General features: G+C 71.6%; 810 protein-coding genes, 7 tRNA genes, 10 pseudogenes and 2 riboswitches (2 of these 829 cut by a window edge). Of the genes and pseudogenes, 446 read left to right on the forward strand and 381 right to left on the reverse strand.

Annotated elements, in window-relative coordinates; translation table 11 throughout:
• Positions 1-21 carry the 3' end of a nucleoside deaminase gene (locus AC2XR2_RS37025; protein WP_381296485.1) on the forward strand. Its footprint begins 591 nt before the window's first position, so the window shows 21 of its 612 coding nt (coding positions 592-612); its start codon lies off the left edge, out of view; it ends in the stop codon at positions 19-21.
• Positions 18-989 (forward strand): sugar phosphate isomerase/epimerase family protein, encoded by a 972-nt coding sequence (locus tag AC2XR2_RS37030; protein WP_491517446.1) that lies wholly within the window; start codon positions 18-20, stop codon positions 987-989. The genes AC2XR2_RS37025 and AC2XR2_RS37030 overlap by 4 nt, the downstream gene beginning before the upstream one ends.
• Here the strand turns inward: AC2XR2_RS37030 and AC2XR2_RS37035 are convergent.
• Positions 936-2,234, reverse strand: a complete 1,299-nt coding sequence (locus tag AC2XR2_RS37035) for an MFS transporter (protein WP_491518565.1) — start codon at positions 2,232-2,234, stop codon at positions 936-938. The genes AC2XR2_RS37030 and AC2XR2_RS37035 overlap by 54 nt on opposite strands.
• Positions 2,235-2,390: 156 nt before the next feature.
• On the opposite strand from AC2XR2_RS37035, the gene AC2XR2_RS37040 reads away from it, so the two are divergent.
• The gene (locus tag AC2XR2_RS37040; RefSeq protein ID WP_491517447.1) at positions 2,391-4,445 is read left to right on the forward strand and encodes a phosphocholine-specific phospholipase C; all 2,055 of its coding nucleotides are present in this window, start codon (positions 2,391-2,393) and stop codon (positions 4,443-4,445) included.
• 63 nt (positions 4,446-4,508) lie between these two features.
• Positions 4,509-5,366 carry an LURP-one-related family protein gene (locus tag AC2XR2_RS37045; protein ID WP_449350524.1) on the forward strand — a complete coding sequence of 286 codons (858 nt, stop codon included), beginning with the start codon at positions 4,509-4,511 and terminating at the stop codon, positions 5,364-5,366.
• Between the two features lie 6 nt (positions 5,367-5,372).
• Here the strand turns inward: AC2XR2_RS37045 and AC2XR2_RS37050 are convergent, their stop codons facing one another.
• Positions 5,373-6,305 carry a DMT family protein gene (locus tag AC2XR2_RS37050; RefSeq protein ID WP_449350523.1) on the reverse strand — a complete coding sequence of 311 codons (933 nt, stop codon included), beginning with the start codon at positions 6,303-6,305 and terminating at the stop codon, positions 5,373-5,375.
• Positions 6,302-7,120 (reverse strand): phosphatase PAP2 family protein, encoded by an 819-nt coding sequence (locus tag AC2XR2_RS37055; RefSeq protein WP_491517448.1) that lies wholly within the window; start codon positions 7,118-7,120, stop codon positions 6,302-6,304. Before AC2XR2_RS37055 ends, AC2XR2_RS37050 begins: the two co-directional genes overlap by 4 nt.
• 229 nt (positions 7,121-7,349) lie before the next feature.
• Here AC2XR2_RS37055 and AC2XR2_RS37060 point away from each other — a divergent pair, with 229 nt between their 5' ends.
• Positions 7,350-7,964 carry a TetR/AcrR family transcriptional regulator gene (locus AC2XR2_RS37060; protein WP_381296495.1) on the forward strand — a complete coding sequence of 205 codons (615 nt, stop codon included), beginning with the start codon at positions 7,350-7,352 and terminating at the stop codon, positions 7,962-7,964.
• A gap of 219 nt (positions 7,965-8,183) precedes the next feature.
• Here the strand turns inward: AC2XR2_RS37060 and AC2XR2_RS37065 are convergent, their stop codons facing one another.
• A complete protein-coding gene (locus tag AC2XR2_RS37065; protein ID WP_491517449.1) occupies positions 8,184-9,200 on the reverse strand; it encodes a DUF2510 domain-containing protein in 1,017 nt (338 codons plus the stop codon).
• 597 nt (positions 9,201-9,797) lie between these two features.
• Here AC2XR2_RS37065 and AC2XR2_RS37070 point away from each other — a divergent pair.
• Positions 9,798-12,467 (forward strand): ATP-binding protein, encoded by a 2,670-nt coding sequence (locus AC2XR2_RS37070; protein WP_381296498.1) that lies wholly within the window; start codon positions 9,798-9,800, stop codon positions 12,465-12,467.
• Positions 12,468-12,519: 52 nt separating this feature from the next.
• On the opposite strand, the gene AC2XR2_RS37075 is transcribed toward AC2XR2_RS37070, so the two are convergent.
• The 5 genes from AC2XR2_RS37075 to pcaH are packed head-to-tail and all read right to left on the reverse strand — an operon-like array spanning position 12,520 to position 17,198.
• Positions 12,520-13,311, reverse strand: coding sequence for an SDR family NAD(P)-dependent oxidoreductase (locus AC2XR2_RS37075; protein ID WP_491517450.1), 792 nt, complete (start codon positions 13,309-13,311; stop codon positions 12,520-12,522).
• Between the two features lie 49 nt (positions 13,312-13,360).
• Complete coding sequence (gene pcaDC, locus AC2XR2_RS37080) at positions 13,361-14,488, reverse strand: bifunctional 3-oxoadipate enol-lactonase/4-carboxymuconolactone decarboxylase PcaDC (RefSeq protein ID WP_491517451.1); 1,128 nt, start codon at positions 14,486-14,488, stop codon at positions 13,361-13,363.
• Entirely contained in the window at positions 14,485-15,816 is a 1,332-nt protein-coding gene (pcaB, locus tag AC2XR2_RS37085) for a 3-carboxy-cis,cis-muconate cycloisomerase (protein ID WP_491517452.1), read from the reverse strand. Before pcaB ends, pcaDC begins: the two co-directional genes overlap by 4 nt.
• Positions 15,813-16,418 (reverse strand): protocatechuate 3,4-dioxygenase subunit alpha, encoded by a 606-nt coding sequence (pcaG, locus tag AC2XR2_RS37090; protein WP_491517453.1) that lies wholly within the window; start codon positions 16,416-16,418, stop codon positions 15,813-15,815. The genes pcaB and pcaG overlap by 4 nt, the downstream gene beginning before the upstream one ends.
• 6 nt (positions 16,419-16,424) lie before the next feature.
• A complete protein-coding gene (pcaH, locus tag AC2XR2_RS37095) occupies positions 16,425-17,198 on the reverse strand; it encodes a protocatechuate 3,4-dioxygenase subunit beta (RefSeq protein WP_330263279.1) in 774 nt (257 codons plus the stop codon).
• Between the two features lie 150 nt (positions 17,199-17,348).
• On the opposite strand from pcaH, the gene AC2XR2_RS37100 reads away from it, so the two are divergent.
• Positions 17,349-17,813 carry a MarR family winged helix-turn-helix transcriptional regulator gene (locus AC2XR2_RS37100; protein ID WP_381296509.1) on the forward strand — a complete coding sequence of 155 codons (465 nt, stop codon included), beginning with the start codon at positions 17,349-17,351 and terminating at the stop codon, positions 17,811-17,813.
• 33 nt (positions 17,814-17,846) lie between these two features.
• On the opposite strand, the gene AC2XR2_RS37105 is transcribed toward AC2XR2_RS37100, so the two are convergent.
• Positions 17,847-18,902 (reverse strand): DUF3048 domain-containing protein, encoded by a 1,056-nt coding sequence (locus AC2XR2_RS37105; protein ID WP_491517454.1) that lies wholly within the window; start codon positions 18,900-18,902, stop codon positions 17,847-17,849.
• A gap of 202 nt (positions 18,903-19,104) precedes the next feature.
• On the opposite strand from AC2XR2_RS37105, the gene AC2XR2_RS37110 reads away from it, so the two are divergent.
• The gene (locus AC2XR2_RS37110) at positions 19,105-20,295 is read left to right on the forward strand and encodes a zinc-dependent alcohol dehydrogenase (RefSeq protein ID WP_381296511.1); all 1,191 of its coding nucleotides are present in this window, start codon (positions 19,105-19,107) and stop codon (positions 20,293-20,295) included.
• Positions 20,296-20,307: 12 nt separating this feature from the next.
• Here AC2XR2_RS37110 and AC2XR2_RS37115 read toward each other — a convergent pair whose 3' ends face one another.
• Positions 20,308-21,369, reverse strand: coding sequence for an ATP-dependent DNA ligase (locus AC2XR2_RS37115; protein ID WP_491517455.1), 1,062 nt, complete (start codon positions 21,367-21,369; stop codon positions 20,308-20,310).
• A 74-nt stretch (positions 21,370-21,443) separates the two neighbouring features.
• On the opposite strand from AC2XR2_RS37115, the gene ligD reads away from it, so the two are divergent.
• Positions 21,444-22,475 carry a non-homologous end-joining DNA ligase gene (ligD, locus tag AC2XR2_RS37120; RefSeq protein ID WP_491517456.1) on the forward strand — a complete coding sequence of 344 codons (1,032 nt, stop codon included), beginning with the start codon at positions 21,444-21,446 and terminating at the stop codon, positions 22,473-22,475.
• On the opposite strand, the gene AC2XR2_RS37125 is transcribed toward ligD, so the two are convergent.
• Both AC2XR2_RS37125 and AC2XR2_RS37130 read right to left on the reverse strand, forming a co-directional pair.
• Positions 22,462-24,657 carry an OmpL47-type beta-barrel domain-containing protein gene (locus AC2XR2_RS37125; RefSeq protein WP_491517457.1) on the reverse strand — a complete coding sequence of 732 codons (2,196 nt, stop codon included), beginning with the start codon at positions 24,655-24,657 and terminating at the stop codon, positions 22,462-22,464. The genes ligD and AC2XR2_RS37125 overlap by 14 nt on opposite strands.
• Entirely contained in the window at positions 24,657-27,155 is a 2,499-nt protein-coding gene (locus AC2XR2_RS37130; protein ID WP_491517458.1) for a ThuA domain-containing protein, read from the reverse strand. The genes AC2XR2_RS37125 and AC2XR2_RS37130 overlap by 1 nt, the downstream gene beginning before the upstream one ends.
• Before the next feature lie 189 nt (positions 27,156-27,344).
• On the opposite strand from AC2XR2_RS37130, the gene AC2XR2_RS37135 reads away from it, so the two are divergent.
• Positions 27,345-28,376, forward strand: a complete 1,032-nt coding sequence (locus tag AC2XR2_RS37135) for a multicopper oxidase domain-containing protein (RefSeq protein WP_491517459.1) — start codon at positions 27,345-27,347, stop codon at positions 28,374-28,376.
• A gap of 116 nt (positions 28,377-28,492) precedes the next feature.
• Positions 28,493-29,518 (forward strand): LacI family DNA-binding transcriptional regulator, encoded by a 1,026-nt coding sequence (locus AC2XR2_RS37140; protein ID WP_391194198.1) that lies wholly within the window; start codon positions 28,493-28,495, stop codon positions 29,516-29,518.
• A gap of 27 nt (positions 29,519-29,545) precedes the next feature.
• Here the strand turns inward: AC2XR2_RS37140 and AC2XR2_RS37145 are convergent, their stop codons facing one another.
• Positions 29,546-30,337 (reverse strand): VOC family protein, encoded by a 792-nt coding sequence (locus AC2XR2_RS37145; protein ID WP_123765315.1) that lies wholly within the window; start codon positions 30,335-30,337, stop codon positions 29,546-29,548.
• A gap of 266 nt (positions 30,338-30,603) precedes the next feature.
• Between AC2XR2_RS37145 and AC2XR2_RS37150 the strand changes: the two genes are divergently transcribed.
• The 6 genes from AC2XR2_RS37150 to AC2XR2_RS37175 all read left to right on the forward strand — a co-directional run bounded on the left by AC2XR2_RS37150 (position 30,604) and on the right by AC2XR2_RS37175 (position 33,676).
• Positions 30,604-30,852 carry a WhiB family transcriptional regulator gene (locus AC2XR2_RS37150; RefSeq protein WP_330263269.1) on the forward strand — a complete coding sequence of 83 codons (249 nt, stop codon included), beginning with the start codon at positions 30,604-30,606 and terminating at the stop codon, positions 30,850-30,852.
• Positions 30,853-30,891: 39 nt separating this feature from the next.
• Positions 30,892-30,964, forward strand: a tRNA-Gly gene (locus tag AC2XR2_RS37155).
• Between the two features lie 9 nt (positions 30,965-30,973).
• A tRNA-Glu gene (locus AC2XR2_RS37160) sits at positions 30,974-31,045 on the forward strand.
• Positions 31,046-31,054: 9 nt separating this feature from the next.
• Positions 31,055-31,126 (forward strand) — tRNA-Ala (locus tag AC2XR2_RS37165).
• Positions 31,127-31,154: 28 nt separating this feature from the next.
• Positions 31,155-32,483: an SDR family NAD(P)-dependent oxidoreductase gene (locus tag AC2XR2_RS37170; RefSeq protein WP_491517460.1), complete on the forward strand. Its 1,329-nt coding sequence runs from the start codon at positions 31,155-31,157 to the stop codon at positions 32,481-32,483.
• A complete protein-coding gene (locus AC2XR2_RS37175; RefSeq protein ID WP_491517461.1) occupies positions 32,480-33,676 on the forward strand; it encodes a leucine-rich repeat domain-containing protein in 1,197 nt (398 codons plus the stop codon). Before AC2XR2_RS37170 ends, AC2XR2_RS37175 begins: the two co-directional genes overlap by 4 nt.
• Before the next feature lie 47 nt (positions 33,677-33,723).
• Here AC2XR2_RS37175 and AC2XR2_RS37180 read toward each other — a convergent pair whose 3' ends face one another.
• Both AC2XR2_RS37180 and AC2XR2_RS37185 read right to left on the reverse strand, forming a co-directional pair.
• Positions 33,724-35,517 (reverse strand): AAA family ATPase, encoded by a 1,794-nt coding sequence (locus AC2XR2_RS37180; protein WP_491517462.1) that lies wholly within the window; start codon positions 35,515-35,517, stop codon positions 33,724-33,726.
• Complete coding sequence (locus AC2XR2_RS37185) at positions 35,518-36,921, reverse strand: DUF2201 family putative metallopeptidase (RefSeq protein WP_491517463.1); 1,404 nt, start codon at positions 36,919-36,921, stop codon at positions 35,518-35,520. It lies immediately after the preceding gene.
• 90 nt (positions 36,922-37,011) lie between these two features.
• Here AC2XR2_RS37185 and AC2XR2_RS37190 point away from each other — a divergent pair.
• Positions 37,012-37,087 (forward strand) — tRNA-Trp (locus AC2XR2_RS37190).
• A 55-nt stretch (positions 37,088-37,142) separates the two neighbouring features.
• On the opposite strand, the gene AC2XR2_RS37195 is transcribed toward AC2XR2_RS37190, so the two are convergent.
• The 4 genes from AC2XR2_RS37195 to AC2XR2_RS37210 all read right to left on the reverse strand — a co-directional run bounded on the left by AC2XR2_RS37195 (position 37,143) and on the right by AC2XR2_RS37210 (position 40,568).
• A complete protein-coding gene (locus tag AC2XR2_RS37195) occupies positions 37,143-37,979 on the reverse strand; it encodes a hypothetical protein (protein WP_491517464.1) in 837 nt (278 codons plus the stop codon).
• Between the two features lie 66 nt (positions 37,980-38,045).
• Entirely contained in the window at positions 38,046-39,023 is a 978-nt protein-coding gene (locus AC2XR2_RS37200) for an acyl-ACP desaturase (protein ID WP_449350508.1), read from the reverse strand.
• Between the two features lie 204 nt (positions 39,024-39,227).
• Entirely contained in the window at positions 39,228-40,004 is a 777-nt protein-coding gene (ddaH, locus tag AC2XR2_RS37205; protein WP_391194209.1) for a dimethylargininase, read from the reverse strand.
• Between the two features lie 129 nt (positions 40,005-40,133).
• Positions 40,134-40,568 carry a DUF6194 family protein gene (locus AC2XR2_RS37210; RefSeq protein ID WP_491518566.1) on the reverse strand — a complete coding sequence of 145 codons (435 nt, stop codon included), beginning with the start codon at positions 40,566-40,568 and terminating at the stop codon, positions 40,134-40,136.
• A gap of 32 nt (positions 40,569-40,600) precedes the next feature.
• Between AC2XR2_RS37210 and AC2XR2_RS37215 the strand changes: the two genes are divergently transcribed.
• The gene (locus tag AC2XR2_RS37215) at positions 40,601-41,386 is read left to right on the forward strand and encodes a MerR family transcriptional regulator (protein WP_491517465.1); all 786 of its coding nucleotides are present in this window, start codon (positions 40,601-40,603) and stop codon (positions 41,384-41,386) included.
• On the opposite strand, the gene AC2XR2_RS37220 is transcribed toward AC2XR2_RS37215, so the two are convergent.
• Positions 41,355-42,977: an ABC-F family ATP-binding cassette domain-containing protein gene (locus AC2XR2_RS37220; RefSeq protein ID WP_491517466.1), complete on the reverse strand. Its 1,623-nt coding sequence runs from the start codon at positions 42,975-42,977 to the stop codon at positions 41,355-41,357. The genes AC2XR2_RS37215 and AC2XR2_RS37220 overlap by 32 nt on opposite strands.
• Positions 42,978-43,312: 335 nt before the next feature.
• On the opposite strand from AC2XR2_RS37220, the gene AC2XR2_RS37225 reads away from it, so the two are divergent.
• Both AC2XR2_RS37225 and AC2XR2_RS37230 read left to right on the forward strand, forming a co-directional pair.
• Entirely contained in the window at positions 43,313-43,960 is a 648-nt protein-coding gene (locus tag AC2XR2_RS37225; RefSeq protein WP_491517467.1) for a GOLPH3/VPS74 family protein, read from the forward strand.
• A gap of 94 nt (positions 43,961-44,054) precedes the next feature.
• Positions 44,055-44,306, forward strand: coding sequence for a hypothetical protein (locus AC2XR2_RS37230; RefSeq protein WP_491517468.1), 252 nt, complete (start codon positions 44,055-44,057; stop codon positions 44,304-44,306).
• Between the two features lie 100 nt (positions 44,307-44,406).
• Here AC2XR2_RS37230 and ssgD read toward each other — a convergent pair whose 3' ends face one another.
• Entirely contained in the window at positions 44,407-44,823 is a 417-nt protein-coding gene (ssgD, locus tag AC2XR2_RS37235; RefSeq protein WP_123764420.1) for a spore wall synthesis regulator SsgD, read from the reverse strand.
• Positions 44,824-45,067: 244 nt separating this feature from the next.
• Between ssgD and AC2XR2_RS37240 the strand changes: the two genes are divergently transcribed.
• Positions 45,068-46,180 carry a WD40/YVTN/BNR-like repeat-containing protein gene (locus tag AC2XR2_RS37240; protein WP_491517469.1) on the forward strand — a complete coding sequence of 371 codons (1,113 nt, stop codon included), beginning with the start codon at positions 45,068-45,070 and terminating at the stop codon, positions 46,178-46,180.
• Between the two features lie 50 nt (positions 46,181-46,230).
• On the forward strand, positions 46,231-46,560 hold the full coding sequence (locus AC2XR2_RS37245) for a plasmid stabilization protein (RefSeq protein ID WP_381296545.1): 330 nt from the start codon (positions 46,231-46,233) through the stop codon (positions 46,558-46,560).
• Positions 46,561-46,564: 4 nt separating this feature from the next.
• Here the strand turns inward: AC2XR2_RS37245 and AC2XR2_RS37250 are convergent.
• A pseudogene (locus tag AC2XR2_RS37250) lies at positions 46,565-46,860 on the reverse strand (YciI family protein).
• Positions 46,861-46,902: 42 nt separating this feature from the next.
• Here AC2XR2_RS37250 and AC2XR2_RS37255 point away from each other — a divergent pair.
• Both AC2XR2_RS37255 and mmpA read left to right on the forward strand, forming a co-directional pair.
• Positions 46,903-47,592, forward strand: coding sequence for an endonuclease V (locus AC2XR2_RS37255; RefSeq protein WP_491517470.1), 690 nt, complete (start codon positions 46,903-46,905; stop codon positions 47,590-47,592).
• 82 nt (positions 47,593-47,674) lie between these two features.
• The gene (gene mmpA / locus AC2XR2_RS37260; protein ID WP_086723806.1) at positions 47,675-47,833 is read left to right on the forward strand and encodes a morphogenic membrane protein MmpA; all 159 of its coding nucleotides are present in this window, start codon (positions 47,675-47,677) and stop codon (positions 47,831-47,833) included.
• A 28-nt stretch (positions 47,834-47,861) separates the two neighbouring features.
• Here mmpA and AC2XR2_RS37265 read toward each other — a convergent pair whose 3' ends face one another.
• Positions 47,862-49,040: a saccharopine dehydrogenase family protein gene (locus tag AC2XR2_RS37265; RefSeq protein ID WP_491517471.1), complete on the reverse strand. Its 1,179-nt coding sequence runs from the start codon at positions 49,038-49,040 to the stop codon at positions 47,862-47,864.
• A 92-nt stretch (positions 49,041-49,132) separates the two neighbouring features.
• On the opposite strand from AC2XR2_RS37265, the pseudogene AC2XR2_RS37270 reads away from it, so the two are divergent.
• The 6 genes and pseudogenes from AC2XR2_RS37270 to AC2XR2_RS37295 all read left to right on the forward strand — a co-directional run bounded on the left by AC2XR2_RS37270 (position 49,133) and on the right by AC2XR2_RS37295 (position 57,077).
• Positions 49,133-49,359, forward strand: a pseudogene (locus tag AC2XR2_RS37270) (hypothetical protein).
• A gap of 168 nt (positions 49,360-49,527) precedes the next feature.
• Complete coding sequence (locus AC2XR2_RS37275; RefSeq protein WP_491517472.1) at positions 49,528-50,682, forward strand: CaiB/BaiF CoA transferase family protein; 1,155 nt, start codon at positions 49,528-49,530, stop codon at positions 50,680-50,682.
• Entirely contained in the window at positions 50,679-51,821 is a 1,143-nt protein-coding gene (locus tag AC2XR2_RS37280) for an acyl-CoA dehydrogenase family protein (RefSeq protein WP_381296556.1), read from the forward strand. Before AC2XR2_RS37275 ends, AC2XR2_RS37280 begins: the two co-directional genes overlap by 4 nt.
• Positions 51,822-51,864: 43 nt before the next feature.
• Entirely contained in the window at positions 51,865-53,079 is a 1,215-nt protein-coding gene (locus tag AC2XR2_RS37285; protein WP_330263253.1) for an acetyl-CoA C-acetyltransferase, read from the forward strand.
• A gap of 42 nt (positions 53,080-53,121) precedes the next feature.
• Positions 53,122-55,299, forward strand: coding sequence for a 3-hydroxyacyl-CoA dehydrogenase NAD-binding domain-containing protein (locus AC2XR2_RS37290; protein WP_491517473.1), 2,178 nt, complete (start codon positions 53,122-53,124; stop codon positions 55,297-55,299).
• 128 nt (positions 55,300-55,427) lie between these two features.
• Entirely contained in the window at positions 55,428-57,077 is a 1,650-nt protein-coding gene (locus AC2XR2_RS37295; protein WP_491517474.1) for a thiamine pyrophosphate-binding protein, read from the forward strand.
• On the opposite strand, the gene AC2XR2_RS37300 is transcribed toward AC2XR2_RS37295, so the two are convergent.
• On the reverse strand, positions 57,054-57,806 hold the full coding sequence (locus AC2XR2_RS37300) for a MerR family transcriptional regulator (protein ID WP_330263250.1): 753 nt from the start codon (positions 57,804-57,806) through the stop codon (positions 57,054-57,056). The two genes, AC2XR2_RS37295 and AC2XR2_RS37300, sit on opposite strands and share 24 nt — an antisense overlap.
• Positions 57,807-57,976: 170 nt before the next feature.
• Between AC2XR2_RS37300 and AC2XR2_RS37305 the strand changes: the two genes are divergently transcribed.
• The 4 genes and pseudogenes from AC2XR2_RS37305 (at position 57,977) to AC2XR2_RS37320 (ending at position 61,113) form a co-directional block, all read left to right on the forward strand.
• Complete coding sequence (locus tag AC2XR2_RS37305) at positions 57,977-59,452, forward strand: amino acid permease (RefSeq protein WP_491517475.1); 1,476 nt, start codon at positions 57,977-57,979, stop codon at positions 59,450-59,452.
• 39 nt (positions 59,453-59,491) lie between these two features.
• A pseudogene (locus tag AC2XR2_RS37310) lies at positions 59,492-59,903 on the forward strand (macro domain-containing protein).
• Positions 59,904-59,920: 17 nt separating this feature from the next.
• On the forward strand, positions 59,921-60,340 hold the full coding sequence (locus AC2XR2_RS37315) for a hypothetical protein (protein WP_491517476.1): 420 nt from the start codon (positions 59,921-59,923) through the stop codon (positions 60,338-60,340).
• An 86-nt stretch (positions 60,341-60,426) separates the two neighbouring features.
• Positions 60,427-61,113, forward strand: coding sequence for a DUF6766 family protein (locus tag AC2XR2_RS37320; protein ID WP_491517477.1), 687 nt, complete (start codon positions 60,427-60,429; stop codon positions 61,111-61,113).
• A 23-nt stretch (positions 61,114-61,136) separates the two neighbouring features.
• Here AC2XR2_RS37320 and AC2XR2_RS37325 read toward each other — a convergent pair whose 3' ends face one another.
• Positions 61,137-62,630 (reverse strand): M1 family metallopeptidase, encoded by a 1,494-nt coding sequence (locus tag AC2XR2_RS37325; RefSeq protein ID WP_491517478.1) that lies wholly within the window; start codon positions 62,628-62,630, stop codon positions 61,137-61,139.
• A 161-nt stretch (positions 62,631-62,791) separates the two neighbouring features.
• Between AC2XR2_RS37325 and AC2XR2_RS37330 the strand changes: the two genes are divergently transcribed.
• From AC2XR2_RS37330 to AC2XR2_RS37350, 5 genes are all read left to right on the forward strand, one after another.
• Entirely contained in the window at positions 62,792-64,774 is a 1,983-nt protein-coding gene (locus AC2XR2_RS37330) for a Xaa-Pro dipeptidyl-peptidase (RefSeq protein WP_491517479.1), read from the forward strand.
• The gene (locus AC2XR2_RS37335; protein WP_491517480.1) at positions 64,771-66,009 is read left to right on the forward strand and encodes a M14 family metallopeptidase; all 1,239 of its coding nucleotides are present in this window, start codon (positions 64,771-64,773) and stop codon (positions 66,007-66,009) included. Before AC2XR2_RS37330 ends, AC2XR2_RS37335 begins: the two co-directional genes overlap by 4 nt.
• A gap of 88 nt (positions 66,010-66,097) precedes the next feature.
• A complete protein-coding gene (locus AC2XR2_RS37340) occupies positions 66,098-67,798 on the forward strand; it encodes a BCCT family transporter (protein WP_491517481.1) in 1,701 nt (566 codons plus the stop codon).
• A gap of 213 nt (positions 67,799-68,011) precedes the next feature.
• Positions 68,012-69,034, forward strand: a complete 1,023-nt coding sequence (locus tag AC2XR2_RS37345) for an oxidoreductase (protein WP_381296577.1) — start codon at positions 68,012-68,014, stop codon at positions 69,032-69,034.
• A gap of 48 nt (positions 69,035-69,082) precedes the next feature.
• Positions 69,083-70,726, forward strand: coding sequence for an ABC-F family ATP-binding cassette domain-containing protein (locus AC2XR2_RS37350; protein WP_491517482.1), 1,644 nt, complete (start codon positions 69,083-69,085; stop codon positions 70,724-70,726).
• 55 nt (positions 70,727-70,781) lie between these two features.
• Here the strand turns inward: AC2XR2_RS37350 and AC2XR2_RS37355 are convergent, their stop codons facing one another.
• Positions 70,782-73,157: a Tex family protein gene (locus AC2XR2_RS37355; RefSeq protein ID WP_491517483.1), complete on the reverse strand. Its 2,376-nt coding sequence runs from the start codon at positions 73,155-73,157 to the stop codon at positions 70,782-70,784.
• 94 nt (positions 73,158-73,251) lie between these two features.
• The gene (locus tag AC2XR2_RS37360) at positions 73,252-73,383 is read right to left on the reverse strand and encodes an LPFR motif small protein (RefSeq protein WP_252100555.1); all 132 of its coding nucleotides are present in this window, start codon (positions 73,381-73,383) and stop codon (positions 73,252-73,254) included.
• A gap of 179 nt (positions 73,384-73,562) precedes the next feature.
• On the opposite strand from AC2XR2_RS37360, the gene AC2XR2_RS37365 reads away from it, so the two are divergent.
• Together AC2XR2_RS37365 and AC2XR2_RS37370 are read left to right on the forward strand one after the other, a co-directional pair.
• Positions 73,563-74,522 (forward strand): GlxA family transcriptional regulator, encoded by a 960-nt coding sequence (locus tag AC2XR2_RS37365; protein WP_491517484.1) that lies wholly within the window; start codon positions 73,563-73,565, stop codon positions 74,520-74,522.
• 11 nt (positions 74,523-74,533) lie between these two features.
• Positions 74,534-75,184 (forward strand): DJ-1/PfpI family protein, encoded by a 651-nt coding sequence (locus AC2XR2_RS37370; protein WP_381296585.1) that lies wholly within the window; start codon positions 74,534-74,536, stop codon positions 75,182-75,184.
• Here the strand turns inward: AC2XR2_RS37370 and AC2XR2_RS37375 are convergent.
• Entirely contained in the window at positions 75,156-75,920 is a 765-nt protein-coding gene (locus tag AC2XR2_RS37375; protein WP_381296587.1) for an enoyl-CoA hydratase/isomerase family protein, read from the reverse strand. The two genes, AC2XR2_RS37370 and AC2XR2_RS37375, sit on opposite strands and share 29 nt — an antisense overlap.
• 69 nt (positions 75,921-75,989) lie before the next feature.
• Between AC2XR2_RS37375 and AC2XR2_RS37380 the strand changes: the two genes are divergently transcribed.
• Both AC2XR2_RS37380 and AC2XR2_RS37385 read left to right on the forward strand, forming a co-directional pair.
• Positions 75,990-76,595 (forward strand): HdeD family acid-resistance protein, encoded by a 606-nt coding sequence (locus AC2XR2_RS37380; protein ID WP_491517485.1) that lies wholly within the window; start codon positions 75,990-75,992, stop codon positions 76,593-76,595.
• 126 nt (positions 76,596-76,721) lie between these two features.
• Positions 76,722-77,252 (forward strand): ATP-binding protein, encoded by a 531-nt coding sequence (locus AC2XR2_RS37385; RefSeq protein WP_449350543.1) that lies wholly within the window; start codon positions 76,722-76,724, stop codon positions 77,250-77,252.
• Between the two features lie 15 nt (positions 77,253-77,267).
• Here the strand turns inward: AC2XR2_RS37385 and AC2XR2_RS37390 are convergent.
• From AC2XR2_RS37390 to galE (AC2XR2_RS37405), 4 genes are all read right to left on the reverse strand, one after another.
• Positions 77,268-78,127 (reverse strand): IS5 family transposase gene (locus AC2XR2_RS37390; RefSeq protein ID WP_381297796.1). Its coding sequence is split into 2 segments (ribosomal slippage): positions 77,268-77,791 and positions 77,791-78,127, totalling 861 coding nucleotides; the frame shifts between segments, so codons are not numbered across the junction.
• A gap of 53 nt (positions 78,128-78,180) precedes the next feature.
• Entirely contained in the window at positions 78,181-78,774 is a 594-nt protein-coding gene (idi, locus tag AC2XR2_RS37395; RefSeq protein ID WP_330263234.1) for an isopentenyl-diphosphate Delta-isomerase, read from the reverse strand.
• Between the two features lie 205 nt (positions 78,775-78,979).
• Positions 78,980-79,921, reverse strand: coding sequence for a cation diffusion facilitator family transporter (locus tag AC2XR2_RS37400; protein ID WP_381296593.1), 942 nt, complete (start codon positions 79,919-79,921; stop codon positions 78,980-78,982).
• Positions 79,922-80,072: 151 nt separating this feature from the next.
• Entirely contained in the window at positions 80,073-81,041 is a 969-nt protein-coding gene (gene galE, locus AC2XR2_RS37405) for a UDP-glucose 4-epimerase GalE (protein ID WP_491517486.1), read from the reverse strand.
• A gap of 278 nt (positions 81,042-81,319) precedes the next feature.
• Between galE (AC2XR2_RS37405) and AC2XR2_RS37410 the strand changes: the two genes are divergently transcribed.
• The 20 genes from AC2XR2_RS37410 to AC2XR2_RS37505 all read left to right on the forward strand — a co-directional run bounded on the left by AC2XR2_RS37410 (position 81,320) and on the right by AC2XR2_RS37505 (position 102,434).
• On the forward strand, positions 81,320-83,128 hold the full coding sequence (locus tag AC2XR2_RS37410; protein ID WP_381296597.1) for a DUF5941 domain-containing protein: 1,809 nt from the start codon (positions 81,320-81,322) through the stop codon (positions 83,126-83,128).
• Positions 83,125-83,877: a phosphocholine cytidylyltransferase family protein gene (locus AC2XR2_RS37415; protein WP_491517487.1), complete on the forward strand. Its 753-nt coding sequence runs from the start codon at positions 83,125-83,127 to the stop codon at positions 83,875-83,877. The genes AC2XR2_RS37410 and AC2XR2_RS37415 overlap by 4 nt, the downstream gene beginning before the upstream one ends.
• Positions 83,865-84,926: an iron-containing alcohol dehydrogenase family protein gene (locus AC2XR2_RS37420; protein ID WP_330263229.1), complete on the forward strand. Its 1,062-nt coding sequence runs from the start codon at positions 83,865-83,867 to the stop codon at positions 84,924-84,926. The genes AC2XR2_RS37415 and AC2XR2_RS37420 overlap by 13 nt, the downstream gene beginning before the upstream one ends.
• Entirely contained in the window at positions 84,904-85,683 is a 780-nt protein-coding gene (locus AC2XR2_RS37425; RefSeq protein WP_381296600.1) for a CDP-alcohol phosphatidyltransferase family protein, read from the forward strand. Before AC2XR2_RS37420 ends, AC2XR2_RS37425 begins: the two co-directional genes overlap by 23 nt.
• 8 nt (positions 85,684-85,691) lie before the next feature.
• Positions 85,692-86,564, forward strand: coding sequence for a glycosyltransferase family 2 protein (locus tag AC2XR2_RS37430; RefSeq protein WP_381296661.1), 873 nt, complete (start codon positions 85,692-85,694; stop codon positions 86,562-86,564).
• Positions 86,565-86,661: 97 nt separating this feature from the next.
• The gene (locus tag AC2XR2_RS37435) at positions 86,662-87,591 is read left to right on the forward strand and encodes an ABC transporter permease (RefSeq protein WP_491517488.1); all 930 of its coding nucleotides are present in this window, start codon (positions 86,662-86,664) and stop codon (positions 87,589-87,591) included.
• Positions 87,584-88,372 carry an ABC transporter ATP-binding protein gene (locus AC2XR2_RS37440; RefSeq protein ID WP_381296604.1) on the forward strand — a complete coding sequence of 263 codons (789 nt, stop codon included), beginning with the start codon at positions 87,584-87,586 and terminating at the stop codon, positions 88,370-88,372. The genes AC2XR2_RS37435 and AC2XR2_RS37440 overlap by 8 nt, the downstream gene beginning before the upstream one ends.
• A 385-nt stretch (positions 88,373-88,757) precedes the next feature.
• Complete coding sequence (hpnC, locus tag AC2XR2_RS37445) at positions 88,758-89,660, forward strand: squalene synthase HpnC (RefSeq protein WP_381296606.1); 903 nt, start codon at positions 88,758-88,760, stop codon at positions 89,658-89,660.
• Positions 89,657-90,607, forward strand: coding sequence for a presqualene diphosphate synthase HpnD (gene hpnD, locus AC2XR2_RS37450; RefSeq protein ID WP_330263223.1), 951 nt, complete (start codon positions 89,657-89,659; stop codon positions 90,605-90,607). The genes hpnC and hpnD overlap by 4 nt, the downstream gene beginning before the upstream one ends.
• Positions 90,607-90,756, forward strand: a complete 150-nt coding sequence (locus AC2XR2_RS37455) for a DUF6380 family protein (protein ID WP_491517489.1) — start codon at positions 90,607-90,609, stop codon at positions 90,754-90,756. Before hpnD ends, AC2XR2_RS37455 begins: the two co-directional genes overlap by 1 nt.
• The gene (gene hpnE / locus AC2XR2_RS37460) at positions 90,753-92,147 is read left to right on the forward strand and encodes a hydroxysqualene dehydroxylase HpnE (protein ID WP_491517490.1); all 1,395 of its coding nucleotides are present in this window, start codon (positions 90,753-90,755) and stop codon (positions 92,145-92,147) included. The genes AC2XR2_RS37455 and hpnE overlap by 4 nt, the downstream gene beginning before the upstream one ends.
• A gap of 71 nt (positions 92,148-92,218) precedes the next feature.
• Positions 92,219-93,283, forward strand: a complete 1,065-nt coding sequence (locus tag AC2XR2_RS37465) for a polyprenyl synthetase family protein (RefSeq protein WP_185093293.1) — start codon at positions 92,219-92,221, stop codon at positions 93,281-93,283.
• A 121-nt stretch (positions 93,284-93,404) separates the two neighbouring features.
• Positions 93,405-95,396, forward strand: a complete 1,992-nt coding sequence (gene shc, locus AC2XR2_RS37470; protein ID WP_491517491.1) for a squalene--hopene cyclase — start codon at positions 93,405-93,407, stop codon at positions 95,394-95,396.
• Positions 95,396-96,055: a phosphorylase family protein gene (locus AC2XR2_RS37475; protein WP_491517492.1), complete on the forward strand. Its 660-nt coding sequence runs from the start codon at positions 95,396-95,398 to the stop codon at positions 96,053-96,055. Before shc ends, AC2XR2_RS37475 begins: the two co-directional genes overlap by 1 nt.
• Positions 96,056-96,060: 5 nt before the next feature.
• Positions 96,061-97,083 carry an adenosyl-hopene transferase HpnH gene (hpnH, locus tag AC2XR2_RS37480; RefSeq protein WP_020116602.1) on the forward strand — a complete coding sequence of 341 codons (1,023 nt, stop codon included), beginning with the start codon at positions 96,061-96,063 and terminating at the stop codon, positions 97,081-97,083.
• Between the two features lie 4 nt (positions 97,084-97,087).
• Positions 97,088-98,245: a flavodoxin-dependent (E)-4-hydroxy-3-methylbut-2-enyl-diphosphate synthase gene (ispG, locus tag AC2XR2_RS37485; RefSeq protein ID WP_491517493.1), complete on the forward strand. Its 1,158-nt coding sequence runs from the start codon at positions 97,088-97,090 to the stop codon at positions 98,243-98,245.
• 27 nt (positions 98,246-98,272) lie between these two features.
• Positions 98,273-100,168, forward strand: coding sequence for a 1-deoxy-D-xylulose-5-phosphate synthase (dxs, locus tag AC2XR2_RS37490; RefSeq protein WP_491517494.1), 1,896 nt, complete (start codon positions 98,273-98,275; stop codon positions 100,166-100,168).
• A complete protein-coding gene (locus tag AC2XR2_RS37495; RefSeq protein ID WP_491517495.1) occupies positions 100,165-101,550 on the forward strand; it encodes an aspartate aminotransferase family protein in 1,386 nt (461 codons plus the stop codon). Before dxs ends, AC2XR2_RS37495 begins: the two co-directional genes overlap by 4 nt.
• A 159-nt stretch (positions 101,551-101,709) precedes the next feature.
• Entirely contained in the window at positions 101,710-102,315 is a 606-nt protein-coding gene (locus tag AC2XR2_RS37500; RefSeq protein WP_381296620.1) for a helix-turn-helix domain-containing protein, read from the forward strand.
• A complete protein-coding gene (locus AC2XR2_RS37505; RefSeq protein WP_020135411.1) occupies positions 102,312-102,434 on the forward strand; it encodes a DUF6126 family protein in 123 nt (40 codons plus the stop codon). The genes AC2XR2_RS37500 and AC2XR2_RS37505 overlap by 4 nt, the downstream gene beginning before the upstream one ends.
• A 12-nt stretch (positions 102,435-102,446) precedes the next feature.
• On the opposite strand, the gene AC2XR2_RS37510 is transcribed toward AC2XR2_RS37505, so the two are convergent.
• Positions 102,447-103,244 (reverse strand): tyrosine-protein phosphatase, encoded by a 798-nt coding sequence (locus AC2XR2_RS37510; RefSeq protein WP_330263214.1) that lies wholly within the window; start codon positions 103,242-103,244, stop codon positions 102,447-102,449.
• Positions 103,245-103,458: 214 nt separating this feature from the next.
• Here AC2XR2_RS37510 and AC2XR2_RS37515 point away from each other — a divergent pair, with 214 nt between their 5' ends.
• The 6 genes from AC2XR2_RS37515 to AC2XR2_RS37540 all read left to right on the forward strand — a co-directional run bounded on the left by AC2XR2_RS37515 (position 103,459) and on the right by AC2XR2_RS37540 (position 112,674).
• The gene (locus tag AC2XR2_RS37515; protein WP_491517496.1) at positions 103,459-105,534 is read left to right on the forward strand and encodes an alpha-galactosidase; all 2,076 of its coding nucleotides are present in this window, start codon (positions 103,459-103,461) and stop codon (positions 105,532-105,534) included.
• 302 nt (positions 105,535-105,836) lie between these two features.
• Positions 105,837-106,001, forward strand: a riboswitch (cyclic di-AMP (ydaO/yuaA leader).
• 2 nt (positions 106,002-106,003) lie between these two features.
• Positions 106,004-106,948 carry a M23 family metallopeptidase gene (locus AC2XR2_RS37520; RefSeq protein WP_491517497.1) on the forward strand — a complete coding sequence of 315 codons (945 nt, stop codon included), beginning with the start codon at positions 106,004-106,006 and terminating at the stop codon, positions 106,946-106,948.
• Between the two features lie 216 nt (positions 106,949-107,164).
• Entirely contained in the window at positions 107,165-109,891 is a 2,727-nt protein-coding gene (locus tag AC2XR2_RS37525; protein ID WP_491517498.1) for an exo-rhamnogalacturonan lyase family protein, read from the forward strand.
• Entirely contained in the window at positions 109,888-111,030 is a 1,143-nt protein-coding gene (locus AC2XR2_RS37530) for a GDSL-type esterase/lipase family protein (protein WP_491517499.1), read from the forward strand. Before AC2XR2_RS37525 ends, AC2XR2_RS37530 begins: the two co-directional genes overlap by 4 nt.
• Positions 111,027-111,743, forward strand: coding sequence for a DUF6250 domain-containing protein (locus AC2XR2_RS37535; protein WP_449348427.1), 717 nt, complete (start codon positions 111,027-111,029; stop codon positions 111,741-111,743). The genes AC2XR2_RS37530 and AC2XR2_RS37535 overlap by 4 nt, the downstream gene beginning before the upstream one ends.
• Before the next feature lie 145 nt (positions 111,744-111,888).
• Positions 111,889-112,674 carry an SGNH/GDSL hydrolase family protein gene (locus AC2XR2_RS37540; RefSeq protein WP_491517500.1) on the forward strand — a complete coding sequence of 262 codons (786 nt, stop codon included), beginning with the start codon at positions 111,889-111,891 and terminating at the stop codon, positions 112,672-112,674.
• Between the two features lie 65 nt (positions 112,675-112,739).
• On the opposite strand, the gene AC2XR2_RS37545 is transcribed toward AC2XR2_RS37540, so the two are convergent.
• A complete protein-coding gene (locus tag AC2XR2_RS37545) occupies positions 112,740-113,351 on the reverse strand; it encodes a TetR/AcrR family transcriptional regulator (protein ID WP_491517501.1) in 612 nt (203 codons plus the stop codon).
• Between the two features lie 51 nt (positions 113,352-113,402).
• Entirely contained in the window at positions 113,403-114,581 is a 1,179-nt protein-coding gene (locus AC2XR2_RS37550; protein WP_381296636.1) for a glutamate dehydrogenase, read from the reverse strand.
• Positions 114,582-114,757: 176 nt separating this feature from the next.
• Here AC2XR2_RS37550 and AC2XR2_RS37555 point away from each other — a divergent pair, with 176 nt between their 5' ends.
• Positions 114,758-115,957, forward strand: coding sequence for an MBL fold metallo-hydrolase (locus tag AC2XR2_RS37555; RefSeq protein ID WP_491517502.1), 1,200 nt, complete (start codon positions 114,758-114,760; stop codon positions 115,955-115,957).
• A gap of 424 nt (positions 115,958-116,381) precedes the next feature.
• Here AC2XR2_RS37555 and AC2XR2_RS37560 read toward each other — a convergent pair whose 3' ends face one another.
• A complete protein-coding gene (locus tag AC2XR2_RS37560; RefSeq protein ID WP_491517503.1) occupies positions 116,382-117,140 on the reverse strand; it encodes a DUF6338 family protein in 759 nt (252 codons plus the stop codon).
• Between the two features lie 48 nt (positions 117,141-117,188).
• Positions 117,189-117,620, reverse strand: a complete 432-nt coding sequence (locus AC2XR2_RS37565) for a hypothetical protein (protein ID WP_381296642.1) — start codon at positions 117,618-117,620, stop codon at positions 117,189-117,191.
• Between the two features lie 196 nt (positions 117,621-117,816).
• Between AC2XR2_RS37565 and AC2XR2_RS37570 the strand changes: the two genes are divergently transcribed.
• The 9 genes from AC2XR2_RS37570 to AC2XR2_RS37610 all read left to right on the forward strand — a co-directional run bounded on the left by AC2XR2_RS37570 (position 117,817) and on the right by AC2XR2_RS37610 (position 137,716).
• The gene (locus tag AC2XR2_RS37570; RefSeq protein WP_491517504.1) at positions 117,817-120,594 is read left to right on the forward strand and encodes a CHAT domain-containing protein; all 2,778 of its coding nucleotides are present in this window, start codon (positions 117,817-117,819) and stop codon (positions 120,592-120,594) included.
• 114 nt (positions 120,595-120,708) lie between these two features.
• Positions 120,709-130,218 (forward strand): hypothetical protein, encoded by a 9,510-nt coding sequence (locus tag AC2XR2_RS37575; RefSeq protein ID WP_491517505.1) that lies wholly within the window; start codon positions 120,709-120,711, stop codon positions 130,216-130,218.
• A 44-nt stretch (positions 130,219-130,262) separates the two neighbouring features.
• Positions 130,263-130,397: a hypothetical protein gene (locus AC2XR2_RS37580; RefSeq protein WP_381296648.1), complete on the forward strand. Its 135-nt coding sequence runs from the start codon at positions 130,263-130,265 to the stop codon at positions 130,395-130,397.
• 67 nt (positions 130,398-130,464) lie between these two features.
• Positions 130,465-131,835: a COG1361 family protein gene (locus AC2XR2_RS37585; RefSeq protein WP_491517506.1), complete on the forward strand. Its 1,371-nt coding sequence runs from the start codon at positions 130,465-130,467 to the stop codon at positions 131,833-131,835.
• An 814-nt stretch (positions 131,836-132,649) separates the two neighbouring features.
• Positions 132,650-135,619, forward strand: a complete 2,970-nt coding sequence (locus AC2XR2_RS37590; protein WP_491517507.1) for a sensor histidine kinase — start codon at positions 132,650-132,652, stop codon at positions 135,617-135,619.
• 68 nt (positions 135,620-135,687) lie between these two features.
• Positions 135,688-136,122 (forward strand): roadblock/LC7 domain-containing protein, encoded by a 435-nt coding sequence (locus AC2XR2_RS37595; RefSeq protein WP_123764475.1) that lies wholly within the window; start codon positions 135,688-135,690, stop codon positions 136,120-136,122.
• A 2-nt stretch (positions 136,123-136,124) separates the two neighbouring features.
• Positions 136,125-136,496 carry a DUF742 domain-containing protein gene (locus AC2XR2_RS37600; RefSeq protein WP_123764476.1) on the forward strand — a complete coding sequence of 124 codons (372 nt, stop codon included), beginning with the start codon at positions 136,125-136,127 and terminating at the stop codon, positions 136,494-136,496.
• Positions 136,474-137,073, forward strand: coding sequence for a GTP-binding protein (locus tag AC2XR2_RS37605; protein WP_007386183.1), 600 nt, complete (start codon positions 136,474-136,476; stop codon positions 137,071-137,073). Before AC2XR2_RS37600 ends, AC2XR2_RS37605 begins: the two co-directional genes overlap by 23 nt.
• A gap of 61 nt (positions 137,074-137,134) precedes the next feature.
• On the forward strand, positions 137,135-137,716 hold the full coding sequence (locus AC2XR2_RS37610) for a GAF domain-containing protein (protein ID WP_330263203.1): 582 nt from the start codon (positions 137,135-137,137) through the stop codon (positions 137,714-137,716).
• 124 nt (positions 137,717-137,840) lie between these two features.
• On the opposite strand, the gene AC2XR2_RS37615 is transcribed toward AC2XR2_RS37610, so the two are convergent.
• Complete coding sequence (locus AC2XR2_RS37615; protein WP_491517508.1) at positions 137,841-138,449, reverse strand: GOLPH3/VPS74 family protein; 609 nt, start codon at positions 138,447-138,449, stop codon at positions 137,841-137,843.
• Positions 138,450-139,565: 1,116 nt separating this feature from the next.
• On the opposite strand from AC2XR2_RS37615, the gene tdh reads away from it, so the two are divergent.
• Genes tdh through AC2XR2_RS37645 form a run of 6 tightly spaced genes read left to right on the forward strand, consistent with a single transcriptional unit; the run spans position 139,566 to position 144,315 of the window.
• A complete protein-coding gene (gene tdh / locus AC2XR2_RS37620; RefSeq protein WP_381295671.1) occupies positions 139,566-140,594 on the forward strand; it encodes an L-threonine 3-dehydrogenase in 1,029 nt (342 codons plus the stop codon).
• A 14-nt stretch (positions 140,595-140,608) separates the two neighbouring features.
• The gene (locus AC2XR2_RS37625) at positions 140,609-141,805 is read left to right on the forward strand and encodes a glycine C-acetyltransferase (RefSeq protein WP_491517509.1); all 1,197 of its coding nucleotides are present in this window, start codon (positions 140,609-140,611) and stop codon (positions 141,803-141,805) included.
• A 37-nt stretch (positions 141,806-141,842) separates the two neighbouring features.
• On the forward strand, positions 141,843-142,745 hold the full coding sequence (locus AC2XR2_RS37630) for a LysR family transcriptional regulator (RefSeq protein WP_491517510.1): 903 nt from the start codon (positions 141,843-141,845) through the stop codon (positions 142,743-142,745).
• A gap of 59 nt (positions 142,746-142,804) precedes the next feature.
• Complete coding sequence (locus AC2XR2_RS37635) at positions 142,805-143,389, forward strand: helix-turn-helix domain-containing protein (protein ID WP_491517511.1); 585 nt, start codon at positions 142,805-142,807, stop codon at positions 143,387-143,389.
• Positions 143,386-143,919 carry a GNAT family N-acetyltransferase gene (locus AC2XR2_RS37640; protein WP_491517512.1) on the forward strand — a complete coding sequence of 178 codons (534 nt, stop codon included), beginning with the start codon at positions 143,386-143,388 and terminating at the stop codon, positions 143,917-143,919. The genes AC2XR2_RS37635 and AC2XR2_RS37640 overlap by 4 nt, the downstream gene beginning before the upstream one ends.
• A gap of 30 nt (positions 143,920-143,949) precedes the next feature.
• A complete protein-coding gene (locus AC2XR2_RS37645; RefSeq protein ID WP_381295679.1) occupies positions 143,950-144,315 on the forward strand; it encodes an MmcQ/YjbR family DNA-binding protein in 366 nt (121 codons plus the stop codon).
• On the opposite strand, the gene AC2XR2_RS37650 is transcribed toward AC2XR2_RS37645, so the two are convergent.
• Both AC2XR2_RS37650 and AC2XR2_RS37655 read right to left on the reverse strand, forming a co-directional pair.
• Complete coding sequence (locus AC2XR2_RS37650; protein ID WP_491517513.1) at positions 144,305-145,204, reverse strand: transketolase family protein; 900 nt, start codon at positions 145,202-145,204, stop codon at positions 144,305-144,307. The genes AC2XR2_RS37645 and AC2XR2_RS37650 overlap by 11 nt on opposite strands.
• Before the next feature lie 31 nt (positions 145,205-145,235).
• A complete protein-coding gene (locus tag AC2XR2_RS37655; protein WP_381295682.1) occupies positions 145,236-145,943 on the reverse strand; it encodes a thiamine pyrophosphate-binding protein in 708 nt (235 codons plus the stop codon).
• A 126-nt stretch (positions 145,944-146,069) separates the two neighbouring features.
• On the opposite strand from AC2XR2_RS37655, the gene AC2XR2_RS37660 reads away from it, so the two are divergent.
• Positions 146,070-146,146: transfer RNA gene (locus AC2XR2_RS37660), tRNA-Pro, on the forward strand.
• A gap of 60 nt (positions 146,147-146,206) precedes the next feature.
• On the opposite strand, the gene glyA is transcribed toward AC2XR2_RS37660, so the two are convergent.
• Entirely contained in the window at positions 146,207-147,508 is a 1,302-nt protein-coding gene (gene glyA / locus AC2XR2_RS37665) for a serine hydroxymethyltransferase (RefSeq protein ID WP_491517514.1), read from the reverse strand.
• Between the two features lie 95 nt (positions 147,509-147,603).
• Between glyA and AC2XR2_RS37670 the strand changes: the two genes are divergently transcribed.
• Positions 147,604-148,260, forward strand: a complete 657-nt coding sequence (locus AC2XR2_RS37670; protein ID WP_381295686.1) for a GntR family transcriptional regulator — start codon at positions 147,604-147,606, stop codon at positions 148,258-148,260.
• A gap of 7 nt (positions 148,261-148,267) precedes the next feature.
• On the opposite strand, the gene AC2XR2_RS37675 is transcribed toward AC2XR2_RS37670, so the two are convergent.
• From AC2XR2_RS37675 to AC2XR2_RS37685, 3 genes are all read right to left on the reverse strand, one after another.
• Positions 148,268-149,758: a family 43 glycosylhydrolase gene (locus AC2XR2_RS37675; RefSeq protein ID WP_491517515.1), complete on the reverse strand. Its 1,491-nt coding sequence runs from the start codon at positions 149,756-149,758 to the stop codon at positions 148,268-148,270.
• The gene (locus AC2XR2_RS37680; RefSeq protein WP_491517516.1) at positions 149,755-153,027 is read right to left on the reverse strand and encodes a discoidin domain-containing protein; all 3,273 of its coding nucleotides are present in this window, start codon (positions 153,025-153,027) and stop codon (positions 149,755-149,757) included. The genes AC2XR2_RS37675 and AC2XR2_RS37680 overlap by 4 nt, the downstream gene beginning before the upstream one ends.
• A gap of 124 nt (positions 153,028-153,151) precedes the next feature.
• A complete protein-coding gene (locus AC2XR2_RS37685; protein WP_381295692.1) occupies positions 153,152-154,180 on the reverse strand; it encodes a LacI family DNA-binding transcriptional regulator in 1,029 nt (342 codons plus the stop codon).
• A gap of 186 nt (positions 154,181-154,366) precedes the next feature.
• Here AC2XR2_RS37685 and AC2XR2_RS37690 point away from each other — a divergent pair, with 186 nt between their 5' ends.
• The 5 genes from AC2XR2_RS37690 to AC2XR2_RS37710 are packed head-to-tail and all read left to right on the forward strand — an operon-like array spanning position 154,367 to position 161,538.
• Positions 154,367-155,686: an ABC transporter substrate-binding protein gene (locus tag AC2XR2_RS37690; protein ID WP_491517517.1), complete on the forward strand. Its 1,320-nt coding sequence runs from the start codon at positions 154,367-154,369 to the stop codon at positions 155,684-155,686.
• Between the two features lies 1 nt (position 155,687).
• A complete protein-coding gene (locus AC2XR2_RS37695; protein WP_491517518.1) occupies positions 155,688-156,650 on the forward strand; it encodes a carbohydrate ABC transporter permease in 963 nt (320 codons plus the stop codon).
• Between the two features lie 14 nt (positions 156,651-156,664).
• Complete coding sequence (locus AC2XR2_RS37700) at positions 156,665-157,486, forward strand: carbohydrate ABC transporter permease (protein WP_330263186.1); 822 nt, start codon at positions 156,665-156,667, stop codon at positions 157,484-157,486.
• A gap of 4 nt (positions 157,487-157,490) precedes the next feature.
• Positions 157,491-159,368 carry a glycoside hydrolase family 127 protein gene (locus AC2XR2_RS37705; RefSeq protein ID WP_491517519.1) on the forward strand — a complete coding sequence of 626 codons (1,878 nt, stop codon included), beginning with the start codon at positions 157,491-157,493 and terminating at the stop codon, positions 159,366-159,368.
• Between the two features lie 25 nt (positions 159,369-159,393).
• Positions 159,394-161,538: a glycoside hydrolase family 127 protein gene (locus tag AC2XR2_RS37710; protein WP_491517520.1), complete on the forward strand. Its 2,145-nt coding sequence runs from the start codon at positions 159,394-159,396 to the stop codon at positions 161,536-161,538.
• Here the strand turns inward: AC2XR2_RS37710 and AC2XR2_RS37715 are convergent.
• The 3 genes from AC2XR2_RS37715 to AC2XR2_RS37725 form a co-directional block, all read right to left on the reverse strand.
• Positions 161,528-162,523 carry a glycoside hydrolase family 43 protein gene (locus tag AC2XR2_RS37715; RefSeq protein ID WP_491518567.1) on the reverse strand — a complete coding sequence of 332 codons (996 nt, stop codon included), beginning with the start codon at positions 162,521-162,523 and terminating at the stop codon, positions 161,528-161,530. The two genes, AC2XR2_RS37710 and AC2XR2_RS37715, sit on opposite strands and share 11 nt — an antisense overlap.
• A gap of 71 nt (positions 162,524-162,594) precedes the next feature.
• Positions 162,595-162,882, reverse strand: a complete 288-nt coding sequence (locus tag AC2XR2_RS37720; RefSeq protein ID WP_381295700.1) for a DUF1905 domain-containing protein — start codon at positions 162,880-162,882, stop codon at positions 162,595-162,597.
• Between the two features lie 24 nt (positions 162,883-162,906).
• Complete coding sequence (locus AC2XR2_RS37725) at positions 162,907-163,566, reverse strand: TetR/AcrR family transcriptional regulator (protein ID WP_381295702.1); 660 nt, start codon at positions 163,564-163,566, stop codon at positions 162,907-162,909.
• A 58-nt stretch (positions 163,567-163,624) separates the two neighbouring features.
• Between AC2XR2_RS37725 and AC2XR2_RS37730 the strand changes: the two genes are divergently transcribed.
• The 3 genes from AC2XR2_RS37730 to AC2XR2_RS37740 all read left to right on the forward strand — a co-directional run bounded on the left by AC2XR2_RS37730 (position 163,625) and on the right by AC2XR2_RS37740 (position 165,661).
• The gene (locus AC2XR2_RS37730) at positions 163,625-164,302 is read left to right on the forward strand and encodes a class II aldolase/adducin family protein (protein WP_449350465.1); all 678 of its coding nucleotides are present in this window, start codon (positions 163,625-163,627) and stop codon (positions 164,300-164,302) included.
• Complete coding sequence (locus AC2XR2_RS37735) at positions 164,299-165,228, forward strand: carbohydrate kinase family protein (protein ID WP_381295706.1); 930 nt, start codon at positions 164,299-164,301, stop codon at positions 165,226-165,228. Before AC2XR2_RS37730 ends, AC2XR2_RS37735 begins: the two co-directional genes overlap by 4 nt.
• Before the next feature lie 109 nt (positions 165,229-165,337).
• The gene (locus AC2XR2_RS37740) at positions 165,338-165,661 is read left to right on the forward strand and encodes a DUF2218 domain-containing protein (RefSeq protein WP_491517521.1); all 324 of its coding nucleotides are present in this window, start codon (positions 165,338-165,340) and stop codon (positions 165,659-165,661) included.
• A 10-nt stretch (positions 165,662-165,671) separates the two neighbouring features.
• Here AC2XR2_RS37740 and AC2XR2_RS37745 read toward each other — a convergent pair whose 3' ends face one another.
• From AC2XR2_RS37745 to AC2XR2_RS37760, 4 genes are read right to left on the reverse strand one after another with little or no spacing between them, the layout of a single operon-like run.
• Entirely contained in the window at positions 165,672-166,208 is a 537-nt protein-coding gene (locus AC2XR2_RS37745) for an NUDIX hydrolase family protein (RefSeq protein ID WP_381295710.1), read from the reverse strand.
• A 33-nt stretch (positions 166,209-166,241) separates the two neighbouring features.
• Complete coding sequence (locus AC2XR2_RS37750) at positions 166,242-167,426, reverse strand: amidohydrolase family protein (RefSeq protein ID WP_491517522.1); 1,185 nt, start codon at positions 167,424-167,426, stop codon at positions 166,242-166,244.
• A gap of 2 nt (positions 167,427-167,428) precedes the next feature.
• Positions 167,429-168,832 (reverse strand): glutamine synthetase family protein, encoded by a 1,404-nt coding sequence (locus AC2XR2_RS37755; protein ID WP_491517523.1) that lies wholly within the window; start codon positions 168,830-168,832, stop codon positions 167,429-167,431.
• Positions 168,833-168,871: 39 nt separating this feature from the next.
• Complete coding sequence (locus AC2XR2_RS37760) at positions 168,872-169,684, reverse strand: SAM-dependent methyltransferase (protein WP_491517524.1); 813 nt, start codon at positions 169,682-169,684, stop codon at positions 168,872-168,874.
• Between the two features lie 160 nt (positions 169,685-169,844).
• Here AC2XR2_RS37760 and AC2XR2_RS37765 point away from each other — a divergent pair, with 160 nt between their 5' ends.
• A complete protein-coding gene (locus AC2XR2_RS37765) occupies positions 169,845-170,300 on the forward strand; it encodes a potassium channel family protein (RefSeq protein ID WP_491517525.1) in 456 nt (151 codons plus the stop codon).
• 1 nt (position 170,301) lies between these two features.
• Here AC2XR2_RS37765 and AC2XR2_RS37770 read toward each other — a convergent pair whose 3' ends face one another.
• From AC2XR2_RS37770 to AC2XR2_RS37785, 4 genes are all read right to left on the reverse strand, one after another.
• Positions 170,302-171,018: a response regulator gene (locus tag AC2XR2_RS37770; protein ID WP_491517526.1), complete on the reverse strand. Its 717-nt coding sequence runs from the start codon at positions 171,016-171,018 to the stop codon at positions 170,302-170,304.
• Between the two features lie 462 nt (positions 171,019-171,480).
• Positions 171,481-173,469, reverse strand: a complete 1,989-nt coding sequence (locus AC2XR2_RS37775) for an FtsX-like permease family protein (protein ID WP_491517527.1) — start codon at positions 173,467-173,469, stop codon at positions 171,481-171,483.
• A 15-nt stretch (positions 173,470-173,484) separates the two neighbouring features.
• On the reverse strand, positions 173,485-174,207 hold the full coding sequence (locus AC2XR2_RS37780; RefSeq protein WP_491517528.1) for an ABC transporter ATP-binding protein: 723 nt from the start codon (positions 174,205-174,207) through the stop codon (positions 173,485-173,487).
• Positions 174,208-174,226: 19 nt separating this feature from the next.
• Entirely contained in the window at positions 174,227-174,595 is a 369-nt protein-coding gene (locus tag AC2XR2_RS37785) for a DUF4333 domain-containing protein (protein ID WP_330263171.1), read from the reverse strand.
• 193 nt (positions 174,596-174,788) lie between these two features.
• Here AC2XR2_RS37785 and AC2XR2_RS37790 point away from each other — a divergent pair, with 193 nt between their 5' ends.
• The 8 genes from AC2XR2_RS37790 (at position 174,789) to AC2XR2_RS37825 (ending at position 183,431) form a co-directional block, all read left to right on the forward strand.
• Positions 174,789-175,934: a sensor histidine kinase gene (locus AC2XR2_RS37790; RefSeq protein WP_381295726.1), complete on the forward strand. Its 1,146-nt coding sequence runs from the start codon at positions 174,789-174,791 to the stop codon at positions 175,932-175,934.
• Positions 175,935-176,450: 516 nt separating this feature from the next.
• Positions 176,451-177,113 (forward strand): helix-turn-helix domain-containing protein, encoded by a 663-nt coding sequence (locus tag AC2XR2_RS37795; protein ID WP_381295728.1) that lies wholly within the window; start codon positions 176,451-176,453, stop codon positions 177,111-177,113.
• Between the two features lie 52 nt (positions 177,114-177,165).
• Complete coding sequence (locus tag AC2XR2_RS37800) at positions 177,166-178,533, forward strand: M24 family metallopeptidase (RefSeq protein ID WP_491517529.1); 1,368 nt, start codon at positions 177,166-177,168, stop codon at positions 178,531-178,533.
• The gene (locus AC2XR2_RS37805) at positions 178,520-179,497 is read left to right on the forward strand and encodes a thiamine pyrophosphate-dependent dehydrogenase E1 component subunit alpha (RefSeq protein WP_491517530.1); all 978 of its coding nucleotides are present in this window, start codon (positions 178,520-178,522) and stop codon (positions 179,495-179,497) included. Before AC2XR2_RS37800 ends, AC2XR2_RS37805 begins: the two co-directional genes overlap by 14 nt.
• Positions 179,485-180,495, forward strand: coding sequence for an alpha-ketoacid dehydrogenase subunit beta (locus tag AC2XR2_RS37810; protein WP_491517531.1), 1,011 nt, complete (start codon positions 179,485-179,487; stop codon positions 180,493-180,495). Before AC2XR2_RS37805 ends, AC2XR2_RS37810 begins: the two co-directional genes overlap by 13 nt.
• Positions 180,496-180,532: 37 nt before the next feature.
• Entirely contained in the window at positions 180,533-181,876 is a 1,344-nt protein-coding gene (locus AC2XR2_RS37815) for an amidohydrolase family protein (RefSeq protein WP_491517532.1), read from the forward strand.
• Complete coding sequence (locus tag AC2XR2_RS37820) at positions 181,873-182,745, forward strand: cupin domain-containing protein (RefSeq protein WP_491517533.1); 873 nt, start codon at positions 181,873-181,875, stop codon at positions 182,743-182,745. Before AC2XR2_RS37815 ends, AC2XR2_RS37820 begins: the two co-directional genes overlap by 4 nt.
• Positions 182,742-183,431, forward strand: a complete 690-nt coding sequence (locus AC2XR2_RS37825; protein WP_491517534.1) for an SDR family NAD(P)-dependent oxidoreductase — start codon at positions 182,742-182,744, stop codon at positions 183,429-183,431. The genes AC2XR2_RS37820 and AC2XR2_RS37825 overlap by 4 nt, the downstream gene beginning before the upstream one ends.
• Positions 183,432-183,460: 29 nt before the next feature.
• Here AC2XR2_RS37825 and AC2XR2_RS37830 read toward each other — a convergent pair whose 3' ends face one another.
• The 10 genes from AC2XR2_RS37830 to AC2XR2_RS37875 form a co-directional block, all read right to left on the reverse strand.
• The gene (locus AC2XR2_RS37830) at positions 183,461-184,255 is read right to left on the reverse strand and encodes an SAM-dependent methyltransferase (RefSeq protein WP_330263162.1); all 795 of its coding nucleotides are present in this window, start codon (positions 184,253-184,255) and stop codon (positions 183,461-183,463) included.
• Positions 184,256-184,529: 274 nt separating this feature from the next.
• Positions 184,530-184,862 (reverse strand): DUF3140 domain-containing protein, encoded by a 333-nt coding sequence (locus tag AC2XR2_RS37835; RefSeq protein WP_491517535.1) that lies wholly within the window; start codon positions 184,860-184,862, stop codon positions 184,530-184,532.
• 32 nt (positions 184,863-184,894) lie between these two features.
• Positions 184,895-185,377, reverse strand: coding sequence for a Dps family protein (locus AC2XR2_RS37840; RefSeq protein ID WP_491517536.1), 483 nt, complete (start codon positions 185,375-185,377; stop codon positions 184,895-184,897).
• A complete protein-coding gene (locus tag AC2XR2_RS37845; RefSeq protein WP_381295746.1) occupies positions 185,374-185,631 on the reverse strand; it encodes a WhiB family transcriptional regulator in 258 nt (85 codons plus the stop codon). The genes AC2XR2_RS37840 and AC2XR2_RS37845 overlap by 4 nt, the downstream gene beginning before the upstream one ends.
• A 44-nt stretch (positions 185,632-185,675) precedes the next feature.
• Positions 185,676-186,476: an alpha/beta hydrolase gene (locus AC2XR2_RS37850; protein WP_491517537.1), complete on the reverse strand. Its 801-nt coding sequence runs from the start codon at positions 186,474-186,476 to the stop codon at positions 185,676-185,678.
• Between the two features lie 50 nt (positions 186,477-186,526).
• Positions 186,527-186,931: a tautomerase family protein gene (locus tag AC2XR2_RS37855; RefSeq protein WP_491517538.1), complete on the reverse strand. Its 405-nt coding sequence runs from the start codon at positions 186,929-186,931 to the stop codon at positions 186,527-186,529.
• Between the two features lie 57 nt (positions 186,932-186,988).
• Positions 186,989-187,219, reverse strand: coding sequence for a hypothetical protein (locus tag AC2XR2_RS37860; RefSeq protein WP_491517539.1), 231 nt, complete (start codon positions 187,217-187,219; stop codon positions 186,989-186,991).
• Positions 187,216-187,593, reverse strand: a complete 378-nt coding sequence (locus AC2XR2_RS37865; RefSeq protein ID WP_491518568.1) for a DUF1622 domain-containing protein — start codon at positions 187,591-187,593, stop codon at positions 187,216-187,218. The genes AC2XR2_RS37860 and AC2XR2_RS37865 overlap by 4 nt, the downstream gene beginning before the upstream one ends.
• A gap of 153 nt (positions 187,594-187,746) precedes the next feature.
• Positions 187,747-187,974: a hexameric tyrosine-coordinated heme protein gene (locus tag AC2XR2_RS37870; RefSeq protein WP_491517540.1), complete on the reverse strand. Its 228-nt coding sequence runs from the start codon at positions 187,972-187,974 to the stop codon at positions 187,747-187,749.
• Between the two features lie 113 nt (positions 187,975-188,087).
• Entirely contained in the window at positions 188,088-190,808 is a 2,721-nt protein-coding gene (locus AC2XR2_RS37875) for a LuxR C-terminal-related transcriptional regulator (RefSeq protein WP_491517541.1), read from the reverse strand.
• 164 nt (positions 190,809-190,972) lie between these two features.
• Here AC2XR2_RS37875 and AC2XR2_RS37880 point away from each other — a divergent pair, with 164 nt between their 5' ends.
• Entirely contained in the window at positions 190,973-192,016 is a 1,044-nt protein-coding gene (locus AC2XR2_RS37880) for a DUF4331 family protein (RefSeq protein WP_491517542.1), read from the forward strand.
• 139 nt (positions 192,017-192,155) lie between these two features.
• Complete coding sequence (locus tag AC2XR2_RS37885) at positions 192,156-192,929, forward strand: sulfite exporter TauE/SafE family protein (RefSeq protein WP_330263158.1); 774 nt, start codon at positions 192,156-192,158, stop codon at positions 192,927-192,929.
• 25 nt (positions 192,930-192,954) lie between these two features.
• Here the strand turns inward: AC2XR2_RS37885 and AC2XR2_RS37890 are convergent, their stop codons facing one another.
• Positions 192,955-193,749, reverse strand: a complete 795-nt coding sequence (locus AC2XR2_RS37890) for an HAD-IIA family hydrolase (RefSeq protein WP_491517543.1) — start codon at positions 193,747-193,749, stop codon at positions 192,955-192,957.
• A 96-nt stretch (positions 193,750-193,845) separates the two neighbouring features.
• Between AC2XR2_RS37890 and AC2XR2_RS37895 the strand changes: the two genes are divergently transcribed.
• Positions 193,846-194,592 (forward strand): cobalt-precorrin-6A reductase, encoded by a 747-nt coding sequence (locus AC2XR2_RS37895; RefSeq protein WP_491517544.1) that lies wholly within the window; start codon positions 193,846-193,848, stop codon positions 194,590-194,592.
• 270 nt (positions 194,593-194,862) lie between these two features.
• Here the strand turns inward: AC2XR2_RS37895 and AC2XR2_RS37900 are convergent, their stop codons facing one another.
• The 3 genes from AC2XR2_RS37900 to AC2XR2_RS37910 form a co-directional block, all read right to left on the reverse strand.
• Positions 194,863-196,962, reverse strand: coding sequence for an MDR family MFS transporter (locus tag AC2XR2_RS37900; protein WP_491517545.1), 2,100 nt, complete (start codon positions 196,960-196,962; stop codon positions 194,863-194,865).
• A 90-nt stretch (positions 196,963-197,052) separates the two neighbouring features.
• Positions 197,053-197,826 (reverse strand): precorrin-6A synthase (deacetylating), encoded by a 774-nt coding sequence (gene cobF, locus AC2XR2_RS37905; RefSeq protein ID WP_491517546.1) that lies wholly within the window; start codon positions 197,824-197,826, stop codon positions 197,053-197,055.
• A gap of 132 nt (positions 197,827-197,958) precedes the next feature.
• The gene (locus tag AC2XR2_RS37910; RefSeq protein WP_491517547.1) at positions 197,959-198,477 is read right to left on the reverse strand and encodes a DUF309 domain-containing protein; all 519 of its coding nucleotides are present in this window, start codon (positions 198,475-198,477) and stop codon (positions 197,959-197,961) included.
• Positions 198,478-198,577: 100 nt separating this feature from the next.
• Between AC2XR2_RS37910 and AC2XR2_RS37915 the strand changes: the two genes are divergently transcribed.
• Positions 198,578-198,651, forward strand: a tRNA-Pro gene (locus AC2XR2_RS37915).
• A 100-nt stretch (positions 198,652-198,751) separates the two neighbouring features.
• Here AC2XR2_RS37915 and AC2XR2_RS37920 read toward each other — a convergent pair.
• Entirely contained in the window at positions 198,752-200,515 is a 1,764-nt protein-coding gene (locus AC2XR2_RS37920) for an acyltransferase (RefSeq protein ID WP_491517548.1), read from the reverse strand.
• 135 nt (positions 200,516-200,650) lie between these two features.
• Here AC2XR2_RS37920 and AC2XR2_RS37925 point away from each other — a divergent pair, with 135 nt between their 5' ends.
• Together AC2XR2_RS37925 and AC2XR2_RS37930 are read left to right on the forward strand one after the other, a co-directional pair.
• On the forward strand, positions 200,651-201,313 hold the full coding sequence (locus tag AC2XR2_RS37925; RefSeq protein ID WP_491517549.1) for an NUDIX domain-containing protein: 663 nt from the start codon (positions 200,651-200,653) through the stop codon (positions 201,311-201,313).
• Between the two features lie 87 nt (positions 201,314-201,400).
• Positions 201,401-202,387 carry an aldo/keto reductase gene (locus AC2XR2_RS37930; RefSeq protein WP_491517550.1) on the forward strand — a complete coding sequence of 329 codons (987 nt, stop codon included), beginning with the start codon at positions 201,401-201,403 and terminating at the stop codon, positions 202,385-202,387.
• A gap of 81 nt (positions 202,388-202,468) precedes the next feature.
• On the opposite strand, the gene AC2XR2_RS37935 is transcribed toward AC2XR2_RS37930, so the two are convergent.
• From AC2XR2_RS37935 to AC2XR2_RS38000, 14 genes are all read right to left on the reverse strand, one after another.
• Positions 202,469-203,215, reverse strand: a complete 747-nt coding sequence (locus tag AC2XR2_RS37935; protein ID WP_491517551.1) for a TetR/AcrR family transcriptional regulator — start codon at positions 203,213-203,215, stop codon at positions 202,469-202,471.
• Positions 203,216-203,332: 117 nt separating this feature from the next.
• Complete coding sequence (locus tag AC2XR2_RS37940; RefSeq protein WP_491517552.1) at positions 203,333-204,298, reverse strand: cellulase family glycosylhydrolase; 966 nt, start codon at positions 204,296-204,298, stop codon at positions 203,333-203,335.
• A gap of 155 nt (positions 204,299-204,453) precedes the next feature.
• On the reverse strand, positions 204,454-205,560 hold the full coding sequence (locus tag AC2XR2_RS37945; RefSeq protein WP_491517553.1) for a GNAT family N-acetyltransferase: 1,107 nt from the start codon (positions 205,558-205,560) through the stop codon (positions 204,454-204,456).
• Positions 205,527-206,405 (reverse strand): polysaccharide deacetylase family protein, encoded by an 879-nt coding sequence (locus tag AC2XR2_RS37950; RefSeq protein ID WP_491517554.1) that lies wholly within the window; start codon positions 206,403-206,405, stop codon positions 205,527-205,529. The genes AC2XR2_RS37945 and AC2XR2_RS37950 overlap by 34 nt, the downstream gene beginning before the upstream one ends.
• Complete coding sequence (locus AC2XR2_RS37955; RefSeq protein ID WP_491517555.1) at positions 206,402-207,568, reverse strand: glycosyltransferase family 4 protein; 1,167 nt, start codon at positions 207,566-207,568, stop codon at positions 206,402-206,404. The genes AC2XR2_RS37950 and AC2XR2_RS37955 overlap by 4 nt, the downstream gene beginning before the upstream one ends.
• Positions 207,569-207,582: 14 nt before the next feature.
• Positions 207,583-209,130: an oligosaccharide flippase family protein gene (locus tag AC2XR2_RS37960; RefSeq protein WP_491517556.1), complete on the reverse strand. Its 1,548-nt coding sequence runs from the start codon at positions 209,128-209,130 to the stop codon at positions 207,583-207,585.
• Complete coding sequence (locus AC2XR2_RS37965; protein WP_491517557.1) at positions 209,088-209,648, reverse strand: 2'-5' RNA ligase family protein; 561 nt, start codon at positions 209,646-209,648, stop codon at positions 209,088-209,090. The genes AC2XR2_RS37960 and AC2XR2_RS37965 overlap by 43 nt, the downstream gene beginning before the upstream one ends.
• Complete coding sequence (locus AC2XR2_RS37970) at positions 209,645-210,220, reverse strand: nucleotidyltransferase domain-containing protein (RefSeq protein ID WP_491517558.1); 576 nt, start codon at positions 210,218-210,220, stop codon at positions 209,645-209,647. The genes AC2XR2_RS37965 and AC2XR2_RS37970 overlap by 4 nt, the downstream gene beginning before the upstream one ends.
• 370 nt (positions 210,221-210,590) lie before the next feature.
• Positions 210,591-211,787, reverse strand: a complete 1,197-nt coding sequence (locus tag AC2XR2_RS37975; RefSeq protein ID WP_491517559.1) for a glycosyltransferase family 4 protein — start codon at positions 211,785-211,787, stop codon at positions 210,591-210,593.
• A complete protein-coding gene (locus tag AC2XR2_RS37980) occupies positions 211,784-213,025 on the reverse strand; it encodes a glycosyltransferase family 4 protein (protein ID WP_491517560.1) in 1,242 nt (413 codons plus the stop codon). The genes AC2XR2_RS37975 and AC2XR2_RS37980 overlap by 4 nt, the downstream gene beginning before the upstream one ends.
• On the reverse strand, positions 213,022-215,382 hold the full coding sequence (locus AC2XR2_RS37985) for a glycosyltransferase family 4 protein (protein ID WP_491517561.1): 2,361 nt from the start codon (positions 215,380-215,382) through the stop codon (positions 213,022-213,024). The genes AC2XR2_RS37980 and AC2XR2_RS37985 overlap by 4 nt, the downstream gene beginning before the upstream one ends.
• A gap of 47 nt (positions 215,383-215,429) precedes the next feature.
• Positions 215,430-217,763 (reverse strand): hypothetical protein, encoded by a 2,334-nt coding sequence (locus AC2XR2_RS37990; protein ID WP_491517562.1) that lies wholly within the window; start codon positions 217,761-217,763, stop codon positions 215,430-215,432.
• Entirely contained in the window at positions 217,760-218,290 is a 531-nt protein-coding gene (locus tag AC2XR2_RS37995; RefSeq protein WP_491517563.1) for a hypothetical protein, read from the reverse strand. Before AC2XR2_RS37995 ends, AC2XR2_RS37990 begins: the two co-directional genes overlap by 4 nt.
• 43 nt (positions 218,291-218,333) lie before the next feature.
• A complete protein-coding gene (locus AC2XR2_RS38000; protein WP_491517564.1) occupies positions 218,334-219,218 on the reverse strand; it encodes a glycosyltransferase family 2 protein in 885 nt (294 codons plus the stop codon).
• Positions 219,219-219,513: 295 nt separating this feature from the next.
• Between AC2XR2_RS38000 and AC2XR2_RS38005 the strand changes: the two genes are divergently transcribed.
• A complete protein-coding gene (locus tag AC2XR2_RS38005) occupies positions 219,514-221,316 on the forward strand; it encodes a glycoside hydrolase family 15 protein (protein WP_491517565.1) in 1,803 nt (600 codons plus the stop codon).
• A 39-nt stretch (positions 221,317-221,355) separates the two neighbouring features.
• Here AC2XR2_RS38005 and galE (AC2XR2_RS38010) read toward each other — a convergent pair whose 3' ends face one another.
• The 4 genes from galE (AC2XR2_RS38010) to AC2XR2_RS38025 form a co-directional block, all read right to left on the reverse strand.
• Positions 221,356-222,405 carry a UDP-glucose 4-epimerase GalE gene (gene galE / locus AC2XR2_RS38010; RefSeq protein WP_491517566.1) on the reverse strand — a complete coding sequence of 350 codons (1,050 nt, stop codon included), beginning with the start codon at positions 222,403-222,405 and terminating at the stop codon, positions 221,356-221,358.
• Between the two features lie 107 nt (positions 222,406-222,512).
• On the reverse strand, positions 222,513-223,298 hold the full coding sequence (locus AC2XR2_RS38015) for a GntR family transcriptional regulator (protein WP_491517567.1): 786 nt from the start codon (positions 223,296-223,298) through the stop codon (positions 222,513-222,515).
• A gap of 37 nt (positions 223,299-223,335) precedes the next feature.
• Positions 223,336-225,210, reverse strand: coding sequence for a 3D-(3,5/4)-trihydroxycyclohexane-1,2-dione acylhydrolase (decyclizing) (iolD, locus tag AC2XR2_RS38020; RefSeq protein WP_491517568.1), 1,875 nt, complete (start codon positions 225,208-225,210; stop codon positions 223,336-223,338).
• A gap of 69 nt (positions 225,211-225,279) precedes the next feature.
• Positions 225,280-226,134 (reverse strand): PfkB family carbohydrate kinase, encoded by an 855-nt coding sequence (locus tag AC2XR2_RS38025; protein WP_491517569.1) that lies wholly within the window; start codon positions 226,132-226,134, stop codon positions 225,280-225,282.
• 258 nt (positions 226,135-226,392) lie between these two features.
• On the opposite strand from AC2XR2_RS38025, the gene AC2XR2_RS38030 reads away from it, so the two are divergent.
• From AC2XR2_RS38030 to AC2XR2_RS38055, 6 genes are all read left to right on the forward strand, one after another.
• Positions 226,393-227,412 carry a sugar ABC transporter substrate-binding protein gene (locus tag AC2XR2_RS38030; protein ID WP_491517570.1) on the forward strand — a complete coding sequence of 340 codons (1,020 nt, stop codon included), beginning with the start codon at positions 226,393-226,395 and terminating at the stop codon, positions 227,410-227,412.
• On the forward strand, positions 227,412-228,491 hold the full coding sequence (locus AC2XR2_RS38035; RefSeq protein ID WP_449350432.1) for an ABC transporter permease: 1,080 nt from the start codon (positions 227,412-227,414) through the stop codon (positions 228,489-228,491). Before AC2XR2_RS38030 ends, AC2XR2_RS38035 begins: the two co-directional genes overlap by 1 nt.
• Before the next feature lie 8 nt (positions 228,492-228,499).
• Complete coding sequence (locus AC2XR2_RS38040) at positions 228,500-229,420, forward strand: ATP-binding cassette domain-containing protein (RefSeq protein WP_381295807.1); 921 nt, start codon at positions 228,500-228,502, stop codon at positions 229,418-229,420.
• A 1-nt stretch (position 229,421) separates the two neighbouring features.
• Positions 229,422-230,324 (forward strand): sugar phosphate isomerase/epimerase family protein, encoded by a 903-nt coding sequence (locus tag AC2XR2_RS38045; protein WP_381295809.1) that lies wholly within the window; start codon positions 229,422-229,424, stop codon positions 230,322-230,324.
• Positions 230,325-230,335: 11 nt separating this feature from the next.
• Positions 230,336-231,355: a Gfo/Idh/MocA family protein gene (locus tag AC2XR2_RS38050; RefSeq protein ID WP_491517571.1), complete on the forward strand. Its 1,020-nt coding sequence runs from the start codon at positions 230,336-230,338 to the stop codon at positions 231,353-231,355.
• Between the two features lie 132 nt (positions 231,356-231,487).
• Positions 231,488-232,705 (forward strand): hypothetical protein, encoded by a 1,218-nt coding sequence (locus AC2XR2_RS38055; protein ID WP_491517572.1) that lies wholly within the window; start codon positions 231,488-231,490, stop codon positions 232,703-232,705.
• Between the two features lie 288 nt (positions 232,706-232,993).
• On the opposite strand, the gene AC2XR2_RS38060 is transcribed toward AC2XR2_RS38055, so the two are convergent.
• The 5 genes from AC2XR2_RS38060 to AC2XR2_RS38080 form a co-directional block, all read right to left on the reverse strand.
• On the reverse strand, positions 232,994-233,995 hold the full coding sequence (locus AC2XR2_RS38060) for a Gfo/Idh/MocA family protein (protein WP_491517573.1): 1,002 nt from the start codon (positions 233,993-233,995) through the stop codon (positions 232,994-232,996).
• On the reverse strand, positions 233,992-235,560 hold the full coding sequence (locus tag AC2XR2_RS38065; RefSeq protein WP_491517574.1) for a flavin monoamine oxidase family protein: 1,569 nt from the start codon (positions 235,558-235,560) through the stop codon (positions 233,992-233,994). Before AC2XR2_RS38065 ends, AC2XR2_RS38060 begins: the two co-directional genes overlap by 4 nt.
• The gene (locus AC2XR2_RS38070; RefSeq protein ID WP_491517575.1) at positions 235,455-236,459 is read right to left on the reverse strand and encodes a Gfo/Idh/MocA family protein; all 1,005 of its coding nucleotides are present in this window, start codon (positions 236,457-236,459) and stop codon (positions 235,455-235,457) included. The genes AC2XR2_RS38065 and AC2XR2_RS38070 overlap by 106 nt, the downstream gene beginning before the upstream one ends.
• A gap of 106 nt (positions 236,460-236,565) precedes the next feature.
• Positions 236,566-237,342, reverse strand: coding sequence for an SDR family oxidoreductase (locus AC2XR2_RS38075; protein ID WP_123764539.1), 777 nt, complete (start codon positions 237,340-237,342; stop codon positions 236,566-236,568).
• A gap of 17 nt (positions 237,343-237,359) precedes the next feature.
• Positions 237,360-238,526 carry a phytanoyl-CoA dioxygenase family protein gene (locus AC2XR2_RS38080; protein WP_491517576.1) on the reverse strand — a complete coding sequence of 389 codons (1,167 nt, stop codon included), beginning with the start codon at positions 238,524-238,526 and terminating at the stop codon, positions 237,360-237,362.
• A 107-nt stretch (positions 238,527-238,633) separates the two neighbouring features.
• Here AC2XR2_RS38080 and AC2XR2_RS38085 point away from each other — a divergent pair, with 107 nt between their 5' ends.
• Positions 238,634-239,659: a LacI family DNA-binding transcriptional regulator gene (locus AC2XR2_RS38085; RefSeq protein ID WP_123764541.1), complete on the forward strand. Its 1,026-nt coding sequence runs from the start codon at positions 238,634-238,636 to the stop codon at positions 239,657-239,659.
• 9 nt (positions 239,660-239,668) lie between these two features.
• On the opposite strand, the gene AC2XR2_RS38090 is transcribed toward AC2XR2_RS38085, so the two are convergent.
• A complete protein-coding gene (locus AC2XR2_RS38090) occupies positions 239,669-240,817 on the reverse strand; it encodes a Gfo/Idh/MocA family protein (RefSeq protein WP_449350424.1) in 1,149 nt (382 codons plus the stop codon).
• Positions 240,818-240,939: 122 nt separating this feature from the next.
• Here AC2XR2_RS38090 and AC2XR2_RS38095 point away from each other — a divergent pair, with 122 nt between their 5' ends.
• The gene (locus AC2XR2_RS38095) at positions 240,940-241,977 is read left to right on the forward strand and encodes a LacI family DNA-binding transcriptional regulator (RefSeq protein ID WP_491517577.1); all 1,038 of its coding nucleotides are present in this window, start codon (positions 240,940-240,942) and stop codon (positions 241,975-241,977) included.
• Here AC2XR2_RS38095 and AC2XR2_RS38100 read toward each other — a convergent pair.
• Positions 241,967-242,311, reverse strand: coding sequence for a cupin domain-containing protein (locus AC2XR2_RS38100; protein ID WP_491517578.1), 345 nt, complete (start codon positions 242,309-242,311; stop codon positions 241,967-241,969). The genes AC2XR2_RS38095 and AC2XR2_RS38100 overlap by 11 nt on opposite strands.
• A 123-nt stretch (positions 242,312-242,434) precedes the next feature.
• Here AC2XR2_RS38100 and AC2XR2_RS38105 point away from each other — a divergent pair, with 123 nt between their 5' ends.
• Complete coding sequence (locus AC2XR2_RS38105) at positions 242,435-242,947, forward strand: hypothetical protein (protein WP_491518569.1); 513 nt, start codon at positions 242,435-242,437, stop codon at positions 242,945-242,947.
• Positions 242,948-243,138: 191 nt separating this feature from the next.
• On the opposite strand, the gene AC2XR2_RS38110 is transcribed toward AC2XR2_RS38105, so the two are convergent.
• Both AC2XR2_RS38110 and AC2XR2_RS38115 read right to left on the reverse strand, forming a co-directional pair.
• Positions 243,139-244,617, reverse strand: coding sequence for an MFS transporter (locus tag AC2XR2_RS38110; protein ID WP_449350422.1), 1,479 nt, complete (start codon positions 244,615-244,617; stop codon positions 243,139-243,141).
• Between the two features lie 95 nt (positions 244,618-244,712).
• On the reverse strand, positions 244,713-245,939 hold the full coding sequence (locus tag AC2XR2_RS38115; RefSeq protein ID WP_491517579.1) for a sensor histidine kinase: 1,227 nt from the start codon (positions 245,937-245,939) through the stop codon (positions 244,713-244,715).
• Positions 245,940-246,129: 190 nt separating this feature from the next.
• Here AC2XR2_RS38115 and AC2XR2_RS38120 point away from each other — a divergent pair, with 190 nt between their 5' ends.
• The 6 genes from AC2XR2_RS38120 to AC2XR2_RS38145 all read left to right on the forward strand — a co-directional run bounded on the left by AC2XR2_RS38120 (position 246,130) and on the right by AC2XR2_RS38145 (position 251,756).
• Complete coding sequence (locus AC2XR2_RS38120; RefSeq protein WP_491517580.1) at positions 246,130-246,780, forward strand: GntR family transcriptional regulator; 651 nt, start codon at positions 246,130-246,132, stop codon at positions 246,778-246,780.
• A gap of 49 nt (positions 246,781-246,829) precedes the next feature.
• Complete coding sequence (locus AC2XR2_RS38125) at positions 246,830-247,579, forward strand: PIG-L deacetylase family protein (protein ID WP_330263108.1); 750 nt, start codon at positions 246,830-246,832, stop codon at positions 247,577-247,579.
• The gene (locus AC2XR2_RS38130; RefSeq protein ID WP_491517581.1) at positions 247,576-248,280 is read left to right on the forward strand and encodes a 4-carboxy-4-hydroxy-2-oxoadipate aldolase/oxaloacetate decarboxylase; all 705 of its coding nucleotides are present in this window, start codon (positions 247,576-247,578) and stop codon (positions 248,278-248,280) included. The genes AC2XR2_RS38125 and AC2XR2_RS38130 overlap by 4 nt, the downstream gene beginning before the upstream one ends.
• A 32-nt stretch (positions 248,281-248,312) precedes the next feature.
• Positions 248,313-249,371 (forward strand): 4-oxalomesaconate tautomerase, encoded by a 1,059-nt coding sequence (locus AC2XR2_RS38135; RefSeq protein ID WP_491518570.1) that lies wholly within the window; start codon positions 248,313-248,315, stop codon positions 249,369-249,371.
• Positions 249,368-250,318, forward strand: a complete 951-nt coding sequence (locus tag AC2XR2_RS38140) for a catechol 2,3-dioxygenase (RefSeq protein WP_491517582.1) — start codon at positions 249,368-249,370, stop codon at positions 250,316-250,318. Before AC2XR2_RS38135 ends, AC2XR2_RS38140 begins: the two co-directional genes overlap by 4 nt.
• Positions 250,319-250,433: 115 nt before the next feature.
• Positions 250,434-251,756 (forward strand): MFS transporter, encoded by a 1,323-nt coding sequence (locus AC2XR2_RS38145; protein WP_491517583.1) that lies wholly within the window; start codon positions 250,434-250,436, stop codon positions 251,754-251,756.
• 91 nt (positions 251,757-251,847) lie between these two features.
• Here the strand turns inward: AC2XR2_RS38145 and AC2XR2_RS38150 are convergent, their stop codons facing one another.
• Complete coding sequence (locus tag AC2XR2_RS38150; protein WP_381295839.1) at positions 251,848-252,429, reverse strand: TetR/AcrR family transcriptional regulator; 582 nt, start codon at positions 252,427-252,429, stop codon at positions 251,848-251,850.
• A gap of 177 nt (positions 252,430-252,606) precedes the next feature.
• Between AC2XR2_RS38150 and AC2XR2_RS38155 the strand changes: the two genes are divergently transcribed.
• The 6 genes from AC2XR2_RS38155 (at position 252,607) to AC2XR2_RS38180 (ending at position 259,658) form a co-directional block, all read left to right on the forward strand.
• Positions 252,607-254,034, forward strand: a complete 1,428-nt coding sequence (locus AC2XR2_RS38155) for an MFS transporter (RefSeq protein WP_449350417.1) — start codon at positions 252,607-252,609, stop codon at positions 254,032-254,034.
• A gap of 81 nt (positions 254,035-254,115) precedes the next feature.
• Positions 254,116-254,189 (forward strand) — tRNA-Pro (locus AC2XR2_RS38160).
• Between the two features lie 169 nt (positions 254,190-254,358).
• Positions 254,359-257,040 (forward strand): winged helix-turn-helix domain-containing protein, encoded by a 2,682-nt coding sequence (locus AC2XR2_RS38165; RefSeq protein WP_491517584.1) that lies wholly within the window; start codon positions 254,359-254,361, stop codon positions 257,038-257,040.
• Positions 257,041-257,170: 130 nt separating this feature from the next.
• Positions 257,171-258,799 (forward strand): MFS transporter, encoded by a 1,629-nt coding sequence (locus AC2XR2_RS38170; protein WP_491517585.1) that lies wholly within the window; start codon positions 257,171-257,173, stop codon positions 258,797-258,799.
• 16 nt (positions 258,800-258,815) lie between these two features.
• On the forward strand, positions 258,816-259,334 hold the full coding sequence (locus tag AC2XR2_RS38175) for a hypothetical protein (RefSeq protein ID WP_381295846.1): 519 nt from the start codon (positions 258,816-258,818) through the stop codon (positions 259,332-259,334).
• A 126-nt stretch (positions 259,335-259,460) separates the two neighbouring features.
• The gene (locus AC2XR2_RS38180; protein WP_330263099.1) at positions 259,461-259,658 is read left to right on the forward strand and encodes a DUF8691 family protein; all 198 of its coding nucleotides are present in this window, start codon (positions 259,461-259,463) and stop codon (positions 259,656-259,658) included.
• A gap of 26 nt (positions 259,659-259,684) precedes the next feature.
• Here the strand turns inward: AC2XR2_RS38180 and AC2XR2_RS38185 are convergent, their stop codons facing one another.
• On the reverse strand, positions 259,685-261,094 hold the full coding sequence (locus AC2XR2_RS38185; RefSeq protein ID WP_491517586.1) for a DUF2252 domain-containing protein: 1,410 nt from the start codon (positions 261,092-261,094) through the stop codon (positions 259,685-259,687).
• A 339-nt stretch (positions 261,095-261,433) separates the two neighbouring features.
• Between AC2XR2_RS38185 and AC2XR2_RS38190 the strand changes: the two genes are divergently transcribed.
• From AC2XR2_RS38190 to AC2XR2_RS38210, 5 genes are all read left to right on the forward strand, one after another.
• Entirely contained in the window at positions 261,434-262,090 is a 657-nt protein-coding gene (locus tag AC2XR2_RS38190; protein ID WP_330263097.1) for a DUF308 domain-containing protein, read from the forward strand.
• Between the two features lie 272 nt (positions 262,091-262,362).
• Positions 262,363-263,715, forward strand: a complete 1,353-nt coding sequence (locus AC2XR2_RS38195) for a hypothetical protein (protein ID WP_491517587.1) — start codon at positions 262,363-262,365, stop codon at positions 263,713-263,715.
• A 171-nt stretch (positions 263,716-263,886) separates the two neighbouring features.
• A complete protein-coding gene (locus AC2XR2_RS38200; RefSeq protein ID WP_381295852.1) occupies positions 263,887-264,351 on the forward strand; it encodes an SHOCT domain-containing protein in 465 nt (154 codons plus the stop codon).
• 27 nt (positions 264,352-264,378) lie between these two features.
• Positions 264,379-264,828: a DUF7144 family membrane protein gene (locus AC2XR2_RS38205; protein ID WP_381295854.1), complete on the forward strand. Its 450-nt coding sequence runs from the start codon at positions 264,379-264,381 to the stop codon at positions 264,826-264,828.
• A 57-nt stretch (positions 264,829-264,885) separates the two neighbouring features.
• Positions 264,886-266,232: a diacylglycerol/lipid kinase family protein gene (locus AC2XR2_RS38210; RefSeq protein ID WP_491517588.1), complete on the forward strand. Its 1,347-nt coding sequence runs from the start codon at positions 264,886-264,888 to the stop codon at positions 266,230-266,232.
• Between the two features lie 233 nt (positions 266,233-266,465).
• Here the strand turns inward: AC2XR2_RS38210 and AC2XR2_RS38215 are convergent, their stop codons facing one another.
• The 5 genes from AC2XR2_RS38215 to AC2XR2_RS38235 form a co-directional block, all read right to left on the reverse strand.
• On the reverse strand, positions 266,466-267,011 hold the full coding sequence (locus AC2XR2_RS38215) for a DUF1269 domain-containing protein (protein WP_491517589.1): 546 nt from the start codon (positions 267,009-267,011) through the stop codon (positions 266,466-266,468).
• A gap of 26 nt (positions 267,012-267,037) precedes the next feature.
• Entirely contained in the window at positions 267,038-267,568 is a 531-nt protein-coding gene (locus AC2XR2_RS38220; RefSeq protein ID WP_491517590.1) for an RDD family protein, read from the reverse strand.
• On the reverse strand, positions 267,565-268,425 hold the full coding sequence (locus AC2XR2_RS38225) for a hypothetical protein (protein WP_491517591.1): 861 nt from the start codon (positions 268,423-268,425) through the stop codon (positions 267,565-267,567). The genes AC2XR2_RS38220 and AC2XR2_RS38225 overlap by 4 nt, the downstream gene beginning before the upstream one ends.
• Positions 268,426-268,430: 5 nt before the next feature.
• Positions 268,431-270,221 carry a SulP family inorganic anion transporter gene (locus AC2XR2_RS38230; protein ID WP_491517592.1) on the reverse strand — a complete coding sequence of 597 codons (1,791 nt, stop codon included), beginning with the start codon at positions 270,219-270,221 and terminating at the stop codon, positions 268,431-268,433.
• A gap of 196 nt (positions 270,222-270,417) precedes the next feature.
• Positions 270,418-273,378: a 3-keto-alpha-glucoside-1,2-lyase-like domain-containing protein gene (locus AC2XR2_RS38235; protein WP_491517593.1), complete on the reverse strand. Its 2,961-nt coding sequence runs from the start codon at positions 273,376-273,378 to the stop codon at positions 270,418-270,420.
• A gap of 167 nt (positions 273,379-273,545) precedes the next feature.
• Between AC2XR2_RS38235 and AC2XR2_RS38240 the strand changes: the two genes are divergently transcribed.
• From AC2XR2_RS38240 to AC2XR2_RS38345, 22 genes are all read left to right on the forward strand, one after another.
• Positions 273,546-275,360, forward strand: coding sequence for an ABC transporter ATP-binding protein (locus tag AC2XR2_RS38240; protein ID WP_381295864.1), 1,815 nt, complete (start codon positions 273,546-273,548; stop codon positions 275,358-275,360).
• 767 nt (positions 275,361-276,127) lie between these two features.
• Complete coding sequence (locus AC2XR2_RS38245; protein WP_463309942.1) at positions 276,128-277,606, forward strand: sugar transferase; 1,479 nt, start codon at positions 276,128-276,130, stop codon at positions 277,604-277,606.
• A 73-nt stretch (positions 277,607-277,679) separates the two neighbouring features.
• Positions 277,680-278,996 carry a nucleotide sugar dehydrogenase gene (locus tag AC2XR2_RS38250; protein ID WP_330263085.1) on the forward strand — a complete coding sequence of 439 codons (1,317 nt, stop codon included), beginning with the start codon at positions 277,680-277,682 and terminating at the stop codon, positions 278,994-278,996.
• The gene (locus AC2XR2_RS38255; RefSeq protein WP_449350409.1) at positions 278,986-280,254 is read left to right on the forward strand and encodes a glycosyltransferase family 4 protein; all 1,269 of its coding nucleotides are present in this window, start codon (positions 278,986-278,988) and stop codon (positions 280,252-280,254) included. The genes AC2XR2_RS38250 and AC2XR2_RS38255 overlap by 11 nt, the downstream gene beginning before the upstream one ends.
• The gene (locus AC2XR2_RS38260) at positions 280,251-281,621 is read left to right on the forward strand and encodes a Wzz/FepE/Etk N-terminal domain-containing protein (RefSeq protein ID WP_491517594.1); all 1,371 of its coding nucleotides are present in this window, start codon (positions 280,251-280,253) and stop codon (positions 281,619-281,621) included. Before AC2XR2_RS38255 ends, AC2XR2_RS38260 begins: the two co-directional genes overlap by 4 nt.
• Positions 281,618-283,138: a Wzz/FepE/Etk N-terminal domain-containing protein gene (locus tag AC2XR2_RS38265; RefSeq protein ID WP_491517595.1), complete on the forward strand. Its 1,521-nt coding sequence runs from the start codon at positions 281,618-281,620 to the stop codon at positions 283,136-283,138. Before AC2XR2_RS38260 ends, AC2XR2_RS38265 begins: the two co-directional genes overlap by 4 nt.
• A 3-nt stretch (positions 283,139-283,141) precedes the next feature.
• A complete protein-coding gene (gene asnB / locus AC2XR2_RS38270; protein WP_491517596.1) occupies positions 283,142-285,076 on the forward strand; it encodes an asparagine synthase (glutamine-hydrolyzing) in 1,935 nt (644 codons plus the stop codon).
• A 16-nt stretch (positions 285,077-285,092) separates the two neighbouring features.
• Positions 285,093-287,267 carry a bi-domain-containing oxidoreductase gene (locus tag AC2XR2_RS38275; RefSeq protein ID WP_491517597.1) on the forward strand — a complete coding sequence of 725 codons (2,175 nt, stop codon included), beginning with the start codon at positions 285,093-285,095 and terminating at the stop codon, positions 287,265-287,267.
• The gene (locus tag AC2XR2_RS38280; protein ID WP_491517598.1) at positions 287,264-289,204 is read left to right on the forward strand and encodes a heparinase II/III family protein; all 1,941 of its coding nucleotides are present in this window, start codon (positions 287,264-287,266) and stop codon (positions 289,202-289,204) included. The genes AC2XR2_RS38275 and AC2XR2_RS38280 overlap by 4 nt, the downstream gene beginning before the upstream one ends.
• Positions 289,205-289,212: 8 nt before the next feature.
• The gene (locus tag AC2XR2_RS38285) at positions 289,213-290,760 is read left to right on the forward strand and encodes a right-handed parallel beta-helix repeat-containing protein (RefSeq protein ID WP_381295881.1); all 1,548 of its coding nucleotides are present in this window, start codon (positions 289,213-289,215) and stop codon (positions 290,758-290,760) included.
• Between the two features lies 1 nt (position 290,761).
• Positions 290,762-291,994 (forward strand): O-antigen ligase family protein, encoded by a 1,233-nt coding sequence (locus tag AC2XR2_RS38290; protein WP_381295883.1) that lies wholly within the window; start codon positions 290,762-290,764, stop codon positions 291,992-291,994.
• Positions 291,995-291,996: 2 nt separating this feature from the next.
• Positions 291,997-293,238 carry a glycosyltransferase gene (locus AC2XR2_RS38295; protein WP_491517599.1) on the forward strand — a complete coding sequence of 414 codons (1,242 nt, stop codon included), beginning with the start codon at positions 291,997-291,999 and terminating at the stop codon, positions 293,236-293,238.
• Positions 293,235-294,488 (forward strand): class I SAM-dependent methyltransferase, encoded by a 1,254-nt coding sequence (locus AC2XR2_RS38300; protein ID WP_491517600.1) that lies wholly within the window; start codon positions 293,235-293,237, stop codon positions 294,486-294,488. Before AC2XR2_RS38295 ends, AC2XR2_RS38300 begins: the two co-directional genes overlap by 4 nt.
• Positions 294,485-295,279, forward strand: a complete 795-nt coding sequence (locus AC2XR2_RS38305) for a sugar phosphate nucleotidyltransferase (protein ID WP_330263074.1) — start codon at positions 294,485-294,487, stop codon at positions 295,277-295,279. Before AC2XR2_RS38300 ends, AC2XR2_RS38305 begins: the two co-directional genes overlap by 4 nt.
• The gene (locus AC2XR2_RS38310) at positions 295,276-295,923 is read left to right on the forward strand and encodes a PIG-L deacetylase family protein (protein WP_381295888.1); all 648 of its coding nucleotides are present in this window, start codon (positions 295,276-295,278) and stop codon (positions 295,921-295,923) included. Before AC2XR2_RS38305 ends, AC2XR2_RS38310 begins: the two co-directional genes overlap by 4 nt.
• Before the next feature lie 4 nt (positions 295,924-295,927).
• Entirely contained in the window at positions 295,928-296,953 is a 1,026-nt protein-coding gene (locus tag AC2XR2_RS38315; protein ID WP_381295890.1) for an NAD-dependent epimerase/dehydratase family protein, read from the forward strand.
• Positions 296,950-298,224: a DUF4910 domain-containing protein gene (locus AC2XR2_RS38320; RefSeq protein ID WP_491517601.1), complete on the forward strand. Its 1,275-nt coding sequence runs from the start codon at positions 296,950-296,952 to the stop codon at positions 298,222-298,224. The genes AC2XR2_RS38315 and AC2XR2_RS38320 overlap by 4 nt, the downstream gene beginning before the upstream one ends.
• Positions 298,221-299,528: an MATE family efflux transporter gene (locus AC2XR2_RS38325; protein WP_381295893.1), complete on the forward strand. Its 1,308-nt coding sequence runs from the start codon at positions 298,221-298,223 to the stop codon at positions 299,526-299,528. Before AC2XR2_RS38320 ends, AC2XR2_RS38325 begins: the two co-directional genes overlap by 4 nt.
• Complete coding sequence (locus AC2XR2_RS38330) at positions 299,525-300,472, forward strand: glycosyltransferase family 2 protein (RefSeq protein ID WP_330263069.1); 948 nt, start codon at positions 299,525-299,527, stop codon at positions 300,470-300,472. Before AC2XR2_RS38325 ends, AC2XR2_RS38330 begins: the two co-directional genes overlap by 4 nt.
• A complete protein-coding gene (locus AC2XR2_RS38335) occupies positions 300,469-301,701 on the forward strand; it encodes a polysaccharide pyruvyl transferase family protein (protein ID WP_491517602.1) in 1,233 nt (410 codons plus the stop codon). Before AC2XR2_RS38330 ends, AC2XR2_RS38335 begins: the two co-directional genes overlap by 4 nt.
• A complete protein-coding gene (locus AC2XR2_RS38340) occupies positions 301,698-302,249 on the forward strand; it encodes a dTDP-4-dehydrorhamnose 3,5-epimerase family protein (RefSeq protein WP_449350401.1) in 552 nt (183 codons plus the stop codon). Before AC2XR2_RS38335 ends, AC2XR2_RS38340 begins: the two co-directional genes overlap by 4 nt.
• Before the next feature lie 7 nt (positions 302,250-302,256).
• Positions 302,257-303,582 (forward strand): glutamate-1-semialdehyde 2,1-aminomutase, encoded by a 1,326-nt coding sequence (locus tag AC2XR2_RS38345; RefSeq protein ID WP_491517603.1) that lies wholly within the window; start codon positions 302,257-302,259, stop codon positions 303,580-303,582.
• 7 nt (positions 303,583-303,589) lie between these two features.
• Here AC2XR2_RS38345 and AC2XR2_RS38350 read toward each other — a convergent pair whose 3' ends face one another.
• From AC2XR2_RS38350 to AC2XR2_RS38365, 4 genes are all read right to left on the reverse strand, one after another.
• The gene (locus tag AC2XR2_RS38350) at positions 303,590-304,264 is read right to left on the reverse strand and encodes a phosphatase PAP2 family protein (protein ID WP_491517604.1); all 675 of its coding nucleotides are present in this window, start codon (positions 304,262-304,264) and stop codon (positions 303,590-303,592) included.
• Positions 304,265-304,427: 163 nt separating this feature from the next.
• A complete protein-coding gene (locus AC2XR2_RS38355) occupies positions 304,428-305,027 on the reverse strand; it encodes an acyltransferase (RefSeq protein ID WP_491517605.1) in 600 nt (199 codons plus the stop codon).
• 13 nt (positions 305,028-305,040) lie between these two features.
• Entirely contained in the window at positions 305,041-306,057 is a 1,017-nt protein-coding gene (locus tag AC2XR2_RS38360; protein ID WP_491517606.1) for a zinc-dependent alcohol dehydrogenase, read from the reverse strand.
• A complete protein-coding gene (locus tag AC2XR2_RS38365; RefSeq protein ID WP_491517607.1) occupies positions 306,057-306,869 on the reverse strand; it encodes an IclR family transcriptional regulator in 813 nt (270 codons plus the stop codon). Before AC2XR2_RS38365 ends, AC2XR2_RS38360 begins: the two co-directional genes overlap by 1 nt.
• 50 nt (positions 306,870-306,919) lie before the next feature.
• Here AC2XR2_RS38365 and AC2XR2_RS38370 point away from each other — a divergent pair, with 50 nt between their 5' ends.
• Positions 306,920-308,632, forward strand: coding sequence for an IlvD/Edd family dehydratase (locus tag AC2XR2_RS38370; RefSeq protein ID WP_491517608.1), 1,713 nt, complete (start codon positions 306,920-306,922; stop codon positions 308,630-308,632).
• A 130-nt stretch (positions 308,633-308,762) separates the two neighbouring features.
• On the opposite strand, the gene AC2XR2_RS38375 is transcribed toward AC2XR2_RS38370, so the two are convergent.
• Positions 308,763-309,386, reverse strand: coding sequence for a TetR/AcrR family transcriptional regulator (locus tag AC2XR2_RS38375; protein ID WP_449349343.1), 624 nt, complete (start codon positions 309,384-309,386; stop codon positions 308,763-308,765).
• Positions 309,387-309,615: 229 nt separating this feature from the next.
• On the opposite strand from AC2XR2_RS38375, the gene AC2XR2_RS38380 reads away from it, so the two are divergent.
• From AC2XR2_RS38380 to AC2XR2_RS38390, 3 genes are all read left to right on the forward strand, one after another.
• Positions 309,616-309,741: a putative leader peptide gene (locus AC2XR2_RS38380; protein WP_330263046.1), complete on the forward strand. Its 126-nt coding sequence runs from the start codon at positions 309,616-309,618 to the stop codon at positions 309,739-309,741.
• Positions 309,742-309,871: 130 nt separating this feature from the next.
• The gene (locus tag AC2XR2_RS38385; protein ID WP_449350393.1) at positions 309,872-310,774 is read left to right on the forward strand and encodes a glutathione S-transferase C-terminal domain-containing protein; all 903 of its coding nucleotides are present in this window, start codon (positions 309,872-309,874) and stop codon (positions 310,772-310,774) included.
• A 185-nt stretch (positions 310,775-310,959) separates the two neighbouring features.
• On the forward strand, positions 310,960-311,379 hold the full coding sequence (locus tag AC2XR2_RS38390) for a GNAT family N-acetyltransferase (RefSeq protein WP_491517609.1): 420 nt from the start codon (positions 310,960-310,962) through the stop codon (positions 311,377-311,379).
• Here AC2XR2_RS38390 and AC2XR2_RS38395 read toward each other — a convergent pair.
• On the reverse strand, positions 311,358-311,726 hold the full coding sequence (locus AC2XR2_RS38395) for a hypothetical protein (protein ID WP_491517610.1): 369 nt from the start codon (positions 311,724-311,726) through the stop codon (positions 311,358-311,360). The two genes, AC2XR2_RS38390 and AC2XR2_RS38395, sit on opposite strands and share 22 nt — an antisense overlap.
• Before the next feature lie 96 nt (positions 311,727-311,822).
• On the opposite strand from AC2XR2_RS38395, the gene AC2XR2_RS38400 reads away from it, so the two are divergent.
• Together AC2XR2_RS38400 and AC2XR2_RS38405 are read left to right on the forward strand one after the other, a co-directional pair.
• Positions 311,823-312,803 carry a helix-turn-helix transcriptional regulator gene (locus AC2XR2_RS38400; RefSeq protein ID WP_491517611.1) on the forward strand — a complete coding sequence of 327 codons (981 nt, stop codon included), beginning with the start codon at positions 311,823-311,825 and terminating at the stop codon, positions 312,801-312,803.
• A gap of 7 nt (positions 312,804-312,810) precedes the next feature.
• Positions 312,811-313,254 (forward strand): GNAT family N-acetyltransferase, encoded by a 444-nt coding sequence (locus AC2XR2_RS38405; RefSeq protein WP_491517612.1) that lies wholly within the window; start codon positions 312,811-312,813, stop codon positions 313,252-313,254.
• A gap of 429 nt (positions 313,255-313,683) precedes the next feature.
• Here the strand turns inward: AC2XR2_RS38405 and absR1 are convergent, their stop codons facing one another.
• A complete protein-coding gene (gene absR1 / locus AC2XR2_RS38410; RefSeq protein ID WP_491517613.1) occupies positions 313,684-314,769 on the reverse strand; it encodes a beta-glucuronidase AbsR1 in 1,086 nt (361 codons plus the stop codon).
• Between the two features lie 95 nt (positions 314,770-314,864).
• On the opposite strand from absR1, the gene AC2XR2_RS38415 reads away from it, so the two are divergent.
• On the forward strand, positions 314,865-316,994 hold the full coding sequence (locus AC2XR2_RS38415) for a helix-turn-helix transcriptional regulator (protein ID WP_491517614.1): 2,130 nt from the start codon (positions 314,865-314,867) through the stop codon (positions 316,992-316,994).
• A gap of 87 nt (positions 316,995-317,081) precedes the next feature.
• On the opposite strand, the gene AC2XR2_RS38420 is transcribed toward AC2XR2_RS38415, so the two are convergent.
• Positions 317,082-319,649, reverse strand: coding sequence for a CHAT domain-containing protein (locus AC2XR2_RS38420; protein ID WP_491518571.1), 2,568 nt, complete (start codon positions 319,647-319,649; stop codon positions 317,082-317,084).
• A 145-nt stretch (positions 319,650-319,794) separates the two neighbouring features.
• Here AC2XR2_RS38420 and AC2XR2_RS38425 point away from each other — a divergent pair, with 145 nt between their 5' ends.
• From AC2XR2_RS38425 to AC2XR2_RS38435, 3 genes are read left to right on the forward strand one after another with little or no spacing between them, the layout of a single operon-like run.
• Positions 319,795-321,222 (forward strand): S8/S53 family peptidase, encoded by a 1,428-nt coding sequence (locus tag AC2XR2_RS38425; protein ID WP_449350386.1) that lies wholly within the window; start codon positions 319,795-319,797, stop codon positions 321,220-321,222.
• 59 nt (positions 321,223-321,281) lie between these two features.
• Entirely contained in the window at positions 321,282-321,857 is a 576-nt protein-coding gene (locus AC2XR2_RS38430) for an RNA polymerase sigma factor (RefSeq protein ID WP_330263034.1), read from the forward strand.
• Positions 321,854-322,342, forward strand: a complete 489-nt coding sequence (locus AC2XR2_RS38435) for a hypothetical protein (RefSeq protein ID WP_491517615.1) — start codon at positions 321,854-321,856, stop codon at positions 322,340-322,342. Before AC2XR2_RS38430 ends, AC2XR2_RS38435 begins: the two co-directional genes overlap by 4 nt.
• Before the next feature lie 31 nt (positions 322,343-322,373).
• On the opposite strand, the gene AC2XR2_RS38440 is transcribed toward AC2XR2_RS38435, so the two are convergent.
• Positions 322,374-323,147: an N-formylglutamate amidohydrolase gene (locus AC2XR2_RS38440; RefSeq protein WP_449350385.1), complete on the reverse strand. Its 774-nt coding sequence runs from the start codon at positions 323,145-323,147 to the stop codon at positions 322,374-322,376.
• A gap of 47 nt (positions 323,148-323,194) precedes the next feature.
• On the opposite strand from AC2XR2_RS38440, the gene AC2XR2_RS38445 reads away from it, so the two are divergent.
• Positions 323,195-323,524 (forward strand): DUF5713 family protein, encoded by a 330-nt coding sequence (locus AC2XR2_RS38445; protein WP_330263031.1) that lies wholly within the window; start codon positions 323,195-323,197, stop codon positions 323,522-323,524.
• 377 nt (positions 323,525-323,901) lie between these two features.
• On the opposite strand, the gene AC2XR2_RS38450 is transcribed toward AC2XR2_RS38445, so the two are convergent.
• On the reverse strand, positions 323,902-326,121 hold the full coding sequence (locus tag AC2XR2_RS38450) for an NADP-dependent isocitrate dehydrogenase (RefSeq protein ID WP_449350384.1): 2,220 nt from the start codon (positions 326,119-326,121) through the stop codon (positions 323,902-323,904).
• 208 nt (positions 326,122-326,329) lie between these two features.
• Here AC2XR2_RS38450 and AC2XR2_RS38455 point away from each other — a divergent pair, with 208 nt between their 5' ends.
• The gene (locus AC2XR2_RS38455) at positions 326,330-327,883 is read left to right on the forward strand and encodes a M1 family metallopeptidase (protein ID WP_491517616.1); all 1,554 of its coding nucleotides are present in this window, start codon (positions 326,330-326,332) and stop codon (positions 327,881-327,883) included.
• A 339-nt stretch (positions 327,884-328,222) separates the two neighbouring features.
• Here the strand turns inward: AC2XR2_RS38455 and AC2XR2_RS38460 are convergent, their stop codons facing one another.
• The 3 genes from AC2XR2_RS38460 to AC2XR2_RS38470 all read right to left on the reverse strand — a co-directional run bounded on the left by AC2XR2_RS38460 (position 328,223) and on the right by AC2XR2_RS38470 (position 332,022).
• Positions 328,223-329,308: a mechanosensitive ion channel family protein gene (locus tag AC2XR2_RS38460; RefSeq protein ID WP_491518572.1), complete on the reverse strand. Its 1,086-nt coding sequence runs from the start codon at positions 329,306-329,308 to the stop codon at positions 328,223-328,225.
• Between the two features lie 161 nt (positions 329,309-329,469).
• Positions 329,470-330,993 carry an amino acid permease gene (locus AC2XR2_RS38465; RefSeq protein ID WP_391194459.1) on the reverse strand — a complete coding sequence of 508 codons (1,524 nt, stop codon included), beginning with the start codon at positions 330,991-330,993 and terminating at the stop codon, positions 329,470-329,472.
• A gap of 39 nt (positions 330,994-331,032) precedes the next feature.
• Complete coding sequence (locus AC2XR2_RS38470) at positions 331,033-332,022, reverse strand: hypothetical protein (protein ID WP_330263027.1); 990 nt, start codon at positions 332,020-332,022, stop codon at positions 331,033-331,035.
• Positions 332,023-332,308: 286 nt separating this feature from the next.
• On the opposite strand from AC2XR2_RS38470, the gene AC2XR2_RS38475 reads away from it, so the two are divergent.
• Genes AC2XR2_RS38475 through AC2XR2_RS38485 form a run of 3 tightly spaced genes read left to right on the forward strand, consistent with a single transcriptional unit; the run spans position 332,309 to position 336,437 of the window.
• On the forward strand, positions 332,309-333,748 hold the full coding sequence (locus AC2XR2_RS38475) for an FGGY family carbohydrate kinase (RefSeq protein WP_491517617.1): 1,440 nt from the start codon (positions 332,309-332,311) through the stop codon (positions 333,746-333,748).
• Positions 333,745-335,214, forward strand: a complete 1,470-nt coding sequence (locus AC2XR2_RS38480) for an FAD-dependent oxidoreductase (protein ID WP_491517618.1) — start codon at positions 333,745-333,747, stop codon at positions 335,212-335,214. The genes AC2XR2_RS38475 and AC2XR2_RS38480 overlap by 4 nt, the downstream gene beginning before the upstream one ends.
• On the forward strand, positions 335,211-336,437 hold the full coding sequence (locus AC2XR2_RS38485) for an NAD(P)/FAD-dependent oxidoreductase (RefSeq protein ID WP_491517619.1): 1,227 nt from the start codon (positions 335,211-335,213) through the stop codon (positions 336,435-336,437). Before AC2XR2_RS38480 ends, AC2XR2_RS38485 begins: the two co-directional genes overlap by 4 nt.
• A gap of 87 nt (positions 336,438-336,524) precedes the next feature.
• Here the strand turns inward: AC2XR2_RS38485 and AC2XR2_RS38490 are convergent, their stop codons facing one another.
• Positions 336,525-337,499, reverse strand: coding sequence for a lysylphosphatidylglycerol synthase transmembrane domain-containing protein (locus AC2XR2_RS38490; protein WP_491518573.1), 975 nt, complete (start codon positions 337,497-337,499; stop codon positions 336,525-336,527).
• 171 nt (positions 337,500-337,670) lie between these two features.
• On the opposite strand from AC2XR2_RS38490, the gene AC2XR2_RS38495 reads away from it, so the two are divergent.
• A complete protein-coding gene (locus AC2XR2_RS38495) occupies positions 337,671-339,578 on the forward strand; it encodes an ABC transporter ATP-binding protein (protein WP_491518574.1) in 1,908 nt (635 codons plus the stop codon).
• A gap of 4 nt (positions 339,579-339,582) precedes the next feature.
• Here the strand turns inward: AC2XR2_RS38495 and AC2XR2_RS38500 are convergent, their stop codons facing one another.
• The 9 genes from AC2XR2_RS38500 to AC2XR2_RS38540 form a co-directional block, all read right to left on the reverse strand.
• On the reverse strand, positions 339,583-340,455 hold the full coding sequence (locus tag AC2XR2_RS38500; RefSeq protein ID WP_491518575.1) for an SDR family oxidoreductase: 873 nt from the start codon (positions 340,453-340,455) through the stop codon (positions 339,583-339,585).
• A 132-nt stretch (positions 340,456-340,587) separates the two neighbouring features.
• Positions 340,588-341,808 (reverse strand): PP2C family protein-serine/threonine phosphatase, encoded by a 1,221-nt coding sequence (locus AC2XR2_RS38505; RefSeq protein WP_381295949.1) that lies wholly within the window; start codon positions 341,806-341,808, stop codon positions 340,588-340,590.
• Positions 341,809-341,938: 130 nt separating this feature from the next.
• The gene (locus tag AC2XR2_RS38510) at positions 341,939-342,508 is read right to left on the reverse strand and encodes a hemerythrin domain-containing protein (RefSeq protein ID WP_449350377.1); all 570 of its coding nucleotides are present in this window, start codon (positions 342,506-342,508) and stop codon (positions 341,939-341,941) included.
• A 1-nt stretch (position 342,509) separates the two neighbouring features.
• A complete protein-coding gene (locus AC2XR2_RS38515) occupies positions 342,510-343,712 on the reverse strand; it encodes a hypothetical protein (protein ID WP_491517620.1) in 1,203 nt (400 codons plus the stop codon).
• 141 nt (positions 343,713-343,853) lie between these two features.
• Entirely contained in the window at positions 343,854-344,426 is a 573-nt protein-coding gene (locus tag AC2XR2_RS38520; RefSeq protein WP_381295954.1) for a hypothetical protein, read from the reverse strand.
• Positions 344,427-344,540: 114 nt separating this feature from the next.
• On the reverse strand, positions 344,541-346,247 hold the full coding sequence (gene ctaD / locus AC2XR2_RS38525) for an aa3-type cytochrome oxidase subunit I (RefSeq protein WP_491517621.1): 1,707 nt from the start codon (positions 346,245-346,247) through the stop codon (positions 344,541-344,543).
• 556 nt (positions 346,248-346,803) lie between these two features.
• Positions 346,804-346,992: a hypothetical protein gene (locus tag AC2XR2_RS38530; RefSeq protein ID WP_381295958.1), complete on the reverse strand. Its 189-nt coding sequence runs from the start codon at positions 346,990-346,992 to the stop codon at positions 346,804-346,806.
• A 180-nt stretch (positions 346,993-347,172) separates the two neighbouring features.
• The gene (locus AC2XR2_RS38535; protein ID WP_491517622.1) at positions 347,173-347,811 is read right to left on the reverse strand and encodes a hypothetical protein; all 639 of its coding nucleotides are present in this window, start codon (positions 347,809-347,811) and stop codon (positions 347,173-347,175) included.
• A gap of 31 nt (positions 347,812-347,842) precedes the next feature.
• A complete protein-coding gene (locus AC2XR2_RS38540) occupies positions 347,843-348,553 on the reverse strand; it encodes a YqjF family protein (RefSeq protein ID WP_491518576.1) in 711 nt (236 codons plus the stop codon).
• A gap of 232 nt (positions 348,554-348,785) precedes the next feature.
• Between AC2XR2_RS38540 and AC2XR2_RS38545 the strand changes: the two genes are divergently transcribed.
• Positions 348,786-350,036 (forward strand): cytochrome P450, encoded by a 1,251-nt coding sequence (locus tag AC2XR2_RS38545; protein WP_491517623.1) that lies wholly within the window; start codon positions 348,786-348,788, stop codon positions 350,034-350,036.
• Between the two features lie 143 nt (positions 350,037-350,179).
• On the opposite strand, the gene AC2XR2_RS38550 is transcribed toward AC2XR2_RS38545, so the two are convergent.
• Positions 350,180-351,169 (reverse strand): SDR family oxidoreductase, encoded by a 990-nt coding sequence (locus tag AC2XR2_RS38550; protein WP_491517624.1) that lies wholly within the window; start codon positions 351,167-351,169, stop codon positions 350,180-350,182.
• Between the two features lie 179 nt (positions 351,170-351,348).
• On the opposite strand from AC2XR2_RS38550, the gene AC2XR2_RS38555 reads away from it, so the two are divergent.
• Positions 351,349-352,446: an NmrA family NAD(P)-binding protein gene (locus AC2XR2_RS38555; RefSeq protein ID WP_491517625.1), complete on the forward strand. Its 1,098-nt coding sequence runs from the start codon at positions 351,349-351,351 to the stop codon at positions 352,444-352,446.
• A gap of 53 nt (positions 352,447-352,499) precedes the next feature.
• Here the strand turns inward: AC2XR2_RS38555 and AC2XR2_RS38560 are convergent, their stop codons facing one another.
• Entirely contained in the window at positions 352,500-353,495 is a 996-nt protein-coding gene (locus AC2XR2_RS38560; protein WP_491517626.1) for a LacI family DNA-binding transcriptional regulator, read from the reverse strand.
• A 217-nt stretch (positions 353,496-353,712) separates the two neighbouring features.
• Here AC2XR2_RS38560 and AC2XR2_RS38565 point away from each other — a divergent pair, with 217 nt between their 5' ends.
• Genes AC2XR2_RS38565 through AC2XR2_RS38580 form a run of 4 tightly spaced genes read left to right on the forward strand, consistent with a single transcriptional unit; the run spans position 353,713 to position 358,737 of the window.
• Positions 353,713-354,996: an MFS transporter gene (locus AC2XR2_RS38565; RefSeq protein ID WP_491517627.1), complete on the forward strand. Its 1,284-nt coding sequence runs from the start codon at positions 353,713-353,715 to the stop codon at positions 354,994-354,996.
• Positions 354,997-355,012: 16 nt separating this feature from the next.
• A complete protein-coding gene (locus tag AC2XR2_RS38570; RefSeq protein WP_491517628.1) occupies positions 355,013-355,840 on the forward strand; it encodes an alpha/beta fold hydrolase in 828 nt (275 codons plus the stop codon).
• Between the two features lies 1 nt (position 355,841).
• Complete coding sequence (locus AC2XR2_RS38575) at positions 355,842-356,987, forward strand: serine hydrolase domain-containing protein (protein WP_491517629.1); 1,146 nt, start codon at positions 355,842-355,844, stop codon at positions 356,985-356,987.
• A gap of 58 nt (positions 356,988-357,045) precedes the next feature.
• Entirely contained in the window at positions 357,046-358,737 is a 1,692-nt protein-coding gene (locus AC2XR2_RS38580; protein ID WP_491517630.1) for a CocE/NonD family hydrolase, read from the forward strand.
• On the opposite strand, the gene AC2XR2_RS38585 is transcribed toward AC2XR2_RS38580, so the two are convergent.
• The 15 genes from AC2XR2_RS38585 to AC2XR2_RS38655 form a co-directional block, all read right to left on the reverse strand.
• Positions 358,700-359,347, reverse strand: coding sequence for a TetR/AcrR family transcriptional regulator (locus AC2XR2_RS38585; protein ID WP_381295978.1), 648 nt, complete (start codon positions 359,345-359,347; stop codon positions 358,700-358,702). The two genes, AC2XR2_RS38580 and AC2XR2_RS38585, sit on opposite strands and share 38 nt — an antisense overlap.
• 103 nt (positions 359,348-359,450) lie before the next feature.
• Positions 359,451-360,194, reverse strand: a complete 744-nt coding sequence (locus tag AC2XR2_RS38590; protein ID WP_449350366.1) for an SDR family oxidoreductase — start codon at positions 360,192-360,194, stop codon at positions 359,451-359,453.
• Entirely contained in the window at positions 360,191-360,979 is a 789-nt protein-coding gene (locus AC2XR2_RS38595; RefSeq protein ID WP_491517631.1) for an enoyl-CoA hydratase/isomerase family protein, read from the reverse strand. Before AC2XR2_RS38595 ends, AC2XR2_RS38590 begins: the two co-directional genes overlap by 4 nt.
• Positions 360,976-362,619, reverse strand: coding sequence for an AMP-binding protein (locus tag AC2XR2_RS38600; protein WP_491517632.1), 1,644 nt, complete (start codon positions 362,617-362,619; stop codon positions 360,976-360,978). Before AC2XR2_RS38600 ends, AC2XR2_RS38595 begins: the two co-directional genes overlap by 4 nt.
• Entirely contained in the window at positions 362,616-364,367 is a 1,752-nt protein-coding gene (locus tag AC2XR2_RS38605) for a CocE/NonD family hydrolase (protein ID WP_491517633.1), read from the reverse strand. The genes AC2XR2_RS38600 and AC2XR2_RS38605 overlap by 4 nt, the downstream gene beginning before the upstream one ends.
• Before the next feature lie 181 nt (positions 364,368-364,548).
• Entirely contained in the window at positions 364,549-366,933 is a 2,385-nt protein-coding gene (locus tag AC2XR2_RS38610) for a carbohydrate binding domain-containing protein (protein ID WP_491517634.1), read from the reverse strand.
• Entirely contained in the window at positions 366,930-367,469 is a 540-nt protein-coding gene (locus AC2XR2_RS38615) for a hypothetical protein (protein ID WP_491517635.1), read from the reverse strand. The genes AC2XR2_RS38610 and AC2XR2_RS38615 overlap by 4 nt, the downstream gene beginning before the upstream one ends.
• Positions 367,466-368,422 (reverse strand): glycosyl hydrolase, encoded by a 957-nt coding sequence (locus AC2XR2_RS38620; protein WP_491517636.1) that lies wholly within the window; start codon positions 368,420-368,422, stop codon positions 367,466-367,468. Before AC2XR2_RS38620 ends, AC2XR2_RS38615 begins: the two co-directional genes overlap by 4 nt.
• Positions 368,419-369,945 (reverse strand): arabinosylfuranosidase ArfA, encoded by a 1,527-nt coding sequence (arfA, locus tag AC2XR2_RS38625; protein WP_491517637.1) that lies wholly within the window; start codon positions 369,943-369,945, stop codon positions 368,419-368,421. The genes AC2XR2_RS38620 and arfA overlap by 4 nt, the downstream gene beginning before the upstream one ends.
• Positions 369,946-369,975: 30 nt before the next feature.
• Positions 369,976-371,028: a lactonase family protein gene (locus tag AC2XR2_RS38630; protein WP_491517638.1), complete on the reverse strand. Its 1,053-nt coding sequence runs from the start codon at positions 371,026-371,028 to the stop codon at positions 369,976-369,978.
• A 40-nt stretch (positions 371,029-371,068) separates the two neighbouring features.
• A complete protein-coding gene (locus AC2XR2_RS38635; protein ID WP_491517639.1) occupies positions 371,069-372,037 on the reverse strand; it encodes a sugar kinase in 969 nt (322 codons plus the stop codon).
• Positions 372,034-372,705, reverse strand: a complete 672-nt coding sequence (locus AC2XR2_RS38640) for a bifunctional 4-hydroxy-2-oxoglutarate aldolase/2-dehydro-3-deoxy-phosphogluconate aldolase (protein WP_491517640.1) — start codon at positions 372,703-372,705, stop codon at positions 372,034-372,036. The genes AC2XR2_RS38635 and AC2XR2_RS38640 overlap by 4 nt, the downstream gene beginning before the upstream one ends.
• 87 nt (positions 372,706-372,792) lie before the next feature.
• Entirely contained in the window at positions 372,793-373,614 is an 822-nt protein-coding gene (locus tag AC2XR2_RS38645) for a carbohydrate ABC transporter permease (RefSeq protein WP_491518577.1), read from the reverse strand.
• On the reverse strand, positions 373,614-374,657 hold the full coding sequence (locus AC2XR2_RS38650) for a carbohydrate ABC transporter permease (RefSeq protein WP_491517641.1): 1,044 nt from the start codon (positions 374,655-374,657) through the stop codon (positions 373,614-373,616). The genes AC2XR2_RS38645 and AC2XR2_RS38650 overlap by 1 nt, the downstream gene beginning before the upstream one ends.
• Positions 374,654-375,994, reverse strand: a complete 1,341-nt coding sequence (locus AC2XR2_RS38655; protein WP_449351917.1) for an extracellular solute-binding protein — start codon at positions 375,992-375,994, stop codon at positions 374,654-374,656. Before AC2XR2_RS38655 ends, AC2XR2_RS38650 begins: the two co-directional genes overlap by 4 nt.
• A gap of 521 nt (positions 375,995-376,515) precedes the next feature.
• Here AC2XR2_RS38655 and AC2XR2_RS38660 point away from each other — a divergent pair.
• The 5 genes from AC2XR2_RS38660 (at position 376,516) to AC2XR2_RS38680 (ending at position 380,549) form a co-directional block, all read left to right on the forward strand.
• Positions 376,516-377,565: a LacI family DNA-binding transcriptional regulator gene (locus tag AC2XR2_RS38660; protein ID WP_491517642.1), complete on the forward strand. Its 1,050-nt coding sequence runs from the start codon at positions 376,516-376,518 to the stop codon at positions 377,563-377,565.
• Positions 377,562-378,326, forward strand: coding sequence for an SDR family NAD(P)-dependent oxidoreductase (locus AC2XR2_RS38665; RefSeq protein ID WP_491517643.1), 765 nt, complete (start codon positions 377,562-377,564; stop codon positions 378,324-378,326). The genes AC2XR2_RS38660 and AC2XR2_RS38665 overlap by 4 nt, the downstream gene beginning before the upstream one ends.
• A 147-nt stretch (positions 378,327-378,473) precedes the next feature.
• Positions 378,474-379,619, forward strand: coding sequence for a galactonate dehydratase (gene dgoD / locus AC2XR2_RS38670; protein WP_491517644.1), 1,146 nt, complete (start codon positions 378,474-378,476; stop codon positions 379,617-379,619).
• Positions 379,620-379,743: 124 nt separating this feature from the next.
• The gene (panD, locus tag AC2XR2_RS38675) at positions 379,744-380,163 is read left to right on the forward strand and encodes an aspartate 1-decarboxylase (protein WP_330263003.1); all 420 of its coding nucleotides are present in this window, start codon (positions 379,744-379,746) and stop codon (positions 380,161-380,163) included.
• 35 nt (positions 380,164-380,198) lie between these two features.
• Positions 380,199-380,549, forward strand: a complete 351-nt coding sequence (locus tag AC2XR2_RS38680; RefSeq protein WP_491517645.1) for a GNAT family N-acetyltransferase — start codon at positions 380,199-380,201, stop codon at positions 380,547-380,549.
• Between the two features lie 816 nt (positions 380,550-381,365).
• On the opposite strand, the gene gnd is transcribed toward AC2XR2_RS38680, so the two are convergent.
• Positions 381,366-382,805 carry an NADP-dependent phosphogluconate dehydrogenase gene (gnd, locus tag AC2XR2_RS38685; protein WP_330263001.1) on the reverse strand — a complete coding sequence of 480 codons (1,440 nt, stop codon included), beginning with the start codon at positions 382,803-382,805 and terminating at the stop codon, positions 381,366-381,368.
• A gap of 267 nt (positions 382,806-383,072) precedes the next feature.
• Between gnd and AC2XR2_RS38690 the strand changes: the two genes are divergently transcribed.
• Complete coding sequence (locus AC2XR2_RS38690) at positions 383,073-384,227, forward strand: transglycosylase family protein (RefSeq protein WP_491517646.1); 1,155 nt, start codon at positions 383,073-383,075, stop codon at positions 384,225-384,227.
• Here the strand turns inward: AC2XR2_RS38690 and AC2XR2_RS38695 are convergent.
• Entirely contained in the window at positions 384,217-385,350 is a 1,134-nt protein-coding gene (locus AC2XR2_RS38695; protein WP_381308643.1) for a DMT family transporter, read from the reverse strand. The two genes, AC2XR2_RS38690 and AC2XR2_RS38695, sit on opposite strands and share 11 nt — an antisense overlap.
• A 210-nt stretch (positions 385,351-385,560) precedes the next feature.
• Between AC2XR2_RS38695 and AC2XR2_RS38700 the strand changes: the two genes are divergently transcribed.
• Genes AC2XR2_RS38700 through glgC form a run of 3 tightly spaced genes read left to right on the forward strand, consistent with a single transcriptional unit; the run spans position 385,561 to position 388,756 of the window.
• Positions 385,561-386,292 carry a (2Fe-2S)-binding protein gene (locus tag AC2XR2_RS38700; protein ID WP_491517647.1) on the forward strand — a complete coding sequence of 244 codons (732 nt, stop codon included), beginning with the start codon at positions 385,561-385,563 and terminating at the stop codon, positions 386,290-386,292.
• 37 nt (positions 386,293-386,329) lie between these two features.
• Positions 386,330-387,481 carry a glycogen synthase gene (glgA, locus tag AC2XR2_RS38705; protein ID WP_381308647.1) on the forward strand — a complete coding sequence of 384 codons (1,152 nt, stop codon included), beginning with the start codon at positions 386,330-386,332 and terminating at the stop codon, positions 387,479-387,481.
• A gap of 54 nt (positions 387,482-387,535) precedes the next feature.
• Positions 387,536-388,756: a glucose-1-phosphate adenylyltransferase gene (gene glgC, locus AC2XR2_RS38710; RefSeq protein ID WP_330262996.1), complete on the forward strand. Its 1,221-nt coding sequence runs from the start codon at positions 387,536-387,538 to the stop codon at positions 388,754-388,756.
• 114 nt (positions 388,757-388,870) lie between these two features.
• Here the strand turns inward: glgC and AC2XR2_RS38715 are convergent, their stop codons facing one another.
• Positions 388,871-389,254: a cupin domain-containing protein gene (locus tag AC2XR2_RS38715; RefSeq protein WP_381308650.1), complete on the reverse strand. Its 384-nt coding sequence runs from the start codon at positions 389,252-389,254 to the stop codon at positions 388,871-388,873.
• 163 nt (positions 389,255-389,417) lie between these two features.
• On the opposite strand from AC2XR2_RS38715, the gene AC2XR2_RS38720 reads away from it, so the two are divergent.
• From AC2XR2_RS38720 to AC2XR2_RS38735, 4 genes are all read left to right on the forward strand, one after another.
• Positions 389,418-392,030 (forward strand): PA14 domain-containing protein, encoded by a 2,613-nt coding sequence (locus AC2XR2_RS38720; protein WP_491517648.1) that lies wholly within the window; start codon positions 389,418-389,420, stop codon positions 392,028-392,030.
• Positions 392,031-392,175: 145 nt separating this feature from the next.
• Entirely contained in the window at positions 392,176-393,504 is a 1,329-nt protein-coding gene (locus AC2XR2_RS38725; RefSeq protein ID WP_330262993.1) for a wax ester/triacylglycerol synthase family O-acyltransferase, read from the forward strand.
• Positions 393,505-393,609: 105 nt separating this feature from the next.
• Positions 393,610-395,115, forward strand: a complete 1,506-nt coding sequence (locus tag AC2XR2_RS38730) for an SDR family NAD(P)-dependent oxidoreductase (RefSeq protein WP_330262992.1) — start codon at positions 393,610-393,612, stop codon at positions 395,113-395,115.
• An 83-nt stretch (positions 395,116-395,198) separates the two neighbouring features.
• Positions 395,199-395,429, forward strand: a complete 231-nt coding sequence (locus AC2XR2_RS38735; protein WP_381297270.1) for a hypothetical protein — start codon at positions 395,199-395,201, stop codon at positions 395,427-395,429.
• 5 nt (positions 395,430-395,434) lie between these two features.
• On the opposite strand, the gene AC2XR2_RS38740 is transcribed toward AC2XR2_RS38735, so the two are convergent.
• Positions 395,435-396,226: an SDR family oxidoreductase gene (locus AC2XR2_RS38740; RefSeq protein WP_491517649.1), complete on the reverse strand. Its 792-nt coding sequence runs from the start codon at positions 396,224-396,226 to the stop codon at positions 395,435-395,437.
• Between the two features lie 25 nt (positions 396,227-396,251).
• Positions 396,252-396,602 (reverse strand): hypothetical protein, encoded by a 351-nt coding sequence (locus tag AC2XR2_RS38745; protein ID WP_491517650.1) that lies wholly within the window; start codon positions 396,600-396,602, stop codon positions 396,252-396,254.
• Between the two features lie 471 nt (positions 396,603-397,073).
• Between AC2XR2_RS38745 and AC2XR2_RS38750 the strand changes: the two genes are divergently transcribed.
• Together AC2XR2_RS38750 and AC2XR2_RS38755 are read left to right on the forward strand one after the other, a co-directional pair.
• Positions 397,074-397,247, forward strand: a complete 174-nt coding sequence (locus tag AC2XR2_RS38750) for a hypothetical protein (protein ID WP_007386357.1) — start codon at positions 397,074-397,076, stop codon at positions 397,245-397,247.
• 52 nt (positions 397,248-397,299) lie between these two features.
• A complete protein-coding gene (locus tag AC2XR2_RS38755; protein ID WP_381297264.1) occupies positions 397,300-397,782 on the forward strand; it encodes a GNAT family N-acetyltransferase in 483 nt (160 codons plus the stop codon).
• A 36-nt stretch (positions 397,783-397,818) separates the two neighbouring features.
• On the opposite strand, the gene AC2XR2_RS38760 is transcribed toward AC2XR2_RS38755, so the two are convergent.
• Positions 397,819-399,162 (reverse strand): amidase, encoded by a 1,344-nt coding sequence (locus AC2XR2_RS38760; RefSeq protein ID WP_381297262.1) that lies wholly within the window; start codon positions 399,160-399,162, stop codon positions 397,819-397,821.
• A gap of 248 nt (positions 399,163-399,410) precedes the next feature.
• Between AC2XR2_RS38760 and AC2XR2_RS38765 the strand changes: the two genes are divergently transcribed.
• From AC2XR2_RS38765 to AC2XR2_RS38775, 3 genes are all read left to right on the forward strand, one after another.
• Complete coding sequence (locus tag AC2XR2_RS38765) at positions 399,411-401,231, forward strand: glycoside hydrolase family 20 protein (RefSeq protein WP_491517651.1); 1,821 nt, start codon at positions 399,411-399,413, stop codon at positions 401,229-401,231.
• An 11-nt stretch (positions 401,232-401,242) separates the two neighbouring features.
• The gene (locus tag AC2XR2_RS38770) at positions 401,243-402,775 is read left to right on the forward strand and encodes an alpha-L-fucosidase (RefSeq protein WP_491517652.1); all 1,533 of its coding nucleotides are present in this window, start codon (positions 401,243-401,245) and stop codon (positions 402,773-402,775) included.
• A gap of 165 nt (positions 402,776-402,940) precedes the next feature.
• Positions 402,941-403,132 carry a hypothetical protein gene (locus AC2XR2_RS38775; RefSeq protein WP_491518614.1) on the forward strand — a complete coding sequence of 64 codons (192 nt, stop codon included), beginning with the start codon at positions 402,941-402,943 and terminating at the stop codon, positions 403,130-403,132.
• Positions 403,133-403,151: 19 nt separating this feature from the next.
• Here the strand turns inward: AC2XR2_RS38775 and AC2XR2_RS38780 are convergent.
• Positions 403,152-403,247 (reverse strand): annotated as a pseudogene (locus AC2XR2_RS38780) (XRE family transcriptional regulator); the annotation flags it as partial.
• A gap of 41 nt (positions 403,248-403,288) precedes the next feature.
• Between AC2XR2_RS38780 and AC2XR2_RS38785 the strand changes: the two are divergent.
• The gene (locus AC2XR2_RS38785; protein WP_491517653.1) at positions 403,289-403,990 is read left to right on the forward strand and encodes an MmyB family transcriptional regulator; all 702 of its coding nucleotides are present in this window, start codon (positions 403,289-403,291) and stop codon (positions 403,988-403,990) included.
• A 12-nt stretch (positions 403,991-404,002) separates the two neighbouring features.
• Here AC2XR2_RS38785 and AC2XR2_RS38790 read toward each other — a convergent pair whose 3' ends face one another.
• Positions 404,003-404,872 (reverse strand): alpha/beta hydrolase family protein, encoded by an 870-nt coding sequence (locus AC2XR2_RS38790; protein WP_491517654.1) that lies wholly within the window; start codon positions 404,870-404,872, stop codon positions 404,003-404,005.
• A 244-nt stretch (positions 404,873-405,116) separates the two neighbouring features.
• Entirely contained in the window at positions 405,117-406,163 is a 1,047-nt protein-coding gene (locus AC2XR2_RS38795) for a LacI family DNA-binding transcriptional regulator (RefSeq protein WP_381297250.1), read from the reverse strand.
• 184 nt (positions 406,164-406,347) lie between these two features.
• Here AC2XR2_RS38795 and AC2XR2_RS38800 point away from each other — a divergent pair, with 184 nt between their 5' ends.
• Genes AC2XR2_RS38800 through AC2XR2_RS38825 form a run of 6 tightly spaced genes read left to right on the forward strand, consistent with a single transcriptional unit; the run spans position 406,348 to position 415,716 of the window.
• On the forward strand, positions 406,348-407,640 hold the full coding sequence (locus AC2XR2_RS38800; RefSeq protein WP_491517655.1) for an ABC transporter substrate-binding protein: 1,293 nt from the start codon (positions 406,348-406,350) through the stop codon (positions 407,638-407,640).
• Between the two features lie 2 nt (positions 407,641-407,642).
• Positions 407,643-408,536, forward strand: coding sequence for a carbohydrate ABC transporter permease (locus AC2XR2_RS38805; protein WP_381297246.1), 894 nt, complete (start codon positions 407,643-407,645; stop codon positions 408,534-408,536).
• Entirely contained in the window at positions 408,533-409,363 is an 831-nt protein-coding gene (locus tag AC2XR2_RS38810; protein ID WP_330262978.1) for a carbohydrate ABC transporter permease, read from the forward strand. The genes AC2XR2_RS38805 and AC2XR2_RS38810 overlap by 4 nt, the downstream gene beginning before the upstream one ends.
• A gap of 58 nt (positions 409,364-409,421) precedes the next feature.
• Positions 409,422-410,669: a glycoside hydrolase 5 family protein gene (locus tag AC2XR2_RS38815; protein WP_491517656.1), complete on the forward strand. Its 1,248-nt coding sequence runs from the start codon at positions 409,422-409,424 to the stop codon at positions 410,667-410,669.
• 13 nt (positions 410,670-410,682) lie between these two features.
• On the forward strand, positions 410,683-412,674 hold the full coding sequence (locus tag AC2XR2_RS38820; protein WP_491517657.1) for an endo-beta-N-acetylglucosaminidase: 1,992 nt from the start codon (positions 410,683-410,685) through the stop codon (positions 412,672-412,674).
• A 27-nt stretch (positions 412,675-412,701) separates the two neighbouring features.
• Positions 412,702-415,716 (forward strand): alpha-mannosidase, encoded by a 3,015-nt coding sequence (locus AC2XR2_RS38825; RefSeq protein ID WP_491517658.1) that lies wholly within the window; start codon positions 412,702-412,704, stop codon positions 415,714-415,716.
• Between the two features lie 64 nt (positions 415,717-415,780).
• Here the strand turns inward: AC2XR2_RS38825 and AC2XR2_RS38830 are convergent, their stop codons facing one another.
• Positions 415,781-416,482 (reverse strand): FadR/GntR family transcriptional regulator, encoded by a 702-nt coding sequence (locus tag AC2XR2_RS38830; RefSeq protein ID WP_381297238.1) that lies wholly within the window; start codon positions 416,480-416,482, stop codon positions 415,781-415,783.
• Between the two features lie 164 nt (positions 416,483-416,646).
• Here AC2XR2_RS38830 and AC2XR2_RS38835 point away from each other — a divergent pair, with 164 nt between their 5' ends.
• The 8 genes from AC2XR2_RS38835 to AC2XR2_RS38870 are packed head-to-tail and all read left to right on the forward strand — an operon-like array spanning position 416,647 to position 424,462.
• A complete protein-coding gene (locus AC2XR2_RS38835; RefSeq protein WP_491517659.1) occupies positions 416,647-417,717 on the forward strand; it encodes a sugar ABC transporter substrate-binding protein in 1,071 nt (356 codons plus the stop codon).
• Positions 417,714-419,204 carry a sugar ABC transporter ATP-binding protein gene (locus AC2XR2_RS38840; protein ID WP_449351143.1) on the forward strand — a complete coding sequence of 497 codons (1,491 nt, stop codon included), beginning with the start codon at positions 417,714-417,716 and terminating at the stop codon, positions 419,202-419,204. Before AC2XR2_RS38835 ends, AC2XR2_RS38840 begins: the two co-directional genes overlap by 4 nt.
• Positions 419,197-420,222: an ABC transporter permease gene (locus tag AC2XR2_RS38845; protein ID WP_381297233.1), complete on the forward strand. Its 1,026-nt coding sequence runs from the start codon at positions 419,197-419,199 to the stop codon at positions 420,220-420,222. The genes AC2XR2_RS38840 and AC2XR2_RS38845 overlap by 8 nt, the downstream gene beginning before the upstream one ends.
• Positions 420,223-420,257: 35 nt before the next feature.
• Positions 420,258-421,607 (forward strand): L-fuconate dehydratase, encoded by a 1,350-nt coding sequence (locus AC2XR2_RS38850; RefSeq protein ID WP_491517660.1) that lies wholly within the window; start codon positions 420,258-420,260, stop codon positions 421,605-421,607.
• On the forward strand, positions 421,604-422,359 hold the full coding sequence (locus AC2XR2_RS38855; protein WP_330262969.1) for an SDR family NAD(P)-dependent oxidoreductase: 756 nt from the start codon (positions 421,604-421,606) through the stop codon (positions 422,357-422,359). Before AC2XR2_RS38850 ends, AC2XR2_RS38855 begins: the two co-directional genes overlap by 4 nt.
• Positions 422,356-423,318, forward strand: a complete 963-nt coding sequence (locus tag AC2XR2_RS38860; RefSeq protein ID WP_491517661.1) for an aldo/keto reductase — start codon at positions 422,356-422,358, stop codon at positions 423,316-423,318. The genes AC2XR2_RS38855 and AC2XR2_RS38860 overlap by 4 nt, the downstream gene beginning before the upstream one ends.
• The gene (locus tag AC2XR2_RS38865; protein ID WP_449351146.1) at positions 423,315-423,629 is read left to right on the forward strand and encodes an L-rhamnose mutarotase; all 315 of its coding nucleotides are present in this window, start codon (positions 423,315-423,317) and stop codon (positions 423,627-423,629) included. The genes AC2XR2_RS38860 and AC2XR2_RS38865 overlap by 4 nt, the downstream gene beginning before the upstream one ends.
• Entirely contained in the window at positions 423,626-424,462 is an 837-nt protein-coding gene (locus AC2XR2_RS38870; RefSeq protein WP_491517662.1) for an amidohydrolase family protein, read from the forward strand. Before AC2XR2_RS38865 ends, AC2XR2_RS38870 begins: the two co-directional genes overlap by 4 nt.
• Here the strand turns inward: AC2XR2_RS38870 and AC2XR2_RS38875 are convergent.
• Positions 424,450-425,877 carry a lipase maturation factor family protein gene (locus tag AC2XR2_RS38875; protein WP_491517663.1) on the reverse strand — a complete coding sequence of 476 codons (1,428 nt, stop codon included), beginning with the start codon at positions 425,875-425,877 and terminating at the stop codon, positions 424,450-424,452. The two genes, AC2XR2_RS38870 and AC2XR2_RS38875, sit on opposite strands and share 13 nt — an antisense overlap.
• 204 nt (positions 425,878-426,081) lie before the next feature.
• Between AC2XR2_RS38875 and AC2XR2_RS38880 the strand changes: the two genes are divergently transcribed.
• Both AC2XR2_RS38880 and AC2XR2_RS38885 read left to right on the forward strand, forming a co-directional pair.
• Positions 426,082-428,169 (forward strand): SpoIIE family protein phosphatase, encoded by a 2,088-nt coding sequence (locus AC2XR2_RS38880; protein ID WP_381297220.1) that lies wholly within the window; start codon positions 426,082-426,084, stop codon positions 428,167-428,169.
• Between the two features lie 31 nt (positions 428,170-428,200).
• Positions 428,201-429,064, forward strand: a complete 864-nt coding sequence (locus AC2XR2_RS38885) for an Fpg/Nei family DNA glycosylase (RefSeq protein WP_491517664.1) — start codon at positions 428,201-428,203, stop codon at positions 429,062-429,064.
• Positions 429,065-429,086: 22 nt separating this feature from the next.
• Here the strand turns inward: AC2XR2_RS38885 and AC2XR2_RS38890 are convergent, their stop codons facing one another.
• The 3 genes from AC2XR2_RS38890 to AC2XR2_RS38900 form a co-directional block, all read right to left on the reverse strand.
• Positions 429,087-429,740, reverse strand: coding sequence for a zf-HC2 domain-containing protein (locus AC2XR2_RS38890; RefSeq protein ID WP_491517665.1), 654 nt, complete (start codon positions 429,738-429,740; stop codon positions 429,087-429,089).
• 151 nt (positions 429,741-429,891) lie between these two features.
• Positions 429,892-430,407, reverse strand: a complete 516-nt coding sequence (locus tag AC2XR2_RS38895) for a hypothetical protein (RefSeq protein WP_381297216.1) — start codon at positions 430,405-430,407, stop codon at positions 429,892-429,894.
• A gap of 146 nt (positions 430,408-430,553) precedes the next feature.
• The gene (locus AC2XR2_RS38900; RefSeq protein ID WP_028809221.1) at positions 430,554-431,099 is read right to left on the reverse strand and encodes a sigma-70 family RNA polymerase sigma factor; all 546 of its coding nucleotides are present in this window, start codon (positions 431,097-431,099) and stop codon (positions 430,554-430,556) included.
• A 222-nt stretch (positions 431,100-431,321) separates the two neighbouring features.
• On the opposite strand from AC2XR2_RS38900, the gene AC2XR2_RS38905 reads away from it, so the two are divergent.
• Positions 431,322-432,467, forward strand: a complete 1,146-nt coding sequence (locus AC2XR2_RS38905) for a CapA family protein (RefSeq protein WP_381297214.1) — start codon at positions 431,322-431,324, stop codon at positions 432,465-432,467.
• Between the two features lie 27 nt (positions 432,468-432,494).
• Here the strand turns inward: AC2XR2_RS38905 and AC2XR2_RS38910 are convergent, their stop codons facing one another.
• Positions 432,495-432,971 carry a MarR family winged helix-turn-helix transcriptional regulator gene (locus tag AC2XR2_RS38910; protein WP_449351934.1) on the reverse strand — a complete coding sequence of 159 codons (477 nt, stop codon included), beginning with the start codon at positions 432,969-432,971 and terminating at the stop codon, positions 432,495-432,497.
• Positions 432,972-433,043: 72 nt separating this feature from the next.
• Here AC2XR2_RS38910 and AC2XR2_RS38915 point away from each other — a divergent pair, with 72 nt between their 5' ends.
• Both AC2XR2_RS38915 and AC2XR2_RS38920 read left to right on the forward strand, forming a co-directional pair.
• Positions 433,044-433,859 (forward strand): alpha/beta fold hydrolase, encoded by an 816-nt coding sequence (locus AC2XR2_RS38915; protein WP_449351935.1) that lies wholly within the window; start codon positions 433,044-433,046, stop codon positions 433,857-433,859.
• A 346-nt stretch (positions 433,860-434,205) separates the two neighbouring features.
• Positions 434,206-435,261: an isopenicillin N synthase family dioxygenase gene (locus AC2XR2_RS38920; RefSeq protein ID WP_449351936.1), complete on the forward strand. Its 1,056-nt coding sequence runs from the start codon at positions 434,206-434,208 to the stop codon at positions 435,259-435,261.
• 37 nt (positions 435,262-435,298) lie between these two features.
• Here the strand turns inward: AC2XR2_RS38920 and AC2XR2_RS38925 are convergent, their stop codons facing one another.
• Positions 435,299-435,760, reverse strand: coding sequence for a universal stress protein (locus AC2XR2_RS38925; protein ID WP_330262956.1), 462 nt, complete (start codon positions 435,758-435,760; stop codon positions 435,299-435,301).
• A 299-nt stretch (positions 435,761-436,059) separates the two neighbouring features.
• Between AC2XR2_RS38925 and AC2XR2_RS38930 the strand changes: the two genes are divergently transcribed.
• The gene (locus AC2XR2_RS38930) at positions 436,060-436,932 is read left to right on the forward strand and encodes a polysaccharide deacetylase family protein (RefSeq protein WP_381297207.1); all 873 of its coding nucleotides are present in this window, start codon (positions 436,060-436,062) and stop codon (positions 436,930-436,932) included.
• Positions 436,933-436,989: 57 nt separating this feature from the next.
• Here the strand turns inward: AC2XR2_RS38930 and AC2XR2_RS38935 are convergent, their stop codons facing one another.
• Positions 436,990-437,661 carry a class F sortase gene (locus AC2XR2_RS38935; protein ID WP_330262954.1) on the reverse strand — a complete coding sequence of 224 codons (672 nt, stop codon included), beginning with the start codon at positions 437,659-437,661 and terminating at the stop codon, positions 436,990-436,992.
• Between the two features lie 332 nt (positions 437,662-437,993).
• Between AC2XR2_RS38935 and AC2XR2_RS38940 the strand changes: the two genes are divergently transcribed.
• A complete protein-coding gene (locus tag AC2XR2_RS38940) occupies positions 437,994-438,485 on the forward strand; it encodes a hypothetical protein (RefSeq protein WP_330262953.1) in 492 nt (163 codons plus the stop codon).
• Positions 438,486-438,584: 99 nt separating this feature from the next.
• Here the strand turns inward: AC2XR2_RS38940 and AC2XR2_RS38945 are convergent, their stop codons facing one another.
• The 3 genes from AC2XR2_RS38945 to AC2XR2_RS38955 form a co-directional block, all read right to left on the reverse strand.
• Positions 438,585-439,115: a hypothetical protein gene (locus tag AC2XR2_RS38945; RefSeq protein WP_381297203.1), complete on the reverse strand. Its 531-nt coding sequence runs from the start codon at positions 439,113-439,115 to the stop codon at positions 438,585-438,587.
• A gap of 205 nt (positions 439,116-439,320) precedes the next feature.
• Complete coding sequence (locus AC2XR2_RS38950) at positions 439,321-440,085, reverse strand: bestrophin-like domain (RefSeq protein ID WP_381297201.1); 765 nt, start codon at positions 440,083-440,085, stop codon at positions 439,321-439,323.
• 21 nt (positions 440,086-440,106) lie between these two features.
• Positions 440,107-440,238, reverse strand: coding sequence for a hypothetical protein (locus tag AC2XR2_RS38955; protein WP_020135198.1), 132 nt, complete (start codon positions 440,236-440,238; stop codon positions 440,107-440,109).
• Positions 440,239-441,020: 782 nt separating this feature from the next.
• Between AC2XR2_RS38955 and AC2XR2_RS38960 the strand changes: the two genes are divergently transcribed.
• From AC2XR2_RS38960 to AC2XR2_RS38970, 3 genes are all read left to right on the forward strand, one after another.
• Positions 441,021-441,992: an SCO0930 family lipoprotein gene (locus tag AC2XR2_RS38960; RefSeq protein ID WP_381297200.1), complete on the forward strand. Its 972-nt coding sequence runs from the start codon at positions 441,021-441,023 to the stop codon at positions 441,990-441,992.
• Positions 441,993-442,276: 284 nt separating this feature from the next.
• A complete protein-coding gene (locus tag AC2XR2_RS38965; protein WP_330262950.1) occupies positions 442,277-443,098 on the forward strand; it encodes an SAM-dependent methyltransferase in 822 nt (273 codons plus the stop codon).
• Positions 443,095-445,239, forward strand: coding sequence for a putative bifunctional diguanylate cyclase/phosphodiesterase (locus AC2XR2_RS38970; protein ID WP_381297198.1), 2,145 nt, complete (start codon positions 443,095-443,097; stop codon positions 445,237-445,239). The genes AC2XR2_RS38965 and AC2XR2_RS38970 overlap by 4 nt, the downstream gene beginning before the upstream one ends.
• Before the next feature lie 13 nt (positions 445,240-445,252).
• Here AC2XR2_RS38970 and AC2XR2_RS38975 read toward each other — a convergent pair whose 3' ends face one another.
• The gene (locus AC2XR2_RS38975; protein ID WP_491517666.1) at positions 445,253-446,476 is read right to left on the reverse strand and encodes an outer membrane protein assembly factor BamB family protein; all 1,224 of its coding nucleotides are present in this window, start codon (positions 446,474-446,476) and stop codon (positions 445,253-445,255) included.
• A 40-nt stretch (positions 446,477-446,516) separates the two neighbouring features.
• The gene (locus AC2XR2_RS38980; protein ID WP_491517667.1) at positions 446,517-447,404 is read right to left on the reverse strand and encodes a LysR family transcriptional regulator; all 888 of its coding nucleotides are present in this window, start codon (positions 447,402-447,404) and stop codon (positions 446,517-446,519) included.
• A 120-nt stretch (positions 447,405-447,524) separates the two neighbouring features.
• Between AC2XR2_RS38980 and AC2XR2_RS38985 the strand changes: the two genes are divergently transcribed.
• The 6 genes from AC2XR2_RS38985 (at position 447,525) to AC2XR2_RS39010 (ending at position 453,890) form a co-directional block, all read left to right on the forward strand.
• The gene (locus AC2XR2_RS38985; RefSeq protein WP_356456655.1) at positions 447,525-448,196 is read left to right on the forward strand and encodes a succinate dehydrogenase; all 672 of its coding nucleotides are present in this window, start codon (positions 447,525-447,527) and stop codon (positions 448,194-448,196) included.
• A 2-nt stretch (positions 448,197-448,198) separates the two neighbouring features.
• Positions 448,199-450,145: a fumarate reductase/succinate dehydrogenase flavoprotein subunit gene (locus AC2XR2_RS38990; protein ID WP_491517668.1), complete on the forward strand. Its 1,947-nt coding sequence runs from the start codon at positions 448,199-448,201 to the stop codon at positions 450,143-450,145.
• Positions 450,142-450,891, forward strand: a complete 750-nt coding sequence (locus tag AC2XR2_RS38995; RefSeq protein ID WP_391194539.1) for a succinate dehydrogenase/fumarate reductase iron-sulfur subunit — start codon at positions 450,142-450,144, stop codon at positions 450,889-450,891. The genes AC2XR2_RS38990 and AC2XR2_RS38995 overlap by 4 nt, the downstream gene beginning before the upstream one ends.
• A gap of 93 nt (positions 450,892-450,984) precedes the next feature.
• Positions 450,985-452,010, forward strand: coding sequence for a hypothetical protein (locus AC2XR2_RS39000; protein WP_491517669.1), 1,026 nt, complete (start codon positions 450,985-450,987; stop codon positions 452,008-452,010).
• A 186-nt stretch (positions 452,011-452,196) separates the two neighbouring features.
• Positions 452,197-452,967 carry a GNAT family N-acetyltransferase gene (locus tag AC2XR2_RS39005; protein WP_491517670.1) on the forward strand — a complete coding sequence of 257 codons (771 nt, stop codon included), beginning with the start codon at positions 452,197-452,199 and terminating at the stop codon, positions 452,965-452,967.
• The gene (locus AC2XR2_RS39010; protein ID WP_491517671.1) at positions 452,967-453,890 is read left to right on the forward strand and encodes a lysophospholipid acyltransferase family protein; all 924 of its coding nucleotides are present in this window, start codon (positions 452,967-452,969) and stop codon (positions 453,888-453,890) included. Before AC2XR2_RS39005 ends, AC2XR2_RS39010 begins: the two co-directional genes overlap by 1 nt.
• A gap of 400 nt (positions 453,891-454,290) precedes the next feature.
• Here the strand turns inward: AC2XR2_RS39010 and AC2XR2_RS39015 are convergent, their stop codons facing one another.
• Complete coding sequence (locus AC2XR2_RS39015; protein ID WP_491517672.1) at positions 454,291-456,630, reverse strand: ATP-binding cassette domain-containing protein; 2,340 nt, start codon at positions 456,628-456,630, stop codon at positions 454,291-454,293.
• Between the two features lie 587 nt (positions 456,631-457,217).
• Between AC2XR2_RS39015 and AC2XR2_RS39020 the strand changes: the two genes are divergently transcribed.
• Both AC2XR2_RS39020 and AC2XR2_RS39025 read left to right on the forward strand, forming a co-directional pair.
• The gene (locus tag AC2XR2_RS39020; protein ID WP_491517673.1) at positions 457,218-458,753 is read left to right on the forward strand and encodes an AbeC-like domain-containing protein; all 1,536 of its coding nucleotides are present in this window, start codon (positions 457,218-457,220) and stop codon (positions 458,751-458,753) included.
• 53 nt (positions 458,754-458,806) lie between these two features.
• Positions 458,807-459,151 carry a hypothetical protein gene (locus AC2XR2_RS39025; RefSeq protein ID WP_491517674.1) on the forward strand — a complete coding sequence of 115 codons (345 nt, stop codon included), beginning with the start codon at positions 458,807-458,809 and terminating at the stop codon, positions 459,149-459,151.
• An 18-nt stretch (positions 459,152-459,169) separates the two neighbouring features.
• Here the strand turns inward: AC2XR2_RS39025 and AC2XR2_RS39030 are convergent, their stop codons facing one another.
• Positions 459,170-460,186, reverse strand: a complete 1,017-nt coding sequence (locus AC2XR2_RS39030) for an LLM class flavin-dependent oxidoreductase (protein WP_491517675.1) — start codon at positions 460,184-460,186, stop codon at positions 459,170-459,172.
• A gap of 94 nt (positions 460,187-460,280) precedes the next feature.
• Between AC2XR2_RS39030 and AC2XR2_RS39035 the strand changes: the two genes are divergently transcribed.
• On the forward strand, positions 460,281-460,952 hold the full coding sequence (locus AC2XR2_RS39035; RefSeq protein WP_330262937.1) for a nucleotidyltransferase domain-containing protein: 672 nt from the start codon (positions 460,281-460,283) through the stop codon (positions 460,950-460,952).
• Here AC2XR2_RS39035 and AC2XR2_RS39040 read toward each other — a convergent pair.
• The 5 genes from AC2XR2_RS39040 to AC2XR2_RS39060 all read right to left on the reverse strand — a co-directional run bounded on the left by AC2XR2_RS39040 (position 460,934) and on the right by AC2XR2_RS39060 (position 464,805).
• Positions 460,934-462,118: a GTP-binding protein gene (locus tag AC2XR2_RS39040; protein WP_381297176.1), complete on the reverse strand. Its 1,185-nt coding sequence runs from the start codon at positions 462,116-462,118 to the stop codon at positions 460,934-460,936. The genes AC2XR2_RS39035 and AC2XR2_RS39040 overlap by 19 nt on opposite strands.
• 7 nt (positions 462,119-462,125) lie before the next feature.
• A complete protein-coding gene (gene rpmF, locus AC2XR2_RS39045) occupies positions 462,126-462,296 on the reverse strand; it encodes a 50S ribosomal protein L32 (RefSeq protein WP_381297175.1) in 171 nt (56 codons plus the stop codon).
• A gap of 67 nt (positions 462,297-462,363) precedes the next feature.
• Positions 462,364-462,774 carry a (2Fe-2S) ferredoxin domain-containing protein gene (locus AC2XR2_RS39050; protein ID WP_330262934.1) on the reverse strand — a complete coding sequence of 137 codons (411 nt, stop codon included), beginning with the start codon at positions 462,772-462,774 and terminating at the stop codon, positions 462,364-462,366.
• 127 nt (positions 462,775-462,901) lie between these two features.
• A complete protein-coding gene (locus AC2XR2_RS39055) occupies positions 462,902-463,435 on the reverse strand; it encodes a Repetin (RefSeq protein WP_491517676.1) in 534 nt (177 codons plus the stop codon).
• A gap of 170 nt (positions 463,436-463,605) precedes the next feature.
• A complete protein-coding gene (locus AC2XR2_RS39060; RefSeq protein WP_491517677.1) occupies positions 463,606-464,805 on the reverse strand; it encodes a right-handed parallel beta-helix repeat-containing protein in 1,200 nt (399 codons plus the stop codon).
• An 84-nt stretch (positions 464,806-464,889) separates the two neighbouring features.
• On the opposite strand from AC2XR2_RS39060, the gene AC2XR2_RS39065 reads away from it, so the two are divergent.
• The gene (locus AC2XR2_RS39065) at positions 464,890-465,381 is read left to right on the forward strand and encodes a phosphatase domain-containing protein (protein ID WP_491517678.1); all 492 of its coding nucleotides are present in this window, start codon (positions 464,890-464,892) and stop codon (positions 465,379-465,381) included.
• 6 nt (positions 465,382-465,387) lie between these two features.
• Here the strand turns inward: AC2XR2_RS39065 and AC2XR2_RS39070 are convergent, their stop codons facing one another.
• Positions 465,388-465,603 (reverse strand): dodecin, encoded by a 216-nt coding sequence (locus tag AC2XR2_RS39070; RefSeq protein ID WP_020135180.1) that lies wholly within the window; start codon positions 465,601-465,603, stop codon positions 465,388-465,390.
• Between the two features lie 108 nt (positions 465,604-465,711).
• On the opposite strand from AC2XR2_RS39070, the gene AC2XR2_RS39075 reads away from it, so the two are divergent.
• The 4 genes from AC2XR2_RS39075 to AC2XR2_RS39090 all read left to right on the forward strand — a co-directional run bounded on the left by AC2XR2_RS39075 (position 465,712) and on the right by AC2XR2_RS39090 (position 469,389).
• Positions 465,712-466,071, forward strand: coding sequence for a bleomycin resistance protein (locus tag AC2XR2_RS39075; RefSeq protein ID WP_491517679.1), 360 nt, complete (start codon positions 465,712-465,714; stop codon positions 466,069-466,071).
• 28 nt (positions 466,072-466,099) lie between these two features.
• Positions 466,100-467,275: a MalY/PatB family protein gene (locus AC2XR2_RS39080; RefSeq protein ID WP_491518578.1), complete on the forward strand. Its 1,176-nt coding sequence runs from the start codon at positions 466,100-466,102 to the stop codon at positions 467,273-467,275.
• Positions 467,276-467,467: 192 nt separating this feature from the next.
• Positions 467,468-468,766: an SNG1 family protein gene (locus AC2XR2_RS39085; RefSeq protein ID WP_491517680.1), complete on the forward strand. Its 1,299-nt coding sequence runs from the start codon at positions 467,468-467,470 to the stop codon at positions 468,764-468,766.
• A 53-nt stretch (positions 468,767-468,819) separates the two neighbouring features.
• Positions 468,820-469,389, forward strand: coding sequence for a TetR/AcrR family transcriptional regulator (locus AC2XR2_RS39090; protein WP_491517681.1), 570 nt, complete (start codon positions 468,820-468,822; stop codon positions 469,387-469,389).
• A gap of 37 nt (positions 469,390-469,426) precedes the next feature.
• Here AC2XR2_RS39090 and AC2XR2_RS39095 read toward each other — a convergent pair whose 3' ends face one another.
• Both AC2XR2_RS39095 and AC2XR2_RS39100 read right to left on the reverse strand, forming a co-directional pair.
• A complete protein-coding gene (locus tag AC2XR2_RS39095; RefSeq protein ID WP_449351954.1) occupies positions 469,427-470,200 on the reverse strand; it encodes a maleylpyruvate isomerase family mycothiol-dependent enzyme in 774 nt (257 codons plus the stop codon).
• Between the two features lie 122 nt (positions 470,201-470,322).
• Positions 470,323-470,472 carry a hypothetical protein gene (locus AC2XR2_RS39100; RefSeq protein WP_491517682.1) on the reverse strand — a complete coding sequence of 50 codons (150 nt, stop codon included), beginning with the start codon at positions 470,470-470,472 and terminating at the stop codon, positions 470,323-470,325.
• Between the two features lie 187 nt (positions 470,473-470,659).
• On the opposite strand from AC2XR2_RS39100, the gene AC2XR2_RS39105 reads away from it, so the two are divergent.
• A complete protein-coding gene (locus AC2XR2_RS39105; RefSeq protein ID WP_491517683.1) occupies positions 470,660-471,916 on the forward strand; it encodes an aldehyde dehydrogenase family protein in 1,257 nt (418 codons plus the stop codon).
• Between the two features lie 387 nt (positions 471,917-472,303).
• Here the strand turns inward: AC2XR2_RS39105 and AC2XR2_RS39110 are convergent, their stop codons facing one another.
• The 6 genes from AC2XR2_RS39110 to egtA all read right to left on the reverse strand — a co-directional run bounded on the left by AC2XR2_RS39110 (position 472,304) and on the right by egtA (position 477,719).
• Entirely contained in the window at positions 472,304-472,894 is a 591-nt protein-coding gene (locus AC2XR2_RS39110) for a TetR family transcriptional regulator (RefSeq protein WP_330262922.1), read from the reverse strand.
• Between the two features lie 311 nt (positions 472,895-473,205).
• Positions 473,206-474,186, reverse strand: a complete 981-nt coding sequence (egtD, locus tag AC2XR2_RS39115) for an L-histidine N(alpha)-methyltransferase (RefSeq protein ID WP_491517684.1) — start codon at positions 474,184-474,186, stop codon at positions 473,206-473,208.
• On the reverse strand, positions 474,183-474,332 hold the full coding sequence (locus tag AC2XR2_RS39120) for a hypothetical protein (RefSeq protein ID WP_381297156.1): 150 nt from the start codon (positions 474,330-474,332) through the stop codon (positions 474,183-474,185). Before AC2XR2_RS39120 ends, egtD begins: the two co-directional genes overlap by 4 nt.
• Positions 474,329-475,102, reverse strand: a complete 774-nt coding sequence (gene egtC, locus AC2XR2_RS39125; RefSeq protein ID WP_449351958.1) for an ergothioneine biosynthesis protein EgtC — start codon at positions 475,100-475,102, stop codon at positions 474,329-474,331. The genes AC2XR2_RS39120 and egtC overlap by 4 nt, the downstream gene beginning before the upstream one ends.
• Positions 475,102-476,433 carry an ergothioneine biosynthesis protein EgtB gene (gene egtB, locus AC2XR2_RS39130; RefSeq protein ID WP_491517685.1) on the reverse strand — a complete coding sequence of 444 codons (1,332 nt, stop codon included), beginning with the start codon at positions 476,431-476,433 and terminating at the stop codon, positions 475,102-475,104. The genes egtC and egtB overlap by 1 nt, the downstream gene beginning before the upstream one ends.
• A complete protein-coding gene (gene egtA, locus AC2XR2_RS39135) occupies positions 476,430-477,719 on the reverse strand; it encodes an ergothioneine biosynthesis glutamate--cysteine ligase EgtA (RefSeq protein ID WP_491517686.1) in 1,290 nt (429 codons plus the stop codon). Before egtA ends, egtB begins: the two co-directional genes overlap by 4 nt.
• 290 nt (positions 477,720-478,009) lie before the next feature.
• On the opposite strand from egtA, the gene AC2XR2_RS39140 reads away from it, so the two are divergent.
• Positions 478,010-478,849 (forward strand): TIGR02452 family protein, encoded by an 840-nt coding sequence (locus AC2XR2_RS39140; RefSeq protein WP_491517687.1) that lies wholly within the window; start codon positions 478,010-478,012, stop codon positions 478,847-478,849.
• Positions 478,850-479,124: 275 nt separating this feature from the next.
• Here the strand turns inward: AC2XR2_RS39140 and AC2XR2_RS39145 are convergent, their stop codons facing one another.
• Positions 479,125-479,571 (reverse strand): type II toxin-antitoxin system PemK/MazF family toxin, encoded by a 447-nt coding sequence (locus AC2XR2_RS39145; protein WP_330262842.1) that lies wholly within the window; start codon positions 479,569-479,571, stop codon positions 479,125-479,127.
• A gap of 51 nt (positions 479,572-479,622) precedes the next feature.
• Here AC2XR2_RS39145 and AC2XR2_RS39150 point away from each other — a divergent pair, with 51 nt between their 5' ends.
• Positions 479,623-480,039 carry a hypothetical protein gene (locus AC2XR2_RS39150; RefSeq protein WP_491517688.1) on the forward strand — a complete coding sequence of 139 codons (417 nt, stop codon included), beginning with the start codon at positions 479,623-479,625 and terminating at the stop codon, positions 480,037-480,039.
• 63 nt (positions 480,040-480,102) lie between these two features.
• On the opposite strand, the gene AC2XR2_RS39155 is transcribed toward AC2XR2_RS39150, so the two are convergent.
• The 3 genes from AC2XR2_RS39155 to AC2XR2_RS39165 form a co-directional block, all read right to left on the reverse strand.
• Positions 480,103-481,578 carry a flotillin family protein gene (locus tag AC2XR2_RS39155; protein WP_381297145.1) on the reverse strand — a complete coding sequence of 492 codons (1,476 nt, stop codon included), beginning with the start codon at positions 481,576-481,578 and terminating at the stop codon, positions 480,103-480,105.
• 133 nt (positions 481,579-481,711) lie between these two features.
• The gene (locus AC2XR2_RS39160) at positions 481,712-481,930 is read right to left on the reverse strand and encodes an NfeD C-terminal domain-containing protein (protein WP_030044637.1); all 219 of its coding nucleotides are present in this window, start codon (positions 481,928-481,930) and stop codon (positions 481,712-481,714) included.
• A gap of 128 nt (positions 481,931-482,058) precedes the next feature.
• On the reverse strand, positions 482,059-483,483 hold the full coding sequence (locus AC2XR2_RS39165; protein WP_449348332.1) for an amidase: 1,425 nt from the start codon (positions 483,481-483,483) through the stop codon (positions 482,059-482,061).
• 209 nt (positions 483,484-483,692) lie between these two features.
• Between AC2XR2_RS39165 and AC2XR2_RS39170 the strand changes: the two genes are divergently transcribed.
• A complete protein-coding gene (locus AC2XR2_RS39170; RefSeq protein ID WP_491517689.1) occupies positions 483,693-485,072 on the forward strand; it encodes a glycoside hydrolase family 43 protein in 1,380 nt (459 codons plus the stop codon).
• A gap of 53 nt (positions 485,073-485,125) precedes the next feature.
• Here the strand turns inward: AC2XR2_RS39170 and AC2XR2_RS39175 are convergent, their stop codons facing one another.
• The 3 genes from AC2XR2_RS39175 to AC2XR2_RS39185 all read right to left on the reverse strand — a co-directional run bounded on the left by AC2XR2_RS39175 (position 485,126) and on the right by AC2XR2_RS39185 (position 488,994).
• On the reverse strand, positions 485,126-486,901 hold the full coding sequence (locus tag AC2XR2_RS39175; RefSeq protein ID WP_491517690.1) for a cation:proton antiporter: 1,776 nt from the start codon (positions 486,899-486,901) through the stop codon (positions 485,126-485,128).
• A gap of 46 nt (positions 486,902-486,947) precedes the next feature.
• Positions 486,948-487,868 (reverse strand): aldose 1-epimerase family protein, encoded by a 921-nt coding sequence (locus tag AC2XR2_RS39180; RefSeq protein ID WP_381297138.1) that lies wholly within the window; start codon positions 487,866-487,868, stop codon positions 486,948-486,950.
• Between the two features lie 172 nt (positions 487,869-488,040).
• Entirely contained in the window at positions 488,041-488,994 is a 954-nt protein-coding gene (locus AC2XR2_RS39185) for a DUF389 domain-containing protein (protein WP_449348336.1), read from the reverse strand.
• Positions 488,995-489,224: 230 nt separating this feature from the next.
• On the opposite strand from AC2XR2_RS39185, the gene AC2XR2_RS39190 reads away from it, so the two are divergent.
• The 4 genes from AC2XR2_RS39190 (at position 489,225) to AC2XR2_RS39205 (ending at position 494,262) form a co-directional block, all read left to right on the forward strand.
• Complete coding sequence (locus AC2XR2_RS39190) at positions 489,225-491,045, forward strand: glycoside hydrolase family 15 protein (RefSeq protein ID WP_381297134.1); 1,821 nt, start codon at positions 489,225-489,227, stop codon at positions 491,043-491,045.
• Positions 491,046-491,048: 3 nt separating this feature from the next.
• Positions 491,049-491,993: a cyclase family protein gene (locus AC2XR2_RS39195; protein WP_491517691.1), complete on the forward strand. Its 945-nt coding sequence runs from the start codon at positions 491,049-491,051 to the stop codon at positions 491,991-491,993.
• A complete protein-coding gene (locus tag AC2XR2_RS39200; RefSeq protein ID WP_491517692.1) occupies positions 491,990-492,505 on the forward strand; it encodes a gluconokinase in 516 nt (171 codons plus the stop codon). Before AC2XR2_RS39195 ends, AC2XR2_RS39200 begins: the two co-directional genes overlap by 4 nt.
• 176 nt (positions 492,506-492,681) lie before the next feature.
• Entirely contained in the window at positions 492,682-494,262 is a 1,581-nt protein-coding gene (locus AC2XR2_RS39205; protein ID WP_491517693.1) for a GMC oxidoreductase, read from the forward strand.
• Between the two features lie 43 nt (positions 494,263-494,305).
• On the opposite strand, the gene AC2XR2_RS39210 is transcribed toward AC2XR2_RS39205, so the two are convergent.
• From AC2XR2_RS39210 to AC2XR2_RS39240, 7 genes are all read right to left on the reverse strand, one after another.
• The gene (locus tag AC2XR2_RS39210; RefSeq protein ID WP_381297128.1) at positions 494,306-495,346 is read right to left on the reverse strand and encodes a cytochrome d ubiquinol oxidase subunit II; all 1,041 of its coding nucleotides are present in this window, start codon (positions 495,344-495,346) and stop codon (positions 494,306-494,308) included.
• Positions 495,346-496,830, reverse strand: a complete 1,485-nt coding sequence (locus AC2XR2_RS39215) for a cytochrome ubiquinol oxidase subunit I (protein WP_491517694.1) — start codon at positions 496,828-496,830, stop codon at positions 495,346-495,348. Before AC2XR2_RS39215 ends, AC2XR2_RS39210 begins: the two co-directional genes overlap by 1 nt.
• 87 nt (positions 496,831-496,917) lie before the next feature.
• Complete coding sequence (locus tag AC2XR2_RS39220; RefSeq protein WP_491517695.1) at positions 496,918-498,270, reverse strand: NAD(P)/FAD-dependent oxidoreductase; 1,353 nt, start codon at positions 498,268-498,270, stop codon at positions 496,918-496,920.
• A gap of 6 nt (positions 498,271-498,276) precedes the next feature.
• Positions 498,277-499,110, reverse strand: a complete 834-nt coding sequence (locus AC2XR2_RS39225; RefSeq protein WP_381297277.1) for an SDR family oxidoreductase — start codon at positions 499,108-499,110, stop codon at positions 498,277-498,279.
• Between the two features lie 451 nt (positions 499,111-499,561).
• Positions 499,562-500,956, reverse strand: coding sequence for an MFS transporter (locus AC2XR2_RS39230; protein ID WP_491517696.1), 1,395 nt, complete (start codon positions 500,954-500,956; stop codon positions 499,562-499,564).
• Between the two features lie 325 nt (positions 500,957-501,281).
• Positions 501,282-502,394 carry an alcohol dehydrogenase catalytic domain-containing protein gene (locus AC2XR2_RS39235; RefSeq protein WP_491517697.1) on the reverse strand — a complete coding sequence of 371 codons (1,113 nt, stop codon included), beginning with the start codon at positions 502,392-502,394 and terminating at the stop codon, positions 501,282-501,284.
• Complete coding sequence (locus AC2XR2_RS39240; protein WP_381297119.1) at positions 502,391-503,287, reverse strand: fumarylacetoacetate hydrolase family protein; 897 nt, start codon at positions 503,285-503,287, stop codon at positions 502,391-502,393. The genes AC2XR2_RS39235 and AC2XR2_RS39240 overlap by 4 nt, the downstream gene beginning before the upstream one ends.
• 280 nt (positions 503,288-503,567) lie before the next feature.
• Here AC2XR2_RS39240 and AC2XR2_RS39245 point away from each other — a divergent pair, with 280 nt between their 5' ends.
• The 3 genes from AC2XR2_RS39245 to AC2XR2_RS39255 all read left to right on the forward strand — a co-directional run bounded on the left by AC2XR2_RS39245 (position 503,568) and on the right by AC2XR2_RS39255 (position 506,374).
• Positions 503,568-504,485 carry a VOC family protein gene (locus AC2XR2_RS39245; RefSeq protein WP_491517698.1) on the forward strand — a complete coding sequence of 306 codons (918 nt, stop codon included), beginning with the start codon at positions 503,568-503,570 and terminating at the stop codon, positions 504,483-504,485.
• A gap of 53 nt (positions 504,486-504,538) precedes the next feature.
• A complete protein-coding gene (locus AC2XR2_RS39250; protein ID WP_491517699.1) occupies positions 504,539-505,438 on the forward strand; it encodes an ABC transporter substrate-binding protein in 900 nt (299 codons plus the stop codon).
• Positions 505,439-505,570: 132 nt separating this feature from the next.
• On the forward strand, positions 505,571-506,374 hold the full coding sequence (locus AC2XR2_RS39255) for a GntR family transcriptional regulator (protein ID WP_491517700.1): 804 nt from the start codon (positions 505,571-505,573) through the stop codon (positions 506,372-506,374).
• Between the two features lie 21 nt (positions 506,375-506,395).
• On the opposite strand, the gene AC2XR2_RS39260 is transcribed toward AC2XR2_RS39255, so the two are convergent.
• A complete protein-coding gene (locus tag AC2XR2_RS39260; RefSeq protein ID WP_491517701.1) occupies positions 506,396-507,127 on the reverse strand; it encodes an IclR family transcriptional regulator in 732 nt (243 codons plus the stop codon).
• Between the two features lie 90 nt (positions 507,128-507,217).
• Here AC2XR2_RS39260 and AC2XR2_RS39265 point away from each other — a divergent pair, with 90 nt between their 5' ends.
• From AC2XR2_RS39265 to AC2XR2_RS39275, 3 genes are read left to right on the forward strand one after another with little or no spacing between them, the layout of a single operon-like run.
• Positions 507,218-508,357, forward strand: a complete 1,140-nt coding sequence (locus AC2XR2_RS39265) for a cupin domain-containing protein (protein WP_491517702.1) — start codon at positions 507,218-507,220, stop codon at positions 508,355-508,357.
• The gene (locus tag AC2XR2_RS39270) at positions 508,354-509,184 is read left to right on the forward strand and encodes a fumarylacetoacetate hydrolase family protein (RefSeq protein WP_491517703.1); all 831 of its coding nucleotides are present in this window, start codon (positions 508,354-508,356) and stop codon (positions 509,182-509,184) included. The genes AC2XR2_RS39265 and AC2XR2_RS39270 overlap by 4 nt, the downstream gene beginning before the upstream one ends.
• Positions 509,181-509,903: a maleylpyruvate isomerase family mycothiol-dependent enzyme gene (locus tag AC2XR2_RS39275; RefSeq protein ID WP_491517704.1), complete on the forward strand. Its 723-nt coding sequence runs from the start codon at positions 509,181-509,183 to the stop codon at positions 509,901-509,903. Before AC2XR2_RS39270 ends, AC2XR2_RS39275 begins: the two co-directional genes overlap by 4 nt.
• A 289-nt stretch (positions 509,904-510,192) precedes the next feature.
• Here AC2XR2_RS39275 and AC2XR2_RS39280 read toward each other — a convergent pair whose 3' ends face one another.
• Positions 510,193-510,894: a TetR/AcrR family transcriptional regulator gene (locus tag AC2XR2_RS39280; protein WP_449351977.1), complete on the reverse strand. Its 702-nt coding sequence runs from the start codon at positions 510,892-510,894 to the stop codon at positions 510,193-510,195.
• Positions 510,895-510,997: 103 nt separating this feature from the next.
• On the opposite strand from AC2XR2_RS39280, the gene AC2XR2_RS39285 reads away from it, so the two are divergent.
• From AC2XR2_RS39285 to AC2XR2_RS39305, 5 genes are all read left to right on the forward strand, one after another.
• Positions 510,998-511,936 carry an NADP-dependent oxidoreductase gene (locus AC2XR2_RS39285; RefSeq protein WP_491517705.1) on the forward strand — a complete coding sequence of 313 codons (939 nt, stop codon included), beginning with the start codon at positions 510,998-511,000 and terminating at the stop codon, positions 511,934-511,936.
• Between the two features lie 27 nt (positions 511,937-511,963).
• A complete protein-coding gene (locus AC2XR2_RS39290; RefSeq protein ID WP_491517706.1) occupies positions 511,964-512,644 on the forward strand; it encodes an SDR family NAD(P)-dependent oxidoreductase in 681 nt (226 codons plus the stop codon).
• 85 nt (positions 512,645-512,729) lie between these two features.
• Positions 512,730-513,101, forward strand: coding sequence for a DoxX family protein (locus AC2XR2_RS39295; protein WP_491517707.1), 372 nt, complete (start codon positions 512,730-512,732; stop codon positions 513,099-513,101).
• Positions 513,102-513,126: 25 nt separating this feature from the next.
• The gene (locus AC2XR2_RS39300) at positions 513,127-513,597 is read left to right on the forward strand and encodes an NAD(P)-dependent oxidoreductase (protein ID WP_491518579.1); all 471 of its coding nucleotides are present in this window, start codon (positions 513,127-513,129) and stop codon (positions 513,595-513,597) included.
• A gap of 14 nt (positions 513,598-513,611) precedes the next feature.
• Positions 513,612-514,655 (forward strand): LLM class flavin-dependent oxidoreductase, encoded by a 1,044-nt coding sequence (locus AC2XR2_RS39305; RefSeq protein WP_449351980.1) that lies wholly within the window; start codon positions 513,612-513,614, stop codon positions 514,653-514,655.
• Between the two features lie 50 nt (positions 514,656-514,705).
• Here AC2XR2_RS39305 and AC2XR2_RS39310 read toward each other — a convergent pair whose 3' ends face one another.
• Positions 514,706-515,617: a helix-turn-helix transcriptional regulator gene (locus AC2XR2_RS39310; protein WP_491517708.1), complete on the reverse strand. Its 912-nt coding sequence runs from the start codon at positions 515,615-515,617 to the stop codon at positions 514,706-514,708.
• Between the two features lie 142 nt (positions 515,618-515,759).
• Between AC2XR2_RS39310 and AC2XR2_RS39315 the strand changes: the two genes are divergently transcribed.
• Positions 515,760-516,701, forward strand: a complete 942-nt coding sequence (locus AC2XR2_RS39315; protein ID WP_491517709.1) for a quinone oxidoreductase family protein — start codon at positions 515,760-515,762, stop codon at positions 516,699-516,701.
• Positions 516,702-516,712: 11 nt separating this feature from the next.
• Here the strand turns inward: AC2XR2_RS39315 and AC2XR2_RS39320 are convergent, their stop codons facing one another.
• The 8 genes from AC2XR2_RS39320 to AC2XR2_RS39355 all read right to left on the reverse strand — a co-directional run bounded on the left by AC2XR2_RS39320 (position 516,713) and on the right by AC2XR2_RS39355 (position 524,150).
• On the reverse strand, positions 516,713-517,492 hold the full coding sequence (locus AC2XR2_RS39320; RefSeq protein ID WP_491517710.1) for a LysR substrate-binding domain-containing protein: 780 nt from the start codon (positions 517,490-517,492) through the stop codon (positions 516,713-516,715).
• Positions 517,493-517,667: 175 nt separating this feature from the next.
• Entirely contained in the window at positions 517,668-519,155 is a 1,488-nt protein-coding gene (locus AC2XR2_RS39325; RefSeq protein WP_491517711.1) for an aldehyde dehydrogenase, read from the reverse strand.
• A 379-nt stretch (positions 519,156-519,534) separates the two neighbouring features.
• A complete protein-coding gene (locus tag AC2XR2_RS39330) occupies positions 519,535-520,209 on the reverse strand; it encodes an SDR family NAD(P)-dependent oxidoreductase (RefSeq protein ID WP_491517712.1) in 675 nt (224 codons plus the stop codon).
• A 185-nt stretch (positions 520,210-520,394) separates the two neighbouring features.
• Positions 520,395-521,144, reverse strand: a complete 750-nt coding sequence (locus tag AC2XR2_RS39335) for an SDR family NAD(P)-dependent oxidoreductase (protein ID WP_491517713.1) — start codon at positions 521,142-521,144, stop codon at positions 520,395-520,397.
• A 76-nt stretch (positions 521,145-521,220) separates the two neighbouring features.
• A complete protein-coding gene (locus tag AC2XR2_RS39340; protein ID WP_491517714.1) occupies positions 521,221-521,616 on the reverse strand; it encodes a hypothetical protein in 396 nt (131 codons plus the stop codon).
• A gap of 5 nt (positions 521,617-521,621) precedes the next feature.
• Positions 521,622-522,314: a DedA family protein gene (locus AC2XR2_RS39345; RefSeq protein WP_491517715.1), complete on the reverse strand. Its 693-nt coding sequence runs from the start codon at positions 522,312-522,314 to the stop codon at positions 521,622-521,624.
• A gap of 5 nt (positions 522,315-522,319) precedes the next feature.
• Complete coding sequence (locus AC2XR2_RS39350) at positions 522,320-523,075, reverse strand: hypothetical protein (protein WP_491517716.1); 756 nt, start codon at positions 523,073-523,075, stop codon at positions 522,320-522,322.
• Between the two features lie 376 nt (positions 523,076-523,451).
• Positions 523,452-524,150 carry a TetR/AcrR family transcriptional regulator gene (locus tag AC2XR2_RS39355; RefSeq protein ID WP_491517717.1) on the reverse strand — a complete coding sequence of 233 codons (699 nt, stop codon included), beginning with the start codon at positions 524,148-524,150 and terminating at the stop codon, positions 523,452-523,454.
• Between the two features lie 159 nt (positions 524,151-524,309).
• Between AC2XR2_RS39355 and AC2XR2_RS39360 the strand changes: the two genes are divergently transcribed.
• The 4 genes from AC2XR2_RS39360 (at position 524,310) to AC2XR2_RS39375 (ending at position 529,288) form a co-directional block, all read left to right on the forward strand.
• The gene (locus tag AC2XR2_RS39360) at positions 524,310-524,678 is read left to right on the forward strand and encodes a DUF805 domain-containing protein (RefSeq protein ID WP_449352088.1); all 369 of its coding nucleotides are present in this window, start codon (positions 524,310-524,312) and stop codon (positions 524,676-524,678) included.
• A gap of 51 nt (positions 524,679-524,729) precedes the next feature.
• On the forward strand, positions 524,730-525,404 hold the full coding sequence (locus AC2XR2_RS39365) for an SDR family NAD(P)-dependent oxidoreductase (RefSeq protein WP_449351990.1): 675 nt from the start codon (positions 524,730-524,732) through the stop codon (positions 525,402-525,404).
• A gap of 492 nt (positions 525,405-525,896) precedes the next feature.
• Entirely contained in the window at positions 525,897-526,934 is a 1,038-nt protein-coding gene (locus AC2XR2_RS39370) for a LacI family DNA-binding transcriptional regulator (RefSeq protein ID WP_491517718.1), read from the forward strand.
• Positions 526,935-527,227: 293 nt separating this feature from the next.
• Positions 527,228-529,288 carry an RICIN domain-containing protein gene (locus tag AC2XR2_RS39375; RefSeq protein ID WP_491517719.1) on the forward strand — a complete coding sequence of 687 codons (2,061 nt, stop codon included), beginning with the start codon at positions 527,228-527,230 and terminating at the stop codon, positions 529,286-529,288.
• A gap of 247 nt (positions 529,289-529,535) precedes the next feature.
• Here AC2XR2_RS39375 and AC2XR2_RS39380 read toward each other — a convergent pair whose 3' ends face one another.
• Positions 529,536-530,417, reverse strand: coding sequence for a LysR substrate-binding domain-containing protein (locus tag AC2XR2_RS39380; protein ID WP_381297068.1), 882 nt, complete (start codon positions 530,415-530,417; stop codon positions 529,536-529,538).
• Positions 530,418-530,488: 71 nt separating this feature from the next.
• Here AC2XR2_RS39380 and AC2XR2_RS39385 point away from each other — a divergent pair, with 71 nt between their 5' ends.
• Genes AC2XR2_RS39385 through AC2XR2_RS39400 form a run of 4 tightly spaced genes read left to right on the forward strand, consistent with a single transcriptional unit; the run spans position 530,489 to position 533,449 of the window.
• A complete protein-coding gene (locus AC2XR2_RS39385; RefSeq protein ID WP_491517720.1) occupies positions 530,489-531,694 on the forward strand; it encodes a thiolase family protein in 1,206 nt (401 codons plus the stop codon).
• Positions 531,691-532,386: a 3-oxoacid CoA-transferase subunit A gene (locus AC2XR2_RS39390; RefSeq protein ID WP_330262791.1), complete on the forward strand. Its 696-nt coding sequence runs from the start codon at positions 531,691-531,693 to the stop codon at positions 532,384-532,386. The genes AC2XR2_RS39385 and AC2XR2_RS39390 overlap by 4 nt, the downstream gene beginning before the upstream one ends.
• Positions 532,383-533,033 (forward strand): 3-oxoacid CoA-transferase subunit B, encoded by a 651-nt coding sequence (locus AC2XR2_RS39395; protein ID WP_330262790.1) that lies wholly within the window; start codon positions 532,383-532,385, stop codon positions 533,031-533,033. Before AC2XR2_RS39390 ends, AC2XR2_RS39395 begins: the two co-directional genes overlap by 4 nt.
• 26 nt (positions 533,034-533,059) lie before the next feature.
• Positions 533,060-533,449 carry a VOC family protein gene (locus AC2XR2_RS39400; RefSeq protein WP_491517721.1) on the forward strand — a complete coding sequence of 130 codons (390 nt, stop codon included), beginning with the start codon at positions 533,060-533,062 and terminating at the stop codon, positions 533,447-533,449.
• Between the two features lie 23 nt (positions 533,450-533,472).
• Here AC2XR2_RS39400 and AC2XR2_RS39405 read toward each other — a convergent pair whose 3' ends face one another.
• From AC2XR2_RS39405 to AC2XR2_RS39415, 3 genes are read right to left on the reverse strand one after another with little or no spacing between them, the layout of a single operon-like run.
• Positions 533,473-533,817 (reverse strand): hypothetical protein, encoded by a 345-nt coding sequence (locus tag AC2XR2_RS39405; protein WP_491517722.1) that lies wholly within the window; start codon positions 533,815-533,817, stop codon positions 533,473-533,475.
• Entirely contained in the window at positions 533,810-534,154 is a 345-nt protein-coding gene (locus AC2XR2_RS39410) for a hypothetical protein (protein ID WP_491517723.1), read from the reverse strand. Before AC2XR2_RS39410 ends, AC2XR2_RS39405 begins: the two co-directional genes overlap by 8 nt.
• Positions 534,155-534,172: 18 nt before the next feature.
• Positions 534,173-534,694 (reverse strand): hypothetical protein, encoded by a 522-nt coding sequence (locus AC2XR2_RS39415; protein ID WP_491517724.1) that lies wholly within the window; start codon positions 534,692-534,694, stop codon positions 534,173-534,175.
• 453 nt (positions 534,695-535,147) lie between these two features.
• Here AC2XR2_RS39415 and kdpF point away from each other — a divergent pair, with 453 nt between their 5' ends.
• The 5 genes from kdpF to AC2XR2_RS39440 all read left to right on the forward strand — a co-directional run bounded on the left by kdpF (position 535,148) and on the right by AC2XR2_RS39440 (position 540,430).
• Positions 535,148-535,237, forward strand: a complete 90-nt coding sequence (kdpF, locus tag AC2XR2_RS39420) for a K(+)-transporting ATPase subunit F (protein WP_016434100.1) — start codon at positions 535,148-535,150, stop codon at positions 535,235-535,237.
• Positions 535,238-535,245: 8 nt separating this feature from the next.
• Positions 535,246-536,910, forward strand: a complete 1,665-nt coding sequence (gene kdpA / locus AC2XR2_RS39425) for a potassium-transporting ATPase subunit KdpA (RefSeq protein ID WP_491517725.1) — start codon at positions 535,246-535,248, stop codon at positions 536,908-536,910.
• The gene (kdpB, locus tag AC2XR2_RS39430; protein WP_491517726.1) at positions 536,907-539,012 is read left to right on the forward strand and encodes a potassium-transporting ATPase subunit KdpB; all 2,106 of its coding nucleotides are present in this window, start codon (positions 536,907-536,909) and stop codon (positions 539,010-539,012) included. The genes kdpA and kdpB overlap by 4 nt, the downstream gene beginning before the upstream one ends.
• Before the next feature lie 24 nt (positions 539,013-539,036).
• A complete protein-coding gene (locus AC2XR2_RS39435; protein WP_491517727.1) occupies positions 539,037-539,669 on the forward strand; it encodes a potassium-transporting ATPase subunit C in 633 nt (210 codons plus the stop codon).
• Between the two features lie 77 nt (positions 539,670-539,746).
• Positions 539,747-540,430: a response regulator gene (locus AC2XR2_RS39440; protein ID WP_381297049.1), complete on the forward strand. Its 684-nt coding sequence runs from the start codon at positions 539,747-539,749 to the stop codon at positions 540,428-540,430.
• Positions 540,431-540,455: 25 nt separating this feature from the next.
• On the opposite strand, the gene AC2XR2_RS39445 is transcribed toward AC2XR2_RS39440, so the two are convergent.
• Positions 540,456-540,950, reverse strand: a complete 495-nt coding sequence (locus AC2XR2_RS39445) for a MarR family winged helix-turn-helix transcriptional regulator (protein ID WP_491517728.1) — start codon at positions 540,948-540,950, stop codon at positions 540,456-540,458.
• 134 nt (positions 540,951-541,084) lie between these two features.
• Entirely contained in the window at positions 541,085-542,353 is a 1,269-nt protein-coding gene (locus AC2XR2_RS39450; protein ID WP_491517729.1) for an acyl-CoA dehydrogenase family protein, read from the reverse strand.
• 63 nt (positions 542,354-542,416) lie between these two features.
• On the opposite strand from AC2XR2_RS39450, the gene AC2XR2_RS39455 reads away from it, so the two are divergent.
• Positions 542,417-543,244, forward strand: coding sequence for an SDR family oxidoreductase (locus tag AC2XR2_RS39455; RefSeq protein WP_491517730.1), 828 nt, complete (start codon positions 542,417-542,419; stop codon positions 543,242-543,244).
• 297 nt (positions 543,245-543,541) lie between these two features.
• Here AC2XR2_RS39455 and AC2XR2_RS39460 read toward each other — a convergent pair whose 3' ends face one another.
• Positions 543,542-544,009, reverse strand: coding sequence for a winged helix-turn-helix transcriptional regulator (locus AC2XR2_RS39460; protein ID WP_381297039.1), 468 nt, complete (start codon positions 544,007-544,009; stop codon positions 543,542-543,544).
• Positions 544,010-544,101: 92 nt separating this feature from the next.
• On the opposite strand from AC2XR2_RS39460, the gene AC2XR2_RS39465 reads away from it, so the two are divergent.
• Positions 544,102-544,602, forward strand: coding sequence for a PaaI family thioesterase (locus tag AC2XR2_RS39465; RefSeq protein ID WP_449352024.1), 501 nt, complete (start codon positions 544,102-544,104; stop codon positions 544,600-544,602).
• A 99-nt stretch (positions 544,603-544,701) separates the two neighbouring features.
• On the opposite strand, the gene AC2XR2_RS39470 is transcribed toward AC2XR2_RS39465, so the two are convergent.
• Both AC2XR2_RS39470 and AC2XR2_RS39475 read right to left on the reverse strand, forming a co-directional pair.
• Complete coding sequence (locus AC2XR2_RS39470; RefSeq protein WP_491517731.1) at positions 544,702-546,591, reverse strand: propionyl-CoA synthetase; 1,890 nt, start codon at positions 546,589-546,591, stop codon at positions 544,702-544,704.
• Positions 546,592-546,779: 188 nt separating this feature from the next.
• Positions 546,780-547,691, reverse strand: a complete 912-nt coding sequence (locus AC2XR2_RS39475) for an alpha/beta hydrolase (RefSeq protein ID WP_491517732.1) — start codon at positions 547,689-547,691, stop codon at positions 546,780-546,782.
• Between the two features lie 174 nt (positions 547,692-547,865).
• On the opposite strand from AC2XR2_RS39475, the gene AC2XR2_RS39480 reads away from it, so the two are divergent.
• A complete protein-coding gene (locus tag AC2XR2_RS39480) occupies positions 547,866-548,876 on the forward strand; it encodes an enoyl-CoA hydratase/isomerase family protein (protein ID WP_491517733.1) in 1,011 nt (336 codons plus the stop codon).
• Between the two features lie 199 nt (positions 548,877-549,075).
• On the opposite strand, the gene AC2XR2_RS39485 is transcribed toward AC2XR2_RS39480, so the two are convergent.
• Entirely contained in the window at positions 549,076-550,089 is a 1,014-nt protein-coding gene (locus tag AC2XR2_RS39485) for an NADP-dependent oxidoreductase (RefSeq protein ID WP_491517734.1), read from the reverse strand.
• Between the two features lie 158 nt (positions 550,090-550,247).
• On the opposite strand from AC2XR2_RS39485, the gene AC2XR2_RS39490 reads away from it, so the two are divergent.
• The gene (locus AC2XR2_RS39490) at positions 550,248-550,757 is read left to right on the forward strand and encodes a winged helix-turn-helix transcriptional regulator (protein ID WP_449352029.1); all 510 of its coding nucleotides are present in this window, start codon (positions 550,248-550,250) and stop codon (positions 550,755-550,757) included.
• 33 nt (positions 550,758-550,790) lie between these two features.
• Here the strand turns inward: AC2XR2_RS39490 and AC2XR2_RS39495 are convergent, their stop codons facing one another.
• Positions 550,791-550,982, reverse strand: coding sequence for a CGNR zinc finger domain-containing protein (locus tag AC2XR2_RS39495; RefSeq protein ID WP_491517735.1), 192 nt, complete (start codon positions 550,980-550,982; stop codon positions 550,791-550,793).
• Positions 550,983-551,077: 95 nt separating this feature from the next.
• Here AC2XR2_RS39495 and AC2XR2_RS39500 point away from each other — a divergent pair, with 95 nt between their 5' ends.
• Entirely contained in the window at positions 551,078-551,719 is a 642-nt protein-coding gene (locus AC2XR2_RS39500) for an alpha/beta fold hydrolase (protein ID WP_491517736.1), read from the forward strand.
• A 34-nt stretch (positions 551,720-551,753) separates the two neighbouring features.
• Here AC2XR2_RS39500 and AC2XR2_RS39505 read toward each other — a convergent pair whose 3' ends face one another.
• Genes AC2XR2_RS39505 through AC2XR2_RS39515 form a run of 3 tightly spaced genes read right to left on the reverse strand, consistent with a single transcriptional unit; the run spans position 551,754 to position 555,167 of the window.
• Positions 551,754-553,229, reverse strand: a complete 1,476-nt coding sequence (locus AC2XR2_RS39505) for a class I adenylate-forming enzyme family protein (RefSeq protein WP_491517737.1) — start codon at positions 553,227-553,229, stop codon at positions 551,754-551,756.
• A 38-nt stretch (positions 553,230-553,267) separates the two neighbouring features.
• Positions 553,268-554,191 carry an alpha/beta hydrolase gene (locus AC2XR2_RS39510; RefSeq protein ID WP_449352031.1) on the reverse strand — a complete coding sequence of 308 codons (924 nt, stop codon included), beginning with the start codon at positions 554,189-554,191 and terminating at the stop codon, positions 553,268-553,270.
• Between the two features lie 7 nt (positions 554,192-554,198).
• A complete protein-coding gene (locus tag AC2XR2_RS39515) occupies positions 554,199-555,167 on the reverse strand; it encodes an enoyl-CoA hydratase/isomerase family protein (RefSeq protein ID WP_449352032.1) in 969 nt (322 codons plus the stop codon).
• 261 nt (positions 555,168-555,428) lie between these two features.
• Here AC2XR2_RS39515 and AC2XR2_RS39520 point away from each other — a divergent pair, with 261 nt between their 5' ends.
• Entirely contained in the window at positions 555,429-556,112 is a 684-nt protein-coding gene (locus AC2XR2_RS39520; RefSeq protein WP_491518580.1) for a TetR/AcrR family transcriptional regulator, read from the forward strand.
• A gap of 33 nt (positions 556,113-556,145) precedes the next feature.
• On the opposite strand, the gene AC2XR2_RS39525 is transcribed toward AC2XR2_RS39520, so the two are convergent.
• A complete protein-coding gene (locus tag AC2XR2_RS39525) occupies positions 556,146-557,045 on the reverse strand; it encodes a short-chain dehydrogenase/reductase (protein WP_491517738.1) in 900 nt (299 codons plus the stop codon).
• Positions 557,046-557,165: 120 nt separating this feature from the next.
• On the opposite strand from AC2XR2_RS39525, the gene AC2XR2_RS39530 reads away from it, so the two are divergent.
• The 3 genes from AC2XR2_RS39530 to AC2XR2_RS39540 all read left to right on the forward strand — a co-directional run bounded on the left by AC2XR2_RS39530 (position 557,166) and on the right by AC2XR2_RS39540 (position 559,370).
• A complete protein-coding gene (locus AC2XR2_RS39530; RefSeq protein WP_449352034.1) occupies positions 557,166-557,663 on the forward strand; it encodes a winged helix-turn-helix transcriptional regulator in 498 nt (165 codons plus the stop codon).
• A gap of 112 nt (positions 557,664-557,775) precedes the next feature.
• Positions 557,776-558,309 (forward strand): SRPBCC family protein, encoded by a 534-nt coding sequence (locus AC2XR2_RS39535; RefSeq protein WP_491517739.1) that lies wholly within the window; start codon positions 557,776-557,778, stop codon positions 558,307-558,309.
• Positions 558,309-559,370 (forward strand): LLM class flavin-dependent oxidoreductase, encoded by a 1,062-nt coding sequence (locus tag AC2XR2_RS39540; protein ID WP_491517740.1) that lies wholly within the window; start codon positions 558,309-558,311, stop codon positions 559,368-559,370. Before AC2XR2_RS39535 ends, AC2XR2_RS39540 begins: the two co-directional genes overlap by 1 nt.
• Before the next feature lie 110 nt (positions 559,371-559,480).
• Here AC2XR2_RS39540 and AC2XR2_RS39545 read toward each other — a convergent pair whose 3' ends face one another.
• Complete coding sequence (locus AC2XR2_RS39545; protein ID WP_491517741.1) at positions 559,481-560,113, reverse strand: TetR/AcrR family transcriptional regulator; 633 nt, start codon at positions 560,111-560,113, stop codon at positions 559,481-559,483.
• A 103-nt stretch (positions 560,114-560,216) separates the two neighbouring features.
• Here AC2XR2_RS39545 and AC2XR2_RS39550 point away from each other — a divergent pair, with 103 nt between their 5' ends.
• The 3 genes from AC2XR2_RS39550 (at position 560,217) to AC2XR2_RS39560 (ending at position 563,458) form a co-directional block, all read left to right on the forward strand.
• On the forward strand, positions 560,217-561,407 hold the full coding sequence (locus AC2XR2_RS39550; protein WP_491517742.1) for a saccharopine dehydrogenase NADP-binding domain-containing protein: 1,191 nt from the start codon (positions 560,217-560,219) through the stop codon (positions 561,405-561,407).
• Positions 561,408-561,613: 206 nt separating this feature from the next.
• A complete protein-coding gene (lpdA, locus tag AC2XR2_RS39555; protein ID WP_381297006.1) occupies positions 561,614-563,026 on the forward strand; it encodes a dihydrolipoyl dehydrogenase in 1,413 nt (470 codons plus the stop codon).
• 243 nt (positions 563,027-563,269) lie between these two features.
• The gene (locus tag AC2XR2_RS39560; RefSeq protein ID WP_381297004.1) at positions 563,270-563,458 is read left to right on the forward strand and encodes a hypothetical protein; all 189 of its coding nucleotides are present in this window, start codon (positions 563,270-563,272) and stop codon (positions 563,456-563,458) included.
• Between the two features lie 142 nt (positions 563,459-563,600).
• Here AC2XR2_RS39560 and AC2XR2_RS39565 read toward each other — a convergent pair whose 3' ends face one another.
• Positions 563,601-564,386 carry a TSUP family transporter gene (locus tag AC2XR2_RS39565; protein WP_491517743.1) on the reverse strand — a complete coding sequence of 262 codons (786 nt, stop codon included), beginning with the start codon at positions 564,384-564,386 and terminating at the stop codon, positions 563,601-563,603.
• Between the two features lie 246 nt (positions 564,387-564,632).
• Here AC2XR2_RS39565 and AC2XR2_RS39570 point away from each other — a divergent pair, with 246 nt between their 5' ends.
• From AC2XR2_RS39570 to AC2XR2_RS39605, 8 genes and pseudogenes are all read left to right on the forward strand, one after another.
• Positions 564,633-565,394 carry a GAF and ANTAR domain-containing protein gene (locus AC2XR2_RS39570; protein WP_491517744.1) on the forward strand — a complete coding sequence of 254 codons (762 nt, stop codon included), beginning with the start codon at positions 564,633-564,635 and terminating at the stop codon, positions 565,392-565,394.
• The gene (locus tag AC2XR2_RS39575; protein ID WP_491517745.1) at positions 565,387-566,169 is read left to right on the forward strand and encodes a GAF and ANTAR domain-containing protein; all 783 of its coding nucleotides are present in this window, start codon (positions 565,387-565,389) and stop codon (positions 566,167-566,169) included. The genes AC2XR2_RS39570 and AC2XR2_RS39575 overlap by 8 nt, the downstream gene beginning before the upstream one ends.
• Positions 566,170-566,951: 782 nt before the next feature.
• Positions 566,952-568,121: a CaiB/BaiF CoA transferase family protein gene (locus AC2XR2_RS39580; protein ID WP_491517746.1), complete on the forward strand. Its 1,170-nt coding sequence runs from the start codon at positions 566,952-566,954 to the stop codon at positions 568,119-568,121.
• 38 nt (positions 568,122-568,159) lie between these two features.
• Entirely contained in the window at positions 568,160-568,936 is a 777-nt protein-coding gene (locus AC2XR2_RS39585) for a crotonase/enoyl-CoA hydratase family protein (protein WP_449352042.1), read from the forward strand.
• A 7-nt stretch (positions 568,937-568,943) separates the two neighbouring features.
• A complete protein-coding gene (locus AC2XR2_RS39590; protein ID WP_491517747.1) occupies positions 568,944-569,690 on the forward strand; it encodes an acetoacetate decarboxylase in 747 nt (248 codons plus the stop codon).
• Complete coding sequence (locus AC2XR2_RS39595; protein ID WP_491517748.1) at positions 569,687-570,637, forward strand: 3-hydroxyacyl-CoA dehydrogenase NAD-binding domain-containing protein; 951 nt, start codon at positions 569,687-569,689, stop codon at positions 570,635-570,637. Before AC2XR2_RS39590 ends, AC2XR2_RS39595 begins: the two co-directional genes overlap by 4 nt.
• 1 nt (position 570,638) lies before the next feature.
• On the forward strand, positions 570,639-571,841 hold the full coding sequence (locus AC2XR2_RS39600) for an acyl-CoA dehydrogenase family protein (RefSeq protein ID WP_491517749.1): 1,203 nt from the start codon (positions 570,639-570,641) through the stop codon (positions 571,839-571,841).
• 32 nt (positions 571,842-571,873) lie between these two features.
• Positions 571,874-572,364: pseudogene (locus tag AC2XR2_RS39605) on the forward strand (DUF6461 domain-containing protein); the annotation flags it as partial.
• 42 nt (positions 572,365-572,406) lie between these two features.
• Here the strand turns inward: AC2XR2_RS39605 and AC2XR2_RS39610 are convergent.
• Both AC2XR2_RS39610 and AC2XR2_RS39615 read right to left on the reverse strand, forming a co-directional pair.
• Complete coding sequence (locus tag AC2XR2_RS39610) at positions 572,407-572,877, reverse strand: cyclic nucleotide-binding domain-containing protein (RefSeq protein WP_491517750.1); 471 nt, start codon at positions 572,875-572,877, stop codon at positions 572,407-572,409.
• A 105-nt stretch (positions 572,878-572,982) separates the two neighbouring features.
• Entirely contained in the window at positions 572,983-574,782 is a 1,800-nt protein-coding gene (locus AC2XR2_RS39615; protein WP_491517751.1) for a SulP family inorganic anion transporter, read from the reverse strand.
• 278 nt (positions 574,783-575,060) lie between these two features.
• Here AC2XR2_RS39615 and AC2XR2_RS39620 point away from each other — a divergent pair, with 278 nt between their 5' ends.
• Complete coding sequence (locus tag AC2XR2_RS39620) at positions 575,061-575,684, forward strand: hypothetical protein (protein ID WP_491517752.1); 624 nt, start codon at positions 575,061-575,063, stop codon at positions 575,682-575,684.
• Between the two features lie 197 nt (positions 575,685-575,881).
• Positions 575,882-576,787, forward strand: coding sequence for a universal stress protein (locus tag AC2XR2_RS39625; RefSeq protein ID WP_491517753.1), 906 nt, complete (start codon positions 575,882-575,884; stop codon positions 576,785-576,787).
• A 42-nt stretch (positions 576,788-576,829) separates the two neighbouring features.
• Here the strand turns inward: AC2XR2_RS39625 and ppk2 are convergent, their stop codons facing one another.
• From ppk2 to AC2XR2_RS39645, 4 genes are all read right to left on the reverse strand, one after another.
• Complete coding sequence (gene ppk2, locus AC2XR2_RS39630) at positions 576,830-577,633, reverse strand: polyphosphate kinase 2 (protein ID WP_491517754.1); 804 nt, start codon at positions 577,631-577,633, stop codon at positions 576,830-576,832.
• Positions 577,634-577,786: 153 nt separating this feature from the next.
• The gene (locus AC2XR2_RS39635) at positions 577,787-578,218 is read right to left on the reverse strand and encodes a universal stress protein (protein WP_381296979.1); all 432 of its coding nucleotides are present in this window, start codon (positions 578,216-578,218) and stop codon (positions 577,787-577,789) included.
• A 52-nt stretch (positions 578,219-578,270) separates the two neighbouring features.
• On the reverse strand, positions 578,271-578,852 hold the full coding sequence (locus AC2XR2_RS39640; protein WP_491517755.1) for an Rv1733c family protein: 582 nt from the start codon (positions 578,850-578,852) through the stop codon (positions 578,271-578,273).
• Positions 578,853-578,962: 110 nt separating this feature from the next.
• Positions 578,963-579,355 carry an STAS domain-containing protein gene (locus tag AC2XR2_RS39645; protein WP_381306154.1) on the reverse strand — a complete coding sequence of 131 codons (393 nt, stop codon included), beginning with the start codon at positions 579,353-579,355 and terminating at the stop codon, positions 578,963-578,965.
• A gap of 289 nt (positions 579,356-579,644) precedes the next feature.
• Here AC2XR2_RS39645 and AC2XR2_RS39650 point away from each other — a divergent pair, with 289 nt between their 5' ends.
• Both AC2XR2_RS39650 and AC2XR2_RS39655 read left to right on the forward strand, forming a co-directional pair.
• Complete coding sequence (locus AC2XR2_RS39650) at positions 579,645-580,085, forward strand: pyridoxamine 5'-phosphate oxidase family protein (RefSeq protein ID WP_449352054.1); 441 nt, start codon at positions 579,645-579,647, stop codon at positions 580,083-580,085.
• Between the two features lie 536 nt (positions 580,086-580,621).
• Positions 580,622-583,006 (forward strand): phosphoketolase family protein, encoded by a 2,385-nt coding sequence (locus AC2XR2_RS39655; protein WP_491517756.1) that lies wholly within the window; start codon positions 580,622-580,624, stop codon positions 583,004-583,006.
• A gap of 34 nt (positions 583,007-583,040) precedes the next feature.
• Here AC2XR2_RS39655 and AC2XR2_RS39660 read toward each other — a convergent pair whose 3' ends face one another.
• A complete protein-coding gene (locus AC2XR2_RS39660) occupies positions 583,041-583,511 on the reverse strand; it encodes a pyridoxamine 5'-phosphate oxidase family protein (RefSeq protein ID WP_491517757.1) in 471 nt (156 codons plus the stop codon).
• 237 nt (positions 583,512-583,748) lie between these two features.
• Here AC2XR2_RS39660 and AC2XR2_RS39665 point away from each other — a divergent pair, with 237 nt between their 5' ends.
• Positions 583,749-585,473, forward strand: coding sequence for a GAF domain-containing sensor histidine kinase (locus AC2XR2_RS39665; RefSeq protein ID WP_491517758.1), 1,725 nt, complete (start codon positions 583,749-583,751; stop codon positions 585,471-585,473).
• Positions 585,474-585,503: 30 nt separating this feature from the next.
• On the opposite strand, the gene AC2XR2_RS39670 is transcribed toward AC2XR2_RS39665, so the two are convergent.
• The 4 genes from AC2XR2_RS39670 to AC2XR2_RS39685 all read right to left on the reverse strand — a co-directional run bounded on the left by AC2XR2_RS39670 (position 585,504) and on the right by AC2XR2_RS39685 (position 591,441).
• Complete coding sequence (locus tag AC2XR2_RS39670; RefSeq protein ID WP_381306168.1) at positions 585,504-586,196, reverse strand: response regulator; 693 nt, start codon at positions 586,194-586,196, stop codon at positions 585,504-585,506.
• Positions 586,197-586,386: 190 nt separating this feature from the next.
• Positions 586,387-587,619, reverse strand: coding sequence for a cytochrome P450 (locus tag AC2XR2_RS39675; protein ID WP_491517759.1), 1,233 nt, complete (start codon positions 587,617-587,619; stop codon positions 586,387-586,389).
• 97 nt (positions 587,620-587,716) lie between these two features.
• Positions 587,717-590,668, reverse strand: a complete 2,952-nt coding sequence (locus tag AC2XR2_RS39680) for a family 78 glycoside hydrolase catalytic domain (RefSeq protein WP_491517760.1) — start codon at positions 590,666-590,668, stop codon at positions 587,717-587,719.
• A complete protein-coding gene (locus AC2XR2_RS39685; RefSeq protein WP_381306176.1) occupies positions 590,665-591,441 on the reverse strand; it encodes an alpha/beta hydrolase in 777 nt (258 codons plus the stop codon). The genes AC2XR2_RS39680 and AC2XR2_RS39685 overlap by 4 nt, the downstream gene beginning before the upstream one ends.
• Positions 591,442-591,742: 301 nt before the next feature.
• On the opposite strand from AC2XR2_RS39685, the gene AC2XR2_RS39690 reads away from it, so the two are divergent.
• From AC2XR2_RS39690 to AC2XR2_RS39710, 5 genes are all read left to right on the forward strand, one after another.
• A complete protein-coding gene (locus AC2XR2_RS39690; RefSeq protein WP_491517761.1) occupies positions 591,743-592,744 on the forward strand; it encodes a LacI family DNA-binding transcriptional regulator in 1,002 nt (333 codons plus the stop codon).
• A gap of 298 nt (positions 592,745-593,042) precedes the next feature.
• Complete coding sequence (locus AC2XR2_RS39695) at positions 593,043-594,599, forward strand: ABC transporter substrate-binding protein (protein WP_491517762.1); 1,557 nt, start codon at positions 593,043-593,045, stop codon at positions 594,597-594,599.
• A gap of 9 nt (positions 594,600-594,608) precedes the next feature.
• On the forward strand, positions 594,609-595,550 hold the full coding sequence (locus AC2XR2_RS39700) for an ABC transporter permease (RefSeq protein ID WP_330262742.1): 942 nt from the start codon (positions 594,609-594,611) through the stop codon (positions 595,548-595,550).
• Positions 595,547-597,295 (forward strand): dipeptide/oligopeptide/nickel ABC transporter permease/ATP-binding protein, encoded by a 1,749-nt coding sequence (locus tag AC2XR2_RS39705; RefSeq protein ID WP_491517763.1) that lies wholly within the window; start codon positions 595,547-595,549, stop codon positions 597,293-597,295. The genes AC2XR2_RS39700 and AC2XR2_RS39705 overlap by 4 nt, the downstream gene beginning before the upstream one ends.
• Positions 597,292-598,131 (forward strand): ATP-binding cassette domain-containing protein, encoded by an 840-nt coding sequence (locus AC2XR2_RS39710; protein WP_381306188.1) that lies wholly within the window; start codon positions 597,292-597,294, stop codon positions 598,129-598,131. Before AC2XR2_RS39705 ends, AC2XR2_RS39710 begins: the two co-directional genes overlap by 4 nt.
• 17 nt (positions 598,132-598,148) lie before the next feature.
• Here AC2XR2_RS39710 and AC2XR2_RS39715 read toward each other — a convergent pair whose 3' ends face one another.
• Positions 598,149-599,147, reverse strand: coding sequence for a LacI family DNA-binding transcriptional regulator (locus AC2XR2_RS39715; RefSeq protein ID WP_491517764.1), 999 nt, complete (start codon positions 599,145-599,147; stop codon positions 598,149-598,151).
• A 187-nt stretch (positions 599,148-599,334) separates the two neighbouring features.
• Between AC2XR2_RS39715 and AC2XR2_RS39720 the strand changes: the two genes are divergently transcribed.
• Both AC2XR2_RS39720 and AC2XR2_RS39725 read left to right on the forward strand, forming a co-directional pair.
• The gene (locus AC2XR2_RS39720; RefSeq protein WP_491517765.1) at positions 599,335-600,657 is read left to right on the forward strand and encodes an MFS transporter; all 1,323 of its coding nucleotides are present in this window, start codon (positions 599,335-599,337) and stop codon (positions 600,655-600,657) included.
• Positions 600,658-601,016: 359 nt separating this feature from the next.
• Positions 601,017-601,982: an alpha/beta hydrolase gene (locus AC2XR2_RS39725; protein ID WP_491517766.1), complete on the forward strand. Its 966-nt coding sequence runs from the start codon at positions 601,017-601,019 to the stop codon at positions 601,980-601,982.
• Positions 601,983-602,045: 63 nt separating this feature from the next.
• Here the strand turns inward: AC2XR2_RS39725 and AC2XR2_RS39730 are convergent, their stop codons facing one another.
• Genes AC2XR2_RS39730 through AC2XR2_RS39740 form a run of 3 tightly spaced genes read right to left on the reverse strand, consistent with a single transcriptional unit; the run spans position 602,046 to position 603,571 of the window.
• Positions 602,046-602,681: a dihydrofolate reductase family protein gene (locus AC2XR2_RS39730; RefSeq protein WP_491518581.1), complete on the reverse strand. Its 636-nt coding sequence runs from the start codon at positions 602,679-602,681 to the stop codon at positions 602,046-602,048.
• A 28-nt stretch (positions 602,682-602,709) separates the two neighbouring features.
• Positions 602,710-603,225, reverse strand: a complete 516-nt coding sequence (locus AC2XR2_RS39735; protein WP_491517767.1) for an SRPBCC family protein — start codon at positions 603,223-603,225, stop codon at positions 602,710-602,712.
• Positions 603,209-603,571 (reverse strand): ArsR/SmtB family transcription factor, encoded by a 363-nt coding sequence (locus AC2XR2_RS39740; RefSeq protein ID WP_491517768.1) that lies wholly within the window; start codon positions 603,569-603,571, stop codon positions 603,209-603,211. Before AC2XR2_RS39740 ends, AC2XR2_RS39735 begins: the two co-directional genes overlap by 17 nt.
• Positions 603,572-603,771: 200 nt before the next feature.
• Here AC2XR2_RS39740 and AC2XR2_RS39745 point away from each other — a divergent pair, with 200 nt between their 5' ends.
• The gene (locus AC2XR2_RS39745) at positions 603,772-604,527 is read left to right on the forward strand and encodes a bactofilin family protein (RefSeq protein WP_491517769.1); all 756 of its coding nucleotides are present in this window, start codon (positions 603,772-603,774) and stop codon (positions 604,525-604,527) included.
• Positions 604,528-604,718: 191 nt separating this feature from the next.
• Positions 604,719-605,837 (forward strand): SGNH/GDSL hydrolase family protein, encoded by a 1,119-nt coding sequence (locus AC2XR2_RS39750; protein WP_491517770.1) that lies wholly within the window; start codon positions 604,719-604,721, stop codon positions 605,835-605,837.
• Between the two features lie 23 nt (positions 605,838-605,860).
• Here AC2XR2_RS39750 and AC2XR2_RS39755 read toward each other — a convergent pair whose 3' ends face one another.
• Both AC2XR2_RS39755 and AC2XR2_RS39760 read right to left on the reverse strand, forming a co-directional pair.
• Entirely contained in the window at positions 605,861-606,769 is a 909-nt protein-coding gene (locus tag AC2XR2_RS39755; RefSeq protein ID WP_491517771.1) for an SCO2400 family protein, read from the reverse strand.
• A 232-nt stretch (positions 606,770-607,001) separates the two neighbouring features.
• On the reverse strand, positions 607,002-607,706 hold the full coding sequence (locus tag AC2XR2_RS39760) for a TetR/AcrR family transcriptional regulator (RefSeq protein ID WP_449352071.1): 705 nt from the start codon (positions 607,704-607,706) through the stop codon (positions 607,002-607,004).
• Between the two features lie 181 nt (positions 607,707-607,887).
• Here AC2XR2_RS39760 and AC2XR2_RS39765 point away from each other — a divergent pair, with 181 nt between their 5' ends.
• The 4 genes from AC2XR2_RS39765 (at position 607,888) to AC2XR2_RS39780 (ending at position 613,965) form a co-directional block, all read left to right on the forward strand.
• Positions 607,888-609,393: an APC family permease gene (locus AC2XR2_RS39765; protein ID WP_491517772.1), complete on the forward strand. Its 1,506-nt coding sequence runs from the start codon at positions 607,888-607,890 to the stop codon at positions 609,391-609,393.
• A gap of 49 nt (positions 609,394-609,442) precedes the next feature.
• The gene (locus AC2XR2_RS39770; protein WP_491517773.1) at positions 609,443-611,095 is read left to right on the forward strand and encodes an amidohydrolase; all 1,653 of its coding nucleotides are present in this window, start codon (positions 609,443-609,445) and stop codon (positions 611,093-611,095) included.
• A gap of 93 nt (positions 611,096-611,188) precedes the next feature.
• A complete protein-coding gene (locus AC2XR2_RS39775) occupies positions 611,189-612,841 on the forward strand; it encodes an NAD-dependent malic enzyme (RefSeq protein WP_491517774.1) in 1,653 nt (550 codons plus the stop codon).
• A 107-nt stretch (positions 612,842-612,948) separates the two neighbouring features.
• Positions 612,949-613,965: a LacI family DNA-binding transcriptional regulator gene (locus AC2XR2_RS39780; RefSeq protein WP_491517775.1), complete on the forward strand. Its 1,017-nt coding sequence runs from the start codon at positions 612,949-612,951 to the stop codon at positions 613,963-613,965.
• Positions 613,966-613,982: 17 nt separating this feature from the next.
• Here the strand turns inward: AC2XR2_RS39780 and AC2XR2_RS39785 are convergent, their stop codons facing one another.
• A complete protein-coding gene (locus AC2XR2_RS39785; RefSeq protein ID WP_491517776.1) occupies positions 613,983-615,560 on the reverse strand; it encodes a glycoside hydrolase family 43 protein in 1,578 nt (525 codons plus the stop codon).
• 126 nt (positions 615,561-615,686) lie between these two features.
• Here AC2XR2_RS39785 and AC2XR2_RS39790 point away from each other — a divergent pair, with 126 nt between their 5' ends.
• From AC2XR2_RS39790 to AC2XR2_RS39805, 4 genes are all read left to right on the forward strand, one after another.
• The gene (locus AC2XR2_RS39790; protein WP_491517777.1) at positions 615,687-617,114 is read left to right on the forward strand and encodes a GH1 family beta-glucosidase; all 1,428 of its coding nucleotides are present in this window, start codon (positions 615,687-615,689) and stop codon (positions 617,112-617,114) included.
• A gap of 12 nt (positions 617,115-617,126) precedes the next feature.
• A complete protein-coding gene (locus AC2XR2_RS39795) occupies positions 617,127-617,492 on the forward strand; it encodes a MarR family winged helix-turn-helix transcriptional regulator (RefSeq protein ID WP_491517778.1) in 366 nt (121 codons plus the stop codon).
• 113 nt (positions 617,493-617,605) lie between these two features.
• Positions 617,606-618,712 carry an LLM class flavin-dependent oxidoreductase gene (locus AC2XR2_RS39800; RefSeq protein ID WP_491517779.1) on the forward strand — a complete coding sequence of 369 codons (1,107 nt, stop codon included), beginning with the start codon at positions 617,606-617,608 and terminating at the stop codon, positions 618,710-618,712.
• 36 nt (positions 618,713-618,748) lie between these two features.
• Complete coding sequence (locus AC2XR2_RS39805) at positions 618,749-619,180, forward strand: tetratricopeptide repeat protein (protein WP_491517780.1); 432 nt, start codon at positions 618,749-618,751, stop codon at positions 619,178-619,180.
• Positions 619,181-619,228: 48 nt separating this feature from the next.
• On the opposite strand, the gene AC2XR2_RS39810 is transcribed toward AC2XR2_RS39805, so the two are convergent.
• The 11 genes from AC2XR2_RS39810 to AC2XR2_RS39860 form a co-directional block, all read right to left on the reverse strand.
• A complete protein-coding gene (locus AC2XR2_RS39810; protein ID WP_330262723.1) occupies positions 619,229-619,582 on the reverse strand; it encodes a VOC family protein in 354 nt (117 codons plus the stop codon).
• A 100-nt stretch (positions 619,583-619,682) separates the two neighbouring features.
• Positions 619,683-620,099: a nuclear transport factor 2 family protein gene (locus tag AC2XR2_RS39815; protein WP_449352211.1), complete on the reverse strand. Its 417-nt coding sequence runs from the start codon at positions 620,097-620,099 to the stop codon at positions 619,683-619,685.
• 2 nt (positions 620,100-620,101) lie between these two features.
• Positions 620,102-620,908 carry an MBL fold metallo-hydrolase gene (locus AC2XR2_RS39820; RefSeq protein ID WP_491517781.1) on the reverse strand — a complete coding sequence of 269 codons (807 nt, stop codon included), beginning with the start codon at positions 620,906-620,908 and terminating at the stop codon, positions 620,102-620,104.
• A gap of 9 nt (positions 620,909-620,917) precedes the next feature.
• Positions 620,918-621,556, reverse strand: a complete 639-nt coding sequence (locus tag AC2XR2_RS39825; RefSeq protein WP_449352082.1) for a DsbA family protein — start codon at positions 621,554-621,556, stop codon at positions 620,918-620,920.
• 124 nt (positions 621,557-621,680) lie between these two features.
• A complete protein-coding gene (locus tag AC2XR2_RS39830) occupies positions 621,681-622,184 on the reverse strand; it encodes a MarR family winged helix-turn-helix transcriptional regulator (protein ID WP_330262719.1) in 504 nt (167 codons plus the stop codon).
• A gap of 84 nt (positions 622,185-622,268) precedes the next feature.
• Positions 622,269-622,994: a response regulator transcription factor gene (locus AC2XR2_RS39835; protein WP_381296953.1), complete on the reverse strand. Its 726-nt coding sequence runs from the start codon at positions 622,992-622,994 to the stop codon at positions 622,269-622,271.
• Between the two features lie 170 nt (positions 622,995-623,164).
• Positions 623,165-624,067, reverse strand: coding sequence for a dihydrodipicolinate synthase family protein (locus AC2XR2_RS39840; RefSeq protein WP_491517782.1), 903 nt, complete (start codon positions 624,065-624,067; stop codon positions 623,165-623,167).
• 59 nt (positions 624,068-624,126) lie between these two features.
• Positions 624,127-625,323, reverse strand: coding sequence for a globin domain-containing protein (locus AC2XR2_RS39845; RefSeq protein WP_491517783.1), 1,197 nt, complete (start codon positions 625,321-625,323; stop codon positions 624,127-624,129).
• Positions 625,324-625,393: 70 nt separating this feature from the next.
• The gene (locus AC2XR2_RS39850; protein WP_330262715.1) at positions 625,394-625,837 is read right to left on the reverse strand and encodes an RrF2 family transcriptional regulator; all 444 of its coding nucleotides are present in this window, start codon (positions 625,835-625,837) and stop codon (positions 625,394-625,396) included.
• Between the two features lie 67 nt (positions 625,838-625,904).
• A complete protein-coding gene (locus AC2XR2_RS39855; RefSeq protein ID WP_491517784.1) occupies positions 625,905-626,882 on the reverse strand; it encodes an aldo/keto reductase in 978 nt (325 codons plus the stop codon).
• Between the two features lie 147 nt (positions 626,883-627,029).
• A complete protein-coding gene (locus tag AC2XR2_RS39860; RefSeq protein ID WP_491517785.1) occupies positions 627,030-629,159 on the reverse strand; it encodes a sensor histidine kinase in 2,130 nt (709 codons plus the stop codon).
• A 175-nt stretch (positions 629,160-629,334) separates the two neighbouring features.
• Here AC2XR2_RS39860 and AC2XR2_RS39865 point away from each other — a divergent pair, with 175 nt between their 5' ends.
• Positions 629,335-630,075, forward strand: a complete 741-nt coding sequence (locus AC2XR2_RS39865) for an SDR family oxidoreductase (RefSeq protein ID WP_491517786.1) — start codon at positions 629,335-629,337, stop codon at positions 630,073-630,075.
• Positions 630,076-630,495: 420 nt separating this feature from the next.
• Here AC2XR2_RS39865 and sigJ (AC2XR2_RS39870) read toward each other — a convergent pair whose 3' ends face one another.
• From sigJ (AC2XR2_RS39870) to AC2XR2_RS39880, 3 genes are all read right to left on the reverse strand, one after another.
• Positions 630,496-631,416: an RNA polymerase sigma factor SigJ gene (sigJ, locus tag AC2XR2_RS39870; RefSeq protein WP_381296941.1), complete on the reverse strand. Its 921-nt coding sequence runs from the start codon at positions 631,414-631,416 to the stop codon at positions 630,496-630,498.
• 129 nt (positions 631,417-631,545) lie between these two features.
• Positions 631,546-632,667, reverse strand: a complete 1,122-nt coding sequence (locus tag AC2XR2_RS39875) for a PP2C family protein-serine/threonine phosphatase (protein WP_330262710.1) — start codon at positions 632,665-632,667, stop codon at positions 631,546-631,548.
• A 157-nt stretch (positions 632,668-632,824) separates the two neighbouring features.
• Positions 632,825-634,537 (reverse strand): sigma-54-dependent Fis family transcriptional regulator, encoded by a 1,713-nt coding sequence (locus AC2XR2_RS39880; protein WP_491517787.1) that lies wholly within the window; start codon positions 634,535-634,537, stop codon positions 632,825-632,827.
• Between the two features lie 252 nt (positions 634,538-634,789).
• Between AC2XR2_RS39880 and AC2XR2_RS39885 the strand changes: the two genes are divergently transcribed.
• From AC2XR2_RS39885 to AC2XR2_RS39910, 6 genes are all read left to right on the forward strand, one after another.
• Complete coding sequence (locus tag AC2XR2_RS39885) at positions 634,790-636,529, forward strand: FAD-dependent oxidoreductase (RefSeq protein ID WP_381296937.1); 1,740 nt, start codon at positions 634,790-634,792, stop codon at positions 636,527-636,529.
• 47 nt (positions 636,530-636,576) lie between these two features.
• Entirely contained in the window at positions 636,577-637,446 is an 870-nt protein-coding gene (locus AC2XR2_RS39890) for an intradiol ring-cleavage dioxygenase (RefSeq protein ID WP_491517788.1), read from the forward strand.
• Positions 637,443-638,510 (forward strand): maleylacetate reductase, encoded by a 1,068-nt coding sequence (locus AC2XR2_RS39895; protein WP_491517789.1) that lies wholly within the window; start codon positions 637,443-637,445, stop codon positions 638,508-638,510. The genes AC2XR2_RS39890 and AC2XR2_RS39895 overlap by 4 nt, the downstream gene beginning before the upstream one ends.
• 43 nt (positions 638,511-638,553) lie before the next feature.
• Positions 638,554-639,468: a YceI family protein gene (locus tag AC2XR2_RS39900; RefSeq protein WP_381296931.1), complete on the forward strand. Its 915-nt coding sequence runs from the start codon at positions 638,554-638,556 to the stop codon at positions 639,466-639,468.
• Positions 639,469-639,516: 48 nt separating this feature from the next.
• A complete protein-coding gene (locus AC2XR2_RS39905) occupies positions 639,517-639,936 on the forward strand; it encodes a DUF3224 domain-containing protein (protein WP_491517790.1) in 420 nt (139 codons plus the stop codon).
• A 138-nt stretch (positions 639,937-640,074) separates the two neighbouring features.
• On the forward strand, positions 640,075-641,181 hold the full coding sequence (locus AC2XR2_RS39910) for an NAD(P)/FAD-dependent oxidoreductase (protein ID WP_330262703.1): 1,107 nt from the start codon (positions 640,075-640,077) through the stop codon (positions 641,179-641,181).
• Between the two features lie 755 nt (positions 641,182-641,936).
• Here AC2XR2_RS39910 and AC2XR2_RS39915 read toward each other — a convergent pair.
• Positions 641,937-642,614, reverse strand: coding sequence for a LuxR C-terminal-related transcriptional regulator (locus tag AC2XR2_RS39915; protein WP_449350299.1), 678 nt, complete (start codon positions 642,612-642,614; stop codon positions 641,937-641,939).
• Positions 642,615-642,856: 242 nt separating this feature from the next.
• Here AC2XR2_RS39915 and AC2XR2_RS39920 point away from each other — a divergent pair, with 242 nt between their 5' ends.
• The 7 genes and pseudogenes from AC2XR2_RS39920 to AC2XR2_RS39950 all read left to right on the forward strand — a co-directional run bounded on the left by AC2XR2_RS39920 (position 642,857) and on the right by AC2XR2_RS39950 (position 650,810).
• Positions 642,857-643,708, forward strand: a complete 852-nt coding sequence (locus AC2XR2_RS39920; RefSeq protein ID WP_491517791.1) for a hypothetical protein — start codon at positions 642,857-642,859, stop codon at positions 643,706-643,708.
• A gap of 139 nt (positions 643,709-643,847) precedes the next feature.
• Entirely contained in the window at positions 643,848-644,894 is a 1,047-nt protein-coding gene (locus AC2XR2_RS39925) for a LacI family DNA-binding transcriptional regulator (RefSeq protein WP_491517792.1), read from the forward strand.
• 120 nt (positions 644,895-645,014) lie between these two features.
• Entirely contained in the window at positions 645,015-646,352 is a 1,338-nt protein-coding gene (locus AC2XR2_RS39930; protein ID WP_491517793.1) for an ABC transporter substrate-binding protein, read from the forward strand.
• 11 nt (positions 646,353-646,363) lie between these two features.
• A complete protein-coding gene (locus AC2XR2_RS39935; protein WP_491517794.1) occupies positions 646,364-647,305 on the forward strand; it encodes a carbohydrate ABC transporter permease in 942 nt (313 codons plus the stop codon).
• Positions 647,302-648,120: a carbohydrate ABC transporter permease gene (locus AC2XR2_RS39940; RefSeq protein WP_449350303.1), complete on the forward strand. Its 819-nt coding sequence runs from the start codon at positions 647,302-647,304 to the stop codon at positions 648,118-648,120. The genes AC2XR2_RS39935 and AC2XR2_RS39940 overlap by 4 nt, the downstream gene beginning before the upstream one ends.
• A 40-nt stretch (positions 648,121-648,160) precedes the next feature.
• Complete coding sequence (locus tag AC2XR2_RS39945) at positions 648,161-650,221, forward strand: beta-galactosidase (protein WP_491517795.1); 2,061 nt, start codon at positions 648,161-648,163, stop codon at positions 650,219-650,221.
• A gap of 40 nt (positions 650,222-650,261) precedes the next feature.
• A pseudogene (locus tag AC2XR2_RS39950) lies at positions 650,262-650,810 on the forward strand (GNAT family N-acetyltransferase).
• Between the two features lie 16 nt (positions 650,811-650,826).
• Here AC2XR2_RS39950 and AC2XR2_RS39955 read toward each other — a convergent pair.
• Positions 650,827-651,405, reverse strand: coding sequence for a GNAT family N-acetyltransferase (locus AC2XR2_RS39955; protein WP_449350305.1), 579 nt, complete (start codon positions 651,403-651,405; stop codon positions 650,827-650,829).
• A 36-nt stretch (positions 651,406-651,441) separates the two neighbouring features.
• Positions 651,442-652,278 carry a helix-turn-helix domain-containing protein gene (locus tag AC2XR2_RS39960; RefSeq protein WP_381296908.1) on the reverse strand — a complete coding sequence of 279 codons (837 nt, stop codon included), beginning with the start codon at positions 652,276-652,278 and terminating at the stop codon, positions 651,442-651,444.
• A gap of 102 nt (positions 652,279-652,380) precedes the next feature.
• On the opposite strand from AC2XR2_RS39960, the gene AC2XR2_RS39965 reads away from it, so the two are divergent.
• Positions 652,381-653,088, forward strand: a complete 708-nt coding sequence (locus AC2XR2_RS39965) for an SDR family oxidoreductase (protein WP_381296906.1) — start codon at positions 652,381-652,383, stop codon at positions 653,086-653,088.
• A 20-nt stretch (positions 653,089-653,108) separates the two neighbouring features.
• Here AC2XR2_RS39965 and AC2XR2_RS39970 read toward each other — a convergent pair whose 3' ends face one another.
• The 3 genes from AC2XR2_RS39970 to AC2XR2_RS39980 all read right to left on the reverse strand — a co-directional run bounded on the left by AC2XR2_RS39970 (position 653,109) and on the right by AC2XR2_RS39980 (position 655,243).
• Complete coding sequence (locus tag AC2XR2_RS39970; RefSeq protein WP_449350307.1) at positions 653,109-654,302, reverse strand: CaiB/BaiF CoA transferase family protein; 1,194 nt, start codon at positions 654,300-654,302, stop codon at positions 653,109-653,111.
• Between the two features lie 81 nt (positions 654,303-654,383).
• Positions 654,384-654,650: a chorismate mutase family protein gene (locus AC2XR2_RS39975; protein WP_330262689.1), complete on the reverse strand. Its 267-nt coding sequence runs from the start codon at positions 654,648-654,650 to the stop codon at positions 654,384-654,386.
• Between the two features lie 134 nt (positions 654,651-654,784).
• Complete coding sequence (locus tag AC2XR2_RS39980; RefSeq protein WP_381296902.1) at positions 654,785-655,243, reverse strand: MarR family winged helix-turn-helix transcriptional regulator; 459 nt, start codon at positions 655,241-655,243, stop codon at positions 654,785-654,787.
• 141 nt (positions 655,244-655,384) lie between these two features.
• Between AC2XR2_RS39980 and AC2XR2_RS39985 the strand changes: the two genes are divergently transcribed.
• Together AC2XR2_RS39985 and AC2XR2_RS39990 are read left to right on the forward strand one after the other, a co-directional pair.
• Positions 655,385-655,918, forward strand: coding sequence for a 2'-5' RNA ligase family protein (locus AC2XR2_RS39985; protein ID WP_491517796.1), 534 nt, complete (start codon positions 655,385-655,387; stop codon positions 655,916-655,918).
• A 116-nt stretch (positions 655,919-656,034) separates the two neighbouring features.
• Positions 656,035-656,388, forward strand: coding sequence for a hypothetical protein (locus AC2XR2_RS39990; protein WP_123766092.1), 354 nt, complete (start codon positions 656,035-656,037; stop codon positions 656,386-656,388).
• A gap of 15 nt (positions 656,389-656,403) precedes the next feature.
• Here AC2XR2_RS39990 and AC2XR2_RS39995 read toward each other — a convergent pair whose 3' ends face one another.
• Positions 656,404-657,690 carry a PucR family transcriptional regulator gene (locus tag AC2XR2_RS39995; protein ID WP_491517797.1) on the reverse strand — a complete coding sequence of 429 codons (1,287 nt, stop codon included), beginning with the start codon at positions 657,688-657,690 and terminating at the stop codon, positions 656,404-656,406.
• Between the two features lie 346 nt (positions 657,691-658,036).
• Complete coding sequence (locus AC2XR2_RS40000) at positions 658,037-659,014, reverse strand: alpha/beta hydrolase (RefSeq protein ID WP_491517798.1); 978 nt, start codon at positions 659,012-659,014, stop codon at positions 658,037-658,039.
• Positions 659,015-659,260: 246 nt separating this feature from the next.
• Here AC2XR2_RS40000 and AC2XR2_RS40005 point away from each other — a divergent pair, with 246 nt between their 5' ends.
• Together AC2XR2_RS40005 and AC2XR2_RS40010 are read left to right on the forward strand one after the other, a co-directional pair.
• Positions 659,261-660,229 (forward strand): TerC family protein, encoded by a 969-nt coding sequence (locus tag AC2XR2_RS40005; protein WP_381296895.1) that lies wholly within the window; start codon positions 659,261-659,263, stop codon positions 660,227-660,229.
• Between the two features lie 97 nt (positions 660,230-660,326).
• Positions 660,327-661,208, forward strand: coding sequence for an LLM class F420-dependent oxidoreductase (locus AC2XR2_RS40010; protein WP_491517799.1), 882 nt, complete (start codon positions 660,327-660,329; stop codon positions 661,206-661,208).
• Here AC2XR2_RS40010 and AC2XR2_RS40015 read toward each other — a convergent pair.
• Positions 661,205-661,411 (reverse strand): hypothetical protein, encoded by a 207-nt coding sequence (locus tag AC2XR2_RS40015; RefSeq protein WP_381296891.1) that lies wholly within the window; start codon positions 661,409-661,411, stop codon positions 661,205-661,207. The genes AC2XR2_RS40010 and AC2XR2_RS40015 overlap by 4 nt on opposite strands.
• Positions 661,412-661,529: 118 nt before the next feature.
• On the opposite strand from AC2XR2_RS40015, the gene AC2XR2_RS40020 reads away from it, so the two are divergent.
• Positions 661,530-662,435 carry a LysR family transcriptional regulator gene (locus AC2XR2_RS40020; RefSeq protein WP_491517800.1) on the forward strand — a complete coding sequence of 302 codons (906 nt, stop codon included), beginning with the start codon at positions 661,530-661,532 and terminating at the stop codon, positions 662,433-662,435.
• Positions 662,436-662,572: 137 nt separating this feature from the next.
• Here AC2XR2_RS40020 and AC2XR2_RS40025 read toward each other — a convergent pair whose 3' ends face one another.
• Positions 662,573-663,136 carry an NAD(P)H-dependent oxidoreductase gene (locus AC2XR2_RS40025; RefSeq protein WP_381296887.1) on the reverse strand — a complete coding sequence of 188 codons (564 nt, stop codon included), beginning with the start codon at positions 663,134-663,136 and terminating at the stop codon, positions 662,573-662,575.
• A 101-nt stretch (positions 663,137-663,237) separates the two neighbouring features.
• Between AC2XR2_RS40025 and AC2XR2_RS40030 the strand changes: the two genes are divergently transcribed.
• The 4 genes from AC2XR2_RS40030 to AC2XR2_RS40045 are packed head-to-tail and all read left to right on the forward strand — an operon-like array spanning position 663,238 to position 667,669.
• Positions 663,238-663,918 (forward strand): TetR/AcrR family transcriptional regulator, encoded by a 681-nt coding sequence (locus AC2XR2_RS40030; RefSeq protein ID WP_381296885.1) that lies wholly within the window; start codon positions 663,238-663,240, stop codon positions 663,916-663,918.
• A 48-nt stretch (positions 663,919-663,966) separates the two neighbouring features.
• Positions 663,967-665,007 (forward strand): LacI family DNA-binding transcriptional regulator, encoded by a 1,041-nt coding sequence (locus AC2XR2_RS40035; protein WP_381296883.1) that lies wholly within the window; start codon positions 663,967-663,969, stop codon positions 665,005-665,007.
• Positions 665,008-665,023: 16 nt separating this feature from the next.
• On the forward strand, positions 665,024-666,202 hold the full coding sequence (locus AC2XR2_RS40040) for a 4-hydroxybenzoate 3-monooxygenase (protein ID WP_491517801.1): 1,179 nt from the start codon (positions 665,024-665,026) through the stop codon (positions 666,200-666,202).
• Between the two features lie 30 nt (positions 666,203-666,232).
• Complete coding sequence (locus AC2XR2_RS40045) at positions 666,233-667,669, forward strand: aldehyde dehydrogenase family protein (RefSeq protein ID WP_449350312.1); 1,437 nt, start codon at positions 666,233-666,235, stop codon at positions 667,667-667,669.
• A gap of 2 nt (positions 667,670-667,671) precedes the next feature.
• Here AC2XR2_RS40045 and trxA read toward each other — a convergent pair whose 3' ends face one another.
• The gene (trxA, locus tag AC2XR2_RS40050; protein ID WP_449350313.1) at positions 667,672-668,058 is read right to left on the reverse strand and encodes a thioredoxin; all 387 of its coding nucleotides are present in this window, start codon (positions 668,056-668,058) and stop codon (positions 667,672-667,674) included.
• Between the two features lie 144 nt (positions 668,059-668,202).
• On the opposite strand from trxA, the gene AC2XR2_RS40055 reads away from it, so the two are divergent.
• A complete protein-coding gene (locus tag AC2XR2_RS40055) occupies positions 668,203-669,642 on the forward strand; it encodes a dihydrolipoyl dehydrogenase family protein (protein WP_491517802.1) in 1,440 nt (479 codons plus the stop codon).
• Here AC2XR2_RS40055 and AC2XR2_RS40060 read toward each other — a convergent pair.
• Entirely contained in the window at positions 669,639-670,286 is a 648-nt protein-coding gene (locus AC2XR2_RS40060) for a peptide deformylase (protein ID WP_491517803.1), read from the reverse strand. The genes AC2XR2_RS40055 and AC2XR2_RS40060 overlap by 4 nt on opposite strands.
• Before the next feature lie 121 nt (positions 670,287-670,407).
• On the opposite strand from AC2XR2_RS40060, the gene AC2XR2_RS40065 reads away from it, so the two are divergent.
• Positions 670,408-671,799 (forward strand): PepSY-associated TM helix domain-containing protein, encoded by a 1,392-nt coding sequence (locus AC2XR2_RS40065; RefSeq protein WP_491517804.1) that lies wholly within the window; start codon positions 670,408-670,410, stop codon positions 671,797-671,799.
• A gap of 12 nt (positions 671,800-671,811) precedes the next feature.
• On the opposite strand, the gene AC2XR2_RS40070 is transcribed toward AC2XR2_RS40065, so the two are convergent.
• Together AC2XR2_RS40070 and AC2XR2_RS40075 are read right to left on the reverse strand one after the other, a co-directional pair.
• Complete coding sequence (locus tag AC2XR2_RS40070) at positions 671,812-672,243, reverse strand: MarR family transcriptional regulator (protein WP_491517805.1); 432 nt, start codon at positions 672,241-672,243, stop codon at positions 671,812-671,814.
• Entirely contained in the window at positions 672,240-672,722 is a 483-nt protein-coding gene (locus AC2XR2_RS40075; protein WP_491517806.1) for a MarR family winged helix-turn-helix transcriptional regulator, read from the reverse strand. The genes AC2XR2_RS40070 and AC2XR2_RS40075 overlap by 4 nt, the downstream gene beginning before the upstream one ends.
• A gap of 135 nt (positions 672,723-672,857) precedes the next feature.
• Here AC2XR2_RS40075 and AC2XR2_RS40080 point away from each other — a divergent pair, with 135 nt between their 5' ends.
• From AC2XR2_RS40080 to AC2XR2_RS40105, 6 genes are all read left to right on the forward strand, one after another.
• On the forward strand, positions 672,858-673,823 hold the full coding sequence (locus AC2XR2_RS40080; protein ID WP_491517807.1) for a pirin family protein: 966 nt from the start codon (positions 672,858-672,860) through the stop codon (positions 673,821-673,823).
• Between the two features lie 217 nt (positions 673,824-674,040).
• Positions 674,041-674,886, forward strand: coding sequence for a hypothetical protein (locus AC2XR2_RS40085; protein WP_491517808.1), 846 nt, complete (start codon positions 674,041-674,043; stop codon positions 674,884-674,886).
• Between the two features lie 201 nt (positions 674,887-675,087).
• Positions 675,088-675,303: a hypothetical protein gene (locus AC2XR2_RS40090; RefSeq protein ID WP_381296864.1), complete on the forward strand. Its 216-nt coding sequence runs from the start codon at positions 675,088-675,090 to the stop codon at positions 675,301-675,303.
• Positions 675,304-675,522: 219 nt separating this feature from the next.
• A complete protein-coding gene (locus AC2XR2_RS40095) occupies positions 675,523-675,927 on the forward strand; it encodes a hypothetical protein (protein ID WP_491517809.1) in 405 nt (134 codons plus the stop codon).
• 117 nt (positions 675,928-676,044) lie between these two features.
• A complete protein-coding gene (locus tag AC2XR2_RS40100) occupies positions 676,045-676,359 on the forward strand; it encodes an STAS domain-containing protein (protein ID WP_330269523.1) in 315 nt (104 codons plus the stop codon).
• The gene (locus AC2XR2_RS40105; protein ID WP_491517810.1) at positions 676,356-677,291 is read left to right on the forward strand and encodes an anti-sigma factor RsbA family regulatory protein; all 936 of its coding nucleotides are present in this window, start codon (positions 676,356-676,358) and stop codon (positions 677,289-677,291) included. Before AC2XR2_RS40100 ends, AC2XR2_RS40105 begins: the two co-directional genes overlap by 4 nt.
• A gap of 73 nt (positions 677,292-677,364) precedes the next feature.
• Here AC2XR2_RS40105 and AC2XR2_RS40110 read toward each other — a convergent pair whose 3' ends face one another.
• A complete protein-coding gene (locus tag AC2XR2_RS40110) occupies positions 677,365-678,261 on the reverse strand; it encodes an NAD(P)-dependent oxidoreductase (protein ID WP_491517811.1) in 897 nt (298 codons plus the stop codon).
• Positions 678,262-678,365: 104 nt separating this feature from the next.
• Between AC2XR2_RS40110 and AC2XR2_RS40115 the strand changes: the two genes are divergently transcribed.
• From AC2XR2_RS40115 to AC2XR2_RS40125, 3 genes are all read left to right on the forward strand, one after another.
• Entirely contained in the window at positions 678,366-678,971 is a 606-nt protein-coding gene (locus tag AC2XR2_RS40115; protein ID WP_491517812.1) for a TetR/AcrR family transcriptional regulator, read from the forward strand.
• Positions 678,972-679,132: 161 nt separating this feature from the next.
• Positions 679,133-679,966, forward strand: a complete 834-nt coding sequence (locus tag AC2XR2_RS40120; protein WP_449350325.1) for a PIG-L family deacetylase — start codon at positions 679,133-679,135, stop codon at positions 679,964-679,966.
• Between the two features lie 181 nt (positions 679,967-680,147).
• Positions 680,148-681,116, forward strand: a complete 969-nt coding sequence (locus AC2XR2_RS40125; protein ID WP_491518582.1) for an NHL repeat-containing protein — start codon at positions 680,148-680,150, stop codon at positions 681,114-681,116.
• A 65-nt stretch (positions 681,117-681,181) separates the two neighbouring features.
• Here the strand turns inward: AC2XR2_RS40125 and AC2XR2_RS40130 are convergent, their stop codons facing one another.
• Positions 681,182-683,413: an alpha-L-fucosidase gene (locus AC2XR2_RS40130; RefSeq protein WP_491517813.1), complete on the reverse strand. Its 2,232-nt coding sequence runs from the start codon at positions 683,411-683,413 to the stop codon at positions 681,182-681,184.
• A gap of 262 nt (positions 683,414-683,675) precedes the next feature.
• Between AC2XR2_RS40130 and AC2XR2_RS40135 the strand changes: the two genes are divergently transcribed.
• On the forward strand, positions 683,676-684,368 hold the full coding sequence (locus tag AC2XR2_RS40135) for a FadR/GntR family transcriptional regulator (protein WP_381296850.1): 693 nt from the start codon (positions 683,676-683,678) through the stop codon (positions 684,366-684,368).
• Between the two features lie 26 nt (positions 684,369-684,394).
• Here the strand turns inward: AC2XR2_RS40135 and AC2XR2_RS40140 are convergent, their stop codons facing one another.
• The 3 genes from AC2XR2_RS40140 to AC2XR2_RS40150 all read right to left on the reverse strand — a co-directional run bounded on the left by AC2XR2_RS40140 (position 684,395) and on the right by AC2XR2_RS40150 (position 688,780).
• Complete coding sequence (locus AC2XR2_RS40140) at positions 684,395-685,507, reverse strand: glycoside hydrolase family 19 protein (protein WP_381296848.1); 1,113 nt, start codon at positions 685,505-685,507, stop codon at positions 684,395-684,397.
• A gap of 74 nt (positions 685,508-685,581) precedes the next feature.
• Complete coding sequence (locus AC2XR2_RS40145; protein WP_491517814.1) at positions 685,582-687,768, reverse strand: pectate lyase-like domain-containing protein; 2,187 nt, start codon at positions 687,766-687,768, stop codon at positions 685,582-685,584.
• 46 nt (positions 687,769-687,814) lie between these two features.
• On the reverse strand, positions 687,815-688,780 hold the full coding sequence (locus AC2XR2_RS40150) for a DMT family transporter (protein WP_491517815.1): 966 nt from the start codon (positions 688,778-688,780) through the stop codon (positions 687,815-687,817).
• Between the two features lie 21 nt (positions 688,781-688,801).
• Between AC2XR2_RS40150 and pdxR the strand changes: the two genes are divergently transcribed.
• The 3 genes from pdxR to AC2XR2_RS40165 all read left to right on the forward strand — a co-directional run bounded on the left by pdxR (position 688,802) and on the right by AC2XR2_RS40165 (position 694,468).
• The gene (gene pdxR, locus AC2XR2_RS40155; RefSeq protein WP_491517816.1) at positions 688,802-690,361 is read left to right on the forward strand and encodes a MocR-like pyridoxine biosynthesis transcription factor PdxR; all 1,560 of its coding nucleotides are present in this window, start codon (positions 688,802-688,804) and stop codon (positions 690,359-690,361) included.
• Positions 690,362-690,527: 166 nt separating this feature from the next.
• Positions 690,528-693,428: an aminotransferase gene (locus AC2XR2_RS40160; RefSeq protein WP_491517817.1), complete on the forward strand. Its 2,901-nt coding sequence runs from the start codon at positions 690,528-690,530 to the stop codon at positions 693,426-693,428.
• A 2-nt stretch (positions 693,429-693,430) separates the two neighbouring features.
• Positions 693,431-694,468 carry a LacI family DNA-binding transcriptional regulator gene (locus tag AC2XR2_RS40165; RefSeq protein ID WP_491518583.1) on the forward strand — a complete coding sequence of 346 codons (1,038 nt, stop codon included), beginning with the start codon at positions 693,431-693,433 and terminating at the stop codon, positions 694,466-694,468.
• Between the two features lie 2 nt (positions 694,469-694,470).
• Here AC2XR2_RS40165 and AC2XR2_RS40170 read toward each other — a convergent pair whose 3' ends face one another.
• The 4 genes from AC2XR2_RS40170 to AC2XR2_RS40185 all read right to left on the reverse strand — a co-directional run bounded on the left by AC2XR2_RS40170 (position 694,471) and on the right by AC2XR2_RS40185 (position 701,076).
• Positions 694,471-695,538, reverse strand: coding sequence for a LacI family DNA-binding transcriptional regulator (locus AC2XR2_RS40170; protein WP_381296838.1), 1,068 nt, complete (start codon positions 695,536-695,538; stop codon positions 694,471-694,473).
• A 205-nt stretch (positions 695,539-695,743) separates the two neighbouring features.
• The gene (locus AC2XR2_RS40175; protein WP_491517818.1) at positions 695,744-698,128 is read right to left on the reverse strand and encodes a beta-galactosidase; all 2,385 of its coding nucleotides are present in this window, start codon (positions 698,126-698,128) and stop codon (positions 695,744-695,746) included.
• On the reverse strand, positions 698,125-699,885 hold the full coding sequence (locus AC2XR2_RS40180) for a glycoside hydrolase family 35 protein (protein WP_491517819.1): 1,761 nt from the start codon (positions 699,883-699,885) through the stop codon (positions 698,125-698,127). The genes AC2XR2_RS40175 and AC2XR2_RS40180 overlap by 4 nt, the downstream gene beginning before the upstream one ends.
• A 24-nt stretch (positions 699,886-699,909) precedes the next feature.
• Entirely contained in the window at positions 699,910-701,076 is a 1,167-nt protein-coding gene (locus AC2XR2_RS40185) for an MFS transporter (RefSeq protein ID WP_491517820.1), read from the reverse strand.
• A 134-nt stretch (positions 701,077-701,210) separates the two neighbouring features.
• On the opposite strand from AC2XR2_RS40185, the gene AC2XR2_RS40190 reads away from it, so the two are divergent.
• The 3 genes from AC2XR2_RS40190 (at position 701,211) to AC2XR2_RS40200 (ending at position 703,836) form a co-directional block, all read left to right on the forward strand.
• Complete coding sequence (locus AC2XR2_RS40190) at positions 701,211-701,930, forward strand: helix-turn-helix transcriptional regulator (RefSeq protein WP_491517821.1); 720 nt, start codon at positions 701,211-701,213, stop codon at positions 701,928-701,930.
• Entirely contained in the window at positions 701,927-702,904 is a 978-nt protein-coding gene (locus tag AC2XR2_RS40195) for a threo-3-hydroxy-L-aspartate ammonia-lyase (protein WP_491517822.1), read from the forward strand. Before AC2XR2_RS40190 ends, AC2XR2_RS40195 begins: the two co-directional genes overlap by 4 nt.
• Positions 702,905-703,473: 569 nt before the next feature.
• A complete protein-coding gene (locus AC2XR2_RS40200; protein WP_381296827.1) occupies positions 703,474-703,836 on the forward strand; it encodes a cupin domain-containing protein in 363 nt (120 codons plus the stop codon).
• A gap of 88 nt (positions 703,837-703,924) precedes the next feature.
• Here the strand turns inward: AC2XR2_RS40200 and AC2XR2_RS40205 are convergent, their stop codons facing one another.
• The 5 genes from AC2XR2_RS40205 to AC2XR2_RS40225 all read right to left on the reverse strand — a co-directional run bounded on the left by AC2XR2_RS40205 (position 703,925) and on the right by AC2XR2_RS40225 (position 709,534).
• The gene (locus AC2XR2_RS40205) at positions 703,925-704,917 is read right to left on the reverse strand and encodes an NAD(P)-dependent alcohol dehydrogenase (protein WP_491517823.1); all 993 of its coding nucleotides are present in this window, start codon (positions 704,915-704,917) and stop codon (positions 703,925-703,927) included.
• Between the two features lie 141 nt (positions 704,918-705,058).
• Entirely contained in the window at positions 705,059-706,405 is a 1,347-nt protein-coding gene (locus AC2XR2_RS40210; RefSeq protein WP_491517824.1) for a vWA domain-containing protein, read from the reverse strand.
• Positions 706,402-707,259: an AAA family ATPase gene (locus AC2XR2_RS40215; protein WP_491518584.1), complete on the reverse strand. Its 858-nt coding sequence runs from the start codon at positions 707,257-707,259 to the stop codon at positions 706,402-706,404. The genes AC2XR2_RS40210 and AC2XR2_RS40215 overlap by 4 nt, the downstream gene beginning before the upstream one ends.
• Before the next feature lie 148 nt (positions 707,260-707,407).
• Entirely contained in the window at positions 707,408-708,718 is a 1,311-nt protein-coding gene (locus AC2XR2_RS40220) for an FtsX-like permease family protein (protein ID WP_491517825.1), read from the reverse strand.
• Positions 708,719-708,721: 3 nt separating this feature from the next.
• On the reverse strand, positions 708,722-709,534 hold the full coding sequence (locus AC2XR2_RS40225; RefSeq protein WP_491517826.1) for an ABC transporter ATP-binding protein: 813 nt from the start codon (positions 709,532-709,534) through the stop codon (positions 708,722-708,724).
• A 140-nt stretch (positions 709,535-709,674) separates the two neighbouring features.
• On the opposite strand from AC2XR2_RS40225, the gene AC2XR2_RS40230 reads away from it, so the two are divergent.
• The 6 genes from AC2XR2_RS40230 to AC2XR2_RS40255 all read left to right on the forward strand — a co-directional run bounded on the left by AC2XR2_RS40230 (position 709,675) and on the right by AC2XR2_RS40255 (position 715,860).
• Positions 709,675-710,319 (forward strand): hypothetical protein, encoded by a 645-nt coding sequence (locus tag AC2XR2_RS40230; RefSeq protein WP_491517827.1) that lies wholly within the window; start codon positions 709,675-709,677, stop codon positions 710,317-710,319.
• Positions 710,320-710,378: 59 nt separating this feature from the next.
• On the forward strand, positions 710,379-710,975 hold the full coding sequence (locus AC2XR2_RS40235; RefSeq protein ID WP_491517828.1) for a hypothetical protein: 597 nt from the start codon (positions 710,379-710,381) through the stop codon (positions 710,973-710,975).
• A gap of 81 nt (positions 710,976-711,056) precedes the next feature.
• Positions 711,057-711,599 (forward strand): hypothetical protein, encoded by a 543-nt coding sequence (locus AC2XR2_RS40240; RefSeq protein WP_491517829.1) that lies wholly within the window; start codon positions 711,057-711,059, stop codon positions 711,597-711,599.
• 65 nt (positions 711,600-711,664) lie between these two features.
• Positions 711,665-711,970, forward strand: coding sequence for a hypothetical protein (locus AC2XR2_RS40245; protein WP_491517830.1), 306 nt, complete (start codon positions 711,665-711,667; stop codon positions 711,968-711,970).
• A gap of 79 nt (positions 711,971-712,049) precedes the next feature.
• On the forward strand, positions 712,050-712,616 hold the full coding sequence (locus AC2XR2_RS40250; protein ID WP_381296810.1) for a DUF4291 domain-containing protein: 567 nt from the start codon (positions 712,050-712,052) through the stop codon (positions 712,614-712,616).
• 274 nt (positions 712,617-712,890) lie between these two features.
• Positions 712,891-715,860, forward strand: coding sequence for a family 78 glycoside hydrolase catalytic domain (locus AC2XR2_RS40255; RefSeq protein ID WP_491517831.1), 2,970 nt, complete (start codon positions 712,891-712,893; stop codon positions 715,858-715,860).
• Here AC2XR2_RS40255 and AC2XR2_RS40260 read toward each other — a convergent pair.
• The 6 genes from AC2XR2_RS40260 to rhaI form a co-directional block, all read right to left on the reverse strand.
• Positions 715,833-716,489 (reverse strand): LutC/YkgG family protein, encoded by a 657-nt coding sequence (locus AC2XR2_RS40260; RefSeq protein ID WP_491517832.1) that lies wholly within the window; start codon positions 716,487-716,489, stop codon positions 715,833-715,835. The two genes, AC2XR2_RS40255 and AC2XR2_RS40260, sit on opposite strands and share 28 nt — an antisense overlap.
• A complete protein-coding gene (locus tag AC2XR2_RS40265) occupies positions 716,486-717,973 on the reverse strand; it encodes a LutB/LldF family L-lactate oxidation iron-sulfur protein (RefSeq protein ID WP_381296805.1) in 1,488 nt (495 codons plus the stop codon). The genes AC2XR2_RS40260 and AC2XR2_RS40265 overlap by 4 nt, the downstream gene beginning before the upstream one ends.
• The gene (locus AC2XR2_RS40270) at positions 717,970-718,725 is read right to left on the reverse strand and encodes a (Fe-S)-binding protein (RefSeq protein ID WP_491517833.1); all 756 of its coding nucleotides are present in this window, start codon (positions 718,723-718,725) and stop codon (positions 717,970-717,972) included. Before AC2XR2_RS40270 ends, AC2XR2_RS40265 begins: the two co-directional genes overlap by 4 nt.
• Before the next feature lie 71 nt (positions 718,726-718,796).
• On the reverse strand, positions 718,797-720,233 hold the full coding sequence (locus tag AC2XR2_RS40275; RefSeq protein ID WP_491517834.1) for a rhamnulokinase: 1,437 nt from the start codon (positions 720,231-720,233) through the stop codon (positions 718,797-718,799).
• A complete protein-coding gene (locus AC2XR2_RS40280) occupies positions 720,230-722,269 on the reverse strand; it encodes a bifunctional aldolase/short-chain dehydrogenase (RefSeq protein WP_491517835.1) in 2,040 nt (679 codons plus the stop codon). Before AC2XR2_RS40280 ends, AC2XR2_RS40275 begins: the two co-directional genes overlap by 4 nt.
• A 114-nt stretch (positions 722,270-722,383) precedes the next feature.
• Positions 722,384-723,544 (reverse strand): L-rhamnose isomerase, encoded by a 1,161-nt coding sequence (gene rhaI / locus AC2XR2_RS40285; protein WP_330262633.1) that lies wholly within the window; start codon positions 723,542-723,544, stop codon positions 722,384-722,386.
• Between the two features lie 274 nt (positions 723,545-723,818).
• Here rhaI and AC2XR2_RS40290 point away from each other — a divergent pair, with 274 nt between their 5' ends.
• From AC2XR2_RS40290 to AC2XR2_RS40330, 9 genes are all read left to right on the forward strand, one after another.
• Entirely contained in the window at positions 723,819-725,336 is a 1,518-nt protein-coding gene (locus AC2XR2_RS40290; RefSeq protein ID WP_491517836.1) for a sugar ABC transporter ATP-binding protein, read from the forward strand.
• Positions 725,333-726,373 carry an ABC transporter permease gene (locus AC2XR2_RS40295; RefSeq protein WP_381296795.1) on the forward strand — a complete coding sequence of 347 codons (1,041 nt, stop codon included), beginning with the start codon at positions 725,333-725,335 and terminating at the stop codon, positions 726,371-726,373. The genes AC2XR2_RS40290 and AC2XR2_RS40295 overlap by 4 nt, the downstream gene beginning before the upstream one ends.
• Positions 726,366-727,343 (forward strand): ABC transporter permease, encoded by a 978-nt coding sequence (locus tag AC2XR2_RS40300; RefSeq protein ID WP_330262630.1) that lies wholly within the window; start codon positions 726,366-726,368, stop codon positions 727,341-727,343. The genes AC2XR2_RS40295 and AC2XR2_RS40300 overlap by 8 nt, the downstream gene beginning before the upstream one ends.
• Before the next feature lie 95 nt (positions 727,344-727,438).
• On the forward strand, positions 727,439-728,518 hold the full coding sequence (gene rhaS, locus AC2XR2_RS40305; protein WP_381296793.1) for a rhamnose ABC transporter substrate-binding protein: 1,080 nt from the start codon (positions 727,439-727,441) through the stop codon (positions 728,516-728,518).
• Positions 728,519-728,543: 25 nt separating this feature from the next.
• Positions 728,544-728,864, forward strand: a complete 321-nt coding sequence (locus AC2XR2_RS40310; protein WP_284436109.1) for an L-rhamnose mutarotase — start codon at positions 728,544-728,546, stop codon at positions 728,862-728,864.
• 59 nt (positions 728,865-728,923) lie between these two features.
• On the forward strand, positions 728,924-730,348 hold the full coding sequence (locus AC2XR2_RS40315; protein ID WP_491517837.1) for a BNR repeat-containing protein: 1,425 nt from the start codon (positions 728,924-728,926) through the stop codon (positions 730,346-730,348).
• A gap of 78 nt (positions 730,349-730,426) precedes the next feature.
• Entirely contained in the window at positions 730,427-731,452 is a 1,026-nt protein-coding gene (locus tag AC2XR2_RS40320) for a LacI family DNA-binding transcriptional regulator (protein ID WP_123765869.1), read from the forward strand.
• Between the two features lie 120 nt (positions 731,453-731,572).
• A complete protein-coding gene (locus AC2XR2_RS40325) occupies positions 731,573-732,874 on the forward strand; it encodes an alpha/beta fold hydrolase (RefSeq protein ID WP_491517838.1) in 1,302 nt (433 codons plus the stop codon).
• Positions 732,875-733,006: 132 nt separating this feature from the next.
• On the forward strand, positions 733,007-733,612 hold the full coding sequence (locus tag AC2XR2_RS40330) for an FxLYD domain-containing protein (RefSeq protein WP_491517839.1): 606 nt from the start codon (positions 733,007-733,009) through the stop codon (positions 733,610-733,612).
• A 14-nt stretch (positions 733,613-733,626) separates the two neighbouring features.
• Here the strand turns inward: AC2XR2_RS40330 and AC2XR2_RS40335 are convergent, their stop codons facing one another.
• On the reverse strand, positions 733,627-733,827 hold the full coding sequence (locus tag AC2XR2_RS40335; protein WP_491517840.1) for a DUF5999 family protein: 201 nt from the start codon (positions 733,825-733,827) through the stop codon (positions 733,627-733,629).
• Between the two features lie 173 nt (positions 733,828-734,000).
• On the opposite strand from AC2XR2_RS40335, the gene AC2XR2_RS40340 reads away from it, so the two are divergent.
• Positions 734,001-734,810, forward strand: coding sequence for a pentapeptide repeat-containing protein (locus tag AC2XR2_RS40340; RefSeq protein ID WP_491518585.1), 810 nt, complete (start codon positions 734,001-734,003; stop codon positions 734,808-734,810).
• Here AC2XR2_RS40340 and AC2XR2_RS40345 read toward each other — a convergent pair.
• Positions 734,778-736,283 (reverse strand): cytochrome P450, encoded by a 1,506-nt coding sequence (locus AC2XR2_RS40345; protein WP_491517841.1) that lies wholly within the window; start codon positions 736,281-736,283, stop codon positions 734,778-734,780. The two genes, AC2XR2_RS40340 and AC2XR2_RS40345, sit on opposite strands and share 33 nt — an antisense overlap.
• 107 nt (positions 736,284-736,390) lie before the next feature.
• Between AC2XR2_RS40345 and AC2XR2_RS40350 the strand changes: the two genes are divergently transcribed.
• Both AC2XR2_RS40350 and AC2XR2_RS40355 read left to right on the forward strand, forming a co-directional pair.
• A complete protein-coding gene (locus AC2XR2_RS40350; RefSeq protein ID WP_449353050.1) occupies positions 736,391-736,999 on the forward strand; it encodes a TetR/AcrR family transcriptional regulator in 609 nt (202 codons plus the stop codon).
• A gap of 88 nt (positions 737,000-737,087) precedes the next feature.
• On the forward strand, positions 737,088-737,813 hold the full coding sequence (locus AC2XR2_RS40355) for a DUF2470 domain-containing protein (protein WP_491517842.1): 726 nt from the start codon (positions 737,088-737,090) through the stop codon (positions 737,811-737,813).
• On the opposite strand, the gene AC2XR2_RS40360 is transcribed toward AC2XR2_RS40355, so the two are convergent.
• The 4 genes from AC2XR2_RS40360 to AC2XR2_RS40375 all read right to left on the reverse strand — a co-directional run bounded on the left by AC2XR2_RS40360 (position 737,781) and on the right by AC2XR2_RS40375 (position 742,168).
• The gene (locus AC2XR2_RS40360; protein ID WP_491517843.1) at positions 737,781-739,007 is read right to left on the reverse strand and encodes a lactonase family protein; all 1,227 of its coding nucleotides are present in this window, start codon (positions 739,005-739,007) and stop codon (positions 737,781-737,783) included. The genes AC2XR2_RS40355 and AC2XR2_RS40360 overlap by 33 nt on opposite strands.
• Positions 739,008-739,099: 92 nt before the next feature.
• Complete coding sequence (locus AC2XR2_RS40365; protein ID WP_391192601.1) at positions 739,100-740,122, reverse strand: hypothetical protein; 1,023 nt, start codon at positions 740,120-740,122, stop codon at positions 739,100-739,102.
• 30 nt (positions 740,123-740,152) lie between these two features.
• Positions 740,153-741,430, reverse strand: coding sequence for an FUSC family protein (locus AC2XR2_RS40370; protein WP_381296777.1), 1,278 nt, complete (start codon positions 741,428-741,430; stop codon positions 740,153-740,155).
• A 150-nt stretch (positions 741,431-741,580) separates the two neighbouring features.
• Positions 741,581-742,168 carry a CGNR zinc finger domain-containing protein gene (locus AC2XR2_RS40375; RefSeq protein WP_491517844.1) on the reverse strand — a complete coding sequence of 196 codons (588 nt, stop codon included), beginning with the start codon at positions 742,166-742,168 and terminating at the stop codon, positions 741,581-741,583.
• Positions 742,169-742,310: 142 nt separating this feature from the next.
• On the opposite strand from AC2XR2_RS40375, the gene AC2XR2_RS40380 reads away from it, so the two are divergent.
• Positions 742,311-743,318, forward strand: a complete 1,008-nt coding sequence (locus AC2XR2_RS40380; protein WP_491517845.1) for a quinone oxidoreductase family protein — start codon at positions 742,311-742,313, stop codon at positions 743,316-743,318.
• A gap of 57 nt (positions 743,319-743,375) precedes the next feature.
• Positions 743,376-744,263: a DUF3626 domain-containing protein gene (locus tag AC2XR2_RS40385; protein ID WP_449353048.1), complete on the forward strand. Its 888-nt coding sequence runs from the start codon at positions 743,376-743,378 to the stop codon at positions 744,261-744,263.
• 6 nt (positions 744,264-744,269) lie between these two features.
• Here the strand turns inward: AC2XR2_RS40385 and AC2XR2_RS40390 are convergent, their stop codons facing one another.
• Both AC2XR2_RS40390 and AC2XR2_RS40395 read right to left on the reverse strand, forming a co-directional pair.
• Positions 744,270-744,623 (reverse strand): nuclear transport factor 2 family protein, encoded by a 354-nt coding sequence (locus tag AC2XR2_RS40390; protein WP_381296769.1) that lies wholly within the window; start codon positions 744,621-744,623, stop codon positions 744,270-744,272.
• A gap of 109 nt (positions 744,624-744,732) precedes the next feature.
• Positions 744,733-745,479 (reverse strand): SDR family NAD(P)-dependent oxidoreductase, encoded by a 747-nt coding sequence (locus tag AC2XR2_RS40395; RefSeq protein WP_381296767.1) that lies wholly within the window; start codon positions 745,477-745,479, stop codon positions 744,733-744,735.
• 124 nt (positions 745,480-745,603) lie between these two features.
• Between AC2XR2_RS40395 and AC2XR2_RS40400 the strand changes: the two genes are divergently transcribed.
• The 6 genes and pseudogenes from AC2XR2_RS40400 to AC2XR2_RS40425 all read left to right on the forward strand — a co-directional run bounded on the left by AC2XR2_RS40400 (position 745,604) and on the right by AC2XR2_RS40425 (position 750,377).
• On the forward strand, positions 745,604-746,215 hold the full coding sequence (locus tag AC2XR2_RS40400; protein WP_449353046.1) for a TetR/AcrR family transcriptional regulator: 612 nt from the start codon (positions 745,604-745,606) through the stop codon (positions 746,213-746,215).
• 278 nt (positions 746,216-746,493) lie between these two features.
• On the forward strand, positions 746,494-747,168 hold the full coding sequence (locus AC2XR2_RS40405; RefSeq protein WP_491517846.1) for a lytic polysaccharide monooxygenase auxiliary activity family 9 protein: 675 nt from the start codon (positions 746,494-746,496) through the stop codon (positions 747,166-747,168).
• Positions 747,169-747,341: 173 nt separating this feature from the next.
• Positions 747,342-747,766 (forward strand): annotated as a pseudogene (locus AC2XR2_RS40410) (ferredoxin reductase domain-containing protein); the annotation flags it as partial.
• Positions 747,767-747,782: 16 nt separating this feature from the next.
• Complete coding sequence (locus tag AC2XR2_RS40415; protein WP_491517847.1) at positions 747,783-748,790, forward strand: phosphotransferase family protein; 1,008 nt, start codon at positions 747,783-747,785, stop codon at positions 748,788-748,790.
• Positions 748,787-750,064 carry an ROK family protein gene (locus AC2XR2_RS40420; protein WP_491517848.1) on the forward strand — a complete coding sequence of 426 codons (1,278 nt, stop codon included), beginning with the start codon at positions 748,787-748,789 and terminating at the stop codon, positions 750,062-750,064. The genes AC2XR2_RS40415 and AC2XR2_RS40420 overlap by 4 nt, the downstream gene beginning before the upstream one ends.
• A gap of 67 nt (positions 750,065-750,131) precedes the next feature.
• Entirely contained in the window at positions 750,132-750,377 is a 246-nt protein-coding gene (locus AC2XR2_RS40425; RefSeq protein ID WP_491517849.1) for a hypothetical protein, read from the forward strand.
• 192 nt (positions 750,378-750,569) lie between these two features.
• Here AC2XR2_RS40425 and AC2XR2_RS40430 read toward each other — a convergent pair whose 3' ends face one another.
• Positions 750,570-751,598, reverse strand: a complete 1,029-nt coding sequence (locus tag AC2XR2_RS40430) for an SDR family oxidoreductase (protein ID WP_491517850.1) — start codon at positions 751,596-751,598, stop codon at positions 750,570-750,572.
• A 104-nt stretch (positions 751,599-751,702) separates the two neighbouring features.
• Here AC2XR2_RS40430 and AC2XR2_RS40435 point away from each other — a divergent pair, with 104 nt between their 5' ends.
• The gene (locus AC2XR2_RS40435) at positions 751,703-752,359 is read left to right on the forward strand and encodes a M15 family metallopeptidase (protein ID WP_491517851.1); all 657 of its coding nucleotides are present in this window, start codon (positions 751,703-751,705) and stop codon (positions 752,357-752,359) included.
• A gap of 30 nt (positions 752,360-752,389) precedes the next feature.
• On the opposite strand, the gene AC2XR2_RS40440 is transcribed toward AC2XR2_RS40435, so the two are convergent.
• The 4 genes from AC2XR2_RS40440 to AC2XR2_RS40455 all read right to left on the reverse strand — a co-directional run bounded on the left by AC2XR2_RS40440 (position 752,390) and on the right by AC2XR2_RS40455 (position 756,566).
• Positions 752,390-753,349: an SDR family NAD(P)-dependent oxidoreductase gene (locus tag AC2XR2_RS40440; RefSeq protein ID WP_491517852.1), complete on the reverse strand. Its 960-nt coding sequence runs from the start codon at positions 753,347-753,349 to the stop codon at positions 752,390-752,392.
• Between the two features lie 295 nt (positions 753,350-753,644).
• The gene (locus AC2XR2_RS40445) at positions 753,645-754,838 is read right to left on the reverse strand and encodes an FUSC family protein (protein WP_491517853.1); all 1,194 of its coding nucleotides are present in this window, start codon (positions 754,836-754,838) and stop codon (positions 753,645-753,647) included.
• Positions 754,835-755,491, reverse strand: a complete 657-nt coding sequence (locus AC2XR2_RS40450) for an HAD family hydrolase (RefSeq protein ID WP_491517854.1) — start codon at positions 755,489-755,491, stop codon at positions 754,835-754,837. Before AC2XR2_RS40450 ends, AC2XR2_RS40445 begins: the two co-directional genes overlap by 4 nt.
• Before the next feature lie 37 nt (positions 755,492-755,528).
• On the reverse strand, positions 755,529-756,566 hold the full coding sequence (locus tag AC2XR2_RS40455; protein ID WP_491517855.1) for a PHP domain-containing protein: 1,038 nt from the start codon (positions 756,564-756,566) through the stop codon (positions 755,529-755,531).
• Positions 756,567-756,731: 165 nt separating this feature from the next.
• Between AC2XR2_RS40455 and AC2XR2_RS40460 the strand changes: the two genes are divergently transcribed.
• The gene (locus AC2XR2_RS40460) at positions 756,732-757,541 is read left to right on the forward strand and encodes an SDR family oxidoreductase (protein WP_491517856.1); all 810 of its coding nucleotides are present in this window, start codon (positions 756,732-756,734) and stop codon (positions 757,539-757,541) included.
• 240 nt (positions 757,542-757,781) lie between these two features.
• Positions 757,782-758,018 (forward strand): hypothetical protein, encoded by a 237-nt coding sequence (locus AC2XR2_RS40465; RefSeq protein WP_330262601.1) that lies wholly within the window; start codon positions 757,782-757,784, stop codon positions 758,016-758,018.
• Positions 758,019-758,031: 13 nt separating this feature from the next.
• Here AC2XR2_RS40465 and AC2XR2_RS40470 read toward each other — a convergent pair whose 3' ends face one another.
• Positions 758,032-758,586, reverse strand: coding sequence for a VanZ family protein (locus tag AC2XR2_RS40470; RefSeq protein ID WP_491517857.1), 555 nt, complete (start codon positions 758,584-758,586; stop codon positions 758,032-758,034).
• Positions 758,587-758,701: 115 nt separating this feature from the next.
• A complete protein-coding gene (locus tag AC2XR2_RS40475; RefSeq protein ID WP_381296742.1) occupies positions 758,702-759,364 on the reverse strand; it encodes a DUF4230 domain-containing protein in 663 nt (220 codons plus the stop codon).
• 151 nt (positions 759,365-759,515) lie between these two features.
• Between AC2XR2_RS40475 and AC2XR2_RS40480 the strand changes: the two genes are divergently transcribed.
• Positions 759,516-760,709 carry a cytochrome P450 gene (locus tag AC2XR2_RS40480; RefSeq protein WP_491517858.1) on the forward strand — a complete coding sequence of 398 codons (1,194 nt, stop codon included), beginning with the start codon at positions 759,516-759,518 and terminating at the stop codon, positions 760,707-760,709.
• Here the strand turns inward: AC2XR2_RS40480 and otr(A) are convergent.
• The gene (otr(A), locus tag AC2XR2_RS40485; protein WP_491517859.1) at positions 760,692-762,548 is read right to left on the reverse strand and encodes a tetracycline resistance ribosomal protection protein Otr(A); all 1,857 of its coding nucleotides are present in this window, start codon (positions 762,546-762,548) and stop codon (positions 760,692-760,694) included. The genes AC2XR2_RS40480 and otr(A) overlap by 18 nt on opposite strands.
• 199 nt (positions 762,549-762,747) lie before the next feature.
• On the opposite strand from otr(A), the gene AC2XR2_RS40490 reads away from it, so the two are divergent.
• The gene (locus AC2XR2_RS40490; RefSeq protein ID WP_381296736.1) at positions 762,748-763,707 is read left to right on the forward strand and encodes a ribose-phosphate diphosphokinase; all 960 of its coding nucleotides are present in this window, start codon (positions 762,748-762,750) and stop codon (positions 763,705-763,707) included.
• 15 nt (positions 763,708-763,722) lie between these two features.
• Here the strand turns inward: AC2XR2_RS40490 and AC2XR2_RS40495 are convergent, their stop codons facing one another.
• Together AC2XR2_RS40495 and AC2XR2_RS40500 are read right to left on the reverse strand one after the other, a co-directional pair.
• Positions 763,723-764,103 carry an anti-sigma factor antagonist gene (locus AC2XR2_RS40495; protein WP_381296734.1) on the reverse strand — a complete coding sequence of 127 codons (381 nt, stop codon included), beginning with the start codon at positions 764,101-764,103 and terminating at the stop codon, positions 763,723-763,725.
• 173 nt (positions 764,104-764,276) lie between these two features.
• Complete coding sequence (locus tag AC2XR2_RS40500) at positions 764,277-764,717, reverse strand: MarR family winged helix-turn-helix transcriptional regulator (protein ID WP_381296733.1); 441 nt, start codon at positions 764,715-764,717, stop codon at positions 764,277-764,279.
• Positions 764,718-764,820: 103 nt separating this feature from the next.
• Here AC2XR2_RS40500 and AC2XR2_RS40505 point away from each other — a divergent pair, with 103 nt between their 5' ends.
• Positions 764,821-766,275, forward strand: coding sequence for an aldehyde dehydrogenase family protein (locus AC2XR2_RS40505; protein WP_491517860.1), 1,455 nt, complete (start codon positions 764,821-764,823; stop codon positions 766,273-766,275).
• Between the two features lie 23 nt (positions 766,276-766,298).
• On the forward strand, positions 766,299-767,405 hold the full coding sequence (locus AC2XR2_RS40510) for an NAD(P)-dependent alcohol dehydrogenase (RefSeq protein ID WP_491517861.1): 1,107 nt from the start codon (positions 766,299-766,301) through the stop codon (positions 767,403-767,405).
• An 18-nt stretch (positions 767,406-767,423) separates the two neighbouring features.
• Here the strand turns inward: AC2XR2_RS40510 and AC2XR2_RS40515 are convergent, their stop codons facing one another.
• Positions 767,424-768,374: an NADP-dependent oxidoreductase gene (locus tag AC2XR2_RS40515; protein WP_491517862.1), complete on the reverse strand. Its 951-nt coding sequence runs from the start codon at positions 768,372-768,374 to the stop codon at positions 767,424-767,426.
• Between the two features lie 71 nt (positions 768,375-768,445).
• On the opposite strand from AC2XR2_RS40515, the gene AC2XR2_RS40520 reads away from it, so the two are divergent.
• Positions 768,446-769,408 carry a GlxA family transcriptional regulator gene (locus AC2XR2_RS40520; protein ID WP_491517863.1) on the forward strand — a complete coding sequence of 321 codons (963 nt, stop codon included), beginning with the start codon at positions 768,446-768,448 and terminating at the stop codon, positions 769,406-769,408.
• 31 nt (positions 769,409-769,439) lie between these two features.
• Positions 769,440-770,294: a hypothetical protein gene (locus tag AC2XR2_RS40525; RefSeq protein ID WP_491517864.1), complete on the forward strand. Its 855-nt coding sequence runs from the start codon at positions 769,440-769,442 to the stop codon at positions 770,292-770,294.
• Between the two features lie 7 nt (positions 770,295-770,301).
• Here the strand turns inward: AC2XR2_RS40525 and AC2XR2_RS40530 are convergent, their stop codons facing one another.
• Both AC2XR2_RS40530 and AC2XR2_RS40535 read right to left on the reverse strand, forming a co-directional pair.
• On the reverse strand, positions 770,302-770,865 hold the full coding sequence (locus tag AC2XR2_RS40530; protein WP_391192571.1) for a TetR/AcrR family transcriptional regulator: 564 nt from the start codon (positions 770,863-770,865) through the stop codon (positions 770,302-770,304).
• The gene (locus AC2XR2_RS40535; RefSeq protein WP_381296719.1) at positions 770,862-771,224 is read right to left on the reverse strand and encodes a DUF1304 domain-containing protein; all 363 of its coding nucleotides are present in this window, start codon (positions 771,222-771,224) and stop codon (positions 770,862-770,864) included. Before AC2XR2_RS40535 ends, AC2XR2_RS40530 begins: the two co-directional genes overlap by 4 nt.
• Before the next feature lie 116 nt (positions 771,225-771,340).
• Here AC2XR2_RS40535 and AC2XR2_RS40540 point away from each other — a divergent pair, with 116 nt between their 5' ends.
• The 3 genes from AC2XR2_RS40540 (at position 771,341) to AC2XR2_RS40550 (ending at position 772,835) form a co-directional block, all read left to right on the forward strand.
• A complete protein-coding gene (locus tag AC2XR2_RS40540; protein ID WP_491517865.1) occupies positions 771,341-771,874 on the forward strand; it encodes a GNAT family N-acetyltransferase in 534 nt (177 codons plus the stop codon).
• Between the two features lie 22 nt (positions 771,875-771,896).
• Positions 771,897-772,364: a pyridoxamine 5'-phosphate oxidase family protein gene (locus AC2XR2_RS40545; RefSeq protein ID WP_491517866.1), complete on the forward strand. Its 468-nt coding sequence runs from the start codon at positions 771,897-771,899 to the stop codon at positions 772,362-772,364.
• 78 nt (positions 772,365-772,442) lie between these two features.
• Positions 772,443-772,835: a VOC family protein gene (locus AC2XR2_RS40550; protein ID WP_356459763.1), complete on the forward strand. Its 393-nt coding sequence runs from the start codon at positions 772,443-772,445 to the stop codon at positions 772,833-772,835.
• A gap of 136 nt (positions 772,836-772,971) precedes the next feature.
• On the opposite strand, the gene AC2XR2_RS40555 is transcribed toward AC2XR2_RS40550, so the two are convergent.
• Together AC2XR2_RS40555 and AC2XR2_RS40560 are read right to left on the reverse strand one after the other, a co-directional pair.
• Positions 772,972-773,274 carry a DUF4235 domain-containing protein gene (locus tag AC2XR2_RS40555; protein ID WP_020134811.1) on the reverse strand — a complete coding sequence of 101 codons (303 nt, stop codon included), beginning with the start codon at positions 773,272-773,274 and terminating at the stop codon, positions 772,972-772,974.
• Between the two features lie 30 nt (positions 773,275-773,304).
• Positions 773,305-774,324, reverse strand: a complete 1,020-nt coding sequence (locus AC2XR2_RS40560; RefSeq protein WP_491517867.1) for a glutathione S-transferase family protein — start codon at positions 774,322-774,324, stop codon at positions 773,305-773,307.
• Positions 774,325-774,417: 93 nt separating this feature from the next.
• Here AC2XR2_RS40560 and AC2XR2_RS40565 point away from each other — a divergent pair, with 93 nt between their 5' ends.
• Positions 774,418-775,389 (forward strand): cation diffusion facilitator family transporter, encoded by a 972-nt coding sequence (locus tag AC2XR2_RS40565; RefSeq protein ID WP_381296710.1) that lies wholly within the window; start codon positions 774,418-774,420, stop codon positions 775,387-775,389.
• Positions 775,390-775,497: 108 nt separating this feature from the next.
• On the opposite strand, the gene AC2XR2_RS40570 is transcribed toward AC2XR2_RS40565, so the two are convergent.
• Together AC2XR2_RS40570 and AC2XR2_RS40575 are read right to left on the reverse strand one after the other, a co-directional pair.
• Positions 775,498-775,947, reverse strand: a complete 450-nt coding sequence (locus tag AC2XR2_RS40570; protein ID WP_123765824.1) for a nitroreductase family deazaflavin-dependent oxidoreductase — start codon at positions 775,945-775,947, stop codon at positions 775,498-775,500.
• A 103-nt stretch (positions 775,948-776,050) separates the two neighbouring features.
• Positions 776,051-776,677, reverse strand: coding sequence for a LysE family transporter (locus tag AC2XR2_RS40575; RefSeq protein WP_449353033.1), 627 nt, complete (start codon positions 776,675-776,677; stop codon positions 776,051-776,053).
• Positions 776,678-776,998: 321 nt separating this feature from the next.
• Between AC2XR2_RS40575 and AC2XR2_RS40580 the strand changes: the two genes are divergently transcribed.
• Positions 776,999-778,198 (forward strand): cytochrome P450, encoded by a 1,200-nt coding sequence (locus AC2XR2_RS40580; RefSeq protein WP_491517868.1) that lies wholly within the window; start codon positions 776,999-777,001, stop codon positions 778,196-778,198.
• A gap of 12 nt (positions 778,199-778,210) precedes the next feature.
• Positions 778,211-778,408, forward strand: coding sequence for a ferredoxin (locus tag AC2XR2_RS40585; protein ID WP_491517869.1), 198 nt, complete (start codon positions 778,211-778,213; stop codon positions 778,406-778,408).
• A gap of 45 nt (positions 778,409-778,453) precedes the next feature.
• On the opposite strand, the gene AC2XR2_RS40590 is transcribed toward AC2XR2_RS40585, so the two are convergent.
• Complete coding sequence (locus AC2XR2_RS40590; RefSeq protein ID WP_491517870.1) at positions 778,454-779,002, reverse strand: TetR/AcrR family transcriptional regulator; 549 nt, start codon at positions 779,000-779,002, stop codon at positions 778,454-778,456.
• A gap of 95 nt (positions 779,003-779,097) precedes the next feature.
• Between AC2XR2_RS40590 and AC2XR2_RS40595 the strand changes: the two genes are divergently transcribed.
• Complete coding sequence (locus tag AC2XR2_RS40595) at positions 779,098-779,556, forward strand: nuclear transport factor 2 family protein (protein ID WP_491517871.1); 459 nt, start codon at positions 779,098-779,100, stop codon at positions 779,554-779,556.
• 9 nt (positions 779,557-779,565) lie between these two features.
• The gene (locus AC2XR2_RS40600; RefSeq protein WP_491517872.1) at positions 779,566-780,081 is read left to right on the forward strand and encodes a flavoprotein; all 516 of its coding nucleotides are present in this window, start codon (positions 779,566-779,568) and stop codon (positions 780,079-780,081) included.
• Position 780,082: 1 nt separating this feature from the next.
• On the opposite strand, the gene AC2XR2_RS40605 is transcribed toward AC2XR2_RS40600, so the two are convergent.
• The 5 genes from AC2XR2_RS40605 to AC2XR2_RS40625 form a co-directional block, all read right to left on the reverse strand.
• On the reverse strand, positions 780,083-780,874 hold the full coding sequence (locus AC2XR2_RS40605) for an MBL fold metallo-hydrolase (protein ID WP_491517873.1): 792 nt from the start codon (positions 780,872-780,874) through the stop codon (positions 780,083-780,085).
• Between the two features lie 59 nt (positions 780,875-780,933).
• Entirely contained in the window at positions 780,934-781,731 is a 798-nt protein-coding gene (locus AC2XR2_RS40610; protein WP_449353027.1) for an alpha/beta hydrolase, read from the reverse strand.
• 37 nt (positions 781,732-781,768) lie between these two features.
• Positions 781,769-782,587, reverse strand: coding sequence for an alpha/beta fold hydrolase (locus AC2XR2_RS40615; RefSeq protein WP_449353026.1), 819 nt, complete (start codon positions 782,585-782,587; stop codon positions 781,769-781,771).
• Positions 782,588-782,597: 10 nt separating this feature from the next.
• The gene (locus AC2XR2_RS40620) at positions 782,598-783,422 is read right to left on the reverse strand and encodes an alpha/beta fold hydrolase (RefSeq protein ID WP_449353025.1); all 825 of its coding nucleotides are present in this window, start codon (positions 783,420-783,422) and stop codon (positions 782,598-782,600) included.
• A gap of 96 nt (positions 783,423-783,518) precedes the next feature.
• On the reverse strand, positions 783,519-786,266 hold the full coding sequence (locus AC2XR2_RS40625; RefSeq protein WP_491517874.1) for a helix-turn-helix transcriptional regulator: 2,748 nt from the start codon (positions 786,264-786,266) through the stop codon (positions 783,519-783,521).
• A 217-nt stretch (positions 786,267-786,483) separates the two neighbouring features.
• On the opposite strand from AC2XR2_RS40625, the gene AC2XR2_RS40630 reads away from it, so the two are divergent.
• Positions 786,484-787,455 (forward strand): aldo/keto reductase, encoded by a 972-nt coding sequence (locus tag AC2XR2_RS40630; RefSeq protein WP_330262570.1) that lies wholly within the window; start codon positions 786,484-786,486, stop codon positions 787,453-787,455.
• Positions 787,456-787,476: 21 nt separating this feature from the next.
• Here the strand turns inward: AC2XR2_RS40630 and AC2XR2_RS40635 are convergent, their stop codons facing one another.
• On the reverse strand, positions 787,477-788,268 hold the full coding sequence (locus tag AC2XR2_RS40635; RefSeq protein ID WP_491517875.1) for a phytanoyl-CoA dioxygenase family protein: 792 nt from the start codon (positions 788,266-788,268) through the stop codon (positions 787,477-787,479).
• A gap of 69 nt (positions 788,269-788,337) precedes the next feature.
• Here AC2XR2_RS40635 and AC2XR2_RS40640 point away from each other — a divergent pair, with 69 nt between their 5' ends.
• Together AC2XR2_RS40640 and AC2XR2_RS40645 are read left to right on the forward strand one after the other, a co-directional pair.
• Positions 788,338-789,312, forward strand: coding sequence for a helix-turn-helix domain-containing protein (locus AC2XR2_RS40640; RefSeq protein WP_449353022.1), 975 nt, complete (start codon positions 788,338-788,340; stop codon positions 789,310-789,312).
• Between the two features lie 347 nt (positions 789,313-789,659).
• Positions 789,660-791,720, forward strand: a complete 2,061-nt coding sequence (locus AC2XR2_RS40645) for a ricin-type beta-trefoil lectin domain protein (RefSeq protein WP_491517876.1) — start codon at positions 789,660-789,662, stop codon at positions 791,718-791,720.
• A 20-nt stretch (positions 791,721-791,740) separates the two neighbouring features.
• Here the strand turns inward: AC2XR2_RS40645 and AC2XR2_RS40650 are convergent, their stop codons facing one another.
• The 3 genes from AC2XR2_RS40650 to AC2XR2_RS40660 form a co-directional block, all read right to left on the reverse strand.
• Positions 791,741-792,997 (reverse strand): arsenic transporter, encoded by a 1,257-nt coding sequence (locus AC2XR2_RS40650; protein WP_381296961.1) that lies wholly within the window; start codon positions 792,995-792,997, stop codon positions 791,741-791,743.
• Between the two features lie 123 nt (positions 792,998-793,120).
• Complete coding sequence (locus AC2XR2_RS40655; RefSeq protein ID WP_449353021.1) at positions 793,121-793,774, reverse strand: DUF4232 domain-containing protein; 654 nt, start codon at positions 793,772-793,774, stop codon at positions 793,121-793,123.
• A 95-nt stretch (positions 793,775-793,869) separates the two neighbouring features.
• The gene (locus AC2XR2_RS40660; protein WP_491517877.1) at positions 793,870-796,251 is read right to left on the reverse strand and encodes a SpoIIE family protein phosphatase; all 2,382 of its coding nucleotides are present in this window, start codon (positions 796,249-796,251) and stop codon (positions 793,870-793,872) included.
• Positions 796,252-796,508: 257 nt separating this feature from the next.
• Here AC2XR2_RS40660 and AC2XR2_RS40665 point away from each other — a divergent pair, with 257 nt between their 5' ends.
• Entirely contained in the window at positions 796,509-799,607 is a 3,099-nt protein-coding gene (locus AC2XR2_RS40665; RefSeq protein ID WP_491517878.1) for a glycoside hydrolase family 2 TIM barrel-domain containing protein, read from the forward strand.
• A gap of 97 nt (positions 799,608-799,704) precedes the next feature.
• Positions 799,705-801,948 carry a glycoside hydrolase family 9 protein gene (locus AC2XR2_RS40670; protein ID WP_491517879.1) on the forward strand — a complete coding sequence of 748 codons (2,244 nt, stop codon included), beginning with the start codon at positions 799,705-799,707 and terminating at the stop codon, positions 801,946-801,948.
• Here AC2XR2_RS40670 and qcrB read toward each other — a convergent pair.
• The 3 genes from qcrB to AC2XR2_RS40685 form a co-directional block, all read right to left on the reverse strand.
• Positions 801,893-803,422 (reverse strand): cytochrome bc1 complex cytochrome b subunit, encoded by a 1,530-nt coding sequence (gene qcrB / locus AC2XR2_RS40675; protein WP_381296672.1) that lies wholly within the window; start codon positions 803,420-803,422, stop codon positions 801,893-801,895. The two genes, AC2XR2_RS40670 and qcrB, sit on opposite strands and share 56 nt — an antisense overlap.
• Entirely contained in the window at positions 803,419-804,327 is a 909-nt protein-coding gene (gene sigJ / locus AC2XR2_RS40680) for an RNA polymerase sigma factor SigJ (RefSeq protein WP_491517880.1), read from the reverse strand. The genes qcrB and sigJ (AC2XR2_RS40680) overlap by 4 nt, the downstream gene beginning before the upstream one ends.
• Before the next feature lie 144 nt (positions 804,328-804,471).
• A complete protein-coding gene (locus tag AC2XR2_RS40685; protein WP_491517881.1) occupies positions 804,472-805,194 on the reverse strand; it encodes a 2OG-Fe(II) oxygenase in 723 nt (240 codons plus the stop codon).
• A gap of 169 nt (positions 805,195-805,363) precedes the next feature.
• On the opposite strand from AC2XR2_RS40685, the gene AC2XR2_RS40690 reads away from it, so the two are divergent.
• From AC2XR2_RS40690 to AC2XR2_RS40700, 3 genes are all read left to right on the forward strand, one after another.
• Positions 805,364-805,609 carry a hypothetical protein gene (locus AC2XR2_RS40690; RefSeq protein ID WP_030323130.1) on the forward strand — a complete coding sequence of 82 codons (246 nt, stop codon included), beginning with the start codon at positions 805,364-805,366 and terminating at the stop codon, positions 805,607-805,609.
• 3 nt (positions 805,610-805,612) lie between these two features.
• Positions 805,613-805,990 (forward strand): hypothetical protein, encoded by a 378-nt coding sequence (locus AC2XR2_RS40695; RefSeq protein WP_020134791.1) that lies wholly within the window; start codon positions 805,613-805,615, stop codon positions 805,988-805,990.
• A gap of 654 nt (positions 805,991-806,644) precedes the next feature.
• Entirely contained in the window at positions 806,645-808,261 is a 1,617-nt protein-coding gene (locus AC2XR2_RS40700; RefSeq protein ID WP_381296667.1) for an RICIN domain-containing protein, read from the forward strand.
• Positions 808,262-808,365: 104 nt separating this feature from the next.
• Here the strand turns inward: AC2XR2_RS40700 and AC2XR2_RS40705 are convergent.
• From AC2XR2_RS40705 to abmR, 3 genes and pseudogenes are all read right to left on the reverse strand, one after another.
• A pseudogene (locus AC2XR2_RS40705) lies at positions 808,366-809,536 on the reverse strand (lactate 2-monooxygenase).
• 110 nt (positions 809,537-809,646) lie between these two features.
• Complete coding sequence (locus AC2XR2_RS40710) at positions 809,647-810,339, reverse strand: alpha/beta fold hydrolase (protein ID WP_491517882.1); 693 nt, start codon at positions 810,337-810,339, stop codon at positions 809,647-809,649.
• A 197-nt stretch (positions 810,340-810,536) separates the two neighbouring features.
• The gene (gene abmR, locus AC2XR2_RS40715; protein WP_449353013.1) at positions 810,537-811,100 is read right to left on the reverse strand and encodes an ATP-binding transcription factor AbmR; all 564 of its coding nucleotides are present in this window, start codon (positions 811,098-811,100) and stop codon (positions 810,537-810,539) included.
• 323 nt (positions 811,101-811,423) lie between these two features.
• On the opposite strand from abmR, the gene AC2XR2_RS40720 reads away from it, so the two are divergent.
• The gene (locus AC2XR2_RS40720) at positions 811,424-811,858 is read left to right on the forward strand and encodes a protease inhibitor (RefSeq protein WP_330262556.1); all 435 of its coding nucleotides are present in this window, start codon (positions 811,424-811,426) and stop codon (positions 811,856-811,858) included.
• A 133-nt stretch (positions 811,859-811,991) separates the two neighbouring features.
• Here the strand turns inward: AC2XR2_RS40720 and AC2XR2_RS40725 are convergent.
• The 4 genes and pseudogenes from AC2XR2_RS40725 to AC2XR2_RS40740 all read right to left on the reverse strand — a co-directional run.
• Positions 811,992-812,237 (reverse strand): annotated as a pseudogene (locus tag AC2XR2_RS40725) (STAS domain-containing protein); the annotation flags it as partial.
• A gap of 39 nt (positions 812,238-812,276) precedes the next feature.
• The gene (locus AC2XR2_RS40730) at positions 812,277-812,486 is read right to left on the reverse strand and encodes a CDGSH iron-sulfur domain-containing protein (protein WP_381308398.1); all 210 of its coding nucleotides are present in this window, start codon (positions 812,484-812,486) and stop codon (positions 812,277-812,279) included.
• Positions 812,467-813,150: a HemK2/MTQ2 family protein methyltransferase gene (locus AC2XR2_RS40735; RefSeq protein WP_449353011.1), complete on the reverse strand. Its 684-nt coding sequence runs from the start codon at positions 813,148-813,150 to the stop codon at positions 812,467-812,469. The genes AC2XR2_RS40730 and AC2XR2_RS40735 overlap by 20 nt, the downstream gene beginning before the upstream one ends.
• Before the next feature lie 12 nt (positions 813,151-813,162).
• Positions 813,163-814,179 carry an iron-containing redox enzyme family protein gene (locus AC2XR2_RS40740; protein WP_491517883.1) on the reverse strand — a complete coding sequence of 339 codons (1,017 nt, stop codon included), beginning with the start codon at positions 814,177-814,179 and terminating at the stop codon, positions 813,163-813,165.
• A 74-nt stretch (positions 814,180-814,253) separates the two neighbouring features.
• On the opposite strand from AC2XR2_RS40740, the gene AC2XR2_RS40745 reads away from it, so the two are divergent.
• A complete protein-coding gene (locus tag AC2XR2_RS40745) occupies positions 814,254-814,862 on the forward strand; it encodes a flavodoxin family protein (RefSeq protein ID WP_449353010.1) in 609 nt (202 codons plus the stop codon).
• 1 nt (position 814,863) lies between these two features.
• On the opposite strand, the gene AC2XR2_RS40750 is transcribed toward AC2XR2_RS40745, so the two are convergent.
• The 3 genes from AC2XR2_RS40750 to AC2XR2_RS40760 form a co-directional block, all read right to left on the reverse strand.
• Entirely contained in the window at positions 814,864-815,034 is a 171-nt protein-coding gene (locus AC2XR2_RS40750; RefSeq protein ID WP_491517884.1) for a hypothetical protein, read from the reverse strand.
• Positions 815,035-815,060: 26 nt separating this feature from the next.
• Positions 815,061-816,068 carry a Ppx/GppA family phosphatase gene (locus AC2XR2_RS40755; protein ID WP_381308388.1) on the reverse strand — a complete coding sequence of 336 codons (1,008 nt, stop codon included), beginning with the start codon at positions 816,066-816,068 and terminating at the stop codon, positions 815,061-815,063.
• Between the two features lie 204 nt (positions 816,069-816,272).
• Positions 816,273-817,775 carry an MFS transporter gene (locus tag AC2XR2_RS40760; protein ID WP_491517885.1) on the reverse strand — a complete coding sequence of 501 codons (1,503 nt, stop codon included), beginning with the start codon at positions 817,773-817,775 and terminating at the stop codon, positions 816,273-816,275.
• A 178-nt stretch (positions 817,776-817,953) separates the two neighbouring features.
• Here AC2XR2_RS40760 and AC2XR2_RS40765 point away from each other — a divergent pair, with 178 nt between their 5' ends.
• Positions 817,954-818,298: an ArsR/SmtB family transcription factor gene (locus tag AC2XR2_RS40765; protein ID WP_491517886.1), complete on the forward strand. Its 345-nt coding sequence runs from the start codon at positions 817,954-817,956 to the stop codon at positions 818,296-818,298.
• 6 nt (positions 818,299-818,304) lie between these two features.
• Positions 818,305-818,814: an SRPBCC family protein gene (locus AC2XR2_RS40770; protein WP_449353007.1), complete on the forward strand. Its 510-nt coding sequence runs from the start codon at positions 818,305-818,307 to the stop codon at positions 818,812-818,814.
• 4 nt (positions 818,815-818,818) lie between these two features.
• Here AC2XR2_RS40770 and AC2XR2_RS40775 read toward each other — a convergent pair whose 3' ends face one another.
• From AC2XR2_RS40775 to AC2XR2_RS40795, 5 genes are all read right to left on the reverse strand, one after another.
• Positions 818,819-821,632 carry an NHLP bacteriocin export ABC transporter permease/ATPase subunit gene (locus AC2XR2_RS40775; protein ID WP_491517887.1) on the reverse strand — a complete coding sequence of 938 codons (2,814 nt, stop codon included), beginning with the start codon at positions 821,630-821,632 and terminating at the stop codon, positions 818,819-818,821.
• Position 821,633: 1 nt separating this feature from the next.
• Entirely contained in the window at positions 821,634-823,856 is a 2,223-nt protein-coding gene (locus tag AC2XR2_RS40780) for an NHLP family bacteriocin export ABC transporter peptidase/permease/ATPase subunit (RefSeq protein ID WP_491517888.1), read from the reverse strand.
• A complete protein-coding gene (locus AC2XR2_RS40785; RefSeq protein WP_491517889.1) occupies positions 823,853-824,659 on the reverse strand; it encodes a hypothetical protein in 807 nt (268 codons plus the stop codon). Before AC2XR2_RS40785 ends, AC2XR2_RS40780 begins: the two co-directional genes overlap by 4 nt.
• A 114-nt stretch (positions 824,660-824,773) precedes the next feature.
• Positions 824,774-824,989, reverse strand: a complete 216-nt coding sequence (locus AC2XR2_RS40790) for a type A2 lantipeptide (protein WP_123765787.1) — start codon at positions 824,987-824,989, stop codon at positions 824,774-824,776.
• Between the two features lie 450 nt (positions 824,990-825,439).
• On the reverse strand, positions 825,440-825,853 hold the full coding sequence (locus tag AC2XR2_RS40795; RefSeq protein ID WP_491517890.1) for a PaaI family thioesterase: 414 nt from the start codon (positions 825,851-825,853) through the stop codon (positions 825,440-825,442).
• Positions 825,854-826,045: 192 nt separating this feature from the next.
• On the opposite strand from AC2XR2_RS40795, the gene AC2XR2_RS40800 reads away from it, so the two are divergent.
• On the forward strand, positions 826,046-827,485 hold the full coding sequence (locus AC2XR2_RS40800; protein ID WP_391192526.1) for a S1 family peptidase: 1,440 nt from the start codon (positions 826,046-826,048) through the stop codon (positions 827,483-827,485).
• A 259-nt stretch (positions 827,486-827,744) separates the two neighbouring features.
• Here the strand turns inward: AC2XR2_RS40800 and AC2XR2_RS40805 are convergent, their stop codons facing one another.
• A complete protein-coding gene (locus tag AC2XR2_RS40805) occupies positions 827,745-829,892 on the reverse strand; it encodes a SpoIIE family protein phosphatase (protein WP_491518586.1) in 2,148 nt (715 codons plus the stop codon).
• 579 nt (positions 829,893-830,471) lie between these two features.
• Here AC2XR2_RS40805 and AC2XR2_RS40810 point away from each other — a divergent pair.
• Positions 830,472-830,756, forward strand: a pseudogene (locus AC2XR2_RS40810) (LuxR C-terminal-related transcriptional regulator); the annotation flags it as partial.
• On the opposite strand, the gene AC2XR2_RS40815 reads toward AC2XR2_RS40810, so the two are convergent.
• The 4 genes from AC2XR2_RS40815 to lanKC all read right to left on the reverse strand — a co-directional run bounded on the left by AC2XR2_RS40815 (position 830,679) and on the right by lanKC (position 837,759).
• Positions 830,679-832,928 (reverse strand): ATP-binding cassette domain-containing protein, encoded by a 2,250-nt coding sequence (locus tag AC2XR2_RS40815; RefSeq protein ID WP_491517891.1) that lies wholly within the window; start codon positions 832,926-832,928, stop codon positions 830,679-830,681. The pseudogene AC2XR2_RS40810 and the gene AC2XR2_RS40815 sit on opposite strands and share 78 nt — an antisense overlap.
• Positions 832,925-834,832 (reverse strand): ABC transporter ATP-binding protein, encoded by a 1,908-nt coding sequence (locus AC2XR2_RS40820; RefSeq protein ID WP_491517892.1) that lies wholly within the window; start codon positions 834,830-834,832, stop codon positions 832,925-832,927. The genes AC2XR2_RS40815 and AC2XR2_RS40820 overlap by 4 nt, the downstream gene beginning before the upstream one ends.
• 87 nt (positions 834,833-834,919) lie before the next feature.
• Positions 834,920-835,036: a SapB/AmfS family lanthipeptide gene (locus tag AC2XR2_RS40825; RefSeq protein ID WP_020117173.1), complete on the reverse strand. Its 117-nt coding sequence runs from the start codon at positions 835,034-835,036 to the stop codon at positions 834,920-834,922.
• 59 nt (positions 835,037-835,095) lie between these two features.
• Positions 835,096-837,759, reverse strand: a complete 2,664-nt coding sequence (lanKC, locus tag AC2XR2_RS40830; RefSeq protein WP_491517893.1) for a class III lanthionine synthetase LanKC — start codon at positions 837,757-837,759, stop codon at positions 835,096-835,098.
• Between the two features lie 197 nt (positions 837,760-837,956).
• Here lanKC and AC2XR2_RS40835 point away from each other — a divergent pair, with 197 nt between their 5' ends.
• The 5 genes from AC2XR2_RS40835 to AC2XR2_RS40855 all read left to right on the forward strand — a co-directional run bounded on the left by AC2XR2_RS40835 (position 837,957) and on the right by AC2XR2_RS40855 (position 842,758).
• Positions 837,957-840,404 (forward strand): SpoIIE family protein phosphatase, encoded by a 2,448-nt coding sequence (locus tag AC2XR2_RS40835; protein ID WP_491518587.1) that lies wholly within the window; start codon positions 837,957-837,959, stop codon positions 840,402-840,404.
• A gap of 46 nt (positions 840,405-840,450) precedes the next feature.
• A complete protein-coding gene (locus AC2XR2_RS40840; protein WP_381306815.1) occupies positions 840,451-840,870 on the forward strand; it encodes a CBS domain-containing protein in 420 nt (139 codons plus the stop codon).
• Positions 840,871-841,027: 157 nt separating this feature from the next.
• On the forward strand, positions 841,028-841,204 hold the full coding sequence (locus tag AC2XR2_RS40845; protein ID WP_491517894.1) for a hypothetical protein: 177 nt from the start codon (positions 841,028-841,030) through the stop codon (positions 841,202-841,204).
• Positions 841,205-841,302: 98 nt separating this feature from the next.
• A complete protein-coding gene (locus AC2XR2_RS40850) occupies positions 841,303-841,554 on the forward strand; it encodes a hypothetical protein (RefSeq protein ID WP_449353000.1) in 252 nt (83 codons plus the stop codon).
• A gap of 400 nt (positions 841,555-841,954) precedes the next feature.
• A complete protein-coding gene (locus tag AC2XR2_RS40855; protein ID WP_330262534.1) occupies positions 841,955-842,758 on the forward strand; it encodes a class I SAM-dependent methyltransferase in 804 nt (267 codons plus the stop codon).
• 51 nt (positions 842,759-842,809) lie between these two features.
• Here the strand turns inward: AC2XR2_RS40855 and AC2XR2_RS40860 are convergent, their stop codons facing one another.
• Positions 842,810-844,762 (reverse strand): glycosyltransferase family 2 protein, encoded by a 1,953-nt coding sequence (locus AC2XR2_RS40860; RefSeq protein ID WP_491517895.1) that lies wholly within the window; start codon positions 844,760-844,762, stop codon positions 842,810-842,812.
• A gap of 330 nt (positions 844,763-845,092) precedes the next feature.
• On the opposite strand from AC2XR2_RS40860, the gene AC2XR2_RS40865 reads away from it, so the two are divergent.
• Positions 845,093-845,605 (forward strand): metallophosphoesterase family protein, encoded by a 513-nt coding sequence (locus AC2XR2_RS40865; RefSeq protein ID WP_381306823.1) that lies wholly within the window; start codon positions 845,093-845,095, stop codon positions 845,603-845,605.
• 170 nt (positions 845,606-845,775) lie between these two features.
• Here the strand turns inward: AC2XR2_RS40865 and AC2XR2_RS40870 are convergent, their stop codons facing one another.
• From AC2XR2_RS40870 to AC2XR2_RS40900, 7 genes are read right to left on the reverse strand one after another with little or no spacing between them, the layout of a single operon-like run.
• Complete coding sequence (locus tag AC2XR2_RS40870; RefSeq protein ID WP_491517896.1) at positions 845,776-846,408, reverse strand: SRPBCC family protein; 633 nt, start codon at positions 846,406-846,408, stop codon at positions 845,776-845,778.
• A 19-nt stretch (positions 846,409-846,427) separates the two neighbouring features.
• On the reverse strand, positions 846,428-847,528 hold the full coding sequence (locus tag AC2XR2_RS40875) for an XdhC family protein (protein ID WP_491517897.1): 1,101 nt from the start codon (positions 847,526-847,528) through the stop codon (positions 846,428-846,430).
• Positions 847,521-848,621 (reverse strand): vWA domain-containing protein, encoded by a 1,101-nt coding sequence (locus AC2XR2_RS40880; protein WP_491518588.1) that lies wholly within the window; start codon positions 848,619-848,621, stop codon positions 847,521-847,523. The genes AC2XR2_RS40875 and AC2XR2_RS40880 overlap by 8 nt, the downstream gene beginning before the upstream one ends.
• Positions 848,621-849,487, reverse strand: coding sequence for an AAA family ATPase (locus tag AC2XR2_RS40885; RefSeq protein WP_491517898.1), 867 nt, complete (start codon positions 849,485-849,487; stop codon positions 848,621-848,623). Before AC2XR2_RS40885 ends, AC2XR2_RS40880 begins: the two co-directional genes overlap by 1 nt.
• 8 nt (positions 849,488-849,495) lie before the next feature.
• Positions 849,496-850,350 carry an FAD binding domain-containing protein gene (locus AC2XR2_RS40890; RefSeq protein ID WP_491517899.1) on the reverse strand — a complete coding sequence of 285 codons (855 nt, stop codon included), beginning with the start codon at positions 850,348-850,350 and terminating at the stop codon, positions 849,496-849,498.
• Positions 850,347-852,692 (reverse strand): xanthine dehydrogenase family protein molybdopterin-binding subunit, encoded by a 2,346-nt coding sequence (locus AC2XR2_RS40895; RefSeq protein WP_491517900.1) that lies wholly within the window; start codon positions 852,690-852,692, stop codon positions 850,347-850,349. Before AC2XR2_RS40895 ends, AC2XR2_RS40890 begins: the two co-directional genes overlap by 4 nt.
• Positions 852,689-853,159 carry a (2Fe-2S)-binding protein gene (locus AC2XR2_RS40900; protein ID WP_330262526.1) on the reverse strand — a complete coding sequence of 157 codons (471 nt, stop codon included), beginning with the start codon at positions 853,157-853,159 and terminating at the stop codon, positions 852,689-852,691. The genes AC2XR2_RS40895 and AC2XR2_RS40900 overlap by 4 nt, the downstream gene beginning before the upstream one ends.
• A 227-nt stretch (positions 853,160-853,386) precedes the next feature.
• On the opposite strand from AC2XR2_RS40900, the gene AC2XR2_RS40905 reads away from it, so the two are divergent.
• The 3 genes from AC2XR2_RS40905 to AC2XR2_RS40915 all read left to right on the forward strand — a co-directional run bounded on the left by AC2XR2_RS40905 (position 853,387) and on the right by AC2XR2_RS40915 (position 857,628).
• A complete protein-coding gene (locus AC2XR2_RS40905; RefSeq protein WP_491517901.1) occupies positions 853,387-855,303 on the forward strand; it encodes a GTP-binding protein in 1,917 nt (638 codons plus the stop codon).
• 53 nt (positions 855,304-855,356) lie between these two features.
• On the forward strand, positions 855,357-857,216 hold the full coding sequence (locus AC2XR2_RS40910; protein ID WP_491517902.1) for a glycoside hydrolase family 5 protein: 1,860 nt from the start codon (positions 855,357-855,359) through the stop codon (positions 857,214-857,216).
• A gap of 265 nt (positions 857,217-857,481) precedes the next feature.
• Entirely contained in the window at positions 857,482-857,628 is a 147-nt protein-coding gene (locus tag AC2XR2_RS40915) for a hypothetical protein (protein WP_381306842.1), read from the forward strand.
• Here the strand turns inward: AC2XR2_RS40915 and AC2XR2_RS40920 are convergent.
• The gene (locus AC2XR2_RS40920; RefSeq protein ID WP_491517903.1) at positions 857,592-858,836 is read right to left on the reverse strand and encodes a YncE family protein; all 1,245 of its coding nucleotides are present in this window, start codon (positions 858,834-858,836) and stop codon (positions 857,592-857,594) included. The two genes, AC2XR2_RS40915 and AC2XR2_RS40920, sit on opposite strands and share 37 nt — an antisense overlap.
• 184 nt (positions 858,837-859,020) lie before the next feature.
• Between AC2XR2_RS40920 and AC2XR2_RS40925 the strand changes: the two genes are divergently transcribed.
• Complete coding sequence (locus tag AC2XR2_RS40925) at positions 859,021-859,677, forward strand: TetR/AcrR family transcriptional regulator (protein ID WP_381306846.1); 657 nt, start codon at positions 859,021-859,023, stop codon at positions 859,675-859,677.
• A 75-nt stretch (positions 859,678-859,752) separates the two neighbouring features.
• On the opposite strand, the gene AC2XR2_RS40930 is transcribed toward AC2XR2_RS40925, so the two are convergent.
• The 3 genes from AC2XR2_RS40930 to AC2XR2_RS40940 all read right to left on the reverse strand — a co-directional run bounded on the left by AC2XR2_RS40930 (position 859,753) and on the right by AC2XR2_RS40940 (position 862,987).
• The gene (locus AC2XR2_RS40930; protein WP_491517904.1) at positions 859,753-860,982 is read right to left on the reverse strand and encodes a glycosyltransferase; all 1,230 of its coding nucleotides are present in this window, start codon (positions 860,980-860,982) and stop codon (positions 859,753-859,755) included.
• A 100-nt stretch (positions 860,983-861,082) separates the two neighbouring features.
• Positions 861,083-861,952 (reverse strand): bifunctional 5,10-methylenetetrahydrofolate dehydrogenase/5,10-methenyltetrahydrofolate cyclohydrolase, encoded by an 870-nt coding sequence (locus AC2XR2_RS40935; RefSeq protein ID WP_491517905.1) that lies wholly within the window; start codon positions 861,950-861,952, stop codon positions 861,083-861,085.
• Positions 861,953-861,975: 23 nt separating this feature from the next.
• Positions 861,976-862,058, reverse strand: a riboswitch (ZMP/ZTP riboswitch).
• Positions 862,059-862,084: 26 nt separating this feature from the next.
• Positions 862,085-862,987, reverse strand: coding sequence for a hypothetical protein (locus AC2XR2_RS40940; protein ID WP_491517906.1), 903 nt, complete (start codon positions 862,985-862,987; stop codon positions 862,085-862,087).
• A gap of 61 nt (positions 862,988-863,048) precedes the next feature.
• Between AC2XR2_RS40940 and AC2XR2_RS40945 the strand changes: the two genes are divergently transcribed.
• Positions 863,049-863,636 (forward strand): MarR family winged helix-turn-helix transcriptional regulator, encoded by a 588-nt coding sequence (locus AC2XR2_RS40945; protein WP_491517907.1) that lies wholly within the window; start codon positions 863,049-863,051, stop codon positions 863,634-863,636.
• Between the two features lie 24 nt (positions 863,637-863,660).
• On the opposite strand, the gene AC2XR2_RS40950 is transcribed toward AC2XR2_RS40945, so the two are convergent.
• Positions 863,661-864,026 carry a nuclear transport factor 2 family protein gene (locus tag AC2XR2_RS40950; RefSeq protein ID WP_381306856.1) on the reverse strand — a complete coding sequence of 122 codons (366 nt, stop codon included), beginning with the start codon at positions 864,024-864,026 and terminating at the stop codon, positions 863,661-863,663.
• A 176-nt stretch (positions 864,027-864,202) separates the two neighbouring features.
• Between AC2XR2_RS40950 and AC2XR2_RS40955 the strand changes: the two genes are divergently transcribed.
• Positions 864,203-864,496, forward strand: coding sequence for a hypothetical protein (locus AC2XR2_RS40955; protein ID WP_381306867.1), 294 nt, complete (start codon positions 864,203-864,205; stop codon positions 864,494-864,496).
• A gap of 88 nt (positions 864,497-864,584) precedes the next feature.
• On the opposite strand, the gene AC2XR2_RS40960 is transcribed toward AC2XR2_RS40955, so the two are convergent.
• Together AC2XR2_RS40960 and AC2XR2_RS40965 are read right to left on the reverse strand one after the other, a co-directional pair.
• Positions 864,585-866,339: an ABC transporter ATP-binding protein gene (locus tag AC2XR2_RS40960; protein ID WP_491517908.1), complete on the reverse strand. Its 1,755-nt coding sequence runs from the start codon at positions 866,337-866,339 to the stop codon at positions 864,585-864,587.
• A gap of 221 nt (positions 866,340-866,560) precedes the next feature.
• Positions 866,561-867,679: an FAD-dependent oxidoreductase gene (locus AC2XR2_RS40965; RefSeq protein ID WP_491517909.1), complete on the reverse strand. Its 1,119-nt coding sequence runs from the start codon at positions 867,677-867,679 to the stop codon at positions 866,561-866,563.
• A gap of 53 nt (positions 867,680-867,732) precedes the next feature.
• Between AC2XR2_RS40965 and AC2XR2_RS40970 the strand changes: the two genes are divergently transcribed.
• The 5 genes from AC2XR2_RS40970 to AC2XR2_RS40990 all read left to right on the forward strand — a co-directional run bounded on the left by AC2XR2_RS40970 (position 867,733) and on the right by AC2XR2_RS40990 (position 871,583).
• Complete coding sequence (locus AC2XR2_RS40970; RefSeq protein ID WP_491517910.1) at positions 867,733-868,419, forward strand: TetR/AcrR family transcriptional regulator; 687 nt, start codon at positions 867,733-867,735, stop codon at positions 868,417-868,419.
• 90 nt (positions 868,420-868,509) lie between these two features.
• Positions 868,510-869,595: an S-(hydroxymethyl)mycothiol dehydrogenase gene (locus AC2XR2_RS40975; RefSeq protein WP_491517911.1), complete on the forward strand. Its 1,086-nt coding sequence runs from the start codon at positions 868,510-868,512 to the stop codon at positions 869,593-869,595.
• Positions 869,595-870,224, forward strand: a complete 630-nt coding sequence (locus AC2XR2_RS40980) for an MBL fold metallo-hydrolase (protein ID WP_030323225.1) — start codon at positions 869,595-869,597, stop codon at positions 870,222-870,224. Before AC2XR2_RS40975 ends, AC2XR2_RS40980 begins: the two co-directional genes overlap by 1 nt.
• Positions 870,214-870,588: a DUF4180 domain-containing protein gene (locus AC2XR2_RS40985; RefSeq protein WP_381298078.1), complete on the forward strand. Its 375-nt coding sequence runs from the start codon at positions 870,214-870,216 to the stop codon at positions 870,586-870,588. The genes AC2XR2_RS40980 and AC2XR2_RS40985 overlap by 11 nt, the downstream gene beginning before the upstream one ends.
• A gap of 80 nt (positions 870,589-870,668) precedes the next feature.
• Complete coding sequence (locus tag AC2XR2_RS40990) at positions 870,669-871,583, forward strand: SDR family oxidoreductase (protein ID WP_449351657.1); 915 nt, start codon at positions 870,669-870,671, stop codon at positions 871,581-871,583.
• A 1-nt stretch (position 871,584) separates the two neighbouring features.
• Here the strand turns inward: AC2XR2_RS40990 and AC2XR2_RS40995 are convergent, their stop codons facing one another.
• Positions 871,585-872,121 (reverse strand): hypothetical protein, encoded by a 537-nt coding sequence (locus AC2XR2_RS40995; RefSeq protein ID WP_381298082.1) that lies wholly within the window; start codon positions 872,119-872,121, stop codon positions 871,585-871,587.
• 49 nt (positions 872,122-872,170) lie between these two features.
• Here AC2XR2_RS40995 and AC2XR2_RS41000 point away from each other — a divergent pair, with 49 nt between their 5' ends.
• Positions 872,171-872,968 (forward strand): SDR family NAD(P)-dependent oxidoreductase, encoded by a 798-nt coding sequence (locus AC2XR2_RS41000; protein WP_491517912.1) that lies wholly within the window; start codon positions 872,171-872,173, stop codon positions 872,966-872,968.
• 67 nt (positions 872,969-873,035) lie between these two features.
• Here the strand turns inward: AC2XR2_RS41000 and AC2XR2_RS41005 are convergent, their stop codons facing one another.
• Complete coding sequence (locus AC2XR2_RS41005) at positions 873,036-874,442, reverse strand: pyridoxal phosphate-dependent decarboxylase family protein (RefSeq protein ID WP_491517913.1); 1,407 nt, start codon at positions 874,440-874,442, stop codon at positions 873,036-873,038.
• A 188-nt stretch (positions 874,443-874,630) separates the two neighbouring features.
• Here AC2XR2_RS41005 and AC2XR2_RS41010 point away from each other — a divergent pair, with 188 nt between their 5' ends.
• Positions 874,631-875,329: a L,D-transpeptidase family protein gene (locus AC2XR2_RS41010; RefSeq protein WP_123765752.1), complete on the forward strand. Its 699-nt coding sequence runs from the start codon at positions 874,631-874,633 to the stop codon at positions 875,327-875,329.
• A gap of 29 nt (positions 875,330-875,358) precedes the next feature.
• On the opposite strand, the gene AC2XR2_RS41015 is transcribed toward AC2XR2_RS41010, so the two are convergent.
• Genes AC2XR2_RS41015 through AC2XR2_RS41030 form a run of 4 tightly spaced genes read right to left on the reverse strand, consistent with a single transcriptional unit; the run spans position 875,359 to position 879,835 of the window.
• On the reverse strand, positions 875,359-876,558 hold the full coding sequence (locus AC2XR2_RS41015) for a Gfo/Idh/MocA family protein (protein ID WP_449352984.1): 1,200 nt from the start codon (positions 876,556-876,558) through the stop codon (positions 875,359-875,361).
• A gap of 26 nt (positions 876,559-876,584) precedes the next feature.
• Entirely contained in the window at positions 876,585-877,925 is a 1,341-nt protein-coding gene (locus AC2XR2_RS41020) for an ABC transporter substrate-binding protein (protein WP_381298091.1), read from the reverse strand.
• Positions 877,926-877,935: 10 nt separating this feature from the next.
• On the reverse strand, positions 877,936-878,853 hold the full coding sequence (locus tag AC2XR2_RS41025) for a carbohydrate ABC transporter permease (protein WP_449352982.1): 918 nt from the start codon (positions 878,851-878,853) through the stop codon (positions 877,936-877,938).
• 16 nt (positions 878,854-878,869) lie between these two features.
• The gene (locus AC2XR2_RS41030; RefSeq protein ID WP_381298095.1) at positions 878,870-879,835 is read right to left on the reverse strand and encodes a carbohydrate ABC transporter permease; all 966 of its coding nucleotides are present in this window, start codon (positions 879,833-879,835) and stop codon (positions 878,870-878,872) included.
• 167 nt (positions 879,836-880,002) lie between these two features.
• On the opposite strand from AC2XR2_RS41030, the gene AC2XR2_RS41035 reads away from it, so the two are divergent.
• From AC2XR2_RS41035 to AC2XR2_RS41045, 3 genes are all read left to right on the forward strand, one after another.
• Positions 880,003-881,163, forward strand: coding sequence for an ROK family protein (locus tag AC2XR2_RS41035; protein ID WP_491517914.1), 1,161 nt, complete (start codon positions 880,003-880,005; stop codon positions 881,161-881,163).
• A gap of 116 nt (positions 881,164-881,279) precedes the next feature.
• Positions 881,280-881,465, forward strand: coding sequence for a hypothetical protein (locus AC2XR2_RS41040; protein ID WP_123765746.1), 186 nt, complete (start codon positions 881,280-881,282; stop codon positions 881,463-881,465).
• Between the two features lie 53 nt (positions 881,466-881,518).
• Positions 881,519-882,340 (forward strand): EamA family transporter, encoded by an 822-nt coding sequence (locus AC2XR2_RS41045; protein ID WP_491517915.1) that lies wholly within the window; start codon positions 881,519-881,521, stop codon positions 882,338-882,340.
• A gap of 13 nt (positions 882,341-882,353) precedes the next feature.
• Here AC2XR2_RS41045 and AC2XR2_RS41050 read toward each other — a convergent pair whose 3' ends face one another.
• The gene (locus AC2XR2_RS41050; protein WP_449352981.1) at positions 882,354-883,721 is read right to left on the reverse strand and encodes a S1 family peptidase; all 1,368 of its coding nucleotides are present in this window, start codon (positions 883,719-883,721) and stop codon (positions 882,354-882,356) included.
• 211 nt (positions 883,722-883,932) lie between these two features.
• Between AC2XR2_RS41050 and AC2XR2_RS41055 the strand changes: the two genes are divergently transcribed.
• Positions 883,933-884,313 (forward strand): PPOX class F420-dependent oxidoreductase, encoded by a 381-nt coding sequence (locus AC2XR2_RS41055; RefSeq protein WP_330262497.1) that lies wholly within the window; start codon positions 883,933-883,935, stop codon positions 884,311-884,313.
• A gap of 71 nt (positions 884,314-884,384) precedes the next feature.
• Here the strand turns inward: AC2XR2_RS41055 and AC2XR2_RS41060 are convergent, their stop codons facing one another.
• The gene (locus AC2XR2_RS41060; RefSeq protein ID WP_491518589.1) at positions 884,385-887,132 is read right to left on the reverse strand and encodes an alpha/beta hydrolase family protein; all 2,748 of its coding nucleotides are present in this window, start codon (positions 887,130-887,132) and stop codon (positions 884,385-884,387) included.
• Positions 887,133-887,341: 209 nt separating this feature from the next.
• On the opposite strand from AC2XR2_RS41060, the gene AC2XR2_RS41065 reads away from it, so the two are divergent.
• The gene (locus tag AC2XR2_RS41065; RefSeq protein WP_491517916.1) at positions 887,342-888,727 is read left to right on the forward strand and encodes a Gfo/Idh/MocA family protein; all 1,386 of its coding nucleotides are present in this window, start codon (positions 887,342-887,344) and stop codon (positions 888,725-888,727) included.
• A gap of 7 nt (positions 888,728-888,734) precedes the next feature.
• On the opposite strand, the gene AC2XR2_RS41070 is transcribed toward AC2XR2_RS41065, so the two are convergent.
• Complete coding sequence (locus tag AC2XR2_RS41070; RefSeq protein WP_381298104.1) at positions 888,735-889,148, reverse strand: Zn-ribbon domain-containing OB-fold protein; 414 nt, start codon at positions 889,146-889,148, stop codon at positions 888,735-888,737.
• Between the two features lie 141 nt (positions 889,149-889,289).
• Positions 889,290-889,982, reverse strand: a complete 693-nt coding sequence (locus AC2XR2_RS41075; RefSeq protein WP_381298106.1) for a TetR family transcriptional regulator — start codon at positions 889,980-889,982, stop codon at positions 889,290-889,292.
• A gap of 184 nt (positions 889,983-890,166) precedes the next feature.
• On the opposite strand from AC2XR2_RS41075, the gene AC2XR2_RS41080 reads away from it, so the two are divergent.
• On the forward strand, positions 890,167-890,826 hold the full coding sequence (locus tag AC2XR2_RS41080) for a peptidoglycan-binding domain-containing protein (protein ID WP_381298107.1): 660 nt from the start codon (positions 890,167-890,169) through the stop codon (positions 890,824-890,826).
• Positions 890,827-890,835: 9 nt separating this feature from the next.
• Positions 890,836-891,327 (forward strand): flavin reductase family protein, encoded by a 492-nt coding sequence (locus AC2XR2_RS41085; protein ID WP_381298109.1) that lies wholly within the window; start codon positions 890,836-890,838, stop codon positions 891,325-891,327.
• A gap of 26 nt (positions 891,328-891,353) precedes the next feature.
• Here the strand turns inward: AC2XR2_RS41085 and AC2XR2_RS41090 are convergent, their stop codons facing one another.
• The 4 genes from AC2XR2_RS41090 to AC2XR2_RS41105 all read right to left on the reverse strand — a co-directional run bounded on the left by AC2XR2_RS41090 (position 891,354) and on the right by AC2XR2_RS41105 (position 896,498).
• Positions 891,354-893,750 (reverse strand): SpoIIE family protein phosphatase, encoded by a 2,397-nt coding sequence (locus AC2XR2_RS41090; RefSeq protein ID WP_491518590.1) that lies wholly within the window; start codon positions 893,748-893,750, stop codon positions 891,354-891,356.
• Positions 893,751-894,218: 468 nt separating this feature from the next.
• Positions 894,219-894,788, reverse strand: coding sequence for an antibiotic biosynthesis monooxygenase (locus AC2XR2_RS41095; RefSeq protein ID WP_449352977.1), 570 nt, complete (start codon positions 894,786-894,788; stop codon positions 894,219-894,221).
• 48 nt (positions 894,789-894,836) lie between these two features.
• Positions 894,837-895,229, reverse strand: a complete 393-nt coding sequence (locus tag AC2XR2_RS41100) for a hypothetical protein (RefSeq protein WP_330262489.1) — start codon at positions 895,227-895,229, stop codon at positions 894,837-894,839.
• A 345-nt stretch (positions 895,230-895,574) separates the two neighbouring features.
• The gene (locus tag AC2XR2_RS41105; protein ID WP_381298113.1) at positions 895,575-896,498 is read right to left on the reverse strand and encodes a MurR/RpiR family transcriptional regulator; all 924 of its coding nucleotides are present in this window, start codon (positions 896,496-896,498) and stop codon (positions 895,575-895,577) included.
• Positions 896,499-896,667: 169 nt separating this feature from the next.
• Here AC2XR2_RS41105 and AC2XR2_RS41110 point away from each other — a divergent pair, with 169 nt between their 5' ends.
• A complete protein-coding gene (locus AC2XR2_RS41110; RefSeq protein WP_330262487.1) occupies positions 896,668-896,832 on the forward strand; it encodes a hypothetical protein in 165 nt (54 codons plus the stop codon).
• A gap of 31 nt (positions 896,833-896,863) precedes the next feature.
• Positions 896,864-897,265: a DUF3662 domain-containing protein gene (locus tag AC2XR2_RS41115; protein WP_381298115.1), complete on the forward strand. Its 402-nt coding sequence runs from the start codon at positions 896,864-896,866 to the stop codon at positions 897,263-897,265.
• A 29-nt stretch (positions 897,266-897,294) separates the two neighbouring features.
• Here AC2XR2_RS41115 and AC2XR2_RS41120 read toward each other — a convergent pair whose 3' ends face one another.
• From AC2XR2_RS41120 to AC2XR2_RS41130, 3 genes are all read right to left on the reverse strand, one after another.
• Positions 897,295-898,974: a phospholipid carrier-dependent glycosyltransferase gene (locus tag AC2XR2_RS41120; protein ID WP_491517917.1), complete on the reverse strand. Its 1,680-nt coding sequence runs from the start codon at positions 898,972-898,974 to the stop codon at positions 897,295-897,297.
• A gap of 93 nt (positions 898,975-899,067) precedes the next feature.
• Positions 899,068-900,999: a phosphatase PAP2 family protein gene (locus AC2XR2_RS41125; protein WP_491517918.1), complete on the reverse strand. Its 1,932-nt coding sequence runs from the start codon at positions 900,997-900,999 to the stop codon at positions 899,068-899,070.
• A 110-nt stretch (positions 901,000-901,109) separates the two neighbouring features.
• Positions 901,110-902,009, reverse strand: a complete 900-nt coding sequence (locus AC2XR2_RS41130) for an N-acetylglucosamine kinase (protein WP_491517919.1) — start codon at positions 902,007-902,009, stop codon at positions 901,110-901,112.
• A gap of 308 nt (positions 902,010-902,317) precedes the next feature.
• On the opposite strand from AC2XR2_RS41130, the gene AC2XR2_RS41135 reads away from it, so the two are divergent.
• From AC2XR2_RS41135 to AC2XR2_RS41155, 5 genes are all read left to right on the forward strand, one after another.
• Positions 902,318-903,439 (forward strand): ROK family protein, encoded by a 1,122-nt coding sequence (locus AC2XR2_RS41135; RefSeq protein ID WP_491517920.1) that lies wholly within the window; start codon positions 902,318-902,320, stop codon positions 903,437-903,439.
• Between the two features lie 277 nt (positions 903,440-903,716).
• Positions 903,717-905,039, forward strand: a complete 1,323-nt coding sequence (locus tag AC2XR2_RS41140) for an extracellular solute-binding protein (protein ID WP_330262481.1) — start codon at positions 903,717-903,719, stop codon at positions 905,037-905,039.
• Positions 905,040-905,163: 124 nt separating this feature from the next.
• Positions 905,164-906,084 carry a carbohydrate ABC transporter permease gene (locus tag AC2XR2_RS41145; RefSeq protein WP_449352965.1) on the forward strand — a complete coding sequence of 307 codons (921 nt, stop codon included), beginning with the start codon at positions 905,164-905,166 and terminating at the stop codon, positions 906,082-906,084.
• Positions 906,081-906,983 (forward strand): carbohydrate ABC transporter permease, encoded by a 903-nt coding sequence (locus tag AC2XR2_RS41150; RefSeq protein ID WP_381298126.1) that lies wholly within the window; start codon positions 906,081-906,083, stop codon positions 906,981-906,983. The genes AC2XR2_RS41145 and AC2XR2_RS41150 overlap by 4 nt, the downstream gene beginning before the upstream one ends.
• A gap of 2 nt (positions 906,984-906,985) precedes the next feature.
• Positions 906,986-908,102, forward strand: partial view of a hypothetical protein gene (locus AC2XR2_RS41155; protein WP_491517921.1) — the 5' portion only. Its footprint extends 575 nt past the window's final position; 1,117 of the gene's 1,692 nt are visible here — the first part of the coding sequence; its start codon is at positions 906,986-906,988; the stop codon falls past the right edge of the window.

Below are 908,102 nucleotides of genomic sequence, written 5' to 3' on the forward strand. Positions count from 1 at the left end.
GCGCGCGGGGGAGCGGAGTGACCCCCCGCTTCGCGACGGACGTGATCACCTTCTACCACCCGGGATTCTGGGCCGTGGAGTCCGCGGTGGAGGTTCGCGAGCGGGCCCTGCTCGACGCGCGGGGGTTCTGGGAGCGGGTGATGGGCACCCTGGCGGAGACCGAGGTCACCGGCATCGAGCTGACGTTCGCCCCCGGTGACGTCGGCTCTGCGCTGCGGGCCTTCGGCAGCGCGGCGGCGTTCCGCAGTGAACTGGCCGCCCGTGGTCTCTCCGTGGTCAGCGCCTTCATCGCCGACAGCGACGCCCCCGACTGGCGCCACGGCGACCGCCTCCCCGAGATCGTCGCCGACGCGGAGCGCCGCGCGGCCTTCCTCGCGGAGGCGGGCGGCGAACTCCTCGTCACCGGCCTGCCGATGCGCACGACGTACGGCACGAGGCCGCCCTTCTTCGTCGACGCCGCCTACATGACCCGCATGGCGGACATCGCGCACGCGGTCGGCGAGGCGGTGTCCCGGTACGGCGTGAAGCTCGCCTTCCACACGGAGTCCCACAGCACGCTCTGGTACGAGCGGGACATCGACCTGTTCATGGCCCTGACCGACCCGCGCTATGTGTGGCTGTGCCCCGACTCCTGCCACATCGCCCTGGGCGGCGGCGACCCGGTCGCCGTGGCCCGCCGCCACACCCCGCGCATCGCCCTGGCCCACTGGAAGGACGCGGTCGCCCCGATCGACGTCCACCTCACGGTCGACGACACGGTGTACGCACAACAGCAGCCGTACATGGCGGAGTTGGGCACCGGAATCGTCGACTGGCCGGGCTGGGCGGACGCGATGTCGCGCACGCCCGGCGCGGACACGGTCCTGATCGAGCTGGACGAGGCCGCCGATCCGGTGGCGGCACTGAGATCGGGAACCGAGGTGGCGAAGCGGGCGCTAGCGGCGCAGCTCGGCGTGGGCGGTCTCCGGGAGCCGCAGATAGACCAGTGACGAGCCGAGGCAGAGCACGGCCACGTACCAGGGGAACAGCCCCGAGTGCCCCAACTCCTTGAAGAGCGTGCCCACATACGGTGCCGTGCCCCCGAACAGAGCGACCGTCAACGAGTAGGGGAACCCGATCCCGGCCGCCCGCACCCGGGGCGGGAACACCTCCGCGTTCACCGCCGCGCTGACCGAAGTGAACCCGGTCAGCAGCACCATCCCCGCGCACTGCACGAGCAGCAGCACCACGAAGGAGTCCCGCAGGGCGTGCAGCAGCGGCACGCTCAGCAGCGCGAACCCGACCCCGAAGAACAGCAGCAGAGGCCGCCGCCCGAAGCGGTCCGAGAGCATTCCGCCCAGCGGCTGGAGCAGTCCGAAGAACGCGAGCGAGATCGTCCCGGCGAGCAACGCGTCCGACTTGTCGACACCGGCGTTGAGTTCGGCGTACGTCGGCAGATACGACGTCCACGTGTAGTAGGCGATCGTGCCGCCCATCGTGATCCCGCAGATCAGCAGCGACTCGCGCGGGTGGCGCCGCAGCGCCTCCAGCAGGGCGGGCCGCGGCGCCCGCCGCTGCTCCTCGCTGCGGGTCTCCTGCGCGCCCTGCCGGATCCAGAACCCGACCAGGGACAGCACGGCCCCGAGCACGAACGGCACCCGCCAGCCCCAGCCGTCCATCCACCCCTCGCTCAGGGTGTCCACCAGCACCGTGGCGATCCCGGACGCGAGGAGCTGCCCCGCGGTCGTCGACACGTACTGGAAGCTGGAGAACAGCCCCCGCCGACCGGGGCCGGCCGACTCCACCAGGAAGGTGGTGGAAGCGGCGAACTCCCCACCCACGGACAGCCCTTGGAGCAGCCGGGCCAGCACCAGCACGACGGGGGAGAGGACGCCGACCGCCGCGTACGTCGGCGTCACCCCGACCAGCAGACTGCTGCCGCCCATCAGCAGGATGGTGACCGTCAGCGCCGCCCGCCGCCCGTGCCGGTCCGCGATCGCCCCCATCAGCAGCCCGCCCACCGGCCGCATGAAGAACCCCACCGCGAACACGGCGAACGTCGACAGCAGCGGCACCAGCGAGTTGTCCGCGCCCTTGGGGAAGACCGCGGCGGCGATGTAGGTGGCCAGAAACGTGTAGGCGTACCAGTCGTACCACTCCACGGCATTGCCCACGGAGGCGGCGAACAGCTGGCGTACGGGCCGTTTCGCGGGCGGCGCGTCCGGACGTGTCGTCTCTGTCATGATCGCGACCATCCCCCGCTCGCGCCCCGGCACACCTCCCGTACCCGCGACTTTCACATCAGCGACACCGGACCCTTCCCTGACGTTTGGTGGACTTGGAACACTCGCTGCGCGCACCTTCCGTCACGTTCCGGCCATCGATGCGCAGGATGAGAGGTCCCCTCACTCATGACTGACGTCAACCGGCGCAGATTCCTCCAACTCGCGGGCGCCACCACGGCCTTCAGTGCCCTGTCGAACAGCATCCAGCGCGCCGCCGCGCTCCCGGCCCACCACCGCACGGGCACGATCGAGGACGTCGAGCACGTCGTCGTCCTGATGCAGGAGAACCGCTCGTTCGACCACTACTTCGGCTCGCTCAGGGGCGTGCGCGGCTTCGGCGACCCGCGGCCGGTGACGCTGGAGAACGGCACGTCCGTCTGGCACCAGAAGGACCAGAACGGCAAGGAGATCCTGCCCTTCCGGCCCGAGGCGAACGACCTGGGCATGCAGTTCATCCAGGACCTGCCGCACGGTTGGAACGACGGACACGCCGCCTTCAACGGGGGCAAGTACGACAAATGGGTCCCGAACAAGGGGTCCACGACGATGGCGTACCTGACCCGCGAGGACATCCCGTTCCACTACGCCCTCGCCGACTCCTTCACCATCTGCGACGCGTACCACTGCTCGTTCATCGGCTCGACCGACCCGAACCGCTACTACATGTGGACGGGCTACACGGGCAACGACGGCCAGGGCGGCGGCCCGGTCCTCGGCAACGACGAGGTCGGCTACGGCTGGACCACCTACCCCGAACGCCTGGAGAAGGCCGGGGTCTCCTGGAAGATCTACCAGGACGTCGGCGACGGCCTCGACGCGAACGGCTCCTGGGGCTGGATCCCGGACGCCTACCGCGGCAACTACGGCGACAACTCGCTGCTGTACTTCAACCAGTACCGCAACGCCAAGCCCGGCGACCCGCTGTACGACAAGGCCCGCACCGGAACCGACTACACCAAGGGCGAGGGCTACTTCGACCAGCTCAAGGCCGACGTCAAGGCCGGGAAGCTGCCCCAGGTCTCCTGGATCGTCGCCCCCGAGGCCTTCACCGAGCACCCCAACTGGCCCGCGAACTACGGCGCCTGGTACGTCGCCCAGGTCCTGGACGCGCTCACCTCCGACCCGAAGGTCTGGGCGAAGACCGCCCTGTTCATCACCTACGACGAGAACGACGGCTTCTTCGACCACGTGGTCCCGGCCTACCCGGCGGGTTCCGCCGCGCAGGGCAAGTCCACGGTCGACCCGGACCTCGACCTCTTCAAGGGCGACAGCAGCCACCCGGCCGGCCCCTACGGACTCGGTCAGCGCGTGCCGATGATCGTCGTCTCCCCCTGGAGCAAGGGCGGTTACGTCTGCTCCGAGACGCTCGACCACACCTCGATCATCCGCTTCCTGGAACGCCGCTTCGGCGTCCACGAGCCCAACATCTCGCCCTGGCGCCGCGCGGTCTGCGGTGACCTGACGGCGGCCTTCGACTTCTCCCGCAAGGACACCAAGCCGGTCGCCCTGCCCGACACCGACGGCTTCGAGCCGCCGGACCGCGAGCGCCACCCCGACTACGTGCCGATCCCGCCCGCGGTCGGCGCGCTGCCGAAGCAGGAACGCGGACTGCGCCCCGCCCGGCCGCTCAAGTACGCCCCGCGCGTGGACGGTTCGGTCGACGCGAAGAGCGGGAGGTTCACGCTCACTTTCACCTCCGGTGCCAAGGCCGGTGCCGCCTTCCTGGTGACCTCCGGCAACCGCACCGACGGGCCCTGGAGTTACACCACCGAGGCCGGCACGTCGGTCTCGGACACCTGGAACTCGGCGTACTCGAAGGGGTCGTACGACCTGACCGTGCACGGCCCCAACGGCTTCCTGCGCTCCTTCAAGGGCTCGAACAAGGCCGCCGGACCCGAGGTCACCGCCCGCCACACCGGCGACGACATCGAGCTGACCTTCACCAACAAGGGCTCCGGCACGGTCCGGTTGCACGTCGTCAGCGGCTACGGCGGCCCCGCGCGGACCTTCACCGTGCGGGCCGGTACCACCGTCCGGCACACCTGCTCGCTCGCCAAGAGCCGTCGCTGGTACGACCTCACGGTGACGTCGGAGAAGGACCAGGCCTTCCTGAGGCGATTCGCCGGACATGTCGAGAACGGGCGTCCCGGGGTGAGCGACCCGGCCGTAATCACCAGGTAAAGCCGCTGCGCAAGCCGCCGAACAGGTGGCCGGATCGCGAGGGTCCCGGGGTAGTGTGCCCCGGTGACCACGCATTCGAACACACCTGCAGGCTGGTACCCCGACCCGCACGGAGCGTCCCAGACGCTCCGCTACTGGGACGGGGCGCAGTGGACCCAGCACACCAACAGCCAGCAGCAGGCGGCCGGTCAGGCGCAGGCCGTGCAGGCCCCGCCGGTCCAGCAGGCTCCGCAGATGCCGCAGCAGGCGGCCGGCCCCGACCCGCGCGTGCAGCGTCAGGTGCAGCAGCAGGCCGGGGTCACCGCGGGCGGCGCGGGGGGCGGCACGCTGTTCACCGAGCCGGTGCTGGTGGTGAACCAGAAGGCCAAGCTGATCGAGCTGACCAACGAGTACAAGGTCATGGACCAGCACGGCAACCAGGTCGGCTCCGTCACCCAGGTCGGGCAGAGCGCGCTGCGGAAGATCGTGCGCTTCCTGTGGAGCATCGACCAGTTCATGAAGATCAAGCTGGAGATCCGCGACGCCCACGGGCAGCCGGTGCTGCTGCTGACCCGGCCGGGGAAGATCTTCAAGTCCCGGGTGATCGTGGAGCGTCCGGACGGTTCGCCGGTCGGCGAGATCGTCCAGCAGAACATGATCGGGAAGATCAACTTCGCGATGATGGTGAACGGCCAGCAGGTCGGCGCCATCAAGGCGGAGAACTGGCGGGCGTGGAACTTCGCGATCGTCGACCACGCGGAGAACGAGGTGGCCCGGATCACGAAGACGTGGGAGGGACTCGCCAAGACGATGTTCACGACCGCGGACAACTACGTCCTGCAGATCCACTACCAGCTGCCCGAGCCGCTGCTGACCCTCGTCCTCGCCACGGCGCTGACCGTGGACACGGCGCTCAAGCAGGACGCCCGCGGTTTCGGCTGATCCTCCTCACAGTGCTGTCAGGTGCCCCGGTTCAGAAGGCCGGGGCACCTTCACGTCCCGCAGCGACGGCTCCAGAGCCAGTACCGCGGCCACCGGGTGCTCCTCGTCCACCGGCGCGGGCGTCGGGGCCTTCCGGCTCAGCAGCACCACGCCCCACGACGCCAGGCCCGCTCCCGCCAGGGCCAGCAGCACCCCGGCCGCTCCGCCGCGCAGGCCCTCGCCCAGCAGGGAGAGCCCGATGATCGCCGCGGCCAGCGGGTTGGCCAGGGTGACCACCGCGAGCGGGGCGCCCAAACCGTCCCGGTAGGCCGTCTGGGAGAGCAGGAGCCCACCCGCAGCGAAGGCCGCGACCAGCAGGGCCACACCGATCACCTGGACGCTGAGCAGGGACGCGGAGCGGTCCGTCGCGGCCACCGTCACCGTCTGGGTGAGCGCGGAGGCGACACCCGAGGCGACCCCGGACGCCGAGGCGTGCCGTACGCCCGGCCGGGCGCCGGGGCGGGCCAGCAGGCCGATCAGAGCCGCCGTCACCGCCGCCACCGCCACCGCCTCGGAGGTGCTCAGCACCTTCCCGGGCTCGGACCCCGACGCGACCACCAGGATGGCCGCGAGGCCCGCCAGCGTGTACGCCGTGCCCCGCCATTCCGTCGCGGTGACCCGGCGCCCCGCCATCCGCGCGCCCAGCGGCACCGCGGCGACCAGGGTGAGGGCGCCGAGCGGCTGGACCACGGTCAAGGGGCCGTACTTGAGGGCCACCACGTGCAGCAGCGCGGCCGACGCGTTGAGGGCGACGGACCACCACCAGGCGCCCGAGACCAGCATCCGCAGCACACCGGAGCCGGGGTTGCGGGAGGCCAGACGCTCCTGGGCGACCGCGGCGGCCGCGTAGGCCACGGAGGAGAGCAGGGACAGGGCCACGGCGACCAGGGTGGCGTTCATCGGCCCGCTCCGACCAGGACGTTCTTCTTCTCGGACTTCCTCGCGGACTCGGCCGGCACGAGCTTTTCCTGTGCCCGTCCCGCCGTGGTGACCGTGCGGTGCGGCGCGTGGATCACCGCGAGGGCGATGCCGAGCAGCGCGGCCGCGACGATCGCGTCCATCCAGTAGTGGTTCGCCGTGCCGACGATGACCGTCAGGGTCACCAGCGGGTGCAGCAGCCACAGCCAGCGCCAGCGCGAGCGGGTCGCCACGATCAGGCCGATCGCCACCATCAGCGCCCACCCGAAGTGCAGCGAGGGCATCGCCGCGAACTGGTTGGAGAGGGTGTCGGTCTGCGGCGGGCCGTACACGGAGGGGCCGTAGACCTTCGCGGTGTCGACCAGACCGGCCGCCGCGAGCATCCGCGGCGGGGCCAGCGGGAAGACGAGGTGCAGCACCAGGGCGGCGCCGGTCAGCGAGGCGAGGACCCGGCGGGCCCAGACGTAGTGCGCGGGGCGCTTGAGGTAGAGCCAGACCAGGAACGCGACCGTGGCCGGGAAGTGGACGGTCGCGTAGTAGGTGTTGGCGAGGTGCGCGAGGGTGTCGCCGTGCAGCAGCAGCGACTGCACCGAGCCCTCCGAGGGCAGGTGCAGGGCCCGCTCCCAGTCCCAGACGCGGTCGGCGTTGCGGAAGGCCTCGGTGGTGTGGCCCGTGACCAGTTGCCGGCCGAACTTGTAGACGAGGAAGAGTCCTACGACGAGCAGGAGCTCACGGACGAGCGGCGGCCGCGCTGTCGCGGCCTGCTCCGCTTCTGAAGGCTCGGTGCGGGCATTCATCCCCCGGCCCTTTCGCTGACGGTGGTGCGGGTACTGAATCCGAACAACGTGCTGACTCGTCCGGATTCCAAAACTCATCGATACGACATCGTACCGATACGCCAGTGTACCGATACGGATGGGTACCGGTACACTGGCGTATCGATAGACATACGACACACTGGGATCCGGGAATGAAACGCGGGCCCGGCGGCAGGGTCGCCGCCCCCGCGAGTGAGGAGGAGAGCAGATGACGTCGCAGGCCGCGGACGGACCGGAGACGGTCGCCGCCTCGCGCCGCTCCAAGATCACGCCCGAGCGTGAGCAGGAGTTCTTCGACGCCGTGCTCGAACAGATCCGTGAATGCGGATACGAAGCCGTGACCATGGAGGGCGTCGCCTCCAGTACGCGGTGCAGCAAGTCCACGCTCTACCGGCAGTGGAAGACCAAGCCCCAGTTCGTGGTGGCCGCCCTGCGCTCCCGCCGCAGGTCGAAGTTCGACGGCATCGACACGGGGTCGCTCGCCGACGACCTGCGCGAGGCCGCCCGGGCAGCGGGCCGGTGGTCGATGCACGACACCAAGCTCCTCCAGGCGCTCGGCCATGCCGTCACCCAGGACGCGGAACTCGCGCAGGCCCTGCGGGAGGCGCTGGTCGACCCGGAGATCGCCGCACTGAGGCACATTCTCCAGCGTGGGGTCGACCGGGGCGAGATCGCCACCGGACACCCGGCGCTGGAGTACATCCCGGCCCAGATGTTCGGCGTGATCCGCGCCCGGCCCGTCATCGACGGGGAGTACGCGGACCCGGACTACCTGGTCCGCTTCGTCGAGGCCGCCGTGCTGCCGGCCCTCGGCCTGACCTGAGACCCAGGCCGCCGTCCACGGGATGACTGGACGGTGACCTGCTCGCGCCGCACCGTGGGGACGGGGGCGGCGCGCACCCCCCGGCCGGGTGGGGTTCCTCTTGAGCGGAGAGGCGCCCCACCCGGCCGACGGGTACTCCGGGCCGGGAGCGCCCTGTCGGTGTCCCGGGCGGACGATCCTTCGCCACGCGCCCGTCTCGTGCGCGCCGGTTGCCCGGAGTCAGACGTTGCTGCCGCTGCCGCCGCCCGTGGACACCTTGATCCCCTTGGTGATGTCGTCGATCACGGTCTGGCCCTCGGCGACGTCCACGCCGAAGCGCACGACCACGATCTGCTGCGGGTTCGCCGGCGCCGGGAAGGCCAGCGACTGGACGTAGCCGTCCGAGCCCTTGCTGGTGACCGCCTTCCAGCGGACCAGGTAGCCCTTCTGACCGGCCACCGTCACCGCCTTGGAGTCGAGCACGTCGTGCGAGGTGATCGAGCCGTAGGTCTTGCCGCCGTACGACTGCTCGGCGTTCGCCTCGATGTCGGCCTTGGCGACCTGCTCGGCCGTGCTGCCCTTGCTGCCCAGCGCCAGGGCGGGCGCCGAGTAGGCACCGCCCTTCGTGCAGTTCGCGGAGGCGTCGCCGGGGCAGGCGTAGGAGTCCTTCGAGGTGACGGACGCGCCGACCTGGATCTCCTGGCCGTACCAGCCGTCCGGGATGGGCAGGCTGATCCCGTCGATCGAGTCGGTCACCGAACCGCTCTCGATCCTCGGCGCCTCGGAACCCTGCGGGGAGGGCGAGGCGCCCCCGGAACCGCCGTCGTCCCCGCCGCCGGAGCCGCCGTTGCCGCCGAAGGGCCCGCCCTGGCCGTTCTGGCCCCCCGTGCCGCCGGGGCCGCCCTGACCGCCCGGCCCCTGCGAGTTGGCGGTGTCGTCGCTTCCGTTGCCGCTGTCGGCCAGCGCGTACACACCCACGCCTATGCTCGCCAGGACCACGACGGCCGCCGCCACGGCTATGCCTATCCGGCCGCGCCGCGAAGTGGTCGGCGGCTGCGCGGGATACGCCGGATACGCCGGGTAGGCCGAGTACTCCCCGGGGCTGGCGACCTGTTCCGGGGGACCCCATGCGGCGGCCGATCCGGTGGGCCGGGTCCGCTCCGTCCACGCCTTGCCGTCCCACCAGCGCTCGGTGGCGGGACCGTCACTTGTCTGCCCGGGATCGGGGTACCACCCGGGGGGAGTCTCCTGCGTCATGCCCCCACCGTAAGAGCACTCGGTGAAAGAGGGATGAGAGGGGGCGCCGGTCGATGCCGCCCGGGACCTCCGCGCGCGCCGGGGGATCACCTGAGGATGAGCCGCAGCCCGCCCCGGCCGGCAGTGAGCGAACGCGGCACACGCGCGCGTAGCGGTCGCCGGTGCTCCTGGCTCGGCGGCGGACGGCCCGTGAACGGTCAGCGCCCTCGTCAGATCGAGCAGGCCGATCGCGCGGGCCGCCACCACGCAGGGCCCGGCATCGCGGGGCCCGCCCCGCCATCCCAACCGCGCCCGCGCGGAACGACCGCCACCCCCATCGCGCCCGAGCCGAACTACCGCCAGCCCCCAACCGCACCCGAGCCGAACTACCGCCACCCCCCACCGCGCCCCCTCACGAACTTCCGACAGCCCCCGACAGACCGATAACTGACCGATGGTCAGGTTTGTCGGTGGCTGGTCGCGGGCATGGCGCGTCGCCTGCGCGTACCCCAGGTCACCCGTCACGGCAACAGGTGCCCCGACCGGCCTCCGCTTCCGCACCCGGACGGCTACGCTCGAGATCTGTACGTCGTTCAGGCGACTTGGGGAGGTAGCGGGATGACGGAGGTACGGCCCCCTGCGGCCGCCCCGGCCTCGCTGTGGGAGCGCGACGAGGAACTCACCGCCGTCGAACGCGCGGTCGACTCCCTGTGCGAGGACCGCTCGTCCGCGGGCAGTCTGCTGGTGATCCGCGGCGAGGCGGGCTTCGGCAAGACCGCCCTGCTGGCCCAGACCCGCCGGATCGCCGAGGCCCGCGGCTGCACCGTCTGGTCGGCCCGCGGCGGCGAGACCCTCAGGTCCGTCCCCTTCAACGTCGTACGACAACTCCTCCAGCCCGCCCTCCTGTCGCTGATGCCCGAGGAGGCCCGGGAGTACCTCGGCGACTGGTACGACATCGCCGGCCCCGCCCTCGGCATCGCGGACCCGGGGGAGCGGCAGGCGGACCCGCAGGGCGTGTGCGACGGACTGGTCGCCGCGGTGCGCCGGCTGGCCCGCCGGACCTGGCCGCTGGTGCTGACCGTCGACGACGCCCACTGGGCCGACCAGGAGACCCTGCGCTGGCTCGCCGCCTTCGCCGAGCGCCTCGACGACCTGTCCGTCCTGGTCGTGGTGGCCCGCCGCCCCGGCGAGGCCACCGGCGAGAGCGCCCGCCTCCTGGACACGGTGGCCGCGGCCGCCGGCCGCCCCGTCACCAACCTGAGCGCCCTCACCCCGCCGGCCACCGCGGGCCTCACCCGCGCCACCCTGGGCGAGCACGCCGACGCCCCGTTCTGCCGCGAGGTCTGGGCCGTCACCGGCGGCAACCCGTACGAGACCGTCGAACTCCTCGCCAAGGTCCAGGACAGCGAGCTGGAGCCGACCGAGGACTCGGCGAGCGAACTGCGGGAGCTGAACCGCTCGGCCCGCGGCGGCGGACTCGTCGCCCGCCTGGAGGAACTCGGCATCGACGCCACCCGGTTCGCCTGGGCCGCCGCGATCCTCGGCACCGACATCTCCGTCGGCTTGGCCGCCCGGCTCGCCACCCTGAGGCCCGAGAAGGCGGCCGTCTGCGCCGAACTGCTGCGCAACGCCCGCATCCTCACCGAGGTCCAGGGCGAGGAGGGCGAGCTGGAGTTCGTCCACCCGCTGATCGCCACCGCCGTCTACGACTCCATCCCCGACGCCCTGCGCACCGCGATGCACGGCATCGCCGCCCAACTCGTCACCGACTCCGGGCACGGCGCCGCGGCCGCCTCCCGGCACCTCCTCCAGGTCCACCCGGACGACGACGAGGAACTCGTCGAGCAGCTGCGCGAGGCCGCCCGCGAACACCTCGCCGTCGGCGCCCCCGACGCGGCCCGCCGCTGCCTGGAGCGCGCCCTGCTGGAACCCCCGGCGCCCGAGGTCCACGCGCGCGTGCTCTTCGAACTCGGCTGCGCCACCCTCCTGACCGCCCCGGCCAAGACCATCGGCCACCTCCAGACCGCGCTCGCCATGCCCGGCCTCGAGGGCTCCGCCCGGGTCGACGCCGTCGTCCGCCTCTCCCAGGCGCTCATGCACAACAACCAGCTGGAGGAGGCGGTCCGCACCGTCGAGGCGGAAGCCGCCCGGCACGAGGAGGGCCCGGCGCGGCTCCGCCTCCAGGCCGTGCAGTACACCTGGGAGAGCCTGTACCCGGGCGAGGCCACCTCCCCGGGCCGCTCCGAGCGCCTCGCCGCCCTGGCCGCCACCTGCACGGGCCGGGACAACTCCGAGCGCGCCCTGCTCATCCTGCGCGGGTTCGACGCGATGGCCCACGGCGAGAGCGCCGAGGAGATCGCCGAGATCTGCGACCGCGCCCTCGTCAACGGCCGCCTCGCCCCCGGACTCGGCTGGACCGACACCGAGTGGGGCCTCGAACTGCCGCTGATGCTGGCCAGCGCGTACGCCTTCACCGACCGGCTGGACCGGGCCGAGGCCCTGTACTCCGACGCCCTGCGCACCTACGAGTCGGCCGGCTGGAGCGGCGGCCACCTCGCGCTCGCCCATGCCTACGTCGGTCTCGGCCACCGTCGGCGCGGTCGGCTGCGGGAGGCGGAGACCTCCCTGCGCGAGTCACTGCGGCTCGCCGAGCGGGTCGGGCGCGGACTGCCGCTGTACTGGTCGGCGACCTGCAACCTCGTCGACACGCTGCTCGCGCGCGGGCATGTCGAGGAGGCCTGGGCGATCGCCGAGCAGTACGGGTTCGCGCCGCCGTACCCGTCCACGATCGTGCTGCCCGACCCGCGGTCCGTGCGTGGTCGCCTGTTGCTGGCGGTCGGCCGGACCAAGGAAGCGGTCAACGAACTCGACGCCGCGGAGAAGGCGGCCGAGGTGCGGGGGCACCACAACCCGGTACTGGTGCCCTGGGCCTTCGACCTCGCACGCGCTCTCGCCGTGGACGATCCGGTGCGGGCGGCCCAGCTGTCCACGGAGGTCCGCCGGCACGCCGAGCGGCTCGGTACCGACACCGCCATCGGGGAGGCGCTGCGGTGTGCCGCCGCGCTGGAGACGGGACAGCGGGCGGTGCGGCTCGCTGCGCAGGCGGTGGCGTATCTGGAGTCCTCACCCTGTCAGTACGAGCATGCGGCGGCGCGGGTCGAGTACGGGATTCTCGCGCGGTCGGTGGCTGAGCTGAACCGGGGGGTGGCGTTGGCCCGGTCGTGCGGGGCGGATGGACTCGTTGTGCAGGCGCGGGAGGTGCTGGAGACGGGGCGAGGGCTGCGGTGATGTCCGCGGGCCGGTGGGGGCTCGGCGCGCAGTTCCCCGCGCCCCTGGGGAGTTACGGCGCGACCCATTGATGCGTCAACTCCGTCAGACGCTTCTGCACCTCCCTGTCGTACGTCCCCTCGTGCGCCCGTGCCGGGCTCGTCCCGTCGAAGTAGCCACCCGACCCCACGTCCCGTGTGGCCAGCGCCAGCACCCCCGGTGCCCCGTCCGCCACCGTCGACCAAGGCGCCACTCCGCCCTCCCTGACCATCGCCGTGTCCATGAAGGTGGCCGGGTGCAGGACGTTCACCGCGACCTCCGTGCCCTCCAACTCCTCGGCCAGCGCGAAGGTGTGGGCCGCGAGGGCGAACTTGGCCCGGCAGTACGCGGCGAAGCCGGCGTAACCCCGGGTGACCTGCGGGTCGTCGAAGTCGACCGGCTCCTGCCCCACCGACCCCACGTTGACGATCCGGGCCGGAGTGTTCGCGCGCAGGGTCGGCAGCAGGGCCCGGGTCAGGGCCACCGGTGCCAAGTAGTTCACCGCCAGGCGGAGTTCGTGACCGTCGGCGCTCAGCTCGCGGCCCGACCCCGGCGAACCGGCGCCCACACCCGCGTTGTTGATCAGGACGTCGAGTTCGGGACGGGCCTCGGCCACCCGCGCGCCCAGATCGCGGACCTCGGCCAGGGAGGCCAGGTCGGCGACGAACCCCTCGGCCTCACCCTCCAGCCGCAGCTCCGCCACGAGACTCTCGGTACGACCCCGGTCGCGGCCGTGGGCGAGGACGACGTGGCCCGAGCGGACCAGCTCGAAGGCGACATAGCGGCCGAGACCGGAGGTGGCGCCGGTGATCAGGATGGTCGACATGCCCCCACCGTAGGCAGGTCACGTCACCCCGTGCCTGCCCCTGCCGGTGTCACCCTTCCGTTTCCGCTTCCTCCGCCAGTACCCGCTGGGCCGTCGCGAACGCCGAGTTGGCCGCCGGAACCCCGCAGTACACGGCCGTCTGGAGCAGTACGGCCCCGATCTCGTCCGGCGTGAGGCCGTTGCGGCGGGCCGCGCGCACATGCATGGCCAGCTCGTCGTAGTGGCCGTGGGCGACCAGCGCGGTCAGCGTGATCATGCTGCGCTCGCGGCGGCTGAGCGTCGGGTCGGTCCAGATCTCGCCCCACGCGTAGCGCGAGATGAAGTCCTGGAAGCGGGCGGTGAAAGGGGTCTGGCGGGACTGCGCCCGGTCCACGTGGGTGTCCCCGAGCACCTCGCGCCGCACCTCCATGCCGCGCCGGGCGCCGCCGTCGAGGTGGGCCCGCAGCGTGGTGAGCACGGCCTCCGGGCACTGTGCCGGTGCCAGGTGCGAGGCCCCCGGCAGCTCGACGAGGGTGGCGCGCGGCACCGCGTCGGCGATCTCCCGCAGGTGGGGCGGCGGGGTCGCCGGGTCCTGGCGGCCCGCGATCAGCAGGGTCGGCGCGGCGATCCCGGCCAGCCGGTCGCGCAGGTCGAAGGCGGCCAGGGCGTCACAGCAGGCGGCGTAGGCCCGCGGGTCGGCCTCGGCGTGGTCCCGTACGAGCACCAGGTCGGTGAAGTCCCCGGCGAACCAACGGGAGTTCGCGCTCTCCAGCAGCCACTCCAGCCCTTCCCGGCGGACCCGCTCGGCCCGCTCCTGCCACGGCTTGCTGCCGTTGAAGTGCGACGAGGAACAGATGACCGCCAGCGACTCGAGACGCTCCGGGTGGTGCACGGCCAGATGCAGACCGACCGCACCGCCCAGCGACACCCCGGCGTACGCGAACCGTTCGATGCCGAGCGAGTCGGCGAGGGTGAGGACCAGCTCGGCGAGGTCGCCCACCGTGGCGCCGGGAGAGATCAGGTCGGCCGCCGAACCGCCGTGCCCGGGCAGGTCCCAGCGGACCACCCGGTGGCTGATGGACAGCTCGGGCGCCACCTTGTCCCACAGGGCGTACGACGTCCCGAGCGAGGGCCCGAGCAGCAGCGGGGGAGCGGAAGCGGCGCCCTCGGCACGGTGGTTGAGGAGTTTCTCGGTCAACGTCGCTCCAGAGCACGGTCGGTGAGGGCTCCGGCGGAGCCGGTGTAGCGGGCGGGGTCGGTGAGTTCGCCGAGGTCGACGTCCTTCAACTCCGGCTCCTGGGCGAGAAGTTCACCCAGTGACCGGTCCTCGGTGTAGGTCCGTCGGGCGAGCTCGGTGAGCAGTTCCCTGGCGCGGGCCCGGCCCAGCACGGGGGCCAGCTCGGCGGAGAGCCGCTCGGAGACGATCAACCCGTGGGTGAGGTCGAGGTGCCGGCGCATGATGTCCGCGTTCACCCGCAGCCCCTCGGTGAGTTCAGCGGTGTCCCGGGCGGCGCCGCCGACCAGCCGCAGCAGATCCCTGAGCGGCTCCCACTCGGCGTGCCAGGCCCCGGCAGGCCGCTCGTCCTCGGCGGCCATCGAGCCGTACAGCGTGGCCGCGAGCTGGGGAGCGCGCCGGGCGGCGGCCGCGATCAGCGTGGACCGGACGGGGTTCGCCTTGTGCGGCATGGCGGAGGAACCGCCGCCGCTGCCCTCGGCGAGTTCGGCGATCTCGGTCCGGCCCAGCACCAGCACGTCCGCGGCGATCTTCCCGAGGGCCCCGGCCGTGAACGCCAGACATCCTGCGAGATCGGCGATCGGGGTGCGCAGGGTGTGCCACGGGAGGTCCGGCGCCCGTAGGCCCAGCTCCTGGGCGAAGGCCGCCGTGAGAGCCAGGGTGTCCTGGGCGCCGTACGCCGTGAAGGCCGCCGACGTGCCGGCGGCGCCCGCCAGTTGGGCGGGCAGGGCGGACCGTACGGCGTCGGTCCGGTCCCGTGCGTCCAGCACCAGCGCACGCCACCCGGCCGCCTTCAGTCCGAACGTGGTCGGCACGGCGTGCTGGGTCAGGGTCCGTCCCGGCATCGCGGTGTCCCGGTGCTCGGCGGCGAGCCGGGCGAGGGCCCGCTGCGCTCGGTCGAGGTCCGCCAGCCCCGTTTCGAGCGTGCGTACGGCCACCAGCATCATCGCCGTGTCCAGGATGTCCTGGCTGGTCGCGCCCCGGTGCACGGACGGGCCGTACTCCTCGCCGACCGCCTGCGTCAGGTCGGCGACCAGGGGGATGACGGGGTTGCCGCCGGCGCGCGCACGGTCGGCGAGGGACCGTACGTCGAAGCGGTCCGCGTGGGCCGCCCCGGTCACCGCCTCGGCCGCCCCGGCCGGGACGAGACCCGACCGGGCCTGCACCCGGGTCAGCGCGGACTCCGCGTCCAGCAGCGCCTGGAGGAGGGCGCCGTCGGAGGTCGCGGAGGCGGCGGGGGAGCCTGCCCACCCGGGGGCGAGCAGACCGGTGTCCGGATCGGGAGAAGTCACTGGAACTCCAGGAAGACCGTCTCGCCTTCGCCCTGAAGGCGGATGTCGAAACGGTACGTCCCGTGGCCGGTGTCGGTGGCGATCAGCGTGTCGCGGCGGTCCGCGGCCAGGCCGGCGAGCAGCGGGTCGGCAGCGAGGACCGTCTCGTCGCCCGGCAGGTAGATCCGGGTGAACAGGTGCACCAGCAGACCGCGCGCGAAGACGCAGACGCTGAGGTAGGGGGCGCTCTGCCCGCGTGTGCCGGGCCGCAGGGTACGCGCGTACCAGTGCCCGTTGGCGTCGGTCTGGATCCGGCCCCAGCCGGTGAACTCCACGCCGTTGCGCCCGAGGTAGCCGCCGGTCGCCGGGTCGCGCCGGATGGAACCGTCGGTCGTCGGCACGTTGCCGTCCGGGTCCGGTCCCCACAGCTCCACGAAGGCGTCCGGCAGCGGGTTGCCCTCGCCGTCGGTGATGTAGCCCTGGACGGTGATGGTGTCCGGGTGGCCGACGGGTGCGATGTCACCGCCGCCGGGGAAGGGCAGCGCGTAGCCGTAGAAGGGGCCGACGGTGTGCGAGGGGGTGGGCAGCACGCTCTCGGGCGAGCTGGTGTCGATCTTCGTCATGGCAGGTCAGCGTCCTTCCTCGACCCAGGTGGCGTTCGGCCCGTCGAGCACGATGTCCCAGTGGTAGCCCATCGAGAACTCCGGTACGGACAGGCTGTGGTCGTAGGTCGCCACCAGCCGCTGCCGTGCCGCGTCGTCCGTCACCGACTGGATGATCGGGTCGTAGGGGAAGAGCGGGTCGCTCGGGAAGTACATCTGGGTCACCAGACGCTGGGTGAACGCCGTGCCGAACATGGAGAAGTGGATGTGGGCGGGGCGCCAGGCGTTGACGTGGTTGCGCCACGGGTAGGGGCCGGGCTGGATGGTGGTGAAGCGGTAGAACCCGGAGTCGTCGGTGAGGGTGCGGCCGACGCCGGTGAAGTTCGGGTCCAGCGGGGCGTCGTGCTGCTCGCGCTGGTGGGCGTAGCGCCCGGCGGAGTTCGCCTGCCAGATCTCGATCAGCTGCCCGCGCACGGGACGGCCGTCCCGGTCGAGCAGCCGCCCGGAGACGGTGATCCGCTCGCCGATGGGCTCCCCGCGGTGGTGCCGGGTCAGGTCGTTGTCGATCTCGGTGATGTCCCGCTCCCCGAACGCGGGGGAGTGCAGCTCCACCAGCTCCGGGTCCTTGGAGACGTCGATGGTGACCGGCGGCTGCTTCGGGTGCCGCAGCACCGAGGAGCGGTAGGGCGTGTAGTCGCGCCGAGGGTGGTGCTCGACGGGCGCCCCGTCGGCGACCCGCTTCTCGTAGGCGGCGTGCTCGGCGGCGATTTCCTGGTCGATGTCGTGCTGGGTGAGGGTCATGAGCCGCATCTCTTCATTTGCTCAGTGCACTGAGTATTTGGCGAGGTTCCTCTTAAGCTGCCACTGTGGCAGCCTGTCGTCAAGGTTCCCTTACTCTTCAGTGCACCAACCGAATCTTCCTGCACCGACCCCTTCGACTCGGGAGCGCACATGGCCGCGGTGGACCTCACCACCCACCCCGGGCACCTCGCCCGGCGGCTCCAGCAGGCGCACTACCTGCTGTGGAACACGATGGTCTCCGAGGAGATCACCTCGCCGCAGTTCGCGGTCCTGAACGCGCTCGTCGCCGAGCCGGGCCTCGACCAGCGCACGGTGGGGGAACGGGTCGGGCTCGACCGGTCCACCATCGCCGAGGTCGTCAGCCGGCTCGGCCGGCGCGGACTGCTCGACAAGGTCCGCGACGCGCAGGACGGCCGCCGCTTCCTGCTGCGCCCGACCGAGGACGGCGTGCGCACCCACCGCAAGCTGACCGTGCGCACGGCCCGGATGAACCAGGTCTTCCTGGCCCCGCTCTCCACCGACGAGCAGCACCTGTTCTTCGAGCTGATCCGCCGGGTCTCGGACGCGGCGGAGGGGCTGCGCAATCCGGCGGAACCCCTGGTCAGCCGGCCCTGATCCCGTCCTCGTCCCGTTCTGATCCGGCGCGGCTCATGACGCCTTCGCGAACACCACCCACACCTGGCCCTTCGCGAAGTTCACCGGCGAGCCGTCCTTCGCGGTGAACCGCGTCCCGTCCGTCGCCTTCGCCCGCTTCCAGTTCACGTCGTAGGCGCGGCCGTCGCGCAGCACCTTCGCCTTCCCCGAGCCGACCGTCACCGTGTACGGCGTGTTGTTGCCGAGGAAGTCGTGGAAGGCGGACTTGCGCACCTTCACGTACTGGATCACGACCGTCGCCGGGGCCAGCCGCTTCCCGTCGGTCATCACGTCGGGTGTGCCGTCCAGCGAGACCAGCCAGCGCTCCCGGCTCGCGGACCAGGTGAAGGTGAAGCGGGCGGCCGGGAAGCGCACCGTCTCCGAGGTGTCCCTGGTGCCGCCGGCGGGCGCGGGGCCGTAGCGGAAGCCGGTGGTGAGCGCGTCCGCGCCCGGTGCGGTGGGCATCAGGCGCGCGGGGCGCAGGTAGAGGTTGTGCGGAATGGCCTTGCCGACGCCGCGGAAGTAGGCGTCGGACGCCTTCTCGGGGGTGCGGGCGTCCAGGGGTGCCCGGTTGATCAGGGGCATCAGCTTGCCCTGCGCGCCGGAGAAGGCGAGCGTCGGCTCGTGGAACTGGCGCAGCAGCTCCAGGTCCGACTCGCGGGCGCTGCGCACCGGGCCGACGGCCTTCGGCAGCTTGGTCGCGTACACGGCCATGAGCCGGCTGAGCCCGCCCTCGACCTGCTCGGCGTAGACGATGTCCGCGGAGTCCAGGCCGGTCTGCGGTCGCGCCGCCCGCACGTTGTCGATCTTCACGGCGAGCGGGGAGGGTGGGTCGTCCTGCCGGGTGGATGCCGACGGGGTCGGTGCCGGGCTGCTCGGTTCCGAGGTGTCCATCCGGCCCCGGCCGTCGTCGGCCGGGACGCGGGGCGCTCCCTGGTCCGTGCAGCCCGCGACGAAGAGGCCCGTCGCGGCCAGGAGGAGCACCGCCGTCGTACGGGCGCGTCTCGCACGCGCCCCGGGTCTCTTGCCCGCCATGTCCGCCATGTCCACCGTGTCCGCCCTCTGTGCCATGCGCACTCACCGCACCCGTCTCGTGTCATTGATTGTGCGCTTATAAGTTCTTTGGTGGCCATACCCGTCAGATTCTGATCGGTCGCGTCCAGGAGGTCGATCAGTCCCGGATCGCGGTTCGGCGGCGGGCACTCCGGGTACCCGGGGCGCCGACCCCAGGACCGACACGCGAGACGCGATGTGACGGAGGGAGTGCCGGGCGATGAAGGCTGTGACCTGGCAGGGCAAGCGGGACGTACGGGTGGAAGAGGTGCCCGATCCCAAGATCAAGGAACCGACGGACGCCGTCATCCGCATCACCTCCACCGGGCTGTGCGGCTCCGACCTGCATCTCTACGAGGTGCTCACCCCGTTCATGACACCGGGCGACATCCTCGGCCACGAACCCATGGGCATCGTCGAGGAGGTCGGCGCCGGGGTGCCCGACCTCGCGGCGGGCGACCGCGTCGTCGTGCCCTTCCAGATCGCCTGCGGCAACTGCTGGATGTGCATGACCGGCCTGCCGACCCAGTGCGAGACCACCCAGGTCACCAGCGAGGGCATGGGCGCCGCGCTGTTCGGCTACACCCGCCTGTACGGCGCGGTGCCGGGCGCCCAGGCCGAGTACCTGCGTGTCCCGCAGGCCCAGTTCGGGCCGATCAAGGTCCCCGAGGGCCCGCCGGACGACCGCTTCGTCTACCTCTCCGACGTGCTGCCGACCGCCTGGCAGGCCGTCGCCTACGCGGACATCCCCGAGGGCGGCAGCGTGGCCGTGCTGGGCCTCGGGCCCATCGGCGACATGGCCTGCCGGGTCGCCCAGGTGCGCGGCGCCGGGCGCGTCTTCGGCGTGGACCTGGTGACCGAACGACTGCGCAGGGCACGCGCGCGGGGCGTGGAGACGTACGACCTCAGGAGCTTCGACAACGAGAAGGAGCTGGTCCAGGCGATCCGCGACGAGACCGACGGACGCGGACCCGACGCCGTGATCGACGCGGTCGGCACCGAGGCCCACGGCAGCGCGGCCGCCCGGCTGGCCCAGAACGCCTCGGCCCTGCTGCCGAGGCGGATCAGCGGGCCCTTCGCCGAGCGCTTCAGCATCGACCGGCTGGCCGCCCTGCACACCGCGATCGAACTGGTGCGGCGAGGCGGCACGCTGTCCCTGACCGGCGTCTACGGCGGGATGGCCGACCCGCTGCCCATGCTCACCATGTTCGACAAGCAGATCCAGATCCGCATGGGCCAGGCCAACGTGCGGCGCTGGAGCGACGAGATCATCCCGTACCTGACCGACGAGGACCCGCTCGGCGTCGACGACTTCGCGACCCACCACGTGCCGCTGTCGGACGCCCCGCGCGCGTACGAGATGTTCCAGAAGAAGCAGGACGGCATGGTCAAGGTGCTGATGAAGCCCTGACCTCGACGGTCATCAGCCCAGGATCTCGTCCAGGTCGTACCGCACCGGCTCCTCCAGCTGCGCGTAGGTGCAGCTCTCGGGGGTCCGGTCGGGCCGCCAGCGGCGGAAGCGGGCGGTGTGGCGGAACCGTACGCCGTTCTCCATGTGGTCGTACGCCACCTCCGCCACCCGCTCCGGCCGGAGCGGCACCCACGACAGGTCCTTCTTGCCCGACCAGCGGCTCGGCGCCCCGGGCAGCCGGGCGCTCTCGTGGGCCGCCTCCTCCGCCCAGGCCGCCCACGGGTGCCCGCTCGCGTCCGCCATCCGCAGCGGCTCCAGCTCGTCGATCAGCTCGGCGCGCCGCTTCATCGGGAAGGCCGCCGACACGCCCACGTGCTGGAGCGTGCCCCGGTCGTCGTGGAGACCGAGCAGCAGGGAGCCGACGACCGGGCCGCTCTTGTGGAGCCGGTAGCCGGCCACCACCACGTCCGCCGTGCGCTCGTGCTTGACCTTGAACATGGCGCGCTCGTCCTGGAGGTAGCGCCCGGTGAGCGGCTTGGCGATGACCCCGTCCAGGCCCGCGCCCTCGTACTCCTCGAACCACCGCTGTGCCACGCCGACGTCGGTCGTGGCGGGCGCGAGGTGCACCGGGGCCGTGACCTCGGACAGCGCCGTGGTGAGGAGCTTCCTGCGCTCGGCCAGCGGGACGTCCAGCAGGGACTCGTCCTGGAGCGCCAGCAGGTCGAAGGCGACAAAGGAGGCCGGGGTCCGCTCGGCCAGCGTCCGCACCCGGGAGGCCGCCGGGTGGATCCGCTCGCTCAGCGCGTCGAAGTCGAGGTGCCCCTCCCGCGCGATCACGATCTCCCCGTCCATCACACAGCGCTCCGGCAGCCGCTCCCGCAGGGCCTCGACCAGCTCGGGAAAGTACCTGGTCAGCGTCTTGCCGGTACGGCTGCCCAGCTCGACCTCGGCCCCGTCCCGGAACACGATCGCCCGGAACCCGTCCCACTTCGCCTCGTAGTGCATGTCCGGCGGGATCTTCGCCACCGACTTGGCGAGCATGGGCTTCACAGGGGGCATCACCGGCAGATCCATGGTCCTGATTCTGCTGGGCGGTGCTGCATTTCGCCTGATATGCGAGCTTCGCTCCAGGGGCCTACCGTGGCCGCATGGGTGACGCGGTGGAACTGGAGGCGGGCGGCCGCACGGTACGGCTGTCCAGCCCGGACAAGATCTTCTTCCCGGAGCGCGGCTTCACCAAGCTGGACCTGGCCCGCTACTACCAGTCCGTCGCCCCCGGCATCCTGCGCGCCCTGCGCAACCGCCCCACCACCCTGGAGCGCTACCCGGACGGGGTGACCGGCGAGAACTTCTTCCAGAAGCGGGCGCCCAAGAACATGCCCGACTGGATCCCGACCGCCCACATCACCTTCCCCAGCGGCCGCAGCGCCGACGAGATGTGCCCCACCGAGGAGGCCGCCGTGCTGTGGGCCGCCCAGTTCGGCACGCTCACCTTCCACCCCTGGCCGGTCCGCCGCGACGACGTCGACAGCCCCGACGAACTGCGCATCGACCTCGACCCGCAGCCCGGCACGGACTACGACGACGCCGTGCGCGCCGCTCATGAACTGCGGGCGGTACTGGAGGAGTTCGGCGGTCTGCGCGGCTGGCCCAAGACCTCCGGCGGCCGCGGCCTGCACGTCTTCGTGCCCATCGAACCGCGCTGGACCTTCACCCAGGTGCGCCGGGCCGCGATCGCGGTCGGCCGGGAGATGGAACGCCGGATGCCGGAGCATGTGACCATCAAGTGGTGGAAGGAGGAGCGCGGCGAGCGCATCTTCATCGACTACAACCAGACCGCCCGCGACCGCACGATCGCCTCCGCCTATTCCGTACGGCCCCGCCCGCAGGCCCCGGTCTCCGCGCCGCTGCGCTGGGAGGAGGTCGGCGAGGCGCACCCCCAGGACTTCGACATCGCGACCATGCCCGCGCGCTTCGCCGAACTCGGCGACGTGCACGCGGACATGGACGATCACGCGTTCTCCCTGGAGCCCCTGCTGGAACTCGCCCGCAAGGACGAGCACGACCACGGCCTGGGTGATCTGCCGTACCCGCCCGAGTATCCGAAGATGCCGGGGGAGCCCAAGCGGGTACAGCCGAGCCGGGCCGCTTCGAAGAAGGCGCCTCCTACAACTCCTTGATCCTGACGTCCCGGTACGACACCACGTCCGTCGTGCCGTGCACCTGGAGTCCGATGTAGCCGGAGGCGAACCGCCGCCCGTCCGTGCCCGGGTCGTCCGAGCGCGCCGGGTAGAAGTCCTGGCCGCCGATGTTGTCGAACTCGTTGATCAGCACACCGTTGCGGAAGACCGAGTAGTGCTGGTCGACCACCCGGATCTCGTAGTCGTTCCAGGTGCCCTTCTGGGTGACGCCGGCACCGGCGAGCCCCACCCGGTCGAAGCCGTAGACCGACCCGGTCTTGTACATGTCGCCGGACGGCGAGTCGAACACCTGCACCTCGTGGCCGTACTTGATGGCCGCCCACTCCGGCCGGGGCTCCTCCGGGTGGTCGTGGACCCACGGGAACCGCACGAACACACCGGAGTTGGCGTTCCCGGTGCCCGGGGCGTCGTCCCGCCACTGGAGTTTCAGCGAGAAGTCGCCGTAGGTGCGCTCCGGGAACCACAACATGCCGAGGCCCGCCTTCGTGGTGCCGCTGGTGATGGACCCGTCGCCGTTCGGCGCGAACGAACCGCCGCCCACCTGCTGCCACTTGGCGAAGGAGGCCGCGCTGCCGTCGAGGATCGTGCGGTAGCCCTCGGTCTGCCCGGGCCTGCCGATCCCGGACTCACGGGCCGCCGCGTCGATCGCGTCGTACTCCCTCTCGTCGAGCACCCCCTCCCGGAAGAGCTTGTCCAGGACGGTCTTCACGTGCTTGAGGAACAGCGCGTGGGACGTCCACTCCTTCTCGTCCTCGATCAACTCGTTGATGCGGCACCGGCTGTTGGTGATCCGGTTCGGCACTCCGGAGTCGACCGTGCCGACGATCACCGTCAACCGCTCGTCCAGCTCGGCGCAGTTGGGCGCGGGGACCTGACTGGACACCACTGTGAAGGTCACCGTGCGCGCGGTGGACGTGTTGCCCGCCTTGTCCGTCGCGCGGTACGCGAGCGTGTGGGTGCCCGCCCGGTCGACGACCACGGGAGCGGAGTACGCCAGGTAGGGTCCGGCGTCGATCGAGTACTCGACACCGGAGACACCCGAACCGCCCTCGTCGGTGGCGCTCACGGTCACCCTGGCGTTGCCCACGTACGCCCCGTCGGAGTTCCGGGTGCCGTCCACGGTCACACCGGTCACCGGCGGGACGGTGTCCTGCGGGGCCGCCGCGACCACCGTGAACCGCACGCTCTTCTCGGCAGCCACGTTGCCCGCCTTGTCGGTCGCCCGGTACCGCACGGTGTGGGAGCCGACCTGATGCACCATCACGGGCATCGTGTACGGCTGCCAACTCCCGTCGTTCACCGCGTACTCGATGGTATTGACCCCGGATCCGGTGTCGGAGGCCGACACGGTCACCGTGGCCATGTCGATGTACGTGCCGTCCGGGTTCTTCTCGCCGCTCACCGTCGCCGAGGTGTCCGGCGCGACGGTGTCGTCGGAGGGCGGAGCGACGACCGTGAAGGCCGCGCTCTGCTCGGCGGAGACATTGCCCGCCTTGTCGACGGCCCGGTAGCGGACCTCGTGGTCGCCGACCTGGTCGACGACGACCGGGGCGGTGTACGGCTGCCAGGCGCCCGTGTCCCCGATCGCGTACTCGATCCGGTCGACGCCGGAGCCGCCGGCCTCGTCGGCCGCGGTGAGGGCCACGCTCGCCGACCCGACGTACTGGCCCTGCGCGTTCCGCGTGCCGGTCACCTCGGCACGGGCCGTCGGCGCGGTGGTGTCCTCGCCGGTGCCCTCGGTCACCACCAGGATGCCCTGCATCTGCCCGTGGCCCGGGATCGTGCAGTGGTAGAAGTAGCGGCCCGGGGTGAGGGTGACCTCGGCGGTGTGACGGCCGCCCATGTCGTCGTTCGGGTTGGCGAGGATGTTGAGTTCGACGTCGTTGTTGAACTCGGGGTCGCTGGTCACGAAGGTCAACGTGTGCGGCATACCGGTGGTGTTGCCGGTGGCCGTGCTGTTCTCGAAGACGATCGTGGCCGTGCCGGCGACGGCGGTGGTGGGTGCGGAGGTGTACTTGGTGATGTCGTCGCCGGCGGTCCAGGTGAGTGTCTGGGCCGCCGCCGGGGCCGTCGTGCCGGGCCGTGCCTCGGACGTCGACTGGAGGCCGAGCATCATCAGCACGGCGGCCAACAGGACCGTCAGAGTTCTTCGGTGCCGCATCACTGCCCTCCCCTCGCGAGCTGTCCGGCGGCCGGGGTCGGTCCGCCGCCCTGGTAAGTGACCCTCCACAGCGCGGACTTGGCGTCCGAGGTGAAGAAGCCGCGCCCGTAGTCGAGGACGTACAACGCGCCGTCCGGACCGAACTTCCAGTCCATCAGGTTCCTGATGCCGTCGTTGCCGACCGGGACGATCTTCTTGAGCGACTCGGAGTGGACCGGGAGTCCGCCCTCGCCGTGGGTCTTCGGATCGGTGATGACCGCGTTGCGCGGCTGGTCGGCGTCGTAGAAGTCGCCGACGAACCACTTGCCGTCCCAGTACGAGGGCCACTTGACGGTGCTGGCCGCAGCCGCGGTGTCATAGCGGTAGACCGGCCCGTTCATCGCGGCCTGACCACCGCCCTTGAGCCACGGCAGCAGGTACTTGGCCTCCTCCTGCTGGTAGGACGGGATGCCGTTCGCGTCCCGCGGGTAGTCCGGGGCGCCGCCCTGGGGCGAGTACCAGATGTTGTTGCCGGTGACGGGCGGCAGGTTGACCAGGCCGTCGTTGTTGGGCGACTCGTTCTTCGGGTGGTCGCAGTCGTACCAGCCCAGCGGCTGGTCGGGATTGGGCAGGTTGCGGTCCCGGTAGGGCTGCTTGTTGCCCATGCAGTACGGCCACCCCCGGTTGCTCGCCTTGGTGATGACGGCGAAGGTGTCGTACTTGGCGGGACCCCAGGTCGTCGAGGGCGCGCCCGCGTCCGGTCCGACCCAGCCGGCGTAGAGGATGTCGGTCTTCTTGTCGACGAAGATCCGGGCCGGGTTCCTGACGCCCATCACATAGATCTCGCCGCGGGTCTTGCCGCCGCCCTCGTCGGTCTCCTGGCCGGTGAAGAGGTTCCCCGCGGGCAGGGTGTACGTCCCGTCGGCCTCCGGGTGGATGCGCAGGATCTTGCCGTTGAGGTTGTTGGTGTTGCCGGCGGTGCGGCGCGCGTCCGCGAAGGAGACGCCCTTGTAGTTCGGCTGAGGGTTGTTGCCGGAGTAACCACCGCTGAAGCCGCTGGAGTTGTTGTCGCCGGTCGCGATGTACAGGTTTCCCTTGGAGTCCCAGGACATCCCGCCACCCGCGTGGCAGCAACTGTGCACCTGGACCGGCCACTTGAGCAGGACCTTCTCGCTGTTCAGGTCCAGCTTGTTCGTCGTGAGGTCGAGCGTGAAGCGGGAGACCCGCCGCTCGGCCATGCGGGTGTCGCGGTTGAGCCGGGAGTGCGGGGTGTAGTGCAGATACACCCAGCCGTTCTCCTCGAAGCGCGGGTCGAGCTCGATCCCGAGCAGGCCCTCCTCGACCTTGACCAGTTCGTCGCCGCCGCCCTTGTTGCCGAAGACGGTCAGTGCGCCCGCGAGGGTGACCTTCCTGGTCTTCGGATCGTAGACGTGGATCTCGCCCTTGCCCTTGCCGATGTCGGGGTTGTTCCAGTCGGTGATCACGGGCTGGGAGGAGTCGGCGCCGCCCCGGCCGATGTAGAGCACCCGCCCGTCGGGCGCGGTCACCAGGCCGTGCGGCTCGCCGATCTGGTCGTTCTGACCCGGCTGGTTGGGCTGGGTGAGCCGCTCGGCCTTGTAGTTGCGGTTGATGGTCGCCTTGCAGTCGGCCTGCACCAGCCTGCTGGTCCACAGCAGCGCGCCGCGCAGATGGGCGCGGAAGTCGGTCTCGTCGTACGACGACGCTGTGCCGCCCATGCCGGTGTAGAAGGACCGGCCGCCGTCGTAGTCGCGGCACCAACTCACCGGATGGTCCCAGCCGTTGGCGCCCGCCCCGGGCTGGTAGGTCGACTCGCGGACCCGGGCGACGGTGTGCACGTCGCCGGACGGGTTCTTCGCCCAGTTGAACCACTGGTCGGGGCGCTTCCACTGCACCGGCAGGTCCTTGGTCGCCGGATGCTGCCGGTCGCCGACCTCGACGGTGGCCCGCTGCACGGCCGTCGGGCTGGTGCCGGCCGGCCGGGCGCCGACCAGCCCGGTGAACCAGTCGGAGTACGGTTCCGCGCGGGCCGCGTCATGAATGCCGACGAAGCCGCCGCCCGCCTCCATGTAGGCCTCGAGACCGGCCTCCTGGTCGGGGTCGAGGACGTCGCCGCCGCCGGTCAGGAAGACGATCGCGTTGTAACCGCTCAGCGCCGCCCCGTCGGTGAAGACCCGGGCGTCGTCCGTGGCCTCGGTCTCGAACCGCTGGTTCGCCGGGCCCGAGAGCCCGATCCTCTCGATGGCCGCGATCCCCGCGTTGACGACCGGGGACTCCTCCCCGGCGGCCGCGGACCCGTAGAAGACCAGCACTCGCACGTCCCCGCCGCCCGGGGGCGACTTGACGGACATCGTTGTCGCGGTGGGTTCGGGCGGTGGCGCGGCCCCCGCTGCCGGGCCGGACAGCAGCCCGGCGGCAAGGACCCCCGCGGTCACGGTCGCCGGCCAGACCCGTCTTCTCGTCGTTCCTCCGCTTCTCGCGCTCAACCCTCGTAAGTGCATGGGCACCTCCTCGGTCACAGCAACAGCGCCAAGGAAGCTAGACCGCTTTGCGTCACACGCCAATACCTATGACCGGGATCGCACGAACTTTGTCCTGAGTGTGGATAAACGGCTCGGCGGCCGGTACCGTCTCACAGGTTCATCACAGGCACGCCTCAGCACATTCCGTATCAGGGTGGGGAGTTCTGCATGGACGCGCTGAACAGACGCGGGTTCAACCGGCGGGTGCTGCTCGGCGGCGCGGCGGTCGCGACATCGTTGTCACTCGCGCCGGAGGCCCGCAGTGACGCCGGTCCCGCGCAGGCCGCCCCGGGCGGCGAGGTCAAGCGGATCAAGCTGTACGCCGAGAAGCTCGCCGACGGGCAGCTGGGATACGGCCTCGAGAAGGGCAAGGCGACGGTCCCCGGGCCGCTCATCGAGCTCAACGAGGGCGACACGCTGCACATCGAGTTCGAGAACACCCTGGACGTCAGGGCGAGTCTGCACGTCCACGGTCTCGACTACGAGATCTCCAGCGACGGCACGGCGTTGAACCACAGCGACGTCGAGCCCGGCGGCACCCGCACCTACACCTGGCGGACCCATCTGCCCGGACGCCGGAGCGACGGCACCTGGCGGGCCGGCAGCGCGGGTTACTGGCACTACCACGACCACGTGGTCGGCACGGAGCACGGCACCGGGGGCATCCGCAAGGGCCTCTACGGTCCGGTGATCGTCCGCCGCAAGGGCGATGTCCTGCCGGACGCCACCCACACGATCGTCTTCAACGACATGCTCATCAACAACAAGCCGGCGCACTCGGGGCCCGACTTCGAGGCCACGGTGGGTGATCGGGTCGAGTTCGTGATGATCACGCACGGCGAGTACTACCACACCTTCCACATGCACGGTCATCGCTGGGCGGACAACCGCACCGGCATGCTCACCGGCCCCGACGACCCGAGCCAGGTCATCGACAACAAGATCGTGGGCCCGGCGGACTCCTTCGGCTTCCAGGTGATCGCGGGGGAGGGGGTCGGACCGGGCGCGTGGATGTACCACTGCCACGTCCAGAGCCACTCCGACATGGGGATGGTCGGCCTGTTCCTGGTGAAGAAGACGGACGGCACGATTCCGGGGTACGAGCCGCACGAGCACGGCGGGGAGCGGGCGGAGGGGCGGAACGCGGCGGATGGGGCCGAGCAGCGGAGCGCCGAGGGCGGGGCCGGGCGCCACCACTGACGGATCATGGGCGGGTGACTCGCTTCTCACGCGGGGGTGATCCGCTGGAGAGCGCTCTCAATGGAATCCTCGCGCGGGGCTATCCTGATCCGCACCCCGCCGACGAGGAGCCCGAAGTGAACGACACCGCGCCGCGTCCCACGTTGGAGGCCGTGGCCGCTCGGGCCGGGGTCTCCCGGGCCACCGTGTCCCGGGTGGTGAACGGTGGGGACGGGGTCAGGGAGCCGCTGGTGGAGCGGGTGCGCAAGGCCGTGGAGGAGCTCGGCTACGTGCCCAACCAGGCCGCCCGCAGCCTCGTCACCCGGCGGCACCACGCCGTCGCCGTCGTCGTCGCCGAACCCGAGAGCCGGGTCTTCGCCGACCCCTTCTTCGCCCTGCAACTCAGGGGGATCAGCAAGGAGCTCACGGCCCAGGACAACCAGCTCGTCCTGCTGCTCACCGAGGGCCGCGACGACCACACCCGCGTCGCGCGCTACCTGGCCGGAGGGCACGTCGACGGCGCGCTCGTCTTCTCCCTGCACCTCGACGACCCGCTGCCCGGACTGATCCAACGGGCCGGTGTCCCCACGGTGTTCGGCGGGCGGCCCGGCTGGAGCGACGGCACGGCGGACGCCGTGTACGTCGACAGCGACAACCGCGGCGGTGCCCGCGACGCCGTACGGCACCTGCTCGGCCTCGGCCGCACCCGCGTCGCGCACATCAGCGGCCCCCTCGACCAGACCTCCGCGGTGGACCGGCTCGACGGCTACCGGGAGGTCATGGGGGACGACGGTCCGGAGCTCGTCGTGCCGGGCGACTTCACCCCCGCCGGCGGCGAGCGGGCGATGCGGGAACTCCTCGACCGGTGCCCCGACCTGGACGCGGTCTTCGCGGCCAACGACCTCACCGCCTCCGGCGCCCTGCGCGTGCTGCGCGAACGCGGGCGCCGGGTGCCCGAGGACGTGGCCGTGATCGGCTTCGACGACATGCTGCCGGTCGCCGAGCAGACCGATCCGCCCCTGACGACGGTCCGTCAGGACATAGAGGAGATGGGGCGGTTGATGGCCCGCCTGCTGCTGCGAAGCCTCGACCCCGGGCACGCGGACGCCGCACCGGCCGGTGTCGTGCTCCCCACCACGCTGGTGCGGCGCGCCTCGGCGTGACGCCCGTCCCCGGTACGCCTCTCGCCCCTAGGACTGCTGCGGCTCGCTCTTGATCACCGCGAAGCGGGCGCCGTAGGGGTCGGCCAGCTTGGCGATCCGTCCGACACCCGGCACGTCGGTGGCGGGCAGCCGGACGCCGCCGCCCAGCCGCTGGGCCTTCGCGACCGTCTCGTCGGTGTCGGTGACCTCGAAGTACGGCATCCAGTACGCCCCCGCCTCGGCCTCCAGCGGGTCGTCGGCCAGCGGGACGATGCCGCCGAACATGGCGTCCTCGCCCTGACCGTCCGGCAGGACCGTCGTGTACGTGCCGCCGGGGAACTCGACCCCGTAGGTCTCCAGGCCGAGCGCCGCGCGGTAGAAGTAGGCGGCCATCGGCAGGTCGGCGGTGTACAGCTCGACCCAGCACAGCGTGCCCGGTTCCTGGGTGACGTCCAGGCCCTTGTTCCGGCCGGGCTGCCAGATGCCGAAGGACACGCCGGCCTTGTCCGCGAGGATCGCCATGCGGCCCTGGTCCATCACGTCCATGGGCTGCATCAGCACCGAGCCGTGCGCCTGTTCGGCCGCCTTCGCGGTGGCGTCCGCGTCCGGGGTCTGGAAGTACACGGTCCAGGAGGGCGGGCCCTGGTCCGGGGCGGTCTGCATACCGGCGGCGGCGGTCCGGCCGCCGAGCTGGAAGAAGCCGTAACCGCCCGCTTCCGGCGGGCCCGGCCGGAACTCCCAGCCGAACAGGCCGCCGTAGAAGGAAGTGGCGCCGTCGATGTCGGGGGTGCCGAGGTCGATCCAGTTCGGAGCGCCGGTGACATAACGGGTCGTGAGCATCATTGCCCTCCTCGAGGGGTCCCGTTGCCTGCACTGCCGAGTCTTGCACCGCCCACTGACAATCGCCGCCGGGACGCCGAGAACATGTCACCGACACCTCCCCGAGGCCGGCGCCCGCACGACCGCACGCCGGGCCCACCCGTTCCGCGCGCCGCCGTGCGCGCGGGTGTCCGGGGGAGGACCATCGAGGCGGCCCGGGGGCCATGAACGGCGCCGTTGATCCCGCGTTGATCGAACGTTTTTCGCGGCCCGGCACGCTCTCGGCCATGCACACCGACACCATCACCCCGGCCGACCCCGCCTGGCAGGCGCAGGCGCTGTGCGCACAGACCGGGGCGGACTTCTTCTTTCCCGAGCCGGGCAGTTCGGTACGGGAGGCCAAGCGCATCTGCGGTATGTGCGAGATGCGCTCGGCCTGCCTCGAGTACGCCCTGGCCAACGACGAACGCTTCGGCGTCTGGGGCGGCCTCTCCGAGAAGGAGCGGCTGGCGATCAGGCGCGTGGAAAACCGATGAGCGGACCGGCCGGGAGTGCGGCTAGGATCCCGGAGCGCACCCGGGCGTAGCGCAGCGGCAGGCGCGTCGCCTTGCCCAGGCGAACACATCGGTTCGAATCCGGTCCCCGGGCTGCGTCCCGGGCCCTGTGGAGCAGAGGCAGACTCGCCGCCCTCTCAAGGCGGATACGCCGGTTCGAATCCGGCCGGGGCCCATGGCACAGGGGTCGGTAGCGCGGTGGCAGGCGCACCTTCATCGCATGAAGGGAACGTCGGTTCGAATCCGACCCGGCCCGCGGCAGGGCACGAACGGGGGCGGGACGCATGGGTGACGTGATCGACGAGGACGAGCTGGCCGCCTTCCACCGCACGGTCGGCAGGCTGCGCGAGCTGCCCGTCGACGACCCCGTGCGGCTGCGCGCCGAGCAGGTCGCCGCGTCCTTCGCCCGCGACGGACGGCTGCGCCGCCGCAAGGCGCGGGGCGTCGAGACGGCCGCCGCGGACGCCGACGCGATGGCGGCCACCGCGACCGGCGCCGCCGACCGGCGCGAGGACGCGCCGCTGGCCGTGTCGGGCGACGCGGGCGTCTTCCGCAAGCCGCGCAGTTGCTATGTCTGCAAGTCGTCCTATCGACAGGTCGACGCGTTCTACCACCGCCTCTGCCCCTCCTGCGCCGCCTACAACACCGCCCGCCGCGCTCTGACCACCGACCTCGCGGGTCGCCGCGCGCTGCTCACCGGCGGTCGCGTGAAGATCGGCTTCCAGCTGGCCCTGATGATGCTCCGCGACGGCGCGGAACTCCTGGTGACCAGCCGCTTCCCGCACGACACCGTGCGCCGCTTCCGGGCCGAGCCGGGCAGCGAGCAGTGGCTGCACCGGCTGACCGTGATCGCCGTCGACCTGCGCGACCCGCGCCAGGTGCTGGGCCTGTGCGAGGAACTGCGCCGGGAGGGCCATCCCCTGGACATCCTCGTCAACAACGCCGCACAGACCGTACGCCGACCGCCCGAGTCGTACGCCCTCCTCGCCGCCGGAGAGCGGGACGCGTTGCCCGAGGGGGCACGGCGGGCGCCCGGCTTCGCCTCGATGCGGATGCTGGAGGGCGGCGCCGCGTCCCTGCCGGTAGCGCTGCGCGAGGCCGACGAGGCCGGACTGCTGCCCGATCCGTCCCCGGAGAACTCCTGGTCGGCCCGGCTCGGCGCGCTCGACCCGGCCGAGGTCCTGGAGACCCAGCTCGTGAACGCGCTCGCGCCGGCGCTGCTGTGCGACCGGCTGCTGCCCCTGCTGCTGGCCTCCCCGCACCCGCGCCGGTACGTCGTCAACGTGACGGCCGTCGAGGGCCGTTTCGCCGTCCGCAACAAGATGGCGGGCCACCCGCACACCAACATGGCCAAGGCCGCCCTCAACATGCTCACCCGCACGAGCGCCGCCGAACTCGCCGACCAGGGCGTGCACATGTGCGCCGTCGACACCGGCTGGATCACCGACGAGAACCCGGCGCCGAAGAAGGAGCGGATGGCCCGTGCCGGGTTCCGTACGCCGCTGGACATCGTGGACGGGGCGGCCCGCGTGTACGACCCGATCGTGCGCGGCGAGGCGGGCGACCCCGTGTCCGGGGTGTTCCTCAAGGACTACCGGGAGGCGGAGTGGTGAGCGCGGACGACGAGGGAGCGGGGGCCCGCTTCGCGGGAGTGCCGTACGTCGTACCGCGCCCGGCCGCCGAACTCGCCCCGCTCCTCGACTGGTTGCGGGCCGGGCGGCCGGTGGGGGAGCGGCTCGACTTCGCGGCGGGTACGGCGCTGCCCGACGGGCGGCTCGACCTGTGCAAGCAGGCCCTGGGCGCCGAGGGCGCGGCGATGGTCGCCGACGCGCTGTCCCAAGGGCCTTCTCCGGTACGGCACCTGCTGCTGGGCACCGACGCGCTGGGCGACGACGGGGCCGCCGCGGTGGCCGGGGCGGGCACCGGGGTCGAGACCCTCTACCTCGGCTGCAACGGCGTCACCGAGGGCGGCGCCTGCCGGATCGCCGACCAGCTGCGGGCCTCGCCGCAGGTCGTCACGGGGGTGTGGCTCAAGCGCAACCCGCTCGGCGGCGGAGGCGGTTGGGCGGCCGCCGAACTCATCGACGCGGCACGGTCGTTGCGGACCCTGGACCTCGTCCAGACCGGGCTCGACGCGGCCGGTGCCGCTGTCCTGGCCGACGCGCTGTCCGCCGCGGCCGGGAACGGCCGGCGGATCGAGCGGCTGTTCGTCGGCGGGAACCCGCTGGGGGAGGCCGGGGCGCGATCGCTCGCCGAGGTGATCGCGGCGGGCGCGGTCGACGAACTGTACGTGTCCGCGGCCCGGTTGGGCGACGGCGGCGCGCTCTGCCTCGCGGCGGCGCTGGAGCGGGCGCCGCAGGGACGGCTCACCCGGCTGTCCGTCGCGAGCAACGGCATCGGTCCGACGGCCGCGGCCCGACTGGTCGCGGCGGCGACAGCGGCCGGGGTGCACCTGCTGGACCTCGGCCGGGTGCGGGCGGCGGCCGTGCTCGGCGCTGCGGACAACCGGGTGGACCTGGCGGCCGCCGAGGCGATCGCGGACGTCCTCGCGAGCACCCCCGGGCACCGGCTCGCCCACCTGATCCTCACCCACACCAGCATGCGCAGCCGCGAGGCGCACCGCCTCCTGGACACGGCCCCTCGTGCCACCACCGCCACCCGCTTCGTCCTGGGCCAGGGCATCGCCGCCAGCGTCAAACGCCGCCTCGCCGCCCACAGTGCCCACATCCCGCCCCCGTCGGTCCCGGCCGACGTGGCGGCCGTACGCAGCGTGCACCGGACCCGGCCGAAGGGCGCCGCTGACTGACCCGTGGGCCCGCCGCTCGCGACGGGGACGCGGCACCGGTGCCGCGGTCAGCGGGCCATCGCCATGAACACCTCCGTCCAGAAGCGCTGTTGCTGCGCCGACGCGCCCACCAGATAGGTCGCCCGGAGCTTCGCGGGCAGCAGGGCGACGAGACGGGTCACGGCCTCGCGGTGCTTGCGCAGCTGCGACAACTCCGCGTTGGCGAGGATCTGGTGGACGACGTCGCTGTCGTCGCCGCCCTCCGAGGACTGGCCGGCGGCGCGGCGCAGCCGGTTCTCCCAGGCGGCGACGTCCCGTGCGAGCTCGCGCAGACCCGTGACCGGACGGCCCCGGAAGCGGTCGATCAGCGCGGTGAGCGGGACCGGCGCGTACTCGCCGTCGCCGAGATACACCGTGCCCATCTCCAGCGGCAGCCCGCGCCGGTGCAGCTTGATCAGCCGCTCCAGCGTGCGCTTGGTGATCCAGGCCCGCCCCTCGTCGTCGATGTCGTGCTTCCACCACTCCAGGACCGTCTCGGCGTCCGAGCCGTACCGGGCCAGCAGCCACTCGTTGGCCGGTATGTCCTCGGGCTCGACCTGGAGCGAGGCCGTGAACCGGGTCGCCTGCGCGATGTTGTTGCGCGCCACCAGCATCTTGCGGCCCAGGTGGTACGGCGGATTCTGCACCGCGATCTGCGCCCGCAGGTTCTCGATCCGCCGCCCGGCCAGCGACCACTCCTGCGTGATCTCCATGAGCTTGGCGAACGCGGCCCTGTCCTTGGGCCGGTTGTACTCGTCCCACACGATCGCCTTGGGCTCGGGCCCGGTGAACTTCGCGGCCAGCAGGTTGTCGAGGGTGCCGTCGGCCGACGGGATCGGCGCGCACAGGTCCTCGACGTTGGTCACCGGGAGCGAGAAGTACAGCGGCTCCCGGCCCAGCCCCGCACGGACCGTCTCCCGCACCAGCTCCGTCTTGCCGCAGCCCGGCGGGCCCTGGAGCAGCACCGTCCAGCGGTTCCGCAGCGCGGCCCGCACGACCTGCCGTACGGGGTCGGGGATCGCCGCGGGGTTGGGCACGCCGAGCGACCGCGCGACGCGGTCCAGGATCTCCGCCGTACGGTTCTGCCCCGGTCTGCCGTCCCGGCCCGGCTCGGCGAGCCGCAGCCGCTCCCCGTCGACCAGCGGCAGGCCCCAGCGCAGCGGGAAGCCCTCACGCGCGTTCGCCAGGACGTGGTCGAGGGTGCGCGGGGACAGCAGCTCGCGCAGGGTGGGGGAGAGCGACGCCCACAGCGAGAACACCGGACGCAGGTCCCACGGGCGGTACTTGGCCGCCAGGTGCCGCCGCCACGAGGTGTCGTTCGCCGTGATCCGCAACGTCACCATGCGGTCCAGGAGCGCGAGGTCGCTGCGCCGGGCCGAGGTCTCGGCCAGCGACTCGTTGTCCGTGAGGAAGACGCCGACGCAGCCGAGCGCCCGCAGATCGTGCTCCCCGAGCGTCCAGTTGCAGGCGATCTGCATCAGCTGCGACTGGATCGTCTCGCCCGCCTGCAGCGAGTCGTCGATGAGCAGCACGAACGGCCGACCCGGCTTGAGCTGGCTCATCACCAGCTGGCGCAGGACCAGTTCACCGCTCTGCGGGTCGCGCACCGGCGCGTTGACCAGCAGGTCGTCCGGGGTGAGGTTCGCCGCGGGCACGTACACCAGCGTGGCGTCCGGGTACGTGCGGCCGATGTGCGAGAAGAACGTCGCCGTCTTGCCGATGCCGTGCTCGCCGAAGATCTGCCCCGTCTGCCCCATGTCGATCATCGCGTCGATGAAGGACTCCAGCCGGGAGGCCGTCAACTGCTCCGTGTCCGTTGTCATTTACCGCGATCCTGTGGTGACGCGATGGCAGTCCATCGCCGGGGTGTGCGTCTCGGGCCACTCATGGCCGCCCTCCGTGATCAGCCAGATCCACTTGTCCGGCTCGGCGGGCGTGATCGGTGGGGCGTAGCCGTCGGTGAGCATCACGACGGCGTCCGGGGTGACGTCGAAGCGCCGTCCGTCGACCTCCGTGCGGCCCTCCACGTAGTCGGCGACCACCTGGAAGCTCGTGCCGCCTCCGCCGTGCACCCGCTCACCGGGCTTGAACGGCATCACCACGGCGTCGAAGGAGAGCCAGTGCGCCTCGACGCCGTCGATCCGCCCCACGAGCCGGGTGAGCCACTCGACGACGTGGTCCGGCATGGAGCCCGAGGTGTCGTACGCGAGGACCAGCACCTTCTCCCGCACCGGGCCGCGCCGCGAGAGCATCGGGTCCTGGCCGAGAGCGGCGAGCAGCGCGCCCCGCTTCTTCGGGTACACCAGCCGCTCGCCGTCGCGGAGTCTGGAGCCGAGCACGTCGACGAGCCAGCGCTGCCACCAGTCGACCGTACGCGTGCGTGTGGTCTCGCCGCGCAGGGCGCCCGCGCCCAGGCTGCCCCAGATCCGCGCGGCCCGGGTGTTGCCGTCCTCGGTGCGGCCCATCAGGTCGAGCAGCTCGCGCTCCGCGCCCGCGTGCCCCCGGCGGGCCGCCAGCAGGGAGTTGAGCAGCGCCGAGGAGGCGACCGCGTCGACGGTCTCCTGGTCGGCCGGGACGCCGCCTTCCCGCAGGTGCACGCACAGCCGCGGCTCGGGGACGGGCGGGTGGTGCATGCGCTTCAGCTCGCCGTACACCCGCATGTCCGTCTCGGTGAACGTCTCGTACGGCACCGGCTCCAGGCCGTGTCCCGTCAGGTCGAGGACGTAGGCGTCGTACACCTCGCGAGGGTCGACGCCCGTCGGGCGGCCGTCGTACAAGGGCAGCTCCCGCCGGTCCAGCCGGACCAGCGCCACATGGTTGACGGACACCTCGCAGGCCAGCTCGAACACCGGGTCCGCGCGCAGCTCGGGGTCGGTGAACAGGTGCCGCTGCACGAGGTGCCGGGCCTCGTGGAACAGCACGAACTTGACGCCGTCCAGGCCGAGGGCGACGAAGAAGTCCGGGTTGTACAGCAGCAGGCAGGAGCCGTCGCCGGAAGCCACCACGGCCGCCGTGTCGACCGCGGTCGTCGGGATCTGGTGCCGGCACTTGACGTACAGCCAGGACGCCACCGCCGATTCGGTCAGCCCGAAGTCCAGCAGCGCGGCCTCCTTCAGCCGCCGCGCCTCCTCGACCACCGCCGCGTCCGCCGGGCGGTACCGCTCCAGCGCCCTGCGGTCGGCCAGGTCGACCACCGGGACACGCCGCCCCCGCTCTCCGTACGCCATGCCGAGCCCCCCCGTACCGAAATCCCCCGTGCCTCATTGGTAGCAGCGCCCACTGACAACCGGCCAGCGCATTACGCTCGGGGACCAAGGGCGGGGCCGTAGCGCAGAGGCAGTCGCACCGGTCTCCAAAACCGGGTCACGCTGGTTCGAATCCAGCCGCCCCGCCCCCCTGCCTGCCTGCCGGCAAGGTCAGGCGTTCGCGCCCGTCTTCTTCCGCAAGGTCAGGCGATCGCGCCCGCCGTCATGATCAGTTCCGGCGCCGTGCCGTGGTACGTGTCGAGGAGTTGTGCGAGGACCGCCCAGGCCTCCTCGCGGTCGCCCAGGTGGTCGCGCACGAGGGGACGCAGGGCGTCCTCGGCCTCGCGGACGCGCGCGGGGAACAGAGCCGGGCCCAGGGACAGCACCTTCAGCACCTGCGCGGCCGGTCCGTGCGCGGTCGCGTACACCCCGGGACCGGCCAGGACTCCCGCCTGCCGGACACGGTGGTCGAACTTGGGGTGGCTGCCGAACTGCGCGCGCAGCGCGGGCGGGCAGTCCGGACGCACGGCGAGGGCCCAGCGGGCGTAACCGGGCAGGGGCCGCTCGCGGTCGGCCGCGGTGACCGTCCGCCAGTCGCCGTGCCCCAGCACCATGGACGCGGCGATCCTGGCCGGGCCCATGGCGGTGGCCGCCCGCAACGCGCCGACGAGCCCCCGCGCCACGACGGCCTGCGGCACCTCGGGCTCGTCCGCGTACTTGCGCAGACCGATGTCCACGGAAAGAGGCCCCTTGCGGCCCGGACCGAACGGCACACCCCGCAGCACCGCCCGCCGCAACGTCGGGTCGGCCGAAGGGTGCGCGTACACGGCCGCGTTGAGCTCGGGGTCGTCCTCCTCCAGGATCCACACCAGCACGGAGGAGGGGACCGCGGTCAGCTTCAGAACGGCTTGGGCGACCCGGCGTCGGTTGCCGCCCGGTCGCGGCGCGCCGATCCGCCGCCGTATCCGGGCGGCGGGGTCGGCGTCGATCAGGTCCAGCAGGAAGCCGACGGCCCGCTGATCCGTGCTGCTGTCACGCATGGCCGCATGATGCCGCAGGCGGCGGACGGCCTGCACCGGATATTCGGCACACCGTCCCGGAGGGCGTCAGGCCCCCGCGCGAGCCGCCATCCGCGCCTTGCGGGCCGCGAGCTTCTCGTCGAACTTCAGGGCCTCGGCGTCCAGGCCGCCCATGAACAGACCGAGTTCGTCCTGGGCCTGCTGCCCCTCGGGGCCGAGCCCGTCGATCTCCATGACCTTCAGGAAGCGCAGGACGGGCTGGAGCACGTCGTCGTGGTGGATGCGCATGTTGTAGATCTCGCCGATCGCCATCTGCGCGGCGGCCCGCTCGAAGCCGGGCATGCCGTGACCGGGCATCCGGAAGTTCACGATGACGTCCCGCACCGCCATCATCGTCAGGTCGGGCGCCAGCTCGAAGGCCGCCTTCAGCAGGTTCCGGTAGAACACCATGTGCAGGTTCTCGTCGGTCGCGATGCGCGCCAGCATGCGGTCGCAGACCGGGTCGCCGGACTGGTGGCCGGTGTTGCGGTGCGAGACCCGGGTGGCGAGCTCCTGGAAGGCCACGTAGGCCACCGAGTGCAGCATCGAGTGACGGTTGTCCGACTCGAAGCCCTCGCTCATGTGGGCCATCCGGAACTGCTCCAGCTTGTCCGGGTCCACCGCGCGCGAGGTGAGCAGGTAGTCACGCATCACGATGCCGTGCCGGCCCTCCTCGGCGGTCCAGCGGTGCACCCAGGTGCCCCAGGCGCCGTCACGGCCGAAGAGCGAGGCGATCTCGTGGTGGTAGCTGGGGAGGTTGTCCTCGGTGAGCAGGTTCACCACCAGGGCGATCCGGCCGATCTCGGTGACCTTGGACTGCTCCTTGTCCCAGGCCTCGCCGTCCTCGAAGAAACCGGGGAAGTTGCGGCCGTCGCTCCACGGCACGTACTCGTGCGGCATCCAGTCCTTGGTGACCTTCAGATGCCGGTTGAGTTCCTTCTCGACCACTTCCTCCAGCGCGTACAGCAGTCGCGCGTCGGTCCACTCGGAGGACGGGCTGCCGAGGTGAGGGGAAGTGATCGTCACAGGTACTCCAGGGGGACACGGCGATACGGGGGAGAGCCGGCGAGCGGTGCCGGGAACCTACGGAATCGTAGGCTACGAAACCGTAGGTTACGAGGCCGTAGGTTAAGAACGCCGTAAAGATCCCTGATCAGCGGTGTTTCCCGGGCGTGACAAGCTGCTCGGGAAGCGCAGGTCCGGGGCTGTTGGAGTGGTGCGATCACCCGGTCAGGCGTAGAGGTCCCGCAGCCGGACCGAGAGGCATGTCACACATCCTTCGAGCTTCTCGAACTCGCTGATGTCCACCACCACGGGCTCGAAGCCGAGATCGCCGAGCAGGTCGGCCGTCTTCGGCGCGCTCGCGGCCATCAGCACCTTGGGGCCGCCGAGCAGGACGACATGGGAGCCGGACTCCTCGGGCACCGACAGGAAGCGCGGGAAGAGCGAGGGCCGGTCCACCTTGGGGATGTGCCCGATGACGGTGCCGTCGGGCAGCGCCGTGACCGCCGACTTCAGGTGCAGCACCTTGCTCACCGGTACGACGACCACCTGGGCCCCCAGCGGCTCGAACGCGGCCCGCAGCTGCTGGACCCCGGCCGCGTTGGTGCGCCCGCCCCGGCCCACGTAGATCGTGTCACCGACCTTGAGGACGTCACCGCCGTCCAGGGTGCCGGGCTCCCAGATCCAGTTCACCGAGCAGCCGAGCCGGGCCACGGCCTCCTCGACGCCGACGGTCTCCGCGCGCCGGGACTCGGCCCCGGAGCGGGCGATCAGGGCGACGTTCTTGTACATGACCACGGTGTCCTCGACGAACACCGAGTCGGGGCAGTCCTCCTCGGGGTCCACCTCGACGGTCTCCCAGCCGTGCGCGCGCAGGGCCTCGACGTACGCCTCCCACTGTTCGAGCGCGAGGTCGACGTCGACCTTCTCCCGCTCGATGTGCGTCACCAGGCCTTCGGCGAGACGCGGACCGGGGCGGCGGACGAGGGCCTTCTTGCTGGGCACGAGGGAACTCCGTATCGGCGGGACAGGGGCGGTGCCCGTGACGGGCGCCGGTCAGCCATCATGCAGGCCCGGTCCGTGTCGACAAAACCCCCCGCGTCAGGCTGTGGCCCTCCTGAGACGCGCCGCCCCTCACGAGCGCCGTCGCGCCGCACGCGCGCGTGCCGCGTCGTGCGCCTCCCGCAGCAGGCGTACGACGGTCCCCGTGGTCCGCTCGCCCGGGTTCACGACGCAGATCCAGCCGAGGGCGCCGTAGACCGGATGCGGCAGCAGCACGTCGGCGGCCGCGGGGTCGTCCTCCGGTCCGAGGAGGGCCGGGACCGCCTTACGGCCGACCTGGACGTTGACCCGCCAGCGGCCCGGCGGGTCCAGGTCCGAGGCGGTGTCGCCCGGGTGGTCCTTGGTGACGATCGTCCCGTACGGCTGGGTGTTCCGGGGCATCTCGCCGTCGGGGGCGTAGTAGAAGAACGCGTCGCCCCACGCGATCTCGGGGGAGTCCCCACCAGGCTCCGGGACGACCACGAGGGCCCCGTCGAAGCCGCGCACGGTCGCGATGATCTGCTCCATACTCATGGTTCAAGCGTGACCTTCAAGTGCTCATGTGGGGTTGGCCGGTGCGGACCGTCGATGTCGCCAAGGAGTCCGGGTACTCGGTGCAGCAGGTGCGCGATCTGGAGCGGCTGGGGGTCCTGCCGCCCGCCGCGCGGTCGGGGAACGGCTACCGCTCCTACACGACGACCCATGTGCACGCCCTGCGCGCCTACCGAGGGCTCGCGGAAGCCGTGGGGCCCGTGGAGGCCCGGCGCCTGCTCGCCGAACTGCGGACGGGGACGCTCACGGAGGCGGCCGCGGCGGTGGACGAGGTCCACGCCCGGCTCGCGCGGGAACGCGACGAGACACTGCGTGCGCAACGGGCGCTGCGCACCATCCGGAGGGAAGAGGCCGTCCGGAGCGGAGCGGCCGTCCGGAGCGGAGAGGGCGTAGCGGCCGTCCGAGACCAAGCGGCCGTCCGGGGCGACGACCACATGACGATCACCCAGCTCGCGGAGGCCCTCGGCGTGCGGTCCTCGACGCTGCGGTTCTGGGAGGACGAGGGCCTGGTGTGTCCGGAGCGGGTGACCACCCTGCGGGCGCGCCGCTACGGCCCCGAGGCGATCGGCGCGGCCCGCGTCGTCGTCGCCCTGCGCGCCGGCGGCTACGGCATCCCGGCCGTGCGCGAGATCATGGGCGCGCTGGGCGACCTCGACGGCCTGGAGGACGCCCGGCGTGTCCTCCAGGCCCGGCTGGACCGGATCGCCGCCCGGAGCGTGGCGCTGCTCCGGGCGGGCACGGACCTCGCGACCGTCGTGGACGCTACGCCGAGAACTCCAGGTCGTCCGGGGTGATCTCTCGCAGCTCGCCGTCCAGCATCAGCCAGCGGGTGATGCCGAGCGACTCCAGGAACGGCAGGTCGTGGCTGGCCACGACCAGCGCGCCCTCGTACGACTCCAGGGCCGTGGTCAGCTGCCGCACGCTCGCCATGTCGAGGTTGTTCGTCGGCTCGTCGAGCATGAGCAGCTGGGGTGCCGGCTCGGCCAGCATCAGCGCGGCCAGCGCCGCCCGGAAGCGTTCGCCGCCGGACAGCGTCGACGCCGGCTGGTCGGCCCGGGCGCCCCGGAACAGGAAGCGGGCGAGACGGGCCCGCACCCGGTTGTTGGTGGCGCCCGGCGCGAACCGGGCCACGTTCTCCGCGACCGACAGCTCGCCGTCGAGGACGTCCAGACGCTGGGGCAGGAAACGGAGCGGGACGTGGGCCGTGGCCTCGCCCGACACCGCCTCCAGCTCCCCGGCGATGGTGCGCAGCAGCGTCGTCTTGCCCGCGCCGTTGCGCCCGATCAGCGCCACCCGCTCGGGCCCCCGCAGGTCGAAGCCGCCCATGACCCGTGCGCCGTAGGCGAGTTCGAGGTCCATGAGGGTCAGGACCGTACGGCCCGGCGGAACGGCCGTGTACGGCAGGTCGACGCGGATCTCGTCGTCGTCCCGTACGGCCTCCACCGCCTCGTCCAGCCGGTCCTTCGCCTCCGAGAGCCGTTCCTCGTGCATGATGCGGTGCTTGCCCGCGGACTCCTGGGCCGCCCGCTTGCGTGCCCCCATGACGATCTTCGGCTCGCGCTTCTGCTCGAACATCTTCTGGCCGTACCGCTTGCGACGGGCCAACTTGACCTGGGCGTCGGCCAGTTCGCGCTTCTGCTTGCGGAAGTCGGACTCGGCGACGCGCACCATCCGTTCCGCCGCCTCCTGTTCGACGGCGAGGGCCTCCTCGTAGGCGGAGTAGTTGCCGCCGTACCAGGTGACCTCCCCGGCGCGCAGATCGGCGATCTGGTCGACCAGGTCGAGGAGTTCGCGGTCGTGGCTGACCACGACCATGACCCCCGGCCAGGAGGCGACGGCCGCGTACAGCCGCCTGCGGGCGTACAGGTCGAGGTTGTTGGTCGGTTCGTCGAGGAGCAGGACGTCCGGTCGGCGCAGCAGCAGCGCGGCAAGGCGCAGCAGCACCGACTCGCCGCCCGAGACCTCGCCGATCGTGCGGTCCAACCCGATGTGACCGAGGCCGAGTTCGCCGAGTGTCGCCAGGGCGCGCTCCTCGACGTCCCAGTCGTCGCCGACCGTCTCGAAGCGCTCCTCGGCCACGTCGCCGGCCTCGATGGCGTGCAGGGCGACGCGCCGCGCGGCGATGCCGAGCGCCTCGTCGACCTTCAGACGGGTGTCCATGGTGACGTTCTGCGGGAGGTAGCCGACCTCGCCCGCGACGCGGACGGTGCCTTCGGCCGGGGTGAGTTCACCGGCGATCAGCTTCAACAGGGTGGATTTCCCTGATCCGTTGACGCCGACGAGACCGGTACGGCCGGGGCCGAAGGCGATGTCCATGCCCTCGAAGACGGCAGTGCCGTCGGGCCAGGCGAAGGCGAGCGAGGTGCAGGTGATGGAAGCAGACACAAGAGTCTCCGCGGTTGCTCGAAGCGAGAAGGGGCAATCGCGTATCGAGACACCTGCGACCTACGGGAGACGAGGGAAACCGGGGGGCGCGGGAAGGGCCCTGCTCGTCGGGAACGGCTCGTGTGCCGAGGTCGCACGCAGCGCACACACCTCAGGTGTGTGACACGGTGTCTCAGGACCTCAGACGAGCAACGTCCTTCTCCGATCGACGGCAACAGAAGCGTTCTACAACGTACGAGGCGGCCGCGAGGCTGTCAACGAATTAACGGCCGACGAGTCAACGGCCGGAGAATCAACCGCCGAGAATCAACGGCCCGAAGTTCGAAGGAGGCCCCGTGACCGACGGCTCGCTCTCCCTGCCGGCCCGTCTCTACCTGCTGGCCTGGGACACCTCGAAGTCCGAGCTCACCGGTGCCGCGCAGGTCCCCCAGCTGGTCCGGGCCGGTGCCCTCGCCGAACTCGCCCAGCACGGTCTGCTCCTCGACGAGGACGGCATCGCGACGCCGGTCGACATGGACGCGTCCACCGGGGACCCGGTCCTGGACGGGCTCCTCGAACTGGTCCGCGAATCCCGCCCGCACCGGTGGCGGGCCTGGGTGACGCTGCACGCCCGGGTCACCCTGGACGCCGTACGGGAGCAGCTCACCGCGGGCGGATATCTGCGGGCCCGGAAGAAGCGGGCCCTCGGGCTCTTCCCCACGGTGGACCACGAACTGGCGCGACCGGCCGCGGTGGAGGCGCTCCAGGAGGAGGCGCGCCGGATCCTGCGCGGGCCGACCGCCGACCTGCCCGACCGGGACGCGGCCCTCGCCGCCCTCGCCGCAGCCGCCGAACTGCGCACCCTGCCGCCCCGCAAGGACCGCTACGACACCCACACCGAGCAACTGATCGAACACAGCGGCCCGGCGGCACCGGTCCTGCACAAGATCGTCCACGAGGTACGCGGGGCGACTACAGCGGCGAGGGTCGCCACAGGCGCCTGATCTGGAGGAGACTCTCCTGGGCGCTGGGCGCTGGGCGCTGGGCGCCGATGGCTGGGCCTGGAGCGGGTGCTACGTGCCGGGTGCCGTGCGGCGGATGACCGCCGTCGCCGCCGTCGTCGGCGTGCCGGTCGGCGTGGACTTCGAGAAGTGCGGTGCGCAGAACGCGACCGACGCCGAGGCGCCCCTGTCCGTCACCGCCCGGATCGACGCGCGGCACCGGGAAAACGATGCCACCCCGGTGCGGGCCGTCGCAGAACTCGCTGCGGGCGCCGACGCATCATCGCCCCCGGGGCCGTCGACCCGGAGACCCCGAAGCATCCCGTCGAGGGCGCGGACCGTCCGCTGAACTCCCGAACGTGCTCGACAAACCCCCGTCCCGGGCGACCTGGCCCTCCGCGTCACGCGGGAGCTGCTGGACGCGGGGACGTGCGGTGGGGCGGCCGACCTCAGTACGCGTCGCGCATCAGTTCCGCGAGGTCGTGGTCGAGGTCGAGCTGGAGGTGCTCCAGACCGCTCGGCACCAGCTCGTTCGTCGCCTCCAGGAACCGGCGCAGCTCGCCCGTGCGGACATGCACGACGGCCGTGCCCTCGGGGGCGTGGAACTCGAGAACGGTGCGGTCGTAGCCGTAGGGCCGCACCCGGACGTCGCCGTGGCCCTCGGGCTCGTGCAGACCGGTGGTGAGCAGCTCGCGGCTGAAGGTCCAGCAGACCTCGACGCCCTCCAGGGTGGCGGGCGCGGGGAAGGTCATGCGGACCGCGAACGGATCGCAGCGGTCGTAGTGCAATGTGGCGGGAATGCTCGGCATCCGCGGTGCCGCGGCGACGAGACGGGCCTCTACGGGCTGCTCGATGACGGTGGACAACGCCTTGCTCCCTTGTGACGGCTGGTGGGGCTCTCGGAGGGTGGGACGGGCAATGGAAGAGACGCCGGAATCGGCCAATCCGTGTACACGGGAGTCGAGTGACCTCTGTCACCGTCCCCGTGCACCGGTGTGATCCAGTCCCTCTCGCCTGCCCCGCGGGACACACGTGACACCCCGCGCACCGGTCCGCACACCGACGAGGGCATCTGGACGGCGCCGGGAGCGTGGACTAGCTTCGCCCGCCATGAGGCTCCTGGGGAACACGCGAGACAAGAGACGTACGGGTCTGACGCGCCGGACCGTCACCGCGGGCGTGGCGGCCGCGGCGGCGCTGGCCGCCCTGACCGCCGTACCGGCCGCGGCACACGGCCCGGACGGCCGTACGCCGCACTGGGAGCTCAAGGACAGCGGCGCCCCCGAGGCGCGCTTCCGGGGCCTCGCGGCCGTCAGCCGGAACACCGCCTGGGTGGCCGGCACCCAGGGCACCGTGCTGCGCACCACCGACGGCGGGGCGAGCTGGCGAAACGTCTCGCCCGCCGGGGCCGCCGAGCTCCAGTTCCGGGACATAGAGGCCTTCGACGCGCGCCGGGCCGTGGTGCTGGCCATCGGCGAGGGCGAGGCGTCCCGGGTGTACCGGACCGAGGACGGCGGAGCGACCTGGACCGAGTCCTTCCGCAACACCGACGCCAAGGCCTTCTACGACTGCCTCACCTTTTTCGACCGCCGCCACGGACTCGCCATGAGCGACCCGGTGGACGGGAAGTTCCGCATCCTGTCGACCGCGGACGGCGGCCGCTCCTGGAAGGTGCTGCCGAACAAGGGCATGCCGGCCGCGCTCGACGGCGAGGCGGGCTTCGCGGCGAGCGGTCAGTGCCTGGTGAGTTCGGGCCCGCGCGATGTCTGGCTGGCCACCGGAGGAGGCGCACGCGCGCGTGTACTGCACTCCGGAGACCGGGGCCTGACCTGGACGGCCTCCGACACGCCGATCCCCGGCGGCGCCTCGGCCAAGGGCGTCTTCGCGCTCGCCTTCCGGGACCGGGCGCACGGCCTCGCGGTCGGCGGCGACTACAACGCGGACCAGCCGTCCCCGCGCGCGGGCGCCCGTACGGCCGACGCCGGCCGCTCGTGGCAGCCCGCGGCCACCCCGCCGCCCGCCTACCGCTCCGGGGTCGCCTGGCTCCCGCACAGCCGCACCGCCGCCCTCGCGGTCGGCCCCACCGGCACCGACCTCACCACGGACGGCGGCCGGACCTGGCGGACCGTGGACACCGGCTCCTACGACACCGTGGACTGCGCGGCCGACGGCGGCTGCTGGGCCGCGGGCGAGAAGGGGCGGGTGGCTCGACTGGAGCACTGAGCGGCCGAATGTGGGTACCCGGTCGCCGACGGCGAAAGGAGTGGTCCCCCATGCCAGCCGGTTCGAACTCCAAGCGCGAGCGCCAGTACGAGCACATCAAGAAGAGTGCCGAGGACCGGGGCGAGAGCACCGGACGGGCCAAGGAGATCGCGGCCCGCACGGTCAACAAGGAACGCGCCCGCTCCGGTGAGTCCAAGACCGCCAGCCGCACCTCCACCCAGGACATGTCGTCCGGCAAGCGGGGCGGTCAGCGGTCCGGCAAGGGCTCCCAGGGCCCGACCTACGACCAGCTCTACGAGGAGGCCAAGCGCAAGGGCGTCAAGGGCCGTTCGGACATGAACAAGAGCCAGCTCCAGCGCGCCCTCGGCAACAAGGGCTGACCCCTCAGCCGGGCGTCTCCCGGTACGGCTCCAGCGCCGGGGCCGTCTTCGTCGCGGCGAACTCGGTGACGCGGTACGCGCACACCCCCGCCGTGACGAAGGGGTCGCCTGCGGTGATCTCCTCGATCCGCGCACGGTCCTCCGCGACGGCGATGATCACACCGCCGTCGCGGGTTTCTTGCGTCCCGACGCCAGGAAGACACCGCGCGCGTACTGCTCGTCCAGCCAGGCCACATGGGCCGGCAGCACGGCGTCCACGGCGTCGAGGGGCGCGGTGCAGGTCAGCTCCAGTACGAACATGATCGCGAGACTACGCCGCCCGGCCGTACCCTCGTCCCCACCATGACGACAGTGGACATTCCCGCGGGCTGGCCCGCGACCGAGGAGCAGGCCCGCGCGGTCCAGGACGAGTTGCGGGCCAGGACCGTCCTCGACGAACCGGGCCCGCCGCCCGGCACCGGCCATGTCACCGGGGTCGACGTGGCCTACGACGACGAACGGGACGTGGTCGCGGCGGCGGCCGTGGTGCTGGACGCGGCGACCCTGGAGGTCGTGGCCGAGGCGACCGCGGTGGGCCGGATCTCCTTCCCGTACGTCCCCGGCCTGCTCGCCTTCCGCGAGCTCCCCACCGTCCTCGCCGCCCTGGACGCCCTGCCGTGCCCGCCCGGCCTCGTCGTCTGCGACGGCTACGGCCTGGCCCACCCCCGCCGCTTCGGCCTCGCGAGCCACCTCGGCGTCCTCACCGGCCTGCCCACGATCGGCGTCGCCAAGAACCCGTTCACCTTCTCCTACGACGATCCCGGCGCCCGGCGCGGCGCGTGGGCGCCGCTCATGGCGGGCGCCGAGGAGGTCGGCCGGGCCCTGCGCACGCGCGAGGCGGTGAAGCCGGTCTTCGTCTCGGTCGGCCATCGCGTGAGCCTCGACACCGCCTGCGCCCACACCCTCGCGCTCACCCCGGCCTACCGGTTGCCGGAGACGACCCGCAGGGCGGACGCGCTGTGCCGGAAGGCGCTGCGGGAGGCGACTGCCTGACGACGCCTCAGGGGTACTGAGTACGTCGTCTGAGTATCTGTACGGATGTGCGGGCCCCGGCGCGATCGGCAGGCTGTCCCGCATGACGACGCACCGTATGACCCACCGTTCCCCCAAGCCCCTCGCCGACCCGAACCGGCCCGTCGAACGCGCCGTGACCGCCGCGCTGGTCCTCGGCGTGCTCGCGGGGCTCGGCTGGATCGCGGGGATGATCTACACGGTCGCGGGCTGGTCCTTCTGACACCGGGCCCGGTCCTGCTGAGGCGCGCTCACCTGGTCGCCGCCACCCGGAAGATGATCCCGGCCCGCTCCAGCCGCTCGATCAGCGCGTCCCCCATCGCCACCGCCGTCGTGACCTGACCGGAGGTCTCCGGCAGGTCGTCGAAGGCGAGGGACAGCGCCGACTCGGCGAACATCTTGGCCGTCTCGTCGTACCCCGGGTCGCCGCCCCGGACCTCGGTGAACACCCGCCGGCCACCGCCCTCGCCGACGAAGCGCACCGAGAACCAGCTCCTCGCCCGCTTCTCCGGGCTCGGCCCGTCACCCGGCCTGACCCGGCCGGACAGCCAGCGGCGCGCGGACGGCACCTGGGCCGCCGCGAACAGCGCCCCCACGGCCGCGACCCCACCCACCGCCATGGGAAGCCGTCGTACGGCCGCGTAGTGCCGGTAACGGAAGTCCGGGCCGTACCGCTCCAGGGCCTTCGCCGAGCGCCGCACGATCTGCGCGTCGATGGTCGGCAGCGGCAGGGCCCACGCGCCGACCTCCTGGGCGTAGCGCGGGGTGCCGGTCGGCGCGGTGGCCCGCCGGCCGACCAGCCGCGGCTCGTGCCGTCCGCGGTCCCGGGCGGCGGCGACCATCTGCCGGCCGCGCGCGAACTGGTTGAGCGCCGAGGCGAAGGTGCCGCCGGAGAACATGCCCTCCGCGGTCACGAACCCGTCGACGGTCAGCGGCACGCCCTCCGGCAGCTGCCGGACCGTGAAGTACGCGCCGAGGTCGTGCGGGATCGAGTCGAAGCCGCACGCGTGCACCAGCCGGGCGCCCGTCTCACGCGCGCGTGCGTCGTGCCGGACGTACATCAGGTCCACGAACTCCGGCTCCCCGGAGAGGTCGAGGTAGTCCGTCCCGGCGTCCGCGCAGGCGGCGACGAGCTCCTCGCCGTACGTCAGATAGGGGCCGACCGTGGTGGCCAGCACACGCGCGTGCCCGGCGAGGGCGCGCAGCGACTCCGGCTCCGAGACGTCGGCCGTGAGCACCCCGATGTCCGTGCCCCCGGGCAGCCGTTCGTGCAGCGCCCGCAGCTTCTCCTCGCTGCGTCCGGCGATCGCCCAGCGCAGACCGTCGGGGCCGTGCGCGGCGAGGTACTCCGCGGTGAGCGTGCCCGCGAAGCTCGTCGCTCCGAAGAGCACGATGTCGTAGGGACGGTCCGACTTCTTCAGCCTGCTCATGACACTCCTGGATCCCGCCGCACGCGCCGTTGTCGGTGGCCGAGGCTAGCGTGAGGGGTGCGGAGCCCGACGACGAGCCCGGAGGTGGGACGGTGGCCGTGCCCAGGAATGCCCTGAAGAAGTGGGAGAAAGTACGCGAGTTCGCGCTCGGGCTGCCGGGTGCCGAGCCCGCCGGGTACGGCCTCGGTAAGGCCGGCGGGGTGCGCGTGCCGCTCACGGAGAAGGGGCCCCCGCGGCCGACCTGCACTGCGACTGGGTCGAGGAGAGCTACCGCGTGATCGCCCCGAAACGGCTGGCCGCCGAGCTCGACGGGCGATGACGGGCCATGGCGGACGATGACGGGCGATGACGGACGACGGCCGGGCGACGACAGGCGCTGACCGGCCGATAATTGGCTAAGCGCTTGCTCGTTCGGGTCTTGTGCCCGCCGGGGAGCGTTCATAGCATCGCTGGTGTTACATCAGTTGTGTCACACCGAGGGGGCTGGATGACAACGGCACCGGAGCCCGGGCACGGCCCGCTCAGCGGCGTGCGCGTGGTCGAGCTGGCCGGTATCGGCCCTGGCCCGTTCGCCGCCATGCTCCTCGCCGACCTCGGGGCCGACGTGGTCCAGGTGTCCCGCCCGGGCGGTGCCGCGCTCGCGATCGACCCCGAGTACGACATCACCAACCGCAACAAGCGCTCGGTGGTCGTCGACCTGAAGGCACCGGACGGCCCCGCGCGCGTGCTCGACCTCGCGGCCCGCGCGGACATCCTCGTCGAGGGCAACCGCCCCGGGGTCGCCGAGCGGCTCGGCGTCGGCCCCGAGGACTGCCACGCCCGCAATCCCGCCCTCGTCTACGGCCGGATGACCGGCTGGGGCCAGGACGGCCCGCTGGCCCAGCGCGCCGGGCACGACATCGCGTACATCGCCCTCACCGGCACCCTCGGCATGATCGGCGAACCGGGCCGCCCTCCGGCCGCCCCCGCCAACCTCCTCGGCGACTACGCGGGCGGCGCCCTGTACCTCGTCGTCGGCGTCCTCGCCGCCCTGCACCACGCGCGCGCGACCGGCACCGGCCAGGTCGTCGACGCCGCCATCGTGGACGGCACCTCCCACCTCGCCGCGATGCTCCACGGCATGACGGCGGCGGGCGGCTGGCAGGACCGGCGCGGCGCCAACCTCCTCGACGGCGGCTGCCCGTACTACGGCACCTACGAGACCGCCGACGGCAGGTACATGGCGGTGGGCGCCCTGGAGCCGCAGTTCTACGACCTGTTCCTGGACCTGCTGGGCGTCACGGACTTCGCGGACGCCCGCAAGGACTGGACCCGCTGGGGCGACCTGCGCGAGGCGGTCGCCGCCCGCTTCACGTCCCGTACGCGAGACGAGTGGGCAGCCGTCTTCGAGGGCACCGACGCCTGCGTCGCACCCGTCCTGTCCCTGCGCGAGGCCCCCCACCACCCCCACCTCGCCGCCCGCGGCACCTTCACCGACCACGCCGGCATCACCCAGCCGGCGCCCGCACCCCGCTTCTCCGCCACCCCCACGGCCGTACGCACCGGACCCGCCCGGCCCGGCGCCGACACCGCGGAGGTGGCCCGCGACTGGGCCGTACCGGACCTCGTGACAGACCAGGAACTCCCGAAGGGCCCCGAATGAAGCGGCAGATCCTCGCCCCCGAACACGACGCGTTCCGCGAGACCGTGCGCGCCTTCCTGGCCAGGGAGGTGCTGCCGTACTACGAGCAGTGGGAGAAGGACGGCATCGTCTCCCGCGAGGCCTGGCGCGCGGCCGGCAAGCAGGGCCTGCTCGGGCTCGCCGTGCCCGAGGAGTACGGCGGGGGCGGCACCGACGACTTCCGCTACAGCGCGGTCCTCGCCGAGGAGTTCACGCGCGCGGGCGCCCCCGGCCTCGCCCTGGGCCTGCACAACGACATCATCGGGCCGTACCTCACCTCGCTCGCCACCGACGAGCAGAAGCGCCGCTGGCTGCCCGGCTTCTGCGACGGCTCCCTGATCACCGCCATCGCGATGACCGAGCCCGGCGCGGGCTCCGACCTCCAGGGCATCCGCACCCACGCGGAGGACCGGGGCGACCACTGGCTGCTGAACGGCTCCAAGACGTTCATCTCCAACGGCATCCTGGCCGACCTCGTGATCGTCGTCGCGAAGACGACCCCGGAGGGCGGGGCCCGCGGTCTCTCGCTGCTGGTCGTGGAACGCGGCACGGAAGGCTTCGAGCGCGGCCGCAACCTCGACAAGATCGGCCAGAAGGCCCAGGACACCGCCGAGCTGTTCTTTAACGACGTCCGCGTGCCCAAGGAGAACCTCCTCGGCGAGCTCCACGGCGCCTTCGGCCACCTGATGACCAATCTCGCCCAGGAGCGCCTGAGTATCGCCGTCTCCGCGATCGCCGCCGCCGAGCACCTCCTGGAGATCACCACCGAGTACGTCAGGGAGCGCGAGGCCTTCGGTCGGCCGCTCGCCACCAAGCAGCACATCCGGTTCGAGATAGCCGAGATGGCCACCGAGTGCGCCGTCACCCGGACGTTCGTCGACCGCTGCGTCGAGGACCACTCGGACGGGGGGCTGGACGCTGTCCACGCCTCCATGGCCAAGTGGTGGGCGACCGAGCTCCAGAAGCGGGTCGCCGACCGCTGCCTGCAACTGCACGGCGGCTACGGCTACATGAGCGAGTACCCGGTCGCCAAGGCCTTCACGGACGGCCGTATCCAGACCATCTACGGCGGCACGACCGAGATCATGAAGGAGATCATCGGCCGTTCCCTGCTGGGATGAAGACCTCTTGCCCGGCCCACCCTCACCCTTGAAAGGCTTCCTCGTGAGCACCGAAGCGTACGTGTACGACGCGATCCGCACCCCGCGCGGCCGCGGCAAGGCGAACGGCGCCCTGCACGGCACCAAGCCCATCGACCTGGTCGTGGGACTCATCCACGAGATCCGCGCCCGCTTCCCGGACCTGGACCCGGCGGCCGTCGACGACATCGTCCTCGGTGTCGTCGGACCGGTCGGCGACCAGGGCTCCGACATCGCCCGCATCGCCGCGATCGCCGCGGGCCTCCCGGACACGGTCGCGGGCGTCCAGGAGAACCGCTTCTGTGCGTCCGGCCTGGAAGCCGTCAACATGGCCGCCGCCAAGGTGCGTTCGGGCTGGGAGGACCTGGTCCTCGCGGGCGGTGTCGAGTCCATGTCCCGGGTGCCGATGGCCTCCGACGGCGGCGCCTGGTTCAACGACCCCATGACCAACCTGGCCGTCAACTTCGTACCGCAGGGCATCGGGGCCGACCTCATCGCCACGATCGAGGGATTCTCACGGCGTGACGTCGACGAGTACGCGGCCCTCTCCCAGGAGCGTGCCGCCACGGCCTGGAAGGAGGGCCGCTTCGACCGCTCCGTCGTCCCGGTGAAGGACCGCGCGGGGCTGACCGTCCTCGACCACGACGAGCACCTGCGCCCCGGCACCACCGCCGACTCCCTGGCGAAGCTCAAGCCGTCCTTCGCGGACATCGGCGACCTGGGCGGCTTCGACGCCGTGGCGCTCCAGAAGTACCACTGGGTCGAGAAGATCGACCACGTCCACCACGCGGGCAACTCCTCCGGCATCGTGGACGGCGCCTCGCTCGTCGCGATCGGCTCCAAGGAGGTCGGCGAGCGCTACGGCCTGCGTCCCCGCGCGCGGATCGTCTCCGCGGCCGTCTCCGGCTCCGAGCCCACCATCATGCTCACCGGACCCGCGCCCGCCACCCGCAAGGCGCTCGCCAAGGCCGGCCTCAGCATCGACGACATCGACCTGGTCGAGATCAACGAGGCCTTCGCGGCCGTCGTCCTGCGCTTCGTCAAGGACATGGGCCTCTCGCTGGACAAGGTCAACGTCAACGGCGGAGCGATCGCGCTGGGCCACCCGCTCGGCGCGACCGGCGCCATGATCCTGGGCAGCCTCATCGACGAACTGGAGCGCCAGGACAAGCGGTACGGCCTCGCGACGCTCTGTGTGGGCGGCGGCATGGGCATCGCCACCATCGTCGAGCGCATCTGACCCCCTCCCACGGATACGACGGATCACACGGAGCACTTCCACATGAGCACTCAGTCCACGACCATCCGCTGGGAACAGGACCGCACCGGCGTCGTCACCCTCGTCATCGACGACCCCGACCAGTCCGCAAACACCATGAACCAGGCGTTCCGCGACTCCCTCGCGGTGATCACCGACCGCCTGGAGGCCGAGAAGGACACCATCCGCGGAGTCATCATCACCTCCGCCAAGAAGACCTTCTTCGCCGGCGGCGACCTGCGCGACCTGATCCGGGTCACCCCCGAGACCGCGCAGGAACTCTTCGACGGCGGCCTCGCCATCAAGCGCAACCTGCGCCGCATCGAGACCCTCGGCAAGCCCGTCGTCGCCGCGATCAACGGCGCGGCCCTGGGCGGCGGTTACGAGATCGCCCTCGCCTGCCACCACCGCATCGCCCTCGACGCGCCCGGCTCCAAGATCGGCTGCCCCGAGGTCACCCTCGGCCTGCTCCCCGGCGGCGGCGGAGTCGTCCGCACGGTCCGCCTGCTGGGCATCGCCGACGCGCTGCTCAAGGTCCTGCTCCAGGGCACCCAGTACGCCCCGCAGCGCGCCCTCCAGAACGGCCTGGTCGACGACGTGGCCACCACCCAGGACGAACTCCTCGCCAAGGCCCGCGCGTTCATCGAGGCCAACCCCGAGTCCCAGCAGCCCTGGGACAAGCCCGGCTACCGCATCCCCGGCGGCACGCCCGCCAACCCGAAGTTCGCGGCCAACCTGCCCGCCTTCCCGGCGAGCCTGCGCAAGCAGACCAACGGCGCCCCCTACCCGGCCCCGCGCAACATCCTCGCGGCCGCCGTGGAGGGAGCCCAGGTCGACTTCGAGACCGCGCAGGTCATCGAGGCGCGCTACTTCGTCGAACTGGCGGCGGGCCAGACCTCCAAGAACATGATCCAGGCGTTCTTCTTCGACCTCCAGGCGGTGAACTCCGGCGCCAACCGCCCCAAGGGCGTCGAGCCCCGCCAGGTCCGCAAGGTGGCCGTGCTCGGCGCCGGGATGATGGGCGCGGGCATCGCGTACTCGTGCGCCCGCGCGGGCATCCAGGTCGTCCTGAAGGACGTGACACCGGAGGCGGCGGCCAAGGGCAAGGCCTACTCGGAGAAGCTCTGCGCGAAGGCGGTCTCCCGAGGCCGTACGACCCAGGAGAAGGCGGAGGCGCTCCTGGCCCGCATCACCCCGACGGCCGACCCCCAGGACCTGGCCGGCTGCGACGCGGTCGTGGAGGCGGTGTTCGAGGACTCGGCGCTCAAGCACAAGGTCTTCCAGGAGATCCAGCACATCGTCGAGCCGGACGCGCTGCTGTGCTCCAACACCTCGACGCTTCCCATCACCGCCCTCGCCGAAGGGGTGGAGCGCCAGGGCGACTTCATCGGCCTGCACTTCTTCTCGCCGGTCGACAAGATGCCGCTGGTCGAGATCATCAAGGGCGAGCGCACGGGGGAGGAGGCGCTGGCCCGCGCCTTCGACCTGGTCCGGCAGATCAAGAAGACGCCGATCGTCGTGAACGACTCGCGCGGCTTCTTCACCTCCCGCGTGATCGGCCACTTCCTCAACGAGGGCGTCGCCATGGTCGGCGAGGGCATCGAGCCCGCGTCGATCGAGCAGGCGGCGGCGCAGGCGGGCTACCCGGCGAAGGTCCTCTCCCTGATGGACGAGCTGACGCTGACGCTCCCGCGCAAGATCCGCAAGGAGACCCGGCAGGCGGTCGAGGAGGCGGGCGGCACCTGGACACCCCACCCCGCGGAGGCGGTCATCGACCGCATGGTCGACGAGTTCGGCCGCACGGGGCGCAGCGGGGGAGGCGGTTTCTACGACTACGGCGACGACGGCAAGCGGTCCGCGCTGTGGCCGGGCCTGCGCGAGCACTTCACCCGCCCGGGCGCGGAGATCCCCTTCCGGGACATGCAGGAACGCATGCTCTTCGCCGAGGCCCTGGACACGGTCAGGCTCCTGGAGGAGGGCGTCCTGACCTCGGTCGCCGACGCCAACATCGGCTCGATCTTCGGCATCGGCTTCCCGGGCTGGACCGGCGGCGTCCTCCAGTACATCAACGGCTACGAGGGCGGTCTGCCGGGCTTCGTGTCCCGCGCGCGTGAGCTGGCGGACCGCTACGGGGACCGCTTCACGCCGCCGGCGCTGCTGGTGGAGAAGGCGGAGAAGGGTGAGCGGTTCGGGGACGCGTGAGCGGACACCCCCGACACCCCGGACACCGGGGCGGCAGAGCGTCGTACCGCTGAGCGACACGGCCCTCTTGCCGCCCCACCCCGGGCTCCCCGACGCTGGACACCCAGCCGCCCCCACGAGGAGCCCCCATGGGTCAGCGTCCCGCGCTCGCCGTCCTGGACATCCTCCGCGACGAGGGCGTGGACCGCGTCTTCGGCAACCCGGGCACCACCGAACTCCCCTTCCTGGCCGCGCTCGCACAGGCGGAGAACGCCCCCGAGTACGTCCTCGGCGTCCACGAGGGCTCGGTGGTCGCCATGGCCGACGGCTACGCCCGCTCCACCGGCCGCCCCGCCTTCGTGAGTCTCCACATCGCGGCCGGCCTCGCCAACGGCCTCATCGGCCTCCTCAACGCCCGCCGCTCCCGCACCCCCCTCGTCGTCACGGCGGGCCAGCAGGACCGCCGCCACCTCCAGCAGGACCCCATGCTCTCCGGCGACGTCATCGGCCTCGCCACCCCCGCCGTGAAGGCGACGTACGACATCCAGCACGCCCGGGACCTGCCCCTGGCCCTCCGCCGCGCCTTCGCCCTCGCCCGACGCCCGCCCGCGGGCCCGGTGTTCCTCTCCCTGCCCACGGACCTCCTCCAGGAGGACACGGAACTGGAGATCCCGCCCCGCACCCCCACACCCCCCGAGGGCCCGGCCCCCGGCATCGAACGAGCCGCCGTACTCCTGGGAGCCGCCGCCCGCCCGGCGATCGTGGCCGGCGACGGCGTGGCCCGTGAGGACGCGCTCGGCGCACTGGTCCGCACCGCCGAGGCCTGCGGAGCCACCGTCCACCACCAACCCATGGCCGACGCCCTCGACTTCCCGACCACTCACCCCCTGTACGCCGGCATGCTCCCGCCCCGCCACGACGCGGTCCGCGCCGCCCTCGCCCCGTACGACACCGTCCTGATCGCCGGCGCCCACGCCTTCACCCCCCACCACTACACCCCCGGCCCCGCCCTGCCGCCCGGCACGACCGTCCTCCAACTCGACTCCGACCCGGACGAGATCGGCCGCAACTTCCCCGCCGACGCGGGACTCGTCGGAGCCCTCGCCCCCTCCCTGCACCGCCTCGCCGACCTGCTGCGCGACCAGGTGCCCGAGCACACCGCGAAGGCCCGCATCGTGCGCGCCGGTGAACAGCACACCGCCGCACGCGAGCGGGCCGAAGCGGCGGCCCGCGCCGCCTACTCCCCGGCCCCGCTCGCCCCCTGGGCCGCCGCCCACGCCGTGGCGCGCGGCCTCCCGCCGGACGCCGTGGTCGTGGAGGAGGCCATCACCGTCGGCCTCCTGCTGCGCCGGCACATACGACTGGAACGCCCCGGCAGCTACACCCACACCGTCGGCGGCGGCCTCGGCTGGGGCATCGGCGCCGCCGTCGGCCGGTCCCTCGCCGAACCGGGCCGCCCCGTCGTCGCCGTGCTGGGCGACGGCTGCACCCTCTTCGGCCTCCAGGGCCTGTGGAGCGCGGCCCGCCGGAACACCCCGGTGCTCTTCGTGGTGATGAACAACGGCGTCTACCGAACCGTCCAGGACAGCTACACCGCGATGGGCGCCCAAGGCACCTGCCCCGGCACCGAGTTGGGCCCGCTCGACTTCACCCAGGCGGCCCGCTTCTTCGGCGTCGACGCGGTCCGGGCCGAGAGCGCGGACCACCTGAGGGAGCTGGTGTCCGGCGCGGCCGACCTCACGGGGCCGCTGCTCGTCGACGTACCCCTCAAGGCGTCAGGAGGACCGGCCCGTCTCTGACGACCACTCCCGCAGCTCCTCCTTCAGGGACCGTTGGAAGGTCGTCAACAGGGCCTGTACGACCAGGGGTTCCATGTGCGCGGACAGTGACTTCACGTCCCGGGCGTCGCGCCTGGAGACCTCGCCGCGGAAGAGTTGCGACAACTCGTGCGCGGCGGCCCGGGAGTGCTCGATGAGCACCTTCCGCGAGGCCAGGATCGCCTCCTGGGACAGCGGGACGTCCAGCAGCCCGACGCCCAGCCGGAGCAGGCCCAGGTCGACCAGACAGGTGTCGCCGTCCTGCCGTACGACACCCATCGCGGCGAGCCGTTCCAGGTCGTCGTCGTCGAGCGCCCGCCCGGCCCGCCGCTGGAGCTCCTCGCGGGTCACCGGCTCCACGAGATCGGGGGCCCAGGAGGCCACCACGGCCCGGTGGATCGCGAGGTCGTGGGCGCTCAGGTCGGACGGCAGCTGCTGCATGTACCGCTCGATCGCCGCCAGCGTCATGCCCTGGTGCTGGAGCTCCTCGATCAGCGCCAGCCGGGCGAGGTGCTCACGGCCGTAGTGACCGACCCGGCGCGGACCGATCACCGGCGGGGGCAGCAGCCCTCGCGTGCCGTAGAAGCGGACCGTGCGGACCGTGACCCCCGCCCGCGCGGCGAGCTCGTCGACGGTGAGGGCGGGCTCCTCGACGGTGCGGTCCGGCTCCTCGGCGTCGTCCCCGGCGGCAGGGGTGGTGTCGGTCGTCATGTGCAGCAGTATCGCTGTCTCACCACTGCTGTGACATCCGCCACCGCTTGCGCAGCCGGTTGTCGGGCAGGCGACTCCTCGGCCTGTGCCTGCACCAGGAGGTACGGGCCGACGCACGTCCGAAGACCCCGGGCGACACCCCCGGGGCGCACCAGAGAGTGGACCCACCTGTGAGCAAGGACGCCGCGCAATCGGCCCAGGCCACCGTCAGTACCGCCCGCACCCAGGCGGCGCGGGTGCCCGCGGACGCGGGAGACGCCGGCTACAGCAAGGACCTCAAGTCCCGCCACGTCAACATGATCGCCATCGGCGGCGCGATCGGCACCGGCCTCTTCCTGGGCGCCGGCGGACGCCTCCACACCGCGGGCCCGGCGCTGGCGCTGGCGTACCTGGTGTGCGGCGTCTTCGCCTTCTTCGTCGTCCGCGCCCTGGGCGAGCTGGTCCTGTACCGCCCCTCCTCGGGCTCCTTCGTGTCGTACGCGCGGGAGTTCCTCGGCGAGAAGGGCGCGTACGTCGCCGGGTGGATGTACTTCCTGAACTGGTCGACGACCGGCATCGCCGACATCACGGCGATCGCGCTCTACACGCACTACTGGAGCCTGTTCACCGACATCCCGCAGTGGACGCTCGCGCTCGTCGCCCTCGCGGTGGTGCTGGCCGTGAACCTGATCTCGGTGAAGATCTTCGGCGAGATGGAGTTCTGGTTCGCGATCATCAAGGTCGCCACGCTCGTGGGGTTCATGCTGATCGGCGTCTTCCTGCTCGCCACCCGGCACGAGGTGGGCGGACGGACGCCCGGCGCGAGCGTGATCACCGACAGCGGCGGTGTCCTCCCGCACGGCCTCATGCCGGTCGTCCTCGTCATGCAGGGTGTGATCTTCGCGTACGCCGCGCTGGAACTGGTCGGTGTCGCGGCGGGCGAGACGGCGCACCCGGAGAAGGTCGTCCCGCGCGCGGTGAACTCGATCATGTGGCGGGTGGGCCTCTTCTACGTCGGCTCGGTCGTCCTCCTGGCCCTGCTGCTCCCGGCCTCGCTGTACTCGGCCGACGAGAGTCCCTTCGTCACCGTCCTCTCCAAGGTCGGCGTCCCGGCGGCGGGCGACGTGATGAACCTGGTGGTCCTCACGGCGGCGATGTCCTCCCTGAACTCCGGGCTCTACTCCACGGGCCGCATCCTGCGCTCCATGGCCGCGGCGGGCTCGGCGCCGAGGTTCACGGCTCGGATGAACCGCAGCCAGGTGCCGTACGGCGGCATCCTGCTCACCTGCGCGGTGTGCGTGCTGGGCGTCGGCCTCAACTACCTCGTGCCGAGCCAGGCCTTCGAGATCGTGCTGAACATCGCGTCCCTCGGCGTCATCAGCACGTGGGTGATCATCATGGTCTGCCACCTGGTCTTCGTCCGCCGCGCCCGCGCGGGCCTCCTCACCCGCCCCACCTTCCGCCTCCCCTTCAGCCCGGCCACCGAGATCACCACGATCACCTTCCTCCTGGCCTGCCTCGCCATGATGTGGAACGACCCGGAGGTGGGCCGCAAGACCCTCCTCCTCATCCCTCTGATCGGAGCCCTCCTGGTGGCGGGCTGGTTCGGGGTCCGCCACAGGGTGGCCACGACGACAGACGGCCGACCGACCGACCTCACGCACTGAGCGGGGGCCGTTGTCAGTGCCGCCCTCTACGGTGGCGTCATGGGGGAGATCACGTACATCCGAGGAGACGCCACGGCCCCGTCCGCGAAGGGCGTCAAGCTGATCGCGCACGTGTGCAACGACATCGGGGGCTGGGGAAAGGGCTTCGTGGTGGCGGTGTCCCGCCGGTGGCCCGAGCCGGAGGGGACATGTCGACCTGCGGCAAGGGACGCGCCCTGAAGGGGCGCGGGGAACTGCGCGACCAGCCACCGTCTGCCTGCGGCCGCCCTCGACGGGAGGACCCATGGCGGAGGGGTCAGCCCCACCCAGCCGAGCGGCATGCGGACTCGCCGGAGGCAAGTGGTCCCGCGTCGAGCCGCTGATCATCGATGTGCCGGTGTCGGCGAGAACCCCCGCCGCTCACGCCCGCGCCCTCCTCGCCCGCATCCCCCGCCTCTTGAATCGGGAGTAATCGGGTACCCGGGCCGGGTGAGGAAGACGCGGTGGATCGGTGTGCTGACATTCCTGGCCCTGGCCCTGCTCGGACTGGTCCTCTCCGGCTGTGGCAGCGTCGGTGAGCGCCGGTCCGACGCCGAGACCGCCGCCACCGGATTCGAGCGGCTCCTGCGCGCCCACGACCCGGCCGGCCTCTGCGAAGCGCTCGCCCCCGAAACCCGCGGCGAACTGGAGGAGTCCGCGAAGGAGAGCTGCGCCCAGGCGATCACCTCCCAGGACCTCCCCCTCGGCGGCACCCCCCACCACGTGGACGTCTACGGCCGGCAGGCCCGTGTCGTCCTCGACGCGGACACCCTCTTCCTCTCCCTGTTCCCCGACGGCTGGAAGGTCGTCGCCGCCGGCTGCACCCCCGAGCCGGGCCGCCCGTACCAGTGCACGATCAAGGGAGGCTGACGGCACATGCGGACCATGTTCACGCTCTGCCTGGTCGTCGTCCTCAGCGGCCTCGTCTACTTCACCGTCCTGGGGCTGATGCACCGATGACCACACGCACCCGCGGCTTCCTGCGCGACAACGGCCTCGGCCTGGCCTTCGGCATCGGATTCCTGCTGGCCCTCGCCGGCCAGGCGATCGCGGGCTACGCGGACTTCAACAACCAGCTCACCACCGAAGGACTCGCCCAGGTCGGCTTCGGCGAGTACCTCATGTCCTCCGACTTCGCCGTCGACGTGACGGAGAACTGGCAGTCGGAGTACCTCCAGTTCTTCCTCTACATCACCGCGACCGTCTGGCTCCTGCAACGCGGCTCGCCCGAGTCGAAGGAGATGCACAAGGCCGGCACGGAGTCCGACCGGGATCAGCAGGTCGGCGCGTACGCCCACCGGGACTCCCCACGCTGGGTCGGCGTGGGGAGACTGCGGCAGGCGTTCTACTCCCGCTCCCTCGGCCTGGTCGTGGGCACCATCTTCGCCCTCTCCTGGCTGGCCCAGTCGATCAGCGGAGTCGCCGCCTACAACGAGGAGCAACTACGGCAGCTCCAGGCCCCCATGAGCTGGGGCAACTACATCGGCTCCGCGGACTTCTGGAGCCGCACCCTCCAGAACTGGCAGTCCGAACTCCTCGCCGTGGCCTCCATGGCCATCCTCTCCGTATACCTACGACAGCGCGGCTCACCGGAGTCCAAACCGGTCGGGGCGGCCCACACCTCGACCGGGATCGAGGGATAGACCGCCGCCCCCCTGAGCCCTGTCTAGCCGGCGTGCACCCCGTTCGTGGCCGCGATCCGCTTCCACGACTTCGGCTGTGCGGGAGCCTTCCCGACCCTCGCGATCGACGCGCCCCGAGCCGCGGGCGCCCCCGGCTTCGACGGCTGGAACAGCCACGTGTCGAACAGCGCGGCGAGCGGCCGCCCCGACACCTCCTCGGCGTACCTCTGGAAGTCGGCCACCGACGCGTTGCCGTACGCGTGTTTCCGCGGCCACCCCTTCAGCACCGCGAAGAACGCCTCGTCGCCGATCTCGCTCCGCAACGCCTGGAGGGCCAGCGCGCCCCGGTCGTAGACCGCGATGTCGAACTGGTTCTCCGGCCCGGGATCACCCGGCCGCACGGTCCAGAACGCGTCGTCCGCCGGGTGCGAGGCGTAGACGTAGTCGGCGAGTTCCTGTGCCGTGCCCTCGTCCTCGTGCTCGGACCACAGCCACTGCGCGTACCGCGCGAAGCCTTCGTTGATCCAGATGTCCTTCCAGCCGCGCACCGACACCAGGTCGCCGTACCACTGGTGGGCCAACTCGTGCACGACCACGGAGGTGTTGGACCCGTTCGCGAACTGGCGCGGGCTGTAGAAGGGCCGGGTCTGGGTCTCCAGCGCGTACCCGGTGGTGGTGTTCGGGACGTACCCGCCGAGCGCGTCGAAGGGATACGGCCCGAAGTACGAGCTCAGCCAGTCGGCGATCTCCCCGGTCCGCTCGACGCTGGCCCGCGCGGCACCGTAGTTCGCCCCGAGGTCCTTGCTGTAGGCGTTGACGACCGGAATGCCGCCGTCGGTCGTCCCGGTCGTGAGGTCGAACTTTCCGACGGCCAGCGTCGCGAGATACGTGGCCTGCGGCTTGTCGGAGCGCCAGTTCCAGCGGGTCCAGCCGAGGCGTGAACTCGTCGACTGGAGCGTGCCGTTGGAGATGGCCTGGCTGCCGTCCGGCACCAGGACCGACACGTCGTAGGTGGCCTTGTCGAGCGGGTGGTCGTTGCTCGGGAACCACCACCAGGCCGCCTCGGGCTCGTTCGCCCCGACCCCGCCGTCCGGAGTGCGGTGCCAGCTGGTGAAGCCGTACGCCTGCCTCGACGAGGGCACTCCGCTGTAGCGGACGACGACCGTGAGGGAAGTTCCCTTGGCCGGCGGCGACTTGGGCGTGATCTCCAGCTCGTGCTCGCCCGACGTGGTGAAGGACGCCTTCACGCCGTTGACCCGCACCTCGTTCACGTCGAGCAGGAAGTCCAGATCGAACCGGGACAGATCCTGGGTCGTGCGCGCGAGGAGGGTCGCCGTGCCCTCCAACTCGTCCGTCGCGGGCTGGTACTTGAGCCGCAGGTCGTAGTGGGAGACGTCGTATCCGCCGTTGCCGTAGTCCGGGTAGTAGGGGTCGCCGATGCCCGGTGCGCCGGGGGACGAGCTCGCCGCCGACGCCGGGATCGCCAGCATCAGGGAGGCCGCCGCGAGTGCGCCCGGTGCGATCAGTCTGCGGTGCACGAGAACTCCAAGTCGTGGGGGGCCGAAGTCTGTTCGCAGCCTATTCACCACCTGTGAGCTGGATGTGTCCACGAGCGCACCTGTCACACGATCGCCATTCGGCCGACATGGTCTCAAGGGGCCCTCTTTTGTACGGGAGTTGACCGCAGTACCGTCCGCGCATGTCGATAAGCACGCGCTTCACGATCTGGAGACCGCTAGCGACCGCCGCCGCGGCCACCGCCGCCCTGCTGGCGACCTTCCTCGCCCCCGCGACCGCACAGGCACAGCCTCAGGCGGTCCCGCAGAAGACGCGGGTGAGCCAACCCGTCTACTCGTACGAGAACGCCGTCCGCGAGGCCGTCTGGGTGGACACCCGGCTCGACGGCGACGGGGACGGGAGGACCGACCGCGTCGCCGTCGACATCGTGCGGCCCCGCGAACCCGCCCAGCAGGGCCGCAAGGTCCCGGTCATCATGGACGCCAGCCCGTACTACTCCTGCTGCGGGCGCGGCAACGAGAGCCAGCTGAAGACGTACGACGCGAACGGCGACGTCGTCCAGATGCCGCTCTTCTACGACAACTACTTCGTGCCCCGCGGCTACGCCTTCGTCGGCGTCGACTTGGCCGGAACCAACCGCTCCGACGGCTGTGTGGACGTCGGCGGCCGCTCCGACATCCAGTCCGCCAAGGCCGTCGTCGACTGGCTCAACGGCCGGGCCACCGCCTACACGAGCCGCACGGGCACCCAGAAGACCAAGGCCGGCTGGACCAACGGCAGGACCGGCATGATCGGCAAGAGCTGGGACGGCACCATCGCCAACGGCGTGGCCGCCACCGGCGTCGAGGGCCTGAGGACCATCGTCCCGATCAGCGCCATCTCCACCTGGTACGACTACTACTTCTCCAAGGGCGCCCCGCTCTACGACTCCGGCCCCGACTGGCTCTCGAACTACGTCGACAGCCCCGACGCCCGCGCCAAGTGCGCCGCCGTCCAGCAGAAGCTCGTCGACCAGGCACCCCGCACCGGTGACTGGACGCCCCTGTGGACCGAGCGCGACTACGTGAAGGACGCGAAGAGGGTCAAGGCCAGCGTCTTCCTCGTGCACGGCATGCAGGACCTCAACGTCCGTCTCCAGCACGTCGGTCCGTGGTGGGACGCCCTCGCGAAGAACGGCGTCGAGCGCAAGATCTGGCTCTCCCAGACCGGCCACGTCGACCCCTTCGACTTCCGCCGTGCGCAGTGGGTCGACACCCTGCACCGCTGGTTCGACCACGAACTCCTCGGCTACGACAACGGCATCGACCGCGAGCCCATGGCCGACATCGAGCGCCACCCGGACCAGTGGGTCACCTCCACGACCTGGCCCCCGCGCGGCACGTCCGCGGCCACCCTGCGCCCCGCGAAGGGCACCGGACCGGGTGTCGGCACCCTCGGCCTGACCAGGGCCAGGGGCACCGAGACCGTCACCGACGATCCGGCGCTGAGCGAGACCGACTGGGCCGCGCGGATCGACACCCCGACCCCCGACAAGGCGGGCTTCACCACCGGCACCCTCACCAAGGACCTCCGGCTGTCCGGCGCCTCGAAGGTGACCGTCACCGCGACCCCGACCACGTCAACCGCCCATCTCTCCGCCGTACTCGTGGACCTGGGCCCCGACACCATCCGCGACTACGCGGCGAGCGGGGAAGGCATCAGCACCCTGGCCGACCGCACCTGCTGGGGCCTGAGCACCACCGGCGACAGCGCCTGCTTCAAGGAGACGCGGGCCAGGACCGCCGCCGTCGACCACACGGTGGTCAGCCGCGGCTGGGCCGACCTCGGCAACCACGCCTCGGACAAGAAGGGCGTCCCGCTCACCCCGGGCAAGGCCTACACCATCACCCTCGACCTGGGCGCCACCGACCACGTCGTCCCGGCGGGCCACCGTCTCGCCCTGATTGTCGCGGGCACCGACAAGGACCTCATCGACCCGCCGTCCACCAGGCCCACCCTGACGATCGACCTGGCCCGCACCTCGGCCCGCGTCCCGCTGGTCGGCGGCGCCGCCGCGTTCGCGCACGCGACGAAGGGCGCCGGGACCGCCGTAGCGGAAGAGGCCGGAGCGCTCGACGGCGTCCGGGCTCCGCGCACGGCCCACCGGGTTCCGGAGGGCGGATGAGGCGGACCGTCACCACCGCGGGCGCGGCGGCCCTGCTCGCCGCCGTGCTCGCCGCCCCGGCCCACGCGGCCGGGGCCCCGCCCCGCACCGGGTTCGAGACCACGCAGGGCGCCCGCTGGACGAGCGAGGCCGAGGAACTGGACTTCCTCACCCGGGTCGACCGGAGCGACCGGGCCGTCCTCACCCGCATCGGTACGACGAAACAGGGCCGTCCCCTCCACCTCGTCCAGGTCGGTGCCCGCCACGCCCCGAACAAGGTGCTCCTCGTGTGCAGCCAGCACGGCGACGAGCCCTCCGGCCGCGAGGCCTGTCTCAGCACGGTCCGCGACCTGGCGTACGCCGAGGACTCCCGGACCCGGCGCTTCCTGGACCGCACCACCGTGCTGGTCGTGCCCACCGCCAACCCGGACGGCCGGGCCGCCGACACCCGGGGCAACGGCGACGGCGTCGACGTCAACCGCGACCACCTCGCCCTGGCCACGGCCGAGGCCCGCGCCATGGCGCAGGTCGTCCGGGACCGGCGGCCGGACGTGATCTACGACCTGCACGAGTACTCGGCCACCCCGCGCTACTACGACAAGGACCTCTTCGACCTCTGGCCCCGCAACCTCAACACCGACCGGGCCGTCCACGACGAGGCCGAGACCCTGTCCCGGGCGTACGTGCGCCCCGCCGCGCAGGACGCCGGGTACACGACCGGGACGTACGGAATCTGGACCGACCCCGTCACCGGCGACCCGATCAGACAGGTCGCCGGTGACGGCCAGGAGCGCATCCTGCGCAACATGTCCGGCGTCAAGCACGCGATCGGACTGCTGATCGAGAGCAGGGTCGAACCCCTGACGGACACGGACGAAGCGAGCAACAACCGGCGCCGGGTGGACTCCCAACTGGCCGCTCTGAAAGGCCTGTTCACCTACACCGACGACCGCCGCCGACAGATCGAGGCGGCCACCGCGGGGGCCCGCCACACCACGGGGACCGGCCCCGTCTACCTCGGCGGCGCCGACAACGACCCGCCCGAACCGGCCGAGGTGATCCAGGACCCGCCCTGCGGCTACCGGCTCACCCAGGCCCAGTACACGGAGGTGAAGGACGAACTCGCCCTGCACGGGGTGCGCACGCGGGGAACGTACGTCTCCCTGAAGCAGCCCCTGCGCGCCCTCGTCCCGCTGCTCCTGGACGCACGCGCGCCGTACCACCTCGCGGCCGGGGAGCCCGACACCGGTTGCTGAATGGGGTCTGATCTGCGGCACCTGTGGTAGGTCCTGGGGAAGTGTGTGAAAACCGGCGTACCCACCGCTCCAGGGGAAGGTGCCGCAGATGACTGAAGACCTGAAGAAGAGAGGTGGCCGGGAAGGTCCCTCGGGCGTTCTCGGCCACCAGACCGACCGAGTGGTGTTCGGAGTCACCGCCGCCATCACCCTGGCCTTCGTGATCTGGGGCTGGGCGGCGACGGACTCCCTGGAGGACGTCTCCACCACCATGCTCAACGGGCTGATCCACAACGGCGGCTGGGCCTTCATGCTGGCCGCCTCGTGCTTCGTGGTGTTCGCCCTGTGGCTCGCGATGAGCCGCTACGGCCGCATCCACCTGGGCGCCGAGGGCGAGGAACCCGAGTTCAAGACGGTGTCCTGGGTCGCCATGATGTTCAGCGCCGGCATGGGCATCGGCCTGATGTTCTACGGCGTGAGCGAGCCCCTCTCGCACTACACGACCCCGCCCCCGGGCACGAATCCCGCCAACTCCGGCGACCGCATGGAGACGGCGATGGCCACCACCCTCTTCCACTGGACCCTGCACCCGTGGGCCATCTACGCGGTGGTCGGCCTCGGCATCGCCTACAGCACCTTCCGCAAGCGCCGGCGCCAGACCATCAGCGCCGTCTTCACCCCGCTCATCGGGGAGAAGCACGCGAACGGCGCCGCCGGCCGGGTGATCGACATCCTCGCGATCATCGCCACCGTCTTCGGCTCCGCGGCCTCCCTCGGCCTCGGCGCCCTCCAGATCGGCTCCGGCTTCCAGGAGCTGGACTGGATGGACGACGTGAGCACCGGCCTGCTCGTCGCGATCATCGCGGTGCTGACCCTGGCCTTCGTGCTCTCGGCCGTCTCCGGCATCGAGCGCGGCATCCAGTGGCTGTCCAACACCAACATGGTGCTCGCCCTGATCCTCGCGGTGTTCGTGTTCATCGCGGGCCCCACCATCATCGTCCTCGACCTGCTGCCCACCTCGGTCTTCTCCTACCTCGGCGACCTTCCCCAGCTGGCCGGCCGCACCGAGGCGAGCGGCGGCAAGGGCGTCGCGGACTGGCTGGGCAGCTGGACCGTCTTCTACTGGGCCTGGTGGATCTCCTGGACGCCCTTCGTGGGCATGTTCATCGCCCGCATCAGCCGCGGCCGCACCATCCGCCAGTTCGTCGGCGGAGTCATCCTCGTGCCCAGCACGGTCAGCCTGATCTGGTTCGCGATCTTCGGCGGTACGGCCATGAAGCTGAAGGAGGGCGGCGCGCTCGGCGGCGAGTCGACCCCCGAGGGCCAGCTCTTCGGCGTGCTCCAGGAGTTCCCCATCGCCACCGCCACCAGCCTGCTGGTGATGATCCTGGTCGGCATCTTCTTCGTGTCGGGCGCCGACGCCGCGTCCATCGTGATGGGCACGCTCTCCCAGAAGGGCGCCCTCGAACCCGGTCGTTTCGTCGTCGTGTTCTGGGGCGTGGTCACCGGAGCGGTCGCCGCCATCATGCTGCTCGTCGGCAGCGGTCAGGGCGACGCGCTCACCGGTCTGCAGAACCTCACCATCCTGGCCGCCGCGCCCTTCGTCCTCGTGATGATCGGGATGTGCGTCGCCCTCATGCGCGACCTGCGGCGCGACCCGGTCATCGTGCGCGGCGAGATGGGCTCCGAGGCCGTCGAACTCGCCGTGATCGAGGGCCACCGCAAGTACGACGGCGACTTCGGCATCCAGATCGGCCCCGGCCCCGGCACCGAGACGGAGGGCGACCCGCTGGGCCACGACCACGCCTGAGCACGGCGGATGCGAGGAGGAGGCGCGCGGACCGCCCCCTCCTCGCACCGCTGTCAGGCCCCCTCCCCGCGGTCCCCCTTCGACCACGCGTACGCCGCCCGCGACGGGCCGCCCGCCCAAGTCCCCCCGCACGTCGGGCGATCCGGTCGCCCGGCCTTAGCGGAATGCCCCATGCCGTGCGCAGACCGCCCCAAAGCCGGGAATACTCACACCATGTCTGCCGCCTACGCGACCTTCGGCCTGGCACCGGCGATGCGTGCCGGTGGAGTCCTCGCCAACGGTGACTTCCAGATACACCGGGACTTCGTGGACTTCATCGTCGACAGCCGCCCGCTCCTCTTCCAACTCTCCGACCTCGACGCCGTCTCCCCCCTCGCCTCCGACGTCCCGCCCGCGATCTTCACCGCCCAGGTCCGCAGCCTCCTGGGCGAGACGGACGCCCCGCTTCCGGGCGGCCGTTACGTCATCTACGGCTGCCCCGAGTGCGAGGACCTCGCCTGCGGGGCCGTCACCGCCGTCATCGAGCGGGACGGCGACGACTTCATCTGGCGGGACTTCGCCTGGCAGACCGAGGACGCCGTGGACCTCCGCCTCAACGGCTACCACGGCATCGGCCCCTTCCGCTTCCAGGGCGCCGAATACCGCGCGGCACTGGACTCCCTCCTCCAGGAGGAGACCCACCGGGCCCGCCGCCGCGTCCTGCTGATCGGCGCCCGCGTCGCCGTCCTCGCCAAACTGGCCGCCGCCCTGCGCACCATCGGCATCGGCGCCGACATCACCCAGAGCGTGGGCGGTGTCCCCGCCGACGAACTGCGCGGCTACGGCGCCGTCGCCTTCGGACGCGCGATCAGCGAGGAGGAACGTGCCGCCGTACGCCACTCCTTCGACCGCGCCGGCGTCGACGTGGCCTACGTCGACGGCCTCGCCCCGATCATCCCGCTGCTCGTGGCCCAGATAGAGCACGCCCTGGATCGCAGCCCCACCGAACAGCGCCGGCTGACCCGCCTGGTCGCCGCCGACGGCGAGGCGGGCGTCGAGGTCACCTCACCGTGCCGGGTGCGCCTGACGGCGTACCGCCTCGACCGCCTCTACCGCACCCACGCCCAGGAGGTCTTCGACGGCGTCCTGGAGGCGGGCCGGCACCGGATCGCCCTGGACGCCAAGGCGGTGAAGGGAGAGTCGTTCGTCGTGGCGCGGACCTCGGGAAGCGTCCTGGTGGAGGCGATGGCCCGCTGAAAACCCGAGCGCCGACCGGTCCCTGCGGCCACTAGGATCGGCGGTCTGATGACTGCCACCCTCGTCGCCAAGAACCTCGCCGCCGGCCACGGCGACCGCTGCCTGTTCAGCGGGCTCGACCTCGTCGTCGCGCCCGGAGACGTGATCGGCCTGGTCGGGGCCAACGGCGCGGGCAAGTCCACGCTGCTCAGGATGCTCGCGGGCCTGCTCGCCCCGGAGGAGGGGGAGCTCAGGCTCTCCCCGCCCACGGCCACCGTCGGACACCTCCCGCAGGAGCCGGAGCGGCGCCCGGGCGAGACGGTCCGTGCGTTCCTCGCCCGCCGCACCGGGGTCGCCGAGGCCCAGCGCGTGATGGACGACGCGACCCAGGCCCTGGTCGACGGGGCTCCGGGCGCGGACGACGCGTACGCCACCAGCCTGGAGCGCTGGCTCGACCTCGGCGGCGCCGACCTCGACGAACGCGCCGAGGAGGTCGCCGACTCGCTCGGCCTCGCGGTCGACCTGGACCAGCCGATGACCTCCCTCTCGGGCGGCCAGGCGGCCCGCGCCGGCCTCGCCTCCCTGCTGCTCTCCCGCTACGACGTCTTCCTCCTCGACGAACCGACCAACGACCTGGACCTGGACGGCCTGGAGCGCCTGGAGCGGTTCGTGAAGGGCCTGCGCGCCGGCACCGTCGTGGTCAGCCACGACCGCGAGTTCCTCACCCGCACGGTCACCAAGGTCCTCGAACTTGACCTGGCCCAGCAGCAGATCACCCTCTACGGCGGCGGCTACGAGGCCTACCTGGAGGAACGCGAGGTCGCCCGCCGGCACGCCCGGGACGACTACGAGGAGTACGCCGACAAGCGGGCGGCCCTCCAGGACCGGGCGCAGATGCAGCGCTCCTGGATGGACAAGGGCGTCAAGAACGCGCGCCGCAAGGCGAGCAACGACAACGACAAGATCGGCCGCAAGTTCCGCAGCGAGGCCAGCGAGAAGCAGGCCGCGAAGGCCCGCCAGACCCAGCGCATGATCGAACGCCTCGACGTCGTCGAGGAGCCGCGCAAGGAGTGGGAACTGCGCATGGAGATCGCGTCGGCCCCGCGCTCCGGAGCGGTGGTCGCCACGCTGCGGGACGCCGAGGTGCGCCAGGGCGACTTCGTGCTCGGCCCGGTGTCCCTCCAGATCGACTGGGCGGACCGGGTGGCAGTGACCGGCGCGAACGGCGCCGGCAAGTCCACCCTCCTCGGCGCCCTCCTGGGCCGCGTCCCCCTGACCGCCGGCCAGTCCTCCCTCGGCTCAGGCGTCCTGATCGGCGAGGTCGACCAGGCCCGCAAGCTGTTCCACGGCGAGGAGTCCCTCCTGGACGCCTTCGGCGCGGCCGTCCCCGACACCGAACCGGTGGAGGTCCGCACCCTCCTGGCCAAGTTCGGCCTGAAGTCCGACCACGTCATGCGCTCGGCGGCGACCCTGTCACCGGGCGAGCGCACGAGGGCGGCCCTGGCCCTGCTCCAGGGCAGAGGCGTCAACCTCCTGGTCCTGGACGAACCGACCAACCACCTGGACCTACCGGCGATCGAACAGCTGGAGTCGGCGCTGGACGCCTACGAGGGAACCCTGCTCCTGGTCACCCACGACCGAAGAATGCTGGACGCGGTGAGGGTGACCAGGAGACTGGAGGTCTCTTCAGGCAAGGTGACTGAGACTCCCTAGGGGCGCGGGGAACTGCGCGACCAGCCACAACGGACCCGCGCAGCCCCCACAACCGCTACCGCCCCTTTTTCTTGGAATCCAGCAATCCGGCCTTGCGCAGAGCGTCAGCCATCGCACTGTTGGCCGGAGCAGGCGCAGCAGACCGCTGCTGACGCGGCTGCTGCTGCCGCTGATGAGGCGGCCGCCCACCCCGCTGCCGACGCTCACCGCCACCCCCTTGCGGAGCGGACTCGTCATCCAGCCGCAGCGTCAACGAGATCCGCTTCCGCGGAATATCGACCTCCAGCACCTTCACCTTGACGATGTCCCCGGGCTTCACCACATCCCGAGGATCCTTGACGTACGTCTTCGACAGCGCGGAGACATGCGCCAGCCCGTCCTGGTGGACACCGACGTCGATGAACGCCCCGAACGCCGCCACGTTCGTCACGACCCCCTCCAGCACCATCCCGGCGACCAGGTCGGAGATCTTCTCGACGCCCTCCTTGAAGGTCGCCGTCTTGAAGGCGGGCCGAGGGTCACGCCCCGGCTTCTCCAGCTCCTTCAGGATGTCGGTCACGGTCGGCAGACCGAACGTCTCGTCCACGAAGTCCTGCGGGCGGAGCGAGCGCAGCACACCGGTGTTGCCGATGAGGGAGGCCACCTCCTGCCCCGCGGTCTTCACCATCCGCCGCACCACCGGGTACGCCTCGGGGTGCACGCTGGAGGAGTCCAGCGGGTCGTCCCCGCCGCGGATCCGCAGGAACCCCGCGCACTGCTCGTACGCCTTGGGGCCCAGCCGGGCCACCTTCTTCAGCTCGGTGCGCGACGTGAACGGGCCGTTGGCATCCCGGTGCGACACGATGTTCTCGGCGAGCCCGGAGGTGATCCCGGAGACCCGGGCGAGCAGGGGAGCGGACGCGGTGTTGACGTCGACCCCCACGCCGTTCACACAGTCCTCGACCACCGCGTCCAGCGAGCGCGACAGCTTCACCTCGGACAGGTCGTGCTGGTACTGGCCGACCCCGATCGACTTCGGGTCGATCTTCACCAGCTCGGCGAGCGGGTCCTGGAGCCGGCGCGCGATGGAGACCGCGCCGCGCAGCGACACGTCCATGTCGGGCAGCTCCTGCGAGGCGAACGCGGAGGCCGAGTACACGGACGCGCCGGCCTCGGACACCATCACCTTGGTGAGCTTCAGCTCCGGATGCTTGGCGATGAGTTCACCGGCGAGCTTGTCGGTCTCGCGGGACGCCGTGCCGTTGCCGATCGCGATCAGCTCGACCGCGTGCTCCTTGGCGAGGCGGGCCAGCTTGGCGATCGCCTCGTCCCACCGGTTGGCCGGGACGTGCGGGTGGATGACGTCGGTGGCGACGACCTTGCCGGTCGCGTCGACCACGGCGACCTTCACGCCCGTACGGAAGCCGGGGTCCAGACCCAGCGTCGCGCGCGTGCCCGCCGGGGCGGCGAGCAGCAGGTCGCGCAGGTTCGCCGCGAAGACGTTGACCGCCTCGTCCTCGGCGGCCGTCCGCAGCCTGAGCCTGAGGTCGATGCCGAGGTGCACGAGGATGCGGGTCCGCCAGGCCCAGCGGACCGTGTCCGTCAGCCACTTGTCGCCGGGGCGGCCACGGTCCGCGATCCCGAACCTGGAGGCGATGACGCCCTCGTACGAGGACGGACCGGGCTGCTCGGACGGCTCCTCGGGCTCCAGGACGAGGTCGAGGACCTCCTCCTTCTCACCGCGCAGCATCGCCAGGATCCGGTGCGAGGGCAGGTCCGTGAAGGGCTCGGCGAAGTCGAAGTAGTCGGCGAACTTGGCACCCGCCTCCTCCTTGCCCTCCCGCACCTTCGCCGCCAGCCGGCCGCGCACCCACATGCGCTCGCGCAGCTCGCCGATCAGGTCGGCGTCCTCGGAGAACCGCTCGGTGAGGATCGCGCGGGCGCCGTCGAGCGCGGCCTGCGCGTCCGGCACGCCCTTGTCGGCGTCGACGAACGCGGCGGCCGCGGCGAGCGGCGCGACACCCGGGTCGCCCAGCAGCCCCTCGGCGAGCGGCTCCAGACCGGCCTCGCGGGCGATCTGCGCCTTGGTGCGGCGCTTCGGCTTGAAGGGCAGATAGATGTCCTCGAGGCGGGCCTTGGTCTCCGCGCCCCGGATCTGCGCCTCCAGCTCGTCGGTGAGCTTTCCCTGCTCGCGCACCGAGTCGAGGATCGCGGTCCGCCGCTCCTCCAGCTCCCGCAGATACCGCAACCGCTCCTCGAGCGTGCGCAGCTGCGCGTCGTCGAGCATCTCGGTCGCTTCCTTGCGGTAGCGGGCGATGAAGGGAACCGTGGAACCGCCGTCGAGCAGTTCCACGGCCGCCTTGACCTGCCGCTCCTTTACGCCGAGCTCCTCGGCGATCCTGCCTTCGATGGACCCTGGGTGGGTGGACCCGCTGGACCCGGGTGTCGTCACGATCCCGTACCGCCTTCTCACTGAGGTTGCGCGGCAATTGTGGCAGGCGGCACCGACAGTCGGGGATCAGGGCGCGGTCATCCGGCCGTGGTCGTCAGGCCCTGCGGCTCCTCGTGGAGCCGGACGCACCGCCGAAGAGCCGGGCCAGCGCCCGGAAGGGCAGCGTCACGACGGTGGCGATGGCGCCACCGATCTGGCGCAGTACGTCTGCGATCGCGCGGAACATGTGCATCCCCTTTCTTCTCCCGGCCACCACGACCGGGAGAGGAACGGGTACCTCTCAGACGCCCGGGCAATCTTCGTCCCCCGGAAGTCCGGCGCCTGCCGATCAGGTCCGCCGGCATGGCAGGAAAGGTGGGGAACTCGTCATTGCCGCCATCGCGGCCCGCCCCAAGAATCGAGGGCATGGCCCAGCGAACCGTTCTCCTCGTCCTCTTCGACGGCGTCCAGAGCCTCGACGTCACCGGCCCGCTGGAGGTCTTCGCCGGGGCCGAGCAGCACACGCCGGGCACCTACCGCATCCGTACCGCCTCACCGGACGGCGCCCCCGTGCGCACCTCCAGCGGCCTGACCGTCGTACCGGACGCATCACTCGCCCGAGCCGGTACCCCGCACACCCTCCTCGTGCCCGGCGGACAGGGCACCCGGCTCCCCGACGCGTACCTCGCCGACTGGCTGCGTGAGCACGGGCCGCGGGCCGAGCGCCTGGTCTCGGTGTGCACCGGCGCGATCCGGCTCGCCGAGGCGGGGCTGCTGGACGGCCGCCGGGTCACGACCCACTGGGCGTACTGCGCCAAGCTCGCCCGCGACCACCCGGCCGTCGAGGTGGACCCCGACCCCATCTACGTGCGCGACGGACACGTGTCGACGTCCGCCGGTGTCACCGCGGGCATCGACCTCGCCCTCGCCCTCGTCGAGGAGGACCTGGGCCGGGAGACCGCTCTCACCATCGCCCGCCACCTGGTCGTCTTCCTGCGCAGACCCGGCAACCAGGCCCAGTTCAGCGCCCAGCTCGCCGCCCAGACCGCCCGGCGCGAACCGCTGCGCGAGGTCCAGCAGTGGATCACCGAGCACCCGGACGACGACCTGAGCGTCGAGGCCCTCGCCGCCCGGGCCCGGCTCTCGCCCCGCCACTTCGCCCGCGCCTTCCAGACCGAGACCGGCATGACACCCGGCCGCTACGTCGACCGGGTCCGCCTCGAACACGCCCGCCGCCTCCTGGAGGACACCTCCGACGGCGTCGAGGAGATCTCCCGCGCCAGCGGCTACGGCACCCCCGAGGGCATGCGCCGCGCCTTCGTCAGGGCCCTCGGCACGGCCCCGTCCGAGTACCGCCGCCGCTTCCACCCGACCCCGGCCCACTGAAAGGCCCCACCATGCAGATTGCCGTCGTCCTCTACGACCGCTTCACCGCCCTGGACGCGATCGGCCCGTACGAGACCCTGGGCCGCCTCCCGGACTCCGAGGTCGTCTTCGTCGCCGAGGAGACCGGGCCCGTCCGCACGGACAACGGCAGGCTGGCCCTGGTCGCCGACAGGACCCTGACCGAGGTTCCGGACCCGGACATCGTGGTCGTCCCGGGCGGGCCCGGCCAGACCCCGCAGATGACCAACACACCGCTGCTGGAGTGGATCCGCGCGGCCGACGCCACCAGCACCTGGACGACGTCCGTGTGCACCGGCTCCCTGCTGCTCGCGGCGGCGGGCCTCCTCGACGGCCGAAGGGCCACCTCGCACTGGCTGGCACTCGACGAACTGCGGAAGTTCGGCGTCGAACCGACCGGGGAGCGGGTCGTGGTGGACGGCAAGTACGTCACCGCGGCCGGTGTCTCGTCCGGTATCGACATGGGGCTCGACCTGATCGGCCGGACCGCGGGAGACTTCGTCGCCCAGGCCGTGCAGCTGGGGATCGAGTACGATCCGCAGCCGCCCTACGACGCCGGGGCCCCGCGGAAGGCACCCGCGGACGTCGTGGAACTGCTCCGCTCCAACAGCCGTTTCATCCTCGGCCAGGAACCGACCACGTGAACCGCGGCTGACGGCGCTCCAGGAACGCGGCGACGCCCTCCGCGGTGTCGCCGCTGCCCCGTGCCTGCCCGGCCCAGTGCGCGTCCCGGTCGGTGTGCCCGTTCGCGAACTCCTTCGCCGAGGCCTGCGTCAGCTGCGACCGGGAGACCAGGATCCGGGTGAACTCCCCGACCCGCTTGGCGAGTTCGCCCTCCGGCAGCACCTCGTCGACGAGACCGGTGCGCAGCGCCCGCTCCGCGTCGATCAACTCGCCCGAGAACAGCAGGTACTTGGCGGCGGCGGGCCCGACCAGCGACACCAACCGCCGCGTGGAGGAAGCCGCGTACACGATCCCGAGCTTCGCCGGTGTCACCCCGAACAGCGCGCCCTCCTCGGCGAACCGCAGATCGCACGCCGCCGCGAGCTGCGCCCCGCCGCCCACACAGTGACCCCGGACGGCCGCCAGCGTGGGCTTCGGAAAGGCCGCCAGCGCCTCCTCGGCCCGCACCGCGAGCCCCTGCGCCTCCTCGGGCCCCTCCCGCAGCGTGGAGATGTCGGCGCCCGCGCAGAACGTCCCGCCCTCCCCGGTCAGCACGAGCGCCCGCACCCCCGGATCGGCGGCCAGCTCGTCGAGCAGCGGCGGCAGCGCCCGCCACATCGCGGCCGTCATGGCATTGCGCTTGGCCGGATGGTGCACCACGACGGTGGCGACCGCGTCGGTGACGGTGTGCAGCAGCTGCGGTTCCGGGTACTCCATGGGTCGGATGCTAGCCGTACCCCCCGACCGTACGATCAAGAAGGGGGCCGCAGCGCGAGGAGGCCCCGCATGGCAGGGAAGAAGGCCGAGAGGACCGAGCCCGCCAAGCTGAGCCGCGACTTCGGCCGGCTGACCGCGCTCGGCGTGATCCTGGTGATCGCGGGGCTGGTCGGACTGGTCTACACGGGCCTGGCCACGCTCACCTCGATGCTCCTGTTCGGGTGGCTCCTGCTGATCGGCGGCGTGGTCGGGCTGTTGCACGCGGTCCAGGCCCGGGGCTCCAACTTCTTCTGGCTCGGTGTCGTGGTCGCCGCCCTGAACATCGCGGCCGGTGTCGTGGTCATCGGACGCCCGGAGGCGGCGGCCGCGGCCCTGACCATGTTCGCCGCGCTGCTCTTCCTGACCGGCGGAGTGTTCCGGCTGGTCGGCAGTCTGGTGGTGCGCGGACCGCAGTTCGGCTGGACGCTGGTGCAGGGCGCCTTCGGCCTGTTGCTCGGCATCCTGGTGCTGGCCTCCTGGCCGAGCAACAGCAAGTACGTGATCGGCTGCTTCTTCTCGCTCGCCCTGCTCTTCGACGGCCTCGGGCTCGTCGCCACCGGGTTCGGCGGACGCAAGATCGTCGGAATGGTCACCGAGCAGCAGGAAACGGCCGCCGAGCCGACAGAACCCGCGTAGCTCCGCGCGGAAACGGTCAGAGACACTCGATATGCGCTGACTTCTGTTCAGTTCGGCGGGCCGGAGTGACGCCCTGCCAACACTCGACGTGTGGTGACAATCGAGCGCAAGGGTGGCGACCGAAGAATGGACGACCATGGGCGTGGGTCCGGCCCTCGCCCAACGGACAGCGGAGAAGACCCCCTGGCACCGGAACCGGATCCCTTCGAACCGGGCCCCCCGGATCCGCTGCCGTACGAGGGCGTGTGGCGGTTCACCGCCCCCGCCGTCGACGCCTCGGTCCCGCAGGCGCGGCACGCCGTGCGGGACCTGCTCCACCGCCAGGGCGTGCCGGTCTCGGAAGACCTCGTCCAGGGTCTCCTGCTGATCGTGTCCGAGCTGGTCACGAACGCCGTCCGGCACGCGGCCCTGCTCTCGCCGATGCTCGCGGTCGAGGTGGCCGTCGGCGCGGAATGGGTGCGGGTGTCCGTCGAGGACAACCACCCCTACCGGCCGACCGCCCTGGAGGCCGCCCACAGCGAGACCGGGGGCCGGGGCCTGCTGCTGGTGCGGGAGATCACCCGGGAGGCGGGCGGCGCCTGCGACGTCGAGCACACGGCCGGCGGCGGCAAGGTGATCTGGGCCGCACTGCCCCTGAAGACCGTCCCCGTCACCTAGGTTCTGTCTCTTTGGTCAGTGGCGGGTCCAGATGAGGATGCCCGCGAGGTGGAGTGCGGCCTGGTAGGCGATGGCGAGTTTGTCGGTTCGTGTGGCCAGGCCGCGCCACTGCTTGAGGCGGTTGATGCACCGTTCGACGGTGTTGCGCTGTTTGTAGGCCTCGCGGTCGAAGCCGGGCGGTCGGCCGCCGAGTCGGCCTCGCCGCAGGCGGTGGCCGACCTGGTCGGACGGTTGCGGGATGACTGCACGGATGCCCCGGCGTCGCAGGTGGCTGCGGATGGCGCGGGAGGAGTACGCCCGGTCGGCAAGAACGGCCAGGGGTCGGGTCCGGGGCCTGCCGGACCCGGTGCGGGGCACGCGGATGCGGGACATCACCGTTTCGAAGGCGGGTGCATCGCCTGCCTGGCCTGCGGTGACGGTGAAGGCGAGGGGTCGTGCCCGGCCGTCTGCGGCCAGGTGGACTTTGGTGCTCAGTCCGCCACGTGAGCGTCCAAGTGCGTGATCGGCGGGCTCGCCGGGGTGGGCCGCCCCTTTTTGAGGGCTCCGGCGGCGTGCTGGTGGGCCCGGACGACCGTGGAGTCCACCGACACCGTCCAGTCGATGTCGTCGTCGGCGTCCGCCGCTGCCAGGACGGCGGCGAGGATCATCTCCCAGGTGCCGTCGACGGCCCATCTGATCAGCCGCTTGTGCGCAGTCTTGAACGAGCCGAGCTCGGCGGGAAGGTCCCGCCAGGGCGAGTTGGTGCGGTACTTCCACGCGATGGCCTCAAGGGTGCGGCGGTGGTCGGCCCATCGCCGTCCGCGGACCGGATCCGCCGGCATCAGCGGCTCGATCCGGTCCCACATCACATCAGTGATCACTAATCGGACAGACACATCCGATCAACTGACCAACCCATCAAAGAGACACGCGCTAGGGGCGACGGCGGTCACCAGCCGGCGGCCGGGCCCGTCAGCTCCCGGACCGCGGGCCGGGCCGCGTCCAGCACCGTCATGAACCACGCCGAGAAGGTGTCCTTCGCGTGCCGCTCCGCGAGCTCCGCCGGGGTCACGAAGGCCGTCGCGCCGACCTCCTCGGTGTCCGGGTCGAGCGGCGACTGCACCATGCCGACGAACAGGTGGTTGTACTCCTGCTCGACCAGTCCGGAGTCGGGGTCCGGGTGGTTGTAGCGGACCGTGCCCGCCTCGGCGAGCAGCGAGGGGGAGACACCCAGCTCCTCGTACGTCCGCCGGGCCGCCGCCGCGAAGGGCGCCTCGCCGGGGTAGGGGTGGCCGCAGCAGGTGTTGGACCACACACCGGGGGAGTGGTACTTGCCCAGCGCCCGTTGCTGGAGCAGCAGTCGGCCCCGCTCGTCGAAGAGGAACACCGAGAAGGCGCGGTGCAGCTGCCCCGGCGGCTGGTGGGCGGCGAGCTTCTCCGCGGTGCCGATCGTCACACCGTGCTCGTCGACCAGTTCCAGCAGGATCGCGTTCGCGGCGCCGTTCGACGGAGTGTGCGTCGTGGTGGCAGGTGTGGTCGGCATACCCATCCTTCACATCGGTCTTCGCGCCCCAAGTGTGCCGCACGGATCCGGCACTCCCGGCAGTTGATCGTGCCCGGCGCGGCGGGCGGGGAACCGCCCGGGGCGGCGCTGTGGGGTGGAGGACGCACAGGTGCGCCGGATCGGTGCATTCCGTCAGAACGGGCGTTTCATGCACCGTACACGTGTGTCAGGCGCGCGGCGGCGCTCAGTGGCACAGATGCGCCTCGTGCTCCGCGTGACCGCCCGGCTCCAGCTGGAAGGTGCAGTGCTCCACGTCGAAGTGGTCGCCGAGGCAGCCCTGGAGCTCGTGCAGCATCTTCTCGTGGCCGATCGCGCTCAGGACCTCGGAGCTCACCACCACGTGCGCGGACAGCACCGGCATGCCCGAGGTGATCGTCCAGGCGTGCAGGTCGTGGACGTCCTCCACCCCGTCGAGAGCCAGGATGTGGGTCCGCACCTCCGTCATGTCGACGTCCTTGGGCGCCGACTCCAGCAGCACGTCGAGGGTCTCGCGCAGCAGCTTGAAGGTGCGCGGCACGATCATCAGGCCGATCACGAGCGAGGCGATCGGGTCGGCGGCCTGCCAGCCCGTGGTGAGGATCACCGTCGCCGAGACGATCACCGCGAGCGAGCCCAGCGCGTCCGCGGCGACCTCCAGGAAGGCGCCGCGCACGTTCAGGCTCTCCTTCTGACCGCGCACCAGCAGGGTCAGCGAGATCATGTTCGCGACCAGACCGATCGCGCCGAACACGATGGTCAGCCCGCCCTCGGTGTCGGCCGGCGTGACGAACCGCTGGATCGCCTCGTACAGGACGTAGCCGCCGACGCCGAGCAGCAGCAGACAGTTCGCGAGGGCGGCCAGGATCTCTGCGCGGGCGTACCCGAAGGTGCGGTTGCCGGTGGCCGGGCGGTTCGCGAAGTGGATCGCAAGGAGGGCCATGCCGAGGCCCAGCGCGTCCGTCGCCATGTGCGCCGCGTCCGCGACCAGGGCGAGGGAGTCCGCGACGAAACCGCCGATGATCTCGATCACCATGACGGCGAGCGTGATCGACAGTGCCACCCGCAGCCTGCCGACGTACGCCGCGGTGGCCGTACCGCCGGTCGGCGCATGCGAGTGCGCGTGCCCGTGATCGTGCCCTGCCCCCATGGAAGCCGCCTCCTACGCGTTGACCCGGAACAGCCGAACAGTCCGCCCGGGATCACAGTGAACTACGGGCGGGGGGTATCGGGCAACGCGGCACTGAACACCGTTGTCATGTGCCCTGACCTGCGCAAACGATCCGCAGGTCAGGGCAGCCTCACCGGTGGTGCAGCTGCCAGCCGCGCCAGGCGGAGTCGATCATCTCGCGCACCCCTCGCCGCGCGCTCCAGCCGAGCGTCTCGGCGGCCCGGGCGGCCGAGGCCACCGACACGGGAGCGTCCCCGGGGCGCCTCGGCTCCACGACGGCGGGTCGCCGGTCTCCGGTCACCTCACCGATCACCGTGACCATCTCGCGCACGGAGACGCCCTCGCCGCGACCGATGTTGACGGTCAGATCACCGCTCTGTCCGCCTTCGGCCAGCCGCTTGGCCGCCGCGAGATGGGCCTCGGCGAGGTCGGCGACATGGATGTAGTCGCGGATACAGGTGCCGTCCGGCGTCGGATAGTCGTCGCCGAAGATCCGCGGGGCCTCGTCGCGGGTGAGCCGGTCGAAGACCATCGGGACGATGTTGAAGACGCCGGTGTCCGCGAGTTCCGGCGCGGCCGCTCCGGCGACGTTGAAATAGCGCAGACAGACGGTGGAGATCCCGTGGGCCTGTCCGGCCGCCCGCACCAGCCACTCCCCGGCCAGCTTCGTCTCGCCGTACGGGTTCACGGGGGCGCAGGGCGTCTCCTCCGTGATCAGGCCCACATCGGGGTTGCCGTAGACGGCCGCCGACGAGGAGAAGAGGAAGCGCTCGATCCCGGCCTCCGCGACCGCCTCCAGGAGGGTCGCGAGGCCGCCGACGTTCTCCTGGTAGTAACGGGTGGGCTGCGCCACCGACTCCGCGACCTGCTTGCGCGCCGCGAGATGCACCACACCCGTCACCGCGTGCTCGGCCAGCACCCGCTTCAGCAGGCCGCCGTCCAGCGAGGAACCCCGGACCAGCGGCACCTCGGCGGGCAACCGCGCGGGCACCCCCGCCGACAGGTCGTCCAGGACGAGCACCCGCTCACCGGCCCCCGTCATGGCCCGCGCCACATGCGCCCCTATGTACCCGGCACCGCCGGTGATCAGCCACGTCATGGTCGCCCACCCTATGCCGACGCCCTCGGGGCCGTGCGATGTCCCGGATGTCCGCTCTTGGGAGGCGCGGTTTGTGGGCGGGGGCCCGGATCACCGATGATGATCGCGGCAAAGGCCGGGGGAGACGGCGTTGATCGGCCCGTTAACGGGCGGTGAACGCGGCCTTCTTGGCATCCGATAGCCTCTGCCGACATGCCGCCCGCCTGGTGCAGCCAAGGGGCGCCCCCATCGTGCACATGACCGGCGCCCGCGCGTCGGCACCCAGGGAGTGAGTTCGGTTGTCGACCGCCATCCTCACCGGTCAGCCGGTCCCCGGATCGTCGATCGAGGGTGATCTGCGGTCCCTCGGCTTCGACGTGCGGGTCGCCGTGGACGCCGCCGACGCCGAGCGGCTGGTCGCCGAGGCGCCCTGCGAGCAGCGCATCGCCCTGGTCGACGCCCGCTTCGTCGGCCACGTCCACGCGCTGCGCCTGGGCCTCACCGACCCCCGCTTCCCCCTCGCGGCCGTGCCCGGCGCCGTCACCGCGCAGCCCGACGGTCGTACGACCCTGACCCGGGCGCTGGCACGGGAGAACTCCGCGGGTGGCGGCACCGCGGTAGCTGTGGACAGCCTCCCCGACCGCATCGTCACCGCGCTCGCCGACGACGGCGCCGAGGTCCACCGCCCCGAGCTCGGCAGCCTGGTCGCCGCCGTCCCCGCCGACCCGCAGGCCCGCAACGAGGCACGGCAGGCCGTCGCGGAGGTCGACGACGAGGCCGTACGCCTGAAGTCGGCCGTGAAGGCCCGCGACGGGTTCTTCACCACGTACTTCATCAGCCCCTACTCCCGGTACATCGCCCGCTGGTGCGCCCGCCGGGGCCTCACCCCGAACCAGGTCACCACCGCCTCCCTGATCACCGCGCTGATCGCGGCGGCCTGCGCGGCCACGGGTACGCGCGGCGGCTTCATCGCGGCGGGCGTCCTGCTGATCGCCTCGTTCGTCCTGGACTGCACCGACGGCCAGCTCGCCCGCTACTCCCTCCAGTACTCCACGCTCGGCGCCTGGCTCGACGCCACCTTCGACCGGGCCAAGGAGTACGCCTACTACGCCGGCCTCGCGCTGGGTGCCGCCCGGGGCGGCGACGACGTATGGGCCCTCGCGCTGGGCGCGATGATCCTCCAGACCTGCCGGCACGTCGTCGACTTCTCCTTCAACGAGGCGAACCACGACGCCACCGCCAACACCAGCCCCACGGCCGCCCTTTCGGGCAAGCTCGACAGCGTCGGCTGGACGGTGTGGGTCCGGCGGATGATCGTCCTGCCGATCGGCGAGCGCTGGGCGATGATCGCGGTGCTGACCGCGGTCACCACGCCCCGGATCACCTTCTACGCCCTGCTCATCGGGTGCGCCTTCGCCGCGACCTACACCACGGCGGGCCGGGTGCTGCGGTCGCTGACGCGGAAGGCACGGCGGACGGACCGGGCGGCGCGGGCGCTGGCCGACCTCGCCGACTCGGGCCCGCTCGCGCAGGGCGTCGCCAGGGCTCTCCAGGCTCCCGCGCGCCGCCTGCCCGGCTTCGCCGCTCCCGGGGTGGCCCTGCTCGGCGGCCTCGTCCTCGTGGGCCTCGCCTGGCAGCCCGGCTACGGCGGCCCGCTGGCGGCGGTCGGTGCCGTGATCTACGCCGTCACCTCGGGACTGGCCGTCGCCCGCCCCCTCAAGGGCGCCCTCGACTGGCTCGTCCCGCCCTTCTTCCGTGCCGCCGAGTACTGCACCATCCTGCTGCTCGCGGCGAAAGCGGACGTGAACGGAGCCCTTCCTGCGGCTTTCGGCCTGGTGGGCGCCGTCGCCTACCATCACTACGACACGGTGTACCGCATCCGCGGCAACGCCGGAGCGCCCCCGGCCTGGCTGGTGCGTGCCGTCGGGGGGCAGGAGGGGCGCACGCTCCTCGTCGCCGTACTGGCCGCGGTGCTCACCGCTTCGCAGTTCACGGTCGCGCTCACGGTCCTGGCCGTGGCCGTCGCCCTGGTGGTGCTCGCCGAGAGCATCCGCTTCTGGGTGTCCGCAGGGGCACCCGCCGTACACGACGAAGGAGAACCCGCATGATCGGCCTCGTGCTGGCGGCCGGCGCCGGACGCCGACTGCGCCCCTACACCGACAGCCTCCCCAAGGCTCTGGTGCCGGTGGGCCCCGCGGGCATAGAGGGCGAACCGACGGTTCTCGACCTGACCCTCGCCAACTTCGCCGAGATCGGCCTCACCGAGGTCGCCGTCATCGTCGGCTACCGCAAGGAGGCCGTGTACGAGCGCAAGGCGGCCCTGGAGGCCAAGTACGGCCTCAAGCTCACCCTCATCGACAACGACAAGGCCGAGGAGTGGAACAACGCCTACTCCCTGTGGTGCGGCCGTGACGCCCTCAAGGACGGTGTGATCCTCGCCAACGGCGACACCGTGCACCCGGTCTCGGTGGAGAAGACGCTGCTCGCCGCGCGCGGCGAGGGCAAGCGGATCATCCTGGCGCTGGACACCGTGAAGTCCCTCGCGGACGAGGAGATGAAGGTCGTCGTCGACCCCGAGCGGGGCATGACGAAGATCACCAAGCTGATGGACCCGGCCGAGGCCACCGGCGAGTACATCGGCGTCACCCTCATCGAGGGCGACGCCGCCCCCGAACTGGCCGACGCGCTGAAGACGGTCTGGGAGACCGACCCGCAACAGTTCTACGAGCACGGCTACCAGGAGCTCGTGCACCGCGGCTTCCGGATCGACGTGGCGCCGATCGGCGACGTCCAGTGGGTGGAGATCGACAACCACGACGATCTCGCCCGGGGACGGGAGATCGCATGCCAGTACTGACCCGGCTGATTCCCTCGCCGCTCGTCGTCGACATCCGCCCGGGTGCCCTCGACGACCTGGCCTGTGTGCTCGCCGACGAGCGGATCTCGCACTCCGGCAGGCTGGCCGTCGCGGTCAGCGGCGGCTCGGGAGCGAAGCTGCGTGAACGCCTGGAGCCCTCGCTGCCCGGCGCCACCTGGTACGAGGTCGGCGGCGGCACCCTCGACGACGCCATCCGGCTGGCCGGGGACATGAAGGCAGGCCACTTCGACGCGGTCGTCGGCCTCGGCGGCGGCAAGATCATCGACTGCGCCAAGTTCGCCGCGGCGCGCGTCGGCCTGCCCCTGGTCGCCGTACCGACGAACCTCGCGCACGACGGTCTGTGTTCGCCCGTCGCGACCCTCGACAACGACGCGGGCCGCGGCTCCTACGGTGTGCCCAACCCGATAGCGGCCGTCATCGACCTGGACGTCATCCGCGAGGCGCCGGTGCGCTTCGTGCGCGCGGGCATCGGCGACGCCGTCTCCAACATCAACGCGATCGCCGACTGGGAGCTGGCGAACCGCGTCAAGGGCGAGAAGATCGACGGACTCGCCGCCGCCATGGCCCGCCAGGCCGGCGAGGCCGTGCTCCGGCACCCGGGCGGGGTGGGGGACAACGGCTTCCTCCAGGTCCTCGCCGAGGCCCTGGTCCTCACCGGTGTCGCGATGTCGATCTCGGGCGACTCCCGGCCGGCGTCGGGCTCCTGCCACGAGATCAACCACGCGTTCGACCTGCTCTACCCCAAGCGCGCCGCCGCCCACGGCGAGCAGTGCGGCCTGGGCGCGGCCTTCGCGATGTACCTGCGCGGAGCCCATGAGGAAGCGGCCAACATGGCCCAGGTGCTGCGCCGGCACGGACTGCCGGTGCTGCCGGAGGAGATCGGCTTCACACCCGCGGAGTTCGTCCGTGCCGTGGAGTTCGCTCCGGAGACCCGCCCCGGCCGCTACACCATCCTCGAACACCTCGACCTCAAGACCGACCAGATCAAGGACATCTACACCGACTATGTCAAGGCCATCGGTAGCTGAACTCCGTCCGGTCGTCCACCCCGCTGGGGTCAAGGACCGGCGCAGCGGTGAGCACTGGATGGGACGCCTCTACATGCGTGAGGTGTCCCTGCGGGTGGACCGCTACCTGGTGAACACCAGGGTCACGCCCAACCAGCTCACGTACCTGATGACCGTCTTCGGTGTCCTCGCGGCCCCGGCGCTGCTGGTGCCGGGGATCCCGGGAGCCGTGCTCGGCGTGGTGTGCGTCCAGATGTACCTGCTCCTGGACTGCGTCGACGGCGAGATCGCGCGCTGGAAGAAGCAGTACTCGCTCAACGGCGTCTACATGGACCGCGTCGGCGCGTACCTGACCGACGCGGCCGTGCTCGTGGGCTTCGGACTCCGCGCCGCCGACCTGTTCGGCAGCGGCCGTATCGACTGGCTGTGGGCCTTCCTCGGCACGCTCGCCGCGCTCGGCGCGATCCTCATCAAGTCCGAGACCGACCTCGTGGCCGTCGCCCGGCACCAGACCGGAAAGCCGCCCGTGCAGGAGTCGGCCGCCGAGATGCGCTCCTCCGGCATGGCGCTGGCCCGCAAGGCCGCCTCCCTGCTGAAGTTCCACCGGCTGATCCTCGGCATCGAGGCGTCCCTGCTGATCCTGGTCCTCGCGATCGCCGACCAGCTGCGCGACGACCTGTTCTTCACCCGGCTCGGTGTGGCCGTCCTGGCCGGCATCGCCCTGCTCCAGACCCTGCTGCACCTCGTGTCGATCCTCGCTTCCAGCAGGCTGAAGTGAGCACCGGCATGAAGGTCGGCGCGGTGATCATCACCATGGGCAACCGCCCCGAGGAGCTGCGGGCCCTGCTCGACTCGGTCGCCAAGCAGGACGGCGACCCGGTCGAGGTGGTCGTGGTCGGCAACGGCTCGCCCGTACCGGACGTCCCCGAAGGCGTCCGCACGATCGAGCTGCCCGAGAACCTCGGCATCCCCGGCGGCCGCAACGTCGGCATCGAGGCCTTCGGGCCCAGCGGTCGAGATGTCGACATATTGCTCTTCCTCGACGACGACGGCCTCCTGCCGAACCACGACACCGCCGAACTGTGCCGCGAGGCGTTCACCGAGGACCCGAAGCTCGGCATCGTCAGCTTCCGCATCGCCGACCCCGAGACCGGGGTCACCCAGCGCCGGCACGTCCCCCGGCTGCGCGCCTCCGACCCGATGCGCTCCTCCCGGGTCACCACCTTCCTCGGCGGCGCCAACGCCGTGCGCACCCAGGTCTTCGCCGAAGTCGGCGGCCTGCCGGACGCATTCTTCTACGCCCACGAGGAAACCGACCTGGCATGGCGGGCCCTCGACGCGGGCTGGATGATCGACTACCGGTCCGACATGGTGCTGTACCACCCCACGACCGCGCCCTCACGGCACGCGGTCTACCACCGCATGGTCGCCCGCAACCGCGTCTGGCTCGCCCGCCGCAACCTGCCCGCCCCGCTGGTCCCCGTCTACCTCGGCGTCTGGCTGCTGCTGACCCTGCTGCGCCGCCCCTCGCGACCTGCCCTGAAGGCCTGGTTCGGCGGATTCCGGGAAGGCTGGAGCACAGCGTGCGGTCCGCGCCGGCCCATGAAGTGGCGTACGGTGTGGCGGCTCACCCGACTGGGCCGCCCCCCTGTCATCTGACAAGCTCGTATCCGAGAGCAGCCGGGCCGCACCGCGGTCCCACGCTCGTGCCCTGCCTGCACAGGCCGCGCATCTCGAAGACGAAAGTTACCCACCATTGAGTGAGACAACGCACGACGGCAAGGTCGCGACCCGCGCGCCCGCGTCGCCCGACCAGGGCCTCACGGCGGCACAGCTCGCCGAGCGGTACGGACTGGCCGTGAGCGGCGCCCGCCCCTCGCTCGTCGACTACGTCCGCCAGCTCTGGGACCGGCGTCACTTCATCCTCGCGTTCTCGCGGGCGAAGCTGACCGCCCAGTACAGCCAGGCCAAGCTCGGCCAGCTGTGGCAGGTGGCGACCCCGCTGCTGAACGCCGCCGTGTACTTCGTCATCTTCGGCGTCATCCTCGATGCCAGCCGGGGCATGTCGAAGGACGTGTACATCCCGTTCCTGGTCACGGGTGTCTTCGTGTTCACCTTCACGCAGAGCTCGGTCATGGCGGGCGTACGCGCCATCTCCGGCAACCTCGGCCTGGTCCGCGCGCTGCACTTCCCGCGGGCCTCGCTGCCGATCTCCTTCGCGCTCCAGCAGCTCCAGCAGCTGCTGTTCTCGATGGTCGTGCTGTTCGCGGTGGCGGTCGGCTTCGGGCACTACCCGGACCTGTCCTGGGCCCTGATCGTCCCGGTGCTGGCCCTTCAGTTCCTGTTCAACACCGGCCTCGCGCTGATCATGGCCCGCGCCGGCGCCAAGACCCCCGACCTGGCCCAGCTGATGCCGTTCGTGATGCGCACCTGGATGTACGCGTCCGGCGTGATGTTCTCCATCCCGATCATGCTGGCCGACAAACCGCAGTGGGTCGCCACGGTCCTCCAGTGGAACCCCGCGGCCCTCTACATGGACCTGATGCGCTTCGCCCTGCTCGACGACTACGGCGCCGAGAACCTGCCCAACCACGTCTGGGCGGCGGCGGGCGGCTGGGCCGTGCTCTTCGCGCTCGGCGGCTTCGTGTACTTCTGGAAGGCGGAGGAAAGGTACGGCCGTGGCTGAGGACATCCAGGACGCGCAGGCCACCAAGGCCCCCACGGTCATCGCGGACGACCTGCACATCGTCTACCGCGTCAACGGCGCCAAGACCGGCAAGGGCAGTGCGACCGCGGCCCTGAGCCGCATCCTCAAGCGCGGCGAGGAGCGGGGCGTGCGCAAGGTGCACGCCGTGCGGGGCGTCTCCTTCGTCGCGTACAAGGGCGAGGCGATCGGCCTGATCGGCTCCAACGGCTCCGGCAAGTCGACCCTGCTGCGGGCCATCGCCGGTCTGCTGCCCGCCGAGAGCGGCCGCGTCTACACCCACGGCCAGCCCTCCCTGCTCGGCGTCAACGCGGCCCTGATGAACGACCTCACGGGTGAGCGGAACGTCATCCTGGGCGGTCTCGCCATGGGGATGTCCCGGGAGCAGATCAAGGAGCGCTACCAGGAGATCGTCGACTTCTCCGGGATCAACGAGAAGGGCGACTTCATCACCCTTCCCATGCGCACCTACTCCTCCGGCATGGCGGCCCGGCTGCGCTTCTCCATCGCCGCCGCCAAGGATCACGACGTCCTCATGATCGACGAGGCCCTGGCCACCGGTGACCGCAAGTTCCAGAAGCGCTCCGAGGAACGCATCCGGGAACTGCGCAAGGAGGCGGGCACGGTGTTCCTGGTCAGCCACAACAACAAGTCGATCCGTGACACCTGCGACCGCGTCCTGTGGCTGGAGCGCGGCGAGCTGCGCATGGACGGCCCGACCGAAGAGGTCATCAAGGAGTACGAGAAGTTCACGGGCAAGTAGTCCACCCCGCCCCGGGCGAAAAAGACCGCTCCGCTTGACCGGGCCCCGCCGGAACTGCTCCGGCGGGGCCCCGCGTCTGCAAAGGAAACGTCAACTTCCGCAGCCCTTAGGAATCTTGGGGCCAATCGGTGTGTTGTTGTGATGCGCCGGACACCCCGACGATCCTCGCCGCGTTGTACAACGTAAGCTGTACCGGTGCCCAATCGCGGCAAGTGGGGCGATAATGCGCGACACCCGCACAAGGGCGCCGCGCGGACGGCCGGGCGGCGTGTCCGAAATAGTGTGTATTGGGTCGGCGGTGTAGAACGGGAGATGTGACGGCGATGGCTTCGGAAACTCCCCAGCTCAACGCAGCACGTGCCGTCCCCGCGCCGGGCAGGCAGCGATGACGGAGACCGGCACGACGCGCCCGGGAGCGACCGAGCGCGGAACGCTCGACAAGGCCGCGGCGGAGAACTTCCCCGTGGCCCCCTTCTTCCTGCCCAGGGACTGGCGCGCCGACCTCATGGCGGTCTACGGCTTCGCACGCCTCGTCGACGACATCGGTGACGGCGATCTCGCCCCCGGCGGCGCCGACGCCCGGCTGCTCGGCGTTTCGCCACGAGAGGCCGAGGACCGGCTGGTCCTGCTGGACGCCTTCGAGGCCGACCTGGACCGCGTCTTCTCCGGAGAGCCGCGCCACCCCCTGCTGCGCCGCCTCCAGCCCACCGTTCGCCGCCGCGCGCTGACCCCCGAGCCCTTCCGCGGCCTGATCGCCGCCAACCGCCAGGACCAGCTCGTCACCCGCTACGAGACCTACGACGACCTGCTCGCCTACTGCGAGCTGTCCGCCAACCCCGTCGGCCGTCTCGTGCTCGCCGTCACCGGCACCTCGACCCCCGAGCGGATCCGCCTCTCCGACGCGATCTGCACGGCCCTCCAGATCGTCGAACACCTCCAGGACGTCGCCGAGGACCTCGGCCGCGACCGGATCTATCTGCCCGCCGCTGACATGAAGCGCTTTCATGTCCAGGAGGCGGATCTGGCCCCGAAAAGCGCGGGCGCATCGGTGCGCGCTCTGGTTGCATACGAAGCACAACGCGCCCGCGAACTCCTGAATGAAGGCGCCCCCCTCGTGGGTAGCGTCCACGGCAGACTCAAGCTGCTGCTCGCGGGGTTCGTGGCGGGGGGAAGGGCGGCGCTCCGCGCGATCGCCGCCGCAGAACACGACGTACTTCCCGGCCCGCCCAAGCCCGGCAAGCTCCAGCTGCTGCGCGAGGTGGGCGTCGCTCTGCGAGGAGAGGGGTGATCCGGACCGTGGAGGCACCACCGCACGCGTCCGCACCGGTACTCGCCGCCTACAGCTACTGCGAGGCAGTGACCGGACAGCAGGCGCGCAACTTCGCCTACGGCATCAGGCTGCTGCCGACGTCCAAGCGGCGTGCGATGTCGGCGCTCTACGCGTTCTCGCGGCGCGTCGACGACATCGGCGACGGCGCACTGGCGCACGACGTGAAGGCCGCGAGACTCGAGGACACCCGGGCGATGCTGACCCGGGTGCGGGAGGGCTCGGTCGACGAGGACGACACCGATCCGGTGGCCGTCGCCCTCGCCCACGCCGCCGCCACCTTCCCGATCCCGCTCGGCGGTCTCGACGAACTGATCGACGGCGTCCTGATGGACGTACGCGGCGAGACCTACGAGACCTGGGACGACCTGAAGGTGTACTGCCGCTGTGTGGCGGGCGCCATCGGCCGGCTCTCGCTCGGCGTCTTCGGCACCGAACCCGGCGCCCGCGCCGCCGAACGCGCGCCCGAGTACGCCGACACGCTCGGTCTGGCCCTCCAGCTCACCAACATCCTCAGGGACGTCCGCGAGGACGCCGAGGGCGGCCGCACGTATCTGCCTGCCGACGACCTCGCCAAGTTCGGCTGCTCGGCCGGCTTCAAGGGGTCGCAACCACCCGAGGGCGCCGACTTCGCGGGCCTCGTGCACTTCGAAGTGCGTCGGGCCCGCGCTCTTTTCGCCGAGGGCTACCGGCTGCTCCCCATGCTCGACCGGCGCAGCGGTGCCTGTGTGGCCGCCATGGCCGGCATCTACCGCCGGCTGCTCGACCGCATCGAACGCGACCCCGAGGCGGTGCTGCGCGGCCGGGTCTCGCTCCCCGGTCGCGAGAAGGCGTTCGTCGCGGTCCGCGGCCTGTCGGGGCTGGACGCCCGGCATGTGACGCGGCAGACCGTCAGGAGGCGCGCCTGATGGGCGATGTGGACAATTCGGTCCAAGGTGATGCCACCGGAGAAAAGTGGCACGCAACCCTCCGCTCGAGGACGGCGTCCCTGACTGCAACGGTCGGCCGTGCACCGTTCACGCGTCACGGCGGCTGCGCAGGGGAGGGTGTGCGATGACCGACGGGCATCAGTCCGCGCGGGACGCCGTCGTGATCGGCGGCGGGCTCGCCGGCATCACCGCCGCGCTCGCGCTCGCCGACGCCGGAGTGCGCGTCACCCTGCTCGAAGGCCGGCCCCGCCTCGGCGGACTCGCCTTCTCGTTCCAGCGCGGCGACCTGACCGTCGACAACGGCCAGCATGTCTACCTGCGGTGCTGCACCGCCTACCGCTGGTTCCTCGACCGCGTCGAGGGGACGGCGCTGGCGCCCTTGCAGGATCGTCTCGACGTGCCCGTTCTGGACGTGGCCCGGCCCGCGGGCCGACGGCTCGGCAGACTGCGGCGCGACGCGCTGCCGGTGCCCCTGCATCTGGGGCGCAGCCTCGCGACCTACCCGCATCTCTCGCTCGCCGAGCGCGCCAGGGTCGGGCGTGCCGCGCTCGCGCTCAAGGGGCTCGACCTCGCCGATCCGAGCCTGGACGCACAGGACTTCGGCAGCTGGCTGACCGCGCACGGTCAGTCGGCGCGTGCCGTCGAGGCCCTGTGGGACCTGGTCGGGGTCGCCACCCTCAACGCGGTCGCGGGCGACGCCTCGCTGGGGCTCGCCGCGATGGTGTTTAAGACCGGTCTGCTGTCCGACCCGGGCGCGGCCGACATCGGCTGGGCCCATGTCCCGCTGGGTGAACTGCACGACCGGCTCGCCCGCAAGGCGCTCGACTCCGCGGGCGTGCGTACCGAGGTCCGTACACGCGTCACCTCCATCTCTACTGACGAGAACGGCACTTGGAGCGTTCAGGTTCCCGGCGAGACGCTCCGCGCCGACGCCGTCGTGCTCGCCGTAGCCCAGGGCGAGGCCGCTGACCTGCTGCCCGAGGGCGCGCTCGACGCCCCGGAAAATCTCCGGGCGATCGGCACCGCGCCCATCCTCAACGTGCATGTCGTCTACGACCGCAAGGTGCTCGACACACCGTTCTTCGCCGCCCTCGGCAGCCCCGTGCAGTGGGTCTTCGACCGCACCGACGCCTCCGGGCTGCGCGAGGGCCAGTACCTCGCCCTGTCCCAGTCGGCCGCGCACCACGAGATCGACTCCCCGGTGGCCGAACTGCGCGAGCGGTACCTGCCCGAGCTGGAGCGGCTGCTCCCGCTCGCGCGCCGCGCCGAGGTCAAGGACTTCTTCGTGACCAGGGAGCGCACGGCCACGTTCGCCCCGACCCCCGGCGTCGGACGGCTGCGGCCGGGCGCCCGTACGAAAGCCCCCGGCCTCTACCTGGCCGGCGCGTGGACCGCCACGGGGTGGCCCGCGACCATGGAGAGTGCGGTCCGCAGTGGCGTGAGTGCGGCGGACGCCGCCCTCGCCGCCCTGGGCCGGCCCCGCCCCGCTCGGCTCTTCGAGTTCGAGGAGGCCGCGTGATGCTCGATCAGCACGGCGCGACAGGCCCCAGCACCTCCGGTACCGCAACAAGAGGAGAGACTGTGCCCACTGTGCCCCCCGCCGAGACGGCTGCTCGGAGGACCGCGGTGGACGTGACCGCGCTCCTGGAGCGCGGCCGGACCCTGGCCACACCGGTGCTCAAGGCGGCCGTCGACCGCCTCGCATCCCCGATGGACACCGTGTCCGCCTACCACTTCGGCTGGATCGACGCCCAGGGCAACCCGGCCGACGGGGACGGCGGCAAGGCCGTGCGCCCCGCCCTTGCGGTGCTCTCGGCCGAGGTCACCGGCGCCGCGCCCGAGACCGGCATCCCCGGCGCCGTCGCCGTCGAACTGGTCCACAACTTCTCGCTCCTGCACGACGACCTCATGGACGGCGACGAGCAGCGCCGCCACCGCGACACCGTCTGGAAGGTGCACGGGCCCGCCCAGGCCATCCTGGTCGGCGACGCCCTGTTCGCCCTCGCCAACGAGGTCCTCCTCGAACTCGGCACCGTCGAGGCCGGCCGCGCCACCCGCCGCCTCACCACCGCCACCCGCGCCCTCATCGACGGCCAGGCGCAGGACATCTCCTACGAGCACCGCGACCGCGTCAGCGTCGAGGAGTGCCTCGAGATGGAGGGCAACAAGACCGGCGCCCTGCTCGCCTGCGCCAGCTCCATCGGCGCGGTGCTCGGCGGAGCGGACGACCGCACCGCCGACACCCTGGAGAAGTACGGCTACCACCTCGGCCTCGCCTTCCAGGCCGTCGACGACCTCCTCGGCATCTGGGGCGACCCGGTCTCCACCGGCAAGCAGACCTGGAGCGACCTGCGCCAGCGCAAGAAGTCCCTGCCGGTCGTGGCCGCGCTCGCGGCGGGTGGCCCCGCCTCCGAGCGGCTCGGCGAGATCCTCGCCGCCGACGCCAAGAGCAGCGACTTCGAGAACTTCTCCGAGGAGGAGTTCGCGGCCCGCGCCGCCCTCATCGAGGAGGCGGGCGGCCGCGAGTGGACGGCGGCGGAAGCACGCCGTCAGCACACCATCGCCATCGAAGCCCTCGACGCCGTGGACATGCCCGAGCGGGTGCGGGCGCAGTTCACGGCGCTGGCCGACTTCGTCGTCGTACGAAAGAGATGATCATTATCGGCCGAATAGCCCTCGCGTAGTCGCCGGCCGGTGCTGCGAGGAAAGGAAAGGCACCGGCCGACGGCGGACCCACAGCAGAGCACCACATTGCACACTGCACGAAGGGGAAGCCATGACAGCGACGACCGACGGAAGCACCGGGGCCCTGCCGCCCCGCGCTGCCGCGGCCACCGAAACCCGTCTCGACACCCCCGTGGCGGCCGGGGTACAAGAAGCCGCCGTACGCGCCGTCCGGCGCGCCACCGAGCACCTCCTCGCCCGGCAGGACGCCGAGGGCTGGTGGAAGGGCGACCTCGAGACCAACGTCACGATGGACGCCGAGGACCTGCTGCTCCGTCAGTTCCTCGGCATCCGCGACGAGTCGACCACCCGGGCCGCCGCCAAGTTCATCCGCGGCGAGCAGCGCGAGGACGGCACCTGGGCCTCCTTCTACGGCGGGCCCGGCGAACTCTCCACCACCATCGAGGCGTACGTCGCCCTCCGGCTGGACGGCGACGCCCCGGACGCCCCGCACATGGCGAAGGCCTCCGCCTGGATCCGCGCCCAGGGCGGGATCGCCGCCGCCCGGGTGTTCACCCGGATCTGGCTCGCCCTGTTCGGCTGGTGGAAGTGGGAGGACCTGCCCGAACTCCCGCCGGAGCTCATCTACTTCCCCAAGTGGGTCCCGCTCAACATCTACGACTTCGGCTGCTGGGCCCGCCAGACCATCGTCCCGCTGACGATCGTCTCCGCGAAGCGCCCGGTGCGGCCCGCGCCCTTCCCGCTCGACGAACTGCACACCGACCCGGCCGACCCGAACCCGGCCAAGCCCCTCGCCCCGGTGGCGAGTTGGGACGGCGCCTTCCAGCGGCTCGACAAGGCCCTGCACCAGCTGCGCAAGGTCGCCCCGCGCAGACTCCGCAGAGCCGCCATGAACTCCGCGGCCCGCTGGATCATCGAGCGGCAGGAGAACGACGGCTGCTGGGGCGGCATCCAGCCCCCGGCCGTGTACTCCGTGATCGCCCTGCACCTGCTCGGCTACGACCTCGAACACCCGGTGATGCGAGCCGGTTTGGAGTCCCTGGACCGCTTCGCCATCTGGCGCGAGGACGGGGCCCGGATGATCGAGGCCTGCCAGTCCCCGGTGTGGGACACCTGCCTCGCCACCATCGCCCTCGTCGACGCGGGGGTGCCCGCCGACCACCCGCAGCTCGTCAGGGCGGCGGACTGGATGCTCGGCGAGGAGATCGTCCGGCCCGGCGACTGGGCCGTGAAGCGTCCGCAACTCCCGCCGGGCGGCTGGGCGTTCGAGTTCCACAACGACAACTACCCCGACATCGACGACACCGCCGAGGTCGTCCTCGCGCTGCGACGGGTCAGGCACCACGACCCCGAGCGGGTGGAGAGGGCCATCGGGCGCGGGGTGCGCTGGAACCTCGGGATGCAGTCGAAGAACGGCGCCTGGGGCGCCTTCGACGTCGACAACACCAGCCCGTTCCCCAACCGGCTGCCGTTCTGCGACTTCGGCGAGGTCATCGACCCGCCGTCGGCCGACGTCACCGCCCACGTGGTGGAGATGCTGGCGGTCGAGGGGCTCTCCCACGACCCGCGCACCCGGCGCGGCATCGACTGGCTGCTCGCCGAACAGGAGCCGGACGGCTCGTGGTTCGGGCGCTGGGGCGTCAACTACATCTACGGCACCGGCTCGGTGGTGCCCGCGCTCACCGCCGCCGGGCTGCCCGCCTCGCACCCGGCGATCCGGCGGGCCGTGGCCTGGCTGGAGAAGGTGCAGAACGACGACGGCGGCTGGGGCGAGGACCTGCGCTCCTACAAGTACGTCAAGGAGTGGAGCGGCCGCGGCGCCTCCACCGCCTCCCAGACCGCCTGGGCGCTGATGGCGCTGCTGGCGGCGGGGGAGAGGGAGTCCAAGGCCGTCGAGCGCGGCATCGAATGGCTCGCGAGCACCCAGCGCGAGGACGGCTCCTGGGACGAGCCCTACTTCACCGGCACCGGCTTCCCCTGGGACTTCTCCATCAACTACCACCTCTACCGGCAGGTCTTCCCGCTCACCGCGCTGGGCCGCTACGTCCATGGAGAACCGTTCTCCCGGACCGAGGCCCTTTGATGAGCACCGAGCCCGCCACCGCCCCGCTGCTGATCGCCTGCGCCCTCGGCATCGAGCACCTCGCGCTGCGCACCGGAGAGCGCGGCGGGGCGAGCGGGCGCGGCGGGGCCGGCGGACCGGTCACCGTGCTCCGGACCGGGATGGGGCCCAAGGCGGCGGAACGTGCCGTCACCGAGGCCCTCGCCGACCCCGCGTTCGCCGGGGCCGCCGTCCTCGCCACCGGCTTCTGCGCCGGCCTCGCCCCCGGGATGCACCCCGGCGATCTGGTCGTCGCCGAGGAGACCCGGGATCCGGACGGAACCGTTCCCTGTGTGGAGACCGACCTACTCGTCAAGGAGCTGGCACGGGCCGTACCGGGACGTACCGTGCACACCGGACCCCTGACCGGCTCCGATCACGTCGTCCGCGGTCACGAGCGGTCGGATCTGCTCGCGACCGGCGCGATCGCGGTCGACATGGAGTCCGCGGCCACACTCCTGAGCGCCGTGCGCGCGGGCGAGCGCCCCGTTGCGGCCGTCCGGGTGGTCGTGGACGCTCCACAACATGAACTCGTCCGGGTCGGCACGGTACGCGGTGGAATATCGGCCTTCCGCGTCCTTCGTTCCGTCCTTCCAGCTTTCTACGAATGGCACCGTTCCTTGCTGCTCCCCAGGAGGTGAGCCAGATGGCCATGCCGCTGCGTCAGTCCATCAAGGTCGCTACATACTTGGCCGAACAGAAGCTCCGCAAGCGGGACAAGTTCCCGCTGATCGTGGAGCTGGAACCTCTCTTCGCATGCAACCTGAAGTGCGAGGGCTGCGGCAAGATCCAGCATCCCGCGGGCGTGCTCAAGCAGCGCATGCCAGTGGCGCAGGCCGTCGGGGCGGTGTTGGAATCCGGTGCGCCGATGGTGTCCATCGCCGGCGGTGAGCCGCTGATGCACCCTCAGATCGACGAGATCGTGCGGCAGTTGGTGGCGAAGAAGAAGTACGTCTTCCTCTGCACCAACGCCATGCTGCTGCGCAAGAAGATGGACAAGTTCACGCCCTCGCCCTATTTCGCCTTCGCGGTGCACATCGACGGGCTGCGGGAGCGGCACGACGAGTCCGTGGCGAAGGAGGGCGTGTTCGACGAGGCCGTGGAGGCGATCAAGGAGGCCAAGCGGCGCGGCTTCCGGGTCACCACCAACTCGACCTTCTTCAACACCGACACCCCGCAGACCATCATCGAGGTGCTCAACTTCCTCAACGACGACCTCAAGGTCGACGAGATGATGATCTCGCCCGCCTACGCCTACGAGAAGGCGCCCGACCAGGAGCACTTCCTGGGCGTGGAGCAGACCCGCGAGCTGTTCAAGAAGGCCTTCGCGGGCGGCAACCGCAAGAAGTGGCGGCTCAACCACTCCCCGCTCTTCCTGGACTTCCTGGAGGGCAAGGTCGACTTCCCGTGCACGGCCTGGGCGATCCCGAACTACTCCCTGTTCGGCTGGCAGCGCCCCTGCTACCTGATGAGCGACGGGTACGTGCCGACGTACCGCGAGCTCATCGAGGAGACCGACTGGGACAAGTACGGCCGCGGCAAGGATCCGCGCTGCGCCAACTGCATGGCGCACTGCGGCTACGAGCCCACCGCCGTCCTCGCCACCATGGGCTCGCTCAAGGAGTCGCTGCGCGCCATGCGCGAGACCGTCTCCGGAAACCGCGAGTAGCGCCATGACCGCCATTCCCTTGGGCGTCCCCGAGGTACCGGTCCGACCGATCGCCGAGCGGCGTGCCTCGCGGCAGATCATGGTCGGGCCGGTGGCGGTCGGGGGCGGGGCCCCGGTGTCGGTGCAGTCGATGACGACGACCCGTACGTCCGACATCGGCGCCACCCTCCAGCAGATCGCCGAGCTGACGGCGTCCGGCTGCCAGATCGTCCGCGTCGCCTGTCCCACGCAGGACGACGCGGACGCCCTCGCGACCATCGCGCGCAAGTCGCAGATCCCGGTGATCGCGGACATCCACTTCCAGCCGAAGTACGTGTTCGCGGCGATCGAGGCCGGCTGCGCGGCCGTACGCGTCAATCCCGGCAACATCAAGCAGTTCGACGACAAGGTGAAGGAGATCGCGCGGGCCGCGAAGGACCACGGCACGCCGATCAGGATCGGGGTCAACGCCGGATCCCTGGACCGGCGGCTGCTCCAGAAGTACGGCAGGGCGACCCCGGAGGCCCTGGTGGAGAGCGCGCTGTGGGAGGCGTCGCTGTTCGAGGAGCACGGGTTCCGGGACATCAAGATCTCGGTGAAGCACAACGACCCCGTGGTCATGGTCAGCGCGTACCAGCAGCTGGCCGAACAGTGCGACTACCCGCTGCATCTGGGCGTCACGGAGGCAGGTCCCGCGTTCCAGGGGACCATCAAGTCGGCGGTGGCGTTCGGCGCGTTGCTCAGCAGGGGGATCGGCGACACCATCCGGGTCTCCCTGTCCGCGCCGCCCGCCGAGGAGGTCAAGGTCGGCATCCAGATCCTGGAGTCGCTCGGGCTCAGGCAGCGGCGGCTGGAGATCGTGTCCTGTCCGTCCTGCGGGCGGGCGCAGGTCGACGTCTACAAGCTGGCCGACGAGGTCACGGCGGGTCTGGAGGGCATGGAAGTGCCCCTGCGGGTCGCGGTGATGGGATGTGTGGTCAACGGTCCCGGTGAGGCGCGGGAGGCGGACCTGGGGGTCGCGTCCGGCAACGGCAAGGGACAGATCTTCGTGAAGGGCGAGGTCGTCAAGGCCGTCCCCGAGTCGAAGATCGTGGAGACCCTCATCGAGGAGGCGATGAAGATCGCCGAACAGATGGAGAAGGACGGCGTCGCGTCGGGGGAGCCGGCCGTCACCGTGAGTTGAACAGCACGGACCGAAGGGGGCCCGAGCGTGACCATTCTGGAGAACATCCGGGGACCACGCGACCTGAAGGCGCTGTCCGAGCCGGATCTTGTCGAACTGTCCGAAGAGATCAGGGAGTTCCTGGTGCACGCGGTCGCCAGGACCGGTGGGCACCTCGGACCCAACCTGGGGGTGGTGGAACTCTCCATCGCGCTCCACCGGGTCTTCGAGTCACCGGTCGACCGCATCGTGTGGGACACCGGCCATCAGAGCTATGTGCACAAGATCCTGACAGGTCGTCAGGACTTCTCCAAGCTGCGTTCCAAGGGCGGCCTGTCCGGCTACCCCTCACGCGCCGAGTCCGAGCACGACATTGTCGAGAACAGCCACGCCTCCACCGCGCTCGGCTGGGCCGACGGGCTCGCCAAGGCCCGTCAGGTGCAGGGGGACACGGGGCACGTCGTCGCGGTCATCGGCGACGGCGCGCTCACCGGGGGCATGGCCTGGGAGGCGCTCAACAACATCGCGGCCGCCAAGGACCGGCCGCTGATCATCGTCGTCAACGACAACGAGCGGTCGTACTCGCCGACCATCGGCGGCCTCGCCAACCACCTGGCCACCCTGCGCACCACCGACGGCTACGAGAAGGTGCTGGCCTGGGGGAAGGACGTACTCCTCAAGACCCCCGTGGTCGGCAGCACCATCTACGAGTCCCTGCACGGGGCGAAGAAGGGGTTCAAGGACGCCTTCGCGCCGCAGGGCATGTTCGAGGACCTCGGGCTGAAGTACGTCGGGCCGATAGACGGACACGACATCGGGGCCGTCGAGTCGGCGCTCAGGCGGGCGAAACGGTTCCACGGGCCGGTGCTCGTGCACTGCCTGACGGAGAAGGGGCGCGGGTACGAGCCCGCCCTCGCGCACGAGGAGGACCATTTCCACACCGTCGGTGTGATGGACCCCCTCACCTGCGAGCCGCTCGCCCCCTCCAACGGGCCGTCCTGGACCTCGGTGTTCGGCGACGAGATCGTCGCGATCGGGGAGGAGCGCGAGGACGTCGTGGCGATCACGGCGGCCATGCTGCACCCGGTCGGGCTGGGCAAGTTCGCCGCCCGGTTCCCGGACCGGGTCTGGGACGTCGGGATCGCCGAGCAGCACGCGGCGGTCTCCGCGGCCGGCCTCGCGACGGGCGGGCTGCACCCGGTGGTCGCCGTGTACGCGACCTTCCTGAACCGGGCCTTCGACCAGCTGCTGATGGATGTCGCCCTGCACCGCTGCGGGGTCACCTTCGTGCTGGACCGGGCCGGGGTCACGGGCGTCGACGGGGCCTCGCACAACGGCATGTGGGACATGTCGATCCTCCAGGTCGTGCCCGGTCTGAGGATCGCCGCGCCCCGGGACGCCGACCAACTCCGGGCCCAGCTGCGGGAAGCGGTCGCCGTGGACGACGCGCCGACGCTGGTGCGGTTCCCGAAGGAGTCGGTGGGGCCCGTGATCGCGGCTGTGGACCACGTGGGCGGCATGGACGTGCTCCATCGAGGAGACCGGCCAGAGGTGTTGCTCGTCGCCGTCGGTGTCATGGCGCCCGTCTGCCTCCAGGCCGCCGAGCTCCTGGAAGCGCGGGGCATCGACTGCACGGTCGTGGACCCCCGTTGGGTCAAGCCCGTCGACCCGGCGCTGCCGGGCCTCGCCGCGGGGCACCGGCTGGTGGCCGTCGTCGAGGACAACAGCCGGGCCGCCGGGGTGGGCGCCGCGGTGGCGCTGGCGCTCGGTGACGCCGAAGTCGACGTACCGGTACGGCGGTTCGGGATCCCGGAGCAGTTCCTCGCGCACGCCAAGCGGGGCGAGGTGCTCGCCGACATCGGGTTGACGCCGGTCGAGGTGGCGGGGCGGATCAGCGCGAGCCTTGCCGTCAAGGACCAGGTCGAAGTCAAGGAGAAGGAATGAGCACGGAGTTCGACCTCGGCAGACTCCTGGCCGAGCGCGGAGCCGAGCGCTACGAGCTGCACGGGAAGTACCTGAACCACCAGCTCCCGCGCATGCTGCACACCATCGGCTTCGACAAGGTCTACGAGCGCGGCGAGGGCGCGTACTTCTGGGACGCGGACGGCAACGACTACCTGGACATGCTCGCCGGGTTCGGGGTGATGGGCCTGGGGCGCCACCACCCCGTCGTCCGCAAGGCACTGCACGACGTCCTCGACGCCCAGCTCGCCGACCTCACCCGCTTCGACTGCCAGCCGCTGCCCGGGCTGCTGGCCGAGAAGCTCCTCGCGCACAGCCCGCACCTGGACCGGGTGTTCTTCGGCAACAGTGGCACCGAAGCGGTGGAGACCGCGCTGAAGTTCGCCCGGTACGCCACCGGGAAGCCGCGGGTCCTGTACTGCGACCACGCCTTCCACGGGCTGACCACCGGGTCGCTGTCGGTCAACGGCGAGGTCGGCTTCCGGGACGGCTTCGCGCCCCTGCTGCCCGACACGGCCGTACCCCTCGGGGATCTCGACGCCCTCGCGCGGGAGCTGAAGAAGGGTGACGTGGCCGCCCTGGTCGTCGAGCCGATCCAGGGCAAGGGCGTGCACGAGGCGCCGCCCGGCTATCTGCGGTCCGCGCAGGAGCTGCTGCGCCGGCACAAGGCGCTGCTCATCGCCGACGAGGTGCAGACCGGGCTCGGGCGCACCGGGGACTTCTACGCGTACCAGCACGAGGACGGGGTCGAGCCCGACCTGGTGTGCGTGGCCAAGGCGCTGTCCGGCGGGTATGTGCCGGTCGGGGCCACCCTCGGCAAGGACTGGATCTTCAAGAAGGTCTACTCGTCCATGGACAGGGTGCTGGTGCACTCGGCGAGCTTCGGGTCCAACGCGCAGGCGATGGCCGCCGGGCTCGCCGTCCTCGCGGTCATGGAGAACGAGCAGATCGTCGCGAACGCCCGCGCCACGGGTGAGCTGCTGAAGTCCCGGCTCGCCGCGCTCGTCGACAAGTACGAGCTGCTCGCCGACGTGCGCGGCCGGGGCCTGATGATCGGCATCGAGTTCGGGAAGCCCAGGTCGCTCAAGCTGCGCGGTCGCTGGACCATGCTCCAGGCCGCACGCAAGGGCCTGTTCGCGCAGATGGTCGTCGTCCCGCTGCTCCAGCGGCACCGGATTCTCACCCAGGTCTCCGGCGACCACCTGGAGGTCATCAAACTGATCCCGCCGCTCGTCGTCGGCGAGAAGGAAGTGGACCGGTTCGTCGACGCCTTCACCGACGTCATGGACGACGCGCACAGCGGCAGCGGGCTGATGTGGGACTTCGGCAGGACGCTGGTGAAGCAGGCGGTGGCGAACCGCTGACTTCGCCGTGGGGCGGCTGCGGCGGGTGGTGGCCAGCTGCTGACCCCGCCGGCGGCCGGCTGCGGCAGGGAGCGGCCCACCGGTGACCTCGCCGTCGGCCGGGTTTGCCTCTGAGGCAATAAAATTGCCGCAGAGGCAAATCTGGGGCTCAATGGAGTCATGAGCTCCCCGGAAGCCTTCACGGAGCTGCCCTCGGTGGCTCCCCAGCTTCGCGCACTGCGCCGCCGCGCCTCCCTGACCCTGGAGGCCGCGGCCGCCGCCGCGGGGCTGTCGCCCGCCCATCTGTCCCGCCTGGAGACCGGGCAGCGCCAGCCCTCGCTGCCGATGCTGCTCGCGCTCGCCCGCATCTACGGTACGACGGTCTCGGAGCTGCTCGGTGAGACGGTCGCCGAACGGGACTCCGTGGTGCGCGCCGCCGACATGGAACCGACCGCGGCGGGCGGCTGGACCTACTTCCAGGCGGGCGCGTCCGGCCGCGGCATGCAGGCCCTGCGGGTGCGGGTGCCGCACGGCTCCCAGGGCGACATCGTGCGGGTGCATCCGGGCGAGGAATGGCTCTACGTCCTGCACGGACGGCTGCGCCTGCGCCTCGGCGACACCACGCACCTGCTCGGTCCGGGCGACAGCGCCCACTTCGACTCGCTGACCCCACACCGCATCGCCGCCCAGGATCCCGACGGAGTCGAGCTCCTGTTCGTCCACACCCTGTTGCAGAGTCCCACGGCCACCCTGTGCCTGGGCCCCACCCCTGGAGAGATGCCATGAGTGACATGGAGGAGAAGTTCCCCCGCGCCCTGTGGGTGCGCCTGCTTATCTACCTGGCGGCCGGCCACGTCTTCGCGGCCTTCCTCTACCTGCTCTTCGAGGTGGGAGCCGGGCAGTAGGGGCCGTACGACTCAGTCGAGCAGGCGCTCCCGCAGCCGCTCGCGGATCTCGGGGGTGAGACCGAGGCCCTCCTCCAGGTAGGCGTCGACGCTGCCCCAGGTCTCCTCGATGGTCTCCAGGGCAGCCGTCAGATACTCGGCGCGCGCTTCGAACAGCGGGCTGAGCAGCTCCATGACCTCGGGGGAGTAGGCGTCGGCGGAGGTGCTGGTGCGGCGGACCTTGTAGCGGCGGTGCTTGGCGTTCGACTCCAGGTAGTCGGCGACGATCGCCTCGCGCTCCACGCCCAGCGCGAGCAGGGTCACCGCGATCGACAGGCCCGCGCGGTCCTTGCCGGCCGCGCAGTGCAGGAGGGCGGGGACGCTGTCCTCGGCGAGCGAGTGGAGCACCTGGGAGTGCTCGGCGGTGCGCTCCTTGATCATCGTGCGGTAGGAGTTGGTCATCCGCGCCGCGGCCTTGCCGTCGCCGAGCAGCTCACGCAGCTGCTCGATGTCGCCGTCCCGGACCATCTTCCAGAACCAGGTGCCCTCCGCCGGGTCGCTCAGCGGCAGGTTCACATTGGTGACCCCGGGCAGGTCGACGTCCGGGCCCTCCAGCTTCTGGTCCGCCGAATTGCGGAAGTCGAAGATCGTGTGCAGGCCGAGCGAGGACAGGAAGGCCGCGTCGTCCTCGGTGGCGTGCGCGAGGTGGCCGCTGCGGAACAGCACTCCGTACCGCACCCGCCGTCCGTCGGTCGTCGGCAGTCCGCCCACATCGCGGAAGTTGCGGACACCGGCGAGTTCGGGTTCGGTCGACGGAATCTGCTGCGTCACGGGGGCTCCTCCCAGCCGGGCACCGCCGACGCTGCTCGTCGACGGGCACCTCTCGACGATACGACACGGGTTCCTGCGGCGATGAGTTGTCCACAGGCCCCGACATCACGGGCAATCAGTTGTCCACAGGCGTTGCAGCAGGGGCCCACGGCCGCTGATGATGTTGGTGCCTGAGCGCACCTGTTGGCACCTGTTCGAACCTGTGAGGGGCACCATGCTGGAGATCGCCGAGAACGGCCGTACGTGGATTCTGTCCGGGCCGGCCAGCAGTTACGCCCTGCACCTCACCGCCGAGGACGAGCTGCTGCACCTGCACTGGGGCCCGCGCATCGCGCTGGCCGACGCCGAGGCGCTCGCCGTGCGCCCGCTGCCGGACTACTGGCCCTTCGAGTCCCCGCTCGACGGGCGCGAGGAGTACCCGGTCGAGGGCGGCCCCCGCTTCACCCGGCCCGCCCTGTCCGTGCGCACCGACGAGCGGCGCGGCACCGAGTGGACCTTCGAGGCCCACGACACCGAGGGCGACGAGCTGCGCCTGCGGTTCCGCGACGGCGGCCTGGTCATCACGCTGCACTACCGGATGCGCCACGACGTCCTGGAGCGCTGGGTGACCCTGGACAACCAGGGCCAGGGCCCGGTCGAGCTGCTCCGCGCCGACTCCGCGACCTGGACGCTGCCCGACCGCGAGGACGGCTGGCGGCTCTCCCAGCTGCACGGCCGCTGGGCCGCCGAGTCCCTGCTCACCCAGGCCCCGCTCACCTACGGCGAGAAGGTCATCGGCAGCCGCCGCGGCCACACCGGGCACCAGCACCTGCCCTGGGTCGCGCTCGACACCGACGCCACCGAGGAGCGAGGCGAGGTCTACGGCGTCGCCCTCGGCTGGTCGGGGTCCTGGCGGATCGCGGTCGCCCAACTCCCCGACGCGCGCGTGCAGATCACCGGCGGCGCCGGCTACGACGAGTCCGGCCTGCTGAGCCTGGCCGGGGGCGAGTCCTTCACGACCCCCGTCTTCGCCGGACTCTGGAGCGACGGCGGCTTCGGCGGCGCGAGCCGGGCCTGGCACGCCTGGCAGCGGGCGTACGTCATCCCGGACGCCGACCACGACCGCCCCGTGCTGTTCAACTCCTGGGAGGCCACCAACTTCGACATCTCCGAGGAGCAGCAGGGCACCCTCGCCCGGCGGGCCGCCGCGGTCGGTGTCGAGCTGTTCGTGGTCGACGACGGCTGGTTCGGCGCCCGCACCAGCGACCGCGCCGGGCTCGGCGACTGGGCCCCCAACCCGGACCGCTTCCCCGCCGGCCTCAAGCCGCTCGGCGACTACGTGCACGCGCTCGGCATGCAGTTCGGCATCTGGGTCGAGCCGGAGATGGTCAACCCGGACAGCGAGCTGTACCGCGCCCACCCGGACTGGGTGCAGTACCAAGCGGGACGAAAGCGGACGGAGTTCCGCAATCAGCTCGTACTGAACCTCGCGCGCGAGGACGTCCGGGAGTACCTGTGGGAGCAGCTCGACGCACTGCTGTCGAGCGCCCCGATCGACTACGTCAAGTGGGACTTCAACCGCTGCTTCACCGACGCGGGCTGGCCCGGCGACCCCTACCCGCAGCGCCTGTGGGTGGACCACGTGCACGGCTTCTACGCCCTGCTGGACCGGTTGCGCGCGGCCCACCCCGGTGTCGCCTTCGAGTCCTGCTCGGGCGGCGGCGGCCGGATCGACCTCGGGGTGCTGAGCCGCACCGACCAGGTGTGGACCTCGGACAACACCGACCCGCTCGACCGTCTCGCCATCCAGCACGGCTTCAGTCAGATCCACCCCGCGCGAGTGATGGCCGCCTGGGTCACCGACAGCCCCAACACCCAGCTCAACGACCGGGTGAGCTCGCTGCGGTTCCGGTTCGTGAGCTCCATGGCCGGGGTGCTCGGGGTCGGCGGCGACCTCACGGAGTGGACCGAGGAGGAGCTCGCCGAGGCCCGCCGCTGGGTGGACCTCTACAAGGAGATCCGGCCCCTGGTGCAGCACGGCGAGCTCCACCGGCTGCGGCCACCGCGGGGCGGGCTGAGCGCGGTGCAGTACGTCCGCGGGGACGAGACGGTCGTGCTCGCGTGGCTTCAGGCTCAGCACTACGGGGAACCCGTGCCCGCGGTGCGGCTGCGCGCCCTCGACCCGACGGCGTCGTACGAATGCCTCGAAACGGGCGAAGTTCACCGAGGGGCCGTATTGCTGCATCACGGACTTCGCACCGGTTTGCGCGGCGACCTGGATGCGGCAGTTCTCCGGCTGCGCCGCATCTAAGGCTTCTGTCCGAATTGCTGGATTCTTTCCAACTCCTTCCGGAGTATGGGGTCCTGTGAATTCGTGACGTGAGGAGCGTCATATCGGTGACGGTGCGTCGCCCGTCATGTTCACGTAATTCGTCTGGTTTTCAAGGGGCTTTGTGTCGGGGGCGGGCGTCTGATTCACACAGGGTGACCGGTAATTCCCATAAGGGATCAACAGGAACGCATTCGCGGGGAACTGCTCACTTGTCCCTTTGCGTCTTGCTCGTTTACGTTCGCCACCGATCCGGTCGGACGCCCAATCCTGCCGCCGAACGGATTCCGCACACACTCACCCGTGCACGGCAGGAGCGGGGGACCCACAGGCAGTACCGCCTGTTCCGGTCTCCGGAACAGGCTTGGGGTTTAGTCGCGTCCCGACGCGGCCGGGCATCTCCAGCTCGCACCCGACAGCTCACCTCGCAGGCGCCGGAGAGGAATTCGCCATGCCCGCGAAGGGTAAGCACCGCCGCCCGAAGTCCCAGCGCTTCACCCGCTCGATCGCCGTCGCCGGTACCGGGGGTGCCGCGCTCGCCCTCCCGCTCATGGGGGCCACCGGCGCTCACGCCGCCACCGCGCAGTCCGTCTCGGAAAAGGCCGTTCAGTCGCTTCCGGTCACGCAGAAGGCCGCCGCCAAGCCGGCCGAAAAGACCGCCAAGAAGGACACCGCGAAGGCCTCGACCGTGCGCACCTATTCGGTGCGTGTCGGCGACTATCTCTCGAAGATCGCCGACGAGCAGAATGTCGCCGGCGGCTGGAAGAAGCTCTACGCCGACAACCGCGAGGCCGTCGGTGACGACCCCTCGCTGATCCACCCCGGCCTGAAGCTGTCGATCGGCAAGAAGGCGACCACCGGCGCGACGAAGACCAAGTCCTCGGCCAAGTCGTCCTCCTCGAAGTCGTCTTCCCCGAAGGCGGAGAAGGCGGAGGCGAAGGCGTCGAAGTCGACGGCCGCGACCCAGAGCTCCGACACCAGCTCCAGCGGCTACACCCTCCCGGTCAGCGGTGCCACCATCGGCACCGGGTACCGCGTGGCGGGCGCCATGTGGTCCAGCGGTTACCACACCGGAGTCGACTTCGTCGTCCCGACCGGCACCTCGCTGAAGGCCGTCGCCGCGGGCACGGTCGTCTCCGCGGGCTGGGGCGGCGCCTACGGCAACCAGGTCGTCATCAAGCTGAACGACGGCTACTACGCGCAGTACGCCCACCTCTCGCAGCTCTCCGTCTCGGCCGGCCAGACCGTGACCGAGGGCCAGCAGATCGGCCTCTCCGGCGCCACCGGCAACGTGACAGGGCCGCACCTGCACTTCGAGATCCGCACCACGCCGGACTACGGCTCGGACGTGGACCCGGTCGCCTACCTCCGCTCGAAGGGCGTCGCCGTCGGCTGACCCCGCCCCTGTGCCACCGAAGGCCGGACCCCGATCCCCGGGTCCGGCCTTCGGTGTTTTTTCGTCGGCAGCCCACGCACTGGTGTTTGCGCCTTCATGATCACTTCATTGCGTTCTTGTGGCAGGGGTGCTCAGGGCGTCGACAGGGAGGGGAAGGTGGGGACACAGTGAACTCCGTTGTTGCGCAAGCGCTTTCTACGGCCTTCGGAGGTCACCGTGCCCGGCGTCGACCGACGCACCGTCTTCAAGGGCGCCGCAGCCGCGGCCGCCCTCACCCAGTTCTCCTGGGCGCAGTCCCGCTCCGCCGCCGCGGTGGCCGGTGACGACGACACCGAACTCCACTGGCTGGAGGGGCAGCCCGACGTCCACGCCGGTGCCACCTGGGGCGTGCCGTGGTCGCGCGGCACCCACCGCCCGGAGCAGCGGTTCCGGCTCGCCACCTCGGGCGGCGACGAGGTCCCGGTGCAGAGCTGGGCCACCGCCTACTGGCCCGACGGCTCGGTGAAGTGGACCGCGCATGCCATCGCCCCCGACGCACCGCGGGCCGACCGCTATCTGCTGAGCGCGGGCAGTCCGGCCGCGCCCGCCCACCGGGTCACCGTCGGCCGGGGCAGCGGCGGCCGGATCGAGGTGTCGACCGGCGTGATCACCGCCGTCTTCGGGACCAAGGGCTCCGACACCGTCGTACGCGGGATCCGGCGCGGCACGACCGAGATCGCCCGCGACGGACGGCTGGTGGCGCTGCGCCAGGACTCCGTGCGCGAGGGCGCGGACCTCGACAGCTTCGCGGGCCGGATCGAGAAGATCACGGTCGAACAGGACGGACCCGTCCGTGCCGTGATCCGGGTCGAAGGGCGGCACCGGCACGGTGGCAGGGCATGGCTGCCGTTCGTGCTGCGGTTCGCCTTCTTCGCCGGTGCGGAATCCTTCCGCCTGGTGCACACCTTCGTCTGGGACGGCGAGCAGCGGCCCGGCTCCGACGAGGGCGACTTCCTGCGCGGACTCGGCGTCCGCTTCACTCTGCCGCTGAGCGATCAGCCCTACGACCGCCATGTGCGGTTCGCCGACGCGGGCGGCGGCCTGTTCAGCGAGGCCGTCCAGGGAATCACCGGGCTGCGGCGCGACCCGGGCGCGGCGGTGCGGGCCGCACAGATCGCGGGCGAACGACTCCCCGACACCGCCACGTGGGACACCCGGGTGGCGAGCCGGCTCGCCTACATCCCGCGCTGGGGCGACTACACGCTCACCCAGCCGACCGCCGACGGCTACCAGATCCGCAAGCGCACCACGGCGGGCTACGGCTGGATCCCGGCCGCGGCCGGACAGCGCGCGGCCGGCTTCGGCTACGTCGGCGGCGCCGACGGCGGACTCTCCTTCGGCCTGCGGGACTTCTGGCAGCGCCACCCCGCCCAACTCGACGTGCGCGGCGCCGAGTCCACGGCCGCCGAAGTCACCCTCTGGCTCTACTCACCCGAGGCCCAACCCCTCGACCTGCGCTTCTACCACGACGGCCTCGGCCAGGACACCTACGAGGAACAGTCCGACGGCGGCCTGGAGATCACGTACGAGGACTACGAACCGGGCTTCGGCACCCCGTACGGCATCGCCCGCACCACCGAACTGACCTTCTGGGCCCTGGAGAAGACCCCGCCCGCCGAGGCCCTGGCCGCCCAGGCGAAGGCGGTGGCCGCTCCTCCGCTGCTCGCCGCCACTCCCCAACGGCTGCGCTCGGCAGGTGTGTTCGGCGACTGGGCGCCCGTGGACCGCTCCTCGAAGGCCCGCGCGGTGATCGAGGACCACCTCGACGACCTGTTCGCCTACTACCGCGACCAGCGCGAGCAGCGCCGCTGGTACGGCTTCCTCGACTACGGCGACGTCCAGCACACCTACGACAACGACCGGCACGTCTGGCGCTACGACGTCGGTGGATTCGCCTGGGACAACTCGGAGTTGGGCACCGACCTCTGGCTCTGGTACCACTTCCTGCGGACCGGCTCCCCGGAGGTGTTCCGGTTCGCGGAGGCAATGACCCGGCACACCGGCGAGGTCGACGTCTACCACCTCGGCAAGTGGGCGGGCCTCGGCACCCGGCACGGAGTGCAGCACTGGGCGGACAGCGCCAAGCAGGTGCGCATCTCCACGGCCGCCAACCGCCGCTTCCACTACTACCTCACCGGTGACGAGCGCACCGGCGACCTGTTGAGCGAACTCGCCGACGTGGAGCTGACCTTCCTGGAGGTCGATCCGCAGCGCAAGGTCCGCACCGACGGCTACGAGCCCGGTGACCGGCACGCCCTGTCGGTCGGCTTCGGCACCGACTGGGGCGGGATCTCGGCTGCCTGGCTCACGGAATGGGAGCGGGGCGGTCCGGGCGCGGCCCGGGCGAAGGCCAAGCTCGTCAACTCGCTGCGGACCATCGCCGCACAGCCCAACGGGTTCTTCACGGGGGCGGGTCTGCTCGACGCCGACACCGGCAAGTTCGCCGTGACGACCGACACGGCCGTCAACGTGTCCCATCTCAGTGCCGTCTTCGGCCTCGTCGAGACCAACAGCGAGATCGTCTCGTTGCTGGGCGAAGAGGAGCCGGAGTTCCGTGCGGCCTGGCTGAACTACGCGCAGTACTACAACGCCACCGACGCCCAGAAGCGTCAACTCACCGGCTCCACCTGGAAGTCGGCGCTCCCGGCCGCACATTCGCGCATCACCGCGTACGCGGCCCGGCGCAAGGACGACCCGACGCTCGCCGCGCGCGCGTGGAAGGAGTTCTTCACCGGCAGCGACACCTACTTCCCGTCCAACGACTGGAACCCGGTCACGATCAGGACCCCGTCGGTCCTGCGGACCACGCGCGAGATCCCCTGGATCTCCACCAACTCCTCCGCCCAGTGGGCCCTCGCGGCGATCCAGAACCTGGCCCTGATCGGAGACCGGATCCCGTCATGAGACGCACCCTCGCGACCACGGTCACCGTCGTCGGCCTGCTCGCCGCCACGGTGCCGCCCGCCCTCGCGTCCCGTGCCCCGGCCGTCGTACGCCCCGACGACCGGCGTATCGCCTACGAGGGGCACTGGAGCCGGACCGCCGAAGCCGCCGTCACCGTCAACTCCGGCTCCCGGCTGCGGTTCCGCTTCACCGGACCGTCCGTCCACGCCCTCTTCGACGTCTCGTCCGTCACCGTCCCCGCCCAGATCTACGTGTCGGTCGACGGCGGCCCCGAGCAGCCGCACTCCGTCGACCGGACGGACCTGGCGATCACGGCGGCCGGCGGCGGGTCGCACTCCGTCGAGATCTCCGTCAAGGACGTCTTCTCGCGGGTCAACCGGTGGGTCCCCCCACTGGAGACGGGGGTGGCGCTGACCGGGATCCGGGGGCAGCTGCTGCCGCAACCCCCTGTCAAGAAGCGTGAATTGGTGTTCTACGGCGACTCGATCACCCAGGGCGTCATGGCCCTGTGCGAGGTCAACACCTCGGACTGCGCTGACGGTACGGCCGCCTACCCCACGCTGGTCGCCGACGCCCTGCACACCTCGCTCACCCAGGTCGGCTTCGGACGGCAGGGAGTGATCCAGACCGGCAACGGGGGAGTGCCCGCCGCGTCCGACGCGTACGGCTGGAACTACGCGGGCTCCAGGGCCGATTCGGACCGCCGGGCCGATGTGATCGTGGTGAACCAGGGCACCAACGACGCCACGTTCGGCTCCGCCGAGTTCCGCGCCGCCTACCGCGCCTATCTGACCCGGCTCCGGGCCGGCGCACCGCACGCCCGCATCCTCGCCCTGCGCCCCTTCGACGGCAGCCATGCCGCGGACATCGCCGCCGTCGTCGACGAACTCGCGGACCGGCGCGTCGAGTTCGTCGACACCACCGGCTGGCTCGACGCCACGCGGGGCGACTTCAACGGCACGGTCCATCCCAGCGCCCAGGGCCACCGCAGGGTGGCCGAACGGCTGATCGGCCTCATCGCGAAGCAGCACACCGAGACGACGAGGCAGCATCCCGAAACGACGAGGCAGCTTCCCGAAGCCTCGAAGCAGCACCCCGAATCCTCGAAGCAGGCCCCCGAAAGGAGCCCCCTGACATGACGACCACCCGCAGAGCCTTCGGAGCCCTCGCCGCAGGTGCCGCCCTGGCCGCCCTCGGCCCCGCGGCGGGCGCGAGCGCCTCGCCCCGCCACCGCCGCCTCATCGCCCACGACGACTTCCGCCACGGCCTCGGACAGTGGGCCGTCGAGCTGGAACAGGGCGGCACGGTCACCGCGAAGCGGGGGACCCTGGAGGTCGACGTGCCCGCCGGCGCGACGATCTGGTTCAAGCAGCGGCTCGCAGGGCCGTACGTCATCGAGTACACCGCCACACCGGTCTCGGAGGGCGGGGTCAACGACCGCGTCTCCGACCTGAACAACTTCTGGAACGCGGTCGACGTCCGGTCCCCGCAGAACATCTTCGCCACGCGGCGCGGCGGGGCGCTCGCCGAGTACGACTACCTCAAGACGTACTACGTCGGCTACGGCGCCAACACCAACACCACGACCCGACTGCGCCGCTATGTCGGCGAGGCGGGCGTGCGGCCGCTGATCTACGACTACACCGAGCCGCTGCTCGTCGCGAACCGGCCGAACCGGGTGCGCATCGTCTCCGACGGCTCCGGGGTGAAGTGGTGGAACAACGGGCGGCTCGTCTTCGACTACGCCGACCCGGCGCCGTACACGAGTGGGCACTTCGCGTTCCGGACCACCTGGAGCCACTTCCGGATCAACGACTTGCGGGTATGGCGATCGCAGCCTCAACAGCCGTGACGAGAGACCTATTCCTTGTTTGGCGAACACTTTAGGAGTGGCTTATCTCACCGCCCGTCAAGCCCTTCCTACGGTCGCGTAGGTCACATTCGAAGGTGAATCATGAACGGCTGTGGCAGACGATTCGAAGAATGACAGCAGATCAGTGATCGGGTCGTACGTGGCGGTGGGGGACAGCTTCACCGAGGGCGTCGGCGACCCCGGCCCCGACGGGGCGTTCGTCGGCTGGGCCGACCGGTTCGCGGTGCTTCTCGCGGACCGGCGGCCCGAGGGCGACTTCAGGTACAGCAATCTCGCCGTGCGCGGGAAGCTGCTCGACCAGATCGTCGAGGACCAGCTCCCGCAGGCCGTGGAACTGGCACCGGACCTGGTGTCGTTCTGCGCCGGCGGCAACGACATCATCCGGCCCGGCACCGACCCCGACGAGGTCGCCGAGCGCTTCGAGCGGGCGGTCGCCCGGCTCACCGAGGTGTGCGGCACCGTCATGGTGACCACCGGCTTCGACACCCGTGGCGTGCCCGTGCTCAAGCACCTGCGCGGCAAGATCGCCACGTACAACGGGCATGTGCGCGCCATCGCCGACCGGTACGGGTGCCCGGTGCTCGACCTGTGGTCCCTGAAGACGATCCAGGACCGGCGGGCCTGGGACGGCGACCGGCTGCACCTGTCCCCGGAGGGCCACACGCGTGTGGCGCTGCGCGCGGGCCAGGTCCTCGGCCTCGAGGTCCCGGCCGACCCGGACCAGGCGTGGCCGCCGCTGCCGCCCCGTGGACCGCTGGACGTGCGGCGGGACGACGTCCACTGGGCACGGGAGTACCTGGTGCCGTGGATCGGCCGCCGCCTGCGGGGGGAGTCCTCCGGCGACCATGTGACGGCCAAGGGCGTGCTGTCACCGGACGACATCAAGACGCGGATCGCTTCGGTGGCTTGAGGGGATCTGGAGGGGGTTCCGTTCGAGGCCGGGCTGCGGTCAAGGCGGGCTACGGCCAGGCCGGGCTACGTCGTCAACGCGGCCCGGTCCACGCCCAGTTCGCGGGCGAGGGCCTCGTCCACCCACTCCTGGGCCCGGGTCCGGGGGACCGCTCCGGCGTAGGACGTCAGCTGTACGGCGAGGCCGTCCAGGAGGGCGGTCAGGCGCAGGGCCGCGGCCGCAGGGTCCGGGCAGTGGAACTCGCCCGCCGTGACGCCCTCGGTGATCACCTCGGCCAGCGCCGCCTTCCAGCGCCGGTCGAGGTCGCGGGTGACCTCCTGGAGGGCCGGCTCGCGCAGTGCCACCGCCCAGCCCTCGATCCACAGCCGCCAGCCCTTGGCCTGGCCCGTCGGGGCGTACCAGCGCACGGCCGAGCGCAGCCGGCGCAGGGCGCTGGTACGGCGGCCGAGGAGCTTGCGCAGGTGCGCCAGATCCGCTTCGGCGGCATGGGTGAAGGCGGCCGCGACCAGCTTCTCCTTCGTCGAGAAGTGATACAGGACCAGGGCGTTGCTCACCCCGAGCGCCGAGGCCACATCGGCGATCCTGACGGCCGCCACGCCCCGCGCCCCGATCTGCTCGATCGCCGCCCGCAGCAGCTCCTCGCGCCGCTCGGCCACTGTCAACCGCACTCTCGCCACAAGGTCACCCTAATCCGTCGCCCGGGGTGTCACCGCCCGGCCGGGGCGGGGTCAGCGGTACCAGCCGAACCGCTCCGCGATCACCGGCAACCGGTCCGCGACCAGCGCGTGCGCGGCGGCGCGCGGCGAGATGCCGTCCGCCTCCGCCCGCGCCAGCAACTGCTCGACCAGGGCGCGCATGGAACGCCGTAGGTGTGCGAAGGCCTCGTCCGCGTCCGCGCCGATGTCACCGAACAGCGTCCACCACCACCAGGCGTTCGTCCCGGAGTTGACCACCACGTCCGGCAGCACGGTGATCCCGCGCGCGGCCAGCATCGCCTCCGCCGCGGGCAGGACCGGCATGTTGGCCGCCTCGACGATCCAACGGGCCCGGATCCGCGCCTGGTTGCCGGTGTCGACCGTGTAGGAGACCGCCGCGGGCACCAGCACCTCCGCGTCGACCGACAGCCAGGCGTCGCCGGGCAGCTCGCGGTCGGCGGGGCGCAGCACCGAGCGGTCCACGGTGCCGTAGGAGTCCCGGGCGGCGAGCAGTGCCTCGACGTCGAGGCCGGCGGGGTTGAAGACCGTGCCCTTGATGTCGGCGACGGCCACCACGGTGAGCCCCGCGCGCGTGAGGAAGCGGGCCGTGGCCCCGCCCATGGTGCCGAGCCCCTGAACGGCCACGCGCGTGCCCGCGTACGGCACCCCGGCCCGGTCCAGGGCCGTGAGCACCGACTCGGCGACCCCGCAGCCGCCCGCCAGCTCGTCGAGGCCGATGCCGTCCACCTCGACGGCGAAGGCGTCCGCGAGCCGCCGTCGGGCCGCGGCCTCGTCGTCGAGCAGCGGGTACACCGCCTGGATCGAGGAGACCAGGCCCGCCTCCGCGGCCGCCCGGTCCACCAGGTCCTGGCTGAGACCGAGATCCTCGCCGGTCGTCCACAGACTCTCGACGTACGGCCGCATGGCGCGCAGGTAGCGCACGAGGAGGCCGTACGCCTCCGGGTCCCGGGGGTCGCAGTCGATACCGCCCTTCGCGCCGCCCAGCGGGACGTAGCGCGCGGCGGGGTCGTAGTGCAGGGCTTCCTTCATGGTCATGCCCCGGGCGAGCCCGGTGACCTCGTCCAGCGTGCAGCCCGGGCGCATCCGCAGACCGCCGCTGGCGACGCCCCGCACCAGCCGGTCGACGACCAGGAAGCCGTGGCGGCCGGTGACGTGGTCGGTCCAGGTGAGCGACAGCAGGGGGGTGGTCACACGGGCTCCGGGGGCGGCGGCGGGTTACTGAATGATCAGTCAGTATTGGCATCGGGGTCCGCCCTGTCAACGTGAACCCCTTCCAAGGCGTCCTTACGCATGTGACCGGGTAGACCCCGGCTCTGTCAGCGGGGCGGACCATAATGGATGCCTCAGCTTCGCCACATGGAGGTACCGTGACCGGTTTCCGTTCCCTGAGCTCCGGGCTCCGCGCGGTGCAGCCCGCGGCCTTCGGTGCGGACCCGAGCGGTGAGCGCATGGCGCGCATCCGCAGATCCCCCCACTTCAAGGACGGCGTCTTCCAGAACCCCGGCGGACAGCCCACGCGGGTCCGCCCCGACGCGTCGCCGCTGGACTTCGCCAAGGTCTTCTTCGACAGCGACAGCCGGCCCCGGCGGGCTCCCGAAGGCCGGATCCCGGTGCACCCCACGACACTCGCCGACCTGTCCAAGCCGCCCGCCACCGGACTGCGGCTGACCTGGATGGGCCACTCCAGCGTGCTCGCCGAGCTCGACGGCAGGCGGGTGCTGTTCGACCCCGTCTGGGGTGAGCGGTGCTCCCCCTTCCCCTTCGCCGGGCCCAAGCGGCTGCACCCCGTGCCGCTGCCGATCGCCGCGCTCGGACCGGTCGACGTGGTCGTGATCTCCCACGACCACTACGACCACCTGGACATGCCCACGATCAAGGCACTCGCCGGGACGGACACCGTCTTCGCCGTGCCGCTCGGGGTCGGAGCGCACCTGGAGCACTGGGGCGTGTCCGCGGACCGGCTGCGCGAGCTGGACTGGCACGAGTCCACGCAGGTCGCCGGGCTGACGCTGACGGCGACACCGGCCCGGCACTTCTGCGGGCGCGGGCTGCGGAACACCCAGCACACGCTGTGGGCGTCCTGGGTCGTCTCCAGTGCGGAGCACCGGGTGTACCACAGCGGTGACACCGGGTACTTCGACGGCTTCAAGGACATCGGCGCGGCCTTCGGGCCCTTCGACGCCACGATGATCCAGCTCGGTGCGTACTCGGAATTCTGGCCGGACATCCACATGACCCCCGACGAGGCGCTGCGGTCCCATCTGGACCTGCAGGGCGGGGACGCGGGGCGGGGGGTGCTGCTGCCGATCCACTGGGGGACGTTCAATCTGGCCACGCATGCCTGGGCGGAGCCGGGGGAGTGGACGAAGGACGCGGCCGAGGAAGCCGGTCAGGCGGTGGCGTTCCCCCGGCCGGGCGAGCCGTTCGAGCCGGCGGGGAAGTTGCCGGTGGAACCGTGGTGGCGGACGATCTCCCGTCCGATCCAGCATCCCTGGCGGCGTCCGCAGGGTGTGGAGGACGTGGCCGGGACGAGCAGGAGTGCTCTCGACCTCGCCGGCGAGCGCTGACGCCGGTCGGGACGAGCCCGGCACGACGGCCCGGAGACCGGGACGTGGTCCGCCCGAAGGGCCGTCCAGGGCTGTCGTCCGGACGCACACCGCGGGGTGTGGGGCCGCGTGCGTGTGCCGGAGCCCGGCAGGCGTGGCCGCGGCCTGAGCACGCCACCGTGCCGAAGCCGGTCGACGGCGCCAGTACCGGTGGGTCGGCGCATCGCCATGAGGGAGTCGGTGCCCCGGTCCGGCACCTCGTGCGTGGCACCGGGGCGGCCGCCCGGCAACGGCCGCGGCCTACGGCGGCAGCCGGGCCGGTCGTCCGCGGTACCGGTTTCGTGAGGGCGTCCCTGCGCTGTTCCCAGGGGGCGAGCACGGTCTGGGCGGCTTTCTCACGCTGGGCGCGGTGTCCTGATCGGGGAAGTCGGCGAAGCCTCGCACATCACGGGGGCTGCCGAAGCGCAGCCTGGTCGGGTGCGGGTGCGGGTGCGGGTGCGGGTGCGGGGAGGACGGAGGGCGCGCCCGCTGTTGTCGCCCGGGTGGCCGGCCGTGGCGAGGGGGAGGCGGACGGGGGTGCGAGATCGGTTCCGTAGACGACGGCGATCTGCGCGCCGGGTATGACGACGAACCGCGCCGGATGGTGGAATCTGCCTTTTCCGGGCTGAGTGACCGCGAGCGGCCGCTGGAGTACGACGTCGCCCTCGCTGAGCAGTTCGCGCTCGCCATCCAGACTCAGCAGCTTTCCCTCCCAGAGCCGCCCGTCGGTCAACTGGACGGCGAGCCAGAGCGAATGTCCCGGCGGGGTCAGCTCGACGGCTCTGCGCAATGGCGAGTACGGGGTGTGCCGAACCACCGTGCCGCGATGCCGGGCCATGGCCAGTCCTCCCGTGGCCGTGCACAGGACACCCACCGAGAGCGCGAGGGCGCCCGAGGAGACCGCCTGCCAGGGGTGAACGCTGAGGTACGAGGTCCCTGAGAGCAGTCCTTCCAGCGGCAGCAGCGCGGTCCAGTGCGGGGCCAGCAACAAGGCCGTCAAGGCCCCGGCGGCACTGCCGATGGTTCCCACGCACACCAGATCGACGAGCTCGAGAAGAGCGCTGCGCCGGCGCCGGGGCAGCCGCACCTCGACGATGCGGACGTACACGTAGCCGGGTGCGGCTGAGAAAAGCAGAACGACGAGCGCGACGAAACTGGTCGGCATCTCTCCCGGTACCTGGCCTCTCTGTCTGTCGGACGTACCGCCGGCTGGTCAGTTCGCGCTGCCTCCGGAAGCGGCGTTGCCGTCCCCGGCGGTCTGTCCGTCGCTGCTCTCCTGCGGTTGCCGCAGGAGTTGTGCGTCAGGGGTGCGGAACGGATCCGGGAGCTCGGCAGCGCCGGGGTCCTCCTCGGCCGGCATGTCGATACCTCGTGGTTCCGTCCCGGTGCCGTCGCTCAACTCGTTCTGCTGCACCAGGTCCTGGAGGTCCTCGTGCGTTTCGAGGAGCTGCCCGAGCCGTTCGTCGAAGTCCTGGTCGTCCAGGTCGGCGGCGGCGCCGTAGAACTCGGTCAGCGCGGTCCGGGTCGACGCGGTCAGGCGGTGCAGACCGGAGCTGTGGACGGCGGCCCGGACTCGGGTGTCGGTGACGGTCCGTGCAGGACCCGGAAAGGACGGATCAGGAAGGTCGGAACGGCCGGATCGCACGAGTGCTGACACCTCCGGAGGAGCGGGGAACACGGTTGTCCGGCCATCCTGCCAGTGTGGACTGCCCAGTTGACCGTCTTTTTCATGCTTTCCCGGGCACGAATCGTTCACTTCTCCGTAAGGTTGAGGGTGAGAACGCGACTGGATCCGGCCGTCCGGAACATCACCAGGCGCGATGCCCGGGCGGAGGAGCACGGTGGTCGGGGAGAGATTGCCCGGTGAGTACCGGGACTTCACCGTACGCCTGCAGAAGACGCGGAGTGAGGATGGCAAGATCCGCTTCGACGTCTGTGCACAGGAAGTCCGGCAGCGGACGTGGATCTCGGTCGACATGGCCCGGCGGCTGGCCGGAGAGTTCGGCCGGCATGCGTCCAAATACGGCGGTCTGGCGTCCGATGTGGGGGAGAAGCTGCTTCCCGGAGCCGTGGGCAACCTCTTCCGGAGTGCCCTCGCCGACACCGTGCACGGGTGGTCAGGGCTCCGGTTGTGCATCGAGACCGACAGCCCGGAACTGGCCGCAGTTCCCTGGGAGGTCAGCTGTGTGCGCACCGGCGGGCGGGGGGTCACCGAGGAAAAGGAGTACCTGTTCCTCATACCACGGGTCTCCGTCGTACGCCGCCCCCTCGTGCAGGCCGCCGAGGCGGCCTCGGACCAGCCCGCCGGGGCAGTGCTCCTGAGCACCGCCCTGGACCTGTCCGACCCGCACGGGCTGTTCGGCCTGCCGGTGCGGGACGCCAATCCCCTGAGGCACGGCTCGGTGATGGAGCTCAGGGACGCGGGCAGACGACTCGCGGATCTGGGGCTCGAGGTCATCCCCCCCAAGGACCCGATCAGCGCCGACCAGCTGCGCGCCGAACTCGGTTCGCCAACCTCGGTGTTCTGCTTCGGGGGCCACGGAACACCGGAGGGGATCGTGCTGGCCGGACCCGAGGGCCGGGCGGCCCCGACGCTGATGCCCGCGGGTGAACTCGCCCAACTGCTCCGGGAAGCGGGTGTGCGGGTCGCCGTGCTCGTCGCCTGCCATACGGCCACCGAGCTGACAGCGGGTTCCCCGGCCGCGGACGAGGGCTGGGCGAGTGTCGCGGCGACCCTGGTGAGAGGCGGCGTGCCCTGGGTCGTCGGCATCCGCGGCCTCGTCATGGAGAACACCGCGGCCGAACTCACCCGCGAGTTCGTGCACGGGCTCGCCATGGACGGCTCCGTCGACAACGCGCTCGCGCGCGCCCGGCGCGGGATGTCATCGGGCGGGTGGCTTCCCGTGCTGTACACCTCCGTTCAGGAGCGAGAGCCGCAGGTCCCGGTCCGCCGACGACCGCCGGACCAGGAGGCGGGACCGCGCGCACTCCGGGCGTTCCCGGTCGTGCCGCAGAGTTCGGGCGACCTTCGGCGGCTCGCCTGCGACAGCGGTCCGTGCCGTCTCGACGTGCTGTGGGGGCTGGACCGGGGGCCCTTCCGCGGCGTGCTGGCCGACCACCCGGGAGCCGATCTCGTCGCCGAGCTCAGAAACCTGGAGGAAGAAACGCTGTGGCGGGCCACTCGCCGGACGCAGGACCAGCCGGCCCTGGGACAGGAGGCGAAGGCGGACCCGGCGTTGCCGAGGCGGGGGTGGTACGAGGTCGTGTGCGACGACATCGAGATGCCTCGGTCCCTGGAGGCGCTCAGAGCCCGGGTCACGCACAGCTACGGCTGGACGACCCGTCTCGCGTGGGACCGGCGTGGTTCCGCGATGGGGTTCGTGGTGCGCTGTGCGGTGCCGGTCTGCGGCCCGCCCACCGAGAAGCGGCACAGAGCCGCCGTCGACAGTCCGCGTCGGGCGGCCGAACTCGCCGGAGCGATCGGTGCGCTGCTGCCCGGCGCCGCGCTGATAGTCCAGATGACCGCGCAGGGCGAGGACGGCTTACGGGGCGAGGGGGAGCAGGCCCTGTTGAGAGCCGCCGAAGAGACGGGCCGGTTGCTGCCCCCGCGCAACGACGGCTCGGGCATCGCGTCGGCCGTGCTGACCCGCGTGCGGTGGGGGGATGCCGCGTGGCAGGACGACACGGAGCAGGAGGAGGGCGGCGCCGCCCAGAGACCCGTGGACTCCGAGGCTTCCGCACTGCTGCTGGGCTACCGCCGGGAACAGGGGCGACAGAGTGCGGCCGAGCAGCGGTGGGAGAAGGCCGGGCAACTGCTCAAGGAGGCCGCCGCGATGAGGTGCGGTCCACTGAGCGACCCATGGTTCCTGGCCGGGCTGTTCCGGACGGACACACGTCCTGACATCGTGGCACGGATCAGCCTTCTGGCCCGGTCCGAGGACGACAAGGCGCGGTACGCCTCCCTTGCCGCGGCGACCACCAGGGAGGAACACCTGGCGGTATGGCTGGAAGCAGCGGAAGGGCTCCCCGCACTGGCGGGCGACCCGACAGCGCAGTCGGCCCCGGCGGGTGGACCCGCCGGGGGCATCCGCCCGATCGACCCCGGTCGACTGCCGCCCGCCCTGTTCCCCCAACCCGTGTTGACCTGCGTGGTACTCGGGCTCCTGCGGCGCCGGGACGATCCCGCGCGTGCCGTGCCGTCGCCCGACTGGGACGAGCTGGTCCTCCCGGACCTGCGTCAGGTCCTCGAGTACCTGCGGTTCGCCCCCGAAGGACCGGACACGGACGCCCGCAGGAAGGCCGACCGGGAGTTCCTGCTCGGCCTCGGCACCTATACGGCCGCGGTGACCGCGCTGCGATCCCGGATCGGCCGCTCCGTGCCGGTCGGTGAACTGGCCCCTGGTGGACGGCTCTCCCCGGCAGGCTGGGCCGCCCTCACGTCCCGCCCGCTGGACACGGAGTCGGTACGGCTGCTGAGCGAAGAACCCGCGGACTGGATGCGGCGGGTCGTCGGCTTTCACCATGCACGGTCCGAACCCGACGGCAACATGCGCCGTTCCGCCGAGGGGCTGCGCCGTGAGCTCCTCATCCCGCGCCCGCCTCTCATCCCCGCCGTCTGACCCCGGCCCCGGCGGTCTCCGGACCGCGAACGGTCCCTGGCCACCCGCCCCTCACCTGCATCCCTCCGGTCCGTCCGTCCGCCGCCGCTCCGCGCCGACACGCAAGGAGAGCCCGTGCTCGCCGCCTGGTACTTCTGCTCCTGCCGTGGTCTCACCATCCAACAGAGCGCCGACTACCTGGACATCATCGAGATCCTGCGCTCGAAGAAGAGCGGTCCGGACCAGCTGGCCGCCGCCGTCGAGAAACTGGCGGAATGCGAGCCCGCCCTGCGGCTGCACGGGCTCGTGTATGTCCTCACCGCGCCCCGACGCGCGGAGTTCGGCCCCGACGCGCTGTCCACCGCGGCCCGCCTCTGCGACGGGCTCGTCGAGTGGGCCGTACCCGCCGAGCCGGAAGCCCGGCGGGTTTTGGACGGCCTGCTCAAGGAAGCCCTGGGCCTCGCCCAGGACCGGGGATTCGTCGAACGGGTCGAGGGCGTGCTGCGGGACTGCCGACCACGGGTCGCCGTCGTGCAGGAAACCGTCCCTTACCAGAACCTTGACGACACCGTGCGGGACATCCTCGCGCTCACTCTGCTGGTGGCAGCCGTCCAGGAGCGGGCGGCGGACGTCGCGACCCTCTGGACGGACGGCGACCGCCCCGACGTGGTCACCTACGCGCTGGCGAACCAACTGGGCCGGCTGCCTCTGCTGCTCGCGGTCGACGCCGTACTCGCCTCCTCCCACGAGGAGGCGGACGACATGGTGCGGGCGGCGCTCCGGCGCGCGGGCCGGGGAGCGGCGGACCTCGAACCCGATCTCCTGACGGGTCTTGCCCGGTCCTGGTTCCCCCTGTCCTCTCCGGGCCAGGACGCCTCGGCCACCGCTGAGGAGGACTGGACACCACAGGGCCCGGAGGACCTCGCGGAACGGTTCGAGAACGAACTGGGCACCGGACTGCTCCTGCGGGGCTGGTCCGGAACCGGAGGCGGGGCTCGGCCGGGACACTTCACGCGCGGTGAGGCGCTCACCCGGCTGGGCTGCGAGTCCGACCGCATTGCCGCCGAGCGGGTGCCCACCGCGCTGTGGCAGCTCACCCTGTGGGAACTCTTCGCCGCACACGATCCGGTGCGGGCGCTGGAGTCCGCAGCGCGCTGGTGGGGCGCCCCCGCGAAGCACGAGAAGCGGACCCTGCCCGGCGGCGCCCTCGCGGTCCTCGCGTCCACTGCACCGACCGACTCCGAACGGCAGACGGCCGTCGAGTGGATCACCACCATGGTCGGAGGAGGGTTCCGTCCGGGAGCGGAACCCTCGGTCACCGGACGGGACGATCCGAACGGCTCACCGCCGTACGCGGTCTGCTCACCGTGGATGTGGCGGCGCGACAACCACTACACGCTGGCCCGTTACCAAGGGGCCCCGGAGAACTGCCCGACCTGGTACCAGAGATGGGACGATCTCGACCTGCTGCGCGTCGCGGCGCTGGCCCCGGTGGCGGTGCGGCTCCTGCGCGAGGCCGAGGCTCCCTCCTCCGGGCCGCTGACGGACCCCGCCGTGGCCTTCCTGTTCCACGCCAAGGACGTGTTCACCGACCCGCGCCGACGCTTTTTCCTCACCTCGCTGCTCACCGAGTCACACCCCGAGAACCTCACGGTCCGCCCACCGTTGGCGGCCCTGATCCTGCACGCCCACCTCACCGTGGGGCGCGCCGGTCGCGGTATGTATTCCGAGATTCCCGTGTCGATGTACGCGGACTTCCTGGTCGGCGGCCCCGGCGACACCCGGGGAACCCTCGACAAGGGGCAGTGGAACCGGCTGTTCTCGCGTCCCGCCCTCAACGGTGCGCGTGACTGGATAACCGACTCCGCGTCCGGCGCCCGGCGCGTCGGCGACGGGGAGAACGACGGAGTCGGCTGGTTCGACGGCGGCGTCCCTCACGCGCGCCGGGTGCTGACGGCGGCCGTCGGGCGCCTTCTCCCGCTGGACCGGGAAGAGAACGCCAAGAACCTGAAGAAGGCGCAGGACAAGGGCGACGCCGCGCCGCGCATGTACACCTCCACCACGCCCTTCCTGATGTCGCTCGCGGGGGACTTCTCCCTGGATCTCGTACCGGAGGCCCGTGACGAGATCGACCGGGACTGGATGACCCCCGCGCGGCTGGAACAGCTGCTCACCAGGTACCGCCGCAACAAGGAGAGGTCCGAGCAGGAGAACAGGACGACGGAGCCGGGGATCAAACCGGAGACCCTGCTTGTGGCCGACCGCTACCCCGCACACCAGTGGCAGAGGTACCAGGAGGTGATCGCCGAACTCGTTCCCGATCCGTACGAGCCTCGGCAGTGGCGGCACGGCCGGGAGACGTTCGACAAGTTCCTGGAGACGATGGGCGCCGCCCCCTTGACGATGCACACACTGCGGCTGGCCGCTCTGCTGGAAGCGAAGAGCCTGACCGAGATTCCCGAGAGCGAGGAGTGGATCGGCTCCTGGCGGCGGATGATGGACGCTGTCACCCACCGCAGGCACCTGGGCCGCGTCATCCGCAGGGTGGCCCTGGAGATGTTCCGCACCCCCGACCACGGCGTCGACGCCCAGGACCGGGTCACGAGCGTGCTGGAGCGTGTCGTCGACAGCATCGTGGCCTTCAGCGCCGAAGCCCCACGTTTCTACCAACTTCTCTTGTCCGAGCAGGCGTTGAGGCCCGGAGAAGGTGCGGTGGAACCTCTGCCGCCCGAAGGCATGAACCGCTTGCGCAAGCGTGCCCTGGAAGCCGTCCGGCGGCGCCAATGGCACGCGGACCGCACTCTCGAGCCGACGACCGGTCCGTGGGAGGTCATCGAACGACGACGGGCCCGCGCCGAGATCGACGCCGAGGTCCGCGCTTTCGTCGCCGCATCAGCCGCGATCAGCCTGACGTCCGACCCGGGGCAGACGCTGGGGCACGTCTTCGTGCGAGCCTGGGAGCAGCACGCACTGAGCCCCGCACAGCATTCCGGTGACGAGGGATCGGATCCCCGGCTGGTCGTCTCGAAGGGGCTGCGGCACTGGACGGGGGAGTCGTGGTCGGGCCTCGCGCCGTGGAGACTGCGCCCCGCGTCGGGTGAACAGCTGACCGACCTCTCCCTGCTCTCCGCGGACGAACGTCACGAACTCCTCGCCGCCTGGCGGGCGGACCCGCAACAGCGTCCCGTCCTCGGCATGGTCGCCGCGCGCGACGACGCGCACGGCTGCGTACAGGTCAACTGGGGAGGCGCCGCCCCGATGACCGCCGAGGACCGCGGTCGGCTGCGTGTCGGAGATCCCTGCGTGGTTCAGGTGCGGTGGGACGAGGAGGATCTGACCTGGCGACAGGCGCTGGGTGACACGGCGGTGCCTGCGGGCCGTGCCGACCCGGTGGACGGCGAGGTGCGCGCCGCTCGGGTGTTGTACGACGAGGGCCGGCCGCAGGTCGTGGTGGACGGGGTCGTGGGCGATGTGCTCCACGGTCAGCCCGACGCCGTCGTGCGCTGGGAACCGGACCTCTCGCAGATGGTCTGCGGACGGACGGTCCCCTCTCATCAGGACGCGCCGACGGAGACCCTCGCACGGTGGGGCGCCTCGACGGGGTGCTGGCTGCCCGTCGACCGTTCGCTGACGGAACTCGTCGCGAAAGACCTCCCCTACCGGACCCCGGAGGGCCGGCCCGCAGGGGTCCTGGTCTACGCGGGCGAGGGAGAGACGGACCGCACGGAATACGGAACGCGACGCTTCTCGACCGTCGCCGGCCGTATCTACCTGCTGCGGACCGACGACTGGCAGGACCCCGAAGCGCTCACGACCGCACTCGTCCCGCCGGGACGCGGGGCGAACGCCGTCGGCCTCGACGAGGCGCAGGAGCAGGAGTCGGCTCCCGCCCCCGGCATGCTCGTCTACGTGGCGCTGGGCGAGGGCGCCGATCCACGGCTGAGGCTGCTCCAGGACCGGCCCGAAGGAGCGCAGTCGCGCTGGCCGGGCCTTGCCCGGGGCGTCTGCCGAGACACCCGGAACCCGGACTGGCGGGGTCTCTTCGACGAACCGGAGCCCCGGCTGTGGCGGGCCACCCTCGGCACCGACGAGGACGGCGACACCCGCGTTCCCGGTATGACCTCCCGCTGGCGGGTCAGGGTCGATGACGTCACCGGTTATCCCGCGGGTGCGGGTTTCCCCTCCTCCGTGACCGTCGACGGAGTGGAGGAGGGCGAGGGCGGGGAACGTCTCTTCCGGCCGCTGCCCTGGGACGAACGGGCCGCCCGTGCCGCGATCGTGACCGGCGATTTGGTACGCGTCGAGCACCTCGACGACGCGGACCGTCCCCCGAGCGGAGCTCGCTTCGACGAGTTCTGGCGGGTCGAGCACGGTGACGTGCTCCCCGTTCGATCGCTGGGCCGCCCCGGCGCTCGCGATCAGACGATCGCGGCCGTCGCGGGCGCGGGCCTTCCGGTCCGGCTGGACCGCTCGGGGCTCCTCCAGGAGAAGGGGCCGGCCGCCGGACTCATGGTCGGGGTCAAGGAGGTCGGCCCCGCACCGGGACGGGTCGCCCCGGACGTGGCGCCCCTCCCGGAGGGTGAGCTGGCCGCCTGGGTCGGCGCGGACTCGCTTTCCGCCGACGAGGCCGAGGGCGTCGTCGTCAGACTGTCACGTCCCGCCGACGGGGCAGTCGCCTCGTACGGCGTCTGGTTGCGCGCGCCGGGGAAGCGGCCGTGGCTCTGCGAGCTGCCCGCCACGGCCTTCCGGACGCAGGTGACCGACCTCGGCGCCACATTCCGCGGGACGCGTTCGAGCGACGGCTGGCTCTTCACCCCGCGCCAGGTGTCCGGCACCCCGCTGTACCGGGTGAGCGAGGCGGCGGCGGAACCCGGCGAGCCATGGCGGTTCCACACGCTCGTCCGCCGCCGGGGGGAGACGGATCTCGCGCTGTACACCCAGGGGGACACGGGTGGCGTCCTCATGGCTCCGGCCCCGGCCCGGCCACGCGACGTCCGGATCACGGTGACCACCGTCCTTGGCACGCACCCCGTCGGGGCCGGAGAGGTGTCCCTGCCGCTTGTGCTCGCCCGTGTCGGAACATCTGACGCGGTGGGCACGCTGCCAGCCTTCCTGACCGGGAAGAACGCCGTCACCGGCAGGACGGCGGTGACCGGGACGTACGTAGTCCTCACGTCCGACGGCCGGCCCGAGGACGGGGTTGCCGGTTCGGGCCTGACCGGGTTCCGCCGGTGCTTCGACGTGGGCCCCGGCCCCCGGCCCGTCCCACGCAAAGCCCCCACCCGGCCGCGTACCCGGGAGGACGTCCTGCGCCAAGCGGCTGCGGAGGGCAGGCCCCGCACCGAAAGGGGCGAGATCCGGGACGGCGCGCTGCACCTGGGCGGGCTCCGCATCCCGCTGCTCCGGGGGGACGCTCCCCTGGTCAGGGCCGCATGGTATTCCCCGGACGAGGTCAGGGGACGGATCCTCGTGGAGGACGGCGCCCTGGCGGCTTCGACCGAGCAGGTTCCGCCCTTCGACGCCGCGGGCTTCGCCCAGTACCTGGCCGACACGGCGTCCGCACGGTACGGACGCACCTACCCGCTGAGCAGCCTGCACTATGTGAAAGCCGACCGGCGAAACGGCGAGTCGGCGTACCTCTTCGAGTGGGGGCGTGGCTACACGGTCCTGCTGCGCGAGGCGGAACTCACCTGCGACGGCCGACCCTGCGGCGAGCCGTTCCCGCTCTTCCACGGCGACCGTCTGGCGGCCGTGCGGGTCCGCCGGAGTTCCGGTCCGTCCGGGGTCACACTGGATTTCCGCAGGGACGACATCCGCATTCAGGCGGGCACCCGGGCCCACGACGAGGCACGGGACGCCCGTCTCATCCATCAGATCACCGTCATCGCCGATCCCCGCACGGGCACGGTCCGGGTCAGGCGGGTCCGGTTGACGCCGCGTTTCGAACCGCGGGCGGAGGAGTCGTTCCAGGACAAGCCGATCGCCGCCCGCCTCACCAGGGCCGACCAGGAGAAGATGCTGCGGCTGCTGGGTGACAGCGCCGCGGCGACGGAACTGAGCGTCTTGGCCGAATTCGACCAGGTCGAGTACGGCAGAAGCATGGGCAGACGGCGCGTCTTCCGTTACAGGGAGCCCGGGTTCATCGGCGCGGGAGACCCGGGCGACCGGATCTTCATGGTCGCCACCGGCATCACGCGGGATGCCGACGGCACGTACCTCACCCTGAGACTGCCGGACTCGGTACGGCAGGCCGATGGCACCGACCTGACCGTGCGCGTGTATCCGCGGGACTACTCCGTGCGCCCCAACCTGCTCGACCGGATCTACGACGAGACGCGTTCCGTCGGCCCGGGCGACGGGGCCGATCCGTCGCCCGGGTATGAGGGAGCCGTGTTCCTCGTCGAGGTACGGCAGGGCAAGACGTCCGGCAGTTGGCTGGGCAGGCTCACCACCGTCCCGGCCAGGGAGGCGAGGGCACTGGTCAGCGCGGTGCGGCACGCCGGAGGTTCACTGCTCGCCGTGGTCGCCGACCCCCAAGGGAGCAAGGTCGAGGTCGTCCCCGGAGTCGTCTTCGAGCTGCCCGAGGAGTCTCGCGAGTACGCGGCCAGGGCGGGAACGGGGGCTGTGGTCAGGCTCTCCACGCGTGGCGGAAGGGGGCTGCACGTCGGCCTGGCGCAGAGAGCGGATCACGACTGCCTGCCTACCGGCCCACGCGGGCGTGCCGTACTCGTCGGGAAGGCCGGCGACCGAGGCGACGACGCCGGGGGATCCTTCCGCGCCGACGGCCTGCCCGCCCTTTCCGTCACGGTCGCGACGCAGCTCGCGGATCGTCTGCGACGGACCGGAGTCCCCCAGATCGCCCGCCTCCTCCCGCACGGCACCGGGAAGGAGGAGGCCCTGACGTCGAGCCCCACCGGTGTGCGGGCCGGAAAGGTCGATGTCCGGGGCGCGATGCCGCGCATGTGGCCTGTGCCGCTCGGCGCGAGCGGCACGCCGAAGGAGGGGCCCGTCCCCTGGTCCCGGCTCAGCTTCGCCGACGGCACCGCGGAGGACATCGCCGCGCGGTGGAGGAACGGACGGCGCCATGACCTCCGGGAGACCGCTGCCATGCGCCGCGCCCGGTGGCAGACCCCTTCGTTCTTCGACGTCGACGACAACGGCGACTGGACGCTGCGCTACCGACCCGAAAGGCTGCCGAGGAACTTCGCGCTGCCCCCGACCGCTCTGACAGAAGCACCGAGACCGCCAGGTCCCGCCTGGTACACCGTGGCCGGCCCGGCCCGGCACGTCTCGGGCACCGCCTACGGTCTGTGGCTCGAACTCGGCCCGGGCCGTGTCGTCGAGGTGAGCGGACACCTGGTCACGGGAGTGTCCGGGCGCCCCTTGGCCGACCTCGCCTGGGACCGGTTCGGCCCTGGCGACCAAGTGCGCCTGGAGGTGGACCGCGGCGCCTTCGCCGCGCCCCGGGGGCTCCGGCTGCTGGACTGGCGTCCGGGCCCACGGGCCGCATGGTCGGCCGCCTCGGACCGCCGGGTGTGGCTGCCGGTCCGCCGCGTGCGCGTCGGGAACGGAGTCGAACTCGGCGCGGGGCACTTCCGCTGCCGGTACCCGCTGGCCGACGTCGCATCCTGCTTCGCCCCGGGCGGCCTGCTGCACTCGGTCAGGACGGCCGTCCTGGACTGTTCCGCCAACACCTTGGCCGCCGCCCCCGACACTGGGCCGGCCACCGGTGACTGCGCCCTGCTCGGCCTTGGCCCGGACGGTGCTTTGACCCTCCTCGGACTGGAACCCAGTCGTGTCGAGCTGAGCGATGCCGACGACGGGTGGCCCGGCGGCGACTGGCTGCGCGACCTGCTCGCCCGGCGGCCGGCCGCGGTGCTGGACGGGCTCGGCTGTCTCCCGGTGACCGTGGAGCACTGGTCACAGGAGTCTGTCACCGTGTCACGCCGGCTCCAGCCCGACGGGACGCCCCACGACCGGGCGATCATGCTCTGCGTCGGGCTGACCGAGGTCGACGGAGACCTCCTGGTGCGCTGCGGGGGAGCGCTGCACCGTCTCCCCCTGAGCGAGGCGGTCCCCGGGCTGCCGACGGAGCTGGCCACCGAGGCCGCCGTGTTCCTGGGAGATGTGGTACGGCGCGGCACAGGTGAGGGGCCGCGTGGCCGGCGGCTGTGGTGCCGTACGCAGGCGCCCGCCGGGGGCCGGGAGTCCGGCGCCGGCCCGGTGCTCCGCGTCGGTCTGCCGGCGCCGGGCGCCCCGGCTCTTCAGGACGAGCTCCTCGTGACACCGCGTGGTGTGCTGGCCCCGCAGGACGGACCGCCGCACGGTCTGCTCGTGGAGGACGAGCAGGACCGCAGCTGGTACTGGCTGCCCGCCGAGCGGGCGTCGTGGTTGCCGGACCCCACGGCCGGTGAGTTGCGCGCCGCCCTCGTGGACGACGCACGGTCCCTCCGCGTCCGGCGCATGCCGGACGGCACCGTGTCGGTGGTGGACGTACGGGAGGTGGAGCGCACCCGGCTCGGCCTGCGGCCCGGCTCCCGGATCCGGGTCGAGACGTACGGCCTGCGCGATACCACGGGAGAGGGGCCGCGAGCGAGGGTGGCCCGGGTGCTGCCCTCGGGCGTCCTGGTGCAACTACGTCCCGAAGCGCACGACGAGACAAGCGGCAGGAGGAAGGACAGCAGAGGGCGGGAGCGTGGGGAGAGCGACCGCGGGCCGGCGAGCGAGTCGCTGTATTGCGAGGTGGAGAGGCTGGACGCCGGGCCGGACCGTTGCGCGGTGCATGTCGTACGGGTCGGCGGCCGCCGCCTCAGGGCGGACCTTCCCAAGCGCCTAGCCCAGGTTTCCGCGACCACCGCGGCAGCCGAACAGGCATCCCTCGCAGCGCGGTACGCCGACATGCCGCTCGTGTCCACGGCGGTATCCCTGTCCCAGGCGCCCGACTTGCCACTTCCACCCGAGGCCCGGCACGAACTGCGGCGCTGGCTGACGGACCACGGCGAGGCCGCGTACCACCTCCGGCCCGATCCGGACACGCCCGGGGCGTACCCTGACCTGGAACTGACGGAGATCCTGGCCGTCCTCCTGCTGATGGAGCGGCACGGCCGCGACAGCGCGCTGCACGCCCGGGGCACGGTTCTGCTCGCACACCACCTGGGGCTGCGTGCCACCCGCTCCCTCCACGTGGAGCCGCTGGTGAGGACCTGGGCCTCGCACGAACAGCTCCAGGCCGACGCGCGCCTGAGGATCCTTCAGTTCCCCGCAGAGATGACCGACAGACAGCTCGCCGCGGCCCGCGCCTTCGGAAACGGTCTGCTCGGGCAGACCGACGGCAGGGCGGGGGCGCACCCCGACGCGCCCGTGGCCCGGGCCGTACTCGCCACCGTGGGGGAGCTTCCGCCGGGAGAGAACCTGACGGAAGGCGCCACGACGCTCTCCTCGCTCGCGGCTCTGGGCAGGGCCTTGCACCCTCCGAAGGGAGAGGCCACGGCCCAGACCGAACTCACCCCGGGGCAAAGAAGCGTGTTGCGGAGCTCGCTGCGCAATGCCTTGAGCGTCCCTGTCCCGCTCCTCGCCCCCGCCGTGCCTCCGGCCGAAGCCCAACTTCGCCTCGCACGTACGGTCCTCGAGGAAGGCGTCGAGTGAGCGAGGCTAAGTGGGCTCCTGGAGCGCCCAGAGTGAAGAACGGGATGCGGCCCAGGAACCGCCGCCGCGTCGACCGTACGGAGCCTCCCCAGGCGCGGACCACGGAGCGGGCCGCAAGGCCCTGGGCGGTCGTCGACAAGGCCGGAAACCGGGAGGCGGCCGCGCTCCACGCCATGTGATGATCCTTCCGGTGCGCCGGGGATCCCGGAGCACCGGTCGTCTCACCACGCCCTTGGGGGGTAGCAAATGAGCCTGTTATTCGTCGGACGCCCGGTACGACTCAGATCGGGCGCCGCCGTCGCGGTGGCGGCCGGTCTGCTGACGGTCGGCCTGGCCTCGCCTGCGTTCGCCGCCGACGATCCGCCGCAGACCGACCAGCTGTGGATCAACCCGCCGTACGAGCAGACGCTGCCGACCGGTACCGACGGCGGTCAGCCGCTGTCCCGCACCCTTGGCGTCGGCATCTACCACGACAACGACAACTTCACGGTGACCGACGGCAGGCTCGCCATCGACGTCTCCGGCCTCGCCGGGATCGCCGAGGTGACCTGGCCCGACAACTGCACGCCGAACAGCGTCGGCGCGGTGTGCGACATCCCCGTGGTCCCCGCGATCGGGGGTGACTACCAGGACCAGGTGTTCTTGACGGTGCGCGCGGCCGACGGCGCCGCAGTCGGCGCGAAGGGCAGGATCACCTACGAGGCGACGGCCACCGGCGGCCCCGAGGGAACACTCACCGCGCCGCACAACAGCTTCGACACCACGCTCACCGTCGGCGCCGGACCCGATCTCGCCATCGACCCCGTCGCCGGCATCGAGGAGGGTCAGCCCGGCGACGAGCGGACGATCCCGTTCAGGGTCACCAACAACGGCAACGAGAGCGCGAACGGCTTCACCGTCAAGCTGTACGCCTCGTACGGCCTGACGGAGCTGACCCGGTACGACGCCTGCACCTACACCTCGACGGACGGCGACGACTACGCACCGTCGAGCAACGCGATCTGCACGTTCGACCAGGTGCTGGCACCGGGCGACTCCTTCGAGCTGCCCGAACCGCTGACGGTGCGACTCGCGCCGCACGCGCTGAACGAGCGGCTCGACATCGACGTCGAGCCGGGCGGCGGCGCCCAGGACATCGACTCCGACAACGACTACACGGTCCTCCAGATCGGAGCGGAGAACACCGCGGACTTCTCCGTGACCGGTGACACCGTCTCCGGCGCGGCGGGCGAGACGGTCACGGCCGACCTCACGTTCGAGAACAACGGGCCTGCCTGGTTCGGGAACCTCGGCTCCGGCGACCCGGTCGCCCGGGTCCGGCTGGTCGTGCCCGAGGGCACCACGGTCACCGGCGTGCCGTCCGGCTGCTCCCCGCGCACCCTCTCAGGCGGCTACTACCCGAACCGGACGGGTGCCCCGCGCTACGACTGCAGCCTGCCGTACTGGGTGTTGGAGGACACCCGGCGCACGTTCGCGTTCTCCCTGCGTGTCGACACCGTCGTGCCTGGTGCGACCGGTGCCGTGAGCATCCACCCTCCGTACGGCGAATTCGGCGAGTACCCCTTCGTCTTCGACCCGGATCTCACGAACAACACTGCGGTCCTGGCCGTCAACTGACCGGCCCGCGGGTTCGGACCGGCCGCCGAGCGGCCGCTCCGAACCCGCGCTGCACGGGACAATTGGTGGTGACCATGGAGGGCGGCTGTGTAGCGTCAGGCCTCCCCCGGCCGGGGGAGGCTGAGGGCTGAGCCTCGCGTCGAGTTCTTGTCGGGGTGTCGGGTGGCTGCGGCGGTGGTTTCGCCGGGGCCGCGTGGCACCCCTTTGTCATGCCCTCCTGCTGGGCCGGAGGCCCGGACGGCTGTCGATGTGCTGGGGCGCCGACGGACACGGTCAGTGACATTCGGGAAGGCTTGGGCCAATACTTCGGTGGGCCTTCTGGGCGCTGTCGAACGCGGGGAAGCGGTCGACGTGATGACCGGAGCCCGTGTACGTCCCGAGGTGCCGCCGTGCGTTCGTGAACTCTTCTGACCAGGGCTGATCGGTATTCACTCGTTCGAGGGTGCCCCGCCGGTCGGCTTGTCGGTCTGTCGTGCGAGGGCTCATACCAGAGTGGGACGCTCCTCGGGGGACTTTGTCAACTGCCGCTCGCACATGATGCGTTGGCGACTACTGTGTGTGTCCGCCGGGCGACGAGGGGTTGAAGTATTCGGTTCTCTCGACCGGTACGCCACGACGCATGCCCACGGCAGACCGCCGCGGGGGCGGGGAGGAGGGAGGGGACGCGCCGGTGACCGACGAACGCGCCGCCGCACCCACCCCCACACCCCCTGCCCGGCAGCCCGCAGGGGCGCGCGCCGCGGCCCGCCGGCCCGGGCGGGTCAGCCCGGGGCCCTCCGGCCATCAGGACCGACGGACCAGCACAAGGACACCGATGTCTCACCTCCGTGCACCGGCCGCGCGCGCAGACCGCCGTGAGGGCGGGCGGCACGGGCGGCAGGTCGCCCGCCCCGCACCCTCGCTGCCGGAGACGCACATACGGCCGCAGTTGTTGCGCCTGGCCGTGCTCCCGCCGATCGCGGTCGCCCTCAGCGGCTGCGCGGCCGTCCTGTTCACCGTCCGCTCCACCGGAGCCCGCCCCGGCCTCGTCCTGTGGGGCGTCCTCGGCGGCGCGGTCTCGGTCACGCTCGCGGGCATCCTGATCGCCGCGGTGGCGGCCGACCGAGCCGCGAAGACGGTGAGCGACCGGGTGGGCGCGCTGCGCCGCAGCAGCGCACGCCGGGAGGCCGAACTGCGGGCGCTGGTCGAGGGGTTGCGGCGCGGGGAGGTCCCGCCGGGGCGGGGTCCGCGCAGCGGTCCACCCGACGACGCCGACGACTTCGAACTGCTCGCCGCCGACCTCGCGCGGGCGCACGACGGTGCCGTCACAGCCGTCGTCCAGGCCGCCCAGCTCTCCAGCCAGGCGGGCAGCGAACAGAAGCTGGAGGTGTTCGTCAACCTCGCGCGGCGGCTTCAGTCGCTGGTGCACCGGGAGATCTCGATCCTCGACGAGCTGGAGAACGAGATCGAGGATCCCGACCTGCTCAAAGGGCTCTTCCACGTCGACCACCTCGCGACCCGGATCCGGCGGCACGCCGAGAACCTCGCGGTGCTCGGCGGTGCCGTCTCGCGTCGGCAGTGGAGCAACCCCGTCTCCATGACCGAGGTGCTGCGCTCGGCGATCGCCGAGGTCGAGCAGTACTCGCGGGTCAAACTGGTGCCGCCGATCGACGGCACGCTGCGTGGGCACGCCGTCGCCGACGTCATCCATCTGCTGGCCGAACTCGTCGAGAACGCCACGGTGTTCTCGGCGCCGCACACCCAGGTGCTGCTGCGGGCCAACCTCGTGACGTCGGGGCTCGCGGTCGAGGTCGAGGACCGTGGGCTCGGTATGCCGGTCGCCGAACAGCACCGCATGAACGCGCTGTTGACGGACCCCGATCAGGTGAATGTGGCCAGCCTGCTGGCGGACGGCCGCATCGGATTGTTCGTGGTGTCACAGCTCGCGAAGCGGCACGGGATCCATGTGCGGCTCCAGACCAACATCTACGGCGGGGTGCAGGCCGTTCTCGTCGTACCGCAGGCGTTGTTGGGGGCGGCGCCGGGGGCGGTGGGGGCGGGTGCGGGTTCCGGCGCCGATGTGCCCCCGCGGAGTCCGGGGCAGTCGCGGCCCGGTCCCGCGGCACGGCACCGGGGTGCACCCGCGGAGCCGCGTTCCGGGGGCGACCTGGGGCCACGGGATGGCCGGGGCGGTGCGGGGGCGAACCGCAACGGCCGTGTGATGCCGTCGGCGAGTGGCGGCGGGGCGGGGGCGCGGGGTGCGGTGAATGGGCGGGGGGCGGTGGCTGAAGCCGGGGCGGAGAGCGCGGGTGGCGGGCCTGGGCGGGGTGGGAGTGCGTCGGGCGTTGGTGGGCGCGAGTCCGGGGCCGGGGGCGCCGGTGAGCGTGGGACAGGTGTGACCGGTGGTGTCGAAAGAGCGGCGGGGGGCGGTGGTCGAGCGTCGGGTGGTGGTGGATCGGGACCAGGGGGGATCGGGGCGGCTGGGGGCGGCAACGGAGCTGCGCTGAATGGGGGCGGATCGTCGGCTGTTGGCAACGGAGCTTCACCGGATGGGAATTGGCGGTCGACGGACGGCAACGGTGTTGTGCCGGATGGTGTCGCGCTCCCGATCGGTGGCAGCGGTGTTGTGCCGGAGGGCGTCGCACCCTCAACCGGTGGCAACGCAGCGGGCGTCAATCGGACCGGGTCTTCGGCCGGTGGTAACGCTGTGGGACCCGACGAGGCCCGGCTGTCGGTCGAGGGCCACGCGGTTGACGCCAACGGGACCGGGCTGTCGGCCGGTGGCGACGGAGTGAGGGCCGACAGGGCCTCAGCTGGTGACAACCGGGCCATGGCCAACGGGGTCGGCGATGGGCGGGGCGGGGCGACGGGGCAGGGGGCTCGGTCCGGGCGGCCCGCGCCGTTGCCTGTGCGGGGAGCGCAGGCCCGGCGGCCCAATCCCGCCGAAGCCGTGCCCGGGATCCGGCCCGGCGATCGGCGGCTGGTCGCGGAGCATGTGGTCGCGCCTCCCACCCCGCGCACCGGGACCGTGCGGGGCACCATGGGCAAGCCCCAACTGCCCCGGCGCCGCGCCCAGGAGCACATCGTGCCCCAGCTGCGCGGCGGGCCCGCGCCCCGGCAGGACGCCGAGTATCTCGCCGGCCACGATCCGGGACTGATGGCGGCCTTCCAACGTGGCATCAGCCTCGCCGAGGCCCAACAGCACCTGGAGGCGGCCCCCGGCGAACCGGAACCGGCCATGCCTGCGGCTCCGCCCCACATGGAGTCCGCCCACACCGACCCGTCGGCATCCAGCCACACGGGCCAGGCGCACACGGAGTCCGGTCACACCATGGAGGCCAGCCTCCCTAGCTCCGCGCATACGGCGTCCAGCCACATGGAGTCCGGTTCTCTGGGCCCGACGCACACAGCGGGCGGCCACATGGGGTCCGGTGCCATGGGTTCCGCGCACGCAGCGGGCGGCCACATGGAGTCCGGTGCCCTGGGCTCCGCCCACACGGCCTCCGCCCACATGGACTCGACGCCATCCGTGGCCCCCACCCCCCTGGAGACCTACAGCGGCACCGGCCCGTCCCGTACGGACAGGGTGGCCGCCCCGCTGGAGTCCCGGCCCGTTCCGGCCCCCGACCCCTCCGCCGCGTTCGACTTCGGTGGGGGCACGCGCCGTACAGCCGCCGCCGCACCCACGACAGAGTCCGCCGACATAGACGTAACCCCCATGGAGCGGCCGCACATATCCGATGCGCACGGTCTCGGACCCGACCGCACCTACCCCCGGCACGACGGGAGCGCACCCGCCGGATGACCGTCCCCGCGTTCACCCCACCCCCCAGCGCTCCCGCAGACCTTCGTACCTCAAGGAGTCGATCCACCATGGCGAGCGAAGCGCCGACCGGCCATGTATCCGACCTCGACTGGCTGATGAGCGGCCTCGTGCAGCGTGTGCCGCACACCAGCAGCGCGGTCCTGCTGTCCTGCGACGGGCTCGTGAAGTCGGTCCACGGCCTCGATGTGGACAGCGCCGACCACATGGCCGCCCTGGCCTCCGGCCTCTACTCCCTCGGCCGCAGCGCGGGCGCCCGTTTCGGCGACGGCGGGGATGTCCGCCAGGTCGTCGTCGAACTCGACTCGACGCTGTTGTTCGTGACCACCGCCGGCTCCGGCACCTGTCTCGCCGTCCTGGCGGGACGCGAGGCCGACGCCGCCGTGCTCGGCTACGAGATGGCGATGCTCGTCAAGAGCGTCCGCCCCTACCTGGTGACCGCGCCCCGGCAGCACGCCGTCGAATCCCCGGCGATGAGGCCTTGAGCGTGGCGGCGGCCGGCGACGGGCCCTGGCTCGACGACGCGGCCGGGCGGCTGGTGCGGCCCTTCACGGTCAGCAACGGCCGCACCCGGCCGTCCATCGCGCTCGACCTCCTGTCGCACGTCCGGGCCACCGGAGTCACCCCCATCGGCTACCTCGGCCCCGAGCACGCACAGGCGCTCGACCTGTGCCGCGCGACCGTCTCGGTCGCCGAGGTCGCCGCCCATCTGAAGCTGCCGGCGGTGGTCACCAAGGTGCTCCTGTCCGACCTCGTCGACTGCGGGGCGCTGACCACCAAGCCCCCCGAGTTCACCCACAACCCGACTGACCGGGCTCTTCTGGAGGCAGTGCTCGATGGACTACGACGACAGCTCTGATCCCTTCCCCACCGCACTGAAGATCCTGGTGGCGGGAGGGTTCGGGGTAGGCAAGACGACCTTCGTGGGCGCGGTCAGCGAGATCGCCCCGCTCAGCACGGAGGAACTGCTCACCACGGTCAGCGCCGCGACCGACAGTCTCGACGGCATCGAGAACAAGGTCGAGACGACGGTGGCCATGGACTTCGGACGCATCACGCTCGATCCGGAACACGTGCTCTACCTGTTCGGCACCCCCGGGCAGGAGCGGTTCTGGTTCATGTGGGACGAGCTCTCCGAGGGCGCGCTCGGCGCGGTGATCCTCGCGGACACCCGCCGGCTGGAGGACTGCTTCGCGGCGGTCGACTTCTTCGAACAGCGCGGACTCGGGTTCATCGTCGCGATCAACGAGTTCGACGGCGGGTACCGCTACGACCCGGAGGAGGTCCGTGCCGCCATCGACCTGCCGCCGGAGATCCCGATCGTGCGCTGCGACGCCCGGATCTCCAGTTCGGGGGTGCAGACCCTGCTCACCCTTGTACGCCATCTCATCGCCCACAGCCCGGCGCCCGCGCCGAGCCATGGCGCCCACATGTGACCCCCGCACACACCGTCACGGAGCCGCATATGACCGACGTCCACAGCGACGGAAGCCGCCCATGAGCTACGACCCACCACGCCCGGCCGGTCGGCTGCTGCTCACCCCGGAGGACAAGGAGGCCCCGGACCGGGCGCGCCGGCTGCGCCTGCTGGGGCTCGGGGAGCAGCCGGAACCCGTGCTCGACGCCTTCGCCGAGCGGCTCGCCGAGCGCACGGGGGCGCCGTACGCGATGGTCAACTTCATCGGCGAGCAACGGCAGTTCTTCGCCGGTCTCAGGATTCCCGCGGCCCGGCCTCCCGCCCCGGCGGACGGTGCCGAGGCCAAGCCGGAAGTGGGCCGTTATATGGAGCGGGACCATGGGTTCTGCCCCCATGTGGTCGTCCGTCGCAAGGCGTTGGCGCTGGAGGACGTCCGCGACTACCCGCGCTTCGCCGGCAACCCGGTGGTCGACGAGTTCGGCATCCGGTCCTATCTGGGCGCACCGCTCATCGACTCGACCGGGATGGTCCTCGGCACGGTGTGCGTCGAGGACGTGGAGCCGCGGACCTGGGGGAAGTCCGGTCTCGAGACCATCAAGTCGTCGGCGGCCGAACTCGTGGCACGGCTGGAGCGGAGGGAGGCCGACGGGTTCCCGCTGTGAGCGGCACAGGGCGGTGAGCAGCACAGGGCGGTGAGCGGCACAGGGCGGTGAGCGGCACACGCCTGCGAGCGTCAGACGTCCATGGGCGTCACCCACCCGCGAGGGTCACGACGCCGCGCCGCGGTCACACCCCGCCGCGCCAGACGTTGTCGAAGGCGGAGCTCTCGATCGCCCGCCGTTGCCGTACGGCCTCCAGCTCCATCACCGCGTCCCCGACGGCGGCCAGTACGGTCGTGGCCGCCTCTCCGACGAGGTTCTCGTCGAACTCCGGTTCCTTGTCGTCGACCCCGGCGGCTGCTGCCAGGGCGGCGAGGACCGGCTCGCCCGACGACCGGCGTTCCTCCGCGCCGCTGCGGGCCGGGGAGTCGACCGGCACCGTCCGGCCGGAGAGCAGCGGGAGGCGACCGCCGCGTCTGCGGGTGGTCAGTCCGATCTTCTCCAGGTCGTCGACGTAGGCCGCGGCGAGCTCGCTGCCCCGGCGCCAGAGCCAGTCCTCCACCGTCTCATAGGGCTCCTGCCGGACGAGCGATGTGGTGGCTTCGTCCAGCAGCCGGTCTCCCGTCGCCGCCTGTGGGCCGGGCACGATCCGGTCGTCGTCCAGGGCGATGGCCCCGGCATCGATGAGGTCGAGCAACTCGGCCCCTGCGAGCGCGAGCGACAGGTCACCCTGCTCCAGGGAGCGGTCGCGAGCCACCTCCAGAGCGACGATCGCGAGGTCCCGTGCGGTGGTCATGAGCGGCTCCAGGTCAGTCGGCCGGGTGCGGGGCGGGGGCGCGGGGCCGCTGTGCGCGAGCCTGGCGCCCTCGGTCGATTCTCTCCGCGATCGGCCCACGATGACCATGCGATGCGGGAATCCGACCTACGGGACGACGGTCGCCGCGGCTGGGTCGAGCGACGGCGGTCAGGAGGGGGGCGCCGACCGGTACGCGTCGTGGAGCGGCGGGGCGACGATCGGCGAGCCGAGGGTGCGGCCGACGGAGTACCGGCGGTCAGCAGCGTGGCGGGACCCGGGAACCGCAGATGGGCGCCCATGGCCAGGGCAAGCGTGCAGATGCCGGGGAAGGTGACCAGGGCGGGCAGGGCGACGCCGACCCCCTGGATCAGCGGGGCCGTAAGCATCAGAAGGCAGCAGGCGGCGGCGCGACCAGCGGCGGGCTGGGCTGGGCGGGGGAGCCTCGCTCGATCCCGGCGGCCAGGAAGGTCCCGCGACGATGCATTCGGCGCGGGTGCAGCCGACGAACGGCGCCGGAACCAGCGGCGGGCGCGCTGCCCGACCGCCAGCGCGCCCGCTCCGCGAGCGACCCCGGTCTCCCCCCCCCGGCTGTCAGCGCGCCCGCTCCGCGAGCGACCCCGGCCTCTCCCCCCCCCCGGCTGTCAGCGCGCCCGCTCCGCGAGCGACCCCGGCCTCTCCCCCCCCCGCCGACCGCCAGAGCGCCCACCCCGCGAGCGAACTCGGCCTCCACCCCCCGGCTGTCAGCGAGCCCGCCCCGCGAGCGACCTCGGCCTCCACTCCCCGGCCGTCAGAGCACCCGCCCCGCGAGCGACCCCAGTCCTCCCCCCACCGTCAGAGCGCCCACCCCGCGAGCGACCTCGGCCTCCACCCCCCCCCGGACGCCCGCGCTGCCCCCCGGCGATCCGCACGCCCCGCCGCACCGCCCCCGTCCCAGCGCGCTCCCCGTCCAACGCCAAGCCCCGTCACCGGACCCCGAGTTGGCCCGCCACCGCACCCCCCACCGCCAGGCGTGAAGCCAAGCTGTGGTGCCGCTTAAGAAATCCTCGATGGACCAGGACGGCGCCGTACGGCAGATTGCTGGGCGTTTCCACCCCTCGCACCCACAGGAGCCGTAGCGTGAAGGCGCTGGTCAAGGAGAGGGCCGAGCCCGGGCTCTGGCTCGCGGACGTCCCGGAGCCCGCCGTCGGACCCGGCGATGTGCTGATCAAGGTGCTGCGCACGGGGATCTGCGGCACCGATCTGCACATCCGGAACTGGGACGGCTGGGCGCAGCAGGCGATCCGCACCCCGCTCGTCCTCGGGCACGAGTTCGTCGGCGAGGTCGTCGGGACCGGGCGCGATGTCGCGGAGATCCAGGTGGGGGACCGAGTGAGCGGCGAGGGGCACCTCGTCTGTGGGAAGTGCCGCAACTGTCTCGCCGGGCGGCGGCACCTGTGCCGGGCCACGGTCGGGCTCGGCGTCGGCAGGGACGGGGCCTTCGCCGAGTACGTCGCCCTGCCGGCGGCCAATGTGTGGGTGCACCGGGTTCCGGTGGAGCTCGACGTGGCCGCGATCTTCGACCCGTTCGGCAACGCCGTGCACACCGCGCTGTCCTTCCCACTGGTCGGCGAGGACGTGCTGATCACCGGGGCGGGCCCGATCGGTCTGATGGCGGCGGCCGTCGCCCGGCATGCCGGTGCCCGTAACGTCGTGATCACCGACGTCAGCGAGGAGCGCCTGGAGCTGGCCCGCAAGATCGGGGTGAGCCTCGCGCTCAATGTGGCCGAGGGGCAGATCGCCGACGGGCAGCGGGAGTTGGGGCTGCGCGAGGGCTTCGACATCGGCCTGGAGATGTCCGGGCGCCCCGAGGCGCTGCGCGACATGATCGCCAACATGACGCACGGCGGCCGGATCGCGATGCTGGGGCTGCCGGCCGCGGAGTTCCCCGTCGACTGGGCCCGGATCGTCACCTCGATGATCACCATCAAGGGCATCTACGGCCGTGAGATGTTCGAGACCTGGTACGCGATGTCGGTCCTCCTGGAGGGCGGACTCGACCTCGCCCCCGTGATCACCGGCCGCTACGGCCACCGCGACTTCGAGGCGGCGTTCGCCGACGCGGCGAGCGGCCGCGGCGGCAAGGTCATCCTCGACTGGACCAACTGACCAAGGGACCCACGATGTTCGACTCCGTGCGCGACGACCTGCGCGCCACCCTCGACGAGATCCGCGCCGCCGGACTGCACAAGCCCGAGCGCGTGATCGACACCCCGCAGTCCGCCACCGTGAACGTCTCCTCGGGAGGCCGTCCGGGCGAGGTCCTCAACTTCTGCGCCAACAACTACCTCGGCCTCGCCGACCACCCCGAGGTGGTCGCCGCCGCCCACGAGGCCCTGGACCGCTGGGGCTACGGCATGGCCTCGGTCCGCTTCATCTGCGGCACCCAGGAGGTCCACAAGGAGCTGGAGGCCCGCCTGTCCGCCTTCCTCGGGCAGGAGGACACGATCCTGTACTCCTCCTGCTTCGACGCCAACGGCGGTGTCTTCGAAACCCTGTTGGGCCCCGAGGACGCGGTGATCTCCGACGCCCTGAACCACGCCTCCATCATCGACGGCATCCGCCTGTCCAAGGCCCGCCGCTTCCGCTACGCCAACCGTGATCTCGCCGATCTGGAACGGCAGTTGAAGGACGCCTCCGACGCCCGTCGGCGTCTGGTCGTCACCGACGGCGTCTTCTCCATGGACGGTTACGTGGCGCCGCTGCGCGAGATCTGCGACCTCGCCGAGCGCTACGACGCCATGGTCATGGTCGACGACTCGCACGCCGTCGGCTTCGTCGGCCCCGGCGGTCGCGGCACCCCCGAGCTGCACGGCGTGATGGACCGGGTCGACATCATCACCGGCACCCTCGGCAAGGCCCTCGGCGGGGCCTCCGGCGGGTACGTCGCCGCCCGTGCCGAGATCGTCGCCCTGCTCCGTCAGCGCTCCCGGCCGTACCTCTTCTCGAACACGCTCGCCCCGGTGATCGCCGCGGCCTCCCTGAAGGTCCTGGACCTGCTGGAGTCCGCGGACGACCTGCGGGTGCGGCTGCGCGAGAACACCGCCCTGTTCCGCCGCCGGATGACCGAGGAGGGCTTCGACATCCTCCCCGGCGACCACGCCATCGCCCCCGTGATGATCGGCGACGCCTCCCGGGCGGGCCGGCTCGCGGAGCTGCTGCTGGAGCGCGGGGTGTACGTGATCGGGTTCTCCTACCCGGTCGTCCCGCAGGGCCGGGCGCGGATCCGCGTACAGCTGTCGGCCGCGCACTCGACCGAGGACGTCAACCGCGCGGTGGAGGCCTTCGTCGCGGCCCGTGCGGAGCTCGACGGGAGCTGAGCCGGAGCACACGGGGGCATTTGAGACAATCGATCCCATGATCGAAGCGCGGCGGCTCCACATCCTGCGTGCGGTGGCCGACCACCGCACGGTGACGGCGGCTGCCGCCGCGCTGTACCTCACGCCCTCGGCGGTCTCCCAGCAGCTGACCGCCCTGGAGCAGGAGACCGGCCACCGGCTGGTCGAGCGCGGCGCGAGAGGTGTACGGCTGACCCCGGCCGGCGAGATCCTGCTCGGCCACACCAACGCGGTCCTCGCCCAGCTGGAGCGGGCGGAGGCCGAACTCGCCGCGTACGGCGCGGGGGAGGCCGGCACCGTCACGGTCGCCTCCTTCGCGACCGGTATCGCCCTGGTCGTGGCGCCCGCGGTGACCCGGCTCGCGAGGACGGCCCCCGGCATCCAGCTGCGCGTCCAGGACGCCGAGGGCGACGCGAGTCTGCCGATGGTGCTGGACCGGCAGGTCGACGTGGCGGTCGCGGTGGAGTACCGCGGGGCCCCGCCGGCCGACGACCCCCGGCTGGCCCACGTGCCCCTGTACGCCGAGCCCTTCGATGCGGTCGTCCCGGCCGGCCACCGGCTCGCCGACGCGGGCGAGGTGCCGCTGGCGGAGCTCGCCAAGGACCCGTGGATCGGCCCCTACCCCGGCAACCCGTGCCATGACGTGGTGGTCCTGGCCTGCGAGAACGCCGGTTTCCAGCCGCGCCTGGAGCACTCCTCGGACGACTTCCGCGCGGTGGTGGCCCTGGCCTCGGCGGGCGCCGGGGTGGCACTGGTGCCGCGGTCGGCGCTGCGCGGGATGGACCTCGCGGGGGTGGTCGTACGACCGGTGGACGGCGCGGCACCGACGCGGCGGGTGTTCGCGGCCGTGCGGCGCGGGGCGGAGACGCATCCGCTGATCCGGCCGGTGCTGGAGGCGCTGGGCGAGGCGGCGGGGGCGTAGCGGCCCACGGAGAGCTTCCGGAAACCTCTCTGTTTCGCATCAGGGATATCGTCCCGGATATGAAACGCGATGTGGTCGAGAGCGCGGTGGACTCCGTCGATGTCCGCCTCGCCGCCCGGCTCGCCGGGCTGCGGACCGAACACGGCTGGTCCCTCGGGGAGTTGGCGGAGCGCAGTGGAGTCAGCAAGTCGACTCTCTCGCGTGCCGAGCGGGCCGAGATCAGCCCGACCGCCTCCCTGCTGAACCGGCTGTGCGGGGTGTACGGGCGGACCATGTCGCAACTGCTCAGCGAGGTGGAGGCCGAGCCCGCGCCGCTGGTGCGCGGCGCCGAGCAGACGGTGTGGGAGGACCCGGCCTCCGGGTTCGTACGGCGGTCCGTGTCCCCGCCGCACCCCGGGCTGCGCGGTGAACTCGTCGAGGGACGCCTCGACGTCGGCGCCGACATCTCCTACGACCGCCCGCCCGTGCCCGGCCTCGAACAGCACATCTGGGTGCTGGAGGGCGCGCTCGACGTCACCGCCCGGGGTGTCGAGCACCACCTCGACGCCGGGGACTGCCTGCGCCTGCGCGTGTGGGGGCCGACCCGGTTCCGCTGCACCGGCCCCGACGCGGTGCGGTACGTGCTGGCGGTGGTGCTGCCGTGATCGTGACCCGCCTGGGCCAAGCCCAACTGAATGACCGCATTGAGGAGTTGGCAGGACTGCTGGTCGACACCGTGGACGGCGGCGCCTCCATCGGCTTCCTCGCGCCCCTCGACCACGCCGAGGCCGTCGCCTGGTGGAAGGAGCGCGCGGCCGCGGTGACCGCCGGTCACCTGGCGGTGTGGGCGGCCCGTGACGGCGACCGCGTGCTCGGCACGGTCAGCCTGGCCTTCCCCGACAAGCCCAACTCCCGCCACCGCGCCGAACTGGTCAAGCTGATGGTGCACCGGGACGCCCGCGGGCGCGGCCTCGGACGCCGGCTCCTCGCCCTCGCGGAAGAGGAAGCCGGCGCGGCCGGCATCACCCTGCTCCACCTCGACACCGAGACCGACAGCCCCGCCGAACGCCTCTACGGCTCGGCCGGCTGGACCCGGGCCGGGATCATCCCCGACTACGCGGCCGATCCCGGCGGGGAGCTGCGGCCGACGACGCTGTACTACAAGCAGCTGGGTGCGGCCGCTCCCACCAGGTGATTGTCAGTGCGGGCCGATACGGTGCCTGTCATGCCGGACGCCGAAGACGTACGCCGTATCGCCCTGTCCCTGCCGGACACCACGGAGAAGATCGCCTGGAGCATGCCCACGTTCCGGGTCGCGGGCAAGATGTTCGCCACCATGCCCGAGGACGAGACCTCCATCGCCGTGCGCTGCCCCAAGGAGGAGCGGGACGAACTGGTGCTGGCGGAACCGGGGAAGTTCTGGATCGCCGACCACGAGGCGCAGTTCGCGTGGGTGCGCGCCCGTCTGGCGGCGATCGAGGACGAGGCCGAACTGCGCGACATCCTCGCCGACTCGTGGCGGCAGGCGGCCCCGTCGAGGCTGCTCGACGCGTATCCGGCGCTGGGGCTGCCGGACCCTCCTAGGGGGTGAGGAAGGCGCCGATCCGCTCCCGCAGCGACCGCGCGTCCAGCCCGTGCGCGGTGACGTGTTCCTCGATCGTGCCGTACCGCCGCAGCTCACGGCGGCCCACACCGAGGCCCAGCACCCGGTACGGTACGTCGGCGAGGGCGTCGTTCGCCGCCGCGGTCGACGTGCCCGCCAGGTACGGCTCGACCAGCACGACATCGGAGCCCGCGGTGCGCGTGGCCCGGCGCAACGTGGCCGCGTCGAAGGGCCGTACGGTCGTCGCGTACAGGACGGTCACGTCCAGTCCCTCCGTGGCGGCGAGCACGTGGTCGAGCATCGGCCCGACCGCCAGCACGACCCCGGAGCCTCCCTCGCGGACCGTCCGGAACCGCTCGCCGTCCACCGGCAGCGCGTCCCGGTTGGCCTGGAGGGACAGCCGTACGTACACCTTGTCGTCGCCCGCCGCCACGGCGTGCCGCAGCAGGGTCTCGGCCTCGTCGGGGTGCCCGGGCACCTGCACGGTCCAGCCGTCGAGGGTGTCGAGGAGGGCCACGTCGCCGGGGGCCATGTGCGTGTAGCCGCCGGCGGGCCAGTCGAAGGAGGCGGCCGCGCTCACCAGGACCGCGCCCGCGTCCTGGTGCCCGAGGTCCAGCTTGACCTGCTCGAAGGGCCGCTCCACGAGGAAGCTGGCGAAGGTGTGCAGGACGGGCCGCAGCCCGGTCAGCGCCAGTCCCGCGCCCGCGCCGACGAGGAGCTGCTCGCGGATGCCGACGTTGACGACCCGGTCGGGATGGCGGCGGGCCGCCCCGGCGAAGCCGTCCGCGCCGATCTCGGCGAGCACGACCGCGACCCGGGGGTCCTCGTCGAGCAGTCGCGAGACGACGGTGGTGAAACGCTCACGCATGGTGTCCATGGCGATACGGACCTCTTCCGGGAGAGAGTGTTCAGAACGACTTCGGCTCGACCTGGGCCACGACCACGTGCGGCCGGCCCGGATGCGGGGCCGTGAAGGCGGCGTACAGCGCCTCGTGGTCACGGCCGTCGACCGTGACGGCGGACCAGCCCGCGGCCTCGAAGCGGGCCGCGATGCCGCCGGGACGGGCGTGACTGGCGGAGGAGTTGTCGACGACGACGGTGTGCAGGCGCTCCAGCGCCGCCGGCCCGGCGAAGGCGATGGCCTCGTGATTGCTGCCCTCGTCCAGCTCGGCGTCCCCGGTCAGCACCCACACCCGCGGATCGTCCAGACCCTGGGCGCGCAGCCCCAGCGCCGTGCCGACGCCGATCGGCAGCCCGTGCCCCAGCGAACCGCTGCCGATCTCGGCACCGGGCACCAGGACCCGGTCCGGGTGGTGGCCGAGCGGGGAGTCGTACGAGCCGAAGCCCGGCAGCCAGTCCACGGGCACGAAGCCCTTGGCGGCCAGCACCGCGTAGTACGCCATCGGCCCGTGGCCCTTGGACAGCAGGAACCGGTCCCGCGCGGGGTCGTCCGGGTGTTCCGGGCGCACCCGCAGGACACGGTCGTAGAGCACCCACAGCACGTCCAGGGTGGAGGTCGCCGCCGGTCCGTGCTTCTCGTCGCCCGTCATCAGCCCCATGAGCCGGGGCAGGTCCTCGTAGGCGTAAGTCCGTCCGCGTTCCTCGGTGATCGTCATGCGGTCGATCGTGCAACCTCAACCAAACCTGAGGTCAAGCGGGAAAGGGGTGCGCGACCATCGACCCGAGTGCGGTATGGTTTCTCTGCGCGTTCGGCCAGGGGAAACCCCAGGTCAGACGGGCACCGGGACGTGGCGCAGCTTGGTAGCGCACTTGACTGGGGGTCAAGGGGTCGCAGGTTCAAATCCTGTCGTCCCGACCAGCTTCACGCAGGTCGGAGGCCGTTTTCCCAAGAAGGGGAAAACGGCCTTTTCCCTGTGCTTCAGTCTCGTCGGGAGCCGTCCGGGTAGAGCGGGAAGGCCGCGGCGAGTTTCTCGACCCGGGTGCGCAGTTCGTCCTCGGGGCGTTCGCCCTTCAGGGACTCCGCGATGATGTCGGCGACCTCACGGAACTCCACGTCGCCGAAGCCGCGGGTGGCCAGGGCGGGCGTGCCGATGCGCAGGCCCGAGGAGATCATCGGTGGGCGCGGGTCGAAGGGCACGGCGTTGCGGTTGACCGTGATGCCGATGCGGTGCAGCCGGTCCTCGGCCTGCTTGCCGTCCAGCTCGGAGTTCCTCAAGTCGACCAGGATCAGGTGGACTTCGGTGCCGCCGGTCAGGACGGTGATGCCGGCCTCGGCGACATCGTCGGCGAGCAGTCGGCCCGCGAGGATCTTCGCGCCCCGCAGCGTGCGCCGCTGGCGCTCCCCGAACTCCGGTGAAGCGGCCACCTTGAAGGCCACCGCCTTCGCCGCGACGACATGCTCCAGCGGGCCGCCCTGCTGACCCGGGAAGACCGCCGAGTTGATCTTCTTGGCCAGGTCGGCCCGGCTGAGGATCACCCCGCCGCGCGGGCCGCCGAGGGTCTTGTGGGTGGTGGTCGTGACGACGTCGGCGTACGGCACCGGGTTCGGATGGAGCCCCGCGGCCACCAGGCCCGCGAAGTGCGCCATGTCCACCATCAGATACGCGCCCACCGCGTCGGCGATCCGGCGGAACTCCGCGAAGTCCAGCTGCCGGGGATAGGCCGACCAGCCCGCCACGATCATCTTCGGCCGGTGCGCCAGGGCGAGTTGTTCGACCTCGTCCATGTCGACGCGCAGGTCGGACTCACGGACGTGGTACGGCACCACGTTGTAGAGCTTGCCGGAGTAGTTGAGCCGCATGCCGTGGGTCAGATGCCCGCCGTGCGCCAGGTCGAGCCCGAGGATGGTGTCGCCGGGCTGCAACAGGGCGAACATCGCGGCCGCGTTGGCCTGGGCACCCGAGTGCGGCTGGACGTTCGCGGCCTCGGCGCCGAAGAGCTCACGGACCCGGGCGATGGCCAACCGTTCGACGACGTCGACGTGTTCACAGCCGCCGTAGTAGCGGCGGCCCGGGTAGCCCTCGGCGTACTTGTTGGTCAGGACCGAGCCCTGCGCCTCCATGACCGCGGCCGGGGCGAAGTTCTCCGAGGCGATCATCTCGAGGGTGGACTGCTGGCGGTGCAGTTCGGCGGCCACCGCGGCGGCGATCTCCGGGTCGAGTTCGTCGAGCGGGAGGGAGAGGGGGGAGGTGGGCGTGGTGAGCGACGTACTCGTTGCCATCTGTGCACCATCCTGAGAGCCAACTCATGGGCAACTGATATATCAACCTCTGCGGTAAAGTATGGGAGCTCATCCGACAGGTCAAGGGGGCGTCCATGCAGCAGGCCGCGGCGGAGGTCGAGGAGCTGTCGCTCGCCGAGCGCGCGTACCGCGCCATCCGCGACCGGCTCGTCATGCTGGAGATCCGCCCCGGAGCGCCCATCAACGAGGAGCAGCTCGGACAGTCCCTCGGTGTCGGCCGCACCCCGGTGCGCGAGGCGCTCAAGCGGCTCCAGTACGAACGCCTGATCACCACCTATCCCCGGCGCGGTACCTTCGCCACCGAGGTCAACATCACCGACCTGGCCCATATCTCCGAGGTGCGCCAGGAACTCGAACCCCTGGCCGCGGCCCAGGCCGCGCGGCGCGCCACGGCCGCCGACCGGGCGAACCTGACGGCACTCCGGGCCGAACTGGACGAGGACGCGCCCGGCCGGAACCCCGCCGAGCTGATGCGCCTGGACCTCCGGGTCCACCGGGCCGTCTACACCGCCACGCACAATCCGTACCTGGAGGACACCCTCGTCCGCCACGACAACCTGGCCACCCGCATCTGGTGCCTGTTCGTGGACCGGCTGTCCGACATGGCCGGCCATGTCGAGGAGCACGGCCCGCTGATCACGGCGATCGTCGCCGGTGACGCCGACCGCGCGGCACGGCTCGCCCGCAGCCATGTGGAGGGCTTCGAGCGGGCCGTGCGCGAGGCCATCTGAGCCCGGACTACTCGCCCGAGGGTGCGGGCAGCGGGACGCCGAGAGCCACGGGGGTGCCGAAGTTCGGGGTGCCGTCGGCGTTCCAGGTGAACTTCTGCGCCCTGGTGGTGCGGTTCATGTCGCAGCCGCCGCTCGGGGAGCTGTTGGCGTGGTACACCATCCAGTCCTCGGTGCCGTCCGGTGACTTGAAGAAGCCGTTGTGGCCCGGGCCGTAGACCCCGTTGGCGTTGGACCGCTGGAACACCGGGTTCGGTGACTTCACCCAGGACGAGGAGTTCAGCGGGTCACCGCCGTTGTAGGTGAGCATGCCCAACTTGTAGTCGGGCGTGGAGCAGTGGCTGGCCGAGTAGACGATGAAGGTCTTGCCGCCCCGCTGGAGCACCTCGGCGCCCTCGTTGACCGCGCCGCCCACGGTCTCCCAGCTGTAGGTCGGCGTGGACAGCACCCGCCGGGTGCCGCTCGCGGTCCACGGGTTCGACAGCGGCCGGATGAACATGGGCTGCGAACCGTTGTAGAAGGTGCCCAACAGATAGAGCTGTCCGTTGAGTTGCAGGATGCTCGGGTCCAGTTCCCAGGTGTTGTCCTGGGTCGGGTCGAGCAGGTCGGCCTTGAAGCTGTAGGGGCCCATCGGGTCCAGACCCGCGCTCTCCAGCACGTGGATCCGCTGGGTCCCGAGGTCGTACGGCTCCCGCCCGGCCGTGTAGTAGAAGTACCAGCGCTTGCCGTTGGGGCCGTCGAGCAGGTGGAACTCCGGCGCCCACATCGTGCCGGCCCCGTTGGGCCGGGTCAGGTTGAAGATCACCTGGTCGGCGGCGGTGGCGAGCCCGGCGAGGGTGCTGGCCCTGCGCATGGTGACCGTCGAGTTCCAGGTGGTCGTGGCGAGGTAGTAGGAGCCGTTGTAGTACGTCAGCCAGGGGTCGGGCCCGTGCTGCGAGAGCGGGTTGGCGAAGGTGCCCGGCGTGGTGCCGCCGCCGGTGAAGGAGGGCAGCCGCCACACCCTGCCGCCGCTGGTGGAGCACGGCAGTTGGACCAGGTTGGTGTTGGACGCCGACGAACCTCCGCTCGGCGCCACGCACTTGCCGGAGCTGACGGAGACCAGGTTGAAGGTCTTGTCCGCACCCGCGACCGTCACGGGGGCGAGCCGCCACTGCTGGTTGGTGCCGCCGTGGCAGGGCCACTGGATGATCGCCGCGTTGTCCGCGGTGGAGGCGCCGTGGACGTCCACGCACTGACCGGACTGCGTGGTGATCGTGTACGTGTCGCTCGTGCCGGAGACGGGGGTGTAGGAGAGGTTCTGGTTGGCTCCCGACGAGCAGGTGAACGCCCGGAGTTGAGCGCCGGCTGTGGTCGAACTCCCGGGAAGGTCCAGGCAGTTGCCGCCGTTCTGGTTGACGGCCGTCGAGCTGAAGCTCACGGCGGCGGACGCGGGCGCCGACGGTGCGACGAGGAAGGCCGTCGCCAGCACGAGCAGCGCCAGGAAGAGTCTGCATCTGGTCACGGGCCGTACACCTTTGCTTCGAGGAGGCCGACGGAGTTCGTGCCGTTGCTCGTGAGCAGCACCCGCAGCCGGGTGGTGTTCGTGGCGGTGAAGGTGACGCTGTTGTACTGGTTCTTGGCCAGCGGATAGCCGCTCGCGCCCGGCACGTCGACGTACGCGCTGCCGTTCCAGTACTGGAGCTTCCAGGAGGCCGGCATGTCGATGCCCTGGTCGTCGTCGAAGAAGTACACGTCGGCCCGGTTCAGGGTCTTCGCGGCGGGCCAGGTCAGTTCCGCCCACTGCTGACCCGTCTCCGGCCAGGTGCCCCAGCGCGGATTGACGGTGTCGTTGGAGGAGGGCGGGTCGATGCCGTCGTTGACCGCGTTGACGCTCTCCCAGGCGGAGGTGTACGACGCCGACGCGGTGGCCGAGGTCGCCTGGTTGGCCGGTGGCTGGACCCCGCCCCGGTTGTACACCTTGACCTCGGTCAGGCCCGTCCTGGCGCCGGAGGCGTTGGTGGCCAGGACCCTGATGCGCTGGGCGCTGACGGCCGGGAACCTCACCAGGTTGTAGTTGGCGCGCGGCGCGGCCGGACTCTTCGTCTGGCTCGGGGCGTCCACCCATGAACTGCCGTTGTAGTACTGGACGGTGTACGCCGACGGAGCTCGATAGGTGGTCGAGGCCGGACGGCTGTCCTTGAAGTACAGCCGCACCTCGTTGAGCGTGCGGCTGGTGCCGAAGTTCAGCTCGTACCAGTCCTGGGCGGCCGATCCCCCCGCGCCCCAGAACGGTTCGTTGGTGGGATAGCCGTCGACCGCCCCGGCGGCGCTGCTCCCGGAACCGGTGGAGGAGGCGGACACGGTCGCCCCGGCGGCGAGGTTGGTCAGGTCGGCGGTGAGGTCGACGCCCGCCTTGGCGAGCATGTCGACCATGCGGGGGCTGTCCTGCACGACCTGGTTCGGCGCCTTGAGCCCGGCGACGGCCGTGTGGTGGGTGACCGTGCCACTCGTGGTGACGTCACCGGTGGCCGGGTCCCAGGTGAGGGGCACCAGGGAGGCGACCGTGGCGACCCGGTTGCCGTTGACGTAGACCGAGTAGCCCTCCGGGATGCCCGGGTAGCGCACCACACCGTCGGTCGGATCGTCCCAGACGATCGACAGGTCGGCGCCCCGGTAGCGGAGGTTGTTCACCGTGAAGTGGTCCCAGCCGATGTCGATGGGGGAGAGCTCGACCTTGTTGTCGTTGCGGGGCCTGAGGCCCGCCACGTCCTCGATCAGGGTCCAGTTGCTGCTGCCGAGGATGTTGTGGTGGATCCAGGAGCGGTAGGTGATCGCGCTGCCGTTCCAGTCGGCCCAGAACTCGTTGGCGTCCGGCCACTGGGTGTTGCCGCCGACGTACTGCGCCCAGGCGTTCCAGTAGAGGAGCTTCTTGTAGTCGGTCGCGTTCATCCAGGAGTTGGGGTAGTTGCGCAGCACCGAGGAGTAGAGCCGGAACTGGACCGTGGAGTTGATGGTCGAGAAGTTGTTGGATCCGGGCTCGCCCGCGTCGGCGGCGGCCTTCTTGTCGACCTGGTTGGCCGTGTAGAACGGGAAGACGGGGTACTGGGCCGGGTCGTCGTACAGGCGCAACGCCTGCTTGTACGTAGCGGTGTTGGGGACCGCGCCGACCGAGAACGGGTAGTAGTTGTTGATCTCCTTCCAGGGCACCCACTCGTTGGTCGACTTCAACCGGTGCTCGAACAGCTGCCGGTTGGGGTTCCAGAGGACGTTGACGATGGCGTCCTTGATCTGGTTCGCCAGGGTGCGCATCTCCGTCGCCTTGGCCGTGTTGCCGGTCGCCTCGTAGGCCTGCGCGGCGGCGAGGGCGCCGCTGTACTGGTAGGCGGACTCGGCGCGGTCCATGTTCCCGGGCTTCCAGTGGAAGGAGACGGCGTCGGCGTCGTTGCCGGTCAGGGCGCCCCAGTCGTACTCGATGAGCTTGTTGTTGTCGTGGTCGTAGTAGGCCAGTTGTCCCTTCACGTCGCCCTCGGCGTAGTGGGCGAGCTGGTTCGCGATGGCGGGCTGGCCGCCGTGGATCTGGTAGCTCTTCCAGGCCGCCTCGGCGATGTACTGGGTGTAGCTGTTGGACCAGTTCGCCGGGTCACCCGGGTTGTCGAGGAAGCGGCCGCCCTTGGAGATCTGGCCGACGCTGAGCCAGTCGCCGTACGAATAGGCCGGGTTGCGCAGGTACTTGAGGTCGTCGATGTGCATCGGCTGGGTGAGCGCGATCGCGTTGTTGTAGCCGAGGACGCCCTCCGTGGAGGTCGGGAACTGGAAGGTCTGGCCGGGGATGTCCGCGTCGAGGTTGTTGAAACGCATCAGCCACCAGCGGTAGTAGATGCTCTTCTTGATCGCCGGTTCGGGGACGTCGATGTAGGGCACGTTCTGCGCCCACCACAGGTTGTAGGCCTTGACGTGGGTCGCGAAGGCGGTCGCGGGGGAGTAGCCGGCGTAGGCGTTGTACTCGGTCAGCGACTCCGGGATCTCGTCGGTGACGAAGCCCATCACCACCTTGGCGGTCACCGTGGCCCCGGCGGCGACGGTCACCGAGCGGTTCAACCCGCCGCTGGAGACCGTGAAGCCGTCGCCGGTGAGGCGGGGTCGAAGGGTGGTGAGGTTGTTGTAGGCGTTGACCTGGCCGGTCAGCTCGCTGCCGGTGCCTGTCGTGGCGTACGGCGACGTGGCCCGCAGTTGCAGGGTGGTCGAGCTGCCGCCGTTGTTCTTGATGGCCAGGTTGGTCACGGCCACGTTGTTGTCGGTGATGAACTTGGTCTGCTCGACCGAGACCGAGCCGCTGGTGTGGACGCTCTTCCAGTGGCTGGGCGTCTGGCGGCGCTGGGAGACCTGCTCGGTGAACGTGCCCGGGGTGATCGCGACCGTGTAGGCGCTGTTGTCGTTGATGCTCTCCCAGTAGGCGACCTTGCCGCCGAAGCCGAGCTGGGCGGGGTTGTGCTCCTTCATGAAGAGGGCACGGCCACGGCTCATCAGCCAGGGCCCCGCCGGGTCGTCGCCGGTGCGGGCCAGCAGGCGGTCCATCCAGAAGTCGGTGCCCGAGCTCTCCGCGTCGTAGATCGCCCGCATCATGTCGCCGGTGGTCTGGGCGACGGGCGGCGCCGGGATCGCGGGCCCGGTGAAGGTGGGGAAGCCGATGGTCTGCGCGGCGCGAGCGGGGGCCGCGAGGGAGACGGAACAGAGCAGGAGGGTCAGGACCACGAGGAGGCGCTGGAGGATGGGCTCTGTTCGTCTTCGCATCGGATGCTCCCCTTTGCCGAAACGACCTGTGGCGGAAAATGCCTAAAAGGTTTTCGCAACGTAGGAGCGAGCTGATGGAGTGTCAAGAGAGGTCGTTGGGCCCCCAGTTCGGGAGGGGTGCGGTTCAGGACAGGTGAGCCGTGGACCCCCGGATCACCACCCGGCAGGGCAGCGTCTCCACCCCCGCCCGCGGAGCGCCCGCGATCGCCCCGAACAACGCCTGCGCCGCCGCCCGCCCGACCTGCTCCAGGTTCATGTCGACGCTCGTCAGCTGCGGCCTGGAGGCGGAGGTCAGGATCTGCCAGTTGTCGAAGCCCATCACCGCCACGTCCTCCGGCACCTTGTGCCCGCGCTCCCGCAGGATCTCGATGACCCCGCGCGCGATCTGATCGCTCCCGCAGAGCACCGCGTCCACCTCGGGATGCCGCTCCAGCAGCATCGCGGTACCGGCCCGCCCCCACCCCTCGGACCACTCCGCGAACCGTGGCTCCCCGACGAAGTCCAGCCCCGCCGCCGCGAGCGCCGCCCGGGCCCCGTCCGCCCGGTCCCGCGCCGCGAGATAGCCCGGGTCGCCGGTGATGTGCGCGATCCGGGTGCGGCCGCAGGCCAGCAGGTGCTCGACCGCGATCCGGCCCGCGTCCACGTTGTCGGGCACGATCGACAGGTCCGCCGGATCGTCCGAGGGGGCGTAGGCGTACACGACGGGAACGGGCAGGTCACGGCCGAGGGAAGGGCGCGGATCGGTCCTGCTGCCCACCACGATCAGTCCGTCGACCCGGCGTCCGAGGAGCGCGCGCACATGGTGCTGCTCGCGGATCGCGTCACCGCGCGCGTCGCACAGGAACACCGCGACCTCGCCCGCGCCGAAGGCGTCCTCGGCGCCCATCAGGATCGGGATGCTGAACCTGCCCTCCAGGTCGCTGGTGAGCAGTCCGACGGTGCCGGTCCGCCCGGCGAGCAGACCGCGGGCCAGCTGGTTGGGCCGGAACGACAGCCGCTCGGCCGCCTCGATCACCCGCTGCCGGGTCTCGGCGCGCACCTGGCTGCGGCCGTTGAGGGCCTTGGAGGCGGTGGCCACCGAGACGCCGGCCAGCCGGGCGACGTCGGTGAGGGTGGCGGTGTGCGCACGAGAGGGGCCGGGGGCGGATGTCATGCGGGTCTCCTGTCCTGCGTCACGTGTCTGGCGTCACGTGGTCTCAACCGTACGCGAGAATTTTCGGCCGCCCACCTGAACTCGTGTCGCTGCACAAGGGATTGACGCGCCCTCAGCTCGGCTCTAGCTTGACGAAAGCCTTTTCGGCTCGTTTCTTCCGGGTGCTCGTCACGAAGGGGGATCGTCATGGGGAGCCCGACCACGTCACCGGGACGGATCCATCGTCTGATCGCCGCGGCGGTCGCCCTGATCGCCACCGCCGCGCTGGCCACGGCCTGCGGATCGGGCGACGACGACAAGGGCGGCGGGGGAGGGGGAGGCGGCGCGGCCGACGCCAAGGGCGTCGACGACGGGGCCACCCTCACCATGTGGACCCGCGCGGCGACCCGCCCGCAGAGCGAGGCACTTGTCAAGGCGTACAACGCCAAGCACAGGAACAAGGTCGAGCTGACCGTCGTCCCCACCGACGACTACCAGGCCAAGGTCGGTGCGGCGGCCGGGTCGAAGGACCTCCCCGATCTCTTCGCCTCCGACGTGGTGTTCGTCCCGAACTACACCTCCAGCGGGCTCTTCGCCGACCTCACCGACCGGATCGGCGCCCTGCCCTTCGCCGACGACCTCGCCCAGTCGCACATCAAGGCGGGCACCTACGACGGCAAGAAGTACGTCGTCCCGCACACCCTCGACCTGTCGGTGCTCTTCTACAACAAGGACCTCTACCGCAAGGCGAAGCTCGACCCCGAGAAGCCGCCCAGCACGCTCGCCGAATGGGACCAACAGGCGCGCGCCGTCGACAAGTTGGGCGGGGGCGTCAACGGTACCTTCTTCGGCGGCAACTGCGGCGGCTGCGGTGTCTTCACCTGGTGGCCGTCGATCTGGGCCGCCGGCGACGACGTACTGAACAAGGACGGCACCGAGGCCGACCTCGCCTCCGGCACCGCCAAGAAGGTCTACGACACCTACCGCGGCTGGGTCCAGGACGACATCGTGGCCCCCGGCGCCCGCGACGAGACCGGAGTGACCTGGACCGGCGTCTTCCCGAAGGGCAAGGTCGGCGTGATGCCGATGCCCTCGACGACCCTGGGCCTGATGCCCAAGGACCTCGACCTCGGCGTCGCCCCGATCCCCGGACCCGACGGCGGAAAGTCCACCTTCGTCGGCGGTGACGCCATCGGCATCTCCGCCACCAGCGACAAGGCCGACCAGGCCTGGAACTTCCTCGCCTGGTCCGTGGGCGACGAGGCACAGGTCGACGTGGTCGCCGCGCACAAGGACGTGGTCGCGCGCACCGACCTCGCGTCCAACAAGTACTCCGAGGCGGATCCGCGCCTGGTCACCATCAACCAGCTGGTCGCGGACGGCCGTACCCCTTACGCCCTGAAGTTCGGCCAGACCTTCAACGACCCCAACGGACCCTGGCTGACCCTGATGCGCGACGCCGTCTTCGGGGACGCGGCCAAGGTCGACAAGGACAACGAGGCCGTCACCGCCTCCCTGGGCGACTGACATGCAGGTGAGGACACCGGACCGGGTGAGTGTCGAACCCCCGGTCCGGACGGACCCACCGCCCCGTCGCCGCGCGCGACGGTGGCTCTCCCGCTACTCCCGCACCCTCCAGGGCCTCGGCTACGCCGCCCCGACAGCCGCGTTCGTCGCCCTCTTCTTCGTCCTCCCGCTGCTCCTCGTCGGCCAGATGTCGCTGCACGACTGGCCGTTGCTCGCCGGGGACCGGGGCGGCAACGCCCCCGAGAACTACACGGACGTCACCGACAGCACCCTGTTCTGGCCCGCCGTCCGCTTCACGCTCCTCTACACGGGCATCGTCACCGTCGTCCTCCTCGGACTCGCGCTCCTCCTCGCCCTGCTGGTGCAGGAGTCCCGCCCCGGCACCGGCTTCTTCCGCACGGTCTACTTCCTGCCGGGCGCCCTCGGGCTGGCGTCGGCCTCCCTCCTCTTCTGGGGCATGTACAGCCCGACCACCGGCCCCCTCAGCCGCCCCCTGGAGAAACTCGGACTGGTCGACGGGCCGGTGTCCTTCCTCGGCACACCGACCTCCGCCCTGCTGTCGACGGTGTTCCTCGTCGTGTGGAAGTTCGCCGGGTTCTACATGCTGATCCTGCTGGTCGGCCTCCAGCGCATCCCGCACGAGCTGTACGAGGCCGCCCGCATGGACGGCGCCGGCCGCGGCCAGATCTTCCGGTCCGTCACGCTGCCCCTGCTGCGACCGTCCCTCGCACTGTCCCTGCTGCTGTGCGTGACCGGATCCCTGCTCGCCTTCGACCAGTTCTTCGTCCTCACCAAGGGCGGACCCGACAACAGCACGGTGACAGTGGTGCAGTTGATCTACCGGGAGGCCTTCCAGCGGCTCGACCTCGGGACGGCGGCGGCCCTCTCGATCCTCGTCCTGGCCGCGCTGCTGCTCCTCAACGCCCTCCAGTTCCGCGGACTGCGCCACGCCGACGAGTCATGAGGAGGGACCTCGCCGTGCCCACCCGAACGCTCGCCCGTACGCCCTACTACGTCGTCGCCGGCGGCCTCGCCGTCATCTTCCTCTTCCCGCTGCTGTGGAACACCTGGGCCTCGGTGAGCGCCCAGCCCGGCACCGCCCAGGAGTCCGGCTACGGCCTCGGCAACTACCGCACCCTGCTCGACTACGACGCCGGCCTGTGGCGCTACCTCCTCAACTCGACCGTCGTCTCGGCCCTCACGGTCGCCCTGACCGTCGGAGTGTCCCTGCTCGGCGGCTACGCCTTCGCCCGCTTCCAATTCCCCGGCAAGAACCTGCTGTTCCTGCTGACCCTGGCCATCCTCATGGTCCCGTACGCCACCCTCCTCATCCCCCTCTACGTCCTCCTCGGCCGGCTGCACCTGCAGAACTCCCTGATCGGGCTGAGCCTGGTCCTTGCCATGTTCCAACTCCCGTTCGCCACCTTCATGATGCGGATCTCCTTCGAGGCCGTCCCGCGCGAACTCGAGGAGTCCGCCCTCGTCGACGGCTGCGGCACGGCGGGCGCCCTGCGCCGGGTGCTGCTCCCGGCGGTCCGACCGGGTCTGATCACCGTCGGCCTGTTCGCCTTCCTCGCCGCCTGGAACGACTTCATCGCCCCGCTGATCCTCATCTCGGACAGCGAGAAGGCGCCCCTGCCGCTGGCCGTCGCCAACCTGCGGCAACAGAGCATGGGCGCCGTCGACTACGGCGCCACCGAGGCGGGCGTGGTGGTCCTCGCCGTGCCCTGTCTCCTCGTGTTCCTGCTACTGCAACGGCACTACGTGCGCGGATTCATGTCCGGTGCCCTGAAGGGATGACGCGTTGAAGCCTGATGCGAAGGCGCACACAGCTCCTGTCGTACCGGTGGCGCCGAGCCGCGGCCGGCTACGCCCGCTCGGCCTCGACGAGGTCCGGATCACCGGCGGCTTCTGGGCCGGGCGCCGGGAGGTCAACGCCACCGCGACCCTCGACCACTGCCGGGAGTGGGTGGACCGCGTCGGCTGGACCGGCAACTTCACCGCACCCGTGGAGGCCCGGCGCGGACGGGAGTTCGCCGACTCCGACGTCTACAAACTGCTCGAGGCGATGACCTGGGCGGGCGTCGGGTTCGACCCGGTCACCGAGGCGATCGCCGCCGCCCAGGAACCCGACGGCTACCTCAACACCCACTTCGGCCGCCCCGGCCAGCAGGCCCGCTACAGCGACCTCGAATGGGGCCACGAGCTGTACTGCTACGGCCACTTGATCCAGGCCGGGGTCGCGCAGATCCGCACCCGGGGCGAGGGCGAGCTGGCGAAGATCGCTCGACGCGCCGCCGACCACGTGTGCGCCGCCTTCGGCCCCGGGGGCGTCGAAGGCGTCTGCGGCCACCCCGAGATCGAGACGGCCCTGGTCGAACTGGCCCGCGCCACCGGCGAACAGCGCTACCTCGACCAGGCCGCCCTCTTCGTCGACCGCCGAGGCCGGGGCACCCTCGCCGACGGCGAGTTCGGCCGCGCCTACTACCAGGACGACATCCCGGTACGGCAGGCGACGGTCCTGCGCGGCCACGCCGTCCGCGCCCTCTACCTCGCCGCCGGCGCGGTCGACGTGGCCGTGGAGACGGGCGACGAACAACTCCTCGCGGCCGTCGTACGGCAGTGGGAGGCCACGGTCGCCCGCCGTACCTATCTGACCGGTGGCATGGGCTCCCACCACCGCGACGAGTCCTTCGGCGACGACTTCGTCCTGCCGCCCGACCGCGCCTACTCGGAGACCTGCGCCGCCGTCGCCTCGGTGATGCTCAGCTGGCGGCTCCTCCTCGCCACCGGCGAACCACGCTTCGCCGACCTCGCCGAGCGGACCCTGTTCAACGTCGTCGCGACCTCACCCTCCGCGGACGGCCGCTCCTTCTTCTACGCCAACACCCTGCACCGCCGCCGACGCGGCACCGTCCCCGCGCCGGACGCCGAGAGCCCGCGCGCCGAATCCGGCCTGCGCGCCCCCTGGTTCGCGGTGTCCTGCTGCCCGACCAACGTGGCCCGCACCCTGGCCCTGCTGCCCACCTACCTCGCCACGACGGACGACGGGGGCGTCCAGCTCCACCAGTACGCCGACGCGGAGATCTCGGTGGGCGCGGCCGGCCTGAGCGTCCGCACCGACTACCCGTCCGGCGGAACCGTGACCGTGCGGGTCACCCGGGCTCCGGACCATCCCTGGACGCTGTCCCTGCGCGTCCCCGCCTGGGCGGCGGGCGCCGAGGCCACGCTGGTCGACACGGACGGGACCCGCCGCGCGGTCACCCCGGGCACGGCCACGGTCACCCGCGTCTTCCGCCCCGGCGACGAGATCCGGCTCGAACTGCCCGTCGCCCCGCGCTGGATCGTCCCGGACCCCCGCGTCGACGCGGTGCGCGGCACGGTCGCCGTCCAGCGCGGCCCCCTCGTGTACTGCGCCGAGTCCGTGGACCTGCCGGACGGGCGGGACGTCGACACCGTACGGGTGGATCCGGCCGCCGAGCCGGTGGACGGGCCGGACGGCACGGTCGTGGTGCCGGGTGAGCTGGCCGAGCCACCCACTCGGGCATGGCCCTACCAGCCGCTGGACCGGGCCGGGGTTCCCGCCGCCGAAGAGCGCGGGATCGCGCTGGTGCCGTACAACTCCTGGGCGAACCGGGGTCCTTCGACGATGCGGGTGTGGCTGCCGACGACCCCCCGCTGACGAATCCGACGATCGGAGACCGAGCATGTACCGACCCCCCACACGCAGACGTGTGTTAGGCCTCGCCGCAGCGGGCACCGCGGCCACGGTCAGCGCGTCCACAGCGAGCGCGGCCACCACCGCGACCGCTGCCCCGCTGGCCACGCCTGACTACGCGGCGACCCCGGCCGCCTGGGCTGTCCACCCCTTCCCCCTCGACCAAGTCACCCTCGGTGACGGCGTGTTCCGCCGCAAGCGGGATCTCATGCTCGACTACGCCCGCTCCTACCCGGCCGACCGCATCCTGGCGGTGTTCCGGGCCAACGCCGGGCTCGACACCCGTGGCGCCCGTCCGCCCGGTGGCTGGGAGACCGCCGACGGGAACCTGCGCGGACACTACGGCGGCCACTTCCTCTCGCTGATCGCCCAGGCGTACGCCGGCACCGGGGAAGCCGCCCTCAAGACCAAGCTCGACCACCTGGTCACCGCCCTCGGGGAGTGCCAGCAGGCCTTCGCGGAGCACGGCTCACCGAGGCCGAGCCACCCCGGCTATCTGGCGGCGTACCCGGAGACCCAGTTCATCCTGCTGGAGAGCTACACGACGTACCCCACCATCTGGGCGCCGTACTACACCTGCCACAAGATCATGCGCGGTCTCCTCGACGCGCACACGCTGGGCGGGAACCAGCAGGCGCTGCGGATCGCCTCGGCGATGGGGGACTGGGTGCACAGCCGCCTGTCCCGGTTGCCGAAGGCCCAGTTGGAGCGCATGTGGTCGATCTACATCGCCGGTGAGTACGGCGGAATGAACGAGGTGCTGGCGGACCTCCACACCCTCACCGGACGGCCCGAACACCTCGCCGCCGCCCGCTGCTTCGACAACACCGCCCTCCTGGAGGCCTGTTCGCAGAACCGCGACATCCTCGACGGGCGCCACGCCAACCAGCACATCCCCCAGTTCACCGGCTACCTACGGCTCTTCGACGAGACGGGGGAGGCGCGGTACGCCGCCGCGGCCCGCACCTTCTGGGGCATGGTCGCCGGCCCCCGCACCTACAGCCTGGGCGGCACCGGACAGGGCGAGATGTTCCGGGCCCGGGGCGCCATCGCGGCCACCCTGGGCGACAACAACGCCGAGACCTGCGCCACGTACAACATGCTCAAGCTGAGCCGTCAGCTCTTCTTCCGGGACCCGGACCCCCAGTACGCGGACTACTACGAACGGGGCCTGACCAACCACATCCTCGCCTCCCGCCGCGACACGCCCAGCACGAGCAGCCCGGAGGTCACCTACTTCGTCGGGATGGGCCCGGGAGTCGTCCGCGAGTACGACAACACCGGTACCTGCTGCGGCGGCACCGGCATGGAGAACCACACCAAGTACCAGGACTCGATCTACTTCCGCTCCGCCGACGGCGGCACGCTCTACGTCAACCTGTACCTCGCCTCCACCCTGCGCTGGCCGGAACGCGGAATCGTCCTCGAACAGACAAGTACCTATCCGTACGAGGGAGTTCGCACCCTCACCTTCCGTGAGGGCGGCGGACGGCTGGACCTGCGACTCCGCATCCCCTCCTGGGCCACGGCAGGCGTCACCGTCACGGTCAACGGGGTGCGGCAGCCGGTCCCGGCGGTGCCCGGCAGCCATGTCAGCCTGAACCGGGACTGGCGGGCCGGCGACCGGGTCGGTGTCTCCACGCCCTACCGGCTGCGCGTCGAGCGGGCGTTGGACGATCCCACCGTGCAGTCGCTCTTCCACGGCCCGGTCCTCCTGGTCGCGCAGAGCCCGGCCACCTCCCTGCGGGCGTTCTCCTTCTACAAGGACTTCACGCTCCGCGGTGATCTCGCCGACGCGATCCGTCCCGAGGGCCGCCCTCAGCACTTCACCACCCACGGCCTCACCCTGGCCCCCTTCCACATCGCGGACACCACCCGCTACCACGCCTACTTCAGGCGGACCGAGCCGGTCGTCGTCTTCGGTGGCCGCGACTCGGGCGTCCCGAACCGGACGCGTGGCGACGGCCTGACCTTCCTCGATGTGCTGTGGGCACAGGCGCCCTTCGCGTCCTCGACAGCGTTCGTCCAGGCGGTGCGCACGCTGGCCGAAGTCTGGCTCGCCGAGGGGCTGTTGAGCGCGGCGGAACGGGACCGTGTGATCACCGCCGCGCAGAACGCGGGACTCAGACGCTGAGTTCGCCGCCGTCGAGTTCGGTGCACTGCCGTACCACCCGCAGGTCATCGCCTTCGACGGCCATCTCGTACAGCTTCCCGCGCGCGTTCTCGAAGGGACGGTGCAGGATCATCAGCAGCCGGCCGTCGAAGGCCCGGAACAGCATGCCGTGCCCGCTGTCGTCCCGGACCAGCGGCCGGCGCTGCTCCCAAGGCCCTTTGAGCTCACCCGACTTGGAGACCGCGTAGGTCTGCACGTAACCACCGCTGACGGTGCCGTCCGCACCGGCCGTGTTCTTCTCGTACGTCGACCACAGCATGAGGAGGGCGCCGTCAGGGGTGCGGTGGAGCTGCGGGCCGTCGGTGACGTAGGGCGCGAGCTGGTGCGGTACACCCGCGGGGATCTGCTCGCCGAGCCAGGACGCGTCCGAGCCCTTGAACAGGAAGACGGGGTCACCGATCGTCCCGGTGAGATCCGGGGCCAACCGGATGGCCTCCATGGTCCCGTCGACGGTCTGGAGCCACTCGTGCGCGTACACCATCCAGGGCTGCCCGGCCGGATCGACGTACAGCGTGCCGTCGAGCGTCATGAGCCGCGCGGGCGGGGTGGGACCGGTCGGGTCGACGACGGTGAAGGGGCCCAGCAACGAGCCGGACACGGCGGTGATCGTGCCGCGCGCGTGGTTCGGCAACTGGAAGGGCATGCCCCACCGCCCGACAGGCGGCACCGGCAGCTCACGGCTCTCGTCGTGCAGCGTGGTGAACAGGTAGTACCTGCCGCCCCAGGCGTGCACCTCCGGCGCCCAGCCGCCGTCCCGCGCCCAGAGCCCCTCCTGCTCGTCGGTCCGGAACACCACCACGGGCCGCGTCCACTCCCGCAGGTCGCGACTGCGGTAGACCATCGTCCCGACCCCCTCCACCCCCGACACGGACGGTTCGTTGGACGTGTAGAGGTAGTACGTCCGGGTCTTTTCGTCCGCGACGACGAACGGATCGTGCAACGGCATGTCGGGCAGCCGCAGGGGCTCGGTGTCGGTCACGGCTGAACGATACGTCCGCCGGTGATCACCCGCCCAGGTCAGACGCGGACCGTCAGCTCCACGCGCACGTCGTCGCCCGCCGTCAGTCCCTCCGGCTTGCGCACGGCGTTCTTGAGCGGCAGGAGATAGCCGCCGTCCTTCGGGAAGAGCGACGTCGTGAAGGTGATGTCGCCGATGCGGGCCTCGACCGGGACCACACCCCAGCCGTACGTGGCCGTCCTGGCCACCTCGCCGATGTCGGCCGACTCCTGCTCGGGCACCGGGACGAAGTAGTACGGCGCCGGGCCGCGCCATTCGAGCACCCGGCCGGTGAAGGTGAGCCGCATGGGTCCCCCGTCCGTTCGAAGACGTCAGGAGACGTTGTACCGCGCCGCGATGTCCGTGAGATAACCCCGCAGCAGGATCTTCGCCTCCTCCAGCAGCGCCGCGTCCCCCTTCACGTCCCGGCGGAACGCCTCCTGCGCGAGGGCGTCGGCGGCGAGGACGGCCGCGTGGCAGACACGGGCGAGGGTGTCGTCGTCCTCGGCGAGCCGCAGGGCGAGCAGGATCCGGCGGATCCCGTCGGCCATCCGGCGCTTGTGCTCACGGTCCGCGGCCCGGGTCCGCTCGGTCAGCCCGCTGCCGAACCACAGGGCGCGGAAGCCGTGTTCGCTGCGGTAGATCTCCGCGTACGCGTCGATGAGGACACCGACCGGGTCCTCCCAGTGCTCGGCGCCCGCGGCCACCACGAGCGCGTCCATCGCCGCTTCCAGCTTCGCGAAGTAGCCGGCCGCCAGCGCCTCGATGATCGCGCCGCGGTCGGGCAGGTACTGGTACAGGGAGCCGACCGACACCCGGGCCTCGGACGCGATCCGGGTCGTGGTGAGCGCCTCGACGCCCTCCTCGACCAGGATGCGCTCGGCTGCGTCCAGCACCCTGGCCAACCGGGCCCGGCTGCGGGCCTGTTGGGGCGTGCGGCGCAGGGAGGCGATCCATGCGGCCGAGTCGGAGTCCGCGCCGGCCTCGCTCACGTACCAACCTCCAAACCTGAACGTGACTTTGTTTCACGTTTAGGTTAGCGTCGCGCGCATGACCGACTCAAGCCCGGTGCTGAGCGAGGAGCGGGCCGCCGTGGCGGACGCCTGCCGCCGTCTGGGGGCCGAGGGCCTGCTCATCGGTACGGCGGGCAACGTCAGCGTGCGCGTCCAGGACCGGGTCGCCATCACCGCCACCGGAGCCGTCCTCGCCGAGCTCACCCCGGACCAGGTGACCGTCGTGGACCTCGACGGCGAGATCGTGGCCGGAAGCCTGCTGCCGACCTCGGAGCTCGACCTCCACCTCGGTGTCTACCGCCGCTACGGCACCACCGCGGTCGTCCACACCCACGCCCCGATGGCCACCGCGCTCTCCCTCGTCCTCGACGAACTGCCCTGCATCCACTACCAGTTGCTCGCGCTCGGCGGCACCGTCCGGGTCGCGCCCTACGCCACCTTCGGCACCCCGGAACTCGCCGAGTCGGTCCTCACCGCGCTGGAGGGGCGGGGCGCGGCGCTGATGGCCAACCACGGCGCGGTCACCCACGCCCCGACCCTCGACAAGGCCGTCGAGCACGCACTGCTCCTCGAATGGGCCTGCGGTGTGTACCAGCACGCGGCCGCTCTCGGGAAGCCGCGCGCCCTCGACGAACAGCAGCAGATCGCGGTGATCGAGGCCGCCCTCGCCCGCAACTACGGCACCACGCAATCCGCACAGGAGGGGAAGCGATGAACGTCGTCACCATGGGTGTGCACGTACTGGACGTACTGGTCCGGCCGGTCGAGGAGATACCCGAGGGGCAGGGCGCGACCCTCGTCGAGGACATCCGCATGACCGCCGCCGGTACCGCCGCCGGCACCGCCCTCACCCTCGCCAAGCTGGGCGCCTCGGTCCGCACGGCCGGCGCGATCGGCACCGACCCCACGGGCGACCTGCTGGTCCAGCTGCTGCGCACGGCGGGCATCGACACCGAGCTGCTGGTGCGGCGCCGGGACACCTCCACCTCCGCGAGCGTCCTGCCGATCCGCCCCAACGGCGACCGCCCCTCGCTCCACCTGCTCGGCGCCAACATCACCTACGGCCTCGACGACGTCCCCTGGGACGCGGTCGCCGAAGCGAGCCACCTGCACCTCGGCGGCCCCGAACTGATCGGCGCCGACGTCGGCGCCCGCATCCTGGCGCACGCCAAGGACCACGGCGTCGTCACCTCGGTGGACCTCCTCGCCCCGGGCTTCCTCGGCACCTTCGACCAGATCGAACCGCTGCTCCCGTACGTCGACTTCCTGCTCCCGAACGACGACCAGGTCCTCGGCTTCAGCGAGGAGGACGACCTCGTGACCGGCGCGAGGAAGTTCCTGGCCGGCGGGGTCGGCCTGGTCGCGGTCACCCGCGGCGGCGAAGGCGCCCTCCTGGTCACCGCCGACGGCACCGAGACCGTCCCCGCCTTCGACGTCGAGGTCGTCGACACCACCGGCTGCGGCGACGCGTTCTCGGCGGGCTTCCTGCGCGGGACGAGCCTGGGCCGTACGCCCCGCGAGGCCGCGATCCTGGGCAGCGCGGCGGCCGCACTGGTCGCACAGGGACTGGGCAGCGACCACGGGGAGTTCGACCTGGCGGAGGCCGACGAGTTCTCCATGACGAGCAAGACCCGCGCGTAGGGCGCACACATACGTTGCGGTGTGCGAGGGGTGCGGAATGGGTGCGGGGCGATCGGTGTTGCGGCACCATCGAGTTCGTACCGCGCCACCCGCACTCCTGGGAGTACCCGTGCCCCGCTCCGAAGCCCGCGTCGCCACCGACCGCCCGCACCGCTACGCCAAGCAGCTCGCCGCACACATGGGCCGTCGGCTTCAGACCAACTGGGACGAGGACAGCGGTGAGGGCACCCTGCTCTTCCCTAACGGAGGCAAGGGCTCCCTCACCGCGGCCGAGGGCACGCTGCTGCTGACCCTGGAGACGGAGTCCGAGAACCTCGATCTCCTGGAGACCGCCGTCGGCAGCCACCTGGTCCGCTTCGGCAGCAAACTCGTCGTCGAGTGGACGCGGGACGGCGGCGCGCCCGGTACCACCCAGCGCAAGGAGACCGACTGACCGGGGTGCCTCAGATCACGCAGCCCACGTGGGCCAGCGCCTGCTTGAGCAGCACCCCGTGACCACCGGGCATCTCGCTCTCCACCGCCGGTGACAGGGCCTCCTGGGGGCTGAACCACACCAGGTCCAGGGCGTCCTGGCGGGGCCGGCAGTCACCGCTGACCGGGACCACGTAGGCGAGGGACACCGCGTGCTGGCGCGGGTCGTGGTACGGGGTGATCCCCTGGGTGGGGAAGTACTCCGCCACCGTGAACGGCTGGAGCGAGGAGGGGATCCGGGGCAGGGCCACCGGTCCCAGGTCCTTCTCCAGATGGCGCAGCAAGGCGTCCCGGACCCGCTCGTGGTGCAGAACGCGGCCGGAGACCAGAGTCCGGCTGACCGTCCCGTCGGGTCCGATGCGCAGCAGCAGGCCGACGCTGGTGACTTCGCCGCTGTCGTCGACGCGCACGGGCACGGCCTCGACGTACAGGATGGGCATCCGGGCGCGCGCCTGCTCGAGATCGTCGGCGCTCAGCCAGCCGGGCGTGGTTTCGGTCAAGTCAGACATTGCTAGATCATACTTTCCGGGGACGGCGGGCGCTCAGTCGCGCCCGTCTGGTGGGACGGGGGCCGGGGCAGGAAGTCCGTAGAGGCGGCGGGCGTTGTCCCCGCTCGTCCAAGCCGCGATGCGCAACGCGTCCGGCAGGCTCAGCTCGTCGGCGTCCACCCGCTCCTGGAGCAGAGCGGCCAGGCCGTGGCGGAAGGACAGCGCGCCGAGCAGATGGAATTCGGCCACTCCGTACGCGTCCGAGCTGTACAGCAGCTTGCGGAACGGGGTGATCTCCAGCGCCTCCGCCAGGATCGCCCGCGCCCGCGCCGGGCCGACGTGGTGGAGCGTGAGGCCCACGTCCAGGTACACCTGCTCGAACACCGCGGCCAGGTAGGCGGCCTGCCGCTGATACGGCCAGCAGTGCAGCAGCAGGACCGGGATGGTGCCCGCGGTCAGGTGCAGCCAGTCCGTGAGGTGGGTCGGGTCGACACGGTGCATCCGGATGTCGCTGTCACCGAACCCGGTGTGCAGCTGGAGCGGCAACCCCAGGTCCACGGCGGTCCACAGCAGATGCCGTACGAGCACCGGATCGGCCAGCCGGCCACCGCGGGCCAGCCAGTCGGCGGCGGCACGGGCGACCTCCTGGTCGGTGGGACGGGCCGGGTCCAGGTCGAAGCCGGTGCGGTAGGCGGCGACCGACTTCACCGCCACCACGCCCGGCCGCCCCACCGCCTCCAGAGCCGCCGCGCGGAACGCGTCGGCGTATGCCCGCGGCCGCACTCCCCGCGCCGCCACGGCCTCGGCGACGCTCTCCAGCCGGACGACCTCGTACGCCGTACCGCCCGCCGCCTCGGCCAGCTGGGCCGGGGTGCTGAGACGTTCCGGCAGATACCCGGTGTCCACGCAGAAGACGTCCGTGCCCGCAGCGGTGAGGAAGCGGCGGTTGACCTCGCGCGGGCCGAGCTCCGCGCGCCGGGCCAGGTAGTCCTCCGGCGGCGCGTGGCGCGGCAGGTCGAGGACGGGCGCGCAGTGGCGGCGGACCGCCACGCCGACAGGGCTGTCGAAGGGCGAGATCCCGGGCCAGGCCGCACCCTCGGTGAGCAGCGACTCGAAGCCCGGGCGGTCGAGTGCGTCGGTGACGACCCCGTGGCAGTGGTGGTCCACGAGACGGGCGCCGGCGAGGGCCTCGTGGACGGGGTGCGCGCCCGTACCCGGCCGCGGGGGAGGTCCGCTCATGGTCAGTACTTCCAGCGGTACGCCGCCGCGATCTGCTCGTCGTCCAGCTCGGCCACGGCATCGCTCTCCCCGAACCGCACCGCGACCACGGCGTCGGCGAGGGCCGGGCCCAGCGCGGCCCGCAGCTTCTCGTCGGCGCGGAACGCCCGCACCGCCTGGGAGAGCGAGGTCGGCAGCCGGCGTACGCCCGCCGCGGCGGCCTGGTCGGCGGGGAGCAGGGCCGGATCGCCGGTGATCTCCCGGGGCAGGGGCATGGCCGAGGTCAGCCCGTCGAGTCCGGCGGCGATCAGGCCGGTGAAGGCGAGATACGGGTTGGCGGCCAGGTCGACCGGCTTCAGCTCCATGTTCGCGGACCGGTCGGTCAGTCCCGCCGTGCCGGTGACGATCCGGACGGCCGCCTCCCGGGTCTCCCGGCCCCAGACGCTGAACACCCCGGCCCACTGGGAGGGTTTGAGGCGCAGATAGCTGGCCGGGCTCGGCGCGGTCAGGGCCGTGAGCGCGTGCAGATGGGCGAGCACACCCGCGATGAACGACTCCGCGTCCGCGGTCACGCCGTACCGGCCCTTGCCGCCGGAGTGGAGGTTCACGCCGTCGCGCCAGACGGAGAGGTGGAGATGGCCGCCGTTGCCCACCCCCTCCGCGAAGACCGCCGGAGAGAAGGAGACGACGAGCCCGTGCCGCTGGGCCACCGCCCGGATCGTCTGCCGCACGAGCACACTGACATCGGCCGCCGCCACCGGGTCCAGCGCACTCGTCGAGATCTCGAACTGCCCCGCCGCGTACTCGGGATGCAGCTGCTCGACCTCGATGCCCTGCTCGGCGCAGGCCGCCAGCAGGTCGGCCGTGTAGTCACCGAGCTCGACCTGCCGGACGCCGCCGTACGCCGGTCCCCACGCGGCGGGGACGAACTCGCCGTCGGCCACCGGGCCCTGGCCCACCGCCCACTCGATCTCGACGCCCGCCTTGAAGGTGATTCCGTACCGCTCGGCCGCCTCGGAGACGATCCGCCGCAGCACCGTGCGGGAACAGCCCGGATGCGGCTCGCCCTCCTGCGTGATCCGGTCGACCGGTGCCCAGGCCCAGCCGGGCTGCCCCGCCAGCGCCACCAGCCGGTCGAGGTCGGGGTACAGGCGCAGATCGCCGTCGGGGGAGCCCAGGGTGTCGGTGGTGACGATGGAGTCGTTGGCCAGGAAGGTGTCGAACACCGGCGACATGCCCACGCCCCAGGCCGCCGCGGAGGGCAGCTTGGCCGTCGGGACCGTCTTCACCCGGCAGATGCCCGCGGTGTCGACGTAGGCCAGGACCACGCCGTGCACACCCTTCTTGAACAGCTCGTCGCCCAGTGCGGTGGCCCGCTCCACGTCACCGGGACGGCCGCCGGGGACGGGATCGGCAAGGGTGGTCATACGTCCTCCACGACGGGCTCGGCTGGATCAGGTCCCGCGTCAGGGTTTCACGGCCACTGCGCCGAACTGCGGTACCACGGCCGGGGAGTCCGACTCGGCACGCCACTGCGAACAGGAGACGAGACCCGGTTCGAGCAGGTCGAGTCCCTCGAAGAAGGTGGCGATGTCCTCGCCGCTGCGGGCGGTGATCGGCGGAGTGGCGTTCTCGTTCCAGAACTTCATGGCCGGGATCTGGCCCTCGCCGCCCAGGTCCGCGTCGAACGTGGGGTGGGTCAGGGCGAGATGGCTGCCCGCGGGCATCGCGGTCATGACCTCCCGCGCGATCCTGCGCGCCTCGTCGGTGTCCAGGACGAAGTTGAGGATGCCGAGCATCATCACCGCGACCGGCTTGCTGAAGTCCAGCGTCTGGGAGGCGCGTTCGAGGATGGCGGCCGGGTCGTGGACATCGGCGTCGATGTAGTCGGTGACGCCCTCGGGGGTGCTGGTCAGCAGGGTGCGGGCGTGGACGAGCACAATCGGGTCGTTGTCGACGTAGACGATCCGCGCGTCGGGCGCGACGCGCTGCGCGATCTGGTGGGTGTTGTCCACCGTGGGCAGTCCGGTGCCGATGTCGAGGAACTGCCGGATGCCCTGCTCCTCGGCGAGGAAGCGCACCGAGCGGCCCAGGAACCAGCGGTCCGCGCGGGCGATCTCCCGGATGATCGGGAACATCCCGGCGACATGGTCACCGACCCGCTGGTCGACCTCGTAGTTGTCCTTGCCGCCGATCCAGTAGTTCCACACGCGCGCGTTGTGCGCCACACCTGTGTTCAGCCTCGCCGATACGCCCGACGGGGTGTGGCTCTCGCTCACGACAGTGCTCCTTCTCGTGCCTGCGGCCGTTGCCGCCATTGTGCCGCCCGATGATCAGCTTGTCCCGGAAACCGCGACCTGAACGCCCCGTCCGAGATGCCCGCGAATCTTTCGGCGGCGACACTGGCCGGGTACGGACCCCTTGGCGCGAGGAGTGCGCATGCTGCCCGGATTCCTCACCAGGGCGGTCGAGTTGCTGCTCGGCCGGGACGGACGCTCGCTCCATCTGAAGGCGGCGGGCGGTGCGACGGCCGTCCTGCTCGTCGTGATGCTGCTCGGTTCCTGGGCGGTGCTCGCCGCCGAGGACGGGGCGAGGGGCGCCAATCTGACCTCCTACCCCAAGGCCCTGTGGTGGTCGGTCGAGACGGCGACCACCGTCGGATACGGCGACTTCTTCCCGGTGACCTGGTGGGGCCGGGTCGTCGGCACGGTCGTCATGGTCGTCGGCATCACGACGTACGGCATGGTCACCGCGGCCCTCGCGACCTGGTTCGTGGCGCGGGAGCAGAAGCGGCGGCACGGGCTCCACCAGGTCGGCGCGGAGACCCTGCACGCCCTGCACGAGCGATTCGACCGGCTGGAGGAACTGCTGGAGCCGGCCAGGAAGAAGCGGTGACTCAGGTCGCCGGCCGGGCGTGACCGTGCTGCCAGGCCCAGGCGGCGATCTCCACGCGGTTCCGTGCGGCGAGCTTGAGCTGGATGCTGGAGAGGTGGGTCTTGACCGTGGACAGGGAGACGTACAGTTCCGCGGCGATCTCGGCGTTCGTACGGCCGAGGGCCACCAGACGGACCACGTCGAGCTCACGATCGGTCAGCGGCTCGGTGGCGGACGCGGGGCGAGCCTCGGCGACCGGCTCGGGCGCCGCCGCCATGGCCGTCGAGCCTTCTGTGACATGCCGGAGCAGGCGGACGGTGACGGAGGGCGAGACCAGTGAATCCCCGGCCGCGGCGGCGCGGACCGCCTCCGCGAGGAGCGTCGGTCCCGAGTCCTTCAACAGGAACCCGCAGGCCCCGCCGCGCAGTGCGCCGTACACGTACTCGTCCAGGTCGAAGGTGGTGACCACGACCACCCGCAGGGGGTCGGCGACACCGGGTCCTGCGAGCAACCGGGTCGCCTCCAGACCGTCCAGCTTCGGCATCCGGATGTCCAGCAGACACACATCGGGCCGCAGCTCCCGAGCCAGCCGCACCGCCGTCTCCCCGTCCGCGGCCTCCGCCACCACGGTCATGTCGGGCTGCGCGTCCAGGAAGAAACGGAATCCCGAACGCACCATCTCCTGGTCATCGGCGATCAGCACGCGGATGGGCGCGGCCGGCGGGGTGGGACTCGTCATGGGTCGATCATGCCTCAGGGGGTTGGGGGGAGGGGTGGTGAGCCGTGAACGGTGGGTGGGGTGCTGAGCGGTGAGCAGTGAGCGGTGGGTGGGGCGCTGAGTGGTCAGCGGTGGGTGGGGCGGTGAGCGGTGGAGGTCGGGGCGGGGTGGTCGGAGGCGGGTGTGGCATGGGCGGGGTGCGGAGGGGAGGGGCGCGGGCGGCAGGGGGTGCGGAGGGGAGGGGCGCGGGCGGCAGGGGGTGCGGAGGGGAGGGGCGCGGGCGGCAGGGGGTGCTGAGGGGGGAGTGCGGATGGGGAGGGTGCTGAAGCGGGAGTGCGGGTGTGCGAGTGCGGATGGGGCACCGAGTCCGGCCGGAGGGTGACGGTCGGACTCGGTGCCGGTCTTGAGGGGCTGCCGCGTGCCCCAGCCGCCGCGCCGGTCTCAAAGGGGCCCGGTGCCTAGCAGTGCGTCTCGGTCGCCCCGTCAGTCCGCGCTTCTCGCCGCGTCCTCCGTCACCCTCCGCAGTAGCGGGCGGCTGCCACCTATCGCCGCGAACATCGCCAGCGCTCCCACGGCCACGCACGCGGCCAGCTCCAGTGCGCCCGTCGCGTTGATCGACGCGCCGAGGAGCTTGTTGAGGCGGTAGGAGGCGTAGACCCCGATCGCGGTCGTGCCGCCGGCCAGGGCGACCAGGGGGATCACCGTCTCGCGGACCCGGGCTCGGTCCAGCACCTTCAGGGGGGTGCCGGCGAGCCGGAGGAGGCCGTAGACCCGACGCCGGTCCAGGACCCCCGCGGCGGCGGTGAGGCCGGCGGAGGTCGTGGCGACGAGAAAGCTCAGGGCCAGCGTCGCCGTGCTGACCTCGGCGAAGCGGCCCACGGCCGTGCGGTCGCTCGCCGTCACATAGTCCTGCGTGATGGGCGGACGGGCCGGGTTGGCCGGGGCCAGCGCGGTGACGGCCCTGTCGAGCTCGGCCTGCCCGCCTCCGGACATGTGGGCCACAACGCCCGGTGTCCCGGGCAACAGTCCGTCCCAGTCGTCCTCGCCCACCGCGCGGACGGTCGCCCTGATGCCCGCGTCGCGCAGAAGCGTACGGACTTCGGAGACCTGGCCGCCTGCCACCGCGACCTGGCCGCGGTGCGCGGAGCCGTCCATGCCGACCATGCTGACGGCGAAGAACCCCGCCGCGAACCCGGCCAGGACGAGACCGCTGACCGTGCGCCACGCCCCCCGCGGGTCGTCGCTGAGACGGCGGCCCGCCAGCAGGGTCGCCGGACGGCGGGCGAAGCGGCTCACCAGACGGCCGAGCCGGTCGACCACCCACGGCCCGAACAGCCAGAACGCGCCGTAGAACGTCAGCAGCAGACCGATCACCCGACGGGTCGACAACTGACCGCCGCCGGTAGAACCCCAGAGGTAGAGCAGCACCGCCACGAACAGCACGAGCCGAATGATCCGGGTCCGGCGCGGGGCGGACTGCTGGGCCACCCCGAGGGGCGAGACCGCGACCTGACGCAGCATCGACACCGCGCTGACCGTGATGAGCCCGGTGACCACCGCCACGACCGCCACCAGCCACGGCAGCCCGACCCACAACTGGCTGACATACCAGCCGCCCACGCCGTACGGCACCTCGGCGAGCAGAGGCAGCAGGGCCACGTACAGCCCCGCGCCCGCCAGGGCCCCGGCCGCGCCGAGTGCCGCGCTCTCCAGCGCGGTCATCCCGACGACCTGCCGCGGGGTAGCCCCGGCGAGCCGCAGGGCGGCCAGCTGCTGCTCGCGCCGGGCCGCGCCGAGCCGTCCGGAGGCCGCGGCGAGGACCACCACCGGCATCACGAGCAGCGCCACACCCAGCAGTGCGGTCTGCCGGTCGTAGGAGGTGAACAGGTTCGCTTGGGTGCCGTGGAACCCGGTGATCCCGGCACGCCCGGCCAGGCCGATGTCGGCCACTGTGGACCCTTCCGCCGCCTTGGACACCGCGGGGTCGGTCGGAGCGCGTCCGACGACGGCCACCAGTTCGTCCGGCGATGCCAGACCGGCGGCACCGATCGTGCCGTACGACGACACCTTCGGGAAGCGGTCGGCGAGCTGGTCCGCGGGCAGTTGGTGCAGCAGCGCGGCCAGGGCGGGGGAGACGTACACCTCGCCCCGCTTCGGGAAGGAGGCGAGACCGGGCGGCGCGGGGGTCCCGGGGCGTCCGGGGAGCTGGGCGAGGGAGACCACCGAGACCGGCTCATGGCGTACATATGTCGTCGCGAGTGCCTGGATCGCGGTGGCGTGTCTCGCGGGCTCGGGGGTGCGCCACGCGGTGCGGTCGGCGCGGGTGCCGGAACCGAGGGCGGCGGCGACCATCACCAGCAGGACGAACGCGCCGACGGCGGCCGCGGCGGCCGCGAGCAGCCGGCTCTGGAGACCGCGACGGCCCGAGGAACGGACCAGGTGCCAGGTCAGGGACAGGACGGGGGAACGCATGGCATCTCCTGCCGCTCAGGCGACCGTGTACTGGCTGTGGCCGCTGATACGGCCGTCGCGGACGTGCAGGACGCGGTCGCAGTGGGCGGCGACGTCCGCGTCATGGGTGACCATCACCAGGGCTGCGCCCTGCTCGCGGGTGACGGACGTCAGCAGCCGCACCACCTCCGTGCTGGTGGCCTGGTCCAGAGCGCCCGTCGGCTCGTCCGCGAAGACCACGTCCGGTTCCACGGCCAGGGCGCGGGCGATCGCCACGCGCTGGGCCTGACCGCCGGAGAGCTGACCGGGCCTGCGGCGCGCGAGACCGTCGAGGCCCAGCGGAGCGAACCAGCGCCGGGCCCGCTCGACGGCCTGCCTGCGCGGCACACCCTCCAGCATCAGCGGCAGAGCGACATTCTCCTCGGCGGGCAGCTCCGGGAGCAGCTGTCCGGACTGGAAGACGAATCCGAAGCGCTTGCGGCGCAGTGCGCTGAGTCTGTTCTCGCCGAGCTGGTCGATACGGTCCAGGCCCTCGGTCGGGCGGCTCCCGCCCGCGCCGCGCTCGCCTCTCAGCAGCACCTCGCCGCCGTCCGGGCGCACGATCCCCGCGAGGGTGTGCAGCAGAGTGGACTTGCCGGAACCCGAGGGACCCATGATCGCCAGCGAGTCGCGCTCGCCGACCTCGACGTCCACCCCGGCGAGCGCGGTGGCGGAGCCGTACTTCTTGACGAGGCCGTAGCCGGCCAGGACGGTGTTCATGATGTGAGGCGGTCCTCTGCTAGCGGTCGAACTTCCAGGTGACGGACCTGTCCGAGGCCTTGACCACGGTGACCGGTATCTCCACGGTCCCGCCGCCGCTCTTCTTGCCGGTACAGGTGAGGGTCGCGCCGGCGACGGCCTTGAGCCCGCTGGGGCAGGACACCTCGGTGAGCTTCACGCCCACCCACGGCAGGGGGTGGTACTTGCTCTGGGTGCGGCCCGCGACGATGTTCGCCGCGAGGGCCCGGTGGCCGCCCACCGACACCGTGGTGTCCTCGCTCAGCCGCGTGTTCGACTCGGTGCCGGAGAGGAAATAGGTGCCGAGCCCGAAGACGACGGCCGCGCCGGCCACTCCGCCGACGGCGCTGACGAGGGTCTTGCGTTGCATCACGTGCTCCTGAAGAAAGGTGAGGGAGTGCTGCCGGGGGTGGAGGAAGCCCGGCAGGGCGACTGACTCCACTCTCGCCCCTCGACGCGGGAGCCCGCCTCGGCCGAACGGCCAGGGTCCGCGGACCCGGCCGGACGGCGCCTCGACCGTTCGGCCGATCCCGCGGAAGGCCGTCGCGCATACGGTGATCGGCATGAAGTCCGTATCTGCCCGGGGCTGCGCGGGTGGCGCCGGTGTCGGCGGCCTGTTCGCGGCCGCCTTCGTCGACGTGGCCTACTCGAACGAGGGTGACGGTCCCTCCTGGCCGATGGCCGCCACGCTGCTGCTCGGTGGCGCCGCCGTCCTGTGGCCCGCCGCCCGGCACCCCAGGTGGCTCACCCCTCAACTGCGCACCGCCGTGCCCGCCCTCGCTTCCCTGGCATGCACGGTGGACTCCGTGGTCCGCTCCGGCGTCCTGTTCGGCCCGGCCGAGCTGGCGATCCTGCTGTGCCTGCTCTTCGTCGCCGTTCGGCACTGTCCGCGCAAGTGGGTCGTGGCCTGCGCCGTGCTGGACGGGAGCGCCGTGCTGGCGCTTCCGGCGCGGCCCTATGCGGGCGAGCAGGAGACCATGCTCGGGTTCATGTTCATCGGGCTCCTCCTGGTGGGCCTCACGGTGGCGTTCGCCGCGTATCTGCGCTCGCAGGACTACCGGCGGACCGTCGCCGTCAGCGAGACGCGGCGCGCCGAACGCCTCGCCATCGCCGCGGACCTGCACGACTTCGTCGCCCACCACGTCACCGGGATCCTGGTGCAGACGCAGGTGGCCCGCATGATGACGGACACCGGCCCCGACGAACTCGACCCCGTCCTCGCCGGCATCGAGCGCGCCGCGACCGAGGCGCTCGCGTCGATGCGCCGCACGGTCGGCGTGCTCCGCGACACCGACGACGCGGCCGACCGCCGCCCGGTGGGTGACCTCGCGGGCATCGCCGGTCTCGTCGACGGCTTCGCCACCCCCGTCCAGAGAGCCGCGCTGCACCGCGCACCCGCGGTTCCCGAGGACCTCCCGCACGAGATCCAGGCGGCGGCCTTCCGGGTCGTGCAGGAGGCGCTGACCAACGTACGGCGGCACGCGGGCGACGCCACCCAGGTCACCGTCGCACTGCGGTACGAGCGGTCCCGACTGGAGGTCTCCGTGTCCGACGACGGCCGCGGCGGCAGCCAGTTGCCGGCGGCGGCGCACGGGGGCGGCTTCGGGCTGGTCGGCCTGAAGGAACGGGTGACGGCACTGGGCGGCGAACTGCACGCGGGGCCACGGGCCGGGGACGGGTGGGAGGTGCGGGCGGTGTTTCCTGGGTGAGGTGGCGGAGAGGGGGGCTGGGTGCCGGTGGCAGGCCGAGTGTGCTGGGGGGCGGTGGCAGGGCCGAAGTGCCGGTGCCGGTGCCGGTGCCGGTGACGCGGTCGACCTTGCCCGGTGCCGGCGGCAGGCCCGAGCGTGCTGGGCGCGGTGGCAGGGCCAAGCATGCCGGTGGCAGCGCCGATTCGTGCCGAGAGCCGGTGTTCCAGGCTGACCCGCCCGGTCCTGGTGTTCAGGCTGACCCGTCCGGTCTCGGTGTTCCAGGCTGACCCGCCCGGTCCCGGTGCTCCAGGCCGAACCCGCCCGACCCCGGTACCCCAGCCGAACGTGCCAGAGCCTCACACCACCGCCCCGACCCGCCACCGGCGAACGGAAACGGAAACGGAGACCCCGACGGTCCCACCCGGCGGCGGCCCCCACCCTCCCCGTGACCCCACCCCCCGCCCCGGCCCCACCCGTGGTCTTTCCCGGATCATGCGACCGGTTGTTCAATGGGGCTGAACATGAGAGGAGCCCGCCGTGTCCCCCGCCTCCGCCTCCGCCCCCGTGCCGTCCGTCGGCGCCCGCATCCGGCAGGCGCGGCTGGAGCGTGGTCTGGGGCTGCGTGCCCTGGCCCGTGAGGTCGGAGTCTCGGCGAGCCTGGTCTCGCAGATAGAGACCGGCAAGAGCCAGCCGTCGGTGAGCACCCTGTACGCCATCACCACGGCCCTCGGCATCTCCGTCGAGTCGCTCTTCTCCGTCGAGTCGCTCTCAGAAGGGCGGGAGACCGCCGCCGCGGTGCACCCGGCCGCCGCCGTGCACGCGCTGGCGGCCTTCGCGGCCGACCCCGCCCGGCGCCTGGGTCCCCTGGTCACCCCCGGTGAGCGGGAGGTGCTGGAGCTGGACTCCGGCGTGGTGTGGGAGCGGCTCGGGCACGTCCCCGGTACCGACGTCGACTTCCTGCTCGTCACCTACCGGCCCGGCGGCTCCTCCTCCGGCTCGGGCGGCCTGATGCGGCACACCGGCACCGAGTACGGCTATCTCACCTCCGGCGAGCTCGTCCTCACCCTCGGCTTCGACGAGCAGATCCTGCGCCCCGGCGACGCGGTCTGCTTCGAGTCGGCGACCCCGCACCGCTACCGCAACGACGGCGACGAGCCGGCCGTGGGCGTCTGGTTCGTGTCGAGCCAAAGTGTTCAGTGACACTTGACACTCCCCGTGGACGGTCGTTGACTCGAAGGTGGGGGTGGTCGCGATGGCGATCCGCACTTACGGCCCCAATGCCGTCGACTGGGAAGAGCGCGTCGACCTGGACCGGCTGCGCACACAGCGCCTGGCCCGGCTCCACGACACGCTGAACCGTTCCGAACTGGGCGCCGTGCTCAGCTTCGACTTCGCCAACATCCGCTACATGACCGCCACGCACATCGGCACCTGGGCGATGGACAAGCTGATCCGCTTCGCCCTGCTGGTCCGCGGCGGCGAACCGGTCGTCTGGGACTTCGGCTCCGCGGCCCGTCACCACCAGCTCTACAACCCGTGGCTCGACTACAGCGACGGCAAGGGCGGCCCGCCCACCGGAGCCCGCGCCGGCATCTCCACCCTGCGCGGCGCCTTCCACCCGGACGCCGGGATCGCCGAGGACGTAGCCGCGAAGATCGCCGCCGAACTCCGTACACACGGCCTGGCCGGCGAACCCCTCGGCATCGACGTCGCCGAGATGCCCGTGCTCGCCGCCCTGCGCGCCGAGGGCATCGACGTGGTCGACGGCCAGCAGGTCTTCCTGGAGGCCCGCCGCATCAAGACCGGCGACGAGATCTCCCTGCTCGCCCAGGCCTGCGCGATGGTCGACGCGGCCTACGAGGAGCTCTACTCCCACCTGCGCCCCGGAGTCCGCGAGAACGAGTGCGTCGGGCTGGTCAGCAAGGTGCTGTACGACCTCGGCAGCGAGTACGTCGAAGGGGTCAACGCGATCTCGGGGGAGCGCTGTTCACCCCATCCGCACGTCTACAGCGACCGTCTGATCCGCCCCGGCGACCCCGCGTTCTTCGACATCCTGCACAGCCACCTCGGCTACCGCACCTGCTACTACCGAACCTTCGCCGTCGGCAGTGCCTCCCGCGCACAACGGGACGCGTACGTCCGCTGCCGGGAGTACATGGACCAGGCCATCGCGCTCGTCCGGCCCGGCGCCACCACCGCCGACATCGTCCAGGTCTGGCCCCGGGCGGAGGAGTTCGGCTTCGCCGACGAGACCGCAGCGTTCGCCCTCCAGTACGGGCACGGGGTGGGCCTGTCGATCTGGGAGAAGCCCATCTTCAGCCGCCTGGTCTCCCTCGACCACCCCGAAGTCCTCGAAGAGGGCATGGTGTTCGCCCTGGAGACCTACTGGCCCGCCGCCGACGGCTGGTCCGCAGCGCGGATCGAGGAGGAGCTGGTCGTCACCGCCGACGGCTGTGAGGTCATCACCAAGTTCCCCGCCGAGGAACTGCTGGTGGCGGGCCGCAAGTACTGGACGGTGGGCGGCGAGCTCAACACCGCCCGGGAGGCGCAGTCCCACCTGAACACCCGGACCGCGAACGGACACCCACCGAACACCGGGGCCGGCGATGGACACCGCTGAACTCCTCGCCCGCTACGAGCAGATGGCCCTCATCCGCCGCACCGAGAAGGCCGCCCACGACCTGTTCCTCCAGGGCCTCGTCAAGGGCACCACCCATCTCGCCGCAGGCCACGAGGCGATCGCCGTCGGCGCGAGCGCCGCCCTGCGCGACGACGACTACGTCTTCGCCACCTACCGCGGCCACCACCACGCCATGGCCCGGGGTGCCACCCCTGAGGAGTGCCTCGCCGAACTCATGCAGCGGGCCACGGGGTTGTGCCGGGCCAAGGGCGGCTCGATGCACCTCACCAAGGCCGACGCGTTCATGCTCGGCTCCTACGCCATCGTCGGCGCCCACCTCCCGATGGCGGTCGGCGCCGCCTGGTCGGCGAAACTCCGCGGGACCGGACAGCTCGCGGTCGCCTTCTTCGGGGACGGCGCCACCAACATCGGCGCCTTCCACGAGGCCCTGAACCTGGCCGCCGTATGGAAGCTGCCGGTGCTGTTCGTCTGCGAGAACAACCTGTACATGGAGTACACGCCGATCGCCGACGTCACGGCGGTGGCCCGGCCGGCCGCCGACCGGGCGCCCGCGTACGGAATCCCCGGCGAGGTCGTCGACGGCAACGACGTCGTCTCGGTCCAGGAGGCGGTGGCACGGCTGGCGGGGCGGGCCCGGGCCGGAGACGGGCCCGCCGTACTGGAGGCCGAGACCTACCGTCACTTCGGGCACAGCAGGACCGACCCGGCGACCTACCGCCCGGCCGAGGAGGTCGAACGCTGGCTCAAGCACGACCCGTTGGACATCGCGCGGGGCCGGCTCGTCGAGGCCGGGGTCCCCGAGGAGACGGTCACCGCGGCCGACGAGCGCGTTCAGGCGGTCGTACGGCAGGCGATCGACGCGGCGAGGAACGCCCCGGCACCGGATCCGCGGGAGGCGTTCACCGACGTGTGGGCCGACGGAGGTGCGGCATGGCGGACGTGACCGAGGTGCGGGAAGCCGCCGCGCGGCAGATCAGCTACCGGGACGCCGTCGCCGAGGGCATCGCGCGGGAGATGCGGCGCGATCCGTCGGTCGTCTGCCTGGGCGAGGACATCGGCGCGGCCGGCGGGGTGTTCAAGACGACCGTCGGTCTGCACAAGGAGTTCGGGCCCGAGCGGGTGTGGGACACGCCGATCTCCGAACAGGCCATCGTGGGCGCGGCGATGGGTGCCGCGATGACCGGGCTGCGGCCCGTCGCGGAGATCATGTTCTCGGACTTTTTGGCCTGTTGTTGGGACTACCTCGCCAACGAGATACCCAAGGTGCGTTACATGACGGGCGGTCAGGTCACCGTGCCCCTCGTCGTGCGCACCGCCAACGGCGGCGGGCTCGGTTTCGGCGCCCAGCACTCGCAGGCCACGGAGAACTGGGCCCTGACCGTCCCCGGGCTGAAGATCGCCGCGCCTTCGACTCCCGCCGACGTGATCGGCATGATGGCGGCGGCGATCCGCAGCGACGACCCGGTCGTGTTCTTCGAGCACAAGGGGCTGCTGGCGAGCAAGGGAGCACCCCCCGAGCCGGATCACGTCGTCGAGCTGGGCCGTGCGGCCGTCGTGCGCGAGGGCGCGGACGTGACACTCGTGGCGCTCGCCTCCATGGTGCCCGTCGCGCTGAAGGCCGCTGAGCAGCTCGCCCAGGAGGACATCGACGTCGAAGTCGTCGACCTGCGCACGCTCGTGCCGCTCGACATGGCCACCGTCCTCGCCTCGCTCGGCCGGACCTCCCGGCTGGTCGTCGTCGAGGAGAACCCGTACCAGGGCGGCTGGGGCGCGACCGTCGTCTCCGTCGTCGCCGACGAGGGCTTCGGACTGCTGGACGCGCCGGTGCGCCGGGTCGCCGGGGAGTGCGTGCCGCTGCCCTTCGCGGACGTGCTGGAGGAACAGGTCATCCCCACCGTAGACAAGGTCATGGCGGCCGTCAGGAGCCTGGCCGCGTACTGAACAGCCGCGTACCGAACACCCCTGAGGAGGAAGCGCGATGACCCAACGGACACTCCTTCGTGCCGGACACGTGCTCTCGATGGATCCCGACATCGGGGACCTCCCGACGGGTGACGTCCTCATCGAGGACGGGCGGATCGCGGCCGTCGACCGCGAGATCAGCGCCGACGCCGAAGTCCTCGACATGACCGGCCGGATCGTGCTCCCCGGCTTCGTCGACACCCACCGCCACACCTGGGAGGCCTCGATCCGGAACGTGGCGCCCGACGCCACCCTCGACGACTACTTCGTCGACATCCTCGACACCTTCGCCCCCCTCTACACCCCCGAGGACGTGTACGCGGCCAACCTCGCGGGCGCCCTGGAATGCCTCAACGCCGGCATCACCACGCTCGTCGACTGGTCCCACATCAACAACACGCCCGAGCACCCGGACGCGGCGATCCGGGCCCTCGCGGAGACAGGCATCCGCGCCCAGTACGCGTACGGCAGCGCCAACACCTCCCTCGCCGACTACTGGTTCGAGAGCAAGATCGCGATCCCGGGCGACGATGTACGCCGGATCCGCACCGAGTACTTCGCCTCCGACGGCCTGTTGACGATGGCCCTCGCCACCCGCGGCCCCGGCTTCTGCGTCAACGACGTCGTCACCGCCGAATGGGCCCTCGCCCGCGAACTCGACATCCCCATCACCGTCCACGTGGCCATGGGACGCCTGGCCGGCCGCTTCGGCATGGTCAAACAGCTCCACGACCTCGGCCTGCTCGGCCCCGACACCACCTACATCCACTGCTGCTACTTCAGCGAGGAGGAGTGGCGGCTGGTCGCCGACAGCGGCGGTACGGTCTCCATCGCGCCGCAGGTCGAGACGCAGATGGGGCACGGCTGGCCGCCGGTGATGAAGGCCATCGAGCACGGCCTGCGCCCCTCGCTCAGCATCGACGTCGTCACCACCGTGCCCGGCGACATGTTCACCCAGATCCGCGCGGCCTTCGGAGCCGAGCGCGCCCGCGTCAACGCGGACAGCTGGCAGGCCGATGTCCCGGTCCCCGACACGATGTTGACGGCACGTCAGATGCTGGAGATCGCCACCCGCAACGGCGCCCACGTGGCGGGCCTCGAGGACCGCACCGGCTCCCTCACCCCCGGCAAGCGCGCCGACGTCGTCGCGATCGACGCGACCGCCCTGAACGTGGCCCCCGTTCACGACGCGGCCGCCGCGGTGGCGCTGAGCGCCGACGTGTCCAACGTGGAGACCGTCATCGTCGACGGCGTGGTCCGCAAGCGCGACGGCAGGCTGACAGCCGACGTGACCCGGGCCCGGCGCCTGGTCGAGGAGTCCCGCGACCGGCTGCTCGCCGCGAAGGAGGCCAAGGCGTGACGCTGCACCTGGTGCGCCGCGCCGCCGACGTACCGGAGCCGTCGTACGACGAACACGGCTACCGGCGGCGGGAGTTGGTCGGCGAGGGCGACGGCAGCTCGCACACCGGTTTCGGGGTGTGCGAGCTGCGCCCCGACGGGGGCGTCGCGGCCCATGTGCACTCGTACGAGGAGAGCTTCCACGTCCTCGACGGGACCGTGATCCTGGATGTGCCGGAGGGGTCGTACCTGCTGGAGGAGGGCGACTACGGCCTCCTCCCGACCGGTGTCCCGCACGCCTGGCGCGGAGCCGGGGACGGCGTCGCCCGCTGGGCGGACATGCTCGCGCCGGTACCGCGGGCCCGGTACGGGTACGACACCCAGCCGGTCTCGCCGTGGCCCGCACGTGACCCCGTCCGGATCGATGTCCGCGATCCGCGCACCCGGTCCTTCGGGCACTTCGAGCCCGCGCAGATGGACCCCGGGAAGCAGTCGCAGGACCTGCTCGCGGTGTCGGCGAGCATGCGGACCGCGCTGCTCGTCTACAGCGGCATCACCGTGAAGATGATGGTCGACGGCGACCTCGGCGCGGTCGCCTCGACGATGTTCATGGTGCAGTACGCGCCCGACGGCGTCGCGGGCACGCACGACCACCCCTTCGAGGAGACCTATCTGTTCCTCGAAGGGGAGGCCGACGCGGTGTTCGACGGTGTCCGTTACCGGCTCGGGCCCGGCGACTGCGCCTGGGCGGGGGCCGGTTGTGTGCACGGCTTCGCCAACGCCGGTGACGGGCCGCTGCGTTGGCTGGAGACCCAGGCGCCGCAGCCGCCCTCCCGGCACTCGTACCGCTTCACGCGGGACTGGGACTATCTGAGGGAGTCACCCCGATGAGCAGCGTGGTCGTGATCGGCGGAACCTCCGGCATCGGGCGGGAGTTCGCCCGGGCGCGGGCGAACCGTGGCGACGAGGTGGTGATCACCGGGCGGGACGCCCACCGCACCGAAACCGTCGCCAAGGAGATCGGCGCCCGCGGGCTCGCCCTGGACCTCGCGCGACCGAAAGGGATCACCGACGCACTGCGTGACGTGGGGGCCGTCGACCATCTGGTGATCGCGGGCATCTCCCGCGACGAGAACCGGGTCTCCGACTACGACATCGACGCGGCGGTCCATCTCGTCACGCTCAAGCTCGTCGGCTACACCGCGGTCGTGCACGCCCTGCGGTCACGTCTCCACGACGACAGCGCCATCGTGCTGTTCGGCGGCCAGGCCAAGGAGCGGCCCTACCCGGGCGCGACGACCGTGGCCACCGTCAACGCCGGGGTGAGCGGGCTGACGCACACCCTCGCCGTCGAACTCGCTCCCGTCCGGGTCAACGCGATCCACCCCGGGGTCGTCGGCGACAGCCCCCACTGGCGGGCCAAACCGGAGGAGGTGCTGGCGGGCCTGCGGGCCAGGACGCCGACCGGCCGGCTCGCCACGATGGCCGACGTGGTGGACGCCGTGGACTTCCTGCTGCGCAACGGCTCGGTGAACGCGGTGGAGTTGAGCGTGGACGGGGGATGGCTGCTGGGGTGAGAGCCCCGGGGACAGGGAGGAGCAGGAGCTCAGCGCTTGATGCCGACCGCCCCGTACAGCGACACGAGCTCTCCGTCCTCCCGCTCGTCCGGACGCCACCGCGACAGCGACACGATCCCCGGCTCCAGCACCTCAAGTCCCTTGAAGAGACGGCTCACTTCGTCGTGCGAACGGGCCACGAGGGTCACCCCCTTCGCCGTGTAAGCCGCGATGCCCGCGTTGACGTTCTCCGGATCGAAGTCCGCGGTCATCGCCGACAGCACCAGACAACTGCCCGGCGCCAGCGCGTCGACCAGCGTGGCCACCAGCTCCTGGGCGCCGTCCGCGTCGGAGACGAAGTGCAGCAGCGCGATCAGCGACAGCGCGACGGGCTGGTCGAAGTCGAGGACGGCCGAGGCCCCTTGGAGAATGCGCTCCGGCTCGCGCGCGTCGGCCTGGAGGTAGTGCGTCGCCCCCTCCGGGGTGCCGTGCAGCAGGGCGGCCGCGTGGGCCAGGACGATCGGGTCGTTGTCGACGTACACGATCCGCGCGTCCGGTACGGCGGACTGGGCGATCTGGTGGAGGTTGGGCTCGGTGGGGATGCCGGAGCCGATGTCGAGGAACTGCCGAACCCCCGCCTCCCGTACGACGACCCGCGTGGCCCGCTCCATGAACCGGCGGTTGGCGCGCGCCTGCCGGGGGGCGTCGCCCTGCGCGGTGATCTGCCGTCCGAGCTCCTCGTCGACGGGGTAGTTGTCCTTCCCGCCGAGGAACCAGTCGTACACCCGGGCCGGATGCGGCCTGCTCGTGTCGATCCGCCGGCCGGCCGACTCGGTCCCGGTCACACAAAACTCCTCTGCTCGACAAGATGTGCGAGCAGTGTGCCACGACCGTCGGACCGCCGGGGGCTGTCTTCGGCCATGTCGACGCCAACCCCCGACAGCGCCAACGCGGCTGTCAGGACGGTCGGTTGGAGATCGCGTTCAGGGGCGCACACGCGTCCGTGCGCGCCGACGGGAGTTCCCGTACGACGCGCACGGCTACGACGCGCAAGATGGTCGCGGCGTGCACGGCCCTGCTGCCGCAGCGTGCGCAGGTGTTACGACGCCCGCGGCCGCGTCACGGCTTCAGCGGGTCGTGCCCCACGGACATCAGCCGGTGCCTGCGCAGGCTCTCCTCGGCCCCGGGCTCGTTCTCCACGTCGGCCTCCGCCTCGACGGTGTCCACGACCTCGTACATGACCTCGATGTCCTCGTCGGTCAGGTCCGTCCGCCGCTTCTGGAGGATCGCCAGGACATGCTGCCCCGTCGGCTCGCCTGCGTGCTCCGGCAGCGGTTCCGCGGACTCGTCGGCGTCGCTCACCCGCAGCCAGGCGGCGAGTTCCTGCGAGATCATGTTCACCGCGCGGTGGAAGTCCTCCCACAGCGCGTCGAGTTCGAGGGCGTCGGTCATCGGGTGCCCCTTCCGTGTGAGTACGTGCGCCGTCAGCTGTCCTTCGGCCAGTTCTCCGCGTCGAACATCCAGCGCTGCTTCTCCAGCTCCGCCGTGATGGCGATCAGCAGGTCCTGGGTGACCGGGTCCGCCTTCTCGGTGGCCTCGATGCGCTCCCGCAGCCGTGTGACGGCCGCCTCCAGGGACTCGACCATGACCCCGACGACCTCGGTGTCCCGCACCCAGCCGTCCTTCGGGCCGGGCAGCGTGAACGCGGACGCGATGGTCTCGGGACGGCCGTCCGGCGGCAGGCCGAGCGCGGCGGCGCGCTCCGCGACCGTGTCGGAGAAATCGCGGGCGGCGGTGACCACCTCGTCGAGCTGGAGGTGGATGGAACGGAAGCGCGGCCCCACCAGGTTCCAGTGGGCCTGCTTCCCGATCAGGGAGAGCCCGACGAGATCCACCAGCGTGCTCTGCAACGCGTCTCCGGTGACCTGGCGGGCGTCTTCGGGAAGCGTGCTCTTCATGACAGTCATACGGTGCTCCTCCTTCTGGCACGGTCGATGCCGGCACGGAGCAGCTCGTCGCGTTCCTGTTCGCAGGTTCCGCCCCACACGCCCGAGGTCTGTCCGCTGCTGAGCGCCAGATCGAGGCACTCGGCGGTGACCGGGCAGCGGGCACACACGCGCTTGGCCGCCGCGGTGTCCCGCAGGGCCGGGCCTTGTGTGCCCACGGGGAAGAACAGCTCGGGGTCCTCTCCCACACAGGCCGCTCGACGCAACCACTCCATGGGGGCGCGGGTGCCCCGGGCGTACTCGTGCAAACAGCGTTGTCTCAGCGTGTGAGCACGTCGTCGACGAAGTCCGTCACGTCCGCGAAGACACGCGCCTTGTTCGTCTCGTGGAACACCTCGTGCCGGGCGCCGGCGTAGATCCGCTCGGTGAACCTCTCGCCCTTGATCTCCTCGACGCCGACCCGGCTCCCGGCGAGCGGGACCAGCCGGTCGTCGTCGCCGTGCAGCCACAGCAGCGGGAGCGGGCCGAGGCCGCCGCCCTGGGACACGGTCTCCAGGGTGCGCGCGAACGCCTCCACCGTCGGCCGCTTCATCGGCCCGTGCCAGACGAGGGGATCCGCGGTGTACGCGGCGCCCACCGCGGGGTCGCGGGAGAGCGAGGCCGGACTGATCGGAGTGTCGGGGATCTCGTCCAGGGCGAGCAGCGCCCCCGGCAGCTCCCACGCGCCGATCACCGGCCCCGACAGGACGAGTGCGGCGAGCTCGTCGCCGTAGCGCTGGGCGAAGCGTGCGGCGATCAGACCGCCCATGGAATGGCCGACCATGACGAGCGGTACGCCGGGGTGGGCGCCCCGGACCAGGTCGGCCACCGCGTGCACGTCCGTGGTCACGTCCTCGAAGTCCTCGATCAGGACCCGCTCGCCGGACGACTTCCCGTGCCCCCTGTGATCAGGCCCGAAGACGGCCGCACCGTGCGCCCCGAGGACTCCGGCGAGCTCCTCGTACCGGCCGATGTGCTCGCCGTAGCCGTGCACGAGCAGGGCCGTGTACCGGGGCCGGTCGTGGGGCCACTCGCGGACGGTGAGGGGGCCGTGGGTTCCGGTGAGGACGTGCTCGGGCATGTCGTCTCCAACTGGGGTGGGGGTCGATACCAGCGGTGCTGATGATCCCCTCAGCGGCCGGGGACGGCCAGGTCGCCCTCGATGTACTGGGCGCGGCCGAAGCCGAACGACCAGTCCTGCGGGCCGTTCTCGAAGATGCTGACGAAGACGTCCTCGCCGGCGACGCCGAGGGGTTCGAGCCGCTCGGCGACGGCCGCGAAGAGCTGTTGCTTGACCTCGGTGGTGCGTCCCGACTGGGTGAAGATCTGGATCATCACCAGCCGGTCGCTCCGTTCGAATCCGAGCCCGGCGTCGAGGGCGATGACGTGGTCGGCGTCGTGCTCGGTGATGACCTGGAAGCGGTCCCGTTCCGGGATGGCCAGCACGTCCACGATCGAGCGGTGGGCCGCGTCGGCGATGGCCCGGATGTCCTCCGGACGGCGTCCGCGGATGAGGTCGATTCGTACGAAAGGCATAGTGCTCGTTCCTTGGTTGTCGGGTTGTGACGGGACTTGTCCGTGGTGACCGGTGGTTCACCGGAACCCTGCGTTGACCAGCTTCCTGACGGCGATCGTCACCGCCGCGATGGCCGACGACATCCACGACGGTTCCGCGGTGAGCCGGATCAGGCCCGCCGCCAGGAGGAAGTCGGTCAGCACCGCGACCGTGGGTTTGACGCGGCGCAGCCGGAGGCCGACGCAGGCGGCGGAGAGCAGACCGAGCAGCGTCACCAGCAAGGCGGTCCGGTGCAGTACGGCCGTCATGACGGGGCCGCCTGCCTTGTGGCGGGCCCGTCACCCGGTATCCACTCGACCTCCCTGCGCTCCTTCTCGATCTCCTTGCCGAGGAAGTAGTTCAGGACGGTGCGGATGGCGGCGATCGCGGCGAGCTGCCCGATCTCCGTGAACGTGGGCGCGATGGCCGTCCGCAGGATGTCCCCGGCCAACTGGAACTCGAGCCCCAGGGTGAGGAAACGCCCCAGGGACAGCCGGATCCGGTTGAACTCCAGTCGTGGCTCCCGCGCACCTTGCCTGGACGACCGCGCCCACGGTGCCGCCCCTCGCAGGAGCTGCACGAACGCCCAGAGCGCGCCGGCGAAAATGACCAGCGCACCGGCGAACTCCACCAGATGCACCATCGTGTCGACGACGTCCTGCAGCGTCGACTCCGGAAGCAGCTGTCCGACGGCGAGGGCATCGCCACCGTCCCGGGTCACATCCACCGCACGACACTCCTTCGACCCCGCCGACATGACACGCGTACCCCTCCGCCTCCCACGACTCCGCGACCGTCAGCGCCAGTAGTCGTTCGCGGCCGCGATGGTGGCGAACTCGACCGCCACGACATGTCCGATCGCGATCAGCGAGTCCGGGTTCTCGGCGTACACCGGGCGCAGCCGGCCGGGCACCTTGTCGTCCGGCTGCGTCGCCTTGATGACCAGGCGGGCCATCTTCAGAGCCAGTTCCCGCCCGTCCTCAGGCGTGGCCGTGATCAGGGTGTTGTCCGGGACGAGTGCCATGCGGTGACTCCGTTGAACGTGAGACGGGCAGATGCGGCACCGGTCGGGCGCCACGGCACGAGTCTCGATCAGGAGCACCGCTCACGTCGTGAGCAGTTCTGCTCAACGGGTACCTATCTCGCGGCCCACCAGGCGGCGATCTGGGCGCGGGAGGAGAAGCCCAGCTTGGTCAGGATGCGGTTGACGTGGTTGTCGACGGTACGGGGGGAGAGCACCAGCTCGGCGGCGATCCTGCGGTTGGTCATGCCCCGGGCGACCAGCGCGACGACCTCCTCCTCCCGGCGGGTCAGTCCGCTCGCGGCGGCCGGTGGGAGGGGCGGCGTGGTGCCGGTGCCGGCTTCCGTTCTCATGCCCGGTCCCGTCCCCGTGCCCTTCCCGAGGGCATAGGTGATGGCCAGGTCGGCGCCGTCGATCGCGGCGCCCGCCGCGAGGGCCTGTTCGTAGCCGGCCGGACCCAGGGCGCCACGGACCTGGGCCGTGCACCGCAGGTGATGCTCCTCGTCCCGGTCGCCCGCGACGATGGTGATGCCGGTGTCCTCGCGCAGCGCGCGGGCCGCGCCCAGCAACCGGCCGGCCCGCTCGTGGTCGCCCGACTCGGCGGTGATCCAGGCGAGTTGCTCCACGGTCCCGGCCACGCCGATGCCGTCGCGGAAGCCCCTCAGCGACTCCAGCGCGGCCAGCGTCCTTTCCCTGGCCTCGGCCTGGTCGCCACGCTCCCAGGCCCGGCGGCCCAGCACCATCAGCAGCCGGGCGCGCGACCAGCGCTCTCCGTGCTCCTCGGCGGCGGCGAGTGCCTGCGCGCAGGTTGCGGGCGCGCGCGGGTCCTCGCCCAGGGTCTGGGCCACGCCCAGTGCGCACCGCCATCTGACCTCGCCGTACCGGTTGCCGAGCGCGGTGTGCGCGGCAACCGCCTGCTCGAGGAGGGTGACGGCGTCGTCCGTCCGCCCCTCGTGGAGCGCCAGTGCGCCCCGGTGCCCGCACGCGTCCGCGCCGGCCGCCGCGTCCCCGAGGTGTGCGGCGAGGTCGTCGGCCTCGTCCACGAACCGGTGGGCCGCCGCGGGGTCGGGCTGGATGCAGGCGACGTGGGTGGCGACGAGCAGGGCGCGCAACCGGGCCGCCGTGGGCTGCGGCGCCGCGGTCAGCGCCCGGTCCAGATACCGTCGCCCCTCGCTGAGACACCCGCCGGCGATCCAGTGGAAGACCAGCGCGGCGGGCAGCTCCAGCGCGGCCTGCCGGTCCGCGTCCGGCGCCGGCCGCCCGCCGCCGGCGCCGTCCCCGCCGTCGTGGGCGATCGGCTTCGCCGCCTCCTGCTGCTGGTACTCCAGGGCCGCCATCAGATTGCTGTGGTCGGCGTGCAGTCGGGCCAGGCTCTCCGCCTGCCGGGAGCCGAGCCAGTCCTCGCGACAGCGCTCGGCCAGGGCGAGGAAGAAGGCGCGGTGCCGCCGCCTTAGCCGCCGCTCCTCGCCACGGCCTTCCAGGTGCTCCCACCCGTACTGACGGATGGTCTCCAGCAGCCGGTAGCGGGGCCGCTCCTCGGTGCCGGCGTGCTCGACCAGCGACTGCGCGACGAGCCGGTCCAACACGTCCATCACCTCGCCCGCGGCCAGGCCCTGTGGGGCGGGGGTTCCGTTGCGCGTGGTCGGGCCTTGTCGGGCGGGGGTTCCGTCGCTCGCGGTCGGGGCCTGCCCGGCGCGAGCTCCCTCGCCCGCGATCGGGCACTGTCCAGCGGGAACCCCCGCGCCCGCAATCGGGCTCTCTCCGGCGCGAGCCCCCTTGCCCGCCGCCAGGCCCTCCCCCGTACAGACGCCTTCGGCGTTCGTCGGCACCGCCCGAGCACAGGCACACTCGGCCCCTGCCAGACCTTCCCGCGCACGGATGCCCTGGTCCGCCGTCAGGCCTTGCCCTGCTGGGCCCGCGTCGTCCGCCGTCAGGCCTTGCCCTGCTCGGCCCCCCTCATCCGCCGCCGGACCCCCGTCCGCGCAGACCGCCTCCGCCGCCTCCAGCGTGAAGCTGCCGGCGAAGACCGACAGGCGGCTCCACAGCAGCCGTTCCGCCGGACCGCACAGCTCCCAGCTCCAGTCGACGGCCGCACGCAGCGTCTGCTGGTGGGGTCTGGCGGCACGGCTGCCGGCCGTCAGCAGGGCGAACCGGTCCTCCAACCGCGCGACGACCGGCTCCACCGACAGCGTGCGCAACCGGGACGCGGCCAGCTCGATCGCCAGTGGCAGCCCGTCCAGGCCCGCGCACAACCGGTCGATCGCCGCCCGGTTCGCGTCCGTGAGCCGGAAACCAGGGCGCACGGCGGCCGCCCGCTGCACCAGCAGCTCGGCCGCGTCCGCCCGCCCCAGCGGCGGTACGGCGATGACGTGCTCGCCGGTCAGCCGCAACGTCTCCCGGCTGGTGGCCAGGATGCGCACCTCGGCGGCCGCCGACAGCAGACGCTGCGCCAGCCCGGCGCACGCCTCCACCAGGTGCTCGCAGTTGTCCATCACCAGCAGCAGCCGCCGCTCCGACACATGCGCCGCGAGCAGCTCCACCACCGGACGGGTGCCCTGGTCCACCACGCCGAGCGTCACGGCGACGGTGTCCGCCACCAGCGCCGGATCGCGCACCGGCGCCAGATCCACCAGCCACACCCCACCCGGGAACGAACGGGCCGACGCCGCGGCCGCCTCCAGCGCGAGCCGTGTCTTGCCCACCCCGCCGGCGCCGGTCAGCGTCACCAGCCGCGCGCCGCCGAGCAGACGGCGCACCTCGGCCATCTCGCTCCGCCGCCCCACAAAGCTGGTGAAGGCGGCGGGCAGGCCGCCCACCGGGCGCGTCACGCTGGTCACGTCAGAACCTTCTCATGTCCCTCAGGTGTGTGTGCGCAGCCGGTGCGGGCCCCGCGATGGGTATCCCTTGAGCAGAACTGCTCACGACATGAGCGACACCCCCGGTCGATGCTCGTCCTACGGCGCTCGACCGGCGCCGAGGCCCTCACCAGCGAAGGAACCTCATGTCGCACCATCTCGACTCTCCCGCCGCCCGCCAGGACGTCCGGCTCGACATCACCGACTTCTACGTCTTCCGGGGCGAGCGCGGCACCGTGTTCGTCCTGAACCTCAACAACTCCATCTCCGGCCCCGACGCCCCGCGGGGCTTTCACCACGAGGGCCGTTACGAGTTCCGCGTCGACACCGACGCCGACGCCCGCCAGGACCTCGCCTACCGCTTCACCTTCGGCGAACCCGGCCAGGACGGGGAGCAGCCCTGGACCCTGCACCGGCTGACCGGCGACCAGTCGCGCGACGCCGACGCCACCGGCACGCAGATCGCGACCGGCGTCACGGGCGCCCGCGGCAACGAGGTCACCGGGAGCGCGGGTGAGCGGATCTGGGCAGGTCGTGCCGGCGACCCGTTCTGGATCGACCACGACGTGCTGGCCGCCGTCGGCGAGGCCTTCGGCCACGGCGAGCGTGCGGACCTGTCCGACTGGGACCGCGGCAAGGCGGCCAACCTGTTCGCCGGACAGACGGTGCACTCCATCGTCCTGGAAATCCCCGACGAGGAACTGCTGCGGCACACGGGCGGCACGCACGCCCTGGGGACCTGGGCGGTGACCGTCCTGGCCACCGACGCGGGCGGATGGCGGCAGATCCAGCGGGCCGGCCCCCCGATGTTCCACCCGATCTTCAGCCAGCACGACCCGGAGCTCGGCGACCGCTACAACACCACCCGGCCCGACCAGGACCGGGAGCTCTACACGGACCTGATCGCCGGCCGGATCGCCGACGTGGTGTCCGCCTACGACACGGCCGACAACCCGCGCGCGTACGGAGAGGCGGTGACCGCGTTCCTCTTCCCCGACGTCCTGCCCTACTGCGTCGGCAGCCCGGCCGGGTACGGCTTCGCCGGGTGCAACGGCCGCACCCTGACCGACAACGTGGTCGACGTGATGTTCAGCCTCGTCACCAACACCCCCTTCGACATCGGCCTGACCAAGGCCTCCGTCACCGCCCGCCCGACGCCCAGCTTCCCCTACGTCGCGCCGACCGCCTGACCGACCCGGGCCCCGGTCCGCGCTTCGAACAACGACGCGCTGGGGGACTCCGCCGGCGAGCGGCCCACCGCGATCATGCGACCACTCGGCGAGACGGCACTTACCAGGGCGGTTACCTGCACTTAGCATCGGTCTCCGCATGGACACGATGACGCTCTGGCACATTTCCGGCTGGGAGTTCGCCGCGCTCGCCGCCGCGGCCCTGCTCGTCGGCTTCTCCAAGACGGCCGTCAGCGGGGCCAACACGGTCAGCCTCGCGATCTTCGCCGCCGTACTGCCCGCCCGCGCCTCCACCGGCGCGCTGCTGCCGATCCTGATCGCCGGTGACGTGCTCGCGGTGCTCACCTACCGCCGGCACGCCCACTGGCCGACGCTCTGGCGGCTGTTCCCGGCGGTCGCGGTCGGCGTGGTCGCGGGCACCCTGTTCCTGGAGTGGGCGGACGACGGGATCGTACGGACGTCCATCGGAGCGATCCTGCTGCTGATGGCCGGAGTGACGGTCTGGCGCCGCCGCACCGCCGACGCCGAGGAGGAACCCGACTCGGTCGCCACCCGCACCGGCCGCGTCAAGGCCCGCTCCTACGGCGTCCTCGGCGGCTTCACCACCATGGTCGCCAACGCCGGCGGCCCGGTGATGTCGATGTACCTGCTCTCGGCGGGCTTCCGCAAACTCGGCTTCCTCGGCACCTCGGCGTTCTTCTTCCTGATCGTCAACGTCTCCAAGGTGCCCTTCAGCGTCGGCCTCGGTCTGATCGACGGCCACTCGCTGCTGCTCGACCTCGCCCTCGTGGTGTTCGTCGTGCCCGGCGCGTTCATCGGCAAGTGGGCGGTGAACCGGATCAACCAGCGGCTCTTCGAGCGGTTGGTCATCGCGGCGACGGTGGTGGGGGCGGTACAGCTGCTGGTGCGGTGACGCCCGGGCTGGTGGCCCGCAGACTCTAATGACCCGCCGACTCCCGCAGCAGCGCCGGCAGGTCCGCGAAGGACTCGATCACGTGATCGGGCGTGCCGGTTGCGGCCCGGTGGGTCTCCGGAAGGTACTTGCCGGTCCTCACGAGGACCCCGGTGAGCCCGGCACGCTGCGCGGCCAGGACGTCCGACTCGATGTCGTCGCCCACCATCAGCGCCTCGTCGGCCCCGGCCCCGAGGCGCCCGAGCGCCGCCTCGAAGAACGCGCGCGACGGCTTGCCGGTGACCTCCGCCTCGGTCCGGGCGGCCTTCTCCAAGCCGGCCAGGAAAGCCCCTGCGTCGAGCTGGAGCCCGTCATCGGTACGCCAGTACAGATTGCGGTGCATCGCCACCAGCCGGGCCCCGCGCTGGAGGTGACCGAAGGCGTGGTTGAGCGCCGCGTACCCGAACTCCGGCCCGGCACCCCCGAGGACGACGACCTCGACGTCCTCGGACTCCACGCCGACGAGCGCTACATCGACGAGGTCCTCCGCGATGTCCCCGCTGTTCAGCAGCGTGCAACGGGCGCCGGGACAGTGCTCGGCCAGATACGCGGCGGTGACCGCGGGCGCGGTGAGGATGTCCTCCGGCGCGACGGGGAACCCCGCCGCCGCCAGCGTGGAGGCGATCGACGACCGCGTCCGGGAGGTCGTGTTGGTCACCAGCGCGATCTCGAAGCCGGCGTCCCGGATCTCCCGCAACGCTGCGACCGCGCCCGGCAACGGCTCCCACGACACGGTGAGAACGCCGTCGATGTCGATCAGGACCGCGCGTACGGAAGCCATGTCCGGACGATAGCGAGCGGGAGGCGGACGTGCCTGTCGCGGGGCGCTCACCACCCGGCCTGCCGCCCCCGCCGCCGACCTCGTACGCTACCCGCCATGTCCCCCCACGTCCTGATCCTCGGTGGCACCACCGAGGCCCGTGAGCTGGCCGCCGTGCTCGTGGGCCGCCCGGGATGGCGGGTCACCACCTCCCTCGCGGGACGTGTGGCACGGCCCGGGGCGATCGCGGGGGAGGTGCGGGTCGGGGGGTTCGGCGGGGCGGAGGGCCTCGCCGCGTGGCTGCGGGAGGAGCACGTCACCGCCCTGATCGACGCCACGCACCCCTTCGCCCGCGCCATCACCGCCAACGCGGTCCGAGCAGCCGCGGTGACCGGCGTGCCCTCGCTGGTGCTGCGCCGTCCCGGCTGGCGCCCCGGCCCGCGGGACCGCTGGCACCTGGTCGACTCCCTCGACGAGGCCGCGGAGGCGTTGCGGGGGCTCGGCCGGCGGGTGTTCCTGACCACCGGCCGGATGGAACTGGCCGCGTTCGCCCACCTCACCGACCTGCACTTCGTCGTACGGTCGGTGGAGCCGCCCGAGCCGCCGATGCCGCCGCACACCGAAGTGCTGCTGGCCCGCGGCCCGTTCACGGTGGCGGACGAGTCGACGCTCCTCCACGACCACCGCATCGAGGTCCTGGTGACCAAGGACAGCGGGGGAGCGGCGACCTCCGCCAAACTCACCGCCGCCCGCGAACTCGCCCTGCCCGTGGTGGTCGTACGCCGACCGCCCCTGCCGGACGGAGTCACGGAGGTGCCGGACGTGGCGGGAGCCCTACGGCGGCCGGAGCTCAACCCGCCGTGACCGAGCCCCGCACGCCTCTTGACCCACGCGGGCAGCCGGGCGACACAGGTCAGCTTCCGGCCGTGTTCGTACCACGGGTCCCGCTCGCGCAGCGAGGCGGCCACGAACCGCCGGATCAGGTCCAGATACGCGAGGTCGTACGCCCACAGCTCCCCGTGCCTGGTCCCGGCACGGAAGTCGTAGGCCTTCGAACCGTAGTCCTGGAAACGGACGGGCGTGAGAGACATGGCGCGAGTACGCCGTCCGCCCGTTCCGCCGGGCACACGGTTTTCAGGAGGCGGTGCTCCCCGCCAACTCCTTCGTGCGCTGCGGGAGTCCGGTGCTGAGGTCCTCCACCAGGAGGCGCTTGGCGATGGTGTCCACGGCGGCGCGCAGGTCCGTGCCCGAGGGGCGGCCGATGTCCTGCTGCACCCGGTCCGCCAGCCAGTTCCCCCACGCCGTGCTGATGACCCGGGCCTCGCGCGCGCCTCCCTCGGTGTGCGAGAGGAGGTGGCCGGAACGGGTCAGATAGCCCTCCTCGACCATACGGTCGAAGACCGGCAGCAGTACCTCGGGCGGCAGATGGCGGCGCGCGGCGATCATGCCGAGGCTGGCGTGGCCGACGATCCGCGTGTGCAGCTCCACCTGCATGACGGCCCAGGCCCCGGCGATGTCGAGCCGGGTGTCGGAGTCGGTCATGATCCGGCGCGCGGTGTCCAGGTCCGTACTGCCGATGATCTTCCCCACGGCGGCCTCCAGCACCCGCTGCGAGTCCGCTCCGGACGGCGACGCGAACCCCTCACCCATGTCGGTCGAACCGGCCCGCGCGCTGTCCCGCAGCTGGACCTGCTTGAGGAACAGGGCGACGACGAAGCCCAGCGCGGCCACCGGCACGGTCCACAGGAAGACGGTCTGGAGGGTGTCGGCGTACGCGTCGATGATCGGCGCGGCCACGACCGACGGCAGCTGGTGCAGACCGTCCGGGCTGGTCGCGGCCTTGGTGACGGTGGCCGCGTCCAGGCCGCCACCGCCCGCCTGGACGCCGGAGGTGATGCCGTCCTTGAGGTTCGGGGTCAGGGAGTTGGTGTAGATCGTGCCGAAGACCGCGGTGCCGAAGGAGCTGCCGAGGGTACGGAAGAAGGTGACGCCGGAGGTCGCGGTGCCGAGGTCGGCGTACTCGACGGTGTTCTGCACGGCGATGGTCAGGACCTGCATGCACAGCCCGATGCCGGTGCCCAGCACGAACATGTACAGCGACTCCAGCCAGGCGCCGGTGGACGGCCCCATCAGCGACATCAGGAACAGCCCGAGCCCCATCACCAGGGAGCCGGCGATCGGGAAGAGCCGGTAGTGCCCGGTCTTGCTGACCACGTTCCCGCTCGCGACCGACGCGATGAGCAGGCCGATCACCATGGGCAGCGTCCGTACCCCGGAGATCGTGGCCGAGTCGCCGTCCACGTACTGGAGATAGGTCGGCAGATACGTCATCGCGCCCAGCATCGCGAAGCCGACGATGAAGCTGAGGATCGAGCAGACCGTGAACACCGGGTTGGTGAACAGCCGCATCGGCAGCATGGGTTCGGCGGCCCGGGTCTCCACCCAGCAGAACAGCCCCAGCGCGAGCGCCCCGCCGACGAACAGGCCGATGATGACGCCGGAACCCCACGCGTACTCGTTGCCGCCCCAACTCGTCGCGAGGATCAGGGCGCTGGCGCCCACCGCGACGAACGCGATGCCCAGGTAGTCGATCACCGGCCGCACGGCCGACTTCACCACGGGGATGGTGCGGGCGGCCGCGAAGACCACGAGGACCGCGATCGGGACGTTGACGTAGAACGCCCAGCGCCAGGTCAGATGGTCGGTGAACAGCCCGCCCAGCAATGGCCCGATGACCGTCGCCACCCCGAACACGGCACCGATGGCGCCCTGGTACTTGCCGCGCTCGCGCAGCGGGATGACGTCGGCGATCAGCGCCATCGCCGTCACCATCAGACCGCCGGCCCCGACGCCCTGCATCGCCCGCCACACGATCAGCAACGACATGTTGGAGGCGAGACCGCACAGGAACGAGCCCGTGATGAACACGATCGCCGAGACCTGGAAGACCACCTTGCGCCCGAACAGGTCGCCGAACTTGCCGACCAGCACGGTCGAGACGGTCTCCGCGAGGAGATACGACGTCACGACCCACGACATGTGCTCGGCGCCGCCGAGGTCCGACACGATCGTCGGCAGGGCGGTGCCCACGATGGTCTGGTCGAGGGCGGCGAGCAGCATCCCCAGCATGATCGTCACGAAGACGACATTGCGCCGGCGCGCGTCCAGCACGGGGGGCTGGGTGGCGGTGGCGGCGGGCGGTGCGGATTCCGCGGAGGGCTCAGCGACTGTCACAAGGGCACGATCACACCGCTGGGCCATCCGTGCATGCCGGGCGGTCCGGGCGGGTGCCTGCCGCGCTCCGGGGTGCCTTAGCTCCCGTGCCTACCCCTGCTTCGGATTGCGGCGGAGCAGATAGGTGTCCATGATCCAGCCCTTGCGCTCGCGGGCCTCGGCCCGCAGCCGCTCGATCCGGGGTGCGGTCTCGGCGATCGGCCCCGACGCGAGGATCTCGTCCGGGGTGCCTATGTAGGCGCCCCAGTAGATGTCGATGTCCTGGTCGGCGTAGGCGCGGAAGGACTGGTGGGCGTCGAGCATCACCACCACGTCGTCCACGCCCTCCGGGAACCCCTCGGCGAGACGCCGGCCGGTGGTGATCTGGACGGGGCGGGCGACGCGGTTCAGCCCGGTGCGGTGGCGGGCGACGAGCGCCGAGACACTGCTGATGCCGGGCACGACGTCGTACGCGAACTCCACCGAGCCACGCTCCAGGATCTCCTCCAGGATGCCGAGCGTGCTGTCGTACAGCGCGGGATCGCCCCACACCAGGAACGCGCCGGTCTCCTCCTCGCCCAGCTCCTCGGAGATCAGCCGCTCGTAGATGTCGGCGCGGGCACTGCGCCAGTCCCCGACGGCGGGGGAGTACGCGGAGCCGCCCGCCGCACGGTCCCGCTCCGGGTCCCGGGCCTCGACCACCCGGTACGTCCCCTCCGGTATGTGCGCGTCCAGCATGTCCCGGCGCAACTGCGTCAGGTCGCTCTTCACCTCGCCCTTGTCCAGGACGAAGAACACGTCCGTACTCCGCAGCGCCCTGACCGCCTGAAGGGTCAGCTGCTCCGGGTCGCCCGCGCCGATACCGATGACATGAATCTTTCGCACCCCCCGAGTCTGCCGCACCCCACTGACAACGGGCTCACCGCGTCCGGCTTCACGCCTGCGGCGGGGTTCCCGGCTGGTACGCCGGACACCGCATCCCCGGTACACGCGCAGCCGGGGCGCGGCGCCCGCACCTCACCCCCGCAGCCGAGGACCGCGGCTCTGCGCGTCCACCGGCGTGCCGGTCCGTTCCACGTCCTCCGCCAGCCCGCGCGCCCATACCGCGAGCCCGGCGAGATCCATGTCGTACGGCCGCTGCCGCCCGGCCCCCGACGCGGCCCACTCCGTCACCGCCCCGGCGCCCCGCCGCAGCAGTCTCGCGCCGCCGGTGACGTTGCCGCGGGCCGCGTGCGTGAGGCCCACGGCGAGCTGGGCCAGCCCCCGCCACAGGCCGCGCTCCTGATCGGGGCCCGACTTCCAGGCGTCCTCGAAGACCTCATGGGCGTGGAAGGGCTGCCCCGCGTCCAGCAGGTCCTGGGCCTCGGCCACCGTCTCGCGCGGAGTGCGCACCACGCCCTCCGGCTGCCGGGCGACGCCCTCGGAGCCGTACGGCAACGGCCGCCCGAGTCCGTCCCGCGGCCGGGCGTTGCGCGCCCGCCCCTCGCTGTCGCGGTCCCGAGCGTCCGCCTGCCGTCCTGAGGATGTACTGGCCATACGTCGATTGTCCCGCGCCAGGCGCCCGCTTCGGCCGAGCCCCGGGCGTGGGGTAAAGTTCTGTACGCGCGTTCCCGCGATCCACCGCGGGACAGCGCACCGGGACGTGGCGCAGCTTGGTAGCGCACTTGACTGGGGGTCAAGGGGTCGCAGGTTCAAATCCTGTCGTCCCGACGGTGCGAAGGGTCTTCACGGGCGAGAGCCTGTGGGGGCCCTTTTCGTATGGGATCGGCGAAAATCTTGGTGGAGCACGACAACCGGGGGCCTGCCGGGATCAGGCCCCCGTTCGGACCCCCTGTCGGGCCGGTTCCGGGCGGTGGATGCCGCGGGGGCGGTAGCCCAGGTCGTCGGCGTGGCCCAGGAGGTCCGCGAGGTACCAGGTGATGGCCAGCCACATCTCCGTGCCCTGGAGGCCGGGCTCGGGGCCGGGGCCCGCGGTGCCCGGGCCGAAGCCGAAGCCCTGGCCGGGCCGCCAGCGCGGCAGGACCGCGGTCAGCTGTTGTTCGGCCCAGTCGCGGATCTCGGCGGAGCGGTAGCCGTCGGTGCCGTGGCCGAGCTGCCGGGTGCTCAGCCACAGGGGGTGCGCGACGTCCAGTACGTTGCAGGCGTTCTCCCGGCCCGACCCGAAGTACCGCGTGTCACGGGCGTGGTCCAGGACGGCGTCCACGACCCGTTCCGGGTACGGCACCGGCAGCCCGAACTGTGCGAACGAGCCCCGCGTGAGCCGGTAATAGCCGTTGACCACCTGGAGACGGCCCGCCTGGGCCGAGGGGCTGCCCCACATCCCGGTCCATGGATCGGCCCTGGTGAGCAGCCAGCCGAACAGCGACTCCAGGGTCGCGTCACCGACCTGGCCGTGCCGCAGGTTCCAACGCGCCGCCGTGGACCAGGAGTCGATCCAGGCACCGGCACCCCACGCCTCCGTGTCCCACGGCAGCGCCTCCAGTCGTGCGACCAGTTGACCTGCCGTCATGTCCCGTACGCCGGACACCGGATGGGGGAGGCCGTTACCCAGCAGGTCGAGGGCGTATCCGACGCACAGCACGTGATAGAGCGCGGCACCTTCCCCGATGAACCCGTCGGCCTCCGCCACCGGTGACGGCTCGCCGAACTCCGGCACGAGGCCGTTCTTCGGATCCTGCAGCGCACTCAGGCGGGCGATGTGCTCCTCGGCGGACAACTGCTCCGGCACGGTCCCGAGCAGCAGATCGGCGATCTCCACGGCATCGCAGTGGGCCCGCACGCTCGGCGCGACACCGGGCCGATCGACATAACGCTCACCGTCCCAGCAGCGGTCGAGCAGGGCGGCGACCTGGGCGCGGGCGGTCTCCGCGAAGGCGGCCAGGTGGCCCACGCCCCGATCGCCGGTCCCCGGCACCGGGGGGATCACGGACGTACGCCCACCGGCGGACCGTATCCCTGACGAAGCCGTGTCCGCCGGCCTGCGCGTCGCGCGCTCAGCCCCCGGCCCCTCCCGCCGGTCCCGCAGCACCCGCGCCGGATTCCCCGCCGCCACCGACCAAGCCGCCAGGTCCCTCGTCACCACCGCGCCCGCCCCGATCACGCAGTGGTCGCCGATGGTCACGCCGTCCACGACGACCACGTGGGAGCCGATCCAGACGTCGTCCCCGACGCGGATGCCGCGGCTGGTGAGCGGCTGCTGGTGGACGGGGCGGTCGGGGGCCATGGAGTGGTTGAAGCCGAGCAGTGAGGTGTGGGCGCCGATGCGGACGCCGTCGCCGAGGACGACGTCGCCGCGCACCGTCGTGAAGGGGTTCAGCGTGCAGTGCGAGCCGGTGACCAACTCACCCGTCACGTAGGCGTGCGCGGCGATGTACGAGTCGTCGCCGAGGCGGAGCCGGTCCGGGAAGACGGCCGCGGACTCGGCGACGTAGCACCGCTCACCGACCTCGGTGTCCCCGCCGATCGCCTCCCGCACCTCCTGCTGCATCGCGCGATGTTCCTCGGTCGCCTCGTCGGCGAAGAGCCAGGGGCAGTGGTCGAAGTGCCGTAGGGACGGCCGCCGCGGATGATCCATACGAGCACGCTAAGCAGCGCGGGCCCGCCGCGGAAGGGGGTGCCGTGCGCGACGCGGTCCGCGCCCGAATGGTAGAAGCGGTCTCATGACCAACTCGCACTTCCCCCGCTTCACCCTCCACCCGGCCGGTGTCCGATGACCGAGGGCATCGACACCCCCGACCGCCGGGGCCGCACCGGACTCGACCGCACCGGCCTGGACCTGACCGGCAACCCGCGCGTCAGGGTCCGGGAGGTGAGACTGCTGTCCAGCCACTGGTACGTCGAGCGGGCCACGACCTTCGACCTCCAGCGCGCCGACGGCAGCTGGAGCACCCAGCAGCGCGAGACCCACGACCGCGGCAACGGGGCCACCATGCTGCTGTACGACGCGGAACGCGAAAGCGTGCTGCTCACCCGGCAGTTCCGCTACCCCGTCTACGTCAACGGCCATCCGGACGGACTGCTGATCGAGACCCCGGGCGGCCTCCTCGACGACGATGACGAGCACCCCGAGATCGCGGTGCGGCGCGAGGTGGTCGAGGAGACCGGGCACACCATCGGCGAGGTCCGGCACGTCTTCGACGTCTACATGAGCCCCGGTTCGGTCACCGAGCGCGTCAGCTTCTACGCCGCCGAGTACGCCCCGTCGACCCGTACCCACGAGGGCGGCGGCCTCGACGAGGAGGGTGAGGACATCGAGATCCTCGAACTGCCCTTCCGCAGGGCCCTGGAGATGATCCGGAGCGGGGAGATCGCCGACGCCAAGACCATCATGCTGCTCCAATGGGCCGCGCTGGAGGGCCCGTTCGCCAAGTGAGCGCGCAGGCCCTTGACTTGAAGTGCGCTTCAAGATGAAGACTCCCGTGTGTGCCCCGAAGACGGGTACACACGGGAGGGAATGACCATGAAGTACCGCACCATCGGCACCGACCCGGCGACCCGCCGCGAGGTCAGCGTCCTCGCGCTCGGCGCGATGCTCTTCGGCTCACGCACCGACGAGGAGACCTCCTTCGCCGTCCTCGACCGCTATGTCGAGGCCGGCGGCACCTTCATCGACACGTCCGACAACTACGCCTTCTGGGAGGACGGCGGTCAGGGCGGCCAGAGCGAGGAACTGCTCGGCCGGTGGCGGCGCAGCCGCGGCATCGGCGACGAGATCGTCATCGCCACCAAGCTGGGCGCCCGCCCGCTGGCCCCCGGCACGAGCTACGTCGACAACGCCGAGGGCCTGTCGGCGAAGGTGATCCGGGAGTCCGCGGAACGCAGCCGCGAACGCCTCGGCGTCGACAAGCTGGACCTGCTCTACGCGCACATCGAGGACCCCCGGGTGCCGCTCCGGGAAACGGTCGAGGGGTTCGCCGAACTGGTGGCCGAAGGCACGGTGGGCCTGCTGGGCGTGAGCAACCACGCCACCTGGCGCGTCGAGCGGGCCCGGGCCCTCGCGGCGGCGGCCGGGCTCCCCGGCTACGAGGTGCTCCAGTACGCCCACAGCCACCTGCGCCCCCGTACCGACGTCCCCGAGCCGCCCCTGTTCCCCGACGGCAGCCTCGGCCACGCGGGCGCGGACCTGCTGAGCTGTCTGCGCGCGGAACCCGGCCTCACCCTGGTCGCGTACTCACCGCTCCTGAAGGGTGCCTACACCCGCCCGGACCGCCTCCCCGCGGACTTCGACCACCCGGGCACCCCGCCCCGCCTGAAGGTTTTGGCCGAGGTGGCGAAGGAGACGGGCGCGACGGTCAACCAGGTCGTCCTGGCCTGGCAGATCGGCGGCGTCCTGCCGATCGTCCCGCTGGTCGGGATGTCCTCCGTGGCCCAGCTGGAGGAGAACCTGGCGGCGGTGGACCTGGAGCTCACGGGGGAGCAGCGGGCGCGGCTGGACACGGTGCACTGATGGTCGCGGCGGGGGCAGAAAGGGAACCAGCCTGGAGTTGCCTGCATCCCGCTGCCCGTGGTGGCCCCGATCAGGGACTCCTCACGCTCCACGAGGAGACGTCGCCGTGGGCCCCTGCGCCGAGCGTGTGAAGCGGTCGAGCAACGCGTTGAGGCCTTCCGCCAGCCCGTCCGGCCCGCCCCGCTCGGCGAGCGAGAGGGCGGTTTCCCGAAGTGTCGGCAGTTCCTGCGGCGACAGGCGATGCAGACCGAGCCGGAAGGGGGGATCGTGTTCGTCCGGGTTGTCGACCATGGGCTGCACCTCTACGGACACATAGCCGAGCAGCCAGGCGGTGAAGGCGCGGAAGACACCGGACATGAGGGCCTCGTCGAACCCCGCCGCCCGCAGCAGGCCGAGCACCTGCTCGTGGTTCCGCAGCACGGCGCCCGGCCGTCGCGCCAGCGGGACCGCCAGCATGCGGGTGGTGAGCAGGGGTACCACCTCGGGATGGGCGAGGCACACGTCGTACGTCTCTTGTGCGATGCGGTGCAGTCGGGCACGCCAGCCCGCCCCTTCGGGCGCGGCGGCGGTCTCGGCCCCCAACCGTTCCTCCAACTCCAGGTACAGCGCCTCGACCAGACCGTCCAGGAGAGCGTCCTTGCCGGCCGCGTACCGGTAGAGCGCCATGGCCTCCACGCCGAGCTCGGCCCCCAGCCGTCGCATGCTGAGCGCCGACAGCCCCTCTCGGTCCACCAGCTCCAGCGCGCTGGCGAGCACCCGTTCCCGGCTCAGCCGACCGTAGCGGCCACGGTCGCTGGCGCGACGCGCCGGCCGCTCCCCCTTGGGCATCGCTTCATCCTCCATGCCGACGGTCTTCGCGCAATGGATGTAAGTATACAAATTAAACTCGTCGACCTGCCTCCCGGCGACCGTCTTGGATCAGTGGATGCTGCACCCCTGCGACATTCATTGGTCGAGCGCGGCAATGGCCTTGCGCAGAGCGCTGAGAGCGGGCTTCGCGCTTCCGTCGGCACGGCGCAGTCCGAAGAAGTTCTCCCTGGACGACGTATCGGTGCCGACATCGCGATCGGAGTACCAGAACAGCGCTTCCACGTGCGGAGTGACGGCCGCGGTGCGCACCGCGACCTCCGCGATCTCGCTCTGCCGCCTCTCGGTCACGTGCGTCGTCGTGCCGGTCGAGTTCCGCTGCCCGTCCGACGCGGCGCCGGGACCGTTGGTGGGCGCTCCGTACTCGGTGATCCACACGGGCATGCCGGGCGTGCCGTGCGCGGAGAGCACGCGCTCCAGGTCGTCGATGCGCTCCCATGCGGTTCCCCACCGCGTCCTGTCGCTCGCAAGGTAGGGGTAGGTGTACGGGTGGTAGCCGACGGCGTCGACGAGGCGGTTACCGCCGCCCGTCGACACGGCCGCGAGGAAATCGGTCTGCGAGATACTCCCGCCCTGCGTACGCGTTGAGGCGAGGCCGCCGAGGACCACATACGCCGAGGGGTCCTGACGCCGAAGGGCCTGACTCGTCGCCCGGAGCAGCGTTGTATATGCGGCCGCATCGGGCCGGGGCTTCCAGAAATCGCGCAGATTCGGCTCGTTCCAGATTTCCCACGTGTGAATTCCGGAGGGTGCGTACCGCGCCGCGGCGGCCGCGGCGAAGGCCGCGAACGCATCGGGGTCGGCTGGGCGGCACTTGTCGCTTGTGCACCCGGTCTGCCGCGCCCATGGCGGTGTGTAGCTGAGAATCGGCAGGAGTGCGAGGTCGCGTTTCTTCGCCGCGGTGACGACACGGTCGAAGTCGCTCCATCTGTATTCATCCGGTGCGGCGGGCTGGATGTCTCCCCACGACAGGTCTGCCCGCACCCACCGAGCTCCCACGTCGACGGCCTCGTCGAGAGCGGCTCCGAGGTCCTTGTCGGACATCCCGACCAGGCGGTGACCGTACGCGATACCAAGCCGCAGGGGTTTTGCGTCATCTGCCGTACAGGCCGTGGTCAGGAGAGCGGTGGCCCCAAAAGTGATCAGCGCGGTCGCAGCGGCCAACAGGCGCCGTGGGATGGAGAGCCTGGTTCTCGGCATCAGGTCGGTTTTCTCCGCTCGCGGGGTCTCCGCGCGCTCTTCAGGAGCCGGTCGGCCCGGCCGAACAGCTGCGGGTGCGAGAAGACGGCGTCGGCCAGCGCTCGTGCCGGAGCGTGACTCTTCCCGAGGGCAAGGGCGACTGGGTGGCGACGGCTCACCAATCCCTCCGAGACACTCAGTTCACCCGTCTTGAAAGAGTCCTTGTACCGGCTTTCGCCACGTCCCAGATCCACGTACTCGATTCCGTCCCTCGCTGCGGCCTCCGCCATGTGCATGAGGAGGATCAGGCCCGGGGAGTACTTCGAGAACGCCGTGTCGTACGCCGGGAACCACCAGGCCAGTACCCGTTCGGTGCGCAGCCCGAAGTGTGCGGAGACCGGCCTGCCGTCCGCGTAGAGCACCGACAGGATGCCCGCGAACGCCTCGGAACGGGTGTGGAACAGCTGCTGCACGAGCTGGGTGATCCAAGGGCGTGCGAAACGGTCGTTGAGGCCTGTTCTGCGGTACTGCGCCGATTTCCACTCCATCAGTGTGCGCAGTGCCGCCGGGTCGCGCTCGTCGTGGACATAGCGCACGTCGGTGTGCTGCCGCTCGAGTCTGCGTTCCTTGGCGAGAGTGGTCCGGATGAAGTTCGGTGACTTCGTGCGCAACCGGGCCAGGTAGGCATCCCAGCCCTCCGCCACGTCGATCACGGGCGAGGGGAAGCTGCCCGTGGCCGATTGCTCGAACGGATGCTGTCCAGCCGCGAGGTGGTCGAATTCCCAGAGAGCGAGGCCGCAAGCCGACAGCAGCTCGTCCGCATACCACTGGAAACCGGGGCGGTGCACGAGCCCCTGGCAGTCGGACAGGCCGATGGCGACCGCGCGGCCCACCCCAGCGGGAAAGCGCTGATACGGGAAGAACGCCACCGGCTCGCCGTCCGGTTCCCGGACCACGGCGACACGCACCCCGCGCCTGCGGCTGCCGACTGCCAGGGTGAACTCGGGAGACAGGAACGGATTCGCCATCTGGGGCCACTCACGACAGGGCAGCTGCGACTGCAGCGTCGTCCATGCTTGCCGATCCGCGGTGGTCAGTTCGTCCGGTCGGTACACGTTGACGACCATGAATCCCGCCCTCCTCTGTGCGTCTCAGCGGGGAAAGCGGGGTCGGCGAGGTCGTTCTCGGGCAGCACGGGCATGCGTAGAACGCGTCGGTACAGCCGGTCGGCGCGAATGCCGAGAGTGTCCGGTCGTGCCGAGGCGACCCGTGCACCGCGACCGTCCACCCAGGCGCTCACCTCTTCGACGGTGGTTGCCGCAAGCATCGGAAGCCGTGCGAGGGCGAAAATGTTGTCCCCCACCCGACTCAGCCTGTTGCGCACCGCGCAGGCCGAGTCGTACCCGCACTGCGCGACCACCCGGCGAAGACGCGAGGTGGAGTGACCGTACGGGTAGGCGAAGGAGCGGATCCCATGTCCGAGGGCGTCCTCGAGAAGGTCCCTGCTACGGACCACCTCGTCCGCTGCAATCCGGGGGTCGGCCAGATCGAGGTCCCGGTGGGTGTGTGAATGCGACCCGATCTCGACTCCCTGTTCCTCCAACTCGGGCAATTGGTTCCAGCTGACCATCGAATGCGGGGGGAACACGGTTTCGCGTCGGTGCCGGCCCTCCAGGGAGCCGGTGGCCGCGTAGAACGTACAAGGCAGGCGACGATCGGCGAGACCAGGGGCGGCGACGTCCGCGAAGTCGGCGAATCCGTCGTCGAACGTGATGACGAGGGGGTTTCGCGGCAGGGCACGGCGTCCGGCGGACGCGTCGGCGAGGCGTGAGACCGGCACGACGGTTCGACCGCTGTCGAGGATCAGGTCGAGCTGCTGTTCGAAGTGGCCGGGAGTCACCGTGTACTCGGCGATCCAGGGTGCGGGGTAGTCCGAGACACAGTGGTAGTTGAGGATGGGGATGGTGATCATGCCGGTGCTCCCTTCGGAAGTGCATGGCCGAGCGCAGCGCTTCCGGCGCGGTGGCGTGCCACCACCTCCTGCAGAGTGGCCACTTCCTCGGCCGCCTCCCGACGGGCGTCGAACAGCTCCAGGAGACGGGCCCGGCCGGCCGCTCCCATCCGCGCCCGCCTGGCCGGGGCATCCAGCAGTGCCCTGAGGGAAGCGAGCAGGTGGCGGTCGTCACCGGGCTCCACCAGCAGGCCGGTTCGGCCGTCCGCCACCAGTTCCGGGACCCCGTTCACCGAGCAGGCGACGACGGGCAGTCCGGCCTCCATGGCTTCCAGGACGGCGACCGAGAACGCGTCTATGCGGCTCGGGAAGGCGAAGACCGCGGACGAGCGCAGGATCTCCCAGAGCCGGGGGTCGCCGGGGGAGATGTCGTTGACGACGGTGAGATTCCGGCCTTGTGGAACCCGTTCTCTGGTGATCAGGACCAGTTCACAGTGGTCGGCGAGATGGCGCTGGTGCACTGTGACGAGTTGGTTTCCCCCCTTGCGTTCCAGTTGCGTCCCGACGAAGACGATCCGGGGGAGGTACTGGCGCAGCGTCCCCGGAGCAGCGGGCGGGTCGGCTTCGTGGGGGATTATGCCGGGCCTTATGACCCGCAAACGGCTGTCCCGGACACCGTATTGGTCGCGGACCGACGCCGCGGCCGAGTCGGTCTTCGCGACGATCGCGCCCGCCGACCGGAAGACCGCTGACTCGAAGCGCATGGCGGGGCCCAGCATGTGCGCGGTCCACCGAGTGGGTTCCCGGTAGGGCAGCATGTACGCGTTGCGGGCGTTCGTCGAATCCAGCCCCACCACCGACGGCTTCCGGCGCAGTGTCCCGGCGCTGAGCAGTACGGCGTTCTGTGTATAGGCGTGCACCGCGTCGAACTCCGCCTCGAGCCCGCGCAATCGGCTCCGTACCCAGGCGCTCGCCGCGAGTTGCGCCCGGAGAGGCTGGAGATCCAGGTCGTAGCGGCCCAGGAAGGGCAGTTGGGAGCCCACCACCATGCGCAGCAGTGAGGGCGGCGGTACATCGAGGAAATGCGCCTCGATCTCCGGATGCTCTTCGCGCAGCACCTGCCGCAGATGAAGGTGCATGGTCGCGTGTCCGCCAAGGTTCTCGTTGACGAAGAGAACTCTCATCGCTCGTTCTCCCTTCACCGTTGGTGTGAGGGTGTGGTGCCGGGGCCGCGGGGGCGGCCCTCCTTGTGTCTCACCGCCCGTAGCGTCCGCAGGACCGCCGCGTACACGACGGCGGTCATGATCGCCCCGAGTGGCCAGGCCGCGACGCGGGCGATGGACCACCCGACGACGGCTCCGCTCGCGGCGGCGCACAGCACGCTCGGCCACGGCGGCATGGGCAGGGGGCGCATCCCGGGCACTTGACGCAGCAACAGCAGCATCAGGGTGCAGACCAGAAGGTCGGTCACCAGGGTGCTGACCGCCGCTCCCAGGTACGACCAGCGGGGTATGACCAGGAAGTTCAATGAGATGTTGACGATCAGGCCGAGCAGGGTGACGAGGGGATAGCGGCGGTGCAGCCCGGCCGCCACCAGACAGTTGAAGGCCAGGAAGGTGAAGAACGCGACGCACTCGGAAGTCACCACGATGCGCGCGGCATCGGCCGCCGGAGCGTAATCCGCGCCGTACAGCGTCCGGATCACCGGCTCCGCGAAGACGCCGAACTCGCACACCGCCAGTCCGCCGAGGACCGCCAGCAGGTACGCGGCACGCTTCGCGGCCGCCCGGAACGCCGCGGGCTCGTGCGGCCAGGCCCGCGCCAGCAGCGGTAGGACGGCCATGCCCACGTAAAGTGACACGGAATGCGCCAGGTCGACGAATTTGTACGCGACCCCGTATGCGCCCGCGGCCGCGAACGAGTCCAGTTTTGTCAGCATCACCGAGTCGACCCGGTAGTAGACCAGCATCAGGCCCACTCCGATCGACAGCGGTACGGCCTCCCGGAGCAGTGACCACCACTCGCGAAGGTCGATCCGGTATCGGAGGGACATGATCCGGTGCGCTGCCGCTGCCTTCCAGACGATCTCCAGCAGCTCGCACAGCACAACGGGAATGGTGAAGAGCAGGATCGTCCCGCCGGCCGCCGCGATCGCCGCCGCCAGTGCCAATTGGCCGAGCGCGCCGAACGCGGCACTGGCGGCGACAGGGCGAAGCCTCATCCTGGCCTCGAAAACCGCGTTGTAGGCATTCGCGGGCGTCGCCACCACCACCACCAGTGCGGCGACAGCGGTCGCACGGACAACGTCCGGCGGGTACCCGGCGACGGCGACGAAGCCCACGGCCAGCGCATAGCCGACGACGCCGAGGGCCAGCCGCAGCAGGACATAGCTGCCGCCGAATCTCCCGGGGTCCTCCAGCCCGGTGGAGAGGCGGACCACCGCTATCCGCCCGACCTGCAGGTCCGTGATGATGCTCAGCATCCCGAGGACGCTGAAGATGAAGGTGAACTTGCCGAAGTCGTCCGGCGTCAGAGAACGGACGATGATCAGTGACGCGATCCAGCCGAGTGTCGACGTGACCACCCTGCCCGTGGCCATGGCCCCCACGTTGGCGAGCAGACTCGCCGGGGACTTCGAAGGGCGCGCCGCCGTAGTGCTGCCTGACAGCACCCGGGCCGCGGGGACCTTGTGCAACATCGTCACTACGCCGTTCCGCACAGCGGGAAACAGTTTCTCGTGTGCCATCCTCGTGCGCTCTCCGTCATCAGGGACACCTGTCTGGCCTGACAGGCGATCGGCAGGAGAGGTTTGAGCCGCTCGGCGTCGCGGTGCGCCGTCTCGTCCTCGGCCATCGTCACGTGCGGGATGAACTCGGGGTACTGGCCCCCGTACGGTTGGTAGGCGGGCCAGTGCCGCATCACGAGGTCGACGAGGTCCGCGAACGGCTCCGCCGGTACCGGCCGCAGGTACAGCACACCCGGGAAGCGCCCCACCTCGGTGAGCCGGAAACCGAACGGCGGGACCGAGGCGGTGATGCGGGCCAGCTCCGCCTCCACGCGGCCGTCGATGGTGTGAGCCGGCAAGAAGGGATACATCACGGTGACGTGAGCCGGCACTCCGCCGGGATGCACGGACGTGCCCCGCCACTCCCGCAGCGCGGTCGCCGCCTCGGGAACAGGGACCAGGAGGATGCTCGCGGGCCGGACGATGCGCATCGCGGCGCCCAGCAGGTTCCCGGGTACTGAGAGGACACCGCGTCTCATGGCGATCTCCTTCGCCTCACGAGCAGTTCTTCGAGAAGGGCGACGTCGTGCCGGTCCGACTTGCGCGTCGGATATCCCTGGTGGACCACCAGTTGGAGTCGGAGCGGCAGACAGGGCACCAGGTGTCCGTCGATCGTTCCGCTGTCGTCGAGCGTCGGATCGGTCGAGACGGCAGCCGTCGCCGTAGCGGCCCGTTGGCCGTTCGTATGCCTGCTGAGCAGCGCCGCGAATGGCCATCGGGCGAGATCGACCGGAAGCAGGTCGACGACGACCAGCCCGTCGTCCATCACCCAGCGCACCGGCATCGGACGGCCGTCGGGGTGCACCTCGTCGCTCAGTGGCCGGAAACCGAGTCCGGCCATGGCGCGTTTGGCCCTCTCCTCGACGCCGTCCTCCCAGGCGAGCACGACGTCGATATCGAGGTGACGCCGTGTCTGCAGGCCCACGAGGGCGTCCACGCCCCAGCCGCCCGCCAGCCACCGCTGCACGTCGGCCCGGCTCAGCGCGTCAAGCACGGCGAGTACGTCCACTGCGGGTGCTGTGCGCATCAGTTCCCGCTGCAGCATCGGCATCGCCACAAGAAACCCGAACGGGGAACGGTCGACAGCCCGGCCGACGGAGCGGGCCGCGCGCAGCGCTCGACGCGTCGCGCGGGTCGCTCTGACGGGCGGCGTGGTGGCCGGTCCGGCACCCGCGAACGGTGACGAGGCCGCCGCGGTGGCGCCGCCGGGAGCGTCCGGCCGTCGGCCGGGAACTATGCGCATGCTGCGTCCCCTCTCAGGCGTCGGTCGACCGCCCACCCGGGACAGGACCGGTGACGTCTGGTGAGTGACATCTAGACTGTATATTTACGTCGTATACGTCAATATTGGTGATGTTTCGCCCCATGGTCAAGGGGGTGCCTCCGGCTTCGAAGGCCTGTGCCCACGCGGTGGCGGATCCTCAGAGCGATCGGAAGAGCTCGAGGTAGCGGTCGGTCAAGGCCGGCCAGGCGTATCGTTCGACCGCGCGCCGGCGGCCTGCTGCGCCCATGCGGTCGGCGAGGTCGCCGTCCTGCAACAGCCGCCGACGGGCCGCAGCCAGTGCGTCAGCGCCCCCGGGCGGAAACAGCAGTCCCGTGACACCTGGGATCATCACGTGGGGGATGCCCCCCACATCGGACCCCACCACAGGCGTGCCGCAGGCCATCGCTTCGATCACTGCCATCGGATGGCACTCGGCCTCCGTCAGCGAAGGCAGGACTTGTACGGCGGCACCCTGCATCGCCGTGACGAGCGAGTCCCCGGTGAGCTCGCCGGTGAATTCCACGCGGTCGGTGATGCCGAGCTGCTCAGCCAGCGCGACGTGATCGGGGAGGGCATCCCCGCCGCCCACGAGTCTGAGCCGTACGTCGGGCAGTTCGGCCAGGGACACGAACGCCCGGAGCAGGACATCGACACCCTTCCACGACGACGCGCGGTCCATACGACCGACGTAGACGATCGTGCGTGGCCGCGTCGAAGGCGGCGGGCCCGGCGTGAACCGGTCCACATCGACGCCCGGCGTGATCACGACGGCCCCCGGGCGGCCGAAGGCCAGCGAGGTCGGTGAGACGGCGACGAGTGCACGGGCCCGTGAGAACACGCGCGGCAACACAAGCCTTTCGTACCCGCCGAGGAGGCGGTCGCGGTACCTGTGACCCTTGATCATCGATCCGGCGTGGTACGTCAGCACGGTCGGGCGACGCCCGGACAGCAGGACTGCCAGATCTCCCAGGCCGGGCACCGGTGCATGCGCGTTGACGATGTCGACGCCAAGCCTTCGCAGCCAGCGGCGCAACTGCAGCGGCCACAGCAGGCTCACTGGCGCGTTGACCAACCGGCGCGTCCACGTCCCCAGCCGAATGACCGGCACGTCGCCGTCGAGGCTGACCGAGGTGCGCCACCCGACCGGGCTCGCGGTGATGACCACAGCTCGCATGGCGGGGTCGTCGGCGACCGCGCGCGCGATGCGCCTCGCGTAGTTCTCCGCGCCGCCGATCCTCGGCCAGAAGTTGGGCGCGACGACGGCGACAGTGCGGACCGGGCCGTGGCGTCCGCCTGAGGAACGGTCGGCTCCCTGGGGCGCGCGGACGGCATCGGGCTTCCACACGGTCGTCATCCTCTCCCGGCCTCCTTCTCGCGCGGGTCGGGTGCTTCAGTCAGAAGTGATCGGAAGAGTTGGAGGTATCGGCCGGTCAGATTCGGCCAGGCGAAATGTTCCACGACCCGCTGTCGGCCTGCCGCGCCCATCCGGTCGGCGAGGTCGCCGTCCTGCAACAGCCGCCGACAGGCCGCAGCCAACGCATCCGTGTCCCCCGGTGGCACGAGCAGCCCGGTGGCGTCCGGCGCGATGACGTGGGGGATGCCCCCCACATCGGACCCGACCACGGGCGTGCCGCAGGCCATCGCTTCGGCCAGTACCATGCCGAAGCACTCCACCTCCGACAGCGAGGGCAGTACGAGCACGGCAGCGTTCTGCATCGTGGTGACGAGGTCGTCATCCGGAATCTCGCCGGTGAATTCCACGCGGTCGCTGATGCCGAGCTGCTCTGCCAGCGCGACGTGATCGGGGAGGGCATCGCCGCCGCCCACGAGTCTGAGCCGTGCGTCGGGCAGTTCGGCCACGGACACGAACGCCCGGAGCAGGACATCGATCCCTTTTTCGGATGAGGCGCGCAGCATCCTCCCCACGTAGACGACGGTACGCGGCCGCGTCGAAGCCGACGGGCCCGGCGTGAACCGGACCACGTCGACACCCGGCGTGATCACGACGGACCCCGGACGGCCGAAGGCCAGTGAGACCGGTGAGACGGCGACGAGCGCACGGGTCCGCGAGAACACCCGGGGCAGTATGTGCCGCTCATACCAGCGGATCAGACGGTCGACGTTCTTACGGCCCTTGCTCATCGATCCGGCGTGGTACGTCAGCACGGCCGGGCGCCGCCCGGCCACGGCGACCGCCAGATCCCCCAGGCCCGGGACCGGGGCATGCGCATTGATGACGTCGACCTTGAGAAGGCGCAGCCAGCGGCGCAGTTGCATCGGCCACAGCGGATTCACCGGTGTATTGGACAAGCGTGCCCAGGTCCCCAGCCTGATGACCGGCACGTCACGTTCGTCGACGCCGAACGTCGTACGCCGCCCGGTGGTGTTCGAGGTGATCACGACGGCCCGCATCGCCGGGTCGTCGGCGACCGCGCGGGCGACCTGGGCGGCGTAGTTCTCGGAGCCACCGATGTGCGGCGGGTAGTACGGTGCGACGATCGCGACAGTACGCACCGGGCTGTGGGTGCGGCCGCGGATACGGTCGGCCGTTTCGGAAGTGGCGTCGGACTGATGCTCCTGGGCGTTTTTCATCGCAGCATTGCCTTTCCCGTCAGGGCCGCTGTCGAGGGACTCTGTGGCGCCCTGCCCGGCGCCGGTGTCGCAGGGAGCAGCGATCGGAACAGTCGGAGGTAGCGCTCGGTCAGGGCCGGCCAGGCGTATCGTTCGACCGCGCGCCGTCGGCCGGCTGCGCCCATGTGGTCGGCCAGCTCCCCGTTCAGCAGGAGCCGCCGACAGGCCGCGGCCAGCGCATCAGGGTCGTCGTGCGGGAACAGCAGCCCGGTGACGCCCGGCGTGATCACATGCCGTGGGCCTCCCGCGTCCGAACCCACGACAGGAGTGCCGCAGGCCATCGCCTCGACCAGCACGGTTCCGAAGGACTCCGCATCGGTCTGCGAGGGCAGTACGAGCACGGAAGCGGACCGCAGTGCGTCGAGCAGGGTGTCAGCGGGGACACGGCCGGCGAACTCCACACGGTCGGCGATGCCGAGCCTCTCCGCATCCGCGATGTGGTCGGGGAGCGCGTCCCCACCGCCCATGAGGCGCAACCGCACGTCGGGCAGGTCGGTCAGGGCCGCGAACGCCCGGAGCAGGACGTCGACGCCTTTCCATGGAGACGCGCGGTCCAGCCGCCCCACGTAGACGATCGTGCGGGACCGCGTCGAGGCCGGCGGGCCCGGCGTGAACCGGTCCACATCGACGCCCGGCGTGATCTCGACGGCCCCCGGGCGGCCGAAGGCCAGCGAGACCGGTGAACTGGCGACGAGCACACGGGCGCGCGAGAAGACGCGCGGCAGGACAAACCGCTCGTATGCGGTGACCAGGAGATCGACGTCCTTGTGCCCCTGGACCATCGATCCGGCGTGGTAGGTCAGCACGGCCGGGCGCTGCCCGGACACGGCGACCGCCAGATCTCCCAGACCGGGGACCGGGGCATGGGCGTTGACGAGGTCGACGCCGAGGCGGCGCAGCCAGCGGCGCAGCTGCAGCGGCCACAGCGGACTGATCGGAGTGTTGAGATGGCGCGCCCATGTCCCCAGGCGGAGCACGGGCACGTCGCCGTCGACCCCGACCGAGCTGCGCCACCTGCTCGGGTGTGCGGTGATGACGACGGCCCGCATCGCGGGATCCTCGGCGACCGCGTGGGCGACGCGCCTCGCGTAGTTCTCGACGCCGCCGATCTTCGGGAAGTAGTTGGGAGCCACGACGGCGACCGTGGGTATCCGGCGGCCGTGGTCTGCGGCGCGGTCGAAAACCTCGACTGTACGGTCCGACTGGCGCTCCCATGACAGCTCACGGGCCGCCTGCTCATGGCCCGCCGCACCCAGACGCCGGGCAAGCGCGTGGTCGGTCAGCACGGAGCCGATTGCCTCGGTCAGCCCCGCTACATCCCCCGGCGCGACGAGCAGGCCGTTGTCGCCGTGTGTCATGAAGGGAGAGGCGCCGTCGACCGGAGCGGTGACGACCGGGCGCCCACTCGCCATTGCCTGGAGGACCGCGTCGGGAGAGGAGTCGTGGTGCGTGGGCAGCGCCAGGACTCGGCCGCGCCGATAGGCCGCGGCCGGCTCCTGGTCCGCCGGCCGCCCGGTGAAGGTCACACGGCCGTCCAGGCCCAGCCGACGCGCCAGCCGCTCGTACTCGCTCCTTGAGGAATCCCATTTCCTTGCGGAATCCCAGCTCACCACCTCCAGACGCACATCCGGAACCGTGCAGGACAGCACACTCATCGCCCGCAGCAGATCGGACAGCTGCTGGTGGGTGGCGGCGCGCTCCAGCGGGCCGGAGAACACGATGAGCGGTGTGTCGGGCACCGGGCTCGGGGCGAAGAGCCCCGGATCGACGCCGGGCAGGATCGTGGTCGAGCGTCCGGCGAAGAGGTCGGGCAGGTCGGCGGCGGCCGAGCCTGACGAGCACACCACCTCATGCGCCCGCTCCACGGTCCGGGCCAGCACCGTACGCTCGTGCCTCGCGCGCCATGTGCCGGACACCGCCTGCCCGCTGCGGATCGTCCCCGCGTGGCACGTCAGCACGAACGGCAGATCCCCGCAGGCTCGCGCGACGGCGTCGGCGAAGAGGGGCGCCGACGTGCGCGTGTGCACGTTGACCAGATCAACCCCTTCCACCTCGATGACGCGGCGAAGACCGCGCCGCCAGTGAAGCCCCCAGGGCGTTCGCGCATCCGTTCGAGGCACCGCGAGGCAGTGAACCGGGGCCCCACCGAGGCTCTCGTACCGTGCGACGGCGGACCCTTCGGCAGCGGTCGTCGCGATCACCACGCGACAGCCGTGCCGCGACCGCAGCGACCGTGCGAGCTGCCCCACATAGTGCTCCACCTCGCCCGGGTCCGGCTCGACGCGCGGCGACGCGAGCAGGACGGTGCGCGCTGCCATGGGGACCTCCGATCTGCCGTGTGCCGGGACGTCCGATGAATTGCGGATCAACGGAAGATCTCCGCCCCGCCACTGCTGTAGACCTTGTTCTTGGTTGCGTCCAGGAAGGCGGCCGGATAGCGATAGGGCACCCCGTCGCCGTGGTAATAGACCGCTGCCTCGCCTTTGCGGACTGTCGTGAAGCCCAGGAAGACGTACGAGTCCTTCTTGATGAGCAACGGATGGATTCCGTTCGACACGTGGGTGCCGAGTTGGGTTTGCAGTCGTCTGAAGGCGACGCGGTCCGTCTGATCCTGCGGCTGGATGTTCACCTGCTGTCCTGGGGCACGGGCCAGCAGCCAGGTGAACGCGCTGCGCTCTTCGGGGTGGATGTAGTAGTTGTCGTAGTAGTGGCCGGCGTTGTCGAGGTTCAGCACCGGCGGATAGCCGCCGAACAGTTTCGGCAAGGCACCGACGAGGTCGAGGAAGAGCACCAACGACAGCGCGCACGCCAGCGGGGCCGCCCGCCGTCGCCCGGCCCACCGGCAGATCCACACCAGTCCGGCCGCGATGAACGGGCCGAAGACGAAAAGACCCTGCTGGAACGAACGCAGCACTCCGTAGTCGATGGAAGCCTGCGGCAGGAGGGTGAGCATTCCGATCACGGCGCCTGCGCCGACGGTCAGCGTGACCTGATCACGTGTCGGGCGGAATGCCTTCCGCCGCCCCCACAAGGTCGTCGCGACACCGACGACCAGCAGCAGTTGCAGCAGCATCGCGGTGATCGCGCGGAAGCCGCTGTTCGCCGCCACCACATCGACACCGCTGTCCTGGAGGGCACGGCCCACCGGCGTGAGCGGTTGGACCTGCTCCGGTTCGGGCCGAAGAGGGTAGGCGTCGACCACGCTCAACGGCAGATAGTCACCGCCCGCCTTGGCGCCCTCCCGCTGGCGCACGGTGTCGGCGCGGTACTCACGCAGTCGCTGAGCCGGGCTGACCTGCTCCCCACCGATGAGGCTGTACGACACGTCCGAAGACCGGTTCCACGCCTGCCCGCTTCGCAGATCACGCACCGTCGTCGTGACCGACGTCTCCAGTTGCCCGCCCGTATGGGAGACAGGGCCGGTCCAGACGACTGCGGCGACCGCTGTGGCGGCGATGATCCACCAGGTGACGAAGCTCCGCTGGACGGTCGCCGGCGACGTTCGTCTTCTCAGCCGCGAGCACAGCCGCCACACCAGGTCGGTGACGAACGCCAGCGTCAAGGTCACCACGATGATGTAGGTGGTGGAGTAGTGGGAGAGGACGATGCCCAGGGCCAGCACCGTGAAGGCGACCCGCCGTCTGCCGACCGGGCGGCCTGTCTCGGTCAGCACCACCATGGCGCACCCGAGCAGGAGGAAGGCGACCTCCTGGCGCGCCATGAACACCATGTCGGTGAAGAACGTCGGAAACATCATGAGGAAGACGGCCGACAGCAGCGCGACGAGGCTGGGCGCGACATTCCGTACCGAGCGATAGACCAGAGCCGGCGTGAGGGCGAAGAGCAGCGGCAGAACGACCTTGAAGACGTAAACGCCGGAGATCCCCGTCAGCCGTACCAGCGACGTCGGCAGCAGGGTGATGCTCATGCAGGCGTTGTACGTATCGCGGTAGGAGCTGATGTTCCAGTGGTTGCCGGTGGCCGTCAGCTGGAAGACCTCGAACTCGTGCTGGATGTCGTGGCCTGTGATGTACCAGCCGCGCAGAGAGGTGAGGAGAAGGAGTCCGGCTGCCGCGAAGAACAGGCCCAGGACCACAACGGGGGCCGCGTAATGCCGACGTCGCCACATGAGGAGCGCGAGAAGCAGCGCGACGGCGACCATCGCGGCGACGCTGACGGCTGAGCCGGACTGGTTGTTGAGCCGGATGGGGCCCGCGACCGACAGGGCAAGTGTGACGGTGCCGAGGGCCGACACCGCGACGAGACCTGGTGGCAGGTCATGGGTACGCCTCTCGCGCCACCGGGCGAGGCTGTCGGCCAAGCGCTCCGACGGCGGATCCATCGCGACCGCGATGATGGCCACGGCCAGCGCGGAGGCGACCGCGAGTGGCGCGCGAGCGAGCGGTTGCCCGATACCGATGGGTGGCAGGGCGGTGTTCACCACCAGGGCGACGACGATGGCGGTGATGACACTGAGGCCGATGGCGAGCAGCACCCGGCCGTCGCGGGTCGACACGACCCGAGATGCGATGCCGTACCACAGCACGGTCGGCGCACCGAGCAGGAGCCAGAGACCGGCGAGCGTCAGCAGCGCGGTGGGGGGCCCGGGCAGGAGCTCGACGAGAGCGGCGAGCGCGGTGCCGCCCAGTACCGCACGGCGTCCTGTCGCCCGTGCCGCAAGGGTTGCGACGGCGGTCATGGTGAGCCCTCGGAGTTCTTGGAGCCGGGGGCTCCCAACCGGAAGTGCAGTGTTTCGGAGTGGTCGAGCAGCTTGACATGGACGGTTGCGGTGCCCGGCCGCAGCGGCAGGCGCACAACTGTCGACGCCGGAGCGTTGAGCCGCCCGGCGAGCGTGGTCGCGGTCGACGCCGTCGTACGGCCGTCGGATGACTCGAGCCACACACGGAGCCGGTAGGTCCGTGTGCTGTCCCCATGGCCGACGACCGATATCGGGACGAAGACCTGGGCGTGTCCGACGCTCGGCGCACTCGTGAAGTACAACTCGGTGTAGGAACTGGGCAGCCGTGTGAACGATTCGCGCAACTCACGGCGGACGGCCGGGGTCGCCCAGATGGTCACCGCGCAGACGACCAGGATGACCAGCAGCACCACGACATTGCGGACCAGGACCGGGTGACGGCGACGTCGAGGATCCGGACGCGCGTGGCTGACGGGCGCCGGTTGGTGCTGCGACGGCGTCTTGAGGTTGCCGAGGAAAGGGCTCATAGTGCTTTCCTCCCGAGCTCACCCAGCTCCCGCGATCCGGCGGTCAACGCTCGGACGGCCTGCGGACGTCATGCCGACTCGGAGCCCAGCGGCTGAGCGGGTCCATGCTCGGCTTGGTCATCGGGTATGCGAGCACGTGTGCCCGCGGGGCTGCACCGCTGGGTCCGACACGCTCCCTGCGCATGAAGCGGACCTTGCCCAGAATGCGAAAGCAGTTGAGGGCGTCCTGCCAACTGATCTTCTTTCCTTCTGCGTGCGACCGGCTGTAGTAACTCACCGGAACCTCGAACGGGCGGATGCCGAGACGAAGCAGACTGGCGGTGATTTCGGTGTCCAGCCCGAAGCCGCGGGAATGCAAATGCAGGGAGCGGAAGAGGGACAGCGGGATCAGCTTCAGGCACGTATGCATATCAGCCAGATGCGCGTCGAAGATCACATTTGCCACGAGCGTCATCAGCTCGTTCCCCAGGGCGTATCGGTACGACTGGTAGACCGTGTTCAGCCCGAACAGGCGCGCTCCGTAGACGACATCGCAACGCCCTTGGAGGACGGGCTCCAGGAGGCGCGGAATGTCGTCCGGCGAATACTCCAGATCGGCGTCGAACGGAAGGATGTGCGTTCCGGTGGCCAGTCGCCCCGCCGTGAGCAGGGCTGCGCCTTTGCCGAGGTTGCGGGAGTGTCTGTGCGTCGTCACCACGGGATTCGCATGCTGGGCCAGTAGGAGCGGAGTGCGATCACTGCTGCCGTCGTCGACGACGATCAGTTCCATCTCGCACGGATACTCATGAGCGAGCACTGCATCGATCGCTGCCGTGACGGTCCTTTCCTCGTTGTACGCCGCCATCACGATGGAGAGCTTCACCGGGCCGTCGCCCGACCACTTCCGCCCGCTCGTCGGCAGGGAGACAGGGATGTCTGGTCCGCTCATCGTGGGCCCTCCTCGCTTGAGCCCGTGCCGGCCGCGCTCGCTTCGTCGGGCCGGGCCTGAAAGTAAGCATGTCGCGTATATGAACTTCGTACGCTTACGACGTATACGTTCAACTTTGCACGCGGAAGTGCCACGGTCAAGGGGGGAGGCGTCCGTCCTGGTACGATGTACGTATACGGCGTAATCTGATGGAGATCGCGGATGTGGGCGGAGTGCCCATCGCTGGGCGCGGACGACACGGTCGTCGGCCGCCCGCGCAGGGGCGTTTCGTGGCCGGCAGACATCTGGAGGCGCCATGCCCCCCATCGAGGACTACGCCTTCCTCAGTGACCTGGAGACCGCCGCCATGGTCGGCCGGGACGGCTCCGTCGACTGGCTGTGCGTGCCCCGCTTCGACTCACCGGCGTGCCTCGCCGCCCTGCTGGGCACCGAGGACCACGGGTTCTGGCGGGTGGCGCCCGTCTCCGGCGGCCCGTGTACGCGGCGTGCCTACCGGTCGGACACGCTGGTGCTGGACTCGGTGTGGGAGACCCCTACCGGAACGGTGCGCGTCACGGACTTCATGCCGCCCAGGTATCAACTGCCCTGCATCGTGCGGGTGGTGGAGGGCCTGGCGGGGGAGGTGGCGGTGCGCAGCGAACTGCAGCTGCGGTTCCATCAGGGCCGGGTCGTCCCGTGGGTCCGCGACATCGGCGAGTGCACGGTCGCGGTGGCCGGACCCGATGCCATGTGGCTGGGCGCCGACAAGCCGGTGCGCGCGGTCGGCGACGGGGCCGCCACCGCATGGGAGATCACTGTCCCGGCCGGACACCGGCTGGCGTTGACGCTGGCGTGGGCGCCCTCGCACCGTGGGGAACCGCCCGCGCCGCTGTCCGTGCCCGCGGAGACCGTGCTCAAGGAGACCGTCGACTTCTGGCGGCACTGGAGTGGCCAGTGCAATTACCAGGGCCCTTGGCGGGACGCCGTGGTGCGTTCCCTGATCACCCTCAAAGCGCTCATCTACGCGCCCACCGGCGGCATCGTCGCCGCGCCGACCACATCGCTGCCCGGCTGCATCGGCGGCGAACGCAACTGGGACCACCGGTTCTGCTGGCTGCGGGACTCCACGGCCGCCCTGTCCTGCCTGCTGCGCAGCGGCTACCACGCCGAGGCCACGGCGTGGCTGGACTGGCTGGTGCGGGCCATTGCGGGCGACCCGGCCGATCTGCAGACCGTGTACGGCGTCGAGGGGCAGCGCCTGCTGCCGGAGAGCGAGGCGCCCTGGCTGCCCGGCTACGAGGGATCGCGGCCGGTGCGGTTCGGGAATTCGGCGGTGGGCCAGTTCCAGCTCGACGTGTACGGCGAGGTACTGGACGCGTTGTGGCTGTCGCTACGGGCCGGCGTCCCCATGCCCGCCCACGTCTGGGATCTGGTCCAAGAACTGATGGGCTTCGTGCAACGGCACTGGCGAGAACCCGATCGAGGACTGTGGCAGGTGCGCGGCCCCCGGCGACAGTTCGTGCACTCCAAGGTGATGGCATGGGTGGCCGCCGACCGCGCCCTGCGCATGTCCGAACTGCTGGGCCGAAAAGGCGCATCGGGCGAGTGGCGGGCCTTGCGGGCCCAGGTGCACCGCGAGGTCTGCCGCGAGGGCTGGAACCCGATGCGGCAGTCCTTCGTGCAGTCCTACGGCTCCTCGGCACTGGACGCCTCGGCCCTGCTGATGCCCCGGCTCGGCTTCCTGCCGGCCCGGGACGAGCGGGTGCGCGCAACGGTCAGGGCCATGCGCGGGCTGGGCCACGGTGGCTTCGTACGGCGGTACGCGCAGGGCGACACCCGCTCGTACACGGCAGACGGCATGCACGGTGGCGAGGGCGCGTTCGTCGCCTGTTCCCTCTGGTACGCCGACGCCCTCGCCGAAACCGGCCGGCCGCCGCAGGCCCGGGAAGCGTTCGAGCGCGTCCTTGCCGTCCGCAACGACGTCGGACTGCTCGCCGAGCAGTGGGACCCGGACGCCGGCCGCCAACTGGGCAACGCTCCCCAGGCATTCAGTCACATCGCTCTGATAGAGACGGCGTTCGCACTGTCCGCGGCGGGGGCAACGCCGGAACGGCGTTGACCCGAGCCGGGCTCCGGCTCACGCTTCCTCCGGCCTCGGTCATCGCGCCGACCCGGCGTATCCATGGGGGTTGAGGTCCTGGAAACGCCACGCGTCCCGGCACATGTCGGCGAGGCCGAGGGTGGGGCGCCAGCCCCAGGCGCGCTCCACGGCGGAGAGGTCGGCGACGAGTTCGGCCACGTCGCCCGGACGCCGGGGCGCGATCTCGTACGGCACCGCCCTCCCGCACGCCTCGGAGAACGCGGCGATCACCTCGAGGACCGAACTGCCGCTGCCCCGACCGAGGTTGTACACATGCATGCCCGGTGCGTCGGTGAGATGGTCGAGCGCGACGCGGTGGGCGTGGACGGTGTCCATGACGTGGATGTAGTCACGTATCGCGGTGCCGTCGGGGGTCGGATAGTCCACGCCGAACACCCGCAACCGCTCCCGTCGGCCGGCGGCCACCCGTGCCATGTTCGGCATGAGGTGGTCGGGCTCGCCGCGTGGGTCCTCGCCGAGCAGCCCGCTGGGGTGGGCGCCGGTGGGGTTGAAGTACCGCAGGCACATCACCGTGTACTCGGGGTGGTACCGGCAGACGTCGGCGAGGACCTGCTCGCACAGCCACTTGGACGCCGCGTACGGGTTGGTGGGGCGGGGCGGGGTGCTCTCGTCGAGCGGGCCGTGGTCCGCGTCGCCGTAGACCGAGCCGGAGGAGGAGAACACGAGCTGGTGCACGCCGTGCTCGTGCATGGTGTGCAGCAGCGTCGTGGTGCCGCCGACATTGTTGTCGTAGTACTGCACGGGCAACCGGGTCGACCGGGACACGGACTTGTGCGCGGCGAAATGCACGACGGCGTCCACGGAATGGCGTTCGAAGACCGCGGAGAGGGCGCGCCGGTCCCGGATGTCCAGCTCGTAGACCGCGCCGACGAACCGCCCCGCGAGCCGCTCCACCCGAGCCAGGACCTGGGGCGTGCTGTTGGAGTAGTCGTCGACCACGATGACCTCGTAGCCGTGGTCGAGGAGTTCGACGCAGGCATGGCTGCCGATGAAACCGGCCCCGCCGGTGACGAGGACGGTCGACGGAACAGGCTCGCTTGCTGGCATGGCGGGACGCTCCGGCGACGCGACAGGCAACGTCGTATGTTTACGGCGTATGTGTACGACTGTGCGCCCACTGTGGGTCCGGCGTCAAGCCGGTGCTCCACGGCCCGTCACGGCCTGACCAGCAACTGGAAGTCGAACGCGTACCGGGAGGCCCGGTAGATGTGGGTGCCGTACTCGACCGCGCGGCCGGTGTCGGCGTAGGCCGTGCGCTGCATGGTCAGGACCGCCGTGCCCTCCTGCTCGTCGAGGCGGGCGGCCTCCTCCGGGGTGGCGCGGCGGGCGCCGATGGTCTGGCGGGCGCTGTGCAGGGTGATGCCGGCGGTGCGGAGCATGCGGTAGAGGCCGGTGCTCTCGAGGCGGTCGCTGTCCAGCGGGAGCAGCCCGGCGGGGAGGTAGTTGCACAGCAGTGCCACCGGCTGGCCGTGGGTCAGGCGCAGCCGCTCCAGCAGCATCACCTCGCTGCCCTCCGGCAGGGACAGCGCGGCGCCCACGTCGGCGGACGCCGGCACCGTCTCGTTGCGGACCACCCGCGTGGCCGGACCCTGCCCCGCCGCCTCCAGGTCGTCGTAGAGGCTGCTGAGCTCCAGAGGGCGCTTGACCTGGCTGTGCACCACTTGTGTGCCCACCCCGCGTCGGCGGACCAGCAGGCCCTTCTCCACCAGGGTCTGGATCGCCTGGCGGACGGTCGGACGGGACAGGCCGAGGCGGATCGAGAGGTCGATCTCGTTGCCCAGGAGGTTGCCCGGGGCGAGCACGCCGTGCTCGATCGCCTCCTCCAGCTGCCGGGCGAGCTGGTAGTACAGCGGCACCGGACTGCCCCGGTCCAGGGCGAAGTCCAGGCAGTCGAGCGCGGGCGCGGTCGCGGCCCGAGAGGTGTCGCGGAGCTTCGCCATGGGGGGTACCTCCCTCGGAGGGGCAGGGGGCGGGTGGTCAGAGGTGGGTGCGGCGGGCGGCCGTCCGGCGGTCGTACTCCGTCCGCGCCGCCACCGCGGCCTCGCGCGAGGCCGTCTGAGCCACCGGCACGTCCCACCAGGCCTCTGTCGGGGGAGCGGCCGGGTTCACGGGGTCCGTCTCGACGTAGACGCAGGTCGGGCGGTCCGAGGCGCGGGCCGCGGCCAGGGCCTCGCGCAGCTCCCGTACGGTCTTGGCGCGCAGCACGTCCATGCCGAGGCTCGCCGCGTTGGCCGCCAGGTCGACCGGGAGCGGGGCTCCGCTGAAGGTGCCGTCGGCGGTCCGGTAGCGGTAGGCCGTGCCGAAGCGCTCGCCGCCCACGGTCTCGGAGAGGCCGCCGATGGAGGCGTACCCGTGGTTCTGGATGAGGACCAGGTTGATCGGCAGGCCCTTCTGGACGGCGGTGACCAGCTCGGTCGGCATCATCAGGTAGGTGCCGTCGCCGACCAGCGCCCACACCGGCGTGTCCGGGGTGGCCTGCTGGACGCCGATGGCCGCCGGGATCTCGTAGCCCATGCAGGAGTAGCCGTACTCCAGGTGGTACTGGCGCGCGCTGCGGGCCCGCCACAGCTTGTGCAGGTCGCCGGGGAGCGAACCGGCCGCGTTGATGACCACGTCCTCGTCGCCGACGACCGCGTCCAGCGCGCCGAGCAGCTGGGTCTGGGTCGGTACGGCGTTCTCGTCGGCGGCCTCGTAGGCCCGTGCCACGACCTGCTCCCAGCGCTGCTTGCCCGCGCCGTACTCGGCCTCGTAGGCCGCGTCCACGCGGTGGCCGGCCAGTGCCGACGCCAGTGCCTCCAGACCTGCCCGCGCATCGCACACGACCGTCCGTGCGGCCAGCTTGTGGGCGTCGAAGGCGGTGATGTTGAGGTTGAGGAAGCGCACGTCCGGGTTCTGGAAGAGGGTGCCGGAGGCGGTGGTGAAGTCGGAGTAGCGGGTGCCGACGCCGATGACCAGGTCCGCGGTGCGCGCGAGGTCGTCGGCGACGGCGGTGCCGGTGTGGCCGATGCCGCCCAGGTCGGCGGGGTGGTCGTGGCGCAGCGAGCCCTTGCCCGCCTGGGTGGACGTGACGGGGATGCCGGTGGTCTCCACGAGGGCCTTCAGGGCCTCCTCGGCCTCGCTGTGGTGGACCCCGCCGCCCGCCACGATCACCGGGCGCGCGGCCGCGCGGATCGCCCGCACCGCCTCCGCCAGCTCCACCGGGTCGGGCGCGGGGCGTCGTACCCGCCACACCCGCTCGGCGAAGAACTCCTCGGGCCAGTCGTACGCCTCCGCCTGCACGTCCTGGGGGAGGGCGAGGGTGACCGCGCCGGTCTCGGCCGGGTCCGACAGGACGCGCACGGCCTGGAGGGCGGAGGGGATGAGGGCCTCGGGGCGGTGGATGCGGTCGAAGAAGCGGGACACCGGGCGCAGGGTGTCGTTCACCGACACGTCCGCCCCGGTGGGGTGCTCCAGCTGCTGGAGCAGCGGGTCGGCGGGGCGGGTGGCGAAGTAGTCGCCGGGCAGGAGCAGCACCGGGAGGCGGTTGATGGTGGCCAGGGCGGCGCCGGTGACCAGGTTCGTGGCGCCCGGGCCGATCGAGGTGGTGACCGCCTGGGCCGACAGCCGGTTCAGCTGGCGGGCGTGGCCGACGGCCGCGTGGACCATGGCCTGCTCGTTGCGGCCCTGGTGGAACGGCATCGCGTCCTCACCGGCCTCCAGGAGGGCCTGGCCGATGCCCGCCACGTTGCCGTGGCCGAAGATGCCCCAGGTCCCGGCGATCAGCCGGTGCCGTACGCCGTCCCGCTCCGTGTACTGGACGGACAGGAACCGCACCAGGGCTTGGGCGACGGTCAGGCGGGTGGTGGTGCTCATCAGGACTTCTCCGGTGCGGTGTGGTGGCGAGGAGGTGTGGGTGTCAGTTCTGGCGCGGGGCTCGGTCCGTCACGGTGAGACGCCGTTCAGGAGGGCGCCGGCCTCGGTGCCGGCGTACCGGACGGTCCGCTCCAGGTCCCAGCCGGACAGCAGTCCGTGGCAGAGCGCGCCGCCGAAGGCGTCGCCCGCGCCGGGGCCGTCGACCACGGGCACCGGGACGGGCGGGGCCTCGGCCGTGGTGCCGTCGCGGTGCACGGCGAGCACGCCCTTCGGACCCTGCTTCACCACGGCCAGTTCCACGCCCGCGGCCAGCAGGGCCTCGGCGCAGGCCCGCGGTTCGCGCACGCCGGTGGCGATCTCGCACTCGTCGACGGTGCCGATCGCCACGGTCGCGTGACGCAGGGCCTCCGCGTAGTACGGACGGGCTTCCTGCGCGGCGTCCTGTGCCGTGCCGTTCCACAGCGCCGGCCGCCAGTCGAGGTCGAAGACCGTGGTGCTCGTCCGGTCGCGGCACTTCAGGGCGGCGAGTGTCGCGGAGCGGCTCGGCTCCGCGCTCAGCCCGGTCCCGGTGATCCAGAAGATCCGGGCCGCGCGGATGGCGAAGCAGTCGAGCTCGTAGGCGGCCTCACGTGAGGTGACCGGGGCGGATCCGGATTCCTGGGCCGTCACCCAGCGGCTGTCGACGCCGGACTCCGTGAGGGTCTGGTGGAGATACGTGCCGAAGGCGTCGGTCCCGGTCCGGGCGATGACCGCGGCGGACCGGCCGAGCCGGGCTGCGGCCACCGCGACATCGGCGGCCGAGCCCCCGAGAACGTGCCCCGAGGACCGGCCCCTTGCGGTCCCGGGCCCCGACTGCTGCGGGTGGAGATCAACTCCGATACGGCCCATACTGATCACGTCGAACTGCTGCACTGGCTCGACCATGCGCGACGCTCCTCGATCCGGGCTGGGGACGCGGGGCCCTTCGGGCCCGTTGCCCCCCAGGTGTAGGACTCGAAGGGCGACGCTGTCAATAGTTTGTACTTACATTCGGACCTGTTCGTGAAATGATGTCTTAACAAAGTATTGACAGCGGCCGCGCCAGGGGAGTTGGATCCCGTCCCAACGCAAGTTGGCGCGTTTTCACAGATCCCGCCCCCTTTCCCGACGTTCTCCCCGTCGCACAGTGAGGTGCAAGGAAAGATGGACCGCTCTTCTCTCTCCCGTTCGCGGAGATTCGCTCCCGTCGTGTCCCTCGCTGCGGCCGCGGCCCTGACGCTCGCCGGCTGTTCCAGCAGCTCGGGCGGCAAGAAGTCCGAGGAGAGCGCGGACGGCGCCTCCGCGGGCAAGGCCACCACGCCCCGGATGACCATCGCGCTGGTCACCCACCAGTCTCCCGGCGACACGTTCTGGGACATCGTCCGCAAGGGCGCCCAGGCCGCCGCCGACAAGGACAACGTCAAGCTGGTCTACTCGGCCGACCCGAGCGCCGCCGCCCAGGCCAACCTGGTCCAGAACGCCATCGACCAGAAGGTCGACGGCATAGCGATCACCCTCGCCAAGCCCGACGCCCTCAAGGACGTCGTCTCCAAGGCCAAGGCGGCCGGCATACCCGTCGTCGGCCTCAACTCCGGTGTCAGCGAGTGGCAGAAGCTCGGCCTGATGGAGTTCTTCGGCCAGGACGAGACCGTCGCCGGTGAGGCGCTCGGCAAGCGGCTGAACGACGAGGGCGCCAAGAACGCCGTCTGTGTCATCCAGGAGCAGGGCAACATCGGCCTGACCCAGCGCTGCGACGGTGTGAAGAAGACCTTCACCGGCAAGCTCCAGACGCTGAACGTCAACGGCACCGACATGCCGTCCGTGAAGTCGACGATCACCGCCAAGCTCTCCCAGGACAAGTCCATCGACTACGTCGTCGCCCTCGGCGCGCCCTTCGCGCTGACCGCGGTGCAGTCGGTGTCCGACGCGGGCAGCAAGGCCAAGATCGCCACCTTCGACCTCAACAAGGACCTGACCGGCGCCATCAGCAAGGGCACCATCCAGTTCGCCGTCGACCAGCAGCCCTACCTCCAGGGCTACCTGGCGATCGACTCGCTGTGGCTCTACAAGAACAACGGCAACTACATGGGCGGCGGCGAGCAGCCGGTGCTCACCGGTCCGGCCTTCGTGGACAAGTCCAACGTCGAGACCGTGGCCAAGTTCGCCGCGAAGGGCACCAGGTGATGGGGATGACCCAGCACGCCGAGCCGGCGGTGACCACACCGCCGGCCTCCGGCCCCGGCAAGGTCAAGGACGGGCGGACCGCTGAACGCCCGCTCGCCATACGTCTGTTGGCCCGTCCCGACGTCGGGGTCTTCCTCGGCGCCGTGGCGGTGTGGGTGTTCTTCCTGATCGCCGCGCCGCCCGTGCGCGAGGGCAGCTCGATGGCGACGATCCTGTACCAGTCGTCGACGATCGGGATCATGGCCCTGCCGGTCGCCCTGCTGATGATCGGCGGCGAGTTCGACCTGTCGTCGGGCGTCGCGGTGATCACCTCGGCACTGACCGCGTCGATGTTCGCCTTCCAGCTGACCCTGAACGTGTGGGCGGGCGTGTTCGTGGCCCTCCTGGTGTCGCTGGCGATCGGGTTCCTCAACGGCTGGCTGGTCGTCAAGACCGGTCTGCCCAGCTTCCTGATCACCCTGGGCACCTTCCTCATCCTCCAGGGCGCCAACCTCGCCGTGACCAAGCTCGTCACGGACAACGTCGCCACCGACGACATCAGCAACATGGACGGCTTCGACCAGGCGAGGAAGGTGTTCGCGAACTCCTTCACCGTCGGCGGCGTACAGATCAAGATCACCATCGTGTACTGGCTGGTCTTCGCCGCGCTGGCGACCTGGGTGCTGCTGCGCACCAAGTACGGCAACTGGATCTTCGCCGTCGGCGGCAACAAGGACTCCGCGCGAGCCGTCGGTGTGCCGGTGACGTTCACGAAGATCTCGCTGTTCATGCTGGTCGGCTTCGGCGCCTGGTTCGTCGGCATGCACAACCTGTTCTCCTTCAACACCGTGCAGTCGGGCGAAGGGGTCGGCCAGGAGCTGATCTACATCTCGGCCGCGGTGATCGGCGGATGCCTGCTGACCGGTGGTGCCGGTTCGGCGATCGGCCCGGTGTTCGGGGCGTTCATGTTCGGCATGGTCCAGCAGGGCATCGTCTTCGCGAACTGGAACCCGGACTGGTTCAAGGCCTTCCTCGGCGTGATGCTGCTCGGCGCCGTCCTGATCAATCTGTGGGTCAGCCGCGCGGCGACCCGGAGGTGACCCACCCCATGACCAACAGCAACGAAGAAGCCGGCACCCACGGCGCCATCCTCGCCGACACCCCCGACACCGCCCCCGGCACCGACGGAGTGATCGTCGAGCTGCGCAACGCGGGCAAGTCGTACGGCAACATCCGGGCCCTGCACGGGGTCAGCCTCCAGGTCCGGCCCAGCCAGGTCACCTGTGTGCTCGGGGACAACGGCGCCGGCAAGTCCACCCTCATCAAGATCATCTCCGGGCTGCACCAGCACACCGAGGGCGAGTTCCTCGTCGACGGACAGCCCGTACGCTTCTCCACCCCGCGCGAGGCCCTCGACAAGGGCATCGCCACCGTCTACCAGGACCTCGCCGTCGTTCCCCTGATGCCGGTGTGGCGCAACTTCTTCCTGGGCTCCGAGATGACCAAGGGGCCCTGGCCGATCCGCCGCCTGGACATCGAGGCGATGAAGAAGACCGCCGACGAGGAACTGCGCAACATGGGCATCATCCTCGACGACCTCGAGCAGCCCATCGGCACCCTGTCCGGCGGCCAGCGCCAGTGCGTGGCGATCGCCCGCGCCGTCTACTTCGGCGCCCGGGTGCTGATCCTGGACGAGCCCACCGCCGCGCTCGGCGTCAAGCAGTCCGGCGTGGTCCTCAAGTACGTGGCCGCCGCCCGCGACCGCGGACTGGGCGTCATCTTCATCACCCACAACCCGCACCACGCCTACATGGTCGGCGACCACTTCAGCGTGCTGCGCCTGGGCACCATGGAGCTCTCCGCGGCCCGCGACCAGATCACCCTGGAAGAACTCACCAACCACATGGCGGGCGGTGCCGAACTCGCCGCGCTCAAGCACGAGTTGTCCCAGGTCCGAGGCGTCGACACCGAAGCCCTCCCGGAAGAGGAAGACCTCACCGTGGCGGCCGGCGGCGAGGGGAAGTCCTGAGATGGCGGCCCCGCTCGACCGTATCCGCGTCGGTTCGGCCCCGGACTCCTGGGGCGTCTGGTTCCCCGACGACCCGGCGCAGGTGCCGTGGGAACGCTTCCTGGACGAGGTCGCCGAGGCCGGCTACTCCTGGATCGAGCTGGGGCCGTACGGCTATCTGCCGACCGACCCGGCCCGGCTGACCGACGAGATCGCCCGCCGCGACCTCAAGGTGTCGGCCGGCACCGTCTTCACCGGGCTGCACCGCGGCCCCTCGGTCTGGGAGCCGACCTGGGAGCACGTCAGCCAGGTCGCCGCGCTCACCCAGGCCATGGGGGCCCGGCATCTCGTGGTCATCCCGTCCTTCTGGCGGGACGACAAGACCGCGGAGATCCTGGAGCCCCCGGAGCTGACCCACGAGCAGTGGGCCCATCTCACCAAGGGCATGGAACGCCTCGGCCACGAGGTGAAGGAGGCGTACGGACTCGACCTCGTCGTCCATCCGCACGCCGACACCCACCTCGACACCGAGGACCACGTCGAGCACTTCCTGGACTCGACGGACTCCGAACTCGTCAACCTCTGCCTGGACACCGGGCACTACGCGTACTGCGGCGGCGACAGCGTCAAGCTCATCGAGACCTACGGCGAACGCATCGGCTATCTGCACCTCAAGCAGGTCGACCCGGAGATCCTCGCGGACGTCGTGAGGAACGAGGTCCCCTTCGGTCCCGCCGTCCAGCGCGGGGTGATGTGCGAACCGCCGTCCGGTGTACCGGAGTTGGAGCCGGTGCTGGTCGCCGCGCAGAAACTCGGCGTGGAGCTGTTCGCGATCGTCGAACAGGACATGTACCCGTGCGAGCCGGACAAGCCGCTGCCGATCGCGGTGCGCACCCGTAAGTTCCTGAGGTCCTGCGGCGCCTGAGAGGGAGGACCATGACCGAGCGAGGCACCCTCGGCGTCGCCGTCATCGGCACCGGCAAGATGGGCGCCGACCATGTCCGCCGTATCCACGAGGTCGTCAGCGGCGCCCGGGTGAGCGCCGTCGTGGACCTCGACGCGGACCGCGCGAAGCAGGTCGCCGCCCGCGTGGCGGGCTGCACCGCCTACAGCGACCCGGCCTCCGCGATGACGGCGGCCGACGTGGACGCCGTCCTCATCGCCTCCTCCGGACCCGCCCACGAGGCGGCGCTGCTCCTGGCCCTGGAACACGATCTGCCGGTGCTGTGCGAGAAGCCGCTCACCCCGGACGCGGCCTCCGCGCTGCGCGTCCTGGAGGCCGAGCAGCGACTCGGCCGGCGGCGCGTCCAGGTGGGTTTCATGCGGCGTTATGACGCCGAGTACATGAGGCTCAAGTCCCTTTTGGAGACGGGTCAGTTGGGGCGGCCGCTCATGGTGCACAACCGGCACCGCAACGCCGCCAGCCCGCCCTTCTTCACCAGCTCCATGCTGATCAGCGACTCCGTGGCGCACGAGACGGACGTGACCCGCTGGCTGCTCGGGCACGAGATCACCGCCGTGACCGTGCTGCGCCCGACGGCCTCGGCGAACGCCCCGGACGGCCTCCAGGACCCGCAGTTCGTCGTCTTCGAGACCGACGGCGGTGCCCTGAGCGACGTCGAGATCTTCGTCAACTGCGGCTTCGGCTACCAGGTTCAGGCCGAGGTGGTCTGCGAACGCGGCACCGCCCGCGTCGGCGACGGCCACGCCATGGTCACCAACATGGCAGGGCGCTGGGGCGGCACCATCGCCCAGGACTTCGTCGAACGCTTCGCCGACGCCTACGACCGCGAGGTCCAGGCATGGGTCGACGCCACCCGCCGGGGCCAGGTCACCGGGCCCAGTGTGTGGGACGGCTACGCGGCGGCCGCGGTGTGCGAGGCGGGCGTGCGGTCGCTGGACGACGGGGGCCGGGTGGCCGTGGAGCTCGTGGAACGGCCCGCGCTGTACGGCTGACCGGCCGCCGTACGGGGGGAGTTCGGCGAAGTTCCCCCGTGCTCGCTACGTACTCCGGGAATCCCGGCATCTTCGTGACCCCCTGTGCCACCATGGCGCGGCTGTCCTCGGCGGGGCGGCGAGGGGGTGCGTATGGGACTCGTACGGATACTGCTGCCGTTGCCGCGCGCTGCGGCCAGGTGGGCGCCGGAGAAGGGCGGACCGCTGCTCGGCGCCGCGCTGTCGTACTGCGCCACACCGTCCTGGGCGGGCCTGCCACCACCGTCACCCGCCCGACGACTGGCCTGGGCGGAAGAGGCGATCACGGCCTACGGCACCACGCCCGACACGGAGGGCCTGACCCGAGCCTTGGCCCTGCGCGCCCACGCGCTGCTGCTGTTGGGCCGGTACGAGGAGGCGTACGCGGCGGCGGGTGAGGTTGCCGGGGGACGGCGCGCGGAGGCGTTGGGTGCGGGCCAGGCGGCCGACGGGCGGGGCGTGCAGGTGTCGGGTGCCGATGAGGTGGCCTCTGTGCGGGGCGCGCGGGTGCCGGGTGCGGATGAGGTGGTCGGCGGGCGGGGCGCGCAGGCGCATGAGGCCTCGGAGGAACCGGCCGCTGTGAGGGCGCGTGGGGGCGCGGACGAGGTGGTCGCCGCGGGCGGCACGCAGGCGGGTGCGAGTTCCGGGGGCGTGGTCGAGGTGGCGGGCGGGGTGTCCGTGGCGGTGGTCGCGTTCGTCGGGGACGTGCGGGCGCAGGCGCTCGCGGGTGTCGGCCGGGGTGAGGAGGCCGTGGAGGTGGCGCGGGCCAGTGTGGCGGCCTACCGCCGGCTGCCCGCCCCCGACCGCCGGGACCGGGCGCTCGGCAGCCTGCCCGGCGCCCTGCGGACGTACGGGATGCTGCTCGCCGAGGTCGGCCGCCACGAGGAGTCCGTGGCCGTCTACGAGGAGTGCGCCGCGCTCCTCGCCGCCATGTCGCTCCGCGAGTTGGCGCATGTGGAATTGGTGCGGCCGCAGGTGCTCGCCGAACTCGTCGGTGTGCTACGGGTGTTGGGGCGGTACGGCGACGCGCTCGGGGTGGGCCCCGAGGCCCGGGAGGCGCTGCGCGGGCCCCTCGCATGGACCGTCCCCGAGATCGTGCTGCCCCTGCGGGTACGGCTCCTGGTCGACCTCGCCCGCTGCCACACCGCCACCGGCGACCCGGCCGAGGCCCGCGCCTGCGCCGCGGCGGCGGTGACCGAGGCCCGCAAGCCGCACGGCACGACCGAGCTGACCTCGGCTCTGTCCTGCCTGGCCGACGTACTGGCCGAACTGGGCCAGACCGACAAGGAGTCCATCACCCGCCGCGAACTGGCCGAACTCCGAGACACCTAGGACCGGCCCCCTGGGCCCACCCGCGCTGGAGCGTCGGCAACGGGCGCGCGCCGTAAACCGCGCGTCCCGGGCCACGCGCTCGGGCCCACGTGCCCAGGAGCAGCCGCGCTGGGCCGCACGCCCGAGCTCACGCACCCTGCCCAACCTCCCTGGACCGCACGCCCGAAATCACGTGCCCGAAAGCACGTGCCCGAAAGCAGCCACCCTGGGGCACGCGCCGAGCCCACGCGCCTGGGGACCGCGTGCCCAAGCCCACGCGCCCTCCAACAGCCGCCCCGGTCACGCGCCCTAAGACACCCGCGGTCGCGGTTCGAAGCCCGCCGCTCGGTACGTCGTGTCGATCAGTGTCATCGTCTCCGCCGCGTCGTCCGCGTCCAGCGGCAGCGCGGTACCCCCGCGCACCCGGGACGCGAACGCCTCCAGTTGGTAGGTGTACGACGACCGTGTGCCGAGTCGTTCGGTGCGTTCGCCGGACGGGGTGCGGACCACGACGCGGTCGTCCGTGTGGGGCAGTACGAAGTTCGGGGCGAAGGCCTCGCCCCGTGAGCCGGTGATGCGGCAGCTCATCTCCAGTCGGTCGTACGCCATGTGGCAGCGGGCGGAACCGGTCGCGCCGCCCGGGAAGGCCAGGTCGGCGTCCAGCCACTCGTCCACACCGGGGGCGCCTGCCCGCTCCCCGCCCCGCGCCGAGACCAGTCGGGGCGTGCCGCCCGCCCAGGGGGCCAGCATGCGCAGCGCGTGCAGGCTGTAGCAGCCCAGGTCCATCACCGCGCCCCCGGCCAGCGGCAGCGACCAGCGCGGGTCGGTGTCGGGCGGCGCCGGGATCGCCACCAGGGCCTCGACGTGCCGCAGCTCGCCGATCTCCCCGCTCGCGAGGATCTCGTGGAGGCGCCGGGTGACCGGGTGGAAGAGGTAGTGGAAGGCCTCCATGAAGACCGTCCCGGTCTTCCCGGCCGCCTCCCGCACCTCCGCGGCCTCCTCCGCGTTGCTCGCCGACGGCTTCTCCGACAGGACATGCTTGCCGGCGGCGAGCGCGGCGAGGTTCCACGGCCCGTGCAGCCCGTTGGCGAGCGGGTTGTAGACGACCTCCACCTCGGGATCCGCGACCAGTTCGGCGTACGACCCCGCAACCCGCTCCACACCGTGCTCGGCCGCGTAGGCCTCGGCGCGGGACCGGTCGCGCGCGGCCACCGCGACGACCCGGTGACCGGTCGCCCGGGCCGGGCCGATCAGCGACGACGCGCTGATCCGCGCGGCTCCCAGCACTCCGATGCGCAGCGGTTCACTCATGTCCGCGGTTCCTCCTCGATGGTGGCCGGACCCTGGTCCTGCCTGGTCAGTGTGGACCGTGCGGGCGGGAAGTGGCGGCGCGCGAGGTCCTGGGCGTGGGCCACCGCGCACTCGACGAGCTCGAAGGCGGGCAGCCCGCCGACCCAGTAGGTGCGGTCACGGCCCTGGAGCGCCTCGAGGCGGTCCAGCACGCCGTCCCTGAGGTCGTCGCCGCCGAAGTACGGCATGAAGGCCCACGTGCGCCGCAGACGCACCTCGCCGAGCTGCCCGCCGAGCCCCTCGACGTCCTCCCGCAGCAGCGCGGTGACGTCCTCGGGGCGGCCGTAGGAGTAGAAGGTCCGCATATCGCTGCCCGGGTAGCGGTGGTGGTACGACACACAGTGGCCGGCCGTCGCGCGGCTCGCGGTGTGGGCGGCGAGGAAGTAGAAGGCGTCCTCGGGCAGGCCCGACGCGGTGGCGAGGGTGGTGTGGTACGCGTGGGAGCGGACCCGTGCGGCGAGATCGCGTTCCTCGTCGCCGGCGTCCAGGACCGGCAGGATCCGGTCCGGCGTCACGGCGAGCACCACGTCGTCCGCCTCGACCGGCCCCGAGTCGGTGTGCACCCGCACCCCGTCCGCGCCCCGCTCGACCGACGTCACACGCACCCCGCACCGCACGTCCTTCAGCCCCTCCGCGACCCGGCGCCACAACGTGGCGAACCCGCCCACGACCGTGAAGTCGCCCGCGTGACCGAGGAGTTCGGGGCCGGGGTCCAACAGGCCGGTCATCTCCGCGTACTTGACGAAGTACAGCGCGGGCACGTCGTCGTCGAGGTGTCCGTACCCGGCGGCCGTGTACCCGGTGCCGAAGGAGTCGGCCATGGAGTGCAGGTCGTGGTCGGCGATCCAGCGGCCGACGGGAGCGGCCAGCGCCCGCGCGGAGTGGGCGAGGCCGGGCTCGGCGATGCGCGGGAACTCCCGCTCCCGCAGGGCACGGTAGCGCTGGGGGGAGCCGTCGCGCAGGAACCCCATCGACTGCCGGACGGCACGGCCGCCGGCGTCCAGGACGCGGTAGCGGCTGGTGCGCTCCGTCTCCACGTCCAGTTCGGTCAGCAACTCGGCGATCCGTTCGTACCTGTTGGTGCAGATGTGGCCCCCGAGGTCGTAGGCGCGGCCGTCCACGTGCACGCTCTGGCACTTCCCGGCCACCGTCTCCCGCTCCTCCAGGACGGTCACCCGGTGCCCGGCCCGCTCCAGTTCGCGGGCGACGGCCAGGCCGCTCGGTCCGGCTCCGACGACGGCCACGGTCCGGGGGCCTGCGGTGGCGCGTAACTCCTGCATGGTCGTGACTCCTCGGTCGGTCGGGCGTGGGAGGCTCTCATGGTCGTACGGAGAGATCACGTGACCGTAAACGGGCGTCGCGGGCGGAGTGTTCAGCCGGCCGTGTCCCGGGCCGGGGAACCCGGGACACGGCGGTGGGGTCAGGCGGAGCGGACCTCGGCGATGGTCACCGGGCGGTGCTCGTGCAGCGAGAGCGTGCACGCCTCGGCGATCCAGCCCGCCTCCAGGGCGTCCGCGATGGTGCACGGCGACGGCCGGGTGCCGGCCACGACCTCGGTGAACGCGGTGAGTTCGGCGCGGTAGGCGGCCGTGAAGCGGTCCATGAAGAAGTCGTGCGGGGTGCCCGCGGGGAAGGTCACACCGGGCTCGACCGAACGCAGCGGGAGCTTGTCCTCCAGGCCCACCGCGATGGAGTCCTGGAAGCCGTGGATCTCCATGCGGACGTCGTAACCCCGGGCGTTGTGGCGGGAGTTGGAGACCACCGTGATGGTGCCGTCGTCCAGGGTGAGGATCGCGCCGGTGGTGTCGGCGTCGCCCGCCTCCTTGATGTAGTCGGCGCCCCGGTTGCCGCCGACCGCGTACACCTCGACGACCTCGCGGCCCGTCACCCAGCGGATGATGTCGAAGTCGTGCACCGAGCAGTCCCGGAAGATGCCCCCGGAGGCGGCCACGTACGCGGCCGGCGGCGGCGCCGGGTCCAGGGTGGTCGAGCGCACGGTGTGCAGCTTGCCCAGCTCACCGCTCTGCACGGCGGCCCGCGCGTTGACGAAACCGGTGTCGAAGCGGCGGTTGTAGCCGATCTGGATCGGCACCTCGCTGCCCGCGACGGCCCTCAGGACCTCGACGCCCTCGCTCATGTGCTTGGCGACGGGCTTCTCGCAGAAGACGGGGATGCCTGCCTCGACGCCGGCCAGGATCAGCCCGGGGTGGGCGTCGGTCGCGGCGGCGACCACGATGCCGTCCACGCCGGCGGCCAGCAGGGCCTCGGGCGAGTCCACGACCTCGCCGCCGAACCGGTCGGCGGCGGACTTGGCGGCCTCGGCGAAGGGGTCGGTGAGGACGAGTGACTCGACCGCGTCGAGTCCGGAGAGGGTCTCGGCGTGGAAGGCGCCGATGCGGCCGAGGCCGAGGATTCCGATGCGCATGGGGGAGCAGCTCCTTGAGGGTTTTGCCGGTGAGCGGTGTTTCACGAGCGGGGGTTGTCGCGAGCGGTGTTTCTCGAGCGGGGAGGGGCGGGTGGGGAGGGGGAGGTCAGTCGAGGCCGCCCAGGACGTTCTGGTCCCAGTCGATCACCGATCCGGTCACCACGCCCGACCGGTCGGACAGCAGCAGCACCACGAAGTCGGCGATCTCGTCGGGCTGGCCGAGCTTGCCCATCGGCAGCTTGGCCGCGGCCTCCTCACGCCAATCGTCCCCGGCGCCGTGGAAGGTCTTCTGGGTGGCGTCCTCGCCCTCGGTCGCCGTCCAGCCGATGTTCAGGCCGTTGATCCGCACCCGGTCCCAGCGGTGGGCGTGCGCCGCGTTGCGGGTCAGTCCGATCAGACCGGCCTTCGCGGCGACGTAGGGCGCGAGGAAGGGCTGCCCGCCGTGCGCCGAGGACGTGATGATGTTGACGACCGTGCCGGGCGCCTTGCGGCCGACCATGTCCGCGACCGCCGCCTGCATCGCGAAGAACGGTGCCTTGAGGTTGATCGCGATGTGCTGGTCGAACAGCTCGGGCGTGGTGTCGAGGAGCGTGCCCCGGGAGGTGAGCCCGGCCGAGTTCACCAGGCAGTCGACGCGGCCGTACGCCTCGACGACCCGGGTGACGGAGGCCTTGGCCTGTTCGGCGTCGGCGAGGTCGGCGCGCACGAACAGCGCCTTGCCACCGGCCGCCTCCAGCTCGGCCACCAGCGCCTCACCGGGCTCCGGCCGGCGCCCGCTGACCGCCACGACCGCGCCCTCGCGGACGGCGGCCCGGGCGATCGCGGCACCGACGCCCTGGCTGCCGCCGTTGACGAGGACGATCTTGTCGTCGAGAAGTCCCATGGATGTGCCAGTACCTTTCAGCTCGTGCGCCGGTCGGCGCCGGCCCGCAGTGCGTCCCGCAGCACCCGCGGGTTCCAGTTCTCGGTGAGCGCCTGCCGGACGAGGTCCGCCTGCGAGGGCGGGGCCAGTCCGTCGACCGGCGGGTCGCTGTCGAGGTTGGTCGGGAACGGGTAGCCCTCGGCGCTCGCGGCGATCACGTTGTCCAGCCACTCCGCGTCGGCGCCCTCCGCCTTGCGGCGCAGCAGCGCGGGGTAGACCGCGTTCGACACCGCCTCCCGGTCCACGGTCTCCATGGCCCGTCCGAAGGCCGAGGAGACCTGGAGCAGGTTGGCCATGCGCCGCACGTCCGTGGTGCGGTTGGTCCCGGCCGCGTGGAACAGCGCCGGGTTGAAGAAGGCCGCGTCGCCCTTCGCGAGCGGCAGCTGGACGTGGTGCTCCTTGAAGTACGCCTGGAACTCCGGCCGCCGCCACGCCAGATACCCGGGCTCGTACGCCTGCGAGAACGGCAGGTACAGGGTCGGCCCCGACTCCACCGGCATGTCGCAGTGCGCGACCGCGCCCTGGAGCGTGAGGACGGGGGAGAGGCGGTGCACATGCGCCGGATAGGCGGCCGCGACCTCGTCGGAGAGGAAACCGAGGTGGTAGTCGCGGTGCGCGGTCTGCGCGAGACCGCCCGGGTTGACCACGTTGACCTGCGAGGTGACCTGGTATGCGGGACCGAGCCAGGCCTCGGACACCAGGGCGAGGACGGGGTTGGCGTAGTAGTCGGCGAAGGCGGCGGGGTCGTAGAGGGCCGCCTTCTCGAGCGCGTTCCACACCCGCTCGTTGGCGCCCGGCTTCGCGAAGTGGTCGCCGGCGGTCGCGCCCGCCGCGTACTGCTCGCGGATCAGCGAGTCGAACACCTCGGTGAACCGGTCGACGACCGCGTGATCGGGGAACGCCCCCCGGAAGACCACCACCCCTGGCCCGTCGGTCAGGGCCCGCACCAGCTCCTCCTGCACTTCCCGGCGGTCCTTCGCGCCGCGGACGCGCTCGGCGTCGTACAGCAGGACGTTGCGCTCCACGGCGGAGGCGTGCGGGTGGTCGGCGGGGTCGGCCGTCCGCTCGACGAGCGCGCGGAACGAGTCGAGGTCGCAGTCCTGCTCGGACAGCCAGGCACGGCGGTGTACGGCGGTGAAGGACATCGGCGTCCTCTCGGTGACAGGGGCGACTCAGCGCTGTCATTCTTGTCATGACAAAGCCGTCGAACAACCAGCAGGCGGCCATCAAAAACCCCTCAAGGAGCAGACGCGTGGGACACCCGTTCCCCATTCGGGAAATCGCACGTCAGGCGGGGCTCAGCGAGGCCACCGTCGACCGGGTCCTGAACGGCAGGGGCGGGGTCAGGGAGAACACCGCCCGCGAGGTCCATCAGGCGATCACCGACCTGGACCGGCAGCGCACCCAGGTGCGGCTGGTCGGCCGCACCTTCATGGTCGACATCGTGATGCAGACGCCGGAGCGCTTCTCCACGGCCGTCCGCGCCGCCCTGGAGGCCGAGCTGCCCGCGCTGCACCCCGCCGTCCTGCGCTCCCGCTTCCACTTCCGCGAGACGGGCCCGGTGACGGAACTGACGGGGATCCTCGACCGGATAGCCCGGCGCGGCTCCCAGGGCGTGATCCTGAAGGCGCCGGACGTCCCCGAGGTCACGGCCGCGGTCGGCCGGCTCGCCGAGGCCGGCATCCCCGTGGTCACCCTGGTCACCGACCTGCCCTCCACGGCCCGCCTCGCCTACGTCGGCATCGACAACCGGGCCGCCGGGGCGACCGCCGCCTATCTGACCGGCCAGTGGCTGGGCGACCGGCCCGGCAACGTCCTCACCAGCCTCAGCAGCGGCTTCTTCCGCAACGAGGAGGAGCGCGAGATGGGCTTCCGCAGCGCGATGCGCACCCGGCACCCCGACCGCGCGGTCGTCGAGATCGCGGAGGGCCAGGGCCTGGACGCCACCCAGTACGAGCTGGTCCGGGCAGCCCTGGAGCGCGACCCTGACATCCGCGCGGTCTACTCGATCGGCGGCGGCAACATCGCCACGCTGAAGGCCTTCGAGGACCTGGGCCGGGAGTGCGCGGTGTTCGTGGCCCACGACCTCGACCACGACAACGACCGTCTGCTGCGCGAACACCGGCTGTCCGCCGTGCTCCACCACGACCTGCGCCAGGACATGCGGGAGGCCTGCCACATCGTGATGCGCGCGCACGGGGCGCTGCCACCGGCGGGTCCGACCACCCCGTCGGCGATCCAGGTGGTCACGCCCTACAACATGCCGTACCGACCCTAGGGACTTCGCTCACACGTCGACCCACGAACCGCTCCGCGCGGACCGCGCCATCGCGTCCAGTACGGCCGCGCTGTGCACCGCGTCCGCCAGCGTCGCCCCGTAGGACGTGCCCTCGGCGACCGACCGCAGGAAGCGGTACGCCTCCACGACCTTGAGGTCGTCGTAGCCCATGGCGTTGGCCGCGCCCGGCTGGAAGGCGCCGAACTCGCCGTCGCCCGGCCCGACGTACACCGTGCTGACCGCCTGGTCCTGGTAGCTGGTGCCGCGGCTGACCCCCAGCTCGCCCATGCGGCGGAAGTCCCAGAACACCGCGCCCTTGGTGCCGTGCACCTCGAAGCCGTAGTTGTTCTGCTCGCCGACCGAGATCCGGCAGGCCTCCAGGACACCCCGGGCGCCGGAGGTGAACCGCAGCAGGCAGTTGACGTAGTCCTCGTTCTCGACCGGGCCGAGTTCCCCGGTGGCGAGGGTGTGCCCGGAGGTCGCGCCGGTAGGGCGGGCGCGCTCCGGCAGGAAGATCGCGGTGTCGGCGGTGAGGGACGCGATGTCGCCGAGCAGGAACCGGGCGAGGTCGGCGCCGTGCGAGGCGAGGTCGCCGAGCACCCCGCTGCCGCCCCGCTCACGCTCGTAACGCCAGGTCAGGGCGCCCTGCGGGTGGGCCGCGTAGTCGCTGAACAGCCGGACGCGGACATGCGTGATGGTGCCGAGCTCGCCGGAGGCGATCAGCTCGCGGGCGGTCTCCACGGCGGGCGCGTTGCGGTAGTTGAAGCCGACCGCGCTGTGCACGCCCGCCTTGGCGGCCGCGTCGGCCACCGCGCGGGCGTCCTCGACGGTCAGGCCCACCGGCTTCTCGATCCACAGGTGCTTGCCGGCCTCGGCCATCGCGACACCGATCTCGCGGTGCAGGAAGTTGGGCGCCGTCACGCTCACCGCCTTCACGCGCGGATCCGCGGCGACCTCGCGCCAGTCCCGGGTCGCCGAGGCGAACCCGAACTGCGCGGCGGCCTCCTCGGCCCGCCCCGGCACCTCCTCGGCGACGGCGACCAGCTCCGGAACCAGGCCGAGTCGGGGGTAGTGGTGCCGCACCCGGGCGTAGGCCTGGGTGTGCACCCGTCCCATCCAGCCGAATCCGACGACGGCGACACCGAGCGTATCGACCATGGGGAACCCCTCTGCCAACCTGTTTGGACCGTTCCATTACGCGTCCAGGTCACCTTGGGTGCCGTATTCGCCCGCTGTCAAGCCTTTGACAAGCCGCGGGGGCTCATGGAACGGTCCATGTCATGAGACCGCCGACGATCCGCGATGTGGCCGACCGGGCCGGAGTCTCGAAGTCGCTGGTCTCGCTCGTGCTGCGGGGCTCCGACCAGGTGCGCCCGGAGAAGCGGGAGGCCGTCCTGCGGGCCGTGCGCGAGCTCGGCTACCGCCCGAACGCCGCCGCCCGCAGCCTCAGCGAGCAGCGCACCCGCACGGTCGGTGTCCTTCTCCACGACCTGCGCAACCCCTGGTTCGTCGAGCTGCTCGACGGCATGAACTCCCTGCTCCACGACAACGGTCTGCGCATGCTCCTGGCCGACGCCCGCCTCAACCGCCGTACCGGCCAGGACCCGGCCGGGCCCTTCCTCGACCTCGGGGTCGACGGCATCATCGTGGTCGGCACGCTGCCGGACGCCACCGCGCTCGGGGCGGTCGCCGAACGCCTCCCCGTGGTGGTCGCGGGCGCGCGCGAGCCCCGGCTGCCGGGGGTGGACGTCGTCGCCAACGACGACGTCCGGGGCGCCCGCCTGGCCACCGAGCACCTGATCGGGCTCGGGCACCGGCGCATCGCGCACATCGCGGGGTACGGGGCGGTCGGCGAGCTGCGCCGGGAGAGCTTCGAGGCGACCATGCGGGCCCACAGCCTGTCCGGAACGGCCGTCGTCGAACCGAGCGACATGACCGAGGAGGGCGGCTACCGCACGACGGTCCGGCTGCTGAGCCGCACGGACCGGCCGACGGCCGTGTTCGCCGTCAACGACATCGCCGCGATCGGCGCGGTGTCGGCCGCCGAGGAACTCGGCCTGCGCATCCCGCGCGACCTGTCCGTCGTCGGCTACGACAACACCAGCATCGCCCGGCTGCGCCACGTCTGGCTCACCACGGTCGACAACGCCGGCCACGAGGTCGGCCGCCGCGCCGCGCGGTGTCTGCTCGACCGCTTCGAGGGGCGCGGGGGAGCGGGCCGTACGGATCTCGCCGTACCGGTGCTTGAAGTGCGCGGGACGACGGCGGGACCGCCGGACGGGCGGGTGACGACGGCCTCGGGCCCCGTCAGAGGTTGATCGCGTACGCCTTCCGCAGCGTCTCGTGGACCGTCCATGTCGTACGGTCGCCCTCGCGCAGGACGGCCATGTCACCGGGCCCCACCCGCAGTGTCGGCCCGTCCTCGACCTCGATGGTTGCCGAGCCGCTGACGACGACGAACAGTTCGTCCGCCTCGGTGTCGGTGACGACTCCGGGGGTGATCTGCCAGATGCCCCGGATCTGACGTCCGTCCGGCGACTCCCAGACCACCTTGCCGGTCACCTCGGGGGTCCCGGAGACGATCTGCTCCCAGGCGAGGGGCTCGGACTCGAGCTCGGCGTCGGGGATGTGGAGTACGAAACTGTGGTCCATGGGGCGACCCTAGCGAGATCGTCCGTGGCCGGTCCGTCGACAGTGTGTGGAGTGTCGGCGCAGGTGGGAGGACACTTCGTCGCGGACTGGCGGGGTGCGACGGCCCGGGTGATCGTGGAGGGCATGGCGGACACCGAGGTAGCCGCGCCCCCGGCGCGCGGGCACGACACCCGAGAGGCGGTCCTGTTCGGCGGGGTCTACGGCTCGGTCCTGGCCTGCTCCATGGTCGCCGCGCTCACCCAGTACGGGCACACGTCCCGGGACAGCCGCCGCTACGACGCCGCGTGGCTCCTGGTCACCGCGCTCGCCTCGGCCCTCGCGCACGGCTACGCCCACTACATCGCCGAGCGCACCCCGCACCGCCGCGGGGACGCCCGGCGCACACTGGCCGACGAGTGGCCCCTGGTCGCGGCGGTCCTGCCGACGGTCGCCCTCCTGGCGGGCGCCGGCTGGGGCTGGTGGCCGGCGAACGGCGTCGAGTACGCCGCCTTCACCCTCAACATCACCCTCCTCTTCACCCTCGGCCTGGTAACGGCCCGCTGGTCCCACCGCCCCTGGCTCACGGCGGTGACGATCGGAGTGGTGGACGCGATGCTGGGGGTGGTGGTCGTGGTGGCGAACGCGGTGATCAAGTAGGGGGCGCCGAGCTTCGGGTGGGGCCGACCCACGGCTTCCTGGTGATCTTTGAGGTGTACGAGGGTGGGGCGGGCGACACCGACGTGGATCTGCGGGAGTTGCGGGCGTCGGCGCGGACCCGCCGCACCCGGCGGTGAGCGGCCGCCGCCCCCTCGCAGGGACGACGGCCGCATGTTTCCAGGTACGGCGTCTCACGCCTTGGCGCCTACCTCCGTGGGCTCCGGCGTCCCGTCGGACGGGGTCTCCGGGCCCGGTCGGTGGCCGCGAGGGATGAGTGTGGCGACCGCGAAGGCCAGCAGGGCCGCGCCCGCGCCGATCGCCATGACGACCTTGAAGCCGTTCTCCGAGGGCAGCGCGTGGCCGCCGAAGTCGGTGGTCATCTGGGCCAGGATCACGCCGGCGAGCGCGCTGGCGAAGGACGTGCCGAGGGACCGCATCAGGGTGTTGAGACTGTTCGCGGCACCCGTCTGGGACGGGTCCACGGCACCCATGATCAGGGCGGGCAGCGCGCCGTAGGTGAAGCCGACGCCGGCGCCGATGACGCAGGAGACCAGGACGAGGTGCCAGACCTCGGACATCAGGACGATGTTGAGCCCGTACCCCGCCGCCACGATCAGCGCGCCGATCATCAGCGTGACCTTGGGCCCCTTGGCCTTGGTGACCCCCGCGGACACGGCCGACATGGCCATCATCACCAGGCCCTGCGGAGCCAGCACCAGACCCACCGTCAGCATGGACCTGCCGAGGCCGTACCCGGTCTGCTCGGGCAGCTGGAGCAGCTGCGGCAGCACCAGGGACATCGCGAACATCGAGAACCCGAGCGCGACCGACGCGAGGTTGGTGAACAGCACCTGCGGCTTGGCGGTCGTCCGGAGATCGACCAGCGGCTGCGGACTGCGCAGCTCCCACCAGCCCCAGGACAGCAGGATCACGACAGCGGCGGCGCCGAGCCCGAGCGTGGTGCCGCTCGTCCAGCCCCAGTCACCGCCCTTGGAGACGGCCAGCAGCAGCGAGACCAGGCCAGCCGACAGCCCGAGCGAGCCGACCAGGTCGAACCGACCGCCCGTCCGCACCTTCGACTCCGGCACGATCAGCAGGACCAGGACGAAGGCCACCGCACCGAGCGCGGCCGAGACCCAGAACAGGATGTGCCAGTTCCAGTTGTCCGCGATGAACGCGGCGGCGGGCAGCCCCAGGGCACCGCCGACACCGAGCGAGGCACTCATCAGCGCGGTGGACCCGGCCAGCCGGTCGGCCGGCAGCGCGTCCCGCATGATGCTGATGCCGAGCGGCACGACCGCGGCGGCCAGACCCTGCAGGGCACGTCCGATGATCATCGGGACGAGGGAGTCGGCGAGACCGCACACCACCGACCCGGACACCAGCAGCACGATGCTGAGCAGCAGCATCCGGCGCTTGCCGAACATGTCACCGAGCCGTCCGACGACCGGCGTGGCCACGGACGCGGCCAGCAGGGTCGCGGTGACCGCCCAGGCGGTGTCGGAGGCCTCCGCGTCCAGGAGCTTCGGCAGCTCGGGCACGATCGGGATGACCAGGGTCTGCATCAGCGAGACGACGATTCCGGCCAGGGCCAGCACCGCCACCACGGCGTTCGGCTTCGGCGGGGCGGACGGCCCCGCTTCGGCGGGTCGGGCAAGGGCGTCGGACATGGCAGGGCCTCCGTTGGGGATTGCTTAACTTACTCAAGTGAATCGCGATTGATTGACTTACGCAAGTTAAATCTGTGTGGGCTGGACGACACGGCTCAGGCGGCCGCGTCCTCCGGTGGGCAGGGCAGCTCGAAGACCACCTGGAAGCCGCCCTGCGGCAGATGGCCCGTCCGGATCCGCCCGCCCGCGGAACGGGCCCGCTCACGCATGCCGACGAGTCCGTAACCGCCTTGTTCAGCGGGGGAGTTGTGCGCTCGTGGCGTGCCGCCGTTGACGACGGTCACGCACAGGCTGTCGGCCCCGTAGGCGAGCCGGACCTCCGCCGTGGCGACGGCCGCGTGCTTGGTGACATTGGTGAGGGCCTCTTGGACGATCCGGTACGCCGTGAGGTCGGTACCGGCGGACAGGGGCCTCATCACTCCTTCGGTGGTGAGGGAGACCGTCAGTCCGACGTGCCGGAAGGAGGCGGCGAGTTCGGGCAGGTGACGGAGGCCCGGAGTCGGCTCGGGCTCCTTGTCGGCGTGGCGGCCGGACCCGTGGTCGGTCGCGGGTGGGTCGCCGTCGTGCCGCAGCAGGCCCACGGTCGCCCTGAGCTCGCGCAGGGCCGACGAGGTGGTGCCGGCCAGCTCCACGGCGATCTTCGCGGCCTCGCCCGGCCGCGCGGGCAGCATCCGGCCGACCGCGCCCGCCTGGAGGTTGGCCAGGAGCAGGTGGTGGGCGACCACGTCGTGCAGATCGCGGGCGATCCGCATGCGCTCCGCGGTGACCCGGTGCCGGGCCTCCTCCTCCCGGGTGCGTTCCGCGGCCTCGGCCCGGGCCCGCACGGCGTCCAGACAGGCGAGGCGGAGCCGGGTCATGGTGCCGAGCGCGGTCGGCAGCAACAGCCAGGCGGCGGGCCCGAACAGCTTGAGGATCAGTGGCTCGTCGCCGGGCCCGAACAGAAGCGCCGCCGAGACCAGGAGGGCGATGCCGGAGAACGCGAACGTGTTGGCGGTCCGGCGGTCGGTCCGCACGGCCAGGGAGTACAGCGCCACCATCAGCGGCCCCAGCAGCAGAACGGTGAGGACGTACCCGAGCGCGCAGACCGCGGTCGCGCAGGCGACGGCCACGGCGGTGACGGTCCGGGGACGCCCGCGACGCCACGGCAGCGCGCCGCACGCCACCCCGGTGAGCGCCACGCCGGGCCACCACGCCACCAGGGGATCGTGGCCCGGCAGCGTGATCAGACTCCCGGGCAGCGAACATCCGAGGAGCGCGAGAGCGAGGGCCGCGTCGGTGGCGCGGGAACGGTGGTCGGGAAGGCCGTACGGATTCTCGATCATGGTGGGGGGTCCCGGGTCCGATGCCACGGCTTCAAGAGCCGGTCGTCTTGCTTGATTTAGGCAAGCATATTGGATTACTTGAGTCAGGCAATCAAATGGGCACGGTGACCGCGATACGGCGGACAAAATTGTTGACAATCTTGTCTGGCTAGATTTAGGTTCGACAGGCACTCACTCAGGGAGGGCAACGATGCCGAAAGAAGCCCGTCCGAGCACCGGGGAGCAGGCCAAGCAGCATGCGCTCGCGCAGCTGCGGCAGGCGATCCTGCACGGCGAGATTGCACCGGCGCAGCGGCTGGTGGAGAACGAGCTCGCCGAGCAGTTCGGTGTGACACGGGCCAGCATCCGGGCCGCACTCATCGATCTCGAGGCCCAGGGCCTCGTCGAGCGGATCCGCAACCGGGGTTCCCGGGTGCGGGTGGTGACCGTCGAGGAGGCGGTCGCCATCACCGAGTGCCGCATGGTCCTGGAGGGGCTGTGCGCGGCCAAGGCGGCGACCCTGGCCAGTGACGAGCAGCTCGCCGAGCTGACCGAACTGGGCACGGCGATGACCAAGGCCGTGGCCGACGGTGAGCCGGTGACCTACTCCGAGCTCAACCAGGAGCTGCACGCCAAGGTGCGGGAGTTCTCCGGCCAGCGGACCGCCGTGGACCTGCTGGAGCGGCTGAACGCCCAACTGGTACGGCACCGCTTCCAGTTGGCGCTCCGGCCGGGACGCCCGCAGCACTCCCTGAACGAGCACCTGGCGATGATCGAGGCGATCAGGGCCAGGGACCCGCAGGCGGCCGAGAAGGCCGTCCGCGCCCACCTCACCAGCGTGATCGAGGCGCTGCGCGACTGAGTCGCGCGGAGGCGGGCGCGAACCTGTCCACCTCAAGGAGATTTCAGCAATGACGCAGTCAGGCGCGCCCGCCCCTCCCCGTTCGACACTGGTGATCACCGCGCATGCCGGGGACTTCGTGTGGCGGGCGGGCGGAGCCATCGCCCTGGCCGCCGCCCGGGGCGAGAAGGTCACCATCGCCTGTCTGACCTTCGGCGAGCGCGGGGAGTCCGCCAAGGCGTGGCGCGAGGGCAGGACACTCGACGAGATCAAGGCGATACGGCGGGACGAGGCCGAGCGCGCCGCCGCGACCCTCGGCGCCGAGGTCCGCTTCTTCGACGCCGGCGACTACCCGCTGGTGGCCACCGCGGAGCTGACCGACAAGCTCGTCGAGGTCTACCGGGCCACCCAGCCCGACGTCGTCCTCACCCACCCGGTCGAGGACCCGTACAACGGCGATCACCCGGCCGCCAACCGCATGGCGCTGGAGGCCCGCGTCCTCGCGCAGGCCATCGGCTACCCGGGCGCGGGCGAGATCATCGGCGCCCCGCCGGTCTTCTACTTCGAGCCGCACCAGCCGGAGATGAGCGGCTTCAAGCCCGAGGTCCTCCTCGACATCACCGAGGTCTGGGAGACCAAGCGCAAGGCCATGGAGTGCCTCGGCGCCCAGCAGCACCTGTGGGACTACTACACCGACCTGGCCGTCCGCCGGGGCGTGCAGCTCAAGCGCAACGCGGGCCCGAACCTGGGGCTGGCCCACAAGACCATGGCCGAGGCGTACATGCGCCCCTACCCGCAGATCGCGAAGGAGCTGGCATGAGCGGCGTGATCGTCACCAACCCGCCCAAGGCCGCGCTGAAGGACGTCGACGCGCTCGCACGCCACGGCGTGGCCACCGTCAGCGAGGCCATGGGCCGAACAGGCCTGCTGGGTCCGGAGGTTCGCCCCGTCCAGCAGGGTGTGCGGGTGGCCGGCACCGCGGTCACCGTGATCGGCTGGCCCGGCGACAACCTCATGATCCACGCGGCCGTCGAGCAGTGCGGCGAGGGCGACCTCCTGGTCGTCACCACCACCTCCCCGTGCACGGACGGCCTGTTCGGCGAGCTGTTCGCGACCGCCCTGAAGCAGCGCGGGGTGCGCGGGGTCGTCATGAACACCGGCATCCGTGACACCCAGGAGCTGCGGGACATGGGCTTCGCCGCCTGGTCGCGCGCGGTCTCCTCGCAGGGCACGGTCAAGGCCACCGGCGGCTCGGTCAACGTGCCGATCGCCATCGACGGCCAGGTGATCAACCCGGGCGACGTGATCCTCGCCGACGACGACGGTGTCGTGGTCGTCCCGCGGGAACGCGCCCGGGAGACGGTCGAGCGGTCCGAGGCCCGCGAGGCCAAGGAGGCCGCCACCCGCGCCGCCTTCCTCGACGGCCAACTCGGCCTGGACCGCTACGGGTTGCGGGAGACGCTGAAGAACCTCGGCGTCGCGTACCAGTCCTACGAGGAGTACACGGGGGAGCGGCCGTGACCTCACTGCCCCAGGAGGTGCCCTGCCTGCTGATGCGGGGCGGCACCTCCAAGGGCGCCTACTTCCTCGCCGACGACCTGCCCGCCGAACCCTCCCTGCGCGACGCCCTGTTGCTGCGGATCATGGGCAGCCCGGACGAGCGCCAGATCGACGGCCTCGGCGGCGCGCACCCGCTCACCAGCAAGGTCGCCGTGATCTCCGCTTCCGCGGACCCGGACGCCGATGTGGACTACCTGTTCCTCCAAGTCGCCGTCGACCGGCCCGAGGTGAGTGACCGTCAGAACTGCGGGAACATCCTCGCCGGAGTCGGCCCGTTCGCGGTCGAGCGCGGGCTGGTTCCGGCGGGGGAGCAGGAGACCTCCGTCAGGATCCGCATGGTGAACACCGGCGACTTCGCGACCGCGACCTTCCCGACCCCCGGCGGCCGCGTCGACTACACCGGGGACGCCGAGATCTCGGGCGTGCCGGGCACGGCGGCGCCCGTGGTGATCGAGTTCCCGCCGGGCGCAAGGGAGTTGCTGCCCACCGGCAACGTCATTGACGTCATCGACGGCGTCGAGACGACCTGCGTGGACAACGGCATGCCGACCGTCCTCATCGCGGCGGCCTCGCTCGAGGTCACCGGTTACGAGCCGCCCCGGGACCTGGAGGAGGACGTGGCCCTGGCCGACCGCCTGCGCACCATCCGCCTGGAGGCGGGCCGGCTGATGGGCCTCGGTGACGTGTCCGACGCCACCGTCCCCAAGCTCACCCTGCTCGCCCCGCCCAGGAACGGCGGCGCGATCACCACCCGCACCTTCATCCCCGTGCGCTGCCACACCTCCATCGGCGTCCTGGGCGCGGCGAGCGTGGCCGCGGGGCTGCGGATCGAGGGCGCCGTGGGCGCGGACATCGCGGCGATCGACCCGACGAGCGACCGCGTCCGCATAGAACACCCCACGGGGTTCCTGGACATCGAGAGCAGTGTGACGGCCGGTCCCCACGGCCCGCCCGCCGCCCGGCGTACCGCCGTGGTGCGCACCGCCCGCAAGATCTTCGACGGCACCGTCTTCCCCCGGGCCGCCGACCGACCCACAGGAGGTCACCGATGACTCCGCCGCTCGGCGACATCGCCCACATCGGCCACACCCAGCTCTTCACTCCCGAACTCGACGCCAGCGTCGCCTTCTTCACCGACTTCCTCGGCCTCACGGTCAACGGCCAGGACGGCGACACGGTCTATCTGCGGACCTACGACGACTACGAGCACCACAGCCTGGTCCTCACCGCCCGCGAGCAGCCCGGCCTCGGCCGCCTCGCCCTGCGCAGCTCCAGCGAGGAGGCACTGCACCGCCGTATCAAGGCAGTCGAGGAGTCGGGCGGCGGCGGGCGGTGGGTCGAGGACGAACCCGGCCTCGGCAAGCTGTACGTCACCACCGACCCGGACGGCCACGAACACGCCCTGTACTGGGAGAGCGAGCACTACCGGGCCCCCGAGGAACTGAGGCCGGCCCTCAAGAACCAGCCGCAGGCCAAGCCCAACAGGGGAGTGGGCGTACGGCGGTTGGACCACGTCAACTTCCTCGCCGCCGACGTGCTCGCCAACGCCGAGTTCCAGCAGAACGTGCTCGGCGCCCGGCCGACCGAGCAGATCCGGCTGGACAGCGGGAGGATCGCGGCGCGCTGGCTGACGTACACCGACAAGTCGTACGACGTCGTCTACACCTCGGACTGGACCGGCAGCGAGGGGCGGCTGCACCACATCGCGTTCGCCACCGACACCCGCGAGGACGTGCTGCGGGCGGCCGATCTCGCCATCGACACCGGGGTGTTCGTCGAGACGGGACCGCACAAGCACGCCATCCAGCAGACGTTCTTCCTCTACGTCTACGAGCCCGGCGGCAACCGGATCGAGCTGTGCAACCCGCTCACCCGGCTGGTGCTCGCCCCCGACTGGCCGCTGATCACCTGGACCGAGGAGGAGCGCAAGAAGGGACAGGCCTGGGGGCTGAAGACCATCGAGTCCTTCCACACGCACGGGACCCCGCCGGTGGCCTGAGCCGCGCTTTTCTGAGCCGCCCCTGGATTGTCGATGAGATTGTTGACAAAAGCGTTGACACATCTGGGAGTGGCTCCTTAGCGTCTGGCGCACCACGTACGAGAGGTAACCAACGATGTCCTCCTCCCCCTCCCCGCTGTCCGCCCGCGGCAGCAGACTGGCTCTCCTGGTCGTCGGTCTGTGCTGGCTGGCCGTGCTCTTCGACGGGCTCGACATGTTCATCTACGGCTCGGTGCTGCCCCACCTGCTGGAGACCAGGACCTTCGGCCTCACCGCGGACCAGGCCGGTGACCTCGGCAGCTACGCCACCTTCGGGATGCTGGTCGGCGCGCTCACCGCCGGCACGATCGCCGACCGCGTCGGGCGCAAGAAGCTGATGGTCGCCTGCGTGACCCTCTTCTCGCTGGCCTCGGGACTGTGCGCGATCTCGGAGAGCGTCGCCGTCTTCGGCCTCGGCCGGACCCTGGCGGGCGTCGGTCTCGGCGGTCTGCTGCCCACCGCGATCAGCATGGTCTCCGACTACGCCCCGCGCGGCCGCGGCGCCCTCGTCATCGGCCTGCTGATGACCGCCCACCACGCGGGCGGCATCCTCTCCGCCTACGTCGCCAAGTGGCTCATCGACCCGGTCGGCTGGCGGGCCGCGTTCTGGGTGTGCGTGCTCCCGCTGCTCTTCGCCCCGGTGCTGGCCAAGTTCCTGCCCGAGTCGCTGAGCTTCCTGGTCGCCAAGGGCCGCACCGAGGAGGCCAGGGCGCTCGCCGGGCGCTACGACGTCGAGGTGCCGGCCGCCAGGACCGGCGGCGTCGGCGACCGCTGGGCCAACCTCGCGAACCTCTTCCGCGGCAACGAGTGGATCCAGACCCTGCTCTACTGGGTGGCCTCCTTCGGCGGGCTGCTCCTCGTCTACGGCGTCGCCACCTGGCTGCCCACCCTGATGCGGGCCGAGGGCTACGCACTGGGCTCCGCCCTGTCCTTCGTGGTCGTCTTCAACCTCGGCGGCATCGTGGGCATGCTGGTCGCGGGGCGGGCCGCCGACCGCTTCGGCGCGCCGCGCATCGCCGCGATCTGGTTCGCGCTGACCGCCGCGGGCGTCTTCCTGCTCAGCGTCCACATGTCGACGACCGTCACGATGATCGTCGTCTTCCTCACCGGGGTCTTCCTGAACAGCGCCCAGACGATGATCTACGCGACGGTCTCGATCCGCTCGAACGCGGACAACCGTGCCACCGCGGTCGGCTGGACCTCGGGCATGGGCCGCTTCGGCGCCGTCTTCGGCCCGTGGCTCGGTGGCCAGCTGCTCGCCTCGGGCCACGGCGACCGGGGCTTCACCGCGTTCGCCGTCGCGGGCCTGTCGTCCATGGTCTTCATCGGCATCGCCGCCCTGCGCGGCTCCCGGCGACCGACCGCCGACACCGAGCACGAACTGGTCGCCGCCCACTGACACCCACCTGGGGGCGCGGGGAACTGCGCGAGCGACCCACCGCGACCCGCAATCGCAAGGCGGCCGGTCGCCCCGAGCCCTCAGGCGCCCGTCAGTTCCTGACCCGCACCCCGTCCAGCGCGATCGACAGCACGCGATCGCGCTGGGCGTCGTCGTCGAAGGCCGTCGCGGTGATACCGGCGACCATCCGCAGCAGGTCCACGAAGTCCATGTCCCGCCGAGCCCGACCCGCCTCCTGCGCCCGCTCGAACAGCGGGCCGCCCGCCGCGTACATCGACTCCCGGCAGGCCGCGAAGATCTCCGACTCGTCGTTGAGCGCCTCGCGCACCGCCCGCTTGGTCACCATGTAGCCCGCGAACCGGTCGAGCCAGGCGGTCAGCGCCTCCCAGGGCTCCTCGTCGGCGAGCTCCAGGGCCGCCGTCACCAGGGTGTTCACCTCGTCCGCGTAGACGCTCTCGAAGAGATGGCGGCGGGTGGGGAAGTTCCGGTACAGCGTGCCGATGCCCACGCCCGCGCGCCGCGCGATGTCCTCCAGGGACGCCTCCGCGCCGTGCTCGGCGAACGCCTCGCGCGCGGCGGCCAGCAGGGCGTCGTAGTTGCGGGCGGCGTCCTTCCGGTGGGGCCGGCGGGACGCGACGATCTCGCTGACGGGGAACGGCGACGGGGCGGTCACTGCTGCCTCCCGGGGCTGAAACGGAGGTCCACCTCCGGAACGGGTTGAAGCGGAGGTGTGCCTCCGCTAGAGTGGAGGCGTACCTCCACTTTATCAGCCGAGGTGCCTCCATCGTCCTTTCCGCGACCGCTTCCCACGAGGCTCCGGCCGCACCCCGTTCGCTCGGAGAGGCTCTTCATGCCCCGCTCGTCCACCCGCCTCACCTTCGCGGTCCTCGCGGCCGGTGCAGGCGTGTTCTCCATGCTCCAGTCGCTGATCGCGCCGGCCCTGCCGACCGTCCAGCACGCCCTGCACACCTCGCAGTCCACCGTGACCTGGGTGATGACCGCGTATCTGCTGTCCGCCTCGATCTTCACGCCGATCCTCGGCCGCGTCGGCGACCTGATCGGCAAGAAGCGCACGCTCGTCGCCGTCCTGGTGACCGTGGCCGTCGGCTGTCTGCTCGCCGCGCTCGCCCCGAGCATCGGCGTCCTGATCGTCGCCCGGGTCGTCCAGGGCGTCGGCGGCGCCCTGTTCCCGCTCTCCTTCGGCATCATCCGGGACGAGTTCGCCGCGTCCGAGGTCAGCGGCTCCATCAGCAACCTGTCCGCCGTGATCGCCGCCGGCGGTGGCGTCGGCATGGTCGCCGCCGGTCCCATCGTGACCGCGCTCGACTACCGCTGGCTGTTCTGGATCCCGGTCGCCATCGTGATCGCCGCCACCCTCATCGCCGTACGGTATGTCCCCGAGTCGCCCCACAGGGCGCGGGGGAACGTCAACTGGCTCGGTGCCGTGCTGCTGTCCGCGTGGCTGGTCGCGCTGCTGCTGCCGCTCAGCCAGGCGGCCCGGTGGGGCTGGGGCTCGGCCCGGGTGCTCGGTCTGTTCGGTGCCGCCGTCGCGCTGTTCGCGCTGTGGCTGTACTCCGAGGCCCGCTCCCGCACCCCGCTGATCGACCTGCGGGTCATGAGGCTCCCTGCCGTGTGGACCACCAACACCGCGGCCCTGCTCTTCGGCGCCGGGATGTACTCGATCTGGTCCTTCCTGCCGGGCTTCGTGCAGACGCCGTCCGAGGCCGGATACGGCTTCGGCGCGAGCGTCACCGCGGCCGGACTGCTCATGCTGCCGATGCTGGTCGCGATGTTCCTCTCCGGTGTGCTCAGCGGTCGGCTGGAGCCGGTCGTCGGCGCCAAGGCCCTGCTGGTGACCGGCGCCGCGCTGGGCGCGGTGGCGTGCGGCTTCCTCGCCCTGTGGCACGACGAGCAGTGGCAGATCGCCGTCGTCGCGGGCCTGTTCGGCCTCGGAATCGGACTCGCCTTCGCCTCCATGGCCAACCTGATCGTGGGCAGCGTCCCGGCCGACCAGACCGGCGCCGCGACCGGCATGAACGCCAACATCCGCACCATCGGCGGCTCCGTCGGCGCGGCCGTCACCAGCGTCCTGGTCACCGGCCGGCTCCAGCCCTCGGGCCTGCCGTACGAGTCCGGGTACACCCACGGCTTCACCCTGCTGGCCGTGCTGTGCCTGGCGGCGGCGCTGGCCGCCCTGCTCGTTCCGGTACGGCGGGCCACGCGCCGGGTCGTCACGGACGGCACCGAGGTCCGCGAGCCGGTCACCGCCCGGGGCTGACGTTCCGCCCAGCAGGCCCGGCGCGTGCGTGGGGTAGGGTTTACCCGCGCGATCACACGGAACACCCGTGGGAGACGCGGCCGGGACGTGGCGCAGCTTGGTAGCGCACTTGACTGGGGGTCAAGGGGTCGCAGGTTCAAATCCTGTCGTCCCGACGGCACGAAGGGCCTTCGCGGGCAACAGCCCGCGGGGCCCTTTTTCGTGGTCCTTTCGCAGGGCCGACCGGCCCCTTGATGGGACCAGTGGGGCCCTGTTCGCCGGGTGCGTCCCCCGGAAGGGTGAGAAGCTGAGCGAAGGGGAGCGCTGCCCATGACCTGACGACGCGTGGTGGTGAGCACCGTGGCTGAAGGTGACAGGAACATTGCGGTTCCGGCCGAAGGCCGTGTCGATCCGCTCGGTGGCCCATTTCTGCGCACACGGTTCGCCGTGCCGTCCCGGCCCGCCGTGTTCCTTGAGCGCACACGCCTCACCCGGCACCTCGACCAGGCCCTGCGGACCCCTCTGACCATGGTCAACGGCTCCGCCGGCGCGGGGAAGACCGCTCTCGTCGCCGACTGGACCGCGGGTCTGGACCAGCCCGTCACCTGGCTCACCGTCGAGGCGGAGGAACAGCGGCCCGGCATGTTCTGGGCGTACTTCCTCCAGGCGATGCGCGCCTCCGGCACCCCGCTGTCCGACCGGGTCCACTGCCCGGCGGACCCGAGCCGGGTGAGCCACAAGGTGCTCTCGGAGATCGCCGAGGACCTGGTCGGACGCGACCCGGCCCCGCTGGTGGTGCTCGACGAGTTCGACCGGGTGAGCGCCTCACAGGTGGCGGAGCAGCTGGAATTCGTGCTCCAGCACTCCGGCGCCGGACTGCGGCTGGTCCTCGTCACCCGCAACGAGCCGATGTTCTCCCTGCACCGCTACCGGGCGGCCGGAGCCCTCACGGAGGTCCGCGACGCCGAGCTCGCCTTCACCCCGCAGGAGGCGGCGACACTGCTGGAACTGCACGGGCTGCGCCTGCCCGCGGACGCCGTACGCGCCCTGGTGGAGCGCACCCGCGGCTGGGCCGCCGGCCTGCGGCTGTGCGCCCTGGCGGCGCAGCAGAGCCCGGACCCGCAGACGTATCTCAAGGAGTTCGAGGCCGACCGCAGCACGGTCGCCGACTTCCTGCTGGCGGAGGTGCTCAGCCGCCAGCCGGGGGAGACGCAGGACCTCCTGCTGCGCGTGAGTGTGCTGGACCGCTTCTGCCCCGACCTGGTGAATGAACTGACCCACCGGACCGACGCGGACCGCATCCTCGCCGAGCTGTACCGCGACAACGCCTTCGTCGAACAGTTGGGCCAGGGCTGGTACCGCCTGCACCCGCTGTTCGGGGAGATACTCCAGACCCACCTGCGGGTCCGCAGCCCCGGCCTGGAACCCGATCTGCACCTCTCCGCGGCCCAGTGGCTGCGGCGCCGCGGCACCCTCCCGGAGGCGCTCGCCCACGGTGCCGCCGCCGCCGACTGGGACTTCACCGCCGGCGCTCTCGTCGACGACCTGGCGATAGGGCAGTTCTTCACTGGCCTGCGCTCCGACGACCTCAACGAGCTGTTCTCCGGGATGGGCCCCGAGTCCACGGGTCCCGCCACGGAACTCGTCCGGGCGGCTCGCGACCTGGCGCAGAGCGACCTCGACCGGGGCATGGCCCACCTGCACCACGCCGAGGCGCGGCTGGCCGTCGAGGAGGGCGACCCGGCGGCGGCCCAGCTGAGCTGGGCGCTCCTGGAGACGGTGGCCGCCAGACTGACCGGCTCCCCGGCCCGCGCCGAGCAGGCCGCCGAGACCGCGGACGAGGTGCGGCCGGAGGTCCCCGCGCACCTCCTGGACAAGCACCCCGAGCTGCCCGCCCTGCTGCTCACGCACCTGGGCTCCACGCGTCTGTGGGCCGGACGCTACGAGGACGCCCGCGCCGCCCTGACCGAGGCGGCCGACTGTCCCGGCGGGGCCCTGACGGTGCTGCCCCGGGAGGAGTCGATGGGCCACCTGGCGCTGATCGACTATCTGAACGGATGGCCCGGCCGGGCCGAGCACAAGGCCCTGGCGGCGATGACGGAGACGGAGCGGTTCAGCCTGCCCCAGCCCTCGGGCTCCGGCATCGAGCGGCTGGTGCTGGCCGCCGTGGCGGTCGACCGCAACGAGCTGGGCCGGGCCCAGGCTCTCCTCGACGAGGCCGACGAGCTCGGCCACGAGACCCAGGACCCGGTGAAGGCCGCCGGGCGGGCCATCGCCGCGGCCCGGCTCCAGCTGGCGCGGGGCAACGGGCGGGCGGCCATGGAGTCGGCGGCCCCGGCCCTGTCCACCGCCGTCGCCTCACCGTGGGCGGAGAGCCTGGAGCGGGTGGTCGCCTCCATCGTCCACCTGGCCGAAGGGCGCGCCGAGACGGCAGCCGAGGTGCTGCGGAACCTGCCGGACGACCAGCCGGCGTGGGCGGTGGAGGCCGCACGCATCCAGCTCGCCGCCGGACGACCGGGCGCCGCGATCGACCTTCTCGACAGCGTGCCCGCCGGGAGCCGGCCCGGGCCCGCGGTGACCGTCCGGGCGGCACTGGTGAGAGCGCAGGCCGCCGAAGCGGCGGGTGACGCCGACACGGCCCGCCGGTTCGTCGCGCAGGCCCTGCTCGCCGCCCGGCGCGAACGGCTGCGGCGCCCCTTCCTGGACGCCGGGCGGTGGATCAGGCCACTGCTGGCCACGCCGTCGCTGCGGGTGCTGGCCGACGGATGGCTCCTGCCCGACCCCGCGGCCGCCGGCGGACCGGCCGGAGCCCCGCCCCCCGCGCCCGTCGTCGTGCAGGAGCTGAGCGAGCGCGAGCGCGACGTCCTGCGACGGCTGGCCCAGATGATGTCGACGCAGGAGATCGCCGCGGACCTGTACCTGTCGGTGAACACGGTGAAGACCCACCTCAAGAGCCTGTACCGGAAGCTGGCGGTGAACCGCCGCAGCGAGGCCGTACGGCGCGCACGGGACCTGCGGCTCCTGTGACTCCTGTGATTCCTGTGAGGACACCGCGGGTCGCCCGCGACGGGTGAGGCGCCGGGCCGCCCCTTCCGCTGCGATGGAGGGGGCGGCCGCCCGCACCGCCGCCGCGAACCGACCTGGCGAGGTGTTGACCGTGAGACGCTGGCGCGCTCTGATCGTCCTGGGGACGGCTCAGTTCCTGATGGTCCTGGACACCTCGGTCATGAACGTCTCGATCAGCCAACTGGTCGAGGACTTCGACACCGAGGTCACCACCATCCAGGCCGTCATCACCCTGTACGCGCTGGTCATGGCCGCGTTCATGATCATCGGCGGCAGGCTCGGCGACATCCTGGGCCGCCGCCGGCTCTTCTTCCTCGGACTCGTCGTGTACGCCGTGGGATCGGCCCTGACCGCGCTGGCCCCCACCGTGTGGGTCCTCGCCCTGGGCTGGTCGGTCATCGAGGGGCTCGGCGCCGCCATGGTGCTGCCGGCCATGGCGGCCCTCGTCGCGGAGTCCTACCGCGGACCGGACCGGGCCGTCGCCTACGGCGTCATCGGCGGCCTCGCCGGCGCGGGGATCGCGGTCGGGCCGCTGCTCGGCGGCTGGGTGACCACCTACCTCACCTGGCGGCTGGTGTTCGTCGGCGAGGTCGTCGTCGTCCTGGCCGTGCTGTGCTGCCGCCGGATGATCACCGAACCGGCCCGCACCGGGACCCGCCCCCGCCTCGACGGGATCGGCGCCGTGCTGTCGGCCGCCGGGCTGGGGCTGGGCGTGCTCGGGGTGCTCCAGAGCAGCACCTGGGGCTGGGTCTCGCCCCGCAACCCGCCCTTCACCGTCCTCGGATTCTCCCCGACGCTGTTCGTCGTCGGGGCCGGAGCGGCCGTCCTCGCCCTCTTCGTCCGCTGGGAGCGACGGAGGGCCGAACGGGGCACCGACCCCCTCGTCCATCTGCCCCTGCTGGGCCGGCCGGCGCTGCGCTCCGGTCTGATGGCCCTGCTGAGCCAGAACCTCATCCTGCTGGGACTGTTCTTCGTCATCCCGCTCTACCTGCAGGTGGTCCAGGGCTTCGACGCGTTCGAGACCGGGCTGCGGCTGCTCCCGGTGTCGATCACCATGCTCGCCGCCTCCATGCTGGCCTCCTCGCTGGGGCGGGCGGTCGGACCGCGCCGGATGGTCCGGCTCGCCCTCGTCACCCTGGCGGTCGCCGTCGTGTGGCTGCTGGCCACCATCGACCCGGTCATCGACGACGCGCAGTTCGCCGGAGCCATGGCCCTGGTGGGCGTGGGCACCGGACTGCTCGCCTCGCAGCTGGGCAACGTCGTCCAGTCCAGCGTCGGTGAGGAGGAGCGCAGCGAGGTCGGCGGGCTCCAGTTCACGGCGCAGAACCTGGGCTCCGCGCTGGGCACGGCCCTCATCGGGTCGATCCTCCTCGGTTCGCTGGCGCACGCCTTCACCTCGCAGGTCGAGGACGATCCGCGGCTCTCCCGAGAGGCCCGTACCCAGACCGGTATCGCCCTCGAGTCGGGGATCTCCTTCGTCACCACCGACCAGGTGCGCTCGGCGGCCGCGGACGCCGGACTGCCGCCCTCCGAGGTCGACGCCGTCGCCGACTCCTACGCCTCCGCGCAGCTCGACGGCCTCAAGGCGGCGATCCTCGCCACCGGCGGCATCACGCTGGCCAGCCTCCTCGTCACACCGAACCTCCCGGCCGGCCGGAAGAGCCGTAACGCGGCCCCGAAGACGGCCGCGCCGGCCCCCTCGGCCGGACCGGCGCGCTGACCCGCAGGGAGCACCGATGTCCACCACCGACCACAGCACGGTCCGCGGGGCCGGTACCGGTCGCCGGGCCCGCGGCGACTACACCGGCGGCGTCTACGGATCCATGCTCGCGGCCTCCGTGGTGATCGGCGCCGGCACCCTCGGCTCGTTCCCGCGCATCGAGCTGGTGGTGCTGTTGCTGCTCACGGGGGTGGCGTTCTGGATCGCGCATGTGCACGCCCAGCTGTTCGGGTCACGTCTCGCGCAGCAGCGCCTCGACCGCCAGGTCGTGTTCCACGCCTGCCGGGAGGAGTGGCCGATCGTCAAGGCCGCCGTGCCGCCGGCCGTGGCGGTGGCGGTCAGTCCACTGCTGGGCCTCGGGGTGCAGGGCGCCCTCTGGCTGGCCCTCTCCGTCGCGGTGGCCGGGCAGGTGGGCTGGTCCATGGCCGCTGCCCGCCGGGCCGGTGCCTCCTGGCGCCTGGTGGCCGCCACCGCCTCGGTCAACCTCCTGATCGGCCTGCTGATCATCTCCTTCAAGGTGTTCCTGAAACACTGAACCCGCTCGTCCGAGAGCCGCCGGCGGATCACCTGTGCCGGGTGAGGCCGGGAGGTGCCGGGCGAGGGGACCATCGCAGAACAGGGCACCGAACGCCCTCCCGGTCGCCCGCGGGGAGCAGAGCCCATGCGCTACGAGATCCGAGTCGACGGACACATGTCGGACACACTGGCCGAAGCATTTCCCGAGCTGGAACGCGTGGTCATGTCCGGACAGACCGTCCTGTTCGGCTCCGTGGTGGACGAGGCGCACCTGTTCGGCCTGCTGGCCCGCTGCCAGTCGCTGGGCCTGCACGTGGTGGAGATGCGGCGGATGCCGGAGTGACCGCGCGCAGGCCCCGGCCCCGGCGCTCAGAGGCTCTCCGCGGTGACCCGGCCGGAGCGCACGGCGGCGGCCAGTGCCTCGAAGTCCTGCTCGTTCCGGTCGGCGTAGGACTGGGCGTATCCGGTGAGCGCCTGGTCGAAGCGGTCGCCGGAGCCCAGGTAGGCGGCGATGGCGATCGGATCACCGGAACGGGCGTGCGCCCGGGCCAGCGAGGCACCGCACAGCCGCGCGAACAGCCCGAGCAGGCCGGGGTCCATGGTCTCCGGGTGCACGATGCCCTTCCAGTCCCGCAACTGCCGTACGTAGAAGTCGCGTTCGTGGCCGTCGATGCCCACCACGTGCGTCCAGCCCAGGAAGATGTCGCTGGTCGTCTGGATCAGGCGCTGGCCGGTGACGACCCGGCGGCCCTGGTTGTCGAAGCGGTCGGCGCCGGTCTGTGCGGCCAGCACCGACTCCTGGGCCTCCTTGGCCTGGAGGAGCAGCGGATCGTCGTCGTCCCGGCCGAGCAGCAGCAGGATCCAGCAGCGGGTGCCGACACTGCCCACGCCCACCACCTTGCGGGCCATGTCCACCAGACGGAAGTGGTGCAGCAGGTGCCGGCGCTCGGACGGCAGGGTGAGCGTGTACTCCTCCAGGACGGTCTGGAGCTCCTTCTCCTGCTGGTTGTCCGCCGCGTCGGCCAGCAGATCCCTCAGCGGGGTGATCAGCGGCGGGTCGGCGGTGATCCGGCGCCCCTCGGGCGTGCTGCGCGTGAGCTTCGCGAAGGCCTGGAGATGGGTGCGGGTCCGGGCCTGCTCGGTGGCCCGGGTGGTACGGCGCCTGGTCTTCTTGTCCATCGAGGAGGCGAGCAGCGCGCGGAGGTGCTCGACGTCGTCCTGGGCGTACCAGATGTCCAGGGTGCGCATGCCCGCGAGGTCACGCATCCGTTTCCGGTAGGCCCGGACACAGGTGCGCACGATGGTGTTCTGCTCCCTGAGGGAGAAGCCGTTGGCGCGCCCCGCGATGGCGAAGCTGGTGGCCAGGCGCTTGACGTCCCATTCGAAGGGGCCGGGCAGCGTCTCGTCGAAGTCGTTGATGTCGAAGACCAGATGACGCTCCGGCGAGGCCAGCAGCCGGAAGTTCAGCAGATGCGCGTCTCCGCACAACTGCACCCGCAGTCCCGTGTCCGGGGCCGCCCCCAGGTCCGCCGCCATGATCGCGGCCGCGCCGCGGTAGAAACGGAACGGCGACTCGAGCATGCGGCCGTAGCGGATCGGCACCAACTCGGGTACCCGGGTGGCCGACTGACGCTCTATCACCTCGACGGGGTCGAACCGCTCCGGGCCCGCATCGAGGAAGCCGTGGCTCGAACGGGACGCGCGGGCACGGGCGTTCTTGCCGATCGCCGCCCGTTCCGCGGGCGACAGAAGGACCGTGGAGGAGACGGTTGCGGTCATGGCTGGACCTCCTGGATCGACGACGAGGAGCCGCACCACGACCGGCGGGCCGCGCACCCGCACGGCGGGGGGTGACGGCCTCGGACATCGCCCGCCGGACCGGGGCGGGGGTGGTGCGTCCCGGCGCTCGGGGGAGCGCTCATCTCGTCCCTCTTCGTTCGGGCCGCCGCCGGGCCGGCGTACGGCCTCGGTTCCAGCCCACCGGCCCCGCAGGACCGCCGGATCACCCACGGCGGGTGACCCGGCCGCCCGCGGCACGCGGGACGCTGGCCGCGTGAGGGACCGCGCACCGCCCCGGGCGGTGCGCGGACGACCCGTTCGACCGGGCGAGGAGCAGCCATGACCACGCAGCGAGGTCCGGCATCACGTACCGCACCGGAGGACAGCCCCTACGGGACCGATCAGCCGGTGGGCGGAGCGGACGTACTGGAGCGGCTCGGCCGTTCCTGGACCTGGATCCTGGGTTCCGCGATCGCCACGCTCGTGCCGGGCGTCCTCGTCCTGGTGTGGCCGGAGGAGACGCTGCACGTCCTCGCCGTCCTGATCGGCCTGTACCTGCTGGTCGCGGGGGCGTTCCGGTTCGTGTCCGTCTTCGCCTGGCACGCGCCCGGCGAACGGCTCATCGGGCTGCTCATGGCCGTGCTGTACGTCCTCGCCGGCGTGCTCTGCCTGCGCAATCCGCTCCAGACCATCGCCGCGCTCTCCCTGATCGTCGGAGTCGTCTGGCTGGTGTCCGGGATCCTCACCCTCTACACGGCGATCACCGCCGAGGACCTGCCGCACCGCGCCTTCGTGCTGGGCATGGCCGTGGTCGCCATCGTCGCCGGGATCGTGGTGCTGGCCCTGCCGGCCGAGTCGGCCCGCGCGCTGACCCGGCTGCTCGGCCTGTGGCTCGTGCTGCTGGGGCTGTTCGAGCTGGTGCTCGCCCTGGCCTGGCGCGCCGCGCTGCGCCGGTCCGGCATCACCACCGGGCACCACGAGCCGGCGAGCGTGTAAGGCCCGCGACGTCCGCGGTCTGCGACGTCCGAGGCCGGCGAGCGGCTGCGGCTTGCGGCGTCCGAGACCTGCGGCGTCCGAGGCCCGCGGACGTCTGAGGGCCGTGACCTGTGCGAGGCCCGCGGACGTCCGAGGCCTGTGACCTCCGAGGCCGGCGGACGCCTGCGGCGGCGGACGCCTGAGATGGCGGATGCCCGAGGCGGTGGATGCCCGAGGCCCGCGGACGGCTGAGAACGAGCCCGGTCGGCCGGGCTCACAACGACGGAGACATCATGTATCCCGCCTCCACCCCCGGGGCGCAGGGCGGCGCCACCCCCACCGACACCGGTCACACCGTGACCGCCGACGAACACGCCGAGTACCAGCGGCTGCGCCGTGCCGCGAAGCTGCGCCACCGACGACTGCGCTACGCGGGTGCCACGGTCCTCCTGGCGCTGACGCTCCTGCTCGCACCGCTCGCCCTCGTCGCGACCTGGGTGCACGACCAGGTCTCCGACACCGACCGGTATGTGCGGACCGTCGCACCACTGGCCTCGGACCCGGCCGTGCAGAACGTCGTGATCGACCGGTTGACCGACCGGGTGGTGGCCCAGGTGGACGTGGCAGCCATCACGGCCGCGCTCACCAGGACACTGGCCGACGGCGGGGCACCGCCCCGGGTGGTCGAGGGGGCCCGGTCCCTCACCACCCCGCTGCGCTCCGCCGTCCGCTCCGTCGTGGACCGCATCGTGACCCGGGTGGTCACCGGCGAGGCCTTCCAGCAGGCGTGGGAAGGCGCCAACCGGCGGGCTCACGCCACCGTGCTGAACATGCTCACCGGCGACCGCGAGGGGGCTGTGCGGGCCGAGGGGGACACTGTGCGGCTGGACATCGGCGCCGTGGTCGACCAGGTGCGGCAACGCCTCGTCGACGCCGGCTTCGAGAAGGCCGCCGCCATCCCGGACACCGACCGCACCGTCACGCTGTTCCGTACCGAACAACTCGCCAAGGCCCAGGACGGGATGCGGCTGCTGGACGTCGTCGGCACCTGGCTGCCCGTCCTGACGCTCGCCCTCGGCGCCCTCGCCGTGTGGGTCGCTCCCGGCCACCGGGTGATGGTGATGATCACCGCGCTCGGCGTCGGCCTGACGGCGGTGGTGGTGCTCGTCGCACTGGTCGTGCTGCGGCGCGTCTACCTGGACTCCGTGCCGTCCGCGACGCTGCCGCCCGACGCCGCCGCCGCGGTCTTCGACACCTTCGTCCGCTTCCTGCGCGCGAGCGCCCGCACCCTTCTCGTGGTCTGCCTGCTCACGGCCCTGACCGCCTACCTCTACGGCCCCGGCCGGGCCGCCCGCGGTGTGCGCGGCCTCGCCGGGCGCGGGGCGGTGGGCGCCGGGAGCGCGCTGCGCCGCGCGGGGATGACCACCGGTCTCACCGGACACTGGCTGTCCGCGCACCGGCAGTGGACCACCGGGGTCACCATCGGCGCGGGCGCCCTCGCCCTCGTCCTCTGGAACCACCCCACCGTGGGCGCGGTCACCCTCGTCCTGGTGCTGGTCCTGGTGGTGCTGGCGATCACGGCGGTACTGGCCGCCGCACAACCGCAGCCGGACACCGGCGACCGACCGGGACCCGCGCTGGCGTGAGCCGCGCCGCCGTCCCGGCCGTGACCGCGCCCCCTCCTGCCGCCGCCGCGGGCCCCTGCCGGGGCATCCCGCTCACCCGCCCCGGGTGAAGCCGTCCGCGTCTTGCCGTGGGCACGCTGAGGACGGCACCGACAGGCGGCCGGGCGAAGGCCCCGGACGGAGGAGAGTGACATGAGTGCGTCCACGTACCTCGCGTACGACTATCCGCTGCTGAGCGTCTTCTGGTCCATGCTGTGGTTCTTCCTGTGGATCATGTGGTTCGTCCTGCTCTTCCGGATCGTCGTCGACATCTTCCGGGACGACGCCCTGAGCGGCTGGGCCAAGGCCGGCTGGCTGGTGTTCACGATCGTCCTGCCCTTCCTGGGTGTCTTCGTGTACGTCATCGCCCGAGGCAAGAACATGGGCCGCCGTGAGGTCGCCCAGGCACGGGCGCAGCAGCAGGCCTTCGACTCGTACATCCGTGAGACCGCCAAGGACGGCGGCGGGACCAGCAGCGTCGACGAACTGGCCCGGCTGTCGGAGATCCGCGCCAAGGGCGACATCACGGACGAGGAGTTCGCCAGGGCGAAGGACCTCGTCCTGAGCGGCCAGGGTTCGGGGACGTCCGCGGGCGTCGCCGCCACCTCCCGGCACTGAGCCGGCCGATCGAAAGGAGGGGTCAGGATGACCGCCACCCACCACACCGCACGTCAGTCCACGGCCAAGCAGGACTGGGCCGCCGGCACGACGGTCTTCGCGGCCGTGATGCTGATGCTCGCCGGAGTGCTCGACATCTTCCGGGGCATCATGGCCATCGCCGAGGACGACGTCTTCGTCACCACGCGCAACTACGTCTTCGAGTTCGACCTGACCAGCTGGGGCTGGATCCATCTCGCGCTGGGCGCGATCGGCGTGCTGGTGAGCCTCGGGCTCTTCCGCGCGGCCACCTGGGCCCGGGTGTCCGGGGTCGCCATCGCCGGGCTCATCATCATCGCGAACTTCCTCTCCCTGCCGTACTACCCGGCCTGGTCGATCGTGATGATCGCGATCTCGGGGTTCGTCATCTGGGCCCTGTGCACGGTCCGCCGCGACGACTCCTTCGAACCGTTCGAGCGCCCCGGGCGCGACATCTGACGACGCGGCATGCAGGGGGTTCGTGTCGGGGGCGGCACCGGGAGGGAGGGCGAGGGCATGGGACGGCAGCAGAGCTCCGGTGCACGCACCGGCAGCGTCCTCCGGGCCCGCCTCGCCCTTCTCGCCCTGCTCTGCAGCGTTCTGGTGCCGCTAGTGGTGGCCGGACTGCGCAGTGTGCTGTGGGCCCTCCTCGGCATCGCCGGGGTGGCGCTCGCCGCCGTCGGGGTGTGGTGGACTCTGGCCCACACCGGTGCCCTGCGCGTCCTCGGGCTGGTGCTGTCGGTGACCGCTCCGCTCACCGTGCTCTCCCTGTACGGCGCGTCGGGCATGCTGGGCCCGGCATGTCTGTCCCTGGCCCTGTGGATGCTGGCCGTCGCCTCGGCCCGCACCGCCCTGGCCCCGCCGCGCACCCCGCTCCGGCCCGCGTCGGCGCCGCGCGCTCCCTGGGTCGTGATGAACCCGCGCTCCGGCGGCGGCAAGGTGGGACGCTTCGGCCTGGTGGACAAGGCCCGGGCGGCGGGCGCCCGCGTCGTGCTCCTCGACGGGCACCAGGACGTGGTGGACCTCGCCCGGCAGGCCGTGGCCGAGGGCGCCGACCTGCTGGCGGTGGCCGGCGGTGACGGCACCCAGGCCCTGGTGGCCGAGGTGGCGGCCCGGCACGACGTGCCCTTCGTCGTGATCCCCGCGGGGACCCGCAACCACTTCGCCCTCGACCTCGGCCTCGACCGCGAGGACCCGGCGGCGGCCCTCGAAGCCCTCACCGACGGCGTGGAACTCCACGTGGACCTCGGCTTCGCCGCGGACCGCGTGTTCGTCAACAACGCCTCCTTCGGGACGTACGCCTCCGTGGTCGCCGATCCCGCCTACCGCGACGCCAAACTGCACACGACCCTGCGGACCCTTCCCGGCCTGCTCACCGGAGCGGACGCGCCGGACCTGCGGATGCGGGCCGGTCCCACGCATGTCGCCGGGCTCCAGGCGCTGCTCGTCAGCAACAACCCCTATCTGCGGGCGGTCGATTCGGCCCGTCCCGGGCGCCGGGAACGGCTCGACTCGGGGCTGCTCGGGGTGCTGGGCGTGCGCGTGGCGAACACCTCCCAGGCGGCCCGGCTGGTGCGCGGCGCGCGCTCCGGGTCCGTCATGCGGCTGCGGGCCGACGAGGTCGTCGTGGACGCGGACACCGCCGACATCGCGGTCGGCATCGACGGAGAACACGTCGTGCTGCCGACCCCCGTGGTGTGCCGCACCGCGCCGGGCGCCCTGCGGGTCCGGGTGCCACGCCGTCGCCCCGGCAGACCGGTGACCGCGGCACCGGCCGACTGGCCCCGCGTGGCTCGGCTGGCACGCGGCGGACGCAGTGCCGCGGCGGCCGAGCGGGGGGCTCCTCACGAGCGGGATGCCTGAGGGCCCGACGCGACGGTGACGTCGGCCGGGCGGGGTGCATGCGGCTCACCGAAAGCCGGATGTGGTGAGGTGCACGCACTCCACCGACAGCGTGTGCTGCACGCGGCTGTAGGTGGAAGCACGCGGCTCTCCGACCGGGGGTACACGGGCTCTCCGGCCGGGAACGAAGCATTCCCGGCCGGAGAGACGGGGTGGCCGCGGACCCGTGTGCGACGGGCCGCTGCCGGACTACGTCACGCGGTCCGCGCGGTCAGGCGCCCGGAGGCCTGTTGCGCGGCCGTCAGGTCGTCGACGGTCTGCGTCGTCGCCAGCAGCTCCGCCGCGACCGGCGCCAGGGCCCGCGGTGTCAGGAAGCCTTCCGCGACCGGCAGACCACCGGCCTTCCGGATGGCCTCCCGCAGCGGCTTGGCCCACAGGTGCTCCAGCAGCACGAAGGCCGCCGCCGTGCCCGGCAGGAGTTCCTCCGCCAGCGCCCGGAGATCGTTCGGGGTGAACCCGAAGGCCTTGGTGCCGGGACCGTACTCCGGCGCGCCGCCGGTCGCGTCCGGGATGCGCGGGGTCAGACCGAGCAGGGCCTCGACGGTCTCACCCATGCCCTCCGACTCGTAGTTGAGACCGATGGTGTCGCCGTCGATCTCCTTCTGCAGGAACAGCACGTCAAGGACCCGGATCTGCCCCTTGCTCTCGAGCACGCCCAGTTCCTCGAGGACACGCCCTTCGAACGCCGCGTCAGGACCGAACTCGATGGTGAGCAGTTGCACCGGTCCGAGAGTCGACATGGTCTCTCCCCTTTCTCCGCCCCGGTTCATCCCATACGGCCGCGCGCGTCCCGCGCCTCACCCGTGGAAGGTGAGTCTCCTGGACGGCCGTGCGTCCGGCCGTACCAGTCGTGCACGACCGAGCTGCCCGTCACCACGTCCTGGAGCGACGCCCCGCGCCGGCTGAACGGGATCCACAACAGCCCCCAGGGCAGGGCGACACAGAGCAGGGCCCGCAGCAGGGCGATGCCCGCGGTGAGGCGCTGCCCCGAACGGTCCGTCACCCGCAGCCCCATCAACTGGTTGCCGGCGGTGCGCCCGCCGAAGAACCATCCGCAGGCGAGGTAGCCGACGAGGGTCGCGGAGCCCAGGGCCGCGGTGACGCCGGGCCCGGGATCGGGGAACGCGAACGGCGGACCCGCCAACAGCCGGTGTGCGGCCGCGTACCCGGCCTCGACGGTGAGCAGGATCCCCAGCGCGACGAGTACGTCCGCGGCGGCCGCCACCGTCCGCGACACCAGCCCCGCCGGACGGCCCTGGACCTCCTGCGGGCGACGGGTGCGGGCCGGGGCCGTCACGGCGTCTCCACCGGTGCGGTCGGCCCGAGCCCGCCCGCCCCGGAAGGACCCGCCCGGTGCAGCAGCCGGTCCGTGAGCCGCTGCACCAGCCGGTCGGCACGGGCGTTCTGGTCACGGAACGCGTCCAGGGTCTCCGCGGTGATGCTCCCGCCGGTGTCCCGGACCACCCGGCCCAAGTCGAGTTCGTCGAGCACCGACTCGGCGTACGCCACGAGGTCGACGCGCGCGAGGACGGTGTCCGGGTCGACGCGGGCGAGCAGGGCGTCGAGGTCCACCCGGTCGAGTACGGCGTCGAGGTCGACGCGGGCCAGCACCGAGTCCAGGTCGACGCGGGCCACCACGCCGTCCAGGTCGACGCGGGCGAGGACCGTGTCCAGGTCGATCCGGGCCAGTACGGCGTCCAGGTCCAGGCGGGCGGCGACGCGGTCGACGTCGAGGCGGTCGGCCACGGCGTCGACGTCGATCTCGTCCAGGACGGCGGTGGCCAGCGCACGCACCAGCGCCCGGGCGCGCGCTTCCGCCTCGGCGCGGGCCCGCAGCCGCTCCGCCGCGCCGAGGGCACTCCAGCGCGCCACCCGCCGGCCCACGGCGTCGGCCGCGAAGGACGGCACGACAGCCCGTACCGCGGCCCGGGTGCAGGGCACGGCCACGGCACCGACCCCCGCCACGACCCACCGCGACCGGCGCCGGAGCTCCGAGGCGAGACCGAAGGCCGCGTCCGGTACGACCGGGGAGCCCAGGTGCCGTACCTGTGCCGCGCCCTCCGCGGTGCTCGCGACGGCCCGCACGGCGAGATCGACCAGTCCCACGGCCAGCCTCGTCGCCCCGGCGGCCGTTCCTCTGTCGGTGACGCTCATCCGGCTCACCTCTCGTCGAGGAGCCGGGTGACGGGCCCGACGGCCCACTCGGCTCCGGTGCTGCGGCTGAAGGCGGTGACGGCGGCCTCCACCGTGGGGAAGAACCGGTCCGGATCGATGGTGCGGGTGAGGCCGTAGCGCTCGATCTTCCGCCGCACCGGGTCCTTGAGTTCGGCGAAGACCAGACGGACGTGCCGGGCGCTGAGCGCCGTGTCGAGTTCGTGCAGGACGTCCGCCGCGGTGGTGTCCACGTCGGTCATGGGCTCGGCGGCGACGACGACCCAGCGCGGCCGGGGATCGGCCCCGGCCAGCCGCCGCACCTCGTCCCGGAAACTCTTGGCGTTGGCGAAGAACAGCGGCGCGTCGAACCGGTAGATGACCAGTCCCGGCAGCCTGTCCGCGCCCGGATAGGAGCGGATGTCGTGGTACCCCTCCAGGCCCGGCACCCGCCCGAGCACGGTGTCGTACGGCCACCACGCCCGCCGGAAGACGTTGAGGACGGAGAGACCCACCGCGATGGCGATGCCGGGCAGCACACCGAGCAGGGCGACCCCGACGAACGCCGCGACGCACAGCAGGAATTCGGTCCGGCGCTGCCGCCACAGCCGTACGGCGCCCGGGATGTCGGCCAGCGACAGCGACGCGGCGATGACCACGGCGGCCAGCGCGGGCTGCGGCAGGTTGCGGAACAGACCGGGCATGAGCACCAGCATCAGCACGATCAGGGCGGCCCCGACCACGCCGGTGAGCTGGCTCCTGGCGCCCGCGCGCTCGGCGACCGCGGTACGCGAGCCGCTCGCGCTGACGGGGAAGCCCTGGAACAGCCCCGCCGCCAGGTTCGCCGCCCCCACCCCCGCCATCTCCCGGTTGCCCTGGACCTCCTGGCCGGTGCGGGCCGCGAACGCCGACGAGTTGGAGATGGTGTCCGCCAGCGACACCACCGCGATCCCCAGCGCACCGGCGAACAGCGGGCCCAGATCGTCGGCCCGCACGTCGGGAAGCGTGAACGGCGGGAAGCCCTCCGGCAGCGGCCCGACCAGACCGACGCCGTGCTCGTCCAGGTCGAGGAGCGAGGCCGCCAGGATCGCGAGGGCGACCATCACGAGCACGGCGGGCACCTTGGGCAGCAGCCGTTCCAGGAACAGGATCAGCACCAGCCCCGAGACACCGACGGCGGCCGCCGCCGGTACCGTCGCCCCCTCGGCCAGCTTCCGCACCAGTCCGGCGCACTCCCCGACCAGGTTGTCGGCGTCGACCTTGAACCCGAGCAGCTTCGGCAGCTGGCCGACGAGGATGGTCAGGGCCAGGCCGTTCATGTAACCGATCATCGTCGGCTTGGAGATCAGGTCCGCGATGAAACCGAGTCGCGCCACGGAGGCGAGGATCATGATGCCCGCCACCATGAGCGCGAGCATCGACGCCAGTGCGACCGCCCGCTCCGGGTCCCCGTCCGACGCGACGAGGGGGAGCACCGTGGCGGCGATCATCGGGCCCAGCGAGGAGTCGGGTCCCAGCACCAGGATCCTGGACGGGCCGCACACCGCGTAACCGAGCAGGCACAGGATCGTCGTGTACAGGCCGGTGATCGGGGGCAGGCCCGCGAGTTCGGCGTACGCCATGCCCTGCGGTACGAGCAGGGTGGTGAGGGCGATCCCGGCCACCACGTCCTTGGTCAGCCACTCGCGCCGGTAGCCCGAGAGCGCCTGCACCCCCGGCACCGCCCGCAGCCGGCCCAGGGCCCCCGGCGCGCCGCGCCCGGTGGTCGTGGACCGTCCCTGCGCCTGATGGCCGTCCATCCGCCCTTCCCGACCTCGTCAGGGCCCGACCGGTCCTCGGGCCCGGAACGCCGTGTCCTGGAAGGATGCGACGCTCCCGCCCGCACGGCTTCACCCCGCGCGGGTGACCGAGCGGGCCGGGAAGGACGCTTCCCTCCGCGGCCCGCTCCACAGGTCGCCGCTGCCCACCTCGCCACCGGTGGGCAGCCCGCGCCGGTCAGGCGTCCTTGCGCACCAACCCCTCGTACGCGGCGGTGAGCCTGCTCGCGAGCTGGTCCACGCCGAGGGTGTCGAGGCCGCGCTGCCCGTCCACGGCCGCCCTGGCCGCCGAGCGGGTGGCGCTGAAGACGGCCCAGGAGTCCGCCGTCCAGTCCGTCCGGTCCGGGGATCCCACCGCGTCCAGAGCGGCGCGCAGCGTGGTGGTGTCGACCCGGCCGTCCACGTCGCCCGAGAGCGCGGTGAACGCGTCGAGGACGAGCTTCCCGGACTTCAGGGTGAACGTCACCGTGTGCCGGCCCTCCCGCAGGCCGCGGAGCGAGTAGGTGGCCTGGCGCTTGTCCGTGGCGACCGTCCTGACGTCCCGCGCGATCGGCCGTCCGTCCACGGCGACGTCGAGGACGGCACTGCCGTCGTTGCCGCCGATGACGTCGACGCCCGTGCCGGAGAACGGGACGGTGACCGTCGCACCGGAGGTGGAACCGGTCGACGTCGTCCGGTACCAGTTCATCGCGTCCCCGAGGGAGGCGTTCCGGCTCCACGTGCCGCCGTAGACCACCGAGCCGTCCATGTTGTCGGTGAGCGTGCCGGCGTACGGCGTGTATCCGGCGACCTTCTCCACCTTCAGGTTGTCGAACGCGACCTTGTGGAAGTCGGTGCCCAGCTTGACGCGGCCCTCGCTCGCCGGCGTCGGGTCCTGGTAGTCGGCGACGGCCTGTCCGTCGACGGAGACGGTGACGTGGGCTCCCTTGGCCTCGACGGCGAGGCGGTAGCCGTCGGAGGCGGGGACCGTCCCGGTGCGGATCACCGTGCCGTAGCGGGAGAAGGTCCAGTTCCCGGACGGCCCGATCCCGATGCTGTACGCGGCGTCGGTCGCCGCCATGCCCTTCTGCTGGCGCACGCCCAGGGTCGCGAGACCGCCCTGCGGGTCCGGGAAGGACACGTCGACCGAGGCCCGGTAGTTCTCCCAACGGAAGTCGCCGACCGTGGTGTTGGGGGTGTTCCGGTTCCAGGCGCCGGTGTCCTTCATGGACTGGTCCAGGTACTGGTAGAGGACGTTGTCGCCGCCCGCGTCCTTGCCGACCTCCCACGCGCCCGTCTGGTCGACCAGGTAACGGGGCTGGTTGCCACGGGAGTCGAGGTACGACCGGGACACCGTGCGCGCCCCGTTGTCGGTGCCGACCCGGACCCGGCCTTCCTCCCGGTACCCGAAGTCGTCGGCGTACAGGACGGAGTCGCGGGTGTCGTGCCGCTTGCCGCTCGCGTCGGTGTCCAGGACCGTGCGGGCCGCGGACCCGGGCAGGCGCTGCTTCGTCGCCTTGTCGTGGCTGCGGTCGAGCGTGGTGAACGTGACGATCGAGCGCGGCTTGACCTGGTAGGTGTAGTAGCCGTCGCCGTCGGGGCGGAGTTCGGCCGCGAGGTGCTTGAAGTTCGCGTCGAAGTCCTGGCCGGGGTCGGCGGCGCGGGACTCCCAGACCTCCAGGGTGGCGTCGTCGCCCAGGTCCATGTTCTCGGCCTTGATGCGATAACTCTTCGTCCGGTCGCTGTCGTTGACGGCGATCGTCGAGAAGTCCCTCTTCTTGGGGTCGGCGAGCGTCATGTAACTGGGCGCGCCGTTCGAGCCGTCGACGTTCTCGGTGCCGCTCACCCCGCTGTAGCTCGCCTCGGGCACGGTGCGCCAGATGCCGGCCGTGTTGGTGTCGTTCTCCCAGCCGGTCCTCGCGAACTGGGTGAAGTGCTGCATCACATACAGCGCCGCGTCGTAGTGGATGTTCCCCGACCACGGGTCGCGGGCGCTGACCAGCTCCTTGTGGCTGTACTGGGCGCCCTCGTAGAAGGCCCCGATCGCCGGCTGGAAGATGTAGTGCGTCCGCTTGGAGTTGGCGTAGCTCTTCACGGAGCGGTTGGCGAGGTCCAGCGCGCTCTGCACGCCTCCGATGCCGGTGCTCGCTCCGTTCGGGCCCTCGGTGTTGTTGACCCGGTAGTCCGTCCAGCCGAAGGAGCCGACGCCCTCGCTGTACCAGACCTCCTTGTCCTGGCCGTGGGCGTTGTCACCGGTCGCCAGCTTCGTGTACGGCCGGTAGGTGGCGCTGTCGGGGGTGCCGTCGAGCCGGTCGTCGGTGGTGTAGTGGTAGCCCACCGCGTCGACCATGCCGAAGAGTTCGGTGTCCGTGAGCATCGCCGGACCGATGTTCTTCGTGGTGTTCTCGTCCGAGGCGACGATCTTGATGCCGTGGTAGGCCTTCTCGGCCGCCGCCTGCTGACGAGGCGTCAGTCCGTAGCGCGCGTCGGCGAATTCGGTGTCGTTCGTCAGCGCGTTCTTGTACCACTTGACGAAGGAGAGGTCCGGCTTCGTGGTCTCGTTGGTGTCCGGGTTGACGTAGTCGACCATGTACCCGTACTTCTCGTACGCGTCGAGGATCGTCTCCTTGTACCACTTGTACATCTCGTCGGTGCCGGTGCCCTTGTTCCACTCGGTCTGGACCCACTGGGGCATGACCCAGCGCAGGATCGAGACCTTCAGCCCCGGGTTCACCGTCTTGGCGTCGGCGGCCAGCTGGAAGCCGGGGGAGCGGGACGCGTCGGCGAGCTCGTCCGCCGTGCGCATGGTCGCCGGGTCGGAACCGGTCGACGTGTTGGTGTCCGAACCCATCTCGATCTTCACGTGGTTGATCAGCGGGTTCCGCCCGCCGAACAGCACCCTGATCAGCTGCCAGTAGCGCTCCGGGTGCTCCGCCTTGTAGTCCATCAGCAGATTGCTCGTGCTGTTGCAGCTGAGCAGGCCGAGGCCCTTGTAGGTGAGGCCGTTCACGTTGTCGGCGCGTACGTCGTGCCCGTCGACCACGATCTGCACGGGATCGTCCGCGGAGTGGGCGGCGGGGGCCGCGGTCACCCCTGCCGCCAGTGCCATGGTGGTCGCCGCGGCCAGTGACGCCCAGCCGAATCTTCGCTGCATACCCATTCGGGGGACCGTAGGTGGCAAGCGCTTTCTGGGTCAATCCCCTTGCGTCACTTGGGAATTGAGGCGCCCCCTCGGGCTCACCCGCCGTAAAACGCGTGGACCGCGGGGCGGCCGTCACGGGACACTGCCGAACTCGGACCGCTACTCCCCATACACACAGGGTTAGGATGCAGACGCCTGAGTCAGAGAAAGTCACACCGCGCAAGGGCGCGGTGCTCCTCGCACTTCGTTACTACGGACGGGAGTTGGGCCGACTCCGCCGGCTGACGGCTCCCGCCATGCTGCTGTTCGCGCTGGGCGGCATCGGCCTCAACTACGTAGCCCCCCTGGTCGTCGCGAAGCTCGCCGGTGACATCGCCGACGGCGGCGAGCTCACCGTCGGGTCGGCACTGCCGTACATCCTGGGTTTCGCCGGTGTCCTGCTCCTCGCGGAGGCACTGTGGCGGGTCGCCCTGCACTGCATGAACCGCCTCGACGCCCTCGGAATCGAGCACCTCTACGTCATCGGCATGGACGAACTGTTCGCCAAGGACGCCACGTTCTTCCACGACAACTTCGCCGGGTCGCTCACCAAGCGCGTCCTGAGCTTCGCCACCCGTTTCGAGCCGTTCGTCGACACCCTGTGCTTCCAGGTCGTCGGCAACGTCGTACCGCTGCTGTTCGGCTCGGTGGTGCTCTGGCGGTACGAACCGCTGCTCGTCGTGGGGCTGTTGACGATGATCGCGGTGACGGCCCTCTGCGCGGCCCCCCTCATCCGGCACCGCCAGCGGCTGGTCGCCGAGCGCGAGGCGGCGGTCGCCCGGGTGTCCGGGCATGTCGCCGACAGCCTGATGAACATGGACACCGTCCGGGCGTTCGGCGCCGAGGCGCGCGAGGCCGCCGAGCACCGCAGCCGAGTCGCGACCTCACGCCGGCTCATGCTCAGGTCGTGGGACTACGGCAACCTGCGCATCGACACCTTCGTCGCGCCGATGTCCGTGCTGACCAACGCGCTGGGCCTGCTGCTCGCGGTGACCCTGGGCGGCGGCGAGCACGGCGTGGAGGCGGTGGTGGTCGCCTTCACCTACTACTCCAACGCGACCCGGATCATGTTCGAGTTCAACCAGATCTACCGCAGGCTGGAGAGCTCGATGACGGAGGCCGCGCAGTTCACCGAACTGCTGCTGAGCCCGCCGACCGTGCTCGACCCGCCGTCGCCCGAGCCGCTGGTGCCCGGGGCCGCCGACGTGCGCTTCGAAGGGGTGAACTTCAGCCACGCGGGAGCGGAGCGGCTCTTCGAGGGGCTCGACCTCGTCGTGCCCGCCGGGACCAAGGTCGGCCTGGTCGGACGCTCCGGCGGCGGCAAGACCACGCTCACCCGGCTGCTGCTGCGGATGCAGGACATCCAGGGCGGCCGGATCCTGGTCGGCGGCCAGGACATCAGCCGGCTGCGCCAGCGGGACCTGCGCGGCCTGATGGCGTACGTGCCCCAGGACCCGGCGATGTTCCACCGCACCCTGCGCGACAACATCGCCTTCGCCCGGCCGGACGCCACCGAGGCGGAGATCCGCCGCGCGGCCGAGGCGGCCCACGTCACGGAGTTCGTCGACGCGCTGCCGGACGGCTTCGACACGCTGGTGGGGGAGCGGGGCGTGAAGCTGTCCGGCGGCCAGCGCCAGCGCGTCGCCCTCGCCCGGGCGATCCTGCGGGACGCGCCGATCCTGCTGCTCGACGAGGCGACCAGTGCCCTGGACTCGGAGAGCGAGATCCTGGTGCAGGAGGCGCTGTGGCGGCTCATGGAGGGGCGGACGGCGCTGGTGGTGGCGCACCGGCTGAGCACGGTCGCGGGCATGGACCAACTCGTCGTCCTCGACCGCGGGCGGATCGTGGAGCAGGGCAGCCACCAGGAGCTGCTCGCGCTGGACGGGCCGTACGCGAAGCTGTGGCACCACCAGTCGGGGGGTTTCCTCGAAGACGACCCCGTCGAGGCCGAGTTGCGCTGAAGGGGGCGAGCGGGGGCACGGAGGAACCGGACCGGCGGTAGCGGCGGCCGTCGGTGCCCGGTCCGGCCTTCGGCTGCCGGCGGGTGGCCTCCACGAGGCCCCCAGCCGGGGCGAGTTGGGACAGTCCGTCCGGCCAAGCGGTCCCGCCGGGCCTGCGGAATCCGGCCGTCTTGATCGGCCGAGCCGCCCGGCGGTCACCCCCGCGGGACACCATCTCTGCAAACGAAACTCCCGTCGCCGCAGGTCACGGGGCCCGCTTTCGTGGCCGAAACACTCGCTGAAGTGATGGCTCCACTGCCCCATCTCCAAATCGTAAGCACATATTCCACACATCCCCCCTTGCAGAAGGGTCTCGATGGTCTAGATTGACCTTGCTGCCCATGGTGGGACACGGGGCGACAAATAGTGATCTATGGGTCCAGCGCTGCGGATACTGAGCAGAAACGTCTCGGCGCCAGGCTCGGGGGTGAGGGGTTCTCGGAGCCCGATGGGGGCTTCGGGTGCAGGGGGCATCCGAGGTTTCCGCAGGTTCCTGCCCGACGCGAGAGCTGACGGAACTAGCAAGTCTGCTGCTGCCAAGGGGTGTTCTTTACGCAACCTTGACGTAGGCATGCCATGCGTGTGTGGGGGGCGGTGCCTCCCTCGGGAGGAACAGTGCGGCGCAGGGCGGGGGGTCCTGCGAGGAACGGTGCGGGAGGCGGGGGCCTCCCGGGGGGAGGAACGATGTCTGGCAACCACGTCGTACCACAGGGGACCGGGGGGGTGCTGTGCGGGAGGGGGGAATAGTCCGGCCCCTTCCGTCGGCGCACGAGCGTCTGACGGGTGGGGCGGCAGGCCAGTCGGCGAACGCCTGGGAGCAGCGGTACCGCCGTACCGTGATCACCAGCGACACCCTGACCACCGCCATCGTGGTGGCGGGGATCGGCGAGTTCTTCGGGGCCCGGGACGCGGCCAACTGGCATGAGAAATGGGGCATTCTCGCGTTCGGCACCGAACTGCTGGTGCTGGCGGCGCTCGCGGTGGGCCGGGCGTGGGCACCGGCCGTGCTCGGCCAGGGTGCCGAGGAGTTCCGCAGGCTCGGACGGTCCCTGTTCGCGGCGACCGTCGTGCTCGCGCTCGGCGGGATCGCCCTCACCTCACGCAACATCAAGCTCTGGATCTTCGTCGCGATCCCCACCATCGCGCTGGTCACCATGACCGCGCGCTATGTGCTCCGCCTCGGGCTGCACAAGCAGCGCAAGGAAGGGCAGTGCCTGAGACCGGTGCTCGCCGCCGGGAGCCCGGCCACCGTGAGCGACCTGATCAGCCGCACCCGCAAGTTCCCCCACCTCGGATGGCGGGTGGACGGGGTGTGCACGACGGACGGCCGCGGGTTCGACGCTGACGAACTGGACGGCGTGCCGGTCATCGGCCAGCTCACGGACGTCGCCAAGTACGTGGAGAACGACGGCTACCGGGTCGTCGCGATCACACCGGACCCGTACTGGACACCGGAGCGGTTGCAGCGGCTGGCCTGGAACCTCGAGGGCAGCGAGGCCGAGATGGTCGTGGCCCCGGTGCTGATGGAGGTGGCCGGCCCGCGACTGCACGTCGACGGCGTGCTCGGGATCCCGCTGCTGCGGGTCAGCATGCCGACGTTCACCGGAGGCCGCCGGGCCATCAAGGCGGTCGCCGACCGGCTGGGCTCGGCGATCCTGCTGATCCTGTTCGCGCCGCTGATGATCCTCGTCGGACTGCTCGTGGTGGCGGACAGCCGGGGCGGGGCGTTCTACAGCCAGCGCCGAGTCGGCAAGGACGGCCGCGAGTTCACCATCCTCAAGTTCCGCACCATGGTCGTCGGGGCCGACCTGGCACGCGCCGAACTGGCCGACCGCAACGAGGGCGCGGGGCTGCTGTTCAAGATGCGCCGGGACCCGCGGGTGACCCGGGTCGGCACCGTGCTGCGCCGGTACTCGCTCGACGAACTCCCGCAGCTCTTCAACGTACTCACCGGATCGATGTCGCTCGTCGGTCCGCGCCCTCCGCTGCCAGAGGAGTCCGCCGCGTACGGCCCGGACATCCGGCGGCGACTGCTGGTCAAGCCCGGCCTCACCGGCCTGTGGCAGATCAGCGGACGCAGCGACCTGCCGTGGGAGGAGGCCGTCCGCCTCGACCTGCGGTACGTAGAGGACTGGTCGCTCGCCCTGGACGCGGTGATCTTGTGGAAGACGCTGCGCGCGGTGCTCTACGGCCAGGGGGCCTACTGATGTGCGGGGGGCGTCGCCCGGACGGCGGGCAGTCGGCAGGCCACAAGGGCCTGGCCGGGGGGAGGAGCGGGTCATGAAGATCAGCGTGTTCGGGCTCGGCTACGTGGGCTGCGTGTCGGCCGCGTGCCTGGCCGGCATGGGGCACGAGGTCATCGGCGTGGACGTCAACCAGGTGAAGGTCGACCTGGTCAACGACGGCAAGGCCCCGGTGGTCGAGGAGCGGATCGGCGAACTCACCGCCGACGTCGTGCGGACCGGAGCACTCCGTGCCACCACCGACGTCCGTGAGGCGATCATGGGCAGCGAGGTGTCGCTGATCTGCGTGGGCACCCCGTCGGAGCCCAACGGCAGCCTGTGCACCACCTACTTGGAGCGGGTCACCGAGGAGATCGGCGCCGCGCTGGCGGAGCGGGGCGGGCGGCACACCGTGGTGTTCCGCAGCACCATGCTCCCGGGCACGTGCCTGAACCTCCTGGTACCGATCCTGGAGAAGAACATCGGCGGCACCGCCGGGGTGGACGTCGGGGTCGCGGTCAACCCGGAGTTCCTGCGCGAGGGCACCAGCGTGCGGGACTTCTTCGACCCGCCCAAGACGGTCATCGGCGAACTCGACCAGGCCAGCGGCGACGTGGTGGCCGCGCTCTACGAGAGCCTGCCCGGCGAGGTGTTCCGGGTGCCGGTCCCGACGGCCGAGGCGATCAAGTACGCGGACAACGCGTTCCACGGCCTCAAGATCGGCTTCGCGAACGAACTCGGCGCCGTGTGCCAGGCGTTGGGCGTGGACTCGCACCAGGTGATGGACGTCTTCCTGGCCGACCGCAAGCTGAACATCAGCCCCGCCTACCTGCGCCCCGGCTTCGCCTTCGGCGGCTCCTGCCTGCCCAAGGACCTGCGCAGCCTGGTCCACGCGGCGCAGCGGGCCGACGTCTCGGTGCCCATCCTCTCCCACGTGCTCGCCTCCAACGCCGACCACCTCCAGCGCGCGGTGGACCTGGTGGAGCGCACCGGCAAGCGGAAGGTGGGCCTGTTCGGGCTGTCCTTCAAGCCCGGCACCGACGACCTCCGCGAGAGCCCGCTCGTCGAACTGGCGGAACGGCTCCACGGCAAGGGGTACGACCTGCGGATCCACGACGCCAACGTGAGCCTCTCCCGGCTGATGGGCGCCAACCGCGAGTACATCGAGACCCGGCTGCCGCACCTGGCGCAGCTGCTCGCGGACTCCGTCGAGGAGGTGCTCGACCATGCCGAGGTGTGCCTGGTCGGGACCAAAGACCCGGCCGTCCTCGCGGCCCTGCCTCATGGCGGCGGCCCGGTGATAGTCGACCTCATCCGCCTTCCCGACGCCGAGACGCGCCGGACCGAACCGGGATACATGGGCCTTGCTTGGTAACGAAGTCAGCGGCGACGGCAACGGCCGGCGCGCGCTGATCCTGGTGGAGAACCTGTCGGTGCCGTTCGACCGACGGGTGTGGCAGGAGTGCACGACCCTGCGCGACGCGGGCTGGGAGGTCCACGTCATCTGCCCGCAGGGCGAGAAGCGGGACACGGAGCCGGAGGCGGTGATCGACGGGGTGCGGATCCACCGCTACCCGCTGCGCGCCGCCACCGGAGGCCCGTCCGGCTACCTCAAGGAGTACGGCTCCGCGCTCTGGCACACGGCCCGGCTGGCCCGCAAGGTCGGCCCGGTCCACGTGGTGCACGCCTGCAACCCGCCCGACCTGCTGTTCCTGTCGGCCCGCTGGCTGCGGCGGCGCGGCGCGCGGTTCGTCTTCGACCAGCACGACCTGGTGCCCGAGCTGTACCTCTCCCGCTTCGACCGCGGCAAGGACCTGCTCTACCGCGCCGTGTGCGCCGTGGAACGGCGGACCTACCGGGCCGCGGACATCGTCCTCGCCACGAACGAGAGCTACAAGGACGTCGCCGTCAGCCGCGGCGGCAAGCGGCCCGAGGACGTCTACGTGGTGCGCAGCGCGCCCCAGATCGAGCGGTTCCAACCGGTGCCGCCCGAGCCGGAGTTGAAGCGCGGCAAGCCCCATCTGCTCTGCTACCTGGGCGTGATGGGCCCGCAGGACGGCGTCGACTACGCCCTGCGCGCCCTCGCGAAGCTGCGCGACGAGTTCGGGCGGACCGACTGGCACGCGGTGTTCGTCGGCTCCGGCGACGCCCACGACGCGATGGTGGAGCTGTCCCGGGAGCTCGGACTCACCGACCAGGTGCAGTTCACCGGGCGCATTCCCGACGCCGACCTGGTGCGCTACCTGTCCACCGCGGACGTGTGCCTGTCTCCCGACCCGCGCAATCCGCTCAACGACGTGTCGACCATGAACAAGGTCCTGGAGTACATGGCGATGGGCCGGCCGATCGTCTCCTTCGACCTGAAGGAGGCGCGCGTCTCCGCCGGTGACGCCGCCGTCTACGCGCCGGCCAACGACGAGACCCGGTTCGCCGAGCTCATCACGGAGTTGCTGGACGATCCGGACCAGCGGGCCCGGATGGGCAAGATCGGCCAGGAGCGGATCGGCGGGCCGCTTTCCTGGAGCAATTCCCAGGCGTCACTGCTCGCCGCCTATACCGCCGCCTGCCGGAACCGCGACGCGGTGCCGGCGAGCGGTCCGGTGCGCACAAGGAAGAAGAGGCAGCGCAGTTGAACGAAGACACCATCCGCCTCGTCACGATCGGGCGGATACTCCGGCGGCGGTGGCGGCTCCTGGCCGTCCTCGCCGTGGTGGGCGCACTGTTCGGATACGGCACCTCGGTGCTGGTGTTCCCGCCGCGGTACACCGCGTCGGCACCGGTACTGCTGCCAGGGGTGTGGGAGGAACGGGAGCTGCTCACCCAGGTCGACATCGCCACCAGTCTGACCGTGGTCGACCGTGCGGCCGACGCCCTGCACTGGTCCGACGTCAGCCGCTCCGAGCTGCAGGACGACGTGAGCGCCTCGGCCGCCGACGGCAACATCATCACGATCTCGGGCACGGCCGACACCCCGGAGCGCGCGCAGCGGCTCGCCGACGGGGTGGCCCAGCAGTTCGTGCAGTTCGCCGCGCAGGTCGCGGGCAGCGGCGCCGACGCCTCGGTGGCCGCGCAGACCGAGGCGCTGCGCAAGCAGGTGACGGAGACGAACCGGCGCATCTCCGAGCTGGCCGACGCGGCCGATCCGGGACAGACCGTGGAGAGCGTGCAGTCCCGCACGGCGCTCGAGAACCTGCGCACCTCGCTGGAGGCGGCCATGAAGAAGCTGGAAGAGGCCGACCCGTCGACCGACAAGTCAGGCATGGTCGTCATGGGGGAGGCCCCCCGGCCCACCGGCGAGGCGCCGCCGACCAGGATTCAGCTCACCGTCGGTGGGGCGCTGGTGTTCTTCCTGCTCGCGGTCCTCGGTCATCTCGTCGCCGCACGGATGAACCGCCGACTGCGCACCGAACCCGAGATCGCCGCGGCACTCGGCTCGACGCCGCTCGGCGCCGTGGACGTGCCCGGTGAATGGCCCGCGCACGCGTCGCGGGGCGGGGGCCGGACGGCCCGGATCCGCCGGCTCGTCGGTGCCGACACCCGGTGGGACGTACCGCCCCTCCAGAAGTCCGGTGACGAGGCCGGCCGACGGCTCCGTTACCGGCGGGTGTGCGCCCGCCTCCGGGAGCAGCTGCCGGCTCCCCGGCGGCTGCTGGTCGTCGTACCGGACGGCGACGAGATCGCCCGCCGGGCGGCGGGGCAGCTCCTCGCCGAGGCCAAGAACGATCCACTGCTGCGGGTGGTGGAGGTGTCGGTGGACCGGCCGATCGTGCCGGACCGGGAGACGGAGAACGGTGCCGTGGTGGTCCTCAGTGCGAACAGCCGGACCGCGGAGGAACTCGCCGGCATCGCCGAGGCGTGCGCGGACGGCCGGCACGACATCGTCGGCGTCGTCGTCGCGGGCCCGGTCCAGGCCGGCGGCCCCGCGCGTGCCGCCGCCGACCTGCCGGACGACGCCACGCTGACGTTCGCGGTTCCCCGCGCGACGGGAGGTCGGGCGTGACCACGAACACGACTTCAACGGAGTCGGCCGCCACCCCGCTCCTGGACGTGCAGGCACTGGTGGTGGCGGTGCGCAGGCGCCGCCGCCTGTGGTGCGCCATGGCGGCCCTGGGCTTCCTGGCCGGCCTGGCGGTGGCGGTTCTGCTGCCGCCACCGCCGAGCGCGATGACCAAGGTGCTGGTCGCCCACGCGGAGGACCAGCCCAACGACACCGGCACGCTGATCCGCACCGACGTCGCGCTGCTGCAGACCACGCGCATCGCCGACGCGGCCCTGAAGTCCCTGAAGTCCCCGGAGAAGCCCGAGGACTTCATGAAGGACTACCGGGGCACCGGCCTCACCAACAACCTGCTCCAGATCGATGTGACCGGCGACGACGACGCACAGGCGGTGGCCCGGGCCAAGGCACTGGCCGACGCGTTCGTCGCGGACCACGTGCAGCGGATGAAGGCCACCGCGCAGGCCGAGTCCAAGGCCCTGCTCGACCAGCGTGACCGCACCCGCCGCGAGCTGGCCACGGTCAACAAGGAGATCAACGAACGAGCCACGACCGGCGAGGTGACGGGCGCGGCGACCATCGAGTCGCTCTACGCCCGCCGGGCCGAACTCAACTCGCGGATCGCCGACTTCGACCAGCGCGCCGCCGACGCCCGCACCGGCACGCCCGCGGTCATCGCCGGCACGCAGATCGTGGACGCCCCGAGCGCGGTACGGCACTCCCTGCCCAAGGCCGCCGCCACCGACGCCGGGATCGGGCTCGTCCTCGGGCTCTTCCTCGGGCTCGCGCTGGCCGCGGTCGGCGTGGTGGTCGCGGACCGCCCCGTACTGCGCCGGGACATCGCGGCGAACCTGGGGGCCTCGGTCATCTCGGAGCTGCCCCGCCGCTCTGGCAGGCCGTGGCAGCGCCGACGGACCCGGCTGGCCCGGGAACGGCTCACCGCGTCCCTGGCCCGCACCGCGCGCGGCTCCGCGGAACCGCTGTCGCTGCTGGAACTGGGCTGCGCGCGCAGCACCAGCGCGATCGCCCTGAACGTCGCCAGGGCACTGGCGGCCGACGGGCCCGTGGTCGTCGTCGACGGCCTGCCGGGCTCGGAGCTCTCCCGCCGCCGCCCGAAGCCCGGGGACCCCACCGTGGTCAGCGGCGCACAGGCCACGAGCGTGCCGGACCACGGGCGCCTGCTCGGCGTCGGTTCGGTGGCACCCGGCACCGCGTGGACCGACCTCCAGTACCTCGGTACCCAGACCGTGCTCGTGGTGCGCGCCGGGCACGGCAGCGCCGCCTGGCTGCACACCGTGGCGCGGCAACTCGCGGACCAGCGCATCGCGGTGGTCGGTGTGGTGCTGATCGACCCCGATCCACGGGACCGGACCGACGGCACGCTCTGGGACGGGCTGCACGTCGCGCTGCGGGGACACAGCGAGCGGACGGCCCGGCAGAACGGGAACGGCCAGGTGAAGACGGAACGACAGCCGATGTGGGCCGCACGGATCCCGGACAGCGACCAGGAGGTGCGGTAGCACATGTGTGGCATCGCAGGGACGTACCGATGGCCGGACGGCAAGATCGTGACCGACCGGCTCACCGACACCCTCGCCCACCGCGGCCCGGACGGGTCGGGCCGCTACGGGCACCCCGTCGGTGACGGCGAGGTGCAGCTCGGGCACCGCCGGCTGTCCATCATCGACCTGTCCGAGACCGGCGCCCAGCCGATGGCCAAGGACAGCCTCGTCCTGACGTACAACGGCGAGCTGTACAACGCGCCCGAACTGCGGGCCGAGTTGGAGGCCGCCGGGGTGCGCTTCCGCGGCACCTCCGACACCGAGGTACTCCTCGAGGCCTGGCGGCGCTGGGGCACGGACTGCCTGCCCCGGCTGCGCGGCATGTTCGCGTTCGGCGTCTTCGACGAGCGCACCGGCGAACTGGTGCTGGTCCGCGACCAGTTGGGCATCAAGCCGCTGTTCCTGATCCGGCGCGACGGGGGCCTGGCGTTCGCCTCCGAACTCAAGGCGCTCGCCGCCGCCACCGGCGGCAAGCTGGAGGTGGACCACGCGGCACTGGTGGCCTCGCTCCTCTACTACTGGGTGCCGGACTCCCGGTGCGCCTTCCGCGAGGCGGAGAAGCTGCCGCCGGGGAGCTGGCTGCGGATCCGGCCCGACGGCCAGGTGCAGCGCGGCCGGTTCTGGAACCTGAAGGACGTCGCGGCAGAGGGCCAGGCACGGGCCCGGGCCGGTGAACAGCCGGACCTGGCCACCGTCGTCGAGGAGTCGACCCGGCGCCACCTGCTCTCCGACGTCCCCGTGGCGACCTTCCTGTCCGGCGGCCTCGACTCGAGCTGGCTGACCGCCCTCGCGGCCCGCCACCAGCCGGGGATCTCCGCCTACACGATCGGGTTCCGCGCCGAGGACGCCCGGTTCGAGGCCATGCCCGACGACCTGCGCTACGCCCGGCAGGTGGCCCAGCAGTTCGGCGTCGACCTCCACGAGATCGAGATCGCCCCGAACGTGCTCGACCTGCTGCCGCAGATGACGTACTCCCTGGACGAGCCGATCGGCGACCCCGCCGCGATCAACACCTTCCTGATCTGCCAGGCGGCCCGGGAGGCCGGGGTCAAGGTGATGCTCTCCGGGATGGGCGCCGACGAGCTGTTCGCCGGCTACCGCAAGCACCTGGCCAACCTCCTCGCCCTGCGCTACCAGCGCGTCCCGCGACCCCTGCGGCGCGGGGCGTCCGCGGTCGTGGACCGGCTGCCGGTCGCCACGTCCCGCCGGGGACTGCGCTCGGTGCGCTTCGCGAAGCGGTTCCTGTCCTTCGCCGACCTGCCGGAGGAGACCGCGTTCCGGCGCAGCTACACCATGTACGACCAGGACGAGCTGCTCGCCCTGGTCGACCCGGACCTGGCCGGCACGGTCGACGACGTCCTGACCGAGCACGCGGACATCTACCAGGACAACGAGCTCGACGACTTCGTCAACCGCATGTGCCTGGGCGACGCCCGGATGTTCCTGCCGGGCCTGAACCTCACCTACACGGACCGCTCCAGCATGGCCGCCTCGACCGAGGTACGGGTGCCGTACGTGGACGTCGAGGTGGTCAAGGCGGCGTTCGCGGTGCCCGGCAACCGCAAGATCGTCAAACGGCAGGGCAAGGCGGTCCTCAAGGAGGCGGCCACCTCGATCCTGCCCCGGGAGATCGTCTACCGGCCCAAGGGCCTGTTCAGCGCCCCGCTGCGGGCCTGGATGAGCCGGGACCTGGCACCGCTGGTGCGCGAGGTGGTCAACGACGGCGAGCTCGTGCGTTCCGGGTTCCTGCGCCGTGACGCGCTGAACCGGATGGTCGCCGAGGACGCCGCCGGACAGCAGGACTTCTCCAAGCATCTGTGGCATGTGCTGACCCTCGAGTACTGGTACCGCGGCGCGACCTCCGGGTCCGGCCAGAGCACTCGGCAAACGGCTTAGGAATCAGGGGACTTCGGTGAAACAGGTCGTACAGAACTACAAGAGCGGCGAGCTGGCGGTGCTCGACGTGCCGGTGCCGGGGTGCAAGCCGGGCGGTGTGCTGGTCCGCACCGCCTACTCGCTGATCTCCACCGGCACCGAGCTGATGAAGGTGTCCGAGGCCGGCATGTCGATGCTGGGCAAGGCCCGCTCCCGCCCCGACCAGGTGGCCAAGGTCATGCAGAGCGTGGCCACCAACGGGGTGCCCGCCACGTACCGCAAGGTGATGGGCAAGCTGGACTCCTACACGCCGCTCGGCTACTCGCTGTGCGGAGTGGTCGAGCAGGTCGGCGCCGGCGTCGACGACGTGAAGGTCGGCGACCTGGTGGCCTGCGCCGGCAACGAGCACGCGCTGCACGCCGAGCTCAACTGGGTGCCGAAGAACCTCTACGTCCCGGTGCCGGACGGTCTCGCACCGCAGCACGCGGCCTTCGGCACCGTCGGGTCCATCGCCCTGCAGGGCGTCCGCCAGGGCGAGCCGCAGCTCGGCGAGGTGGCCCTGGTCATCGGCCTCGGGCTGATCGGCCAGCTGGTGGTGCAGCTCCTGGCCGCCGCGGGCGTCCGCGTCGTCGGCGCCGACCCCGACCCGGCGCGCTGCGAGCTCGCCGAGCGCCTGGGCGCCGCGGCCTGTGGTGACCCCGGCTCCACCGCTGTGGAGAACGCCGTCGCCGAACTCACCGACGGACACGGCGTGGACCAGGTGTACCTGGCCGCCGGCGGCGGCAGCAACCAGCCCGTCGAGCTGGCCGCCAAGCTGGCCCGGGACCGCGGCCGGGTCGTCGACATCGGCAAGTGCCGCCTCGACCTGCCGTGGAACGCGTACTACGAGAAGGAACTCGACGTCCGCTTCTCCCGCAGCTACGGCCCCGGGCGCTACGACCCGTCGTACGAGCTGGAGGGACGCGACTACCCGATCGGCTACGTCCGCTGGACCGAGCGCCGCAACCTGGCCTGCTTCCTCGACCTCGCCGCCCGCGGCAAGGTCGACGTGGAGCCCCTGATCTCCCACGTCGCCGACTTCGACGACGCCGTCGAGACCTACCGGCGCCTGAAGGACGGCGAGCTGAAGGCCGTCACCGCGCTGTTCCGGTACCCCGGACAGGACGCCCAGGAGGCCGAGGCCCCGTCGGTGGCGGTGCCCGCCGTGACCGTGAAGCCGAGTCCCGCCCCGGCCGCCAGGACTCCGGTGCGTCTGGCGTTCGTCGGCGCCGGGAACTACGCGACGTCGATGCTGCTGCCGCACCTGGCCCAGCGCGAGGGCGTCGAGCTGTCGACCGTCGTCACCACGACGGCGCTGTCCGGAGCCAACGCGCAGCGCAAGTTCGGCTTCAAGGACGCGACCACCGACCTCGACGCCGTCCTCGGCGACAAGTCCATCGACGCGGTGTTCGTCGTCACCCGGCACAGCTCGCACGCCGAACTGACCCGGCAGGCCCTCCTGGCCGGCAAGACGGTGTTCGTGGAGAAGCCCCTCGCCCTCACCGAAAACGAACTGGCCGGCGTGCTCGCGGCGGTGGAGGAGTCCGGCAACGACCGGCTCCAGGTGGGCTTCAACCGCCGGTTCGCCCCGCTGCTCCACGAGGCCAGGAAGCAGTTCGGCCCCCGGACCGGCCCGGCGCACCTGCGCTACCTGGTCAACGCGGGCCGCCTCACGCACGGCAGCTGGTACCTCCAGCAGGGCACCGAGGGCTCCCGGTTCGCCGGCGAGGGCGGCCACTTCATCGACACGGCGAGCTGGCTGCTCGACGCGGACCCGGTCTCGGTGTACGCGACCGCCACGTCCGACAACCAGGACCTCCAGGTCGTGCTGCGCTACCCGGACGGGTCCACCGCCACCATCAGCTACGTCACCACCGGCCCGTCCGGCTTCCCCAAGGAGACGCTGGACCTGGTCGCGGACGGCCGCGCGCTGCGCCTCGACGACTTCGTGCGGGCCTCGGTGTACGGCCGTAAGAAGTGGGTCAGTTCGCGGCTGCCCAAGGCCCGGGACAAGGGCCAGAACGCCGAACTGGCCGCGTTCGTCAAGGCGGTCCGCACCGGGGGACCGATGCCGGTGCCGCTGGAGTCGCTCGTCGCCACCACGGCGGCCACCCTCGCCGTGCAGACCGGCCTGGCCGGTGGCGTGCCGGTGACGTTGGCGAGGTCCAAGTGACCATGAGCGTGGGCTGGTACCTCCGGCGGCTGTCCCGGATGGGGCCGCAGGAGATCGCCGGCCGGGTCAGTGACACGGTGCGCAGACGGCGCTGGCGGTCGGCGCCGCCCGACTGCCCCAGCGTGACCGGCGCCCGGTTCACCGCCGTACTGCCCGCCGGGGCGCTCTCCGCCGTACCCGCCGACGCCGCGAAACGCCTCGTCGCCGAGGCGGACCGGCTGATGGACGGGCACGCCGAGTTCTTCGGCGTGGTCCGCGACGACATGGCCGACCCGGACTGGTGGCGCGACCCGAAGACCGGGCGCCGGGCCCCCGCGGGCTACGCCTTCGACGTGCCGTACCGCAGTGAGGACGCGGTCGGGGACATCAAGCAGATCTGGGAGCCGTCCCGGCACCACCACCTCACCCAGCTCGCGGCGGCCTACGCGCTCACCGGGAACGAGCGGTACGCCGAGCGCGTGGCCGAGCACCTGCGGTCGTGGTGGGAGGCCAACCCGCCGCTGCGCGGCGTCCACTGGATCAGCGGTATCGAGCTGGGCATCCGGCTGCTGTCCTGGGTGTGGGTCCGCCGGCTGCTCGACGGCTGGCCGGGCGCGGCCGAGCTGTTCGAGGGCAACCCGGTGGCGCGGAACCAGATCTGGCACCACCAGCGCTGGCTGGCCGCCTTCCCCAGCCGGGGCTCCTCGGCGAACAACCACGTCATCGCCGAGGACGCCGGTCAGTTCGCCGCGGCCTGCGCGTTCGACTGGTTCCCCGAGTCGGCGCGCTGGCGGGCCGCCGCGCTGCGCTCGCTGGACGGGCAGCTGCGCGCCAACACCTTCGGCTCCGGCCTCAACCGCGAGCTGGCCACCGAGTACCACGGACTGGTCCTGGAGCTCGGCCTGGCCGCCTTGGCCGAGGCCGACGCCGCGGGCGTGCCGGTCCCCGCGACGACCCGGCTGGTGCTGCTGCGCATGACCGACGCGCTCGCGGCCGTCGTGGACAACCGGCTCCGGCCGCCGCGACAGGGGGACGCGGACGACGGACACGGTCTGATCGTGGACGGCGCGGGCACCGACCGCTGGGCCTCCCTGCTGGCCACCGGGGACGCCGTGTTCGGCCGGCTCGACTGGTGGCCGGAGGTGACCGCCACCGATGTGCGCACCCCGCTGCTGGCCGCGCTCGCCAAGCCCGCCCGACTGTCCGTGACCCGGCCGGCGAGCCGACCGGCGCACTTCGCCGACGCGGGCATGACGATCCTGCGCGGCCCGGAGGAGATCTGGTGCCGCTGCGACGGCGGGCCGCACGGCTTCCTGTCCATCGCCGCGCACGCCCACGCGGACGCGCTGTCCGTGGAGGTCCGGCACGACGGGGTCGACGTGCTCGCCGACCCGGGGACGTACTGCTACCACGGGCAGCCCGAGTGGCGGCGGTACTTCCGCTCGACCCTCGGCCACAACACCCTGGAGCTGGACGGCGCCGACCAGTCCGTCTCCGGCGGACCGTTCCTGTGGACCAGGCATGCCCGGACCCGTGTCCTGACGGCGGACACATCCGGCGAGGTGGCCCGCTGGTCCGCCGAACACGACGGCTACCAGGGGTCCGTGCACCGCCGCCGGGTGGAACTGACCGCCGAGAGCCAGGAGTTGCGGCTGGTCGACGAGGTGAGCGGCCCGAACCGGGCGGTGCGGCTGGCGTTCCACCTCGGCCCCGCGATCACCGCCGACCTGGTCGGCAACCGGGCCCGGCTCACCTGGACCCGCGACGGCGAGGACCGCTCCGCCGTACTCGACCTGCCCGAGGGGCTGTCCTGGCAGGCGCACCGCGGCGAGAACGAACCGCCGCTGGGCTGGTACTCCGAAGGATTCGGGCGCAAGGAACCCGCCACCACCCTGATCGGCACCGGCACCACCGACGGCACGGAGGCTTTCACCACCGTGCTCGGGTTCCGCGGCTAGGAGGGCACGTGGCGATCAAGAGGCGGCCCTGGGCGTGGGCGGTGGCACCGCTGGCGCTGGCCCTGCTGGCCGCGACCGGCTGTGACAGCGGCACGCCGGAAGCCGACGCGAAACCGGCCGCCGTGCCGACCACGTCCGGGGCCCGGTCCGAGTCACTGGCCCGGGTGTGCGCCAACCCCGCGGCCGGGCCGGCCAAGGCACCCGCGGGCGCGGTGACGGTCGACCCCGGGAAGGTCGGCGACCTCGCGGCCAAGACCAAGAGCAGCCCCCCGAACACCACGTTCTGGCTGCGGCCGGGCACGCACCGGCTCGACCCGGACCGCTTCGCCCAGGTCGTCCCCAAGAAGGGGGACCGCTACCTCGGTGCGCCGGGCGCGGTGCTCGACGGCGGGAAGAAGAACCAGTACGCGTTCAGCGGCAGCGCCCCCGACGTCACCATCCGCCACCTGACCGTGCAGCGCTTCGCGGCGCCGTCCGACGAGGGCGTGGTCAACCACGACTCGGCCGACGGATGGGTGATCGAGGACTCGACGATCCAGGACAACGACGGCGCCGGGCTGATGGCCGGAGCCCGTCAGCAGGTCCGCGCCAACTGCCTGCGGAACAACGGCCAGTACGGCATGAACGCGTACAAGGGCAACGGCCGTATCACCGGCCTGGTGGTCGAGGGCAACGAGATCGTGGGCAACAACACCGGCGACTGGGAGCGGCGCAAGCCGGGCTGCGGCTGCACCGGAGGCATCAAGTTCTGGGAGGTCGACGGCGCCGACGTACGGGGCAACTGGGTGCACGACAACCGGGGCACCGGGTTGTGGGCGGACACCAACAACAACGACTTCCTCATCGAGAACAACGTGATCGAGGCCAACGACGGTGCCGCGCTGATCTACGAGATCAGCTACAACGCGATCATCCGCAACAACACGATCCGGCGGAACAACTGGGTCGAGGGCCGCAAGGCCGCCGACAAGGGCGACAGCTTCCCGTTCGCGACGATCTACCTGTCCGAGTCGGGCGGCGAACCACGGGTCAAGGCGCGCACCGACAAGATCGAGATCTACCGGAACCTGCTGGAGAACAACTGGTCCGGGATCACCCTGTGGGAGAACGCCGACCGGTTCTGCAACAGCCCGGCCAACACCTCCTCCGGTGACTGCACGCTGCTGGTGAAGAAGACCGGCAGCTGCGCGAAGCCGGCGATCGACAAGGCGCCGCTCTACGCCGACTGCCGGTGGAAGACCCAGCGGGTGGACATCCACGACAACCGCTTCGTGCTCGACAAGTCCGTCGTCGACTGCACGACGAAATGCGACCGCATGGCGGTGCTGTCCAACTACGGCACCTATCCGGACTGGTCGCCCTACAAGGGCGAGAAGGTGGCCGACGCGATCACGCAGAAGCAGCACAACCGCTGGCACGACAACGTCTACGTCGGACCATGGACGTTCGTCGCCCACGACCCGGCCCGCGTGCTCGACTTCCCGCAGTGGCAGGGCACGCCGTACCGGCAGGACACGGGCAGCACCCTCGACTCCGACCCGAAGGCCGGTGGTTGAGATGGAGACAGAGCGCACACCGAAGATCGTCGGGGTGGTCTGGGGACTGCTGATCCTCAACACGCTCGGCTCCGCCGGGGCGAAGACCATCGTCCCGCTGCCCCGCTCCCTCATCCAGATGGTCACCATGGGCGCGCTGGTCGCCGCGTTCGCGCTGGCGCTCGCGGTCAATGCCCGACTGCGTGTCCGGCCCAACGCCTACGTGTTCCTGCTGACCCTGCTCCTGGTGACGAGCGTGATCTCCAGCGCTCACCTGGAGTCCGGGTTCGGCGCGCTGTTCCGCTGCTTCCGGCTGACGCTCTTCGTCGGCACGCTGTGGCTGCTCAGCCGCTGGTGGGACGGCAGCCTGACCTTCGTACGGCACCACATCCGGATGTACTTCGCGGTGCTCGGGTCGGTGGCCCTGGGCCTGGCCATCTCACCCGGCGCCGCCCTGCCCGACCTCTACGGCGGGCGGCTGGTCGGCGCGCTGTGGCCACTCACCCCGCCGCAGATCGGCCAGTACGCCGCGGTGATCGTCGGGCTCACCGTGCTGCTCCTCCTGGGCCGCCGGACCGACCGGACCAGTGCGGCGGTGGTCATCGTGCCGTCCCTCGTCCTGCTCGCGCTGACCCACACCCGGACGGCCACGCTCGGCCTGCTCATCGGGCTGGTGCTGGCGATCGGCTCGCTCCTGCTGACCAGCGCCGCGGCCCGCCGCTTCTTCACCTGGGCGGTGGTGTGCGGCACGGTGGCCGCGGTGGGGTTCGCCGGCGCGCTCCAGGCGTGGTTCCTGCGCGGACAGAGCAAGGACAACTTCTCCAGCCTCACCGGTCGCGCCAAGGTCTGGGACGCCCTGCTGGCCGCGCCCCGGACCACCGGGGAGAAGTGGTTCGGCGTGGGCCTGGGCGACAAGTCGTTCGGCGGTCTGCCGATCGACAACAGCTGGCTGGCCGTCTACAACGAGCAGGGCCTGATCGGCGTCGGCCTCGTGGCGGCGTTCATCATCGTGCTGGGCGGCGTCGCGTTGCTCCGGCCGCCGTCGCTCCAGCGGGCCTGCGCGATCTTCCTGATCAGCTACTGCGCGATCGCCTCGTACACCGAGGCCGGTCTCGGCGACGCCTCGCCGTATCTGCTGCATCTGGCCCTGGCCGTCTCGCTGTTGGCGGCTCCTGCCGAGGCCGGCCCGCTCGCGGCGCCGGCCATTCCTCGACAACACGTCCCGCGCTGGGCCAAGAGATCGGAGGTGAGGTGAGCATGCACGTCCTCGTGGTGCACAACCGCTACGCCTCGGCGCAGCCGAGCGGCGAGAACAAGGTCGTCGACCAGGAGGTGCGGCTGCTGCGCGACGGCGGCCACCGGGTCGAGTTGTTCGAGCGGCGCAGCGACGACATCGGCGCCATGTCCCTCCTCGCCAAGGTCGCGGTGCCCCTGCGGGTGCCGTGGAACGCGGCGGTCCGCAGGGAACTCGCCGACCGGCTCCGCACCGAGCGCCCGGACGTCGTCCACGTCCACAACGTCTTTCCGCTCCTGTCGCCCGCGGTGCTCGCCGCCTGCGCCGACGCCGGCGTGCCCGCCGTGGCGACGCTGCACAACTACACCCAGGTCTGCCCGCCCGGCACCCTGCAACGGGACGGCAAGCCGTGCACCGAGTGCGTCGGGTCGACCCCGCTGCCCGCCGTCCGGCACGGCTGCTACCGGAACTCCCGCCTCGCGACCGTGCCGCTCGCGGTCAGCCTGTCGGCCAACCGGCGGCGGTGGTGGTCCGGCGTGGAGCGCTTCCTCTGCATCTCCGCCGCGCAGCGGGACGTCCTGGTGAGTGCCGGGATGCCGGCCGAGCGGCTGGCGGTGAAGCACAACTTCGTGCCCGACCCGGACGCCCGCCGCACGGACGCCGGCGAGCACGTCCTGTATCTCGGCCGGCTCGCGGAGGCCAAGGGCGTACGGCTGCTCATGGCCGCGTGGGACGAGCTCGCGGCGGGCGGCGGTGTGGGAGTACCGCTCGTGATCGCCGGCACGGGACCACTGGAGGCCGAGGTCACCGCCTGGGCGGCGGGCCGGGACGACGTCCGGTACGTCGGCCTGTACGACACGGCGGAGTGCCAGAAAGCCATCGCGCGGTCGGTCGCCGTGGTGGCTCCCTCCACGTGGCTGGAGGCGTTCGGCCTGGTGGTCGTGGAGGCGATGGCGGCCGGGGTCCCGGTCGTCGCCGCCGGCCACGGCGCCTTCGTCGAACTCGTCGACGACGGGGTGACCGGGCTGCTGCACCGGCCGGGCGAGTCCGCCTCGCTCGCGTCCTGCATACGCACGATCGCGGCCGAACCGGCCCGCAACCGGGAGATGGGTGAGGCGGCCCGGCGCCGTTACGAACAGGGTTTCAGCCCGGCGGTCGGCCTCGACCGCCTGGTTGACGAGTACCGCACCGCGATCGCGGGTCGGTCAGTACTGACTCGCGGCGGGGACACCCGCGCGAGCTGGGGGGATGGGAACAGCAGATGACACGATGCCGACTGTGCGGCTCGGAAGCGATGGCGAGCGTCGTCGACCTCGGAGCGACGCCACCATGTGAGAGCTTTCTCGCCGCGGACCAACTGGACCAGCCCGAGCCCGCCTACCCGCTGCACCTTCAGGTCTGCACGGACTGCTGGCTCGCGCAGATCCCGCCGCTGATCACGCCGGAGGAGACGTTCAAGGAGTACGCCTACTTCTCCTCGTTCTCGACCTCCTGGGTGGAACACGCGCGGACCTTCGTCGCCGGTGCCGTGGAGCGGGCGGGACTCGACGCCTCCGACGCCTTCGTGGTCGAGGTCGCGAGCAACGACGGGTACCTGCTGAAGCACGTCGTGGACCGCGGGATCCGCTGCCTGGGCATCGAGCCGTCGGTCAACGTCGGCGCGTCGGCACGGGACAAGGGCGTACCCACGCTCACCGAGTTCCTGAGCCCGGAGACCGGCGCGGCCGTCCGCGCCGAGCACGGCCCGGCCAACCTCGTCGTCGCCAACAACGTGTACGCGCACATCCCCGACGTGATCGGCTTCACCCAGGGGCTGCGCGCCCTGGTCGCCGACGACGGCTGGGTCTCCATCGAGGTGCAGCACCTGCTGACCCTGATCGAGGACAACCAGTACGACACGATCTACCACGAGCACTTCCAGTACTACACGGTCGCCTCCGCGATCCGGGCCCTCGCCAGCGGCGGACTCACGCTCGTGGACGTGGAGTTGCTGCCCACGCACGGCGGCTCCATCCGGCTGTGGGCCCGCCCGGCCGAGGTGGCCGGCGAGCCGAGCGAGCGGGTGGCCGACGTCCTGGCCCGTGAGAAGGCCGCCGGCCTTCAGGAGCTGTCCGGCTACACCGAGTTCTCCGCCCGGGTGGCCAAGGTGCGCCGGGACCTCCTCAAGTTCCTGATCGAGGCGGCCGAGCGGGGCGAGACGGTCGTCGGCTACGGCGCCCCCGGCAAGGGCAACACCCTGCTCAACCACTGCGGCATCCGGCCCGACCTGCTCGCGTACACGGTCGACCGCAACCCCTACAAGCACGGCAGGTTCACGCCGGGCACCCGCATCCCGATCCTCGCGCCCGAGCAGATAGCCGCCGACAAGCCGGACTACGTGCTCGTCCTCCCGTGGAACCTGCGGGCCGAACTCACCGAGCAGCTGTCCTACGTGCACGAATGGGGCGGCCGGCTGGTCTTCCCCATCCCGGAACTGAGTGTCGTCGAAGGCGCGTCCCGAAAGGTCACAGCATGAAGGTCGTTCTGTTCTGCGGCGGTTACGGGATGCGGATGCGCAACGGAACCTCCGACGACGTGCCCAAGCCCATGGCGATGGTCGGCCCCAGACCCCTGATCTGGCACGTCATGCGCTACTACGCGCACTTCGGGCACAAGGAGTTCATCCTGTGCCTCGGGTACGGTGCCCACCACATCAAGGACTTCTTCCTCAACTACGAGGAGACGACGTCCAACGACTTCGTGCTGCGCAAGGGGCAGACCGAGCTGCTGTCCACGGACATATCCGACTGGACGATCACGTTCGCGCAGACCGGCATCGAGTCGCCGATCGGGGAGCGGCTGCGCCGCGTGCGGCACCACCTGGACGGCGACGAGATGTTCCTCGCCAACTACGCGGACGTCCTCACCGACGCCCCGCTGCCCGAGATGATCGAGAAGTTCTCCCAGCGCGACGCCGGTGCCTCGATGATGGTCGTGCCGCCCCAGTCCTCCTTCCACTGCGTGGAGTTGGGCGAGGACAACCTGGTCGGCGGCATCACCGCGGTGAGCGACATGCCGCTGTGGGAGAACGGCGGCTACTTCGTGCTCCGCCAGGAGGTCTTCGACCACATACCGGAGAACGGTGACCTGGTGGCCGACGGATGCGGCCAACTCGCCAAGCGCGGGCGGCTGGTGGCGCACCAGCACCGCGGCTTCTGGAAGCCGACCGACACCGTGAAGGAACGGGCCGCGCTGGATGCCGCCTACGCCCAGGGCGACCGCCCGTGGGCCGTGTGGGAGCGCGACGACACCGGGGTGCACGCGTGATCCGACTCGGGGCCGGGGCCCCGGAGAGGATCGTCGCCGTCGGCGCGCACTGCGACGACATCGCCATCGGCGCCGGCGGCACGCTGCTCGCCCTGTGCCGGGCGCGGCCCGGACTCCGGGTCGACGCGCTGGTGCTCTCCGGCGGCGGCACCGAACGCGAGCAGGAGGAGCGGGCCGCGCTCGCCGCCTTCTGCCCCGGCGCGGACCTGCGGCTGACCGTGCTCAAACTGCCGGACGGACGCATGCCCGTGCACTGGGACGAGGCCAAGGCCGCCGTGGAGGAACTGCGCGCGCAGACCGACCCGGACCTGATCCTTGCCCCCCGCACCGACGACGCGCACCAGGACCACCGCGGCCTGGCGCAGCTGATACCCACCGCCTTCCGCGACCACCTCGTGCTCGGCTACGAGATCGTCAAGTGGGACGGCGACCTCGGCCGGATGACGGCGTACCAGCCGCTGCCGACGGAGATCGCCGAGGAGAAGGTACGGCTGCTGCAGGAGCACTACGCCTCGCAGCGCCACCGGCCCTGGTACGACCGGGAGGCCTTCCTCGGCCTCGCGCGGATCCGCGGCATCGAATGCCACGAGCGATACGCCGAAGCGTTCGCCGTCACCAAACTCACGCTCAACCTGGGGGGTTGAACCCATGCGCGTACTGCTGACCGGACACCAGGGATACCTGGGAACCGTCATGGCCCCGGTCCTCGCCGCCGCCGGGCACGAGGTCGTCGGCCTCGACTCCGGCCTGTTCGCCGACTCCGTCCTCGGCGAGACACCCGCCGACCCCCAGGGGCACCGGGTGGACCTGCGCGACGTCACGGCCGAGCACGTGGCCGGGGTGGACGCCGTGATCCACCTGGCCGCCCTGTCCAACGACCCGCTGGGCTCGCTGGCACCGGAACTCACCTACGACATCAACCACCACGCGTCCGTACGGCTGGCCCAGCTGGCCCGTGACGCCGGAGTGCGGCGCTTCCTGTACGCGTCCACCTGCTCGGTCTACGGCGCCGCGGGCGGCGACGACCTGGTCGGCGAGGACGCCCCGCTGCGCCCGGTGACGCCGTACGCGGAGTCCAAGGTGCGGGTGGAGGACGACCTGCACGCGCTCGCCGACGACGACTTCACCCCGGTGTACATGCGCAACGCCACCGCGTTCGGCTACTCGCCCCGGCTGCGCGCCGACATCGTGCTGAACAACCTGGTGGGCCACGCGCTGCTGTCCGGCGAGGTGCTGGTGCTCTCCGACGGCACCCCCTGGCGCCCGCTCGTGCACGCCGCGGACATCGCCCGGGCCTTCACGGCCGCGCTGACCGCACCGCGCGAGGCGGTCCACGACCGGGCGTTCAACATCGGCAGCGAGACCAACAACGTCACGGTCGCCGAGATCGCCGAGCAGGTCGCCGAGGCCGTACCCGGCGCCAAGGTGCGGATCACCGGGGAGAACGGGGCCGACCCGCGCTCCTACCGGGTGGACTTCTCCCGGTTCCGCGCCGCGATCCCCGGCTTCGACATCGAGTGGTCGGTCAAGCGCGGCGCGCTCGAACTCGCCGACGCCTACAAGAAGTTCGAGCTGACCAAGGAAGACTTCGACCAGCGCTTCACCCGGCTCGCCGTACTGCGCGCCGCGTCCGAGGCCGGCACCGTCGACGACACCCTGCGGTGGCGCCGATGACCGATGTCGGCGAGGAAATGCACGCCCTGGTGGAGCGGCTGTACCCGCTCTGCCGGAGCATCACCGGCGACGGTGTCCGGGCCACCCTGGACATCGTCGGCGAGTACATCCCGCTCCAGGTGCACGAGGTGCCGACCGGGACGCAGGTGCTCGACTGGACGGTGCCGCAGGAGTGGAACATCCGCGACGCGTACGTCGCCGACAGCACCGGCAGGCGGGTCGTCGACTTCGCCGAGTCCAGCCTGCACGTGCTCGGCTACAGCGTCCCGGTGTCGGCGACCATGCCGCTGTCGGAGCTGCGCCCGCACCTGCACACCCTGCCGGACCAGCCGTCCTGGGTGCCGTACCGCACCAGCTACTACAAGCCGGAGTGGGGCTTCTGCCTGGCCCAGGACACCCTGGACGCCATGCCCGACGGCGACTACGAGGTCCGCATCGACTCCACCCTCGCCGACGGCCACCTCACCTACGCCGAGCACGTGGTCCCCGGCCAGGTCGCCGACGAGGTGATCGTCTCCTGCCACACCTGCCACCCGGCGCTGGCCAACGACAACATGGCCGGCGTCGCGGTGGCCACGTACCTGGCCCGGGAGCTGGCGCAGCGGACGCCGTACCACACCTACCGGTTCATCTTCGCGCCCGGCACCATCGGGGCGATTACCTGGCTGGCCCGCAACGCGGAGCGGGTGGAGCGGGTCAAGCACGGCCTGGTGCTGGCCTGCGCCGGCGACCCGGGGCAGGTGACGTACAAGCAGAGCCGGCGCGGCGACGCCGAGATCGACCGGGTGCTGCGGCACGTGCTGACCACCTCCGAACGGCCGCACCAAATCAACGAGTTCACGCCGTACGGCTACGACGAGCGGCAGTACTGCTCGCCCGGCTTCAACCTCGGCGTCGGCTCGCTCACCCGGACCCCGTACGCGGGCTACCCCGAGTACCACACCTCGGCGGACAACCCGGACTTCGTGTCCCCGGAGGCGATGGCCGACACCCTCGCCGTCTGCCGCGAGGCGTTCGCCGTCCTGGACCGCAACCGGCAGTACGTCAACCTCAGCCCGTACGGCGAACCGCAGTTGGGCCGTCGTGGGCTGTACGACGCGCTCGGCGGCCGCAGCGACACCAAGCAGGCCCAGATGGCCATGCTCTGGGTGCTCAACCTCTCCGACGGCGACCACGATCTGCTGGACGTCGCCGAGCGGTCCGGGCTGCCCTTCGACACCGTCGCCGGCGCCGCCGACGCACTGCACGAGGCAGGTTTGATCAAGACATGACGTCCATGCCCGTCGAGGGGGAGGGCCCCCAGACAGTGGCGCCCCCGGCCCGGTCCGCCAAGCGGGCCCTGGTCGGCCGGCTGTCCTGGGGACTGGCCGACCAGGCGGCCTCCAGCATCAGCAACTTCGCGGTGGGCATCTACGTGGCCCGCTCGCTGGGGGTCACCGCGTTCGGCGTGTTCAGCCTGGCCTGGGTCACCTACGGCGTGGTGCTGAACGTCTCCCGCGGCCTGACCACCGATCCGCTCATGGTGCGCTTCAGCGGCGTGCCGGAGGCCACCTGGCGCGGGGCGGTGGCCCGGTCGACGGGTACGGCACTCGGCGTCGGCACCGCCATAGGCGCGGTGTCCCTGGTGGCCGGACTGGCTCTCGGCGGGCGGCTGGGGCCCGCGTTCGCCTGCCTGGGCGTCATGCTGCCGGGGCTGCTGCTCCAGGACGCCTGGCGGTTCTCCTTCTTCGCCGCGGGCAACGGGCGCAAGGCCTTCCTCAACGACGTCGTCTGGTGCGTGGCACTCGTCCCGGCCATGGTGGCAGCGGCCCATGTGGACACCGTGGCCGCGTTCGTGCTGGCCTGGGGCGCGTCCGCCGCGGTGGCCGCCGCGTACGGCTGCCTCCAGTCCGGCATCCGGCCCCGGATGACCAAGGCGCGCGGGTGGCTGCGCGAGCAGCGCGACCTCGGCTACCGGTACCTGGTCGAGAACGTCAGCCTCAGCGGCGCGAGCCAGCTGCGGGCCTACGGGCTCGGCGCGATCGTCGGGGTCGGCGCGGTGGGCGCCGTGCGGGGCGCCGAGCTCCTGATGGGCCCCTTCCTCGCCGTACTCATGGGACTGTCGCTGGTCACCGTCCCGGAGGCGGCACGGGTGCTGCGGCAGTCCCCGCACCGCCTCGGCACGTTCTGTCTCCTGCTCGGCGGCGGACAGGCCGCCGCCGCTCTGCTGTGGGGCGGCTCGTTGCTGCTGCTGCCGAACCGGATCGGCGACCTCCTGCTCGGCGGCGTCTGGCACTCCTCCTCGCATCTCATCGTGCCGATCACCCTCAGCGTCGCGGGTGCGGGCCTCGGCACCGGCGCGGCGGCCGGGCTGCGCGCCCTCGGCGCCGCCCGGCGCAGTCTGCGCTGCCAGCTGTTCGCCTCCGCCTTCTACGTCGGCGGCGGACTCGGCGGGGCCGCCCTCGCCGGCACGGTCGGCTCGGCGTGGGGCGTCGCCGCCGCGACCGTCGGCGGCTCGGCCGTGTGGTGGCTCCAACTGCGGTCCGCCCTGCGCGAGCACCGCCACAACCCCATCCCCGAAGTGAGGACCTCATGACCTCCCAACCCAGGCTGAGCATCGGCCTGCCCGTGTACAACGGCGAGGAGTACCTGGCCGAGTCGCTCGACGCGCTGCTCGGCCAGACCTACGAGGACTTCGAGCTGGTCATCTCCGACAACGCCTCGACCGACGGCACCGAGGACATCTGCCGCAAGTACGTCGCGCAGGACTCGCGCATCAGGTACCTCCGGCTGCCCCGGAACATCGGCGCCACCCCGAACCACAACCGGGTGCTCGACGAGGCCCGCGGCGAGCTGTTCAAGTGGGCCTCGCACGACGACCTCTACGGCCGCGACCTGCTGCGGCGCTGCATCGAGGCCCTGGACGAGCGGCCGGACGTGATCCTCGCCCACACCGACCAGGCGGTCATCGACGGCGACGGCCAGGTGAAGGTCCCCTACGAGTACACGCTCGCCACCGACTCGCCGCACGCGCCGGACCGCTTCCGCAGTCTGCTGTTCGAGCCCGGTGGCGACGACTTCTACGGGGTGATGCGGACCGACGTGCTGCGCCGGGTGAAACCGATGGACAGCTACCACCACGCGGACCGCACGTACGTCGCCGAGATCACCCTGCACGGGCGCTTCCACCAGGTGCCGGAACTGCTGTACTTCCGCCGCGACCACCCCACCCGCGCCGAACGCGCGAACCCGTCCAAGCGGTCCCGGTGCGTCAACCTGGACCCGCGCCGGGCGGGCCTGCTGCACCCGACGCCCCGGCTGCTCGCCGAGTACGTCTGGGGCTTCGCCTCGGCGATCCGCCGGGCCCCGCTGTCCCCGGCCGACCGGCGTGAGTGCTACCGCCACCTGGCCGCGTGGATGACCAGCCGGGTCCGCCCGGGCGCCGGTGAGCGGGTCGAGGACCGTGCCCCGGTCGACCCGGCCCAGCTGACCGTCTCCGTGGATGCCCTCGTCGCCGGCCGTGAGGGGAAGCGGGCATGACACCGACGGACGAGACCCCGGCGCGTGTCGGGGTGTTCGGCCTGCTCGGCTCCGGCAACCTCGGCAACGACGGGTCGCTCGAGGCTGTCCTCCAGTACCTCCGGGCCGAGCATCCGGAGGCGGTCGTCGATGCCCTGTGCGGCGGGCCCGAGGCCGTCACCGCCCGGTTCGGGATCCCCGCGACCCGGCTGCACTGGTACCGCGGGGAGTACCGGACCGCGTCACGCGCGCGGGCGATCGCCGGCAAGGCCGTGGGCAAACTCGTCGACCCCTTCCGCACCGCCGCCTGGGTGCGCCGCCACGACGTGGTGATCGTGCCGGGCATGGGCGTCCTGGAGGCCACGCTGCCGTTGCGGCCCTGGGGCTTCCCCTACTCGCTGTTCCTGCTCTGCGCGAGCGGCCGGCTGCTGGGCACCCGGGTCGCGCTGGTCAGCGTCGGCGCCGCCGGGATCAGGAACCGCCCGACCCGGGCCCTGGTGCGCTGGTCGGCACGGCTCGCCGCGTACCGCTCGTACCGGGACGCCCAGTCCCGCGACGCGATGCGGGCGATGGGCGTGGACACCGCGCACGACGAGGTCTACCCGGACCTCGCGTTCTTCCTGCCGTCGCCGCGGGCGAGCGAGCCCACCGGCACACCGGGTCCCGTCTGCGTGGGCGTCATGGACTTCCACGGCGGCAACGACGACCGCGCCCGGGCCGAGGAGATATACCGGCGCTACCTCGACGGGACGATCACCTTCGTCCGCGCACTCGTCGAGGAGGGCCGACCGGTCCGGCTGCTCACCGGCGACGAGTGCGATGAGTCGGTGGTCGCCGCGATCCTCGACGCCGTCGACTCACCGCTGGTCACCGCCGCCGAACCGGCCTCACTGGCCGACCTGATGAACGAGATGGCGGCCGCCGACGCCGTGGTGGCCGTCCGCTACCACAACCTGATCTGCGCGCTGAAGACCGGAACGCCCGTGCTCGCCCTCTGCTATGCGGCGAAGAGCGAGGTGCTCATGGACCGGATGGGCGTCGGCACGTACTGCCACCCGGCCCGCGAGGTCGACGCCGACCGGCTGCTCGAGCAGTTCCGGGACCTGGAGAAGCACGCGGCGGAGGTACGGCGGACGCTCAGCGAGCGGAACCGGGTCGCCGCGCAGCAACTCGCCCAGCAGTTCACCGCCTTGACCACGACCCTGTTCCCGGCGAACTCCCACGCCCACGTCCCGCGGAAGGCCCGATGAAAGCGACTGAAGTCCCGGAGATCGCCGGCGCGTACCTGTTCGAGCCGACCCCGCACTCCGACGAACGCGGCTTCTTCTGCCGCACCTTCGACGTCGACGTGGTCCGCTCGGTGGGCCTCGACCCGCACGCCTTCGTCCAGGACAGCGTCTCCCGCTCGGTCCGGGGCGTGCTGCGCGGCCTGCACCTGCGCTCCGGGGCCGGCGAGGCCAAGCTGGTGCGATGCTCGTACGGGCAGATCTTCGACGTCGTCGTGGATCTGCGGCCACAGTCGCCGACGTACCGGAACCGGGCCTTCTTCGAGCTGTCCGGCGAGACACAGAAGAGCGTGTACATCCCGGCGGGATGCGCTCACGGCTTCCAGGCTCTTACCGAAATCACAGATACCTCTTACCGTATCGACCGTGAGCACGATCCGTCCGAGGACGTGACGATCGCCTTCGACGACCCGGAACTCGCGATTCCCTGGCCGCTGCCGGTCACATCGATGTCCCAGCGCGACCGGGAGGCACCGAGCCTCGCCGAGGTCCTGAAGCACATGGAAAGGTGAAGTCGGCTTGCACAGCGAAGACTTCCAGCTGCCCCGGTCGCGTGCGGCCAACGAACGGCTCCACGCCCTGATCCCCGGCGGCGCCCACACCTACGCCAAGGGCGACGACCAGTACCCCGAGGACCTGGCGCCCGTCATCAGCCACGGCCGCGGTGCCCACGTGTGGGACGTCGACGGCAACCGCTACATCGAGTACGGGTCCGGCCTGCGGTCGGTCAGCCTCGGCCACGCCCATCCACGCGTGACCGAGGCGGTGCGGCGGGAGATCGACCGCGGCAGCAACTTCGTCCGGCCGTCCATCGTGGAGGCCGAAGCCGCGGAACGCTTCCTGGCCACGGTGCCGACCGCCGAGATGGTGAAGTTCGCCAAGAACGGCTCCGACGCCACCACCGCCGCGGTACGCCTCGCCCGCGCCGCCACCGGCCGCCAGCGGGTGGCCCTCTGCGCCGACCATCCGTTCTTCTCCACCGACGACTGGTTCATCGGCACCACACCGATGTCCGCCGGCATCCCGGCGGCGACCAACGAGCTCACCGTGGCGTTCCCCTACGGGGACCTGGCCGCCACGGAGGACCTGCTCACCCGGTACCAGGACGACATCGCCTGTCTGATCCTCGAACCCGCCACCCACACCGAGCCGCCGCCCGGGTACCTCGCCGGACTGCGCGAACTGGCCGACCGGCACGGCTGCGTACTGATCTTCGACGAGATGATCACCGGCTTCCGCTGGTCCGAGGCGGGCGCCCAGGGCCTGTACGGCGTCGTCCCCGACCTCTCCACCTTCGGCAAGGCGCTCGGCAACGGATTCGCCGTCTCCGCACTGGCCGGGCGCCGCGAGCTGATGGAGCGCGGCGGTCTGCGGCACTCCGGCGAACGGGTGTTCCTGCTGTCCACCACCCATGGCGCGGAAACGCACTCGCTGGCCGCCGCGATGGCCGTGCAGGGCGTCTACACCGAGGAGGGCGTCACCGCGCGGCTGCACGCCCTCGGCGAGCGGCTGGCCGCCGGTGTCCGCGACGCGGCGGCCGGTATGGGCGTGGGCGAGCACGTCGTCGTCCGGGGCCGGGCCAGCAACCTGGTCTTCGCCACGCTCGACGAGAACGGACAGCCGTCGCAGGAGTACCGCACGCTGTTCCTGCGCCGGCTCCTCGCGGGCGGGGTGCTGGCCCCGTCGTTCGTGGTGAGCAGCGCGCTCAGCGAGGCCGACATCGATCACACCGTCGACGTGGTGGCGCAGGCGTGCGCGGTGTACCGGAAGGCACTGGACGCCGCCGACCCCTCGCCCTGGGTGGGCGGACGACCGGTGAAGCCGGTGTTCCGTCGCCTGGTGTGACGTGACGTCAGCGTGGCTCGGGCCGACCGGCGCTCTCCAGCCGGTCGGCCGCCCGGTCGACCAGCCACGCGGTCGCCGGAACCACCGCCAGCGCGGTGCACCAGCCGCCGAGCGCGTCGGTCGGGTAGTGCGCGCCCAGGGCGACCTCGGCCCAGCCCATCGCGGCGCCGGCCAGGAGTGCCACGCAGAGCACGAGTGACGTGCCGGCCGTCCTGCCGAGGCCGAGCCGGTCCGTCGCGAGCAGCGCCAGGACGACGCCGAGTGCGGTGAAGAAGGTGGTGTGCCCGCTCGGATAGGACAGGTTGTCGGGGCCGTGGATGGTGCGCCCCACCAGCTGCTTGAGCAGCGTCGTGGTCCCCACCGCCAGGGCGACACCGGCGACGGCGAGCACCGCGGCGCGTGGACGGCGAAGCAGCAGGCAGCCGGCCACGACGACCCCGACCAGCGGCACCGAACCGGCAGGCTCTCCCAGGAAGTCCAGAGTCAGGGCGACGGGCCGCCACGGAGGCCCCACACTGTCGGCCGTCGGCGAAACGATCCACCTGTCCACCCTGCCGGGTTGGCTGTGGCCGGCGTACATCGCCCCGGTCACCAGCACCACCAGCGCGGCGAGGACGGCGACCAGCCCGAGCGGCGTGCGCAGCGCCGGGGGCAGCGCCGGGAGCGTCGGTCTGCCCGTCACACGCCCACCGCGTCCACGGCCCGAAACGCATCCCGGACGCGGTCCGCCTTGCTCTTGATCTCGTCCGTGATCACGATCGACACGGTATCGGACCGCACAGACGTCCGATACCGCAACGTGGACGAACAGGACACACAGCCCGTGTTTCGGCTGGAAACGGACGTCATTCGCGCTCGACGAGACAGCCGTCCCGCTCGTCGTGCAGCGCCCCCGTCTCGGGGCACTCCCAGACCCCCGGCTCGCCCTCCCGCTCGACCAGTCGTACGCCGGCCCGCCCCACCCAACCGATGCGGCGCGCCGGAACACCGGCCACCAGCGCGTGGTCGGGCACGTCCCGGACCACCACGGCACCCGCCGCGACCATCGCCCAGCGGCCGATCCGCACCGGCGCCACACACACCGAACGGGCCCCGAGGGACGCCCCTTCGGCCACCTCCACCGCCACGGCCTCCCAGTCGCCGCCGCGCTTCACCCTGCCCTGCGGGTCCACCGACCTGGGGGAGCGGTCGTTGGTGAGGACCGCGGCCGGGCCCACGAACACCCCGTCGCCGAGCACCGCGGGCTCGTAGACCAGCGCGTGGTTCTGGAGCTTCACGCGGTCACCGATCCGCACCCCGGGGCCGACATAGGCGCCCCGGCCCACGACACACCCGCTCCCCAGCCGGGCGTCCTCGCGGATCTGGGCCAGGTCCCAGACCGTCGTCCCCTCGCCGAGCACCGCGCTCTCGTCGACCTGGGCGGTCGGCAGCACCGTGACCGCCACCGGATCGCATCCCTCAGGACAGGCGGGGATCGACATGGATCTTCGGACCCGGACCGGCGCCGGGGGGCCGCTCGCCCGCGAGGACGGGCCCGATCGCCTCCAGCGCTACGGTCGCGGCCACGAGCGGCCTCGGATCGACGGCCTTCTCGGCGTACGCCGTGATCGTGGCGTCGAGCCCGGGGGAGGCGGAGAGGACGCCGACCGCGGTCACGTCCTTGAGGACCAGCGCGCGGGTGTCGATCCGGCTGGGCTCACCGGCCAGCCCGATGTACACGAGCCGCCCGCCCGGCTCCACCAACTCCTGGGCCAGGGCGGGCAGATGGACCGCGTTGGTGGCGTCCACGACCGCGTCGAACGGCAGGTCCGGCAGCGTGTCCTCACGCCAGGCGTCCGGGAAGCCCAGCGAGCGCGCGAAGACGAGGGAGTCCTCGGTGGCGCCCATCAGGTGCACCTCCGCCCCGGCGGCCCGCGCGAACAGGGCGACCAGCAGACCTATCGTCCCCGGCCCCAGCACCAGAACCCGGTCCCCGGGCCCGGCCCCGGTCGCCCGCGCGGCCCGCAACGCGTTGCCGCCCGGCTCGACCAGCGCGCCCAGCTCCGGGTCCACGGAGTCGGGCAACGCGTGCAACGAGCCCGCGGGTACGGCGAGTTGCTCCGCCAGAGCACCCGCACGGCCGCCGCGGATGCCCACCTCCTCCCGCTTCTCGCAGATGTGTTGGAGCCCCCGCCGGCAGCGCCGGCAGCTCCCGCAGCCGAGCATGGTGTCGCCCATGACCCGCCGTCCGGTCCAGCCGGGATCGACCCCGGCGCCCACCGAGCGCACCCGGCCGGCCCACTCGTGGCCCAGCCGCATCGGATAGCCGGCGTGTCCCTGGTGCAGATAGGTCATGTGCCCCGTGAAGAACTCCAGGTCGGTGCCGCACACCCCGACCCGCTCGACGTCCACGACCACCTCACCGGGCGCTGCCACCGGTTCCGGCACCTCCTGGACGGCGTACTCGCCGGGGGCCGTGAGCACGAACGCACGCATCAGAAGGGCTCCTTCAGGGGGCCGAGTGCCTCGCGTATCTCCTCCACGGCGTCGACCAGCGCCCGCAACGGCGTCCGGTACGCCAGCGCGCTGACACTCACCGCCCCGGAGGGAACCACGGGCGAGGTGCCGTACACCGGCAGGGCCAGACAGTTGACGCCGATCTCGTTCTCCTGGTCGTCCAGGGCGTACCCCCGCTCACGCGTGGCCCGCAGCTCACCGAGCAACTCCTCGGCCGTGCACGGCGTGCGAGGCGTCCGTCGCTCCAGGGGCACCGCACCGATCCATCGCCGTACGGCGTCCAGGGTGCCCAACTCGTGGGCGAGCAGCGCCTTTCCGACCGCGGTCGCATGGGCGGGGTTGCGGCCGCCGACCGTGGAGGTGAGCCGGACGGCTCCGGTGGGGGGATCGACCTTGGCGCGGTAGACGACCTCGCGCCCGTCCAGGACGGCGTAGTGGGCCGTCTCGCCGAAGCGGGCGGCCAGCGTCTCCAACAGCGGCCGGACACGGACGTGTTCGGGACGGGCCTCGTGATGGGCGAAGGCCATCCGCAGGAACTCGTCGCCCAGCAGATAGCGACCGCGGCCGTCCTGCCCCGCCAGACCGGCTCGACGCAGGGCGGCCAGGGCCCGGTGCACGGTCGGCTTGGGGCTGCCGATGATCCGGGTGAGTTCCTCGAGCGCCACCCCGTCCGGATGCCGGGCGAGTTCCTTGAGCACGGCGAGCACCCGGTCCGAACCCACGACACGGTCGCCCTCCGCGCCTGCCGTGACGGGGGCTGTCGAAGCGTGGAACGGCTGCGTATGCTGCATCGTGTTCCGGATAGTAGACCGATGTACCGATTACCGGAAAGAGCCGAGCGATGGGCCTTCGCAGCGCACAGTGGTACGCGGGACAGGACCGCAACGCCTACATCCACCGGGCCTGGATGCGCCGGGGTGTACCGGCCGACGCCTTCACCGGCCGCCCCCAGATCGCCATCGCCAACACCGCCTCCGACCTCACGCCGTGCAACGCGCATCTGAACGAGGTCGCCCGGTCCGTCCGTGACGGGGTGTACGAGGCGGGCGGCATCCCCCTCGACCTGCCCGTGGTGTCGCTCGGCGAGACCAACGTGCGGCCCACGGCGATGCTCTGGCGCAACATGGCGGCGATGGCCACCGAGGAGATGCTGCGGGCCAACCCCCTTGACGGGGTGGTCCTGTTGGGCGGCTGCGACAAGACGATCCCGTCCCTGCTGATGGCCGCCGCCTCCGTCGACCTGCCCGCCGTGGTCGTGCCCGGCGGCCCCATGCTCACCGGCACCTTCCGCGGCACCCCGCTGGGCTGCGGCACGGACGTGTGGCGGCTGTCGGAGGAGGTGCGCGCCGGGACCCTGTCCCAGGAGCAGTTCACCCGCTCCGAGTCGTCGATGATCCGCAGCCGCGGGCACTGCAACACCATGGGCACGGCCTCGACGATGGCACTGGTCGCCGAGGCCCTGGGCACGGTGGTCCCCGGGGTGGCCGGGACGCCCGCTCCGGACAGCCGGCTGCTGGAGGCCGCGCACGGCACCGGACGTCTCGCGGTGGAGCTGGTGTCCGGCGACCGCCGCCCGAGCACCTTCCTGACCAAGGGGTCCTTCCACAACGCGATCGTGGCGCTGGCCGCGATCGGCGGCTCCACCAACGCGGTCGTCCATCTCCTCGCCATCGCGGGCCGGTTGGGCGTCGAGCTGACCCTGGACGACTTCGACCGCATCGGCTCCCGGGTGCCGGTCCTGGTGGACCTCCAGCCCGCCGGACGGTTCCTCATGGAGGACTTCCACCGCGCGGGCGGCCTGCTCGCCGTGCTCCGCGAGGTCGCCGACCTCCTGGACCCGGACGCGCTGACCGTCACGGGCAAGCCGCTGGTCGACCATCTCACCGACGCCCCGATCTGGGACGCCGAGGTGATCAGGACCCGGGCCCGGCCCCTCGTCGAGGAGGGCGGCATCGCCGTCCTGCGCGGCAGCCTCGCCCCCGACGGAGCACTGATCAAGCCCGCGGCCGCCTCACCGCACCTGCTGCGGCACCGGGGGAGGGCCGTCGTCTTCGACAGCATCGAGGACTTCCACGCCCGCGTCGACGACCCCGACCTGGACGTCGACGCCGACTCCGTCCTCGTCCTGCGCGGCTGCGGCCCCAAGGGCTACCCGGGCATGCCCGAGGTGGCCAACATGCCGCTGCCCACCAAGCTGCTGGAGCAGGGCGTGCGGGACATGGTCCGGATCTGCGACGGCCGGATGAGCGGCACGGCGTACGGCACGGTCGTCCTGCACGTGGCCCCGGAAGCCGCGGCGGGCGGCCCCCTCGCCCTCGTGCGCACCGGTGACGTCATCAGCCTGGATGCGGAGGCCCGCCGTATCGACCTGGAGGTGCCGGCCGCCGAACTCGCCGCCCGCACCCCGAACCCGGCCACCCTCGAGGGCTTCGCCGACCCGCGGCGGGGCTGGGAACGGCTGTACGTCGACCATGTCCAACAGGCCGACAAGGGAGCCGACCTGGACTTCCTCGTCGGCTCCAGCGGCTCGGAGGTCAGCCGCGAGTCGCACTGACCGTCGGCGTCTTCCTGGGAAGGCCTGATCGTCGTCGTGGGCGCGTGCTCACCGACGACCTCTCACGGCCGCGGCCAAGGTGAGTCCGGCCGTGAGCGACTGTTGCCGATCGAGGTCGGCCGTGCCCCGGTCAGTGCCGGCGCGGGCGGGGCAGCAAGGCGAACGCGGTCTCCGCGATCGAGGTCAGGCGTTCAGCGCTGTGGCCGTACGCGCCCACGACATCGCTCCCGCGGATGACGGTCAGCAGAAGGTAGGCGAGGTCGTCGGGGTCCGCGTCGGGGTCGATGTCCCCGTTGCGCTGCGCCGCTCGCACACAGTCGGCCACCGCCGCCCGGACCACGGAGAAGCATTCGCCGGCCAGGCGCTTCACCTCGGCGTCGGAGGCGCCGATCTCCAGGGCCATCTTGGCGGCGAAGCAGGCCGACCCCGCCCGGTCGGAGGCGGGGGGCACGTCGGCGGCGAGTGGCACTCCGTGGACGGCGCGCAGCAGGTATGCGTGCAGTCGTTCCAAAGCGCCCTCGTCCGGTCCGTCGAGCATCTTGCGCGGCCCCTGCGCCAGCCGGGCGAAGTAGCCGCCCATCGCCTCCAGCAGCACGCCGTGCTTGCCGTCGAACGCGGCGTAGAGGCTGCCGCGGCCCAGGCCGGTGGCGGCGCTGATGTCGTCGACGCTCGTGCCGTTGTAGCCCGAGGCGCGGAACTGCCGCTCGGCGGCATGCAGGACGTGGTCGCGGTCGAAGCTTCGTGGTCTGGCCATGCATAGAAGGTAAAGCCGACCTGCCCTTCTTGACAACTCAGTACAGAACTCTCTGAGTTTCCGTTCAGTGCGTAACCGCTCTGGGCTCGTGTGGGCCATGCCCACCACCCAAGGAACCACCATGCGGACAGTTCCCCGAGGCGGATCCCGTCTCGTGGACGCCCTCTTGACGTGCGCCCCGGCCCGATCGACACTCCAATCGGAAATCCTAGTGAACAGGTAGGGAAACATGGGGCGCCTTGAGTCGTCGGCCACCGGCCGAGTGCACCGTACGTCTCAGCCCTCGCCCCTTCTGACCTCCCGCCGTCACATCGATCTGCTGCGGGTCTGCAGCGCGATCAGGCCCCTGGGCTGAACCCGGCCGCACCCACCCGTTCCGCACCCGAACGGCACACTCCTGCCGCCGTGCACGGGGACGGCCGCCCGCTCCCGCCCGACGTCGCTTCCGCCGCGCGTACGTCTGCGCCCGAACCCCGGGGAGACCCATGTCCGTGACACCGCTCGCCCACGTCCCCACCACCCAGCCGAGCCCCGCCTTCCGCGGCCGGATCGGCCAGGACGCGCGCAGTGGGCACTACGCCGTGCCGCGCCGCTACCGGCTCCATCTGGCTACCGCCTGTGCCGACGGCCTGCGCATCGCCGTCGTGCACGGCCTGCTCGGCCTCGACGACATCTGTCCCGTGACCTTCCTGGACCCGGTCCCCGACTGTCCCGACGGGGGACATTCCGCACTGCGCCCGCTCTACGAGGCCAGCGCGCACCGGTACACCGGCGCAGCCACCGCCCCGGTGCTCAGCGACGACTGGTCGGGGCGGATCGTCAGCACCCACGCCGCCGACATCACCCGCGACCTGGCCCGCCACTTCGGCTCCGGCCGTCCGGCGCTGTACCCGTGCGGGGCCCAGTCGGAGACCGAGGCCGTCGAGCGGATGTGCCGGGGCATCGGCCAGGCCGCCCAGCGTGCCGGATCGGCGGGCGGTGCCGCGGCGCAGCGGGCCGTCGAGCTGGAGCAACTGCTCGACTCCCTGGGTGCCTTGGAGCGCCGGCTCGTCGGTCGGGAGTACCTGATCCGGGATCACATCACGGCCGCCGACGTCGAGTTGTGGGTCGCACTGGTCCAGCTCGACACCGTGCACCGCCACCACCTCGACGCCTCCGCCGTCCAGCGCATCGCCGACCACCCCACCCTGTGGGCCTACGCCCGCCGCCTGGCCGCCCACCCGGCCTTCGGCGGCAACCTCGACCTCGACGGCATCGCCCGCCGGCACCACGCCCGCTGTCAGGGCCTGGAGGCCGCCGGGGCCGCCGTACAGATCCTGGACTGGGCCGCGCACCGGGCCGTGCCCGCTGTCGGGGCTGACGTCCTTACCCAGCCCCCGCGTTCCTGACCCGCACCGCGCCCGCGGTACGGCGTCTACCGCCCAGCCCCCGATACCCGTGCGTCGCGTACTGCCGCCGTAGTGCGCCGTGCCCCGCCGATAACCGACGCCCCGTCAAAATGACGCGGTCTCCAAGTCCGGGGTCAACCCGCCCGGTCTGCCGCTGACCAACTCCTTACACCCCGTCAATCCACATGTCAACCGCACACGTCGACCTGAAAGGGGACTCCGCCGCCTTCGTGGCCCAGCACACCGAAGTCCGCGGAGGCGGCCCCTCCCTGAGACCCACCGCACCGGACACCTCCGCCCTCGACAACGCCGTATGGGCTGCCCTCGACGGGCCGCACGAACGCGTCGGCCATGCCGCCCGCTACCCGGCCGACGACTACCTACATCGCCATCCGCGACCGCGGCCGTCTCATCGCCCTGGCAGGCGAGCGGCCCGGCCACCCGGCTGGACCGAGATCAACGCCGTCTGCACGGACCCCGCCCACCGGGGCCGGGGCCTGGCCGCCCGCCTGGTCCGCAGCCCGGGAACAGCGCACGGGTCGGCCGTCGGTCACCCCAGGTCGCCTTCCGTGAGGCCCTCGCGTCACTCCTCCCAGTCGAGTTGATGCTCGGGCGTGCCCACCGACCGCCCGTACGCCACCGCTTCTGCGCGGCCGCGCTCGTCGCCGCGCCGATAGCGGAACACCTTCCCGGCGAACACGACGACGCGCTCGTCCCCGGCGACGAAGTCGGCGTACCAGCCGAGTTCCGGCTGCAACGCGCCCGCCAGCGCTTCCGCGAGCGCACCGACGTCCTCACCGTCGCTCTCCCACTCGACGAGGGTCCACACCGTCGGCTGGGCAGCGCTCACCCCGACCGGCTCGACCCTGCGCACCCTCCGCAGCCGCAGTCCGCGCGGCTCGAACACCGCATCGGTCCGCAGGCTCTCGCCGATGACGTATCCGCTGATCACGTGCTGTCTCCCTGCTGATCGGGGGCTTCCCGGGCGACGCTACGGCGGGATGGCTGACATCCTGTGTCAGCCATACATCGATGAGGTGATCGCCCGATGCGAGCGGACCGGCTGCTGGCCCTCCTGCTCCGTCTCCAGTCCCGTGGGCAGATGACGGCCCGTCAACTCGCCGCGGAACTGGAGGTGTCGGTCCGCACCGTCTACCGGGACCTGGAGGCACTGAGCGCGGCGGGCGTACCGGTGGTGGCGAACGGTGGCCCGGGCGGGGGCTGCCGTCTCATGGAGGGCTGGCGCAGTCCGCTGCTCGGCATCAGTGCGGAGGAGGCGACGGCCCTGCTCGCGGTTGCCTCCGGCAGCGGCCCGCTGGAGCGCATCGCGCTGGGCGACGCGCTCGCCCAGGCCCGCCTGAAACTCCTCGCGGCACTCCCGGCGGCGGGCCGCGAGCAGGCGGACACGACCGCGAGCCGCTTCCACATCGACACCCAGGCCTGGTTCAAGCCGCCCGAACCGGTCCCGCAGCTGGCCGTGCTGGTGGACGCCGTACGGCAGGACAGGCGCCTGCGTCTGACGCTCGCGAGCCGCACGGGCCTGACGCGGGCGGTGGACCCTCTGGGCCTCGTCGCCAAGGCGGGCGTCTGGTACCTGGTCGCCCGGACCGACCGGGGCATCCGCACGCACCGGGCGTCGAGGATCACGGCGGCGGAGCTCCTGCCGGAGTCCTTCGCCCGCCCCGCCGACTTCGACCTGTCGGCCTACTGGGCGGCTTGGACCGCCGAGTTCGAGGCGAGTCTGGACCAACTCGCCGTCACCGTACGGCTGTCGGCGGCGGGCCTGGCGGCACTCCCGCAGGTGCTCGGCGACACCGCGTCGGCGGCATGCGCGACTCCTGACCCGGAAGCACCCGACTGCCACCGCCTGGTCCTCCGCTTCGACGACCGGAAGGCCGCCTGCCGTCGCCTGCTCGGCTTCGGCCCCGATGCCGAGGTCCTCGAACCGGCGGACGTCCGGCAGGAGTTGGCGGAGACCGCCCGCCGCACCGCCGCCCGCTACCGGGACCCGACCGACCCCGTGCCATGATCGGCCCATGGCTGTCCGTATCGACCGCGCCGACGTGAGCGACCTCCACCAGGTCCTGGCGGACCACGCCCGCTACTGGGGTGAGCGCGATCTGCGGTCGCTCCATCTGACGTCCCTGGTCCAGGAGTTCGGCTCCACCTGCCTGGTCGCCCGCGCCGAGGACGGCATCCGCGGCTACCTCTTCGGGTTCGTCACCCCCGACCGCACCGGATACGTCCACCTGATCGCGACCCGCGACGACACCCGCGGCACCGGCCTCGGCCGTACCCTCTACGAGGCCTTCACCGCCGCCGCCCGCCGCCAGGGCGCGATCCGCCTCAAGGCGATCACCTCGCCCGCCAACGAGGGCTCCATCGCGTTCCACCGCGCCCTCGGCTTCCAGGACCGCCTCGCCGAGGACTACGACGGCCCCGGCCGTCCCCGTGTCGTCTTCACCCGCGAACTGCCCTGACTCACCCGCGATCTGCCGCGAGGACCGCTTCGACCAGGGGGCCGGCGAGTCCTCCGGGCGCCGCCCGGCGGTGTCGACGACCAGGCGCTCCCGGTTCCACGGCTCGTACTCCCGCTCGGTGATCTGTGCCCAGTCGGGCAGCGGCAGGTCGGGGATGTCCACCGAACGTAACCCCGCGCGGCGCCGGTGCTCGTCCGGATCGGAACACATAGCCACCTGGCCGCCAGGAGCCGGGCGAGCGTGGTCTTGCCGGTGGCGGGCAGCCCGCCGAGGACGATCAGCATGCCCCTACTCGGCGCACTCGCCGCACCGCCGAACGCCGAGTGGCCGGTGCTCGTCTCCCTCCCCCGAAGGTGACGAGCACCGGCCATTTCCCCCGGCGCCGGACAGTGGTCCAGCCTCGTCCGTGTGCGATCTGTTCGTGCTGGGTCACCAGCACATGACCGCGGTTTCCCCCGAACCCCACGCGGAGTACAGGCGCACACGGACGAAGTAACGGCGGCCCTTGACGAGACGGGCCCTGAGTGTGGCGTTGTGCGGAGTGCCTCCGTCGTCCCGGCCGCAGAGGTAGCGGGCTTCCCCGTCCCGCTCCTCGAAGACCACCACGACGGTGTCGCTGTCACCGAAGGTGCCCACGGTGTACTCGCGGGTCTCCGGCGGTTCCACGGTGAAGTCGGCCTGCTCGCCCGGCCCGAGCCCGAGCGGCACGGACCGGAAGGGCACCAGCGCGGGCGGCCGGACCTGCTCGGTCGGCGGGTACCAGCGCAGGACGTACTCCTTGTCGGCGGCCGACAGGGTGCCGGGCGGGTTGAGGCCCGCGCGGAACTGCTCCGGTGCCAGGATCAGCCCCGCCTCGAAGGGGTACTCCATGATCGACTGCGGGTCCCAGACGGAGCCGTTGACCTCGTCCGGGTCGAGCTTGCGCAGGATGTTGAAGAAGGTCCGGTCCCGGCTCCAGAAGTTCGGCGGGCCCGCCAGATCGGCGTAGACGGCCTCGTCGTCCCAGTGGATCCCGGCGAACGGACTCTGGTGCTCGTGCAGCATGCCGAGCGCGTGCCCGATCTCGTGCAGGGCCGTCCCGCGCTCCCCGGGCGCGGTCAGGTCCCAGCCGAGGTTCATGGTGCGCTCGTGCACGCCGACCCGCAGGGCGTCCTTGCCCACGGTCGACCAGGATCCGTCGCCGAGCTGGAACCCGATGCGCAGTTCGGCCTCCGAACGGTCGCCGACCTCGGTGAAACGCACCCCGACACCGAGGTCCTGCCACTCCTGGAAGCACTCGCGCACCACGTCCCGCTGCTCCTTGGCGCCCACCCACGACACCCACCGGGACTGCCCGGTCCCCGGAACAGGAATGACCGACCCGTCGGTGTCGCCGTCGAAGAAGCAGTAGTGCAGGACCGTGCTGTTGACCCACATCCGACCGCCGCCGACGAGCGCGCTCAGCCGCTCGGCGGCCAGCCCCGGAGCGAATGCCGGAGCCGACTGCTGCGCGAGGGAGCAGTAGCGTGCGGTCATGGGTTTCAGCGTGCCGTCGGGCGTCCGGGGGCGCCTGAGTCGGGGGCTACTCAAGTCCCCCTGTATCAGACCTGAGTAGCGGTGCTCCTGTTTCCGTGACGACTTTCGAACGGGACGCGAAGACCCTGGAGCTGCCCTGGCCGTTCACCGGGCGGCAGGACGAACTCGAGCTGATCCGCGGGTCGGTGGCGGGGGGCCGACTCGGCATCGTGGTGACCGGCCCGGCGGGGCGGGGCAAGACCCGGCTGGTCACGGAGGCCGTGCGCGGTACCGACTGTGCCAGGGTGGCGGGCACGCCCGAGACCCGCGGCCTCCCGTTCGCCGCCTTCGCGCACCTCCTGCCGGAGAGCGTCTCCCTGCATCGTGCGGTCCAACTGCTCTCAGGTGTACGGCTGTTGCTGGTCGACGACGCCCATCTGCTCGACGACGCCTCGGCCGCCCTGGTCCACCAGCTCGCCGTGCACGGCCGCACCCGGCTGGTGGTCGTCGCCACCGACGGAACACGGGCGCCGGGCGCGATCTCCCGCCTGTGGACGGGTGAACTGCTGCCGCGGCTCGCCCTGGAGCCGCTGCCGCGCGAGGAGACCGCGCAGTTGCTCGCGGCCGGTGCGGGTGGCCTGGAGGCGCTCACCGTCAACCGGCTGTTCCGCCTGTGCCAGGGCGATCTGCGGCTGCTGCGCGAACTCGTGGGCGCGGTGCGTGAACAGGGGCTCCTGGAGCGGGTCGCGGACTCGGCCGAGTGGGAGTGGCGGGGCCCGGTGCCGGTCGCCGCGACCGTGCGCGAACGCACCGCGGACCTCCTGGAGCGCACGGGTCCCGGTGAGCGCGAGACCCTGGACCGGCTGGCGTTCGGCGAGCCGCTCGCCACGGACGCCGACACGCTCGACCTTGCCGCGCTCGAAGCCCTGGAGGCCGACGGCCTGGTCCACATCGACGACCACGGCACCGCCCGCCTGGCCCACCCTCTCCACGGCCCGGTACTCCGGGCGGCGGCCGGACGCCTCAGGGCCTGCCGCCTGGCCCGCACCCCGTCCGACCGCACGGCCGCCCTGGAGACCGAGACGGCCACGCTGACGCGTGCGATCGCCGAGACGGACGTACGGGCCGTGCCGGCGCCGGTGGGGGAGTGGCTCGTGGACGAGGGCACCGGCATCCCGGCCCCGCACGCCGCCGTACGAGCCCACTTCGCCCGACTGCGAGGGGAACTCCGGGAAGCGGCGGCCTGGGCGAGGGAGGGCTTGCGCACCACCCCCGACGACCGACCGTGCCGCCTCGAACTGACTTTGGCCACAGCGCAGTTGGGGGACCCGGGGTCGGTGGCGACATGGGCGGGCGAGCCGGGGTCGGTGGCGGCACAGTCGGGCGACTCGGAGTCGGTGGGGGCACAGTCGGGCGACTCGGAGTCGGCGGCGGCGCAGGCCGGTGCCTCCGGGGCGGTGGTGCCGCGGGCAAGTGATCCGGAGCCTGCCGTCTCGGAGACGGGAGCCGACCACCGCCGATCGCCCGCCCCCTCGACCCGGCCCGGAGATCCCGGTACTACTGCCGCCTGCCGAGGGACCGCCAGGAGCGACCGCTCCTCGGACGCCCCTGCCGGACCAGCCGGTCAGCGCGCCCACCTCGCCACCGACTCCGGCACCCCCCAACCCACCCCACCCACGCCCCCCTCAGCCGGCGCAGCCACCTGGTGGGCCGCTGCTCGCGGGGATCTCGACGCCGCTCTCGGCGCGGTCGGTGCGGAGCCGTACGACGCGGTCCGGCTCGGGGCGCCCGAGCGGGCCGTCGGCAGGCTGACCGGGGTCTTCGCCGCGCACGCGGACGCGCTCGCCCGGGGCGACGGGCCCGCCCTCGACCGGGCGGCGCACGCACTGGAGGAGCGCGGTTTCCTGCTCTTCGCGGCGGAGGCCTACGCCCAGGCCGTACGCGCGCACCGCGACCCCGGCGCCGCCCGCACCGCACGCACCCGTGCCGTCGCGCTCGCCCGCCGCTGCCAGGGGGCCCGCACCCCGGCGCTGGCGGGCCTGGTCCTCGGTGAACTCACCGCCCGTCAGCGGCAGATCGTCACCCTCGCCGCCGCCGGGCTGACCAACCGGCAGATCGCGGAGAAGCTCACCCTGTCGGTCCGCACCGTCGGCAACCACCTCTACAGCGCCTACACCCGCCTCGGCGCGAGCGACCGCGACGCGCTGCCGTGCCTGGTGGAACTGCCCGAGGCACAGCCGGCCTGAGCCGGACACCGGACCGGGGCGGTCTGACCCCCAGTATTCGGGGGAGGGGTCAGGCCGCCCCCACGCACGTCGCCCACCTTCGACACCTCACGCGGCCCCGAACGCCGAGAACGCCCACCCCGTCGCCTGGTGCACCGAGTCCCCCGGCAGCGCCGCCCGCGCGTCCCGCAACGCCTCCGCCATCGACGCCCCCGCCCCGAGCCCCTTGTGCAGCGCGAGCATCAACGGCACCACCGCCTCGTCGTTGACCGGCGCACTGCACGCCACCACCCCCGCCGTACCCAGCGGCAGCAACGCGGTGACCAGGCCCAGCAGTTCGTCCGCGCCGACCGACGCGAACCGGGCGGTGTCGCAGCAGGACAGGATGATCCGGTACGGGCTGCGGTCGAGGCGCTCGAAGTCATGGACGATCAGCGGCCCGTCGGCCATCCGCAAGGACGAGAACAACGGGCTGTCCGCACGGAACGTGCCGTGCGCCGCGATATGGGCCAGCGCCGCCCCGTCCAGTTCCTCCAACACCCGCGGCACACGCGCCTCGTCGTACTCAAGGACGGTCGCGGAGCCGTGCCGTCCGGCGAGTTCCGGCACCTCGGCGCCTCCGGTCGCAAGACCGGGCCCGCGCACCAGCACCTGGCGCCCGCCGGTCGGCGCCGCCGTCTCGCGCGCCCGCAGCCAGCTGCTGGCCGACGGCGACACACTGAACACCCGCTCCCGCAGCGACGGCAGCAGCGCCCACGGCACCCGGTGCAGCCGCCCCGGCGGCACCACCACGACCGGCCCGGAACCGAGTCGCGCCGCGGCCGGGCCCAGCAGCAGCTCCTCCAGCCGCCGCCCCGCCGCCTCCACCACCGGAAGCCGCGCCTCCGCACCCGGGTGCGCGAGCCGCCGCAGCCCCGCCTGCACGTGCTCCGCCTCGCGCTCCGCGTCGGCCAGCAGTCCGCCCTCGAACCGCCGCACCCGCCCCTGCCCGCACAGCAGCGCCTGCACCCGCCCGTCGAGCACGGCCAGTTCGACCAGCCGTACGTCGTCACCGAGCCGTTCCAGCAGGCGGCCGGGGTCGAAGCGGTAGCCGTCGCCGGGCGCGTCGCCGCGGATGTGGTGGGTGCGGGAGCGGATCTCCCGTTCCAGGCGCCGCTGTTCCCGCTCCAGCGCCGGCATGGGCCGCCCCTCCATCCGGGCCGCCTCCGCACGCGCGGCGATCTCCCGGAACGCGGTCAGATCGCCCAGCAGCCCGGGGTCGGCCGGCGGGCGGGCCGGCGGGGCGGACAGCGCGGTGGCCCGCCAGCGCTCGCTCCACACCAGCAGCCGCCGCGGCCCGCCCGAGGCGAGCGAGGCCCGCGCGGCCAGCGCGGCGAGCTCCGCGCCCTGCGCGGTGGCCCGCGCCCGCAACTCCGAGGCGCCCAGGGTCGTACGGTGGTCGTCCAGCACGTCCAGGCCCCGGCGGCAGGCCTCCAGGACCCGCCGGTCGGAGCCCACGGCCCGCGCCCACAGCGCCCGGGCCGCCCAGCCCGTCATCCGCGCCAGCGGCGGCCCGCTGTGCCGGCTCCGCGCGGCGACCTCCAGATGCCGCTGGGCGTCCTCGCGCCACCCCAGGTCGAGCGCGATCCGGCCCGCCAGCAGCGAGGCCTCGGGGGCGGCCGGCGCGCCGAAGGAGGCCAGCCGCTCCGCGACCGCCGCCGCGTCCGCGACCAGCCGCCCGGAACCCCGCCCGGCGGCGACCCGCGCCTCGATCAGCACCAGCCGGGCATGCGTCTCCCACCAGGTGCGCCGCTGCCCCGCGAACAGCCGTACCGCCAGGTCGGCACGGGCGATCGCGGTGTGCGCGTCCCCCTCGAGCCGGGCCGCCCGCGCGGCGGCGAGCAGCAGTTCCGCCTTGAGGGTGGACTGCCCGCCGATGCCGTCCAGGACCTTGATCGCCGCGTCCGCCTCCGCGAGTGCCTCCCGGGCGAGCCCCGCCGCCATCAGGACCTCGCAGCGCCGGATCGTGAGCATGAACGTCGGCGTGCCGAGCTTGGCGTACCGCTCCTGCGCCTCGTCGAGGAGCCGCAGCGCGGCCGGAATGTCTCCCGACCGGAAGGCGGCGAGGCCCCGGCTCTCCACCGCGTCGGCCTTGTCGTGCTCCTGGCCCGTGGTGTCCCACAGCGCCTCCGCCGCCGTGAAGTCGGCGTCCGCCCGCTCCACCGCGCCGAGCGCCAGATGCACGGTGGCCCGCAGGGTCAGCGCCCGCGCGGTCCAGATCACGTCGTCCGCCTGCCGCAGCACCGGCACCGCCCGCCGTACGTCCTCCAGCGCCGCCCGGTGCCGGCCGAGCACCCATGAGGCGTACGCGCGCCGGAACAGGACCTGCGCCCTGGTGTGACCGCTGCTGACCGCGACGCCCCGCTCCAGTGACTCCAGACCCTGCCGGGTACGCCCCGCGTGCACCAGCGCCACCCCCAGCGCGGCCAGCGCGTCCGCCTCCCGGTCGGTCGACTCCGAGCGCGCGCCGAGATCGCGGGCCCGGCGCAGATGCTCCAGGGCGATCCGCATGTCGCCCCAGTCCCGCTGCCAGATGCCGATCACCTGGTGGGCGACGGAGGCGTGCAGCGGTGAGGGATCCGAGCCCAGTACTTCCTCTGCTCTCGCCAGCGCCTGGTTGGGGGCGGCGAACACCATCGGCAGCAGTTCGAGAACCTGGTCGCTTCCCGCCGTCACCCCAAGGATGGTAGTGGCCCAGGTGGCAGGCCACACCGGTTTGGCGCTGTATCAATCACCGGACCCGCGGCTCTGACTGACGACCGCCGCCTCAGGAGGACACGCCATGGCACCTCAGCGATTCCACGAGCAGTTCGACCAGATCCAGCGCTCCATGCCCGACGTCCCGCTGGCCCTCGGACCCGACGACGCCTCGGAGTTCATCTACGAGAAGGGTGTCGTCCTCGCCCGCGACGGCCGCGACGCGGCGCTCGTCGAGGAGACCGTGCGCAGTCACTTCACCGCGGCGACCGGCCTGACCGGCGACTACGTGCGCCGGGACAGCCCCGAGACCAACCGCTCCGGCATCACCCGCATCAAGGTCGGCGACCCGGGCCACGGCGACCGGCGCGGCGACCGCGCCGTCACCCACGCCCTGCGCGCCATGAGCGAACGAGAAGGACGCGCCGGGCACCGGATCGTCAGCCGCAACCATGTGGTCTCCATCGCGGTCAACTCCTGCCCCGGCGACGAGCCCGTGCCCGCCTCGCTCAGCCAGGGCACCAACCCGGCCCCCGCGGAAGCGGGTCACGACCCCGACACCTCCGTGGGCGTCCTCGTCGTCGACAACGGCCTCACCCACGACCACGCACTCGTGCCGCTCCTCGCCCACGTCGAGGGCGACCTGCACGGCACCGAGACCGACGCGGCAGGAAACCTCCTCCAGTACGTCGGCCACGGCACCTTCATCGCCGGTGTCCTCGCGGCCGTCGCACCCAACACCGACATCACCGTCCGCAACACCCTCAACGACGCGGGCGCCATCCTGGAGTCCGAGCTCGGCGAGAAGCTCTTCGAGGCCGTCGACGGCGGCTGGCCCGACATCATCAGCCTCTCCGCGGGCACCTCCAACGGCCGCACCGACGGACTGCTCGGCATGGACGCCTTCATGCAGGAACTGCGCGCCCACGGCACCCTGTTGGTCGCCGCCGCCGGCAACAACGCCAGCGCCAGCCCCTTCTGGCCCGCCGCCTACGCCGACCTGCCCGACTACCAGGACGTCGTCCTGTCGGTCGGCGCGCTGCGCGGGGACGGCGAGTTCGGCGCCTGCTTCAGCAACCACGGCTCCTGGGTGAAGGTCTACGCCCCCGGCGAGCGCCTCACCAGCACCCTCACCGGCTTCGACGCGCCGGTGCCGTACGCGTACCAGCACTCCACCTACGACGCCTGCCGGTACGGCTTCACCTACGTGTGCACCTGCCAGTCCCCGTCGCACGTCGGCGTGTTGAGCGAGGACGGCACCATCGCCAAGCCGGACCAGGTGATGTTCGAGGGGTACGCGCACTGGAGCGGCACCTCCTTCGCCACCCCGGTCGTCGCCGGACTGGTCGCCGCCCACATGACCGCGAACAAGGAGACCGACCCGCGTGCCGCCCGGCAGCAACTGCTCGCCGGCAACACACAGTTCGCCGAAGTGCGCGGGGCGCACGTACCGGCGCTGCGACCGGCCGGCTGGCGCCCGGTGCCGGTCGTGCAGCGTCCGGTCGGCGCATGAGGGCCGGAGTGGTCCCCTCCACGGCGTACGATGACTTGCCGTACACGAGGGGTGGGACCGTGGACCGAGCAGATGTCGGTGCGCTGGTCCAGTCCGCCGTCGACGGTGACGCGGCGGCCTGGAAGGCGCTCGTGGAGGGGCTGAGCCCACTGGTGTGGTCGGTGGTGCGCTCGCACCGGCTCTCCGACGCCGACGCGCACGAGGTGTACCAGACCGTCTGGTTCCGCTTCGCCCAGCACCTGGGGCGGATCCGGGAACCCGACAAGGCCAAGTCCTGGCTGGCCAGCACCGCGCGCCACGAGTGCCTGAAGGTGCTCAAGAGCTTAAGGCGGCTGACCGTCACCGACGATCCGCAGCTCCTGGACCGGATCAGCGAGGACCGTACGCCCGAGCAGTCGTTCATCGACTCCGAGGAAGCCGCCGCGCAGAGCGAGCGGGTGCGCCACCTGTGGCAGGAGTTCGAGGAACTCGGCGACCGCTGCCGGCAGTTGCTGCGCATCCTGATGGCCTCCCCGAAACCCGGCTACCAGGAGGTGTCCGCCGCCCTGGGGATCGCGGTGGGCAGCATCGGACCACTGCGCCAGCGCTGCCTGAGGCGGCTGCGGGCGCGGCTCGAAGCCCGGGGGGCGGTATGAGCGGCTACGACGACCTCGACGACTTCACCGAAGAGGCCCTGCCCGACGAGGAGTTCGCCCTGGACATGCTGGAGGAGGAGCTCCGGCAGGCCACCGCCATCCTGGACCCCGTGCCGCCGGCCCTGCGGCAGATCGCCGTCGAGGCGTTCGCGCTGCACGACCTGGACAGCCGTATCGCCGAACTCTCCTTCGACTCGGTGGTCGACGCCATCCCGGTGCGGGGGGCCATGGCCGCGCCCCGGATGCTGACCTTCCACGCGGGCGAGGTGACGGTCGACGTCGAACTCACCGCGCAGGGCCTGATGGGACAGGTGCTGCCGCCCCAGTCGGCCCGGATCGAGGTGCTCAGCGGCCCCCAGGCGGGCGCGCCGCTCACCACCGACGACATGGGCCGCTTCACCTGCGAGGTGTCCCCGGCGGGCCCCTTCGCGCTGCGGTTGCGCACCGGAGGGGAAGTGATCGTCACCGACTGGCTGACCGTCTGAGCCGTGAGCCGCGGCGGGGGCGGAGCGGAGGTCAGCGCAGGGCGTCCACGAGTGCGGCGAGGGACCGGGCGAGGGGGTGGATGCCCGGTCCGGCGGGTCCGCCCGGCTCGGTCATGTAGGTGTCCCGCCGGATCTCGACCATCAGGGCACTCACCCGGGGATCGCGGCCGTAGAACTCCAGCGGTACGTACGTCCCGCTGAACGGGCTGTCGAGGCCGGCCTCCCCGAACGCCTCCCGGGCCGCGGCGACCAGCTCGGGCGATGTGTGGAAGGAGTCGGTACCGAGGCAGACGGGCGGCCGGGGCCCCTCGCCGTGCAGTTCGTAGGGCAGTGGCTCGCTGGGATAGGAGTGCACGTCGATGATCACGGCCCGTCCGACGGCCTTCAGTCGCTCGGCGACGGCGTCGGTCATGGCGCGGGCGTACGGCCGGAAGTAGCGGGCGATGAGCGGCTCGGGGTCGGTGTCCGCGGGCCGGAGCTCCTCCCGGTGCGTGGTCCGCGTGTACACGGCCCCCATGCCCACGGCGAGCATCTCCTCCCGCTCGTCCGGGAACCGCTCGGGGTCCACGACCAGCCGGGAGAGCCGGTTCACGAACCGCCACGGGGTGGTGCCGGCCAGCCCGGCGGCCACCTCGGCGAGCTGCGCCGTGTGCGCGTCGACGATGTGGTCGAGCTCCCGCTCCAGCGCGGGATCGTCCAGCACGATCCCCGCCCGCACCTCGGCCGGTATCTCCCGCGCGGAGTGCGGCACATGGAGGATCACCGGTGACTCCCCGGCACCGGGCAGGAGGTCGAAAGAGGGCATACGGCTGCTCCCGGGGCGTTGTCAGTGGCGTGGTGCACCATCTCAGCATGAACATCAGCGACCAGCGGGTGCGGGCCCACCCGTTCCTCGACGCGCTCTACCGGGACGGCTGGTACCCCGACCGCGCGGTGGACCGGGGCAAGGAGATCCTGCTGCGCCTGTGCGCCCGCATCGAGACCGACCGCCCCACCGACCTGGCCGCCCTGTACGTCCTCACACAGGCGGCCACGGAGGAGTTCAACACCCTCCAGGACGACGACTTCGACATCGAGACCGTGGCCCGCGAGGAGATAGCCGAGGAGTTCCGTTTCATCGCCCGGACGTACGGCTTCGAGAACGCGGACGTGGAGGAGCTCATCGCCACCCGGGACTGGTGAGCGACCGGGCGTACGGTTGCTTGCGGCTTGCTGACCCCTGCCTCCTGCCCCCCCCCCGCGCGCCTGGCGCCTGCCGGGTCCCGACGGGCCGGGACTCCTGGTGGGCGTTCCGCGCAGGGAGCCACGCGGACCGGGTGCCGGGGTGTCGGCCGGCGGGGCCGCTGGTCAGGTCCCGGCGGTCACCCGTCCGGCTCCGACAGGCCTCCGCGCCGGACATTCCCGCCGCATGCCCCCGACAGGACCCGCCACGAACACGACCTGCCCCGGCCTCACCCCTCGGGACAGCACCCGCCCCCCGACACACCCCCGCCCCGGTCGGACCGAAGTCGACCGGGGCGGGGATCAGGGAGCCGGTGCTGTCCCTGGAGGGACTCGCGTCAGCTGAGGGAGGCCAGGGCCTCGTTCCACGTCGTCGACGGGCGCATGACCTTCGCGGCCTTCGCCGGGTCGGGCTGGTAGTAGCCGCCGATGTCGGCCGGCTTGCCCTGGACGGCGTTCAGCTCGTCGACGATCTTCTGCTCGTTCGCGGCGAGCGTCTCGGCGAGCGGGGCGAAGGCCTTCGCCAGGTCCGCGTCGTCGGTCTGCGAGGCCAGCTCCTGGGCCCAGTACAGGGACAGGTAGAAGTGGCTGCCGCGGTTGTCGATGCCGCCGACGCGACGGGTCGGGGACTTGTCCTCGTTGAGGAAGGTCGCCGTGGCGCGGTCCAGCGTGTCGGCAAGCACCTTCGCGCGGGAGTTGCCCGTGAAGTCGGCGTACTGCTCAAGGGACGGGACCAGCGCGAAGAACTCACCGAGGGAGTCCCAGCGCAGGTAGTCCTCCTTGACCAGCTGCTGGACGTGCTTCGGCGCGGAACCGCCGGCACCCGTCTCGAACAGACCGCCACCCGCCATCAGCGGGACCACCGACAGCATCTTGGCGCTGGTGCCCAGCTCCAGGATCGGGAAGAGGTCGGTCAGGTAGTCACGCAGCACGTTGCCGGTCACCGAGATGGTGTTCTCGCCGCGGCGGATGCGCTCCACCGACAGCTTGGTGGCCTCGACCGGCGCGAGGATCCGGATGTCCAGGCCCTCGGTGTCGTGCTCCGGCAGGTACGCGTTGACCTTGGCGATCAGGTTGGCGTCGTGCGCACGGGTCTCGTCCAGCCAGAACACGGCCGGGTCGCCGGTGGCGCGGGCGCGGGTGACGGCCAGCTTCACCCAGTCCTTGATCGGCGCGTCCTTGGTCTGGCAGGCACGGAAGATGTCACCGGCCGAGACCGTCTGCTCGATCAGCACGTTGCCGGCCTGGTCGACGAGACGGACCGTACCCGTGGTGCGGATCTCGAAGGTCTTGTCGTGGGAGCCGTACTCCTCGGCCTTCTGCGCCATGAGACCGACGTTCGGCACCGAGCCCATGGTGGACGGGTCGTAGGCGCCGTTGGCCCGGCAGTCGTCGACGACGACCTGGTAGACACCGGCGTACGAGGAGTCCGGCAGGACCGCGAGGGTGTCGGCCTCCTGGCCGTCCGGGCCCCACATGTGGCCGGAGGTGCGGATCATGGCCGGCATCGAGGCGTCGACGATGACGTCGGACGGCACGTGCAGGTTGGTGATGCCCTTGTCGGAGTCGACCATCGCGAGCGCCGGGCCCTCGGCGAGCTCGGCGTCGAAGGATGCCTTGATCTCGGCACCCTCGGGCAGCGACTCCAGGCCCTTGTAGATGCCGCCCAGACCGTCGTTCGGGGTCAGACCGGCGGCCGCCAGCGTGGCGCCGTACTGCGCGAAGGTCTTCGGGAAGAACGCGCGCACCACGTGACCGAAGATGATCGGGTCCGAGACCTTCATCATCGTGGCCTTGAGGTGCACGGAGAACAGGACGTCCTCGGCCTTGGCGCGGGCGATCTGCGCGGTGAGGAACTCCCGCAGCGGGGCCACGTGCAGCACGGACGCGTCGACGACCTCGCCCTCGAGGACCGGTACGGACTCGCGCAGCACCGTGGTGGAGCCGTCGTCGCCGACCAGCTCGATCTTCAGCGAGCCGGCCTCGGAGATCACGACGGACTTCTCGGTGGAGCGGAAGTCGTCCACGCCCATGGTCGCCACGTTGGTCTTCGAGTCCGAGGACCAGGCGCCCATGCGGTGCGGGTGGGTCTTGGCGTAGTTCTTCACCGAGGCGGGGGCGCGGCGGTCGGAGTTGCCCTCACGCAGCACCGGGTTCACGGCGGAGCCCTTGACCTTGTCGTAGCGGGCCTGGATGTCCCGCTCCTCGTCGGTCTTCGGGTCGTCCGGGTAGTCCGGCAGTGCGTAGCCCTGCGCCTGCAGCTCGGCGATCGCGGCCTTGAGCTGCGGGATCGACGCCGAGATGTTCGGCAGCTTGATGATGTTGGCCTCGGGCGTCTTCGCCAGCTCGCCCAGCTCGTGCAGGGCGTCCGGGATCCGCTGGTCCTCGGTCAGGTACTCCGGGAACACCGCGATGATGCGTCCGGCCAGCGAGATGTCCCGCGTCTCCACGGAGACACCCGCCTGCGAGGCGTACGCCTGGACCACCGGCAGGAAGGAATACGTCGCCAGGGCCGGGGCCTCGTCAGTGTGCGTATAGATGATGGTCGAGTCAGTCACCGGGTGCTCCGCTCCACGTCTGCAACATTGCTCGACATCAAGATATCTCGTGATCGACCCCGGCTCGACAGGGGTCCGGGCACACGTTCCCGGAACTCGTGCCGCCACCGAGGCAACGCAAGCGTCCGATCTTGTGGTCATGCAGGGTGATCACACTCGTCCGACGGCCGGACCCGACCGAACCGGCCGCCCGAGAGAAAAGCGGACCATGAGATATCGCACCAGAGTGACGGCCCCGGCAGCTCTGCTCGGCACGGTGGCGGCCCTGTCCCTGGCCTCCCCGGCACACGCGGACCCGGAGACCGGCACCACTGGCCCGGAGACCGGCACGCCCGGGCCGGAGACCCTGGGGGACGCCGTCTACCCGAGCCTCGGCAACGACGGCTACCGCGTCTCGGCGTACCACCTCGACCTCGCGTACGACGCCGCCACGCGGCTCGTCGAGGCGACGGCGACGCTGACGGTCACCGCCACCCAGGAGCTGAGCCGCTTCTCCCTGGACGCGTTGGGCCTGGACATACGCACCGTGACCGTCGCCGGTGAGCCGGCCGCCTTCGAGCAGGCGGACGAGAAGCTGCGGATCACCCCCGTCACCTCGCTGCCCGCGCGGGGGACGGCCACCGTCGTCGTGGCGTACGGCGCCGACCCGCGCCGCACCCTCGCCCACACCGCCTGGGTCCCCACCCCGGACGGCTTCGCCGTCTGCCCCCAGCCGAACTCGGCGCACACCGTCTTCCCGTGCAACGACCACCCCTCGGACAAGGCCGACTTCACCTTCCGGGTCACCGTCCCGGCCGGTCTCAAGGGCGTAGCGAGCGGCCGGCTGGTGAGCACGGAGGATCTCGGCGACGGCCGGACCGCGTACTGCTACGCGTCCCGGGAGCCGATCGCCACCGAGCTGGTGCAGATCACGGTGGGCGACTACGTGATCAAGGACAGGCAGGGTCCGCACGGCCTTCCGCTCCGGGACGTCGTCCCGACCGCCCGGGCCGCCGCCCTGGAACCGGCGCTCGCCCTCACCCCGAACCTGGTGAGCTGGATCGAGCAGCGGCTCGGCGCGTTCCCGTTCGAGACGTACGGCCTGCTGCCCTGCAACAACGACGCCTCGAACGCCTTCGACTTCACGGGCCTGGAGACCCAGACCCTCACGCTGTACAAGCCGAACTACCTGCTCCAGGCGGAGAAGAGCATCGGCTCGCACATGATGCACGAGCTGGTCCACTCCTACTTCGGCAACAGCGTCAGCCCCGCCACCTGGTCCGACCTGTGGCTCAACGAGGGCCACGCCGACTTCTACGGGCTGCTGTACCGCTACGAGCGCGGCTGGACCGACTCCCTCGGCCTGACCACGATGGAAGCCCGTATGAAGGACACGTACGCGCGCGGCGACCAGTGGCGGAAGTCCTCGGGCCCGGTCGCCGCCCCGAACGCGGTGAACCTCTTCGACAGCCAGCGCTACCTGGGCGGCGTCCTCGTCCTGTACGCGCTGCGCCGGCAGGTCGGCGAGACGGTCTTCGCCGCGATCGAGTCGACGTTCCTGGAGCGCTTCCGCAACGCCTCGGCGTCCACCGCCGACTACATCGCCGTCGCCTCGGAGGTCTCCGGCACGGACCAGTCCGGCTTCCTGCGGGACTGGCTCTACGGCACGAAGACCCCGAGGATGCCGGGCCACCCGGACTGGACGGTCACCCCGGCGGTGTCGACCCTCCGCACCCCCCAGACCCGCCCGAGCGCCCCGCACGACAACTCGGCGACCCTGTAACCGACCTGGTCGCACCAGCGCCGCCTACGGACCGACTCGACCCCGCAACGCCCTCGCGCGATCACGCTGCGTCGGGCGTTGCGGGGTCGATGGGTGGATGACGGGTGCCGGGGTGCGATTGCCGATGTGACGGGTGGGGCGCTGCTGGGTCGTGTTCGGATCAGCCAGGTGCTGAGTGCAGGACGCCGACGCGCTCGGACGCCGATGCGCGGGGCGCGCCCACGCCCGGGGCGCTGACAGACCGGGTGCTGACGGGCAGTGTGCTGGTGGGCCAGGCGCCGGTGACAGTTCGTGCCATTCCCCGGCATCCCCCACACCGCCCCGCCGCCGACCCCCCACCTAGTCGAGCCGAGTCGCAGGCAGCTCGTTCGGCTCGATGACCGTCTCCGCGCCCCGCTGGTGAGGGATCGAGACCGAGCCCTGCTGGAGGGCGACGGTTCGCGTGGGGGCCGGGATGCGGATGCCCTCCTCGCGGTAGCGCTTGTGGAGCTGCTTGATGAACTCGTGCTTGATGCGGAACTGGTCGCTGAACTCCCCGACGCCCAGGATGACCGTGAAGCCGATCCGGGAGTCGCCGAAGGTGTGGAAGCGGACCAGCGGTTCGTGCTCGGGGACCGCGCCCTCGACCTCGGTCATGACCTCGGTGACGACCTCGCAGGTGACCCGCTCGACGTGCTCGAGATCGCTGTCGTAGGCCACCCCGACCTGCACCAGGATCGTCAACTGCTGCTCGGGACGCATGAAGTTGGTCATGTTCGTCTTGGCGAGCTCGCCGTTGGGGACGACGATCAGGTTGTTGGAGAGGGCGCGGACGGTCGTCTGACGCCAGTTGATGTCCTCGACGTAGCCCTCCTCGCCGCTGCTGAGCCGGATGTAGTCGCCGGGCTGGACCGTCTTGGACGCGAGGATGTGGATGCCCGCGAAGAGGTTGGCGAGCGTGTCCTGGAGGGCGAGCGCGACCGCGAGACCGCCGACGCCCAGGGCGGTGAGCAGGGGCGCTATGGAGATGCCCAGGGTCTGGAGCACCACCAGGAAGCCGATCGCCAGCACCAGCACCCGGGTGATGTTGACGAAGATCGTGGCCGACCCCGCGACCCCGGAACGGGACGTGGTGACCGTCCGCACCAGCCCCGCGACCAGCCGCGCCGCCGCCACCGTGACGACGAAGATCAGCAGCACGGTCAGGACCTGGTTGACGGTCCGCTGAACCCCCTTCGTGAGCGGCAGCGCCGCCGCGGCGACGGCGATACCGCCCGCGATCGCCGCCGAGGGCACCACGGTCCGCAGCGCCGCCACGATCACGTCGTCACCGCCCCACTTGGTGCGGTCCGCGTGCTTGCCGAGCCACTTGAGCAGCATGCGCAGCAGGAACGCCGCCACGAGGCCCGCCACCACGGCGATGCCGGCGACGACCAGGTCGTCCATGGTGAGATCCCGTTTGAATGCCGTCACGTTGCCACCTGTTCGAGAAGTGCGGGATGTGCGATCGCATCGGCCGTGTAAAGGTTCCGTGGCCGACGCGACCGCTCATCCTGCCGTATCCGACACAGGAGTTCGTACCTGGCGGGTCGTCGGATCGCCGGGTTTCAGACGATGCCCTCGGAGAGTTCGGCCTGCTCCCGGTCGGAGTACGCGGCCGTCGTGGGCGTCCCGTACGAACGCCGGGCGATGAACCACCACACGGTGGCGAGAAGCAGGACGACGGCCAGCGCCACCGAGGCGTAGTTCATCGTGTCCACCGTCACCGGCGAGGACTGCGGCAGACAGAACAGCACCGTCACACACGCCACCCACACCACAGCCGTCCATCCGATCGGCCTGCTCCACCGGCCCAGACTCCACGGACCCGGCTGAAAACGACTCCCCGCGCGCAGCCGCAGGAACACCGGGATGGCGTACGCGGGTGTGATCCCGATGACGTTGATCGCCGTCACCGCGCCATAGGCCGTCGCCGAGTACAGGGAGGGCAGCGCGAGCACCCCGGCGACCACGACCGACAGCCACACCGCCGCGACCGGCGTCTGCGTCCGGGCGCTGACCTTCCGCCAGAGCGCCGAACCCGGCAGGGCCTTGTCCCGGCTGAACGCGAACACCATCCGGCTGGCCGCCGCCACCTCGGCGTTCCCGCAGAACAGCTGCGCCACGATCACCACGACGAGCAGCGCGCTCGCCCCGTCGGTGCCGAGCCCGTCGAGCAGGATCTGGGCCGGCGGCACCCCGGTCGCGCCGGCCCGGGTGGCGTCGTAGTCCTGGATCGCGAAGGTGAGCCCCGCGAGCAGCACGAACCCGGCGATCCACGACACCCAGATCGAGCGCACGATGCCCTTCGCGGCCGACACCGAGGCGTTGGAGGTCTCCTCGGACAGGTGCGCGGAGGCGTCGTAGCCGGAGAAGGTGTACTGCGCGAGCAGCAGGCCGATCGCGGCCACGTAGACGGGGTTGTGCCAGCCGGTGTCGTTGACGAACTCCGTGAACACGAAGGACGGCGACTGGTGGCTGTCCGGGACGATCCACAGGGCGCCGACGATGACCGCGACCCCGGCGAGATGCCACCACACGCTGACCGAGTTGAGCACGGAGACCAGCCGGACACCGAACAGGTTCAAGACGGCGTGCAGTAAGAGGATTGCCACGAAGATCAGCATCGTCTTCCCCGGCGTCGGCTCGAAGCCCCACTGGAGGTTGGCGAACGCGCCCGCGAACAGGGCGGCGCCGTAGTCGATGCCGGCGATCGCGCCGAGCAGCCCGAGCAGGTTCAGCCAGCCCGTGTACCAGCCCCAACGGCGCCCGCCGAGCCGGTCCGCCATGTAGTACAGGGCGCCGGACGTCGGATACGCGCTGGTGACCTCCGCCAGCGCGAGTCCCACGCACAGCACGAACAGACCGACACCGGCCCAGCCCCACAGCATCACGGCGGGACCGCCCGCGCCCATACCGAAGCCGTACAGGGTCATGCAGCCGGACAGGATCGAGATCACCGAGAAGCTGATCGCGAAGTTCCCGAAGCCGCCCATGCGCCGGGCGAGCACGGGCCGGTAGCCGAGCTCCCGCAGCCGCTGTTCCTCGTCGGGCTGCGGGACGTCCGGGGATATCGACGGTTCGGATGACATGCGAAGACCTCCGGTGAAGGGGCGGGAGTGGTACGGATGTCAGGTGCCGTGTGCCGCGGACCGGCTGCGCGCCCGCGCCTGGAGGAAGATCTGCACGCCCTCGGCCTGCTCGCCGTCGGCGTCGGCGCGGTAGGACCACGGCAGGGGCGTGTAGTACGGGCCGAGCGCCTCGAAGACCCGGGTCGCCTCCTCGAACCGCAGCGCGCCCCACAGCGCGTGGGCGAGGTGGTTGAGGTCCAGCGGGGTGCGCTCCTCGGCGGGGGCCTGCGCGAACCAGCCGTCGTGCGCCCGGCCCGCCTCCCGGACGGCGTCCTCCGCCACCCAGTGCAGGTCCAGCGCCGCACTGTGCCCGCTGCCGCGCCGGTACCGCTCGACCCGCACGTACAGCGGCAGCACGTGCAGCGCGGAACCCGGCGGGGCCGACCCGGCGGCCCAGTGCGCGAAGCCGACCGCCTCCGCCAGCCGCCCCGAGGAGGCCTGCGCGTACAGGAACTGGAGCATGCGGTGGTGGGCCTCGCGGTTGTACGGGTCCCGCTTGTCGGCCTCGGCCAGCAGCCCCCACGGCCCCGGCGGCAGCATCGGCGCCGGCGGCTCCGCCCGGTGCTCCTCCCACAGCAGCCGCTGGTCCAGCTGCGCCAGCGCCAGCAGACACACCCACGGCACCGGGTCGTGGGCCGCGACCCGGGCGGCGGTCCGGCTGACGTCCCAGGCCTCGATCCACAGTTCGTGCGTACGGCGGTGCCGCTCGCGCCGGGCCCGCAGTGCCCGCTCCACCGCGACCCGGGCCCGCATCACCGTGGCCGGCACACTGCCGGGCTCCTCGTCCAGCCAGGTCCGCACCACGTCGGTGCCCGCGGCCGCCGCGGCCAGCACCTGGGTGCGCCGGGTCCACTGCCACCAGGCGGTGGTCCGCTCCAGCAGGCTGCGCATCGACATCCAGCGCCCGGCACGGACCTCCTGGAGGGCCGCCCGCAGTTCCGGGTCGTGACCGGCGGGATCGTAGACGGGGCGTGCTCCTTCTCTGGCCATCACCCGCCCGCCCCGGACACGGGACCGGGCAGGACGGCGAGGTGGAGTAACAACAGCCCTCCTCGGGGCGGCGGTTGAGGAGATCGCGTGGGACGGCGGTCACTATAGGGGCGGGGAATCGCCCGCACACCACCATCCCGATCATTGCGAACGTCTTTTCACAACAGGGGAGTTGACTGGTGATCAGCCAGTCAACGGACCCGATGCGCGGCTGGTGGGGGCCGCTTGACGGGACACGGAGGGCGACGGCAGGCTGTCGGTCAGTGATCACTCGGGAAGGGACGTCATGGGCGGTCCGGTGCTCGCCGTCGACCAGGGCACGTCCGGCACCAAGGCCCTGGTGATCTGCCCCGAACGCGGCGTCATCGGCACCGGGTTCGCCGAGGTACGGCCCCGCGCTCTGCCCGGCGGCCTCGTCGAGGTCGATCCCGCCCAGCTCCACGACTCGGTGGTCGAGGCGGGTGCGCGTGCGCTGGCCGAGGCGGGTGAACCCGTGACCGCGCTGGGCCTCGCCAACCAGGGCGAGACCGTGCTCGCCTGGGACCCGGCGACGGGCCGGCCGCTCACCGACGCGCTCGTCTGGCAGGACCGCCGGGCGTCGAGCGTGTGCACCGAACTCACCGCTCACGCGGACGAGTTACGGGAGCTGACCGGCCTCCCGCTGGACCCCTACTTCGCCGCGCCGAAGATGGCGTGGATACGACGGCACCTCACCCGCGAGGGAGTCGTCACCACCAGCGACACCTGGCTGGTCCACCGGCTCACCGGCGCCTTCGTCACGGACGCCGCCACGGCCGGACGCACCCAGCTCCTCGACCTCGACCGCGCCGAGTGGTCACCGCGCGCCCTCGACCTGTACGGACTGGCCGACGAACGGCTCCCGGAGATCGTCGACAACGCCCGACAGGTGGGTGTGACAAGGGAGTTCGGCCCGGAGATCCCGCTCACCGGCCTGGCCGTCGACCAGCAGGCCGCCCTGCTCGCCCAGCGGATCACCGCACCGGGCGGCGCCAAGTGCACCTACGGCACCGGCGCGTTCCTGCTCGCCCACACCGGGTCCGTGCCCCGACGCGGTGGGTCGGGGCTGGTGAGCTGTGTGGCCTGGCGGCTCGGCGGACGGACCAGCTACTGCCTGGACGGCCAGGTCTACACGGCCGCGTCGGCGGTCCGCTGGCTCACCGACCTGGGCGTCATCAAGGGCGCCGCCGACCTCGACACGGTGGGCGGCTCGGTGCCGGACAGCGGCGGGGTCACCTTCGTCCCGGCCCTCGCCGGACTCGCGGCCCCCTGGTGGCGCGGCGACCTGCGCGGCTCGCTCACGGGGCTGGGCCTGGACACCGGCCCCGGGCACGTGGTGCGCGCCCTGTGCGAGGGACTGGCGGCCCAGGTGGTCGAGCTGGCCGAGGCCGCCGCGACGGATCTCGGCTCACCCCTGGACACCCTCCGCGTCGACGGCGGCCTCACCCGCTCCGCCCTGCTCCTGCAGACCCAGGCCGACCTGCTGCAACGCCCGGTCGAGGTGTCGGCCCTCCCGGACGCGACGGCCCTGGGCGTGGGCGCACTGGCCCGCCTGGGCGCCGAACCCGCCCTGTCCGTCGCCGACGCCCTGCCGGACTGGAAACCGGCCGCGGTGTACGAACCGCGGGTCTCGCCCGAGGAGGCGGCGGAGCGACTGGCGGTCTTCCGAAGCGCGGTCACGGCACTGCTCGAAGGAACGCCCCGATGACGCGCCCCGCAGGGGCGCGGGGAACTGCGCGACCAGCCACGACGCAGCCGCAGTCGAAAGTTGTCACCGTAACCCGGCAGGGTCCCCTTCCATCGTCGCCGTACGACGTCACGATCGTCGGCGCCGGAGTCGTGGGCACCGCCATAGCCCGCTCCCTCGCGCACCACCCCCGCCTCCGCCTCGCCCTCGTGGACGCACAGGACGACGTGGGCCAGGGCAGCTCGAAGGCCAACACCGCCATCCTGCACACCGGTTTCGACGCCACCCCCGGCACTCTGGAGGCCCGCCTGGTCCGGGAGGGCGCACACCTGCTCGCCGAGTACGCGACCGCGACCGGCATCCCCGTGGAACCCGTCGGCGCCCTCCTCGTCGCCTGGAACGAGGACCAACTCGCCGCCCTGCCCCGCCTGGTGGAGAAGGCAGAGAGCAACGAGTACTTCGCCACCCGCTTGTTGAACCGGGCCCAGCTCTACGACCGCGAACCCCACCTCGGCCCCGGCGCGCTCGGCGCCCTGCACGTGCCCGGCGAGAGCATCATCTGCCCCTGGACGACGAACCTGGCGTACGCCACCCAGGCGGTCCGCAACGGCGTCGGCCTCCACCTCAACACCCAGGTCAGGACGGTCGGCCGACACCACGGCCACCACGTCCTCGACACGGCACGCGGCCCCCTCCGCACCCGCTGGCTCGTCAACGCCGCCGGACTGCACGCCGACACCCTCGACCGCGCCCTCGGCCACGACGACTTCACCGTCACCCCGCGCCGCGGCCAACTGCTCGTCCTCGACAAGTTCGCCCGCGACCTCGTCCACCACATCCTGCTGCCCGTCCCCACGGCACTCGGCAAGGGCGTCCTGGTGGCCCCCACCGTCTACGGCAACGTCCTGCTCGGCCCCACCGCCGAGGACCTCGACGACAAGCGGGCCACCCTCTCCACCGCCGAAGGACTGCGAGCGCTCCGCGACCAGGGCCGCCGCATCCTCCCCGCGCTGCTCGACGAGGAGGTCACCGCCGTCTACGCGGGCCTGCGCGCCGCCACCGAGCACGAGGACTACCGCATCACCGCGCACCCGGAACAGGCGTACGTCACCGTCGGCGGCATCCGCTCGACCGGACTGACCGCCTCGCTCGCCATCGCCGCGTACGTGACGGACCTGCTCGCCGACAGCGGACTCGACCCCGGGCCCGCCGCGGACCTGGACCCGGTCCGCATGCCCAACCTCGGCGAGGCCTTCCCGCGCCCCTACCAGCGGCCCGAACTCATCGCCGCCGACCCGGAGTACGGCACCGTCGTCTGCCACTGCGAGCGGGTGACCCGGGGCGAGATCCGCGACGCGCTCACCGCCACGATCCCCCCGGCGGGACTCGACGGACTGCGCCGCCGGACCCGGGCCCGGGCGGGGCGGTGCCAGGGGTTCCACTGCGGGGCGGCGGTACGGAAGCTGTTCGAGGAGGTGCCCAGGTGAGCCGGGTGCGCCAGGTGGACGTCCTGATCGTCGGCGCCGGCCCCGCGGGACTCGCGGCCGCCGCCCGTCTGGCCACCGCGCGAGTGCCCCGGGTCGAGGCAATGGACCGCGAGTCACAGGCCGGGGGAGTACCACGCCACTGTGCGCACGGCGGCTACGGCACCTGGCGGCACCCCCTGACTGGCCCCGAGTACGCCCGACTGCTCGTCACCGCCGCCGAGGGCGCCGGAGCCGTCGTACGCACCCACGTCACCGCCCTTGACTGGGCGGGCCCCCTGGCACTGCACACCGTCGGCCCCGGTGGCCCGGAGACGATCGAGGCACGCGCGGTCGTCCTGGCCACCGGCGCCCGGGAACGCCCGCGCTCCGCACGGCTGGTGCCCGGCACCCGGCCCGCGGGCGTCTACACGACGGGCGAACTCCAGCAGGCCGTGCACCTGTACGGACAGCGGGTCGGCGAACGCGCTGTCGTGGTCGGCGCCGAGGACGTCTCCTACGCGGCCACCGCCACCGTACGGGCCGCGGGAGCGGCGGTCGTCGCCATGGTCACCGACCTCCCCCGGCCGCAGACCACCATCGCCCGCGCGGCCGACGCCCGGCTCGGACAAGGGATCCCGCTCCTCACCGACACCACGGTCACCGAACTCCTCGGCCACGGAAGGCTGTCCGGGGTCCGCGTCCGGCACCACGACGGCCGGACGGCCGTACTGCCCTGCGACACCGTCGTGTTCACCGGCGACTTCGTGCCCGAGCACGAACTGGTCCGGCGCGGCGGCCTCGCCCTCGACACCGGCACCCGCGGCCCGGTCGTCGACGGCTCGCTGCACACGTCACGGCCCGGCGTCTTCGCCGTCGGCAGTGTGCTGCACGCCGTGGAGAGCGCGGCGACCGCGGCCCGGGAGGGTGCGCACGTGGCCGGTGCCGTTCTCGCAGCCCTCGCGGGAGCCGAACCTCCCGACCACGTCCCCCTGCTGGTCGAGCCGCCCCTGCGCTGGATCGCCCCCAACCGGGTCACCCCGGCCGACCGCGGACTGCCGTACGTCCTGCGCACGAGGGTCCCCCTGAGCCGGTCCCTCCTGCACGTCGCTCAGGACGGCCGCACACTGCACCGCCAGGCCCTGCTCCGGGCCCTTCCGAACCGGACCCTCACCCTGGCCGCCCGCTGGACACACCGAGTCGATCCCAAGGGCGGCCCGGTGGCCGTCCGGATCACCTCACGGTGACGTCCCGCGGCCGTCGGCCAGATCCCCCCGGTGGCCCCCGTGCCCGTCGGTCGGATCACCGCGCGGTGACCCACCCGTGCCCGCCCGTCAGATCACCTTCAGCCGCACCAGCGCGCCCAGCGTCAGCGCGCCCGGTACCAGCGGTACCCAGACCGTGATGATCCGGTAGGCGAGCACCACCGCCGTCGCCACGGCCGCCGGGCCGCCCGCCGCCACCAGCGCCGCCACCAGGGCCGCCTCCACCGAGCCGACCCCGCCCGGCGTGGGCACCAGCGCCACCGCGCAGGTCGCCGCGAGGTAGGCGAGCGCCATGTGCACGGGCGGCACCGAGAGCCCGAGCGCCTGCCCCACCGCGGCGAGCCCGGCCGCCTGGAGCGCGGGGAAGGCCAGCGAACCGCCCCACAGGGCGAGGGCCCGGGACGGGCGGGAGTGCACCGAGCGCGCCTCGCCCAGCGCGGTCCGCAGGAAGGAGCCGACGGCCGTACGGACCCGGCGGACGCCCGCGAGCACACCCACGGCCACCACCACGACCGCGCCCAGCCCCAGCAGCAGCGGACCGGCCGCCGTGTCCGGCAGCAGCGCGCCGAGACGCAGTGCGTCGGGGAAGGCGACGAACAGCGCGGCCAGCAGGGCGAGCCGGCCGACCGACTCCGCCAGCAGATACAGGGCGAGCGCGGCCGAGGAGCGGGCGAGCGGCACCCCGCACACGGTCATGAAGCGCAGGTTGACCGCGCTCGCGCCGAGGCCCGTCGGCAGCAGGTGGTTGGCCGCGCCCGCCGCGAACTGCGTGGCCAGCAGCCGTCGCCGGGGCAGCCGCTGCACCACGGCGCCCTGCCGGGTGAAGGAGGCGGCCACCCAGGTCAGACAGGTGGTACCGGCCGCGGCGGCGAGCCACGGCCACTCGGCCTGCCGCAGATGGCCGAAGCCCTCGGCGAGCACGGACCGGTGCCGCACGGCCACGACGGTGACGAGCAGGAGCGGGACCAGACACAGGATCTGGCGGATACGGCGGACGGGGAAGCGCTGGAGTGGGCGTCCCTGGGGGAGTTCTACCGCGGTCACATCGGGAGAGGTTTTCCTCGGCGCGCCAACTGCGGGTAGCGGCAGCGGGGCCAGGGTCTTACGTGCGGTCATCGAGTCCTTCGGTCGAACGGACGGGTCCTTCGGCCGGGCGGAAGTCGTCCGGCCGTTGACCTCAACAACGCTTGAGGTCCTAAGTTCTCTCCCATGAGCATGGAGACCACAGCCTGGACACAGCTGCACAGTGTCATGAACGCCGAGCAGGAGCGCCGCCCGTTCGCCCGCGCGACGCTGCGCCGCATCGGCGCGTTCGCCCGACCGCACCGTACCCGAATCGCCCGTTTCGTCGTGCTCGGGGTGGCGACCGCGCTGCTCGCCGTGGCCACGCCCGTGCTCGCCGGGAACGTCGTGGACGCGATCGTGTCGGGAAACGACGAGGGCAAGGTCGTACGCCTGGCTCTGCTCATCGCGCTGATCGCGGTCGCCGAGGCGGCGCTCGGCATCCTCGCCCGGCGCCTGTCGGCCTCGCTCGGGGAGGGCCTCATCCTCGATCTGCGCACGGCTGTGTTCGATCATGTGCAGCGCATGCCGGTCGCGTTCTTCACACGCACTCGTACGGGAGCACTCGTCTCCCGTCTCAACAACGACGTCATCGGCGCCCAGCGCGCCTTCAGCAACACCCTGTCCGGCGTGGTCAGCAACCTGGTCACCCTGCTGCTGACGCTTGTGGTGATGCTCACCCTCTCCTGGCAGATCACCCTGCTCGCGCTCGCGCTGCTCCCCGTCTTCGTGATCCCGGCCCGCCGCATGGGCAGCCGGATGGCCCGCATGCAGCGGGAGGCGGCCACCCTGAACGCGGCCATGGGCACCCGGATGACCGAGCGCTTCTCCGCGCCCGGCGCCACCCTCGTCAAGCTCTTCGGCCGCCCCGAACAGGAGTCCGTGGAGTTCGCGGCCCGGGCCCGCCAGGTGGCCGACATCGGCGTCCGCACGGCCACCGCCCAGTCGGTGTTCATCACCGCCCTCACCCTGGTCTCCGCCCTGGCCCTCGCCCTGGTCTACGGCCTCGGCGGCTGGTTCGCCCTGCGCGGCACCCTGGAACCCGGCGCGGTGGTCTCCCTCGCCCTGCTCCTGACCCGCATGTACGCGCCGCTCACCGCCCTCGCCGGAGCCCGCGTCGAGGTGATGAGCGCGCTGGTCAGCTTCGAGCGGGTCTTCGAGGTGCTGGACCTGAAGCCGCTGATCGCGGAGAAACCGGACGCCCGCGAGGTCCCCGAAGGACCGGTCGCCGTCGAGTTCGCGGACGTCCGCTTCGGCTACCCCTCCGCCGACAAGGTCTCGCTGGCCTCACTGGAGGAGGTCGCCGCCCTCGACACCCGCGGCGGCTCCGAGGTCCTGCACGGCGTCTCCTTCCGCGCCGAACCCGGCCAGACCGTCGCGCTCGTCGGCTCGTCCGGCGCCGGCAAGTCGACGATCGCCCAGCTGCTGCCGCGGCTCTACGACGTCGACGAGGGCGCCGTCCGGGTCGGCGGCGTCGACGTCCGCGACCTGACCGCGGGCTCCCTGCGCGCGACCCTCGGCATGGTCACCCAGGACGGCCACCTCTTCCACGACACCGTCCGCGCCAACCTGCTGCTGGCCCGCCCGGAGGCGACCGAGGACGACCTCTGGGACGCCCTGCGCCGCTCCCGCCTCGACGCCCTCGTACGGTCCCTGCCCGACGGCCTCGACACCGTGGTCGGCGAGCGCGGCTACCGGCTCTCCGGTGGTGAGCGCCAGCGCATGACCATCGCCCGGCTCCTGCTGGCCCGACAGCGGGTCGTCATCCTCGACGAGGCCACCGCCCACCTGGACAACACCTCGGAGGCCGCCGTCCAGGAGGCGCTCACCGAGGCGCTGGAGGGCCGGACGGCGATCGTCATCGCCCACCGGCTGTCCACGGTCCGGGCGGCCGACCAGATCCTGGTGGTCGAGGACGGCCGGATCGTGGAGCGGGGGACACACGGGGAACTGCTCGCCCTCGACGGCCGCTACGCGGAGCTGTACCGCACCCAGTTCGCCTCGCACGGCGGCGAGGTCACCGAGACCGACGGCGAGGTCCCGGAGGCTGCCGCGGTCTAGTCGGTCACCGGGTGTCCGTCTCCCCGCCGGTGACCGCGAGGACCTCTCCGGTGACGAAGCTCGAATCGGCGTCCGAGGCCAGGAAGACATACGCCGGGGCGATCTCCTCCGGCTGCGCGGGTCGGCCGACCGGCGTCTCGCTGCCCACCTGGGCCAGGTCACCGGGAGGCATGTGCGGGTCGGCGACGTTCAGGACCGTCCAGGTGGGGCCGGGCGCCACGATGTTGGCCCGCACGCCCCGCGCCGCCAGATGCGGGGCGATCGACTTGGTGAAGGTGATCACGGCGGCCTTGGAAGCCGCGTAGTCGATCATGGTGGTGCTGCCCTTCAGCGCTTCCTCGGTGGCGGTGGCGATGATCGAGCCGCCCTTGTCCAGGTGGGGAAGGGCGGCCATCACGAGGTGGAAGTAGGCGTAGGCGTTCGTCTTGAACGTCCGGTCCCAGTCGTCGGCCGTCAACTGCTCCAGGTGCAGCTTGCTGTTGAGGTAGGCGGCATTGCTGACCAGGATGTTCAGCTGCCCGAGCTCCCGCACGGTCCGCTCGACGACGTCCCGGCAGAACTCCGGATCGCACAGGTCGCCCGGCAGCAGCAGACACCTGCGGCCCTGCTCCTCGACCACCTGCCGGGTCTCGTCGGCGTCCGGCTGTTCCCCGGGGAGGTAGACGATGGCGACGTCCGCGCCCTCCCGGGCGTACAGCAGCGCCACGGCGCGGCCGATACCGGAGTCACCCCCGGTGATCAGGGCCACCTTGCCGGTCAGCTTGCCCGCGGCCTTGTAGCGCTCGGCCCGGTACCGGGGCCTGGGGGTCATGTCCGACTCCAGGCCGGGCGGGTCCACCTTCTGCGCGGGAAAGTCCGGCTCGGGCTCCGAGGAGATCACCGGAGGGGTGTCGACGTGGTCCGGTCCTGCTCTCGCATCAGTTCTCCTTGCGCGGTTCGTCGGGAAACGACCATGACCGGGCGCGGGTGCCCTGGCCTCGCGGAGGGGAAACCGGAACCGGCGGCGGGGTCAGGGAACGAGCCGGTGCTGGTGGCCGGCGCGCCACTCGGTGAGCAGGACGGTGGCGTCGTCGTTCAGGCGGCCGCAGTGGTGGTCGAGCACCGCGTGCATCAGCCGGCGCAGGGTCTCGTGCAGCGTCTGGCGGTCGGAGTGGTGGCGCACGATGAAGTCGACGAACTTGTCACGGCCGAACCGCTCGCCCGCGGCGTCGCGGGCGTCGACGATCCCGTCGGTGTACAGCAGCAGCCGGTCACCCGGCTCCAGCTGCTGACGGTCGACGACGATCGGCAGCCCCAGGCCCGTCCCCATCGGGCCGGCCGGCGGGCAGACCAGCTCGACGGTCCAGCGGTGGTCGCGGATGACCAGCGGCAGCGGGTGACCCCGGTTGATCCAGGTCAGGTGTCCCGTGTCGAGATCGAGGTCGGCGAGGATGCCGGTGACGTAGCGGCTGGTCCCGAAGTGGGCCATGAGCACGTCCTCGACGGCCCGGCTCGTCTCGGCGAGCGAGGCCCCCTGGCGGCGGGCGTTGCGGCAGGCGGCCACCGCCAGGTTCGCGGTGATCCCCGCGGTGGTGTCGTGGCCCATCGCGTCGAACACGGACAGATGCAGGACGTTGCCGCTGACGGCGTAGTCGAAGGCGTCACCGCCCATCTCGTAGGCGGGCTCGCTCACCGCGCCCACGGTCACGTCCTGCCCGGCGAAGGCGGACGGCGGCATCAGCTTCCACTGCATCTCCGCCGCCACGTTCATCGGTTCCGTGCGCACCAGCCGGGCGAAGGAGTCACTGCAGGACCGCTTGCTGAGCAGGACCAGCGCCACCAGCGAGGCCAGGTCGCGCAGATCCTGCCGTACGGCCTGATCGTCCCCGTCCTCCGTGTCCGCCCGCAGCACCCCGATGCGCTCGACGCCGTCGGTCACCGGCACCCACCACCGGCGCCGGGAGCGTTCCTCGCGCGGGGGTTCGGCGACGATCGTCACCCGCTGGTAGGCGCGTCCGGGCAGGGTGCCGTCGATCCCCAGCTCCTCGCCGCCCGCCGCCGCGTCGAGCCCGCGGCCGGTGATCTGCCGCAGCAGGGTCTCGCGCAGGTCGACGGCGAAGACGGCCACGTCGTACAGCCCGGCCGCGCCCGCGCGTTCCGCGACGAGACCGGGCAACTGCTCCAGCGTCACCAGGTGCGCCTCCTGCAGCAGCAGCCGCAGCATCCTCCCCGTGTCCCCGGTGTTCACCATGCCGCCACCCCGGTCCCGCGATCGGATACCGTCCGCCTACCCGCGGCGGCACACCTGACTCCTGAGCCGCGGCCGTCACTGCCGAAGCCACAGTCCAGGGGCGTGGTGCCGGGCAAGGGGGCGGAGGCGGTCAGCCGTCCTTGCCCATGGCCTTGCGTACGGCGTCCCGCGTGCGGTCGACCAGGGCCGCCACCGGCCCCAGGGTCATGTTCTTGACCGCCGACTCGGTCCCGGGGTGGGGGTGGGTCGGCGCCATCGCCTCGGCCGCCTTCAGGGCGGTGGCCATGGAACCCAGGCGTGCCTTGTCCGCGTGCCGGCGGATGTGGTTGAACTCGTACCGCTCCTCCGCGCGGGCGTGCTTCATCACGTCCAGGCGCAGCGTGTGGAGTTCGGGCAGGAACTTCGGGTCGTCGGTGTCCATCCCGTCGAGCCGCGACAGGACCTCCTTCGCCTCGCGCTCCTCGGCCAGCCGCTCGTCCGCGACCTTCCCGCCGTCCGGCACGGACGTGCGGGTGAAGGGACGGATGACCTCCTCCTCGGCCGTCTCGTGCACGGCCAGAAGCCGCACCAGGCTCCGGAAGGCCGACCGGCGCTCGTCCCCGGACGTCCGCTCCACCTCGTCGAAGAGGTTGCGGATGTCACCGTGCTGACGCATCAGCAGGGCCACGACGTCGGCGTCGCTCGCGGCGATCCCGGCCATGTCAGCTCCTCTCCCGGGAGGCGACGTCGGGGTGCTCGCCCTCCGTCTCGATGCGGTACTCGCGGCCGAACATCTCCCGGTGCTGGGCCATCACCCGCTCGCTGGGCGGCTCCTCGCCGCCGTGGATCCGCTCCTGCATCTTCTGGAAGCGCTCGTGGGCGTCCCGGACATAGCCGGTGCCCAGGGTCGTCAGATCCATCTGGGTGTCCAGCAGACCCCGTACGAACTGCTTGTTCTCCTCGAACGTCAGCACGTTCGGCAGCTCCGGGGCGAGGATCTCCTGCGGCTCCCGGCCGTCGTGACGGCGCATCAGGTCGCAGGCGATCCGCAGGTGTTCGAGCTCCATGTTCAGGTGGAGCTCCCAGATCGCCTTCACCTTGGGGTCGGACTCCTGCTCCATGAAGGAGTGGTAGAGGTAGCACTCGTTGTACTCGTGGTTGACGAGCTGCTCCCACCACGTCTCGCCCGGGTCCACCAGGGACTCGTAGTGGGTGACGTGCTCCTCCTCCACCATGGCGATTTCCTGGTAGAGCTGGCGGGCGATCGGCTCCATGTACTGGGGGCCGACGTTCAGGTAGAAGTTCAGGGTCTGCTGCTCGGCCGACATGATGGTCAGCGCGTGCAGCCGGGACAGCGGGTTGACCGTCGTGCGGTCGTAGGGCTCGCGCACGTTGTCGACCGGGTGCCGGTGGTGGAACTTGGTCGGCCGTCCCGGCATCACCTCGGTGAGGCCCTCCACGATCGACTCCGCCTTGCGGTGCTCGATCATCTCGTAGAGGTTGGAGTACCGGTACAGGTGGTCGAAGTCCTCCAGGACGCCGAACTCGTACGCCTGCTTGAGGTACGGGTCGGGCTCGTGGCGGGCGATCCAGCCGGTGAGGTCGACCGCGACCTGCTCGTAGGAGATCGTCGTCTCCAGGACCGAGGCGAGGCCGGGCAGCAGCCAGTTGACGGCCTTCTGCTGCTGTTGCTCGATGTAGCGGACCTCCGCCAGCCGGCGTTTGACCTCGGGGTCGGGACAGTGGCGGGCGAACTGGTGGCTGAAGAGGATCGCCTCGACCTCGATGCCGTTCATCGTGATGACACGGCACTTGGTGTACGGGTCACCGCGGTCGGGGTCGACGGGTTCGACGTCGAGCTCCCGCCAGTTGCGCAGCTGGCGGTCCAGGGGGATGCCTTGGTGTTCCAGTGGGTTGAAGCCCATGAGGGTCTCCTCGGCTGATGGCCGGAGCGGAGCCGCGCGGGTACCCGTGGCCGGCCGGTGTAACCGGCGGATGAAGGTCGTGTGGAGGATGTGGTCGGACCGGCGGGAGGAGGGCCGCCGGACCGGCGCGGTCCGGGCAGGTCACGTCGGCGTGTTCGTCCCGGCCGCGGCCGTCGACGTCGGTTCCGGGGGCGGGGCCGGGAACAGCAGCGCGGTGGCGGCCCGGGAGTGCAGCACGTCCAGCGTCTTGATCTGCCGTTCGGCCCGGCGCAGCAACTCCTCCAGACGGTCGGCGTCCAGCCGTGCGTCCTGTGCCGACGCGGCGAGCAGCCCGCGCCACAGGGCCGCCTTGCCCTGCGCCCCCAGCCGCAGTGCCTCCAGTTCGATCAGCAGCGCGAGCCCGGAACGGCGCACCAGCCGCCCGTTGGGCTTCGCCCGTCCGGCCTTCTCACCGAGCCAGGCCCCGTACACCTTGTAGTGCCGGACCGGGACGTCGAGGTCGGCGAGGAGCCGCACCAGTGCCTGCCGGTCCTGCGCGATCTCCTTGCGGAGGTTCTCCAGCGCCTCGCCGAAGGGCGACCCGCGGTGTTGCTCCGCCGTGCGGCGGGCCAGCTCCGCGCCTGCCGTCGCGCCCGCCAGGTGGTCGTTGAAGTAGATCACCAGCCGCTTCTGCCGCACCCGCCCGTCCTGGGAGGTCTGTGCCGTCGTGTTCATGGTGCCCCTCCGGCTGCCGCGTCCTGTGCCGGCCTCCGAGTGCCCCCGCAGGGCAGGTCCACCGCCTCGTCCGCCGCGCCGCGGAACCCCGGCGTCGGCGCCGCGCTCACGGCCTCACTCCTGCTCGTGTCCCTCGGCGTCCACGACGTCACGCTTGCCCGAGTGCTGCTTCTGGTCCCACTCGACCGTCTCCGGGTGGTGCAGGTCGAAGGCGGGGGACTCGGAGCGGATGCGCGGCAGGGCGTTGAAGTTGTGGCGCGGCGGCGGGCAGGACGTCGCCCACTCCAGGGAGCGGCCGTAGCCCCAGGGGTCGTCCACCTCGATCCGCTCGCCCTTCTTGGCGGTCTTCCACACGTTGTAGAGGAACGGCAGGGTGGACAGGCCCAGCAGGAACGCGCCGACGGAGGAGAGGGTGTTGAGGGCGGTGAAGCCGTCGGCGGCCAGGTAGTCGGCGTAGCGGCGGGGCATGCCCTCGGCGCCGAGCCAGTGCTGGACCAGGAACGTGGTGTGGAAGCCGACGAACAGGGTCCAGAAGTGGATCTTCTCCAGGCGGTGGTCGAGCATGGTGCCGATCATCTTCGGCCACCAGAAGCTGAACCCGCCGAACATCGCGAAGACGATCGTGCCGAACAGGACGTAGTGGAAGTGCGCCACCACGAAATAGCTGTCGGTGACGTGGAAGTCCATCGGCGGCGACGCGAGGATCACCCCGGTCAGCCCGCCGAAGAGGAAGGTCACGAGGAAGCCGGCCGCCCACAGCATCGGCGGTTCGAAGGAGATCGAGCCCTTCCACATCGTGCCGATCCAGTTGAAGAACTTCACCCCCGTCGGTACGGCGATCAGGAAGCTCATGAAGGAGAAGAACGGCAGCAGCACGGCCCCGGTGGCGAACATGTGGTGCGCCCACACGGTCACGGACAGACCGGTGATGGCGATCGTGGCGCCGATCAGACCGACGTAACCGAAGATCGGCTTGCGGGAGAACACCGGGATGATCTCGCTGATCACCCCGAAGAAAGGCAGCGCGAGGATGTACACCTCGGGATGCCCGAAGAACCAGAACAGGTGCTGCCACAGCAGCGGTCCGCCGTACTGGGCGTCGAAGACGTGCGAGCCGAAGTGCCGGTCGGCCTCCAGGGCGAGCAGCGCGGCCGCCAGGACCGGGAAGGCCAGCAGGACGAGCACCGAGGTGAGCAGCACGTTCCAGGTGAAGATCGGCATCCGGAACATCGTCATGCCGGGGGCGCGCATGCAGATGATGGTGGTGATGAAGTTGACCGCGCCGAGGATGGTGCCGAACCCGGCCAGCGCCAGCCCCATGATCCACAGGTCGGCGCCGACGTAGCCGCTGCGGAGGGGGCCGCTGAGCGGGGTGTACGCGGTCCAGCCGAAGTCGGCGGCGCCCTGCGGGGTGAGGAAGCTGCCGAGCACGATCAGCCCGCCGAACAGGAACAGCCAGTAGGAGAACATGTTCAGCCGCGGGAAGGCCACGTCCGGCGAGCCGATCTGGAGCGGCATGACCGCGTTGGCGAACCCGGCGAAGGTCGGCGTCGCGAAGAGCAGCAGCATGATCGTGCCGTGCATGGTGAATGCCTGGTTGTACTGCTCGTTGGAGAGGAACTGAAGTCCGGGGCGGGCCAGCTCCGCCCTGATCGCCATCGCGAGGACCCCGCCGATCAGGAAGAAGCAGAACGAGGTGATCAGATAGAGATGGCCGATCTTCTTGTGGTCGGTCGTGGTCACCCAGGACACGATCACGCGGCCTCTGCTGAGCCGCTCCGCCGTCGGGACCGGAGCGACCGGTTCGGTGTGTGTGGCCATCAGCCCGCCCTGCCGTGCATCGAGGGGTCTGCATGTCGGGCAGCGTGTAACCAGCCTGCCGGAACCTAGTCCTGCCAGTTTGTTCCTCGACCCGCACGCGAACCCCGATAGGCGGCGCGGCGTGTCCGGGCCGGCGCGCTGAGGCTGTGGGCGTCCACCGTCAGCACGCCGAAGGGCCGCCAGGACCGCCCTGATGCCCCTGACACCGACACTCGTGATGCCCCGGCTGTTGCGGCTGTCTCCGCGCACAGGTCGAGGACGAGCGTCCGGACGCCAGGGCGTCGCGCAGCCGTGCCGGGTCGCCGTACACCGGCGCCGGCCGGGACCGGCGCGGGAAGGCGGCCAGGACGCCGCGCCGGTCCCCGACCCGGTAGGGGAGGAGGCTGGAGTACGGACCGCCCAGGACGTCGGTGCGCGGCAACGGGACATGACGGGTGATCCGGCCGCGGCCACAGCTCGTCATCAGCAGGTCCAGCGTGCGGCCCGCGCCGTGGGCGTCCGCCACGCGCACCGCCAGGCCCGGTCCGCCGCCCGAGGTCCTGGTGCTCGTCCCGCCTCACGGACCGGACCAGCCGCTCTCCCACTCCGCGCGCTCCTCGCCCTGCTCGGGCTCCTCGTCCTCCGTGTCGTCGCCCTCCGCCTGTGAAGGCGTGGTCCGGGGCGTGTCACGACGGCCGGACGTCTCCTCCTCCGGTACGTCTTCCTCGCGCTCGCCCTCCGCCTGGGACGGGGTCTGTTCACTCATCGTCGGTCCTCCTACGGATGTCGGCTGTCCGGGGTGGGTATGCCGTGCTGGGGGTGCCCTGCCGGCCCTTGGGGGAGAGGTGCTCCTCGGAGCTCGTGGGCACGCGGTGCAGCAGCTGATCGTCCGGCTCGCGGGTACCCCTGGCCGGGTGTCCTCACTCCGGCCCCAGGCCGTATGTCCTCACTCCGGCGCCAGGGCCACCGTCGTCGTGACCCGGGTGAGCGAGGGCTCGCCCGGCACGGACCCGAAGCCGAAGCGCACGGGTGGGGAGACGGGTGCCAGGGCGCCGAGGTCCTCGCCCTCGAGGACCGCCGACACCGCCCGGATCGGCCGCAGGTCCCGGGCGCCGTACCACTCCCGGCGGCCCGCTCGCGCACTGCCGCGGGTGCGCACGCCGGGCAGCAGCACGCGCGCGGGGAGGGACGTGACCGTGCACCAGGCCGGCTGCCGGGCCAGTACGCCGGGCACCGCGCGCAGCAGCAGTCCGAGGGCTCGGCTGCGCCCCGTCGTGAAACGCAGGTCGAGCGGGCCCGCCGAGACGCTCCAGGTGTCGCCGGTGACGTGCACGGCGACCGGGACGAGCCGCACGGTGTCGAAGACATAGGTGCCGCTGACGAAGTCCGCCGTCTCCCGCGTGGGGGCCAGCAACAGCCGTTCCCCGTCCGGCCGCTCCAGCATCACATCGCTGAACGCGCCGAACGGCGACCGCGGCCAGTGCCCCAGCACGACCCGGGTCCCGGAGGCCGTGCCCAGGCCGGCGATCCAGCCGTCGAAGCGCAGCCGCCGCGATCCGCCGGGGCCGCGCGTCGGCCCGCTCACGCGCGTCGGCCGGCTCACGCGTGTCGCCCGCTCACGCGGAGGAGGGGCGGGAGGCCCCCAGTCGGACGTGACCGACCCCCGGGGAGTAGTGCACGACGGGCTCGCCGAGCGGGGCGGGCAGTCCGGCCGCTCCGGTCAGCGTCTCCACCACCACGTCGACGGCCGCGCCCGCCAGCGGCCAGGGCTCGTGTTCCACCGGTGTCTCCCAGACACGGCCCAGCCGACGGGTGTACGCCCGCCAGCGCGAGGTCAGCCACACGTCCCGCTCCGTCGGCCGCAGAGGGGCGCCGGGACGGACGTCCAGGCGGTACGAGACGCGGCCGGCCGCTCGACACCCCACGTACGACACGGTGTCACCGTCGGTGGTGACCCGCAGACGTCCCAGGGTGTAAGGCGCCCCGACGGCACGAGCCGCCAGCATCACCGGGCAGGCCACCAGGATGGACAGGAACCAGATCCCGTCCCGGCCGTCCTCACGCCGCACGTAGGTCCGCAGGTTGGTCTCCGCGAACGTCGGGAGCCCCGGTACCGCGGCGGGAACGCCCGGGGCGCGCACGTCCGCCATCACGAACGGCGTGAGACCCACCCACGCCATCCCGTCGTACTCGTCGACGACCAGTTCCCGGGGCAGTAGCGCCTGCACCGCCTCCGGACGGAACGGCCAGTGGACGAACGCCTGCCGGAGCCAGCGGGCCCGCAGAGCCGGCACCCGCACCCGCTGCTCCGCTCCGTACGCCACCACGCCCGCCGGGTCCCCACCCGGGCGCCGGGGAAACGCACAGGCCGCGGGGGCGGGGGTGCGCTGTGCGGGGGCGTTGGACACGGTGGTCGTGACGCGGGCCCGGTCGCCGGAGACCGTGGTCGTGACGAGGGCCAAGGGTGCGGCGGTGTCGCACCGGGTGGTCCTCCACCGGACCGGGTGGCCCTCCACCGGCCCGCGTTTCTGGTGGCGGGCCACGGGCACTCGCGACGCCATGAATCAGAGTCGTCCGCCGATCGCCGACAGCTCACTCGCCCTCCTCGCCAAGGGGTACACCTGGCTGCCCGACCGACGGCGCCGTACCGCCGCTCCGCTCGTGCGCACCCGGCTGATGGGTCGGCACGCCGTCGCCCTGCACGGCCCGGAAGCAGTGCGGTTCTTCTACGACGAACGGCATGTGGAGCGGGGGACGGCACTCCCCGGCCCGGTGCTGAGCACCCTGTTCGGTCACGGAGCCGTGCACACCCTGGACGGGCAGGCACACCGCGGCCGCAAGGAGATGTTCCTCTCCCTGCTCACCGGGCCGCAGCGGGTCGGCGAGCTGGTCGACAGCGTCACGGCGGCGTGGGACGAGGCGGTGGCGTCGTGGTCCGAGCGCCCGGTCGTCCTGTTCGACGAAGCGAGCCGGATCCTCACCCAGGGGGTCTGCCGATGGGTCGGCGTCCCCTTGGCCGACGCGGAGTCCACGGCCCGGGACATGGTCGCGATGGTCGACGGCTTCGCCACACCGGGACCGCGCCACTGGCGGGCCCGCCGGGCGAGGGCCCGCAGCGAGGCCTGGCTGGCAGGCCTGGTCGAGGAGATCCGGGCGGACCGGGCCACGGCTCCCGCCGGTTCGGCGCTGGAGGCCGTCGTCCGCCACCGGGACAGCGACGGCTCGCTCCTGGACCCGCACACCGCCGCCGTCGAACTGCTCAACGTCATCCGTCCCACCGTCGCCGTGTGCTGGTTCGTCTCCTACGCCGGCCACGCACTGCGCACCCCCGGGGTCAGGGAACGACTGCGCGAGGACGACCCCGCCTACGCCGTGGCGTTCGCCCACGAGCTGCGGCGCTTCTATCCCTTCGCGCCCTTCCTCGGCGGCCGGGCCGTGACCGACCTGGAGTGGCGGGGCGAGCCGATCCCGGCCGGCACCCTGATCCTGCTCGACCTGTACGGGCAGAACCACGACGCCGACCTCTGGGAGGAGCCGTACGCCTTCGCCCCGCAGCGCTTCGTGGGCCGGCCGCCGCAGCGCGACGAACTCGTGCCGCAGGGGGGTGGGGACCGGACCACCGGCCACCGCTGCCCCGGCGAGGACGTCACGGTCGCCCTGCTCGCGGCCCTCGGACCGCGGCTCGCCCGGCTGGACTACGACGTACCCGAACAGGACCTGCGCATCCCGCTGAACCGCATGCCGACGAGGGTGCGCAGCGGTTTCGTCATCCACGCGGCCCCCGTGCGGGTTCCGGCGACCGCGCACTGACGGCCACCGGTCAGTTCCGGCCACCCGGCCGGCACTGCCCGCCCGGTGTCACACCGGGCGGGCAGCTTCTTGTCCCTCGGAGCGGTGCCTGCTGAGCGGTCAGTTCCTCGACAGGTACGGGGGACCCGATCGCCCGGCACCGGTCAGGCGGCCGCCGCAGCGCGGGTCATCCTGCGTCCGGCGGTCACGGCCGCTCCGGCCAGCGCTGCGGCGACGGCGGTCCTGCGCAGCGCGGTGCGTCGCCGCCCGTGCCAGCCGCCGTGCACCGCGCCGTCCCCGGACGCCGGTACGTGCAGCGCGCCGTGGGTGGCCGGGGCCTCCTCGTCGTGATCGAGATGGCCCTTGTCCGTCTGCCGTGCCATGGCCCGCTCCGCGAGCCCGGGCGCGAGCCGGGACTGGCGTACCAGAGCACGGCCGGCGGGACCGACGACCACCTCGCGGCGAGGATGGCGTACGAGGCCGACGACCGCTGCGGCGACGCGTTCCGGGGTGTAGACCGGCGGCATCGCGACGACCTTGTGCCCGGTGTAGTTGGCCGCCTGCTGGAAGTGCGGGGTGTCGATGGTCGCGGGCATCACGGTGCACACGTGCACGTCCTTCAGCCCCTCCACCCTCAGCTGCTGCCGCAGGCTCGAACCGAGCCCCTGTACGGCGTGCTTGGACATGCTGTAGGGGTGGCTGTACGGCTGGGACACGGCCCCCACGATGGACGAGATGTTGATCAGCGTGCCGGTGCCCTGCTCCCGCATCACCCGCAGTGCGGCCCGTGCCCCGTGCACGTATCCCATCACGTTGACGTCCAGGACCCGGCGGAAGTCCTCCAGCGGTACGTCCTCGAAGCGGCCGAAGGCGTTGACCGCCGCGTTGTTCACCCAGACGTCGATCCGCCCGAACTCGGCCACCGCCCGCCGCGCGAGGTTCTCGACCGCCCCCGCGTCCGTCGTGTTTGTCGGGACGACCAGGGTCCGTGCCCCGCGATGCTTCCCGCACTCCCGGGCCGCCGCCTCCAGCGCCTCCTCGCGGCGCGCGGCCAGCACCACGGCACAGCCCTTCCGGGCGAAGGCCTCGGCCGTGGCCCGTCCGATCCCGCTGGACGCTCCGGTCACCACGACCACGTGATCGCGCAGTCCCATACATCCTCCTCATGCGTGCCGAGCCGGGCGGACCGCACACGACCCCCGTCCGGTGACGCGGCCCGCAGCCCTCCGAGTGCCCGACGCGCCTCGACCGACACGCGCTTGCCGAGCGGAAACCGATCGGTGTACCTTGCTGGAAACCGATCAGTTTCCACTGTGTACCGGGAGTCAGAGCCATGACCGCACACGCCACGTCCTCGATCTTCGTCATCGGCGGAACAGGGGCTCAGGGCATGCCCGTCGTCCGCGCCCTGGTCGCCGACAAGAAGTACTCCGTCAAGGTCCTCACCCGCGACGCCGGCAGCCCCCGGGCCCAGGAGCTCGTGGCGCTCGGCAACGTCTCCGTCCTGGAAGGGACGTTCGCCGACGAGGACGTACTGCGCGAGGGGTTCCGCGGCTGCGACGGCGCGTTCATCAACATCGACGGGTTCAACACCGGCGAGAAGACGGAGACCTACTGGGCCATCCGTACGTATGAGATCGCCATCGAGGAAGGCGTCAAGTTCTTCGTCTACGGCAATCTCGACTACGCCCTCAAGAAGTCGGGCTACGACTCCCGGTTCCGCACCGGCCACTACGACGGCAAGGGCCGTATGGCCGAATGGGTGCTGTTCCAGAACGAGAAGAACCGGGACCGGATGGGGGCGGCGGTCTTCACCTCGGGCCCCTACATCGAGATGGTCATCTCACCGCTCACACCCATGACGCCCTCCGTCGAGGAGGGCGTCGTCACCTGGCGGGTCCCCCTCGGTGACGGGGCCGTCCCGCACGTGTCCCTGGAGGACTGCGGGTTCTACGTCCGCTGGCTCTTCGACAACCCGGAGCGGGCCAACGGCATGGACCTCGAAGTCGCCATCGAGCACATGACCTACGCCGACATGGCCGCGGCGTTCGAGAAGGTCACCGGGCATCCGGCGCGGTACATCGACACCGACCTGGACACGTACTGGAGTCATCCGGACCTGACGGGGATCGCCGAACACCCCGCCGGGTACAACGCCGACCCGAACGACAAGAGCACCATGAGCTTCCGGGACAATTTCACCGGCTTCTGGAACGTGTGGAAGCACGGCATCATCACCAGGGACTACGCCCTGCTCGACGAGATCCACCCGACCCGGATCAGGACCGCCGAGGAGTGGTTCCGCCGGGAGGACCGGCTGGGCAGGGAACTCGGCAAGGGAAGCCTCTGGGAGAGGGTCCAGCCGGAGAACTGGACCATGGACTCCGCGGTCCTCAAGAGCAGCGCGGACTTCAGGACGGGCACGTTGTGAGGACCCCGGCCCCTGGCCACCACGTCCCGCCGCAACGCGGTTCGTGACCTCCGCTACGTCGTCTCGCGCTGGATGAGTGCCAGGATGTCCCCCACGTCGGGCCGGCTCGGCGCCGCCGGAACCGGAGCCCCGACCGTCGCGAGGATACCGGCGGTGAGATTGCCGGCCGCCGCGGTGAGGTCCATCCCGATGGTGGTCAGGGCCGGTACGGCGAGCGAGCTCACCGGGAGGTCGTCGACACCGATGAGCGCCAGGTCGTCCGGGATGGCGATGCTCTGGGTGCGGCAGCTCGCCAGGACCGCGAGAGCGATCAGATCGTTGAACGCGGCCACCGCCGTCACCGGGGTGGCGCCCCGCGTCCACTCCACGACGGCGTCCCGGGCGCTCTCCCGCGAGTAGCGCATGCCGACCACCTGCGGCGCCGGAAGGCCGAGAGCACGGCAGGCCTGCGTGGCTCCCTCCAGGCGCGGCAGGCAGAAGGGCCGCTCGCGCGGGTCGTCCAGCGCGGCGTAGCCGATGTGCCGGTGCCCGCGCGCCGCGAGGTGCTCGATCTGGAGCCGCCCGATGTCCTGCTGGCTCAGCCCGGTCAGATTGCTGCCGTCCGGGGTGAACACACCGTCGATCAGGGGGATTTCGGCCCGCCGCAGTGACTGCGCGTCGACGGGCGGCAGGCTGCCGAACGCGACGACCACCGCCGGCTGGACGTGCTGCCACAGCTCGGCGAGCGGCGTGGCCGTACCGGCGTGATGCAGGTACACACAGGTGTAGCCGGCCTCGCCCAGCGACCGGCCGAGGGCCAGTTTGAACTGCTCCATGGCCTCCGCCACCGGCAGGTCCGGAACCACGCAGAGCACGACGTTGCTCCGGCCCTTGCGCAGCGCGCGGCCGGCCCCCGACGGCACGTAGCCCAGGCGCTTCGCCGTCTCCAGCACCCGTTGGCGGGTCTCCGCGGAGAGGCCGTGCTCGTCCCTGCCGTTGAGCACGAAGCTCACGGTGGTCTGCGAGACCCCGGCCTCGCGCGCCACGTCCTTGCTGGTGACCCTCGGCAATGCCCCTCCCCACCTCTTGCCATGCCTTCACGCACAGGCTACGGTACGGCGATCAGCGATCTAATACGTATTAGATTCTATTGGGTCGCCGCATCGGTCGCCGCAATGGCCTGCCGGGGGACGCCCCGCACCCGTTCTTGCTCGAGCCGCCCACCCCGAACCCATCGCCGCGTTCCCGCGCGCCAACGGGGTGGATCCACCAGAAGAGAGATCTGTCATGGACGACACGATCCCCGTCACGACCGACACGACACCCGACCGCGCTCTCGCCTCCGCCGATCCGGTCCGCCTGGGCCGCCTGCTCGCCTTCGTCTTCCCGGCGACCACGGCGATGTACGCCCTGTTCAACGGCATCGGCGTCATCCTGCTCCCCGCGCAGGTGGCCGACCTCGCGCCCGGCTCCAAGGTCGGCGTGCTGGCGCTGCTGACGACGCTGGGCGCGGTGGCCTCCATGCTCGCCCTCCCCGCCGGCGGAGCGCTCTCGGACCGCACGCGGTCCCGGTTCGGACGACGCACTCCCTGGCTGGTGGTCATGGCCGGAGTGTCCGCGCTTCTGACGATCGCCATGGGCCTGAGCACCGGACTGGTCGCCCTCGCGATCCTGGTCCCGATCCTGTGGTTCACCTCGAACTTCTACGGCGGGGCGATCTCGGCGATCCTGCCCGACCGGGTGCCCGTGGCCAGACGTGGCATCGCCTCCGCGATCATCGGTCTCGGCACGCCCGTGGGCATCCTCTTCGGCGTCAACCTGGCGAGCCGGGTCAGCCAGCTCTGGGCCTACACCGTTCTCGCGCTGGTGCTGTTCGTCACGACGCTCGCCCTCGTGACCGGCGCGCGCGAGCCCTCTTCGCTCGACCTGGTGACGGAGAGGCCGAAGGACCGGGGCAGCAGGACCGCGGCCGTCCGGGCGTTCTTCCGAGCCTTCGCCCACCGTGACTTCGCCCTGGCCTTCGCCAGCCGGTTCGGCCTGTTCCTGGCCTACTTCACGGTCTCCGGCTACCTGTTCTTCGCCGTGCAGGACTACATCGGCGCCAAGAACGTCCCCGGCGGCGATGTCGCCCTCGCGGTCAGCACCTTGTCGACCGTCTCGTTCGGCACCTGGATCGCCGTCGCCACCCTCTGCGGCTGGCTCGCCGACAAGCTCGACCGACGCAAGCTGTTCATCGCGATCAGCGCCCTCGGCCTGGGCCTGTCCCAGCTCATACCGATCGTCAGCCACAGCTGGGGCGCGATGCTCGCGTACTCCGCCGTCTCGGGCGCTTCGCTGGGCACGTACTTCGCGGTCGACCTCGCCGTCATGTCGCTGGTCCTGCCGGACAAGGAGAGCGAGGGACGCGACTTCGCCATCCTCAACGTCGCCACCGGCCTGCCCCAGCTGGCCGCCCCCGCCATCGCCGGCTCACTCATCGGACTCGGCGGCTACGGCTCACTGTTCCTCGTCAGCGGCGCGTCCGCACTGGTCGCCGGCGCGCTGGCCATGGCGATCCGCTCGATCCGATAACCGTACGGAGCCCTCCATGACCCTGGTCACCACACCCGAAGGGGTGTCGCTCGACTACGACACCTTCGGCGACCCCGACCACCCCCCGCTGCTGCTGATCCAGGGCCTCGGAGCCCACCGGCTCGGCTGGCGTGCCGACTTCTGCCGGCAACTCGCCGACGAGGGCTTCCACGTCGTGCGCTTCGACAACCGGGACGTCGGCCTGTCGCAGAAGTTCCCGCAGGGCGGCTACACCCTGGCCGACCTGGCGCACGACACCGCGGGCCTGCTCACCGCGCTCGGCATCCCCGCGGCGCACATCGTGGGCCAGTCGATGGGCGGCATGGTCGCCCAGCAACTCGCCCTCGACCACCCCACCCGTGTCCTCACCCTCGCCCTCGTCTACACCGCGCCCAGCGCGGACTTCCTCGCCGGACGCGACCTGGTCGACGAGCGGACGCAGCGCCCCCGCGCCCGCGACCGCGACGAGGCGATCGCCCTGTACCTGGACAACGAAGCACCGTGCGCCTCACCCGGATACCCCCAGGACACCGCCTGGCTGAGTGAACTCGGCGGCCGGATGTACGACCGCGACTACGACCCCGACGGCGTCGAGCGGCAGCTGGAAGCGCTCGACAGATCTCCCGACCGCACGCCTCACCTGCACCGCATCACCGCGCCCACCACCATCCTCCACGGCGACGGCGACCGCCTGATCGGCCCCGACGGATCCAAGGTCATGCACGAACTGATCGCGGACTCGAAGCTGACCATCTACCCCGGCATGGGCCATGAGCTTCCCCAGCCGCTCTGGCCGCAGATCATCACCCAGATCCGGGACAACGCGACCCGGGGGAGTGCGTGACATGACGGCAGCACAGATCCAAGGGCACGTCTCCCGCGGCTTCGAACCTGTGGCCGACGCCTTCGCCGACAACTTCCGGCTCCGTGGCGACACAGCCGCCTCCTGCGTGGTGTACGCCCAGGGCGCGCCGGTGGTGGACATCTGGGCCGGTCGGACCGCCCGGGGCGCCTGGACTCCCGACGCCCGCACCGTGGTGTTCTCGGTCAGCAAGGGCGTCACCACCGTCTGTCTGCTCATGGCCGCCGAGCGCGGCCTGATCGACCTCGACGCCCCGGTCGCCAAGTACTGGCCGGAGTTCGCCGAGAACGGCAAGGAGGCCACGACGGTACGGCACCTTCTCGCGCACCGGGCCGGCCTGGTCGCGCCCGAGGCGGACCTGACACTGGAGGATCTGCGTGCCTGGGAACCGGTGGCGGACACCCTGGCCCGCCAGGCACCGGCCTGGACCCCCGGCACGGCGTACGCCTATCACGCCCTCACCTTCGGCTGGCTGGCCGGCGAGGTGCTGCGCCGGGCCACGGGACTGCGCCCCGGCCAGTGGCTGAGCCAGTACGTGGCTGATCCCCTCGGGCTGACGATGACGTACGGCGCCGACCCCGAGTCCGCCGACCTCCATCCCCTCGCGGACCCCCTGCCCAGCACCGACCCCGAGGCCGTCGCCGTGATGGCCGAAGCCCTCGCCTCACCCCTGGTCGAACGCTCCGTCAGCCTGGGCGGTCTCTACGACGTCGCCCGGATCTCCCGGATCGCCCACACGGAAGCATGGCTGTCGGTCGAGATGCCGGCCGGCAACCTCGTGACCGACGCCCGCAGCCTGGCACGGCTGTACGCGGCCACGGTCGGCGAGGTCGACGGCGTCAGACTGCTGGGCCCGGACACCGTCCGCGACGCCCTGGTGGTGCGCTCCGAGGGCCGCCCGTTCGTGGGCCCGGACGCGAACAGCGGCTGGGGCACCGGCTTCATGACCAGCTCCGCCCACCGGCCGATGATCGGCCCCGGCAGCTTCGGCCACGACGGCCTGGGCGGCTGCCTCGGCTTCGCCCACCTGGACGCCGAGATCGCCTTCGCCTACCAGACCGCACAGCCCGGCGGCCTCCCCGACGACCGGGCCGACGCGCTCAGCCGCGCGCTGCGTGCTTGCCTGTGAAGCCCGGCTCCGGCACGTCACACAGGAACCACTCCACCGAAGAACCAGAGATCAGGCCATGACCACGACATCTCCACGCCCCACCGCTCCGACGCCCCCGAGCCGGGCCACCCGCGCGGCGAACCGGCTCCTGACGCGCCTGATGCGGCTGCCGGGCACCCGGCACGGCTACCGGGTCGAGCGGAACATTCCGGTCCCCGCCCGAGACGGCGCCGTCCTGATGACGGACCACTACGCCCCCGTCACCGACCGGCCGAAGGGCACAGTCCTCGTGCGCACACCGTACGGCCGTGGCTTCCCGCACGACCTGGAGGCGAGGGTCTACGCGGACCGCGGCTATCACGTCGCGCTCCAGAGCTGCCGCGGCACGTTCGGCTCCACCGGAACCTTCTACCCGATGGCGAACGAGGCCGACGACGCCCAGGACGCGGTGGCCTGGCTGCGGACCCGGCCCTGGTTCGACGGACGGCTCGCCACTGCCGGGGGATCCTATGTGGGCTGGACCCAATGGGCGCTGCTGATGGACCCGCCCCCGGAACTGCGCGCCTCCCTGATCGCCGTGGCCCCGCACGACATGCACGACGCGGCCCACGGCAGTGGAGCGTTCCGTCTCGGTGACTTCCTGGCCTTCGCCGAGATGGTCGTCAACCAGGAGCGGTACCCCGGGCTGCGGGGTGTGCCCCGGATGCTCACCCTGAACCGGCGGCTGGCCCCGGTCTTCGGCGCCCTCCCGCTGGCCGACGCGGCCGACGCGGCGACCGGGCACCAGGCGCCGTGGTTCCGGGAATGGCTGACCACTCCGGACCGCGACGACGCCGTGTGGGACCGGCTCAAACTGGGCGAAGCACTGGAGCGGGTGAACGTCCCGGTGCGGCTCACCGCCTGCTGGCAGGACCTCTTCCTCGACCAGACCCTGCACCAGTACGCGTCGCTGCGTGCGCGCGGGGTCGACGTGTCGCTCACCATCGGCCCCTGGACCCATCAGGAACTGGGCCAGAAGGGCATGGGAGGTCTGCTCCGCGGCAACCTCGCATGGCTGGAGACACACCTCGCCGACGCGAAGCCGTCACACGAACCTCCCGTGGAGGTGTACGTCACCGGGCAGAACGCCTGGCGACACCTGGACCAGTGGCCACCGGCGGGCGGGGATACAGTGCGCTATCTCCAGCCGGACGGCAGGCTGCTGGCCGACGAGCCGAGTGCCGGCGCGCCGTCCTCGTACATCTACGACCCTGCGAACCCCACCCCGACCCTCGGTGGCCCGCTGCTCACCCTCGACGGCGGGGTCAAGGACAACGCGAAGCTGGAGGGCCGCCCCGACGTACTCACCTTCACCACCGACCCGTTGACCGCGCCGCTGGAGATCATGGGAACACCCGTCGTCGACCTGGCGCACACCAGGAGCAACCCGCACGCCGACGTCTTCGTACGCCTCTGCGACGTCGACCCCGAGGGCGTCTCCCGCAACGTCGCCGAAGGACTCGTCCGCCTGGATCCCACCTCGCCCATCGACCAGGTGCGGACCGTGCGCGTGCGGCTCGACGCCTGCGCGCACGAGGTGCAGGCCGGACACCGGATCCGGCTGCTGATCGCCGGCGGCTGCCATCCCCGGTACGCACGCAATGAGGGCACCGGCGCCCCGCCCGGCACCGGAACCGAGCTGCGGCCCTGCACCCACACCGTCCACCACGACAGCGGCGCGGTGTCCCGCGTCAGCCTGCCGACGCCTGTCCGCCCTGCCCCGCACTGAGCCCGTCCAGCAGGAGGTCCCCGAGCTCGGAGAAGGCGTCGCCTGCGGTCAGGCCGGTGCTGTCCAGGAGGGCCCCCGACTGGACCGCGTCGATGGTCACGGCCACGACCTGGGCGGCGAACTGCCCGTTGAGCGCACGGAAGACGCCGGCCGCCACGCCGTCCTCGATCAGCTGGTGGACCCGGTGCGCGGCGGCGGCGGAGTTCTTGCGGTAGATCTGCGCGGTCGGTTCGTAGCCGACCATGTCGTCGTAGAAGGCGTTGGAGTGGCGGCGCATGGCCGTGCCGACGCCGGCGAGGTAGACCCGGATGCGCTGCCTGGGGTCGGGCTCGGCCTGCACGGCCTGCTCGATCCCGGCGGTCGCCTCCCGGAAGAAGGCGCGCGTGACCGCCAGGACCAGCTGTTCCTTCGTGGGGGCGAGGCTGTACAGCGTCGCCTTGGAGCACTCCAGCCGTTGGGCGAGCTCGTCCATGGTCACCGAGGTGAAGCCTTCGGCCAGGATGATCGCCTCGGCCTGGCGCAGCAGTTCGTCCCGTCGGCGCGTGTCGACGACCCGCCTGCGCGTCGTTCGGCGCGGTCGTCGGTCACGCGAGTCAGTTGGCGCTGTCACCGCAGCAGTCTCCCACGGGCGCCGTCACCGGAAACGGCGGGCCGTGACCTGGGACGTACGCCGAGGGGGTGCGGCCGGTCTGCCCGGCGGCACCCCGACGCCGTCACCGGATCGAGGAGCCGATCGAGATGCCGCCGTCCACGTCCAGGACGACACCCGTGATGTAGCCGGCGGCCTCACTCGCGAGGAAGGCCGCGGCTTCGGCGATGTCCTCGGGCCTGCCGGTGCGCCGCATGGGGATCTTGTTCGTGAGCTTGTCGCGTGCCGGACCGTTCATGGAGGCGAGCATGGGGGTCTCGATGAGGCCGGGTGCGATGGCGTTGGCGGTGATGCCGTGGCGGGCGCCTTCGAGGGCGAGGGTGCGGGTCATGCCGACGATCCCCGCTTTGGCGGCCACGTAGTTCGTCTGGCCGAAGTTCCCGCGCCAGGACATGGAGGAGAAGCTGACGATACGGCCGTAGCCCTGGCGTCTCATCGGGCCGAACGCGGCGCGGGCGCAGTGGAAACCGCCGGTCAGGCTGACGCCGACGACCGCGTGCCAGTCCTCGTCGGTGATGTCCTCGACGCGGTTGTCGCGGATGATGCCGGCGTTGTTGATCAGCACGTCGAGGCGGCCGAGGCCGGTGGTGATGCCGTCGATCCAGGCGTTGACCCGGCCCGAGTCGGTCACGTCCACCACGTCGGTGCGGGCGCCGGGCATGGCTTGGGCGGCGTCGGTGAGGGCCTGTTCGTTGACGTCGGCCAGCGCGACCGTGGCCCCCTCGGCGGCGAACCGGGTCGCCATGGCGAGGCCGAGACCTTGAGCGGCCCCGGTGATGGCGACGACGCGTCCCTGGTAGCGATTCACGTGTGGTCCGCTTTCGTGGGTCGGGGAGTGAGGAAGTCCCGCAGGGCGTCGGCCACCGAGCTCGCCCTCCAGTTGTCGGCGAAGACGGCCAACTCCTCGCGCAGGGCCTGCTCGGGGGCCATGCCGTCGATCCGGTGCAGCAGTGCCTTGAGGTGGTGCTGGGCCGGGCTGTTGCGGTCGGCCAGCTGGTGGCAGATGCGGGTGGCGGTGGCGTCGAGCTCGGCCTCGGGCACGATCGCGCGGATCCAGCCGGTGCGGGCGAACGCGGTCGCGGGCAGCAGCTCGCCGGTGAGCAGCAGCCAGCGGGACAGGCCCCGGCCGACCGCTTCGGGCAGCCGTACGCTCGACCCGCCGGCCGGCACCAGGCGCCGCTGGAGGTGGCCGTCGCCGATCAGCGTGGTGTCGGCGGCGACCACGACATCGCAGGCGAGGGCCAGTTCGAGGCCCCCGGCGACCGCGTGACCGTGCAGCACGGCGACCCAGGGTTTCGGGCTGGCGGCGATCCGGCTGAAGCAGGCCGACACGTCGGTCAGGAAGTCGACCGGGTTGTCGCCCGCGTCGTGGATCTCCAGGAACTGGTGGAAGTCACCTCCGGCACAGAAGCTCGGTCCGTTTCCCGCCACCGCGACGACCGCTGTGTCGGGGTCGGCCTCGGCGCTGGTGATCTGCTTGTCCAGCGCCTCGATCAGGGTCACGTCGAGGGCGTTGCGCCGTTCGGGGCGGTTGAGCAACAGCCGTCGGACGGGGCCGTGTTGCTCCACGAGCAGGGGGTCCGTGCCGGTCAAGGTCGCTCCGGGGTGGTCAGTTCGGTGCGTCGGCGCTTGCGCAGCAGGTAGCGCTGGGTCTTGCCGCTGGGTGTCTTCGGCAGGGTGTCGATGAAGTGGACCTGCCGTGGGTAGGCGTGGGCTGCGTACCGGGTCTTGACCAACTGCTGCAGCTCGGTGGCCAGTTCCAGCGAGCCCTCGACGCCTTCGCGCAGGACGACGTACGCCTCGATGACCTCGCCGCGGACCTCGTCGGGTGCGCCGATCACGCTGCACTCGACGACCGCGGGGTGCTGGGCGAGGACGCTCTCGATCTCGAACGGCCCGATCCGGTACCCGGCCATGATGATCACGTCGTCGTCGCGGGAGGAGAAGAAGAAGTCACCGTCGGCGTCCACGCGCCCGGCGTCGCCGGTGAGGTAATAGCGGCCGTCCGACGTGAACTTGGAGGCGCTCTGCCCGGGGATCTGGTAGTCGCGGAAGGTCATCAGCGGGCTCGCCGCGACGTCGATCGCGACCCGGCCCAGCACGTCCGGTCCGGCGGCCTCGTCCTTGTCGTCGGCCAGGACGGTGAGGCTCCAGCCGGGTACCGGCCGGCCCATCGATCCCGTCTTGAGCGGACGGGCGAGTTCGGGATGGTGGTGGTTGGCCAGGGGCATGCCGACCTCGGTCTGGCCGAAGTGGTCGTGCACGGCCAGGCCGAGCGCCGTGCCGGCCCACTCGTTGACCTCGGGGGTCAGTGGCTCGCCCGCGCTGGAGGCCCGTCGCAGGCGGAGGCCGTGCGGCACGGGCGCCGAGGAGGAGCGCAGTCCGCGGTACACGGTGGGGGCGGCGGTGAAGTCGGTGACCTGGTGGTCGAGGAGGGTGCGCCAGGTCGTCCCGGCGGAGAAGCCGCCGCTCAGGAGCAGGCTGGGGATGCCGGCGGCCAGCGGCGCGACGATCGCGGAGTACAGCCCGTAGGCCCAGCCGGGGTCGGCGGCGCACCAGTAGCCGCCGTCGCGGGTGACGCCCAGGCCGTACTCCAGGTAGATCTGCCAGCCCGCGATGTAGGAGACGGGGTGGATGACGCCCTTGGGCTTGCCGGTGGTGCCGGAGGTGAACATGTGCACCAGCGGGCCGTCCCCGCTCGTGACGACTGCGGGCAGCGGCTCCGGGGACGCGGCCGCGACAAGGTCCGCCAGAGACCTGTCCTCGCCGGACACGGCCGTTCCAGTGACGATGACGCGGCGCAGGGGGTCGTCGGGCATGTCGGGGCCGGGGTCGAGTTTGTGGCGCTGGTCCGGGTCGACGACCACGACACGCGCACCGGCGCCCTCCAGGCGCAGGGCGATGGCCTGAGGGGCGAACGCGGTGAACAGCGGGACGTAGACAGCGCCGAGCCGCCAGATCGCCAGGATGACGGTGACCAGGTCGGTGCTCTTGCCCATCAGGGTCGCCACCCTGTCACCGGGGCCGACTCCGAGCCCTTGCAGGGCCCGTGCGTACCGGTGCGAGCGGGCGGCGAGTTCGCCGTACGACAGCGTGGACGCCTTCCCGTCGCTGTCGACGACGGTGAACGCGACGCGGTCGGCGGGGTGCCGGTCGCACAGCAACTCGGCCACGGTCAGGGAGGGTGCCGCGAAGGTCGCGGTCAGTTCGGCGACACGGTCGGCGGCGCTCACGACGGGTCCTTGCGGTCGATGACCGGCAGGATCAGACGGCTCGGGTGGTCGGGCCCGTGGTGGATGTGGTTGATCGCGGGGATCATCTCCTCCTCGCTCTCGTGGGCGATGACGCCGCCGGTGTTGGTGTTGCGGTCGTAGCGGGGGAAGTTGCTGCTGGAGATGTCCACGCGGATGCGGTGACCGGGCAGGAACACATTGGAGGTGCCGGTCATGTCGACGGTGATCTCGTAGACCGTGCCGGACTCCATCAGCTCCTCGGCGGCGAGTCCGTTCCGGTAGCGGGTGCGCAGGATGCCGTCGCACAGGTTGATCGCCCTGCCGTCCGGGAAGACGTCGACCAGCTTGGCGGTGAAGTCGGTGTCCACCGCCGACGAGGACACGTACAGGGTCAGGCCGACCGGGCCGGTGACCTCGACGGCCTCCTCCAGTACGGGAGTTGCGAAGCACAGCACGTCCTCGCGGGCGGCGACCGTCCGCTGGTCGACCGGGCCGCAGAACCCCGGCGTCGTCGGCATGGACGCCCCGCCGGCCGAGGGAACGGGGCGGCGCGGGTCGTACAGGTAGGTCTCGTGCCCGGCGTCGGCAGGCGCCTCGGTGGTCAACACACCCGCGCCGTCAGCAGTGTTGGCGCGACCGGTGCTCGTGAGGTGGAAGTCGGTCCACCGGGTGTCGGGCAGCGGCCAGTCCTGCTCGTCGCGCCACTGGTCGATGCCCATCACGAAGAGCTTGACCGGCGCCACGCCGTCCAGCGCGGAGGTGTCGCCGCGCAGCCAGCGGTCGTAGAACTTCACATGCAGGCCGGTCATGCCCATCATCCGGGCGCCGGCCAGCGGGCCGAAGGAGCGGTCGCGGTAGACGCCGTCGGCGGCGGGGCCGTGGTCCCACGGGCCGATGACCAGCCGCTGCCCCTCACGCGCCTCCGCCGTGCCGGCCTTCTGACGGGCGGTGACGTAGGTGCGCAGGGTCTGCCCGATGTAGAGGTCGTACCAGCCGCCGATGTTGAGCGCCGGCACGGTGACGTTCTTGAGCTCGGGCGTGAGCTCCATGGCGTCCCAGTACGCGTCGTGGGAGGGGTGGGCCATCCAGTCGTCCCACCACTTGCCGTACTCCTTCAGGACCGGGACCTCGGCCGTCGGCAGCACGTCGTTGAGGACCTCGTGGGAGAGGACCGCCTGGCCGAGCTCCTGCAGCTGGGACAAGGTGTCCTCGCCGCGGGCCAGGGACCGCTGCGCGTCGGCCGCGTACATCATGGCGTTCCACAGCGTCACCAGGCTCAGTGAGAGGGCGCCGCCCGGGCCGTACCAGGGTGCCTCGTAGTTGTCGATCGAGGTACAGGACGGTGCGATCGCCTTGAGGCCGGGGGTGCCGGTCACGGCGGTCTCCCACTGGACCATCCCCAGGTAGGACGGCCCGTACATGCCCACCGTGCCGTCGGACCAGGGCTGCTCGGTGATCCAGGCGACGGTGTCCTCACCGTCCTTGCGGTCGGCCATGTGCGGCACGAACTCGCCTTCCGAGCGGTGGGTGCCCCGACAGTCCTGCACCACCACGGCGTAACCCGCCTCCAGCAGAGCCTGGGTGTCGGGCATGAGCGCGTGGCCGGCGCCCATCAAGACGTCCTTGCCGTACGGCAGCCGCACGAGCAGCGCCGGAGCCCGGCCCTCGGCCGGATGCCACACGTTGGCGGCGAGAGCCACGCCGTCACGCATCGGGACCTGGACGTCTATGTCGTACAGATGCTGCATCGGTGCTCCTCGTCGAGCCGACGGCGTTCCTCCTGGATGTGTGGGTACGTTAAGAGGTACGTTCGTACCCTGTCAATTACCGCAGTGTCCGATCCCTGTGACCTCACCGCGCTCCCGGACGCGAGAAAACGCGTGGGCGTCCCGCACGGTCCTGGCCCGTGCGGGACGCCCACGCTGTCGGTCACTGCTGGGTGAGGGTGACCTCGTCGCAGTAGCCGTCGCCGCTTCCGGAGACGAGGTGGCAGTAGATGCGGGCGGAGGTCACGCCCGCACCCGTGGTGAAGGTCGTCGACTGTTTCGAGTAGGTGCTCGACGTGGTCGAGGCGCTCGTGACGGCGGTGCCGTTGTAGAGCTTGGCCTCCAGTGCCGTGGTGGTGCCGGCGGTCTGGCTCGCGAGGGAGCCGGTCAGCCGGTAGGTGGTGTTCGGGGTGAGGCCGGTGACGATCTGGAACAGGGAGCCCGAGCTCAGGGACGCGTTGGCCAGCCCGGCGGCGTTGCCGTTGGCCGCCGTGCTCGTGAGCGAGAAGTCGCCGTTGCGCCAGGGCACGGTGTGACCGGACTCGAAGTTGCCGTTGATCGCGTAGTTCCTGACGGGGGTGACGGCCAGGTCGTCGCAGTAACCGTTGCCCGCACCCGAACTCTTGTAGCAGTACAGCCGCACGGTGTTGTTCGTCGCCCCGGTGGTGAAGTCGGCGGAGACGTACGTCCACGAGGTGCCGCTGGAGCTCGCCAGCGTTTCCAGACCCCCGGTGTTCTTGACGCCGACGTTCATCACCTCGCCGGCGACGGCCGACTTCACCCAGCCCGAGACGCGGTACGTCGTCCGGGGCGCGACCGGGACGTACTGCTCCAGCGAGGCGGGCGACGGCCCGACACGCGCCGCGTAGGTCCCGGAGTGCGCACCGGAGTTCACCACCGAGGCGGAGTTCCACGCGCTCCACCCCGAGGTCGTGCCCTTCTCGAAGCCGAGGTTCTCGTTGGCGAGACAGGTCGCGTCCGAGGGCGTGCTGAACTGGTCGGCGCCGATGTCGGGTGCGCAGGTGGAGGGGACGGTCGATCCCCAGTAGTCCTTGCCGCCGTTGTTCGGGACGACGACTCCCGCGCCGATGGCGGGGGAGGACGCGGTGAGCTGGTAGCCCGTGACGCTGCCGATGCCCGTGCCGCCGCTGCCGGGCGAGGCGAGCTGCGGATCCGCCGTGATCTTCCCCGGGTCGGCGGGCTCACTGGCCGGGTGGTTGCCGTAGAAGAGGTTGTTGCGCCAGGCGAAGTTCGAGGCCGGCTGACCGGACGTGTAGACGTAACCGCCGCTGCCCAGGTTGTAGATGATGTTGTTGGCGAGCGTGAGGTCGTTCCAGGCGCCGGTGACCTCGAGGACGTTGGCGGTGGATCCGGACGGGATGTAGATCGTGTTGTTGTAGAACGCGGAGTCCTGCGATCCGTCCATCGTGATGGCGCGCAGCAGGTCGTTCTCGCTGACGTTGTAGCGGACCACCGCGTTGCTCGCGAGGTGTGATCCTCCGCCGCAGCCGCAGAAGAGGATGAACCCTCCCGCGTTGTCGTGGCTGTAGTTGTACTGGACGACGGTGCCGTCCTGCCCGTAGTCGACGTCGAAGCCCTGGCCGTCGGAGTTCCCGGTGTTCTTCTGGGTTCCGTACGCCTCGTTGTACTGGATCACGGTGCCGTCGGAGTCCCAGGCCCAGATACCGGCGTTCGCCGCGTTGGTGGCCTTCGCCGCGTTGTAGACGACGTTGTGCTCGATGAGGGCGTTCTGCGACATCTGGACGACGATGCCGTCGCCGTCCGTGTCGTGGACGGTGTTGTTGTGGACGACGACACCGGTCCAGGGAGTCCAGACGGGGTTGTTGCAGCCTATGGACGGCCGGCAGAGCCAGGTGCTGGACATGTTGATGCCGCTGCGGGCGACATTGGCCACCGTGTTGCCGTCGATGTCGACGTCGTTGAAGGCGCTGGGGGAGGAGGTGCCGATGACGGAGAAGAGGATGCCGGCGCTGCCGTCGACCTCCTTCGACTGGTTGCCGTTCACGTCGTGGACGTTGAGGTTGCTGATCTTGTAGTGGTCTCCGGTGCCGTAGTTCTCGAGGACCACGTAGACGCCGCGTCGCGCGTTCGCGCCCTTCACGGCGCCGGTGTTGGTCACCTCCAGATCGGAGATCTCCCAGTACTCCTGGTTGTACAGGTAGATCGCGTCCGTGCCGCCGCCCCCGGCGATGACCGGCAGGGCGCCGGTGCCGTAGGCGCTCATGGTGATGGATCCGCCTGCGGCGCTGCCCGATCCCAGCGGGTGGAGCAGGCCGGTGCAGGTGGTCCCCCGCTTGAACAGCAACTGGTCGCCGGGGGCGAACGTCGTCGCGTTCGGGCCCGCCAGTGAGTTCCACGGCGAGGAGGAGGTGCCGGTCCCGTTGGACGCCGCCGAGCAGTCCACGTAGTAGACCGAGCCCGCCGCGTGGGCCGGCGCGGCCGGGGTCAGGGCCACCGCGGCGCAGGCGAGCAGCAAGGTGACGACCGCGCCTGCGAACAGCCGTCTGATCTCTGCGAGTTGTCTCATGGTGCTTCTTTCCGTACGACGTTGTCGGAAGGGGTGGAGGAGGGGTTCGCCGTGACCTTGCGGAGTGCGGCGACGATGGCCTGCGTCGGAACGGCCTGGTTCGACCAATCGGCGACGACGTGTCCGTCGACACCGATCAGCAGGGTGTGGAGCTGTCCGTCCGTGGACAGTCGGGCGTCCACGGAGGCGGAGTCCGCGGCGACCACGAGGTGGGGCGGGAGGGCCCAGTTCGCCGCGAAGTTCTGGAGGGCCGCGTCGGTCGTGTGCCCGTCCGAGTCGGTGACGAGGACCCGGACGCCGGGGTACTGGAGCGCCACGCTCTTGAGCGACGGGATCTGGCTCCGCGCCGCCGCCCCGTCGACGTCGCCCTGGTCGTCGACGGGGAGCGCCGAGACGACGGTCGGGCCGGACACGGAGATCCGGTTCCCGTCGAGCAGGGTCACACCGGAGTCCGCAGGCACTTCGGCCCGGCAGGCGGTGGCGAGCAGGAGCGCGGCGACGAACGGGATCATCCCCACCCGCAGGACCGCCCTCACCGGACCGGTCCTTGGACAGGCAGGACGGGCGCTTTCAGCTCCTCGTCGCGGTCGCAGACGAGGGTGTCCCCGTCCACCCGCAGCCGGGCGACCTGGATCGAGCTCCGGCGGTCGTCGTGGTGGCCGTGACGTCCTCCGGGGCCGTCGTCGGACCGCCCCGGATGGGTGAAGTAGAAGACGAACGCGCCGAGTTCGCTGACGACGACATCGGCGTGGAAGCCGTACGAGCCGTCGTCGCGGCCGTGCCCGGGACGGTCAAGGACGAGTCCCCGCGGCTCCCAGGTCTCCAGATCCCGTGACTGAAGTACCCGCAGACCGTGCCACTCGTCGACGAGCATCCACCAACTGCCGCCGAACTCGAAGACGTTGGGACCTTCGTGCTCCGAGCAGTCGACCGCGGGCCCTCGGACGGTCCACCGCGTCAGGTCGGGGCTGTCCGCCGCGTAGGTGTGCCCGTGGTCGGCCTCGTCCTTGTACCACATGCGGTAACCGCCCGCGGGAAGCGGCACGACGCAGGCGTCGATCACCCTGTCCGACGACAGCGACAGGGTGGAGCGGTAGGTCCAGGAGAACAGGTCGTCGCTCGTGTAGTGGCGGATCACCCGTGCGTGGCCCGCCCATTGGGTCGGCACACCGCGGATCACGCTGACGAACATGTGGTACTCGGTTCCGTCGTCGATGATCTCGGGGGCCCAGTAGGTGTGCCGTCCCGGCTCGATGTCCAGCCCTTCGGCGACTCCCCGGTACAGCCAGGTGGCCCCGCCGTCCGAGGAGGACGCGATCCCGAGGTCGCTCCCGTGCACCCAGCTCACGTCGTCCATCGGCGGCGCGTCGGCGCGACGGCTGGTGTAGAACATCCACCACTCGCCGGCGTGCCGGTTCCAGACGACGGTGGGGTCGGTCGCCCCGTCGTGCACCGGGTCGCGGAACAGGGGGCGGGCCACGGCGGTCATCGGCTCTGCCCTGTCAGGCGGATCATGTTCCAGGAGAGGGGCGCCAGTTCGGCCTCCAGGACGCCGCCGGTGACGACCGTGCCCGTGGCGGGCTGCGGGGTGACCCGGTCGGGCCGGTCCGCGGTGTTGGCGGCCTCCGGGTCGGCGTCGGCCAGGACGAGGTGCTCCACCACGGTGTGGGCGTCGACACCGCGCAGGTCGACCTTCAGGGGCAGGGCGTCCGTCTGGCTGCGGTTGACCGTGAAGACGGTGAGGTCACCGGTCTCGTCGTCGATCACCGCGGTGGCGTGCAGCAGCGGCACCTCGCCGAAGCGGGCGGTGGGGTACGTCGGGCTGTCCACCTCGACACGCAGCACCCGCCCGCGCCCGTACGCCGACGCCTGGGCGAAGGGGTAGAACGTGGTCTGCCGCCACGCCGCGCCGCCGGGCTCGGTCATGATCGGCGCGATGACGTTGACGAGCTGCGCCAGGGAGGCGGAGGTGACGCGGTCGGCGTGCCGCAGCAGCGAGATGAGCAGCGAGCCGAAGACCACCGCGTCGGTGACGGTGTAGACGTCCTCCAGAATGCGCGGCGCCTGCTGCCACTCCTCCACGGCGTGCGGGTTGGGCCGCTTCTGGTACCAGACGTTCCACTCGTCGAAGGAGAGGTTGATCCGCCTGTCCGCCTTCAGCCGGGCGCGGACGTGGTCGCAGGTGGCGACGACCGACTCGATGAAGTGCTCCATGTCCACGGCCGACGCGAGGAAGGAGCCGCGGTCCCCGTCGATCTCCTCGTAGTAGGCGTGCAGGGAGACGTAGTCCACCAGGTCGTACGTCTCCTGGAGGACGGTCGACTCCCAGGAGGCGAAGGTCGGCATCGAGGAGCTGGAGCTGCCGCAGGCGACCAGTTCCAGACCGGGGTCGTCCTGCCGCATGGCGCGGGCGGTCTCGGCGGCGATCCGGCCGTACTCCTCGGGGGTCTTGTGCCCGGTCTGCCAGGGGCCGTCCATCTCGTTGCCCAGGCACCACATCCGGATGCCGTACGGCTCCTTGCCGCCGTGGGCGATACGGCGGTCGGAGAGTTCGGTGCCGCCGGGGTGGTTCGCGTACTCGAGGAGCCGTACGGCGTCCTCCACACCCCGCGTGCCGAGGTTGACGGCCATCATCGGCTCCATGCCGGTCCTGCCGCAGAACTCCATGAACTCGCCGAGGCCGAACTCGTTGGTCTCCGTGGACTTCCAGGCCAGGTCCAGCCGGGTCGGCCGCTCCTCGCGCGGGCCCACGCTGTCCTCCCAGCGGTAGCCCGAGACGAAGTTGCCGCCGGGATAGCGGACGGTGGTGACGCCGAGCTCCCGGACCAGTTCCAGGACGTCCTGGCGCAGGCCGTCCGCGTCGGCGGCGGGGTGGCCGGGCTCGTAGATGCCGGTGTAGACACAGCGGCCCATGTGCTCGACGAACGACCCGTACAGACGCGGGTTGACGCTGCCGACCGCGAAGGCCGGGTCGAGGGTGAACGTCGCGGGGGTGGTGCCGGGGTGGGACATGGTTGCCTTTCGAGCAGGTACGGGGAGAGGTCAGAGCGCCAGGGCGCAGACGACCGAGGGAGCGGAGAGCGGCGGGTGGGGCCGGGCCGGGGTCCCGTCGTCCAGGACCCGCAGGACGGCGAGGGAGCCGCTGTGCTGGTTGGCCACGAGCAGATGACCGTCCACCAGGGCGAGACCGCGGGGCCAGGCGCCGCCGGCGGGGACCTCGGCGAGCGGCTTCAGGGTGGTGCCCTCGAGCCGGAACGCGGCGACCGTGTCCGCGCCCCGGTTGGTCACCCACACGAAGCGCCCACACGGCGAGGCCACGATCCCCCCGGGCTGGTTGACGACGCCCTCGGCCGTCGTGGCGGGTACGGAGGAGAGAGCGGTCAGGGTGCCCGTACCGGCGTCGTAGCGGTGGCAGGTGACGGTCGAGGACAGTTCGTCCGCGCTGAACACCAACTCACCGTCGGGGGAGAAGGCGAGATGGCGGGGGCCTGATCCCGCGGCCATCGGGGTCACCGCCACCCGCTCCAGGGTTCCGGCGCGGGTGTCGAGCCGGTAGGTGAGGACCGCGTCCGCCCCCAGGTCGGTGGCCAGCACGAACCGGCCCGCCGGGTCGACGAGCACCTGATGGGCGTGGCTGCCCTCCTGCCGTCCGGCGACCGGCCCCGACCCCTGGTGGACGACGAGATCGGTCGGCTCCAGCACGCGTCCGTCCGCGCCGAGCCGGTGCACCGCGACCGTGCCCGGCGCGGTGTCGCTGCCGTAGTTCGCGGTGAACAGCCACGCGCCGTCCGGGTGCACGGTGAGGTGGCACGGGTTCGCCCCGCCGCTGCTCATCGGGGAGCCCAGCGGGGACAGCCCGGTGCCGTGGGTGAGGGCGCTGACGGTTCCCGCCTCGGTCTCGTTGGTGCTGTAGACGACCGGAAGCGACGGGTGCGCCGCCAGGAACGAGGCCCCGCTCACGGGCAGCGGCTCGACCTCGTCGTACGAGAGGCGGCCGGTGGTGGGATCGAGCCGGAGGGCGGCGATGCCTGGACCGTCGCCGCCGGAGTCCTGGGTGTAGGAGCCGGTGAGGACGGTGCGGGGGTCGGTGCGCATGGGTGGTCCCGGGAGGTTCATGGGGCGGGTGGAGGAGGTCTCAGCGGACGATGTCGTCGTGGTGGTCGAGGAGTTCCAGTTCGGAGCGCCGGGGCAGCCCCTCCCAGTCGCCGGCGGTGCTCACCGCGAAGGCGCCCAGCAGGGCCGCTGTCCTCAGCCGCCGTTCCGGGAGCTCGCCCGCGAGCAGTTCGGCCAGGTAGCCGGCGGCGAACGCGTCTCCGGCGCCCACCGTGTCGTGCACGTGGACCGGTACGGCGGGCTGCCGGTACGACAGTCCGTCGAGGAGGGCGTACGCCCCGTCGGCACCGAGCTTGATCACGGCCCCGCGGGGGCCCAGGCCGCAGATGCCCTTGGCGAGTTCCTCGGGCCCGTCGGCGTCGGGCACCATGAGCGCGGCCTCGTGCGGTCCCGCGAAGACCAGGTCGCTCCTGCGCAGCAGGGGCAGCAGGATCGCCCGCGCCTCTGCCTCGCTCCACAGCAGGGAACGGAAGTTGACGTCCAGCGAGATCGTCACGCCGGCCGCGGCGGCGATGTCCACGGCCCGGGTCACGGCCGCGGCGGGACCCTCCCCGAGCGCCGGGGTGATGCCGGTGATGTGCAGAACGGCCGCCCCCGCGACGACGTGCCCGGGGACGTCCTCGGCGGTCAGCCGGGCTCCGGCCGTGTGGGTGCGGTAGTAGCGCGTACGGCTGCGGGCGGAGGTACGGCGTTCCTTCAGCAGCAGGGAGGTGGGAGCGGGGTCGCGGGTCGCGACGGTGGTGACCCCTTCGGCCCGCAGTTCCCGCAGGACGAGGTCGCCGAGTTCGTCGTCGCCCACCCGGCCGATCCAGGTGGCGGATCCGCCGAGCCGGCTGATCCCGATGGCGACGTTGGACTCGGCTCCGGCGATGCCCAGGCGCAGTCTCGTACCGAGCGAGAACGGGCCGGGCTCGCGGGCCGCCATGACGGCCAGCACGTCGCCGAGGGTGACGAGGTAGGGCTCGTCGGACGGGAGTGAGGAGGCGTTCATGTGCTCACCTCCCCGGCTGGAGCGGTGGTGCGTACCGCGTCCAGCAGGGTGCGGGCCCTCGCGGTGAGGTCGCTCAGTGCCCGCGGAGTCGGGTCCCGGTCCGCCCCGCGCAGCAGCGGGGAACCGACACCGACCGCGCGGGCGCCCGCGTCCAGGTAGCTCCGTGCCTCGTCGAGGCCGACGCCGCCGACGGCGACGAGGGGGATGTCGGGCAGCGGGGCGCGCAGGTGGCGCAGATGGGCGGGGCCGCCCGTGCCCGCGGGGAACAGCTTGACGGCGGCGGCCCCGGCCTGCCACGCCTGGGACACCTCGGTCGGTGTCCAGGCGCCCGGGTAGCACGGGATGCCCCGGTCGGCCGCGCTCCGGATGACGGCGGTGTCCACGACGGGGGCGACCAGGAACTCCGCTCCCGCCGCCAGGGCGTCCCCGGCCTGCCCGCCGGTGATCACGGTCCCGGCGCCGACCGCCACCTCGGACCCGAGCTCCGCCCGGACGGCGGCCAGCGCGTCCAGCGCTCCGGCGGTGGTCAGGGTGATCTCCAGGCAGGTGACCCCGCCGGCCGCGAGGGCCCGGGCCACCGCGGGCAGCTCGGAGGCGTCGGCCGACCTGAGGATGGCCATGACCCGGGTCCGGCCGAGCTGCGGGGTGAGAGGGGGACGCTCCGTCATGACCCCACCGCCGCAAGGGGTATGGCGGTCGACTGGGTGTCGGTCATGCGAAGTTCCTTTGCTACGAGGTGCGTTGCTGGACGCGGGTCACTTGAGCCCGGAGGTGGCGGCGCTGGTGACGAAGCCCCGCTGCACGATGAGGAACAGCGCCAGCACCGGGACGACGTACATCACGGCGCCCGCGGCGACCAGGTTCGGCAGCGGCGAGCCGTGCGCGTTGACGTAGCCGTAGGCGAGCTTGACCGCGAGCGTGGTGTGGGCGTCGTCCAGGAGCAGGGCCGGCGCGATGTAGTCGCCCCAGGTCCAGCTGAAGGAGAGGATCAGGCTGGTGGCGATGACCGGCCAGGACTGCGGCAGGAAGATCCGCCAGAAGATGCGGATCTGCCCGCAGCCGTCGACGATCGCGGCCTCCTCCAGCTCCTTGGGCATGTTCGAGAAGAACTGCCGGAACAGGAAGATCAGGTACGGGGCGCCGCACAGGCCCCACAGCACCCACGGCACATAGGTGTTGGTGAGGTGGATCTTGGCGAACAGCAGATAGGTCGGGATGAGGGTGAGGACCTGCGGCAGCATCATCGTCGACAGCAGCACCGAGAAGATCAGCCGCTTGCCGGGCGCCTGGAGACGGGCGAAGCCGTAGCCGGCCCACGCGGAGGCCAGGGTGACCAGGACGGCGTAGAGGGTGGCGATCGTCAGGGAGTTGCGGGCGTAGCCGAAGTAGTCGATCTCGGTCAGGGCCTCCCGGAAGTTGCCCAGACCGGGGTGGTGCGGCCACCAGTGGATGGGCAGCGCGCGCAGCTCGGCGGGAGCCTTCAGAGCGGTGTCCAGCAGCCAGGCGAACGGGCCGAGGAAGAGGACCACGGCGCCGACCAGCAGCACGTAGACGGCACTTCTGCGGGGGAACACCATCACTTGCCTCCGATCGTGCGCGGGCGGGAGGGCTTGTCCGGCTCTGGGGCGACCGAGTAGAAGACCGCGCCCCTGCTGAGCCTGAAAACGAGGAAGGTGATCGCGACGATGATCAGGAACAGCACCCAGAGCATCGCCGAGGCGTATCCGTAGCGGCCGTTGGCGAAGTACTGGGCGAACACGTGGATCATGAACAGGTAGTTGCCCTCGGGGACCGCCGAGACGCCCCTGGGGGTCGGGTCGAGGGAGATCAGCAGCGGCAGGAAGCTCTGGACGGCCGCGATGATGCCGGTGATGACCTGGAAGAACAGCACCGGGGACAGCATCGGGACGGTGATCTTGTAGAAGGACTGCCAGGCGTTCGCCCCGTCCATGCGGGCGGCCTCGTGGAGCTCCTTGGGGATGTCCTGGAGCCCCGCCAGCGAGATGATCATGGCGTTGCCGCAGCCCCACAGCATCAGGGTGATGAGGACCCAGCGGGCGTAGGGGTCCATCAGCCAGGCGACGCCGTTGATGTCCAGGGCGTCGAGGACGCCGTTGGCGGCGCCCGAGTCCCGGTCGAAGATCAGCTTGAAGGTGAGGGCGGCACCGACCGGCGGCACCACCGCGGGCAGGTACAGCAGGGTGCGGAACAGCCCGCGGGCCCGGACCGGCTGGTTGACCAGGACGGCGAGCAGCAGCCCCGCCGCGATGCTCAGTGGCACGGTGATCGCGGTGAAGACGCCGGTGCGGGCCAGCGAGGACAGCGTCTCCGGGTCGGTCAGGACCTCCCGGTAGTTGTCCAGGCCGACGAAGCGGGAGTGGTTCGACAGCCCGTCGGAGTTGGTCAGGCTCAGCCACAGCGCGTAGCCGAGCGGGAAGGCCGTCAGGGTGAGGAAGCCCAGCACCCAGGGTCCGGCGAACACGTAGAAGGAGAGGGCCCGGCGGGTGGTCAGCGAGGTGCGCCGGCGCCCGGCGTGCGCGGGGGTGCGGGGCCCGGGCCGGGCGGCCGGCTCCCCGGAGGGAGACGGCGCGCCCGGCGTGGTGATCTGATCGGTGCTCACCCCACGAGCTCCTTGCCCTGGGCGAGCTGCTCGTTCATCCGGGAGTTGAGGGTGTCGGCGACCTTGCCGGCCGATGTCCCGGACTTCACGGCACCCGGCAGGACCTTGCTGAGCACACCCTCCAGGGCGGCCTGCTGGGCGTACGGGGTGAAGCTGAGGACGGAGAAGTGCGGCAGCTCCTGCTCCTGCACCTGGAAGGCCTGCTTCTGGAAGGCGCTGGTCTGCGGCATCTTCGCGCGCAGCGACTTCAGCGAGGGGATGCCCCAGCCGCTGGCCGCGCGGTCCTGGGCGGGCTTGCCGCCGAAGTACCACTCGAAGAACTTCCAGGACGCGTCCTTGTTCTTGGCGTCCCGCGGGATCCAGAACCCGGTGGCGCCGAAGCAGGAGCTGACGCGGTGGCCGCCGAACTGCGGGGCGGGCGCGAAGCGGGAGACGTCGGCGAGCTTGGGGTCGGCGCCGATCAGTCCGCCGAACCAGTAGCCGTTGCAGCTCATCGCCATCCGGTTGGCCTGGTAGGTGGGGCCGTCCCAGCCGTCCGGGTTGGGGTTGACGACGTTCGGGCCTATGTCGGCCTTGGCGTAGTCCAGGTACCACTGGAGCGCCTTGAGCGCCTCGGGGGAGGAGAAGTCCACGGTGGCCAGGTCCTCGGCGAACAGGCTGCCGCCGGCCGACGCGGTCATCCCCATGAGCTGCGGGAAGACGCCCATGCCGGTGGCGTTCAGGCCGTACACCTTCACCTTGCCCAGGCGGCGCTTGACCAGCTTCTTGCCCAGGTCCAGCCACTCGTCGTAGGAGACCGGCTCGGTGGCGCTGGGCGCGTCCAGCTCGGCGGCCTCGAACATGTCGGTGCGGTACCAGAACATGGAGTCCTGCGAGTAGTCCTTCGCCATGCCGTAGCGCGGTCCGGCGCCCTGCTGCTTGCCGTCGTAGCGCCAGGTGTCGTTGACGGGGTCGAGGTCCGAGGTCTTGAGCACCGAGCTCTTGGCGAAGTACGGGTCCAGGTCCGTCATCAGGCCGCGGGCCGCGAAGTAGGGGGTCTCGGTGGCGCCGAAGCCGCGGACCACGTCCGGCGGGTTCTTTGCGGCCAGCATGGCGTTGAGCTTGGTGGCGTCCCAGATGATGACGTTGAGGTTCATCCCCAGCGCCTCTTCGGCGGCCTTGAGGGCCTTCTTGTCCCACTCGTTCTGCACCGTCATCACGGTGAGCGTCGTCTTGCCGTTCGCGGATCCGCCCGTGCCGTTGCTGACGGAGCCGGCGCAGGCGGACACACCGGTCGCGGCGAGCGCGGTTCCGGCGGAGAGGGCGAGGAAGCGCCGTCTGTCGAGGGACGTGGACATGGGCATGGTGAGGGCCTTTCGTGGCGGGACGTGCGCGGTCGCGAGAGGTGCGCGGCTGCGGGACGTACGGCGGCTGCGGGACGTAGGGCGAAGTCCATGGCGGCATGAGGGGCTGCCGCGAGAAGCGAGCGGGCGAGCACGGCGGCCGGTGGTGCACCGGCGGCTTGCTCGGGGGTGGTGCGAGATGCCCGGACCGGGCGCGGCTGTCTGCGTGGACAGTGCGCGAACGGTGGTCGGGGGACCGCGAGTGCGACGGTGGTCGCGTGCGCGGTGAGACCCGAAGGTGACTCCCCGGCCGCTGCTGACGGGGAGTCAACTGTGGCCGACATCTAGTCAAACCGATATGACCGATTTGTAAAGTTCAGCTCAGACTTGTCGCTTATTCCGGCCTAGGGAAACCGGTTGACTGAAACTTTCGCGAACGTTAAGTTGCGTTTCCAGAAGGTGTCAAGTGGCCAGAACGCGTCACTCTGAGTCCCCCGCAGCGGACCAGGGCAACGCCCACCGAAGAGGGGGAGCACGTGCCGGAACAGCCTGTCCGGGCCAAGCTCGTGGATGTGGCACACGCGGCCGGGGTCTCCAAGGCCACCGTGTCGAAGGTGCTCAACGGCCGCGAGGACCTGTCCGTACGGCCGGAGACGCGCCGGCGTGTCCACGAGGCCGCCGAGGCGCTCGGCTACCGGCCCCACTCCGGGGCCCGGGCCCTGGCCGGAGCCAACACCCACGCGCTGGCCCTGCTGATCCCCGCGCTCGCCAACCCCACCTACGTCACCATCGCCCGCGGTGCCTACCAGCGGGCCCGCGAACTGGGCTATCTCTCCCTGCTGGCCGAGGACTTCGACGGGCAGGAGGCCGACGAGTCCTTCAACGACCTCGTCCAGGAGGGCAGGGTCGACGGACTGCTCATCGCCTCGGCCCGCCCGGGTCACCCCCTGCTGGACGCGCTCAGCCGCAGCGCGGTCCCCCACGTCTTCCTCAACCGCTCGGTCGAGGGCTCCGGCCGCAACGTCACCATGGACGTCGCCCGCTCCAGCGTGACGGCACTCGACCACCTGTACGGCCTCGGCCACCGCGCGATCGGCCACATCGCGGGTCCCCCCGGGATCACCCCCAGCGAGGTCCGCAAGAAGGCGTTCCTCCAGCACGCCGGCACCCTCGGCCTGGACGCGGCGCCCGTCGCGTCCGGTGAGTTCACCGAGGACGGCGGCGGGGCCGCCGCCCGGGAACTGCTGCGTCCCGCCGGCGGTGACGGGCGGCCACCGGTCACCGCCCTCTACACCAGCTCGCTCGCCCAGGCGATAGGCGCCATGGCCGCGATCAGGGACCTCGGCCTCAGGATCCCGGAGGACATCTCCGTCGTCGGCAACGACGACCTGCCCGTGGCCGCGCACCTCAGTCCCCCGCTGACCACCGTCGCGATGCCCCTGCACGAGCTCGGAACCGCCGCAGTGGACGCCCTGGTGGCCACCATCGAGGGCAAGCCGACCGGGGACGTCGTCGTACCGACCGAGCCGCTCCTGATGTTGCGCGCCTCCACGGCCGGACCGGCAGAACCAGGAGGAACGCCATGACCGTCGCCGCGCCGGCCCGCTTTACCGGCCGTACGGCCCTGCTCACCGCGGCCGCCTCCGGAATCGGGGCGGCCACCGCCCACCGGCTGGCGGCGGAGGGCGCGTCCGTCATGGTCACCGACGTGGACGCCGAAGGCGCCCGGCGCGTGGCCGAGGAGATCCGCGCCGGGGGCGGACAGGCGCGGGACCGGCGCCTCGATGTCACCTCGCCGGGGGAGTGGGCCGCCGCCGTCGCCGAGGCGGGGGCCTGGACGGGACGCCTGGACGTGCTCCATCTCAACGCCGGCCGGAACCTGCCCGGAGCGGCCCACGAACTGGACGACACCTGCTGGCACGACCAGCTGCGGCTCTCCCTCGACTCCGTGTTCTACGGGGTCCGGGCCGCGGTGCCGCTGCTGAGCACGGCCAGGGGCGCGGTGGTGATCACCTCGTCCGTGCACGCGGCCATCGGCTTCAAGGGCTACCCCGCGTACGCGGCCGCCAAGGGCGGGATCGACGCCCTCGTCCGCCAGCTGGCCGTCGAGTACGGAGGCCGGATCAGGTTCAACGCCGTCCTCCCCGGAGCCGTGGTCACCGCCCTGTGGGCCGAGGTGCCCGAGGAGTACAAGGCCCGGACCGCCGCGCGCACCCCGGTCGGCAGGCTCGGGGCCCCCGAGGACATCGCCGCCGCCGTCGCCTTCCTCGCCTCCGATGACGCCGCGTTCGTCACCGGCCAGAACCTGCTCGTGGACGGCGGCCGCAGCATCAGCTCCCAGGAGTAGGCCACCGGCCTCACCCGGTCCGGGCGCCGACCCGCCCTGCCCGCCGCGCCCACGCCCGACTCACCCCTCAGCCCTCGCCCCTCAGCCTTCACCGAGCCCCGGCCCGGCACCAGGCCGTACACAGCACAGCACCCGGAGGTCCACCCCATGAAGATCACTGGATACGAAGTCTTCCTCGTCGAACCGCGCTGGCTCTTCCTGCGCATCGACACCGACGAGGGCATCTCCGGCTGGGGCGAGCCCATAGTCGAGGGCAAGGCCCACACCGTCGCCCGCTGCGTCGAGGAGATGTTCGACTACCTCCTCGGCCAGGACCCGGCCCGCATCGAGGAGCACTGGCAGGTGCTCGCCAAGAGCGGCTTCTACCGCGGCGGAGTCGTCCTCAACAGCGCCCTGGCCGGAATCGACCAGGCGTTGTGGGACATCGCGGGCAAGACCCACGGCGTCCCGGTCCACCAGCTGCTCGGCGGCCATGTGCGGGACCGGGTGCGGGTCTACGGCTGGGTCGGCGGCGAAACCCCCGAGGAGCTGGCCGAGTCGGCGGCCGCGCAGGTCGCCAAGGGGATGACCGCGGTCAAGCTCAACCCCTGCGGGCAGCTGGAGCCGCTGGCCACGCCCGCCGCGATCGACGCCATCGTGGCCGGCGTGAGCGCGGTCCGCGAGGCCATCGGGCCGGACCGCGACCTCGCGCTGGACTTCCACGGCCGGTTCAGCGGGGCGATGTCCCGCCGCGTCCTGCCCTTCCTGGAGCCGCTCCTGCCGCTCTTCGTCGAAGAGCCCGTGCTGCCGGAGTTCTCCCAGGACCTCGGTGCCGTGGTGCGCTCCACCTCCATCCCCGTCGCCACCGGCGAACGGCTCTACTCCCGCTGGGACTTCCGCTCGGTGCTCTCCGACGGCATCGCCGTGGCCCAGCCCGACATCAGCCACGCCGGCGGCATCTCGGAGACCCGTCGCATCGCCGCGATGGCGGAGGCGTACGACGTCCTGGTGGCCCCGCACTGCCCGCTCGGCCCGATCGCCCTCGCCGCCAGCCTCCAACTCGACTTCGCCATCCCTAACTTCCTCATCCAGGAACAGGCACTGGGCATCGGCTACGGCGACAGCAGCGGCCTGCTGGACTACCTCGCCGACACCACACCCTTCACGTTCCGCGACGGCTACATCGACCGCCCGACCGCACCCGGACTCGGCATCACCATCGACGAGGACGCGGTCCGCGCCGCTGCCGAACGCGGCCACCGCTGGCGCAACCCGGTCTGGCGCAACACCGACGGGTCACTGGCCGCCTGGTAGCCACACCCCGGCGGCGAGGCAAGGCGACGTTCCTCACAAGGGTGCCGCGAGGTGCGCGAGTGTAGAGTGAAGAACGCCCTTGACCTGCAGAAAGCAGGCAGGGAGCCGACTTCGGGAGTCCAAAGTGCTGCGTACTCTGCTCAAGTCCAAGATCCACCGCGCCACCGTCACCCAGGCCGACCTGCACTACGTGGGATCGGTGACCGTCGACGCGGATCTCCTCGATGCCGCCGACCTGTTGCCCGGTGAGCTCGTCCACATCGTGGACATCACCAACGGTGCCCGGTTGGAGACGTACGTCATCGAAGGCGAGCGCGGTTCGGGCGTGATCGGTATCAACGGTGCCGCCGCCCACCTCGTCCACCCCGGGGATCTGGTGATCATCATCAGTTACGCTCAGGTGACCGACGCCGAGGCGAGGGCACTTGAACCCCGGATCGTGCACGTGGACCAGGGCAACCGTGTCATCGCGCTGGGTGCCGACCCGTCCGAGCCGGTACCGGGTTCGGACCAACTGCGCAGCCCGCAGGCGGTGTCGGTCTGACCGCGTTCGACGACCTTCGGACCAGGAGCGTGCCCATGAGCGACATCGAGATCCGCGACGACCGACAGGCCGGGCGTCTGGAGGCCTTCGGGTCCGGGGGAGGCGAAGTCGTCGGCCACATCCAGTACTTCGTCCTCGAGTCCCCCGAGCGCGCCCTGGTCCCGGTCCACACCATCGTCGAACCGGCCCACGAGGGCCAGGGCATCGCGGGCTCCCTGGCCCGCGAGCTCTACGGCATCGCGGCGCGCGAGGGCGTCACGGTCGCGCCCCTGTGCCCGTACGTCGTCAAGTGGGCCGAACGCCACTCCGACGAGGCCCCCGCGGCCACCCCGGAACTGCTCCGCGCGGCAAAGCAGTGGCTGGCGGCCAACCCCGAAGGCTTCTGAGCGGACGGGGCGAGTGGCGGCGTCCGGGGCGCGTCCCGGTTCGGCTGCGGAGCCGCGGGGCGGTCGCCCTACCGGGGCTCCCGCACCGGCGGCTGGCCGGAGACACCGGTCCGCCGCCCCGGCCGTGAAGCCGCAGGTGTGCTGCCCCGCCGCCCCGGCCGCGAAGCCGCAGGCGTGCCGCCCCGGTGTCCCACCGCCGCTGTATGCCGCACGCGCGCCTGCCCCGCGCGCGCCTGCCCCGCGCGCCTGTGAACCCGCCTCCGCGTGCCCTGTCCGCGCCCAGCCCTGTCCGCGCCCAGCCCCCTAGCCGCACCTCAACGCCCCCCACCCGCACCCCGAACACCCCCACCCAGACCCCATCGCTCACGCGGGTGGGTGAGTGGTGGGAGGGCTCGCGGGTACGCGGGGAGGAGTCCAGAGACGGCGGAGGAGTTCAGAGCCGACGTCGACCGACTGGCTGGAGGACCTCATGACCAACCCGTACCCCGACCCCGTGCCTCCGGGTCCCACGCCGGGCCCCGGCCCGGTCCCCACGCCGGGCCCGACCCCGGAGCCCCCGTCACCTCCGGACCCGAGTCCGACGCCCGGCCCGGGCCCCGGCCCGGATCCGACCCCCGGCCCAGGCCCCGGCCCCGCCCCCGACCCGTCCCCGATCCCCCCGGGACCGGAGCCGGTGCCGAACCCGGAGCCGGGGCCACCGCTCAGTTGACGGTGCCCCGCGTGCACAGCACGTGAGGGCCACCGACGTGAAGACAGGGGAGGAGGGCCACCGAAGCGCGGTGGCCCTCCTCCATGTCAGGCGTGGTGGAGCGGAACTCAGCCGGTCACCTCGGACCGGTCCCCGCCCCACAGCGTGTGGAACGAGCCGTCGCGGTCCGTGCGCCGGTAGGTGTGCGCTCCGAAGAAGTCCCGCTGCCCCTGCGTGAGCGCCGCAGGCAGCCGCTCGGCGCGCAGCGCGTCGTAATAGGCCAGCGCCGCCGCGAAGCCCGGCGTCGGCACACCCTGGCGCGTCGCCGCGACCAGGACCTCGCGCCAGTCGTCCTGCGCGTCGGCGATCTCCTGCGCGAAGGTGTCGTCGGAGAGCAGGCTCGGCAGGTCCGCGCGGGTGTCGTAGGCCGACCGGATGCGGTCCAGGAACGCCGCCCGGATGATACAGCCACCGCGCCAGATCGCGGAGACGGCCCCCAGGTCGATGTCCCAGTCGTACTCCTCACGCGCGGCCGCGATCTCGTGGAAGCCCTGCGTGTACGACACGATCTTCGAGGCGTACAGCGCCTGCTCGACCCGGTCCGCGAAGGCACCCGCCTCCGCCTCCGACAGCGGCGTCGCCTTGGGCCCGGCAAGCCCGCGGGACGCCTCCCGCAGCTCCGCGTGCCCGGACAGCGAGCGGGCGAAGACCGCCTCCGCGATACCCGAGACCGGGACACCCAGGTCGAGGGCGATCTGGACGGTCCAGCGTCCCGTGCCCTTCTGCTCGGCCTGGTCCACCACCACGTCCACGAACGGCTTGCCCGTCTCGGCGTCCACGTGGGACAGCACCTCGGCCGTGATCTCGATCAGGTACGAGTCGAGACGGCCCGTGTTCCAGGTGCGGAAGATGTCGGCGATCTGCGCGGGGGAGTACCCGGCCACGTCCCGCAGCAGCTGGTACGCCTCGCCGATCAGCTGCATGTCGGCGTACTCGATGCCGTTGTGCACCATCTTCACGAAGTGCCCGGCGCCGTCAGGACCGACGTGCGTCACACAGGGCGCCCCGTCCGCCGCCTTCGCGGAGATCTTCTCCAGCATCGGACCGAGCGAGTCGTACGACTCCTTCGGGCCGCCCGGCATGATGCTCGGGCCGTTGAGCGCGCCCTCCTCGCCGCCGGAGACACCCATGCCGACGAAGTGGATGCCCTGCTCGCGCAGTTCGCGCTCCCGGCGCCGGGTGTCCGCGAAGTGCGCGTTGCCGCCGTCGATGATCATGTCGCCGGGCTCGAGGAGCGGCGCGAACTCCTGGATCACCGCGTCGGTCGGCTCGCCCGCCTTCACCATGATGACCAGCCGGCGCGGCCGCTCCAGGGCCGCCACGAACTCCTTGGCGGTCTCGGCCGCGATGAAGTCGCCCTCGCTCCCGAACTCCTCGACCAGGGCGTGCGTGCGCGACGCGGTCCGGTTGTGCAGGGCGACCGTATAGCCGTTGCGGGCGAAGTTGCGGGCGAGGTTGCGGCCCATGACCGCGAGGCCCGTGACGCCGATCTGCGCTGTGTTGCTCATACCGCGTGCTCCCAAAAGATCCTGTGGATCGCGTAGGTCGTCTATCGCTGCCGGTCGTGCTTGTCAGTATCGTCCACCGGTCATCCTGGCCTGTCGGGGGACTGTCCGCACACCAGGGATACGGTTTAGGCGCCTCGTTGCGTTCAGCCGGACACGCCGGTCGGACACGCGCCCCCACGCGGCTTGTTGCCGTCTTGTCATGGCCTGTTCGCGGCGCTTACTTTTGCCCCTCCTGGCGCATTGACGCATGTCTAGGGGGAGGCCTCCATGGCCGTACGCGGCCGGCACCGCCGGTATCAGCCGAACAGGATCAACCGCGCCTCGCTCACCGTCACGGCGGGCGGCGTCGGTATCGCGGTCCCGCTCATCGGCGCCGGCACGGCCCACGCGGCCGACGCGGACACCTGGAACAAGGTCGCCGCGTGCGAGTCCGGCAACAACTGGAGCATCAACACCGGCAACGGCTACTACGGCGGGCTCCAGTTCACCCGGTCCACGTGGGAGGCGTACGGCGGCACCCGGTACGCGGCACGCGCGGATCTGGCCACCAAGGACCAGCAGATCGCCGTCGCGGAGAAGGTGCTGGACGGACAGGGACCGGGCGCCTGGCCGACGTGCTCGGTGCGGGCCGGGCTCACCCGCGGCGGCACCGGCCCCGACATCCAGCCCCTGACCACGAAGGCCTCGGTGCCGGACGTCCAGCCGCAGACCACCCCGCAGTCGCGGGCCGGTACCGCCGAGATGTACACCGTGGTCCGCGGCGACTCGCTGTCCGGGATCGCCGACGCCCAGGAGGTGCGCGGCGGCTGGCGGCAGCTCTACGCCGCCAACCGGCGGACCATCGGGGCCGATCCCGACCTCATCCTGCCCGGCCAGCGGCTGAAACTGCGGGCCCCGGCCGGTACCACCACCACGGCTGACCCCGCCTCCGCCAGGAGGACCTCCGGCGACTCGCAGACGACGCACACGACCGAGAAGACCGAGAAGACCGAGAAGTCGGAGAAGAAGGCCACCGACAGCGGCCTGGTCGCCCCCGTGAACGCCTCCCTCGGCACGCCGTACCACAAGGCGGGTTCGTCCTGGTCGAAGGGCTACCACACCGGCGTCGACTTCGCGGTGCCCACCGGGACCACCGTGAAGGCGGTCGCGGCCGGAAAGGTGGTCGCCTCCGGCTGGGGCGGTTCCTTCGGCTACCAGGTGGTCGTCCGGCACGGCGACGGCCGCTACACGCAGTACGCCCACCTGTCCGCGATCTCCGTGAAGTCCGGGCAGACGGTGGGCGCCGGACAGCGCATCGGCCGCTCCGGGTCCACCGGCAACAGCACGGGCCCGCATCTGCACTTCGAGGTGCGGACGGGGCCCGGCTTCGGGTCCGACATCGACCCGGTGGCGTACCTCCGGGCCGGCGGCGTCAGGATTTGACCCGCGTGCGGTGCCGGTCGAGCACCGGCACCGGGATGTACGCGGCGCCGTAGAAGGGGCCGTAGTACGTCGGCGGTTCGGTGCCGCCCGGCGCCGGGCGGGCGTCGGGGGCGGACGGGCCGTCGGTCAGTGCCGCGGGGGCCGCCGGGGCCGGGACGAGCAGCTCCTCGCGCAGGGCGGCGACCTGCTCGACGAGCACGCCCTCGCGCACCAGCGCGTCGGCCGGTGCCTCGGCGGGCGCCGGCAGGAACACGTCCTCCCGCTCGGCCGCCGCGGGCTCCGCCTCGGCGTGGGTGCGCTGGATCCGCTCGGTGGTGAGCAGGATCAGACCGCCCGCCGCCACCACACCGCAGCTCAGGGCGAGCGCGGTGCCGGTGGTGCCGTAGCGGAAGGTCTCACCGAACATCGTGATGCCGACCGCGGCCGCCACCACCGGGTTCACGACCGTCAGCGTGGCCAGCGGGGCCGCGAGACCCGCGCCCCGGTAGGAGGCCTGCGACAGCATCAGACCGGCCGTGGCCAGGACGCCGATCGCGGCCAGCGAGGGCAGGTCCGCCGTGGCGACGCCGCCGCTCCAGTCGACGGCGACCGTCTTGGTGAACACCGAGGACATGCCGAACGCTATGCCGGACGCGGTCGCGAGCAGCACGCTGCGCACCACCGGGTGCCGGTGCGCGGCCCGGCCCGCGATCATCAGCGCGACCACCGCGGCGGCCGTGACCAGCCCGGCGAACACCCGCTGGGGCGTGCTCAGCGACTGCGCGTCGGACGCGCCCACCAGGGAGAGCAGACCGGCCAGACCGACCGTGGCCATGATCGCGCCCCGCCAGGCGGTGGCGCCGGCCCTGCGGCCCACGAACAGCGCGGCCATCGGCAGCGCGAACACGATCGTCAGGGCGCCCAGCGGCTGGACCAGGCTCAGGGGACCGTACGCGAGCGCCACCACGTGCAGCAGTCCGCCCAGGCCGTTCAGCGCGACCGCCGCCCACCAGCTCGGCCGGCGCAGCGGCGCGTACTGCTCGTCGGGGTGCGACACGGCGACCTGCTCCTGCACGATCGCTCCGCCCGCGTAGGCGACGGCGGAGACGAGGGAGAGGAGCACGGACAACGCGAGGGCACTCATGAGCTGCTCCTCTGCGTGAGGCGGGGGCGACGTGCCCGGCGCGACGAACGGTCGTCTTCCATGACCAACACGATGCCCGGAAAACTTCTTCCCGTCGTCGTACCTGAGCAGGCAATGGGTCCTACTGCCGATGGAGTACAAAAGGGTCCGTGTCCTCCCCAAGGCGGGTGACACGGGGTGGAGGCCCCCTGGTGGGTACCCCTACGGGCCTTGGTACTACTGCTGGTCGTGGACCTCGACCCGGAACTCGCGGCGCTGCGACCGCTCGGCGCCTTCTTCGTCCTACGCACGATCGGCGACCCCGCCGGGACCTCGCGCCCGGCGCTGCCGACTCTCGCACAAGTCTACGAGAACCGGTCGTCGGATGTTTACGGAAATCCCCTGACTTTTCGTGTCCGGAAGGTCGCCGAGGCCCTGAACGCCCCCGAGCCCCGGATCGCCGCCTCCATCGCCCACCTGGGCCTCGCGGCCCGGCTGTGGTCGGTGGCGCTCGGCTGCGCGTCGGTGTACGGCCGGATTCCCGACCTGGCGCCCGACCGCCTGCGCTGGGATCCCGACGCGAGCGCTCCCGACGAACTCCGGCTCGACGCGGTGACCCCGCTTCCGGGCGACGCCGCGACGATCGCCGACGTCGTCCTGCACGGCCACCTCGAACCCCTGGCGGAAGCGCTGCGCTCCGAGTACCGGCTGGCCGGCGGATTGCTCTGGGGCAACGCCGCCTCGGCACTCGCGGGAGCCGCCCGCCAACTGGGCCGCGACACCGCCGCCCGCGCCCTCGCGGCCGAACTCCTCGCCCACCCGCTCCTCGAAGGCACCCTGGACGCCACCACCCTCCGCCGCCGCAGCTGCTGTCTGTACTACCGGTTGCCGGGAGGCGGCGTCTGCGGTGACTGTTGTTTCACACGAGCCCCGCGCTCTTCCCCGCGCGGCGCATCTGGGTGACCATGAAAGCCGACCAGCCAGAGACAGGGGGTTCCGGGTGCGTGTGGGCCTGCTGACCCGGGAGTACCCGCCGGACGTGTACGGCGGCGCCGGTGTCCATGTCGAGTTCCTCGCCCGGGAGTTGAGGTCCCTCGTCGACCTGGACGTGCACTGCTGGGGCGAGGGCCGCGCCGAGGGCGTTATCCGGCACCGGCCCTGGTCCGCGCTGGATGCCGCCAACGACGCGCTGCGCACCTTCTCCGTGGACCTCTCCATGGCCGCGGGGCTGGAAGGCCGTGAACTGGTCCACTCGCACACCTGGTACGCCAACCTGGCGGGCCACTTCGGCAAGCTGCTGCACGGCATCCCGCACGTGATGACCGCCCACTCGCTGGAGCCCTTGCGCCCCTGGAAGGCCGAGCAGCTCGGCGGCGGGTACGCCCTCTCCAGCTGGGCCGAGCGCACCGCGATCGAGTCCGCCGACGCGGTGATCGCGGTGTCCGGGGCGATGCGCGAGGACATCCTCGGCTGCTACCCGGCACTGGATCCGGCCAAGGTCCACATCGTGCACAACGGCATCGACACCGCCCTGTACCGGCCGGACCACGGCACCGACGTACTGGACCGGATCGGCCTGGACCGCGACCGCCCGTTCGTGCTGTTCGTCGGCCGCATCACCCGCCAGAAGGGGGTGCCCCATCTGCTGCGGGCGGTACGGGACATCGACCCGGCGGCGCAGGTCGTGCTGTGCGCGGGCGCCCCGGACACCCCCGAGATCGACCGGGAGTTCCGGGAGCTCTTCGAGGAGCTGAGCCGGGTCCGCGAGGGCGTGCACTGGATCCCGCAGATGCTGCCCCGCCCCGAGGTGATCCAACTTCTCACCCACGCGGCCGTGTTCGTCTGCCCCTCGGTGTACGAACCGCTCGGGATCGTCAACCTGGAGGCGATGGCCTGCGGCACTCCCGTGGTCGCCTCCCGGGTCGGCGGGATCCCCGAGGTCGTGGACGACGGCAGGACCGGACTGCTCGTGACCGTGGACGACGGGTTCGAACCGGCCCTCGCGCGGGCACTCGACTCCGTGCTCGGCGATCCGGAGGCGTCCCGTCGGATGGGCGAGGCGGGGCGGGAGCGCGCGGTGGGCGAGTTCGGCTGGGACGCCGTCGCCCGGCGTACGGTCCGGCTCTACGAGGAGATCCTCAAACAGGCGTAGCGAGCCCCGGTCAAGGGCAAGCATGGGTCACAAACCAGGGTGAGGGGAGCGGCCATGCGTCGTGGCGGACCTTCGGTGCTCGGCATCGTACTGGCGGGTGGAGAAGGCAAACGCCTGATGCCCTTGACCACAGACCGCGCGAAACCGGCGGTCACCTTCGGAGGAACGTATCGCCTGGTCGACTTCGTCCTCTCCAACCTCGTCAACGGTGACATCCTGCGCATCTGTGTGCTCACGCAGTACAAGTCGCACTCGCTGGACCGGCACATCACCACCACCTGGCGGATGTCGAGCCTGCTCGGCAACTACATCACGCCGGTGCCCGCCCAGCAGCGCCTCGGGCCGCGCTGGTACCTGGGCAGTGCGGACGCGATCCTGCAGTCCCTGAACCTGATCTACGACGAGCGCCCCGAGTACGTGGCGGTCTTCGGCGCCGACCACGTGTACCGCATGGACCCGCGCCAGATGCTCACACAGCACATCGAGTCCGGCGCGGGCGTCACGGTGGCCGGGATCCGGGTCCCGCGCTCGGAGTCCCCGTCGTTCGGGGTGATCTCCCCGGGCTCGGACGGCCTCACGGTGGAACGCTTCCTGGAGAAGCCCACCGACCCGCCCGGACTCGCGGACGACCCCGAGACCGTGTACGCGTCGATGGGCAACTACATCTTCACGACGAAGGCCCTGATCGAGGCCCTGCAACGGGACTCCGAGGACGAGAACTCGGTGCACGACATGGGCGGATCGATCCTCCCGCAGCTCACCGACCGCGGCGAGGCCCAGCTCTACGACTTCAGCGCCAACCACGTCCCCGGCGAGACCACCCGCGACCGCGGCTACTGGCGGGACGTGGGCACCCTGGACGCCTACTACGACGCCCACATGGACCTGATCGCCGAGCGCCCCGCCTTCAACCTCTACAACCGCCAGTGGCCCATCTACACCCACTCCGGCCAGCTGTCCCCGGCCCGCTTCAACGCCGGCGGCATCGCGAGCGAGTCCATCATCAGCGCCGGCTGCCTCATCCGCGGCCAGGTCACCCGCTCCGTCCTGTCTCCCGGCGTCCTGGTCGACCCGGGAGCGGTGGTCCAGGGCTCGGTGCTCCACGACAACGTCAAGATCGGCCGGGGCGCGGTGGTCCGGGGCGCCGTCCTCGACAAGAACGTCGAGGTCCCGCCGGGCGCGACGATCGGCGTGAACCCGGAGCGGGACGCCGAGCTGTACACCGTGTCCAAGGGCGGGGTGATCGCGCTCGGGAAGGGCCAGCTGGTGTCGTAGCGGTACTGCCAGGGCGTCGGTCGACCTGGTGAGGAAGCCAGGTCGACAGGGCTTTGACGGCGGCCTGACTCGCCGGCGCAGGACACCGACCGCGGTTCCAGCCCTCGGGCAGCGTCAGCCCTGTGCCCGTAGGGACTCGAAGTTCTTCATGATCACCTCGCTGGTCCTGCGCAGCTCGTCCGAGGGGCTGATCTGGAGGTACTCGGTGCCCGGCTCGGTGTGGACGGGCACATGGTCCGCGGGGGCGTAGAACGCGTCGCCCTCGTGGTACACCTCGTCGTGGTCGGCGTAGTGGAAGGTGAGTTCGCCCCTGAAGACATAGCCCCAGTGCGGGCACTGGCAGCGGTCGTGGGGCAGCCCCTTCAGCAGGGGCCGGTGGTCGACGTCCTCGCGGAACGTCAGGAAGTCGACCGTGTAGTCGCCGAACACCTCGCAGCGGTCGACGACCGGCCCGTAGTCGCCGCCCTGCGTGGTCGTGTCGCGGGAAACCTTCGGCATCTCCGTCGCCTTCTTCCGGCAGAGGAGGGTTCTCCCGTCCATTGTCCTCGCGTGGCCCCGCGACGGCACGCCTTGGACCGGCTTGTCATGTCCCTGGACGGACGCCGGGATCCGTGTTGTCATGCCAACTCATGCCCATGACAACGTTGTTATGGAGGCTTCCGTGCGTACCAGACCTCTCAGAGGCCGGCTCGCGTTACTGCTGGCCGCCCTTCTCGGCCTGACCGGCCTCACCGCGGTCCCGGCTCCGGCCGCCGAAGACCCCGCCGAGGCCCGTGGCCTCAAGGGCGAGTACTGGACCCAGTCCGCCCCCGGCGCCTTCGACTTCCACGAGCTGAAGGCGACCACCTTCGACCCGAACCTCGACTTCGACACCCTCGAACCCCGTCTCACCGCCGCGACCGGCCGCTCGGACGACGTCAGCGTCCGCTGGACCGGCAAGGTCGTACCGGAGACGACCGGCCCCCACACCTTCTCGGTCACCGGCGACAACGGCTTCCGCCTCTGGATCGGCGGCCGGCTCCTCATCGACCACTGGGTGGACGACTGGGACCGCGAACAGACCGCCGAGCCGGTCGAGTTGACCGCCGGACAGTCCTACGACATCAAGGTCGAGTACTTCGAGCACTACGGCGGCTCCAACCTCCACCTGCGCTGGACCCCGCCGGGCGGCACCAAGCAGGCCGTCCCCCAGTCGGCGTTCCGGCTCCCCGACGGCTACGACTACGACGGCCCCCTCGCGACCACCGTCCTCGGCACCGGCCGCACCCTGAGGCTCGACTTCGCCCAGCCCCTCGCCGCACCCCCGGCCGGCCTCGCCGACCACCTCCAGGCGGTGATCGGCGGCGCCAAGTGGCCCCTGGGAGCCGTGAGGCAGGACCCGGGGGACGCCCGCACCCTGCTCGTCGCCCTCGCCGAACCCGTCGTCGGCAACAGGACCGGCACCGCGCGCGGCACCGCCGACCTCCGCTACGACGGCGAGGGCGGCCTCACCGGCACGGACGGCAACGTTGTCAACGCCTTCTGGAGCAGCGGCCCCAACCGCTCCACCCACGAACTGCGCACCAAGTGGGCCGACCAGGTGGGCCCGGACAACGCCCATCCCGAGTACCCGCGCCCCCAGTTGACCCGTCAGGAGTGGCGCAACCTCAACGGCCGCTGGCAGTTCGCCGCCGCCGAGCCGGGGCAGGCCCCACCCGTGGGCCGGAACCTGGCCGAGCGCATCCTCGTGCCCTACCCGGTGGAGTCCCAGCTCTCCGGCCTGGAACGGCACGAGGACCGCATGTGGTACCGCCGCACCTTCACCGTCCCGGCCGACTGGAACATCGGCTCCGGCAAGCGCCTCCGCCTCAACTTCGGCGCGGTCGACTGGCGGTCCGAGGTGTACGTGAACGGCACCAGGGTCGCCGAACACACCGGCGGTTACGACAAGTTCAGCGCCGACATCACCGACGCGCTGAAGCCCGGCCGCACCCAGGAACTGATCGTCGGCGTGTACGACCCGACCGACGCGGCCGACGGCGAGAACCCGCCCCTCGGCAAGCAGCGCCTCGACCCGAGCGGCATCTGGTACACCCCGTCCTCCGGTATCTGGCAGACCGTCTGGATGGAACCGGTCGCCCGTGACCACGTCGACTCCCTCAAACTGACGCCCGACCTCTCCACCGACCGGCTGACGGTCGAGGCACGGGGCGTCCGCGACGGCGTACCGATCACGGCGACGGCGTACGACGGGAAGCGGAAGGTGGCGACGGCGCGCGGCCGGACGGGTGAACCGCTGTCCCTGAGGATCGGGAACCCGCGCCTGTGGTCGCCCGACGACCCGTTCCTCTACGACCTGGAGGTGACCGTCGGCGCCGACCGCGTGGCCAGCTACTTCGGGATGCGCTCCATCGCCGTCGAGAACGTGGACGGCACCCCGCGCACGGTCCTCAACGGCGAGCCGGTCTTCATGATGGCCACCCTCGACCAGGGCTTCTGGCCCGACGGCCTGCACACCGCGCCCACCGACGAGGCCCTCGCGTACGACCTGAAGGCCCACAAGCGGCTCGGCTTCAACGCCGTGCGCAAGCACATCAAGGTCGAACCCGACCGCTGGTTCTACTGGGCCGACCGGCTGGGCCTGCTGGTGTGGCAGGACATGCCCGCCATGACGGCCGGGGTGAACCCGGGTCCCGCCGCCCGCGCCGAGTACGAGCGCGAGCTCAAGCAGATGATCGACCAGCACGTCAGCAGCCCCTCGGTCGTCATGTGGGTGACCTTCAACGAGGGCTGGGGGCAGTACGACGTCGGCCGGATCGCCGAGCAGGCCAAGGCCTGGGACCCGACCCGCCTGGTCAACAACCAGTCGGGGCTGAACCTGGGGGCCGACGGAAACGCCGGCGACATCATGGACGAGCACGGCTACCCGAGCCCCGCCCTGCCACCCCACCCGGACGGCAGACGTGCCCTGGTCAGCGGGGAGTACGGCGGCCTCGGTCTGGCGGTGCCGGGACACGCCTGGTCCGTGCAGCAGTCGTACGTCGACGTCGATCCGGCGCGCTACACCGACGACTATCTGGCCAGGCTCGACGACGTGCGGGCGCTGGTGTGCCGGGGCAGCAACGGGGCCGTATACACGCAGATCACGGACGTGGAAGGGGAGCTCAACGGGCTGCTCACCTATGACCGCAAGGTTCTCAAACCGGACGCCGAGCGGGTCGCGGCCGCGCACCGGGCGCTGATCCGGGACGCCTCCCGGTCGACTCCGGCGGGATGTGCGGCCACCGACGGCTGATCACATCCGCATCCTGTGTCCCGCCCCTTTCACGAGGGGCGGGACGTAATCTGCTGTTAACTGTGCGTAGCTTGATCGTACTTGACCGTAATCGCCGTGGGGCGATTGACTGCTGGTCCACCCGTCGTCGACGCGAGGCAAGCCATTGACTTCAGACCTGCTCGCCCCTCTCGACCTGGCGTTCTGGAACATGGAAACCGCCGAGCACCCGATGCACCTGGGAGCGCTCGGCGTCTTCTCGGCGCACTCGCCCACCGCGGGCGCCCACGCGGCCGATCTGCTCGCGGGCCGGGCCGCCGCCGTGCCCGGCCTCAGAATGCGGATCCGGGACGTGTGGCCGCTCGGCTTCCCGTACGCCTTCGGGGGCGCCGCGCGCGTGCCCGACCCCGGCTTCGACCCGCTCCGGCACGTCCTGCTGCACGCCCCGACCGCCGACTTCCACACCGAGGCGGGCCGCCTCATGCAGCGGCCGCTCGACCGTGACCGGCCGCCGTGGGAGGCGCATGTGCTGCCGGGACAGGACGGTGTCTCCTTCGCCGTCCTCTTCAAGTTCCACCACGCCCTGGCCGACGGACTGCGGGCGCTGACGCTCGCCGCCGCCGTCCTGGACCCGATGGACCTGCCCGCCCGCAAGCCACGCCCCGAGGAGCCCGCGAAGGGTCTGCTCCCGGACGTGCGCAAGCTGCCCGACCTCGTCCGTGGCGCCGTCTCCGACCTGGGCCGCGCCCTCGACATCGGCGCCTCCGTCGCCCTGTCCTCCGTGGGCGTGCGGTCCTCGCCGGCCCTCACCGCCGAGCCGAGCGGCACCCGCCGCACCGCCGGAGTCGTCGTCGACCTCGACGACGTGCACCGCGTCCGCAAGTCCCGCGGCGGCACCGTCAACGACGTCCTGATCGCCGTCGTCGCGGGCGCCCTGCGCCGTTGGCTGGACGAACGCGGCGACGGCAGCGAGGGCGTGGCGCCCCGTGCCCTGATCCCGGTCTCCCGGCGCCGGCCCCGGACCGCGCACCCGCAGGGCAACCGCCTCTCCGGGTACCTGGTGCGGCTTCCGGTCGACGACCCCGACCCGCTCGGCCGCCTGGACACGGTCCGTACGGCCATGGACCGCAAGAAGGACGCCGGCCCCCACCGCGGCGCGGGAGCCGTCGCCCTGCTCGCCGACCACGTCCCGGCCCTCGGCCACCGCCTCGGCGGGCCTCTGGCCAGTCAGGGTGCCCGGCTCTGGTTCGACCTGCTCGTCACCAGCGTGCCCCTGCCGAGCATCGGCCTGAAGCTCGGCGGCAACCCGGTCACGGAGGTCTACCCCTTCGCCCCGCTCGCCCGCGGCCAGTCCCTCGCCGTGGCGATCTCGACGTACCGCGGACAGGTCCACTACGGCCTGGTCGCGGACGCGGAAGCGGTGCCCGACCTGGACCGGCTGGCCCACGCCCTGTCCGAGGAGGTGACCGGACTGCTGGCCGCCTGCGGCTCTTGATCGTTCCCGGATTACGGGCCGGGCCCGGCGCTGAAGTAAAATTCCGCGTTCGACCAGCGGACGCGGCCCCAGTGCCGCACGGGTGACCAGGGAAACGGCAGCGCGATGACGGTGACAGAGGACGGCTCGGCGATCACGGACGACGCCGTGGACGAGGTCGTGTACGGCCCCGGCATCGACCCGGAGCGGCTGGCCGTCTGCCTCAGCGTGCTCGACGAACTCGACAAGCTGGAGGTCGACCACCCCGACGCGATCGCCGTGCGCCGGGCCACCGCGGGCATCTACCGCACCGTCAAGCAGCGCCGCCGCCAGGAGCGCCGGGCCGCCAAGACCGCCCACGACAAGGCGGTCACGGAGGCCACGGCGACCGGCTCCGCCCAGCGCATCGACGACGAGACCGAGGGCATCCTGCCGTCGTCGATCACCGAGGAGGGCCGGGTCGCGGGGATACTCCAGCGCCCGCGCTCCTGCTACACCTGCAAGACCCGGTACGTCGAGGTCGACTACTTCTACCACCAGCTCTGTCCGGACTGCGCCCGCCTGAACCGCTCCAAGCGCGACGCCCGCGCCGACCTCACCGGCAAGCGCGCCCTGCTCACCGGCGGCCGCGCCAAGATCGGCATGTACATCGCGCTGAGGCTGCTGCGCGACGGCGCCCACACCACCATCACCACGCGTTTCCCGAAGGACGCCATCCGCCGCTTCAAGGCCATGGACGACTCCGGCGACTGGCTGCACCGCCTGGAGGTCGTCGGCATCGACCTGCGCGACCCCGCCCAGGCCGTCGCCCTCGCCGAGCAGGTCGCCGAGGCGGGCCCGCTCGACATCCTCGTCAACAACGCGACCCAGACCGTACGACGGCTGCCGTCCGCGTACGCCGCCCTGGTCGACGGCGAGAGCGCCCCGCTGCCCGCCGGTGAGCTCCCCGCCCACCACGTCATCGGTGCCTTCGGCTCCGGCGCGGTCGACGGACTCGCCTCGCTGCCCGCAGGGATCTCCGGCATCGACGCCCAGCAGGTCGCCGACCTCGCCCTGGTCGCGGGCAACGCCAGCGTCGCCCGGCACCTCGACGGCACCGCGATCGACGCGGGCGGCCTCGTCCCGGACGTCGTCGACAGCAACACCTGGGTCCAGACCATCGACCAGATCTCCCCGGTGGAGCTCCTGGAGACCCAGCTCTGCAACTACACGTCGCCGTTCATCCTGATCAGCGCGCTGCGCCCGGCCATGGCCGACGCGGCGAAGAAGGCGCGCAGCGGCCGCTCCTACGTCGTGAACGTCTCCGCGATGGAGGGCGTCTTCGGCCGCGGCTACAAGGGCGCGGGCCACCCCAACACCAACGCCGCCAAGGCCGCGATGAACATGGTGACCCGCACCAGCGCCCAGGAGATGTTCCAGAGCGACGGCATCCTCATGACCTCGGTCGACACCGGCTGGATCACCGACGAGCGCCCGCACTACGACAAGCTCCGCCTCGCCGAGGAGGGCTTCCACGCCCCCCTCGACCTGGTCGACGGCGCGGCCCGCGTCTACGACCCGATCGTGCGCGGCGAGGACGGCGAGGACGTCTACGGGGTCTTCCTGAAGGACTACGCGCCCGGGAAGTGGTGAACCGGCGGCGCCGGTGGCCCTGACGTGTGGGCCGTCGGCGACGGGGAACCCGGACACCGGTCAGTTCCCTGCCAGGAGTTGTCATGCCACGTCCACACAGCATCGATCCGCGGGCGTTCGGCGACCCGCGCAACCACTACCCGACCGACGAGGAGTTCTACGCGAGCGACCGTCCGGTCGGCCACGAGCTCCCGGAGGACCGGCCCCGGGGCGGGGCGTCCGACCCGATCAGGCATCCCTGGAGCTGGGGCATGATCGCGCTCGTCGTCTTCGCCGCCCTGATCGTCCTCATGGGCATCGCGCTCTTCCCATGAGGCCGTCACGGATCGGCTGGCCCGTAGGCCCGTAACCGGTCATGGACGGCGTACCCGCCCGGGTGCGCCGCCCGCACCCGGGTGCCCCCGTCCACCACCAGATCCGCCCCGGTGATCCACCCGGCCGCGTCGGACGCGAGCCACACCACGGCCCGCGCGATGTCCTCGGGCTCGCCGATCCGGCCGAGCGGCAGCTCGACGGGCCCCTTCTCCCACACGAACCGCGCCATCTCGGTGCGTACGAGGCCGGGGGAGACGGAGTTGACCCGCACCCGGGGAGCCAGCTCACCGGCCAGCTGCTGGGTCAGGTGCAGCAGCGCCGCCTTGCTGGTGCCGTAGGCGCCCACGTGCGGCCCGACATGCGCGGCGCCCTCCGTGCACACGTTGACCACCGACCCGCCGTGCTCCCGCATCCACGCCCGCCACGCCTCGCGCACCAGCCGCAGCGGTGCCTCCACGTTGACGGTGAACGCCTCGCGCCACGCGTCCGGATCGACCTCCATGAGAGGGCCGTACGGCTGGTTCGTCGCCGCGTTGTTGACCACCACGTCGAGGCGGCCGAACTCGCGCAGGACGAGGTCCACGGCCGCGCGCAGATGGGCCGGATCAGCGACGCTGCCCGCCAGCCCGATGCCGCCGAGTCCGTCGGCGGCCCGCCGGACGTCCTCCCGGTCCCGGGCCGTGACGCACACCAGCGCCCCGGCGTCGGCCAGTTGACGCGCGACCTCGAGCCCGATCCCGCGACTGCCGCCGGTCACCAGGGCGGCCCTGCCGTGCAGTCCGTACGACGACGTCATCGCCGTACCGTCTCATGACGAACCGTCAGTCGACAGACTCCAGACGGGAGTTGCGTGTGGCGACCAGCTCCAGGACGGCCCGCCAGTCCTCCAGGACGCCCGCGTCGAAGCGGGCGGTGCGGCCGTCCTCGTCGGCCAGGCGCAGCAGGTCGTCGTCGGTGGTGGGGCCGTGCCCGCGCACCAGGCGGTGGACCCGGTCTCCGAGCAGGCTGCGGAACGCCTCGGCGGCCGGCCCGAGGCCCAGCACCAGGCCGGCCACCTGGAGCTCCTTGTCGGCGGGCCGGCTGCGGCGCAGCAGCGCGGCGGTCCGCAGGGCGTGTTCGCTGCCGCAGGCGTGCAGCAGATCCATCAGCTCGTCGACACTGCGCGGTTCCATACGTCAGACCTCCCGCCGGTCCGGCCGTTGCCGTGGGTCAGCACAGCACGGTCGCCTTGCGATTGAGCCAACGGGACCTGAACTGCGCGCCCCCGACGGCCCGGAGGCCCGGTCGATCCCTAGGCCGAACGAGTGACTTCAGAAAGGCGTATCAAGTGACAAATCATGCGGAACATGGCCGAAAGAACGCAGTTGAATTGCAATGGTTACACCTTGTTTTCAGCCCCTATCGAGCGCGCCCCCGCTCATCTGGTTAATCTGTAGCGGACGGACGGCAGTACGGGGTCCCACCCACACCCACAGTCCGTCCCGGGACAAGCCGGTCACCACGGCCTGCTCTCACATGAGTTACCGGCGCCACCGCGTCCGAACCCGATCTCGACACAGGACCCGAGCGGACGCCCTGGCACCCGGCCGCAACACCGGACAGGTGACGTCCCGAGGGTGAGCCCGACACATAAGGAGTGCGCGGTGACACCGGAGAAGACGAATCGCGAACAGCGCCCCAAGGAACGCCCGGAGCGCGCGGGCCGACGGCCCGGGGACATCGGCAGTCTCGACGTGTGGGCGCGCTCCGCCCCCATCCGTCTCGCGGGCTACGAGGACGACCTCGCCGAGCCCCACATCCTGCCCAGCGTGGACTGACCGCAGGATCCTTCGCGATCGCCGACGGCATGGGCGTGCGAGACTCACGCCCATGCTGATCAGAGAAGCCGCGGCCGGGGACTGGCCGCGGATCTGGCCTTTCTGGCACCGGATCGTGGCCGCCGGCGAGACCTACGCCTGGGACCCCGACACCTCCGAGGACGCCGCACGGGCCCTGTGGATGAACCCGGCCAAGCGCGTGTTCGTCGTCGAGGACGAGACCGGCGCGATCGTCGCCTCGGCCTACGTCACCCCCAACTACGCCGGCCCCGCCGCCCGGATCGCCAACGCCGGCTTCATGGTCGACCCCGACCGGGGCGGCCGCGGCTACGGCCGCGCCCTCGCCGAGCACGTCCTGGCCGCCGCCGCGGCCGACGGCTACCGGGGCATGGTGTTCAACGCCGTCGTCGAGACCAACCCGGCCGTGAGGCTCTGGACCTCCCTGGGCTTCACGATCCTCGGCACCGTCCCGGACGCCTTCGCCCACCCCCGGCACGGGCGGGTCGGCCTGCACATCATGTACAGGGCCCTCTGAGCCGTCGGCCAGGCGCCTCTGTCCTCAAGGCGCCGCTCAGTCGACCGGTGCCGTCCGCCGCCACGGCTGCCGCCGCTCCAGCTCCTCCGCGACCTCCAGCAGTACGGACTCCGACCCCGGCCGTGCCACCAGCTGTACGGCGGTGGGGGCGCCCGAGGGCAGGGTGCCCAGCGGCACCGACATGGCCGGCCAGCCGGTGAGGTTCCACGGCGGGGTGAGCGGCGAGTAGGCGGTGTTGGCGAGGACGTTGCGCAGCCAGCCCCGCTCGTGCCAGGCCTCGGCCTTGGGGGAGCGGCGGGCCAGCGCCGGGAGCAGCAGCACGTCGTGCTCGGCGAAGAACGGCTCCAGACGCTCGCGCAGCGCCTGCCGCGCGCGGCCCGTCCGCACGGTCTTGACGAAACGCCGGCCGATCGTCGCGTGCACCCGGGTGCGCCGGGCCAGCAGCCGCGGATCCAGCCCCTGCGCGTCCACCGAGGTGCCCGCCGTCCAGGTGGCCAGCGAGGTGACGCCCAGCGACAGCGGGTACGGCGGGTCGGCGCGCCGCACCTGGTGCCCCGCCTTGATCAGCAGCCCCGCCGCCTCCCGGACCGCGTTCGCGTACGGCGCGCTGATGCTCACCCCGGCGAGCGGGCTGCGCAGGGACACGGCCACGTCGAGCGTGGCGGGCGCGTCCCGTCGTACGAACTCGGTGTCGGCGATGACCGAAAGCAGCAGCCGGGTGTCCTCGACGGTGGTCGCGAGCGGACCGTTTTCGGACATGCCGAACCAGTCGCCGTCGCTGATGCCGGCCGGGACCACCCCCGACCCCGGCTTCAGGGTGACCAGGCCGCAGTTGGCCGCCGGGATGCGCAGCGAGCCCATGCCGTCGTTGCCGAGGGCGAGCGGGACCAGTCCGGCGGCGACCGCGGTCGCGCTGCCGCCGGAGGAGCCGCCCGCCGTGCGCGAGGTGTCCCACGGGTTGCGGGAGGTGCCGTGGACGCCCTCCGTGGTGCCGAAGACGCACAGTTCCGGCACGTTGGTCAGGCCCACGACCACCGCGCCCGCCGCCCGCAGCCGTGCCACCACCACATGGTCGGCCTCGGCCGGGGTGTCCGGGGTCGCGGCGGAGCCGACGCGGTTGGTCTCGCCGCGCACCGAGAGGTTGTCCTTGACGGCCACCGGCACCCCGGCCAGGGGCAGTTCGCCGAGGTCGCCCCGGGCGCCCACCTCGTCGGCCTCCGCGAGCGCCGCCTCGGCCCGCACCACCCGGAACGCCCCGAGGCGCCCGTCCAGTTTCTCGATCCGGGCGAGGTGTTCGGCCACCACCTCGCGCGGGGTGGCCCGCTTCTCGCGGACGGCGGCGGCGATCTCGGCGGCGGTGCGGCCGACCCAGCTGGTCACGTGCGCTCCTCGGGCTACTCGCGAGTATGTGAGGAGAACTCTGCCCCGCGGTGGACCCCGAGTCGAGAGCACCCGGGCTTGGACATTCGGGTCGCTCCTCTTGGACTTTTCGCGGCAGGTGCGGACGGGAGCGAGGCACTGACCAGCAGGTCATCCGATCTCTGGAGCAACTCCCGGCTCATTCAGCCCCGTTGACAGCCCTCCTGGGGGCCTCGATTATCAGCCATCCGATGAATAGGGAGTCGCCCATGAGGAAACGGCTGAGATTCGCCGCTGTGGTGGCGCTGCTGACGCTGCTCCTGGCACCCGTTCCGGCGGTCGCCCGCGAGGCGCGGAGCGCGCCGGTCACCGTGCCCGCCCTGACCGACTGGACACCGGAGTCCGGCAGCTATGTGTTCGGGACCGGCACCCGGCTCGTGGCCGACGGCACCGCCGACCGCCGGGTCGCCGAGACGCTGGCCGGAGACCTCCGGGCGGCCGGTCACGGCACCCCGGCGGTGGTCCGAGGCGGAGCCCGGACCGGTGACATCGTTATCGACGTCAAGCCGTCCAGGACCTCCCTCGGCGCCGAGGGCTACGAACTGCGCGCCGGCCGGAGCCTGTCGATCACCGGCGCCACCGAGACCGGTGCCTTCTACGGCACCCGCACCCTCCTCCAGCTCCTCGCCCAGGGCGACCGGATCCCCGCCGGACACACGGTCGACGTGCCCCGCTACAAGGAGCGCGGGGTCGGCGTGTGCGCCTGCTACATCCACATCACGCTGCCCTGGCTGGAGAACCTCGTCCGCGAGATGTCCTACAACAAGCTCAACCAGCTGCTCGTGGAGCTGAAGGTCAAGAGCGACGCCCACCCCGAGGCCAACACCTGGGGCTACTACACCAAGGACGAGATACGGCGGCTCGTCGCGCTCGGCGACAAGTACCACGTCGAGATCATCCCCGAGATCAATTCCCCGGGCCACATGGACCCCTGGATCGAGAACCGCCCCGACCTGCAACTGACCGACTCCGACGGCAACAGGCAACCCGCCCGTCTCGACGTCACCCAGCAGGCCGCCTTCGACTACTACACGAGCCTGATGGACGAGTACGCGCAGGTCTTCACCGCGAAGTCCTGGCACATGGGCGCCGACGAGTACATGCTCGGCTCCGACTACTCCAAGTACCCGCAGATGCTCGAGTACGCCCAGGAGAAGTACGGTTCGAGCGCCACCCCGCAGGACGCGTACATCGACTTCATCAACCGGGTCCACGACCACGCGGCGGGCAAGGGCGTCAAGCTGCGCATCTGGAACGACGGGCTCACCGGCGCCAACACCGTGCCGGTCGCCAAGGACACCACCGTCGAGCACTGGCTGAACGTGGCGGTGAAGCCGAGCGGGCTCATCGCCCAGGGCTACTCGGTGATGAACTCCGCCTATTCCCTGTACCTCATCCGCGGCGGCTTCCACAGCGACACCGCGTCGCTGTACGACCAGAGCTGGGACCCGCGCAGCTTCGAGGGCGAACAGCTGACCTCCTCGAAGGGCGTCACCGGCGCCAAGATCAGCCTGTGGCCGGACAACGGACGCGGCGAGACCGAGAACGAGGTCGCCGTACGGCTGCGGCCCGCCCTGCGCCACATCGCCCAGGCCACCTGGGGCGACCCCCATCCCGACGCCACCTACGCCGGGTTCACGGCACGCGGCACGGCCATCGGACACGCACCGGGATGGCGGGACCTGACCCGGGTGCCGGTGGCGGATGGGACGTACCGCTTCGGGCAGTCCTTCACGGCCGCCGTCCAGCGCACCGCCGACGGTTACGCGACCCTCCGCTCCGCGGCCGGCTGCCTCGCGATCAGCGGCGGCAAGCTCACGCTCAACGTGCCGCTCCAGCCAGGCGTCGAAGCGACCTGGGACACCTGTGACGCCACGAACACCTTGCAGCGCTGGGAGTTGGAGCCCGCGGCGGGCGGCTACCGGCTGGTCAACGCGATCACGCAGATGGCGCTCGCCGTCACGGACGACGGCCGGATCGTGCAGTACCCCGCCGACCAACACACCCCCACCGTCTGGCACTTGAGCTGAGAGGTCCCCCCATGACTGTCTCCAGACGCCTCTTCGTCACCGCCGCCACCGCCCTCGCCGTGACCGGCGTCCCCACCCTGGCGGCGGCCTCCGACGGCGACCGGTTCTACCGCGTCCCCGTCTCACCGGACGACACCGAGGCCGACCTGGTCCGCAAGGCCTCCCAGGTCCGGCCCACCGCACGGCAGATCGCCTGGCAGAACCTCGGACAGACCGCGTTCCTGCACTTCGGCGTGAACACCTTCACCGGACTGGAGTGGGGCACCGGCGACGAGGACCCGGACGTCTTCCAGCCGACCGGCCTCGACACCGACCAGTGGGCGGCCGCCCTGAAGGACAGCGGCTTCCGGCTCGCCATCCTCACCGTCAAACACCACGACGGCTTCGTCCTCTACCCCTCCCGCTACACCAACCACTCGGTGGCCTCGAGCAGTTGGCGCGACGGGCGAGGAGACGTGCTGCGGTCGTTCGCCGACTCGATGCGCCGGCACGGCCTCAAGGTCGGCGTGTACATCTCGCCCGCTGACGAGAACCAGTACCTGCACGGCGTCTACGCCAACGGCAGCGCCCGCACCCCGCGCACGATCCCGACGCTCGTGGCGGGCGACGACCGCACGCCGGACCGCTCGTACACCCTGGACGCGACCGACTACGGCGCCCACATGCTCAACACCCTCTACGAGGTGCTCACCGAGTACGGCCCCGTCGACGAGGTGTGGTTCGACGGGGCCCAGGGACACATCCCGCCCGACAAGGTGGAGAGCTACGACTGGGACAGCTGGTACACCCTGGTCCGCGCGCTCGCCCCGGACGCGGCGATCGCCGTGACCGGCCCCGATCTGCGCTGGGTCGGCAACGAGAGCGGCATCGCACGCGAGGACGAGTGGAGCGTCGTCCCGGTCAAGGAGAACCAGTACGGCCGCACCGACTGGGCCCTGTCCTACGACACCCCGGACGAGGGCAGCCGGGCCGCGCTGGTGAAGGCGCAGCCGGCCACCGACTACCTCCAGTGGTGGCCCGCCGAATGCGATGTCTCCATCCGGGACGGCTGGTTCTACCACCCCGACCAACAGCCCAAGTCCGTGGACTACTTGACGGAGATCTGGCTGGGCTCGGTGGGCCGCAACGCCGTACTGCTGCTCAACGTCCCCCCGGACACGGACGGCCTGCTGCACAGCACCGATGTCGTCCGTCTGCGCGAGTTCCGGGAGCGGATCGAGCGGGAGCTGCCCGCCGATCTGGCCCGAGGGGCCCGCAGGACCACGGCACCGGACCGCGTCACGCTGGACCTTGGCCATGAGCAGGAGGTGGACCGGATCCGGCTCGCGGAGGACATCCGGTACGGCCAGCAGGTGGAGCAGTTCGTCGTCGAGGCGTTCCGTGACGGCGGCTGGACCGAGGTCACGGGCGCCGGAACCGTCGGCGCGAGCCGCGTCCTGCCGCTCACGGCCCCGGTGCGGGCCCGGAGATGGCGGCTGCGGGTGACGCGGGCCCGAAGCGCCGTACACATCAAGGAGTTCGGGCTCTACCGGTCCCGGGTCTGAAGGTTGCCCGACGAGCGGTCACCGGGTCCCGGGTCCCGGGTCCGAGGGAACGCGACCGAGCGGCCACCGGGTCCCGGCGGCCTGATGTCCGGCGCCCGGTGACCGCCGCCGTCAGGCCCGGGATGCCAGGGGCCGCCAGGCCTCCCAGGTCTCCAGCCGCTGCCGGTGGGCGGCCTCGACGACGGGACAGGGGTGGGTGCCGAGGAACAGGCGCAGCGGCGGTTCGTCGGTGTCGACCAGTTCGAGGACGACGTCGGCCGTGACCCGCGGATCCTGTGGCGCGCGGGCGCCGGCGCCGGCCCGGCGGGCCTCGCGGACGGGCTCGTAGGCGGCGAGGGGTTCGGTGTGCCCGGGTGAGGGCGCGCAGCACCTGCGGCGAGGGGTGCCGGTCGACGCCCTGTTCCAGCCGGGTCAGACAGGGCTCGCTGATCCCGGCGAGCCGGGCCGGCTCGTCCCGGCGCAGCCCCGGCACCCGGCGCCGGCCGCCTCGCGGCGAGCCCGCGGGCCCGCTTGTTGGCGGCCAGCACGTCGAAGTGCCGGTCGCGGACGTCGACGTCGAGGCGCAGCGGCAGGACGCGGTCCGCGTGGGGGCCGGCGCCGGGTCAGACAGGGCTCGCTGATCCCGCCGAGTCGGGCCGGCTCGTCCCGGCGCAGCCCCGGCACCCGGCGCCGGCCCCCTCGCGGCGAGCGCGCGGGCCCGCTTGTTGGCGGCCAGCACGTCGAAGTGCCGGTCGCGGACGTCGAGGCGCAGCGGCAGGACGCGGTCCGCGTGGGGGCGCTGGAGCTGGACGACACCGCGGCCCACCTGTACGCGCTGACCGCGCCCGATCCCGTACGCCCGTCCCGGCGCGAGCCCGGGCGCAATCCGGTCCGGGAGGTGTTCCTCGGCCCGGAAGCGCGCCGGCTTTCCCCGACCGGGCGGAGATCGCCGCGCAGACCGCGGCCGCACTGCGGGCCGAGGCCGATCCCCACGATCCCGAAACGGCGCGGCTCGTCGCCGAGTTGGCGGCGGACGAGGACTTCCGCCGCCTGTGGGCCCGGCACGACGTACGGTCCGCCCGTGACGAGCCCAAGCGGTTCGCGCATCCGGAGGTCGGCGCCCTCGCGCTGCGCAGGCAGGCCCTCACCGTCGGCGGCGCCGGGCACCAGGTGATCATCGTGTACCAGGCCGCCCCCGGCAGCCCCTCCGAGGCCGCCCTCGCCCGGCTGCTCTGACCGTCGGGGCGCTCACCCCAGATGCTGTTCGAAGAAGGCCAAGGTGACGTCCATGCTGCGTGCCCACTGGGGGTAGAAGGTGTGGCCCTCGCCCCGGTACGTGCGCAGCTCGACGTCCTTGCCCGCCGCCTCGAACGCGGCGACCGCCTCGCGGCTCCACCTGATCGGGCACGTCGTGTCGGCGGTGCCGTGGTGGATCAGCAGGGGCTCGGTGACCCGGTCGGCGTAGGTGACGGGGGAGACCTCACGCCAGAATTTCGGGTTCTCCTCGGGCGTTCCGTGGGCCGCCTCGATCTCGGCGACGAGCGGGTCGCCCTCGGGGCGCTGGAACTGGTCGATGTTCTCCTCGGGACGCGCGCTGACCGGCGCGTAGGCCACCGCCGCGTCGAACAGCCCCGGGGCCACCACCAGCGTGTTGTATACGACACCGCCGCCCATCGAGCGGCCCAGCAGCCCCAGACGGTCGGTGTCGATCTCCGGGCGCCCGGAGGACCGCAGCGCCAGCGCGGCGCCGATGACGTCCTCGGTGTAACCGAGGCGCAGGCCCACGTCGTTGTCGGGGTCCTTGTCCGAACGGGCGTGGTTGCGGTAGTCGGTGTGCAGGACGACGTACCCGTTCCGGGCCAGGAGGTCCTGCTCACGGCTGAGGCCGCGGCCCGTGGTGTAGATCGCCGGGTCGATGTAGCCGTGCGCCAACACCAGGGCGGGGAAGGGGCCTTCGCCCCTCGGGATGTTCATCAGGCCCGACACGGTCAGGCCGTTCGCCTCGTAGGTCACCTCGTGGCTGGTGTAGGCGGAGGTACGGGCCAGCACACGGCCCAGCCGCAGATCGGAGCCCTGGTGGTCGCGCCGGATCAGGGCCGGGAGGGACACGGGATCCACGGGGGACGGCGTCGCCGAGGGGCTGCCCGGGGTCGCACCGAGGGATGTCGATGCGGACGGACCGCTCGGGCCGGCACCGCGAGGCGCGGACGCGTTGGTACCGCCCGGGCGCGCCCGGTCCTCACCGTCACCGCCCGTGCAGCCCATCACGGCCGACAGTGCGAGTACGGCGGCGGCACAGAGCGTTCCCCTCGTCCGCATACGGCCATTGTCCCCTCCGCCACGACGGATGTCCCCGTGGGCTTCAGGCGCCCCGCGCCGCCCCCGTGCTGTCCCGCACGATCAGTCGTGGCACCGGGACCCGTACGGTCCGGGCCGGACCGCCGTCCAGCAGGGCGGTCAGTTCCCGGGCCGCCGTACGGCCGAACTCCACGCTGTCCCGGGACAGGGCCGACAGCCACGGCTTGACCATGCGGCACAGCGCCGAGTCCTCCCAGGCCACCACCGACACGTCCGCGGGCACCGAGTGGCCCAGCTCGGTCGCGGCGGCGACTCCGGCGAGGGCCATCACGTCGTTGTCGTAGATCAGCGCGGTCGGCGGGGCGGGCGCCTCCAGGACCCGGCGGGTCACGGCCGCGCCCTCCGCGTCGGAGTAGTCGGTGGTCACCGACCGCACGCCGGTCAGCCCGCGCCGCTCGGCCTCCGCGCGCAGGGTGCGGATCCGGCGCTCGGTGTGCGCGAGCCCGGGCAGGCCGGCGATGTGCACGATCCGCCGGTGGCCGAGCGTGTACAGCTCGTCCACGACCGCGGCCATCGCGCCCGCATCGTCCGCCCAGACGGTGGACAGGCCCGGATGGCGTTCGCCGGGGGTGCCGCCTATCACCACGGCGGGCAGGCCCAGTTCGTCGAGGACCCCGGTGCGCGGGTCGTCGGTGCGCGGGTCGACCACCAGGACACCGTCCACGCGGTGCTCGGCCCACCAGCGCCGGTAGACCTCGCACTCCTCCTGGACGTCCTCGGCCACCTGGAACAGCAGGCCCAGGTGGCGCTCCGCCAGCACCTCCTGGATCCCGGAGACGAGCTGGAGGAAGAAGGAGTCCACGCCCAGGGTCTCGGCCGGGCGGGCGAGGACGAAACCGACCGTCGCGGCGCCCTCGCCGGACAGCGCGCGGGCCGCCGTGCTGGGCCGCCAGCCGAGCTCCTCGGCCACCTGCCGCACCCGGTCGCGGGTGTCCTCGGAGACACCCGGGCGGCCGTTCAGCGCGAACGAGACCGCGCTCTGGGAGACGCCGGCATGCCGCGCGATGTCCTTCATCGTGGGGCGGCGGGCCGGCGTCCGCTTGCCTGACATGGAGATTCCTCATTCCCGGGACGCATTCGGTGCCCAGTATGCACTAATGCGGTTCAGCTCCGTCAACCTAATGCGCATTAGTAACTAAACAAATTAGCTCGGCGAGATGCATTGACGGGCCCGTGGAGCGGCGTGCAAGGTCTCCGTCGTTGGCCAACTCCGCCGCTAAGGAGAACGGTTCGCCGTGCCCATTTCCCGCAGAACTTTCGCCGCTGCCGCCGCTGCCTGTGTCCTCCTGCCGCTGAGCGCCTGCGGCTCAGGAAGCGACGACGGAGGCTCGTCCGACGCCTCAGGAAAGGTCGAAGGCGACATCACCTTCCAGACCTGGAATCTCCGGGCGAACTTCAAGGACTACTTCGACGGCCTGATCGCCGACTTCGAGAAGAAGTACCCCGGCACCAAGGTCAGATGGATCGACCAGCCCGCCGAGGGCTACGCCGACAAGATCAGCGCCGACGCGGCCGGCGGCACCCTGCCCGACGTCGTCAACGTCTCGCCGGACCTCGTCGCCCCGCTCGCCAAGGCCGGCCTCGCGCTCGACCTCGACAAGGCGGCCGGCCAGTACAGGAAGGAGTACCTGGACGGCGCCTGGGCCAGCCACCAAATACCGGGCATGACCGGGACGTACGCCTTCCCCTGGTACCTCAACACCGGCCCGCTCTTCTACAACAAGTCCCTCTTCAAGGAGGCCGGGCTCGACCCCGACCAGCCGCCGAAGACGTACGACGAACTCTTCACCGACGCCCTGGAACTGGCGAAGAAGAGCGACGGCAAGGTGGCCACCCTCGCCAACGTGCCCACCATCGAGGACTTCGGCCGCTACGGCGTCCCCCTCATGAACTCCGAGGGCACCGCCTTCGCCTTCAACGACGCCAAGGGCGTCGAACTGCTCACCAAGTACAAGGAGCTGTACGACGCCAAGGCGCTCGACCCGCAGGCGCTCACCGCCACGCCCGAGTCCTCCGGCAAGAAGTTCCTCACCGGGGCGGTGGCCATGAACCCCGGCAGCGCCCTGGACCTCGGCAACTTCAAGAAGCAGGCGCCGAGCCTCTACAAGAACATCGGCATCACCGACCAGATCACCAGCACCGGACACGTGAACATGTACGTGATGGGCGTGATGGTCAACGCGCAGAGCAAGAAGAAGGCCGCCTCCGTCGCCTTCGCGCACTACGTCACCGACGCCGAGCACCAGATGTCCTTCGCCAAGAAGGTCGCCATCTTCCCGAGCACCGCCGGCTCCCTCGACGACCCCTACTTCACCGAGGAGGACGGCACCGACGAGACCCGGGTGCGGATCGCCGCAGCCAAGTCCCTGAAGAACGCGGTCAACTACACACCCGTCCTCTTCAGCGAGCAGATGAAGACGGCCCTGCGCAACGAGGTCGCCAAGGCGCTCCAGGGCAAGGAAAGTCCGAAGGAAGCTCTCGACAACGCTGTCAAGGCGTGTGACACGCTGCTCCAGCAGCAGGGGTAGCCATGTCGTCGTCCACCGTGTCCCGGGTGCGGCGCCAAGGGCCGCTGAGCCCCTGGCTGTTCGCCGCGCCCGGCCTCCTGATCATCGGCGCGTTCATCCTGTACCCGTTCGTCTCCACGCTGGTCAACGCCTTCACGGACAAACGCACCCTGATCCCCGGGGAGTTCGTCGGGCTCGCCAACTTCCGTGAGCTGCTGCACGACGACATGTTCTGGATCGGCCTGCGCAACAGCACGCTGTACGTCCTCGGAGTCGTACCGGCGCTGGTGATCCTGCCGCTGCTGCTGGCCCTGCTGGTGCAGAAGAACATCCCCGGCATCACCTTCTTCCGGTCCGCGTTCTACACCCCGGTCGTCGCCTCGATCGTCGTGGTCGGCCTCATCTGGGTGTGGCTCCTCGACGAACGCGGCCTGGTCAACTCGCTGTTGGAGACCGTCGGCGTCGGCCGGGTCGGCTTCCTGAGCGATCAGTGGCTGCTCCTGCTGAGCGCCATGGCCGTGACGGTGTGGAAGGGCCTCGGCTACTACATGATCATCTACCTGGCCGCGCTGGCGAACGTGCCGCGCGAGCTGCACGAGGCCGCGGCGGTGGACGGGGCCGGGGCCGTGCGCAGGTTCGTCACGGTGACCGTGCCCGCCGTTCGCTCGACCATGGCGCTCGTCGGGGCGCTCTCCTCGGTCGCCGCCTTCAAGGTGTTCTCCGAGGTGTACCTGATGGCCGGTCCGAGCGGCGGACCGGCCGGCGAGGACACCACGCTCGTGATGCTCGTCCAGCGCACCGGCACCGGGCTCACCGGCCGGGTCGGCTACGCCTCCGCGATCTCGGTCGTGGTCTTCGTCGTCACCGTCGCCCTGATGCTGCTCGTGCTGCGGGCCGACCGGAGGGCGGAGTCGTGACCCGGGTACGCAAGGGCGAACTGGTCCTGCGGTACGTCCTGTTGCTCGCCGTCCTCGCCCTGACCGTCGGTCCCTTCCTGTGGCAGCTGTCCACCTCGCTGAAGGGCCCCACCGAGGACATCTACAGCTCCCCGCCGAGCTTCCTGCCCCGGCACCCGACCCTGCACAACTACGAGCGGGTCTCCGACACGATCCCCGTCTGGGACTACGCCCTCAACTCGCTGAAGGTCGCGACCGCCAACGTCGTGACCAACTGCGTCGGTTCGGCCCTCGCCGGCTACGCCCTGGCCCGGCTGCGCTACCGGGGCCGCCGCGCCGCCACCCTCGCCTTCATCCTGGCGATGCTGGTGCCGGTGGAGGGCATCATCATCGCCCAGTTCACCACCATGCGGGAGCTCGGTCTCAACAACACCCTGATCGGGGTGGTCCTGCCGGGCTGCATCGGCGCGATGAACGTCCTGCTGATGCGCAACGCCTTCCTCAACCTGCCCTACGAGATCGAGGAGGCGGCCTACGTCGACGGAGCCAACGTCTGGCAGCGGTTCCTGCGGATCGCGCTGCCGTCGGTGCGGGGAACCATCGCCGTCGTGGCGATCTTCGCCTTCATGGGTGCCTGGGACGACTTCCTGTGGCCGCTGATCGTGCTGAGCGACCCGTCGAAGTTCACGCTCACCATCGGGCTCAACTACCTGCACGGCACCTTCGCGGGCGACGAGCGGCTCGTCGCCGCGGGCACGGTCATCGCCGTGGCACCGCTGATCGTCCTCTTCGCCTGTCTCCAGCGGTACTTCTTCCGCGGAGTGGGCGAGGGCGCGGTCAAGGGCTGAGCGGGATGCGCGCCCAGGAAGCCCGGCCGACCCGAACACCCCAAGCCAAGGACCCCGTATGCCTTCTGCCGTGCGCTTCGGCGTCAACTACACCCCGAGTCAGGGGTGGTTCCACCACTGGCTCGACTTCGACCTCGATTCCGTCCGCGCCGACCTCGACTCGATCGCCGCGCTGGGACTCGACCACATCCGGGTCTTCCCGCTGTGGCCGTACTTCCAGCCGAACCGCACCCTGATCCGTGAGCGGGCGGTCGCGGATCTCGTACGGCTGGTCGACGCCGCCGCCGAACGCGGCCTGGACGTCAACGTCGACGGTCTGCAAGGGCACTTGAGCAGCTTCGACTTCCTGCCGGCCTGGACCAGGACCTGGCACCGCCGCAACCTCTTCACCGACCCGCAGGTCGTCGAGGGCCAGGCCGCCTACCTGCGCACCCTGGCCGCCGCTCTCCGGGACCGCCCCACCTTCCTCGGCATGACCCTCGGCAACGAGGTCAACCAGTTCTCGGCGGGCCCCCACCCCGATCCCGACCGGGCCACGTCCGAGCAGATCGACGCCTGGCTCACCCGGATGCTGGCCGCCTGCGAGGAGGGCGCCCCGGGCCGGCTGCACCTGCACGCCGAGTACGACGCCACCTGGTACCAGGACGACCAGCCCTTCACCCCGGCCCAGGCCGCCCGCCACGGGGCCGTCACCGCCGTGCACTCCTGGGTCTTCAACGGTACCGCCCAACGCCACGGACGGGAGTCGGTCCCGAGCGAGCACCACGCCGCCTACCTCGTCGAACTCAGCAAGGCCTGGGCCGACGACCCGCACCGCCCGGTCTGGCTCCAGGAGGTCGGCGCCCCCGCACCCCTGGTCCCGCCCGAGCACGCGGCCGCCTTCACCGCGGCCACGGTCGCAGGCGCCCTGGACTGCCCCGACCTGTGGGGCATCACCTGGTGGTGCTCCCACGACGTGTCCCGCGAGCTGGCCGACTTCCCTGAACTGGAGTACGGGCTCGGCCTGTTGACCAACGACCGGCAACCGAAGGACACCGCCCGGGTCCTGGAGCGGGCGGCACGCGCGGGTACGGGTGCCCCTGAACGCCGTACGACCGCCCTGGTCGTCCCCTCAGACCCCGGCTCCCGCTCGCTCTGCGCGCCCGGCGGGCCCGTCTTCGACGCCTGGTTCCGGCTGGTCGCCGACGGCGTCCGCCCCACCACCGTCCTCGACACCCGCGCCGCCGACCGGAACCACCTGGCCGCGCGCGGCATCACCGAGGTCGTCACGCCCGATCAGGTACTCCCACCCCCCAAGGACCACTAGGAGGCACCCGCTCGTGAACCCCACCAGACGCACCGTCCTGCTCGCCGCCACCGCGGCCGCCCTGCTTCCCGCGCTCCCGGCGCAGGCGGCCGCGGCCACCGCGCTCCAGCCGTACGCCACCTACTGGTATCCGGACTCCCTCCCCTCCGGCAGCCCCGGCACCGGCATCACCTGGCGCAGCCTCAAGACCTGGCGGGCGGCCGACGACGCCGACCTGCCCTTCAACACGGCGTCCGTACCGCTCGCCGCCCGCTTCACCCCGACACCGGTGAACACGACGGCCCGGGCGGGCCAGGCCCGGATCCAGTCCCTGGTCTCCTTCGGACCCACGTCGAGCAACCCCTCGCAGGGCTCGGCGACCTCCGACTACTACGCCTTCGGGCACTGGGCCTATGTCGACGAACTCGTCTTCTGGGGCGGCTCCTCGGGCGAGGGGCTGATCCTCGCGCCCAACGCCCCGATCGTGGACGCCGCCCACCGCCACGGCGTGCCCGTCCTCGGCAACATCTTCCTGCCGCCGGTCGCCTACGGCGGGCAGCTGCGGTGGACCCGGGACCTGGTGCAGAAGGACGCGGCCGGCCGGTTTCCACTGGCCGCCCAACTCGTCGCGGTCGCCGCGGCCCACGGCTTCGACGGCTGGTTCGTGAACGCCGAGACCGGGGGAGGGGACGCGGCCCTCGGGGCGGACATGCTGGGATTCCTCAGCGAGTTGAAGTCCCTCGCCGCCGCCCGGGGTCAGCGGGTGACCTGGTACGACTCGATGACCGTGAACGGGTCGGTGAGCTGGCAGGGCGCGCTGAACAGCCGTAACCAGGCGTTCTTCCAGGCCGCCGACGACATGTTCGTGGACTTCCGGTGGACGGCGGGCAGCCTGGCCTCCTCCGGGACGCTGGCGCAGCAACTGGGCCGCAGCCGCTACGAGTTGTGGGCCGGTGTGGACGTGGAGGCGAACGGCTGGAACACGTCCGAGAACTGGGACGCGATCGTGCCCCGCGCCGGCGCCCACGTCACGTCGGTCGGGCTGTACCGGCCCGAGTGGACCCGCAACCACCTGCCCGCCGACCAGCGGTCGCCGCAGGACTTCCACGCGGCCGACGACCGCTTCTGGACCGGCAGGTCCCTCGACCCGTCCCGGCCGGACGCGGCGGACACCTGGCGGGCTCCCGCGGTGTCGGTCGCCGACCGGTCGACGGTCACGTCGCTGCCGTTCGCGAGCGCGTTCAACACCGGGCACGGGCTGCGGTGGCACGAGGAGGGGGACGTCACCTCGGACACGCCCTGGAACCACCTCGGGCTTCAGGACCGCATGCCGTCGCGGCAGTGGGTGGTGCGGACGGAGGGCTCCCGGCCGAGCGTCTCCTTCGACTTCGCGGACGCCTGGCGGGGCGGCAGCAGTGTGCTGGTGAGCGGCCCGGTGGACGAGCCGGTCACCATGGACCTGTACGCCACCCGGCTGCCGATCGGCGACGACACCGTGGTCGAGCTGACCCACCGGACCGACGCGGGCACGGTGAACGTCGAACTGGCCGTCGCCACCGGCGAACCGAGCGCGCCGGGAGCGGCACCGCCGTACACCCATCTGCCGGTGACCGGCGGCGACGGCTGGCGGACCTCGACCGTACGGCTCACCGGGCTCTCCGGGACCCTCCACGCGCTCGGCGTGCGGCTCACCGGGAGCGGTTCGCTCACGTGGCGGCTCGGCGGTCTCGCCGTGTACGACGCCCCCCACACCCCCGCCGCGCCCTCCGGCCTGCGCGTCACCGCCGCTTCCGGCGGCGACCTGCGCCTCGTCTGGAACCCCGCACCCGGCGCCGTACGCCACTACACCCTGCACCGGCTCCTCCCCGACGGCACCCGGCGCTTCCTCGGCGGCACCTGCCAGCGGGCCTACTTCGTCGGCGGTCTGCGGCCCGAACCGGGCGAGACCGAGGCGCGGTTGGAGCTTCGCGCGGTGGGGGAGCTGTACACGTCGTCGGCCCCCGTGACCGTGACCCACCCCTGGTAACCCCCGCGACCTTGGAGAGCACCCCGCATGCATGACGACCGCAGCCTGGTCGAGGCCCGCCTCAGGCGTGTCCTCGACGAGCGCCTCCGCCCCGCCGTGTACCCCGAGTCCGTGCCGCTGGAGGTGGCGGTGTGGCACGCGCCCGACGAGCCGGTGCCCGTCGCCGAGGGCCTGGCGGCGGAGCCGGAGCCGATCGCCGTGGGCGCCCGCTGGGGTGGCCCCTGGGGCACCAGCTGGTTCCGCGTCACCGGCACCGTCCCCGAGGAGTGGGCCGGGAGGACCGTGGAGGCGATCCTGGACCTCGGCTTCGACGAGAACATGCCCGGCTTCCAGTGCGAGGGCCTGGTCTACCGGCCCGACGGCACTCCCGTGAAGGGCCTCAACCCGCGCAACCAGTGGGTGCGGATCGGCGCCCCCGTCGAGGGCGGCGAGGAGGTGCGCCTGCACGTCGAGGCCGCCTCCAACCCCGTGATCCTCGACTACCACCCCTTCCTGCCCACGCAGTTGGGCGACAAGGAGACCGCCGGCTCCGAACCGCAGTACCGGCTGGCACGCATGGACCTCGCCGTGTTCGACGAGACCGTGTGGCAACTGGTGCTCGACCTGGAGGTGCTCGGCGAGCTGATGGTCGAGCTGCCGGTGGAGTCGGCGCGGCGCTGGGAGATCCTGCGGGCGGTGGAGAGGGCGCTGGACGCCGTCGACCTCCAGGACGTGGGCGGTACGGCCGCGCAGGCGCGGGTACGACTGGAGACCGTTCTCTCCGAGCCCGCCGTCCCCTCCGCCCACCGGATCAGCGCGGTCGGCCACGCGCACATCGACTCGGCGTGGCTGTGGCCGCTGCGCGAGACCGTGCGCAAGGTCGCCCGGACCACCTCCAACATGACCGCGCTGCTCGACGACGAGCCGGAGTTCGTGTTCGCCATGTCCCAGGCCCAGCAGTGGGCCTGGGTGCGCGACCACCGGCCCGAGGTGTGGGCCCGGGTGAAGAAGGCCGTGGCCGACGGACGGTTCGTGCCGGCCGGCGGGATGTGGGTGGAGTCGGACACCAACATGCCGGGCTCGGAGGCGATGGCCCGTCAGTTCGTGCACGGCAAGCGGTTCTTCCTCGACGAGTTCGGCATCGAGAACGAGGAGGCGTGGCTGCCCGACACCTTCGGCTTCGCGGCCGGGCTGCCGCAGATCATCAAGGCGGCGGGCTCCAAGTGGCTGCTGACCCAGAAGATCTCGTGGTCGCAGACGAACAAGTTCCCGCACCACACGTTCCGTTGGGAGGGCATCGACGGAACCCGGATCTTCACGCACTTCCCGCCGGTCGACACCTACAACTGCTCCATGAAGGGCAGCGAGATCGCCCACGCGGCACGGAACTTCAAGGACAAGGGCGTCGCCCGGCACTCCCTCGCCCCCACCGGCTGGGGCGACGGAGGCGGCGGCACGACCCGCGAGATGATCGCCAAGGCGGCCCGGCTGCGCGACCTCGAGGGCTCGGCGACCGTGGCCTGGGAGACCCCGGCGGAGTTCTTCGAGAAGGCCGAGGCCGAGTACCCCGAACCACCGGTGTGGGTGGGGGAGTTGTACCTCGAACTCCACCGCGCCACCCTCACCAGCCAGGCCAGGACCAAGCATGGCAACCGCCGCAGCGAACACCTCCTGCGCGAGGCCGAGCTGTGGGCGGCGACGGCGGCCGTACGGACCGGATTCCCCTACCCGTACGAGGAGTTGGACCGCATCTGGAAGACGGTCCTGCTGCACCAGTTCCACGACATCCTGCCCGGGTCGTCCATCGCGTGGGTGCACCGGGAGGCCCGGCGGACCTATGAGCGCGTCGCCGAGGAACTGAACGGGATCATCGACGCGGCCCAGCGTGCCCTGGCGGGGGAGGGGACCCGGGAACTCGTCTTCAACTCCGCACCCCACGGCCGTGACGGAGTCGCCGCGGGCGGCGCCGGGACCGCCCCGGCGGAGGGACGCACGGTCGTGACCGAGCGCCCCGAGGGCGGGTACGTCCTGGACAACGGCGTCCTGCGGGTGGCCGTCGACGGGCAGGGTCTGGTGGTGTCGGCCCACGACCTCGAGTCCGACCGCGAGACCGTCGCCCCGGGCGGGGCGGCCAACCTCCTCCAGCTCCACCCGGACTTCCCGAACATGTGGGACGCCTGGGACGTCGACGAGTTCTACCGCAACACCGTCACCGATCTCACCGACGTGGACGAACTGGTCGCGGAGGACGGAGGCGTGCGGATCACCCGCACCTTCGGTTCCTCCCGCGTCACCCAGGTCCTGTCCCTGGCGCCCGACGAGCGCAGGCTCCTCATCGACACGGAAGTGGACTGGCACGAGACGGAGAAGTTCCTCAAGCTCGCCTTCCCGCTCGACGTGCACGCCGAACGGTACGCGTCGGAGACGCAGTTCGGGCACTTCCACCGGCCCACGCACACCAACACCTCCTGGGAGGCGGCGAAGTTCGAGGCCTGCAACCACCGCTTCGTGCACCTGGAGGAACCCGGCTGGGGTGTGGCGATCGTCAACGACTCCACGTACGGCCACGACGTGACCCGCACAGTCCGGACCGACGGCGACCACGGCACGACCACCACGGTCCGGGTGTCCTTGCTCCGCGCCCCGCGCTTCCCCGACCCCGAGACCGACCAGGGCGTCCACCGCTTCCGGCACGCGCTGGTGCCGGGGGCGGGCATCGGGGACGCGGTGCGGGAGGGATGGCGGATCAATCTTCCGGAGCGGGTCGTACGGGGTGCCGAGGAGGTCGCCCCGCTGGTGACCGTCGACCAGGACGCGGTCGTCGTCACGGCGGTCAAGCTGGCGGACGACGGCAGCGGGGACGTGGTGGTCCGCTGCCACGAGGCGCATGGCGGACGGGCCCGGGCCACTCTGACGGCGGGCTTCGAGGTCGCGGGCGTCGTGGCGACGGACCTGCTGGAGCGACCCCTGGCGGACTCACCCCTGCCGCAGCTGGAAGGGAACGGAGTGTCCCTGCGGCTGCGGCCGTTCGAGCTGGTCACGCTGCGGTTCACCAGAGCCTGAGAGCCTGGGACGAGGGGGGCGGGGAGACCCACGGGGAGACCCGCCCCCCCACAGGTCCCCTACGTCACGCCCCGAGCTGCGCCCGCAGCCACTGCTCCACCTCGCCGACATGCGCGGCCGCCGCCGCCCGGGCCGCCTCCGGGTCGTGGGCGAGCAGTGCGCGGTGGATGGCCGCGTGCTCGCGCCTGGTCCGTTCGAAGGCGCCCTCCTCCTGGTAGCCGCGCCACACCCGGGCCCGGAAGGTGCGGGAGGACAGGCCGTCCAGGATCGCGGCCATCGTGTCGTTCCCGGCCGCCGCCGCGATCTCGCGGTGGAAGGCCAGGTCGTGGGCGATGATCTCCTCCGGATCGTCGGTGGCGTTCATCGCCGTGAGGTGCTTCTCCACCTCGGCCAGCTGGTCGGGGGTGATCCGGGCGGCGGCCAGCGCGGTCGCCGTCGACTCCAGGATGCGGCGCACCTCCAGGAGCTCCACCAGACGCGGCCCCCGGGACAGATCCGCGACCACCCCGAAGGTCTCCAGCAGATCCCCGGCCTCCAGCTGGGTCACGTAGATGCCCGAACCGTGCCGGGCCTCCAGCACGCCCAGGACCGTCAGCGCGCGGATCGCCTCCCGCATCGAACTGCGCGAGATGCCCAGCTGGGCCGCCAGATCCCGCTCGGTCGGCAGCCGCTCGCCCGGCTCCAGCCGGCCCTCGCCGATCATCCCCTTGATCTGCTCGATGGCGCGCTGCGTCACGGTGCCCTTCTGCGGGGCTGTCTCGTCCACGCCACTCCTCCACTCGCTGGGTGCGCCGCAGTCTAACCGTCCAGGTGGTCGGACCACTATGGCCCAGAAGTGAGAAAATCTGGGCCCGCGGGGTATTGCACAGCAGGATTGGTCTGATAAATATGCCGTCATCTGCTCGAACACGCTCAACGAGGAGCCACCAGATGCCAGGCAGAACAGCGGGGAAGCGCACCAGGGTCCGGATCATCGGGGCGGTCGCCGTGAGCGCGAGCGCCTCACTCGCGCTCGTCGCGTGCGGCAGCACGAAGGACACGGCGGGCAGCACCAGTGAAGGCGGCGGCACCGGCAAGGTGGGCGTGGTCCTGCCGCTGCTGACCTCGCCGTTCTGGCAGTCGTACAACGACTACGTGCCCAAGATGGCCAAGTCCGAGGGCGTGGACGCGCTGAAGACGGTCAACTCCAACAGCGATCCCTCCCAGCAGATCACCGACATCAACAACGAGCTCAACCAGGGTGTGAAGGGCCTGGTCGTCGCCCCGCTGGACAGCGCCGCCATCGAGGCCGGCCTCGACCAGGCCGAACGCAAGGGCGTCCCGGTCGTCGCGGTCGACGTGGCCCCCGACAAGGGCAAGGTCGCCATGGTCGTACGGGCGAACAACGTGTCGTACGGCGAGAAGGCCTGCCAGTACCTCGGGGAGCACATCACCTCCGGCAAGGTCGTGCAGATCATGGGCGACCTGGCCTCCGTCAACGGCCGCGACCGCTCCGAGGCCTTCCGGGCCTGTGTGAAGAAGAACTTCCCGAAGCTGAAGGTCCTGGAGATCCCCGCCAAGTGGGAGTCCGACACCGCCGCCTCGCAGCTGAGCACCCTGCTCAACGCCAACCCCGACCTCAAGGGCATCTACATGCAGGCCGGCGGGGTGTACCTCGCGCCGACGCTCCAGACCCTCAAGTCCAAGGGGATGCTGAAGAAGGCCGGTACCGCGGGCCACATCGCCGTCGTCTCCAACGACGGCATCCCGCAGGAGTTCGACGCCATCCGCAAGGGCGAGATCGACGCGACCGTCTCCCAGCCCGCCGACCTGTACGCCAAGTACGGCATGTACTACATCAAGGCGGCGATGCAGGGGAAGACCTTCCAGCCCGGCCCGACCGACCACGACTCCACGATCGTCAAGCTGCCCAGCGGCATCCTCGAGGACCAGCTGCCCGCGCCCCTGGTCACCAAGGACAACGTCGACGACCCGAAGCTCTGGGGCAACACGGTCAAATGAGCACCCCACTCGTCGAAGCCCAGGGGGTCGTCAAGCGGTACGGCCCCACGACCGCCCTCGCCGACGGCCGGCTCACCGTCCTGCCCGGCGAGTCCCACGCCCTCGTCGGCCGCAACGGCGCGGGCAAGTCCACCCTCGTCACCATCCTCACCGGCCTCCAGGCCCCCGACGAGGGCACCGTCCGCTTCGACGGCGAGCCGGCACCCCCGCTCGCCGACCGGGACGCCTGGCGGAGCAAGGTCGCCTGCGTCTACCAGAAGCCCACCGTCGTACCCGAGTTGACGGTCGCCGAGAACCTCTTCATCAACCGGCAGCCGCTGCACCGCGGGTTCATCAGCTGGCGCAGCCTCAAGAAGGAGGCCGCCGAACTCCTCGACACCTGGGACGTCCGCGTCGACCCGGACGCGCGCACCGCCGACCTCAAGGTCGAGGACCGCCAAATGGTGGAGATCGCCCGGGCGTTGAGCTTCGGCGCCCGGTTCATCGTCCTCGACGAACCGACCGCGCAGCTCGACAACCGGGAGATCGAACGGCTCTTCGGCCGGATGCGCGCACTCCAGGACTCCGGCGTCACCTTCCTGTTCATCTCGCACCACCTCCAGGAGGTGTACGAGGTGTGCCAGACGGTCACCGTCCTCAGGGACGCCCGCTGGATCACCACGGCGCCCGTGGCCGACATGCCCCGGGCGGCCCTGGTCGAGGCCATGGCCGGTGAGACCGTCGCCGAACAGGAACAGGCCCTGCGCACCCGGGAGGCCGACGCACCCGTCCTCCTCGACGCCCGCGGACTGACCTCCGGCGCCTACCAGGACGTCGACCTCACCGTGCGCCGCGGGGAGGTCGTCGGCCTCGCCGGCATCAGCGGCAGCGGCAAGATCGAGCTGGCCGAGTCGTTCACGGGACTGCACACCCCGACGAGCGGCACGGCCCGACTCGACGGCAGACCGCTGCCGTTCGGCGACGTACAGGCGTCCCTGAAGGCCGGTGTCGGCTTCGTGCCGCGCGACCGGCACGCCCAGGGCCTGGTCTTCGGCATGACCATCGGCGACAACGCCACCCTGAGCGTCCTGGACCGGCTCGGCCGCCGCGGCTTCGTCCGCAGCGAGCGCAAACGCGGCTTCGCCACCGAGCTCATCGACCGTCTCGACATCCACACCGAGGGCCCCGACCAGCCCGTCTCCGACCTGTCCGGCGGCAACGCGCAGAAGGTCGTCATGGCCCGCGCCCTCGCCTCCGACCCCCGGCTGCTCGTCCTCATCAACCCCACCGCGGGCGTCGACGTGAAGTCGAAGGAGTCCCTGCTCTCCCGCGTGGACACCGCCCGCGAGGACGGCACCGCGGTCCTCGTCGTCTCCGACGAACTCGACGACCTGCGCCGCTGCGACCGCGTCCTCGTCCTCTTCCACGGCCGCGTGGTCGCCGAGCACCCGGCGGGCTGGCGCGACCACGAGCTGATCGCCTCCATAGAAGGAGTGGACCATGGCTGACACCAAGGCCCGCCCGCTCGCGCCCGCACGCGCCCTGACCCCCGGCTCCGCCCGGACGGTCCTGCTGCGCCGGGCCCGCGAACTCGCCCTCGTTCCGGCCCTGTTGCTCCTGATGGTGCTCGGCGCGTTCGTCAACGACTCGTTCCTCACCGAACGCAACCTGATCTCCATCCTCGGTGCCTCCGCGGCCCTCGCGATGGTGGTCCTGGCCGAGTCCCTCGTCCTGATCACCGGCAAGTTCGACCTGTCCCTGGAGTCGGTCGTCGGCATCGCGCCCGCGGTCGGAGCCCTGCTCGTGCTGCCCGCCGCCCAGTCCGGCTGGGGGACCGAGTTCCCGGCCGCCCTGGCCCTGCTCGCGGTCCTCGTGGCCGGTGCCGTCGTCGGCGCGTTCAACGGCGTCCTGGTCGTGAAGTTCAAGCTCAACGCGTTCATCGTCACGCTCGCGATGCTGATCGTGCTGCGCGGACTGCTCGTCGGCGCGACCAAGGGCAAGACCCTCTTCGGCATGCCGGACAGCTTCTACTCCCTGGCCACCACCACCTTCCTGAACATCCCGATGTCGGTGTGGCTCGCCGCGGTCGCCTTCGCCGTCGCCGGCTTCGTGCTCAAGTACCACCGCATCGGCCGCGCCCTGTACGCCATCGGCGGCAACGCCGACGCGGCCCGCGCCGCCGGTATCCGCGTCGAGCGCGTGATGCTCGGTGTGTTCGTCGTCGCCGGCGTCCTCGCCGCCGTCGGCGGCATCATGCAGACCGGCTACGTCGGCGCGATCAGCGCCAACCAGGGCCAGAACATGATCTTCACCGTGTTCGCGGCCGCGGTCATCGGCGGCATCAGCCTCGACGGCGGCAAGGGCACCATGTTCGGCGCCCTGACCGGCGTACTCCTGCTCGGTGTCGTGCAGAACCTGCTCACGCTCGCCCAGGTGCCGTCCTTCTGGATCCAGGCCATCTACGGCGGAATCATCCTGGTCGCCCTCATGATCGCCCGTGTGACGACGGGTCGCGCCCAGGACTGAGCCCGCGCGTCCCGTCCCCTATCGAAAGGCCTTCCGTGTCCCCGACCACCGCCCGCGTCACCGCGGTAGACACCTACGACATCCGCTTCCCCACCTCGCGTGAGCTCGACGGCTCCGACGCGATGAACCCGGACCCCGACTACTCGGCGGCCTACGTCGTGCTGCGCACCGACGCGGCCGACGGGCACGAGGGGCACGGCTTCACCTTCACCATCGGGCGGGGCAACGAGGTCCAGGTCGCCGCGATCGACGCACTGCGCGCCCACGTGGTCGGCCGGTCCGTCGACGAACTGTGCGCGGATCCGGGGACGTTGAACCGCGACCTCATCGGGGACAGCCAACTGCGCTGGCTCGGCCCCGAGAAGGGCGTGATGCACATGGCGATCGGCGCGGTCGTCAACGCCGTGTGGGACCTGGCCGCCAAGCGCGCCGAGAAGCCGCTGTGGCAGCTGCTCGCCGAGGGCGACCCCGAGTGGCTGGTCGGCCAGATCGACTTCCGGTACCTCACCGACGCGCTCACCCCGGAGGAGGCGCTGGAGATCCTGCGCCGGGGGCGGGAAGGGGCCGCGCAGAGAAGCGAGACACTCCAAGCACAGGGCTACCCCGCCTACACCACCTCCGCCGGCTGGCTCGGCTACGACGACGAGAAGCTCACCCGGCTCGCCGCCGCGGCCGTCGCCGACGGCTTCCGGCAGATCAAGCTGAAGGTCGGCGCCGACCTGGAGGACGACATTCGGCGCTGCCGGGTCGCCCGCCGGGTCGTCGGCCCCGACATCCGCATGGCGATCGACGCCAACCAGCGCTGGGACGTCGACGAGGCGATCCGCTGGACGCAGGCGCTCGCGGAGTTCGACCCGTACTGGATCGAGGAGCCCACCAGCCCCGACGACATCCTCGGCCACGCGGCCGTCCGCAAGGCGGTCGCCCCGGTCAAGGTCGCCACCGGCGAACACGTCCAGAACCGGGTGGTTTTCAAACAGCTCCTCCAGGCCGGGGCCGTCGACATCGTCCAGATCGACGCGGCCCGCGTCGGCGGCGTCAACGAGAACCTGGCCATCCTGCTCCTCGCGGCCAAGTTCGGCGTCCCGGTCTGCCCGCACGCCGGCGGCGTCGGCCTGTGCGAACTCGTCCAGCACCTCGCGATGTTCGACTACGTGGCCGTCACCGGCACCACCGAGAACCGGGTCATCGAGTACGTCGACCATCTGCACGACCACTTCCTGGACCCGGTGGTGATCCGGGCGGGCCACTACGCGGCACCCGGCGCGCCCGGTTTCTCGGCCGCCATGCGCCCGGAGTCCATCGCGCGGTACACGTTCCCTGACGGCGCCTTCTGGGCAGAAGACCTCGCCGACGACACACGGAAGAAGGGACAGGCGGCATGAGCGACTTCGAGGGTCTCAAGGCCCTGGTGACCGGCGGGGCCTCCGGCATCGGCCGGGCCACCGCCGAACTCCTGGCCGCGCGCGGCGCCCAGGTCGCCGTCCTCGACCTGGACCCGTCCTCGGTCGACAAGCCGCTGCTGGCCTACCGCGCCGACATCACCGACGACGCCTCCGTGCGGGCGGCCGTCGCGGCGGCCGCCGCCGACCTCGGCGGACTCGACGTCCTGATCAACAACGCGGGCATCGGCGCCCAGGGCACCGTGGCCGACAACGACGACGAGGAATGGCACCGCGTCCTGGACGTCAACGTCGTCGGCATGGTCCGGGTGACCCGCGCCGCCCTGCCCCGTCTGCGGGAGTCCGCGCACGCGGCGATCGTGAACACCTCCTCCATCGCGGCCACCGCGGGCCTTCCGCAGCGGGCGCTGTACAGCGCGACCAAGGGGGCGGTCCAGTCGCTGACCCTCGCGATGGCCGCCGACCACGTCCGCGAGGGCATCCGCGTCAACTGCGTCAACCCCGGCACGGTGGACACCCCGTGGATCGGCCGCCTCCTCGCCAAGGCCGCCGACCCGGCCGCCGAACGCGCGGCCCTGGAGGCCCGCCAGCCCACCGGCCGACTCGTCTCGGCGGACGAGGTCGCGGGCGCCATCGCCTACCTGGCGAGCCCCCTCTCCGGCGCCACCACCGGCACCTCGCTCGCCGTCGACGGCGGCATGCAGGGCCTGCGTCTGAGGCCGGTGGACCGGTGACCAGGCTCGGCGGCAGCGCTGTCGCGGTCAGCCGGCTGGCCTTCGGCGGGGCGGCCATCGGCAACCTGTTCACCGAGGTCAGCGACGAACAGGCCCACGAGGCGGTCACCGCCGCCTGGGAGCGCGGCATCCGCTACTTCGACACCGCCCCGCACTACGGCCTCGGACTGTCCGAGCGCCGACTGGGCGAGGCCCTGGCCCGGTACCCGCGCGCGGAGTACACGGTCTCCACCAAGGTGGGACGCAGACTGGAACCCACGGAGGTCGCGGGCGACGACCTCGCCAACGGCTTCGCCGTTCCCGCCGCTCACCACCGCGTCTGGGACTTCTCGGCCGACGGCGTACGACACACCCTCGAAGCGAGTCTCGAACGGCTCGGCCTCGACCACGTGGACGTCGTCTACCTCCACGACCCCGACGACCACGCGGAGGACGTCTTCCGCGAGGGCTATCCGGCCCTGGAGAAGCTCCGCTCCGAGGGGATGGTCGGGGCGATCGGCGCCGGGATGAACCAGGCGGAGATGCTCACCCGCTTCGTCCGCGAGACCGACGTGGACGTGGTGCTGTGCGCGGGCCGCTACACCCTGCTCGACCGGAGCGCGCTCACCGAACTGCTGCCCGCCGCCGTCGAGCGGGGCGTGTCGGTGGTCGTCGGCGGCGCCTTCAACTCCGGTCTGCTGGCCGATCCCCGCCCGGGAGCGACGTACAACTATGCCGAGGCGCCCACCGAGTTGCTGGACCGGGCGCTGCGCATGAAGGAGGTCGCGGACCGCCACGGCATCGGCCTGCGGGCCGCCGCCCTCGCCTACTGCGCCGCCCACCCCGCCGTCGCGAGCGTCCTGGTGGGCGCCCGCTCGGCGGCCGAAGTACACGACTGTGCCGACCAGTTCGCGACGCAGGTGCCCGACGCCTTCTGGCAGGAGCTGCGGGAGACGGGCCTGCTGGAGGAGCAAGCATGAGAATCGCCCTGCACACCAAGGTCCGCGCGGACCGTGTCGATGCGTACGAGGCAGCCCACCGCGAGGTCCCCGTGGAGCTCACCGACGCCATCCGCGCCGCCGGCGCCTCCTCCTGGACGATCTGGCGCAGCGGCACCGACCTCTTCCACGTCCTGGAGTGCGAGGACTACGGCCGCCTCCTCGCCGAACTGGAGAAGCTCCCGGTGAACGTCACCTGGCAGGCCCGGATGGCCGAGCTCCTCGACGTGGTGCACGACTACTCCGACGAGGGCGCGGACGCCGGGCTGCCCGTCGTGTGGGAGCTGCCGTGACCGTGGTGGACGCCCACCACCACGTGTGGGACCTGGCGGTGCGGGACCAGGACTGGATCGCCGCGGACAGCCCGCTGCGCCGGACCTTCACGATCGAGGACCTCGCCGCCGGGGCCCGCGCGGCCGGAGTCGACCGCACGGTCCTCGTCCAGACGATCACCGTGCCCGAGGAGACCCCGGAGTTCCTCGCCCTCGCGGCCGAGCACGAGCTGGTCGCGGGTGTCGTCGGCTGGACCGACCTGACCCGCCCCGACACCGCCGACGAACTCGCCCGGCTCCGTGAACTCCCGGGCGGCTCCTGTCTCAAGGGCATCCGCCACCAGGTCCAGGGCGAGGCGGACCCCGGGTGGCTGCTGCGTCCCGACGTACACCGGGGCCTGGCGGCCGTGGCCGACGCCGGTCTGGTGTACGACCTGGTGGTGCTCCCGCACCAGCTGCCCGCCTGCGTCGAGGCGGCCGCGTCCCTGCCCCACCTCACCTTCGTCCTGGACCACGCGGGCAAGCCGCCCATCGCCTCCGGCGCCCGGGAACCCTGGGCCACCGACGTCCGCGCCCTCGCCGCCCTCCCCAACACCGTCTGCAAGCTCTCCGGCCTGGTCACCGAGGCCGACCTCGCGTCCTGGACGGTCGACGACCTGCGCCCGTACGCCGACACCGTCCTGGAGGCGTTCGGCCCGGACCGTCTGATGTACGGCTCGGACTGGCCGGTGTGCACCCTGGGGGCCGGCTACGGCGAGATGCTGTCCGTGACGAGGGAGCTCACCGCGGGTCTCGGCCCGTCCGAACGCGCCGACGTCTTCGGCGGTACGGCCCGCCGCACCTACGGCCTCTGACCCTCCCCGGCCCTCGCCAACCGCGTCGGCGGCAGGAACTCCCGCACATAGGTCCGCTCCCAGCAGGCCCCCGTCTCCCGCAGCTCCCGCCACGTCGTGTACCGGTACCGGAACAGACGGGCGCGGACGAAGCGGGGCGGGTCGTCGGGCGGGAACGGGGAGCGGCGCAGCAGCCTCAGCGTGGCGGGGTCGTTCTCCAGGAGCCGTTCGACCAGCGTGCCGAACCACGACTCGGCGTAGGCGGGGGAGAGCGCGGCGAACCACATCATCCAGTCCAGGCGCAGATGGTAGGGCGCGAACTGGCGCGGCCAGCGCCTCGGATCGCCGGGCTTGCCCTTGAACTCGTACTCCTTCCACTCCGAGTCCCGGCGCGGTACGTCGTCCGCCGTGCCCTCGACGACCACTTCGTGGCGGATCCGGCTGACGCTGCCGAACGCGCCGTAGGTGTTGACCAGATGGAGCGGGTCGAAGGAGCGGTTCATGACCTGGCGGCGGGAAAGCATGTTGCGGACCGGGTGGTAGCTCAGGCCGAGGAGAAGCGCGGCGACGGCCAGGACCAGGACCTCGTACCAGAGCGGCGTGGCGGGCAGGTCCGGTGCCTCGCCCGGGAGTTCCAGCGCCGGCACCGCCAGCACGATCGTGACCCAGTTCAGCCAGGCGAAGTTGCCCGACAGCACCAGCCACAGCTGGGTCACGATCATCAGCGAGGCGGCGGCCGTGGCGACCGGCTGCGGGGTGAACAGCAGGAAGGGCACGGCGAGTTGGGTGACGTGGTTCGCGGCCACCTCCACCCGGTGCAGCGGGCGGGGGAGATGGTGGAAGTACCAGCTCAGCGGGCCCGGCATCGGCTGGGTCTCGTGGTGGTGGTCCAGACAGGTGAGCTTGCGCCAGCAGGCGTCACCGCGCATCTTGATGAGCCCGGCGCCGAACTCCACCCGGAACAGGATCCAGCGCAGCAGGAACAACACCACGACCGGCGGGGCGACTTCGTCGTTGCCGAGGAACACCGCGAGGAAGCCGACCTCCAGCAGCAGCGACTCCCAGCCGAAGCCGTACCAGGTCTGGCCGACGTTGACGATCGAGAGGTACAGCAGCCAGGGGACCAGCCACAGCAGCATCCCGGCCCACAGGGGCAGCGTCGAGTCGAGCCCCGCCGCCAGCGCGAGCGCCACCCCGCAGCCCGTCCACGCGCACCCCGCGAAGAACCGGTCCGAGTAGTGCAGTTGGAACAGGCTCGGCGCCCGCCGGAACGGCACCCGGGCGACGAAACGCGGTACCGGCAGCATCCCGCGTTCCCCGATCAGCGCCCGGAACTGGAGGGCAGCCGCCAGGAACGCGACGAAGTACAGCCCGGCCAGAGCCCGCTGGAAGACCAGCCGGCTCAGCCAGTAGTCGGGTGCGGTGAACCAGTCCACGGCGTGCGCTCCTGCCTCCATTGTCGCGCCGGACCCCTGTGTGACTCTCCGTGTACCTCCGCTCTGCTTGCGTAACCCACGGGAGCGAGGCAGACCATGGTGACGCACCGCTCGGGACGGACGGGGCGCGTGTTCGAAAGTGAACCTGAGGACCCGCCCCGCCCCCCGGTCGAAGAATCCGACAAATCCTGGCAAGGTGGGCCCATGGTTGATCGGGGAGCGAGCGCCCTGTCACTCCCGGACGACTGGCCCGCCCACCCGGATCCGATCCTGGCGCTCAACCGCATGGGCAGCTTCGACTGGGACCTCGACAGCGGCCTGTTCCACATGGACGCCCAGGCCCACGAGGTCTTCGACCTGCGCCCCGACGAGTACGACGACAACCCGATGAGCCTCGCCGTCCGGGTCCCGAATGCCGAGGCGCACCGGCTCGACGCCCTGGTCGCCCAGGCCATCAAGGACGGCAGCGAGAACTACGGCACCTACTTCCGGCTCCGCTGCCGCGACGGCAGCCTGCGCTGGACCCACACCCAGGGCTACATCCGCCGCGACCAGACCGGCCGCCCGCGCCGGATCATCGGCATCGTGCGCGACGCCACCGAGGAGATGGGCGAGCTGGAGGCCCGCAGGGAGCAGGCCGCCCAGGACGAGGTCCGGCGCCGGCAGACCAACGTCGTCCAGCTCACCACCGCCGCCCTCGCACACGCCCGGACCGTCCAGGACGTCATCGACGTCCTCAAGGACACCCACGGCCTCACCCACCTCGGCGCCACCAGCCTGGTCATGGGCCTCGTCGAGGCGGGCCGGATCCGGCTGATCGCCGAGGGCCCCGCGGGCAGTTTCGTGCCCGGCACCGACATCACCCGGATCGACGAGCCCTACCCGATGAGCGAGGCCGTGCGCACGCTCAGCCCGCGGTTCATCGAGTCGCCGGAGGAGTTCGCGGACCGCTACCCGATCCTGTGGCCGCACATCACCGGCCTCAACATCACCTCGGCCGCCTACCTCCCCCTCATCGCCGAGGCCCGCCCGATCGGCGCCATGGGCCTGCTCTACAGCGACCGCTACGGCTTCACCCCCGAGGACCGCAACGTCCTCATCGCCCTCGGCAGCAGCATCGCCCAGAGCCTGATGCGGGCCATGCTCTACGAGCAGGAGAAGGACCTCGCCACCGGACTCCAGCAGGCCATGCTGCCGCGCACCATCCCCAGCGTCCCCGGCACCGACGTCGCCGTCCGCTACCGGGCCGCGTCCGCCGAGGGCTCCCTGGGCCGGGACATCGGCGGCGACTGGTACGACCTGATCCCGCTGCCCGGCGGCCGGGTCGGCGCCGTCATCGGGGACGTCCAGGGCCACGACACCCACGCGGCGGCCGTCATGGGCCAGCTGCGGATCGTGCTGCGGGCCTACGCCGCCGAGGGCCACACCCCGGCCACCGTGATGGCCCGCGCCTCCGTCTTCCTGCACGAACTCGACACCGACCGCTTCGCGACCTGCCTGTACGCCGAGGCCGACCTGGCCACCGGGGTCGTGCAGGTGGTCCGCGCGGGCCACATCGACCCGCTGGTCCGGCGGGCCGACGGCAGCTGCCGCCGGGTGACCGTGGACGGGGGGCTGCCGCTCGGGCTGTCCGCCGAGTTCGGGCAGCTCGAATACCCCGTCGCCACCCTCGAACTCGACCCGGGGGACACCCTGCTGCTGTGCACCGACGGGCTGGTCGAAACGCCGGGCGCCGACCTCGACGACGGCATGCAGACCCTCACCGGCCTCATCTCAGCGGGCCCGGCCGACGTGTGGGAGCTCGCCGACAAGCTGATCGACGTGGCGGAGGACCGCGGCGGCGACGACGACGTGGCGCTGCTCCTGCTGCGCCGCCGCGCCCTGGACGCCCCGCAGTCCGGCGGCCGCCTCCAGCAGCACGTGGCGTCCGGGGACCCCGAGGCCCTCATGCAGGCCCGGCACATGATCCGGGCCGCGGTGGCCGCGTGGGGCGGACGGGAGCGCTCCGACGAGATCGAACTGGTCGCCGACGAACTGATCACCAACGCCCTGATGCACACCGAGGGCTCCGCGATCGTCACCCTGCGGGTCCTGACCGGCTCCGACCGGCGGATGCGCGTCGAGGTCGAGGACTCCTCCAGCGCCCTGCCCCGGCGCCGCGAGGCGGGCGAGTCGGGCGTCTCCGGCCGCGGGCTGCTCCTGGTCGACCTGCTCAGCGACGTCTGGGGCGTGGAGGCACGCGGCGGCGGCAAGTGTGTGTGGTGCGAGTTCGTCGTACGGGAGCGGACCTGACCCCAGCCGTCACCGGTGGCACTCTGGACGTATGCCGGAACTCCCCGAGGTCGAAGCGCTCAAGGACTTCCTCACCGAGAACCTGGTCGGCCACGAGATCGTGCGTGTGCTGCCGGTGGCCATCAGCGTCCTGAAGACGTACGACCCCCCGCTCACCGCCGTCGAGGGCCGCGAGGTCGTCGCCGTGCACCGCCACGGCAAGTTCCTGGACCTGGAGACGGAGGGCGGCCCGCACTTCGTCACCCATCTGGCCCGGGCGGGCTGGCTGCACTGGATGGACCAGCTCCCGAGCGGCATGCCCCGCCCCGGGAAGGGCCCCCTCGCCCTGCGCGCGGCCCTGGAGACCGGGGCGGGCTTCGACCTGACGGAGGCGGGCACCCAGAAGCGGCTCGCGGTGTACGTCGTGGCCGACCCGCGGGAGGTCCCCGGCATCGCCCGGCTGGGCCCCGATCCCCTCGCCGACGACTTCGACGAGGCCCGTCTCGCGGCACTGCTGAAGGGTGAACGGCGGCAGATCAAGGGCGCCCTGCGCGACCAGGGCCTGATCGCGGGCGTCGGCAACGCGTACAGCGACGAGATCCTGCACGCGGCGAGGATGTCCCCCTTCAAGCCCACCTCGACCCTCACACCCGAGGAGACCGGCAGGCTCTACGAGGCGCTGCGCGGCACCCTCACCCAAGCGGTCGAGCGCTCCCGGGGTGTGGCCGCGGGCCGGCTGAAAGCGGAGAAGAAGTCGGGCCTGCGGGTCCACGGCCGCACCGGCGAGCCCTGCCCCGTGTGCGGCGACACCGTCCGCGAGGTCTCCTTCAGCGACTCCTCGCTCCAGTACTGCCCCACCTGCCAGACCGGCGGCAAGCCGCTCGCGGACCGCAGGCTGTCCCGGCTGCTGAAGTGACCTGAACTCACTCCGGCAGTCGTCAGCTGGGATCGAGGGTCACCAGATGGTCGCCGTCGGAGGTGCGGACCTCGTAGCGGTCGATCTGGTCGGCGTGGAAGGTGGAGCTGCCCATCATGGTGTCGTCCGCGGTGGCGTGCCCGGTGGCGTTCCAGCCGGTGACCGTCTCCTCCTTGCCGTCGCGGCTGATCGCGACGAGGTGACAGGAGCGGGGGCCGGACTCGTCCTTGACCTTGAGCTCCACCGCGGTGCCCCAGTCCTCGTCCTCGGTGACGACCTGGGCCCACACCCCGGACTTGGCGTCGGTGGCCTCGACGCTGCTGGTCCGCGCGGTGTCGCCGCCGGCCGTCAGGGCGAGCGTGGGACCGCCGACCGCCAGGACCACCGAGGCGGCCACGGCGTACAGCAGCCGCCTGCGGCGCGCCCGGTGCCGGGCGGCGACCTCGCCGAGGAGGCGGTTGAGCAGCTGGGGGCCCGGCTGCGCCATCGGGTGCACGACCCGGGGCGTCGCCCGGCGGTACAGCATCATCTGGCGGGTCACAGGACCGAACTCGGTCACGTGTGCCGCGCACTTGGGGCACTCCATGAGGTGGTCCTCGAAGCGGAAGGCCTCCGCCTCGTCCAGCACGCCGAGCGCGTACGCGCCGACGTCGCGATGCCTCTCCAAGGACCTCATGCGGAAACCTCGTGCCGTTGAGTGTGGGTGGGGTTACTCCTTGCTCCCACCGGTACGCACCAGCCCGCCGAATCACTCAAGGCATAGACAGAATCGTGACCAAGGGATTCGGAGCGCTCGGCACCGCGGATTGGTCCGAATCGAAAAGAGTCTAGAAAAGGTGGATGGCGAGGTGGCCGAGCGGCAGGCCCAGCTGCCACGCCGGCGTCCACACCTTCGGACCCTCGTCCTCGCCGATGCCCGCCCCGCCGCCCGGCACGGCGTTCAGGTCGGGGGCGAGCAGCTCCGTCTCCTCCAGCCAGCGCCAGGCCGCCGCCGCGAGTTCGAGGTCGGGGACCGGCTCACCGGAGGCCACCGCCTCCGCGGTCAGCGTGGCCATCCGCTCGCAGACCCAGTCCTGCCACGGCTGGTCGTACGCCGTCAGCGACAGCCAGTTCTCCAACTGGGAGACCACCTGGATGCCGGAGAGCTCGCCCTCGGTGTCGGCGAGGTAGACGGTCAGCGCCAGCGCGTCCCGCCCGGCCCGGAACTCGAAGGACGTCGGCGGCATCAGATCGCCGGAACGCAGCAGCTCGTCGGCGATGTACTCGGCGTACAACCAGGCCATGGGAACGATGAGTTCGCCGCCGCCGGTGCCGTCCGTGCCCTGTTGACCTCTGTGCAGCATCCCTTCCTGCCTTCCTCCGGTGCGTGCGCGTCGCCCGTCGCCGGGCCCCCGAGAGGACCCCATCCGGAACACGGATGAAGACAGCCGATTACTCAACCGGGGTCCTCAGCAAGGCGCTTTACGGAGGTTTGACTTTTCCATTGGTTTCACCGCAGGTCGGCCGCGTATCCCGGAAGCACCCGGCGCAGGGCGCGCAGCGCGTAGTACGCGCGGGACTTCACCGTACCGGGCGGGATTCCGAGGATTTCGGCGGCTTCCGCCACACTCGCCCCCTGGAAATACACGAGCACCAGGACTTCACGGTGCTCCGGAGTGAGTGTCTTCACAGCCTCGCGTACGTCGAGGGCGGCGGCCGCCCGTTCGGCGTGATCGGCGCACACCCGGGCGTTCTCCAGGACCGCGTCGCCGACCTCGGCCGGACGCGCCTGCCGGGCCCGCCGCGCGTCGATCGCCAGCCGCCGGCCCACGGTCAGCAGCCAGGGCCGTACGGAATCGAAGTCGTCGGCGCGCAACGCCTCGGGATGCTGCCAGGCGCGCACGAGGGTCTCCTGCACGAGGTCCTCGGCGCGTTGCCGGTCGCCGTCACTGAGCCGGAGCAGGAGCGCGAAGAGGGGCCGGCCGTGCTCCCGCTGCAGTGCGGCGAGCTCGTGCTCGGCGGTCGTCCCGTTCGTGAGGGTGGTTCCGGCCGTCATGGCCGTATGGCACCTCAGCGCGGGGCCGGGGGACAGGCCACGCACAAGGCTCTGCGGCGGACGGTCGATCGCGTCGACGAACGGTTCGGTGAACGGTTGCTTCCGCGTCGCGTCCGTGTCCCCTTCCGCTCCGGACGGGTCAACAAGGCCGTCAGGCCGTTTGCCGACACGGACAAGTTCATACCCATTCGTCAGTAAATATGACCTGAATGGGGTGAGCTGATGATTGCACGCAGACGGCAGGTTGCCCTGGCCCTCACGGCCCTCCTGGCCGGAGGAGCGGCCTGCCAGGCGCACGACCACGACACGTCCGGCCATCCGGCCCCGGCCGCCGCACCGCGCGGCTTCACACTCGTCGCCTCCGGCGACGTCCTGCCGCACAGCTCGATCATCGACCGGGCCCGCTTCGACGCGGGCGGGAGCGGCTATGACTTCCGTCCCATGCTGTCCGGCGTCCGGTCCGTCGTCTCCCGCGCCGATCTGGCGCTGTGTCACATGGAGACCGTCTACGGCGCGAACGGCGACTACACCGGCTACCCGACCTTCAAGTCCCCGCCCGAAGTGGCCGAAGCGCTCGCCGCCACCGGCTACGACGGCTGCTCCACCGCCTCCAACCACAGCCTCGACGACGGCGCCGACGGCATCCGCCGCACCCTCGACGCCCTCGACCGCGCGGGTGTACGGCACGCCGGATCGGCCCGCGACGAGGCGGAGGCGCACACGGTCACCGTCCTGCGCGCGGGCCCCGCGAAGGTCGCCCACCTCGCCTACACCTACGACACCAACGGCTTCCCGCTGCCCCAGGGGCAGCCCTGGGCGGTCAACCTGATGGACGAGGGCAGGATCCTCGCGGACGCCCGGGCGGCCCGGAAGGCGGGCGCCGACGTGGTCGTCGTGTCGCTGCACTGGGGCACCGAATGGCAGGACGCGCCCGACGAGCAGCAGAAGGCCCTGGCCCGCGACCTCACCGCGGCCCGCACCGGCCACCGCCCCGACGTCGACCTGATCCTCGGCACCCACGCCCATGTCCCGCAGGCGTACGAGAAGGTCAACGGCACCTGGGTGGTCTACGGCATGGGCGACCAGATCGCCGGCGAGATGTTCAACCACGAGGGTGCCCAGGACCCGCGCGGCAACCAGTCCACCCTCGGGCGCTTCACCTTCGCCCCGCCCGCCCGGCCGGGTGAGCGCTGGCGGGTCACCAAGGCGGAGTTCGTGCCGCAGATGTTCGACGTGGACGCCGGCCGGGTGGTGAACCTCAACCAGGCGATCGCGCAGGGCGCCGACGTCGAGGGCGTCCGCGACCGGATCCGTGAGGTGGTGCTCAGCCGCGGCGCGGCCAAGGACGGGCTCACCATGGGCCGGTAGGTCAGTCCATGTCCACGTGCCGGTAGGTCAGTCCATGTCCACGTGGTCGAAGGTCCGCAGCATCTCCTTCAGCACGCGTACGCACCCCCGGAGTTCGGCGTCGGTCAGCTCGCCGCCGCCGACCTGCCGGTTCAGGGCGTGCTCGCGCGCCAGGATCGCGGTGATCACGGCCGTGCCCTCGTCCGTGATCCGGATCAGCGAGGACCGCTGGTGTGCGGGGTTGGGCGTGGCCTGCGTCCAGCCCCGCTCGATCGCGTCATTGGTCATGCGCTGCACGAACTGCCGGGTCAGCGCCATGAGCCGGGCCATCTGAGGAACCGTCATGGGCCCGTACCTGTGCAGCAGGACGAGGACGGAGCGCACGCCGACGGACACCCCGCCGACCGCCTCGTCCTGCTCCAGCTTGCGCAGGCCGCGCCGGTAGAGCGCGCCGACCAGGTCGAACACCTCGCTGACCCGGTGGCCGAGATCCTCGGGAGGCAGTGGCTCGTCGATGTCGTTCACCCGTTCATCATGCACCGGCTCATCATGACAACCAGGTTGTCAAAACTCCTCGTGCATGACACCTTGGTTGTCATGACAGTCGCTTCGGAACTGAGCTTCTTCGCGTCCGCCGACGGGGACATCGCCCACCTCGACACCGGCACCGGGGACCCCGTGGTCCTGCTGCACTCCGGCTATGTCGACCACCGGCTCTTCGAGACGCAGATACCTGTCCTCGCCGCCGAGCACCGCGTCATCGCCGTGGACGTCCGCGGGCACGGCTGGACCGCCAACGCCACCCAGCCCTTCCGCTGGGCCGACGACCTCGCCGACCTGCTGCGCCACCTCGACGCGGGCCCGGCGGTCCTGGTCGGCGTCTCGATGGGCGGGGCCATCGCCGGGGACACCGCGCTGGAGTACCCGGAACTGGTCCGGGCGATCGTCCTGAGCGGGGCCTCGGTCAGCGACTTCCAGTACACCCACGAGACCACCAGGGAGGTCGTGGCCGAGTCCCGTCGGACCCTGCACTCGGGCGACATCGAGGGCTGGCTGAAGGTGTTCCTCGGGTCCACCGCCGGCCCCTTCCGCTCGGCGGAGGAGCTGGACCCGCACATCCTGGACCACCTGCGCGAGATGGCCCTGCACACCATCGCCAAGCACACGCCCGGTGAACGGGACTGGCACGTGCCCATGACCGACACCTGGGCCCGCGTCCCGAAGATCGACGTCCCGGTCCTCACCGTCAACGGCACGCTCGACTCACCTGACCTGCTCGCCGACGCCGAACGCTTCGCGAACACCGTGCGGAACGGCCGCTCGGTACTGGTGGAGGGCACCTCGCACTACCCGAACCTGGAGAAGCCCGAGGAGTTCAACGCGATCCTGCTGGACTTCCTGCGCTCCCTCTGACGCCCCGCCAACGCCGACCGCGGGGACGGCCCCCGGACCCCCGGCGCCCGCGCCGATGACGCCGTCTACGCCGATTGCGGTCAGCCACCACAGCCCGAGCGACCGTTCCGGGCCGATGCACGCGCCCGGTTCCGTCTCCTCGACGTGCTCGATCGGTTTGCGGGGGAGAAGCCCCCGGACCGTCCGGAACCGGGCCGTGCGCCTCACCTCTTCGCCTTCGGCAAACCGCTGGCGGCAGATGTGCGGCGAAGGCACGGGAACCGACGGTACTGAACGGCTGTTCAGCCGGATGGGGCCGGAGTAGTTTGCCGCTCAACCACAGCGCAGGGGTCTCGGAGCATCCGACATGACCAGTGAGCCACAGAGCCCTCTTCAGACCTTCCGGCTGCCGGCCGCAGTGCTCGGCACGGACTCCGACCGCGCCCTGGGGCGGGCCCTGATCGCCGCCTGGCAGTCCGACGGCATCTTCCAGATCAGCGCCGACCCCGCTCAACAGGCGGTCACGGAACGGGCCTTGGCGGCCTCCCGGGCCTTCTGCCGCAGACCGCTGAAGGAGAAGGCCGCCCACGTCTCCGACCTCAGCTACAGCGGCTACGTGGCCTCCGGCGAGGAGGAGACGGCGGGGGAGCGGGACGGCTCCGAGATCTTCACGGTGTGCCCCGACATCCCCGCCGACGACCCCCGCGTCATCGACCAGTGGCCCTGCCACGGCCCGGCACCCTGGCCCTCACCCGGCTACGCCCGCGCCATGAAGGACTACATGACGGCCGTCGGCGAGTCGGGCCACCGCCTGCTCCGGCTCACGGCCCTCGGCCTCGGCCTGGACGACCCCGACCACTTCACCCGGCTCACCGCGGACGGCTGGCACCACATGCGCGTCCTGCGCTTCCCGCCCGCCGACGCCGGCTCCGAACGCGGCATCGGCGCCCACACCGACTACGGCCTGCTCGTCATCGCCGCCCAGGACGACGTCGGCGGCCTCTACGTCCGGCCGCCCGTCCCGGGCGAGGAACGCGGCCGCAACTGGCTGCCCGGCGAGTCCATGGCGGGCCGTCACGAACACGAGGAGCCGTGGACCTACGTCACCCCGGTCCCGGCCGTGTTCACCGTCTTCCCGGGCGACATCATGCAGTTCATGACCGGCGGCGCCCTGCTGTCGACCCCGCACAAGGTCCGCCTGGCCGACCGCGAGCGCCACACCCTCGCCTACTTCCACGAACCGGCCTTCAACGCGGTGGCCCGCCCGCTCGACCCCGCGGACCCGAGCGAGTACATCCACTACGGCACCCACTTCACCCGGATGTTCATGCGCTGCTATCCGGAGCGCGTGACCACCGCCCGCATCGAGGCGGAGGGCCGGCTGAAGGTGCTGGACCGACTGCGCGAGGAAGCGCTGACCTGACCCACGCCGACGCCCTGCCCGGCACAGGGGAGCCGGGCTACGGCACGACCGTCACCGGCCACCGCCCCGCCTTGACCAGGCGCACCGCGACGGAACCGACGATCCGGTGCCCGGCCTGCTCCGAGGCGCCGACCACGACCGCGTCGGCCTTGAGTTCGTCCGCGGCCTTCGTCAGCCCGCTGTAGGGGTCGCCACGGAAGGTGTGGAACTCCCAGCGCACATCGAATATCCCCTTGTTCTGCTCGGTCGCGAGCCTGATCTGGGCGACCAGGTCCTCGGCGATCTCGTCCGTGGTCTCGGCCACCGGAGCGCCGAGCGCGGCGCCCGACGCGAGCACCGGCTGGACGTAGACCACGGCGAGCAGCGCGTGCTGCCGCCGGGCGAGGCCTCCGGCGTACGCGGCGGCACGGAGCGAGGAGTCGGAGCCGTCGACACCGACGACGATCACCTTGGGTCCGTCCGTGCCCCGCTCGAACTGATGCGAATGCTGTTCCGTCACGGCTGCGAGGCTATCGGAACGCGCAGGTCCGGACGGCATACGGGACCTGTCGATCCGGCTGCGCACATGGTGCGGAAACGGGGCACCCGTAGGGCGGGCGGCACCGGAGCCGGCCGCCGCCCTCGGCCCCCGGCCTCGACGGAGGGGACGGGGCCGGGGCCGATACACCGTCCCCGGCCCTGCCCTGATGTGCCGTCATGCGCGCCGGAAGCGTTTCCGCTGGGCCGGGTGGGTGTATTCGTGCCGCCGCACCGGTGTTGCTGAGGTGCGTCGGAGCTCCGCCGGGCGACTGATGAGTCATGACGAAGGATCAGTTGCTCTCACGGCTGTCGTCCAGGACGGCGGCGGTGCTCACCCGGCGCCGGGTCCTGCTGGCCGGGGCCGCCGCGGCCGGAGCCGCCGGTACGGCCGGTGTGTTCGCGGCGGTCACCGGCGAGAAGCCGGTCCGGCCGGCCCTCCCCGCCGCCGGCCCGCCGGCCGCGGCCCGTCCGCTCCAGCCCTCGGCCTACCGCCTCCGGCCCCTGACCGGATACGGCCCGCCGCAGGCCGCCCCCCACCGGACACTCGTACGCCACGAGCCGTTGCTCAAGGTGTCCGGACGCGGCCGGACCATGGTCCTGACCTTCGACGACGGACCCGACCCCCGCTACACCCCGCACATCCTGGACACCCTGGCCGAGTACGACGTCCGGGCGATGTTCTTCGTGTGCGGGGAGATGGCGGTCGACAACCAGGACCTGCTGGCCCGGATGGCCGACGAGGGCCACGTGGTCGGCAACCACACCTGGTCGCACCCCCTGCTGACCCGGCTCACCCGCTCCCGCATCCGCTCCGAGATGGAACGCACCTGCGACGTCATCGAGAAGGGCTACGGGGAACGCCCCGAGTGGTTCCGCGCCCCCTACGGCGCCTGGAACCGGGCCGCCTTCCAGCTCGGTGCCGACCTCGGCATGGACCCCCTCGCGTGGACGGTCGACACCCTCGACTGGACCACCCCCGGCACCCGCAGCATCGTCGGCCGGGTGGAGAGAGGCGCCGCCCCCGGCGTCGTGGTGCTCTCGCACGACGCCGGGGGCGACCGCTCCCAGAGCGTCCGGGCGCTGCGGGACTACCTCCCGCAACTGCTCGACTCCGGCTACCACATCACCGTGCCGCAACGGCAGTACGCATAAACCGTGCCGCGACGGCAGTACGCATGACCGGAACGGGCCCGCCGGGCCGGGGAACGCTCAGCGGACCTCGGCCAGGCGGGCGAAAGCGACGACGTTCCCGGCATAACCGTGCTGCTTCGAGAAACCGCCCCCGCAGGTGATGACCCGCAATTCCGGGGTGCCCTTGGAACCGTAGACGCGGTCGCCGGGGAAATTGTTCTTCTCGAAGACCTCGATGCCGTAGATCTCGAAGATGGCCGTCTTTCCGTCCTTGCGTCTGATCTCGACGCGATTTCCCTTCTTCAGGGCCCCGAGTCCGTAGAACACGGCGGGGCCCTGCTTGTTGTCGACATGCCCTACGACGACGGCGGTGCCCTTCTCGCCCGGGGAGACCGCGCCGGTGAACCAGCCGGCCAGGTTCGGGTCCTCCGGCGGTGGCGCGGCGACCCAGCCGTCCGGGTCCAGGCCGACCGGCAGCACCGGCGCGTCGACCCGGATCGCGGGGATCAGGACCCGGTCGGGCGCGGCGAACGGCAGTGCGGCGGGGGAGTTGCCGAACGTGGTGCCGTGCACCCGGCTGTCCGCGGCGGCCGCCGACGCGGGCTGCGGCGGGCCGACGTCGAACTCCCCCGAACCGTTCCGGATGAGCGCGAGGCCGGTCAGCAGAACAAGCGCTATCACGCCCCAGGGAGCGCGCTTCTTCCGCTGCTCCTCCACCTCGGCCAGATCGGCCAGCTCGGACGCAGACATTGACTTCCCCTCTCGACGCGGCCGTCGCCACGTCATTCGCGCATACGAGAACGCTAAGTGCCGCGCGCGCAACCGGCGACGGGGCGAAGGCGAACGGGTGGCCCCCGAATGCGGGCGGTCCCCCATCCGAGTTGCCGTGAACAGGAATTTTCTGACGGTCCGTGACCTGCGGAGATATCCGATTGTGTGCCTTTCCTTCGGCGTGTTGGCTCACCAGGACGGACCATTGCCGAAATGCGGTGCCGCGCACGGCATCTGAGGGTCTGTCTGGGAGGCGCTTTCTCGCCGATCAACCGGGGACCGTTCCCGGGGCGTCTCCCGCGGAGGATCACATGCGTACTACTCGTGCCCTGGCGGCCGCCGGCGCCGCGGTCGCGGTTCTCGGGCTCGCCACCCCGGTCGCCGTCGCCAAGGACGGCATGAACCTGTCCCCGAGCAACGTCGTCGCGCTGCCCAGCGTCATCGCCCGGGGCGGTCAGCTGACCATCACCGTCAACAACTGCACCGGCACCGCCACCGCCAGCTCGGACGCCTTCCCGACGGTCAGGCTGCGCACGGGCGCCGGCAACGTGGCGACGGGACGGGCGACCGTCAACCGCAACGCCCGGACGGGGTCGCACAGCATCAGCGTCGTGTGCGGCAACGGCACCGTCATCAACCCCACGGCCTTCACCGTCATCGGCGGTGTCCGCGGTGGTCTCGGCGGCAGCAGCTCCACCGGCGCCACCCCGACCGACATGGCCATCGGCGGCGGGCTCGTGGCCCTGGCGGTCGTCGGCGGCGGGGTGTTCTGGATGCGCAGGCGGTCGGAGCGGCACATCTGATCCCCGCCCCCTTCGGAGATCAGTGACCTCGCCCGACGCCGTCCTGCGCCCCCGCTCGCTCCGAGTGAGGGGCGCAGGACTGCGCGGTCCCCGGAGCCGTCAGGCGCCGTCCTCGCCGCCGCGGCGGCGGGAGAGGTGGTACGCCGTGCCGACCGAACCCAGGATGAGCGCGGCGCCCAGGCCGATCTCCTTGAGGTCGAACCCGGCGAAGCTGCCGCCCTCGCCGGCCTGCACGCCCCGGCCCGGGTGGAGCGGCACCGGTGTGGGGGCGACCGGACGGCTGCCCGCGATGGTCAGACTCGTGGACCCGCTGACGCCGTCGCACGTGAAGGTCACCCGGTAGACCGCTCCGGGTCGGGCGTCCCAGTCGACGACGGCGATGGCCTGGCTCTTGTGCGAGGGGATGGTGATGGTGTCGAAGACCGCGGAGGTGACCGTCGCCGATCCCTTGCAGCCGCCGTGGTCCCGCTCCAGCAGCAGCGCCACCTCCCCGCCCGCGGCGATGGTCGAGGGCAGGACGCTGAACCCGAAGGGCGTGATGTTGTCGCTCTTCGCCACGGCGGCGGGTGCGGAGAGGGCGAGGGCGGTCATGCCCAGCAGTGCGGCCGAAGCGACGCGTATCGCGCGCATGGTGGTTCCTCCGGTCCCCGAGGAGCAGCTGCGGACCTTTTCCGCCTACGTCAGAAATGCACCTCGATGACCGAAACGCTAGGAACACGTGTACGTCCGCGCGATCTCTGTCGCTCCGAACGGGTCACAGCAATGGGCCGGTCAGGGGACGCCGGCGGCGTGTCGCGCGCAGAGCGCCCCCGGACCGACCCGCGGTGAGCGGCCGTCAGCCCTTGACGTCCGGGAAGAGCGTGAGGAACGGCTCCGCCGAGGCCGTGATGCCACGGCTGTAGGGGGCGTCGAAGTCCCAGATCAGGAAGAGCAGGAAGGCGATCAGCGCGGAGAACAGCCCGGCGAGGATCAGCTCGCGTGCCGTACGCCTGATCTGGAGCGCGAACACCATCCCGATGGTGATGACGGCCCCGCCCAGCAGGCCGAACCAGACCACCCCCGGCATGGTGGGCTCGACCGAGTCCGCGCGGGCGTTGCGGGCCTGGTCCACGGCGGCCACCTGGTCGACGAGCGGCTGGTAGGCCTGGGCCTGGAAGTCGGTCGTCGGCTGGTAGGAGGTGACGTCCGTGCGGATCCGGTCGAGGAGCTCGGTGCCGCGCTCGGTCGTCCGGCCGTGGTCGGCCATCTCCTTCCACTCGGTGGTGACGACGTGTCCGACATAGGCGTTGACATCGGAGCGAATGCGGTCACGGACGTCGGCCGGATAGACCTGGACCCGCTCCGAGATCTCGTGCAGGGCCTGGGCCTCCGCCTGGACGTGGTCCTGTGCGGAACTGCGGGCCTCCCACACGCCCGCGATGGCCAGACCCAGCACGATGGCGTAGACCACCCCGATCCACATCGTCATGTACTCGATGACGTCCGGGGTCTCGCTGGGATCCTCGTCCACGGGTGCCGCCTTGTGGCGGATGAGCGTGATGACGACCACCACGGCGCACGCGGCCAGCATCGCGAGGATGAGAACAAGCCATTCCGGCAAGGGATGCCTCCAGGATCGGCACTAGCGGGGCCGCAGGGCGGCCACGGCGACCACCGCGGGCGCGGTGATGAGAAGGACGTAGATCACGGGTGAGGTCGTGCTGTGCGTGGTCCGGTCGGGCGCCTTCGCGTGGTGGTAGGCCGGATAGGTCACCGGGCTCGCGGAGGGACCCGGGGCCGGCTTGGGCGGCGTCCGTGTCGGGGTCGGGGTGGGAGTCGGTGGCGGGGCGGGCGCGGGGGGCGGGACCGGCCGCGGTGCGACCGGCCGGGGGGCCGGTGCGGGAGGTGCGGGCGCGGGAGCGGGCGGCTCGGGGGCCGGGGGCGGCGGTGGGGTCGGCTTCGGCGGCTTCCGGGTCGGAGGCGGCTTCGGTGTCGGGTCGGGGGAGTGCGTCGGAGTACAAGGAGGCTCGGGGGGAGTCGGGGTCGGGGTGGGTGAGGGGGGCGGTTTCGGGGTGGGCGGAGGCTTCGGGCACGGCGGGAGCGTGGGCCAGTCGATGCTCCCGGCGACCGCCACGACCTCGGCGCCGTCGGGGCCGACGGAGGCGTAGGCGCAGGCATCCGCCTCGGCCACCCCTGCCGTCGGGCCGACGAGCGCCCACGTCAATGCCAGGAGGGCCAACACCCGTATGGCGGAGGCGGATTGGGGTGATTCGGGTCGATGCACGACGGAGATCATGAGGCCTGTCGGGCCGCCTCACGCGCGGGCGCGAAGAGATTGCTCCGAAGGAGCGAAAAAGGCCACCCGATGTTTGAATCCCGGGCGCTCGCGCGTCCGATCAGGGGTACATCTGTGCGGTCTGAGGCGGGTGTGGTCACAGCTCCCGGAAAGAAATGTGCGGGACGGTTGAACACAACCCCTGCTCCGGTGCGTACCCATGGTCGTGCGGCGGCGCAGCAGGGCGCTGCAACACCCTTTTGAATTATGGGGAGTTGACGATGAAGACCTCCTGGCGGAACGCCTCACTCGTGGCAAGCGCCGCGGCGGTGCTCGCGCTGACGACGGCGTGCGGTCAGGACAGTGGCGCCTCGTCCGTCGGCAGCCAGAACGTCGGGGCCACCGCGGCCGCGGGCGGTTACGGCGGTGTGGGCTCCGGCATCGGGACCGGCACCGAGACCAGCCCCAGCGCGAGCTCGACCTCCGCGGTCGGCCAGGGCAACCTGGGCGCCCAGTCGGCCTCGGCCGGCAAGTTGCAGGTGTCCGCGAACGCCGAGCTGGGCGATGTGCTGACCGACGGCAGCGGCCTCAGCCTCTACCGCTTCGACGAGGACACCGCCGAGCCGCCGAAGTCGAACTGCAACGGCGACTGCGCGACGGCCTGGCCGCCGGTGCCCGCGGACGACGCCTCGGCCGGTGCCGGTATCGACAAGGCCCTGCTCGGTGAGGTGACCCGGGCCGACGGCAGCAAGCAGCTGACCATCGGCGGCTGGCCGGCCTACCGCTACGCCAAGGACACCAAGGCCGGCGACCTGACCGGCCAGGGCGTGGGCGGCAAGTGGTACGCGCTGGCGCCCACCGGCAAGAAGGCGTCGGTCGCGAGCCTGCCCGGACTGTCCACGCGCAACGACCCCAACCTGGGCGAGATCGTCGTCGACAAGAACGGCATGACGGTCTACCGCTTCGCCAAGGACAAGGCCTGGCCCGAGCCGGTCTCGAACTGCAACGGCGCCTGCCTGGAGAAGTGGCCGGCCGTCGGCCCGGTCTCTTCGAACGACACCAAGGGCGTCCAGAAGAAGGGCCTCATGAGCTTCACCCGCGGTGACGGTGTGAAGCAGCAGACGGTCAACTGCTCGCCCATCTACACCTTCTCGGGCGACAAGGAGCCCGGCGACACCAACGGCCAGGGCGTCGGCGGCACTTGGTACGCCGTCCGCCCCAACGGAGAGATGGTCGGCGTCTCCGACAAGTGACGCCCCTCTCGCCAGGACCACCGGTCCGGCCCCTCCGCGCCGCACGGAGGGGCCGGACCGGTTTGCCGTCATTCCCCCCAACTCCCCGCGATTCGGCGCCCGCTCCGGAACTCTCCGGAGTGCGGCGCCTACGTGTCGTAGCGACGCCGCAGCCGTTGCGCAGCGGCACGTGCCGCAGGCAGTGACCGGGAACGGATGGTCAATTTCCGTTTCCCCTCGCTCCATTGGCGGGCGATCAGTAGCCTCAGCTCGAACACCGGATCGTCTACGCCTTGGAGAGATACATGGAGCGTCCCGCCTGGGCTCCTAGGAGCATCGACATCTCGGTGCCGAGCGTCGCGCGTATCTACGACTTCTACCTGGGCGGTTCGCACAACTTCGAGGCCGACCGGGCGGCGGCCCGCAAGGCCATGGAGCACGTCCCGGGACTGCCGAAGATCATGCAGGCGAACCGGGCGTTCATGCGGCGGGCGGTGCGCTTCGCGGTCGACCAGGGCATCACGCAGTTCCTGGACATCGGCTCCGGCATCCCCACCTTCGGCAATGTCCACGAGGTCGCCCAGAGCGCCAGCCCCGGCGCCCGCGTCGTCTACGTCGACCACGACCCGGTGGCCGTCGCGCACAGCCGGGCGGTCATCGCCGACAACCCCGACGCGGGCGTCGTCGCGGCCGACCTCCGCAAGCCTCAGGAAATCCTCGAAAGCCCCGAGGTCCAGCGGCTGATCGACCTGAACCGTCCGGTGGCACTGCTCCTCGTTGCCATACTGCACTTCGTGGAAGACGCGGACGACCCCTACGCGGCGGTGGCCGAGCTGCGCGACGCGCTCGCGCCCGGCAGCCTGCTGGTGCTGACGCACGCCGCGTTCGAGGGGATCCCGCTGTCCCAGGAGCAGGTTCAGGGCGCGATGGACGTGTACGAGGACATTCGCAACCCGCTGATCATGCGCTCGCACGACGAGATCGCACGGTTCTTCGAGGGGTACGACATGGTGGAACCCGGACTGGTGCCGATGCCGCGGTGGCGGCCGGAGTCGGAGAACTGGGACCCCGACGCCGAGGATCCGTGGGCCTTCTCGCAGTTCGGCGGCGTGGGGCGGACGGCGTGAGCGCGGAGCCGGACGGCCCGGAGGACAGACTGCGCCGGTTCGCGACGATCTGGAGCCGGGCCGTGTTCCCGGTGACCTCGACGTCCCTGACCCGGGCCGAGTTCGAGGAGCAACTGCTCCCGCTGGCCCGCCGGTTGAGCCAGGCGCTGCTGGCCAGGACCGTCGACATGGACGAGGGCCGGGCGGTGGGCGCCGCCCTCGTGGCCGCGCACTGCACCGACCCCGACGCGCTGACCCGCTCGCTGGACTGCGTCGACGCCTATCTGGTGCTGTACTGCGGCGGCGACGGCGACCGCGAGGACCTGCGCAGCCGGTCCGCCCGTCTCCAGCACGCCATGGCGGCCGGGTTCGCGCAGGCGCTGCGCGAGCGGACGCTGGCCGAGCAGGAGGCCATCGCCCAGGCCGCCCTGGAGGCGCAGGGCGTGGTGGCGCAGGCCCTGCACGCGACCGAGGCCCGGTTCCGCGCGGTGTTCGAGGGCGCGGCCATAGGGATCGGCATCGCGGACCTCGACGGCAACGTCCTCCAGGTCAACGGCGCACTGCTGCGCATGTTCGGCATCACTGACCAGACGATGCGCGGCCGCAACGTCCGGGAGTGGACCCACCCCGACGACGCACCGCAGACCTGGACGCTCTACGACGAACTCGTCCGGGGCGAGCGCGAGCACTACCACCTCGAAAAGGCCTTCTACCGCCCGGACGGAACGGTCCTGTGGACCAACCTGACGGTCTCCCTGCTGCGGGACGCCGACGGCACCCCGCAGTACCAGCTCGCCCTCATGGAGGACACCACCGAGCGCCGGCTGCTCAACCTCCGGCTGCGCTACGAGGCCACCCACGACGCCCTCACCGGACTGCCCAACCGGACGCTGTTCTTCGAGCGGCTGGAGAAGGCGCTGAGCGCCGGCGAGGGCCAGCGGTTCGGGCTGTGCTACCTCGACCTCGACGGCTTCAAGACCATCAACGACAGCCTCGGCCACGGGGCCGGCGACCGGCTGCTCGTCGAGGTCGCCGACCGGTTGCAGTCCTGCGCGACCGCACCGGGCGAGATGGTGGCCCGGCTCGGCGGCGACGAGTTCGTGGCGCTGACCACCGGCCCCGACACCGAGAGCGAGGTCGACGACCTCGCCGCGCGCATCATGAACGTCCTGCTCGCCCCCGTCCGTATCGAGGGCCGGGAACTGACCGTGCGGGGCAGCATCGGCATCGTCGAGGGCCCGGCGGGGGAGCGCGGCCCGGCGGAGGTGCTGCGCAGCGCCGACATCACGATGTACCGGGCCAAGTCGGCGGGCGGCAACCGCTTCGAGCTGGCCGACCCGGAGGCCGACGCCCGCGCCATCACCCGGCACGGACTGACCACCCAGCTGCCCGCGGCCCTGGAGCGCGGCGAGTTCTTCATCGAGTACCAGCCGCTGGTCCACCTCGGCGACGGCAGTGTGCGGGGCGCCGAGGCGCTGGTGCGCTGGCTGCACCCGCAGCACGGCGTCCTCGGCCCGGACCGGTTCATCCCGCTCGCCGAGCACACCGGGCTGATCGTGCCGCTCGGCCGCTGGGTCCTGGAGCAGTCGGTGCGCCAGGCCCGGGAATGGCGAGAACGCTACGGCGAGGACACGCCCGGCGGTCCCCTGCGCATCAACGTCAACCTGTCGCCGTGCCAGCTCACCCACCCCGGCCTGGTCCAGGACACCGTGGACATCCTGGAGCGCGCCGGCGTCGAGCCGAACGCCCTCTGCCTCGAAGTCACCGAGTCCGCCCTCATCGGCGCCGACGACGACCTGCTCAAGCCGCTGCGCCGACTCGCCGAGATGGGCGTCGACATCGCCCTGGACGACTTCGGCACCGGCTACTCGAACCTGGCGAACCTGCGCCGCCTCCCGGTCAGCGTCCTCAAGCTGGACCGCTCCTTCACCCAGAGCATGCAGCAGTTCCCCGCCGACCCCGTCGACCTCAAGATCGTCGAGGGGATCGTCTCGCTCGCCCACGGTCTGGACCTCGCGGTGACGGTCGAGGGCGTCGAAACGGGGGCCCAGGCCGAGCAGTTGCGGATACTGGGCTGCGACACGGCCCAGGGCTGGTACTACGCCCGCCCCGGCCCGCCGGAGCGGCTGCACGAGCTGGCGCTGGTGGACGCGACGGGCTGAACGCCCCGCCCCCTCAGGGCAGCGGGAGCGAGCGCAGCGAACCGTGGGTGCGGGCCATGACGACGACATGGCCCGCGTCCCCGCCCGGCACGACGAGCACCGGGTGTTCGCCGTCCCTCGTCTGCGCGTAGGCCGGGGACATGCGGGGCGCGGCGCTCCCCGTGCCCTGCGGACCGGCGTGCAGGTCGAGGGTGACCACGCGGCCCCGCGCGACGTCGTTGCCGGGGGCGAAGGTCACGAACCGGCCGCCGGCCACCGTGGCGTCCGCCTCGGTGGCGTACGTGCTCCACAGCTTGCGGTCGTTCTTCAGGTCGTACGCGAACCAGTTGCCCGCGCTCGTGTCCTCGGCGCCGGCCTCGTACAGCACCAGGACCCCGTCGTCGGAGATCACCCCGCGCACGGGCATGTCGATGGTGTTCCGCGGGGTCGGCAGCGGCTTCAGCGTCGCCGGGTCCAGGCGCCGCATGGGCGGGAAGGTGTCCCCGGCGGAGAGCGGGCTGCCGGTGCACACCAGGTAGCGGCCGCCGGTGACGAGGTGCGGGCACTCGACGCTCGTGGGGCTGGTCGCCAGGGTGGCGCCGGTGCGGGCGTCGCGGGCGGTGATCCGGGAGCCGTCGGACGTGTAGACCCGGCCCCGGAAGGCGGCCAGGGGTTCGCCGGTGCTCCAGGTGACGTTCCGGTGCCAGAGGGGCGTGCCGTCGGACGCGCGGACGGCGTCGAGGACGGCGCCGGTGCGGATGAAGGGATCCGGCGCGTGCAGGGCGTAGACGATCCCGTCCGTGGCGGCGAGGGCGACGTAGGCGCGGCCGGTGGGGAGTCGACGGGTCCACGCCTGCGTACCCGTCCGCAGGTCCGCCGCGCGGAGCACGCCCGCGACGCCGGACACGGCCCGTTCGTCGGCCGCGTCGACGAGCAGCTGGGCGGTCTTGGCGTGGGCGTCGCCGGGCACGGTCCAGGTGACACGGCCGTCGGCTCTCGAACGTCCCACGAGCGCACCGGTGTTGGTCGCGCACACCACCTGATGTGCGGTCGCGCCGCAACTGCCGTGGGCCTCGGGGCGCGTGAGGGACGCCGTCCAGGCGTGCCACGGGCCCGAGACGGACAAAGAGGTCGTGGGTGCGGAGGCACCGGACGGCGAGGAGACCGCCGGGGTCTTCGGCCCGCCGGATGCGGTGTTCCCCGCGCACCCCGCCAGCACCAGCAGGGCCGCGCCCACGACAGCCGTCCGCCGTATCATCCGCCCACCCCTGTGCGAGAAAACCCCATGCTACGACCGCTCACCGCTCCAGCAGCATCCGCTGCAACTCCCGTGCCGCCCGCGGCGGAGCCACATCGCTGCGGTGGGCCAGCGCGATCGTCCGGTGCAGGCCGGGCCGCGCGAGCGGGGTGACGCGCAACCCCCGCCCCGAGCGGGTGGCGACCATGCGCGGTACGACGGCCACGCCCAGGCCCGCCCGCACGAAACCCAGCACCGCGTCCATCTCGCCGCCCTCCACCGCGAAGTCCGGCTCGAAGCCCTCGGCACGGCACGCGGCCACGGTCAGTTCGCGCAGGTCGTAGCCGTGCCGGAACATCACCAGCGGCGCGTTCTCCAGATCGGCGACGCGCACCGTACGGCGGCCCGGACCGCCCGGCGCCGGCCCTTCCGGGGAGGAGACCACGACCAGGTCCTCGCGCAGCAGCTCCACCGTGGTCAGCGCCGGGGACGGCGTCGGCAGCGGGAGGACCACCAGGGCCAGGTCGAGCGCGCCGCGCGCGAGCAGCCGTACGAGATCGTGGGAGCCGCCCTCCTCGATCATCAGCCGGATACCGGGGTAGCGGTCGTGGAAGGCGCGCAGCACGTCCGGCAGCAGACCCGTGCACAGGCTCGGGGTGGCGCCGAGCCTGACCCGCCCGCCGCGCAGCTGCACCAGCTCCTGCACCTCGTGCCGGGCCGTGTCCGCGTCGGCCAGGATGCGGCGGGCCAGCGGCAGCAGGGCCTCGCCCGCGTCGGTGAGGCTGATGTTGCCGCGGGCCCGCAGGAAGAGGTCCGCGCCGAGTTCCCGCTCCAGCGCTCTGATCTGCTGCGACAGGGAGGGCTGGGCGACATGGACCGCCTCGGCGGCACGGGTGAAGTGGCGGGTCTCGGCGACCGCCACGAAGTACTGGAGCTGCTGGAACTGCACCCCCGTACGATAGCCGTTCGCTATGGAATCAAGCCGGACCATGTCTTGGACCGATCGGGGTTCCCGCCTCTAGCGTCTTGAGTCATGGCTCTGGCAACGCGGACGGACCGACGGCCGTCCATGGCACGCACCGTGTGGGACAGCTCCGTCGGCAAGAAGACCGTGATGGCCGTCAGCGGACTGATCATGCTGCTGTACCTGGTCGTCCACATGATCGGCAACCTGAAGATCTTCTTCGGCGCGGGCGAGTTCAACCACTACGCGCACTGGCTGCGCACGGTCGGCGAGCCGTTCATGCACTACGAGTGGACGCTCTGGCTGATCCGGATCGTGCTGGTCGTCGCCGTGGTCGCGCACGCCACGTCCGCCTACCAGCTCAGCCGCCGGGACATCCGGGCGCGGCCCAGCAAGTACGTCCACAAGAAGGCGCGGGCGAGCTACGCGACCCGCACCATGCGCTGGGGCGGGATCATCCTCGGCCTGTTCATCGTGTGGCACATCCTCGACCTGACGACCGGCACCGTGCACTCCGGCGGCTTCCAGGAGGGCCACCCGTACCAGAACGTCGTGGACACCTTCTCCACCTGGTACGGCAACGTCATCTACATCGTCGCGATGCTCGCCCTCGGCCTGCACGTCCGGCACGGCTTCTGGAGTGCCGCCCAGACCCTCGGCGCCGGCAGCCGCACCCGCGACCGCGCCCTCAAGACCGTCGCGAACGTCCTCGCACTGCTGCTCACGGCCGGCTTCATCGCCGTACCCGTGGGTGTCATGACCGGAGTGGTGAGCTGAACATGACGTACACCGACTACGTGACCGGCGAACCCGTCGTCGACACCAAGGCCCCGCAAGGCCCCGTCAACGAGCGCTGGGACAAGCGCCGTTTCGAGGCCAAGCTGGTCAACCCCGCCAACCGGCGCAAGCACACCGTCATCGTCGTCGGGACGGGCCTCGCGGGCGGCTCCGCCGGGGCCACGCTCGCCGAACAGGGCTACCACGTCGTCCAGTTCTGCTACCAGGACTCCCCGCGCCGCGCCCATTCCATCGCCGCCCAGGGCGGCATCAACGCGGCCAAGAACTACCGCAACGACGGCGACTCCATCCACCGGCTCTTCTACGACACCGTCAAGGGCGGCGACTTCCGGGCCCGCGAGTCCAACGTGCACCGGCTGGCGCAGATCTCCGTCGAGATCATCGACCAGTGCGTGGCGCAGGGAGTCCCCTTCGCGCGGGAGTACGGCGGTCTGCTCGACACCCGGTCCTTCGGCGGGGTGCAGGTCTCGCGGACCTTCTACGCCCGCGGCCAGACGGGTCAGCAACTGCTGCTGGGCGCGTACCAGGCGCTGTCGCGGCAGATCGCCGCCGGGAACATCGAGATGCACCCGCGCACCGAGATGCTCGACCTGATCGTCGTCGACGGACGGGCGCGGGGCATCGTGGCGCGCGATCTCGTCACCGGCCGGATCAGCACGTACTTCGCGGACGCCGTCGTCCTGGCCTCCGGCGGCTACGGCAACGTCTTCTACCTGTCGACGAACGCCATGAACTCCAACGCGACGGCGATCTGGCGGGCCCATCGCCGAGGCGCCCACTTCGCCAACCCCTGCTTCACCCAGATCCACCCCACCTGCATCCCGCGCACCGGCGACCACCAGTCCAAGCTGACGCTGATGAGCGAGTCGCTGCGCAACGACGGCCGGATCTGGGTGCCGAAGGCCAAGGGCGACGACCGGCCGCCGAACCGGATCCCCGAGGACGAGCGCGACTACTACCTGGAGCGCATCTACCCGTCCTTCGGCAACCTCGTCCCGCGTGACATCGCCTCCCGTGCCGCGAAGAACGTCTGCGACGAGGGGCGCGGGGTCGGTCCCGGCGGACAGGGCGTCTACCTGGACTTCGCCGACGCGATCCAGCGGATGGGGCGCAAGGCCGTCGAGGCCAAGTACGGCAACCTCTTCGACATGTACCAGCGGATCACCGACGAGGATCCCTACGAGGTGCCGATGCGGATCTATCCCGCCGTGCACTACACGATGGGCGGCCTGTGGGTCGACTACGACCTCCAGACCACGATCCCCGGCCTGTTCGCGATCGGTGAGGCCAACTTCTCGGACCACGGCGCGAACCGGCTCGGCGCCTCCGCGCTGATGCAGGGCCTGGCGGACGGTTACTTCGTCCTCCCGGCGACCATCAACGACTACCTGGCCCGCAACCCGCACCAGGACGCGGTCACCGACGAACACCCGGCCGTGCAGGAGGTGTTGGCGGAGACCGAGGACCGGCTCCACCTGCTCCTCGCCGTCGACGGGGACCGCACCCCGGACTCCTTCCACCGTGAAGTCGGTGAACTCATGTGGGAGTTCTGCGGGATGGCCCGCAGCGACTCCGGACTGCGCAAGGCCCTGGAGCGCATCCCGCAGATCCGGGAGGAGTTCTGGCGGCGCATCCAGGTGCCGGGCACCGGCGAGGAGTTCAACCAGTCGCTGGAGAAGGCCAACCGGATCGTCGACTACCTGGAGCTCGCCGAGCTGATGTGCCTCGACGCGCTGCACCGCGCCGAGTCCTGCGGCGGCCACTTCCGCGAGGAGTCCCAGACGCCCGACGGTGAAGCCGCCCGCAAGGACGACGAGTTCGCCTACGCGGCCGCCTGGGAGTTCACCGGCACCGGCGAACCGCCCGTCCTGCACAAGGAAGACCTGGTCTTCGAGTACGTCCACCCCACCCAGCGGAGCTACGCATGAAGCTCACCCTGCGCGTCTGGCGGCAGAAGAACGCCGACGCCGACGGAGCGATGTCCACGTACGAGGTGGACGGCATCTCGTCCGACATGTCCTTCCTGGAGATGCTGGACACCCTCAACGAAGAGCTCATCCTGCGCGGTGAGGACCCCGTCGCCTTCGACCACGACTGCCGCGAGGGCATCTGCGGCGCGTGCTCGCTCGTCATCAACGGCGACGCGCACGGGCCCGAGCGGACCACCACCTGTCAGCTGCACATGCGGTCCTTCTCCGACGGCGACACGATCGACATCGAGCCGTGGCGGGCCGCCGCCTTCCCGGTGATCAAGGACCTGGTCGTGGACCGGTCCGCCTTCGACCGGATCATCCAGGCCGGCGGGTACATCACCGCGCCCACCGGGGCGGCCCCCGAGGCCCACGCCACGCCCGTCCCCAAGCCGGACGCCGACTTCGCCTTCGAGCACGCCGAGTGCATCGGCTGCGGAGCGTGCGTGGCGGCCTGCCCCAACGGCGCGGCGATGCTGTTCACGTCGGCCAAGGTCAACCACCTGAACGTGCTGCCGCAGGGAGCGCCCGAGCGGGAGACCCGGGTCCTGGACATGGTGGCGCAGATGGACGACGAGGGCTTCGGCGGCTGCACCCTGGCGGGGGAGTGCGCGACCGCATGCCCGAAGGGGATCCCGTTGGTCTCCATCACGAGCATGAACAAGGAGTGGCTGCGGGCCACGCGGAAGGCCGCCAAGCGCTGACCACAGACGTTCGCCGTTCGGTGCGGACGGGCGGGGCCGGGAGTGGTGCTCCCCGGCCCCGTCTCGCTCTTTCGGCCTCTGTACAGTGCGTCCATGATTTTCGGACGCAGGGGGCGGGAGCGGTTCCTGGAGGCCGTCACAGGTCTCGAGGCCGCTGTGCGGGAACGCGACGGAAAAGCGGCGCAGCACGCGATCCAGCAGATGTACGGGGGCTTCGACGAGGCGGCGGACCACGAACTCCTCGCGGCGGGACCGCGGTTGGCCGCGCTGCTGCCGGAGATGCCGGACGGGCCGCGCGCGATGACGGCCGTGGCGGTCGGCGCCTGCGTCGAGCGCGGGGCGGACGCCACGCAGTGCGCCGGTTACGTCTTCGACGGCCTTGCCGGTGCGCTGGGCGCCGCCGGGGAGTTCTGCGAGCGCTGGGAGGCGACCGGCGGCGGAGACCTGCCCGACCACGACTCCGGCGACCCCGAGCCGGAGGTCCTCGAACGCGTCGGCCAGGCCGCGACCGCGGGCTGGTGGCTGCTGCCCCGCTGGGAGATGGCCACCGTCGCGATGCTCAACCGCCCCGAGGTCCGCACCGGGCTCGGCTCCGGCCTGCGCACCCGGCTGCTGGAAGCCCTGCGTGCCGTCCAGGAGCTGTCCGGCCACGACTTCAAGTGCCTGCACTACGCCCTGCTCGTCCTGGACGACGAACCCCTCGTCGCCCTGCACCGCCCCACCGGCACCGGTTATGCGCTGCGGATGACGGGCATAGGCGACAACTTCCAGCTGCACACCCTGCTCGCCGACGCCCTGGTGGGCGGCGGTCACGTCCCCGGCCACGCGCCCTCCGCCCCGGAGACCGCCGTATGCCGGGACGCGCCCGGACAGGTGCCGACCACCGGCTCCTTCAACCTCGTCACCCCGGACGGCGACTGGGTGTGGAACGAGGGCACGCCGTCGGACATCCCGGTCGTCGACGGCGTACGTCTGCTCGTCCTGGACCCGCCTCCGTACCAGCGCGGCTGGCCCGCCGGTCGGTTCTTCCCCGGCATGACCGGAGCACTCGTCCTGGAGCGGGTGCTGGACCAGAACGAGACGCGCGGGTGGCTGGAACGCTGCGCTCCGGCGAAATGACGGCCACCTTCTGAGGGTTCGGGACGGGCGTGACAGCCCGGCCCGAGCCGTTCAACAACCGCACATCGGCTCTCCCCGCACCGGTCACGCGCATGTCAGTCGGCATCGGAAGAACAGGGGCGGCAGATCGCGCTCCCCACGGTCTGCGCCCGCTCCGCCGAACCGGCCCGCGACCAGGAGAGAGCCATGACCGGCGTTACGACCCTCGACCGTCCCCCGCAGTCCCCGGCACCCACCCGCTACACCGTCACCCTGGCCCGCGACGAGGACGACGTACGGGCCGCGCAGCGGCTGCGGCACGACGTGTTCGCCGGGGAGATGGGGGCCCTCCTCACCACCCCGCAGCCGGGCCTCGACATCGACGGCTTCGACGCCTACTGCGACCACCTGCTGGTGCGCGACACGCTCACCGGCCAGGTCGTCGGCACCTACCGGCTGCTGCCCCCGGAGCGGGCCGCGGTCGCCGGACGCCTGTACTCCGAGGGCGAGTTCGACCTGTCGCGGCTCGACGGGATCCGCCCCGGGCTCGTCGAGGTCGGCCGATCCTGCGTGCACCCCGACCACCGCGACGGCGCGGTGATCGGCCTCATCTGGGCCGGGATCGCCCGCTACATGGTGGACCGCGGCCACGACTGGCTGGCGGGCTGCTGCTCGATCCCGCTCGCCGACGGCGGCGCGCTCGCGGCCGGCACCTGGGAGCGGGTGCGCGCGAAGTACCTGGCTCCCGAGGAGTTCCGGGTACGGCCGCTGCTGCCCTGGGAGCCCGCGGAGGGCACCCCCGCCGCCCACACCGAACTGCCCCCGCTGCTGCGCGGCTACCTCCGCCTCGGCGCCTGGGTGTGCGGCCAGCCCGCCCACGACCCGGACTTCGGGGTCGCCGACATGTACGTGCTGCTGTCGATGCGCCGGGTCAACGCCCGCTACCTGCGGCACTTCCTCTCGCTCGTCCCGGCCTGATGAGCGTCTGGCTGCCGAGCGCGCCCTGCACCCCCGGGGCCTGCATCGAGCGGACGAGGTCCGTCGCGGCCGTACCCCTGGCGGTTCTCCGGCTCGTCGCCGTCGTCGTGGTCCTGCTCGCCGGGATCTCCCTGATGCCCGTCGGCCGGTGGATCCCGGCCGGCGCGGTCAGGTGGTGGTGCCGGACGACGGTACGGGCCGCGGGGATCCGGCTCCGGATGTCCGGCACCGCCGTGCCCACCGGCGGACTCCTCCTGGTCGCCAACCACATCTCCTGGCTGGACATCCCGCTGCTCGCCGCCGTCCGCCCGGCCCGGATGCTCGCCAAGTCCGAGATCCGGGGCTGGCCGGTGGCGGGCGGGCTGACGGCGGGCAGCGGCGCGCTGTTCATCGACCGGGACCGGCTGCGCGCCCTCCCGGACACGGTCGCCCGTATCGCCGACGCCCTGCGCGCGGGCAGCGCGGTCGCCGTCTTCCCGGAGGGCAGCACGTGGTGCGGCCGCGCCCAGGGCCACTTCCGCAGGGCGGTCTTCCAGGCGGCCCTCGACGCGGACGTCCCGGTGCAGCCGGTGCGTCTGCGGTACCGGGTGGGCGGGGGAGGGGCCAGCACGGCCCCCGCCTTCATCGGCGACGACTCCCTGCTGACGTCGGTGTGGCGGGTGGTGTCGGCGCGTGGTCTGGTGGCCGAGGTGGAGGTCCCGGAGCCGGTCCCGGCCGGGAGCCACGCGGATCGCAGGACGCTGGCCGTGACCGCGCAGGCACGTGTGTGGGGCGAGGACACCGTGGAGGCCTGCCCGGCTGCGGACGCCTGGTCGGCCGGGGACGCCTGCCCGGCCGCGAACCCTGTCCCGTCGCCGACCCCCGCCCGTTTGCGGACGCCCGCCTGGTCCGGGAGGCTTGCCCGGTTGCGGGTGCGCACCTGACCGATGGCATGTTGCCTGTCTGCGGCCACTTGGCGCGTTGCGGGAGGTTTGCCCGACTGCGAACCCCGTCCCGTCGCCGACCCGCTGCGTTCGGCCGTCCCCTGGTCGGCCGTGGTGCGAGCGCGAGGAACGGCTTCCGACCGCTCTCCCCCCCGCCCGTTCGCGGAGGCCCACCTGGTCCGGGAGGCTTGCCCGGTTGCGGGTGCCCACCTGACCGACGGCATCTTGCCTGTCCGCCGCCACCCGGTCCGCTGCGGGAGGCCTGCCCGACCGCCGGCCCCACCCGACCGCCGGCCCCCACCGACCGCCGGCCCCACCCGGCGGCCAACCCCCGCCCCGACCAAGGTCCCCGAGATGCTGTACGTCCCCAATAGCCGAGCGGCCCCCGGCTGCTCGCCCCTCAGCCGCCCGGTGTCAGCGCCCGTGTCAGATAGGGCGCCGTAGCGCTCCCCGCGACGCCCGCCACGTCTCGAGGCACCCCCGCCGCCACGATCCGTCCGCCCGCGTCCCCGCCGCCCGGGCCGAGGTCGATCACCCAGTCCGCGCCCGCCACCACCGACATGTCGTGCTCGACGACGATGACGGTGTGGCCGGCGTCGACGAGGCCGTGGAGTTGGCGCATGAGGACCTCGACGTCGGCGGGGTGGAGGCCGGTGGTGGGTTCGTCGAGGAGGTAGACCGTGTGCGCGCGGTGCACCCGCTGGAGTTCGCTCGCGAGCTTGATGCGCTGGGCCTCGCCGCCGGAGAGCTCGGTGGCGGGCTGCCCGAGGTGCAGGTAGCCGAGGCCGACGTTGAGGAGGGTGGCGAGGCTGCGGGCCACGGTCGGGGAGTCGGCGAAGAAGTCCGCCGCCGACTCCACCGTGAGGTCGAGCACCTGGGCGATGTTCCGTCCCCGGTACGTCACTTCGAGCGTCTCGGGGTTGTAGCGGGCCCCGCCGCAGTCCGGGCAGGGCGCGTAGGTGCTCGGCAGGAAGAGCAGCTCCACGCTCACGAACCCCTCGCCCTGGCAGGTCTCGCAGCGCCCGCCCGCCACGTTGAAGGAGAACCGGCCCACGCCGTACCCGCGTTCACGTGCTCCGTCGGTGCCGGCGAACACCTTGCGCACGACGTCGAACAGGCCCGTGTAGGTCGCCAGGTTGGAGCGCGGGGTCCGGCCGATCGGCTTCTGGTCGACGGAGACCAGCCGGCCCACCCCCTCCAACTCCTCCGTGATCTCGCCGACGAGTGTGGACTTGCCCGATCCCGACACCCCGGTGACCGCCGTGAACACACCGAGCGGGAACTCGGCCGTGACACCCCGCAGGTTGTGCCGGGTGACCGGACCGACCTTCAACTGCCCACGAGGTGACCGCACTTGGCGGGCTGGGGCGGGGGAGCGGTCGAACAGGAACCGTGCCGTGGCCGACTCCTCGACCGCCGCAAGCTCCGCCGGCGGCCCGCTGTGCAGCACCCGCCCGCCGTGCTCGCCGGCCAGCGGCCCGACGTCCACCAGCCAGTCCGCGCCGCGCATCACGTCCAGGTGGTGCTCCACCACGAACACCGAGTTGCCGGCCGCCTTCAGCCGCGCGAGCACGGTGAGCAGCGCTTCCGTGTCCGCGGGGTGCAGTCCGGCGGAGGGTTCGTCGAGGACGTACACGACGCCGAACAGCCCGGACCTCAACTGGGTGGCCAGCCGCAGCCGTTGGAGCTCACCGGCGGACAGGGTGGGGGTCGCGCGGTCCAGGCTGAGGTAGCCGAGGCCGAGCTCGATCACCGGGGCGATCCGGGAGATGAGGTCCTGGGTGAGGAAGCGCGCGGTCTCGGACCGTGCGTCGAGCATCGAGGCCAGCTCCACCAGCGGCACCGCCGCCAGCTCGGCGATCGTACGGCCGTTGAACGTCACCGCCATCGCCTCCGGGCGCAGCCGGCTGCCACCGCACACCGGACAGGGCGCGGAGACCAGGAACCGCTCCGCCTTCGCCCTGAGTGTCTGGCTCTTGGAGTCCGCGAAGGTCTTCAGGACATAGCGGCGGGCGCTCATGTACGTGCCCTGGTAGGGGCGTTGGATCCGGTCAGCGTCCCGCACCGGGTGCACGGTGACCACCGGCTGCTCGTCGGTGAACAGGATCCACTCCCGCTCCTCGGCGGGCAGCTCCCGCCAGGGCCGGTCCACGTCGTACCCCAGCGCGTCGAGGATGTCCCGCAGGTTCTTGCCCTGCCAGGCGCCGGGCCACGCGGCGATGGCGCCCTCCCGGATCGACAGCGACGGATCGGGCACCAGCGACTGCTCGGTCGTACGGTGGACCCGGCCGAGCCCGTGACACTCCGGGCAGGCGCCGACGGCCGTGTTGGGGGAGAAGGAGTCCGAGTCGAGCCGTTCGGCGCCCGGCGGATAGGTACCGGCCCGGGAGAACAGCATCCGCAGGGAGTTCGACAGATTGGTGACGGTGCCGACGGACGACCGTGACGTAGGCGCGGCACGCCGCTGCTGGAGCGAGACCGCGGGCGGCAGCCCGGTGATCTCCCCGACCTTCGGCGCCCCCACCTGGTGGATCAGCCGCCGCGCGTACGGCGCCACCGACTCGAAGTACCTGCGCTGAGCCTCCGCGTAGATCGTCCCGAACGCCAGCGACGACTTCCCCGACCCGGACACCCCCGTGAACACGGCGAGCACATCCCGCGGGATGTCGACATCCACCCCCTGAAGATTGTGCTCACGGGCACCACGGACGCGGACGTACGGATCGTGGGGGTCGGACATGAGGGGAGCTCCGTACGGATATGTGGGACGGGAGGAAAGGGCCGGGGGGACAAACTCCGTGATCCTATGCGAACGGGTGGCCGGTCCCCGGGCTCCCTCGTCCGGGTTTTCGGCCGCGCCGCGCATCGGCTGGTTCTGGCCGTGCGTTGCCCGGGATCCACCGGCATCCTGTGGATCCGATACTGGGGAGCGTCGCAGAGGGTCGACCTGTATGTCAGGCGCTCTCTCGGGGGAGGACGTCGGTGGGGGCATCCACACAGGAGCGGCGAGAACGCTACTTTCAGGCCATCTCAGTTCATCCGACAGCAACATCGGCCACCAAATCCGTCACGCCCAAGTCGCAATCAGTCAAGCGAGAGAAAAAGTCGCACACTCCGCACACGGAAGTGACGAAACGGCTGTGCGCGGCGGCGCATGCCCGTCCCGATCGACTGGAGTCGATGAGCAGGGCGTCGCGACACCTGGCGACTCATGGCTGGGGCATCGCCTCGGTGCGTGCACTCCTGGCCGACAACGGACGGCGGAACGGTGTGAGCTGCCCTCCCCTGGGTGAGCCGCTCGCCAGGTGGGCGATAGGCAAGATAGTCATGTCGCGCTTACGGGTGGTGCCGTCGTACGGATTCGACCTCGCGCCTGTCCTCGCGCACTGTGTCGCGGCCCGCAGACAGTGGCGCCTGCGGCGGACGGCACTCGCGGCGGTCCTGGGCTGGATCGCGTACCACTTCCCACTGGGGGTCGCGGTCTGGGCCATCGCGGCCGTCCTCTCACTCGTGGTGGCCCGTCCGACCCGTCGCCCGCCCTGGCGTTCGCGACAGTGGCTGTGGAGGCTCAGCCGGACCTGGGCGGGGGCGCTTCTGCTTCTCCTGCTCCCCGTGCTGGTGATGACCCTTCGTCCGGAGAGCCGGGCGGGCCGGGAGACCCTGGTGGCCTTCGAGTACGCCGCGGTGGCCTACCTCGGAGTGCGCGTCGTGGACCGTCTCGTCGCCCACCTCTACGCACTGGCCTGTGACCGGGACGGCCGCCGTCCGTGGACGGGACCACGGCTGCGCACCCGGATCGCCGTGATCGAACGAGCCCAGGCGGGCAATGCGCTCCCCTACGAACTCCATGCGGGCTACTGGCGTTTCATCGGTGCCGGCAATTCGCTCTGGCGGCGCCACACGATCAGTACCAAGCTTCAGGGTGAGAAGGACGACGAGGACGAGACGGTCCGCAAGGACTTCGTTCCGTTCGACGCCGACGAACTGCTCGCGGCGGTGTGCGAGGACCTCGACGATCTACGGATCGCCGAACCACCCTTCCGGCCACTCGAGTGCGATGTCCGGTACGTGCGGGGCGGCCCCTCCCGGCGGTGGGCTCGCCTGCCCAGGGTTCCCGAAGGCGACGAGGGCGCCGAGGACGCCCTGTGGGGGCGGGCACCGGACGAACGGGGCTCCGGGATCGTCGTCCGCCGCTACCTCTCCGGGCAGGTCAGCACCTGGTCGGGACAATTGGTCATCACCCTGCTCGCATCCGCGGTGATCGAGGGGCAGGAACTGCATTTCGTGGTGCGCCCCCACGTCCTGCCACCGCTGCACGACGACATCGACGAGGCAGTGGACCCCGAAGCGCTGCGCAGTTTCCGCAGGTTCGCGCAGATACCCGTGCAGGCACTGGGGGACCTTCTCGCTCTGGGCCAAGCGTGGTGGCGGCTTCTGCGGTGGTGTGCGGGCGAGAGCGAGCAGACGGTGGACGAGCAACTCGCGGAGGTCCCGAAGCGACCACTGCCGACAAGCCTGCGCGAGCGTTACTCGCCCATCTACACCGGCGACATGCACACGGCCGAGGACGCGGTCCGGCACGTGACGATCGTCCAGTCGTCCATGTTCTCCACCGTCGAGGACTTCCTCGAGTTCAAGGGTGTCGACGTCACGGACTTCAAGCGCCAGGCCCAGAAGATCATGACGATCATCCACGCCGGCGACAACAACATCATCCAGGCGGTGACGGCGGGGCGGGATGCGCAGGCCACCCAGCAAACGGAGTCGGACGACGGGCACGAACAGCAGCCGCGTCGCACCGGTGACCGGGACGACAGCGCCAAGTCGAGCAGCACGACGACGGAGAAAGGGGACGAGGAATGACGCGAACTCCGCGAGAAGGCCGCGGTTGGCGGAGCGGAAGGGGGCGCCAGAGCGTGTCGGCCACCTTGAACCAGGGCAACGACGGTATCGGCCAGGCAGTGGCCGCGGGGAGGGACGCCACCGCCAACCAGAACGTGCAGCGCAACAATCCCGCGGTGGCCGACGTCCGTGCCGCCCTCCGGGATTTCCGGGACGCCCTGTACCGACTCGACGCCGGCGAGAACCGGGACGCCGGACTGCGCGCGGCGGACCGTATCGAGCGGGCCCTCGGCAACCCTGCGGACCAACGGGACACCATCGAGGGCGCGGCCGACACGATCGGCGTCATGGGGCGTACGGTGACGGTGCTTGCCGGAGCGGCCGTCGCGGTCCAGGAGGCCGTACGGGCACTGTTCTGATGTTCCTCCCTCCGCGCCCTACGCGGAGGGAGCCGTACCACTGCCCGCGACCCGCGCCAGCCGCCGGTAGGAGTCCAGGAGCGCCTCGCGGTCGTACGTGCTGGTCGTGACCAGGATCTCCTCGGCGCCCGTCTCCTTCAGGACCGTCTCCAGTTCGTGGGCGACCTGCTCCTCGGTGCCCGCGATGTGGCCGGTGAGGCCGGACTCGTAGAAGCCGCGCTCCTTCGTCGTCATCGTGAGGCCCTCGACGCGGTCGGCGGGCGGGAGGGGCGGGAAGGTGCCGTGGGTACGGGAGTACGCCATCGACCAGGCCTCCGGGATCAGCAGGCGGCGGGCCTCGTCGGGGGTGGCCGCGACCGCGACCGTGCCGGAGATCACGACGTACGGTTCGGCGGCCCAGGGGGAGGGGCGGAAGTGGCTGCGGTAGTGGTCGATGCCGCGCCGCATCTTGTCGCGGTTCCTCAGGTCACCGATGACCATCGGCAGGCCCGCGCGGGCCGCGATCCCGGCACCCTCGCCCATGGCCAGCACGAACGGCGGCACGGTCAGGCCCTCGGCGGGGCGGGCCCGCACCCCCGTCGGGGAGGTGCCGCGGAACCAGCCCAGCAGCTCCTGAAGCTGTACGGCGAAGTCGTCGGCGTCGTCCTTGCCGCGCCCCAGCGCCTTGCGCACGCCGTCGGTGAAGCCGACCGAGCGGCCCAGGCCCATGTCGATCCGGCCGGGGAAGAGGGACTCCAGGACGCCGAACTGCTCGGCGACGACCAGGGGTTGGTGGTTGGGCAGCATCACACCGCCGGTACCGACCCGGATCGTGTCGGTGGCGGAGGCCACAGCGGCGGCCAGGACTGTCGGCGCGGAGCCGGCGACCCCCGGGACCCCGTGGTGCTCCGAGACCCAGAAACGGTGATAGCCGAGACCTTCTAGCTCCCGCGCCAGCCGGACGGTGTCCTGGAGAGCCTGCGCGTTCGTGCCGCCCTCGCGGGTCCGGGAGCGGTCGAGGACGGAGAAGCGGGTGGCGGCGATCAGGGAACTCACACGGGGTTCAACGCGTGCGGGCGCCAGGCATTCCCGGACGGGCGGCGCGGAAAACCGGGTGACCGGCATCCGCGCAGGTCAGCACAATGGGCGGGTGACCGTCCAGAACATCCTGCTCTCCGGCATCGTCGGCTCGACCGCGTACGGACTCGCCCGCGAGGGCTCCGACGTGGACCGGCTCGGCATGTTCGCCGCGCCCACCGCGAGCCTGCTCGGCCTGCACACCCCGAGGGAGTCCCACGTCACCACGGCACCGGACCGCACCCTGCACGAGGCGGCGAAGTGGTGCCGGCTCGCCCTCGGCGGCAATCCCACCGTGATGGAACTGGCGTGGCTGCCGGACGAGCTGTACGAGGTGCGCACCCCGCTGGGCGACGAACTCATCGGCATCCGGGGGGCGTTCCTCAGTGCCCAGCGGGTCCGGGACGCCTATCTCGGGTATGCCGGCCAGCAGTTCAGGAAGCTGGAGAGCCGCGCGGGCGACCACCGCACCGCCAAGCACGCCCGGCATCTGAAGCGGCTCTGCCACCAGGGCCTGGAGCTGTACACCACCGGACGGCTCACCGTGCGGGTCGAGGACCCCGAGGAGTACCACCGCTTCGGTGACTCCGTCGCCGCCGATCCGGCCTCCGCCCGGTCGCTGCTCGCGCACTACGAGAGCGCCTTCGCCGAGACCCGCAGCGCGCTGCCCGACCGGCCCGACGAGGCACCGGTCGAGGCGTGGCTGCTGCGGGTGCGGGCGGAGTTCTACGCCACGGCGGCGTGAGCGTGCGCGTCGGCGCCCTCGTGGTCGCAGGTGTCGTCGACGCCGTACGTCTCCCAGTCGGGGAAGGGGTCCACGAGCGGTTGACTCTCGTCCGGGGCCATGAGGCAAGCGGTGAGTGCCGCGTGCAGCGCCTCCGGCTCCAACTGCGTGCCGATGAAGACGAGTTCCTGCGCGTAGGGCGCCTCGCTGTCCCGGGCCGCGGACGGCTCGAAGCGGGCCACGGCACCGGCCTGTGACCACAGGCCCGTCACGTGCGGGCGGCTGGCCAGGGTGAAGAAGCCCTTCGAGCGGAGGATCCGCCCGTACGCTCCGCTGTCCATGCCCTCGGTGACGAAGTCCCACAACCGGACCGGGTGGAAGGGGAGTTCGGAGCGGAAGACAGTCGAGGAGACGCCGTACTCCTCGGTCTCGGGCACGTGCTCACCGTTGAGCTCCTGGACCCAGCCGGGTGCCTGCTGGGCGCGTTCCAGGTCGAACAGGCCCGTGCCGAGGACCTGTCGGAGGTCCACGCGGGAGTGCTCGGCCTCGATGATCCGGGCGGCCGGGTTGAGCCGTACGAGAGCCGCCCGCAACCGGGCCGCCGCCTCCGCGTCGACCAGGTCGAGCTTGTTGAGGACGAGGACGTCCGCGAACTCGATCTGGTCGACCAGGAGATCGCTGACCGTGCGTTCGTCGTCCTCGAAGGGGGCGAGGCCGCGCTCGGCGAGTTCGTCGCCCTTCTCCAGCTCGGGCAGGAAGTCGGCCGCGTCCACGACCGTGACCATGGTGTCGAGCCGGGCCACGTCCCCGAGGGTGGCGCCGTCGTCGCGGGCGAAGGCGAAGGTGGCGGCCACCGGCATGGGCTCGGAGATGCCGGACGACTCGATGAGCAGGTGGTCGAAGCGGTCCTCGCGGGCCAGTCGGTCCACCTCTTCGAGGAGGTCGTCGCGCAGGGTGCAGCAGATGCAGCCGTTGGTCATCTCGACCAGGCGTTCCTCGGTCCGCGACAGCGCGGCCGCACCGCCGCGCACCAGCGCCGCGTCGATGTTGACCTCGCTCATGTCGTTGACGATGACGGCGACCCTGAGCCCCTCGCGGTTCGCGAGGACATGGTTGAGGAGCGTCGTCTTGCCCGCTCCGAGGAAGCCGGACAGGACGGTGACGGGCAGGAGGCGGTCGTACGGCACGCGGTCCTCAGCCCTCGGGGCGCAGCAGGCCGCGCTCGTACGCCTTGACCAGGTTCTGCGGGACGAGATGGGCGACGCCGTCGACGGTGACCGGCACCAGCTGGGTGGTGGTCGCCTTCCACTGTGAGCGGCGGTGGCGGGTGTTGCTGCGGGACATCTTCCGCTTGGGGACGGCCATGGCGGGATCCTCCTCGGTGGCGGGGTGGGCACCGAGGACGCTACATGAAAATGGATCCCATTAACAATCAGCGGCGGCGACGGGACCGCACCCTCGCCTCCCGCGGCGGCTGGATGAACTGGAGCTCCAGCGTCAGCGGTGGCTCGGCGACCCCCGGGCCCCCGGCCGCCGCCCACCGCACGACCTCCTCGGTGGCCTCGTCGTCCGTCACGAACCCGATCCACGCGGCCTTGCCGCCCGCCCGGCGCCCAGCGGCTGACGGCCGTACGACGATGACGTTCGCCTGGTCGCAGGGGCCCAGGCAGTCGGTCGTACGGACCTGGAAGCCGTGCTCGGCCGCTCCGGCCCGCAGCAGCTCCAACTGCCAGGCGTGGTCGGTGCCGGGGTTCTTGCGGGCGTCGCCGCAGCAGCAGCCCCGGCAGACGACGAGGGTGCAGGACGCGGAGCCGGTCAGGAACGTGCGGGGTGTCGAGGACATGGGAGAAGCATGCGGCTTGCGCTGATCATGAGGTGCGGGCGGGGTGCGTGGGGGTGGGGTGCGGCTGGGGCGCCTTCGGGGCGCCGTCGGGGTGCCGTCGGGGTGCCGTCGGGGTGCCGTCGGGTGTCTAGAACTCCGGCTCCCACGGAACGACCCGGTAGTCGCCCGTGCCCTGCCTGACCTTCTCGAAGGGCGCTGAGCTCACGCACCTGGGCAGGTCGGGCGTCTCCACCGGCGTACCCGTCGCGGCCCAGCTGTAGCCGAGCCGGTCGTGGCGGCCGAGGTCGTGGACCGTGACGCCGACCCGCTTCCCCTTGGCGCCGGGCAGGTCCGAGTCGGTGATGACGCCCGAGACGACCGCCACCTTGCCGCCGGTCACGAGGCAGTCGACCTTCGCCTTCGCCCAGGCGCCGTCACCGTGGAGGTAGTGACTCCACTCGAAGGTCCCGGTCGCCTTGAGGGGGTCGTCGTCGTCCTTCGCCGCCAGATGGGCGTCGAAGGAGAACGTGACGTCCTCCGCGGTCGACCGGGACATCTTCGCGGTGCCGGTGAGGGCGGCGGCTTCCCGCCGGCCGTCACCGGAGGCGGCCGCCGAGCCCGCCACCGCGGCGGTGAGCAGGAGCGTGGCACCCAACACAGCAGTCTTCGTACGGCGGTTCATGCCGGTCCTTTCGGTGGGTTGATCGGACGTCTCCCACTCTCCCGGCGCCGCGCCCGCGCCACATCACGCCACGGACGGCATCGGACGTCCGCCCCGGGTCGGGAGGGCGTCCGATGCCCTGCGTCCTGAGGAGGACCCCTGAGTACGACCGAGGTCGCGCATCGGCTCGTCTAGAAGCGCGCCCCCACGTTCGTCCCGTTGCGCGGTACGAGGAACGCCGGTGCCGAGGGGAGCGAACCGTCGGTCGCGCGAGGCCCGGTGACGGCCGCCGGGTCCGTGCTCAGTACCGACGCGGCGTTCCAAGTGCCGCCCAGATCCCAGGAGTTGCCGCTGGAGACGGTCGCCGAGCCGAGGGCGGCCGCTTTCGGGTCGGCGACCGACAGGTTCGCGGTCATCCGGGCCTTGCCGCCCGACACGTCGGCGTCGAAGCCGGTGCCGCCGTTGGCCCACGTCGAGTTGCGGGTCAGGACGAGCGCGCCGGTGTTGCCGTTGTCGGTGAGGCCGTGCGCGGCGTTCTTGAAGGCGATCGAGTTGCGCACGGTGTGGGCCACCGCCGGTGCCGGAGTGCCGCCGCCGAGCTTGAAGCCGTTGCCGTCGCCCGCGAAGTCGGGGAAGTTCCAGCGGTTGAAGCCGTTGCCGTAGGCGAGCGCGTTCTCGATCAGGATCGGCGAGGTGAACTTCCAGGCGTCGAAGCCGTCGTCGACGTTGTTCCACAGCCGCGCGCCCCGCACCACGTTGCCGGTGCCCGAACCCTCCTTGATGGCGAGCCCGTCCGCGCTCTCGCCGTTCTTGCGCGGGTCGCGGTTGGCCCAACTGTCCAGGTTCAGGATCTGGTTGTCGCTGGAGGCGCCCTGGAGCTGGAACCCCGACTCGTAGTTGTCGTGGGTCCTCAGGCGCGCGAAGACATTGCCTACGCAGCCGTCGCAGTACACCCCGTAGGGGCCGTTGACGATCTCCAGATCCGAGATCCGCCAGTACGACGCCTCCTGGTGGATCGCCCCGCGTTCGGCCCGCGGGATGCTGCCGCCGACCGGGGTGTGGCTCGCGGCCAGTTGCTCGCCGTCGATCACGACCCGCTCGCCCTGGTAGGCGCCCAGCGAGATGGGCTGGGACGCGGTGCCGGACGTGGCGATGGTGATGTTGTCCGTGAGCGCGTACGTGCCGGCGCGTACGGCGATGGTGTCGCCGGGCTTCGCCAGGTCGACGGCCCGCTGGACCGTCCGCAGCGGCTGGGCGAGGGTGCCCGGCGCGGTGTCGTTGCCGTTCGTCGCCACCACCAGGGTGGTCGGCGCGGCGGACGCCTGAGGCGCCGGTAACGCCAGGGCCGCGCCCACCAGTGCCGCCGTCCAGATCGCCTTGTTCACACGCATGGAGTCTCCCGCCTCGTCCCGACCGCTGTGTCGAGGGGCAGTGGTCACCAGGAGCGGGAAGGTTGCCGGGTCTAGGGTGGGGACGTGACCGACAGCGACAAGCGCCCGATCGCCGTGTTCGACCTGGACAACACCCTGGCCGACACGGGCCACCGGCAGCGGTTCCTGGAGCGCAGGCCGCGCGACTGGGACGCCTTCTTCGCGGCCGCGCCCGAGGACCCGCCGCTCCCGGAGGGCGTCGCGCTGGTGCTGGCGAGCGCGGAGGAGTGCGAGATCGTCTACCTCACCGGACGGCCCGAGCGCTGCCGGCGCGACACGCTCACCTGGCTCGCCGCCCAGGGGCTGCCCGAGGGGCGCGTGCACATGCGGCGCAACGACGACCGGCGGCCCGCCCGGCGGACCAAGCTGGAGATCCTCAAGCGGCTGGGGCGGACCCGGGAGATCCGGGTCCTGGTGGACGACGACGAACTGGTCTGCGCGGACGCGGAACAGGCCGGGTTCGCCGTCGTACGGGCACGCTGGACCGCCCCTTCCGCCGAGCTGAAGGTGGCGCAGGAGCGGGAGGGGCGGACCTGAGCGCCGTCAGTCGGACTCTTCGAGGCGGAAACCGACCTTGAGGCCGACCTGCCAGTGCTGGACCTGCCCGTCCTCGATCTGCCCCCGCACCTGGGTCACCTCGAACCAGTCCAGGTTGCGCAAGGTCTGCGAGGCGCGGCTGATGCCGTTGCGGATCGCCTGGTCCACGCCGTCGGGCGAGGTGCCCACGATCTCGGTGACCCGGTAGGTGTGGTTCGACATACGGATGCTCCTCTCCGCCGTGACAGCGGTGTCACGGGTCACTCCACCGTGCCCCAGCCCGCGACGGAACGCGAGCCGTCCGCAGGCACCCTCTGCCAGACTGGCCCGATGTCAGCAGTCGCGTTCACCAAGGCCGCACCCGTCGTTCCCGTCCGCGATATCGACGCCGCCCTGGAGCGGTACCGGCGTCTGGGCTTCGAGGCCCGCGCCTATGACGGTCCGGACCGCTACGGCTTCGTCGAGCGGGGCGCCGTCCAGGTCCACCTCACCGAGTCGCCCGACCACGACCCGCTGCGCACCGGGGCCGTCGTCTACCTGTACGTGAGCGACGCCGACGCCGTCCACGCCGAGTGGCGGGCCGCCGGTGTCGAGGGTCGCTTCACCGAACCGGCGGACACCCCCTACGCGCTGCGCGAGTTCACCTTCGTGGACGTCGACGGCACGGCGCACAGGGTCGGTTCGCCGTAGCGGCCTCTACCGTGGGCCCATGGACGGCATGCCTCGCGACACTTCTGCCCCCGACACCCCGAATCCGCTGCGGTCGCTCACCTTGGAGCAGCTCCGGCGGCGTACGAGCATGAAGTGGCGGACGTACCCCGAGGACGTACTGCCGTTGTGGGTCGCCGAGATGGACGTCCCCCTGGCCGAGCCGGTCGTGCGGGCCGTCCAGGAGGCACTGGCGCTCGGGGACACCGGGTATCCGGCCGGGACGGCGTACGCCGAGGCGCTCGCAGGGTTCGCGGCCGGGCGGTGGGGCTGGGACGGGCTCGCGGTGGAGCGTACGGCGATCGTGCCGGACGTGATGCTGGGCATCGTCGAGATGCTCAAGCTGGTCTCCGGGCCGGGTGACCCGGTGGTCGTCAACTCGCCCGTGTACCCGCCCTTCTACGGGTTCGTCGAGAACATGGGCCGCAAGGTCGTCGAGGCCCCGCTGGGCGCGGACGGCCGGATCGACCTCGCGGTCCTGGAGGACACCTTCGGGCGGCTCCGCGGGGACGCGGGCCGCCCCGCGTATCTGCTGTGCAGTCCGCACAACCCCACCGGGGCCGTGCACACCGCCGACGAGCTGGCGTCCGTGGCGGCGCTGGCACAGACGTACGGCGTACGGGTCGTGGCCGACGAGATCCACGCCCCGATCACGGCGGCGGGCGCGACCTTCGTGCCCTACCTCGCCGTGCCGGGCGCGGAGAGCGGGCTGTCGCTGATGTCGGCCTCGAAGGCGTGGAACCTGGCCGGGTTCAAGGCGGCCGTGGCCGTCGCCGGACCCGAGGCGGCCGACGACCTGGCACGCCTTCCCGAGGAGGTCGGCCACGGTCCCAGCCACGTCGGCGTCATCGCCCACACCGCCGCGCTCAGGGACGGTGGCGCCTGGCTCGACGCCCTGCTCGGCGGCCTCGACGACAACCGCCGCCTGCTGGCCGCTCTCCTTGCCGAGCACCTGCCCGCCGTGCGCCACGAACCCTCCCAGGCCACGTATCTGGCCTGGCTGGACTGTCGGGCGCTGGACCTGGACGGCGACCCGGCGGACGTCTTCCTGGAGCGCGGGCGGGTCGCCCTGACCTCCGGCATCCCGTTCGGCACGGGCGGCTCGGGCTTCGTCCGGCTGAACCTGGCGACCTCTCCCGAGCTGATCACCGAGGGGGTCCGGCGGATGGCTGCGGCTGTGGGGTGATGGTGGGGGGTGCGAGGCGCGCTCGGCGACAGGGCGCGGTCCCCTGTCCGCCTGTCCCGCGACGCTGCGATTTGAATACTGAAACCGATCGGTTTATCGTGACGATGAAACCGGTCGGTTTCCGTTGGGGGCGCGGCCCGGACCGTGATCCGCGGGAGCCGTCGTCACGAACCAGCTGAAGGATTTCGCGCCATGAACGGAACCAATCCCTTCCGCGTACTGCGCGCGAAACCTCTGTGGATCGCCAGCGGCGCCATCACCGGTGTTCTCGCGCTGCTGTTCGCCGTGCTGTACGTCGGCGCCAACATCGACCCGGCCGGTCACATGAAGAACCTGCCGGTCGGTCTGGTCAACGCCGACAAGGGGGCCGAGGTCGGCGGCAGGCAGGTCAACCTGGGCGCCCGGATCACCGACTCGATCGAGAAGTCCACCGCGGGAGGGGGCAAGGTCGACTGGAAGGTGATGGACGAGCGGGAGGTGAAGGAGGAACTCGGCAAGGGCAAGCTGTACGGCGCGCTGGTCGTACCCGCCGACTTCACGGCCTCGGTCACCGCCCTGACCGGCACCACGGCCGCCGGAACCCCGGTCCGGCCGGAGCTGACGGTGCTCACGAACCAGTCCGCCGGCAGCCTGGGCTCCAGTCTCGCGCGGGTCGCGACGACACAGGCGGCCGCGAGCTCCTCGCTCCAGGTGGGCAAGGAACTGACCGCGCAGATCGGCGCCCAGCAGGCGAAGCTGCCCCCCGCGGCCCGTGTCCTGCTCGCCGATCCGGCCGCCGTCACCGTGCAGGACGGCCACCCGCTCGACTCGCACAGCGGCCTGGGACTGACGGCGTTCTACTACGCGCTCGCCCTCGTGGTCGTCGGCATGCTCTCCGCCAACGTCATCAGCGGCCAGGTCGACCACAGCCTCGGTTACACCCACAACGACCTGGGCCCGCTGCGTCTGCACCGCCCCCTGATCCGGGCGACCCGGGTGCAGACCCTCGCCATCAGCAGCACCCTCATGGCGGCCCTGTCCCTGCTGATGGGCACCCTGGTCATGGTCGGGGCGGTCGGCCTCATGGGCATGGACGCCTCCCATCTGCCGCTGCTGTGGCTGTACTCGGTGTGCGCCGTCGCGGTCTCCGGGATCGGCGCGCTCACCCTCCTCGCGGTGTTCGGCACGCCCGGCATGCTGGTGGCCACGCTGGTCTTCATCGGAATGGCGGTACCGACGGCCAACGCCACCACGCCGATCCAGGCGCTGCCCGGCTTCTACCGCTTCCTCGCGGAGTTCGAGCCCCTGCGGCAGATCGCCGACGGCATTCGCGCGATCCTCTACTACGACGCGCAGGGCGACGCGGGTCTGACCCGGGGCTGGGTGATGATGGCCGTCGGCCTCGTGGCGGCCGCGCTGTTCGGCCTCGGCGTGCTGGGCTGGTACGACCGCAAGGGGCTGCACCGCATCCCGGCCGAGACGGACGCCGAGCCGAAGGCCACCCCGGTGTGACCCGTGGAAACCGATCGGTTTTCATTTCGTCCGATTCGGGTTACCCTCACGGCATGACCACCGAAGCGAAGCCGACTTCCAGAGAACGCCTGCTGGCGGCGGCGGCCACGCTCAGCTACCAGGACGGTGTCCATATCGGCGTCGACGCGCTGTGCCGGGCGGCGGGAGTGTCGAAGCGCTCCATGTACCAGCTGTTCGAGAGCAAGGACGAACTGCTCGCGGCAAGCCTGAAGGAACGCAGTGCCGCATTCGTGGCCACCCTCCTGCCCCCGGCGGCCGACGGGCGCTCCCCCCGCTCCCGGATTCTGCACGTCTTCGAGCAACTGGAGTCGCAGGCGGGCGCGTCCGCCTTCCGGGGCTGCCCGTACCTGGCCGTGCAGATCGAACTGAAGGACCAGAGCCATCCCGCGAGCCAGGTGGCACACCGGATCAAGGCGAAACTGACGGCCTTCTTCCGTGCCGAGGCCGAGCGCGGCGGCGCGAGCGACCCCGGTCTGCTGGCCCGGCAGCTGATCATGGTCTTCGACGGAGCCAGCGCCCGCGCGGGGATCGGCGCCGACGCGATGACGGGACTCGTCGCCCCCACGGTGGTCACCCTGCTGGACGCGGCAGGCGTGCGCTGACGCCTCGCCCTTCTGGCAGGCTTCCGGGCGGCCTCGTCTACGGCGCGGTGAAGAGCAACGGGAAGCGCAGGCCCAGCCACGGTTTACGGCCCCAGACGACGACCTTGGCGCGGGCCATGGCGGTGGGGGCGGTCCAGCGGCCCAGGGCGAGGAGGAGGAAGGCGACGGGGTCGATGGCTATCGTGCAATCGGGGCGCCGGGGCGGGGTGTCGGTCACCGTGGGCACGCCGTCCGCGAAGGTGACGGCGAAGCGGGCGCTGCCGATCCGCAACAGATAGCACGCGTGGTGGCCGACCGCGTCGGCGTTCACCGCGCGCGGCATGGCCTGTCGCATGAAGGGCAGCGTGAGCGCGACCATGTCCCGGTCGACCATGTGGGGCCCGCGCAGCGCGACCGCGATGTCGTAACCGTGCCCGAGCAGGTGGGTCAGCAGATACGAGCTCAGGGTGGACAAGTCCATCGGCCCCATCGGCGTCAGCACCGCCTCCCGCGGGTCACGGCCGGCCGCGGCCTCGACGAAGGCCCGGGCGGTGACGGCGATTTCCGCGCCGAGGACCGCCGGATCCCGCTGCGGGAAAAGGTCGAGTGCGGCACGGTTGGCCGCCGCGAGACCGCTGGGCGTCCCGTCGCCGTACGGCCGGACCTCGCCCGCCCCGATGTCCGCCATCAGTTTCCCCGCCAGCGCGAGATGCGCCGCCGCTTCCCCCACCGTCCACTCCGCGCCCGGCAGCGGTGTGCGCGGGTCGGCCCCCGCTTCCAGCAGCTCGGCGATCCGGTCGGCGGTGGCGACGATGGCATCCTCGGGTGTCATGAACGCGATCGTGTACGGGCTCGGACGTGCTGTCCAGTGCCGTGCCGATCCGGCGTGCAGACCGTGTCGATCCCCGGCTGCTCTCAGCCGATGGGATGCGGCTGTCTGTTCCTCGCTCGCCGTCAGTCGCGGACGGTGGTGGAGCCGGACGGCGACCACGCGGGCGTGTCGATCGGCGAGTAGTGCGTGTCCTTGCCGTCCAGCCGGACCATACGGCGACTGGCGCGCTCCTGGATGGGGGCCAGGTTGCCCACACCCGACAGGGTGCTCATCCCGCGGCGGTAGGGCCCACTGCTTCCGTACTTGCTCTGCGGAAACCGGGCGGTTTACAGTGGCGTACGTGAGGATTGTTGAACGATCCTCGCACTGCCTGTCTGTCGCCTGTCTATCGCCTGAATGTCGCGTATGGCGCGCTTGGATAGCTTGGATTGAGAAGGGACCGATATGAGCCGGAGCGAGATGAGCGTGCCCCCCTCCGTCCAAGAGGCGGTACACGCCTGCGCGGTGCGCGCGGCGCAGGGTTCGGCCGTCCTGGCGCGGGCCTCGGACGCGGAGATCGACACCGCGCTGCGGGCCATGGCGGAGCGGCTGCACACGGCACGCGACGTGCTGACGGCGGCGAATCAGGACGACCTGCGATCAGCCGTCTCGAGCGGGATGTCGGCGGCACTGCAGGACCGCCTCCGGCTGACCGGCCCCCGGCTCGAGGACATGGCCGCGGCGTTGCGCACGCTGGCGGACGTGCCGCACGAGCCACGGGACAGGGTGCTCGAGGAGCGTCCCGACGGCCTGGTCCTGCTGGAGCGCCGCCGCCCGGTGGGGGTCATCGGCGCGAACTTCGAGGCCCGTCCGAACGTGACACTCGACGTCGCCTCCCAGTTCCTCAAGTCCCGCAACGGCGGCGTACTGCGCACCGGTTCGGCGGCCCTGCGCTCCTCCCAGGCCCTGGTCACCCATGTGATCACGCCCGCCCTCACCGAGGCGGGACTGAACCCGGACGCCATCCAGTTGGTGCCGAGCGAGGACCGGGCGGCGGCGTACGCGCTGGTGTCGCTCCCCGAGACCGTCCCCCTGGTCATCCTGCGCGGCAGCGGCGACAGCACCCGGGAACTCGGCCGCGAGGCCGCCCGCCACGGTGTGCGCACGCTGGCCCACGCGGACGGCGGCGGAGTGCTGTACGTGGCCCGGGACGCCGACGAGAAGCTGGTGCACGAGCTGGTCACCAGCAGCCTGGACCGGCTGGGCGTCTGCAACCGGCTCAATCTGCTCCTCATCGACCGGGCCGCCCACGACGCACTGCTGCCGGGCATCCTGAAGACCCTGGAGGACCTGGGCATCGCCGCGTCGCTGCCGCCACATGCCCACGCGCGTGGTTACGAGTGGTCCCTGGACTCCGAGCGCGCGGCCACGGTGACGATCGACGCGGCGGACGGCCCGGCCGACGCCGCGCGGATCGCCAACGAGGAGACCTCCGGACTGGCTGCCGCCATCGCCACCCACGACCCGGACACCGCGGCCCGGTTCATGGACGCCTACGGCGGCTCGGGCGTCTTCTGGAACTGCACGACCCGCCTCCTCGACGGCTTCAAGCTCCTGCGCCTACCGGAAACCGGCATCAACATCGACCGCGTCCCCGGCCCCCGCGGCCCCGTCACCTACCGCGACCTGTATCTCCGCCAGTACGTCGTGCGACCGGCGGCGTCCCTGCACGGGTGAGCCGACGCCGCATCGACCGCTCATGTGAGTTCGCGAAGGATGCCCAGCGGTCGAGCCGGCGTCCTCCGGGTCGGTGTTGAAGGCGAGCGGGATGCCCGGTCGAAGGTCGATGAGCACGTTGCCGACCCGTTCCAGCGGGACGGTGGTCTGCGGGAAGAGCCGGACGCCGGCTCCGATGATCGCGACCCCGAAGGGGAGGGGCGCTCTCCTCGTGGCGCTGTTCGGCCATAGCTGACAAGGCGGGTCACCGTCTGCCGGCCGTTCCGGCGCTCACGCCGACCAGGAGGGCGCTGGCGGTGGTGCGGTGGCCCGGCACGTCCGACGCCGGGCACCGATCGCTGTGCCGACAGCCACCGGCTCCTCGTTCCACGTCGGCTGCCGCTGGTCTCAGGCAGGGCGTCGGATGGCCTGTACGGCGGTGTCGTAGAGGTCGAACATGTCGGCCTGTCCGCCCCGGCGTACCCATTCCTCGTTGGCTGCCTGCATGCAGACGATCGCTGCGGCGGCGATCGCGCGGGCCTGCAGGGTGCGCTGGTCGGAGTCGGGCAGTCGCGGCTCGATGTGCGGTGCGAACAGGTCCTGCCAGCGGGCCTGCTTCTCGGCGTGTCCGGCACGCAGGGAGTCGTTGCCGAAGAGCAGCGTGATGAACTCCAGGCGACCTTCGGCCGTTATGTCGATCTCCTCGAGCACCTGGAAGGCGGCGCGCAGCGCGGTCCAGGGATCCTCGTCGGCCGGCCTCTCGGCGAGACGCGCGGCGATCAGTTCGCCCTGCTCGTCCAGACCGCTGAGGGCGAGGTCCTCCTTGTTGCGGAAGTAGTTGAACAGGGTGCGCCGGGAGACGCCCGCCGCGGCGGCGACCTCGTCGAGGGTCGTGTTGTCGAAGCCCTTGGCGCCGAACAGCTCGATGGCGGTTTGGGCCAACAGGGAGCGGACCACCGAGCGCGTCTGCTCCCGGATGGGGGCCGGTTTCTGAGTCATGCACCAATGGTACGCGGTATCACTCAATGCAGTGCCTTGCACTCTATGCAAGACCGTGCGCGGGGTGAACCCATGAGGGGCGATCATCATGAGCGGCTTGGGCGAGATCCGGTTGATCCATACGCCGGCTGGCGCGGGCCCTCGACGTCCGGCAGACAGAGCCAGCGCACAGCGTCACGCCCCCGTCCGCCGTGAACCCCACGTCGATGCGTTCTGCCATGGTCACTTGCTTTGCGGAACCGCGACAGCGGTGGCCCGGCACCTCCCGCGCCGGGCCACCGATGTCGACGCCACGTGTCCGCCGGCGTGTGTCAGCGAATCGTGGCCAGCGTGAGGGTGAAGCCGGCGTCAGGGTCGGACCAGAGCTGCTGTGGCCGCAGGCCTGCCTCGGCCATCTCCGCGTGGAGCCCGTCCGTCGTGAACTTGGCGCTGCGTTCGGTGATCCATTCCTCTCCGGGCGCGAAATGCACCGGCAGGTCGAGTTCCCGGATCTTGACGAGCTGGTCGACCCGGCTGCGCAGCCTCATCTCGATGTGGCTTTCCGTGCTGTTCCACACCGCCACGTGGTCGAAGGCATCGGGGTCGAAGTCCGCGTTCAGCTCGTGGTTCAGCACGTGCAGCAGGTTCTTGTTGAACTCCGCCGTGACGCCCTGTGCGTCGTCGTAGGCGGCGATCATCTCGTGCTCCGGCTTGACCAGGTCGGCCCCGATCAGAAGGAAGTCCTCCCGGCGCATGATGTCCCGGAGCCCCCGGAGGAAGGGCCCCCGCGCGGGGCGCCGGAAGTTCCCCAGCGTGCTGCCGAGGAAGGCGATGAGCCGCGGCTCGTCATCGGGCAGCGAGGGCAGGACGAGCGGAGCCGTGAAGTCGGCGCGGAGAGCGTGCAGCCGGATCCCGGGATAGTCCTGGACGAGTTGGGCGCTGGCTCCCTGGAGCGCGTCCGCGCTGACGTCGACGGGAACGTAGTTCAGCCCGGCCGCTCCGAGCGCCTCGATGAGCAGCTTGGACTTCGTCGAACTCCCGGACCCGAGCTCGACCATGCTGCGGGCTCCGGTCCGCGCCGCCACGTCCTTGGCGTGACGGCGGAGCAACCCCAGTTCGGCCCGCCACAGCGGGTACTCCGGAAGCTGGGTGATCTCCTCGAAGAGTTCGCTGCCCCGGGCGTCGTAGAACCACGTGGGAGCCGTGGACTTGGGGGTGCCGGTCAGTCCGCCGCGGATGTCGGCGCGCAGCGCCTTGGCGTAGTGCTCGGCCTCGAGGGTGTCGGTGTAGCCGTAGGCGCGGGTGCTGGTCATGATGGCCTCTCCTCGGACGACGTCCTGCCGGTGGGTGCTGTGCGGGACACGGCCGGTGCCGCGACTACGGTCAACTCGGTGATCTGCTCGAAGAGTTCACGCGGGGTGTCCTCGGGCGGGGTGCGGGTCGGAAGGAACGGACTCACGTGCGGGGCTCCTCGAGTGGTTCCAAAGACTTGAGCGGTGTCAGCAGCACGTCGGTGCGGCTCGCCGCGAGCAGCGTGCGGTCGGGGACCTCCTGCCAGTGCGGATCGTCGTCGTACGGCTCGGAGGCCACGACCGTGCCGAGGCCGGGCCGCTGGAGGTACCAGAGGGTGTCGCCCCAGGCGGTCGCGGCGATGGACTCGCCGTTCGTCAGCAGCAGGTTGAGCCGGGAGCCGGGGGCCGCCTCGGCGACCTCCAGGACCGTGTCGGCGAGCGCCTGGCCCTCCTCGTCACCGCCACGCAGCCGATTGAGCACCAGGGCCCATACGAACGCCGAGTCGTTGCGGGCCTCCATGGACAGCAGTTCCGCCGGAGGAAGCGAGGCGGTGAGGGGGGCCAGGGAGCTCGGCCAGCCCTTGACCGCGCCGTTGTGGCTGAACAGCCAGGGCCCCGAGGCGTACGGCGCCGCCGCGGCCTCGGCGTCGGCTCCCGCCAGCGTCGCGTCCCGTACGGCGGCCAGGATCGCCGGGCTCCTCACGACCCGTGCCAGATCGGCGAACGACAGATCGGCCCAGATGGGCCCGGCGCGCCGGTACCGTGCCGGGACCGGGTCGCCCTCGGCATACCAACCGACCCCGAAACCATCGGCGTTGACGGTGCCGTACCGCTGCCGACGCGGTGCCCAGGACTGCCGGTACAGGCCGTGCGGGGGCTCCACGAGGAGCCGGCCGAGCGGCTCCTCCGGTCCCAGATAGGCCAGGTGACGGCACATCAGACGGCCTCCGCGGAACGGGCCGTACGGAAGCCGGAGAAGATCTGCCGCCGGATCGGGTAGTCCCAGTTGCGGAAGGTGCCCCGGCAGGCGACCGCGTCCACGGCGAACGAACCGCCGCGCAGCACCTTGTGGTCGGGGCCGAAGAACACCTCCGAGTACTCCTTGTACGGGAACGCCTGGAACCCCGGGTAGGGCTCGAAGTCGCTCGCCGTCCACTCCCACACGTCACCGATCAACTGCCGTACGCCGAGCGGCGATTCGCCCTGCGGGTAGCTTCCGGCGGGGGCCGGACGGAGGTGCCGCTGCCCCAGGTTCGCGTGTTCCGGCGCGGGGTCGGCGTCGCCCCACGGGTAGCGCGTGGAGCGGTTGCCGGCCGGGTCGTGCCGGGCCGCCTTCTCCCACTCCGCCTCGGTCGGCAGCCGCCGTCCGGCCCAGCGGGCGTAGGCGTCGGCCTCGTACCAGCAGACGTGGACCACTGGCTCGTCGCGCGGCACGACCTCGGTGACGCCGAAGCGCCTGCGCAGCCACCGCTTGCCGTCCCGGCTCCAGAACAGCGGTGCCTGGATGGAGTGTTGGCGTATGTGGGCCCAGCCCGCCGGTGCCCACCAGCGCTCGTTCTCGTAGCCGCCGTCGTCGATGAACGCCTGGTACTCGGCGTTGGTCACCGGCGTGGTGTCGATGTAGAAGGCGTCCACCTCCCGCCGGTGCGCGGGGCGTTCGTTGTCCAGCGCCCACGGCTCGTCGGAGGTGCCCATGGTGAACGGGCCGCCGGGGACCAGGACTTCGGCCGGGCCGGTGAACAGCAGGGCCGGTGCCGGATCCGGGGCGGTCAGGGCCGTGGGGCCCTTGCGGAGCTGATGGGTGATCAGCATCGTCTCGTCGTGCTGCTGTTCGTGCTGGGCGATCATCCCGAAGGCGAAACCGGCCTCGGTGAGCCGGGTCCCGTGCAGCGCGCTGCCCTCCAGGATGTCCAGGACCCGGCCGCGCACCTCGGCCGCGTACCGCCGGGACTCCGCGGGCGACAGCAGGGGCAGGGTGGGGCGTTCGGAGCGCGGGTGCTCGAAGGCGTCGTAGATGCCGTCGATCTCGGGCCGTATCGCCTCCTGCCCGCCGACCGTGCGCAGCAGCCACTGCTCCTCCTGGTTGCCGATGTGGGCGAGGTCCCACACGAGCGGCGACATCAGCGGCGAGTGCTGGGCGGTCAGGTCGGGGTCCTCGACGCAACTGGTGAGGAGCGTGGTGCGCTCCCGGGCGGTGACCAGGGTGGACACCGCCCGCTCGCGGAAGGACTCGGGGTCCACCGAGGGGGCGGTGATGGGGTCGGTCATGTGCGGATTTCCTTCCCGAGCGAACCGTGGGTCCGGTCCAGCAGATCGTCGGCGGGGCAGCGGCCCCGGATCACGTAGTCGTGCAGATACGTTTCGACGGCGCCCGTGACCTCGGGCGTGGCGCCCAGCCGGGGCAGGCCTTCCAGGGCCGCCGTGAAGCACGCCACGGCCGCCTCCCGCAGCTCGGGGTCGGCGAGGCCGTGGCGGGCCGCGTCGATCCACAGCGGATTGTGCGGGGCGGGCAGGGACAGGGTGCGCTCGGCGAGCGGCTTGACCACCCGGTACGCCGTCTCGGCGGTCTCCGGGTCGTCGAAGAGCACGGCCGTCACGGCGAGCGGGACGATCCAGCCGTCCTGGCCGGGCTGCGCGTCGATCATGCGCAGTTCGAGATGGCCGCGCGGCCTGACCGGCGGGAACAGCGTCGAGACGTGGTAGTCGAGGTCCTCCCGGGTCGGCTGCCGGGGCACCCCCGACCTGGCCCACTCCCGGAAGGTGAGCCCCTCCGGGACGTCCCAGGGCCCGCTGTCCCGCCGTATGCACATCACCGGCGCGTCCAGGACGTGCCGGGCCCAGGCTTCACGCGGCGCGGCGTCCAGGTCGGGGCCGCCCGCCCGGCCCTTGCCGATCTCCGTCCACAGCAGCTGGCGGGTGGAGAGCCAGCCGGTGGGCTCGGAGCGGGCGAGGGGCGAGTTCGCGAAGGCGGCCACCAGGACGGGGCCCAGCTGGTGCGCCAGCCACCAGCGGCGTCCGAGCCCCAACGGGCCGGGCTCCTCGTACCCGGCGTCGACGCACACCTGCACGGAGGCCGAGGTGCACATCATGGCCCGGCCTGCCGGGCCGGTGCGGTCGAGGCAGGTCTCCATGGCGTCGTAGCGGGGTTCGCGGAGATATCTGCGCGGAGGGTGCCAGGGGTCGTGCCCCAGGCCGACGAGGCCGAGACCGTGCTCGGCGAGGGCCGCCCGGACGGCGGCGAGGTCGGCGGAGACGGTGGCGATGCACTCCGTCAGGGAGTCGGCGGGCTGGGAACTCAGCTCCAGCTGGCCGCCCGGTTCGACGGTGAGCGCCGACTTCAGGGGCACGGTCCGCAGTGCGGCGTAGGTCGCCGCGAGTCGTTCGGATGTCACGGGGAGCCGCGGCCCGCGCAGCTCGTGGACGAGCCATTCCAGTTCCACCCCGATGCGGCGGGGCGGGCCGGTCTTGAAGCAGATGCCACGGACCAGGGCCTCGAGCTCTGCTTCGGGGAGCGATGTACGAGGCTTCGTACAGTCGCCTGTGGAGTCGGACATGTCGGGATCCTCCTGAGATTCCACCATGCCACCGGTCCGGGGATCAGGTTGGGTCGGACCGGCAACGCTCGTCCCACCCAAGACCCTGATGCCGTTCCGCACAAGGGGGCACATCCGTGCATTAGGGGCTGTGGATCTCCGTTTCCCCGGTGTTTTCGAGGCGTTTTCCCGCTGGGCCGGGCGCGGGAAACTCTGTTGCACCACATCCCCGGCATCGCCCACGATTCCTGCATGAGCACGACGAGGGGGACCGCGCGGCGCGCGGTCATGGCGCCTACGGGGGTGGCGCCATGAGCGCGCGGCTGCACGGTATCGCGCAGGAGACGGAACAGATCGTCGCGGCGGGGCGCTATCGGGCGCCCGACGGGCGCGAGGTGGTGCTGGCCGCGGAGATCGAGGCGGCGCGGGCGGGGACGCGGATGGTCGGCCCCGGGCCGGTGGAGGTGCCGGAGTTCGCTCCCGCGGACACGTTCATCGAGGTCACGGGGGAGAGCAGCCTGGAGGCGGCACGCCGGCTCGGCGAGGGCGCGAGCGAGCGCGTGGCCGTGCTGAACTTCGCCTCGGCACGCAATCCGGGCGGTGGCTATCTGAACGGCGCCCAGGCCCAGGAAGAGGCGCTGTGCCGGGCTTCCGCGCTGTACACCTGCCAGCTCCGGGCCCGGGAGTTCTACGACCACCACCGCGCCCATCGCGACCCGTTCTACACCGACCGGGTCATCCACTCACCGGCCGTGCCCGTGTTCCGGGACGACCGCGGCCGTCTGCTGGACTCGCCGCACCTGGTCGGCTTCCTCACGGCGGCCGCACCCAACGCCGGAGTGGTGCGCCGGACGGCACCCGATCGGGTGGCCGAACTGCCGCGGGCCCTCGCGGTGCGCGCTGAGCGGGTGCTCTCGGTCGCCGTGGCCGAGGGCTACCGGCGACTGGTGCTGGGCGCCTGGGGCTGCGGGGTCTTCCAGAACGACCCCGCGCAGGTGGCGGGGGCGTTCCGGACACTGCTCGGCCCCGGCGGACGGTTCGAGGGCGCCTTCGAGCACGTGGTGTTCGGGGTGCTGGACCGTACCCGGGGCGAGGTGGTCCGGGCGGCGTTCGCGCGGGCGTTCGCGGACCGCGTGCCGCAGCGGGGCTGACGTACGGGCGTTCGCGGGCTGTGTGTCGCGGCGGGGCTGGCGTACGGGCGTTCGCGGGCCGTGTGTCGCGGCGGGGCTGACGTACGGGCCTTCGCGGACCTCGTGCCGCAGCGGAGCTGACGTACGGGCCTTCGCGATCCCCGTGCCGCAGCGGCACCGACCGTCAGGTCCAGCCGTACCGCTGCGTCCGCGGTCCCCATGCCGCCCCGGCACCGACCGTCAGGTCCAGCCGTACCGCTGCGTCCGCGGTCCCCATGCCGCCCCGGCACCGACCGTCAGGTCCAGCCGTACCGCTCGTGCAGCCGCTGCCTGACCAGGTTGAAGCGGCCCCGGTCCAGGGCGCAGGCCTCGCGGCGCATGCCCTCCTCGTGGAGGCGCAGGACGCGGTCGACGTCGACCCAGGAGTCCCGCCCGGTGCGGTCCCAGGGGCCGCTGCCGATGGCGACCCACTCCCTGTCCCCGTCGTGCCGCTTGCTCGACAGCTGTACGGCGAGGACGGTGCCGGCCGCCTCGCGGGCGACCACGAGCACGGGCCGGTCCTTGCCGCGGCCGTCGTTCTCCTCGAAGGGCACCCAGGTCCACACGATCTCCCCGGGGTCCGGGTCGCCGTCGTGGGCGGGGGAGTACTCGGTGCGCACCCTGCCGACCTCGCGGGGGTCGGCCTCGGTGGTGGCGGTGGCGCCGAAGCGGCCGGGGACGTTCTCATCGGTAAACGCAGTCACGGGGGCACCTTATGGCGTCCGCGGGACCGTGCGGGGAGTACGGTCGGTCGGATGAGCGAAGCGGCGGGCGCGGTCACCTTCGTGTGGCTGGGGATGGTGCTGGCGATCTCCTTCCTGGAGGCGCCGCTGAAGTTCCGCGCCCCGGGCGTGACGATCCGGATCGGCCTGGGCATCGGCCGCCTGGTCTTCCGGGCCCTGAACCTGGTGGAGAGCGTCCTGGCCGCCACGGTGACCGTCCTGGTCGCGGTCGACGGCGCACCGGCCCGGGACCTCTCGTGGACCGCGGCGCTGCTGGTGCTGCTGGTCGGTCAACTCGCCGTGGTCCGCCCCCGGTTGAACCGCCGCTCCGACCGTGTCCTGGCCGGCGAGGACCTCCCCCGCTCGCGCGGCCACCTCGTCTACATCGCCTTCGAGGCCGCGAAGGTCGTCACCCTGATCGGCCTGGGTGTCACGCTGCTCGCGCGGTGAACAACGGCGGCCCGGGACCCTTTTCTCCAAAGGCCCCGGACCGCCAGTCCTTCACTCCTTGACCTATTCCTTGACCGGAACCTTCTGCACGGGCGGTGTGGCGACGCCGTTCAGCGAAGTGCCGTTGACGTTCTGCCCGTTCTGGTTCATCGACGCCAGCAGCTGACGGGCGAGTCCCAGCCCCGTGCCGCCCATGGTGAGCGCCTTGGCGAACATGTCCGCCATGCCGTCGGCGCCGTTGAGCACCACCATGTTGTCGACGTTGCCGAACGCGGACGCGCCGGCCTTGACGATCTCCGGCCAGTTCTCGGCGAGTTGCTGGGCGACGACCGCCTCCTGGTTCTCGGCGAGGGCGGCGGCACGGGCCTTGATGGCCTCCGCCTCCGCGAGACCCTTCGCCCGCGCGGCCTCCGCCTCGGCCAGACCCTTGGCCTGCGCGGCCGCGGCCTCCGCCTCACCCGTGGCCCGGGTGGACGCCGCCGTGGCCGCACCGCGGGCCTTGGTCGCCTCGGCCTCGGCACTGGCCGCCGCCTTGACCCGGGTGGCCTCGGCCGCCGCGGCCAGCTCGGTCTCCTTCGCCTTGGCCTCGGCCCCGGAGATCCGCGCGTCACGCTCGGCCTCGGCGAGCGTGCGCTTCTCGTAGGCCTTGGCGTCCGCCGGCTTGCGGACGTCCGCCTGGAGCTGCTGTTCGCGCCGGTGCGCCTCGAGTTCGGCGACCCGGGTCTCCTGGACGACGACCTCCTGCCGGGCGGCGGCGTCGGCGAGCGGACCGGCCTGGCGCGCCGCGGCGCCCGCCTTGTCCCGCTCGGCCTGGTAGCCGGCCTGGAGGATCTCGCTGTCCCGGGTGGCCTGCGCCATCCGGGCGAACGACTGCTGCTCGGCCTCGGTGGCCAGCCGGTTCGCCTCGGCCTGCGCGATGCGCGCGTCCCGCTGGACGGCGGCCGCGTGCGGCATCGCCAGGTTCTGGATGTACCCGGTCGGGTCCTCGATCTCGTGAATCTGCAGGGAGTCGACGATGAGCCCCAGCTTCTCCATCTCCGTGCCGCAGGCGGCCCGGGTCTGCCCCGTGAGCTTCTCCCGGTCGCGGATCATGTCCTCGACGGTCAACCCGCCGACGATGGACCGCAGATGACCGGCGAACACGTTGTGCACCCGCTCCGACATCAGCTTCTGCTGGTCGAGGAAGCGGCGCCCCGCGTTGGCGATGGACACGAAGTCGTCGCCCACCTTGAAGATGACCACGCCCCGCACCTTGAGCGGAATGCCCTGGTGGGTCACGCAGTCCACATGCAGTTCGGTCTCGTTCAGGTCCAGCGAGAGCTTGCGCACCGCCTGCACACCGGGCAGCACCAGCGTGCCCCGCCCGGTGACGATGCGGAATCCCATGCCCGCTTCGAGCCCCTCGGTCTTGTGGTTCGAGCCCGAGATGATCAGTGCCTCGTTGGGTTCCGCGACACGCCACATCAGCTTGAACAGACCGATCAGAACGGCGATGGCACCTACGGCCACCCCCGCAACGACGCCGACAACCATCGGCATACGCCCCCTTGAAATGGTGCCCTTTCGGCACCGAACGAAGGGAGTCTGCGCCTGTTTGCGGCGGTGTTGAAGACGCTGGCGGATCCTTGTCGAAACCTTGATACAAACGCTTCTCACCTGCGCGTTGGCAGGCTCAACTGTCGTACGCCGCCTGCACGTAGACCGTCCTCGGCGGCAGGTACTCCACCACCATCACCACGGTGCCGCGCTCGATCCGGTCCGTACCGGAGGCGGGGTAGGCGAGGAAGTGCTCGGCGCCGCCCCGCACCCGGACGATCACCTCGCCGACGAGCCCCGGCCCGATCGTCCCCGTGACCCGCCCCATGAGCCCGACCATCGACGCATCGTCCATGGTCACAGGGTACGGGCGGGCACCGTCACGCGGCGGGGGAATCCAGCGCGTTCACGTGGCGGGGGAATCCACTGCGCTCACGCGGCGCGGAATCCAACGCGCTCGCGCAGCGGGCGAATCCAGCGCGTTCACGCGGCGGGCGAATCCAGCGCGACCCGCTCCGGCGGCCAGGACTCGTGCCAGCGCAGTTCCGCCTCCAACTGCGCGGCGAGCGACAGCAGCAGCGGTTCGCTGTTCGCCGGCCCGAGCAGCTGGGCCCCGACCGGCAGACCGCCCTCGACGAACCCGGCGGGCACGTTGACCCCGGGCCACCCCAGCACGTTCCACGGCCAGGCATAGGGACAGGCCGCGATCATCGCCCGGTCGGTGGCCAGTCCGCCCAGCTCCAGCATGGCCCCGATGCGCGGCGGGGGAGCGGCCGTGGTGGGGGCGAGGACGACGTCGTACGACGCGAAGAACCCGCCGATACGGCGGTGCAGGACCGCCTCCGCGCGCCGCGCCGCCCGCAGCGGCACCCCGCCCAGCAGTCCGCCGAGCCGGGCCGCGTCACGGGTGCGGCGGTCGAGGAGCGCCGGGAAGGGGGCCTCGCGGACCCGTTCGGCGAGACCGGCGGTGGCGCGCGGGATGAAGGTGAGCCCGATCTGGCCGTACGGCGGATCGGCCTCCTCGACCGTGTGTCCCAAGTCGCCGAGTTTCTCGGCGAGTTCGACGACCCGGGCCCGGACCTCCGGCTGGAGCCGGGCGGGCAGCGCGGTGAACGGCGGCTTGAGGGCGAGCGCGATGCGCAGCCGGCCGGGGTCGCGACCGACGGCCGCGGCGGCCTCGACGGCGGGCGGTCGGTGCGGGTCCAGGTCGTGGTTGCCGCTCGCCGCGTCGAGGAGCAGGGCCGCGTCGGCGACCGTGCGGGCCAGCGTGCCGTTGACGGTGATGCCCTGGAAGGACTCGCCGCGCGGCCAGGTGGAGATGCGTCCGCGCTGCGGCTTGATGCCGACGAGGTGGGTCCAGGAGGCGGGGATCCGTACCGAACCGGCCCCGTCCGAGCCCAGCGCGGCGGGCACGAGTCCGGCGGCCACGGCCGCGGCGGACCCGCCGGACGAGCCGCCCGGGGTGTGCGCCGGGCTCCATGGATTGCGGGTCGCGCCGAAGGCGGGTCCCTCGGTGAACGGCCACTGCCCGAACTCGCAGGTGTTGGTCTTGCCGACGATCACGGCCCCGGCCGCGCGCAGCCGCCGTACCGCCTCACCGTCCCGGGCGACCGCGGGGAACTCGCCCCGGCAGCCGAACGCGGTCGGCTCGCCCGCCACGTCCATGTCGTCCTTGACGGCGACGGGCACGCCGAGCAGTGGTTTGCGTGCACCGGTGGCCAGTTGGGCGTCGGCGGCCACCGCCTCGGCGAGCGCGGCCTCGGTCCGTACGATCCGGAAGGCGTTGAGGGAGCCCTGGGAGGACTCGATCCGCGCCAGGGTCCGTTCGACGAGGGCCAGGGAGGTGATCTCGCCGGCGGCCAGCGCCCGGGCGGTCTCCACCAGCCCTGCGGAGCGGTCGTACGTCATACGGGGGCACCTCCGTGCTGCGGACCGACGCCGTCTACCGAACGGTAACGTCGGTAAGCGCTTCGACGGAACACGGGCCGGGAGAACACCGGCTGCCCGCAAGGGGATTGACGTGTTCCGGTCACCCCCTTACGGTCTGACCGACTTTCCGAACTCCGTTCGGCATGTCGGACATCAGAGCCGCGTCCTTGTCCGAGGGAGAGCCGCCCGTGACCACACGTCCCCCCACGCCGTCCCGCCGCACCCTGCTCCGCGCGATGGCCGCGTTGCCGGCCTCGGCTGTCCTGTTGGGCGAGCTGCCGGGCCCGGCCCTGGCCGCCGTCCCGCCCAGCGGCTCCGCCACCCGCTACACGATCGTGCCGTTCCTCAACAGCAACGACGGCACGGTGAACGTCTACCAGTCCGACGACGCCACGGACTTCCGGCTCCTCAAGTCCTCCGCCTACACGCCGCCCAGCAACAGGATCCGCGACGCGAGCGTCCTCAAGCACACCGACGGCTCCTACTACCTCACCTACACGACCCACACCTGGCAGGACGTCAGCACCACCATCGGCTTCGCGCGCAGCTCCGACCGGGCCAACTGGACCTTCCTGTACGACTACACGGTCCCGATCGCCAACCTGTCCCGCGCGTGGGCGCCGGAGTGGTTCGTCGACGGCGACGGCAGCGTGAACGTCATCGTGTCCTGCTCGCTCACCAGCGACGAGTGGATCTTCACCCCGTACCGGCTGCGGGCCACGAACTCGGCCCTGACGGCGTGGAGTTCACCGGTGGCCCTGTCCGGCCTCGGCGCGAACCACATCGACACCTACGTGGTGAGGACCGGCTCGACCTACCACGCCTTCACCAAGAACGAGACGACGAAGTACATCGAGTACGCGACGGCGTCCGCCCTGACGGGCCCCTACTCCATCTCCAGGACGGGGAACTGGGCGGGATGGGGCAGCTACCGCGAGGGCCCGTCCGTGATCCAGCTCGACAACGGCGGCTGGCGGATCTTCTTCGACGGCTACGGCGACGGCACCTACTACTACAGCGACAGCTACGACACCTTCGCGACCTGGTCGGCCCCGGCCGCGCTACCGGTGATCTCGGGCACGGCACGCCACTTCACGGTCGTCAAGGAGACGGTGTCCGGCGGCCCCTCGCTCGCGAAGAACGTGACACGCTCCTTCCGCTCGGCCAACTACACCACCCGCTACTGGCAGAACCAGTCCTCGCTGCTCAACCTCCCGGTGGTGACCGCCTCCAGCACGGCCGCCGAGAAGACGGCGTCCACCTTCACGGTGGTCGCCGGCCTCGCCGACTCGAGCGGCTTCTCCTTCCGCGACTCCTCCGGCCACTACCTGCGCCACTGGGACTTCCGTGCCCGCTTCGACGCCAACGACGGCACCTCGACCTTCGCCAAGGACGCTACGTTCATCGCCCGCACGGGCTCGTCGTCGGGCTCGATCCGCTGGGAGTCGTACAACTACCCCGGTTACTACCTGCGCCACTACAACTACCAACTCGGCGTGGCCCGGGCGGACGGGACGGAGCTGTTCCGGCAGGACAGTTCGTTTGTGCCGGTGACGGCCTGGGCCTGAAGCATGGGTGCGGCCCCTGTGCGCTCTCGTAGTCGCACGGGTCGCCGCCTCGCTCATGCGGGCCTCGCAGTGTCCCGTCCGCGCGGAGCCAGCAGGACGACCGTGTCCCCCGGCCGGGGCAGGGGTGCGCTGCCTGCGGTGACCGGATCGAGGCGGCCGTCCGGGCGCACGAGGAACAGCAGATCGCTGCCCGGCGGCAGGGGGTCCTGGGCGGGCTGCCCGAGAACGGCTGCCCCCTCCTCGTACCTGTGGGCGATGGCCGGCCAGGTCAGGTCAGGGCCGAACAGAACCTCGCCACCGATGAACGGGGCCACCACGCCGTGGCTGTCGGCGGGTGCGCTGAGGCGGTGGACCGTACCCTCCAGGCTGCCTCGCAGAAGGACCGCCGCCAGTGCGTTGAAGTCGTCCTCGGCGGTGAGGAAGTACACCGCCGTGATGCCTTCCAGCTGGGCGCCCCCACCCGTGGCGGCGCCCAGCAGCTCACCGGGCGCAAGCTCGATCCCGGCCTGCCGGACACGTTCGCGCTGTTCCTCCTCGCCCGCCCACATCAGCACCTCGAGGCCGGCTGACCTCAGGGCCGCGCCCAGGTCGACCACCCAGGGGTCACCGCCGACCAGCAGGGGCCGAGAGCGGGAGGGGCGTACGACGCCCAGGAGCCGGGCGACGGACGTGGCGGTCAGGCCGTAGAGGGTCACGGTCGCGACGATGACCACGAACGTGGCGGGAAGGATCTTCGAAGCGCCGCCGATCCCCTGCGCCACCAGCCCGGCCGAGAACGTCGAAGCCGTGGCGGCCGCGACGATGCCGCGCGGTGCCATCCAGCCGATGAAGCCCCGCTCACCGCGTGTCAGGTCGGTGCCGACGGTGGACACGACCGCGACCACAGGCCTGACGACCAGCACCAGAAAGGCGGCGAGCCCGAGCGCTGGCAGCCACACATGGCGCAGCGAGTGCGGAGTGACGGTGGCCGAGATCGAGATGAAGAGCAGACCGAGGATCAGACTGACGAGAGTCTCGAAGAAGGGCCGGCGCGCGGGTACGCCGATGCTGGGGATGTTGGCCACGGCCACGCCCATCACCACGGCGGCGATGAGTCCCGTGTCGTCGCGCAGGACGTCGCAGAACGCCGCCACCCCGATCACCGCGGCGAGCTGCGCCGTGGTGCCGAGGATCTCGCCGAGCCGCAGTACCCGGAACAGCACCCACAGCAGCGCCGCGCCGACCGCTCCCGCGGCCACTCCGATGCCCATGCTGCCGAGGAAATGCTCCATCCCACCGCCGAGGTGGTGGCCCGAGCTCGCCACGAGCCCGTGGAAGACCAGTGCCCCCAGGACGCCGCCGACCGGGTCGATGAGAGAGCCTTCCCAGATGAGGATGCGCTGGAGCCGGTCCGTCGGCCGGACGAAGCTGAGGAGCGGTCCGACCACCGTCGGCCCCGAGACCACGAGAATCGTGCCGATCATGACCGCCGCCCGCCACGACATGCCCAGCAGTGGCGCGGCAAGGACCGTGCCGAGCAGCCCTGTGGTCAGGACACCGATCCAGATCAGCCGGACGACGACGCGGCGGGTGTGGCCCTTCAGCCTCGCCAGGTCGAGCCCGAGGCCGGCGTCGTAGAGGATCACCGCGACGGCCAACGACACCAGCGGTGAGAACGCCGGCCCCAGCAGCCGCTCGGGGTCGACCTCGTCGATCAGTGCTCCGCCGGCGAGGCCGACCGGCAGCAGGACGATGAGGGCGGGGACGCGCAGGCAGCCGGCGAGGATCTGCGACCCGACGGCCAGGACCACGATGAGGCCCACACCGATGAGCACCTGGTTCGTCGTCACAAGGGGGCCTCTCGATGTGTGGGTGGCGGGGGCCGCGACCGCGTGGTCACTCTCCCCATGGCGTGATGCCCCAGCGGACGGTGTGCCGCTCCCCGGGAGCGAGGCTGATGAGGCCGGTGCCGCTGCGGAAGGCGTCCGGGGGACAGGTCATCGGCTCGACGGCGATCGCCCGACGGCGCTCCCCCGGCGGGAGGGTGTCGCCGGTGTAGAGCTGCACGTAGCCGGCGCCTTCACCGAGCCACACGTCCGTGCCGGACGCACCCGACGGGTGGGCCAGGCGCACCACGGCCCGACCGTCCGCGTCCCGGTCGAGGTCGCTGAAGGGAGTGTCCAGCCGGAGCGCGCCGACGGTTCGTGGAGTGCGCAGGTCGTACGCGGTCCCGGCGACCGGCTCGGCGGCCACCGGCAGGCCGCGCTCGTCGGTGCGCAGCCATGTCCGGGCGGGGACGGTCAGCACCGCCTCGTCGACGACGGCGGTGCCCGCGGTGACGTAGGGATGCTGGCCGAAACCGTAGGGCGCGGGGCTCACGTCGAGGTTGCGCGCGGAAACGGCGACTTCGAGCCCGCCGTCGCCCAGGGCGTACTCGGCGCGGACGCGGAGGTGGAAGGGGTAGCCCGGCTGCGGCCACAGCGGAACCTCCAGGACGGCGCGGCTGCCGCTCGCCTCCACGACCTGCCAGGCGACCCACCGGAGCAGCCCGTGGATGGCGTTGCCGCCCTCCGGCTCGGTGAGCGGCAGCTGTTGGTCCTGCCCGTCCCAGGCGTACCGGCCGTCGCGGATCCGGTTGGGCCACGGCACCAGGACCTGGCCACGCCCGCCCGTGATGCTGTCCTGCTCGGAGAATCCGTCGACGACGGTGCGTTGACCGAACGTGTACGACCGAAGGGCCGCGCCCAGCTCGACGACGACGGCACGGTGGGTGCCGTGACGAAGGGTCAGTTGCCGTCCGGTGCGGCTGTCCTGCACGCGTGGCCTCCTCGGGCCTCGGCCGGTGTCCTCGGACGCCGATGGGGTGGTGGCCTGCGGTGTCGGCCCCTCGTCGGGAGGGTGCGTCCCCGCACAGACCGGGTCAAGCGCGACACGTTCCTGCCGGCGGGATCGCCGGGCAGGTTCGCCTGCTGGGGTCACGGACGGCACGTCAACCGCTGCCCGTCCGCCCGCTGCGACGGCCGATACGCCGCCAGACCGCCCGTTGGAATCTGATCATCAGCACACCCACCAGGATCAGCAGCACGATGTTGAGCAGGAGTTGGACCAGGGATCCGCGTGCCTCGCTCCAGCTGGAGAACGCGCAGGAGACACCGATGTCGGCGGCGGCCGGGATGGTGGTGACCGAGATGAAGACGCCGAGCAGCGCGCTCGTCCTGGCCTGGGTCAGGGACATGATCCCGACGATGCCGGCCAGCACCGCGACGACGACGGAGAAGACGTCGGGGGCGTCGATCAGCGAGGAGACCGGTCTGACGCCCAGCTCGAACGCCCTGGGCTGGAGGTCGAGCCACCGGATCCCCCAGGAGAACAGGAAGGTCACCAGGACGGCCAGCAGGAAGCCCACGGTCAGGGCGATCAGGCCCTGCCGGACCCTGGTGCCGTTGCGGCGGTCGATGCCCAGCGCAACGCTGGTGATGGCGCCGTACTCCGGCCCTACGACCATCGCCGCGACGATCAGGATCTGGGAGTTGGTGATGATGCCCACCGCCCCGATGACGCCCGCGATGACCAGGTAGACGTAGAAGCTCGGCAGGTAGGTGCCCTCGGCGCGAATGCGCGCTTCGACCTCCGCCCAGACCGGCGCGTGCGCGAGCGCCCCGAGCTGCTGCCGCTCGGCTTCGGCCGCGGTGCCGGAGAAGGCCATCTCGACCGGCTCGATGACGATGGATCCGTGGCGGTCGAGTTCCAGCTCGCGCAGACCGCGCAGCACGGCGTTGGCCGCACCCGCCAGGATGTCGCACTCGATCGCGTCGCCGTCGGGACGGTGCGCCAGACCGGCGAGGACGACCAGGTTGAACACATAGCGGTCGTCGGTCAGCAGCCCGACCGCCCGGGGGGTGAGATCAGGAGGGCTCACCAGCCGGACGTGGATCATCTCCATGCGCAACCTTTCCCACCCGTGATCGACCGACTCCGGCCAGTAACACCCGGCGGGTGAGGGTCGGCAAGCCGGATACGTGCACGGCTCCGTCGTCCCCGGTCGCCCGGTCCGAGCCCGTACCGCGGACGGCCTGGCAGGTCACCGTTGCGCCGAAGGAGTTCCGACGGGCAGGGGTCACCCGGGTGGCCGATAGTGGAGGCAGGGGGCCCTTCCCCGACCTCGGAGCAGCCATGGATCGCTACCCTCCCATCGCCGACCACGGCCTGGTGGGCGACCTGCAGACCGCCGCGCTCGTCTCGTCGCAGGGCGTCGTCGACTGGTTCGCGGCTCCCCGGTTCGACTCGCCCAGCATCTTCGCCGCGCTGCTCGACCACGACGGCGGCGGGTACCTGCGGCTGGCCCCGGAGCATCCCGAGGCGACCTGCAAGCAGCTCTACTACCCGGACACGGCCATTCTGGTGACCCGGTTCCTGTCGCCGGACGGAGTGGGCGAGGTGGTCGACTTCATGCCTCCGGACCGGACCCGCACCGCCACCGACCGCCACACCCTGATCCGCCTGGTGCGGGCCGTGCGCGGGACGGTCGACTTCACGCTCGAGTGCCGGCCGCGCTTCGACTACGGCCGGGCCGCGCACGAACTCGAACTGGGCGAGAACGGCGCGCTGTTCAGGGCCCCCGGCATCGACGGGCACCTGCAGTCCACCTTCCCGCTGGAACGGGACGGCGAGGACGTGCGCGGAAGGGTGACACTGCGCGCCGGTGAGTCCGGCGGCGTCCTGTTCACCGTCTGCGCGTCCGGCGGCGAGGCCCCGGCACCTCCCACGGTCGAGACGCTCACCGGGCAGTTCGAGGCGGTCAGCCGGTTCTGGCAGGACTGGTTGCGCCAGTCCCGCTACCGGGGACGGTGGCCCGAGCTCGTGCACCGTTCGGTCATCACGCTCAAGCTCCTCACCTACGCCCCCACCGGCGCTCTGATCGCGGCGGCCACCATGGGACTGCCCGAGCAGGTGGGCGGAGAGCGCAACTGGGACTACCGGTTCACCTGGGTACGCGACGGCGCGCTGTCGGTGCGGGCCATGCTGGACCTCGGCTTCGTCGAGGAGGCCACCGCCTTCGTCCACTGGCTGGTGGACAGGCTGCGGGAGCGCGAGGGCAAGGAGGAGGAGCCGCTCCAGACGATGTACCGGATCGACGGCAATCCCGACCTGCCGGAGGAGACACTGGAGCACTTCGAGGGCTACCGCGGTTCCTCCCCGGTCCGCGTCGGCAACGGCGCCGCCGACCAGCTCCAGCTGGACATCTACGGCGAGGCCCTCTACGCGGTGTCCCAGGGGCGCGAGATCGCCCAGCAGGCCAGCTTCGAGGGCTGGCAGACGCTCGCCAGGACACTGGACTGGCTGGCCGACAACTGGGACCGGCCCGACGAGGGCATCTGGGAGACCCGGGGCGGTCGCCAGGACTTCACGTACAGCCGGGTGATGTCGTGGGTCGCCTTCGACCACGGGTTGCGCCTGGCCGACCACTTCCGCCGGCCCGCCGACGTGGAGCGGTGGCGCAAGGCGAGGGACGCGGTGTTCGACCAGGTGATGGAACGCGGCTGGAGCGAGAAGGAGCGCGCGTTCGTCCAGCACTACGACGGCGATGTCCTGGACGCCTCGCTGCTGCTCATGCCCGTGGTCGGGTTCACCGCTCCGCGGGCCACGGCCTGGCTCTCCACACTGGACGCGATGAACCGCAAGCTCGTCTCCGACAGCCTTGTCTACCGCTACGACCCGGCGGCGTCACCGGACGGGCTGCGCGGCTCGGAGGGCACCTTCAGTCTGTGCACCTTCCTCTACGTCGACGCGATGGCCCGGGCGGGGCGGCTGTCCCAGGCCCGCTACACCTTCGAGAAGATGCAGACCTACGCCAACCACGTCGGCCTGTTCGCCGAGGAGGTCGGTCCGAGCGGGGAGCAACTGGGCAACTTCCCGCAGGCGTTCACCCACCTGTCGCTCATCATGGCGGCCATCACCCTCGACGAGGCACTCGACGCGGAGAAGGGGCGCTGACCCATGGTCACGCATGCCCGGCCGGCCCGAGCGCCACGGCTGACCGAGGGCGAGTTCGACGTGCTCCACCGGCGCATGCTCGCGCGCGCCACCTGGGCTACGGGTGACCGGGGCGCTCTGGCCGCGCTCACCCCCGCCCGGGTGCTGGCCGCCACCCGCGAGGTGCGAACCGGCCGGACGGTCACGCTCGCCGCGCCGGTGGAAACGCGCCCCGGCCCCGACAACCCGGAGCCCGCGAGGCACCGGATGAGAGGGCAGCCGAAGGCGGACACCGCCAACCGGCTCGGCTTCGCGATGGACAGCTTCGCGATGAACATGCACGGCGACGCCGACAGCCACCTCGACGCCCTCTGCCACGTGATCTACGACGGCACACTGCACGGCGGCGTGTCCGCGAGCAGTGTGACGGCGGACGGGGCCACGGCGCTCTCCGTCGAGGCGGCGCGCGACGGGATCGTGGGACGCGGCGTGCTGCTGGACATCCCGCGGCTGCGCGGCGTGCCATGGCTCGAACCCGGTGATCACGTAACGGCCGACGACCTCACCGCGGCCGAGACCGCCCAGCACGTCCACGTGGGCGAGGGCGACCTCCTGTTCGTCAGGGTCGGCCACCGGCGACGCCGCGGGGAGCTGGGCCCCTGGCACGCGGCGGAAGCGCGCGCGGGGCTGCATCCGTACGCGATGGAGTTCCTGGCGGACCGTCGGGTCGCCGTGCTCGGCGGCGACGGGAACAACGACACCGCCCCGAGTTCCACGGAGGGCGTCGACTTTCCCGTGCATGTGCTGGCGGTCCACGCCCTGGGCCTTCACCTGCTGGACTACCTGCAGTTCGAGGACCTGGCGCCGCTCTGCGAGGCGGAGGGACGGTGGTCGTTCCTCTGCGTGATCGCCCCGCTGCGGCTGCCGTACGCCACCGGCTCGCCGGTCAACCCGATCGCGGTCCTGTGACCCGGGCGCCGACGGTCGTGGTGGTGATGGGTGTCTCGGGGTCGGGCAAGTCCACCGTGGGAAAGCTGCTCGCGCAGCGGCTCATGGTGCCCTTCCTGGAGGGAGACGACCTCCACCCGGCCGCGAACCGCGCCAAGATGACCGCGGGTCGCCCACTCGACGACGAGGATCGCCGCCCGTGGCTGCTGTCCGTCGCCCACTGGGTCCGCGAGGCGGCCGATGCCGGCTCGGGCGGGGTGGTGGCGTGCTCGGCCCTCAAACACGCGTACCGGGACCAGTTGCGCGCGTCAGGCCCGGGCACGTGGTTCCTGTATCTGGCGCTCGACCACGCGACCGCCGGCCGACGGGTCGCCGGACGCCCGGGCCATTTCATGCCGGTTCAGCTGCTGGACTCCCAGTACGCCGATCTCGAACCACTGCGGCCGGACGAGCCCGGCCTGACCGTCGACGCGGTGGCCGCCCCGGCGGCCATCGTCGACCGGGTGGTGCAGGCCGTCCCGGCCGTGCGGTGACCGCGCGCCTGATCGACTTCGTCGGGTCGCCGCCCTCCGACTCACCCGATAGCGTGATATTTGGCGCTGAATGACCCGATTGCGCGGGAGTCCGTGCGGGACAGCACGAGCCCGGCGACCCTCCGGGCGGGCGCTGCGGCCAGGACAGCCGACGACTCCGAGGACGGGACCCTCTCATGGCCGACGATCAGCACTACGACGTCATCGTCATCGGTACGGGAGCGGGCGGCGGAACGCTCGCCCACCGGCTGGCCCCGACCGGCAAGCGGGTCCTGATCCTGGAACGGGGCGGCTACCTGCCGCGCGAGCGGGACAACTGGAACTCCACCGCCGTCTTCGTCAAGGGCAAGTACCGTGCCCCCGAGTTCTGGTACGACAAACACGGCAGACAGTTCCCCCCGGAGGTCAACTACTACGTCGGGGGCAACACCAAGTTCTACGGCGCCGCGCTCTTCCGGCTGAGGCCCGAGGACTTCGGCGAGCTCCGCCACCACGACGGCATCTCCCCGGCCTGGCCGATCCGTTACGAGGACCTGGAGCCGTACTACACCCAGGCCGAACACCTCTATCTGGTGCACGGACGGCACGGCGAGGACCCCACCGCCGGGCCCACCAGCGCCCAGTACCGCTACCCGCCCGTCGAGCACGAGGCGCGCATCCAGCAACTGAGCGACGATCTGGGCAAAGTCGGCCTGCACCCCTTCCATCTGCCCATCGGGGTCAACCTCAGCCAGGACGAGCACGGCCGGGCCACCCACGACAGCGTCTGCATCCGCTGCGACCGGGTCGACGGCTTCCCCTGCCTGGTCGGCGCCAAGTCCGACGCTCAGGTCATCTGCGTCGACCCGGCACTCCGGTACGACAACGTCACGATGGTGACCGACGCGAACGTGCGGCGACTGGAGACCGACCCGACCGGACGCACCGTCACCAGGGTCGTCGCCGAGCTCGGGAACGGAGTGACCGCGACGTTCGGCGCCGACATCGTGGTCGTTGCCGCCGGTGCGGTCAACTCGGCCGTCCTGCTGCTGCGTTCGGCCAACGACAAGCATCCCGGCGGCCTGGCCAACAGCTCGGACGTGGTGGGACGCCACTACATGCGGCACAACAACCTGGCGCTGATGGCGGTGTCGAAGGAACCCAACCCCACCAGATTCCAGAAGACCCTCGCGCTCAACGACTGGTACCTGGGCGCGGACGACTGGGAGTACCCGCTCGGCGGCATCCAGATGCTCGGCAAGTCGGACGCCGACCAGATCCATGGCGAGGCGCCGCGCTGGGCCGGCGCCGTCATGCCCGACATGCCCTTCGAGGTGCTGGCGCACCACGCCGTCGACTTCTGGCTGTGCGGGGAGGACCTCCCGCTGCCCGAGAGCCGGGTCACCCTCGACAAGGACGACGCCATCCACCTGACGCTGGACGAGAAGAACAACATCGCCGGACTCAAGCGTCTCCAGCACAAGCTGCGGGGGATGCTCGGGCACCTGGGCATGCACGAGCACCACCTGCTGGATCACAGCATCTACCTGCACAAGGGCATGCCGATCGGTGCCACCGCGCACCAGGCGGGCACCGTGCGGTTCGGTGACGACCCGCGCAGTTCGGCCCTCGACGTCAACTGCAAGGCGCACGACCTCGACAACCTCTACGTCGTGGACACCAGTTTCTTCCCCAGCATCGGCGCGGTGAACCCGTCCCTGACCGCCATCGCCAACGCCCTGCGGGTCGGCGACCACATCGCCGCCCGGCTGAACTGACGGGGGAGTGGCCCACGGCGTCGCGCGAACCGGCCCCGCGCCGCTACAGGTTGTCCCCGGTGGCTCGGGCGGCCCCGGTGTCGGCGTCGGTGAGCTCCTCCAGCTCACCCATGATGTCGAGCCGGTAGAGCAGCACGAGCGCCGGGCCGACCAGCACGATCGCGATGCCCGTGACGATCACCAGCCAGCGCAGGGTGTGCGCGGCCCCGGCCGCCTCGGCCACCGTCAGCGAGGTGGGCAGCATGTAGGGCCGCTGCGCGAAGCCCCAGGCGCCGACGGTCAGGGCGACGCTCGCCACCGAGGCGGGGCGGGACCAGCCGTACGCTCGGCGCCACAGAAGCAGCACCGTGGCCAGGCCGCAGACCGCGGCCAGGATGATCAGCAGCAGTCCCAGGCCGCCGGTGAGGCCGTCCCAGACGTACCGGGCGTCGTCATGGGTGACGGGCAGGGCGACGAGCGCGAGGACGACGACCGCGGCGAAGGCGGCCAGCGCCCGCAGCCGGAAGTAGTCGACGAGGTCGTCCGCGCCGAACCGCAGGGCGTCTGAGCAGAGGAAGACCGCCCCGAGGAACGCGGTGGCGGCGACGGCCAGCAGGCCGGTGAGGACGGAGGTGCCGTTGGCCCAGGCGTCAGCGGAGGCGGTCGTGCCCACCTTGACCCGCCCGGAGGCGATGCCGCCGAGCACCGCCCCGAGGAAGAACGGGGTCACCAGCGAGGAGACGGCGAACATCGCGCCGTAGAGCCGTCGTTGGGCCAGGCGGCGGGTCGGCTTGCGCAGGGCGAACCCGGCGCCGCGGAGCACCAGACCTACCGCGGCGAGGGCCAGCGGCAGCCACATCGCGGAGAAGACGGCCTGGAACACCGTCGGGAAGCCGGTCCACATGATGACCAGGACGAAGATCAACCAGACGTTGTTGACCTCCCAGACCGGTGCCATGGCGTGGTCGATGAGCCAGCGGGGCCGCTTGCCGCGCTCGGCGCCGCCGGCCAGCAGGTCCCAGAAGCCGGCGCCGTAGTCGGTGCCCCCGGCGCACGCGTAGGCGGCGATCACGACCACGAGCACCCATGCGATGAACTCCGCCATTACGACGCACCGCCAGAGGTGTGGCCGGACCCGCCCTCGGACGAGGTCCCGGCGGCTGTGGGCTCGGGCTCGCTTCTCGGCCCGTACGGGGTGTCGCTCTCCGGCGGCAGGTCGGCGCGCGCGGCCGAGCCCTCGTCGGCGATGCGCCAGCGGGTGCGCATCTTCAGGACGACCGCGAGGAACGCGCCGAAGACGGTCACGTACACGGCCATGACGATGCCGAGCATCGCCCACAGCGATCCGGCGCCCGTGCTGGTCACCGCCTCCGAGACCCTCATGTGGCGGTACACGATCCAGGGCTGGCGGCCGACCTCCGTGGTGATCCACCCGCACTCCACGGTGACCAGACAGGCGGCTCCGGCGACCGCGGCGCAGCGGTAGAACCAGCGGCTGTGCGGGTTGTCCCGGTGCCTCCACCAGGACCAGGCGTACCAGAGGGCGAGCAGGATCAGCAGGCTGCCGATGGTGACCATGATGTCGAAGGCCCAGTGCGCGATGGTGGCCTGGACGGCGGTGGGGCGGTCGGAGGCCGGCACCGAGGTCAGCCCGGTCACCTTGGTGCTGGGCTTGAAGCCGGCGAGGATCGAGTCCAGTTGGGGGATCTTCAGACCGCCGGAGATCGTCCCGTCACTGTTCAGCCGTCCGAACATGTACTCGGGTACGTGGGTGTCGGTCTTCCAGACGATCTCCGTCGCGGCGAACTTGATCGGCTGCTTGTGGAAGACGGCGCGAGCGGCGGAGTCGCCGAGCATGAACTGAACCGGAGTGAGGATCGCGGCCACCGTGAACGGCACGGTGAATCCGAGCCGGTGGTAGCGGTCCCGGCGACCGCGCAGCCAGCCGACCGCGTACACACCGGCGACCACGTAGCCGGCGGTCAGGAGCATCGCGACCACGAAGTGCCAGTACTCCGGGCCGAACATCGGGGTGAAGATCGCCTGTCGCACGTCGACGTCGATCGGCTTGCCCTGGGCGTCGAGGCGGAATCCCTGGGGGGTGTTCATCCAGGAGTTGGCCGCGATGATGCCGAACGCCCCCATCAGGGCGGCCAGCGGCAGCGGCACGGCGAGCCAGAAGTGGGTCCAGGGCTTGAGCCGGCGCCATCCGTAGAGGTAGATCGCGATCAGGACGGCCTCGAGGAAGAACGCCCACCCCTCGATGCCGAAGCCGAGGCCGAAGACGTCGCCCCAGCGGCCCATCATGCCGGGCCACAGCAGACCGAACTCGAAGGACAGCACGGAGCCGGTGACGACGCCGACGGCGAACTGGACCGCCATCACCGCCGACCAGCGCCGCGCGAGCTGGAGGGCGACGGCGTCGTTGCGGCGCAGCCCCCGGTGGTGCATCAGCAGCGTGATGAACGGCAGGGCGACGCCGAACGGCACCAACAGGATGTGCGAGGCCAGGGTGAAGGCCATCAGTTCACGAGCCGGCAGCAGCTGGGCCGGGGCGTTGTTCGCCAGGAGGGCGGCTGTACTGAGCATGTGCGCCTCGATGGTCTGCCCCGCGGGGCGGGGCTGCGGAGGGACAGGATGCGGAGGAACGCCCGCGGAGGATCGGTCGGCCCGTCCTCAGGGAGACGGCGGGGGCGCCTTCGGCCCGGGCGCCCGGGCCGCCGAGGTGTCGGCGTCGGTGGCCGTGTCGGGCAGGGTGAAGGCGCGCTCGCGGCGCGAGCTCGTGGCGAAGGCGACGGACCAGCTGAGCACCGCGCCCAGCCTGCTGCGGAAGCCCGTGAGGAAGGCCAGGTGGATGAAGAGCCAGACCAGCCAGCCGGTGAAGCCCGACAGATGCAACGGGCCTGCCTTGACGACGGCCCGGCCGCGGGCGATGTAGGCGGCGCTGCCGAGATCCACGTACCTGAACGGCTTCGGCGCCTTCGTCCGGCCCTCGACGGCATGGCGCACGCTCCGGCCGGCGTACGCTCCCGACTGCATGGCGACCTCGGCCAGTCCCGGCAGCCTGTTCAGGCTCATCACGTCGCCCGTGACACGGATCTCCGGATGGCCGGGGACGGTGAGGTCGGGTTCGACGAGGATGCGTCCGGCCCGGTCCTGCTCGGCACCGGTTGCCCGGGCCAGCGCGGCAGCGATCGGCGGTGCCTCGACGCCCGCCGTCCACAGCACGGTCCGTGCGCCGTACCAGGTTGTCCTGCCGTCGTGGTCCCGTACCGTCAGGCCGCGCGCGTCGACGTCGGTGACCCTCGTGCCCAGGTGGAGCTCCACACCGAGCCCCTGAAGGGTCCGGGTGGCGCGGTGGGCCAGCGCGGGGCCGAAGGCACCCAGCACCGCGTCGGACCCCTCGAAGAGCAACACCCGGGCCTTGGCGGAATCGATCCTCTGGAACTCCCGGTCGAGGGTGTGCCCGGCGATTTCCCGGATCTGTCCCGCGAGTTCCACGCCGGTCGGGCCGCCACCGACGAGCGCGAAGGTGAGCCACTGCTGCCGTTCCCGGTGGTTCGCCGCCGTTTCGGCCATCTCGAACGCCCGGTAGATCCGCCGTCGGATGTCCAGCGCGTCGGCCAGGGTCTTCATGCCGGGGGCGTGCGCGGCGAACTCGTCGTGCCCGAAGTAGGACTGACGCATGCCCACCGCGACGATCAGCTCGTCGTAGGGCAGCTGAAGGATTCCACCCTCGGGTCGCCGGGCGTGCACCAGCCGGGCGCCGGCGTCCACGTCGGTGGCCTCGGCGAGCACACACCTCACGTTGTGATGGCGCCGAAGGACCCCGCGCAGCGGCTGCGCGATCTGCCCCTCGGACAGGATCCCGGAGGCGCACTGGTAGAGCAGCGGTTGGAAGAGATGGTGGGCACGGCGGTCGACCACGGTCACCGCGACCGGTGACGTCCGCAGGGCACGGGCGGCGAACAGCCCCGCGAACCCCCCGCCGAGGATCACCACCCGGCGGGGCCTGACATGATCCTGCATCTCGGATCAGCCCCCGGTGGCAAAGCCGGGGAAGAGCGTCATCCCGCCGTCGACGTAGAGGGTGGTGCCGACGACGTAGTCGAGCAGGTCGGACGCCATGGCGACGACGGCGTTGGCGATGTCCTCCGGGTCCCCCACCCGGCGGTACGGGATCAGGCGCAGCAGGTCGGCCTCGGCCTCGGGGGTGGACCAGGCGTCGCGGTTGATCGGTGTGCGGATGGCGCCGGGTGCGACGGCGTTGACCCTGATCCGCTTGGGCGCCAGCTCCTGGGCGAGGGTCTGCATCAGCATGCCCACACCTCCCTTGGAGGAGGCGTAGTTCACGTGGCCCGACCACGGGATGATCTGGTGGACCGAGCTCATGCAGATGATCTTTCCCGCCGAACGGGAGACCTCCTCCACCACACCGCGCCGGACGAACTCCTTGGCGGCCTCCCGCGCGCACAGGAACTGGCCGGTCAGGTTGACGTCGATGACCTTCTGCCACTGGGCGAGCGTCATCTCCGTCACGGCCGAGTCCCGCTGGAGGCCCGCGTTGGCCACCATGATGTCGATGGTGCCGAACTCCTCGACCATCCGCGCGACCATGGCGGTGACCTGGTCCTCGTCGGACACGTCGGCCTCGTGGGCGTAGGCACGGACGCCGAAGCTCTCGATCTCCTTCACGACGTTCTCGGCCTCGTGCGCGCCGACGACGTAGTTCACCACCACGTCCGCTCCGGCCCGGCCCAGGGCCACGGCGGTCGCCAGACCGATCCCCGAGTTGGCACCGGTCACCAGCGCCTTCTGGCCCTTGAGGAGTTGCGCGGTCGTCCCGCGGTTCTCGACTTTCGCTGCCACCACGATCTCTCCTTCTGCGCTTCGGACGGCGCCCTCAGCAGCCGGACGACGAGCAGGGGAAAGGCTGGACGTCGGCCGGCCCGCCAGGAGGGACACAGGAGCCGTCGGATACCCGGCCCCCAGACGAAAGCACCCCGCCCCACGGGTGAGAGGGACCGGCACGCAACCCAGCCGCACTTCGGCCGGGCACGTCACACCGTCGGGCTACGCCCCAGCCGGGGTTGGGGCCGCCATCCTGGGAGAAGGCACACCGCGGCATGGTCAAGAAGATGGTGGTCTCGCCGGTTGCCATGCCGCGCGCCGCACTGCGGAAAAGGTGCAATGGGGTGCAATGGCTTCCGCGGATTGGATTCAACACGCAGGTCAGAGGGGCTTCCTGTACGCCACGGGGCGTTTCCGGCAGGACAGGGCACTCGGTGCGAGTGCCCTGTCCGGGGTCCGCCGGTGCGGATCAGGTCGGCTCCGGCAAGGAGCGCGCGGGTCCCTCCGTGCTCACGCGTCCCACCGGCGCCGTGTCGCCGGAAGCGCGGGGGATCAGTCCGATCAGTGCCGCGCCGATGAGGCCGGGTACCGCGAGGGCGTAGAAGTTCCACTGGTACGCCAGCCCCGCCCCGATGATGAGTCCGAGCAGGGGCGGCGCCAGCATCGAGCCGAGGCGGCCGAAGCCCAGCGTCCACCCGAGCGCCGTGGCGCCCATCCGCGCCGGGTAGTGCTTGGAGACGTAGGCGAGGACGAACGTCTGCGTTCCCATCGCGCCGACACCCCCCAACGCGACGGCCGCGTACAGCACCGCCGTGGGCAGTCGCAGGCTGAGAAGGATCACGGCCGCGCCGGCCAGGAGGGAGGTGGTCACGATGACCGGCTTCGAGCCGAGCCGGTCGGCGGCCAGGGAGATGAGGAGCTGGCCGACGACGGCTCCGATGTTGAACATGAGCAGGAAGCCGAGGGCCGACCCGGAGGAGTAACCGGCCCGGCGCATGATCTCCGGGAGCCAGGTGTTGTAGCCGTAGATCATGAACAGGCACAGGCACGACATGGCCAGGAAGCAGAGAGTCGCCACGACGTAGGTGCGCGAGAACAGGGCTTTCACGGGAGACATGCCGTCCGTGGCGTCCACGCCGGCCGCGGCCGGCGACCGGGTCGACGCCGTCGCTTCCCGCGGTGCGCTCTGGAGACCGACGTTCCAGCGGCCGGCCGTCTTCTCCGCCTCGGCGTAGCGGCCCTTCGCCTGGAGGAAGACGAGCGACTGGGGCAGGTACTTCAGGGCCACGGGCACGATGAGGACCAGCGGGAGGAGCCCCAGCAGGAACATCGCCTGCCAGCCGAACCCCGGGATCACCGACATGCCCACGAACGCTGCGATGATGCCGCCCACGGGAAAGCCGCTGAAGATGATCGCGAAGACCAGGTTGCGTGTCTTCGGGTGCGAGTACTCACCGCTGAGGGCGCTGGCGGTCGGCAGCACCCCGCCGAAGCCGAGGCCCGCGAGGAACCGGAAGAGCCCGAACATTTCCGGGGACGTCGCGGTCGCGCACAGGCCTGTCATCACCGAGCACCAGGTCAGACAGGCGATCAGGGTCTTTCGTCGGCCCAGGACGTCGGTGAGCGAGCCGACGGTCGTGGCCCCGATGAGCATGCCGATCAGGGCGACCGAACCGATCAGCCCGGCACCGGCGGGAGTCAGGCCCCACCCGCCCTCGTGCAGCAGGGACGGGATGACAGCGCCGTAGATCACGACGTCGTACCCGTCGGCGGCGATGGCGAGTCCGCAGATCGCGAGGACCAGCAGGGTCACCGGAGGCCAGGCGGCCTGGCCGCGACGTCCTCCGCGACTGTCTTCGAGCATGGCAATTCCTCTCACATGGCGTGCGGGTGGCTGCGGGACTGCATCGACTACGGCTCGTCTCGCATCGCTAAGTGTGCACACTGTTGGGTGGCTGTAAAGGTCGTGCGCACGGAAAGGATGAGGAAAGGGGGCTCGCTTCGCTAGAAACCGGTGCCCTGCCCGAAGCTATGTGTATGCACAATGGGCGGGCAGTGCTCTGGAGGCGGGCGCTGTATCGACGTGCTCATGACAGGCCGCAGAATGCGACAGGGCGGCGGCCGGGCCCCAGGGCGCCTACCTGCCGTGACTCCGGTGCAGGCGCCCCTCGTTGTGCGGCCGAGCGCTGTCAGGCGTCCCAGTCCTGCGGGCGTACGGTGAGCGCCACCCGCCCGAGGCTGTTGTCGTCCTCCATGTAGCGGTGCGCGTCGGCTGCTCGGGCGATGGGGAAGGTGCGGTCGACCACCGCCCGGAAGCCCTTCTCCACCTGTGTCCACAACTCCGCCACCGCGGCCGGGTTGCCCGTGCGGACCCCGATGATGCGGTGGCAATCGGAGTACACACGCCGCAGGTCGATCCCCACCTTGCCGCCGAGGAAGGCGCCCGACGTGACCACCGCGCCGCCGCGGGCCAGTGAGTCGAGGGTGGCGTCCCAGACGTCCGGGGCACCGAGGTTGTCCACGGCGATGTCGACACCGCGACCTCCGGTGGCCTCGCGCACGCGCTTCACGAAGTCCGGTGCGTTGGTGTCGAGCACGAGGTCGGCCCCCGCCGCCATGGCTGCGCGCTTGTCCGCCGAGCGGGACGTCGCGATGACCTTCGCCCCCAGGTGCCGGGCGTAGGCGGCCGTGGTGGAGCCGAGTGCGGAGGACGCGCCCTGGACGAGCACCCACTGTCCTGGGCGGAGCCCTGCCTGGGTCATCTGGTTGGCTGCGACGGCTCCGAGAAGTGCGAGCGAGGCGGCCATGGCGGCCGGGATGCCGTCCGGGACCCGGTGGACGTTGCGGGCCGGCACCGCGCAGTACTGCGCGTAGGCGCCGGGGCGGTGGTTGCCGATGAGGGTCAGACCGTCGCACACCTCCTCCCGGCCCTCGGCGCAGTAGGAGCACCTGCCGCAGGCGACCGGAGGGATCACCGCCACGCGGTCGCCCACGCGCACCGAGTCCACGCCCTCTCCCAGAGCGGCGACGGTGCCCGCGTGGTCCGCGCCCAGAATGTGGGGCGGATCGATCCTGACGTAGGGATGGTTGCCGGCGCGTGCCGTCAGGTCGAGCAGCCGTCCGATCCCGACCGCGGCGACCTGGACGAGGACCCCTCCGGGGCCGGGGCTCGGTGTGTCCACCGTGGCCTGCTCCAGGACCTCGGGCGGTCCGAACCGGCGGAACAGCATGGCGCGCATCGTCGCGGTCACCGGCAGGGCCTGCGACCAGCCGAACTCGGAAAGTGTCAGCGTGTCGTTCATGACGCCACCACCCTGTTCTCCAGGCGGCCGATCCGCTCGATCTCGATGACTATGTCATCCCCGGGGGCCAGGAACTCCCCGCGCGGTACACCGCAGCCGGCCGGAGTACCGGTGAGGATGACGTCTCCGGGTTCCAGTCGGGTGATGCGGCTGGCCGCCGCTATCACCTCGGGGATCTTCACCATCATCTGGGCGGTGGAGGAGTCCTGCTTGAGCACCCCGTTGATGCTGAGCTGGATCCGCAGGTCCTGCGGGTCGGCGATCTGCCAGGCGGGCACCAGTCCGGGGCCGAGCGGGCAGAAGCCGTCCTGCCCCTTGTGGCCGACCCAGTCGAAGGTGAACGGCTCGGCGACCGGCTTGTCGGATTTCAGCCGGTCCCGGGCGGAGACGTCGTTCGCCGCCAGGTAGCCGGCCACGTGCTCCATGGCCCGCTCGGGCGCGAGGTCACGGCCGCCGCGGCCGATCACCACGCCCAGTTCGGCCTCCCAGTCCACGCGCGCACCCGGGTAGCCGGGCAGCGGCACCGGGTCGCCGGGGCCTGTCACGGTGGTCGTAGGAGGCTTGAGGAAGAAGAACGGCTCGCCCAGCTCGTCGGGGCGTTCGCAGCCCATCTCCGCGATGTGGTCCCAGTAGTTGGCACCCGCGCAGAGCACCTTGCCGGGATACGTCAGGGGCGGCGCGAGCCGGGCGTCCGCGACGGTGTCGGACGCTGTCGGCGTCCAGTCACGGAACAGCGGGGCGAGCGAGTCCCATCGGGACAGCACCTCCATCAGCGTGAGGCCCTCGGTTCCGGGTGGGCCCTGGACCACCACCCCGTCGGTGTACGCACCGACCGTGACTTTCTCCGAGTCGTCGACCCGGTACTGCACCAGTGACCATTCAGACGGTGTCATGTTCCCTCCGGCATGGGGCTCTCTCAGAAGCTCCTGAAGCATAGTGGATACACATTGGGAGGGGAAGGGCGGGCTCCGGGCGCATTGGTGACCTGTCGTGAGTGTAGTCCTGTGCCGGTTTGAGGGAGAAACTGGTAGTACAGAACATCAAGATCAGTGCTCATGACCTCGGGATGGAAAAGCTTTCGCCGGACGCCTGGACGCTCAGCCGACTCAGGTGTACACACTTATCAGGGTGCCTGTGCGGGATGCGGGTTCACCCGACCAACGAGGAGTGCACATGTTGCGTGTCAAAGGTCTCTTGCACTACGGACTCCAGGTGCCGTCGCTCGACACGGGCGCGGACTTCTACAGCGCGTTCGGACTGGAGGCGGCGGAGCGGGGCAACGCCGTGGTGGTGCGCTGCGACGGCCGGGAGCAGGACCAGACGGTGCTGACGGAGGGGCCGGTCAAGCGGCTGCATCACGTCGCGTTCGCCGTGGAGCCGGGTTCGCTCCCCGCGTGGCAGCGCCACCTGGAGGGCATGCGCCTGAAGCTGCTGGACGCGCCTGCCGAGGTGCCCGGCGGACTGTGGTTCCGGGACCATGAAGGGAACCTGCTCAACCTCCGGGACGAGGGGGTCGCCCCCTGGCGCGACTTCGGAACCACGGATGTCCGGGACGCCAATGTCGGCGACCGGATCCGACGGATCGACCAGGCCCGCTGGGTGACCGTGGACGAGAAGCCCCGTCCGCAGCGGCTCGGGCACATGCTGATCTTCAGCTCCGACGTGCACGCGTCCGAGGCCTTCTACACCCGCACGCTCGGGCTGCGCCTGTCGGACCGCATCATCAACGGCGGGCCCGTCTTCATGAACTCCGGCCCCGGTGACCACCATGTCTTCGGGTTCGTCCCGGGAACGCACCCCGGCCTCCACCACTCCAGCTGGATGGTCGCCGACATCGACCAGATCGCCATGGGCGCGCGGAACATGGCCTCCGTGGGCTACGCGAAGGGCTGGGGCCTGGGCCGGCACACCCTCGGCTCGAACCTCTTCCACTACATCCAGGACCCCTGGGGCAGCTGGATCGAGTACTCCGGGGACATGGACCGCATCACCGAGGACTGGCAGCCGAACGACTGGGACTGCCCGGCCGCGGTGTGGAGCCCCGAGATGCCGGCCGACTTCATCACCAACCAGGAGGACAAGCCCGCCTGACCTCGGTCAGGTGACCGGCTTGACCATTCGCTCCCGAGTCCGGAGAGTTCTTCATGCTTCCCGCACCGAGTACGCCGCACCCGCCCGCCCAGCCGCCCTCCCGGCGGCTCACCGTGGGCGTCTTCCCGGGAGCCGGCGTCGTGCATCTCCACCACGCCGTCGACTCCGGATACTTCCGGCAGGCCGGCCTGGAGGTGAACCTCGTGCAGGTGGTCTCCTCCGACCAGCAGCTGACGGGCTGGAACGACGGCGACTACGACCTCATGCACACCTCGCCCGACCACCTGCTGCGCGGACTCCTGACGAGGGACCCGGTGGCCGTCCGGGCCGAGGGCATCGGCGAACTCGCCGTCCACCGGCGTCTCGAAGCCCCCCTCGCGACAGGCCGATGGGCCGTCGACAACGCCCACAGCGCCTTCGCGTTCGTGCTGCGCGCCGTACTCACGGACATCGCCGCCTCGCCGGTGACCGACGACCGGCTCGTCCCCGTCGGCGGTACCTCGCAGCGGTTCAAGGCCCTGCTGGCGGACACCGTGGACGGCACCACACTCCATCCTCCGTACGACGTCCTCGCCGCCGAGCAGGGCTTTTCCCGCGTCGGCGGACACCTCCAGGTCGTACCCGACCTCATTACCAACGTGGTGGTGGCCCCGCGTGAGACGGCGAAGGCATGGCACACCCGTGCCTACGTCGAGGTCTGCCGCAGGAGCACCGAGGAACTGCTGGCCTCCGGCGCAGGAGGTGTCGAGGCGGCCCTGCTGCGGCAGGGCCTGCCCCCCGCGGCAGCCCGGGCGACTGTCCCCGGCCTCCTCGGGCCGGCCGGCCTCTCGACCTCACCCGAGGTGACCTTGAGCGGCATGGAGGCCGTGGCCGAGCTGCGCCGTCGCTTCACCCCTGACTGGCAACCCGCCCGCCCGCTCACCTCCCTGATCGGACCCGGTCGAGACGGTTGACGCGAACCGTCCATCAGGTGGATACAGTCGTGCACCTTCCGAGACGGACCGGGGACGGGCGGGGCGCTTCTCCGCAGGGTAGTTGGGACGAGAGGCAGTATCGGCTGCATACACCTGGGTAGAATCCCCGGCGTGAGTAGGAGCAGAAGCGAGTCTCGCCAGGAACAGCGCCCGGCTGACGACGGGGGCGAGGTGCGGGCCGAGTCCGCGCCGCCGGACGACGCTCCCGCGGCCCCCACGGGTGGCCGCCGACTTGCTCTCGACGTCCACGGCCGCCTGCGCGCCATGATCCTGAACGGCGAACTGCCACCGGGATCGGCCCTGCTCCAGGCCGAGATGGCCCGGAAGCTGGGCGTCAGCCGCACCCCCATGCGCGAGGCGTTCCGGCTGCTCCAGGAAGAGGGGCTCATCGACGCGCGGCCCGACCAGCGGGCGCGGGTGCGGTCCGTGGACCCCGAGGACCTGGACGCCGTCTACGGGGCCCGGATCATGCTCGAGACGCTCGCCGTCAGCATGACCGCCAAGTCGTTCACGGCCGCCGACACGGAGCGCATGAGTGACGCCCTGAAGCGTATGAAGACGTTGACGGTCGACGACCATCCGGACGAGTGGCACGCGGCTCACCACGAGTTCCACAGCATCGCCACCCAGGCGGTGGGTCCCCAGCTCCAGCGCATGATCGCCTCGCTCGGAGAGCACAGCGAGCGCTACATCCGCCTGGCTCAGCTGGGCGCGCCCGCCTCGTGGGGCAAGGCGTACGCCGAGCACGAGGCGCTTCTCGAGGCGTTGCGCCTGAGCGACCCGGCCGAAGCCGCCCGCGTGGTCGCCCGCCATCTGGCACGTACCGCCCTGAGCGTGCTGGCGGACATCGCTCCCGAGTACGAACCCGCGGCCACGCGCACGGCCCTGGGGCTCGCGGGCAACGGTCAGTCCTGACGCTCCCTCACTTCTCGACGGTCACAGTTCCCCGCTGATGTCCCGCGCCACCGACCGCAGCGGCCGGGCCAGTTCCGTCAGTCGGCTCCTGGGGCAGCGGGCGGACGGCGCCGCCACCGCGACGGCGGCCACGGCCGCACCCGTATGGTCGCGGACGCACACCCCGACCGCGTTCACGCCCCGCTCGCTCTCCTGGAGGTTGAGGGCCCAACCGGTGCGGCGGATCGTCGTCAGCTCGGCCGCCAGGCGTTCGACGTCCTCCGGTGTCCTGGCCCCTTGCTCGGGCAGTCCGTTGGGGTAGAGCGCCCGGAGTCGCTCCGGCGGCAGCTCGGCGAGCAGTGCCTTGCCGCCCGAGGTCACATGGGCGGGCAGGAGCGCGCCCGTGCGGTAGCCGACGCGCAGCGCCTGCGGACCTTCCACTCCGTCCAGGAACCGGGCTCCGTTGCCCTCCAGCACCATCAGGTGGGTGGTCTCGCGCACCGTGTCCGACAGGCGTTGCAGGTGGGGACGGGCAAGGGTGATCAGGTCGGGACGTGGCGTGGCCTGGCTGCCCCTGATCGCCCGGAGGGCCGGCCCCGGTCGGTAGGCCTTGTGGCGGTCCTGTTCCGCGAACCCCTCGAACACGAGCATCGCCAGGACCCGGTGGGCCGTCGACCGCGCGACGCCGAGCCGGTCGGCCACGTCCATGACGCGCAGCTCACCGTGCTCGTGCAGGAGTCGGACGGCACGCAGGGCGTTGCCTGCGGCGCTCACTGGATACGACGGCGATGAGCCGCGTGAATTCTGCACAGAGGAATCCTATCGGCAGGTCATTCCAGCCAGGGGAATGCGTGGGTACGGTCGGTGACATCGACAAACTGTGCACACTTTGGGCAGGCTGCCTTGGCGTGCACCCTGGAGGTTGCGGTGACCGACACAGCAGACGAGCTGATCCAGCGCAAGGAGCTGGACGAGCTGTATGCAGATTTCAAGGATGCGGACCTGATGCCCCTGTGGAATCAGCGCGACGATCTCATGCCGACCTCGCCACGGCCGGCCGCGGTCCCGCACCTGTGGCCGTGGGCGCGACTGCTGCCGATCGCGGAGCGCTCCGGGCAACTGGTGCCCGTGGGGCGGGGCGGTGAGCGCCGGGCGATGGCGCTGTCCAATCCGGGACTGCCCGGGCTGCCGTACGCGACCCCCACCCTGTGGGCCGCGATCCAGTACCTGGGGCCGCACGAGGTCGCCCCCTCGCACCGGCACAGCCAAGGAGCCTTCCGGTTCGTCGTGGACGGCGAGGGGGTGTGGACGAACGTCGACGGGGACGCGGTGGCGATGCGGCGCGGCGACCTGCTGCTGACGCCGAGCTGGGCCTTCCACGAGCACCAGAACGTCACTGACCGGCCGATGGCCTGGATCGACGGCCTGGACATCCCTCTGGTCTCCCAACTGGACGCCGGATTCTTCGAGTTCGGCCCCGACGAGCTGTCCACCCGGACGACGCCCGAGCGTTCGCGCGGTGAGCGGCTGTGGGCCCACCCGGGCCTGCGTCCGGTCAGCCAACCCGACCGGCCCAACTCCCCGCTGGCCGCCTACCGCTGGGAACACACCGACGCCGCGCTCACCGCGCAGCTGGAGCTCGAGTCCGAAGGGGCCGTCGGCGTGATCGAGCCGGGGCACGCCGGTGTCCGCTTCTCCAACCCCACCACCGGCAGGGACGCCCTGGTCACGATCCGCACCGAGATGCGCCGACTGCGGGCGGGGACGCGGACCGCTCCGGTGCGCACGGTCGGCTCGGCGGTCTGGCAGGTCTTCCACGGCGAGGCGACCGCCCGCATCGGCGACCGGGTCTTCGACGTAGCCAAGGGCGACCTGTTCGCCGTCCCGTCCTGGTGCGAGGTCGCTCTCACCGCGCACACCCAGGTGGACCTGTTCCGCTTCAGCGACGAGCCCGTCCACGAGGCCCTGGGCCTCGCCCGCACTTACCGAGGAGAACAGAAGTGAAGCTGGCCACCATCCGGATCGACGGCACCACCCGCGCCGTCCGCATCGACGGGGACACCGCGGTGGACCTGGGGGAGAGCGACCTGGTCGACTTCCTGCGCAGCCCCGACTGGTCCACGGCAGCCGCGAACGCCGACGGCGACCGCTACGAAGGCCCCCTGGACTACGCGTCGTTGGTCGTGCGGCCGGAGAAGGTCGTCTGCGTCGGCCTCAACTACCGCAACCACATCCTGGAGATGGGCCGCGAACTGCCGCGGTACCCCACGCTGTTCTCCAAGTACGCACGGGCGCTGGTCGGCGCCTACGACGAGGTGGTCCTGCCCGCCACGGCCACGCAGATGGACTGGGAGGCCGAACTCGCCGTCGTGATCGGGACCGAGGTACGGCACGCGGACCCGGAGCGGGCGCGCGCCGCGATCGCCGGATACACGGTGCTCAACGACGTCACCGCCCGGGACTGGCAGTTCCGCACCCCGCAGTGGCACCAGGGCAAGACCTTCGAGGACACGACACCCGTCGGGCCATGGCTGGTCACCGCCGACGATCCCGCCGTGGCCGCCGGGGGACTGGGCCTGGCCTGCGAGGTCGACGGCGACACGGTTCAGAAGGCCGACACGGGGGACCTCGTCTTCGATCCCGCCACGCTGGTCGCGTACGTGTCCGAGATCGTCACCCTCGTCCCCGGCGACGTGATCGCGACGGGCACCCCGGGCGGTGTAGGGCACGCCCGCAAGCCGGCCCGCTACCTTCAGGACGGCTCCGTGCTCGTCACCCGGATCGAGGGGCTCGGCGAGTGCCGCAACACCTGCCGCAGGGAAGTGCGGTGAGCGGCCGGCCGGACGCGATGCTGGAGTGGCTGGCAAAGGGCACTGCCGCCTTCGAGGCCGCAGTGCACCTGGCGACCGACACGAGCCTTCTCCGACCTTCGTACCTGCCGGGCTGGAGCCGGGCGCACGTCGTCACGCACCTGGCCCGCAACGCGGACGCGCTGCTCAACCTCCTGAACTGGGCCCGCACCGGTGTCGAAACACCGATGTACGCCGGTCCCGACCAGCGTGCCCGCGAGATCGAGAAAGGGGCCCGTCGCCCGGCCGCCGCACTGCGCGCGGACCTGCTCCAGGCCGACGGCCGACTCGCCGGGGAACTCGACGCGTTGCCCGACACCTGCTGGGAGGCGACGGTCCGGACCGCCAGGGGACGCGAGGTGCCGGTCCGGGAGGTCCCCTGGATGCGGGTGCGCGAGGTGTGGGTCCACGCCGTCGACCTGGACAACGGCACGAGCTTCGACGACGTCCCCCGTGAGGTCTGCGCGGCCCTGGTGGACGACGTGGCAGCCGGGCTCCGGGCTCGCACGGACCTGCCGCCCGTCGAGCTGCGGGCCGAGGACGGCGGTCGCACCTGGCTCCTGGGCGTGCCCCGCCCAGCGGAGACGCTCACGGTGACCGGCGACCTCCCCAGCCTGGCCGCCTACGCCACCGGCCGACCCGTACCAGGCCCTCTCTACGCCGGCGGCGGATCCGTACCGGCACTGCCCGCGTGGCTGTGAAGTAGGAGGGTGGGGCGCCGCCGGCCGTCGCGGTGGCGGGGGGACCGGCGGCATGGCCGGCGGCACCGAATCCGCGGAACAGGGTCCCGCAGTACTCACGGGCCAGGAGCGCCGCGTCCCACTGACCTTCGGTCGCACCCACTGATACGTGTGGTGGTGCAGGTTGAGGAACTGCAGGGTGGCCAGCCGCGGCGGCATCGCACGGAAGGTGCCCCGCTCTGCCGCCTCCGCGAGCAGCCCCGAGATCAACTGCTCGAAGTCGGAACGTCCCCCACTTCGCGAGTGCGTGTCACGGCTCGACGTCGGAGTCCTGGGCGGCGTGTGAGAGGCGCACCATGGCGCGGTAGAGAGCGGTGGGCGCCGGTGCTTCGGGCAGGGGAGGGATCGGTGCGTCGGGCGTCGCGTAGGAGCGGATCATGTGGCCGACGAGGCGGCGCCAGGTGTCGGGGGCGGCTTCGCCGGTGGCGGTGACGACTCCCGCGTTGGCGATGAGCAGGATGACGACGTCCTGGTGGGTGAAGTCCTCGCGCAAATGCCCGGTGTCCTTGGCGCGGGTGATGAGCTCGAGCATCCGGTGGTACGCCTCGGCGCGGCGGGCCTCCAGCGCCTTCGCGGCGGGGAAGGTCATGGCCAGGACGTCGGCGAAGCCGCGGTCGGCGGCCTGCATGGCGCAGACGGCATGGAGGTAGCCGGTGAAGCCGCGCCACGGGTCGGGGTCGGCGAGTGCCTCGGTGACGGCGTCGACGTAGGCGTCCATGCGGTCGGCGAAGACCGCGTTCACCAGCTCGTCCCGGTTGGCGAAGCGCCGGCCGAGCGTGGCCTTGCCGACCCCTGCCTCGCGGGCGACCGAGGCCATGGAGACGCCGAGTCCTTCGGTGGCGAAGAGGTGGCGGGCGGCGGCCAGGATGCGGCAGCGGTTGCGTTCGGCGTCGGCGCGCAGCCCCCGGCCGGTCTGCGGGGACAGCGCCTGGTCGGCAGGTGACGAGGTCATCCCCCCACTCTACCCAAGTGGAATGGGCGGGCCGTTTCTGCTGTACGGTGGGCTGCGATGAAAGTGGGCCGCCCGTCCCACTTGTTTTGGAAAGGGTGTTGTCATGCGTGCACTCACGCTCGAATCCGTCCCGTCCACCCCTGCAGTGACCGAGGTGGACAGCCCTCGCCCGCAGGCCGGGGAACTGCTGGTCAAGGTGGCCGCCGCCTCTCTGAACGGCATCGACATCGCCACCGCCGCCGGTTACACGCAGGCGTTCATGGAGCACCGGTTCCCGCTGGTCCTCGGCCAGGATTTCGCGGGCACCGTCGAGGCGCTGGGCGAGGGCGTGGACGGCTTCGCGGTCGGTGACGCGGTCTTCGGTGTGGTGCTGAAGCCGTTCCTGGGCGCCGGTTCGCTGGCCCAGTACGTCACCGTGCCCGCCGGACACGGCGTGGCCCGTATCCCGGAGGGCCTGGCGGTGGGGGACGCGGGCGCGCTGGCCGTGGCCGGGGCGACTGCCGTGGTGAGCCTGGACGCGGTGGGCCTGGCCGAGCGCGAGACGGTGCTGATCTCCGGGGCCGGCGGTGGGGTGGGTTCGCTGGCGGTGCAGCTCGCCGCCGCCCGGGGTGCGAAGGTGATCGCGACCGCCCGCCCCGGCACGCAGACCGACTTCGTCACCGGCCTCACCGACGCGGACGTGCACGTGGTCGACTTCACCGGTGACCTTACGGCGCAGGTCCGAGAGATCGCCCCGGAGGGCGTGGACGTGGTCCTGCACCTGGCGGGTGACGGCGCGGCGCTCGCGGATCTGCTGCGGCCGGGCGGACAGCTCGCCTCCGCCACCGGTCTCGGCCAGGACGACGTCAAGGGGCACGACGTCACCGTCCACACGATCATGGCCGCCCCCGGTCCGACGACCCTGACCTCGCTGGCCGAGCAGGTCGCCTCGGGCGCGCTGCGGGTGCCGGTCACGGCCACCTTCCCGCTGGAGCGGGCCGCGGAGGCGTTCGCCGCCTTCAGCTCCGGCACCCCGGGCAAGATCACCGTCTCCTGCTCCTGACACACCTCCAGCGAAAGAGAGTTCAGCATGCCCACCATCGCCATCATCGGCGCCGGCCCCGGCATGGGCCTGGCCATCGCCCGCACCTTCGGCGCCCGCGGCTTCGACGTCGCCCTGATCTCCCGCACCAAGGAGAAACTCCAGACGCTGGTCGACCAGCTCGGCGAGGAAGGCATCACCGCCGAGGCGTTCCCGGCCGACGTCCTCGACCGGCCCTCCCTGACCGACGCACTGGACGCCGTGAAAGCCCGCTTCGGCGGCATCGACGTCCTGGAGTACTCACCGGCCCCGCACACCCCGGTGCCCGGTCATGTCCTGGCCACCCCCACCGAGGTCACGGTGGACAATCTGCAGCCGCAGATCGAGTACCTCCTCTACGGCGCCGTCGCGGCGGCTCGGGCGGTCCTGCCCGCGATGCGGGAGGCCGGTGCCGGGACCCTGCTGTTCACCTCCGGTGGCGGATCCGTCGACCCGGTGCCGATGCTCGGCAACGTCAACGCGGCCGGGGCGGCGCTGCGCAACTGGGTCGTCAACCTGCACAAGGAGCTGGCCGGCAGCGGGGTGTACGCCGCCCATGTGGCCATCAACGTCTGGATCGGCGACGGCGGCCCGGAAGGCTTCCCGACGGCCTCGGCCGAGGAGATCGCCCCCCTGTACTGGGACCTGCACGAGAGCCGCGACCGTTCCGAGGCCGTCTTCAACGCCTGACCCGCCGGCCCCTCCCGGGAGCGCTCCCTGGTGGTCACCCGCTCCCTCCCCACCCCCGTCCCCTGCTCTTGCGAGGAATCCGTACGTGAGCGTCTTCTTGTGGATCGTCCAGGCCCTGCTGGCCGCCATGTTCGCCATGGCCGGCGTCATGAAGTCCACCCAGCCCAAGGAGAAGCTGGCCGGCCAGCTGCCCTGGACGGCCGACTTCTCCCAGAACACCGTCCGTCTCATCGGCATCATGGAGTTCGCCGCGGCGCTGGGGTTGATCCTGCCGGCGGCCACCGACATAGCCCCCGTACTGACCCCGCTGGCGGCGACCGGCCTGGTCGTGGTGATGGTGCTCGCCGCGATCACCCACGCCCGCCGCAAGGAACCCGGCGCGATCGCCTTCAACGCCGTACTGCTCGTCCTTGCCGCCCTGGTGGCGTGGGGGCGCTTCGGCCCCTACAGCTTCTGACCCCCCTCGCGAGGAACCGTCTCTCATCGTCTTCGGGGCGAGCGGCGCCATCGGCCGCTTGGTCGCCCAGCAGCTCCTGGACGGCGACCACCAGGTCACCGCTCTGGTCCGCACTCCCGCCGAGCCCGCTCTCACCCACGCCCACCTCACGGTCGTCACCGGGCAGTTGTCCCACCGCGCTGCCGTCGAGCAGGCCGTGAGCGGCGCCGAGGCGGTGATCAGCGCGCTGGGGCCCTCCCTGAAGCGGTCCACGACCGGCTCCCAGCTGACCGACGGAACCCGCACCATCGCGCAGGTCATGGAGGCGCGGAACGTCACCCGCTTCACCGGCCTGGCCACACCCTCGCTCGCCGACCCCCACGACGAGCCCCACTGGAAGCACAAGGTCCTGCCCGTCATGGCCGGGCTGATGCCCAGGCCGCCGGCAGCACCGCTCCTGGTCTCCCAGCTCACCGACACCCGCCACCGGCGGGCCATGCCCGCCCTCAGCAACTGAACCTGGAGGCCGCTGTGAGCTTCGAACTCGGTGTCTACTCCTTCGGCAACACCCCGCGCCTGCCCGACGGCAGCCGCGGCCCCACCGCCCAGGCGCTGCGCGACGTCCTGGAGGCCGTCAAGCTCGCCGACGAGGTGGGCCTGGACTTCTTCGGGGTGGGGGAGCACCACATGCGGGCGATGCCGCTGTCCTCGCCCACCTCCGTGATCAACGCGGCCGCGGCCTCCACCCACCGGATCAAGCTCGGCACCACGGTCACCGTGCTGTCCACCGACGACCCGATCCGGGTCTTCCAACAGCTCGCCACCGCCGCGTCGTTCGCTCCGGGACGCATCGAACTGGTCGCCGGACGCGGCTCGTCGACGATCACCTTCCCCCTCTTCGACCACGACGAGCACGACTACGACATGCTCTACGCCTCCAAGCTCGACCTGCTGACGGCGGTCAACGCCGGCGAGAACGTCACCTGGCACGGCCCCCACCGCACGAGGCCGCTGCGGGATGTCACCGTCTTCCCCCGCCCCGAGGAGCCGCTGAAGATCTGGCTCGGCACCGGCGGCAGCCCCCACTCGGTGGGCCGCGCCGTCGAGCTGGGCCTGCCCATGTTCCTCGGCGTCCTCGGCGGCACGCCCGACCACTGGGCACGCTACGGCCACGCCTACCGCGACGCCTGGACCGCCTCCGGTCACCCCGGCGAACGGGCGGACATCGCCGTCTCCGTCCACGGATTCGTCGCCGAATCCGGCACACAGGCCCGATCGACGTACCTGGAACACGAGCACCGCATGATGGCCGAGGGCCTGGCCGAACTGGGCCGCCCGGCCCCCTCCCGCGCCGACCGCGCCGCGAACTACGGCCCCGACGGCATGGTCTTCGTCGGCAGCCCCGACGAGATCGCCGACCGCATCCTCCACCTGCACCAACTGCTCGGCCACAGCCGCCAGATCCTCCAGATGGACGTCGGCGGCATGCCCCAGCGCGACTTCCTGCGCGGCATCGAACTCCTCGGCACGAAGGTGCTTCCGCAGATCCACGCCGAGCTGACGACGAAGTCGTAGTGAGCAGGCGCCATGCGGCGGTCGCTCCCCACCTGGTTGTGCAAGGACGCTCAGGCGGTCGTCGAGCTCTCGTCTCCCTCGGGTGCCGGTGCTGCGGTGGGGAGTTCCTGACCGGTCGGGTCGGGGTGGTCGGCGACCCAGCTCAGCAGCATCTTGAGGGCCTCAGCCGTTGGTGAGCCGGGCTGCGGCAGGTAGGTGATCAGTGAGCGATCGGGGCGGGCGGGCACGGTCAGCATGTGGTAGTCGAACTCGAGCGTCCCGACGACCGGGTGCACGATCCGGGTGACGCCCAACCGCTTCTCCCGTACGTCGCCGGTCGCCCACAGCCGCCGGAACGGCTCGCTGCGAATGGCCAGCTCACCGACCAGCGCGGCCAGCTTGGCGTCGTCGGGCCGGCGGCCGGTCAGCAGGCGCAGCTGGGCGACCGTCTCCGCGGCCATCGCCTCCCAGTTCGCGTACCGGGAGCGGGCCTCCGGGTGCAGGAAGAGCAGTCGTGCCGCGTTGCGGGGCTGCGGCATGCCGCTCACGTCGAACACGGCGTCGGCCGCGGCGTTGGCCGCGAGGATGTCGAGGTGGGCGCCGAGCAGCATTGCGGGCGCGTCCCCCATGGCTTCCAGCAGCCGGACCAGCGGTTCGTCGGGCACCGCTCCCGATGCCTGCTGCGTGGTTCTCGCCTCGGTGCCGGTTCGTCGCGGGCGGGCCAGGTTGCGCAGGTGCTCGGTCTCCACGTCCGAGAGGGAGAGCGCCTGTGCTACGGCGTCGAGCACCTGGTCGGAGACCTGCGGGGTACGCCCCTGCTCCAGGCGCTGGTAGTAGTCCGGGCTGACACCGGCGAGCAGGGCGACCTCCTCGCGTCGCAGCCCCGGTACCCGTCGCCGCGTGAGGCTGGGGGGCAGCCCCGCCTGCTCAGGCGTGATGCGCTCGCGTCGGGTGCGCAGGAACGCACCGATGGTCGTCTCCACGCCATCGACGGTACGCCGCAGCCGGCACCCCTGCCTGGCCCTGCTGGACCCAGGTAGGAACGGACCTTCCTCGCAGCTCACCGCTGGACGAACGTCGGACCCGCGCCCCCACACGGGATGCGCGGAGAGGAAGACAGGACAGATGCGTGCAGCAGTAGTCCGAGAGTCCGGCGGTCCCGAGGCGATCGAGGTCGTCGAGGTGGCGACGCCCGAACCGGGGCCCGGAGAGGTACTGGTCAAGGTGGTCGCCGCCACGGTCAACTTCGCCGACGTCATGGTGCGGACGGGGCTCAACGTTCAGTACGGCGCCACCGCGGCGCGCCCGCAGTTCGGCCTCGGCACGGATGTGGCCGGCACGGTCGCCGCGGTGGGCGAGGGTGTCACCCGGTTCGCCGTCGGCGACCCCGTGCTCGGCACGCAGGAGCGACTGGACCGGCCGTTCGGCACTCAGGCCGAGTACGTCGTACTCGAGGACTGGGAACTGGCCCCCGCGCCGGCTGGAATCGACCTGGTGCACCTGGCCACGGTCGGGCTGAACGCGACCACCGCCGACCAGGCGCTGGACGCGCTGGCTCTGGAACCGGGGCAGTGGTTGCTGGTGTCGGGCGCCGCCGGCGGGGTGGGGCTCTTCACGGTGGAGCTTGCGCGGCTGCGGGGGCTGAACGTGATCGCCCAGGGCGGACCGGCCGACGAGAAGCTCCTGCTGGAGGCCGGTGCGCAGCATTTCGTCTCACGCGAGGACGACCTGGTGCCCACGGTGCGCCGACTGGTACCGGGCGGTGTGCACGGCGCGGTCGACGCGGCCAACCTGGCCGCCGGGGCGGCGGGCGCCGTACGGCACGGTGGTGCGTTCGTGTCGCTGCTCAACTCCGCGCCCATGGCGCGCCGCGAAGTGCGGATGATCAACATGGCCTGGCACACCGATGCCGGGCGCCTGGCCAAGCTGGCGGCCTTCGCGGGCGCCGGTCTGATCAGCTTGCGGGTGGCGAAGACCTATCCGCTGGAGCGGATCGCCGACGCCCACCGGGCCCTCGCCGAGGGCGGGCTGCGGGGCCGGATCGTCCTGGTCCCCGACCACGGCTGACACCAGCCCTGTCACGGTGGCGGTTCGAGGGGCGCACGGTGGTCGTCACCGAGGCCGCCACCGTGTGGTTCGTACGATCGACGGGCGCTCTCCTCGGGGCTCCCCGCCGCGGACAGGTGCTTGGTCGTCACGTTCTTGGCCGTACGCACGAATGCGTCCCGTGTCGCAGCCGGGATGCCCGGCCCCCAGGTCAGCACCAATTGCGTCAATGGCACATCCGTCACCGGAACCGCCACGACGGCGGGTCCGATCCGGTCGGTCGCGCTCGCCCCCACCATCACGCTCAATGCGCCCATCGCGACCTGGTCGCTGATCTCGTCGAGCGTGCCCTCAGGCCAGTCCGGCCGGAAAATCCCCTCCGACGCGAGATCGGCAGAGGAAATCGCCGATTTCGCTGCGAGGAAACGATCCGCCGACAGCAATGCGACGGTCCGCTCCTGGGCGAGTTCGGTGAATTCCAGTCCCTCCAGGCCCTCGTGACCGCATGTCAACGCGAAGTCCGCCGAACCGTTGCGCACGAAGTCGACATGGTCCCGGGCGAACACGACGTCGACGTCGGCAGCACCGGGCTGGCGGCGGTAGGAGCGGAGCACACCCGCCAGCAGCCCGGACCCCGTCCCCTGCAGCGCGGCTACCGTCAGCCGGTGCGGGCGGCCGCTACGTTGTGCGCGCGACACCGCCGAGTCCACCGCGGTCAGTACTTTCCGGCACTCGGCCAGGAAAACCGCGCCGATCGCCCTCGACAGCGGCGGCTGCGCGATCCCGAGCCGTTCCGCGCCGGCCTTGAACACGGAGGGCAGATTCCGCTGGCGTGCGGCGCGCCCCCGCAACGTCCCTCGCCGGATACGTAGTCAGTGAACTCCGCGGCCTGTCCGACTGGGCGGGCAGCAGGGCGTGTTGAGCGCAGCCGCCGGTCAACGGCAGGGCCCGTCTCCGCGGCGCCGGACCGGGGCGGTCCGCATGACGCTAGAGCGTCACGACCGGCTCGCCGTCGAGGAAGATCGCGTGCGTGTCGTAGAACGCGTCCAGACCCTCGGGGCCGAGTTCGCGGCCGTAGCCCGACTGCTTGACGCCGCCGAACGGCACCCCGAGATCGATGGTGATGCCGTTGTTGATCGAGACCGTACCGCTGTGGATCCTGCGGGCGACCTCGAGCGCGTGCTGTTCGTCGCTGCTGAAGACGGCGGCGTTGAGCCCGAACTCGGTGTCGTTGGCCAGCCGGATCGCCTCGTCCTCGTCCTCGTCGCGGTAGGTGAGCACCGCGGTCACGGGGCCGAAGATCTCCTCCTGCGCGACCTGGGAGTCGGGCGTCACGTCGGTGATGATGGTCGGCAGGACGTAGTAGCCCTTGTCGAACCCGGGTGCGCGGCCACCGCCGACGGCGAAGGTCGCGCCTTCCTGCCGGGCCGTTTCGAAGAAGCCGAGGACCTTCTCGTAGTGCGCCTTGTTGATCATCGGGCCGACCGTCGCGTCCGGGTCGGTCGGATCCCCGACCGTGACGCGCGCGAACGATGCGGCGAGCGCCCCGACGATCTCGTCCTTGCGGCTTTCGGGAACGATCAGCCGGCTCGGGTTCGTGCAGACCGCGCCGTTGTTGTTGCAGACGTTGATCGTCAGCGTGTGGACGATCCGGTCGAGATCCGCGTCCGGCAGGATCACCGCCGGGGACTTGCCGCCGAGTTCGAGCGTGACCTGCTTGAGCGTGGGCGCCGCGGCCGCGGCGATGGCGCGCCCCACGCCCGTCGAACCGGTGAACGTCACCTTGTCCACCCCCGGGTGGCTGACGAGCTCCTGGCTCTGCTCGGGACCGGCGGTGAGGACGTTGATCACACCCGCCGGCAGGCCGACCTTGAGCGCGGCGTCCGCGACATAGCCGGCGCTCAGCGGTGAGAAGTCGGACGGCTTCATGATGATCGTGCAGCCGGCCAGGAGCGCCGGCGGAAGCTTGAACGCGGCGAGACCGAGCGGCGCGTTCCACGGCACGATCGCTGCTACGACCCCGACGGGCCGCTTCTCGATGCGCGCGGTGGCGCCGGTCAGGCCGGTGCGGACCTCGTGGAGTTCGGTCGAGTCGGCGAGGTTCGCGTAGTAGCGCAGCAGGCCGGCGAAGGCCAGCGGGTTGCCGCGGGCGGCGCCGAGGACCAGCCCGGTCTCGGCCGTCACCACCTCGGTGATGGCGTCCGCGTGCTGCTCGATCTCGTCGGCGAGGGCGAGCATGTAGTCGGCCCGCTCCTTCACGGACAGCCGGGGCCAGGGCCCCTCGTCGAACGCAATCCGCGCGGCCCGCACCGCGGCGTCCACGTCGGCACTCGACGCCAGCGCGACCCTGCCGAACTCCTCCTCCGTCGCCGGGTTGACCAGCGACTGCGAGCGACCGTCCGCGCTCGGACGCCATTCGTTGCCGATGAACAGATCCCGCTCGATCACGGGGGCTGACCGATCCTGAAGCGACATGGACAACTCCTCTTCCTCTCCGCGCGTCCCGAGTGGAAGGCGCGGATCCGACGTTCGTCCACCGGTGAGCTGCGAGGAAGGTCCGCTGCTACCTGGGTTCGGCAGGGCCAGGCAGGGGTGCCGACGGCGGCGTACCGTCGACGAGGTGGCGAGGACCATCGCGCCGGAGGTAACCGTAGGGAGCCCTGACCGCGCGGGTCAGCCGCTCACCGCTCGCAGCGCCCCGGGCCTGCGCCCGTTGAGAGACATGCAGTTCGTCGGACCGCAGACCCAGGAGGCCTGACCGAGCGATGAACCGTCCATCGGATCGCGCCACCGCAGGGGAAGCGCGGTGGCGCGATCCGGCTCCGGGGGAGGAGCGGGGGCTCCTGGTGCGGTCTCAGAGGCTGAAGACGAGTTCGGCCTGGTCGCGCTTCGTGGTGTGCAGGTCCCAGTAGACGGGGGAGATCTCCTCGGGCTGGGCCGTCGGGAAGCCGGGGACGGCCGGGGTGCCGATCGAGACGTCGATGCCGACGTGGGCGGACTGGATGCCGGTGCCATCCAGCTCCTTGTGGAGGTTGACCGCCCAGTTGCGCAGCGCCGCGGCGGCGGCGTTGATGTTGCCGATCTGCGGGACGGGGTCGATGGAGCCGGCGCCGGTGGTGTAGAGAAGGGTGCCCGAGCCGGCCTCCCGCATCGCCGGCAGCACGGCCTTGGTGGCGGCGATGGCCCCGTAGAGCTGGAACTCGATCTCGTGCTGCACGTGGGCCGGATCGGCCTCGGAGGGGCTCACCATCGCGGTGGTGAGACCCGCGACGGGGGAGTACTCCAGGACGTCGATGCTGCCGAACCGGGTGGCGGCGTCCTTGAGGGCCTGGGTGAGTGCGTCGCGGTCGAGGACGTCCGCGGGGAAGGCGGCGGCGGTGATGCCTTCGGCGGTGAGCTTGGTGACGAGTGTGTCGAGGTTGTCGCGGTTGCGGGCGATCAGGGCGACGTCGTAGCCCTGGGATCCGAAGGTGCGGGCGATGGACAGGCCCAGCTGGGGGCCTGCGCCGACGATGGCGATGCTGGTCACGGTGATCCGTCCTAAAGATGATGGAAGGGACGAGGCATTTGGAAAGGTCTATCCGGATCGAGATCCGGATAGACCTTTCCGGTTCGCTGTCACCGTACCACTAAAACCGGATAGGGCGTACCGCTTGACGGAGTCTGCGCCGGAGCAACCGCACCACCCACACCGTGGCGCCCGGAACCCCTCAGCTAGAAGGGCCCCAACTGGGTCGCGCCGCCGTCCACGACCAACTCGAAACCCGTGATGTAGCTGCTCTGCTCCGACGCGAGGAACAGGATCGCGTCGGCCTGTTCCTCCGGCCGTCCCCACCGGCCCACCGGGACCCTGGACGAGAGGTTCTCCATGAACGCGCGCTTGGTGGCCTCGTCGATCCCGTTCCCGATGCCAGGAGTGTCCGTGGTGCCCGGCGCCAGCACGTTGACCCGGATCTTCCGCCCCTTGAGTTCGTTCGCCCAGCCTCGGGCGAACGAACGAACCGCGGCCTTGGACGCGCTGTAGACGCTGAAGCCCTCCGGACCGGTGCTCCCCGACACCGAACCCACCAGCACGATCGAAGCGCCGTCGGTGAGCAGCGGCAGGGCCTTCTTGACCGTGTTCAGCGTGCCCTTGACGTTGGTGTCGAAGACACGGTCGAAGTCGTCGTCGGTGACGTCTTCGAGCTTGGCGAACGCGGAGGTCCCCGCATTCGCGACCAGCACGTCGATCCGGCGGCCGTCGCCCCGCACAGTGCCGTACAACCGGTCGAGATCCGCGGGATTCGACGCATCGCCCTGGACGGCGATCGCGCCCACCTTCGCCGCGGCGGCTTCCAGCTCCTGTTGCCTGCGGCCAGTCACATAGACCACCGCGCCCTCTTCGACGAACCGCTGCGCCGTGGCGAGTCCGACACCCGAACTGCCGCCGGTGATGACCGCGACCTTGTTGCTCAGCCTCTTCATGACCCCGAGTCCACCACTGCTGACCAGCGAGAACAATGACGCTTTCGGTATCGCAGCGGTACCCGGAGGGTATCGGTCACGCGGGGTTCCCAGGCATTCGCCGATCACCCCGACGTCGTCCGGACCGAACGCGGTCCGTACCCACAACCGCCGGCTCAGCGATGCCTTCTGACAGGTGCTCAGTTCCGGCGCTCGGTCTGTCGGTGTCCTCGTGCGCGGAGGAGGAGGACCGCACGACCAACGCCCGCTCCTCGGGGCCGGCCAGCGCCCGCCATGCAGAGCGCACCGCGTCCTCCCCGGTGGCCGCCCCCGGTGCCCGGTCGGCGGGCACCAGCACGACCCCCGGCAGCACGGGCGGCCCCGCCACGGCGGCACGGACCAGGTAGGCGGCCTTCGCGCCGGTGGCGGCCGCGTCCTTCGCCTGCTCTGCGTCCAGCGGTACGACTGCCAGTTCCGCACCCTCGAATCCCATGGGCACTACTCCTTCGACGAGGTGATGAGGTGGATCGGCTCCTGAGCAGGGCGATGACGGGACACGCCGGATGCCACCACGGCGGACGGCGCCCGCGAGCCACCGCGGCGACGCCTCAGCAACCACACGAGACCGAACACCGCCACGGCCACGGCGGCGAGCACGGCTCCGCCGATCAGTCCGGCCTCGTGCAGGAAGTCGAGGGCGGCGGCACCGGCGAAGTAGCCCAGGAGCACGTTGCCGATCCCCCAGATCAGCGAGGCGGTCGTGCTGAAGAGGAAGAAGCGGCGGTACGGCATGCCGGACGCCCCGGCGGCGAACGGCAGGAAGGTCCGCACGAACCCGATGAACCGGCCCCCGACGACCGCCGCCCCGCCATGACGCGTCAGGAAGCCACGAGCCCGGCCGGTCCGGCTGTCGCCCAGTACCCGCTGGGTCAGTCGCGCGTTCGGGCGTCGCCCGTACCAATGGCCCAGCGCATAGCCGAGACTGTCGCCGGTCATCCCCCCGGTCACGACGAGGCCGGCGAGGAGCACGGGGTCGAGATCTCCTCGGCCCGCGATCGCGGACGCGAGGAGGATGACGGTCTCGCCGGGCAGCAGCACACCGACGAAGGCACTGGTCTCACCAGCCGTCAGGGCGAACACGACGAGGTACGACCACCATCCGGCCGTCTCGACCAGAGCACCGACGTCCACGGCCGTCAGCCCGCTTCTCGCAGCAGCGTGGGTTCTGGGGTGTCCGTCGGCTCAGGGGCACGGGTGCGGGGCCGGAACGACACCACACGTCCCCGCGACTCCCCGGCAGGCCAAGCGTCCGCGCCCCCAGGTGTCTGCTTCTCCGTGCCCTCCGGGAGGCGCCCTGCGGCCCACCACGCCAGAAGCGGTACGACCACGGCCGACAGTGCTGTGAGCCACCGGCCGCCCCCGGTCGACGCCCCCGTCACGGCCGCGAGCACCGCGATCAGCAGGACGGCTGTCCGCGGCCAGGTCTTCGAGCTGGTGGCGACCACCGCCGCCGCCATCAGCACATACCACCCGGCACGGACACCGGGCTGCGCCAGGTAGTCACCCAACAGGGACGCCTCGCGCACCCCCCGCACCACGGCGAAGACAACGAGCCCGGCCGTGCCGGACAACAACAACGCGACGGCAAGGCGCAGGTAGACCCGCTGGTCCCGCCGGGCCAGCCAGAGCAGGCCCAGCACCGCCAGGGGCAGCGGGGTGAAGGCAAACACCCAGGTCAGTACCTGTGCCACAGCGTGGACGAACGCCGCTCCCCTCTCCGCCGCGACGGTCCCGTAAGGGCGGAGACGTTCGGCGCCGGACGACGTCCAGCCCGCCTCGACCAGGGACCCCTCTTCACGGACCGACATGGCGAGGAGGCCGGCGTACACGAGCAGGGTCACGGCCAGGCCTGCCGACGCGCGCCGTAGATTCCGCCGGACGGGGGCCGTCATCGGCCGGGTCCGGCTGAGAAGCGACGCCCGCCGGGTACCAGGGGAGCGAAGGCCGCAGGCGGCCAGGCAACTCACCGGATCACTCCGGCACCGTGGGCCGAGTTGCTCAGACGCTGCGCACTGGCCGCTTCCCACAGCGGCATCACACGCGCGGTCTTCTGCTTTGTCCTGTTCGGTGACGGGGACGCGCCGTTCCGCGGCGATGCGGGCTGGATCACGGCAGCCTCCTGATCAGTCACGGGCGCGTCATCCGGAGGCGCACCGACTGGCCCTGCTCATTGATCTACATAAGTGGCCCACCCTGCCCACTTATTTCTCGCACGACTTGTGACGTGCGTCACAAGCGAGACGGCCCCGCAGCGGCACGGCCCCGAGGTCAGTTGTTCTTGCCGGGTGTCGGCGTGGAGGTGGTGGCCTGGCCGGCCCGGAGCATGGCCTTGTAGAGGGGTTCGTGCCCGGGTGGGGCGGGCAGGGTGCCGCGCGCCGGGGCCTCGAGGGACTGGATGAGCAGGGCGACGACGCGGCGCCAGGCGTCCGGGGCGGCGCCGCTGGTGGCATTGACGACGCCGGCGTTGGCCATGTGGATCAGAACCAGATCCGAGGGGTCGAAGTCCTCGCGCAGGCGGCCCGTGGCCTTCGCGCGGTCGATGAGGCCCAGCATGCCCTCGTACGCCTCGTTGCGGAGTCGTTCCAGGGCCTTGGCGGTGGGGAAGGTCATGGTCAGCACGTCGGCGAAACCGTTGTCGGCGGCCTGCATGGCGCAGGCGGCCTCGATGTATCCGACGAAGCCCTTCCAGGGGTCGGGGTCGTCCATGGCCGCGGTGACCGCGTCGGCGTAGGCCTGCATGCGGTCGGAGAAGACGGCGTCGACCAGTTCCTCCTTGGTGGGGAAGCGGCGGAACATGGTGGCGATGCCCACCCCGGCCTCGCGGGCCACGGAGGCCATGGAGGCGTTGAGTCCGTCCCGTGCGAACACCGTGCGCGCGGCGGCGATGATCCGCTCCCGGTTGCGCTCGGCGTCACTGCGCAAGGGCTGTGCGGAGGGAGCGTCGGAGTGCGGGGAGCCAGGGGTCATACCTGCCAGTCTAGCAATCGGATTGCCCTATCCACTTCCGGTGCTATGCTGTCCACGCCGAAGTGGAACGGCCTGTCCGAATATTAATCGGATAGCCCTTTCCGGCTTCCGTTCGGGGGTTCGCCCCAAACCGCTGCGAAAGGATCCACCGTGACCACCATGTCGTTCACCGAGGCGGTCCGCAGGTGCCTCTCCACCAAGTACGCCACGTTCTCCGGTAGGGCTCGGCGTGCGGAGTACTGGTGGTTCTCGGTGCTGTACGTGATCGCCACCGCTGTGATCGCCGGGACCAGCCTCGCGATCGAGGTTCCGCTGCTGAATGTTCTTCTGCTGCCGTTCATCGTGCCCATGCTGAGCGTCTCGGTCCGTCGGCTGCACGACACCGGCAAGTCCGGCCGGCGGATGTTCGTCGCCCTGATCCCGGCCGTCGGCCCGATCCTCTACCTCGTGGGCATGGCACTCGACGGCGCCCCGGGCACCAATCAGTACGGCCCTTCTCCCAAGGCCCTCACGCAGCCTGTCGCCTGACCGGTCCCGCCCCGCGGCTCGGCCCCCGGCGCTTCACCAGAAAGACCTGCCATGACCAGCATCGCCATCGTCGGCGCAGGCCCCCAACTGGGCCTGTCCATCGCCCGCACCTTCGGATCGCAGGGCTACGACGTCGCCCTGATCGCCCGTAACCGGGCCAACCTGGACACCCTCGTCGACACGCTCACCGCCGAGGGCATCACCGCCGCCGCCTTCCCCGCGGACGTCCTCGACCGGGATGCGCTCACCCAGGCCCTCAAGGACGCCGCCACCCGGTTCGGCGGCATCGACGTCCTTGAGTACTCCCCGGTCGACCGACGCGACACCCTGAGAACCACCCCGTCCGAGACCGAGCCGGCCCACGTTCAGCGCGGGATCGAGTTTCATCTCTACGGTGCCGTCGCGGCCACCACGGCCGTGCTGCCCGCGATGCGGGAAGCCGGCGCGGGCACCCTGCTGTTCACCACCGGCGCCCGCTCCATCGACCCCCAACCGCCGACGGCCGACATCGCCGCCGCCGCCGCGGCACTGCGCAACTGGGCCGTCAACCTGCACAAGGAACTCGACGGCACCGGCATCCAGGCCGCCCACGTCGGCATCGACGCGACGATCGGCACCCCGACCTTCTACGGGCAGCCGCGAGCCACCCCCGAGCAGATCGCCCCTCTCTACTGGGAGTTGCACACCACACACCGCGGCGAGGCCGAGCGCATCTTCCGGGGCTGAGACCGCACAGGGGCTGGCGGTGCCCAGGTGTGGGGTCGTCGAGGGACCATGCGAGGGTCGGACGAGATCCAGAACCCAACATGATCGAACAAACACGACCGTCGGATGTCAGGAAGCGTGAGCGCTCCGTGGACTCGCTGTCAAGGCTTTCCGTCCGGAATCCGTGACGCATCCGGTCAGGCCGGAAGCCTCGATTGTCGGCGGTCGGGTCGGAGGGATGGGGCAGGCGGGACTGACGGTCGAATCGTCCGGGCGGCTCCAACCCCCTCTTGAACTGCGGTAACGCATGCCTTCCTGGTCTTCCGTGCGAGGTTTTCGACCCCTGTCCCGTGAGGCCGAGGAGCGCCGCGTCCGTCACGCCGGAGGCAAGTGGCATGGCGAGCACTCTTGACGTGCGCCCGGCTGGTGCGTACACATTGACCGCGCGGTCAGACCGCGCGGTCAGGTAATTGACCTCGTTCGATGGAGAACACACGGCCAGGGGAGACCTTCATGACGACAGGGCTGGAGCGCGGTACCGGCTCCTCCGCGCCGCGTAGTGAGGACGTGGCCAGGCTGGCCGGCGTCTCTCGCAAGACGGTCTCCCGGGTCCTCAACCACGAGCCGTACGTCTCCGAGGAGTCCCGCCGACGCGTCATGGCGGCCGCCGAAGAGCTGGGCTACCGGCTCAACCAAGCCGCCAGGGCACTGGCCTCCGGCCGTACCCGATCCATCGGTGTGGTCGCTCTGGCGACAGCGGGGTATGGAACCGCCTCCCTGCTCGTGGGCATCGAACAGGCCGTACGGGACGCCGGTTACGCGCTGCGCGTCGTCAACACGCCGGACGGCGACCCGCGAAGCATCGCCGGCGCGCTGGAATCACTCCTGGAGCAGGGCGTGGACGGCATCGTCGTCTCCGTACCCGTCGTCGAGGGTGAAGTCCCGCTCGGCGTCGACGTGCCGGTCCTCTTCGTCGGCGCGCCACCCGCCTTCAGTGCCACCCGGACCCTGACCGTCGGCGTGGGCGCCCATCAGCTGGCCCGAGCCGCTACCGAACACCTGCTGGACCTGGGGCACGCGACCGTCCATCACCTGGCCGGTCCGCGCCGCTGGTACGCCACCAAGGACCGCATCGAGGGGTGGCGGGCGGCGCTGGCGGACCGTGGCGCGCATGAGCCGCCCGTACTGAACGGTGACTGGTCGGCGGCCTCCGGGTACGCCGCGGGCCTCGGGCTGGCCTCGGACCGTTTAGTGACCGCGGTGTTCGCGGCGGGCGACGAGATGGCCATCGGACTGATCCACGGTCTGCGGGAAAGCGGTCGGCGGGTGCCGGAGGACGTCAGTGTCGTCGGTTTCGACGGAAACCCCGTCTTCGCCTACGTCTCCCCGCCTCTGACCACCGTCCGCCAGCCCTTCGAGGCGGCGTCGAGCGAAGGGATCCGGCTTCTCCTCCACGCCATCGAGAAGCCGGACACCGACCTGCCGCCGGCGAACGACCCACCGGTCGAGCTCGTCGTCCGCGGATCCACGGCACCCCCGCCCTCCCTCTGACCCGCCCCCCTCTGGCCCACTCCTCCCTCTGACCCGCCCCTCCCTCTGACCCACTCCTCCCTCTCACCCAGCCCGCCTTCTCGTTCCACCGCTCCGGCGCACACCACACACCCATATGCGGCCGGAGCGCCGTCCCACCTTCAGCGTTGCGCGTTCGTCGCGCCGCGCCCCCACCCGCGCTCGCGCGCCCCGCCCGGCTGTCCCCGGGCGCCGTACCCCCCGCACCCCGCCGCGTCACTCCGAGCCGTTCCGAGCCGGCGGACACCGAAACACACCTTCCCCTGGGAGCCGCAATGTCCCCTGCGCAGACAGACGCCAGACCCGGCGCCGCTCCGCGTTCCCGCCCCGTCTCTTTCTTCTCCCTGGCCTTCATCCTGCTCGTCTCGGTGATGACCATGGTGATACCGGCCGGCCGGGCGGACGCTCTGGCGCGTCCCTCGCAGACGATGTACACCCCGCCGTCGGGCGCGCCCTCGCCCGGCTCGCTCTACCCACGGGCCATGCGGATGCAGCACAACGGCTCCGCCAACGGCACCCTCCTGGCGACCTTCGAGCAGTACACCACCGGCACACCGGTCCTGCCGATCTACCGCAGCACGGACAACGGCAACTCCTGGTCGAAGATCTCGGAGGTCGCCGACACGCAGAACGGCTGGGGCATGCGCTGGGAGCCCGAGCTGTTCGAACTCCCCACGGCCGTGGGCGACTTCCCGGCCGGCACCATCCTGGCCGCCGGCGCCTCGGTCCCGTCCGACCGCTCCGCCATCAAGATCGATGTCTACGCCAGCACCGACCGCGGCCAGACCTGGACCTTCCTCAGCAACATCGCCACCGGAGGCCCGGCGTTCGACCAGAACGGCAACGGCAACACCCCTGTATGGGAGCCGTTCTTCCTCTACGCCAACGGCAAGCTGATCGTCTACTACTCCGACCAGCGCGACCCCGCCTACGGCCAGAAGGTCGTGCACCAGGTCACCACGGACCTCCGCACCTGGGGCCCGGTCGTGAACGACGTGGCGATGCCGACGTACAGCCAGCGCCCGGGCATGCCCACCGTCGCCAAGCTGCCCAACGGCAACTACGTCATGACGTACGAGTACGGCGGCTCGCCCTCCGGCAACTTCGCCGTCTACTACAAGATCTCCGCCGACCCGGAGGCCTTCAACTCCGTCACCGGCATTCCCCTGCGGTCGACGGACGGCACGGTGCCCACCAGCACCCCGTACATCACGTGGCTGCCCACCGGCGGTCCGAACGGCACACTGGTCGTCAGCGCCTACAGCACCACCGATCTGTTCCTCAACACCCAGAACGGCGCCGCGAACACCTGGACGCGTATCAGCTCCAACGTGGCCAACGGCTACAGCCGCGGCATGGTGCCCCTGTCCGACGGCCACAGCCTGCTCGTGCTCAGTGGCGGCAACGGAGGCAGCAACCTCTCCAACCCCGTCACCTACAGCACCATCGACCTGGGCGGCGGCATCTCGGACGGCGCCACCTACACCGTCTCCAACGCGGGCAGCAACCTCATGCTGAGCATCGCGGGCGGCTCCACCGCCAACGGCACCTACGCCACCCAGCAGAACGCCGACAACGCCACCGACCAGCAGTGGCGCTTCGTGCAGCAGAGCTCCGGCTACTTCAAGATCCTCAACGTCGCCAGTGGCAAGGTCCTCGGCGTGGAGAGCCAGTCCACCGCCGACGGAGCCAGGATCCTCCAGTGGGACGACAACGGCACCCTGGACCACGAGTGGGCCGTCGCCCCGAACCCGGCCGGCGGCTTCAGCCTCACCAACCGGGTCACCGGCAAGTACCTGGAGATCCCGAACGCCGCCACCGCCACCGGCACCGTCGCCGGTCAGTGGAGCGGCACGAGCTGCGCCTGCCAGCGCTGGAACGTCACCCAGACCGCTCCGCCGGCGCTGGGCACGGGGCAGTACGTCCTCGTCAACAAGAACAGCGGGAAGTACCTGGACATCCCGCAGGGCTCGACCGCCACGGGTACGGCCACCGAGCAGTGGCAGAACTCGGCCTGCTTCTGCCAGCTGTTCACCTTCCAGTCCGCCGGCGGCGGAGCCTGGACCATCAGGAACGTGAACAGCAACCTGAACCTGGACATCCGCAACGGCTCCACCACCGCCGGAGCCGCCGTCGTCCAGAACACTCCGTCGACCGCGAACTCACAGAAATGGACCCTCACCGACGCGGGCAACGGCTACTACGAACTCAAGAACGTGGGCAGCGGCCTCAACGCCGGCGTCGCCCAGTCCTCCACCAGCAACGGCGCGGCCGTCGTGCAGTGGAACGACGTGAACATCGACGACCAGTTCTGGAAGATCGTCCGCATCAACTGAACGGTTCGATGCAAGGGCCTCCTGGCAGCTCCGGAACGTGATGAACGGGGCGGCCGGGAGGCCCTTCACGGTGGCTGCAACTGCTCGTGCTCAGGCATCGCGTCGAAGCCCCGCTGCTCCAGTCCCTGGGGCCCCGCCCCGTCCCGCATCGTCCGCAACAACCAGGCGAGGCGGTCCGCCCCTCCACCCTGGCCTCCCTGGCCCGCGAGGCCAGGGCGGGTATCGCCGCCCTGCTGCGGTGGCTGCCTCAGATCGCCGCCCGGATGATCCCCACCGTGCGCGCCAAGTGTGGCTCCGCGCGGTCGGCGCGGTGGGCGACGGCCAGTTCCACGCGTGCGTCGGCCCCGGCCAGCGGCAGGTAGACGACGCCGTCGAGCGTCAGCGCGGTCACCGGCTCCGGTACGACCGCGAGGCCCAGGCCGCCGGCCACCAGTGTGACCAGCGTCGAGGTCTCGCCGACCTCGTGGCGGATGTGCGGCTCCACGCCCGCGTCGCGCAGGAGGCCCAGGACGACGTCGTACATCACGGAGCGGCGGTCGGCGGAGTGCACGATCAGGTCCTCACCGGCGAGGTCCGCGACGCGGAGCCTCTTCCTGCGGGCGAGGGGGTGTTCGACCGGTACCGCGACGACGAGTCGGTCCCGGCGCAGGGTGTGCACGGTGAGGGAGAGGTCGGCCGCCGGTGGCCGGAGCAGTGCCACGTCGATCGCGCCGGTACGCAGCGCCTCGACCTGGTCGGGGGCCAGCATCTCGCCGCGGAAGGAGAAGTCGACGCCGGGCAGTTCCACCGTGAGCCGTCGGGAGAGCGCAGGCAGGAGGCTGTACGTCGCCGAGCCCACGCATCCGATCGCGAGGTGTCCGACCGAACCGGCGGCCACGAGCCGTGCGTGATGAGCGGCTTCGTCGACATCGGCGAGGATCCCGCGCGCCCGCTCCAGGTAGGCCCGGCCGGCCTCGGTCAGATCCACGCGCCGTGTCGTGCGGTGCAGCAGCTCGACGCCGAGCTCCGCCTCCAGCTGCCGGATCTGCTGGGACAGCGGGGGCTGGGCCATGTGGAGCCGCTCGGCCGCACGACCGAAGTGCCGCTCCTCGGCCACCGCCACGAAGTACCGGAGATGGCGGAGATCCATATGTCGTCCATATCAATCGGCTTGGATATGCGTACTTCAGAATATCGCCGCCCAAGGCTAGCGTCGTCTCCATGAGTGCCTTCCTCTACGCCGCGACCCGGACGCCGTTCGGCCGCTTCAACGGCGCCCTGGCCGGCGTCCGCCCCGACGACCTCGCCGCCGCCGCGATCACCTCGACGCTCGCCAGGGTGCCCCGCCTCGACCCCGCCGCCATCGACGACGTGGTGTGGGGCAACGCCAACGGCGCCGGCGAGGAGAACCGCAACGTCGGCCGCATGGCAGCCCTGCTCGCGGGCCTCCCGGTGAGCGTGCCCGGCACCACCATCAACCGGCTGTGCGGATCGAGCCTCGACGCGGCCATGACGGCCAGCCGCACCATCGAGTCCGGGGACGCCGAGGTCGTGCTCACCGGCGGCGTCGAGTCGATGACGCGTGCGCCGTGGGTGCTGCCGAAGTCGGCGAAGCCCTTCCCGGCCGGCGACGTCACCGCCGTCTCCACCACCCTCGGCTGGCGGCTGGTCAACCCGAGGATGCCGAAGGAATGGACGGTCAGCCTCGGCGAATCCAACGAGCAGCTCCAGGAGCGCTTCGGGATCTCCCGCGAGCGCCAGGACGAGTTCGCCGCCCGCTCCCACCAACTCGCCGACTCCGCCTGGGAGTCGGGCTTCTACGACGACCTCGTGACACCGGTCGACGGCGTCGGCCTGGCCCGCGACGAGGGCATCCGGCCCGGATCCACACCCGAGGTCCTGGCCGGTCTCAAGCCGGTCTTCCGTACGGCGGAGCAGGGCGGCACCATCACCGCCGGCAACGCCAGCCCGCTCAACGACGGTGCCTCCGCGGTGCTGTTGGGCAGCGAGAGGGCGGCTTCCGCGATCGGGGCCGACCCGATCGCCCGGATCGCAGGCCGCGGGGTGATGGCGCTGGAGCCGCAGTCCTTCGGTTACGCCCCGGTCGAGGCCGCGAACCGTGCGCTGGCCCGGGCCGGGATCGGCTGGGACCAGGTGGGTGCGGTCGAACTCAACGAGGCGTTCGCCGTGCAGTCGCTCGCCTGCGTCGACGCGTGGAAGATCGACCCGGGCATCGTCAACCAGAAGGGCGGCGCCATCGCGATCGGCCACCCCCTGGGCGCCTCGGGTGGCCGCATCCTGGCCACGCTGGCCAAGGTGCTGCGCGAGACGAGGCAGCGCTACGGCGTCGCCGCGATCTGCATCGGGGTCGGGCAGGGCCTGGCCGTCGTACTGGAGAACTGCGACGTGACAGGGGCGAAGCGATGAGCCGGGCGGAGATCGTCGAGAGCGCGGATGCGGCCGTCGCCGGGATCGAGGACGGGTCGACCGTCCTGGTCGGCGGCTTCGGGCTGGCCGGGATGCCGTTCGACCTGATCGACGCGCTCATCCGGCAGGGCGCGAAGGACCTGACGATCGTGTCGAACAACGCCGGCAACGGCGACGTCGGACTGGCCGCGCTGCTCGCCGCGGGTCGGGTGCGCAAGGTGCTGTGCTCCTTCCCGCGCCAGGCCGACTCCTGGGTCTTCGACGGCCTCTACCGCGAGGGGAAGATCGAGCTGGAGGTGGTGCCGCAGGGCAACCTCGCCGAGCGGATGCGCGCGGCCGGTGCCGGCATCGGCGCCTTCTACTGCCCGACCGCGGTCGGTACACCGCTCGCGGAAGGCAAGGAGGTGCGGGAGATCGACGGCCGGAAGTACCTGCTGGAGTACCCCATCAAGGGCGACTACGCGCTGATCGGCGCGCATGTCGCGGACACCATGGGCAACCTCGTCTACCGCAAGACCGCCCGCAACTTCGGACCGGTCATGGCCACGGCCGCGACCACGACGATCGTGCAGGTCGACGAGGTCGTGGATGCCGGCAAGCTCGACCCGGAGGCCGTCGTCACCCCCTCCATCTACGTCGACCGGATCGTCCAGGTCGAGGCCCGTCACTACACCGTCCAGGGGGCACGATGACCACGACGCCGTACGCCGATCACCGTCTCTCGATGGACGAACTGGCCGCCGTCATCGCACGCGACATCCCGGCCGGCTCCTTCGTCAACCTCGGCATCGGGCAGCCCACGAAGATCGCCGACCATCTGCCGGACGGCTCCGGGGTGGTGCTGCACACCGAGAACGGCATGCTCAACATGGGCCCGAAGGCGGAGGGCGACGCGATCGACCCCGACCTGACCAACGCCGGCAAGGTCCCGGTGACCGAACTGCCGGGTGCGGCCTACTTCCACCACGCCGACTCCTTCGCCATGATGCGCGGCGGCCACCTCGACGTCTGCGTTCTCGGCGCCTACCAGGTCGCCTTCGACGGCGACCTCGCCAACTGGACCACCGGCCGGCCCGAGGACATCCCGGCCGTCGGCGGCGCCATGGACCTCGCCATCGGCGCCAAGGACGTCTACGTGATGATGACCCTCTTCACCCGCTCCGGCGAACCCAAGCTCGTGCCGCGGTGCACCTACCCGCTCACCGGCGTCGGCTGCGTCAGCCGTGTCTACACCGACCACGGCGTCTTCGACGTCGGCCCCGAGGGGGTACGGATCCGCGAGACGTACGGCGTCGGCGCCGAGGAGCTGGCCGAGCGACTCGGCATCACGGTGCCGTAGCGCCGCGAGCATGAAAGCGTGGGGGCATGGTGGTGTTCGGGGCGGTCCAGGTCAACCTGTGGTGCGCGGACGTGGAGCGCTGCGCGGCCTTCTTCCGGAGCCTGGGGATGCCGGAGAAGTTCCGCGTCCCGTCCAGCGGTGAGCCCCATCAGGTCGAGGTGGAGGCGGCCGGTGTCCGGATCGGGTTGAGCTCGGCACGGGTGGGCAGCGAGCTGTTCGGCATCGCCACGACGCCAGGGGAGAACACCGAGGTCGTGTTGTGGTGCGACGACGTCGATGGCACGCATCAGAAGGCGCTCGATGCGGGAGGCGAGTTGGTGAAGGGTCCGACCGATTCACCGGACGGACGTCTCCGCTTCTCCTGGCTGCGTGATCCCGAGGGGCACCGCGTGAAGCTCGTACAGGAACGCGGCTGAGGAGCCGGACTCCACGGTCGAGGTCAGTCGGCGGTGAGTTCCGCGAGTTGTTCCGCGGCGGTGGTGTTGCCCCGGGCTGCCAGGCGTCGTAGCTCGTCCAAGTTGTCCTGCTCGGTGGCCAGTTGGATCAGCTCGTCGGTGGCGTCGGTGTTGCCGCCGTCGGAGAGCCGCCGGAGTTCGTCCAGATCACCTTGCTCCGACGCGAGTTGAACGAGCTCGTCGGCCGCGTCGGAGCTGCCCGCTTCCGCGAGGCGGCGCAGTTCGTTCAGGTCGCCGAGTTCTGCGGCGAGTTGGACGAGTTCGTCGGTGGCGTCGGTGTCGCCGTTCTCGGCGCGTTCCCGCAGGTCGGACAGGTCGGGTTCAGGCATCGTCGGCAACCTCTTCCTGGTGTCGGTGGTCACGGGTCGGCCGGCCCGGCACCCCATGCGGCTGTTCGCGGGAGTCGGCGCCGGCTCCGGACAGCCTTCCCGAGGCCCGCAGTTCGTCGCGGTGCGCCTGCCACTCGTCCACCAGCCTGGGCAGCCGCTCCGCCAGGAACTCGGCCAGCGCGATCATCTCTTCGAGCATCCGTGAGAAGAGCCAACCCCGCACGGTACAGCGCCGCTGCGGCTGACGACTGTCCGGGTTCAGACTCACCCGATCCATGCGCTCGCCGCCGTGGGGGTTCCCGTAACTCTCCAACGCAGCTTGCGCGTCGTTCGGCACACTCCTGACGCCTCCCCGTCAACACAGCCCGGACACCCTCATCACCGCTCGCGCGGTCTCGTCGTCGATGCGGTGGCGGAGCCGCTCCAGGACCTCCGTCCCCTTCCGCAGCGTGCCGCGCTCCACAGAGCGGCGAACGCCGGTGTCGAGTTCGTGCCAGATCAGCGGGTTGGCCGTGAGGACGCGGGGGTCCAGTTCCACGCGGTGCCCATGGATGTCGCGCAGGACCAGGTGGGTCGAGATGCCGTTGCAGCGCCATACGGTCGTCAGCGCGTCCGTGTGCACCACGCGCCTGCCCCAGGGACCGCGAACCGCCAATCGGCCGGCACCCGCCGTCACCCGGGGCGGCAGCAGAACGGCGAAGAGCGCGGCCGCCAGGCCCAGCCACAGCACACCCCGCAGGGGCGACAGACTGCCCGCGTCCCAGTCGACCAGCAGGGCCATCGCGCCGAACAGCACGGCGCAGCTCGCCGCGAGCCGAGCACTGCCACGCCAGTGCCGGTCACCGGCCCACGCCCACTGGTCGTCGGAACGTCGCATGGCGCTGACGCTAGGCGGCCGTTCATGGCCTGGCACCCCCCATTGACGGGGCCCTGACGCCGTACGCGCCGATCCTGACGGGATCCTGACGTGGACGCCGGATCCAGAGGAGCTCAGACAGAACCAGCGGGGCGCCGTCGTCGCGCACGCCGTGCGGCGGGAGACGGGCGCGGTGATCTGTCGCCTGCGGTTCCGCCTGTCAGGAGAGCCGTTGCGGGGCCGTGGCCGGGGCGGCGCGGGTGCCGCCGTCAGGGGCCCGTCAAAGGTGTGGGGGACGCCGTAAGGGACTCGTCAACGGCCGGCCGGTTCCGGTCGGGGGCGGGGTTTCCTCTGTGTGTCCGTATCTCTTCCGAACCTCTTCTAGGAGTTCGCGATGGCCGATCTGGCCTTCGTCGTCACCACAGCCGCGGTCTTCGCGCTGGTGGCCCTCGTCGCCAAGGGGGTGACCAAGCTGTGACCGCCGAGAACATCGTCGGCCTCGTCGTGGCCGTCGCCCTGCTGGGCTATCTCGTCCTCGCCCTGATCTTCCCGGAGAGGTTCTGAGCCACCCCATGGGTCCCGTACTCGCAGGCTTTCTCCAACTGCTCGCTCTCATAGGCGCGTTGGCCCTCGCCTACATCCCCCTCGGCACCTACATGGCCAGGGTCTACTCCACGGACAAGCACTGGCGGGTCGAGCGGTGGATCTACCGCGGCATCGGCGCCGACCCCGACACCGAGATGCGCTGGCCCGCCTACCTGCGCGGAGTCCTCGCCTTCTCGGCGGCCGGTGTGCTGTTCCTCTACCTGCTCCAGCGGCTCCAGGGCGTCCTGCCAGGCTCGCTGGGCTTTAAGGCCATCGACCCCGACCAGGCGTTCAACACCGCCGTGTCCTTCGTGACGAACACCAACTGGCAGTCGTACTACGGCGAACAGGCCATGGGCCATGTCGTGCAGACCGCCGGACTCGCCGTGCAGAACTTCGTCTCGGCGGCCGTCGGCATCGCCGTGGCCGTGGCGCTGGTGCGCGGCTTCGCCCGGTCCCGCACCGGTGAACTGGGCAACTTCTGGTCGGACATGGTGCGCGGGGTGACCCGCATCCTGCTGCCGGGCGCCTTCGTCGCGGCGGTCGTGCTGGTGGCCTGCGGTGCCATCCAGAACTTCTCCGGGATCCACGAGGTCGGCCAGTTCCTGGGCGGCGCGCAGCAGTGGAACGGCGGTGCGGTCGCCTCGCAGGAGGCCATCAAGGAGCTGGGCACCAACGGCGGTGGCTACTTCAACGCCAACTCGGCCCATCCCTTCGAGAATCCGACGCCTTTCACCAACCTCTTCGAGATCTTCCTGCTGCTGGTGATCCCGTTCGCGCTGACCCGCACCTTCGGGCTGATGGTCGGCAGCGTGAAGCAGGGGTACGCGATCCTCGCGACCATGGCGAGCATCTGGGTCGGGTTCACCGCCCTGATGATGTGGACCGAATTCGCCCACCACGGACCGGCGTTGCAGCTCGCGGGCGGGGCCATGGAGGGCAAGGAGGTGCGCTTCGGGGTCGGCTCCTCGTCGATCTTCGCGGTGTCGACCACGCTCACGTCGACCGGCGCGGTGGACTCCTTCCACTCCTCCTTCACCGGTCTCGGCGGCGGCATCACCATGCTCGGCATGATGCTGGGCGAGATCGCGCCCGGCGGCACCGGGTCCGGCCTCTACGGCATGCTGATCATGGCGGTCATCGCGGTGTTCATCGCCGGGCTGATGGTCGGCCGTACGCCCGAGTACCTGGGCAAGAAGATCGGCACCCGGGAGATCAAGCTCGCCGCCTGCTACATCCTGATCACCCCGGCGCTGGTGCTCGTTTTCGCCGGGATCGCGATGGCCCTGCCGACCCCGGCCCATTCGATGACCAACAGCGGGGCGCACGGGTTCTCCGAGATCCTCTACGCCTACACGTCCGCCGCCAACAACAACGGCTCGGCCTTCGCGGGGCTGAACGCGGACACCCAGTGGTTCAACACCACGCTGGGGCTGGCCATGGTCCTGGGCCGCTTCCTGCCCATGGTGTTCGTGCTGGCGCTGGCCGGATCGCTCGCCGAGCAGAAGCCGGTGCCGGAGACCGCGGGCACCCTGCGCACCGAAAAGCCGCTGTTCACCGGGTTGCTGGTGGGCGCGATCCTCATCATCACCGGTCTGACCTACTTCCCGGCACTCGCGCTGGGCCCGCTGGCCGAGGGGCTGGCGTCATGACCACCCGTACCGAAAGCGACGAGATGTCCACAGCCACTCCCACCCGGGCGCCGCACAGCGACGTACCGACCGGGCACAAGTCCGCCGAGGGCCGTGTCGGCGCGGGCCTCTTCGACCCCAAGCAGCTGCTGAAGTCGCTGCCGGACGCCTTCCGCAAGCTCGACCCGCGGGTGATGGTCAAGTCGCCCGTGATGTTCGTGGTGTGGATCGGCTCGCTGCTGACCACGGTCTTCTCCTTCAAGGACCCCGGCGACTGGTTCGGCTGGACCATCAGCGCCTGGCTGTGGCTGACGGTCGTCTTCGCCAACCTCGCGGAGGCCGTCGCCGAGGGGCGCGGCAAAGCGCAGGCCGACACGCTGCGCAAGGCCAAGACCGACACGGTGGCACGGCTGGTGGACGGCACCGAGGTCCCCGGCACCGCGCTGAAGATCGGCGACCTGGTCGTCTGCGAGGCCGGTGACGTCATCCCCGGTGACGGAGACGTCGTCGAGGGCGTCGCCTCCGTCGACGAGTCGGCGATCACCGGAGAGTCGGCGCCCGTCATCCGGGAGTCCGGGGGCGACCGGAGCGCGGTCACCGGAGGGACGAAGGTCCTCTCCGACCGGATCGTCATCAAGATCACGACGAGGCCGGGTGAGACCTTCATCGACCGGATGATCAACCTCGTCGAGGGCGCGGCCCGGCAGAAGACACCGAACGAGATCGCGCTGAACATCCTGCTCGCCTCGCTGACGATCGTCTTCCTGCTGGCGGTCGCGACCCTGCCGCCCTTCGCGGACTACGCGGGCACCCACCTGACGATGGTCGTGCTGGTCGCCCTGCTGGTGTGCCTGATTCCGACGACCATCGGGGCGCTGCTGTCGGCCATCGGGATCGCGGGCATGGACCGGCTGGTCCAGCGCAACGTCCTGGCCATGTCCGGCAGGGCGGTCGAAGCCGCCGGCGACGTGTCGACGCTGCTGCTCGACAAGACCGGCACCATCACCCTCGGCAACCGCCAGGCCGCCGAGTTCGTGCCGGTGGCCGGGACGACCGAGGCCGAGGTGGCCGACGCCGCCCAGCTCTCCTCGCTGGCCGACGAGACACCCGAGGGCCGCTCCGTCGTCGTACTGGCGAAGGAGCAGTACGGTCTGCGCGAGCGTGAACTCGTCGGCGCCGAGTGGATCGCCTTCACCGCCCAGACCCGGATGTCCGGCGTGGACGTCGAGGGGCGCAGGATCCGCAAGGGCGCGGCCGGTTCGGTCATCAGGTGGGTGGAAGAGCGGGGCGGCGAAGTCGCGCCGGACGCACGGGAGTTGACCGACCGGATCTCCGAGGCCGGTGGCACGCCGTTGCTGGTCGCGGTCGAGGACGCCGCAGGCGCCCGCGTCCTGGGAGTCATCCACCTGAAGGACGTCGTCAAGGAGGGCATGCGGGAGCGGTTCGAGGAACTGCGCCGTATGGGCATCAAGACCGTCATGATCACGGGTGACAACCCGCTGACCGCCAAGGCGATCGCCGAGGAGGCCGGTGTCGACGACTTCCTCGCGGAGGCCACGCCCGAGGACAAGATGGCCCTCATCAAGCGGGAGCAGGCGGGCGGCAAGCTCGTCGCGATGACCGGCGACGGCACCAACGACGCGCCCGCGCTGGCCCAGGCGGACGTCGGCGTGGCGATGAACACCGGGACGTCGGCCGCCAAGGAGGCCGGCAACATGGTCGACCTCGACTCGAACCCGACCAAGCTCATCGAGATCGTCGAGATCGGCAAGCAACTGCTCATCACCCGGGGCGCGTTGACGACGTTCTCCATCGCCAACGACGTCGCGAAGTACTTCGCGATCATCCCGGCGCTGTTCGCCGCGGTCTACCCGGGCCTGGACAAGCTCAACATCATGGGCCTGTCCTCGCCGGACTCCGCGATCCTGTCCGCCGTCGTCTTCAACGCGCTCATCATCATCGCGCTGGTGCCGCTCTCGCTGAGGGGCGTGCGGTACCGGCCGGTCAGCGCCGACAGGATGCTGCGCCGCAACCTCACGATCTACGGCATCGGCGGCCTGATCGCCCCCTTCGTCGGCATCAAGCTCATCGACCTGCTCATCTCCCTCATCCCCGGGCTGTAACTTTTCGAAGGCGTGCTAGAAGCCATGAACAACTCCGTATCGAACACAGGCCGGTTGCTGTGGGCGGGGCTGCGGGCCCTGCTGGTGCTGACCCTGGTCACCGGCGTCATCTACCCGCTGGCCGTCACCGGCATCGCCCAGGCCCTCTTCCACGACAAGGCGAACGGCTCGGAGATCAAGGCGGACGGGAAGGTCGTCGGGTCCTCGCTCATCGGCCAACAGGACTACAGCCTCGACTACTTCCAGCCCCGGCCCGCCAACGGGCTCGGCGAGAACTCCGTCAACACCCAGTACAGACTGATCCTTTCCGGCGCCACCAACCGCTCCGCCGACAACCCCGAACTCGTCACCTGGGTCAAGAAGGCCAAGGCCAAGGTCGTCAAGGACAACTCCACCGCCGACTACACGGTCAAGCCCTCCCAGGTCCCCGCCGACGCGGTCACCTCCTCCGGCTCCGGGCTCGACCCCGACATCTCCCCGGCGTACGCGGACCTCCAGGTCCACCGGGTCGCCGAGAAGAACGGCCTGACCGTCGCCCAGGTGCAGAAGCTGGTCGACGAGCACACCGAGGGCCGCACCCTCGGCTTCATCGGCGAGCCCCGGGTGAACGTCCTCGAACTCAACATCGCGCTCAAGGCACTCGCAGCCAAGAGCTGACCCGAGCGGGAGTCGGCGTCCGGTGACAGCGCCGGTGCCGTCGGCTCCCGCCGCGTACGACAGGAAGGCGCACGCCGATGACACGGGTGCTGGTGGTGGAGGACGACCCGCAGCTCGTACGGGCCCTCGTCATCAATCTCCAGGCACGCCGGTACGGGGTCGACGCGGCCCCCGACGGCGCCACCGCGCTGCGGCTCGCGGCCGCCCGGCAACCCGATGTCGTGATGCTCGACCTGGGCCTGCCCGACATGGACGGCGTCGAGGTCATCAAGGGGCTGCGGGGCTGGACCAGGGTGCCGATCCTGGTGCTGTCCGCCCGCCGGGGCTCCGACGAGAAGGTCGCCGCGCTGGACGCCGGCGCCGACGACTACGTCACGAAGCCGTTCAGCATGGACGAACTCCTCGCCCGGCTGCGGGCCGCCGTACGGCGCACCGAGGAGACGTCGCTCACCACCGGGACGACGCTCGTCGAGACGGCGGACTTCACCATCGACCTGCTGGCCAAGAGGGCCGTACGGAACGGCCGCGACGTACGCCTCACCCCGACCGAATGGCACCTGCTGGAGATCCTGGTCACCAGCCCCGGACGGCTGATCACACAGACGTACCTGCTCCAGGAGGTCTGGGGCGTCTCCCAGAGCAACAAGACCAACTACCTGCGGGTGTACATGGCCCAACTACGGCGCAAGTTGGAGGCGGACCCCGCCCACCCCCGCTACCTCATCACCGAACCCGGCATGGGCTACCGCTTCGAAGGGTGACCCTCAAGCCTTCTCAAGCCCCTCTTCAAGCCCGCTTCGTGCCGCTCTGCTCGCGGACGCCGTCGAACATGGCGATGAGGGCGGGACTCTCCGCGAGGCTGCCCAGCAGGGCGTGCAGCGACTGCTGTTCAGCGGTGCCGAGGTCGGCGAGGGTCTCGCCGTCGAGGCCGACGAGTGTGCGGTTGAGGTCGGCGAGGACCTTGCGCCCGTCGTCGGTGATGTCGACGGCGTAGCGGCGCCGGTCCTGCGGATCGCGGGTCCGCTCGGCGTATCCGGCGCGCTCCAGATCGTCGAGACTCGTCACCATCGTCGCCGGGTCGATGCGCAGGAACGAACCGAGCGCCAGTTGCGGCATGGCCCCGTTGTCGGCCAGGGCCTGCAGGACGCTGTAGTGGCGCACCCGCAGGCCGGTGCCGCTGAGGCCGTCCTCGGCGATCCTGAAGGCCACCTGCCCGAGTTTGACCAGCAGACAGATGGTGTGCTCGGCCACTGTCCCCGGTACCAGCGGAGCCTCGGACATCGTTCATCCCGCCTATGGTTAGCCCTGCGTATCGTCTCGGTCCATCGTACGAGAAGGCCTGAGGCGACCGGAGCGGGACAGCGATCCCCGTATCGCAGAAGCGGGGCCCGCAGGGCGGGCAATGCGCGGGGCGGTCAGCCGACGATGGTCCGGCCGAAGATCTGCCGGGCGATGACCCACTTCTGGATCTCGTTGGTCCCCTCGTATATCTCGCCGATCTTGCTGTCCCGGTAGATCGCCTCGACCGGGCCGGGGCTCCCGTCGGCGCCCAGTTCGCGGGCGAAGCCCAGGCCTCCGAAAGCCTGGACGGCGTCGCGTGCCATGTCCACCGACAGCTTGGTGGCGTAGTACTTCGCCATCGCGGCCTCGGGCTCCGGGGACGCGTCGCCGGCGTCCAGGCGCAGGGCGGCCTTGGTGACGAGGGTGCGGGCGTTGTCGATCTCGGTGGCCCGCTCGGCGAGCAGGAACTGCCAGTGCTGGTTGGCGGCCACCGGCTTCCCGAAAGCCTGCCGCGTCGACAGGTGGGCCACGGTGTGGTCGAACGCGGCCTGCGCCATACCGACCCCGGCGGCCGCGATGCCGATACGGCCGTACGTCAGTGTCGACAGGGCGTGACGCAGCCCGTGTCCCTCGGTGCCGCCGAGGAGGTCGTCGTCGGACAGGTGGACGTCCGTGAAGCGGATGTCCGCGGTGAGCTGGCCGCGGTTGCCCATCTTGCGGTCGGCGAGGCCGACGTGAACGCCCGGAAGGGCGGTGTCGACGATGAACATGCTCAGCCGCTCGCCGGTGCGGGCGAGAACCACCACGAAGGCGGCCACGGGTGAGTTGGAGATCCACCGCTTGTGGCCGTTGAGCACCCAGCCGGTCTCGGTGCGTACGGCCTCGGTCCGGACGGCCTGCGGAGACAGGTCACTGGAGGCGTCCGGCTCGGTGGTGGCGAACGCGCCGACCACCGAACCCTCGGCGACCTTGGGCAGCCAGCGCCGCTGCTGCTCCTCGGTGCCCTGCCGCAGGGCGTTGCCCGCCAGGATGCAGTGCACGTCGAAGACGGCCGCGACGCTGCTGGAGCAGTAGGCCAGTTCCTCGATCGCCACGGCGGTGGCGGCCGCCGGGTGGAGCAGACCGTCGCCGCCGACCTCGCCGGGGAAGGGGATCCGGAAGACCCCCGCCGCGGCGAGCGCGTCGAACACCTGGCGGGGGAAGCCGTCCGTGCGCTCGTCGCCGTTGGCGATCGCCGCGGCGTGCGGAGCCACTTCCCGCTCCGCGATCCGGCGTACGGCAGCGCGAACGGACTGGGTCTCTTTGGGGGCGAGGAGCTCGTGGTAGAGCCGGTCGCTCTGGCGTGCGGGAGCGGGTTCGGGGGTGGGAGCGGGATCGGGGGTGGGCGTGGGAGTGGAAGTCATGCGCGGACCATATCATTCGTACTGCGTATGATTAGCTCTCCAACCGATTGTGGAGGTTCGACCATGACACAGACGCTGGCCGGCAAGACCGTCCTGATGTCGGGAGGCAGCCGCGGCATCGGACTCGCCATCGCCCTGCGCGCCGCCCGTGACGGTGCGAACGTGGTGATGCTCGCCAAGACCGCCGTACCGCACCCGAAGCTCGACGGCACGGTCCACACCGCGGTCGAGGAGGTCGAGCGCGTCGGCGGGAAGGGTCTTGCGGTCGTCGGCGACGTCCGCAACGAGGACGACGTACGCACCGCCGTCAACGCCGCGGTCGCCGCCTTCGGTGGCATCGACGTCGTGGTGAACAACGCCAGTGCGATCGACCTGTCGTCGTCGGAGCAGCTGGAGATGAAGCGGTACGACCTGATGCAGGACATCAACACGCGGGGCACGTTCCTGCTGAGCAAGGCGGCGATCCCGCACCTGAGGGAAGCCGGCAACCCGCACATCCTCACCTTGTCGCCGCCGTTGAACCTCGCGCCCCGCTGGATGGGCAGGCACCTCGGCTACACGCTGTCGAAGTACGGGATGAGTCTGTGCACCATCGGTCTCGCCGAGGAGCTCGCCGCCGACGGCATCGCCGCCAACTCGCTGTGGCCGCGCACCCTGATCGACACGGCCGCCGTACGCAACGTGGTCGGGGGCGCCGGACGGGCTCGCAGTCCGCAGATCATGGCCGACGCCGCCTACGCCGTCCTCACGCGTGACGCGCGCAAGTGCACCGGCAATCTGTTCATCGACGACGAGGTCCTGTCGGACGAGGGGGTCATGGACCTGTCCGCCTACAGCCCCGCCGGCTTCGAGGGCGAACTCGCGCTCGACATATTCGTCGATCCGGCCTGAGGGGATCGCGTCACCAGGGCCCGGGGTCCGGCACCGGGGCAACCCGCGCCGGACCGCGCAGCCACAACGAGAGAAGGGCGCCGCATGATCGGACGGTTCCCTCACTGCTTGCAGAAGCGCTAGCTCGGGCACCTGTAGGCCCCAGGCGGGGGCCGGCCTGACCAGCCGAGACGCCTTGCCTGTGGTGACGAAGGAAGCCGATCATTCGCTCATGAGACCCGAAGTGCAGGTGTTCGTCGCCGACGGCCCACTTCCCGACTGGGACGCGAGCGAAGAAGAGATCGTATGTACGTAATGTTATGACCGGAGGCGCGCGCCGGGTCCCGGTCGGGCGGTGACGTCACCGGGGGTGAGGGCGCCGTGGTGCGCGGAGCACTCGACGACGACGCGCAGCGGAGCCTCGCAGTCGGTGTGGCGCACGTCCAGTACGGGGCCCTCGGGGCCGAGGGTGTACGTCTCGCCCCACTGGGTCAGTGCCATCAGGACCGGCCACAGGTCCCAGCCCTTGCGGGTCAGCCGGTACTCGTTGCGGGAGCGGCTGCCCGCTTCCCGGTAGGGGACGGCCTTCAGGATCCCGGACGCGACCAGTTTGCGGAGGCGGTCGCTGAGGACGGCTTCCGAGAGGCCGATGTGGCGGTGGAAGTCGTCGAAGCGGCGGACCCCGTTGACGGCGTCACGCAGGATCAGCAGCGTCCATTTCTCTCCGACCACGTCGAGCGTGCGCTGGACGGGGCAGTTCTCCGTGCTCGCCTCAAGCCACTCCATCCCGCCATGGTAGAGGGCTGGCTTCGTCATTGACAGTCAGGTGAACCCACAGCTAGCTTCATTTGCAAAAGTCAGAGGGAAGGCACTCGGTCGTGGGACGAACACGTACGTATCAATGGGACGACCCCGCGATCCTGGCGGAAGCCGCCGGGCGCATGGCCGGCCTCGACTTTCTGCGCGAGTTGCAGGCGGGGCGGCTGTCGGCGCCGCCCATCAACTCCTCCATCGACTTCACGCTGGACGAGGTGGAGCCGGGCAGGGCGGTGTTCTCGCTGACGCCGGGGGAGGAGCACTACAACCCGATCGGCAGCGTGCACGGCGGCATCTTCGCCACCCTGCTCGATTCGGCCGCGGGCTGCGCCGTGCAGTCCACCCTGCCGCAGGGCATGGCGTACACCTCGCTGGACCTGACGGTAAAGTTCCTCCGGCGCATCACCGTGGACACGGGCACGGTCCGGGCGATCGGCACCCTTGTCAGCAAGGGGCGTCAAACCGCCCTCGCCCAGGCGCAGTTGGTCGACAGCACGGACCGGCTTCTCGCCCACGCCACCAGCAGCTGCATGCTCTTCCCGGTGCCGTCCCCGCAAGCGTGACAACCGACCGAGCGTGACCCTCTACGGCGACCGGTGGACCGGACGTCACTGGTGTGACCTGCGCAGGGTGACCTCGGTACGGGAACGTCGTGCGGCCCTTCACGATGTGTGACCGCTCCGGCGGAGCACCGGGCGCAGGGTCTCGATGACGCCGGGGTCGTCCACGGTGGAGGGGATGGGTTCGTCGTGGCCGTCGGCGATGCCGCGCATCGTCTTGCGCAGGATCTTTCCCGAGCGGGTCTTGGGGAGGGCGGCCACGACCGCGACGTCCTTGAGGGAGGCGACGGCGCCGATGCGCTCGCGGACGAGCTGGACGAGTTCCGCCTCGACCTCGGCCGCGTCGCGGCTCGTGCCGGCCTTCAGGACGACGAAGCCGCGCGGGATCTGGCCCTTGAGCGCGTCGGCCACGCCGATGACGGCACATTCGGCGACGTCGGGATGGGCGGCCAGGGCCTCCTCCATGCTGCCGGTGGACAGCCGGTGCCCGGCGACGTTGATGACGTCGTCGGTGCGGCCCATGACGAAGACGTAGCCGTCGTCGTCGATGTGGCCGCTGTCGCCGGTGAGGTAGTAGCCGTCGTAGGCGGAGAGGTAGGAGGCGACGTAGCGGTCGTCGTCGTTCCAGAGGGTGGGCAGCGCGCCGGGCGGCAGGGGGAGCTTCACGACGATCGCGCCGTCGACGCCCGCGGGCACGGGCTCGCCCGAGGGGTCGAGGACACGGACGTCCCAGCCCGGGAGCGGGCGGGTGGGGGAGCCGGGTTTGACGGGAGCGGCCTCGATGCCGACCGGGTTGGCGACGATGGGCCAGCCGGTCTCGGTCTGCCACCAGTGGTCGATCACCGGGATGCCCAGGAGAGCGCTCGCCCAGTGGTAGGTCTCGGGGTCGAGGCGCTCGCCGGCGAGGAAGAGGTGGCGCAGGCCGGTCAGGTCGTGGTCGGCGGTGAGCGCTCCCTTCGGGTCCTCCTTGCGGATGGCCCGGAAGGCGGTGGGGGCGGTGAACATGGTCTTGACCCGGTGCTCGGCGGCCACGCGCCAGAACTGGCCCGCGTCCGGTGTGCCGACCGGCTTGCCCTCGTACAGGACGGTCGTGGCGCCGGCCAGCAGGGGGCCGTACACGATGTAAGAGTGCCCGACCACCCAGCCGACGTCGGATCCGGTGAACATGGTCTCGCCGGGGCCCACGTCGTAGACGGCGCCCATCGACCAGTGCAGGGCGACCGCGTAGCCGCCGCAGTCGCGGACGACTCCCTTGGGTTTTCCGGTCGTTCCGGAGGTGTAGAGGATGTAGAGGGGATCGGTGGCGGGGACGGGAACGCAGTCGGCCGGGGTCGCGGTGGCGACCAGTTCGGCCCAGTCGAGATCGTCGGGTCCCAACTCGGCCCGCTCCTGCGGGCGTTGCAGGATGACACTCTTCTCCGGCTTGTGGGCCGCGAGTTCGATCGCCCGGTCGAGCAGGGGCTTGTACGCGATCACGCGCTTGCCCTCGATGCCGCACGAGGCGGAGACCACGACCTTGGGGGCCGCGTCGTCGATGCGCAGGGCGAGTTCGCGTGCGGCGAACCCGCCGAAGACGACGGAGTGCACCGCGCCGATCCGTGCGCAGGCCAGCATCGCGACGGCTGCCTCGGGGACCATCGGCATGTAGATGACCACCCGGTCGCCGTGTCCCACGCCGAGCCCCGCCAGCGCTCCGGCGAAGGCCGCCACCTCGTCCCTCAACTGCGCGTAGGTGTAGGTGCGTCGGGTGTCGGTCACGGGTGAGTCGTGGACGAGCGCGGGCTGTTCACCCCGGCCGGCCTCGACGTGCCGGTCGAGCGCGTTGAAGCAGACGTTGAGCCGTCCGTCGGGAAACCAGCGGTAGAAGGGCGCGCCCGAGGAGTCCAGGGCGCGGTGCGGAGCGACATCCCAGTCGATGCCTTCGGCCGCCTCCAGCCAGAAGCGCTCCGGGTCCTCGGTACTGGCGCGGAAGACATCCTCGTACGTTCCCATCGCGCACTCCTTTGTGGCCTCGGAACGGTGGTGGTGGGGGTAGCCGGCGTAACGGTGTCGTACACAAGTACCGCACGGCCGGCCGGCCCGGTCGAGCGGGGATGGCGGTGACCCGTCGATCGGTCACCGGCATCGCGGTGGAGCGGCGGCCTGATGGGCGGGACCGCCCCCTCAGGTGCGGCTCCTGCTCACGCGCCGAGGTGCTCGCGGAGCCACTGGCCCATCCGCCCGATGGCCTGGTTCACCTCGGGGACGCGTCCGGCGCCCAGGATGAACGAGTGCTGCCCTTCGGGCATCGCATGGGTCTCGGTGGTGACCTTGAAGTCCGCGAGGCGGCGGCCGAGCCGGGCGCCGTCGTCGGCGAGGGTCTCGTACTCGCCGTAGAAGACGACCGTGGGCGGCAGGCCCGTCAGGTCGGCGTGCACGAGGCTGATCCGCGGGTCGGTGAAGTCCACCGCGGGATCCTGCAGCCAGGCGCCCCGGAAGAGCTCCAGGATGCCCCGGCTGAGCATCTTGTCGTTCGCCTCGTTGGCGTCCACCGCCGGGTTCCGCAGCGTGAGGTCGGTCCAGGGGGAGACGCTGACGATCGCGCCGGGCGTGGCCTCGCCCTTGGCGAGCAGGCGCAGCGGCAGCATCACGGCGAGGGTGCCGCCGATCGAGTGGCCCGTACTGCCGATGTTCCGCGGCTCGTAGCCCTGCGCGAGCAGCCAGCGGTAGGCGGTCTCGGCGTCGTCGAGCTGTGCCGGGTAGGGGTGCTCGGGCGCCAGGCGGAAGTCCACGACCAGCGAGCGGGCGCCGGCCGCCTTCGCGATGTGGCCCGCGGCCTTGCGGTCGGAGTGCATGGAGGCCGCGACGGAACCACCGAAGTGGAAGTGCAGCAGCGCGCGGTCGGGATCGGCCCCCTCGGGGATGGCCCACAGTGCGGGGACGCCGTCCGCGTCCACCTCGGCGTAGGTGACGCCTTCCGGCTCGGTCGACGCCTTGTGGTTCGAGTCGACGATGTCACGGACGACGGCCAGGTCGAGGCCAGGCGTCGACGACTTCGCGCTCACGCTCGCGAGGAACTCCGCGAACTGGTGTGCCTCGGGGCTTGCTCCCATGGTGGTGCTCCTTGTCGGGCGGGTCCCGTGCCGGGTCCCCCTGCGGCAGCCGGGTCGGGGTGACGGTCATGACGCTACTGGCTGAGTATAGAAAAGTAAACTCAGATCGGGTGGGATCATCCGCACAAGTGCGAGGATCTTGAGGTACCCAGGTCCGAGGTGAGATGAGGAGCCATGTCTGCTACTGCCGCGGCCGAGATCGTCGCCGACGTGCACCGGGGTGTCGGCCGCATCCTGCTGAACCGGCCCAGGGCGCTCAACGCCCTGACCACGGACATGGTCCTGGCCGTCGACCGTGCGCTCGCCTCGTGGGAGCACGCGCCGCTGTCCGCCGTGGTGCTCGCCAGTACCAGTCCGAAGGCGTTCTGCGCCGGTGGGGACATCCGTACGATCCGCGAGCACAGCCTCGCGGGGGATGCCGAGGCCAGCGAGCGGTTCTTCGCCTCCGAGTACCGGCTCAACGCCCGGATCGCCGAGTATCCCGTGCCGGTCGTGTCGCTCATCGACGGCATCTGCATGGGCGGTGGCCTGGGGCTGTCGGTCCACGGCGGCTTCCGTGTCGTCACCGAACGCGCGGTGCTGGCGATGCCCGAGACCGGGATCGGGTTCTTCCCGGACATCGGGGCGAGCTACTTCCTGCCGAGGCTGCCCGGCGCGATCGGCGTGTACCTGGGGCTGACCGGGCAGCGGATCGACGCGGCCGACGCCCTGTACACGGGGCTGGCCACGCATTTCGTTCCCGCGGACATGCTGGAGACGGTGGGGGACGCCCTGGCGGACAGCCCCGGTGAGCCGGTGGACGTCGTCCTGAACCGCCTCGCCGGGCGTTCCCCGGTGGCGGAGAGCGGGTTGGCGCAGGTGCGCGGGGACGTGGACCGGGCCTTCGGCGCGCCGACCCTCGGCGAGATCGAGAAACGGCTGCGCCACCTCGAAACCCCCTGGGCCGAGGCCGCGTTGGCCGCCCTGGAGTCCGCCTCGCCGCAGAGCCTGGAGATCACCCACGCCCTGCTGGCCCGCGGCAGGCAGCGGACCCTGCGTGAGTGTCTCGACGCGGAACTCGCCCTCACCCGCACGACCATCCGCACGCCGGACTTCCTGGAGGGGGTCCGGGCGGCCCTGGTCGACAAGGACCGTACGCCCGTCTGGGAGCGCGGGTCGCTCGGCGGAGAGACGCTTCCGTCTTGAGCGGGTCCGCCGAGGGCGGGCGGCAACGCGGTCGCGCAGACGCTCTGACGGGGTTGGGGGCTGCTCCCGGGGTGGCAGGGCACCGTTCGCGTCGGCATCAGCCGCGAGGCCGGCTGTGCCTCGGGTATAAGGCGTGCGGACGGCCCCGAACCCCTACGACTTGACCGGGCCGGAACGGAAGGCTCCCGCCGACCGCGTCTCAGTCGTTGCCGGATGTCATCGAGACCACGACCTTGCCGGCCTTGGTGCGGCCCTGCTCGACGTGGGCCATCGCCTCGAGTGTCTGGCCGAAGGGGAAGGTGGTGTCGATGACCGGGCGGAGCTTCCCGCTGTCGTAGAGGGCGGCGAGCTTGCGCAGCTGGGAACCGTTGGCCTGCATGAAGAAGAACTCGTAGCGCACGCCCAGCGCCTTGGCCTGCTTGCGGATCTTGCGGCTGAGGGTGTTCATGACCAGGCCCATGACGCCGGGGGCGCCGACCTGCTTGGCGAAACCGGCGTCGGGCGGGCCGACGACGCTGATGGCCAGGCCGCCGGGCTTCAGCACGGTCAGCGACTTCTCCAGATTCGCCCCGCCCACGGAGTCCAGCACCAGGTCGTAGCCGGACAGCACCTCGGAGAAGTCTTCCTTGGTGTAGTCGACGAAGACGTCGGCGCCGAGGCTCCTGACCAACTCCTCGGACCTGCTGTTCGCGGTCGTCGCCACCGTGGCGCCGAGGTGCTTGGCGAGCTGGACGACCGTCGACCCGAGGCCGCCGGCACCGGCGTGGACGAGCACCTTCTGCCCCGGCTTCACGTGCGCGCGCTCGACGAGGATCTGCCAGGCGGTCAGGGCCACCAGCGGCACCGCGGCCGCCTCCTCCGGGGAGAGCGAGGCCGGCTTGGGGGCCACGTCGTCCGCGTCGATCGCGATGAACTCCGCGAAGCTCCCCACGCGCAGGTCGCGGGGACGGGCGTAGACCTCGTCGCCGACCTCGAAGCCGCGGACGGCGGAGCCGACCCGGGTCACGACGCCCGCCACGTCGTGGCCGAGCACGAACGGGCGCTTGTACTTCAGGAGCTGCTTGAACTCGCCGTTGCGGACCATCTTGTCCAGCGGGTTGATGCTGGCGGCGCTCACCCTGACCAGGACGTCGCGGGCCCCGACGGTGGGCTCGGGTACCTCCGCGGCGCGTACGCCGTCCTTGCCGTACTTCTCGACGACGAACGCCTTCATGCCGGCGGCCTTTCTGTGTGGGCCCTGGGGGGTGAGGTGATTCTTCCGGCAGGTCCGCCCGCGCGCTCGTTGCTCGCAAGCGGCCGGGTCGGTGTGCCGGCTACGACGCTACTAGCTGAGTATAGAAAAGTAAACTCAGGAGAGGTTAGAATCACCCCATGGATGCACAGACCGAAGCCCTTCAGGACGCGGGCGTGAACCCCCGACTCGACCGGGACGCGTCGAACTGCTCGATCGGCCGGACCCTCGAGGTCGTGGGCGAGAAGTGGACGATCCTGATCCTGCGCGAGGTCTTCTACGGCTCGTCCCGCTTCAGCGAGTTCGAGCGCGTCCTCGGCTGTCCTCGCAACCTCCTCGCGGCGCGGCTCAAGATGCTCGTGGAGGAAGGGATCCTGGCCACCGAGACCTACAAGGAGCCGGGTTCGCGGAGCCGGCCGAAGTACGTGATCACGCCCAAGGGTGTGGATCTGGTCCCGGCCGTGATGGGGCTCCTGCAGTGGGGCGACCGCTACCGCGCCGATCCGGAGGGCCCGGCCATGCTGTCCCGGCACCGTGGATGCGGCGCGCCCGTCGACGCCCAGATCCGCTGCGACCACGGCCACGCCGTCCGGCCGGAGGAGATCGAGAGCATCCCCGGCCCCGCGTTCCGCCTCAGGCCCGCCGAGTGAACTGAGGCGGTGTCACCCGGAGTTACCGGGGGCTCAGTCTGCCGCGGTGGGCTCACTCCGTCTGGACCGGGCCTCGTGGAGGCGGACCTTGGTGCGGTTGCCGCACCGGGACATGGAGCACCAGCGGCGGTTGCGGGCGGGGGAGCGGTCCACGAAGCGCAGGGCGCAGTGGTCCGCTCCGCAGACCCGGACGCGCCGGATCTCGGCGGACAGGAGCAGGTCCACGGCGTCCTGGGCGAGCAGCGCCAGCGCGGCTGAGGCGTCGGTGGCGACGCTCGCGGTTCCGGCGGCCTCCAGGCGTCCGGTACGACAAGCGGCGGATGGCCGCCGACATCGCCGGTCTTGTCGAGGCGCTCGGCTTCGAGAAGGCCGCCGTCGTGGGGCACGACCGCGGCGCCCGGGTGGCGCACCGCTGGGCGCTGGACCGCCCGGAGCAGGTGGAGCGGCTGGCCGTACTCGACATCGTGCCCACCCGGGAGATGTTCCGCCGCTTGGACGCCTCCCTCGCCTCCGGGTACTGGCACTGGCTGTTCCAGATGCAGCCCGACCTGCCGGAGCGCCTCGTGGGACCCGACATCCGCGGATATCTCGAGTACTTCTTCGAGCGGTGGACCTACAACCGCCACGGCCTCACCCCCGAAGCGGTCGACGCCTATGTCCGGGCGTTCTCCCGTCCCGGTGCCCTGCGCGCGAGTTTCGACGACTACCGCGCCATGGAGCAGGACGTCGCCCTCGACGACATCGACGCCGCCGAGGGACGCCGCCTCACCATGCCGGTACTGGCGCTGTGGGGTTCCGTGGGGCTGCCCTCCCGCCTGCCCACACTGGAGATCTGGCGCGACTACGCCGACGACGTCACCGGTGCCGAGATCCCCGAGTGCGGCCACTTCATCCCGGAGGAACAGCCGGCGGCGATGCTGGCGCACCTGCGGCCTTTTCTGGCTGCCGGGAGGGCGGCTTGAGCACGGGTCCCTCTGGCCGCCGAAACCGCAGCCCTCAGTGCTGGAGGGCCGCCACCTCGGCGTGGGCGGTACGCAGCGAGGTCTTGTCGATCTTGCCGACCGCGTTCTTCGGGATCGCTTCCACCACGAAGAACGCGGTCGGGCGCTTGTAGCCGGTGAGGCTGCGCGCGCAGAGGGCCGCCAGCGCCTCGGGATCGACGGTCGAACCCGGCCGGGGCTGCACGTAGGCGACCACCACCTCTCCCCACTTCTCGTCGGGCACGCCGATCACCGCGGCTTCGAGCACCGACGGATGGCCGGTCAGCACGTCCTCGATCTCCTTGGGGTAGATGTTCTCCCCACCCCGGATGATCATGTCCTTCGAACGCCCGACCAGGGTCAGATAACCGTCGGCGTCGAGATGGCCCACGTCGCCCGTGTGTAGCCGGCCGTCCACGACGACCTTGGCCGTTTCGTCGGGACGGCCCAGATACCCCCGCATCACATTGGCCCCCCGTACGGTGACCTCGCCGGCGACGCCCGGCGCCACCTCGACACCGTCGGCGTCGAGGATCCGGATCTCCTGGCCGGGGAAGGGAAGCCCCACGGTTCCGGCGCGTCGGGGCCCTGCGACGGGGTTGATGGTGGAGCCGCAGGTCCCTTCGGACAGCCCGTACCCCTCGACGAGCGGAAACCCGTAACGCGCCTCGAACCTCGTCAGCAGCTCGGCGGAGGCGGGTGCCGCGCCGCAGACCCCGAACCGCAGCGACGAGGTGTCGGGGCGCACGTCGTCCGGGAGCGCGGCGAGCATGCTGTAGATCGTGGGCACCGCGCTGAAGAAGGTGGGACGCTCCCGCTCGACGAGGTCGAAGAAGGTGCGGGGATCGAACCGGCCCGCGATGACGACGCTCGCGCCCGCCAGCAGGGGTACGAGCACGCTGACCACGATGCCGTTGACGTGGAAGAGCGGCAGGATCAGCAGGCACCGGTCGGCGGGCCCGACCTCCAGCGCCCGGCGCCCCATCTCCACCATGGCGTCGATGTTGGCGTGGTCCAGCATCACCCCCTTGGGCACCCCGGTCGTACCGCTGGTGTAGATGAGCAGGGCCAGCGCGTCCGGGTCCAGCAGCGGCGCCTGATCCGCCTCCGCGGTTTCCGCGCACAGCGCGCCGACATCGGCTACGGCAGTGTCGTACGCCAGTCGGGTCGAACCGTCCTCGACCACCAGCAGGCGCGCCCCGGAGTCCTCGAGCTGTCGGGCCACTTCGACGTCGGTCATGCTCGGGTTGACCGGTGTGACGGTGGCGCCGAGCCGCCAGGCGGCGAACAGCAGGAGCACGAACTCGACGCGGTTGGCCAGCTTGAGGGCCACGACGTCCCCGGGACCGACGCCGCGGTCCCGGAGCTGCCGCGCCGCCATGCGGACCCGGCTCAGCAATTGCGCGTTGGTGAGGGACTGGTGCCCGTCGGAGACCGCGGCCCCGTGGGGGTCGAGCTCGGCGCGGCGGTCGGGCAGAGAAGCGAAATTCATGGCGAGGCGTACCTGTCTCGGTGGGGAAAGAGGTCCGGTCACGGAGTCGACGCGGCTGCCGTCGGCTCCAGCTGCCGGGCGAGGAACTCGGTCTGGTCGCGTACCAGCGCCTCGAAGGTCTCGCCGGTGTAGAAGTCGAAGTGGCCGGCGTCGTACCTCTTGATCTCTCCGCGGGGCGCGGTGCGCGCGTACCGCAGGGTCTCGGCGGGAGGCGTGACGGAGTCGGTGTCGCTGACGCAGAAGAGGATCGGCACGGTGACCTTCCTCGCCGCGCGCCCGGGCCGGTAGGCGAGGATGGTCGGGATGACCCTCGCCGCCACCTCGTTGCGGAACGTCGTTCCCGGAGGCTGGAGCGCCTGGTATCCGGGCAGGGCGTCCGGGGCGTTCATGAGGGCCGACGAGCCGGGCGCGGCGGCGATCGGAACCATCACGGGCGGCTTGCCACGACCTCTGGCTGCCAGATCGCGGGCCACCACGGGCACGACCTTGAGCGAAGCGGCGGGGCCCAGCGCGAGCGCCGAGGCGAGACCGTCCGTGAACGGGCACTGCGCCACGGCCGCACGCAGTTCGGGATGGCGTGAGGCGACCGTGATGGCGTGGCCTCCGCCGAAGGAGCTGCCCCATACGGCGACACGGGTGCGGTCGACGTCGGGGCGCGCCTTGACGTAGGCGAGGGCGGCGTCCCAGTCGGCGAGCTGACGCTTGATCGACAGGAGCTGGCGGGGGTGGCCGCCGCTGTCGCCGAAGTGCCGGTAGGTGAAGGCGACGGCGGCGATGCCGGCCTGTGCGAAGCGCTCGGCGAAGGCGTCCAGACGCATCTCGCGGGTGGCGCCCAGGCCGTGGCCCAGGACCACGACGGGCGGGGAGGGGACGCCCTTGGGGAGGTAGAGCCAACCGGCACAGGTGCTGTCGCCGGAAGGGAACGTGATGTCGTGACGGGTGAAGGACTGCGCGGTGGTCATCGCCGGTTCACCGCCCGTCCGTCGGACGACGGCCCGGCACGCTGCCCGATGCGAGGGACCGCGCGTAGGTGCCGGGTGTGTAGAGCGGGAGGTCGCCGGTGGCGTCCGTCGTCTCCATGTAGTCCAGCATGAGTTCCTGACTCTCCTTCGACATGACCCTGGCGAAGAACTCGGCGCGTTCGACATGCAGGCCTTCCTCCAGCGACAGGGAGCCGCCGAAGTACACCGCCCTCTTGGCGGCCTCGACCGTGCCCTTCGACCGCTTTCCGAAGTGCTCGGCGAGTTCGACCGCCTGCGCGACCACCTTGTCCCGCGAAACGACCTTGTCCACGGCCCCGTTGGCGAGGGCCTCCGCGGGCGTGAACGGCTTGCCTTCGAGAATCGCGGCCAGGGACCGGTGGGTGCCGATCAGACGGGTGAGCCGCTGGGTGCCGCCACCGCCCGGGATGATGCCGAGGAGGATCTCCGGCTGGCCGATGAAGAAGTCCCCGTCGGCCATGACCCGCAGATCGCACGCCCAGGCGAACTCCGCGCCCAGCCCGAGAGCGGAACCGTTGAGGGCGGCCACGTAGAGCACGCCACTGCGGTTCATCCGGAGGAAGGTCGAGTGCAGACGCTCCAGCTGGAGGGCGCCCCGCATCGGGGTCCTGCGCAGCACGGGTCCGAGGAGACGGGACCGGTCCACGTACTTCGCCATGCGTACGACGGCGGCGGCACCGCGCCGGCCGACCGTGAGGCTGTCGGCGCCCCCTTCCTGCAGCCACCGGACCGCGGCATGGCTGACGAATCGCTCGGGATGTGCCCCGGTGAAGACGACGGCACGGACGTGCGGATCGCGGTCGGCTCGGGTTACCAGCTTTTCCAGCTGCTGGGCGATGTCGAGACCGAACTCCTGGTGCGGGCCGCCGTCGACCTCGACGACGAGAACGGCACCGCGATCCTCGATCTTCAGACGGCCTTTGTCTTTGTACGGCATGAATTCTGCTCCCGTGCTGAGTTCATGGGGGTGGGAAAGTGCAGGGGGACACCGCGGGTGCGTGTCGCAGTGCGAGATCGGATCCGCCTCGGCATGCTGCGTCGGCGCCGGGCGGCAGGAGACTGGACCAGCACGTGATGACGTGTTCGCAGACGGACGCGTGGATCCGGGACGGCACATCACGTGCGATGTGTACTATTGCCGTGAAGAATTACATAACCAAGTTATTTCGTGTGTGTCAACGGTGGAGGCGTGCGGAACATGGCAGGGCGGGCGAGAGTCGACGACGCACCGGAGCGGCTTGTGCGGGCGGCCATCGGTCTACTGGCCGAGCAGGGTCCGTCGGCTCTGAAGGTGCGCGCGGTGGCGTCCGCGAGCGGACTGTCGACGATGGTGGTCTACAGCCACTTCGGCGGGATCCCCGAACTGATGAGTGCCGTCGCCGACCACGGGTTCAAGGAACTCGGCAGGGCGTTCGCCCAGGTGCCGGTGACGGGGGACCCGATCGCCGAACTCCTGGCCATGAACTTGAGCTGCCGTCGGCTGGCCCGCGAGAACCCCCACCTCTACGACCTGATGTTCGGGCTGTCCACCCGGGCGACGTACCGGCCTCTTCCGGACACGGACCTTCGCCTGAGCGGCCATTCCCCGGCCTTTCGTGAGGCCCACGCCCATGTCACCGCGGCATGCGAACGGCTCGTGGACTCCGGCAGGGTCGAGCGGCAGGAACCGGAGGTCATCGCCGCCCAGCTGTGGAGTTTCGTGCACGGCTACATCACCCTCGAACTGGCCGAGCACTTCGTCGAGTTCGACGACGCCGTGACGCAGGTGCTGCTGCCGATGGGCGTGAACTTCTCCGTCGGGCTGGGTGACGAGCGGGCACGTGCCGAGGCCTCCCACGAGGCCGGCGTGCGCCTGTACGACTCGATCTTCCAGGGGCGTTGAGCGGCCGGATGTTGGGCGCTGCCCCGTGCGCGACTAGGCCGACCTGGTCTCCGCGGCAGGGGTTCCGGTCGTCGGCGGTGTGAGCTGGTCGTGCCTGCCCAGTGCCGCGACCTCCCGTTCGAGGGACGGGACCGCCCGGGCCGCGAAACGCCTCGCCCAGGGCCAGGCCAGCGGTGAATTCAGCGCCGCCTTGGCCCAGTTGGCCACGACGACCGCGCGCGGGACGTACACCCGGCTGCGTCGGCGCGCGAGCCCGTCGACGATCGCGGCGGCCGCCCGGTCGGCGCTCGTGGTGACGTTGCCCGGGTAGGGCAGCCGCGTGCGCAGGCCCTGAAACGAGGGGAGGTCCGCCTCGGCGCCCCGGACGAGGTCCGTGTTGATCCAGGAGGGGTGCACCACGCCGACCGTGATCCCGAGGTGTGCCACCTCCTGGCGATAGGTCAGGGCCAGCAGTTCGGCCCCGGCCTTGCTCGCGCCGTAGGAGGCCATCGCGGCCAGCGGCATGAACGACAGCGCGGACGCCACGACCAGCACATGGCCGCGGGAGCGCTCCAGATGGGGAGTGGCGTACTTCAGGGTGCGGAACACACCGTTCAGGTTGATGTCCAGCACCCGCTCGAACGACGCCTCGTCCGTCTGCCGTACCGTCCCGTAGGCCACGACGCCGGCATTGGCGACCACGAGGTCGATGCCGCCCATCACGTCGGCGGCCTCGTCGATCGCCGACCGCAGAGCGGCCCCGTCGCGCACGTCGGCCTCGCGCCAGGCGGCGCCTTGCCCCAGTTCGTCGGCGAGGGTGCGCAACCGGTCGGCTTCGAGGCCGATCACGGTCACCCGGGCCCCTCGGGCGGCGGCCAGGCGGGCCACCTTCTCGCCGATGCCGCGTGCCGCTCCGGTGACAACCAGCTTCTTGCCCAGCAAGTCACGTTTCATGGCGGCAACATAACTTCGTTATTGCGGGAGTACAAGGGTTCGCACACCTCATGCTGCTCGGCCCGTCTGCCTGGTCCGATCTGCTGGGTCTCACGACAGGACGAACCTATGCTGGCCTCCATGAGGCGGACATCCTTTGCGCAGTGGCCCTGCTCGATCGCGCGGACCATGGACCTGCTCGGCGACTGGTGGACGCCTTTGGTGCTGCGTGAGGCGTTCTACGGGATCCGGCGGTTCGACGCGTTCCAGGAGTCGCTGGGAATCGCCCGCAACACCCTGACGGACCGGCTGCGCCGGCTGGTGGAGGAGGGGCTGCTGGAGAAGCGGCCGTACCAGACGGAGCCGGTCCGCCATGACTACGTGCTCACCGAGAAGGGGCGCGACTTCTTCGGTGTGCTGCTGGTGATGAACCGGTGGGGGGACCGCTGGCTGACCGGGGAGGCGGGGCCGCCGGTGACGATGCGCCACGAGACGTGCGGGCGGGAGACCCATGCCGAGGTGGTGTGCGCCGCCTGCGGTGAGCCCATGACCGCGGACAACACCCAGCCACGGATGGGGCCCGGCTATCCGCCGCACTTGGCCGAACGGCCGGACGTGCGGGAGCGGTTCGCGGGCTGACGCAACGGCCGCGCGTCCCGCCCGTCACCCTTGACAGGTGGGTCTATCTACGCAACTTTACTGGCCAAGCGCTGATACGGGCGTTCTTGTCGGGCAGGGAGGCTGCGGGGTCATGGAGTGGACGGGCGCGCGCTACGCGGACAAGCCGACGGTCGCGGTCCACACCTGGATCGCCGCCGCGCCGGCACGGGTGTGGGAGCTGGTGTCCGACATCGAGCTGATGCCGCGCATGAGCCCCGAACTGCGGTCGGTGGAATGGCTGGACGGCAGGAGCGCGCCCGCACTGGGAGCCCGGTTCGTCGGCCGGAGCAAGCACGAGGCATTCGGGGAGTGGGCCACCACGTCCCACATCGTCGAGTGCGAGCCACCGAGGAGACTCGCCTGGGCGGTCGAGGATCCGCAGCACCCGACAGCGGTCTGGCGGTTCACGCTGGAGCCGCGGGACGGGGGCACTCTGCTGCGGGAGTGGATGCAGATGGGGCCCGCCCGCTCGGGTCTCTCCTTCGCCATCGACCGGATGCCGGACAAGGAGCAGAAGATCGTCTTCGTACGCATGCGGGAGTTCGAGGCCAACATGGCCTTCACCCTCGACGAGATCAAGAAGCTGGCCGAGAGCGCGGGGGCCGCGGACGAGGCGGACAACTGATGCGTACCTCCACCACGATCGAGGCCTCCGGGGGCGACTGGCGGGAGCTCGTCGACTACGTCACCGAGGCGGAGCGTCTCGGTCTGGACATCTGCTGGGTGGCGGAGGCGTGGGGCTCCGAGGCGCCCTCGCCGTTGGGCTATCTCGCCGCGAGGACCGAGCGCATGCTTCTCGGTTCGGGGATCATCCAGCTCGGCACCCGCACACCGATGGCCATCGCCCGCGCCGCGATCACCCTGTCGCAGATCTCCCAGGGGCGTTTCCTCCTGGGGCTGGGTCCTTCCGGGCCGCAGGTGATCGAAGGGCTGCACGGGGTGCCGTTCGACCGGCCGCTGTCCCGGATGCGCGAGACCGTCGAGATCGTGCGACAGGCCGCCTCGGGGGAGAAGGTCTCCCACTCCGGGCGTGAGTTCCAGATCCCGCTGCCGGGCGGGGAGGCCAGGCCCATGCGCCTGTCCATGCGCGCCGAACACGACATCCCGGTCTACCTGGCCACCCTCTCGCCGAAGATGCTGCACCTGACCGGTGAGATCGCCGACGGCTGGCTGGGCACCAGCTTCGTACCCGAGGGCGCCAAGGAGGCGTACTTCGACCACCTGGACCGGGGCCTGGCCGACGCCGGCCGTACCCGCGCCGACCTCGACATCTGTCAGGGCGCCGAGGTCGCCTTCGCGGACGACGAGGACGCGCTGCGCGCGATGGTGGCCGGACGTAAGAAGGAGCTGGCCTTCAGCCTCGGCGGCATGGGCTCGGCGACCACGAACTTCTACAACAACGCCTACAGCCGCCAGGGTTGGGCCGAGGTCGCGGCCGAGGTCCGCACCCGCTGGCAGGCCGGGGACCGGGACGGCGCGGCCGGACTGGTCACCGACGAGATGGTCCTGGCGACCACGCTGATCGGAACGGAGGACATGGTGCGCGAGCGGCTGCGCGTGTGGCGCGACGCCGGTGTCGACACCGTCCGTCTCTACCCCGCCGGGGAGAGCCTCGACGCCCGGCTCACCACCCTGGGCCGGGCCATCGACCTGGTCCGCGAGATCGAGGACGAGGCGGCCCGGTAGCGACGTGCGGTGGCGGCGCCGACCACGGCCGCGGCGGGACCGGGGCCTGCGTGCCGAGACCGCCGAGCGGGCGCGGATCCGCGTGCCTGTCTTCCAGACCCTGGTTCAGGTCAACCCCGGGCGCTGATGCCGTCCGCCGCCAGGCCCGACATCAGCAGGGTGATCGCATGGAACGTCCTGCTCAGGGCCGCCTCCCGGTCCGCCGCGGCGGCGATGAGCTGGTTGCCCTCGCACAGGGCGGCCAGCAGCAGTCGGGCGACAGTGGCGACGGGAACGCCGGGTTGCAGTGCGCCGCGTTCGGCCAGGACGGTCAGGAGCCGCTCGATGGGCGGCTGGGCGACGCTGTCGTTGATCTGCCGGTACTGCTCTCCCAGGACCGAGGGCGCCTGGGCCATCAGCTCCCGGTGCAGGGGGTCGTCGATGGTGCGCCGCAGGAAGGCGTGGGTGAGGTCGGCGACCGCGGTCATGGCGGCTTGGTCCGGCCCGGTAGCACGGAGCGTTTCGCACGTGGCGTCGCCCAAGGCTCCGACCTGCTGGAGCAGTTCGGTGTAGAGCTCGGCGAACATCGCCCTCTTGTCCGGGAAGTGGCTGTAGAAGGTGCCCTTGCTCACCCGCGCCGCGCTGGTGATGGCCTCGACCGACGTGTCCGCGAACCCGTTGTCGACGAACAGTTTCCGTGCGGCGGTCACCAGGTCCGCCCGGGTCTGCTCCGCGTACATCTGTCGTCGGTTCGGCCCTCGCATGGGCACCATCGTATATTCGGTGACCTGGGGTCAGTGAATGACTAAGGGTCGGCGAAATTACGGGACCGGCCCTGCCCGTGCCCTCCGGAAGGCAGGCGGAGCCGTGGAAAAGCGCAGGATCGTGTTGCTGGGTGCGACGGGACACACCGGGCGGCGCGTGCTCCGGGAACTGCTCGCACGAGGGGAGAAGCCGACCCTGGTCGGGCGGAGCCGGACCAGGATGCTGGCCCTGGCCGACCGCTTCGAGGCGGACCTGCCGGTGGCCGAGGTCGACGTGACCTCGACGTCCGACCTCACGCGCCTCCTGGAGCCCAGCGACGTCGTCGTCTCCACGATCGGCCCGTTCATGCGGCTCGGCATGGCCGCGGTCACGGCTGCCGCGCGGGCCGGGGCCCACTACTTCGACTCGACGGGGGAGGGGACCTTCGCCCGCCGTGTCCTGCTGGAACTGGACGCCGTCGCGGCCGTCCGGGGAGCGACCCTCGTACCCGCGTTCGGCTACGACTACGTCCCGGGCAACCTCGCCGGCGCGCTCGCCCTGACGCGGGCGGGAGAGCGGGCGCGCCACGTGGAGGCCGGTTACTTCATCACCCGTGCCGGACACGGGGACGAGCTGCTCTACCGCAGCACCCTGCGCGACGCGTACACCCTGACCACGGGAGGCACCCGTCAGACGCTGGTCGCCGCGGCCGCCGAGGACGGGTTCGCCTACCGCAGCCCGCGCCCCTGGGCCGCGGCCCGTGTGGTCGACGAGCGGGTGGGCAAGCGGGTGCGGACCTTCCACCACGGCGGTGTGAAGCGCACGGTCATGTCCGTCCCCGGCACCGAGCATCTCGGACTGCCGGAGGTCTACCCGCAGTTGCAGAGCGTCGAGGTGGGGCTCGGCTGGTTCGGACGGTGGACACGCCCGGTGCAGATCGCCGCCTCGGTCCAGGCACCCCTCTTGCGCACGGCGAAGGTGCGGACCGCCCTGGAGCGGTGGTCCGAGCGGCTCCCGGGATCCCGGCGCGAGCCGGACCCGGACGGCCGTTCCCTGGTGATCGCCGTCGCCCGCGACGGTCGGGGCCGACCGTTGGCCACGGCTGCCCTCACCGGACCGGATCCGTACGAGATGACGGGCTCCCTCCTGGCATGGGGCGCAAGCCGCGCGGCACAGCCGGACGCCGTCCTCGAGCCCGGCGCGCACGGCCCGGTCGCCGCCTTCGGCCTGGAGACCCTCAGGCGCGGTGCCGCCGAGGCCGGAGTGCGCGAGGTCGAGGGGGCGTCGGCCGCGCGCGAGGTCGACGGGGCGTAGGCCGCGGGCGAGGTACGCCTCGACGTAGGTTGAGCCCTCGGCGGCCGCCGTCGATGATGACTGGGCGGGCATAGATCGCCGCGCCGGGGCGCTGAAGATGTCGCTGATCAGATGTCGCTGATCAGGTGTTGCTGATCAGGTGGTTCGATCGGGAGTGAGTCCGTCCCTCGCGAGGGCGGGCCGCCCCAGCGGAAAGGAAGCCGTCCATGGACGAGCAGGGTGAGCACTTCGACGTCGTCGTACTCGGCGCGGGCCCCGGCGGGTACGTCGCCGCCATCCGGGCCGCCCAACTGGGCAAGCGCGTCGCGGTCGTCGAGGAGAAGTACTGGGGAGGTGTCTGTCTGAACGTGGGCTGTATCCCCACCAAGGCCCTGCTGCGCAACGCCGAGCTCGCACACATCTTCACGCGCGAGGCGAAGACCTTCGGCATCAAGGTGGAGGGCGAGGTCTCCTTCGACTACGGCGAGGCCTTCCGCCGCAGCCGCAAGGTCGCGGACGGCCGGGTCAAGGGCGTCCACTACCTGATGAAGAAGAACAAGATCACGGAGATCAGCGGTCGCGGCACCTTCCTCGACCCGCACACGCTCCAGGTGGCCGACTACGACGGCAACACCCGCACCGTCGGCTTCGATCACTGCATCATCGCCACCGGCGCCACCCCCAGGCTGCTGCCCGGCACCCGCCGCACCTCACGCGTGGTGACGTACGAGGAGCAGATCCTCGCCGAGGACCTGCCGCAGTCGATCGTGATCGCGGGCGCCGGGGCCATCGGTGTCGAGTTCGCCTACGTGCTGCACAACTACGGCGTCAAGGTCACCGTCGTAGAGTTCCTGGACCGGGTCGCGCCCCTTGAGGACGCCGAGGTCTCCGCCGAACTGGCCAAGCAGTACCGGAAGTTGGGTATCGACGTCCTCACCTCGACCCGCGTGGAGTCGATCGACGAGTCCGGCCCGCAGGTCCGCGTCACGGTCACCGGCAAGGACGGTGCCCAGCGGGTCCTGGAGGCCGACAAGGTGCTCCAGGCGATCGGCTTCGCGCCGAACGTGACCGGCTACGGCCTGGAGAACACCGGCGTCAGGATCACCGAACGCGGTGCGATCGACGTCGACGGCCGTTGCCGCACCTCGGTTCCGCACATCTACGCCATCGGCGACGTCACCGCGAAGCTGATGCTGGCCCACGCGGCCGAGGCGATGGGCGTGGTCGCGGCGGAGACGCTCGCGGACGCGGAGACCATGGAGCTCGACTACGCGATGATCCCGCGCGCCACCTTCTGCCAGCCGCAGATCGCCAGCTTCGGCTACACCGAGGCGCAGGCGAGGGAGAAGGGGTACGACGTCCAGGTCGCGAAGTTCCCGTTCACCGCGAACGCCAAGGCCCATGGCCTGGGTGACGCGAGCGGCTTCGTGAAGCTGATCAGCGACGGCAAGTACGGCGAACTCCTCGGCGGCCACCTCATCGGCCCCGACGTCACCGAACTCCTCCCCGAACTGACCCTGGCCCAGCAGTGGGACCTCACGGTCCACGAGGTCGCCCGCAACGTCCACGCCCACCCGACCCTCGGCGAAGCGGTCAAGGAAGCGGTCCACGGCCTCGCCGGTCACATGATCAACATGTAGAGGGATGCGCTCGGCACGGCGGCCACGGGGCCTGCCGGGCCCGGCTGGACAGCCCGGCTCGGCATTCTCCAGAGGATGGGTTGTCCGCCGGTGACCGCGATGCGGGCTCCGGAAATCCGCGACCGGCGTCGGCGCCCCGCCGCCCACTGTCGTGGTGACCCAACCCGCCGTCGCGCGCATCGGGTGGACCTCGGGGGGAACTCGGCGGTCCGGATGAACACCGATCCAAAGGGGTGTCCAGGTATGTCCAATCCACAACAACCCGAGCAGCGGCGCAGCGACAAGGGCAGTGCGACCCCGCAGCGCAGTGCGGAGCTGAAGGCGCGAGAGGCGCGAGCCGGCGGCGGTCACGCCCACGGCACGGACAAGGGTGACAAGGGCGGCGGCGAGGGCGGGGGCGTGCCTCCGGAGCAGCGGCCCGAGCATCCGTGACCGCGACCGAACAGCCGTAGCAGCATCCGCAGCCTCGTAGGTGCAGGGGCCATTGATTTCGGCCCTTGCCCGAGCCCACGCTGCCGTAGGTCGCGTGGGCTTTCAGAAACTCTCGATCGCCCTGCCGCCCGACGCAGTGCGCTCAGACCAGCACCTGGGTGGCGTACAACGCCCCGACGGCTGTGGCGAGGATGCCGAGCAGGAGGCGCAAGGACGGTTCGGGCAGGCGGGGTTGGAGGTGGGCACCGAGGTAGCCGCCGAGGAGTCCGCCGATGCCGCAGGCCAGGCCGAGCGCCCAGTCGGGGGCGACGTCCCCGGTGCTCACGAGCGACAGCAGGGCATAGGCGGCGGCGCCGACGAGCGAGGTGGCGAAGGTGGCGGCGAGCGCGGCCGGGGCGACGCGTGCGACGGGCAGGCCACGTCCGACGAGGACCGGGCCGAGAAGGGAGCCGCCGCCGATCCCGTAGATGCCGCCCACCACGCCGACGGCCAGGGCGAGAGCGGTGATGTGGCGTGGGGGCGACGCGTCCCCGGGTGGCGGGCGATGGGCTGGGCGAATCCGGGCACGCCCGCAGAGCCAGAGGCCCAAGGGCAGCAGCAGGCACGCGATCAGGAGCCGGAAGACGGTGGGGCCGGGAAGAGCGTGGACGCGGATGACGGCGCCGAGCACGACACCCGGGAGGGTGCCGAGCACGAGGCGCCGGGTGAGGTCGCCGCGCAGGGCGCCGCCGAGGCGGTAGCGCCACAGGGCACCGGGCCCGGCGACGACGTTGAACAGCAGGTTCGTCGGAGTGATCGTCGGGTTGGGCACCCCGAAGACGCTGAGTTGGACCGGGAGCAGGAACACGGCGCCGGACACACCGACCGGGGCCGTCACCGTCGCGATCAGCAAGCCGGCGACCAGCCCTCCCGCCGGCGTCCAGTCCACCGTCGCCCCTGTGTGTCGATTGCCCGGCCAGTATCAGATCACTGGGAGGAGACGGGGGTGATGGTCTGCAACGAGATGTTCATGCGCGGTGCGGATACACGGCCGGGCCGGCTCCAACCCCCGGTGCTTCGCGCCTGGTTTCCCGAGATGGGTCAAGGGGACTTGGGCACGGTGAGGGGAGCGGCGCCCCTTCGATGAGGCAAGATCGGATGTGCCCACGGGTCACTGCGCGGGGAGGTGAAGGGGATGTCCGGGCCGGAACCAGGTGCCGAGGACGCGGAGCGAGAGACGCATGTCCTGCGGACCCGCATCGCAGGCGAGCTGATCGACGCGGTTCGGGGACTGGCCCCTTCCTCGGTGCCCGAGGCTCTGGGCCGGGCGTGTGCCTCCCTGCTCCCGGACGTCTCCGGGCTGTCCCTGTCCGTCCTCGGACGGGAGGCGGGCATGGGGGTAGTGCTGTTCGCCACTGACGAGGTGGCCGCTCAGCTCGCGGAGATCCAGTACACGCTCGGGGAGGGCCCCTGCACGGAGGCCGTCCGCCTGCTGGCTCCGGTGTTCGCGTCCGATCTGACCCGCCCCCCGGATGCCCGCCGCTGGCCGCTGTTCTCCGTCCAGGCGGCCAAAGCGGGAGCTGAGGCCGTGTTCTCGCTGCCCTTGACGGCTGCCGCGGGGGCTCTGGGGACGCTCGACCTGTACCGGCGGACCGCCGGATCCCTCGACAACGGCCAGGTGCGCACCGCGCTGCTGGTCGGCGACGCGCTCAGCCTGGCCGTCACCGCTCTCGACCACACTTCTGCTGACTCCGGCGGGGTCGTAACGTGGCTGCAAGGAGCAGAGTCGGACCGGGTGGAAATCCATCAGGCCACTGGCATGATCATGGTGCAGCTGGGCGTGAGTGCGGAAGAAGCCCTGCTGAGGCTGCGGGCCCGGGCCTTCGCGCAGGGCAGTACATCACTCGATGTCGCGCGGGCCATCATCGACGGCAGCACGGACATCCGCCATGAGTGAACACCTCAGCACGCACGACGAAAGCGCCGGGGAGGCGGGCATGAACCGCGAGCGGGAGCTGGCGACCGCGTTCGTCGGCCTGGCCGACACGTATGCACCGGACTTCGACCCGTTGCGCCTGTTCGACCGGCTGGTGCACACCTGCCGCAGACTGTTGGACGTGGACGCGGCGGCGGTGATGATCGCCGACGCCCGGGGCACCTTGAAGACGATGGCCGCCACCGAGGACGAGGCCGCGTTCATCGAGCTGATGCAACTGCAGACGGGACACGGTCCCTGCATGGACTGCTACCGCACCGGTGAGAGCCGCGGCGTCCCCGACATCACCGCCGAGACCGAGCGCTGGCCCCGACTCGCCGCCGCCATGGGCGACGCCGGCTACCGGTCCCTGCACACCGTGCCGGTACGTCTCCACGACCGCTCACTGGGCGCGCTCACCCTGCTCAATGCCCGTACCGGAGACCTGCCGGGCGGTGAGCCCCATCTCGCGCAGGCGCTGGCGGACTCCGCGGCCCTGGCTCTGATGCACTGGTCGGCCGATCCCCGGGGCGACGACGTCGTCACGCGCGTCCAGAGCGCCCTCGCCGCCAAGACGGTCCTCGAGATCGCCAAGGGCATGATCGCCGCCCATGAGGGACTGCCGCTGAACGAAGCCGGACGCCTGTTGGACGACTACGCCGACCGTCACCGGGTCAGTCTCGCGGCCACCGCCCAGGCACTGGTCGACCGCGACATGGACATCACGGCCCTCCGCGAAGGAGCCGTAGGCGTGTGACGAGCCGCTACCGGACGAGCCGACGGTCCGGTGATGCCACAGGGCGGCTCCCCCAGCTCGTTGTCCGAACGGAGGGAGCCTCGCGCTGATGTGCTCCCGGGAACCGACCTGCGCGTGGCCACCACACTACTCCGGCTCGAAACGCGTGGTAGGCGCTGTGGCGCGGGATGTGCCGGTCTCTGAGGGCTGAGGCTGCTGCCTGGTGTAGCCGGCAACCCCCGTTAATCGTCGGCGACCGCGTCTACCCCTACCCCATCCTCGCGGCCGGCCTCGGCGGCTTCTCCGAGTACATCCTCGTGCCCGACTGCGAGGTGGGACAGCAGGTCCACCCGCTCGGCGCCGCCATCGGATCTACGTCGAGGCAACCGGCGTCCACGCCAACCCCGTCCCCGTGAACCTCTCCACCCCGGCCTACGCCCACCGGGCCCTCATCGGCTCCGGCGGCTACACCCCCGAGGACACGTTCGGACCGTCTTCGACATCATGGAGAGCGGCGATTTCGACATCCCCTCGATCATCACCCACGAATTCCCCCACGGTGAGGATCGAGAAGGTCTCAAGGGCTGACGGAAGAATTTCCATCCGGTTCATTTCTCTCTCTTTATCCAGCTACATCCAGGCCCTTGAACAGGTGGTTGTCCCGTCCCAGAGGACGGTATGACCGCTGCGGTCATACCGCCTTTCGCTATTCGGTCATTCCCTGAGCTTTCCTCTCCATAACCCTCGCTGTAACTTAGTTTCCAGATACACGGAAATCGTGAAGCAAGGAGTGAAGGAAAGCCATGACGGACCTCGCAGACAGCGTCACCGGCCCGCTGGAGGGCTTCCGCGTGATCGACCTGTCGACCGTGGTGATGGGGCCCTACGCCGCTCAGATCCTCGGAGACCTCGGCGCCGACGTGATCAAGATCGAGTCGCCGACCGACACCGTCCGCAACGGCCACTACCGCACCACGCCCGGCATGACCCCGCTGAACCTCAACGTCAACCGCAACAAGCGGAGCGTGTCCCTCAACCTGAAGGAGGACACCGACCGCGAGCGGGCGCTGCGGCTGATCGACACCGCGGACGTGCTGATCACCAACATGCGGCCCGGCGCACTGCACCGCCTCGGCCTGTCCTACGACGACATCGCCGCCCGCAACCCCGGTGTCGTCTACGCCCACGCCCAGGGCTTCCGCGGCGACTCCGACCGCGCCGGCCACGCCGCCTACGACGAGAGCGTGCAGGCCGCCTCCGGGCTCGTCGACATCGCCGACCGGGCGCTCGGCGAGCCCGTCTACCTGCCCACCATCATCGGCGACAAGGTGTCCTCCCTGACCATCGCCTACAGCGTCCTCGCCGCCCTGCTGCACCGGGACCGGACCGGCCGGGGACAGCTCGTCGAGATCCCGATGACGGACACGATGATCGCCTTCAACCTGGTGGAGCACCTCGCGGGCCACACCCACGTGCCCGAGACCGGCCCCACCGGCTTCCCGCTGTCGATGCTCAGGGGACACAAGGCGGTCCGCACCAAGGACGGACTGGCCTGCGTCATCCCGTACAACCCGCGCAACTACCGGGACTTCTTCACGGCGGCCGGACGCCCGGACCTCGCCGAGGACCCGCGTGTCAACGGGGACGCCATCGACAGCGCCGACCACGAGGACCTGGCCGCGCTGGTCGACGCCTGCGCCCCCGAGCTCACCACCGACGAGTGGGCCGAGGTGTGCGCCAAGCACAGCATCCCCATGGCCCCGGTGCTGGAGCTGGACCGCGCCCACGAGGACCCGTACGTCCGCGACGGCCACCTCCTGGACAGCGTCGAGCACCCGACCGAGGGCACCGTCCGCACCATCGGCATCCCGGTGCGGTTCTCCGCCACCCCCGGCTCGATCCGCCGCCTGGCACCGGTCGCGGGCCAGGACACCGAGGACGTCCTCGCCGAACTCGACACCGCCGCCCGCTGACCCGCTGACCCGCTGACCCGCGCAGGAGAACCAGCACCATGAGCACCCCCACAACTCCCGTCGTACGCACCCGACGTATCGACTCCACCCTGCTGATCACCCTCGACCGCCCCGAAGCCCGCAACGCCGTGAACGCCGCGGTCGCCACCGCCCTGGCCGAAGCACTCGACGCACTGGAGGCCGACCCCACCCTGCGGGCCGGCGTCCTGACCGGCGAGGGCGGCACGTTCAGCGCCGGCATGGACCTCAAGGCCGCCCTGCGCGGCGAGTCACCCGAGGTCGAGGGCCGCGGCTTCGGCGGCCTGACCGAGGCCGAACCCGCCAAGCCCCTCATCGCCGCCGTGGAGGGCTTCGCCATGGGCGGCGGCTTCGAACTGGCCCTGGCCTGCGACCTGATCGTCGCGGCCGAGGACGCCCGGTTCGGCCTGCCCGAGGTCAAGCGAGGCCTCATCGCGGCGGGCGGCGGCGTCATCCGCCTGCCGAAGCGCATCCCGCACCACCTGGCCATGGAGCTGCTGCTGACCGGCGAACCCGTCGACGGCCGCCGCGCCGGAGAACTGGGCCTCGCCAACCGGGTCACCGCCAAGGGCCAGGCCGTGGCCGAGGCGCTGCGACTGGCCGAACAGCTGGCCACCAACGCCCCGTTGGCGCTGGCCGCCGTCAAGCGCGTCGTCCGTGCCGCCGACGGCACCCCGGACGCCGAGGCCTTCGCCTTCCAACGCGGCGAGATGAAGACCCTGATGGCCTCGGACGACGTACGCGAGGGCATGACCGCCTTCGCCGAGCGCCGGCCCGCCCGGTGGACGGGGCGGTGAGGCCGCTATGAGGACCGAGGACGTACGGCAGCACCTGACCACCCCCCTCACCAGCCCGGCGTACGCGCCGACGGTCCCGCGGTTCACCGACCGCGAGTACCTCAACATCGTCTACCGCACCGACCCCCAGGCCCTGCGGGCCGTCGTCCCCGAACCGCTGCGCGTCGACGAGCCGTTGGTCCGCTTCGAGGTCATGAGGATGGGCGACGTCAGCGGCTACGGCCCCTACACGGAGGCCGGCCAGGCGATCCCCGTCAGCTTCGACGGCGAGCGGGGCGAGTACCTGCACGCCATGTACCTCGACAACTTCCCGGCCACCGCTTCCGGCCGCGAGCTCTCGGCCTACCCGAAGGTCATCGGCTCCCCGTCGCTGTATGTCGACTCCGGCGCGCTGGTCGGCACCCTGGACCACGGCGCGCTGCGGGTCGCCACCGCCACCATGGGCTACAAGCACCACGAGCTGGACCGGCGCGAGGCCGAGGCGCAGATCGCCGTACCGACGTACATGCTCAAGACCGTCCCCGGCTACGACGGCAGCCCCCGCGTGCAGGAACTCGTCCGCACCCGCATCACCGACCTCACCGTCAAGGGCGCCTGGACCGGCCCCGCCCGGCTCCAGCTCTTCCAGCACGTGCTCGCCCCGCTGGCCGACCTGCCGGTTCTCGAGGTCGTCTCCGCGAGCCACATCCTCACCGACCTGACGCTCGCAGGCGTCGAGCCGGTCCACGACTACCTGAAGGGAGTCGCGCCATGACCCGCCCCTTCCGTACGGCCGCCGTCATCGGCGCCGGCACCATCGGACTGTCCTGGACGGCGCTGTTCGCGGCGTACGGCCTGACCGTCCGCGTGAGCGACCCGCGCGAGGACCTCGCCGGGGCGGTGGACGAGGCCCTGGCCACCTACGCCCCGCACCTGGCCGCCCGCGGCCTGGACGTCACCGGCCTCGCCGACCGCGTGCACATCACCCCCGACGTCACCGAGGCCGTCCGGGACGCGGACGTCGTCCAGGAGAACGGGCCCGAGCGGGCCGAGTTCAAGAAGGACCTGTTCGCCGTCCTCGCCCGAGAGGCACCCGCACACGCCCTGCTGCTCAGCTCCTCCTCGGCGATCCCGGCCACCGCGTTCACCGGGGAGCTGACCGACGAGGCGGCCGCCCGCGTCCTGATCGGACACCCCTTCAACCCGCCGCACCTGGTCCCGCTCGTCGAGGTCGTGCCGGGCGAACGCACCGGCGAGGACGCCGTACAGGCCGCGGTGGACTTCTACACCTCGGTCGGCCGCACCCCGGTCGTCGAGCGCAAGGAGATCCCCGGCTTCGTCGGCAACCGCCTCCAGAACGCTCTCGGCCGCGAGGCCGCGTACCTCGTCCAGGAGGGCGTGGTGACCCCCGAGGACCTCGACAAGGTCGTGGTCAACTCGCTGGGTCTGCGCTGGGCCACCGTCGGACCGTTCCTCGGCGCGCACCTGGGCGGCGGGCCCGGCGGCTACCGGCACCTGGTCGAGCACATCGGCACGTCGATGCAGCGGACGGGAGCGGGCTTCGGCACCCCGTCACAGGACGAGGACCAACAGGAACGGCTCGTCGAAGCCGTGGAAAAGGCCTACGGCTCCTCCACGTACCCGGAACTCACCGGGGCGCGCGACCGCAGGCAACTCGCTGTCCTGGCAGCCCTGGACAGCGCGGACAAGGAGGAGAACTGAGATGACCACCACCATGGAACCGCTCGAGGACACGCTGACCGCCGACTTCTACCGGTACGAGTCCCTGCTGCCGGACGACGAGCGCAAGCTCCTCCTCAAGACCCGCGCCCTCATGCGCGACGAGGTCAAGCCGCTGGTGAACGAGAACTGGGCCAAGGACCGGTTCCCGGAGGAACTCATCACCCTCTTCCGCGAGAGCGGCCTCGCCGGCCTGCCCTACGAGGGCTACGGCGAGCACCGTCCCGGAGTCAGCAACCTGCTCAGCGGCACGATGGCCATGGAGATGGCCCGCACCGACGCCTCGGTCTCCACCTTCTTCGGTGTCCACAACGGCCTGGCCATGTACTCCATCCACTCCGGCGGCGACCAGGAGCAGCGCGACCGCTGGCTGCCGGCGATGGCCGCGATGGACAGGATCGGAGCGTTCGCGATGACCGAGCCGCTCGGCGGCTCCGACGTGGCGGGCGGTATGCGCACGACCGCCCGGCGTGAGGGCGACACCTGGGTCCTGAACGGCGCCAAGAAGTGGATCGGCAACGCGACCTTTGCCGACTACGTCGTGGTGTGGGCGCGCGATGTCGACGACAACCACGTCAAGGGCTTCGTCGTCGAGAAGGGCACACCCGGCTTCGACCCCGTGAAGATCGAGGGCAAGATCGCCTTCCGGATCGTCGAGAACGCCGAGATCACCCTGACCGACGTCCGGGTGCCCGAGGCCAACCGTCTCCAGAACATCAACTCCTTCCGCGACGTCGCCGAGATCCTGCGCGCGACCCGTGCCGGGGTGGCCTGGCAGGCGCTCGGTGTCATGACCGGCGCCTACGAACTGGCCCTGGACTACGCCCGGGAGCGGAAGCAGTTCGGCCGTCCCATCGGGGGCTTCCAGCTCGTGCAGGACCTGCTGGTCAAGAGCCTGGGCAACATCACCGCGTCCTGGGGCATGCTCGTGCAGCTCGCCCGTCTCCAGGACGCCGGCATCTTCCGCGACGAACACTCCTCGCTGGCCAAGGCGTTCGTCACCTCGCGGATGCGGGAGGTCGTCGGCTGGAGCCGCGAGATCTTCGGCGGCAACGGCATCCTCCTGGACCACGACATCCCCCGCTTCTTCGCCGACGCCGAGGCGATCTACTCCTTCGAGGGCACGCGCGAGATGAACACCCTGATCGTGGGCAAGTCGATCACCGGCCAGAGCGCCTTCGCGTGACGAGCAGCTCCTGAAGCGCCCCGGGGCAGGGGGTCCCGGGGCGCTTCTGCGTCTCGGGGGACTGGACGCTCGTTCTCGGTTTCGACGGTGGGCTGGGGATCGCCGACGTGTGCCTGCGGACGTTGTCGACGGGGGTCGGGTGGTGGCGCACTCGACCAACGGCGGCAAGCCCATCGACCTCTTCCACTGGTTCGAGGACGGCGACCTCCGTACGACGTTCGAGAGCCCCGCGGTACGCGACGGCAGCACCCCGGACGTCGACGGGAAGGCGGCGGTCCTCGCCCTGGCCGAAAGGCTCACCGGCATACGCGTCACCGAGTCCCTCCTCCAGGACGCCACCTACGAGTTGGGACTCGTCCCCGAACAGCCCGCCGAGGAGTGGAGCGGCGTGGTCATCGACATCACCGATGCCCACGGGGAGCGGCTGCACAGGGCGTGGAGCTAAGAGGAGATCGCGACGCCGTCCGACCGCGCACGGGCGGAAGCGGACGCGCCGCTCGTGATCACCACCGAGGACACGTGACGCGCAGAACCTAGGGGTGCCCTGCGCGGGGGCCCCTCGCCGTCAGACGCAGGTGCCGGAGCCGGAGCCGTACGGGGCATACAGGTCCAGGAGGCGGATCCGGGCGGAACGCAGCCGGTGGGCGAGCACGTCGCCGACCCACTGGGCGACACTGCTGCCCAGGGCGGGATCCTCTTGGCACATCAGACGCACGGCCGTGGCGTCGAACTCGTACGCCCGCACCGGAGTCGTCGCCTCGGCGCCCAGGTGATAGGCGTGCGGCGCGAACAGCCAGGACCAGCCCACGAGCTCGTTGTGCCGCAGGGTCTCGATGACGACCGCCCGACGTCCGGGCACGTGCATGTCGAGCTCGACGGTGCCGGTACGGATGATCCAGAAGCGGTCGGCCCGGCCGCCCTCCTCGAACAGGCGCGTCCCCTGCGCGAACGACACCTCGCGCGCGACGTGCATGAGCCGTTCCCGATGTCCGGCGGGCAGGGCGCGCAGCATGCTGGACGTGGGGGTGGTGATCATGACGTGCCTCCCGACAGCTGGGGGAACTACCGGTGCCAGCCTGCACCGGCCGGCGCCGTGCGCCCATGGGCCACTCGGTCCCTCGACCGGGCCACTCGGCTCCGCCTAGCCGCCCTGAGCCTGACCCTGATCTTGATCCAGATCGTGATCCTGATGCTGCTCCTGATCCGTGCCGGTCCGGTCCGCCCCCGCGTCCAGCCCCCGGCGGTACGCGGCCACCGCCGTCGGCAGGGTCGGGAAGATCAGGTCCGGCCCCACGGAGTCCGCCAGCCCGTACGCCCGGAGGTCGTCGAGAAGGTCCTGCTTCACCCGCGCGAGGGCGAACACGACACCGCGGTCGGTGAGTTGGCGGCGCAGTTCGTCGACCGCGTCGAGCGCCGTGATGTCGACCTCGACGTTGGCCTCGGTGTTGAGGACGAACCACCGTACGGGATCGGTCTGTTCGTCGACGGCGGCCAGGGCACGGCGGTGGAAGTCCTCGGCGTTGGCGAAGAAGAGCGGAGAGTCGTAGCGGTAGACGAGCAGGCCGGGGATCGTACGGGCGGTGGGGTAGTCGTCGATGTCGTGCATGCCGGCCAGCCCCGGCACCACGCCCTCGATCGCGTCGTGCGGGCGGGCCACCCGGCTCAGCAGCTCGGCCACCGACAGGCCGACGGCGACGAGGACGCCGTAGAGGATGTCGAGGGCGAGGACCCCGACGAGGCAGCCGAGTGCGAGGAGCAGTTCGCGGCGGCGGAAGACGGCGAGGCGGCGGAAGCCCGCGAGGTCGATCATGCGGACCGCGGCGTAGACGACGAGCGCGCCCAGGACGGCGGAGGGTGCCCGGCTGAGCAGGGGGCTGAGGAAGAGCAGGACGGCGAGCACCACGGCCCCGGCGACCAGCGAGTACGCCTGGCTGCGGCCGCCCGCCGAGGACGCGAGCGCGGTGCGGCTGGCACTGCTGCTGACGGGGAAGCCGTGCAGGGCGCCCGCGCCGAGGTTGGCCGCGCCCAGGGCCAGGAACTCCTGGTTGGCGTCGAGGCCGGGGCCGCCGGTGTGGAACGCCCGCGCGGTGAGGATGAAGTCCGTGTAGGCGACGATCAGGACACCGAGGGCCGGCAGCACGAGACGCGGCAGCTCGCCCAGGTCCGGCCACGCGAGGGCGGGCAGGCCGGAGGGGATCTCGCCGATCACCTTGATGCCGTACCGGCCGTCGAGGTCGAACACGACCACGGCGGCCGTGGCGAGGACGAAGGCGAGGAGGGGACCCGGGACGTTCTTCGGCACCGCGAAGAGGAACGCGAGTACGGCGGCGGAGAGGATCACGGTCGCCGTGTGGGCGTCGGTCAGGTGACTGACGAAGGACCACAGTTGAGGGAAGAACTCCGCACCGGTCGTCCTCACCCCGGTGAGCTTGGGAAGCTGGTCCACCATCATGATCAGCGCCACGCCGGCCAGATAGCCGATCAGGACCGGACGGGAGAGCAGGTCCGCGAGGAAACCCAGTCGCACCACCCGCGCCACCAGGCACAGCAGCCCGACCGTCACCGCGAGGGTGGCCGCCAGGGTGGCGTAGCGGTCGGGGTCGCCCGCGGCGAGCGGGCCGACCACGGTGGCCGTCATCAGCGCGGTCGTGGACTCGGGGCCGACCGAGAGCAGGCGGGAGGACCCCAGCAGTGCGTACAGGCCGAGGGCGGGCAGGATCGCCCACAGTCCGGCGACCGGTGACAGTCCGGCCACACCCGCGTACGCCATGACCTGCGGCACCAGATAGGCGGCGACGGTGACCCCGGCCAGCAGGTCGCCCCGCAACCAGGCGCGCCGGTAGCCGAGGAGTGTGACGGCTCCGGGGGCGAGGCGGCGCCAGTCCGGGAGGCCGGCGGGCAGCAGACGGCGCCACCTCGCGACATCCGGTCCGTGTCCCATCAGCCACCTCCTCCGTCCGGTCTCTCTCCCAACAGGCGGCTCCACCGTCCGGCCCCTGTCCCATCACCCGGCTCCACCGTCCGGCCCCATGATCCACCGGTGTGCCCGCAGACGCGAGCTCCGCGCGACGCAGGTCGGCCTGACACCCCAACCGGCCCTGCGCATAGGGCCGTTCAGCCCACCCACCACCGACCTTCGGCATCCGGCGGCCAGGGTCGCACGCCGGGAGAGTGACAGACGTCAGGCACCGATCGGAGCCCCTCGAAGGGATCATCGCCATGGCCGTCCACGAGCACCCCCACCGGAGCCGGGGCTTCCACCTGCCGTACGTGCGCAGGCACCGGAACGCCCCCGGGTCCGCCGTGTCGGCAGGGACCGATGCGCACACCGCGCGGGCCTACGCCCTCGCGTCCCTGCGCCTGCTGACCGGGTTCGTCTTCCTGTGGGCGTTCCTCGACAAGACCTTCGGCCTCGGTTACGCCACCGCGTCCGGCAAGGCCTGGATCGACGGCGGATCGCCGACCAAGGGCTTCCTCGGCGGGGTAGCCGCCGGTCCGATGGAGTCCACCTTCCACTCCTGGGCCGGTGACGCCTGGGCGGACTGGCTCTTCATGCTCGGTCTGCTCGGCATCGGCGTCGCGCTGACCACGGGTGTGGCGCTGCGGTTCGCCGCCCTCGCGGGCACCGTGATGATGGCGCTGATGTGGGCCGCCGAATGGCCGCCCGCCCAGCACCTGTCGGACGGCTCGCCGAGCATGTCGACGAACCCCTTCGCCGACTACCACCTCGTCTACGCGCTCGTCCTGATCGCCCTCGCCGCCGCCTCCGCCGGGGACACCCTCGGCCTCGGCAGGCGCTGGGCCGGGCTCCCGTTCGTCGGCCGCAACCGCTGGCTGCGCTGACCGCGGGAGGTGCGGCGGACCCCACGAGGGGAAGCGGGTCCGCCGCGCCGAAACCCGGCATGAACCCGACGGCCCCCGGTCGCGCCGATGCCCGGCATGGGCCGGTCGGTCCCCGGCCGGGACCAGCGGCCCCTGCCAGGGGCCCTCATCCGAGGACGACGCTCGAATCGGGACCCCCGATTCAGGAGGTGGAGACCATGACCCGCACCGTCACCGTCGGTCTGGACGGCTCGCGTGAGAGCCGCGCCGCTGCCGAGTGGGCGGCCCGTGAGGCGCAACTGCTCGGCCTGCCGCTCAAGCTGGTCCAGGTGTGGGAGCCGGTACCGGCTCCCATGGCCCAGGCGCCGCTCCTCGGCGCCGAGACCCAGCAGCACTGGGTCGAACGGGTCCCCCGTGAGGCGGCCGAGGGCATCCGGCTGCGCCACCCCGGCCTCGACGTGAGCACGGAGCTGCTGTCCGGGCGGCCCGCCGAGATCCTGACGGACTCGGCGAGGAACGCCGAACTGCTGGTCCTCGGTTCCCGCGGGCTGAGCGGGATCGGCGGGTTCGTGATCGGCTCGGTCGGGCTGTCCGTGGTGGCGCACGCCGAGCGACCGGTCGTCCTGGTACGGGCCGACCAGCAGGCCGCCGACGAGCACGAGACCGACCCCGTCGGCATCCCGTCCGCCGCGACCCCCTTCCGGCCCGTCGTCCTCGGCCTCGACATCGGGAGCCCCGACGAGGAGCTGATCGCGTTCGCGTTCACCGCCGCCGCCCGCCGCGGCACGCCCCTGCGGGTCGTCCACGGCTGGAACCCGCCCCCGTACTACGCCTACGGCCTGTCCGTGGACCTCGAACTCCACGAAGCGCTGGCCCGGCGCGAGGCCGCTGCCCTGACCGAGACCATGGCCCCGTGGCGTGACAAGTTCCCGGACGTCGACGTCATTGAGGCCTCCTCCTACGGCACCCCGGCCAACCACCTCGTCGACGCGTCCCACGAGGCCTCCCTGGTCGTCGTGGGCCGCCGCATCCGCCGCAGTCCGTTCGGCACCCACATCGGCACCGTCACCCACGCCGTCCTGCACCACTCCACCGCTCCCGTCGCCGTCGTCCCCCATCCCTGAGACGGCGGTGACCAGTCGCTCACAGAAGGGATGGCCGGTCGCTCAGAGACCTGCCGCGTGGTCCGGGACGTAGGTCTGAAGATCGCGCGGCGGACGCTCGTAACCAGTCGGCCTGGGCCGCTGCGGGAGTTCGAGCACCGGCGGCGGCACCTCGCGGTAGGGCACCGAGGACAGCAGGTGGGCGATCATGTTCAGCCGCGCCCGGCGCTTGTCGTCGCTCTCCACGACGAACCAGGGTGCTTCCGGGATGTCGGTGTGCACCATCATCTCGTCCTTGGCCCGGGAGTACGCCTCCCAGTGGGTGATCGACTCCAGGTCCATCGGGGAGAGCTTCCAGCGGCGCAGCGGGTCCTCCAGACGCTTACGGAAACGCTCCTGCTGTTCGGTGTCGCTCACCGAGAACCAGTACTTGCGCAGCACGACCCCGGCCTCGACCAGCATCCGCTCGAAGATCGGGCACTGGCGCAGGAACAGCTGGTACTCCTCCTTGGTGCAGAAGCCCATCACGTGCTCGACGCCGGCCCGGTTGTACCAGGACCGGTCGAACAGCACGATCTCGCCGGCCGCGGGCAGATGCTCGACGTACCGCTGGAAGTACCACTGGGTGCGCTCGCGCTCGGTCGGCTTCGGCAGCGCCGCGATCCGGGCGACACGGGGATTGAGGTGCTCGGCGACCCGCTTGATGGTGCCGCCCTTGCCGGCCGCGTCCCGGCCCTCGAAGACCACGACCACCCGGGCGCCCTCCGCCCGCACCCACTCCTGGAGCTTCACCAACTCCGTCTGCAGACGCAGCAGTTCCCTCTCGTACGCCTTGCGCGGGAGCCTCGCCGCACCCTTCTCGGCCATGCCGCCTCCACCCTCCGACGACCTGCTCAGGGAGTCGTTCCATGTCCGAGGTCGAACACCTGGACGCCACCGTACTTTCCGCAGGGCAGCCGCGCACGCCGGACGCCGGAGGAAGCCGCCCCTGTGTTCGGTGGGCGCCGTGGTCGGCGGTGGTTACAGGGGCACCACGACGAGGGGGGCGCGTCCCTCCCGCAGGACCTTCCGCGCGGTCGCGCCCAGTTCACCGCCGCGGCTGCGGCCCACGACCACCAGCCCTGCCCCGGCGGACCGCCTGGCCAGCGCGTCCCCGGGGGAGAGCAGCCGTACGTCCTCCAGCACCTCCACCTCGGGATACTTCTCCCGCCACGGCCTCAGCGCGTCGGACAGCAGCTGCACCTCGTGGTCCTCCCACGCCCCGCGGTCCTCCTCCGGTATCCCGAAGGGCAGTTCGGCCGTGCAGGAGGGGAGCCGCCAGGCGTGGACGGCACGCAGCCGCACACCCCGGAGCAGGGCGCAGTCGAAGGCGAAACGCACGGGTCCCTCGGCGGGATCGCGGGCGTCCACACCGAGGACGACCTCGCCCGCCTGATACGCGGTGTTGTTCATCGTGATGCCCCTTCTCGATGGACGATCGGTGACCGGCGGCTCCGGGCCTGGCTCAGCCGGTCCGGTGCCCCCACTGAGAACCGATCAGGTCCCACTCCCGCCCCCACGCGTCGATCCGTCGCCGGTCGAGCCGCCACCGGGCGAGAGCTCCTACGGCGTGGACCGCGCCGGTGACGGCGAGCCCGGCGAGCGCGCCGAGGACGCCGGCCTCGACGCCGGCCTTCGTGCTGTTCGGAGGCGCTGTCACCAGCGTTCCCCGGGGGTCCTGCCAGACCACGAGCCGGGTTCCCGGCCTCAGTCCCGCGTCGACCAGGGTCCGGCCGGTGCGCGCGGAGCCGTCGGGGGCCGTCCAGCGGACCTTCGCGACGGCCTTCTCGTCCGACGGACGGGCCGTCGAGGTGGCCTTCGACAGGTCGCTGAGGAGCACGGCACGGACGGGCCGGCGCTCGGCACGCTGCCGTGCGAACACCTCGTCGGCGGCGTGGGCCGTCAGCAAGCCGGTGACGGTGCCTCCCACCGCGACGATCACCCACACCACCAGCACGATCCAGGCCTCGACGACGTCGTCCCGGCGCAGCAACGGGTTGCTGCGCCGGCGCCACCACCACCGTCTCCTCACCGGCTTGCCCCTCATGACCGTGCACCTCCTCAGGTCGTCCCACTTCCCACGGTGGCAGTCCCCGGCATCCGTCGCATGGGCCGACAAGATCTCGTCACGGGGCCGTTCGGCACCGATCGGGCCGTTCAGCCCATGCCGACGCAGGAGGCGTCGACGCTCGCCGTGCCGACTTCCGCCGCGGGCAGGGCGGAGTGGATCTCGAACGCGCCCCGCAGGCCGGCAGCGCGGAGGATGCGCAGGAAGCCGTCGTCGGTCGCGATCAGCCGGAGTCGTCCGTGACGGGCCCGGACCCGGTTCCGCGTCCGGCACAGGACACGCAGTCCCGCGCAGTCGACGAACGACAGGGGGCGCAGGTCGAGCACCAGGTCGGGGCACGGTCCCGAGGTCAGGGTGTCCAGCTGGACGGTCAGCGGGATCGCGGTCCGGAGGTCGAGCTCGCCGTGCAGGGTCACGGTGGTCGTTCCGGCGAGGGTGCGTACCGTGCGGGACGGGGCCGGCCTCAGGTGGTTCTGGGACATGACGTGATGAAAGCGTCCGGAATGCCGGGCCCGGAAGGGCCGAACGGCCCCAGTGGACCTGGCCGGTGGGCCCGGCGGAGCGACCGTACGGCGGGGCCCACGGCCGGTCGCGCCCACGGAGGGTCGGCCGGCTGATCAGGGGGCGTCCGTCCCACGGTGGACGGACGATCGTCCCCGTTCGAGGGCCGTTCCGCACCTGGGCCCGGGGCCTCATGGCCCCTCACCGCGCGCCGTGGGCGGGCGCAGGGTGGAGCGCACCCAGCAACAGACGGCGAAGGTGGGATCGGCCATGCAACCCGACGACGGTTTCCGTGAACTGGACCGGCAGGAGTGCCTGCACCTGATGGCGAGGGTTCCGGTGGGGCGCGTCGTCCACACCCGACAGGCGCTGCCCGCTGTCCTGCCGGTCAACTTCAGCCTGGACGACGGCGGGGCCGTGCTGCTGCGGACGGCGGCGGCCTCGGAGCTGGTCCGCGCGGTCGACGGTGTGGTCGTCGCCTTCGAGACGGACGAGGTCGACGCGGCCGGCTGGTCCGGCTGGAGCGTCGTCGTCACCGGCCGGGCCACCGTCGTGACCGACCCGGCCGAGCACGGACGCCTGTGCCGGGTCGGACCGCGCTCCTGGGCGCCCTCGCCCGAGGAGGTCTTCGTGCGGATCGAACCCGAACTGGTCACCGGCCGGGAACTGGTCGGCGGACGGACCGTGTACGGCACCCGGGTCCCGCTGTGACGCTGAGCCACCCGCCACCCGCCACCCGCCACCCGCCACCCGCCACCCGGCACCCGGCACCCGCCACCCGGCACCCGCCACCCGGCACCCGCCACCCGGCTCCTGCTGTGAACGCGAGGGCCCGACGGCTGCCTGCCGGTCCCGGATCCGGACGGCCCGGAACACCGGTACCGCACGGCAGGCGGGCAGGCGGGCAGGCGGGCGGGCGGCAGGCGGGGCGCGCGGACCCCACGGTCCCTGCCCGCCCGCGCCGGGCGCACGTCCGGAACGCGCCCTGCCGGAAGCCGCACGGGGGCCGGTCTCGTGGTCGTCGGCGCCGCCCCCACGGGCACGGTGCCGCGCCGCGGCCGGGCGCGGCCGGGCACCCGCTGCCGCACCTGCCCCCCTTCCCGGTGGTCGTGCCCGCCAAGGGGCGACCGGGCCGGCAGGCGTGACCCGAACGGCCCTGTCGGTGGCGCGGTCGCCGGGCGGAAGGTGGTCGGGCGCGGTACCTCGCGCATGCCCGCCCCGCGACCCGCCCCCGGAAGGGAATCCCGATGCCCGTCGACACGCAGCAGGCACCCGCCGAGCTCACGGACGATGAGCTGCAGGCGCTGGACGCCCACTGGCGCGCCGCGAACTACCTGGCCGTCGGCCAGATCTACCTCCTCGCGAACCCCCTGCTGACCGAGCCCCTGCGCCCGGAGCACGTCAAACCGAGACTGCTCGGCCACTGGGGCACCTCACCGGGCCTGAACCTCGTGCACACCCACCTCAACCGCGTCATCAGGTCCCGCGGCCGGGACGCCCTGTGCGTCTGGGGCCCCGGACACGGCGGACCGGCCGTCCTCGCCAACTCCTGGCTGGAGGGCAGCTACTCGCAGACGTACCCCGACGTCAGCAGGGACGCGGCCGGGATGGAACGGCTGTTCCGGCAGTTCTCCTTCCCGGGCGGGGTGCCGAGCCATGTCGCCCCGGAGACTCCCGGTTCGATCCACGAGGGCGGCGAGCTGGGGTACGCGCTGTCGCACGCCTACGGGGCCGCCTTCGACAACCCGGACCTGCTGGTCGCCTGCGTGATCGGCGACGGAGAGGCGGAGACCGGCCCGCTGGCCGCGTCCTGGCACTCCAACAAGTTCCTCGACCCCGTCCACGACGGCGCGGTCCTGCCGATCCTCCACCTCAACGGCTACAAGATCGCCAACCCGACGGTGCTCGCCCGTTTGCCCGAGCCCGAACTCGACGAACTGCTGCGCGGCTACGGCCACGCGCCGATCCATGTCACCGGCGACGACCCCATGGCCGTACACCGGGCGATGGCGGCGGCGATGGACGAGGCCCTGGAGCGCATCGACGCGATCCAGCGCGGCGCACGCGAGGAGGGTGTCGCCGAACGGGCGCACTGGCCGGTGATCGTGCTGCGCACCCCGAAGGGCTGGACCGGTCCCGCCGAGGTCGACGGCCTTCCCGTCGAGGGGACTTGGCGTGCTCACCAGGTCCCGCTGGCCGCCGTACGGGACAACCCGGAGCACCTGCGCCAGTTGGAGGAGTGGCTGCACTCGTACTGCCCGCGGGAACTGTTCGACGAGCAGGGCCGCCCGCGTGCCCAGGTGCTGGCCTGCGTGCCCGACGGCGCGCGCAGGCTCGGCGCGACCCCGCACGCCAACGGCGGGCTGCTGGTGCGCGAACTGCCGCTGCCCGCACCGGAGTCGTACGCCGTCGAGGTCGACAAACCGGGTGCGACGATGCACGAACCCACCCGGGTCCTGGGCGACATGCTGGAGTACGTCATGCGCCGGACCCAGGAGCGCCGCGACTTCAGGATCGTGGGCCCCGACGAGACCGCGTCCAACCGGCTCCAGGCGGTCTACGGAGCGAGCGGCAAGGCCTGGCAGGCGCAGACCCTCCCGGTGGACGAACACCTTGAGCGGCACGGCCGGGTGATGGAGATCCTCTCCGAACACACCTGCCAGGGCTGGCTGGAGGGCTATCTGCTGACCGGCAGGCACGGGCTGTTCTCCTGCTACGAGGCGTTCGTGCACATCGTCGACTCGATGGTCAACCAGCACATCAAGTGGCTGCGCACCACCCGCCGGCTGCCCTGGCGCGCGCCCATCGCCTCCCTCAACTACCTGCTCACCTCGCACGTCTGGCGCCAGGACCACAACGGGTTCTCGCACCAGGACCCCGGTTTCGTCGACCACATCCTCAACAAGAGCCCCGAAGCCGTCCGGGTCTACCTGCCGCCGGACACCAACACGCTGCTGTCCGTCGCCGACCACGTGCTGCGCAGCCGCGACTACGTCAACGTCGTGGTCGCCGGCAAACAGCCCTGCTTCGACTGGCTGTCCCTGGACCAGGCCCGTGTGCACTGCGCGCGCGGTGCCGGGATCTGGGACTGGGCCGGCACCGAGGACGGCGGCCGGGAACCCGACGTGGTCCTCGGCTGCGCGGGCGACGTACCCACCCAGGAGGTCCTGGTCGCCGCCCAGTTGCTGCGCCGGCACCTGCCCGACCTGACCGTGCGCGTGGTCAACGTCGTCGACCTGGCCCGGCTGCTGCCGCAGGAGGAGCACCCGCACGGCATGCCGGACGCGCAGTACGACGCGCTGTTCACGCGGGACAGGCCGGTGATCTTCGCCTACCACGGCTACCCGTGGCTGATCCACCGTCTGGCCTACCGCCGGGCCGGCCATCCGAACCTGCACGTACGCGGCTACAAGGAGATCGGCACGACCACCACGCCGTTCGACATGGTGGTCCGCAACGACCTCGACCGCTACCGCCTGGTCATGGACGTCATCGACCGTGTCCCCGGTCTGGCGGTGCGCGCCGCCGCCGTGCGACAGCGGATGGAGGACGCCCGCCTGCGCCACCACGACTGGATCCGCGCCCACGGCACCGACCTGCCCGAGGTCGCCGACTGGACCTGGGACGGCTGACCGGCAGCGCACGGGCGGTGTCGACGGGAACGCCTCAGTCGTCGGGCGGGGTGAGGCGGATTCCCGTGACCAGGTCCGGGCGGATACGGACCGTGTGGTCCAGGCGCTGCTCCACCCAGGGGCGCAGCAGTGTCTGGAACCGGGCCACCTCGTCGGGGTCCGTGACCAGGCGGGCGTAGCCCGTGACCACCACGCTCCAGCCGAGATGGGTGTCCGGGTCGATGGCGTCGGCCTCGTACGCCACGACGACTCCCGGTTCCCGGGCCTGCCGGGTCCGTGCGGTCAGGGCCGCTCCGGCGTGGGTGCGGATGACGATGTTCCCGTCGACCAGGACGTGACTGACCGGGCGGATCGTCGGCAGCGCGTGCTCGGTGAAGACGATCCGACCGAAGGAGACGCTGCCCAGCAGCCGCAGTGCCTCGGCGCTGTCGACCCCGATGGTCCGGCGGGGTTCGACCGGGACCGGCCGAACGTCGTCGACCGGCTGAGCGTTGTCGAGAAACATGACACAGTCCGTGGGTGTGGGAGGGAACATCCGTGCGTGATCAGAACATTCGAGCGCATCGATGCCGGTGCCACCAGGGCCGTTCGGCCCTGACCCGGTGACCGCCCGGCCCTCGGAACCTACGGCTCCCCGTCCGGGAGTCGCCCAGTCACCCGGGACCGCGCCGTCCGGCCTCGTGGACCATTACCTTGGCAGGTGACGGCACGGGGCCGGCCGAGGGTGTCTGGAGGGTCGTACGTGGGTGGCACGGAGAGAACCGGGGAGGCCCGTGTGCGGCTGCCGCAGCTGAGGCTGGACGAGCTGCTGGAGGAGCTTCAGGCCAGGCTCGACGCGGCCCGCGGCACCCGCGACCGGGTGCACAGCCTCCTGGAGGCGGTGCTCTCGGTGGGCCGTGAACTGGACCTCGAGCAGGCGCTGCACAGCATCGTCGAGGCGGCCGCGGCACTGGTGGACGCACAGTACGCGGCCCTCGGTGTGATCGGCCCCGACGGCAAGCGGCTGTCCGCGTTCCACACCGTCGGGGTCACCGACGAGCAGATCGCGAGGATCGGGCCGTACCCGCAGGGCCACGGCATCCTCGGGGAGCTCATCCACCACCCCGAGCCGCTGCGGCTGACCAAGCTCTCCGAGCACTCCGCGTCGTACGGCTTCCCGCCCCACCACCCGCCGATGAACACCTTCCTCGGTGTCCCGATCCGGGTGCGGGACCAGGTCTTCGGCAACCTGTACCTGACCGAGAAGCGAGGAGGTGTGCAGTTCGACGAGGAGGACGAGGCGGTGCTGTCCACGCTGGCGGTGGCCGCGGGCGTCGCCATCGACAACGCCCGCCTCTACGAGGACTCCCGCCTGCGTGAGCGCTGGCTGCGGGCCAACGCCGAGATCACCCACAGCCTGATGTCGGGCAGCGCGCACACGGAGGTCCTCCGGCTGATCGCGGACCGGGCCCGGGAGAACACCGGCGCCGCCCTCGCCCTGGTCGCGACGCCCATGAAGGACACCGACTCGCTCACCGTGGAACTGGCCGTGGGACGGGGAGCCGCGGCCCACCTGGGACTCGTGCTCCCTGTGGACGCCAGTCTCATCGGCCACGCGTTCGCCTCCGCGTCCCCGGTGACCAGCGCGGACGTCTCCAAGGACGAGCGGATCTCGGCGGCCCCGGAGCGGTTCGGGGGGCTGGGACCCGCTGTCGGGGTGCCGATCGGATCGGGCGCCGACGGGGTCCGCGGTGTCGTCCTGCTGGCGCGGGAGACGGGCCGGGTCCCGTTCACCGCCAAGGAGATCGAGCCCCTGCAGGGTTTCGCGGCGCAGGCCGCGATCGCGATGGAGCTCGCGGAGCGCCGTGCGGACGCCGAGCAGATCGCGGTGCTCCAGGACCGCGACCGGATCGCCCGCGATCTGCACGACCTGGCCATTCAGCGGCTGTTCGCCACCGGGATGACCCTGCAGAGCGCCGGCCGGCTCATCGAGCACGCCGAGGCCTCGGAGCGGGTGGCGCGCGCGGTGGACGACCTGGACGAGACCATCAAGATCATCAGGTCCACCATCTTCGGCCTGCGCTCGCGCGAGGGCGGCGCGGGAAAGGGGCTGCGGGCCCGGGCGGTCCGGGCGGTCGGCGAGGCGGCGGGGGTCCTCGGGTTCCCTCCCAGCATCCGGATGGAGGGCCTGATCGACACGGACGTGCCCGCGGAGATCGCCGACGACGTGATCGCCGTCCTCTCCGAGGCGCTGACCAACGTCGCCCGGCACGCGCGCGCGGGACGCGCCGACGTGGTCCTGGAGACCGACGGGCGCGAGGTACGGCTGACCGTCTCCGACGACGGAGTGGGCATCCCGGACGGCGGGCGCCGCAGCGGGCTGCGCAACATGGCCGACCGAGCGGAACAGTCCGGCGGCGAGCTGACCGTGAACCGCCCCGATACGGGCGGCACCACCCTGGTGTGGCGGGTACCGGTGAGAGGCTGACCCGCCCTGCGCCCGGTGCTCCGCCGGGGTTCAGCGCCGGGTGGGATCCGGCTGCTCCAGGTTCGTGGCGAGGACGGCCGCCTGCACCCGGCGCTGGACACCGAGTTTGGCGAGGAGCCGGGAGATGTGGTTCTTGACGGTCTTCTCGGAGAGATAGAGGCGTTTGCCGATCTCGCGATTGGTGAGTCCGTCCCCGATGAGGGCCAGGATTTCGCGTTCGCGGGGGGAGAGCGAGGCGATTTCGGGGGCGGTGTCCGGGGGCGCGGTGGGCTCGGTGCGCAGGGTGCGCATGAGGCGGGCGGTGGTGGCGGGGTCGAGCATGGACTGGCCGGTGGCGACGGTACGGACCGCGGAGACGAGGTCGGTGCCCCTGATCTGTTTGAGGACGTAACCGGAGGCGCCGGCCATGATGGCGTCGAGGAGCGCGTCCTCCTCGTCGAACGAGGTGAGCATCAGGACGGCCAGCTCGGGCAGCCGGCTGCGTAGTTCGCGGCAGACGGTGATGCCGTCGCCGTCCGGGAGACGCACGTCCAGCACGGCGACGTGGGGGCGCACCGCGGGTGCCCTGGCGAGGGCGTGCTCGACGCTCGCGGCGTCGCCGACGACGGTGATGTCGTCCTCGGCGTCGAGGAGGTCGGTGACGCCCCGCCGGACGACTTCGTGGTCGTCCAGCAGGAAGACCCGGATGGGGTCCTGTGCGGTGAAGGTGCGCGCCTCGGACATTTCGACCCCTCGCTCCGGACGATGGACGGACTGCGGGCCGCCACTGCCACGATGGTCACCTGCCGGGGGCCGAACGCACCAGGGCCGACCGGCCCCATTGTCCCGGAACCACGCACACCTTCGGCCTCCGGCGCGGCCGCACTGCGGCGCCCTGCTTGCCGTTGCGGGAACCCGGCCCGCGCTGCCCCGGCTACCAGGTCACCGGCAGCTCGTGGACGCCGTAGACGATGCCGTCGTCCTTGAAGGGGATCCTGTCGAGGTCGGTGGCCAGGCGCAGGGTGGGGACGCGGCGGAAGAGGGTGCCGTGGACGACCTGGAGTTCCAGGCGGGCCAGCTGCTGGCCGAGGCACTGGTGGATGCCGAAGCCGAAAGCCATGTGGCGCCGGGCATCGCGCCGGACGTCGAGCCGGTCGGGGTCCGGGAACACGTCGTCCTGCCAGTTGCCGGTGGCGCCCGGGATGATGACGCCCTCGCCGGCCCGGATCGACTGCCCGCCGATCTCCAGGTCCTCCAGGGCGAGCCGACGCTGGCCACTGTGGACCACGGTCAGGTAGCGCAGCATCTCCTCCGCCGCGCCGGCGAGGACCTTCGGGTCGTCGGTGTCGCGCACGATCGCGAGCTGGTCGGGGTGTTCCAGGAACGCCAGGACGCCCAGCGCGATCATGTTGGCGCTGGTCTCGTGACCGGCGCCGAGCAGCAGCTGGCCGAGCATGGTGGCTTCCAGGCGACTGAGCTCGCCGTCCCGCATCCGGGCGGCGAACTCGCTGAGCAGGTCGTCGGCGGGCTCGGCGAGCTTCTTGTCGAGCTGATCGCCGAGGTACCCGAAGAGCGCGCCCGAGGCGGCCCGCGCCTCCTCGGCCGTCACGTCCCGGCGCAGCGCCACCTTGCTGTTGCTCTGGAAGAAGTCATGGTCCTCGTACGGCACCCCGAGCATCTCGCAGATCACCAGCGAGGGCAGCGGCAGCGCGAGCGCCTCCACCAGGTCGACCGGGCCCGGGCCGGTCAGCATGGTGTCGATCAGCTCGTCGGTCATGCGCTGGATCGCCGGGCGCAGGGCCTCGATGCGCCTGACGGTGAAGGGGCCGGTGACCATGCGGCGGATGCGGGCGTGGTCGGGGTCGTCCATGTTGAGGAAGGACGGCGGTGTCTTGGAGGCGGTCTCCCGGAAGGCCGCGTTGAGGTACGGGAAGCCGTCCCTGGTGGTGTCGACGCTGAGCCGCTGGTCGCCGTACAGGGCCCGCTGATCCTCGTGACGGGTCACGAGCCAGTGCGTGCTGCCGTCCCACAGCCGGACCTTGGAGACAGGTTTCTCCGCGTGCAGCCGCATCAGCTCCGGCGGCGGTGCGAAGGGGCAGCCGGCCGCCCGCGGCATCGGGAACTCGGGGACGTCCTCGTCCGGCGGACCGGCGACGGCACTGCTCATGGCACTCCTCGGGGTGGGGGGAAGGGAGCCGGCGCCATGTAAGCGCAGGAACCTGACAAGCCCCGGTCAGAAGCCTGACAGCGACGAGGTCTGACGTTCAGTCAGCAAGAAGCACCAAGTGGTGCCGTCCGGATCCGAGCGGGCCGACCTCGCCGGACTGGTGCCATCCGCTGGGGGCGGTGAACCGGCCCACGGTTCCCGGCGGCAGCGACACGTCCACCGTCAAGGTGTCGCCGTCGAGGGACCAGTCGACGGACACCGTGCCGTAGGGGGACTCGATCGAGGCGCCGGCCGAGGTGAGCCCGCCGCCGGGGTGGGGGGCGAACTCGACCGTGCGGTAGCCGGGGCCGGCGGGGCGCAGTCCCGCGACGGACCGGTAGAGCCAGGCGGCGACGGCGCCGTAGGCGTAGTGGTTGAAGGACAGCATGGTCCCGGCGTGCTCGACGTCGATGGTGCCGTCGGGCCGGATGGCGTCCCACCGCTCCCACATGGTCGTGGCGCCGCGCTCGACCTGGTAGAGCCAGCCCGGGCACTCGGTGTTGAGCAGGAGCCGGTACGCCTCGGCCGTGTGGCCGGTGGCGGTGAGCGCCGGCAGGACGAAGGGAGTGCCGAGGAAACCGGTGGCGATACGCCCGTCACCGGCCCGCACCAACGCGGCCAGCGCGTCGCCCACCGCGGCCCGCTCGGCTTCGGGGGCGACACCGAAGACGAGGGCGAGCGCGCAGCCGGTCTGCGTGGTGCGGGCGTGACCGCCCCACTTCGCCCAGGCGGCCTCTGCGGTACGCCGGTGCAGGGCCGTGTACCGGTCCGCGTCGTCGGAGCGGCCGAGCTCCGTGGCCGCGTCGGCGAGCAGCCGGGCGCTGTGCGCGACGAAGGCGGTGGCGACGTACCCGGAATCGGTGGTGGCGCGGGCCGGGTCCTCCGGCGGTGCGGCCGGGTCGAGCCAGTCGCCGAGCTGGGCGTTGCCGCTCCAGGTCCCGTCCTCGTCCAGGTGGGCGACGGTGAACTCGACCCACGCGCGCATCGCCGCGTAGTGACGTTCCAGCAGGGTGAGCTGCCCGTAGGCGTAGTGGACGGCGGACGGGACGACGGTGACGGCGTCGCCCCAGCCCGCGGCGGCTCCCGCGAACGGCAGCTCGGTCGGCGGCAGTTCACCGAGGTCCACGTCCGGCACCACCAGGGGGACCGCGCCGTCCGGACGCTGCTCCAGGCCGAGGTCGCTGAGCCAGCTGTCCAGGAAGGAGCGGCTGTCGAACGTGGCGCACGCCGTGGCGGCGAAGGCCATGATGTCCCCGGTCCAGCCCAGTCGTTCGTCGCGTTGCGGGCAGTCGGTCGGTACGGCGAGGAAGTTCCCGCGCTGGGAGCGGACCACGTTGGCGTACAGCGCGTTGACGCGTGCGTCGGAGCAGTGGAACGCGCCGATCCGGTGCAGGTCGCTCGCCACGACGTACACCTCGACCGCCTCGACGGTGACGCCGGGGGAGAGGCGGATCTCGGCGTGGCGGAAGCCGTGGAAGGTGAACTCCGGCTCCAGTTCGGCCGGTTCACCGGCCAGGGTGTACCGGTCGGTGGCGCGGGCGCCGCGCAGGATGCTGGTGAGCAGAAGGCCGTCGGCGTCGAGGACCTCGGCGTGCCGGACGGTGAGCGTGCCGCCCGCCGGGCCGCGGGCGCGCAGCCGTAGCCAGCCGGTCAGGTTCTCGCCCGCGTCGACGGCGAGGGTCCCGTCCGGCAGGATCCGCTGCTCGGGCCGGACGACCTGGACGACGCGCACGGCGGGGTGGGCGCGCTGGACCGGTCCGGCGGGCAGCGGAAGTACGGAGGCCCGCTCCCAACCGCTGTCGTCGAAGCCGGGTGAGCGCCAGCCGGGCGGCTCGCGGCGGAGATCGCGCTCGCAGCCGTCGTACAGGTCGGCCGCCTGGATGCCGCCGTAGCCGCCGCGCCACTGGTCGTCGGTGCGGACCGTGACGGTGGTGCCGTCGGCCAGGGTGACCTCCAGCTGGGCGAGCAGCGCGCAGGTGTCGCCGTACACGTCACGGTTCTTGTGCCAGGTGAGGTGGCCGCGGTACCAGCCGTCGCCGACCGCGGCGGACAGCGCGTTGCGGCCGGTCGTGAGCAGGTCGGTGACGTCGTACGTCGCGTAGAGCAGCCGGTGGGGATAGCTGGTCCAGCCGGGTTCCAGGAGGTCCTCGGAGACGGGCCGGCCGTTGACCGCGGTGCGGTGCACGCCCAGCGCGGTCACGTACAGCCGCGCGGACACCGGCTCCGCCGGGAGGTCGAACTCCCGGCGGAGCAGCGGCACCGGGCCGGGGGAGGTGCGGCCCCGGTCCGTGGGCAGCCCGACGGGACGGGCCGTCCAGTCCGCGTCGTCGAGAAGAGCCGCCTCCACCCGGGCGGGCTCGCTCCAGGCCGTCCACCCGAGGTCGGTGCGGACCCGGACCCGCCAGTGCCGGACCTCGCGGCTGCGCAGCGGTTCGGCCGGCCACGGGTGGTCGGTCACCACGTCGGACTCGACCTCCGCGCGGAAGACGGCTGCGGTTGCGGCGGCGTCGGTGCCGGTATCGACCGCGTCGGTGACGGGCGGGCCCGGGAGGGGCACACCGGCGAGGGGCACGCCTGCGGTGGACGCGTCCGCGATCGACACGTCTCCCATCAACACGCCTGCGGTGGACGCGTCTGCCGTGGCCCCGCCGGGGGTCGGCGCGCCTGCGGTGGACGCGTCTGCCGTGGCCCCGCCGGGGGTCGGCGCGCCTGCGGTGGACGCGTCTGCCGTGGCCCCGCCCGCGCTCTGCACGCCTGTGCTCTGCACGCCTGCGGTCGGCACGCCCGCGCTCTGCACGCCCGCCCCGGCCGCCTCGAAGGACCCGTCGACCGACACCTGGATCTCGTACGCGTGCTGGCGGACGCCGGCCCGGTCGCTCGCCAGCGTCCAGGACAGGCGAGGGGCGGAGTACGGCGTGGCCACGAGACCGGAGTCGTCCGCGGTGCGCAGTCCGACGACCACCGTCGTGGTGTCCGCACCGTGGCCTGCCGTGAAGTTCGGCGTCGTCATGACTGGAGGTGCCTCCGAAGGAATCGCAAGGTCGACCGATGCAGCGCGGTGCGATGCGGGACGCTGCCCCACGCGTGGTCCGCGCCGTCGACGACTTCGAGCTCGGCGTTGCCGTCGTAGTGGTCGAGATAGCGCCCGACGTACTCGAGGGGAGCGATCTCGTCCTTGGAGCCGTGCAGGATGTGGACCGGGCCCGAGTAGGCGCCGGACCGTCCGTAGACGTCGAGACCGGCGAGGTCCTCGACGAGCGCGGCACTCACCCGGTGGCCGTCGGCGTCGAAGTAGCCCTTCTCCTCGATCTCCGCCGCGAGGCTGCGCCCCTTGAGGTAGCCCCGGCCCATCTCGAAGGGGGCGACCGCCGCCGGGGACCACAGGCACAGCGCGGCGATGCCCGGTTCCTCCGCGGCGACGATTCCGGCGACCACACCTCCCATGCTCATACCGACCAGGCCGATCCGCTCCGGATCCACGAAGTCGAGCGCCCGGACGGCCTCCAGCACCGCCCGCGTCTCGGTGATCTCGCCGGTGATGGTCACGTCGAAGAACGCGCCGTCGCTCTCACCGTGGCCCGAGAGGTCGAAGCGGACCGAGGCGATGCCGTTCGCCTCCAGCAGCCGGGACATCGCGACGAAGTCGGGCAGTTCGAGCCGGTTGGAGGTGAAGCCGTGGACGAACACCGCGGTCGGCCACTTGGTGCCGGCCGGTCCGTCGGGGACGTGCAGCGTGGAGCGCAGCGTCAGGCCGTGGTGGGGGAACTCGTGAGGGCGGATCACGCGGCTGCCTTTCGGTTGCTGTCAGGTGCGGGGAGGGCTCGGAGACCAGGTGAAGCCGCTGACGCGTCCCGCGCCGACGGGCACCACCGAGGCCGCGGGTGCCAGGCCGCGGATACCACCGAGGTCGCGGATGCCGAGGGGACGTCACCGGTGAGGGCGGCGGATTCCGAGCGGACCGGCTGTCCGAGCCCAAAGCCGCGTCACGTTACTTACTCGCGCCACTTAAACGTGTAGGTATCCTGAGCGCGCAACCTAGCCGCAGCCGCCGTCTTTGACAAGACCGTCCGGCAGAGGGAGACCCATGAGCGAGGCATCCCGTCCCAGACGTGTGACCGGCGCAGATGTAGCGCGTGAAGCGGGAGTGTCCCGTGCGACCGTCAGTTACGTCCTCAACGACACCGCGTCCCAGAAGATCTCCGAGACGACGAGGCTGCGAGTCCTGGAAGCCGTGGCCCGGCTCGGTTACGCCCCCTCGGCGTCGGCCCGTTCGCTGCGCAAGGGCCGCTCGGACATCGTGCTCGGACTGCTCCCGGACTGGCCGATCGAGCACGTCCTCGGCCGCCTCGTCCAGCGGCTGACCAGCGCCTTCGCCGAGCACGGGCTCACCTTCCTGGTGTACTCGGCGGCTCAGCCGGCCCGCCCCGTACGCGAGATCTGGAAGGCCCTGACGCCCGCGGCGGTACTGGCCCTCGACGAGTTCCCCGAGTCCGAGGCCCACGCCATGCGGTCCGCCGGGATCGACGTCGTCATGGCGGTGCACGGTTCCCCGCACGGTCGCAGCAGGCTCGTCTCGGAGGAGCCGATCGGAGCGGCGCAGGCCCGGCACCTCGCCGCCGCGCACCGCCGGCTCGGCTACGCCTGCCCGGATCTGCCCGGCCTGGGCGCGCTGGCCAGGTCGCGGCTGGAGGGCGTACGCAAGGTGTGTGCCGAACTCGGCCTCCCGGAGCCCGATGTCCGCGTCGTCCCCTTCGCGCCGGAGGGCGCCATGGAGGCGGTGCGGGCATGGCGTTCCGCGACGCCCCCGGTGACGGGCATCTGTGCCTTCAACGACGCCGTCGCCCTGTCCGTGCTGGTCGCCTTGCGGTCCCTGGACCTGCGGGTCCCGGACGACATGGCCGTGATTGGCGTCGACGGCACCCCCGCTGCGGCACTGGCGCAGCCGCCGCTCACCACGGTCGTCCGCGACACGGACGCGCTCGCGCGTGAGTTGGCCCGGCGCGTCGTCGACGCCCTCGACGGGGGTCGGATTCCCGTCGATCCGCTGCGGGACGCGCTCTGGGTGCTGGTGCGGGCCTCCGCCTGACGCCGCCACGGGTGTCCGAGGTCCGCCGCAATCGTCGCCTCTGAACCCCTTGCGCAATGCGGGCGACACGGTTACGTTACCCGGCACCGGATTAAACGTGTAAGTGAAACGTGCAAGCCATCACCTTCGGGCGGCACTCCCCGATCCCCGAAGACGACAGAGGTCCGGGCACACAGAAGACCGGCCCGGGCCGCGGACAGCGTCCACAGCCTTCGGCCGGCCGCCGGGACCCGCGTCGACCCCACCTCCGAGCAGCGATGCGCCGAGCCGCACCCCTCCCGACACCACGGAGCACTCGATGAAGAGAAGAACCGTCCTCCACGCCTCGATCGGAGCGGTCGCGGCGCTCACGCTCGCCGCCTGCGGCGGCGGGAGCGGCACCGGCACCGGCAGCTCCGGTTCGGCCACGCTGACGATCGGCATGTCCTCGGCGCCCAACAGCCTGGACCCGGCCCAGATAGCCACCGGCCCCTTCGTGAACTACCTCGACCCGGCCTACGCCTCGCTGCTGACCCGCAGCGCCGACGGCGCCCTCGCGCCCGGTCTCGCCGACACGTGGGGCTACGTCGGCAACGGCAACACCGAGTTCAAGCTCCAGCTGCGCAGCGGCGTGAAGTTCGCCGACGGTACCCCCGTCACCGCCGCCGACGTCGTGGCCTCGCTGAAGTACATCCAGAAGGGCAGCGGCCCCGCCGCCTCGTACTACCGCCCCCTGGCCTTCTCCGCGCCCGACGGCTCCACGGTGGTGATCAAGAGCCCCACGCCCAACCCGGACATGGGAGCGCTGTTCACCCCCGCCTTCCTGGGTGGTGCCGTCATTAGCCCGGCGGGCCTGAAGACCCCCAAGAAGCTGGCCTCGGCGACCTTCGGCGCCGGCCCGTACGTGTACAGCGCCGCCCAGTCGGTCTCCGGCGACCACTACGTCTACCTGCCCAACAAGAACTTCTACGACCAGAGCGCCATCCACTTCAAGAAGATCACCGTCCGGGTCATCCCGAACATCAACTCCGAAGTGCAGGCTCTGAAGTCGGGACAGATCGACTTCATGTACGGCTCCCCGGACGTGGCCCCCTCCATCGCCGGCGACTCCTCGCTCACGACCCTCAAGAAGCCCACCACCTGGGCCGGTCTGTTCCTCCTCGACCGCGACGGCACCGTCGTCAAGGGCCTGGCCGACGCACGGGTCCGCCAGGCACTGAACTACGCCGTCGACCGGGTGGCGATCACGAAGGCGGTCTACGGCGACTACGGGACCCCTGTCGAACAGCCGGCGATGCCCGGATACGACGGCTACAGCGCCAAGGCCGCGAAGATGTACGACTACGACCCCGCCAAGGCCAAGCAGCTGCTGGCGGCGGCCGGTTACTCCGGCGGGCTCACCATCCCCGTCAACTACGGCTCCTTCGACCCCTCCACCAGCAAGCTCGTCCAGGCCGTACAGGACCAACTCGCCAAGGTGGGCGTCCACTTGAAGCTGACCGCCGCCACCAACTTCGGCGGCTGGATCAACGACCTGCTGACCAGGAAGTACGCGGCCACCGTGCTCTCACCGGGCCAGGGCGGCGACGAGAACTTCTACGCCCAGCAGGCGGGGTTCACCAAGACCGGCATCATGAACGTCTTCGGCGTCCAGGACGCCGACGTCGACGCCGCGTTCACCAAGCTCGCCGCCTCCGACAAGCAGTCCGCCGGAGCGGCCGCGCAGGCCCTCACCGAGGTGATCACCCGCAAGGCGCTCGCCCTGCCGGTGTCCGGCTCCGACACGATCATCATGTACAACGCGAAGCTCAAGGGCGTGAAGTTCGTCCCGGGCACCGCCTTCGCGACCTCCAACACCCTGTGGACCTCCCGGTGACGAGGACCGATGCTGCCGATCATTGTTCGTAGACTCGCCCTGTCCGTCCCCCTGTTGGTCGTCGTCTCCGCGATCACCTTCCTCCTGGAGTCGTTCGTGCCGGGCAACCCGGCACGCACACTCCTCGGTCTCAACGCGACGCAGGAGCAGTACGACGCGCTGCGGGCCGCACTCCACCTCGACCAGCCGGTCATCGCACAGTACGGCCTCTACCTGCGCGGTGTGCTGCACGGTGACTTCGGCACCTCACTGTTCACCGACGAGTCCGTGCTCGGGCTGATCGGCCAACGGCTGCCGGTGACCCTGGCGTTGGTGATCGGCGGAACCGGACTCGCGGCCCTGGTGGGCGTGTTGCTCGGCGTCCACAGCGCGACACGCGGCAGGTTCAGCCGCCGCCTGGTCGACGTGGTGTCCCTGCTGGGCGGCGCACTGCCCAACTTCTGGATCGCCCTGCTGCTCGTGGCCCTGTTCGCCGTCAAGTTCGCCGTCTTCCCCGCCACCGGCTACACCCCGTTCGCCGAGTCCCCCGGCCAGTGGGCGGCCGGCCTCGTCCTGCCCGTGGTCGCCCTGTCCATCGGCGGTGTCGCCTTCATCGCCAAGGTCACCCGCGACGCGATGCTCACCACCCTCGGGCTCGACTACATCCGAACGCTGCGCGCCTGCGGGATCGGGCCCTCCGCCATCATCTGGAAGCACGCGCTGCGCAGTTGCGGGTTGCCGGTGGTGACCACCTTCGGCCTCACGATGATCACCTTCATCCCCGGCACGATCCTCATCGAGAACGTCTTCACCCTGCCCGGCCTCGGCACCACCGTCGTCAACGCCACCAACCAGCACGACCTGCCGGTCGTGCAGGGAGTCGCGCTCGCCTTCACCGCCATGGTGATCGTGGTGAACCTGCTCGTCGACGTCCTCTACGGCCTCCTGAACCCCAAGGTGCGTACGGAATGACCACAGTTGAGCCACCCCCGACGGCACCCTCGCGGGCCAGGAACAACCCCTTCGCGGGGATCTGGCGCCGTCCCCTCACCGCCGCGGCACTCCTGGTGATCCTCGGCATCACCGCCGCCGTGGTCCTCGCCCCCGTCCTGGCCCCGCACCCGCCCCTCGCCCAGGACCTCCTGCACGCGCAGGCCGGACCGTCGGCCGGGCATCCGCTGGGCACCGACGGCCTCGGCCGCGACGTCCTGAGCCGGTTGCTGTACGGCGGGCGGCCCACCCTGGTCGGCGTGGGCCTGGCCGTCCTCGTCTACGCCGCCTTCGGCATGACGCTCGGCCTGGTGGCCGGCTACCTGCGCGGCTGGACCGACCGGGTCATCGTCGCCGTACTGGACGTCATGCTGTCGGTTCCCGCCGTCATCCTCACGCTGGCCGTCCTCGCGATCTTCCACCAGAGCAACGCCGCCGCCATGATCACGCTCGGCTTCTTCGCCTCCGCCAACCTTGCCCGGCTCATCCGCGGCTCCTGCCTGGCGCTGCGCGAGGAACTGTTCGTGGACGCCGCCAGGGTCTCCGGGCTCGGCTCGGCACGGATCACGGCCCGGCACATCATCCCGGGTCTGACCGGTCAACTGCTCGTCCCCGTCTGCCTGTTCGCGGGCAACGCGCTCGCCATCCAGACCGGCCTGGGCTTCCTCGGCCTCTCGACTCCGGCACCGGCGCCGAGCTGGGGCGGCATGGTCTTCGACGCCGCGCAGGTCATGGAGCAGGACCCCTATCTGCTCCTCGTCTCCGGCGGTGTGCTCGGCCTGATGACCCTGGCCTTCGGGCTGCTCGGCGACGGGTTGCGCGATCTCCAGCAGGACCGGAAGCGGGCGACCGGCGGCCGGATGCGGCGACCGGAGACCACGGTCGCCGCCGAAGACGCCGTCGCGCCCTCGGACGGAGCCGTGCTCACCGTCCGGGACTACTCGATCGCCTTCGCCACCGGGCAAGGGCAGCGCGATGTCGTCGACTCCGTGAGCTTCAGCGTGCGCCCGGGCGAGATCTTCGGCCTGGTGGGGGAGTCCGGCAGCGGGAAGACGGTCACCGGCCTGTCGCTGCTCGGACTCCTGCCGCCCAACGGCGCCGTGACGGGCGGCTCGGCCTGGCTGGCCGGCACACGGATCAGCGGTCTGCCGGAACGCGAACTGCGGCGCATCCGCGGCCGCGAGATCGCCCTGGTCTCCCAGGAGCCCATGATGGCCCTCGACCCCTACTTCACCATCGGCTCCCAGCTGTCCGAGGTGGTCCGGCGCACCGCTGACACCTCCGGCGGGAAGGACGCCGTACGCCTGCGGGTCCGGGACCTGCTGACCAGCGTCCACCTGCGCGACCCCGACGACGTCGCGCGCCGGTACCCGCACGAACTCTCCGGAGGCATGCTCCAGCGCATCGCCATCGCGATGGCACTGGCCGGTTCACCGAAGGTGCTGATCGCCGACGAACCCACCACGGCACTGGACGTCACCGTGCAGGCGGGCATCCTGGACCTGCTCCGGACGCTCCGCGACGAACGCGGCATGGCGATCATCCTGATCACGCACGACCTCGGAGTCGTCGCCGACACCTGCGACCGCGCGATCGTCATGGAGCAGGGCCGGATCGTCGAGGAGGGCCCGGTCGAGGACATCTTCTACCGGCCTCAGCACCCCTACACCAGGACACTCATCGACAGCACCCCCAGCATCGCTCGGACCGAGGGCAGGATCGCGTGACCGGAACACCCGTACTCCAAGTCGACGGCCTCGCGGTGCGCTACCCGTCCCGCGGTTTCCGCAAGCCCCCGACCACGGTCATCGAGGACGTCTCCTTCCAGGTCGGACACGCCGAGACGGTCGCGCTCGTCGGCGAGTCCGGCTCGGGCAAGACCACGATCGGTAAAGCGGTCCTGGGACTGACCCCGGTCAGCGCGGGACGCGTCCTGCTCGACGGCCGGGACATCGCCCACCTCACCGGACGGGCCCGCCGCCTGCTGTCCGCCGACCTCCAGGCCATCTTCCAGAACCCCTACGGCTCCCTCAACCCGTCGCTGCCGGTGGGCCGGATCCTGGCCGAACCCCTGCTCACCGGCTCGGCGTTGCCACGCCAGGAGGTCCACGACCGCATCGCCGAGCTGCTGCGCCGCGTCGGCCTGCCCGAGGACGCGGTCGACCGCTACCCGGCCCAGTTCAGCGGAGGCCAGCGCCAGCGCATCGCCATCGCCCGGGCGGTGGCCCGCCAACCCCGGATCATCATCTGCGACGAGCCGACCAGCGCCCTCGACGTGACCACGCAGGCCGCCGCCCTGAACCTCCTCACCGAACTCCAGCAGACCCTCGGATGCTCGTATCTCTTCATCACCCACGACCTCGCCGTGGTCAAGGAGTTCGCGGCGCGCACGCTCGTGCTCCAGCACGGACGCATCGTCGAGGAGGGCACCGGCGTCGACGTGTGCGACCGCCCGCGCCACCCGTACACCCGCCGCCTGGTGGCCGCCGCCCCCGTCCCGGACCCGGTCCTGCAACGCGCCCGTCGCAAGCAGCGGACCGAGCTCGAGGCAACCGCACGATGAGCCGCGGGGGGAGACGATCAGGCGGACTGCCTGATGCGGATGCCGAGTTCGTCCTGGACGGGCTCGGTGGAGACCGGCTTCCCGTCGAGGGTGTCGACCACGCGGCGGGCCATGTTCCGCGCGATGGTGTTCGTGTCGCGGAAGACAGTGGTCAGCGGCGGCTGCGCCAGCGACGCGTTGGGGATGTCGTCGACACCGATCACCGCCAGGTCCTGCGGGGCGCGCAGACCGAGGTGGCCGAGGCCGGCGAGCACCGCGAGGGCGATGTCGTCGTTGAAGGCGCACACCCCCGTCACCGCCGGCTCCTCGGCCCGCCACGCCTTCACCGCTTCGGCGGCCCCCCGGGCCTCCAGCGGCACCGTCCGGACGTCGGGCTCGGGCAGGCCCAGCTCGGCGCAGACCTTGCGGACGCCGTCGAGCCGCGGCTGTGCGAGGACGTCGAGCCCCGGCAAATCGGGGTAGGCGTAGCCGAGGCGCCGGTGCGCCGCCGCCAGGTGGCGGGCCTGTACGGCGCCGATCGGCTGTTCGGACACCAAGGGGGCGGGCTTCTCGCCCGGGACCGTGCCGTGCATCGCCATGACCACCTCGATCCCGGCGGCCCGCATCGCCCGGGCCTCCGGCTCGGGGAAGTCCTGGAGCGCCAGGACCGCCGCCGGCGAAATGGACTTCCACAGCTCCCGCAGCGGGCGGGCCGGGCGGGCCGACGAATGCACCACGAAGGTCAGCCCGTGCTCGGCGAACGAGTTGGTCAGCCGCTGGATCAGCTGGCCGAGGACGTGCTCGATCGGCCAGTCCGGCAGCAGCCCGAGCACGATGTCCGAACGGCCCATCCGCAGGGCTCGCGCGGCGGCCGAGGGCGCGTAACCGAGCCGGCCCGCCGCTTCCCAGACCCGCTGCCGGGTGGCCTCGGGGATCTTCTGGTGCGGAGCGTCGTTGAGGACATAGCTCACGGTCGCGCGGGACACCCCGGCCTCCCGCGCCACATCCGCGCTGGTCACCCGTCTGACTTCGGACACCCCGGTCACCAGCCCCGCCCTCGGATCCGCCTCTTGTCAAAGCCCATGGCCGGGGTTAGCTTACCTGCCGGACCGGCCTCACTGGCACGCGTAAGTGAAACGAGTAGGCCGCCCCTCGGCACATGTCCGGCTCAGGTCGGAACGACCTGCGGCCAGGCCCCCGCCCTGTTCCCCTCGAGGAGGCCACATGTCCGACGTGAAGGCCCGGGCGAGCAGCCCCTGGAAGACGGCGGTCCTCGCGGGCATGGCGTCCTATCTGGACGCCGGAGCACTGGTGACCTCGGGCATCGCGATCGGCGGCTACTACGCGGCTCCCCTCGGCCTCGGTCCGGGAACCGTGGGCACGCTGCTGGGGCTCCAGACCCTGGCGTTCGCGGCCGGCGCGCTCTTCGGAGGCCGGCTGGGCGACCGGTTCGGCCGCCGGAGGATCTTCACCTTCTCCCTCCTGCTCTACGCCGCCGGCACGGGTCTGCTCCTCGTGGCGACCGGACCGGTTCCGCTGTACGCCGGTGTCCTGGCCACCGGTGTGGCCATAGGCGCGGACCTGCCCGTGTCGCTCGCGCTGGCCAACGAGGAGGCGCCGCCGGGCAGGAAGGGCACGATGGTGGTGTTCTCCGGCATGCTCTGGCTCGCCGGCATCGTCGCCGTACTCGGCCTGAGTTCCTTCATGGGCGCGCAGGGCCTGCGCGGCGGCCGCATTCTCTTCGCCCACCTGCTCCTGGTGGCGATCGTGGTCCTGCTGCTGCGCCGCACCCTCGCCGAGTCCGCGGAATGGTCCGCCGCACGGCACACCGACTCGCACCCGACAGCCGATTCCGAGAACGTCGAGTTCAGCCGCGTCAGGGAGCTGTTCCGGCCCCCGGTCGTCCATGCGCTCCTCGCGACCGGCCTGTACTACGCGGCCTGGAACCTCGGCGCGAACACCCTCGGCCAGTTCGGCACCTTCCTCTGGACCGCCCTCGCCGGGGGAGAAGTCGAGCAGTTCTCCCGGATCGCCCTGCTCGGGCTGCCCGTCGGCTTCCTCGCCGGGTTGGCCTTCCTGCGGGTCATCGACCGGCCCGCCCGGTACACCTGGTTCGCCGTCGGCTCGGCGTTGATCGTCGTCGCGTGGGCGCTGCCCGCCCTGTTCGGCGCCAACAGGTTCACGCTCGTCGCCGTCCTGCTGCTGTCCGGCCTGGGCAACGCGTTCGCGGGGGAGGCCGTGTACAAGGTCTGGACCCAGGAGCTGTTCCCGACCCTGCTGCGCGCGACCGCCACCGGAGTGACCATGGCCTTCACCCGGGCCGTCGCCGGACTCGCGGCCCTGGGCACGCCGGCGTTCGCCCTCGGCCACACCCGCCTCTTCTTCGGCCTGCTGTTCGGCTGCGCGCTGTGCGCGGCGGTGATCGGGCTGGCCTGGGTGCCGCGACTGGCCGTGGCGCCCGGGCCCGAACAGGGGCCTGCCGGGACGGCTGATCCCGTACCGCGCACCGCACCTGTGCCGACGCAACCGTCCGCTTCGCCGGCCTGACCCGGCCGCCCCTGCCCGTGGAGCCCTCCGCTCCGTCGGCCCGACCCACCGCCCTCCCTGTCGACGCGACCGTCCGCTTGGCCGGCCCGATCCGGCCGCCCACCCCGCGCGCGGAAGCGTCCGCCTGACCCGTCCGACCCGGCCGCCCTGCCCGCGCGTGCGGAACCGTCCGCTTGACCCGCTTGACCCGCTTGACCCGCTTGACCCGCTCGACCCAGCCCCCGCCCGCGGAGCCTCCGCCTCGCTGGCCGACCCGTCGCCCGGGCTCCGGCCGTGGCCGCGAGCCCGTGGACACCACCCGTTCGTACCCCGGCCCCCGCGACCACGGCGCCACCGAACCCACCACGAGGAGACCCCGGATGACCATGCGCCCCCCGCCCTTCGACCGCGAACTCGCCGCTGAGCTCGACGCGATCCACGTCTTTCTGCCCCCCACGATCACACCGGACATGATCGCGGACGGCAGGCGGACGGACGGCCCCTTCGCGCCACCGTCGAACGAGGAACTTGCCGGCGGCGGTGTCTTCGAAGTCCGGGAAGAGACCGTCCCCGGTCCGCCGGGCGCACCGGAGGTGCCCCTGCTGATCTGCCGGCCCACCGCCGCGACCGAACCACGCCCGGTCGTCTACACCATCCACGGCGGTGGGATGGTGGCCGGCACCCACCGGCTGGGCATGCCGCTCGACTGGGCGGAGGAACTCGGCCTGGTCGTCGTGTCGGTGGACTACCGCCTCGCCCCCGAGCATCCGCATCCGGCCCCGGTGGAGGACTGTTACGCGGGGCTGCTGTGGACGGCCGAGCACGCCAAGGAGATCGGTGGCGACCCGGACCGCATCATCCTCGCGGGCGGCAGCGCCGGCGGCGGTCTCACCGCGGCCGTGGCACTGCTCGCGCGGGACCGCAACGGCCCGCGCGCGATCGGCCAGGTGCTGATGTGCCCGATGCTCGACGACCGCAACGACACCCCCTCCGCCCACCAGATGGCGGGCCTGGGCGTGTGGGACCGCACGTCCAACGAGACGGGATGGAATGCGCTCCTGGGCGACGCCCGGGGCACCGAGGACGTGTCGCCGTACGCGGCACCCGCCCGCGCGCACGACCTGTCCGGGCTGCCTCCGGCTTTCATCGACGTCGGTTCGGCCGAGACCTTCCGCGACGAGGACATCGCCTACGCCAGCCGCATCTGGCAGGCGGGCGGCAGCGCCGAACTGCATGTGTGGCCCGGCGGTTTCCACGGATTCGACGGCATGGTGCCGCAGGCCGCCCTGTCCCAGGAAGCCCGCGCGGCAAGGCTGCGGTGGCTGCGCCGGCTGCTGGGGGAGTGACCCCCGCCGAGCGGGGACCCCGGTGTGCGGGGACCCCGGTGTGCGGGGACCCCGGAATCTCGGCTACCGCTTGCGGACGGTGTACGTCAGGTGCGTCACCCGAGCTGACCCGTCCGTGCGGGACTGCGTCAGTGTGAGGCGGTCGGGGTCCACATGGTCGAACAGGCGGATGCCGGTGCCGAGGAGCACGGGGGCGAGGGTGATCGAGAACTCGTCGATCAGGCCGCTGTCCAGGTACTGCTGGATCGTCTCGGCGCCGCCGGCGATGCGTACGTCGCGGTCGCCGGCCGCCTCGCGGGCCTGGAGCAGTGCGCTCTCGATGCCGTCGGTGACGAAGTGGAAGGTGGTACCGCCCGGCCGCTCCCACGGGTCACGCCCGGTGTGGGTGAGGACGAACACCGGGGTGTGGAACGGCGCCTCCTCCGGCCATGCCAGCTCGCCCGCGTCGAACATCCGCCTGCCCATGACGCTCGCGCCGGTGCGCTCGTACGTCGCTCGCGCCAGGTCGTTGTCCGGTCCCTCCTCGCCGCCGTCGCCGAGCCCGAGGTTCTCCCGGAACCACCGCAGCGGGAACATCCACGCCTGCAACTCCGACCACTGCGCCATCCAGCGCCGGGCCCGCGGGTCGTCCCGGCCCGCGGAGGAGAAGACGACCTCGGCCGGCACGTCCTCCGGCGCCATGAAGCCGTCGAGCGACATGGTCACGCTGAAGACACCTTCCCCGGCATCAGTCGTCCGCCCCCTTCGGTGCGGTCCCGGTCCGGGTGAGGTCGGCGACGTAGGCCGCCAGGTTGCGCAGCGTCTGCTCGCCGCCCTCGACCGCGTGGTACTTCTCCACCGCCTCGTCGCGGAGTTCCCTGGTGGGGAACACGGTGCGCATCGCGATCCGGGTCCGCTCGCCGAGGGGCTCGAAGGTCAGGACCGTCTCGAAGGCATGGGGGTCCGTACGGGACTCGCCGTGGAGCAGCTCGATCCGCTCCGGCGGGACGATCTCCCGCCAGGTGATCCACTCCTGGTAGTCGGTCCCGTCCGGCCCGTGCATCACGAAGTCCCACTCCCCGCCGACGCGGAACTCGAAGGACCGCGTCGTGGTGGTGAACCCCTCAGGGCCCCACCACCGCGACAGGTGCCGGACCCCCGTGAACGCCTCGAACACCAGCTCCCGCGGGGCGTCGATCTCCCGGGAGATCAGGATCTCGCGGTCCGCGGACGCGGGCTCGCCGCCGTTACTCGTCGTCGCCATGGTGTGATCCCTCCTGCTCCGCCTGCTTCAACTCCCGTACGTATGCGTCCAGTCGGTCGAAGCTCTCGTTCCAGAACCGCTCGAAGCCCCCCACCCACTCGTGGATCGGCCGCAGTCCGCCGGCGTCCAGGCCGTACAGCCGCTGCTTGCCCGCCCCGCGGACCTTCACCAGGCCGACCTCGCGCAGGACCCGCAGATGCTTGGACGCCTGCGGCTGGGTCATCCCCAGGTCCCGTGCCAGGTCGGTCACCGGTCGCTCGCCGGTCCGCAGCAGCACCAGGATCTCCCGCCGCTGCGGTTCGGCGATCGCGTTGAACGCGTCCGAGGTCGTCGCCGCTCGTGCCATGGCCTCATCATATGCCCATATCGGCATGCGTCAACGGTTGGCTTGACCCGACCCCCAACGACTGACGCGTCGGCCGCCCCGCTCTTCCTCGCGGCACCCGACCCCCGCGTTCAGTAGAAGTACGTAACGGACTGCGTATTTCACGGCGGACGGCGGTCGCGGCCGCGGGGATGTCGGTGCGGGCGTCTACTGTGCCGACCATGGAGACGATCTACCGGACCTGGGCGGAGACGGTCGCGCTGTTCGAGGAGCGCGGGTTCCCGCAGGAGACCTACGACAGCCTGTACGAGGACGAGTACATCCTGCACCCGGGACCCGCGGCGCTGCCCGGCTCGCTCTGGCTGGACGATCACCAGTACCGGCACCTGAACCCCTGGATCAAGGCGGGCGGCAGGCCCGAGTACGAGGGGATCGACGGCGCGGTCACCGGATACGTCATCGACGGCGACCTGCACGTCGACGGCAACATCCTCAACCTGGAGGACGGCAGCCCGTCGCTGATCGTGCTCGGCGATCTCACCGCCGCCAACCTCGTCCTCACCGGCTCGTCGTACCTCCTGGTCCAGGGCGACATCGAGGTCGAGACCTTCGTCGGCAACTCCACGGACCAACTCGTCGACGTGCAGGGGGACTTGCGGGCCGCGCTGGCGGTCCTGTGGGACGAGTTCGTGCCCGAGATCGGCGGCCGGCTGCGCGGACGGGCCCTGGTTCCCGACTATCTCGACCTCGACGACCACGGCGTGACCGTCGAGGATCCGGCGCCGCACGCTGCCCTCTCCGACCTCGTGGTGCCCGAGATCCTCCTGGCCGGCGGCGAGGACCCCGGCGACGACACCCACCTCGCCGAAACCCGCCTGCGCTACGAGCACATGATCGACCGGCTGGTGCGAGGCCTTCCCCTGATACGCGGCGGCCGCGCCGTCGCCCCCTTGGAAGAACTCCCGCCGGTGAAGTGAGTCGCCCCGGAGGAAAGGGAGTTGAAGCCTGACGGCGGGGGAGTGGCGACAACTCGCTTACTGGGGTTGACGGTGAGGTGGCGTGCGGTCACCTTGAAATACGTCGGCGGCGTGGGAGCGCTCCCGCGCCGCAGCGTCAGGCCGCCGCACCCGCACCTCGTTCGGACCGTCCCCCACCGAAGGATGGCCACATGCAGACGCCCCCGCCCCGTCACCTGTCCCGCCGGACCCTGGTGACCGCCGCCGCTGCCGGTCTGGTCGCCGGTGTCACCGTTCCTTCGCGGGCCTCCGCCGCCTCGACCCGGTTCCACACCGTGGGCCGCGTCGAGGCCGCCGCCGACGGACTCGTGCGGTACAGCTGGCCCGGGATCTGCTTCGAGGGCCGGTTCCGCGGTACCGGCGTCGGCCTCGTCCTCGACGACTCCGTCAACGACTACGACGTACAGATCGACGGCAGGACCACGACCACCCTCGTGACCCCCGGCCGTACCACCGCCTGGATCAGGGGACTCCCTCACGCCGAGCACCGCGTGCGGCTCGTCAAGCGAACCGAAAGCCCTTGGTCCGAGGGCCGGTTCGGCGGCTTCGTGGCCGCCCCCGGCGGCACGGTCCTCGCCCCGCCCCCGCCCCGGCGCAGACAGATCGAGTTCATCGGCGATTCCTACACGGTCGGCTACGGCAACCTGTCCACGACCCGTGACTGTTCGGCCAACGGGGGAGTCGACCGCAACACCGACGCCGACCTCTCCTTCGGCGCCCTCACCGCCCAACGCCTCGGCGCCGACTACCAGATCAACGCCTTCTCCGGCCGCGGCATGGTCCGCAACTACAACGGCAGCAGCCCCGGCACCGACTTCCGCACCTACTACGACCGGGCCCTGCTCGCCGTGGCGGGAGACGTCTGGCGGAAACCGGCGAGCTGGCGACCGCAGGTGGTCGTCGTCGGACTGGGGCTCAACGACTTCTCGACACCCCTCAACCCCGGCGAGCCCTGGGCCACGCAGACCGAACTGGTCACGGCCTACGAGTCCGCCTACCACGGCTTCCTCGACACACTGCGCGCCCGCTACGGACCGCGGACCCTCCTGCTCGTCAGCGCCACCGCACTGGGCTCGACCCCCTTCGCGGAGACCGTCGAGCGGATCGCCCGGACCCGTAACGCGCGCGGCGACGACCGGGTCGCCCACTGGTACTACGACGACCCGGCCCTGGACCACCTCGGCTGCGACTGGCATCCCTCCGCGCAGGACCACCGGATCATCTCCGGACTGCTGGCGGACCGCCTCGCCGCGCTGGAGCTGTGCTGGTAGCGCCGCCTGTGGTCAGCCGATGTTCAGCTGATGCAGAGCAGGTTGAGCACGCACAGCCCCGACGGATCGGTCGAGGACGTGGAGGAACCCGACCCCGACGTCTGGGAGTTGCCGGAACTCGTGCTCGAACTCGTGCCGGTGCCCGACCCCGTGGTGGTCCCCGACGTGCCCGTGGTGGTGGTCGTCGAGCTGTCGGTCGACGTGGACGAAGGCGTCTGCACCGTCGTCCCGGCGGACGTGCCGGCCGAGCCCGCGTCGGCCGATGTCGACGTCGAGAGCGTGGACCCCGAGCGGGACTGCGACTGCGAGGCGGTCGTCGCCGTGGGCGTGGGAGCGGTGACGGAGTCGGTGTGGACCGACGAACCGTTCGCGGTGGACACGGAGTCCGTCGTGCGCCGGTGCTTGCCGGTCGTCGTCGCGGGCGTGTCCGTGGTGGACCGGTGCGTCCCGGCCGTGGTCGAGGCCGGGAGGACGTCGTCCGAAGTGGGCAGTTCCGACCCGCCCATGGCCCGGTTGTCCGGCGAAGTGGCCGCCTGGGTACGGGTGTTGGCGCCCTGGTGCATCGCGGAGACGGTCAGGCCGCCACCGACGAGGGCGACCGCGGTCGCGACCACGGCCTTGCGCTGGTTCTTCTTCCAGCGGGCCCGCTGGCGCCGCCGTGCCGCCCGGCCCTCCGTGACCACCGGCGCGTCCGCCACGTCCTCGGACGGGAGACCGGTCTCGGCGGCCGGCTCCTCGTGGAGACCCGCTTCGTGCCAGGTGGGTGCTTCGTCCCAGGCCGTTGCCGCCGTGCCCGTCGTCGCGTAGACGTGGGCGGGGGGAGCGATGTCGGGGGCGTAGGCGCCGCATCCGGGACACGCCAGGGCGCCGTTGAGATGCCGACGGCACGAGGAGCAGTAGTCCATCTGGTCTTCCTGAGTCGACTGCACCATCGGCCCGATGGCCGTGGCCGGTCTCGTTCGCACGGGGGATCGAGCCGAGGTAAAAGTAGCGACGCTTTCGAAAGGCGGTGTGCAGCCTGTGTGATGCTCCTGCGCAGATGTCAGAGGGGTGCCGTGGGCGCGAAGGCCTTACGTCACATTCGCGCCCTGGTGTCCGTCGTGCGGCCCCCTCGTCCCGGGGGTCCGCTCAGGCCCCGTGCCCCACGTGCCGCGAAGTGAACCGTCACGTCCCCGACGAAGTCCCCGGTGCCCGTGCCGCCAACGCCTCCAGCAAAAGTTCCACCGCCTCCTCGAACGAGCTGTCCGCCATCCCCGGCAGCTCCCGGCGTACGGCGGTGAGCGCCGGGTACGTCCGCGGGTCAAGGTCCTGGTAGACGTCCCGCCAGGCCCGGTGATCGGCCTCGCGCTGCTGCCGGGGGAGTGCCTGGAACGCCGCGTCGGTGGCCGCGTGGCTCAGCACGGTGTCGATGAAGGCCAGGTACAGCCGGGCGGCGGCGGCCGGCTCGAAGCCCGCCGACAGCAGCAGCCCGATGCCCATGTCCACCGCCCGGATCTCGCTCCTGCGCCCGGTCACCCGGTGCGCGGCCAGCGCGGCGGCCCGCGGATGGGCGAGGTATCCCGCGCGGACCCGCAGGGCCATCTCGCGCAGCGACGCCACCCAGTCGTCCCCGGGCACGAAACCGTCCATCGCGTCGCCGATGATCCGGTCGGCGATGGCGAGGACCAGGTCGTCGGTGTCGTGGAAGTAGCGGTAGAGCGCGGTTGGATCACAGCCGAGCGCCGCACCGAGCCGCCGCACGCTCAGCGCCTCCGGGCCGTGCTCGCCGATCAGACGCAGCGCGGTCTGCACGATCAGGTCCTCGGACAGCAGGACTCCGGAACGGGTGGGGCGCCGGCGCCGGCGCTCCTGCGGGACACGGCTGGTCATGGGAAGGGCTCCTCACAAGGCCGGCGACCCGACCGGGTCGGCACGGTGACTCGACCGGGCCCGCACAGTGAACGGCCCCCGTCCCCCTTACGTCAACAGGGTTGACCGAATATGGACCGCGGCTGTTCCATCACCTCACCGCGCGGCTCTTCCCCCGTCTCCCGTCCCCGAGGAGCCCTCCATGTCGTCAGCACCGCCCGCGTCCGTTCCGCCCGGAACCGCCCTGCGCCGCTCCCTGGGTGTCGTCGACGGCGTAGCCCTCGCCGCCTCCAGCACCGCGGCCACCACCAGCATCGCCATCGGCATGGGCACGATCGCGACCATCGTCGGGCTCCAGGCCCCGGCCCTGCTGCTCCTGGCCTTCCTGCCGGTGCTGGGCATCGCCACCGCCTACGCCCGCCTGAACCGCTCCGAACCGAACATGGGCAACGGCTACGTCTGGGTCGGCAGATCCCTCGGCCCCTGGCCCGGCTTCCTGACCGGCTGGGTCACGCTGGTCGGCTCGGTCATCTTCTGCGCCTACACCAGCGCGATCATGGGCTCCGTCGTCCTGATCCTCGCCAACAAGGCGGGACTGCACAGCGTCGCCGGCATCGCGCTCGACCCGACGTCCACCGGCGTCACCACCGGCGTCGGCCTGGTGATCCTCGTCGGCCTCACCGTCCTCGCCGTCACCGGCATCCGGGCCGCCACCCGCTTCCAGTTCGCCCTCCTGGTCTTCGAGTACGCGGTCCTGCTGGCCTTCTGCGGCTGGGCCCTGATCACCGGCGACCACGCCTTCTCGCTGTCCTGGTTCAACCCCTTCGAGATCTCCAGCGGCAAGACCTTCGCCCAGGGCATGGTGCTCGCGGTGTTCTTCTTCTGGGGCTGGGACGCCGCCTTCAGCGTCAACGAGGAGACGAAGAGCCCGGGCGAGGCGGCCCGCGGCGGCCTCATCGCCCTGTTCGCGATGCTCGGCCTGTTCCTCTTCGCCTCGGTCGCCTTCCAGCGGGAGATGAGCCTCGCCGAACTCGTCACGAACGGCCCCCAGGCACTCCCGTACCTCGGCGAGAAACTCGCCGCCGAACCCTGGGCCACCCTGCCCGTGGTCGCGCTGATGTTCTCCGCCGTCGCCTCCGTGCAGGCCACCCTCATCCCCACCGCGCGCGGCCTGTTCGCCATGAGCCGCGACCGCACCATGGGACCGCTGTGGACCCGCATCCACCCGCGCTACGGCACCCCCGCCGCCGGCACCGCCGTCGTCATGGCCATCGCCGGAGTGATCGCCGTACTCGCCGTCGCCATCCCCAAGCTCAGCGACATGCTGCTGGCCGCCGTCAACGCCATCGGCCTGATCGTCGCCCTCTACTACGGCCTCACCGCGCTCGCCTGCGCCGTCCGCTTCCGCGCCGCCCGCCACGAAGGCGCCCGGGAGGCGCTGCTGGCCGTCGCCGTGCCCGCCGTGTCCGGCCTGATCCTGCTGGGCCTCGGCGGCTACCTCGGATACTCGTACCTGACGATGAGCGACCACTTCGCCCTCAGCCCGGACAACGGCTGGTTCATGTTCTCGCTGCCCGCCGTGATCGTCCTCGCCGGCCTCGGCATGGCCGCCGTCGCCAAGTACGCCCGGCACTCCCCGTACTTCACCACCGGGCGCGGCACCGACGCCGACGCCCTGACCCTCCCGATGGACCGTACGGCGGTCTGACCTTGCCCTGACCTCGGACCCCTGACCCCGGACCCTGGAGCCCACCCCCATGTCACACACCGCGGACCTCGTCCTCACCGGCGGTCCCGTGCACACCGTCGATCCCGCCCGCAGCCGCGCCACCTCGGTGGCCGTGCGCGACGGGCGGATCGCCGCCGTCGGCCACGACGAGGTGCGCGACCTGATCGGCCCGCGCACCGAAGTCGTCGACCTGGCGGGCAAGTTGCTGCTGCCCGGCTTCCAGGACGCGCACGTCCACCCGCAGGGCGCGGGCCTCGAACTCGGCCTGTGCCACCTCGCCGACACCGTCGACCCCGCCGCATACCTGCGCAGGATCAGGGAGTACGCCGACCGGCACCCGGACGTCGAGTGGATCACCGGCGGCGGCTGGTCCCTGGAGGCGTTCCCCGGCGGCGCCCCCACCGCCGCGGCACTCGACGCGATCGTCCCCGACCGCCCCGTCTTCCTGCCCAACCGCGACCACCACGGCGCCTGGGTCAACAGCCGCGCCCTGGAACGCGCCGGTATCGACGCCCGCACCCCCGACCCGGCCGACGGCCGCATCGAACGCGACGCCGACGGCAACCCCACCGGCATGCTCCAGGAGGGCGCCGTCCACCTCGTGGGCAGGCTGGTGCCCGACCCCACACCGGAGGACCAACTCGCGGCGCTGCTGCGGGCGCAGGCCGTGCTCCACTCGTACGGCGTCACCGCCTGGCAGGACGCCATCGTGGGCGCCTACGCCAACATGACCGACCCGGCGCCCAGTTACACGGCCGCCCTCGACCGGGGCCTGCTCACCGCCCGGGTCGTCGGCGCCCTGTGGTGGGACCGCGAGCGCGGCGCCGAGCAGATCCCCGAACTCGTCGCCCGCCGCGAGGAGTTGCACCGGGACCGGTTCCGGGCGAGCACCGTCAAGGTCATGCAGGACGGCATCGCCGAGAACCACACCGCGGCGATGCTCACCCCCTACCTGACCGGCTGCGGCTGCGCCTCCGACAACAGCGGCATCAGCTTCGTCGCACCGGACGAACTGAAGAAGTACGTCACCGAACTCGACGCGTCCGGCTTCCAGGTCCACTTCCACGCGCTCGGCGACCGCGCGGTGCGCGAGGCCCTCGACGCCGTCGAGTCCGCCCGCACCGCCAACGGACGGCGGGACACCCGGCACCACCTGGCGCACCTCCAGGTCGTCCACCCGCACGACATCCCCCGGTTCCGCGCCCTGGGCGCGAGCGCCAACCTCCAGATGCTGTGGGCCGCCCACGAACCGCAGATGGACGAACTGACCCTGCCCTTCCTGGGCGCGGAACGCGGCGCCCGCCAGTACCCGTTCGGGGACCTGCTGCGGGCCGGCGTCACCCTGGCCGCCGGCAGCGACTGGCCGGTCAGCAGCCCCGACCCCCTCCAGGCCATCCACGTCGCCGTCAACCGGATCACCCCCGGCGCCCCCGAGGGCACCCCGGAGTTCCTCCCCGGACAGCGCCTCGACCTGGGCACCGCGCTCGCCGCGTACACCGCGGGCAGCGCCCACGTGAACCACCTCGACGACATCTCCGGCAGCATCACCGTCGGAAAGTCGGCCGATCTCGTCGTACTCGACCGGGATCCGTTCGCGGGCCCGCCCGAGGAGATCGCCGCGACCCGGGTCCTCCAGACCTTCGTCGAGGGCCGGCGGGTGCATACGGCCGACGACGCCTGAGCCACCCGACGGCCGTACGGGGCGGCTGATTCGGATGTCGGTCGACGGGGCACAGGAGTAGCTGGTCCGGAACCCGTCGACCCGAGGAACGTCATGGCACCACACAGCCCCGCCCAGGTCCGCGGAGCGGCCCTGCTCGCCGATCCCCTCCTCAACAAGGGCACCGCCTTCACCCCCGACGAGCGCGCCGAGCTCGGCCTCGACGGACTGCTGCCACCGGCGACCGAGACCCTCGACGAACAGGCCGACCGGGCGTACGAGGCATTCCTCGGCTACGACAAACCGCTCAACCGGCACATCTACCTGCGCCAGCTCCAGGACACCAACGAGGTGCTCTTCTACGGCCTGCTCACCCGGCACCTGGAGGAGATGCTGCCGGTCGTCTACACCCCGACCGTCGGCGAGGCGTGCCGTCGCTTCAGCGAGATCTACCGCAGGCCCCGCGGCCTGTTCCTGACCTACGAGGACCGGCACCGCTTCCGGGAGATCCTGCGCAACCGGCCGGGCGGCGAGGTCGACGTCATCGTGGTCACCGACGGCCAGCGCATCCTGGGCCTCGGTGACCAGGGCGTCGGCGGCATGGGCATCCCGATCGGCAAGCTCAGCCTCTACACCGCCATCGGCGGCATCCACCCCGCCCGCACCCTGCCGATCCTCCTCGACGTCGGCACCGACAACGAACAGCTGCTGGCCGGCGAGCACTACCTCGGCCGCCGTCAGCACCGCGTCACCGGCGACGCGTACGACGAGATGATCGAGGCGTTCGTCTCCGCCGTGGAGGCCGAGCTCCCCGGGACCCTGCTCCAGTGGGAGGACTTCGCGACCGCCCACGCCCGCCCGATCCTCACCCGCTACCAGGACCGCCTGCTCACCTTCAACGACGACATCCAGGGCACCGCGGCCGTGGCGCTGGGCGCGCTGTCGACCGCCACGAAGGTCGCCGGATCGTCCCTGACCGACCACCGGATCGTGGTCCTGGGCGCGGGTTCGGCCGCCGTCGGCGTCGCCGACATGATCCGTACCGCACTGGTCGAGGAGGGCCTGTCCGAGCAGGAGGCGGCCGACCGGTTCTGGTTCGTCGACATCGACGGCCTCCTGGTGCGCTCCCGCACCGACCTCACACCGGAGCAGCGGGTCTACGCGCGCGACGACGAAGAGGTACGGCAGTGGAGCGCGCGCGACCTTGCGGGCGTGGTCGGCGAGGTGAAGCCGACGGTGCTGATCGGGCTGTCGACCGCCCACGGCGCCTTCACCGAGGAGATCGTGCGGACCATGGCCGGCTCCTGCGACCGGCCGGTGATCCTGCCGCTGTCGAACCCCACCTCGAACGCCGAGGCCGACCCCGCCGATCTCGCCCGCTGGACCGACGGCCGCGCCCTGATCGCCGCCGGTTCGCCCTTCCCGCCGCTGAAGGTCGAGGGCCGCGAGGTGCCGGTCGCCCAGGCCAACAACGTCTACGTCTTCCCCGCCGTCGGTCTCGCGGTGACCGCGAGCCGGGCCACCCGGGTGACCGACCGCATGATGGTCGCGGCGGCCCGGGCCCTGGGCGAGACCGCGGTCCGGGCGGGCACCGACGGGGCGACCCCGCTGCTGCCACCGCTCGCGAGCATGCGGGACGCGGCCCGGGACATCGCGCTCGCCGTGGCCCGGACGGCCGTCGAGGACGGGGTCGCCCCCGAGGCCACGGAGGCGGAGCTGCGCGAGGCGGTCGCGGCGACCCAGTGGACACCGCGGTACGCGTCCTGAGTCCTGGCCTGCAGGGACACGCCCGCCGCCGGGGCCTCGCGGCCTGTGACAGTATCGGCGGCGGGCGCGGGGCCGCCCGCGGGGGTCGAGGGCAGAGGACGAGTGACATGGACCGGCCGCCAGGCATGATGGACGTGGCCCGGGAGGCCGGCGTCTCGCACATCACCGTCTCCCGTGTCATCAACGGCCACCCGTCGGTCCGCCCCGAGACCCGCACTCGGGTCGAGGCGGCCATCCAGAAGCTGGGCTACCGCCGCAACAGCGTCGCCCGGGCCCTCAAGAGCCGCCGCTCCTCGACGATCGGTGTGGTGATCGTCGGGTCCGAGCTGTTCGAGCTGCCGCGCATCCTCCTCGGCGTGGAGACGGCCGCCAAGACGGCGGGCTACTGGGTGAGCCTGGCCAGTCGGCAGGGCGAGAGCACCAGCGCCGACCTCGTCGAGACGCTGCGCCGGCTCACCGACCAGTCGGTGGAGGCGATCGCCGTCGTCACCGACCGGCCCGGCGCGGTGGAGGCCCTGTCCGGCCTCTCCTTCGAGGTGCCGGTGGCCGTGGTGATGTCCGGCAGCGTGCCCAATCCCGACCTCAGCTTCGTCGAGGTCGACCAGGAACTCGGCGCCCGGCTCGCCGTCCGCCACCTCCTCGGCCTCGGGCACCGGGACATCGCCCACCTGACCGGCGCGCTGCGCACCTTCGACGCGCGGGCCCGCGTCGAGGGCTGGCGGGCCGAACTCGACGCCGCGGGAGCCGAAGGAGCCCTGCTGGAAGGCGACTTCACCGCCGAGAGCGGCTTCCGCCTGGCTCACCGGCTCTGCGACGCCGACGCCGGACCGCCCACCGCGGTCTTCGCCGGGAACGACCTGATGGCCATGGGCGTACTGGCGGCCTTCGCCGAGCGGGGCGTCAGGGTGCCCCAGGACGTCTCCCTCGTCGGCTTCGACGACATGAAGGGCGCCGACTATCTGGTGCCCGCCCTCACCACGGTCCGCCAGGACTTCGCCCACCTCGGCCGCAGCGCCATCGAGCAACTGGTGCGGATGCTGGGCGGGGAGGGCGCGGAACGCCGGAGCATCACCCCGGAACTCGTCGTACGGCAGAGCACCGCCGCGCCTCGCACGCACTCCTGAGCTTCCGGTTCCCTGCCTCAGCCGTCGTTCCCGGCGTCTCCGGGGGCGTACTCGAACCACCGCACCCGAGCCACCCCCTCGCCCGTGCCCGAGGTGCCGTACAGGCCGAGGTGGACGCCCACGAATCCACCGGCCCGTTCCGTGCTGAAGAAGGGCCGTTCGACGCTGCCCACGGTCGTCCGGAAGCCGTCCTCGACGTGGAAGGTGTAGGCGGACTCGTCGCTGTCCACGGCGAGGACGACCTCGCTGCCGGTGACCGGCACGGCCCCGAGGCGGGTGGCGGTCCCCGCCTCCACAGCGGTCAGGACGACCCGCAGCGTGCCGTCGGAGTCGACGGTGAGGGCCAGCGTGGCGTGCCGGCGGTCGTTCTGGAAGACGACCAGCCCCGTTTCCTGGCCCGGCGCGGGGGCGGTCAGGCGGACACGGGTGGCGGCCCGCATCCGCAGGTGCTGCTGAGGGCGCGCGATGAAGGCCGGCGTCCCGGTCGAGGTGAGGGGTTCGGGGGAGAGGCGGATCGTCAGGCCGCCCTCCGCGGGGTCGGGTGACACGAGGTGGTCGACCGGTCCGCGCAGGCTGTTCCACTCCGGCCCGAGCGAGCCGCCGGCGAAGTCGTCCCGCACCGGCCCGTCGGGGGCCCGGGGCCCGTCCGGGACCGCGGGTGCCGAGGCGAGCCCCGCGGGCCGCCGCTCCGACAGACCGACCCGGCCCGTCTCCGGCGCGAACACCGGGCCCCTGTCGGTCCATTCGACCGGGACGAGGAACACCTCGCGGCCCAGGGTGTGGGTGCCGTCGGTCGGTCGTATGCCCAGGGCCACCGCCCAGGTCTCCCCGGCGGGTGTGTCGACGAGGTCGACATGGCCGACGTTGTGGATCGGTTCGGCCGCGCCGCGGTGGCGGTGGGTGAGCAACGGGCTTCTGGGGTCGGTGGTGTAGGGGCCGGTGACGGAGTCGGCGCGGGCCGCGGTGACGGCGTGATGGTGTTCGGTGCCGCCCTCCGCCGCGATCAGGTGATACACCCCGTCCCGCTTGTACAGGTGCGGTGCCTCCACCCAGGCACCCCGCAGCGCGCCGTACCACAGAGCGTGCACCGGGCCCGTCAACTCCAGTGTTGCCAGGTCGAGTTCGCGCAGCCACAGCTCGCCGGGGCCCGTCACCTCCGGCTCGGCGGCGTCGCGGCAGGCGGTGAACCAGCAGCGGCCGTCGTCGTCGAAGAACAGCGACGGGTCGATGCCCTCGGCGTCCAGGGCGACCGGGTCGGACCAGGGTCCGGCCGGATCGGAGGCCGTGAAGAGGTACGTGGTGCTGCCCCGGCGGCCTCTCGCCAGGGTCACGACCACGTAGAAGGTGCCCTGGTGATGGCGGATGGTGGCGGCCCACAGGCCGTCCGAGACGTCCAGCCCGGTCAGCGACACCTGCGAGGGGCGGTCGACGACATGGCCGAGCGGCCTCCAGTCCACCAGGTCGCGGCTGTGGTGGACAGGGAGGCCGGGGTAGTACGCGAACGACGACGTGACCAGGTAGAAGTCCTCCCCGACCCGGCAGACCGAGGGGTCCGGACGACTGCCGGCGAGGACGGGGTTGGAGAAGGTCGGCACGGGGCGCACTCCGAGGTGGGCGGGGGTGGGAGCGGGATTCTTCGGGGCGAGACCTTGACAGCTTGTTAACGTTAACATCACCGTGGATCCCGGCCGCACTCCCCGCATCCTCCGAAGGAAACCCGCATGCCGACAGCCCAGTCCCCGTCCTTCCCCGCGCACTTCCTTCTCGGCTCCGCGACCGCCGCCTACCAGATCGAGGGCGCCGCCGACGAGGACGGCCGCGGTCCCTCCATCTGGGACACCTACTCCCACACACCGGGCAAGACCTGGAACGGCGACACCGGTGACGTGGCCGCCGACCACTACCACCGCATCGAGGCCGACCTCGACCTCATGGCCTCCCTGGGGCTGCGGGCCTACCGGTTCTCCGTCTCCTGGCCGCGCATCCAGCCCACCGGCCGCGGCCCGGCCAACCCCAAGGGGCTGGACTTCTACAGTCGGTTGGTCGACGGCCTGCTCGAACGGGACATCCTTCCCGTCGCGACCCTCTACCACTGGGACCTGCCCCAGGCCCTCGAGGACGAGGGCGGCTGGACGAACCGCGCCACCGCGCACGCCTTCGCCGACTACGCCCGTCTCGTCGGCGAAGCCCTCGGCGACCGCGTCGCCGTCTGGACCACGCTGAACGAGCCGTGGTGCTCCGCCTACCTCGGCTACGGTTCCGGCGCCCACGCCCCCGGCCGCACCGACGGCGCCGCGGCGCTCACCGCGGTCCACCATCTCAACCTCGCCCACGGGCTGGCGGTCGAACAGCTCAGGGAGGTCACCACCAACGATCCGCAGTACTCGATCACCCTCAACTTCCATGTCCTGCGCGGCGAGGGCGACGGCGCCGAGGAGGCCGTACGCCGTATCGACGCCCTCGCCAACCGCGCCTTCACCGAGCCCCTGCTGCGCGGCCACTACCCGCAGGACCTCATCGAGGACACCGCCGACGTCACCGACTGGGCCTTCGTGCGGGACGGCGACCTCGACCGGATCCACCAGCCCCTGGACCTGCTCGGCGTCAACTACTACGCCACCACGAGGGTCCGGCTGTGGAACGGGATGACGGACCGTCAGAACAACGACGGCCACAAGGACATGGGCGGTTCTCCCTGGCCCGGCTCGCCCCAGGTCGAGTTCGTCGCGCAGGAGGGCCCGCACACCGCCATGGGGTGGAACATCGACCCCGACGGGCTCGAAGAACTGCTCCTGGACCTGCACACCCGCTTCCCGGACCAGCCCCTCGTCATCACCGAGAACGGCGCGGCCTTCGAGGACCACGTCACCGTCGGACCCGACGGCACCCACACCGTCCACGACCCCGAGCGGGTCGACTACCTCCACCGCCACCTCACCGCGGCCCACCGGGCCCTGACCGCCGGCGTCGATCTGCGCGGGTACTTCGTGTGGTCGCTGATGGACAACTTCGAGTGGGGGTACGGCTACTCGAAGCGCTTCGGCATCGTCCACATCGACTACGACACCCAGCGCCGCACCCTCAAGGACAGCGCCCTGTGGTACCGGGAACTGGCGACGACGGGAACCATTCCGCCGATCGGCGGGTGAGCAGCCGACCTCGTGGATGATGTGGAGTCCCGTGTCTCACCCGCGGACTTCGCGGTGCTGGTCCAGCTGACGGACACCCCCGAGGGGCGTCGCCGGTACCAGGATCTCGCCCGCGCGCTGGAGTGGGAGAAGAGCAGGATGTCCCACCACATCGCACGGATGGCGGGCCGGGGACTCGTGGTGCGGGAGGAGTGCGCCGAGGACGCGCGCGGCGCGTTCGTGGTGATCACGGACGCAGGCCGCGCGGCCATCGAGGCGGCCGCCCCACGGCATGTCGAGGCGGTGCGTGAACTCTTCCTCGACCATGTCACCCCCGCCGAACTGCGGGTCCTGGCGGAGATCTCCGAACGAGTCGTCGGAAAGCTGGACGAGTCCTGATCCGGGCGCGTGACGACTGGCAGACCGCCGTTCTCACGGGTGCGGAATAGCCGGCCGAGGGGCCGTGTTGCGAGGGGGTGGTTGATGCGTCAACAAAAGAAGGGGTGAGTGCGATGCAGTTCGGCATCTTCACCGTCGGCGACGTGGCCACCGACCCGAGCACCGGTCGTACACCGAGCGAGCACGAGCGGATCAAGGCCATGGTCGCGATCGCGCTGAAGGCCGAGGAGGTCGGACTCGACGTCTTCGCGACCGGGGAGCACCACAACCGGCCCTTCGTGCCCTCGTCGCCGACGACCCTGCTCGCCCACGTCGCCGCGCGCACCGAGCGGATCGTCCTCTCGACCTCCACCACCCTCATCACCACGAACGACCCGGTGAAGATCGCCGAGGACTACGCGATGCTTCAGCACCTGGCCGACGGGCGCGTGGACCTGATGATGGGCCGCGGGAACACCGGACCGGTGTATCCGTGGTTCGGCAAGGACATCCGCGACGGCATCGACCTCGCTGTCGAGAACTACGCCCTGCTGCGCCGGCTGTGGCGCGAGGACGTCGTGAACTGGGAGGGGACGTTCCGCACCCCGTTGCAGGGGTTCACCTCCACGCCCCGCCCGCTGGACGGCGTCCCGCCCTTCGTGTGGCACGGCTCCATCCGCTCCCCGGAGATCGCCGAGCAGGCCGCGTACTACGGCGACGGGTTCTTCCACAACAACATCTTCTGGCCGAAGGAGCACACCGGGAAGCTGATCGACTTGTACCGGCAGCGGTACGCGCACTACGGCCACGGCACCCCCGAACAGGCGATCGTCGGCCTCGGCGGTCAGGTCTACATGCGCCAAAACTCCCAGGACGCGGTACGGGAGTTCCGCCCGGTCTTCGACCACTCACCGGTGATGGGAGGCGGGCTTCCGATGGAGGAGTACATGGAGCAGACCCCGCTGACCGTCGGCACGCCCGATCAGGTCATCGAGAAGACGCTCGGCTTCCGCGAGTACGCCGGCGACTACCAGCGCCAGCTGTTCGTGGTGGACGGCGGGGGGATCCCGCTGAAGACCGCGCTGGAGCAGATCGACCTGCTCGGCGAGGAGGTCGTACCGGTGCTGCGCAAGGAGTTCGCGGCCCGGCGCCCGGCGGACGTCCCGCAGGCTCCCACCCACGCGTCCCTGCTGGCCGCCCGCGAGGCCGAGCGCACACAGGACGCCGAACCCGCGGTCTGACGGCCGTACGACAGAGCTCTCGCTGAGGAAGGAACCATGACCGACAACTTCAACGCCTACCCGGCGACCGGCGGAGTCGCGCCCGACCGCTGGGCCAGCGCGCTGCACCTGTTCGACAACGGCCCCGGCGGGCCGCGCGAGGAGAGCACCGCCGAGCGCTGGGAGCGGGCCCGGCTGCTGTTCGGCGCGCGGGACTACAGCGCCGCCGCGAAGCTGCTCGCCACCGTGGTCGAGGAGGCCCCGGAGCAGACCGGCCCGCGCCTGCTCCTGGCCCGCGCGTACTACCACTCGGCCCAACTCCGGCGCGCCGAGGAGCAGTTGCGGGTGATCGTCGAGCGTGATCCGGTGGAGCACTACGCCCACCTGATGCTGGGCCGCACCCTGCAACGTCAGGGACGCCAGGACGAGGCGGCGCCCTGGCTGCGCATGGCGGATGCCTTCGCGGGAGAGTTCCCGGACGACGAGTGAGCGACGCGGGCGGCGACGAGCCCGCCGCTCACCCGGCGGCCCGCAGGGTCAGGCGGGCTGCCACAGTTCGATCCGGTTGCCCTCGGGATCGGTGACCCAGCCGAAGCGGCCCACGCCCTCCATGTCCTGGGTCGCCTCGGCCACGTCCGCCCCCTGGGCGCGCAGCTGCGCGAGCATCGCGTCCAGGTCGCGGACCCGGAAGTTGAGCATGGTCTGCTGGGTGCGCGACCCGAAGTAGTCGGTCCCGGCCTCGAACGCCGCGAACACGGTGGGCCCGGCTTCCGGACGCCACAGACCGTGCTCGTCGGCCTCCAGGCCGAGGCAGTCGCGGTACCAGGCGCTCAGGGCCGTCGGGTCGGTGGCCCGCAGGAAGTATCCGCCGATTCCAAGCACACGTTCCATGACGCCATCCTGCCAGGACGGCGACCGGGCGGGCCGGAACCGCGGGGCAGGTCTCGCGGCGACCCAGTGGGCTGCCGGGAGACCTGCCCCGCGGGACGACTCAGGCGGTCATGGCGTCGCGGACGAGGGCGGTGTCCACGAACTGTTCGAAGCGGACGATGAGTCCGCCGCGGACGACGAAGTGGTGGGCGACGCGGACGTCGATCGGCTTGCCGGTGGCCTTGTTGGTGGCGGTGTAGCGGGCCAGGACGACGACGTTCTCGCCGTCGGCGACGTAGGTGTCGTCGTGGGCGGTCCAGCCGTCCCAGTCCTTTCCGAGTTGTTCCATGACGTGGGCGGTGACGCCGTCGGGGGTGCGGTAGGTGCCGGCCAGGGGGAAGCCGGCCATCTCGGTCCACTCGACGTCGGGGGCGAGGGTGGCGCGCAGGGCGTCCAGGTCGCCGGCGGCGGAGGCCAGGTACTGGCGGCGGACGACGTCGGCGGGGGCGGTGGAGGTGGCGAAGGGGGTGTCGGTCATGGTCAGCCCCACTTCATCTCGCCCTTGGCGACCTTCGCGCCGATCTGGGCGGCGATGAGCATGCCGTTGCCCGGATAGCGGGCCACCAGCGCCTCGGTGAGCGCGGCGCCGTCGGCGGCCTTGCCCAGCTCCTCCTCGAAGGTGATCAGGTACTCGCGGGTGGCGGTGATGGCGGAGGCGTCGGCGGCGGTGTCGGGCAGGCGGTGGCCGGGGACGACCAGGTGCGGGTCGAGGGCGGCCATTTCGTCGAGCAGGTTGATCCAGGTGGTGCGGGATTCGGGGGTGGGGGTGTCGGCGACCCAGACGTGTTCCTGCTGGAAGAGCAGGACGCCGCCGAGGAGGGCGCGGTGTTCGGCCTGCCACAGGTAGTGGCGGTCGGGCAGGCCGGCCGGGCCGCCCTTGAGCTGGAAGGTGTGGCCCTCCAGGGTGATGTCACCGTCCAGCGGTGTCAGGTCTACCAGGCGGGTGGGCAGGTTCGGGCCGAGCGCGGCCCAGGCCTTGAGCTTGCCCTCGTAGGAGTGGGCGATGTGCTCGATGACGATCGGGGTGGCGACGAAGACGGCCTCAGGGAAGGCGTCGGCGATCACCTCGGCGCCGAAGTAGAAGTCCGGGTCGCCGTGGGAGACGAACACGGTGGTGAGTGTCTTGCCGGAGTCGAGGATCTCGGCGACCAGACGGTGCCCGTCGGCGCGAGTGAACCCCGCGTCCACCAGCAGCGCCTCCCGCTCACCGGTGACCAGGGTCGCGGTCTTGTTCTTGCTGCCGGCCGGGAAGTCCAGGTCGAGGACCTTGAAGTCGAGGGTGCTCATGACGGTCTCCTAGTTGTCGGAAGGGGAGGTGAGGGAGGCCGCGAAGGCCTTGAGACGCCGGTCCACCTCGTCGGCGGTGCCGTGGCCCAGGGCCAGCGGGACGACGTGCTCGCCGTCGACGGCCAGGAGGGTGGGGAAGCCGGTGACACCGAGTTCGGCCGCACGGTGGAAGTCGTCCGCCGCCGCGAGGGACGCCTCGGGATCCTGGAACGCGGCGACCACGGCGTCGGCGTCCAGTCCGGCCGACTCCGCGAGCTTGCGGTAGGTGGCGGGCTCGGACAGGCTCAGTCCGTCGGCGTAGAAGGAGTGCTGGAGGGCCGTGGCCAGTTCCACCGCGCGGTCGGGGGCCACCCGGCGCAGGGCGGCGACACCGCGGGCGGCGGCCTCGGAGTCCATCACGAACGAGCCGTCGGCGATCAGCCGCTCGTAGCCCTCGCCGAAGGCGGCGCCGGTCCGCTCGGCGATCTGGGCGTTGGCGCCCTGTACATGGCCGAACTCCCGGATCGGCACGGCGCGCGGGCCGGTGAACAGACCGCCGGAGACGACCTCGACCGGTAGCTCGGGGTGCCGGGAGACGATCTCGCGCAAGGTGGCCGAGAAACCGTGGGACCAGCCGCAGTAGGCGTCGAAGACGTAGACGAGCTTCATCGGGGGACCTCGGGGAACGTGGCGCCCACCTGGTGCGGGCACTCACACGGAGAACATTATCTGACTCGTCAGATATTTCCACGCGGGTGGGTCCATCGGTGTGACGCACGTCGCGGGATGGTGCTCAGGGCAGCTGAGGCAGGGAGTCCCGGGCCGCGTGACTGAGGATGCGCAGGTCCTCCGCGAAGCGTTCCCGGTGGGCCGCGGGCAGGGGCTCCAGGAAGTACCGCTTGATGTTCTCGACGTGGAGGCGGGAAGCGCGTACGGCGGTCTCCTCACCCAGCGGGGTCAGGCGCACCAGGCGTCCGCGCCGGTCGTGGGGGTCCGTGACGCGCCGCACCAGCCCCGCCGCCTCCATCCGGTCCACCAGCCGGGTCGCCCCGCCCGTGCTGAGCACCTGTTCCTGGCCGATCGCCCGCATCGACAGCCCCGGCTCGCCCGCGCGGCCCAGGATCAGCAGCACCTCGTACATCAGGTGGCTGATCCCGCACTCCTCCTCTATCCGACGGCCCAGGATGTACTCCAGCCGGTTCGCGGCGCCCTGCAGCCGCCCGAACGCCAGGACCAGCTCGTCGTCCGCCGCCTGCTTCGCGGTCGTGATCTCCTGCTGAGCGTTCTGCTCGCCCACGGCACCTCCGTATGTTCCCAGAGGCGGAACCTATCGTGCCCGGCGCGCGAGCGCGGCTCGGCGGGGTCCTGCCCCGGGAGCGGCTCACGAGGAGCGGTGCATCAGTACGGTGGCCTCGGCGGGCGCGTCGATTCCGAGGGTGTCGGATCCGAGGACCGGTCGGAAACCGACTCCGCGCACCGCCTGGATGCGGAGCGCACCGCCGAGCTTGTGGCGCAGGGTGGTCACATGGGTGTCCAGGGTCTTCGTCGGACCGAACCAGTTGCTGTCCCAGACCGACGCCATGATGGCCTCCCTGGTCACCAGGGTGTCGAGCCGCTCGGTGAGGAAGGCGAGCAGGGCGAACTCCTTCGGGCTCAGGGGCACTTCGACATCGTCCAGGAAGGCGCGGTGGGCCCGCCGGTCGACGGACAGCCGCCCGTAGGTGTCCCGGTGCGGGAGGTGGCGACAGGCCGGTCCGGTCGGGCCCCTGCGCAGGACCGCGCGCATCCGGGCGATCAGCTCACGGGTGAGGAACGGCTTCACGAGGTAGTCGTCCGCGCCCAGTTCGAGACCCACGACCTTCTCCGTCTCGCTGCCCCGTCCGCTGAGGATCACGATCGGCACGTCACCGCGGGCGCGCAGCTCCCGGCACACGTCCAGACCGTCGATGTCCGGCAGTCCGAGGTCGAGCAGCACGAAGTCGGTCACCGGTGCCGCGAGCGCGTCGCGCCCGGTCGCGACCCACGTCACGCGATAGCCGTAGCGCGCCAGACCGCGCCGTAGGGAATCCGCCACGAACCGGTCGTCCTCGACGAGGAGTACGTGCACTGTCTTCTCCTGGGGGGTGCACCAAAGGGCCTTGGGGGGACCCGAAACCCAAGGTAGAGGCGCGGTCCGCGGTTTCCCTCGGCCGAAGGGCCGAACCCGCCGGGTGCGAGTGATACGGCCGCAGTAGGCGCCCTACTCCCCGGCGACGGCCGTGGTCGTGCCGGGGTGTGTCACGCGTTCGTTCCCAGGGCCAACTCGTCCAGTACGGCCACCAGGTCGCGCCGGGCGTCGGCGGGCAGGCCGCGCAGGGGCAGCGGCAGGTTCGGCTCGGTGGCGAGGCCCAGGTGCGCGGCCGCCGCCGACATCACGCGCAGACCGCCGTAGCGGCGGAAGAACCCCCACAGCGGCTCCAGTTGCGCCGACCGGGCCACGGCCCCCTCGGCGTCACCGCTCTGCGCGGCCCGGGTGAGGGCGAGCGCGGTGCGGGGGAACAGGCCGCCGGTGACCGAGTACCACGTGTCGCACCCGGCGTTCAGGCCACCGGCCGCCGCCCAGTCCCCGCTCACGCCGATGGCCACGGACCCGGGGATCCGGGCCCGCAGCGCCTCGACGCGTTGCCGGGCCGCGGCCGGGTCGTCCGGGACCGGCGGGATCTTGATCGCGGCGACCTGCGGCAACGCGGCGATACGGCCGTGGAGTTCGTCGGTGAACCGGACATGCGTGGTGGCCGGGTTGTCGTACACGCACAGGGGGACCGAGAGCTCGCGGGTGACCTGTTCGTACAGGCCGAACACCTCGTCGTCGGTGAGGGACTGGTAGGTCATCGGGGCGAGCAGGACCGCCGAGACGCCCGCCCGCTGGGCGTCCTCGGCCAGGGCCAGCACCTGGGACGTGCGCAGCGCGCCGATGCCCGCCATGACCGGCACCCCGTCGGCGGCCTCGACGGCGATCCGCACGGCCGCCGCGCGCTGTTCGCGGGACAGATAGGCGTAGTTGCCCGTCGACCCCAGCGCGCCGATCGAATCGACCCCGGCCTCGGCGAGGCGCGAGACGAGGCGGGCGTACGCCTTCTCGTCGATGCCCGACTCGTCGGACGGGGTGAGCGGGAAGGCGCTGAGGCCGGTGAACAGCACGGGAAGTCCCTTTCGTCGGGGCGCGGTTGTCCGTCGGGCACCGCGGTGCGCAGGCCGGACTACTCGGTGCCGAGCCAGAGGTCCGGGCCGAAGACCTCGTAGTGGACGGAGTGCGCGGGAAGGCCACGGTAGAGCAGGTCCCCGCGCACCGCGCGCATGAAGGGCAGCGGACCGCACAGGTACGCGGTCACACCGACGGGCAGGTCGAGCGCACCGACGTCGGCGCGGCCGGCCGAGGCGTCGGGCGCGCTCCCGTCCAACTCCTCGTACCACAGGTGCAGTCGGGCGTTCGGGAGCGCCTCGACGAGCCGGCGCTGCTCCTCGCGGTGGGGGTGGTCCGCCGGGGTGCGGTCGGCGTGCACGACGAGCACCGGGCGGGTGGGGTCCTGGGCCGCAAGGTGGTGGAGCATGGACAGCATCGGGGTGACGCCGATCCCGGCGGAGGCCAGGAGCAACGGGCCGTCCCCCGCGGGCAGTACGAGATCGCCGAACGGCGCGGAGACGGTGAGCGCGTCACCGGGGCGGGCGTGCTCGTGCAGCCAGGAGGACACCTCGCCCGCCGGATCCGCACCGGCCCGGACGCGCTTGACGGTGATGCGCCAGTACGGGTCCCGCGGGGCGCCGGAGAGGCTGTACTGGCGTATCTGCCGGGCGCCGTCGGGCAGTTGGACCTGGACGCTGACGTACTGCCCGGGACGGAAGGCCCCGGTCGGGGTGCCGTCGGTGCGGCGCAGGAGGAAGGACACGGTGTCGGAGGTCTCCTCGCGCCGCTCGACGATCTCCATCGGCCGCCAGGTCCCGCCCTCCGCACCGCCGGACTCCTGGTAGAGCCGGGTCTCCAGGGCGATCAGGGCGTTGGCCATCAGCCAGTACACCTCGTCCCAGGCCGCCGCCACGGCCGGGGTGACCGCGTCGCCGAGGACCTCGACGATCGCCGCGAAGAGGTGCTGGTGGACGAGTTTGTACTGGTCGGAGGTGATGCCGAGCGAGGCGTGCTTGTGGGCGATCCGGGCCAGCATCGCGTCCGGCCGGGACTCGGGGTGCTCGACCAGCAGGCCCGCGAAGGCCGCGATCGAGCCCGCGAGCGCCTTCTGCTGCTCCCCGTTGGCCTGGTTGCCGCGGTTGAACAGGTCGCGCAGCAGCTCGGGCCGGTCCTTGAAGAGCCGGGTGTAGAACGCCTCGGCGATCTCGCCGATGGCGGCGCCGACGACGGGCAGGGTGGCGCGGACGACCGGGGTGGACTGCTCGGACAGCATGACTCTCCCTAAGTGGTAAATGATCTTCGCATTTAAAGCCGTGGCGGAAGGGCTTCACGGGCGGTGCCGGTTACTCGGGGCGGCGGCCCGAGAGGCCGACCAGGACGGGGCCGGTGGGGGACCGCACCAGGTCGGTCACCGTGAGCGGGTCGAGCGTGGCGTAGAAGGCCTCCTGTGCGTCGCGCAGCGCACGGCGCAACAGGCAGGCCGCGCGCAGGGGGCAGGGGGAGTCGCCCTCGCAGGCGACGACCTCCTCCTCACCCTCCAGCTCCCGCACCAGCCAGCCGACCGAGGCGTGCCGGCCCGGCTCGGTCAGGCCCAGCCCGCCACCGCGGCCCCGGCGGGTCTCCAGTACTCCCAGATGCTGGAGCCGGCTGATCGCCTTCGCCATGTGGGCGGCGGGCACGCCCATGTCCTGCGCCACCTCCCGGGTGGTCAGGGGCTCGTCCCGCTCGGAGACGGCCAGGCGCATCACGGCACGCAGGGCCAGGTCGGTGAACTTGGTCAGCCTCACGCGAGGACGCTATCAAATACGCATGGGAAATACGTATTTACTGGAGGTGCTGTCGATAGGGTGTGCGTCACACCGGCGCGCGCTCGTCCAACAGCCCCTCACCGCGCAGGTCGTCCCACACCTGAGCCGGAATGTCCGCTGCGAACGCCGCCAGGTTGCCGCGCACCTCGTCCGCCGTGCGCATGCCGATGACGATGCCCGCGACCGCCGGGTGGCGCAGCGGGAACGCCATCGCCAGCTCCGGCAGCGTCACGCCGTGGGCCTCGCAGACGTCGGCGATGCGATGCGCGCGCTCCACCAACTGCGGTGCGGCCGGCGCGTAGTCGAAGGTGGCGTCCTCGGCGGGGCGGGCCGTGGCGAGCAGGCCGGAGTTGAAGACCGACGCGGCGAGCACCGAGACGCCCCGCTCGGTGCAGGCGGGCAGGAGGTCGTCGAGGGCGCTGTGGTCGAGGAGCGTGTAGCGGCCGGACAGCATCACCACGTCGACATCCGACTCCCTGACCAGCCGGGTCAGCTTGCCGGGGTGGTACATCCCGGCGCCGATCGCGCCCACCACGCCCTGGGCGCGCAGCTCGGCGAGAGCCGGGTACCCGTCGCGCAGCGCGTCCTCGAAACGCTCCTCCGCGTCGTGCAGGAACAGCACGTCGATCCGGTCGACGCCCATCCGCTCCAGCGAGTCCGCCACGCTGCGCAGCACACCGTCCCGGGTGAAGTCCCAGACCCTGCGGTGGGTGGCGGGCACCGCGAAGCTCTCGTCCGTACGGCCCGCCGGGTCCTGGGGGACCAGTAGCCGGCCGACCTTGGTCGACAGGGTGAACTCCTCGCGGGGCCGGTCCCGCAGCAGGGCACCGGTGCGGCGCTCGGAGTGCCCGATGCCGTAGTGCGGGGAGGTGTCAAAGTAGCGGATCCCGCCGTCCCAGGCCGCCTCCAGTGCGCCGGCCGCCGTCTCGTCGTCCAGCGGTGCGAAGAGTCCGCCGAGCGGGCCGCCACCGAAGCCCAGTTCGGTGACGTGCACCTCGGTCCTCCCGAGCCGGTTCCGCTTCATCCGGGTCCTCCCTCGTGCCGCCGACGCCACACGATCATCCTGCCGTCACAAGTGCCGCCGCACCAAGGGCATTTACCGGCCCCTGCTCATGCACACCGGCGCCGGCCCGGGGCGCGGCGCACCCGCGCCCCGGTATGCCGAGGTGTCTCAGGGCCGCCTCCGGTGGGTCGGCCGGTCGTCCCACGCCTCGTAACTGCGGCCGGCGGCGTCCTGGAGGCGGGGGTCGGCGAAGGCGGCCAGGGCCAGGGTGTCGGGGTCGGGGGCCGCCCCGGGCGCCCGGTAGGTGATCGTGTCGGGCAGCATCGCCAGCGCGGTGGTGCCCTGGCCCTCGTCGCCCGGGCGCAGCTGCACCCGGACCCCGTGCCGGTCGGCCAGGCGGCCCACCACGTACAGGCCCATGCGCTGCGAGATCGCCACGTCCACGGTGGGCGGGTCGGCCAGGTGGTGGTTGATGTCGGCCAGGTCCTCGGGCGGCAGCCCGATGCCCCGGTCGTGGATCTCGACCATGATCCGCCCGTCGGGCAGCCGCGCCGCGGTGACCCGGACGCTCGAGTGCGGCGAGGAGAACGTCGTGGCGTTCTCCAGGAGTTCGGCCAGCAGGTGCACCAGGTCGGTCACGGCCCGGCCGTGGATCTCGGCCTCCGGGACGCCCGACAGCTCCACGCGCTCGTACTGCTCGACCTCGGAGGCCGCGGCGCGGATCACGTCGACCAGGGGCAGCGGCTGGTTCCACTGCTGGGCGGGGGTCTCGCCGCCGAGCACGAGGAGGTTCTCGCCGTTGCGTCGGACCCGGGTGGCGAGGTGGTCCAGCTTGAAGAGGTTGGCCAGCTGGTCGGGGTCGGCCTCCTTGCCCTCCAGGCCCGTGATCAGGGCGAGTTGACGCTCGATCAGGGACTGGTTGCGGCGGGCCAGGTTGCTGAAGATCGTGTTGATGTTGGCGCGCAGCAGGGCCTGTTCGGCGGCCAGCCGGACGGCCTCGCGGTGCACGTGGTCGAAGGCGCGCGCGACCTCGCCGATCTCGTCCGTGGTGGTGATCGGGATCGGCGCCACCTGGGAGTCGACCCGGCCGGGGATGGCCCGGGTGAGCTGGGTGAGCAGCGCGGGGAGCCGCTGCTCGGCGATCTCGTGGGCCGAGGCGCTCAGCCGGCGCATGCTGGTGCTCATCGTCCGGGCCACCCAGGCGGCGAGCAGGAAGGCGACCAGAACCGCGAACAGGACCAGCGCGGCATTGACGATGGCGTCGGTGCGGGCGTCGTCGGCGATGCTGTGGGCGTCCGCCAGGGCGCTGTCGGTGAGGTACACCTCGACGCTGCGGTACGCGTCGAAGCTGAGCGTGGAGGCGGCGAAGAAGGTCTCGGGCGTGATGCCCTGTGCGGCGAGCTGCTCCGCCGACTTGCCCGAGGCGATCTCGCTGGTCATCCGCTCCAGGCTCGGCGGGGCCACGAAGGTCCGTCCGGCCGCCTCGGCCTGACCCTGGGCCTTCGCGACCTGTTCCTTGCCTTGCGCCTCCGCGTCGGTCAGCGCCTTGCGCAGCCGGGTCATGTCACCGGCGGTGCCGGCACCGGCGTACTCCTGGAGCGCGACCTGCTCGAGATAGACGTACGAGCTGAACGAGCCCAGCTGGACCTGGAGTTCGCCCTGGGCGAGCTTGCTGCGGTCCTCGGTGAGCAGGTGGGTGCCGATCGCCCGGATCAGGGACTCGGCGGCCTGGGTGAGGGAGACCGCGTAGAGGGTGCGGCCGAAGCTGGCCTGGTTGGTGCTGCCGAAGCCGAGCTCGTTGGAGATCTCCATCAGCGGGTGCTGGACGGCGTGGTAGCTCTCCTCGGTCTGCACACCGGTCAGCCGGGGCGTGAAGGCGTTGGCGCGCACCGACGCGAGCTGCTTCTCGCCGACGCGGACCAGTTCGACCCGGCGCAGCAGCCCGGGGGTCTGCGGCATCCGCCGTACCGCCTCGTCGAACGCCTTCGCGTCCGCGTCGGTCACGGCCCGGGCCTTGGTGACCACGCTCGACGTCCGGTCGCCCTTGACCAGCGGGATGACCGACACATCGCGCTCGTTGATGGCGTCGCTGGCGTACTTGTTCGCGGCCCGGACCAGTTCCGCGACCCGGACCGCGTCGTCGGCGTCCTGCCAGGTGTCCACCGAGCGTTTGACGCGGATGCCGCCGAGGACCAGGGCGATGATCACCGGGATGAGGAGGATGGCCTGGAGTTTTCTCGCCACCCGCCAGTTGCGGGTCCCCAGGCCCAGACGGGCGGCGGACGGTGTCTTCGACAAGATGGCCTCACGGTTCTGATTCGCCTCGGGTCCTTCACTCTTAAACAACGTGGGGCCCCCGTGGAGTTGTTCAGATTGCGGAGTTTTTCGTCTGCTGTCACAGATTCCGCCGCTGTCCGGTCCTGTCTCCGAGGGTCCCGTCACCGCGGGACCCGGACAGGAGAGGGAGACAGAGATGAAGATCGTCGTCATCGGAGGCACCGGCCGCATCGGATCGCAGGTGGTGGACCTGCTCCGGGCGGGCGGCCACGAGGCCGTGGCGGCCGCGCCGAGCACGGGCGTCGACACGCTCACCGGGGAGGGGCTCGCGGACGTGCTCAAGGGGGCCGACGTGGTCGTGGACGTGGCGAACTCCCCGTCCTTCGAGAAGGACGCCGCCATCGACTTCTTCACGCGGGCGATGCGGAACCTCACGGCGGCGGAACGGGAGGCCGGGGTCCGCCACCATGTCGCGCTCTCCATCATCGGCGTCGACCAGGTGCCCGGGCTCGGCTACTACCTGGCCAAGGTCGCGCAGGAGGACGCGGTACGGGCGAGCGGGGTGCCCTTCACGATCGTGCGGGTGGCCCAGTTCTACGAGTTCGTCGCGCCCGTGATGGACCTGACCACCGAGGGCCGGGACGTGCACCTGCCGGCCACCCAGCTGCGCCCGATCGCCGCCGCGGACGTCGCCGCCGTGGTCGCCGAGGCGGCGCAGGGAGAGCCGGTGAACGGGCTGCGCCTGCTGGCCGGCCCCGAGATCCACCGCCTCGACCGGCTCGCCGAACTCACCCTCGCCGCGAAGCCGGACGGCCGCCGCGTCGTCACCGACGAGAGCGCCGGCATGTTCGCGGGCATCCCGGACGGCGTCCTCACCGGCGACGACACGGTCCCTACGGCGCCGACGCGCTACGAGGACTGGCTCGCAGGGAACTGACGGGGGCGGGGAGCGGGGGCCGGGCGGGAGCGGCAGGGAGGGGCTTGAGCTGGAAGGCGTGTGCCAGTGGGAGCCCCGGCCGCCGCAGCACCAGCCCCCGGCTCGGCTCACCCGCCGCCCAAGGCCAGCGCCCGCTCCCGCCCCGGCTCACCCGCCGCCCTAGACCAGCGCCCGCTCCCGCGCCTGGCTCGGCTCGCCCGCTGCCTCAGGCCAGCGCCAGCTCCCGCCCTCGGCTCGGCTCACCCGCCGCCCCAGGCCAGCGCCCCCCCGCGTCCGGCTCGGCTCACCCGACGCCCCGGATCAGCACCAGCTCCCGCCCCCGACCCCAGCTCACCCGCCGCCCCAGACCAGCGCCCCCCGCGCCCGGCTCGGCTCATCCCCGGCCCCAGGTCAGCGCCCGCCCCCCGCCCCCAGCTCAGCTCACCCCCCGCTCCCACCCCCCGCCCGCCCCGACGACCTCTCGTACGCCCGGAGTTTTTCCGGTGCCAGTACCCAGTACAGGCCGTCGATGCCGTCCGGGCCCACCGTCGCGCTCACCAGGCCGACGGTCTCGCCGTCCCTGCGGAGCAGCAGGCTGGGGAGGCCGTTGGCCTCGGCGAAGGTGAACTCGGCGCCGGGGAGGAACTTGTTGACGAACGCGCTGATCTTCGCCACGCGCCCGGCGCCCACGACCTCCAGCCGCGCCACGCCCCGCAGCCCGTTGCCGTCCGCGTAGGCGACGACGTCCGCGGACAGCACGCTCTCCAGCGCGGCCACGTCACCGTGCCGCGCCGCCGCGACGAAGGCGTGCAGGAGCCGCCGGTGCTCCGCCGCCTCGACCCGTTCACGGCGCTCCGCGGCCAGCCGTTTGCGGGCCCGGCTGACGATCTGCCGCACATTGGCCTGGCTGAGCTGGACGATGCCCGCGATCTCGTCGTACGGATAGGCGAACGCCTCCCGCAGCACATAGGCGGCCCGCTCCACCGGATTCAGCTTCTCCAGGACCAGCAGCACGGCCAGCTCCAGTGCCTCGCCGCGCTCCGCGCCGACCTGCGGGTCCACGCTCGTGTCCACGGGCTCCGGCAGCCACGGGCCGATGTACGCCTCGCGCCGCACCCGCGCCGACTGGGCCACGTTGATCGCCAGCCGGGTGGTGGTCCTGGCGAGGAAGGCCCCGGGATTCAGCACCCCGCCCCGGTCGGTGCCCTGCCACCGCAGCCACGCGTCCTGCACCACGTCCTCGGCCTCGGACACACTGCCCAGGATCCGGTAGGCGATCCCGAACAGCCGGGGCCGCAGCCGCTGGAACGCGTCGGCCTCCTCGTCGAGAGAACCGTCGGCCGGCGGTGAAGGCTTGTCCATGGGGCCGATGGTACGGCGCCGGAGCCCCCGGCCCCCGGACCCGGCGGCACGGCGCCGACACCCTCCGCACCCGGAGCCGTGAGGCGGCAATCCCCGTGCGGGACAAGGCAGTCGGCGTCCCTCGGACCTTCAGTGTCGCCGCGCGCGGCGCACGGTCAGGACGGCCACGTCGTCCTGCTGGCCGCCGTGCCCGGCGAACGTGCGGGCGTCCTCGTGCAGGGCCTGCGGCAGCTCGGTGGGGGAGAAGTCGACGTAGTTCGTCAGACGTTCGTCGACCGGGTAGAACGTGCCGTCGGCGGAGCGCGTCTCGGTGAGGCCGTCCGTGCTCAGCAGCAGCGTCGCGCCGGTGGGGAAGTCGAACCAGCCGACGGTCGTGGGCTCGGCGGCGAGCTCGGCCAGGCCGAGGGGGACACCCGCCTCCAGATCGAGGGCGCTGACCTTGCCGTCGTACAGGACGTACGGCAGGACATGCCCGCAGTTGACGGCCTGCACCTCCATCTCCGCGTCGACGCCGACGACGAGCGCGGTGACGAAGCGTTCGTCGTCACCGGTGTGCGTGGCGTAGGAGTTGTGCCGTACGACCGCCGCGTCGAGGGCGTCCACCAGCGCGGTGAGGGTGGGCTCGCGGTAGGCGGCCTCGCGGAAGGCGCCGATGACGGCGAACGCGGCGCCCACGGCGGTCAGCCCCTTGCCCTGCACGTCCCCGATCAGCACCCGGGTACCGAACGGCGACTCGACGACGTCGTAGATGTCGCCGCCGACCAGCCGGTCCTCCTGGAGCGGCTCGTACACGCCGTTGACCAGCACGTCGTCGGTGATCAGCGGGAGGGGGTGCAGGATGTGCCGCTGCATGGCCGCGGCGGTGGACCGCAGCCGCAGCATCGCCTCCTCGCGCCTGATCCGCCGGTGGCAGCCGTAGACCGAGGTCGCGGCGAGGCCCACGGTGAACAGGATCAGCAGGAGGCGGTCGAACCAGTGGCCCGCGTCGCGGTCCCGCAGCAGCACGCTCGCGGTGACGACGACCGTGGTCCACACCGCGACGAACGTCGTCTGGCGGACCGTGCCCAGCGCCGAGGCCGCGCCCGGCAGGAACACCAGGAGCCCCAGGAGCCACACCTCGGAGCCGGACAGCGCGCCGAGGACCTCCACGAGGACGGTCACGGACACCACCCCGACGACCACCTCGGCATCGCCCGGGGGCTCGATGGCGTCGAAGGCGTCGCCGGGTCTCTTACGACGGCTACCGGTCATGCGTGCTCCCGGGCAGGTGGTGATCTCCTCCTACGGTATGCAGCCTTGCTGTGACCCGCTCAGCCGCCCCGCCGATCAGCGCGGCAAGTCCTCGGGGCGGCGGCGGGCGCCCCGGGCCCCGTGGAGCCGCGCTCCGCTCCCGGAACCAGGACGGGCCTCAGCCCTCGTACTCCCGCAGCTTGCGGTACAGCGTCGCCCGGCCGATGCCCAGGGCCGCCGCCGCGCGGGACTTGTTGCCGCCGTGGCGGTGCAGGGTCTCGAGGATCGTGGCGCGCTCGGCGTGCTCCATCGGGCTGAGCGGGCGGACGGCGGGGCCCTCCCGCAGGGAGTCGGGCAGCTCGGCCCGGCGGATCGGCCCGGAGGCCCGCCGGTGCTCCGCCAACGCCTGCACCACATGGGCCAGTTCGGTGACGTTCCCGGGCCACGGGTGCTGTTCGAGCGCGCGCAGGGCGTCCAGGGTCCAGGTCAGCGGAGGACGGCCCGGCGCGGGGCGCGGGGCGAGGGCCGCCAGCAACTCCCTGATGTCCTCGGTGCGTTCGCGCAGCGGCGGCAGGGTGACCGAGCGGGCGGCCAGTTTGTCGAGGAGCCGCTGGAGGCACGGGCCGGGCGGGGTGCCGGGGGTGTGGGTGACCAGGAGCCGGGCGTCCGGGTGCGCGTCGAGCAGGGAGTTCAGCGCGGCCACGGCGGGCTGCGTCAGCCGTTCGGCGTGCCGCAGGAGCAGCGGACCCCGCGCGGCCCACTGCGCCAACTCCCCTTCGAGTGCGCCGTCTTCGGCCGCGTCGACGATGCGGACGGGCGAGCGGCCGAGCAACTCACGGGCCAGCGCGGTCTTGCCCGTTCCGCGCTCACCGGTCAGCAGGACGGGCTCGGGCGAGCGGGTCAGTCCGGCGGCGCGGTCCACGGCGTACCGCCAGGGGAGCGAGGAACCGGCCAGGGCGGGGAGGGGGCGTGGCCGGGGCCGCGGTGTGTGCTCGTCCCGCGCCTCCAGGACGGCCACGATGCCCAGGACCGCCCCGTCCTGCCGCACCACGTCGATCCGGGCCGTGCACCCGGCGTCCTCGGGCAGTGCGGCCGCCGGCGGTGTGTCCGCGTGCCGTGCCGTCACCGCCGTACGCTCAAGAGCCCGCAGCACTTCCTCGGTCGCCAGCCGTTCCGCCGCCGCGCTGAGCAGACGGTTGCGGCCGTCCAGCGCGGCCACCGCGCGGTCGTCGCCGCGTACGGCCCGCAAGTAGGCGTCGAGGAGCAGCTGTTCGGGGCGTCCCGCCCGGGCGAGCAGTTCGGCCTCCACCGCGGTGGCCGCGGCCTCGGCGAGCGCCGCCTGCGGATGCGGCGGGCGGCCGCCGCACAGGTGCGAGGCGACGGTGAGCGTGCCGAGCGCGTGGCCGCTCTTCGGCGCGAGCACCGGGACGCTGACGGCGGACACGTCCTGCCACACGTCGAGGAAGTGCTCGGGTCCGTGCACCTCGGCCCGGCGCCGGGTGCGCAGCGCGAGGGCCGCGCTGTTGTGGCCGACCTCCTGCTCCGACAGTCCGGGGCACAGGGGCAGTCCGGGGGCCCCGCCGGACGTCCACAGCACCCGCAGTCGCGCGTCGGTGAGGACGAGGACCGAGCGGCCGGGGCCCAGGGCGGGGGCGATCCGTTCGAGCACCGGCCGGGCGGCGTCGAGCAGGAGGGACTCGCCGGGCCGGGGCACCGGCGCGGCGGGCTCCTTCAGGTCGTGCGGCACACCGAAGAACCGCGCCCGCCGCCACGCCGCGAGCACCTCCTCCGGAACCCCGTCGGGCACCGGGTGCCCGGACAGGAAGTGCTCCCGCGCCACTCCCAGCGGCGGGAGGGCGTGGACTGCGGGGGAGGGCTCTGTGGTGGTCACGACGAACCCACCGTAGCGGGTTCGGTTGAACGCGCAACGACTGCCCCGTTCGGCGGGCGGATCCCGGCCGGGGGAGGCGGAGGCCGATGCGGCAGGAACCTCGCCGACGGAGGCGATGCAGCCGAAACCCCGGAGGCGCAGCCGGGCCCCGGCCGCCGGAGGCAGATGTATCGAATTGAGACACCCGCACACCGCCCCGCCCCACCATGATCAAGACTGTCCGCCGTCCGTGAGCCCCGCCAGGAGCGCCCCGTGTCCACCGTCGTCGAGACCGACGTCCTGATCGTAGGCAGCGGGCCGGCCGGAGCCTCGGCCGCGCTCGCCCTGAGCACCTACGGCGTCCCCAACATCGTCGTCACCCGCTACGCGAGCCTCGCCGACACCCCCCGCGCGCACATCACCAACCAGCGCACGATGGAGGTGCTCCGCGACCTCGGCGTGGAGCAGGAGGTGATCGCGCAGGCGACCCCGCAGCACCTGATGGGCAACACGACCTTCTGCACCAGCCTGGCCGGCGAGGAACTCGGCCGGGTGCGTTCCTGGGGCAACGACCCGCTCGTCCAGGCCGCCCACGAACTCGCCAGCCCCACCCGCATGTGCGACATGCCCCAGCACCTCATGGAGCCGGTCCTGGTCGACGCGGCCGTCGCCCGCGGCACGGCCCTGCGCTTCCAGACCGAGTACCTCTCCCACACCCAGGACGCCGATGGCGTGACGGCCTCCGTCCGGGACCGGCTGCGCGGGGACACGTACGAGATCCGCGCGAAGTACCTGATCGGCGCCGACGGCGGCCGCTCCAGGGTCGCCGAGGACGCCGGGCTGCCGATGGGCGGCCAGATGGGCGTGGCCGGCAGCATCAACATCGTCTTCGAGGCCGACCTGAGCAAGTACACGGCCCACCGCCCCTCCACCCTCTACTGGGTCCTCGCCCCGGGCGCCACCGTCGGCGGCATCGGCGCGGGCCTGGTGCGCTGCGTACGGCCGTGGAACGAGTGGCTGATCGTGTGGGGGTACGACGTCACGGCGGGCGCCCCCGACCTCACCACGGAGTACGCCGAGTCCGTCGTACGGCAGCTGGTCGGCGACGACGAGATCCCGGTGACCATCAAGTCGTCCTCCGCCTGGACCGTCAACGAGATGTACGCCGAGACGTACTCCCACGGCCGGGTCTTCTGCGCCGGAGACGCCACCCACCGCCACCCGCCGTCCAACGGCCTCGGCTCCAACACCTCCATCCAGGACTCCTACAACCTCGCCTGGAAGCTCAAGCTCGTCCTCGACGGCACCGCCGCCCCGAAGCTCCTCGACACCTACACCGCCGAACGCGCCCCGATCGGCAGGCAGGTCGTCACCCGCGCCAACCAGTCCATCGGCGAGACCGCCCCGATCTTCGAGGCCCTCGACGGCCTCTCCCCGCAGACCCCCGAGCAGCTGTGGGCCAACATCGCCGCCCGCAAGGACGCCACCGAGGCCGCCGAGAAGCAGCGGGCGAAGCTGCGCGAGGCCATCGCCTTCAAGGTCTACGAGTTCAACGCGCACGGCGTCGACCTCAACCAGCGCTACGCCTCGGACGCGATCGTCCCCGACGGCACTCCCGCGGAGACCTTCGCCCGCGACCCCGAACTCCACCACCAGCCCACCTCCCGCCCCGGCGCCCGCATCCCGCACGCCTGGCTCACCTCGGGCACGCGGACGGTGTCCACCCTGGACACCGTCGGCAAGGGCCGCTTCACCCTCCTCACCGGCATCGGCGGCGAGGGCTGGCTGCGGGCCGCCGAGGCACAGGACCTCGACATCGCCACCGTCGTCGTCGGGCCCGGACAGCAGTACGAGGACCCGTACGGCGACTGGGCGCGGCTCAGCGAGATCTCCGACGCGGGCGCCCTGCTCGTACGGCCCGACGGGTTCGTGGCCTTCCGGCACGCGACCGCCGCCCCCGACGCCGAAGCACTTCTCTCCGACGCGCTGCGTCGCATCCTCGGACCCGCCTGAGACGCGCGACCATGGAAGAACCCGCACGTCGACGAGGAGGAACCGGGATGACCACGGACGCGATCGGGGCCGGTGTCACCGAGGAGGCCGTCGCCGGCCTCCGGCGGACGGCCGACCCCCGCCTGCGCGAGCTGCTCACGGGCCTCATCGGCCATCTGCACGACTTCGTGCGCGAGAGCCGGCTCACCCAGCAGGAGTGGGAGCAGGCGATCGCCTTCCTGACGGCGACCGGACAGAAGTGCACCGAGACCCGGCAGGAGTTCATCCTCCTCTCGGACGTCCTCGGCGTCTCCATGCTCGTCGAGACGATCAACGGCGACCGCGTGCAGGGCGCCACCGAGTCCACCGTGCTCGGCCCCTTCCACATGACCGAGTCGCCCGTCCGGGAACTCGGCGACGACATCGACCTGGTGGGCGGCGCCGAGCCCTGCGTGGTCAGCGGCCGGGTCCGCTCCGCGGACGGCACCCCGCTGCCCGGCGCGGTCCTCGACGTGTGGCAGGCCGACGACCAGGGCTTCTACGACGTCCAGCAGCCCGATGAACAGCCCGCGGGCAACGGACGCGGACTGTTCACCGCCGACACCGAGGGCCGTTTCTGGTTCCGCACCTGTGTCCCGGCGCCCTACCCGATCCCCACCGACGGCCCGGTCGGCGACCTGCTCCGCGCGACCGGTCGACACCCCTACCGGCCCGCCCACATCCACTTCATCGTGAGCGCCGAGGGGCACGTCCCCGTCACCACGCACATCTTCGTCGCGGGCAGCGACTACCTCGACTCCGACGCCGTCTTCGCCGTGAAGCAGAGCCTGGTGCAGGACTTCGCCACGACCGACGACCCGTCCCTGGCCGCGGAGTTCGGCATGCCGAACCCGTTCCGGCACGCCCGCTTCGACCTCGTCCTGGAGCCCAACGCATGACGTACCTGGGCGACTTCACCCACGAGAGCCGCCCCGGCCGGGTCGTCTTCCGGCCCGGCGCCGCCGTGACCGCCACCCCAGCCGAGGCCGAACACCTGGGCCTGCGGCGGCTGTTGGTGGTGTGCGGCAGCCGGGGCGAGTCCGTCGCACGGGCGGTCGCGGACGCGCTCGGCGACCGCTGTGCCGGGCTGCACGCGGAGGCCCGGATGCACGTCCCCGTCGAGGACGCCGACCGGGCCGAGGCGGCGGCACGAGCGGTGGACGCGGACGGGGTCGTCGCGGTCGGCGGCGGCTCCTCCATCGGCCTCGGCAAGGCGATCGCCCTGCGCACCGCACTGCCCCTGATCGCCGTGCCGTCGACCTACTCGGGCTCCGAGATGACCCCCGTCTGGGGCCTCACGGAGGCCGGGGTCAAGCGCACCGGCCGCGATCCGAAGGTCCAGCCCCGCAGTGTCGTCTACGACCCCGAGCTGACCGTCTCCCTGCCGGTGCCCCTGACCGTGACCAGCGGCGTCAACGCCCTCGCGCACGCCGTCGAGGCCCTCTACGCCCCCGACACCTCCCCGCTGATCGCGCTGATGGCCGAGGAGGGCGTACGGGCGATGGCCGAGGCGCTCCCGCTGCTCGCCGCGCGGCCCGCGGACCTGGACGCGCGGGGCCGGGCCCTGTACGGGGCGTGGCTGTGCGGGGCCTGCCTCGGGTCCACCACCATGGGCCTGCACCACAAGCTCTGCCACGTCCTCGGCGGCACCTTCGGCCTGCCGCACGCCGAGACCCACACGGTCGTCCTGCCGCACGCCCTCGCCTACAACGCCCCCGCCGTTCCCGGGGCGTTGTCCGTGCTGAGCCGGGCACTCGACGCAGACGACCCGTCACACGCCCTGTGGGACCTGGCCGGACGCCTCGGCGCTCCGCGCTCCCTCGCCGAACTCGGCCTGAAGAAGACCGACGTGGCCGAGGCGGCCGCACAGGTGGCGGGGCAGCCGTACGCCAATCCGCGTCCCGTGACGACGGACGGCGTGCGGGCGGTGCTCCAGGCGGCCTTCGAGGGCCGCCGGCCGTGAGTCCCGCAGCAGAACAGCACGTCCCCTAGGAAAGGTGAACATCATGGCCCTCGCACTCCTCAGGCGCCGGCGGTCCAAGGCTGCCCTTGCCGAGGCGGCGGGCCTCTCCGTCCCCCTCCCGCAAGGCGCGGGCGCCGTGGCCCGTGAGATCGTCGACCCGATGGGCTCGCCCATGGGAGGCGCCGACGTCACCGTCACCGCCCTGGACACCCACCGCGTCGCGGCGCGCGGGACGACCGACCCCTACGGCTACTTCGTCGCCGTACTCCCGCCCGGCCGCTACAGCCTGATGGCCGCGGCCGAGGGGCTCCAGCCGCACCGCGAGACCGTCGAGGTCGGGCCCACCGGGTCGGCACCCGCCGAGCGGGTCTGGCTCCAGCCCGCCCAGGCACTCCAACTCCCCACGCCCGGCGTCTGGTTGTTCGATCCGCCGCACACCGCGATCCGTTTCATCGCCAAGCACGTCGGCATGGCGCACGTGCACGGCCGCTTCGAGCGCTTCGAGGGCGGGATCCAGGTCGCGCAGGACATGTCCCAGTCCCGGGTCCAGGTCCGCATCGACGCCTCCAGCATCACCACCGGCAACACCACCCGCGACAACCACCTGCGCTCCGGAGACTTCCTCGACGTCGAACGCTTCCCGCACATCGACTTCGTCAGCACCCGCTTCGCCTACCGCGGCGGCAGCAAGTGGACCCTCCAGGGCACCCTGACCATGCACGGCGTGAGCCGCTCGGTCGCCCTGGACACCACCTATCTGGGCACGGTCAACGGCGGCTACGGCGAGGAACTGCGCTGCGCGGCCCTCGCCACGGCGGAACTGCACCGCGAGGACTACACCCTCAACTGGCGGTCCATGCTGGCCCGGGGCATCGCGGTCGTCGGCCCCACGGTCCAGCTGGAACTCGACGTCCAGGCCATGTACCGCACCCACGACACGCCGACCCCGCCGGAGTAGACGCGCAGGTCAGCGGGCATTGTCGGACCCGGTCGGTACCGTCGGCGCATGAGAGCCAACGGAACATTCAGCGTCAAAGCGTTCGTGCCGACCGAGCTGAAGCCGGAGCCGCCGGTCGTCACCGGGCTCCCGGTCGGCGTCGCGACGATCGAGAAGCACTTCGAGGGCGAGGTCGCCGGCCGTGCGGCGACCTTGTTCACCGCCGCCTACGACCAGGAGTCCGGCGTCGGCACCTATGTGGCCATGGAGTCCTTCGAGGGCTCCCTGCACAACCGGTCCGGCGCCTTCAACTTCGTGCACTCGGCGACGACCTCCGGCAGCGACCGCAGCGCGGAGTTCTTCCACATCGTCCCCGCCAGCGGCACCGGCGACCTGGCGGGCATCTCCGGCACCGGCGGCCTCGCGGTCGACGCCGACGGCACCCACCGCATCTGGCTGGACTACGAGTTGGGCGCCGGGGACGCCTGAGTGGGACAACTTCACGGAAAGCTCACAGGACCCGGCTGACACTTGAGGTTTCAAACGTTACGCTCGCCGTCATCCGAGTGCTCGGGGGAGCGGCTGGTCCGTCAAGGCACTCCTCCCCCCACGGTTTCAGGAGACTCGGTGAGTGACGGCGACGTAGTGGTGATCGGTGGCGGATATGCGGGCGTCCGGCTCGCCAAACGGCTGGACCCCACGGCGCGGGTCACCCTGGTGGACCGCAAGGAGGTCTTCTTCCACCGCATCTCCTCCCTGCGCGCCGGTGTGCGCAGGGAGTGGACGGTGACCCCGTTCATCCCGTACGACCGGCTGCTGCGCCACGGCCGGGTCGTCGTCGGCAAGGCGGTCACCATCGACACCGCCGAACGGCGGGTGCTGCTGGCCGACGGGACGCGGCTGCCGTACGACGTGGTGGTGATCGCGACCGGCGCCGACTATCCGGCACCGGCCCGGTTCGGCGGGACCACCACCGAGGAGGCGGTGAAGACCTTCAACGAGCACCAGCAGAAGATCGCCTTCGCCGAGCACATCCTCGTGGTCGGCGGCGGACCCTCGGGCGTCGAGCTCAGCGCCGAGATCCGGCTGGCCCGGCCGGACGTCCGGGTCACGCTCGCGCACTCCGGTCCCGCGCTGCTGAGCAACACCGGCAGCGAGCGGGCCGGACGCAGGGCGCTCGCCTGGCTGGAGGCCCACGACGTGGAGATCCGGCTGAACTCCTTCATGTCGCCGGGCAACGACTTCGGCACCTACCGCGAAGCCCACGGAGACGTCATCTCCGCCGACCTCTCCTTCTGGGCCACCGGCACCACGCCCAACACGCTCTGGCTGCGCCTCGCCGGACACGGCGACTGGCTGAACCCGTCCGGGCATGTGAAGGTCGACCGGGCGCTGCGGGCCGAGGGGCACCTGGACGTCTTCGCGGTCGGCGACGTCAACGACGCCAGCGAGCTGAAGATCACCCCGGCCGCGCTCGCCCAGGCGGACCTCGCCGCCTGGAACATCCGCGCCCACCTGAACAGTTCGGGCCGCCACCGCAAGGAGCCCCGCTTCTATCGACCCATCCACCGCACCCCACTGATCGTCCCCTTCGGCCCGGCCGACGGCGTGACGATGCTCCCGGTGCCGGGCGGCGAGACGGCGGTCCTCGGCGGCCGCACCACCACTTTGGCCAAGGCGAAGACCCTCATGACGCCGTACATGCGACGCCAACTCGGCTACACCGCCGCGTGATCGCTGCCGCTGACCTCGACGGCGCCCCCGGGCCGGACCTTCCGACACGGCCACGGTGAGCGGCGTCGGGGTGTTCCGGGGTGTGGTGATGTGGAGCGGCCTCGGGGTGTTCCGGCGTGTGGTGCTGTGGAGCGGCCTCGGGGTGTTCCAGCGCGTGGTGCTGCGGACCGCCTCGGGGTGTTGCGGGGTGTGGTGTTGTGGAGCGGCCTCGGGGTGTTCCGGTGTGTGGTGCTGCGGAGCGGCCTCGGGGCGTTTCGGTGTGTGGTGCTGTGGAGCGGCTCAGGGGCGTCCGGCGTGTGGTGATGCCGAGTCGCTCCGGGCTCCCGGCGTGCGGCGGCGGGGACCGGTATGCGGGTGGTTTCGGCGGGTGGTCGTGTGGGGGCGCGTGCAGGTGTTCCGGTGCGCGAAGGCGCCGACCCTGACCCGAGCTTCCCGGCCGCCGGCGATGCCGACCCGCCCCGAGCCTCTCGGCCGGCGGCGAGGCCGTGCGGCGCCAGGCGTCCCGGGGCGCGGCGATGGCGGTCCGCCCCCTGCCCTCCGGTGTACGCCGATGCCGGGCCACGCCCCCGCCCCCGGCGTGGTGGCGCTCGCCGGAGGCGGGTGAGTGGCGGGCGCGGGCGGCTGACCGGCCCGTCATGGCGCAGGTCACCGGCAACTGCCCAGGGGCGCAGGGAACTGCGCGACCAGCCACCACCTGCCCGCAGCCGCCCTGCAACCGGAACCGGCGGGCCCCGGTCGGCACGAGGCCGTGGCTCTCACGCGTGCAGCACGTGCTGGGCCGGTCTCACCAGGCCCGACTCGTAGGCGAAGACGACCGCCTGGACCCGGCCGCGGGCGCCGATCTTGGTGAGGATGTTGCTGACGTGGGACTTCACCGTGGTCGGCGCGATGGAGAGCCGGTCGGCGATCTCGGAGTTGGAGTCGCCGGAGGCGACCGCGGCGAGCACGTCGCGCTCGCGTCCCGTGAGGCTGCCCAGCCGGTTGCCCGGCGCCGGACCGTCCAGGGCCCGCTGGTTGCGGACGGCGTCGATGAGCGCGCGGGTCAGCCCGGGGGAGACGACGACGTCACCGGCAGCCACGACCCGGACGGCCGCGACGAGTTCCTCCGCGGTGGCCCCCTCGGGCAGATGCCCGGCGGCCCCGGCGCGCAGGGCGGCGTAGGGGGAGGTGTCGTCGTCCGCGGTGAGCAGCAGGACGTGCGGGGCGGCCCCGTCCGGAACGTGGGCGATGCGGCGCACCGTCTCCGCGGTGTCCGCGTCGCCGCTACGGCCGTCCAGCAGGACGACGTCCGGCCGGAGCAGGGCGCTGAGCCGGACCGTCTCGGGTCCCGGTGCCGCCTCGCCGACCACGGTCAGATCGGGCTGCGACTCCAGGAGCATACGGAGGCCGACACGCTGAAGTGCCTGGCCGGTGGCGATGAGGATGCTGGTCATGGCGTGCGTGCTCCATCCTCGCCCAGCGGGCAATCGTGCTAAACGAAACCGTTTCGTTCTCGTGGAATCAGCCTAGCCCCGCGGCTATCGAAACGGGAGCGTATCGATTGTGGGGTGGCTCACATTCCGCTTCGGTTTACCCCGGCCCCGCTACTGCCCGGACACACGCAACATGGGCAACCCGAGAGCCCCCGGCGGCGACTCCCCAGTGAAATCCCACCCCCACGAAGGGAGTTCACTCCATGCGCACCCGTCTCGTGCGTCTCGTCACCGTCCTGGCCACCCTGCTCGCGGCGTTCGCCGGCCCCGCCGTCACCGCGACCCCCGCGCAGGCGGCGGACACCTGGAACCCGCCCGCGAACCTCGTCCAGCCCCTGGGCGAGGTGTGGAACCACGTCGAGTCGACCTACGGCAACCTCTACGGCTTCCGCAACTACGGCTGGGACCAGGTCGTCGCGAACAAGGGCAGCGTCAACTACTGCGTCCGCTGGGAGTCCGACGCCCCCGTCAGCGCCGCCCTGCGCGACCAGGTCCACGCGGCGCTCAAGAAGCAGTTCGGCAAGTGGATGGCGGCCATGCTCGACAACGGCACCGGCACCAACGCCTGGCCCTACACCACCGTCCCCGTCAACATCGTCGGCTGGGCGGTGAAGAACCGCTCCACCCTCCAGTGGACCGACAACTCGGTCGACATCTACGCCGGAAACCTCGACTCCGGCGGCGCCCCGCAGTGCGCCCCCGACTGCGGCCGCTTCTTCCACCAGGACGGCAACTACTCGAAGTGCCCCGGCGGTGCGGCCCGCCACTACGACCAGTCGCTCTGGCTCACCAAGGGCTTCCAGGGCGGCGCCGGCGGGGACTGGGGCCAGCGCGTCGGCCAGGAGTACTTCACCGGGGCCCTCACCCATGAGAACATCCACATCTATCTCCACGAGGTCGGCCACACCTTCGGCCTCGACGACTTCTACGACTGGACCCCGACCGGCCAGTGCTGCTTCCTCATGAAGGCGGGCAGTGCGACCCAGATCACCGAGTTCGACAAGTGGATGCTGCGTGACTTCTGGCGCCACCTGAAGAGCCGGTACGGCTACTGATCCGTCGCGTACGAACTTCCATCGCGTGAGAAGCATTGACGCGGTCCGGAGGAAGGTGTCACTGTCTTGACTACGTAGTCATGCAGCTGGGCGGCTCAGTCGAGACGTTGTATGACTACGTAGTCGAAAAGGAGAGCAGATGACGACACCCGCCTCCCGCCGTCCTCGCCGCGGCCCCGGCATGACCGAGGTCGCGCGCGCCGCCGGTGTCTCCCAGAAGACCGTGTCGCGGGTCGTCAACGGCGAACCGCACGTCAGCCCGGAGGTGCGCGACCGCGTGCTCCGGGCTGTGGAGGAGCTGGGCTACCGCCCGAACAACGCGGCGCGCGCCCTGCTCCTCGGCCGCTACCGGCGGATCGGCGTGGTCTCGCTCGGCAGCGCGCTCTACGGCCCCGCCACCCTGCTCCTCGCCCTGGAGCGGGCCATGCACCGCAAGGGATACGCCTTCACCCTGGCCGGCACCCTGGAGGGACAGCCGGTCCAGGTCGCCGTGGAGGCGCTCCTGGAGCAGGGTGTGGACGGCGTCGTCCTGTCCGAGCCGATCGACGACGGGACACCCCTGCGCCTCAGCGCGGACGTACCGGTGGTCAGCCTCGGCGAAGGCGTCGAGGTCGGCCACGGCAACAGCGCCGTCGTCGGCGCCGACGGGGTCGCGGCCGCCCGGACCGCCACCGAGCACCTGCTCGCCCTGGGACACCGCACCGTCTGGCACATCCCGGGACCACACGACTGGTGGGCCGCCCGCGACCGCGCCCGCGGTTGGCGCGAGGCCCTCGCCGCCGCCGGTGCCCCCGAACCCCCGCTGCCGGTCGAGGGCGACTGGAGCCCCGCCTCCGGCTACACGGCCGGCCGTCAGCTCGCCCAGCTCTCCGACGTCACCGCCGTGTTCGCCGCCAACGACGACATGGCCATCGGCGCGCTGCGGGCCTTCGCCGAGGCGGGCCGGTCGGTCCCCGGTGACGTCAGCGTCGTCGGCTTCGACGACATCCCCGCCGCCGCCTATCTCGCCCCGCCCCTGACCACCGTCCGCCAGGACTTCACCGCGGTCGCCGACCGGGCCGTCGACGTGCTCATCGCCATGATCGAGGACAGACCCGTCCCGGCCGAACACACGCCCACCGCCACCGAGTTGACCGTACGGGCCTCCAGCGGCCCGGTACGCGAACCCGCACCACCCCTTCGCTGAACCGTCGGCGCGACGGCCCGCGGCGCACCCCGCCCCGGGCCCGCTCCGCCCTGCCCGCGCGTGCCGCCAGGGACGGCCGCACCCGCGCTCCCCGTAGCCGCACCACGTGAGGAGTCACGTGTGTTCCCCGCACCCCCGACCCGCCGCACCCTGCTGCGCGGCGCCCTAGGCCTGGGCACCGCCGCCGCCCTCACCGCCTGCGGCGCCGGCACCACCACCGTCCGCACCTCCGGAGACGTGACCCTGTCCCTGTGGACCCACGACCCCGGCTACGAGGCCTTCTTCCGCAAGGGCATCCCGGAGGCCGACCGGCTCACCGACTTCCGCTACCACCTCGACGTCACCCGCGCGGGACCCGCCGACCTCGTCACCAAGCTCCTCGCCCAGGCCGTCGCCGGCCGCGGCACCCCCGACACGATCGGCTTCGAGATCGGCAGCTTCCCCCGCATGCTGCGCGGTGACATCGCGCCGCGCCTCCTGCACGACCTGACCCCCGACATCGCCGGCGTCCCCGGCCTGAAGGACGACCTGCTGCCCGCCCGCCTCGCCCCCTACAGCAAGGACGGCGGCCTCTACGCACTCGACTCCGACACCCCGATGGTCGTCTACTACTACCGCGACGACTTGTTCTCGAAGTGGAACCTCCCCACGGACACCGCCACGTGGGAGGAGTACGCCGAACTCGGTGCCCGCGTGCACCAGGACCACGGGGCCTCCCTCTGTGTCGTCTCCACGGTCGGCAGCGACGCCGGACAGGTCGTCCAGTCCTTCCAGATGCTGCTCTACCAGCGCGGCGGCGCCTTCTTCGACGCCGACGGAGACCTGGTCCTCGACTCACCGGAGGCCGAGGAGACCCTGCGGTTCCTGTGCGACGGGCTGCGCACCGGCTTCGTCATCGACATCTCCGACTACTACGGGGCGGCCATGCAGACCGCCCTGAAGACGAACAAGGTCGCGGGGCTGCCCATGGCGATCTGGTACAAGAACTACGGCCTGCTCCCCAACGTGCCCGAGCAGAAGGGCAGATGGCGGGTCCGGGGCCTGCCCCGGTTCACGAGGGGCGGCGGAGTGACCGCGGCCCTCGGCGGCACCGGATTCGGTGTCGTCAAGGACAAGGCGAACACCGAGGCCGCCGTCGACTTCCTGCTCAACACCTGGCTCACCCACGAAGGCCAGGTCCGCCGCTTCACCGAGACCGGCTATCTGCCCACCCGCCGCTCCGTGTACGAGGACCCGGCCCTCAACGCCACGAAGGACGCCTTCTGCGGCGGACAGCAACTCTTCAGGCTCTACCGGTCGTTGCTGCCCGACGTCCCCGCCTTCTACCAGAGCCCCGACCAGTCGATCCTCTTCGACGTCCTCGCGGGCAACCTCCTGCGCGCCTACCGCGGTGACGTCAGCCCACGCCAGGCGCTCAAGCAGACCGCGGCCGACTACCGCGACCAGGCCGGACGTTAGGAGGCCCCGCCATGACCACCGCCGTCGCGGGCCACGCCCGCACCACCGACCAACGCACCGGCGAGACCGGTGCCGCCCGGCGCCCCCGCCGGTCCTGGGCGCCGTACCTCTTCATCTCGCCCTTCTACCTCCTCTACGTCCTGTTCATGCTGATCCCGATCGCGGTCTCGCTGTGGCTCAGCCTCACCGAATGGGTCGGTCTCGGCGCCCCGCACTGGGTCGGCCTGCGCAACTACCGCAACCTGTTCACCGACATCAGCTTCCACCGGGCCCTCGGCAACACGGCCGTCTTCGTGCTCGTCGCCGTCTGTGTCGTGGTCCCGCTCGCGCTGCTGATCGCGCAGGCCCTCAACACCCGTGGCCTGCGCGCCCGGGACCTGTGGCGCACCGCCTACTTCGTGCCGATCGTCGTCTCCCCGATCCTGGTCGCGCTCATCTTCGGGCTGCTCTTCGACCGGCAGTTCGGCCTGCTCAACTCCATCCTGCGGGCCCTGTTCGGGACCGGCGGCGTCGACTGGCTCGGCGATCCGGGCCTTGCCAAGGTGAGCATCGCGCTGGTGATGCTGTGGCGCTGGACGGGCTACCTCACGGTGTTCTTCCTCGCCGGACTCCAGAACGTGCCCAAGGAGTTGTACGAGGCCGCCGCGCTCGACGGCGCCGGACGGCTGCGCACCTTCACCACCGTCACGCTCCCCGCCCTGAAGCCCGTGACCGCGTTCGTCGTGGTCACCTCCTTCATCGGCGCGGCCCAGATCTTCGAGGAGCCGTATCTCCTCACCGGCGGCGGACCGGCCGAATCCACGCTCTCGGTCACGATGTTCATCTACCGGGCCGCCTTCCAGCGCCAGCAGTTCGGCTACGCGGCCGCCGCGGCCGTCGTGCTGTTCGTGCTCGTCTTCGGCCTCAGCCAGCTCTTCAACCGGCTCCTCGGCATCGGGAGGGCGTCCGCATGATGCGCACCCGCATACCCCTCTACGGCACGCTCGTCCTGCTGCTCCTCGCCTTCCTCGCCCCGCTGCTGTGGGCGCTGAGCGGCTCGTTCAAGCCGCGCGGCGACATCTTCGCCTACCCGCCCCGGCTGCTGCCCGACCCGTTCACCCTCGACAACTACCAACGCCTGTTCTCCGGGCAGCCGTTCTGGCGCTGGTTCCTCATGAGCACGGTCGTCGCCCTCGTCGCCACCACGGTCTCCGTGTTCGTGTGCGCCCTCGCCGGCTACGGCTTCGCCAAGTTCCGCTTCGCCGGGAAGCGGCTGCTGTTCGGCGTGATGTTCAGCTCGCTGTCGGTGCCGTTCGCGGTGATCCTGGTCCCGCTGTTCGTGATCCTCGTCAAGACCGGCCTCGGCAGCCCGTGGTTCGCGCTCATCGTGCCGTGGGTGGCGCCCGCTTTCGGGATCTTCATGATGCAGCAGTACATCGTGCAGTCCGTCCCGGACTCCGTCCTGGAGGCCGCCCGCATCGACGGGGCGAGCGAGTTCGGCATCTTCCGCACCATCGTGCTGCCCCTGCTGCGGCCCTCGCTCGGCGCCCTCGCCGTCTGGCAGTTCCTCCAGAGCTACAACAGCTTCCTGTGGCCGCTGGTGCTGGTCTCCGACAGCTCCCAGTACACGCTGCCGCTCGGCCTCCAGACCCTCTTCGTCTCCGAGCAACGGCAGTACGACCTGGTGCTCGCCGGAGCCGTCATCGCCGTGGTGCCCGCGGTCGCCCTCTTCGTGATCCTGCGCAAGCAGCTCCTCGAAGGACTGTCCACGGGCGCCGTCAAGGGCTGACGGGATCCCAAGGCCGACTCAACCACCGTATTGGAGAAGGATGTTCCAGCTTCCACCCCGCGTCCTGTTCGGAGCCGCGTACTACCACGAGTACCAGCCGTACGAGCGGCTGAAGGACGACCTCGACCTGATGGCCGAGGCGCACTTCACCGTGATCCGGGTGGGCGAGTCGGTCTGGTCGACCTGGGAGCCCGAGAACGGCCGCTTCGACCTCGACTGGCTCCAGCCCGTCCTCGACGGCGCCCACGAGCGGGGCATCTCGGTGATCCTCGGGACGCCCACGTACGCCGTGCCGCCGTGGCTGGCCCGCCAGTACCCGGAGATCGCGGGGGAGTCGCGCACCGGCGAGCGCATCGGCTGGGGCGCCCGGCAGGAGGTCGACCTCACCCACCCGGCGTTCCGCTTCCACGCCGAACGCATCATCCGCAAAATCGTCGCCCGGTACGCCGACCACCCGGCCGTGATCGGCTACCAGGTCGACAACGAACCCGGCCTCCATCTCCTGCACAACCACGGCGTGTTCCAGCGCTTCACCGACGAACTCCGTGCGCAGTACGGCGACGTGGAGACCCTCAACCGTGAATGGGGCCTGGTCTACTGGTCCCACCGGCTCTCCACCTGGGCCGACCTGTGGACCCCGGACGGCAACGTCCAGCCCCAGTACGACCTGGCCTGGCGCCGCTTCCAGGCGCGGCTCGTCACCGAGTTCATCGAGTGGCAGGCCGACATCGTCCGCGAGTACGCGCGCGAGGGGCAATTCGTCACCACCTGCATCTCCTACGACCGCCCGGGCGTCGAGGACGACAAGCTCACCGCACGGCTCGACGTCACCGCCGGCAACCCGTACTACACGATGCAGGACGCCCTGGAACTGCCCGACCGCGGCGGCGACGGACAGGACTGGACGACCAACGGGACCTGGGCGCTGTACCGCAGCGCCGACCGCATGTACTCCTCCCGCCAGGAGCCCTTCCTGGTCACGGAGACCAACGCCCAGGCGATCGGCTACCCCTGGAACAACCGCCCCGCCTACGACGGCCAATGGCGCCAGGCCGCCTGGGCGTTGATCTCCCGGGGCGCCTCCATGATCGAGTACTGGCACTGGCACACCCTGCACTTCGGCGCCGAGACCTACTGGGGCGGCGTCCTCCCGCACAACGGCCGCCCCGGCCGGGTGTACCGGGAACTCGCGGCCCTGGGAGCGGAGTTGGAGAAGGCGGGCGACCTCGCCGCGTCCCTCACCCCGGACGCCGACGTCGCCTTCCTGTACGACGGCCCCAGCAAGTGGGCGCTCCAGGGCCAGCCGGCGCTCGCCCTGGCGGACGGCAGCGCCGACGGGCGGTCGTACGAGACCGTCTTCGACGCCTTCTACCGAGGCGCTTTCGACGCCGGCCTCCAGACGCGCATTCTCCACCCGGGCCAACTCCCCGCTGCCGAGCTGCCCGACGTCCTGGTCGCCCCCGCCTTCTACGCCGCCGCCGACGAGACCCTCGACCGTCTCAAGGCCTACGCCGAAGCGGGCGGCCACCTGATCCTCGGCCCCCGCACCGGCTACGGCGACACGGAGGCGCGGGCCCGCACCGACGTCCAGCCCGGCCGGCTCGCGGCGGCGGCCGGGGTGACGTACGACGAGTTCAGCAACCTGGGCGCCCCGCTCCCGGTGACCGGTACGGACAGCCTTCCGCTGCCGCCCGAGGCCCGCGCCCTGCACTGGGCCGACGGCCTCCAACCGCAGGGCGCCGAGGAGTTGGCCGCCTACGACCACCCGCACTTCGGCCGCTGGCCGGCGGCCACCACCCACCGGCACGGCGCGGGCCGGATCACCTATGTCGGCACGGTCCCCGACCCCGCCTTCGCCCGCGCGCTCTTCGAGTGGACCGCCCCCGCCACCTGGCGCCCGGCCCACCCGAGTGTCAGGGCAAGCTCCGCCACGGCCCGCGACGGCCGCCGCGTCCGCTTCCTGCACAACTGGTCGTGGGCCACGGTGTCGGTCCCGGTCCCGGCACCACTGCGGGACGTGCTGACGGACGAGGCGTACGCCGATGAGGTCCCCCTCGGCCCCTGGGACGTCAAGGTCCTCACGGATGAAGGGGGTTGGTGACCGCCCGAGCCGCCACCGGCGGGTGCGCTAGGTTGCCGCCATGGCTGACCTTGGAACCACCGCCTGGCCACCCGCCCCGATCCGGACGGAACGGCTCGTGCTCCGCGGCTCCGAGGCCCGGGACCGTACGGCGTTCATCGACCTGTTCGCCGCACCGCAGGTGCACACCTATCTCGGCGGCGCTCGATCACGCGACGAGCTCGAACGCGACGTGCCCGAGGTGCCCGGACGGCGCCCCGGCCTCTTCGTGATCGAGCGCGACGGCACGATGATCGGCATCGCCGAGCTCAACCGGCGGGACCCGGAGCATCGGAGCCGCGTCAGTCCCGGCGCCGGGAAGGTGGAACTCGGCTACCTGTTGCTGCCGTAGGCGTGGGGAGGCGGATACGCCACCGAGGCGTGCGCGGCGGCGCTCTCGTGGTTCGCCGGCGTGCTCCCCGGCGAACCGGTCGTGCTCGCCACCCGGACCGACAACGACCGCTCGCTGCGCCTCGCGCACCGACTCGGCTTCGAGGAGGCGGGCCGGTTCGAGGAGTGGGGCGCCGAGCACTGGTACGGCGTGTGGTCGTCGGCCGCTTCGACCCCCTGACCTCTGGACCGGGTGCCTAGCCCGCCAGGGTCCGCGTCACGACCCAGTGGTGTTTGCCGATCTGCCGGGTGCGCGTGAAGCCGTGTGCCTCGAACAGGGCTACGGTCCCGTTGTGCAGGAAGGAGGAGGACACCGTGCGGTTCTCGGCGTCCTCGGGGTAGCTCTCCACGGTGCCGCCGCCGAGCCGCGTCATCTCCCGCAGGGCTCCGGCGAGTGCGGTGGCCGCCACGCCCCGGCGCCGGTGGCTCTTGTCCACGAAGAAGCAGGTGACGCGCCAGTCGGGCGGGGTGCCGAGACCCTGCTCGTAGACGCGCCGGTGCTTGATCCGGGGCAGCTCACCGGTCGGCCCGAACTGGCACCAGCCCACGCACACCGAGCCGTCGTAGACGAGCGCGGCGTGCGCCCTGCCCTCCCGGACCCGCAGCTCCTTCTCCGCCCGGTTCCGCTCCGGTGACTTGTGCCGGCCCACACCCTCGGAGTGGAAGCCCATGCACCAGCAGCCGCCCCACACGCCGTTGTGCCGCTCGATCAGCGACACGAAGTCGGGCCAGGTCGTCTCGTCCAGCGGTCTCGCGCGGTACGCGTCCTTCGGCACACCACCAGGCTGCCACACGACACCGCCGACGTCCGTTCAGACCAGGCTCTGTGTGCCCAGTACCGAGATCAGCCGTAGCTTGTCGGCGGCCTCGGTGCCGGGGTCGGCCGAGTAGACCAGGATGTGGAGGTCGTTGTCCTCCACCCGGAGCAGGTCGCAGTCCAGGGTGAGCGTGCCGACCTGGGGGTGCTCGACCGTCTTGCGCGAGGCGGTGAGACGGCCCACCACGCCCGCGTCCCACAGCTCGGCGAACCGCTCGCTGCGAGTACGCAACTCACGGACGAGGAGCGTGAGGTGGCGGTCGGCGGGATAGCGGGCCGCGGTCGCGCGGAGTTCGGCGACCATGCCGACCTCGAAGGCCGCCCGCTCCTCCGGCGTGTGCCGCACCCGGGTCGGCATGCCCGTGAAGTTCCGCCACACGCCGTTGCGTTCGAAGCCGCGCAGGACGGACGGATCGCCCAGCAGCGCCGCGTACATCGGGTTGGCCACGAGCAGGGTCATGGCCGCGTCCGACACCGCGACCGGGGTGTCGACCAGCCGGTCGAGCAGGCGCTGCACGCTGGGCGTGATGAAGGCGGGCACGACATCGGGTCCCGGCGGCACCTGCCCCGCGAGCCCGAACAGATACGTCCGCTCGTCCGCCGACAGCCGCAGCGCCCGGGCCAGCGCCTCGACCACCTGCACCGACGGATTGGCCGCCCGCCCCTGTTCGAGACGCGTCACGTAGTCGACCGAGATGCCCGCCAGCAGGGCCAGTTCCTCGCGGCGCAGTCCGGCCGCGCGCCGGTGACCGCCCAAGGGCAGCCCGGCCGCGTCCGGGGCGACCCGGTCACGCCAGCGCCGCAGTGCCTGTCCCAGTTCCGTCGCCGCCATGCCCCCAGTGAACACCGCCGGCCGCCGATGTGCCTGGTACCGCCAGTCCCAGGAAGAAGGGTCTTCTGGCAGGCCCCACGACGGCGCGGCAAGGTGGCCGGCATGACGACAACACTCATCACCGGAGCGAACAAGGGTCTCGGCTTCGAGACCGCCCGCAGGCTCGTCGCCGCAGGCCACACCGTCTACGTCGGTGCCCGTGACGCCGAGCGCGGCCGCCTTGCCGCCGCCGAACTCGGCGCCCGGTTCGTCCAGCTCGACGTCACCGACGACGCGTCCGTGGCCGCCGCGGCCAAGACCGTCGAGGCCGACGGCGGACTCGACGTCCTGATCAACAACGCCGGCATCGAGACCCGCACCGACGACAACAGCGTGCCGGTCGCCGAGACCGTCACCGCCGACCACATGCGCGCCACCTACGAGACCAACGTCTTCGGCGTCGTCCGCGTCCTGCACGCCTTCCTGCCGCTGCTGCGGCGTTCGGCCGCCCCGGTCGTGGTCAACGTCAGCAGCGGACTGGCCTCCCTGGCCCACCTCTCCGACCCGGACCACCCCGCGCACTTCTACCCCGGCATCGCCTACCCGAGCTCCAAGACCGCGCTCAACATGCTCACCGTGCAGTACGCGAAGGCGTTCCCGGACCTGCGGATCAACTCCGTGGAGCCCGGCTTCACCAGGACCGACCTGAACGGCAACACGGGCACGCAGACCGTGGCGGAGGGCGCCGAGATCATCGTACGGATGGCGCAGATCGCCCCGGACGGCCCGACCGGGGGCTTCTTCGACGTCAACGGCCCGCTGCCCTGGTGACACACCACGTTCGCGGCCCCTCAGACGACCCCGTCCGCACGCAACGCCGCGATGTCGTCGTCGCTGCGGCCGAGCTCGGTGAGGATCGCCCCGGTGTGCTCGCCCACCGCCGGGACCGGGTCCATCCGGGCCGGCAGTCCCGCGAGGTCGGCCGGCGGGAGCAGTGCCTCCACCGTGGCCCCGCCGGGGACGGCGACCTCGTGCCAGCGGCCGCGGGCGGCCAGGACCGGGTGGTCGAGGAACGCGGCCACGTCGTTGACCCCGGCGCAGGCGATGCCCATCCCCTCCAGGTCCTTCAGCACTTCGTCGGCGTCGGAGCGGGCGATCCGCTCGGCGACCACCGCGTTGATCTCCTCACGGTGGGCGACCCGGGCGGACCCGGTCGCGAACCGCGGATCCGCGGCCAGCTCGGGCTGCCGTAGGAAATCGGCGCACAGGACGGTCCACTCGCGTTCGTTCTGGATGGAGAACAGCACGTCCTTGCCGTCGGCGGCCGTGAAGGCGCCGTAGGGGGCGATGGTGGCGTGCTGGGTGCCCAGCCTCGGCGGCTGACTGCCGCCGTACCGCGTGTAGTTGGCGGGCTGGCTCATCCACTCGGCCAGCGCCTCGAACAGCGACACCTCCACCGGGTGGGCCCTGCCGGTGGTGGCGCGGGTGTACAGGGCGGTCAGGATGCCGCTGTAGGCGTACATCCCGGCCGCGATGTCGGCGACGGAGATCCCGACCCGCGCGGTCTCCTCGGCGGTCCCGGTCAGTGACACCAGCCCGGTCTGGCACTGCACCAGCAGGTCGTACGACTTGCGGTCCGCCCACGGCCCGTCGGTGCCGTACCCGGAGATCGTGCACGGGATCAGCCGCGGCCACCGCGCGGCGAGGTCGGCGGTGCCGAGGCCCAGCCGGTCGGCCGCGCCCGGAGCCAGGTTCTGGACGAACACGTCGGCGCCGTCGAGGAGTCGGTGCAGGATCTCCAGGCCGCGCGGGTCCTTGAGGTCCAGGGTGAGGGACTCCTTGGACCGGTTGAGCCACACGAAGTAGCTGGAGTGGCCGTGGACGGTCGTGTCGTAGCGCCGGGCGAAATCACCCTCGCCCGGCCGCTCCACCTTGATCACCCTGGCCCCGAGGTCGGCGAGCTGCCGGGTCGCGTACGGCGCGGCCACGGCCTGTTCCAGGCTGACCACGGTGACGCCGGACAAGGGAAGCTGCGGCAGACTCATGCGGCTCTTTGTACGGTCGGGTCGGACAGGGTGTCAATGATCACTCCGCGCGACGTCCGGCAGGTTCGTACTGCCGTTTCCTCAGTTCCGGCGGTCCGGCGTGCACAGCACCAGGACCGCGCGGGCGACGAGTTCGCCGGCCCCGCCGAGCTCCTGCCGGTAGCGGTCCGTGATCTCCCGCACGGTCTCGGTGAAACCGGGGTCCACGGCACGGGCCCGCGCCGGGGCGGGCAGCCCCTGGGCCATCTCGCGACGCCGCGCCAGCAGCGCGATGATCTCCTCGTCGAGACGCTCTATCCGGGTGAGTGACACGTCGTCCCCCGGGGCGGTGGCCTGGTTCGTCGTCACGCTGAAACTCCGTTCCTCTGCGCGAGTTGCGCGAAACGCGGCGCGTTCCTTCACAGCTGGTCCCTGAACACCCTGCCCGTGGCGGTCGGCGGGAATGCGTCGCGGAACCATGCGTTGCGGACGACGACGAGGGATCAGGCGGGCACGCCGAGGGTCTCGACCGCCTTGACCAGCGGGGCGAGCTCGGGGTTCCGGGCGGCTTCGTCGAGGGCCTCGCGCAGGGCCGCCTCGTTGGTGGGGCGGGCCTCCTCCAGCAGGGTCAGACCGGCCTCGGTGACGTTGGTGTAGATGCCGCGCCGGTCGGTCGGGCACAGGTAGCGGGTCAGCAGCCCGCGGTCCTCGAGGCGGGTGACCAGCCGGGTCGTGGCGCTCTGGCTGAGGACGACGGCGTCGGCGACCTGCTTCATCTGCAGATGACCGCCGTCCCCGTCGTGCTGCCGGCTCAGCACGTCCAGCAGGGAGTACTCCCGCACGCTCAGGTCGTGCCCGGCCTGCAGGGCGCGCTCGATGTGGGCCTCGATCCTGCCGTGCAGGAGCGAGAGCGCGCACCAGCCCTGGGCGAGGGCGGTGAGTGCGGGGTCGGTCGCGGTCATGGGGCTGGGCCTCCGTCCCGAAGTGGTGGGATCCAGAATATGTCATCGGTGAAATAGTCGGCGTAAGCCTGTTGTGCGTGCGTGCAAGTGTTCTTCGCGTCGCCGTCGCCGACGTCGGGCTCCGGCTGGTACACCCTTGGCATGACAGTCGACGCATCCGCCTCCTTCGTCAGCGGCCAGACGGCACTCGTCGTACCCGTACCGGCGGCCGAGCCCGTGGTGCGGGCCTGGCGCGACCGCTACGACCCGGCGGCCCGGGCCGGCGTCCCGGCGCACGTCACCGTGCTCTTCCCGTTCCTGCCCGCGCCCCTCGTCGACGCCGACACCCGCGCCGCCCTCGCTGAGATCTTCGGCAGCCACCCCGCCTTCGACGTGCGCTTCGAGGACTGCGGACGTTTCCCCGGGGTGCTCTATCTCGCCCCCGACCCCGACACGCCGTTCCGCCGACTCACGGAGGCGGTCGTCGCGCGCTGGCCGGAAGCCCCGCCGTACGGCGGAAAGTACGAGCCCCACCCGCATCTGACGGTCGCCCAGTCCGAGGACGACGCCGTACTGGACGAAGCCGAAGCCGACCTGCGCACCGGCCTCCCCTTCTCGGCCCGGGTGTCGAAGGTCGACCTCGTCACCTACACCGGCACCGACTGGCAGCACCTGGAGTCCTTCGCGCTCCGGTAGCCGGGCGCGCCCCTCGTCGATCCGAAACCCCGTGGCCGGGGCGCTCGTCCCGCCGGTATCGTCCGGTCTCCCGACCAGGCCGCACCGGCGGCGCGGTCCCTGCGGAGAGCGACCCCATGACCGGCCGGCCACCGACGACGACCCTCTGGCGCCCCACCGGCCCGGTGGAACTGGACCTGGTCCGGGAGCTCGACTGGCGCGCCTGGCCGCCGCGGCTCCCCGAGCAGCCGATCTTCTACCCGGTCCTCGACGAGGACTACGCGATCAGGATCGCCCGGGACTGGAACGTCAAGCACGACGGCGCCGGCTTCGTGACCCGCTTCGAGGTCGAGTCGGACTTCCTGAGCCGGTATCCCGTCCAGCAGGCGGGCGGCCGCACGATCCTCGAACTGTGGGTCCCGGCCGAGGAGTTGGACGAGTTCAACACGCACATCGTCGGGACGATCGAGGTCGTGCACGAGTTCCGTTGAGCTCCCAGGGGTCTACTAAGGCCGGGCCAAGTGCCGCATCGCCAGGGCCAGTTGCAGCCGCAGTCGGCCTTGGGGTGTGCGCAGCGGCCAGCCCAGCAGGTGTTCCGCGTGGGACAACCGGTCCTGGAGCGTGGAGTGGTGGACGTTGATCTCGGCGGCGGCCGCGCGCAGGCTCGTCGTCGAGATCACGGCGTGCAGCGTGGCCAGCAGCCAGGGGGTGCTCGCCCCCGCCGCCTCCAGGGCCTGGACGTCAGCCGGCGCCTCCGCACCCGGAGCGACGAGCCCGGCCAGCAGCGCGACACCGCCCAACTCGTCGGCGTGCACGACCTTGGGCCCCGGATCCAGGGCGGTGCCCTCCGCGGTGAACCGCAGCGCGGTACGGGCCTCGGCCCAGGAGCGAGGCAGCTCGAGCACGGGCACCTCGGGCCCTACGCCCACCCGGCCGTCGGGTAGGCCGGGGAGGGCCCGTGCGGTGAGGGGGTCGGCGTCGGTCCGGCCGGAGGGAAGGCCCGCGTCTGTCCGTCCGGTGGGACGTCCGGCGTCGGCCTGCGTGGTGGGAGGCCCGGCGTTGTTCCGTCCGGTGGGACTTCCGGCGTGGGCCTGGGCGGTGGAAAGCCCGCCGTTGCTCGGCCCGGTGGGAAACCCGCCTTTGTTCCGTCCGGTGGGAGGTCCGGCGTTGCTCCGCCCGGCGGGACTTCCGGCGCTCGCCCGACCGGTGGAAAGGCCGTTGCTGTTCCACCTGTTGGGCAGGCCGGCGTCCGCCCGCCCCGCCACGACCATCGGCGGCCCGTCGAGCGGGGCCAGCGCACGCGCGGTCCCCGACGGATCCAGCCCGAGCCCACGCGCCGCGTGCAGCCGGGCCGCCTCCGGCGCGCCGGGGTCCAGCACGGTCTCGACCAACGCGGGGTCCTCCACGGCCGCCCGTCCGCGCGTACGGTCCAGCACGAGCCGTACGGCCCCCGCTGCCCGCTCCAGAATCACCGCGTCGACGACACTGGGCGCGGCCTCGGCCCGCTCCAGCCACAGCGCGGCGGCACCACCGGGCACGAGCGCGGCGGAAGGCCAGCCGGGATCCGGTGGGGTCCCGGAGTCCCGGCGCGTCCCGTCGGCCTCGACCCGCACCCGCACCCGCCGCTCCGCGTCGACGAGCAGCGCGGGCACCCCGGCCAGCACGGCGGCGCCCCGGACCAGGGCCTCCAGCCCGGCCCGGGACTCGGACAGCCGATCGAAGTAGGCAATGACCCGCACGGCGGCACCGGCGTCCGGATCCAGCGCGGTCAGGCGCCCGGCCAGCTCTTTCATACGGCTATGGTGCGCCATCGGAGCCACGAAGCACCCGGAAGGGCCACGAGCAACCGCGGAGCGCGACCACGACGAAGCGGCGGTCGCCGAGTGGGGCCCGACGCGGACCAGCCACGATGCTGCCGCGGTCCCCGGACGGAGGGCGGTCGGCCGGGGGCGGCGGAGCCGCGGCGGCACGACGCAGCACTGCGCGGGCTGGCCGCTTGCTGCCTGAGGCTCCCCGACGAGGGAGCAACGCGGACCGGCCACGGTGCCGCCGCATCCAGTGCGGGTCGGCCACGACCTCGCCGCGGCCGACCCGCCATCCCGCGCAGTGCACCCAGTCTCCCCCCCCCCGTATCAGCGGCTAGTTGCCCAGCAACCTCCCCAACCACGCCACATGCGCCGCCCGTGCCGCCTGGGACAGTGCTGCCTGGGGAGCGAAGCCGTCGAAGCCGTGGAAGCCGCCGGGCCAGACGTGGAGTTCCGCGACCCCGCCCGCCTGCCAGATCCGGGACGCGTACGCGACGACCTCGTCCCGGAACGTCTCCGCGGAGCCCACGTCGAGGAAGGCCGGCGGCAGGCCCGAGAGGTCCTCCGCCCTGGCCGGTGCCGCGTAGGCCGGCACGTCCGGCCCGCCCCGCCGGTCGCCCAGCAACGCCGTCCACCCGGTCTCGTTGGCCGCACGGTCCCACACCCCCAGCCCCGCCATCTGGTACGTCGAGGGACTGTCGTTGCGGTCGTCCAGCATCGGGCACATCAGCAGCTGACCGATCGGCCGGGGCCCCTTCCGGTCCCGGGTGAGCAGGGCCAGCGCCGCCGACAGACCGCCACCGGCACTCGCCCCCGCGATCACGATCCGCTCGGCGTCGCCACCGATCTCCCCGGCGTGCTCGGCGGTCCACACGAGCCCGGCGTACACGTCCTCCACCGGCGCCGGATGCGGATGCTCGGGTGCCAGCCGGTACTCCACCGACACCACCACGGCGTCCAGCTGCTTCGCCCAAGCGAGCGGGCCGTCGATGCCGACGCGGTTGTTGCCGAGGATCATGCCGCCGCCGTGGACGTGGTAGATCACCGGACGTCCGGTACCCGAAGGCGTGGGGGAGACCGGCCGGGCGATCAGGAGGGAGATCTCCGGGGCGCCCTCGGGCCCCGGCACCGACCGGTCCTCGACCTCGAAGAACCCGTCCAGCGTCAGGTCCAGGTCGGCCAGCATCTGGATGCCGGGTCCCTGGCGTACGAGGTCGATCTCGTCCAGCGTGAGGCCGGGCGAGATCACGTCCTTGATCAGATCCAGGGCGGCGGCGAGCTCGGGGTCGAACGGGGGCGGCACATGCGTCATGGCTTCTCCTCACGCGGGGCGCGGCGGCTCGTGGCGCCATGATCGGGGCATTGGGGTGCGTCCGGGACGCCGCCGTACGGCGGAACCTGCCCGCCGTACGGCGGGTCGGCACGGCGACAATCAGCCACCTTCCGCGTGTGACCTGCGCTTCCTTGCCATCGCATGACCTGTTGTTCACCTTCCGTAGGTGGAAGGGATCCCCCGAGGTGACCACGCTGTCGATGCCCCCCATGCACAGGAGAACCAGTGAACGTCTCTCTCAGCGTCTGGCTGCTGACCGTGGTCGCCCTGTGCGTCCTGGTCGGCGCCGACTTCTTCATCGGCCGCAAGCCGCACGACGTGTCGGTCAAGGAGGCCGGCATCTGGACCGTCGTCTGGGTCGTACTGGCCTGTCTCTTCGGACTCGGACTGCTCCTGTTCGGCGGCGGGAAGCCCACGGGCGAGTTCTTCGCCGGGTACATCACCGAGAAGTCGCTGAGCGTGGACAACCTCTTCGTGTTCGTCCTGATCATGGGGAAGTTCGCGGTGCCCTCGCAGTACCAGCAGCGGGTGCTGATGGTCGGCGTGATCATGGCGCTCGTGCTGCGTGCCGGGTTCATCGCGGCCGGCGCGGCGATCATCTCCACGTTCTCCTGGGTGTTCTACCTCTTCGGCGCCTTCCTCATCTGGACCGCCTGGAAGCTCGTGCAGGACGCCCGCAAGGGCAGCCACGAGGAGGAGTATGAGGAGAACAAGCTCCTGAAGATGGTGGAGAAGCGCTTCGGCGTGGCCGACCGCTACCACGGCACCAAGCTGTGGATCGAGCAGAACGGCAAGCGGGTCATGACCCCGATGCTGGTCGTGATGCTCGCGATCGGCTCCACCGACGTGCTGTTCGCCCTGGACTCCATCCCCGCGATCTACGGCCTCACCCAGGACCCGTACATCGTCTTCACCGCCAACGCGTTCGCCCTGATGGGCCTGCGGCAGCTGTACTTCCTCATCGGCGGCCTGCTGAAGAAGCTGGTCCACCTCAGCTACGGCCTGTCGATCATCCTCGGCTTCATCGGCGTCAAGCTGGTGCTGCACGCCCTGCACGAGTCCGGCGTGCACGTCCCCGAGATCAGCATCCCCGTCTCCCTCGGCTTCATCGTGCTCGTCCTCACCGTCACCACCCTCACGAGCCTGCGGGCCGCCAAGCGACAGGAGGCGGCGGAGGTGGAACAAGCGGCGTGACGGCCGGCGGCCGGGCCGCCGGTGGTCCCCTTGACTTCGAGAGCGCTCCAAGTCATACCGTCGCCGTCATCGGCGAAGTCCCTTGAACGGAGACGACATGCGTGTGGGCGTGCACATCAACCGGTTCAACCATCCGGAGGGCGGCCCCGCGCTCGGCGCCGAGCTCGCCGCGGCGGGGCGTGCGGCCGAGGCCGCCGGGGTGAGCTGGCTGTCGGTGATGGACCACTACTTCCAGATGGAGTTCAACGGCGGCGCCGAGGACCCCATGCTGGAGGCCTACACGACGCTCGGTTTCCTCGCGGCCCACACCGAGACGGTCCGGCTCGGCGCGCTGGTCACGGGAGTGACGTACCGCCACCCCGGCCTCCTCGCCAAGATCGCGACCACGCTCGACGTGCTCTCCGGCGGCCGCGCCACCCTCGGCATCGGAGCCGCCTGGTACGACCGCGAGCACGAAGGGCTCGGCGTGCCGTTCCCGCCGCTCGCGGAGCGCTTCGAGCGGCTGGAGGACGCCCTGCGGATCTGCCTCCAGATGTGGGACCCGGCGGCGAACGGCCCCTTCGAGGGCACCCACTACCGGCTCGCCGAGACACTGTGCGTGCCGGCCCCGGTCAGCAGTCCGCGCCCCGAGATCATGATCGGCGGCAGCGGCGAGAAGAAGACCCTGCGCCTCGTCGCCCGCTACGGCGACGCCTGCAACCTCTTCGCCACCTCACCGGAGGAGGTCGCGCACAAGCTCGACGTGCTGCGCGGCCACTGCGCGACCGAGGGCCGGGACTACGCCGAGATCCGCAAGACGATGACCTACTCGGGCGAGGCGGCCGACGGGGAGGACCTGGACGCCTTCACCCGGGACATCACGGCCTACGGCAAGCTCGGCATCGACACGGTCATCCTGGGCCCCCGCATCGGAGCCCCCGCCCAGTGGATCGAGCGGTTCGTGGCGCCGGCGGTGGCACGGCTGGCGGAACTGGACTAACCCGCCCGCGCGGCGGTGGGCCGGCTGCGGGAGACGACGCGGGTCCCGCGGCCGTCCGTCACCCGGACCTGCAACGAGCCGCACGCGCAGCGGGTCCACGCCGTCCCGCCCGCCGCCGTACCGTGCCGGGACACCACCTGGAAGGGCTCGGCGTCGTCCGGCCAGCCGCAGTGCGGGCAGACGGCGCGGGTCGTGCTGTTCATGGGGACTCCTTCGCAATGCACTGGCTGGGTACGGCCGTCGCGACACAGCCAGCATGCGGCGGGGTGTTCGTTCACGTCCAGGTTGACTTTCCGGACGTCACCTTGAAGCGTGGGCTACATGATTGACCTGCGCCGGCTCCACGTCCTCAGAGCGGTCGCCCACTACGGCACGGTCACCGCGGCCGCCCAAGCCCTGCACTTCACGCCCTCCGCGGCCTCCCAGCAGATCCGCCAACTCGCCCGCGACCTGGGCGTCGACCTCCTCGAACCCCAGGGCCGCGGGATCCGTCTCACCCCGGCCGCCGAGAGCCTGCTCGCGCATGCCGACGCGATCCAGGCCCGCTGGGAACAGGCCGAACTCGATCTGCGCGCCGACCACGGCGAGCCCGCGGGACCGCTGCGGGTGGGTGGTCTCTCCGTGGCCGTGTCGGTGCTGCTCGCCCCGATGGCGGTCCGGCTGCGCGAGCGGCACCGCCGACTGGCGGTCAGCGTCCAGGAGTTGGGCATCCCGGAGAGCTTCGACCTGCTCTTCGAGGGGGCGATCGACCTGGCCGTCGTGGAGGCGACCCCGCACAACCCGCCCCTGAGCGACCCCCGCTACGACCAACAGCCCCTGCTGGACGACCCGTTCGACCTGGTCGTACCCGAGGGTCATCCGCTGGCCCACCGCGACCGGGTGGATCTCGCGGACGCGGCCCACGAGGACTGGATCGCCCCCGTCGTGGACAGCCCGTGCCGCACGCACGTCATGTCGGCCTGCGGCGCGGCCGGCTTCACCCCGAGCGTGGTCCACCACGCCGTCGAGTGGAACGTCACCGCACACCTGGTCGCCCACCGCCTGGGCGTGGCCCTGATCCCCCGCCTGGCCCACCTGACCCCGGACCTGCCGATCACAAGAGTCCGCTGCGAGGGTGGCCCGCACCGAAAGCTGCTCACCTGCACGCGTGCCGGAGCGCAGGAACGCCCGGCGGTTGCGGCGGCGCTGAGGGTCCTGAGGGACCTGGCACGCACGGCGACGGCTTGAGACGACGCGAGGGGGCGCGCCCTCAGGGGCGCGGGGAACTGCGCGACCAGCCCCCACCGGCCCGCAGACGACACGCAAGGGGGCCGGAGTTCGAAAACTCCGGCCCCCTTGTCGGAAACCGTTCACGCGCCGCAGGCTCAGGCCGCTGCGACCTCACCCGCGTTGCTGTGCAGCTGAGCCACGACCTCGGCCAGCTGCGCGGCGACCTCCGCGTCGTCCGCCGGGTGCGTCTCGGCGAACCGGACCACGGAGCCCGGGATGGACAGCTTGACGTCCTCGAGGACCTTGCCGCCGGCGATGCCCACGGCCTTGCGGGTCTCGTCCTGCGCCCACACGCCGCCGAACTGGCCGAACGCGGTGCCGACCACGGCGACCGGCTTGCCGGCGAAGGCACCCGCGCCGTACGGACGGGACAGCCAGTCGATGGCGTTCTTCAGGACGGCCGGGATGGTGCCGTTGTACTCGGGGGAGAAGAACAGGAACGCGTCGGAGGCCTGCGCGGCCTCGCGCAGCCTGGCGGCGGCCGCCGGGACGCTGCCCTCGACGTCGATGTCCTCGTTGTAGAAGGGGATCTCGGCCAGGCCCTCGTAGAGCACGATCTCCGCGCCCTCGGGAGCGTGCTTGACGGCCGCCTCGGCGAGCTGGCGGTTGTGCGAACCGGCGCGAAGGGATCCGACGAGCGCAAGGATGCGAACAGACATGCGAAGCTCCAGGGGGTGGTGAAACACTGCGTTAATCTTCCGGACCGGGGTCCGTTTAATGTCTAGCACCTTAACCGGACCGAGGTCCAGTTTTCTTCCCGATGCTTTACGCTGGCGTCATGTCCGCGACCCTGCCGCCGTTCCCGAACCCCCAGGAGCCCCTCGACAAGCCCCAGCTCCTGGAGGTCGGCTCCGCCCCCGACGAGCCGTGCCTGCGGGCCGACGCGGCCCGCAACCGCGCCCGTCTGCTGGAGGCCGCGACCCGGCTGATCGCGGAGCACGGTGTGGCGGGAGTCACCATGGAGGCGGTCGCCACCGCGGCCGGCGTCGGCAAGGGCACGGTCTTCCGCCGTTTCGGCGACCGCACCGGACTGCTCATGGCGCTCCTCGACCACTCCGCGCGCACGCTCCAGGCGGACTTCCTCGGCGGCCCGCCCCCGCTGGGCCCGGGCGCCCCGCCGGTGGACCGGCTGCGGGCGCTCGGCGTGGCGCTGCTGTACCGCTCCGCCGAGCAGCTGGACCTGCTGCTGGCCGCGCAGTCCGAGCCGACCCGCCGCCACTCCCACCCGTCGGCGCGTGCGCTGCACATGCACACCACGATGCTGCTGCGGCAGATCCTCCCGGACGCCGACTGCGACCTCCTGGCCCAGACGCTGATGGCCTATCTCGACCCGGCCCTCATCCACCACCTCACCCGGCAGTGCGGCATGCCGCTGGAGCGCCTGGAGCACGGCTGGAACGACCTCGTCGCCCGCGTGACCGGCACCGATCCGCTGCGCTGAGCGGAAGCGGCAACCCCACATGTGGGCGTCGTCACAGGTTCTGCAAAGATGACGATCGTCATGGTGCAGATACAGAACACGTCCGCGTCCTCTTTACCGCGCTCCGTGCCCACGAGTGCCGATGTGGCCCGCCTCGCCGGCGTCTCGCGTGCGACCGTCTCCTACGTCCTCAACAACACCAGCGCCGTCCGGATCAGCGAGCCCACCCGCCGCCGTGTCCACGCCGCCGCGAAAGAGCTCGGGTACGTCCCGCACGCCGCCGCCCGCAGCCTGCGCGCCGGGCACAGCCGCATGGTCCTGATGCCCGCCCCGTCCATCCCGGTCGGCCCGCTCTACAGCCAGTTCATCAACGAACTCCAATGGGCCCTCGGCCGCCTGGACTACACCGTCGTCCAGTACGGCAGTGTCGGCCTCCAGGGGGAGGAGGCGGCCCGCGCCTGGGCCGAGCTGCGCCCGGTCGCCGTCCTGGTGCCCGGCATCGGACTCGGTCCCCAGGGCGTCTCGCTGCTCCGCCGTTCCGGCGCCCGGGCCGTGGTCACGCTCGCCCCCGAGGCGGTCGAGGGCGCCCACGCCCTGCTCATGGACCACGAGCGGGTCGGCCACTGCGCCGCCACCCACCTGTACGCGCGCGGCCGGCGCCGCATCGGCGTGGTGGTGCCCGAGGAGACCGGCCTGGAGGGTTTCTCGCTGCCCCGCCTCGCGGGTGCGCGGCGCGCCCTGCTCGGCACGGACGCCACGCTCACCGAGCTGCCGCTCGCCTTCGAGGAGCAGTCCGCGGTCGGGCTCGCCGCCCGCTGGCGGGAGCTCGGTCTCGACTCCGTGTTCGCATACAACGACGAATACGCGATGCTGTTGATGCGAGCCCTTCAGGACGAGGGGCTGCGCGTACCGGAGGACACGGCGGTGATCGGCGCCGACGACCTGCTCCTCGGCCGGCTGCTGCGGCCCCGGCTCAGCACCGTCCACATCGAGCTGCCGTCCGGCCGTGAGCTGGCCGAACTGGTCGACCGCGCGGTGCGCGAGCCGGGCGCCGCGACCGAGACGCACACGGTGCTGGGTGCCACGGTGGTGCACCGCGACTCCAGCTGACGCAGAAGGGTCTGCCATGCGCACCACGGTCGGGATCATCGGCGGCGGCCCCGCCGGACTGCTCCTCGCGCGCATGCTGCACCGCGCCGGCGTCGACTGCGTGGTCCTGGAGAGCAGGACGCGGGAGTACGTCGAGCACCGACAGCGGGCGGGCATGCTGGAGCAGGGTACGGTCGACGCCCTGCGCGCGTGCGGCGCCGCCGACCGGCTGGAGGCGCAGGGCCTGGTCCACCGGGGCATCGAGCTGCGGTTCGCGGGGGAGCGGCACCACATCGACTTCCCCGCGCTCACCGGCGGCCGTACGGTCACCATCTACGCCCAGACCGAGATCGTGAAGGACCTCGTCGCGCTCCAACTGGCCGAAGGGCCCCCGCTGTTGTTCGAGGCGGAGGCCCTCGCGGTCGAGAAGCCGGACAGCGACGCCCCCGTGGTGCGGTTCCGGCACGAGGGCCGCGAACAGATGCTGACCTGCGACTGGATCGCCGGCTGCGACGGCTTCCACGGCGTCTCCCGGGAGGCCGTTCCGGCGGCGGTGAGCCGGACGTACGAGCACGAGTACCCCTACTCCTGGCTCGGCGTCCTCGCCGATGTCGCGCCCTCCTGCGAGGAGTTGATCTACGCCCGCGGTGAGCGCGGTTTCGCGCTGCACAGCATGCGCTCACCCTCCGTCTCCCGCCTCTACCTCCAGGTCCCCAACGGCACCGACGCCGCCGACTGGTCCGACGAGCGCATCTGGGACGAGCTGGCCGCCCGCTTCGCCATCGACGCGGACTGGACCCTCGCCAGGGGCCCGATCACCGCCAAGTCTGTGACGCCGATGCGCAGTTACGTGCACGAGCCGATGCGCCACGGCCGTCTGCTGCTCGCCGGGGACGCCGCGCACATCGTGCCGCCGACCGGGGCCAAGGGGCTCAACCTCGCCGTGTCGGACGTGTCCGTCCTCGCCCGGGCCCTGACCGAGGTGTGCCGCACAGGATCGACACAACTGATCGATTCATATGCGGAGTTGTGTCTTTCTCGTGTGTGGCAGGCCACCCGCTTCTCGGATGACATGACTAGGATGTTGCACGCTCAACCAAACGGGGATGCGTTCGAGAGCCGGATGCAGCTCGCACGGCTGCGCCGGATCACCGCATCCCGCCATGCGGCCGCCGAACTGGCCGCGAACTACACGGGACTACCGCTCCCCGTGTGAGTCCCCCCGGTGATCGAACGGAGAGCCGTCATGTCGTTGCTCGACCCCAAGAGCTGGCAGTCCCACCCCCTGTCGGGACCTGAGTACGCCGTCACCGAACCCGCCACCGGCGACACACTCGCCTCCGTCACGCTCGCCACGGGCGAGGACGTGGCACGCTCCGCCGAGGCCGCCCGCGCCGCCCAGGCCGAGTGGGCCCGGCTCCCGCACTTCGTCCGCGCCGGGGTGCTGCGCAAGGCCGGCGACCTGTTCGCCGCGCACGCCGACGAACTGCGCGGCTGGCTCGTCCGCGAGTCCGGGTCCATCCCCGGCAAGGCCGACTTCGAATTGCACGTGGCCGCCCAGGAGTGCTACGAGGCCGCCGCCCTCGCCTCCCGCCCCGCGGGCCAGGTCCTGCCCAGCGAGGCGCCGAGGCTGTCGTACACCCGCCGGGTCCCGGTCGGTGTGGTCGGCGTGATCTCGCCCTTCAACGCCCCGCTGATCCTGTCGATCCGCTCGGTCGCCCCGGCCCTCGCCCTCGGCAACGCGGTGATCCTCAAGCCGGACCCGCGCACCGCGGTCTGCGGCGGTCTCTCGCTCGCCGCGGTCTTCGCCGAGGCCGGACTGCCCGAAGGCCTGTTCCACGTCCTGCCCGGCGGCCCGGACGTCGGCCAGGCCCTGGTCGCCGACCCGCGGGTCCCCGTCATCTCCTTCACCGGGTCCACCGCGGCCGGCCGTGCCGTGGGCGAGGCGGCTGGCCGCCACCTCAAGCGCGCCCACCTGGAGCTCGGCGGCAACTCCGCCCTGATCGTCCTGGAGGACGCCGACATCGAGGCCGTGATCTCCACGGCGGCCTGGGGATCCTTCTTCCACCAGGGCCAGATCTGCATGACGACGGGCCGCCACCTGGTCCACGAGTCGCTGTACGCGGAGTACGTCGAGCGGCTGGCCGCCAAGGCCGACTCGCTCGCCGTCGGCGACCCCAACCGGGAACAGGTCCACCTCGGCCCGATCATCGACGACAACCAGCTCGCCAAGGTGCACGGCCTCGTCGAGGCCAGCACCGCCCAGGGCGCCAAGCTGGCCGCGGGCGGCACGCACGAGAGGCTCTTCTACCGGCCGACGGTCCTCGCGGGCCTCGACGACAGCACCCCCGCCTACGCGGAGGAGGTCTTCGGACCCGTCGCGCCCGTCCGGTCCTTCTCCACCGCCGACGAGGCGGCCGCACTGGCCGCCGCCGGGCCGTACGGCCTCTCGCTCGGCATCGTCACCGGGGACGCGGCCCGCGGCCTCGACCTGGCGGAGCGCATCCCGACCGGCATCGTGCACATCAACGACCAGACCGTGAACGACGAGGCCGTTGCGCCCTTCGGCGGGATCGCCGCGTCCGGCACCGGCGCCCGCTTCGGCGGTGAGGCCAATGTGGAGGCCTTCACCGACGTGCGCTGGACGACGGTACGCGCGGACGTGGCGACGTACCCCTTCTAGGGTTACTGCTCGTTCTGCTCTGCCTGGGCCTGCTGCTCGGCCACGGCCTTGCGGACCTCGTCCATGTCCAGCTTGCGGGCCTGCCCGATGACGTCCGTCAGGGCGGCCTCGGGCAGCGCCCCGGGCTGGGCGAACACCGCGACCTGGTCGCGGACGATCATCAGCGTCGGGATCGACTGGATGCCGAAGGCCTGGGCCAGCTCCGGCTGGGCCTCGGTGTCCACCTTGCCGAACACCAGGTCCGGGTTGTCCTCGGCGGCCTTCTCGTAGACCGGCGCGAACTGACGGCAAGGACCGCACCAGGACGCCCAGAAGTCGATCAGGACGAACTCGTTGTCCGTGACCGTCTGGTCGAAGTTCTCCTTGGTGAGCTCCACGGTGCTGCTCATGACGTGATCCCTCTTCCTGGTCTCGGAGCGAAGCCGTCGGCACAACACGGCTTGTCGGCCGGGTATTCCACAGCTGTCACCTCTCGGTATCCGGCGCGCGTACCCCTGCTGGCCCGAGCGCACACCACCCACCAGACTGGGCCCATGACGGAAACGGAAAACAACGCCTCCCGCACCTACGACGTAGTGGTGCTCGGTGCCGGACCCGTGGGGGAGAACGTGGCCGACCGCACCCGTGCGGCGGGCCTGTCCACCGCGGTCGTGGAGAGCGAGCTGGTCGGCGGAGAGTGCTCCTACTGGGCCTGCATCCCGAGCAAGGCCCTGCTGCGGCCGGTGATCGCCCAGGCCGACGCCCGCCGGGTGCCGGGCCTGAGCGCATCGGTGCAGGGCCCCCTCGACACGACCGCGATCCTCACCCGCCGCAACTGGTTCACCTCCGACTGGAAGGACGACGGCCAGGTCGGCTGGCTCCAGAGCGTCGGCGTCGACCTCCATCGCGGTCACGGCCGGCTCAGCGGGGAACGCACGGTCACGGTCACCGCCTCCGACGGCACGCGCACGGTGCTGACCGCCCGGCACGCCGTGGCCGTCTGCACCGGCACCCGGGCCGTCCTGCCCGACCTGCCGGACCTCGAACGGGTCAAACCGTGGACCAGCCGTGAGGCGACCAGCGCGCAGACGGCACCCGGACGCCTGGTCGTGGTCGGCGGGGGAGTGGTCGCCACCGAGATGGCCACGGCCTGGCAGGCCCTCGGCTCACAGGTCACCCTCCTGGTACGCGGGAAGGGCCTGCTCAACCGCATGGAGCCGTTCGCCGGCGAACTCGTCGCCGACGCCCTCACCGAGGCCGGCGTCGACGTCCGCACCGGCACCTCGGTCGAGTCGGTGACCCGCGAGAACGGCACGGTCGTGGTCGTCACCGGCACCGGCGACCGCATCGAGGCCGACGAGATCCTCTTCGCCACCGGACGCGCCCCGCACACCGACGACATCGGCCTCGACACGATCGGCCGGGAGCCCGGCAGCTGGCTGGAGGTCGACGACAGCCTCCGCGTCACCGGCAGCGACTGGCTCTACGCCGTCGGCGACGTCAACCACCGCGCGCTCCTCACCCACCAGGGCAAGTACCAGGCGCGCATCGCGGGCGCCGCCATCGCCGCCCGCGCCTCGGGCACCTCCGTCCAGGCGGAACCCTGGGGCGCGCACACGGCGACCGCCGACCACGCCGCCGTGCCCCAGGTCGTCTTCACCGACCCGGAGGCGGCCGCCGTGGGCCTGTCCCTGGCCGAGGCCGAACAGGCGGGCCACCGGGTCCGCGCGGTCGACTACGACCTCGCGAACGTCTCCGGTGCCGGGCTCTACGCCGAGGGCTACCGAGGGCGCGCCCGCATGGTCGTCGACCTGGAGCGCGAGATCCTCCTCGGCGTCACCTTCGTCGGCCCCGGCGTCGGCGAGCTGATCCACTCCGCCACGATCGCGGTCGCCGGGCAGGTCCCGATCAGCAGGCTGTGGCACGCGGTCCCGGCGTTCCCGACGATCAGTGAGATCTGGCTGCGGCTGCTGGAGACCTACCGGGACAACTAGGACGGCAGCTCGAAACCGAGGGACGCGGCCGCCCGCTCCGGCGTCGGCTGCGGCCAGCGCTCGGCCATCGCCTGGTTCGAGGACAGCGAGCGCAGCTCCGCGCGGTCGAGGTAGAGAGTGCCGTCGAGGTGGTCCGTCTCGTGCTGGACGATCCGCGCGGGCCAGCCGCTGAACACCTCGTCCACCGGTCGGCCGAGCTCGTCCTCGCAGGTCAGACGGACCGCGGCAGGCCGTGCCACCACGGCCTGCCAGCCCGGCACGCTCAGACAGCCCTCGAAGAACGCGACCCGCTCGGCACCGACCGCCTCGTACGACGGATTGACCAGGACCCGGAACGGCTGCGGGACGCGTCCGCGCGCCAGCCGCACCTCCTCCGGTACCGGGGCGGGGTCCTCGATCACCGCGATCCGCAGGGGGACCCCGACCTGAGGGGCGGCGAGCCCGACGCCGGGCGCCGCGTGCATCGTGATGCGGAGGGCCTCGACGAAGCGGGAAAAGAGGGCGGCGTCCAGGCGGCCGTCGTAAGGCTGGACGGTCTGGCGCAGTACCGGATCGCCGGCCGCGACGACCGGGAGCGGGCCGTCCGGGGTGAGGAGTTCCTCGACCAGGTCGGCAAGGGGCTTGCGGGGGCTCGGAGTTGCCATCGCGCCAGGATGCCACGAGAACGGAAGGTGTGACGCAGGTCACTCGGAGGGGCGGGAACTCGGCGGTCCCGCTCTCCGACTACTGGACCGCTACCGTCCCCAGCCCCCGGAGAAGCCGCCGATGTCCACCGCTCCCACGACGACCACGGACGAGGCCCCCGGGCCGGAGGCTCCGGCACCGGCCCGCGGCAGTTGGGCCCCGCTGCGCCCGCTCGTGCTGCGCCTGCACTTCTACGCCGGCGTGTTCGTCGCCCCCTTCCTGCTGATCGCCGCCGTCACCGGCTTCCTCTACGCCGGAGCCTTCCAGGCCGAGAAGATCGTCTACCGCGACGAGATGACCGTCGCCGCTGTCGGCGACACCCAACTGCCCGTCTCCGCGCAGGTGGACGCGGCCCGCAAGGCGCATCCCGAGGGCACCGTCTCGGCCGTACGGCCCTCTCCCGAGGTCGACGCGACCACCAGGGTGATGCTGTCGGGCGTGCCGGGCGTCGACCCGAACCACACGCTCGCCGTGTTCGTCGACCCCTACACCGGCAAGGTCCGCGGCGCACTGGAGCAGTACGGCTCCACCGGCGCACTGCCGCTGCGCACCTGGATCGACGAGTTCCACCGCGACCTCCACCTCGGCGAGAACGGCCGCCTCTACAGCGAGTTCGCCGCCAGCTGGCTGTGGGTCATCGCGGGCGGCGGCATCGTGCTGTGGTTCTCCCGCCGCCGCGCCCTGCGCAAGGTCCGCGGCACCAGCGGGCGTCGCCGCACCCTCGGCCTGCACGGCAGCGTCGGAGTGTGGGCCGCGGCCGGGTTCTTCTTCCTGTCCGCGACCGGTCTGACCTGGTCCACGTACGCGGGCGCCAACATCGACGAACTGCGCACCTCGCTCGGCCAGTCCACCCCGTCGGTCTCCTCCTCGGCGGGCGGCGACCACTCGGGCCACGGCGCCTCCGCCTCGGCCGGGGACGCCGAGCACGGCGTCGGCCTCGACAAGGTGCTGGCCGCCGCCCGCGCCGAGGGTCTCGGTGACCCCGTCGAGATCGTCCCGCCCGCCGACGCGTCGTCCACCTATGTCGTACGACAGGTGCAGCGCAGCTGGCCCGAGAAGCAGGACTCCGTCGCCGTCGACCCGACCACCGGCGAGGTCACCGACACACTGCGGTTCGCCGACTACCCGCTGCTCGCCAAGCTCACCCGCTGGGGCATCGACCTGCACACCGGCGTCCTGTTCGGGCTGGTCAACCAGATCGCCCTGATGATCCTCGCGCTGTCCCTGGTCCTGCTGATCGTGTGGGGCTACCGGATGTGGTGGCAGCGCGGCCGCGGCTCCGCCTTCGGGCGACCGGTCCCGCGCGGCGCCTGGCAGCAGGTGCCACCGCAGATCCTGGTGCCGGGCGTGGTCCTCGTCGCCGTCCTCGGCTACTTCGTGCCGCTGCTCGGCATCCCGCTGGCCGGGTTCATCGTGGCGGATGTGATGCTCGGTGAGATCGCCCACCGGAAGGGGAAGAAGGCGGCGGCCTGAGGCCGGTCGCTGCTACTCGGGCAGCGCGGCGAGTTCCCTGTTGGCCCGCTCGGTGATGAGGCCGAGGACGCGCCCGGCCACGGCCAGGTCCTCCTCGGGGATGCCCGCGTAGATCCGGGCGGTGAGGGGCGCGGTCTCGGCGGACGTCGTCTCGTACAGGTCCCGCCCGGCCCGCGTGATCCGCACCTCGGACGTCCCCTCCGGAGCGAGCAGCCCCGCGGCGAGCAGTTCGTCGACCACGGCGTGCGCCTCCGCCGCGTCGATCTTGAGCGAGCCGACCACGTCGGCGACGAGCCGGTCCCGGTGGAGGGGCCCGCCGGCGAGCGCGGCCGGCCGTAGCGTGACGGACTGCTGGAAGGTCAGGCCGTGACGGGCCAGCGCGTTCTCCAGCAGGGCCCGGCCGGCGTAGTGGGCCAGGGCGATGACACGGGGATTGGTGGTCATGACCGCTCCTTGGGAGTGTCGTTCGTCGGGTCGAGAGGTGCGTCGAGCAGGACCGCGAGCTCGCGCTTGAAGTCCCGCGTGCGCGTGCTGTCCAGGCCGCCCAGTGGTGCCAGCAACTGCTCCAGGAGCCCCTGGACGACCGTGACGGCCTGCCGGGTCCGCTCGCGGCCCTCCTCGGTGAGCGCCAGTTGCACCGCGCGCGGGTCGCGCGGGTCGCGGGTGCGCTCCAGGAGCCCGGCGCTCTCCAGGGAGCGCGCCAGCTTGGAGACGTAGAGCGGTTCGAGGCCGGTGTGGTCGGCGAGGCGGCGCTGGCTGGGCCGCTCGCCGCGGCGCTGCATGCCGTGCAGCGAGGCCACCAGCGAGTACTGGGCGTGGGTCAGGCCGAGCGGGGCCACCGCGCGGTCCACCGCGACGCGCCACTTCATCGACAGTCGCCAGACCAGGAAACCGGGCGTCGCGCCCTCGGGTGCCGTACTCATGCTCGATACAGTACATGGCTACTATGTACATGGCTACTGTTTTCGGCGGTCGGATGGGGTCTGCCGCTGTCGGTCCGCCGCTGTGCCCGAAGGACGGCCTGACGGGGAACGCTTCACGGGGCTAGGTTGGGCGGCATGAGCAATCTTGATCGCGAGGCGGTTCCCGCCCTGTGCGGTGGCCGCGGCTTCGTGGTGGCGGAACCCGTGCGTGAACTCCTCAGCCCTCGCCGCGTCAAGCTCGGCGAGTCCAGCGAGGTGCGCCGGCTGCTGCCCAACCTGGGCCGTCGCATGGTCGGCGCCTGGTGTTTCGTCGATCACTACGGACCCGACGACATCGCCGACGAACCCGGCATGCAGGTGCCCCCGCACCCGCACATGGGCCTCCAGACGGTGAGCTGGCTGCACCAGGGCGAGGTGCTGCACCGGGACTCCACCGGCAGCCTGCAGACGATCCGCCCCCGTGAGCTGGGCCTGATGACCTCCGGGCGCGCGATCAGCCACTCCGAGGAGAGCCCGAAGTCCCACGCCCGCTTCCTGCACGGGGCCCAGCTCTGGGTCGCCCTCCCGGACGGCCACCGCCACACCGACCCGCGCTTCGAGCACCACGCCGAGCTGCCGCAGATCACGGCGCCGGGTCTGACGGCCACGCTCATCCTGGGCGACCTCGACGGCGCCCGCTCGCCCGGTACCGCGTACACCCCCATCGTCGGCGCGGACCTGACCCTGGCCGGCGGCGCGGACGTACGGCTGCCGCTGGAACCGGACTTCGAGTACGCCGTGCTGTCGATGTCCGGCGAGGCCCACGTGGACGGGGTACCGGTCCTGCCCGGCTCGATGCTCTACCTCGGCTGCGGCCGCACCGAACTCCCGCTGCGCGCCGAGTCGGACGCGGGCCTGATGCTTCTGGGGGGCGAGCCGTTCGAGGAGGAGCTCGTCATGTTCTGGAACTGGATCGGGCGCTCGCAGGGCGAGATCGAGCAGGCACGTCGGGACTGGATGGAGGGGACGCGGTTCGGTGAGGTGAAGGGGTACGACGGCGCTCCGCTGCCCGCTCCGGAGTTGCCGCCGGTGCCGTTGAAGCCGCGGGGCCGGGTGCGCTGACCTGCGGGAATGGCTGATTCTGCGTCCCGCTGTCGAGTGGGAGGCGACGGGGCGATGCGGCTCGGCTGCGCACGGTCCCTGGAAGGTGGTTGACAGCGCTGCTTCTCGACGAGGCCGGACCGCGGCTTGGCCTGCACTTCTCGGCGTCACCGCCACCGTGATCTTCTTCGCGCTGATCTCTATGCACGCATAAGGGGGTTATGGCTAGCATTGACCCATGCCGGTCAAACGGCTCGTGGTCTTCCGCTTTCACCGTGACCCCCTGGTCTGCCGGGGCCGCATCGCTCTCCTGCGACGGCTCAACCCCGGGGTGCCCGTACACGGACTCTTCGGCGGCCCGGGTGGCCCTCGCGGCGCCGCCTTCCGCCTCGCCGGCCGGCGGATGCTGGGACTGGACGCCCTGTACGTCTCCCGCCACAGTGGCCCCTGGAACTGGAAGAACGGCGACTTGCTGTTGCTGGACTGGTATCGCGAGGCAGGTCACCGGCTGTCCTTCGACGTCCTGCATTTTCTCGAGTGGGATCTGCTGCTGGCGGAGCCCCTGGAGCGGCTGTACGCCGCGGTGCCGCTCCAGGCTGTCGGCCTGACCGCACCGACGCCGCTGAGCGTCATCGGCGACGACTGGCGTTGGATCGCCGGCGAGGACGAGGCGCGGGAGTGGGGCGATCTCCTGGCCTTCGCCCGGGCCCGCTACGGCTACGGTTGCGACGACGGCGACGACCCGATCGCGTACGGCTGCCTGGGCGAGGGCCCCTGTTTCCCGCGGGCGTTCCTCGACGACTACGCGGCCGCCGACCCGCCCTCCCTCGGCAACGACGAGCTTCGCTATCCGTTGTTCGCCCGGCTCCTGGGCTACCCGGTGGTCGACACCGGATTCCGCCGTGCCTGGCACGGTCCTGAGGACGACCCGTACTTCAACGCCCTGGGAGACAGGAACATCCCGTGGGAGACGATCGCCGCCGAGCTGGCGAAACCGGATGGCCGCCGTGCCTTCCACCCCGTCCGCGCTGCCCTGCGCTCCGGGCCGGAGGCGGGCATACGCCCGCGCCGGGCTTGCCCCTGATAAGGGCAACGGAGCTCGTGACTGGTCGGCCGGGTGGAGCCGCTACGTGCCTGGCCGCAGTCGTTCGCCTGATGCCGGTCAAGGCCGGAAATCCGGACGGGCAGAAGCGTTTTGGCGCCAACGATCAGTAATCAACCCACCGCGCGGAGTGGTTCCGGCTACACGTGTGCGTGGAGGTTGTCTGACGGGGAGGGCTGGTCGGTGGTTCTGTCGATCAATGTTGCGGTGTTGCTCGCGGTGATCATCCTTGTGCGGCTGCGGCGGCGCACAGAGGCTCGAAGCCGGAACGACGAGAAGCTGACCGTCCTGATCGTGTTGGTCTTCGGCGTGCTGGTAGCCCCTACCGCGTTCGGCCAGACCATCGTCGACGTCGTCGGCCAACTCGCACAGGGCGTCACCCAGTCGGGCAGCCCCTGAGGGCGGGACGGGGTGGCATGACCTGCTGGCGGGGAGGGTTGCTCGGCCGTACCGACCCCGGAGCCGGTGGGCGCCGGGTCGGTGCGGTTGCCGGTCAGCAGGGCGAGGCCCAGGGTGGCGGCGAACACCTGGCAGGCGGCCGCTCGCAGCACGCGTTCCCTCGGATCGGCGGCCCGAAAATCGTGCGGGAGCGGTCGGTGCGGGAAGGAGGATGGGGCCATGGACATCGAGGACGTCATGAACTTCCTGGTCGAGCACCGCGCCCCGAACGTCGTGCCCGGTTACGTCTCCGAGCAGCTCCTGTCCATGGGATGGATCATCGACGTCGAATCCGGCACACGCATCATCGAGGTCGGACGGCGGTGGCTGAGGTCGGACGACGCCTTCCGCGCGGCCGTCGCGATGGGGCTGGAGAACGAAACCTGTCTGGCCGACTCATGGGACGAGCTCCTCGAGTTGGCCGAGCCGATGAAGCAGCGGTTCCCCTCGATGGCCGACGACGTGAGCGCCTGGCTCGAGCGGGCCAGGCTGTCGTACGAGAGGCGGGAAACGGGGTTCTGGACCTCGGCGACGCCGCGGAGCCCGGGTGGGAACGACGACGGTCACTCGCTGCCGTCCGGATAAACTGCCCCCTCGGGGGAGCCCTTTGCTCTGCCCGTGTCGGGACGGTCGGCAGGCGGCTTGATGTGAAGGAGTCCGAGCGTGGATGCCCCACATGCGGTGGTCGGATCCGCCCCGGCGATGCCCGGGAGGGTTTCGTTGGAGGTGAGCCCGTTGCCCGGTCGTACGGGGATACGAGCCCGCGGTGAGATCAGCGTCCTCACCTGCCCGTCCTGGGAACGGGCCTTGTCCGAGCTGGCCCGGCGGCACGCGGGTGTGTCGTACGTGGAGCTGTCGGACGTGGCGTTCATCGACGTGGCCGGGGTGACCGCTCTGGCGGTCACCGCCATGAACCTGCCCCACGGGAGGGTCGTGGTGGAGCATCCACCGCCGCAGCTGCCGCGGGTGCTGGAGATGTTCTGGCCGGGCCTGGACCGGATCGAGGTGGCTCTGTGACGAGCACGGTGACCACCCGCGAGGCGTTCGCGCACCCCGCCCTCTTCTACCGCACCGAGCAGCAGTACACGCGGCAGACGGTGGCCTTCCTGCGCCAGGGCCTGGCCAACGGCGAGCCCTTGGCCGTGGCGGTGCCCGGCCCCAACCTGGAGCTGATCAAGGCAGGTCTGGGCGCGGACGCCGAGGGCATCCTCTTCCTGGACATGACCGAGGCCGGCCGCAACCCGGGACGGATCATCCCCAAGGTGCTGCGCGGATTCGCCGACGCCCACCCGACGTCGCGTGTGCGGATCATCGGCGAGCCGATCTGGGCCGGACGCAGCGCGGTGGAGTACCCGGCGTGTGCGCAGCACGAAGCGCTGATCAACGCCGCGTTCGAGGGCCGGGCGGTGACGATCCTGTGCCCCTACGACGAGGTCGGGCTGGATCCGCAGGTCATCGCCGACGCGCGGATCACCCACCCGACCCTCATCAGCGGGGAGGGCCGTGAGTCGGTCAGCGGCGTCTTCGACTGGCAGGCGGTCGTCGATCGGTACAACCAGGTGCTCGCGCCCGCACCGGACGCGGTGGCCTTCTCCTACGGCGGTGAGGATCTTCCGGCGGCCCGCCGGTTCGCCCTCGCTCAGGCGACGCGGCTGGGCATGGTCGGAGAGCGGCTGATGGACGTGGAGCTGGCGGTCGCGGAGCTGACGACCAACAGCGTCGTCCACGGCGGAGGCCACGGGACGCTCGCGGTCTGGGCCGAGCAGGGGCAGTTGGTGTGTCAGGTCCGCGATGCGGGCCGACTGGCCGACCCGCTGGCCGGCCGCCGCCCGCCGGAGCGCGGCCAGTTGGGCGGCCGGGGCCTGATGATGGTCCACTACGTGGCCGACCTGGTGCGCGTGCACACCGGCGACGACGGTACGACCGTGCGCTTCTACCTCGGCTTGTGACACCGCGCGGGGGCACGGCGGGGAGGTGACGGCCGCTCGCCCCGCCGCTCACCCCCGCCGCTCGCCCCGCCACTCACTCCGCCCACGCACGCCCGTCGAGCGCCGTGCGACTCTCCAACGCGTGCAGTACGGCCACCATGTCCTCGTCGCCGTACCCCTGCTCCACCGTCTCGCCGAACAGGGCGTGGCACACGTCGAGGAGTGGGGAGGCGACGCCGGTCCTGCGGGCGGCCTCGGCGATCAGGCGGTTGTTCTTCAGGACGTCAGCCGCCCCGGCCTGGACGGCGAAGTCGCGGTCCAGCAGTTTCGGCGTCTTCATCCGGGAGACGGAGCTGGCCATCGGTCCCGCGTCCAGGACGTCCCTGAGCAGCCGTGCGTCGAGCCCCTGCCGTTCGGCGAAGTGGAACGCCTCGGTGAGGCCGGTGACCAGGGTGATCAGGAACAGGTTCACCGAGAACTTGGTCAACAGGGCGGCCGGGACGGGGCCGCAGTCGAACGCCTCCTTGCACAGGGGCGCCAGCAGCGGACGTACGGCCGCCACCGCGTCCCCGTCACCCGCCAGCATGGCGACCAGCTCGCCCCGCTCGGCCGGAACCCGGGAACCGGACACCGGTGCCTCGACATACCGCCCGCCCGCGGCCCGGATGTCGTCCTGGAGGCCGCCCGAGTACTCCGCCGAGGTCGTCCCCATGTGGACGACGGTGCGGTCGGCCACCCGGCCCGGGAAGTCCGCGGTGCCGCGTCCGAGGACGGTGTCGAGGGCGGTCTCGTCGGCCAGCATGAGGAACACCGTGCCGGCCCGCTCGAAGACCTCGCCGGGGCTCGCCGCGACCTCGGCCCCGGCGGCGCGCAGCGGTGCGCACCTGGCCGGTGAGCGGTTCCAGACCACCAACGGGGTCCCCGCCCGTGCGAGGTTGAGGGCCATGGCCTGCCCCATGACCCCCAGCCCGACGAAACCCACGTACGCCATGACGTTCCACCGCCTCCGTCGACTATGACAGCGGTCATAGTAGCCGTGTCTATGACGACGGTCATAGAGTGAGGGCCGGGAGATCGAGGAGCGGGAGGCGGGACATGGCGGTGTCCGAACGCGGGCCACGCGAGCGGATGGTCTTCAGCGCGGCCCAGCTGATCCGGCGCGGCGGGGTCTCGGCCGCCGGGATGCGTGACGTCGCCGCCCACGCCGGGGCGCCGCGCGGTTCGCTTCAGCACTACTTCCCCGGCGGCAAGGAACAGCTGGTCAACGAGGCCGTGGGCTGGGCCGGCCGGTACGCCTCACGACGCGTCGCGCGTTTCCTGGCCGCCCTGCCGACGCCGACGCCGAGTGGGCTCTTCGCCGGGATGGTGCGGCAGTGGACCGACGAGTACGAGACGTCCGGCTTCGCGGGCGGCTGTCCGGTCGCCGCCGCCACGGCCGACTGCGCGGAGAGCACCGACTCCACCCGACAGGCCGCCTCCGCCGCCTTCGCCCACTGGCACGGCTCGGTGGCGGCGGCCCTCGTCGACATGGGCGTACCCCCGGAACGGGCGCCCTCGCTCGCCACGCTCATGCTCAGCTCCCTGGAGGGGGCGATTCTCCTCGCCCGAGCCGAACGGGACGTGCGCGCCCTGACGACCGTGTCCCGAGAACTCGCCCCGCTGCTCGACGCGGCCGTGACCCGGGGCGCCCCGGACGCCTGAACGACGGCATGCCGGACATGACCGGGTTGGCGCCGAGACCTGACGGGACAGAACCGGTTTCGTCAGCTCCCGCGGGGTCACGCCGGGAACAGTGGGCTCGGTCGGCGCGGTTGCATCGGTCGACGGACTCACGACATGTTCCTGCAGGAGGACTGTTTCTCATGACTGACCGGCCCTTGACGCTGATGGCGGTACACGCCCACCCCGACGACGAGGCCACCGGAACCGGAGGAGTCCTCGCGCGGTACGCGGCGGAAGGCGTCCGCACGGTTCTCGTGACCTGTACCGACGGCGGCTGCGGTGACGGACCAGGGGGCGTGAAGCCGGGCGATCCCGGGCACGATCCGGCGGCGGTCGCCGCGATGCGCCGCCATGAACTCACGGAGAGCTGCGGGGTCCTGAAGATCAGCGATCTGGAGATGCTGGACTACGCCGACTCCGGCATGGTCGGCTGGCCCACCAACGACGCCCCCGGATCGTTCTGGCGGACCCCCGTGGAGGAAGGTGCGGCCCGCCTCGCCGAACTCATGCGGCACTACCGTCCCGATGTGGTCGTCACCTACGACGAGAACGGCTTCTACGGTCACCCCGACCACATCCAGGCCCACCGGATCACGATGGCGGCGCTGGAGATGATCGATCTGACGCCCAAGGTGTACTGGACGACGATGCCCCGCTCGATGATGGGACGCTTCGGCGAGATCATGCGCGAGTTCGGTGAGGACGTGCCGGAGCCGGATCCCGCCGAGGCGGCGGCGCCGGTCGAGATGGGCCTGCCCGACGACGAGATCACCACGTGGGTGGACACGACCGCGTTCAGCGGCCAGAAGTTCGACGCCCTGGCCGCGCACGCCAGTCAGGGCGAGAACATCTTCTTCCTCAAGATGGGCAAGGAGAGGTTCGGCGAGTTGATGGGCGTGGAGACCTTCGTACGCGTCCAGGACACCACCGGAGCACCCGTCCCCGAGAACGATCTCTTCGCCGGACTGCGCTGACCCGCCCGCGAACGGCCCGCCGGACCCCGTCCCGGGGCGGCGGGCCGCCTCTGCGATCCGTAGGCCACGAGGGCGATGTCCCGGCCGTGACTGCGGCGGTCACCGGCCCGCGTACCGCAGGCTGCGGGTGCCGCCACACCGGTGGCCCGTGTCGCAGTCCAAGGAGAGGTACATGCCCTTCATGCCCCGACTCCCGCAGCTGGCCGCCGCTGTCGCCGCCACCGCCGTCGCCGTCGGCGTCCTCGCCACGGCTCCCGCGTCCGGTGACGAGCCGGTCGTGTCGCAGCCGCGCGTGGTCGCCCACTTCGACTTCGCCGCGGGGGAGACGCCCGAGAACATCGCGGTCGAACCGGACGGCTCCGCCGACCTGACCTTCGCCTTCGCCCGCCAGGTCGCCCACGTCACCCGGCACGGGGACATCCGCAGCCGCGTCACCCTGCCCGCCGTCGCGAACCCGAACACCCCCGTCGTCCACAACGCCATCGTGCTCGGCATCGCCCGCGCCCACGACGGCACCCTGTACGTCAACTACGCCACCGGCACCGCCGAGACCGGCGTCTGGCGCATCGCCCCCGGCGGCGAGCCCCGTCAGATCGCGAAGCTGCCGGCCGACGGGCTCCCCAACGGCCTCGCCCTCGACGAGCACCGGGGCGTGCTCTACGCGGCCGACTCGGTACGGGGAACCGTCTGGCGCGTGCCGGTGACCGGAGGCCGGCCCACCGCGTGGGCCACGGCGACGGCCCTCGCGCCGGTCCCGTCCGGAACCGGCTTCGGCGCCAACGGCATCAAGGTCCACGGCGGGGCCGTCTGGGTGTCCAACACCGACCGCGGCACGCTGCTGCGCATCCCCGTACGCCGGGACGGCTCCGCGGGTCTGGTCGAGACCCGGGCGACAGGGCTCGGCGGCGTCGACGACTTCGCCTTCACCTCACACCACGACGACACCGTCCTCGCCACGCTCAACAGCGCCAACCAGGTCGTCGTGGTCTGCCCGGACGGTACCCACTCTGTCGTGCTCACCCAGCAGGACGGTCTCTCGAACCCGACCTCCGTGGCCGTACGCGAGCGCACGGTCCACGTCCCGAGCGCCTCGTACTTCGCCGCCGAGCCCGACCCGAACCTGCTGCTGGCCCGTCTGAACCGTGGGTGAGGTCCGGCCAGGAGCCAGGACACCTGCTCAGAGACCTGAGCAGGTGTCCGGTGCCGGTCCCTCGGCTACAGCGCGGTGAACGTCCACAGCAGGTTGGTGCTGGAGCCGTACGTCCACTGCTTGGTGACCGAGCCGGACGGCACGCTGCCGCCGCCGTCCAGGACGAGTCCGGTGGTGCGGTTGGCGATCGAGTAGCGGCCGTCCCCGCGATGGGTGATCAGCCACTGCTGGTTGGTGCCGCCGTTCCAGGCGGCCTGGCGGGCGGGGGAGCCGTCGGCGGTGCCGCCCCAGCCGTCGGCGACCATGCCGTTGGTGCGGTTGACCAGCTTGTAGTAGCCGCCACCGACCTCGACCGTCTGCCACTGGAGGTTGGGGCTGCCGTCCCAGGCCCACTGCTTGAGGTTGGACCCGGAGGCCACGTTGCCGCCGCTGTCCAGGGCCAGTCCGTCGGTGACGTTGACGATCTCGAAGTACGGGGACGGGTTGAACTGCACCTTCAGAGAGGTCACCGCGTCGTTGTTGCCGGTCTTCCGCAGGTCGGCGTTGTCCGCGGTGAAGGTCCACGCCGTGCCGGTGAAGTTGTCACCGGAGTAGCCGATGACCTGGTAACCCGGGGCGAGCCGCAGGGAGGACAGGGTACGGGGGGTGAGGCCGGCCAGGGTCAGTTCGTCCGCGGTGTGGTCGCCGATCTCCAGGACGGTACCGGTACCCGCGTAGTCGACGTCCTGGAAGGCCACGGCACCTGCCGCCGGGCGCAGGCTCGGGATCGCACCGGTGAAGGTCAGCTTCAGCACGTACGCGTCGGCGCTGAACGGCGCCGACGACGGCAGGGTGACCGTGAGTCCGTTCGCGCCCTGGGCAGGGGACGCCAGGTTCGTGTAGGTGCCGGCGGTCGGGTTGAGCAGCTGCACCGACTTCAGCGAAGAGACGTCGATCCTGGCGGAGTTGAGCGTCTTGATCGTCAGCGAGGTGCCGGGCCAGCCGAGGACGGTGGCGTACAGCACGGTGTTCGCCTTGTTCCGGGTGAAGCGGATGTCCTGCGCGGTACCGGCCGTGGGGGTGGTGAAGGCGCCGCCGCCCATCTTCGTGGGGCCCTCGCCGTACGCCGTCCACGCCCGGGTGCCGTAGACCGACTCGCCGAAGCGCTTCAGGTAGTCGCCGATGGCCAGCAGGACGTCCCGCTGGCCCTGCGGAATGGTGCCGTCGGCCATGGGCGCGATGTTCAGCAGCATGTTGCCGTTCTTGCTGACCCGGTCGATCAGCGCGTGCAGCATCTGCTGGACGCTGTAGTAGCCGATGCCCTGCGTGTAGCACCAGCTGGAGCTGGAGATGCTGTCGTCCGTGAGCCAGTAGGGGGCGGTGAGGTCGCCCGGCCCGCCGCGCTCGTAGTCGAAGACCTCGCCGTGGCCGTCGAGCCCGTCCTTGTAGGTGGCGACGACCTCCCTGCCCCAGGAGTTGGCCTGGTTGTAGTAGTACGACAGGAAGTTGAGCCGCTGCTGCTCGTCGACCGCGTCGAGCTTGAAGTCCTGCCAGAGGATGTCGGGCCGGGCCCGGTCGATGACCTCCTTGAGCTTGTCGTACCAGAGTTGGTTCTCGGCCGCCGGACCCAGTTGGCCGTAGAGCTTCTTCAGGCTCGGGTCGGTCTGCGCGGGCACGAACTCGTAGTAGCCGTTGAAGTGGTAGGCGTGGTGCATGGCCACGAGCAGTTTGAGGTTCTTGGCGCGGATGGCGTCGGTGAACAGGCGCAGCAGGTTCAGGCCGGGGCCCTTGCTCACGGAGTTCCACTCGTTGACCTGGCTGTCCCACATGGAGAAGCCGTCGTGGTGCTCGGCGACCGGGCCGGCGAACCTCGCTCCGGCGTCCACGAACAGCTGCGCCCACTCGTCGGGGTCGAAGGCACCGCCCGCCGACTTGAGCTTCGGCGCGAACTGCACGTGGTTGCCGACGAGGTCGTCGGCGCCGTCGATGAAGTTGTGGAACGGCCAGACCGAGGGGTCGCCGTAGGTCGCGATGTGGTGCTTGTTGGCGTTGCTCCCGCCGCTGTACATGTTGCGCGGGTACCACTCGCTGTCGTACGCGGGGACGCTGAAGGCGCCCCAGTGGAAGTAGATGCCGAACTTGGCGTCGCGGAACCATTCGGGGGCCGCCGGGTGCTGGTTCACGGAGTTCCACGTGGGGGTGTAAGTGGTGGGCGCGGCCAGGGCACGGCCGGCGGCGAACGCGTCGGTGGTGACCGCGGCCGCCACGACGGCGGTGGCGCCGGCGACGAACTGACGTCTGCTGAGCGAACTCGACATGGGAGATCCCTGGTGCGGAGGGGGGACGGGGACCCGGAAACCGGATGGCACGGATGCCACGGATGAAGGTCCGCCCTGTGTCCCGTCCGTGTCAACCACCGTACAGGGATGAATACCGGGGTTTGACTGAGTCAGGTGGGGAATTCGACCGTAATAACCCTTTCCTGAGACACTAGACATCACATGTATCGTGCTTTGGCGTAGACCTGACGCACCGGGCTCTATCATCAACATCGCTGAAGAGCGGTGGAAGGAGTTCGCGGTGTCCCTGACGGACAAGGCCATCGAGCAGATCCGTGAGCTGATCCGCTCCGGAGCGCTGCCCCCTGGCTCGAAACTGCCGCCGGAACCGGACCTCGCGGCTCAGCTGGGCCTGTCCCGCAACCTCGCCCGCGAGGCGGTCAAGGCGCTGGCCGTCGCCCGGGTCCTGGAAGTGCGGCGCGGCGACGGCACCTATGTCACCAGCCTCCAGCCGAGCCTGCTCCTGGAGGGGCTCGGCGGCGCGGTGGAACTCCTCCAGGGGGACTCGGGCGCGCTGCGGGACCTCATGGAGGTACGCCGGCTCCTCGAACCGATGGCCACGGCGCTCGCCGCGACCCGCATCACTGACGAGCAACTGGCCGAGGTGAAAAGGCACTTGGACGCCATGCGTGAGGCGCGCGAGGACGTCGAACTGCTCAACGCCCACGATGCCGCGTTCCACCGCGCGGTCGTTACGGCCACCGGCAACGAATCCCTGCTCACGCTCCTGGAGGGCATCTCCGGCCGCACCCTGCGCGCCCGCATCTGGCGCGGACTGGTCGACGCCCAGGCCGCGGGCCGCACGCTCGCCGAGCACGAGGCGATCTTCGCGGCCCTGTCCCGCCGCGACGCCACGCTCAGCCAGGCCACCGCGCTGGTGCACGTGAGCAACACCGAGCAGTGGCTGAGGGCACACCTGGACGCCGCCGAGTGACGGCGGCGCCGGTGCGAGCTTCCCTTTCAGCAGTACAGGTTGCCGCCGGGGGCGACCCCGAGGACCGACGTGAAGCGGTTGTAGGCGTCGACCCGGCTCTGCACCTGGGCCGGGTTGCGCCCGTCGCACTCCAGTGAGCCGTTGATGGAACGGATCGTCTGACCGAACCCGGCCTGGTTGACCATGGCGTTGTGCGGGGTCATGGTGCCGGGTCCGGACTGGGTGTTCCAGTACCAGAGGCCGGTCTTCCACGCCACGGCCGAGTCGTTCTGCACCAGCCAGGGGTTGTTGAGCAGATCGATCCCCAACGCGTCGCCCGCGGCCTTGTAGTTGAAGTTCCACGACAGCTGGATCGGACCGCGCCCGTAGTAGGCGGCCTGACCGGCCGGGCAGCCGTACGGCTGGTTCCAGTCGCAGTAGTGCGGGTAGTTGGCGGTGTTCTGCTCGACGATGTGCACCAGCCCGCCCGTCTCGTGGTTCACGTTGGCGAGGAAGGCCGCCGCCTCCTGCTTCCGCACCGTGTCGCTGCCGGTGTTCGCGAAGCCGGGGTAGGCGTTCAGCGCCGCCACCAGGCCGCCGTAGGTGTAGAAGGAGTTCCGGCTCGGGAACATCTGGTTGAACTGCGCCTCGCTGACCACGAATCCGGACGGCTGGCTCCCGCCGCCCGCGGGCGCGTTCCACTTCTGGTTGGCGGTTCCCGCACAGGTCCAGATCTGCAACCGGGTGCCGTTGGCGCTGTTGTTGTCCCGCACGTCCAGGCACTTGTTCGCCGCCGGGTTGACGATGTCCCGCGCGCCGGAGACCACCCACTGCTGGTTGGCGCCGCCCGAGCAGTCCCACAGCTGTACGGCCGCCCCGTCGGCGGTGCCGCGGTCGGCGACGTCGAGACACTTGCCGAGCGCCCGCAGGGTCCCGTCACCGGGGTTGGACCAGATCTGGGCGCCGGTTCCGTTGCAGTCGTAGAGCTGTACGGCCGTGCCGTTGGCGGTGGACGCGCCCGCCACGTCGACGCACTTGCCGGCGAGGCCGGTGATGGTGCCGGAGGCGGCGTGGGCGGGGGTCACCGTGCACAGCGCGGTGAGCACGGCGCCGAGGGCGGCGAAGGCCGCGAGACGGCCTCTGCGGAGGGATGAGGACATGGGTGTGCACGCTCCTTGAGGGGGGTGGGGGAGCCGCCCCTCCTGGTGAGGAGGGGCGGCCGGAAGGCGGAGCTCTACGGGTAGCTGGTCAGATTCGCCACGTTCGTCGAGGAGTTGGAGGGACCGCCGGTACCGTTCACGACGTGCCGGATGGTGCCGGTGCCGCCGAGGGAGACCGTCACCATGCTCTGGAAGCGCACGCCCGTCCTGTTCGGTGCCTCGATGGCCCGCTCCGCGGCCACCCCCGGGTTCACGTTGAAGTAGCAGTAGCTGCCGAGGCCGTAGGCCTGGTGGCTGGTGACGGAGTCGGCGACCTTGTAGGCGGCGTAGCCCTGCGTCGAACCGTTCATCCAGGCCGCCTGGTTGGGCGGGTCGTACGGCATCTCGTTCTGGTAGAAGTACGTGCGGCCGCCATTGCCGTTCCAGATGGTCTGGTACTTCTGGTAGTGCTCGACGAACAGCCCGTACGCGGTGACGTTGTCGCCGTTGACGATCAGGCCGGTGTCCGCGGTGTTGCTGGTCCAGCCGACGCCGCTGCCGTGGTCGGCGCGCCAGATCCACATGTGGTCGCCGATCACGTCGTCGCTGTTGATCACGAGGCTGGTGGTCGCCCTGCCGACGCCCGCGCCGCCGACGCGGAAGTACACGTCGTGCAGGGAGGTCGGGTTCGCGGCGTGGGAGGCGGCGGAGCCGGCCGGCCCGACCTCCATCAGGGTGGGCGAATTGGTGGTGCCCGCGTCGAAGAGGACGCCCGCGACCTTGACGCCGTCGACGTCGGCCACCTTCATCGCGGTGACGCCGTTGTCCGGGACGAAGGTGGCGAGGCCCAGACCGAGGACGACGGTGTTGGCGCGGTTCACCTGGAGCGTCTGGTTCAGGTGGTACACGCCCGGGGTGACCAGGAGGTTCTTGCCCGCCGCCAGGGCCGCGTTGATGTCCGCGGCACTCGCGCCCGGCTTCACGACGTAGAAGGTGTCGAGGGACAGCGAGGACCCGGCCGGGGAGCCGCCGGACCAGCTGGTGCCGGTGGAGCTGGACCGCACCGACGGCACGAACACCTTGTAGGAGCCGTCACCGTCGACGTACAGGAAGGGCTTCTCCCGGCTGACCGGGGACTGGGCGACCGTGGTGTACGGCGGGTTGGGGAAGCTGGTGCCGGGGACGCCCTGGCTGCCGACGAAGACCATGTTCCAGTTGGCTCCGGTCCAGCTGCCGAGCTGGGAGTTGCGGGTCAACCACTGTTGCTGGCTGCCGGAGTTGACCTGTCCGTCGATCTTCGTGTCGGCGAGCAGGCCGCCGCTGGACCAGCCGTTGTCGTCCAGGGCGAGGTTGCCGCGCAGGTGCATCCGGCGGTAGGCGGCCGCCTGCGAGACCGCCCAACGGTCGCCGCCGCCCGTCGGGTTGACGGAGAGGTTCTCGGCGCCGCGCCAGAAGTTCTGGGTCGCGTTGCCCTGGAACCAGTCCGCCTCCGCGTGCACCGCGCCGTTGACCGTCACCGCGTCCGGCGTGAGACCGAGCCCCGCGACCTGGGTGTAGAAGCCGACGTTGGCGTTCGCGGTGTAGGAGCCCGGCTTGAACAGGACGGCGTAGCGCTGGGTGCCGAACTGGTTGGTCTCCTGCTGCTGGAAGATGGAGTCGAGCCGGGACTGGATCGTCGAGGACGGCGTCGACGGGTCGAAGACGACGACGTTCGGGCCGAGGTCCGGGTTGCCGGCCGACGGCGTCACCGGGACCACCTGGAAGCGCTGGGCCGCGCTGCCGTTGCACGTGTACTGCACGAACTGCACGCTGTCGGCGGTCGAGGCGCCCGGATCGTCCAGGCACTTGCCGCTGTTGCGGTTGACGAACCGGTAGGCGCCGCCGCCCTCGTCGACGGGCAGCCACTGCTGGTTGGCGCCGCCGCCGTAGGTCCACAGATGCACCGGCGCGCTGTCGGCGGTGGAGACGTCGGCCACGTCCACGACCTGCGCGGTGTTGTTGCGGTTCTCGATGCGGACGTAGCCGTCGCCGGTGGCGGTGAAACTCCACTGCTGGGCCGTGGTGCCGTTGCACGCGTACTGCTGGACGACGGTTCCGTTGGCGGTGCCGGCCGACCGGGCGTCGAGACAGCGCCCGCTTGCCGCGTTCATGACAGTAGAAAAGCCGGTGGGCAGCGCGGTGGCCGCGCTCGCGGGTGCGGGAGCGAACGTCAGAAGGGACGCGGCGGCCGCCGTGACGAGCGCGGCGGCGCCGGATCTGGGGAGGCGTGGGCGGGTCGGCATGCGCAGAGCCCTTCGTGGGGGGTGAGGAGGCTGGCTGACCCGGAACCTAAAGGTATGGACCACTTGCGTCAAGAGGTGAAGTAAGGTTTGAGGGAAGGGGGTTGGCCGGGGGAGGTGCCGGGGAGACCGCCACAGCGGGCACGGGCCGCGGCCGCAGGCCCATCACCAGACCCACGATCACCACCGCGATGCCCAGCCACACCGACGGCCCCGGCACGCCCGTGCCGGACACCGCGCCGGCGACCGCCGCCGCCAGGGGAGCGATACCGGTGAGCAGCCCGGCCCGCCCGGCCCCCACCGCACGGACCGTGGAGTACCACAGCACGAACGCGACCGCCGTCACCATCAGCGTCAGATACCCGGCGGCCACCCACTGACCGGCCGTCACCTCCCGTACCGCCGTGGGCCCTTCGAGGGGGACGCCGAGAACGGCCAGCAGCACACCGCCGATCCAGGTCGCGTGGATCGACACCCCCCAGGGCGTGTGCCGCGCCAGCACCGGCACCGCGAGCAGCGTGAACGCGGCCTCGCACCCCAGGGCCAGCCCGGCCCAGGCCACCCCGGCCGCGTCCGTACGGCCCGTGCCCTCCACCAGCACCGCGCCCGCCATCACGACGGGCGCCGCGATCAGCACCTGCCGACTCGGCCTGCGTCCCTCCAGCAGCGGTCCCACCACCCCGAGCACCAGCGGAACGCACGCCACCGCCACGGCGATCACCGCGGGCTCCGCGTGTGCGACCCCCCGGACCACGGCCACGTTGAACAGCACCAGACCGGTGACGGCGAGCCCGGTCAGCCACAGCCACTCCCGCCCGCGCGGCCACACCGGACGGACACCGGCGACCCGGGCGAGGAGGACGAGGATCACGGTCGCGGCCAGATAGCGGACGGCCTGGGTGGTGAACAGCGGGGCGTCCACCAGAGTGTGCGAGACGGTGACGCTGCTGCCCACCACAGTCATCCCGATCATGCCGGGGACCAGCTGGGCCAACGAGGCGGAAGGTGTGTTCATGACGCCCACCCTGCCCGCACAATGGACGCCATGGGCAGGTCCACGAAGTCATCGTCCGAGGGGTCCAAAACCGCGTCCGGCACGCCGGGTGCCGATACGGCCCTGGGCTCGGACTTCCTCCAGCTGGACATCGGACAGGCACCGCCCGGCGGCCGTACCGCCTGGCTCGCCGACCGGTTGCGGTCGGCCATCGCCGACGGCCGGCTGCCCGTCGGGACCCGGCTGCCCGCCAGCCGGGTCCTCGCCGGTGAACTGCGCGTCACCCGGGGCGTGGTCACCGAGGCCTACCGGCGACTCGCCGAGTCCGGCCAGATCGCCGGTCGCGGCCGGCTCGGCACCGTGGTCGTGGCCGCGCCCGCCGCACCCGTCGCGCCCGCCGGCCCGCGCGAGAGCGCGCACGGGGCGTCGGTGCCGGGACCGGGGTCCGCGCTCTTCGCCTCAGCCGTCCGCGACGGCGTCGTGGACGCCCTGCGCGCGCTGCCGTGCCGTATCGACCTCTCCCCGGGCCTCCCCGACCTCGCCGCCTTCCCCCGCACCGCCTGGCTGCGCGCCGAACGCGCCGTCCTCGCGGGCGTCACCCCGGTGGACTTCGGCTACGGCGACCCGCGCGGCGCCCCCGCCCTGCGCCGGGCCGTCGTCGGCTGGCTGGCCCGCAACCGGGGCATCCGCGCCGACCCGGACGAGGTCGTGGTGGTGGCCGGTGTGGCACAGGCCTTCTCCCTGCTCGGGAAGCTCCTGCGGGCCGAGGGCGTCCACCGCGTCGCCGTCGAGGACCCCGGATCACTCGGCGCGCGCCAGCAGTTGGAGTACGGCGGCCACACCGTCGTCCCCGTCCCCGTGGACGCGGGCGGCCTCGCCGTCGGCGCGCTGCGCGCCTGCGGTGCCCGGGCGGTGCTGACGACCCCGGCGCACCAGTTCCCCACCGGCGTCGTCCTCGACGGGGAACGCCGCCGCGAGCTGCTGAGCTGGGCCGCGGCCGGCGGCGTGGTCATCGAGGACGACTACGACGCCGAGCACCGCTACGACCGGCCGCCGGTCCCGGCCCTGCGCTCGCTGCTGCCCGACGGGGTCTGCTACACGGGCAGCGTCTCCAAACTCCTCGCCCCCGCGCTCCGCGTGGGCTGGCTGCTCGTCCCGCCGGACCGGCTGGACGCCGTCGTCACGGCCAAGCGGTACGCCGACCTCGGCAACGGCATCCTCACCCAACTGGTCCTCGCCCGGCTCATGGACTCCGGCGAGCTGGAACGCCATCTGCGCCATGTCCGGCAGCGCCACCGCCGGCGCCGGGACGCGATGCTGCGGGCCGTCGAGACGCGGCTGCCCGGCGCCCGCGTGCACGGGGCGGCCGCCGGCCTGCACCTCATGGTCACCTTCGACGACCTGGGGGCCGGCCTGCGCGACACCGACCTCGCCGCGGCCGCGCTGGAGCAAGGCGTCAAGGTGCACCCCCTGTCCTGGCACCGGCTCACGCCCGGCCCGCCCGGCCTGGTCCTCGGCTACGCGGCGGGCGCCGCCCACGAGGTCGACGAGGGCATCGCGCTGGTGGGAGAGGCGCTGGGCACTCTGACCGGCGGCGGGTGACGCACTGGGCCCACTGACCGGTGGGTGAGGGGCCCGGTGGGCTGAGGAGGCAGAGACGGCTCGTGGTGGGCGTTGACCCGAACGCCCGTTCCGTCCTACCGTCACGGCAGACGTGCCGGAACGTTCCGGCAGAGTAGCGGCAGCTCGCCGCGGAAGCGGAGCGACCATGGGCCTTCCGTCCACGGACTGGCTGGTGCGACCCGTCGCGCCGATCGACGAGGCCACCGCGGCGGCGGTACTGGCGGCGCGGTTCGGCGTGCACGGCAGCGTGCGGGACCTGGGCAGCCAGCAGGACCGCAACTACCGGGTGCGCGGCGGGACGGGGGAGTACGTCCTCAAGATCGCCAACTCCGCGACCGGGCAGGACGAACTCCGCGCCCAGTGCGCCGCCGTAGAACACCTGGCCCGCGCCCTGCCGGACGTTCGGCTGCCGCGGGCCCGGCCCGGGACCGACGGTGACGTGGTGCAGCCCTTCACCGCCGACGGCGTCCGGCTCGACTGCCGGCTCCTGGAGTTCGTGCCGGGCGAGCCCATCATGGACAGCCGCTACCTCGCCCCCGTGGTCGTCGCCCGGCTGGGCGAACTCGCCGGACGGATCGCCGCCGCCCTCGCCGACTTCACCGCCTCCGACCCCGACCGCTTCCGGCCGTGGGACCTGCGCAACGCCCTCGCCGTGGTCGAGACCCTCGCCCCGCACTGCCCCGACCGGGCCCGCGCCGACCAGGCGCTGAGCGCCGCCCGGACCGCCCACGCGCTCGTGGAGCCCCACGCCGGGGGTCTGCCGGTGCAGTTCGTCCACGGCGACATCACCGACAACAACGTCGTCTGCGAGACCGCGCCGGACGGCCGCCGGATGCCGGTCGGCGTCATCGACTTCGGAGACCTCGGCACCGGCTGGACGGTGGCCGAACTCGCGGTCGCCTGCACCTCGGTGCTCCACCACCACGGCGCCGGGCCGACGTCCGTCCTGCCCGCCGCCCATGCCTTCGACGCCGTACGCCCCCTCACCGACGGGGAGTTGGCCGTGCTGTGGCCGCTCGTCGTGCTGCGGGCCGCCGTCCTGGTGGTCAGCGGGCAGTACGACGTCCTCCAGGACCCCGACAACGGGTACGCGTCCGCCGCCCTGGACCGGGAGTGGGCCATGTTCGAGGCCGCCGTCTCGGTCCCGACGGAGGTGATGACGGCCCACCTGCGCGAGTCCCTCGGCCGCCCCCGACCGTCGGTCACGACCGTGGCCACGCACCCGCTGGTGCCGGAACTCCCCGCCTCCGTCATCGAGTTGGACCTCTCGACCGAGAGCGAGCCGCTGCACTCGGGCCGGTGGCTCGACACGGACGCCGAGGCCGTCCTGGCCTCCGGCCTCGCGGCGGCCCGCACCCGGCACGGCGAGTTCCGCCTCACCCGGACCACCGTCGACACCATGGACGCCCCCGCGACCTGCGCCCTCGGCGTGGACCTGTACCTCGCGGGCCCGTCGAGGGTGCACGCGCCCTGGGACGGCACGCTCACCCGCCACCCCGACGGCACGATCAGCCTGCGCGGCGAGGGACCCACCCTCTGGCTGTACGGCGTCGACAGCGGTGCCGAACCCGGCCCGACCACCGCCGGACAACTCCTCGGCACGGTCGCCGAACGCGACGGCACCCACGTCCTCGGCCTCCAGCTGTGCGAACTCGCCGAGCGCCCGCCCCGTTTCGCCACCCCCGACCTCGCCGCCGGCCGGCTCGCGCTCAGCCCGGACCCCACGCACCTGCTCAACGGACGGGAGACCGGGGTGCCGCCCGCCGAGAAGGACCTCCTCGCCCGCCGCGACCAGGCCTTCGCCACGGTCCAGGAGCACTACTACGACCGGCCGCCCCGCATCGAACGCGGCTGGCGCCACCACCTCGTCGACACCCGCGGCCGCGCCTACCTCGACATGCTCAACAACGTCACCATCCTCGGCCACGGGCACCCCGCGCTGAGCGATGCCGTGCACCGCCAGTGGCAGCGCCTGAACACCAACTCCCGTTTCCACTACGGCTCCGTGGTGGAACTCTCCGAGCGGCTCAGCGCGCTCCTGCCCGCCGAACTCGACACCGTCTTCCTCGTCAACAGCGGCTCCGAGGCGGTGGACCTCGCACTGCGGCTCGCCTGGGCCGCCACCGGACGGCAGGACACGGTCGCGGTCGAGGAGGCCTACCACGGATGGACGTACGCGAGTGACGCCGTCTCCACCTCGATCGCCGACAACCCGAACGCCCTCTCCTCGCGCCCGAGTTGGATCCACACCGTCGCCGCGCCCAACTCCTACCGCGGCCGGCACCGCGGCGCCGAGGCATGGCGGTACGGCACGGAGGCCGCCGAGCGGATCGCCGAACTCGCCGAACAGGGCCACCGGCCCGGCGCCTTCATCTGTGAGCCCTTCTACGGCAACGCGGGCGGCATCCCCCTCCCGGACGGCTACCTCCGGCAGGTCTACGAGGCCACCCGCGCCGTCGGCGGGCTGTGCATCGCCGACGAGGTGCAGGTCGGCTACGGCCGGCTCGGCACCCACTTCTGGGGGTTCGAGCAGCAGGGCGTCGTCCCGGACATCGTCACCGTGGCCAAAGGCATGGGCAACGGGCACCCCCTGGGCGCCGTGATCACCCGGCGCGAGATCGCCGACGCCTACCGCACCCAGGGCTACTTCTTCTCCTCCGCCGGGGGCAGCCCGGTCAGCAGCGTCGTCGGCCTGACCGTCCTCGACGTGCTGCGTGACGAGCGGCTCCAGGAGAACGCCCGTGACGTGGGCGGGTACGTGAAGGAGCGGCTGGAGCAACTCGCCCTGCGGCACCCGCTGATCGGGGCGGTGCACGGCTCGGGGCTGTATCTGGGCGTCGAGTTCGTCCGGGACCCCGGGACCCTGGAGCCCGCGACCGAGGAGACCGCCGCGATCTGCGACCGGCTGCGCGAACTCGGGGTGATCGTCCAGCCGACCTCGGACCGGCAGTGCGTCCTGAAGATCAAGCCGCCGCTGTGTCTGACCCGCCGGAGCGCCGACGTGTTCGTCGCGGCCCTGGACGACGTCCTGACGAACGGCTGGTGACCATGCCGACGGCCAGGAACCCACGCACCCCGCCCCGCCCCGGGTCCCCCGCCACCCTCGCCGACGTCGCCCGTGCGGCGGGGGTCTCCACGACCACGGCCTCCGACGCGCTGCGCGGCCACGGCCGGGTGTCCGAGCCGACCCGCCGGACGGTCCTGGACGCCGCCCGGCGCCTGGACTACGCGCCCAACCGCAGCGCCCGCAGCCTGCGTACCTCCGTCACCGGCACCATCGGACTGCACGTCCCGGAGTTCCCCACCAACGCCGAGTACTACATGTCGTTCGTGTTCGGGGTCGCCGAACAGGCCGCGCACGCCGGGCTCGACGTGACCCTGCTGTCCTCCGGGCGCCTCCCGCGGGTCGACGGGCTGGTGCTGTGCGACCCGGTCGCCGAGGACCCCGTCGTCGACCGGCTGATGGACGCGGGCCTGCCGGTCGTCACCGCCGAGCGCTACGTCGGCGACCGGCAGCCCGCAGGCGTGCTCTGGTCCGACCACGAGACGTCCATGACCGGACTCCTGGACCATCTGCGTGCAAAGGGCGCCCGCCGGCCCGCGTTCCTCGCCTGCGACATCACCTTCGACTGGGCCCTCACCCTCCAGGACACCTACGCCCGCTGGTGCGCAGAACACGGCGTGCCCCGGCTCCGGCACGCGGCTCCCCTCGGCGCCCCGCCACCCGTACTCCGGGCTGCCGTAGGGGAGTTGCTCGCAGGGGCACCGGAGACCGACGCGCTCGTGTGCGCCGCCGACGGGGCCGCCGCGGCCGTCCTCCCCGAGATCAGGGCCGCGGGCCGGGTCGTGGGCGAGGACCTGCTGCTGGCCTCCTGCGTCGACAGCCAGGCGATGCGGACCGCCGAACCGCCGATCACCGCGATCGACCTGAAGCCACGTCAGATGGGCGTGGAGTGCGCCCGGTTGCTGGGCGAGATCCTCTCCGGTGAGGCCCCCCACGGCACCACCCGGACCCTGCCCGTGGAGACGGTCTTCCGCGCCTCCACCGACCGCGCTTCCACCGACCGCGCCGCCACGCTCTCGTGAGCTCAGCGGCCCGGCGCCGCCCCGCTGCTCGCCCGGACCACCAGGTCCACCGGGACCAGCGACTCGGGGCCGGGCGGCTTCGTCTGCTCGTCGATGCGGCTCAGCAGGAGACGCAGGGCGCGGGTGCCGATCTCCGCGAAGTCGGTGCGCACGGTCGTCAGCGGCGGCAGCAGATGCGCGGCCTCGGGGATGTCGTCGTAGCCCACCACACTGACGTCCCCCGGCACCGAACGGCCCGCCTCGTGGAAGGCGTGCAGGACCCCGAGGGCCATCTGGTCGTTGGAGACGAACACCGCGGTGACGTCGGTGCGCCGGGCCAGCCGCCGGCCCAGGTGGTAGCCGGAGTCGGCGCTCCAGTCCCCGAACAGCGGCTCGGGGACCCGCGCACCGGCCGCCTCCAGGGTCGTGCGCCAGCTCTCCAGGCGGTGGTCGGCGGAGGTCCAGCCGCTCGGGCCCGCGATGTGCCAGACGGTCGAATGGCCGTGTCCCAGCAGGTGCCGGGTGGCCTTGCGGGCGCCTTCCCGCGAGTTGCCGGTGACCCGCTCGGTCTCGAGGTCGAAGCCGTTCTCCAGCACCACCAGCGGGGTGTCGAACCGGGTGTCCGCCAGGGCGTGGCCCACCCACAGCTGCGGGGCGATGGCGATCACCCCGTCCGCACCCTCCGCCGAGAGCCGGCCCACCGCCTCGACGACCGTGTCGTGCTCGGCCGTGTCGAGGGAGATGGAGCTCAGCAGGTAACCGGCCTCCTGGGCGGCGGTGTTGATCGCGGTGAGGATCGACGCCGGTCCGTAGCGGGCCGCGTCGAAGGAGATGACCCCGAGCATCCTGGTCCGCCCGCTGGCCAGCGACCGGGCACTCCGGCTGGGCCGGTAGCCCAGGGTCCGCATCGCCGTCAGCACCGCCTCGCGGGTCTCGGGGCGCACGGAGGGGTGCTCGTTCAGCACCCGCGAGACGGTCTGCTTGGAGACCCCGGCCAACCGGGCCACGTCGTCCATCACCGGGCGCGACCCCGCGAAGTTGCGACGGCTGCGCCCCTTCGGCACGGCTCCTTCGGCGGCGCTTGGACTCATGGCGGCGGTTTCCTCGACGTGGTGGGGGCGGTGGAACGGCGGGGTGGCGGGACGGGCCCAAGGGCAGTGGAGGCGACGGCGGTGGGGGCTGCGGTACGGCGGTCCCGGCCCGCCGATGGCTCAGCATAGGCGGGCCGGGCCCGAGCACCGGGACTCCCGGGCAGGTCAGCCCGCCTGAACCGAGCCATGCCCGGCCCGGGCCAGGTCAGCCCGCCTGAACCGAACGCGTGCGCCTGGTGATCCACTCGGCGTGTGTCACGGCGGCCGTCTCCCGGTCGACGTCCGCCTGTTCCGGCAGATGGACCGGCGCTCGCGCGTGCAGCGGCAGCACCCGTACCCGCAGTCCCTCGGCCCGCAGCACGTCCGTGGGCAGCCGGTCCAGGCCGATGTCCCAGACCCGCCCCGCGAAGAACTGGTCGGCGACGAGGGTCCCGCCCACGTACGCCCGGCCCGCGTCCCCGTGCCAGTGCAGCCGCAGCAGCGTCCCCGGGGGCAGTCCGTCCGGCACGTCGATGCGGTACTCGGCGGCCACGCCGTCGAAGTACTTGTCGGCCGGCACGCTCGCCCGGCCCTGGACCCCGGTGATGGTCTCGGGCGCGGGCCCGGCGGCCCGGACGAGGGTGACCTCGACGCCGGAGACCTCGACGCCCGACACCGACGGGACCGCGTAACGGGTGAACACCCCGTCCGCCGCCGCCTCCGCAGCCACCCCGTCCACGACGGGCGCCCGCTCCGGCGCCGGAAGCACGGCGAACGACGTCGCCGCACCCGAACCGTGCAGCCGTACCTCGTCCCGGTCGAAGACCACCCCGTCCGCGCTCAGCACCAGCCGCTCCGCGCCCCACGCCGTGCCCTGGTAGGCGGTTCGGGCCGTAGCCGCGTCCAGCACCAGCAGACCGACCCGCCCGCCGTCGGCGGTGTCCACCTCGACGAGCGCGTCGGTGCCGGGCCGCAGCCCGGTCACCAGCAGCCGGTCGCCGACCGGGGTGACATCCCCGGACGGTGTGCACAGGGCGGCCACCGTGTCCGCGTCCAGGGCGAGTTCGGGAGCGATGCCGTCCGTGGCGGCCAGCACCAGGACCGTACGGCCCTCGACGTCGAGCGTGCACACCGGCTGGGCGGTGGCCCACTCCAGCCGCAGCCCGCCCAGCTCCAGACGCAGGGGCCAGCAGAAGTAGGCGCCGGCCGGAACCGTGACAGGGATGCTCGGCAGCGACAACTCGCCGCCCCCGTCCGGGAATTCGACCGTGAACGACGTCTCGGGACGCTCCGGCAGCGGCTCGTGCGGCTGGTGGTTGTTGACGAACAGGAAGCCGGAGTTCCCGTCACCGCGTACCGCCCACCGCAGGGTGTCCCGGTCGAGCTGTCCGTCCGGCCGATCCTCCGGGAGCACCGACTCCATGGGGGCGATCAGGTGCCCGAAGTCCGCCAACAGCAGGTGCTGGAGCCGGAGTTCGTGGTAGGTGCGCCGGTACTGGCCGTACTCGCCCAGCGGTGCCTGGAAGTCGTACGTCAGGAGGGGCAGGTCGTTCGGATAGCCCGTGGCGTGCGACTCCTGGAGGGTGCTGAGCTCGCCCGGCGGGTTGGTGCCGCCGTGGAACATGTAGAAGCCCTGCCAGACCGAGCCGCAGCCGATCTTGGTGAGGCCGAGCGCGCCGATGTCGTCCGGATCGACGTACGGGCGCCGGTGGTACGACACCGCCATGCCGCCGCCCAACTCGCAGGTGGCCCAGGGGAATCGGTCCGCGAAGGCGTCCGGCTCGCTGCCCCGCACCCGCACCGGGCGCAGGTCGGAGCCGATGCCCTCGTCGTCGCGCTGGTGGGTGAAGAAGAAGTGCTTGCGGCAGGTGTCGGGCCAGCCGCCGTCGGCCTCCGTCCAGAAGGTCTCGGTGTAGCCGCCGTACAGCGGAAGCAGCTCGTCCGGCGGGAGTTGGACCCCGCCCCAGGCGGTCGAGGTCCACAGGGGCGCGCTGAGACCGGCCTCCTGGGCCATCCGCTTGAGGGTCAGGAGGTGGCCGGGCTGGTCGTAGAGCTCGTTCTCGATCTGGATCGCCACGATCGGGCCGCCATGCGCGCGGTCGAGACCGCTCAACTGCTCGGCGATCGCCGCGAACCAGGGGCGTACGGCCTCCAGGTAGGCGGGGTCGTCGGTGCGGGGGACGCAGTCGCGGGCCAGCACCCAGTCGGGCAGACCGCCGCCCCGGACCTCCGCGTGCGACCAGGGGCCGATGCGGGGGACGAAGTCCAGGCCGTGGCGGGCGCACAGTTCGGCGAAGCGGCGCAGGTCGAGGTCGCCGTCGAAGCGGACCCGGCCCTCGATCTCCTCGTGGTGGATCCAGATGACGTAGCTCGCGACGGCGGTCACCCCGCCCGCCTTCATCTTCAGCAGCTCCTCCTCCCATTCCCCGGCGGGGTAGCGGGAGTAGTGGAACTCGCCGGAGACGGGGAACCAGGGGCGGCCGCCACGGCTGAGCCAGCGGCTGGTGACCTCGATCGGGTCGGCCACGCCCGGCGCGTCGGCGAAGGGCAGGTGGCCGGTGAGCGGGGGAGCGGTGGGCGCGGGGACGCGCAGTCGGTGGGGGCGGGTCACCAGGTGTTCTCCGGTCCGAGGTCGGCGCGGTCCGTGAGCCGGGCACGGGTGGCGGTGGTGGCGTGCAGTTCGAGGACGACGAGGTCGTTGGAGCCCGGGCGCAGGACCGGGGCGGGCACGTACAGCGTGTGCTGCGGGCCGCGGTTCCAGTAGCGGCCGAGGTGGAAGCCGTTGACCCAGGCCTGGCCCTTGGTCCAGCCGGGCAGGGCGAGAAAGGTGTCGGCGGGCGCGGCCACCTCGAACGTGCCCCGGTGGAAGGCGGGGCCGGCGGACGGGCCGGTCTCGTACGCCCCGAACGGCACGGCCGCCGGATCGTCCACCGGCACCGCCCGCGCCTCCCAGCCGCGCAGGGCGCTCCCCTGGAAGGACACCGGGCCGAGCAGCCCCTTGGGCGCGCCGATGCGCGGCCCGTAGTTGACCCCGCCCATGTTCTCCACGAGCACCTCCAGCACGGCACCGGCGTGCGGCAAGCGCACCACCAGCGTCTCGTCGTGCCGCTCACGCTCCAGTACGCCGACGCAGGCGCCGTCCACGAACACCAGGGCGCGGTCGCCGACCCCGCCCGCGAAGTGCAGCAGGCCCTCCCCGGAGGCGGGCAGCGTGGTGCGGTACAGCACGTGACCCGACCGCACACCCAGCTCGTTCATCGTCGCGGGGGCCTCGGTGTGTATCGGTGCGAGACCGCGGACGTACGGCAGCAGCGGCGCCCGGTGGTCCAGGTCGACGTCGGTGACGGGGAGCTTGGGCGCGGGAGCCGGGGCCGGTTCCTCCGGGACCGGGGCGTGGCGGGCGATGACCTCACGGAAGGCGTGGTACTTGGGGCCGGGGTCACCGCTCTCGGTGAGGGCCGCGTCGTAGTCGTAGGAGGTGATCGTGGGGGTGTAGGCGTGCTTGTGGTTGGCGCCGTTGGTGAAGCCGAAGTTGGTGCCCCCGTGGAACATGTAGATGTTGACCGAGGCGCCGGTGGCGAGCAGCCGGTCCAGGTCGGCGGCGGCGTCGGCCGCGTCCCGCACATGGTGGGGGCCGCCCCAGTGGTCGAACCAGCCGATCCAGAACTCCGCGCACATCAGCGGCCCTTCGGGCTGGTGGGCGCGGAGCGCGGCGAGGTTCTCCTCGACCCGGCTGCCGAAGGTGGTGGTGGCGAGCGTGCCGGGCAGCGTACCGGCCGCCAGGTGCTCGGGGTCGGCCTGGTCGCAGGTGAACAGCAGCTCCTCGACGCCCCGTTCACGCAGCGCCTGCTGGACGTGCTTGAGGTACGCGGTGTCGTCACCGTAGGCCCCGTACTCGTTCTCCACCTGGACGGCGATCACCGGACCGCCGTGCGCGGCGAGATACGGGCGCAACGCGGGGAGCAGCAGGTCCAGGTAGCCGTCGAACGCCCCGGTGAAGCGCGGGTCGCTGGTACGCAGCCGGATGTCGGGATCCGCGAGCAGCCAGGACGGCAGCCCGCCGTCGTCCCACTCGGCGCAGATGAAAGGCCCGGGACGCAGGATCACCTGGAGTCCCTCCTCCTGGGCCAGGCGCAGCCAGCGCGGCAGGTCGAGGAAGCCGTCCAGGACGAGGGTGCCGGGTTCGGGCTGGTGGTGGTTCCACGGCAGATACGTCTCGACGGTGTTGAGACCCATCAGCCGGGCCTTGCGCAGCCGGTCGGCCCACTGGTCGGGGTGGATCCGGAAGTAGTGCATGGCCCCGGAGAGGATCCGGAACGGCTCACCGTGCAGGAGGAAACCGTCGGAGGACGTCGTCAGAGCGGGCATGCGGGGCATCCCTTCGAAGGGGCTTCAGTGGGTTCGGGTGCTGCGGACGAGCCAGAGGGTGGCGGCGAGACAGAGCGCCGAGACGCCGCTCAGCAGAAGCGGCACGGCCCGGATCCCGGACCACTCGATGGCCTTGCCCAGGGCCGGGCCCGCGACCACACCACCGATCATCGAGGCGGCGATGACCAGGGCACCGGCCCGGCGGGCGCCCGGGGCGGCCCGGTGCAGCCAGGGCAGGCCGGTGGGGAAGATCGGAGCGATGAACAGTCCGACACCGGCGTACGCGTAGGGCGCCAACTCCCTTACGGACGCCAGCAGCAGACAGACCGTCATGCCCGCGCAGGACACGGTGATGATGGTCTGCGCCGAGAACCTGAGCGCGATCGGGGCGACCAGGAAGCGGCCCACGGTCATCATCAGCCAGTAGACGGAGGTGGCGGTCGCGGCCACCCCGGCGCCGTAGCCCACGGTCTCCAGATGCGTGGGCTCCCAGCCTCCGACGCCCGCCTCGACGCCCACGTGCAGGACGTAGAGCGTCACGAACACCGAGAGCACCGAGGCCAGACTGCGGCCGAGCACGCCGGGTGACGCGGTGGCCGTGTCGGACGGCTGCGGCACCTCGTCCCGTACGCCCTTCAGGCACAGCAGCAGCGGCAGGGTGACGAGCGCGAAGCCCAGGAAGACCGCCGGGTAGTGCGCGGAGCCGACCGTGCCGATCAGCGCCGGGCCGAGGACGGCGCCGATGCCGAAGTGCGCGTTGAGGACGTTCAGCATCGCGGTGGAGCGCCGGCCGAAGCCGACCGCGAACAGCTGGTTGAGGCCGTAGTCGATCCCGCCGAAGCCGAGTCCCGCGAGCAGGGCGGCGGCCAGCGCGGACGGCCAGTTCTGCGCCAGCGCGAAGCCCGCCGCGCCCACGGCCATCAGCAGATAGGAGACGCCCAGGATCCGGCGGTTGCCGATCCGGCCGTAGAGCCGGTCGAACAGCAGGACACCGGCGACCCCGCCGACGAAATGGGCGCTGAGCCCGAGTCCGGCCCCGGACGGGGACAGCCCGAACTCCGCGCGGAACGCCGGAATCGCCGGTCCGTACAGGGCCTGGAGCGCCCCGATGAGCACGAAGCCGACGCAGGAGGCGACCACGGCGGCCGGACTGAAGACCGGAGTGCGCGCGGGCGCCGTCGTCGAGGACACGAGAGTTGATGTTACCGGTAACTCAAGGAGCGTCAAGATCCCCCGAACGAGCGAGGGCGTAGGGGGCATTGGACTGGTGGTCCAGTCATTGGATTGCTAGTCTAGGTGTGTCGACGGAAGGGAGAAGGTGCGAGATGGAGGCGGAACGGGACGCGATCCTTGCCGCGCTCACACCGGTCGTGGACGGGATCGCGGCGACCTTCGGCCCGGTGTGCGAGGTCGTGCTGCATGACTACCGGAGACCGGAGCGGTCCGTGGTGGCCCTCTCCGGCGCGGTGACCGGGCGCACGGTGGGCGGGGCGATGAGTCAGATCGGCATGCGCATGGTCGCCCGCGGCGACGAGGCGGCCGACGAGCTGAACTACGTCACCCGGACCGACACCGGCAAGCTGGTCAAGTCGTCGACGATGCTGCTGCGGGACTCCTCGGGCGCGGTCTTCGGCGCGTTGTGCGTCAATGTCGACGTCGGCGCGGCGAGCGAGGTCCACGCCCTGCTGGGAGCGCTGGCCGGGATCGGCACGGCCCCCGCAGAACCTCCGGTGACCACCTTCGGCGACGACATCGACTCCGTCGTGGACGTCATGCTCGACGCGCACCGGCACCAGTCGTGGGCGCTGCTCGACCGCGCAGGGCGCCTGGACCTGTTCCGGAGCCTGGACGAGCGGGGGGTGTTCGCGGTGCGCCGGGCGATCGAGCAGGTGGCGGGACGGCTGGGCATCTCGAGGGCCTCCGCGTACAGCTACCTGTCCCAGTCCCGAAAAGAGTCCCGGTCCCGGCCCTCGGAAGGGATGCGGGAACAGTCCGGGTCCCTGGCAGGTGCCCGGGAGCAGACGAACAATGGAGGGCATACGTGACGACCACCACCCCACCGGTCACCCTGGACGACGTCCTGGACGCGGCAGCCCGGCTCAAGGGCGTGGCGCACCGCACGCCGGTGCTGCGCTCGCGCACGCTCGACGCCCTGGTCGGCGCAGAGGTCTTCCTCAAGTGCGAGAACTTCCAGCGGGTCGGCGCCTTCAAGTTCCGCGGCGCCTACAACGCGGCCTCCCGGCTCACCCCCGACCAGCTCGCCCGGGGCATCGCCGCCTACTCCTCCGGGAACCACGCCCAGGCGGTCGCCCTGGCGGCGCGTGAACTCGGCACCACGGCGGTGATCGTGATGCCGGAGGACGCTCCGCGTTCCAAGCGGGCGGCCACCGAGGGCTACGGTGCCGAGATCGTGACGTACGACCGCTACACCGGCGACCGCGAGGCCATCACCCGGGCCCTGGCGGCCGAACGGGGCCTGGCGCTCGTCCCGCCGTACGAACACCCGCACGTGATGGCCGGACAGGGCACGGCCGCACTGGAACTCCTCGAGGAGACGGGCGAGTTGGCTGCCCTGCTCGCGCCGGTCGGGGGCGGCGGACTGATGGCGGGGAGCGCGACCGCCGCCAAGGGCCGCTGTCCGGGCATCCGCATGATCGGGGTCGAGCCGGAGGCCGGCGACGACACCAAACGGTCCCTGGAGGCCGGGCGACGCGTCAGCATCCCGGTGCCGAAGACCATCGCCGACGGACAGGCCCTCGACACCCCGGGCAAGCTGACCTTCTCGGTTAACCGACGGCTCGTCGACGAGATCGCGCTGGTCACCGACGACGAGATCCGACACGCCATGCGGTTCGCCTTCGAGCGCCTGAAGATCGTCATCGAGCCGAGCGGAGCGAGTCCGCTGGCCGCGCTGCTCAGCGGCCGGGTGGGAGGCCTTTCTGGCCGGGTCGGGGTGATCGTCTCGGGCGGCAATGTGGATGCGGAGCGGTTCGGGCGGCTTTGTGGGGGTGGGGGCTGAGGGCGGGGGTGCCGGGCGCCTAGGGGGGGTGCCGGGTTTTGTGGTCGGGCGGCTGCGGGTGCGTTGTGGCTGGTCGCGCAGTTCCCCGCGCCCCTGGGTGGGCTGCAGTTGGCCTGCGACCCCACGGGCCGTCAGCCGCCCGCGTCCGCCCCCACCGGCCGTTGGCCGCCGACGGCGCGCAGGGGACGGGGTGGGGGGTGTCCGCCCGCAGCGGCCGGCGTCCGGAACCGGGTGCTGCTCGAGGGACCGAGCCGCCGGACCGAGGACGGATACCCCCCACCCCGGCACCGACCCACCCACCGGACCGGATGCGCTACGCACGGCCCCACCGGGCCGCAAGGGGCCGCCGCAGGCCTCTCAGGGGCGCGGGGAACTGCGCAAAACGCCCGCCCCCACCGAACCCGCGCCCAACCACGAACGCGCCCCAGCCCGGCGCAGCCGAATGGCGGACCAAGCCGCACAGGCGGACCATGGAGACGTGGGACCGGCCCCCGCCGGTGCCGCCCGGGACGGGTGGGAGACGGAGACCGGCCCCGGCCGTACCGACACGGCCGGAAGGGAGAGCCGTCATGTTCGAGGTGAAGACGCTCGACAAGCCGGACGAGCGCCGCGATTTCCCGCGTGGCCACCTGGAGGCGGTCCACATGAGCGGGCTGGACTTCGCCGTCGGCACCTTCGAGCCCGGCTGGCGCTGGTCGGAGTCCGTCGCTCCGATCGCGGGAACCAGGAGCTGCGAGGTCCACCACAACGGCTACGTGGTCCAGGGCCGCATGCACATCCTGATGGACGAGGGCGGCGGCGAGCAGGAACTGGGCCCAGGGGACGTCTTCGTGGTGTCACCCGGACATGACGCCTGGGTCGTCGGAGACGAACAGTGCGTGGTCTACGACTTCGCGGGCGGCATGGCGAGGGACTACGCGAAAGAGAAGTAAGAGAACCCGTCCCGCACCGTGCCGGCCCCGCACCGTGCCGGCCCCGCACCGTGCCAACCCCACCGTGCCCGAACCGCCGCGCGACTCGTCACGGCCCGCTCGCTCCCCCCACCGTGACCACGATCTTCGCGCGCGCGTGCTCCACCTCCAGATGCCGTATGGCCTCGGCCGCCTCGCTCAGCGGGTACATCCGCTCGACGGCCGGGGCGATCTTCCCGGCGTCGGCGAGTTCCCGCAGCACCGCCAGGTTCTCCTTGCGCGCCTTCGCCGGCAGCGGGAGCACGCGTTGACGCACGAAGGGGGCGAGCAGCCGTGCGCGCGCCATGAGCCACACCGGCCCGAGGAGGCTGCCGCCCTCGAACACGCCCCCGCCGGAGAGGACGACGGTTCCCGAGGGCGTCGTCGCGCGCCGCAGGTCGGCCAGCGAGCGGTTGCCGACCAGATCCAGCACGACGTCGTAGCGGCGTCCGGCGCGGGTGAAGTCCTCGCGCGTGTAGTCGACCACGTCGTCGGCGCCGAGGGATCCGACGAGCTCGACGTTGCGCGCCCCGCACACACCGGTGACCCGGGCGCCGAATGCCTTCGCGAGCTGCACGGCGAAGGTGCCCACACCGCCGGAGGCACCGTTCACCAGCACGGACTGGCCGGCCCGCACGCCGGCCACGTCCCGCAGCCCGATGAGCGCGGTGTTCGCGGCCAACGGCATCGCGGCCGCCTGCTCGAAGGTGAGGCCGGCGGGCTTGAGATCCGTCTCGGTGTCCTTGGCGCACACGAACTCCGCGAACGTGCCGTCCGCCTCGCCGTACACCTCGTCGCCGGCGTGCAGGCCCTTGACCTCGGGTCCGACCGCCTCCACGCGGCCCGCGAAGTCCCGGCCCCGGATCCGCACCTTCGGCGCGCGCGGCCCGAACACCAGCCGTGCGATCTTGGGATCGCCGTGCAGCCAGTGCCAGTCGTAGGCGTTGACCGACGCCGCGTGCACCCGCACCAGCACCTCGCCGGCCCCCGGCACCGGCCGCTCGACCTCCCTCAACTCCAGCGTGTCCACCGAGCCGTAGCGGTCCTGGACGACTGCCTTCATGCGACCCCCTCCGTCACTGCGGAGCGTAGGGAACAGGCCCCGCCTTGCCATCGGAAACCGCACGGGTTACTCGGCAGGACGTAGCCAAACCGGTCGTTCTCGCGCCCGGACGTGCTCGCGCCCGGACGTGCTCGCGCCCCCTCAGATCGGCAGCAGCCGCCCCACCAACGCACTGAGCTGGCGGACATTGCGGCACTCGTGCATCTCCACCAGCTCGGCGTACTCGTACGCGGCCGAGTCGCCGGTGCCCCACTGCGGCCGTGCCTCCGGGTTCAACCAGTAGACGCGGCGCGCCCGTTCGGTGATCTCGCGGACGGCGGACAGGTTCGGGTCGCTCATGTTGGTGCGGGCGTCACCGAGCACGAAGACCGTCGTGCGCGGGCTCAGCGCGGCCCCGTACCGCGAGGCGAACTCGCCCAGCGCGACGCCGTAGTCGCTGCTGCCGTGCCAGCCGGTGAGCGTGGCCTCGGCCCGGATGCGGGCGCCGAGGCCCTCCGGGTCGGCCGTGCCGTGCCGGAGGAGCCCGGTGACCTCGTCGAGCCGGTTGACGAAGGCGAACACCCGCACCTTGCTGAACTGGTCGTGCAGCGCCTGCACCAGCAGCATCGTGAAGTCCGAGAACCCCGACACCGAGCCCGACACATCGCACAGCAACACGAGTTCGGGCCGGGCCGGCCGACGCCTGCGCAGCACCGGCTTCATCGGCACCCCGCCTGTCGACAGCGAACCGCGCAGGGTTCGCCGCAGATCGATGGTGCCGCGCGCCGCACGACGGCGGCGGGCCGCCAGCCGGGTGGCGAGCTTGCGGGCCAACGGCTGGACCGTGCGCCGCAGTTCGGCCAGCCGGTCCTTCCCGGCGAACAGGAAGTCGACCCGGTCGGTCGTCGGGGCGACCGCCCGCCGGGCGATCGCGTCCCGGTCCCGCCGTTCCGCCACCCGTCGCCGGGCCTCCGCGGCCACCAGGGCGCGGAACGCCTCGATGCGCCGCCGGATCTCGTCCTCGAGGAGCCGGTCGGTGAACCCGGACATGCCCTGCCGGCCCCGCACGTCGTCGCGGACGCGGGCGAGGAGGGTCTGCGGGCGCAGCCGGTCCAGCGTCTGGTACGACGACCAGCCGTCCGAGGAGGGGGAGTTGCCGTATCCGCCGAACCCGTCGACGGCCTCGGCCGCGAGGCGGGTCATCAGGGGCTCGTCGTTCGCGGCGAGGGCCCGCGCGAGGCGTTCGCGCAGCTCCTCCCGGTCCGCGGGGCCGGTGTCGGGGGCGCCGACGCCCCGCGGGAAGTACAGGTCGAAGACCGGGTCGAACACCGGCCGTTGGGACGTGCTGTGCAGCAGGGTCGCCGCCAGGCCCTCCCGCAGCCGCTCGCGGTCGGTGAACCCGAGCGCCTCGACCGCCTGGGCCGCGTCCACCGTCTCGCCGGTCCCGATCCGCACACCGTGTGCGCGGAGGGCGCCGACCAGGGAGGTGAGCCGCTCGGCGGTGCTCACACCGCGTCCAGGTCGAGCTTGGCCCCCGCCTTGAGGATGTCGTCCTGGTGCTTGAGGAGCACCCCCAGACTGTCCCGTACGACCGTCTCGTCGAGGTGGTCCGCGCCGAGCGCGAGGAGGGTGCGCGCCCAGTCGATGGTCTCCGCGACCGACGGCACCTTGCGCAGGTCCATGGCCCGCAGCGCCCCCACGACCCGGACCACGGACTTCGCCAGCGTCTCGTCCAGGCCCGGCACCTTCAGCCGTACGATCCGCCGCTCCAGCTCCTCCTCCGGGAACCCGATGTGCAGGAACAGGCAGCGGCGGCGCAGGGCCTCCGACAGCTCGCGGCTGGCGTTGGAGGTGAGGACGACGAAGGGACGGCGGGACGCGGTGATGGTGCCCAGCTCGGGGACGGTGACCTGGAAGTCGCTCAGCACCTCCAGGAGCAGCCCCTCGACCTCCACGTCCGCCTTGTCGGTCTCGTCGATCAGCAGGACCTTGGGCTCGTCGCCGCGGATCGCCGTCAGCAGGGGGCGGGAGAGCAGGAACTCCTCGCTGAAGATGTCCGTGCGCGTCTCGTCCCAGGTCTCCTCCCGGCCGGCGCTGATCCGCAGCAGCTGCTTGGCGTGGTTCCACTCGTACAGGGCCCGGGACTCGTCCACGCCCTCGTAGCACTGGAGCCGGACCAGCCGGGCCCCTGCGACCTCCGCCACCGCCTTGGCCAGCTCCGTCTTGCCGACCCCGGCGGGTCCCTCGACCAGGAGCGGCTTGCCGAGCCGGTCGGCGAGGAAGACGGTGGTGGCGACGGCGGGCGAGGCGAGGTAGCCGGTCTCGGCGAGGCGTGCGGAGACGTCGTCGACGGATGTGAACAGCACGGGGCCTCCAGCGGCGCGAACTCGTTTCCGCCAACTATCTAAGCGCTTGTTCACCGGTTCTGTCACGTGGGTCCGATGACCGCGGCCCGCCCCGGGGGCCCACCCGGGGCGCGGCCCCACCCGGCACCGCACTCCGCCGAGCCCCCTACGCGGCCGACCCCACCGCCGCCACCGCCGGAGCACGCAGCACCCTGCGGGCCGTGGCCAGGCTCGTCCCGAGCGTCGCCGCCGCCGCGACCGCCCCGACCGCCAGCCAGATGCCGGGACCCTGCTGGGGCAGCACCGAGTCGGCGCGGACCACGGTGAACGGGACGATCCCGGCCAGCGCCGCCACCGTGCCGAAGAACAGTCCTACGGCCGTGAGGATCAGCGCCTCCGCGCCCACCGTGCCCAGGACCTGCCCCGGTGTCGCTCCGGCGAGGCGCTGCTGCCCGAACTCCCGGCGCCGGTATGCCGTCGCCGCGTACAGCGAGTTGACCAGCATCACGCAGACGAACACCACGATGATTCCGACGACCGTGAGGTTCAGCGTCTCCAGGTTCTTCGCGTCGACGCTCTTGACCGCTCCCGAGGCCGCCACGGCGTCGCTCTCCACGCCCTGCATGTACAGCGTGGCGACGGACACGGCCGTGAACAGGATCAGCGACATCAGGATCCCGGAGAGGTGGTCCGCCCGGCGGCGCAGGTTCCGCACGGCCAGCCAGCCGCTCGCACCGGTCAGCGGCAGCCGGTCCAGCACCCCCTTCAGCAGCCGCGGGGCGAGCAGCGCGAACCCCACGGACAGCAGGATCGCCCCGTACGCCGGCGTCGCCATGAGCGCCTCGTCCGTCGCCGAGAACGCGAAGGTGGAGAGCGCCGACAGGGCCCCGAGACCGAGGGCCGCGTACGCGAGGACCGTCCGTGTCCGGCCCCGCCGCCGCGCTCCCCGCGTGGCCCGCCGTACGGCGAGGAAGGCCGCACCCGCCGCGGCGACCAGGGTGAGGTCGACGCCGGAGAACAGCGCTACGGGACCGAAGGAGGGCTCGACGCTCTCCGCGACCTGTCCGCTGTCCTGGAAGGCGGTCAGCAGCGCCCGCGCGCCCAGCATCGCCGGGCCGATCGCCGCCACGGCGCCGAGCAGGGCGACCGCCACGGCCTCGCCCACGACCATCCGCCTGATCTGCCCCGGCGTCGCACCCGAGCAGCGCAGCAGCTCCAACTCACCCGCCCTTTGACGGACGTTGACCGTCATCGTCGAGGCCACGGCGAAGAACACCAGGAGGGTGCCGTAGCCGCCGACCACGCTCGCCGACGTCGTCAGCGTCTGCGAGCTCACCGGGTCGACGCCCGGCCGACTCGCCGTGTCGTACAGCGAGTTGAACGTCATGATGATCCCCGCGCCCAGGAACGCGGCCAGCAGGGTCGCGAGGAACCGTCCGGGCCGCTGCCGTACCGACCGCATCGCCAGCATGAACATCGCTCACACCCCCGCCGACATGTCGTTGCCCATATGCGTGAGGCGCGGCTCGTCGCCGAGGTGCGCCAGCCGCTCGGCGACCGTGTCCGGCGTCGGCGCCTCCATCCGGCCCGCGAGCCGGCCGTCCGCCAGGAACAGCACCGCGTCGGCGTAGGAGGCGGCGACCGGGTCGTGGGTCACCATCACCACGGTCCTGGCGTGCACCCGCACCGCCTCCCGGAGCAGCCGCAGCACCTCCCGCGCGCTGCGGGTGTCCAGGGCTCCCGTCGGCTCGTCCGCGAAGATCACGCGGGGGTCGGTGACCAGCGCGCGGGCGATCGCGACCCGCTGCCGCTGACCTCCGGAGAGCTGGTCGGGGCGGTGCCCGAGACGGTCCCCGAGCCCGACGGAGGCGAGGACGTCCTCGGCCCTGCGCCGGTCGATCCTGCGGCCCGCGAGCTTCAGCGGCAGCACGGTGTTCTGCGCGACCGTCAGCGTCTCCAGCAGGTTGTACTGCTGGAACACGAAGCCCACCCGGCCACGCCGGAACCGTGTCAGCTCCGCCTCGCCGCCGCCCGTCAACTCCGTGCCGTCCACCCGTACGATCCCGCTGTCCGGCCGGTCCAGACCGGCCGCGCACTGGAGCAGCGTGGACTTGCCCGACCCCGAGGGCCCCATCACCGCGGTGAAGGTGCCCCGGCCGAGGCTCAGGGTGATCCCGTCCAGGGCGGTCACGGCGCTGTCGCCCGTGCCGTACGTCTTGCGGACCTTGACCAGCCGCAGCGCCTCGGCGGCGGGTCCCGGGTCGTGCCTGCGTCGTGAGCCGGTGCGCGACATCGTCGTCCCCCTTCGTGCGGCACCCCATGTGCCTCGCTGAAGAAGCTACGGAGACGGCGGCGCGGGCACATGGGGGGCAGAACCCGTCTTCGGGGGTGTACTCACCGACACCCCTCGGCGCCATACGGCAGGGTGGTCGCATGACCGACGGAATAGCCTGGCTCGCCGCACCGCAGTCCATCGCCTGGGGCGGCTACAGCGTGGTGATCGCGCCCGACCTGGAGTCGGAGTCGCTGGCGCGGCGGATCGCCGAGACCACCCACCGGCCGTACGCACCCCGGCCCATCGGAGAACTGACGGGCCGTCAGGTGCAGGACCTGATGGAGGGCCTCTACGGAGACGTCCTGGACGGCATCGCCCTGCGGCACGGCGAGCTCGACGAGTGGTCGTACGTCATCAAGTACGGCGGCTGGCAGGGGGAGTTCGGCAGCGGCGGCCGACCGGTCGACCGGGGCGGACTGCACGTCTTCCAGCTGGAGTACGAGGAGGAGAACGGCAAGCCGGTGCCCCCGAGCTTCACCTACCGCCACGACGGGAACCGGATGTGCGTGTTCAACCTGCACCTGGACGGCAGTTGGGGGCACGGCAGCCCCGAGGGCGACCCCGAGGTCGTCGCCGCCGTCCAGGAGCGGCTCACCGCAGCCGGACTTCCCGACGACGACCTGGACCACCAGGTCGTGCACCGGACCTGCCTGGAGGTGCTCCAGCAGCAGTTCGGCCTCACCCTGCCCCGTGAGCGGATCCTGGCGGACACGCTGCCGACGCTCCTGCTGACCCGCCCCTGACCGAGCGCCCGTAGCGGTGCCGCGGGGCGTTGTCAGTGGTGCGCTGTAGCTTTCGGGGCATGGGGATCTATCTGGTGAGTGTGGGTGCGCGGGAGTGGTTCGACCCGGACGAGGAGGAAGGCCGGGGGGCCGTCGCCACGGGGTTGAACGAGGAGCTGCGCCGCCGGGGGCTGCCGTCGTACGAGTCCGTGCCCGACGAGGCCACGCGACTCGTCCGCGGATCGGGGACGCGGTTCGAGGAGAAGCTGGTGCCCTCCATGGACGGCTTCGTCCGGCTCGCCCACGCCCATCTGGCGCCCTCCGGGCCGGGGACCCTCCTCGACTGGTCGGTACTGGTGCCGGTCCCGCTCGACGAGGAGATCGAACTGCCCGTCGAGTCCGCCTACTCGGACACCACGGTGATCGCCGCAGCACCCCGGGTCCTCGACCTGACGCGCCGGCTGGCCGAGGCCGTGCGACTGCCCCTGGACGCGATACCCGAGGCCTGCGACAACCTCGACCTCACCACCTGGTTCCTCGAAGGCGACGCGGAGCGGGTGGCGGGCGCCCGACCCGGACCGTGGGGAGAGGACCTGGACGCGGCGTTCTACGTGGCGCTGTATCTCCGCGCCGCGCAGCACTCCCTGCGCCGGAACTGCCCGATCGTCTACACCTGACGAGGCACTGGGCCGTGTGTCGACAGTGGATCAGTAGGGTGCGGCCGTGAGAGGTGTCGTGTCCGGGGTGGGGAGGTCGGTGTGCTGTTCGGGTCGCGGGCCGGTTTCGGTCTGGAGTTCCACGTCGAGCGGAACCCGGGTCTGCTGTGCGTGGACGTCTTCGTCGGCGGACTCCAGGTGAACACGTGGGACAACGCCTTCTACCCACCGCTGCTGGTCAAGAAGCTCAAGGACGAGCTGGGTCGCCTGCGCACCCCGACCCCGCCGCCGGCTGGGTTCACCTCGCCCGCCGAGGCCTTCCGCATCGCGGAGGGGTGGATGTACGACGACACCCGTACCGCGACCTCCTCCGGGGACGAGGAGGACCTCGCGCGGTGCGAGTTCCTGGAGTGGGGGGAGTGCACCGACCAGGTGACCGCGTTCGCTTTCCCCGACGGGGACATGGTGCACCTGGCCTGCCGGGTACGTGAGGTGGGCGGTCCCGACTCGGGCACCGAGCTCCGGGGTGAGCCGACGGTGGCGTCGGTGAGCCGGACGGCACTCGTCGAGACACTGGAGCGCGGCCTCGCCACGGCCGAACGCGAGTGGGCTGTCCGACTCGCCGCCATGAAGGGCCGCGGATGACACCGGGTACGAGTTCGGCACCGGCGACTGCGGCCGATGTGCTGCGGGCGCGGACCGAGACAGCGATGAGCCTCCCGTCCGCGCTGGAAGAACTGTGGAGCGTGCGGAACGGCCTTCTCACCGAGTCCGGTGTCGCGGTGTACTCCACGGCGGACATCGGTGAGCGCAACGCCACCTACGAAGTCGCGCTCTACGCACCGGGTTTCCTCCTCGTCGGCGACGACAGCGGCGGCCGCGGATTCCTCCTGCGCGCCGGCGACCCGGACCCCGCCGTGTTCTCCTCCGGCCTGGGCGATCTGGAGCCCGCGGACTTCGAGGTCGTGTCCACCGACTTCGCGTCCTGGATCGCGTCGCTCGACCTCGCCCGCTGACGCCTGCCCACTGACGTCCGCCCGCTGAGCAGGAAAAAGGGTTCGTGGTGCGGAGGTCGCGGATGACAAGGTGCAGCCCATGGCAGCCCAGTACGAGATCCGCGCAGACTACGACACCGACACGATCGTGGTCTACCAGGCCTACGCGCCTGCCATAGCCGACGCGGCACTGCGCGCCGGCCGCTTCGTCGCGCCGTTCTCGTTCCACCGGATGACATGGATCAAGCCTTCGCTCCCGTGGCTCATGCACCGCAGCAACTGGGCTCGCAAGCCCGGCCAAGAGCGCGTCCTCGCCGTACGGATGACCCGGGAGGGCTGGGAGGAGGCACTGTCCCAGGCCGTGCTCACGACCGCGGATCCGGCAGCCGTGGCCCAGGCGGCCGTGCACGTCCAGTGGGACCCGGAACGCTCGCTGCGCGGAGCGGCGCTGAACCACTACAGCATCCAGGTCGGCATCGGCCGCCGGCTGATCCGCACCTTCACCGACGACTGGATCGTCGGCCTCACCGACCTCACGCCCCAGGTCCGCAAGGCGGCGGCCCTGACCCGGACCGGGCACGCCGCCCAGGCCCGGCGGCTGTTCCCCGCGGAACGGGTGTATCCCCTGCCACGATCGCTGGACGGCCTCCTGGCGCCGAGTGGGTGACGGCCTCCTGGCGGGACGTCAGCTCTGGCACAGCGGCAGCGCCGTGCGCGCGGCACACAATCCAGCCCCCCGGTGGGACGTCCCCTCGACGACCTCCCACCGGGGGCGACGCCCACCCGCCGGCGACGCCAGGAATCAGCCTTTGCACAGTTCACATGCGCGCCTGGCACACATTCGCCCGCCCGGCCAGTAGACACGTGTGGGTACAGCATCCACATTCGACCGCCGACCGGGCTGAATCGACACAACTCCCAGCAGCCGAAGGGACACCGGCATGACCGACGGAGTCGACCGCACCGCCGTCGAGGGCCTCACCGTGGAACACCGCACCACCCCGCTCGGCGTGGACGCGGCCCGCCCCGGATTCGGCTGGCGCACCGCCTCCCGGGTGCGCGGTAGGCGACAGACGGCCTACCGCGTCCTGGTCGCGTCCACCCCCGACCGTCTCACCGCCCGCCGCGCGGACGTCTGGGACAGCGGCCGGGTCGACTCGGCGGACTCCGTGGCCGTGCGCTACGCCGGCCCCCCGCTGAAGCCCTCGACCCGCTACCACTGGACGGTCGAGGTCTGGGACGAGAACGGCCACCGGCTCCCCGAGGCCCCCACCGACCGCTTCGAGACCGGCCTGCTCAGCACCGACGGCGTGACCGGCTGGGACGGCGCGCAGTGGATCACCATGGCGGGCAAGGCCCCGAACAGCCCCGGCGCGCCGCTCCTGAGAAGGCAGACGGCCCTGACCGGCGGCCGGGTGCACGAAGCCCGGCTCTACATCTCCGCGCTCGGCGTGTACGACGCCTACGTCAACGGCCGCCGCGTCACCGTCCCCCAGGACGGCCGCCCCACCCGGGAACTCCTCACCCCGGGCTGGACCAACTACGACACCACCGTCAGCTACTTCACCTACGAGGTGACCGGCCTGCTCGCGGACGAACGGCAGGTCACCCTCGCGGCCGTGCTCGGCAACGGCTGGTACAACGGCCGGGTCTCCGAGAACAGCGTCTACTACGCCGAGGACGGCAACCGCCTCGCCCTCAAGGCCAAACTCCTGATCCGCTACGAGGACGGCTCGACCCAGACCGTGGTGACCGCGCCCGGCGACGAGTGGAGGGCCACGGACACCGGCCCCTACCGCGCCGACGACCTCTACGACGGCCAGACCTACGACGCCCGCCGGGAACTGCCCGGCTGGACCGCGAACGGCTTCGACGCCTCCGCCTGGTCCGGCGTCGAGGAACACGACTTCACCACCAGGTTCCCCGGTTCCCGACTCGTGGCCTACCCGGGCGAGTCGGCCCGGCTGGTGCCGCAGTGGGACCGCAGCCCGCGGTCGATCGCCGTCCACACGGGCGGAAGCGATTTCGTCGCCGACCCCGACCGCACGGTCACCGACCCCGCGCGGGCCGCCACCGCCTCCGTCACCCTGCACCCCGGCGACACCGCCGTGATCGACTTCGGCCAGAACCTCGTCGGCGTCCCCCGCTACACCCTCCGCGGCCCGGCCGGCACCCACGTCACCTTCGCGCCGGGGGAGACGCTCAACGGCACCGGCGCGGGCGCCGACGGCCCCGAGGGCTCCGTCTACCGGGCGAACCTCCGCACGGCCAAGGCCACCAGCACCTACATCCTCAAGGGCGACCCTAAGGGCGAGACCCACCAGGACTCCCTGACCTTCTACGGCTTCCGGTACCTCTCCGTCACCACGACCGACACCGTCACCCTCACCGAGGCGACCGCCCGGGTCGCCACTTCCGCCCTCCACGACATCGGCGACATCACCACGGACGCCCCCGACATCAACCAGCTGATCAGCAACGTCCGTTGGGGCCAGCGCGGCAACTACCTGTGGGTCCCCACCGACTGCCCGCAGCGCGACGAACGCTGCGGCTGGACCGGCGACACCCAGGTCTTCGCGGGCACCGGCCTCTACAACGCCGATTCCGTCGCCTTCCTGAGCCACTTCCAGGACATCCTGATCGACTCCCAGCGCACCTACGGCGCCGACGGCGCGCAGTTCCCCTGGATCGCGCCCGGCGCCCGCTACAACGAGCCGGTCCCGGCCAGCGGTTGGGCGGACTGCGGGATCGTCGTGCCCTGGACCGTGTGGCAGATGAGCGGCGACTCCACCATCGTGGACCGCAGTTGGGACGCGATGACGGCCTACATGGACTGGATCCACGCACGCACCGGCGGTACCGGTGCCGGACAGGGCGCGATCTTCGGCGACTGGCTGGCCTTCCAGGTCACCAGCACCCGGCTCGTCAGCGACGCCTACTACGCCTACAGCGCCCGGCTCATGGCGGACATGGCCCGCGCCACCGGCCGCACCGCCGAGGCCCACGCCTACGAGGAGCTCTTCGCGCGGATCAAACGGGCCTTCGTCGCCAGGTACTTGAGCGCCGAGGACGGTCGGCTCATGGTGCGCTCCAGCCTCGGCGACCCGCCGCCGTACACCCCCGGAGACAGCCCCACCCGGCCCGAGGACGACACCCAGACCGCCCTGCTCTGGATCCTCAGACTCGGCCTGTACGACACCGGCGAGCAGCGTCGCCGGCTCGTCGAGCTCCTCGCCCAGAACATCGGCAACTCCGCCGCCTACAAGGCCGCCCACCCCGACAGCACGCGCGCCGGACACGCCGAGAACACCCTGTCGGTCGGCTTCCTCGGCGTCAACGTCCTCGCGCCCGTCCTCACCGAGGAGGGACAGGTGGAGCTGGCGTACGAGCTGTTGCACCAGGACGCCATGCCGTCCTGGCTGTACTCGGTGAAGAACGGCGCGACGACCGTCTGGGAGCGCTGGAACTCCTACTCCAAGGAGGACGGTTTCGGGCCGGTCGAGATGAACTCGTTCAACCACTACTCCTACGGCGCGATCATGGAGTGGATGTACGAGAGCATGGCCGGCATCGCCAAGGACCCGGCCCACCCCGGCTTCAAGCACTTCTTCCTGCGGCCCCACCTCGACCCGACCGGCCGGATCACCCGGGTCACCGGCTCGCACCGGTCGCCGTACGGCGAGATCGTCAGCGCGTGGACGGTGCGCGAGAGCCGCTTCACGCACCGGATCGCCGTCCCCGCCAACAGCACCGCGACCCTGCGCATCCCCACGGCCGACCCCGGCTCCGTGTGCGAGGGCCACACCCCCCTGTCACGCGTCAGGGGAGTGCGGCACCTGGGCTTCGAGGACGGCGTCGCCTCCTACGAACTGCCCTCCGGGCGCTACGAGTTGACCTCCGCGCTCGCCTGATCAGCCACCAGTACCACCTCCAGGGTGCGCGGACCGTGCACCCCCTCGACCCGGTCCAGCTCGATGTCACTGGTCGCCGAAGGACCGGAGATCCAGGTCAACGGGCGTACCGGGTCGAGGCGTTCGAGGGCCTGCGGCACCGAGGAGACGACCTGGTCCGGGACCCGTACGACACAGATGTGATGGTCGGGCACGAGCGTGATGCGGCGGCGGCCCTGGTCGGGTGAGCCGTCCAGCACGATCGTGCCGGTCTCCGCGATCGCCACCGCGCACGCCGTGACCACACTGTCGACGCGGTCCAGCTCGTCCGGGGTGCTCTCCACCCGGTCCGGAACCTGCCCGGCCGCGGCCTCCGCGAGCCAGGACGGCTCCAGGCCCGGCGGCACGAGCACCGTCTTCGCCCCCCGCGCGGCCAGCATCCCGGCGAGGGTGGCGGGGAGGTCGGCCGTCGTGCAGCGGTGCACGATCGCCCGGTAGTCGGCAAGGTTCTCGGCCAGCAGCTCCACGGTCTCCTCGACGCTCCGGTCGCCGTGTTCCCGCAGATAGGCCCGCTCGATCGGGGCGTCCTCACCCGGGGCGTCGGCCAGCGCGCGCCGCACCCGGCCCAGGATCCGTTCCCTGCCGCTCACTTCGAGCCTCCCGTCTCGGAGGTGCCGCCGTCGGTCCGCTGCCACCAGTCGCGGAACGGCTCCGCGGGCACGGCCGGAAGATCCCGGGTACCGCTCCACGCCTTGCCGGGACCCGGCAGGGTACGCGGATGCAGCCGTCGGGTGCGGGAGGCCGCCCGCTGGCCGGTGCGCAGCACACCCGGGTGGGCGAACGCCCAGCGGGCCGCCCGCATCGCCGCCCGCTCGGCCGCGTGCCCCTTGGCCGGTTTGAGCACCACCTTGTTGCCCTCACGGACCACCGGGCCGCCCTGGACGACCCGCTCCCGCAGATGCACCAGCACCTCCGGGATGTCGATGGCGACCGGACAGACCTCGTAGCAGGCCCCGCACAGCGAGGAGGCGTACGGCAGCGAGGCGTCGATCTCGCTCGCGGTGCCCCGGAGCTGGGGGCTGAGGATCGCGCCGATCGGGCCCGGGTAGACCGAGCCGTAGGCGTGTCCGCCGGCCCGCTCGTACACCGGGCAGACGTTCAGGCAGGCCGAGCAGCGGATGCAGCGCAGGGCCTGGCGGCCGACCTCGTCGGCGAGGGTGTCGGAGCGGCCGTTGTCGAGCAGGACCAGGTGGAAGTTCTGCGGGCCGTCCTCGTCGGTGGTGCCGGTCCAGGTGGACGTGTACGGGTTCATGCGCTCGGCGGTCGAGGAGCGGGGGAGGGTCTGGAGGAAGACCTCCAGGTCCTGCCAGGTCGGCACGATCTTCTCGATGCCGACGACCGAGATGAGCGTCTCGGGCAGGGTCAGACACATCCGCCCGTTGCCCTCGGACTCCACGACCACCAGGGTGCCGGTGTCGGCGACCATGAAGTTGGCGCCGGAGACGCCGACCTTGGCGCGCAGGAACTTCTCCCGCAGGTGCAGCCGTGCCGCCTCCGCCAGCTCGGCGGGCGTGTCGGTGAGCCCCTCGGGGGCCGGGCGGCCCCACTCGCTCATCTCGCGCTCGAAGATGTCCCGGATCTCGCCCCGGTTGCGGTGGATCGCCGGGACGAGGATGTGCGAGGGCCGGTCCTTGCCCAACTGCACGATCAGCTCGGCGAGATCGGTCTCGTAGGCCCGGATGCCCGCGGCCTCCAGAGCCTCGTTGAGCCCGATCTCCTGCGTGGCCATCGACTTGACCTTGACGACCTCCGACTCGCCGGTCATCTTGACGAGTTGCGTCACGATCTCGTTGGCCTCGTCGGCGTCGGCGGCCCAGTGCACGGTGCCGCCGGCCGCCACCACCGACTCCTCCAACTGCACGAGGTAGCGGTCGAGATGGCGCAGCGTGTGGTCCTTGATCCGCTTGCCGGCCTCGCGCAGCTCCGCCCAGTCGGAGACCTCGGCGACGGCGTTGGCCCGCTTGGCGCGGATGGTGTGGGTGGCGTGGCGCAGATTGCCGCGCAGGGTCTGGTTGTTGACGGCCTCGTGCGCGGCCTGGGGGAAGGCCGGCATCCCTACGAACGTCCCGCTCATACGGCCGGTTCCTCCTCCGTGCTCGCCAGGATCTCCGCGATGTGCACCGGCCGCATGCCCGACGCCAGCCGGCCCATCGTGCCCCCGATGTGCATCAGACACGAGTTGTCGGCCGCGCACAGCACCTCCGCGCCGGTCGACTCGGCGTTGCGCACCTTGTCCGCGCCCATCGCCGCCGAGACATCGGAGTTCTTCAGCGCGAAGGTGCCGCCGAAGCCACAGCACTCGTCGGCGCCCGGAAGCTCCTTCAGCTCCAGCCCCTTGACCGCCTGGAGGAGCCGCCGGGGCCGGTCGCCGAGCCCGAGACCGCGTAGCCCGTGGCAGGTCGGGTGATAGGTCACCGTGTGCGGGTAGTACGCCCCGACATCGGTCACCCCCAGCACGTCCACCAGGAACTCCGTCAGCTCGTACGTCTTGGGCACCACCGGCGCCAGCGCGGTCGCCAGGCCCTCCCCGCGCCCCTCGGCCCGGGCCCGCTCACCCATCCGCGGATACAGCTCCCGCACCATCGCCCCACACGAGCCGGACGGCGTCACGATCGCCTCGTAGTCCCGGAAGACATCGGAGAAATGCCGGGCCAGCGGCTCCGCCTCATGACGGTAGCCGGTGTTGTAGTGCGCCTGCCCGCAGCAGGTCTGGGACATCGGGAAGTCGACGTCCACGCCCAGCCTGGTCAGCAGTTTCACCACAGCGCGCCCGGTGTCCGGATAGAGCGTGTCGTTGACACAGGTCAGGAACAGGGCGACACGCATCGCGGCTCCTTGTGGTCGATCATCGGATGAGTGCAGCGTAGCCCGGGGGAGAAGCCGGGGGGAGAGCCAGGTCAGGACCCGGCGAGCCGGGCCTGCGCCTCGCGCCACCGCGCGGGGTCGCCCTGGGGCTCGTACCGGGTCAGCGGCTGGGTCCGGGTGAGCAGCGCGCGCCCGCCCGCGAGGTCGCTCACGAGCCCGTGGGCCCGCGCCTGGACCAGCACGTTCCCGAGCGCGGCCGCCTCGGTCGGTCCCGCCACCACCGGCAGCCCGCAGGCGTCGGCGGTCAGCTGGCACAGCAGGGCGTTGCGGGTACCGCCCCCGACGACGTGCACGACGTCGACGGGGTGATCGGCGAGCCGCTGCGCCTCCTCGACCGCCGTGCGGTGGGCGAGGGCCAGCGAGTCGAGGATGCACCGCGTGACCTCGGCGGGCGTCTCGGGCACCGGCTGCCCCGAGGCACGGCACGCCTCGGCGATCCGCTCCGGCATCCGGCCCGGCGCGAGGAACCTCGCGTCGCCCGCGTCCACCACCGACCGCAGCGCCGGCACCTTGGCCGCCTCCAGCAGCAGTTCGCCCAGGTCCGGGTCGCCCCAGGCCCGCACGCACTCCTGGAGCAGCCACAGCCCCATGATGTTCCGCAGGTACCGGACCGTGCCGTCGAGCCCCAGTTCGTTGGTGAAGTTGGCGGCCCGGCTCTCCTCCGTCAGCACCGGCGCGTCCAGTTCGAGCCCCGCCAGGGACCAGGTGCCGGTGCAGATGTAGGCGAACCGCTCACCGGACGCCGGGACGGCGGCCACCGCGGAGGCGGTGTCGTGCGAGCCGACGGCCGTGACCGGGACCGGCCCTCGCAGGCCCGTCTCCTCCAGCACCTCGGGCCGCAGCATTCCCGCCGGATCACCCGGCTGCCGCAGCGGCGCGAACAACTCCAGGTCGATACCGAGACGCGAGGCGATGTCGTACGACCATCCGCGCGTCCGGGGGTCGATCAGCTGGGTCGTCGAGGCGTTGGTGAGCTCGGTGCCCTGCTCGCCGGTGAGCCAGTAGGTGAGCAGATCGGGGACGAGCAACAGCCGCTCGGCCCCGGCGAGTTGGTCGGCGACCAGCTGGTACAGCGTGTTGAAGGGCGCGTACTGGAGCCCGGTCGCCGCGTACAACTCCGGCGCGGGCACGGTCGCCCACACCTTCTCGGCGACGCCCTCGGTGCGGGAGTCCCGGTAGTGCACCGGGTTGCCGAGCAGGGCCCCGTCGGCGTCCAGCAGCCCGTAGTCCACGGCCCAGCTGTCGATGCCGACGGAGTCGACCTGCCCGGCGGCCCGGAGCCCGTCCAGGACACCGCCGTAGAGCGAGAGGATGTCCCAGCGCAGGCCCTCGGGCAGCCGCACGGGCCGGTTCACGAACCGGTGGGCCTCGGTCAGTTCCAGGCTGTCGGGGCCGACGCGGCCGACCATGACCCGTCCGCTGGACGCGCCGAGGTCGACCGCGGCGTACGACTTCACGGACCCGCTCATCGCAGGAAGGCGGCCGCGACGCCGGCGTCGACCGGGACGTGCAGGCCGGTGGTGTGGGTCAACTCCCCGCCGGTCAGCGCGAACACGGCGTTCGCCACGTGCTCGGGGAGCACCTCGCGCTTGAGGATGGTCCGCTGGGCGTAGAACTCGCCGAGCTTCTCCTCCTCCACCCCGTACACGGCCGCCCGCTGGGCACCCCAGCCACCGGCGAAGATGCCGGACCCGCGCACCACGCCGTCCGGGTTCACGCCGTTGACGCGGATGCCGTGCTCACCCAACTCGGCGGCGAGCAGCCGGACCTGGTGGGCCTGGTCGGCCTTGGTGGCGGAGTAGGCGATGTTGTTGGGGCCGGCGAACACGGCGTTCTTGGAGGCGATGTAGACGATGTCGCCGCCCAGCTTCTGCGCGATCATCACCCGGGCCGCCTCGCGGGACACCAGGAAGGAACCGCGCGCCATGATGTCGTGCTGGAGGTCCCAGTCGCGCGCCGACGTCTCCAGGAGGGGCTTGGAGATGGAGATGCCGGCGTTGTTGACGACGAGGTCCACGCCGCCGAAGGCCAGCACCGCGGCGCGGAACGACTGGGCGATCTGCTCCTCGTCCGTCACGTCCACGGTCACGGCGACGGCCTTGTCGGGCCCGCCGAGTTCCTCGGCCACCGCGGCGGCGTTCTCGGCGTTGAGGTCGGCGACCACGACACACGCGCCCTCGGCGACCAGCCGCTCGGCGATGGCCTTGCCGATACCGCTGCCCGCACCGGTGACCAGCGCGACCCGCGTGGCGAGCGGCTTGGGCTTCGGCATCCGCTGGAGCTTGGCCTCCTCCAGCGCCCAGTACTCGATGCGGAACTTCTCGGACTCCTCGATCGGCGCGTACGACGAGACGGCCTCCGCGCCCCGCATCACGTTGATCGCGTTGACGTAGAACTCGCCGGCGACCCGGGCGGTCTGCTTGTCCTTGCCGAAGGAGAACATGCCGACACCCGGGATCAGCACGATCGCCGGGTCGGCGCCGCGCATGGCGGGGGAGTCGGGCAGGGCGTGCCGCCGGTAGTAGGCGGCGTACTCCTCGCGGTACTCGGCGTGCAGCGCGTCCAGCCGCGCGACGGCCTCCTCCAGCGGAGCGGTCGGCGGCAGGTCGAGGACGAGCGGCCGCACCTTGGTGCGCAGGAAGTGGTCGGGGCAGGAGGTGCCGAGCGCGGCGAGCCGCGGGTGCTCCGCACGCGCCAGGAACTCCAGCACCGGCTCGGAGTCGTTGAAGTGCCCGACCTGCGGCTTGTCCTGGGAGGCGAGGGCCCGGACGTACGGCGCGAGCGCGGCGGCCCGCTCCTTCCGCTCGGCCTCGCCGAGCGGGCCGTACCCCTCGATGACGGGCCCGAAGGGCTCGGCCTTGCCGCGCTCCTGAAGGAACTTCTCGGCGGTCCGGATGATGTGCAGCGAGTTCTTCTCGCACTCCTCGGCGGTGTCGCCCCAGGCGGTGATGCCGTGGCCGCCGAGGACGACCCCGACGGCCTGCGGGTTGGCGGCCTTGATGGCGGCGATGTCCAGCCCCAGCTGGAACCCGGGCCGCCGCCACGGCACCCAGGCGACGGTGTCCCCGAAGCACTCGGCGGTCAGCTTCTCCCCGTCGGCGGCGCAGGCGAGAGCGATACCGGAATCAGGATGCAGATGATCGACGTGGGCGGCCTCGACGAGCCCGTGCATCGCGGTGTCGATGGAGGGAGCGGCACCGCCCTTGCCGTGCAGGCAGTAGTCGAACGCGGCGACCATCTCGTCCTCGCGCTTGACCCCCGGGTACACGTCGACGAGCGCCCGCATCCGGTCCAGCCGCAGCACGGCCAACCCGGCCTCGGTCAGCGTCCCGAGATCACCCCCGGACCCCTTGACCCACATCAGCTCCACATCACCCCCGGTGACGGGATCGGTGTCGGTCCCCTTGGCGGACGCGTTGCCCCCGGCGTAGTTGGTGTTACGGGGATCGGAGCCAAGCCGACGGGAACGAGCGAGAAGGGCGGCGGCTTCGGGATGGGTAGCCATGACTTTCGGTTCCTTACTGAGGAAAGGGCGAGGTTGTGCTTTTAGGGGCGCGGGGAACTGCGCGACCAGCCACAGACGGCCGGCAGACCGCAGTCTTCGGAACGTGGCAGACGCTTACGCCCCCCACCCGGCCTGCTCCCCACCAACGCGCTCGGCCACGATCTTCTCCGCCCACCCGGACCTCCGATACGCGGCGATCGGGTTCGCGTCGAGCCCCATCTCCCCACGCACCTCCGCAAGCAGCGGCCGCACATCCGTGTTGTACGCATCCATCAGCACGGCGTTCGCCTCGAGAACATCCCCCTCGCGCTGAGCCACGGCAAGAGCCTCACGGTCGACCAGCAGAGCCTTCGCCGTCGCCTCCTGCACGTTCATCACGGACCGGATGATCGCCGGGATCTTCGCCTCGATGTTGTGGCACTGGTCGAGCATGAACGCCACGTCGGGCGTGAAGCCACCGCCACGGATGACCTCGTACATGATCCGGAACAGCTGGAACGGATCCGCCGCCCCCACCATGAGGTCGTCGTCCGCGTAGAACCGCGAGTTGAAGTCGAACCCGCCGAGCTTCCCCTCCCGCAGCAGCGTGGCGACGATGAACTCGATGTTGGTCCCCGGCGCGTGGTGCCCCGTGTCGACGACGACCTGTGCCTTCTCCCCGAGCTTCAGGCAGTGCGCGTACGCCGTCCCCCAGTCCGGCACGTCCGTCGAGTAGAAGGCCGGCTCGAAGAACTTGTACTCGAGCAGCATCCGCTGCCCGTCACCCAGACGGTCGTACACCTCGGAGAGACCTTCGGCGAGCCGGTCCTGCCGGGCCCGCAGATCGTCCTGACCGGGATAGTTCGTGCCGTCGGCGAACCACAGCTTGAGGTCCGTGGAGCCCGTCGCGTCCATGATGTCGACGCACTCCAGCAGATGGTCGAGAGCCTTCCGCCGTACGGCCGCCTCCGGATGGCAGATGCTGCCCAGCTTGTAGGCGTCGTCCTGGAAGGTGTTGGAGTTGATGGCGCCCAGCTTCACGCCCCGCTCCTCGGCGAACTTCGCCAGCGCGGCGTAGTCCTCGACCTTGTCCCACGGGATGTGCAGCGCGACGGTCGGGGCGACCCCGGTGAACGCGTGCACCTGCGCCGCGTCCTCCAGTTTCTCCTGCGGGGTACGCGGTACGCCCTGCTGGGCGAACACCTTGAAGCGGGTCCCCGAGTTCCCGTACGCCCACGACGGCGTCTCGACGGCCTGGGTCTTGAGCGCGGCCTTCACCGCGGCGAGCTCGGTCACTTGAGGGCTCCTGTGACGTCGGGTCCGAAGGGCTTGCGAACTGCTTCTCTGTGAAACGATTCAAGACGGGAAAGTATGAGTAGCTCGCAAGGGTGTCAACCCCTGCGGCCAAGGCTGTTGCCCGTGACCCTGCCGTGACCTGAGTTCATCGAAAGATTTTCGACACGGACCCATTGACGTGACATGCGCTCCATGCCTAACGTCCCGGCAACCAAGTTGAAACCTTTCACGACGCCGTGAGGGCCGTCCCGCCGGCGTCGTCGAGGAGCCCCCAATGACCCACCCGTCCACCACGGGTCCGGCCCCGGTACTCGCTCTCAAGGACATCTCGAAGTCCTTCGGCGCGGTCCGCGCCCTGCGGGACGTCTCCCTGGAGCTGTTCCCCGGGGAGGTACACGCCCTCGCCGGCGAGAACGGCGCGGGCAAGTCGACCCTCATCAAGACCCTCGCAGGAGTGCACCGACCGGACACCGGCCAGGTACTGCTCGACGGCGAGCCGGTCGTCTTCCACGGTCCCGGCGACGCCCGCGACGCCGGTATCGCCGTGATCTACCAGGAGCCGACGCTCTTTCCCGACCTCTCGATCGCCGAGAACATCTTCATGGGCCGCCAGCCCCGGCGCGCCCTGGGCCGGATCGACCACAAGGCCACGCACGCCTCGACCCTGGCCCTGATGCAGCGCCTCGGTGTCGAGCTCGACCCCGACCGTCCGGCACGCGGCCTGTCCATCGCCGACCAGCAGATCGTCGAGATCGCCAAGGCGCTGTCCTTCGAGGCCCGCGTCCTGATCATGGACGAGCCCACGGCGGCTCTGACCGGCAGCGAGGTGGCCCGCCTCTTCGGTGTCGTCAAGACGCTGCGCGAACAGGGCGCCGCCGTCCTGTTCATCTCGCACCGCCTGGAGGAGATCTTCCAGATCTGCCAGACGGTCACCACCCTGCGCGACGGCGCCTGGATCTCCAGCGAGCCGATCGAGGGCATGACCGAGGACGACCTCGTCCGCCGCATGGTCGGCCGCGACCTCGAGGAGCTCTACCCCAAGCAGGACGTACGGCCCGGAGAGGTCGCGCTCACGGTGAGCCGGCTGACCCGGGAGGGCGTCTTCACCGATGTCTCGTTCGAGGTCAGGCGCGGCGAGATCGTAGGACTTGCGGGACTCGTCGGAGCGGGCCGCACCGAGGTCGCCCGGGCGGTGTTCGGCATCGACCGCTGGGACGCCGGAGAGGTCTCCGTGGACGGCAGGGCACTGGTCAACGGCGCCCCGTCCACCGCGATGGCCGCGGGCCTCGCGCTGGTCCCCGAGGACCGGCGCGCCCAGGGCCTGGTGATGGACATGTCCATCGAACGGAACATCGGCCTCACCGGTCTGAGGACGACCGTCAAGGCCGGCCTGATGGACCGCGGCGCCGAACGCAGCCGCTCCCTCGACTGGGCCGTCAAGCTCCAGGTGAAGTACGCCCGGATCGCCGACACGGTGAACACCCTGTCGGGCGGCAACCAGCAGAAGGTCGTCCTCGCCAAGTGGCTGGCCACCGGCCCCAAGGTGCTCATCGTCGACGAGCCGACCCGGGGCATCGACGTCGGCACCAAGGCCGAGGTGCACCGGCTGCTCAGCGAACTGGCCGCCGACGGGGTGGCCGTCCTGATGATCTCCTCCGACCTGCCCGAGATCCTCGGCATGGCCGACCGCGTGCTCGTGATGCACGAGGGCCGCCTGACCGCCGAGATCCCGCGCTCCGACGCCACCGAGGAAACCGTGATGGCCGCAGCCACCGGGAGGGCCGCCGCATGACGGTCACCACCCCTCAGCAGGCCCCTCCCGCCGAGGTGCCCAAGTCCAGCGGCACCCGCCTGGTCGACCGCGTCTTCAAGATGCGCGAGCTCGCCATCCTGGTCGTCTTCCTGGTGATGATCGTCGTCACCCAGATCGGGAACAGCGACTTCCTCACCGAGCAGGGCATCAAGGACCTGCTGCTCAACGCCACGATCCTGGTGCTGGTCGCCACCGGCCAGTCGCTGGTGGTCATCACGAGGAACGTCGACCTCTCGGTCGGCTCCACCCTCGGCATCAGCGCCTTCGCCGCCGGCACGTATCTCCAGGGCGGCGGGAACCCCGTCGTGGCGATCGTGCTCGCGACCTTGATGGGCATCGGCTTCGGCCTCCTCAACGGCCTCCTCGTCAGCCTCGGCCAGGTCCCCGCGCTGGTGGTCACCCTCGGCACGCTCTACATCATCCGGGGCATCGACTCCATCTGGGTCGGCTCCCGGCAGATCACCGCGGCCGACCTCCCCGACGGCTTCGTGAACTTCGGCTCCGGCGGAATCTCCGCGGTGCCCTGGCTGGCGCTGATCGCACTCGCGGTGCTCGTCGCCACCGCCTACTACCTCAAGCACTTCGGCAGCGGACGCGAGCTGTACGCGCTCGGCTCCAACCCCGAGGCCGCACGGCTCGCCGGTATCCCGGTGCGCAAGCGGATCCTGGCCGCGTACACCTTCTGCGGCGGCCTCGCCGGCCTCGCCGGGGCGATGTACCTGGCCCGGTTCGGCAACGTCGACTCCGGGACCGGCACCGGCTACGAACTGACCGTCGTCAGTGCGGTCGTGGTCGGCGGTGTGGTCTTCACCGGCGGCTCCGGCAGCGTCTACGGCGCGGCCCTCGGCGCCCTGCTGCTGACCTCCATCAACAGCGTGCTGCCCGCCCTCGGCGTCAGCTCGGTCTGGGTGCTCGCCATCAACGGCATCCTGCTCATCCTCGCCATCGCGGTCGACCGGGTCGTCGCGCTGCGCGTGGCCTCCGCCCTGAAGAAGAGGAACGCCCGCCATGCCTGACTCCCTCACGCGTGCGATCCGCTGGGACACGGTCGTCGGCGCCCTCCTGATCGTGGTCCTGCTGCTGTCCTTCGGCACCGTCGACGGCTTCGGCAACGCGCTGAACCTCTCGTTCCTGATCGGCAACACCCTGCCGATCGCGCTGATCGCCCTGCCCATGACCCTGCTCGTGGTCTCCGGCGAGATCGACCTCTCGGTCGCCTCCACCGCCGGTCTGTCCGGCGCGGTGATGGGCGCCCTGTGGAACCAGGGCCTCACGATCGAAATGATCATCCCGATCTGCCTGGTCCTCGGTGTGGTCTGCGGGCTGATCAACGGCCTGCTCGTCACCCGGCTCGGCCTGCCCTCCCTCGCCGTCACCATCGGCACCCTCGCCGCCTACCGGGGCATCGCACAGATCGTGCTCGGCTCCGACGCGGTGACCGACTTCCCGACCCAGTACCTGGACTTCGCGGCCGGGCGGATCGGGGACACCTTCATCCCGCAGGCGTTCATCCCCTTCCTCGTCCTCTTCGCGATCGCCGTGGTCGTCCTGCACGCCACGCCGTTCGGACGGTCGGTGTTCGCGACCGGCGCGAGCGAGGAGGCGGCCCGGTTCGCCGGCATCCGCGTCAAGCGGCAGAAGCTCATCCTGTTCACGGTGACCGGCCTGATGGCCTCCCTCACCGGCATCTTCTGGGCGCTGCACTACGCCAGCGCCCGCTACGACAACGCCACCGGGCTCGAACTCTCCGTCGTGGCCGCCGTGTTGCTGGGCGGTATCGACTTCGACGGCGGCAAGGGCACGTTGGGCGGCGCCATCGCCGGGGTCTTCCTGCTCGGCACGTTGCAGAACGTGATGAGTCTGCAGGACGTCTCCGCGCAGTCGCAGATCGTCGTCACCGGTGTGTTGCTCGTGTTGTCCGTTCTCGGCCCCAGGGTCGCGCGTCAGGTCGCTGTGGCGAGGGCCGCGCGTTCTTCCACTGGATAGGCCGTCGGTCGGCTGCGGGCCCGTTGTGGCTGGTCGCGCAGTTCCCCGCGCCCCTAGGGCGCTTCCGCTCACCTTCTTTCAAAGGAAACTCCGTCATGCGTAAGTCATCCCTCCGGCGTGCCTGCGTCGCCCTCGCCGCCGTCAGCTCTCTCGCCCTCACCGCCACCGCGTGCGGTGGCACCACCAAGAAGGACGTGCAGGACGAGGGTGCCTCGGCCGCCTCCACCGCCAAGGCCGACCCGAACGCGGCCACCAAGAAGGGCCTCACCGTCGGCTTCCTGCCCAAGCAGGTCAACAACCCGTACTTCACCTCCGCCGACAAGGGCGGCGAGCAGGCGCTGACCGAACTGGGCAGCAAGTACAAGGAGGTCGGTCCCTCCAGCGCCACCGACACCGCCGGCCAGGTCTCCTACGTCAACACGCTCACCCAGCAGCAGGTCAACGCGATGGCCGTGTCCGCGCAGGACCCGGGCGCCCTGTGCACCGCGCTGAAGCAGGCGATGTCCAACGACATCAAGGTCGTCACCTACGACTCCGACACCAAGCCGGAGTGCCGCAACGCCTTCGTCTCGCAGGCCTCCGCCGAGGACCTCGGCCGCACCGAGGTGCAGCTGCTCGCCGAGCAGATCGGCTACAAGGGCGAGATCGCGATCCTGTCCGCCGCGCAGACCGCGACGAACCAGAACACCTGGATCGACTTCATGAAGGACGAGCTGAAGGACCCGAAGTACAAGAACATCAAGCTCGTCAAGGTCGCGTACGGCAACGACGACGCCCAGCAGTCCTTCCAGCAGACCCAGGGCCTGCTCCAGGAGTACCCGAACCTGAAGGGGATCATCTCCCCGACCACGGTCGGCATCAAGGCGGCCGCCCAGTACCTCTCCGGCTCCAAGTACAAGGGCAAGGTCAAGCTGACCGGCCTCGGCACCCCCAACGACATGCGCAAGTACGTCAAGAACGGCACCGTCGAGGCGTTCGAGCTGTGGGACCCGTCGAAGCTGGGCGCCCTCGCCGCGCAGACCGCCGTCGCCCTGGTCTCCGGCCAGATCACCGGCAAGGAGGGCGAGACCTTCAAGGCCGGCGACACGACGTACACCATCGGCAAGGACGGCGTGATCAACCTCGGCAAGCCGACCGTGTTCGACGCCAAGAACATCGACCAGTTCAACTTCTGATCTCCCCCTGAAGGAGCGGTACTTCATGCAGCGCGTCTGTTTCCTCCTCAAGGTCCGCGAGGACCGGATCGCCGAGTACCGCGAACGCCACGCCGCCGTGTGGCCCGAGATGCTCGAAGCGCTCTCGGCCACCGGCTGGCACAACTACTCGCTCTTCCTGCGCGACGACGGCCTGCTCGTCGGCTACCTGGAGACCGAGGACTTCGAGGCCGCCAAGGCAGGGATGGAAGCCGCCGAGGTCAACGCACGCTGGCAGGCCGAGATGGGCGAGTTCTTCGAGTCCCTCGACGGAGCCCGCCCCGACGAGGCGATGAAACCGCTCACCGAGGTGTTCCACCTCGCCTGACCCCTCCCCGTAAGGCCCATCTCCCCAGACGGCCTCATCAGGACCGCAGGAGCCGCTCCATGAGAAGACGCACGCTGCTCGCAGGTGCCATCGTGTCCGCCATGTCCACCTCCGCGCTCACCGGCGGCACCGCCCGCGCCGCCGACCCCGGCCCCTCGGTCACCCGCACCGGGACCACCACGCTCGACGCCCAGGCCGTCTTCTTCGTCTCCTACGACGGCCTGGTGAACAACAACTCGTTCCAGAAGAACGGCCTGTTGACCTACAAGGGCTACCAGTACGCCGTCTGGTACACCGCCGACAAGAACGCCGTCGTCGGCCGCCGCGTCCTCGGCGGGAGCACCTGGTCCACCGTCCAGGTCGGCCACACCCTGAAGACCAGCGACTCCCACAACGTCATCTCCATGGGCGTCTCCAAGGTCGACGGCCGCCTCCACCTCAACATGGACTCGCACAGCGACGGCTTCACCTACGTCAAGTCGGTCGCCGGCCTCATGGACAACCCGGCGGGGCTGAGCTGGACCGCCGCCCGCTTCGGCGCACCCCAGTCCACCCTGGACGGCCTCGCCCTCACGTCCCAGTTCACCTACCCGCAGTTCGTCAACACCCCCGACGGCAAGCTCCAGTTGAGCTACCGGGCCGGGATATCCGGCAACGGCCGCAACGCCCTCGCCGAGTACGACGGTTCGACCTGGACCAACCTCGGGGAGTGGTCCAGCTCCACCGGCACCTACACCAGCGAGCACGGCTCCTCGACGGCCCGCAACATGTACCTGCACGGCATCGACTACGACCGGAACGGCCGGCTGCACTCCTTCTTCACCTGGCGCGAGCAGAACGGCGCCGTGATGTGCAACAGCGGCGGCATCACCAACCACGACACCGGTTACGTCTACTCCGACGACCGCGGCCGCACCTGGCGCAACAACGCCGGCACCGTCGTCGGCACCACCGGCGGCTCCGACAAGGTCGCCGTCACCGACGCCGGCCTGGTGATCGACCCGCTGAACCCGGACCACTCCCTGATGAACCAGGAGAGCCAGTTCACCGACTCCGCGGGCCTGCCCCACGCGATCATCAGCTACGTCCCCGGCCGCTTCGGCCAGTGCACGACCAACTACGTCAACGACCGCACCGCCAACGGCCGCGCCTTCCACGTCCGCAAGAACTCCTCGGGCACCTGGCAGAAGACCGAGATCCCGGTCGTGCTCGGCTCCAGCCAGCGCACCAAGCTGCTCCTGGACAAGTACGACAACGCCTACGCGGTCTTCCCGTTCGGCCGGATCGCCGCCGCCTCCAAGGCCTCCGGGTACACCGACTGGAAGATCCTCTTCGACGGCAGCGGCCTGAACGCCTTCGGCGAGGTCGTGATCGACGAGATGCGGATCGCCCAGGACAACGTGCTGTCGTTCATGTACCAGGAGAAGTCGAGCGGTACGACCCCCTCGGCGCTCCACGTCGTGGACTTCGCACTGCCCGCCTGACCGCATCCGATCCGGGGGCGGCCTGCGGGTACTGTGAAGGCCCCCCGCCGCCCCCTGTTCCCTGGAGGTCCCTGCCCGATGGCCCAGTCGGTGGGTATCAAGGACGTCGCCCGTGCCGCCGGAGTCTCCGTCGGCACGGTCTCGAACGTCATCAACCGCCCGGACTCCGTCGCCACCGAGACCCGGGCGCGCGTCCTGTCCGCGATAGACCGGCTCGGCTACGTCCGCAGCGAGTCCGCGCGCCAGCTGCGCGCGGGCCGCAGCCGGATCATGGGCCTGCTCGTCCTCGACATGGGCAACCCCTTCTTCGTCGACGTGGCACGCGGCGCCGAGCGCGCCGCCCGCGAGGACGGCCTCGGCGTGATGGTCTGCAACAGCGCCCAGAGCACGAGCGAGGAGTCCGAGTACCTCTCCCTCTTCGCCGAACAGCGGGTCCGGGGCGTGCTGCTCACCCCGACCGACGCCTCCGGCCGCAACATCGCCTCCTTCCGCCGGCACGGCATCCCCTTCGTCCTGGTCGACCGGGTCGCCGAGGGCACCACCGAGTGCTCGGTCTCCGTCGACGACGTCGCCGGCGGCGCGCTCGCCGTACGCCATCTCGTGGACGCCGGGCACCGCTCCATCGCCTACGTCAGCGGGCCGCCCGGCCTCAACCAGGTCCGTGACCGCCGCACCGGCGCCCTGAACGCGCTCGCCGAGGCGGGCCTGGGCCCCGAGCACCTGCGCGAGCTGCCCACCGAGCGCCTTGACGTGGCCGCCGGCCGGGACGCCGGCGCCCGCCTCCTCGGCCTCGCGGACCGCCCGACCGCCGTGTTCTGCGCCAACGACCTGCTCGCCCTCGGCGTCCTCCAGGCCATGTACGCGGCGGGCGTCACGGTCCCCGACGACCTCGCCATCGTCGGCTACGACGACATCGAGTTCGCGGCCGCCGCGGCCGTGCCGCTCACCTCGGTCCGCCAGCCCGCCGTCACCATGGGCGCACTCGCCGCCGAGCTGCTCCTGGAGGAGACGGAGGCCGAGACCACCGGCAAGCGGCACGAGCACCGCCGGGTGGTGCTCCAGCCCGAACTGGTGGTGCGCCGCTCCAGCCTCGCGGCCCGCTGACCTCGCAGCCCGCTGACCGTAGAGTCAGTAAGATTTCATGATCGAAGGGGTCGGCCGGCGGACGAACATGTGCTCAACTGGGACGCGCCCACAGAATGTCCGTCCGTCCCGGGAGCCCTGTTGACCGCGACCTACCGCCAGCCCGGCCTCGTCCTCACCGACCGCCGCTTCACCGTCCCCCTCGACCACGACGACCCGGCCGGGGAGACCATCGAGCTCTACGCCCGCGAGGCCGTCGCGAGCGACAAGGCGGGCCAGAACCTGCCCTGGCTGGTGTACCTCCAGGGCGGCCCGGGCTTCGGCGCGAACCGCTTCGTCGGCAAGGGCGCCTGGTTCGGCCGGGCCCTGAAGGAGTACCGCGTCCTCCTGCTCGACCAGCGCGGCACCGGCCACTCCAGCCCCGCCAACCGCCAGACGCTCCCGCTGCGCGGCGGCCCTGTCGAACAGGCCGACTACCTGGCCCGGTTCCGCGGCGACTCCATCGTCCGCGACTGCGAGGCGATCCGCCCCCAGGTCACCGGCGGCGCCCCCTGGACCGTCCTCGGCCAGAGCTTCGGCGGCTTCTGCACCACCAGCTATCTCTCCCTCGCCCCCGAGGGCCTGGCCGCCGCCGTCATCACCGGCGGCCTGCCCTCCCTCGACGCCCACGCCGACGACGTCTACCGGGCCGCCTACCCGCGCATCGAGCGCAAGGTCACCGCGCACTACGCCCGCTACCCGCAGGACGTCGAGCGGGCCCGCCGGATCGCCGACCACCTGCTCACCCACGACGTCACCCTGCCGAACGGCCACCGGCTGACCGTCGAGGCCTTCCAGTCGCTCGGCATCCTCCTCGGCGGCGGTGAGGGCAGCCACCGCCTGCACTTCCTCCTCGAACACGCCTTCGTCCGCACCCCGCGGGGCCACGAGCTCTCCGACGCCTTCCAGGAAGAGGTCCAGGGCCTCATGTCGTACGCCTCCCACCCGCTGTACGCCCTCGTCCACGAGGCCTGCTACGCCCAGGACGAGCGGCCCACCGCCTGGTCGGCCGAACGGGTGCGCGGAGAGTTCCCGCAGTTCGACGCGGCCAAGACCCTCGCCGGCGACGAGCCGCTGCTGTTCACCGGCGAGTCCGTCCACCCCTGGACGTTCGACTGCGATCCCGCCCTGCGCCCGCTGCGCGAGACCGCCGAACTCCTCGCCGCCCGCACCGACTGGCAGCCCCTGTACGACCCGGCGCGGCTCGCCGTCAACGAGGTCCCGGTCGCCGCGGCCGTCTACCACGACGACATGTACGTCGACACGGCCCACTCGCTGGCGACCGCCCGGGCGATCCGCGGTCTGCGCACCTGGGTGACGGACGAGTTCGAGCACGACGGCGTCCGCGCGGGCGGCCCCCGGGTCCTCGACCGGCTGCTCGCCCTCGCGCGCGACGAGGTCTGACGCCGAACACGCGAGGGGTTCAGGAGTTGAGGTGCCGGGCGGCCTCCCGGTGACGACATGCCCCTCTCTCGATTCCGGCATAAGGTTCATTTCGGCCATGTGTCGACGCCGGAGTCGAGAGGACGTCACCCGATGAGTACACCGTCACCCCACGGACGGTCCCGGATCGCCGCCCTCACCGTGGCCCTGGCCGCCGTGAGCACGCTCACCCTTGCCGCGTGCGGCGACGACTCCGGCGACTCCTCGGCCTCCTCGCCGACGCCCACCGCGCCGGACACGGCGTCCTTCTCCGGCGACGCGGCCTCCGCACTCGCGTCGCTGAAGGCCTCGGTCCGGGCCGAGGCCTCCGAGCGGGCCGCCTCCGCCTCGGCCGCCGCATCCTCCTTCGAGGCCTCCGTCTCCGCGGAGACGGAACGCGCCAACAAGGCCGCGCAGACCGAGCTCGCCAAGGTCGACGGCCAGGGCAACGCGATGTCCGACGTCACCATGACCGGCAAGCCGCGCTCCTCGACCGGCGGGCTGCTCGCCGTCGTCGTCACCATCACCAACAAGACCGACAAGACGGCCTCCTACGCCGTCCAGGTCGACTTCCTCGACTCCGCGGGCAAGGCGGTGGAGACCCGGTACGTCGGCGCCGAGGACCTGAAGCCGGGGGAGAAGGTCCAGCCCCTCGCCGTCAGCCGCAAGCCCAGCGAGCCGGTGCTGACGCCCAAGCTGGCGAAGGCACAACGCTATTGACCCTCGCCGTCGGCTCAGGCGGCCACGGCCAGCGGACCGAGGGTGCGGTGCGGGCTCACGACGCGACCGTCGGGCAGCAGTTCACCGGTGTCGTCGAAGACGATGGTGCCGTTGCACAGCAGGCTCCAGCCCTGTTCGGGATGGGCGGAGACGATCACCGCGCCGTGGTGGCCGGGGCTGTCGGCGGTGGGGCACGGGGGCTGGTGGCTGCACATGACGTCTCCTCGGATGCGGTCGGCTCCTGCCTCGTTCGGCCGGTCTCTCTGTGGTAGCCGAGCTTGTTTTCCGTTGTATGTGGAGACCCCCACATCGCCGGAAACTCATCGGTGAGTTCCCGTCAGCCGGGTCGGTGCGCGGGCCGGTTAGGCTGACGGCGATGCAAGAACAGATGATCGACCTCAGCGGTGACTGCGCGCGGTGCTTCGGGCTGTGCTGTGTCGCCCTGCCCTTCGCCGCCTCCGCGGACTTCGCCCTCGACAAGCCCGCCGGCAAGCCCTGCCCGAACCTCCGGGACGACCACCGGTGCGGGATCCACGCGCGGCTGCGCACCGAGGGCTTCACCGGATGCACGGTCTACGACTGCTTCGGCGCCGGACAGCAGGTCTCGCAGGTCACCTTCGGCGGCCGGGACTGGCGCACCGGCCCACGCGAGGACGCCCGCCGGATGTTCGAGGTCTTCCCCGTGGTGCGCCAGCTCCACGAACTGCTCTGGTACCTCACCGAGGCGCTCACCCTGCCCGCGGCCCGCCCGGTCCACGCCGACCTGCGCCGCCTGCGGGAGCGGACCGAGGCCCTCACCCGGGGAACCGCCGAGGAACTCACCGCACTGGACGTCCCCGCGCACCGGCAGGAGGTCAACGCCCTCCTGCTCAGGACCAGCGAACTGGTCCGGGCGGGCGTCGGCACCAAGAGCAAGAAGAAGAACCGCCGGGGCGCCGACCTGATGGGCGCCCGCCTCAAGGGCGCCGACCTGCGCGGGGCCACGCTCCGCGGCGCCTACCTCATCGCGGCCGACCTCACCGGCGCCGACCTGCGCGGCGCGGATCTGATCGGCGCCGACCTGCGGGACGCCGACCTCACGGACGCGGACCTGACCGGCGCGTTCTTCCTGACCCAGCCGCAGCTGAACGCGGCCCGGGGCAGCACCGGCACCAGGCTGCCGGCCTCAGTCACCCGCCCCGCGCACTGGGCAGCGTGACTCCGGGACCGGTGCGGGTTCCTCGCCGGCCGTCGCAGTGGCGGCCGTGGTCCGCCGCTCCAGGTGCAGCCGCAGCCCCTCCGGCATCAGCGTCAGCCGCTCGGTCACGCTGAGCCGGTAGCCGGGGTCGGCCCGCAGCTCGTAGCGGCGCAGCAGCAGACCGAGCACCAGCGTGGCCTCGTGCAGCGCGAACTGGCGCCCGATGCAGGCCCGCGCCCCCGTGCCGAAGGGCTTGAAGACATGCGCCGGACGCGACCGTACGGCCTTGGGGTCGAAGCGGTCCGGGTCGAACCGCTCGGCGTCGGCGCCCCACACCTCGGGATCGCGCTGGAGCATCGGCGTGAGCACCAGCGTCCACGCACCCCGCCGCATCGGATGCCGACCGGCCAGCACGGTGTCCTCGACGGCCTCCCGGGCGAAGGCGGGCGCGGTCGGCCACAGCCGCAGCGACTCGTCCAGCACCCGGCGCACGTACCGCAGCTTCGCCACCTGGTCGTAGCCCGGCGCCGCCGCGTCGCCCCAGACCCGGTCCACCTCGGCACGGGCGCGGGCCGCTACCTCGGGGTGCCGGGAGAGGTAGTGCAGGGCGAAGGAGAGCGCGCCCGAGGTGGTCTCGTGGCCGGCCACCAGGAAGGTGATGACCTGCCGGCGGACGTTCTCCGGGGACAGCCGCTCACCGGTGTCCGGGTGGGCCGTCTCCAGCATCCGGTCCAGCAGGTCGCCGTCCCCGCTCGTGCCGCGCCGGGCCCGGACCAGGTCGTCGACCATGCGGTTGAGGTAGGTGATGTCGTCCGCGTTGCGCTGCGCGGCACGTCGTAGCAGAGCCGGGAAGGGGACCGAGTTGAGCCGCTGGGCGTAGGTCAGCGTGCCCACCATCGCCGTCACGAAGGGATGCGGCCGGTCCCGTTCGAAGGAGCCGAAGTCATGGCCGAACCCGGTGCGCGCGATGGTCTCCAGGGTCAGCTTGGTCATGTCCCCGGGCACGTCCACCGACCGGCCCGCGGCTTGCTCCCGGTCCCAGTGGTCCGTCAGCCGGCCGGCCACGGCCAGCATCATGGGGTGGTAGGCCGCCATCGCCTCCCGGCTGAAGCCCGGGGCCAGCACGTCGTGCGCCAGCTGCCAGTTCGGCTCGTGGTTGTAGGCCGTGAACAGCCCGTCCCCGGCGACCGGCCGCAGATTGGCCACCCCGAGCCCCACGTGCTTGGCGAACCGCGACTCGTCCGCCAGGTCCGCCACCAGATCGGCGCCCCAGGTGAAGACGAACTCCCGGTTGAAGGCCTTGCGCCGGTAGATCGGACCCAGTTGGCGGGCGAAGCGCAGCGAGTCCTGGAGCGGGGTGGCCCGGTTGACGCCCAGCACATCACCGAGCAGGGGGAGGCGACGCGGCGGATGCGGAATGCGGTGCAGCTCCGGCCAGCCCAGCTCGGCGCTGCGAAACCCCGTCGGCCGCGTGGCCGTCGTCGTCTGCGCCATGACGAGATCTCCCTTGATCCAGCGGCAGTTGAGCGCGTTATACGTCGGTTCAATAACGCGCCTCAGTCTGGTCCCGTTGTTGAACCGGCGTCAAGTAAAGTGCGGGCATGGCCGGGAAGCAGGGCGAGCGCACGCGCCGCAGGCTCAGCACCGGGGAGCGCCGCGAGCAGCTCCTGTCGGTGGGGGCGAGGCTGTTCTCGGAGAGTCCGTACGACGACGTGTGGATCGAGCAGGTCGCCGAGATCGCCGGCGTCTCGCGCGGGCTGCTCTACCACTACTTCCCGACGAAGCGGGACTTCTTCGCGGCGGTCGTCGAGCGGGAGAGCGAGCGGATGCTGGCCATGACGGCCGCCGTGCCCGGCATCCCGGTGCGCGAGCAGCTCACGGCCGGGCTCGACACGTATCTGGAGTACGTCCACGCCCACGCGCACGGCTTCCGTGCCTTCCATCGCGCCGACGCGGCCGGGGACCAGGCCGTGCGCCGGGTCTACCAGCGGGCGCTGGCCGCACAGGAGCGGCAGATCCTCGCCGCGCTGGCCGCCGACCCGGAGTTCGGCCCGGCGGCGCAGGGGCGTCCTGACGTCCAGCTGGCCGTCCGCGGCTGGCTGGCCTTCACCACGGCCGTCTGCCTGGAGTGGCTGCGGGGCCCGGACCTCACCCGTGAGCAGGTGCGCGACCTGTGCGCACGGGCACTGCTCGGCGTTCTCACGCCCTGACCGGAAGTCGTACGTCCGTCACCCGTCCGAGGTTGGCTTCATCGCCGATCTTCGATAGGTTAGGCAAGCCTTACCTTAGGAGGAACGGATGGGTGACAGCCAACCCTGGACGGCCGCGCCTTCCGCGGCGGAACACGCCCGGTCGGTGCTCGCCGCCGCTTGGTCCTGCGCGGTGACCGCGGAGGGCGGCTGCGAGGAGTTCGTCGGCGCGCACACCGTCACCGAGGACGGCCGCGTGACGCTGGACGTGCCCGAGGACAGCACCCTCGTGGCGGCCGCGATCTGCGCGCCCCGCGGCGAACCGTCCGCCGTCCTGGAGTTCGCCGACGTGGCCCCCGTCCCCGTGCGCAGCCGGATCCGCGCCCGGCTGTGGATCGCCGGCTGGTTCGTCCCCGCGGACGGCAAGCTGGACTTCAAGGCCACCCGCGTGGTGCTGCGCCGGCCGTCCGGGGCGGTCGTCGTCGACCTGGACGAGTTCGCCGCCGCCACGCCCGACCCGCTCGCCACCGCCGAGGCCCGGCTGCTCACCCACCTCGCCGACTGCCACCCCGACGCCGTCGAGCGGCTCACCCGGCTCGTCGACTCCGACAGCCTCCACGGCGCGGTCCGCGTCCAGCCCCTCGCCGTGGACCGGCACGGACTGACCTTGCGCATCGAGCGCGCCCGCGCCCACGGCGACGTACGCCTGCCCTTCCACGCGCCCGCCGACGACGTGGCGCGGCTGACGGAGCGCATGCACGTCCTGCTGACCCAGGCGAGCGCCGCGTCCTGCCCACGCGCCCTACAGCGGCAGCGCACAGACGGCGACGGGTGAGGCGAACGGCGCACCGGCGAGCCGCAGCGCACCGCTCTTCGTGTTCACGTGGAAAACGCTGACGGTGCCGGACCGCTGGTTCGCCACGAAGAGCAGCGTCCCGTCCGGCGAGAAGGCGATGTGCCGCGGGAAGTCACCGCGCACCGGCACGGTGTCGAGCAGCCGCAGCCGGGCGCCGTCCGCCTCCACCGCGTAGCGGGTCAGGCTGTTGTCGCCGCGGTTGGCGAGATACGCGAACGAGCCGTTCGCGGTGACCAGGAACTGCGCCGGGTAGCTGGTGCCCGCCCCCGTGCCCGTGGACTGGGCCGCCCCGACGGTCAGCCGGCCGCTTGCGCGGTCGTACGCGCAGACCGCCACCGTGTTGTCGCTCTCGTTGGCCAGATAGGCGTACCGGCCCCCGGGATGGAAGGTCAGGTGACGCGGTCCGGCACCGGGCCGGGTGTGCGCCTGCGCCACCTGGGTGAGCGCGCCGGAGCGCTCGTTCAGGCGGTAGGTGTAGACGGTGTCGGTACCGAGGTCGACCGCGAGCACATGGCCGCCGTCGGGACTGGTGAGGAACTGGTGGGCGTGCGGGCCGTCCTGGCCGGGACCCGGCGCGGGACTCGAGTGCGTGACCGTCTCCCTGCGCTCGCCGAGCGCTCCCGCGGCGTCGATCGGGTGCACGGCCACACTGCCGGAGCCGTAGTTCGCGCTGAGCAGCCAGCGCCCGCCCGGATGCACCGACAGATGACACGGCCCCGCCCCGCCCGTGCTCCGGCTCCCGAGGACCTTGCGGTCGGCCAGGCGTACGGCGGTCACGGCGCCGGCGTCCTGCTCGGCGACCGCGTACAGCGTGCGGCCGTCGGGGTGCAGGGCGAGGTAGGAGGGGTTGGTGACGCCGGTGATCGTGCCGGTACCGGTGATCCGGCCGGCGGCCGCGTCATAGGTGGCCAGACCGATGCCGGGGCCGCCGCCCTCCACCGTGGTGTACGTGCCCAGGTAGAGGGGGCGGGGGCCGGTCGCTGCCCGGCGGGACCGGGTGCCTGTCGGACTCGGGCTCGGTGAAGGGGGCGTCGGTGAGCTTGACGTCCTCGACGGGGACGCCGACTCCGACCGCACCCCGGACGACGTCGAGCAGCCCACGAGTGCCGAGCCCGCTCCCGCGAGGACACCGACGAACCGGCGCCTGCTCCAGCCGCCGTTCGCACTCTCCATCCCTGCGCACCCCGGGTGATCGACCGTCTCGGACCTGAACAGCCACCTTCGCCCGGATCACCCGGCCCGTGCAAACCGGGACCGGCCGACCGCTACCAGTCGCCGTCCTGCACCGGCTTGCCCGGCGCGTCCCCCAGCGGCTTGACCTGCGACGACGTCGGCGCCTCCCAGGGCTCGTGATCGTCCCCCAGCCAGTCCCCGACCGGCTTCACACCGTCCAGGGCGTCCGCCGGGGCCAGGTCCTCCCCGTCCTGGTCGTAGTAGTCGAACCAGGGCAGCCCGGCCCTCGTGTACGCGGCGCGGTCCACGGGGGACGGCGGGGGAGCCTCACCGGTGATGCGGCGCCACTCGGGCGGAGTCACCAGGTGCACGAACACCCGCCCGGCCGCAGTGCCGGCCCAGTCGGACAGGGGCCGGTCGTCCCGGTAGACCTCCTGGCGCATCGAGCCGCCGACACCGAGCCCCATCGCGGGAGCGCTGCGGGGCGCCGCCGCCGGGGCCGCGGGCGCCGCCATGGCCATCGGCGCGGCGGCGCCGTACCCCATGGCCGGCCCGCTCGCCGACCGCATCCGCCGCTGCGTCTCCCGCCACTCGGCCAGCCGCTTCTCGCTCAGCGGGAACGACTGGAGCTGTACGCCGCCCCAGACCTCCTCGCCGGTGACCTGCCCCTCGACGGTCGCGCCGAGGCCGAGCGGCACCGCCACGAACTGGCGGACCGTCCCCTTGCCGGAGTTGATGCCGTCCAGCCAGGGCTGGCGGGGCAGGACCACGTAGTTCTGCGGATCACGGGCGAGTCGGTCGCTCCAGGGCTTGCCGGAGACCGCGCACACCTTGCCCACCCCGACCTGGAGGGCGACGGGCTCGGTGGTGCCGCCGAAGCTCAGCCACATCGCCTCCCGCAGATACACCGGCAGCATCACCCCGCCGCGTGCCCGCCACTGCTCCGGCACGGTGTCGGGGTGGTCGGAGACGCGGCGCACCGGGAACTCGCCGAGCCCCGGCGGCAGCGGATGCGTGCCCGTCTCGGGCAGCCGCAGGGTGCGGATGAACCGCACGGCCGCACCGCCCGGCAGTCGCAGTGTGTTCCCGTCGATCCGCACGCTCGTGTCGGTCATCAACCCGCCCCCTTGATCGCTGTGCCTGCCTCACCTAGAACGACGGGCGAGTGCCGTGCGGTTCCTGCGCCAGCTCTCCTGCAACCGGGTCAGGCGCGGCATCCGCTCCCGCTGCTCGCGGGAGGCCCGGTCCAGCTCCTCCAGGAGGCGCCGGGAGCGGTGCTCGGTGTCCAGCTCGTCGAGGATGCGGTTGACCTCGGTGAGGACGGCGCCGTGCAGCTGCCAGTGACGGGCGTCGCGCTGGATCTCCTCCAGCAGCAGCTGGGCCAGCTTGTCCCGGGTGGCGGAGGCCTGGCGCAGTTCGGCCGTGAGCCGCGCCTCCGCGGACTCGGCGCTCACGCTGACGTGGGTGGTGACCAGGACGGCGAAGCTGACCACGGCGTCGCCGATCTCGGACAGCAACTGCTCCACCGTGCTACCGGTCTCCGGCCCGAACAGCGGTTCGGGATCCTGGTCCTTGTCGAGCGGGCCGGGTTCCTCGGCGAAGGGGTCGCGTTCCTTGGCGAGGTCGGTGAGGGTGCGGGCGAGCACCCGCAGCACCACCGTGCAGATCTCCAGGGTGTCCAGGCCGGTGCGCAGCACCACCCGGTGCAGCAGGCCCTCCTTCACCCTGGGGTTGAGCTTGAGGCTGTCCTCGGCCTGCCGGAGCGCGGCGTCCACCTCGACGATGTCGTGGTCGAGCTCGCGTGCCTCGTACAGCCGGGCGGTCGCCAGCTCCACGGGCGGCCGGCCCGCGGCCTCCTCGCCCATCCGCAGCATCAGCCTCCGTACCCGGCGGGCCAGCCCCTCGATCGACTCGCCGGCCTCGTCCACCCACACCGGGGGAGCGAGCAGCAGATTGCAGGCCAGCCCCACGACCGCGCCGATCAGCGTCTCCAGGACCCGCGCCCAGGCGGTGTCCCCGACGGTCGTCACCCCGAGGACCAGCATCGCGCTGATCGCCACCTCGGGCACGAACTCCTCGACCCGCACCAGCCGTCCGACCACCAGTGACGCCACGATCAGCAGGCCCAGGCTCCACCAGGTCAGACCCACCAGCAGACTGAAGGCGATGGCGACGAGGACCCCGGTCACCACCGAGTTCACCCGGCGGATGCCGGTGGTGAGCGTGGAGTACAGGGTGACCTGCACGACGAGCAGCGCGGTCAGCGGCGCGGTGAGGGGCGCCGCCTCGGGACTGAGGCGCAGCGCGATGACGTACGCGATGGTCGCCGCGGCCGCCGACCGCAGGGTCTGCACGACCACGGGGTCCCGGCGCCGCTTCGCATAGGCAACGACGGGCGCCGTCCACTCACGTACAACTCGCATGTTGTGCTCTGTTCCCGTTTCACAGAAGCGTCCACACATCCCTTGCGGACCGTACCGGTCCGCAAGGCTGCCCCACCTTGTTGGCCCAGGCCGGTCGGGGGCAAGGGGCGGGGGCCGTGACGGCGGCCACCACACCGCTCCAGCGGGGTGTCACCCCGTGGTGGCGGCCCGGCTCCGCGACCGGTACCCGGCGATCTTCGCCAGGTTCCCGCAGCGGTCCATCGAACACCAACGGCGGCGCCGGGCCTGTGAGTCGTCCAGGAACAGCAGGGAACAGCCCGGGTTCTCGCATTCCTTGACGCGCTCCAGGAGCGGCCCCCGTACCAGGAGTACGGCGTCCCGGGCCACCGTCGCGAGGGCGGCGCGGGCCGGACCACGCGCCGTCCAGCGGGCCGCGCCCAGTTGGGGTGCGAGGTCCGGCTGGGCGGCGACCGCGTTGACCCGGGCCACGTCGGCCGGGTCCGGCTCCTCGCCCGCCATCACGGCCCTGACCAGGCGGTACACGGATTCCCGCAGCAGCCGGGCGTCCGCCAGGTCCCGCGCGCTCACCCGCACCGGCTCCGCCCCGGCGGCCAGCTCCGCCTCCGTGAACCAGCGCGCGAGCGCGTCGGTGTCCGGGAGCCGCTCCAGCGGGGTGGCGTGCCGCTTGCCGAGGGTCGCGACGAAGTCCAGGCAGGGACGCCCGCCGATGAACGGGAACGCGAGCGCCGGGTCGGCGGGGGTGGGGCTGCCGGTCATGGCATCGAGCGTACACCGGTTCATGCGGTGTCAGGTCCCGTGGCGCACCCCCTTGACACCGGTTGAACCGGTGTCGGAGGCTGACACCAGTTCAACCGGTGTCAGTCGCCTCGGTGTGGCTGTGGGAGAGAGCGGGTGCGGTATGCGTGCGGTGCGGATCGACAGGTTCGGCGGACCGGAGGTCCTGGTGCCGGTGGAGGTGCCCGATCCGGTGCCGGGTCCCGGCGAGGTGCTGGTGCGGATCGCCGCGGCCGGGGTGAACCGGGCGGACGCCCTGCTCCGGGCCGGCCGCTACCACCGCGCCGGCCGGCCGCCGCTGATCCCGGGTGCCGAGGCGGCGGGTGTCGTCGTCGAGGTGGGGGAGGGCGTGACGGAACTGGCGCCGGGGCAGCGGGTGATGGCCCTGGACGGCGGCAAGTCCTCCGGGTTCTACGCGGAGTTGGCCACGGTGTCCGCCACCAACGTGGTCGTGCTCCCCGACGGCGTGGACCTCACGCGGGCCGCCACCCTGCCCATCGCCTGGCTCAGCGCCTGGTACTGCGTGCGGCACCTCGCCCGCGTCGCCAAGGGCGACACCGTGGTGGTGAAGGCGGCGGCGAGCGGTGTCGGCACCGCGGCCGTGCAGATCGCCGCCGGGGCGGGGGCGCGGGTGATCGCCCTGGCCGGATCGGCCGAGAAGGCCGCCTGGGCGGGGGAGTTCGGCGCCGACGTCACCGTCGACACCTCCGTCCACTCCGGCGACGCCGAGGTCGAGGAGGTGCTGCGGCTCACCGACGGCCACGGCGCCGACGTCGTCCTCGACACCGTCGGGGGCCGGGCCTTCGGGCTCAGCCTGCGTGAGGTGGGACACGGCGGCCGGGTCGTCGCGCTCGCCAACGTGGCCCTGGAGGCTAGCACCGTCGACACCCGTGACTTCTATCCCAAGAACGCCTCGATCCTCGGCTTCCAGCTCACCAACCTCCAGCTCCACGGCTACGATCCGCGTCCCGACCTGCGGGAACTCGCCGAGCGGGTCGCGGCCGGCGGCTATCGCGTGCCCGTCGAGACGGTCGTACCGCTGGAGGAGGCACGGGCCGCCCACGAGCGGCTGGAGCAGCGCGGCAACCGGGGCAAGATCGTGCTGTCCGTCGGGCCGGAATCCGTCAAATGAGGTGCGGGCTTCCGCCACTTCGGGTGATCATCCAGTAGATCGCCGAGGAGGGAAGCCGTGAGTCCAGTGAGGTCGGCCCGGGCGCGGGCGGCACTGAACCATGTGGCGGCCGTGTCGGAGGGGCCGGCCGTCGCCCCGGACGTCCGCGTCACGCTGAACTTCCACCCGGACCGGCCGGCCCGCGGTCTGCCCCTGCTGGAGGCGCTGGCCCAGGACGGCGTCTACCACTCGCAGTTCGTCACCGGCACCAGCAACGGCGGACTGACCGCGCACCCCGGCGGCGACCGCTGGCGCTGGGAGAGCCGGATCTTCGGCGGCGCCTACGACGACGCGGCCGCGCACGACCGGCCCGTGTACGGCGCGCTGAACTTCCGCCGTCAAGTCGTCGGCGCGGCCCCCCGGTTCGGCTCCTCGCACTTCCGGCTGACCGGCGAGCCCCTCGCCCGCGCCACCTTCTGCTACCCGGACAGCGCCGCCGAGCCGGTCCACTTCGGCGTCGCATCCGGCATGTCCCTGATCGCCCTCGCGGAGGCCGACGAGCAGGACCCCCTCGACGACTACATCGAGGCCCAGGTGCACGGCGGCGTCGACCTGGCCCGCCATGTGGAGGCCCTCGTCCTGGACGCGAGCTACCGCGACACCCCCGTCGAGGCCGCCGCGCGCCGGCTGCCCGTCCCCGTCGAGTGGCACCCCGGGTACCGCATCACCGTCGCCGAGCTGTACCACCACGCCGACTACCGCGGTCAGGAGTACGCCGACCTGGGCGCGAGCATCGCCGAGGACGGACTGGTCGACCCCCGGATCATCGGCGACGCCGCCCGCACGGGACGGTACGAACTCCAGCACCTGAAGATGGTCTGGCACACGCTGGCCCGCTTCGGGGCGCCGGAGGGGGCGGGGACGGCGGCGAGGTGCGACTCGGCGCCCGGATTCGTCACACCGTGACGGAGGTCAGGCGGTGAACATCGTCATGACGGCGGCGATCCTTCCCTCGCGGACGGTGATGACGTCGATCCCACGGACGGCGGGCGCGCCGGGCGGGCCGAAGGCCCAGGCGAGTGCCCCGGTGTCGGGACCGGCGTAGCGCAGGCCGTCCTCCGTGAACTCGAAGTCGGCCGGGGCGTCGGCGAGGAGGGCGGCGGCCTTGTCCGCGAGGGCGTCGCGGCCGGTGGTGGTGCCCTCGGGGTCCGTGAAGACGACGTCCTCGGTGTAGATGCGGTCGATGGTCGCGCGGCGGGCTGCGGCGTCGCGGTTGCCGAAGACTTCGTGCAGGTTGGCTGCGAGCAGGTCGGTCACGGTGCGCATGATTCCTTCAGGGGGGTCGGGGGTGTCCGGGGCGACCGGCCGGCTCGGCCGGCCGCCCCGGGGCGCCCGTGTCAGGTGCGTGGTTCGGGCTGTTCGGTTGCGGTGGTGGTCAGATCTGGCTTGCGCCGCCGTCGACGTATATCTCGGCACCGGTCATGTAGCTGCTGGCCTCACCGGCGAGGAAGAGGACCGTCTCGGCGATCTCCTCCGGGCGGCCGAGACGCTGCATGGGGACTCCGGCAGCCAGGCCCTGGAGCAGTTGTTCGGCCGCCTCGGGACCACCCGCGAGACCGTTGAGGCCGGGCGTCTCGATCGGGCCGGGCGCGATGCTGTTGACGCGGATGCCGCGGGTGACGAGTTCCGCCGCCCAGCTGCGGGTCAGGGAGCGCAGCGCGGCCTTGGTCGCGGCGTACACGCTGAAGGAGGCGGCGCCCTTGGTGTCGATGTTGGAGCTGGTCACGATGATCGAGGCGCCCGGGTTGAGCAGCGGGAGCGCCTTCTGCACGGTGAACAGGGTGCCCGCCACGTTGGTGTTGAAGGTGTCGGCGTAGTGGTCCCAGGTGATGTCGGGCAGGGCCGCGAACTCTCCGCCGCCCGCGTTGGCGAAGACGATGTCGAGGCTGCCGTGCCGCTGGATCTCGTCGAAGAGGCGGTCGAGGTCGCCGAGGTCGGCGACATCCGCTCGTACTCCCGTGGCGCGGTTGCCGATGGAAGCCACCGCCTCGTCGAGCGCCTCCTTGCGGCGGCCGGTGAGGAAGACGTGGGCGCCTTCCGCCGCGAGCCGTCGTGCCGCGGCCAGGCCGATGCCGGAGGTGGCACCGGTGACGAGGGCGGTCTTGCCGTCGAGCTGTCCCATGAGGGGCTCTCCTTTTCTGTACCGCTCGGTACTCAAGTCGTTCACCGGGGAGAACCGCAGCGTTGCGACAGCTATTCCGTACCGCTCGGTTAAAATTTCGGGGGACCGACAGCAGGAGGGCGTCATGGCGGTACGCGGCAGACCCCGGGGCTTCGACGCGGAGGCCGCGCTGGACCGTGCGGTGGAGGTCTTCTGGCGCCAGGGCTACGACGGTGCCTCGCTCGCCGACCTCACCGAGGCGATGGGCATCAACCGCACGAGCATGTACGCGGCGTTCGGCAACAAGGAGCAGCTCTTCCACCGTGCCGTCGCCCGCTACGCCGAGGCCGACATGGCCTACGCCCGCGAGGCTCTCGCGGAGCCGACGGCCTACGCGGTCATCGAGTCCTTCCTGCGCGCCAATGCGGACGCCCTCACCCTCCCCGACCGCCCCTCAGGATGCCTGTCCGTGCAGGGCGGCCTGGCCGAGGGTGGCGACGGCGGCCGCATCGCCCGGTTCCTGGCCGACAGTCGCCTCGCCGGCGAGCGCGCCCTCGCACAGCGTCTGGTCCGCGCCGTCGAGGAGGGCGACCTGCCCGCGGGCACCGACCCGCACGCACTCGCCCGCTACGTCATGGTCGTCAGCGAGGGCAACGCCGTACACGCGGCCGCCGGCGCGACCCGCGCGGCCCTTCACACCACCGTGGACATCGCCCTGCAAGCCGTACCTCGGCCTCCTGCGCGGGTGGGGGCATGACGTGGCCGACTGGGAACGGATCCGTCGAGCGCGTGCGGGTCGATCCCGGGTGGGCGCCGCACTCGGACGGAGAGATGTACGGGTGGCGTGCGAGCGGCATGCCGGCTCTCGGCATCCGTGTGCGCTGACCAACCCCTCTGCTCCCCTCTCCCGGCAGACCCTCTGCTTGCCACCCACCCCTGTAATCAACTCCGTCCGCCGCATTGACATCTCACTCGGAAGACCGCACGGTGGGAGCGCTCCCATGACAGCCTTGCAACTGGAAGGAGTCCCCCCACATGCGCAAGAAAAGTCCGTTAGCCAGGCGTTCAAGGGCGTCCCTCCGCCGGCCTCTCCAGGCGCTCGTCATGCTGTTCGCCGTGGTCGTCGGCGCCCTCACCTGGTCGTCCCCCGCCCACGCCCACGGCACCGTCGTCGGTCCCGCCACCCGCGCCTACCAGTGCTGGAAGACCTGGGGCAGCGACCACATGAACCCGGCCATGCAGACCCAGGATCCCATGTGCTGGCAGGCCTTCCAGGCCAACCCCGACACCATGTGGAACTGGATGAGCGCGCTCCGCGACGGCCTCGGAGGCCAGTTCCAGGCGCGGACCCCCGACGGGACGCTCTGCAGCAACAACCTCTCCAGGAACGCCAGCCTGGACAAGCCCGGACCGTGGAAGACCACCACCATCGGCAACAACTTCTCGGTCAACCTGTACGACCAGGCGTCCCACGGTGCCGACTACTTCAAGGTCTACGTGAGCAAGCAGGGCTTCGACCCCAAGACCCAGACCCTGGGCTGGGGCAACCTCGACTTCATCACGCAGACCGGCCGCTACGCCCCGGCGCAGAACATCACGTTCCCCGTCCAGACCTCCGGTTACACCGGACACCACATCCTGTTCGTGATCTGGCAGGCCTCGCACCTCGACCAGGCCTACATGTGGTGCAGCGACGTGAACTTCGGCTGAGCCGCTACGCAACGCACGGCAGTGCCGTCGGGGCAGGGGCCCGGCCCATCCGGTCGCTCCGCCCCGACGGGGCTCCCCGCGTCCTCACTCGACCTCATCGCTCATTCCTGATCTGGACGTGGAGGGGGCCCGCGGACCAACGCAAGCCCTGTCGCACGCTTTCGACCACACGTACGGGATCCGGGTGCCTCGCCGACGTCCAGCCCGGTGACACCGTCCTGGCCCGGATCCAGCCCTGCCGCGACGCCTTCCGCGTCGACCACTCCGGCCCGGTCGTCATGATCTCGGCGGGCACCGGCCTCGCGCCCTCCCGGGAGCGGTCGCCGACCGTGTCACCGCTCTCGGCCGGGGCGGGCAACTCCTGCCCGTCATGTGCTACTTCGGCTGTGACGTGCAGCACCGCATCACCGCCGAGGCCGCCGGGGTCCGGGAACTTCTGCAGGCCGGTGCCCGTGCGTACGTATGCGGGAACGGATCACGAATGGCCCCCGGCGTGCGGGACGCGCTGCGTACCCTGTTCCGGGAGCACACGCCGGACGCCGACGAGACGGCTGGCCGGTACGGGCGTCACGTCGAGGACGTGCACGCAGCGGGGTGAGGGAAGGGGCGGGACGTTGGCGGACTCCTGGGAGTGGGCTCGGGAGGTGCTGGAGGGCGCCGGCCTCGACCCCGGTCGGCTCGCCGGGGTCCGGCCCCTGAGCGGCGGTACGTACAACACCGTCGAGGAACTCCTCCTCACCGACGGCACCCGGTACGTGGTCAAGGTCCCGCCCGCGGCCACCGTTCCCGGCCTGCGCCACGAGCGCGGACTCCTCGTCGCCGAGGCCGAGTTCTACCGCAGGGCCGCCGAGGCCGAGGTCGCGGCGCCGCACGTGGTGGCCTTCGGCGCCGGCGTCGACGCGGCCGTACCGCATCTGCTGATGACGGCCTGCCCCGGGGAGCCCTGGGACACTTCGGTCACCGATTCCGAACGCCCGCCTCTGCGCCGTGAGTTGGGCCGCCAGGTGGCCCGGCTGCACTCGGTGACCGGGCCGGGCTTCGGCTACCCGTCCCGCGCCCTCGGACCGCTCGCCCCCGACTGGCGGACCGCGTTCACCACCATGATCGAGGCGGTCCTCGACGACGCCCGGGACTACGAGGCGCGGCTGCCCCGGTCCGTCGAACAGGTGGCGGCCACGGTCCGGGCCGGGTCCCCGGCACTCGACGACGTCACCGTCCCCGCGCTGGTCCACTTCGACCTGTGGGACGGCAACATCCTCGTCGACCGCCCGGCCGGCGGGGAGCCGCGCATCGGCGGGCTCATCGACGGCGAGCGGATGTTCTGGGGCGACCCCCTCGCCGACTTCGTCTCCCTCGCGCTGCTGGGGGACATCAGGAAGGACGAGGCGTTCCTCGCCGGCTACCGGGAGGCGGGCGGCCGGGCCGAGTTCGACGTCCCGGCCCGGGTACGGCTGGCTCTCTACCGGGCCTACCTCTACCTGATCATGCTCACCGAGACGGTTCCCCGGGCGGTCGACGTCGAGAAGGAGCGCTGGGTCCAGTCGGCGGTGGCACCGGAACTCGTCGCCGCCCTGGACGAGATCGAGGCCCTCGCCCGGCTCACGGGAGTCCGGATCCCTTGAACGGACGCACCGTACGCGACCTCAGACGCGCCAACCGCACGGCCGTGCTCCAGCGCCTCTGGTTCGACGGCCCCCTCAGCCGCTTCGAACTCGGCCCCGCCACCGGGCTCAGCTCGGGCTCGGTCAGCAACGTCGTGGCCGACCTGGTGACCGACGGGCTGGTCGAGGAGGCCGGCAGCGTCGACTCCGACGGCGGCCGCCCCCGCACCCTGCTGCGGGTGGCGCCCCACAGCGGGCACATGATCGGCGTCGATGTCGGTGAGACGCGGGTCCGCGTCGAGCTGTTCGACCTGACCCTGACCGAACTCGCCCGCGCCGAACGCCCGTTGACCGGGCGCGGCTACGACGTCGAGGTCGTCGTCGGCCACATCCGCGACGGCATCGCCGAGGTGCTCGCGGACGCCGCCGTCGAGCCGGAGCGGCTGCTCGGCGTCGGCATCGGGGTGCCGGGCATCGTCGCGCACAACCCGGACGACGGGGCCGTCGTGCACGGGCAGACCATCGGCTGGGACGCCGTCCCGCTGGAGGCGCTGCTGCGCACCGGCTCCCCGCTGCCCGGCGTCCGGTACTTCATCGACAACGGCGCCAAGACCCTCGGCCAGGCCGAGATGTGGTTCGGCGGTGGCCGCGGGGCCCGCAGCGCCGTGGTGGTCCTCTTCGGGTCCGGCGTGGGCGCCTGCCTGGTCACCCCCGAGGTGGAGCACGGCCGGGCCGTCGAATGGGGCCATCTGACCGTACGGGTCAGGGGGCGCCGCTGCCGCTGCGGAGCCCTCGGCTGCCTGGAGGCCTACGCCGGCGCCGAGTCGCTGCTGGAACGCTGGCGCGAGGAAGGGGGCCGGCCGCCCGAGGGCGCCGACGAGGAGACCGCGCTGACCGCCCTGCTCGCCGCCGCCCACCCCGCGGACGGGACCGCGGCCGACCCGGTGGCACTCGCCGTCCTGGAGGAGACCGCCGAGTACCTGGGCGCCGGACTGTCCGACCTGATCAACCTCTTCCAGCCCGAACGCATCCTCATCGGCGGCTGGGCGGGGCTCCAGCTGGGCGCACGGTTCCTGCCCGCCGTACGGCGGCACGCGACGGCGTACGCGCTGCGGTACCCGGCCGGGAAGGTGACCGTCGACCTAGGCCGGCTCGGACCCGACGCGGTCACCGTCGGCGCGGCCATCCTCCCGCTCGCGGACTTCTTCGCCCGTGGCGGCCGGCGTCCCGAGCCCCCGCCCGAGGGGCCCGCGCCCGCCTGGCGGGCCGCCCTGGACGAGCGCGCCCCGCGCTGACGTTTCGCCGACCTGCGCGGAGGTACTCGCGCTCCCGCCGACGCCGAGAACGAACAGGGAGGACGTCGTGGACCACCGCAACGAAGGGCCCGGCGAGAACGGCGACCCGATCCCGCGGGACCTGCCGGACCAGCAGGCCGGTGAGGGCGAGGACCCCTGGGAGGTCGCCACCGTGCCGGGCGAGGACGAGTCCGTTGCCGACCAGCCCGAGGACGTCCCCGACACTGACGAGGCGGGCACCGGCCGGCAGGGGGCGGAGCGGTCGGACACCGTGCACCCGGAGCACCCGGGAGCGCAGGAGTCCTCCGGCTGAGAACCGCCCGGCCGGCCGGAGCTCGGCAGGCATGACCGAGCCTCCGCGGGGGCCTGGCCGGGGCTCGGCAGGCATGACCGAGCCTCTGCCGGGTCCCGGCGGGAGTTCGGCAGGCATGCGCCGAGCCTTTGGCGGGTTTCGGCCGGGGCTCGGCAGGCTTCGCCGCGCCTCCGCCGGATCCGGGCCGGGGCCTCAGCCGACCTTGCGGCCCTTCATCGGCTCCGTCCGGGCCCCCGCGCCCTGCTGCATGCCGTGCAGGAACTCCTCCAGGACCTCGCCGGCCGTGTGCTCCGGGTGCCAGCCGAGCTCCGTACGCGCACGCGTGCAGTCCATCAGCGGCAGCCGCAGGACCGCGTCGAACAGGTGCGGGGAGGCGGGCAGCAGGTGCAGGCCCCACGCGGCCGCGATCGCCGAGCGGGCCGCGGTGCGTGGCAGCCGTACCGGACGGGCGTCGAGCATCCCGGCCAGCAGCTCCGCGTCCACCGGCGGCTCGCCCGCCAGGTTGAAGGCACCCCGGACGTCCGAGTGCACCGCCAGCGCATAGGCCCGCGCCGCGTCGTCGGTGTGCAGGGCCTGCACCCGCAGCCCGGGGATGTCCGGCAGGAACGGCAGCAGCTCGGGCCGGGCCAGCTGGCCGGGCAGGAAACGGCCGCCGAAGATCCGGCGCTGCTCGCTCGCCGACTCCCGCTTGAAGAGGAACGCCGGACGCATCCGGACGACCCGGACGTCAGGGTGGTCGCGTTCGAAGGTGTCCAGCGCCCGCTCCAGATAGGCCTTCTCCCGGCAGTACGCGGCGTCCGGCCAGCCGTGCGTCGGCCACGACTCGTCCACCGCGTGCTCCTTCGGACCCGGGGAGTACGCGCCCACGGAGGAGGCGTGCACCAGTGCCGGCACCTTGGCCGCCGCCACCGCCTCGAACACCCGGATGGAGCCCAGGACGTTGGTGCGCCAGGTCGCCGCCGGGTCGTGCGTCGGCTGGAACGCCCACGCCAGATGGACCACCGCGTCGGCGCCCGCGAACTCCTCGGCCAGGTCCGCCTGCGCGGACGCGAGATCCACCGCCGACCACTCGGTCCGGGCGGGCGACCAGTCCGGGATCCGCCGGGCCAGGCCCCGTACGGAGCCCACCTCCGGATCCTCGGAGAGAAGGCGCACCACGCTGGTTCCCACGTTGCCGGTGGCGCCCGTGACCACGATCCTGCTGCCGCTTGAAGTGCTCACTTCGGCTCCTTCGGGCCGCTGGGGCGGGGGAACCGCCCGAGTACCCGGCCCTCGGCGATACACGCGGTGCACGGCACGGACTCCGGCCGCGAGAGGATCACCCCATGAGCGAGATCATCCTGATGTCCGACGCCCGTGTGGCCGCCGTGCCGGTCGAGGAGAACGGCGAGCCCCTGGTGGACGTCCGCGGCCACCTCCTCGTCGACGACCGCAAGCACGAGGACTCCCTGGGCGCCGAGGTCCATCTGCGCCAGGGCGTCCTGGACCGGCTGCTCGCGGCGCAGGCCCTGCTGCCCGGCGGGCTGCGGCTGCTCTTCGTCGAGGGGTACCGGCCGCCGGCCCTCCAGCGGCAGTACTTCGAGCAGTACGGCGACGAGCTGCGCGCCGCCCACCCGGACTGGCCCGCCGACCGGATCAGGACCGCGGCCAGCCGCTATGTCTCCCCGCCCGAGATAGCCCCGCACAGCGCGGGCGCGGCCGTCGACCTCACGCTCGTCGACGCCGACGGCCGCGAACTCGACCTGGGCACCGCCATGAACGCCAACCCGGAGGAGAGCGACGGCGCCTGCTACACGGGCGCGGGCAACATCACTGCGGAGGCCGAGGCCAACCGGTCCGTGCTGGGGCAGGCGCTGGGCGCGGCGGGCCTGGTCAACTACCCGACGGAGTGGTGGCACTGGTCGTACGGCGACCGCTACTGGGCGCTGGAGACCGGGGCACCCGCCGCGCTGTACGGGCCGAAGGACCTGGCCGGCCTCTGAGGGGCCTCGCCGGAGCCGCCGGAGCGCGGCTCAGGCGAACGCGTTCACGCCCGTCAGCTCCGCCGACAGCGTCCACAGCCGGGCCGCCTGCTCCGGGTCGGTCGCCCAGGCCCGGACACCGCTGCTCTGGTCGCCGTCCACGGCGGGCTCGGCGATGTCGCAGTCCTCCAGGTAGACACCGCCCATACCGGCCAGCTGGGGCGAGGTCGCCGCCCACACCTGGGTGGCCGCGCCCTGCTCCGGGCTCTTGAAGCCCGACGGGTTGAGCAGGTTGCCCTGCTCGTCGATCCAGCCGCGCTCCACCATCTCCGCCTTGGGCAGGTGGCGCTGGAGCGGGGTGAGGATGCCGCCCGGGTGCAGCGAGAAGGCCCGCACCCCGCGCTCGGCGCCGAGCTTGTCGAGGTGCACGGCGAACAGGACGTTCGCCGTCTTCGCCTGGCCGTAGGCCTGCCACTTGTCGTAACCGGTCCGCCAGTGGACGTCGTCCCAGCGCATGCCGTGGAAGTGGTGGGCGCGCGAGGACACCGACACCACGCGGGCGCCGCCCGGCTCGATGGCCGGCCACAGGCGGTTGACCAGGGCGAAGTGCCCGAGGTGGTTGGTCGCGAACTGCGCCTCCCAGCCGGGCCCGACCCGGGTCTCCGGGCAGGCCATGATCCCGGCGTTGTCGATGACGAGGTCGACCGTGCGGCCGGAGGCGAGGAAGCGCTCGGCGAAGCCGCGCACGCTGTCCAGGTCGCCGAGGTCGAGTTCGTCCAGTTCCACCCCGTCGAGGCCGGCGAGGGCCTCCTTCGCGGTGTCGGGACGGCGGGCCGGGACGACGACCCGGGCGCCCGCCTTCGTGAGGGCCCTGGTGGTCTCCAGGCCGAGCCCGGAGTAGCCGCCGGTGACGATCGCGAGCTTGCCGGACAGGTCGACGCCCGCGAGGACGTCGTCGGCCGTGCTGTGGGCGCCGAACCCCGAACCGATCTTGTGCTGTGCAGTGCTCATGACCGGAACGCTACGAATTGGAGTGCGCTCGAAGTCAAGCCGCACTCCGGGCCGTGGCCGCCGGAACATGAGGAAGCCCCGACCGGACGGGGGAATCACGGTCGGGGCGGTCAAGTGGTGGGCACGGATGGCGGTCGCCTCTCGGCGAAAGGCTCCACAGGGCTTCAGCCGAACGATCGTCCCTGTGGGCAAAAGGTGAGGCCCGGGGACACTGTCCCATCCGCACCCACGGTCTGTTCAACGGGCAACGACCCTGTGGTGTTCCTCGGCAGGGACCGATTCCGGGTGAGCTGTGTCACCCCTCCCGGCCGGTCGGAACGGTCTCGCTCCACAGGTTCTCGGCCTGGAGCAACAGCGTCCCGAGGACCGTCGTCCCCTCGGCCCCCTGCCCGGCGTGGTCCCGCAGCCCTTCCTGGAGCTGCGCGCGCAGCTCCCGCATCGCCTCCCGCGCCCCTTCGTCCGGTCGTACGTCGTCGCCGGCCCCGAGCAGCCGGCGGCTCTCGGCGTGACAGGCGTCGCCGATCAGCTCCAGCAGCCGGGCGTAGGCGTCCAGCACCGGCCCGGAGGGCGCGGTGGGAGCGCGGTCGTCGTCGGCGGCGACCGCCAGCGTCCGGGTGAGCGCGCGGACGTGCCCGGTGACCCGGCTCCAGCGTTCGTCGTCCTGCTCCGGCGGGACGGGCGCGGGAGGCCGCCGTACGGCACGCAGGGGCGCGGCGGTCAGCCGCAGGCTCTCCCGGCTCCACCCGCGCGCGGAGCGCAGCGCCGCCAGCCGGTGCTCCAGATGGCCCGCGGCATGCGACCAGCCCTGGGTGTCCCACTCGCCCTCGCGCAGATCACCGGCCACGGTGTGCAGGACGTCGCCCGCCTCCCGGGCCAGGGCCGCGAGGTTCTCGCGGACGTCCCGCAGATGGATCGGAGGCAGCACGAACGCGTTCACGGCGAGGCCGATCACCGCGCCGAGCGCCGCCTGCCCCACCCGGTGCGCGACGGAGGACACCCCGGCGGCACCGGTGGCGAGGGTGAACAGCGCGGTGGTGGCTCCGTAGATGCCCTGGTCGCCGAAGCGCGGCCAGTTCGCCAGCAGCACCAGCGGCGGCACGGACAGCGCCACCGCGCCCAGGGTGCTCCCGGTGACGGCCAGTGCCACCGCCGCCAGCACGGTCCCGCAGCAGATCGCGGCGAGCTGCCGCGTGGCCTGGAGCACCGAGCTGTACACGGTGGCCTGCACGAGGACGACCGCCGCCCAGGGCGCCATCAGGGCCATCGGATCGCCCATCCACACGCCCGCCACGAGCCAGGCCAGGATCGCGGCGGCCGAGGCCTTGAGGGACTGGACGAGCAGATCGCGTTCCCGCCCGGGGCCGCGGAAGGCGGCGCGGGCCGCCCGGCCGACGGCGCGGGCCTCGTGCCGCAGCGCGAGCGCCGGGCGGGACGGGTGCTGCACCACCTGGGGCGTACGCGTGGTCAACAAGGTGTTCCGGTCCGTCATGCCAGCGGGCTGTCCGCCAGGTTCGCCAGCAGCTGGGCCGGGTCGTCGTAGATCGCCTGCGCGCCCGCCTCCTCCAGGTCGGTGCGCGGGATCCCGCCGCACAGCACCCCGAGGCAGCGCACCCCGGCCCGGGTGCCGGCCCGCATGTCCCAGACGGTGTCCCCGACGAAGACCGCCCGTTCGGCCGGCACCCCGGCCAACTCCAGGGCGTGCTCGACGGGTTCGGGGGAGGGCTTGCCCTCCTCGACGTCGTCGGCGCTCGCGGTGGCCATGATCGCGTCGTCCGCGGCGATCGCCCGGCGCAGCGCCGACAGCTCGGCGCCGCCCGCCGAGGTCGCGAGCACCACCCGCCAGCCCTCGCGATCGAGCCGCCGCAGCAGCTCGCCCGCGTCCTGGAGGGCCGGCAGCCGGTCGAAGTACTGCCCGTACAAAGCCTTGTGGGCGGCGCTCAGCTCGGCGTCCTGGTCCTTGTCGCGGTCCTCACCGAGCAGGTGGGCGACGAGGTCCTCGGAGCCGAGCCCGACGGCCCGGTGGACGGCGTGCATCGGTACCTGGTGGCCCGCTTGCCTGAACGCCTCCCACCAGGTCGTCACATGCAGATGGTTGGTGTCCACGAGAGTCCCGTCGACGTCGAACACTGCCGCCCGTTCCATGAAGGCTCCTTTCCTGTCGTGCCGGACGGGTACCACGTCAGGCGGTCGCCACTCGGGACGGCACCCGGCCGTCCCGGGACCAGCCCAGCAGCTCGGGAAGGGTCCAGGTGGTCACGATGCGTTCGGCCGGCACCCCGCACTCCTCGGCCCGCGCGCACCCGAGGATCTGCCAGTCGAGCTGGCCGGGCGCGTGCGCGTCGGTGTCGACGGAGAACAGCACGCCCGCCGCGACCGCCCTGCGCAGCAGCCGGCGGGGCGGGTCCAGGCGCTCCGGGCGGCTGTTGATCTCCACCGCGGTGCCCGACTCGGCGCACGCGGCGAACACCTCGTCCGCGTCGAACTCGGACTCGGGCCGTCCCCGCCCGGTCACCAGCCGACCGGTGCAGTGCCCGAGGACGTCCGCGTGCGGATTCCGTACGGCCGCCACCATCCGCCGGGTCATCGCGCGGGCGTCCATGCGCAGCTTGGAGTGCACGGACACCACCACCACGTCCAGGCGGTCCAGGAGTTCGGGTTCCTGGTCCAGCGAGCCGTCGTCGAGGATGTCGCACTCGATGCCGGTGAGCAGCCGGAAGGGGGCCCAGGTCTCGTTCAGCGCGGCCACCACGTCGAGCTGCTCCCGCAGCCGCTCCGGGGACAGTCCCCGGGCCACGGTGAGGCGGGGGGAGTGGTCGGTGAGCACGGCCCACTCGTGGCCGAGCTCCACCGCGGTCCGGCCCATCTCCTCGATCGGGCTGCCGCCGTCCGACCAGTCGGAGTGCAGATGGCAGTCGCCGCGCAGCAGCGCCCGCAGCTTCTCGCCGCCGTCGGTGCGCGGCGCGCCGGACTCGCCCTCCAGCTTCTCCAGGTAGCCCGGCACCCCTCCGGCCAGGGCCTCCCGCACCACCTGGGCCGTCTTCGGGCCGATGCCCTTGAGCGACTCCAGGGAGCCGGCCTCCGCCCGCTCGTGCACCTCGTCCGCGGGCAGCCCGCTCAGCACCCGGGCCGCCGTACGGAAGGCACGGACGCGGTACGTCGGTGCCAGGGAACGCTCCAGCAGGAAGGCGATCCGCTCCAGCGCCTCGACGGGATCCATGGCCACCTCCTCCACCCAGAGTTCCCCAGGGACTCGGGGGGCGCACGACGGGGGAGCGGTCCGTGCGGCGCGCGGCGGGCGGTTTGTCGGCTGCGCCCTCGGGTACTGCGATGCGGCGTCGGAGGTCCGCAGCCCGGCGTCACCCCCGCCCCCGAGGAGGCCGAGATGTCCGCCCCCACCGCACCCCGCAGCAAGGTGGCCGTGATCACCGGAGCCGACTCCGGCATCGGCAGGGCCACCGCCGTCCGGCTGGCCCGTGCGGGGATGGACGTCGGCATCACCTGGCACAGCGATCTCAAGGGCGCGGAGGAGACCGCCGACGAAGTCCGCGCCCTCGGACGGCGGGCCGCCGTGGCGCAGATGGACCTCACCCGGCTGCCCGTCGCCGCCGGTGCCGTCGACGAGCTGTGCGACCGGCTCGGCCGCCTCGACGTCCTGGTCAACAACGCGGGCACCGGCACCATGACGCCCTTCCTCGACCTGGAACTGGACACCGTCCGCGAGGTCCTCGACGTCGACCTGGTCGGCCCGTTCCTGTGCGGTCAGAAGGCCGCCCGGCACATGATCCGCCAGGGCTCCGGCGGCCGGATCGTCAACGTGACCTCCGTCCACGAGCACCAGCCGCGGGTCGGGGCCGCCCCCTACTGCGCGGCCAAGGGCGGCCTCGGTCTGCTGACCCAGGTCATGGCCCTGGAGCTCGCCGAGCACGGCATCACCGTCAACGCGGTCGCGCGTGGCGAGATCGCCACCCCGATGACGGGCCAGGAGGACACCGACGTGCACACCCAGGAGCGTCCCGGCGTGCCGCTCGGCCGCCCCGGCGACGCCCGCGAGGTCGCCGCGGTGATCGCCTTCCTCGCCGGCCCCGAGGCCACCTACGTCACCGGCGCGTCCTGGAGCGTGGACGGCGGGATGCTCCGCATGGGACCGCAGGCCGGCTCGCACCTCGGGGACGACGAGTGGCGGCGCCCTTGAGACGGCGTACCAGTTCCGGCCTGGTGTTCGCGCGCTGGTCGACGACGACGCCCTGACCGTCGTACGCGTACTGGGAGCGGAACGCCTGGCACGACCTGGTCCCCGCGCTCACCCGGCTGGGCGAACGCGGGCACTGCGGGGGTCCGGCCACCCAGGGCGCGGTCGAGGCGGCGGTCCGCACCCTGCTCGGCGGACGACGCTCGCCTCTCCCTCCCGCGCATCGCGTTCTACGCTCTAGACATGACCGAAATCGGGAGCCCACACATCGCGAACCCGCGGATCCTGGTACTCGGGGTCCAGCCGACCACGCCGCCCTTCCGGATCGTGGAGATCGACGGGGAGGTGGTCGGTGAGGCGCGGACCGTCACCGACGTCCTGGAGGCCGCCGCCGCCTTCGGCATCACCGTCCACGACCTGGACGACCCGGACGTGGTCCGCTGGGTCGGCGGCGACAAGTTCACCTGGACCCGGCACTGACGGCCCACCGCCCTCACGCCTTCGTGGCCGCCGGCTTCTTGTGCACCGCGCGGCTCAGCCGCCGTCCCAGCAGCAGGTAGCCGATCAGGGCACCGGACGTGTTCAGGATGACGTCGTCGATGTCGAAGGCCCGCCCCTCCACCAGGGCGCCCTGCGCGAACTCGACCAGCAGCATCACCACGGCCGTCAGCAGGAGGATCCGCAGCAGCCCCCGGGTCTTGGGAGCGATGATCGGCACCAGGATCCCGAACGGCACGCCCAGCAGGATGTTCCCGCCGATCTGCTTGACGGCGTCCCGCATCTCGGGCTGGTCCAGATAGGCCTTGAGCGAGGCGCCGGGATGCAGGTTGGTGTGGGTCAGATCCACCGACGCGGGCGAGGGCTCCAGGGTCAGCCGGGCCAGCACGACGGCGAACGCCACCATGAACGCGAAGGCGAACACCATCGCCACGAAGCGGACGACGAAGGAGAGCGGATTACGCCGGGGGCGGGCGGGCTTCGCCACGGGTTCGGTCTTGGCGGTGCCGGCGTCCGACGCCGCTCGCGAACGTGAGAGCACCCAGGCCATTGGTTCCTCCACTCTGCAACTTCCCTGTGTGGTAAGGCGATTACCCCTGAACGCCCCGAGAATGCCGCCGCGCCACACGGGGGCGCCGGTGGGCACCGCCGTGTGGCGCGGTTGGTCAGCTGCCGTAGGTGACCTCGACCTTCTTGAAGCCGAGCGAGCCCAGCAGACCCCTGAGCATGTTGGTGGTGTTGGTCTCGGCCCGCTTGGTCAGCTCGCTCTCCTTCGCGGCCTCCGTGATGTGCTTGACGGCGAGCTTCTGGACGGCCTGTTCACTGTTGGGGTTGTCGGAGAAGAAGTCACCGAGCCGGTCGAGCAGACCGCGCTGCTTGGAGACCGCGTAGGAGCGGTCCGCGTCCAGCGTGGCCTTGCCCAGCTGGGCGTGCGGCAGCCGCAGGGTGGCGGCCGTGCGGTCCTCGTTGACCGTCACGTCGCTCTTGGCGACCTTGCCGAGGTCGACATAGGCGTCGACGGCACCCGCCCCGACGTACAGGGTGCGGGAGCCGCGGATCGCGTCGGGCAGGAACTTGGTGTCCTTCTCCAGGTCCACGACGACCTGGAAGTTGCCGGAGGCGGCGTCGTAACGGCTGATGTCCTGGATGGACTCCAGAAGTGCGGGACCCGAACGGTCATGGGTCTCGGTGCCGAACAGGTCCTTGAGGCCAGGGATCACACTGAGCCGGATACCGGCGAAGAACACCACGAGCACCACCACGACGGCGGTGAGTACCTTCGCCCAGCCGGGCATGCGCCTGGACACGCGCCTGATGGGAGTCGTCATGCGACGGCCCTCCTTCCTAGAAGCACGGATGCCCAGCGACGACGCCCAAAAGCGCGGCCGGACCGTCTTGTTGGCTGATTGGGACACTGCCGGGACACTCGGGGGCGCACTAGCGTGGAGAACTCCGCGTACGGCGTGTCTGGAGACCCGGATGAGCACAGACAGCACGTCCCGGACCCTGCGTCCCATGCACCGCATACCCCTGCCCGAGTCCGGCCCGCCCCGGCTCACCGCCCTGGCCACCGGCACCCCGGTGTGGCTCGTGACGCGTTACGCCGACGTCCGCCAGGTGCTCATGGACCCCCGCTTCGACCGGAAGTCCCTCCAGGCCGAGGACGCCCCGCCGCTGCTCGTGGTGCCGAACCTGCTCGACTCCCCGGACGGCCTCCTCAACCAGGACGGCCCGTCCCACCAGCTGCTCCGGGGCACGGTCCAGAGGGCCTTCACCCCACGCGCGATCGCCCGCTGGCGGCCCTGGACCGCCTCCGTGGTGGAGTCCCTCCTGGACGACCTGGCCGGGCAGCCGCAGCCGGCCGACATCGTGGAGGCGTTCACGCGCAGGCTGCCGGTCTCGGTGATCTCCCGGCTGATGGGCCTGGAGGACGCCGACTGGGAACGCATCCGGGGCTGGGCCGACCACGCCCTGTCCGGCGGCGCGCACTCCGCCGAGGAGGTCGGCGCGGCGATGCGGGAGTTCGGTCTGTTCTGCGCGGAGCTGGTCGCCGAGCGGCGCAAGGAGCCCGGCGACGACCTGGTCAGCGCGCTGGTCGTGGCGGGCGACGGCCTCGGCATCGAGGAGCCGCGGCTGGTCGTCCTGGTTCTCGGTCTGGTGGTCGCCGGACACGAGACGACCATGACGGCCCTCGGCAACATCGTCGTCCACCTCCTCACCGACGGGCGGGAGGCCTGGCCGGGCCTCGCCGAGAGCCAGGAGGCGGCCGAGACCGCCGTCGAGCAGCTGCTGCGGACGATCCCGCTGAGCGAGGGCAGGGTGCTGCCCGGGCTGATCCGCCGGGCGGTGGAAGAGGCCGAGGTCGGCGGCGTGACGATTCCGGCGGGGGCGGTGGTCGCGGTGCAGACGAACGCGGCGAACCGGGATCCGGCTGTCTTCCCCCAGCCCGCCGACACCGACCTGTTCGCCCCGCTCACCACACCGAGCGTGGTCTTCGGCGCGGGCCCCCACCACTGCCTGGGCGCCTGGCTGGCCCGACTGGAGCTGGGGCTGGCCCTGCACCGCCTCGCGGTCCGCTTCCCGGGGCTGCGGGCCGAGTTCACGGCGGAGACGATCGCGTGGCGGGAGGGCCAGATGACACGGGGACCGCGGAGACTACCGGTGTCCTGGTGAAGGTCGGTCGAGCTCCCGGTCGCCGCCCGGTCTCGACCACCACACCCCTTCTCCGTGCGTGAGCGCCGGCAGCCGCAGTTCGACCTCCCGCACCCGCCCCACCGGAAGCTCACCGGTGACCACCCACGCCGTCTCCCCGCCCGACGTGCCCGTGAACTCCGCTCCCCGCGAGGCGAGCAGAGCCGTCACCGGCGCCAGCGCGGCCGGCGGCACCTCCACCTCGAACGCGTGACACGGCTCGAACAGCCGGGTCCCGGCCCGCTCCAGCGCCGTGCGCAGCACGATCGGCGTGAGCCCGCGGAAGTCGGCGGCCGTACTGATCGGCCCGACGAAGCCGGAGCGGATCAGGGTGACCCGGTAGTCCGTCACGGCCGCACCGGTCAGCCCGGTCGCCATGCCCGCGTGCACCGACTCCTCGACGGCCTGGTGGAACGCCCGGGGGAGTGCGCCGAGTTCGGTCTCGTACGCGAACACCCCGCCGGAACCACGCTCGCCCGGCTCGACCCGCAGGCCGATCGTCGCCCAGTACCGGGTCCCCAGGTGCCAGGGCATCTCAGCGCAGGCTTCCCCCGTGCCGCGCGGACGCTCCAGGTACCGGACCCGGCCCGGCTCGAACTCCGCCTCGACGCCGAAGTCCTGGGCGAGGGTCGCCGCGAGGACCTCCATCTGGACCTCGCCGTACAGGAGCAGGGTGGTGGCGCCGCCGGCCGCGGGGCGGGCGTGGAGCAGGGGGTCCTGGTCGGCGAGGGTCAGCAGGGCGGAGCGCAGCCGGGCCGCCTCGGCGGGGTGCCGGGCGGTGACCAGGGTCTCCAGGGTCGGGGGCGCGAACTGCGGTGCGCGGTCGGTCGGTGCACCGAGGTGGTCGCCCACCCGGAGGCCGCTGGAGAACGTCAGCGAGGCGATGTCACCGGCGGTGAGGGGGCCGCTCAGGTGGGTCGCCCGCCCATGGATCCGGCTCGTGCTGCCGTCGGCGCCGCGCCTGAGGAACACCAGCCGCTGACGCTCCGTCACCTCACCGCCGTACAGCCGCAGATGGGCGATGCGCTCACCGCCGGGTCCCGGCCGTACGGCGAACACCGTGCCGCGCGGCTCGCCGCCGGGTGTCGCGGGTGCCGGCGGGATCAGCCGGGTCACTGCCTCGACCAGGTCGGGCACGCCCTGGCCGCCGAGGGCGGACCCGAAGTACACGGGGTGGAAGGAGCCGTCGGCGGTACGGGCGGCGAGGGACTTGCGCAGGTCGTCCGGGGTGGGGTCGGGGCCGTCCACGAGCGCCGCGAGGACGTCCGGGTCGACCTCGGCGAGTGCTTCGGCCGCCGAGTCGGCGCCCAGCGGGCGAACACGCGCGTCGGACGAGCCGATGCCCGTCACCCGCGCCAGCGGGGCGACGTACGGCGTCAGTCTGCGGCGGATGTCGGCGAGCAGGTCCTCGTCGCGGGCGCCGGGGCGGTCGATCTTGTTGACGAAGATCAGCGTGGGCAGCCGCAGCCTGCGCAGGGTCCGCATCAGGACGCGGGTCTGCGCCTGTACGCCCTCCACGGCGGACAGCAGCAGGACCGCACCGTCGAGGACCTCCAGGGCACGCTCGACCTCGGCGATGAAGTCGGAGTGCCCGGGGGTGTCGATGAGGTTGATCCGGGTGCCGTGGGCGGTGAACGAGGCGACCGCGGAGCGGATGGTGATGCCGCGCTGCCGCTCGATCGCACCGTCGTCCGTGCGGGTGTCGCCGGTGTCGACGCTGCCGAGCCGGTCGATCGCGCCGTGGTCGAACAGCAGCCGCTCGGTGAGCCTGGTCTTACCGGCGTCGACGTGGGCCAGAATGCCGATGTTCAGGGTGTGCATGCGGGGTCGAGTCCTCGAGAACCGTGGGCCGAAGGGGGCGCTGGGTCATGTCGAGGAGACGGCGCATGCGAGGGGTCCTGACGTGAGGGGACACGGGCACGGCCATGATGGCGCGCGCCCTGTGGGGTTCCGCAACCGAATTCCGGCGGCCAGTAGCATGGGCGCGGCAGCCCGGAATGATCATCGGAGGAGCGGATCCGTGCGAGACATCGCCGTGTTCAGCGGTAGCGCCCACCCCGAGCTGGCGGCGGAGGTCTGCGCGCATCTGGGGGTGCCGCTCAGCCCCACCCGGGTCAGCCGGTTCGCCAACGACTGCCTCGAGGTGCAGCTCCAGGCCAACTGCCGGGAGCGGGACGTCTTCCTGGTCCAGCCGCTCGTCAGGCCGGTCCAGGAGCACCTGGTGGAGCTGCTGCTGATGTGCGACGCGGCCCGGGGTGCGTCCGCGCGCCGGATCACCGTCGTCATGCCGCACTACTCCTACGCGCGCTCCGACAAGAAGGACGCGCCCCGGATCTCGCTGGGCGGCCGGCTCGTCGCCGACCTGATGGTCTCGGCCGGCGCGAGCCGCGTCCTCGCCATGACCCTGCACTCCCCGCAGGTCCACGGCTTCTTCTCGGTGCCCGTCGACCATCTGCACGCCCTGCGGGAACTCGCCGCGCACTTCCAGCGGTACGACCTCTCCCGCACCACCGTGGTGTCCCCGGACCTCGGCAACGCCAAGGAGGCCGCCGCCTTCGCCCGGCTGATCGGGGCCCAGGTGGCCGCCGGCGCCAAGCAGCGGTTCGCCGACGACCGGGTCAGCATCAGCGACGTCATCGGCGAGGTGGCGGGGCGGGACGTCATCGTCCTGGACGACGAGATCGCCAAGGGCTCGACGGTCCTCGAACTCCTCGACAGACTGCGCGAGTTGGGGCCCCGGTCGATCCGGGTGGCCTGCACCCACGGGCTGTTCGCGCACGGTGCCCTCAAGAGGATCGGCGAACAGCCCGACGTGTTGGAGATCGTCTGCACCAACACGGTTCCGGTCCCCGAGGAGGAGCGCACCGACAAGCTGCGGATCCTCTCCATCGCCCCCGCCCTCGCCGAGGCCGTACGGCGCATTCACAACGGCGAGTCCGTCAGTGCCCTGTTCGACGAGCCCCGCGGCGACGGGTCATGACATTTTCACGAGGGGTCATAACGTCTCGGACGTGGCCTCGGGCTGCCCCAGGGCCGCGTCCAGCGAGGGCAGCGGAGGCAGCAGCCGGGTCAGACCGGTCACCCGCATGATCCTCAGGGTGAGCGGGTGCGTGCAGACCAGGAGCAGCCGGCCGTCGCGGTCGAGGACCCGGGACCTGGCGCGGTAGAGCAGCCGCAGCCCGGAGCAGTCGAGGAACTCGACGAGGCTCAGGTCGATCACCACGCGTACGTCGGGGTCGGCCGTGGCCCGGTCCAGGTGCGGCTCGATCTCCGCGGCCGCGGCGATGTCGATCTCCCCGCGGAACTCCAACACGGTGTGGCCGCGCTCCTCGTGGACGCGCAGATGCCTCGACAGCGGTGCCGGTTCCTGCTGCACGACGACATCGCCTCCCACCGCTGCGCGCAAATGCGTTCCCCGCCCTGCAAGTTACCCTCGATGGAATGAATTTGAGCATGTTCGATTGACATATGTCTTCGAATTGCGACCGCCAGTTCGCAACCGGTTCACGCGGGGCTCGCGCCGGGCTCGCTCAAGGGCTCGCGCCCGCCTCAGGAGAGGGCGTGCCAGGCCGTGGTGAGGGCCTGCCGGAACTGCTCGGTCTGGTGTGCGGTGAGGTCCCGCACCATCCGCTCCTCCAGCTCCCGCACCGGACCCTCGTGTCGGGCGAGCAGCGCGCGGCCCTCCTCGGTCAGCAGGATCAGCAACTCCCGGCGGTTGTTCGGATTGCGCTCCCGGCGCACCAGGCCGCGCGTCTCCAGGGAGCGCACCAGGTCGGCGATCGACTGCGCGGTGACGAAGGAGTCCCGGGCCAGCTGTGCCGCCGACAGCCCGTCGTGCCGCTGCAGGACGGTCAGGGCCGTGTACTGCAGAGCGGTGATCCCGGAGGGCTTGACCAGCTCGTCCAGATGGGAACGGACGACGAGCTCCACCTGTTTCACCATGTAGAGGAGCGACGGGGGCGCCGCCTTGGTCACCTGTGTGTCGAGCATGGGTTCAGGCTAGAGCATTGACAGGAAACCTGTCTGTAAAGAGACTGCGAACCAACAGGAATCCTGTTGGTTGAAATCTTGGCGACGATGCTGAGGAGCGGTGATGTCCCCCATCGATATCGAACCCGGACGGCTGTTCGTGGGCGGCCAGTGGCGCGAAGCCGCCGACGGTGCCCGCACCGAGGTGGTCGACCCGTCCCGGGGCGCGGTGGTCACCACCGTCGCGGAGGCCGGAGCCGCCGACGTGGACGCGGCCGTGCGCGCCGCCCGGGAGGCCTTCGACGCCGGGACCTGGTCCGGCCTCAGCGGCCGCGAGCGGGGCCGGATCCTGCACCGGGTCGCCGAGCTGATCCGCGAGAACGCCGACGAGCTCGCCCAGCTGGAGAGCCTCGACGTCGGCAAGCCGATCTCGCTCTGCCACGCCGTGGACATCACCAACGCGGCCAACGACTACGAGCACTTCGCCGCCCTCGCCCACTCCGTGGACGGCGCCGTCCGCGACACCCCCATGAACGCCCTCGCCTACACCAAGCGCGAGCCGCTCGGGGTGGTCGCCGCGATCACCCCCTTCAACTTCCCGCTCATCCTCGCCGGTTCGAAGATCGGCCCCGCCCTCGCCGCCGGCAACACGGTCGTGCACAAGCCCGCCGACGAGACCCCGCTCAGCGCCCTCTACATGGCGGGCCTGCTCCAGCGGGCGGGCGTGCCGGACGGCGTGGTCAACGTCGTCACCGGCTCCGGACCGGTGGCGGGGGACGCCCTCCTGCGCCACCGGGGCGTCGACAAGGTCGCCTTCACCGGCTCCACCGCGATCGGCCGGCATGTGGCGGCCACCGCGGGTGAGGCGCTCAAGCCGGTCACCATGGAGCTCGGGGGCAACGCCGCCAACCTCGTCTTCGAGGACGCCGACCTGGAGAAGGCGGTCGGCGCGATCATCAAGGCGTTCGTCTTCAACACCGGCCAGTTCTGCATGGGCGGCCCGCGCCTCCTGGTGGCCCGGCCCGTGTACAGCACCCTCCTCGGCATCCTCGCCGACGCCGTGCCCGGCGTACCGGTCGGCGACCCGCGCGACCCCGGGACCGTCGTCGGTCCGATGGCGGGGGAGAAGCACCTGAAGAAGGTCGAGGAGTACGTCGACCTGGCCCGCAAGGAGGGCGGCCGGATCGTCTGCGGCGGTGAACGCCTCGACCTCGACGGCGGCTTCTACTACAGGCCCACGGTGATCGCCGACCTGTCCAACGACTCCCGGGTCGTCCAGGAGGAGATCTTCGGACCGGTCCTCACCGTGCAGCCCTTCGACACCGAGGACGAGGCGGTCGAACTCGCCAACTCGACGCCGTACGGCCTGGCTTCGGGCGTCCAGACGACGAACCTGGCCCGCGCCCACCGGGTCGCCGACCGCCTCCAGGCGGGCATCGTCTGGGTCAACGACTGGGCGATGCTCGACCCCGCGGTGCCCTTCGGCGGGGTCAAGGACTCCGGCTACGGCCGCGAGTACGGCCCCGAGGCGCTCGACGCCTACACCAAGGTCAAGTCCGTCGTCGTCTCGCTCGACTGAGCACCCCCCAAGGAGTCCGTACGATGTCCATCACCACCCGTGCCGCTGTGGTCGAGTCCGGCGGCGCACCCTTCACCCTCTCCGACGTCACCCTCGACGACCCCGCACCCCATGAGGCCCTGGTCCGCCTGGTCGCCACCGGCCTGTGCCACACCGACCTGGGCGTGGCGAGCGGCGGACTGCCCTTCCCGCTGCCCGGAGTCCTCGGGCACGAGGGCGCCGGAGTCGTCGAGGCCGTCGGCTCCGCCGTCACCGGCGTGGCTCCCGGCGACCACGTCGTGCTGTCCTTCACCTCCTGCGGCGACTGCCGCAACTGCGACGGCGGACACCCCGCCTACTGCGCCGGCTGGCTGCCGCTGAACCTCCTCGGCGGCCGCCGGGCCGACGGCTCCAGCACCATCAGCCGGGACGGCGAACCGCTCGGCGGGCACTTCTTCGGCCAGTCCTCGTTCGCCGAGCGCGCCCTGGTCGACGAGCGCAGCCTGGTCAAGGTCGACCAGGACGTGCCGCTGGAGTCCATCGCCCCGCTCGGCTGCGGGGTGCAGACCGGCGTCGGTGCCGTGTGGAACGTCCTCAAGCCCGTCACGGGCTCCACGATCGTCGTGCTGGGCGCCGGAGCCGTCGGCCTGTCCGCGGTCATGGCCGCCGCCCTCACCCCCGCCACGACCGTCGTCGCCGTCGACCGGGTCGGCGAACGCCTGGAACTGGCCAAGGAGTTGGGCGCCACCCACACCGTCGACGCGGCCGAGGAGGACCTCGGCGAGGCGATCGCCGAGATCACCGGCGGACAGGGCGCGGACGGCATCGTGGAGACCACCGGCAACGTGGGCGTCCTGCGGCAGGGCGTCGACGCGCTCGCCGCCCGCGGCACCGTGGTCGTCGTCGGCGCCCCGCCCTTCGGCACCGAGGTCTCCCTCGACGTCAACGGCCTCCTGGGCGGCAAGCGGGTCGTCGGGCTCACCCTCGGCGACGCCGAGACCCAGAGCTTCATCCCCGCCCTGGTCCGCCTGGTCAAGGAGGGGCGGCTCCCGCTGCACCGCCTGATCAGCACCTATCCGTTCGCGGACATCGACCAGGCGGTGCGGGACATGGGCGCGGGCAAGGCGATCAAGCCCGTGCTGACGTTCTGACCGCGGCTGTCCGAGCGGTCAGTCGACCACCAGCACCAGCTTCCCCGTGGTCCGGCCGGTGTCGCCCAGCGCATGCGCCTGGGCGGCATCGGCCAGCGGGAAGGTCCTCTCGACCGTGGCGCGCAGCTCGCCCTTCTCCACCAGGTCCGCGATCGCGTCCATCCCGGCACGGTCGGCGTCCACGAGCATCCGCACGGCCCGCACGCCGAGCCGCTCGGCCTCCTCGCCGAACTCGTCCGAGCCGACCGGCAGGATCGACACCACGACCCCGCCCGGCCGCAGCACCCGCAGTGACTTCACGGACGTCTCGCCGCCCAGCGTGTCCAGCACCACGTCGACGTCCTTCACGGCCTCGGCGAAGTCCGTCTCCCGGTAGTCGACCGCCTCGTCCACGCCGATCTCGCGCAGGAAGTCGTGCTTGCCCGCGCTCGCCGTACCGATCACGTACGCGCCCCGCGCCTTGGCGATCTGCACGGCCACATGGCCCACCCCGCCGGCCGCCGCGTGGATCAGCACCCGCTGCCCCGGCCGCAGGTCCGCGTACTCCACCAGCGCCTGCCAGGCGGTCAGGGACACCAGCGGCAGCGCGCCGGCCTGCGTGTGGTCGATCGACGCCGGCTTGTGGGTGAGCGCCCGCACGGGCGCGATCACGTACTCGGCGTGCGAGCCGTGGCCGTAGGGGTACGGCAGCATGCCGAAGACCTCGTCACCGGGCTTGAAGGCCGCCACGCCGATGCCGACCGCCTCGACCTCGCCGGAGACGTCCCAGCCGAGCACGAACGGCGGCTCGCCGAGGAATCCGCCGTTCGCGCGGTGCTTCCAGTCGGTCGGGTTCAGGCCGGCCGCCCGCACCCGGACCAGCACCTGGTTGGGCCCCGGCGCGGGGCGCTCGATCTCGATCTCCTTGAGGACCTCGGTACCGCCGAGGGTGTCCTGGCTGATGGCTCGCATGGTGTTCACAGTGCTCATGGTCGACCAGCCTGCCGTGCTCCGCCCGCCCGGGAAATGGCACGATTGCCAAGCTTCGATAGGATCGTGCCATGAGACGAGTGGAGCGGACCGAACGGGTCGTGGTGCTGGCCCTGGACGGCGTGTACCCCTTCGAGCTGGGCATCCCCAGCCGGATCCTGGGCGCGGCCGACGGCCGGTACGAGGTGCTGACCTGCTCGGTCGACGGCCGACCGGTGCGCAGCAACGCCGACTTCACCATCGGCGTCGAGCACGGGCCGGAGGTCCTCGCCACCGCCGACACCGTGGTGATCACGCCGGTCGCGTCGGAGCGGATGCCCGCCGACCTGCCGGAGGAGGTGCGCGAGGCCCTCGCCCTCGTCCGCCCCGACGCCCGGATCGTGTCCATCTGCACGGGCGCCTTCGTCCTCGCCGCGGCCGGTCTCCTGGACGGCCGCCGGGCCACGACCCACTGGCAGCTCGCCGATCACTTCCGGCGCCTGTACCCGCACATCGACCTCGACCCGGACGTGCTCTTCGTCGACGACGGCCGCATCCTCACCTCCGCCGGGGCCGCCTCCGGCGTGGACGTCTGTCTGCACCTGGTCCGCAAGGACCACGGCAGCGAGCTCGCCAACACCGTCGCCCGCCGCTGTGTCGTGCCGCCCTTCCGGGACGGCGGCCAGGCCCAGTACATCGAGCAGCCGGTGCCGGAACAGGGCGCCGCGAGCACGGCGGAGACCCGCGCCTGGGCCCTGGAGCGCCTCGACGAGCCCCTGACCCTGGGCGAGTTGGCCGCCCACGCCCGGATGAGCCTGCGCACCTTCGCCCGCCGCTTCAACGAGGAGGTCGGCCTCAGCCCCGGCCGCTGGCTGATCCAGCAGCGGGTGGCCCGCGCCCGGCACCTCCTGGAGTCCAGCGACCTGTCGGTCGACCAGATCGCCGGCCGCGTCGGCTTCGCCACGGGCGCGTCCCTGCGCCAGCACCTGCACGCGGCGATCGGCGTGTCCCCGCAGGTGTACCGGCGGACCTTCCAGGCGGCCGCGGCCCACTGAACGTTCCGGGACCCCGTGGCGTCGAAGGATCATGAGGACGGGTGGAACGGCAACAGGGGGCGGAGTGCGCGCAATTCCTACGGCGGTGCTGGGGGCGGCGCTGGTCATGGCGGTCGTGGGGTGCGACGCCGGGGACGACCTGGTCGTCGACGGCAAGGTGCCGAGCTCGCCCTACGGCGGCCCGCTGAACGTCCCCACGCAGGAACTGGACGCGCAGGGCCCGCGCGCCTCCCGCCTGGCGTCCGGAGCGGCGGGCCGGGCCCTGGAGTGCGACGGCGAGATCTGGGTCGGCAACGGACCCGAGGGCTGGAGCGACGGGGACGGCGGGGCCGACCCCGAGCAGGGACTGAGGCTGTACTTCGACTTCTTCTCACCGGAGGGCCCCCGCTCCGGCTACCGCGTCGAACGGCGGGAGACGGACCGCGTCCTGTACTCCTACGACGTGGACGGCCGCACCAAGGTGGCGGTCGTGGTGGCCAAGGACCAGAAGGACAGGCCCGGTTGGGGTCCGGAGACCAGCGCGTCGTGCGACCCGTCCGAACTCCCGGCCTCGTACACCGACTCCCACGGCTACGAGATCTGGACCGACCGCGCCGGCCGCCGGGTGCCGAGCTCCGAGGTCAGCAGCCGCGCCGGGGACGACCACTGCGGCTGGCAGCAGGTGCACTTCCTCGAACTGGACGGTATGTACGCCCGAGACCCCGACGCCGTCCTCACGGACCGGTACGAGGACGACGCCCGCATGCCGGCCGACGCGAGGGACACCGGATACCGCTACGAGGACTGGGCGTTGTGGCTGACGGACGACCGGCGCACGGCCTACGTCCGGACCGCGGACGGCGTCGAGGCATGGCCACGGCTCGGTGAGGACGTGGCCTGCAAGTGAGCCCGCCTCACCGGCTCGCGTGCAGCGCGACCAGCAACTGCCAGACCTGGTCGGCGATCTCGGCGGCGGTGGCGTCGAGCAGGCCGTGCAGCCAGTCGGCCAGGACACCCGCGAAGGTCGCCGCGACCGCCGAGGCGACCAGCGGGGCGTCGGCTGCGCCCGCCAGCTCCCGCTCCCGCAGGCTGTAGGCCCTCAGGTCCCGGTGCAGCACCCTGCCCAGCGGACCGCCCCCGCCGGGCGTGAGCAGGGCCCGGTACAGGGCGGTGTGCGGGGTGAGCGAGGCGAAGAACTCCCCGAGCGCGGGCGGCGCGTGCACCGGGTCGGGGCGCCCGCGCCAGGCGTGCAGCGCCTCCACGGCATCCCGTACGACGTCCGCGCAGGCGTCGACCGCGAGCGCCTCCAGGCCGTCGTAGTGGACGTAGAAGGTGGCCCGGCCGACCCCGGCGCGCCGCACCAGCGCGGCCACGCCGACCTCCTCCAGCGGGCGCTCGGCGCACTCCGCGAGGAGCGCCTCCCGCAGTCGGGCCCGGGTGCGGGCCGCCCGCGGGTCCTCGGGCGCGGGGCGGGTCACTGTGCGGCGAGAACGGCGGCCAGGGCGATCGCGCCGGGCAGCGCCTGCGCGGCGAGGATGCGGATGTTGGCGGTGACGGCGCCGTACACGCCGGCCACGATCACGCACACCAGGAAGAACACCTGCGCGCGGAACCCGGTCGGGTCACCGGCGACGAGCCCCCACACCAGGCCCGCCGCGAGGAAGCCGTTGTAGAGCCCCTGGTTGGCGGCCATGGCGGCGGTGGCCCGGGCCATCTCCGGGTCGAACCCGTGGAACTTCATCCCCGGCTTCTTCTGCCACAGGAACATCTCCATCACCAGGATGTACGCGTGCAGCGCCGCCACCAGGCCGACCAGCACGTTCGCCAGGATCTCCATCGACTTCCCTCACTTCTTGGACTGGTGTCCACTATAGCTGGACATCCGTCCAGGACGTGAGCTGGGGGGCGACGGTGACCGAGGCCACTGTCAGTGCCGGCCGCTACCGTGCGGGCATGACTGATCACGAGGTGACCGTCCGCCGTGCCCGCCCCGACGACATCCCCGGCCTGGTCGCCTCCAGCGCGGGCCTGTTCGCCGAGGACGCCGGCACCAGGGATCCGAGCGTGGACGTGGACTGGCCGCTCCGGCACGGGGCCGAGTCGTTCGCGGCGGCCCTGGAGGACCCGGCGCGGCTCGTGCTGGTGGTGGATCACGACGGGGAGGTGGTCGGCCACCTGACGGGCACCCTGACCGAACCCTCGGCCGTACGACCCGTCAAGTCGGCCGCCCTCAACGCCCTTTACGTCTTTCCGGCCCATCGCCGTGCACGGGTCGGCGGACGGTTGGTGGCGGAGTTCCGCGCCTGGGCCGAGGCGCAGGGGGCCACCCAGGCGGAGGTCGCCGCCTACGCGGCCAACCCGGACGCGATCCGTTTCTACGAGCGCCAGGGATTCGGGGCCCACGCGGTGACCCTCCGGTCCGGCCTAGGCCGAAAGGCGGAGGTGGAAAGCGGTGCGAACGGCGAGACTGATGCCGTCAGCCGATGATCCAGCAGAAGGACCCGTGCCGATGGCGCCACAGCCCGCCCGCCCCGCCGAGCAGCGCAAGCAGGACACCCTGCACCGACTGGAGCACGACGAGGACGTCTGGGTCGCCACGGCCCCGGACGACGGCTCGGGGGCGCCGTATCTCGTGCCGCTGTCGTTCCTCTGGGACGGGTCCGCCCTGCTCCTGGCGACTCCGGCCGCCAGTCCCACCGGGAGGAACCTGAGGGCGACCGGCAGGGTGCGGCTCGGTCTCGGGCCCACCCGGGACGTCGTGATGATCGAGGGAACCGTCGAGACCGTCACCCAGGCCGGGTTGAGCGAGGAGGAGGGCGACCGGTTCGCGGCCCGCACCGGCTTCGACCCCCGCCGGCTCACCACGCCCTACCTGTACTTCCGCGTCACACCGCAACGCGTCCAGGCCTGGCGGGAGGCCAACGAGCTCGCGGGGCGTGAGCTCATGACGGACGGTCAGTGGCTGGTCGCCGACTGAATCGGCCGTGCCGGGATATCCGCAAGGCAGAGGGCCGCGGGGCGCCGACGCTCCGTGGCCGGACCCTTCGGAGGAGACATGGCACTGGTGAAAGCGGGGGTCGTCGTGCTCGACTGTGCCGAGCCCGAGAAGCTCGCCGTGTTCTACAAGGAGCTGCTGGAGGCCGAGGAGACAGACGCCACCGCCAACCGCGTGGAGATCAGGGGGGCGGACGGCTTCCGGCTGGCCTTCCGCCGCGACGTGAACGCCACACCGCCGAGCTGGCCCCGCCCCGAGAACTCCCTCCAGGCCCACATCGACTTCGTGGTGGAGGACCTGGACGCGGTCGAGCGCAAGGTCGTGGAGCTCGGCGGACGGCCACTGGACACGAAGGACGCCGCGGGACCCTTCGAGGAACGCGGCTACGCCGACCCCGCGGGCCACTCCTTCACCCTGCGGATGGTCACCCCGACAGCGCCGAAGCAGGGCTGAGGGGGTCCCGACCGTACGTGGCGGGGCTGGATCCGGCCATCCCGCGGGGCCGGCCCCCAGACGCGAGGCCGGCCCGGCCCGCCCGCAGAGCTGGCAAGGGCCGGGCCGGTACGGTCGGCGCACGCGCAGGGGCGCGTCAGTCCCGGCCGCCCTTCTCGGAGGCCGGCCAGACGCCCGTGGACCGTTCGATGGCCTTCGCGCCGGTGCGGTCCACGGCACTGCGCACCGCGGCGAAGATGGCGCCCTGGATCGCGGCGGCCAGGAGGATCTCCCCCCAGCCCCGGTCCCGGTCCAGGGCGTCCGGCGCGTCCTCCTCGTGCCGGATCGCCATCCAGGTCTTGCGGAAGGCGAGGCCCGCGAGCCAGCCGCTCGACCAGCCGAGCGCGAACCCGAGGGGCTGGTAGGCGAGGGGCAGCTTCAACTTCTTCTTCTTGGCCATGTGGATCTCCTCGTTCGAGTGAGTCGTCGGTCAGGGACGTCCGCGCTCGGGCACCTGCTCCGCGGCCGGAGGCGGCCCCGGCGGTGTGCCCTCGCCGAACGGACGGCCGCCCAGCTCCTCGCGGTGATGCGGGGTGAGCCAGCCCGACAGATCGGGTCCGAGCGGGACGATGCCGGTCGGGTTGATGCCGCTGTGCACCTGGTAGTAGTGCCGCTTGATGTGGTCGAAGTCGACCGTGTCACCGAACCCCGGCGTCTGGTAAAGGTCACGGACGTACGCCCACAGCACCTCGTTCTCGGTCAGCTTCCAGCGGTTGCACTTGAAGTGACCGTGGTAGACGGCGTCGAAACGCACCAGTGTGGTGAACAGCCGGATGTCCGCCTCGGTGATGGTGTCGCCCACGAGGTACCGCTGCCGGGCCAGCCGCGGCGTCAGCAGGTCGAGCCGGCGGAACACGCCCGCGCAGGCCTCCTCGTACTCCTCCTGCCCGGTGGCGAAACCGGCCCGGTACACGCCGTTGTTGACGTCCTCGTAGACCTCGGCCATCACCGTGTCGATCTCGTCCCGCAGCGCCGTCGGATACAGGTCCGGCGCGCCCTCGCGGTGCAGGGCCGTCCACTCGGTGGCCAGGTCCAGGGTGAGCTGCTGGTAGTCGTTGGTGACGAGCTTCCCGCTCGGCACGTCCACCAGCGCGGGCACGCTCACCCCACCCGGATAGTCGCTCTCCCGCCTGTCGTAGGCCTCGCTGAGGTGGCGGATGCCGAGCACCGGGTCGCGGCCGTCCGGGTCCAGGGTGAAACGCCAGCTGCGGTCGTCCTGGATCGGGTCCGCGATGCCCATCGACAGGGCATCCTCCAGACCGAGCAGCCGCCGTGAGATCACGGCCCGGCTCGCCCACGGACACGCACGGCTCACCACCAGGCGGTACCGGCCGGCCTCCACCGGCCAGCCGTCCCGCGCGTCGGCGGTGACGCGGTCCGCGAAGTGGCTCTTGGACCGCTTGAACGCCTTCTGGCCGTACGCGCTGTTGCCGTCGCCGGCGCTGCCCATGGTTCCTCCCGGGTGACCTGTCCTGGTGGACGCGTTCCCCGTTTTCGGGAGTCGGCACGGTGTGAGTGCCCGGGCGGCGGGCAACCGGCGAGGGTGAGCGGGACATCGACGAACGAAAAAGCAGACCGGAAAACACGCGTCACCGTGCTGGTGGCGCTCGCGGCGAACCTGGTGATCGCGGTCGCCAAGGCCGTGGGAGGCCTTCTGGCGGGCTCGCCCGCGCTGCTGTCGGAGGCGGCGCACTCCGTCGCGGACAGCCTCAACGAGGTCTTCCTGCTGGCCGCGCTGCGGCGCAGCCGACGCCCCGCCGACCGGCGCCATCCCTTCGGCTACGGCAAGGAGCGGTTCTTCTGGTCCCTGATCGCGGCCGTGGGGATCTTCGTGATGGGCGGCTGCTTCTCCGTCTTCCAGGGCGTGGAGGCGCTCCGCAACGGCGCCGAGGAGAAGCTCAGCGGCTATGTGGCCGGCCTGATCGTGCTGGGTGTGGCCTTCCTCGCCGAGGGGATCTCGCTGGTGCGGGCGCTGCACCAGGTGCACAAGCAGGGCGGGGCCGCCCAGGGCATGCGGGACCCCGCCCTGCGCACGGTCGTCGCCGAGGACGGCACGGCGGTGCTCGGGGTGACCCTGGCCATGATCGGCATGGCGCTGCACATGGTCACCGGGCAGGTCGTCTGGGAGGCGTCCGCGTCCCTGGCCATCGGCGCGCTGCTCGTCTACGTGGCCTACCGGCTGGGCCGCGAGGCGAAGGGGCAGCTCATCGGAGAGGCCGCCGACCCGGAGGCCAGTGCCCGGATCCGGGCACTGCTGGACGCGCAGCCCGAGATCGACAGCGTGGAGGCCCTGTTCACCATGAAGATGGGCCTGGACTCGGTGCTGGTCGCCGCCCGGGTCGACCTGGTGCCGGGCCTGGACAGCGAGCGGGTCGAGGAGGTCGCCGTACGGATCAAGCGGTCCGTCGCCCGGACCGTCGCCGAGGCGGACCAGATCTTCCTCGACGTGACCGACCGGCCCGCCGAGGAGGCAGGGGAAAGCCCCGCCGCGACGGGGGAACGCGGCGGGGCCTGACGCTCGGGTGCCCGGTCGGAACGGGACCATGCGTCATGGACGGAAGAATTTTCCGGCCGGGCCCTCAGTCCCCTTCGGCCGGGCCGGGAGTCTCCGTCGACCGGGCCGTCAGTCCCCGTCGACCGGCTCCAGGACGAAGACCGGTATGACCCGGTCCGTCTTCTCCTGGTACTCGGCGTACGGCGGGTACGCCGCGACGGCCCGCTCCCACCACTCGTCCTTCTCCGAACCGGTGACCTCACGGGCCCTGAAGTCCCGCTTCACCGGCCCGTCCTGGAGTTCGACCAGCGGATCGGCCTTGACGTTGTGGTACCAGACCGGGTGCTTGGGCGCCCCGCCCAGCGAGGCGACCGCCGCGTAACGTCCCTCGTGCTCGACACGCATCAACGGTGTCTTGCGGATGCGGCCGCTCTTCGCGCCCCGGGTCGTCAGCACGATGACCGGCATCCCCGTGTCCATGAGCGTGTTGCCCTTGGTGCCGCCGGAGCTCTCGTACAACTCCACCTGCTCACGCACCCATTGGGTCGGGCTGGGCTCGTACTCGCCCTCAAGAGGCATGTTCACCGTCTCCTAGTCGTCCGCTACCGGGTTCCCGCACGGCACTCCAACACCGTCCCGCGCGGGATTCATTCCCACCGGCATACCCAGCGGCGGGCCCTTGTCACGGCAGAACCATCCGCACGGCCAGTCCCGTGATCACGGCGCTCGACACCAGGGCCGTCACCAGTCGGCCCCGATGCCCCGTCAGCGTCCGCCCCAGCAGGGCACCGCCGCCGGCCAGCAGGAGTTGCCAGCTCGCCGAGGCGACGAACGCCGCCAGTACGAACACGCCCTGTTCCAGGGGGCGTACGGCTTCCTCGGCCCGGGTGCCGAGGACCAGGGCCGCGAAGTAGATCACGGTGGTCGGGTTGAGGAGGGTGATGCCGAGCAGACCCAGGTAGGCCCGGGCCGGACTCGGTGGAGGGGGTGTGGTGCGGGTGGCCAGGCGGTGGGCCCGGTACTCACGGACCGCCGTCACCGCGCCGCGGACCGCCAGCACCACCAGGACCAGGGCGGCCGCCCAGCGCAGCGGGTCGAGGACCGGCCGCAGCAGCGCGGCGACGGCGGAGCCGCCCACCGTGGCCACCAGGGCGTACAGCCCGTCGGCCGTGGCCACGCCGAGCGCGGCGCAGACACCGGTGCGCAGGGAGGTACGGGCAGTGAGGGAGACGAGGTAGGTCGCGACCGCGCCGACGGGGACGGCGATGCCGTAGCCCGCGAGCAGCCCCGCGACGAGCGCGGCGGTCACGAGCGCGGAAGCGTAGGCCCCCACGGTCGGCCGGGCTGCTGCTGGACGCGCACCGGAAGAACGGCGGTGGCGGTCGGCGGCAGGAAGGCTTCGGTCGTCAGCATGGCCAGATCATGGGGGCTGAGAACCGGCCACCGCAAGCGCATTTCCGCGGTGGACCCCGTGTGCGGGGAGGGCTGCCCTCCGTTACCCGCTCCACGGCGGCGATCCCCGGCCAGATTCCCTCCGCCACCGATCTGGCCGAACTTCCCGTGGCCCCATAGATGCCCCGGGCATCTAATGAGGATCTGCACGACGCACCCTTCGTCTGCGAGGTCTTCCATGACGGAAACGGAACCTGTCGCGTTCCCCCAGGACCGGACCTGTCCCTACCACCCGCCCACCGCCTACGACCCCCTGCGCGCCGCCCGCCCGCTGTCCCGGATCACCCTCTACGACGGCCGTCCGGCCTGGCTGGTCACCGGACACGACACCGCCCGCGCCCTGCTCGCCGACCCCCGGCTGTCCACCGACCGCACCCGCGACGGCTTCCCGGCGCCCACGGCGCGCTTCGCGGGCCTCAAGAAGCGGAGGACGGCCCTGCTGGGGGTCGACGACCCCGAACACCGGGTCCAGCGGCGCATGATGGTCCCCAGTTTCACGCTCCGCCGGGCCACCGCGCTGCGCCCCCGCATCCAGGAGATCGTCGACGAACGCATCGACGCGATGATCGCGCAGGGCCCCCCGGCCGAGCTGGTGAGCGCCTTCGCGCTGCCCGTCCCCTCGACCGTGATCTGCGCCCTCCTGGGCGTGCCCTATGCCGACCACGACTTCTTCGAGGGGCAGTCCCGGCGGCTGCTGCGCGGTCCCACGGCCGACGACGTCATGGACGCCCGCGATCAACTCGAGGAGTACATCGACGAGTTGATCGACCACAAGCAGAAGCAGCCGGAGCCGGGCGACGGCGTGCTCGACGAACTCGTCCACGGACAGCTGCGGGACGGCGAGCTGACCCGTCAGGACGTGATCGCGCTGGCGATCATCCTGCTGGTCGCCGGCCACGAGACCACCGCCAACATGATCTCCCTCGGCACGTTCACACTGCTCCGGCACCCCGACCGGCTCGCCGAGTTGCGCACCGACCCGGCGCTGGTCCCGGCCGCGGTCGAGGAGCTCATGCGGATGCTGTCGATCGCCGACGGGCTGCTGCGGATGGCCCTGGAGGACATCGAGGTGGCCGGGACGACGATCCGGGCGGGCGAGGGGGTCGTCTTCTCGACCTCGGTCGTCAACCGTGACGAGGACGTCTACCCCGACCCGGACACCCTCGACTGGCACCGGCCCGCCCGGCACCACATCGGGTTCGGCTTCGGCATCCACCAGTGCCTCGGACAGAACCTCGCCCGCGCCGAACTGGAGATCGCCCTGCGGACCCTCTTCGACCGGCTGCCCGCCCTCCGCCTCGCCGCCCCCGCCGAAGAGATCCCCTTCAAACCCGGCGACACCATCCAGGGGATGCTGGAGCTCCCCGTGACCTGGTAAGAGGCCCCGCTCATGCACATCGACATCGACAAGGACGTCTGTATCGGGGCGGGCCAGTGCGCCCTGGCCGCCCCGGGCGTCTTCACCCAGGACGACGACGGCTTCAGCATGCTCCTGCCCGGCGCACAGGACGGCGGCGACCCCATGGTCCGGGAGGCCGCCCGTGCGTGCCCGGTCGCCGCCATCACCGTGTCGGAGACGGTGGGCTGACCCGCCCACCGCGGGAGCCGTACGAGTGGCCCGGTGCTGCCGGCCTCAGCGGTCCAGCAGCATCCGGGCCGCCTCCCGTGCCTGGACGGCAGGACGCGTGCTCCGGGTGATGCCCGCCGTCACCATCGCTCCCTCGGCGAGCAGGAACAACGGCCCGGCCAGGTCGGCGGGCCGTCCGGCGTCGGCCACGAGTGCGGCGAGGTAGTCCCCGAACGCCTTCTTGTGGGCCCGGACCTGGTGCGCCACCCGGTCCGAGGTCGCGCCCAGCTCGCCGTACGAGTTGATCCAGGCGCAGCCGCGGAAACCCTCCTCGCCGAACCAGCGCTCCAGCCACTCGAAGACCGCGAGGATCCGCTCGTCCGGGTCCGGCCGGCGCTCCACGAACTCCGCGAGTCGCCCCCGCCAGCGCCCGTCCCGGCGCTCCAGATAGGCCTCCACCAGCTGTTCCTTCGCCGGGAAGAGCTGGTAGAGCCGCTTGAGGGAGACCCCCGAGGTGCCGCGTATGTCGTCCATGCCGACGGACTGGATGCCCCGTCCGTAGAACAGCTCCTCGGCGGCGTCCAGCACCTGCTCGCGGGCCACTGCGCTGTCCATGGACGACCACTCCTTGACCTGAGAACGTGCGTTCTCCTACGGTAGCAGCCACCCGGAGAACGCACGTTCTCGCCCTGGCCGTCCCGGAGGACCACATGACCGACCGCCCGCCGCTGCCGCCCTTCACCCGGGAGACCGCCGCCCAGAAGGTGCAGGCCGCCGAGGACGCCTGGAACACCCGAGACCCCCAGCGGGTGGCGCTCGCCTACTCCGAGGACTCCGTGTGGCGCAACCGCGGCACCTTCGTCACCGGCCGCGCCCAGATCGTCGAGTTCCTCACCGCCAAGTGGGCCCGCGAGCGGGAGTACGCGCTGCGCAAGGACCTGTGGGCCTACGACGGCAACCGCGTCGCCGTCCGCTTCCAGTACGAGTGCCGGGACGCCGAGGGGCAGTGGTGGCGGTCGTACGGCAACGAGCTGTGGGAGTTCGACGAGCACGGGCTGATGACCCGGCGCGAGGCGAGCATCAACGACGTGCCGATCGAGGAGAAGGAGCGCCGGATCCACGGCCCGCGCCCCGAGGCCGAACGGGGGCTGTCCTTCCCGCTTCAGTAGGGTTCCGGCGTGACCGAACAGGACGAGACACCGCCCTTTCTCTACGTCGTCGTCTGCGCCGCCGGTATCGCCGCGGACGTCGGCAAGCTGATCACCGCCGCGCAGGAGCGGGAGTGGCACGTCGGGGTCATCGCCACGCCCACCGCCATGAACGGCTTCTTCGACACGGCCACCGTCGAGGCGCAGACCGGTTACCCGATCCGTTCCGCCTGGCGCCGCCCCGGAGAGCCACGGCCCTTCCCGGCGCCCGACGCGGTGGTGGTCGCCCCGGCCACCTTCAACACCATCAACAAGTGGGCGGCGGGCATCGCCGACACCCTCGCCGTGGGCACGCTGTGCGAGGTGGCCGGGCAGGGCGTCCCGATCGGTGTCCTGACCTGCGTCTCCGACGACCTCGCCGCCCATCCCGCCTACCAGGACAGCCTGATCCGGCTGCGGGGGACGGGCGTCCGGTTCGGATACCCCTACCAGGGCGCCGAGGGCGAGGAGTTCGGGTGGGAGCGGGCGCTGGACCTGCTGGAGTGAGTCAGACCTCGACGGCCAGCGGAGTGCCGGGCGGCAGCCAGCGGAAGCGGGCGCGGAGGTCCGCGGGGGCGCGGCCCAGTTCGGCCTCGACGGCTTCGCGGCCCTCCCGGAAGTGCGACCAGCCCTCGTAGTGCACGGGCAGCACGGTGTGCGGGCGCAGCAGACCGCACAGTTCGAGCGCCGGGGCCGCGGTCATCGTGTAGCGGAGCGGGCCGGTCAGGGGGAAGCGCACTCCGCCCAGGTGGAGCAGCACCGTGCCCACGTCGATCCGCTGGGGCACTTCGCGGACTCCGGCGAACAGGACCGTGTCGCCGGTGATCCACAGCGCGCCGTGCCGCTGGCCCTCCCAGCGCAGGGAGAAGCCCGTCACCTCGCCGACCAGCGGGCGGGACAGGGGAGGCCCGTGCCGGGCCGGGGTGGCCGTGACCTCAAGGGTGGGGCGGCCCGGTGCCTCCAGCCGCCAGGTCGCCCAGGGGGTGAGGCCGCGGGAGTTGCCGCCGAGCCGGCCCGCCCCGGACGGGGTGGTCACAACGGTGCCCGCGCCGGGCAGCAGGGCGCGGCCCGCGGTGTCGAGGTTGTCGGCGTGATGGTCGTGTGTCAGCAACACGGCGTCCAGCGGCGGGAGTTCGGCCGCCTTGAGGGCCGGGCCCGTGGTCTTCGTGGAGGAGGTGCCCGGGCCGAAGGAGTAACGGCGGCCGGGCGGGTCGAACGTCGGGTCCGTCAGCAGCCGCCAGCCGGCCGCCTCGATCAGCGTGGTCGGCCCACCGACGTGGGTGATGCGCGCCTCGGTCATGGAGGGTCCCTTCCCCGGGCCCGGGACGGGAGGCGCACCGCCCGCCCCGGGCGTTCCGGCTACTCGGCGTGCGACACGGCCCAGTCGAGGACGTGGTCGGCGATCTCCTCCCAGCCGGGAGCGGCGGGCAGGAGGTGCGGGCGGCCCGGGTACTCCCTGAACTCCGTGACCGTGTTCGACTTGTAGTGCCGGGCGTTGGACCGCTGCACCTTCGGCGGCATCAGATGGTCGTGCTCACCCGCCACGAAGAGCAGGGGAGCGCGATTGTCGTTGTGGTAGTCGACGTAGGTGCTCTGGTGGCCGGGGCGCAGGGTGGCCAGGGCGCTGTCGAAGAAGATGCTGCCGGAGGCGGGGACGGCGTACCGCTCGTACAGGGCCCGGGACTCCTCCTCGGGGAACGTGTTGGTGAACGCGTAGTGCCACTGCTCGAAGTCCAGGGCCACCGCGCGATGCCGGTTAGCCGGGTTCCTGAGGACCGGGAAGGCCGCCTTGACCTGGGTCAGCGGCAGCACCGCGACCCCTTCCGTGGGCGCCGAGTTGAGGGCGACGCCCGCCGCCCCGTACCCGCGGTCCAGGAGCAGCTGCACGAACACGCCGCCGGCGGAGTGGCCGATCAGGACGGGCGGCCGGTCCAGGCCTGCGACCACGGCCTCGAGGCTCTCGACGATCTGCGGGACGGTGACCTTCTCGACGGGCGTCGGATCGGCGTTCAGGGACTCGACCTCGACCTCGAACCCGGGGTAGGCGGGGGTGAGGACGCGGTAACCGCGCTTCTCGTAGTGGGCGGCCCAGTGCTCCCAGCTCCTCGGGGTGACCCAGAAACCGTGGACCAGGACGATGGTGTCCGGCGTGCTCATGGCCCCTCCTCGCGGGGTGTGAAGTCTCGGGGAGACGTCAGTGCGTGGCGCGTCGCGCGGCCTCGATCTGGCGGAACACCGCGTCCGGGCGGGACATCATCACGACGTGCGAGGCCCCCTTGACCTCCACGACCCTGCTCTTCGCGCGCTTCGCCATGAAGTGCTGGACCGCGGGCGGGATGACCCGGTCGGCGGTCGGGACGACATACCAGGACGGCAGCGAACTCCACGCCGGTACGCCGCTGGGCGCCCCCAACCCGCCCACACTGGCCGGGCGTTGGGTCACCGCCATGGCGCGGGTCAGCGCGCGCGGCAGGTCCTGGGCGAAGACGTCGTGGAACTTCGCCGGGTCGACGTAGGCGTCGATCCCCGGCTCCGAGCTGCCCGGCACCGGGTACGGGCGGGTCAGCAGGGCGTCCGGCAACCGGCTGCCGGGGAACTGCCCCGCCAGCTGGAGCGCGCTCTCGCCCTCCGCCGGGGCGAACGCGGCGACGTACACGAGTGCCTTCACGTTCGCCCGGCCGTGCCCGGCGTTGGTGATGACCTCACCGCCGTAGGAGTGGCCGACCAGGATCACCGGGCCGGGAATCGTGTCGACGACGCTGCCGACGTACTGGGCGTCGCCCGCGATGTCGCGCAGCGGATTGGCCGGGGCGATGACGTCGTAACCGGCCTTCAGTAGGAGGGTGCTGACGTCGTTCCAGCCCGAGGCGTCGGCGAAGGCGCCGTGCACGAGAACCGCGGTCGGTCTGCCCGTGGTGCGGGCCGACGCGGGGGTGACACCCAGCGTGAGGGCGCCCGCCGTGATGAGTCCGCCCGCGAGGACGCGCCGGCGGGAGTGGTCTTCGGGAACCATCCGATGACTCCTAGGAGTTGAGGAACTCGAGCAGATCGGCGTTCAGCTGGTCCTTGTGGGTGTCCGTGATGCCGTGCGGGGCGCCCGCGTAGACCTTCAGCGTCGCGTTCTTGACCCGGGCCGCCGAGGCCTTGCCGCCCACCTCGAAGGGCACGACCTGGTCGTCGTCGCCGTGGATCACCAGCGTGGGCACGTCGAAGGCGTCCAGGTCGGAGCGGAAGTCGGTGGCGGAGAAGGCCGCGACGCACTCGTAGGCGTTGCGGTGCCCGGCCTGCAGACCCTGCCGCCAGAACGCCGCCCGGACGCCCTCGGAGACGTTCGCGCCGGGCCGGTTGTTGCCGAAGAACGGTCCGTCGGCCAGGTCCCGGTACAGCTGCGAACGGTCGGCGAGCGAACCGGCGCGGATCGCGTCGAACGCCTCGATCGGCACCCCGCCCGGGTTGTCGTCGGTCTGGAGCATGAACGGCGGCACGGCGGAGACCAGCACCAGCTGGGCGGCCCGGGAGGTGCCGTGCCGGCCCACATGGCGGGCGACCTCGCCGCCGCCCGTGGAGAAGCCGATGAACGTCACCTCCCGCAGGTCGAGGGTGTCGACCAGGGTGGCGAGGTCGTCGGCGTAGGTGTCCATGTCGTTGCCGTGCCAGGTCTGGGTCGAGCGGCCGTGCCCGCGCCGGTCGTGGGCGATGACACGGAAGCCGTTCGAGGCGAGGAACAGCTGCTGCGCCTCCCAGCTGTCGGAGTTCAGCGGCCAGCCGTGGCTGAGGACCACCGGGCGGCCCTCGCCCCAGTCCTTGTAGAAGATCTCGGCTCCGTCGGCTGCGGTGACGTACGGCATGGGAGTGCTCCCGTCTGCGGGACGTGTGCGACCCGTCGATCCTCGTTCGGCGCCGCCCGCCCCGAACCCCGTGGAGTGCGTAGTCGTGACCCCGGCTCAGAGGCCGGGTGCCTGCGCCAGCTGTCTGCGGGAGGTGACGTCGAGCTTCCGGAAGACCTTGCGGAGGTGGTAGTCGACGGTGCTCGCACTGATGAACAGCCGGCCGGCGATCTCGGCGTTGGTCGCGCCCGTCTTGGCGAGCCGGGCGATGGTCAGCTCCTGCGGGGTGAGCGTGCTCGCGGCCAGGGCGGGACCCCGCTGCGGATGCTCGCCGGTGGCGGCGAGTTCCGTCGTGGCGCGGGAGGTGTACGCCGTGGCGCCCATCTCGTCGAACATCGCGAGGGCGGTGCGCAGGTGGTGCCGGGCGTCCTTGCGGCGCTTGCGGCGGCGCAGCCACTCGCCGAACAGGAGGTGGGCGACCGCCAGATCGGCCCGCGCCCTGGTGGCGGCGAGGAGACCGATCGCCTCCCGGTACAGCGTCTCGGCGTCGCTCACCGGAGCGAGCAGCGCGCGGCAGCGGGCCAGCAGGCCCAGCGCCCAGGGGGTCGCGGTGCTTGCCGCCCGGGCGGCGAGAGTGCGCAGGGCGGCCGTGGCCAGGATCCGGTCGCCGCAGCGGACGGCGGCCTCGACCAGCGGCGGCAGCAGCCGGGAGTGGACCCCGAGCAGGTCCTGCTCGATCAGCTCGTGGGAGGCGCTGCGGGCCCGCGCGTAGTCGCCGCCGCCGAGGGCCAGGATCATCGTGCCGATCCGGGCGATGGACTCCACGGCGCCGTTGCCCAGCCAGGTGCCGGCCTCCATCGAGCCGCGCAGTACCGCCTCCAGGTTCTCGGAGTCCGCGTGCCAGGCGAGGAGTTCGGGGTGCCGGTACAGCTCCCACATGTCGTCGCTCGCGCCGAGCGCCGCCCGGATCTGACGGCCCTGGGCGTGCAGGTCGTCGGCGAGCGAGAGGTGGCCGAGGATCGTCTCGTGCATCACCGTGCAGTAGAGGGCCATGTCCAGCTGCTGCAACGCTCCCGTCGCGCGGGCGACGTCCGCGGCCCGTTCCATGACCGCGCTCTGCGCGTCCGCGTCCCACAGCATCATCGACAGCGTGACCGTGGGCAGAAAGGCCCGCAGCACGTCCTCGTCGGCGGTTCCCGGGTCGAGCAGCATCGCATGGGCCCGCCGCATGTCGGGCACCGCGCGTTCGTACCCGTCGGTGACCAGGACGGCGAAGGCACGCAGCACCAGGTCGGTGCCGGACACGGGGCGGGTGCGGGGGAGCAGGTCGTCGATGGCCCGGGCGATCTCCGCCACCGTCGTGTCCCGGATGAGGTGTTCCGCGCAGACGGCACGGTCCACCGCTCTCAGCAGGGCCTCCCTGGCGAGGCCGGGCGCCCCGTCCATGAGGACCCGCGCGGCCCGCAGACACAGGGCGGGTGCCTGGGCGAAGGAGCCGGCGTCGCCCAGGAAGGTCACCGCGTTGGCCCGCACCAGCAGCGCCCGGCCCCGGCCGACGGCGTCCAGCAGCCCGATGTCGAGCGCGTCGAGCAGCGACTCGGCCTGGAGCGGCGCCCCGGCGGTCAGCGCCGCCTCCGCCGCCGCGAGCAGCCGACCGGTGCGTACGGCCCCGGCCGGCGACATCTCGGCGGCCCGGGTCAGGAACGTCGCGCGGGCCGCGTAGCCGCCCCGCGCGCCCGCCCGGTCGGCCGCCTCCTCCAGGCCCGCCGCGACGGACTCGTCCGGCCCGATCGTCGCCGCGGCCCGGTGCCAGGCCCGCCGGTCGCTGTCGGCCGGGTGGTCGGTCACCTCGGCCAGCGCCCGGTGCGCGCGCCGTCGCTGCACGCTGGTCGCACCGCCGTACACCGCGGACCGCACCAGCGGATGCCGGAACTCGACCCGCCGGCGCAGGACGACGAGCCGCGCCGCCTCGGCAGGCCCGGAGTCCTCGGGGCCCGCCCCGAGACGGCGGGCCGCGGCCGTCACATAGCCGAGGTTCCCGCCGGGCTCGGCCGCCGCCAGCAGCAGCCAGGTGCGGACCGGGCCGGGCAGCCCGCGGACCTGCTCCAGGTAGTGCGCCTCCAACCGGCTGCCCACGGGCAGGGGTTCGGGCAGCGCGAGGGAACCGGAGAGCTGCTCGGCGGAGAGCTCGCGGCCCAGATCGGTGAGGGCGAGGGGGTTGCCGGAGGTGGCGGCGACGATCCGGGCGCCGACCCGGGCGTCCACCGGACGTCCCACGGCCTCCCGCAGCAGCTCCAGCGCGAACTCCTCGGCCAGACCCGGCACTTCGGTCACCGGGAGGCCCGCCGGGACCGCGAACCCGGTCCGGGCGGCGAGCAGCACGCCGACGCCCTCCGCGTGCACCCGGCGGGCCACGAACGCGAACACCCCGAGGGACTCCTCGTCCACCCACTGGGCGTCGTCGACGCAGACCAGCACCGGCCGGCCGGTCGCCGCCTCGGCGAGCAGGTCCAGGGTCGCGAGTCCCACCAGGAACCGGTCCGCTGGGGGACCGTCGGCCAGTCCGCAGGCCACCCGCAGGGCCTGGTACCGGCCCGCGGGCAGTGCCTCGGACTGCTTGAGACCGTCCAGCAGCGGCACCAGCAGCCGGTGCAGGGCCGCGAACGGGAAACCGGACTCCGCCTCCACGCCCGCCACCCCGAGCACCCGCAGATCACCGGCCCGCGCCACCGTGTGGTCGAGGAGGGCCGTCTTGCCGATACCGGCGTCGCCCCGGAACACCACCACACCGCTCAGCCCGTCCCGCAGGTCCGCCACCAGGGCGTCGAGCTGCTTCTGTTCGTCGGTCCGTCCCTTGAGGATCACGCCAACGCCCTTCGAGAAGGTCCGGATGCGGTGGTCCTGTGCGGTACTGGTGAAGTTTCCTCATTCAATCAGTACCGGACACGGCGGACGCAGGCATTCGGTTCAGCCGCGCCCCGCAGCCCGCGGCCTCCTGGCTCCGCACCGAGAGGGGGACCCCGACCGGGTGCGAAGTCGTACGCTCCCCTTCGAACCTCTCTCGAAGGCAGGAGCAGCAACGATGCAGTACGTGAAGCTCGGTTCGACGGGCCTGGACGTCTCGCGGATCTGTCTGGGCTGCATGTCCTACGGCCTGCCGGACCGGGGCGTGCACGAGTGGACCCTCGACGAGGAGGCGTCGCGGCCCCTGATCCGGCAGGCCCTGGACGCGGGCATCAACTTCTTCGACACCGCCAACGTCTACTCCGACGGCACCAGCGAGGAGATCGTCGGCAAGGCCCTCGCGGACTTCGCGAACCGCGACGAGATCGTGCTGGCGACGAAGGTGAACGGCCGGATGCGGTCCGGGCAGAACGCGGCGGGGCTGTCCCGCAAGGCCATCATGACGGAGATCGACCACAGCCTCAGGCGCCTGGGCACCGACTACGTCGACCTGTACCAGATCCACCGCTTCGACCCGCACACCCCGGTCGAGGAGACCATGGAGGCCCTGCACGACCTGGTGAAGGCGGGCAAGGTGCGCTATCTCGGGGCCAGTTCGATGTTCGCCTGGCAGTTCTCGAAGATGCAGTACACGGCCGAGCGGCACGGCTGGACCAAGTTCGTCTCCATGCAGAACCACTACAACCTCCTCTACCGCGAGGAGGAGCGCGAGATGCTGCCGCTGTGCGCCGACCAGAAGGTCAGCGCCCTGCCGTGGAGCCCGCTGGCCCGTGGCCGGCTGACCCGGGACTGGGGCACGGTCACCGACCGCAGCTCCACCGACGACTTCGGCAGCCGCCTCTACCAGGAGGGCGACCGCAGCATCGTCGAGGCCGTCACCCGCATCGCCGGCGACCGGGGCGTGCCGCGCGCCCGGGTCGCCCTCGCCTGGCTCCTCGCCCAGGACACCGTGGCGGCCCCGATCGTGGGCGCGGGCAAGCCGCACCACATCGAGGACGCCGTGGCGGCCGTCGAACTCGAGCTCAGCGACAAGGAGATCGAGGAGCTGGAGGCGCCGTACACGGCCCGCCCGATCGTCGGTCACAGCTGACGGGGGCCGGGTCGCATCCCGCTAGTGCGGTCCGTGCGGTGCGAATTCCGTACCGCACGGACCCGCCCCCTCGCTCTCCGGCAGCGGCACCCGCGTGCCGCTCATCGACAGCGTCCGGTAGTAGTGCCCGATCCGTTCCGTGGAAGCGCCCACGTAGTGCCCGATGAACGAGCGCCGGAACCGGTCGGCGGTACGGTTCGGCTGCGACCCGTGCACCAGGCTGCCGTTGAAGAACAGGACGTCCCCCGGCGCCATGTCGACGGGAACCGCGGCGAGCCCCGGCGGCGGCGCCACGTACTCCTTCGCGAACGACACCTCGGAGTCCGCCAGTTCCGGGCAGAAGAGGTCCATGCGGTGGGTGCCGGGGACGACTTCGAGACCGCCGTTGTCCCGGTCGATCTCGTCGCAGGCCACCCACGCGGCGACACAGGTGCCCGGCTCGACCCGCAGATAGAAGTTGTCCTGGTGCAGCGCCTGCCCCCGGGCCCCCGGTGGCTTGAAGTAGAACATGCTCTGCGCGGCCAGCACCTCCTCGCCGAGCAGCGACTCCAGCACCCGCCGCAGCCGCGCGTCCAGCAGGACCTCCCGCGCGAGGCCGTTGATCTCGTGCGGCTGCATCACCCGCGGGTACCTGCGCAGCGGATCCGTCGACTCGCTCGGCTCGAAGTGCCCTCGCACCGGGCCGCCCGCGTGCAGTGCCGAGAACTCCGCGCACAGCCGGTCGATCTCCTCGCGGGCGAACAGCCCTCGGACGACCGTGAAGCCGGCCTCCTCGAACTGTCGGACCCCTGCCTCGATGCCCGTGACGGTCATACGTCCACTCCCTCGTCGGATGTGTTCCACTCGTCACGCTAGGCCGCAGCGCAGGTGAGGAGGATGCCCGTGACCACCGACGGATTGCCCGAGACTGCCGCGCCCGGTGATCCCGGCGACCCTGGCGACCCCGGTCACCACGGCGACCCCGGCCCGCCGCCGGGCCTCGTGGTCGTCGGCCACTACGACGAACTCCCCGGCTACGCCCTCCAACGGCCGCGCGGCGCCGACAGCTGGCTGTTCACCTGGACGGTGAGCGGCCGGGGCACCCTGCGCCAGGGACGGACCGAGACCGGGGCCGCCGCCGGTGACCTGGTGGTGCTCGCCCCCGGCGTCCCGCACCGCTACGGCGTCCAACAGGGCGCCGAGCACTGGGAGTTCTGGTGGGCGCACTGCGGAGCCAGACCCTCCTGGACCGCCTGGCTGGGGCCGCACGGCAGAGGTGACGGCCTGTACGCCGTCACCCCGGACCCCGCCGCCGACAGCCCGCACGCCCGCATCGAGGCCGCCTTCCGCCGCATGCTCGCCGACGCCCGCAGACCCGTCACCGGCACCCCGCCCGCGTCCCTCCCGGTCGACGACCGCGTCGCCGTCGCCGTGGCGCACGGCACCACCGCCCGCGAACTCGCCCTGAGCGCACTGGAGGAGGTCGTCCTGCTCACCGCGGGCGCCGTCCGACGGACCCGGACCGGTGTGGACCCCCGCGTGCACCGCGCCCAGGAGCTGATCGCGGCCGACCCCGGCGCCCCGCACACCGTCCGGTCGCTCGCCGCCGAAGTCGCGTTGTCGCCGTCCCGGTTCGCCCACCTCTTCACCCGGCAGCTGGGCCGCTCACCGATGCGGGCGCTGCGCGAGGCCCGGCTGCACCATGCCGCCCGGCTGCTGGAGAGCACCGACCTGTCGGTGGAACGCGTGGCCGCCGCCTCCGGCTTCGCCAGCCCCTTCCACTTCAACCGGGTCTTCCGCGAGCGCTACGGGACACCGCCCGGCGCCTACCGGGCCGCCGGCCCAACGGGGGCCGCGGACCCAATGGTTGGGACATGACCTCGCGGGGCCACCCGGGCGCGCCGTGTAGTGGAGGTTCAATGGTTTCCTGGATCTCATCGCGGAGTTAACTGAATCCTGTTTCCAAAGACGAAATCCCCGGTGCTGACGAAACGTCTATCTGTGCGTGGCGGACGGAATGCGCAAAACCGCGAGATCACTTGTTGAGCGTCCCTGACCTGTGTAAAAGTGTGCGTTGTCAGCGCACAGACAATGCACATTTCCCCCTGTGTGCTCATGACCCCCCTCCGTACGCCCCTCATGCTTCAAAAGAGCGTCCAAAGGCGGACGTACCCATTGGTATGGACTTAATGCAACGCAGCATGCCCTCGGGAGGAAATGCCGCCGTGAATGACGCAGGCCTGTCGAATTCCCCGTCTCCGGTTCGCCCGCACGACGTCACGGACGAGCAGCTGAGCGCCGAGCTCAAGAAGTGGAGCGGCACGACACCCGCCCTGCAACCCGTCGGTGAACTCCTGGACCGGCACTGGGAAGCCGCGTTCGCCTACGCGCGGCTGTGCACCGACGGCCCCCGCCCCGCGGGCATGCTCACCACGGCCGCGTTCACCCGCCTGTTCGGGGAGTCGCTGCGCCAGACCGGACCGACCGCCGCATGGCGGCCCCATCTGCTCGTCACGGTCCGCCGGATCGCCGCCGAGTGGGACGCCGACGGCCGACGCGAGATGCTCCACCCGGCCCTGAGAACCGAGGCGGACGGCGAACGCGCCGCGGCCCGTCTGCTGCCGCCCGCCGACCGCCGTCTGCTGTCCGGTGCCTTCCAGCGGCTTCAGCAGTCCGCCCGCTGCCTGCTGTGGCACACCGAGGTGGAGGCCGAGCCCCTCGGCGTCCCCGCTGCGCTCCTGGGCCTGGACGAGGAGGACGCCGCCGTCGAACTCCGCCGGGCCCGCGACCGGCTGCGCGAGGAGTGCCTCCAGGTGCACCGCGAACTCGCCCCCGAGCAGGAGTGCCGGCACTACCTGCGGCTGCTCGACGTGACCTACCGGCGCGGTGGCGTCGACCTCGACCCCGACCTGCGGGAGCACCTGGAGCGGTGCCGCCACTGCATGCACACCGCGGACCAGTTGCACCAGTTCAACGGCGGGCTCGGCCTGGCCCTCGCCGAGGCCGTGCTCGGCTGGGGCGCGGACGCCTACGTCGCGTCCCGGATGAGCGTCGAGGACACCGGAGCGGCCCGGGAAGCCCGACAGCAGGCACCGGCCAGGCCGTACGTGGGGGAGTCCTTCGAGTCCTTCGGATCGGGGGAGTCCTTCGGATCGGGTGAGTCCTTCAGCGCCGGAGAGCCCTTCCCTGCCGGAGAGCCCTTCGGCGCCGGAGAGGCCTTCGGAGGGCGAGAGGGCTTCGGGCCCGGGGAGGCCTTCGGCATTCCGCTGCCGCCCACCGCTCCGCCCGCGGTAGCCGCCCCCGGCGGACCCGCCGTCCCCGGACCGCGCGCCCGGGCCCGCTCCGCCTCCCGCCGCTCGGCCCACAAGGCCGCCCGGCGCACCTCCCGCCGCAACCTCACCGCCGCGGTCCTCACGGTGAGCGGACTCGTGGTCCTGCCGCTGGTCCTGTGGTCCTCGCTCAGCTCGTCCGACGGCGACAACCAGTCCGCCGCCGGCCCCTCCGAGGCACCCGGCTCCGACGCGGCCTCCGCCACCGGCGACCCGTCCTGGGCCGGGGCGAGCGAGGCACGCAAGGGCGACCTGCGCGGGCGCCTGCACAACGTCGAGTCCGGGCTGTGCGTCGGCGTCGTCGGCAAGAAGATCGCTGCGGGCGTCGAGACCGCCCTCGCCGAGTGCTCCGCCGCCGAGGGCCAGCAGTGGACGTACGAGACCGACGGACTGCTGCGCAGCGCGGCCGACCCCGACCTGTGCCTGGACTCCCACCTCGGCTTCTCGGTACGTCTCGCCCCCTGCACGGGCGCCACCCAGCCCGGCGCCAAGAACGTCCGCTACGACTTCACGCTCCAGGGCACCCTTGTACCGCGCTGGGACCAGGACCTCGCCCTGACGCCCGCCGCGACCGACGGATCCGGCGCGCTGGTCCTGAAGAACCGCGACGACGGTTCCGCCCAGCGCTGGGTGTTCGACACCTCCAAGACCGAGCCGCAGATGCAGGCGGTCAACTGGGACGCGGAGAGCAGCCCCACCCCGACCCCGAAGTCCGCCCCGGCGCCCTCGAAGACGCCCACGGCGACCCCGACGCCGTCCGCCACACCGTCCGCTCCGCAGGCGCCGCCGACCCCGCCGAGCAGCCCCGGCACGGGCCAGGACTGCTCCACCAACCCGTACGCCTGCGGCTGGGGCGCTCCGTACGGGGGCGGCTACAGCGGCGGGTACGGCGGTGGGTACGGGGGCGGTTACGGCTATGGGGGCAGCCCTTACGGCCCCGGTTACGGCGGGCGCTGACGCCGTCCCGCGGGTTCCGCTCAGGCTCCGACGAGCTGGAGTGAGCCCCACAGCGCCACCACGGCCGCGGCGAGCGCGGTCGGCACGGTCAGCAGGCCGAGCCGGGTGAACTCGCCGAGGCCGACCTCGTGGTCCTGCCGGTGCAGGATGCGCCGCCACAGCAGCGTGGCCAGGGACCCGGCGTAGGTGAGGTTCGGGCCGATGTTCACGCCGAGCAGCACCGCGAGGACGGCGCCGGGACCGGCCGCGGCCGTCAGGGGCAGCAGCACCAGGACCGCGGGCAGGTTGTTGATCAGGTTCGCCAGGACGGCGGCCAGCGCGGCGATCCCCAGCAGTGCGACGAGCCCCGTGCCGCCGGGCAGCACGTGGTCCAGGGCGTCCGCGAGACCGTTGTCCACGACCGCGCGCACCACGACGCCGAGCGCGAGCACGAACGCCAGGAAGGCCGGTGCCGCCGCCCGGACCACGGTGACCGGCGTCGCCTTCCGCCGCACGAGCGCCCGGCCCGCCAGCACCAGCGCCCCCGCGCACGCGACCCAGGCGGGATCGACGCCGAAGGCCGACGCCACCACGAACCCGGCCAGCGTGCAGCCGACGGTGACCAGGGCGAACAGGGGCACCGCGGGCTCGTCGGCGGACTCGGGGGAGTGGTCGACGACGGTGAGGTCGGCTGCGAAGAAGCGCCGGAAGACCACGTACTCGACGCCGATCGCGACCAGCCAGGGCAGCGTCATGAGCAGCGCGAACCGGGTGAAGCTCACCCCGCTCGCCTCGAAGGCCAGCAGGTTGGTGAGGTTGGACACCGGCAGCAGCAGCGAGGCCGTGTTCGACAGGTGGGCGCAGGCGTAGACGTGCGGCTTGGCGCGGGCCCCCATCCGGGAGGCGGTGGCCAGCACCACCGGTGTCAGCAGGACGACGGTGGCGTCCAGGCTGAGCACCGCCGTGATCGCGGACGCCAGGAGGAAGACCCCGGTCAGCAGCCGCCCGGGCGAGCCGGCCGCCCGCCGCGCCAGCCAGGCCCCGCAGGCCTGGAACAGCCCCTCGACGTCACAGAAGTGGGCGAGCACCAGCACCGCGGCCAGGAACCCGACGACGGGCCCGAGCCGCTCGGCCTCCGCCCACGCGTGCTCGGGGGAGATCGCCCCGGTCACGACCACCAGGCCGGCCGCCGGGACGGCGAGCACCGCCTCCGGCCATCCGAAGGGACGCAGGACCGCCCATGCGAGTACGGCGACGAGCAGGGCGACGGACAGGGCTTCGGCGAGCGGGGTGTTCAGGGCGGTTCCTTCGGAGGGCGAGCAGATCGTGCCCGGTCATGAAACCAGGCCAGGGTAAGAACCCTCCCGATACCCCCGACCTCGACCTCGATGCCCGACCTCGTCGGGCCCGACCTCGATCGTTCAGGCCCCGGTGCCCGGGCTGAACGGGATGAGCCGCACCGACGACTCGTTGCCGGACACCGGGACCTCGCCGCCCTTCCAGGTCACCTTCAGCGGGTCCTCCTCGTCCGGCGGGGTCACCACGAGCGCGGCCGGCGTGGCCGTTCCCGCCCCGCTGACCTCGGGGTTCGCGAAGGACAGCCCGGCCCAGGCACTGCCGCCCGGTGCGAGCCTCACGGTCTCCGGCTCACCGGAGGACCGCTTGGGATCCGGGCCCAGCTGCTTGCCGGACGCGTCGACGAACGCGGCGCCCGGGTAGCCGTACAGCGTGCAGGTGCGGCTGGACTCGTTCGTCAGCACGACCGGGAAGTTCTCCTGACCCGCGCCGGGGTTGTTGCGGCCGACGGAGGCGCTGAGCTCGGAGGTGTGGCAGCGGGTGCCGGAGGCCGGTGACGGAGACGCGGACGGGGTGAGGGAGTTGCTCACCGCGTCGGTGGGGACACCGCTCGGCACGCTGCTCGCCGCTTCCGTGGGAGAGGCGGACGCACTGGTGGCGGGCCCCGTGCTCGGTGCGCTCGTCCCGTCGTCGCTGCCGCAGCCCGCCATCAGCCCGAGCAGCGCGACCGAACCCGCGACCAGAGCGGCTCGCCGTACCCCGAGGAACCTGTTCGTCATGTCTCCACACTCCCGGAGATCTCACGCATCCGCGCCGTACGGCGCCTCGTACCCCGTCATCGGGGTCCGACGCGGCGCGGCCCGGAACGGTTCGCTCACTCCTCGTCGAGGAGGCCGATCTCCGCCCAGATCGTCTTGCCGTCGGCCGTGTGCCGGCTGCCCCAGCGCTGGGTGAGCTGCGCGACCAGGAGCAGACCCCGGCCGCCCTCGTCCCAGGTCTTGGCGCGCCTGAGGTGCGGGGCGGTGTGGTTGGTGTCGGAGACCTCGCAGATCAGCGTGGTCGCGTCATGGATGAGCCGCAGCCGGATGGGACGGGCGCCGTAGCGGATCGCGTTCGTCACCAGCTCGCTCGTGACCAGCTCGGCCGTGAACGACGCGTCGCTCAGGTCCCAGCGGCCCAGTTGTTCCACGACCTGCTTGCGGATGGGCCCGACCAGCGCCGGGTCCGCCGGGATGTCCCAGGTCGCCACCTGGGACGCGGGCAGCCCCCGGGTACGGGCCAGCAGCAGCGCCACGTCGTCGGTGGAGCCGCCCGACGGCAGGAGGGAGTGCAGCATCCGGTCGCAGGTCTCCTCCAGGGAGTCGGAGGGGGCGGCCAGGGCCTCGCGCAGCAGCGCGTGACCGGCGTCCACGTCCCGCTCCCGGGACTCGAGCAGCCCGTCCGTGAACAGGGCCAGCACGCTCCCCTCGGGCAGATCCAGGTCCGCGGACTCGAACGGCAGCCCGCCGAGCCCCAGCGGCGGCCCCGCCGGCAGGTCGACCTCGCGGGCCACCCCGCCCGGCGTCAGCCGCACGGGCGCCGGATGCCCGGCCCGGGCCAGCGTGCAGCGCCGCGACACCGGGTCGTAGACCGCGTAGAGACAGGTGGCCCCGACCTCTCCGGGGCTGCCCTCGCCGCCGGCCTCCGCGGACAGCCGTACGACGAGGTCGTCGAGGTGGGTGAGCAGTTCGTCCGGGGCCAGGTCGATGTCGGCGAGGGTGCGGACGGCGGTGCGCAGCCGGCCCATCGTCGCCGAGGCCTGGATGCCGTGACCGACCACGTCCCCGACGACCATCGCGACCCGCATCCCCGACAGCGGGATCACGTCGAACCAGTCGCCGCCCACCCCGGCCCGCGCGGCCGGCAGATAGCGGGAGGCCGCCTCCACCGCGGCCGTGCGCGGCAGCGAGCGGGGCAGCAGGCTGCGCTGGAGGGCGAGGGCGGTCTCACGCTCGCGGGAGAAGCGGCGGGCGTTGTCGATGCAGATCCCGGCGCGCGCGGTGATCTCCTCGGCCAGCAGCACGTCGTCCGAGGTGAAGGGGTCGGGCCGGCGGTATCGGGTGAGGACGGCGACGCCGAGGGTCTGGCCGCGGGCCTGGATGGGCACGGACATCGTGGAGTGGATGCCGTACTCCTTGACCCGCTCGGCGCGCGTCCGGTTCCAGTTGAGCCACTGGTCCAGGCGCCCGGAGGCGACCGTGGCGACGATGGTGCGGTTCGCCATCAGAGAGTCGGCCTGGGGCGAGGTGGCCGGATACAGCTCGCTGTGGCCGGGCTTCATCACCGCCAACGGGTTGCCGGGTTCCACCGACTGGTGGGCGGCCCGGCGCAGCTCGATCGGTGCGTCGAGCCTCGCCGGCGGCTCGCCGTTCTCCACCGGGTCCAGCAGGTCGACGCTGACGAAGTCGGCGAGCGCCGGAATGCAGACGTCCGCCAGCTCCTGGGCCGTCCGGGTGACGTCGAGGGTGGTGCCGATGCGCACACTCGCCTCGTTGACCAGCTGAAGCCGCTCCCGGGCGAGGAAGTTGTCGGTGAAGTCGTGGGCGGCCAGGCACACGCCCCGCACCCGGCCCGCCGGGTCGGTGACCGGCGCCATCCGGGCCAGCCAGGCGTGCGCGGTGTCCTCGCCGCCGGTGCGCATGTAGGTCTGCACGTCCTTGGCCCGGCCGGTGGTGAGCACCTGGAGCAGATGCTCCTCCAGCTCCTCGCTCTGCTGCTTGCCCCCGATCTCGGACAGCCGCAGGCCCTGGATGCGCTTCTCGGGCAGGCCGATCACGTCGGCCATGGCGTCGTTGATCCGGCGCAGCCGCAGCCGTTCGTCGTAGACGGCGACGGCGCACGGTGACTGTGTCAGGGCGGCCTCGCCCAGCGGGTCGTCGGGGGCGTGGGAACCGTCGGAGTCCAGCGGGGTGACCACGAGCCAGTGCCCGGGGCCGCCGTCCGCCGAGTGCCGGTGGTGGGCGAGCAGCCACGCGGAGACGGCGGTGCCGTCGCGGTGGCACAGTGTGAGGACGCCGTCCCAGCGGGCGCCCACCGGTCCTCCGGGCACCTCCTCGCCCCCGCTGACCAGGAGGTTCACCGCGGGTCTGCCCACCACCTCGGCGGGCGACCAGCCCAGCAGCCGTTGCGCGCCGGCGTTCCACGCGACCAGCGTGCCGTCCTCGCCGACGACGGCCCTTGCCGTCGCCGCGTCGTCGAACGGGTACACGAGGGTCATCGTCGCCACTCCATTGCGCGCACGCTCAGTGAACAAACAGGTCACTTGGGTTCCAAGACTAGTGCGTCGCGCTCGCACGCGGACGACGAACCCCTGTCGACCGCCGGACGCCGGTCAAGGGGGAAATCCGGCCGACGTGGCGCACGGGGCAGAAGCCGCTCACCGCACCCTTGACGGCCGCATGTGGCTCACCGTCAGATTGTGTTTGTTCACGATCAGTTGTGAGCACTTCTGGGCCGCGATGAGGGAGAGTCGCCATGACGGTCACGCGCAGATCGGTTCTGCTCGCCTCCACGGCCGCACCGGCCGCGGGGGTGCTCCTGGCCACCCCGGTGGCGCAGGCCGCCGAGTCCGCGGGGAGCGCGTCCGGCCGCCGTACGGTCGCGCTGCGCGACGGCTGGCGCTTCGCGCTCGTCGACCCGGGCGGGGTCACCGACCCGACGGGGGAGTACGCGGACGCCGCCGCCCCCGGCTACGACGACTCGGGGTGGCGCGAGGTCGCGGTGCCGCACGACTGGAGCATCGAACTCGCCCCGACCACGCAGCACGGCACGACCAGCGGCACCGGGTTCTTCCCCGGCGGCCTCGGCTGGTACCGCCTCGCCTTCACCCTGCCGCCCGCCTTCGTCGGCAAGCGGGTCTCGGTCGAGTTCGACGGCGTCTACATGGACGCGTACGTGTACTGCAACGGCACCGAGGTCGGCCGCCACCCCTACGGCTACACCGGCTTCGCCCTCGACCTCACCGACCTGCTCCACACCGACGGCGCGACCGAGAACGCGATCGCCGTCAAGGTGCAGAACCGGCTCCCCAGCAGCCGCTGGTACTCGGGCAGCGGCATCTACCGCGAGGCCCGGCTGGTTGTCACCGAACCGGTGCACGTGGAGCGCTGGGGCACCCGCGTCACGACCCCGGAGATCACCGCGAAGCGGGGCCTGGTCCGGGTGGCGACGTCGGTGGCGAACACCTCGGGGGCCGGCACCGACGTGGAGGTCGTCACCCGGATCGTCGACCCCCGCGGCCGTACGGTCGCCCGGACGTCCTCCACGGTCGCCGTGACCGACCGGGCCACCGAGACCCACGAACTCACCGTCCCCGAGCCGCAGTTGTGGGACCTGGCGACTCCGCACCACCGCTACACCGTGCGGACCGAACTGCGCGTCGGCGGCACCACGACGGACACCTGTCGCACCCCCTTCGGCTTCCGCGCCTTCCGCTTCGACCCGGACGAGGGCTTCCACCTCAACGGCACCCACCACAAGATCAAGGGTGTCGACCTCCACCACGACCTCGGCGCCCTGGGCGCGGCCGTCAGCGTCGACGCGATCCGCCGGCAGATGACGATCATGAAGTCGATGGGCGTCAACGCATTCCGCACCTCCCACAACCCGCCCTCCCCGGAGATGATCAGGGTCTGCGAGGAACTGGGCATCGTGATGCTGGTGGAGGCCTTCGACTGCTGGAAGACCCCCAAGACCCGCTACGACTACGGCCGGTTCTTCGACGAGTGGTGCGAGCGGGACGCGACCGAGATGGTCCTCGCGGCCCGCAACTCGCCCGCCGTGCTGATGTGGTCGATCGGCAACGAGATCCCCGACTCCACGTCCACCGCCGGGCTCGCCATGGCCGACCGGATCATCGCCGCGATCAGGGCCGCCGACGACACCCGTCCGCTGATCATCGGCTCCGACAAGTACCGCCGCCTGCCCGCCAAGGGGTCGGCGGCCGACCTGATGCTGGCCAAGCTGGACGGTCTCGGGCTCAACTACAACACCGCCAAGTCGGTGGACCAGCTGCACGCCGCCTACCCGCACCTCTTCCTCTTCGAGTCCGAGTCGTCCTCGGAGACCTCGACCCGGGGCGCCTACCAGGAGCCCGAGCACCTCAACACCGGCGAGAACCACACCCCGGGCAGGCGGAACACCTCCTCCTACGACAACAACCTCGCCTCCTGGACCATGAGCGGCGAGTACGGCCACAAGAAGGACCGGGACCGCAAGTGGTTCGCCGGGCAATTCCTCTGGTCCGGCATCGACTACATCGGGGAGCCCACGCCGTACGACGTCTTCCCGGTGAAGGCGTCCTTCTTCGGCGCGGTCGACACCGCCGGATTCCCGAAGGACATGTACCACCTCTTCCGTAGCCAGTGGACCGAGGAGCCGATGGTCCACCTGCTCCCGATGACCTGGAACCACGAGAAGGGCGACACCGTCGAGGTGTGGGCGTACGCCAACGTCCCCGAGGTCGAGCTGTTCCTCAACGGCAGGTCCCTCGGCACCCGGACCTTCGACACCAAGAAGACCACCGACGGCCGGACCTACCTGGAGACCACGGAGGCCACCGGCGACGACAAGACCTTCACCGACGGCCCCTACCCGGGCAGCTACACCAGCCCGAACGGCAGCGCGGGCAAGCTCCACCTGACGTGGAAAGTGCCGTACTCCCCGGGCGAGTTGAAGGCCGTGGCCCGCAGGAACGGCAAGGCCGTCGCCACCGATGTGCTGCGCACGGCCGGAAAGCCGCATGCCGTACGACTCACCCCGGACCGCACGTCCCTTGCAGCCGACGGACGGTCACTGGTCTTCGTCACCGCCGACGTCGTCGATGCGCGGGGTGTGATGGTGCCGGACGCCGAGCACCTGATCTCCTTCGCCGTCACCGGCGGTTCGCTCGCCGGACTCGACAACGGCCGGGAGGAGAGCGCCGAGCGCTATCAGGCGAGCACCCGGACCGCCTTCCACGGAAAGGCCCTCGCGATCGTCCGTGCCGGATCCGAACCGGGTGTCCTCAAGATCACGGCGAGCGCGGAAGGACTGCGCACCGGCACGACGAAGGTGCGGACCACCCCGGCCCGGTCTGCCGCCGTCACCGAGCCGGCCGCCTTCACCCCGGACCATCCGGCGCCCCCGAACTACCCCGTCGCGGACGCCGGTTACTCCGGCCGCCCGGACACCCTCCCGGCCGCGATGCTCGACGGCGACCCGGCCACCGGCTGGTCCAACGCCTTCAGCAAGGCCGCGACCGCCCTGCTGCCCGCCTTCAGCGGCGCGCGGGCCGAGGACTGGGTCTCGGTGGACTTCGGACGCACCAGGACCTTCGACCGGGTCGAGGTGTCCTTCACCCTGAGCGCCACGCACAGCCTGCCCGCCGCCGTCGAGGTCGCGGTGTGGGACGGCTCGGCGTACGTGCCGGTCATAGGTCCTTCCGTCGACTGGGCCACGGCCTCCGACCAGCCGACGGTGATCACCTTCGGCTCCGTGCGCGGCTCCCGGATCCGGCTCACGATGACGAGCGCGCACCCGGGAGGGGCAGGCGGGTCGGTGCGGATCGCCAAGTTGGAGCTGCCCGGTAGTTGACGCCGTGTCATGGCTGCAACAAGCATGTCCTGCGACCGTCAGTTGGGAGCGCTCCCATCGCGAGCGCCCGCCCGCACCTCCCCCGAGGAGCCCGGACGTGAACAGACGCAGAACCGCCTTGTTGTCCCTGACCGCCCTGCTGGGAGCGGCACTTGTGGCCTCGCCGGTCGCCCCGGCCGCCGCCGACGAGGTCGAGCAGCTCAAGAACGGCACCTTCGACACCACCACCGCGCCCTGGTGGACGACCGGCAACGTCACCGCCGGCCTGTCCGACGGACAGCTCTGCGCGGACATCCCGGGCGGCACCGCCAACCGCTGGGACGCGGCCGTCGGCCAGAACGACGTGACCCTGGTGAAGGGGGAGTCGTACAAGTTCTCCTTCACCGCGAAGGGTTCGCCCGAGGGGCATGTCGTGCGGGCGATCGTGGGGCTGCAAGTGGCGCCCTACGACACCTGGTTCGAGGTGAGTCCGCAGCTGAGCGTGTCCGGGAACTCCTACGCGTACACGTTCACCTCGCCCGTCGACACCGCCCAGGGCCAGGTCGGCTTCCAAGTCGGCGGCAGCGCCGACCCGTTCCGCTTCTGCATGGACGACGCGTCCCTGCTGGGCGGGGTCCCGCCCGAGGTGTACGAGCCCGACACCGGTCCGCGCGTGCGGGTCAACCAGGTCGCCTATCTGCCCGCGGGACCCAAGAACGCCACTCTGGTCACCGACGCCACGGCCAAGCTGCCCTGGCAGCTGAAGAACGCCTCCGGTGCCGTCGTCGCCCACGGCTCGACCGTGCCGCGCGGCGTAGACGCCTCCTCCGGGCAGAACGTCCACTCGATCGACTTCGGCGCCTACAGGAAGAAGGGGACCGGGTTCACCCTGGTCGCCGACGGCGAGACCAGCCGGCCCTTCGACATCGGCGCCTCGGCCTACGAGCAGCTCCGCCTCGACGCGGCGAAGTACTACTACACCCAGCGCAGCGGCATCGCGATCCGCGACGACCTGCGCCCGGGCTACGGCCGCGCCGCAGGACACGTGAACGTGGCCCCGAACCAGGGCGACAAGGACGTGCCCTGCCAGCCGGGCGTGTGCGACTACACCCTCGACGTCACCGGCGGCTGGTACGACGCCGGCGACCACGGCAAGTACGTCGTCAACGGCGGCATCTCCACGTGGGAGGTGCTGAGCACCTACGAACGCGAACTGCTGGCCCGCACCGGACAGCCGGCGAAACTCGGCGACGGCAGCCTCGCCATCCCCGAGAGCGGCAACAAGGTCCCGGACATCCTCGACGAGGCCCGCTGGGAGCTGGAGTTCCTGCTCAAGATGCAGGTCCCGGACGGTCAGCCGCTGGCCGGGATGGCCCATCACAAGATCCACGACGAGCAGTGGACCGGCCTGCCGCTGCTGCCGAGCGAGGACCCGCAGAAGCGTGAGCTGCACCCGGCGTCCACCGCGGCGACCCTCAACCTGGCCGCGACGGCCGCGCAGGCCGCCCGCCTGTACAAGCCGTACGACAAGGCGTTCGCGGCGAAGGCCCTGGCGGCCGCCCGCAAGGCCTGGACCGCCGCCCTCGCCCACCCCGACCTGTACGCCTCGGAGAGCGACGGCACCGGCGGCGGCACCTACGCCGACAACAACGTCACCGACGAGTTCTACTGGGCGGCGGCCGAGCTGTACCTCACCACGGGCGAGAAGGCCTTCCAGGACCACGTCCTCGCCTCACCCGTGCACACCGCCGACATCTTCGTCCCCGTCGGCTACGACTGGGCCCGCACGGCCGTGGCCGCCCGGCTGGACCTGGCGACGGTGCCGAGCAAGCTGCCCGGCCGGGACAAGGTCCGCCAGTCGGTGGTCAAGGGCGCCGACCGCTACCTGGCCACCCTGAAGGCCCACCCGTACGGCATGCCCTACGCCCCCGAGGGCAACCTCTACGACTGGGGCTCCAACCACCAGATCCTGCACAACGGGATCGTCATCGCCACCGCCTACGACATCACCGGTGCCTCGAAGTACCGGGACGGCGCGCTCCAGGGCATCGACTACCTCTTCGGCCGCAACGCCCTGAACATCTCGTACGTCACCGGCTACGGCGAGGTCAACTCCCACAACCAGCACGCCCGTTGGTACGCCCACCAGCTCGACCCGAGCCAGCCCAACCCGCCGAAGGGCACCCTCGCCGGCGGGCCGAACTCCTCCATCCAGGACCCTTACGCACAGAGCAAACTCCAGGGCTGCGTCGGCCAGTTCTGCTACATCGACGACATCCAGTCCTGGTCGACCAACGAGCACACCATCAACTGGAACTCGGCCCTGACCCGGATGGCGTCCTTCGTGGCGGATCAAGGCTGACCTGAGCATGCTCCACCAGCTCACCGGGCCGCTCGTGCGCGGTGAGCGTGTGGAGCCGGGCCTGATCGAGCGGCTGGTGCACCTCGACGTACTCACCGTGCGGCAGCCGCTTGATCACGCCGGTCTCCCGGCCGTGCAACACCAGCTCCCGGTCCCGGAGTTGCAGGCCCAGGCAGATGCGCCGGGTGACGACGAAGACGACCGCCGGGACGACGAACATGCCGATCCGCACCGCCCAGGTGACCGTGTTGATCGACAGGTGGAGCCGGGTCGCCACGATGTCGTTGCCGCCGCCCGCCAGCAGGATCAGGTACAGGCTGATCCAGGACGCGCCGATCGCCGTACGGACCGGTTTGTTGCGCGGGCGGTCCAGGAGGTGGTGCTCCCGCCTGTCCTTGGTGAACCGGGCCTCCAGGAACGGGTAGACGCCGATGAAGACCAGCAGCAGCGGGAAGATCACGACCGGGATCAGCACCCCGAGGATCAGCGTGTGGCCCCACAGAGTGATCTCCCAGCCCGGCATCACCCGCACCAGGCCCTCGGCGAATCCGAGGTACCAGTCCGGCTGGGCGCCCGTGGACACCTGGTCGGCGCGGTAGGGGCCGTAGGACCAGACCGGGTTGATGGACGCCACAGCCGCGATGAGCGTGAGCGCTCCGAACACCAGGAAGAAGAAGCCGCCCGCCTTCGCCAGGTACACCGGGAAGAACGGGGTGCCGACCACGTTGCGTTCGGTCTTCCCGGGGCCCGCGAACTGGGTGTGCTTGTGGTAGACGACCAGGATCAGGTGGGCCACCACGAGGGCCGCCATGATGCCCGGGATCACCAGGATGTGCAGCGAGTAGAAGCGGGCCACGATGTCGTGTCCCGGGAACTCGCCGCCGAACAGGAACAGCGCGAGGTACGTCCCGACGATCGGCACCGACAGGGTGGCGCCGTAGACGAACCTCAGGCCCGTGCCCGACAGCAGGTCGTCCGGCAGCGAGTAGCCGAAGAGGCCCTCGAACAGGCCCAGGAACAACAGGGCCCAGCCGAACAGCCAGTTGACCTCGCGCGGTTTGCGGAACGAGCCGGTGAAGAAGTGCCGCATCATGTGCGTGAGCATCGCGGCGACGAAGATCAGCGCCGACCAGTGGTGCAGCTGGCGGATCAGGAGTCCGCCGCGTACGTCGAAGCTGATGTCCAGCGTCGAGGCGTACGCCTCCGACATGCGCACCCCGTTCAGCGGGGTGTAACTGCCGTGGTAGGTCACCTCGTTCATCGACGGGTGGAAGAACAGGGTGAGCCACACCCCGGTCAGGATCAGTACGACGAAGCTGTACAGGCAGATCTCACCGAGCAGGAAGGACCAGTGGTCCGGGAAGACCTTGCGCAGGTACTTCGCGCCGAGGGTGCGGGTGCCGAGCCGGCCGTCGAGCCAGCCGGAGAACCGCTCGCCCCTGCCCGTCCGAGCCGGGCGCTCCGTGGTGGTCACGCCTCCTCCTTCTTGACGTGCGTGAGCTTGTCCGGGTTGGTGACGACGAAGAGGTTCGCGACCCGGTCGCCCTCCGGGGTGAGGTCCAGGACGATCACCGCGTACGGCGCGTCCCGCTCGAACAGCACGGCCGCGTCGTCGCCGTTGACCCGCCGGTAGCGCAACTCCAGATCCAGGTGGGCCCCGCCCCGCTTCGCGTACCCGTTGAGCAGCCGGGCGGCCTTGTCCCGCCCGTGCACCGGCCGCAGCGCCTGCTTGCGCATCCCGCCGCCGTCCGTCCACACCGTCACGTCCGGCGCGAGGACCTCCATCAGCTCGGCGATGTCCCCGCCGACCGCGGCCCGCACGAACCGTTCGGTCGCCTCCCGGCGCACCCGCGGATGCGCCTCGTACAGCGGTCGGCGGGCGTGCACATGGTCCCGCGCGCGGTGCGCCAACTGCCGTACGGCGGCCGGTTTGCGGTCGATGATCTCCGCGATCTCGGTGTGGGCGTACCCGAACACCTCATGGAGCACGAACACCGCGCGTTCCAGCGGAGACAGCGACTCCAGGACCACCAGCATCGCGAGCGACACGGACTCCGTCCGCAGCGCCGGGTCGTCGGCGCCCGTCTCCTCGGTGACGAGGGGCTCGGGCAGCCACGGGCCGACGTACGTCTCACGGCGGCGGTTGACCACGGCCCGGCGCTTCAGGGCGTGGTTGACGGCGATCCGCACCAGGTAGGCGCGCGGGTTGTCGACTCCGCCGGCACCCCGGCGCGACCACGACAGCCAGGTGTCCTGGAGCACGTCCTCGGTGTCGGTGACGCTGCCCAGCATGTTGTAGACGACGCCGAACAGCAGCTCTCGGTGCTCGACGAAGACACCGGTGGGGTCTTCCGTACCGGGTACGGGAATCTCGGACATCGCGTGGGCCTCCCAGTCGCGCGCTCACCACTGCGAGGCCTCCGAGGGGCGGGTTTGTGACATCGAGCGGCAGGAATGTGACCCACGCCTCATCGGGGAGGGGTGGCCCGAGCTGCCCACCGTCGTGCCTACGTCGGTGGGCGGCTACGACGCGTCGTGGAAGACGATCCCCAGCGCGTGCCGGCGGCCCGAGCGGACGAGGCTCACCCCGTGCCGCATCGCCCCGGCCGACCAGCCGCGCCGGGTGCGCACCGGGCGGTCGCGGGTCGTGAAGACCACGCCGTGACCCCGGGGCAGCACGGTCGCCGTGCCCCGGGACTGCGCCCGGGGACGCTGCTCGACCATCAGGAACTCGCCGCCGGTGTAGTCCGTGCCGTACTCGTCCAGACCGATCACGACCTGGAGCGGGAAGACCAGGTCACCGAAGACGTCCCGGTGCAGTGCGTTCCAGTCGCCCTCCGTGTAGCGCAGCAGGATCTGTGCCGAGCGGTCCTGGCCCGCCGTGTGACAGCGCTCCAGCCACTCCTCGAGGGAGTCCGGCCACGGCGCCGGGCGGCCGAGGCGGGCCGCCCAGTCCCGGGCCACCGGCAGCAGACGGGGGTAGAGCGCGGCGCGCAGGGCGGCGACCGGGGCGGGCAGGTCGTGGGTGAAGTAGCGGTACTCGCCCGAACCGAAGCGGTGCCGTGCCATGTCCACGGTGGTCCGGAACAGCTCCGGTTTCCCGTAGAGCGCCGTGAGGTCCCGGCACTCGGCCGGCGTCAGCAGCGGGGCCGTCGGGGCACAGCCGTGCGTGTCCAACTCGGCGGCGAGCCCGGCCCAGTCGGTCGCGGCGACCCGGGCGCGTGCCCGCTCGGGGGTGACGGTCATGTCGTGCTCCTCGCTGTCGGATCCGCGGGCCCGCCTTCGAGTGTGGGGTGCCGGCCACCGGCCGTCCGGCGGGATCCGGACACCGCGCTCCCGGCCCTGAGGTACCGCATGGACACCTTCTTGACCTGCGGATATTTACGGTCAAGTACCCGCGCGGTACCGTGGTGGCATGCCAGCTCTCAACGTGGAGTTCAGCGATCGTGAGCTAGAGGACCTGCGCCAGATCGCCAAGGAGCGCGGTACGTCGATGAAGGCCCTCGTGCGGGAGGCCGCCGCGGCCGACATCGCCCGGCACCGGGCGCTCCAGGAAGGCGCGGAGGCTTTCCGGCGGTTCTTCTCCGCCCACGCCGACGAGTTCGCCGCCGCCTTCCCCGAGGACGAACCGGCCGGCAAGGGCGCGGGGCGGGTCGCCTGACCGATGGCTTCCGTCGTCCACATCGACGTGCCCTGGCTGCTCCAGCGGCACGAAGAGGTCCTGCCCGAACAGCCCACGATCAACGACTTCTCGGCCCTCGTCGCCGCCGTCGCCCGGCACCGGGTCGATCCGCCGCGCCTCGGCGTCGACTCCGACCCGGCCTGGCGGGCCGCCGCCCTGCTGCACACCCTGGCCCTGCTCAAGCCCTTACCGTCGGCCAACGCCCGCTTCGCCTGTGCCACCGCGGTGGCGTACATGTTCGTCAGCGGCGTCGGCATCGACCCGCCCTACGGCGCCCTCGTCGACCTCGCCCGCGATCTGATCTCCGGCAAGACGGACGTGTACGGCGCGGCGGACCGGCTGCGTTCCTGGCAGATCTGAGGCGCGGCAGGGCGCAGTTCCGGCAGGGCTGAGACGCGGCAGGGCTGGGTTCCGGCAGGGCTGGGTTCCGGCAGAGCTGAGGCGATGAGGGCCGCCGAGCCGGGGGCCGGTGACCCGGGTTCCGGGGCTGTGGGGAAGCTGACCCGGGTCGAGCCGTCCCGGCCGGACGCCGACCGTCCCGCCCCCGGGGCCGCCGACCGAGGGCGGGAGGAACGGGGTCGGCGGCCGGGGTTTCGCGCGGAAGAGCCGCCGTTCCGCGCGGGGCCTCCGAGAAGGGCCGGTACCAGTGCACTACCGGTCGCCGCGCCGGGGGAGCGTGCGCGGCGCTCCGGCGCGTGCGCGGGTTTCACACGGGGCGCATGGAATGTCGAAAGCCGGTACGAGGGCACGCAGTTGCGAGGCCGTCCGACTGTCTTTCAATTGACGTGGATGTTGCTCAGGTGCCTTGTTGGCCGTGAGTGACTTGTGCAAGGGTGAACCACCTGTGTGGGGGGTCAGGGCCGAGTCGCATTCGTCCCGTGGGGAACCGGGGCGGAGAGGCGTCGGCGAATTCGTGCTTCCCACGCCGCGCCCAAAAGGGATGCCCCGTCCGGCACTTCTTTTCGGCAAGGAGAACTTCTGTGAGTCCCATGCCCCTGGGAAGGAATCCGCTCAGTGCCCACCCCCCACCCACCGCTCCCGCCTTACCCGCCGCCGGGCGGCGCGTCCGGAGAATCCGACGAGGATCTCGCAGCCCGGCTCAGGGGGCGTCCCGACGGTGAGGCCGCCCAGTCCGTCGCCCTGCTCATGGCCCGCCACTGGAAACCGGCCCACGAATACGCGGTGATCTGCCTGGCCTCCCCGTCCGAGACCGCCTCCATGGTGGCCGCGGCCGCCTTCCACCAGGTCCTGGACCGCCTCGCGCTCGGCGAACCGGCCCTCGCGCTGCGCCCCAGAACCCTCGTGGCCGTGCGGGACACGGTCAGGGAGTGGACGGCCGAGGACCGAATAACAGGTGTACTGCCGGACTTGGTGAAACCGAACGGCGGTCGCGGGATGCGGGCCGCGAAGTCCATGACGCCCGAAAACCGCAAGCTCGCCGAGCGGTCATTCCAGTCCCTTCCCGGACTCGCCCGCTGTCTGCTGTGGCACACCGAGGTGGAGGCGGAGTCCATTGCGGTGCCCGCCGCACTCCTCGGCATGGATACCGACACCGCGTCGGCGGCGCTCGAACAGGCACGTGAAAAATTCCGGGAAGGATGTGTACATGCCCATCGGGAACTCGCGCCGACCAAGGATTGCCGCTTCTACAACCGCCTCCTCGACGTTCCGATTCGGCGCGGCGGCGCCCTGCTGCCGGATGTCCAGCAGCATCTCTCGGAGTGCCGATACTGCCGCTCCGCCGCGGAACAACTGAGCCATTTCGAGGGCGGGCTGGGAGTCCTCATCGCCGAGGCGGTGCTCGGCTGGGGTGCCCGGCGCTATCTCGAACTGCGCGCCGGGCGTACGCCCCAGGACTCCGGGCGCGGCCGGGGGAGCGGTCGGCACGGCGCGGAACGGCGCCGCCTCCTGGCGCGCATCCCGACCCCCGGCCGCCGAGGCCCCGGCGGGGCCGGGGGACTGCGCTCCTCGCGCACGGTGCTCACCGGCGTGGGCCTGACCTCCGCGGGGCTCCTCGCGGCGATGCTCGCCTCCGGCCTGTGGTCGCACGACGACGGCGCCGACCCGGCCGCCTCGACCAGCGCCACCGGCAACGACACCGCCCCGAGCACGGCCACCCGGACCCCGGGCCCCGCCCAGCTGCCCACCGCGCCGGCCGTGACCCGGCTGCGCAACGACGCCGCCGACCTCTGCCTCGACATCCGGGGCACGGTGAAGGAGGGCGCCGGCACCGAACTGGCGGCCTGCTCGACCGACGTGACCCAGCAGTGGTCGTACGAGACCGACGGGTTGCTGCGCAGCGAGGCGAACCCGGAGCTGTGCCTGGACTCGCACGTGGACGCGGGTGTGGTCATCCTCGGCAAGTGCGCCGACGACCGGGCGAAGCGGGCCGAGGACGTACGCTACGACCTCACCGTGCAGGGGGAGTTGATCCCGCGCTGGGACGAGCAGCTCGCCCTCGCCGCCACCACCGACGACCCGGGCGCCGACATCGTCGTCAAGGTCCGCGACCGCTCGGAACAGCAGCGCTGGCTGACCGACCCGGCCGCGAACGCGAGCCCTGGTTCGCTGTCGGTCACCGGGAGCGAAGCCCCGCAGGCCCGGCCCGCTGAGCTCAGGGACCGGGTCTAGGGACGGTCCCGCCGCGAGCCGGTCCCCACGGGGAGGTCTCCTTTCGAGGAGGCCTCCCCGTCACGCGCGGTCCTCCACGAGGCCACACATGGTCCTCCACGAGGTCACACGCGGTCCTCCACGAGGTCGTCGGGGCCGATCGTCGCCGGGGTCGCGTGGCCCGACAGGGCGAGCGTGAGGTCCAGTTCGGCGAGCAGGCAGCGGATCACATGCTCGACGCCGGGCTGTCCGTCGAGCCCGAGACCGTAGACGTACGGCCGCCCGAGCAGCACCGCGCGGGCGCCGAGGGCGAGGGCCTTGAAGACGTCGTCGCCGGTGCGGATGCCGCTGTCGAAGAGGACCGTCAGCCGGTCGCCGACCGCGTCCACCACCCGGGGCAGCGCGTCGGCCGCGGCGACGGACCCGGCCACCTGCCGGCCGCCGTGGTTGGAGACCACGACCCCGTCCATCCCGGCGTCGGCGGCGAGCCGGGCGTCGTCCGGGTGCAGGACGCCCTTGAGGACGATCGGGCCGTCCCCAGTGCTCCCGGAGCAACGCGAGGTCGGGCCAGGTCTTGCCGGGGTCCGCGAACATGCCCACGAAGTGCAGCACGGCCGCGTTCGGGTCCTCGTGCACCGGCTTGGCCAGGCCCGCCTGGAACGCCGGGTCGGAGAAGTAGTTGGCGGTGCCCACGCCGTGCAGGAACGGCAGATACGCCTGGTCGAGGTCGCGGGGCCGCCAGGACAGCAGCGGCGTGTCCAGGGTGACGACCAGGGCCGTGTACCCGACCGCCTTCGCCCGGCCGAGGAAGCTGAGCGCCACCTCGGGGTCCTTCGGCCAGTACAGCTGGAACCAGCGCTCGGCGTCCCCCATCGCCTCGGCGACCTGCTCCATCGGCGTGCTGGAGGCCGACGACAGGATGTACGGCACCCCCTGCGCGGCGGCGGCCCGGGCGGCGGCGGACTCCGCGTCCGGGTGCATGATCGACAGCACGCCGACCGGCGCCAGGGCCAGCGGGGCGGGCAGGGCACGGCCCAACACCTCGACCGACAGGTCGCGTTCGTGCACGTCCCGCAGCATGCGGGGGACGATCCGGCGCCGCTCCAGGGCCGCCCGGTTCGCCCGCGCCGTACTGCCGTCGCCCGCGCTGCCCGCCACATAGCCCACCGGGCCGGGGCCGAGCCGCTGCTCGGTGAGCTCCTCGAGCCGGGTCAGGTCGGTGGGCAGCCGGGGCACCGCGCCGGACATGCCGTTCAGGTAGATCTCGTACTGGAAGTCCGCCCAGTGCTTGGCCATCCGTCCGAACCGCCTCTCGTCGTCGAGTGCGTCGACGATATCCACGGCCGGGCGCTGGTCAGGAGGGGGAGGGCACCCTGGGGCCGTCCGTCGGTGTGCCGGGCCGGCGGTCAGGAAGCCCCGAGCTCGGCGAGGATCCCGGCCAGTTCGCGGGGCCGGGAGAACATCGGCCAGTGCCCGGTGTCCATCTCGACCAGTTCCCAGCTCTCGTTCTTCAGCAGTCCGGCCACGACCGGCATCGGCTCCTCGCCGTCGAGGAGGCACTTGACGTAGGTGGCCGGGAGCTTGTCGAGGGGGCCGGTGAGGACGGCGGGCTCGGTGAGCGTCGCACCCGGATGCGGGGACGAGCGGTCGATGATCCGGGATATCTGCTCGTCCGTCAGACCCTGGTCGGCGTAGTGCTCCGGGCCCACGGGCCGCCAGAAGCCGCCGCTCTCCTCGATCGTCCTGCGGACGTCGTCACTGGGCCAGGCGTCCAGGAAGGACTCCCCGTCGACGGGGACGCTCGAGTCGACGAACACCGCCCGCCGCAGCCTGCCGCCGATCCGCTGGGCCGCCTGCCCCACCGGGACGCCCGAGTAGCTGTGCCCGACCAGCACCACGTCGCGCAGATCCAGCCGCTCGACCTCGTCGACGATGTCCCGCACATGCGTCTGCTGGCCCGCCGGCACGTCCCGCTTCTCCGCGAGGCCCGACAGGGTCAGCGGGCGCGGTTCGTGCCCGGCCGCGCGCAGCTCCGCCGCGACCTCGTCCCACGCCGACGCCCCGAGCCTCGCGCCCGCCACCAGTACGAAGTTCGTCATGCCCGCAATCTAGCCGAGGGCACCGACAACGCCCCGGGCCGGTGACGGGTGGTATCTGCCCTTGGGTGACGGCAGTCGCGTGCGCCACGGGACGCGCGGCGCACACGGCTGCCGTTCTGCGGGGGTATGCCGACGCTCCGGCCTTCCCCCGGGCGCCCGGGCCACGGCCCGCCGTGACGCCCGGGACAGTGGATGTTTCATTCGGTCTCGGCGTCCTCGGTGGAGGGATCGGCCACCTCCTCGGCGTCCGGCCCCTGCGCCCGCACCCGCTGCACGTGTTCCAGGGACTCCCGCAGTTCGGCGAGCCAGTCGTCGGTGTGCCGCTGGACCAGCCGGACGCACCAGGCGAGCGCGTCGCTGCGGCTGCGGGCCACCCCGCCGGCGATGAGGGTGTCCAGGACCTGGCGCTCGGGCTGCCGCAGCCGGGTCATGACGGGTGCCGCGACATGCGTGAACAGGGCGCGCTCGCCGTCGCACTCCACACCCCACGACACCTTGCGGCGGAAGGAGTGCTCGGCCTCGCGGGCCACCTCCATCCGCTCCTGCCGGGTGCGCTCCCGGAACTCCTGGATCCGGCCCTTCACGGCGGCCTCCCGCTCGGCGGCCGAGACACCCTCGTCGAGCCGCGGCCCGGGGATGCGGCCGATCACGGTGATCTCCTCACGGTCGACGACCACCTCGACCAGGGCCTCGAAGAGGTCGTCGGGCAGACGGCCGGTGAACCAGCCGCGCAGCTTGTCTCGTTGCTCTTGAGTAATCATGTAATGACGATTACTCCACTTCCCGCTGAACGCAAGGGGCTGGGGAGGGGTCCGCCGAGAGCGGAAGCGGAATGTTTCAGGCCTATTGCCGAAGCGGGGTAAACAGGCCATCCGGCCGGATCGAGTGATCGAGAACCGCCCAGTTGACGGGCTCTGTTGTTCGGATGATGTGACTTCGCGCCACTGATTCAACACGCAAGGTTACTGAAAGCCATGGGGTCGATGTGAAGTTCGGGCCAGGACTCGGCAGACTCGCGCTCGCCGCTCCGGCACCGACCGAGTCGGACGGCGACACCCTCGAATCCAGCGGAAGGATGCACACAATGCGGAACACCGCGCGCTGGGCAGCGACCCTCGGCCTCACGGCCACCGCCGTCTGCGGACCCCTGACCGGGGCCGCGCTCGCCGAGCCGGCCGCCGCCCCCCTGAGCCTCTACGCCCCCTCGGCTCTCGTGCTCACCCTCGGCCACGGCGACAGCGCCGCCACCGTCACCCCGGAACGGGCCGTGACCCTGACCTGTGCCCCGAGGCCCTCGGGCACCCATCCGGCCGCGAGCCCGGCCTGCGCGGAACTGCGCGCCGTCGACGGGGACTTCGACGCCCTGGCGGACAGATCGGACGTCCAGTGCACCCGGGAGTACGACCCCGTGGTGGTCACGGTCGACGGCGTCTGGCGGGGCAAGCGCGTCTCCTACGAGCGGACCTTCGCCAACGAGTGCGTGAAGAACTCCTACGGGACCAGCGTCTTCACGTTCTGAGAGACCGGGATCGTGTGGTGCCGTGATCTGCCCGAGGGGCCCGCAGTTGGGGAGTGCCGCCCCTCTCACGGAACCCCGCGATCCCGCACCGAGGGCCGGCGGACGGAGTGGGGCCGTCCGCCGGCCCCTCGGCTCAGCCCCGCCGGGGAATCACCGGCAGCGGCGGGAAGCGGGCCCACAGGCCCGAGGCGCGCAACAACCGGTGCGGCCGGGACCCGTCGGCGACCACCCGCAGTCGCCCGCCCCGCTCCTTGGCCCGGGAGTCGGCGCGGCACAGCACCCGCAGCCCCGAGCAGTCGAAGCACTCGACGTGCCGGAGGCCGACCACCACATCGGGCCCGGCGGTCGCGGTCGCCGCGTCGAGGTGCTCAGCCAGGAAGCCCGCCGTGTCAACTGAGTTGAGTTCTGTCCTCGGTGTCTACGGGCGCTTGCGTTCCCGGTGGCTCGTGTCGCACCAGGGATAGCGGCGACTGCGCCGACACGTGCACAGGGCCACCCGGAAGCGGTCGGAGGCGACCGTGCTGCCGTCCTCCAGTTCCACTTCCACCGGGCCCTCCACCAGCAGCGGGCCCCGTTGCTGGATGCGGACGCGGCACGGACGGTCGCCGTCAGAGGGGGAGTTCGGCACGGACGACCACCAGCTCTTCCTTCTCGTCGGTGGCGTCGGCGGACAGCAGGCCACGCTCCCGCAGCCAGTCCACCCGCTCCCGCAACACCGGTCCGAACGTGATCCTGTGACGGCGGGTCACGGCCGCCTTGAGGCCCGCCCCGCGCAGATGTCCCACGGTCCGCCCGGGATCGCTCAGCGCGGAGTGCACGATCAGCAGCACACCCCCGGGGCGCAGCAGACCGGGTGCCTCCCGGCAGACCCGGTCCAGCACGGACCGCCCGTCGTGCCCCGCGTCCCAGGCCCGCGCCCGTCCGCGCGGGGGCCGGCCGCTCCCCGCGGGGGCGGGGACGTACGGCGGGTTGGTCAGGATGAGGTCGAACGACTGGTCCCGCACCGGCGTGAAGAGGTTCCCCCGGTGGACGCGGACCGACGCCCCGGTCAGCCAGGCGTTCGCCCGGGCCGTGCACACGGCACGCCAGGACACGTCGACCGCGGTCACCCGGCTGCCCCGACGCGCCGCCTGGAGTGCCAGCGCACCGGTGCCGGTACCGACGTCCAGGACGTGGGCGCCCGGTGGCAGTGGTTCTTCGGACAGGGCTCCGGCAAGGAGCGCGGTGTCCTCCTGCGGGGCGTACACACCGGGGAGGGCCAAAGGCGGAATCAGTGATCTCACGTCGGCCAAGTACCCTTACATTCAGAAAATATGGGAGGTTTCGGACGCCTCGAGTGCCCGCAGGGACGAGCGTCCGGCGCGCCAGTCGTCGAGCAGACGGGCCGCGAGGCGGTCCTCGACGTATCCGGTGGCGTCGATGCCGAAGGCCACGTCCGGGGCGAGATGCGGCTCCTCGGCCAGCAGACCCCCGATGACGTCGTGCCGTACGACCTGTTCGTGGACGGCGTCCGCCTCGACGTGCTCGTCGTAGAAGTGCTCGGCGGCCGGTCCGGCACCGGTGCGGCGCATCGCGTCGGCGAGCCGCCGGGAGCCGGGCGAGGACGTGATCTCGACCGCCGCGAAGTGCCCCACCAGCGCCCCGCGCAGGCTGCGGTGCAGACCCAGCAGCGACATGAGGTTCACCGTGGCGAGCATCTCCGCGCTCGCCGCTTCCAGGTAGTGCCCGTACGTCGTGTCCAGGCCCAGGTCCGTCATCAGGTCGGCGAAGAGACGGGCGTGGACGCGCTCGGGGCGGCCGCCGCCGAACTCGTCGAACTCCACCGCCGCCATGCCCGCCTTGGCCCGGCCCCACAGCCGGGGCAGCACCCACGCGTGCGGGTCGGCCTCCTTGAGGTGGTACAGCGAGCGCTGGGCCGCGTACTCGCGGACCTGCCACAGCTCGCCCTCCTTGCTCAGGAAGTGGCTGACCCCGGTGCCCTCGACCGGCTCCACCAGCAGGTCGGCGAGCGCGTCCTCGACACTGTCGTGCGCCGGGGTGTCGGTGCGCAGCGCGGACAGGAAGCGGTGTTCCAGGGCCGCCCGGGTGCGCAGCAGGTCCGGGTCCCACTCGCGGTCGGGGGAGACGTCCGCGAAGCCGCGGTAGTGCAGTTCGTAGCAGAGGTACAGGGCGAGCTGGAGGTCGTCGCTGTACACGTCCGCGCCCGCGACGGCCTCGTGGCGGGGCAGTGGTCCGGTGCCGAGCAGGTACTCCCGGACGGCCGCGGAGACCGGGCCGCGGGCGGACGGCAGCGACGGTTCCTGATGACGATCGTGTGGCATGGGCGCCGAGTACCCGGGGCGGGGCACGTCACCCGCGCGCCTGGATCCGTCCCCGAGGGGTACTCCGAGGCGGCATGAAGGCACTCGTGCTCAACTGCACCCTGAAGAGGTCGCCCGACCCGTCGAACACCGAGGCGCTGGCGGGCGTGGTCGTCGAACAGCTGGAGAAGCATGGCGTGGACGTGGAGGTCGTACGCGCCGTCGACCTGACCATCGAGCCGGGCGTGGTCAGCGAAACCGTACGAGACGGCGACGCCTGGCCCCTCGTGCACGCAAAACTCCTGGACGCGGAGATCCTGGTCGTCGCCTCGCCGACCTGGCTCGGCCGGCCGTCCTCCGTGGCCCAGCGGGTGCTGGAGCGGATGGACGCGATGCTCTCCGAGACCGACGACGAGGGCCGACCGGTCGCGTACAACCGGGTGGCGGGCGTGGTCGTCACCGGCAACGAGGACGGCGCGCACCATGTGATCAGCGAGATCTCCGGGGCGCTCGCCGACATCGGCTACACCGTGCCCGGCCAGGCGTGGACCTACTGGCACCTCGGACCGGGGCCGGGTCCCGACTACCTCGACGACGAACGCGGTCGCGAGTGGGCGCACAGGACGGGCCGGGCCATGGCCGCCAACCTGCACGGAGTGGCGAGCGCGCTGGCGGCGCGCCCGTTGGGCGCGCCGCCGGAGTAGGTCACTCTCCCTCGGACTCCTCCTGGGCGCGGGTGTTGGGGGTGAGGGCGTCCCCGGCCTCGCCCCGGTGCGCACGCTTGTCCTCCGAGTCGCGGGTGCGCCGCTCGGCGTCCTCGACCTCGCGCACGACCTCGTCCAGCGCGGTGTCCGGCTTCTGCCTCTTCTCGGACACGGATGTCTCCTTCCTGTTCGTCGCGTTCAGCGGGCGGCGGCCGCGATGCGCAGCGGCACCGGGTCCGGGAGTGTGTCCTCCTCGTTGCGGCGGGCGATCTCCGCCCACCAGGAGGGACCGTCCTCGATGTGCCGCAGCAGCACCCCCTCACGAATCGCCCAGGGGCAGATCGTGACGGTCTCGAGGCCGGTGAGCTTCATCGCCGTGTGCCCGATCACCGCGCCCGCCAGGCTCTGCAGGGCCCGCGGGGCGGAGATGCCGGGCAGCTCGGCCCGCTGCGCGGACGGCAGCGCGGCCAGACAGGACACCGCCTCACGCAGGTCGGAACGGCGCAACTGCCGTTCCATGAACGGTCCGTGGCGTCCGGCCGGCGCCCCGCACAGCCGTCCCAGCTGCTGGAAGGTCCGCGAGGTGGCCACCGCGGTGCGTGGGCCCTCCCAGCGGATCCGGGCCGCCACGTCCCGCAACTGATGGCGGACCTTGCGGCGCAGCGCCCGCACGAGCTCCTGGGGCGGCGGGTCCTGGCCCTCGAAGAACTCATGGGTCAGCCGGCCCGCGCCCAACGGCAGCGAGGCCACGAAGTCCGGCAGCCGACCGCGCCCGAAGGCGACCTCGAACGAGCCGCCACCGATGTCCATGAGCGCGAGCGGCCCGGCCCGCCAGCCCATCCAGCGCCGCGCCCCGAGGAACGTGAGCTCGGCCTCCACCTCGCCGGGCAGGGTGTACAGCCCGACGCCGGTCCGCTGCCGGACGGTACGCAGCACCTCCTGACGGTTGGGCGCCGCCCGCACGACGGCGGTCGCGAAGGCCAGCGGCCCGGCCGCGCCCCATCTCGCGGCGGTCCGGTTCGCCCCTTCGACCGCCTCCACCAGCCGCTCCACGGCCTCCTCCGGCACCGGCCCGCCCGGCCGCACGTCGTCGGAGAGCCGGAGCCGCCACTTCGCCGTGTGCACCGGCAGCGGCACCCCGTCCTCGGCGTCCGCCACCACCAGACGGACGGTGTTCGACCCCACATCCACCACGCTTATTCGCATGGACCTGTGGGTACCCACAGGAGGCCCGCTCCAACGCCGGTCGTCCCTTCCGGTCGTCGCTCTGCGCCACGGCGACCGCACTGTGGGTACGGCAGCGGCCGGTCAGGGCCCCCACACGGCAGCGAGAAGGGCCGCCGTCTCCCTGCGGACGGCGGCCCTTCGGACCGTGCGGCTCTCCCTGGCGGGTCGACCTGTGGGGGGCTCTTACATGTGGACGACGGGAGCGGCGCTCGCGTCCTGCTCCGGCACTCCGCGCCGGAAGAGCAGGAAGGCGATCAGCGCGCCGACGGCGAACAGACCCGCCGACCACCAGAAGGCGGTGGTGTAGCTCTCGATCGTGGCCTGGGCCTGGACCAGCTTGTTCGTCGGGTCCTTGCCCGCCAGGTAGTCGGTGGCGGCGCTCGCGGCCAGCGTGTTCAGCAGCGCCGTACCGATCGAACCGCCCACCTGCTGCATGGCGTTGACGGTGGCGGAGGCGACGCCCGCGTCCTCGGCCGCGACCCCGCCGGTGGCCAGCTGCATGGCCGGGGGCATGACCAGTCCGAGGCCGAAGCCGGTCACGATCAGCTGCGGCAGTACGGCGGACAGGTAGCTCGAGCCGACGCCGATCCCGGTGAGCCAGGCCATGCCGACCGCGGCGACCGCGAAGCCCAGCGGGATGACCACCTTCGGGCCGATCCGGGGGACCAGTGCCGTGGTGCTGACCTGGGCCGCGACCATCAGCGCGGCCACCATGGGGAGGAACGCCACGCCCGTCTTGGTCGGGCTGAAGCCCAGGTTCAGCTGGAGGTAGTAGGTGAGGAAGAGGAAGACACCGAACATGCCGCCGCCGGAGATCAGCACGGCCAGGAAGGAGGCGGCGCGGTTGCGGTCCAGCAGGATGCGCAGCGGCAGCAGCGGGTGCGCCGCGCGGGTCTGCCACCAGGCGAAGGCGGTCAGCAGCACACCGCCCGCGATCAGGAAGCCCCAGGTCTCGGGCGAGCTCCAGTCGTGCGTCTCGGCGTTGGAGAAGCCGTAGACCAGGGAGAAGAGACCGGCGGCGACGAGCAGGGTGCCGGGCACGTCCAGCTTGGAGTTGGCCGCGTCACGGTGGTTGTGCAGCAGGACCCAGCCGCCCGCGAAGGCGACGACGGCGATGACGACGTTGACGTAGAGCGTCCAGCGCCAGTCGAGGGCGTCGGTCAGGATGCCGCCGAGCAGCAGGCCCACCGCACCGCCCGCGCCGGCGATGGCGCCGTAGACGCTGAACGCCCTGGCCTTCTCGCGGGCGTCGGTGAACGTCGTGTTCAGCAGGGAGAGCGCGGCGGGCGCGAGGAGCGCGCCGAAGGCACCCTGGAGGGCGCGGGCGGTGACGAGCATCTCGAAGTTGGTGGCGGCCCCGCCGAGCGCGGAGACGGCGGCGAAGCCGACGACGCCTATGAGGAAGGCCGTCTTGCGGCCGAACAGGTCGGCGATCCGGCCGCCGAGCAGCAGGAGCGAGGCGAAGGCCAGCGCGTAGGCGGTGACGATCCACTGCCGGTTGCCGTCGGAGAACCCGAGGTCGGCCTGTGCCGAGGGCAGGGCGATGTTCACGATGGTGGCGTCCAGGACGACCATCAGCTGGGCGAGGGCGACGACGGCGAGGATCCACCATCGCTTGGCCGAGGCTTCGGGCTGCGCGTCGACGGCGCTGTCCCGACCGCTCTCGTTCAGGGTCTTCTCGGACATGGGAAACCACTCCAGGGAAAGTCGGCTGGGACCCGTTCTTAAACGAAACGGTTTCGTACACGTCGAGGCTAGACCACATTCAGCGAAACGGCAACGTTTCGCTGGAGTGGGCAACTGCGTCGCCGTGGCCCGGCTGTATTCCTTGACTGGAATATAACTAGTGAGGCATATTGAAGCCATGTCCGACTCCGCGCTCTGGACCGCCCTCGCCGACCCCCACCGGCGGGCCATCGTCGCGCTGCTCCTGGAGCGGCCCCGGTCCGTCGGAGAGGTGTCCCAGGAGTGCGGACTGAGCCAGCCGAGCGCCTCGAAGCATCTGAAGGTGCTCAGAGAGGTGGGCCTGGTCCGGGTACGGCAGGACGCGCAACGGCGTGTCCACGCCCTCGACCCGGCTCCCATGGCCGCGCTCGACGCGTGGCTGGCCCCGTACCGCACGCTCTGGAACGGCAGCCTCGACGCGCTGGGCCGCCGCCTCGACGAGACCGCGCCGGACACCCCCGAGGAACCCGCACCGAAGGACTGATCCACCATGGCCGCAGACCTCACCGGCACCTACCTGACCCTGGACGACGGCCGCCCGGCCGTGCGCTTCAGCCGTACCTACGACCATCCCGTCGCCCGCGTCTGGCACTTCGTCACCGACACCGGGGAACTCGCCCACTGGTTCCCGTCCCGCGCCGAGATCGAACTGCGCCCCGGCGGCACGATCAGGTTCAGCGGCGACCCCCACATGGAGGACTCCACGGGCCGGGTCATCGCCGTCGACGAGCCCCGTCACCTGTCCTTCGAGTGGGGCGGCGACGAACTCCACTTCGACCTGGAGGCGTTGGACGAGAAGCGGACCCGCTTCACGCTCACCAACGTCCTGAGCGCCGCCGACACCGCCGCCCGCAACGGCGCGGGCTGGGAGGTGTGCCTGGCCGCCCTCGACGCCCGCGCCCGCGGTGAGCAAGCCGAGAGCCGACCGTGGCAGGACCTCTACGAGGCGTACGTCGACGCCGGGATCCCCTCCGGCGCGCCGGTCCCGGGGACGGAGTGACCGCTCACGCCATCTGCCGCCGCACCAGCTCGTGCAGCCGGCCCCCGGTGTCCGCGAGCAACTGCGCGGGCGGCCCCTGCTGGGCGACCTTGCCGTTCTCCATCACGATCACCCGGTCGGCGTCCAGCACCGTCGACAGGCGGTGGGCGATGACGATCCGGGTGGCGTTGAGCGCCTTGGTGGACTCGATGACCGTGCGCTGGGTGTCGTTGTCCAGGGCGCTGGTCGCCTCGTCGAAGAAGAGGATCCGCGGCCGCCGGATCAACGCCTGCGCGATCATCAGGCGTTGGCGCTGGCCACCGGAGATCGCCCCGCTGCCCGAGACGATGGTGTGCAGCCCCATCGGCATCCGCTGGATGTCCTCCGCGAGGCCCGCCATCGCGGCCGCCGCCATCGCCTCCTCGGGCGTGTAGGGCTCGGTGCCGCAGATGACGTCCAGGATGGACCCGGTGAACGGCTGGGCGTGCTGGAGCACGACACCGCACTGCCTGCGCACCGCCGACTGGTCGAGGGCGGCCAGGTCCTGACCGTCGTACAGGACACTCCCGGAGACCGGGCGGTCGAAGCCGATCAGCAGCCTCAGCAGGGTCGACTTGCCGCAGCCGCTGGGGCCGACGATCGCCACGAACTCGCCGGGCCGGATCTCGAAGGACACGTCGTCCAGGATCAGGGGGCCGTCGTCGGAGTAGCGGAAGGAGAGCCTGCGGGCCTCCATCGCCCCGGTCAGCGGGCCCGGCCGGGTGCTCGCGGTGCGGACCTCCGGCTGCGCCTCCAGGACCGGCTTGATCTCCTCGAACAGCGGGAGCGCGGCCACCGCCGAGACGAAGGCGCCGGTGAGCGAGGTGACCGCGGTCAGCAGCATGGTCACCGAGGTGTTGAAGGTGAGGAACGCGGACGCCGACATCGAGCCGCGCGCCGGGCCGGCCAGCAGCATGAACATCAGCAGGGTGCACAGCGGCAGATAGACCGAACCCAGCACCGTGGTCAGGTTCTTGATCCGGCCGACCTTCTGCTGGAGCTCACGGCTGCGGGCGAACTCCGAGGCCCAGGCCGCGTAGGCGTAGTTCTCGGCCGCCGCGACCCGGAGCTTGGGCAGTCCGCGCAGGGTCTGGAAGGCCTGGTTGTTCAGCTTGTTGCCGAGCACCACGAGCCGTCGCTGCCAGCGCACCTGCCACAGCCCAAGGCCGAGGAAGCCGGCCGCGATGACCACGAGCATGCCGATCGCCGCCATGGCCATCGGGACGCTGTACCAGAACAGCAGGCCCAGGTTCATCGCACCGACGGTCACGGACTGGGCGACCGTCGGGCCGATGCCCGCCATCATCCGGCGGATCGACGAGATCCCCATGGCCTGGCTGGCCAGCTCGCCGGTCGAGCGCTCGGTGAAGAACTTCGTCGGCAGCCTCAACAGCCGGTCCCAGACGGCCGGTTGGAGGGTCGCCTCGATACGGCCCTCCAGACGGAGCATGGTGAGGTTCTGGAGCAGCATGAAGGCCGCCGTCACCACACCGCTGACCATCACCGCCAGACACACCTGCACGATCAGGCCGGTCTGCGCCTTCGGCACGAACTCGCCGAGCACCTTGCCGGTCGCGATCGGCACCAGCGCCCCGATCGCCACCGTCACCAGTCCGCTGAGCAGCAGGTTCGTCACATCGCCGCCGGTGCCGCGCATGCTGAACCGGACCAGCCCGAGCGGGCTCAGCTTCCGGTCGGGCAGCGGACGGTAGAACATCACCGCGCGCGGCTCGAACTCCTCCGCGTTGTCCTTCTCGATCGGCGTCTCACGCCCGGTCGCCGGATGCACGGCCACATAGCCACCGCGCCGCCACAGCAGCGCGACCGGCGCGCCCGACAGGGCCCGGTGCCCCACCAGCGGCCCCACGTTGTCCCGCCACCAACTGCCGTCCAGGCGCACCGACCTGATGCGGACGCGCGAGGCGAGGGCGATCCGCTCGACCGGGTCGAGACGGTCGCTCTCGGTGCCGCCCTGCGCGTTGTCGGCGAGCGTGATCCCGGCCGCGTCGGCGACCAGCCTGCACGCCGCGTAGCTCGCGTCGGCGTCGGCGGCCGTCGCGCGCTGCTTCGACTTGCCGATGGACGCGAGCAGGGTCCGGTCGGCCTGCGCGCGCACCGCCTCACCGGCCTTGATCCCGGCCGCCGTCCGGGTCTCGTGGGTGCGCTCCAGCTGCTCGATCCACCGGTCCAGCGTGGTCAGCAGCCGGTACTGCTGATCGACCATGGACTGCCAGACCCCGGGGTCCATCAGCAGGTCGGCGGCGGCCTCGGCGCCGTAGAGCGAGCCGTACTGCACGCTGCCCGGCGGCACCTGCATCCAGAACACGTCGTCGTCGGTGGGAGCCGCGGCCCGCTCGTCGGCCAGCGGCGCCTGGAAGAGGATGGAGAGGCTACGCCCGACGCCGAGCGCGAGGGCGTACTCCAGCGGGCTCGTCGTCGGCGGCACGTACTGGGGGTTGCCGTACTCGTCGTACGACCAGGTCTGGGTGTTCGCCGGTTCGTACAGCTCGCGCAGGCCGATGCGGTGGACCACACAGTCCCTCAAGGGCCGCGCCACCAGCGTGTGTTGGGGTCCTGCGACGGGTCCCAACAGCAGCGCCCCCGGCTCCAGGCGGCCCAAGTGGTGCCAGTGGCCCTGCTGTTCGGCGTCCACCGCGAACAGGTCCACCGCGCCCGACACGACCAGCCACAGAACCTGCGGACCTTCGAGGTCGAGGCGGCTGAAACCGGCGCAGTCGATGCGCGTGCCCATCTGCCCGAGGGCATTGAGGACGACATCCCCTTCGTGTGCGGTCGTCATCTCACCGTTCCTTGACCAGCGCCGCGTACGCGCCGCCGCGCGCCACCAGCTCCTCGTGCCGCCCGCGCTCCACGATCGTGCCGTGTTGCAGTACGACGATCTCGTCGCTGTCGCGCACGGTGCTGAGCCGGTGCGCGATCACGACACAGGCGCAGCCGCGCTTGCGCAGGTTGTCCATGACGACCAGCTCGGTCTCCGCGTCCAGCGCGCTGGTCACCTCGTCCAGGACCAGGATGCTGGGCCTGCGCACCAACGCCCGCGCGATCTCCAGGCGTTGACGCTGGCCGCCGGAGAAGTTGCGGCCGTCCTGCTCGACCCTGCTGTGGATGCCGCCGGGCCGGCGCATGACGACGTCGTACAGGGCCGCGTCCCGCAGCGCGTCCACCACGGCGTCGTCCGGGATCGACGGGTCCCACAGCGCCACGTTGTCGCGGACCGAGCCCTCGAAGAGGAAGACGTCCTGGTCGACGAAGGACACCGAGGAGGCGAGCGCGCCGCGCGGGATGTCGTCCAGGCGCCGGCCGTCGATGCGGATCACGCCCTCCCAGGGCGTGTACAGGCCCGAGATCAGCCGCGAGACGGTCGACTTGCCGCTGCCGGAGCCGCCGACCAGCGCCACCTGCTGGCCCGGGCCGACGGTCAGGTCGAAGCCGGTGAGCAGCGGCTTGTCGAGCGGGTTGTAGCCGAAGGTGATGTTCTGGAGCTCAACGTGGCCGTGGAGGCGGCGCGTCGAGTTCCCGGCGCCGGGGCGGCCGTACAGCGGATCGGCCTTGAAGTTCTCCACGTCCTTCAGGCGGGCCACGTCCGCCGCGAAGTCCTGGATGCGCCCGGCCACGCCGTTGAGGCGGGTGATCGGCGCGGTGAAGCGGGTGACCAGGGCCTGGAAGGCGACCAGCAGACCGACCGAGATACCGCCCTCGACGGCCCGCATGCCGCCGATCCACAGGATGAGCGCGCTGTTGAAGGTGGCCAGCATCGGCGCGACCACGCCCAGCCACGCGCTCGGCACCCCCAGCTTCTGCTGCTCCTCAAGCGTGGTGGCGTGCTGTCCGGCCCACTTGCGGAAGTAGCCGTCCTCACCGCCGGTCGCCTTCATGGTCTCGATCAACTGGAGGCCGGTGTAGGCGGTGTTGGTGAGCCGGGCGCTGTCCGCGCGGAGCTTGGCCGTGCGGGTGGCGCGCAGCCGGATCACGATGCGCATGGCGACCACGTTCAGCAGGGCCACCCCGATGCCGACGTAGGTGAGCTGCGGGTCGTAGGTGTAGAGGAGGATCGCGTACAGGACGACGACCACCGCGTCGACGCCGGCGGCCGCGAGGTCGCGGGCCAGGGTCTCGGCGACCTGGTCGTTGGACTGGAGGCGCTGGACGAGGTCGGCCGGGCTGCGCTGGGAGAAGAACGTCACCGGCAGCCGCAGCAGATGGCGCAGGAAGCGGGCGCTGGACAGGGTCGAGGAGATGATCCGGCCGTGCAGCAGGTTCGCCTGCTGGAGCCAGGTCAGGGCGAGGGTGAGCGCTACGCAGGCCCCCATCGACGCGAACAGCACGCCGAGCAGCGAGGTCTGGCCGCCGATCAGGAACATGTCGATATAGGTACGGCTCAGCGCGGGGGTGGCCGCGCCGACCAGGACCAGCAGCAGGCTCGCCAGGACCGCGGTGGGCATGGTGCCCGCGGTGCCGCGCAGCCGGGCCGGCATCGCGCCCAGCACACCGGGCTTGCGGCCGCCCTTGGTGAAGCCCTCGCCCGGCTCCATGACCAGCACGACACCGGTGAAGCTGCCGTCGAAGTCCTCCATGGGGACGAAACGGCGGCCCTTGCCGGGGTCGTTGATGTACACCCCGCGGCGGCCGAAGCGGCGGCCCATGCCGTCGTAGACGACGTAGTGGTTGAACTCCCAGAACAGCACGGCCGGCGTCCTCACCTCGGCGAGGGCGGCCGTGTCCATCTGCATGCCCTTGGCCGTCAGACCGTAACTGCGGGCCGCCTTCAGGAGGTTGCTGGCGCGTGAGCCGTCCCGGGAGACACCGCAGGCGATCCGCAGCTCCTCCAGCGGGACGTACTTGCCGTAGTGGCCCAGCACCATCGCGAGGGAGGCCGCGCCGCACTCCACCGCCTCCATCTGGAGGACGGTCGGCGTACGGACCGTCCTCGCCCTCCCCTTGGGCACCGGGCGCTTGGGCGGGGCCGAGCGGCGTCTGCCGCGGGTGTCCTGTGCGGTGCTCACGGCAGCAGCCAATCGACGGGACGCTGGTCGGCCAGCCGGATCGAGCCCGAGGCCACGGTCATGGAGGTGAGGGCGAACGGCGGGCCCCCGGCAGAGGACCACCGGTAACCGCTCTTCGTGTCCTTCGACTTGTCCAGCTTCACGAGGACGGCGACCGGGCGGCCGTCCTTGGTGAACTGCTCACCGAGCTGGCTGTCCCCGAGGAACGCGGCGATCTGCTGCGCCGACTGGGCCGAGCGGTCCACCGACTTCACATGGCCGCGCAGCACGCCGTACTCCTGGGTGGGCACCGAGGACACGGTCAGGTCCACGGCCGCGTCCTCCGGGATGGAGGCCGCGTTCTCCGCGGGCACGTACACCGTGGCGTACATCGGGTCGGTGGCGTGGGCGACCTTCTCCACGGCGGCGACGTTCGCACCGGTGGAGATGATCTGCCCGATGGTGGCCGCGAGGGCGGTGACCCGGCCCGCGGCGACGGTACGGACGACGGAGTCGCCGTCGGCCGTACGGACCTTCAGCACGGGGGAGTTGGCGGGCAGCTGCTCGCCCTCCTCGGCGATCACCTGGGTGACCTGGCCCGCGACCGGGCTCTGCAGGATGTAACTGCCCTGCCCGTGCGTGAGGATGGCGGGCGCGCTCACCGTGGACGCGACCGAGCCGGTCACCGCCCACACCGACGCGGCGGCCATCACGACCACCGTCACGGACATCACGAGCCAGCCCTGCGGACGGGCGAAGCGCACCGGGAGGTCGAGTTCCTCCGGCGACTGGAGCTTGGCGAGGGCCTGTTGGCGGAACTGCACGGGATTCTTCCCTCACCTGGAGATGATTCAGAGCACCCGAAAGTCCCGGAACCGCCGGTTTGCGGTCCGGGACGGGTCGACCACAAGTGAGTGATCAGATCGCAGGAAGTGCGATCAGAGGCCGGCGACCAGGCCGGTGACCGGGGCGGTGTTCAGGCCGGTCACACCCTCGACGGTGCCGACGGCCGTGTTGACCAGGCCGGAAACCGGGGCGACGCCGTCCACCAGGTCGGTGACGGTGCCGAGGGCGTTCAGCTGCAGGCCGCCGGAGACGGTGTCGAGGTCGGCGTCCGAGATCTCGACGGTCTCAACCTGGGGGGTGGAGTTCATGATGGAACTTCCCTTCGTATGGGTATTTCACAAGGGGGGAGCGGCCCCCTCTGGGGACAGATGACGGCCGCAATCGCATGGCGTCGGATTCCGTTTCCGGGAGACCCGACGGCCCTGCGGTGCGATGGATCAAAGCACGCCGTCACTCCGCCCTTCCAATCAACCACCCGCCTCACCAGGGAACTTGAGTCACAGAAACCTTCATCCGTGCAGAACTGCGCACGCCTTGGTGCCGACTTCTTCACATGTGATGTCACGACGGCGTGAACGGGTCCTTGCCGTCCCCGAGGCGAATGCGACACTCCTCGCCAATGTCATGGCTCTCGTTCCGTGCTTGTGCAGAACTTTCGCCTTCAGTGGTTCGGTTGCGCATTCGATGTGCAGATTCGCTGAAGAGGGGAATCGGGGCGGAAATCACGACGGACCGTCGTCGGCCGCTCGCTGAGCGTGTCAGCCCAGGAGGGCGTAGACCGTGCTCGCCCGGGCCGCGAGATCACCGGACGCGGAGTCCGTCATCGTGAGGTCGGCGAACGCCATGCGGCAGCCCAGCTTGGTGAGGACCGCGTTGATCAGGACATCCGAACCGGTCACCGCCCGCTGGAAACTCGTGGACTGCTGAACCGTCGTCATGGGCGCGAAGCTGCCCCGGGCCACGCAGACGGCGATCACGGTCGCGGTGTCGGCGGCGGCCATCAGCGCCTGCCCGCAGAGCCCGCCGCCCTCCCTGGCCAGCCGCTGTGACCAGGGGAGTCGCAGAATCGCGTGGTCGTCGCCGAGCGACTCGACCGTCAGACCGAGCTCGAGAACCCAAGGGGCGAAGTTGTCGGCGAGGATCTTGTCGGCTTCGGCGGGCGTCATCGTCATATGGGGGATTCTTCCCGTCCACGGCCCGCCCGGCACCGCCCATGGCCGAATCGGCATGGCAATCCAGGCGTAAAGAAACGGCATTGAACGCACCGCGCGCACCGCCCGTACCCATGGCCATCCAGGCGCCCCGAACAACCGACTGCCGCACGGCGGTCACAAGACTCCGGTCCCCCCAGGAGGTCGAGAAGTTTGAGTCACAAGCGAATTCCGAAGCGCAAGGCCGCGTTCGCGGCAGGCACCGTGGTGGCGCTCGGAGCGGCCGCGATTCTGCTGCCCAACGCCAACGCGTCCCAGGACGGCTCGTCGAACGACGCGGCGGCCATCGCGCCCAAGACTCTGAAGGCGTCGGACGCCTCGGATCTCGCCTCGCAGCTCGAGGAGTTGCTGGGTGACGCCTTCGCCGGGTCCTACTACGACTCCGACAGCGGCCAGCTCGTCGTGAACGTCATATCCGGCGACAACAACAACGTCGTCGTGCAGGCGAAGAAGGCCGGCGCCAAGGTCCGCGAGGTCGAGAACAGCCTCCCCGAACTGGCGGCCGGCGCGAAGACCCTGAAGGAGGAGGCGACCATCCCGGGCACCGCCTGGGCCGTCGACCCGCGCACCAACAAGATCCTCGTGACCGCCGACAGCACGGTCACCGGCGACAAGTGGAACACCCTCGAGTCGACCGTGAAGAGCCTCGGCTCCGACATGGCGACCGTCAAGAAGTCGGCCGGCACGTTCAAGACCTTCGTCTCCGGCGGTGACGCGATCTTCGGCGGCGGCGCCCGCTGCTCGCTGGGCTTCAACGTCACCGCGGGCGACGGCAGCCCCGCCTTCCTGACCGCCGGTCACTGCGGGGTCGCGGCCGAGCAGTGGTCGGACTCCGAGACCGGCGAGCCGATCGCCACCGTCGACCAGGCCACCTTCCCCGGCGACGGCGACTTCGCGCTCGTCAAGTACGACGACCCGGCGACCCAGGCGCCCAGCGAGGTCAACGTCGGCGGCGGCCAGACCGTCGCCATCAACCAGGCCGCGGACGCCGAGGTCGGCGCCCAGGTCTTCCGGATGGGCTCCACCACGGGGCTCGCCGACGGCCAGGTGCTCGGACTCGACGCCACCGTCAACTACCCCGAGGGCACCGTCACCGGACTCATCCAGACCGACGTCTGCGCCGAGCCCGGCGACAGCGGCGGCTCGCTGTTCACCCAGGACGGCTCCGCGATCGGTCTGACCTCCGGCGGCAGCGGCGACTGCACGGTCGGCGGCGAGACCTTCTTCCAGCCGGTGACCACCGCGCTCCAGGCGGTCGGCGCCACGCTCGGCGCGGGTGACGCGGCCGGCGGCGCGGGCGGCGACCAGGCGGGCGGCGAGGAAGCCGGCGCCGGTGACGAGGCCGGCGCCGGTGGCGACGCCGGGGCCGGTGCGGGCGACGAGGCGGGCGCGGGCGAAGAGGCCGGTGCCGGCGGCGACGCGAGCGCGAGCCCCGGTGACGAGGCCGGCGCGGGCCAGGAAGTCGGCGGCGAGGAGGCCGGCGGCGACGTGATCGGCGGCCAGGACGCGGGCAACGGCCAGGACGCGGGCAACGGCGCGGGTGACGCGGGCGACGCCGGTGCGGGCGACGCCGCGGGCCAGGCGCACAACTGACGTCCCGTCGGTTCAGCACCACACCCTGAACCGGCCGCGTCGGCAGCGGTCCCCCCACTCCCACCGCCGCTGCCGACGCCGGCCACAGACCACCTCCCGGCCACGCGCGGTTCCGGCCCGGGAGGTGCAACGGTCCGGCCCTCCGGCGGGAGGGCCGGACCGGCGCGTTGTGGGGCCGTACGGCAGGTGGGGCCGTACGCCCGGTGAGTCGGGATGCCCGGTGGGTCGGGGCACCCGGCAGGTCGGTCGGGACGCCCGGTCAGCCGTCCGCCCGCAGCAACAGCAGCGCCACGTCGTCGTTCCGCTCCCGCGCGGCCGCACTGCGGCGGACCAGTTCGTCGGCGAGTTCGTCGAGCGGCCGGTCACCGGTCTCGGCGAGCTGCCGCCCGAGCTCCGCGAGCGCGTCTTCGATGTCGACGCCGGGCAACTCGATCAGGCCGTCGGTGTAGAGAACGAGGACGCTGCCCGGCGTCAGCTCCACCTCCGTCGTCGGATAGCCCGCCGAGCCGTCGATGCCCAGCAGCGGTCCGCCGGCCAGGTCCAGGACCCGCACCCGGCCGTCCGGCCGGCGCAGCAGCGGCGGCGGATGTCCGGCCCGCGCCATGACCGCCCGCCCCCGCTCCGGGTCGAGCCCCAGATACAGGCAGCTGGCGAACAACTCCGCGCCCAGGTCGATCAGCAGCCGGTTGGTGGAGCGCATGACCTCCTCCGGCGTCTGGCCGACGGTCGTGTACGCCCGTACCGCCGTCCGGATCTGCCCCATCAGCCCGGCCGCCGTCACGTTGTGCCCCTGCACGTCACCGATCACCGCGGCCGCCCTGCCGTTCACCGGTACCAGGTCGTAGAAGTCGCCCCCGATGTCCATGCCCTGAGTGGCCGGCAGATAGCGGGCCGCCGCCTCGACGCCCGGCAGCACGGGCAGGGTGTGCGGCAGCAGCGCAGCCTGGAGGCCGTGCGCCAACTGGTGCTTGGCGTCGTACAGCACGGCCCGCTCCAGGGCCTGGGCGATCAGCCCGCCCAGACTGGTCAGCACCGCCCGCTCGTCCGCGGGGAAGGGATGCCGCTCGGCGTAGGCCAGCACACAGGTGCCGACGGGCCGCCCGGAGGCGATCAGCGGCAGATAGGCCCAGGCGGCGAACCCGTCCGGGGTGGCGAGCCGCCCGGGGTACAGGTGCTCCAACTGCTCGCGGGAGTCGAAGAACGCGGGCACGCCGGTGCTCAGGGCATGGGTGCCCGGCGTCGGTTCGGTCAGCGGCAGCCCGTCGAACCGCTCCACGATCCGGGCGTCGGGGTAACCGCGGTGTCCGAGCACATGCAGGCGCCCGCCCCGGGAGCCGAGCACCACCAGCGCCTGGCTGCCCACCGCCGGGGCGATCTCGTCCGCCACCAGCTGCACCACGTCCTGCACGCCGACCGCCTCGGTCAGCGCCCCGGCCAGGCTCAGCACCTGCGAGATCGTCACCAGCCGGGACGGCGACGCGCCGGGCTGCGGGCCGGTCCGGTTCATCTCCGCCACCGCCCGGGCCCGGCTGACCCGGACGCTCAGCCCGGTGGTGCTCGGGTACAGCCGGAACGACAGCCAGTCGCCGGGCGGCCGCAGCGCCACGAAGGACGTGCTGTGCTGGCTGAGCAGCGCGGCCCGGTAACGGTCCTCGTAGACCGGGTCGTTGAGCCAGGGCACCGCCGCCCACAGCTGCGAGCCCAGCAGCTGGGAGACCGGGACGCCGATCAGCTCGGCAGCCGCTGCGTTGGCGAAGGACACCCGCCCGTGCAGATCGAGCGAGCACAGCCCGTACGGCAGCCGGGACACCATCCGCGCGGCCTCCACCGTGCCCAGCGTCCCGGCCGCACCGCCGACCGGCGCCGCGCCCAGCAGATCCGGCTCGGCGTGCGGCGGCACACTGTCCTCCACGGCCCGTTCCAGCCGCACCGCGAGCCGCTCACAGGCCGCGACCAAATGATCCCGCTCGCGGTCGGACAGGTCCGGCGGGTGCGAACCGGGCCAGGTCACGAAGACCGCGCCGTACACCTTGGAAGGGGTCGCCACCGGCACCGCGGCCAGTGCGAACGGATACGGCAGCACCACCGCGATCCGCGGGAAGCGGCGCGCCATCTCCTGCTCGCCGCCGACCCACACCAGCCGCCGGTCCCGCACCGCCTCCGCCACCGGGATCGGGGCGCTCAGCCCCACCCGCTCCCAGGGCGCCGCGAACGCCCGGGGCAGGCCCGCCATCACCGCCATCTCCAGCACCGGTTCGTCGGCGGCCAGCAGATAGACCGCGCCGGAGTGGGCGTGGACCTCGTCCATCATCGAGGCGAGCGCCAGGGAGAGCAGGGGGCGTCCCACGCGGGTCCGGGCGCTCGTCGGCGCCGGGGCGGACGTATGCCCGTCGGACACGCCGACCACCTCCTCGCACGGGCGCGTGCCCAAGGGGGCGCGGGCCGCTGTCGCGAGCCGGGTCCCCAAGGATCAAATCTCCACCCTCCCGGCGCGTCCCGCACGGCGAGCGTTCACCCTGTGCGGGCACAGGGGTGCCCGGGCGACGGCGAGGACCGCCGCGTACCCCCTCGGCCCCGGACCATGCCACCCCAGTCGAAGCGTGCGGCGGCACACGGGCGCCCTGAGTGCGCCCCCGCGCACCCTGATGGCCAATTCTTCGCGCCCGACGGCGGTCCGGGACCCGAACAATGGGGCACGCGTTCATGCCACGGAAACAAAGAGGCGAGTCGAGGGGGACGAGCAGTGATCCGGGTGCTTCTGGTGCACGACGCGTGTCTGGAGAGATCGGTACTGGCGGAGTGGCTCCGCCGGGAACCGGACCTCGGGGTGTTCGACACCCCGTGGCACACCGCGCCGAGCCGCCTGCGATCCGTGCGTCCGGACGTCTGCGCGGCCGACCTCGAATGCTCCGACGCGTACGGCATCCCGCCCCTGGGCGAGTTATCCGTGCGCGAGCCGGACCGGAGTCCGCCGCGCTTACTCGTGATGGCCAGCGCCAACCGGCCGGGGCTGCTCAAGCGGGCCGTCGAGGCGGGGGCGCTCGGATACGTGGACAAGGAGGGGGCGGCGCCGGAGCGGCTGGTGCGGGGGATCCGCCGGGTCGCCGAGGGGAAACGTTTCGTCGATGACTCGCTCGGCTTCGGCTTCCTCCAGGCCGCGGAGATGCCGCTGACCAGACGGGAGCTGAGCGTGTTATCCCTCGCGGCCGAGGGGGCCTCCATCGCGGAGATCGCGGGAAGCCTGCATCTGTCCCACGGGACGGTGCGCAACTACATGGCCGCGATCACCCGCAAGACCGGGGCCCGCAACCGCATCGACGCGATCCGGATCTCGCAGGGGCAGGGGTGGCTCTGACGGCTCTGGAGGGGCGGTCTGGTGCGGTGGTGTGGCCTGCTGTGGCGGTGCGGTCTGGTGCGGCGGTGCGGTCTGCTTCTGTGGTGCGGCCTGGTTGGGTGGTACGGCCGTCCAGCCGCCCACGAGGGCGCGGTAGGCCGGTGACTCGCGCACCAGCTCGTCATGGGTGCCGTACGCCGTGTGCGGGCCGTCCATCAGCAGCACGTGACCGGCGCGGCGGGCCGAGCTGATGCGGTGGGCGACGACGACCAGTGTCGTCCCCGGCCGCTCGGCGAAGGCCCGCTCGGCACGCTCCTCGGCGCGTGGGTCGAGGTGACAGGTCGCCTCGTCGAGCAGGACGAGGGGGGCGGGGGAGAGATAGGCCCTGGCCAGCGCAACGAGCTGGCGCTCACCGGCGGACAGGGCGGCCGGGTCCACGGTCGCCCGCGGTCCGCCGAGCGCCTCGAGCAGCGGGGTCAGACCGACCGCCTCGCCCGCCGCGAGCAGCTCCGCCTCGGGCACCGGCCCGGACCGCAGGTGCGCGAGGTTCTCGGCGAGGGTGCCGGTGTGGACGTACGCCTCCTGCGGGATCAGCACGCGCCGGGCGGCGGCCCCGGGGGAGGGCACGGGGTGCCCGCACACCCGGATCTGCCCACCCGTGGGCCGGAGCAGCCCGGCGACCAGAGCGGTGAGCGTGGACTTCCCGATCCCACTGGGCCCTACGACGGCCAGGTGGGCCCCGGGCGCGAGGGTGAGGTCCAGCCCGTCGAGGACGGGGGTGGCGGTGGGGCCGTAGGCGAAGGTGAGGGAGGTGAGGGCGAGGGCGGGGGGTTCGGCGGGTGTGCTGTGGGACGGCGAGCGGAGCTTGGCGTGACGCGGGCCGTCTGCCCCGGCGGAGGCGGCACCGGAATCGTGGCGGGCAGACCGAGCCGCCAGGCGGGTGCCCGACCCAGCCCGAAGCCGCTCGGGCCGTGCGTCGGCGTCGGAGTCCTGGACAGCCGCCTCTGCGTCGACCGGGAGGGGGCGGGGCGGGTCTCGCGGCGGTACGGCCCCGTCGACGTGAGCCGGGTCGCCCGGGCAGGGGGCCGGGCCGGGCTCGGGGTGAGGGCTCGCCTCGTCGGTTCGGGCCGGTGTGCTCGCGCTCGGCCCGTTCTCCGTGTCCGGCTCGCGGAGCAGGCGCCGTAGGACCACCACCAGGCGTGAGCCGCTTGTGCCCAGGCCGTGGACCAGGTTGTGCAGGGCGGGGAGCAGGGACTGCGTGACGTAGGCGAGGGCGCCGACCAGGGCGCCCGCGGTGACGTCGCGGGAGAGGAGCCAGGGGGCGCAGACGAGGAGGAGCACGATCGGGAGCTGGCCGCCGAGGGCGAGGGCAGCCACGCGCAGGACGGACCAGTGGGCCAGGGAGTACGCGGCCCGCTGTTCCGTGTCGACCAGTCGGCCCGCGTCGGCCGCGACCCGCTCCTCCGCACCGGCCGCCGTGATGTCCCGCAGCCCGGGGCAGACCCTGCCGAGACCGTCGGCCAGAGCCTCGTCGGCGACCAGGAAATCCTCCTGGCGCCGGGCCAGCGGCCGCAGCGTGGCCGCGAACAGGCCCAGTCCGGCGGCCAGCGGTGGTCCCACCACCAGCAGGAGCAGCGGGTCGAGCGAGGCCAGCCCTACGACGGCTCCGGCCGCCGTGAACACGAACGAACGCGAGACCATCACCAGCCCTGCGAAGGTGTCCCGCGCGATCTCCACCTGCTGGGTCAGCCCGGACAGCGCGCCCGCGTCCGCCTCGCGCACCCCGCGCCCGACGACCCGCCGGACCAGGGTGTCCCGCAGGGGTTCGACCAACGCGGCGACGGCGGCGTACACCCGTACCGTTCCGTACGCCCCGACGAGCACGCCGAGTCCGGCCACGCCGAGCCACACCAGGCCCACGCCGGGGCGACCCGCCAGGAACCCCTCGTCCAGGGCGCGGGCGGGCGCGTACCCGGTGAGGAAGGTCTGCGCGGTCTCCAGCACCGACCACCCGCCGAGCCGGCCGAGCACCCGCCACCGTGCCCGCAGGTACCTCAGCCCGCGGGCGTAGACCCCGCCGGTCACGGCACCACCCCGGACGGGGATCATGACGACCCCCCGCCGTCGGAAGCGGGCTTGCCCGGTGCGCCGCTCTCCGGAGCAGCCCCGTCCGGAGCGCTCTGTGCTGAAGCAGCCCGTTCTGGACCCCGCCTCTTCGGAGCACCACCGTCTTGAGCTCCCGTCTCCACAGGGCCCGCACCCCAAGCCCCCGCGCCGACAACCCCCGTATCCGCAACGCCCCCCTCCGCAGCCCCCACCCCCGCCTCCACCCCCTCCGCGAACACCCCCCGATACTCCGCCACCCGCCACAGCTCCTCGTGCCGCCCCACCGCCCGGATTCGGCCGCCCTCCAGCCAGGCCACCGTGTCCGCGCGGGACGCCGTCGTGGCGCGGTGGGCGACCAGGAGGCGGGTGCCGGTTGATCCGCCGTTCAGGAGGGCCTCGGTGATCCGGGCCTCGGTGACCGTGTCGAGGCTGGAGAGGGCGTCGTCCAGGACGAGCAGGCGGCCGCCGTGGGCGAACGCCCGGGCGAGGCCGAGTCGTTGGGACTCGCCGCCGGAGCGCGGGGCGTCGGCGACGAGGGTGTCGTAGCCGTCGGGCAGACGGCGGACGAAGTCGTCGGCGTGGGCCGTGCGGGCCGCCCGCCGGACCCGGGCGGGGGAGAGCGACGGCAGACCGAGGCCGATCTCCTCCTCGAGGGTGCCGCCGAGCAGCGCGGGCCGCTCGAAGGCGTAGGCGATCGAACGGCGCAGGTCGTCATGGGTGAGCTCGCGCAGCGGCACCCCGTCCAGCAGGACCTCGCCGGAGTCCGGTTCGGTGAGCCGCCCGGCGACCGCGGCGAGCAGCGACTTGCCCGCCCCCGACCGGCCCACCACCGCGAGCGTCGTCCCGCCCGGCACGACGAGGTCGACGCCGTCGAGCACGGCCCGGCCGCCGCGCAGGGCGGTGACGCCCCGCAGTTCCAGCCGCCCCGGGCCGGGCGGCAGCCGGCGCGCGCCGTACTCGACGGGGGGGTCCGCGAGGACCTCGTCCAGGCGGCCGGTCGCCGCCCGGGCCCGGGCGAGACCGGCGAGCTGTCCCACCAGGACGCCGACGCCGGTCGCGAGGACCGCGTACCGGGAGGCGGCCAGCACCTCGCCGACCGTGACCAGGTGCCGGGCGAGCAGGACGCCGGCGACGGCCACCACACCGAGCTGGAGCAGCGGGGCGATCGCGACGGACTGGCCCGAGGCCCGGCCCTGCACCCGCCACATGCGGTGTCCGGCCGCGGACAGCTCGGGCAGCGGGCGCAGGATCCGGGCCGTCTCCCGGTCCTCCGTGCCCGCCGCCCGGATGGTGCGGTGGCCGCCGACGGCCTCCGAGAGCGCCTGCGCGATCCGGCCCTGCACCTCCTGGTAGCGGGTCACGCACTCCTGGGTGTCCCGGGCGAAGGCGCGCAGCAGCAGGACGAGGACCGGCGCTCCGGCCAGGAACACGGCCGCGAGCCAGGGGGAGATGAGGCCGAGGGCCACCACGGCGCCGACCGGCCCGGCGAGCGCGGCGAACAGGGCGGCACGCGCGGCCGGGGCCGTGCCGGCCTGGGCGGCGTTGCCGACGAGACGCGCGACAAGGTCCCCGGGGGCGAAGCGGGCGGTGGCGCGCGGGCCGACGGCCAGGACGTGCCCGGTGAGACGGCGGCGCAGCCAGGCGGTGCTGAGGGCGGTGACCGTGCCGCCGAGGACGGTCTCCACCGCGTCGAGCAGGGCGATCAGCAGGACCAGTGCGGCGCAGTACAGCACCCAGCGGGCCGCGGGTTCCCGTGCGAGCAGCAGGTCCAGGGTGCGGCCGAGGGCCGCGGGCAGCAGCAGCGCGGTGCCGGTTCCGGCGGTGCTCACCAGGCACAGGACGAGGCAGCGGGCGGGGGCCGGACCCAGCGGGCCGGGCGGGTCCTGTGGCGCGGTGCGAGTCGTCATACGGCGGCCTTCCCGACGTGGGCAGGACCCCGGGCGGCCCCTCCCTCGCGGGAGTGACCGCCCGGAGTCATGGGCGCACGATGCCTGTCAGAGACAGAGCGTGACGCTCGCGGCGCTGACGCAGGAGAGCAGGCTCAGCGTGCTGTTGCCGCCGCCGCCGGTGTGCTCGTCGGACTCCATCGTCTGCAGGTCGAGAAGTGCCATCTCGGTTTCCTTTCCTCGGTGTCGTCCACCCGTGGGGACGGGGTTGGGTCACGGCTCCGTCAGGTCGCGGAACCGCGTTCGTGGGGCCGCCGGAGCGGCGGCAGGAACGGCAGGTGTGCGGTGCCGGGGGCAACGGCGGCCCCGTCGGCTCCCTGGACCTCCTGGGCCGCGCCGAGCGCGAGCAGGCACCCTGCCGTTCCGGTGCCCAGGTCCATCGACAGACGCATCATCTGGTGGCCGGGGAAGGCCAGTTGGCCCTGGTAGTCCATGGCGAACCAGCCGAGGCCGTCGATCTGTTCGGCGAGCCGCTCCCGGCCCGCACCGGGCGTGTCGGTGCGCGCGAGGTGCAGGATCATCCCGGCGCGGCCCTGGAAGAGACCGGGCTGTACGTAGAAGCGGCTGGTGGCGGCGGTCAGGATGCCGGCCCGCGCCCGCTCGAACTCCCCCTCGGTGTCGGCGCCGTGGGCGAGGAAGTCGTCCAGCACCATCCCGATGCCCGCGCTGCCCTCCCCGAGGTAGGGCAGGGTCCGCCAGCCCTCGTCGACCTCCATGGAGCCGCTCGGGTGCGTCACACAGCACTCCAGGTCCCTGCGCAGCGCCACCTCGGCCGCCCTCAACAGCAGCGGCTCACCGGTGCGTTCGTACTGCCGCAGCAGGAACAGCGCGGGCCCGGTCCACCCTCGCAGCAGCCCGGCCCGGCGCTTCCTGGGCGTGTCCGGCAGGGGTTGCGCGAGTCGTCGTACGAGGACGTCGGCCGCCTCGGCGGCGCGGTCCCGCAGCTCCGACTCGCCCGTGGTGTCGGCCAGTTCACCGAGGACCAGGCCGAGTCCCGCGAGGCCGCCGTGCAGGTCGACGGAGAGGTTCTGCCAGCGTTCCGCGAGGATCCGTCCGACGAGATCGAGGGCGCGCTGCCGGTGGCCGAGCCGGTCCAGGACATGGGCGACGCCCGCGAGGCCGTCGTAGAGCCCGAGGGGCGTGCCCGTCGGCGGGGGCGCGGTGCGCTCCAGGAGCCAGCGCTCGCCCTCCTCGTACCGCTCGGCGCCGATCGCGTCCAGCGCGTACAGCACGCCGGCCGCGCCGTGCGCGAGCCCGAGGCCGCCGCCGTCGTTGAACTGGGTGATGTCACCGGGGAAGAGCCGGTCCGCGCGCTCTGGGGTGGCCGAGGCGAGGATCGCCTTGACCATGGAGTCGCGGCTGTACGGCCAGTCGCCCGGTTCGACGAAGGACCGCGCGACCGCGGCGCGCACGACCGCGCGCTCGCCGCCGGTGTCGGAGTCGTCCGGTACGGCGATGTCCCGGGTGATCTCCGCGACCGCCTCGTCGAGGAACTCCTTCGGCACGTCCGGGAACTGACGCAGGATCACCTCCGCCAGGTGGGCCGCCTTGCCCCGGTCCACCACGAACAGTGTGGTGACCGGCAGGAACAGGGCGATCCGCAGACAGGCCAGCGCGTAGCGGTCGACGTCGACGCCCTTGCGGTCCGGCGGGGCGAAGAAGCCGGGGTGGGCGACGACCTGGCGGCCGTTCTCCTCGACCGGCGCCGCCGCCTCGAAGTCGAGCAGGGACACCGACTCCTCGTCGGGACCGACCATGATGTTGAAGACGTGCAGGTCGTTGAAGACGATCCCGCGGGCGTGCACCGCCGCAACGGCCCGCTCCACCGCCCCGTGGACGCGCACCGCCCACGCGGTGTAGTCGGCCACCGCCTCCGGGTCGGGGTCCGGGGTGAGCAGCGGATGCCGCTCGGCGAAGAACGAGTTCAGCGGGCGCCCCTCCAGGAAGTCCATGACGAGGAACCGGTGGTCGCCGAGGGTGAACCAGTCCCGCACCTCGGGCACCACGCCCGTGCCCGCCACCCGCTCCAGGGCGTCCTTCTCCCGCTCCAGCCGGGCGATCGCGTCCGCCCCGTCGGCGGCGAGCCCCGCGTGCGGCCGGCCCTCCTTCAGGACGACCTTGCGCCCGTCACGGGTGTCGGTGCCGGTGTAGACCCCGCCGCCGTTGGAGAAGTGCAGCGCCTTCTCGATCCGGTACGGCAGCTCGCCGACCGTCGTGGTGTTGCGGGCCTCCAGATGCGGCGCCAGGAACTCCGGCAGCGTCACCCACTCGGGCACCTGGAAGGACGGCTCCCGCCGGTCCGGCACCAGCGTGCCCTCGCCGTCGCGCACCGCCGGCACCAGCGAGCCCCGCTCGTCGACGACGAAGGTCCGCGCGAACGCGCCGTAGCGGACGTACAGCGGGCCCTCGTACCAGCGCAGGTCGGTGAGGATGTACGGCCCCTCGAAGCCCTCCAGGAGCTTGCCCAGCTCCCGGAGCACCTCGTGCAGCTGCTCCTCGTCCGCCGGGTAGATCGTCACGAACTTCCCGCTGGTGTCGCGGGCCGCGTACTTGGTGTTGCGCAGGTGCAGCAGATGAGGGCCCGGGACGAACTTGAACGAGATGCGCCGGGGCACGCAGTAGTCCCACACGATCCCGGCGATCCGGTCCGCGTTCTCCCGGGTCGCCGAGGCGTGGATCTTCCAGCCCTGCGAAGGACCCGGCTCCGGCTTCCCGTCCGGACCGAGCGGCGTCAGCGTCAGCCAGTCACCGATCCGTGCCGCGTCCCAGCCGTCCGGCACCGCCCGGCGCGCCGTCTCGTAGACGGGCGCCTCGCCCGCCGAGATCCGGTCGGGCGTCTCGTAGAAGTGTCTGTCCGCCAGCGCGTACACCTCGTAGCGCTTGTCCATGCGTCCCCCTTCCTGGCCCGCCACAGAGCCTTCCAGCCGGGCGGTGGCCACGGACAGTCACGGCTGTCACGAGACCACCGTGCGGAACGCATGGGTTTGGAAGTGCCCTGTGGGGTACCGGCGCGGACCCCCGCGGATGCTCCACGGAACGCCCACAGGGGCTGCGCACGTGCCGTATAAGCGCTGTAATGGCGAACGTGGTGAGTGAGGGCGCTGCGGGACGCGGAGCGAGAACGCTGCGTGCCGAGAACGCCCTGGCCTCCCTCACCGACGGTCCCGGAGCACCCGGACGACTGCGCCACGTCCTCGAACAGGCACTGGTCTTCGCCGGGGCGACCCTGGCCGCCGTGTACACGCCCGGCGACGACGCGGACCTGCTGTGCCTCGTCGAGTCGGCGGGCGTCCCCCGGACGGTCTACGGGCTGCGCGACAGCTATCCCGGCTCCGGCGGCTCCCCGCCCGCCGAGGCGCACCGCTCGGGACGGCCCGTCTTCCTCGGCCCCGCGGAAGTCGCCGGCTGCGCCGAGTCCCGCAGGGTCCCCCGACGGGACTTCCACCTGGCCGTGCTGCCCGCGCAGGGCGACGACAAGCGGGCCTGTCTGCTCGCCGTCAGCGAGAACCCGCGCGGCTTCGACGACGAGGACCGCAAGTGCCTCGAACTGATCGCCGACGCGGTCGTCTGCCCGCCCCGCGCCGCGGCCCCCGAGGGCGGCGAACTGCCCTCCGACGCGTTCAGCCTCGCCATGGACACCGGCCGTGTCGAGGTCGGCGACGACATCCTGGACCTCTTCGGCATGAGCCGGGCCGACTTCGACGGCAAGGTCGAGACCCTGCTCGGCCTGGCCGTCCCCGAGGACCTGCCTTCCCTGATGTCCCTGTTCGAGGCCGGCCACATGTCCCTGGGCGACCGTGAGCTGGAGTTCCGCGTCCTCCAGCCCTCCGGACCACCCAAGTGGCTCAGGCTGCGCGGCCGCATGCTGCCCGGCGGCGAGGGCCGGCCCGCCCTGCTCGTGGGCACCGTCGCCGACGCCTCCACCCTGCGCTCCGACGTCACCGACGTGGCCCGGGTCCAGCGGCTGGCCGCCGCCCTCTCCACCGCCGGCACCGTCCGGGACGTCAGCCAGGCCGTCGTCTCCGCCCTGCGGGCCCCGCTCAGGGCCGACCGCATCGCCCTCGCCGAGCTGGAGAACGACCGGCTCGTCGTCACCGTCCTCGACCCGCCCGAACCGGAGTCCTGGCCCGAGCTGTGGCGCCTGGAGTGGCGCAGCGAGTGGCCCGAGGCACCCGTGCGGGCCATGCCCACCCTGGCCGGCGCCCTGCGCGAGGGCCGGGCCCAGATCTGGCCCGCCGGCACCGTCCTCGAACCCGCCCTCGCCGACGTCGGACCCGGCGGCCTCGCCGTACTGCCGCTGCCCGCCGCGGGCCGCATGGCCGGCGCCTGCCTCATCGGCTGGGACACCCCCCACCACTTCGGCCCCGACGAGCGCGCCCTGCTCACCGCCTCCGCCGGCCTCGCCGGACAGGCCCTGATGCGCGCCCACGCCCTGGACGCCGAGCACGAACTGGTCGGCATGCTCCAGCGCCAGCTGCTGCCCCGCCGGCTGCCGAAACTGCCCGGCGCGACGGCCGTCGCCCGTTACCTGCCCAGCACCGCGGGCCTGGAGCTGGGCGGCGACTGGTACGACGTGATCCCGCTGCCCGACAACCACGTCGCCCTGGTCATCGGGGACGTCCAGGGCCACAGCGCCGCCGCGGCCACCCTCATGGGCCAGATGCGCACGGCCCTGCGCGCCTACGCCGTCGAGGGCCACCCGCCGGACGTCGTCGTCGCCCACGCCAACCGGCTCCTCATGGACCTGGAGAGCGACCTCTTCGTCACCTGCACCTACGTCGACCTCGACATGGAGGAGGGCACCGCCTGGTGCGTCCGCGCCGGCCATCTCCCGCCGGTCCTGCGCCACCCCGACGCCACCACCGAGATCGCCGAGTCGGACGGCGGCCCCCCGCTCGGCGTGACGGCCCAGGCCGACTTCCCGATGACCCCGCTGCGGCTGCGGCCCGGCACCCTGGTCGCCCTGACCACCGACGGCCTCGTGGAGTCCACCGAGGCCGACATCGACGAGGGCATGGACCGCCTCGCCCGTGGGCTGGCCCTCGCCGACCCCGCGCACCTCGGCCTCGTCGCCGACGCCCTCCTCGGCGGCGCCCGCCGCAGCGACGACGTCGCCCTGCTCCTGCTGCGCTACGACGGCATGGCCACCCACCCGCTCAGGGACGGCTGGACGGTGTGGCGGGTCCCGCAGGCCGCCGGACACGCCCGCCGCTTCACCCGGCGGGTCCTGCGCGGCTGGGGCGTGCACGGCGACGCCCTGGACACCGCCCTGCTCGTCGTCTCCGAACTCGTCACCAACGCCCTCGTGCACACCGACGGCCGGGTCCGCCTCGACCTCACCCTGGTCGGCCGGCGGCTGCGCGTGTCCGTGGCCGACGCCTCGCCCCGCACCCCCGCCAAGCCCACCAGCATCGGCTGGGAGGCCACCGGAGGCCGCGGCATCCTCCTCGTCGAGGCCGTGTCGGCCGCCTGGGGCACGGTCCCGGTCAGCGGCGGCAAACAGGTGTGGAGCGAGATCGCGGTGGATGTCTGAGGAGGGGTACCCGGGGCGCACCATCCCGCGAGCAGAGAGGTACGTCATGACCCAGCACGTCAGCGACATCATGACCAGCGCTCCGGTCACCGTGGAACCGCAGACCTCCGTGACCGCCGTCGCCCGGCTCATGCGCGACCAGGATCTCGGCGCCGTCCTCGTGACCGACGGCGACGAACTGCGCGGCCTGGTCACCGACCGTGACCTCGTCGTGCGGGCCCTCGCCGAGGGCGGCGACCCGGAGCGGACCACCGTGGCCGGCGCGTGCAGCGACGACCTCGTGACCGTCGGCCCCGAGGACGACCTGGACCACGCCATCACGCTCATGCGTGAACACGCCGTGCGCCGCATCCCGGTCGTCGAGGGAGGCCACGCCGTCGGCATCGTCGCCCTCGGCGACGCCGCCATGGAACGCGACCCGGAGTCGGCCCTCGGCGACATCAGCGTGGCCCGCCCCAACACCTGAACGAGAAAGGCCAGTTCGACCCCGCCGTCAAGCGGCGGGGCGGCGGCTCACCGATGAACGGGTGTGCGGAGCCCGTGCCCTGACGGCCGGCCGGGTCCGTTTGGCCGGGCCGGCACCGGGGACTCGGAGGAGCAGCATGGAAGGACGGTGAACCGCCGTGACCCCGCAGACCGCCCAGAAACCCGTCGTACGCCGGCCCGAGACGGGCTGGTCCAGGTCCCGCCGACTGCACGGCAAGGGAGACCTGCGGACCTGCCTGCCCGCGGTCGGGGAGCGGGTCGGACCCAGCACCGCGCACACCACGGAGGACAACATCTTCCGCGGCGAGGACTGAGGGTCCGCGATCTCGCTGCCCCGAGTCACCTGACGCTGCACCTCCAAGTCACCCCCTGCCCAGCCCGGTTCCTCAGGATCCGGGCTAGGGTGATGCAGATGAAGGCTCTCGTGCTGTCCGGCGGGGCCGGCATCCGGTCATGGCCGAGCATGCCCACGTCGGCCGATCCACCGCTGTCCGTCGCGGACAAGGCCGTTCCCCGGGCCGTCGGGCTTTCCCGGTGCGACGAGTCGACGATCACCCGCCCTTACCGGCTCACCCCTCTCGCCCTCCCGCGTCCGACCGACGTCCACGCCGACGTCCGTCGCACCGTCCTCGCAGACCACGGCAAGGTGCGTATCGGTTCATGAGCTCTTCCGCCGCAGCCGGCGCCCGCCCCGGCGGGCCCGGCGCCGCGTTCCCCGCCCGGAGGGTCACCTTCCGGCTTCCCGCACTTTGCAAGCCCTTTCCCACAGGATCACGCTCCTCGCCGCGAAGTCCTGTCATGGGAGGCTCACAGCAGGTATGTTCCACGGAACCGGTTCCGGCCGGGGCACCCGGTACGGACCGGTGCGGGGAGCGTTCCGGCACCTCGGCCGGCCCCGAGCGGGCCGGCCCCACCAGCAGCGAAGCCCTCACCGGGCCCGCACCACGCCCCGTCGCCGGCGCCCTCGGGCGTGACCGGTGGGCGGGGGCCGCGCCGGACTCGCACCGGGACCGGCGGTCCGCCCTGCACGAAGCACTGCCACACATCCGCAAGGAGATTTCCCAGTGAAACGTCACGAGTTCCTGCGGGGGCTCCACAAAGCCAGCGCGAACCGCAACTACCTGGAGATCGGCGTCAACGACGGCCGCAGCCTGACGTTCTCCCGGGTACCGAGCATCGCGATCGACCCGGCGTTCAAGGTGGTCTCCGAGATCCGCTGCGACGTCCACCTGGCGAAGGCCACCAGCGACGACTTCTTCGCGCGCGAGAACCCGCTCCAGCACCTCAAGGGCGGCCGCCACCCGCTGCGCAACATCGTCCGCAACCGCAGCCCCTTCGGCTACTGGAAGGACGTCACGCTCGACCTGTCCTTCATCGACGGCATGCACCTGTTCGAGTACGCGCTGCGCGACTTCATCAACGTGGAGAAGTACTCGGACTGGGCCAGCGTGATCGTCTTCGACGACATGCTGCCGCGCAACGTGGACGAGGCGGCCCGCGACCGCCACACCAACGCCTGGACCGGCGACGTCTACAAGGTGATCGAGGTCCTGAACCGCTACCGGCCCGACCTGGTGACGGTCCTGGTCGACACCGAGCCCACCGGCCAGCTGGTGGTCTTCGGCGCGGACCCGACCAACACGGTCCTCAAGGACAAGTACGACGAGATCATCGCGGAGTACGTGGTTCCCGACCCGCAGAAGGTGCCCGAGACGGTGCTGGAGCGGACCACGGCGATCAAGCCGGAGGCGCTGATCGAGGCGGCCTTCTGGAAGCCGCTGGTCAACGCCCGCAACCGGGGCAGCAAGCGGGACCGCAGCTGGGAGCACCTGCGCGCGAGCCTGCAGCAGCTCAACAGCGCGGGCTGAACGCCATGACGTGAGTACGGGGAGGACGCGTCCGGCGTCCTCCCCGTACTGCTACTTGCCGCGTGCCCTGATCCGTCTGAGCACCTTGCGGGCGAGCGGCCTCGCCCTGCGCGCCAGGCGCTGTCCGACCCCGGGCCGGGGCGGACGCACGGCCGAGACCTGGACCCGGCCCGCCTTCACCCGCAGCGCGAACGGCAGCGGGTGGAAGCGCGGCTCGGCGGCGTCGGGCGCCGGGCTCAGCGCGACCTGCCACGGCGTGGTCCCGAGCTCGGCGAGCGGCAGCACGGCCTCCAGGACGGCCGCCTCCCCCTTCGGCCGCAACGTGCCGGGCACCTGCCGGGGCGCGGTGCCGGAGCCTCCGGTGAGCTCGAGCAGCACCGGCGTGTCACCGGGCACGTGGAACGGCACCGGCACCTCGACCCGGTCACCGGAGACGGTGACCTCGCCGGGCGTCAGCCGGCCGAGCTCCAGCCGCTTGCTCGCGGTGTCCACGTCCAGGGCGAGCGTGCCCTGCTTGGCGGTCCAGTACGGCAGCGCCACCCGGCCGCCCGCGACCCCGGCGTCCGCGGCCGTACGTCCCTTGAGCGGGACCGGGCCCAGCCGGCTCTGCTTGGTCCAGCCGCCGAGCTTGACGCGCACGAACACGTCGTACAGCCCGGCGTCGAGCGGACCGCCGTCCGCCGCGGTGGCCGGGTCCACGGTCGTGGTGCCCCGCAGCACGAGACGCACCCGCCCGTCCCCCTCCGCCGGGACGGTCTCCCGGGTGAACTCCACCGGCTGGAAGAACTGGGCGGAGCTGGTGCGTTCGGTCAGCAGCACCTCGACGGTGGCCCGGCCGAATCCGGCGACGCTGTGGGCGCCGACCCAGTCCACCGCCTCCTGGACGGAAGCCGGCGGCCCGGCGAGCGACTCCTTGCTGCCCTTCGCGGGGAACGTCATCGGCGTGTCGCCGGACGCGAGCTCGGCGGACAGCCCGATGCGCAGCACCCCGCCGTCCCACTCGACGCCGTCCGGCACGGCCGTGGGCGTGACGGAGACCTCCCATTCGGCGAACTTCACCAGGTCGTCGAGCCGGCCGTCGGCGATCAGCGCGGCGACGACCTGCTGGGTGGGCTGGAGGCCGGCCGCGACACCCGGCCCGAAGCGCTCGACGACCACGGAGCGGATCTCCTTGAAGAGCTCCTGGCGGTAGTCCTCGGGGGCGGCGAGCAGCCGCCTGCCGCGCATCCGCTCCACCATCTCGTTGCGCAGCCAGCGGCGGAACAGCCGGTCGCGGGTCTTCCCCGGCTCGGTGTACTTCTCGACGACGTCGAGCGCCTCGCGCAGGTTCGCGAAGTAGCCCACCGGGTCGAACCGCTGGAAGCCCGCGTTGGAGGCGTCGTCGCGCTTGAGGTGGTAGTAGCAGACGTAGTCGCTGAGCACGGAGACGTTGTCCGCGCGCAGATACGCCTCCGTGACGAAGACGTGGTCCTCCAGCCGGCGCCGCCCCTCCGGGAAGCGCAGACCGATCCGGTCGAGGAAGGCCCGCCGGAACATCTTGTGGGGCGTCAGACTGTCGATCAGCGGGGCGTTGTCGACGGTGGCCCGTGGGTGGTTGCGGCGGAACAGCTCCACCGGCACGCCCCGGCCCTTGCCGGCCATCTTGCCCACGACCACGTCGGCGCCGTTGGCGACCGCGTAGTCGTACATCCGCTCCAGGGCCTCGTCGCCGAGGTAGTCGTCGTTGTCGACGAACATGACGAACTCGCCCTCGGAGGCGGCGATCCCGACGTTGCGGGGCTTGCCGGACCAGCCCGAGGCCTCCTGGTGGATGACCTTGATGTTCTCGACCTCGGCGGCCACCGCGTCCAGCCGGGCCGGCGTGTCGTCGGTCGAACCGTCGTCGACGAAGATCGCCTCGAACTCGTCCGGGGGCAGGGACTGCCTGCGCAGCGAGGCGATGCAGTCCTCGATGTAGTTCCCCGGGTTGTAGACGGGGATGACGACGCTGACCTTGACCGGCATCGGTGTCCGGACTCCTTGGGTGGCTTGTGGCTTGCGTCACGGATCGACGCTTTGTGCGCCGATGTTAACGCCGCCGGACAAGTGCCGCGGCAGCAGGCCACTTTGACCGGGCGCGCCCCCTGCGACGAGGTGACGTGCGGCGGACCTGCGACGGCGCGCCGACGACGGCCGACGCCGTGATCGTCGTACCGCGTACGTGAAGATGCAGACCGGCACCCGTCGGTTCCACGACACGGCCACCGACTTCGACGCGACACGGCCACCGACTTCGGCACCGGCGTGCGCCCGTCACCCGGCGGGATCCTCAGTGGACCGGTCTAGGGTGATGCCGTGCGCCTGCTGCTGATGTCCGACACCCACCTGCCCAAGCGTGCCAAGCAGCTCCCGGCCCCGCTGCTCGCCGAACTCCCGCACGCCGACGTCGTGTTCCACGCCGGTGACTGGGTCGACACCGCCACCCTCGACCTGCTGGAGAGCCGCAGCGCCCGGCTCGTCGGCGTGTACGGCAACAACGACGGGCCCGAACTGCGCGCACGGCTGCCCGAGGTGGCGTACGCCGAACTGGGCGGCCTGCGTTTCGCCGTGGTCCACGAGACCGGCGCCGCCCAGGGCCGCGAGGCCCGCTGTGCCGCCCGCTATCCCGACACCGACGTCCTGGTGTTCGGCCACAGCCACATCCCCTGGGACACCACCGCACCCGGCGGACTGCGGCTGCTCAACCCCGGCTCGCCGACCGACCGCCGCCGCCAGCCGCACTGCACCTACATGACGGCGACCGTGGCCGACGGCAATCTCACGGACGTGGAGCTGCACCGACTGCCCCCGCGCTCCGTCCCGTCCTGAGCCGCCCCGAGAACCACGGGTCCCCATGAGGTCCGGGCCGCTCCGAGTGCAGGGGAACGGCCCGGGCGTTGTGATCGGGACTCTGCCACGGACCTCCTTCCTGATCGGAGGTGCGGTGGGGGCTCGTACACCCTCACCCGTAGTGCGGCGCGTACCCCCTCGGACACGCCTCACACCCTTCGCTTCCCCCGTCGTCGCAGCCGTGTGACCGCCAGTCCCACGACGACGGCCGCCGCCAGCGCGGCCGCCGCCCGTTTCGCGACCGGCACACCGATCGCGCGCAGCAGGTCGAGGGGCTCGTCGTCGGGCTCCGCGGACGCCGGGGCCGTCTCCGGCGTGGTCTCCGGTGCCCTCTCCGGCTCGGTGAGCCGCTGCGCCAGGCACTCGGCGAACCGGCCGACCAGCCGGTCCCCGACCTCCGCCAGCACACCCCGCCCGAACTGCGCGGGGCGACCGGTCACCGCGAGGTCCGTGCGCACCGACACGGCCGTACCGCCGCCGTCCGCCCCGGTGAGGGTGCCGGTCACCGTGGCCCGTGCGGTGCCCTGGCCGCGGGTCTCCCGGCCGCTCGCGATCAGCACCATGCGGTGCGCGTGCTCGTCCTGCTCCTCGAAGACGGCGGTTCCCCGGTACGTCACGGTGACCGGCCCGACCTTGACCTTCACCGAGCCGGTCACGGTCTTGCCGTCGTAGTCCTCGACGACCGCCCCGGGCATGCAGGGCGCGACCCGTTCGATGTCGAGGAGCGCCCGCCAGGCCTCGTCGACCGGGACGGGCACGGTGAACGCGTGGTGCAGTTCCATGGCTACCTCCAGGCAGGCTTCATGAGGACGGATGGATCGCCCCCGCCGTCGCCGTCAGCGGGGCGCCGCTGCCGCCCCAGCGCAGCGCGACGATCTCGGCGGCCACGGACACCGCGACCTCCTCCGGGGTACGGGCCCCGAGGTCCAGCCCGACCGGCGAGCGCAGCCGGGACAGCTCGGCCTCGGCCAGCCCCGACTCGGCGAGCCGCTTCATCCGGTCGTCGTGCGTGCGGCGGCTGCCCATCGCCCCGATGTACGCCGCCGGCCGGCGCAGCGCCTCCTCCAGCAGCGGCACATCGAACTTCGGGTCGTGGGTCAGGACGCAGATCACCGTGCGCTCGTCGGTGTCGGTGCCCCGCAGATAGCGGTGCGGCCAGTCCACGACGACCTCCACGCCCTCCGGGAAGCGTTTCGGCGTGGCGAAGACCGGGCGGGCGTCGCACACGGTGACCCGGTAGCCGAGGAAGGCACCGATCCGGGCGACGGCGGCCGCGTAGTCGATCGCGCCGAAGACCAGCATGCGCGGCGGCGGGGCGAAGGAGTGCAGGAAGACGCCGACCGCGTCCTCGCGCCGCTCGCCGTGCGGGCCGTAGTGCCGCGACCCGGTCGCCCCCTGGGCGAGTTCGCCGCGCGCGTCGGCCGTGACCGCCACGTCCAGGCCGGTCGTGCCCAGGGTGCCGGCGACCCGGTCCGGCCACACCGCGAGCGTGGCGCCGCGCGGCGCGGGGCCCTCGGTCACCGTCGCCAGGGTCACCGGGCGGCCCGCCGCGACGGACTCCGCGAGCGCGCCGAAGACGGGATCGAGGGCGGTCGTCACGGGCCGTACGAGCAGGGTGATCTCTCCGCCGCAGGTCAGCCCCACCGCGAACGCGTCCTCGTCGCTGTACCCGAAGGTCTCGAGGCGGGCCTCGCCGCTCGCCACGACCTCCTGGGCCAGCTCGAAGACGGCCCCCTCCACACAGCCGCCCGACACGCTGCCGACGACCTCGTCGTCCGGGCCCACGGCCATGGCCGCGCCGGGATCGCGCGGCGCGCTGCGGCTGGTCGAGACGACCGTGGCCAGTCCGAACGGCACCCCTGCCGTGTACCAGCGGTTCAGCACCGGGAGGATGTCACGCATCGTCGGCTCCTTTCACCACCGCCGCCAGACGCTCCAGCGCGGCCAGGCTGTGCCCCTCGACGAACGCGTCCACGCTCGGCAGCGCCGCCGCCATCCCGGCGGCCAGGGGTGCGTAACCCGGGCGCGCCTTCAGCGGATTGGCCCAGATCACCCGGTGCGCCAGCCGCCGCAAGCGTCGCATCTGGGCCGCGAGCAGCTCCGGATCGCCACGCTCCCAGCCGTCCGAGAGCAGCACGACCACCGCGCCCCGGGCCAGGCTCCGCTGCCCCCACCGGTCGAGGAACTCCCGCACCAGCTCACCCAGCCGGGTACCCCCGCGCCAGTCCGGCACCGCGGCGGCGAGCGCGGCCATCGCCAGGTCCGGGTCGCGGTGCGAGAGCTCGCGGGTGACGCGGGTCAGCCGGGTGGCGATCGTGAACACCTCCGTACGGCTGCCCCGGGCGGCCGCGTGCGCGAAGCGCAGCAGCGCGTCGGCGTACGGCGCCATCGAGCCGCTGACATCGACGAGCAGGACGACCCGGCGGGGCCGCTCGGTGCGCTCGTGGTGCCGCAGCCGGGCCGGTTCCCCGCCGTGCCGCAGCAGCTCCCGCACGGTCCGGTACGGATCGACGCCCCCGCGTCCGGCCGGGCGTCGACGCGCCGTCCTGCGGGTCTGTCCGGGCAGCGCGAACGCGGCGAGGAGGCGACGCAGGGCGGCTCGTTCGGCGGGGTCCAGGCCGGCGATGTCGCGCTGCCGGAGCACCTCGGCGGAACCGGCGAGCGCGGCGGCCCGCGGGCCCTCGGGTCCGTCGACCGTACGGCTACGGGGGCCGGCCCGCGCGTCCCGGACCGTGAGCCGCAGTCCGGGAGAGGGAACCCGCCGCCCGCCCGGTGCACCCCCGAAGGTGCCCGCGAACACCTGGTCGTAGCGCTCCAGGTCCTCGCGGCTTCCGCACAGGGTCAGCCGCCCCGCCCAGTACACCCGCGCCGGTCCCGCTTCGGCCACCGCGCGCAGGAAGGCGTGCACCCGCTCGGCACTCGCGTCGACCCCCGCCGAGCGGAGGGCGCGGGCGAAGGCGAGGAAGACGGCGTCGGCCCGCCCGGTCACGCCGATCACACGTCCTTCAGAGCCGCCGGCAGTGACCCCCGCGCCCGCTCCGCGTCCTCCCGGTACTTCAGCACCGAGCCCAGGGTCGCCAACGCCAGCTCCGCGTCCACCTCGCTCGCCCCCAGCGCGTCCAGCGCCTCGGCCCAGTCGATCGTCTCGGCCACACCCGGCGGCTTGAGCAGGTCCTCGGCGCGCAGGGTCTGCACCAGCCCCGTCACCTGCTCGGCCAGCCGCGCGGACACGCCCGGCAACCGCCGTCGCACGATGGCGAGTTCACGGTCGAAGCCGGGATGCTCGAACCAGTGGTACAGGCACCGCCGCTTCAGCGCGTCGTGCACCTCACGCGTCCGGTTCGACGTCAGGACGACCACCGGCGGCACCTCGGCCCGCAGCGTCCCCAGCTCCGGGATCGTCACCGAGAACTCCGACAGCAGCTCCAGCAGGAACGCCTCGAACTCGTCGTCGGCGCGGTCGATCTCGTCGATCAGCAGCACCGACGGCCAGGTCTCCAGGGCCCGCAGCAGCGGCCGGACGACCAGGAACCGGCGGTCGTACAGCTGGCTCTCCACCCGCTCGGCGTCCACGGCACCGGCCGCCTCGGCGGCCCGCAGGTGCAGCAGCTGACGGGGGAAGTCCCAGTCGTACAGGGCCTGGGACGCGTCGATGCCCTCGTGGCACTGGAGCCGGATCAGCGGGGCGCCGAGGGCCTCGGCGAGGGCGGCGGCGAGCGCGGTCTTGCCGACGCCCGCGTCGCCCTCGCAGAACAGCGGCCGGTGCAGCCTCAGGGCCAGGAAGCAGGCGGTCGCCAGCCCGTCGTCGACGAGGTACCCCGTCTCCGCGAGGCGGGCCCGCACCTCCTCCGGGCCGTCCACGCTCCCGCTCACCCCATCCCGGCGGCGGCCAGCACCGCCCGCCCGGTCAGCACCCGCGCGAGGTGCGCCCGGTACTCGGGCGACCCCGACAGGTCCCGCGGGGGCCGGGTCCCCTCCGCCGCCGACTCCGCGGCCCGCGCCACGGCCGGGGCGTCCCCGGCGCCGGTCAGCGCCTCCTCGGTCGCCGTGGCGCGCAGGGGAGTGGAGCCCATGTTGGTGAGCCCGATCCGGGCCTCGGCGATGTGCCCGTCGTCCCGCCGCACCAGCGCGGCCACCCCGACGACCGCCCAGGACTGCGCCACGCGGTGGAACTTCTCGTAGTGGAAGCCCCACCCGTCGGTCTTCGGGATCCGGATCTCCACCAGAAGATCGTCGGGCTCCAGCGCGGTCTGGAGGTAGTCGACGAAGAACTCCCGCGCGGGGATCGCGCGCCGCCCACCCGGCCCCACGGCCACCAGCTCGGCGTCCAGGGCGAGCGCCACGGCGGGCAGGTCACCGGCCGGGTCGGCGTGCGCCAGCGAACCGCCGAGGGTGCCCCGATGCCGTACGGCGGGATCGCCGACCCCGGCCGTCGCGGCGGCGAGGAGGCCCGCGTGCCGGCGCACCAGCGGGTCGCGGACCACGTCGTGGTGGGTGGTCAGGGCGCCGACGACCAGCGTGTCGCCCTCCTCGCGGACCCCGGTGAGCCCGGGCACGCGGCCCACGTCCACGACCAGTTCCGGGAAGGCGAGCCGCAGCCTCAGCAGGGGCAACAGGCTTTGTCCGCCGGCCAGCACCTTGGCGTCCTCGCCGCCCTCCGCGAGGACGCGCACCGCGTCCTCGACGCTGCTCGGGCGGGCGTAGTCGAAGGTCGGGGGAATCATGCCGAGGCCTCCTTCAGGGCCTGCCAGACCCGTTCGGGCGTGCAGGGCATCCGCACGTCGCGCACGCCGAGCGGCCGCAGGGCGTCCACGATCGCGCCGACGACGGCCGGGGTGGAGGCGATGGTGCCCGCTTCGCCGACTCCCTTCACACCCAGGGGGTTCGTCGTCGCGGGCGTCTCCGTGCGGTCGGTCACGAACTCGGGCAGGTCGGGGGCCGACGGCACCAGGTAGTCGGCCATCGTCCCGGAGACCAGGTTGCCCTCGTCGTCGTAGACCGCCTCCTCGTACAGGGCCTGCGCGATGCCCTGCGCGAGTCCGCCGTGCACCTGGCCCTCGACGATCATCGGGTTGACGACCCGGCCGACGTCGTCGACGGCGACGTACGACCTGATCCTGGTCCGCCCGGTCTCGGTGTCGACCTCCACCGCGCACAGATGGGTGCCGTGCGGGTAGGAGAAGTTGTCCGGGTCGGTCAAGTGGCCCGCGTTGATGGTCGGTTCCACTCCGTCGGGCAGGTCGTGCGAGGTGAACGTCTCGAAGGCGACCTCCTGGATCGTCCTGCGGGCGTCCGGCGAGCCCTTCACGGAGAAGACGCCGTCCGTGAACTCCAGGTCCCGCTCGCTGGCCTCGAGCAGATGGGCCGCGACCTTGCGCGCCTTCTCGACCACCTTTGTGGCCGCCTGGTGCACGGCCGTGCCGCCGACGACGAGCGAGCGCGAGCCGTAGGTGTCCATGCCCTGCGGGGCCGCCTTGGTGTCGCCGTGCACGACCTGCACGTCGTCGAAGGGCACCCCGAGCACGTCGGCGGCGATCTGGCTCCAGCTGGTCACGTGCCCCTGTCCGTGCGGACTGGTCCCGGTGACCACCTCGACCTTCCCGGTCGGCAGCATGCGCACGCTCGCGGCCTCCCAGCCACCGGCCGCGTACCGGAGGTCCCGCAGCACCCGGCTCGGCGCCAGCCCGCACATCTCGGTGTACGTCGACACGCCGATCCCGAGCCGCACGGTGTCGCCCCGCCGGCTGCGGTCCGCCTGCTCGGCACGCAGCTTGTCGTAGTCGAACAGCGCGAGCGCCTTGTCGGTCGCCGCCTCGTAGTTGCCGCTGTCGTAGGTCAGCCCCGCGATCGTGGTGTACGGGAACTCCTCGTGCCGGATCCAGTTCCGGCGCCGCAACTCCACGGGGTCCAGGCCGAGTTCGACGGCGAGCTCGTCCATGATCCGCTCGATGGCGTACGTCGCCTCCGGGCGCCCGGCACCGCGGTAGGCGTCGGTCGGCGTCCTGGTCGTGAAGACGCCGGTGACGTTCAGCTCGTAGGAGTCCATCTTGTAGATGCCCGGGTACATGAACGCGCCCAGGATCGGGATGCCGGGGGTGACCAGCATCAGGTAGGCGCCCATGTCGACCAGCAGGTCGGCCTTGAGGCCCAGGAGTCGCCCGTCGCGGGTCGCGGCGATCTCGATGTCCTGGATCATGCCCCGGCCGTGGTGCGTCGCCAGGTAGCCCTCCGAGCGGGACTCGGTCCACTTCACCGGTCGTCCGAGGCGGCGCGCGACCGTGAGGGCGATCGCCTCCTCGCCGTACACCTGGAGCTTGGAGCCGAAGCCGCCGCCCACGTCGGGGGCGACCACCCGCAGCCTGTGCTCGGGGACGCCGGTGACGACGGCGAGCATGACCCGGAGGATGTGCGGGATCTGGGTGGAGGAGTACACGGTGTACTCGTCGGCGGCGGCGACCGGGGTGACGACGACCGCCCGCGGCTCCATCGCGTTGGGGATGAGCCGCTGCTGGTGGTAGCGGCGCCTGAGGGTGACCTCGGCGCGCCGCCGTACCGCCTCGAAGTCCTCGCCGGTGCGCAGGGGCCAGTCGTAGCAGCGGTTGGTGCCCTTGTCGGAGTGGACCAGCGGGGCGCCCTCGGCGAGTGCGGCCTCCAGGTCCAGGACTGGGGGGAGCGGGGTGTAGTCGACCTCGACCGCCTCCAGGGCGTCGGCGGCCGCGTACCGGTCGCGGGCCACGACCACGGCCACCGGGTCGCCGGCGTAGCGCACCTCGTCGACGGCGATCGGCGGATGGTCGGGCAGCACGATGTCCTCGGTCACCGGCCAGGCGCAGGGCAGCGAGCCCAGGCCGTCCGCGAGGTCGGCGCCGCTGAACGCGGCGACCACACCGGGCCGTTCGAGCGCGGGGGAGACGTCGACGCGGTCCACGCGCGCGTGGGCCATGGGGCTGCGCAGGATCGCCAGGTGGAGCAGGCCGGTGGTGTCGATGTTGTCGGTCCAGCGGGTCTGCCCGGTGACGAGCCGGGCGTCCTCCTTGCGGAGCCGGGCGGTGCCGACCTCGCTCATGTCGTCACCCCCTCGTCGGCCGCGGCCAGCACGGCCCGCACGATGTTCTGGTAGCCCGTGCAGCGGCACAGGTTGCCCTCCAGGGCGTGCCGCACCTCGTCCGGGGTCGGATGCGGGTTCTCGCGCAACAGGTCGCGCGCGGCCATGAGCATGCCGGGGGTGCAGTAGCCGCACTGGAGCGCGTGCCGCTCGTGGAAGGCGCGCTGGAGGCCGGTCCACTCGCCGTCCGTGGCCAGCCCCTCGACCGTGGTCACTTCGCTCCCGTCGGCCTGGACGGCGAGCACCGAGCAGCTCTTGACGCTCGCCCCGTCCAGATCGACCGTGCAGGCACCGCAGTTGGAGGTGTCGCAGCCGATCGGGGTGCCGGTCAGACCCAGCCGGTCACGCAGGTAGTGGATCAGCAGAAGACGAGGCTCCACCTCGTCCTGATACACCGTGCCGTCCACCTTCACCGAGATACGGGTCATGTGCCCTCCCAGGACCACGGACGTGATGTGCGTCACTCTAGGACTGCTCCGGGGAGGGGGCGAGGGCCGGGACACGACTGGTTGAGCGTTAATCCGTTGCCGTGTCCGGTTCGTGCCTGGTGCACTTCAGAGGTCTCTGCCGTCGCACGATCCAGGAGCCGTCATGCGCACTGCGTCCATGTCCACCCCGGAAGGAATCTCCCTCTCTCCAAAGGACATGACGCTTCGTGCACCTGCTCAACCTCGGGATCCTCGCCCACGTCGACGCCGGTAAGACCAGCCTGACCGAGCGGCTGCTGCACTCGGTCGGAGTCATCGACGAGATCGGCAGCGTCGACGCCGGCAGCACACAGACCGACACCCTCGCGCTGGAGCGCCGGCGCGGCATCACCATCAAGTCCGCCGTCGTCTCCTTCGCGGTCGACGACGTCACCGTCAACCTCATCGACACTCCCGGGCACCCCGACTTCATCGCCGAGGTGGAGCGCGTCCTCGGCGTGCTCGACGGAGCGGTGCTGGTCGTCTCGGCCGTCGAGGGCGTCCAGGCGCAGACCCGGGTGCTGATGCGGACGCTGCAGCGGCTGCGCATCCCGACCCTCGTGTTCGTCAACAAGATCGACCGACGGGGAGCGCGCCACGAGGACCTCCTGCGGTCCCTCGCCGAGCGGCTCACCCCGGCGATCGTGCCCATGGGGCCGGTGTCCGCACTCGGCACCCGCGAGGCCCGATTCCGCCCCGCGATCGGCCCCTACGACGTCCTCGCGGACCATGACGACGACCTGCTGGCGGCCTGTGTGGAGGAGCGGGTCGACGTGGGGCTGCTGCGCAGGGCACTCGTGGCACAGACCCGGCAGGCCCTCGTGCACCCGGTGTACTTCGGGTCCGCGGTCACCGGCGCGGGCGTGCCGGAACTGATCACCGGGATCAGGGAATTGCTGCCCGCCGCGGACGGAGATCCCGAAGGGCCCGTCTCCGGCACGGTGTTCAAGGTCGAGCGGGGACCGGCGGGGGAGAAGGTCGCGTACACGCGGATGTTCTCCGGCACCCTCCGCACGCGCGACCGGGTGCCGTTCGGCGACTCCCGCACGGAGGGCCTGGTCACCGCGATCGGCGTCTTCGACGGCGGAACCGAGAGGCGTGAGGACAAGGTCCCCGCGGGCCGGATCGCCAAGCTGTGGGGGCTGACCGGCGTCCGGATCGGCGACACCCTCGGCGAACCCCGCAAGACGCACGGCCGGTTCTTCGCACCGCCCACCCTCGAAACGGTCGTCGTGCCGGGCCCGGACACCGACACCCGGTCCCTCCACCTCGCCCTCACCCAACTCGCCGAGCAGGACCCGCTGATCGACCTGCGGCACGACGAGGTCCGCCAGGAGACCTCCGTCTCCCTCTACGGCGAGGTCCAGAAGGAGGTCGTCCAGGCCACCCTCGCCGAGGAGTTCGAGCTCGACGTCACCTTCCGCGAGACCACCCCGCTGTGTGTCGAGAGGCTGGTCGGCACCGGCTCGGCGGTCGAGTTCAACAAGCAGGGCGGCAACCCCTTCCTCGCCACTGTCGGCCTGCGCGTGGAGCCGGCCCCGGTGGGCTCCGGAGTGGAGTTCCGGCTGGAGGTGGAGCTGGGTGCCATGCCGTACGCGTTCTTCAGGGCCGTCGAGGACACCGTGCGCGAGACCCTGGGGCAGGGCCTGTACGGCTGGCCCGTCCCGGACTGCACCGTCACCATGACCCACTGCGGGTACTCGCCCCGGCAGAGCCACGCCCACCAGGGCTTCAACAAGAGCATGTCCAGCACCGGCGCCGACTTCCGGGGCGTCACCCCGCTGGTCCTCGCCCAGGCGCTGCGCAGGGCCGGCACCCGGGTCCACGAACCCCTGCACCGGTTCCGTGTCGAGGCCCCGGCCGACACCCTCGGAGCCCTGCTCCCGGTGCTGGCCGCGCTACGGGCCGTACCGGAGACGACCGAGGTCCGCGGGGCTGCCTGCGGGGTGGAAGGAGTGGTTCCGGCGGCCCGGTTGCACGAGATGGAGCAGCGGCTGCCCGGACTGACCCGTGGCGAGGGCGAGATGGAGAGCGCCTTCGGGTACTACGCGGCGGTCACCCACGGGCCGGTCCCGTATCGGGCGACCCCTACCCGAAAAAGCTGAAACTTACTCATCAGTCATAAGTGTTGACGGTGTGCCGGATGAGTCGGACTGTTATGGACATGCCGAATATGCGTGCGCGTCTGCTCGTTGTTCTGGTTGTCCTCTGCGGATTCCTGACGGTCGCGGGCACCCCGTCCGCCTCCGCCGCCACCATCGCCGACTCCCTGTCCTTCGACGGCACCGCCCTCACCGTGGCGAACGGCCGCTTCGTCGACGGCAACGGCCGCGAGGTCGTGCTGCGCGGCTACAACGTCTCCGGCGAGACCAAGCTCGCCGAGAACAAGGGCCTGCCCTTCGCCTCGGTCGCCGACGCCAACAAGTCCGCGACCGCGCTCAGAGCCCTCGGCGGCGGCAACTCCGTCCGCTTCCTGCTGTCCTGGGCCTACGCGGAACCGGTGAAGGGCCAGGTGGACACCACGTACCTGGCGGCAGCCACCGCGCAGATGCGCGCGTTCCTCGACGCGGGCATCCGCGTCTACCCCGACTTCCACCAGGACCTGTACTCGCGCTGGCTGTTCAACTCGGGCAGCTGGTACACCGGCGACGGCGCCCCCGCGTGGGCCGTGGCGCTCGGCAACTACCCCGCCGAGTCCTGCGGGATCTGCATCATGTGGGGCCAGAACATCACCTCGAACGGGGCGGTGAAGGCAGGCCAGTACGACTTCTGGCACAACAACTACGGCCTCCAGGACTACTTCCTGGCCACCGCCCAGAAGACCATGACGTACATCAAGGCCAACCTCAGTGCCGAGGAGTTCGCCGGCGTGGTCGGCTTCGACCCCTACAACGAGCCCTACGCGGGCAAGTACGACTCCGGCCAGAACAGCCGCACCTGGGAACGGGACGTGCTGTGGCCCTTCTACGTGAAGTTCCGGGCCCGGATGGACGCGGCCGGCTGGACGGACAAGCCCGCCATGGTCGAGCCGAACCTCTTCTGGAACGGCAACGTCAGCAAGGAGGAGGGCGGGCTGCTGGACGCGGGCACGATCGGCTCCCGGTACGTCTTCAACACCCACTTCTACGACCAGAAGGCCATCTCCGGCATCCTGATGTGGGGCAACGCCTCGGACGGCCAGTACGTGGGCGACTTCGGCACGGTCCGCGACCGGGCCACGGCGCTCGGGACCACGTCCGTGGTCAGCGAGTTCGGGCACCCGCTGAACGGCTCCACCGCCGGAAAGGCGCCGACCGTCCTCAAGGCCATGTACCAGGCCCTCGACTCCCGGGTGAAGGGCGCCAACTGGTGGTCCACGCCCGCGAGTTCGGGGCCGGTGCTGTCCGGGTCCCAATGGCAGTGGGACATCTACAACGGCCGCCACCACGAGCTGATGAACGACAACCCCGACAAGGTCATGACCTCGGGTGACGCCTGGAACGACGAGGACCTGTCGGCCGTGAAGCTCGACGACTCCGGTACGGCGGTGCTCCGCCAGGACGCCCGGCTGCTCGACCGGATCTACCCGAGCGCCACCTCCGGTTCCACGGTCGCCTTCACCTACGAGGACCGCTCACGCGACGGCTCCACCACCCTGACCTGGAACCCGGTGCCCAGCAGCCTGCCGAACGTGGCGTCGCTGGTCGGCTCCGGCCAGTACTCGCTGCTGGTGTGGCGCTCGGGCAGCGGTTCGGCACCCACCGAACTCCATCTCCCCGCCTCCTTCCCGACCGCGACGACCACGGTCGTCTCCGACCTGGGCACGGTCTACGGCCCGCCGGCGTACACCTCGTCCACCCCGATCGGTGCCGCTCCCGAACCGGGCGGCACGGGCAGCCGCCGGCTCCTGCTCACCGACGCGGACTCCGGCGCCCTGCACTACGCGCTGGTGACCAACGGGTCGACCTCGCCGTCCACGTCCCTGCTCAGCGCGGCCAGGTCCGAACTCGCCACGTGGGTGAGCCAGAAACTGGGCTGACGCCCACGGCGCGTGGAAGGCGGGCCGGGCGCGTCTCGATGACGGGGCGCACCCGGCCCGGCTGCGTCTTCTGCGCTACGGCGGCCGACAGTGCCGCTGACTTCGCCGGGACGGGGTCGGTCGGCCGGCTCGCCCTGCTGGCCGCGCTGTGTGTCGCCTTCCCCGACGCACTGCGCCTCGGCGCGCTGCTGCCGGACGCGGCGGCCGGTCCGCTGCTGCTGGGGCACACGCCGCTCCGGCATCCGTCCTCTTCGCCAGTGCCGCAGTGCCCCTCCCGTTCCCGCCCCGCCGGGGCAACGCCCGCGCGGGCACCCCGGCGGTGGGGCTGCACGCCGGGATGCCCGCGGTCTCGGTGCCGGTGTCGGCTGACGGGTCCTACGAGGCCGGGCTCGTCCAGTTCGCGGCCACGTGACCGAGGCGCACCCGCTGCGGGTGGTCGCCCACCGCCACCGACGCCGTCTTCTGCCCGGTCGCGAAGTCGATCGCGGTGACCTGGTCGGCACCGCTCTCGGAGATCACACAGCTCTTGCCGTCACCGCTGACGGTCGCCCAGTACGGCTTCGAGGCGGGGACCAGCGGGCCCTCCTGGAGGGTGGTGCGGTTGACCACCGTCGCGTAGTCGTCCATCGTGCCCGCGACACACAGCTTGCTGCCGTCCGGGCTCATGGAAATGCCGTGGTGGCGCGAGTCGTTGACCATGGTGGTGCGGTCGTCGCTGGTCGCCGGGTTCTTCGGCAGGGTCTTGGTGCGGGTGATCTTGTCCGTGGCCACGTCGTACTCGAAGAAGCCGTTGAAGAACGACACCTGGAAGTACAGCTTGGACTCGTCGGGCGAGAACACCGCCGGCCGGACCGCGTCCGAGTAGTCCGTGAGACCGATCGCGTTCAGCTTGTCCCGCATGTCGATGGTCTTGACCTGCTTGTACGTGGTCGCGTCCACCACCGTGATATGCCGGTCGCCCTTCGTCCAGTCCAGCCACGGGGCGTCGGAGTCGGTGTTCACGTCACCGATCGCCATGTTCCAGATGTACTTGCCGTCCTTGGTGAAGATGTTCTCGTGCGGCTTGTCACCGGTGGCGAAGGACCCGAGCTGCTGACCGGTGTTGATGTTCAGCACGTGCACGGTGTTCGCGGTCGAGGCGGACACCGCGACCCGGGTGCCGTCGGGGGACACCGCCATGTGGTCCGCGCGGTAACCGGAGACCTTGAAGCGCCAGTTGATGTTCCCGGTGGCCAGGTCGATGGACACGACGTCCGCGAAGCTGGGCCGCGAGACGACCACGGACTTGCCGTCCGGGGTGGAGTACATGTCGTCGACGAACTGGTCGTGGCCCTCGCCGACGCTGTTGCGGATCGCCATGAAGTAGATCCACTTGATCGGGTCGGCGTTGATCTCCGCCATCCGGGCGTCCTTGTCGGGGATGACGTTGATCCGGCCGATCTTCGCCAGGTCGCCGGACGACTTGATGACGTCGGCGGTGCCGTCCCAGTTGTTGCCCACGAACAGCACCTCGCGCAGGGCGGCGGAGTCCGCGGCGGAGGCCGCGGTCGCGGGGGCGGTGACGGTCAGGACGACGGCGGCGGCCATGGCACACAGGTGTCTGGGGCGGATAGCGGGCATGACGGGTCTCCCTCTGGGCGGCTCGTGACGTGGGCATGCCAGGGCGGCGAATCTGAAGATGCGTGCTTTCAGAGTGAACTTACTGCAAAGTAAGGAAGGGGCGCCCTTCTCCACAAGACTGCGTACACGACAAAATTGGCGCTCATACGGGAGGCCGGACGTTCCGGCCCGAACGGGAGGTGCGGTGACGGGCAGGCTCAGGGCCCCGACCGGTCGCTACGGCGGCAAGACCGCCGCGGAGCGGCAGGCCGAGCGCCGCCGCCGTTTCCTGGACGCGGCACTCCAGCTCTTCGGGGACACGCCGGGCTACCGCGCCACGACCGTCGCCGCCCTCAGCGAGGCCGCGGGCCTGTCCACACGCCAGTTCTACGAGGAGTTCCGCACCCTCGAGGACGTCCTCGCCGCGCTCCATCTCGAAGTCAACGACTGGGCGACGGCGGCCGTGCTGGAGGCGGTGGCCGATGCGGACCAGCTGCCGCTGGCCGAGCGGGCGGCGGCCATCTTCCGCGCGTACGCGGCCAACGTGACCTCCGATCCCCGGCGGGTGCGGATCACGTTCGTGGAGATCATCGGGGTCAGCGCGAGGCTGGAGGAGCAGCGGCTGGCCCGTCGGGCGCACTGGGTCGACCTCGTGTGCGCCGAGGCGGAACGGGCGGTGGCCCGGGGTGAGGCCGCACCGCGTGACTTCCGGCTCGCGGCGACGGCGTTCATCGGCAGCGTGAACGGCCTGCTGCACGACTGGAACGCGGGGTGGGTGGACGCGACCCTGGACGAGGTCGTGGAGGAACTGGTGCGCCAGCTGCTGGGGATTCTGCGGCCGCCGGGGTGGGGCGCGGTCTGAGATCAGTGCGGGTGGTGGGTGCGGCGCTGTCGTGGCCGGTCACGCAGTTCCCCGCGCCCCTGGCGGCACCTCCGCTCACCTCCTCAGTCCGTTCACCGCCTCCACTACCGGTGCCACGCCGTCCTCCTCGCGGATGTGCTTCCCCAGCGCCTGCGCCCTCGCCCGACATCCGGCGTCCCGCGTCGCCCGGGTCAGTGCCGTGGCCAGCGTGGTGGCGGTCAGGCGTCTCAGAGGGAGTGCGCTCGGGGCCACGCCCAGCGCCACCAGCCGCGCCGCCCAGAAGCTCTCGTCGAACTGGATCGGCACCGGGACCGCCGGGACACCGGCGCGCAGGCCCGCCGCCGTGGTGCCCGCGCCCGCGTGGTGGACCACCGCGGCCATGTGCGGGAAGAGCGCCGAGTGCGGTACCTCGTCGATCGTCAGCATGTCGTCCCCCGTCGCCGCCAGGCCCGCCCACCCGCGCTGGATCACACCGCGCAGCCCGGCCAGGCGCAGCGCCCGCACGATCTCGGCGCTGACCCGGGCGGGATCGGGCACGGTCGCGCTGCCCAGCCCCACGAAGACCGGCGGCGGACCCGCGTCGACGAACTTCCGCACCTCGTCGGGAAGCGGTTCGTCCCCGTCGTACGGCCACCAGTAGCCCGCCACCTCGAGGCCGCGCCGCCAGTCCCGGGGCCGGGCGACCACGCGCGGGCTGAATCCGTGCAGGACCGGCCAGCCCTGCCGGTCCCTGGCCCGCAGCGCCGCGGCTGTACCCATGGGTGGCAGGCCCAGGTGGCTGCGTACTGGGGGCAGGGCCGCGGCGAAGACCTGCTCCACCGCCAGGTTCAGGCCGATCCCGGCGACCCGGTTGCCGAGCGCGCCCCAGGAGCCGATGCCCAGCATGGGCGGCGCGAACTCCCTGGTGGCGGCGAGGGGTTGGAGATGGAGACCCAGGCTGGGCAGTCCCAGGCCCTGGGCGACGGCGTGCCCCAGCGGGGCGACCGACCCGGACAGGAGCAGTGCGTCCCCTGCCCGCGCCGCGGTCACCAACTCGTCGGCCATCTCCACGGCCAGGGCCCGGGCCATCGCGACCACCCGCACCAGCTTGCCCACGCCCGTCGTACTGCGATGCAGGGCCCGTCCCCGCGAGGACTCCAGCTCCGCCCGCGGATCGACCGGCAGGGCGTGGAACCCCAGGCCGGCCCGGGCCGCCAGGGGCGCGAAACGGCTGTGGGTGACCAGGGTGACCTCGTGCCCCGCCCGCGCCAGACCGTGCCCCAGGCCGGTGAAGGGGGCCACGTCGCCCCGGGAACCCGCTGTCATGATCGCTACCCGCACGCCGGACAGTATGGCGTCGCGCCCCGGAGCCCGGTGCGAACGACCCGTGCATACCGGCCAGTTCACCCTGCCGCAGCCGTTGACTTCACCCTCGTGCGAACGCTGAGCGGGATTGGCTCTGCCGGGCGGCCGCCGTCACCGTCTGCTCCAGCAGCGTGGCGATGGTCATCGGACCGACCCCGCCCGGCACCGGGGTGATCAGCGAGGCCCGCTCCACCGCGGAGTCGAAGTCCACGTCACCGACGTTCCCCGCGTTGTAGCCGGCGTCGATCACCACCGCGCCCGGCTTGATGTCCTGGCCCCGGATCAGCCGGGGGCGGCCCACCGCGGCGACCACGATGTCCGCCTCGCGCACGGCAGCCGACAGGTCGCTCGTGCGGGAGTGGCAGTAGGTCACCGTGGCGTCCCGGGCGAGCAGCAGCATGCCGGCCGGCTTGCCGAGGATGGCGCTGCGGCCCACGACCACGGCCCGCTTGCCGGCCGGGTCGACGTCGTACTCGTCGAGGAGCCGCATGATCCCGCCGGGCGTGCACGACACGAAGCCCGGCAGTCCGAAACTCATCGTCGCGAAGGAGGCGAAGGTGACGCCGTCGACGTCCTTCTCCGGAGCGATCGCCTCGAACGCCGCCCGTTCGTCGACGTGCGGGCCCATCGGATGCTGGAGCAGGATGCCGTGCACGGTCGGGTCGGCCGACAACTCCCGCAGGGTGCGGACCAGTTCCTCGGTGGTGGTGGCCTCGGGCAGTTCCACGTGCCGCGACTCGATGCCGGCCGTGCGGCAGCGGTTCCGCTTCATCCGGACATACGTGACGGAGGCCGGGTCCTCGCCGACCAGGACCGTTGCGAGACAGGGCGCCTGACCCGTGCGTGCCGTGAGATCGGCCGCCTTCCTGGCGGTTTCCTCGACGATCCGCCGGGCGAGCCCGGTGCCGTCCATGAGCCGTGCCTGCGACATGTTCCCACTCCTGAGCCGATCGAAGGAATCGCCCAGGCGCACGGCATCGGGTGTGCGGACCGCTCCACGGTGGTGCTCCACCTCAGCGCCAGTCACGGTCCGGTCAACAGATTAACCGACCGTCCGCCGAGGTCAGGACCCGCTCTCCTGGGGCGCGGCCGTCGGATCGGTCCCGGCGAGGAAGCCGGTCGCCTGGGCGTGCACGGAGCCCATGCCGAGCGCCCCGGCCCAGCGGGCGATCTCCCGGGCCAGCGCCGTCGCCCCGGCCTCGTCGCCCGCGTCCCGGGCCAGTACCGCGAGGAGCAGCTGCTGGGTGAGCACCCCGGGGACCATCCCGGCCCGCGCGCCGAGCGCGGTGGCCCGCTCCCAGCGCTCCAGGGCGCGGCCATGATCGCCGTCGTCGTGGTCGTGGTCGCCGAGGTGCCGCAACGCCTCCCGGGCCAGCAGGTCGTCCCCGCCCGTCTCGCCCGCGCTTAGGGCGGCCTCGTAGTGGGCGGGCGCGGCGGTGCGCTCGGCGAAGAGGTTGTCGGCGATCAGCCCCAGGTACATCGAGGCCCAGCCCCGCCGCACCTCGTCAGGACCGTCCTCGCGCAGTGCGAGCGCGCGGCGCCGGAGGCCGGTGAGCGCCTCGGGGTCCTTGCCCTGGGGGCCGGGCCGGAAGGTGCCGTCGCCACGCAGCAGGCGGAGGTAGTCGTGCCGCAGCCGTACGAAACCGAGGTCCCAGTCGAAGCCCGGGTCCCGGCCTGTGCCCGAGCCCCCGTCCGTGCCCGGCGTCTGCTTCTCCGCGTGCTCGGCACGGGCCGCCGTGAGGGCCGTACCTCCGAACCAGTCGCTCTGCAGGGCGACTTCGGCGGCGGCCAAGGCCAGCCGGGCCCGGTCCCCAGGTGTCGCGCAGCTCGCCGAGTCCAGGAGGCGCAGCGCCCGCTCCCATCGGCCCGCGAGGGACAACTCGCGGGCGGCAGCGAGGAGTTCGTCGAGTTCGACGGCAGTGCTCGTGGTGTTCGTCCTGGCAGTCCTGGCAGTCCTTGCAGTCATGGCAGGGGAAAGTAGTCAGACGAAAAACCATCCACAAGAAAACCATTGCAGGGGGCGGGTAATGCGGGACTCGGTCGACCGGCACGTCGAGGTGTGGGCCAGGGAGCTCGACTGGATGGACCCGGTCAAGGAGGCGATCTTCGCGCGGCTGGCCATCCTGGCCCGGCACGCCTCCCAGGCCCGCCGTGCCACCCTCGACTCCGACGGTCTGCGGAACTGGCAGTACAAGGTGCTGCTGACCCTGCGCCGGCTCGGACCGCCGTACACCGGAAACCCCTCACTGCTCGCCGACCACCTCGGCCTGACCCGGGGCGCGCTCTCGGCCCGGCTGGCGCCGCTGGAGGAGGCCGGGCTGATCGTCCGGACACACGAGGACGCCGACCGGCGCAGGGTGCGGGTCCGGCTCACCGACGCCGGGCATGCCGCGTTCGAGCAGCAGGTCGCCGCGGAGGAAGCGGACGAACTCGCCCTGCTCGCGGCGCTGACCCCGGCGGAGCGGGTCACCCTCGCGGACCTGCTGCGGAAGATGGTCCTGGCCGCCGAGGACAGCGCGGCGGGACAGGCCGAACAGGCCGGAGAGGCCGGAGGAGCGGGACAGGCCGGAGCGACCGTACCCGTGCCGAGAGGGTCCGGGTCCGACGGATCGTGATCCGGACCCTCGGCACCCCGTCCGTCACTCGTCCCAGGCCTGGATCATGGTCTGTTCGGTGATCTTGCCGTCCTTGAGGGTCAGCATCGACTCCGACAGGACGCGGACGCCGTCGGAGTACAGACAGGACTCGCTGAAGGCGACGTGATCGCCCTCCATGACGCACCCTTCCAGTTTGTGCGTCATGTCGCGGCTGTAGACGTCGTCGAGCATCGCGCCGATCTCGTCCTTGCCGTGCACCACCTTGGGGTGGCTGGGTTGCGTGTTGCGGTCGACGATGCGTATCTCGGCGTCGTCCGCGTAGAGCGACAGAAGATTCGCCGCGGAGTTCCCCTCGACGCCACGGCGCAGGGTTTCGCTGGTGAAGCCGGTGTTTGCGGCAGTGCCCATGGTGACCTCCTTCGAGAGGGCCGCGGCCCGACGAGGAACGGGCCGCGCAGGGGCCTCCTCCTATGAGCCTCCTCCGCCCCGGCGGTCACGGCAAGCGCAGTCCGGGCGCTCCGCCTGACGGGTGAGGGGCGCCGGGTGGCCGTGTCCGCGGACGGCCGGTCGGCGTTGCTGACAACATGATCTCAACTCGACGTATCGTCGCCGCCGTCGGTCTCGCCGTCGGCGTCACCGGTCTCGCCGCCCCCCTCGCGAACGCGGCCGACGCGGCCGCCCCGGACGCGAGTCCGCTCAGCCCGATCGCCATGCTCGACTCGCTCGCGGTGAGCGACATCCCCGCGGAGCACAGGGCCGAGATGCCGAAGGTCTCCGAGCAGCTCAACAAGGCCAACGACCTTTACCGGCTCAACGAACTGCACCAGGTCACCGACCTCGCCGCCCCCGTCACCGGGCTGGTCCCCGCGATCGAGTGATCGTTCCCGCACGCACGCGTCGAGGGCCGCCCGGATCACCGGGCGGCCCTCGACGCGTCGGTCGAACGTCTCACCGCGGACCCGGGATTCAGCCGGCCGTGGCAAGGAACTGCGTCGCGGCCAGCTCCGCGTACAACGGATCCCCGGCGACCAGTTCCTGATGCGTCCCCACGGCGCGCACCCGTCCGGCGTCCATCACGACGATCCGGTCGGCCATGGTGACCGTGGACAGCCGGTGCGCGACCACCAGGACGGTCGTCGTGCGCGCGACATCGGCCACCGTGTCCCGCAGGGCCGCCTCGTTCACCGCGTCCAGCTGGGACGTGGCCTCGTCCAGCAACAGCAGCCGCGGCCGGCGCAACAACGCCCGCGCGATCGCCACCCGTTGCCGCTCCCCGCCCGACAGCTTGGTCCCCCGGTGCCCGACCAGCGTCTCCAGCCCGGCGGGCAGCCGGGCCACCAGCCCGTCCAGCCGGGTCGTCTTCAGGACGCGAGCGATCGCGTCCTCGTCCGCGTCGGGATGGCCCAGCAGCAGGTTCTCCCGCAGCGACCCCGACAGCACGGGCGCGTCCTGCTCCACGTACCCGATCGCGGACCGCAGCCGCGGCAGCTCCCACTCCGCGACATCCCGCCCGTCCAGGGTCACCACCCCGGACTCGGGATCGTAGAACCGCTCGATCAGCGAGAACACCGTCGTCTTCCCGGCTCCGGACGGCCCGACGAACGCCGTCATCCCTCCGGCGGGCACATCGAAGGAGACCCCGTGGTGGACATGGGGCAGATCGTCGGCGTACCGGAACCGGACGTCGGAGAAGGCGACGGCGGCGGGTTCCGCCCCCTCGGCGGGCAACGGCGCCTCGGGCGCGGCCGGTTCGGCGGGCAGCCGGAGCGCCTCCTGGATCCGGGCGAGGGCCGCCGACCCCGTCTGGTACTGCGTGATGGCCCCGACGACCTGCTGGATCGGCGACATCAGATAGAAGACGTACAGCAGGAAGGCCACCAGGGTGCCGACGCCGATCGCCCCGGTGGCGACCCGTGCCCCGCCCACCGCGAGCACCGTGATGAAGGCGATCTGCATCGCGAGTCCCGCCGTGTTGCCCGCGGCCGCGGCCCACTTGGCGGCCCGCACGCTCTGCCGCCAGGACTCCTCGGCGGCCGCGTGCAGGGTCCGCTCCTCGCGGTGCTCGGCGCCGGACGCCTTCACCGTGCGCAGCGCGCCGAGGATCCGCTCCAGCGAGGCGCCCATCACGCCGACCGCGTCCTGGGCCTGCCGGCTGGCCCGGTTGATGCGCGGCACGATCACACCGAGGACCGTGCCCGCGGCCAGGATCACCGCCAGTGTGACCCCCAGCAGCACCGGGTCGACCAGGGCCATCATCACCACGGTCGCCAGCAGCGTGAGCCCGCCGGTGCCCAGGCCCACGAGCGAGTCGGTGGTGACCTCGCGCAGCAGCGTGGTGTCGGAGGTGATCCTGGCCATGAGGTCGCCGGGTTCGGTGCGGTCCACGGCGCTGACGCGCAGTCGCAGCAGATACGACGACAGCGCGCGCCGGGCGCCGAGGACCACCGACTCCGCGGTGCGCCGCAGCACGTACGAACCCAGCCCGCCGATCGCCGCGTTGGCGATCACCAGCCCCGACATGGCGAGCAACGCGCCGGTGATCGTGCGGTCGTGGGAGAGGTCCTCGATCAACTCCCTTGCCACCAGGGGCAGCAGGAGACCGGTGACCCCGGTCAGGAGCGAGAGCACGGCACCCGCCAGCAGGGTCCAGCGGTGCGGTCGTACGTAGCCGAGGAGCAGTCGCCAGGTGGGCGGGCCGGCGGCGGTCTCGGTGGTGCTCACGGCGCTCCCTCGGGCTCGGCGGTGAAGGCCTCAAGGCTACGTCGGCGGTCTGCGGAGGTGCCTGTGGGTTCCCGGCGCGGCACGAGCCACCCACGGGCGGGATCCCCGGCGAGGAGCAACTCGGCCGCCCCGCACGGAGAGGTAACTCGGCCGCCCCGCACGGGACTTCCGGACGAAGTGAGCGCGACCCGCTGTCGCCTGCCCGCGCAAGGTGCCTGGCGTCAGGAAGGCTGGAGCTCGTCGAAGAGGGCGAGGGCCTCGGTGGGGTCCGGGCTCACGAGGCGTTCCAGACCGGCGGTGGTGATCTTCGCCCACTTGCCGGCCCGCGCCCACATCCGTTCCTCGAAGGCGCGGACGGTGTCGTCCAGGTCGTCGGGGTCGGCGGCGACGGACTCGGCGAGTTCGGCGCCCTCCAGCATCGCCAGGTTGGCGCCCGCCCCCAACGGAGGCATCAGATGGGCGGCGTCGCCCAGCAGCGTCACCCCGGGGACATGGGTCCAGGTGTGGGACACCGGCAGGACGTGGAGGGGGCGGTGGACGAAGACGCTGCCGTGGCGGAGGAGGTCGAGGACCGGCGCGGCCCAGCCGTCGAACAGCGCGAGCAGGCGTGATCGCACGGCCTCGGCATCGCCGAGGTCCAGGCTCGTGTGCCAGTCCAGCGGCGCGCGGAACGTGGCGTACACCTTGACGTGGCCGCCGCTGTTGCGCTGGGCGACGAGGTTCCGGTTCGCTCCGTACGCCGCCGTCGAACCGTCGCCGATCAGCGGGGCGAGCTCGGGGTGGCGGGTGTCGACGTCGTCGAGGGAGGTCTCGACCGTGGTGACGCCGGTGTAGTGCGGCGTCACCGCAGAGACGGCCGGGCGGACCCGCGACCAGGCGCCGTCCGCGCCGACCACGAGGTCGAACGCCTCCTGGCCGCCGTCCGCGAAGGAAACCAGGACACCGTCCCGCGTCCCCGGCACCACCTGCGTGACACCCCGCCCCCACTGGACCTCGACCGGGCCGAGCAGCAGGTCACGGAGCTGCTTGCGGTCGATCTCGGGATTGGCCCGCTCGTCCGGACCGGGCCGCCAGTCGCGCAGTACGGTCCCGTCCGGGTCGAGGATGCGCATGGCCTGCCCCTCGGGTCGGGACAGCTTCTGGAAGTCCGCCAGCAGCCCCGCCTTGTCCAGCGCGAGCTGGCCCAGCCCTTCGTGCAGGTCCAGCGTGCCGCCCGGGGGCCGGGCGTCGGGGGAGGGGTCGCGTTCGAGGACGGCGACCGAGTGGCCGTGGCGGTGCAGGACACGGGCGAAGGTGAGGCCGGCGGGACCGCTCCCGACCACGGCGATACGATGTCTCATGTCGATACACTGTATTGAGAGCCTACGCCGTATCGCAACAGTACGATGTGACCATGACTGTGTGGGACCGGCCGGAGCCGCCGACTCGCCCCGTGCCGCTCGACCGGGAGCGGATCGTCGCCGCCGCCGTGGCGCTCGCCGACGAGGGCGGGCTGGAGGCGGTGTCCCTGCGCAAGGTCGCCGCGCGGCTGAACGCCGGCCCGATGCGGCTGTACGGCTTCATCTCCACCAAGGAGGAGCTGTTCGACCTCATGGTGGACGAGGTCCAGGCCGAGATCCTCCCCGTGGAGCAGCCCGCCGACTGGCGTGCGGCGCTGAGCGACCTCGCCCACCGCACCAGGAGGGCCGCGCTCCGTCACGAATGGCTGGCCGACCTGCTCGGCGGTCGCCCGAGCCTGGGCCCGAACGGTCTCGCCGTGGCCGAGGCCACCCTGGCCCCCCTCGACGGGCTCGCCGACGTCGACACCGTCATGCGCGCCGTGGAGACGGTCAGTTCCTACTTCACCGGCGCGATCCGGCGCGAGATCGCGAACCTGCGGGCCGAGCGTGCCACCGGCCTGACCAAGAGCGACTGGCAGCGCGCCTCCGGCCCGCATGTGACGAAGATGCTGGCCACGGGCCGCTTCCCGGCGCTGAGCAAGGCCGTGTACGACGGCACGCACGTGGACGCCGAGACCTCCTTCGCCACCGGCCTCGACTGGGTCCTCGACGCGGTGGCCGCCAAGCTCACCCAGCCCTGACCGCCCTGGTCGGTGCGGAAACGGGCCCTTACTGATCAGTCACGCGTAGGGTCGGAGAGACGTACACCGGGCGACGGAAAGGGTCAGGCCATGGCGCAGGAGGTACGCGGAGTGATCGCACCCGGCAAGGACGAGCCGGTGCGGGTGGAGACGATCGTGGTGCCGGATCCGGGCCCCGGGGAGGCCGTCGTACAGGTGCAGGCCTGCGGGGTCTGTCACACCGACCTGCACTACAAGCAGGGCGGGATCAACGACGAGTTCCCCTTCCTGCTCGGCCATGAGGCGGCCGGTGTCGTCGAGTCGGTCGGCGAGGGGGTGACCGACGTCGCGCCCGGCGATTTCGTGATCCTCAACTGGCGTGCCGTGTGCGGCAATTGCCGCGCCTGTCTGCGCGGACGGCCCTGGTACTGCTTCAACACCCACAACGCGCAGCAGAAGATGAGCCTCACCGACGGCACCGAGCTGTCGCCCGCCCTGGGCATCGGCGCCTTCGCCGAGAAGACCCTGGTGGCCGCCGGACAGTGCACCAAGGTCGACCCGTCGGTCTCCGCCGCGGTCGCGGGGCTGCTGGGCTGCGGGGTCATGGCGGGCATCGGCGCCGCGATCAACACCGGGAACGTCGGGCGGGGCGACACCGTCGCCGTCATCGGCTGCGGTGGAGTGGGCGATGCGGCGATCGCCGGGTCGAACCTCGCGGGCGCGGCACGGATCATCGCCGTGGACATCGACGACCGGAAGCTGGAGAAGGCCCGCACCATGGGCGCCACCCACACCGTCAACTCCCGCGAGAACGACCCCGTCGAGGCGATCCGCGAACTGACCGGCGGCTTCGGCGCCGACGTCGTCATCGAGGCGGTCGGCCGCCCGGAGACGTACCAGCAGGCCTTCTACGCCCGCGACCTGGCCGGCACCGTCGTCCTCGTCGGTGTGCCCACCCCCGAGATGAAGCTGGAACTGCCGCTCCTGGACGTCTTCGGGCGCGGCGGCTCGCTCAAGTCCTCCTGGTACGGCGACTGCCTGCCCTCCCGTGACTTCCCCATGCTGATCGACCTGCATCTGCAAGGCCGCCTGGACCTGGAGGCGTTCGTGACGGAGACCATCCAACTCGACGAGGTGGAGAAGGCGTTCGAGCGCATGCACCACGGCGACGTCCTGCGCTCGGTGGTGGTGCTCTGATGGCCGCCCGCATCGAACGCCTCGTCACCTCCGGGCAGTTCAGCCTCGACGGCGGCACCTGGGACGTCGACAACAACGTCTGGATCGTCGGCGACGACCACGAGGTGATCGTCATCGACGCCGCCCACGACGCCGACGCCATCCTCGAGGCGGTGGGGGACCGCAGGCTGACCGCGATCGTCTGCACCCACGCCCACAACGACCACATCGACGCCGCGCCCGCCCTCGCCGAGCGCACCGGCGCCACGATCTGGCTGCACCCCGACGACCTGCCCCTGTGGAAGCAGACCCACCCCGACCGCGACCCCGACGCCCATCTGCGCGACGGCCAGGTCATCGAGGCCGCCGGCGCCGACCTCCAGGTGCTGCACACCCCCGGCCACGCGCCCGGCGCGGTCTGCCTCTACGACCCCGGCCTCGGCACCGTCTTCACCGGCGACACCCTCTTCCAGGGCGGCCCGGGCGCCACCGGCCGCTCCTTCTCCCACTTCCCTACGATCATCGACTCGATCCGCGACCGCCTGCTGGCCCTGCCGCCCGAGACGAAGGTCCTCACCGGCCACGGAGACCCGACCACGATCGGCGCCGAGGCCCCGCACCTGCAGGAGTGGATCGCGCGTGGTCACTGACGACGTCGTCCCCCTGAGCGGCGTGAACGTCCTGCACTGCGCCCCCGACGGACCGCCGCTGGACGGCGAGCGGGCCGCCCTCGACCTGATCGGCGACGCGATGGGCCGCGACGCCCAGGTGGTCGCCGTACCCGTGGCACGGGTCGCCGAGGACTTCTTCCGGCTGCGGTCCGGCGTCGCGGGCGCGGTGATGCAGAAGTTCGTGAACTACCAGATCCGGCTCGCCGTCGTCGGTGACGTCACCCGCCACACCGACGACAGCACCGCCCTGCGCGACTTCGTCCACGAGACGAACCAGGGCGGCCACATCTGGTTCCTGCCGGACCTGGACACACTGGACGAGAAACTCCGCGCGACCGGGTGACCCTCCCGTAAATCACGACAGAGGTTGTCCGGCTTCCCCGCCATGCTCGAAGAGTCATCGGGCACAACGGGAGGTCGGACATGTCACAGCCGCTGCGGGACAAGGTCGCACTGGTCGCCGGAGCGACCCGGGGAGCGGGGCGCGGGATCGCCGTGGAACTCGGAGCGGCGGGCGCCACCGTCTACGTCACCGGACGCAGCACCAGGAACCACCGCTCCGAGTACGACCGTCCCGAGACCATCGAGGACACCGCCGACCTCGTCACGGCGGCCGGCGGCCGGGGCATCGCGGTCCCCACCGACCACCTGGACCCGGCGCAGGTCCGCGCCCTCGTCGACCGCATCGCCGAGGAGCAGGACCGCCTCGACATCCTCGTCAACGACATCTGGGGCGGCGAGAAGCTCTTCGCGTGGGAGAGCCCGCTGTGGGAGCACGACCTCGACAACGGCCTCAGGCTCCTGAGGCTCGCGGTCGAGACCCACGCGATCACCAGCCACCACGCCCTGCCCCTGCTGCTGCGCCGGCCCGGCGGCCTGGTCGTCGAGATGACCGACGGGACCGACACCTACAACCGCGAGAACTACCGCGTCTCCTTCTTCTACGACCTCGCCAAGACGTCCGTCCTGCGCATGGCCTTCGCCCTCGGCCACGAACTCGGCCCGCGGGGCGCCACCGCCGTCGCGCTCACCCCGGGCTGGCTGCGCTCGGAGATGATGCTCGACATCTTCGGGGTACGGGAGGAGAACTGGCGCGACGCCCTCGGCCAGGTGCCCCACTTCGCCATCTCGGAGACCCCGCGCTACGTGGGCCGCGCCGTGGCCGCGCTGGCCGCCGACCCCGACGTGTCCCGCTGGAACGGCCGCTCCCTCGACAGCGGCACGCTCGCTCGGACCTACGACTTCACCGACCTCGACGGCAGCCGCCCCGATGCGTGGCGGTACCTGGTCGAGGTGCAGGACGCGGGGAAGCCGGCGGACGTGACGGGCTACCGCTAGATCAGGAGGGCTGCACCGGCGGCAGCTGCCACCGCACCGCGAGGCCCGGTGGCAGCGCCAGATCGTCGCGTACGGCGGCGTAGTAGCCGTCACGGCCGGTGCGATGCCGCTCCAGCAGCGCCCGCCACGCCTCCGGGTCGCGGGTCCCGGCGCGCAGGAACCCCTCCATCTCCAGCACCACCGTGACCCACACCCGCGCCTTCTCCACCACCGCGGGACTCCCGAGCAGCAACAGCGCCTCCCCGTCCGGGTCCCGCGCGAGGGTGGACTCCGCCAGAAGCGGGGCGGCCTCCTCCGGGGAGAGCGGATGCGGATGGGGATCGTTTCCGAAGTGGGACGCCACCCGGCACGCCAGCGTGATCGTCTTCTTCAGGGTGCGCGCATAGTCCGAGTACACGGCCAGCCGCCGCTCCTCCCAACGAGCCGCCTGCTCCCGCTGGAAGCGGGCGCGGTCGCTGCGCACGACCGCCGCATAGGAACCGAGCGCGCCGATGACGACACCTATGAGCGCGGGGAGTTGCTGCAAGAACGCTGACATGGGCGAACGGTATCTGCCCTGTTGATCACCGAGGGGCTACCTTCGCCCCATGACCCACACACAGCGCTTCGAAGGACACGGAGTTCTCGTCACCGGCGCCGCCCGCGGCATCGGCGCGGCCTCGGCCCGCCGGCTGGCCGAGGAGGGCGCGCGGGTCCTGCTGACCGACCGGGACGGGACCGTCGTCGCGGAGACGGCCGCCCGGCTGCGTGAACAGGGCCTGGAAGCACGGGCCTTGGCGTGCGACATCGCCGACCGCGGTGCGATCGAGGCGGCCGTCGCCCACGCCGTCGACGCGTTCGGCTCGCTCGACGTCCTCGTCAACTGCGCCGCCCGCTGCACCCCGGAGACCCCGCTCTTCGAGGACGACTCGGACGACGAGTGGGCCGGGGACCTCGACATCACCCTCGGCGGCCCCTACCGCTGCTCGCGTGCCGCGCTCCCGCACCTGGTCGCCTCCGGGCGCGGCGCCATCGTCAACATCGGTTCCGTCAACGGCCTCCAGGACTTCGGCAACCACGCCTACAGCGCGGCGAAGGCCGGTCTCGGCTCCCTGACCCGCACTCTCGCCGGGCACGCGGCGGCCCGCGGGGTCCGCGTCAACCTGGTCGCCCCGGGCACGGTCCACACCTCCGCCTGGGAGGGACGGGAGGACCAACTCGCCGAGATGCGACGCCTGTACCCCCTCGGCAGAGTCGGCGCGCCCGAGGACATCGCCGCCGCCGTCGCCTTCCTCGCCTCCCGCGACGCGGCCTGGATCACCGGCACCACCCTGATCGTCGACGGCGGCCTCACCGCGGTCAACACCGGCTTCCACACGACGGTCCATCCGGATCGGGGCGCCTGAACGTGCGAAACCTGCACCGGCTGCCGAAGGCCCATCTCCATCTGCATCTCGAAGTCGCAGGACACGCTCACACCGGGAACCGCCGGACCTCCCGCGCCGCAACGAGAGCCTCAGCCACCCGCTCCACGTCGGCCCGGGTCGTGCGCCAGTTGCTGAAGGCTGCTCGCAGGGCGGGGACGCCTTCGTGGACGGTCGGTGTGAGGAAGGTTTCGCCGGACTCCGCGACCGCGCGGGACAGGGCGTCGACCCGTTCCTGGGTCGGATCCCGGTCCAGGGTGAAGCAGACGACGTTGAGGCGGACCGGGGCCAGGAGACGCAGGCCGTCCGAGGACTCGATGCGGGCGCCCAGCTCACGGGCCAGGGCGACATTGCGTTCCACGATCTCGCCGTGGCCCTCACGGCCGTACGCGACGAGGGAGAACCAGGCGGGGAGGGCGCGCAGGCGGCGGGAGTTCTCCGGGGTGAGGTGGAGGAAGTCGGGGTCGCCGGTGGGCAGGCCCAGGTAGGGCGAGGCGTTGTGGAAGACGGCGATCTGGAGGTCCTGGCGGCGGGTGAACTGGACGGCCGCGTCGTAGGGGACGTTCAGCCACTTGTGGAGGTCGACGCAGACCGAGTCCGCGGCGTCGAGTCCGGCGACGAGAGGGGCGTGGGCGGGGGACAGGGCGGCGAAGGCGCCGAACGCGGCGTCGACGTGCAGCCAGAAGTCGTGGCGCTCCTTGAGAGCGGCGACGGCCCGGAGATCGTCGAAGTCGACCGTGTTCACCGTGCCGGCGTTCGCCACCACGATCGCCGGACGCCCACCGAGCCCGGCCAGCGCCGCGTCCAGCGCGTCCACGTCGACGGCCTCCCGGTTCCCGGGGAGCACCGGCACCCGCCGCAGCCGGTCCCGGCCGATGCCCAGCACCGACAGCGCCTTGGTGATGCTGGAGTGCGGGCTGCCGGACAGCACCTCCACCGGACCGAGCGTGGCCGCCCCCTCCCGGGACACGGACACCCCGAGCCGCTCGCCCAGCCACTCGCGGGCGATGGCGAGACCCACCGTGTTCGACATGGTCGCCCCGGTCACGAAGGCCCCGCTGTGCGCCTCGCCCAGCCCGAACAGCTCCCGGAGCCAGCCCACCGTCTCCCGCTCCAGCGCGGCCGCCCAGGAACCGACCGCCCCGGACGCGTTCTGGTCGTAGGCGCTGGTCAGCCAGTCCCCGGCCACCGAGGCGGGCGTCGCACCCCCGGTGACGAAGCCGAGGTAACGGGGACCGGCCGACCCGGAGAACCCGGGCGCCCACCGCTCGGCGAACCGCGCGAGCGCACCCTCGGCCCCGGCCCCCGCACCCGGCACGGCCGCGGGACCGGGCGCCTGGTCGAGTCGTACGGCAGGCCGCTCGTCGAGCCCGGAAAGCTCCCGGGCGGCGAGATCACGGGCAGCTTGGAGAAGGTCGGGAAGCCGGGCCAGATCGCCGGCGAGTGCGGGGTGCATGCGGGGCAGCGTAGGTGGGGGAGGTCGCCGGGAGCCCGGTCCACCTCGAACAAACTGGACCGATTTATGTCACCGTTTCGTCGCAGCCCGCCCGGCAGTACAACGAACACGTGCGCGGCTACGTCTAGGTGGCAGAGATCGCAGATTCGTACTGATCAATTCCGTATTGAGGGGACAGGGAACAGGCCATGGGGGACATACGCAGACGGGGCGCCGTCGCGCTGGGCATCACCGGACTCGTCGCACCGCTGACCATCGCGCTGGGCGTCTCGCCCGCGCAGGCGGCGGGGAGCTGCACCACACAGGCGGGCCCGTACCAGAAGAAGGTGGAGAAGTTCCTCGGCCGCCCGGTCGACGGCAAGCAGTCCACCGCCGACTGCAAGGCGATCAAGGCCTTCCAGACCAAGCACGGCATCACCCCGAACATCGGCTACGCCGGATCCGTCACCTGGGGCGTGATGGACCTGATGACCAAGCAGAAGGCCGTCGGCAATAACCCCAACCGGGACGGCAAGTGCCCGACCAACAAGGGCCGCATCGCCTGCGTGAACCTCACCCTCCAGCTGAGCTGGATCCAGGACGGCGACCGCCTCGTCTACGGCCCCGTCCCGGTCCGCACCGGCCGCGACGGCTACGAGACCCGCACCGGCCTGAAGAAGATCTACTGGCGCGACAAGAACCACGTCTCGTCGATCTACAACGTGCCGATGCCCTACAGCCAGTTCTTCGACGGCGGCCAGGCCTTCCACTCGGTGAACCTCAGCATGTGGAACCCGCCCGGCTCCCACGGCTGCACCAACATGACCCCCAAGGACGCCAAGAAGTACTGGTCCCTGCTGAAGAAGGGCGACGACGTCTTCGTGTACGGCCGCAAGCCGGGCACCTGATCACCAGGCACCCGGCCCCGAGTGCCGGGTTACTGAGGCGCGTCCCCGAAGTCCGGGATCTCCAGCCGCGCCCCACCCTGCCGTGCCGAGTCGTGGGCGATGATGCCCGGCAGGGTGTAGCGGGCCGCCACCCAGGCGTTGACCGAGGGCAGCGAGCGGGTGTTCACGGCGGTGACGAAGTCGTCCACCAGGAAGTGGTGGCTGCCCTCGTGCCCGTTGTGCAGGTTGTCGAAGGACCGCGGCAGCCGCGCCCGGTCGTGCACCGGCGCCGAGCCCGAGGTGAACGCGGCCCGCAGCTCCGGCGCGATGTGCTGGAGTGACGGATCGTCAGGAGACATGGTGGGCTTGGGCTCGAGGAGCTCGCTGATGTCCTTCACCCCCTTCTTGTCCTGCCACAGCGCGACCGTGGCCAGCTGCTCCATGCTCGCCTCGGTCCCGAAGAAGCGGAAACGGGACTCCCGGATGTGGGACGGGTAGCCGACCCGCCGGAACTCGTTCGTACGGAACGACCCGCCGCCCGCCACCTCGAACAGCGCGGTCGCGTTGGAGAAGTCGTTGCCGAACTGGCTGACCTCCTTGTCGAACACACCGTCCCCGCGGTCGTCGACCACCCCGATCGCCGACACGCTCACCGCGTGCGTCTGCCAGGCGCCGAGCACCCCGCCCACCGAGTGCGTCGGGTACAGCAGCGGGGGATAGCTGGCGGTCTCCTTCCAGGTCTCGCCGCCGCTGTACTGGTACGCCTCGTAGAACCCGAGGTCCATGTCGTGGACGTAGTCGCCCTCGGCGTAGAAGAGCCGCCCGAAGGCGCCCTCGGCGATCTGGTTGCGGGCGTGCACGGTCGCCGGGTTGTACTGGCTGGTCTCGCCCATCATGTACGTCAGCCCCGTCGCCCGGACCGCGTCGATGATCGCCGCTATCTCCTCCGTGGTGATCGCCATGGGGACCGCGGAGTACACGTGCTTGCCGGCGTTCAGCCCCTGGAGGACCAACGGCCCGTGCGTCCAGCGCTGGGTGAAGATCGCGACGGCGTCGACGTCCTTCGACTCCAGCATCGCCTCGTACGACGGGAAGGTGCCGGCGAGTCCCTGCGCGGCGGCGAGCTGCTCGGCCCGCTCGGGCAGCAGATCGGTGACGTACACGTCACCGACGCCGGGGTGGGCCTGGAACAGCGTGGCGAACTGGCCGGAGAACTGGCCGGCGCCGACGATGCCGAGAGAGAACGTCATGGAGGACTTGCCCTTCGAAGGTCGACTCACTGGTCGAGAATCAGGTTGATCTGGTCGGTCGTCTGGTCGAGGCTGCTGACGGACTTGCCGTTGCCGTAGATGTCCTGCATCTCCGGGTGCATGAGCGCGTACACGTCCGCCGCGTAGTTGGTGATCGGATAGGAGAAGGTCGCGAAGTCCTTCTTGTCGGCGACCGGCTCGGTGAACGCCGTGACGTCGATGCCCTTCTCCTTGTACGCGGCGACGGCGGCCGCCGTGCCGTCGGGCGTGGCCGGGAACACGATGCCGTACCTCCCCACCGTCCGCTGGCACTCGTCGGACGACAGGTACTTCACCCACTTCAGCGCCCCCGCCTTGTTGCGGGCGTTCTTGGTGACGGAGTCGGCGAGGCCGTTCATCATCGTGGCCCGCTTGCCGGTGGGTCCCTCGGGGGTGACCGCGGTGGCCATCTTCACGCCCTTGAAGCCGGCGTACGTCGAGATCATCCAGGCCCCGTCGAAGGTCGCCGCCGCCTTGCCCGCCGCGACCTGGGCGTTGCCGGGGCTGGACTGGGAGTTGTAGGAGGTCAGGGGCGCCATGTAGCCCTTCCTCGCCAGCCCGAACCACCAGTCGATCACCGACTTGAAGGTCTTGCTGTCGTACTGGTACTTCGTGCCCCACCGCTTCTTGTCGGTGTAGGTCCAGCCCGCGGAGGCGGCGAAGCTGCTCCACTGGGTCTGGCCGTCGCCGTCCCCGCCGCCGTTGCTGGCGAGGCCGTAGACCTTGACGTGGTTCTTGTCGAAGCCGGGTTCGTCCCCCCGCTTGCCGTTCCTGTCGACGGTGAGGCGGGCGATGGCCTTCTCGAAGGTGCCGCCGTCCCGCGGGTTCCAGGACAGGTCGTTGAGCTGTGCGGCGGTCAGGCCCGCGTCGGTCGCCGCCTTCTGGTTGTAGAAGAGGGCGACCGTGTCCCAGTCCTTGGGGGCGCCGTAGCGGTGGCCGTCCTGTCCGATCCAGTTGTCGGCGAGGCCCTTCTGGTAGGCCGCCGGGTCGATGCCGAGGCCGTCCAGCGGCTCCAGCACCTTCAGGTCGGCGAACTGGCCGAACTTCTGGATGTGGTCGGTGAAGACGTCGGGCTCGGTGCCCGCGATGAAGCTCGCGGTGAGCTTGGTCCAGTAGTCGTCCCAGCCCAACTGGGTGATCTTCACGCGCAGTCCGGGGTTCTCCCGCGCGAAGTCCTTGGCGCACGCCTGGTAGGCGGGCAACTGGTTGGAGTCCCACAGCCAGTACGTCACCGTGCCCGACGAGGACCCGGCGGAGCCGCTCCCGGCGCACCCCGTCAGACTCAGGGCCAGCGCACCGGCCAGTGCGGTCAGCGTACGAAGTCGCATCACGAATCCCTCACTTGATCCCGGTGAAGCTGATGGAGCCGACGATGCGGCGCGCGAAGAACCCGAACAGCGCGAGCATCGGGAGGGCGGCGATCAGCGTGGCCGCCATCAGGCCCGACCAGTCGGTGCCGGTCTGCGGGGTCTGCGCCCGGAAGATCGCGAGGGCCACGGTCAGGACCCGGGAGCTGTCGCTGTAGGAGACCATCAGCGGCCAGAAGTAGTCGTTCCAGGCCGTGATGTACGTCAGGACGGCGAGCGTCATGATCGGCGTGGACGCCATCGGCAGCAGCACCCGGAAGAAGATCCGCACCTTCCCGGCGCCGTCCAGCAGCGCGGCCTCCTCGACCTCGCTCGGGACGTTCATGAAGAACTGCCGCAGGAAGAACACCGCGAACGGCGTCATGAACATCGTCGGCAGGGCGATGCCCAACAGGTTGTCGACCAGGCCGAGTTGCTTGATGAGCACGAAGTTCGGCAGCAGGGTGAAGATGGCCGGCACCATCAGCCCGGCGAGGAACAGGCCGAACACCTTGTCCCGGCCCCGCCAGCGCAGCCGGGCGAAGGCGTAGGCGGCCATCGCGGAGAAGAAGATCTGGCAGACGGTGATCAGGGTCGAGACCACCACCGAGTTGAGCAGATAGCGCCAGAACTTCAGCCCGCCGCCCGCACCGCCCTGGGCGATCGCCTCCTTGGTCGACTGGAGGCCGAGCGCCCGCTCGAAACCGCCGGTGGTGAGGTCGACGGGCAGCGGGTCGCCGGGGTGGGCGGCGAGGCCGGCGTTGGTGGACAGCGCGGTGCGCAGGATCCAGTAGAACGGCAGCAGGGTGACGAGCACGATCGCGGTCATCACCGCCCAGGCGAGGACCCTGCCCGGGGAGAAGCGGCGCCCCTCGGGCCGTATCCGAGTGGTCGTGGTCACGGCAGCCATGTCGGTCTCCTCTCCCTCAGCCGAGGTCGCTCTGACCGGCGCGGGTGATCCGGTACTGGAGGACGGTGATGGCGCTCAGCACCACGAGCAGGGCCACCGACATCGCGGAGGCGTAGCCGAACTGGAAGCGGCCGAAGGCGGCGCCGTAGATGTAGTACTGGAGGACGTTGGTGGCGTTCGCGGGGCCGCCCGCCGTCGTCACCGCGACCGTGTCGAACACCTGGAACGAACCGATCACCGTCATGATCAGCACCACCGCGAGGACCGGCCTGAGCAGTGGCATCGTGATCCGCCAGAACATCCGCCACTCGCTCGCGCCGTCCACCTTGGCCGCCTCGTACACATCGCCCGGGATGGCCTGGAGACCGGCGAACAGCAGGAGCGCGGTGTAGCCGACGTGCCGCCACACGTTGATCAGGGCGATGGTCGGGATCGCCCAGGTCTCGTCCGCGAGGAACGGGATGCGGTCGAAGCCCAGCCCCGCGATGATCTCGTTGCCGATGCCGAGCTGGTTGTCCAGCATCCACAGCCACACCAGGCCCGCGACCACGTTCGACATCAGATACGGCGTGAGGACGATCCCGCGCAGGGTCGCCGACTGAGTCAGCCGCTGGAGCAGGACGGCGATGGCGAGCGCCGACACCGTCTGGACGCCGATGTTGATGACCACGTACTCGACGGTGACCGCCAACGAGTCCCAGAAGATGGGGTCGTGGACCATCCGGACGTAGTTGTCCAGGCCCACCCACTCGGCCGGGGTGAGCAGGTTGAAGCGGGTGAAGCTCAGGTAGATGCCGCGCAGCGTCGGCCAGAGCAGGAAGACCGTGAAGCCGAGCAGCGCCGGGGCGATGAACACCGCGGCGAGCCGTCCGTCCCCCCGCCCCTCCCGGGCCGGTGCCCGCTGCGTCCTCTGCTTCGTCCGCGCCCCCTCGGCGCCGCCCAGGGGCAGACGCGACGGAGGGCTGCTGGAGGCGATGGTCATCGGGAGACTCCCTCGTCTGCGGCGGCTCGTCCTCGGCCACTTACTTTTGTGGCGGAAGAATCCATGCGTCAAGGGGTCCGCAAACATCTTTTCAGGACAGTCTTGAGGGCCATAACATGGTCATGTTCCTTTTATGTCGAAAGAAATCATGTGGGAGTCTGACCTTCATGACCGCAGTTGCCGCCAGCTGGCTCCCCCTGAGCACCGGCGAACGCTCGGTGGCGATCGAGGTGCTCGTCCACGGCCCGCTGTCGCGCACCGAGCTCGCCCGCCGCCTCGACCTGTCCGCCGGCAGCCTCACCCGGCTCACCAAGCCCCTCATCGAGTCGGGCCTGCTGATCGAGGTCCCCGAGGCGGGCACCCCGGCGGAGGTGCGCCAGGGGCGCCCCTCGCAGCCCCTCGACGTCGTCGCCGAGTCCGGATCCTTCATCGGCTTCAAGATCACCGAGGACATGGTCTACGGCGTCGTCACCACCCTCAGGAGCGAGATCGCCGCCCGCCACGACCGGCCCCTGACCAGCCACGACCCGGCTCAAGTCGCCGACCTGCTCGCGGAGATGACGGACGAGCTGGCCCGCGAACACCCGCGCCTGGCGGGCATCGGCATCGGGGTCGGCGGCCTGGTCCAGGAGCGTGCCGTGGTCGGCGAGTCCCCGTTCCTGCACTGGCGGGACGTCCCCCTCGGTGAACTCGTCGAGGAGCGCACGGGATTGCCCGTGGTCGTCGAGAACGACGTGGCCGCGCTCGTCGAGGCCGAGACCTGGTTCGGCGCCGGGCGCGGCCTCGACCGGTTCGTCGTCCTGACCATCGGCGCCGGCATCGGCTACGGCCTGGTCCTCGGCGGACGGCGCGTCCCCTACGCCGAGGAGGACCGCGGCTTCGGACGGCACTGGATCATCGACCCCAACGGCCCCCTCACCCCCGACGGCACCCGCGGCAGCGCCGTCTCGCTGCTCGCCATCCCCAGCATCCGCTACCAGGTGCGGGCCGCCACCGGCCGCGACCACACCTACGAGGAGATCCTCGCCCTCGCGGCGGCCGGCGACCCCATGCCCGCCCGCGTCATCGACGAGGCCGGACGCGCCCTCGGTGTCCTGGTCGCCCAGATCGCCAACTTCGCCATGCCGCAGAAGATCCTGCTCGCCGGAGAGGGGGTCGGACTGATGGACGTGGCCGGCAAGACCGTCGAGGACACCGTCCGCGCCCACCGCCATCCCCTGGCCGCCCCGATCGACCTGGAGACCAAGGTCTCCGACTTCCACGACTGGGCCCGGGGGGCCGCCGTCCTGGCCATCCAGGTACTGGTCCTGGGTGTGGCCGAAGTGTGAAGCAGGCCACAACCCTTGACAGGAGCGCCTGTTGACAGGTGGACGTGATCAGTAACACGGTCCGGTATGTCCTTTTCTGGCGTGATTACTCACGGCGCCTTCACTTCCGGAGCCGTATGCTTCACACCATGTCCACCACCGTTGAACCCGTTACCGATCGATCGGCCGACGAGGTCAACGAGGAGATCCGGGCCCTGTGGCGCCGGGCGGGCGGGACACTGAGCGGCGAGCAGCGCGAGGAGTACCAGCGCCTCGTCCTGGAGTGGGCCGCCGCCGCTCCGCAACCGGTCACGGCGGCCTGACCCCGAGCACCCCTCGGGGCATCACCGCCCCGCCCCTGGGCACCCCTGACGGAATGGGCCCTCTCCTCGCACTGGCCTCGGCGGCCTGCTACGGCATCGTCGACTTCGCGGGCGGCTTACTGTCCCGCAAGGCACACTTCGCCGCCGTCACCTTCCTCGGCCAACTCGGCGGGCTGCTGCTCGCCGGCACCGCCGCGCTCCTCCTGCCCGCCGACGCCGTACACCCCGCCGACCTCCTGTGGGGCGCGCTGTCCGGCGTCGGAAGCGGCGCCGCCATGCACTTCCTCAACCGCGGCCTCAGCCACGGCGCGATGAGCGTGGTCGTCCCCGTCAGCGCCGTCACCGGGGTCGCCCTGTCCGTGGTGTGCGGCGTGCTGCTCGGCGACCGGCCGACCGCCGTGGCCTGGCTGGGGATCGCCCTGTCCGGCCCCGCGCTGTGGATGGTCTGCGGCGGCGGCCGGGACACCGGCGGGGGAGTCCCCGACGGGCTGCTCGCCAGTGCCGGGGTCGCGCTCCAGTACATCGCGCTCGCCCAAGCCGGTGCCTCCAGTGGCCTGTGGCCGGTGGCCGCGGGCCGGGCGGCCGCCGTACTGGTCCTGCTGCCCGCCGCCGCACGGCACCCACGGCGCCTGCTCCTGCCACCCGTGCGCGCGGTTCAGGCGCTCCTGGTCGGGGCGGGCGCCGCGCTCGGGCTCATCCTCTACCTGCTCGCCGTCCAACGGCAGTTGCTGGCGGTCGCCGTCGTGCTCGCCTCCCTCTACCCGGCCCTCCCCGTGATCCTCGGACTGGCCCTGCTCGACGAGAGACTCAGCCGGCAGCAGGTCCTCGGCCTCGTGGGAGCCGGCGTCGCCACGGTCCTGCTGAGCGTCGGATGAGGAACCCGGTGACTCAGCCCCAAGTCGCCGAGTAGTACCGCTGATACGCCTTGCGGTCCTGCTCCGAGCGGATGTACCGGGTCGCCACCAGCGCGATCAGGCTGCCCCCGACGACCAGCAGGCCGGGCCCGACGTTCCGGGTGTCCGTGAGCCGGCTCAGCAGCGGTGTGCCCTCGGCGCCCTCGACCGCGGCCGAGGAACCGGGAGAGGCGCCGCCGGGCGCGATCGAGCCCTGTGCCGAGGTGGCCGACGGCGCGGGAGAGGCGGCCCCACCGGCCGCGGCCGGGTTCGACACGATCAGCTGCATGCCGAGATCCCGCAGCGCCTTCGTCACCGGCTCGAAGAACGTCGTCCCGCCCTGCGTGCAGTCACCGCTGCCGCCCGACGTGATGCCGAGCGCGATCCCCTCCGAGAACATCGGACCGCCGCTGTCCCCGGGCTCCGCGCACACGCTCGTCTCGATCAGCCCGGTGACCGTGCCCTCCGGATAGTTCACGGTGGCGTTGACCGACGTCACCTGCCCGTCGCGCAGCCCGCTGGTGCTGCCGCTGCGGAACACCCGCTGCCCGATGGACGGATCGCCCGCGCCGGTGATCTGCACGCCCTTGCCGTTGCCGATGAACACGACACCGGCCCCGTCGCCCGCCTTCCCGTCGGCGTACTGCACCAGGGAGTAGTCGTTGCCGGGAAAGCTCTGGGTGACCGTCTTGCCCAGCTGGTTGGTGCCGCCGGTGTCCGCGAACCAGATCGAACCGGTCGGCCCGCAGTGCCCGGCCGTGAGGATGAAGTCGCTCTGGCCGTTGGTCACGTTGAAGCCCGCCGAACAGCGCCCGCCGGTCGACAGGATCGGCTGCGCCCCGTTGAGGCGGGGCGTGAAGGTGCCCTCGGTGCGCTCCGTCTTCACGAAGCCGCCGATGCCGTCCGCGACCTTCGTCATGCCGGCCCAGTCGGACGCCGAGACGGTGCTGTCGCCCTGCACCACCACCTGGTTGGTCCGGTAGTCCATCGACCACGCGGTCCCCGCGACCCGCGGCGCCGAACGCAGCGTCTTCGCCGCCGCCTTGAGCTCGTCCATGCTGTGCTCGACGACCTTCGCCCTGGCCCCCGCCGCGCGCACCTCGGCGGCCGCCTTCTCGTCGGTGACCGCGACGACGGGCTTGCCGTCGTCGCCGATCCAGGTGCCGGCCGTACGGGCGGAACCGAGCCGCGCCGCGATGTCCGCCCCGGTCTGCCCGGCCGTCTGCGCGTAGGTGCGCGGCACCGTGGTGGCGGGAGGCTCGCTCGCGACGGCCCGCGTGACCATCGTGCCTCCCAGGAGGAGTCCGCCGACTGCCGCCAGCCGTGTCACTCGCCGGACGACCCGTCGTCGTGCGTGCCTCATGCATGGCTCCCGAACCAGAACAAGCGGTGACTGCACCGCGGGACCCTCCGGTCGTTGAGCGCCCTCCTTGCATACGGCGCCGGGGGCGGGCGCGTTCACGGAAGCCGAAGATCCGGTGCCGGGACAATGACGTGGAGCCACCTCAACACGCCCGGCCCGGGCCCGGGTTGGCCGATACCCCGAGCCCCCGGGCGCCGCCTAGACTGCCGTCATGGACGAAACGCCGCTGGAGCGGCTCGGCGCGGGCAAGTACCTCCTGCTCACCAGCTTTCGCAAGAACGGCACCCCGGTCGCCACCCCGGTGTGGGTGGTCCGTGACGAGGACGCGCTCGGGGTGTGGTCGTCCGCCGACGCCTGGAAGGTGAAGCGGATCCGGGCCCGCGCGGACGTCCTGGTCGGCCCCTGCGACGTGCGCGGCAACCCGACCGGCGACCAGGTCCCGGCCACCGCGGAGATCGTCGACGCGGCGACCACCGGCCGCTACCGGCAGCTCCTGGCCCGGAAGTACGGGATCCTCGGCCGGCTCACCCTCCTCGGCAGCAGACTGCGGCGCGGGGCGGACGGGACGGTCGGCATCCGCGTGACCTTGTGAAACGCGGGGCCCGGACCCTCCGGGCCCCGCGTCACGGGGGTTCCGGCACCCCGGGCCCCGCGCCACAGGGGTCAGGCCCGGTCGAGCACCGTCCCCGTCAGCACCGGCTTGTCGGGCAGCGGCTCGGCGTCGTAGTCGGTCAGCGCGACGCGCATCGACTCGGTCGGCTCGGCCAGCTGGTCCTGGACGGTCGGCACGACGAAGTCCACGCTGGTGCTGCCCGGCGGGATGTTCAGCCACACCCACAGGTTCGCCCGGGACAGCGGTCGCTCCGGGTCCGGTACGTCACCGGTCCAGTCGTGCAGCCACTGCGCGTCCACGTCCTTGGTGGACAGCTCGGTGCCCTCGGTGACCGGAAGCACCCGCACCGGCTGCCACATGTCCACCGTGGTGGGGGCGTCCAGGGACACCCGCCAGGTCAGCGTCTCGCCCTCGGTCACCTTGTCGGCGACCGGCGCCAGGGTGATCACCGGTGCGGGATCGTCGTTCTCGGCGGTGACCCCGCCCCGGTGCTTGCCGATGACGGCATGGTGGACGGCCTTGACGGCGATGTCGTACCGGACGTCGAAGCCGTAGGCCGTGTCGCCCTTGACCTCGACCGGTACGTCGATCGCGTTGCTGCCGGGCCGTACGGTCACGAGCCTGCTCTCGGCCCGGCCGCTCTCCGGCTCCAGGACGTACACGCGGACCTGCCCGCTGCCGTGCCCGGAGATTTTGACCGGGATCCGGTAGGTGCGGGTGCCCGAGTCACCCTCCTTGACGATCGTGCGGCCCACGTCGACACGCGGCAGTGCGGCCGCCTTCACCGCCGGGGTGCCGGGTGCCCAGCCCCAGGCGTCCATCAGCCAGGCCTGCCCGGACCGCGAACGGGGCGTCAGCTCAAGGGACTTCACATGCCTGAGGTCGACCCCGGCCCGGGTTGCGGCGGACAGCGGGACGCGCAGTTCCTGGGCCCAGTAGGAAGCGGTGCTCGTGGAGCCGGGGAGTCCGTCGACGCGGACTGAGCCGAGCTTCACCCGGCGGTTGCCGGAGTCGGTGACGGACACGTCGAACTTCGTGCCGGTCGTGTTCGGCGGTACGAAGACCCGCAGCGCGAGCTTCTGGGAACCGTGCAGCGAGAGCGGCTTGGGCGGAGTGACGCGCGCGGCCGTGCCCGGCGCGGACCACTTCAGGTGCACCGCGCCGCGGCCCGTCTCCTTCTCCGTCTCCCACCACGCGAAGTGCGGGGACGAGCCGGTGGCCTCCGGGTCCAGGCAGGCCTTGGCCGGGTCGGGGTCGATCGCCGAGCACAGCCGGGCACCGGTCACCTTGACCCCCGCGTCCGGCAGGAAGCCGCCGGTGCGGCGACCGCCGACCGCGTGCGTGAGCACCCGCGCCGGGTCGGCGGACGGGGCCCGCGTCCCGGAGCCGTCGAGCAGCGGACGCACCCGGTCGTCCCCGGCGACGAACAGCCGGGCCGCCGCCGCGATGTAGGTCGAGCCCGCCTTGTGCTGCTGGGCCGCGGTCAAGCGGGTCGGGGCACCCGGCGAGCACACCGGGTCCGGCTGGTCGGGGTCGTTCCAGAAGTCGTCCGAGGCGGGCGCCTCGGCCTCGCCCGGGGTCCACTCGCTGTTGAAGTAGTTGTGGTTGGCGCCGACGACGTAGACCGCGCTGTGCAGCGCGCTGCCCCGGCTGATCCCGCGGGTGCCGTCGACGAAGTCCTCGCCCTGGAGGTCGGACACATCGCCGTCGCAGCCCGGCAGCAGCGTCACGGACGGAACGTCGGCGACCGGATTCTGGCCGAAGATCGTCGGTCCGATCAGCACGGTCCCGCGCACCTTCCAGCGCACCGGGCCCCGGTAGCCGTCCTCGGCGGCGGGCGGCGGGTACAGGCTGTCCATCGCGGCCCGGTTGACGCCCTCGCCGCCCCGGGAGTGCCCGACGAGCAGGACCCGGGACAGGTCCGCCTTCGGCGCCTGGCGCACGACGGCCGGGGCGGAGGAGCGGTGGGCGCTCCAGTCGGCCCAGCGGGCCAGGTGCTGCCTCACCAGCGAGGAACGCGCCTGGGCGCCGGCGTCCTCGGCGTCCGCGTCCTGGGCGTTGATGCCGTTGGCGGAGATCGACACCGTCACATAGCCCTGGGAGGCCAGCAGTTGCTGGTCGCGCAGATAGCCCTTGTCACTGGGGATCGGCTTGTAGCCCGTCGCGCAGGGCCAGTCGCCGGTCACGTCGTCCTCGGTCGTGCTGCCCGGCTTGTAGCACGTGGCGTGCCGGCCGTGCAGGAACAGGGCGAGCGGGCGGTTGCCGGTGGCGCCCTTCGGTGCCACCACCTGGGCGCGCATCTCCACGGGAGCGGCGTAGCCGGGCAGGCGTATCGGGTCGAGGTCGTACTCCCCGGAGACCGTGCGGTACGAGCCGGGCTTGCCGGGATCGACGCCGTTCGCCGGTGCCTGCGCGGGGACGCGGGCCCCTCGCGCGGCGGACCTCGGCGCCTGTTCAGCCGCGTCCAGACGACGGCCCGCGGCCGTCACCTGGAGGTCCTGCAACCCGGTGGACCGGGCTTCCTCGAGGGCGAGCCGGAAGGTCCGCCCGTCCTTCGCCGGCTTCGGCACCCCGAGCAGCCGGTTCCCCGTCCGGAACTCGACGCGCGCGTCCCCCATGGGAACGGCCTTCGGCGCGCGCCAGACCAGCTCACGCGCCCCGCCCTTCCCGTCGATCCGCCACCCCGGAGGCAGTCCGTTGTCGTTCGTCGCGCTCAACGGGCCCACTCGGGGCGGTTGTTGGGCCTGTGCCAGTCCGGGCGAGCCCGCCAGGGCCGCCAGTACCGCCACGGCGGTCACACCTATTCGCCGGGCACGGATCAATGGTCGTCTCCTCGAAACCCCGTGCGCAGACGTCCCGTCGGTCCCGGGCGTCTCTCGCGTCACCTAGGACGGGGGAGGGGCGCCTGTGGGTTGTCTGTGCGCCGGGGGCGCTCGCGGGGGAGCGATGCGATCAAGCCAGCGAAGTCACCGGACTAGCGGATCACCGGATGGGGGAAGCGCTTTCCATGAGCCGAACTCCCCACCTCCGCGCGGTCGTCGTCGGCACCGGTCACCGCGCCCAGCTGTTCACCCGCGCCCTCGCCGCCCGCCCCGGCCACCGCGTCGCGGCCCTGTGCGATCCCAACCCGACCCGCATGGCCTTCCACAACCGCCTGCTCGCCGCGGCCGACGAACCCGCCGCCGCCCAGTGGGAACCCGAGCACTTTGCCGACCTGCTCGTGAAGGAGGGCATCGACGAGGTCGTCGTCACCACCGTCGACGCCGCACACGACCGCTACATCGTCCCCGCCCTGAAGGCGGGCTGCCGTGTCGTCACCGAGAAGCCGATGACCGTCGACGCGGACCGCTGCGCCCGTATCCTGGACACGGTCCGCGAAACCGGCAACTCCCTGACCGTCGCCTTCAACTACCGCTTCAACCCCGTGCACGAGAAGGCCCGCGCCCTGCTCGCCGACGGCGCCATCGGCGAGATCCTCTCCGTGCACTTCGAATGGCTCCTCGACACCCGGCACGGCGCCGACTACTTCCGCCGCTGGCACCGCGAGAAGCGGAACAGCGGCGGCCTGATGGTCCACAAGGCCGGCCACCACTTCGACCTGGTCAACTGGTGGCTCGCCGACGAGCCCCAGGACGTCTTCGGCTACGGGCGGCTCGGCTTCTACGGCCGTGAGGCGGGCGAGCGCCACGGTCTGCGCCGCGCGTACACGCGGGCCCACGGGGCGGGGGAGGCCGCCGACGACCCCTACGCCCTCGACCTCGCCGCCGACGACGCCCTGCGGGCCCTGTACCTGGACGCCGAGCGGGACGACGGTTACCTCCGGGACCGCAACGTCTTCGACGGGCCGGTCACCATCGAGGACGACATGGCGCTCCTCGTCCGCCACACCCGCGGCGCGACGATGACGTACCACCTCACGGCCTACTCACCGTGGGAGGGCTACCGGGTGATGTTCAACGGCAGTGCCGGCCGCCTGGAGCTGGAGGTGGAGGAGAGTCGCTGGCAGGCGCCCCTGACCAGGATCACCTCGGCGAGCGGGGCGCTGCACGGGGACACCGCGGCGGATCACGCGGGCGGTGCGCGGCTGACCCTGCGACCGCTGTGGAAGCCCCCGGTCGACGTCCCGCTCGTCACCGCGCACGAGGCGCACGGCGGGGGAGACCCGCGGATGCTCGACGCGCTCTTCGGCCCCGTGGACCCGGCAGCGCGGCCCGCGAGCGAGGTGCCTGACGACTCCGGCCACCCGACGGCCACGGAACGGGACGGGGCCCTGGCGCTGGGCGTGGGGCTGGCCGCCAACCGGTGCTTCGAGACGGGGCTTCCGGTGCGGGTGCGGGATGTGATCCCCGGGGTGTGGCGAGACCCGAAGTGCCACGCGTCCGACCAGGGGTGACGTCCCGTCAGCTCCAGGCGCGGTAGGGCTCGTCCAGCAGCTGGAAGACCGGCTCGCCGCGGACCGGGTCCTTGGCCGTCGACATCCGGACCCGGTCACCGCTGTGGATCGCGGCGGGCGGACCCATGACCCGGCCCCGGACGACGAAGCCCTCGGCCAGCTCGATCAGGGACACATTGCGCGCGGCGGGGGTGTTGCGGTGCACCACCGTGGAGTGGCGGACCGTGCCCACGCCCGCGCTGCGCTCCGTGCGCAGGTCGCCGCCCTGGCAGACCGGACACAGCAGCCGGTGGTACATCGCCGTGCCGCACCAGGTGCAGCGCTGGAAGAGGATCGAGTCCGTGGCCGGGGCGACGGGTTCGAGGACGCCGGTCGCGGAGCCGGCTGCCTGACGAGCCATGCTGCCTGAGTGGTGGTACACGCTGGTCAACTCCCTGCACTCGGCCGGAAACCCACGTGCGCGGAGCACCGTGCACGGATGTGCGCGGCGCCCTGTGCCACCGTGCACGCCGTCAGCGTATGGCACTCAGTGTCAGGAGTAAAGGTACTGCGTACCCTCTTTTCAGTCGGCGTCGAGCGTGGACTCGATCTGCTGGACCACCCGCCACAGCGGCGCGCCGCGGCGGGAGACGATCACCACCACGTCCTCGGGCCGCTCGTCGGCGGACGGCGCCCCGGGTGCCGTCCCGAAGGCGGCCTGCACATAGCCGAGCGCGTGCTCCACCGCCTGCTCGGCGTCGTCCTGCCCGTCCGAGCGCAGCCAGGAGCGCAGGGCGTTGTTGTGCGCCGCGGCCACGGCGGCGGCGATCACGTCGGCCCGCAGCGTCCCGTCGTGCAGCCCCTTCAGCCGCCCGCGCAGATACGCGGCGAAGGCGCGCTCGTAGCGCCACACCACGGACAGCTCGTAGGCGCGCAGGCCGGGAACCTGCTTGGTGAGGCGGTAGCGCTGCACGGAGAAGGTCGGGTTCTCGGTGTACATCCGCAGCACCAGCCGTACCGCCTCGCAGACCCGCTCCACCGGGTCGCACCCGGAGTCGTCGGCGTCCAGGAAGGCCGTCACGTCGGTCAGGCAGCGCTCGTGGTCGGGGAAGACCACGTCCTCCTTGGAGGGGAAGTACCGGAAGAACGACCGGCGTCCGACTCCGGCGAGCGCGACGATGTCGTCGACGGTGGTCTGCTCGTAACCCCGTTCCAGGAACAGCCGGAAGGCGGCCGCGACCAGCGCGTCCCGCATGGGGGGCTTAGTGGAGCTCATGGTCGCGAACGTAGCACCTCAACCACGTCTGTGGCACTCGGTGCAGCCGTGTGAGGGAACTGAGTGCTGTCGGGTCGGGGGAGGGGGGACAAGGCCCGCGCGCTGAACTCCCGGCCCCGTGGCCCCGTATCTCTCCCCGGGGGACGGCGCGGACCCAGCCCGCACGGGACGGAAGGAGAACAGGATGCCCACACCGTCCGACCGAGGGGTGCCGCCGGACGGCCCGCCCATCGAGCCCATCCGGGTGCTCCGCCCGCGCCGCACCGACGCGCTCGCGGAACTGCTCAAGGACCTGCCGCCGCGCCCGGCCGTCGGTTACGAGTCCATCGCACTGCCCTCGCCCTCGGGGACGGAGCCGGCGACCGAGGAACTGCCGCCCGTCAGGGACCACGATCGCGGCCGTGACCGGGACGTCCCCCGCGGCCGGGTGCCGGGACTGCGTCGCACGGCGATCGCCGCGGCCGTGACCGCGGCCGCGGTGATCGGCTTCGGCTGCGCGCTGCTGCTCGCCGACCGCCAGGAGAGCGCCGCGGCGGCCGCCCCGCAGCCCTCCGCCACAGCCCCCGCGACCCCCGCGCCCACCCCGACCGCCTCCGGCGCCAGCGACCCCGACGGCCCCGGCACCCTCCGGGAGGGAGACAGCGGGCCCGAGGTGAGAGACCTCCAGGAACGTCTGCGGCACATCCCGAACGTCTACGACGACGGGTCCACCGACGGCACCTACGACGCGACCCTGACCGCGGCCGTGGCCCGCTTCCAGCTCTGGTACGGCATCCGCGGCGACGAGGACGGGGTGTACGGCGACGACACGCGGCGCGACCTGGAGTCCCGTACGGGCGGCTGATCGCGGAGGATGGCGGGCATGGACGCTTTCATCGACCGACTCGACCCCGACATGTGCGTCGTGACCGCCGCCGCGGACGGCGACCGGGCGGGCTGCCTGGTCGGCTTCGCCTGCCAGTGCTCGATCGAGCCCGTGCGGTACGCGGTGTGGCTGTCGAAGGCGAACCGCACCTACCGGGTGGCCCGCTCCGCGAGCCGCCTCGCCGTCCATCTGCTCACCCGTGAACAACGGGACCTCGCCGAGCTGTTCGGCGGGGAGACGGGGGACCGCACGGACAAGTTCGCCCGGGTCCGCTCGCGGCAGGAGGCCGGCGGGGCGGTCGTCCTGGAGGACGCCGCGGCCTGGTTCGTCGGCACGGTCGTCTCGCGCGTCGACGGCGGCGACCACGTCGGGTTCGTCCTGGAGCCGGAGGCGTGGGGAGCCCGCGAGGACACCGAGGGGGCACCACTGCTACGGCTCTCCGACGCGACCTCGATCTCCCCGGGCCACCCGGCGGACTGACCCCGCCTTCTCGAACCGTCAGCCGGTCACTCCGGGGCGTCGGGCACCCGGATGTCCACCACGCACACGTCGTCGCGCCGTTCCCCCGCCAGCACCGAGGTGAGCAGCGGGACCAGGGACCCCGGCTCCTCGGCGTGATGGGCCGCGACGGCCGCGGCGAGCCGGTCCAGGCCGTGGTCGAGGCCCTCCGCCGGCCGCTCCACCAGGCCGTCCGTGTAGAGCAGGACCCGGTCGCCCGGTTCCAGCACGCAGCGCGCCTCCTCGAAGTTCGGGTCGGAGCCGGCCCCGAGCAGCATGCCGACCGGGCGCTCGAGATAGCGCACCTCGCCGCCGCGCACCAGCAACGGCGGTGGATGACCGGCCTGCGCCCACATCAGACAGTGCTCGTCGGGGTCGTAGCGGGCCAGCACCATGGTCGCGGTGCCGTGGGAGTCGCGGGAGTGCAGGAGCAGGGTGTTGAGCCGGGCCAGGGCCCCGGTCAGCGACGACCCGGTGATGACCATGCCCTTGGCGGTGAAGCGCAGTTGGGCCATCGTGGCCACCGCGTCGATGCCGTGGCCCGCGACGTCGCCGACCACGAACAGGGCCTCGCCGTCCGGCAGTTCGATGGCGCTGAACCAGTCACCGCCGACGTGGATCCCCGACTGGGCGGGCAGATAGGCCACTTCGACCCGCAGCCCGGCGAGACGGACCGGCCGGGTGGGCAGCGGAAGCAGCGCGTGCTGGAGCCGGGCGGCCAGGGCCCGCTCGGCGTGCAGCACGCCGTCCTGCGTCAGGATCGCCCGCTCGCTCTCCACCAGGGCCAGTTCGGCGCTGCGCTGCGCGGTGAGGTCCTGGACGAAGCCGTGCACCTCGACGGGCCGGTTCCCGGTGTCGGTCACCACCTCGGCGACCATCCGCACATGCCGGACCTCGTGCCCGGCCCGCACCCGGAAGGGGATGTCGAACGGGAGCCCCGTCCGCACGAGTTCCTCGACGGCCCGGGCGAGCGCCGGGGCGTCCTCGGGCAGCGCGAGCCCGGGAAGGTCGGCCAGGCGGACCGGTCCGAGCGCGGGATCCCGGCCCATGACGAGGAAGGTCTGCGAGGACCAGCTGCCCTCGCCGGTGACGAGGTTCCAGTTCGCCCAGCCCAGGTTCCCCAGCCGCTGCACGTCCGCCAGCCGCTGCTCCTGCCGGTCGGAGGAGTCGTGCCGGACCCAGGTGATGACCAGGGCGTCGCCCAGCCGGGCCGCGTGCACGGCGTAGGTGGACAGTTCGGTGCTGCCCTCCACCACCGCCTGGTGGGCGAACGGCTCGCCGTCGAACGGCTCACCCGTGGTCAGGGTGCGCAGACAGCCGTGCCACACCGCCTCGTCCGCCATGCTCGGCAGACACTCCAGGACCCGTCGCCCGAGGAGCTGACGCCCGGTGCGGCCCACGACGTCGACCGCCTCCTCGGTGGCGGCGTCGATCCGGTAGTCGGCGACCTCCCCGTCGGGCCCGCGCAGCGGCGTGAGCAGCATCGCCGAGCCCGGCAGCGAGTCGAACACCGGCTGCGCGGCGGCCGCCGTGGCCCCGGCGGTGGGCGCCTGCCGGGCGCCGAAGGACCGGAGCCAGCCCGCGCACAGCCGGGCGACGGCCCGCAGCAGCTGCCGCGCCGCGGGCGAGAAGGGTCCGCCGCGTGTCCGCAGGATCCCGATGCAGACCTCGGCGCCGCCGCCGGCCGGCACCGGCAGCCAGGCGCGGGACAGCCACCGCTCCGGCGGGTCCCCGATGAGCAGCTGCCGCTCCTGGTCCCGGGTGAAGTCCTCCAGCCAGCGCGGCTCCCGCGCCTGGAGCGCCTCGAGCGGGGCGATGCCGTGCAGCGGCGGCACCTTCGCCCACTGGCCGGCCAGGGTGTCGTCGATCCCGGCGTGCCCGATCAGTTCGAGCCCTCCGGCGGGCAGGGTCCTGAAGAGCATGAGCGCGTCGGCGTCGACGTCCGCCGCGAGCTCCTCCAGGAGGCACCGGGCCAGGTCCTGGGGGGTGGCGACATGGACGAGGGCCTTGCCGAGCCGGCCGAGCGCGGTGCATCCGTCGTCCGGGCCGGCTGCGTCCCGGTCCCCGGCCACGCCGGCGGCTGCCCGCGCCGACCGCGGTCCGGCCGGTTCGGGGACCGCGGACAGGGCGGTGTCGGGGAGGTTCTCGCCGGTGCCGGGTGGCGGGGCGGACCCGGGCAGCGGGGGCACCAGGGAGCCGAGGCTGATCCAGCACTCCTCCAGGAGTGTGCGCTCGCCGGCCTTGGCGCGCCGCAGCAGCTCGTCGGCGGCCGCGTCGGGGGTGCATCCGGTCAGCGCCATCAGGGCACCCTTGGCCCGCTCCAGCACCGCCGCGGTGGCGGCCTGGTCCCGCAACCGGTCCATCTCCGCACGCTGCCTGGCCACGACCCTGGCCAGCGCGGCCATGTCGGGCGCGGTCCCGGCGTGTGAAGGGCCGGCAGGCTCGCTCGTCACGCGTCGAGCATCGCACACGCGGCCCGGGTCGCTCCCGCTGTTGTCGACACACATCGCACGCACCGGTGACCCCGCCGGTTGACGAAACCGACCACGCCCCCTGTTCGAGCCGCGCCCCCGGCTCAGCAGCCGTGCGCGCCGTTCCGGCCGCGCTCCATGTTCCGGCCGTGCGCGCCGTTCCGGCCGCGCCCCATGTTCCGGCCGTGCCCGCCGTTCCGGCCGCCCCATGTACCGGCCGTGCCCGCCGCTCCGACCGCGCCCCCCGCTCCAGCGCACTCCTGCCCCGGACGATCCCCCGTTCCAGCCGCGTCCTCGTTCCGGCCGCGCCCCCGCGCCAGGCCGATCCCCCCAGCCGCGCCCGCCGCTCCAGCCGCGGCTCCCTCCCCGGACGCCCCCCGTTCCACCGCGCCCCCCGCGCGATCAGTGCGCGGCAGGCGGATACAGCCACCGGCGCAGCAGTCGGCTCAGCAGGGGCATCACCAGGTACGTCAGGACCGGCAGCAGCACCACCGGGAACACCGCGGCCCGCAGCGGCAGCGGCCACGCGGTGGTGCGGGGTGTCACCAGCCACTGGATCAGCAGGGTGCAGGGGAAGGCGCCGAGGAACGTGGTGAGCACCATCTTCCAGCGGACCGGGGGCCGCACCGTGGTGCCGGGCAGACTGAACCAGGTCTCCAGACCGGTGGTCGACTGCCGTTCGCCGCCGAGCTCGGTGGCGACTCCGTCGATCCGCGCGTGCCAGTGGGCCCGTTCGTCGGACTCCAGCCAGGCGGTCAGCCGGTGCGCGTCCGACCAGCGCAGCACCGCGTGGTAGCGGTGGCCGTCCTCGGGGCGCAGCCAGGACACGCCCTCATTGCCGGGGAAGCGTCTGGCGCAGCGGCTGATGCCCCGCGTCCAGCGCTCGAACTCCCGCTGGTGGCCGGGACGCACCTCCCACGTGAGGACCGTGGTGACCGGATCGCCGTGCCGTACGTCGGTGGTGGTGCTCATGCTCACCACGGGTCCCACGTACGGCGTGGGTCATGCCCGTGGGGAGGGTCAGCGGCCCTGGTGGTGCTCGACCAGCGCCTGGGTGACCTCGCGGACGCTGCGGGCGATGTGCTGGAGCTGCAGGACCTCGGCCGCGTACAGCTTGATGGTGTGCTCGATGACCGACTCCGGCAGCCCGAGCGCCGGCAGGTCGGCGCGGGCGGTCTGGAGCGCGGTGCGGGCGACCCGGATCTCCTGCTGGACCTGGATGTGCGCGTGCCGGGCGAGCAGCACGGTGTGCCGCATCAGGGCCGGATAGCTCGCGTACCGCGCCGGCACCAGTTCGCGCAGCCACTTGGCGGCGGAGCGCTCCCAGTCGTAACTGCCGGGGGTCTTGACCTGGCAGGGCCAGTCCGGACCGGTCCGGAAGAGGGTCCGTGTGGTCGTCAGGGTCATGGTCATCGCTTCCGGTGTGCGGCGTCGTGCGGGTGGTCGACGGATCGGGCGGCCCCGGCCTAGGGGATGACCGGGGCCGCCACGGGCCCGCGTGCAGGCGGGGCCCGACCGAACACCCCGGGCGCCGACGCGGGTAGGTGACGACGGCACGGGATGTCCGCAAAGGAGCCCTTTCGGGCGGGTGGGGTGGAGAAGGGGACAGGGGTGCGGACGGGTCCCGGAGCGGTCCCGGGGTGATCCGTGAGCAGTATTTATATATGCCGTCCGCTTTGCAAGGAGTATGAAAACATTCATGCTCGATTTATTACGGATGGTCCCGTTGTGAAGGCGTATGACCGGGGAGGGGTGGGCTCAGTCCCGGAGGAAGAACTGGTGCTGGTCGGAGATCTGCTCGTACTCCTCGAGCCGCGCCTGGGTCCGCTCGGGATCCGCGTCGGTCATGGCCTGGAGCAGCGCGGCGGCGATGACCCCGGGCGCCGCGTAGGAGTCGAAGACCAGGCGGGAGCCGGTGCCGGTGGTGAACAGGACGTCCGCCTCGTCGGCCACGTGCCCGAGCGCCAGGTCGGTGACGAGCGCGATCCTCAGTCCGGCGCTGCGGGCGACCCGCAGGGCGGTGAGGGTCTCCTGGGCGTGCCGCGGCATCGAGAACGCGAGCACCCAGGTGCCGCCGGCCTCGCGTGACTGCAGGAGGGCGTCGTAGGCGACGCTGCCGCCGCGGGTGACCAGCCGTACGTCGGGATGGATACGGCGGGCCGCGTAGGCGAAGTACTCCGCGAGCGACGCCGAGATGCGCAGGCCCAGGATGGTCAGCGGGGTCGACTCGGACAGTTTGCGGCCCAGGTCGATCATCCGGTCGGGGTCGGCGAAGTCGCGGCGCAGGTTCTCCAGGTTCTCGATCTCCGCGTCGACGGCGGCCTGGAGTTCGTTGCCGCGCGACTCCTCGTCGGCCACCGGGCCGCCGGCGAGCGTGCCCAGCGCGATGGCCTGGAGCTTCTCCCGCAGGGCGGGGTAGCCGCTGAAGCCCACGGCGGCCGCGAACCGTGTCACCGAGGGCTGGCTGACGCCCACGCGCTCCGCGAGGTCGGTGATGGAGAGGAACGCCGCTTCGGTGATGTGCTCGATCAGGTACTGCGCGATGCGGCGCTGCCCGGGCGAGAGCCGGGGCCTGTCGAAGAGCGACCTGAGCTGGGAGGCCGGGGCGGCCTCCGCTTCCGGCGCGGTCCTGCCCGAGGTGATCGCGGATGCCTGTGCACGTGCCTGCTGCGGCGATGGCACCGAGGCGCCTCCTTTGTCTTCCACGGGCAGTCAACATAGCTCACACGCCCCGGTGACCAGCGCTCGTACGACGCCGTCGGGCGAGCGCCGATCGGGACGGGTACGCCGCCGCCGTTCGGGAACCCGCCGCTGGGCAAGGACTTCGACGACACCCGAGGAGCAGCACCGCATGACGGTCCCCGAGGAGAACCGGCGCAAGACCGGCACCACCGACGAACTCCTGCACACCCCCCGCGGGGAGGGCGAGCCGCCCGCCCCGGGCGGCAGCGGACGGACCCTGCGCGAGGCGTTCGAGGAAGCGCGCCTCGAACCCGACGACTTCGCCCAGGAATGACGCCGCACGCGAACCAGGCAGGTGAGAGGGAATGGGTGCGCTGAGCGCGCTGGAACAGGCAATGGAGCACGGCTGGGAGGCGCTGTGGGCGCGGGTCACCGACCGGGAGCCCGTCGAGCTCCTGGAGGCACTGCGACGCGAGTGCGACAGCAACGTGGTCGTGTGCAGTGAGAGCAGGGTGGTGGTCCCGAACGCGTACGACGTCGAACTCGCGGACTTCGCCTACGACGAACTCGTGCGCCGGGGCAGCGACGTGGGCCAGGAGCTCACCGACAGCCTCGCCCGGCACGGCGATCGGCAGGGTTACGAGTGGGCGGGACCACTCACCGTGCACATCACCCGCTCCGACCAGGTGCCCAACGGCCGCTACCGGGTGGTGAGCAGGGCGATGCCGCACGTGAGCGCCGAGGGCTTCCAGCTCGCGGCCCGTTGAGCGGCGGCGGGCCGCCCCCGCCCGGGTGATCATCGGCGGTAGATCGTGATCGAATGGCCGACCTCGTCGACCGGACGACTGCTGTCGATCAACTCGGCCAGCCGGCCCTTCGCCTTGGCAACCGAGGAGTCCGAGACGACCAGCAGTCCGCGGACGTCCCCCACCGGCACCTCGCGCGGATCGGACGCCTCGATGCCGTAGGCGGAGGGCACACCGCTGCCCTTGTAGACGAGCCAGATCCGCTCGCTCGGATAACGCTCGCGCAGCCGGTCGGCGAGCCGGCCCAGATCCTGGCCCCAGTCGACGTTGGAGTCGTGCAGCCGCAGATGGGTGCGGGCCGGTCCGCCGAACGCCTCGTTGGAGTACGGCAGATAGTAGGGAAAGGTCCGCAGCGAACTGACGGCCACGAACAGCACCAGCGCCACGGTCCCGGCCGTCGCCCACCGCCGTCGCACCGCGAGGACACAACCGGCCGCCACCGTCAGGAACATGGGCAGGAAGAGCGTGTACCGGGTGCCGAAGTCCCGCGACCCCGTCATGGCCGAGGCCAGCAACACCCCTGCGGGGACCAGGAGATAGGGGGCCGCGGGCCGCAGCCGCCGTACCGCCACCAGCGCCACGGCACCGGCGGCCCACAGTGCGAGCAGGCCCAGCGGGGTCTTCACCAGCAGCGCCGCCGGCAGGTAGTACCAGAGGTGCCCGGTGTACACCCGCCCGAACAGGAAGCCCTCCCACGGGTAGTTCTCGAAGTGGAACTGGACGCGCATCCCGTCCGCGTACGCCTGGGGGAACGGCAGCAGATCGACCAGGGTCCCCCGCAGCCCGTGCACCACCGGCACCGGGTCCTGGGACGTCCACCGCAGCCGCGGATCGACGACCAGATACGACGCCCATACGACGGCGATCGCGGCCATCGCCGTGACGGCGGCCGCCGCGAGGGCCCGCAGCAGCCGCCGGCGCGTCACGGTGTCCCGGCACGCGCTCCACACCGACAGGGCTGCCAGCCCCATGAACACCGGCACCGCGGGCAGCGCGCTCATCTTGGTGGCCAGCGCGGCCCCGAGGGCGAGACCGGCGAGCGGCACGTACCGGCGCGGCCGTACCCGGGCCCGCCACAGCAGCCACACCGAGGTGAGCAGGAAGCCGGCCGTCGGCACGTCGAGCGTGGCCAGCGAACCGTGGGCGATGACATCGGGGGAGAAGGCGTACAGCGCGAGCGCCGCGAGACCCGCGGCCGTTCCGGCGAGTTCGCGGGCGAAGGCGAACACCACCAGCCCGAACAGCAGCGTCAGCACGATCACCGGGAGCCGGCCCCAGAACATCAGCCGCCAGGGATCGTTGCCCGACTCGTACAGCAGGTGGGGGCCGAGGTCGATCTGGGGGCCGTCGAACGCCGTGTCCACGTGCGGGTCGGCGATCGCCACCCCGACGGCGATCACGAGCTTGCCGAGCGGCGGGTGCTCGGGGTTGTAGCGGATGCCCTGCCCGTGCAGGTACTCCGCGGCCGTGGCCACGTAGACGGGTTCGTCGATCGTCGGCGTCTGTTGCACGGCGGTCGTCACCATGACGGCCGCCATCTGCGCCAGCAGCACGACGACGAGGAGGGGCACCAGCCACCGCCGGGCGGTTCGTGGCTGCCGCTCCTCGTCGTCGCGTGACCGGGACCCGTCCGCCGCGTCCAGGACCGTCTGCTGCTCGCTCGTCATCATCCGCCCCGCGGTGCCGCCGGGCGGGCGGTGGCGGGAGCGATCCGGAGGGACCTCATGGGGGTCACTCTCGCACCGGCTCCCGCCCCGCGGGCGTCACCGCTTCAGGAGTCGTACCGACAGACCTTCCGCCGTGTAGACGGGTACGGCCCGCAGCGTGTCGGAGTTCAGTTCGACGCGGTCGAACTGGCCGCGCAGCACCGGCGCCGACAGGACCCGCACCCGCTGCCCCGCCTTCGGGGGCTTCTCCGCGTCCAGCTTCAGCGACAGCACGCTGCCCGCACCGAGCACCGCGCGCCGGGTCACCTCGAGGACCGGCTCCTGACCGGAGCGCAGGGTGAGCTCCAGCGCGCCGGACTCCTGGGTGTAGGTGCCGTGGACCTGGAGCGACGTGTCGGCGAGCGCCAGCCTGCCGTCCCGCACCCGTACGTCCCCGTGGCCGAGCGCGTGGGCCGAGGCGGCGACCAGCGTGCCCTCCTGGAGCACGGTGCCGCCGGTGTAGCGGTTGTGGCCGGTCAGGGTGAGCGTGCCGCTGCCCTTCTTGGTCAGCCCGCCGCACCCGTCGATGTCGTTGCGCCAGCTGTCGGCCGCGTGGAAGCCGCCGGAGGCCGCGTCGAGCGTGACGGTGACGTCGGAGTCGAAGGAGCCGTAACCGTCGGCCGCGGCGAACAGGTTGAGCCGGCCCCACTGCTCGAAGCCGTCCAGCAGGACGTACCCGGAGGGCAGCCCGGTGGTGCGCAGCACCTCACGGCGCTGGGCGGCGTCCAGGTAGGGCTGGCGGGTCTCCAGCAGCACCTCGGCGCCCTTCGGCACGGTGAACGGCTTGGCGCGGCCCTCCCGGTTCAGCACATACGTCAGCCGGGGCTTGACGGAGCGGGCGTTGGCGTCCCGGTCCGCGTAGGCGTCGGCGGGGTCCGAGTGGGCGAAGGCGAAGAGGGTGTCGGCCGTGCTGCCGGTCCGCTCGGTGAAGTACGTCAGGGCCTGGGCCCGGGCCGCGGCCTTGAGGTCGGCGTTCGCGGGGTCGGCCAGGGTGGCGGCGGCCAGCGCGGTGGCCATGATGCGGCCGCCCATGACGTCGACCGTGGAGTGCATGCCGGACATGATCCGGGTGTGGCTGAGCTCGAAGGCGCGGGTCACCAGCTCCTGGAAGCGCTCCGGCACCGCGTAAGCGAAGGCCAGGCCCGCGAGGTGGAAGGCGTTGGTGTGGCCGCTGGGGAAGCCGCCGTCGTCCACCGGCGAGGTGCTGCGCTGCCGCAGCAGCTGGGTGGCGACGACCACCTCGGAGTCGTAGACCGGGTAGCCGAGCGCGTCCTTGGCGCCCGTGTCGACGACCTGGCTGTCCTCGTTCATGCGCCACGGGCGGGGGTACTGGTAGGCGTACTTGCCGGGGTTGCCCGAGGCGTACGGGCCGCGCACGGTGTCCACCAGCTTGGCCACCTGGCCGAGCGAGGAGTCGTAGGACCCGGCGCCGATCGCCGAGCCCGCGGGGGCGTCGGCCGGCACCGCGTCGCTGATGGTGGTCGCCGGGGTGGTGTCGGGGGCGCTGGTGATCGAGGTGACCGCCTTGGCACCGGACCGGTAGAGGCCGGCCAGGGGGCCGAGGCCGCCGATCATGGCGTAGCTCTGGTGCTGGCGGTCGTAGAGGAACGCCTCCTTCGCCTGCGCCTCGGTGCGCCCCTGGGTGACGCGGGCGCAGTAGCGCATGTTGGCGCGCAGGATCTCGGGCCGCAACGGGGTGCCGGTGTTCCAGGCGCCGCCGGTCTTCCACACCTCGGCGAAGCCGCCCAGGACCCGCACCACGGCGTTGGTCTCGGGCGTCAGGTTCGCCATGACGTTGGTCTTGTAGTCGTCGACGAACGCGAGGGGAGCGGTGGCGGCCTTCGCGTCGGCGGCGGCGAGCCAGCTGACGAGGGTGGGCGCGGCCACGACACCGGCCGTGGCCCCCAGGGAGGTCTTGAGGAACCCCCTGCGGTTCACGGCACGTTCGGCGACACGCGTGGGGGAGTGCTGCCCGGCGGATGACGGCATGGATGGGCCTCTCTCTTCAGTTCTGCGGCCGTGCGGCCGGGGAGGGCGTACGAGCGAAGATCTACGGGCGAGTCATGTCGGAACGGAGGAGACTCGACGACCAGGACATGTCACACGAGTGAACGGGCCATCGCCACGGCACCCTCGACCGGCGGCGCCCGCAGCGGACGCGGCCGGGCCGACGGCACGCCCTCGGCGAGCGCCGACACGAAGGCGTCGTACAGCGAGGGCTGGGCGAGGACGGTGCTGCCCGCGACCACGACGTCGTCGACCACGACCCCGCGTGCGGCGAGGCGTCGGACGAGCGCGGCCAGTGCGTGGCCCGCCTCGGCGATCACGGAGCGGGCGAGTGCGGATCCGGCCTCGGCGGCCGCGAAGACGGCCGGGGCGTGCCGCCCCCACTCGGCGGAGGCGGCCGTGACATGCTCCAGCGCGGCGCCGAGCGCGGGTACCTCGGGGACGTCGAACCCGGCCAGCAGACCGAGCGCCAGCGCGTCGGGCTCCTCACCGCGGTCGTGCGCCGCCCAGACGGCACGGACGGCCTCGCGGACCAGACCGGCGGCCCCGCCCTCGTCGCCGAGGAGCGCGCCCCAGCCACCGACCTGGACCGGGGTGCCGTCGGCGAAACGGCCCACGGCGACGGAACCGGTGCCGGCGACCAGGCCGACCCCCTTCTCCAGACCCGCGGCCGGGACCAGCAGTTCGGCGTCGCCCACGACCAGCGCGGGCGCGTCGAAGTGCAGTTGGAGAGCGGTGCGGATCTGCGCGCACTGGCGCGGGGTCTCACAGGCGTGCCCGCCGACGGCGAGGGCGGGCGGGCGGGCGCCCGCGGGCAGCGCGTCGGCGGCCAGCGCGGCCAGCCAGCCGGCGGCGGCCACGGGGTCGTGCGGCCGCCAGCCGCCGCTGGAACGGACGTGATCGGCCACGAGAGCGTCGCCCGCGTACGCGCGCAACTGTGTCTTGGTGCCGCCCACGTCGATGCCGACCACCAGGGGTGCGGTGTCCTGCACGGATCCTCTTTCGTCGGTGCGCTGGGTGCTGCGACGGTGGGCGAACCGTGCCTGGAGGCAGGGCAGTTGATGCACTAGGGAAGCCCCGGGACGGGCTTCTGACGGACCACGGCAGGCGAGTACCGTGACGTTCGTTAGGAAGTTAACTAACGAAGTACAGTGCGTGTCAATAGGCGTCGCGCCTCCGGCTTCCCGGGCATCCTCCCCGAGTCGGGCACGCGTGCCGCCGGAGCAGCCCATCGCCGCCTCCACCGAGCCGCCCGGCCCGGGAGAGCAGCCTGTGACCTGGGGGAACTGTGGAACACGACGTGGTGAGAACCCCCCGTCTGACCGAGAGCGCCAACGCCGTATTTGCCGTGCTGGCCCAGGCGGGCACCGCGACGCGGCCGCAGCTGGCGAGCCTCGCGCGGCTGTCGAAGCCGACGGTCTCCGCCGCCGTGGCCGAACTGGAGGGCGTCCACCTCGCCGCCCACTCGGGCACCTCGTCCGGCGCCACCGGGCGCAGTGCCGCCGTCTACCGGCTCGGCCCGGCCGCGGGCGCCGTGCTCGCCGTCGACCTGGGCCCCGCCCTCACCCGGGTACGCGGCTGCGCCCTGGACGGCACCCTGCTCGCCGAGGCCACCGGACCCCGGGAGGACGCCGCCGACGTGGTACGGGAGGCGCTGTCCGCGCTGCCTCCCGACGCTCCCCTGCGCACCATCGTCGTGGCCGTCGGTGACGTCACCGCGCCGCAGCGGATGCGCCCCGCCACCGCCAAGGCCGGCCCGGTCTTCGATGCGGTGACCGTCGCGCTGCCGCCCGGAGTGCCCGTCCACCTGGAGAACAACGTCAACTGCGCCGCCCTCGCCGAACTGCACGAGGGCGCGGCCCGCGGCCGGCACACCTTCGGCTATCTGCGGATCGGCGTCGGTATCGGTCTCGGCATCGTCGTGGGCGGCCAGGTGCTGGCCGGCGCGAACGGCGCGGCGGGTGAGCTCGCCCGGCTGCCCTACCCCTGGGACGACGACCTGGAGCCCCGCCACGAGGCCCTGGAGGAGTACATCGGGGCCCGCTCCCTGCTGCGCCGGGCGGCGGAGGCCTGGCCGGAATCCGACGGCCCCTGCCCGCGGACCGTCGAACAGCTGTTCTCGCTGGCCGGACAGGGCAGTCCCGCGGCCCGCGCGATCGTCGACCGGCACGCCGTGGACGTGGGCCGGCTGGCCGCCGCCGTCACCGCCGTACTGGACCCCGGGCTGCTCGTGCTGGGCGGCAGCACCGGTGCGTTTCCGCAGCTCCTGCCCGGTGTGCGGGCCGAGCTGGAGCGGCTGAGCTGGCCCACCGAGGTGGTGAGCAGCCAGGTCGGCGATCTCGGCACCGTCGTGGGCGCCGCGCGCCTCGCCGTCGCCAGAGGAGTCCAAACCGTGACCCAGCCTGTGCGGACGAAGGATTGACGGTTTCGGACTCGGTCTGCCAATGTCCGGACAAGCGCTTTCTAAGTCGGCCGGGACGCCGGCTTGGGGCGAGCGTCCCGCCCGTACTCGACGTACGGCAACCGCACGAGGGCGTGCCCGTGCGGTGACGGCCAGGACGGCCGGGGAGCTCACCCCGCGTGGACGACGCGGCCGGGCGAGGCCGCGCCCCCGGAAAGTGACTTTTCCTGCAAAATGCCCCCGTGCCGTTCGACCGGTGCCGGGCTCCGTCTCCTACGACGAAAACAAGGGATCGAAGATGACCACTGTGGGTGTACGGCGCACGCGCCGACTCGGCCGCGGCGGGATGCGCCGCCTGGTTCCGCTCGCTGCCGTTGTCACGGCAGGTGCACTGACGCTCACCGCCTGCGGAGGGGACTCCGGCTCCGGCGGCACGTCCAAGTCGCTGACCTTCTGGATCTCCACCGTTCCGGGCCAGGACGCGGGCTGGAAGAAGGTGGTGGCCGACTACAAGAAGGAAGCCGGCGTCAGCATCAAGCTCGTCAACATCCCCTACGACGGCTACACGACGAAGCTGCACAACGCCGCACAGGCGAACTCCCTGCCCGACGTGGCCGCCGTCCCGGCGCTGGACCCGATCTGGTCGAGCAAGCTGATCGACCTCAAGTCCATCGCCGACAAGAAGAGCAACAACATCAACCAGAACTTCCTTGCCAAGGACTCCTCCGGCAAGGTGCTCTCCATCCCCTCCGACGTCACCGCGTCCGGCCTGTTCATCAACAAGTCGCTCTTCGAGAAGGCCGGCGTCTCCTTCCCGACCGACCCGGCGAAGACCTGGACCTGGACCGACTTCATCGCCGCGGCCAACAAGGTCCGCGAGAAGACCGGCGCCAAGTACTCCCTGACCTTCGACCAGTCGCCGTCCCGGCTGCGCGCCATGGTGTACGAGATGGGCGGCAAGTACGTCCACGCCGACGACTCCGGCAAGTTCTCGGTGGACGACGCCACCAAGAAGGCCGTGAACACCTTCGTCGGCTGGAACGACGACAAGACCATGCCGAAGTCGGTGTGGACGTCCGGCGCCGACCCGTCCGCCATGTTCCAGAGCGGTGACGTCGTCGCCTACTGGTCCGGTGTGTGGCAGGTGCCCGCCTTCGCGGACAGCATCAAGAAGTTCGAGTGGGCGAGCGTCCCGACCCCCGCCCAGCCGGTGCAGGCCAGTGACGTCAACAGCGGCGGCATGGTCGTGGGCTTCAACAACAACGGCGCCGCGGCCACCGCCGCCACGAAGTTCCTGTCGTGGCTGTACGAGCCGGCCCACTACAAGGTCCTGTGCGAGACGTCCGGCTTCCTGCCGGTCGAGAGCGGTCTGAACCCGACGTACCCCTTCAAGTCCGAGGCGGCGCAGGCGGCGTTCAAGCTCTACAACCAGGAGATCCCGCTCTACGCGCCGATCTCCGGCTACTTCAACAACGCGCAGACGCAGTGGGTGCTGAAGGGCAAGAGCCTGACCGAGGACCCGACCAAGACGGAGCTCGGCAAGGCGATCAACGGCCAGCAGTCGGCCGACAAGGCCCTGCAGAACATCGTGGACGGCTACAACCAGCAGGTCGGCGGCTGACCGCAGGCCACCAGCGCCCGGGCGGCGGTGTCCCCACCCCGCCGCCCGGCCCCGGCCGCCCCCGGACGCCGGGCTCAGGGCCTGAGCCCGCAGCAATCCCTTCCACCAGCACGGAGACAGGAAGATGACAAAACGCGCCTCGGTCGTGTCGGTGAGCTCGCCGAGTCCGCCAAGGAGACGCAGCAAGTACACCCTTGCGCCGCTCGTCCTCATCGCGGCCAACGTCGTGCTCTTCGCGCTGTTCTTCGTCTGGCCGGCGGTGATCGGGCTCCTCTACTCGTTCACCAACTACACGGGCGTGGGGGCGTTCCAGTGGATCGGGCTGGACAATTACCAGAACCTCTTCGGGGACTCCACGTTCTACGACGCGCTGACCCGGACGCTGCTGTACACGGTCCTCTTCGTCCCGCTGAACTTCGTGGTCTCGCTGCTCGCCGCCAACCTCGTGGTGAGCAAGCACGCCAAGGGCGGGTCCGTCGCCCGCGTCGTGTTCTTCATCCCCTGGCTGCTGTCGCCCATCGTCGTGGGTGTCCTGTGGCGGTGGATGTTCGGTGAGAACTTCGGCCTGGTCAACTACGTCATCGAGAAGTTCGGCGGGGACGCCGTGCCGTGGCAGTCGAACGCGGACCTCTCGCTGCTCGTGGTCGTGATGGCGGCGGCCTGGGCCTGGACGGGCTTCACGATGCTGCTGTTCATCGCGGCGATCAAGAACGTGCCGGTGTCGTACTACGAGGCGGCCTCGCTCGACGGCGCCGGCCCCTGGCGCCAGTTCTTCAGCATCACCCTGCCGAGCATCGCGCCCACCTCGTTCATCGTGATCCTGCTCAACACGATCAACTCGATGAAGGAGTACCCGGTGTTCGTCGCCCTCAACAACGGCGGACCCGGCACCTCGAACAACCTGCTCGTCCAGTACATCTACGAGACCGGCTTCAAGCGGGGCCAGATCGGCTACGCGAGCGCCGCGTCGTTCGTGCTCATGCTCATCCTGATGGCCGTCGCGATCATCCAGCTGATCGTCAACCGACGGGTGGAGAACCGATGACAACCACAGACATCCCGCGCCCGGCCGACGTCGGCTCCCGGCGGAGCGTCTCCAAGAAGCGGCCCCGCAGGACGGCCACCGGGGGGCTCCGGCAGGCCGTGTCCGCGACGACACTGCTGTGGATCATGGCGTGCCTGTACGGCTTCCCGGTGCTGTGGTTCATCCTCAGCTCCCTGAAGCCGTCCAGCGACCTGTTCTCCTATCCCCTGACGCTGGTCCCGCACAACCCCACCCTGTCGGGATTCAAGGCGGCCTGGGACAGCGCCAACTTCTCCCAGTACTTCATCAACACGGCCATCGTGTGCGTGGTCACGACAATCCTCACGGTGGGTGTCAGCTGCTGCACCGGCTACGCCCTGGCCAAGTACGACAACAAGTGGCTCAAGTTCTTCTTCATCTGCATCCTGGCCACCACGATGCTGCCGTCCGAGGTCATGCTCGCCCCCGAGTTCCTGGTGGTCCGCAACCTCGGCCTCTACAACTCGTTCGCCGGCATCATCCTCCCGGCCGTGCTCACCGCGACCGGATGCTTCATGTTCCGCCAGTTCTTCCTGACGGTCCCCGACGAACTCGTGGAGGCCGCCCGCATCGACGGCGCCCGCGAACTGGCCATCTTCGCGCGGATCATGGTGCCGCTGTCCCGGCCCATCATGCTGACCCTCGCCATCCTGTCCTTCCAGTGGCGCTGGAACGACTACATCTGGCCGCTGCTGATGCTGAACGACCCCAACAAGTTCACCGTGCAGATCGGTATCCAGAGCATCGTCGGCGCGCAGAACATCAACTGGTCGGTCCTGCTGGGCGCGTCGGTGATCTCCATGATCCCGCTGATCGCGATCTTCCTGGTCTTCCAGAAGTACGTCATGGGTGCCGACATCAACGCCGGACTGAAGGACTGACGTTGCCCTTCCCGCTCGACCACGAGTTCGTCCGCGCGGCAGCGCTCGCCGCCGACGGGTCGGCCGACCCGTCGGCGGAGTTCATCGAGCCGCACCGCGCCCTGGCCCGGCGGGTGAAGACCCTGGTCGCGGCGTACCGCTCGCCGGAGTCGGCCCTGCACGGCAGTGAGCGGGCCGTCGCCGCCGCGCTGACCCACCTGCGTGCCCTGCGGTCCGTGCAGACGGCCTCGGGCCTCTTCGCGGGCGGCGACAACGTGCAGTCGCCGCCGGACTCCGCGTTCACCGTCAACGACGTGTGCGACGCGTACGTCCTCGCGGCCGGCGCGGGGCCGGAGCTGCACGAGGTCAGGGCGGCGCTGGCCGAGATCGCGACAGCCGCCACCGAGGCGCTCCTGACCGGTGGCGTGCACACCCCGAACCACCGCTGGGAGCTGAGCGCGGCGCTCGCCCGGCTGCACCGGTCCTTCCCCGACGACCGGCTCCTCGCCCGCGCCGAGGAGTGGCTCGCCGAGGGCGTCGACATCGACGCCGACGGCCTGTACTCGGAACGCAGCGCCGTCTACGCGTCCATCGTGACCAACCCGGCGCTCCTGTTGCTGGCCGAGGTGCTCGGGCGCCCGGACCTGGTGGACGCCGTCGAACGCAACCTCACCGCGACCCTGGACCTGATCAGGCCGGACGGCACCGTGGAGACCGTCCACTCCCGCCGCCAGGACCAGCGGATGCCGTTCGCGCTGTGGCCCTACCTCCCGCACTACCGGCTGCTCGCGATCCGCACCGGCCGGGGCGACTTCGCCCGCGCGGCCCGCCTCGCCGCCGCCGACGGCATCCACGATCCCGACCTGCTCGCCCAGACGCTCCTCACCCCGGACCTGTCCCGCGCCCTGCCGGACCCGGACGCGGAGCAGCTCCCGCGCCACCGGTACCTCCCCACCGCACGTCTCGCCGCCCACGTCTCGGCCACCGCGCACACCGTGGTCCACGGCGGCTCCGACGTGCCCGAGCACCGGCGCATCCGCTCGGGCCTCGCCTGCAACCCCACCTTCCTGCGCCTGTTCGCCGGTGCCGCCGTCCTCGACGCGGTCCGCCTCTCGCGCGCCTTCTTCGACCTGGGCCCGT

This window comes from Streptomyces sp. LS-MS-L19, from assembly GCF_058382285.1.

Coding starts and splice junctions, on each gene's coding strand:
- AC2XR2_RS38300 (WP_491517600.1), top strand. CDS start 293,235: ATGACACGATGCCGACTGTGCGGCTCGGAAGCGATGGCGAGCGTCGTC.
- AC2XR2_RS37895 (WP_491517544.1), top strand. CDS start 193,846: ATGTCCCCCCACGTCCTGATCCTCGGTGGCACCACCGAGGCCCGTGAG.
- AC2XR2_RS40745 (WP_449353010.1), top strand. CDS start 814,254: ATGAAGGCACTCGTGCTCAACTGCACCCTGAAGAGGTCGCCCGACCCG.
- AC2XR2_RS39370 (WP_491517718.1), top strand. CDS start 525,897: ATGACGACAGGGCTGGAGCGCGGTACCGGCTCCTCCGCGCCGCGTAGT.
- AC2XR2_RS39890 (WP_491517788.1), top strand. CDS start 636,577: ATGACCACGGACGCGATCGGGGCCGGTGTCACCGAGGAGGCCGTCGCC.
- AC2XR2_RS40605 (WP_491517873.1), bottom strand. CDS start 780,874: ATGACCGAGGCGCGCATCACCCACGTCGGTGGGCCGACCACGCTGATC.
- AC2XR2_RS37215 (WP_491517465.1), top strand. CDS start 40,601: ATGTGGGGTTGGCCGGTGCGGACCGTCGATGTCGCCAAGGAGTCCGGG.
- AC2XR2_RS38075 (WP_123764539.1), bottom strand. CDS start 237,342: ATGGGACTTCTCGACGACAAGATCGTCCTCGTCAACGGCGGCAGCCAG.
- AC2XR2_RS38960 (WP_381297200.1), top strand. CDS start 441,021: ATGAAGACCTCCTGGCGGAACGCCTCACTCGTGGCAAGCGCCGCGGCG.
- AC2XR2_RS39190 (WP_381297134.1), top strand. CDS start 489,225: ATGGATCGCTACCCTCCCATCGCCGACCACGGCCTGGTGGGCGACCTG.
- AC2XR2_RS37985 (WP_491517561.1), bottom strand. CDS start 215,382: ATGGCAGCGCGCACCGTCCTGCTCGCGTCGCCGCGCGTCGAGCCGGAC.
- AC2XR2_RS37375 (WP_381296587.1), bottom strand. CDS start 75,920: ATGGAGTACCCGGAACCGCAGCTGCTGCACACCGTCACCGACGCGGTC.
- AC2XR2_RS37910 (WP_491517547.1), bottom strand. CDS start 198,477: ATGGCCAGTACATCCTCAGGACGGCAGGCGGACGCTCGGGACCGCGAC.
- AC2XR2_RS37535 (WP_449348427.1), top strand. CDS start 111,027: ATGACGACCACCCGCAGAGCCTTCGGAGCCCTCGCCGCAGGTGCCGCC.
- AC2XR2_RS37695 (WP_491517518.1), top strand. CDS start 155,688: ATGCAGGTGAGGACACCGGACCGGGTGAGTGTCGAACCCCCGGTCCGG.
- AC2XR2_RS40620 (WP_449353025.1), bottom strand. CDS start 783,422: ATGCCGTACGTCACCGCAGCCGACGGAGCCGAGATCTTCTACAAGGAC.
- AC2XR2_RS40825 (WP_020117173.1), bottom strand. CDS start 835,036: ATGGCACTTCTCGACCTGCAGACGATGGAGTCCGACGAGCACACCGGC.
- AC2XR2_RS41075 (WP_381298106.1), bottom strand. CDS start 889,982: ATGAGCTCCACTAAGCCCCCCATGCGGGACGCGCTGGTCGCGGCCGCC.
- AC2XR2_RS40440 (WP_491517852.1), bottom strand. CDS start 753,349: ATGAGCACTGCACAGCACAAGATCGGTTCGGGGTTCGGCGCCCACAGC.
- AC2XR2_RS37330 (WP_491517479.1), top strand. CDS start 62,792: ATGTCGATAAGCACGCGCTTCACGATCTGGAGACCGCTAGCGACCGCC.
- AC2XR2_RS37790 (WP_381295726.1), top strand. CDS start 174,789: ATGAAGTCCGTATCTGCCCGGGGCTGCGCGGGTGGCGCCGGTGTCGGC.
- AC2XR2_RS38665 (WP_491517643.1), top strand. CDS start 377,562: ATGACCGTCGCCGCGCCGGCCCGCTTTACCGGCCGTACGGCCCTGCTC.
- AC2XR2_RS40465 (WP_330262601.1), top strand. CDS start 757,782: ATGACCGAAATCGGGAGCCCACACATCGCGAACCCGCGGATCCTGGTA.
- AC2XR2_RS39475 (WP_491517732.1), bottom strand. CDS start 547,691: ATGGGAGCAAGCCCCGAGGCACACCAGTTCGCGGAGTTCCTCGCGAGC.
- AC2XR2_RS39845 (WP_491517783.1), bottom strand. CDS start 625,323: ATGCTGTCCGAGCAGTCCACCCCGGTCGTCCGCGCCACCCTGCCCGTC.
- AC2XR2_RS38570 (WP_491517628.1), top strand. CDS start 355,013: ATGACCCTGGTCACCACACCCGAAGGGGTGTCGCTCGACTACGACACC.
- AC2XR2_RS39735 (WP_491517767.1), bottom strand. CDS start 603,225: ATGGCGACGACGAGTAACGGCGGCGAGCCCGCGTCCGCGGACCGCGAG.
- AC2XR2_RS41025 (WP_449352982.1), bottom strand. CDS start 878,853: ATGGCTGCCGTGACCACGACCACTCGGATACGGCCCGAGGGGCGCCGC.
- AC2XR2_RS37265 (WP_491517471.1), bottom strand. CDS start 49,040: ATGAGCAGGCTGAAGAAGTCGGACCGTCCCTACGACATCGTGCTCTTC.
- AC2XR2_RS39670 (WP_381306168.1), bottom strand. CDS start 586,196: ATGTCCGAGGCGCGCACCTTCACCGCACAGGACCCCATCCGGGTCTTC.
- AC2XR2_RS38575 (WP_491517629.1), top strand. CDS start 355,842: ATGACGGCAGCACAGATCCAAGGGCACGTCTCCCGCGGCTTCGAACCT.
- AC2XR2_RS39900 (WP_381296931.1), top strand. CDS start 638,554: ATGGCCCTCGCACTCCTCAGGCGCCGGCGGTCCAAGGCTGCCCTTGCC.
- AC2XR2_RS40400 (WP_449353046.1), top strand. CDS start 745,604: ATGGCGGTACGCGGCAGACCCCGGGGCTTCGACGCGGAGGCCGCGCTG.
- AC2XR2_RS38385 (WP_449350393.1), top strand. CDS start 309,872: ATGTCCGTGACACCGCTCGCCCACGTCCCCACCACCCAGCCGAGCCCC.
- AC2XR2_RS37745 (WP_381295710.1), bottom strand. CDS start 166,208: ATGTCTGACTTGACCGAAACCACGCCCGGCTGGCTGAGCGCCGACGAT.
- AC2XR2_RS41095 (WP_449352977.1), bottom strand. CDS start 894,788: ATGAGCACCACCACCGACGTACGGCACGGCGATCCGGTCACCACGGTC.
- AC2XR2_RS41010 (WP_123765752.1), top strand. CDS start 874,631: ATGGGGGACATACGCAGACGGGGCGCCGTCGCGCTGGGCATCACCGGA.
- AC2XR2_RS40710 (WP_491517882.1), bottom strand. CDS start 810,339: ATGACGAACTTCGTACTGGTGGCGGGCGCGAGGCTCGGGGCGTCGGCG.
- AC2XR2_RS38565 (WP_491517627.1), top strand. CDS start 353,713: ATGGACGACACGATCCCCGTCACGACCGACACGACACCCGACCGCGCT.
- AC2XR2_RS37400 (WP_381296593.1), bottom strand. CDS start 79,921: ATGGGGGCAGGGCACGATCACGGGCACGCGCACTCGCATGCGCCGACC.
- AC2XR2_RS37150 (WP_330263269.1), top strand. CDS start 30,604: ATGCACACCGACACCATCACCCCGGCCGACCCCGCCTGGCAGGCGCAG.
- AC2XR2_RS41085 (WP_381298109.1), top strand. CDS start 890,836: ATGGCGGGCATGGACGCTTTCATCGACCGACTCGACCCCGACATGTGC.
- AC2XR2_RS40935 (WP_491517905.1), bottom strand. CDS start 861,952: ATGTCGCAGGCACGGCTCATGGACGGCACCGGGCTCGCCCGGCGGATC.
- pdxR (WP_491517816.1), top strand. CDS start 688,802: ATGGACGCCATGGGCAGGTCCACGAAGTCATCGTCCGAGGGGTCCAAA.
- AC2XR2_RS38640 (WP_491517640.1), bottom strand. CDS start 372,705: ATGACGGAGCGTCCCCCTCTCACCCCGCAGCTCGGCCGGACCCGGGTC.
- AC2XR2_RS39350 (WP_491517716.1), bottom strand. CDS start 523,075: ATGACGGCCCCCGTCCGGCGGAATCTACGGCGCGCGTCGGCAGGCCTG.
- AC2XR2_RS39705 (WP_491517763.1), top strand. CDS start 595,547: ATGACCACAGTTGAGCCACCCCCGACGGCACCCTCGCGGGCCAGGAAC.
- AC2XR2_RS40020 (WP_491517800.1), top strand. CDS start 661,530: ATGATTGACCTGCGCCGGCTCCACGTCCTCAGAGCGGTCGCCCACTAC.
- AC2XR2_RS38035 (WP_449350432.1), top strand. CDS start 227,412: ATGGGGATGACCCAGCACGCCGAGCCGGCGGTGACCACACCGCCGGCC.
- AC2XR2_RS40130 (WP_491517813.1), bottom strand. CDS start 683,413: ATGTCGAGTTCGCTCAGCAGACGTCAGTTCGTCGCCGGCGCCACCGCC.
- AC2XR2_RS39505 (WP_491517737.1), bottom strand. CDS start 553,229: ATGAATTTCGCTTCTCTGCCCGACCGCCGCGCCGAGCTCGACCCCCAC.
- AC2XR2_RS40795 (WP_491517890.1), bottom strand. CDS start 825,853: ATGACGATGACGCCCGCCGAAGCCGACAAGATCCTCGCCGACAACTTC.
- AC2XR2_RS40295 (WP_381296795.1), top strand. CDS start 725,333: ATGACGGTCACCACCCCTCAGCAGGCCCCTCCCGCCGAGGTGCCCAAG.
- AC2XR2_RS37245 (WP_381296545.1), top strand. CDS start 46,231: ATGCCAGCCGGTTCGAACTCCAAGCGCGAGCGCCAGTACGAGCACATC.
- AC2XR2_RS37290 (WP_491517473.1), top strand. CDS start 53,122: ATGAGCACTCAGTCCACGACCATCCGCTGGGAACAGGACCGCACCGGC.
- AC2XR2_RS40755 (WP_381308388.1), bottom strand. CDS start 816,068: ATGCGAATAAGCGTGGTGGATGTGGGGTCGAACACCGTCCGTCTGGTG.
- AC2XR2_RS37505 (WP_020135411.1), top strand. CDS start 102,312: ATGAGTGACATGGAGGAGAAGTTCCCCCGCGCCCTGTGGGTGCGCCTG.
- hpnH (WP_020116602.1), top strand. CDS start 96,061: ATGGCCATGCCGCTGCGTCAGTCCATCAAGGTCGCTACATACTTGGCC.
- AC2XR2_RS37625 (WP_491517509.1), top strand. CDS start 140,609: ATGTTCGACTCCGTGCGCGACGACCTGCGCGCCACCCTCGACGAGATC.
- AC2XR2_RS39005 (WP_491517670.1), top strand. CDS start 452,197: ATGACCGGCGTTACGACCCTCGACCGTCCCCCGCAGTCCCCGGCACCC.
- AC2XR2_RS39990 (WP_123766092.1), top strand. CDS start 656,035: ATGACCGGCCGGCCACCGACGACGACCCTCTGGCGCCCCACCGGCCCG.
- AC2XR2_RS38025 (WP_491517569.1), bottom strand. CDS start 226,134: ATGGTCGAGCCAGTGCAGCAGTTCGACGTGATCAGTATGGGCCGTATC.
- AC2XR2_RS37070 (WP_381296498.1), top strand. CDS start 9,798: ATGACGGAGGTACGGCCCCCTGCGGCCGCCCCGGCCTCGCTGTGGGAG.
- AC2XR2_RS40170 (WP_381296838.1), bottom strand. CDS start 695,538: ATGAGTCCAAGCGCCGCCGAAGGAGCCGTGCCGAAGGGGCGCAGCCGT.
- AC2XR2_RS37360 (WP_252100555.1), bottom strand. CDS start 73,383: ATGTTCCGCGCGATCGCAGACGTACTGCGCCAGATCGGTGGCGCCATC.
- AC2XR2_RS37130 (WP_491517458.1), bottom strand. CDS start 27,155: ATGCACTTACGAGGGTTGAGCGCGAGAAGCGGAGGAACGACGAGAAGA.
- AC2XR2_RS38735 (WP_381297270.1), top strand. CDS start 395,199: ATGCCACGTCCACACAGCATCGATCCGCGGGCGTTCGGCGACCCGCGC.
- AC2XR2_RS37885 (WP_330263158.1), top strand. CDS start 192,156: ATGGACACGATGACGCTCTGGCACATTTCCGGCTGGGAGTTCGCCGCG.
- AC2XR2_RS40970 (WP_491517910.1), top strand. CDS start 867,733: ATGACTGTGTGGGACCGGCCGGAGCCGCCGACTCGCCCCGTGCCGCTC.
- AC2XR2_RS39075 (WP_491517679.1), top strand. CDS start 465,712: ATGTCAGCAGTCGCGTTCACCAAGGCCGCACCCGTCGTTCCCGTCCGC.
- AC2XR2_RS39905 (WP_491517790.1), top strand. CDS start 639,517: ATGAGAGCCAACGGAACATTCAGCGTCAAAGCGTTCGTGCCGACCGAG.
- AC2XR2_RS39635 (WP_381296979.1), bottom strand. CDS start 578,218: ATGAACAACACCGCGTATCAGGCGGGCGAGGTCGTCCTCGGTGTGGAC.
- AC2XR2_RS40760 (WP_491517885.1), bottom strand. CDS start 817,775: ATGTCCGAGAAGACCCTGAACGAGAGCGGTCGGGACAGCGCCGTCGAC.
- AC2XR2_RS38630 (WP_491517638.1), bottom strand. CDS start 371,028: ATGCGCACCGACCCCCGCACCGTCCTCACCGGCTCCTACACCCAGGAC.
- AC2XR2_RS40330 (WP_491517839.1), top strand. CDS start 733,007: ATGAGTACACCGTCACCCCACGGACGGTCCCGGATCGCCGCCCTCACC.
- AC2XR2_RS41150 (WP_381298126.1), top strand. CDS start 906,081: ATGACAACCACAGACATCCCGCGCCCGGCCGACGTCGGCTCCCGGCGG.
- AC2XR2_RS39645 (WP_381306154.1), bottom strand. CDS start 579,355: ATGTCCCAGAACCACCTGAGGCCGGCCCCGTCCCGCACGGTACGCACC.
- AC2XR2_RS38175 (WP_381295846.1), top strand. CDS start 258,816: ATGTCCACCACCGACCACAGCACGGTCCGCGGGGCCGGTACCGGTCGC.
- kdpB (WP_491517726.1), top strand. CDS start 536,907: ATGACCACCCGTACCGAAAGCGACGAGATGTCCACAGCCACTCCCACC.
- AC2XR2_RS39730 (WP_491518581.1), bottom strand. CDS start 602,681: ATGTCGCTCGACGGCTTCATGGCGCCGGAGGACGTGCCGGCCGAGGTC.
- AC2XR2_RS41140 (WP_330262481.1), top strand. CDS start 903,717: ATGACCACTGTGGGTGTACGGCGCACGCGCCGACTCGGCCGCGGCGGG.
- AC2XR2_RS40180 (WP_491517819.1), bottom strand. CDS start 699,885: ATGCCCGCTCTGACGACGTCCTCCGACGGTTTCCTCCTGCACGGTGAG.
- AC2XR2_RS40290 (WP_491517836.1), top strand. CDS start 723,819: ATGACCCACCCGTCCACCACGGGTCCGGCCCCGGTACTCGCTCTCAAG.
- AC2XR2_RS38475 (WP_491517617.1), top strand. CDS start 332,309: ATGGGCGGTCCGGTGCTCGCCGTCGACCAGGGCACGTCCGGCACCAAG.
- AC2XR2_RS39760 (WP_449352071.1), bottom strand. CDS start 607,706: ATGACCAGCCGTGTCCCGCAGGAGCGCCGGCGCCGGCGCCCCACCCGT.
- AC2XR2_RS38715 (WP_381308650.1), bottom strand. CDS start 389,254: ATGCCGAAGGTTTCCCGCGACACGACCACGCAGGGCGGCGACTACGGG.
- AC2XR2_RS39470 (WP_491517731.1), bottom strand. CDS start 546,591: ATGGGAACGTACGAGGATGTCTTCCGCGCCAGTACCGAGGACCCGGAG.
- AC2XR2_RS37765 (WP_491517525.1), top strand. CDS start 169,845: ATGCTGCCCGGATTCCTCACCAGGGCGGTCGAGTTGCTGCTCGGCCGG.
- AC2XR2_RS41000 (WP_491517912.1), top strand. CDS start 872,171: ATGACCCACACACAGCGCTTCGAAGGACACGGAGTTCTCGTCACCGGC.
- AC2XR2_RS37230 (WP_491517468.1), top strand. CDS start 44,055: ATGACCGCCGTCGCCGCCGTCGTCGGCGTGCCGGTCGGCGTGGACTTC.
- AC2XR2_RS39570 (WP_491517744.1), top strand. CDS start 564,633: ATGTCCGGGCCGGAACCAGGTGCCGAGGACGCGGAGCGAGAGACGCAT.
- AC2XR2_RS40075 (WP_491517806.1), bottom strand. CDS start 672,722: ATGAGTACGGCACCCGAGGGCGCGACGCCCGGTTTCCTGGTCTGGCGA.
- AC2XR2_RS38695 (WP_381308643.1), bottom strand. CDS start 385,350: ATGAGTGCCCTCGCGTTGTCCGTGCTCCTCTCCCTCGTCTCCGCCGTC.
- AC2XR2_RS38360 (WP_491517606.1), bottom strand. CDS start 306,057: ATGCGTGCGTTCGTGCTCACGGCCCCCGGCGAGTACGCCGTCCAGGAG.
- egtD (WP_491517684.1), bottom strand. CDS start 474,186: ATGACCAGCACCCGCGCCTACGGCTACACCGACACCCTCGAGGCCGAG.
- AC2XR2_RS40900 (WP_330262526.1), bottom strand. CDS start 853,159: ATGACCCGTATCTCGGTGAAGGTGGACGGCACGGTGTATCAGGACGAG.
- AC2XR2_RS38230 (WP_491517592.1), bottom strand. CDS start 270,221: ATGGACGGCCATCAGGCGCAGGGACGGTCCACGACCACCGGGCGCGGC.
- AC2XR2_RS40300 (WP_330262630.1), top strand. CDS start 726,366: ATGCCTGACTCCCTCACGCGTGCGATCCGCTGGGACACGGTCGTCGGC.
- AC2XR2_RS37585 (WP_491517506.1), top strand. CDS start 130,465: ATGAGCCTGTTATTCGTCGGACGCCCGGTACGACTCAGATCGGGCGCC.
- AC2XR2_RS37955 (WP_491517555.1), bottom strand. CDS start 207,568: ATGAGAGTTCTCTTCGTCAACGAGAACCTTGGCGGACACGCGACCATG.
- AC2XR2_RS40455 (WP_491517855.1), bottom strand. CDS start 756,566: ATGGATCCCGTCGAGGCGCTGGAGCGGATCGCCTTCCTGCTGGAGCGT.
- rpmF (WP_381297175.1), bottom strand. CDS start 462,296: ATGGCCGTCCCCAAGCGGAAGATGTCCCGCAGCAACACCCGCCACCGC.
- AC2XR2_RS37590 (WP_491517507.1), top strand. CDS start 132,650: ATGTCTCACCTCCGTGCACCGGCCGCGCGCGCAGACCGCCGTGAGGGC.
- AC2XR2_RS40345 (WP_491517841.1), bottom strand. CDS start 736,283: ATGGCGCAGACGACGACGGCCACGCGGCCGACGGGGTTTCGCAGCGCC.
- AC2XR2_RS38990 (WP_491517668.1), top strand. CDS start 448,199: ATGACGTACACCGACTACGTGACCGGCGAACCCGTCGTCGACACCAAG.
- AC2XR2_RS38365 (WP_491517607.1), bottom strand. CDS start 306,869: ATGCAGCATACGCAGCCGTTCCACGCTTCGACAGCCCCCGTCACGGCA.
- AC2XR2_RS37710 (WP_491517520.1), top strand. CDS start 159,394: ATGTACCGACCCCCCACACGCAGACGTGTGTTAGGCCTCGCCGCAGCG.
- AC2XR2_RS41125 (WP_491517918.1), bottom strand. CDS start 900,999: ATGCCGTCATCCGCCGGGCAGCACTCCCCCACGCGTGTCGCCGAACGT.
- AC2XR2_RS39010 (WP_491517671.1), top strand. CDS start 452,967: ATGAGCGTCTGGCTGCCGAGCGCGCCCTGCACCCCCGGGGCCTGCATC.
- AC2XR2_RS38895 (WP_381297216.1), bottom strand. CDS start 430,407: ATGCTGCACAGAGGTCAACAGGGCACGGACGGCACCGGCGGCGGCGAA.
- AC2XR2_RS38375 (WP_449349343.1), bottom strand. CDS start 309,386: ATGGCCAGACCACGAAGCTTCGACCGCGACCACGTCCTGCATGCCGCC.
- AC2XR2_RS41045 (WP_491517915.1), top strand. CDS start 881,519: ATGGGCCCTCTCCTCGCACTGGCCTCGGCGGCCTGCTACGGCATCGTC.
- AC2XR2_RS37430 (WP_381296661.1), top strand. CDS start 85,692: ATGAAGGTCGGCGCGGTGATCATCACCATGGGCAACCGCCCCGAGGAG.
- AC2XR2_RS38155 (WP_449350417.1), top strand. CDS start 252,607: ATGCCCCGCTCGTCCACCCGCCTCACCTTCGCGGTCCTCGCGGCCGGT.
- AC2XR2_RS40395 (WP_381296767.1), bottom strand. CDS start 745,479: ATGGGACAGCTCGACGGCAAGACCGCCCTCGTCACCGGTGCCACCTCC.
- AC2XR2_RS37635 (WP_491517511.1), top strand. CDS start 142,805: ATGAAACGCGATGTGGTCGAGAGCGCGGTGGACTCCGTCGATGTCCGC.
- hpnC (WP_381296606.1), top strand. CDS start 88,758: ATGACGGAGACCGGCACGACGCGCCCGGGAGCGACCGAGCGCGGAACG.
- AC2XR2_RS39235 (WP_491517697.1), bottom strand. CDS start 502,394: ATGAACGACACGCTGACACTTTCCGAGTTCGGCTGGTCGCAGGCCCTG.
- AC2XR2_RS40655 (WP_449353021.1), bottom strand. CDS start 793,774: ATGACGAACAGGTTCCTCGGGGTACGGCGAGCCGCTCTGGTCGCGGGT.
- AC2XR2_RS38765 (WP_491517651.1), top strand. CDS start 399,411: ATGAGGAAACGGCTGAGATTCGCCGCTGTGGTGGCGCTGCTGACGCTG.
- AC2XR2_RS40320 (WP_123765869.1), top strand. CDS start 730,427: ATGGCCCAGTCGGTGGGTATCAAGGACGTCGCCCGTGCCGCCGGAGTC.
- AC2XR2_RS38325 (WP_381295893.1), top strand. CDS start 298,221: ATGACGTCCATGCCCGTCGAGGGGGAGGGCCCCCAGACAGTGGCGCCC.
- AC2XR2_RS37455 (WP_491517489.1), top strand. CDS start 90,607: ATGGGCGATGTGGACAATTCGGTCCAAGGTGATGCCACCGGAGAAAAG.
- AC2XR2_RS38520 (WP_381295954.1), bottom strand. CDS start 344,426: ATGAACACGACGGCACAGACCTCCCAGGACGGGCGGGTGCGGCAGAAG.
- AC2XR2_RS40515 (WP_491517862.1), bottom strand. CDS start 768,374: ATGAGCACTGTGAACACCATGCGAGCCATCAGCCAGGACACCCTCGGC.
- AC2XR2_RS39965 (WP_381296906.1), top strand. CDS start 652,381: ATGACGACAACACTCATCACCGGAGCGAACAAGGGTCTCGGCTTCGAG.
- AC2XR2_RS39540 (WP_491517740.1), top strand. CDS start 558,309: ATGCGTACCTCCACCACGATCGAGGCCTCCGGGGGCGACTGGCGGGAG.
- AC2XR2_RS40225 (WP_491517826.1), bottom strand. CDS start 709,534: ATGTCGCGCACCGGCTCACGACGCAGGCACGACCCGGGACCCGCCGCC.
- AC2XR2_RS37990 (WP_491517562.1), bottom strand. CDS start 217,763: ATGACCGCCGTCGCAACCCTTGCGGCACGGGCGACAGGACGCCGTGCG.
- AC2XR2_RS38045 (WP_381295809.1), top strand. CDS start 229,422: ATGGCGGCCCCGCTCGACCGTATCCGCGTCGGTTCGGCCCCGGACTCC.
- AC2XR2_RS38320 (WP_491517601.1), top strand. CDS start 296,950: ATGACCGATGTCGGCGAGGAAATGCACGCCCTGGTGGAGCGGCTGTAC.
- AC2XR2_RS37180 (WP_491517462.1), bottom strand. CDS start 35,517: ATGACAACGGACACGGAGCAGTTGACGGCCTCCCGGCTGGAGTCCTTC.
- AC2XR2_RS39765 (WP_491517772.1), top strand. CDS start 607,888: ATGTCGTCAGCACCGCCCGCGTCCGTTCCGCCCGGAACCGCCCTGCGC.
- AC2XR2_RS40085 (WP_491517808.1), top strand. CDS start 674,041: ATGCCGGTCAAACGGCTCGTGGTCTTCCGCTTTCACCGTGACCCCCTG.
- dgoD (WP_491517644.1), top strand. CDS start 378,474: ATGAAGATCACTGGATACGAAGTCTTCCTCGTCGAACCGCGCTGGCTC.
- AC2XR2_RS39980 (WP_381296902.1), bottom strand. CDS start 655,243: ATGACCGCGACCGACCCCGCACTCACCGCCCTCGCCCAGGGCTGGTGC.
- AC2XR2_RS38840 (WP_449351143.1), top strand. CDS start 417,714: ATGAGCACCCCACTCGTCGAAGCCCAGGGGGTCGTCAAGCGGTACGGC.
- AC2XR2_RS40775 (WP_491517887.1), bottom strand. CDS start 821,632: ATGACGACCGCACACGAAGGGGATGTCGTCCTCAATGCCCTCGGGCAG.
- AC2XR2_RS39750 (WP_491517770.1), top strand. CDS start 604,719: ATGCAGACGCCCCCGCCCCGTCACCTGTCCCGCCGGACCCTGGTGACC.
- AC2XR2_RS39280 (WP_449351977.1), bottom strand. CDS start 510,894: ATGACCTCGTCACCTGCCGACCAGGCGCTGTCCCCGCAGACCGGCCGG.
- AC2XR2_RS38400 (WP_491517611.1), top strand. CDS start 311,823: ATGCGAGCGGACCGGCTGCTGGCCCTCCTGCTCCGTCTCCAGTCCCGT.
- AC2XR2_RS41100 (WP_330262489.1), bottom strand. CDS start 895,229: ATGACCATGACCCTGACGACCACACGGACCCTCTTCCGGACCGGTCCG.
- AC2XR2_RS37630 (WP_491517510.1), top strand. CDS start 141,843: ATGATCGAAGCGCGGCGGCTCCACATCCTGCGTGCGGTGGCCGACCAC.
- AC2XR2_RS38635 (WP_491517639.1), bottom strand. CDS start 372,037: ATGAACGCCTCCTCACTCCCGTCCGACGAGCCCTACCTCGTCACCCTC.
- AC2XR2_RS39185 (WP_449348336.1), bottom strand. CDS start 488,994: ATGGAGATGATCCACGTCCGGCTGGTGAGCCCTCCTGATCTCACCCCC.
- AC2XR2_RS40200 (WP_381296827.1), top strand. CDS start 703,474: ATGTTCGAGGTGAAGACGCTCGACAAGCCGGACGAGCGCCGCGATTTC.
- egtA (WP_491517686.1), bottom strand. CDS start 477,719: ATGTCCGACTCCACAGGCGACTGTACGAAGCCTCGTACATCGCTCCCC.
- AC2XR2_RS38050 (WP_491517571.1), top strand. CDS start 230,336: ATGACCGAGCGAGGCACCCTCGGCGTCGCCGTCATCGGCACCGGCAAG.
- AC2XR2_RS38455 (WP_491517616.1), top strand. CDS start 326,330: ATGAGATATCGCACCAGAGTGACGGCCCCGGCAGCTCTGCTCGGCACG.
- AC2XR2_RS40850 (WP_449353000.1), top strand. CDS start 841,303: ATGAAGGCTCTCGTGCTGTCCGGCGGGGCCGGCATCCGGTCATGGCCG.
- AC2XR2_RS38920 (WP_449351936.1), top strand. CDS start 434,206: ATGACCAGTGAGCCACAGAGCCCTCTTCAGACCTTCCGGCTGCCGGCC.
- AC2XR2_RS38465 (WP_391194459.1), bottom strand. CDS start 330,993: ATGTCATCCGAACCGTCGATATCCCCGGACGTCCCGCAGCCCGACGAG.
- AC2XR2_RS38205 (WP_381295854.1), top strand. CDS start 264,379: ATGACCGCCACCCACCACACCGCACGTCAGTCCACGGCCAAGCAGGAC.
- AC2XR2_RS38000 (WP_491517564.1), bottom strand. CDS start 219,218: ATGAGCGGACCAGACATCCCTGTCTCCCTGCCGACGAGCGGGCGGAAG.
- AC2XR2_RS40120 (WP_449350325.1), top strand. CDS start 679,133: ATGACTGACCGGCCCTTGACGCTGATGGCGGTACACGCCCACCCCGAC.
- AC2XR2_RS38815 (WP_491517656.1), top strand. CDS start 409,422: ATGCCTTCTGCCGTGCGCTTCGGCGTCAACTACACCCCGAGTCAGGGG.
- AC2XR2_RS40045 (WP_449350312.1), top strand. CDS start 666,233: ATGTCGTTGCTCGACCCCAAGAGCTGGCAGTCCCACCCCCTGTCGGGA.
- AC2XR2_RS40940 (WP_491517906.1), bottom strand. CDS start 862,987: ATGACTGCAAGGACTGCCAGGACTGCCAGGACGAACACCACGAGCACT.
- AC2XR2_RS37775 (WP_491517527.1), bottom strand. CDS start 173,469: ATGCGTTCCCCCGTCCTGTCCCTGACCTGGCACCTGGTCCGTTCCTCG.
- AC2XR2_RS37380 (WP_491517485.1), top strand. CDS start 75,990: ATGGCAGGGAAGAAGGCCGAGAGGACCGAGCCCGCCAAGCTGAGCCGC.
- AC2XR2_RS39080 (WP_491518578.1), top strand. CDS start 466,100: ATGCCTCGCGACACTTCTGCCCCCGACACCCCGAATCCGCTGCGGTCG.
- AC2XR2_RS38880 (WP_381297220.1), top strand. CDS start 426,082: ATGGTTGATCGGGGAGCGAGCGCCCTGTCACTCCCGGACGACTGGCCC.
- AC2XR2_RS37580 (WP_381296648.1), top strand. CDS start 130,263: ATGCGGCCCAGGAACCGCCGCCGCGTCGACCGTACGGAGCCTCCCCAG.
- AC2XR2_RS39775 (WP_491517774.1), top strand. CDS start 611,189: ATGGCACCACACAGCCCCGCCCAGGTCCGCGGAGCGGCCCTGCTCGCC.
- AC2XR2_RS39355 (WP_491517717.1), bottom strand. CDS start 524,150: ATGACCCCTGGCTCCCCGCACTCCGACGCTCCCTCCGCACAGCCCTTG.
- AC2XR2_RS37495 (WP_491517495.1), top strand. CDS start 100,165: ATGAGCACGGAGTTCGACCTCGGCAGACTCCTGGCCGAGCGCGGAGCC.
- AC2XR2_RS40365 (WP_391192601.1), bottom strand. CDS start 740,122: ATGACCGACACGAGCGTGCGGATCGACGGGAACACACTGCGACTGCCG.
- AC2XR2_RS40015 (WP_381296891.1), bottom strand. CDS start 661,411: ATGAACAGCACGACCCGCGCCGTCTGCCCGCACTGCGGCTGGCCGGAC.
- AC2XR2_RS41115 (WP_381298115.1), top strand. CDS start 896,864: ATGGGTGCGCTGAGCGCGCTGGAACAGGCAATGGAGCACGGCTGGGAG.
- AC2XR2_RS38835 (WP_491517659.1), top strand. CDS start 416,647: ATGCCAGGCAGAACAGCGGGGAAGCGCACCAGGGTCCGGATCATCGGG.
- AC2XR2_RS40815 (WP_491517891.1), bottom strand. CDS start 832,928: ATGATCCCCGTCCGGGGTGGTGCCGTGACCGGCGGGGTCTACGCCCGC.
- AC2XR2_RS39790 (WP_491517777.1), top strand. CDS start 615,687: ATGCCGACAGCCCAGTCCCCGTCCTTCCCCGCGCACTTCCTTCTCGGC.
- AC2XR2_RS40740 (WP_491517883.1), bottom strand. CDS start 814,179: ATGCCACACGATCGTCATCAGGAACCGTCGCTGCCGTCCGCCCGCGGC.
- AC2XR2_RS38405 (WP_491517612.1), top strand. CDS start 312,811: ATGGCTGTCCGTATCGACCGCGCCGACGTGAGCGACCTCCACCAGGTC.
- AC2XR2_RS39945 (WP_491517795.1), top strand. CDS start 648,161: ATGTTCCAGCTTCCACCCCGCGTCCTGTTCGGAGCCGCGTACTACCAC.
- AC2XR2_RS37845 (WP_381295746.1), bottom strand. CDS start 185,631: ATGGAGTGGTTGCGTCGAGCGGCCTGTGTGGGAGAGGACCCCGAGCTG.
- AC2XR2_RS41110 (WP_330262487.1), top strand. CDS start 896,668: ATGACGGTCCCCGAGGAGAACCGGCGCAAGACCGGCACCACCGACGAA.
- AC2XR2_RS38390 (WP_491517609.1), top strand. CDS start 310,960: ATGTCAACCGCACACGTCGACCTGAAAGGGGACTCCGCCGCCTTCGTG.
- AC2XR2_RS37415 (WP_491517487.1), top strand. CDS start 83,125: ATGATCGGCCTCGTGCTGGCGGCCGGCGCCGGACGCCGACTGCGCCCC.
- AC2XR2_RS40100 (WP_330269523.1), top strand. CDS start 676,045: ATGCCCGGGAGGGTTTCGTTGGAGGTGAGCCCGTTGCCCGGTCGTACG.
- AC2XR2_RS39580 (WP_491517746.1), top strand. CDS start 566,952: ATGACGGACCTCGCAGACAGCGTCACCGGCCCGCTGGAGGGCTTCCGC.
- AC2XR2_RS40025 (WP_381296887.1), bottom strand. CDS start 663,136: ATGTCTGTTCGCATCCTTGCGCTCGTCGGATCCCTTCGCGCCGGTTCG.
- AC2XR2_RS38435 (WP_491517615.1), top strand. CDS start 321,854: ATGAGCGGCTACGACGACCTCGACGACTTCACCGAAGAGGCCCTGCCC.
- AC2XR2_RS39440 (WP_381297049.1), top strand. CDS start 539,747: ATGACACGGGTGCTGGTGGTGGAGGACGACCCGCAGCTCGTACGGGCC.
- AC2XR2_RS40370 (WP_381296777.1), bottom strand. CDS start 741,430: ATGCGAGTTGTACGTGAGTGGACGGCGCCCGTCGTTGCCTATGCGAAG.
- AC2XR2_RS40125 (WP_491518582.1), top strand. CDS start 680,148: ATGCCCCGACTCCCGCAGCTGGCCGCCGCTGTCGCCGCCACCGCCGTC.
- AC2XR2_RS38335 (WP_491517602.1), top strand. CDS start 300,469: ATGACACCGACGGACGAGACCCCGGCGCGTGTCGGGGTGTTCGGCCTG.
- AC2XR2_RS37210 (WP_491518566.1), bottom strand. CDS start 40,568: ATGGAGCAGATCATCGCGACCGTGCGCGGCTTCGACGGGGCCCTCGTG.
- AC2XR2_RS40340 (WP_491518585.1), top strand. CDS start 734,001: ATGATCGACCTCAGCGGTGACTGCGCGCGGTGCTTCGGGCTGTGCTGT.
- AC2XR2_RS40510 (WP_491517861.1), top strand. CDS start 766,299: ATGTCCATCACCACCCGTGCCGCTGTGGTCGAGTCCGGCGGCGCACCC.
- AC2XR2_RS40685 (WP_491517881.1), bottom strand. CDS start 805,194: ATGACCGTCACCCCCGAGCGGGCACGCGCCCGGGTCGCCGCGACCGAC.
- abmR (WP_449353013.1), bottom strand. CDS start 811,100: ATGATTACTCAAGAGCAACGAGACAAGCTGCGCGGCTGGTTCACCGGC.
- AC2XR2_RS38040 (WP_381295807.1), top strand. CDS start 228,500: ATGACCAACAGCAACGAAGAAGCCGGCACCCACGGCGCCATCCTCGCC.
- AC2XR2_RS37865 (WP_491518568.1), bottom strand. CDS start 187,593: ATGGTGCATCTGGTGGAGTTCGCCGGTGCGCTGGTCATTTTCGCCGGC.
- AC2XR2_RS37680 (WP_491517516.1), bottom strand. CDS start 153,027: ATGCGAAGACGAACAGAGCCCATCCTCCAGCGCCTCCTCGTGGTCCTG.
- AC2XR2_RS37420 (WP_330263229.1), top strand. CDS start 83,865: ATGCCAGTACTGACCCGGCTGATTCCCTCGCCGCTCGTCGTCGACATC.
- AC2XR2_RS38555 (WP_491517625.1), top strand. CDS start 351,349: ATGACCGCACACGCCACGTCCTCGATCTTCGTCATCGGCGGAACAGGG.
- shc (WP_491517491.1), top strand. CDS start 93,405: ATGACAGCGACGACCGACGGAAGCACCGGGGCCCTGCCGCCCCGCGCT.
- AC2XR2_RS39245 (WP_491517698.1), top strand. CDS start 503,568: ATGTTGCGTGTCAAAGGTCTCTTGCACTACGGACTCCAGGTGCCGTCG.
- AC2XR2_RS40270 (WP_491517833.1), bottom strand. CDS start 718,725: ATGCGTGTCGCCCTGTTCCTGACCTGTGTCAACGACACGCTCTATCCG.
- AC2XR2_RS37925 (WP_491517549.1), top strand. CDS start 200,651: ATGACCGAGGGCATCGACACCCCCGACCGCCGGGGCCGCACCGGACTC.
- AC2XR2_RS38315 (WP_381295890.1), top strand. CDS start 295,928: ATGCGCGTACTGCTGACCGGACACCAGGGATACCTGGGAACCGTCATG.
- AC2XR2_RS37785 (WP_330263171.1), bottom strand. CDS start 174,595: ATGCAACGCAAGACCCTCGTCAGCGCCGTCGGCGGAGTGGCCGGCGCG.
- AC2XR2_RS39600 (WP_491517749.1), top strand. CDS start 570,639: ATGACCACCACCATGGAACCGCTCGAGGACACGCTGACCGCCGACTTC.
- AC2XR2_RS39095 (WP_449351954.1), bottom strand. CDS start 470,200: ATGACACCCGAGGATGCCATCGTCGCCACCGCCGACCGGATCGCCGAG.
- AC2XR2_RS40390 (WP_381296769.1), bottom strand. CDS start 744,623: ATGCGCACCGTGACCGACCTGCTCGCAGCCAACCTGCACGAAGTCTTC.
- AC2XR2_RS39395 (WP_330262790.1), top strand. CDS start 532,383: ATGACCACGACGCCGTACGCCGATCACCGTCTCTCGATGGACGAACTG.
- AC2XR2_RS41035 (WP_491517914.1), top strand. CDS start 880,003: ATGACCGCAGTTGCCGCCAGCTGGCTCCCCCTGAGCACCGGCGAACGC.
- AC2XR2_RS40930 (WP_491517904.1), bottom strand. CDS start 860,982: ATGACAGCGGGTTCCCGGGGCGACGTGGCCCCCTTCACCGGCCTGGGG.
- AC2XR2_RS39215 (WP_491517694.1), bottom strand. CDS start 496,830: ATGCTCAGTACAGCCGCCCTCCTGGCGAACAACGCCCCGGCCCAGCTG.
- AC2XR2_RS40920 (WP_491517903.1), bottom strand. CDS start 858,836: ATGCCCGCTATCCGCCCCAGACACCTGTGTGCCATGGCCGCCGCCGTC.
- AC2XR2_RS40250 (WP_381296810.1), top strand. CDS start 712,050: ATGGCAGCCCAGTACGAGATCCGCGCAGACTACGACACCGACACGATC.
- AC2XR2_RS38005 (WP_491517565.1), top strand. CDS start 219,514: ATGCCCCCCATCGAGGACTACGCCTTCCTCAGTGACCTGGAGACCGCC.
- AC2XR2_RS37690 (WP_491517517.1), top strand. CDS start 154,367: ATGGGGAGCCCGACCACGTCACCGGGACGGATCCATCGTCTGATCGCC.
- AC2XR2_RS37255 (WP_491517470.1), top strand. CDS start 46,903: ATGACGACAGTGGACATTCCCGCGGGCTGGCCCGCGACCGAGGAGCAG.
- AC2XR2_RS38200 (WP_381295852.1), top strand. CDS start 263,887: ATGAGTGCGTCCACGTACCTCGCGTACGACTATCCGCTGCTGAGCGTC.
- AC2XR2_RS39675 (WP_491517759.1), bottom strand. CDS start 587,619: ATGAGCAGTGCCGTCGCCGGTCCGCCGGACGAGGACGTCCCCGAGTTC.
- AC2XR2_RS40860 (WP_491517895.1), bottom strand. CDS start 844,762: ATGCCGGTCAAGGTCAGCGTCGTCATCCCCGTCTACAACCCGGGGAAC.
- AC2XR2_RS40190 (WP_491517821.1), top strand. CDS start 701,211: ATGGAGGCGGAACGGGACGCGATCCTTGCCGCGCTCACACCGGTCGTG.
- AC2XR2_RS39205 (WP_491517693.1), top strand. CDS start 492,682: ATGGCCGACGATCAGCACTACGACGTCATCGTCATCGGTACGGGAGCG.
- AC2XR2_RS38610 (WP_491517634.1), bottom strand. CDS start 366,933: ATGAGACAACTCGCAGAGATCAGACGGCTGTTCGCAGGCGCGGTCGTC.
- egtB (WP_491517685.1), bottom strand. CDS start 476,433: ATGACCGACCCCATCACCGCCCCCTCGGTGGACCCCGAGTCCTTCCGC.
- AC2XR2_RS38550 (WP_491517624.1), bottom strand. CDS start 351,169: ATGGGACTGCGCGATCACGTGGTCGTGGTGACCGGAGCGTCCAGCGGG.
- AC2XR2_RS38855 (WP_330262969.1), top strand. CDS start 421,604: ATGAGCGACTTCGAGGGTCTCAAGGCCCTGGTGACCGGCGGGGCCTCC.
- AC2XR2_RS40770 (WP_449353007.1), top strand. CDS start 818,305: ATGGCCGCAGACCTCACCGGCACCTACCTGACCCTGGACGACGGCCGC.
- AC2XR2_RS39545 (WP_491517741.1), bottom strand. CDS start 560,113: ATGCGAGGGCCGAACCGACGACAGATGTACGCGGAGCAGACCCGGGCG.
- AC2XR2_RS40405 (WP_491517846.1), top strand. CDS start 746,494: ATGCGCAAGAAAAGTCCGTTAGCCAGGCGTTCAAGGGCGTCCCTCCGC.
- AC2XR2_RS39230 (WP_491517696.1), bottom strand. CDS start 500,956: ATGCTCGAAGACAGTCGCGGAGGACGTCGCGGCCAGGCCGCCTGGCCT.
- AC2XR2_RS40590 (WP_491517870.1), bottom strand. CDS start 779,002: ATGGACAGCGCAGTGGCCCGCGAGCAGGTGCTGGACGCCGCCGAGGAG.
- AC2XR2_RS38935 (WP_330262954.1), bottom strand. CDS start 437,661: ATGTCTGCGTCCGAGCTGGCCGATCTGGCCGAGGTGGAGGAGCAGCGG.
- AC2XR2_RS39620 (WP_491517752.1), top strand. CDS start 575,061: ATGGCCGTCCACGAGCACCCCCACCGGAGCCGGGGCTTCCACCTGCCG.
- AC2XR2_RS40115 (WP_491517812.1), top strand. CDS start 678,366: ATGGCGGTGTCCGAACGCGGGCCACGCGAGCGGATGGTCTTCAGCGCG.
- AC2XR2_RS38805 (WP_381297246.1), top strand. CDS start 407,643: ATGTCGTCGTCCACCGTGTCCCGGGTGCGGCGCCAAGGGCCGCTGAGC.
- AC2XR2_RS37650 (WP_491517513.1), bottom strand. CDS start 145,204: ATGGACACCATGCGTGAGCGTTTCACCACCGTCGTCTCGCGACTGCTC.
- AC2XR2_RS39770 (WP_491517773.1), top strand. CDS start 609,443: ATGTCACACACCGCGGACCTCGTCCTCACCGGCGGTCCCGTGCACACC.
- AC2XR2_RS38770 (WP_491517652.1), top strand. CDS start 401,243: ATGACTGTCTCCAGACGCCTCTTCGTCACCGCCGCCACCGCCCTCGCC.
- AC2XR2_RS39940 (WP_449350303.1), top strand. CDS start 647,302: ATGATGCGCACCCGCATACCCCTCTACGGCACGCTCGTCCTGCTGCTC.
- AC2XR2_RS40560 (WP_491517867.1), bottom strand. CDS start 774,324: ATGGGCAGCGCCGGCGACGGCAACAGCGCGTACGGCCAGAAGGCGTTC.
- AC2XR2_RS40380 (WP_491517845.1), top strand. CDS start 742,311: ATGCGTGCGGTGCGGATCGACAGGTTCGGCGGACCGGAGGTCCTGGTG.
- AC2XR2_RS39195 (WP_491517691.1), top strand. CDS start 491,049: ATGGTCACGCATGCCCGGCCGGCCCGAGCGCCACGGCTGACCGAGGGC.
- AC2XR2_RS37645 (WP_381295679.1), top strand. CDS start 143,950: ATGCCGGACGCCGAAGACGTACGCCGTATCGCCCTGTCCCTGCCGGAC.
- AC2XR2_RS39510 (WP_449352031.1), bottom strand. CDS start 554,191: ATGACCACCGCGCAGTCCTTCACCCGTCACGACATCACGTTCCCTTCC.
- sigJ (WP_381296941.1), bottom strand. CDS start 631,416: ATGGACAAGCCTTCACCGCCGGCCGACGGTTCTCTCGACGAGGAGGCC.
- AC2XR2_RS40140 (WP_381296848.1), bottom strand. CDS start 685,507: ATGTCCTCATCCCTCCGCAGAGGCCGTCTCGCGGCCTTCGCCGCCCTC.
- AC2XR2_RS40690 (WP_030323130.1), top strand. CDS start 805,364: ATGCCAGCTCTCAACGTGGAGTTCAGCGATCGTGAGCTAGAGGACCTG.
- galE (WP_491517486.1), bottom strand. CDS start 81,041: ATGACGTGGCTGATCACCGGCGGTGCCGGGTACATAGGGGCGCATGTG.
- AC2XR2_RS40310 (WP_284436109.1), top strand. CDS start 728,544: ATGCAGCGCGTCTGTTTCCTCCTCAAGGTCCGCGAGGACCGGATCGCC.
- AC2XR2_RS38080 (WP_491517576.1), bottom strand. CDS start 238,526: ATGTCCTTCACCGCCGTACACCGCCGTGCCTGGCTGTCCGAGCAGGAC.
- AC2XR2_RS40475 (WP_381296742.1), bottom strand. CDS start 759,364: ATGACGACTCCCATCAGGCGCGTGTCCAGGCGCATGCCCGGCTGGGCG.
- AC2XR2_RS37075 (WP_491517450.1), bottom strand. CDS start 13,311: ATGTCGACCATCCTGATCACCGGCGCCACCTCCGGTCTCGGCCGCTAT.
- AC2XR2_RS40035 (WP_381296883.1), top strand. CDS start 663,967: ATGACGATCGTCATGGTGCAGATACAGAACACGTCCGCGTCCTCTTTA.
- AC2XR2_RS40470 (WP_491517857.1), bottom strand. CDS start 758,586: ATGGCCTGGGTGCTCTCACGTTCGCGAGCGGCGTCGGACGCCGGCACC.
- gnd (WP_330263001.1), bottom strand. CDS start 382,805: ATGAGCAACACAGCGCAGATCGGCGTCACGGGCCTCGCGGTCATGGGC.
- AC2XR2_RS39825 (WP_449352082.1), bottom strand. CDS start 621,556: ATGAAGCTCGTCTACGTCTTCGACGCCTACTGCGGCTGGTCCCACGGT.
- AC2XR2_RS38215 (WP_491517589.1), bottom strand. CDS start 267,011: ATGTCGACTCTCGGACCGGTGCAACTGCTCACCATCGAGTTCGGTCCT.
- AC2XR2_RS40790 (WP_123765787.1), bottom strand. CDS start 824,989: ATGAACTCCACCCCCCAGGTTGAGACCGTCGAGATCTCGGACGCCGAC.
- AC2XR2_RS38185 (WP_491517586.1), bottom strand. CDS start 261,094: ATGACCGCAACCGTCTCCTCCACGGTCCTTCTGTCGCCCGCGGAACGG.
- AC2XR2_RS39050 (WP_330262934.1), bottom strand. CDS start 462,774: ATGTCCTCGACACCCCGCACGTTCCTGACCGGCTCCGCGTCCTGCACC.
- AC2XR2_RS38740 (WP_491517649.1), bottom strand. CDS start 396,226: ATGACGTCGTCGTACGGACTGCACGGCAGGGCCGCCCTGGTGACCGGC.
- AC2XR2_RS39740 (WP_491517768.1), bottom strand. CDS start 603,571: ATGGCACGAGCGGCGACGACCTCGGACGCGTTCAACGCGATCGCCGAA.
- AC2XR2_RS40535 (WP_381296719.1), bottom strand. CDS start 771,224: ATGGAGATCCTGGCGAACGTGCTGGTCGGCCTGGTGGCGGCGCTGCAC.
- AC2XR2_RS40580 (WP_491517868.1), top strand. CDS start 776,999: ATGACGGAAACGGAACCTGTCGCGTTCCCCCAGGACCGGACCTGTCCC.
- AC2XR2_RS38380 (WP_330263046.1), top strand. CDS start 309,616: ATGGGGCGCCTTGAGTCGTCGGCCACCGGCCGAGTGCACCGTACGTCT.
- AC2XR2_RS38905 (WP_381297214.1), top strand. CDS start 431,322: ATGATTGCACGCAGACGGCAGGTTGCCCTGGCCCTCACGGCCCTCCTG.
- AC2XR2_RS40610 (WP_449353027.1), bottom strand. CDS start 781,731: ATGAGCACGCCGGACACCATCGTCCTGGTCCACGGTTTCTGGGTCACC.
- AC2XR2_RS38730 (WP_330262992.1), top strand. CDS start 393,610: ATGACGGTGACAGAGGACGGCTCGGCGATCACGGACGACGCCGTGGAC.
- AC2XR2_RS37970 (WP_491517558.1), bottom strand. CDS start 210,220: ATGCCGATGCTGCAGCGGGAACTGATGCGCACAGCACCCGCAGTGGAC.
- AC2XR2_RS40450 (WP_491517854.1), bottom strand. CDS start 755,491: ATGGAACGGGCGGCAGTGTTCGACGTCGACGGGACTCTCGTGGACACC.
- AC2XR2_RS40615 (WP_449353026.1), bottom strand. CDS start 782,587: ATGGTTCCCGAAGACCACTCCCGCCGGCGCGTCCTCGCGGGCGGACTC.
- AC2XR2_RS38240 (WP_381295864.1), top strand. CDS start 273,546: ATGCAGACGCCTGAGTCAGAGAAAGTCACACCGCGCAAGGGCGCGGTG.
- absR1 (WP_491517613.1), bottom strand. CDS start 314,769: ATGACCGCACGCTACTGCTCCCTCGCGCAGCAGTCGGCTCCGGCATTC.
- AC2XR2_RS37370 (WP_381296585.1), top strand. CDS start 74,534: ATGCAGATTGCCGTCGTCCTCTACGACCGCTTCACCGCCCTGGACGCG.
- AC2XR2_RS39315 (WP_491517709.1), top strand. CDS start 515,760: ATGCGTGCAGCAGTAGTCCGAGAGTCCGGCGGTCCCGAGGCGATCGAG.
- AC2XR2_RS38975 (WP_491517666.1), bottom strand. CDS start 446,476: ATGATACGGCGGACGGCTGTCGTGGGCGCGGCCCTGCTGGTGCTGGCG.
- AC2XR2_RS39985 (WP_491517796.1), top strand. CDS start 655,385: ATGACAGTCGACGCATCCGCCTCCTTCGTCAGCGGCCAGACGGCACTC.
- AC2XR2_RS38795 (WP_381297250.1), bottom strand. CDS start 406,163: ATGTCAGGCAAGCGGACGCCGGCCCGCCGCCCCACGATGAAGGACATC.
- AC2XR2_RS41055 (WP_330262497.1), top strand. CDS start 883,933: ATGGACGAAACGCCGCTGGAGCGGCTCGGCGCGGGCAAGTACCTCCTG.
- AC2XR2_RS38545 (WP_491517623.1), top strand. CDS start 348,786: ATGAATCAGAGTCGTCCGCCGATCGCCGACAGCTCACTCGCCCTCCTC.
- AC2XR2_RS37515 (WP_491517496.1), top strand. CDS start 103,459: ATGCTGGAGATCGCCGAGAACGGCCGTACGTGGATTCTGTCCGGGCCG.
- AC2XR2_RS37365 (WP_491517484.1), top strand. CDS start 73,563: ATGGCCCAGCGAACCGTTCTCCTCGTCCTCTTCGACGGCGTCCAGAGC.
- AC2XR2_RS39455 (WP_491517730.1), top strand. CDS start 542,417: ATGACACAGACGCTGGCCGGCAAGACCGTCCTGATGTCGGGAGGCAGC.
- AC2XR2_RS39655 (WP_491517756.1), top strand. CDS start 580,622: ATGCCCGTCGACACGCAGCAGGCACCCGCCGAGCTCACGGACGATGAG.
- AC2XR2_RS38190 (WP_330263097.1), top strand. CDS start 261,434: ATGACCACGCAGCGAGGTCCGGCATCACGTACCGCACCGGAGGACAGC.
- asnB (WP_491517596.1), top strand. CDS start 283,142: ATGTGTGGCATCGCAGGGACGTACCGATGGCCGGACGGCAAGATCGTG.
- AC2XR2_RS39855 (WP_491517784.1), bottom strand. CDS start 626,882: ATGAAGCGGAACCGGCTCGGGAGGACCGAGGTGCACGTCACCGAACTG.
- AC2XR2_RS39400 (WP_491517721.1), top strand. CDS start 533,060: ATGGTGGTGTTCGGGGCGGTCCAGGTCAACCTGTGGTGCGCGGACGTG.
- AC2XR2_RS38370 (WP_491517608.1), top strand. CDS start 306,920: ATGGGCCTTCGCAGCGCACAGTGGTACGCGGGACAGGACCGCAACGCC.
- ligD (WP_491517456.1), top strand. CDS start 21,444: ATGGGTGACGCGGTGGAACTGGAGGCGGGCGGCCGCACGGTACGGCTG.
- AC2XR2_RS40235 (WP_491517828.1), top strand. CDS start 710,379: ATGGGGATCTATCTGGTGAGTGTGGGTGCGCGGGAGTGGTTCGACCCG.
- AC2XR2_RS40110 (WP_491517811.1), bottom strand. CDS start 678,261: ATGGCGTACGTGGGTTTCGTCGGGCTGGGGGTCATGGGGCAGGCCATG.
- galE (WP_491517566.1), bottom strand. CDS start 222,405: ATGCCAGCAAGCGAGCCTGTTCCGTCGACCGTCCTCGTCACCGGCGGG.
- AC2XR2_RS38930 (WP_381297207.1), top strand. CDS start 436,060: ATGACGAAGGATCAGTTGCTCTCACGGCTGTCGTCCAGGACGGCGGCG.
- AC2XR2_RS40555 (WP_020134811.1), bottom strand. CDS start 773,274: ATGGCCAAGAAGAAGAAGTTGAAGCTGCCCCTCGCCTACCAGCCCCTC.
- AC2XR2_RS39165 (WP_449348332.1), bottom strand. CDS start 483,483: ATGACGTACGACCGCTCCGCAGGGCTGGTGGAGACCGCCCGGGCGCTG.
- AC2XR2_RS38015 (WP_491517567.1), bottom strand. CDS start 223,298: ATGGCGAAGCTCCGCGACACCTCTCGGGCCGCGACCGCGCCCGCGCTC.
- AC2XR2_RS41015 (WP_449352984.1), bottom strand. CDS start 876,558: ATGACGTTCTCTCTCGGCATCGTCGGCGCCGGCCAGTTCTCCGGCCAG.
- ispG (WP_491517493.1), top strand. CDS start 97,088: ATGACCGCCATTCCCTTGGGCGTCCCCGAGGTACCGGTCCGACCGATC.
- AC2XR2_RS37940 (WP_491517552.1), bottom strand. CDS start 204,298: ATGTCCGACAAGGACCTCGGAGCCGCTCTCGACGAGGCCGTCGACGTG.
- AC2XR2_RS38090 (WP_449350424.1), bottom strand. CDS start 240,817: ATGGTCGATACGCTCGGTGTCGCCGTCGTCGGATTCGGCTGGATGGGA.
- trxA (WP_449350313.1), bottom strand. CDS start 668,058: ATGAGCAGCACCGTGGAGCTCACCAAGGAGAACTTCGACCAGACGGTC.
- AC2XR2_RS39155 (WP_381297145.1), bottom strand. CDS start 481,578: ATGCCGATGGTTGTCGGCGTCGTTGCGGGGGTGGCCGTAGGTGCCATC.
- egtC (WP_449351958.1), bottom strand. CDS start 475,102: ATGTGCCGTCACCTGGCCTATCTGGGACCGGAGGAGCCGCTCGGCCGG.
- AC2XR2_RS37335 (WP_491517480.1), top strand. CDS start 64,771: ATGAGGCGGACCGTCACCACCGCGGGCGCGGCGGCCCTGCTCGCCGCC.
- AC2XR2_RS38095 (WP_491517577.1), top strand. CDS start 240,940: ATGAGACCGCCGACGATCCGCGATGTGGCCGACCGGGCCGGAGTCTCG.
- AC2XR2_RS40335 (WP_491517840.1), bottom strand. CDS start 733,827: ATGTGCAGCCACCAGCCCCCGTGCCCCACCGCCGACAGCCCCGGCCAC.
- AC2XR2_RS37610 (WP_330263203.1), top strand. CDS start 137,135: ATGAGCTACGACCCACCACGCCCGGCCGGTCGGCTGCTGCTCACCCCG.
- AC2XR2_RS37605 (WP_007386183.1), top strand. CDS start 136,474: ATGGACTACGACGACAGCTCTGATCCCTTCCCCACCGCACTGAAGATC.
- AC2XR2_RS38605 (WP_491517633.1), bottom strand. CDS start 364,367: ATGCAGCATCTGTACGACATAGACGTCCAGGTCCCGATGCGTGACGGC.
- AC2XR2_RS39020 (WP_491517673.1), top strand. CDS start 457,218: ATGTCGCGCTTACGGGTGGTGCCGTCGTACGGATTCGACCTCGCGCCT.
- AC2XR2_RS39895 (WP_491517789.1), top strand. CDS start 637,443: ATGACGTACCTGGGCGACTTCACCCACGAGAGCCGCCCCGGCCGGGTC.
- AC2XR2_RS39070 (WP_020135180.1), bottom strand. CDS start 465,603: ATGTCGAACCACACCTACCGGGTCACCGAGATCGTGGGCACCTCGCCC.
- AC2XR2_RS40150 (WP_491517815.1), bottom strand. CDS start 688,780: ATGAACACACCTTCCGCCTCGTTGGCCCAGCTGGTCCCCGGCATGATC.
- AC2XR2_RS38070 (WP_491517575.1), bottom strand. CDS start 236,459: ATGCGCATCGGAATCCTCGGCCTCGGCCGCATCGGCGCCTTCCACGCC.
- AC2XR2_RS39810 (WP_330262723.1), bottom strand. CDS start 619,582: ATGGAACGTGTGCTTGGAATCGGCGGATACTTCCTGCGGGCCACCGAC.
- AC2XR2_RS37300 (WP_330263250.1), bottom strand. CDS start 57,806: ATGACGACCGACACCACCCCTGCCGCCGGGGACGACGCCGAGGAGCCG.
- AC2XR2_RS37100 (WP_381296509.1), top strand. CDS start 17,349: ATGGCCGCGGTGGACCTCACCACCCACCCCGGGCACCTCGCCCGGCGG.
- AC2XR2_RS38890 (WP_491517665.1), bottom strand. CDS start 429,740: ATGAGGTCCTTGGAGAGGCATCGCGACGTCGGCGCGTACGCGCTCGGC.
- AC2XR2_RS39415 (WP_491517724.1), bottom strand. CDS start 534,694: ATGCGACGTTCCGACGACCAGTGGGCGTGGGCCGGTGACCGGCACTGG.
- AC2XR2_RS37145 (WP_123765315.1), bottom strand. CDS start 30,337: ATGCTCACGACCCGTTATGTCACCGGCGCTCCGAACTGGATCGACCTC.
- AC2XR2_RS41080 (WP_381298107.1), top strand. CDS start 890,167: ATGCCCACACCGTCCGACCGAGGGGTGCCGCCGGACGGCCCGCCCATC.
- AC2XR2_RS40245 (WP_491517830.1), top strand. CDS start 711,665: ATGAGCCTCCCGTCCGCGCTGGAAGAACTGTGGAGCGTGCGGAACGGC.
- AC2XR2_RS38655 (WP_449351917.1), bottom strand. CDS start 375,994: ATGTCCACGTCCCTCGACAGACGGCGCTTCCTCGCCCTCTCCGCCGGA.
- AC2XR2_RS40540 (WP_491517865.1), top strand. CDS start 771,341: ATGACTGATCACGAGGTGACCGTCCGCCGTGCCCGCCCCGACGACATC.
- AC2XR2_RS38985 (WP_356456655.1), top strand. CDS start 447,525: ATGGCACGCACCGTGTGGGACAGCTCCGTCGGCAAGAAGACCGTGATG.
- AC2XR2_RS37195 (WP_491517464.1), bottom strand. CDS start 37,979: ATGCGTGACAGCAGCACGGATCAGCGGGCCGTCGGCTTCCTGCTGGAC.
- AC2XR2_RS40500 (WP_381296733.1), bottom strand. CDS start 764,717: ATGCTCGACACACAGGTGACCAAGGCGGCGCCCCCGTCGCTCCTCTAC.
- AC2XR2_RS37500 (WP_381296620.1), top strand. CDS start 101,710: ATGAGCTCCCCGGAAGCCTTCACGGAGCTGCCCTCGGTGGCTCCCCAG.
- AC2XR2_RS39640 (WP_491517755.1), bottom strand. CDS start 578,852: ATGAGGGGCAAGCCGGTGAGGAGACGGTGGTGGTGGCGCCGGCGCAGC.
- AC2XR2_RS38530 (WP_381295958.1), bottom strand. CDS start 346,992: ATGAGTGAACAGACCCCGTCCCAGGCGGAGGGCGAGCGCGAGGAAGAC.
- AC2XR2_RS38865 (WP_449351146.1), top strand. CDS start 423,315: ATGAGAATCGCCCTGCACACCAAGGTCCGCGCGGACCGTGTCGATGCG.
- AC2XR2_RS39595 (WP_491517748.1), top strand. CDS start 569,687: ATGACCCGCCCCTTCCGTACGGCCGCCGTCATCGGCGCCGGCACCATC.
- AC2XR2_RS40975 (WP_491517911.1), top strand. CDS start 868,510: ATGGCGCAGGAGGTACGCGGAGTGATCGCACCCGGCAAGGACGAGCCG.
- AC2XR2_RS40315 (WP_491517837.1), top strand. CDS start 728,924: ATGAGAAGACGCACGCTGCTCGCAGGTGCCATCGTGTCCGCCATGTCC.
- AC2XR2_RS39690 (WP_491517761.1), top strand. CDS start 591,743: ATGAGCGAGGCATCCCGTCCCAGACGTGTGACCGGCGCAGATGTAGCG.
- AC2XR2_RS40870 (WP_491517896.1), bottom strand. CDS start 846,408: ATGGAACTGCACCACGCGTTCACCGTGCCCGTCCCGGTCGACGAGGCC.
- AC2XR2_RS40355 (WP_491517842.1), top strand. CDS start 737,088: ATGGGTGACAGCCAACCCTGGACGGCCGCGCCTTCCGCGGCGGAACAC.
- AC2XR2_RS37965 (WP_491517557.1), bottom strand. CDS start 209,648: ATGAGACGCGGTGTCCTCTCAGTACCCGGGAACCTGCTGGGCGCCGCG.
- AC2XR2_RS37280 (WP_381296556.1), top strand. CDS start 50,679: ATGAAGCGGCAGATCCTCGCCCCCGAACACGACGCGTTCCGCGAGACC.
- AC2XR2_RS40145 (WP_491517814.1), bottom strand. CDS start 687,768: ATGCCGACCCGCCCACGCCTCCCCAGATCCGGCGCCGCCGCGCTCGTC.
- AC2XR2_RS38900 (WP_028809221.1), bottom strand. CDS start 431,099: ATGACGGCCGGAACCACCCTCACGAACGGGACGACCGCCGAGCACGAG.
- AC2XR2_RS37385 (WP_449350543.1), top strand. CDS start 76,722: ATGGACGACCATGGGCGTGGGTCCGGCCCTCGCCCAACGGACAGCGGA.
- AC2XR2_RS38745 (WP_491517650.1), bottom strand. CDS start 396,602: ATGGAACCGCGCAGTGTCGACGAGCTGATGGATCTGCTGCACGCCTGC.
- AC2XR2_RS38115 (WP_491517579.1), bottom strand. CDS start 245,939: ATGATCGAGAATCCGTACGGCCTTCCCGACCACCGTTCCCGCGCCACC.
- AC2XR2_RS40955 (WP_381306867.1), top strand. CDS start 864,203: ATGATCTCAACTCGACGTATCGTCGCCGCCGTCGGTCTCGCCGTCGGC.
- AC2XR2_RS37185 (WP_491517463.1), bottom strand. CDS start 36,921: ATGGCGTACGGAGAGCGGGGGCGGCGTGTCCCGGTGGTCGACCTGGCC.
- AC2XR2_RS37170 (WP_491517460.1), top strand. CDS start 31,155: ATGGGTGACGTGATCGACGAGGACGAGCTGGCCGCCTTCCACCGCACG.
- AC2XR2_RS39615 (WP_491517751.1), bottom strand. CDS start 574,782: ATGGGACACGGACCGGATGTCGCGAGGTGGCGCCGTCTGCTGCCCGCC.
- AC2XR2_RS38420 (WP_491518571.1), bottom strand. CDS start 319,649: ATGGTGTTCGCCGCCCCCAACCAGGCGCTGGCGAGAGCAGAGGAAGTA.
- AC2XR2_RS39755 (WP_491517771.1), bottom strand. CDS start 606,769: ATGGTGCAGTCGACTCAGGAAGACCAGATGGACTACTGCTCCTCGTGC.
- AC2XR2_RS40230 (WP_491517827.1), top strand. CDS start 709,675: ATGACCGACGGAATAGCCTGGCTCGCCGCACCGCAGTCCATCGCCTGG.
- AC2XR2_RS39210 (WP_381297128.1), bottom strand. CDS start 495,346: ATGGCGGAGTTCATCGCATGGGTGCTCGTGGTCGTGATCGCCGCCTAC.
- AC2XR2_RS37135 (WP_491517459.1), top strand. CDS start 27,345: ATGGACGCGCTGAACAGACGCGGGTTCAACCGGCGGGTGCTGCTCGGC.
- AC2XR2_RS39435 (WP_491517727.1), top strand. CDS start 539,037: ATGAACAACTCCGTATCGAACACAGGCCGGTTGCTGTGGGCGGGGCTG.
- AC2XR2_RS37615 (WP_491517508.1), bottom strand. CDS start 138,449: ATGACCACCGCACGGGACCTCGCGATCGTCGCTCTGGAGGTGGCTCGC.
- AC2XR2_RS41040 (WP_123765746.1), top strand. CDS start 881,280: ATGCTTCACACCATGTCCACCACCGTTGAACCCGTTACCGATCGATCG.
- AC2XR2_RS37995 (WP_491517563.1), bottom strand. CDS start 218,290: ATGAGCCCTTTCCTCGGCAACCTCAAGACGCCGTCGCAGCACCAACCG.
- AC2XR2_RS37770 (WP_491517526.1), bottom strand. CDS start 171,018: ATGACGAGTCCCACCCCGCCGGCCGCGCCCATCCGCGTGCTGATCGCC.
- AC2XR2_RS39220 (WP_491517695.1), bottom strand. CDS start 498,270: ATGCAGGATCATGTCAGGCCCCGCCGGGTGGTGATCCTCGGCGGGGGG.
- AC2XR2_RS39340 (WP_491517714.1), bottom strand. CDS start 521,616: ATGGGATTCGAGGGTGCGGAACTGGCAGTCGTACCGCTGGACGCAGAG.
- AC2XR2_RS39500 (WP_491517736.1), top strand. CDS start 551,078: ATGGCCGCCGACATCGCCGGTCTTGTCGAGGCGCTCGGCTTCGAGAAG.
- AC2XR2_RS40875 (WP_491517897.1), bottom strand. CDS start 847,528: ATGCGTGACATCCTCCCGGTGCTGAACCGCTGGTACACGGCAGGGGTG.
- AC2XR2_RS40595 (WP_491517871.1), top strand. CDS start 779,098: ATGACCGACCGCCCGCCGCTGCCGCCCTTCACCCGGGAGACCGCCGCC.
- AC2XR2_RS39375 (WP_491517719.1), top strand. CDS start 527,228: ATGTCCCCTGCGCAGACAGACGCCAGACCCGGCGCCGCTCCGCGTTCC.
- AC2XR2_RS39485 (WP_491517734.1), bottom strand. CDS start 550,089: ATGAAGGCGTTCGTCGTCGAGAAGTACGGCAAGGACGGCGTACGCGCC.
- AC2XR2_RS37110 (WP_381296511.1), top strand. CDS start 19,105: ATGAAGGCTGTGACCTGGCAGGGCAAGCGGGACGTACGGGTGGAAGAG.
- AC2XR2_RS39100 (WP_491517682.1), bottom strand. CDS start 470,472: ATGAGCACCCTGTCGGGTGTGGGCAACCTGGCCCCCATCCAGGAGCGC.
- AC2XR2_RS38995 (WP_391194539.1), top strand. CDS start 450,142: ATGAAGCTCACCCTGCGCGTCTGGCGGCAGAAGAACGCCGACGCCGAC.
- AC2XR2_RS40435 (WP_491517851.1), top strand. CDS start 751,703: ATGAGCGAGATCATCCTGATGTCCGACGCCCGTGTGGCCGCCGTGCCG.
- AC2XR2_RS39325 (WP_491517711.1), bottom strand. CDS start 519,155: ATGTCGCTTCAGGATCGGTCAGCCCCCGTGATCGAGCGGGATCTGTTC.
- AC2XR2_RS40080 (WP_491517807.1), top strand. CDS start 672,858: ATGAGCAATCTTGATCGCGAGGCGGTTCCCGCCCTGTGCGGTGGCCGC.
- AC2XR2_RS39660 (WP_491517757.1), bottom strand. CDS start 583,511: ATGTTTCTCGACAACGCTCAGCCGGTCGACGACGTTCGGCCGGTCCCG.
- AC2XR2_RS37520 (WP_491517497.1), top strand. CDS start 106,004: ATGCCCGCGAAGGGTAAGCACCGCCGCCCGAAGTCCCAGCGCTTCACC.
- AC2XR2_RS40545 (WP_491517866.1), top strand. CDS start 771,897: ATGGCGCCACAGCCCGCCCGCCCCGCCGAGCAGCGCAAGCAGGACACC.
- AC2XR2_RS37125 (WP_491517457.1), bottom strand. CDS start 24,657: ATGCGGCACCGAAGAACTCTGACGGTCCTGTTGGCCGCCGTGCTGATG.
- AC2XR2_RS39140 (WP_491517687.1), top strand. CDS start 478,010: ATGAGCGCGCGGCTGCACGGTATCGCGCAGGAGACGGAACAGATCGTC.
- AC2XR2_RS39055 (WP_491517676.1), bottom strand. CDS start 463,435: ATGAACCGCCGTACGAAGACTGCTGTGTTGGGTGCCACGCTCCTGCTC.
- AC2XR2_RS38425 (WP_449350386.1), top strand. CDS start 319,795: ATGGCACCTCAGCGATTCCACGAGCAGTTCGACCAGATCCAGCGCTCC.
- AC2XR2_RS37935 (WP_491517551.1), bottom strand. CDS start 203,215: ATGCCCAAGGGGGAGCGGCCGGCGCGTCGCGCCAGCGACCGTGGCCGC.
- AC2XR2_RS39590 (WP_491517747.1), top strand. CDS start 568,944: ATGAGGACCGAGGACGTACGGCAGCACCTGACCACCCCCCTCACCAGC.
- AC2XR2_RS39575 (WP_491517745.1), top strand. CDS start 565,387: ATGAGTGAACACCTCAGCACGCACGACGAAAGCGCCGGGGAGGCGGGC.
- AC2XR2_RS38295 (WP_491517599.1), top strand. CDS start 291,997: ATGCACGTCCTCGTGGTGCACAACCGCTACGCCTCGGCGCAGCCGAGC.
- AC2XR2_RS38125 (WP_330263108.1), top strand. CDS start 246,830: ATGACGCAGTCAGGCGCGCCCGCCCCTCCCCGTTCGACACTGGTGATC.
- AC2XR2_RS40630 (WP_330262570.1), top strand. CDS start 786,484: ATGCAGTACGTGAAGCTCGGTTCGACGGGCCTGGACGTCTCGCGGATC.
- AC2XR2_RS39405 (WP_491517722.1), bottom strand. CDS start 533,817: ATGCCTGAACCCGACCTGTCCGACCTGCGGGAACGCGCCGAGAACGGC.
- AC2XR2_RS40030 (WP_381296885.1), top strand. CDS start 663,238: ATGCTTTACGCTGGCGTCATGTCCGCGACCCTGCCGCCGTTCCCGAAC.
- AC2XR2_RS38130 (WP_491517581.1), top strand. CDS start 247,576: ATGAGCGGCGTGATCGTCACCAACCCGCCCAAGGCCGCGCTGAAGGAC.
- AC2XR2_RS40525 (WP_491517864.1), top strand. CDS start 769,440: ATGAGGACGGGTGGAACGGCAACAGGGGGCGGAGTGCGCGCAATTCCT.
- AC2XR2_RS39060 (WP_491517677.1), bottom strand. CDS start 464,805: ATGCGTGTGAACAAGGCGATCTGGACGGCGGCACTGGTGGGCGCGGCC.
- AC2XR2_RS38845 (WP_381297233.1), top strand. CDS start 419,197: ATGGCTGACACCAAGGCCCGCCCGCTCGCGCCCGCACGCGCCCTGACC.
- AC2XR2_RS40060 (WP_491517803.1), bottom strand. CDS start 670,286: ATGGCAACTCCGAGCCCCCGCAAGCCCCTTGCCGACCTGGTCGAGGAA.
- AC2XR2_RS41120 (WP_491517917.1), bottom strand. CDS start 898,974: ATGATGACGAGCGAGCAGCAGACGGTCCTGGACGCGGCGGACGGGTCC.
- AC2XR2_RS37715 (WP_491518567.1), bottom strand. CDS start 162,523: ATGCCGTTGCACGATCCGTTCGTCGTCGCGGACGAAAAGACCCGGACG.
- kdpA (WP_491517725.1), top strand. CDS start 535,246: ATGGGTCCCGTACTCGCAGGCTTTCTCCAACTGCTCGCTCTCATAGGC.
- AC2XR2_RS38055 (WP_491517572.1), top strand. CDS start 231,488: ATGGGACTCGTACGGATACTGCTGCCGTTGCCGCGCGCTGCGGCCAGG.
- AC2XR2_RS41090 (WP_491518590.1), bottom strand. CDS start 893,750: ATGGCCGCGCTGGCCAGGGTCGTGGCCAGGCAGCGTGCGGAGATGGAC.
- AC2XR2_RS38235 (WP_491517593.1), bottom strand. CDS start 273,378: ATGGGTATGCAGCGAAGATTCGGCTGGGCGTCACTGGCCGCGGCGACC.
- pcaH (WP_330263279.1), bottom strand. CDS start 17,198: ATGACCCTCACCCAGCACGACATCGACCAGGAAATCGCCGCCGAGCAC.
- AC2XR2_RS37055 (WP_491517448.1), bottom strand. CDS start 7,120: ATGAATGCCCGCACCGAGCCTTCAGAAGCGGAGCAGGCCGCGACAGCG.
- lpdA (WP_381297006.1), top strand. CDS start 561,614: ATGGACGAGCAGGGTGAGCACTTCGACGTCGTCGTACTCGGCGCGGGC.
- AC2XR2_RS38495 (WP_491518574.1), top strand. CDS start 337,671: ATGGAGACCACAGCCTGGACACAGCTGCACAGTGTCATGAACGCCGAG.
- AC2XR2_RS39240 (WP_381297119.1), bottom strand. CDS start 503,287: ATGACACCGTCTGAATGGTCACTGGTGCAGTACCGGGTCGACGACTCG.
- AC2XR2_RS38505 (WP_381295949.1), bottom strand. CDS start 341,808: ATGGTGAACACCGGGGACACGGGGAGGATGCTGCGGCTGCTGCTGCAG.
- AC2XR2_RS37850 (WP_491517537.1), bottom strand. CDS start 186,476: ATGCCCGAGCACGTCCTCACCGGAACCCACGGCCCCCTCACCGTCCGC.
- AC2XR2_RS39865 (WP_491517786.1), top strand. CDS start 629,335: ATGAAGATCGTCGTCATCGGAGGCACCGGCCGCATCGGATCGCAGGTG.
- AC2XR2_RS37920 (WP_491517548.1), bottom strand. CDS start 200,515: ATGGATCATCCGCGGCGGCCGTCCCTACGGCACTTCGACCACTGCCCC.
- AC2XR2_RS39250 (WP_491517699.1), top strand. CDS start 504,539: ATGCTTCCCGCACCGAGTACGCCGCACCCGCCCGCCCAGCCGCCCTCC.
- AC2XR2_RS37840 (WP_491517536.1), bottom strand. CDS start 185,377: ATGACTGTCATGAAGAGCACGCTTCCCGAAGACGCCCGCCAGGTCACC.
- AC2XR2_RS37345 (WP_381296577.1), top strand. CDS start 68,012: ATGTCTGCCGCCTACGCGACCTTCGGCCTGGCACCGGCGATGCGTGCC.
- AC2XR2_RS39390 (WP_330262791.1), top strand. CDS start 531,691: ATGAGCCGGGCGGAGATCGTCGAGAGCGCGGATGCGGCCGTCGCCGGG.
- AC2XR2_RS38060 (WP_491517573.1), bottom strand. CDS start 233,995: ATGAGTGAACCGCTGCGCATCGGAGTGCTGGGAGCCGCGCGGATCAGC.
- AC2XR2_RS40165 (WP_491518583.1), top strand. CDS start 693,431: ATGCCGACGGCCAGGAACCCACGCACCCCGCCCCGCCCCGGGTCCCCC.
- AC2XR2_RS39800 (WP_491517779.1), top strand. CDS start 617,606: ATGCAGTTCGGCATCTTCACCGTCGGCGACGTGGCCACCGACCCGAGC.
- AC2XR2_RS39680 (WP_491517760.1), bottom strand. CDS start 590,668: ATGACGACGCCGAACTTCACGGCAGGCCACGGTGCGGACACCACGACG.
- AC2XR2_RS38915 (WP_449351935.1), top strand. CDS start 433,044: ATGACAGTCGCTTCGGAACTGAGCTTCTTCGCGTCCGCCGACGGGGAC.
- AC2XR2_RS38690 (WP_491517646.1), top strand. CDS start 383,073: ATGGCCGTACGCGGCCGGCACCGCCGGTATCAGCCGAACAGGATCAAC.
- AC2XR2_RS37855 (WP_491517538.1), bottom strand. CDS start 186,931: ATGCCTTTCGTACGAATCGACCTCATCCGCGGACGCCGTCCGGAGGAC.
- AC2XR2_RS38145 (WP_491517583.1), top strand. CDS start 250,434: ATGTCCTCCTCCCCCTCCCCGCTGTCCGCCCGCGGCAGCAGACTGGCT.
- AC2XR2_RS39530 (WP_449352034.1), top strand. CDS start 557,166: ATGAGGCGGACATCCTTTGCGCAGTGGCCCTGCTCGATCGCGCGGACC.
- AC2XR2_RS37240 (WP_491517469.1), top strand. CDS start 45,068: ATGAGGCTCCTGGGGAACACGCGAGACAAGAGACGTACGGGTCTGACG.
- AC2XR2_RS38210 (WP_491517588.1), top strand. CDS start 264,886: ATGGGACGGCAGCAGAGCTCCGGTGCACGCACCGGCAGCGTCCTCCGG.
- AC2XR2_RS39110 (WP_330262922.1), bottom strand. CDS start 472,894: ATGACTCAGAAACCGGCCCCCATCCGGGAGCAGACGCGCTCGGTGGTC.
- AC2XR2_RS39820 (WP_491517781.1), bottom strand. CDS start 620,908: ATGAGCACCCTCGACTTCAAGGTCCTCGACCTGGACTTCCCGGCCGGC.
- AC2XR2_RS37980 (WP_491517560.1), bottom strand. CDS start 213,025: ATGAAAAACGCCCAGGAGCATCAGTCCGACGCCACTTCCGAAACGGCC.
- AC2XR2_RS40990 (WP_449351657.1), top strand. CDS start 870,669: ATGTCACAGCCGCTGCGGGACAAGGTCGCACTGGTCGCCGGAGCGACC.
- glyA (WP_491517514.1), bottom strand. CDS start 147,508: ATGGCAACGAGTACGTCGCTCACCACGCCCACCTCCCCCCTCTCCCTC.
- glgC (WP_330262996.1), top strand. CDS start 387,536: ATGCGTCGTGGCGGACCTTCGGTGCTCGGCATCGTACTGGCGGGTGGA.
- AC2XR2_RS40945 (WP_491517907.1), top strand. CDS start 863,049: ATGCGGGACTCGGTCGACCGGCACGTCGAGGTGTGGGCCAGGGAGCTC.
- AC2XR2_RS38940 (WP_330262953.1), top strand. CDS start 437,994: ATGCGTACTACTCGTGCCCTGGCGGCCGCCGGCGCCGCGGTCGCGGTT.
- AC2XR2_RS40010 (WP_491517799.1), top strand. CDS start 660,327: ATGCGTGTGGGCGTGCACATCAACCGGTTCAACCATCCGGAGGGCGGC.
- AC2XR2_RS40910 (WP_491517902.1), top strand. CDS start 855,357: ATGGACATGCCGAATATGCGTGCGCGTCTGCTCGTTGTTCTGGTTGTC.
- AC2XR2_RS40375 (WP_491517844.1), bottom strand. CDS start 742,168: ATGACCGGCAGCCCCACCCCCGCCGACCCGGCGCTCGCGTTCCCGTTC.
- AC2XR2_RS37805 (WP_491517530.1), top strand. CDS start 178,520: ATGGACACCGCTGAACTCCTCGCCCGCTACGAGCAGATGGCCCTCATC.
- AC2XR2_RS40265 (WP_381296805.1), bottom strand. CDS start 717,973: ATGAGCGGGACGTTCGTAGGGATGCCGGCCTTCCCCCAGGCCGCGCAC.
- AC2XR2_RS39875 (WP_330262710.1), bottom strand. CDS start 632,667: ATGACCGGTAGCCGTCGTAAGAGACCCGGCGACGCCTTCGACGCCATC.
- iolD (WP_491517568.1), bottom strand. CDS start 225,210: ATGAGCACCACCACCCGCCTGACCGTCGCCCAAGCCCTGGTGCGGTTC.
- AC2XR2_RS37780 (WP_491517528.1), bottom strand. CDS start 174,207: ATGAACACCGTCCTGGCCGGCTACGGCCTCGTCAAGAAGTACGGCTCC.
- AC2XR2_RS41050 (WP_449352981.1), bottom strand. CDS start 883,721: ATGAGGCACGCACGACGACGGGTCGTCCGGCGAGTGACACGGCTGGCG.
- AC2XR2_RS40965 (WP_491517909.1), bottom strand. CDS start 867,679: ATGAGACATCGTATCGCCGTGGTCGGGAGCGGTCCCGCCGGCCTCACC.
- AC2XR2_RS40550 (WP_356459763.1), top strand. CDS start 772,443: ATGGCACTGGTGAAAGCGGGGGTCGTCGTGCTCGACTGTGCCGAGCCC.
- AC2XR2_RS38330 (WP_330263069.1), top strand. CDS start 299,525: ATGACCTCCCAACCCAGGCTGAGCATCGGCCTGCCCGTGTACAACGGC.
- AC2XR2_RS41145 (WP_449352965.1), top strand. CDS start 905,164: ATGACAAAACGCGCCTCGGTCGTGTCGGTGAGCTCGCCGAGTCCGCCA.
- AC2XR2_RS39610 (WP_491517750.1), bottom strand. CDS start 572,877: ATGATCACCACCCCCACGTCCAGCATGCTGCGCGCCCTGCCCGCCGGA.
- AC2XR2_RS38620 (WP_491517636.1), bottom strand. CDS start 368,422: ATGACCGCCGTGGCCCGCCCCCTGTTCCGCGACCCGGTGCACGACGGG.
- AC2XR2_RS40520 (WP_491517863.1), top strand. CDS start 768,446: ATGAGACGAGTGGAGCGGACCGAACGGGTCGTGGTGCTGGCCCTGGAC.
- AC2XR2_RS37750 (WP_491517522.1), bottom strand. CDS start 167,426: ATGAGCGGACCTCCCCCGCGGCCGGGTACGGGCGCGCACCCCGTCCAC.
- AC2XR2_RS40695 (WP_020134791.1), top strand. CDS start 805,613: ATGGCTTCCGTCGTCCACATCGACGTGCCCTGGCTGCTCCAGCGGCAC.
- AC2XR2_RS39160 (WP_030044637.1), bottom strand. CDS start 481,930: ATGGACGATGCGTCGATGGTCGGGCTCATGGGGCGGGTCACGGGGACG.
- AC2XR2_RS37860 (WP_491517539.1), bottom strand. CDS start 187,219: ATGACGGCCGTACTGCACCGGACCGCCTTGCTGGTGACGCTGCTCGGT.
- AC2XR2_RS39515 (WP_449352032.1), bottom strand. CDS start 555,167: ATGCCGTACAAAGACAAAGGCCGTCTGAAGATCGAGGATCGCGGTGCC.
- AC2XR2_RS40070 (WP_491517805.1), bottom strand. CDS start 672,243: ATGACCACCAATCCCCGTGTCATCGCCCTGGCCCACTACGCCGGCCGG.
- AC2XR2_RS40660 (WP_491517877.1), bottom strand. CDS start 796,251: ATGACCCTCGTGTACCCGTTCGACGACGCGGCGACGGCAAGGGCCGTC.
- AC2XR2_RS39780 (WP_491517775.1), top strand. CDS start 612,949: ATGGACCGGCCGCCAGGCATGATGGACGTGGCCCGGGAGGCCGGCGTC.
- AC2XR2_RS38030 (WP_491517570.1), top strand. CDS start 226,393: ATGGACCGCTCTTCTCTCTCCCGTTCGCGGAGATTCGCTCCCGTCGTG.
- AC2XR2_RS37595 (WP_123764475.1), top strand. CDS start 135,688: ATGGCGAGCGAAGCGCCGACCGGCCATGTATCCGACCTCGACTGGCTG.
- AC2XR2_RS37530 (WP_491517499.1), top strand. CDS start 109,888: ATGAGACGCACCCTCGCGACCACGGTCACCGTCGTCGGCCTGCTCGCC.
- AC2XR2_RS39290 (WP_491517706.1), top strand. CDS start 511,964: ATGCCCACCATCGCCATCATCGGCGCCGGCCCCGGCATGGGCCTGGCC.
- AC2XR2_RS37105 (WP_491517454.1), bottom strand. CDS start 18,902: ATGGCACAGAGGGCGGACACGGTGGACATGGCGGACATGGCGGGCAAG.
- AC2XR2_RS40275 (WP_491517834.1), bottom strand. CDS start 720,233: ATGAGCGGGTCCGTGAAGTCGTACGCCGCGGTCGACCTCGGCGCGTCC.
- AC2XR2_RS40570 (WP_123765824.1), bottom strand. CDS start 775,947: ATGCCTCTTGAGGGCGAGTACGAGCCCAGCCCGACCCAATGGGTGCGT.
- AC2XR2_RS37065 (WP_491517449.1), bottom strand. CDS start 9,200: ATGACGCAGGAGACTCCCCCCGGGTGGTACCCCGATCCCGGGCAGACA.
- AC2XR2_RS38445 (WP_330263031.1), top strand. CDS start 323,195: ATGAACATCAGCGACCAGCGGGTGCGGGCCCACCCGTTCCTCGACGCG.
- AC2XR2_RS39700 (WP_330262742.1), top strand. CDS start 594,609: ATGCTGCCGATCATTGTTCGTAGACTCGCCCTGTCCGTCCCCCTGTTG.
- AC2XR2_RS40995 (WP_381298082.1), bottom strand. CDS start 872,121: ATGTCAGCGTTCTTGCAGCAACTCCCCGCGCTCATAGGTGTCGTCATC.
- AC2XR2_RS39480 (WP_491517733.1), top strand. CDS start 547,866: ATGTCTGCTACTGCCGCGGCCGAGATCGTCGCCGACGTGCACCGGGGT.
- AC2XR2_RS39815 (WP_449352211.1), bottom strand. CDS start 620,099: ATGACCGACACCCCCTTCGCCACCTCCACCGCCCCCGCCGACGTCGTC.
- AC2XR2_RS37890 (WP_491517543.1), bottom strand. CDS start 193,749: ATGGCTTCCGTACGCGCGGTCCTGATCGACATCGACGGCGTTCTCACC.
- AC2XR2_RS38825 (WP_491517658.1), top strand. CDS start 412,702: ATGCATGACGACCGCAGCCTGGTCGAGGCCCGCCTCAGGCGTGTCCTC.
- AC2XR2_RS40065 (WP_491517804.1), top strand. CDS start 670,408: ATGTCCACCGCTCCCACGACGACCACGGACGAGGCCCCCGGGCCGGAG.
- AC2XR2_RS37815 (WP_491517532.1), top strand. CDS start 180,533: ATGACCCAACGGACACTCCTTCGTGCCGGACACGTGCTCTCGATGGAT.
- AC2XR2_RS38515 (WP_491517620.1), bottom strand. CDS start 343,712: ATGGGCTTCAACCCACTGGAACACCAAGGCATCCCCCTGGACCGCCAG.
- AC2XR2_RS39720 (WP_491517765.1), top strand. CDS start 599,335: ATGTCCGACGTGAAGGCCCGGGCGAGCAGCCCCTGGAAGACGGCGGTC.
- AC2XR2_RS39920 (WP_491517791.1), top strand. CDS start 642,857: ATGCGCACCCGTCTCGTGCGTCTCGTCACCGTCCTGGCCACCCTGCTC.
- AC2XR2_RS38645 (WP_491518577.1), bottom strand. CDS start 373,614: ATGGTGTTCCCCCGCAGAAGTGCCGTCTACGTGCTGCTGGTCGGCGCC.
- AC2XR2_RS37735 (WP_381295706.1), top strand. CDS start 164,299: ATGAACGTCGTCACCATGGGTGTGCACGTACTGGACGTACTGGTCCGG.
- AC2XR2_RS37810 (WP_491517531.1), top strand. CDS start 179,485: ATGGCGGACGTGACCGAGGTGCGGGAAGCCGCCGCGCGGCAGATCAGC.
- AC2XR2_RS40460 (WP_491517856.1), top strand. CDS start 756,732: ATGTCCGCCCCCACCGCACCCCGCAGCAAGGTGGCCGTGATCACCGGA.
- AC2XR2_RS40840 (WP_381306815.1), top strand. CDS start 840,451: ATGACCCAGCACGTCAGCGACATCATGACCAGCGCTCCGGTCACCGTG.
- AC2XR2_RS37475 (WP_491517492.1), top strand. CDS start 95,396: ATGAGCACCGAGCCCGCCACCGCCCCGCTGCTGATCGCCTGCGCCCTC.
- AC2XR2_RS38755 (WP_381297264.1), top strand. CDS start 397,300: ATGCTGATCAGAGAAGCCGCGGCCGGGGACTGGCCGCGGATCTGGCCT.
- AC2XR2_RS37685 (WP_381295692.1), bottom strand. CDS start 154,180: ATGACATCCGCCCCCGGCCCCTCTCGTGCGCACACCGCCACCCTCACC.
- AC2XR2_RS40000 (WP_491517798.1), bottom strand. CDS start 659,014: ATGACGCATGTGCCGCCCCCGTTCGACCCCGAGCTCGCCGCCGCCCTG.
- sigJ (WP_491517880.1), bottom strand. CDS start 804,327: ATGTCCGAGATTCCCGTACCCGGTACGGAAGACCCCACCGGTGTCTTC.
- AC2XR2_RS38195 (WP_491517587.1), top strand. CDS start 262,363: ATGTATCCCGCCTCCACCCCCGGGGCGCAGGGCGGCGCCACCCCCACC.
- AC2XR2_RS40820 (WP_491517892.1), bottom strand. CDS start 834,832: ATGACGACTCGCACCGCGCCACAGGACCCGCCCGGCCCGCTGGGTCCG.
- AC2XR2_RS39585 (WP_449352042.1), top strand. CDS start 568,160: ATGAGCACCCCCACAACTCCCGTCGTACGCACCCGACGTATCGACTCC.
- AC2XR2_RS37560 (WP_491517503.1), bottom strand. CDS start 117,140: ATGCCGACCAGTTTCGTCGCGCTCGTCGTTCTGCTTTTCTCAGCCGCA.
- AC2XR2_RS38225 (WP_491517591.1), bottom strand. CDS start 268,425: ATGAGCGTCACCGACAGAGGAACGGCCGCCGGGGCGACGAGGCTGGCC.
- AC2XR2_RS40445 (WP_491517853.1), bottom strand. CDS start 754,838: ATGACGGACCGGAACACCTTGTTGACCACGCGTACGCCCCAGGTGGTG.
- AC2XR2_RS40480 (WP_491517858.1), top strand. CDS start 759,516: ATGAGCACAGACAGCACGTCCCGGACCCTGCGTCCCATGCACCGCATA.
- AC2XR2_RS39090 (WP_491517681.1), top strand. CDS start 468,820: ATGACCACCGAAGCGAAGCCGACTTCCAGAGAACGCCTGCTGGCGGCG.
- AC2XR2_RS40350 (WP_449353050.1), top strand. CDS start 736,391: ATGGCCGGGAAGCAGGGCGAGCGCACGCGCCGCAGGCTCAGCACCGGG.
- AC2XR2_RS38110 (WP_449350422.1), bottom strand. CDS start 244,617: ATGTCCGACGCCCTTGCCCGACCCGCCGAAGCGGGGCCGTCCGCCCCG.
- AC2XR2_RS38120 (WP_491517580.1), top strand. CDS start 246,130: ATGCCGAAAGAAGCCCGTCCGAGCACCGGGGAGCAGGCCAAGCAGCAT.
- AC2XR2_RS39960 (WP_381296908.1), bottom strand. CDS start 652,278: ATGGCGGCGACGGAACTGGGACAGGCACTGCGGCGCTGGCGTGACCGG.
- AC2XR2_RS37115 (WP_491517455.1), bottom strand. CDS start 21,369: ATGGATCTGCCGGTGATGCCCCCTGTGAAGCCCATGCTCGCCAAGTCG.
- AC2XR2_RS39360 (WP_449352088.1), top strand. CDS start 524,310: ATGTCGTTCACCGAGGCGGTCCGCAGGTGCCTCTCCACCAAGTACGCC.
- AC2XR2_RS39650 (WP_449352054.1), top strand. CDS start 579,645: ATGCAACCCGACGACGGTTTCCGTGAACTGGACCGGCAGGAGTGCCTG.
- AC2XR2_RS38460 (WP_491518572.1), bottom strand. CDS start 329,308: ATGGACGACCTGGTCGTCGCCGGCATCGCCGTGGTGGCGGGCCTCGTG.
- AC2XR2_RS38580 (WP_491517630.1), top strand. CDS start 357,046: ATGACCACGACATCTCCACGCCCCACCGCTCCGACGCCCCCGAGCCGG.
- AC2XR2_RS38180 (WP_330263099.1), top strand. CDS start 259,461: ATGCGCTACGAGATCCGAGTCGACGGACACATGTCGGACACACTGGCC.
- lanKC (WP_491517893.1), bottom strand. CDS start 837,759: ATGGACAAGCGCTACGAGGTGTACGCGCTGGCGGACAGACACTTCTAC.
- AC2XR2_RS37800 (WP_491517529.1), top strand. CDS start 177,166: ATGGCGATCCGCACTTACGGCCCCAATGCCGTCGACTGGGAAGAGCGC.
- AC2XR2_RS39915 (WP_449350299.1), bottom strand. CDS start 642,614: ATGACCAGCATCCTCATCGCCACCGGCCAGGCACTTCAGCGTGTCGGC.
- ppk2 (WP_491517754.1), bottom strand. CDS start 577,633: ATGGCCGAGAAGGGTGCGGCGAGGCTCCCGCGCAAGGCGTACGAGAGG.
- AC2XR2_RS39015 (WP_491517672.1), bottom strand. CDS start 456,630: ATGTCCGACCCCCACGATCCGTACGTCCGCGTCCGTGGTGCCCGTGAG.
- AC2XR2_RS40160 (WP_491517817.1), top strand. CDS start 690,528: ATGGGCCTTCCGTCCACGGACTGGCTGGTGCGACCCGTCGCGCCGATC.
- AC2XR2_RS37425 (WP_381296600.1), top strand. CDS start 84,904: ATGTCAAGGCCATCGGTAGCTGAACTCCGTCCGGTCGTCCACCCCGCT.
- AC2XR2_RS37950 (WP_491517554.1), bottom strand. CDS start 206,405: ATGATCACCATCCCCATCCTCAACTACCACTGTGTCTCGGACTACCCC.
- AC2XR2_RS37880 (WP_491517542.1), top strand. CDS start 190,973: ATGTCGCACCATCTCGACTCTCCCGCCGCCCGCCAGGACGTCCGGCTC.
- AC2XR2_RS38250 (WP_330263085.1), top strand. CDS start 277,680: ATGAAGATCAGCGTGTTCGGGCTCGGCTACGTGGGCTGCGTGTCGGCC.
- AC2XR2_RS37350 (WP_491517482.1), top strand. CDS start 69,083: ATGACTGCCACCCTCGTCGCCAAGAACCTCGCCGCCGGCCACGGCGAC.
- AC2XR2_RS40220 (WP_491517825.1), bottom strand. CDS start 708,718: ATGTTCATGCTGGCGATGCGGTCGGTACGGCAGCGGCCCGGACGGTTC.
- AC2XR2_RS38510 (WP_449350377.1), bottom strand. CDS start 342,508: ATGGCCGGGATCGCCGCGAGCGACGCCGACGTCGTGGCCCTGCTGATG.
- AC2XR2_RS37755 (WP_491517523.1), bottom strand. CDS start 168,832: ATGACCACCCTTGCCGATCCCGTCCCCGGCGGCCGTCCCGGTGACGTG.
- AC2XR2_RS40205 (WP_491517823.1), bottom strand. CDS start 704,917: ATGAAGGCAGTCGTCCAGGACCGCTACGGCTCGGTGGACACGCTGGAG.
- pcaG (WP_491517453.1), bottom strand. CDS start 16,418: ATGACGAAGATCGACACCAGCTCGCCCGAGAGCGTGCTGCCCACCCCC.
- AC2XR2_RS39925 (WP_491517792.1), top strand. CDS start 643,848: ATGACGACACCCGCCTCCCGCCGTCCTCGCCGCGGCCCCGGCATGACC.
- AC2XR2_RS37060 (WP_381296495.1), top strand. CDS start 7,350: ATGACGTCGCAGGCCGCGGACGGACCGGAGACGGTCGCCGCCTCGCGC.
- AC2XR2_RS40255 (WP_491517831.1), top strand. CDS start 712,891: ATGACCGACGGAGTCGACCGCACCGCCGTCGAGGGCCTCACCGTGGAA.
- arfA (WP_491517637.1), bottom strand. CDS start 369,945: ATGTCCCACCCCGGCACCACCCCCGCGACGTTCACCCTCGACCCGGCC.
- AC2XR2_RS37930 (WP_491517550.1), top strand. CDS start 201,401: ATGAAGTACCGCACCATCGGCACCGACCCGGCGACCCGCCGCGAGGTC.
- AC2XR2_RS37670 (WP_381295686.1), top strand. CDS start 147,604: ATGCAGCAGGCCGCGGCGGAGGTCGAGGAGCTGTCGCTCGCCGAGCGC.
- AC2XR2_RS38945 (WP_381297203.1), bottom strand. CDS start 439,115: ATGCGCGCGATACGCGTCGCTTCGGCCGCACTGCTGGGCATGACCGCC.
- AC2XR2_RS37655 (WP_381295682.1), bottom strand. CDS start 145,943: ATGACGATCACCGAGGAACGCGGACGGACTTACGCCTACGAGGACCTG.
- AC2XR2_RS39535 (WP_491517739.1), top strand. CDS start 557,776: ATGGAGTGGACGGGCGCGCGCTACGCGGACAAGCCGACGGTCGCGGTC.
- AC2XR2_RS37035 (WP_491518565.1), bottom strand. CDS start 2,234: ATGGTCGCGATCATGACAGAGACGACACGTCCGGACGCGCCGCCCGCG.
- AC2XR2_RS40980 (WP_030323225.1), top strand. CDS start 869,595: ATGGCCGCCCGCATCGAACGCCTCGTCACCTCCGGGCAGTTCAGCCTC.
- AC2XR2_RS37945 (WP_491517553.1), bottom strand. CDS start 205,560: ATGGTCGTCAACGTGTACCGACCGGACGAACTGACCACCGCGGATCGG.
- AC2XR2_RS37835 (WP_491517535.1), bottom strand. CDS start 184,862: ATGACCGACGCCCTCGAACTCGACGCGCTGTGGGAGGACTTCCACCGC.
- AC2XR2_RS38965 (WP_330262950.1), top strand. CDS start 442,277: ATGGAGCGTCCCGCCTGGGCTCCTAGGAGCATCGACATCTCGGTGCCG.
- AC2XR2_RS38480 (WP_491517618.1), top strand. CDS start 333,745: ATGACGCGCCCCGCAGGGGCGCGGGGAACTGCGCGACCAGCCACGACG.
- AC2XR2_RS41005 (WP_491517913.1), bottom strand. CDS start 874,442: ATGCACCCCGCACTCGCCGGCGATCTGGCCCGGCTTCCCGACCTTCTC.
- AC2XR2_RS39150 (WP_491517688.1), top strand. CDS start 479,623: ATGAGCGAAGCGGCGGGCGCGGTCACCTTCGTGTGGCTGGGGATGGTG.
- rhaS (WP_381296793.1), top strand. CDS start 727,439: ATGCGTAAGTCATCCCTCCGGCGTGCCTGCGTCGCCCTCGCCGCCGTC.
- AC2XR2_RS39805 (WP_491517780.1), top strand. CDS start 618,749: ATGACCGACAACTTCAACGCCTACCCGGCGACCGGCGGAGTCGCGCCC.
- AC2XR2_RS40055 (WP_491517802.1), top strand. CDS start 668,203: ATGACGGAAACGGAAAACAACGCCTCCCGCACCTACGACGTAGTGGTG.
- AC2XR2_RS39935 (WP_491517794.1), top strand. CDS start 646,364: ATGACCACCGCCGTCGCGGGCCACGCCCGCACCACCGACCAACGCACC.
- AC2XR2_RS41020 (WP_381298091.1), bottom strand. CDS start 877,925: ATGCGACTTCGTACGCTGACCGCACTGGCCGGTGCGCTGGCCCTGAGT.
- AC2XR2_RS40505 (WP_491517860.1), top strand. CDS start 764,821: ATGTCCCCCATCGATATCGAACCCGGACGGCTGTTCGTGGGCGGCCAG.
- AC2XR2_RS38290 (WP_381295883.1), top strand. CDS start 290,762: ATGGAGACAGAGCGCACACCGAAGATCGTCGGGGTGGTCTGGGGACTG.
- AC2XR2_RS39335 (WP_491517713.1), bottom strand. CDS start 521,144: ATGAAGAGGCTGAGCAACAAGGTCGCGGTCATCACCGGCGGCAGTTCG.
- AC2XR2_RS39995 (WP_491517797.1), bottom strand. CDS start 657,690: ATGAAAGAGCTGGCCGGGCGCCTGACCGCGCTGGATCCGGACGCCGGT.
- AC2XR2_RS39385 (WP_491517720.1), top strand. CDS start 530,489: ATGAGTGCCTTCCTCTACGCCGCGACCCGGACGCCGTTCGGCCGCTTC.
- AC2XR2_RS39365 (WP_449351990.1), top strand. CDS start 524,730: ATGACCAGCATCGCCATCGTCGGCGCAGGCCCCCAACTGGGCCTGTCC.
- AC2XR2_RS39625 (WP_491517753.1), top strand. CDS start 575,882: ATGACCCGCACCGTCACCGTCGGTCTGGACGGCTCGCGTGAGAGCCGC.
- AC2XR2_RS38140 (WP_491517582.1), top strand. CDS start 249,368: ATGACTCCGCCGCTCGGCGACATCGCCCACATCGGCCACACCCAGCTC.
- AC2XR2_RS39490 (WP_449352029.1), top strand. CDS start 550,248: ATGGATGCACAGACCGAAGCCCTTCAGGACGCGGGCGTGAACCCCCGA.
- AC2XR2_RS37720 (WP_381295700.1), bottom strand. CDS start 162,882: ATGCGGCTCACCTTCACCGGCCGGGTGCTCGAATGGCGCGGCCCGGCG.
- AC2XR2_RS39695 (WP_491517762.1), top strand. CDS start 593,043: ATGAAGAGAAGAACCGTCCTCCACGCCTCGATCGGAGCGGTCGCGGCG.
- AC2XR2_RS39745 (WP_491517769.1), top strand. CDS start 603,772: ATGGAGACGATCTACCGGACCTGGGCGGAGACGGTCGCGCTGTTCGAG.
- AC2XR2_RS40360 (WP_491517843.1), bottom strand. CDS start 739,007: ATGGAGAGTGCGAACGGCGGCTGGAGCAGGCGCCGGTTCGTCGGTGTC.
- AC2XR2_RS38440 (WP_449350385.1), bottom strand. CDS start 323,147: ATGCCCTCTTTCGACCTCCTGCCCGGTGCCGGGGAGTCACCGGTGATC.
- AC2XR2_RS37275 (WP_491517472.1), top strand. CDS start 49,528: ATGACAACGGCACCGGAGCCCGGGCACGGCCCGCTCAGCGGCGTGCGC.
- AC2XR2_RS40720 (WP_330262556.1), top strand. CDS start 811,424: ATGCGGAACACCGCGCGCTGGGCAGCGACCCTCGGCCTCACGGCCACC.
- AC2XR2_RS39725 (WP_491517766.1), top strand. CDS start 601,017: ATGACCATGCGCCCCCCGCCCTTCGACCGCGAACTCGCCGCTGAGCTC.
- AC2XR2_RS41030 (WP_381298095.1), bottom strand. CDS start 879,835: ATGACCATCGCCTCCAGCAGCCCTCCGTCGCGTCTGCCCCTGGGCGGC.
- AC2XR2_RS38470 (WP_330263027.1), bottom strand. CDS start 332,022: ATGGCCAGAGAAGGAGCACGCCCCGTCTACGATCCCGCCGGTCACGAC.
- AC2XR2_RS39285 (WP_491517705.1), top strand. CDS start 510,998: ATGCGTGCACTCACGCTCGAATCCGTCCCGTCCACCCCTGCAGTGACC.
- AC2XR2_RS39380 (WP_381297068.1), bottom strand. CDS start 530,417: ATGGATCTCCGCCATCTCCGGTACTTCGTGGCGGTGGCCGAGGAGCGG.
- AC2XR2_RS37050 (WP_449350523.1), bottom strand. CDS start 6,305: ATGAACGCCACCCTGGTCGCCGTGGCCCTGTCCCTGCTCTCCTCCGTG.
- AC2XR2_RS39000 (WP_491517669.1), top strand. CDS start 450,985: ATGATTTTCGGACGCAGGGGGCGGGAGCGGTTCCTGGAGGCCGTCACA.
- AC2XR2_RS39460 (WP_381297039.1), bottom strand. CDS start 544,009: ATGGAGTGGCTTGAGGCGAGCACGGAGAACTGCCCCGTCCAGCGCACG.
- AC2XR2_RS39520 (WP_491518580.1), top strand. CDS start 555,429: ATGGCAGGGCGGGCGAGAGTCGACGACGCACCGGAGCGGCTTGTGCGG.
- AC2XR2_RS38340 (WP_449350401.1), top strand. CDS start 301,698: ATGAAAGCGACTGAAGTCCCGGAGATCGCCGGCGCGTACCTGTTCGAG.
- AC2XR2_RS38100 (WP_491517578.1), bottom strand. CDS start 242,311: ATGGACCACAGTTTCGTACTCCACATCCCCGACGCCGAGCTCGAGTCC.
- hpnE (WP_491517490.1), top strand. CDS start 90,753: ATGACCGACGGGCATCAGTCCGCGCGGGACGCCGTCGTGATCGGCGGC.
- AC2XR2_RS39445 (WP_491517728.1), bottom strand. CDS start 540,950: ATGTCCGAGGCTCCGCTGGTACCGGGGACAGTGGCCGAGCACACCATC.
- idi (WP_330263234.1), bottom strand. CDS start 78,774: ATGCCGACCACACCTGCCACCACGACGCACACTCCGTCGAACGGCGCC.
- AC2XR2_RS39560 (WP_381297004.1), top strand. CDS start 563,270: ATGTCCAATCCACAACAACCCGAGCAGCGGCGCAGCGACAAGGGCAGT.
- AC2XR2_RS37870 (WP_491517540.1), bottom strand. CDS start 187,974: ATGGCACTCGTCCCGGACAACACCCTGATCACGGCCACGCCTGAGGAC.
- AC2XR2_RS40890 (WP_491517899.1), bottom strand. CDS start 850,350: ATGATTCCCCCGACCTTCGACTACGCCCGCCCGAGCAGCGTCGAGGAC.
- AC2XR2_RS37960 (WP_491517556.1), bottom strand. CDS start 209,130: ATGGCACACGAGAAACTGTTTCCCGCTGTGCGGAACGGCGTAGTGACG.
- AC2XR2_RS37040 (WP_491517447.1), top strand. CDS start 2,391: ATGACTGACGTCAACCGGCGCAGATTCCTCCAACTCGCGGGCGCCACC.
- AC2XR2_RS39970 (WP_449350307.1), bottom strand. CDS start 654,302: ATGAGTCTGCCGCAGCTTCCCTTGTCCGGCGTCACCGTGGTCAGCCTG.
- AC2XR2_RS37340 (WP_491517481.1), top strand. CDS start 66,098: ATGACTGAAGACCTGAAGAAGAGAGGTGGCCGGGAAGGTCCCTCGGGC.
- AC2XR2_RS37730 (WP_449350465.1), top strand. CDS start 163,625: ATGACCGACTCAAGCCCGGTGCTGAGCGAGGAGCGGGCCGCCGTGGCG.
- AC2XR2_RS38105 (WP_491518569.1), top strand. CDS start 242,435: ATGGCGGACACCGAGGTAGCCGCGCCCCCGGCGCGCGGGCACGACACC.
- AC2XR2_RS41065 (WP_491517916.1), top strand. CDS start 887,342: ATGAGCCGAACTCCCCACCTCCGCGCGGTCGTCGTCGGCACCGGTCAC.
- AC2XR2_RS38135 (WP_491518570.1), top strand. CDS start 248,313: ATGCGGGGCGGCACCTCCAAGGGCGCCTACTTCCTCGCCGACGACCTG.
- mmpA (WP_086723806.1), top strand. CDS start 47,675: ATGACGACGCACCGTATGACCCACCGTTCCCCCAAGCCCCTCGCCGAC.
- AC2XR2_RS40765 (WP_491517886.1), top strand. CDS start 817,954: ATGTCCGACTCCGCGCTCTGGACCGCCCTCGCCGACCCCCACCGGCGG.
- ctaD (WP_491517621.1), bottom strand. CDS start 346,247: ATGGCCACACACACCGAACCGGTCGCTCCGGTCCCGACGGCGGAGCGG.
- AC2XR2_RS38305 (WP_330263074.1), top strand. CDS start 294,485: ATGAAGGTCGTTCTGTTCTGCGGCGGTTACGGGATGCGGATGCGCAAC.
- AC2XR2_RS40665 (WP_491517878.1), top strand. CDS start 796,509: ATGACGGTCACGCGCAGATCGGTTCTGCTCGCCTCCACGGCCGCACCG.
- AC2XR2_RS37825 (WP_491517534.1), top strand. CDS start 182,742: ATGAGCAGCGTGGTCGTGATCGGCGGAACCTCCGGCATCGGGCGGGAG.
- AC2XR2_RS39525 (WP_491517738.1), bottom strand. CDS start 557,045: ATGAAACGTGACTTGCTGGGCAAGAAGCTGGTTGTCACCGGAGCGGCA.
- AC2XR2_RS40950 (WP_381306856.1), bottom strand. CDS start 864,026: ATGGGCACTGCCGCAAACACCGGCTTCACCAGCGAAACCCTGCGCCGT.
- AC2XR2_RS38885 (WP_491517664.1), top strand. CDS start 428,201: ATGCCGGAACTCCCCGAGGTCGAAGCGCTCAAGGACTTCCTCACCGAG.
- AC2XR2_RS40280 (WP_491517835.1), bottom strand. CDS start 722,269: ATGGCTACCCATCCCGAAGCCGCCGCCCTTCTCGCTCGTTCCCGTCGG.
- AC2XR2_RS39085 (WP_491517680.1), top strand. CDS start 467,468: ATGAACGGAACCAATCCCTTCCGCGTACTGCGCGCGAAACCTCTGTGG.
- AC2XR2_RS40095 (WP_491517809.1), top strand. CDS start 675,523: ATGGACATCGAGGACGTCATGAACTTCCTGGTCGAGCACCGCGCCCCG.
- AC2XR2_RS39450 (WP_491517729.1), bottom strand. CDS start 542,353: ATGACTTCCACTCCCACGCCCACCCCCGATCCCGCTCCCACCCCCGAA.
- AC2XR2_RS40585 (WP_491517869.1), top strand. CDS start 778,211: ATGCACATCGACATCGACAAGGACGTCTGTATCGGGGCGGGCCAGTGC.
- AC2XR2_RS37295 (WP_491517474.1), top strand. CDS start 55,428: ATGGGTCAGCGTCCCGCGCTCGCCGTCCTGGACATCCTCCGCGACGAG.
- AC2XR2_RS37320 (WP_491517477.1), top strand. CDS start 60,427: ATGACCACACGCACCCGCGGCTTCCTGCGCGACAACGGCCTCGGCCTG.
- AC2XR2_RS39105 (WP_491517683.1), top strand. CDS start 470,660: ATGAGCGTGCCCCCCTCCGTCCAAGAGGCGGTACACGCCTGCGCGGTG.
- AC2XR2_RS37975 (WP_491517559.1), bottom strand. CDS start 211,787: ATGACGACCGTGTGGAAGCCCGATGCCGTCCGCGCGCCCCAGGGAGCC.
- AC2XR2_RS40635 (WP_491517875.1), bottom strand. CDS start 788,268: ATGACCGTCACGGGCATCGAGGCAGGGGTCCGACAGTTCGAGGAGGCC.
- AC2XR2_RS40895 (WP_491517900.1), bottom strand. CDS start 852,692: ATGAGCGAGGTCGGCACCGCCCGGCTCCGCAAGGAGGACGCCCGGCTC.
- AC2XR2_RS38680 (WP_491517645.1), top strand. CDS start 380,199: ATGAGCGACATCGAGATCCGCGACGACCGACAGGCCGGGCGTCTGGAG.
- AC2XR2_RS40040 (WP_491517801.1), top strand. CDS start 665,024: ATGCGCACCACGGTCGGGATCATCGGCGGCGGCCCCGCCGGACTGCTC.